This window comes from Proteus sp. GOKU (assembly GCF_015475555.1).
Taxonomy (GTDB): domain Bacteria; phylum Pseudomonadota; class Gammaproteobacteria; order Enterobacterales; family Enterobacteriaceae; genus Proteus; species Proteus mirabilis_B.
In genome coordinates this window covers 1,268,770-2,191,515 of the sequence record NZ_CP034105.1, presented here as the reverse complement: position 1 = coordinate 2,191,515, position 922,746 = coordinate 1,268,770, and the positions used below count along the sequence as shown (strand labels likewise).

Here is a 922,746-nt window from a genome sequence, read left to right as displayed (position 1 = left end):
CCATTCCTTCACCTAAATAATTTCCAGCAATTTTCCAAAATCCTTTATAAGTGAGAACTTCGGCGAGATCTTTTAAGTTAATGTCGCTTTTTTTATAACCTTCACGCTTAAAAGCTAATACCGCATTAGGCCCAACATCGCGGTGTCCGTTATACATACGTGTAAAATGCACACCTAAGAAAGGAAAATCAGGATTAGGAACAGGGTAGATCAGATGGTTTACTAAGTAGTTTTTATTAGCATTAAGCATAAAATATTCACCACGGAATGGGACTATTTTCATGCCTGTGTCATAACCTGCCATTTTAGCAATACGATCACTAAATAAACCGGCGCAATTAATTAACCATTTACCTGTAAATTGGTTATTGGAAGTTGTAACAGTGACAGTATCATCGGTTTCATTAATTGTTGTAACCGCTTGTCCAAATGCAAATTCACCACCACGAGATTGAATAATTTCAACGTGTTTTGCCGCAATTTCAGGGTAATTCACAATGCCTGCATCAGGAACTAATAAGGCAGCAATACCATTAACATAAGGCTCTCTGACTTTAAGCTCGGCTTCAGTCATTTTGATAACTTCAAGTCCGTTTTCAATACCACGTTGATAGATATTTTCTAATGCTTGTAACTCTTTTTCATTGGTGGCAACAATGACTTTGCCACAACGGTCATAATAGAGATTATGTTGTTGGCAAAATGCATACGTTGTGATGTTGCCTTGTTTTGCCAGCCTCGCTTTAAGGCTCCCTGGTGTGTAATAAATACCTGAATGAACAACATTACTGTTATGCCCACTTTGGTGAACAGCAGGGCCAGATTCTTTATCAATCACTAGTAATTTCAGCTCAGGTTGACTCTCTTGTAGTGCACTTGCAACCCCTAATCCGACTAATCCCGCACCAATAATAATCACGTCATAAGTCATAATATTATCCATTTTATAAATTTTAAATTAACAGGGTTCTTGTTGTAAGCGCTTTAATTTGCCACGCACATTGGTTAAATGAAGACGCATTCTATGGCTTGTCTCATCGTGATCTTGTTGACGTATTGACTCAAGAATTGCCTCATGTTCTGCAATTACTCGTTCAATTTCAGTATCTCGTCCTTTGTTTTGACTTAACGAATACATTAATACACCAAGGTAGAGTTCATGTAAGTTATCTAAGATCCGGACAAAAAAGGGATTATGTGAGGCAACCATAATCGAACGATGAAATTGATAATCTTCTTTATGACCAATGCTTTTGTTTTGCCTTGTTGCCAAAACAAAAGCGTCGTGGGCGTTTTCGATAGCGCGTAATTCTTCTGGTGTTCGACGTAAAGCGGCAATAGCTGCCGCTTCATGTTCAATGACCTCACGCATTTCAAGCAGCGAATCTATCTCTTCAGGACAAGCAATTTCCATAACTAATGGCTCATATTTACTGAGTATAGAATGGTCAATGACACGGCGACCGCCCCCTTGGCGTGAAGTTACTATGCCACTGGCTTCTAAGACACCTAATGCTTCTCTGATGGGGACTCGACTGACGCCAAAGGCGTCAGCAAGTACATTTTCAGAAGGTAACTTTTCACCAACAGGGTATGTCCCGTTACTAATATTTTGCTTTATCTGCTCAAGAATTTGATGCGACGCTTTTTGGCGTGAGATCTTTTGTATCATCTAGTTTTCTCCAGATGCATGCTCCATATTGGCTAATTGTTTTTTAGACCGTAATAAATGGAATGCACCAGTCAATAGGATCAAGGCGACACCTAAAAGGTCGGTATATAAGCCCGGTTTAATCATTAGAATTGCTGCTGCTGCAAATGCAATACGCTCAAACCACGTTGTTTTAATCATCCAGAAGTTTGCTGTTGCGATACTTAGTGCATAAATTCCGATTAATGCACTAATAATCATTAATCCAATAGAAAGTACACCTAAATTATCACCTTGCATCAATAAAGCAGGGTTATAGACTAAAATAAACGGAATGATAAAACCAGGAAGTGCTAAGCGAACCGCATCCCATGATGTTTGCATTGGATCAGCTCTTGCAATACTGGCTGCGGTATAACTTGCCAATGCTACAGGCGGTGTAATATTAGATAGAGCACCAAACCAGAAAACAAAGAAGTGAGCTGCTAAAGGCATTACACCCGCTTTAATTAAGATAGGTGACACTGTAACGGCTACGACAATATATAATGCCGTTGAAGGTAAACCCATACTTAATACAATACACACCAGCATAACAACTAATAAGATCATCCATAATGTGTTATCTGTCATTGAGACAATATTAAATGCTAATGTCGCACCAATACCTGTCATTGTAACGACACAGATAATGACACCTATGGCAGCACAAGCGACAGTCACTTGAACCGATCCACGAGCAGCTTCAGCTAAGGCATCGGCCACTTTAGTTAATGTCATACGGACTGATTTATCAGGTGTAATCCAGCTTGCAACAATAATAGTTAGAATACCTAAGAAACCTGCATAAATAGGTGTTTTACCCACTAATAAGGTGCCAATAACAATAACTAAAGGCAGTAATAATAAACCACGCGCTTTTAATACCGCTTTAACTTGTGGGATATTCTCTTTACTTAAACCTTTTAATCCTTGTTTTTTAGCTTCGATATCAATCGCCATAATTAATGCTGCGTAATACAACAACGCTGGAATAATCGCGGCAATAACAATCGTGGTATAAGAAATGCCCAAAAAGCCCGCCATAATAAATGCAGCAGCACCCATAATAGGTGGCATTATCATACCGCCCGTTGATGCAGTTGCTTCTACGGCACCCGCAAAGCGAGGTGTTAATCCAATGCTTTTCATCAAAGGAATGGTAAAAGTACCGGTTGTTGCTACGTTGGCGACAGCACTTCCACTTAATGAACCCGTTAATGCAGACGAAATAACAGCAACTTGAGCAGGACCACCACGGCGACGACCCGCAAGAGCAAGTGCTAAGTCATTAAATAGCGCTGTTGCACCACTCACACTTAAGAACGAGCCAAAAAGAATAAAGACAACAATTGCTGTTGAGGCTGTTGAAAGTGTGATCCCAAAAATACCTTCACTGGTCATAAATAAACGGTATAACAATCTTTCTACAGAGAATCCTGCATGACCGAAAATACCCATAAAATACTGACCAAATAAAGCGTAGATAATGGCAAAAGTGGCAAGCCCTGGAATGAAATAGCCAGTGGTTCTTCTTGCTGCTTCAAACAGTACAATAATTCCTAATATGGCCATGACATAATCGGTGGTATTTGGAATACTTTTTCTCACAACGTGAAGATCAACATAATTAAAGAAAAAGTAGCCATAACTGATTAATGTTAAAGCAATAAAAAGATAATCCCATCCATTAAATTTAGGCGTTGAAAAACGCTTAGAGAATGGAAACAAAATAAAACCTAAAATTAAAATACCGCTAAGAAAAATAGTATTACGATAAAACTCTTGAGTATTTGATAATGCGTTGGAATAAATAGCATAAAGCGAAATTAATATTGCAAGAGTCGTAGTAATTTTCAGGTAAATACCTGCAAGTTGGCGATTGCCGGAGCTTGCTTCTTTATCTAATGCAGGTGGCTCTACCGGAGTTAGGTGGTCATTGTTAGTCATAACTCACTCCTGTTATTTATTATTAGTCTGCGTTTGAGCTTCTGGTGGAATAAGATAATCAGGGATCTCTAATCCGATTTCTTTGTAGTAGCGGTAAGCCCCTAAATGTAATGGTACAGAAACGCCTTTTAATGCATTTTCTGTGGTGATGTATTTGGCTGCGCTATGAACTTGGTGAACCTCAGGCAGGTTCTCAAACATAGTTTTTGTCAGCTCATAAACTAAATCATTATCAATACTGGTTGTGGTCATTAAGATATTAGGTTGAGCAATAGTATTGACCATTTCAGTTTGACGAGGGTAGGTGTTGGCGGGTATTTCAAATCGAAACCATGAATTTGCCACATGATTGATATCATCAAGTTGCTTATCGGTGACTTCGAGTAATTTTGCACTGACACCACTTGCGTACATATCCGTTACCGCTGAAGCAGGCACGCCAGCAGGTAATGCGCCACCATCAAGGCGACCATCTCGCATGGCAGAAACCGTATCTCCATACCCAAGATATTCTGGAGTGATGTCTTTTTTAGTTAAATTAACGCCTTTAAGAATAATAATTGTAGATTGTTCAGTACCGCTGGCTTGAGGGCCAACTGAAAAACTTGTTGCACGAATATCGTCTAATGTGCCTGTTTTCACTTTGTTATTCATCAATACAAAGTGTTCGACATTCGGCCATAACATAGAAATTGAGCGTAGATTTTTTTCTGGTTTACCTTCAAAGTTACGCACACCTTCGTAGGCTTCTACGGCTAAAAGGCTTTGTAATATTGAAAGTTGAGCTTCATTCTTCTGCATTAAATAGATATTTTCTATTGAGCCAGCAGAAGATTGTCCGGTTACTTGAACGCCTCTATCCTTAAGATGCGTACTCCATACGTTTGCTAAACCCACTCCCATCGGATAATACGTTCCTCCTGTTGAAGCGGTTGCTACAGAGAGAAATTGTTTATTCGCATTCTCTTTTTTGCCGATTACTGCTAATGAGACAACAGCAATAACAGCAACAATACCGATGGCAAGCTTTGTTTTTCTTATTCTCATGATGTTGTTCCTGTACATAAAAACGCAGGTGAATGTTTCACACTAACTTGTATACAACATGACAACTTTTATAGAAACAAGGAACGTTAAGAAATTGTGAAGTGACTTAATGAAATCAAAACAAGAAAATAACAATTTGTGATCAACATAGTAATTATGCAATTTTTAATCATAATTATGGTGATAGTCATAAAACACAAAAGAAAATATCAATAACTTGCTAGAGAAACGATAAAACAAGCTAAAAAATAACCTATTTATCGATAATAAAAAATAAAATGAAAAAAACAGAGGATCAGAAAATCGTTAAATAATCCGATGATGAAGGGGGAAAATAGATTATTTTTAGTGTTAAAAAAACAAGTAAAGCTTAGTCGTAATTAAAACGCTTATAAGGCAATGGAAAGCACGCCTGTTGCAATCAGTACAAACATAGCTGACCAAATTAATGCAGAAATAGCACTGGTAATATAAATGCCGTATGTGGGTAGTTTTAATAGACCGGCACTAAACGGTGTTAAATAACGAAATACAGCGAGGAATCGAGAGATAAATAAAATATAGTGCGTCTTATTTTTTAATAACTGCTGAACTCGATTAATTTTTGATTGATAACGCTTAACCCATGCTTTAAGTCGAGGAAATCGATAGATAGAGCGGCCTAATTCATAGCTAATAATCGAGCCTAATAGAGCGCCACAACTGGTTGCTAGCCAAAGAAAAATAGGAGAATAAAGAGGCAAACAGGCACCAAAAATAAAGATCAACATTAAAGATGCAGGAGGTAAGAATGAAGAAATACCAATAGTCGATTTTCCAGCTGTGATTAATGTAATGGAGAGAAAAAGCGTAATGGGAGATAAATGACTCAAAGAGTCTAATAGAGTGTGAATAATTTCCATTTTATTATCTCCAGCAACAAAATAAACAACAACAAACGCGAATAATAGAGAGATAAGCCTTAAGATTATTATGGGTTAATTTTATGATTTTTATTCATTTCAACTAACATTTTAGCCCATTCAATGGGGGAGTTTTTAGTTGGTAATTTTAGTTTTTGGCTTAATGAGTATAGCGTAGGTGCAGGTATATCTGAAAGGGATTGCAGTGTTGAGCTCATTAATACCTTTTCAGGTGCGCCATCAGCAATTAATTTACCTGAAGATAAATGGATAACTCGCTGAAAATGGCGTGCAGTAAAGTCCAGATCATGGCTAATAGCAAGAACAGATGTCCCTAATGTTTTTTGTACTTGAAGCCAATTCTCAAAACAAGCCAGCCAATGTGCATCAAAATCGCGAGTAGGTTCATCAAGCAGTAATATTTGAGGGGATAGAATACTTAAACTGGCGACGGCAACCATTCTGCGTTGACCTGCATGTAAATCTAAAGGATGAACATCAGCGACATCACTTAAACCACAAAGCATTAATGTTTCATCTAAACGTTTTTTAATCTCATCTTTAGAAAACTTGCGTTGTTTCAGACCAAAAGTGACCTCTTTTTCTACTGTATTATGAAATATTTGTCGTTCAGGCTCTTGAAATAATACACCAATATATTGAGCGCGTTGTTCAGCTTTCATTTGAGATAATGACTGATTATTGAGTTTTATCTCACCTTCATTGGGTGTTAATAACCCCGCAATTAAACGTAATAAGGTTGATTTACCCGCGCCATTATCACCAACGAGCGTTATCCACTCACCTTGATTTAACGTTAAAGATAATTGAGAAATACAGGATGGAACATCTTCACTCCAACGATAAGACACTTTATCCAGCTGTAGCATAAAACTCCTTAAAAGCCTTAAGCAAAGCTTTATCGTTATTTACAATATTTTTGTTCCAATAATGGTTTTCAACTAACCAATTTAAAGCTTGCCATGAATCAGGGGCATTAATTGTTGAAAATAAGAAAGGAAATATATCTTCTAAGACGCCTGTTGCTTTTGCTTTTCCTGCTTCTAACAATAAAAATTGTTCACTAAGCGTTATTGCAGGTAATAAGCTACGTTCAAAAATAATCACACTACATTTATGTTCTTTTGAATATTGTTTTATACGTTGTTGTAATTGTTGTGTTGCATTAGGGGTTAAACGACTGAATGCTTCATCAAGTAATAATAATTTTGGGTGCATGGCAAGGGCACTTGCAATCACAACTCGCTGAGCTTCTCCACCTGAAAGTGTAGAAGGGTGACGAAAACGTAAACTGTCGCATTGTGTTAATCCCATTGCTTCTTTTACACGAAATCGCACTTCATTATCGCTTAACCCTAAATTTTCAGGACCAAAAGCAATCTCTTGTTCTACAGTAAAAGCACAGCCTGAGAGCTGTAGTTGGGGGGATTGTTGAACGAGTTGTCTTCCGGGGGCTAGCGACACTAATCGGCTTTTATCTAGAGCAATATTTTGTACAATTCCCAAGCCTTGTACTGAACCTGTTAATAAATCGGGATACCAACCTGCTAGTAATTGGGCAAGAAGACTTTTTCCACTGCCATTTCCTCCCAAAACAACAAGCCACTCTCCTTGTTTTAATTGCAAATCAATAGGGCCGATAATCGGTTGCTCATCGCCTTTAGGGGTAAAACTAAATTGCTGAAGACTTAGTACCATAGCCAAATAGCCCCTTCAACAAAGATAAGCAGTAAAATCAAATGGCGTAACATCTCTTGTAGTGGTGTATCGGCAGGAGGAGAAAGCGTAGTTCGTTTTGCAATAATACGAAACCCTCGCATATCTAATGCTGCACTACGAATAGTTAGGTCACTTAATACATGGCTAATAAGTGGTAAGATAATGGCAGGCAATGTTATTAGACGTTGCCAAAATGAACCATCAAGAGGAACACCTCGCGCTAATTGTGCTTCTCTTATATTGTGTAATTGTTGGCGTAATTGTTCTACAAGCAGCAAAGGGCCGGCTAATAAATAGGAAAGGCTCATAGGTAGACGGCTAGCAAATAAGGCTCTAATAAATTGTTCGGTTGAAGTGTACTGTAACCACAATTGAGCACCGCTTATTATTGCTAATAATCTTAGCCATAGCGTTATTGCCATAGTTTGTTTACTGGTATCTAAAATGCCACCTGTTAACCAATACGCAAGCCAACCGCTATGAACTAACCATAAGCCTATTGCCATTGGGATCATCAACCATGCAATAAAGCGCCAACGCCAGCGAGAGGCATTCCACAGTAATAAGCTAATAAAAGTACCACTGCTGATAATCAGCAGTGGTAAGCTTAATGATAAAAAAAGCACACTAGCACTTAGCCAAAGCCATAATGCCAATGAGGTAAAGGGATGCATTATTAGCGAACCTTAGCCATTGCAGGAAAATTACGTTGTGTTCTTTGTGGTAATTGACGTACTAATAACCAAGCAATAATTGCTGATAATATTTTATCGGCAAGATTTGCACCTAATACAGTAATTGCAACAGATTCAATAAGCCCTTCACCAACAGCATGAAAATAAGCGACAAAGAAATCTGCGCCACTTCCAGTTGCACCACCAAATAAATAAGTACGAATTGGAACAGCGACAATCATCAACGCTAAAGTAATGACAACGCCTGAGCCAATAACGCGAATTAAAGAACGAAAACCACCCGCACGTGCTAATAAACCTGCACTTAATCCTATCATCATCGCAACGGGTGCAAATGCGGCAGCCATTGGACCACTAATTAATCCCCATAATAGATTGGTTAATAATCCAGTAAATAATGCAACCCACGGACCCCCTAATAATGCACAGATAAGTGTACCAATAGAGTCTAAAAAGATAGGAAGTTTGACCATTGAGGTGATTTGACCACCGATCATATTTATTGCAATAGAAACAACAATGAGCACAAGAGTACGGCTCGAAATTTGAGGAGTTGTAGACATAGTTTAAAAACCTTTACAAAGGATAGTTACTATTGGTTTTATTATTTTGCGTCAATAACGCTTTTGATAAAAAGGCTATTTACGCGGTGCGATGACCAACTCCTCATAACCAGAGTGCTCACAAGGCTGACGGCTAAAAGTCACTTGCTCTAACTCACCAATAACGAGCTCTAGCGTCGTGCGCACTGTACAGCCTGGCATCATATGTCCACCACACATTAATCCATTTTCATCTGAAACCGCTAAATGCAAATGTTCACCTTGGTCATCTAACGTTCCAATAAGTGAAACAATTTCAAATTTACCTGTAAGATAGCGATTTTCTTCGCGACCTGCAAAACGTAATACCACATCTGTTAAACTCCCCACACAACCTGCAATAAATGCCGATTTTAGGTTATTTTGCTGAATAAATTGGCGCAATACCGCAATCACATCTTCACCGGGTAATAATCTAACAGCAAAAAAATGCGTAGTAGAGGAGAGTGATTGAGGTTGAGACATGATAGTTATCCTAATGATTTATTGTACTATATTAGTAGGTTAGCGTTATTTTAGATGTTAAAGGTAGCAAACCCGATAAGATAAAGCTTAGTTTTAGCTTACATTTATAAAATAATTGCAACGTATTATTAATAGAAAAGTCGCAAGAGGGAATAGAGAATAGTGTTTTGGTGGCAAATAAAGTTTTTATAGCAAAATATTCGCTTATAAGAAGATATAGAGAAGAAAATAAGATTAATTTGGAATATTTATCCTTAATATTTTAACTGTTTTTTTAGTAGGTACAGAAGCTAACTAACTAGATTGTTTAATAATCAATGAGAGAGGGGTATATGAATATTATCTGGATTTTTATCATTTTTAATCGATTAAATATTGGTGTTAATTATGAGTAATATGTATTTATATCTTAAAGCGCATGTAATGAGAAGCACTGCAGCCGCTGTTGATTTAGCAAATCGCAATCCTTCCTTAAGTAATATACATTTTGCAGAAAAAATATTAAGAATAAATTCAACAAATGCACAATTAAAATTAGAAAAATGCTCTGATAATAAATTTTTTCAGCAAGAAAAATTAATTAAGTATAAGTTATTATCTGATAAAATAAATGTAATTAGAAATGATTTTACAGATAAGAGTGAACTTATTAATAGTAATGTTGAAAATAGCGAATTAATAAGATTAACTGGAACATCTAGGCCATTTAAGCGTCCATATGATTTTAGTAATGAAAATTTAATTAGTGTTGATCTAAAAAATAAAGATCTAAGAAAGGCTAATTTTAGTTCTTCGTATAATATTGATAAGAGATGGGGATATAAAGGTGTTGATTTTTCAGGATCTAATCTTAAAGGTGTTGATTTAACGCAAGCAAATCTAGAAGGCTCAATATTTATAAATAGTGATTTGACAGGCGCTAAAGTTTATTTAAACAATGCTAATTATTCAAATGCAAAACTCGATAATGCAGAAATAAGTCTTAATCCTAAATTTCATTTGTTTGATTCGAAATTAATGAGTCAGTCTTTAGATGAAAACTTAAGTAGGCATACAATTTTTGATACCATTAATTCTATAGATGATAAGTACTATAAAATAAAAATATCTCTTATGAGACAAGTAATAGATAAATTAAATAAAAACATAGGAATTGCAAATAATTTATTTCTTGTGGACTTAGTAATAGACAATATTTCATCTAAAGAATATTATCTTAATAATAAAGAAATCTATGCTTTTACCAAGCGTTTGTTAGAAATTAAATTCAAACATCTCTGTAATAATACCAGATTATTTCAAAATGAATTAGTTAAAAATCATTTGCCACTTTGTTTAGATGTGATTACTGAACTTCATAATAATAGGAAGCCAGATGAGTTTAATATATATTATTATGATGAATTTATGATAAAGAATAATAATGAATTTATTGAGTTAATGGCATTGTCTCTTTATCATGATAATAAAAATATCAAAGAAAAAGCCAGAGTATTATATGAAAAGTATCTTAATTTGGGTGACGTTAGACCTTTTGTTCAAAAAGAAGATTTTGGTAATGGATATCATGAAGTAGATTGGAGTGAAAAAGATTATAATAACTACATTATTTTTAGTAAGAATAATCATACTTATGGTGATGAGAATAAGACTATTATAATTAGTCATGAAAATTTAACGAATATGTTATTTCCGCATGATACAGAGCATGATATAAGATGGAATAATTTCTTTCTCTATATTAATAATAAAAACCAAGCTATTGAGAAAATTAACTATTATAATTTATTTAATAGTGATTTCGATATATTTAAAAATAGTTATAATGAAAGTATTCATAAAGGTATGTGTCTTAAAATATTACCAACATTAAAATTAGATAATTTCTACAATCAATTTTATTCTGCTTTTATAGGCAACGCTATTACGTCTAAACAAAAATTAGTTAGTATTGAGAATCAACAAAAATTAGTTGACATATTTGAAAAGTTCTTGGTTTTTTCAAATGACAATATTAAACATGCCTCATTAAAAGAAGAGCATTATCAAGAGATTTGTCAAAACTTAGATATTGAGTTACTAAATAATGAAGAAAAATCAAAATATTTATTAAGTCTTGCAACGCTATTTGTTAAATACTCATCTAGTGCTGTATTTGGCACAGAATACGAATCACCTCAAATATTAAGAATGTACGCTTATGCGTTGCTGAGTAAAGCAAATGAATTAAATGCGGATTTAATGAATGATTATTTTAGTGATTGGGAAAATAGATTGTTAGGACAAGATAATGCATTTACATGTACTGATATTCTTTTTTCAATAATGAACTCTTATGCGGAAAAAAACTTTAATAAAATTTATAATGCTATTATGCCTATACATTGGAAATAATTTACTTAGAAATAAAGTTAATTCTTGTTTAGTCAAAAACACATTGTAGGAGAGGGGGGGAATTAAATTAATGTATTATTTGATTGATTTCTAAGTAAAAAATGACGTAAAGATATTGTTTCAGATTTCACTTTGCTCCAACATATCAAGGCGCCAGTATTTTGTTACATCATCCTAATCTTTTATTTGCAACCATTATTTTGTGATAATTTTAAATGTATTCGCAGAGCCTTCTTTCTCAAAACTCTATGAAGTATATTTGTTTAAAAGTGATGTGAAAAATGCTTATTATTACGGTTTATTATTGAATGTAGATGTCAATAATATTGCTATGTTCTATTCTTTATCAGAGAGTAAGTGTAAAAATATTGAAGTTCGTGTGGCTGAATATTTAAATCAAAATAAGCAGTAGCATTATATTAGAACGCCCTCAATAGTATTTAATATTATTGAGGGCTTTTATCTAATTAGTTTAGAACACACTAAATAATCAAATTGTAATCAATATGTTCCATTAATTTAGCGTTATCTCGATAATCAACAGGAATAGCCAGAACCGCAGGGCCATCAACAGTCATTGCTTCATGTAAAATAGTACGTAATTGAGATGCACATTCAACCGAAAATCCTTTAGCGCCAAAAGATTCGGCATAACGTTTAAAATCAATTGCTCCAAATTTTACGCCAGAATAACGACCATATTTTTCTTGCTCTTGCATTTCGACCATATTATAAGCGTTGTCCACCCAGATAATATGCAAGATATTGGTATTTAAACGAACTGCGGTTTCTAACTCCATAGACGATTGCATAAAGCCACCATCACCAGAAACAGAAATAATTTTATCGGATGGTCGAACAAAAGAAGCGCCAATTCCCCAAGGTAATGCAACACCCATTGTCTGTTGCCCATTAGAAATTAGCATTTGTCTTGCCCTAAAACTATAAAGATAACGAGCGAGCCATATATGAAAACTCCCCATATCAATACAGAGTGTTACATCGTTATCAATAATATTTTGCATCTCATGGATGATGGTTAAAGGGTGAATAGGAGAACCATGCCGAAAATAACTATTTTGTTGCAGAATTTCTCTTTGGTGACGAATTTTCTCTAAAATCTGACGAGTATTATTTGAGAGTGTAATTTGAGATGTAGATTGTTTTGCAAAATAGTGAGTCAAATTATCAATTGTCAATTTGATATTGCCTGTTAATTCTAAATCAGGGCAGTAAGCTAAATCAATTTCAGCGGGGATCTCGTCTATATGAATAATATTGGCATTATTGTGATTCCATAATGACGGCTCATATTCGATAGGGCTATAACCTAGAGTGATTACTAAATCAGCGTGAGATAATAACTCATCACCCGGTTGATTATTAAATAAACCAATACGACCAGCAAATAAAGGAAAATGGCGTTGAGCAATCGCACCAGCTGATTGATAAGTGCCTACAATCGGAAGAGGGCAAATATCAAGTAGCTTTTGTAATGCTAATGCATTTTCAGGGTAACTAGCTTGTAGTCCTAATAAAATAACGGGGCTTTTGGCATTCAGCAGTAATTTAACGGCTTCTTGAATGGCATCATTATTTGCACTACCAATATTGGATTTTGATTTAGGTACTAATATTGGGCTACTCACTTCATTATTTAAAATATCCATTGGAAAAGTTAAAAAAGCGGAGCCCGGTCTTCCTGATTCTGCATGGCGAAAGGCATTAGCCATAGTTTCGGAAATTGATTTTGAAGAATCAATTTCAGCACAAAATTTAGTAATAGGATTAAACATGGTAACGGTATCCATGCTTTGATGAACCAGTTTTAATCTATCAGAGGATTTTACTGATCCTCCCAACGCAACTAATGGATCACCTTCAGATGTTGCTGTTGCAATGCCCGTTGCAAGATTAGAGCATCCTGGACCCGACGTTGCGATAGCCACTCCTGCTTTGCCTGTTAAACGACCAACTGCGGCAGCCATAAATGCGGCGTTAGCTTCATGACGAACAACCACTGTTTCAATGCTAGAATCAACAAGAGAATCAAATACACGATCAATTTTTGCACCCGGAATACCAAATACTTGTTTAATGCCATGTTGTTCTAATTGTTTGACAACTAAATCTGCACCACATTTCCAATGAGGAGTATTCATATAACCTTCTTTGATTTTGCAAGTGAATAAAAAATTGGATTGAGAATAAAATGACGTGATTTTTAAATTAATTTTCGGCTTGTTCTATTGCTTGATGGAGGTTGTCTGGCATTAAATTAGCTTGTAGAAAAGCTGACTGGCTGGGTAAATCAATAGTAAGGCGAGAAATGATCCCGACTTGTAATATGCCCTTTTTTAAGTAGTAATCAAGAACGTGCCCACCACCTTGGCGTTGTTGATTAATATAATGCTCATGAAATCCCGCAACATTTATGCCTTGAGTAAATTGTGGGGATCGAAAACCTGCAATAATCCCTGTTTCATTGTGAAAGGTGAAAATAGGCTGATTTTCGATAGCTTCTAACATTGGGCGGTAGGGAGGCTCTTGACGAGGAACGGTGCGTGTTTTAACTAATTCAAATTCACCTTCAATCTTGATTGCACAAAACAAATTATCGGAGGGAACATACTGATTAATTATATTGTGTATTTCTTTTTGTGATGCACCATAAGAAAAGTGATGTTCAATATCACAATTAAAAAATGTCATTACAGCAAAAGGAGACTTTTGAGAGTTTAATGCCTTTCGCGCACTACCATCAGAGCGTAGCTGAAAAACATTACTGTCGAATGCAACTAATTCACCATCAAGTTGATTGAATGTGCCTAAACCAAAATCACCATGCTTTAATAAATCAGCAATAGTAACCTCACTGTCATATACACCCGCAATTAAACTACTCATTAATGAATTTTGATAAATAGTACATTCGGGATGATTATTAATATAATTATTTAAGTTGTTTATTATTTCTTGCCCACATTGGCAACCACTCTCTTTATTCTGTTTAATATCGCTATTATCTCGCACGTTATATTTAAGACTACTATTCATAATAAAATCGATCCTTATTGAATAAAGATAGTCATTAATTGACCATCAAATTTATTATCAATCCAATACATAAGATTTTCAAATGTTTTAATTGTTATTGAATAATGAGTGATAGTTGTGTATTTGAAAATTAAATATAGATTACTGTTTTATATTGATTTAATTCATTCGATTTATTGATTAAAAAATCAGTTTAATAAAGTATATTTTTATTGATAAGCTGTTTTTATTGGATGTGTGGTGATGGTGATAACTAGGTGAGTGTGAAAAGCATACACTTTACAACGAATTAGTTATGGATTACTGTGAATTAATCTATTTAGGGAAGAAAATGGAAGAAATATTCTTGATGATAATATCTAAATTTGAAATGGATTTTTAATTAGGAAAAGTAAATGAAGTGCATATAAAAAACCCACGAATGACCGTGGGTTTAGCGATTATATTTAATATAAGTAATTATTAAACATTAAATAAGAAGTTCATTACATCGCCATCTTGAACGATATATTCTTTACCTTCCGCACGCATTTTTCCTGCTTCTTTAGCGCCTTGTTCACCACCGTAAGTGATAAAATCGTTATAAGCGATAGTTTGAGCACGGATAAAGCCTTTCTCAAAGTCAGTGTGGATTTTACCTGCCGCTTGTGGCGCTGTTGCACCTACAGGGATTGTCCATGCACGTACTTCTTTAACGCCAGCAGTGAAGTAAGTTTGTAAGTTCAGTAGGGCATAACCAGCGCGAATTACACGGTTTAAGCCAGGCTCTTCAATACCTAAATCTTGCATAAACTCTTCACGCTCTGCATCTTCTAACTCAGCAATATCTGCTTCGATAGCGGCACAAACAGGAACAACTACAGAGCCTTCTGCTTCTGCAATTTTGCGAACAGTTTCAAGATATGGGTTATTTTCAAAACCATCTTCATTAACGTTTGCAATATACATTGTTGGTTTTAACGTTAAGAAGCTTAAATAACGAATAGTTGCTTTTTCTTCTTCAGTTAAATCTAAAGCGCGTAACATGCCTGCGTTTTCTAAATGCGGTAAGCATTTTTCTAACACTTCCATTTCTGCTTTAGCAATTTTATCGCCACCTTTTGCTTTTTTCTGATTACGGTGCATTGCTCGTTCACAGGTATCTAAGTCAGAAAGGGCTAATTCAGTATTGATGGTTTCGATATCTTCAGCAGGATCAACTTTACCTGCAACGTGAATGATATTGTCATTTTCAAAACAACGAACCACATGACCAATCGCTTCAGTTTCACGAATATTTGTTAGGAATTGGTTACCTAAACCTTCACCTTTAGATGCACCTTTTACTAAACCTGCGATATCAACAAATTCCATTGTTGTTGGTAAAATACGCTGTGGTTTAACAATTTCAGCTAGTTTATCTAAGCGAGGATCAGGCATTGGAACAACACCTGTGTTTGGCTCGATAGTACAGAATGGGAAGTTGGCTGCCTCAATACCTGCCTTAGTTAAGGCATTAAACAGTGTAGATTTCCCTACGTTAGGCAGACCGACGATACCACATTTAAATCCCATAAACGTTCACCTTGTCACATAAAAACAACAGGAGGGAGTATTCCTGTTGTGTGCTGTTAAAAAAATTTGGCGCTATTATAGAGCAAATCCCCGTTTGATTAAATCATCAGGGATTAATCGCACAAAATAAGAGGGGAGCTTTACCCTCTGAATATTAAAATTACTTAATTTATCAATATAATGATTACGCTTTAAAGCTATGTAAGCGGTTTATTGCTTTCTCATAACCATCACGCATTAAAATGTCTGTGCATGAAAGTGCTTCATCAATAGCGTCATCAATCAATTTTTGTTCACTCATTGGTGGTTTACCTAATACAAAACCAACAACTTTATTTTTATCACCAGGGTGACCAATACCAATGCGTAAACGATAGAAGTTTGGATTATTAGCAAACTTACTTTGAATATCTTTTAAACCGTTATGACCGCCATTGCCACCACCTAACTTCATTTTGACAACACCGGGCGGTAAATCGAGTTCATCATGTGCAACTAGAATTTCATTAAGCTCGATACGATAGAAATTCGCCATTGCCTGTACCGCTTTACCACTTAAATTCATAAAAGTTGTTGGTACTAATAATCGAACATCATTACCGTTCAAATTAATGCGAGCGGTATAACCAAAGAATTTACTCTCTTCTTTTAGAGATTGTTGATGACGTTGAGCCAATAAATCAACATACCAAGCACCCGCATTATGGCGAGTCTGGGCATAATCTGCACCGGGGTTTGCTAACCCGACGATAAGTTTAATTTTACTCACAATAGCCTTTCACTGTTATCGTCTTAAAAGAAAGGGCATAGTTTACCTGTCTAAGCTCAGAAGCACAAAATAGATTACATAGAATGTTTTTTGGGAATGATGTGTAGAGGAAATATCACCTTTTTGATTTAACAAAAAGAGCGAAAATGACAAAATCGGCGTTATTTTCTTCTTTTGAAAGACAAAAACACATTTTTTGTTAAGAATTATCAATAAATTTCGGAGCGATGTGATCTCTTCGACAATAACTTCTTAGTATTTATGGCTATAATAACTGCAAAGAACAAAAGGTTATTCGATGTATTTTGTTGTTGAATCGTCTGACGACGCGCTTGGAGGTGCAACATGAAATATAAACATGCATTTGCAGTTGGTAATTTATGTATGGCTACGGGGATGATTGTTATGCTCGGTAGTCTTGGTTATACGCTTCTTACTCATATTTTCCCATTAGGACTTCCTGAGTTTTTATCAGATATCTCTTTAATGGGGATCTTTATTGGTGCTTTGGTGTGGTTAGCAGGCGCCCGCATTGGTGGTAGAGAAACAATCGCAGAAAGATATTGGTGGTTACGTAACCATGATGAGCGTTATCGTCGTCATGACAATCACCGTTATCCATAATGTTGTTATCACAAATAAATATCAGATTAGATAACAATAATAATGAAGTTAATAACTGATATTAAGTGAATAATAGTTGTCATTATGCGTTGTAATACACACCTATAGACCCGTTTAATAATAACGGGTTTTTTGTTGCCTAAAATTCTTACTCTAGAAAATAGCAACAAAAAACCCGCTATAACAAACGCTATAGCGGGTTTAGTTATCTCAAATTGCAATGAATGTTATAACAAATTAATGTTCAAACATCGCAGAGATTGACTCTTCATTGCTAATACGGCGAATTGCTTCAGCCAGCATGCCAGAAAGGGTCAATGAGCGGACTTTATTTAATGCTTTGATTTCTGCTGATAACGGAATTGTATCGCAGACAACCACTTCATCAATAACAGAGCTTTTGATGTTCTCAACAGCATTACCAGAGAAGATTGGGTGAGTCGCGTAAGCAAATACACGTTTAGCACCACGTTCTTTCAGCGCTTCAGCTGCTTTACACAATGTACCGCCTGTGTCGATCATATCGTCAACAAGGATACAGTCGCGGTTAGCAACATCACCAATAATATGCATAACTTGAGAAACGTTAGCACGAGGGCGACGTTTATCAATGATAGCCATATCAGTGTCATTCAGAAGCTTAGCAATAGCACGAGCACGAACAACACCGCCAATATCTGGAGAAACAACAATAGGGTTGTCCAAATCTTTTTGAAGCATATCTTCTAAAAGAATCGGGCTGCCGAAGACATTGTCAACCGGTACATCAAAGAACCCTTGGATTTGTTCTGCGTGTAAGTCACAGGTTAAAACGCGGTCTACGCCTACACTAGATAAGAAATCCGCAACAACTTTTGCCGTAATAGGAACACGGGCTGAACGAACACGGCGATCCTGACGGGCATAACCGAAGTAAGGAATAACAGCAGTGATACGACCAGCGGAAGCTCGACGTAATGCGTCAACCATGACCACTAATTCCATTAAGTTATCATTAGTAGGTGCACAGGTTGATTGAATGATAAATACATCACCACCACGTACGTTTTCGTTGATTTGCACACTGACTTCACCGTCGCTAAAACGACCTACAGCCGCGTCTCCTAGGCTAGTGTAGAGTCGGTTGGCAACACGTTGAGCCAGTTCCGGGGTTGCGTTACCAGCAAAAAGCTTCATATCGGGCACGAGAAAAACCTCAGGCTTGCGTCCAGAGAGAGATATTGTTGACCAGTAAAGAACGTGTTTATGAACATAAGGTTTGTAAACATCATCCTACGGGTGCAATAACACAGGTATCCTTGAGCGGAATAAATGCAGAGGAGAAATGTTGACGCCTTGCGCTACAAATCCATGCACCCACTCAGGGGCGTTAACTAACACTTCACTAGCGGCAACTTGTGAGTCGAACTCGCCGAACACACAGGCACCTGTCCCAGTTAAGCGTGACGGTGCATATTCTAACAGCCACGAAAGCAGATATTCAACCTCACGAAAACGTTTTCTTGCGATCATTTCACAGTCATTCTCGAACGGAGCCTTTAATAATGCGCCAAGAGAGCGAATAGGAGAATTACGTTTTAATTCTGGATCTGTGAAGATTGTCGGTGTTGGAATGGAAATTCCGGGGTGTGCGACCAAATACCATTGCTCTTTTGGCTCTGCTGGGGTCAAAATTTCACCAACGCCTTCGGCGAACGCTGCATGACCTTTTACAAAAACAGGAACGTCTGCGCCTAAACCAACGCCTAATTTGGCTAAAGTTTCGTCACTCAATCCGGCTTGCCAATGATAATTAAGTGCAATTAATGTTGTTGCTGCGTTAGATGAACCTCCACCTAAACCACCTCCCATAGGCAGTTTTTTATCAATACTGATATCTGCACCGTGATACTTCAAAGGAACATTATGTTGCTGGCAATAATCACGAAGTAATTTAGCGGCTTTAATAATTAAATTATCTTTATCTTCTACGCCATCAATTGGCGTTAAGATAGTTAACTGGGTATCATCACGAGGTGTAATGGTTAGTGTGTCGCCATAATCTAAAAACTGAAATAACGTTTGTAAATTATGATAACCATCGGGGCGTTTTCCCGTGATGTAGAGAAAAAGATTTAGTTTGGCAGGAGAAGGCCAACTTAGTGTCATTGCTGTATATCCCAGTTATCCATTTTTAATTTGATAGTGCGTTCACCTTGTTTTAACTCAAGGCGTTGTGGCAGGTTAGGTGTGGTACTTGAATCATAAGCTTGGTAAGTCACAATCCAATCACCTTCAGGTGCAGGTAATGTGACAGATTTTAATAAGTGATTAGCATCTAATTCGAAATCAGTTGCGTCACCCGGTAAACCAACAAGCCAAGCACGTAGATTTTTGAGTGGAATAAGCATACCTGTGAGTTGGTAAATCATCTCAGCAGGATTATCGCTATAATATTTTTTACCATTATTATCGGTAACTTCAATCACACCAGGCATGACATTTAAATCGAGTTCTGTTGTGCCTAAAGGATTGGTAAGCAATAAGCGATAACGCTCATCAGCTCTGTCTTGCCAATAGAATCGGGCATAGGTTTTGTTTGTATCTTCGATATAAGCAAAAGCGCCTCGGGTTTCATATTGTGAAATTTTCTTTAATGCTTGTTGGCGAGCTTGCCATTGCACATCGTTATCAGATGCCGAGCCTTGAGTCTTTATCTGATTTAGATTACAGGCACTCAGCAACAACGCCGTTAGCGGGATAAGGCGCAGGAGTTGTTTGGTTGAAAAAAAGCGTGAACGCATAGCTGAGACATTCCTTTAATTCGTTATTAGTTGAAAAAAAGAGTATCATAAACCTTATGATATAACGATATTTCGTTAAATTGTGTATAGAAATCTCCTATCACTCAAGTAAGCTCTTTTATTGAATCTGTTCATCAAGTAGAATGGCGGAAATGAAGAGTCCATACTAAATGCGCTGTTTTAGGTTTACACTAAGTCAAGTCGCGAGGCGGTATTTATTCATAACTCAATATAGTTGATATGACGTTATTAGCATTAGGTATTAATCATAAAACAGCCCCCGTTGCTTTACGTGAGAAAGTCTCTTTTTCTCCCGATACCATGGGTGATGCCTTGAATAACCTCTTACAGCAACCCGCTGTCAGAGGCGGTGTCGTGCTGTCTACTTGTAACCGTACTGAGCTCTATCTTAGTATGGAAGACAAAGAAAATAGCCATGAACAGCTTATTCGCTGGTTATGTCAATATCACCAAATAGAGCCAAATGACCTGAAAAGCAGTGTCTATTGGCATCAAGATAATCAAGCTGTCAGCCATTTAATGCGAGTGGCAAGTGGTTTAGATTCTCTCGTATTAGGTGAACCTCAAATTTTAGGGCAAGTTAAAAAAGCCTTTGCCGATTCTCAAAATTACCACTCGCTCTCTTCAGAGCTGGAACGCTTGTTTCAGAAATCTTTTTCAGTTGCGAAAAGAGTGAGAACAGAGACACAAATTGGTGCTAATGCGGTTTCTGTTGCTTTTGCGGCTTGTACATTAGCGCGTCAAATCTTTGAATCGTTATCTTCTTTGACTATTTTATTAGTGGGTGCCGGTGAGACAATAGAGTTAGTCGCTCGCCATCTTCGTGAACATCAAGTCAAAAAAATCATTATTGCTAATCGAACAAAAGAACGTGCTCAGCGTTTAGCAAATGAAGTTGATGCTGAAGTCATTACATTATCAGAGATTGATGAGTGTCTTGCACAGGCTGATATTGTCATTAGTTCTACGGCAAGCCCCTTACCAATTATTGGTAAGGGAATGGTTGAAAGAGCGCTTAAAAAACGCCGAAATCAGCCAATGTTGCTGGTGGACATCGCAGTTCCTCGTGATATAGAACAAGATGTCGAAAAACTTAATAACGTTTATCTTTATAGCGTTGATGATTTAGAAGCGATAATTCAACATAACCGTGAACAACGCCAAGCTGCTGCGGTTCAAGCAGAACATATTGTCCAGCAAGAAAGTGGGCAATTTATGGATTGGCTACGAGCACAAGGTGCTGTGGGTGCAATTCGAGAATATCGAGACAGTGCTGAAATGTTACGTGCAGAAATGACAGAAAAAGCCATCACATTGATACAAAACGGAGCGGATGCAGAAAAAGTCATCCAACAGCTCTCGCATCAATTGATGAATCGTCTTATTCACACACCAACAAAATCTCTTCAACAGGCCGCCAGTGATGGTGATATTGAACGCCTGAATCTATTACGTGAAAGTTTGGGTATTACCCATAATTAACTTTGTCTAACAGGATCTTAATCTACGAATGAAGCCTTCTATTGTCGCTAAGTTGGAAGCTCTACAAGAGCGTTATGAAGAAATTCAGGCACTTCTGTCAGAAGCCGATGTTATTGCCTCTCAGGAGCGTTTTCGTGCGCTTTCAAAAGAATACTCTCAATTAACTGACGTTACGGCTTGTTTTAGCCAATGGCGAAAAGTGCAAGACGACATCGAAGCAGCAGAAATGATGCTTGATGATCCTGAAATGAAAGAGATGGCACAAGAAGAGCTGAAAGAAGCACAAGCATTAAACGATGATTTAGAACAACAGTTACAAGTGTTGTTACTGCCTAAAGATCCTGATGATGAATTTAACTGTTTCCTTGAAATTCGTGCGGGAACAGGGGGAGATGAAGCGGCATTATTCGCGGGTGATTTATTCCGTATGTATAGCCGTTATGCAGAATCACGTCGCTGGCGTATTGAAGTCATGAATGCTAACGAAGGTGAGCATGGTGGCTACAAAGAGGTTATCGCCAAAGTGGTTGGCGATGGCGCTTATGGTGTATTGAAATTCGAATCAGGCGGTCACCGTGTTCAACGCGTTCCTGAAACGGAATCTCAAGGTCGTATTCATACTTCTGCTTGTACGGTTGCCGTCTTAGCTGAAGTGCCAGAAGCTGAATTACCTGAAATCAGTCCAAGTGACTTACGTATTGATACATTCCGTTCTTCAGGAGCGGGTGGTCAGCACGTTAATACCACTGACTCTGCTATCCGTATTACGCATATTCCAACAGGAATTGTGGTGGAATGTCAGGATGAGCGTTCACAGCACAAAAACAAAGCCAAAGCGATGTCTGTATTAGGTGCACGTATTCGTGCAGCTGAAATGCAAAAACGCCAAGAAGCTGAAGCTTCTGAACGTCGTAATTTATTGGGTTCTGGTGACCGTTCTGACCGAATTAGAACGTACAACTTCCCGCAAGGTCGTGTAACAGATCACCGTATCAACCTCACGTTTTATCGCTTAGATGAAGTCATGGAAGGAAAATTAGATCCATTAATTCAGCCTATCGTAACTGAATATCAAGCGGATCAGCTTTCTGCACTTTCTGAGTTGAATTAATGAATTATGAACAATGGCTGCGAGAAGCAGCCTTGCAATTAATTGAAAGTGACAGCCCTAAACGTGATGCTGAAATTCTACTTGGGTACGTAACACAACGTACCCGCACTTATTTAATTGCCTTTAATGAAACGGTACTTTCGTCAGACGAGTTAGCACAATTATCGCAATTGCTGACTCGACGTATTAAAGGTGAACCTATTGCTTATTTAGTCGGTGAAAGAGAGTTTTGGTCACTGCCTTTAAAAGTCTCACCTGCAACATTAATTCCTCGCCCAGATACAGAATGCCTTGTTGAAAAAGCCTTAGAAAAACTACCATCAGAGCCGACTCGTATTCTTGATTTAGGAACAGGAACAGGGGCTATTGCGTTAGCAATGGCATCAGAACGCCCAGATTGCCATGTTATTGGTGTGGATTTTCAAGCTGAAGCTGTGGTATTAGCGCAAGAGAATGCGACCAACTTAGCATTAAACAACACTGAATTTATGGAAAGTTGTTGGTTTAGTTCACTCTCAGGGTATCAATTTGGTATGATAATCAGTAATCCTCCTTACATTGATGAAAATGATGAGCATATTCATCAGGGGGATGTTCGTTTTGAACCTTTAACCGCATTAGTTGCTGGCAAAAATGGTTTTGCTGATATCGAGATTATCGTTGAAACTGCTCGTCAATTTTTAACTGATAATGGCTGGGTATTACTGGAACACGGCTGGCAACAAGGTGAAGGGGTACGCAATATTTTTATTGATAAGGGTTACTGCTGTGTGGAAACTTTCCGTGATTATGGCGGTAATGAGCGTGTGACAGTAGGTCGTTGGAATTATGATAGAAACCATAGCTGATTACGAATTTAATAAAGCCCCTTTAGTTAAGGGCATGATCCTTATCTCTCAGGCTATTCGACCTGATTTTCCGACCACTTCTGTTGGTTATCAACTCGCGCAGTTAGTTGAACAGGCTGAAGCTGAAATTCCCCAACAAGGAAATACCAAAGAGCAGATAGAAGCACTGCTAAAACTGTTTTATAAGCAGTGGCACTTTAGTGGTGCAAGTGGCAAATATTGCCTTTCTGATACGTTATGGTTAGATAAAGTATTAGCGACACATGTCGGCTCTCCTGTTTCACTGGGTTCGATTCTTATTTATATCGCACAAGCGTTAAATTTACCGTTAGTCCCGGTTATCTTTCCTACACAACTGATCATCAGAATAGATATTCCTAATGAACAACCGCTATTTTTAAATCCAATAAATGGTGAATATCTATCGCAACATACCTTAGAAGTTTGGTTAAAAGGGAATGTAGGCGGTGCCTCTGTATTATTAGAGGCAGATTTAGAAGAATCAGAATACAGTTCTATTATTCGTAAGCTTTTGGATACATTGAAAGTTTCTTTAATGGAAGAAAAGAATATGGTGCAAGCATTAAAAGCCAGTGAAACGGTGTTAATGTTTGATCCTGAAGATCCCTACGAAATACGTGATCGTGGACTTATTTTTGCTCAGTTAGAGTGCAACCATGTGGCGATTTCTGACTTAAACTATTTTGTTGAGCAATGTCCTGAAGATCCTATTTCAGAGATGATCAAAATCCAAATTCATTCGATAGAACAAAATCCTATTGTTCTACATTAAAAATTTAAGAAACGTACTTAATTAACACAGTACATTACAAACAGTATAGGGATAAATATGCAACATAAAGTGGTGAATATTGGTGATATCAAGGTAGCAAACGACCTGCCATTTGTGCTTTTTGGTGGCATGAATGTATTAGAATCGCGCGATTTAGCCATGCGTATTTGTGAGCATTACGTCACTGTAACTCAGAAACTGAATATTCCTTATGTATTCAAAGCTTCTTTTGATAAAGCAAACCGTTCTTCAATCCACTCTTACCGTGGTCCGGGTTTAGAAGAAGGGATGAAAATTTTCCAAGAGTTAAAAGAAACTTTTGGCGTTAAAATTATTACTGACGTTCATGAAGCAGCACAGGCTCAACCTGTATCAGAAGTGGTTGATGTTATCCAATTACCTGCATTTTTAGCGCGTCAAACTGATCTTGTTGAAGCGATGGCTAAAACTGGCGCTGTGATCAACGTAAAAAAACCTCAGTTTGTAAGCCCAGGACAAATGGGAAATATCGTCGATAAGTTTAAAGAAGGCGGTAACGATCAAGTTATTCTATGTGATCGTGGTAGCAACTTTGGTTACGATAACTTAGTTGTTGATATGTTAGGCTTCCATGTCATGATGCAGGCTTCTCAAGGCGCACCGGTTATTTTTGATGTCACCCACTCATTACAGTGTCGTGACCCATTTGGTGCCGCATCAGGCGGACGTCGCGCGCAAGTTGCTGAATTAGCTCGTGCAGGTATGGCTGTTGGTCTTGCTGGATTATTCCTTGAAGCTCACCCAGATCCAGATAATGCGCGTTGTGATGGCCCATCAGCGTTGCCACTGGCAAAATTAGAGCCTTTCTTAGCTCAAATTAAAGCGATTGATGAAGTGGTGAAAAATTTCCCAGAGTTAGATACCAGCAAATAAAATTGTTATGCAACTGCATACAGTAGTGAATATGTTCGGCGCTGATCTTCAGCGCCGTTATCACGAAAAAATTCATAAAATCACCCTCCATGGCGGTTTCAACTGTCCTAATCGAGATGGCACATTAGGGCGAGGTGGCTGTACTTTCTGTAATGTTTCCTCTTTTGCTGATGAGCAAACACAATATCATTCGATAGAAGAACAAATTGCATTACAAGCCAAAAATATTAACCGCGCACATCGTTATCTTGCCTATTTTCAAGCCTATACCAGTACTTATGCCGAAGTAGAATATTTGCGTACTTTATATGAAACCGCATTATTACAAGCTGACATGGTTGGATTATGTGTTGGAACTCGGCCAGATTGTGTCCCTGTCAGCGTTTTGGATTTATTGCAAGGTTATCGCGATAAAGGCTATGAAGTATGGTTAGAACTTGGTTTGCAAACGGCTCATGATAAAACATTGAAGCACATTAATCGTGGGCATGATTTTCAATGTTACCAAGCGACCACACGTGAAGCGCGTCGGCGTGGTTTAAAAGTGTGTACGCACCTTATTGTTGGACTGCCACGAGAAGATCATCTGTTAAATATGCAAACATTAGAGCGTGTGGTAGAGACAGGCACTGATGGGCTTAAATTACACCCATTGCATATTGTTGAAGGCAGTACGATAGCTAAAGCTTGGAAAGCAGGGCGTATTAATGCATTGACGCAAGAACAATATGTTTATACCGCGGGTGAGATGATCCGCCATACTCCTCCTGAAATGATTTATCACCGTGTGTGTGCTAGCGCCAGAAAACCCACCTTATTAGCTCCTGAATGGTGTGAAAATCACTGGTTGGGAATGAATGCACTTTATCAAGATTTATTAAAAAAGGGTGTGCAAGGAAGCGGGATTGGTAATGCGTTTATTCCTAATTCTAAATAAGCCATATTAAGAAATTACCGCACGATATACATTTCAAATCTGAATGTTTTTTAATTTATATTAAAAAATGCAATTCATTTTTTCTCAATATAAATTATGAAATATTAAAATAGCCCTTAATTAAATCACTTAAATTAAGGGCTAAATAAATTTTATATTAATTGTAATAAATAACTACTGAATTAATTCCAAATCATCCAGTGCTTTTTGTAATGAAGGATAGAAATTAAGTTCTCCTTCAATAGGCGTGACTCTTGCTCTTGCCAGCGTTTTTAAAGGCTGGAAAGGAATATCACAAACAATCACATGGGTATCATGTTTAACATCAGTGACAAAATGCTGGAATGCATGTAATCCACCTGCATCTAATACAGGAACAGCATCCCATTGCATAATAACGGTTTTATAACCTTTACTACGTTCACGTAACTCATTAAAGATACGCTCAGCGGCGGCAAAGAACAGTGGACCATTAACACGCACAACCAATAACTGCTTATCATCATCAGTATAAGGGGATTCAGTTATTTTGGTCATATTGGCAATACGACGCATAAATAACAGTGAAGCCAACACAATACCGATAGTAATGGCAATAACCATATCAAAGAGAACGGTGAGTGATAAGCATAATACTAAGACAATAATATCGTCTTTAGGCGCGTGTCGAATAAGGTCAATAACTTTACGGGCTTCACTCATATTCCATGCAACAATTAACAGCAGTGCGGACATTGCGGCTAAAGGTAAATAAGAAAGGAAAGGGGCTAATACAAGTAAAGTTAGCAATACCAATAACGAGTGAACAATAGCAGAAACAGGTGATGTTGCACCTGCACGCACGTTAGCAGCGGAACGTGCAATCGCCGCAGTTGCTGTGATACCACCAAAGAATGGCGCAACAATATTACCAACACCTTGTCCGACTAACTCACCATTAGAGTGGTGTTTTTTGCCAGTCATACCATCAAGCACAACCGCACATAATAATGATTCGATAGCGCCTAACATTGCCATTGAGAAAGCTGCGGGTAATAAAGCAGAAACAGTACTCCAATTTAATTCAAGTGATGTACCTGTGCTTGGTAAATTCCAAGGTAAAACAAACTGAGGCAAAATAGGTGGAATACCTTGCCCAGTTGTTCCATTAGGAAGCATATAACTAAATTGGGAACCAATTGTTGCAACGTCATGACCGAACATATTCACAATACCCATTACTGCTGTACCTGCAATTAAAGCGGGTAAGTGGCCGGGTAAACGTAAATTCAACTTAGGCCAATAAATTAAAACCAACAGTGTTGTCAGACCGATAAGTGTATCACCAAGATGAATAGTCGGTAATGCAGAGCCTAGAGCAATCACTTTATCAATGTAGGTTTCTGGCACATGCGCTAATTCAAGACCAAAAAAGTCTTTTACTTGCATGGTGGCAATGGTGATAGCAATCCCCGAAGTAAATCCAAGTGTTACAGAAACAGGAATATACTCAATAAGCTTGCCAAAGCGAGCTAAACCCATAACCACTAAGATCACGCCAGACATAAGCGTAGCAATCAATAGCCCACTTAAACCAAACTGTTGTGATACAGGATAAAGGATCACAACAAAAGCGGCAGTAGGCCCTGAAACGCTGTATCGAGAGCCACCAGAAACAGCAATGACTATACCGGCAATAGCTGCGGTATAAAGACCGTATTGCGGAGGAACACCGCTACCAATTGCCAAAGCCATGGCTAAAGGTATCGCGATAATTCCGACGGTGATCCCTGCAATAATATCTTTTAATAAACGCGCAAAAGAGTAAGGCTCTTTTACACATGCATCAATAAATGCACTAAAGGGGCGAACCCGGTTAACTTTATGAGTTTTCATTTAGGATTAAACCAAAATAAGAAGTCAGATGCCGAATAACGGCGATAAGGAAAAGAGAGGATATCGCTTTTATTCGCTGATAATAATGTGATACATCAAATTATTAATGCATATCTTAAAGCTTAGTAAAAATAAAATCAATTAAACTAATAAGTTAACCTAAATAGATAATGCAATGTATCTTATTGTATTTATTCTGTTGCTTGCTTGAAAATAAAGTTTAAATTTATTTTAAAATTATAAAAAGCGTTTTATTTTAGAATAAATGTCGTTTAGAGATAGGGTAATAAAAATCTTTTTACGTCATAAAAATCGGATAGACATAAATAACAACTACATAAGTTGTTTTAACTCATTAAAATTAATAATCAAAGATTATTAAGTGATGAGAAATTATTAAATAAAACGATTAAGCAAAAATAAAATAAAGAATATGTAATATACTAACAATAATATCATCAAAAAATGAAGCGTTACGGGATATAAACAAGTCCGTGAAGAGAAAAAGAGACTGAGAGTGTAGAAAATTTGGACAAAAAAAATAGAGCCTAGTTAAAAAACTAGGCTCTATCTTAGAATATGGCGGTGAGAGAGGGATTCGAACCCTCGATACGTTGCCGTATACACACTTTCCAGGCGTGCTCCTTCAGCCTCTCGGACATCTCACCGTGTTGTTGGATATGTACTTAACATCTCTCAACGGGGCGCTACTATATGGAAAAGGATCATAGGCGTCAACAGCTAAATGCATTTTTCCCTTAACTTTTGCATCAAGCAGTCAAATAAAAAACAATATGCACAAATGCTAGGCAAATTATGCAGTAAAGCAATATAGATATGGATTGCTGCATTGAAAAGAGAATTAAGAATTTCGTTAACTGGTTAACATTCTCAACATTTTTATTAACAACTTATTCAAAGAGACTTGAAATCAGAACGTAACCCTCGCACCCTATGATAAAAATGCTGGAGGAAGGCAAAATGAATATTATTTATTATCATCCTTTTTTTGACGCAGATACATGGATCAATGGTATGAAGGCACGTTTGCCGAATGCCAATATACGCATTTGGGAACCTGGCGATAATCAACCTGCTGATTACGCTATGGTTTGGCTTCCTCCTTATGAAATGCTAGCCAGTCGCAATCACCTAAAAGGTATTTTTGCCTTAGGGGCGGGAGTCGATGCTATTTTAAAACAAGAGCAACAAAAGCCAGGTACATTACCAACTGGCGTTCCTGTTATGCGTTTAGAAGACACCGGAATGGGGCTTCAAATGCAAGAATATGCGATTGCTAAAGTGATGTATTACTTTCGTCGAATGGATGATTATAAACGCCAACAATCACAACGTTTATGGAAACAACTTCCTGCGCATTCTTATGACGATTTTGTTATTGGTGTTTTAGGTGCTGGAGCTTTAGGTGGGAGTGTTGCGACTAAACTTGCTGAACTTGGTTTTAAAGTTCGTTGCTGGAGTCGCAGTGAAAAACAAATTAAAAATGTTGAAAGTTTTTATGGTAAAGAGCAACTCAATGATTTCCTTAAAGAGTGTAATTTACTAATTAACTTATTACCTTATACGCCAGAAACGCATGGTATTTTGAATTTTTCACTCTTTGAACAACTTAAACCTTCTTCTTATTTGATTAATTTGGCGCGGGGTGCGCATTTAGTTGATCAAGATTTATTAGAAGCGATAGATCAAGGGCATATTGCTGATGCGACTTTGGATGTTTTTGCTCAAGAGCCATTAGCAGGAATGCACCCATTTTGGACTCATCCTCGTGTTTCTATTACGCCACATATTGCCGCCTTTACAATTCCTAATATCGCCATGGATACAATTGTTGAAAATATCCAACGAATTGAAAAGGGTGAATCACCTTGTGGTGTGGTTGATATGAAAAGTGGATATTAAAACCATTTAATACCTTTTCTAATTTTATATAATAGGCAATAAATTTTAGTTTATTGCCTATTTTTTTGCCCTGACTTTCAAAAAACATCATTTTTTCTGTTATTTATATAATGTAATAAAAATCTGGTTGTAAAAAGATATCGTTTGCAGATTATCTTATTGATTATTACCTCATGATTTGAAGATAATGAGGTATACATGAATAATAAAATAGAGACGATACCCAGTAAGCTAATACCTATGGGTACTTTTAATGGAAAAAAAGAGAAATGTTCAATAAATACAATAGGTAATGGTAATGAGAGCTATCGTAAAAATAATGATAAACAAAAAGAAGAAAAACAATTTAACTTAAATAATGCTAAGAACTATGTTTATCTTGGCTCTACCAATATGTCATTATTAAATAATATGGGTGTTACTCTTGATGATGATGGCTCCTTGCTCTTAATTAAAGGTAAAACACATGACTTATTTACAGGATTATATCAAAAACACTTTAAAGGAGGATTTAAATATGATGTTTTTAATATAGAGACTAAAAACACTGATAATATGAAGTTTAAAGAACTTTATGTTGATCCTAATGGGTTCTTGATTGGAAATAAATATAGCAATATAGATAATAGTAGTGACCTTTATAAAATTAAATTTAACAGACTCGAAAAAGAATATAGCTTAAATGATGTTTCATCAAATACTATTGGTAGTAATTTTATCGTTGAATATGAAAAATATATAATTGATGATAATCTAAAACAAGATTTATCAAGCATCAATAATATTGTGGAATTAAAAGAAAATAATATACTAAAAATAAAAAGAGATGGTCTAGATATTACAATTGAAGTTAAAAATAACCAACTTTACACAGCTGGATTACCTGCAACACTAGAGTCAACATACGATCAAACTGACCATGCTGAAACTGAACATGATATTAAAATCAAAAAGCATAAAATAAAACTTCCATTAAAGGAAACTGATAAAATATTAGCAATTAAACCAATATTAAATAAAATTCAACTCATTGTGGATAAAGGTAATAAAATAAAAATATACTACCTTGACCCTTTGAATATTTTTGCGGTTAAAGATTATCAGTATGAGGTTACTCGTTTAAAACAGGAGCCACCCTTATCATTTTACTCAATGGTAGGTGAGAATAATTATAAAAATTATCATTCTGGTCAGCCATTTTCTACTCAAACAATAGGTAATTTCAGTAGCCGACATATTCCTTTTTTCTCTTCTGTTATTGATGATTCCAGATTACATATTAGTAAAGCTAAAGAGCAATATGCATTAAAAAAATATAAAGCAATGATGAAAAATATTGCAAAAACTGTTGATCCTGGTTTTAGAGGATTATTTTCTAATATAAAACAACTTGTTAATTCTTCGACAACTGCATATAACAGCAAGCCAATGGCATTATATGGTATTAAAAAAAATATAGAAAAAAACTATGATGTGTTAAATCGTATAGTTAAAGGTGTCAAAAGTGGTGTAACACAAGGTGAGGTGATTTATTCATTAGTAAAAGACCTTAAAGAGAAAGAAAATATTACAATTAGTCACCATAGTGATATTCGAGCTTTTTTGGGCATTAATGCTTTTCAACTGCCAAGTAATATAGGAGTTAATGCCTTTCTATTAGCTTCTTATGCAAAGTCACACTCTATTACATTATCAAAAAGTGAAGGTAATAAGATCACTTTTTCTTTTATTAATAATAAGAAGAATCTTTTTGTTGCAGGTTTATCCGCGGGAATTGGTGGATATGAAAAAAGATGGGAGTTAGGAAATGTTGACTATGGTTTTGTTACTCCTATCATGGCAAGTGCTTTATTAGGTGCCACTTACGCTAAAAAATCTAATTTCTCATTTAGCCTTGATATTAATGAGATCTCAAATTTTATTAATCAAGGATTAACTAAAAATGAAAACGAATTGATCGATAAATCTACTCTTGAAATTAATCAAGATATGAGTATCTCGTTAGGAGGTGAGATAAGAAGTGAAGGGAGTTTTGATGTTGATGTCATGGTTAATCCTAATATGGAACTAACCGTACCCAGAAATGCTATTGGTATAAACTTTATTTTCAATTTATTAAAACTAGATTTAAATATTAATAAATTTATCGATTATGGTGAAACAGATGTTACAAAGAAAACAAAGAGGCTTGATCTTAATTTATTAGAGCTTGGTATTGATGTTTATCGTGATTTGAAATTTACGCCTTCTACAACAAATTCTGATAATGTTATTCAGTGGTATCCATTAACATCCGTAAAAGATTTTGAATTAATGGTAAAAAAAAGAATAAATAGCTTGTTAGGTTTTACACTTTTTAAAAGTGAAAAATTAATAAGAGCGGGGAGTCAGGAACAAGATAAAAAAAACATAAAAGGAATTTATAAAAGAGTATTAAAGCTAAATAAACTATTAGAAAGTTTCCCAGAAAAATATTATCTTTCTAATAATATTGATAAGTTAGATAGCATCTATTTAAATTTATCATCAGGTAAAAAAGAAATTAATAAATTAAAAGATGATAGTAATAAAAATCTTATTACTACTTCATTTCAAAGTAAAGATGAGATTTTTCAGGCTAAAATAACAGAAGAGAATAGACAACATAATATTAATCATATTTTATCCTCATTAAAAAAGAGAAAAGAGATGTTGTCTTCTCAGGAAAAAGACAATATGAATGAAAAATTTAAGCCTTACTTTATAGCAAATTATCAGTTAAATAGACAGGGAAGCTCGCTTCGTTCTGATTTACAAAATGAAATAAAGCATCTTATAGAAAAAAATAGAGACACTAAAGAGATTAACTTAGATGAAATAAAGACAAATCTGGATGATTTATATACTAGATATAAACAGCAGTTTGCCCATATTGAATATCAAATTACCTCTACAGATATTATGTCTATTAGTGAACTTTCGTACAAAAAGAAGACATTACCAACAGGATTTGTACGATTAGGAAATAAAAAAGCGATTATACATACTCAAGTTAAAGGAAATATTAATTATATTTATGATAAAGATGAAAAGCGAGTAAATAAAATATCAACAAGTTATTATTACTAATTGAATCATTCATTTTGTTTATTATTAATGTAATGTAACTTATAAAATATCCCTTGGGAAAATGCGGGTTTTAACAAGGCAGGTAGTGTTAAGTTTTGTTTTATCTATTATATTTGATTTTTATGGGGTTTATCTCTAATTAATTGATGTTATCGAAAAGATAAGTTTATTAAATTGTCATTTTGCTTAACTTGGTGATATAAAGTAGTTTCCCATGTTTATCAGACAATATACTTAATGAATATAGCAGAACTTCTTGAGCAAATAGCAGAGAAAGGATGGTGTGTATGGGATGATTTCCTCACACCAGAGGCTGTTCAACAATTGCGCGCTTGTTTTGATGGTAATGCACAACAAGCACGTATTGGTCGTCATGAGAATCGGCTTGCAGAAACAACAATTCGAAGTGATAAAATACGTTGGCTAGAACCTGAAATGGGAACACCCGTTCAGCATTATTTAATGCAAATGGAGTCTATTCAACGTGCGGTAAATCGTGAGTTTTTTCTTGGACTTTTTGAATATGAAGCGCATTTTGCTTGTTATGAAAAAGGTGCTTTTTATAAAAAACATCTGGATGCATTTAAAGAAAATGTGACGCGGCGATTAACAACAGTATTGTATCTTAATGAGGATTGGAAAAAAGAAGACGGCGGCGAGTTAGTTATTTATGATTTGGAAGATAAAGAACTAGCAACAGTTGCTCCTAAAGGTGGACGTTTGGTTGTTTTTCTTTCAGAACAATTCCCTCATGAAGTACTTCCTACTAATAAAGAGAGAATAAGTATTGCAGGGTGGTTTCGTGTGAATGGTGTAAGAGATAATTTTCTTGATATAGCCAGTTAACAAATGCAATAAAATGCTGTTGTCATAAAGTCGTTTATTATAAAACTGCTTTAGAAGATAAGTAGCATGGGATTAGGCGCGTTTCTTATATTAAGTAAAAGACTTAATAATAAGAGCGCGCTTTTTCTGTTTTAAGCGATTAAAAATAGTAAGATTTATATTAACAATAAAAGAGAAATGACGAAAAAAGTTGATTTTCTTACCGTTAAACGCACAATAACGCGAAACTTTTTAGGATAAAAATACAATGAATGAATTTTCAATAGTTTGCCGGCTTTTAGGCACATTATTCCAACGTGATCCCAATGATCCTATTTTATCACCAATTATTAAAATGATTGGTGAAGGAAAACTTAGCCAGCTATGGCCATTAGAGCAAGATGAGTTATTTAACACCTTAAAAAATAGCGTCAAAGATTTAGCCAGTGTTGAAGCGGATTATCAGTCTCTTTTTGGTAGCGAAACTCCTGCTGTGTCTATTTATGCCCATGATTATGAAGAGATCAAAGAAGACGATATTCGTCAATTTTTGATCGCAAGGGGTATGCCAGTTACAGATAATGCAACAGACAGTTTTGGTGCTTTACTACTTGCTGCTTCATGGCTTGAAGATAACTCAGCAGAAGATGAAGTATTGGCACAAATACAATTATTTGATGAATATCTGTTACCTTGGGCTGGCACATTTTTAGGTAAGGTTGAAGCTCATGCAACAACTGGCTTTTATCGCACACTAGCAGGTATTGCGCGTGGTGCATTATCAGCATTACGTGAAGAACTCTCTGATGATGAAGAAGAGAGTGACGATACTGAAGATACGCAAGCAGAGTAATATAACTATTTCTTTGCAAAAGTATTTTATTATTCATAAAAAAGGCAAACCATTAGGTTTGCCTTTCTCATTAATGACGATAAATATTTTTAATCAACTTGCGTAACTATTAGAGTTGGATCACGAATTTACCCGGTTTAACTTCAATTCCTTTAGCCAGTTTAAACGCGGCAGCTTCAGCACTGTTTTTTTCTGGGTTAAGAACATAAACAGGGTGATTATCAAAGTAAGTCGTGATTGTTGTATCCAAATAAGGTTTTAGTGCCACAACCACAGCATCCATTTTTTCTGGAGAGACTTTGTAACTATCAATAGCCATTGATTTTATGTATATCGCCCCTTTATCAGCTTGATAAGAAGGTTGCCCTGATAACGTAAGCTCAACTTTAGCGCTAGTCTTACCAAAGAATGAATTAATTATCAGATCAGTTGTACCTGAAAGATTTATTTTACCCGGCTCAGTACGACCAATTTGAATAGAAAGATTGCTTAATTTAATATCAGCAGATACAACCTCATCTTCACCAATATGTTTCTGAAGATTTATTTTTTGACTGATATAGTCATTAATAAGGTTTTCACTCACATCAAATTGCTTGAGCTGATCACACCCTGTGATTAAGCTTGTTAATACTAATATACTGGTTAGAAAAATTGCTTTCATAAACACTCCTTGATCATTGATAACTAAGAGTTTACCTGATCTCTAGGGAGTAAGCATGGCTGTTTCTATTTTTTTACGATTAAATTGGCGATGTAACGCATAAAGTGTTATTAAACCTACAGTTCCTAGTAAGAACCAAGGTAATTCAGGCATGTCAAATTGATTACCTAAATCATACATCCATCCACCACCTGTATATCCAATAGCGCCACCAAATGCCAAGCCTAAGCGACTAAATCCCATATAACTACCACGAGCGCGAGGATCAGCAAGTGATGCACTTAATGTTTCGCGTGCAGGTTCTGCTGTAATAGTACCAAGATAAAATAGACCAATAATCAAGAAGATGCTTTGTAATGAATGGATCATGCCAACAGGGAACATGCTGATGCTCATTAAAAATAAGCCAGCCATTAAACGCTGTTCTAATTTGAAACGTTTTTCACTCCAGCGAGCAATAGGATAAAGCAACGTTAAAGAAAGTAGAGCTTCAATGGCATACATCCATTTTACAGCGGTTGGTGTACCCGCAATATCATTGACGATAATAGGAAACATCAACATAACTTGAACAGATAATACAAAATAACCTGTCAGGGTTAAGACATAACTGACAAAGCGTTTATCAAGGCATACTCGCTTTAACCCTTCTTTAATTGGTGTTCGGGTTGTGGAGATACGATAAGCAGGTAATAACCAAGCATTAAATAAGGCTGCGATAACAAAAACACCAGCACCGACCCAGCATACCAAATGAAAATCATACTGTAATAACCAGCTACCAATGAGTGCACCAATAACGGCACCAGCGCTATCTTGCATTAACAATAAAGAGTAAAAACGACCGCGTTCATAAGGACGGGTTAATTTTATAACTAGCGCTGTGCGAGGTGGATCAAATAAAGTTCCACCTAATGCAGATAAAATGCAAGATAACCAAAGTATCCAAGGTTGATCAGCCATTGCCATTAAAGCAAAACCTAAAGCTCGTAATAACATGCCTGTTATTATCATTGGTTTTGCACCAAAACGGTCTGCAATAGCGCCGCCAAAAATGCCAAGGCCTTGTTGTACGAGTTGTCTAAGCCCTAAAGCAAAACCGACAATAACACCAGCCCAACCTAATTGTTCGACGAAACGAATAGAAATAAGCGGAAAAACGACGAAAAAACCTAAGACAACTAACATATTGTCAATTAGGAGGAAGTATTTACCCAAAGTACGGGCTTGTGTTACCAGCGCCATTACTCACCATCAATAAGCAAATAATTTAAATAAAATAAGGGGGGAATGAAATAATTTATTTCTTCGACTATTCTGTCTCTAAATGTGCATAATTCCTAGTAAATTAAAGATGATATTTTTTTATTAAGGTTAGTGGCAGAATAAGAAGAGTTGCTTCAGAATTAGACTTATTTATATCAAAGGATAATGAGATCGTAATGTTTGGTTATCGTGGCGGAATTCCTAAAATTCGTTTTGAAACACAAAGAATGGTAATTCGTTTAGCATACGAACGAGATGCTGAAAGATTGGCTGATTATTATACATTAAATCGTCGTTTTTTAATTCCGTGGGAACCCGTAAGAGATAAAACACATTATATACCCTCTGGTTGGGAACACCGTTTACAATATATGAACGAACTGCACCGACAAGAAAGTGCTTTTCATTTTCTACTATTAACACAAAAGGAAGATGAAATTATTGGTGTCGCTAATTACAGCAATGTTATGCGAGGCGCTTTTAATGCCTGTTTCTTGGGGTATTCAGTCGGTGAAAAATGGCAAGGTCAAGGCTATATGTCTGAAGCTTTAACGGAAACACTTCGCTATATGCAACGACTGCAGGGGATGCATCGTATTATGGCGAATTATATGCCTCATAATTTACGTAGTGGAAACTTATTAGCTAAACATGGTTTTGAACGTGAAGGGTATGCCAAAAACTATCTACAAATTAATCAAGAGTGGCGAGATCACGTACTGACTGCATTAACAACGCGAACCTATTTTAAACGTTAATATTGGTCATTATGGAAGAAAAGCACTGTTTATAATCATATTAGAAACGTCTTTATGTCAGTGCTTTTAGCCTCTTTTTGATGATAATCGTAATATTTAATAAGCCATTTGATCCGTTTTTTTCAACATATAGTACCAATGTTGAATATGGAAAATAGACTGTGTTAAGCGTGATGACTCTTCTTTTTCAATATAAAATCCATTCTTTTGATACAAATAAAGCGCACCTTCATGATGAATATCGACATAAAGTGATAAATACGCTTTTTTCAGAACATCTTTAGTATATTGGGTTATCCACTCAAGTATAGCGTAGGCAATGCCGTGTCCTTGATATGAGGATAAAACGGCAATATGTGCCAAGTAAGCTTCATTTTCATTTGGCGTATAATTAAATAAAGAAAAGAAAATCTTTTGCTTAATATAATGAATAATACCAAAGCGCCAATAATTTAAGGATGGTGTTTTAATAAAGGGATTTGCGGTAAAGCTGTTTTCTTTTATTACTAAACAAAATGTTGCGATAATTTTTCCATTATCAGTGACAACAAATTGTTGGCTGTTTTTTTTACATGCTAATGAATTCCAAATAGCTTCTAATTGCTGACGTTGATTAGGATTAGTGCTATCAATATTAAAAGCATTTAATTTAAAACGAAATGCTTGTGCAAATAATTGAATAATTTCAGGAATATCTGAAGGCTCTGCAACACGAAGCTGATAGTGTTCATTAAGTAATTGCATGATATCGTTACTCTGCAATAATAGGGTTAACTTTTTAGACTGTTTGGTCTAGTTATTTATAGACTAATCAGTCTAATTTATTTTGTCCAGAGATTTTTAATGTTATGAACAAGACTGTTACTGAAAAACAAAAAGCGAAAATGAAGCATATTATTGATGCTGCAATACGTTGCTTTGCTGTAAAAGGTTTTCACTCCACATCAACAGCAGAAATCTGTCATGAAGCAGGTATGAGTCCAGGAAATGTATTTCATTACTTTCCAAATAAAAATTCGATTATTGAAGCGATAGCATTAGAAGATGCACAGCTATTTGATGATATTTTTTGTCGCTATGAAGCTGAAGAAGAGTGCATTCAAGCAGTTATCGATTTAATGAAGGAAATTATAGAGCTCTATAATCACCCAGAATATGCACGTATCAGCATTGAAATTTTTGCTGAAGCTTCACGTAATGCGAGCATTCACGAGATTTTTATTGAAAATGAAAGAAACAACAAACAGCGTTTGATTGCGATGCTGAAAAACGGTATTAAAAAAGGGCAGATAGACTCAACACTTGAACCTGAAAAAATTGCAACATGGCTGTTAGTTATCGCAGATGGTTCAATGGGAAGAAATATTATTGATCCTGAATTTAATGAAAGAGAGAACCACGCTATGTTGGAAGTGATGTTGAAAAAAATGCTCACAAAGCCATAAATCGCTATTTTTTAATCACTTTGATTAGTCGAAGATAAGCAGAGTCAGCGTATTCCTAGCTAATTGAAGATTGATTTTTCGATGTTAGAGACGGAGTATAGTCCCTTTCTTTTTATTCCATTCAACAAAAATTAGAATGACTTTATGAATTTACTTAAATCACTCGCCGCAGTGAGTTCTATGACCTTATTTTCACGGGTACTAGGATTTATTCGTGATGCAATTATTGCGCGTATTTTTGGCGCAGGTATGGCAACCGATGCCTTTTTTGTAGCTTTTAAATTGCCCAACTTATTACGTCGTATATTTGCTGAAGGGGCATTTTCTCAAGCATTTGTTCCTATCTTGGCAGAATATAAAAATCAGCAAGGTGAGGAAGCAACGCGTACCTTTATTGCTTATGTTTCGGGTATGCTGACGCTTATTTTAGCCGTGGTCACCGTGATTGGTATTATTGCTGCGCCTTGGGTGATTTATGTTACAGCACCGGGTTTTAGTAGTTCACCTGATAAATTTCAATTAACGACTGACCTATTACGGATCACCTTTCCTTATATTTTTCTTATTTCATTAGCTTCATTGACAGGCTCTATTTTAAATACTTGGAATCGGTTTTCAGTACCCGCATTTGCACCGACGCTCCTCAATGTCAGCATGATCTTTTTTGCTTTAGTCGTCGCCCCTTACTGTAATCCTCCTATTATGGCTTTGGCGTGGGCGGTTGTTGCGGGAGGAATATTACAACTTGGGTATCAATTACCACATTTGAAAAAAATCGGTATGCTTGTTTTACCGCGTATCTCATTTAGAAATAGCGGTGTTTGGCGTGTGATGAAATTGATGGGACCTGCTATTTTAGGCGTTTCAGTTAGCCAAATATCATTAATTATTAATACTATTTTTGCTTCTTTTTTAGTTTCTGGTTCCGTCTCTTGGATGTATTACGCAGATCGCTTGATGGAGCTACCGACAGGGGTATTAGGGGTTGCATTAGGTACAATATTACTTCCTTCATTATCTAAGAGTTTCGCCAGTGGTAAAACTGAAGAGTATAGAAAACTGATGGATTGGGGGTTAAGACTGTGCTTTTTATTAGCACTGCCTTGTACTATTGGTTTAGCGGTACTATCAGGGCCTTTAACGGCGTCTTTATTCCAATATGGCAATTTTAATGCTCATGATGCATTAATGACACAACAAGCGCTAATCGCTTACTGTGTTGGATTAATGGGGCTGATTATCATAAAAATCTTAGCACCGGGTTTTTATTCTCGTCAGGATATTAAAACCCCCGTAAAAATTGCGATTGCCACATTGATCCTCACACAATTAATGAACCTTGCGTTTATTGGTAGCTTAAAACATGTGGGTCTTGCGCTCTCAATCGGTATTGCGGCTTGTTTCAATGCCTCTATGTTGTTTTGGCAAATCCGTAAGAAAGATATCTATCAGCCTTTAGCCGGTTGGCCTGTGTTTTTATTGAAACTTGTTATTGCACTTGCCGTAATGGGTGCTGTATTAGTTGGAATGTTGTGGATCATGCCAAGTTGGGATATTGGCAGTATGCCAATGCGTATATTACGTTTGTTGTTGGTTGTAGTAGCCGGAGCAGGGAGTTATTTTGTTGCGCTGTATGCATTAGGGTTTAGACCTCGTCATTTCTCACTACGTGCGTTATAACTGAAACAGTGACTCCTCGCTTTTGTATAAAAGCGAGGAGTTGCAAAATTAACAATGTTTTTATCAACACAACTTTCCTCGTTTAGAACCTTTCTCTATTTTTAGACTATTTATAATGCGTCATAGATCACACTTCTAGCATTTAGTCACATGATTCTGACTACTCTTAGAAAGAGAAAAAAGAGCAAGAAAAAACAAAAAATATTTTTCTTGCTCTTTTTTTTATTAAATTTTTTTTCCAATTTCTAAATGGTTTATACAGATTTTAGGCATTGGAACACATTTTTTGATGGTTATTAATAAATTTATCTAATCATTAATCATATCGAATATCTTTAGACAATTTGTTTACTAATGGTGGGATTCTACATAAAGTAAAAAAATAGACACTATATTCTAAGCACTTACGGTTTGACGAATTATCTTTTTTTAGATAAACTCTCTTGTGTTGTATAGGTTTAAAAATTGACACATCTGTTAAATATTTCTTACTTAATGATGAGATATTGCAAATATTTCAAAATATTGCAGTATATTTTAAAACATTTAATTTTTTTGATTTAAGACATATTATTATTTCTTTATTCAGGTAGATTAACCGTGACTGTAAAGTTATTTGCTTGTTATCGTTCAGTACTACTGAAAGTGATCATATCTATTTTGTCTGCGCTTCAAATAGGTAACACGATTGCTGGGGATAAGCAGTAAACAATAAGTCGTGTGAATAATGAAATTAATGCTAAATCTATTTTTAATAGATAATTAGATTACTGAGAATTCAGTATGGTACACTAATTATTGCTTTCATTTGTCCGCCGTTGTTTTCTGTTTTTCCCTCTCTTTTCTATTCCTTCTCAATATTTCTTATTTTTTTATTAATAGCTCAATAACTCAAATATTTCTCCATTTATTCGTTATACTCAAAGCAGTTATAAATCATTAAATATTTCTAGTTTAAAGACTACTAAATAACCACTTTGTGGTTTTTGGTAAAAATAAAAATAAAAGCGTCAAGGAGCTACTATGAAAAAAGCAATTATCATTTCTGTATCATTAGCTACATTATTTCTTGCAGGTTGTACTGCTGACGGAAAAATTAATACCTCAAGACTCACTCCAGTTAACTGTGTGGGCGTATTTGACAAAACTAATGAGAAGCTTGCTTTCACCGCTAAAGATGTCAATGACCGCTTATACAGCCCTAGCAAGCCAATAGATAGTGTTGATGGGTGGATTGATGCAAAAGATATTAGAGGGCTACTGTGTCAGGATGTTATAACTGCTAATGAAGACTAATGATTAAGTAGCATTTGGAAGTTTGATTACACAATTGCTTGAAGTGTTATTTTAGCTATATTGAATTAAGACTTAATGCATAATAAAAAACCGATGGTTAATGCCATCGGTTTTTTTATCACTGCTATTTGAAAATAGAGATGAATTACATTCTATCTACGGTTTCAATGCCTAAAGTATCTAAACCTTGTTTTAAGGTTCTCGCGGTTAAACGAGCCAGTTTTAGACGGCTTTGGCGAGTGTTTTCATCTTCAGCAGATAAGATAGGGCAGTTTTCATAAAAGCCAGAGAAGGCTTGTGCCAGATCATAAAGATAAGCACACATAACGTGAGGCGTTCCTTCACGGGAAACTTGCATAATGGTTTCATCAAATTGGACTAAACGTAATGCAAGTTGTTTCTCATGAGATTGTGTTAGTGCGATAGGTTGTGTTAACGCATTTTCATCAATTTCTGCACGTTTGAAGATTGAAGCAACACGAGTATATGCATATTGCATATAAGGTGCTGTGTTACCTTCAAAACTTAACATCAGATCCCAATCAAAGATGTAATCTGTTGTACGGTTTTTTGACAAGTCAGCGTATTTAACAGCACCAATACCCACAACGCGAGCAACGTTATTTAATTCGTCTTTATCCATATCTGGATTTTTTTCAGCGATTAATGTACGGGCTCTTTCTTGGGCTTCATCAAGTAAATCGGTTAAACGAATAGTGCCACCAGAACGAGTTTTAAACGGACGACCATCTTTACCTAACATCATACCGAACATATGGTGTTCGAGTGACATTGAATCTGGGATGTAGCCTGCTTTACGAACAATCGTCCAAGCTTGCATTAAATGCTGGTGCTGACGAGAGTCAATATAATAGAGTACGCGATCAGCGTGTAATGTTTCGTGACGGTATTTTGCACAAGCAATATCGGTTGTTGTATATAGGTAGCCACCGTCTTTTTTCTGAACGATAACACCCATAGGTTCACCTTCCTTGTTTTTATACTCATCAAGGAAAACAACCGTTGCACCTTCACTTTCTACTGCAAGACCTTTTGCTTTTAAATCAGCAACAATACCCGCTAACATTGGGTTATAAAGACTTTCACCCATAATGTCATCTTCGGTTAATGTGACGTTAAGGCGTTGATAAGTCACTTGGTTTTGTTGCATGGTGATATCAACTAATTTGCGCCACATTGTACGGCAGTATTCATCACCACTTTGTAATTTCACAACATAATTACGGGCACGCTCTGCGAATACTTCATCTTCATCATAATGTTTTTTCGCTTCGCGATAGAATTCTTCGAGATCAGACAACGCCATATCAGCGGCATTTTCATTCTGTTTTTTCTCTAAATACGCAATTAACATACCAAATTGCGTACCCCAATCACCAAGGTGATTAGCACGAACAACATTATGACCTAAGAAAGACAAAGTACGCGCACTTGCATCACCAATAATGGTCGAGCGTAAGTGCCCAACGTGCATCTGTTTCGCAACGTTCGGAGATGAGTAGTCGATAACAATAGTTTGAGGTTCAACGGGTGTTACGTTTAGATGTTCATCTGCTAATGCGGCTTCAGCTTGCTTGGCAACCCATTGTGAAGATAAAAAGATATTGATAAAACCCGGACCTGCGATTTCAACTTTATCTGCAACATCCGTAATATCGAGCTTTTCTAAGATCTTTTCTGCGAGTTGTCGGGGTGGGATCCCCATTTTTTTTGCAGCTCCCATGACACCATTTGCCTGATAGTCACCAAATTGTACTTTGGCTGACTGACGGACAAGAGGTTCGCTATCAGCGGGTGCGCCAGCAGCACACATTGCCACACTGATTTTTTCTGAAAGAAAAGCCTGAATATTCACCGGGTTACCTTAAATTATTGAGAAAATAAAACCTGACGACAAAAGCCTGACAGGTTTTTTATAAAGAATTGGGATTAACCTTGAATTTATAACATATTCCGGCTAGAACATGCTACCATCTCGGCCTTATCTTTAAGGTTTTTTCTCTGTTTTTTCATTAAGGTTATTCAAAATGGTGTTATTTTCTTCAATTCCTCAATTAAATGATTTAACTCACGAGCTTTCTTTGTTTGAAGAAAATATGACGCTATTTGCCAATAGTTTGAGTATAGATTTATCCGCCCATCTCACGGATCACGTATCGTTACGTTGTCACGATTTAGCGTTAGCGGAGCAGTGGAGAGCAGGATTAAGCCAGTGTGGAAAGTGTATTTCTGATAATGTAATTAATGGACGGCCAATATATCTATTTCAATTAGAAACGCCATTAACTATTTTAAATCAATCTGTTTCCATCGTTGAGTTACCTTTTCCCACAAATAAAAAATATGAGTATCAAGGTTGGGAGCATATTGAGCAAGTGATCCCCGTTGAGCCAACTGATTTAGTGACTAAAGTTATGTCATTTTTACCTGAAATGTTACCTGAGAGTGTTAGCTTAAAAATCAGTGAACCTAAAGGTGAGAAAGAACGTTTACCTAATCCAACAGTGGCTATTTCTAATGGAAAAGTCACAGTGAAGTATCATCCTTATTCGTTACTTGAAATCGTAGAAAGTGAGTGTTGAGCGACACTTTCAGAAAATAGTTTGCTTGTGTCAGCACAAAATTCTGATAGCAGAATTGAATGAATAACGAGATTCGACAACTATTGTTAGAAATCGCTAAGAAATGATGTTTATTTTCTGATTACTTTCTTTATTAAGGATGGAGAGGGATGATATGGCTACGTTGGAGATTTGTTGTTTTGGCGCTGAATGTGCGTTGGTAGCAGAACGAGCGGGTGCAGACAGAATAGAGCTGTGCACGAGTCCAGCAGAAGGTGGCATTACGCCAAGCTTTGGAATGCTAAGACAAGTCAGAGATTTGGTTCGTATTCCCGTTCATCCCATTGTTCGCCCTCGTGGTGGTGATTTTTGTTATACACAAGCTGATTTTTCAGCAATGAAAAATGATATTAGTTTGATCCGTGATATGGGATTTTCAGGAGCAGTTGTTGGTCTTTTAAATGAAGAAGGGCATATTGATTTACCTAAAATGGAAATTTTAATGGAGCTTGCAGGCCCATTAGCCATTACTTTTCATCGCGCTTTTGATATGTGTATTAATCCATTATTAGCGCTAGAACAACTGACTCAGCTAGGTGTTTCTCGTATTCTAACGTCAGGACAGCAGGCAAACGCGGAACTAGGTTTGCCATTATTACGAACGTTAAATGAGAAAACACAAGGCCCTATCATTATGGCGGGGGCTGGTGTAAGACTCAGTAATATCCAAAAATTCTTAGATGCAGGATTAAAAGAAATACACAGTTCAGCAGGGAAAGTGGCGCCTTCAACTATGATTTACCGTAAAGCAGGTGTAACCATGAGCTCTGACAGTGAAGTGGATGAATTTACGCATTACTGTGTAGATGAAGATACGGTTGAAGCGATGAAAGATATTATGAGTATTCATGCACCATTAGCATCTTAATTAGCACAAATTAAAGATTTTAGAACTGCGCCTTTTATGGCGCAGTTTTTTATGCAATCTCGTCTAATAACAACGTATGTGTAATACCACAGCGTTCCACAAAAGCGTCATCATGCGAAACCAGTAATAATGTACCTTGGTATTCAACAAGTAAATTTTCCAATAGTTGTTTGGACTCGATATCAAGGTGATTATCTGGCTCATCGAGTAATAATACCGCAGGTGGTTTTGGGCTATGAGTTAAGGCCAATAACGTTGCTTTTAATTGCTCGCCACCACTTAGTTTTTCAAGCGGTAGTAAAGATTTATCACCTCTAATTCTCAACATCCCAAGGCGTGTTCGCCATTGCTCAATAGAAATAGCAGGCTGATATTGGTGTAGTGCTTGTGCAACAGGCAATGTTTTATCAAGTAAAGCAAGGTGTTGATCGAGATAGCAATAGTCCTTGTTTAGACGAAACTCACCAGAAAGCGGTGCAAATTGTTCAATTAAACATTTTAATAATGTTGATTTCCCACATCCATTCTTACCTTTAATATGCCAATGTTCATTACCGTAAGCTGAGAATGAAATAGGGTGCTGATAACCATATGGAAGTTGAAGATTATCAACAAATACATTTAAACGGTGACCATCACTTTGATAATTCAACACCATTTTTTGTTGATGAACATGTGATTTTTCCTCATCGACACCTTGTTTTTGAGATTGCATATCATCGATTACGCGCTGATGACGCTTTGCAACTGCAGATTGTCTTTGTTCAGCCCGATTTGTTTGCATATCCAATAAAAGTAAGCATTGAGAGCCACTTTTCCTAATTGATTCGCCTTGTCGTTTTCGTTGTGCTGCTTTTTGTAATGTCGCTTGTTGCTGGCGTTTCTCATTTTTAATTTGGCTGTTTAGTCGATCACTTGCGGCTTCCAACGAGGCTATTTCTGCACTTTTTTGTGTCTCATATAAAGTATAATTTCCTCCATATTCAGATAAACCTTTCTCGCTTAATTCAAGAATCGTATCCGCATATGAGAGCAAGTTTCGATTATGACTAACAATAAGAGATCCTGCTTTGTGCTGAGCTAACTGTTTTATTAACCATTGTTGTCCTTGATAATCAAGATGGTTATCTGGCTCATCTAAGAGCAGAAAACTCTGCTCGCATAAAAAAGCGCGACAAAGTGCTAAACGTGTCTGTTCTCCACCACTTAGATGCGCAATAGGGGTATCTAATGCAACAGGGAGTTGTGCTGAATCTAATAAATTCTGCCACGTAACAGGAAGTTGCCATTTACCATCGAGCAACTCAATATCTTCTAATGTAGCAATACCTGCATCAACGCGTTGGAATGCTTGATAAATTTCATGAATATCTAACGCTTGAGCAAGTGTATCGCCTTGTAATCGGGTTAATTGATCAACGTGAACAAAAGGCATATTCCAATTAACTTGACCAGCGGTTGGTAATATTTTTTGTGCTAATAATCTTAACAGTACAGATTTTCCTTTGCCGTTATGACCGATCAATGCATTTTGCTGACAAGCCAATGAGCGAGTTAACGGTGGAAAAAGAGTTTGCTGATTAAATTCGATAGTCAGTTGTGAGAAGTGACAGGCTATTGTCATAATAATACCTCCTAAGCGAAATAGGTGGCAGACAGCCGTGATCTTTTTTAGATGCGACGAAATAAATTATTGTCTGCCAGTAACAGAAAATAAATACCCAAAAAGGTATTTGAAAAAATTTTCTGGCAGAATTTAATTCATCGTAGGGAAGTGCCTTCTTAAAAATAAAATAGGATAGGGAATGTAACGCGCCTATTATAGCGATAAACATGCCAAGATCAATAGGGATTAACGTCGTGAGCCGCGTGTTGTTTTTTCTCTGTTATAAATAAACTTAAATTTAATTTTTTTATAAAGAGGTGAAAACATTGTTATTGTCAGAAAAATAAAAGGAATAGTATATAAAAGTGTTCCTAACGCCATGCCAACATGAGGTGCATTAAAATATTCACTATGTGAAGCGATTAAATTTAAATAATTTACTTTATCTAAATATTCAGGTGTTAATCCACCATAAGGAACAATAAAGCGGATCATTGCAATTAAGAAGATGCAAAATAGAAAATTGAGCGTCATATATGCAGAATTAAGAACGTTTTTATTCCAAGCCTCTCTACTTTTTGCTTGATAGCTACCAATAAGGCGATTAGCGACAATAACCGCGTAGAGCCAAAGCACAATATTCTCATCGCCCATAATAAAACTATTAATCATAAAGGCAAATACGCTATAAACAGGGATAAGAACAAAAATAAGTTTAGTTCGTGCTAGTACAGCCATAAACAGACCTGAATGAACAAGAATAAACTCAAAGATAAAAATAACGGTTAAATTATAAATGGTTTGAACGCTAAACAACGCGGGATAACACCATGCAGTAATAATAAAAGCGATATAAAAGAATTGAGTAAAATAATCAAACCAAGAGAATAACGCACTGATTTTACGCTGTAATGGCGTAAGTGTAATGGGTGACTCATTTTCTAAAAAATTTTGATTAGAAAAAAAGAGTTCTCGTTTTTCATTCTCTTTTCTGTGCTCGTTAAGAACCAGCGATTGCTGTTTTTGTTGTGCGATCCTTTTTTGTTTAGTTTGTTTATTTTCTTTATATTTCGCCATGATGATCTTTTATAGAGTCAATTTTATCGATGTAATAAGGTCTAAGTTAGAAAAAGTGATTTTAAAACATTTAAATTGATATAGAAAAAAGGATATCTCTATAAGATACCCTTTTTGTAATGATTATCTGTAACACACTTAAAATAAATAAAGCTTAGGGTTTAGTTGCAATTAATATCGCGCGTTTAGGTGCGGGATAACCTTCAACTGTTTTTGTTTTATCATCAGCATCTAAGAATGCCTCTAATGAATCCGTTACCATCCAATCCGTTTTACGTTGTTCATCAAGAGAGGTTGTGTTTTCATCGACAATGCGCACATCTTTAAAGCCACATTTTTCTAGCCAAACTTTCAGCATTTTTGCAGATGGAATAAAGTACACATTACGCATTTGTGCATAACGTTCACCCGGGATCAGACATTGGAATTCATCACCATCAACAACGAGGCTTTCTAATACTAATTCGCCACCAGACACTAATTGGTTCTTTAATTGCCATAAATGATCAAGAGGTGAGCGGCGATGATAAAGTACACCCATAGAAAATACGGTATCGAAGGCATTTAATTCAGGCATTTGCTCAATACCAACAGGAATTAAATGTGCGCGTTGGTCATTACCTAATAATTTTCTGACTGCTTCAAATTGGCATAAGAAAAGTTGAGTAGGGTCGATCCCGACAACAAATTCTGCACCTTCACCTAACATCCGCCACATGTGATAACCACTGCCACAACCAACATCTAATACTAAACGGCCTTCAAGTGGTGAAAGATGCGGTAAAACACGATCCCACTTCCAATCAGAGCGCCATTCTGTGTCGATATCGACGCCATAAAGTGAAAATGGACCTTTACGCCACGGCATTAAATTTTTTAAAACGTTGCTTAATCCCAGTTGCTCGCCTGCGCTTAATGCTGGAGTATGCTGAGCAATCACACCATTTTTTAAGTCAATCTCAGTAGGGGCAATCTCTGGCAAGCCATCAAGCATTCTTTCCCATGAGGAAAAGTGACCGTGTAACGCATTTGAGCGCCATTCTGATAATTGAGCAGGTAATGTATCTAACCAATGAAATAAGCGCTCATCTTGCGCAATAAGTTGATAAAACGAGCCAAAATTAATCATTAATTATTGCCTTTAATCGCTAAAAGAGAGCCGAAATTAAAACATTGGAACCAAACTTCCGCATGTGGGAAACCTGCATTATGTAAGCGAGTTTTATGCGTTTCAACAGAATCGGTCAGCATGACATTTTCTAACATGCTACGTTTTTGGCTAATTTCTAATTCACTGTAACCATTAGCGCGTTTGAAATCATGGTGCATATTAAACAGTAACTCACCAATTTCTTTATCTTCAAAACTGAATTTTTCAGAAAGTACTAACACACCGCCGGGATTAAGACCTTGGTAAATTCGGTTTAATAATATTTGGCGATCGTTTGGTGCTAAGAATTGCAAGGTGAAGTTAAGTACGACCATTGAGGCGTTGTTGATCTCGATATCAAGAATATCACCTTCAATAATATCAACGGGTGTATCTGCTTTATAGGCATCAATATGGCGCTGACAGCGTTCTACCATTGCAGGTGAATTATCAACACCAATAATTTTGCAACCAGCAGCATCAATATTACGACGCATGGAAAGGGTTGCTGCACCTAAAGAACAGCCTAAATCGTAGACTTGGCTATTGGGTGTAACAAAGCGACCCGCAAGCATACCAATCATGGAAATAATATTAGAGTAACCTGGTACTGAGCGTTTTATCATATCAGGAAACACTTCAGCGACTTTTTCGTCAAAGCGCCAGTCACCGAGGTTAGCGATAGGTGTCGCAAATAAGCTGTCTTGTTGTGATGATTTTGAATTCGACATAACTAAAATAGGTTTAAGGAATAAAAGAAGCAAGCATTCTACCAGAAGCGACGGTGCTCACAAAGTTGCATTATTTAGAAAGAAATTGGAAAAAATAAATAAACCTTTTTGATACCTTGCCGTTATTAGACACAACAGCAAGGATGTCGGTTTTGATCATGGATGATCATGTTATTCCCGCGAGGACTTAGTAATAAAAGGAAAAGATTTGTATCCAAGGAAGGAAATAAATATTAGCAATGATCATCAATACCATTGATAAGTAAGTGGCTGCCATGCCTGAACGACGCCAGCGAAGTTCACGGTGTTTTAATCCATAAGAGTGTAAAAAACGACCTGCGATTAAAATTGAGCCACAGATGTGTACCATCCAAACAAAAGCACCATTCATTTCCATGACCAGTAATAAGATCATGGAAATCGGAATATATTCTACCGCATTGCCGTGAACACGGATGGCTGTTTGTAATTCATAAAAGCCACCATCACCATAAGCAACCCGATATTGTGTTCTGAGTTTTACGACATTGAGGGACAATTTAATCAATAATAGTGCGCCCAGTACGATATAAAGCGAGCTAACCATCTTTTCTCCATTGCCAAAGCCAAAAAACGGCGAATTTAATGATAAACCTCAAAGCGACTTCTGTCGCTATAAATAATTATTATTAATTAATTGTTTGGGGATTAGCAAATCCTTGAAAAGATGTATCATATAAACTAGGTCTATACTCTTATCTCCGGGAAGAATTTTCGTTATAATGTCTGCCTTTTTTTTGACACTACTCGAAAAAGACTATTGCCAAAATTTCCGCAGCAGAAAGCACAACAAGCTGAGTAAAAGGATATTGTATGCGTACTAATTATTGTGGGCAGTTGAATAGCGCCCATGTGGGCCAAAAAGTGACTCTTTGTGGTTGGGTTAACCGTCGCCGTGACTTAGGTGGACTTATCTTTATTGATATGCGAGATCGCGAAGGTATTGTTCAAGTCTTCTTTGACCCAGAGCAGAAAGAGGCATTTTCTCAGGCTTCAGAACTGCGTAATGAATTTTGTATTCAAGTCACAGGAACAGTACGCGCTCGTCCTGATAGCCAAGTTAATAAAAATATGGCAACAGGTGAAATTGAGTTAGCGGCAGAATCTCTGTCTATTTTTAACCGTTCAGAGCCATTACCGTTAGATAGCAATCAAACAAATACTGAAGAGCGTCGTTTAACTTATCGTTATTTAGACCTGCGTCGCCCTGAAATGTCAGATCGCTTAAAAACCCGTGCTAAAATCACAAGCTTTGTTCGCCGTTTTATGGATGGTGAAGGTTTCCTTGATGTTGAAACCCCAATGCTGACAAAAGCGACACCAGAAGGTGCGCGTGACTATTTAGTTCCAAGCCGTGTACATAAAGGTAAATTCTACGCATTACCACAATCACCACAGCTTTTTAAACAGCTACTGATGATGTCTGGCTTTGATCGTTACTATCAAATCGTAAAATGCTTCCGTGATGAAGACTTACGTGCTGACCGTCAGCCTGAATTTACACAAATCGATGTTGAAACCTCTTTCATGAGTGCAGACCAAGTGCGCGAAGTGATGGAGCGTATGATCCATGCATTATGGTTAGATGTTCTGAATGTCGATTTAGGTGCGTTCCCAGTAATGACTTTTGCTGAAGCAATGCGTCGTTATGGTTCAGACAAACCAGATTTACGTAACCCAATGGAACTTAAAGACATCGCTGATTTAGTCAAAGATGTTGAGTTCAGTGTATTTGCACAAGCGGCAAATGATGAAAGATGCCGTGTTATCGCATTGCGTGTACCGGGTGGCGCATCATTAACTCGTAAAAATATCGACGAATATACACAGTTTGTTGGTATTTACGGCGCTAAAGGCCTTGCGTGGATGAAAGTCAATGAAAGTGCGAAAGGCATTGAAGGTGTACAAAGCCCAATCGCTAAATTCCTGACTAACGATGTTGTTAACTCAATTTTAGAAACAACAGGCGCAACAGACGGCGACTTGATTTTCTTTGGCGCAGGTCGTAAAGGCACAATGAGTGATGCAATGGGCGCTCTGCGTCTGAAAGTGGGTCGTGATCTTGAACTGACCGATTTAAATGCATGGAAACCATTGTGGGTTATTGACTTCCCAATGTTTGAAGAAGATGAAGAAACCGGCAGCTTAAGTGCGATGCACCATCCATTTACTTCTCCAAAAGACTTATCACCAGCTGAATTAACTGCACACCCAGTAGGTGCTGTGGCAAATGCGTATGATATGGTTATCAATGGTTATGAAGTGGGTGGCGGTTCAGTGCGTATTCACCGTAATGAAATGCAACAAGCGGTATTTAGCATTTTAGGTATTGCACCGAATGAGCAACAAGAGAAATTTGGTTTCTTATTAGATGCGCTTAAATTTGGTACTCCACCACATGCAGGTTTAGCATTTGGTTTAGACCGTTTAGTCATGTTGTTAACGGGGACTGATAACATTCGTGATGTTATTGCTTTCCCTAAAACAACAGCTGCTGCGTGTTTAATGACTAATGCACCAAGCTTTGCTAATGAAGATTCTTTAAAAGAGTTAGCGATTGCAGTAACTCAAAAAGAAGTTAGCGAAGATAAAGAGTAAATGATGAAATATAAGCGCCCGATATCCGTTTTAGTTGTTATTTATGCAAAAGAGACCAAACGGGTGCTTATGCTAAAGCGTCGAGATGATCCTGATTTCTGGCAATCTGTGACAGGGAGCTTAGAAGCGGAAGAAACGCCTTTTCAAACGGCGTTGCGCGAAGTGCAAGAAGAAGTTGGAATTGATATCATAAAAGAAAATCTTGAGCTGGTGGATTGCCAACGCTCAATTCTTTTTGAGATTTTTGCACATTTTCGGCATCGTTATGCACCAGATGTTACACATTGTCAGGAACATTGGTTTACATTAGCACTACCCGCAGAGCGAGATATTGTGCTAACTGAGCATTCGCAATACCAATGGCTAGACGCGCCACTGGCGGCAAAATTAACAAAATCCGCCAGTAATCAGCAAGCGATTGAAGAATTTGTTATTTAATGATTAGACCACGTTTGGAGATATTTCATGGCAGGTCATAGTAAATGGGCCAATACAAAACACCGTAAAGCAGCGCAAGATGCGAAACGCGGTAAAATTTTCACTAAAATCATCCGTGAATTAGTTACAGCAGCACGTTTAGGTGGTGGTGATCCTGCAACTAACCCGCGTTTACGTGCGGCAGTTGATAAAGCATTATCGAACAACATGACTCGTGACACCTTAAACCGTGCAATTGCACGTGGTGTGGGTAATGATGACAACGATAATATGGAAACCATCATTTATGAAGGCTATGGCCCAGCAGGTACTGCTGTGATGGTTGAATGCTTAAGTGATAATCGTAACCGTACTGTTTCCGATGTTCGCCATGCATTTACCAAAACAGGTGGTAACTTAGGAACTGATGGTTCCGTATCTTACCTGTTTACCAAAAAAGGTGTCATTTCATACGCACCGGGTGTTGATGAAGATGCTGTTATGGAAGCTGCGTTAGAAGCAGGTGCTGATGACGTTGAGACTTTTGATGATGGCGCTATCGATGTTTACACCACACCAGAATCTTTTGGTGATGTAAAAGATGCGATGGATGCAGCAGGTTTTGTGGCTGAATCAGCTGAAGTTTCGATGATCCCATCGACTAAAGCAGAATTAGATATTGAAACTGCACCAAAATTAATGCGTCTTATCGATATGTTAGAAGACAGTGATGACGTGCAAGAAGTGTATCACAACGGTGATATCTCAGATGAAGTTGCAAAACAACTGGAAGATATCCTGTAATCGTTCTAGCGATTATCGAAAATAACGGTGTTCAACGCTGTTATTAAAAGTGCGAAGAGAAGAGCAGAGCAGATTTTTTTGCTCTTTTCTCTCGCCATCGACCATATCGGCAACAGGAATTGATATGGCTATCATTCTAGGTATAGACCCCGGTTCGCGTGTTACAGGCTACGGTGTAATTCGACAGCAAGGGCGACAACTTATCTATTTGGGAAGCGGTTGTATTCGCACACAAGTTCCCGACCTTCCTAATCGACTTAAACGTATTTATGCAGGTGTTAGCGAAATCATTACTCAATTTTCGCCAGATGTGTTTGCGGTTGAGCAAGTGTTTATGGCTAAAAATGCTGATTCTGCACTTAAACTTGGGCAAGCGCGCGGTGTAGCAATACTTGCGGCAGTTAATAACGATTTACCTGTTTTTGAATATGCTGCTCGCCAAGTTAAACAGACCGTTGTGGGTACAGGTGCGGCTGAAAAAAGCCAAGTGCAACATATGGTGCGTTCAATATTAAAATTATCCGCGGCACCACAATCGGATGCAGCCGATGCATTAGCAATTGCGATTACACATTGTCACTTTAACCAAAATTTATTACGTGTAGGTGATCCGCGTCTAGTTTTAACGCGAGGTCGATTAAGATAAGTTGTTATCTTGGTAAATGTCTTTGGTTTTTCACAAGCTGGATATACGTCCAGCTTTTTTTATGTTATAAACTTGACGTAATTATTTTTGCGGAGGCGTTAGGGTGATAGGTCGTATCAGAGGAATTATTCTTGAAAAACAGCCACCAGTGGTGCTGATTGAGGCAGGTAATGGTGTAGGTTATGAAATCAATATGCCAATGACCTGTTTTTATGAATTGCCTGATATTGGTCAAGAAGCCATTATCTACACGCAATTTATCGTACGCGAAGATGCACAATTACTTTATGGTTTTAACCAAAAACAAGAGCGCGCACTCTTTCGTGAATTAATTAAAGTAAATGGTGTGGGACCTAAACTCGCTTTAGCCATTTTATCTGGCATGTCTGCTCGCCAATTTGTGACCGCTATTGAAAATGAATCTATCACTTCATTAGTGAAATTACCGGGTGTAGGTAAGAAAACTGCTGAGCGTTTAGTGGTTGAAATGAAAGATCGCTTTAAAGGTCTTAATGGTGATTTATTCGAAAATAGTGATATCGAGTTACCAGAAAGCACTTCACCTAAAGCGCCAAAAGCGGCTGATATTGAAGCTGAAGCCTCTGCTGCATTAATCGCATTAGGCTATAAACCACAAGAAGCTGCAAAAATGATCAGCAAAGTGGCAAAACTGGGTACAGATAGCGAAACACTTATTAAAGAAGCGTTGCGCGCGGCTATTTAGGAGTAACACATTGTGATTGAAGCAGATCGCCTGATTTCAGCAGAAATTCAACAACCTGAAGAAGAAATTATTGATAGGGCTATTCGTCCTAAATCTCTTGCCGAATATGTTGGGCAACCGCAAGTTCGCGAACAGATGGAGATTTTTATTCAGGCGGCTAAATTGCGTCATGATGCTCTCGATCATTTGCTTATCTTCGGACCTCCCGGATTAGGTAAAACCACATTAGCAAATATCATTGCTAATGAAATGGGTGTTAATTTACGCACGACATCAGGTCCTGTGCTTGAAAAAGCAGGTGATTTAGCCGCGATGCTAACTAACCTTGAACCTCATGACGTGCTGTTTATTGATGAAATCCATCGTCTTTCACCCGTTGTTGAAGAAATTCTTTACCCAGCAATGGAAGATTATCAACTCGATATTATGATTGGTGAAGGACCAGCGGCTCGTTCAATTAAAATCGACCTACCGCCATTTACCTTAGTGGGTGCAACCACCCGAGCGGGCTCTTTAACATCTCCATTGCGTGATCGTTTTGGTATTGTTCAACGTCTTGAATTTTATAATGTTGACGATCTCCAACACATTGTCTCTCGCAGTGCCAGTTTTATGGGATTAGAGATGACAGACGAAGGCGCTCGCCAAATTGCTATGCGTTCACGAGGTACACCGCGTATTACTAATCGATTATTGCGCCGTGTGAGAGATTTTGCCCAAGTAAAGGGCAATGGTGCTATTGATGAAGAAATTGCGTCTAAAGCGCTTGATATGTTGAATGTGGATGCGGCAGGTTTTGACTATTTAGATCGCAAACTTCTTTTTGCCATCATTGATAAATTTATGGGTGGGCCTGTAGGATTAGATAACCTTGCAGCCGCTATTGGTGAAGAGCGTGAAACCATAGAAGACGTATTAGAACCTTATTTAATTCAGCAAGGTTTTATTCAGCGCACACCAAGAGGTCGAGTTGCCACTAATCACGCCTATCGTCATTTTAATCGTATCGTAGAAGAGCCTTAATATTTATATCAGCATCAGATTGGAGGTGATTTAAATGATAGAACTGACTCGAGGCAATCTTTTACATGCAAACACCGAGGCAATTGTAAATGCCGTTAATTGTGTTGGTGTAATGGGGCGCGGTATCGCCTTACAATTTAAAAAAGCATGGCCTGATAATTTTAAAGCTTATGCTTTAGCGTGCAAAAATAAAGAACTGACACCCGGTGTAATGTTTATTTATGAAATACAAAAAGCGACTCACCCTCGTTTTATTGTTAATTTCCCAACAAAACGACACTGGCGAAATGCAAGTTGTATTGAAGATATTGAGGCTGGGTTAATTACACTGGTTAATGAAATTAAACAGCGCAATATTAAATCTATTGCCATCCCACCTTTAGGGGCGGGTTTAGGCGGCCTAGAATGGTCTGTGGTGTATGAAAAAATTAAAAGCGCAATGGAACCTTTAGCGGATGTTCATGTGCTAATTTATGCTCCCATAGATGAAGCTGAATTAAGCAAAAAATAGAAAGATCGATTTTCAGACATTCAATTAAAAAAGATAAAAATAAACCCCAAGAACATAGTGTTGTTGGGGTTTTATTTATCTAATGTGCTGGAAATAATTACTGTTTAGCAGGTGCAAATAGACTCAAAATAAATAGGCAACTTGCGGCTAAAACAACAGAAGGACCAGCGGGTGTGTCATAGAAAGCAGAGAAGGTTAAGCCGCCTGTAATTGCCAACATACCAACAGCGATTGCAATCAGAGCCATTTGTTCTGGAGAACGAGCGAAACGACGAGCGGTTGCTGCTGGAATGATCAGTAAAGAAGTAATGATCAGAGCACCTACAAATTTCATGGCTAAACCAATGGTTAACGCGGTGATCATCATTAACTTTAAGCGTTCTCGCTGAATATTCACACCATCAACAAATGCCATATCTTGATTAATCGTCATGGAGAGCAGAGGACGCCATGAACGAATGATCACGAATAAAACAATCACAACACCAATAAAGATACTGATAACGTCTTGATAGTTTACAGACAGCAAATCACCAAATAGATAAGCCATTAAATCAACACGCACATTCGACATTAAACTGACAACTACAAGCCCTAAAGAAAGCGCACTGTGTGCCATGATCCCTAAAAGCGTATCGACAGAAAGTTGAGGTTTTAATTCTAACCAAACCAATAGAATAGCGAGAAGAAGGGTGACTGCAATAACAGCGTAAAAAGGCTCGATATTAAACAGCAAACCAAATGCAACACCCAGTAATGAAGCGTGCGCTAAGGTATCACCAAAATAAGACATACGACGCCAAACGACAAAAGAGCCCAAAGGGCCCGCCGCCATTGCTAAGAGCATACCGGCAATCCAACCCGGTAACAGCAACTCAATCATGACGACACTCCTTACTATGCTGGTGATGATGACGATAAATACCAAGTTGCTCAGCACCACGACTTCCAAACATGGCAATAAATTCAGGATGAGAAGAAACAACGTCTGGTGTGCCTGAACAGCAAATATGACCATTTAAGCAGAGGACTTCGTCCGTTTTTGCCATCACAAGATGAAGATCATGAGAAACCATTAAGATGGCACAACCTAATTCGTGACGAAGCTGATTAATCAAATCATAAAGTGCTAATTGACCATTAACATCAACACCTTGAGTGGGTTCATCTAAAACTAAAAGTTGGGGCTGATTAAGCAACGCTCTTGCTAACAATACACGTTGAGACTCACCACCAGAGAGCTTTTGCATCGGCTGATTGATTAATTTCGCCGCATTAACTCGTTCTAAAGCAGGGAGAATATCTTTATCATGAACACCCGGTTTTAGTGTCATAAACCGTTTAACGGTGAGTGGCATTGTGGGATCGAGATAAAGTTTTTGTGGCACATAGCCCACGCGTAGCGCATTTTGACGCTCAACTTTTCCTGAGGTTGGATTTAATAAACCAAGAACTAAACGGATAACCGTAGATTTACCCGCACCATTAGGGCCAAGTAAAGTAAGAATACGGCCTGCTTTTAGATCAAAAGAGATATCTTTTAAAATTTCTCTTTCACCAAAAGAAACACAAACCGATTTTAAACAAATCAAGTCAGACATAAAATTAGCACTTGCAGAATCATTGAAACGTTATAATATAACATTTCCAATGATGATTCACGAGAATTCTTCCTATGTTACATAAAAACAACAAATTTGCGCACCGTTTTTTATTGAAATCGTTTTTAGCTACAGCGATGATAAGCTCATTCAGTGCTTCAGTGCAGGCTGATGTCGTCGTTTCCATTAGACCACTAGGATTTATTGCTGCTGCTATCGCTGATGGAGTAACACCAACAGAAGTTTTATTACCAGATGGGGCATCTCCACACGATTATGCATTAAAACCCTCTGATTTAAAAAAAATCACCTCCGCAGACCTGATGGTATGGGTGGGCCCTGATATGGAAGTGTTTTTAGATAAGCCATTAAACAGACTTACTGACAATCATAAGTTGGCTTTAGCGGAAACTGACGAAATAAAGTCACTTTTATTGAAAGATGATGATGACAATGTGCATAAACATGAGGAAAATCACGAACATCATTCTCACGGTGATTATAATATGCACATCTGGTTATCACCAGAGATTGCGTTGTCGTCTGCAAAACAGATCCACGAAAGGTTAATTACACTCTATCCAGATAAAAAAGAACTTCTGGACGTAAACCTAGGTAAATTCAGCGAACAACTCAAGCAAACTGATAAGAATCTTGTTAATATTCTGTCGCCTGTGAGAAATAAGGGTTATTTTGTCTTTCATGATGCTTATGGCTACTTCGAAAAACATTATAATTTAAAGCCGTTAGGTCATTTTACGATCAACCCTGAAATACAGCCGGGTGCACAGAAATTACATCAAATACGAACACAGTTGGTTGAGCAAAAAGCAACTTGCATTTTTGCTGAGCCACAATTTAGGCCGACAGTAATAGAAACAGTGGCGAAAGGCACTGGGGTTAAAATGGGTGTATTAGACCCCCTAGGAAGTGGGATTGCTCTGACTCAAGAGAGCTATATAAAATTCCTTACCCAACTAGCTAACCAATATGCGAGCTGCCTGAATGAAACACAATAAGGAATTAAGAACGTGCAGCAGAAGAAATCCATTGCACAGGTATATTTAAGTTTACCACTCCCACATAAGATCATGCTCGGTTCGTTAACTGCAGCAACACTGGCCGTCGCAATTTGGCGACCAGTGGTTCTTCAAAATGAGCAAAACCGAGAAGTTCCTGTCAGCATCCAAATGCCTCTTGCCAACCAAGATGAAAATACAGATGACATTATCACTGACAGTAGTGATCAACTTACTGACGAAGGCTTAGTCGATGCTGATGATGGCTCCGATGCAAGCACCGCAGTTGCACAAGTCCCTCATACTTATATTGTCTCTAGTGGCGATTCATTAAGTTCAATATTGACTCAGTTTGGTATTGATTCAGCTGATATCGCAACTATTTCTAATCAAAATAAAGATCTTAGAAACCTTAAAATCGGACAACCAATTAGTTGGGAGCTTGATGATAATGGGTTATTAAAAGAGTTAAGTTGGGGTGTTTCTCGCCGTGAAACTCGTGTTTATACCCGTACAGAAACGGGCTTTAAAGAGACAAAAGAGTTTCAAAAAGGTGAGTGGAAAAACAGTGTTACCACCGGTGTTATTCGTGGAAGTTTCTCTGTTAGTGCAACGAATGCAGGTTTAACGAATTCAGAAGCGCGTGCAGTGACTAAAGCATTGCAATGGCAAGTAGACTTTAAAAAACTACAAAGTGGCGATCAATTTGCAGCACTCTTTTCTCGCGAAGTGCTTGATGGTCGTACAGAACAAAGTGAACTTATTGGTGTGCGTTTACGCAGCGCAGGTAAAGACTACTATGCTTTCCTTGCTGAAGATGGTCGTTTTTATGATAGCCAAGCTGGTGGATTAGAACGCGGATTTATGCGATTCCCAACAGTGAAGCAGTTTAGAGTTTCCTCTCAATTTAACCCTCGTCGTATTAATCCTGTTACAGGTCGTTTAGCTGCTCATAAAGGTGTCGATTTTGCAATGCCAGTGGGTACACCTGTATTAGCAACAGGGGATGGCGAAGTTATTGTGGCTAAATACAGTGGTGCCGCAGGTAACTTTATTGCTATTCGTCATGGTAGCCAATATACGACACGTTATATGCACTTACGCCAGTTACTTGTAAAACCAGGGCAACGTGTTAAGCGTGGAGATAGAATTGCGTTATCAGGCAATACAGGGCGTTCTACGGGACCTCATTTGCACTATGAGCTGTGGATCAACCAACAAGCAGTCAATCCACTAACAGCGACCTTACCTCGTGCTGATGGTTTAACAGGTAAAGATAAACAAGAATATCTAGCTAAAGTAAAAGAGATTAAGCCGCAATTAGTGCTAGCCGATTGACAATAAACACGATTTTAAAGACATAAAAGCGGATGATTGATATCATCCGCTTTTGTTTTAATGTTTTTTACGCCTATTTGGGGTATCAGTTCAGAGAGTTATCTGATGAATAAAGAAAAAGATACAGATAGCAAAGCGGGTTATGTACCCACTTTTCACCGTGCATATTTGCATCCTCGTCATTGGGGAACATGGTTAGGTGCAGGTGTATTAAGTGCATTGGCTTATATGCCAGTAAAATGGCGTGATCCATTTCTTGCTTCTATTGGTCGTTTTGTTGGACGTAAAGCGAAAAGCGCAAGACGTCGTGCAGATATCAACTTGAGATACTGTTTTCCAACATGGAATAAAACGCAACGTGAAAATGTACTCGACAGTATGTTTGAAACTGCGCCTCAATCCTTTGTGATGTTAGCAGAGCTTTGCTTAAGAGGCCCTGAGCGTATATTAAAGCGCACATCTTGGCAGGGACTAGAAATCATTGAGCGTTTTAAAGAGCAAGGTCGTAATGTCATTTTTATGGTGCCTCATGGATGGGCCGTTGATATCCCTGCAATGCTGTTAGCATCAACAGGTCAGAAAATGGCAGCGATGTTCCATCATCAAAAAGATCCCGTTGCTGATTATTTATGGAATAAAGCACGTCATCATTTTGATGGTCGATTACATTCACGCGAAGCAGGTATTAAGCCATTTATTTCTTCTGTACGACAAGGTTACTGGGGCTATTATCTGCCAGATCAAGATCATGGTGCAGAGCATAGCCAATTTGTAGATTTTTTCGGGACTTATAAAGCGACATTACCCGCGATTGGGCGGTTAATGAAAGTGTGCCGAGCGGCTATTGTGCCTCTGTTTCCAGTGTATTGTCATAAAACGCATCAACTTAATATTATTGTGCGTGAACCAATGGATGATATTGAAGATAAAGATGATGAGTATATTGCACGTAGAATGAATGAAGAGTTAGAAGCTCTAGTGACACCAACGCCAGAACAATATACGTGGATCTTAAAATTACTGAAAACACGTAAAGAGGGCGAAATAGAGCCTTATGCTCGTGAGAATATTCTGGACTAGTTCTTGTCCGAAAAATAAGTAAATAAAAAACGGGCACTTAATAAAGTGCCCGTTTTGCTATTAAGATTTTGGACTCTGTGTTATTCAACCGTCAGAATACGGCATGTATTGGTGCTACCCACAGTGCCCATTTGGTCACCTTGAGTGACTAACACTAAATCACCAGAAACTAAGAAACCTTTATCACGTAAACGGCCGATTGCTTCATTAGCAGCGGCAATACCATCAGTGTGAGTACTGCAATAAACGGGTGTTACACCACGATAAAGAGCAGTCTGATTTAATGTTTTCTCATGACGAGACATTGAGAAAATCGGTAAACCTGTACTGATGCGGGACATCATGCGTGCAGTACGACCTGATTCAGTCATCGCAATAATCGCATTAACGCCTTTCATATGGTTAGCTGCATACATTGTAGACATCGCAATGGCTTCTTCTACTGTATCAAACACCATATCTAAACGGTGCTTAGAAACATTGGCAGCTGGCATTTTTTCAGCGCCTAAGCAGACTTGTGCCATTGAAGCGACCGTTTCTGCTGGATATTGTCCTGCTGCGGTTTCTGCTGAAAGCATAACAGCATCAGTGCCATCTAATACGGCGTTAGCAACGTCCATGACTTCAGCACGTGTTGGCATTGGATTTGTTATCATTGATTCCATCATTTGAGTAGCAGTGATAACGACACGATTAAGCTGACGAGCACGACGAATTAATTTTTTCTGTACACCCACCAGCTCAGGATCACCAATTTCAACACCTAAATCGCCACGAGCAACCATCACCACATCAGAAGCAAGAATGATTTCATCAATGATTTCATCATTAGCAACCGCTTCAGCACGCTCTACTTTAGAAACGATTTGGCATTCACAGCCTGCATCACGGGCTAAACGGCGAGCAAGGTTAAGATCTTCACCTGTTCTTGGGAATGAAACGGCAAGGTAATCAACACCAATTTTTGCAGCAGTGATAATGTCTTGCTTATCTTTTTCTGTTAATGCATCAGCAGAGAGGCCTCCACCGAGCTTATTAATGCCTTTATTGTTAGATAAAGGGCCACCGACAGTCACTTCAGTAAAGACTTTTAAACCATCAACTTTGAGGACTTTTAACTGAACTCGACCATCATCAAGAAGTAAAATATCGCCTGGAACCACGTCAGCAGGTAAGCCTTTATAGTCGATACCCACTTGATTTTGGTTGCCTTCGCCTTTTTCAAGCGCTGCATCAAGTAAGAATTTATCACCGACATTCAGGAAAACTTTTCCGTCTTTAAAGGTAGATACACGGATTTTAGGACCTTGTAAATCCCCGAGGATAGCAACATGGCGACCTAATCTTGCAGCAATTTCACGCGTACGATTAGCGCGAGCAAGATGGTCTTCCGCAGAACCATGAGAGAAATTTAATCGAACAACATTTGCGCCAGCAATAATAATTTTTTCTAAGTTATTATCACGATCTGTTGCTGGGCCTAAGGTGGTAACAATTTTTGTTCTTCTGAGCCGTCTGGACATGTATTACTCCGTTGACCTTGAACGAAAGGTGTTGGCAATTGGATAAAACAGAAATCAGATAGTGCTTTACCCAATATGTTAAGTGAAACGCTTCAAGCTAATTGCAACATACACTACTGTTTTCATTATATGCGAGAGTTAGCTCGCAGATATGCTACCATTTTTCAAAAACTTATCTAGTCAGGGGCACAAATTGAAGTGTGACAATACTAACAGAATAATTAAAAACGGTTACTTATCAAACCGTGAATCACGTAAAGCTTCTTTGACGCGCTTCAAGTTATCTCTGAATTTTGGTCCTCGGCGTAAAATAAATCCTGTTGCGAGAACATCAATAATAGTGAGTTGAGCAAGGCGGGAGATCATCGGCATGTAGATATCAGTATCTTCAGGCACATCAAGCAATATAGGAAGGGTAGCTTCAGAGGCTAAAAGAGAGCCCGGAGTGGTAATGGCAATGACCGATGCATCGTTTTCACGCGCGATTTTTGCGATTTCAACTAAATTCTTAGTACGTCCTGTATGTGAAATAATAACCACCACATCACCATCAGTACTATTTATGCAACTCATACGCTGCATAACAACATCATCAAAATAAGTGACAGGAATATTAAAACGAGAAAACTTATTCATGGCATCGTGAGCAACGGCTGCTGATGCACCTAAACCAAAAAAAGAGATTTTTTTAGCTTGCGTCAAAATATCAACTGCACGATTGATAGCTGCGATATCAATATTATTTTTAACATTTTCAAGTCCCGCCATTGCGGATTCAAAAATTTTATTGGTATAAGAAGAGACAGTATCGGAATCATCAATATTACGATTTACATAAGGTGTGCCGTTGGCAATGCTTTGTGCTAATTGTAATTTGAAATCAGGAAATCCTTTTGTTGCCATACGTCGGCAAAATCGATTAACAGTGGGTTCACTGACATCAGCCGTTTTAGCCATTAAGGCAATACTTGAATGGATAACGGTTTGTGGCGCAGTTAAAACAGCCTCTGCGACTTTTTTTTCTGATTTACTCAAGATGTCCAGATTAGACTGAACCCTTTCCAATATATTCATTAAATATACAGATCCTTGGCTTTGCCAATTTCAATAAAAGGAGAAATCTATAACGGTTTTATGAAAATATACTACGCAAAGAACAAGGCTTGCAGTGTAAACCATCGGTAAACAGGGCTTTTTTCGTTAAAGTATGACGTGTGTCTAACTTTCAAAGCTGAAAGCAAGATACAAAACTGTTGTAAAGTTACAAGAAAGGATAAAACACTAGGCATAAAATGAAGCATTACAATATGTGTGGTAAGTTAGGGACTAAAATGTGCAAGTGTATTTACTGAATACATCCAAAAGAGTACATTAATACAAAATTCTGTAACAAAATTACAAAATCTCATCATGAGGAGACGTTCTATGGCAGCGATATCGACTGCTCAGGCCTGTGATCTGGTTATCTTCGGTACGAAAGGGGATCTAGCACGCCGTAAGCTCATTCCATCATTATATCAATTGGAAAAAGCAGGATATATTCACCCTGACTCTCGCATTATTGGTGTCGGTCGTGCTGATTGGGATGTTGATGCATATAAAAATGTCGCTCATGAAGCGTTAAAAACCTTTTTAAAAGAAGAAATTAACCCTGAAATTTGGCAACGTTTAAGTGATCGCTTAGATTTTTGTAATCTTGATGTTAATGAAACCGACCATTTCATTGAGTTATCAAAGCATCTAAAACAAGATAAATTACCGGCTATCTATTACTTTGCTATGCCTCCAAGCACCTTTAGTGCGATGTGTCAGGGATTAGGGCATGCAAAATTAAACAAAGAGCCTAATCGTGTCGTAATGGAAAAACCATTAGGGACTGATTTAGCGTCTTCGGTTTCTATTAACGATAGTGTGGCGAAATACTTTAAAGAGACACAAATTTATCGTATTGACCACTATTTAGGTAAAGAAACCGTTTTAAACTTATTAGCATTGCGCTTTGCAAACTCACTATTTGTCAACAACTGGGACAATAAAACGATTGACCATGTCCAAATTACGGTTGCAGAAGAAGTGGGTATTGAAGGGCGTTGGGGATACTTTGATCAAGCCGGTCAAATGCGTGATATGGTGCAAAACCACCTATTACAAATCCTGACTATGATAGCGATGTCACCACCTGCTGATTTAACGGCTGACAGTATTCGCCAAGAAAAAGTGAAAGTCTTACGTTCATTACGCCGTATTGATAACACCAATATTCGCGAAAAAACGGTTCGTGGACAATATACTGGTGGTTTTGTACAAGGTAAAAAAGTGCCGGGTTATCTTGATGAAGAAGGTGCGAATAAAACCAGTAATACAGAAACATTTGTGGCAATCCGCGCTGATATTGACAACTGGCGTTGGGCGGGTGTTCCGTTTTATCTAAGAACAGGTAAACGTCTACCAAGTAAATGTTCAGAAGTTGTGGTTTATTTTAAAAAGCCTGCGCTGAATATTTTCAGTGAGACTTATCAAGAGTTACCACAAAATAAGCTGACTATTCGTTTACAGCCAGATGAAGGCATCGATATCGAAGTGCTAAATAAAGCACCGGGACTCGATCATAAACACCGTTTACAAACAACTAAGCTGGACTTGAGTTTCTCTGAAACATTCAATCAAACGCATTTGGCGGATGCTTACGAGCGCTTATTGTTAGAAGCCATGCGCGGGATACAAGCGCTATTCGTGCGTCGTGACGAAGTAGAAGAAGCATGGAAATGGGTGGATTCAATCATTAGCGCATGGGAATGCGATAATGAGTTGCCTAAGCCATATCAAGCGGGCACTTGGGGACCTGTGGCATCTGTTGCCATGATCACCCGCGATGGTCGTTCTTGGAATGAAATTGAATAACTGATTTTGATTATCCATTCTAAAGAAAAAACACCCAGCTATGCTGGGTGTTTTTGTATCTGACAAATGTTTTTAAGCATAATTACTTGCTAATAGATGAATAAAACCCATGCTAAAACGAAAATTGTTTCAATAACTATTCATTAAACCGACAAGTTATGGTGCTATAGAAAATTAAAACTTAAATAAAACCAACCAATTAACTAAAAATTTTTTCCTCAAAAGCATTGCTTTAAATAATTTGGCGTGATAGAAATATCATGTAACATTTAACCATCTTATATGAGGGTTCGGAGTATATCGTGCGGATGGTCTGTGCGATGAAAGAATAAATAATCATGACTAGCGCCAAAAGCGTCAAAGTTAAACGTTCTACCTATAAGTTATTCCTTTCTGCTATTTTATCCAGCGAACACTACTGGTGTGGCGCATTATAGAAACCTCTCATCTTTATTCCTGAGTTATCAGGAAACGACGTTGCCTTAACGTTCGGCTACTATTGCCGCCAGAAAGACTATCTACATATTCTCTATCTTCTGCGTAAGAAACGTTTTGGCGTATTTCGAGTGTGTATGAGAGATGAAAAAATGATTTATTGGATATTTTTAGCATTAGCTATTGTTTGTGAAGTTATCGGTACTTTATCTATGAAGTACGCCAGTGTGAGCGGTGGTTACACCGGTATGATTGTGATGTGGTTAATGATTGCCACTTCCTATATCTTTTTAGCCATAGCCGTTAAAAAAGTGGCATTAGGTGTAGCATATGCACTGTGGGAAGGTATTGGAATTGTCATTATTACGACATTCAGTGTTCTGTGGTTTGGAGAATCACTCTCACCATTAAAATTAGGCGGTCTAGCAATGTTAATTGCAGGGATCACGCTTATCAAATCAGGTACTAAAAAATCGGCTGTTGCTAAGAAAACAACAGAATCGGTAAAAAGTATTGCTGGTAAAGCCAAGCACGTTGCCAGTGCTGTAAAAGGAGCGAATAAGCCAATTCCTGCCAATATCAAGGAGGCTTAATTATGTTAGCTCAATTTGAATGGTGGCACGGTGCGTTTTTAATACTTGCCGTAGTGCTGGAGATTGTCGCGAATATATTCTTAAAAATGTCTAACGGCTTTAGCCGAATGGGGTTAGGAATATTATCACTGTTTTGTGTGTTAGGTGCTTTTAGTGCACTAGCAATGGCAGTCAAAGGAATAGAGCTTTCGGTAGCTTATGCACTTTGGGGAGCATTCGGAATTATTGCAACTATCGCCGCCGGTTGGATTTTATTTAATCAAAGACTCAATTATAAAGGATGGGGTGGAATTATATTATTACTAGTAGGTATGGTAATGATTAAATTTGCCTAAATCTAATTAACTTAATGAGTGAGATATTGATAAAAAAGAATCTAATTATCACAGCAAAATAAGTGACATTAAAAAAGCTGAGTTCTTATGAATTCAGCTTTTTTGTTTTTATGCTATTCTTTTTATTGTTTAAACAAGGAGAATATATGAAACGGATATTAGTCGCTGGGGCAACAGGTTATTTAGGACGATTTCTTGTACAAGAACTAAAAACACAAGGTTATTGGGTACGTATTTTAGTTAGAAATCGCCAGCAAGCGACACAGTTTACGAATATTGATGATGTTTTTATTGGTGCAATAACAAATCCTGACCAAATAAAAGATCTTACTAAAGATATTGATTGTGTTATTTCTACAGTAGGGATCACTCGGCAAAAAGAGGGATTAACCTATCAGGATGTTGACTATCAAGCGAATGTAAACCTTCTTGAAGAAGCTGTTAAATCACAAGTTAAACAGTTTATTTATATCTCCGCCATAGATGGAGATAAATACCGCCAATTAAAAATCTTTGAAGCTAAAGAGCGTTTTGTCGATAAATTAAAACAATCTAATTTATCGTATTGTATTATTCGACCTAATGGCTACTTCAGCGATATGGGAGATTTTTTACAAATGGCTTCGGCGGGAAAAGTCTATTTATTTGGTTCGGGTGAACAAAAAATTAATCCTATCTCAGGTAAAGATCTAGCCCAGTTTGTAATTAAAATGATAGGGCGTAATACGAAAGAAATTTCTGTGGGTGGACCTGATGTTCTGTCATTAAATCAAATTGCTGAACTTGCAGGCGTTGCATTAAATAAAAAAGTAAAAATTATTCATCTACCTGACTTCTTAAGAAAAATGACTATTTTTATATTGCGCCATTTTACTTCTCAAAAATTTTATGGGCCTTTTGAGTTTTTCTTAACATTTATGGGAAATAGCCATATTGGTGAGAGCTATGGCGATGAGCATTTGTCAGATTACTATCTTGATTTAGCTAATAAATTCAAAAAATAAGCACCTATGGAAAGTAGGTGCTTATTAAATACTTTTACATTGCAGCAATAATTTTAATTTCGACTTTATATTCAGGGTGCATTAATTGTGCTTGTACAGTACAACGCACAGGTGCGCTACCTTTGGCAACCCATGCATCCCACGCTTTATTCATACCTTCAAAATCGGCTTTATCAGCTAAAAAGATTGTCGCATCAAGAATTTTAGTTTTATCAGAACCTACACGTTGTAACAAAACGTCGATTGCCGCTAATGTGTCTGCTGTTTGTTCAATAATATCGCCTGATAAGTTTTCTGGCACTGCAGTGTAATAAATAGTGTCGTTATGAATAACGGCTTCAGACCAGCGATCTTCAGGGTCGATACGTTTAATTGTCATTATGAATTCTCCTTTGTATTAACGGCATAGGTGGTACTTTTGGTTATCCACTGGCATAATTTACGTCTTATTTTATAAAAAGAGTATGCCTGTGTCAGACGATTTTGCAGAAAACGGGATTTTAACCCGAACTATTCCAGGATTTCATCCCCGTGAAGCTCAACGACAAATGGCGAAATCGATAACGGAAACTATTGATAAGCAAGGTGTACTTATCGCTGAAGCGGGTACAGGTACTGGAAAAACGTATGCCTATCTTGTACCAGCATTGCGTTCGGGTAAAAAAACTATTATCTCAACGGGCTCTAAAGCCTTGCAAGATCAATTATATAGTCGAGATTTACCAACGATCATTGAAGCAATTAATTATGATGGTAATACGGCGTTATTAAAAGGGCGCTCTAACTACCTCTGTTTAGAACGACTTGATCAGCAAATGCTCAGTGGTGGTGATCTGGAAGCTGAAGTTTTGTCTGATGTTATGTATGTACGCCAATGGTCAACACAAACAGAAGATGGTGATGTTAGCCGTTGTCATAGTGTTGCTGAAGATAGCCGAGTTTGGCCTTTAGTCACCAGCACTAACGATAACTGCTTGGGAAGTGATTGCCCTCGTTATAAAGAGTGCTATGTTCTAAGCGCACGTAAAAAAGCAATGGATGCAGATGTCGTGGTGGTTAATCACCATTTATTTATGGCGGATACTGTTGTTAAAGATACTGGTTTTGGTGAGCTAATTCCGGAAGCTGAAATTATGATCTTTGATGAAGCCCATCAAATTCCAGATATTGCTAGCCACTATTTTGGACAACAACTTACCAGTAGACAGCTATTTGATCTCGCCAGAGATATGACGGTTGCTTATCGTACAGAAGTAAGAGATCAAGTTCAGTTACAAAAAAGTGCTGATAGATTAACGCAAATGGTGATGGATTTTCGCCTAGTGTTAGGTGAAACAGGCTATCGAGGAAATTTACGTGAGCTATTGCAAGGTGGCGAAACAAAACGTTTTCTTACATTACTGGATGATGCCTTAGAATTGAGTTATGACGTAATGAAACTCTCGTTAGGGCGAAGCCAATTACTTGATAGTGCTTTTGAACGTGCCACCGTTTATCGCAATCGTTTAAAACGCCTGATTGACACCACAATTCCGGGTTATAGTTACTGGTTTGAAAGTTATGGTCGCCATTTCTTATTAGCTATCACACCACTGTCTGTTGCAGATAAATTTCGCGAATTAATCAAATCACATAAAAGCAGTTGGGTATTTACCTCAGCAACACTTTCTGTAAATGAGCAGATGTCTTATTACACAGATAGATTAGGCTTAGAAAATGCGACAACACTGATTTTAAACAGCCCATTTGATTATCAACATCAAACATTACTCTGTGTACCGCGTTATTTACCACCATTAAATCAGCCTTATACAGCGAAACGTTTAGCCGCTATGCTAACGCCCGTTATTTTAAAGAACCAAGGCCGCTGTTTTTTCCTCTGTACCTCACATGCCATGATGCGTGGACTTGCTGAAGAGTTTAAAGCCAGTTTGCCATTACCTGTATTGATGCAAGGAGAAATGAGCAAAACGCAATTACTGCAAAAGTTTGTTTCATCAGGAAATGCGCTTTTAGTTGCGACCCAAAGTTTTTGGGAAGGCGTTGACGTGCGTGGCGATACGTTGTCTTGCGTGATTATTGATAAATTACCCTTTACAGCACCTGATGATCCTTTATTAAGAGCACGTATTGAAGATTGTGAATTGCGAGGCGGAGATGCTTTTAGAGACGTCCAAATTCCTGATGCTGTTATTAGTTTAAAGCAAGGTGTTGGGCGATTAATTCGTGATGTACACGATTATGGTGCAATTATAGTTTGTGATGATAGGTTAGTTTCTCGTGCTTATGGCGAAGTTTTTTTAAGTAGTTTGCCTCCATCACCTCGTACGCGTTCACTCGAAAAAACAATGAAATTTTTGAGCCAACGCGCACAGCAGAATGAAATACAAGAAATATCGGATTCATAATAGCGATCGCACAGAATGTGTGTTTATTCTGTTGAACACTATTATGATATTATTCTTCCTCTTTTAATTATCGAATTTGCCGGAGTTATGGCGTGTCACTGCGAATTTTAGCAATTGATACTGCAACAGAATCTTGTTCAGTTGCAGTTTGGAATGAAGGCGTTGTTGCTTCACGTTTTGAAATCTCACCTCGTGAACATACACAAAAGATTTTACCTATGGTGAAAAGCGCCTTAGAAGAAGCAAACATCACATTGCAATCATTGGATGTTCTTGCTTTTGGGCGAGGTCCCGGAAGTTTTACAGGTGTTCGCATCGGTGTAGGTGTTGCACAAGGTATCGCGTTAGGCGCAGAGTTGCCAATGATTGGTATTTCATCACTTGCCACAATGGCTGAAGGTGTCTTTAGAACAACGGGTATTAAACAAGTTCTTGTAGCAATAGATGCGCGTATGGGTGAAATTTATTGCGCTCAATATCAGCGTAATGATGCAGGTGTTTGGATGGGCGAAGACACAGAAGCGGTGATGAAACCTGAGCAATTTATTGAAGCATTACAGTCAACAACAGGAACATGGGCAATTGCAGGTACAGGCTGGCAAGCATATCCTGATTTAAAAGAGGCACTGCCTTTCACTGTTGTTGAAACTGAGATCACGCTTCCCGCTGCACAAGATATGTTACCTCTTGCTGTAACTGCTTGGCATGAAGGTAAAGCCACGAAAGTTGAAGATGCTGAGCCAGTTTATTTACGTAATGAAGTAACGTGGAAAAAATTGCCTGGTCGTGAATAGATTTAGAAGTATCTATTAGAAGCCGAAGAGTGAAGCTAAGCTATAATATTATTATAGAGTAACGTTAATATTGACTTGCAATGAGGTGGTTTATGAACAGACAATTAAACTACCGTTTGGTAAGCAAAGCGCTATTTCTATCTAGTGCTTTGTTTCTAGCGGGATGCGTCTCTATACCTGAATCAATAAAAGGTACATCAGCAACGCCAGTGACTAATTTAAATGGCGTTTTTGCTGCACCTGAACTTTATATTGGTCAAGAAGGGCGTTTTGGTGGACGTGTGATTGATGTTAAAAATCTTCAATCATCAACGCAGCTAGAAATTGCCGTTATGCCTCTTTCTCAATACGATGCTGCACCAGAATTGAAACAGCCTTCTGTTGGGCGTCTCTATGCTAATGTTATGCATTTCTTAGATCCCACTGATTATAAAAATCAATACGTAACTGTTGTTGGTACTATCAAAGGTGTTGAAACTGGCAAAGTTGGTGAGGCGAGTTATCCATTTTTACGTATTGATGTAACAGGTATGAAACGTTGGACACTGACACAGCAAGTCATTATGCCCGCACCTGTTATGACATGGGGATATTATGGCGATGGTCCATATTGGGGCTATCACCATGGATATGGCGGTTATGGTGGATATCCATATGGAACTGGTCAGGTCGTGCCCGTTTTAGAATAAAAAGTGGGTATTAGATCGCATGACGATATAATATTTTATCTCCATTTGTGTGAAACGGTGTATAATCAATATCTATAATATATTAGGTAACTATCTAATAGAGTTATTAAAGTTGAATAAAAATAAAAGAGAGGGCGGTTTTGACCGCCTTCTTTTTTGTTAATCTAAAAATAAAATATTTAGTGACACACTTCGCATCTTCACAACAGAAAATTGTTTGTGCTGGTAGGATGAGTTAATACTTTGTTAAAAATGAAACATAATATTAACCCAAGAAGTGCGATTAATCAGGAGTACTACTTTGGAAAAAGTCTGGCTTAAACGTTATCCGGCAGATGTTCCGGCTGAAATTGACCCGGACCGTTTCGCATCCCTTGCTGAGATGCTTGAAAACGCTGTCGCAAATTACGCAGATCAACCCGCCTTTATCAATATGGGCGAGGTCATGACTTATCGCAAACTTGAAGAGCGTAGCCGTGCTTTTGCAGCATATCTGCAAAATGGCTTAGGATTGAAGAAAGGTGATCGTGTCGCCTTAATGATGCCTAATTTACTGCAATATCCTATCGCGCTTTTCGGTATTCTTCGTGCAGGCATGGTTGTCGTAAACGTAAACCCACTTTACACACCAAGAGAACTTGAACATCAGTTAAATGACAGTGGTGCAAGTGCCATTGTAATAGTCTCCAACTTTGCGCATACACTCGAAAAAATCGTATTTAATACCAATATTAAACACGTTATTTTGACCCGAATGGGTGATCAACTCTCTCGTCCTAAAGCAACATTAGTCGATTTTGTTGTTAAATATATCAAACGATTAGTACCTAAATATAACTTGCCTGATGCAATTTCATTTCGTCGAGCAATGCATTTTGGCTATCGTATGCAATATATTAAACCTGAAATTACAGGTAAAGATTTAGCCTTTTTACAATACACGGGTGGCACAACAGGAATTGCTAAAGGCGCAATGTTAACGCATCGCAATATGTTGGCAAACCTTGAGCAAGCGAAAGCGGCTTATGTACCTGCACTAAATGTAGGTAAAGAGCTGGTGGTCACCGCATTACCGCTGTATCACGTTTTTGCTTTAACCGTTAACTGTCTACTCTTTATTGAAATTGGTGGTAAAAACTTACTTATCACTAACCCTCGCGATGTGAAAGGAACAATTAAAGAGTTAGGACGTTACCCTGTCACGGCAATCACAGGTGTAAATACTTTATTTAATGCTTGGTTGCAAAATCCAGAATTTCGTCAGCTCGACTTCTCGAAACTGAATCTCTCTGTTGGCGGCGGTATGCCTGTTCAAAGTAGTGTTGCTAAAGAGTGGGAAGAGTTAACTGGTAAACATCTGTTAGAAGGTTATGGTTTGACGGAATGTTCTCCTTTAGTCACTGGTAATCCTTATAATCTGAAAAAATACAGTGGCAGTATTGGATTACCAGTACCTTCAACAGACGTTAAGTTTATTGATGATGAAGGTAACGAAGTTGACCGCACGGTAGGTGGTGAGATGTGGGTTCGTGGCCCTCAGGTAATGAAAGGTTATTGGAATCGCCCTGATGCGACTGATGAAGTCCTACACGATGGCTGGGTTGCAACAGGTGATATTGCCACAATGGATGACGAAGGCTTTATTCGTATCATTGACCGCAAAAAAGATATGATCTTAGTTTCAGGTTTTAATGTATACCCTAATGAAGTCGAAGAAGTCGTTACGGCACATCCTAAAGTTTTGGAATCGGCGGCAATTGGTGTACCAAGCAAGAACTCAGGTGAAACAGTTAAAGTTTTCATTGTGAAAAAAGATCCATCATTAACGGAAGATGAGATAAAAACACACTGTCGTCGTTACCTAACAGGCTATAAAGTACCTAAAATTATTGAGTTTCGCGATGAATTACCAAAATCAAATGTTGGTAAAATTTTACGCAGAGAGTTAAGAAATGAAGAAAAAGAGTTGAAAACCTCAACTGAATCTTGATACAACACTCAATAACCTTTTTCAATTTCGCCGGTTTATACCGGCGTTTTTGTGATTACATAAAAAAGTCATTAGACATAAAAACAAGAGAAACCTGTTTTGAATTATCAATTGATTACGACAGACACTGCACTAGATACCGCCTGTAAAGCCGCTTCACAGGCTTCACAAATTGCTTTAGATACAGAGTTTGTCCGCATACGTACCTATTACCCTCATCTTGGTTTGATCCAGATGTATGACGGTAAACAGATCTCTCTTATTGATCCGTTAGCAATTAAGGATTGGGCTCCTTTCGTTGAGCTATTAACAAACCCGGGCATTTTGAAGTTTCTCCATGCTGGAAGTGAAGATCTCGAAGTCTTTTCTCACCAGTTTGGTTGTGTTCCAACACCAATGATTGACACTCAAGTGGTGGCTGCATTTTTAGGACATCCTATCTCTTGTGGTTTTGCAACATTAGTCGAGAAATATGAAAATGTTGCGTTAGATAAAAGTGAATCCCGAACAGATTGGTTAGCGCGTCCTCTAACTGAAAAACAGTGCCAATATGCCAGTGGTGATGTTTTCTACCTGTTGCCTTTAGCTGAAAAATTAATTAAAGAAGCTGAAGAAGCAGGCTATATGGATGCCATTGCAGATGAATGCAAAATGATTGCAGAACGTCGACAAGAAACGGTTGTACCAGAGCTTGCCTATCGTGATATTAGCAATGCATGGCAATTAAAAGACCAACAGTTAGCGTGCTTACAAATGCTTGCTCAGTGGCGCTTAAATCAAGCCAAAGCTCGAGATATGGCATTAAACTTCGTTGTAAGAGAAGAACACCTATGGTCTGTTGCTCGTTATCTTCCATCGTCATTAGCAGAACTCGATGCACTATCGCTTTCAGGTCAAGAAATTCGTTGTCATGGTCGTCGTTTATTAGATTTTGTTGTTAAAGCAAAAGAAGTTAAAGATGAAGATTGCCCAGAACCTATTGGTAATTTAATTGAACAACCAAACTACAAAAAAGCATTTAAAGCGATTAAAGCCGTTATTCAAGAAATCAGTGAAGATAAGCGCTATAACCCTGAATTGTTAGCATCAAGAAGACAGATTAATCAGTTATTAAGTATTCACTGGAAAATAAAAGAAGGGCAACCTGAATTAATTTCACGCTGGCGTAAAGCCTTATTAGAAGAAAAAGTGACAGAAATTCTGGCGCAATATCCATAGTCTTGTTAATTGTCTATTTTCCAACCTCTAACATCCAAAATAAAATGGGAACGTTAGTTTGATAAATAAACAAAATAAAGAATAACAATAGGAGTCTCTTTTGAGGCTCTTATTTTTTGCACACAAAAAACACCTAAAGAAGGTGAAGGCAGAAATAGACTAAATAGATTATTGGTAAATATAAATGTTATGACGAAATAACGGGTCTCCTGTGACTTATCACCAATGATTAAAATAGCAACGAGATATAGCGCTATTTGCGCATTCAGGTGTATTCAATATGTATATAATTAAACACAGAGCCAATCAAATTAATTATAGTTCATGGCTGGCTCTGTGAATAATGACTTAGATAAAGCGTAAAATATGATTTACTTTGTAGGCTCTTCACTCTCAGGTAAAGTCACATTTAGCTCTAAAACAGAGATATCATCGCCTTTTTGTTCAAATTGAACAGAAAGCATCTCTGGATCAATCTGTACATATTTACAGATGACACCTAATAAATCTCTTTTCATATCAGGTAAATAAGCTGGCTCGCTATCACCACGGCGACGTTCTGCTACGATAATTTGCAGACGCTCCTTGGCAATATTAGCTGTCGACTTTTTACGCGACAGGAAAAAATCTAGTAAAGCCATCTTTTACCCCCCAAAAAGGCGTTTCAGAAAGCCTTTTTTCTCTTCTTCAATAAAACGGAATGGATGTTCTTCACCTAACAAACGATTTACTGTATCTGAATAGGCTTTACCTGCATCAGATTCGCCATCTAAAATAACAGGTTCACCTTGGTTAGATGAACGTAAAACAGATTGATCTTCTGGAATAACACCCAATAGTGGAATGCATAGAATTTCAAGAACATCTTCCATACTTAACATGTCACCACGGTTAACGCGGCCCGGATTATAACGAGTTAATAGCAGATGTTCTTTAATTGGATCTTCACCACGTTCAGCACGACGTGATTTAGAGGCAAGAATGCCTAAAATACGGTCGGAGTCACGTACAGATGATACTTCAGGGTTTGTTGTGATAATAGCTTCATCTGCGAAATAAAGGGCCATTAATGCGCCACTTTCAATACCCGCAGGAGAGTCACAAATAATAAAGTCAAAACCCATTTCATCGAGTTCATCTAATACTTGTTCTACACCATCACGGGTGAGAGCGTCTTTATCTCTTGTTTGTGATGCAGGGAGAATAAACAAATTTTCTGTACGCTTATCTTTAATCAATGCTTGATTTAAAGATGCATCGCCCTGAATAACATTAACAAAATCATAAACAACCCTACGTTCACAACCCATGATAAGGTCTAAATTACGTAACCCAATATCAAAGTCGATAACAACCGTCTTATGACCTTTTTGAGCGAGGCCGGTAGAAATGGCCGCGCTGGAAGTTGTTTTACCAACCCCACCTTTACCTGACGTAACAACAATAATGCGTGCCATGGAGTGATTCCTTGTCGATGCTCTAAATTAAGTTCTCGATTGTTAATTCATTCTCTTGCAGACTCAGTTGTACTGACTTACCAACAAAGTCCGTAGGAATTTGGTCGCTTAGCCAATATTGACCAGCAATAGAAACAAGTTCAGCAGACAGATGTGTACAAAAAATATGGCTCTCTTTATCACCCGATGCGCCTGCAAGTACGCGTCCACGCAATACACCGTAGACGTGAACATTGCCATCAGCAATTAATTCAGCACCTGCACTCACATTACTAATAACAACTAAATCGCTATTTTGTGCATAAATTCGCTGACCTGAACGAACAGGAGCATGGATGATTTTTGTTTTTTGACGAACAACTGCCGGAGCTTCATTCGTTTTATCGTTATTTGCCTGATTGCTTGGCTTAACTATTTTACCTTCATTTAAGATAGGTAACTGTGCGGCAATTATCGCTTCTTTCTGTTGAGCGTCTGAACTACCACTAATTCCCACGACTCGTAAGCCAGCATCTTCTACAATTCGCCTCAGTTTTTTAAAATCAATATTCTCATCTGCTAAAGCAGAGACATTGATAACCACAGGTGCGTTTTTCAGAAATTGAGGCGCTTGTGCAATTTTTTCTGAAATCGCCTGACGAATAACTTTCGGTGTTCCATCGTTTAAATGGAGTACTGAAAGGGTAAAATTACTGCCTTTTAACTCAATGGGCGTGTTTGACATCTATCTGACTCAGTAAATTTTTTATAATCTGGCACAAAAAACCAGAGACGATATTACGAAAGTATATAAGCATGTTATATTTACTAAAATATTCAGGCAAGTCGCTTATTTTAATAATTAGAGTTTAATGAAAATGATTTGTGCAATTTACCGTAGTACCAAACGTGATCAAACTTATTTATACATCGAAAAAAAGGATGATTTCTCTCGAATTCCGGACGAATTATTACAAAGTTTTGGCGAACCACAATTTTCAATGTTGCTTAATCTCGCGGATAGACAGCGTTTAGCGCATGCTGACATTGAAAAAGTCAAAAAAGCATTAGTTGAGCAGGGTTTTTACTTACAAGTTCCACCACCTGTCGAAAGTATGTTAAATGCTTATTTAGATGAATTAAAAAAATCAGAAAAAACTGAATAAATCATCGAGATAAAAGGAGCATAAATGTTCAAATATTCATTCATCGCTGTGATTGTTTCCGGTTTAATGTTATCTGCGTGTACTAATAGCCAACAAAAATTGGCTGAAAGACAAATTACTGCACCAGAGGCAACGGCAGTTGAAACACAAAAAACGCCTCGATGGAAACAAGTGGATGTTGCATCGTTAGAACAAGCATTTCCTAAAGAAACTCGAACTTCTGCACAATTTCCTGCTTATGTTGAAGCATTGAAATTGAAAGCCGCTCAATTGGGATATAAACAAGAAACAATAGATTTTGCTTTTTCAGAAGCACATTTTATTGAACGAGTGATTAAATCAGACCGTAATCAACCGGAAAAGAAAATCACACTCGATGTTTATTTACCACGCATTGTTACCAACGGCCGTTTAAACCAAGGGGCTAAGCTCTATCAAGAGAATCAAGATACTCTAGAACAAATCAGCAAAAAATATGGTGTGCCTGCAAACTATATTGTTGCGTTATGGGGACTTGAGAGTGGCTTTGGTAAGGTGCAAGGCAAAGAAGATGTTGTCTCTGCACTTGCAACGCTTGCATTTGAAGGCCGTCGAGAAGAACTTTTTGCTCGTCAATTAATGGCAGCATTAGAGATTGTTGAGGAAGGACATGTTCCTCAAGGACAGCGCCTCAAAGGCTCCTGGGCGGGCGCAATGGGACAAACTCAGTTTATGCCATCTTCTTTCCTAACTTATGCCGCAGATGGCAATGGTGACGGAAAAATTGATATTTGGAACACTCAAGAAGACGCATTTGCTTCGGCTGCTAACTATTTAGCGACGGAAGGCTGGAAAAGTGGACTTCCTTGGGGAGAACAGGTTACTTTATCGGTAGATTTTAACCAGCAGCTTGAAGGTATTAAGACCGAACAGAAAAAAACGGTCGCTCAATGGAAAGCATTGGGTGTTCAATTACCAGCAAATAGTCAATTGAACGATACTATGCCTGTATGGTTAATTATTCCTGATGATGATTTGCACAGAAGCTATTTAGTGACACAGAACTTCCGTACGATTATGCATTGGAACAGCTCTTACTTTTTTGCCCTTAGCATTGTCACAATGGCTGATGGCGTTGCTAATAAAATAAATTCACTGCCTAACGCGAGCTAATCGCGTTTTTACAGTGAAATAAAACACAGCAATTTACCTAAAAGGAACACATTATGTATCAACATCGTGATTGGGAAGGTGCGTTACTTGATTTTCCTGTCAATAAAGTGATTTGCGTTGGTAGTAACTATGCAAATCACATTAAAGAGATGGGATCCGTTCGCTCAGAAGAGCCTGTGATTTTTATCAAACCAGAAACAGCTATGTGTGATATTCGCCAACCTATTGCTATCCCAAAAGATATGGGTGCGGTTCACCACGAAATTGAATTAGCAGTACTTATTGGTCAGCCACTTAAACAAGCTAATGAAGATAGAGTTGATCGTGCAATTGCGGGTTTCGGTATTGGTCTTGATCTCACATTGCGTGATTTACAAGGTAAATTGAAAAAAGCAGGGCAGCCGTGGGAAAAAAGTAAAGCGTTTGATGGCTCTGCACCATTGTCTGGCTTTATCCCTGTCAATTCATTTGGCGACCCGCAAAACGCAGATTTAATGTTACGTGTTAATGACGAGATTCGTCAGCAGGGTAACAGTCGTGATATGCTAACCCCTGTTTTACCCCTTATCAGCTATATGTCTCGCTTTTTTACCCTACGTCCTGGTGATGTGATTTTAACGGGAACACCTGAAGGTGTTGGCCCTCTAGAATCAGGCGATATGTTGGTATTAAGTGTTAATGAACATCAGCTGACAACGCGGGTTATTTAATTCGTATTAGATGAGTAATAAGGTAATAACGTAGAGATGACACAGGCTTTTTGGCAGACTAAAACATTGGATGAAATGAGTGATGATGAGTGGGAATCGCTCTGTGACGGGTGTGGGCAGTGTTGTTTACACAAGTTAATGGATGATGATACTGACGAGATATATTTTACCAATGTCGCTTGTAATCAGCTAAATATTAAAACCTGCCAATGCAGTAATTACGAAGATCGTTTCCGTTATGAGCCAGATTGTATCAAGCTTACACGGTATAATTTACCGACTTTTGAGTGGTTACCAATGACATGTGCGTATCGTCTGTTAGCAGAAGGCAAAACGTTACAAAGCTGGCATCCGCTTATTGCAGGTAATAAAGCAAAAATGCACCAAGGTAATATTTCTGTAAGATATATTGCAGTGCCAGAAACTGAAGTTGAAGATTGGGAAGATCATATTCTTAATCGTCCGAAAGGACGTGGTTAATTTCTTATTTTCATTAAAAAGCTCCTTTATAGGAGCTTTTTGTTAAGGAATGTAAGTAATGACAATAGATATTGCAGGGCTAATTGCTCAATTAGGGAAAAAATATCAAGATGTTTACGATCAAAATTTAATTCCTTATAAGTCCAAACCTAAAAGTGGCAGTTTAGCGATGAGAAAAGAATCTCTTCACTTATATTTTGAGCCGTATGGTGTCGGTTTAAGTGAAATCACGCTGACGCTATTTGATGAAAAAACAAAGCAATTTCATTTCCCTCATGCACTTCCTTTCGGGTTACAGCCATTAATGACACAAGAGTGGTTACATGCTCATTATGGAAAACCGATCCGTTTTTCTAAAAAGAAAATTGTGATGTCACTTCATTTAGGTGAAGCGGAAGTCTTTGAATTACCCAATAATAATCAGGTTATTTTTATTGCCAGATATCCCTACGTTGGTGAGAATGTGGTGACTTCGCTTACCTTTGAATTACGCGAAAGTTTAGAAAAACGATGGGATGTTAACTACATAGCTTGATATTGCGTCAGTAACAAAAAATTCCCCTTTCGAGATTAATAAGAGAATAAATCATTCACCAAATAATCTTTTAAGAAAATCTATTGACGAAATGGGAAATATAGTTCACTATTATTCTCATGGTGGGGAATTTGAATTTCACCAACCCAATGAATAAATGCCTCGCTTATGCGGGGCTTTTTGCATTCTAGGGTTGTGAAAACCTCCATCATATTTCGTAGCAAAATTCTGAGTCATATTCAGTGATTGAAATGTACATCATTATTAAAATGATGCATTTTTCTTCGCCGTTTATTACCTGAATTTACTGAAAGAGAAGATTGGATTTTCTCTTATTTAAACATCAAAACTCGCTTCGGCGAGTTTTTTTGTTTCTTCATTTTATAAAAAGGAATTTTATATGAAACGTATTACCCCAATTGTTTTATCACTGCTTATGGTTTCAACCAGTTATGCTAATTCAGAGATGACGGTAGCACCTGAACTTGAAACGCAATCATCTGCTGTTGCTCGTGATACTTCAATGCGTGCAATGAATGATGAAAACTGTGGTATTGGCTGTCCATTAGGTGGCAGTGAAACTACTATTCAACGTGATGTTTATACATTAAATAATAATAGCGAAACCAAGTTTGCAGACTGGGTTGCTTATTTAGTGACTAAAGACAGTATCGGTAGTGGTAAAGCACGTAACTGGAAAAAAGATCCGGCTTTAGGTAATGATGAAACCTTATCGCCAGCGGATTACAAAAATGCTAATGCCACATTAAAAGTTGACCGTGGTCATCAGGCTCCTTTAGCTTCATTGGCTGCGTTACCGGGTTGGAATGCGCTTAACTATCTTTCTAATATTACACCGCAAAAAGCAGACTTAAACCAAGGTGCTTGGGTACGATTAGAAGATCAAGAGCGTAATTTGGCAAAAGAAGGCCACAAAGTCTTTACTGTTACAGGGCCTATCTACGAAAGAGATATGGGTAAATTGCCAAGTACAGATAAAGATCACACAATTCCAAGTGCATATTTTAAAGTGGTTTTTCTAAATGATTCACCAGAAAGCTCCTCTTATGCAGCGTTTATTATGGATCAACAAACACCGAAAAAAGCAAATTTCTGTGAATTCCAAGTAACGGCGGCAGAAGTGGAAGCTCGTACTGGTTTAACACTTTGGAGTCAGTTACCTGAAGGTGCTCAAGGTGTGAAATCTCAAGCCGGTGAGCTAGTTAAAAAAATGGGATGTACGGTATTAAAATAAGCTTTTAAACCGACTTCTCAGTAAGTAATAAAAAAGGTCACTTTATTAAGTGACCTTTTTCAATATCGCTAAATAGTTATATTTAGCGGTTTTCAAAATTAATAAGCTGGTGGCGCTGATTAAAAAATTTCTTATAGGTTAAATAGCAAGCAATAATGGTTGAAATACTGGCTGTTGCCATCAACATAAAAGTCACCATAATTTGATATTTAACGGCTTGTAATGGATCAACTCCGGCAAAAATAAGCCCTGACATCATACCCGGCAAACTCACAATACCGACCGTCTTTGCTGCATCAACCGTTGGGATTAATGAAGATTTAATGCTATCTCGAATAATACTCATTGAGGCTAACTTTGGTGTCGCACCAAGACTTAACATCTCTTGCAATTGCTGTTGTTGATTTTGAAAACGTTGACCTAAATTATTATAACAAAGCCCCGTTGCTATCATTGCATTACCCGCAATCATCCCCGTAATAGGAATAATTTGAATGGGTGTAAAAGCAATGGAACTGGTGAGCAATAAAATAGTTAAAGTTAATAATGCCCCAGTCGTAATAGCGGTAAAAGAGATCAGAAAGATATCTTTAACATATTTACTCCGCTTTTTAGCATTATGGGCGGCGTTATAGCAGATAAATAACACCATTAAGAAAGTAAGAATAAAATGGTCAACATGGAAAATATAGGTCAAGACATAGCCAACAATTAATAGTTGAACAATGGCTCTTGCTGTACTCCAAATAATATCTTTTTCTAAAGCTAGTTTTTCTTTACGGCTAATAAAAATAGCCACGAGAACTAATAAAAGCGAGAAAATCAGAGATTCATTGCTTATCGTATGTTCGTTCATAATATTATGTTCGCTCATAACAAAAGGGTGACTGATAAAAAAATAAAAAATCAGGCATCATTGTGAGAAGGTAATAAGATCACATCATCAGCATGTTTTATTTCATTTTGATCGTGAGTGACCCATAACACAGCGAGATTTTGCTCTTTAACATAGTGGTGAATAACATCATTCACTTTTGTTTTATTATCTTCATCTAATGCACTAGTTATCTCATCAAGTAATAAGATTTTTGGCATAAATTGCAGATTTCTTATCAGTGAAATACGTTGCTTTTCGCCTCCCGAAAGCTCATTAATTCCCTTTTTCATAATGGATGCTGGTAAACAAAAATAATCCAAATCCTGTGCTAGTTTCTTATCATCCACAGAGCGTTTTCGTAAGAAATAAGGAAATTTAAGGTTATCGTAAACCGTCTCACCAAATAACATCGGTGTTTGAGTACAATAAGAAACTTGTTGGCGATATTCTTCGGGTGAAAACGTTAAATAGTCTTTATTTTCAAAGAAAATTGAACCACTGGTAGGTGATAGTAGAGAAGCGACAATCTTGAGTAAGGTGCTTTTACCACAGCCTGAAGGGCCAGTGATAAGTTTAAATTCAGAAGGTTGAAGTTCAAAATTGATGTTATCGAGGATAGTTTTGTTATCGACTCGATAACCTATTTTATCAAGACGTAAAAGTGCAGTCGTGCTTTCCATTCTTATCCCAAACTTAAAAGAGAGAATAATTATCATTATACAGAATTAACGATATAAAGATCCTGCTTTAAATCAGTTAGTAAGCAATTTTGTTACTATTTAAGTATAGGATAATAAGAATGTGAGCCAATGAAAAAGATAAATTTATTTTTCTCGATTGACTAAAAAAATGCCAAATAAAATCAGTAAACCTGAAATTAAAGTAATACTTGATAGCGCTTCATTTAGTAAAAAATAACCTAAAATTCCCGCTGTGATTGGATTTAATGCAATAAATACGCCTGCGCGTGTCGCACCTATTTGTTTAATTCCTGCATAATAAAAGTAATAGGCAAGGGCAGAGCCAAAAATTCCTAAGTAAAGTAAGGACACGATATCAATTTGAGTAAATGTTGTATGGAGCAGAATATCAAAGCGACCTGTTATTAAAGAGGCAACTAATAGTAAAATAGTACCTATAAAAACAGAGTATGCGACAGTTAATAAAGCACCAATAGATTGGATCACTGGTTTCGCAAATACAGTATAAATTCCCCAACTCAGCACACAGCCTGCAATCAGCAAATCGCCTAAACTAGCTGAAGACGAAGAAGATGTAGAAATATCACTACGGGAGAGAATAATAGAAAAAGCCCCACCTAAGCAAAATAGAATACCAACAAACTGCTTGAGTGAAGGCCATTTTTTTAAGGTTATAGCGGACAGCAACGCTATCATTGCAGGGTTACAGGCAACAATAAACGCAGCTCTAGAGGCTTGTGTTAATTTCAGACCTTCAAAGAAAAATAAATTATAAAAGAAAATACCAAATAGCCCTAATAACAGTAAAACAGCACCTTGTTTCTTAGTGGGTTTATGCCATTTGGATTTCGTTAAGAATAAAATAAAGAGCAAGCAGATAGTCGCGATAACAAAGCGCAATGTAGCAAGTAATAAACCATCAATTTCAGGCGAGATAACTCGCCCTGCAATAAAAGTCCCACCCCAAACGATAGAGACTAAGGCTAGTAATAAATAAGCCGTTAAATCACTCTTTGGATTGTTTTTCATATTGAGAGTACCAATGCTTTATATCATTGATTATTTCATTCGTTAAACGCTCGCCTTGTTCATTATAAAATCCATGATCTAACTTATCGTATTTAATAAACTTCACATTAGGTTGGTTGATATCTTGGCTTAATTGATTAAATGCATCGACATTTACATTCGCGTCATTAAGTGTCTGAATAATTAAGATAGGGGTATGCTGATTGCTTTTAATTACGTTAAGTAAATCAATAGCAAAATATTGTTGCCACCATAATTTACTGTGCTCACTGACAAATTGCTCATCATCGATTTGATTATTTTTGATGGCATCAGCAAATTGCTGAAAGCCATCTAGAGCATCTTTAATGTGCTCTTTAGGTGTGGTAAGACGAATATTATAAAGAACATCATCAAGAAAAAAGCGACCCCCACCATTTAGTGCAATAGCCGCTTTTATATCATTGCGTTTAGCTACCACTAAATGCACCATCGTGGCACCTTCACTTCCACCAATTAAAATAATATTCGGATACTGTGACGATAAATTATCTAACACAGCTTCATAATCTTCGGTTCGTTGCTTAGGATTATCATGAAGCTTATAGCTTTCAGGGCAATCAGCACGTTCACCATCATATTGAGAATAAGGTAATTGAGCGGTAATACCGTATTTTTCTACCATTAAAACATCACTATTGGGTAACCACTGACCAAAGGTTTCTTGAATAAATGTATTATTTTTAATGCTGTTACAGTCAGAGCCTTGCATTAACACCAAGAGAGTTTGATTTTTTTCAGCTCGTTTATCTAAGTAATAGTTAATTTCACTACCATCTTTACGTGAAAGTAAATGTGTCGATATTTCTGCATAACTTGCAAAAGAAGGAAGCAAAAAAGTAGAGAGTAAAAATAGAAGTGAAGTGCGCATGGTCACCTTGTTTATTTTTGTAGGGATGTAATAAGAAATTTTATTTTAATAATAAGTAAACAGTTAATTTAGTGAATTATTGTACAGAAACAAGTGAAGAAAAATTTATCGCACAGATAGTCTCTATAAAATTAATTTATTCTTAATAAAATAGCCTGAAAATTCAGGCCATTTTGGGATCATTAATGAATGGGAACGAAATAATCTATCTCTAAGGTTCTTGGTAATTCCATCAAATCAACATCAGTTTCTATACTGACATATTTTTCAATATCAGCACCTAAGCGACGACATAAACCTAATGCGGGAAGGGTATAAAAATAAATTTTCATCGCAAATTGTTTATATTCTTCTAGCGTTCCCTTAAATTGGAATCTGACATAGCGTCCTGCCTCAATCACTCTTTTTCTAAAACCACTGGTTTTTGTGAAATGATCTAAGCTATTTAACCCAATTTCATAATCAATCTGGATTTTATTTTTACGTAATGTGTTCGGTTGGTATGAAATAAGTACAGTACTTTCTGTAAAGTTTTTATCCGTATACAGTAAAAAGTCATTCCAAAATTGGTGACGAATATCTTCGTGCAATTTACCTATATCTTCGATAGAGCAAAAATACTGATATTGCATCCCATAAACATAACTTTCAGGTAACTCCATAATTTTAGGAATAGGCAAATCAACAACATCAAAATTGATTGGTGGCTGAAAGTTATCACCACAAAGATTATCTAGTTTACGATATTCTGTGGGTGTTACACCAAAGGTTGCTTTAAAACGACGCGTAAATGATTGCTGGGAATCAAACTGATAACGCAATGCCACAGTCAGAATAGGCAATTTAGTTAATCGTAATTCGGTTGCCGCTTTTGTTAAACGTCTTCCTCGAATATACGAAGCAAGTGTTAATCCCGTTGCTTGTTTAAACACGCGTTGTAAATGCCATTTGGTATAACCAGAACGGATCGCAACGTCATCAAGTAGCAACGGTTTTTCCAGATTCACCTCAATCCAGAGAAGAAGTTCTTTGATAATTTCTATATTAAAAGTGGATAAGGTATTTGAGGGGGTAAGCCCATTGTACTGAGATGACATGATGATTTCCTGAAAATATTTTGTTCAGTTTACACGAAACTGATACCCATATATTATTACATACTTATGGTATGTTTTAAGGGTTTTATCATGAAAATAAAATCACGGCAACAAGAGAATTCAGAGCAAACGCGCACTGCATTACGTGAAGCTGCACAAGAACTATTTATAAATCAGAACTATTGTGATGTTTCCGTTGATGAAATATCACGTCATGCAAGAGTCACAAAGGGGGCTTTTTATCACCACTTTAGTAATAAGAAAGCACTATTAAAAGAGTGCTACCTTTTTCAGGTTGATAAAGTTGTCGAAAAACTGGTTCAAATTCCTACCTATGATGATCAGTGGCAAGAGTTAGAGGCTATTTTTAGTTTCTGTGTAGATCATATTTATCAACATAAAAATAAGCTTATTCCCTTACAAGAAATAATTTCCGTTCTAGGTTGGAAGGAATGGGATGAAATTGATTCACAAATTCTTATTCCTCGAATTAAAAAATGTGTCGATACCCTCTATAACAAACAAGAAATTTGTACCTATTCTCCTGATATTGTCGTGAATTTAATTTATGGATTTGTCACGCATATCGCGATTAATTTAAAGAATGAAGCGACATTACCTGAAAATGCCTGTAAGGAGTTTAAAACGATATTTTCTGATTTTTTAATGGGAATAAAACAATCTTCAATAAATGCGAAAGACCATAAATAGCACAAAAATAGTGATAGATTGATGTACATTGGATAAAAATAGACAGAGTAAAGGATCAGAATATTATGACAGTCGAAGTGCCTAAAAGTCATTTCACCGCAACAGGCATTGTATTCAATGAGCAGGGTAAATTCCTTCTCCATTTGCATTCTAAAATAGGTTGTTGGTTACCACCCGGTGGCCATATAGAAGAAAATGAAGAGCCACAAGATGCAGTATTAAGAGAAATAGAAGAAGAAACAGGTTTACTGTGTGAGTGTCTCTGTTATCAACCTGAATTTAGCCTTAACCTAAATAACAATGATGTTATTGAACTTGTAAAACCTCTCGCCATTTTAAAAGAACCCATCCACGATAAAAAACAAGGATTTCATTATCACATCGATATGATTTACCTTTGTAAGCCGTTAAAAAATAGCCAATTAACAAATAAATCTTTCCAATGGCTTTCTTTGGATGAAGTTAAAAAATTAGAAACTCCATTAAATGTGATAAGACTTATTGAACTAACTGAAAAACTATTAATAAAGAAAATTATTTAAATTTCTTAATAAAACCAAATTACTCATAATAAATAAACAATAAAAGCAGTTTTTAGAAACTGCTTTATTTTTATTGGAAATCACTCACTTTTAAAACGTACTATAAATTAACGTTGAAGTTAAATAAATTAATGTTAATAGGTAAAAATACCTATTAGAACGTAATGAGAAAATAGATAAATAAAATTATAAAAACTAAAAAATAATTAATAAATTATCTTTTTCTGAGTAAAATCACCCTCATCGCGGGATATTATGTAGTTAATTTGCATTCTGGTGGATAAAACAATCGTTTATTTCATAAATGAAAAATGGTTTTCACTGCACTCTAAAGTTTTTCCTCATTATTACCGACATTATAAACAAAGGCAGATCCTACGTGCCTTTATATTCTAATGAATAAATTTTAGCCTTATTTTATTTACACCAGGGAATATGCTCTTTGTCAGAGAAAGAGTGCATTCTGATATCTTACAAATGTACAGATAAAAAATTCTGTATATTTTGATGGAATATGACCATGTTTAAAAATATCAGTATAGAAAAGACCGTTAAGGTCATGCTGGCCATTTTATTTGCGTTGATTATGAGCATTATTTATTTTAGTTATGATGCTTCCACTCGATCCTATAATAATTTCGTTTCATCAAATAGCCTAAGTCAGCAAATGTTACTTATGGGCAAAGCGCGATATCAAATGGCCGTGATCAGGGCAAATATTAATGGATTAGATGGACAATTGCGCGTTAATGAAAAACCCTCAGCAAAATACTTTCACCAAACTGCAGAATATATTGAAATAACGCGTGAAGAGATCCACCGTTGGTCAGACACGGAAAAACTCACTTTAGAAGGGCGAGAACTAGCCGATGATATGACAAAACGTTTTGATGAATTGCTCGATATCTTTACTGGCGCGCTAGAGAGATTGCGTAGAGGTGAGCTAACAACACACTCAGCCAGTGTTAAAATGGATGAGCTTAATGATATCACGATGCAATATTACGCTGTGGCTAATGGTATCGAGAATAGCTATATAGATATTGCAAAAACATCTCAAGAACGTTTAATGCTGGTGTCAATTACGACAGGTATTATTGTTATTCTTTTATTTTTCATTATATTACGTTGGTTCTCCCATACCTTTATTGGCAATATCAAAATATTAATCAATATCTTTAGTAAGATGAGTCAAGGCGATTTAAGTATGCGTGTAGATAATCACGGTACTAATGAATTTGGTCAGTTATTCAATGAAATGAATAAGATGAAAAATTCATTAAGCCATATGATTTCTTCCGTGAAAAATGCCGTTAATACTATTAGTGTTAGTGCAAGTGAAATCGCAACAGGAAATACAGATTTATCATCTCGAACTGAAGAGCAGGCTAGCGCATTACAAGAAACTGTTGCCAGTATGGAGCAAATTAAAACAACAGTTGAGAAAAATGCGGATAACTCACGTGAAGCTAGCAAATTAGCACTAACAGCAACCGCATCTGCTCAAAACGGCGAAAATGTGATGGATAGCGTGGTAGAAACCATGTCTTCAATCTCTGAGAGCGCGAAGAAAATTGCAGACATCAATGACATTATTAACAGCATTGCCAATCAAACGAATATTTTGTCATTAAATGCGGCAGTTGAAGCGGCAAGAGCGGGTGAACAAGGTAGAGGATTTACCGTTGTAGCATCTGAAGTGCGTAGTTTGGCTAGCCGCAGTGCGGAAGCTGCGAAAGAGATCAATGATTTGATAACACACTCTGTAAATAAAGTGCATGTTGGCTCTCAGCAAGTTGCTCAAGCTGGACGCTCAATGTCAGAGATCGTCACAACCATTAATCAGGTGAATGATTTTATGCAGCAGATAGCCCTTGCTTCTAATGAACAAAGCATGGGGATTAACCAAATCGCATTGGCTGTTAGTGAAATGGACACCGTTACTCAGCAAAATGCGGCATTGGTTGAAGAATCAGCGGCTATCACAGCGAATATGGATGATGAAGCTCATCAATTAGCTAAATTAGTTTCACAATTTAAAGTAGATGAAGAGAAAGAAACGCTTTCACGCTTTGATCCCACACAATCAGCGGAAGCTATCGATACTCAACAAAAATAAGTGTCATATCGCTAATGAATAAAATAGGCCCCCTTTGCTAATTTATGGCGAAGGGGGCTTTTTATTGCATTTATTCTAAGTGATTAGAATTAAGCTTTGATCTGATTAACGCATTCATTACCTGAAGCAACGTCTTTAATATTGTGCAGTGTTGTTTCGCTAATACTAATCAATGCTTCTTCTGTTAAGAAAGCTTGGTGTCCTGTAAATAACACGTTATGGCAAGAAGATAGGCGGCGGAAAATATCATCTTGAATAACGTCATTTGATTTATCTTCAAAGAAAAGGTCACGCTCATTTTCATAAACGTCCATTCCCAATGCACCAATTTTACCTTGTTTTAATGCATTAATAGCAGCAGCAGAATCCACTAAAGCACCACGACTGGTGTTAATAATCATCACACCATCTTTCATTTGTGCAAAAGCAGTTTCATTTAATAAATGGTGATTATCTGCGGTTAATGGGCAATGCAACGAAATAACATTAGAATTCGCATAGAGTGTTGCCAAATCGACATATTCTGCACCTAAATCAAGTACTGCTTGATTTGGGTAAGGATCATAAGCAAGTAGCTTCATGCCAAAGCCTTTTAATATGCGCAATGTTGCTAATCCTATTTTACCTGTGCCAATAATACCGGCAGTACGATTATGCATATTAAAGCCAGTTAAGCCTTCTAATGAGAAGTTTGCATCACGAGTACGTTGATAAGCTCTGTGTATACGACGATTAAGTGATAGCATCATACCAACAGCATGTTCTGCAATAGCCTCTGGTGAATAAGCCGGCACACGGACAACCGTTATGCCTAATTCAGCCGCAGCTTCTAAATCGACGTTATTGAATCCTGCGCAGCGTAATGCGAGGATACGTATATTAAGGCTAGCAAGCTCTTGTAAAACCGCACGATTTGCATCGTCATTGACGAAAATACAAACAGCATCAGCGCCAACGGCATTTTTTGCGGTTTGTTCTGTCAAATTAAAATCGAAATATTCAATATCATAATGGTATCCATTATGTTGATTGACCCATTCCATGTGTTTACGATCATAATGTTTAGTACTATAGGAAACGATTTTCATCCAGTCTTCTCTGCTCTCGATTAAATTTTTATTCAGAGGCTGGAAAAACAAGAATTATCCAGCCCCAATATGAAAGAAATTAATACTATCATTATAAACAATTTAGAGAGGTAAGTGGATGATTCAGGTTTGTTTAAAAGGAATATGATGTGTTGTTAAGAAAAACAATCAAATGGACAGGGACGATACTAATAGGCACAGGTCTAATTGGCACTGCTTTATGGGTGTCTATTCCTCGTTGGTTGCCCGTGGTTGCTCACTATTACTTGCCTGAAGGTGTAACACTTTCTTTATCGCAGCCCAAGTTACAGCGCTTAGGCGTTTCAGTTGAAAATATCGCATTAAAGGCAGAGAGTTGTACTTTAGCTAATCTTGATAACTTTGTTTTTACTTATCAAAAAGATCAGATTGATAAACTTCAATTTGATAGCCAGCAACTCGTCATTGATGAACAATGTTTTTCAATGATGCCAGCAAGTAAACAAGAAGAAACTGCAACTGTTCCTCTCGAGATAAATTCACTATTAACTTCAATACCTTATTTATCCGTTAATATCGATAATGTGCTCTTAAAAGAAAATGCTCGTTATCAAGGTGCATTACAACTAAAAACACAAAACAATGGGCGACTAATTACTTACCAAGGAGAAAATGCTCAACTTGGTATTTTCATTAGAGACAACCAATGGCTTGATATTAAAAAGCTTAAAGTGAATTTACCTGATGATAACAATATTGAACTGGCTGCTGAAATAGCGCTTCCTCTAGATATAGCGTCATTACCTGAAAAAGGCACCATCGATGCAACGTTATTAACTTCTCACTATGAACATCCGTTAGTTTTTATTCTTGAATGGGTTGGACAATCCGGCACTATTTCAATTGCCGAACAAGGTGGAGGTCACGCATTGGCTTTATTGCCTTGGACAGCCTCACCTGAAAATATTGTTATTGAGCAAGGTCGTTGGGAATGGTTTGGATTAGACCAACCGTTACGAGGTGGTGTAAATATTAATATCGCCCAATGGCAAAAAGGATTAACGGATTTAAGATTAGCTGCACGATTAAATGTGATGACAGAAGGTAAAGCAGGGAAAGGAAATTTGGTGATATCGATCCCTGAAACGGCAGTAAATTGGCTAGATGCACAAATTCCTATTCAAATTACCGGTGTTGTTAATAAAGAATTAATGCAAGCCAGTGCGCAATTACCCGTTAAAGTCACTGGTATGTTGACAGATCCTACTATCGAATTTCAATCCGGATCTTTATTTCGTTTCAAAGGCCCCGTTACTGAAACACTGACAGTAACAGATGCTCGCTTACCTTTAGCTGGAACCACCTTTTCATCAAAAGGTTTTAATGGGCGTTTAAATGCGATAGTCGTTGCCCAAGACAGTATTTGGGGAGATTACCGCATTCATTTTCAAGGTAAAGCGATTGATTTCTTGCCTGATAATGGAACTTGGCAATGGCGTTATTGGGGAGATGGAAATTTACTACCGTTAAAAGCGCATTGGGATATTGCAGGAACAGGTTATTGGACTGATAAATTAGTGAGTTTTGAGAAACTCAATACAGGTTTTGATGTTTTAAAATATCAACATACTGCAATGACAGCGCCACGATTATCTTTATTAAGTCCATTTCGTTGGTTCAGAGATGATAAAAAGCCGACATTTAATGGAAAGCTAAAATTAACGAGTCAGCGTATTGATTTCCCTGCGGGTGGTTTTTTAGATAAGACAGATTTTATTGCCACGGTAAGTGGTGAATCACCTTTTAATTTTAATGTAAAAGGTGAGTTAAGCGCTAAACCCAATATAGGACCAATTGCAATTAATACACGTTGGGATGGTGCGAGACTAAGAGGGCAAATGCGTTGGCCTTCACAACCAATTAATGTTTTTCAATCACTAATACCTACAGATTTAGGCATTACTCTGGATAAAGGTGAATTGTATACGCAGGCTGATTTTTCTATTGCACCTGAACAAGGATTAATTGCTGGTGGGCATCTTGTTGTTAAACAAGGCGGAATGTGGCTTAAAGATGGTGTTTTAGAAGGTTTAGATTTTATCTTACCTTGGCGTTTGAATGGAGATGAATGGCAATTAGGGGTTAAACAACCCGTTCAGTTACGAATAAAACGAGTTAATAACCTTTTTGAAATGACCGATATTACGGCAGATCTTCAAGGTTTTTACCCCGCAACTGAAAGTAAACCATTAGTCTTATCTAACGTTAATGTTGCAATGTTGGATGGAACAATATCTTTAGCAAAATTAGCGATACCACAACATGACGCAGCGATTATTTCTATTGATAATATTCAATTAAGTCATCTGTTTACTCTATTAAAAGTGACTCAATTTGCAGCATCAGGTAAAGTGAGTGGCGAATTTCCATTTTTTATTAATAATAATCAATGGATTATTAAAGATGGTTGGCTAGCTAATTCATCTTATTTAACGTTAAGACTTGATAAAGATTTCGTTGATTCAATTGATGATAACAATATGTCAGCGGGTGTTGCTATGGCATGGTTGCGTTATCTAGAGATCAGTCGTTCTTGGACTCGTGTTAATTTAAGCAATTTGGGTGAGTTAGTGCTAGAGGCTGAAATTCATGGAACGAATCCTTTAGAAGATAAACGCCGTCAGGTTAATCTAAATTATCGACATGAAGAAAATGTCTTCCAATTATGGCGAAGTTTACGATTTGGTTCACAATTGGAAGAGTGGTTAGAAAAAAGCTTATCAGATTTAGGGAGTGAGTCAGAGTGAAACCATTATTCTTAAAAAAACTATTTTTATTAACAGGCTTTATAGTGGGAACATCAGCCTTAACAGGATGTATTCGACTAGAAGTCGCGACACCTGATAAACCTATAAATATTAATATGAATGTAAAAATCGAACATGAGATTAATGTAAAAATAGACAGACAAGTTGAAGATCTCTTAAAAAATAACAGCGCCATTTTTTAAAGGGTAAATGATGAATTATAAAAAATATCTCTTAAGTTTTGGGCTAATAATGGCTTTAACCAGTACAAATGCTATAGCATTAACACTTGATGAAGCGAGATCTCAAGGGTTAGTAGGGGAAACCTTCAGCGGTTATATTGAACTTGTACAGACAAATAACAAACAAGCTCAACAACTTGTTGATGAAATCAATCAAGCCAGAAAAGCAAAATATGCTGAAGTTGCTAAAACTAACCAAGTAACACCAGAATCAGTGGCTAGACTTGCGGGTGAAAAATTAGTCGCAAGAGCTAATGAAGGTGAATTTGTTAAAGGTATTAATGGTAAATGGGTAAAAAAATAGTCACGCCTTAAATAAGCATTTAATTCCGTTAAAAGCACGATCTATTATAAATAGCTATCGTGCTTTTCCAGAATTGCAATCACTAACTATCGTTAAATGCAACAACATCATCATTTATTTTTATAGTAAACTGAATATCGGATTGTATATAACCAGGTTTTGGAGGCATATCATCTTTTTTTACATAATTAGCAAAAAAATAAAACTCAACTTTGCCATCAATGAGATTTTCAACAAACTCATTCTCTTTATTAAGATCTAGTGGTCTTTGTTCTTCATTGTATAATAATTGAAATGCAATATTAGCACTTGCACTATTGTCAGTGATCTGGTTTTTTAAATAACCGGTATTATTATCAATGCTTGAATTTTCAATTTTTAAACGGACTTCGCCGTGGCTTTTAGAACAATCATTTATAGTAAAAATAATAATATGACTGTCAGTATCGGCTAATGTTCCCATTTCATGTGATGAAAAATCATTTTCATTAATAGAAATTTTATCGCTGATATTTTCATAGATATAATCAATATCACAACTTAAAAGAATTTCATGATCACCACGTCTAGGTGTTGATGATAATGAAAAAGAGATAAGTAGTAATGTAAACATTAAATAGATAGTTTTTTTCATATTTTTCTTAGTAGAGATAACTTAGTTTAAATACAATTGATTTCTTTTTTTATTAGTGTGGTATTCTTTTCATTATCATCAATTTCATAGTTAAATTGACACTGCTTATCTTCTCCCCATTTTACTTTTACTAGTCCGCTCTCTGTAATACCAGAAAGAAAAATAATATTATTTTCCGATACTAATCCATGAGAAATAATATTACCGTTTTTATCAAACGTGGTGACAGTCGATGCAAAAGGAAGTGGAGTTGTTGATTTAAAAATAACACGATAACCCATTTTTATTGGGAAAATTATTTTAGACACTGAGCCTAATGTAGGAATAACATTTTTACTATAAACTTCTGTTTCTGCTTGTTGGGGTAATGTCGTCGCATTTAATTTAATGTTGTTTATTCGATAAGGTGTTATGTTATTTAAAATTAGATTTCCAAAAATATCTGTTTTCGCTTTTGTTGAAAATGATGTTTTAATTCCAGATATTCCTTGAGTATTAATCAGTGCAAATGTTCTACCTAAGCGAGGAGTAAGGGTAATACCATTAGAATGAAGAACAATTCCTCCATTGATAGAAACATTGTAATTATAACTATCTTCCATTTTGTTTATATTAAATGTGTAAAATTGATAGTTGTTTTGATAACGGGCATTGGTAGAAAAACGGTTGGATTTTCTTTTCTCATCATGAGTGTGTTGATAATTTACTGAATATCCTAAATTATAGTTAGGTAGAGCACCTCCAATGTTGGTCGTGTTGATATAATGTTTTTTATTATGTTGATAATTTGTTTGATTATTAAACCAATGATAGTGATCGCTGTTATTACCTAATGGTATATGAAAATTGAGTGAGAAGGCATGATCAAAAATAGATTTATCTTTTTTAAAGTCATATTTAAGGTTATAGTTTATTTTATTTATTGATGATGAAAAAGAAGTACCTAACTCAAAGTTTTTAGATATATTTCTATATGTTTTTTCGTGATATTGAAAAGAAAGATAGCCTAAGTCGTTAATATTTTGTGATAAAGAAAGTAAATAGTTTCTTTTAATGCTATCTTTTTTTTGAAAATTATCTAAATAATGATAAAACGATATTTCAGATGTGAAGTAGGTTTGTGTTTTTGATATGCTTTTTTGATAACGAAATTGATATTTTAATTGATTTTTACTATTTTCATAACTTAGATCTGTTGCTAAACCACCCAGCATGCCTAAATCAAGAGATAGTCCAGATAGATAATTCATATGGTTGTCTCGTTTCTTTATTGCACTATATGAGGTGACCCTTTGACTAAGACCATATGAAAATTCACTTAAAAGAAAAATAGAATTTTTTTTATGGCTATTCGTTTCTAATGTGCCAGAAATAAAATTATATTGATAACCACCTTTATTTAGTTGATTAGGTAATGATGTGAAATAATGTGTTGAGGTTTTTATTCTTCCATCGGCTTCTTTAACTTCTAAACTGAGTTTTTCACTCCCTAAAACAGGTAATGAATTTATAATAAAAGGACCCGGGGGAACGGTACTTTCATAAAGAACTTTGTCACCTTGTTTAATCACTACTTGAGCTTCAGTATCAGCAATTCCTTCAATAATAGGTTTGTTAGCATAAAGACTATTACTTGAAATTAAATTATTGGATATTAATTGAAAGCCAATAATTCTATCAGTTGGTAATATTCGTGTTGTAGGTGAAAACTTACCTCCATAAAAAAGAGAAGAAAAAGAATTAATTTGGCGATAGGTATATATTGATGAAAGCTTCGATTGGTAACGGTTTTTATTCCAATAAAAGCTATTTTGACTGCGTATGCGCCAAGCACCTAAATTAAGGCCTGTTTGTAAATTGAGCTTTTGCTCTAGTGTTTTTTTTTGATGATGTCTAATTGAATAGGAATATTGACTAAATAGTGCAGATACTCCCTCATCCCAATCTTTTTCATCAATAATGTAGTTTTCTTTTTTTATTAATGCTTTTTGTGGAATAATTAAATTTAATTTTTGATTTGAAAAAGAGTATTTAAAATTAATTGAATGGTCACTTAAAGGAATTATATCTTTATATTCTTTTTTTATTGAATAAAAATCGATATCAATACCAAGAGAAATTAAATCATTAACAGAGATACAAGGGGTTAACTTGTTGTCTATACTTTTAAAATAAAGAAGTTTTGTTATTTTTTTTCTATTGTTGATATGAATTATAGAATGATAAAAACCTTCGGGTTTTTTATTTTCAAGTAATTGTTTAATCGTTTCTTTATCAATGTTAGAAAATGAATGAGCATAAATAGAGAGTGAGCTATCTTGAGCTACAGTATGTTTATTATAAATATAAATTAAAATAAAAAATGCTATTTTTGTTTTAATATGATTAATAATCATTAATAACTTCCTTATCTACTACCTCTATTTCAATACCATATTGATTAAATATTTTCCATTTTACGATCCCGTTTCCCGAGATTTCTTTTTTTGTATTGTATTTTTTAAAAGGAGGGAGCGTTTTACTTTCAGTAATTATTAAAATATCATCATAAGAAATTGAAGATAGAGTAATAAAATAAGGTGTAGGATTGTTTATAATAAATTCATTTTTTTTGTTTTTTAAAAACTCAATTTTTTTATAAGCGTCTTTTGCATCTTTTTCTATTGATATAGGCCTATATATTAAGTTGTACACAGAGTTTATAGAGATATGTAGCATATTTTTACTACTGTCGGCGTTTAATAGGATCGGTATTCTTTTTATATTTACTCTATATAATGTTTCTCTATCTTCTTCTTTTATTTTATCGGTTTTAAATATTTTCAAAGAAAAGGTTTCATCTTTTTCTATCTTAAAAAGAGGAGGGGTTATCATAAAAGGAATTTCATTGCTATTTTCTTTGTCATAATGTGTAATCCAACTTTGTATAAAGTAATCATTGTTTGTTTTGTTATTTATTTCAATTATTTCTTGATTGATACTTTCAATAAAAATAAATTTATCTTTATTTATTTCTATTGATGATTGACTATATGTAGGAAAGATGAAAAATAATGCGAAAAATTTAAATTTTTTAAACATATTCTTTTGCTAGTTAAAGTAGAAAGTATAAGTATTAAAACAAAGCTGGTATTCCAGCTTTGTTGATTTATTGATTTTTAATCCATAGCGATATCACTATATATAGCATCAAAAGTTAGAGTGGTTGATACTAAACCAGGTGTCGCATCTAGGCCATTGGGTTTCATATAGTTAACATCAAATAAGAATTGTGCGCTGTGATCTTCTTTATTTATATTTGATTTAAATTCTTTAGGTTTTTCATTACTTAATTCAATAATGTTTTTATCAGCATCAAAAATAGCAATATCAACATTACTACCGTTATCAGCTAAATTTTTTAAAAGTCGTTTAGTTTGTTTTGGTATTTGTAATTGTATACTATTAATGTTTTCACCACAGTTAGTAAATTGAATAGAAAGGGGTTGAGCTGGAGTTTTAGCAATATGATCATCACCAAAATTATTTGCTTGAACAGGCGGTAACTCAATGGGTTGTATTTCATCTAGTTGACATTTTGGAATTGGTGTAACAGAACCATTAATTGTAATTGTTCCTACATTTTTTTCTGTATATTCAACAGCATTTGATTGAGTTGAAAAAAGAGTTGTAGATAGAATAAATATTGAAAGTAGACTTTTTTTCATTGTAAATTCCATTTATTGAATTAATAAAATTATTTAATTACTGCTATATCACTTAAAGCGATTAAATCTTATTGATTTATTTTTTATAAATCAAATCGGTTTTTTATGTAAATATTTATTTATAATATGAATAAAAGAATAAACAATGAAATATGGTTATTAAAATAACCGGTATTTTATTAATGCTTTGAGAATTTGATTAAAATTAGTTTTTTTTACCATTAAGGTTTTTAAATTATAAATTTAAAATGATTTTTTTATAAAAGAAAAATTAGCATTCCTTTATATTTGATGAAGCATAAAATTTAGATATAAAAAAAGCACCTAAAGTAGGTGCTTTAAGAAAAATATAAATTATTATTTTACTGTAATGCTTCTTGAGTTAACAACAGCATCAATTTCTTTTTGTGCTTGTAGGTGAGATTGCTGTGCGTATTCTTCACCATATGCAGTACCTTCAGCCATAATAAACTGTACGTCATTGATACCGATAAAAGCTAAAAATTGTTTTAGGAATGGAACAATAAGATCAGAAGGTTGATCTTTATGAACACCACCACGACTAGTTAATACAACCGCTTGTTTATTTTCAAGTAAACCAACAGAGCCGGCTTCGGTGTATTTAAATGTTTCACCAGCACGAGCGATATAATCAATGTAATGCTTTAATTGAGCCGAAATTGAAAAGTTATACATTGGTGCAGTAATTACTATCACATCGTGAGCTTTTAATTCACTAATCAACTCATCTGATAATGCTCTGGCTGTTTTTTGCTCATCCGAAAGCATCGCTGTCTCTTTGCCAAAAGCAAATAGCGTAGCTTGATCTAAAGTAGGCACAGGGTTTTTAGCGAGGTCACGTACTGTAATCAAGTCATCTTTATGATTATTTTGCCAATTTTCAATTAAGTAATCGGCCATTTTATTACTGTGTGAATAGCTATCTAAAATGCTGGATTTCAGTACAAGGATCTTTTTCATTCTTTTCTCGTGGTCTATAAAATGTTCTATTTATTTAAATTTATTAGTTGGGAGTAGTTTACCCGATCTTTAAAATATCACATCACAATCCTTTGAATATGCTATTCAAAATTATTGATTATATAAAATCATATACTAATAAATTTAATCAAGCCTTTATGTGCCAATAGCCTGTTGTGATATCATACGGACATTAGTTTTGATTAGAATAACCTCAAAAAGGATAATAAAAGGTGACATTATCATCTGCCACGCTCTATCAAGAAATAGAGCAATTATCGTTGCGGGAGCAGCAACGATTAAGAAAACGTCTACGTGGCGTCGCTAAAATTAATAATGAAGAGTCTAAACAAGCGGTATTAAGTGCAATTAAAGACGATATTACAACAGCACAACAGATGATAATTCGCCGTCGTGCCAATTGTCCTGAAATTACTTACCCAGAAAACCTTCCTGTTAGCCAAAAGAAAGATGCCATTTATAATGCAATAAAAGATAACCAAGTCGTTATTATTGCAGGGGAAACTGGCTCAGGTAAAACAACACAGATCCCTAAAATTTGTCTTGAATTAGGACGAGGGATCAAAGGTTTCATTGGTCATACACAGCCTCGCCGTTTAGCTGCACGTTCAGTAGCTGAACGTATCGCTCATGAGTTAAAAAGCACGTTAGGAGGATCTGTAGGTTATAAGGTTCGCTTTAGCGATCATGTTGGCGATAATACTCTCGTCAAGTTAATGACAGATGGTATTTTATTGGCAGAATTACAGCAAGATAAGCTGTTACTTCAATACGACACTATCATTATTGATGAAGCCCATGAACGTAGTTTAAATATCGACTTTATTCTTGGCTATTTAAAACAGCTATTACCTAAACGCCCTGATTTAAAAGTTATCATTACTTCTGCAACCATCGATCCTGAACGTTTTTCTAAACATTTTAGTCAAGCACCTATTATTGAGGTGTCAGGGCGAACTTATCCTGTTGAAGTGAGATATCGTCCTATTGGTGGCGATGAACTTGATAGTGATAAGGATATGACCGATGGCATTGTTGACGCTATTGATGAATTAAGCAGAGAAAGTGCAGGTGATATTCTTATTTTTATGAGTGGTGAGCGCGAAATTCGGGACACAGCTGATGCGCTGAATAAATTACAACTTCGCCATACGGAAGTATTACCTTTATTTGCCCGTTTATCTAACAGTGAACAAAATCGAATATTTCATCCTCATAACGGTAGACGTATTATTTTGGCGACTAACGTCGCCGAAACGTCATTAACTGTACCTGGTATTAAGTACGTTATTGATACCGGCTTTGCGCGTGTCAGTCGTTATAGTTATCGAACAAAAGTACAACGACTTCCAATTGAGCCTATTTCTCAAGCTTCAGCAAACCAAAGAAAAGGGCGTTGTGGTCGTGTTTCTGATGGTATTTGTATTCGCCTTTATTCAGAAGATGATTTTATTTCTCGTTCTGAGTTTACTGATCCCGAAATATTAAGAACTAACCTTGCATCTGTTATTTTACAAATGACGTCGATAGGGTTAGGGGATATTAGTGCTTTCCCATTTGTGCAGCCACCGGATAAACGAAATATTCAAGATGGCGTTCGTTTATTAGAAGAACTAGGTGCGTTACAAAACGAAACTGACCACAATGGTGCTTATCGTTTAACCCCAATGGGGAAACAACTTGCACAACTTCCTATCGATCCTCGTTTAGCAAGAATGGTACTTGAAGCGCGTAAATATGGCGCAGTGAAAGAATTGATGGTTATTACATCCGCACTTTCAATTCAAGATCCACGCGAAAGACCGATGGATAAACAGCAAGCCTCTGATGAAAAGCATCGGCGCTTCCAAGATAAAGACTCTGACTTTTTATCTTTTATAAATATGTGGGATTATTTAAAAACCCAGCAAAAAGAGTTGAGTCAATCTCAATTTAGAAAATTGTGTCGCCAAGAATTCTTAAACTTTATGCGAGTAAGGGAATGGCAAGATGTTTATACACAGTTGCGACAAGTTGTTAAAGAGTTAGGTTTCCCTGTTAATAGTGAGCCTGCTGATTTTAGAAGTGTTCATGTTGCGTTGTTAAGTGGATTGTTGTCACATATTGGGCAAAAAGATGCAGATAAACAAGAATTCACTGGCGCAAGAAATGCCCGTTTTTCTATTTATCCTGGCTCTGGCTTGTTCAAAAAACCACCAAAGTGGACAATGGTCGCAGAGCTAGTCGAGACATCTCGTTTATGGGGAAGAATTGCAGCACGTGTTGAACCTGAATGGATAGAACCTATCGCTGAACATTTGGTGAAACATCAATATAGCGAACCTCATTGGTCAAAAGTGCAAGGCGCTGTAATGGCTAATGAAAAAGTCACCCTGTATGGTTTACCAATAGTTGCTTCTAGACCTATTAATTACAGTCAAATTGATCCACTTTTATGTCGTGAGCTTTTTATCCGCCATGCGTTAGTGGAAGGAGATTGGCAAACTCGCCATGCATTTTTCCGTGACAATTTAAAATTACGCACAGAAGTTGAAGAGTTAGAGCATAAATCTCGTCGTCGAGATATTCTTGTTGACGATGAAACAATGTTTACGTTCTACGATCAACGAATACCTTTGGATGTTGTTTCGTCTCGTCATTTTGATAAATGGTGGAAAGAGGCACAAAAGGCATCACCTGATCTGCTTAACTTTGAAAAAAGTATGCTTATCAAAGATGATGCTAAACGTGTTAGCGCGCTAGATTATCCAAATTACTGGCATCAAGATAATCTAAAACTACGCTTAACCTATCAATTTGAACCGGGTACTGCGGCTGATGGTGTCACTGTTCATATTCCATTACCTATTTTAAATCAGGTAAAAGACGAAGGTTTTGATTGGCAAATTCCGGGTATTCGCCATGAATTGATTGTGGCTTTAATTAAATCACTTCCAAAACCTGTCCGTCGTAATTTTGTACCAGCACCTAATTATGCTTCTGCTTTTTTAGAGCGTGTACCTCAAGTTGAAGGTGATTTACTCGATAGGCTTGAAAAAGAGTTGCGCCGTATGACAGGAGTGACTGTCGACAGAGAAAGCTGGCAGCTTGACCAAGTTGCTGATCACTTGAAAATGACATTCCGTGTTGTTGGCGATAAAAATAAAACGTTGGCAGAAAGTAAAGATCTCAATAAATTAAAAGAGAACTTAAAGGAAAAAGTGCAAGAAACATTATCAGCAGTAGCAGATGATGGTATTGAACAACAAGATTTACATATTTGGAGTTTTGGTGATTTACCTCAGCGTTATGAGCAAAAACGGGGTGGCTATTCAGTGAAAGCTTATCCTGCACTCGTGGATGAAAAAAATAGTGTGGGTATCAAGCTTTTTGAAACAGAATCGGAGCAGCAAGCTTCAATGTGGGAAGGGGTAAGACGATTATTATTATTAAATATTCCGTCACCGATTAAATATCTGCATGAGAAATTACCTAATAAAGCAAAACTCGGTCTTTACTTTAACCCTTATGGCAAAGTGTTGGAGTTGATTGATGATTGTATTGCTTGTGGTGTTGATAAACTGATGGCGTCTTATGGTGGTTTAATTTGGCAAGAAGATGAATATCAAAAACTGCAAGAATATGTCAGAGCTGAACTAAACGATGCTGTGGTCGAAATAGCTAAACAAGTTGAGGCAATTTTAACTCAAGTATTTGCTATCAATAAGCGTTTAAAAGGGCGGGTGGATATTAGTGTTGCTTTTGCATTATCTGATATTAAAGCTCAGCTTGGTCAGTTAGTTTTTCCTGGTTTTGTTACCTCTCATGGATGGAAACGTCTTGCTGATATTCCTCGTTATTTGAGTGCAATTGAAAAACGAATGGAAAAACTAGCTATTGACCCTAATCGCGATCGCGCTCAAATGAGTCGAGTTGAAAATGTTATTCAACAGTGGCAACAGTGGTTAGGAAAACTAACCGAGAAACAAAAACAGCAAGAAGAAGTGCAAAATATTCGCTGGATGATAGAGGAGCTTAGAGTCAGCCTGTTTGCTCAACAGATAGGAACTCCATATCCAATATCAGATAAACGCATATTGCAGGCGATGGAACAAATTAGTTTTAATTAATCAAACTATTACATATGCAGATCCACGGGAGTTTATGCTTCTGTGGGTTTTTTATTGCCTTGCTAATTAATAGCTATCTATATATTAGTTACAACATACTATATGTTTCTTCATTTATACATACCTAACCATCAGTGTAAAAAATAACAGCTTCGTAGGAAAAGTTTTTTGACTTAAGTGAAATTGTTTTTGAGGGGAAGAGAGGATGAGAGGTACTGTTTCTTCAGTACCTCTCAGATTGTCTTTAGTAAATAGTTAAGTAACCCAATGCTGGAATAGCGCCAAATAAAACAAGAGCTAACAGAATTTTTTCAATTAATAGTAGGGGATTTTTGTCTTTATACTGTTTGCGTGTATATAAAAACATCAGAATACCGGGTGCATATAGAACGACAGAGAGTAATAAATTAATTACGCCTGATGCATAAAGTAACCATAAACCATATAAACTTGCAGGTATGGCAATTAATAATAAAGCACGACTACTGCGAGCAATTGCTACTTTAAATAAAAATGCACCTACGAGGAAGTAAGGAACAAGGATCATCTCTGATGCAATAGTCAGTAATGTGTTGTAGTTACTTCCTGTCAGCCAAATTAAAACTAAAGAGAATTGAACCGCACAATTGGTAAACCATAACGAAGCTGAAGGAGCATCATTTTTATTCTGTTTCCCTAATTGTTTCGGGAAAGAGTGATGTAGTGCTGCAATATATGGCACTTCCGCGGCCATAATTGTCCAGCTTAAATAAGCACCACACACAGAAAGAATAAGACCTGCTGCAATAATTATCTCACCCATGCTACCGATAAGTTGAACAAGTAGTGGTGCCATTGATGGGTTTTTCATTGCCGCCAATTCTGCTTGGCTAACTAAACCTTGTGATAATAAAGTCACAAGAATATAGATAACCAATGCGATGACAACAGCAAGCACGGTTGCTAAACCAACATCACGACGATTTTTTGCTCTAGCAGAAACAACGACAGCGCCTTCAATACCAATAAATACCCACAGCGTGATCAGCATGGTATTTTTGACTTGATCCCAAACTGGGACGCCTAAATTTACACCTTTAAAATCAAGGGTAAATATATCCATATTGAAAGCTAATAGGGCGACAATAACAAATAATCCTAAAGGAAGTAGCTTTGCCATTGTTGCCATTAAATTAATACTGGCGGCAGTTTGAACACCACGCAAAACAAGAAAATGGACAACCCAAAGTAAGATTGACTCTCCAATTAATGCTTGCCACGTATTTCCATCGCCAAAAATAATGTTTTCTGGTGTGTCTGTAAAAAAACTAAAAGCAGCAAAGACAATAACAAGATAAGAAACGTTAGCAACGACAGCGCAAACCCAATAGCCCCACGCTGAACAAAAACCAATGAACTCACCAAATCCTTCTTTCGCATAGGTAAAAATACCACCATCAAGATCAGGTCGAAGGCGAGAGAGGAGTAATAAAGATGTAGCAAGAAAGAGGATACCAATGCCTGTTATCACCCACCCAATAATCAATGCGGCAGGGCTGGCAACTTCAGCCATATTTTGAGGCAAACTGAATACACCTGCACCAACCATTGAGCTTAATACTAATGCGGTGAGTGATATTAAGCCAAGTTTCTTATTCAAGGATAATTACCTACATGATTAAAATTGTAAATAAATAGCGTATTTTCTTGTTTTTTGGTCAGTAAATAGAATAAATATGAATATCTCAAATTTAAATAAAGATAAAAACACTAAAAAACAGCGAGATTTTACGGAGAGTTGACTTGGTTGTCTATGCATTAAATCATAAAAATTATTCACTTTTACAAAATAATGTCTGATTGATTAAATTTTGAATAAAAAAAAACCTTGCAGATGCAAGGTTTTTATCAATAGGAAATTTTTTATTACTTGAACAGATCAGCAGTAATAGTGACTGTACCGCCATCACTTTGCCATTCATTTGTAATATGGTAGAACTTAGCGCCTTTTGCTGCTGCACGCTTAGCAACCTGATACGAGATTTCTGGTGAGTTTACAAAGTATCCACTAAAAGTAATGGTATCGAAAGGGTCCATTAGTGCAGCAGCTGCTTTGTTAACTTCTTGAATTTCAGTACCATTTGGTAAAGTTACAGTGTAACGACCACTTGCACCCGAAGTTTGTGTATCAGCAAATGCACCTACGCTTCTATCAAAATCAGTGTTTGATGCAAGACCAGGTTTCTCAACTTTATTGGCAGCGGCTCCGCCTTCTGCAATAAGTGCACGACCAGCATCTGAGTCATAAGGAACAACTGCCTCTGGTGCTTGAATTGCACGTTTAGGCGCATCTTTTTTGTAGATATAAGCTGTTACTTCTTGGTTACCACCATCATTCGTTGATACGTTACGAACAATAAAGAATGATGCTGCACCTTTTTTGGCCGCTGCTTTTGCAATTGCGTCGTTAATATCAGGGGTTGTAGGGAAATAACCGCGGATAGAAACCGTATCAAATGGTTGTAGCAGAATTGCTTCGGGTTTTGGTAGCTCTTTCACGCCATGAAAAACGCGATAGCTTTCTTGATCTGCTTTTGGTGCATCTTTATGGTATAGATCCGCAGTAACACTCATGTTGCCGCTATCACTAATATCATCTAGACCTTGAATATAGAAACTATCAGCACCGACTTTATCCGCACGACGAGATACCGCATCAGCGGCTTCATAAATAGCGTTAAAACGACCGATAACTGTAATTCTTTCAAATGGTTTTAGTTCTGCAGCTTGTTCGGGTGTTAATTCCTGAGCAGCCTGCGCAACAGTGATATTAGTTAAAGACAACATCGCTGCTGCGATGACTGAGGTTTTCAGCTTCATACAAAATCCTTCCGCCTTGCGCAATTAATATTGGTCATGTGCTGAACGTCGTGGTTTATCACATAGGGATTAATTATTACATGTAATAATAGCATTTGTCGCATTATTTTATTTAGCGAATCACCACAGAGTCAAATGACCAGTATATGTTACCAGATATTTACCTGAATATAGTGAATAATTCATAAATATGCCTTTTCGACTAAAATGATCCAATTAAGTTCAATTTTAGCTTTACACAGATATAGATTATTGGTTTTATTTTCAGTAGGTTATTAGAGCTCCGATTAATGGCATGCATATTATTATTTTTAACATTTTTTTTGCATGAATGTGAAGTTAACGGAGAAGTTTTAACAGATCTCTATGGATAAGAAGGGAAAATTATGCGAATTGGTATACCCAAAGAGCGACTTTCTAATGAAACAAGGGTTGCAGCTACACCAGCTACAGTGACTCAACTCATAAAATTAGGATTTACAGTCGCAGTTGAAAATGGTGCAGGCATTGCCTCAAGCTTTGAAGATAAAGCTTATCAGGAAGCTGGTGCTGAAATTCTCGCTTTTCAAAATGTTTGGGAATCAGACATTATTTTGAAGGTAAATGCACCACTGGATAATGAAATAGCGTTGCTACAAGATGGTGCAACACTGGTGAGTTTTATTTGGCCAGCTCAAAATGCGGCATTGCTCGAAAAGTTAGCTGAAAAGAATATTAACGTTATGGCAATGGATAGTGTGCCACGTATTTCTCGTGCACAATCCCTTGATGCGTTAAGTTCAATGGCAAACATTGCAGGTTATCGTGCCGTTGTAGAAGCAGCCCATGAATTCGGAAGATTCTTTACGGGTCAAATTACTGCGGCAGGTAAAGTACCACCAGCTAAAGTAATGGTTATTGGTGCGGGTGTTGCTGGTCTTGCTGCAATTGGTGCGGCAGGAAGCCTCGGCGCAATTGTTCGTGCATTTGATACTCGTCCTGAAGTGAAAGAACAAGTTCAAAGCATGGGTGCTGAATTTCTTGAGCTTGATTTTAAAGAAGAAGCAGGCAGTGGTGATGGCTACGCTAAGGTAATGTCAAAAGCATTTATTGATGCAGAAATGGCATTATTTGCAGAACAGGCAAAAGATGTTGATATCATCATTACAACGGCATTAATTCCGGGAAAACCCGCTCCTCGTTTAATTACGAAAGAGATGGTCGATTCGATGAAACCGGGAAGCGTTGTAGTTGATCTTGCAGCTCAAAATGGTGGTAACTGCGAATATACCGTGCCTAATGAAGTCTTTACGACAGAACATGGCGTAAAAATCATTGGTTACACTGATTTAGCCGCTCGTTTACCTGCACAGTCATCTCAGCTTTATGGTACTAACTTAGTTAACTTACTGAAATTATTGTGTAAAGAGAAAGACGGCAATATCAATATCGATTTCGATGATGTTGTTATTCGTGGTGTGACTGTTATTCGTGCTGGTGAAGTAACATGGCCTGCGCCACCAATTCAAGTATCAGCACAACCTAAAGTAGCTCCTGCTGCAAAACCACAAGAAAAGCCCGTTGCTAAACCAGTTTCACCTTGGAAGAAATACAGTCTATTAGCGATAGCTTTCTTATTGTTTGCATGGCTTGCAAATGTTGCACCGAAAGAATTTTTATCTCACTTTACGGTATTCGCACTTTCGTGTGTTGTAGGTTATTACGTTGTTTGGAATGTAAGTCATTCATTGCATACACCATTAATGTCGGTGACAAACGCAATTTCAGGCATTATCGTCGTCGGTGCTTTACTCCAAATTGGTAGTGGTGGCTGGGTTAGCCTATTTTCGTTTATCGCAATATTGATTGCGAGTATTAATATTTTTGGTGGGTTTACTGTTACTCAACGTATGTTGAAAATGTTCCGTAAAGGATAAGGGAGACAATTATGTCCAGCGGAGTTGTTACAGCGGCATATATTGTCGCCGCGATATTATTTATTTTCAGCCTTGCCGGCTTATCAAAGCATGAAACCTCTAAACAAGGTAACTACTTTGGTATTGCAGGGATGGCAATTGCACTGTTCGCAACCATTTTCGGGCCTTATGCTGGTAATGTGGGTTGGATCATTATTGCAATGGTAATCGGTGCCGTTATTGGTATTCGTTTAGCTAAAAAAGTCGAAATGACTCAGATGCCAGAATTGGTCGCAATCTTACATAGTTTTGTAGGTTTAGCGGCGGTTTTAGTAGGTTTTAACAGTTATCTTGACCACAATACAGCAATGGAACCTGTAATGGTGAATATTCACCTAACAGAAGTCTTTTTAGGGATCTTCATTGGTGCTGTTACATTTACGGGTTCAATTGTCGCTTATGGTAAATTAAGTGGAAAAATGTCATCTAAACCGATGATGTTACCTAATCGCCATAAATTAAATCTTGCAGCTTTAGTTGTTTCTTTCTTATTGATGGTTTGGTTTGTTAAAACTGACAGTGTCGGTTTACAAGTTTTCTTAATCATCGTAATGACTGTAATTGCCTTAGCATTTGGTTGGCATTTAGTTGCATCAATTGGTGGTGCGGATATGCCAGTTGTTGTTTCGATGCTGAACTCTTACTCAGGATGGGCGGCTGCGGCTGCGGGCTTTATGCTAAGTAATGACCTGTTGATTGTAACGGGTGCATTAGTAGGTTCTTCAGGTGCAATCCTTTCTTATATTATGTGTAAGGCGATGAATCGCTCTTTTATTAGCGTAATAGCTGGCGGATTTGGTACTGATGGCTCAGCTTCAACAGAAGAAGGTGAAATGGGTGAGTATCGCGAAACAACCGCTGAAGAAGTGGCTGATATGCTGAAAAACTCAACATCAGTTATTATCACTCCGGGTTATGGATTGGCGGTTGCTCAAGCACAATATCCTGTACATGATATTACTGAAAAATTACGCCAACGTGGTGTGAAAGTGCGTTTTGGTATTCACCCAGTAGCTGGGCGTTTACCGGGCCATATGAATGTGTTATTAGCAGAAGCTAAAGTACCTTATGACGTTGTATTAGAAATGGATGAGATTAATGATGATTTCTCTGACACTGATACCGTTTTAGTTATTGGCGCTAACGATACAGTAAACCCAGCGGCACAAGATGATCCAAATAGCCCAATTGCAGGTATGCCAGTATTAGAAGTGTGGAAAGCGCAGAATGTTATTGTGTTTAAACGCTCAATGAATACAGGTTATGCAGGGGTTCAAAATCCACTGTTCTTTAAAGAGAATACACAAATGTTGTTTGGTGATGCTAAAGCCAGTGTGGATGCAATTTTAAAAGCGCTGTAATAGATACAGATAGCGAATAGTAAAAAGCCAGTCGATTTTTTTTGACTGGCTTTTTTAATGGCAACAGAGCAATAAGTTTAGTCGTGATCACTATCAACAGTAATGGGGCAGGTAAAACCATCCGGTTTAATTGCTAATAAATCACACTTAATATGGTCAATAAGTTGTTCGGCTGTATTTCCTAAGAATGCGGCAGAAAGACCCGTTCTTCCTAAAATACCCAAAACGACAATCCCAGCGTTTAACTCTTCACAGACTTGAGGGATCACTTGCTCTGGCAATCCTTCTTTAACATGTGTTTTCTCTTCTGGAATACAGAATTTCTGGCGCAGCTCTTTCATCGCAATAAGATGCTGACCACGTAATGCATTGTTATAAAGATTTGGATCAAAATCAGGTAACTCAATCGCAATATTAATAGGCGCAACAGGGTAGGCGCTAAGTAAATGGACGTCGGGATCTTTTTGTATGCGATGAGATAAGTCGGTTGTTAGCTCAATCAGTTTTAGATTAAGCGCGTCATGATAAGATTCTTCATTTGATAAATTTGCGGCGACAACGATAGTACCGTATTCAGGCCACTCTTTATCTTTGACCATCCAAACAGGGCAAGGGCATTTTCTAAGCAATTGCCAATCAAGCGGGGTAAAAATAAGCGAACCTAATTTATCATGTTGGTGGGCCATTTTAATCAGTAAGTCATGTTGATGTGCTACGACTTCTTCAATAATTGCTTCATAAGGGCGATTATGCCAAATGACTTTGATATCAATCTCTATACCGGCTTCAAGGTAATAGCGTGCTTGTTGTTTGATCCAAGCCGCCTTTTGGCTGATAACACCTTTACGCATTGCATTGCGTTCATCGGGAGATAAAAGGGTTGTCATGTCATAAGAGAGATCATAAACAGGTAGAAAAGCTTTTATCCGCCCACCATTACGCTGAACGATATAGACAGCACGACGAAGTGCCGGTTGGTCATCTTGGTTAGGATCAATGACAACGAGAAGGTTTTGATATTTTTCCATTGTAATATCCTCTTTAGGGCTGGATTTATCCATCTACAATTTAAAGATAACCCAAGAAGATAAAATGCAATAGCACAAAATAGAAAACGGGGCACAAATTTGTGTGCCCCGTTATAAAATTAGTATGTGAAATGTAACAGATTAAACTTCAACTGATGAAGGAAGCTTGCCTGCAAGTTCACTTAACAATGTACTATCTTCGATAGTAATGTATTTGCCTTTAACGCTTAACATGCCACTTTTCTGGAAGCGACCAAGTAAGCGGCTAATCGTTTCAACGGTTAAACCTAAGTAATTACCGATATCACCACGAGTCATGGTTAAACGGAATTCACGAGGAGAAAAACCACGCTGTGCGAAACGGCGAGAGAGGTTATAAATAAAAGCAGCCAGACGTTCTTCTGCATTCTTTTTCGAGAGCAGTAAGATCATCTCTTGGTCACCTTTGATTTCACCACTCATTAGGCGCATCATTTGTTGACGTAAGTTAGGCATTTTGCCTGACAGGTCATCCAAAGTTTCGAATGGAATTTCACAAACCATAGACGTTTCTAAAGCTTGTGCGAAACTTGGGTGTTCAGTATTAATAATGGCGTCAAAGCCAACCAAATCACCAGCAAGATGAAATCCTGTTATTTGCTCGTCGCCTTCTTCCGTAATGGTATAACTTTTAATTGTACCAGAACGTATGGCATAAAGTGATTTCAGCTCATCACCTGCTTTAAACAAGGTTTGACCTTTTTGGATGGGCTTTTTACGCTCGATAATATTATCGAGTTGATCAAGCTCATGCTCGTTTAAAGTAAACGGGATGCAGAGCTGGCTAATACTGCAATCCTGACAATGGATTGCACAACCGCCAGATTGGATTCGGCGAACGACGCGTTTTTCTGGGATCATAAGCTTGCTCATTACAAATAAAAATATTGATATGCGTCAATTTTAACACATATTGCAGTAATTAGTAAGGGGAATAACGATACGTGTGGAAATAATTCTGAATGTAACAAAACATGTATCTTGATAAAAACAATGTTTTGCTTAAAGGTCTATTTAGAACAATTTGCGCTAACCCTATACTCAATTGGTATATTATTCGATTTTCTAACGAAGTCATAGTGCTATTACTAAATTATCCTTGTCAAAAGCCAAAAATGAAGATGCGCTTCAATATTTTCTATCTTTATATTGACATTTTATTTACTGCTTTACCTTAAATTCGTGTTTTTTTTGCATAACTCTTTATTTTTATAACAAAAAATTAGGTAAAGTTAACTAGATGTATTTTTGATACAACTTAATGCTACCTTGAATTAGCTTTTCCTTATAAAAAGTGGGGGATCTGCAAAGAAGTGCGGAATATTGAAACATTCTATTACCTCTTTAGTGGTATTGATGTACATCAATGAGGGTTTACCACTATATTCTATCATTTTTACTGATGAGAGTTGTTATGTGAGAATGATAAACTAATGAAAAAAATAGAAAAAAGTGAGAAAAACAAAGGGATGATGTCGCTAAGCCGTCGCCACTTTGTTCAAGCGAGCGCTGCATTAGTTACGGTGCCATTTTTCGCACGAAATGCACAAGCTAATGCGGATGACAGTTTGCCTATTGCAAAAATGGACGGAAACCCAGCTACCGTCGTAGCAACATGTAGTACTTTTGACTGTGGTGGTAAGTGCGATATTCGTGCCCATATAAAAGAAGGGATTGTCACACGGATCACAACAAGACCTGATAATGAATTAGATGAAATGATGCCTGTTATGAGAGCGTGCGTGCGAGGCAGAGGTTATCGTAAATTTTCTTATCATGCAGACAGACTAAAATATCCAATGAAACGCGTGGGTAAACGCGGTGAAGGTAAATTTGAACGTATTTCATGGGATGAAGCCACAACGCTTATTGCAGAAAATATTACGCGTTTAACCGAAAAACATGGTGCAGCAAGCCGCTTTTTAACCGTCAATACCGCTGTAACAGGGGGGATCTTCTCTGGTGATACCATGATGAAGAAACTCTTTAATTTAACAGGTGGATACTTACCTTATTACCATTCTGTTAGTTTAGGGAATACGGTCAAAGTTACTCCGTATACTTACGGCATATCCAAAACAGGCAGTTCACTCGATACGCTTGAAGATACGCCACTAGTGATTTTATGGGGTCATAACCCTAATGAAACCATCTTTGGTCATACAAACCATTATTTTCAAAAAATGAAAAATAAAGGTACCAAGTTTATAGTGGTCGATCCTCGTTATTCAGATACGGCACAATCTCTTGCTGACCAATGGATACCTCTTTTACCAACAACTGATAATGCCTTAATGGATGCAATGATGTATGTCATTGTCACCGAAAACCTTCATGACAAACCTTTTATTGATAAATATGTCGTTGGTTTTGATGAAGAGCATATGCCAGAAGGTGTTCCTGCTAATGAGTCCTTGGTGGCTTATTTAACAGGTCAAAAAGATGGAATAGAAAAAACGCCTGAATGGGCAGAGAAAATCACTCGAGTACCCGCAAACACCATTCGTCAATTGGCACGCGAATATGCCATGACAAAACCAGCAGCCTTAATTCAAGGTTGGGGACCTCAACGCCATATTTGTGGTGAGCGTAGTGCGCGTGGTTCAACATTACTCGCTGCAATTACTGGAAATGTGGGCAAAAAGGGGGCGTGGGCGGCAGGTTACGGCGGTATTGGTAATCGTCAATCTATGCGTGGTCCGAATGTTGGGAAGAACCCAATTAAAGCGCAAATTTCCATCATGAATTGGATGCAAGCGGTTGATGATGCAAGCCAAGTACGTGTTGAAGATGGTCTTTTAGGTGTTGATAAACTCGATACCAATATCAAAATGATATTTTCTTTAGCCGGTAACTATTTAGTTAATCAAAACCCAGATGTAAATGCGGCAGCTAAATTATTAGCTGATGATTCAAAAGTTGAATTTATTGTTGCTAGTGATTTATATCTCTCTCCATCTGCAAAATATGCCGATCTTGTTTTACCTGAAACCAGTTTTCTAGAGCGTTGGAACATTGGTAATACATGGGGAACGGGTAACTATTTTCTTTTGTCTGAAAAAGTGGTTGAGCCAGCTTTTGAGCGCCGTTCTGATTATGAGTGGATAACAGATGTAGCAGAAAAAATGGGAGTAAAAGAGGCGTTTACCGAAGGTCGAAGTGAAAAAGAGTGGATAGCTCATCTTGTTGATACCAATAAAGAGCGTTTCCAAGATAGACCTGATTTTCCTAATTTTGAAGAGCTAGTAAAAACACGTCGTTATCTTTTCAAAGATGAACCTTTTGTTGCCTTTGAAGAAAATATTAATGACTTTGCGAATAATCCATTCCCAACGCCATCAGGAAAAATTGAGATTTTCTCTAAGCGTCTTTATGACATGAATAATCCGGATATTCCTGCGTTATCTCATTATGTTCCCGCTATTGAAGGCCCTGAAGATAAGTTAACAGCAAAATATCCATTGCAAATGCTAACTTGGAAAGGGAAGAACCGTGCAAACTCAACACAATATGCCAACCCTTGGTTACAAGAAGCACAACGCCAAGAAGCATGGATAAACCCGATTGATGCTGAAAATAGAGGTATCAAAAATGGCGATATGGTGCGTGTCTATAACGACAGAGGAATAACTCAAATCCCAGCATTGGTTACACAACGCATTATTCCTGGTGTGGTTGGACTGCAAGCTGGTGCATGGTGGACACCTGATGAAAATGGTGTTGATCATGGTGGATGTCCTAATGTTTTAACATCAACACGAATGACACCACTAGCCCATGGTAACTCGCATTTAACCGTTTTAGTTGAGGTAGCCAAAGCATGAGTGACTTTAAAGAATATGCACCGGTGAGTGATGAACAGCTCGGTTTCTTTATTGATTCCTCTCGTTGCTCTGGTTGTAAAGCTTGCCAAGTGGCATGCAAAGACAAAAATAACTTGGAAGTAGGACGCCGTTTTCGCCGTATTTATGAAGTAAAAGGCGGAGGCTTTGCTCCAACAGGACAAGGCGGTCTGGTTAATAATGTTTTTGCTTATACATTAACCATATCTTGTAACCACTGCGATTCACCTGTCTGTGTGAAAAACTGTCCGACAACTGCAATGCATAAGCGTGAAGGTGATGGCATTGTTCGTGTAGATACTTCTAAATGTGTCGGTTGTGGATATTGTGCTTGGTCATGTCCTTACGGCGCACCACAAATGAATGAAGAAACCGGACAAATGTCAAAATGCGATTTTTGTATCGATTTATTAGCCGAAGGCAAAAATCCAATTTGTGTTGATACCTGTCCGCTAAATGCGATTAAGTTTGGCAAAATTAAAGATCTAAGAGCGAAGTATGGGCATTTAAACCAAGTTCAAGGATTACCCGATTTTACGATGACCAATCCGAATTTAGTTATCAAACCTCATACTGGTGCGACGAAAAAGGGAGGAGTTAAAGCATGAGTGAATGGCCATTAGTTACCTTTACTTTGTTCGTCCAAAGTTCTGTGGGTGTGACTATTTTCACCGCACTTTATTTTTGCTGGCTAGAAAAAGAAATTGGTAATCAAAGAGCAACCGTTGCTATGCGTCCTGTGTTATTAACAGCAGCCATTTTAGGTTGCTTAGGATTATTAGCGTCAACTTTACACATGGGATATCCTTGGAATGCTTTTCATGCATTACGCCATATCTCTTCATCATGGCTAAGTCGTGAAATCATATTTGCTGCAATTTATCTTGGTGCATTATGCCTTTATACCTTAGTTATTTTGATAAAAGGGCATATGAATAGAACCATACTGGCAATTATTGGTTTACTTGGCATTATCGATATATTCTGCATGGCGTCTCTGTATTACAACACCTCAATGCTGACATGGATGCATGCAAATACCTATTTTATGTTTATAGGGGCATTATTTGCAGCAGGTGCGGTCATTGCATTATCAATAACTGCGTTTCGTATTAAAGCATTTGTGAATGATGAATTAGCAAAAAAGGTTGTAATAAGTGCATTAGTGGTTGTTTTTCTTGCGGTAACAATACGTATGGCTGTACAGCCGTTCTATTTGGAATGGATGTCAGCAGTCATTTCAACAAATGATGCAATAACGTTCCCTCATACGCCTATCATTGCGTATAATGAAACATTCGGATTAAGAATATCTGCATGGTTTATGTCAGTTCTTGGTATTTTAATGATGGGATACAGCGTATGGAAATATCGCAATGCTGTATTTACTTCAGGATTGCGTATGGTGTTAGCGAGTAGCGCAATAGTACTGATTGCAGAAGTTCTTAATCGTTTTGCATTCTTTATTGTTAAGTAGTGGAGTAGTGATGTATGAGGCGTTTTATTAAGGTGGATCTTCCTCCTGAACCAATTATTAATGATAAATGTGTTAGAAAACGCCTCAAACAAAGCCTATGTGATAGTTGCTCCAAAGTTTGCCCTGTGGGCGCTATCACTTTTGCACACTTAGATGTAAAAATAGACAATGAGCTCTGTTTTCAATGTGGTAATTGCCTATTCACTTGTCCTGTCGATGCGATAGAAAATATCGCACCCCATGAAAGAACACATCAAGATAATTACCTTGTTGTTAATCATGATGAGCCGTTAGCAAGTACAGAAGAATTATTAGTGTGGCATCGCCAATATCAAATTAGAGGCATGAAGATAGCACAGCCTTTAGTGGATAAATGGCTTCCTGTTTTAGCAAACTTAAATCTTCAATTAAAAACGTTACAAGAGCCTATTTGGCAATTGATTATCACAGAGCCTACTGATATTGATAGTGGGCGTCGCTTTATGCTTTTTCGTCAAAAACTGGATGAGAAACCACTTAATAAAAATCAAGTAAGAACAGGATTAAATGCAAGAAAACAACTTTATCCTGAAGACAGTTGGTTCCAAATTCAGTTAGATAAAGACAGTTGTATTCTTTGTTCCGCCTGCGCCAAAGTGTGTGATGAAGGTGCGATTGAACTTGAAAATAATATATTCACACTTGATGAAAAGCGCTGTACGGGTTGTATGAGTTGTGAAGTGGTTTGTTTTCCTAAATCTATTCATGTTAATGAACAAGTTGCTAAAAATAACGAACCCACACACTATCATTATTATGATGCTCATTGTGAAAAATGTCGTTTAGCTTTTTTATCATGGACGCCAGAAGCAAAATTGTGCCCGATTTGCATACAACATCAGAAGCAAGGTTGGTTATAATCTCTCTCCAATGCACTTCAGTTATTTATTGCTTTATAAGCTAACACCCTGATTAAAATCAGAAACAGGGTGTTGATTTTGCTTATTTATCATTAAATTCCGATTGTGACTAAATAAAATGGGAGCAAATGATGAAAACAACTGTTTTACCTGCGGATATGCTAGAAATTGCCATCACAGAGCCGGGCGGTATAGATAAATTACAATCTCAGCTATCACCGATACCTTCAGTTCCCCCACATTATCTTTTGATCAAAGTTGCCGCTTCTGGTGTTAATCGTCCTGATATTTTTCAACGCCAAGGTAGTTATCCGCCACCAGCCGATGCTTCACCTATTCCGGGTCTTGAAGTTGCTGGAGAAGTTGTTGCATTAGGTGAGAACTGCACTAAATGGCAACTGGGAGATAGAGTTTGTGCTTTAGTTGCTGGTGGAGGTTACGCTCAATACTGTATTGCTCATGAAGACATCGCATTACCATCAATGAATTTAACAGATATTGAAGCAGCTGCATTGCCTGAGAATTTTTTTACCGTCTGGGCAAATTTATTTCAGTTAGGAAAACTAAAACAAGGTGAATCTGTTCTTATTCATGGAGGAACCTCGGGGATCGGTTCAACTGCGATAATGCTTGCTCATACAATTGGTGCAACAGTTTATACAACGGTTGGCTCTGAAGAAAAAGCGGCCGTAGCTCGTGATCTCGGCGCTGATTATGTCATCAACTACAAACAAGCCGATTTTGCTAAAGAAATTCCTATTTTAACGGAAGGGAAAGGCATTGATGTCATCCTTGATATTATTGGTGGGGATTACGTAGAAAAGAATTATCAAGTTGCCGGCAAATTTGGGCGCGTTATACAAGTAGGTATGATGAAAGGAATGCCCCAAAATTTAAATATGATGCCAATGATGATTAAGCGTTTAATTCATACTGGTTCAACGATGCGTTCTCGCTCAATAGACGAGAAGGCACAAATTGCGCAAGAGCTGAAACAACAAGTGTGGCCACTTATTGCTGAAGGGAAAATTAAGCCAATCATTAATGCTATTTTCCCATTAAAAGAAGTGGGAAAAGCACATCAATTAATGGAGTCTGGTGATTTAATTGGTAAAGTGATGCTTGAAATCTTACCTTATAACAAAAAAGAGTAAAAGTAAGAGTATTTAAAACTTATTTGATATAAGAGTAAGGAATTATTTTCCTTCATAAAAAGCGAATATTCCGAAAAACACATGTTCAATATTTCATGTGTTTTTTTATATATTGAAGAAAAAATGAATTACATTTAAATAAATAAATTCCTATTTTAGATAAGTAATTTAATATCTATTCTTTATAATGGGTGTTAAGCGATATAATTACTCATTGATTCTAATTAGGGGAGATTTAAGTATTGACCTTAGCAAAAATAATATCACATCCACAGAAATATAACTTAAATCAAAATTGATAATAAGTTAAAGAAACTAACAAATAAAGCTAAATCATTTATCCTCAAAGTGTCAGTTACTTAAATTAAATTAGAAAAATATTAACTAATATCAATAAAATAAAGAAGATTCTTACTCATCATGTAGTATATCATTTGAATAAAGGTTAATTATTAACGATCAATAAACATAATTCTCATTAAAACAGATAATAAAAATTTATATATAGGTGCGATGATGGCAAATTACAAACAAACCTGTCTGAGTGCTACAGAGCGTGTATACTATACCCGAACCGTTGATACCCTTACATGTTATCATCGAGAGATGGCAAAAATACTAATGAATAGTGAGTATTCTTTTCCTAAAGAAAATAAAGTGAAAAGAAATAATAGCGAGAGTTTAGACGCTAAAATAAAAAGTAATACTATTGAAAAAAAAGCAGTAGATCATGCTTATGAAAGTATTTTAGAGACTTTAAAACAGCAAAATATTTATAATCAATCTGATATTGAACCTTATTTTTCTCATCATCATTCACAAGTGATGCAATTGGCGAAATTCGGTTATCTTTCTGCATTAGTATACAATTCAGATAATGTTTTTAATAACCATTCCCCCTTACTAAAAGAGCAAGAAAGGAAAATTACAGATGATCTCTGTAAGTTAATTGGTTTTTCATCCGAAGATGCATTTGGTCATATCACAACAAGCCATACTCTTGCTTGCTATGAAATATTATGGGCGCTCAGAAATTTAAAAACATTACCAATGGCAATTGCTCGTCATCCAAAATCACGAGATTTGGTTGCAGATAAAAAAGCATTTGAGTTATTCAATATGTCTGTCACGGATATTTTAGCAATAAGCGAACAACTCAATGAGCGCGGGATTTTTGATGATGTTAGTCATCTAACATGCCGAGGAACGGGCATGACAAAAACAATGCATTTAGGAAAACTACTGGTTCCTGTTTCCCGTTTTGAATTTTGGAAAAAAGCAATGGATATACTTGGGTTGGGGTATGACAACCTTATTGCATTGCCTATTGATGAAACATTTAAAACTGATATTGAAAAAACACGCAGTATTGTTTTTCGTCTGATTGAACAAGGTGAGCCAATTCTTGGCGTCATAGGAATATTAGGCGCACCGTCTTATGGTTGTGTTGATAAGTTAAAGCCACTTTTTGAACTAAGAAAAGAGTGCGAGGAAAAATTCAACAATTCATTTTATATCCATATTGATGCATCTCAATTTGGTTATATGAAAAGCTTATTTCTTGATGATAATTACGATCTTATCCCTTATCAGATTTTGTGTAAGAAATTAAAAAAAGAAGCCCCATTACTTGAATTGACACCCGAAATATATGAAAGTATCACACAACTTTCTCTCGCTGATTCAGTCTCTTTCGAACCGTTTCAAGCTGGATTTTCACCATATCCTACGGGTGTTGTATGTATTAAAGATGCACGTATTAGTCGTTTTTTAACAAATCCTCCTAGATTATGCCCAGAGCAAGCGGATGATGTTCCTAAAATTGATGGTATTCAATCTGCACCCGCAGTAGCGTCGATGTGGAGTGTGCATCAACTCTATCCTTTTACTTCATCTGGATATGGAAAATATGCACAAATTCAATGGGAAACGCGCGTCAAACTTGAGCAATTTTTTAATCAAGCAACGGCTTTCGAAAAAGAAGGTAAGCACTATTACATTCGTGTTTTATCTGCATCTGACTTTAATAAACTAAATTTTGCGATTGTAAGAAAAGGAAATAAGAGCCTAGAAACGCAAAATGACCTTAATAAAACAATCCATGAAAACTTGGTTGTAAAAAGTCATCATAAACAAGATTTAAGTCTGTTAACGCTTTGTGCTCGTAATAGCGATGATGCACCAGCACAGTTTTGTTCTGAGTGTGATTTTGATGACAATGAGTGGGAAACTATCAAACACTTAAATTTGTTGCAGTTGACTATAAAAAGTACTGAAACCTGTGACGAACAACAGATTGAAGCTGGATATCAATATATTAAGGAAGTGGTTTTATCAGCATTAGATAATAAGTAGTGATATCTCGTTTTTGTTATATTTCCTACAATTAAAATAAATTTTGTTAAAAAGCGAAGTAGTGGGTTATTACTCATTATCTTCGCTTTTTTTTTAATAGCACTAGGTGACGGTGTCACTTAACTTGTTTTAAAGATACTTTGTTTTTTCTTCTTCGCTACTACTTTTCTTTTCATTGATAGCACATAAAAGCAAGCTAGAGAATGAGAATCATTCATAATTAAGCCTATATTTTAAAAAATTAATCATAGATAAATCATATTGTTAATAAGAAAATCAATTTAGATGTGCATTTAGATATATCTAAAACTTGATCATTTAGATATATCGGATTATTATGCACTACATAAATTCGATATATCTAAAACAATGAGGGAATATTTATGATGATTCGAGCATTAAACTCACTTTATCAACAGCGTGCTGAAAATGGCGAACATGGTAGTCATGGACATGGTCACGGAAAAGGGCGTTGTGGCGGTAAAGGTAAACATAGCCAACACCAAGAACATCATGGTGAGCATTGTTGTCACGGTGAACATGGTCATGGACACGAAGGACATGGTGAATGCTGTCACGGTGAACATGGTCATGGACACGAAGGACACGGTGAATGCTGTCACGGTGAACACGGTCATGGACACGAAGGACGTGGCGAATGTCGTCACGGTGAACACGGTCATGGACACGAAGGACGTGGCGAATGTCGTCACGGTGAACACGGTCATGGACACGAAGGACGTGGCGAATGTCGTCACGGTGAACACGGTCATGGACATAAAGGGCGTGGTGAGTGTTGTCATGGTGAGCATGGTTCTGAAGGTCAAGGTAAACAACGTGGTCGTGGATGTGGTGGCAGAGGAAAAGGCCAAGGCCGCCAATTAAAACGTATGTTTGATCATGGTGATTTACGAGTTCTGTTACTTAGCATGATCTCGAAAAAACCAAGTCATGGTTATGAAATTATTAAAGAAATAGATGAGGCTTCTTCAGGACTGTATGTACCTAGCCCAGGTGTTATTTATCCGACGCTAACACTACTTGAAGAGCAAGATCTATTAGTTGCTACGATTGCTGAAAAAGGCCGTAAAAACTACAGCATTACAGCTGAAGGTACTGCATTTTTAGCAGAACATCAGGAAATAGATGCCAATATTCAAAGAAAACTGGCTTATGCGAGAGATTTATCTCAAAACGCAGGTGGTGTTTCTGAAGAAATTGAATCTGCTGTTGGGAAATTAAAAGCCGTTTTACGCCATAAATTAGTGTTAAAAGAGCTCTCTGTGGAAAGAGCAGGACGTATTGCTTCTATTCTTAATGAAGCAGTTGAGAAAATTGAAGCTATTAATGAGGCATTGATCTCAGAGGAAAGGGAAGATGAATAAAACAGATACTCAGCTACAAAATTCAAGAAGAAATAATGAAATAGACAAAGATGATTTAGAAAATAATCCAGCAGTAAAAGAACAAATTTGCCCTAAAATGCCAGTTTCTTACTTTCGCAGAGCGTTACGTAAACCCGGCAGAATATGATAATGATGGACGGAGGTTATAATGACATGACCTCTGTCAGCTCTTCACCTTTCTCATTTTGTTTATCCTCTCTTCACCGTATTAGCTTATTCTTATAGCAAGGTTGCTAAATAATAGAAGCTAACAATACCGTTATAAAATTAGTCTCTTCAGATCTTAACTATCTTTTGCTTGGTTTAAACCTTACTTAATAAATCACTTTATTTTCTTTCTATGCCCTCATTTTTGATGGTCATTTATGTCTTTTTTCTTAGGTTATTGTACCAACCTCAAAAAAATCACAAATGATTGTGGAAATGTTCCATATTAACGATTATTTTATTTAGGTTAGTGAACCCATTAAACAATTTGAAAACTTAAACCAGAGATATGCTGAAATAACAATAAATTAAATACCAAATCAAAATAATAAGTGTTTGTAAGTACTTAAACGAGAATAAGTACCTCAGTTCAAACATAGTCTTGCTTATGATACTGGAAGTTAATCGGTAAAGATAATGGCAAGGTAATGAAGATATGGGTTTATTTATTGTTAAGAATAGAAATAAAGATGCGAATAACCGATTGATATTTAAATAATATTATCGAATAAAAATAACAATACGCTCATTAGATAGAACTATAGATTAACAAAATCGATAGTTTTGTATTTGCCGTACCTGTTAAACCAACATTTGCTAACTTAGGAATATTCGAATGAAAGTAAAAGCATTATCTGTTGTGATAAGTTTAATACTCGCTACACCATTATGTGCAAACGCACAAACCGATATAAGTGCAATTGAAGCAAGGTTAAATGCCCTTGAACAACGTGCAACCGCCGCTGAAGCTAGAGCTGCCGCTGCAGAACAAAAAGCGGCTCGCCTTGAACAATTAATTAATTCCAACAGTTTATCCCAAGAAAAGAAAGCAATGAATCATGTTACAACCGTCAACATGGAGCAACGCATTGCTATATTAGAAAAGCAATCTGATGAGGCTCAAGCAAAAGTAAACATTGCACAAACTCAACTTAATGAAGTCCAACAAAAACAATCTGCTCAGCTTGCTAGTACGAAAAATAATGAAAGTACAGGCTTTTTCTCTACCAATACAAATTGGGGTGATCTCAAATTGTATGGTGATGTTGAATATAATATCGATGCTGCTAGTAAGAAAGGGCAACTAACATCGATGAGAATGATGCCCGGTAATCAAAAAGATTTTGATGATAATGAAAAATGGTCACTTAACGGGCGTATTTTAATTGGTGTGGATGGTGAGCGAGAATTAAAAAACGGTAATTATGCTGGTTTTCGTGCTCAGCCAATGGCTGACATGACGGGTAAAATGAATCTAGATGATGCTGTTTTCTACTTTGGTCAACGTGATAAATGGCAATATAAAATTGGTCGTTATGAAGCTTACGATATGTTTCCTCTAAACCAAGATACATTTGTCGAGTATTCAGGTAATACAGCAAACGATTTATATGGTGATGGTTTTGGCTATATCTATATGATGAAAGAAGGGCGAGGTCGTAGTAGTGATGGTGGTAGCATGATGGTTAACACACACTATAACGATTGGTATTTTGAGCTAAATGCTTTAGTTGAAGATGGGACTTCTGTTTTTAAAGACAATGAATATCATGGGCGTAAACTTGATAACCGTAAGAATGTTATTTATATGCGTCCTGTTGTTGCCTGGCAGAAAGACAATTTAACTATTGCAGGAGCAATAGATGCGAACGTGATAAGTAAAGCCTATGGTTATGATGATGAAAATGGAAAATTTCAAGATCAATCACGACGTACAGGTTATGGCTTAACTGTAAAATGGGACACTTTAGCTGATGATCCAATTAACGGCATTGTTGCAAATTTAAGTGCTGCTTATCTCGACGCTAAAGATGAAAATGATTTTTCTGTTGGTAGTAATGTTTTATGGCGTAAATTTCAACTTGGTTATATTTACGCTCATAATGATATTAAAGCTTATTATCAAAAAAGCGGAAACAATAGTGGTCAAAATGATACCTATCTGACGCTCAATCCTGGTAAGTATAATATCAACACTGTATTTGCTTCTTATGAACTACCTAATATTTTAGATATGGATAACTTTAAAACCTATTTAGGTGCTTATTATTCACGTATAGATGGTAAAGACGATATTAATGTACATAACAGTGATAAAGATCGTTACGGTGCCCGTATCCGCTTTAAATATCTATTTTAACCTTATTTTTGGTACTTATTGTTAGATATTGAGTTTATATATAAAGACTTCAAGATACCGAGTATTGTTGGTTAATTGAGGTCTTTATATTATTTGCATAGTTGTTGGAACATAAAACATCAGATACCAGATAAAAGAAAAGCCTTAGTTAATTTTTCAGCTGACCACTCTTTAATATCCGATACTTGCCCATCACCAACTTCAACTAAGCGTAATTCTCCCACTGTATTTTTGACTACATCAATGGAATAAAAAGGTGTGTTTACCTGTTGCGCTACTTTCTTCACAAACTCAGGAATTTCATCATCCGCAGAGAATATTTTCTTATTTAAAACAAAATATCGACGCTCACTATCATTAAGAAATTCCTCAACATAGCGAAGACTCACACCACCTTCAATATCACCTCTAAACTGTGCAATAAGTTTTAATATCTCTTTAATTTCATCAGCATTTTGGGCGATAGAACCTCTCGTAGTTGTTAAAGATTTCACATAGTCTTTCACAAAATAGGCAGGCCATTGGAGTTGGCGAGTTAAGCTTTCAAAGTCAATATCCTCAGTTGTGAATACTGTTTTTGGTGTGAATTCTTTACACGCTTCATACCAACCTGTTATGTGGTGGTTTTGAATATAATCTTCAGGAGTTTCAAGCATTTGCCCACCATGAGTATTAACAGCATGGTATAACTGTTGATATTCGTCTTTATTTAGCATCCACCCACGCCAAATAACGGGAGGATCTGATTTAAAAGGATGTGAAAACTTATATTTACCCAATGCCATATCTTCTGATGAGAGCAACAAACAATGAATATTTAGCGCTTGAGCGCAAAGATATTCTTGTTCAAAGGCTTCATCAGGTTTGCCTGTTTTTGAATAATCGTCAGGGTAAATTATTTGCATAAGTAATTTCTTTTAATTAAATGGATCTAATGAGAGGCATCCTAACGCTTTATTTAACAATTTGAACCTTTTTTCTTTTAATTACATGTTCTCTTTTATAAGTTGTGAGATCTCTCGATTTTTTGATCTTTTCTCGATTAGGTAACTGATTTTGCTCGTGCCATTGTTTTATTTCCTGCCATAATCGGTCTAGCGTTTACAGACTTTAAATAGCGTATTAAGTACGGATGATATTTATCAGGAAATAATTCAATGTCTTTCTATATACAAAACAGTAATTCAAATAACGATAAAACCTATAAGAAAAATAGAACAAAAATACTATTAATAGGTTTAGCCTTAATTCCTTCATTTGTATTTGCCAATGATCTTTCTCAGTTGCCACAAAAAGAACGTGTAGCTTACTTTACTCTGGCTCAACAAGCAGGGATCACAGGTGTTGCAATTAAAACAAAACCTGTATTAGCAAGGCCTGCCAAAGAAGGTGAGATCATCACTACAATAATTAAAGGCGAAGGGGTTGAAACAGTTTCTGAACCCGCAAAAGCAGGTGATTGGGTAGTACAAAATATTTGCCCAGAAACCGGTAATGAGGAGATCTTGGTAAGAAAAGCTAAATTCGCCCAGCGTTACAATACCTCAGAGAAAAGTGAAATTAATTTAGCGTCTTATCCTAGTGATTATCAGCCTTTTACCCCCAAAGGCATTGAGATGAATTACTTTATCGTACCTGACTCTACACCTCCATTTGCAATGAAGGCACCTTGGGGAGAATTGCAACGTTTCCAATCGGGCGATGCGGTTGTGCAATCCACAAAGGATAACCAAGATATTTATCGTATTCAAAAGGCAGCATTTGAGTGTACTTACACTATTCTAAAGCCTGCAAAATTAGCACAGTAATATTAAATTCATCTACGACAGATTAAATATTAATTTTATAATTCATAATGTTATAACTGTGTTGTTACTGAAGGTAAGGATATTAAATAGAAAGCGTGGTTAATAGAAAGTAGGCAAAACTTGATTGTTGTACATTTGCTTTAATAGCTACATTTCGTTAACCTATCTCTATCAATTTCTTCAACTCATTAGGTAAAACCTATTGAACTGATAGCAGGAATGTATTAGCTATTCTCAAGTGGAATAGGTACATTAGACCCATACCAAACAGGAGGAAATACAATGTCTTTAATTAATACCCCAATCAAACCATTCAAAAACATGGCATTTAAAGACGGTCAATTCGTAGAAGTGACTGAAAAGGACGTCGAAGGCAAATGGAGCGTTTTCTTCTTTTACCCTGCAGACTTCACTTTTGTGTGCCCAACTGAATTAGGCGACTTAGCTGATCATTATGCTGAGTTCCAAAAAATGGGCGTAGAAATTTACTCAGTTTCTACTGACACACATTTTACCCATAAAGCATGGCACAGCAGCTCAGAAACTATCGGTAAAATTAAATATGGCATGATTGGCGACCCAACTGGCGCATTAACTCGTAACTTCGAAAATATGCGTGAGAACGAAGGTCTTGCAGACCGTGGTACTTTCGTTGTTGACCCACAAGGTATCATTCAAGCAATTGAAATCACAGCTGAAGGCATTGGCCGTGATGCATCAGACCTGCTGCGTAAAGTTAAAGCTGCTCAGTATGTAGCTAGCCACCCAGGCGAAGTTTGCCCAGCAAAATGGAAAGAAGGTGATGCAACTTTAGCTCCATCACTGGATTTAGTTGGCAAAATCTAAATAAGAATTAAGCCACTAAAAAAGTTATTTATCGGGTGTTTCGGCACCCGATTTTATTGAGGGTGCAAAAATGTTAGATAATAATTTAAAAGCTCAATTGAAAGCTTATTTAGAACGATTAACCCAGCCAGTTGAGTTAGTAGCAACATTAGACGACAGCAAACATTCTGCTGATATCCAAGCGCTATTAAAAGAAATCGAACCATTATCCGATAAAGTTACTTATCGTGAAGATAATAACGCTAATGTACGTAAACCATCTTTTCTTATTACCAACCCAGGGAAAGAAACAGGTGTTCGCTTTGCGGGCTCACCATTAGGTCATGAGTTTACTTCTTTGGTTTTAGCATTACTGCAAACTGGTGGTCATCCATCAAAAGAAGCACAAGAATTACTTGAACAAATTCGTCAGTTAGACGGTGAGTTTCATTTCGAAACCTATTATTCGCTCTCTTGTCATAACTGCCCTGATGTTGTTCAGGCATTAAACTTAATGGCGATTTTAAATCCGAAGATCACACATACGGCGATTGACGGAGGCATGTTCCAAAATGAAATTCAGGAACGTAATATCATGGGCGTTCCTGCTGTATTCTTAAATGGTAACGAGTTTGGTCAAGGTCGCATGACCTTAGCTGAAATCGTTAACAAAGTAGACAGCAATGCAGAAAAACGTACTGCAGAATTGTTAAACCAAAAAGATGCATTTGATGTATTAATTGTGGGTAGTGGTCCTGCGGGTGCATCAGCTGCTGTTTATTCAGCTCGTAAAGGTTTAAATACAGGTCTTATTGGTGAACGTTTTGGTGGCCAAGTTCTGGATACTGTTGATATTGAAAACTATATCTCAGTACCGAAAACCGAAGGTGCAAAACTTGCTGGTGCATTAAAAGCCCATGTTGATGATTATCAAGTGGATGTGATTGATAGCCAAACTGTTAGTCGTTTAATTCCTGGGGCATCAGAAGGGGAATTACACCAAATTGAAACAGCATCAGGCGCAATTTTAAAAACCCGCAGCTTAATTATTGCAACAGGTGCTCGCTGGAGAAATATGAATGTTCCCGGTGAAAATGAATATCGTACTCGTGGTGTAACTTATTGCCCACACTGCGATGGTCCATTGTTTAAAGGCAAAAGAGTTGCTGTTATTGGTGGTGGTAACTCAGGTGTTGAAGCTGCAATTGACTTAGCGGGCTTAGTTGAACACGTAACGGTCTTAGAATTCGCTCCGGAAATGAGAGCAGATGCTGTATTACAGAAAAAATTACGTAGCTTAGGCAATGTAGAAGTTATCTTAAATGCACAAACCACAGAAGTGTATGGTGATGGCACTAAGTTAACGGGTCTAAAATATAAAGATCGTACTAATGATTCTATGCACGATATTGCATTAGCAGGTATTTTCGTTCAAATCGGTTTATTACCAAATACACAGTGGCTGGAAGGTACTGTTGAGCGTAATAAGATGGGCGAAATTGTTGTTGATGCTCGTGGCGAAACCAATATCAAAGGTGTATTTGCTGCTGGTGACTGTACAACAGTTCCTTATAAGCAAATTATTATCGCCGCCGGTGAAGGTGCAAAAGCCTCATTAAGCGCATTTGATTACTTAATTCGCACGACTGCAAAATAAGTAAATTAAAGATAATCAATAAGTTATAGAGAAAGGCATCTTTTTTAAGATGCCTTTTTTTGTACGCAAAACCATCAAAAAGGGCTGGAAAGTGCCCTTAAGTGTTCAAGTGTGGACAATATGTGGACACTCTAAACCAGTAATTCTGTGCTACCTTTCAAAGGGTTATATTGAATGGCATCTTGTAAGAAGTCTGGCGCAAAGTGTGCATAGGTCAACGTTTGTTGCAAATTAGTGTGTCCTAAAATGCGTTGTAACTATGCCGCTATCGCCCTTGAACGTTATCCCATTGAAAAGCTATCAGGGTTTTTACCTAAGGTATTAATGAAAGAAGCTACAATATTAAAACAATATAATGAGCGTGTAGATGATTTGCAGGCGCAGTTATTTGCGGATAAGGCGATTAACCATGAGCGGATCGCCAAGAATCATGCACAGCTAATCGCATTATTGGAAACATTAGCGTTGGTATTGCCTGTAAAAGATGCGCATATCCGACAAACCGTAACTTTATTATTGAGTTAGCTAAACAACGTGTTCAAGCCATTCAGTTGGATCAACCGCCAGTTATGGAGTTTTGGGATATGTTTGATTATTTACAAGATAATGAGCCATAGTATTGAACAGGGCGTTTATGCTGTGAATTTTAACCATATTGCACAGGTAGCCAGTGAACACAGGCAATCAATGTTATTAAATACGGATATTAAAAACTTACTAAAAGCAGGGCGTATGCATAAGTTTGTAGGTATTAAGACCGTGAGGAGTGTAGTAAACAGTCAATTTAATAACTCACTGGCGATAGGGAGTGCGCTTAAAAGACCTGAAGTAATTAAGTGCTGGGTATTTCAGGAAAACAGCGAGAGCTAGTTTCTCCCTTCATTCATCTAAAGGCTGCCGATGTGCAGCCTTCCTTTTATCTATAGAAAATTATCATAATTACCAAGAACAATAAAATAGAGAAGATATAAATATTTGTACAATAAATATGCATTATTTAATCTCTTTTATATAAATAGAGAATTTGTGGGGGGGGGGGGGTTCGGAAAGCGGTTACAATGGTTACAAAATTAAAGTAGGTTTATATCATATTGATTAAACGTAGAAATATAGAGATTAGGAAAGGTTACAAATGGGTTACTTTGTAGTTACGTGTAACCGTTTAAAGAGGTTACAAATTAAAAATATAACTTATTGTTTTATAAGGATGTAACTTTTTAACCTTTGTTTTGTAACCCGTTTTAACCAGTAAAAAGTTACAACGGAGTTGTTTATAATCAGTGGGTTATAGGTGGTTTTTGTAGAGTGTAACCGATGTAACCGGTTTCCGAGAGGGGAGATAATTAAAATAATGCTATAATAGAATAAACTTGCTATTTGTCTTAATATAATTAAAAGGTGTACATTAATCTGTATGGAAAGGATATATGAAAAATGAAACTAAATCTGAGTTTTTAAAATTTTTTCTTAATTTAATAATTATTGTCATTGGAACTCTAATTTTCGGTGTTTTATTGGAAAAATTTAAAAATGATGAATCATTCAGGACTACTTTAATAAAAGATTATTATAGTCCATTAAAAGTTAAGGAATTGGAATGTAACTATAAAAGTAATGAATATTCAAAAGCATATTTTGGTATAGGAAATTATTACTCAGAACTACAGAGTAGATATATTGCAAATAAAAAGGGGACGGGGCCATCTCTAACAATAGAATACCAAAAGTATTTAATAGATACACTTAAATCAGCTATGGATTTGTCAAAAAAAGCAGAGAAAATAGGATATGAATTAAGAAGTTGTAGAGGAGAATTACGACAGCTTCATGTTGAATTATCATTAGTCACAGGTTCATACCATGAAGTGGTAGATTCATATAACAAAAAGCAAAGTGAAATACAGAAGGAACAGGATCGTCTTAAAATTGAATCTGATAAGTTTACTGAAATGTCTAAAGATAAACTCCAAGATAAAATATTAAATAATTTCTTTAAGGTGGGGGATCCATCTAGATCTGTAAATGAAGATGATAATAAATTTTTAGATAATTTTATAGAAAAAGATATGCCTTCATTGATCCCTGTGTTTCATAAAGTAGCAGAGATAGAAATTGAAGTTTCGAATATAGAGAAAAAATATAATAAGATAATTGATGAAAAAATAGAGTTAGAAATAAATGAAAGATTTAGAAGAGGTTTATTATCGAGAATCGGGTTATAGTAAAATTTAATGTAAAGAGTATTAATAAAGTGGAGCTAAAAATATAACTCCACTTTATTATTAATTTAGATGGGATAGGATAATTAATAATTACCCATATTGTAGAATTCTCACATTGTTTTTTAGTTCAGATAACTCCTGTCCATTCATTGAGTTTCCAAAGTCATTACCATGAACAATTTTATGTCTTTTTTGATTAAGGTCATCGAGGAAGGTTTCCCATAGGGAGTGGCCTGTATATTTAGAGTCCTGTCAATAACTGTGGATCGGCAGTTCACCCGATATTAAAAATCCACACTATAGGGGCTTAAAATCCGCCCGTATGGGGGATTTCTGAGCCTGAATCGACCTACGTTCACAACATAGCGATTGGGATAAATTATTTGGCGAGGTTTTAGAGCATAAAAAAGTCAGCGAATAATTTCAATAGTGTCATTAAGTGAAAATCAGGAACGTTTGATACCTGAATTCAAAGCTTTTGCCGAAAAAATGGGATTGGATTTACCGCCTGACTCAATGTGGTCAATGGTGATGAACGGTATGCGCCTGAGTTATGGCGATGAAGTGATTTGGTTTGAGAACGGAAAGATTCAAATTTCATCGGAGAAAAGTGAAAAAGTTAATTTTGAAGAAGTGAAAAGGAAAAATATTGAGAAAAGGAGAGATAGGGTTATGGATAAAGTGAATAAGTTAAGAGAAATTAATTTAACTATATAAGGTAATAGTATGTGGTTTTTTTTAGTAGGATTAGTAGTATTCATAGGGATGTGTGCTGGAATTTATCTATGGCCTTTTTATGATTCCAATTTATGATAGAAATTATTATTTTGATCATTTGCCTGTAATGGCTTCAATGGAATACAGTTTATGAAATTTGTAAAAATATTAGAAGAATCTGTTTCTGCCGCCAAAAAAGCGAATGATCATAAGTCAGAGATAAGCCAAGTTATTATTGAACTAACTAATTCAATAGAAGAATTTACTAATAAGAAAGTAACATTAATAATTGATGAGTTGATTAAAAGCGGTTTACAAAAAACAATCTTCTTTCTTTCCGACATAAAGCCGGATAAAGAAATGGCTTTGGTATTAATGGAATTAGACAATAGCGACAATAAAATAGTTATTTCTAAATGGAAAGAGAGCGATGAAGGTTATCCAGTTATCATTTCTTATGATAATAAAGATATTTATTGTATGAATAAGGAAGAGTTGGAACAGGCATTATCAGATCTCATTGGTAGCATCAAAGTAGGGGCTATACTATTTAATAGTATTAACAAATAATTTTATTAAAACACTACGAATTGTAGTGTTTTAGCACTCCCACAAAAATTACATTTCAGTAAAATCTCCACTCATAAACCCCAAACAACCTATGCTATTATCACGCCAAATTAATAATCTATAGGGAAGTTGATATGAATATAAATAAAGAGTGCCTTAGACAAGTAGTTCCTGCGCTACTTCTCTCCTTGTTATGCATTAGCTCATTTTCTGCTCATGCAGATATTGAAGTTCGTGATGAAACTTTATATGAAGCGCATCAACGCTTTAAAACCGAAATTATAACCGATAGTTTTGATAATATTGACCCGCCTTGGGAAGCGCCACCAGAAATATTCAATGTGATTAAATATCCGGCAAAGCCGGGAGATATGTATGCCTATTTAACTCCGCCTCCAGCAAATAAAAAAGTTAAGTTACCTGCTGTGATCTGGTTAAATGGAGGCTACGGCGGAATTGGTGGCGACGATTATTTTTGGCAAAAGAAACCGATTGATAATGACCAAACAGGGGCAACTTTCCGTGACCCTAATATGGTACTGATGATCCCATCTTTTCGTGGTGAAAATACTAATCCAGGTCGCTATGAAATGTTTTATGGTGAATTAGAAGACTTAGAATCAGCGAGAGAATATTTAGCATCATTGCCTTATATTGACTCTAAACGTATCTATGTCGTCGGGCATAGTACGGGGGGAACTCGAGCATTATTAGCAAGTGAATATAGTGATAAATTTAGAGCTGTTTTCTCCTTGGGTGGAATACCTGATCTTAAATTAAGAGCTGAAGGAGATATGATAGTTGAATTGCCTTTCGATAGAAATAAAGAAGAAGAATTTAACGTTCGCTCTGTATATCGTTACATTAAATCGATAAAAACACCGACTTTTTATTTTGAGGGACGCGATTATTTTTGGGACGAATTTAATGAATTGCGTGGTGTTGCAATGGTGCATGATATCCCATTAAAAATATACAACATCAAAAATGGCGATCATTTCAATATCATTGTACCTGTCAGTAAATTAATAAAAGATAAAATCTTGTTAGATACTGATACAACTAAAGAAAGTAATATTAGATTCACTAATGAAGAAATAAAATGGATCAATAAACAAGTTAGATGATTATTGGTTTTCAAGTGAGTTGCTTTAATAATAATCCGCTCTTTTATTAATAGATAAAAGAGCGGTGTTTTTTTATTTAAAAATCAATATAGTTAGCCCAAAAAACCATCACATAACTCTTGAAGTTTATTGATCATTCTAGCCATATGAAAACCATCACATGTAGCATGATGCACTTGGATGGATATCGGTAATAAAAAATTGTCACTTTGTTGAGTATATTTTCCCATAGTAAAAATAGGAGGAAAATAATCCTTTACATTAGCTACATTTAAATTAAACCCGTCAAAACTTATCCATGGGATCATCGAAATACAAAAATGATTCTCGGGAAAATTACTTTTTGCGGATAGACTTAGATTATCTTTATATTTTTGATAATCTTGATTATATCCTTCTAGAAAAGAATGCCAATCCTCAACGTATTCGCTCCATAACTCTGAAAAAGTCTCAGTCTCTGGATGAAAAATCGTGTATGCAGGGTTGATATAATCCCAAATAATTAATTCATCATCTTTGATTGCCATTCTAGACTCAGAGTAGCTATTAACTGTTTTCGCAATTAAATAGATCATCGCAGGATAAAGCTTAAGATTATTTTTAGCTAATACTGTCTTCAAGACAGTAATATCTATTTTAGTTGTTAAGCTAAAACCACACTGTAGGTTATGTCGATAATGTAAGAAATGTTCTTTTCTATTCCATTGTTCTACGTTGATTTTTTCATAATTCATTTTTAAAGCCCTTCTTGTTAAGTAATAAAATTGTTTTTAACGAAGAAGGGCAAAACGGGTTGTCTGAATAGGTAGCATAGTAGCTCCTTATATATTTAATATTTTAGTTAGATCAAAAAACACAAAATAATAAGAGCAAATTGTTGCACTAAATATCAAAATTTGAAGGTATTTTCGTGCTTTTATCAGATTATCACATCATTATTTTGGAGATAAATATTAAGTGTATTATGATAAAAAAGATAGAGATATACTTTAAAAATGAAGGGATTTATTATGCAAGCTAAACTTGCTTATCAATGGAAACAACAAAGACGTGGGAGACTCTCTTTTTTAGGTCTAGAAATTGCTTGGACAATTTTCTTTTCTATTGCAGAGAACTTAGCAGATAGATGGTTTATATCACTTTATCCCGAAAAAATAGAGTTAGTTACTGAAAATTATTTTTACTACCAATTCTCTTTTACATCATATGGTCTAATAGAATTAGCGTTTTTAATAGTACAAGTTTACATATTTACACTTATATTATCTCAACGAATAAGAGATATAGGTATAGGTTATCCTATTGTTATTTCACTTGTTTTAACGGTTAGCCCTATCTTATTAACACCATATTTACTATTTAATGCACCATCTATGTTAGCGGTATTATATGCTATTTTATTAATAACGGGGTTGGTCGCTTTACTTGCACCACCTGCTCGTAAAATTGATATTAATAAAATCTCAAAAGAGAAAGAAAACAACAGTAAAATGGATAGTTAAAAAATCATTAAAATAAAAAAAGAAAAGCATCGTTTAGATGCTTTTCTTATCTAGCTGTAATACTTTTCAAGTCATTAGGACAAAATCTCAATTATGCCTTTTTGTCCGTCAACTTTTACTTTTTGCCCATTTTTTAAAATATTTAAGATATTGCGAACTCCCATTACTGCAGGTAGTCCCAATTCTCTAGCAGTAACCGCACCATGAGATAATGGCCCACCACTTTCTGTAATAATACCGGACGCGCGATAAAAGAGAGCGGTCCATGCAGGATTAGTTGTTCTTGCAACTAAAATGGCATTTTGTGGAAATTCGGCAAAATTCTCTGGACCATAAACAAGATAAACTTCGCCTTCAATAATACCTGCGCTACCCGCTAGTCCCTTTAATTGATGCTCATTTGTATTTAATTCATTACAACTATCTTCACCATAAATCCATTGTGGTGTGACTGATTTTGCTTTTAGATATCCTGCTTTATTTTGGTATATATTATGACGTAACTGATTCCACTCAGTAGGATTATCTGCAAGAATTGCATCAGCTAAAGGTTGTTCATTGGCAAAATAAATGTCCATTGGGCAATCTAAAACACTACGAATAACCAATCGCTCTCCTAATGCTTTTAATCCGCGACGCATAGGTAAGGCTAAACGAGTTGTTTGATAATGCTCTAAGTCATCAAGAGCAGTATAAACACGAGCTAATCGAATAATTTCTTGTAAGAAAAAGCGTAACTCTTCAGGGGCATCAGAGATAATTGAAAATTCAGTTTCTGACTGTAGGATTTTTTTGCCTAACGGATCATCTGTTTGCTTATCATCAGCTAAGTCTGCCATCGCTTTAATTTGAGTTAATACAATATGTGGAGCATCTAACCAAGTAGGATGATATGCATCAAAATCTAGTTCTCTATGGCCATGATTAGCTAAGAATAAGGTAAATTGCTGGTGGAAATGAGGATCACATTCCTCAATTTCTCGCATAATACTTTCAGGAACAATGGATGTTATAAGTTTGAGAAGTTGAGGGTGCTGGCGAACATAACGAGAAAGGGCCCAAAGTTCTGCATTCACTTGTCCTGTTTTAGTTTCAGACATCGCAATTAAATTATCGAATGCGGTATGTGCATATTTTTCTTCTTTAAAGAAGAGTTTTAGCAATGCCATTAATGCAGAATAGAGGGAGCGCTGAGTTAAGGATATGGCAATATTTGGTAAAAAGTAATCAGCTCCTAATTTATTAATTCTTTGCACATAATCCCATAATTGAGGCAAACTTTTATCCTGCAATGGTTCATTCATCAATGCGCCAATAGAGATTAAATATTTATCTAAATCACGCATCCAAGTAATAGGTAATTCTTGAACCCAACTGAATTTTTGTGCAATTTCAGGCAAAGATTTTAATAGGGTAGGTAAATCATTCATCATCGATGTAGGGTGACGATTACTATATAAGGAAACCGCATTTTGGTTGCCGTAAATATAATAATCCTGCATCCCGAACCATTTACCATTAAATGAAGGAAGCCCCATAAGATTAAGGCTAAAGTTTAATGATGAGTGAAAACCTGCTTCGCACATATCCCATGTTAATGGCGTGATAGGATTAGGGAATCTTTCTGCTGATTCTTCTCTTGTCCAAATTGGGGCAATTTGTGTCACATTACGTGATTGCAAAAGCCATAATTTTCCATCATGAAATGCCCACTCTATATCTTGTGGGAAATCAAAATATTTTTCTGCTGAGATAGCAAGTTCAGCTACTTGTTTACACTGCTCTGCTGTCAGCGAGGGCATGGATTGTTGAGCAGATTTAAGAGGTAAGATTTTAGTACCATTATCAACCATAACAATGGCATTTATTTTTTGAGCAATCGTTTCTTGTTTTAATGTGAAACTCTCTCTATCAATAAGAAATTCATCGACAGGATCTTCACCAGCAACAACAGTTTCACCTAATCCAAATGCGGCATTAATTAATACAGTAGAAAGAGAGCCTTGAACTGGATCAACAGAAAAAGCCACACCCGCAGCTTCATTCTCTTGGACGTTAATCATTCTTTGTAGCACAACCGCCATTGATGCTTGAGTATGGGGTAAATTTAAATGTTGGCGATAGAGCATAACGTGCGTGTGCCATAAAGATGCATAACATTGACGAATTGCGTCCAGTAAATTAGGCAAAGTTTTAATACCTAATACCGTATCGTGTTGTCCTGCAAAGGCGGCTCCAGGCATATCTTCCAATGTACCGGAAGATCTTACGGCTAAAGCGGTATTATTTAATTGGAGTTCATTTAATCTTGAACGTAAAGAATGAATTAAGTTCTCTGGCATGGAGGCTTGTAAAATTAAATGGCGAATATTTTTACTAACGACTTCAATTTCTTGCTTTTTTTCTGATAATAATCGATTAATTTCAGGTAGCAAGGGCGTGATAAATAACTGATAAGCTTGACAAGAGAGGATCAAACCATCAGGAACAGGCAGTGACTGAATTGTTTTTGCTAAACTCGCACCTTTACCCCCACTAATAGATACTTCAGAAGCAATAGGCTCGTTAATTTTATAGATGAGTTCCATATTCGACCTTATTATTTTTACAAGTGATGTAAAGTACCAATGATGCAAGTAAAGCACCGACAATGACATCAACGCCGTAGTGATAATGTAAATAGACAGTTGCTAAAACAAGTCCTATTAAGATAGGAGATAAGCAATACGCTGTTTTTCGATAACCTGAAAAATAGAAAAAGCCAACAATATAAAGAGTGATCCCTGTATGTAATGAAGGAAAAACATCCATGCCGGTAATTCCTTTATCAACAAGATCAGTCAGAAATAATGTCATGGCACCAGAGTAAACTGGATAGTTAAAATCAGAAGGAAAAGCAGAATAAGGGCCGGCTGCGGGGATAGAGAAGTAACCAATAAAGCCGACAAAATACATTAGCATTAAGCCGAAAAAATAGTTTTTGGCCAGTGTTTTATTTCGGCTAAAAAAGAAGAAAAGGGCACTGCCAATAATTAAGAAGTAGAAGCTAAAATAGCAAAAAGAAAGAAATTCACTTAGCCAGCCTGACTGTAGAGAAATTGTCCATTCTGGCAAGCTTTTTCCAGCCCATAGGAATTTATCTAATTTATATAAAATGTCATCAAAACTCCATTGGTATAAACCATAGCGAATCGATTTAAACAAAGGAAAAATAGTCCAACAAGCAATCAGTTGTAATAAACCAAACCAATAGAATCGAGAGTAAGAGGTTGCTTGTTGTGTTTTGTATCCAACAAAAACGAGTAATACCCATGAAAAGAAGCCTAAAAATATGGGGAACAACATTTCTGTGGCATTCGTTAACCAACTTCCATAAGTTCCTAATGCCCAAATAATAAACAATTGTAGAGAAAATAAGTGGTTAAAAAGCATCCTGGCTTTCATGGTTAACATATTTGAGCGCCTTTCTTCCTTATTAAGATAAAACCGAATAGTGCACTGGCTAAACTTATACCAATAAATACAGGGAAAAAGAATAGGAGCATGACTAAGATGGGGAGCCAAATTGCAGTCGCTATTGCACCTCCTAATATTTTAAAAAAGCTAATGGTATTACGGGCGTCAGCAAAATGAGACGCAATAAATGACGATAAAAATATTGGAAATAAGATATACATAAATAAAAATGAAATATAACGCCAGATTAATATAGAAGATTGAGATTTTTTTTCTATATTTTGATTATCATTATTTGATTTATATAAATTGTTTTGATAGTCAATAAAGGATTCAGCATAAGAATCACCGCCCTTATTTTTATTAAAAGCATAGGCTGATGCTTTCTCAAAAATATCAATATTTGGACAATTAACGGAGATTTTATTTAGTGATGCAGAAACTTCCGTATGAATATTTTGTTCCCACTCTCTGATTGATAAATTATCTTTTTGTGAATTTATAAGAATATTTTCACCAATATAAACTTCAACTTTTGAACTGAATTTATCAGGGGCTATATAAAACAAGCCCATAGGAATAATATCAAAAACTACTCCCTCACTGATCAATGTTCTAATAATTCTTGCCGCCCCTCGTTGATAAGGCAATGGCTGGAAACCCCATTCGCTACTGCCTTCCGGGAATAAGAGTAAATTACCGCCTGCTTTTATATGTGCAATTGCAGCATCTGAAGGACTTGAAAATAGATTTGCATTTACACCCAAACGTTGTCTATCCTTTTTCCTAACTACGGGAATACCCGTAAAAAAAGCTCTCATTAAAGGACTATTTAATAATTGAATTGAAGCTAAAGCTTGAGTGTTAGAAAATGCTTTTAATGCAATGTAACCATCAAAAGCACTGTTCCGATGACTACATAGAATTAACTTTGGATGTGTATTTTCAGTTTGATATCTATTATGGTAAATAAGTGAAATTTTGGAAAAGTAGATTTCTCTAATTGCACTTGAGATGCATTGATAATAAAAGGGTAGCGGAGAACCCGCAACAAAAGAGGAGGTTTTTTTTATTGGCGAAGGCAATATTGGATTAGGCATAAGATTTCCTTACATTATTCCTTCTGCAAAAACATACCACGCTCTTAAAAAAAGTAACACTAAAAAATTAAAATTTAAAAGGCAATATTAGAATAAATTATTTCACTAATTTGAGGCTCTTAATTCTAATGAATAAGATGGAAATGAGTATGATTCAACTTAGACTCGCTGAACCACAGGAAGCAAAAAGGCTGTGGTATTTACGAAATCAAGCATTGCGATTTGGTTGTGAAAATGTTTATCCATCAGAGATTTTAGCCGCTTGGACTCCTGATGAGATGCCTGAAGGATATCGGCAGGCTATTATTGATAATCCATTTTATGTGATTGATTATCAAGAATACAATATTCCTGTTGCTTCGGGTTTTTTAGATATTAAAACTGGTTTTGCTGAAGCTATTTTTACATTGCCTGAATACATGGGAAAAGGATTTGCAGGGCTAATTTTAAAGCAACTGAAACATGAGGCAATTAAGAGAGGGCAATCTAAATTGTTTTTGGATGCAACACCTAATGCAGTATTATTTTATTTAAAACAGGGTTTTAAAGCATTAGAAGAGCGTGATTATTATTCTGATTTAGCGAAAGCAAATTTACATTGTTACCGCATGTACATTGATTTAGATTAGTTGATTGTATTTTAATCATCTTTAAAGGATGGTTTTTATAATGGACTAATAATAAAAAAGCTATTCTTAAAATGCGGTATAAATTTATTTTTATCATTTTTTGAATTAGCTTTTATATTAATAACATAAAATAGCAATCCTCATGATGTTGCGATATTGTAAAGTATCACAGTATATCTAGGATAAATATTATGCAAAATGTGTTATTAACGTTATGGCCGTTATTTGCGTTAATTGCGCTAGGTGCAATTTTAAGAAGAAATAAAACGTTTGAACCAGCATTTTGGGTGGGAGCTGAAAAACTTAACTATTTTTTACTTTTTCCTGCCTTATTGATAAATAGCTTGGCAAATGCACCTTTATCGGATCCTCAATTACCCCACCTTGCTGGGGCTATTTTTTCTGTTGTCATAATTGTCACTATATTGTGCGTTATTTTGAAAAAAATAACAGGGTGGTTTGCTGGTCGCTTTGGTGCAATTGTTCAAGGCAATATTCGATTTAACACTTATTTAGGTTTAGCAATTGTTGCTGATTTATTTGGGGTTGAAGGTTTGGGAATAGCCGCTTTGATTTTAGCAACACTAGTTCCCCTATCAAATGTGACCTCGGTACTTTGTTTAACAGCAGGGCAAAATGTGACTTTGCGTCAGCTGATATTACCTATCATAAAAAACCCTTTAATTATCTCTTGTGTTATTGGCATCATAATAAACTTGTCAGGGGTTGGGCTTCCTTTTGGTAGCGATCAATTTTTGAAATTGTTAGCCGCAACGAGTTTACCTTTAGGCCTTATTTGTATTGGTGCAGCATTGCATCTATCAACACTAAAAGCAGAAAGCAAAATGATTGGTATTAACACTGTTACCCGTTTACTTATAGTACCGGTAATCGCATATAGCGTTGCTTATTTTCTAGGTCTATCTTCATTAGTTATGATGCTTTTAGTTATTTTCTTTTCTATTCCAACAGCGCCAACTTCTTACATTTTAACTCGTCAATTAGGCGGTGACTCTGAACTAATGGCGGGAATTATTACATCTCAGACAATGTTTGCTGCAATTACATTGCCTATCGTATTAAGTTTTCTATCAGGATAATTTTTTCGAGACATCAATTTAAGTGAAATATTCTTTATCTTTAAGTAACTATAAATTTGTGATGTTTTTTTATATAAAAAGATAATATTTTTTATTATCTTTATTTTTCATTTTGTTAAAAATGGAAAAATTAAAATGAAGGTTTTAAATGAAGGTGTCAATTATAAAAAAATAACTAAATTATCAGATAATTCGCCGTCTGATGTAATGAGTGTTTGGGAAAAAATAAAAGATTGGTTTGGGTTTAGTCAGCAAAAAAAAGTATTAACCTTAATTAAAAATATTTACTTTAACCAAGATGCAACAATTTTTGAGAAAAATAAAGATTTCTTTCATCTAAAAAAACTTGCTGGAGAACAGTATAAAAATAATTTCAAATATAGTGTGAATAATGATGAAATATTTTATCTGATTGATTTTGGAGATGAAAGTATTAAGTCTAAAAGTAGTATCTTGCCATTTATTGAAACTATAAAAAATGAACTAAATCTTGATTTAAAAAATTATAGTAATGAAGATTTAGACGCATTTATTAATAACTATTATAAATTATCTACATTAAACAATACAAAAATAAATTTTGAAGAAAAATTTATTGCATTTAGAGCGATTCTGATGGAGTGTATGGATGCTAATGAAAATCCTCTTAGTAAACAAGGTTTTTCTCTTGATTGTTTTGATGAGAAAAAATCATTTAATGATAAATGTGAATATTTAAAAGAAAATAGTGAAAAATATTTTGGTAATCTTAATACTAAGAAATTAATCGATAATATATATGATTCTGCAAATCAACATAAGTACAAAAACCTTAGGGAACAGGTAGAAAAAGATATTCCAAGATATGATTTAAAATTCAATAATGAAAATATATCTGACATTAGTGTATTAGAGGGAAAATTAAAACCATTAAATAATAAAGATACTATGATTATTTTTGAGTTGCTTAATCAAGGTGTTTTTCCAATGATAAAAGATTCTTTTGAAGAACATGATCCGATTGCTTCAATGTATTCCCCCTTTACAGGAGAGACATCTGTTAATATAAAAAATGAAGGTAACTTATACACTATCATTGTTAATAATAAAAAGAGAATTGCAGAATCTGATATTGAAAAAGTGAGTCAGCTATCAAATTTTATTTTAAATGACTTTGATTACAATTCTATGAATTTATATATGAAAAATTTTGTCGATTCCCCTGTATCAAAGGAAACGTTAGATGCTTCATTAGCTCTGTATCAAAGTGAAATAGAGAGAAGAAAAACAGATAGAATTGGCGATAAATTTAATTACAAAGGAAGTAGATTTGCTTTGCTGGAAGAAAATATGAATATTAAATTTGAATTTAATCCTGACCTAATGAAAAAACTATCCATTTCAACTAATGAAAGTAAAGTTGAATACAGTTTATTAAAATCTTGATTTGGGATAAAGGGGGCTTCTTGCTATTATGGTTATAAATCAATAATAAGTAAGAGGCTTTTTTTATGTCGCAACCTCATCACCTTGAAATCCAAACAGTTATTACCAAACTAAAACAACAATATCAAAATGCCGTTGATGCATTACGTAATGCAATTGTTGATTATGCACAATCTGGAAAATTACCCGATGTAAAACAAAGAGCCGAAGGATTGTTTGCTTACCCTCAATTAACGGTATATTGGTCTGGTGAAACAAAAACAGAAGATAAAACGAGAGCTTATGGGCGTTTATCTCGCTCAGGAACTTATTCTACCACTATTACTAATCCCGCTTTATTTGAAAATTATTTATCAGAACAATTGCAACTTATTGCTGATGCCTACTATACAACTTTTGAAGTCAGTGCCTCAAAACAAGAAATTCCTTATCCTTTTGTTATTGATGGAACAGGTGTTGGTTTTGATAGAAAAATGAGTGCCTCTTTGGCTAAATATTTCCCGACAACTGACTTATCTAAGATTGGTGATGAAATTACCGATGGATTAATTTGTGATAGGGATATTTTACCACTTTCTCATTTTGACGCCTTGCGTACAGATTTTTCGTTGGCACGTTTAAAACATTACACAGGTACATTGCCTGAAGATGTTCAACCTTATATTTTATTCACTAACTATAATCGCTATGTTGATGAATTTGTCCGTTGGGCTTGTGAGCAAGTAGCAGATAAAAATAGTCCATATTGCGCACTTTCTTGTGCTGGTTTTCAACAAATTACGGCTGAAACTGTTGATCCTGAAAAGTTAATATCCGATTTAACTTGGAAAAAATATCAAATGCCAGCCTATCATTTAATTGCAAAAGAAGGCCCCGGAATAACATTAGTTAATATTGGTGTAGGGCCTTCAAATGCAAAAACAATTTGTGATCATTTAGCGATTTTACGTCCTCATGTTTGGTTAATGATTGGCCATTGTGGTGGTTTACGTGAAAGCCAACAACTTGGTGATTATGTATTAGCACATGCATATTTACGAGATGATCATATTTTAGATGATGTATTACCACCTGATATTCCAATTCCTAATATTGCTGAAGTGCAACGTGCGCTGTATGACGCAACAAAAATAATTAGTGGAAAACCGGGGCATGAAATAAAACAAAGATTAAGAACGGGAACTGTTGTGACAACGGACGATCGTAACTGGGAATTACGTTTTTCCGTTTCAGCAAGACGATTTAACTTAAGTCGCGCTGTTGCTGTTGATATGGAAAGTGCAACAATTGCAGCGCAAGGTTATCGTTTTCGAGTTCCTTACGGCACATTATTATGTGTATCTGATAAACCGTTGCATGGCGAAATTAAATTACCCGGTCAGGCTAACCATTTTTATGAAGGTGCAGTATCAGAGCATTTACAGATTGGTATTGAATCTATTGAGTTGCTTAAACAAGCGGAAGGTAGCTTACATTCTCGTAAATTGAGAACATTTAATGAACCACCTTTTAGATAAACTTTAGTAATAAGAAACCCCCAGTTTTAAACGACTTATAATTTGAAGTTAGTTTATAGTTGGGGGGTATTTTGTCTTATTAAAAAGCAAGATACTCAAAAACAAAACTTAAAAACGTAAATGTCTAGCTGCTTTTCTTAAACGATCATCTCCACGTCTATCATAACGTTGAGTCGTCATAATACTGGCATGTCCCATTGCATCTTTTACAGTGACAATATCTTCACCGTTATCAAGCATTGCAGAGGCAAATGTTCTTCGTAGATCATGAGGAGCAAATTTATCAATACCACTTTCTTGTTGTCGAGTTTCTAAAATATAGTAAATGGCTTGATCGGTGATCCGCTCATCGGTGACATCATCAAATCGGCGAATACGAGTGAAAAGAGGGCCATCTTGTGTGCCTCTTATTTCATCAATCCATAATTGAACGCGATCCCAAGTATCATCAGGCATATAAGACATGCGTTCTTTATTACCTTTACCTCTAACAAGAAAAGCTTGATCACGAAATTGAATATGCTCGTAATTAATGGAGACGATTTCTGAGCGACGTAATCCGCAACCTAATAACACACTTAATATTGCGGCATCTCTTAAACCTTTCGATGAATTGTCTTTTTCACAACTTCTAAATAACGCACGAATTTCACTGCTAGTTAGAGCTCTGCCTTTGGGTAATCGACTTCCTCTTACCGATTTAACTTGGCGGATATGCTGATAACTTTCAGTATCCATTTGTTTCATTGCCCAAGCTTCTAACGCGACACCTTTTAATGCAGCAAGATAAGTATTGATAGTGGCGGGGGCTTTATTGGCATCAGATAACATATCAATAATAGCTTGAATATGATGTCGACGAAGTGCTCCCCATTGGCAATTTTTAAGAGAAGAAAAACCAATCATCTTAGCAACAATAGTTAAAAACGATCCCATTGTTTGACGACTACGTTTTGATCCTAAACTCATTAAATATGCCATTGCAGGATTGGTATGAGCGGGCGAGGTGAATGTTGCATTCAGATCCAATAATGCTTGTTTTTCAGACAAGACTAGCGATGTTTCAGGTGTTAACTCCTGATCGTCGTGGTGAAATTCCACTGTGATTTCCTTATTAAATCAACATAACCATAATGAATATTCTAACAGATCCAAAAAAGAAAAAAGCTACTTTTTCAAAGGATCATTTTAATAAGTAGAAACGATCTTGTTTGTTTTGCCACCAATTTGATTGTTTGGTGAGCTTTTTTAGGGCGAATAGTCTTCAAGTTGAGTTAAGGGAAAAAACGGTAATAAATGACGTTAGGAAAAAGAGTAGAGAATAATAAGAGAAAAAGGGTGATTACACCGTTTTCGCACCCAAAACTTTCACTTTTTATCGACTTAAAAATAATGAAGATAACGGCAAAAATTGGGTGCGAAATAATCAATAGCTATTTAAATTTACTCTTTATAAATTGCAACAACAGGTTTTCCGTCGTTACCAATTGTGCCACGATACATACCTTCAGAATTAAAACTCATTGTGTAGTTACCTGTTTTATCTAATACGATAACACCGCCACTACCATTAATAGCTTTAACTTCATCAAGTGCATTTTGAGCAGCAGTTTCTAAAGGTAAATTAATTCCCATTAAAGCACCATAGTTAGGGACTAAATCTACCGCTTTTTGTACAGAGGTTTGAATAGAACCTAATTCAAAACCTTGTGATGTTGCCACAATGGCACTCACAACAATTGCGATAACACTTAATAATGGCAATGCACTGACGCAGTTTAGATTAAAGCCTGCAATCCGCATTAAAAGTGCCGCTAAAATAGGGCCACCGATAAAGGCTGTCAGCACAAAATTAAATGTGGTGTAGCTGTTATACCACGTTGGAACAGTATCAATTTGGTATACACGAGAGATAGCCGTAATAAATAATGCGGCTAATACCATAACCAGCGCGACCCATAATTTACCTAATGCAGCCGGCATTTTATTAAGTACAGCCAGTAACCAGTAAATACCACCCAGTGCAAAGAAAATTGAACCGCTGGCAATTTCATTACTTAATGATGAGTGACCAAAACGAAGCAATGAGTTAAATGCACGTAATGGCGTTCCCATATGCATCATGGAGAGCAAGAAACCAATACCCATTAATGCCCAAAGACCAAACATGCTGTAATGCACTTTTCGGTTCATTTCTGCTGAAAGCTTACCCGAAAGAATAGCGCATCCCATAATAATAAAAGCGCCAGCAACACTTTGACCGATAACGGTAAAAAACATTAGTGGCCATTCATGCAATCCCACCATCTTACACCTCCTCTGGGTTTGCCAGATGACCAGTGGTATCACCCACAGGACGGCTATTGGCATTTAATTTAAGGACAATATTTGGCTTGGTGTATTTTGCTGAAGGAAGCGGGGCGATTTCAGCTAAATCACCATATTTAGCGCGTAACTCTTCAATCGGTGCCATATCTAATGCACGCAGTGGGCAAGATTCGACACAAATTGGTTTTTTGCCTTCGGCTACACGTTCATAGCAACCATCACATTTGGTCATATGACCTTTGACTTCATCAAATTGCGGAGCGCCGTAAGGGCAAGCCATATGGCAATAGCGACAACCGATACAAATATCTTCGTTAACGACAACAAAGCCATCTTCACGTTTATGCATCGCACCACTTGGGCAAACTTTGGCACAAGCGGGATCGTCACAGTGGTTACACGAAATAGATAAGTAATAAGCAAAAACGTTTTGTGTATAAACACCATCTTGCTCTGTCCAATCACCACCTGCATATTCATAGATACGGCGGAAATTGACCTCAGGGGATAAATTTTTAAAATCCTTGCACGCCAGTTCGCAGGTTTTGCAGCCGGTGCAACGACTTGAATCAATATAAAAACCATATTGCGTTGACATAACCAGACTCCTTACGCCTTGACGACTTCAACAAGATTACTGTGAGAAGGATTACCCTTAGCGAGAGGTGAAGGGCGTTGTGTCGTTAACACGTTAATGCTACCTGCATGATCGATACGGTTGCTATCTGGGTTATACCAAGCCCCCTCACTTAAACCGACAACGCCCGGTAAAATACGAGGTGTGACTTTTGCATTAATTCGAACTTCACCACGATCGTTATAAATACGCACTAAATCACCGTGTTTGATACCGCGTTTAGAGGCATCAACAGGGTTGATCCACATTTCTTGAGGGCAAGCTGCTTTTAAGACATCAACGTTGCCATAAGTTGAGTGAGTGCGTGATTTATAGTGGAATCCTGTCATTTGTAATGGATATTTTTCCATTGTCGGATCGCCATAACTTTCAAAGCCAGCGGAATAGACAGGCAGTGGATCAATCACATCGTCAGACGCCAGTTCCCATGTCGCTTTAATGTTGGCAAGTTGAGAAGAATAAATCTCAATTTTGCCTGATGGCGTGGTTAATGGGTTATTTTCAGGATCTTCACGGAATTTGCGATAGGCAACGTGATGACCTTCAGGATCGCGTTTTTTGAAGATACCTTGAGCACGGAATTCTTCAAAAGTCGGCAGTTCAGGTAAGTTTTGACGAGATTGCTCGTAAAGATGACGTAACCACTCTTCTTGAGTACGGTTTTCAGTGAATTTTTCACCCACACCCATACGTTTTGCAATTTCGCTTGTCATTTCATAGATATTGCGACTTTCAAAGCGAGGTTTGATTGCCTGATCAGCGAAAATAACATAAGCCATATTACCCGCTGAAGCATCCATACAGAAATCCATCTGTTCTGATGCGGTGCAATCAGGAAGTAGAATGTCGGCATATTTAGCAGATGCTGTCATGTGGTTATCAATCACCACAATCATTTCGCATTTTTTATCGTCTTGCAAAATATCATGAGTACGATTGATTTCAGAATGCTGGTTAACTAAGCAGTTACCCGCGTAGTTCCATACCATTTTGATAGGTACATCAAGTTTGTCTTTACCACGAACACCATCACGGGTCGCGGTCATTTCAGGACCACGTAAAATAGCATCCGTCCACATAAACATGGAAATGCTGGTGGTGACAGGGTTAGTTAAAGTCGGCATACGAACAAAAGGAATACTGTAAGAGCCTTCACGAGCACCAGTATTACCGCCGTTAATTCCCACATTACCCGTTAAAATAGAGAGCATCGCAATAGCGCGAGAAGCAAGCTCACCGTTAGAACGGCGTTGAGGTCCCCAGCCTTGTGTAATATAAGCTGGTTTCGCTGTTGCGATTTCACGTGCTAATTTAACAATACGTGAAGCAGGAATACCGGTGATCTGCGCTGCCCATTCTGGGGTTTTGGGCTGACCATCTGCGCCATCACCTAAAATATAGGCCTTATAGTGACCATTTTTTGGCGCACCTTCGGGCATAGTGGTTTCATCGTAACCAACACAATATTTATCTAAGAAAGGCTTATCAACTAAGTCTTCTTTGATCATGACATAAGCTAGAGCATTGACTAATGCAGCATCTGTTCCCGGACGAATAGGTATCCATTCATCTTCACGGCCTGCACCTGTATCGGTATAGCGTGGATCGATGATAATCATTCGAGCATCAGATTTTTCACGCGCTTGCTCAACGTAATAGGTAACACCGCCACCACTCATACGTGTTTCGCCCGGATTATTACCGAACATCACGACGAGTTTGGTGTTTTCAATATCTGAAGGGCTATTACCATCTGCCCAACCACCATAGGTATAGTTTAAGCCAGCCGCGATTTGCGCCGTACTATAGTCACCATAGTGATTAAGATAACCACCACAACAGTTCATTAAACGTGCAATTAATGTTGCACCTGGTGGCCAAGACTTCGTCATGGTGCCACCTAAAGTACCAGTGCCGTAGTTTAGATAAATAGATTCATTACCATAATCTTTAATTAAACGTTTCATGGTATTTGAAATAGTATCAAATGCTTCATCCCATGAAATACGTTCAAACTTACCTTCACCGCGTTTACCTACACGTTTCATCGGGTAACGTAAACGGTCTGGATTATAAACGCGACGACGCATAGAACGGCCACGTAAACAGGCACGAACTTGGTGTAATTCTTCGTAGACATCATTGCCAGTGTTGTCAGTTTCGACGTACTTAATTTCACCATCAACCACATGCATACGTAATGGACAACGGCTACCGCAGTTTACAGTACAGGCGCTCCACACGACTTTTTCACTGTTGGTTGCTGGTTTTGTTTCTGAGGCAACGGCTTGATTAAAGGGGAGTGATAATCCACCAGCGGTTATTGCTAAACCACCCGCTGCACCCGTTTTGACAAAACGACGGCGAGATAAAGGAGTGGAAAGTAACGCCATCTCTTTGATGTTTTTCATACATTACTCACTTGATTATTTACATTTTAAGAAAAAATAGAAGCTAACAAGCTTATAAAGAAATAATTATTGTTATTGTTGTTAAGAAATAAGCACTTTAACGTAGGCAATAAAACCCAACTGTTAATGTGGATACTACGTATTTTCTAAAAGTTGTAGTTGCTTTACATCAAAGAAAAGTGATTTATTACAAGTGTTACCAGTTTTTAAGGTCATCTTAAGCTTTTGTATTAGTTATATTTAATCATTTGATTAATAGCTTTATATAAATAAATATATAACGATTAATTAAGTGTTTTGATGTTATCAGTAACATTTGTTGGGCGTATTTTCTTGTTTCTATCTATATGATTTTCTTAGTCCAATAGTCATTTTTATTAATCTTTAGCTATCATTTTTAGAAGCTATAATTATCTAACAACCAATTAACCTATTTAGCTAAACAAAAATTAAAATTTGTTTAGCTTTCCGATATTGTTAATTACTTTTAGAGGTCTTAATTTGATTAATAAACACGCTTTTTTGTAGTTTAGATCACAATTAAATACCCTTTACCTGAGTTTTTATTGCTATCTTGAATTGATTTTTATTTAATCTAGTTGTTAGCTAAACCGGTTTAGTTTTTGTAATTAAACTAATACTCGCTACATAAATAAAAAAGAATGACAGAGGCTATGATGAATATTGAAAAAGTTGCTCACCAGCTTGTGCCTTTATTAGGTGGTGCTGAAAATATCGCAAGTGCAGCACATTGCGCTACGCGCTTAAGGCTTGTTCTTGTTGATGACTCAAAAGCAGATAAAGAAGCAATAAATAAATTAGAGGGTGTGAAAGGGTGTTTTAGTAATGCAGGACAAATTCAGGTTATCTTTGGCACAGGTCTCGTTAATAAAGTACATGCTGCATTTATTGCGGCAGCGGGTATTGGTGAATCAAGTAAATCCGAAGCTGCCAATATTGCGGCTAAAAAGCTCAATCCATTTCAACGAATAGCAAGGCTGCTTTCTAATATATTTGTACCCATTATTCCCGCCATTGTAGCGTCAGGTTTATTAATGGGATTATTGGGATTAATGAAAACTAACCAATGGGTAAGTCCTGATAATGCACTCTATATCATGCTTGATATGTGTAGCTCTGCGGCATTTATTATTTTACCTATTTTAATTGGTTTCACAGCCGCAAAAGAGTTTGGCGGAAACCCTTATCTTGGTGCGACACTCGGCGGAATTTTAACGCATCCCGCATTAACTAATGCGTGGGGTGTTGCTGCGGGTTTTAACACCATGAATTTCTTTGGATTAGAAGTTGCCATGATTGGTTATCAAGGCACTGTTTTCCCAGTATTACTTGCCGTTTGGTTTATGAGTGTATTGGAAAAACAATTACGTAAAGTTGTTCCTAACGCCCTAGACTTAATTATCACTCCATTTTTAACCGTTATTATTTCGGGATTTGTTGCGTTATTAGTCATTGGCCCAGTCGGTCGTCTTTTAGGCGATGGTATTTCATTAATCTTAAGTACCTTGATTACACAAGCCGGCTGGATTGCGGGGCTGATTTTTGGTGGACTCTACTCTGTGATTGTTATTACAGGCATCCATCATAGTTTTCATGCGGTTGAAGCCGGTTTACTAGGCAATCCTAATATTGGGGTTAATTTCTTATTACCTATTTGGGCAATGGCGAATATTGCTCAAGGTGGTGCTTGTATTGCCGTTTGGTTTAAAACCAATGATGCAAAAATTAAAGCTATCACAATCCCATCAGGTTTTTCCGCTATGTTAGGTATCACTGAAGCGGCAATTTTCGGGATTAATTTACGTTATGGAAAACCGTTTATTGCTGCGTTAATTGGCGGTGCTGCTGGAGGCGCTTGGGTTGTCGGTTCTCATGTTTATATGACCGCGGTTGGTCTTACTGCTATTCCGGGTATCGCGATTGTACAAGCAGGTTCAATTATGAATTATGTTATTGGTTTAGTGATTGCATTCTTAACAGCCTTTGTTCTTTCTCTTTTACTGAAATATAAAGTGGAGTCTGCATAAATGATAAAAAGCGAAGGGTTATCTGCAATTTTACAAGCGGTTATGCGTAATAGTACTAAAGCTGTAAAAGATAAATACTATCCTCATTGGCATTTAGCACCAGTAACGGGATTATTAAATGATCCCAATGGATTTTGCTTTGATGGTGAATACTATCATCTGTTTTATCAGTGGAACCCTTTGTCTTGTGAGCATAAAAATAAATGTTGGGGGCACTGGCGTTCAAAGGATCTTATTACTTGGCAACATCAACCCATTGCGTTATTGCCTGATGAATTTTATGACAAAGATGGCTGTTATTCTGGTAGTGCGGTGATCCATCAAGGGCAATTAACTCTTTGTTATACCGGTAATGTAAAATTTGAAGATGGCTCACGCACAGCTTGGCAATGTTTAGCCGTAGAAAATAAACAAGGAGGTTTTGATAAGTTAGGGCCAGTCTTAGGGCTACCAGAAGGTTATAGTGGTCATGTTCGTGATCCTAAAATTTGGCAATATAACAATGTATGGTACATGGTATTAGGCGCACAAACGTTAGATAAACAGGGTAAAGTTTTACTTTATCGTGCATCTCACTTATATCAATGGCAATTAGTCGGCGAGTTAGCCGGAAGTCATTTAGGTGGTTTAAATGACGTGGGTTATATGTGGGAATGCCCAGATCTCTTTGAGCTTGATGGACACTTTATTTTATTAGCTTGTCCTCAGGGAATAAAAAAAGAGCAACATCGATTTTTAAATTCTCACCCTAGCGCCTATTTAATAGGAGATTTTGATTATTCAACCCTGCAATTCCAATATGGTGATTTAATTGAGCTAGATGCTGGTTTTGAATTTTATGCACCTCAAACAACACTAGCTAATGGTAGACGTCTATTATTTGGTTGGATGGGGGTTCCTGATGGAGAAGAAATGTATCAACCGACTATTGCTAATGGTTGGATACATCAAATGACATGCCCTCGTGAATTATATATAAAAGAAAATAAGCTTTATCAACAACCCGTAAAAGAGTTACAGCAACTCAGACAAAAGCCAGTATATTGGCAAGGTTTGGCTGATGATGCGCCAGACATTAATGGATTTTCGTTTGAACTTGAAGTAGAACTATTCGGCTCTCTCGCTATTCATTTTTCTGATACTCTTGTTTTCACTATTAAAAACAACCAAGCCGTGTTAAAACGCCGTAGTGTCAAAAACGGAGAGTGGCAATCACGTTTCTGGTCTGGTGATATAAAACATCTTCAAATATTATGTGATAATTCTAGTGTGGAAATTTTCTTTAATGGTGGAGCTGGCGTGATGAGTAGCCGTTTTTTTCCTTCAGAAAAACAGACTATCTGTTTCTTGGGGAAAGACACAATAAACCTCACAACTTGGCAACTAAAGAATGCATTACTTAGTTAAATACGACTATATAAACGATAAAACAGTTTAAGTTCAGCGAACGTGACATTAAGTAGAATAACAGTGAAAAAACAAAAACGTATCACGATCACCGATATTGCAAAATTAGCGGGTGTTTCAAAAACAACGGCAAGTTTAGTGTTAAATGGCCGAGGTAAAGAGATGCGTGTTTCTGATGATACCATTGCGCGTATTACGACCATTGCGGAACAATATCAGTATCAACCTAATATTCACGCTCGCTCTTTACGTGATAATCGTAGTTATGCGTTGGGATTAGTTATTCCTGATATTACTAATTATGGTTTTGCTTCCGTGGCTTATGAGCTAGAAATATTATGTAGAGAAGCGGGTATTCAATTACTTATTTCTTGTACTGATGAAAATGCGGCTCAAGAAACGCTAGCAATAGAACATCTATTATCACGACAAATCGACGGTTTGATTGTCGCTTCTTGTTTACAAAGCGATGTTGAATATCAACGTTTAAGTAAACAAATACCTGTTGTGTTATTTGACCGTTATTTTGAAGGAACAACACTGCCTTTTGTTGTCACCGATTCAATTACGGCAACACAACAACTTATTGCAGAAATTGCTTCGACAAAAGGCATTGATGAGTTTTACTTTTTAGGTGGACAATCAACGCTTTCACCGACTAAAGATCGTCTTTTAGGTTTTACGCAAGGGCTTTCACAAGCAAATATTAATCTGAAATCAGAGTGGATCATTCATGGGCATTATCACCCAAGTTCAGGTTATGAAATGTTTGGCTCTTTGTGTGCATCGCTAGGGCGATCGCCTAAGTTTGTTTTTACTTCTGCTTGTGGCTTATTAGATGGCGTGTTGCGCTATCTAAGTCAAAATAAAATTATGCAAAATGAAGTCTATTTAGCAGGTTTTGATGATCACTATTTGTATGATTCATTATCAATACCAATAGATACTGTTGCACAAAATAATCCTGAATTAGCGTCACACTGTTTCCGACTGGTTATGGGACTAATTAACCAGACAAATTTAGAAGTTCATCAAATTTTTGTTCCAGCAAAAATTCATCAACGGCATGAGTAAGATTGAGCAATTTTATGCAATCATCAGTATAGTGTTTATGATACAAGCTGATGATTTTTATTGTTGATGGAGTCAATATTCAATGCGACAAGAGCAGGCTAGACTTATTCACCTTCCTGAGCTTAATAGCCTTGCTTATCTGCAAGCTGAATATCTACATCAAACTTTCTCGCGCCATACTCATGAAGGCTTTTGTATCGGAGTTATTGACGATGGCGCACAACAGTTTTATCGAACAGGAAGCGAACATATCGCACCTAAAGGCGATATCATTATTGTCAATGCAGATGAAATCCACACAGGCTCTTCTGCGGTTGAATCTGGCTGGGCGTATCAAGCTATTTATCCCACACCAGAATATCTGCAAACATTAACGCGTGATTTGCAACAAGAACGTGGTTCAACACCGTGGTTTCCAGATGCCGTTATTCACGATCCAGGTTTAAGCCAGCAGCTTTTATTGCTCTTTTCATTATTAGAACAACCTAATAATTTTCTACTTAAAGAGTCGCTGTTACTTTCAACAATGGCAATGTTGATATTGCGTTATAGCAAAACACGAATTCAAGAAAAGCCGTTGAGTGCAATAGGGCAACGGTTGCAATGGGTAAGTGAATTAATGAATGACGCACCCGAAAATGAATTTTCACTTAATACCTTAGCGGAGATGGTAAATTTAAGCCCTTGGCATTTTCTACGTCAATTTAAAAAAGAGATTGGTATGACGCCTCACGCTTGGCTTATTCAAGCGCGAATTCGCAAAGCAAGACAGTTACTTTCTTTAGGTCATACGCTTTCTGATGTCACACAACTTTGTGGCTTTTCGGATCAAAGCCATTTCCATCGCCATTTTAAAAATGCCATTGGTGTCACGCCGGGTAATTATTTAAAAGGGCTTCGATTGTCATCCTCTTTAAAATCCCCTTTATTATCGTAAAAATAAATGACAGTAAAAAAGTACAGCGTAATAAAAAAACAAAATAGCAATTTTATACAATCCCATTTATCTTTACTGACTGATAATCATTCTCCATAGAATTAATGTATTAGAAGTGAAGACAGGTAAATGGAAAAAATCAAAAATAATAATGAAGATGGGCAAGTAATGCGTGCTTTCGGCCTTGGTGCTTTGCATGTTTTGCCTTTATGCCTTGCAGTTATTCCTTGGGGAATATTAGCGGGCTCAATGGCGGTTGATGCAGGGTTAACCTTTGCACAAAGTGTCGGAATGTCTGCAATTATATTTGCAGGAGCAGCACAACTAGTCACACTAGGATTAGTGGTTTCTGGTGCAGGAATGCTGACTATTATTGTTTCTGTTTTTTTTATTACAGCACAACATCTTTTATACGGGTTGACCTTACGTCCACATGTTGCCCATTTAAAATGGTACCAACGTATTACGATAGGCTTTTTATTAACGGATGAGCTTTTTGCTGTTTCAGCACAACCTAAAGTAAAACTCACACCTGCTTATATGATAGGTGCGGGATTATGTTTTTATTTAGCGTGGGTAGCTGTCAGTATTGTCGGTATTATTATGGCAAGCCAAGTTTCTGACTTATCTCGTTATCATCTTGATTTTTCTATTGTTGCTACTTTATTGGCGATTGTTATTCCGTTAATAAAAACATTTAGCACGTTAGTGGGTGTTATTGTCTCTTTTTGTCTCTCAATTATTTTCAGTTGGTTGAATATAGAAGGTGGCGTAGTTATTGGTGGATTAACAGGCATGTTTATTGCTGTTTGTGTAGCTAGAGCAAGAGGAGAACAAAAATGACATGGTCGTTATTATTAATTTTGGCACTGGTCATTTTCATGTTGCGTTATTTCTTTCTTGAACCGGCGATCCCCGTCAAATTACCGTCAGTGATCAGACAAGCATTAGGATATTCTGCGCCTTGTTTATTAACAGCAATTTGTGCGCCAATCGTACTGTTAGAGAAGGGCGAATTTAAAGGTATCTTAGATAATCCTTATCTTTGGGGAACCTTATTATGTGTAGGATTAGCACTTAAAATACGTAATACCTTAGTGGTGGTGTTACTCACATTAGTGGGTTTTTATCTGCTCAATGCCTTGTTAAACTAAATATCAAGGTGATTTTATTTAACATGACATTTACATTTTAAAATTATCATTTCTGTAATAATATAAGTTGTTATTTTTTCAGCCGTCTTTGAACGGCTGATTCTACCTCTCTTTTCTTAATCACCATTCTTTATTCGACTCGTTTCACCTCTCACTTTTAACGTATACCAATTGATGTTGTGTTAAAAAAATGTGATCTAAATTGCTTCGATTTGGTTTTGCTTTTGCTTTTGGTTTTTTGTTTTGAATACCATCGCAGAATCACTGACCTGATCTCCTTATTCTCGTTATCAATGATACGGAGGCACTTTATATGTTTTCAGAAGAACGGCGACAGGAAATTTACACCATCATCAGGGAACAAAAGAAAGTTAAAGTGGCTCAGCTTGCGGAGAAATTCAGTGTCACATTGGAAACTATCCGCAGTGATTTGAAATACCTTGAAGGAGAAGGGTTGATCAAACGTTGTCATGGTGGCGCCATACTAGGGAAACAAGAAATTAAAAAAATAAGTAAATTTAGTGATAGTTTTGATATTTCATGTTTATTGCACGATTTATTAATCGTGAGAGAACGTAGAGATAGAAAGCCTGAAGGCAAAGTCTGTGTACTGGGATCGTTTGTGGTCGATATTATTGCCAATGTCGATTCTTTTCCAAAAGTTGGTGAGTTAATTAACTCTAAAAGTAACTCGATAGGTCCCGGAGGCAAAGGAACAAATCAGGCAATGGCTGCCAGTTTTTCTGATGCGAAAGTACACTTAATAACGAAAGTGGGTGAAGATCATTTTAGTAAATACGCTTATAAATATTTACAAGAAAGCGGAATTGATTCTTTTACTATTTTTCAAACAGAAATAGAACCAACAGGTAGTTCAATTAGTTATTTGGCAGATAAAACACAAAACAATATTACAGCAACTTATTTAGGGGCGAACAATACATTCTCAGATCAAGAGATTGATATTTCTTTACCTTATGTAAGTGAAGCGGATGTGTTATTGCTCCAAGGTGAAATTAATATAGAAGCCAATATTAAAGCTGCACTGTTTGCAAAATCCGTTAATAAAACAGTCGTACTTAATGTTGCGCCTTATAACGAAAACCTAAAGCAACTCTATTCAAATCTTGATTTTATTACCTTAAATGCCAATCAAGCATCACATTGGGCTGACATTGAAATAAACGACATTAATGATGCTAAACAGGCTATTGGCGTTATTTCAGGTGATGAAAACAAGAAAGTGATTATCTATATGGATGAGCTTGGTGTGGTCTATTTTGATGGACGAGCCACATTTCATATTCCCCCTATGCCATCGTTGCGAGTGGATACGATGGCAGCCACGGATGCTTTTAACGGCGCATTTGCTTCAAAAATAGCGGCAGGAGGCACAATGCATGAGAGTGTATTATTTGCCAGTGCTTTCCTCTCTGCATTTATAGAACAAAAAGGCGTAACAGCAATGCCTGTGCTTTCTCAAGTTCAGGCTCGCCTTAAATCAAGGCTCGAAGATATTCGACCACAAATAATCTGCAATGAGAAAAGGTGCATATAATGAAAAAAACACTTCTGGCATTTACCCTATGCAGTTCCATTTTTACACTTCCGGCTTTTGCTCAATACCCTGAAAAGCCGATTACTATTGTTGTTCCTTGGGCTGCTGGAGGCAATACTGATACAGTTGCACGCTTAGCAGCTAAAGGACTACAAGAAGAATTGGGTGTGACCGTTAACGTGGTAAATAAAACCGGCGGTAGTGGTGTTGTAGGTCACGATGCGATTAAAAATGCAAAACCTGATGGCTACACGCTGGGTATTGCAACGGTTGAAATTACCATGATGCATCATCAGGGAATGACGAATTTAACTTATCAAGATTACACACCGATCACTCGTCTTGCTGTTATTTATGGTGGATTACAAGTTGGAAAATCTTCGCCATTTAAAAATGCACAGGAAATTATTGATTATGCGAAAGCAAACCCAGGCAAATTAAAAGCATCGGGTAGTGGCTTAAATTCAATCTGGCATCTCAATACGATTGGTATGTTACGTGCCGCAGGATTGCCTGATAACGCCATTCGCTTTATTCCATCTCAAGGCGCAAGTGCTGCATTACAAGAGCTTGCTTCTGGTGGTGTTGATATTGTGACGTCTTCATTAGGTGAAGCGGACAGTATGGTAAAAGCTGGATTAGTGAAGCATATGGCAATTATGTCAAATGAGAAGTCTGCTTTTTATCCTGATGTACCGTTATTCAAAGAAGCCACTCCTTATAACTGGGATCTGCAAGCGTGGAATATGCTAGTTGCACCAAAAGGGCTAGATAAAGAAGTACAAGATAAACTCACTGCAGCAATGAAAAAAGTGTATGCCTCTGGTGAGCTAGCCGAGTTTGCAAATAAACAAGGTTTTGAAGTTATTGAATTATATGGCGATGATGCCACTCAATTTATGGCCAATGAAGATAAAAAGTTTGGCGAAATTATAAAGAAATAACTGAGGAAACGGCTGAATAACAGCCGTTTTTATGCCTATGCTAAATCGTCATATTCTATCGCTAATATTCTGTTGCTTTGGTTTATTTCTTATTGTTTATAGTGCGTATTCATTAGGTGATTTTAGTGAATATGGTGCCGCATTTATGCCTTCTATTATTGGCGGTGGCATGATTATATTTTCATTAATAGATATATTTTCACGTGATCAAGAAAGTGATATTCCATTAGTTTCATGGCATGAAATAAAATTTGTCTTATTAATTATTGGCATTATTCTTTTTTATGTTTTGGCATCAGATTATCTAGGTTTTATTTTAACGGGTCTAATTATTACAGCACCGTTAATGATGAAATATGCAACAACAAAACCTATATATAGTTTTATTATTTCAGCCAGTGTGGTGTTAGGTGTGTATTACTTATTTACCGCTGTACTGTTAGTACCGCTACCTCAACTATTTTCATAAATAGAGAACAACAGTATGGATATATTAATTAGCGCACTTGCTTATATTGATTACACAACAATACTTGTCGTTATTGGTGCTTGTTTATTTGGCTTATTTGTTGGTGCAATTCCCGGATTGACATCAACAATGGCAATCGCATTAATGGTACCATTTACTTTTTTTCTTGATCCCATTCCTGCATTAGCCTTAATGATTTCTGTCGGAGCCTCTTCTATATTTGCGGGTGATATTCCTGGTGCCTTATTAAATATTCCGGGTACACCTGCATCGGCGGCTTATACCAATGATGCACACTCCTTAGTTAAAGAAGGTAAAACAAACCGTGTATTAGGTATGTCGTTAACAAGCTCTGTCATTGGTGGCGTTATCGGTACGATTATATTAGCGTCCACAGCACCAATTTTAGCTGAGTTTGCTTTAAAATTTAGCTCTTATGAATATATGTGGCTCTCTTTAATTGGACTTAGCTGTGCAACCATTGTTTCAGGCTCACATATTCGAAAAAGCTTATTAGCACTGTTTTTTGGTATTGCATTAGCGACTATTGGTTACGATGAATTTACCGGACAAGCACGCTTTACTTTTGGTGAAGTCTCTTTAATGCAAGGAGTAAGCTTTATTCCAGCAATGATAGGATTATTTGCCATTTCAGGTGCAATTAAATATTACGTTGAACGCTGGAAAGAAAAGCAAATCACACTAAGTGAAGTGAATGCTGAAAATAACTCTTACAATATTTTTAAAGGGATTGGTGGTGTTGTTCGCCAGCGTAAGGGCGGTATTTTCCGTAGCGGAATAATAGGAACATTAATTGGTGCTTTACCCGGTGCTGGTGCCGATATTGCAGCATGGATCTCTTATGCGGTTTCAAAAAAGCTTTCCAAAAAACCAGAGAAATATGGCCATGGCTCTGAGGAAGGTATTGTTGATGCTTCAGCGAGTAATAATGCAAGTTTAGCAGGAAGTTGGATCCCATCTTTAGTCTTTGGTATTCCGGGCGATTCTGCGGCTGCAATTATTATCGGTGTATTGTATATGAAAGATATGCAACCGGGACCAACACTGTTTTTATTCAACCCTGATAAGTTGTATGCCGTTTTTATTATCTTCTTTATCGCTAACCTTATTTTATTACCGATTGCTTTTATTGTTGTCAATTTATTGAAAAAGATTGTTGCTATTGATAATGCGATTATTTATCCAGCAATTATCTTATTTAGTCTTGTCGGCTCTTACGCAATCACAAATACAATGTCTTCTATTGTTGTTATGTTGGTAATGGGTGTTATCGGTTATTTTCTTCAAGAACGAAAATTTCCAATATCACCGATTATTTTGGGCATGATCTTGGGACCAATGTTAGAAAAGAATTTACTCTCATCATTAATGAAATCTGATGGTGACTTAATTAATTTTGTTAACAGACCTATTTCGATGGTATTAGCAAGTGTATTTCTACTCATTGTAATAATGCAAATTAGAGGTGCATTTAAAGCTAAATAACTAACTTATTCAATACTCAATATTTATTACTAAACAATTAATCATAGAGAGATACTTTTTTAAGTGTCAGGGAAAACTCACCTTAAATAAAGTCAGTTTATTTAAGGTGTCAGAAATCAGCAGATAAATAAAAATATCGGGTGATCACATGAAAAAAATATTAAATAAGCCAGAAAATTATGTCGATGAAACATTAGCAGGTTTATGCCTTGCTCATAGTGATATTTATCGCCAACCACAGCCAAGATTGATTACTCGTTCTAAAAAAACAGATAAGCCCAAAGTGGGTATTGTCACTGGCGGTGGTTCAGGTCACTTACCTGTATTTACCGGATATGTTGGTGAGGGGCTACTCGATGCAGCCGCTGTAGGTGATGTTTTTGCTTCACCTTCTGCCGATTTAATGGCAGATGCTATTCGTGAGGCGAACAACGGATTAGGCGTATTGCTACTTTATGGTAATTACGGTGGCGATATCATGAATTTTGATATGGCGACTGAAACGGTTGATTTTGAAGATGATATTCGTTGTACAACCGTTTTAGCCGCTGACGATGTAGCTTCAGCAAAACCAGAAGAAGCACACAAACGCCGTGGTGTTGCTGGGATGATCTATGGTTTTAAAATGGCGGGCGCTAAAGCAGAAGAAGGAGCAACGCTTGATGAAGTCACGCGTATTGCTCAAAAAACCATGGAAAATACCCGAACTATTGGCTGTGCGTTGACATCTTGCACCTTACCCGCAGTAGGACATCCTACTTTTGAAATTGGTGAAGATGAGATGGAAATGGGGATGGGCATTCACGGAGAGCCGGGAATTTGGCGTGATAAATTACGCAGTGCGGATGATATTGCACAAGAGATGTTCGAGCGTTTACAAGCAGAATTATCATTAAAAACAGGCGATAAAGTTTCTGTATTAGTTAACTCTTTAGGCGCAACGCCATTAGAAGAGCTTTATATTCTGTACAACAAAATTGCACAACTGATTAATAAAACAGGTTCAACCATTGTGCATCCATTGGTCGGTCGTTATGCCACATCTATGGAAATGACAGGGGCAAGTTTAACATTGTGCAAACTGGATGATGAGCTAGAAGCCTTGATGAATGCACCGGCTCATTGTGCATTCTGGAGGGTATAGCGATGAATATTACGCTTGAAATGCTCAAACAAGCGGTTGCTCGTATCGCTATAGCTTGTGAACAATCTCAATCTATGCTTTGTGAAGCAGATAGCCGCCTAGGTGATGGAGATTTAGGGATCACCATGCAAAAAGGCTGGCGACAAATTGCTGACGATTCGCAAGATTGGCCTGATGATCTCAGCAAAGCACTTTTTCAATGCAGTAAATCATTACAAAAAGCCTGTGCTTCTTCTTTTGGTACATTGCAAGCAACGGCTTTTATGGCAATGGCAAAATATTGCAAGGAAAACCAGCTTCAAGAAATATCGCCCTCCGACATTTCGCCATTATTAACGGTTGCATATCAAAGCATGATGGCGAGAGGGAAAGGGGAATTAGGACAAAAATCCGTCCTCGATATTCTTTACCATTTATCTGAAGCGCTAAAACCAACATTAGCTATCGATAAACTAAAAACAACCGCATTACAGAGTGTCGATAGCACGCTTAATGAATTCCGCCAAAAACCTAATTTATTAGGTCGAGCTCGTATGTTCCCAGAAAAATCTATTGGGTTAGATGATCCTGGCATGTTGGCAATTAAAGTTATTGTTGAAGCAATCTGATTTAATAAAGGTCTTTATATGAAAAAATTATTTGGCGTTACAGTGGCAATGGTTACTCCGTTTGATTTGAACGATCAAGTGGATATTAAAGCGTTATCTGCATTGACTGAAATGTTAGTAACCAAGGGTGTCGATTGTCTTTATCCTTGTGGTACAACGGGCGAGATGTTGCGTTTATCCGCATTAGAACGTAAAAATGTTGCAAAAACCGTTGTCGAAACAGCGAATAAACGTTTACCTGTTTTTATTCATGTTGGTGCAATGACATTAAATGAAACCATTGAGTTAGCCAAACACGCAGTTGAAATTGGTGCTGATGGTATTGGTGTGGTAACGCCACAATTTTTTGGTGCGACAGACAGAGAATTAGAAAACTATTTTGTGACAGTGGCAAACAGCGTACCGGATAATTTCCCTGTTTACCTGTATAACATTCCACAATGTGCCGCAAATAATATAAAGCCTGAATTAGCGGCAAGAGTACAACAACAGTGTAAAAATGTAATTGGTATTAAATACAGTTTTGCTGATAACAATACAACATTAAGTTACCTTGCTGTTGCAGAGGGTTTTTCAGTTCTTCACGGTTACGACAAATTATTCTTAGGATTATTAGATGCAGGTTGTGATGGTACAGTTTCAGGTTGTGCTTGTGTGTTCCCTGAGCCATTTGTGAATATGTATAAAGCCTATATTGCTGGTAACTATCCAGAAGCGAAACATTGGCAACAATTTTGTGTGAAATTTAGTGATGCACTTAAGTCTGGTGCGAATATGGCAATATTTAAATCAGCATTAACCATGCGTGGTTTAGAAGGCGGCCATATGCGTTTGCCACAACTTGATTTATTGTCTGAAGAAAATCAACAGTTAAAAGAAAATCTAACTCAATTATGTAAAGAAGCAGGCATCACTTTTTCACTTAATTAAATAGTGGTTAAACAAACGTCCCCGTTATTTTAGTTGATTGGTTGTATGTTGATCCTTTTAAGCAGTATAGGCTTTTCTATACTGCTTTTTTAAAACCAAAACATACATAAGGTGCAATGGTTTATTGTGCTAAAAAGTGACCGTATTGTGCGATATCGACATTACCGCCACTGATAATAATACCAATTTTCTTACCTTTTAATTTATCACCGAATTGACGAGCTGCCGCTAAACTTAAACAACCCGTTGGCTCTACAATCATTTTCATTCGCTGAGCGTAAAACTGCATAGCCGAAATTAACTCTTCATCTGTTGCAGTTAAAATATCATCCACATTGTTACGAATGATCTCAAAAGTATAATTGCCTAGATGCTGAGTTTGTGCGCCATCTGCAATTGTTTTCGGAGTATCAATATGAATGATTTCGCCTTTGCGTAATGATTGTTGTCCGTCATTTCCTGCTAAAGGTTCAACGCCAAAGATTTTACAATCGGGTGAAAGGGCTTTGGTTGATAATAAAGAGCCAGAAAGTAATCCACCACCACCTAATGGAACAAATAGCATATCTAATTCACCAATTTCATCAAACAGCTCTTTGGCAGCAGTACCTTGTCCCGCAATAATATGAGGGTGATCGTAAGGTGGAATTAATGTTAGACCTTCTTTTTGTGCTAATTGTTGTCCAATTTTTTCACGATCTTCAGTATAACGATTATAAGTGATCACACGACCACCATAGCCTTTTGTTGCGTCCATTTTTGCCTTTGGTGCATCTTCAGGCATGATAATTGTTGCAGGAATACCTAATAGCTTTGCCGATAAGGCAATTGCCTGAGCATGATTACCTGATGAGAAAGTCACAACACCATTTTTACGTTGTTCTGCGGTAAATTGTGATAATGCATTCATCGCACCACGAAATTTAAATGCACCCATTCGTTGAAAGTTTTCACATTTAAAATAAAATTGCGCCCCTGTTAGCTCATTTATCGTGCGAGAGGTTAAAACAGGTGTTTTATTAAGATAAGGCAGAATACGTTGATGGGCTTGTGCAACATCTTTATAGGTAGGAATAGGCAACTTATTCATGAGATTGCTCCTTGATCACGACGGCTTCAATTTCAATTTTGCTTCCAAAGTGCAGTTCTTTTACACCTGCGACTAATCTTGCTGGTCTGTGTTCACCAATCCATTTTGCATATAGCTCATTAACAATAGGCCACTCGTTAATATCTGTCACATAGACTTTAATTTGAGCAATATCGGTTTTCTTTGCATTAATTCCGAGAAGACAAGCATTTAAGTTTTCAAGCACTTGTGTGATTTGGACTTCAACAGGCTTGTCTGCCAATGGATTACCTTGTTTATCTAAGGGCAATAATCCAGAAACAAACGACATATTATTTGCAGTAACAACATGAGAGTAATGCCCACCAGGAGATGAGAGGGCATCAATATTTTGTAGTGTAAGATGTGAGGTCATTGCGGTTTCCTATTTCACTTAAGTTAGATAAAATGTATACTTATTTATACACAATGTCTAACTTTAGATCAATAGTTTACTTTTCACAAAATGCCAGAGTATATCCCGAATAAAACGGAGGATGAGTTAATTCATTTTTGGAAGTAGCAAATTTTCTTTGTGCTATTTCTTTAATCGCTTCTTTTATTTTAGAAAAATCAACTTTATTTTCATTACCGGATAAAAAATTGTAGATATTTCCAGCCAATAAACAATAAATCTCGTATTTTAAATATGAATTATCAGAAATTCCCAAATCATCTATTGCTTTTACGACTTCAGGGATATTTTGTAAATGCTGGATCATTGTACTTTGAGCTGCATTTTTATCTAAATCCAACTTAAATTGGTTAGAGATTAAAAAAAATAAAATTTGTTTCGCCTCCTTATTCACAATAATTTTGTTATCGTGGTATAAATTATCAATTGCCCGATGAATTATTGAAGAAGGGAGAATTTTCTTTTCATTTCTCCACCAACCTAAAATATCGCTATCTACCTTCTTATAAGCTTTATTTAGTAATTCCATTGATTTTACTTGATTTTTTATATCAACCCTATAAGAAGATATTTCTTCTGGTGTATAAAAATCTCGTATTTTTGATATTAACTCTTTACTGATTTTTGCAATATCGACGGTAATCTCTTTCTTTTTATCACAATTAGCTATGGAGATGTCTAAATAGGTATTTTTAATATTCTTGATATTATTTAAAAAAATCCCATAAGTATTTAATGGTTCTTTATCATTAACTTTATTCTGTTTGTTATTTACAATTACAAATTTTGCTGAAATATTTTTCATAAAAATTCCTTTTGTCATTAAAAGGAATTTTGACAGAATAAAAAATAAGTTCTTTCATAAATAAAACCGATGAATTTAATAAAAAAGAGGTGAAAATATATCACCTCTTTTGTTTCTTATATGACATTAAAAATAAGGTTTAATAAGAGCAACGCGTTATTTTCCACGCTGTATAAATGGCTATTAAGGGCGCTAATGCTAAAAATAAGAATAGAGCAGATGCAGAAGAAGAGAGTCCTTCAGGAGTACCACTATTAAAGCCATTTAAATTGACTATCATACCTGCAAATGCAGAGCCTAGAGCGGTTGCAAACAGTTGTACGGTTGTAATTGAAGCGCCTGCAATATCTTTATCTTGCGTCGAAGCTGCTTGTAATATACGTGTTAATAGGTGAGGCCAACCAAAACCAATGCCATAACCCACTAAGAACAAAGCAAATAAAATAATAAAAAGACTAACCGCGTTTTCTGATTGCAGTAGTGGGTTTGGAATAACAAAAGCCAACACAAGTAAACCGATAAAAACAATAATAGGGCCACTTAAAATACTAAAACGCATTTTAGCACCTTGCCAACTTGCGCTAATCACTTCAGCAACTGTCCAGCCTAATGCCATTAATGCACTCATATAACCTGAAGCTAAAGGTGTTTGCATATGTAAGCTTTGTAGATAATAAGGAACAAAGATCTCACAAGTCATGCCAATAGCTAATAAAGAAATAGTTAAATACAAAAGTGCATGTAAAGAGAGACCTTTAAACGTATTAGTGGGTAGTAACCGAACAGTAAGGCGTTTCTCACAAAAAATAAGCACACCAATTAAACCAAATACCACCACGATACTCAGTAAATTAATGGTAAGTGAGGAAGAAAGGCTACCTGATGAAATAAGCAAAACTGCGGCTGTTAAAATGATTAGCTGAAGATAAGGCAAGCTTTGTGATGTTGATTTTGGAGCGTCACTGTCATTCTTTGGTAAGATAAACCACAGATAAATACCATAAAAAAACATGATAGGTAACATAATACCAAAGGCATAACGCCAAGCATCTAATTGAGCAAAAATACCACCAATAGCAGGGCCAATTAGTGTAGCAACACCCCACATACCTGAAATTAATGCCATTGCTCTTGGCCATAATGCTTGATCGTAAACGATATTCACCATGGCGTAAGAAAGGGCAAATAAAAGCCCACCGCCAAGGCCTTGAACAAATCGACCAATTAGCATGACTTCCATTTTAGGTGCTATTGCACATAACAAACTGCCAATAAAAAATAATACCGTACCAGCTAAATATGCGCCTTTAGCACCTAATAAATTAAGTAAGCGAGCAGACAATACTGAGCCAATAATTGAAGCAGCTACAAATAGCGTAGTATTCCATGCATATAATCCCATTCCACCAATATCTGTTACAACAGAAGGCAAAATAGTGGTTGCCATTAAAATATTAATCGCGTGGATCACGACACCAAAAGAGAGGGCAAAGGAGATTGCACCATTCCGCCCTGAAAAGAGATCACGCCATTGGCTATTATTATTTGGGTGCATTAGAAAAAATATCCTTCTTTTATTGCTATTACGACATAGCTTCGTTAAATTACCAAGATAAAACTTGGATAAATAAATACTGAGACGCTTAATATGTCAAGAAAAAACTTGGAATATAATTATCCTGCGCAACGTACTGTTGGCGATAAAATTCTATTTTTAATTAAAAAACATGGACCTATGCAAGCAAATGAAATTGGGCAACGTCTTGGTACAAGTAGTGAAGCCGCAAGACAACAATTTGTAAAACTTGCTAATGCAGGATTTGTTGAAGCGATTACCGAGCCAAAAGGTGTTGGAAGACCTATTCAATATTGGCATTTAACCGAATTAGGGCAGAAACAATTTCCTGATACCCATGCTGAATTAACCGCTCAGATTTTACTAACTATTCGTGAAGAATTGGGTGAAAGTGCTATCGAAAAAATCATTTTAGCACGAAAGAAACAAAGTTATCTGCGCTACACACAAGCAATAAAAGACGCGGATGAACTCACAGAACGTTTAGATATTTTAGCCACACTGCGTAGTCAAGAGGGCTATATGGCACACTGGGAGCAAGTAAAAGATAACGAATATCTTTTTATTGAAGATCATTGCCCAATTTGTGCAGCAGCTAAAGTGTGCCAAGGTTTTTGTAATACAGAGAAAGAGCTATTTTCTGAAACACTAGGGGTAGAACTACAACGTGTTGAATATATTTTAGAAGGCGCAAGACGTTGTGCCTACCGTATTAAAATCTAATTTTATTAAGCCACAATTAAGCCTTAAACAATAAAAGCAAAAACCGCGCAATAAAGCGCGGTTACTGTTCTGTCCTTAGAAATTTAGCTTAGTTTTTACAATGTAATCGCAGAAGCTTTCCAAATTCTTTGCATATATTCTGTTACTGCACGATCCGCAGAGAAATAGCCCATTTGGCAAATATTTAACGCAGATTTTTTCAACCAAGCCTCTTCATCTTGATAAAGCACATCAACACTATCTTGCGTATCAACATAGCTACGATAATCGGCTAATACCTGATAATGATCGCCAAACTCAATTAAGCTATCGAAAATTGATTTGTATTTATCAGGGCAAGTTGGATTAAAGAAGCCATTAGCGATTTGGTTAAGCGCAGTGTGTAATTCGATATCTTCATCATAATAACGACGAGGGGAATAACGCTGTCTTAACTCTGCCACTTCTTGCGCATTGTGACCAAAGATAAACATATTATCAAAACCAACATGCTCACCAATTTCAATATTAGCACCGTCAAGTGTACCGATAGTTAATGCGCCATTTAGGGCAAATTTCATATTCCCTGTACCAGAAGCTTCTGTTCCTGCTAATGATATTTGCTCAGATAAATCTGCTGCGGGGATAATGTGTTGCGCTAAACTTACGCCGTAGTTAGGAATAAAGATCACTTTTAGTTTATCTTTAATACGCTCGTCATTATTAATCTTACAGGCAATATCGTTGATAAGATTGATAATTTTTTTCGCATTATAATAAGCTGATGCAGCTTTACCTCCAAAAATAAATACGCGAGGCACCCAGTTTTTCTCTGGATTTTCTAAAATGCGATTATAACGAGTGATAATGCCTAACACATTGAGAAGTTGGCGTTTATATTCATGAATACGCTTGATTTGTACATCAAACAGCGCATCAGGATTAATATCAATATTTAAATCTTCCTTAATGATCTGCGCAAGATTTTGTTTATTGATACGTTTTGAATCTTTTAATTGGTGCAAGAAATTTTTATCTTTCACCAATGGCATTAATTCACCTAATTGCTCTAAATTGGTTCGCCAATTTGTACCAATATGGCTATCAATTGCATTAGAGAGAGAAGGGTTTGCTAATGCCAACCAACGGCGTGGTGTGATCCCATTGGTGATATTGCAGAATTTCTTAGGATAGATCATCGCAAAATCAGCAAATAAAGATTGCACCATTAATTGGCTATGAAGTTCAGAAACACCATTAACTTGATGACTAATAATAACCGCTAACCATGCCATACGAACATTACGGCCATTCTCTTCATCAATAATAGAAACACGACGTAATAAGTCGTTATCGTTAGGGAACTGGGCTCTAACTTGTTTCAAGAATTTATCATTGATTTGGAAGATGATTTGTAAATGGCGAGGAAGTGAACGACCAAGCATATCAACAGGCCAAGTCTCTAATGCTTCACCCATTAATGTATGGTTGGTGTATGAGAATATATGAATGGTTTGTTCCCATGCTTCATCCCAGCTAAATCCATGATTATCAATTAGCTGACGCATTAACTCAGGAATGGCAAGAACAGGGTGAGTATCATTAAGATGAATTGCAATAAAATCTTTTAGATTATCAAAGCGTTGATGCAGATGATAATGGCGTTGCAAAATATCTTGAACAGAAGCACTTACTAAGAAATATTCTTGTTGTAAACGCAACATTTTACCTGATGTTGTTGAATCATCAGGGTAGAGAATACGAGAGATATTTTCAGAGCGATCTTTTGCTTCTGTTGCCTCTAGGTATTCACCTTTATTAAATTTACCTAAGTTAAACGCCACATTTGATTTAGCTGACCATAAACGAATGGTATCTGTCGCTTGTGTGTTATAACCCGGAACAATAGAATCATAAGGTTGTGCCATCACATTGAAGGTATCAACCCAATAATTTTTCTCGCCTTCTTGCTGTAAACGCCCGCCAAAATCTACTTCAAATTGCAAATCATGACGAGGAAATTCCCAAGGATTACCTTTTTCAAGCCAGTTATCCGCAACTTCATGTTGTTCGCCATTTTGAATTTGTTGGCGGAACATTCCGTATTCATAACGGATACCATAACCTGTAACGGGATAACCTAATGTGGCACAAGAATCAAGGAAGCAAGCAGCCAAACGGCCTAAACCACCATTACCTAAACCAGGATCGGGCTCAAGTTCGATTTGTTTTTCAAGATCAAGACCTAACTCTTTTAATGCCTCTTTAACTTCGTGATAAACACCTAAAGAGAGCATGGCATTGGTTAAAAAACGCCCCATAAGAAATTCCATCGAAATGTAATAAACCTGTTTTACTTTCGGTGAAAGCTCCGCTTTGGTTGATTTTAACCAGCGTTCAACTAAACGGTCTCTAATGGCGTAAGAGGTTGCATTTAACCAATCTGTTGGTGTTGCATATTTTGGCGACGTACCAACGATAAACATTAGTTTATAAACAATAGAACGCTTTAATGATTCAATATCCTTATCAGGTGATAAATAATCAAATTCACATAAATTTTTCATTATAAATCTCTTTTTGTTATTCACTGGCTCAAATAGACCTCATGTCTATAAATGTTGATACAGTGTCGCATACGTTTTTGCAGCGGTTTCCCAACTAAAAATAGTTTGATTCATGCCATCAGTTTGAGCTTGTTGCCACTGTTTAGGCATACTCCATAAGGTAAAGGCACGATTAATAGCCTGACGCAAAGAGTCTGGTGTCGCTTCATAGAAAACAAAACCCGTAGCTTGGTGATGTGCTAAATTTTCTAATGAACAATCATTAACCGTATCGGCTAATCCGCCTGTGTGTCTCACTAAAGGTAGAGCGCCATATTTCAAGCCATATAACTGAGTTAATCCACAAGGTTCAAAACGACTAGGCACCATAATCACATCAGCACCTGCGACAACTTGGTGTGAAAAACTTTCGTCATAACCAATATGAACTGCTACATTTTGCGGATATTGTTGTTGTGCGTGTAAAAATGCCGCTTCAAGGTGACTATCGCCAGTACCTAATAAAACAAACTGGCCACCTTGTTCAACGATATCAGGAAGCGTTTCAATGACTAAATCGAGCCCTTTTTGCGAAGTTAAACGACTGACAGCTGCAAAAAGAGGAGCAGTATTGTTGACAGGTAAACCACATTTTTTCTGTAATGCGGTTTTATTTTCTAAACGTTTATTCAGGTTTTTAACATCATAACGACGTGTAATTAAGCTATCTGTTGCAGGGTCCCAAACTGCCTCATCAACGCCATTTAAAATGCCACTTAATCGCTGTTCATAAGCACGTTGACGTAATAATCCCTCTAAACCGTAACCAAACTCTTGAGTGGTTATCTCTTTGGCATAAGTTGGGCTGACTGTCGTAATGTGGTTAGCATAAAAAAGACCTGCTTTTAGGAATGAAATTTGTCCGTAATATTCCAGTCCATTAATTGAAAAACTGTAATCAGGTAATTCAAGTTGATGCAGATGATAAGGTGAGAACTCACCTTTATAAGCCAGATTATGAACAGTAAAAACAGATTTTGCTGAATAATGTTTAACTGCTAAATAAGCACAAGCAAGCCCTGCGTGCCAATCATGGGCGTGAACAACATCAGCTCGCCATAAAGGATCTAACCCCGCTGATAATTCGCTTGCTACCCAACCTAATAAGGCAAAACGAAAAACATTATCACCATAAGGATGCTGATGTTGATCGTGATAAGGGCTACCAGTACGTTGATAAAGATGAGGTGCATCAATAAGATAAATATCAACACCTTGGTATTGTCCATAAAGCAGAGAAACATTACCGGCAAAGGTATCGATATTAGTTACTAATTTGAGATCAGGAATATTATCTTTGATAGCAGGAAACGCGGGTATAACAACCCGCGCATCTAAACCTATCTTTTTCTGAGCTAAAGGCAAAGAGCCCATAACATCAGCTAATCCCCCTGTTTTTAGCAGAGGGAATAATTCAGAACAACAGTGAAGGACATTCACGAAAAAGCCTCCTCATTTTGAGGTTTTTGTTCTGCATTTGTTTTAGTCGGATTTTCTTTTTCATTACGTGCGAGTTGCTCAAGCATTTCTCTTGTTACCAGCACGATACCTTCTTCAGTACGGTGGAAACGTGCAGCATCTTCTTCTGCATTCATCCCAATAACAGTACCTTCTGGAATAGTACAACTACGCTCAATAATGCAGCGTTTTAAGTAGCAATGATGGCTCACTGTCACATCAGGTAAAATCACGGAATCTTCGATATGACAGAAAGATTCAACGCGAACTAATGGGAATAAAATAGATGAATAGAGCGTTGATCCATTGATAATACAACCGTCAGCAATTAACGAGTTCATCATCTGCCCATGTTCACCATGATTATCTTGGACAAATTTAGCTGGCGGTAACGGTGTCATAAAGGTGCGTATTGGCCAGTCTTTTGCATACATATCAAGCTCTGGTGTTACAGAGGCTAAGTCGAGGTTAGCAGACCAATATGCTTCAATGGTTCCTACATCACGCCAGTATGGTGGTACTGAAGGATCTGAACTGACACAAGAGAGTTCAAATGGGTGAGCAAGAACATCACCACGTTCAGTAATTTTAGGAATGATATCTTGACCAAAGTCATGGTGTGAATTTGGGTCACGGCTATCTTCTTCTAATAAATCAAAGAGATAATCTCTATCAACCACATAAATACCCATACTTGCTAATGAATGATCAGGATCATCAGGAATACAAGGTGGGTTTGATGGTTTTTCTAAGAAGTTGAGCACTCGACGATTTTCATCGATATCCATAATACCGAATTGGAATGCATCTTCTTTAGGAACACGAATACAAGCTACGGTGAATTTTGATTTATTTTCAACGTGATCAAGTAATAAACGGGCATAGTTCATTTTATAAATATGGTCGCCAGCTAAAATAACGACATATTTTGCTTTGTAGCTACGAAGAATATCGAGGTTTTGATAGATAGCATCAGCTGTCCCCATATACCAATGTTCGGTATTACGGCGTTGCTGAGCAGGTAATAAATCAACAAACTCATTCATATCTTCGTTGAAGAATGACCAACCACGCTGAATATGTTGAACTAAAGAGTGCGATTGATATTGGGTAATTACACCAATACGGCGGATCCCTGAGTTAAGACAGTTTGATAGCGTAAAGTCGATAATTCGAAATTTCCCACCAAAGAAAACCGCCGGTTTTGCACGTTTTGAAGTCAATGCTTTTAAGCGTGTACCACGACCTCCCGCTAAAACGAGTGCAATTGCCTCTTTAGGAAGTTGTTGTGCCAACATTAATTTTTGGCCTTGTTCTGTTGTCATCATAGTTATAGCACTCCAATCAAATTACTTAACTTGGGAGGAAATAATGGGTAATTTTTCAGTAGAAGACTGAGTATAAAAAACGCTATTTCGCCAAAGGGTGATACTGTTAGGTTGTATTTCACAATGCTCAGATTGTGTTGGGTGACAATCAGGCCAGCTAGCCGTATCAAGCAAGCAAGACCAAGACCCTTCAGGTAAAGAAAAAACAGCGCTGTTTCTTAATGGGTTAAACATTAAGATCCATTGTTGCGCTAAAAGAAGTTGTAATGGTGAAGGTGGAAGTTGTTGCCAATCTTCATTACTCATAGGTTGAGCATTCTGATTTAACCAAATGACATTTTGGCTATCTTCTTCCCACCATTTAAGCGAACTTAAAGGTGTAATTTGGTGACGTAATTCAATAAGGTGGCGAATGTAATCAGTTAAGTTGTAAGGCTGTTGAAACCATTTGATCCAACTGACTTTATTATCCTGACAATAAGCGTTGTTATTACCATATTGCGTATTACCCACTTCATCACCGGCGAGTAAATGAGGTGTTCCTCTAGAAAGCAGTAGCGTTGCCAGCATGTTCCTTGTTGCAAGCAATCTGTATTGACTTATTTTTTCGTTAACTATCAAACCTTCTTCACCAAAATTCACACTGTAATTGGTGTTATGTCCATCTAGGTTTGATTCTCCATTCTCCTCGTTATGTTTATTCTGATAACTCACTAAATCCCGCAGTGTAAAGCCGTCGTGGCTAGTTATCATATTGACGCTAGAATAGGGAGGTCTGCCATTTTTGTGGTATAGCTTTGCAGAGCCTGTAATATTGTCTGCAAATGTCGCAATAGAGACATCACGCCATAACCAAAAACGACGAATAACATCGCGATAACCATCATTCCATTCTGTAAATGGAACAGGGAAATTACCGACTTGATAACCATCAGAGCCTAAATCCCAAGGCTCTGCGATAAGTTTAATGCGTGACAGTAGCGGATCTTGTCGTATAGCCGTCAATAGTGGTGATTGAGTATCAAAATAGGGAACTCGACCAAGACTTGTCGCTAAATCAAAACGAAAGCCATCGACATGGAATTCTGTCACCCAATAACGCAGGCAATCCATAACCCACTGCACCGTTTCAGGGCGACTTAAATTGAGTGTATTACCACAACCCGTCCAATTTTGAGCTTTATTTTCGTCGTTTAGCCAATAATAGCTTTGGTTATCAATACCACGTTGCGAAACAATATAACCTTCGAATTGATCACTTAGTTCCGCAGTATGGTTAAACACCACATCTAAAATCACTTCAATATTGGCTTTATGTAGGCTTCTTACTGCTTCTCGAAATTCATCAATAATATTGCGACCTGAATTAGAATAATATTGAGTCGATAAAGCGAAAGGCGCTAATACGTTATAACCCCAATAGTTTTTTAAACCGATTTTATGAAGATGTGGCTCTGTTAAATGATATTGAACAGGCAATAACTCTAATGCCGTAATGCCTAATTTTTTCAGATGTGAAATAAAAGCAGGGTGCCCTAATGCTGCATAAGTGCCCCGCAATTTTTCGGGTATTTCAAGATGCAGTTTTGTCAGTCCTTTTACATGTCCTTCGTAAATAATGGTTTCTGACCACGGTGTATTTAAACGCTGATAAGTGCCTTTTTCTTTATAATAATGGCAAAAACAGCCGCTATCATCGGTGATAACTGCTTTAGGTGTAATCGCACTATCATCATGCTCTAATGCATTAAAAACAGGGGAGGTGTAAGGTAATGTATTATCAACAATACCCGTCACCTGTTTTGCATAAGGATCTAATAATAGTTGCTGAGGTTGATAGAACAATCCTTGTTCTGGGATCCATTCACCTTCTACACGATAACCATAATGTAAACCGGGCCCTGCACCGGGCAAATACCCATGCCAAATTGAGCCAGTTTTACCCGGTAATGGGTAACGGATCTCTTTGCCTGCTTTATCAAACAGGCAAAGAATGACTTTAGTGGCATTTTCACTAAAGAGTGTAAAATTTACTCCATAGCCATCATAATGACTGCCCATAGGAAAAGGGCGACCATAATCTAAAGACATATTAATCCTTCAATCTTAAATACAGCGTCGCAAGTGGGGGTAATGACAATGACAAGGAGTGAGGCTTACCATTAAATGCACTTGCGGTTGTCTCTATTTCACCTAAGTTTCCTACATTACTGCCGTTATAAAATTCAGAATCACTGTTGAGAATTTCCTGATAAGCACCGGCTTTATTGACACCGACAACGTAATTGTGATGAACAACAGGCGTGAAATTACTGATAACAATAATTTCATTGCCTTGTGCATCTTTACGGCAAAAAGCAAAGACGGAGTTATCGTGATCATCAACGGTAAGCCACTCAAAGCCTTCGCGTTCAAAATCACATTCATAAAGCGGAGCATTAGCTCGATAGGAAAGATTCAAATCTCGTACAAAGTGTTGAACACCTTGGTGTGGACTATTAGGCTCTTCAAGAAGGTGCCAATCTAAGCTACTGTCATGGTTCCATTCACGCCACTGTGCAAATTCACATCCCATAAATAGCAGTTTTTTGCCGGGATAAGCCCACATAAAGCCAAGATATGCACGTAAATTGGCAAATTTTTGCCAATCATCACCTACCATGCGACCGATCAACGAACCTTTACCATGCACAAATTCATCATGAGAAAGAGGCAAAACAAAGTTTTCGTTATAGGCATAGAGCATGCCAAAGGTCATTTGATTATGATGATATTTACGATAGATAGGATCACGTTGCATATAAGCTAACGTGTCATGCATCCACCCCATATTCCATTTGTAATTAAAACCTAAACCACCATCATCAGGCGGTAAGGTAACACCCGGAAAATCAGTAGATTCTTCTGCAATTGTGATTGTACCGGGACAAGTTGTACCCAATAATTTGTTAGTGTGACGAATAAAATCAATGGCTTCTAGATTTTCACGTCCACCATGTTTATTTGGGATCCATTCGCCTTCTTTTCGGCTGTAATCACGATAAAGCATTGAGGCAACAGCATCGAAACGGAAACCATCAAGCGCAAAATGTTCATGCCAATACAATAAATTACCGGAAAGGTAATTCAGTACTTCATTACGCCCATAGTTATAAATCAAGGTATTCCAATCAGGATGAAAGCCTTCACGTCTATCTGCATATTCATAGAGTGATGTGCCATCAAAATTACGTAAACCGTAATCATCTTCAGGGAAATGACCGGGAACCCAATCTAAAATGACTTTAATTTCAGCTTGATGTGCCGCTTCAATAAAGTCACGGAAGTCCATAGGAGAGCCAAAGCGACGAGTTGGTGAATATAACCCTAACGGTTGATATCCCCATGAACCATCAAAAGGATGTTCATTAATAGGGAGCAACTCAATATGAGTAAAACCCATCTCTTTAACGTATGGAATTAACTGTTCAGCTAATTCGCGATAACTTAACCAGCTTTGATCATCAGTATGTCTACGCCATGAACCTAGATGAACTTCATAAATAGACATAGGAGCATTGCGTTGATTCGCTTGCTGACGCGATAGTGGCATCGGTTTGATTGGTGGTAATGTATTGATAATTGATGCAGTTTCAGGACGTATTTGTGTTTCAAAAGCATAAGGATCAGCTTTTAATCGATGTTCACCATTCGCATCAAGAATAGAATATTTATAGCAATCACCAAGATGAGCCTGTGGAAGGAAAAGCTCCCATATTCCACTTTCACGACGTAATCGCATTGGAAAACGTCTTTCATCCCAGAATGAGAAATCGCCTACAACACTTACACTTTTTGCGTTAGGTGCCCATACAGCAAAAGTAATACCATCAATATCACCCAGTTTTGCAGGGTGCGCGCCTAAACATTGGTAAGGGCGCGAGTGATGACCTTGAGCTAAAAACCAAATATCCATTTCTTGCAATAAAATGCCAAATTGATAGGGATCATCAACGACACCTTGTGCATTTTCCCACGTTACATCTAAACAGTAACTAAAACGACGTTTACGTCGAGGGATAACGCCACAGAAAAAACCACTAGGATGCTTACGCTCTAGTGTTGCTACATTTCGACCGTTTTTTCTATCGATGACACTGACTGCAACTGCATCTGGTAAAAAAGCACGAACCTCTAAACCTGCCGATGTTTCATGCATACCAAGAAGTGCAAAAGGATCAGACTCATACCCATTAATTAGTTTTTCTATTGCTTTTTTTGTCACAGCTACAGACATCTTATCGTCCTTCGTTGCCAGCAAATAAATTAATAAATTTTATATATAAATATCAGCATAGAACGTTAATTTAAGTTAAACAATAAGTGTTTATAACAGATTATTTAAAATCAAAATAATTTACATAGGTTAATATACTTATTTATTAAATTTAATGAATTGAATTTAAATGAATTAAATAGATTGAATAGAGGAAGATCGCGAATTATAAAAACAGCACGATTAGCGTTTTTACCTATTCATAAAAAGAAGATTATCATTAGATATTTTTAATTAAACAGCTAGCAACTAGTTTTAAAAAGTGTAATTAATAAGATTGGAATCGCTATTTTTATGAAAAACAATCGCTTATTTCATTAGTAAAATTAACTTTTTTGCTGGGTAAGCCATTGTTCAAAATCGAGATGTGTTTTGGTTTTTTGTACACCTAATGGCGTTAAAGCGTAATAACTTATCGGTGCAATTTGGATATTTGGAAATAACACTTTTAAAGCACCGTTATTTATTTCATTCGATAAAATCGAAACAGGACCAATGCCAAGACCTAATCCTTCAATAATAGCTTGCAGCGAAATATGAAAATGATCAAAGCGATAGTGACGCGAGAATGACAACTGCGTATTGAGATGAGTCGCGTTTAACCATTGTTGCCAATGCCCGGGACGAGTAAGCGTATCGATAACAGGGCAGTCAAAAACATCTTCAAATTTAGTGACACTGTAACGTTTTAAGAATTTTTCAGAAGCAATTAAACAATGCTTATCCTCTAAAAAAACAACAGATGAATACTCTTGTTGCTGAGGTTGAGGGCGAATAATCAGATCATCATGGCTAATCAAATGAAATCGCTCGCTATTTGCAGACGCAATTTGGATATTTGCATTAGGATATTGAAGATAAAAATCCTCCATTCGCGGAATAAGCCATTTTAAACAAAGTGTTGTAGGAACACTGATATTTAAAATATCGTTTCTTCCACCATTACCATAGCGAAAACCAATATCATTTAATTTATCAAAAACTTCACTTAATTCTTGCGCCAGCGTCAATGCGTAGGGGGTGGGAACTCGACATAAACCTTGTTTATTAAATAAAGTGACGCCAAACCATTTTTCTATAACTTGGATATGACGACTAATCGCACCATGAGTGACACATAATGTTTGTGCGGCTTCGGTATAACTTTGGCTATGACAAGCGACTAAGAAAGCACGTAATGAAGGCAATGGAGGAAGATTTCTCATCATAATTTTCTCGCTATAGTTTACGCATCATAAATAAAACGGGCTTTCTGATTAAAACTCACAATACCGTGACATTTTATCACAGGTAAAAATAAAGAAGGCAGGTATGATACAGCGTCTTTAACTTATTGAACTTAAAGGATGATAATGAGTTTTATCGCGGTTATTTTACTGGCAGTATTTTCTGGAGTGATCAGTGGCGTTGTAGGGACTGGCTCTTCTATTTTATTAATCCCTGCGTTGACCTATGTTTTTGGTGCTAAGGAAGCAGTACCCATTATGGCGTTAGCTTCTGTGATGGGTAATTTATCGCGTATTTATTTATGGCGACACAGTATTCGCTTTAAACCACTATTTTATTATCTGTTACCCGGTATTCCTGCCGTTGTTCTTGGCGCTAATACACTATGGATAATGCCAGAGAAATGGCTAAATATTGGTATGGGAATGTTTTTTATATTGATGATCCCTGTGATCCACTTATTACGCAAACATCAAATCAAAATGAAAACTTACCAAGTTATTATTGCTGGTGCGGTTATCGGCTATTCAACGGGTGTTGTATTTTCCACAGGGCCATTAACTATTCCTATATTTTCTGCATATGGTCTGACATTAGGCCCATTACTTGCAACGGAAGCTGCCGCGTCATTTGTTATTTATCTCACAAAAGCCTTAACGTTTAGCCAACTGGGTGCGGTTAATAGCTTTATCTTAATTAGTGGGGTGTTAGTGGGCTGTGGTTTAACTGTAGGAAATTACCTTGGTAAAAAACTGGTATTAAAACTGACACCAAAACTTTTTCAATGGCTGTTAGATGCTATGCTGATTTTTGCTGGTGGCTCACTGCTTTTTAATGGCATTTACTCTTAATAAAAATGGCTGTATTAACAGCCTTTACTCTAATTATTATCTGATAAATAAGGTATTAATAAAGTTTGTGAAATATCAACAAATGGCAGCAACTCATTAACGGAGGCTCCTGCTCTTGCTCTCAAAGAAATTGAATGTAAAAGGGCAACTACACCCAATGCAATGGTGTGAACATCCGTTCCTTCTTTTAATTCACCTGTCTCTAATGCTGCTTGTAAGGCATCTTCAACTTGCTGAGTTTGTGCGTTAATGACTTGATTTAACATCGTTCTTATCGCTGGATCTTCAACTTCAGTCACCGCCGTTGAAAGCACCATACAGCCGGTTAATCCTTCGCTATCAGTATAAAAATGGATAGCTGAAATCAGATAACGCTTTACTCTTTCTGTCACTCTATCTTGATCAGATTGTTTCTCAAGTTCATGACGATAACGCGTGGAAGCAATATGATTAAAGCGCTCAATCGCTTTTTCATACAATGCCGCTTTATTACCAAATGCAGCATACAGGCTAGGCTTATTCATTTGCGTTTCAATGACTAAGTCATCCATAGATGTTGCTGTAAATCCTTTACGCCAAAATAATGCCATTATTTTTTCAAGTGCAGCATCACTATCATAACGGCGAGGGCGACCTTTCTTTTGCATTTTGTACCATTTAGTAAGAAATGTATTTACTCAGTATAAAACAAATGTCATTATTTTACTAATCAGTACAAAATAGGAAAATAAAATGAGTCATAATGAAATGCTGTATGGAAAGAATATGCCTTCAATCATTAAGCTTGTTGAGGAAGGGCGTAAGCAACAATCCAAACCTCTTAAAGTCGGTATCTTTGTTTGCCCCGGTTTTATGCCTATGGATATTAATGGTGCTCAATCAGTATTTACCATTGCTAGTGCAGAAATCTATTTTATATGGAAAAAGAAAGAGTTAGTGGAAGGCTATATTGGCTGGCCAACAATGCCAACCATGACTTTTGATGAGTGCCCAGAAGATCTAGACGTATTAGTGGTTGGAATGGTGCCACCAGAGATTGTTGAAGATGAACAGACATTGGCGTTCTTCGCCAAAATGGGTAATAAAGCGCGTTATGTCATTGGTACATGTTATGGCTCTTTAGTTTTGGGTGCGGCTGGACTATTAAAAGGTAAGAAAGCGACCAGTAATTCTAATGTTGTTCCGATGTTACCGGATATGGGAGCGATAGCAGTAGAGGGAAGTGAAGTTGTTATTGATGGCAATATTTATACCTCAGGACCCGCAACTGGTTCATTCGACGCTTCATTATTAGTATTAGAACAACTGTTAGGCACACCTTTTGCTCAATTAGTTGAATTAGCAATTGAATATGATCCCCGTCCTCCTTTTGGTACAGGTTCACCTACTTTAGCGGGGCCTGAAATGACCGCTATTTCACAAAGCTTAACCGCTAATTTAAATGCTCAATTTCATCAAGCCGCACTTAATGGACTCAAAAAGCACCGTTAATTTAAGTTAATAAACGATAGAATAAGGAAATAAATATTGATGTTTACCTAAGCTGTTTTATTTCAATTTCGGAGTATTACAATGACAGAATATGAAAAAATGGTATCAGGCAATCTTTATCATGCCAGTAAAGATGATAGTTTAGAGCCACTTAGAGTAAAAGCGCGTGAAATTATTTATGATTTTAATATGACGCGACCTTCTGAGATTGAAAAAAGAAAGGCATATTTAAAACAGCTTTTAGGGAAAACAGGCAATAATTTCACTATTGAGCCACCATTTCATTGTGACTATGGCCAGTTAATTGAAATTGGCGAAGCGTTTTACGCTAATTTTAATTTAACGATATTAGATTGTGCATCTGTAAAAATTGGACACAATGTGATGTGTGCGCCTAATGTCAGCATTTTAACTGCAACTCATCCGATTGATCCTGAAATACGCAGTAGTGAACTTGAATATGCATTACCTATTACTATCGGTAATTCAGTATGGTTAGGCGCAGGATGTATTGTTTTACCTGGTGTAACTATTGGTGATAATTGCGTTATCGGTGCGGGAAGTGTAGTAACAAAATCTATTCCGGCTAATTGCGTTGCTGTTGGCAATCCTTGTCGTGTGTTAAGACAAATTAGCGATAAAGATAAACAAGATGCTGAGAAAAGGCTTAGCCTTTATTAATATAAAAAAATAGGCTCAACAAACATGATTGAGCCTATTCATATAGCTGCTTTTATTCTTTAATAAAGCTGAGATAGTTAAAGAGCGATTTAAAACCAAATTTACGGTATAGCGCTAAACCATCTGCTGATGCATCTAAGAAGCAACGTTCAACGCCTTGTTCACGGCAAAACTCTAAAACATGCTTAATTAAATGTGTCGCATAGCCATTACCTTGATAGGCAATATCTGTCCCAATATCATCAAAACGCGCTAATTTATCATGTATTGTTAACGTTAATGAAGAAACCGGCTGACCATCAACTAATAACGCGTAATGGAAGATAGCAGCGCCATTATCTAACGCTTTCTGGTGATAACGAATATACTCATTAACAATCGTATCATCACTATCATCTCCCACTGGGAATGCCGTTTTTAATGGATGAGCCCACTGTTCAAGGTTGTGATTGGTTAAAATAATATCGCAAGGATTATTTTTATAAGAAGGGAATACCGCTTCTGATAATGTTAAATACATTGCGGTTGTCATACCATCACCAGTATAACCTGCATTTTTTATTATCACTTCAAATTCAGGTAGTAATGATTCTGGTAATACCAAAATATGATCTTTTTTCTGCGATGTAAAAAGGGTACTGGCTTGCTGGAATGAGCTTTCTGTTGCGCCTTGGCGTAAATAAATAAAGTTAAAAATGGCAGCATCCATTGGTGTCATAAAGCAGTGAGTATGATCACCAATACGAATATTATTTTCACAAATTTCTGACCAAAAGGCTTTTTCTACTATTTTAAATTCTTTATACAGTTGTGCATCCATAATGGTTCTCTAGCTGAATCGTGATACGCGGTAAGGCGTTAATAGAGGTTCCGCTTTTTTGTAAATAAGTTCTAGTGCAACTAATTCACATAATAAAGGTGACAACGTCACGGCAGCGTGCATAGTAACAAGATATAATCCCTGATAAGGAGATATTTCTCCAATAATTGGCATTTCATCTTTAGGCATAGGTCTTTCACCAACAGCGACCTGTTTTATTGTTAGTTTACCTGTTTGTGTAAAATTATCATAAAAAGTCGCTTGTGCATGGCATGCAATACGCTCAGGGTGATGTTCATCACTATTATCAATGTAATCTTCAGCTGCAATAATCTCATTTTGAGCAAAGTGGCGTAACTCCATCTCTGGTGTGGAGATAATGCAAGGTAAAAAAGGGCGTTCTGCATCCGTCATTAATTTGAGTAAAATACTTGGCGATGAATATAACGGTAAATCAATACCTTTTTTAGATAACAACGCTAAAGCACCAACACCCGCTGTTAAAATAACATGGTCAGCATGCATTTTAGCTTTCGTTGTTTCTACGCCGATAATGCGATCTCCATCTTCTAATAAGCGAATAACTTCGGTATTAGCGTAGTATTTCACACCCATCTCTTGAGCTTGTTGTAATAACACTTTAATGACGAGAAGAGGATCGACAGCACCTTCATCACTCGCAAATGCAGCTAATTCAGGTGCTTGAGATAATTTAGGTACTTTATGAAGTAATTGTTCTTTATTTAATGCTTGAACATTAAAACCCGCTTGATGATGTGATTGAATAAATTGAGCAGTTTCTTTATCAGATGACATCCAACTTATAGCACCAGACCAATCAATATTCAGTTCTCCTTGTGTCTTTTTATCCAACTCTCGCCAACAATGAATAGCCTTAGCCCGTAATTGCTGATAAGCATCAGGACGACCGTAAGAGACATTTAGCCAAGCAAACGAGGTACTTGTTGCTCCGAGCCCAGCATTTGCTTTATCTAATAAGATAATCTGCATGTTACTCATTTTCGCAAGATACCAAGCTTGCATGACACCAACAATACCAGCACCAACAATAATAATTTTCTGTTGCGATTTTTGAGGTAACGATGAGGTATTTAAATCCATTTTATTCTCTTAAACTGTAATCAGGAGTAAGGGTGCTTCTTATGCTAAAAATAAAAAACAATATAGAATAATGGTTTTAGTAAATATAATCTTTTTTATCCTCTCGCTTTTCGTGCTAATTAACTTACTAAATACGCATAAAAACACTTATTTTTCATGAAATTAATAAATGAGACTGTTTTAATTTTAAAAGTAACATATCGCTCAAGATCACAAAAAGAATAATGAACCATAACACAAAACAAACAATAGGCTATTGCATCTAAATTTAAACCATAATGCAGTTTATAATTCCGCAAACAATGATTTTTAGTAGATGTTAAATCTGTATAATTTTTAATTTCAGCATCATACTATAACGCACATTCAAACTGGTTTTTTAATCTAAAATCAAACACAAAAAAAGACTTATAGGCTGCCTTTGTCACTAAAAAGCAGAGTAATTAACTTATCTTTATTAAGTATAAAGATTATTGTTTTACAAAAGAATTATTGTGGATATGATAGCTCACATATTCAGCATGTTATTTTTTTAAAAAAGGCGTCGTATGTTAGAAAGTATCGGTATTTCAAATATTTGGACATACCTTTTAGGCGTTATTTTTATTACTTTAGTACCAGGTCCAAACTCGATTTTCGTCCTTACTTCCAGTGCGAAGCATGGCGTAAAAGGGGGGTATAAAGCCGCTCTTGGTGTTTTTACGGGTGATGCATTATTAATCTTTTTGGCATTTTTGGGGGTTGCTTCATTAGTCAAGACTTCACCCGTCTTCTTTATTGTCATTAAATATGCCGGTGCTCTTTACTTAACCTATTTAGGGCTGAAAACGTTATATACAACGTTCCAAAAGAAAAAAGAGACTCCAGAGCAAGTCTCTGAAGTAACAATAAAAGCAAAAGATGGTCTTTATGTTAAGGCGTTATTTTTGAGTATGCTTAACCCAAAAATGATCATTTTTTATGTTTCTTTTTTCATTCAGTTTATCGATCCTAAATATGAAAATGCAGGTGTTCCATTTTTTGTATTGGGTGCGATTTTAGAAACATGCAGTATGCTTTATTTATCAATTCTTATTTTTGGCGGTGTTGCTATTACTAATAAAGTAAAACATAACAAACGGTTAGCTTCATTATCAAATAGTTGTATTGGTGCAGTGTTCTTACTGTTTGGTGCTAAACTGGCATTAACTGCATAATCTTTACCTATAAACTAAAAAGCCACTTTAAAAAGTGGCTTTTTTTTGCGATAAATAAATGACTATCTCTATCCCCATAGATTATTTAATAACGATTTCTAATATTGAATTATAGGTTTCTGTTTTAATCACTTTATTAATTTTTAAATCCGCTTTATCGAGTAAAGCAATAAATTCTGCCTCTGTACGCTCACCTGATTCAGGAAAAGCACACATACAGAGAAGATCCATATATTTCGCCATATCAGGTACATTCTTTTTAAAAATAACCGGTTCAATAATAAGTATTTTTGAGTTGGGCTTCATTGCTTTGCGGAAATTTTTAAAAATTTTAATAACACTTTCATCATCCCAATCATGGATAATATATTTAATCAAATAAATATCAGATTCGGGGTACTCTCCAAATAAATCTCCTGATATCAAACTCCAACGGTTATCATCATTTAATTCAGTTAACAACGTTCTTTCCAGCACATGGGGTCTATCAAATAATTGTCCTTTCAACGTCGGGTTTTCTTTTAATACATTTAATAACAATCCACCTAATCCGCCAGCAATATCTGTGATAGTTACATTTTCAGGAAATTCATAATGCTTAATAATGAAATAATTTTCTATCTTTGAAAGCGAGCTCATACCTGATTGAAAATCATGATCTTTTCTTACATTATCTTGCCAGTATTGATAAAAACTTATGCCATAAAGATTTTCAAAGGCAGGATTTCCTCGCACAGATTCAGAGATATCACCGACAGGACCCCACAGTGTCTCATTTGTCAGCATTAAAATGGCATCACGTAAGCTATATTCATGATCACTTAATAAAAAAGCACCCATTGGAGTAAGTGAATAACTTTGATTTTCTAATTCATAAAATATTTTCTCAGAGGCTAGCATTCTTAATATTCTATTTAATGCAGATGGTGATGAATTTGTTTTTTCTGCTAATTCATCAATATTTTTAGAGCCATTTTTTAATAAATCCGCGATATTTAATTTGACTGCAACTCTTAATGCGGCAGGAATAGTAAAGCTCATTGCTTTCTTCATTACTGCCAGCGCATCAGCTTTGTTTTGTAAATTAAGTGTATAATTTTTCATATTAAATCCTGTAATTACAGAATAACTAAGAATTGACCTAAGTAAAAATTCAAAAAATCAAATAAAGTATAGGTGGTAATTTCAATTTAGTATTTTTATATTCTTATAACTTTTTATATTAAATATAAAAATATAGTTTTTAAATGTAATGATATTTGTAATTTATTAATTTCTTCTAAAAAAAGAAATTAATTACGTTTTTTGTCGGATATTGCTTTTGTTACCTGAGATAAAAGGCAGAAAGTTCAGAAAAAAAGCAAGAAATGGAGTGCGTAGTACGCTTATTTTCACGTTATACTAAGATAAATATTCTATTTAAATTAAGTTAACTTATGCACTTTCAGTATGGCGAAACAGAGATAAACACATTAAAAAAACGCGATAAGCGCTTAGCTGAACTCATTGAAAGAATGGGAGAAATCAAACGTCCATTAACGCCTGACCTATTTACAGCATTAGTTAAAAACATTATTGAACAACAAATTTCGGTTACTGCCGCCGTAACCGTTAATCAGCGGTTGCTCAAATTATGTGAAGGTGTTTACACGCCAGAACACATCGCAAAATTATCAGAACAAGAGATACAACAGTGTGGCATGACAATGCGAAAAGCCGGTTATATTATCGGTATTGCTGACGCCGTTATTTCAGAAAAATTAAATTTAAATCAAATCCCTGATATGACAGATAAAGAGGTTATCGATACTTTAATTCAACTAAAAGGTATTGGGATTTGGACTGCCGAAATGTTATTAATTTCCTCACTTAATCGACCAGATATTTTAAGTTGGGGAGATTTGGCTATTCAACGCGGGATCATGCGTCTTTATCGTCATAAAACATTAGATAAAGTACGCTTTGAACTTTACCGAAAACGCTATTCACCCTATGGTTCTACGGCATCGCTTTATTTATGGGCATTATCTAAAGAGCCAGAATAATTGAGCAATAAACGGAGTTCTTTGTTCATTATGTCTGCCGATAATAGCCATAATCCCGCATTTAAAGGACTACCATAATGGAAAATAAACATAATCAACTTATTGAGCAAGCCTGCCGTTTTATTGAAAAAAATAACGGTGACGTGTCGCTTACCTGTATTGCAGAGCATGTTATGGCAAGCCCGTATCATTTTCATCGCTTATTTAAATCAACGATGGGGATCACGCCAAAAGATTATGCTAATGCTTATCGCCAAAAATTAATAAAAAAAGCGTTAGTTCAAGATGGCAGTATTACAGATGCGATTTATCAATCAGGCTTCAATGCTAATAGCCGTTTCTATGAGAATGCAACAGCAATATTAGGAATGACACCAACAAATTGGCGTACAGGTGGTAAGAATATTGCTATCTTTTTTGCTATTGCTCAGTGCTCCTTGGGAAGTATTCTTGTGGCGCAAAGTGAAAAGGGGATTTGCGCCATTATGTTAGGGGATGATGCCGAGCTATTATTAGAAGATTTGCAAAAACAATTTCCTCTGGCGGAATTAATTGGCGCAAATGAGGAATTTGAGCAAGTCATAGCACAAGTTATCGGTTTTATTGAATTACCTAAACAACCTTTATCTTTACCTCTTGATATCCAAGGTACTGTATTTCAACAAAAAGTTTGGCAGGCATTATTAGATATTCCTTTTGGAAGTACAATGACTTACCAAGAGATTGCCGATAAAATTGGAGCACCCAAGGCATATCGCGCAGTCGCTAATGCCTGTGCAGCTAATAAGCTTGCAGTTGCTATTCCATGCCATCGTGTTATTAGACAAAATGGTGAATTATCAGGTTATCGTTGGGGGATTGAACGTAAGTCTAGGTTGCTTCAGACAGAGGCATTAAATAACTCACCAACGGACAAAAAAGAATAAAATATAGTTATTGCATGATAAGATAATCAGCAAGTTATCAATAAATTTATGAGTCAATATTATGTCAGCAATACCAACAGAAATTACTTTTTTTGAACGTTTAATTCCTTCCATTCTTGAAGAAAAAAAAGTGATTACTATCCGTGATGAAAGTGAAAGTGATTACAAACCGGGAAGCATTGTTGAATTATTTGCTAATGAACATCGTACTCATTATGGAAAATTGAAAATTATAGCGGTATCGCCTTTACGTTATGACGATATCAATGAGTATCATGCACAACAAGAAGGTATGACACTTCCCGTTCTGAAAGCACTGATCAAAGAGATTTATCCGACAACCCAGTCTTTATATCTGATTGAATATCAGTTGGTAAAATAAGAATAACTAAAAAAGGATCACATTGTGATCCTTTTACTTAAACAAAATCTTGTCTATCTTAAATTAACTTAAGTGATTGCTTTAGCTGGTTAATCTCTAACTTCCATTGAGCCTGCAAAGCAGGTTTTTGATGATTAGTTTTACGCGCTAAATCAGCTTCTAATTTCTCTTCTAGCTCAATTAACTTGAAGAGTTTTTCATCATCATCATGATGTGAAATCAATGGAGCTGATGGGATATCCTGCAACTGATTAAGTTTATCCATTAGCAAAGCTTCTGACATTTCTTCTTCTGAAATAAGCTGGTAAATGGCTTCAATATCATGATGTTCTGTTAAAACACCGTTATGAATATACCAAAAACGATTACAGCTATTTTCAATCAACTCCCTATCATGGCTAACTAATAAAACACCTCCAGGAAATTGGCTAATCTGCTCAGCTAATGCCTTTTTACCTTCCATATCAATATGGTTTGTAGGTTCATCCAACATTAATAAAGAATAGTTTGCTAAACTCAAACCAACGAATAATAAACGCGCTCGTTCACCACCGCTTAAAGTACTCACTTTCTGCCCATGACGCGTATAAACAAAGCCAGCACTAATAAGTGCCATTTTTCTCTGTTCATCCGTTAATGGTGCAAAAGGTTTTAACGCATCAGAAAGGCTATCATTATCAACTAATTGCGCAATTTTTTGATCGTAATAACCCAATTCAACTCGAGGGTGTAGCTTTATTGCATTTTGTTCACTTATTTCAGCTAAACTTAGTGACCAAATCATCTTTAATAATGATGATTTGCCTGTACCATTAGCACCAATTATTGCTACTCGATCACCACTTTTTATACGCTGATTTTCAACAGTGTATAAAATAGGCGCATTTTCAGCAGGAATAACAGCGAGTTGATTTAATTCACAGAGTCTATCAGCTCGTAATGTTGTGCCAGAAAACTGCAATACCCATTGATTTCCAGCCGTCACTTCAGTTTGTTCATCTTTTAAACGAACAATATGTTTTTCCATCTGTTTGGCTTTACGAGATAAACTTTCGTTATCATAAACATGCCCCCATATTGCGAGTTGTTTCGCACTTTGGGCTATTCTATCTATCTCTTTTTGTTGCGCATCATGACGATGTTGTGCACTGATATCTTGCTCTTCTTGTGCGACTCGAGCTTGAGAGCAGGGTAACCGAAAGATAGATAGCGATTTATCACGAATGATCCATGTACAATTCGTCACGTTGTCTAATAACGTATTATCATGTGAAACCAGAATGAAGCTACCTCGCCACTGTTTTAAAAATGTTTCCAACCATAAAATAGTAGGCAAATCGAGGTGGTTACTTGGTTCATCAAGTAATAATAAATCAGGTTCAATAATTAACGCTCTCGCTAATAATAAACGAGTGTGTTGACCACCACTTAATTGCGAAACAAGTAGATCTTTTTCGTGAAGTTTAAATCCCATTTCACTTAGCAATAACTCGGCTCGCCAACCTTCAGATAATCTGTATTCTTCAGGTAATTTATGAAGTACAGCATCCATTAAAGTCATTGACTGTAATTCAGTAGGTAAGTGCTGTTCTATATATGCCATAACCGTTTGATTAGCGACAGAAATAGCACCTGAACTTGGTGATAACTGATGTGACAGTAATTTTAATAATGTACTTTTCCCACAACCGTTATAACCAATTAAACCAATCTTCTCACCTTTAATCAGTGCTAAAGAAATATCGTTTAATAATAAACCGTGATTATTATGGAAAGATAGATTTTGTGTAGATAATAATGTGCTCATAGCTTACTCATTTTTAGGCATAACAATGCCTTGGGTAATATCAAGCGATAACCCTGTAAGCTGAGGAGAGGTAATAGTTAACGTCGCTCAGGCAGGTTAACGCAGTAAAATACTGTGAGAGCCTGAGCTGTGGCGATTACCAAAGAAGTGTGAGTATTCAATAAGATCACACAAAAACATAATTAGCCTCCTTCATCTAAGTTTAAAAGTTAATCGGTAATGTAATTCTATCAAGATAGATTTCCGATATGCAATCCCGTAAGAAAAACAAAAGGTGTCATTTTGTGTGAAAGCCCGCTATTTAAGCGGGCTTAAGATAATTATGAACAAATAAAGAACACATTTTATTTGTCATCAATCTATAAGATTGCTCTATTGTGCTGAAACAGGTAAATGCTTTCGGAGTTTAATTGCTGTCAACAAAACCCCCGTTGCAACAGCAATACCAACAATATTAGTGCTTTGCCAACCGATTAAATAGAAAGCAATACCACCCGTAATACTTCCTAATGCTCCCAAGAAGAAAATCAAAAAGTCATTTGTACCTTGTACTTTTGCTCGCTCGTGAGATAGATATGTTTTAGATAGCAAATGCGTAGAGCTAATTAAATTCAAATTCCATGAAATACCAATTAAAACAAAGCTAATAAGGTAATGATAAAAGCTGTTACCTTGTAAATTAATACTTAATGCAATGATTAATAAGAGTATTGTAGTGAAAAAGAAGATTTTAATTCCAAACCGATGAATAAGTTGCCCAGTAATAAAAGAGGGTGCGAACATACCCAAAATATAACATTGGAATACAAAAGCAATTGTGGCAAATTCAAAACCATTTTGTTTCATAGAAAGTGGAATGGCACCAACCATATACACAACAACGCCATAGCCTAATGCGCTAACAATAGTCACTAAAAACAATAATGGTTGACTATATAATTGATGATAACTTCTTGGTTTTTCATCAATTTCAGTTTTTGTTTTTACACTCTTTTTCAGTGGAATTTTTAACAATAATCCAAATGCCAAAATATAAATAACACTTAGTGCCGTAAATGGCCCAATAAACGGATAATCTGTAAAAAATTGGCGTGTTGCAATGGCTAGAGTTGGTCCGACAATAGCCGCGACAATACCACCACTCATAACTAAGCCAATAGCTTTTGCATGCATATTAACAGGGGTTTCTTCAAGCGCAGCAAAACGATATTGTTGTGCTGTACCAATAGCAATACCCGTAAAATAAGTACCAAAAGAAAACAGCACTAAATTATGATAATAGATACCTGCAATAGATAATAATGCTCCGATTAACCCACCGATATTACCAATAATAAAACCGGCTTTACGTGAGTATTTCATCATAAAGTGAGCCATTGGAATGGTTGCTGAAATTATTCCAATATATTGGCTTAATAAGGGAACTGTTGAATAAATAGGATCTTTGGCTAATTGTTCACCGACAAGAACAGCAACAGAAAGCACTAATGCATTTCCTGTTGTGAAAAGAGCCAAAGAAAATGCCAGCCACCATACTGATTTAGGCATAGAGATCTCCATTGATGCGATAACTAGATTAAAGAGATACGCATCTTACAACTTGAAGTTAACTTCAAGTCAAGAGGGAAGTGAAGGTAATGCAACTGATTAATATTTAATAAGTTATTACATAATAGGAATGATTGTTATTTTTTATTTGTTCTTTTTTTCAAGCTTAAGGCTAAGATCTTTTGGAAGCGACTGCATTGAAAGTGATTCTCTTCGGGGCATACTTGAATATGTTCTAACCCCTTTTTAAGACGTTTAAGTTCATTGATTTTATTATCAATTTCTTCAATTTTCAGATGAACAACATTTCTATCTATTGTTGGTATCCTTTGGTTGGCGCTAAGTTGGGCTATTTCATCTAAAGAAAAGTGGGCTTGTTGTGCTAAAGAAATTAATGCCAAACGACTCAGAACATCGCGATGATATACACGCTTAATTCCTTTACGTCCTATCGAATTAATAAGTCCTTTTTTCTCATAATAACGGATTGCTGAAGAGGCAATACCTGTTGCTTTTACGACCTCAGTAATATCCATTTCAATCGGTTGTTTTACATCAGTCATGGTGTCTACCTTATACCAATAGAATTGTTGTCGTAATTGAGTCGTTATATCTTGAAATAGTGACGTTTTAACACTCTAAATCATAGAATTTCATCATTTTATCGTAATTTTTCGCAGATAAGAACTATCTACCTACATTGGGGGTTTTTATCATGATATATTGCTACCTATTCGCTATAGCTGTCCTATAAAAGGTTAGAAAATGAGTAAATTAAGAGTCGCTATTATTTTTGGTGGTAAATCCACAGAACATCAAGTTTCATTACAGTCAGCAAAAAACATTATTAATGAATTAGATCGAACGAAATTCGACCTTTGCTTAATCGGTATTAATGAACAGGGTCAGTGGCATGAATATTCAGAAACTGACTATTTACTAAATAGCGATAATCCTAAAACTATTTCATTAAGCAAACCTTTAAGAGCGGTTGCTATTATTCCTGGTAGTGTAAAAGGCCAATTTATTTCACTTGAAGATGGCCAAGCATTACCTCAAATCGATGTTGTATTCCCAATTGTTCATGGTGCGTACGGTGAAGATGGCACACTCCAAGGCTTATTACACATGATTGATATGCCTTATGTAGGGCCAAATATCATGAGTTCAGCAGCTTGTATGGACAAAGATATTACTAAACGCCTACTTGATGGTGCTGGGTTAGCTATTGCGCCATTTATTACTATTATGGCGCATCAAATTAACGACATTCCTTACAACGAAATGGTTCGTCAATTAGGACTTCCTTTATTTATTAAGCCAGCAAACCTAGGTTCTTCTGTAGGTATTAGCAAAGTTAATAATGAAGAAGAGTTTAACGCGGCATTAGAAATGGCCTTTGAATACGATCTTAAAGTGATTGTTGAAAGTGCGATTGTGGGTCGTGAAATAGAGTGTGCTGTTTTAGGTAATGAAGCTCCAGAAGTTAGCCCTTGTGGTGAAATCGTATTAAACGATGCTTTCTATGCTTATAACACAAAATATATTGATGAAGATGGTGCTAAAGTCGTTGTTCCAGCAGTCATGGATGAAAATACGAGTTTGCATATTCGCCAGGTTGCTTTAAAAGCATACCGTGTTCTTAATTGCTTAGGTATGGCTCGTGTTGATGTGTTCTTAACACAAGATAATCGTGTTGTAATTAATGAAATAAACACACTACCTGGTTTTACCAATATCAGCATGTATCCAAAATTATGGCAAAGTGCAGGTTTAGGCTATCAATCATTAATTACTAAATTAATTGAGTTGGCACTGGATCACCATAGAAAGACCGCTGTTTTAAAAACAAAGTGTGAGCTTTAATTAATATATAAAAAGTGAGAGCCTGATGAAAATTACACACCTTGACCATCTGGTATTAACTGTTGCTGATATTCAGATAACCTGTGATTTTTATCACCGTGTATTAGGCTTTGACGTTATTACGTTTAAAGAAGGGCGCAAAGCTCTCACTTTTGGTTCTCAAAAAATAAATCTTCATCAAGTGGGAAAAGAGTTTCTTCCCAAAGCGGCAAAACCAACCGCAGGTTCGGCTGATTTGTGTTTTTTAACACAAACACCGTTATCAGAGATTATTGAGCATTTAAATCAACAGGGTATAAAAATAGAAGAAGGGCCTGTTCCTAGAACGGGTGCAACTGGCGCTATTATGTCGGTTTATTTACGTGATCCTGATAATAACTTGCTCGAAGTTGCCAATTTAATTGAAGAGTAAAACACGCTAAATGTGGTTATTTAGCGTGTTTTTTAGTTTTAACTGTTTGATTTTAATTAGGCATATTTTCGTGAGCCAGCAACACAAAAAATAACGCCAATGGTTACTAACAACATTAATAAATTGACAGATTCATGAAGTAACACAGCAGCCAAACCTAATCCAAAGAAGGGTTGTAATAATTGAAGTTGTCCTACTGCGGCGATCCCACCTTGTGATAATCCTTTGTACCAAAATATAAAGCCAATCAACATACTAAAAATCGAAACATAACCTAGGCCCACCCATGCTGATACACTAATTGTCGTAAGCTCTTCAGGCATAAGAATAAAGCTAAGAATAAGCATTGGAGGTAAAGATACAATTAATGCCCAACAAATAACCTGCCAGCCGCCTAATGCTTTTGTTAATGTCGCACCTTCGGCATAACCTAAACCACAAACAATCACTGACGCTATCATTAATAAATCTGCGCTGATTGATGATGCTCCACCTTGAGAAATGGCATAACCCATCACCAATAAACTACCAATAATAGAGAAAAGCCAGAAAATAAGGCGAGGCTTTTCACCACCACGTATTACTGCAAAAATTGCCGTAGATAACGGTAATAAAGCTAAAAAAACAAGGGAGTGTGCTGAAGTTATTTCTTGTAGTGCAATAGCTGTTAATAATGGAAAGCCAACGACAACACCTAATGAGACAACGGTTAATGAAACCCACTGTCTAAATGTAGGTAGTTTTTCTTTATATAGCAGTAACATTGCTAAAGATAATAATCCTGCAATCGTTGCTCTCGCCGCAGTTAAAAATAAAGGATCAAAACCTAATACAGCTGCTTTTGTTGCGGGTAAAGAACCACTAAAAATCAACATACCAATAAATCCATTTACCCAGCCATTTGTTCGCTCTTTTTGATTAATTTGCTGCATACGATTTTCCATTTTTATTATGATAAATTTTAATAAAAAACAATTAATTACAGTTTCGCAATAGCAACAGATATATAAAAACCTATTTATATAAAACTTGTATCTACGATGTAACTTGCCGAGCTCCATCTTATGGAACACAATTATGACAATCAAATAATTGTCATGGATACAATCTCAATGGTTCAACCCCGTTATAAATCTTTAGTTGATAAATTGGCGAACGAGATCCGTATAGGAAAATTACTACCGGGTACACGTTTACCAACACATCGACATTTAGCCACAGAGCATAAAATGTCTCTCGCAACGGCAAGTCGTGTATACGCTGAGTTAGAAAGTATGGGTTTGATCATTGGTGAAACGGGAAGAGGGACTTTTGTTCGTGAGTTGTCGCTTCCGATAAATCATGGAATAGAAAATCCTACGGCAGCAGATATGTTGGATCTTAATTTCAATTATCCCTCATTGCCTATTCAAGCTGAATTATTGCGTACCGAGCTAAAAAGATTAGCGACATCAGGTGAAATCGAATCATTACTTCGCTATCAGCCACACAGTGGCAAATTGCACGATAAAATAGTAATTTCTCAATATCTTAAAAATAAAGAAATCACGGTTGAACCTGAAAATATTATTATTACTAACGGCGCACAACAAGGTATTGCGATTACATTATTAAGTACTTTTAAACCGGGGGATGTTGTTGCAGTAGATGCATTAAGTTATCCCGGATTTAAATTAGCAGCACTCGCTCATCATTTGGAAATATTACCTATTCCCATAACACCGTCGGGAACAGATTTAGATAAACTGGAAGATCTATGTAAAAAAAGGGCAATACGCGCACTTTATTGCATTCCTACACTGCATAATCCAATGGGATGGGTATTAACACTAAAACAGCGACAACAATTAATTGCTTTGGCGAAAAAATACCATTTTATGATAATTGAAGACGCGACCTATGCTTTTTTAGTTAAAAAAGCACCACCTGCAATTGTTGTCTTAGCACCAGATATTACATTTTACATTTCAGGATTTTCTAAAAATATAGCATCCGGGTTAAGAGTCGGCTTTATTGTTGCTCCCAAAAACACTATTTCATCGTTAGAACGAGCAATGAGAGTAACGACATGGAATACACCTGCATTAATGACTTCAATTGTCTGCCAATGGGTGAAAGATGGCGTTGTTGATAAGCTAGAACGTTTATTACGTAAAGATGCACAGCAACGACAAAAAATAGTGAGTGAAATATTTGAAGGGCTTTCTTATATTCATCATCCAACTTCCTATTTTTTATGGATCCCTTTACCTGAAGATGTTAGGGCGGATAAAATCGTCGCTTCATTACATCAATTACAAATATCTGTTGCGACCGCTGAGCCTTATGCCACAACAACCAATATTCCTCATGCCATTCGTATTGCATTAGCTTCAATTGATATTGATTTATTGCGTGACGCATTAAGGAAAATTAGAGAGGTTATTGAATATCAAATTGATTTATAATGTAATTTTTGAGTTTCTCACACTTTAACGCCTAAAGAGTTGTTCTGATTTAGGCGTTATCTACATTTTATTTTAAATTTGTATCGCTACTTTCACATTTAAAATCAACATAATGAGAAGATATTATCCCATCTTCAGTGATCCACGATGTTAAGTAATTTAAAGCATCTGAGGAATAGCTATCTCGCCCTTGATAAATAAAAAGCATCTTTTTCCACCAAGGCCATTGATTTTCTAATTGATAGTTAAAGAAAGGCGCTTTTAATAAGCCATGAGAGGCATTAGGGAATAGGGTGACTGTTTTATCTACATGATTTCCTAATAGATTTTTATATAAACATGCATTTTTTGGTGCATCTACATTAAGATCTAACTCACCAAACATAGCCAGTACTCGTCCATTCATATGAGGTAAATCTTTAGATGAATCACTTAAATAGTTTTGGATAACAAAATAGAAGCGATCATCAGACATATCTCCCTGCGCTGAAATATCATGACTGCCATTAACACCAAATACACGATCATCTTGTTGCAGTTGCTCTGAGACTCTTCGAGTAATTTCCTTATCACCAATATTGTCGGCTTTTAAACGTACTTGGTGATAATAAGCGCCTTGAGCTCGCCAATTTACAGCTCCACCGATAATAACGGAAAAATCAGGTTTAGAATGCGTAGCTGCAATAGGGATAACCCATCCAGCCTGTGAAAATCCTAAATAACCAATTTTAATATCTGTATTTATAAATTTGTCTTGAATAACCTGTAAGGCTATTTGTGCTTCATCTGCTCTATCTTGCATAGATTGAAGCAACCAATTTCCTCGGCTTTCGCCCACACCAGCTTTATCCCATGTATACACACCAATACCAGCATCCAACAAGCTATTAATTAATGGCAAATATCCACTATTAGAAAAGCGATCTTGAGCGCCATCGCCATGAACAAAAATAGCGACAGCTTTTATGTTGTTCTGATCCGGTAAAATTAAGGTTCCAGATAAAGTATCTGTTTTAGAAACAAAATTAATCGGTGTTATCACTGATGCATGATTATCCAATTCAAAATCAGAATATTGACCACGACTAATGATAATCACAAAAATAAGTATAATAAGCCCTGAATAAAACCAAATTGATTTGAAACATTTTTTCATAGCTTGAAAAATCCACGATGGGTACAGACCCGTGAGTATTATAAATAAACCATTTATGACCACATTTATATAATATGTACTAATTAGACTGATTAGTCTAATTAATTGAAGTAATTTTATTAAAATTTGCTTAAATGGAAACTGGTAAGATGAGTTACTTATTAAAGTAAAATTGATTAGATATTTTTAATAAAAATATTTCAGTACGAAAAAAATAAACAAGAGAATTTGACTACTATTTTGCTTAGTATTTTTGTAAATGGCACTTATTGTTAAATAAAAAAGATATTGAGTTATCATTTTTTTAAATTTGTATTAAATAAACATTTTTTTCAAACAAAATATCAGTACAATTACTCAAGGTTAAATGTTGTTATCTAAATTTGATTATCTAAAATAGAATGCTTTTGTGTTGTTTTCACGTAATTGTCATATAAGAAATATTGCTAAACTGATAAAGAAATTACTTTGTTTTTATCTTTTAAATTAAGTGGTAAAGGAATGAAGTAAATATCTTTAGCGATATTTTTAATCAAAAATGGACGGTGTGATGAAAAAACTTATCTTATTCGGTGCGATATCTGGCGGTATACTATTTTGGTCTATACATTTACAAGCAGATAATTTTGATTGTCGAAATGCGGCGACTCAAACTGAAATTAATCAATGTGTGCATCAAGATTTTCAGCAAAAAGATGAAGAACTTAACCGTATTTATCAGCAATATTATGCCAAATTAGATGGTGGTCGAAAAGATCAACTTAAGCAAGCACAGTTGGTTTGGATTAATTTTAGAGATCTCTCTTGCCAATATGAAGCAGACTATTATCAAGGAGGTAGTTTGGCACCAATGGTATATAGCAGTTGCTTAAAAGATAAAACAAAAGAAAGAATTAGCGATCTTAAAAATTATATTGCTCTATATTAAAGCTAAATATTAAATCTAAAAAATATAAATATTAAAAATATATTCTTTTTATAATAGTCAAATAAGTATAGTTATTAGCATGAAAATAATTTATACATGATACAATTGTAAATTTTGTATTATTTTGAAACATAAAATGCCTTGACTAATCAATGCTACAAAGTAGTCTGATGCACAAGTAATAAGCAAAAAAAGAAGTGAATACAATGAATAAGATATTAAAAATTGGGCTAGGATTACTTTTTTTATCGCTACCATTTGCTTCTGCATCAGCAGATATTAAACTCGAATATGGAGTAAATCTTATCGATTTTAATGGTGATGGTGTTCTTGATGTCGTTGTTAAGTCTATACGACCATTAAATGATTCAACATCTGTTGATATGGTAACTGTTTATATCAAAGGAAGTGATCAAAAGGTTTATATTGTTCCGTCCATATATGCTAACGCTTTGAGTCTTTATAACAATAAGATTAAAGGTACAGATATCACCATCTCTGATTTCAAATTCATTGAGAGAAAAGACCACGTTGTTTTGTTAAGTGCGGAAAAAGTAGGAAACAACTTACAAAAACCTACACCAATTCGTTTCTCTAGTTATTCTATTTTAGAAAATAAGAGAGGTGATGAAATTCAGTTTAAATGGCAATTTAATAACTATTGTGTCACTGAGTCATCCTATCTTAGCGCTGAAGATGCGTATTCTGATAATTGCATAAACACAATTGTTAATGAATAAATCTACAATTAAATAACAAACACATCATAATATGACGTGTTATTTTTTTGTTTTATAAAACAATGTATTGTAAAAATATAAACAATATTCCTTTCTTTATATGCACTGGGTACTTGTATCATTTCTTGTTCCTTGTTATTAATCTACTGTTAGGATATTTCTTAATCAAAATGATTTTTATGGCGCTGTTTTATCGAAGTCTGTTTAAGAGGGAGATATGAAGGAAATTATTACAGGTTTACTTCTAGCCTCAATATCACTATTTACTGTATCTTGCTCACAAGAAGATACACATAGAGTAAAAGTGGCAATTAATACAGGGCCTGATCAAGTGATTTGGGATGAAGTTATTCGTTTAGCGAAATTAACTGAAGGGTTAGATGTTGAGATTGTTGCTTTCAATGATTATGTTCAGCCTAATAAGGCATTGAACGATAAAGAAGTTGATGCAAATGCGTTTCAATCCATTCCTTATCTTCAATCTCAAATGAAAGAGCATGGCTACCAATTTCATATTGCCAGTAAAACGTATATCTTTCCTTTAGCCGCATACTCTAAAAAAATTAGCGATATAAATGAATTAAAACCTGGTGATGTCGTTGCAATTTCAAATGAAGTTAGTATGAAAGGGCGTGCACTTTTATTACTAGCAGAAAATCATCTTATTACTCTTAGCGATAATGTTGGTTTCACACCAACAGTAGACGATATTATCTATAATCCAAAAGAAATCACTTTTGTTGAAGTCGATACGCCTAAGCTCACTGAAGCATTAAATGATCCAAGTGTCACAATGGCTATCATCAACAATAACTTTTCATCTCAAGTGGGACTAATTGCGACTCGTGACGGGTTGATCTTAGAAAATAAAAACTCACCTTATGCTAATGTTATCGTTACGCGTGAAGATAACAAAAATGATGAAAATATAAAAAAGCTGATTTCAGTTCTGCATTCAAGACAAATAGAGTTAAAATTCAAAGAAATGTATAAAGGTGATGCAGTCAGAGCTTGGTAATATTCCTTAACTTAAAGGTAAAAAGAGACATTTATTCTTTTTATCTTTAAGTTCATCCTGTTTTTTCCTTTTTTAACTAGAATAATCAACTTTTATTTAGTCAAATTACCTTGATTAAATACTGCTCAATTAATAGAACTTTTTATTTAAAGTTATTTTTATACTTGAATTCATTATGTTTATATAACTACTGGTTTTTATTCTATATAAAACATTCTAACAACATGAATTTTTTTCAGTATGATAAAGATCCTTCATTAAACATAAGAAATAAAAAAATGACTGACTCTCAACTGAAAAAACAATATATCGGCGAGCATAAACTATCCCCAGAAACACTAATGATGAGTTATGGCTATGATCCATTACTCTCTGAAGGTTCAGTTAAACCACCTGTATTTTTAACATCTACCTTTATTTTTAAAAGCGCTGAAGAGGGTAAAGACTTTTTTGATACCGTAAGTGGTAGAAAACCTTTGCCTGAAGGCGAAAAAGCAGGTTTGGTTTATTCTCGCTTTAATCAGCCTAATAGTGAAATTGTTGAAGACAGATTAGCTGTTTATGAAAATACACAATCTTGCGTATTATTTTCATCAGGAATGTCTGCAATCACCACAACATTAATGGCATTAACACAGCCTGGTGATGTTATTTTGCACTCACAGCCACTTTATGGTGGAACCGAGACTTTAATAGCCAAAACACTGGCTAAATTTGGTATTCAAGCAACACCATTTACTGATGGACTTAATCTTTCACTTATTCAAGAACAAGCAGATAAAGCCCGTCAAAAAGGGCGTGTATCCGTTATTTTTGCAGAAACTCCTGCAAACCCAACTAATTCCTTAGTAGATATCGAAGCATTAAAAAACGTTGCTGACCAATTAGAAAAAACACAAGGCTATCGTCCTATTATCGTTTGTGATAACACATTGCTTGGTCCTGTATATCAGCATCCAATAGAACAAGGTGCTGATATTTCAGTTTACTCTTTGACTAAATATGTGGGTGGACATTCAGATTTAGTTGCAGGTGCTGCAATGGGCTCTCGTGAACTTATTAATCAAATCAGATTATTAAGAGGAGCAATAGGGACACAACTTGATCCGCATTCTTGCTGGATGCTAGGTCGCTCTTTAGAAACGTTACAAATTAGAATGGAAAAAGCCAATCAGAATGCGTTATTAGTTGCAGAATTTCTGCGTGACCATGAAAAAGTAAAAGCAATTCACTATTTACCTTTTGCGGATAAAAATTCTGTTGAAGCTCAGGTTTTTGCCAAACAATGCACAGGTGCAGGCTCCACTTTTTCTTTTGATATTGTGGGCGGAGAAAGTGAAGCTTTCCGTTTTCTTAATGCAATGAAAATTTTTAAACTTGCAGTAAGTCTGGGGGGAACAGAATCTCTAGCTTGCCATCCGGGTTCAACAACGCATTCAGGTGTACCAATGACATTACGACATAGCATTGGTATTCAAGACACGACAATTCGTTTATCTATTGGTATAGAAAATCCACAAGATTTAATTGCTGATTTATCCCAAGCATTAGCAAGTGCTTAATTAAATAGTCGTATTAATATTAAAAAACACCAGATAATGTGAATTTCACAGTCTGGTGTTTTTGTTTTAATAGGTCTGTTTTTGGATCTCAACCCATTCATCTTTAGTTAAGCGGCAAATATTTTCAACTTTCACTTCATCTAAAAATTCTGCGTATTGCTCTTCAATAACGTGATGAAATTTAAATCCACATTTTTCTTGTGCTTTTTGAGATTTCTCATTATCAGCGAAGTAACCACACCATAAATTATCTAATTCCAGTGTTTCAAAACTATGCCGACTAATTTCTTTTACAGCTTCAGGTATTAAACCTTTACCCCAAAATGGAACACCAATCCAATAAGAGACTTCAGCATCATTATCTCCAATTGGGAAATTACTCTTATTTGCGAAAGATAATCCAACCAAACCAATAGCTTGATCATCATTAATTAGCGTAACGGCGTAAACTTCGTCGCGCATAAATATAGTACGAATAATTTCGGCACTTTCTTCAACACTTTTATGTACAGGCCAACCTGCAATTGGACCAACACGTTCATCTTTTGCATATTGATACAAACTTGACGCATCAGAAAGTTTCCAAGGGCGCAATACAAGCCTTTCTGTTTTTAATGTTTTCATTTCAATAACTTCTCTTAATTTTTTAATATTCTGCAATTTATCTTACGTCTTTAAGATGTGTGTATTCTAAAGAAAAGAGATAAAGAACCGAATGTCATAAAAGAGGTAAAATCGGTACTTTTGACAACTAAATAAAAGGAAATAGTTGTTATTAAGTTCAATATCGTCAAATATAAAAACAGAAAAGCACTAGAGAAAAATTAAAAGGGGTTATTTGATTATGCTGAGTCAAGTGTTGTCACAACTTAATGCGTCATTACAACATGCCATGATTGGTGAAAGTAATATGACGAATGAAACCGGTTACCCTTTACCACTCTCCTATATTGTGGTTATGATTTGTTTAGAAGGTAGAGCAATAATTAATATAGGTTTTCAAAAACAAGCGATAAAAGCGAATGATATTCTTATATTAGGCGATGATATGATGACAGTTTTGAGTCAGAAATCGGCAAACTTTCGCTTATTTTATTGTTTTCTCGATAAATCTTTTGCCTCAGAAATTGCTTATTCTCTTTCTAATACTTTATTTGCTTTTCTCCATGAAAATCCTGTTTGCCACCCACAAAAAGAGCAATATGAAGCCTTAAACAGATGGACTCAACAACTAAAATATATAGATAACAGTTATTCTGAACACAGAAAATTGATGTTAAAAAATCACTTACAAAATCTCTTTTTTGCTATTACTGAATCAATACCCGCACATTTTTCTATCGCCAAAAAAGAATTCAGCCGTAAAGAAAAGCTTTGTTGGCAATTTTGGGAATTGATTGGAAAACATTGTTTAGAGCATAGAGAGGTGGCTTTTTATGCAAATAAGCTTAATATTACACCGTTTTATTTATCACAAATAACAAAGCAATTTTTTAATGATGCCCCTAAGACCTTGATTAATCGTCAAGTTACCCTTGAAATAAAAGCATTATTAATGCACACTTCGCTTTCGGTAAATGAGTTATCAATAAAACTTCATTTTGATGATCCCTCTTATTTATGCCGATACTTTAAAAGAGAAACAGGTAATTCTTTATCTGGTTACCGCAAACAACATCAACGACAATAAAACAGATGATATTGTGCTTATTGTTTAATATTTAACTAAAGGAGGAAATTATTTTGAAAAAATATCACTATACAGACCGAGGGAAAATATTTTCTTAAGGTTAAGGTTTTTATTACTTATTAAGAATTTACTATGATTTATTTTACTTCTGATACACATTTTTGCCATTCAAACATCCTCAATCTTTGTGATCGTCCATTCAATAGTGTTAGCCATATGAATGATACTTTAATTCATAATTGGAATGCTTACGTCTCTGATAATGACGAAATCTACATTTTAGGTGATTTTCTTTATCGAGGAACAGGGCGAGATGCTAATCAAATCTTGCGCCGATTAAGGGGTAAAAAGTACCTTATCCGCGGAAATCACGACAAATTTCTAGACGATCCTGAATTTGATGCATCTGTTTTTGAATGGGTAAAAGATTATTTTGAGTTGGATTATAAAAAAAGAAAAATTGTGATGTTTCATTACCCTATATTGGAATGGGCAGGTTTTTTCCGTGATTCTATTCATTTATATGGCCATGTTCATAATTCACAAAAAGATCCCTCTCAACGTAAACGTTTAGATGTTTTAGGAAAAAACGCAATTAATGTCGGTGTCGATGTGAATGACTTTTTCCCCATTAGCATTGAAACCATACTAAAAAGAACATCTAAATAACCTTATTAATTAGCAGTAGCGAACTACTCGCAAAAGAATTCCATATAAAAAAGACATCCATTGGATGTCTTTTTTGTTTATGTTAATTAGTCACCAAAATTACAGTGCTATATTACAGTGCTACGGCTCTTTTTTGACTTACATTCATTCCTTGGATCATACAAAACCAAGCAAGACCGCAAATTACCATTAAAATCGCAAATAAAGAAATAGGAGGGAATGAAGTCAGAATAAAACCACTGGCTAATGGGTTAAGTGCAGCACCTAACCAACCTAATGACTGAGCCGAAAAATAACTTGCTTTCATTCCTAATGGTGCAATGTTATCAATCATCATATACTCACCAGGTGCATAAATTAATTCACCCAAGGTAAATACAGCGATAGCTAATGCCCAAAAGATTAAATTGTTGCCTGCAAACATAAAACCAAGTAAGCCCATCATAAAAAATAGCGTACCAAGCGTCATTAATTTACGTAGTCTTTCGGCTGTAACATGTTTACCGACAATATATTGTAGAGAGACGACAATGGCAGCGTTTACAGGTAATACAACCGCAATAACCGACTCTGCTAATTTTGCATCGTAAACCACTAAAATATATTGCGAAATACATGACGCAAAAGAGCCAAATGTTAATGTACCGAAAAAAGTCGAGAGCACAAACCAACTTAATGCTCTGTCTTTTAGCATTATTTTCGGTTCCCATTTCACACTATTTTCTTCACCAACATTTATTGCTTTAGAACGCTGAACAAATAACTGGATCATAAAAAGTGGAATACTGGCAGAAATAGCAGCAAGCCAGAAGGGTAATTGAGTTCCGTACATTAATAATAAGGTGCCAATAGGCGGACCAACCGTCCACCCCATATTAATAAAGGTATAGTTTAGAGAGAATATTTTAGGTTTCGCTGAAACCGATAAAGTTTCAGAAAAATAGGCCTTTAACACAGTTGAAAATACTAAATAAGAGCAGTTAATCACCGAGAAAAAGATAACCACTAAAACAGTGCTATGAACCATAGGTATTGCGGCAAAACCAAAGATAAACGTTATAATAGATAGAAGCATATAACGTTTTTTCTCAAATTTATCAGCAAGCATCCCAAAGCCCAGGCTGAAAAAAATACCCGTTGTTAATGCAATAGACATAGCAATGCCAATATCATCAACCGGTAATTGATACTCCCGCGATAAATAGATCGCCATAAACGGTAATGTTGCACCTCTTCCTATCGTAAGAAGAAGTGATGAAAATAGCAGTGCAGTTGTTGATCGTGTTTTTTTTGAGAACATATTATTTTTTTCTAATTATTTGTATTTTATGGAGTGTTTTATCATTCGCGCGATTTTTACGGGTGAAAAAAGAACAAATTCGCACTGTGTATTAATACATGACTTAGTAATTTCTGTATAGCTTAAAGTCAGAGAAAAAGCTCTTTTTGATCTTGTATTTTTTCTTACTGATCTCGCTGTAATGTTTAATTATCCCATTTTTGATAATAGTGTTTATCAAATTTATCTCTATCACCACCTTCTTATTTTTTCTAGACTGAATCAATAACTGTTTTATTTACTGCACTAAATCTGAGGTCGTTATGTCTTTTATTCATCTTGAATTTGAAAAACCTATTGTTGAATTAGACGAAAAAATAGATGCATTGCTTACCTTTAAGCAATCTCAAGATGAACCAACAGGTATTAATTTAGATGAAGAGATTGCACGTTTAAGGCAGAAAAGCCTTTCGCTGACAAAATCTATTTTTACTGATTTAGGTGCTTGGGAAATTGTGCAACTCGCTCGTCATCCTATGCGCCCATATACCCTTGACTATCTTAAAGCGATTTTTACTGATTTTCAGGAATTAGCGGGGGATAGAGCTTATGCCGATGATAAAGCGATTGTTGCAGGTTTAGCGCGTTTAGACAAAATGCCAGTCATGGTGATTGGGCAACAAAAAGGCCGTGATACAAAAGAGAAAATTCTTCGCAATTTTGGTATGCCATCACCAGAAGGTTACAGAAAAGCATTACGTTTAATGAAAATGGCAGAGCGCTTTCATCTACCTGTCATTATTTTTATTGATTCTGCGGGCGCTTATCCTGGTGTCGGCGCTGAAGAGCGCGGACAAGCAGAAGCTATTGCTCGTAACATTCTTGAAATGTCACGATTAAAAACACCGATTATTTGCACTATTACGGGTGAAGGATTCTCTGGCGGTGCGTTAGCAATTGGTGTTGGTGATAAAGTTAATATGTTGCAATACAGTACTTATGCGGCAATTTCACCAGAAGGGTGTGCTTCTATTTTATGGAAAAGTTCTGATAAAGCGCCAATTGCGGCAGAGACTATGGGAATGACTGCACCTAAATTACAAGCATTAGGTATTATCGACGCCATTATTCCCGAACCATTAGGTGGAGCCCATCGTGATCACCAACAAGCTGCAGAATTTCTTAAGCAACAGTTATTAACTGATTTAGCATTATTAAAAAGCTACTCAACCGAAGAACTTTTAGATAAACGTTATCAAAAACTCATGTCTCATGGTTACTGTTAATTATTAACGAGAGAAAAGAGAATGAATGATACACTGCCTATCTTGAATAATAGAAATACAGTAGGCAGTGAATTATTTATGCAAATTGATCTTAATTTATTACGTATTTTTTCTGCCGTAGCAGAGCAAGGGCAATTTGCAGCCGCGGCTCGGCTATTATCTATGCCTACCTCAAATATCAGTCGAGCAATTAAACAACTTGAACAGCAGCTCAACTGTAAACTTATTGACAGAACAACTCGAAAGATGCGCCTTACTGAACAAGGCAAAACACTCTATCAGCAAGGAAATAAAACCTTAACCGAGTTGGATAATGTTGTCAGCAATATCACCAGTGATGGGCCATTAACGGGCAATTTTCGTTTAACTATTCCGAGTGAATATGGTAGTGAGCTACTTGGTGATATTTTGGCCGATTTTGCTGTACTTCATCCTAATTTACTTATTCAATGTGATACCCAATTAATGCCAAGAAATATCATCGATGATGATATTGATTTGCTATTAACTTTTCATCGTGGAAATTTAGCAGATAGTAGTTATCACTCTCGCTTAATTAAATCATGGCGCAGTATTGTCGTGGCATCTAATGAATTATTAGAAAAAACAGGAATACCCACATATATTGAACAATTAAGTAAATTGCCTTGTATTTCTAGTTTAAGTGCATTAGAAGGGCAACCTTGGATATTTATGGATGAAGATAAAAAACCAATCAGAATAACCATTAATAGCAATTACCGAGTAAACAGCGCCATATTGGCAAAATCTGCGGTATTAAAAGGATTGGGATTTGCTATTTTAGCTGAACATTGCTGTCTTGATATGATTGAAGCGGGAAAATTACGGGCTATTGAATTTCCTCAACAACCCGCAACAATTAATTTAGTGGCAATATATGCAACTCGTAGCTCACTTTCACGTAATATTGAATCTTTTCTTGAGTTTCTAGCTCAGCGTTTATAAATATTAATCTGTGATCTGTTGAGTAAGTGCATTATGTTTTGCTTTAACAGGAAAGAGCACAATAAATAGTGTCACAAAACATGAGATCCCCGCAGTTGCAATCGCGTAAGCAAATCCCGAATTAAATGCCTCAGGTAACAAAGTGACAAATCCTTTGTCTAAATTATTTGTCGTATTTTCAGTCACTAAACTGACAATATCGATATAGTTTACAGATATTCCCAATACCTGACTTTGAATAACCATATAATGGATTGCTTGTTGCACCATCAATGTACCTAATAAAGCAATTCCCATTGTCATACCAGTTTGTCTTAATGCATTCATGGTTGCCGACGCCATACCAGAACGAGAAGATGGCACACTTTTCATCACTAAAGCACCTATTGCTGGCGTTGATAACCCCATTCCTGCGCCTAATACAAAGAGGTAACTTCCTGTTATTCCATAGTGGCTATCTGTTGCTAATGTCGCTAATAGACAAGAAGAAATCGCGATAAATAAAAAACCACAGATCATCAATTTTCTAACTGAGAAATAAGAAGAGAGTCGCCCAAAAGACATGGAAAATAGTGCCATTGCAATAAATTCTGGTGCCATTCTCCAACCTGTTTCTAATGCACTCCAGCCTTGTGCTTTTTGCAGAAAGAAAGCGATAAAAAAGACATTACTATATGTGGCAAAACCCAAGGTAAAAGAAGAAAGATTATATTGAAAGAACGTGCGATCTTTAAATAAAGCCAGTGGTAATAATGGACGTTCAACACGTTTTTCTATCATTAAGAAAAGGGTAAAAAATATAACACCCGCAATCAGTGTTGATACCGTTCTATAATGTGTCCAACCCACAGAGCCAGCTTCAATTAAGCCATAAGTCAGCAATCCTAATCCCAACATACTGGTTAATTGACCGAAGGGATCTAAAGCAACATTTTCAGGATCGGCACTTTCACTTAATCCATACCAACCTAATAAAACAGTAATAATCCCAATAGGAATATTAATAAGAAATATACTCGCCCAACCACTCGCATGAACTAAAACACCACCCAAAATAGGGCCAATGATAAGTGATAACGCACTAACTGAAGACCAAATTCCGATGATACGAACTCTTTCAATATCAATAGGAAAAGCATGAGTAATTAAAGATAATGCGCCCGGAATAAGTGCAGCCGCGGCAATACCTTGAATAATACGTCCAAGAATTAATATTTCATGTTGCTGTGCAATCGCACAAATTACTGAACCTAACGTGAAAATAATCACGCCCCATAGCCACACTTTTTTTCGTCCAAAGCGATCACTTAAAGGACCAGATGACAAAATACAGGCTGATAGACAAAGCGCATAAGCATCAACAATCCACTGCAAGGTTGCCATATCAGCATGAATATCATTTTGAATGGTTGGTAGAGCCACATTGACGATACTAATATCAAGAGTTGCCATAAAAGTGCCTAAACAAATGGCACAGATAAGTGACAGTCGTTTTAAATAAGTCATAAGCTTTATTGCCTTAATGATGAATAATACTGGCATAATAATACTCGACTGACCGTCGGTCAATGGTTATTGATAATGAGTTTCATTTATCATCATTGTGAGTCGCTTTAATATAGAGTACTCTTTACACGCGACTTTGAGGGAGATAAGCAATGTCATTAGAAGAACAAACAACAGATAAACCGAGAACAAAACCCGCAGAGGTTCGTTTAGAAGAGTTAATGAATGCCGCAGAAACGTTATTTCTTGATAAAGGTTTTGATGCCACAACCGTTAGCGATATTGTAAAAAAAGCAGGGGTAGCGAAAGGGACGTACTATCACTATTTTTCTGCTAAAACAGATGTTCTTGATGCGCTTAGAACACGTTATATGGATTGGTATTTAAATAAAATAGATAACGCAATGAATGCCTGCTCACAACAAGATCACCGTGAAAAATTAAAACAATGGTGTGAAATCAGCGTTATTGCTTATGTTGAAAAACAAGAATTACACGATATGCTTTTTCATCAAGTTTTTCATCAAAGCAGTAATATTCATGAAAATAGAGCATTACAGCAAATTCAATCACTGTTAATTTCAGGTACGGAAAATAAAACCTGGCACGTTACACAACCAGAATTAACCAGTACATTGATTTATCATGGTATGCATGCCGCTGTTGATAATTTAGGTCATAGCGATGAATATACTGCAAAAACATTAGGTAATATGCTATATCAGCAATTTACTCAGTTACTAAAATAGACTAAAGCTTATCGTGACAGTGTCACATTATTGTGTATCTAAAAGAGAAAAGGGTAATAATTATTACCCTTTTATTTATGGCAAACTTGAGTTTGTTATTTAGCTGAATACTTCGTGTATTTCGATGCAAAAACACATAATAAAGCGGATGCAATAAACAATACAGCAATAAGTAATACTGAGTTTAATCCATAATTATCAACGCTTAAGCCACCTAAATAAGCGCCTAACGCAATAGCTAAATTAAAAATTGCAATGTAAGCAGAACTTCCTAATTCAATTCCTTTAGGAACTGCTGTCATGATCCATGTCATCAGTGCGACTGAAACACCGCCATACATTAATCCCCAAATTAACATAACAACAATCGCCATTATTGGAGATGATACCCAAAACAGAAAACCTAAAAAGACGCTTAATATGCCAATAATAATCACTGAAACTGCAATATTGAGCCTTTTTGCTGATTGAATACCAAAGATAAAATAGACACTAGCGAGGGTTATCTCCGTGAACCTCGCTATATTTTATTTATTTTGCAGAAATTCGTAGGCTATTTAATAAAGTATCTAATGTTGATTTAGCTTGTTCTAGCTGTGCCTGACCATCAAGACTATTTGCTATCCATAAAGCAGTGGCTTCTAAACTGCCATAAATAAATAGAGCCAACATTTTTGAGTCAGTCTTTACAAGTACTTTATTCTCGATAAGTTTATCAATCATATTGCTCATAGATATTACACAATGTGTTGGTAATTCAGTCAGCTTATCACTTAATACAGCACGTGAATCTCGCATAATAATACGTTGAATTTCAGGCTCTAAAGCCATTTCTAAATAAGTATGACAACGCATTGAAAATGCCAACCAAGGATCATTAATCGTATCGGAAATAGCCTGCAAACGCACATCCATCTCTGCATCTATTTGTGCAACAACAGCCGATAACAATCCTTTTTTGTCACCAAAATGGTGGTATAACGCGCCTCGAGTTAATCCCGCTTGCGCAGTTAAATCATCCATCGATGCGTCTGCATAACCTTGTTCACAAAAGACTTTTCTTGCCGTTTCTAGCAATAACAGCCGTGTTTCTTCCATTTCAGCACGAGTACGTCTAGCCATTTCATCTCCTTTTTCAAAATATACATACGTATTGTTTGTATATTTACATTCAGTTCGTATGTATATATGATTTATACATACGAGATGTATGTATTATCTTTAACCCTCGCTAAAATGGCAAGGGTAAACATAAGGAAAACTATGATAAGCACTTATCGAACCCTATTTAGCTATAAAGGCACGCTATCTTTTACCTTAGCGGGAATGGTTGCACGATTACCACTACCGATGATGGGTATTGGTATCATCATGATGATTTCACAACTTACAGGCAGCTATGCATTAGCGGGAACAATTTCTGCTAATTTTGTATTTACCTACGCGGTGTTATCACCTCAAATATCACGCCTAGTTGATACTTATGGGCAATATCGAGTTTTACCTTTATTCACATTAATTAGTGTTATTGGAATAGGGGGAATGCTATTAGCAACATGGTTACAATGGCATATTAGTTTATTATTTATTTTTGCAATATTAACTGGCTTTATGCCATGTATTTCAGCGATGATCAGAGCGAGATGGACCGCAATTTACAAAGAAGATAGTCGCTTACAAACAGCTTATTCATTAGAAAGTGTATTTGATGAAGTCACATTTATTCTTGGTCCACCCATTTCTGTCACATTAAGTGTCGCTTTTTTCCCACAAGCAGGGTTATTAATGGCTGCTGTTTTTCTTATTATTGGTGTTTTCTTACTTGTTTTACAACGCAATACAGAGCCTGCAATAACACTGATATCATCAGAATTAACACCTTATAAAACACAATCTGTGATCCGTTTTTCTCTCGTAAAAATCTTAACTGTTATTATGATTTTTATGGGTGTTATTGTAGGTACTATTGATATTTTTAGTGTGGCTTTTGCCAATGCCCAAAAAATACCCGCAGGTGCAAGCCTTGTATTATCAGCCTATGCAATTGGCTCTTGTTTTGCCGGTTTATTCTTTGGCACGTTAAAATTATCCATACCGTTGCACCGTTTATTATGCCTAGGTGGCATCGCGACATTCCTCACTATTTTTCCTCTTGTTTTTGTAGGCTCTATTTACAGCTTAAGTTTAGTCGTATTAATTTCAGGGATCTTCTTCGCGCCTATGATAATCGTGACAATGTCACTTATTGAAAAGAGTGTACCCGAAAATCAGCTTACAGAGGGAATGACATGGTTACTTGCAGGATTAAATGTAGGTACAGCAATTGGTGCAACATTAACAGGGCAACTTGTTGATTATTCTGGTGTTCAATCTGGCGTATGGATTGCGATTGGAGCGAGTGCTTTAGTGATGTTAATTGCATTTTTAGGTTTTCAACGTATTAATCATAAAAGCAATAAAAACAGTAAAAACTATGCGTAATTAATAACGATCAAAGCCTAAGAATATCAGCAAAAATTAGTGCCGATATCTTAGGCTTTTCAAATCAGCGACTGCGATTTAACAGCATTAAGCAAAGGAAATAGCTACCGCCTAAAATCGCCACTAAAGTTCCTGCCGCAATTTGTGCAGGATAAATAAATATTTGTCCAAGCCAATCAGCCCAAACCATTAAGGTTCCACCAATTAACCCCGAAACAATTAATTGCGATTTGATTTTTTGAGCGCCAAGTAATACCGCCATATGAGGAGCGACTAAGCCAATAAAGGCAATAGGGCCGACGGTTGAAGTTACTAAGGCACATAACAACGATACAATGATTAATAAAATAATACTGGCACGCTCTGTATGTAATCCACGAGCTGAAGCAAAATCCCGACCAATTGATATTAAAGCAAGCCAGCGCGTTAATAAAAAAACACTTCCCACAATCAATGTGACCGCGAATGCAAAATAGAGAGCCTGTTCACTGTTAACCCGATAAGTCGAACCAGATAACCACAACAGTATTTTATAGCTACTTAAAGAGCCTTTAGCTAAGAAAAATTGAATAAAGGCTTCTAAACTCGCGGTTAACGCAATACCCGTTAATATTAAGCTAGCGGGTGCATATTGGTGCCTTCGACCTAAGATTAATAAAGTAATCATAACAACACAGCTGCCTAATAGAGCAACTCCCCACTGTGATGTTTGTAATACACTCCCTAAAATTAAGCTTGAAAAAACCAATGCGAAAGTAGCACCTGATGAAACACCTAAAATATCTGGGCTAGCTAATGGGTTATAAATTAAACGTTGTAAAATAACACCTGCAATAGCTAGCGCAATACCTGCGAATAATGCAGCCAATAAACGTGGCGATCGTAATGCCCATTGATAAACAGAAGGCATTTCCCAGAACCATTGTTGTTCATTAATATGAATGAACAGAGTAAGGGCTAATCCGAGTATTAATAATACAAATATTCCTATCACGGTATATTTTGATACTGTTTTAGCCTGAGAATTAATTGAAATCGAAAGTTGATCTTGAGCCCGCATTTTTTTACGACTAAACCAAATTAATGCAGGTGCGCCAATTGCAGCAGCGGTAACACCACTTGGAATAACGGTATTAAGCCACTGACCAATCCATATCGCCAAGCTATCCGTAATAAGCAATAAACATATTCCCATTAGGCCACTTGCAATAAGCTCTTGGCGAGCAGTTCTTGCGCCTAATGTTCTAACAATATTGGGTGCAAGTAATCCGATAAAACTAATCACCCCAACAACGGTAATAGAGACAGAAACTAACCAAGTACTTAATATAATAAAAAAGGCAAACGCAGGTAAAACAGACAGCCCTCGAGCCGTTGCGCCTTCATGACCTAAACGTAATAGTGTGAGAATACGAGGTGCAAAAATAAAAATGAGTAAAATAGGTGCAATTCGAGGCAATAACCAAAAAAAAGTATCCCAACCATCTTGAGCTAAATCTCCGGCTCCCCACATAAATATATTTTGAGCGAATTGAGAATTTAACGTCACTAATGCGGTTGCAATAGCACCTAATAATATATTCACCACCATACCGGAAACAACAAGAGGTAATCCGGTCATATTACGAATGCCAGCAATAATAATCACAAGACCAAACGCAAATAAAGCGCCCATTGTCGCAGCTAATGCACTGTGATCCGCAACCCAATCGGTGAACCAGATATTAACAATAACTAAAGCTAACCAAGCGCCTGATGAAGTTCCTAATGTTAAGGGCGATGTTAGGTTATTTTGCGTTAATTGCTGCATTAAACTACCAACAACCCCGAAGATCCCCCCAATAAGCAGAGTCATTGCTAAACGTGGTAATTGTGCATGAATAAAAAAAACATCAGCAAATGGAGCGTGTATTTCTGAATTTCCCAATAAATACCATTGGCGAGATAATGAAAGAGAATTATCAATTTGTAAGCTGATAATGCTTAATAAGATGATCGCCAAAAAATAGAAAGTATATTGCTTAATTTTCATTATTCGGTGCCATATCTAATAAGCTTTCGGTAATTGCTTCTGCCATTAACGTTAACGATGTTACTCCTCCATAATTCCATACAGGTTTCACTGAATGAAAATGCCCATTCTGAACAAACGGCATTGCTTGCCATAACACAGATTTTTGCAGTTTACTTTCATCGGGGAATGGCAACATATAAAGAACATAGCCTTGTTTAATCTGCTGTAATACATTCATTCTTCGCTGATCAATTCCCCAAGGTTGAGGAGGTAATGATATTGTCGATTTCAATCCCAGTTTATTAACGACATATTCGGTTGTTGAGTTTTCTGTGTATAAAAAGACGGACGTTAACGTAGAAAAACGGATCACTTCTACTTCTGGCAACGTAATAAATGCCTGTTGTAGTTTTTCTTTTAATTGTGCAAAAGTACTTTCCATCTCAGCTAATTTTTGTTGGGCAAGCGTTTCTTTTCCCAAAAGAGCGGCGAGGGTATAAAAATGCGCTAAAGCAACCGGAGCTGCATTATCTTGGCGAGAAAAATTAGGCAAATACACAACAGGAGCAATGGTTTTTAATACAGGCAATAAATCTTGTTGTGAGCTAGATGCTAAAATAAGATCTGGCTTTAACGATGCCATTTTTTCTAAATTAGGCTCTGCCCGCATACCCACTTCCTCAATAGAATTTGGGGCTATAGGGTGAGCTACCCATTGGTTATATCCCGCAATTTCAGTCGCACCAACGGGAATAACATCCAGCGTTAATATTTGTTCCAATAAATCCCAATCTAAAACAATAATCCGTTGCGGTATTTTGTTGTTATTTGGCGCAGCATTAACAATGGGAGTAATAAATAAAATAGTCAGACCAAAAAATAGTGATTTAACTACTTTTTGTAATATTACACGCATACCACCGCCACCTTATGTTGTTGTGAACCTTGATTATCAGGGTGCTCAATCAGCTTTATTGGTGTTTCATAAAGTGCAGAAAGTCGCTCATCATCAAAAAGTAATGATGCTTCACCTTCAAACGCAATTTCACCTTTTTTAAGCGCGATAATATGAGTGGCATAACGCAAGGCGAGGTTAAGATCATGCAAAATAACGATAATACCAACATGCTGAGTTTGGTTTAACTCACTCAACAATTCCATTAGTTGATATTGATGATGTATATCTAGTGCTGATGTTGGTTCATCTAAAATTAAAATAGGTGATTGCTGAGCGAGTAACATTGCAACCCAAGCTCGTTGGCGTTCGCCACCCGATAAATCATCAGCAAGTGTGTCTGCAAAGGGCAGAACTCCTGCTTTTTCCATCGCTATGGTGATAATTTCGTCATCTTTTTTATTCCAACGGCCTAATGTTCCACGCCAAGGAAAGCGTCCTAAACGCACTAATTCTCTGACAGTTAATCCCGCAGAAGCAGGCAGTTTTTGGGGGAGAAAGGCTATCTGTTTAGCCAAATCACGGGGCTTATAATGTGAGATATTGCTGTTATTTAGTGTAATAGATCCACTATCTGGCGCTTGCTGACCGGATAACAAACTGACTAAAGTCGATTTACCTGAGCCATTATGACCAAGCACAATGGTTAATCCTAGATCTGAAATACGCAGTGAGGGAATTGATAGAATAGTACGTCCACCGCGATCCATTTGAATATTTGAGAGTTCAAACATGGTCACTCATTTATAAAATGATATTCCGTCTTTTATTGTGTAGTTAACAATAAAAGACGGAATGATAAAGAAAATTACCAGCGATATTTAGCATTCAATAAAACAGAGCGAGATTGCCCGTAATAACAGTAATAATCACAACCAGAGAGATACTCTTTATCAAGAATATTGTTGATATTTAACTGTAATTGCCACTGTTTATTGAAATTATAGATTGCAGCCATATCCCATAATGTTGCACTAGGTACGGTTAAATCACTGCTCTTAGGATTATCTTTAGATTTACCTAAATAACGCACACCTGTTCCTAACGTTAAATCTTGGGTTCCCGTAATTGGAATAGTGTAACTACCCCAAGCAGATGCAGTATGTTTAGGAATTAAACCGGCTTGTTGTTTACCTTTATTACCCGTGTCATCGGTTTGCATATCGGTATAGGTGTAATTGGCTTTTAACGCTAAACGTTCCGTTAATTGCATTTCACTTGTTACTTCAACACCCTTTGATGTCACTTTACCGGTTTGTGTTGAAACAAAAGTCGTTGGATTTGCAACAAGCGCATTCTTCTGTGTGATATCAAACCAAGCAATATTAAAGTAACCATCCATAAAATCAGGTGTATATTTTATCCCTGCTTCAATTTGGTCACCTTTTAATGGTTTATACAGATCTTTAGTTGCAGGATCGATAGTACTCATCACCTCAAAGGACTCGGAATAACTCACATAAGGAGATAGGCCGTTATCTGCTAGGTACATTAATCCTGCATTGAGGCTAAATTCACTATCAGTGCGTGATTTATCCTCATTTTTTGCTTGTGCTTTATTTTCTGTTTTCACCCAATCTTGACGTACACCCGCCATTGCAACCCAGCGGCCATCAAATTTAGTTTGATACTGTGAGTAAAGGCTATATTGAGTTTTATCAATGGTACGATTGATGTTATCAGCAGGGTTAAGCGGGGTATATTTGCCGTAAATAGGGTTCCACGGATTAATCGTACCAAAGCTGTAATTATCTTGCTCATCACCTTTGGTTTGGTGATATTGCAATTCAGCACCCGCTAATAAGGTATGTTCGAAATTATCCGTATCCCATTCACCAACAACGTTATTATCAAAAGAGATACTTTGGTTTTTACCATCACGGAAAACGATGCCACGACCAAGTTCTGTTGCCGTAACATCTGAATTAGGGAATGCATAGACACTACGCAATAACAGATCGTTATAGCCATAGTTTAAACGTTGAGAAAAACGCCAAACATCGTTGATGTTACTTTCTAATAAATAACCCGCTGAAATTTGAGTACGTTTATATTTATCGTATCCCGGTTCACCTAAGTTAGTTGACGGTTTAATTTTACCAAAAGGAGATGAAATTAATGTACCCGCAGCCGGGAAGAAAGGATTAGTCGGTGTACCATCATCATGCAAGTAGGTCGCCATAAAGGTCAGTGATGTATCGTCAGTTAGATTAATCGCAACACTTGGCGCAAGATAAATCCGCTCGTTATCAGTGTGAGATAACTCCCCATCTGATTTTTTCATTAAGCCAACAAGGCGATAGCGCACACGTTTATCATCTGTTGTACTTGAAACATCAAAGCCTAACCCACGCTGATCATTATTTCCTACCTCAAGAAATACTTCATTTTGAGGTTTAAAGCTGGGTTTCTTTTGTACGACGTTAACCGCACCACCGGGTGTAGACTCACCAAATAATACAGCTGATGCACCTTTTACCACTTCAATCTGTTCAAAACCATAAGGCTCAAGTAGCCATGTGTAATAACCATCACGGAAAAGGCGACTGTTATCTAAATAAGTTGCCGCTTCAAAACCTCGCACACGAAGCCAATCAGTATCGTTATCGGCACCAAAGGGCTGAGAAACAACACCAGAGGTATAACGTAAGGCTTCATCAAGTTTTTGAGGAGCATGTGTTTCGAGATCTTTTTGGGAAATGACAGAAACGGATTTAGGCGTTTCTTGCAAACTGGTATTTACTTTTAGCGCTTGAGCACTAACGACAAGCTTCTCGACTTGTTCCGTTTTTGCTTTTTCTTCTGCAAAAGCCTGTGTAGTCAAAATAAAAGGAAGGGTGGCAGAACAGAGTAATGCCACCGGTTTCAATTTAAATGCATAAAAATTAATCACAATGAGTCACCGAATAATAATGATTACTATTAACGCTATTATTCACATAATGTATACTAAGGTAAATTAATTTATGCAAAAATGTCTATAAATGATAACTTTTTGGGTTAATTAACTGCTTATGTCAACCCAAGATAGGCGTCCACCGACAGAAGTGCTGCGATGTAGTGCATTATGACTTAAACATAAAGTCCGCATTCCTGCGACTTGTTGTGAATACCAAGCTCCACCTCGCATTAAAGAGCGTTGGCCATAATTTCGTAAATAAACCTGATCGTGATCTTGCTGGTTTATTGCTGGATATAATCCTAATGCTTTAAATAACATCGGTACTTCACGATCATCAACAGGCGTTATTGCGTTAAAATCACCATCCATTAGTCCCGCTGGATAACTATTATCTGCGGGTGCGCCGTTATAGTGTTTTATTGACGTTGATAAAATAGGCGTACCTGCATTTCCCTCACAATAATCAGAGGGTGCATCGTATTTTGCGCTATTAATATGATTGATAGGCAATAAGTTACCTGTTGATAATGCTATTGAATGCCATTGCTCCGTTATTGTTGGATCACCACAAAATACAGCGTCATTATCTTTAATTATCTGTATTTCTCCGGCATTTAATTGCATTCCACTTTGCCATTCCCAGAGGTTGCCACATAAATCACTAATGCCAAATAAACTATTATCATGATACCAATTCGGCCACTGTGGTGATGTTATTGTGGTTGGATCACCAGTGATAAAATCAGTGTCGCCAGCATCTTTGCCATCCACTCGATTAGCACATTGCTCAGGATGTAGAAAACTACGCCCATAATCCGTATTTCCATCTTCAACCATATTGTGATGACGACACCACAACATAAGCGCAGCCCATTCCGCATGGGTACTTAAATGAAATCCTTTTCCTGTCTGTTGAGCGCATTGTTGAAAGCTTAACAAATCTAACTGACTGGCTGGTTTTTGATTGGGTAAACTTAATAATTCGCTTTGATGTAATGAAGCGGGATAACACGCATAGAAAAAAGCATCTTTAACTTTTCCATTTACAATAAAAGCAGGGTGAATAGTATTATCAAGACAATCCAATACCTCGTTTAATCGAAAACGGGGCATTACATACATATAATTCGGCTGACCTTTTGCAGAATATAAAATAGTTCTTTTTCCTGCCGATTGTGTCTCAACTTTTATCCGTAAAGGATCAGGTGAATAGATATCAAACATGATTATTCCTTATCTTCATCTAGTAATGTCACCCAATAACCTGTTTCCCATTTTACTGGCAAAAATTGGGTATGGTATTCATGAAAAATAGCGTCCGCATCAAGGTGAGAAAAACGTTCGGGATGTAGCCATTTCGCCATTTGTAAAATAGCAATAAAACCAAAAGGGCTGTCATAAAAAGAGTGCCAAATAGCGTACACTTGTCTGTTTTTAACTGCATCGAGTGTTTTATAAGCAAGGCGTTGCATTAAAATCGCAAGTTGCTGTTTTGCCAACTCTAAATTTGCACCAGGCCCTAAATTAATCCAATCACCAGAAGGGTTATAACCACTCCAATCCGCACCTGTTAAAAAGATTTTATCGGGTTTAGAGTAAATCACGGTTTCTTGATTCAGAAGGCCATAAGTACTTTTTATATATTCCGTTCCTAAGTTTTTACCCCCTGCATTTTGTAGCATTTGTCCCATACTGCCATTGCCATATGAAAGGCAGCATTCTGGTGTAAAGCCTGCAGCTCGTTCAAATAACACATTGGGACGTTTAAATGGCTTTTTTCCTAATTGCTGAGAAATATAACTGAGTTGTTTTTCACGAAATTGGTTCATTGCTTGGCTTTGTTGGAGATTACCAAGCATATTTCCCATAATAGATGTACTAATTGGGGTGTTATTAAGTGGATCAATACTCAAATCAAACACGACGACAGGAATATTGGCTTTCGTTAATAAATCTAGCACACCATTAACACTGATCGCGCGATAAGTCCCAACGGCAACAATAATGACATCAGGTTTTAGCGCGATAAGCTTTTCACTATTAAAGTGTCCACTCGACATAGCCGTAAATTCAGGTAGTGCCAATAATTGCGGAAATGCTCGAGTATATTGATGATACAAGCTTAAATCGGCGGTACGAAAAGCCGAAGGCATTGCGATAAGACGCTCATAAAGAGCGCCTTTATTTAATGAAGCATAAAGTAAAAACAATCCACTATCTGCCACATAAATACGCGTTAATTCTTGTGGTAATGCAATTTCTCTTCCCAGAATATCAACAATTTCCCTCTGTTTTGATTTTGCATAAACAGGAAAAGGGCTCGCTAATAATAAAGAGAATGCACTGGCACCTTTTAGTAATGAACGTCGATAATTATCCATGTTCATTTCCTAAAAATAGTAATTTAATACACCAAGAACCACGCGATCTGTACCAATACTGCAATAAGTTGAACTGGTACAACTCGCAACATAGGATTTATTTGTGATATTACTGACAGTTAATCCTAACTCTAATCCCTGCAATTCACGGTTGATTGACGATAATTGGTAGCGCAAACTCACATCACCTAACCATACTGCGGGTACTTTAAACGTATTTGTATTATCACCGTAAGTTGAACCTAAATAGCGAACACCAGCACCTAATAATGCGCCTTCTAAATAAGGCTGCTGAAAACGGTAATCTATCCATGCAGAACCCGTATGAGTAGGTACTTGAACAGGATGTTTATTTAACGTTGTCGGATCACTAGTCGATGTCACAATATTATGCAGATAGGCATAATTGAGCATCATATTCACTTGTGGTGTTAACGCTAATTTACTTTCGAACTCGAGCCCACGAGAACGAATTTCCCCAGATTGCTGATAATAATCGGGATTTCTCGGATTATGTGTTGTGACATTTTCTTGAGTTAATTGATAAACAGCAACACTAACGAGTTGTGTTAATTCAGGATTTTGATACTTGATACCGGCTTCATACTGTTTTGATTTCATTGGAATAAACGCTTTTCCATCTGCATCTGTACCCAATACAGGATCAAAGCTATCTGATGTACTTATCCAAGGTGAGAATCCATTATTAAATTGGTAACTTAAACCAACACGATGGCTCCATGCCGTATTATGACTTGAATTTGTCATGCCTGAAATTTGATTATGTGTATCTAAATCAGCAGAATCATAACGGCCACTCAACAGTAAATTCCATTGTTGCCAGCGCAAGTGATCTTGCAAATAGTATCCATAGCGATCAAATTGTTGTTTTGTTGAAGTGCGTGAAACAGGATAAGGCTCAAAATCAGGTTTATGATGCGATGCCCAAGGATCAAAACTAACTGTTTGAGAGCCCCACCAATCTTTAGTCATATAGCCATGTTGATAATCAAAACCTGCCATAACCGTATGATTGATATCCCATGTTGCTATTTTCCCTATCAGCTGAGTATCTGTTACCCACGTTTCCGATTTACTCGGTGCTTCTTGATAAACCGCCGTTAACAGGCGATCTCCGGGTAAAAATCCGCGGGTATAATCACGACTAATTTCAGTATCAACCTTCATAAAACGGGTATTTTGTTTAAATTGCCACTGAGGTGTCAGGTCATATTCAAATAATGAAGTGAGAGACTGTTGTTTGCGATGTGAATTATCATGGCTTTGATTATTATAATTTCGATTAGGATCAACTTTACCATTAGGATTCGGTAACAAACCTAAAGCTTGAGCAGGTAACGTATTGTAATAACCTAGACGAGGCTCTTTTTGATATTGACCCAATAGTGTCCAACTCAATGCATCATTCGGTTTCCATGTAATAGCTGGTGAGATAAGAAAACGTGTTTGACGAGAAGAGGGGATTTGAGACTCTTGTTCAAGCGCTAACCCTGAAACACGATATAACCATGTTTCATCCTCATTGATTGCTGATGTAGTATCAAATTTAATACCATGATTTTTATTATTGCCCGCTTGTAATTGCACTTGGTGTTGCGCTTCTGCGGAAGGGCGACGCGATATCATATTAATCACGCCACCTGCACCACCTTGCCCATATAATGCAGATGCAGGACCATGTACAGCTTCTAAACTTTCTAAACTCCAACTATCAACTTGAGGTGCCCAAATACCACTATTACCTAGCATTCTTAATCCATCTAGATAGTAGTCTGCATCAAATCCGCGCATTTTCGAGTAATCAATACCGCTACCAAAAGCACCAAATTTTTCACTCACAACGCCTGAACTATAACGCAGTGCCTGACTAATAGATTCAGAGGGTAAGTTATCTAATTGAGCGCGATTAACAACAGAAACCATTTGTGGTGCTTCTAATAAAGTGGCATCACTTTTAGTCGCTGTTGTCTGTTTTTTCGCAATATAACCATAAGGTTGTGTATCAGACTGAGTGTTTTGCGCTGAAGTAATAATTATTTTTTCAATATTTTCTGAAGCAAAAGAGGGCGATACTGCGCTTAATGAAATTAATGTAGGAAAAACAAAAGAGTAGCCACATTTCCAATAATTTTTTAATTGCTTATTTGGATAATGTGTCGATTGAAGTAATAGCAACATAATGATCCCAAAAATGAAAATAAACCATGATTGACTCGTGGTCGGTAACATACACCAACGACCGACTGTCAGTCAATATAAATGATAATCATTTTTATTTGTATTGAGATAAAAAATAGAATAAGTCATAAATGCAATAAAAATAGGAGGGCGAAATTATCGGGTTCTTTTGCTCACAATAAAAAAGGCTCGATAAATAATATCGAGCCTTTAACTGTTTATTACTCTAATTTGGTTATGAAATTAAAGTGTGACACCTTTCTTCGCGAGGAACTCATCATAAGTTCCTTGGAAATTAGTCACTTTTTCAGGTGTTATTTCAATAATACGGTTTGCTAATGAACTTACGAATTCACGGTCATGAGAAACAAAAATCAAAGTACCTTGATAAAGTTCTAATGCCATATTCAGTGATTCGATAGATTCCATATCTAAGTGGTTAGTTGGTTCATCCATAATCAGAATGTTTGGTTTTTGCATCATTAGCTTACCAAATAACATTCTACCTTTTTCACCACCCGATAAAACTTGAACAGATTTTTTCAAATCATCTTGAGAGAACAGTAAACGACCTAATACGCTACGTACAGATTGTTCGTCGTCTTCTGGTTTCATCCATAAACTCATCCAATCAAACACAGTCATATTGACTTCAAAATCAGTTGCATGATCTTGTGCATAATAGCCAATATTTGAGTTTTCAGACCATTTTAAACGACCAGTATCAGGTGTTAATTCACCGACTAATGTTTTGATCATTGTCGATTTACCCACACCGTTATTACCTAAGATGGCAACTTTTTCGCCCACTTCAAGCATCATATTGACGTCTTTAAATAGTGGGGCATTGTCATCATAGCCTTTAGAGATATTTTCCACTTCAAGCGCATTACGGAATAATTTTTTCTCTTGTTCAAAGCGAATGAATGGGTTTTGGCGACTAGATGCTTTAACTTCAGCTAATTGAATTTTCTCAATCTGTTTTGCACGAGAGGTTGCTTGGCGTGATTTAGAAGCATTAGCACTAAAGCGACTTACGAAAGATTGTAATTCACTAATCTGTGCTTTTTTCTTTGCATTATCCGCTAATAAACGCTCACGAGCTTGGGTTGCAGCAAACATATATTCATCATAGTTACCCGGATGAACCGCAAGCGCACCATAGTCTAAGTCAGCCATGTGCGTACATACCATATTGAGGAAGTGACGGTCATGGGAAATAATGATCATGGTACTGTTACGTTCATTTAGCGTTTGCTCAAGCCAACGAATGGTATCAATATCCAAGTTATTCGTTGGTTCATCCAGTAACAGAATATCAGGATCAGCGAACAGGGCTTGTGCAAGTAACACACGTAATTTCCAACCCGGGGCCACTTCACTCATAGGACCATTATGTTGTTCTAATGGAATACCTACGTTTAGCAATAATTCGCCAGCACGAGATTCAACGGTGTAACCGTCCATTTCACCAAATTTCACTTCAAGATCGGCAACACGTAAGCCGTCTTCTTCGCTCATTTCAGGTAAGCTATAGATGCGTTCACGCTCTTGCTTCACTTCCCAAAGTTCAGTGTGACCCATAATCACGGTATCAAGCACAGTAAACTCTTCATAAGCGAACTGGTCTTGTTTTAGTTTACCAAGACGTTCATTAGGATCGAGGAATACGTTGCCGCTACTTGGCACTAAATCGCCACCTAAAATTTTCATAAAGGTTGATTTACCGCTACCGTTGGCACCGATTAAACCATAGCGATTTCCGCCACCGAATTTGACAGAAATGTTTTCAAACAGTGGCTTTGAGCCAAACTGCATAGTGATATTATTGCTGATTAACAAGACGAATACTCATTATTAGTGAATGACAAAAGGTAATGGGGCGGCATTATGCCACAAGTTACCCCTATTAAGACAGTAAAGTGACGAATGTCTGTTAAGGAATTTTAGCTGTAAGAGAAAAACTCATCATATTGTGAGTTTTTGCCCATAACTGAAGTAAGAAAAAAAGAGATAACGCCAATTCGCTATCTCTTTATCGTGAACTTAACTTGAAGCGTAATCTATTTACTACTTGGAAGGTACTAAGCCGGGTTCAACCACAGCATAAACTTGGTCATCTAGAAGATCAGCCTCAAGAAGCTGAGTCACTAAACGCGCAACATCTCGACGATTCACTAAACCATGAGTCTCTTCATATTGATAAAGCTGAGCCTTGCCCGTTTCTTCACCATTAAGTAATCCACCCGGTCTTACTATTGCATAATCAAAACGGCTAGTTTGTAACCACACTTCGGCCAATGATTTTTCTCTTACGGCTTGACCAAATGCCGCTTTGGCTCTGTCAGATAAGGCAACCCAACTATCACCACATCCTAAAGAAGAAACCATTAACATACGTTGAAAACCCATCTTTTCCGCAATATCAATGACGGTTCGATGAGCCAGATAATCATTTTCACCGCCCATTGTGGAAATAATATCTGCATCTTTTCCTGCTAATGTTAAAACAGCTTCAACAGCTTTAGCATCAATCGCATCACCAATAACAGTTTTGATCCCTTTTTCTTCTAAACGATTAGCTGCTTCTTTGGAACGAACTAAAGCCACAATAGGGCGTTGTTGTGCGACGCCAATATCAGCAATATGTGCGCCAACACCTTTACCGCCAGCGCCAAAAATAACCCATGTTTTCACGAGCAATTATTCCTTATTTAATTGTTGTGCTAATTGACGGAAGGCTGATAATTGCTCTGGCAATAATTGACGATGTTCATCTCTGCCAAGGAAAATCTTAAACATTGCAACGCCTTCTTGATTGAAAAATAAGATAGAGGCGGTATCCATACCCATAAATTTACGCTCGATCATTGCAATATATTGGCAATTTTCGGCTTTAATATGGCCTGTCATTCCTTTTTTGCCACGTAAATTAAAATAGCCATGTCGATGAAAACCACTTGGTAATTCACCGCTAAATTCTAAAATAACATCTTGAGTATGCACAAGTGTGGTGACATTACCCCATTTCATCACGTTATCCCACACTGTATCGAATTGCTCACCACTCATTAATGAGCGTGATGGCAAATGTCTCACAACCTCTAACAAGGTTGTATCAAATTGCGTAGCAATAGTTTCTAGCGTTCCATCAGGCTCAGTTATTAAAAATTGTTGTAGCTCTATATTCATGATGTTATTTCCATCTTTTAATTAATATTTAGGGTAATAAAATTAACGAGGTGTATTTAATTGCAAAATTAACTGCTGTAAGGATGTCAGCAAATTACTTGCCCAAAACCGACCTTCATTGGTGAGTTTCATACAAAGAAAATCATCTTCAACAAGGCCTGCTTGATACCATTGATTTAATAAAGGGGAGAGCAGAGTTGCTTGCGGGCTTAATTTAGCTAAATCAACACGCCCGCACTCAATGCCAGCTTGTAATTCATGACGCCAACGAAAACCACTGTCAGTTGTACGACTCATCATCATTAAAGGTTTTTGGCTATCTGTAATTTTTTGATAATAGCTATCCAGTGAACGCTCAATCATCCATGAATAACCATTAACCGAACCACCAGCACCAGAGCCAAAGGCAAGGCAATCCGCACCTTGTTTAATTAATAAATTATAGAGATTACGTTCGCGGGTTGTTCTAGCCCAATGACTATTGCTTATCTGACGCCAACCTACATTCTCCATAAAATCACAGCCTTGAAGATATAGCGCACGCCGTTCTATCGGCGTTGGCACAGTGACTCGCTGATTTTCAACCGCTTTACCTAATGGTGTATTAGGAAGCAAATTCAATGCATACAGATCGACACCATCTAAACCAATATCGTGGGCAATAGTGAGATCTTCTTGCCAATTCACCGCATTTTGCCCCGGTAATCCGAATAACAGATCGCACACCACAGCAGCTCTATCACGTAAGCAGAGTCCTTTCATAAACTTAGCGGCTTCTTCACCCGTTGATGTTCTTGCCATTCGTTTACGAATTTTGCTATTAAAGGTTTGAATACCAATAGAAAAACGGTTTGCACCTGCATCTAAACAAGCATCAATTCGATTATCATCAAAATTTAAAACGCGACCTTCAATCGTAATTTCACAATCGGGTGCTAAAGGAAGTGATTGGCGCAAATGCGTGATCACTCGATAGAGATCTTTTGCCGATAATGCAGAAGGGGTTCCGCCACCAAAGTAAACGGCATGAATGGGTGCAGACTGATAAAGTAAGCTATCTGATTCAGCCGATATCTCACGCAATAATGCGTCGGTATAGCGTGTACAGGCTTCTTCGTGGTAGTTATTTTGATAAAAACCACAAAATGTACAATGAGTTGCACAAAAAGGAATGTGGATATACAACAAACGTTTACATGCAGGTGTTTTACTTTCTAATAAAGCTTGCCATGTTGATTGTTGCTCTTCTTTTGCAATAGGTACAGAGCCTCTCCACGGCATGGTGGCATGTCTATCGCGAAAAGGGCTATCACCCTCAAGTGCAAAATGGGGAGTAAGATCGATTTCAGTTGAAGATTGCGTGCTATGTGTTGCGACTGACTCTTTCATTATTAAATCATTCCTACTTATTTATCATTAACAGGATCAGCGGGATAAAACTGTTGATGCAATAACTCCACGGCATCCACAATACGAGGTCCCATTCCCAAAATAAGGGATTGATCAATTTCAATAATGCGTTGGTTTTTCCATGCTTGAGTCATTGAAACACCGGGCACAGAAGCAAGCCCTTCAGAGGCTCTTAATCCACCGGTTTGGTTTTTCTGACTTTGCGTTGTAATAACAATTAATTCTGGATTGGCAGCAATAATCGCCTCTGCACTATAAATACGATAGTTCTCATGCGTAGCAATATTCTCGCCGCCGGCTAAATGAAGAATGGCATCCGCAACACTGGTTTTTCCCGCAACTTGAGGAATTCCACCACCAGGTGAAAGAAAGAACATCACTTTCACTTTTTGCTTAATTTGACTATTTTTAGCGTTGATCACGGCTAAACGAGATTGAAGAGAACCAATTAATGCTTCTGCTTCCTTTTGTTTATCTAATGAAATCGCTAAGGTACGAATATTTTTAAGCATTAATTCAAATGTGGCGGGTGTTCTTGGTAAGGAAATCACCTTTACATTATGTTGTGCCAGCTGGCGCAGTACCATTTTAGGTTCAGCATCATCCCAAGTTACAAAAGTAGAAGGGCGTAAAGACAAAATGCCTTCTGTACTTAGCTGCTTCCAGTATCCGATATGAGGTAATGCTTGCGTTTGTTCAGGATAAGACGTCGTTTCATCAACACCAACAACCTTATTACCAGCACCTATGGCATAAACTAATTCTGTAATAGAGCCACCGGCAATAACCCAACGGTCACTATCTTCGTTATCTTTTGCTATTAAGTTAAAAGGTAACAATAACAAGCTGAGTACGATCGCTATTTTTTTCATAATTAAAATGCCCATGTCAGACCAACTGCAGCATTAATACCCGTAGCAGGGATAGATTCATGAGCCGTTTGATAACGCTTATTCAAAATATTATTTAAATCAAAGTTGATACGGTATTGATCGTTATTGCCAAATTCTGTACTCAGTGAAAGGTTAACCGTTGTCCAACCAGCATAGTGCTGTTTATTTTCTGGATTACTATGATCTTTCGCTTTTGTTGCCGCTCTTAAATATAAATCTGACATTAAATTCATATTATTGAGCAATAATAAATGTTTAGCACCAAAGCGAGTTGTTAATGTAGGTTCGCCAGTATTCCATGTTTTCAATGTTGAACCTATAAATTGACGACGCATCACATTGGCAGAAACATAAGGTGTAATTGACCAACCTTGGTATTGAGCCATCATTTCCATACCATAGGTTTTAGCGCGATCGATATTGTCATAATAGAAATAATCTGCTCGTCCTGTTTTGCTATTTCCTTCGCAAATCGATTCCCCAGCACAGGCAATAGATGTGATGTAATCTTTGGCTTCAGAATAATAAATCGCACTGTCGATATACCAGTTATTCCCTTTATAGCGCGCACCAAATTCCACATTATTAGAGTGTTCAGCTTCAAGATCGCGATTACCGTAAGTTACCGCACCGCCAGCAGTCGTGTTCATAAATTGCTGAACAAGCGTTGGGAAAACATAACCTTGTGCAAATGCGAGACGTAATTCTGTATCTTTAAATCCAGAATAACGCACATTCGATGACACAATAAAAGCGTTATCTCTTACAGGATCAGAGCCTAATGTCTTATAACTTGTTCCTGTTTTATTGTGATGAACAGTTTCATCACCATCTTGTAATTCTGATTTCAACCAATATTGTCTGGCACCCATTGTCCATGACCAATCCTCTGTTATTTTCCAATCATTTTGGGCAAAAACAGACACGTTCGTTTGCTGACTACGGTTATGTAACAGGGATTGTTTTTCGTAATTTACGGCAGGAGGGAAGCCGGTTGTACTATTTGAAGATGTTTGACCCACAGAGGTTTGTTTTACTTTATCTTGTTGATATTGCGTGCCTAAAATTAATTCATTATTTGCAGGTAACGTAAAGTTTGCCTGCATAGTCATGCCATAAGTATTCTGTGTATCTTCCGATTGGGTTCTATTTTTAACCGTCAAATTACCAATCATTGGGCTACCTGTTGGTGTAACAACGCCCACTCGGTTTTCAAATTTTCGCTCTATACGCTGTGTGTAAGCATCAATATGAAGTTTTTTGAAATAATCAGCATCAACCTCATAGTCATAAAATAAACCGACTTTTTCACGCTCAAGTTTAGGCACTTTAACGCTAAACTCTTGATACTTTCCTTCATCCGCGTAATAAGATTGCGTAGATAAATCATAGCGATCAAGTGAAAGACCAAATTTATGTTTATCCACTTTATAGCCTAACCATGCACCTTGGCCATTATTTCTAAAATGCGTATTAGGTAAACGCCCATCAGGCGTATATCTGTCACCATGATCGGCATAACTTCCATTAAGGCGATATTCAAAATCACCGACAGTACCTGAAATTAACGCAGACTCTCGCCAGCCCATCGTTGCTGAGTCATAAACGACTTTGACATTTCCCCCAAAAGGCTTATCGCCACCTTTTTGAGTAATTAAATTCACTACACCGCCAATAGCTTGTGAGCCATAAAGCACAGAATAGGGGCCTTTAACCACTTCAATGCGCTCTAATGCAGATTCATCTATTAAAATACCAGCACCAAAGTTTTGACCACCTCGTTGATAGGTTACTTCTTGCCCATCAACTAACAAAAGTACGCGTGATGATGCTTCTCCACGAATACGGATCTGTTTACGGCCAGCAAGGCTATTATCCGTGACTTCAACACCGGGGATATCACGTAATTGGTCTGCAATAGAAGAAGATGTTGACTGAGTTAATGTTTCTTTATCGATAACTTGAATGGTAGCAGGGCTATTCCATAACGAAGATGCGCTACGTGTTGTAGTAACAACCAGTGTTTCTTCTTTAGGCGAAACATTATCAGCAATAGCATATTGAGAGAGTGAGAGTGTTAAAGCAGATAATACGAAGCAAGACTTAAATTGAATACACATAATGCGAATCCTAATGAGATCAATAATTATTATCATTCGCTTTATAATTTAAGTTTTGGCATTCATCAACCACAAAATGGTAAATAGAATACATCTTTGATTTAAATCAAAGTAAAAGTGTGATTTCATGCATATTAGCTGCTTAAATAAACAGAAATAACACAAATAGAAGGGTTTTTAAGCAAGTAGTGAAAAAAAGGTAAGTAAAGACACTCGGTTTATATTCTTACCTTCATTATCGAGAGAGTTAGGTTAAATGAAAGAAAATAAAAGCGGATAAAATACTATTCTAATGTGTTAAGAAAAACTTTAAGCAATTGGTTTAATGCTTGTTGTTCTTGTTGTGATAAACCTGAGACTAAACGTTTTTGATTTTCAACGTGTGCTTCTATTACTTGGTTGATTAATTCCAGACCTTCAGGTGTTAGCGAGACTAAAAAACCACGCCCATCTTCTGGATTAACTTTACGAATAACCCAACCGGCTTTTTCTAATTGATCAATACGATTTGTCATCGTGCCTGATGTAACCATCAGTGTTGATAACATCTCACCAGGAGAGAGGGTATAAGGATCTCCTGCACGTCGTAGTGTAGCAAGAACATCAAAACTTGACGTATTTAAGCCAAATTGAGAGAAAACTTTCTCCATTTCGCGCGAAAGATGCAAAGTTATATTCCCCAATCGACCTATTAATCCCATCGGACTAATATCAAGATCAGGGCGCTCACGCTGCCATTGTTTAGTAATTTTATCTATTCTGTCCATGCATTCATAATGTCAATTATTTATCTTGACGTCAAGGTATTATTAATTTATCTTGACCTCAAGATAAATCGGTGTGGTAACAACTAAACGAGTGATTTTATGAATCGATACACAACATTACTACTAACGGCATTAGCTCCTATTGTATGGGGGAGCACTTATATTGTGACAACGGAAATGTTGCCCGCTAATGTTCCCATGACGTTAGCTGCATTACGAGCATTACCTGCAGGAATTTTATTATTAATTATCATGAGACAACTGCCACAAGGTATATGGTGGTTGCGTGTCATTATTTTGGGATTTTAAATTTCTCGCTGTTCTGGTGGCTATTATTTATTTCAGCCTATCGTTTACCTGGTGGTGTTGCTGCAACAGTGGGTGCCGTTCAGCCTTTAATTGTCTTATTTTTATCTCGGTGGTTATTACAAACACGGTTATCATGGTTGTCTATTTCAGCCGCATTAGGCGGTATTTTTGGTGTGGCAATACTGATATTGACACCGAATGCAGCGCTTGATCCTATCGGAATAATTGCAGGATTAGGCGGTGCATTTTCTATGGCGACAGGTACTGTATTAAGTCGTCGTTGGCAACCGCCTGTTACACCTTTAACGTTTACAGCTTGGCAATTAACCGCTGGTGGCGCTGTATTATTACCTTTTGCGTTATTTTTCGAACCCGCATTACCTTCATTAACAGGAATTAATCTTTTAGGCTTGGCTTATTTAACCTTAATCGGTGGGGCATTAACCTATATTTTCTGGTTTAGAGGATTAGCATTATTGGGACCAAGCTCTGTGGCTTCATTAGGCTTTTTAAGCCCACTAAGCGCGGTTATTTTAGGTTGGGCATTGTTAGGACAACAATTAACGAGTTTACAAATTCTAGGCATGATCGTGATATTAATTAGTATCTGGGCTAATCAACAGTCAGAAAAACGAGAAAGAGCAAAGCTTCAGTCACTTAGTTAGGATTAATGTGTTATTTTAAACGCCACAAATACAGACCATTTAATACCGACTGTTTAATACCGAATAATCAAGAGAGTGTTGTTATGCCTATATGGGTTGATGCTGATGCATGTCCAAAAGTAATCAAAGAAGTGTTATATCGTGCAGCAGATAGAGAAAAAGTGATTATTACTTTTGTTGCTAATCAACGATTAATCGTGCCCGCATCGCCTTTCTTACGTACATTACAAGTTTCTGCTGGGTTTGACGTTGCTGATAACGAAATTGTTCGCCGTACTAATAAAGATGACTTGGTTATTACCGCTGATATTCCATTAGCAGCCGAAGTCATAGAAAAGGGCGCAGTCGCTCTAAATCCAAGAGGCGAACGTTATACTGAAGCAACTATTCGGGAACGTCTAAATATACGTGATTTTATGGATACGATGAGAGCAAGCGGTATTCAAACTGGAGGTCCTGCAAGTTTAAGCCAACGCGACCGTCAACTTTTTGCCAATGAATTAGATAAGTGGTTTTTACAACAAAAAAAGCGCGCTTAATTTAATCAGCAATAAATGCTTTTAATAAATAAACGGGCATAGATATTATTGCCCGTTTTTCTTTAAGATAAACTTTAGATTATTTCTTTTTTATAATGAGATCAGACATAACGTTTAGTGCCTAAAATACTGGGTTTCTTCCCTTTAAAAACATGAGGGCCATCCATTGTTAATTTAAGCTCATTACCATTGCGAGTTAACCAAGGTGTCGCTTCACTACCTGCTCTTGATGTTACACCTGATGGTTTTAATGTAATGCTATCTTGATCAATTTCAATAATACCAATCACATAGGTATAAATCATATTATTGAAAAAGCCTTTCTTATATTCACAAGAACATTCAACCACTTGATTGCCATATTCCATACGCATTGTTGGTTTTAATGAGGCAACAGAAACACAACCGTTACTAATTGCAGAGTAAACACTACAAACCAACGCGACTTTACCGCCCATTAATTGGGAAATAGCAGGGTTAATCTCAACGGTTTCGCAACCGGGTTGTTCTTGACTCACACTCACCACATCACCGGTATGGAAAACAAAAGGATCAGAATTAAAAGCGCCGCTTTTATCTGGCGCTTGAATAATCGACATTTGACCATTCGGGCGTAAAATTCCCACACGAAGATCTAAATCATCATTATCTTTTCCATCTCCATTATCTATCCATGTTGCACTGACTAAAATACGCTTAGGTGCATCATTACCTTTTAGCAATGAAACACGATGACTACTATCAGGTTTAGTCAGTTTCACTACGCTTTTTTGTATATTTACGGGAGCAGGTGGTGGTGCAATAACTGGAGCAGGCTCTTCAACTTCAACACCGTAAAGGTTACATAAGCCCGCAAGTCCAGAAGCAAAACCTTGCCACACAGAACGGACTTTATTCTGACCATTTCGAACATAAAGTTCTAAAACGATGATGCCTGTTTCTTGTGAAAACTGGCTCGGCGCTAACTCAATAACTTCATTATTTATCAGCACTTGTGCTTTTAATTGATTAACAACAGCGAAACCGCCAGCACTGCCATCTTGCGTTAATGTAATTGCTATTTTGGTAATATTTGCGGGCAAACGAGAAAAATCAAAGTCAATACTATGAATAACTGTTGAGCCTTGAGTTATCGGTGAAATAAACGAAGCTGCACCAGAAGCATGATGAGGAGCATTAAAGAAAACCATATCGTCGTCATTAACGACTTTTCCTGAGCCAGTTACTAAAAATGCAGTCAGATTAATATCAAGATTATAGCCTACTGCATGAGAGACTTTAACTTGTCCTTTATTTTCGCTGAGTGATGTATTTTCACCCGGTTGCAACGTTTTACTCATTAAACCGCTCCTTGATTGATAAGACTAACTGCAAGAAATTTAGATAACAAAGGGTGTTCAAATTAGTGACACTATAAATTTAAGTCACTGCAACTGCCAACTTTTTGCTAATGGATAAGATAAATGACTTTTATAATAAAAAAGAATCCTAAGTTGATACATTAACATAGGTTCTTTCACTAAAAACGGTCATATAACTCTCGCTCGCTTTCTTACCTTAATTGCTGCTTAGAATAACATCCTAAAAAACCATTAAGCTTTTCTATTCTATAACGCATGAAATCATATAATGCTTCAATGATACACAAAGAATCAGGGTATTAAGTCAAACAACAAGAAATAAACAGGTAATAATTTGGCAATTTTACATAAATTTATAATAACCACTATGTTAAAATGGTCTTTTGACATCTATTAGATGAACCTAGGGAGCATTGCCATGAAAAAGAGAGTCCTATTATCTGTTATTTTATCTTCTTTATTTCTATATTCATCGGTAGCTTCTGCCTGTGCTTATTGCTACGGCTACCATGATAGAGCTCAATCAAATTATAGTGATAGCTACTCTAACTTAGTGCGCAGCTTTGAAGATAAACGCTATGAGCTAAATAAGCTTTATGATCAAGGCGTCAAAGAGACAGATGACAAAGCCCAAACATTAATTAAAGATTTAGATTCATTATCAAATCAAATCCAAACTGAACGAGATAATAATCGTTCATACCGACACAACCGATATCAAGATGATAGAAATCATAATCGTGGATATCATAATAACCGTTGCTGGTAACTCACTCTTGTCATTCACAGACAGATAACCAGCCAGTGTAGCGTTTGTTATTAACAATAAACGCTACATGCCTCATTTAATCTCGCCACTCTCTACGACATATTTCGTATCTATCGATAAGACTAACTGCAAGAAATTTAGACACCGATTGCGATAATAACTTCAATTAATTATTTATTCGGTGATCTCATTCACTTTCGGTTAATATCAAAAGCCGATGAATTTATTTATAATCTTAGGAAAATTTTCCCATCAAGACGAGAGGTAATGATGTCATTTTCTAAATCTATGCTTGCTTTGGCTGTCATGGCGGTCTCCTTTTCTAGTTACGCGGCAAAACAAGCTGATTTGATGATAGTTGACGGTACTGTTCTAACTATGGATCAGCAAAATAAAATCATTGAACAGGGCACTGTTGTCGTAAAAGAAAATAAAATTATTGCCGTTGGTGGCCCCGAGCTTTCTAAAGAATATCAAGCCAATAAAGTGTTAGATGTTGATGGTGATATTGTGATGCCGGGTTTAATTAATACCCATACGCATGGTTCGATGACTGTATTTCGTTCCTTAGCCGATGATGTACCAGACAGACTTCACCGTTATATCTTCCCACTCGAAAGCAAAATGGTTTCTCGCGAAATGGTCAGAGTGGGTGCCAATCTTGCAAATATCGAAATGGTAAAAGGTGGTGTAACAACTTACGTTGATATGTATTACTTCGAAGATGAAGTCGCTAAAACTGTCGATAAAATGGGTAATCGCGCAGTATTAGGAGAATCTGTTATTAATTTCCCAGTTGCAGATGCGAAAACACCAGAAGAAGGTATCCAATACGCAGTAAACTTTATTAAAGAATATAAAGATCACCCTCGTATTATCCCAGCATTTGCACCACATGCTCCTTATACAAATACCACAGAAAACCTTCAGAAAATTGCTAAATTATCAATAGAACTTGATGTTCCTGTTATGATCCATTTGGCTGAAACCGACCGTGAACAAGAAGAAATCGCTAAACGTACTGGCGGTAAAAGTCCAGTGCAATATATGGCAGATATCGGGGCGCTAAATAATAAAGTTATCGCTGCTCACGCAATTATGGTTGATGATAAAGATATTGATTTACTGAAAAAATATGATGTTGGTGTTGCTCATAATATCAGTGCAAATACTAAATCAGCAAAAGGTGTAGCGCCTGTCGTTGCGATGTTAGAAAAGGGTGTTCGTGTGGGCTTAGGGACTGATGGTCCAATGTCGAGTAATACGCTAACGACCATGAATGAGCTAAATCTTGTGGGTAAAATCCATAAATTAGAGAATAAAGATCGTGCTGCTATGCCACCATTAACCGTAGTAGAACTGGCAACAATGGGTTCAGCGAAAGTACTACATATGGAAGATAAACTGGGCTCTTTAGAATCAGGCAAACTTGCTGATATTATCGTTGTTGATACTAAATCGCCTAACATGGTGCCAATGTATAGTCCTTATGCAGCATTAGTGTATGGCGCAAATGGCAGTAATGTTCGCCACACCATCGTTGATGGAAAGATCTTAATGGAAGATCGTCAGCTATTAACCGTTGATGAAAAAGCTATTATTAAAGAAGCACAAGATTTCTCTAATAAAGTACGCAAAACTGTTATCGATAGCGGTGAAGTTGTTAAATAAGAATTGATAAAAATATCTTTATTCTGGGCAGTTTATTTTTAAACTGCCTTTTTTATTGCTATTGCCAGAGTGTATTAATCTTTTCTGCTTATTTTTATCTAAACAAGACGATATAAAGCTAATAAAAGCTAAATATTGCACCATCATTAAGATAATCCTTATTATTTAAATATTCATTTAATTAAAAATGCTAACACACTGTTTTATCTGTTTTTTCCACTTCGTAACTATCAGATTTTAAGTTTATTCTGTTATCAAATTTATTAGAGATGCAATACTATCTAAATATACTTGTGCAACAGTGCATCTCTATTTTGAAGTTCTCACTAATACTGCTCATCAACTACGGATAGAATAAAAATGATGATTAAACCCAATAAATTAACGCTATCGCTTATTACATTATCTATTATTAGTGCAACTAGTGTTTTTGCTAATGAAATCAATTCAGTAGATCCGACTAAACCGCTTAATTACGATATAAAACTCAACCAAGCAACGATTTTTTTACGGGGTGCTGAACTTGAAAATAACGTCACTCTTAACTTACCTGCAGGGCAGAGTGAAGTTGTTTTATCTAATGTTGCAGACAATATTGATCCTAGAAGCTTATCAATTAGCATTGATAATGAAGATGTGATTATTAATACCATTAACGTTAAAAAAATTCCTATTGCTCCTAGTTACCCTTCTAACATTGCAGTATTGATGGAAAAACAGAAAGACATTAATAAGCGAATTGAAGTATTAAACATCAATATTAATGTGGGTGATGAACAAATTACTTTATTAAAAGACCAATCATTTTTTGGTTATGGTGAAACTCAGTCATTAGAACACTCATCACAAAAATTTGATTTTATTAGCCAAAAAATGACATCTATTTTAAATCAGCAAAAAATGGCGCGTGAAGAAATTGCTGAATTAACAGAACAATTAGAAGAGTTAAACCGACAATTAGAAATTGATATGCCAATTATTGCGCAAGAGAAAACACAAATTGTTTTATCTTTAGGCACATCAAAAAATCTAACCAGCAAAATGCGTATTTCTTATATAACGCCAGATGCTGGATGGTCACCTGCTTATGATATCCGAAGCCAAGGAATGGATAAGCCAATATTACTCACCTATAAAGCGGATGTTATTCAAAATACAGGCTTAAATTGGGATAAAGTAAAACTGGTTTTAACATCTACTAATCCATCACTTAATATCACTGCACCAACATTATCACCTTGGTATTTATCTCTTTATAATAACACTTCGAAATTTAAACAATCCAATATGGACATGAGGATGGCTATGCCAGCTCCAGTGTTAGAAGAAATGAGTGAAAGGGAAAGCATGGCACCAAGAGAGCGACTAAGTAAAGGCGTGACTCGTTACGTAACAACCAATAATAATGGTATCAATTTAAGCCATGCTATCGCGTTACCTTACACCTTAAAAAATAGCACAGAGCCTAATACATTAGTGATTAATCAAAAAGAAGTTGTTGCGGATTATCGCTATTTAACAACGCCTAAATTAGTTGAAGAAGTTTATTTACAAGCTGAAGTTAAAGATTGGGAAAACTTAAATTTACTTAATGGTCGTGCGAATATCTACTATATGAATAGCTTTGTTGGTAATAGTTATATTAATACCAACGAATTAACAGAGTTACTTAGCATTCCATTTGGAATAGATAAAAATATTCAAATTAGCCGTATTAACAATGAGAAAATAAGAAAAGAGCCTATCTTTATTGGTACAACGATTGAACAAAAAGAGAGTTATACCATTAAAGTAAGAAATACTTATAACTCTCCTGTAAAAGTCACTATTTACGATCAACTACCACTTAGCCAAGAAAACAATATCAATGTAGCAGATGCCATTTATAAAGATGGTGTGCTTGATAAAGATACTGGTGAAATTAAATGGGATATCACATTAGGTGCCAAAGAGGAAAAATCATTACCATTGAATTATACTCTTTCTTATCCTAAGAATAGACAAATTATGGGATTATAATTTCTCTTATCTACATTTAAAAAATAAAATAGAAGAGGGTGCAATTGCACCTTTTTCTATTTTAAATAAGAGCTATTTTTTCATTTTCTCTATTTTTGCCGACTAATTAAGCAAAATTTTTGCGGCTTTAGTTGCAAGTAAATCAATATCATAGTTTTCACGATTAGATAGAACGGTGATAGTGAGTTTAGATTGTGGGAAACGCATAAAATAGGTTGAAGTTCCCATCCAACCCCCTGAATGTTCAAAACTTATTTCACCCAGTGTATGATTAATAAAAAGGCCAAATCCATAAGCTTCATAATCAATTATCGGCTTACCTTCACGCGTAGAATTAGGAAAAGGTTGTGTCATTTTCGCAATAAGCTCAGCACCACCCACTTTTGCGGTACTAAAGTTTTCACCCCATTTCATTAAATCGTTCGCACTTGAATGTACTGCACCATCTCCAGTATGTGTCCAAGGACTTTCTGATAACTCATAGTTTCCTTGCTCATTTTCCGCATATCCAGACACAATAGGATTTATTGTAGGATATTCTTCAACAATAAACGTATCGTTCATTTGTAATGGCGCAAAGATACGCTCTTGAGCAAAAACTGAAAATGGTTGTTGAGTTACTCGCTCAATGATCTGAGAAAGTAAAAAATATCCAGTATTGTTATATTCAAATTTACTGCCAATAGGGTAGTAAGTCTCTGTTTGCTTTACAATATCAGCAAAACTTTCTTCTGGCGTAAGTTGCGTTGTGTAAGAAACACCTCGCTCAAACGCTAATTCCATATAATCAATTAATCCACTGGTATGGGAAACTAAATCGTTAATTGTGATCGCTTTGGCATAGTCACCTAACTCCGGCAAATAAATAAGAATTGAATCATCAAGTGATAACTTTCCATCTTTAGCCAGAAGCAATATAGAAAAAGCGGTAAATTGCTTTGAAACAGAAGCCAAATTAAAGACACTATTTTCATCAATTAATTGATTTTTAGATATATTCGCAAGACCTTTTTGAGCTTGATATATAACACCATCATCAAAACGAGCCTGTATAATAATACCCGGTGTATTCTCTGAAATAGGACTTAATAACTGTTCTATCTGTTCTTGCTTGCTATTATTTTTTATATTTTTCATTGTGTTACTCTTATTATTGCTAACATATCATCCCCATCTTTATCCATACCTATCTCTTCAAAACCAAAAGAGGCATAGAATGTTTTAGCCACTGGATTTAATGGGTTATAACAGATCTCAATTTCATTGATTTCTTTATCTTGTTTAATTTCATTTAAAGCAAGCTGAAGGGCATTTCTGCCTAATCCTTTATTTTGGTGTGCTTTATCTATCATAAAACGCCAGATAGCAATTTTATGCGAGTTTTCTTTTACCCACATAAAAAAGCCAACTGGTTTATCTGATAAATAAATACCTCTGACGACATAGTTTTCGTTATAAGCCGCCTCAACTAAAGACCATATATTAGAAGCAATATAGTCTTCTTGATATTCTTCCACTTCAAGCAAGCTAATTTCTTCATAATTATCTGAAGTGATACGTTTTAAACTGATATCCATCATATTCTCTTTTTAAATCACTAAATCGCATTTTAATAAAAACTCATTGTTTATTATCTGCGATAAAATTAAAGAAAGATTAAGAGAAGATTTAGATAGCACAATAAGACACATTATTTATAAAAGGGAAAATATAAAAATATTTTATTTACTCACCTTAAACTTAAAAAACTAAGGTGAGTATAAAAAAGATCAGCATTAATTATTCTGCATATTTAATCTAATAATTAAGCCAATATCTCTTCATTTTTAGGTTGGCAATTTGCTAATATCGCTTTTTTAACAGCAGGGCGTTGATTAATTTTATCCAGCCACTCAATAACATATGGGAATGTTGTAAGATCTAAATTTAACTCTTCCCATGTTCTTAACCATGAAAAAGTTGCAATATCAGCAATTGAGTAATGATTTCCTGCTAAATAAGGCGTTATTGTGAGTTGTCGTTCAATTACACCCAATAGACGCAAAGATTCATTTGTATAACGTGTAATTGCCTCAAGATTTTGTGTTTTAGAACCATGCAAAAACCACCATAATTGCCCCATCATAGGGCCAACACCTGCGATTTGAAAATTTAGCCATTGCTGGATACTCAAATTCTCTTTCATTGATACCGATTTAAATACTTTATACTTATCATCGAGGTAAGTTAATATCGCACCTGATTCAAAAACAGTCATATCCTCCTCATTGTCAACAATTGCAGGTATTTTTCCATTTGGGTTGATCGCCAAATATTCTGGGCTACGCTGAACGCCCGTCGATAAATCCAAATAGATTTTAGAATGTGCTAATTGAGCTTCATGTAAAAAGATACTAATTTTTAAGCCATTAGGCGTATTAGAGGTATAAAAAATTAGCTTTTTATCAGGTGATTTTTTCATGTTGTACTCTCTACAGTTTATATTCTTTAAATATTATTTAAATTGCAAAAGCAATCATTGCAATTGCAACTATATATTTTAAGTATAAGGAGATCAAGCACGATAAAGTGCATAACATGATCCTCTGATGTCAGAAAGAGTATAAAAAGAGGTTAAAAATAGGGTGGTATACGATAGCGATATAAAAAACAGGATAAGATTATTTATTAATAATAATCTTAATCCTGCTAATAATTTTCGGTAAATACAGAAGAAACTAAATAAATAGCAGTAAGACTTTTAACGACTATTTTTCTGCATAAATTGATTAACACTATTTTTGATAGTTTCTCTTAACCACAACACTTTAGAATTATACGCATGGCGTTTATGCCACAGTAAAATAAATGAGATATCAAGCTGTTCAGAAACACTGTGTGGCAGTGGTAGAGGTAATGTCACTAAATTAGGTAAAGCTCTAGAGATATAATGTACACAATATCCAGGCAAACAAGTAATAAGTTCATGATTAGGTTGAGAAATCATAAATAAAGTTTGCTCAAATGACGTGTAAGTTATGGCTATATTACGTAAACGCCCATGCTCTGCCAAAATATCATCTAATGCCCAATGAGGTCGTTTATCATATTCTGTTGAGATGTGAGAATAGCGTAAAAATGTCTCTAAATTCCAAGGCTCTTTTAATAACGGGTGATCTTTTCGCACATAAACTAATGGCGTATCACGAAAAAGCTCTTCACAATCGATGACTTCAGGTAATAAATGTAATGCTTCTTTAGAGCCTGAATAATATTCACGACCTAAAAAAGCAATATCAGCATCACCGTCAATAATGCTCGAAAGTGAGTTATATTCCCAATTTCGTATTTGCACCATTGATTGAGGATAATAATTCAATATTTCTAAAGGGAATTGATTCAATAACACCTGATGTAAAGGGGATTCCAATATTAAACTAAAATGAACACCTTTAGGTGTCTCGCTATTTTGCTTACCCGCGATATGGTTACCAATATTAATAAAATCGGAAAGAGATTCTTCAATACTTAATGTCAAAGGTGTTGGAATTAATCCCTGAGGGCTGCGAACGAAAAGAGGATCATCAAACCAAACGCGCAATTTAGCCAATGCTTTACTCACCGCAGAAGGTGAAATAGACAACCATTTTGCAGTCAATGTAACACTACGCTCTTGTAAAAGAATTTGAAAAATAACCAATAAATTCAAATCTATTCGATGTAATGGCTTATGCATCACAATTCACCTTTTGTTGTTGTCCAGAAGAACGAAAGAGATGCAAAAAGGTAAAACCAATAAAGCTACTTACAAACAATATAATCATCAGCATATTAATTGCAGATATTCCTAACCACCCCATAGTCCAGATATAAAGAGATGCAAAACTCAACTGCAAAATCCCTAAAATTGAACTGGCAAGCCCAGCACGCTGGCTAAATGGAGAGAGTGCTTGACTCATTATAATACCAAATAGTAACGCAAACCCCGCGCCACATAATGAAAATGAGACAAAGAACCAGCGAGGATCACTGTTTTTTCCGATGAAAAGAAAAATAGCCGCACCCAAAAAGCTTGATAAACCCGTATACAAAATAGTTTCATAGCGGAGTTTTGTTAATATTTTCGGCATCATAAACGAAGTGACCATACTGACCATCGCAAGCAATGTAATTGCTGTTGAATACTGCCCAGTGGTGTAATGCATTTGCTGCATAATCACGATTGGAGAGATATTAACATAAGTCAGGATCACGCTCATTCCCAAGCATGAAATAAGCAAACGACTTAAAAAGAAGCTATTTAAAAAAGATTCATCGGTGAGTGTAGTCGTTTTATTTTTACTTTTAGCCAACTGTTTTGGTTTGGTTTCTTTTATCACAAAGAAACAATAAATAAAGATTAATGACGCGTAGATTGCCATGGCATAAAACATGACCGGCCATTTAAATTTTAATAAGATCAGAAAACCTAAAACAGGCGCTAATACTGGAATAATACAAGTAATGCCATTTATCATAGAAAGAACTTTAGCGCGTTGTTTTTCAGCTAATGTATCTCGTAATATCGCAAAAGTAACAACATAACAAAATCCAGCCCCAATACCTTGGAAGAAGCGTGCGATCAAAAAGTTATTTTCCGTTACCGAAACTCCAGCACCAAATGATGCCAATAAGAAAATAACGGTTCCAAGCAATACAACAGGTTTACGTCCTAAATTATCACTACACCATCCTGCAATTAACATGGATGAAACCATGCCCATTAAATAAATTGAAAAAGCTTGATGTAATGTCACTTCCGATGCGTTTAAATCATTTGCGATTGCCGTTAAACCCGTTAAATGTAAGTCCACACCAAGAGGGTAAATCAACACTAAGCAAAAGCTAAAAAGGATATATTTTGTCATCCAGCCACCTCAATTATTCTGATGAAGAGGCATTCTAGTCGTCAAAGAAACTGAAACCTAATGACAAAAAAGCAATCTCTAATTTCCATTTTGGAAATATCCGATTATACTTTTCGAGATCAAACGGTAATGATAAGGTATTTTTATTTTAATTAAACAGTGATTTTATCGTTATCTTTTCTTTTATTAGTTCCATTCTTTGTGCTGGCGTTCCACTTTCATTACTAAGACAATAATTATAGTAAAAACTATAAATAGATAATAATAATTTTACTGTACTAGGCGATAAGGTTTTCAAAAATACATCAGGAAATTTTTCTTTAAATGATTGAATAAATAGATGGCTGTAATCAAGAGAAGGGGATATTTTAGTATAAAAACTAACATCATCTGTTTTATTTAACCCCAAATTACATAGATAGAATAACTCTTGATTATCTTGAGATATAAACTCATACCATTTGTTATTCCACCAACCCAGTGTATAACTTCCTTTATAATTAAAATCTGATGTTAGGCGTGTTCCCTTTGAAACCACATAATAAAGGTTAGATGTTTTTTGTTTTATTTCTTTACCGTAGGCAACCATACACCCACCACGGATAAAGCTATCATGATAAATAAAATGATGTTTAATACTTATTGGTAGAATAAACTTTAATTTAAGAAAGTGAAAATGTGATAAAACAACAGGTTCAATAATATGCTCAGAGCAAATCTTTTCTGTGTATTGAATTTGACCAAAACTTTTTCTACTATTTATTTGCTCATATCGCATAATAATATTATCGAGTAATACACCTTGAGTATTATCTAATGTCTCTTTTTTAGTGTTGTTATGATATTGACTATCAGAGCTCACTAATATTTCACTCCAATTAACACTTGGAAGAAAAACATAACCTGTTTTAGAGCAACAGGTTACCATCCCAAAAAGCTCATTTGAAAAGCCTTTTGTTGTGTTGTTACGGCAACTCAACGTAAATACGTTTGTTTGCAAATCATAAGTTTTATTTTTATCTAATAACTTTTCATATTGCCTTGTTTTTATTTCTATTATCTTTTCAATAGCAGATAGTTTTCTATAAAACAGAGCAGGGGTAATGTTTAAATTCTTAATAATATAAGTGGGTGTTTGCGATTGTAAAATAAGAAGTTCTATTATTTTATTATTAATAGACTTTGAGTCTATATTGTTTTTAAGAGAAAAAACCGTATTACACTGTTTACATTGATAGCGTACTGTTCCTTTTCCTGTCTTGCCATAAAGTATTTTTTCTGATGAATCACAATTTGGGCATTGCTCATTAATATTTAAATTAAAAAAATCAATATAAGGATTTAATAATGCCTTTATATCTTCATTATTAATTAATACGCTACTACCGCCACAACAATTGCAATAAACGGCAGGAAAACCTAATTTAAAAGACGGGATCACATAGGCATTTTCTACAACTTCAGAAAAATGCTCACAACCCTCTGTTTTACATACATTAACATTAATTTCCTTTACTGTTTTCATCAGTTCTTATCACAAAAAACCAACACAAAATGATAATAACATAATTCAACTACGCGTAATGCTAACGCACTGTGATAGTTATCATACTTTTAACAAGTCAGGTATTATTAACTAAATACCGAACATCAACCAGGTTATTTCAGTATTTTTATTATTACAGGATATTATTATGAATAAGCCCGTTCTTATATTACCTCTGTTAATTGGCGCTTTATTAGGAAGTTCTTCCGTATTCGCTCAAGAAATTACTATTTATCATACTAACGATTTACACGCGAATGCCGTTCCTTTTAAAGCACCTTATGTTAGTAAAGATAGATTAGTCGGTGGGTTTGCAAATATTGCGACCATTGTTAAAGATGCTAAAAAAAATAATCCAGGCGTTTTATTTCTTGATGCTGGTGATTATTTTACAGGACCTTATTTAAGTACTTTAACTCAAGGTGAGGCCATCATCGATATCATGAACGAGATGTCTTTTGATGCAGCTTCCGTGGGTAATCATGAATTCGACCATGGTGTCGAAAACATGGTGACTCAACTTAAAAAAGCAACATTCCCTGTGCTTTTAGGTAATGTTTTCTATGAAGATAACGGCAAAGCTGTCTGGGATAAACCGTATATTATAGTAGAAAAAGAAGGCGTGAAATTTGGTGTAATTGGATTGCATGGTAAGTTTGCTTTCTATGACACGGTTAATAAAGATAAACGAGAGGGTGTTGAGGCAAGAGATGAAGTTGAATACCTTAATAAATATCTTAATGAACTGAAAGGAAAAGTTGATATAACCGTATTACTCGTTCATGAAGGTGTTCCAGCAAGACAATCCAGTTTCGGCTCGGCAGATGTCGCTCGTATGCTACAAAAAGATATTGAATTAGCACAACAAGTAAAAGGGCTAGATATTTTAATTACTGGCCATGCTCATGTGGGTACTCCAGAACCTATTAAAGTAAACGACACGTTGATTGTTTCTACGGATGCTTATGGCATTAACGTTGGAAAATTGGTGTTAGATATAAACGACAAAACTAAAAAAATTGATAACTATAAAGGTGAGCTAGTTAATATCTTTGCTGATGAACACAAGCCTGATCCGGATACGCAGAAAAAAATAGAAACATGGACTAAAAAATTAGACGAAATAGCACAACAAAAAATTGGCAATACTCAGAATGAACTAACGCGTTCTTATGGTGAGTCTTCTGAAATTGGTAATTTAATTACTGATGCTTTTTTAGTCACAGATAATCGGGCACAAGTTGCTTTTGTTAATAGTGGCGGTATTCGTAACGAGATCCATAAAGGAGATATTACGATCGGGGATATTATTAGCATGTTCCCATTCCCAGATGATTTAACTTATATGGAATTGAGCGGTAAAGACTTACGGGATTTAATGAACCATTCTGCAAATTTAACTAATGGTGTATTGCAGGCATCTAGTGGTTTTGAAATGAAATATGACAGTACTAAACCTGTAAACGAACGTGTTGTCTCAGTTTCTATCAATGGAAAACGTGTTGAAGATAATACTTACTATCCAATTATTGCTAATTCATTCTTAGCGAGAGGCGGAGATGGTTTTACAGCCTTCACTCAGGGTCGAAATGCTAAAGATATTCCTAATACCAGCGCAGCTACGGCAGTAATTGAATATATTAAGCAAAAAGTTACTATCAACATACCTAAAGAAGAACGAATTGTTGATATCTCTGCAAAAAAATAGTGTGTAAAAATCAATAACCCCATCATCTAACGCCATTAATGTTCTCACCATTAATGGCATTTTTGTATTAATGACAATGAGCTAATTTAATCTTAATAATCGTTGTGATATCAGATAAAGCCTAGCTAATCTACTGATATACTCATACTAATTTTTGTTATTCATCTTCATATTATAGAGATATTCCTATGCCGTGGACTTTTTCACATCCTTCTATTGTTTTCCCCATAAAGCAGTCCCGAATAGGAAAAAGCCTTAGTTTACCTGCATTAATTGTAGGAAGTACTTCACCTGATTTACTCTATTCTTTTGGCCTATATCAATCAGCGACAACGGCACATGATTTATTGGGCTGGTTTTATACAGCATTTCCTTTTTGCTTACTGGTTTTTATTCTAAATTATTTACTACGGGAGCCATTAAAGTGCGTATCGCCGATCCCCTTATATGAGCCAATAAAACCCAATATTCGAGCATTAAGCTTATTTGTTTTATCCCTGTATATTGGCGCGGTAACTCATATTGTATGGGATTCTTTTACTCACGAAACAGGAACCGCCGTCAGATTTTTTTCTGTACTACAAGCACAATTACTACAAGGAATGACCGATAGCCAAGAGATTGCTATCTATAAATTATTACAACATTTAGGCTCTGTATTAGGGTTGCTTTATTTATGTTGGAAATATATTCAATACCAGCGCAAACAAGACGCGCCAACACAAAAAGAGAACCGTATTAAGTTATATCGCTTAATTGGGATTGGCTTTCTATCTGGATTATGTGCTTTGCCTTTAGCTTTACAACTCTCAAATAAGGGGCAGGGAATTAACATTAATCGGTTTATTTTCCTTGAACTCTCTTTAGCGGTGCCTTTCTTCTTTGGTTTAGTGATAATCTTAGGAATCTGGGTATATCGAACTAAATTTGGCTCAAGTAAACAAAAAAGAGCCCCATAATATAAACTTACGGGGCTTTTCTTTGGTATGCGCTGTATTTAATACAGGAAATCTTAGCTATTTATTAGCTTTTAAACCACAGCATGACTTCTTCATAACTTCCTTGGTAAATAATCTTATCTTCCTTTTTGCTTAATTGATAACGATACATAGGATCGTAATATTCTTTAAGTAAAGGGGTTAACCAAGAAAAATGCGCTTCTGTATTAGACTCTTTTTTCTGAATTTCTAAGGCATTATCTAGCAACTGCGTTAATTCCATTGCTCTTTGAGAGCCCAAGCGACGGCGGATAGCAAATAAACCATGATGTAAATAATCACTGTAAGCTTGCCAACCTTTCTCTTCGCCATACGCTTCCAGATAATCGTGCGTCATACGATCAAAATACTCTGCTTTCAAACGTTCTATGCGTCGCTCTAAGGGATCATCCACAACAACTATTGAAGCATCAAGCATTTTTGCTCGCAAACATTCAGGTAATCCATTGGCTCCAATAGCACGACCTTCATCCTCAAGCACCCATCGTGTATATTTCGGTGATTTTTTCAACATCTCAACACCAAGGTGGTTTTCAAATGTCGCTTGAGGAAATTGCGCTTCTACTGTACGACCAAAAGACGAACCTCGATGGTGCGCAATACCTTCAAGATCAATACCCTCTGGTAATGAACGCACTAAAGTCGTTTTTCCATTACCAGTACATCCACCAATTAAGATAATAGGGCGTTGAACTAATTCATTGGTCATTTCAATAACAGTCTGTCTTAGCGCCTTATATCCACCTTCAATTAATGGATAATCTATACCGATCTCTTTAAGCCATTGCTGAACGATATGAGAACGCATTCCTCCACGAGCACAGCAAATATAACCATTTGGAAATTGCTCACAAGCTTCACGCCAAGCTGCGATACGGTTATCACGAATTTCACCACTAACCAATTGATGCCCTAAATCAACCGCTTTTTGTGAGCCTTGTTGTTTATAACAAGTTCCCACAGCAGCACGCTCTTCATCATTCATTAAAGGTAAATTAATCGCATTAGGGATTGAACCTTGATTAAATTCAATAGGCGCACGCACATCAATAATAGGTGTGTTATTAGCAAGGATATGTCGAATATTTTGAGCAGAAAACGCTGATTCCATAATAAAAATTGTTATATCTAGTCTAGCTGAAAGATTGACTACTATACTCTTAAGAACATGTTATGACACGCTCTGATCGTATATTTTTATTAAATTATAGTGTGTTATTTCTAACAGAATAATTTTTTCTAGAGCAAAAAAAATACACCACAGGGAGTATCTCCTGCGGCGTATTTCTTAATTTGTCACAATGGCATGGCTACCACTGCTTAATATTTCTATCTTCTTGTGTCACTGACGTTAATTTGGCTAATATCGGTAATAATTTGTGCTTAAAATCATCCATAAAGGTGTAAATAACAGGTACAAATAACAGGCTTAATAATGTTGAACTGATTAACCCGCCAATAACCGCGATAGCCATAGGTCCTCTGAAACCCGCATCCGCACCAGTCGTTAAAACAAGAGGGATCATTCCTGCAATCATTGCAAACGTGGTCATAATAATCGGTCTAACACGCTCTTGACCTGCCTCTAAAATTGCTTTTTCACGACTTAACCCAGCACGCTCTTTTTCAAGAATAAACTCAACTAATAATATCGAGTTTTTAGTGACAATCCCCATAAGCATAAGAATGCCAATAATCACAGGTAGATCAATCATCGCACCATATAAGACTAAAGCGATAATAGCGCCACCAATAGAAAAGGGTAATGCGACCAAAATAGTTACTGGTTGCATAAAATCTTTAAACAACACAATTAATATAGCGAGAACGAGTAATATGCTAAAAATCATCGTTGAACCAAAACGCATTAGCATATCGTGCATATATTCTGTGTCACCGTATTCAACTTGTGACACGGTATGCGGTAACTGTTGATATTCAGGTAGTGCCATTACAGCTTCGATTGCTTCACCCAAACTAATACCATCCAGATTACCTTCAATCGCTATTTTTCTTTGACGGTTAATTCGCTCAATTTGCGAAGGACCATCTCCTGAGTCTATTTTAGCCATTGTTTTAATCGGAACGGGTTGTTGCCCAGCGCTATTTACATAGAGATTATTAAGTAACTCAATATTATCTTGTTGATATTCAGGTAAAATAACCTGAACAGCTAACTGTCTATCGGGTAGATTAAATTTAGCACTACGAGAATTTGCCTCTCCCATTGTGGCAATCCGTAATGTATTCGCAATCTCTTCAACATTTATTCCAGTACGGCCTAAATTATCTAGCTTCGGTGTAACAATAAGCTCTTTACGCAGTAATGGCTTAACAACTTGGATATTATTAAATCCTGGAAGTTTTGCTATTTTATCGGTTAATTTTTGTATTTCTCTATCCAATTCTTCAGCATCATTCCCACTAAAAACGAGTGAAAACTCTTTATTACCACTGCTGTTACTAAATGAAAACTTAATATCTGCGCGCTGATTAAAGAGCGTTGTCACTTCTTGCTCAAACTCTTTTTGTGATAAAACACGCTCATTAGGCTCAGATAAGGTGAGAATTATCTCGCCTTTATGTTGAGCAATACCATCAGAGTCATCAGCAATGCCGGCAATAGTATAAACAGACTTAATTTCCGTTCTCTCTTTTAATAAACGAGTTAACTGATTAATCTCTTTTTGTGTCTGTTCAACTGGAGAGCCGGGCGGTAATTCAACACTAATTTGACTAATACTAATATCACCTTCGGGCATAAAACCGACGGGTAATAAACGAATGGCTGCCATTGATCCAATTAAAAAACTGAGTGCAATGGATAAAGCGAGTTTTCGGTGTTTTAAGGTTAGTGATAGAAAATAAGTATATTTACCAATCCAACGAGGTGTTTTGTGTTCTTTGCTTTTTGTCTGAGGCAGCAAAATATAAGCAGCCATTAGCGGAGTTACTAGGCGAGCAACTAGCAAGGAAGACAATACCGCCGCAGATACAGTGATACCAAAAGGAATAAAATATTTACCGACAAATCCGCCCATAAAACTAACAGGAAGAAATACAGCCACAATTGTTAAGGTAATAGCCACTATCGCAAACCCAATAGCATCAGATGCTTTTAATGCAGAAATATAGGGCCGTTCACCATGTTCAATATACTTTTGAATATTTTCAATTTCGACAATAGCATCATCCACTAAAATACCTATAACAAGTGTTAATGCTAATAACGTAATATTGTTTAAACTATAGTCAAAAAGCAGCAAAACAAGGAATGTGGGTAATATGGACAAAGGGAGTGCAATTGCGGCAATTAATGTTGCTCTCCAGCTTTTTAAGAAAAATAAAACGATAATAACCGTTAAGAAAGCCCCTTCAATTAACGTTTTAATCGTTAAATGATAGCTCGATTCGGTGTATTTTACTGTTGATGAAATAAGCTCAATATTAATATCTGGGTTAGTTGCTCTTAGTTGTGCCAATACTTTTTCGACATTGTCAGCAACGACCGTATCACTAGAACCTTTTGTTCTATATATCGCAAATCCAACACCATCATTGCCATTAAGTTGAGAAATAGATTTAGTTGATTTTTGCCCATCATAGATATTGGCGACTTCACCTAATTTGATCCATTGCCCATTATCAGTAGGCAATAGAATATTTTTAATTTCCTCAACACTTTGTTTTTCACCTAAAACACGGATGGTATGTTGCAGTGTATTATATTTGGTACTTCCTCCCGCTGAATTTTGGTGAACACCTCGTAAAAGTTCATTAATCGTCGTAATAGGGAGCTGTAATGCCGCTAATTTTTGTGCATCAGGTTCGACACGAATAACGCGCTCAACATCACCTAAGCGCCTTATTTTTTGTACACCTGAAACCATTACGAGTTGTTTACTAATAGTATCATCGACATACCATGATAAATCGGTCAGTGACATCGTTGAGGAAGAGACCATATAACGTAAAATGGCACCACCTTCGACATCTACACGACTAATTAAAGGCTCGTCAATAGTTTGAGGTAGCTCACCTCTAATTTGCACAATTTGTTCACGGACATCGTTCGTTGCTATATAAGCATCAATATTTAAGTCAAACTCAATAACCGTTGAAGAAGCACCTTCACTAATTGAAGAAGTAATATGACGAATACCCGGAATACCTGAAACAGCTCGTTCAACACGCTTTGTTACCGCATTTTCTAATTCAGTGGGCGAAGAGCCATCTTGTGTAATTGTGACGGTTACAATAGGGAAAGTAATAACCGGATTCGCCGTAACAGGTAATTGAATAAATGAAAAGATACCCGCAATAGTCAATACCAAAAAGATAACAATGGTTGGAATTGGTTTGGTTATCGCCCATGAAGATAATTGTAATTTCATTGAATATCCTTCATTGGACAAGATCACCTTGAGATAAAAAAGCTTGAGCATAAGCGACAACCTTAATATCAGTAGATAATGGGCTTAATATTTCTACTCGCCCATTATGAACACTACCAATATCAACAGGTTGAATTTCAATTCTTCTATCATGATTAACAATAAAGATATTCCGAATGCCATTAGCTTCGGTTCTGATTGCACTATACGGAAGTGTCATTCTCTGTTGTGGCTGTTGGGTATAAACCATGACACCCATTTCACCAATACGATGATTATGTTTGTCTGTTAATGAAACTCTAATTTTTCCTAACTGGGAATAGGTCTCTATTTTTGAAGAAATAAAGCGAATTGCACCAGATAGTTCTTTATTTGTGTAATCTTTGACTTTTACATCTGATGAATGATTAATTTGTGATAGCTCAGATAAATGCGCATTAGCTTCAAACTCTATTTCATTATTTTCAATAATTTTAAATAACAAAGCATTGTCAGAAAGAGTGCCATTCATTGCATGACGTTCGCTAATAACACCAGCGACTGGGGCAATAATTTTAGATTTATCTTCTTGGCTTTGTTCCCTTGCTAGTTGCGCATTTAATTGGCGTAATTCTGCACGAGTGGCTTCTAATTCTGCTTTTTTAGCCAATGTTTCTGATTTGGCTTTTTCAAAATCATTGGCTGAAATAACCCCTTTATTAGCCAAAGCGCTTAAACGAGTTAATTCTTTTTGTGCCTGTTCTGCTAACACTTTTTGCTGTTGTATATAAGCCGTGGCTTTTTCGGTTTCTGCTTTTAACTGCATTACCGCGGCTGTTTGAAGAGGTGATTCTAATGTTGCTAGTAGCTGATTTTTTTCTACCCATTGTCCTTCTTCAACAAAGACCGCTGTCACCATCTGTTGTTGTAATGGTGAACCAATAGAAATTTCATTTTTGGCAACAAAAATACCCGGTATATTAAGAACCTCTACGTAACGATCAATTTTAGGCTCTGTTACACTTAGTTTAATGATATTTTCATTTTCTTCGGCATGAATAACCGATGTCAGAAAACAACTGAAGAAAACAAATGTTATCTTCAATAGAAGTTTTTTCATAAATCTTTATTTCCCTAAAAATAATAGGGAACAATGTAATGCCGAGGTAATATCCATTCCTTAAATTCAAGTTAAGGTAGGATATTTATTTTAATAAGATTTTAATCTAGTAAAGTTCACAACAATATTTATATAAGATTAATAGCACTTATATAACCAATCTTCTTCACTACAATGAATGAACTCAGAACAAATAAACGTTTCTTGTACCTGAGAAAGTTGATTTTCTTGATATATATTATCCCATACATCTAATAATGAACATTTATCCTTAACGTATGAAAGCGCATTTTTGGCAGATTTAAAACAAGCTAAATCACCAAAATCATTATTACCTACAGGATGGTAGCTTGAATATTTACAAGATAAACAACAATTTATTTGGCAATGTTCAGGTAATCGTTGCCGTAAATCAATAAGCGCATTTTCAGCAAATGAAAATAACCTCTCAGATTTATAGCTAACATCATGATAATTAAATGAATAAGAGATATCATTTTTATCGTTTGTATAATCAAATTGCAAAATAATAGGTGCAATGGTCTCTAGTCCTGCTTCCACGATCGTTATTGGATATTCAATACTAAAAACACCTTGTACAGTGTCAAATTCATCTATATCAAATAATCCAATCACTTCTTCTTTATTAATTTCAGGAAATGAAAGTAAGTTAAATGAAGGTCCACTAAATGAAATATCCCTTAAGACAAACGTTAATAAATGTCCATCTGTCATTAATGTTCCAACTTCAGATCCTTTACAATCAGAAAAATAAAATGGCAACGAAAGCCCTGATAAATTTGATTGTGCTAATGGTTTCATTTTTAATCCTTTATAAAACCGTTATATATTCAACAGATACTATCATCATATTGTTTTATTTAGGTGCGTATTTTTCACTATTTTAATCATTGTGAAGACAATTTAGATGATATTTTTTGTTTATCACTTATAATCACAACGTATTCCAGAATAGCTCAGTGGCAGAGCATTTGGCTTCGGACCGAAAGGGCGCAGGTTCAACTCCTGCTTCTGGATCCCTCATTAATCATAATTTCTATTGCTTGTCTCCTTTCAAAGCAATCAAAAACCATCTCGAATACCTCTCTTTATTTGGTGAATATCATGGCTGATAAACAAAACCTATTACCTGTTGGACTTTCTTACGCACAATCGCAATTGGCTAAAACGCTAAGCCAACCCGAGATAAATAACAACAAAGTTCAACAATGGGAAGCCGTCTTACACCAAATACTGCAAGGACAAGCCAATTATGGCAGCCGAACACCATTCGAAAATACACCAGCATGGATCACGCTTGAAGTTATAAAAGGTGGATTCGCGACAGGTAATTGGTTAGCGGGTGGAGAAATAACACCTGAAGAGCAGCACCTATTAGATAAACTGCAAATAAAAACCTCGCCTGAAAATCAGCGATTAGCGTTAAATAGCTACTATTTAACTGATGAAGGAATGCATGTTCTTAATAAATGTTTAGATAATGAAAACTATCTTATTACCGTTCCTGAAGAGAGCGTTTTGCTCACTGTTGCATGGTTGATCAGAAATAAAGCTCAAGCTTACGCAAGAGACTTGCTTGATATAGTTTCACCTTGGTTTTCAGTATTAAGATTTTACCCTCATATTGTCGAACAGCCTGTTATTTCTAGCAGCACAGTAAGAGTGCAAGAGCTTGATATGACAATTTACGATCTTAAAAGAATAAAACCCAATAAACGTGTATTAGCTCAAAAAGAAGCCGTGACTATTTGGCATCCTTTTAAAGTGAAAATGATAGCGTTACTTTCAGAGATTGTTGATAAGTCATCAAGTTATACAATTACACCTTTATGGAGACAATCGGCAAAAGATCTTCTTGCTGAGTATTTCCAACTACGTAAACAATATTTCCTTTGCAATAAACCTATAAAAAATAAAGGTGACTTTGCAAAATTGCGTATTGCTATTGAGCAATTATCGCTCGAGAAAAATGAGTTAGAACTTCATCAAGCACAGCATATTCGTGTTTTATTGCAACGTCATATCGAGAAATATGGCGAGCCAAATTCAGAAAAAAGTGATAAAAAACAAAAAATAAAACAAGATGATGTGCAAGCACCATTACATTACACATTAAGTCGAGTCGTTTTAAACCGACTTGATAGCTTAGATATTAATAATGGCTTTGATGATAAAGAAATTGCCACAGAAGCTATTTCTGAAAGTGAAGCAAACCAATTTAACTTAACAAAAAATCATCCTATTCCAAGTATAATTACGTATAAAACAATGCGTAGTTTTAATACCACTGCAAGCCAACTTATCGAGCAAAAGTTAATCACATCATCAGAAGCTCTCAGCAATATTATTCCTCAAATTACAGCGAGTTTACGTGCTAATAGTTTGTTAGATATCCCATTGCGCCATCTTTACGAAAAAAACTATCGAGCATTTAAACAACGTCGCTCTTTATTACTATTAGATTTACAACATCAAGTACAATTAGAAGAGCTCCCGTGGGTTGCGATTATTGATAAGTTTCGTACAAAACAAATTTCTAACAAAACTATCTTCACGGAAGTATTAAATGAGTTTCTGTTATTAAACTTTCGTTATTTTCCACATACGCAGTTACCTAATCCTTTATTACAAGAACTAAACTCACTGACATCTCAAGTAGATCCAAGTATTAAATGGAGTGAAGAGCTTGCTGCAGACATTTTTATGGGAATGTTTAGTAAGAAAATCGCTAATATATTGGTAAAAAATGCTGATTCCGTTTTACCTTACAGCCTATATTCGCAATATTATAGAATTGATTATTTACTATTAAAACATGAGTTGCTCACGGCTTTATCCTCTGCAAATACACAAGGGGGAGACCCTTATGCAACATCCCGAGTGATCTTAAAATGGTGCGAAGATAGAACAAATGAAAAATTTGGCTCTTATTCTCCTGCAATAAATGGGGGAATACTTGAACAGTCCTACATATTAACAACCCATAATCTTAGTACTATTTTTAATAGTATTGGTCTTGCTGACAAATTAAAGCCATTCTTGCTTGATATGAGTAAACAATGCCTGCAAGTCATCAATCGCTATTTACAGGCTCCTTATCGTGGTTATCACGCATCATTAATCACAATAAAAAATGCGGCTTATGCATGGCGACAATGTGTTTTTTACCTTTCTTATTTATCACAAGAAGAACTGCAACAATTTATCTTATGGGCAGAGAATTATATTGATACCCAATCTCAATATTTCAAAACGCTGTTTATGCCAATTTGGAATGGGCTAATGACCGTAATAAATACGCCAAATGACTATAATTATGATGATAAAGCATCACATCTTATTTTTTATGGGTGGTCTGAAAAACATTGGATGATGAAGCCTATTTTAAAAGCTAATGGCGAAGAAGCTCGCGAATAAAATTAAGATATGCATAACAATTAAATAGGTAATCAGACTGAATTGTTCTTTTTTACCTATTTATTCTTATGCCACAATAGCGCCTAATCAGACTACTTCAATTCCATTCTTACCTAGTATTAGGCACTAATCACAGAGTTTTCTATGAACTTATTTTCACAAATATCGTTATATCTTGCGTCGTTAGGTACTTTATTTGCCGCATTACTGCATTTCTATTGTTTGTATTGGGGAGCAGAAGGTTATCGTATTTTAGGTGCCGGTGAATCTATTGTAAAAAAAGCAAAAGAAGGGCATTGGTATCCAAACTTTACAGCTATCACTGTTGGGATTATTCTCACAATATGGTCACTTTATGCTTTTAGTGCTGTAAATCCTATTATTACCTTACCTTTCACTAAAGTGATCCTTTCTTTAATCGCAACTGTTTTTCTATTGCGTGGTGTTGGTTTTCCTTTAATAAAAAATAGATTTAAGGGTAATAGCGATCTTTTTTGGTATGTCAGCTCTTCAATTTGTTTAATATTAGGGAGTTTGTATGCTATAGGTGCTTATTCGGTATAACACCACCTATGATTAGTTTAGAGGCTTAAGTGATATTTGAGATTTTTAGAACACTTTTACATTACAGTTTACACTTTTTAGCACCTATTTTATTAGGCTATCTTTTCTGGGGTAAGAATTGGAAGGTAGCCTCACTTCTTATGATAGGTACAATGGCCATTGATATTGACCATTTATTAGCAACACCTATTTTTGATCCCAACCGTTGTAGCGTAGGCTTTCATCCATTACATACGGTTTGGGCTGCTTTAATTTACTTAGGTATATGGTTTTTACCCTCATGGAAATTAAAAGCCATTGCAGTGGGGTGTTTATTTCATTTATTTACCGACTCAATTGACTGCTATTTAGGTGGATTAAAACCCAATCTAACAATAACGATGAGTTGTGATAAAAATTACTTAATGTCCGATCTCAACAATAAATTTATTGCCAAAAAATAGAAGGGAATTTTAAATATCCCTTTATTTTTTATTTAGACTGCTTAGTAAATTTTATTAAAACACCACCAATAATCAGCAAAACACCTATTATTTGCAATAGTAGGTTATTACTTTCAACACCACCGAATATATCAATAACTAGACTTGAGATCATTTGTCCACAAATAGCTAAAACAGACGTTAACATAACTCCCAATAGCGGTAAAACATAACTATTAATGACAACGAAGAACGCACCAATAATACCACCAGCAAAGGCAATTAAAGGGATCGTAGATAGTTCAATAGAATGGTAATCTTTTACCCATAAAACAAAGATAGTTAAAAATACAAAACCGACTAAGTGATTGATTAAAGAGCTATAAAAAGCATTGCTGTTTTGTGCTAACTTACCATTTAAAGTACGACTAGTTACAATGCAGACACCATTAAATAATGCAATTAAAATAAAAATACTCATTAGTTATCTACCTATAATTAATAATGCGCTACCAGAAATAAGTAAAAAGCACATAAATAAATCGCGTAGGGTGATTTTTCTTTTTTCAACCCCGAACCATCCCATTGCATCAACAATAACACTAAAAAGAATTTGCCCTGTTATCATTAAAATAATACTCCCAGAGAGCGATAATGGGCTATTTACTGTAATTGCAGCTAATAACACTGTAAATGCCCCTGGTATACCACCCAAATACCATAGGGTTTTTATTTTATTATTATTTTTCTTGTTCTGTTGATTCTTTCTTAAATATAAAATATATATAATTAAAGAGAAAAGAGTCCCTATACCATGTGTTATCCATGATGCGGTTAATGGTGTTGTAAAACTGGCTAAGTAACTATTACTCATAATCATTAATGAAAGTAAAACGCCAGAAAAGACCGCAACAAGAGAGAGAATATACTTGTTATTCATAATATTAAATCTATATAAATCATTTTTTGTGTGGGTTTAAAATATTCCTTTTTGATAATACTGGCAAGAAAACACACTGTTTACTCTAGGTTGACAATATGAATGATATGAACGTTTTTCCCATTCTGATTGCTGTGGCTGAACATTTGAGTATCACCAAAGCAGCCAAAACATTGAATATGACAAAATCAGCAGTCAGTAAAGCTATTCAAGGTGTTGAAGAGAAGCTAGGTATACGCCTATTTCATAGAACAACAAGAAATGTCAGTTTAACTGAAGAAGGCATTGTTTATATTAACTATATTCGAGAGTCTTATAAGTTAGCGGTAATGGCAGAAGAGGCGGTTTCACAATTTAGCGATAAAGCCAAAGGTAGGATTAAAATTTCAGCGCCCATGTCATTTGGTACGTTACATCTTGCTAGAGTAATACCTTTATTTATGCAGAAGTATCCAGAGCTTGATGTACAACTTTTATTTGATGACAAAGTCACAGATTTAGTCGCAGAAGGGTACGATCTTGCAATTAGAATTGGTGAATTACCCGATTCCTCATTAATAGCGCGTCAAATATCACCTTGTTATAGCCAGCTTTACGCTTCTTCAGAATATCTTGATAAATATGGTGAACCCATGCAAGTTTCTGAGCTAAAAGATCACAATTGCTTATCGTATTCATTATATCAAGCTGGTATGGAGTGGATTTTTTATCAAAGAGGTAAAAAATATAGCCATATTCCTAAAGGTAGTTATCGTGCCAATAATAGTGAAGCATTATTACAAGCAGTTTTACAGGGAATAGGTATTGCTTTACTCCCTCATTTTATTACTCAAACAGCTTTATCAAATTCAGGTAAAAAACTTATCCCTATATTGACGCACTTCGATTTACCTGAGCACTTTATTTACGCAGTTTATCCTGACAAAAAAAATCTTCCGCGCAAAATAACGCTATTTGTTGATTTCTTAAAAGAACAATTCGGTGCCAATAGCGACTATCAACGCAATATCGAAAGAAAATTATCACAATAAACGGTTATCATCGCCGAAAAAGTCATTTTCTAACCACTGCGTTACGGTTTTAGTATTAATTTGATTTGCCTGTAGCTTCTCAATCGCAAAATATTCAGGGAATGAGGCATCAGATCCTTCATACTCTTTTTCGAGTTGTTCTAATTTAACAAGCGCATTTTCATAGTTATCAAAAATCGCCTCAATATCACGATAGATCTGACCAAAACCCTCACTAAAACGTGAAACTAGGTAATAAAAATCTGAAAGGGGAATATCGCAGCTAAAACTGTTTAATTTCACATCTTCGACTTCTATCCATCGGCCTTGTTCAGCGAGGACTTTAACTTGGTTGTCTTCACTTTGATTTTCTCTAATAAATGTCGTTTTTGCTTTTTCAGCAGCATCTTCATTGTCAAAAGCACCTAAAATAAAATCAGGTCCTTCATAACCTGAAATTCCTACTACGCATAAGTGAATTGTGTTCATTTATTTCTCCATAAAAAATATCTAATAAATTGGCTTATTTATCTTACCTATTTTCCCTTTGCATATTGAATTTAATAGGGAACAAATGTGCTTTTTTCATTTTCCTATTTTTATTGTTGTTTTAACTATCTATCCCCATTTTAGATTTTTTCTATGCCATCACCAATTATTTTACCCGGGTATAATTGACTTTGTATTAAAAAAATCTAAAATGCATTTTTATCAGGGTAAAAATAGAGGTAACAATGAAAGCGACACTAACGGCTTTTTGCCAACAACAGAGAATTGCACAAGGTGAACTTGAACAATTAATTATTAAAATCAAATCATTACCAAGTACGAATGAACCTATTTTTGTTTTCAATGATAAAACAGGGGCTCGTTTAGAATTTAATTTCGATACAACCGTTCCTAATATTATTGAAACCTCATTAAAGGTTTATCCCGAATTAAATGGTGAACAAGCTGATATCGCAGAAGAGACAACGGTAACAAATAAGTCTCGTGGTCGCCCTAAACTTGGGGTAACAGCAAAAGAGATCACATTATTACCAAGACAATGGGCTTGGTTAGCAACCCAACCCGGTGGAGCATCAGCGACCATTCGTCGATTAGTTGATGAGGCTAAAAAGCTCAGTATGGCTGATGATTTGAAACGCAACAGATTAACTGCAGCTTATAAATTTTTAAATGAAGTTGCAGGAAACTTACCTGATTATGAAGCCAGTTTAAGAGCATTATTTGCAGATGATCAGACACTTTTTTTAAACATTACAAAAGATTGGCCTAATGATATTCAACAATACGCCAACCAACTTGCTTTTATACCCAATGAATGAGAACAATCATCATGAATGAAGTTATTAGAAAAGAGTTAAAACAAAATTATAAAGATAGCCCATCAACAGCTGGAATTTATTTGATAAGAAATAAACTCAATAAAATGAGTTTAATTGCCTCTGCCCAAAATGCACAAGGCGTCTTAAACAGACACCTTTTTGAATTAAAGTTTGGTCAACATCGTAATAAAGCATTACAAGCCCAATGGAATGAACAAGGAGAAAGTGCATTTGAATTTCTGCTTATTACTCATGTAAAACCTGATGAAAAGAATATCAAACTCGCATTGGAAACATTGCTTGATAAATATACCCTAGAGTATGAGATTACTGATGAAAATAGCTACTAATCCAACAATTTTTATTACGACTCTAAAGGGTTTTTCTCTCTTTTAAACCTCATAATCTGATGGTAATTGCAAAAAGCTTGATGTAGAGTGCTCAGTCTTTTTTTAATGAAGTCTATTGGGGAGGCTGAATGTTTATTGGCTTTGACTATGGAACATCGAACTGTTCTGTTGCAATTATGAAAGAGGGGAAACCCACTCTTTTGCCTTTAGAAGGTAATGATGTGTATATTCCATCAACCCTTTGTGCGCCAACCCGTGAATCCGTTTCTGAGCACTTATTTCGCCATTTAAATATTAAACCTTCCAGTGAAGTTGGCGAACAATTACTAAGAAAGTCGATTGCGTTTAATCGAGAAGAAGATATTGAATTAGTTCCTGAAGATATTCTCTTCGGACAATCTGCACTAAGTTTATACCTACGTGATCCTCGTGATGTCTATTACGTTAAATCACCGAAATCCTTTTTAGGTGCTTCTGGTCTACATGATATACAAATTAGCTTCTTTGAAGATTTAGTTTGCGCCATGATGGCAAATATTAAGCATCAAGCAGAAAAAAGCACACAAGAAGCGATCACTGATACCGTTATTGGCAAACCGATTAACTTTAATGGGTTAGGTGGCGAGGCTTCAAATAGACAAGCTGAAAGTATTCTTATTCGTGCTGCTAAAAGGGCAGGCTTTAAGAATATTATGTTTGAATTTGAACCTGTTGCTGCAGGGCTTGAATATGAGTCAACGTTAACTAAAGACCAAACCGTATTAGTCGTTGATATTGGTGGTGGTACTACTGACTGCTCATTAATTCAAATGGGGCCAAGTTATAAAGGTAAAACCGACCGTTCAAATACATTACTTGCCCATAGTGGGCAACGTGTTGGTGGTAACGATCTTGATATTTACCTTGCTTTTAAACAGCTTATGCCATTATTTGGCATGACCGGATTAACGTCTTCAGGTATTAAATTACCGCTGAAACAGTTCTGGGATCCTATCGCAATTAATAATGTCGAAGCGCAAAAAGATTTTTATTCTCGTCAAAACCTTGCTGTATTAAATCAGTTAAGACGAGATGCAAAAGAGCCTGAAAAAATAACGCGTCTTATTGAAGTTTATAATGAAACATTGGGCTATAGCATTGTTAGACGTGCTGAAGAAGCTAAAATCGCTTTATCAGATTCTCCTGAATATATTGCTAATATCGCACTATTAAGTGAAACCTTAGAATTAACTATCGAACGCGATCAGATGGTTGAATCTATTGAATCACCAAAAAGTAAAATGATTGAATTAGTTAATGATGCGGTTCAGCAAGGGGGAATAAAACCCGATGCTGTCTTTATGACAGGAGGCTCTGCGCGTTCACCTATTTTATGCCAAGCCATTGAACAGCAACTACCTAATATTCCAATTGTTAAAGGTAATGACTTTGGCTCGGTTACTGCTGGTTTGGCGCGTTGGGGCGAGGTCTGCTTTAAATAATTCGTATTAAATAATCGGTTTTAAATAACTGACTTTTTCAATATATTAAAGCGCTTTACATTCAATCTGTGTATTGATTAGATGTAGAGCGTTTTGCTTTATAAAACACGATAAAAACACAACATTCGACAGGAGAACACATGTACCGCTTCCAAAATGATTATAATGAAATTGCACATCCTGCGGTCATGAAGGCAATCACTGATACAGTGGGGCAACGCTATGATGGATATGGCATGGATAAGCTTTGTCATCAAGCAGCTCAATCAATAAAACAGCGTATTCAACAACCTGATGCGGATATTCACTTTTTTAATGGTGGTACCATTACTAATTTAACCGCTATCTCTCATTTTTTACGTCCACACCAAGCTGTTATTTCTGTCAGTACTGGGCACATTGCTACACATGAAACAGGCGCTATTGAAGCAACAGGGCATAAAGTCATCACAACATTTTCCGCTGATGGCAAATTAACACCAGAGTTATTAAAACCTATTCTTGCTGAGCATAATGATGAACATTGGGTTCAACCCAAACTTGTTTATATAACAAATGCCACAGAAATTGGTACGGTTTATCGCAAAGCGGAGTTGCAAGCGCTACGTAACTTTTGTAACGAACATAATTTATGGTTGTACCTTGATGGTGCTCGTTTAGCCGCAGGATTAATGTCTGCACAAAGTGATCTAACTATTGAAGATATCGCCAGCTTAACGGATGCGTTTTATATTGGTGGCACTAAAATCGGTGCAATGTCAGCTGAAACGCTCGTGATTTGTCATCCTGCACTAAAATCTGATTTTCGTTTTAGCTTAAAACAAAAGGGTGGATTACAAGCGAAAGGTTGGTTATTAGGTGCGCAATTTGAAGCTTTATTTAAAGATGATCTCTATTTTAAATTAGGTAAACATCTTAATGAAATGGCATCACAATTAACCGAATTCTTTACTGCGCAAGGTTTTGAATTTTTAGCGCCACCTGAATCTAACCAAGTTTTTGTTATTTTACCAAACACGATTGCGGAAAAATTAACACAACAGTTTGTTTTTCATCGTGTATTACTTGAAGATCCTAACTTGAGCTGCTTACGTCTTTGTACTTCTTGGGCAACAACACAGCAAGATATCGATGGGTTTAAAACAGCATTTCTTCAATTAGTTTAAATTTTCTGTTTAAACTTATCTCTTAATTTTATGCATTACACGCTTATTACGTGTGTAATGCATTTTCAATATAATCAGAATTTAATTACCTTAAATCTAAATATAATGCTGGAGAGGCGCATTAATAATGTTATATTGATGACTCCTCTCTCAACATAGGTAGGGTAAAAGAATGAAGAAATTGACACTCCAAGAGATGACAGATGCCCAACAAATGCGAGTAAAAACCAGGATAGGTCAAGAGAGAAAGAAATTAGGGCGTGAATTAACCAATGCCGAAATGAATAAAGTCAAAGACTCCATTATTACCGAAATCTCCCTCGAAGTTGAAAAAGCCACCAAAAAAGCGCAAGCCCTCAAGAAAAAACAAAAACTAGCCCCTAGTGATGAAACCTATAGTTGGTCAGCTAAAAACCATCGTAGCGGATATCGTTAATTTTTTAATTAGCCCTGATATATTTATTTATCAGGGCTAAGAGATTAAAATTCCTAACCACAAAATATTGCACAAAATTAAAATAAAATATTTAGTCAATTTCAATAAAAAACTCATAAAATGAGTATTTTATATACGTAATATATTTATTTTTAAGATATAAGTACTGAGTTGTTTCGTTATTATCAATTCAATCTTAAAGGTAAATTAGAGCTTTTAATTATTAGCTTAAATTATTAAAATAAAATAATACATTTTATTTTTACTGACATATTTTTTAGATGATTTAACTAATGACAATAAAACTTCATAACCCCAATGAAATATATAGAAAGATCAATGATGAACTTACAATTCTTATACACTCGATGTGTGAGCAATCATCTGATGAAATAATAAACAAAGCAGGAAGTGATGCACGAAATAAATTAGAACAATTTCAAGAAGTATTAAAAAAAGATCTTGATTCTTTACAAAAGAATGCAGAATGGAATATTTTTACTATCGCGTTTTATGGGGAAACAGGCGCAGGCAAATCAACATTAATTGAAACACTGCGAATACTTTTGCGTGAATCAAAAAAATTAGAGAATCAGAAGAAATACCGTCAACAATATGCTAATTATCAATACTGCTCTGATGATATTGAAAAAACTAAAAACTCTATAGATGAAATCAAGCATAATGCAGAGGAAATAACATCAAAAATCAATGAATTAAATGATTTCCACGCTCAGGAAAGGTATGATATCCAACAATTAATTAAAGAAAGTGATATTGAGTTTTTACCGCACCTTAATGAAATTAAAAATCAATTAGAACAAAAAGAGCGCATTAACACTCAGATATTGCAGCAAATTGATGATATTAATATTCAAATTTCTGAATATAAAAAAAAGGCATCATTATGGCAGAAATTTCTTCTTTTTTTTAATAAACTACCTGAAGAAATCACATTAAGTAATTTAGAAAAACAAGTTATTTTAACTGGAATCGAATGCAAAACCCTACATCAACAATATAATTCACGCAAACTATTGATTAAAGAAAAACAAAAACCCTTATACTCTAAGCTAGCAAATTTAAATGAAAGGTTAGAACAGGAAAAGCAACAATTTGAAGATCAATTACAGTTTTTAAAGAATGAGGGTATTTCGTTAACAAAAAAAAATGAACAATTAGAAACACTATTAGAAAAACAACATGCATTATTATCTCAATATGCTGATGGTGAGATTATTGGTGATGGCCGCGCTGATTTTACAAGAGAAACTCAATGTTATAATTTAACACTAAATGGAAATGTTTTTTCTTTATTAGATGTTCCAGGCATTGAAGGAAAAGAAGAACTTGTTTTAAAAGAAATTGAAAATGCCATTGAACGAGCTCATGCTGTCTTCTACATCACAAATAAAGCAGCACCACCACAAACAGGGGATGAAGGAAGAAAAGGAACATTAGAAAAAATAAAACAACATTTAAATTCACAAACAGAAGTATGGTCAATTTTTAATAAAAAAGTAACCAATCCAAAATTAACATTAAAAAATAGGCCATTGCTATCTGATGATGAATCAAGCAGCTTGTCTGTATTAGATGAAAAAATGAGTGAACAACTTGGTTCTCATTATAAAAAAACAATTGCATTAACCGCATTACCTGCTTTTTTAGCATCGACAGACTGTTTAGTTCCTCATTCTCAAAATGCCAAACGTCGTACTAAATTTTTACAAGATTTCATGGAATATGATTTATTAGAATTGACTGGTATTCTTGATTTTATCAATTTGTTGGAAAAAGAATTACTACCCGATAGCCAAAATAAAATTTATCAAGCAAATCTTAATAAAGCTAAAGAAGCTCTTAACAAAACTACCAAAGGGCTTGATGATGTAGAAAAAACTTATCAAGATCTCGCTGATGATGTTTCTGTCAAGTGTGAAGAATCAAAGATATTACTGGATTCAAGCTTCCGCATCATGCAAACACGATTAAATAGCAATATCGCAAATCTTATTCGTGATGCTATACATGATATACGTACAAATGTTTATTCACGTATTGAAGATAATATTAGTAATGATCATTTTAAAGGGATTTTAGAACAAAAGGTCAAAGCAGAATTGAGTAAACTTTCAGCCTCTTTACCTCATACAATCAAACAACAAATTGAGCATTTTCAAACTGAGGCTTCTGATATTTTTCAGCGTTATGAAGAGCAAACACAAGATTTAATGCATCTAACTGAGAAATTGAATAAAGCTAAATTAGATAACAATATCAATATAAAAATCAACATTGACAGTGGGATAAATAAAGCTGGTTTATTGGGTGCATTAGCTGGGTTGGCACTTATACCAATTACAGGTGGAGCTAGTGCGTGGATTATTGCTGCGTCAGCATTTACAGCAATTGTCTCTATTGGTAAAGCAGTTGTGGGTTTCCTGAGTAGTAATTATAAAATGTCTCAACAAAAAAAATCAACTAACGAAAACTTACGCAAAATTGAATCTCATTTGACAGAAACTTTAAACGACAATTTAGATCAAGTTCTTCCTAAAATGAAAGATAGTATAAAAACAATTAAACAATCACTTGATGAGCCAATAATCAAAATGAACCAAACGGCAGTATTGTTAAAAAATTCAAATCAAAAACTAAAAATCTTATCTAGAAGTATTCAAACAGAAGGTAATTTGTAATGAAACATACACTCACTAACTTTAACGAAAAGCAAACTCAAATCCTTAATTTATTGAATAGACTCTTACGCTTTTTACAACAAGGTGCTCAAGCAGGTGTTTCCATTGATCCTTCTTTAATTAAAAAATTAGAAAATAATATTGCTCATGTAGTTGATGAAAAGTTAAAAGTTGCATTAATAGGTGGTTTTTCAGAAGGGAAAACCTCAATAGCGGCTGCATGGATGGAAAAACTAGATAAATCCACGATGAAAATTAGCCATCAGGAATCTTCTAATGAAGTTAAAGTTTATGAAATTGGCGAAGAGTTCGTGTTAATCGATACTCCGGGGTTATTTGGTTTTAAAGAGCAGCAAAATGCACAAACATTTGAGGTAGAAAAATATAAAGATCTCACTAAAAAACATGTCAGTGATGCACACCTTGTTCTTTATGTTATGAATTCAACCAATCCGATTAAAGAAAGTCATAAAGAAGATATGTATTGGTTATTCCGTACTCTAAATTTATTGCCACGTACTATTTTTGTCTTAAGCCGGTTCGATGAAGTTGCCGATGTTGAAGATGAAGATGACTATCAAGAAAATCTTAATATAAAACAACAAAATGTCATTGGTCGTTTACAAGATATGATATCTCTTACACAAGAAGAGATTAATACATTATCTATTGTTGCTGTTGCCGCCAATCCTTTTGATGAAGGTATTGATTACTGGCTTGAAAATATTGAGCAATTTAAAGCACTTTCTCATATTACTCATTTGCAAACAGCGACAGCAAATAAAATTACTCAAAATGGAGGAAGTGAGGCATTAGATGCTGAAATGCGTACAAGCGTTATCAGTGATATTCTTCATAAGCAATTGCCTATAGCTATTGACGCTAATGCTAGTATTTCCCATGAAGTGAGCCAACTTGAAAAAGCTTATCAGCGTTTAGATAATCAAATGAGAAATACCCAAGCACAAATTAGTGAAACTCAAATTACATTGAGTAATTTTGTTACTCACTACTTTGCTGACTTAATCATGCAAGCCAAAGGGTGTAGCATTGAAACATTTAGTGATTTTTATGAGCGTGAAATTGGTGATGAAGGCATCATGATTAATAATAAACTGCAAAATGAATTTCGTAGTCAGATGGGTGTTATTAATCTTGAAGTTGAAAAAATACAAACTAGTTTTGATAGTGAAGTGAGCCATTTTAATAATACAATTAAATCCCTAGGTAAAATGGGAATAAATAACGTCCTAAAAGGCAATTTTATTAATAATAAAACTGTACTTGCAACACGTGATGGCATCGTGTCTGTTGCTAAAACTGTTGGTCTTGATATTGGTAAATATCTTAAATTTAAACCTTATGGTGCTATTAATTTTGCTAAAGGTGCCAATGCGGCGTTAGCGGCTGTTGGTGTGATTATAGAGATTTGGGATAGCTATGATAAATATAAAAAAGAAGAGCAATTTAAACAAGTTATTGATGATATGGTCAAAGGATTTAACGAACAAAGAAGCGACCTTGTTGCATTAATTGACTCACCTGAATTTGCAGAAAAATTCTTCGCTAATTACATAACACTTAACAATCAAATCAAAGAACTGGGTTCAAATTTATCTGATAGTCGAGAAAGAGAAAATGTATTCTCAGCTTGGCTTACAGAAGCAAAATTATTAGAAAGTGAACTAGTGACTCTTTTTTAATTAAGCGAACATAAAATAGCGCTAACTTTTGAAAAATTAGCGCTATTCTTTTACCCTGATATTGACGCAATATAGTTATATTTCCATCGTATCAATCAATGAATATAACTTTTTAAAGGCATGATATTTTTTTTCGTATGTTTTATGTTTTTCTAAATTTGGTGTATGGCGTTTCTCAAGCTTAGGTTGAGAAAGAATGACTTGTGATGAATGAGCAGGGTTTACTGCTAATTGTGCCAGTCTTGCCGCACCAAGAGCAGGACCAACATCACCACCTTGGCGATAATCGAGGGTTTTTCCTGTAATATCGGCAAGCAGTTGTCGCCAATATTCGCTTCTTGCACCACCACCAATTAACGTAATGTTATCCGCTAATTGACCTGCATTATCAGCAACTTCAATCCCTTGCCGTAACGCGAAACTCACGCCTTCAAGAACAGCTTGGCATAAGTCAGCACGTTGATGTTCATGGGTTAATCCCCAAAAGACACCTTTCGCATCGGGGTTGTTATAAGGCGTCCGTTCGCCTGATAGATAAGGTAAAAATAGCAGGGGGCTATTAGCAAAAGTCGCGTGTTCAATCTCTTCAAACATCGCACCCACACTCTCAATTCCTGTCAATTGACACACCCAATCAAGGCACGATGCTGCACTTAGCATCACAGACATTAAATGCCAAGTATTAGGTAATGCATGACAAAAACTGTGTACTGCATTGTCACTATTTTGGAGAAACTTTTCGCTAACAACAAAATAAACACCTGAAGTACCTAAAGAGAGCATCGCTTGACCGGGTTGATAAACGCCGACACCAATTGCACCCGCGGCATTATCGCCACCACCAGCAATAATAGGCACTTGTTTCATCTGCCATTTTTTAGCGATATCAGCTAATAGATAGCCCGTTATTTGATTGCCTTCAAACAACGTAGGCATTTGACGACGCGTTAACCCTGTGGCATTTAAAAGCTCATCACTCCAATCTCGCTTTTGCATATCTAGCCAAAGCGTACCCGCTGAATCCGACATATCACTGGCGAAATTACCGCTCATCTTCCAACGTAAAAAATCTTTAGGTAATAAAACATGTGCAATGCGTTGAAAAATTTCAGGCTCATTTTCAGCAACCCATTGCAGTTTTGGCGCAGTAAAGCCAGGCATAACTAAGTTACCCGTGATCTTTTTAAACTGAGGATATTGCGCTTCAAGTGCCTGACACTGTTTAAAACTACGGCCATCGTTCCATAAGATTGCAGGACGCAACACCGCTTGTTGAGCATCAAGCAAAACGGCACCATGCATTTGCCCGCTTAGCCCAATCGCCTCGATTTGATCCATTGGATAACTGCGTCCAAGCTGAAGAATGGCGTCTTCCGTTGCTTGCCACCATTGCTGGGGATCTTGTTCTGACCATTGAGGGTGAGGGCGTGATATTGCTAAAGAAACGGAATGACTGGCGATAACGTCGCCTTGCTCATTCATGATAATCGCTTTAACGCTTGAAGTACCTAAATCTAGCCCTAAATACATAAAGTTACCCCATGACCTTTATCTAATTAATAAACACAGCGGAAAACCCGCTGTGTTATTACGTTTATGCAATTAGCCAAAAATATAGCGATTCACTAAACTTTCTAGCATTTCTTGGCGTCCACTTTGTAATTGTGGCGCTAAGGTATTGCTTTGGGCATATTTTGCCACCTCTTCAAGGCTTAATTTACCTTGTAAGATATTTTGACCTAACTCTGCACTCCAGCCTGAATAACGTTGCGCCGTAAATTTATCAAGGCCACCATCTTGGATCATTCTTGCTGCAATGCGTAATGCCATTGCCATTGTATCCATTCCTGAAATATGCCCGTAGAAAAGGTCATATTTATCATTACTTTGACGACGAACTTTAGCATCAAAGTTTAAACCGCCTGTTGTAAACCCACCTGATTTAAGAATTTCATACATTACTAGTGCATTTTCTTCCACACTATTTGGGAATTGGTCTGTATCCCAGCCTAATTGAGGGTCACCACGGTTAGCATCAACAGAGCCTAAAATACCTAACGCAATGGCTGTCGCAATTTCATGATGGAAACTATGTCCTGCTAACGTTGCGTGGTTGGCTTCAATGTTTACTTTGACTTCTTTTTCAAGACCAAACTGTTTTAAGAAACCATAAACAGTCGCAGTATCGTAATCGTATTGATGTTTTGTCGGCTCTTGTGGTTTTGGTTCAATCAGTAATGTGCCTTGGAAACCAATTTTATGTTTGTGCTCAACAACCATCTGCATAAAGCGACCAATTTGCTCTCTTTCTTGGCGTAAGTCTGTATTTAGCAGCGTTTCATAGCCTTCGCGCCCACCCCATAAGACATAGTTTTCGCCACCCAGCGTTTTTGTCGCTTTCATCGCTTCACAAACTTGTGTCGCTGCCCATGCAAAAACATCAGGATCAGGGTTAGTTGCTGCACCTGCACCATAACGAGGATTGGTAAAACAGTTTGCGGTTCCCCATAATAGCTTAACGTTGGTTTCTTCTTGTTTTTTCGCTAATACATCGGTGATCGCCGCCATATTAGAGATATATTCGTTGATGTTATTACCTTCAGAAATAACATCGACATCATGAAAACAGTAGAAAGGAACATTGAGCTTATGAAAGAACTCAAAGGCAACATCGGCTTTGCGTTTTGCTTGCTCTAATGCTTCACCTGGTGTTTGCCACGGTCTATCAAAAGTACCGATACCGAACATATCAGAACCATTCCAGCAGAAGTTATGCCAGTAGCAAGCGGCAAATCTTAGGTGATCTTCCATTCGTTTACCCAAGATTATCTCATCAGGATTATAGTAACGAAACGCTAGTGGGTTATCGCTTGTTGTGCCTTCATATTGAATTTGTTCAATTTTATCAAAGTAAGACATGGAACCGTCCTTATTTAGTATCAAGTTGTAATTCTGAATGTGATTCAAGCTCAGCAGTCATCTCTTCCTGCTCTTCTGGTGTTAATTTGGCAATGCCAAAGCCCGTGAAACCCCACAGCATGGCAAAGAAGATGCCACTCCAGCACAATACGGCCCAAGGTAAGTAACTTAAGGTTGCAACACCTAACGTACCTGCCATATAAGCGCCTGCGGCTGTCCACGGTAAAATAGGTTCAAAGATAGTGGCGGAGTCTTCTACAGTACGGGCTAGGTTTTTAGGGTGTAAGCCTCGTTCGATATAGGCACCGCGTAACATTTCGATAGGAATAAGGATTGAAATTTGTCCATTACAGGTCACGCCAATCATGGTTAGCCCGCAAGCAATTGTGGCTAAGATCATTGAACCGGTTGAGTGAACCATTTTTAACAATGCATGGACAATCACTTCTAATGCGCCACTTAACGATAAAGTACCGGCAAAAGAGAGGGCGCAGAAACAGATAAGCAGGGTGCTCATCATTGAGTTCATGCCACCACGATTTAATAAGTTACCTAATAATTCAGGAACTTCTTTCCCTTGGATCATTGAAACATTAAAGCCATCAACAGCACTTTTTACGATGTCATGTAATCCAAAACCTTGAATAAGATAAGCGTTAAACATCGCAATGGCGGCAGAGGCTAACATCACAGGGATAGTTGGTTTTTTCGTGACTGAACCATATAAAATCACTAATACAGGAATGAGAAGGATTAGATTGAAGTTATAAACACTCTCAAGACCATTGGTAATTAATGTCACTTTTTCTGGCACACCTTGTCCTGCTAAATCACCGTTCATGCCATAAACCGTCATCACAATCGCGGTTAAAATCAGCGAAGGCAGTGTGGTGTAAAGTAAGTGCCAAATATGTTGATAGAGGTCTATCCTTGCAGCCATTGCGGCAAGGTTAGTATCACCTGATAGCGGTGAAAGTTTGTCACCAAAATAGGCACCAGCAACTACGGCACCCGCTGTTGCAGCAAGGTTTGCATCCATACCAACCGCAACACCCATAAAGGCGACGCCGATAGTTCCTGCTGAACCCCATGAAGTTCCCGTACAAACCGACACTAATGATGTCACCAATAATGCCGTAACATAAAGCATTTCTGGGCTGATCATTTTTAAGCCGTAATAGATCATCAATGGAATAGTGCCACCAATCATCCATGTGCCGATTAACAAGCCTACACTGATTAAAATCAGCAATGCTGGCATGGTTTTAGCAATTTTTTGTGAGATTGCCGTTAAGATCTCGTCATAGCGATACCCTAATCGTTTCACTAATAGCGCAGCTACAACCGTAGACAGCACCATTAAAGGCTCTGGTGGTAAATCGAAAGCGGCGTAGCCTCCTCCTAATAGCACCACCATGGTGAATATAGGAAAGAGTGATTCGAGTAATGTCGGTGTTCTCGAGCTGTTTATCGTTTGCGTTTTCATTGTAATTTATTCCAAACTGGCGTGAGGTAAGGTACGAATAAGCCGAGTGAAAACGGTTTCTAATATTGAACGAGGTGTCGCGACATTAATGCGGAAAAAACCATCCCCAACCGCACCAAAACCACGCCCCCAACTCATTTCCACTTCAGCTAATGAAACAAACCAATGTTTTAGTTGTTCTTCAGATAACTGCATTTTTTGGTAGTTAATCCATAGCATGTAGGTGCCATGACTTTGAGTGATAACCCAATCAGGAAAGTAACGTTCACATTGTTCTTTTACCCAACGTCGGTTATCAGCAAGGTACGTTTTTAATTCACCAACCCATTGCTCGCCTTGTAAGGTGTAAGCTTGTAAAAAAGCGGGAACTGAGAAATAACCAGGATTATGAATACCCGCAGCAATTAAGCATTGTTTGAATTTTTCACGATATTCAGGATTGGCAATAACGATATTGGCGACTTCGAGTCCAGCTAAATTGAATGTTTTAGCAGGAGAGGTACAAATAAAAGAGTGTTGTTTTACATAACTATTTACTGATGAAATAGGGTGATAAGTTGCGCCATCAAAAACAAAATCTGCATGTACATCATCAGAAATAATAAAAACCTGATATTTCTGTGCAAGTTCCGCTATTTTTAATAGATCACTTTTTTGCCATACCGTTCCTGTTGGGTTATGTGGCGATAGTAAAATAAAGCAGACAGACTGTTTAAACTTACTTTCTAAGTCATCAAAATCAATTTCATAATAGCCGTCACGATAAATCAACGGACTTTCTAATAGTTCACGTTGATTGACACAAACCGCATTACTAATAGGATGATAAACTGGTGATAAGGTTGCGACTTTATCGCCAACGCGTGTGAAGTTTTGAATATAAAGCGAAACTGCTTGAATAATGCGAGGACAAAAAACAATAGATTCAGGCTCAACAATCCACTGATATTGCGTTTTAAACCAATTTACAGCAACGTTATTCCAATCATGGCTAAGGTCGGTATAGCCATAAATTCCTTTGAGATTAAATTGAGTCAATGCATTAACAATAAAATCAGGCGCAGGAATATCCATATCTGCAACAGATAACGGAATAACATTGGCGTTACTATTACACCATTTTGCGCTATAGGTATTTTGCCTAGAAATTAATTTATTAAAGTTATTCTGATACATGAAAAATCTCCTCGGCAACCGTGTTTAAAAACAAAATACTCGTTGTTATTAACATTGGTTATTCCTATTTTTTACTTTGCTATTACGAAATTTGGCTTGTGTGATAGTAATCACATAGCGATGAAAGCAAGTTCTAGCAAAATTAAAGCTGTGGTTTAATGCCTAGCGGGATAATTAGGTAGAGTAAAATGAAAAAAGATAAATACTTTCGTATTGTGCTGTTATTCAACGCTAATAAAGTCTATGACCGACAAGTGGTTGAGGGTGTTGGAGAGTATCTTCAGGCATCACAGTGCCATTGGGATGTATTTATTGAAGAAGATTTCCGTACTCGGCTTGATAATATAAACCATTGGGTTTGTGATGGTATTATTGCTGATTTTGATGATCCGATTATTGCTAAGCATTTAAGCCAATCACCATTAACCGTTATTGGTGTCGGCGGCTCTTATCATCGAGAAGAAAATTATCCCCCCGTTCCTTATATCGCTACTGATAATTATGAATTAGTTCAACAAGCCTTTTTACATTTAAAGCAGAAAGGGCTTAAACATTTTGCTTTTTATGGCTTACCAGCAAAAGATCATCCTCATTGGTCTAATGAACGAGAACACGCATTTCGACAATTAGTCACCAGCGAAAAATATCCGGGTATTGTTTATAACGGCATGGATATTACGCAAGAGAATTGGCAACACGCGCAAAATCGTTTATCCGATTGGATACAAACTTTACCACCACAAACTGGGATTATTGCAGTCACCGATGCAAGAGCACGTCATTTACTGCAAGTTTGCGATAATTTAAATATTAATGTGCCTGAAGAAATAAGCATTATCGGTATTGATGATGAAGATATGACACGTTATTTATCTCGCATTGCATTATCTTCTGTTGTGCAAGGTTCACGACAAATGGGGTATTTAGCAGCCAAGCTATTACATCAAACGCTGGAAGGGCATCCAACTAATAAACAGCAAAGAGTGTTGGTTCCACCCGTTAAAATAGTCGAACGTCGCTCAACCGATTTTCACTCATTTAACGATCCTACCGTTGTGCAGGCTATGCATTATATTTATTACAATGCCTGTAAAGGGATAAAAACAGAGCAAGTTTTAGATGCAGTTAATATGTCGCGTTCTAATTTAGAGCAACGGTTTAAAAAGGAGATTGGTAAGACAATTCATACCGTTATTTATGAAGAGAAACTAAAACGAGCTCAAAATTTATTAGCCACCACAACACTTGCAATCCAAGAAATATCAGTGATGTGTGGCTATCCGTCATTGCAATACTTTTACTCTATATTTAAAAAAGAATTTGGTATGACGCCAAAAGAGTTTAGGGATGAGTGAAATTATAACACTAATCTAGATCACAATATTGTGAATATAAGTAATTATACTTGCATAAATACATATTATTCCTATCTTATTAAATCTTATTGTTATTTTTAATGAAATACCAAAATACATTGCTTTTTAATCAGTTGATTTAATTTTATTAAAGTGTATTAATTATTTCCGTTAAAAGAAAATATAGGATAATGAGATGACGGATTTTTATATTGTTGCTATTAAAATGGATGCTGAGAATCAGCATATTGATTATGTGAAAACTATTCAAGCTGGCAAAGCAGATATTGATGCCACAATCAATGCTAGACAATTTATTGCTGAGCTTATCAATGAAAATTTAGCCTCTTTTCAAACTGCTATTCAAGATAAAAATGGTGACTGGAGTTATGGTGCTACAGTTCGTGTTATAGATAGCGTTTATCTTACAACCGAACCAAATGGTACAACACGTGACAATTTGGATAGTTTACCAAAATTCTAAAGATAATAAGGTGATAGCATTAATTGATATCACCTTATTTTTAATTAATTATATTCCATTAATTTAATATAAAAAATGAGAACTCAATGTCACGTTTCATCTCACCATCAATATCTGAATTCAATAAATTACGACAACCATTAACGCAAGGGGAAAAAAAAGTTTTTGAATTTTTTAATAAATATTTACCATTAGAATGGGAAATTTATATTCAACCTCACCTTAATGGATTGCGACCTGATTTTGTATTACTTAACCCTAAAATTGGTATCGCCGTATTTGAAGTGAAAGATTGGAATTTCACTGCAATGGATTATTTCATTGAAGAAAAAGAAAATTGCATACCTGTATTATGGGCGAAGAAAGACGGTGTGAAATTTTCCAGGCAAAAAGAAAATCCAATAGAGCAAGTTTATAACTATAAACAAGAATTATTTAATCTTTATTGCCCACGTTTAGAAAAAAATGCTGGATTTGCTGTTATTACAGCAGGAGTCATATTCCCATTTGCAGATGATAAATATGTAAAAAATTTATTTAAACAAAATCTTAGATTTAGAGGAATGGAAGAGTTTCCTAGCTATAGTCCAATTTCTGGTATGAATGCACTAAAAAATGGTGATATTTATACTGTTTTTCCAGAGGTAAATAGAAGATATTCAAAACTAATGAATGTCGATACTTATAAAGATATTAAGAATTGGCTAATTGAACCTGATTTTTCAGAAACACAAAGAAAACCAATCATATTAGATAAAATACAACAAAATTTAGCTACAACAAGAACAGTATCAGGTTATCGCAGAATACGTGGTGCTGCAGGTTCAGGAAAATCATTAGTACTCGCAGCAAGAGCAGCGGAGTTATTAAGTGAGAATAAAAAAGTCTTAGTTATTACATATAATATTACCTTGATGCACTATTTACAGGATATTACAGTTAGACATTTAAAGTCGAGAAAGAAAATAAATTCTGATATTACTTGGCTTAATTTTCATCATTGGTGTAAATGCATATGTAATAATTTAGGCTATACACAAGAATATGAAGGGTTATGTAAAAATAATACTGACGAATTTTTTAAATACTCATTACCTACTTTAGTTAATACTATATTAGATAAAGAAAATAATGAGTATATAAAATATGATGCCGTGTTAGTTGATGAAGGACAGGATTTCTTACCTAATTGGTGGTCAGTATTACGCAAAGTCTGTAAACCTATGGGTGAAATGCTTTTAGTCGCTGATATAACTCAAGATATTTATGATACTGCAAAATCTTGGACTGATGAGGCAATGAAAGGCGCTGGTTTTAGCGGAGCTTGGGCTGAACTTAATGTTTGTTATCGTTTACCTTTATTAACAATAGAAAAAGCTAGAGATTTTGCTAATCGCTTTTTACCAAAAGAATTAGCGCTTTTACCTGAAAATAGTCAATTTGGTATGGAACTTGAGCCTTGTTATTTAAAGTGGGTTCATGTGGATTCTAATAATGAAGATGCTATTTGTTGTTCTGAATTACTTTCTCTATCAACAACAGGTATACCTAAAGCACTTGCAATTGCAGATATCACATTTTTATGTACTTCTAAACAGTTTGGTTTAAAGGTTGTTCAACAATTAAAAAATAAAGGTATTAAAGTTATTCATACCTATGATCTTGATGATAAAGAATCAAAACGCCAAAAAATGAGCTTTTATATGGGAGATGCTCGAATAAAAGCAACCACATTACATAGTTTTAAGGGATGGGAATCGAGAGCTTTAGTCATATTTGTAGATAATGATAATTTAACACAAAAAACATTATCATTAATATATACAGGTTTAACACGACTTAAACGGCACCCTGAAGGCAGTTGTTTAACTGTTGTTTCTAAATCATCAGAACTTATTGAATATGGTAAAACGTGGTCTTCTTTCACAAGAGTATAATTTATAAAAACAAAAACGCTTCTTATTAGAATGCCATAGTAAGAAGCGCTATTTTTATAATTATATAAAATAACTTACCATCAATCTTGTTATATAAAGCCCATATCAATCTTTCTACAAAATAATCTAATATGATTACTTTCTACGGCTATTCGCCCAAGGATCACAATCTGGGTGGTCGATAACTTCAATCACATCATCAATATCAGCTTCAAGAGAATCAAGATAGAGCGCTTCCACTTCAGCGCGTGCCCAAGGGGTTCTGCGCAAAAATTTCAAACTTGATTTCACGCTAGGATCGCTTCTAAAGCAGTTAATCTTGATAAGTTGACCTAATTTAGCCCAGCCATATTTAGCCACCAGCGCATTTACTTGCATTTCGAGAGTAACGCCATGCAAAGGATCTTTAGAAACGTGTCCGGTCATTACTATTTTTACCTACAATGAAATAGAAGAAGCGATGCAGAGTACAAGAAAGCCGTGAGAGTGGCAATAAAATGAACTGAATAAAATAGAGATGATGCGTTGTTATCCCGCATGGCTCGTAATATAAAAGATTTCCCATTTGTCATCGTCAGTATGCCTTAGCGTGATCCGAAGATCAGTAGGACCTTTAAATTCGATGTTCACATCCTGCATTTCCACTTCCGTGCCATTAAACCAGCGACGTAGACGATTCCCATTTGTTTGTTTTGGAAAACTATAAGCAAATTGATATCCAGAAGCAGGGATTTCTCTCATCACTTTAGCTTTAAACTCTTCTAATGTTTTTCCTGTATACATATTTTGTTGTGTCAGACTAAATGCCTGCTCATATTCTTCATTATTGATATTATTAATAAAATCAGTAGCAAGTTGACGCTGATAAGAAAAAGAATAGGGTAATTTAAGCCAATAGTACGTACCCAATACTAAAACAATAAATAGAAATGAAAAATAAGTGGCCATCTTTTTATATTGTATTTTCATGATACTCCATCCTCATTTTTAAGTTTTATCATTCCATTATAACCATCGTGTTTAAAGCTTGATTGCAACAGGTTCATTAACTCTTTAGCCATAATGAATAATACCATTTCTATTTACTATTACTTTATTTAAAGAAAATTAATCTGTAATACGGGTTATTAGCGAGCACCTGCATATTAGAGTCATCTAAAATTAAAGACGTTAACCTTGGGCATATCTCCCTTAGTGAAAATGGTTTTGGCGGACAAATTCATTCAACGAGCGAAAAAATAGATTGGCATATAACCTTAGATTGTCCTGAAGGTTTGCCCGTTATTTTAACGCCTAAAGGCAGTGCATTTTCAGGAAATAGCACCGTACTGGCATTAAATACATCATCTGATACTGCCAAAGGTGTTGGCGTTGAAACACAGTACAGCGTTAATGGCAGTAATTGGACGACATTAGAATTAAATAAACGTAATACTGTGGTTAGTGCCGCAAAAAATGAGGGTGAAGTGACTTTGAATTTTAGGGGTTATTACAAGCAAATGGAGAAGGACGTTTTTCCCGGAACAGCAAATGCCACGTTAGATCTTGAAATTGTTTATCAATAACATGTTTATAGAGCCAAGCCATTAAGTTGAGACAAACATTCACAATCCAACACTGTTATCGATTTACTCTTTAATTTAATCGCCTTAATACTGACTAGATGCGCTAAAGCGCGGTTTAATTGTCTGGTTGAGATCCCAAGCATTGCCGCTAATGAGTCTCTTTTTTCTAATTGAAAAGAGAGTCCTTCTTGTCGTGCTTTAAAAAATAAATATCGGCGCAATTTGAATTCTGAAGAATAGGGTGATTGAGAGTGTCTTAATGAAGATTGATAAAGTTTTTGGCTTAACTGCTGGCAAATAAAGGTGAGAAAATTAGCATCTTGCAATGCTTTTTGTCTGACAATGGAAAGAGGTAACGCTAATAAATAGGAAGGAACTAAGGCTTGTACAGTGCTAAACACCATTTCATCTTTATCTGAAAACAGTTCTAAATCACCAATAACACAGAAAGCTTGCTCAAAAGAAAAAACCACATGCTCACCGTTTATTTCATAACGTTCAATCTGTAATTTGCCTTCCACTAGACAGTATAAATGTGTTGCTTGGCTATTTTGCGTTATTAAATATTCCCCCGTTTTCACTTCCATTAATCGCATAGAAGACAACAACGCATCAGATAAATAAGTATCAAGTTGATGCATTAAAATAAAAGCGTTACGTTTTTTTTCATCATTAACTATTTTCACTTTTATTTTCCTTTCACGATCAAGCTTCAATTTATTATCGAAAATAGCATACTTTTCAAAAAAGGACATATGTCCTTTTTTAGGCTGGTGGAGATTATTACTATCATGATATTCCTAATATTTAGAGACTATATTAATGACATTCAATCCCAGTTTATTACCTAAAGTTGAGCTTCATGTGCATTTAGACACCTGTTTAAGCTATTTTTATATTAAACAGCTAGATCCAACAATAAGCTTTGATAAATTTAATCAGCAATTTGTTGCTCATAAACCCTGTTTTGATTTGGGCGATTTTTTAAGTAAAGTCACGCCTCAAATTGATATTTTGCAGACTAAATCAGCAATTACACTGGCTGTTGACGATCTGTTTTATCAGTTGAAAGCAGACAATGTTATTTATGCTGAAATCCGTTTTGCCCCGTTATTACACACAAAACAGGGTTTAACAGATAAAGACGTTGTTGAAGTTGTTATTTCAGCAATGAATAAAGCATCTCAAAAATACGATATTAAAGCGGGATTGATCTTATGCACATTGCGTCATTTTAGTGCGTTCGAGAGTCTGCAAACCGCCAAGTTAGTTGTCGAATACCTTAATAAAGGTGTTGTCGCACTTGATTTAGCGGCTGATGAAGCGCGTTTTTCTTTAGATAATCATATTGCTGCTTTTGATTATGTTAAAAAATCAGGAGGGAATTTAATTGCTCATGCAGGGGAAGCGAAAGGCGCTGAAAGCGTTACTGAAACATTGGATAAACTGCATGTTACTCGAATTGGTCATGGTGTAAGAAGTATTGAAGATAATGAAGTCATTAACAGGCTTAAATCTCAAAATATATTATTAGAGGTTTGCCCAAGTTGTAATATTATCTGCAATATCTATGAGCAAATAGATCGACATCCCGTTAATCAGCTAAAAAAGCAGGGCGTTAAATTAAATATTAATACTGATGCGCGAACAGTTGCCAATACTTCGTTAAATAAAGAGTATCAGTTATTACATGATATTTTTGGTTGGAGCGAAAAAGACTTTCAGCAATGTAATATTGATGCTCTTAATGCCAGTTTTATTGCAAATGACGTTCGTAAAAAGTTAATGGATAAGCTCTACTACGTTCACGCAAAATAGTGAACTACACATAATAATCATCAAAGAGAACACCTTTATTTTTAAGGTGTTTTCTTTATTTTTAAGCAGAAACACCTTTTTGTCAGATTGCGATTATTCAATCTAGATAAAACAATGTGATATAAAACATAAGAATGGTGAAATCTAATCACATCCTTCCTGTTTTAAGAATAATTACATTCAATAAGTAAGAATAATTGATGACTATGTTGATATAGCCCTTATCAATGTAAGGATACAACATGTCAGAAGAACAGCATCATCAGATGGATAATTTAGTTAATCTCGCTCAACCTTATGCTGTTGATAGTTTTGATGATGCGCTTTTTACTGCATCTATGAATGAAGCTGATAACTGGCATCGCCAAAATAATGCTAACTATCAATCATTATGGCAAAAAATGCCTCAGCCAGTTATTCCAGTTAATTTATTTAAAACTATGGATTTAGCCACTCCCACACATCGTAACGGTATCTGGCTAAACAGTTCAGGAACAGGGCAACAAGGAAAGACACAAGTTTTCTTTGATGATGTTAGCCTAAAGCGCATTGAAACTGCAATGACGCAGATTTTCTATCACAACGGTTTAATATCAACCACTCCCGCTCGTTTTCTCATGTTGTCTCCTGATCCTCAATCTGGCGATCATGCTGGTTTTGCGACAGCTTTCTTAAAATTTACCCAATGTGCTCCCATTAAAGAGCTGGTTTTCACTGTGTCAGAACACGGTCAATTTGATACAAAACTAGCATGGTCAACATTACAACGTTGGGCGAATGATCCAGCGCCTATCTATATTCTTGGGCTAACCCTTTTCTTTGAACATTTATGCTTAAGTCGCCCTGATACATTCACTCTATTATCGCCGATTAAAGGGCTAACAGGCGGGGGATGGAAAGGGATGACAAAACAGCTAGAACGCCCAGATATTATTCAAGGATTGAAAGAAACCTTACATGCTCCCAATGTTGATATTCGTGATATTTATGGCATGACAGAGCATCCTTTACACTACATTAGTTGCAGTGAAGGTCATTTCCACGTTCCTGCTTACTCTCGTTTTGCCATTATTGATGAAACAGGTGATCGAGCACCAGAAAGGAAAGTAGGCTTTATCCAACTTGAAAATCCTTTTTTTGATTCATTAGCTTCTCAGCGCCTATTAACCCAAGACTTAGGTTTATGGGGCACACAATGCGCTTGTGGTCATCCATTACCCTATATTCACTATATCGGCAGAGCGACTTCACCAGAGGGCACTTGTGCGGCACAGGTAAAATGACAGAAGCAATACACGTTCGTTTAGCAAACATTAAACAGTGTTTAATACACTGCCTTAATGAGAATTGGCTATTCTCTGATGATCCCTTGACGCAAGCATTCTGCCTTAACCGTTTAACACAGTGGGCTTATAGCGACATATTAGCGCAAAAAGTGGCTAATGAATTGGGGGGCAAAAGCTGGCGAGCGCCGAATAAACTATTAATTGTGGTATCAGAAAAAGATCCCCTAGGTACATTAGAAGCACTACTTGCGGGCTATTTAATTGGTAGTCCTATCCGAATAAAAGCGCGATTATCAACACAATGGCTTTATCTTTTACGTGCTTATTTAGGTCTAAATGAAAATGAGTGTGAAATTCTTGATTGGTCAAGTGAAAATCAAAATGATGAGCTTGTTCTTAACGGGGTTGAAGCTATTTTATTGGCGGGGGGTGATGCGCTTATTCAGCATTATCGCAAAGTGGCACCAGCACAGATTAAACTAATTGAGCTAGGGCCAAAAATAAGTGCAATGGCTATTTTAGGTCATTCATTACCTGATATTTCCCTTATTTTAAAAGACGTTTGTTTATTTAGACAGCAAGTTTGTAGCTCACCGCGTTTTATCTTATTAGAGAATGAAAACTGCGCTCAACAGCTTTATCAGCAACTTTCTATTGCATTACCTTCATTATCCCCATTGCCAGAAACAGTAAAGCTTCAACAAATGGCGCAAGCGCACGAATATTCATTGTCTCGTGACTTACTCAATAATGAAAAACCCACACTTTACAATGCAAATTCAGGCTGGGGGATCACTTACCACACTCAATTTGCACCTCAATATTGGCTTAATTTTGGTTTTCAATTGATTGTCGGTCCCGTAGCGCATCATTTGCAGCTAGCTCAAAAACAGTGGTTTGCACGCTTACAAACATTGGGTTATCACGGCTCACTTTCGTCAATTTCACCACAACAATATAGCTTCACTCGCTATTGTCCAATTGGCTCGATGCATTCTCGCCCGATGACCGCAACGCATGATGGCTTTTTTATGTTAGCCACACTGGTGTTTTTTATTAATCAGGAAGGGTAATCACATTGAATAGACGGAAAATATTTATCACTGGTGCAAATGGATTTATAGGCTCTTATTTATTACCTAAGCTTGCAGAGCTTGGTGATGAATTAACGGTATTGTGTCGTGATCCCCATAAAATTCACCCTGATCGCCCTATATTGCCAGCGGATGTAAACGTGATAAAAGGAGATTTACTCCAACCTGATACATATCGCGATGCACTTATTGGGCAAGATATTATTATTCATTTAGCTGCTGATTATCGCGTAGGAATTGCACCTAGTCGTTCTGAACATCAAAAGATGTATCAAACCAATGTCACTGGCACATTGAATTTGCTTAATGAAGCCAAAAGAGCGCAAATTTCTCAGATTTTATATACCAGTACCACCGCTGCATTAGGCGAAACTCAAGGGGTATTGCTTGATGAAACTCATCGTCATAATGGCTATTTTCGTAGTTATTATGAAGAAACAAAGCAAGTTGCCCATGTATTAGTTGAACGCCACCAGCAACAAGGAATGCCGATTAAAATCGCAATTTGTGGCGGTGTATTTGGTCAAGGTGACAATAGCGTTTTAGCACAGACGTTATCTGCTTTTTTCAATAAAAAAATTCCGTTTCAAGTTAGTACAAACAGTACTTTTCAACTCTGCCATGTAGATAAATTATGTGATGGCTTATTACGCTTACTTGCCTTAGATAAACCTCAAGAAACAGTGCTGTTTACTGGTGATGTTTTCTCTATGCCTGAAATTTTCACACTACTTAGCGAAATACAAAAAACCGCGCCATTACCGATAAAAAATCGCAGTAGTTTACGACCTTTAGCATGGTTGATGGATAAGCTCGCCTTGCTTGGTTTTTCCATGCCACTTTCCTGTGAAGCACTACGTATTATGGATGGAAGCACCTATACCTATTCATCTTCTAAAGCAGAACAGCTATTAGGATGGACAGCGGGTGAACCATTAAATGACTTTAAGGATTATGCCCAAAGTATTGCTAACCAATACACATTGATGAATAAGGAGTCCAAATGAAGCCAAGGACGCTCACTTCGCAATGGGGTAACGTGACATTGTCACTAGAAACAGAGCAACTGCTGAGTATCAAAGGTGATACAGATAATGCGGTTTTTTATGGGCAAGGTTATGGCGCAGCCTATTTACGTTTGTGGCAACTTGATTTATCACGTCGAGTCGCTAGCGGTCGTTTAAGTGAAGTGATGGGAAACGGTGCGCTTAGAACAGATATTTTCCAACGTCGATTAGGCTTGGTTGAACTTGCCAAAATAGCAGAACTTGATGATAAAAATGCGCCACCCGATAGCTGGCAAGCGACTCAATTTCAACATATTACCGCGTATATTGCAGGCATAAACCAAGCTATAAAAGATCTAAAAATTCGCCCAATAGAGTGTTTATTACTACGCTACAAGCCCGAATTATTTACCACAACAGATAGCTATCTGTTAGGGCAACTGAAATATTTTATTAATTCAGCTTGGCAATATGAATTATTTCACACTCGTTTAGCTAATCGACTGACGCCATCTCAACATCAGCAACTTTTATCTACCTTTAGCCTTGAAGGAGAGCAAATCCCGCCATTTCCTTTAGATGAACAGAGTGAATATTATCCTGAAGTGATTGCTGCGTTTAAAGAGGGATTAAAAGGCTTACAACATTTAGGTTTAGCATCACCAGATACTGGTTCTAACGTAATTGCCGTCAATGGTTCGCTTACCGAGTCTGGCAAACCAATGTTGGCTGCCGATCCCCATATGGGGCATGTTAACCCAAGTTTTAATCTATTATGCCGTTTAGAGAGTAAAGAAGGCTTAAGTGTGATGGGTTCACATTTTCCGGGTTCGCCGGGCATTATTGTGGGACGCAATACTCATGCCGCGTGGGGAATGGTCGGCATTATGGCGGATAACCAAGATTTATTTTGGGGACGCATTGATTTAGAAAATGAGAAGGTCGAAACCATACAGGGATGGGAGCCATTAACAAAAAGAACTCACACCATTGGCTTAACCTCAAAACGTCAACATACTTTTGTGACTTATGATTATTCACAAGGTCGATTAATGTCTGAAAAAGCGGGCTATGGTTTATTTTTACGCTGGCCTGCATTAGATAATCCAAGTGGCGATATTACTTTTTATCAGCTTGCAAAATGCCATAACTGGACATCATTTAGAGAAGCTTTAAGACATGTAAAAAACTCCCCTATGATGGTGGGATATGCCGATATCCACGGTGATATTGGCTTACAAAGTATGGGATATATTCCTAAGCGCCATAGCGAATTAGGCAGTTTAGTGCTCAGTTTGACGGAGCCATTACATCAGTGGCAAGGTTATGTTCCTTTCGATGATTTGCCCGCCGAATACAATCCTGAACGCGGGTATGTCCTTTACGCTAATCAATATAGTACGTCACTCTTTGATGGAAAACCGGCGTTATCTAATCGTTGGCATCCACCGACAAGGGCTTTACGTATTGAGCAACTTATTCAGCAAACTCAACAGCATACTTTTGAAACCTTTCGTCAGATGCAAGATGATAAAAAAGATCTGTTCGCCCAAAAAGCGCTCGCTTTTTTATTACCTTATATACCTGAAGATAAAATGCTGTCTCAGTGGGATTGCGTTACTCAACAACTCAACGCATCACGGCTTTTTGATGTATGGATACAGCATCTTACAGATAGAGTCTTAGGAAAGGTGCTAAAGAGAGGATCACGCGCACTATATACAGACTTCTGGCCAAGTTGTCGCTGGAGTATTCTCAATATTCTGCAATACCATCTTCAAGATTGGCAGTTTGAACAAGAGGCGCTTTCTACATTAATTCGTGAAACCTATGCCAGTGCATTAATTGCCAGTCAGAAAATGGAACGTCCTTACGTTGAATTTCAGCATAGTATCAAAAAACCATTGTGGCTTAATCGTCTATTAACGGGTCGTTACCCTTATCAAGGCGGTAATCGAGAAACCATTCATGCCACAAGGCAGAATGCTGATTTCTTAACGCAATCCCAGATAGGGAATAGCGACACCATTAAAACCAAGCCTTATACCTTTGGTCCCGGTTTTAAATTGATCGCCCATTTAACTCCGCAAGGCGAATGTCACTATTTAATTAACACGCCAGCAAAAGGAAATCCTTTTTACTGGAAATTGCGTCATGTATTGGAATGTTGGCAAACAGGAACCCGACAAAAAACCGTTTTGCCTTTTTGTGAAAATAACCATCATTGTAATGATAAAAAGGAATAACTCATGGCAAGAATGAAGCAATGGCAACAAACAGGGCATCCTGCACGCTTATGGCATCCTATTTCAAATGATCGCATTCAGTGTGAGCTTTGCCCGCGAGCATGTAAAATTAACTTAGGTCGTACAGGGACTTGTAAGTTAAGACGCAATGAAAATGGCAGTTTAGTCACGCTAAACTACGGTAAATCTGTCCCCATGACACAAGAGTCGATAGAAACCGAAGCGGTTTACCATTATGCACCCGGTGAACGTATTTTATCGTTAGGTAATATTGGCTGTATGTTACGTTGTGATTTTTGCCAAAACTGGAGTACGAGCCAAGCCCGTTATGTACAAGATAGTAATGTGGCTTACTACAGTCCTGAAGATGTGGTCAATTATGCGTTAAAACATAATATTCGTGTTTTGTCGTGGACTTATAACGATCCGATTGTTTGGCATGAATTTGTTATGGATACGGCGAAGCTTGCCCGTGAACATGGTTTAAAAAATCTCTATAAAAGTGCCTTTTATATCAGCGAGAAAGGTATTGATGAATTACTAGGTGTGATGGATATCTTTAGTATTTCATTAAAATCAATGCAAGATAGCTTTTATCGTAAACATACAGGAGGGCGATTACAGCCCGTTCTTGATGGTATTAAACAAGTTTATGATGCGCGTAAATCCACAAATAGCCCGCACCTTGAAGTCTCTAACTTATGTGTGACAGGGCGTAATGACTCTCTGGAAGAAGCGAAGAAAGTCACAGATTGGATGCTGAGGTATCTTGATGCCGATATTCCATTGCACTATGTTCGTTTCCATCCTGATTACCAATATCGCCACGTTGAACGCACATCGATTCCTTTTCTTGAACAAGCTCGTCAGCAAGCCTTAAATGAAGGTATGCGCTATGTTTATGTGGGGAATGTGTTTGATACAGACAGCGCAAACTCTTATTGCCCAGAATGTCACACCTTGTTAGTGAAACGCAGTGGGTTAATTGCACAATCTCACTTAGAAAATGGGCAGTGTCCTCACTGTCATTTTCAGCCTTCCATTATTTTACCTTGGGCTGGATCTAACACCGACAAATTATCAGAACATATCCCTGATGATTTTATCTGTATTACACATCCTTTCCGCGGTCCTGTTCAGGCATGTCATATTGAACAAAAAAATGACTCGCCGATTTATTATCAATTTATCACTCGGCAGGGAGAGCCTGTTGGTCCAATAAGCACCAATAGTTGTCATCGCTTTATGTTGTCGAAAAGTAGCCCTAAAGCAGAGGGTATTCGTCTTTATCATCACCAAAATGAACCTTGCCAGCTGTTTGAGGTTTACGATCGCGCTCATTTTCCTGTTACTGAAGCCGAAAAAACGCATCTTGGTAGCGAAAATGTGCCGATCACGCTTATTCCATTAAAAGGACGCTAAAAATATGCCACTTAATAGAGGATGGTCATTAATACGTGCTCAGCTTATTGCGGCTCAAATTCGTAAAGCGAAACTTGATGATAAAGTCCCGAATCTTCCTATTATTTATTTACCGGGAATTTTAGGGACTAAGCTTTTTGATAGACAAAAGCAGGCCTTTATTTGGGGTGATCATCGTAGTGTTTTTACAAAAAGTGATTATGAATATGAACATCCCAACGCTCAGTATTCACCTCGCGTATTAGCCACCGAGCAATTGCACGCATTTTCGATTGTTCCTTATTTAGTGAGCACACTTGTCACTCAAGAGCTTAAAGATGTGCTTGAAACAGCATTAGGTTATCGCGAAGGGCAAGATCTGTTTTTCCTTGCCCATGACTGGCGAGCTGATCATCGATTGCTGGTGGATGCTATTGATAGAGAAGTTAATCGGCTGAAAACTATTTTTGGTGAGAACCAGCCTTTTATTTTTATTGCACAATCTGCATCTAATCTCGCAATACGCTATTGGTTACGCCATACCACGCCAGAAAACAGGGCATTAGTAGCTAAATGGTACGCTTTTGGTCCACCTTGGCACGGTACATTTCAAGCATTATCCATGATGGAGACAGGTTATTACGCAGGAAGTCGCTATCTTTATGGATTCTCTCCTGATGATGTTTGCGGTTGTCCTTTTGTATACCAGTTATTGCCACCTGATCCTGTGGTAATCGATAGCTACGGCAGAGCGTTAAGTGATTTTGATATCTATGATGAAGCATGTTGGGAGCACTATCGCTTAGGCCCTTATAAAACATCAATCAGTTCAGCACAGAATCAGCGAGTAAGAGAGGCGCTGGCACAAAATCTACAATGTGCTAAACGCTTTACTGATGCGGTTTCAGGAATTAACGCAGATGAACAAACTGTGCCACAAGTATGGTATTTGAGCGATAACAATATCACGTTAAAAGCCGCCATTTATGGTCGAGATCGCTGGTATTTACAAGCCAAAGATATTAAACGTGAGTTTCCGCAATTAGCGGCTCAAACATTAACAGTCGGTGACGACCACCTTCCTTTAGAGGGGTTATTACAATATTGGCGAGCGCCTATTGTACGTGATCGCTATCAACATCCTTGGGGAGAGAGCTTTGCCTTTATTAGCCAAGCCTCAACGCATCGCGCATTAATTAATCATTCACCTAATTTAAGAAGTTTGGCATTTGATATTGCAACAGAAAGAAGAAAAGAGTGTTAATAAAATTAATACTTTCCATTGATTGAGAAGTTGAGTCAGAAAATAAAAACTTACATAATGCAGGTATCTCGCCGTTAAACTCTTAATTTGTGCGTAAACATATGACATCAAATATAAATGGAATTATCGATAATATTCGCAAAGCAATACAACACTCAACGCAAGGTATGATTGGACGTGAGCAACTTGCTGAACTGGTTGTTTTAGCCGCAGTTGCTCATGAACATTTACTTGTTATCGGCCCTCCAGGTACAGCGAAAAGTGCCGTTGTCCGTAGAGTTTCTCAAACATTGGGCGGACGTTATTTTGAATACCTTTTGGGGCGTTTTACCGAACCTTCAGAGTTATTTGGTGCTGTTGATCTCAAAAAACTAAAAGAAGGTAAAGTCGAAACCGATATCACAGGAATGTTACCTGAAGCGGATATTGTTTTTCTTGATGAGGTTTTTCTGGGTTCGACTGCAATTTTAAATACCTTATTAGGCATTTTAAATGAGCGTCGATTTAAGCGTGGTCATACCGATATTATTAGTCCATTAAAAGTGTGTATTGGTGCGGCTAATAGTTTGCCTGATGATCCGAACCTTGGCGCATTCTCAGATCGCTTTCTTATTCATCTTTTTATTGATTCAGTACCCGATCACCAATTAGAAGCTATGCTCGAAGGCGGATGGGCTTCAAGCCTGACTCAACTTTCAGCTCAACTCGATATTGCTCAATTAGATGAATTGCACCTTGCGGTTAAGAATGTCGATTTAACGCAAGTTAGACCATTGCTGGCTAATGCTGTGCGTTCATTAAGAAATGCAGGGATCACGCTTTCAGATAGACGTATTGTTCGTGTTCAGCGTCTTATTGCTGCCGCAACCGTACTCAATAATCGAGAGACTGCGACAGAGCAAGATCTCTGGCCTTTACTGTATGTACTGCCTACTGAAGATGCCCAGCAACAAGGACGTGAAATCTTACGACAAGAACTCTCACTTTCAATGAATTCTCGACTATTTAGCTCCGTAGAAGAGGCGACATTACAACCTCAATCTCGTATGAACCGTTTAATTGAAAGAGCAACAGATGTTCTCAATGCAGAGCCCGTATCTAAAGCGGATATTGAACTGACGTTACGAGAAATAGATGCCAACTTCTCAACCGAGATGTTAAGTGAAGAGCTTGCCATATTACGTACACAATTAGCGATACAGTTTAGTCACTTATTATGAGCCTAACATTTCCACTGACTTGGCAACCTAATGCAACGCCTCCTAAACCACAAGGGGTGTTTGCAACAGGTATAACGGCTAAACAGCTTATTGAACGCATTATTCATTTGCCTGATGTTCAGCAACAACGGTTAAAAGTGATCACCAGTCAATATCGACTTATTGTGTTAGGGAAACAGGCTGATTTACCTTGGGCTGAAAATATAACGCTGATTGCGCCATCTACTGAAACAGCAAAATTATGGCTCCCTATACATCAACAGCTTTTATTACCTAATGGGCTGGTGGAGCAAGCCTTAGTCCAGCAGTTTAAACGCCAACCACTATTACTCTTACCATCACCTCAAACGGTGATCCCTTTAGATAATCAGTGGACGTTAACACCAACGCTACGGGATACACTCACCCAATTGTGTTTTGAGTGAAATATAATGTGATACAAGGATCGGTTTATCATCATGTCATTACCCACAACACAACCTACATCGTTGCCCGAAGCGCTACAACCTTGGCAAACTTGGCTTAGCTGGTTAGATCCCGAATTAATTCCTGCATTCTCTGACCTATTACAACGCCTAAGTCGTCTATTAGGTCCTGTACAGGGAAAGCAGCTCGGTGGCTTACCTGAACAAGATGGTATAGGGCAAATACAGCGTAAAGGTAATTATCAAAACCTGTTACTTAGTGAATGGTTAATGGCTGATGAAGTACCTGATGAATTTATGAGACGCGCCATTAATGCAGAACATCTCTTTTTGGCACCAAACTATAAATCTCAACAATCTTTAAATCAGATCACTGTGCTTTTTGATACCGGTATTTCGCAACTGGGTGAATGTCGCCTAGTGCATATTGCAATGCTTATTATATTGGCACAACGGGCAGAAAAAGCGGGTTGCACATTAATGTGGGGAACATTGCAATCAATCATTCCATTAATGCCGTTAAATACCATAAATGATCTACACGAATTATTGACTCGTCGGACTTATTCACCTGTTTTACAAGAAAACATCGCGCATTGGCAAAACGTTATTGCAGAAGATGTTGATGTACAAAACGGTGAGATTTGGTTAGTTACAGGCGCTCACCAACAATCTATATTAAAACAACCTATATTGAAACAGATTGCATCAAGCCATCATATCGAATTAACGGCAGATGATTGTTTCAATAAAACGATTGATGTCAAAATTCGCACGCCGCATTTTCAGCGCCATATTGTATTGCCAACGCCACCTAGAGCACTAAGTTCACGATTATTAAAAGGGCAATTAAGACCGCCTTCAGTGCAAAATACACATCAACATGAACACAAAATGTCACTGATGTTTTCACCTGTTATCTCATTTCATGGTAGCGCAGTGGGTGTCACTTTATTAGGTAAACCTGGGTTAGTGGTTATTAAAATTCCACCGTTCAATAGATTGAATCAAAACAATCCGCTTAAAAAACCGTTTGTATACCAAATGTATCCTGATGGTTATACTATTTTAGCGTTACAGTGTCACGGAAAAAAAGTGGGCGCATTACTTTCCAATAACAATGGCCTCTACTTTTGGCAATTACCCAAACTCTCTTATATACCTCGACCTTCGGATGAAGAGTTTTCAGCAGGTATTGGACGGGGTAATACACTTGCCAGTGCTTATTTATCGAATAAGGAAGAATATTCCAGCTTATTTGTTCATGATAGAGCAAGACGGCTAGTCGCTTTCTCATCCAATATTTATGATGAAGAAAAAAACGGCTTTAAAATCGTTGAAGAGAAAGTCCTTGGTATAGAGAAAATAGCAGACAACTTACTTGTGTATATTTATCTCAATGACAGTAGTGAATTAGTCCAAATGGTCACGGGTGCAAACTTTTCTCATAAGAAATACCAACACCGACTCTATTTTACTCAATTTATTTCCTATCAAAGAGCTGTATTATTTGCTTATCACCATAAATATACCAATGGTTCTAAATCAATCTCTTGTGCTATTTCGCTAGGCACTAATCGACAAAGTTGGCATGTTTATAATATGGAAATTGATGAGGTTTATGGCTATCAAATAGACTTACCTCAAGGATGGCAAGGAATAGGACTTTTTTATCCAACACTCGATGGCTCTATAGAAAAAGATTTAACCACCTTAAATATTTTGATGATCAGCCCAAACAAACGAAACATTGCCAGTTATTCAAAAGGTGAGATAGAAATCTTATATCGTGCAGATAATCCGTTTACACGTTACTCATTTAGCCCATCTCAAGGCCTATTTGCTGCATTAACGGATCATGCTCAAGTCGTTGTTTATGATGTATACCAAAAACAATTACGCCTAAATCTGTATACCATTGAACAAGAAGGTGACACCCAAAATGCATAACGATTATATTCGTCATCCAATGTTATTGGGATATCGCCAAATTGAAGGTTTATGGCTACCGAATGACTGGTTTAACGAAACTCAACGGCTGACTTATTTAATAAAACATTGGCAAGCTAACTGTCGTATTTATCGATTCGAACAAGGAGATGTTCTCTGTTTTACTGAAAATAAAACAGTGGATTGCTCATCCATTGAAGGATGGCCTTTAATTCGTTACGGTCGCCTTTATAGCACAGCACCTCTAGATAATGATGAGATAAAAAAACTGCCTTATGCAGATCTTGCTTTAGTGCGTAGTGGTGTTGTAACAACGCTTCTATTTTCACAAGCTGAACCTCTCTCACTTGCTGATTATCTTGATATTAAAGAGATTCATTTTGAAGAAACTGATAACTACGCCAGTCTATATGAGATAAAACCTCAAGCATTGTCAGAAGAGAAAAATATTAGAACAATTATTGGTGACTATATTCCACCGGCGGCAGATCAACAAAAGCAATTTATAAAAACTGTATTTGAAAACGCTTCGTCGTCATCTCAAACACAAGCACCTCATGCAAAAGCATCATTATCACTGACTCAGAAAATCATTAATAAATTTCTGGCGCCTCAAAATCGTAATGCAATGCATTCTTCATCTAAAGCGATATCTCAATTATCACCGTGGCAACGTTGGCTAAATAAGCTTTCAATTAAAAGTGGATTAGCCTCTATGATGAGTAAGCAACAAGCGGATTATATTAATAAAATGATGAAAATGTTTGAAGACGGTAATGTCGATCAAGCATTGCGTCATGGTATTCCGCTTAGTCAATATCAAGAAAACCAAGAAACAACGCCTTCACCTTATTTAGGGAGATTAAAAGGGCGAAATAAACTAGAGATATCAGCCGATCAACAAGGGTATAAAAGTCTTTATCTTGGGGATGAACTGCAAAATTATTTAAAACAACTTTATCGTCAACAGTTTATAAAGCTGGATAAAGCTGGCTGTAATGAAGAAGCGCTGTTTGTTCTCGCTGAATTGTTACAAGAAAAAGAAGAAGCTCTGAGTTATTTAGAAAGCTTTCAACGCTATCAACACGCGGCGGAACTGGCACGGATGTGGGGAATGCGACCTGATCGTATTATTCGTTTATATTGCTTAGCGGGCGATATTGATTCTGCTGTTATTTATGCTCGCCTACACAATGCTTTTTCCTACGTCGTATTACAGTTACAAGAAAAACATCCTGATATTGCAGATAAAATGCGTGAAGAGTGGGCTGAATATCTGGTTGACTGTGAAGATTATTTACAAGCTATCGATATTATCTGGCAATTAAACAATGAAATCAGCCGTAATAAAGCCAAGCATTGGTTAGAAATAGCCTATCAAGCTGGTGGAGAATTAAGCCTACGCAGTCTTGTAAAATCAGCATTTCTATTACCTGATACTTTTCATTTATATCAAGATGATATTAAAAAAGTATGTAACGATCCACTTGCAACTATTCAACGCGCCATTTTAGTCAGAGAGCTATTAGCACTGCCTAAGCAGACTAAATTAACAGAACAACTAATTAACCAACTTATTCGACCCATTATTGTTGATCAATATAGTGCGAATTCTGTGCTAGAAAGAAAAGAAATTAGCCAACTCATTCATAAAAGTACCAATAAACTATTAAAAACAGATATGCCTTATAGTGATATTCCTGAGGCTAAACGTTATTCCTTAGATGCACAAAATCACTTTATTTCAGCGACTATTCCAGAACAAGGGCTTTACGCTATTTATGATGTCGTTGCCTTAAATGATCACCGATATCTTATCGCTTTGGGTGGATCTGGAGTGTTATTAACTGATGCAGCTGGGAAAAAACTTTGGCATGATTTAACGCCAACTTATCATATTGTTATCGCAGAAAATCACCAAAGTGCTTTATTATTAGCGCCAAGAGGCGATTATTTCCAAATTAATTCATTAGCAATCACAACGCACTCTATTCAAGAGCTTGGCACTCTAAAATGCACTGTTTTTACTCGTGTTTTTGATGGTGTTTTTTGGACTATTGCCAGTAACAATACAGTACAAGTTGTTGATACTAAAAATGACTTTAAAATCGTTTGGAATGTAGATGCCTTGAATGGCGATGTTATCGAGATCCTTCGCCACAATGATACTGAATATTGGCTCATTAATAGTGATCCCCAAGAACGCTGGTCATATGATTTACCTGAACGTAGGTTAACTCAACGAGAAAGCCTACCTCATCATTTAAATGAGGGATTAAAATATGATGTTATGTCTAACTCATACTATGGCGTAAAGCATGATAAATGCGTGCTAACCTCAGCAGACTCACACTATACGCAACGATTACAACTACCTAATACACAATCTATTGAAGAACAACATTCATTTAATTTAATAAAAAGAACAGCCACGTTAATTTATTGGCAAAAAGATGAATTAACGATATTTCGTTTATATAGCAATCAAAATCACTGTACCTTCGAGCTTAAATGGCAAACAAACTTAGAGCCACAATATCGAAGTGAATTTAATCAATGGTATTTTTTCGATAAAACAGGGCGTTTAGTGCATTTTGATTGGAATAATGGGCGAATAAATACACTGAGTTTACTTTTAAAATAGAGACCAACTTAAAAGAAGAATATGATTTTTTATTCTTCTTTTAAAAGTGCCACAATGGTATTTCTTAGCCAATTAAGCGCATTGTCATTATCGCTACGTTGATGCCAGATCATCTGAAATTCTAATTCCGGAATATCAATGGGAGGGGTAAATATAGAAAATTTCTGGCGCATATTTTTAGGAATGGCTTTTTCAGCAATCGTCAAAATTAAATCCGTATTTTCTAATAATTGAGGGGCAATTTGCCAATAGGGTACGGTAACCGCAATACGGCGTTGTTGATGTATTAATTGAAGTTGATGGTCTATTTCATTGGCATCGAAAGGTTTCATACTGACTAAAATATGGGGCGCTAACAGCCACTCTGTTAGATTTATTGTTTTTTCGGGATACACTGTTTTATCGACCACACTTACCATTTTATCGGTAAAAATAGATTTCGAACGTAATGTATTATCAAAAATATTAAACACCCCAAACGCTAAATCTAAACTTCCTTCATTTAACTTACTTTGCATTTCTTCTCGGCTGCTGTGCCAAATTTTTAAATCAACATCAGGGGCATAAGTATGTAAATAATGAATTAACTTGGTTGAAATTAGCGTTGCACCATAATCAGACATCGCAATATTAAAGCGTCTTTTACAATCCTTCGGCTGAAAGTCTTGTTGTGCAATAAGATTATCGAGTTGTTCCAATGCTTGAGTCAGTGGTTGATAAAGTGATTCCGCTTTACTGGTTAATTGATATTGCCCATTTTTTCTCACTAAAAGCGGATCTTGAAACAACTCTCTTAAATTATTGAGCGTATGACTTACCGTTGGCTGACTTTTATGTAATCGCTCTGCTGCGCGACTTACATGGCGTTCTCGCAATAGATAAAATAAAGTAACCAACTGATTTAAATCTAGTTTTCTTAAGTTATTCATATCACGAATAGTGCCTTATAAAATTGTTCATTTCCTCAAGATAACATCATTGACTAACATCCCCTTAATTTATTTTTAGTCGTAATTTATTAAGAGGTTACTATGTCAACACTATCATTATCTGGGCTTTTGCTCGCAGTTTTGGCATTACTTGCCGGTGCAGTGGTGCCCATTCAAGCCGCCAGTAATGCTATATTAGCGCGCCAATTAGGCCATCCTTTATGGGCAAGTGCAATATCGCTGTTAATCAGTATTGCGGTTTTAATTCCACTCTTATTTATTTTTAAAGTTCCTAAGCCTAATTTCAGTACTGAGCTTTTTAGTCAACCTATTTGGATCTGGTTTGGCGGTATTGCAGGTATGCTTTATCTAACGTCTGCGTTAATTCTAGTACCAAAAATTGGCAGCACGACCTTTTTTGTGATGGTGATTGCAGGGCAACTCATTATTTCTACTTTAATTGAACAATTTGGTTGGTTTGGTATGAGCCAAAACTCGATTCCATTAAGTAAGATTTTGGGGATTGGTTTGGTTATTTTAGGGGTTTTATGTGTTCAATTCTCACGAAAATAGGACTAAGTTATAGCGCCACTCTCTATAAACGTTGTACGCTGTCGGTAATAATTTACTGTTAAATTGACTGAGAGCTTATATATGTTGCAAAAAGATCACCAATATCACCTAACAGATATTATATTGGCAATGAAACAAATTGAGTTGCGAGATGATAACTTTTGTTTATACGGTGAGGATGATATTGAAAACAAATTAAAAATAGGGCAACAGTATTTTATTGCAGATTATCCTGACGTTGATGATAACGATAACGAAATCTACCCCGATATTGTGCAAATGAATCATCTCGTTTATTTATACTCTGGTCAGCAGTTTGCGGATGTTATTGATTTAGCATTAGAACAAAAACCATCTGCAACATTAGATGATTTAGTTAATGCACTTAACTATTATTCAGAACATGATGATTTTATGGATCTTTAATTGTCTTAGCGTCTCGTCCACTGGGCAAAGCCATTAAATACACATTGGATCAGTGGCCTAAGCTCATTTACTGTTTCGATGATGGTCACTTATCTATGTGGAGAGGATTGATAAAATGGCTAAGTTTCCCTTAAAAAATAGATTATGGTTTAACTATGTTATTTGTATAATTTTTTTTGTATTTTCAAGATATATTTTGCAGATTATAACTAACTATATATTTAAAGATCCTCAACCAAGCGTGGAAGTGCTGTATCTTGTAAACATTATATTTTATGTTTTATTATTTCTTTGTGGTTGTTTAGCCGGTTATTTAATAAATAAACGAACCATACTACATTCTTTATTAGTTACTGCCATTGCTATTATGTTTACTATTCCTCTTATGGGAATAAATTTAAGTAATTATACAGGGTTTATCTATCTATTAATATTTGGCACTGTTATAGGTGGAATTGGGGGAGCAACAGCATTATTAGTGAAAAAACTTTGTCAATCACATCAGAAGATTTAGTTTCATCAGAAGATGTTTATAGTCTCTTTCTGCTTTATTTTTAAAATAGATAATTACTCTCATTTCAACAATTATCGAAGTGTTGTCTATTTTTTATCAATACACTCACTATCACCCAATTAAAGGAGAGCACTAATGATTGCCGTGATATTTGAAGTCAAAATTAAATCAGGAAAACAGGATCGTTATTTATCTTTAGCGGCTGATTTAAAGCCATTACTAACAGATATTGAGGGATTTATTTCAATAGAACGATTTCAAAGTTTATCAACCGAAGGAAAATTATTATCACTTTCTTGGTGGGAAAATGAAGAAGCTGTTTTGCAATGGAAGAAAAATATTTTACATAAAAGTGCACAACAAGAAGGTCGAGAGTCTATTTTCGATTTTTACAAAATTAGCATTGCTTCTTTGGCTCGTGAATATTCATTTGATGCAGAAAGTCTGTAATTAAATAGGCTAGATAACTTGCTACAATAACGTTATTACCCCATTAATGACATGCTATCAAAGGGCTTAATTTTTAAATGGCTAAATCAGAGATGAAATCGGAATATCAACATACTGTAGAATCAGCAATAGCCGCTGTGGGTGCAGCAATATCTGATATTTCCAGAGTAAAAATACTCTGTGCATTAATGGATGGAAGGGCATGGACAGCAACTGAGCTGGGTATTGTGGCTGATATTTCTGCCTCTACAGCAAGTAGCCATTTATCAAAACTACTCAGTAATCGCCTTATTTCTGTCATATCCCAAGGTAAATACCGTTATTTCCGATTAGCTAACGATGAAATTGCCAACGTGATTGAAAAGTTAATGAGCTTTTCAACCGACCATATTTCACAAGCTAAAATCACAACGCCCAAAAACTTAAGGAAGGCACGAACTTGTTATAATCATTTAGCAGGTGAAGTTGCTGTCGATATTTACCATTCACTTTGTCAGCAAAAATGGATAACAGAAGACGGCCGCGCTATTACAGCACTCGGTCTTGAGCGATTTAAAAATATGGGTCTTGAATTTCAAGCAAAGCATTCTCGTAATATTTGCTGCCCATGTTTAGATTGGAGTGAACGTCGTTTCCATTTAGGCGGACAAATTGGTGCTGCTTTTCTTAATTACGCAGAAGCACAAGCGTGGTTAACACGGCATCAAGGATATAGAGAAGTGACTATCAGCGAGAAAGGTTATAAAGCGTTGGCTCAATACTTTAATATAAAAAAGAGATAAATCGTATTTGCAGAATAAAATAAAACCGGCTTTCATAAATAACAAAAAGCCGGTAGCTCAAATCAGGTTATTTTAAGATTTTAACCTTACCATCTAACACTTGACCTTTATTAATCACTTTTCCGTTTTCATCATATTGAGTTATTACACCAATAAGAGCTTTATTCTCTATATATCCCTGCAAATTAACATTATTTTTAGGTGTATTATGATAATACTTGAAAGCGCCATGCGGTAAGCCGTTACGCATAGCAATTTCACTGTATATATTGCCGTTAGTCTGGTAACTTTTTACCACACCGTTAACTTCACAATTCTTCAGTGGTATGATCATTTGTAATTTACCATTTTCATAATAAGCATTAACGTAACGGTCAAAACAACCTTTAGTTACCCATGATTTATATTTAATTTGGCCCCCAGGATAATAACGTAAATATTCACCATCTTTTGTTCCTGGTGGTATAGCTGGCACTTTTAGTTTAGTGGTGTTTTCCATCAATTTAATATTACTCAGTGTCATTTCTGGATTGCTGCCTAGGCTAAAAAGGAAGGCAGAACAACCAGAGAGCAATAGTGTTGAACTCAATATTAAAGAAAGTACAATTCTCATATTCATCCTCGCATAGTATAAATAAAAATACTTAGTTTCCGTTTATAAATATTTATTTTCACATTAAATATAATGTTAGCGTAAAGCAGGGTAATTAGAGCGAATATAGGAAAGAACTGACACTGGCGTGATTTTTGCGGTTTTTCGAGCATTTATAATAGAATTAAACGAATCCGACTAGTAAGGTGATAACATGATCACACTTAAATAAATATTCTTTGTTTCGTCATTTATAATACACATTTGAAACTTATTCTTTTAATGATGACTCATTATCGAGCATGGAAATCAGACCATAAAAAAAGAAAGTACATAACCGAATATAATTACAGGTTGCTTAATAAATTCATTGTCGTTTTTATAAATCATAAGAGATTAATAATAGAGAAGAAGGCTGATATTCTTAATAAGAAGTAATATAACTTACTGTTTATTATAAAATATTAAAAAAGCCTTCCTCTAATATTTGTGATTTCAAAAAGAGCGATTGCGCGTTATCCACCAAATAATAAGCGCCAATAAACTAACTAATGCACCTAAAATACAAACACCATTCCAACCAGCATAAGAATACATTGCCGTTGAACTGATCGCGCCCAAACCACTGCCTATTGCATAAAACATCATATATAAACTGATCATTCTGCTGTTGGCTTCCGGCTTAGTGCGATAAATCATGCTCTGATTAGTAACATGTAATGCTTGTCCGCCAGCATCTAATAAAATAATACCAACAACCAATGCCCATATTGACCAATTTATTAATGATATTAGGAACCAAGCTAAAATTAAAATAACTAACGCATAAAAGCTAACTCGTTTTCCATAACCACGATCTGCCCAACCACCTGATTTTGAAGCGACTAATGCGCCAATAGCGCCAACCAATCCCAAAGAGCCAATCACTGTACGAGAATAATTAAAAGGTGCATCACTTAATGGAATAACAATAGCGCTCCAAAAAATATTGAAGGCAGCAAACATCAGTAAAGCTAAAAATCCTCGAACTTGTAATACTTTTTGTTCTTTTAATAAATAAAATAGAGAGAAAATTAATTGATGATATTTTATATCTTTTGCCACAACTTTTAGGTTTGGCAAGCGACGCGATAGTGGGTATGCAATACTTAGCATCAAGATAGCTGAGCAGATATAAACCCCTCGCCAACCTACTAAATCACTGATAAGACCAGAAAAAGTACGTGATAATAGCAGACCAATAAAAACACCACTTTGCGCAGTACCAATAACTCGCCCTTGATCACCAAGACTAGCAGAACTTGCCGCATAAGCGATAAGACCTTGAGTCATTGCCGTGCCCAACATCCCAACAGAAAGCATTCCTATCATCAATGTCATTGGCGTCTTTGCCACTCCTACAGCAATAAGCGATATTAATAGCGCAACCAACTGTAATAACATGAGTTTTTTACGTTCTATTTTATCGCCAAGTGGCACTAAGAATAAAAGGGCAAGAGCACATCCTATTTGAGTTACAGTGATCACACTGCCAATTGCGGCATTACTTATACCAAATTCAAGTGAAAGGGCATCAAGCAATGGTTGAGCGTAATAGACATTTGCCACACTTAACCCGCTAGCAACTGCAAAAAGCAGAACAAGGCTATTGGATAATTTAGTTTCAAGGCTATGGCTGATATGACAATGGGTATTGGGACTTGCGATTAATTCTTTCATTTAACACCTGCATTCTAGTTTCAAATTAAAACCAGTTGAACAATAGGGTAACTAGTTTTAAAATGCAACTAGAAATTTACTTATTTAAAAAGAGAATTTTATGTCCAATAAAAATGCCGTATCTCAAACGCCTTGTCCTGTTGCTAGAAGTTTGGATTTAATTGGTGATCGTTGGTCATTACTTATTATTCGAGATGCTTTCGATGGAATTAGGCGCTTTCGTGATTTTCAAAAGAATTTAAGTGTTGCGCGTAATATTTTATCTGACAGATTACGCAAATTGGTTGAAGCCAATATTTTAGAAATGAAAGAAGCCTCTGATGGAACCGCGTATCAAGAGTATATATTGACGTCTGAGGGTGAAAATCTGTTCCCAATAGTCGTTGCTTTTAGACAATGGGGAGAAAAATATCTTTTCGAGAAAAACGAGCCACATTCAATATTAGTGGATAAAGAAACGGGTACAGAAATTGGATTAATGTTACCGATAAGCAAAGACGGAAAAGTTTTAGATGCCAATGCCACGTTTGTGAAAAAAGTGACGGAGTAATATCTATTTCGACCGTTCAATTGGAGCCATAAGTTTTTCTATATGCTACTAAAAATTATGATCATTTGTTAATTATGCAAAAGAAAATATAATCGCGATAAAAATAATCCCTGTATATTTAAAGAGTTAAGGTTTTTTATGCGATTACGATTAAAAACACTCGCCACATTAGTTTTAAGTATGCCGATTGTATCTTCTGCTTTTGCGCTAACTCTACATGATCAAGTTAAGCAATATGAAAAAGAAGGTTGGAAAGTAGGTTTATCAATTTTATATTCAGATAATAGTTCTGTTTCTATAAATGGAGATCAGCGTTTTCCCTTAGATAGTACAGTAAAATCAATTGCCTGCGCTAATGTCCTAGCAAAATTTGATGCCAAAAAAATTTCGTTAAATCACTCTATGATAGTCACTGAACAGAATATCGTGACATATTCACCGGTTGCTAAGAATTATATCAATAAGCCATTTACCTTAGAAAAAGCCTGCGAAGCCGCCAATGAATACAGTGATAACACTGGGGCAAATTTTGCTATTTTATCCGGTGGAGGTCCAGAAGGGCTTACAGCATTTATGAGGTCGATAGGAGATACGGTGACTCGTTCTGATCGTTATGAGCCAGAACTCACTATTAATCCCGTGGAGGATTTGCGTGATACAACGACTCCGAATGCAATGAGTCTGAGTATAAAGAATATTTTGACTGGAGATGTACTCAGTAATGCATCAAAAGATTAGTTAAAAAAATGGATGATAAATAATAAAGTCGCGGACAATATGCTTAGAGCCTCTCTTCCTAAAGGATGGGAAATTGCAGATAGATCAGGCGCAAGTGATTATGGGATCAGAGGAATAACATCGATGGTCTGGTCAAATAATCATGAGCCTGTATTTATTAGTATTTATGTTAGAAAAGGGGATTCTTCTTTAGATGAGCGTTCAGAAGTGATCCGTATCCTAGGCGCACATATATTTAATGAGTATCTTAATCATTAAAAGTAATTATTTTCAATGAGTTAAACTCGTTTTAAGCCGTATTAAAATAATCAATGTTAGAGGTGTTCTGCCGCTAGCATTGCTTTTAATTGGTTAATACTGGAAATAGGTACTCCAGCCATTTGAAATACTGCTGATGTGAAACTCACTGGCGCAGAACCTGGGCTGGTAATAATGCCATCAGAAATCACTGCAACGGTACTATCACGATAGTGACTATTGCCAATATAGCCTTCAGCATTTTCTAGCAAAAAGTTAGGGTTATTTGATGTATGAGCAGTTTCATTGAGCAAACCCGCTCGAGCAAGCGCAAGCGTTCCGCCACAAATACCGGCTATGGAGGCATTCTCATGATGAGATGAGTGAAGGAATTCTCGCAAATCAGGTGAGTTTTGGGTTTCCCAAATTGTTCCGCCAATAATCACCACCACATCGGGTTGCCATGCTAAGCATTGTTGCAAACTGCCATCAACCGTGACAGATAATCCGCCTTGTGACTGAAATATACCCGGCATCGGAGAATAAAATCGCACCTCAACACCGTAATAGACACTTGTTCCAGCAATGAGTGAGTATTCCCAGTCAGCAAAGCCGGGAGTTAATATTAACGCAATTTTTTTCATAAAGAGGTAACCTTATCTTCAACATCATTAAGATATATTTCTACTCGTTCTTTCCCTTTGCCGATATTCACTCTTTTTAAACTAATAGTGCCAATCTCAGCTGTGGATCTCACATGCGTGCCACCACAGGGAACTTTAGAAAATCCTTCAATTTTCCAGTATCTACGTTCATTAATTTCATCATCAAACCCAGTTTGAATTTGGTGATCTTCAAGAATGATTTTATTCGCTTTTGCAGCAAAATCAGGAAGGGCACTCGCAATATTCTCTGGCCAAAAAAAATCGATTCGAGACTTATCTTGGCTAATATGCGCCCCAATTTTTGTGATACTGCCATGCGCTTTATAAAATAATTCAAGGATAAGTTCTGCGGCAAAATGAAGGCGCATAAGACGTTGACGTCTTTCTCCGTCGATCAACACATCTACGGATTGTCCGACTTCTAGCTGATGTCCTTCAGGTAGTGTATAGATGATATTTAATGCTGATTTTTTAGCGGCTATTACAGGATAACCACCAATAGAGCCTTCATCGCTTTCTTGTCCACCAGAAAACGCAAAGAAAATAGTTGAAGTTAATTCAATGTCATTACCAGCGACACTTTTAACTTGTGTTCTATGTGATGTTGCATAGGGATCGACCCAAAATGATTTAATTGTCATTGCATTACTCTTGCTTCTTTGAATAAAGGGCGTTGAATATGACCCACCGATGCAAATAGGTAACGAAAAACTTTGCCTAATTTGCAACCCAATTCGATGTAATTAATTCCAAGAAAGTTGTTTAGAATATGAACTAGCTTTTTTTATTGGTCAAGATTTTTATTATTTAATAATGACTTGCAAAAGTTCGCGTTTTAAGTTCATAAACCACAGGGTACATATCTCTATGCTATAAAATATATTTTTAACAAAAAGTTGAAATCACTCTAAGAGGACTTCAGGAACTAACAGGAAATGTGCCTATTATGAGTATTTCCTGATGGCTCACTTGGCTTCACTATTTTCTGGCTTAATAGCATAACCAAGCACATGAATATTTAAGGGCCATCTGATTGTCTACTTGAGTAATTTATAAGTTTCTGTAACATTTAAATTTTAGATGCACGCAAAAAACCTAATCAGAACCAATCAATCTGAGGGCGGTAGCGTTGTCAAGGTTGGTTCGCCTTGTCTGAATCGTTTTGCCCGGCAAAATAGTTCTATCTATTAGAATGAGATCTAGGAAAGTCGAATCGTGTGAAGCGAGCGCCAATTCAATTTATCTATAAAGAACTTAGGCATTAGAATGAAATTTTTTATCTCAATAAAGGGGCTAACAGCAACCCTGTTGAATGAGATTTTTCAGTTCTTTGCCTGACCTATAAAACAAAAAGGTATAAATAATGGATGCAGTAGAGTTAATATTCTGTGAATCAATTAATTGCTTTGATTATACTTCATTTAATCTCAAAAAAACCAATTACATATTAATATCGCCGAGCGGGGATAAATTTAATGACTTTGGAAAAGTTACCTCAGTTTTAATATATGCACAATTTGAAGATGCTAAGGTTGAGTTCCATACAAAACTAGCGATTCTCGACGTAAAAGAAAACAATCAAGAACTTACTCTAATAGAGTATTTAAAAAAAACAAATAATAATCATGCTTTAATATATCCAAATGATGATATTCTTTATTTTTCGCAATGCCAGTCCTTAGATACTTACAGATATTTACATCGAACTATTGGAAAAGAAAAATCAGATATTATACTGACTAAAATTAATGATCTGAGCACTATACGGAATAAGAAAAAATATAAAAAAAAATTCCAACTATTTATTAAAAGTAAAATATTTCAAACATCTTTAATAAGAACTTCCGAGAGTTATTATGCCTTCAAAAATTCAACTTTTATAAGTGGTGAGATAGAATCTCAAGAAATAAAAAATAATGAACTAGAATTCTCGGTTGATATTGACGATGGAGAGTCAAACAGGATAAATCTTGACTTTAATTTTTCTTATAAAAAAAAACACCCTCGGAATATAATAACTATCATTGGCAGTAATGGTAACGGGAAAAGTAGAACGTTAAGTAATATTGCAAAAATGGCTCTGAGTGGCTCTAAATCTTATGGGAATAGAATAGAAGTAAACCGTATTTTATTATTCGCACCTAGACATGAGTTGCGCTCATTCCCATCTGAGCGTTGGAAAAATCCAGCAACTGACTACAGAACATTCCCTACAACAAGATCATATCAAACGCGAAGTAAAAAAACTACAACTGAAACTATTTTAGATATTATTCGAAGCGAGGAAACGATTGCGGGCAGGTCACGATGGAAAATTTTCTCTGAATCTTTGAGTGAGTTAACTAATCATGATGAAATTTATCTAAAAGGAAGCTCATCCAAAAAATATTTTTCTCTTAAATTCTTGAATGTTGAAAAAGAAAATGACAGACTCCTAGATTGGGGGACTATTCAAGAAGATCTTGAGCCAATCCGACTTATTCAAGGTAATGAGTTTAAATTAAGTAGTGGTGAGATTAGCTTTCTAAAAATAATCACCAATATGACGATGCATATCGAGAATGGGAGTCTCTTACTGATAGATGAACCTGAAACTCATTTACATCCTAATTTCATATCTCTAATAATATCTGCTTTACATAAAATACTGACAGTCACAGGCTCATATTCAATAATATCAACACACTCTGTTTATATTGTACGAGAAGTCCCTCAAGACCAAGTGATTATTTTAGAGAGAAATGAAAAAAATAATGTTGTTCAAAAAATAACAGGAATGGCTACATTAGGTGCAAACTTAGGTTCATTATCATCATTTATATTTGGAGAAAATAGTCGCTCTAAACTTGTTAATGAAATAGCCCAAAAGGTAATTAGCGAACATGAATCTTTTGAAGAAATTGAGGACTTATATAGAGATTCTTTTTCAATTGAAATGCTTTCACTTATCAGAGGTATGATGAAATGAAGTATTTCAATCAACCTCTTGAAAATGATATAGATAAAATCAAAGAAATTGCGGCCGCAAATTATTCCGGTTCAAGACTAATTGAAAGTAATCTGAACACTTTCATTGATAGATATAATGAATACTATTCATGCAAAGGTTCAGCGCTAAGTATTAATGGCATGTTTGGACTAGATGATGCAAGAGAAAGCATAAAAAATTTATATAAGAGCAAAGGAGAGAAATTATCTTTCATAAAAAAATTACGAAATAAAAACACAGGAAAATGTTGTTCAATGTGTGGTGCCAATTTAAGTACCCAAATAGATCATTTTCTTCCTCAAGAATTTTTTCCTGAATATTCTATATTAAGTGCTAATTTAATCCCTATTTGCAAATGTAATCAAAAAAAAGGAAAATTTACTGTAGGAGGTAATATTGATGAAATATTATTACATCCTAGATATGAAAAAAAACTTTCTAAACGAATTATTACAGCTAAAATAAGAAATCATGACGGCGCAATTGAAATATATCTTAAATTCAACCCACCGAAAAAAATATCGAATGCCAAAAGCTTAGCTTTTCATTATGAAAAAATTGTTGATTCTGAGTTATTGATTACTACTATCAGAGAGCGGTTTTATGAAATGAAGCGCGCACCAAGTTCGGTTGTATATACTCTTGCAGATCGAATCAATAGTCCGCAAGAACTGAAGAATATTCTATTTTCCCACCTACGATCATTTGATAAGCGACATCAAAGCCAAAATAATTGGGAGTCCATATTTATTCATGCATTACTTGAGAAAAGAACTTTTAATTGGATATGGAGAAAAATATCAGTTCTCGACCGAAACTATGATGACCCTTTTTAAAAAAGTCTTTTCTCATCAATAGTGATAATATTCATTATTTATCCTAGTCCTCTTTCTACTAACATACAAATTGTCCGACAATGGAGCCAGAGTCGAAATTGTTGGACCATCTAACTCATCTAAAAGAATTTCACGCAGGGAAAATCTATTTTTTATTGTTATTGGCTCTTTTCGAGGGTCTTTAATATGACTAGATAAATTATTTACAGATAGAATGTAACGAATCTCACCTACATGATTTGGTTTTGATGCATCGAGCGACTCCACAGTTAAAAGCAAAACTTCGCCTATTCTCAATCCGTAGTTAAACATAAGCTGATGAATTATATATGTTCTAAATTGTAAGAATAATGAAACAAATGGATTCAATTTATTTTTATATACACTAACGTTTTCCTTTGGTACTGATTCAGATATAAAAGGAGAAGAGGGTAGCAGTATTTCATCTAGGCATAATAGTTGTTCTTTCGTTAAACTTCGGTAAGTGGGATTGTGCTTCATACCACTTGGCTGTACTTTGCTAAAATTCCGAACTATTGATTTTATGCAGCGTTCATTCCAATCGCGTGACTTACAGAGAGTTCATATCGGTCAATTTGTTGAACGCTCTGATTCATATAACGTTGATTTAGATATTGAAAGAACTTAGATTCAGCGTGAACTATTCCTTTTCTTGAATACGGAGCGTAGAAGTGAAAGCTTTCTTATTGAGTATATTGCAACAAACAAGGATGGAAGAGTTGTTTGCTCATCGATTAAGGTCAGTATATGTTTCTTATCTATGCGTAAATGCTGTATCGAGTATCCCATTAAAATTCTCAGATTAGCTAGAAGTGAAGTTATTAAATTCTTAACACGTACTTGAGTCAATAGAGGCATAGGGGCTAACAGTGCTATCTAGCTGATATTTTATCTTTCATGAAGTTATTCCTTATTACGTCCAGTTTAACATAATATACATTATGCGAACCTTAGTATCTAAATACGGATAGGCACTGAAATCTCTGTTTTGGTCTGGTTGATTATGTTGATTCATTCCTAATTTAAGGCTTATTCGCCAATGCTTTTGCTAGGTCTTGAATATAGGTTTTCTGTCTTTTCTTCAGATACCACTTCACTAAAGGTCTTAAGAATATCTTTTTGGATATCACGACTTCCGTAAAGTCGATTTCAGTAATTCCATTATCAGAAGTAAAAACACCCATCCAATGACCTTTGATGTTTTCATTTTCCATATCAAACTCCCATCGTTGATATGGCACTTTAGCTGTTACCGTAAAGATGGTCGAATAACCATCTTTGGTGTGTTCAATAAATTTATGATCGTTTATCACTTCAATACTGCGTAAATCACTTCAATACTGCGTAAATCACTTCGCCATTGATAATTTTTTGTCGATGTAATCACTCGCCACAATGTTTCAATATCACACTGAAACGTTGCTTTTATATTTAGCGTTGCCATAAATTACCTCCGAACCACCTTTTCTTCTTGTCTGGTATCCGTTGCTCAGAAATTGGAAATACGATACCTAACACTATCCAATACATAAGAATATGTTATATTAATTTTAGGAAAGGTTTTTGATATGAATGACTAATTAATATAGCTCTTTTTTAGTCATTTATGCAGAAATCTTGATATTCCCCTAAGACTACCCCCGTAGTACAGCATGGGGGTTTTATCATCCGCCCTTTACTATTTCTCAAAAACATTCAAGGACACAATGATGGATGAGAACAAATCAATAGAACTATTAAAAAAACAGCAAGAACTAATCCCTCAATTAAAACAAAAAAGTCGAAAAGCACCTGAATTTGACGAATGGAAACGTGATACTAGAATCATTATAAAAAAAATATTTGGCGATAATCATGCAGGTGAGTTTTCATCTATCGTTTATTCATTAATGGTTTTTTCATCACGAACTACTGACCATGATATTCATAATGCATATCTCAGAGGATTAGATAAAGCTAATTCTCTTATATCATCCTTAATTTCAGAAATTGATACATTTGGATTAGAAAATAAACCACTTATAAAAAAAGAAGATCCAATACGTATTATTGAAAATATTTGTTATAAATTTCATAGTGTCGCAAGGCAATTACAAAATAGACATAATGATAGAAACACTTTAGACATAGAAGATGAATATGATGTTCAAGATTTATTACACTCATTACTACGAATTGATTTTGATGATATTCGCCCTGAAGAATACTCACCTAGTTATGCAAGCTCATCATCCCGAGTTGATTTTCTTCTAAAAGAACAAAAAATTATTATAGAAGTAAAAAAAACAAGAAAATCATTAAAAACCAAAGAGATTGGTGAACAGTTGATCGTCGATATAGCACGTTATAACGAGCATCCTGATTGTGAGTTACTTGTTTGCTTTATATATGATCCCGATGCAAAAATTTCAAACCCCAAAGGATTGATTAACGATTTAGAGAAAAACAACCCTAAAGTTAAAGTAATAATAAACCCAGTAAATTAATGATATAGGAAATATCCCTATGGCGAAATATATAGTGAAGCAATCTTCCACTACTATTCTTGATAACGGTAATGGATATTTAAACATATATCTTCTTTGTGAATTGATTAATTCAGGGGGAAACCCAAGGATATTTAAATTTAGGATTGTGCCTGATGAAACATATCCTGATATTAATGTGCTAAATAATATTATTAAATATGGTTTTTCTTTTGCTGAAATAAATAAAAAGAAAATAGAATACTCTGAGTTTCCTGAAAGATTGTATTTGAATTTTTCTCTGCCGTCCTTACCTGATGGTAGACTACAACCTTATCGTTTTTCAGGTGAAGAACAGATAAATACAAAAGGTCATAATTGATTCGCACAATGCACTCTATGTCTAAAGACGAACCTTCCCGATTGCGGTAAACCCCAACCCCATTCTACCGCAATCGCTTAGAACTCTTTTATTCATTCTATTTCTTTACTTTAATATCAACAACCAAAGAACTCAGAGCTTGATGTGAATTTTTCAAATAGTTTAGCCACTTGATCTGGATATTTATCTTCTAGTTGTTGCCAAAGTAATTTGGGTAATGGCATAAAAACAAGTGTATCGCTACCATTGGATTCAACACAAAAACGGATCTCATAATCAGGCTGTAAAATCTCATTTAACGCTAATAATGTGGTATCACGATCAGCACCATCGCCTTGATAAGGTACAATCAGCGACTTATCTTTATAATAAATTGTTAAAGTAAATCCTCGCTTATTATCACAATCATCTAATTTTACAGATAAGCTTTTTGTATTTATTATTTTCTCACAATAGCTAATGATGTCTTCATCCATCTCTCTCCAATCAACGACCATAATAATGTCGTAGCGATCCGAAAATGTGTCATAGAAGTTATTATTGGATGGATCTTTAATGTAACTTTCAATGAGTTCTATTTTTTCTTCTAAGTATAAAGACATAATATGACTAGCGCTCCGTAGAAATATCGATTAAATATGGCAAAAGTTAATAAGAAATAAACTAGACTCTATTAACTTTATAATAAATAAGAAAAAGAAGAAAATCACAGAATTAAAAATAACGAGCCTTATTTTAATACTTTAAATCAATTGGTTATGTCATCTTGTTTTTATAAGCCTTTTCTCTAAGTATTGAAGATAGATAAGCACTAAAATCTCTGCGAGAGAAGTAAAATCCCCTACCCAATCTCCCTTTATATTGTCATTTTCCATATCAAACTCCCATCGTAGATATTATTCCTATCCATGTTATTGACTGGCATTTGACGCCAAACAAAAATATTGCAGTGCATTACTTCTATAATTACCCACTTATTTATTTACACAGATGTGGTCACATGGTTAACAAACTGAATCTTAACTGGCCTGAATTTTTAGAAAAATACTGGCAAAAAAAACCTGTTGTATTGAAAAATGCATTTCCTAATTTTGTCGATCCTATCACACCAGATGAACTGGCTGGTTTGGCGATGGAGCCAGAAATCGACAGCCGTCTTGTTAGCTTAACTGACAACAAATGGCAGGCGAGTCATGGTCCGTTTGAAGACTATAGCGGATTAGGCGAAGAAGGATGGTCACTACTGGTACAGGCTGTCAACCATTGGCATATGCCGTCAGCTGAGTTAGTGAAACCGTTCCGTGTCTTGCCTGAATGGCGTCTTGATGATTTGATGATCTCCTATTCAGTACCCGGAGGCGGTGTCGGACCACATATTGATAACTATGATGTTTTTATCATTCAAGGAATGGGACGTCGTCGCTGGCGTGTAGGTGATGCCCTGCCAATGCGTCAGTTCTGTCCGCATCCAGCATTACTGCATGTTGATCCGTTTGAGCCAATTATTGATGTGGAAATGGCGCCGGGAGATATTCTGTATATTCCACCGGGATTCCCACATGATGGCTTCACCTTCGAAGATACCATGAACTATTCCGTCGGCTTTCGCGGACCTAATGGCCGTGATTTGCTGAGTAGTTTTGCAGACTACGCACTGGAGCAAGATCTGGGCGGGATAAATTATGGCGATCCTACTCTGACTGTACGCGACAATGCAGGAAGAATGGAAGCTCATGAAGTTGAATGCCTGCGTGCCATGATGATTGAGATGATCAACAAGCCCGGTGATTTTGAACAATGGTTAGGTCGTTTTGCCACTACGCCACGCCATGAGCTGGATATCGCTCCCGCAGAACCGCCGTATCAGCCGGAAGAAGTATTAAACGCACTGAATGATGGTGAAAGACTTATCCGATTGAGCGGACTTCGAGTCCTACGCATTGAAGATAATTTCTTTGTGAATACAGAGGCTTGGGCTACCAAAGAAACGAAGGGAGCAAATGCACTGTGCCAATTTACGGAAGTTGGAGCAGATGAACTCGGTGAAGCATTGATGGACTCAGCCTTTGTTGCAGAATTAACAGAATTTATCAATCAGGGGTATTGGTACTTCGACGAATAAATCGTAACTACCTAACATTACATGATAAAACACCTGCTTGCGGGTGTTTTATTTTATCGTTCCCCCCTTCTTTTACCTGCTACCTTAAGTCACTTTGTTGTAGCTTAATATTCCTAATATTGCGTTCTATATTCCTTTTTCTGCTAATACATCGAAGATCTCTGATAAAGATTGGCTCAATCTCACGCCCTTTAAAGAAAGCATACCCTGTTGACTTATATCAAATGAACCAAAGTTAAATGAATCGATTCACCTTATTGATTGGTTACTACCTTGACTTAATAGCCAATGGGGTGAGAATGCACTAATACTTTAATTTATCTGAATAATAATCTGATATTGGAAGGTTTATCATGAGCTATCGTATGTTTGATTACTTGGTACCGAATGTTAACTTTTTTGGTCCAGGTGCTATCTCTGTTGTTGGCGAACGTTGCAAATTATTGGGTGGTAAAAAAGCCCTGCTGGTAACGGATAAAGGTCTACGAGCGATAAAAGATGGCGCCGTAGATAAAACTATTGGTTATCTAAAAGAAGCGGGTATTGATGTTGTCGTATTTGACGGCACTGAACCTAACCCAAAAGACACGAATGTGCTTGAGGGTCTTGCAATGTTCCGCAAGGAACAATGCGACATGATAATTACAGTAGGTGGCGGTAGCCCACATGATTGCGGTAAAGGTATCGGTATCGCAGCGACTCATGAAGGCGATCTTTATAATTATGCAGGTATTGAAACACTAACAAATCCACTTCCACCAATTATTGCAGTGAATACAACTGCGGGTACAGCAAGTGAAGTCACTCGCCACTGTGTTCTGACCAATACCAAAACTAAAGTTAAATTTGTTATTGTAAGCTGGCGTAATCTCCCTTCTGTTTCTATTAACGACCCACTGTTAATGCTTGGTAAACCAGCAGGACTGACTGCTGCAACCGGTATGGATGCGTTAACTCATGCAGTTGAAGCTTATATTTCTAAAGATGCTAACCCCGTCACTGATGCTTCAGCTATTCAAGCAATTCGCTTAATTTCTCGTAACTTGCGTCAAGCTGTAGCCTTGGGGACAAATCTAAAAGCCCGTGAAAACATGGCTTATGCTTCACTTTTAGCGGGAATGGCATTTAATAACGCTAACCTTGGTTACGTTCATGCAATGGCTCACCAATTAGGTGGTTTATATGATATGCCTCATGGCGTAGCTAATGCGGTGCTATTACCACATGTACTGCGTTATAACCTGATTGCTAATCCAGAAAAATTTGCAGATATTGCTGAATTTATGGGTGAAAACATCACTGGATTATCAGTAATGGATGCAGCAGAACGCGCTATTGCAGCTATCGCTCGCCTATCTGCGGATATTGGTATTCCACAACATTTAGGTGAATTAGGTGTGAAAGAGTCTGATTTCCCATATATGGCGGAAATGGCACTTAAAGACGGTAATGCATTCTCTAATCCTCGTAAAGGTAATGAAAAAGAGATCATTGAGATTTTCCGTCAAGCATTCTAAACCCTTCAAAAATATCCGTCAGCTATGTTTTTGCTGGCGGTTTTTTTATCTTTTCTATTAATCAGAAAATTTAACCCTCTAATATATAACCATAAATTGCATATTATGTTTTATCATTTATTATAATAAGAAATAGACTAGCGACTATTTTCTTTTACTTCCCTTAATTGGAAAAACAATAACATGAACGGCAAACAACCTGATCTCTGGTTTTCTTTTGTGAAAGCTCACAAGCTAATTATTAGAAAAATTGAAACAAAATTGGCTGAAGCAAAACTACCGATTTATGCGTGGTATGACATTCTTTGGGGTTTAGAAAGCGGTGTCGATGGAACTCGACGTATGCATGAGCTTGCAGATGTTGTCGTTATTGAGCGTTATAATTTAACGCGAATGATTGACAGATTGGAAAAAGAACAACTCGTGATACGCACTCGCTCTGATGATGATCGCCGTGCAGCATTCGCAACCATCACAGAAAAAGGTAAAGCATTAAGAAAAGAGATGTGGATCATCTATCAAGGCGTTATTAAAGACTACTTTATTAGCCAATTTAGCGAAGATGAAATCGCACGTTTCACGCAAGCTCTCAATGCGGCTTCCGATAAAGTTCGAGAATAAAAAATTACTCAGCCTTATCAAAATTAAGAATATTTAATGCACTTTCGAGGATAGAAGCTGGAATTTTTTGAAAATCTACCAGTAATTTTTTTCAGTTTTCAGGAATAGATTTTCCAATGTAAGGAACAAAAACCTTCGACAAAATCGAGTAAGTCTAAAATAGTGTCTTCATCTTCAATGGTTCGTAATTGATTTAAACAATCTCGCATTACATCTTGAGTCATCCCATTGTATTTATAGGATAAAAGTAATTCCCTTAATACTAGTAAATCTCGCTTTAAAGCAATGCCCTTTTGTATGTCATCAACAAAAGCTTGCTGTTGCTGTTGCTGGTGGTCTTGCTGTTTTATTTTATCCATATTTAACTAAAACCTATTTTTCCACCCTTTTATTTTTTAAGCCATTAATAATAAAATAGCTTTATTCTGACTCTGCTGGCTTTTTAAATTTCAAAATGCTTTCCATTGATCTTGGTATTCTAATGGCACTAGTTCTTTGTTAAAAACTCTCTCGTGATAAACAATGCGTCCATCAAGTCGCCGTTGAGGCACCGTTGCAACACCGGTATCAAAAATAGCGTGACTCCAATCTTCTTTGATTAAGCCTCGTCGCCATAAGCGGTAATATCGATTTGCTTGTGACTCTAATTCATTCTCTTTTAAAATAACCGACAGTGGTGCAAATAGTTGTTGTGAAAGGTGATATTTTTCCATCAGCCAACGTTTATTTCTTTTAATTAACTTTCTTTTCATCGTTATTAGCTCTATTTCCTTTTATACTATTCTTATCTTAAAGCAACTTATTGAAAAAGAAATGAAGATTTGTATTATGGGCCCTTCTGGAGCAGGAAAAACGACATTATCTAAGCAACTTGCAACCACGTTGTCTTTACCTGTATATCCGTTTGATGCCATTTATTGGGATATGACTGGGGATGAATTCTATAAAAATAGTGAGGATTTTATAACATCTCAAGTTAATGCTATTAAAGAAACAGATAAATGGATCGTTGAAGGTGCTTATGACAAACGTTTATTACCCTTTCTTAATGACTGCACGGTTATTTTTAGAATAGACATTCCTTATTGGAAACGTGTTAATTACTTAATAAAACGCCTATTTATAAATAGAATTAAACGTCAATTACCTAAAGAAACGTTAGTAAATACGTGGGAACTTCTTCGCTTTTCAAAGCAATATGATAAACGTTTAGATGCTTTTTTTAATAACCATCCTGAATTATCTTCAAAAGTGATTGTTATTAACGATATTTCTTTATGTGTGGATATATGTAATAAGAAATTTAAAAATAAATAGATAATTAATAATATCGCATTCTTTAAATATTAATGTAGCCATTTACCTATATGTGTATTTATCTATTTCAATTTATCGCTATAATTTAAAAGCTTATCTTTATAAAAAGATCATAACTCATTGTGTGCTTTATTTGACAAGGAAAACAAATAATGAAAAATAATATGATGTCTTTTACTTCGGCGTTATGTTGGCTAAGTTTTTGGTTTGGTGCGGTTCTTGTTGGTGGATCATGGTTATATGCAAAATTACAAGAAAAGGGATTTTTAACCGGATTAGATAAGGGATTTTTAGAACTAACATCACCAGATCCCACGGTGGCATTGATGTTATCTATTGGTGTTATGATGATTGCACTCGGTTTGATTTATGTTCCTTTATATTACTCAGCCATGTTTATTGGTAATACGGTGGCTATTTTAAGCAGAAAGCCAATTAGAATTTAGTTCTTATCTATTACGGTATTTTGATATTTTATTGAATTATATTTCGCCTTAAAATAAAAAGAGCCTAAATAGTTTTGCTTAGGCTCTTTTGTTTCTATGTTCATTAAAGTGCTTTAGATGGACAACATAATTGTTTTAGTCCTTTAAAAACCCATAATAATGAATGCCAAATCAGTAATAAGATAATTAAATTAGCGAAGATAAATAGTGCTGTTGAGAGTAACTGCATAAAATGACTATTAGATGTCATACTCATATTTAATGAGGCTTTTGCTAACGCAGATACACCAAAAGAGAAACTCCAAAAAGGTAATGAAAACGGCTGTTTAACAAACCAAGGAATTAATCTCACCATAAATAGAAGTTGTAAAAGCCCATAACCTAATAACATTTTAGCGAAGAAATCGATGTGATTGTCATTGATTGCCAAATAAGCACTACAAGCAACTAAAGCGGGTGCTAATTGAATACCAAATGATAGCCGTGATTTCTCATCCATTAATCCCTCACTACGTATCCTTTTTAAAATAGCGGGTTCTAGACTTAACCAAGAAAATACGCCAGCGCCAAAAAATAAAACCCCCAGATCATTAAAACCCAATGCACCACATGCCATGGTACAAATAAAATTGTTCGCAACTGTGGGTAAATATAAGACCGGTGTCGTTGCCATTTTAGGATATTCACCCTTCCATTGATAACCAATCAACCAACTGGAATACCCAAGCTGAGAAATTGCTCCAATGCTAAACAGTATCAGAGAAAATAACGGTAAATATGGGCTTAACCCTATCGAGACTAAGACGGTCGTTGCGGGAAATAAACTAGTAAATCCACTGGCAACCGGATGTTTAATTTCATCAAGAATGGCTTGTCGATGAAATAGCCATTTGCTCAGTAAAAATAGTGTAAGTGTTAACCAAACCAAGCAACCTACACCAATAAATATTTCACCAATATAAGACGGATAGTTGTGCTCTTTTGCTGCATAGCGCCATGCCATCCCCGTACCAATCATCCCTAATACAACACCAAAATAGCCCGATGCAAATTGTGAAGAGAGTGTTTTTAATTTATTTATCAATATCATATTGTTACGTTAACTCATATAAATGACATAATACATTGATGCTTTTCTTCTGAGCATCAAATAATAATATAGATAATAAAATTTATTTTGATTAAATGCATTTAAAATATATGTTATGAGTATTCACTCATTTTAAGAGTTTTCTCCCCGTTGTTCCCGAATATTCCGATCCTAGTATAAATACGATAGGTTTATTTTTATATTGTCCTTTATATCGGAGTTTATAAAAATGAATATCACGTTAAAAAAGATTGGAACAATGTGTGTCGCTTCTGTTCTGCTTTTTTCACTTGCGGGCTGTTCTAGCATGACAAAACGCGACCGTAATACAGCAATTGGAGCTGGTGCAGGTGCTATCGGTGGCGCTATTTTAACTGATGGTAGCGCATTAGGCACCATTGGTGGCGGTGTCTTAGGTGGCGTTATTGGTCACCAAGTTGGTAAAAAATAACCGTTCTTTTCTTATTCTGCTAGACTGTGTTTATATTTTTTTGACTCAGTCTAGCAACGAGTCGCAATAAGATAATCTGCATTTATTTTGGTGTGACATGAACAAATCATTTCTCTCTCAATTAAAAAAAACCATCGTGATTTTATATAAGTCATTTAGCGATTTAATTCATATCCTTGTGACCTTTATCTTATGTTACTTCTGCTTTCTTTTATCCCCCACACTGGCGATTGCTGTAATTAGTAGCATCATTGTTATTATCACTATGTTCTTACTGAGTTTATTTGTTTTACCGTGATACTAAGCTTGATTTTTACCTTCCTTGTTTTTAATAGAAAACAACGAAATAACTCCCTCTTGTTCTATCAGTTAAAAACAAAAATACAGGTTACTATTAAAGATAAAAATCTTTCATATAGGAAAAGCATCTGGTTTTTAGCCTGATTTATCACAAAGCCAATTTTTAAACTTGACTCTTTTTAGTGATAGCCTTTTACTTTCAATTATTATAACTATCGAGGGTAATTAAATGATTATTTTTATCACGGGTGCTTCCGCTGGCTTTGGTGAAGCCATTGCTCGTCATTTTATCAGCCATGGACACAAAGTTATTGGTACAGCTCGTCGTTTGGATAAACTTAATAGCTTACATAAAGAGCTGGGTGAACAATTTTATCCGTTACAGTTAGATGTTACAGATAAAAAGGCAGTCAGTGAAATTCACACTCAACTACCTGAAAAATGGCGTGAAATTGATGTGTTAGTCAATAATGCAGGCTTAGCCTTAGGTTTAAATACCGCCGATAAAGCTAACCTTGATGACTGGGATACGATGATCGAGACAAATAATAAAGGTCTGGTTCATGTTACCCGCGCTATTCTTCCTTTTATGGTTGAAAGAAATAAAGGTCATGTTATTAATATCAGTTCAACAGCCGCCTCTTGGCCTTATATGGGCGGTAATGTTTATGGTGCCACTAAAGCGTTTGTTAAACAATTTAGTTTAGGATTACGCGCTGACCTCCAAGGTAAAAAAGTCCGTGTAACCGATATTGAACCGGGTCTTGTTGGAGGTACCGAGTTCTCTTTAGTTCGTTTTAAAGGTGATAGTGATAAAGTTGAACAAACCTATGCCAATGCAAATGCATTAACGCCTGAAGATGTAGCAGAGGCGGTATATTGGACAGCAACCTTACCTGCTCATGTGAATATCAATACATTAGAAATGATGCCGGTGAGTCAGTCATTTGCAGGATTAAGTGTTCATCGTCAAAACTAAACGCACTGAAAACTCATTTTTTATTAAGGCATCAGTTATAATTATTAAGATATAATAGTCATTGAGAGCAATAGCTACATAACTTTAGAGGATAGCAACCATGATAAACACACTAACTAAGAAACAAGTCATCAGAACCATGGTGTTCTCCTTATTTCTTGGTTTATCCGTGTCTTCTTTTTCTTCTGTTGCCGCTTCAACTAATGTAACCATTAATGGCGATGGCTATGACAATGTCTTAGATAAAGAACAAGCTCGACAAATGAAAGAAGACTGGGATCAAAAGCGCGAGCTTCGTACCCAAGTTAATCAGCGAGAAAAAATTGAATTTAATAAAGTAGATAAAGCCATTGATGAGCGAGATGCTTGTCTGAAAAGTGCGAATGTCTACGCATATTGGGAGCCTGAAACGCGTCGTTGTTTAGACAGTAATACTGGCCGCCCTGTTAATCCGTAAGAAAGTCGTGTAAAACAGTGATGTTTTACTCCATAAAACAAGGAGAGAATGATATGAAAAAATATGTATTTGCAGTAATGGCCACTCTGGTTGCGTTTGCACCTTTAGCCGCGAATGCGGGATGTGATGAAGTCGTTGAATCTATTCAACAAAAAATCGTTAATAATGGTGTGCCAGCCGCTAACTTTACTTTAACTGTCGTTGAAAACGACCAAGTTGCACAAGCCGATGGTAAAGTTGTCGGAACTTGCGAAAATGACAGTAAGAAAATCATCTATACTCGTCATTAATCTGTAGTTGATAAAATCTAGTGATTAAAAAAGGGCGCAATATGAGCGCCCTTTTTCTTTGCCACTGTTTATCAATGACTATTCTTCTGATTTATCTGCATTTTATCTGGTTTGTTCTATCTTATTTAGCTTCAATTTTGTGTGTTATTTTTATCATTAGTTATACTTGACGCGAAATCAGAAAAAACAAAAACACCCAATGAGTTTACTCATCAGGCGTTTAAAAGTAACAAGTTTGGTATCGTTTAAAAACAGATAGCAATCCACTTCGTTACTTATTTATATTCTCTCTTAAGCAGGTACAGCGATTTCCAACTGACTTAAATCGAGGTAACAAGAGAGATCACGTTCTTCAGGACGTAACAAATACGGGATTTCACCAATCAGCGGTGCAGGAATATGCTGAGACAGCCTTTCCACAATTTTCGCGTAATAAGGTAATCCTGGATTTATTCTGTTCGCAACCCAACCTACTAGTTTTACACCATCGTTGATAATAGATTGTGCTGTTAATATTGAGTGATTAACACAGCCTGGTTGAATACCGACAACCAAAACAACTGGAATTTGTTCTTTTACCACCCAATCAGAATAAAAGGTATTATCATCGAGCAGATAACGCCAACCGCCATTACCCTCGATAACAACACACTCTGCTTTTTTACTTAAATTATCGAGCTCATTTGAAATCTTATTAAAATCAATTTCATTTTCGCTAACATAACAATTATCAAGCAAAATAGGATTAATTTCGTCGTAGCGAACTTCAACTGGCGATGAATTATGAATAATCATAGCGTCACGATTACGTTCACCATCAGCCGTTTCATGTAATTCTGTTGCAATAGGCTTATAACCCACTGCCGTTGACCCGCCACGATTTAATGACTGAAGAAGTGCTCGGGTTACAACAGTTTTACCCACGTTGGTATCTGTCCCCGTAACAAAAAAGCGTGTTAACATATAATTTACTTCCGTTATGACAGATAAATCAGGTTCATAAAAAATGACAGAGATTAGAGTTTAGGGTAACACTGTTTCTGGTGGCTTGAGATAGCTCAATTTTTTAGTTAATTGGTCGAAAATAGAGAATTCGTTAATGATCAATTGACAGATTTACGCTTGAAAAACACTTTTGTTACGATTTTTTCACTTAATCTAGCCTTGCATCAACTCAATTAACAAAGAGCCATTGTAGAGCGCTTCTTTTACAAGCGAAGCCGCAGGCAATGTTCCTTTGTTTCTTAACTCTGTTTCTTCAATAATTAAAGACTGCGCATAACGTGGCATAACGTGATGTTGAACTTGGTTCAAGATCAAAGGAAAAAGAATGGATTTAGCTCGACAAAGCGGTGAGCCAATTAATATTTTTTGCGGATTAAAGATATTAATCATGACAGCCAAAATAAAACCTAATCGCTGAGCAACTAAATTAACAATTTCAAGCGCTGCTTTATCACCAACTAATATTGCATCACACAATGTTTCAACAGTAATAGGATATTTGTTCAGCAACGAAGTGGGATCTTCTTGAGCTAATAATTGGGCTTTCTTAATTAATTGAGGAATAGCAATTTCTGTTTCTAAACACCCTTTTGCCCCACAATAACAGCTATTTTGGGAGTCGATAACTTTAGTATGTCCAATTTCAACGGCGCTATGACTGTTAGAGTGTAATGTTTTTCCATTACTTATCACGCCAGCACCAACAATATCATCGATAACAATTTGCAGAACGTCTGAATTATTTTTTGCCGCACCATATAAAGATTCTGCCATTGTCCATGCTGTTACGCTATGTTGTAGAAATACAGAAACACCTGTTTTTTCATGGATTTTATCGGCAAGTGGAATATCTTTAATATCATAATAAGGTGAGCTGTAAATAACGCCACTAATGGGATCAACAATGGCATTCATTGTAATGCTAATTGCCGTTAATCTTTCAACATGAGATTGATAACGCTCGAAAAATTTATCAATTGCAACTAAAAAGTGATTAAGAAAACCATCACTGTATTCTTTGGGGAAATCGAACGTATCTTCAGTAACCAGTTTGCTATCTAATTCTCTTAAACTAAAAAGCAAGCTACCTTTATTGACGCGGATACAGAGAAATTGCCAGCCTTGGCTTTCTAATTTTAATCCAACCGCAGGTCTGCCACGAAACCCTACATCAGGAAACTCTGTTTCGTGAATAAGGTGAGCTTCAACTAATTCTCTCGTGATCTTAGTAATACTTGCAGGGGCAAGCTCTGCCTTTTTTGACAGTGAAATACGAGAAATGGGACCATGTTCATCAATCAAGCGAAAGACTGTGCCAAGATTAAATTGTTTTACGTGATCGATGTGACTTGGTTGGTTCCCCATTGAATGCATCCTTAATTAAGGAGCCATAATTAATTCGAGGCTCCAAATAATTCATTACCGATTATGTCGTCAATTTGTGATAATTGTACAATACTTACATAAAAAGCGTGATCAAAAACACAGATAAATCAAGATTTTTGGTGATCTAAGATATTTTTTAATAGTAATTGCGTTAATCGATTCGCCGCCGCGGGAATAGCGCGTTTATTATGAGAAACTAACCAAACTTCAGAGAATGCCTGAGAATTCGCAAAGTGTAGATAATGCACACCATCGACTTTCATTCGCGTAAATGATTTTGTCACAATCGAAATACCAAGCCCTGCGGCAACCAGCCCTAAAATCGTCATGGCTTCGCCCGCTTCTTGTGCAATAGTTGGCGTAATTCCTGACAAGCTAAGTAATTGAATAATCTCATCATAAAGTGCCGTACCAACGTCTCTTTCAAAGAAAACGAAAGGATATTGCCCGATATCTTGAATATTGACGCCCGTTTCTTTGTAAGCAAGCAAAGGATGCCCTTCATAAACCGCTAAAATAAAAGGCTCACGAAACAATAGCTGGTGGTGCAAATTTTCGGGTAGCGTCGTGTTTCGCATGATCCCCAGATCAATTCGCCCTGTCAGTAATGGCGATATCTGTTGTTTTGTATTCATTTGATGCATATGAATACCGACTTCAGGATAGTTCTCTCTAAACTGTCGCAAACTCAAGGTGACTAAATGCATAAAAGGTGTCGTTGAGGTAAAACCAATTGAAATTTCACCTAGCTCACCTTTTTCCATTCTAGCGGCGCGTGTTGCTGCTGCGTTGACCTGCGCCATAATTTGGTAGGACTCTTTTAAAAACATTTGTCCTGCGGGTGTTAACGAAACTGAACGGTTAGTTCGCTCTAAAAGTCGAGCACCTATTTCACTTTCAAGCGCTTGTATTTGTTGACTTAAAGGAGGCTGAGAAATATTTAATCTTTCTGCTGCTTTACCAAAGTGAAGCTCTTCTGCTACGGCAATAAAGTAACGTAAATGCCTAAGTTCAATATTCATATTTCTCTCATATCGTCATTGATACTTTAAAAGTCTTATTTCTAATGATTAATATATTAGACAAAAAAATCAAATATTTCTAACATTGACATAAATCAAATTTAAGTAATGGAAGTTTAATCAATATGGATACTCACGAAATAGACAGTAAAAGTATGAGCTTAGGCACTGATATTTCAGACAATACATCAAGTATAGAAAAGCCTGCTCATCGCCAATCTAACCCTAAACACTATATTCAGCGTGATGATGCGCTGTATATAAAAGTGACAGTGTCATTTTTTATGGTTGGTTTAGCGACATTCGCCTTACTCTATTTTGTGCAACCCATATTGCCGGTGTTATCTAATGAATTTTCAGTAAGCCCTGCAACCAGTAGTTTAGCGCTCTCACTTTCAACCGCTTTAATGGCGTGTGGATTGTTAGTCACAGGCCCACTGTCAGACGCCTTTGGTCGTAAAAATGTCATGGTTATCGCACTGTTTTGTGCTGCATTCTTTACATTATTAAGTGCAACGATGAATAGCTGGACAGGTATTTTAATTACACGGGCTTTAGTTGGACTTTCATTAAGTGGCGTAGCCGCAGTGGCAATGACGTATTTAAGTGAAGAAATTCATCCAGCTTACCTCGCGTTATCAATGGGTTTATATATTAGTGGTAACTCGATTGGAGGAATGAGCGGCCGCGTTATTACAGGGGTATTAAGTGATTATTATTCTTGGCGCTTATCCGTTGTTATTCTCGGTATTTTTGCCCTTTTTGCTGCGATTACTTTCTGGAAGATATTGCCTGCTTCACAGCACTTTAGACCGACAGCATTAAAACCCCGTAATCTTCTTATTACCACTAAATTGCATTTTAGAGATAAAGGACTGCCTTTGTTATTTATTGAAGGTGGTTTATTAATGGGCGGATTTGTCACTTTATTTAACTATATTGGCTATCGTTTATTAGATGCACCCTATTCATTAAGTCAAACTACTGTGGGGCTGATTTCTATCGTCTATTTAAGTGGTACTTATAGCGCATCCAAAGCGGGCTTATTAACGACTAAATATGGATTGGGTAAAGTCTTTATTGCTGGGATTTCAATGATGTTAATCGGTATATTGATTACCTTGATTGAATCACTTCCCGTTATATTTATTGGGATGCTTATCTTAACGACGGGTTTCTTTGCAGCACATGCTGTTGCAAGTAGCTGGGTTGGTCGCCGCGCTAAACGAGGACGCGCCCAAGCCTCTTCACTTTATCTCTTTACTTACTATGCGGGCTCTAGCCTTGCAGGTACAGTGGGTGGATTATTCTGGGTGAGTTTCGGTTGGCTTGGTGTAGGATTATTTATTGCCCTTTTAATGTTAGCAGCCTTATTGATAGCCTTGCATTTAAACAAAGTTGCCCAGTAAATTTATTGATAATTGATAAAGTGCAAAAGCGGATTAACACGGTTTAATATTGTCGATTTTGCACTCCTTTCTTAAGGTATAGGCTTATTCTTTAAGAAGGAACAACAATTATGCCTATCATAAAATTATCTATTACCCTGCTGTTTCTCTTTTTTACCTCTCTCTCAAGTGCATTTACAGAACACTGCCCACCAACAAAACCAGGTTGTGATGTTATTCATGAACCGTTAATACAATCGAGTGAAAAACAAGCTGCTATTGATTTAAAAGCCATCAAATAACACTCTTTTAGGAAAAACATCATCAAAATATGCCCTTTTTACGGCATACTGTATAAATAAACAGTATGCCGTATTTTGGGCATTTTCCCCCTGTTAAGCGATGTACTTTTCACTGATGCTAATGTATTGTTTTAAACAAAGGCTAGTTGTATGTTGTAACTAAATAAGGATATAAAGATGAGTCGATATGATTTAATTGAGCAATTCAATCTCTGTTTTCAACAATTAGAAACTGAGATTAAAACGCTAACTGATGTGTTGAAAAATCTAACCTTATTGCCATCAGCCGTATTTGAATTGCCTGAAGTAAGCAAAGAAGAAGAACATGATGAGCTCGTTCGCGTTACAGTGTCACCCTGTTATGATGAGGAAGCCAGAGATCTCACTTTAAAGCTAATAGCGAATCTCTTTATTTATGACAATGCTCCACACATCAGTAGTAAACGTGCTATTCGTTTACCCGGTGTACTCTGTTTTAGTACAGATAATCAAACTTTTAAGTCTGTAAAAGAACACGTTGAGAAAATTAATTTATTAAAAAAACAGCTTTCCGATATTGTCACTAAAGAGTCTGGCATATCGAAGGAAGAGCGTTTTGATTTTGTCCATAATCAGCTAAAAGGTTTAATTACGCTGAATGCTTATCGTACCCTCACCCTTTTGTCTGATCCGGATACAGTCCGTTTCGGTTGGGCAAATAAGAATATTATTAAGAATTTAACGCGTAACGATGTTTTGGCTCAATTAGAAAAAAGCCGTGAAGCCAATCGCGCAGTGCCACCTTATACTAGTGAACAATGGGCTGAGCGTATTGATAAAGAGATCATCACCCTTTCACAATTACCTGAAAATGCAAAACTAAAAATAAAACGTCCTGTCAAAGTTCAACCTATTGCTCGTGTTTGGTATTCAGAACTTCAAAAACAAGTGCAATATGCGTGTCCCTTGCCTTTATTAGCTTTCTATATTGATAAAGAGAGCGACTTTAAACCTATTATTGGCGAGCTTCCTGATTATGATGCCGATAATATTCAAATTCGTCATCGCCCTAAAGCTAAAAAGCTGCAATTAATTATTCCAAGAATGCATTTGTATATTGAAAAATAGATAATATCTTATTTTTCAATAAGTTTAATTGAGCTTCCTTGAAGGATTTGTAGAAGATAATCATTAAGATGAACAAAGTGATTGTCTTCAATATCTAAATGGATTGTTATTACCACATTGTTTTTTAATGCAAAAAAAATATTTTTTCGATCAAGCGTGATTTTTTCGAGCGTATTAATGGCTTCAACATCAGATAAATGAGTCATTAAACCAATCGAATTATCGATATCTTCATCTTCTTCATCAAATCTTGAAAGAATAATGAAATGATCAGGAGAAACGGCATCATCCCCTATTCCAATAATGGTGACATCATCTTCCACATAGCAATTAACTTCTGTCGCGGTAAAGGTAATTTCTTCAGTCATTATTTTTCCTATAAGATCTAAAAATCCCGCCATTATAGCGGGATTTAATATCAGTTAAATAAGTGTATTTAACACTTATTTTTTCATGCTACCAACCATATCTTCTGGACGCACCCAGCTATCGAACTCTTCCGATGTTAGGTAGTTCAGTTTCAGTGCGGATTCTTTTAGCGTTAAGCCTTCTTTATGCGCTTTCTTCGCAATTTCAGCGGCTTTATCGTAACCGATATGGGTATTTAACGCAGTCACTAGCATTAATGATTCATGCAGTAGTTTGTTGATACGTTCACGGTTTGGCTCAATACCAATTGCACAATGCTCATTGAAACTACGCATACCATCAGCCAGTAAACGGACTGATTGTAAGAAGTTATCGATGATCATTGGACGATAAACGTTCAGTTCAAAGTTACCTGATGCGCCACCAATATTAATAGCAACATCATTACCCATTACTTGAGCACATAACATCGTTAATGCTTCACATTGTGTTGGGTTAACTTTACCTGGCATGATTGAACTACCTGGTTCGTTTTCTGGGATAGCGATTTCGCCAATACCACAACGAGGGCCAGAAGCTAACCAACGCACATCGTTAGCAATCTTCATTAATGAAGCAGCTAAACCTTTTAATGCACCATGTGAATGAACTAATGCATCACAAGTTGCTAATGCTTCAAATTTATTAGGAGCCGTTACAAAAGGCTGACCTGATAATTCAGCAATACGTTTAGCAACACGAACAGCATATTCTGGATGGGTATTTAACCCCGTACCCACGGCTGTACCACCTAGCGCTAATTCACAAACATGAGGAACTGAATCATCGATATGTTTGATGCTGTGCTCAAGCATAGCAGCCCAACCGGAGATTTCTTGACCTAATGTCAGTGGTGTCGCATCTTGCAGGTGAGTACGACCGATTTTAACGATGTCATGGAAAGCTTCTGCTTTCTCTTTGAATACTTTCAGCAGTGATTTTAATTCTGGCAGTAAATCCTGACGTAATGCAATAACAGCAGCGACATGCATGGCAGTTGGGAACACATCATTTGAACTCTGACTTTTGTTAACATCATCATTCGGATGGATTTTGCGTTCCATGCCACGGATACCACCAAGTATCTCACTACCACGGTTAGCTAACACTTCATTCATATTCATGTTTGATTGAGTGCCAGAACCGGTCTGCCAGATTGCTAATGGGAATTCAGTTGGGTGTTTACCTGCAAGCACTTCATCTGCAGCTGCGATAATTGCATCAGCGCGCTCTTTTGGTAATAAACCTAAATCCATGTTAACACCAGCGGCTGCTTTCTTCGTGATAGCAAGCGCATGGATAAGTGCAACAGGCATTTTTTCAACTGAAATACGGAAGTGTTCAAGAGAACGCTGCGTTTGAGCTCCCCATAACTGGTCAGCAGGTACTTCGATTTGCCCCATTGAGTCTTTTTCAATGCGAGTGGCTGCCATTTCAATCTCCTTAAGTACACAGAATAATTGATTAATTCCGAATCACTTTCTAGTAAATAACTCGGATACCAGTATCATGCCATAAACAGAATAATAAATATGAGAGCTAAAGCGAGCTTATGAAATTTATAACAGAATGAAATCTGTTGATTTTTTTGGGAAAGTACGGTTAGCAATCTTATTTTATTGCCAATCTTATTATTTAAGCTTTCATATTTATATCCACACTTATTATGAGCCTTTATTATTCATCATAAATAGAATCACATCACAATTAAATATTGTCTAAATCTAAAAATGAGTAAGAAAAAAGACGTTTTTGGTACTTATTTAATTTATCTTATAAATCATATTCATTTTGCTTTAAACTCATTATGTTAGCGAGTAACTAAGTAAGTTCTGATTGCGATTTTATTCCACTAAATCTATATTTACAGTTAATATAGGTGGCGATGTATATATGTGGATTATCTATATTTAAATTTAGTAAAATTTATCACCAATTTATCGGGTTGTTTAAGGGTTACAAAACAGCCTTTATAACGTACATCGCCAGATGTACACAGAGGATGGACTAGAATTATGAAGAAATCGCTTGTCGCTGTTGGTGTTATCGTCGCATTGGGTGTTGTTTGGACTGGTGCGTCGTGGTACATGGGCAGCAAAATTGAAAGTCGCTTACAGGAAGAAACGAAACTAGCTAATGTCCAGTTAGCGCAACTTGCTAAAAATGCACAATTTGGCGCTGATATTAAACTTGAAATTCGTGACTATAAAAAAGGGGTATTCACCTCTAATGCAGACTTTGCTGTCGTGATTTCAAAAGATGCTAGTGAAGTCGTTGAAGACCAGGATAAAAAAGTAGAAGAAATTATCTTTACTACTGATATCGATCACGGTCCATTCCCTCTTTCTGATCTGGCTAAATTTAATTTAGCACCAAAATTAGCAGCGATGAATAATACATTGGTCAACAATGATACAACTAAAGAATTATTCAAGCTGACTAAAGATAAATCTCTTTTTGATATGCATACATCTTTGGCTTTTGATGGCGCAGTATCAGGTGAAGCTAAACTAAATCCTATCGATTTCGCTGAAAACGGTGGCACAGTTAAAACAACACCATTAACAATTGAATTCTCATCAGATAAAAACGCAACCAACTTCACTACCGCTGTAAAAGGTGATCAAGTTGTTGTGACTAAAGATGGTGAAGAAACTTTCACAATTAAAAATATTGCAGGTTCTGTCGCTGGAACTAAAGTTAATAACGATCAATATTTATTTAATGAGCAGTTATTAAGCTTTGCTGAAATTGCACATACTAGCAAAGACAAAGCATCTGATTTCTCACTGAAAGATATTTCTCTAACAACAAAAAGTGATATCAAAGATAAACTCTTTAATATCTCTCAAACTTATTACTTTAAGTCACTGAATGTTGCGGGACTAGAATTTGGTGCAGGCAAATTTGGCTATTCAATTGATAAAGCTGATCCAGATGCCATGTTGTTATTAACCAAAGTTTATAACAACTCATTATTACCATGGAATAAAAATCATTTCGATAATTCAGAAATGGTTGAACAAGCCGTTCGTGATGTTCTGGAGAAAGGCTTAGTTTTCCGTATTGATGAAGCGTCTTTAACAAATAAAAGTGGTGCAAGTAAGTTAACCTTTAACTTAGACTTAAATGCTTTTAACGTTAAAGTATTAGAAAGCCAAGAGAAATCGCCAGCAGAATTATTTAACTATCTGTTTAAAAACATTGATTTCAATGTTGATTTATCTCTTCCTATGTTAGCTGAATTCCGTAACACCACTCAATATCTTGATGCGGCTCGTTACCAAGAAACCGCATTAACAGATGCAGAGAAAAAAGAGATCGAAGTAGCAACGGCTGCTGACGTTGAGCAGTTAAAAACTGAGTTACAACAAAATATCAACCAAATTTCTCAAGATGAGAAAGATGCATTACCACTGATGTTACTTGCTCAAGATGGTAAAGCATTAAGCATGAAACTGAACTATGCTGCTGATAAATTTACCATGAATGGTAAAACCTATACTTTTGATGAGTTTATGGATGTGACTCAAGCTCCTCAAATGTTAGGTTTAGCAGCAATGTTATTCGGTATGGGCGCATCATCTTACGATTACGATGATTCTGATTATTCAGAAGATGGTTATCAAGAAGAGATGACTGAAGATCCTGCTATCATCGAAGAGCAAGAAATCTTAATTCCTGAGCAGCAACCAGCAGAATAAGTTCATTAATTAAGTTTCGATTAGAAGCGTAAATAGAACACCCCATTATGAATAGCTCTGGGGTGTTTTTTTATATTACCGTTTAATTAACAATCACAATCTTTAGCGGGAGTATGGTGATTTTTCCATTCATCTTTACAGCATGAATCAATGGTTTTGCTAATTATTCCAGCAAGTGTATTTACTGTTGAAATAATCGAGGTTAATTGCTCACAGACGTGGCTACAATTGGTCTCTTTCTCATGGGGTTTAGGAATATTAGGCGGTGTTAAGCTATCACAGAGGATCTCTTGCAATACTAATGAAAACTTAGCAATACCTGTTGTGTAGATATAAGAGCGCCCTCCTGTTTGCTTCGCTAAGCGTACATACTCTTTTGTGATACTGTCTCTATCTGCAACACTTGGGAAACGATCTAAATTAGTCATTTTATCGTCAGGCGTGCCTTGATAGGTATACACTTTAACTTTCTCCTGCTGAGCAACAGCAATCGCTTCATTATTCTTTATCACAGCAGCATTGGTAAGAACACCGCCGCCACCTTCCATACCTTCATCACCCAACACAAAAATGGCACGACGCGCACCATCACGCCAATCAAAGTGCTTACTTAAATCAATCACTGCACGGCATAAATCCTCTTTATTGCCCGCATGATCACGACCGTCAGCCTCTTTAAACGGCTTTCTTGCCTGTAAACGGTTTTCAGGTACACCCAAGGCTTTTAGATAATCACTGGCTGATTGATCAAATTTAGTGTCATCCCATGTGCCTTCTATACCTAAAAAAGTCACTCGAAGTTTTGATGGGCACTTTTCTGATGCCTCTTGTATTGCGGCATCAACTTCTTTGCTTAAATCAGAGGATTCATCAGACATTGAACCACTGGTATCAATAACAACAACTAAATCTAATGCAATTGTCCCATCGCCGGTGACAACTTGCGAACCATAAGTAAGATTATTTTCTGATGAAGGTGGAAGTAAAGTTGAAGCCAACAGATTTTTAATTTCATTATTTCTTTTTTCAATATTTAAATCAGAATTCTCATTCATAATTATTCACCTTATAATTTAAATAATAGGTTTATATTAAAAAGTCATAATTAAATGACCTCATTCAATTAAATACTTCGATTTAACGAAAAAACATTATGACTTTAATTTTATTTTCTTTATTCCCTATTTAATAACATGGATATTTTATTATTTATTTTATTTTCACTTAATTAATTCTAATAAATTTAAATACAGCTAATTTTTAATATAAAGTTTTCATAAAATAGTTTTAAATACACCAACCGACCAACAATAAAAACACATAAAACAGGTAATCCATTGAATAATGAAGTAAAAAAACAATATCTTGACTATTTTTTCTGTTCGTCTATCTTTTAGAAATCTATCAAAACAATTGATAGGATATTTCAATTATGATGACAGCTCTATTTTTAGATTAAAAATCAATGTATCAGTTAGTTTGATAATACACGTCAATTGCATTGAATATTGTAGTTAATAAATAGACAGCCCTATTTTTAATTTTTTACTTTTTAACTTAAAACTGAGAAAAATAGTCATTTTTAGCTTCAGAAATAACCAATTTCTGTTTATTTGTTAGTGAATAAAATAAAAATCAGTCATAATAACCCGCAACTATTTTATAACTTACCGATTATAAGAAAATCACTATAAACGATAGATTTTCATTATTTCTATTAAAAGGAAAATAACACGTGATTGACACACAGTTGCCTTTAACCGATTTACATCGCCATTTAGATGGTAATATCCGTCCTCAAACCATTTTAGAGTTAGCAAAACAGCATAATATTGCACTGCCGGCTTATGAATTAGAAGCTTTGCGCCCTCATGTGCAAATCACAAAGAATGAGCCAAGTCTTGTTAGCTTCCTACAAAAATTAGATTGGGGTGTGGCGGTTTTAGCCGACTTAGATGCATGTCGTCGTGTTGCTTATGAAAACGTTGTGGATGTGGTTAATGCGGGTATTGATTACGCTGAACTGCGTTTTTCTCCTTACTACATGGCAATGAAACATCAACTCCCTGTTGAAGGTGTCGTGGAAGCTATTGTTGATGGCGTACAGAGTGCATTGCAGTCTCACGATGTAGACATTCGTTTAATCGGTATTTTAAGCCGTACCTTTGGTGAAAATGCCTGCCAACAAGAACTTAATGGCTTGCTAAAACATCAAGATAAAATTACTGCGCTTGATTTAGCGGGTGATGAATTAGGTTTCCCTGGCCATTTATTCCAGCCCCATTTTAATCGTGCTCGTGATACTGGCTGGAATATTACTGTTCACGCAGGTGAAGCTGCGGGTGCAGAAAGCATTTGGCATGCGATTAAAGAATTAGGTGCAAGCCGTATTGGTCATGGTGTTAAAGCTATTGAAGATCCTCGTTTAATGGACTACCTCGCCGAGCATCAAATCGGTATTGAGTCTTGCTTAACATCGAATATTCAAACCAGTACTATCAATTCGTTAGCAGAGCATCCATTAAAAACATTTTTAGAGCATGGCATTCTTGCCTCTCTTAATACCGACGATCCTGCGGTTGAAGGTATTGAGCTAAAACACGAATATACCGTTGCGGCACCAGCGGCTGGATTAACGCCAGAGCAAATCCGCCAGACACAGATTAATGGCTTAAAAATGGCATTTATTAGCCAAGCAGAACGTGATGCATTAATTAAGAAAGTCAGTTCACGTTAATATTTAATAGCTTTTTGATTAAAACCATCTGTTAATCAGATGGTTTTTTTATATTTATTGAAAATAGATGGAATTATTAATGGCTCTTAGACTAAAATTAATTTTCAAGGGGTTACTTATTATTAAGGAAAAGCTATGTGGAATATTCACCCGACAAGAGGTCAATATAGATTATTAGCACAATATCTATCTCCACTTGATGCCTCTATTGAGGCTGGCTTTCTTCAGTCTGAAGGCATTGATGCTATTCTTTTAGATGAAAATATTGTTTGGAATAACCAAGTGTATGCTCAAGCTACTGGCGGCGTAAAACTACTGGTTAACTATAAAGAATTTGAACAAGCGCAAGCAATGCTTAATGAGCTTTACCAAGGCAAATATAATATTAACGATCAGCTAGAACCCATCGATTGTGAATTAAAAATTGATGTAAAAAACAATAAATCCGACTATTTAAATATGGGTTTTGTTTTCTTAATTTATCTTGTATTCGGCTTACCACTTCCCTTTAAATCTCAACAACCTTCGTTAACAGATAAAAAAGAAAATAGTGACCATAACAAGAATGATGACTTTTATAACAAATAAAAAAGCACCGATAAAAAACTAAATCGATGCTTTCTCTTATTTATCTAATGATCAATATTTGATTAATATTATTGATTATCCACCAGCTTAAATACGTTATTTCTTTTCAGCTTCTTTCGCTTGATTAGCGTAGCGCTGTGCTAACACAGCACAAACCATTAATTGGATCTGATGGAATATCATTAATGGTAATAACATTACTCCAACCGTCGCCGCAGGAAATAACACATTCGCCATAGGTACACCATTTGCTAAGCTCTTTTTAGAGCCACAAAAAACAATGGTTATCTCATCTTCTTTATTAAAACCAAGCAGTCTAGCACTGTATACGTTCACAAAAATGACAATTGCTAACAAAATACAGCTCACTACTGCAATCGTTAATAGCGACCAACCGTCAATTTTATGCCAGATCCCTTCAACAACAGCTTCACTAAATGCCACATAAACCACCAGTAAAATAGAGGAACGATCCGTTCTATTAACTAATTTTTTATGTTTATCAACCCAACGACCAATTAAAGGTCGAGATAAATGGCCAATAATAAAAGGTACCATCAGTTGCAGTAAGATTGATTGAATAGCCCCTGCCGTGTCGAAATCTTCCGCAGAACCTTGCGTTTGCATTAAAAAACCGACTAATACCGGCGAAAGGAAAACACCAAGAATACTGGACGCAGATGCACTACAAATAGCAGCCGCTACATTTCCCCCAGCCACAGAAGTAAAGGCAATGGCAGATTGAACCGTTGCAGGTAACGCACAAAGATATAAAAAACCCATATAGACAGTTGGTGACATCCATTCAGGCACAATAACTTGTAACCCTAGCCCCAAAATAGGGAAAAGAATAAAGGTACTGGCAAATACAGTAAGATGTAAACGCCAATGCCCAAGCCCGGCAAGTATCGCCTCTCTAGAAAGCTTCGCTCCATGCAAGAAGAACAGCAGTGCTATCGCACCGGTCGTAAGATATTGGAACAGGACTTTAATATCGCCTTGTGCGGGTAGCAGCGTTGCCAGCGTCACCACACAAATCATAATCATGAGAAAAGGATCAAGTTTTAGTTTTTGCCACCAAGACATTAGATTTAGCGCTCCCTTTTACTTATAGCGTAATGGTTTGTTTTAAACGATTAGAAATTTCGCCAGCTTCAATCAAACGCATAATGGCTGTTGCTTGTATTGGCGTAACGGGGTTTTCTTCACCCAATGTAATTGCACGATAAATTTGTTGATAATAAGCAGGATAATCACCAGAAAGTGTAGTGAGTGTGGTTGTTTCTAATTCACCAGACTCTGACAGTGTTGTTAATTCACCATCTTGACTATCCATTCCCCAATTATAAGTTTGATTAGGGAGATAACCGGCTTTTAAGGCGTCTTCTTGGGTATCTAAACCATATTTAACATAGCTACCTTTTGTCCCATGAATAGCAAAAATAGGTGTTGGAGACGCAACTAACATAGAAGCATGAAGAACGACTCTAAGATTGTCATATTCTAGTAATGCATGAAAGTAATCGGCATTTTTTGCATTAGGACGTAATTGAGCAATATCCGCAGTAATTGCTTTAGGCTCACCAAATAGGCAAACCGCTTGATCAAGAACATGAGGCGCGAGATCGTACCAAAGCCCACCGCCAATTCCTGCATCTTCTCGCCAACGTTGACGAACTGTTGGACGGAAACGATCAAAATGTGCTTCATAGGCACTGATATCACCGAGTGTTTTATCAGCTAAAAGTTTTTTAACGGTTAAGAAACCAGAATCCCAACGACGATTATGAAAAACAGAGAGAAGTTTACCGGCATCTGTTGCTTGCTGAGTTAATTTTTCAGCTTCTTCCAGTGTCAATGTAAACGGTTTATCAACAATAACATGTTTACCTTTTTCTAGAGCCTGTGAAGCCAGTGAATAGTGAGTATTATTCGGCGTTGGAATAATGATTAAGTCTATTGAGGGATCATTAATAAGTGCTTGGGGGTCTGCATAAACGGTAATGTGAGGAAAATCTTGTTTAACTTTATTTTCATCAGAGCTTGAAATTGCACTAAGATTTAAACCTTCGGTTGTTGTTATTAGCGGAGCATGAAAGGTTTTACTTGCATAGCCATATCCGATAATCCCAACATTGAGTTTAATTGCCATAACCCTATCCTATTTTTATATGCTTTTTTATTAACAAAAATCACTTTCACTTTTGTAGCTAAATAAATAATAACAAAGTTTGTGATAATATCCCGTTTAGTTCTATACATACGAGTAGGAATAATTAATTAATGAAATTTGATCTCAAAGCAAACACGCAGAATAACCTTTCAGGAAAAGCGCCTATTACAGGGTGGTTGCTTGCGCCATTGGCTTATATGATCTTGTCAGTGATTGGTTCTGGGTTGATGTCTGTTCTGTATATTATTAAATATTTTTCAGACTTTTCGATCCTCCACCAGCTTCCATTTCATTTGATATCAAGTTGGTATCTCTCTGCGTTAACAACGTGGGTAATGTTTAGCTTTACGCTTTATCTACTAAGACAATTTTTTTATCGCGCTAAAAACTTTCCACGTCTGTTCATTTTTTGGTTGCTAATCAATTTACTATTAGCAATTAAGAGCTTTGGTTTTGCACCTGTTGACGACCAAACAGCATTACAATCCCTTCTATGGTCTGTATTCTCGACTGTCTGCTTTGTGCCTTATATCAAGTACTCTAAACGTGTTCGTGAAACTTTCACACAAGTTCGATAACTTCACGCCTTTACCCTTGATATTATATACGCTTGTTTAGCCTCTTTATTTCAGGAGGCTTTTTGTTTCTCTGTTTAACAATTTTGGCATAACAATGACTGATTACTTGCTTCTATTCGTCGGCACCGTATTGGTGAATAACTTTGTACTCGTCAAATTCCTTGGTTTATGCCCATTTATGGGTGTATCAAAAAAATTAGAAACCGCGATTGGTATGGGATTTGCGACAACCTTTGTTATGACTCTCGCCTCGATTAGTTCTTGGCTGATGGATAATTTTATTTTAGTTCCTTTGGACTTACTTTATTTACGCACACTGAGCTTTATTTTAGTTATTGCAGTAGTTGTACAATTCACTGAAATGGTCGTAAGAAAAACAAGCCCGACACTCTATCGTTTATTAGGGATCTTCTTACCTTTAATTACCACAAACTGCGCTGTATTAGGTGTGGCATTATTAAATATCAATCAAGCCCACACATTTATGCAATCTGCCGTTTATGGTTTTGGTGCAGCCGTTGGTTTCTCTCTTGTAATGGTATTATTTGCCGCTATTAGAGAACGCTTAGCCGTCGCCAATGTACCCGCACCATTTAAAGGTGCTTCAATTGGTTTAATTACCGCAGGTTTAATGTCTCTCGCCTTTATGGGTTTTAGTGGTTTGGTGAAACTGTAATGAATTCTTTATGGATAGCAATTGGCGTACTTGGTGCGCTAGGTCTTATCTTTGGGCTAATTCTGGGATATTCCGCACGCCGTTTTAAAGTGGAAGAAGATCCTATTGTCGAAAAAATTGACGCAATATTACCTCAAAGCCAATGCGGACAATGTGGTCATCCTGGGTGTCGTCCTTATGCGGATGCAGTCGCAAACAATGGTGAGATGATTAACCGTTGTGCGCCGGGTGGCGAACAAGTGATGTTAAAAATAGCTGAATTGATGGGCGTTGATCCTCAACCGCTTGATGGTGACGAAGAAGCATTAAATCCAATTAGAAAAGTCGCCTTAATTGATGAAGATAATTGCATAGGATGTACTAAGTGTATTCAAGCGTGCCCTGTTGATGCCATTGTGGGTGCCACACGTGCTATGCATACCGTTATTGAAGACTTATGTACTGGATGTGACTTATGTGTGCCTCCTTGCCCTACTGATTGTATCACCTTGGTTCCTGTCAAAGTCACAACCTCAAACTGGAAATGGGATTTAAATACAATCCCTGTAAAAAACATTCCAGCAGAGCCAGAAGAAACACCTGAAGATGAACCGTCATTAAAGACGGAGGATAACGCTCATGTTTAATCTCTTTTCGTTATTTAAAAAAGATAAAATCTGGGATTTTAAAGGCGGTATTCATCCTCCTGAAATGAAATTACAGTCAAGTCGTACACCAATGCGTATCGCGCAATTGCCTGATGAAGTGATTATTCCTATTCATCAGCACTTAGGTGTACCGGGTCAACTTTGTGTCAGCGTAGGTGAGCATGTATTAAAAGGTCAACCATTAACAAAAGGGGTTGGCAGAACATTACCTGTACATGCTTCTATCTCTGGTACAGTTACGGCAATAGAACCATTTCCAAGTGCTCATCCTTCTGGATTACCTGAAATTGCGGTAAGAATTCAATCTGATGGTAAAGATGAATGGCGAGAGAAATCCCCTATCATCGATTACCAATCAGAAAGTAGAGATACATTACTTAACCGTATCCATGAAGCAGGTATTGCAGGATTAGGGGGCGCGGGATTCCCAACTGCATCAAAATTAAAAGGTGGTGGCGACCTCGTTAAAACACTCATCATCAATGCAGCAGAGTGTGAACCTTATATCACAGCAGACGATCGCTTAATGCAAGAACATGCTGATGAAGTGATTGCTGGGTGTCAGGTCTTAATTCACCTTCTGTCTCCAGATGAAGTGTTAATTGGTATTGAGGATAATAAGCCTGAAGCCATTGAGTCATTAAAAAATGCCTTAAATGCTGTACCTGATGAGAAACGTATTTTTATTCGTGTTATCCCAACTAAATACCCATCAGGTGGTGCTAAACAACTAACCAAAATCTTAACTGGTAAAGAAGTTCCATCAGGAGGACGTTCATCTGATATTGGCGTTTTGATGCAAAACGTAGGTACGGTTGTTGCCATCAAACGTGCCATTATTGATGATGAGCCATTAATTGAACGTGTTGTCACGGTTACAGGTAATGGCGCTAAAACACCGGGTAATTTTTGGGCTCGTTTAGGTACCCCCATTTACTCATTGCTAAAACAAGCTGGTTTTGTTGCAGGCTCTGAACAAATGGTGATTATGGGTGGACCATTAATGGGCTTTACCTTACCAGACTTAAATGCCCCTGTTGTTAAGATAACCAACTGCCTACTTATCCCTTCAGTCGAAGAGATGGATACAGATAATCTTGAAGAAGCCTGTATCCGTTGTGGTCATTGTGTTGATGCTTGCCCTAGTGGTTTATTACCGCAACAACTTTACTGGTTTAGTAAAGGTAAAGAGCATGAGAAAGCACAACAGCATAATTTATTTGATTGTATTGAATGCGGTGCATGTGCATTTGTCTGCCCTAGTAATATTCCGCTAGTTCAATACTATCGCCAAGAAAAAGCAGAAATACGTGAAATTGATGCGGAAGCAAAACGTGCGGCTGAGGCAAAAGCACGTTTTGAAGCGAAAAAAATACGTATGGAACGCGAAAAACTTGAGCGTGAAGCTAGACATCAACGTGCCGCAGTTAAACTTGATGATGAAGAGCACGGTGAAGTTCAATCTGCACTTTCTCGCGTAAAAGCGAAACAAAGTATTGGCAAAATTATTTCTGTTAAAGCGGGTGAAGAGCCAGATAACGCAGCTGCGATTGCCGCACGTAAAAAACGTAAAGAGGAAGTCAGAGCAAAACAAGCGGCTAAATTAGCACAGCAAAAAGCTCTAGAAACTTCAAGTGCGAATATAGCGAGTGAGAGCGAAGATGCTGATCCGCGCAAAGCTGCTGTTGCCGCTGCATTAGCTCGCGTTAAAGCCAAAAAAGCACAACAAGCTTCTGAAGCATCATCAACTGTAGAAGCACCTACTCAAAACATTGAAGCAGAAGAAGTCGATCCTCGCAAAGCTGCCGTTGCCGCTGCATTAGCACGTGTTAAAGCCAAGAAAACACAGCAAGCTTCTGAAGCATCATCAACTGTAGAAGCACCTACTCAAAACATTGAAGCAGAAGAAGTCGATCCACGCAAAGCTGCCGTTGCTGCCGCATTAGCACGTGTTAAAGCTAAAAAAGCACAGCAAGCTTCTGAAGCATCATCAACTGTAGAAGCACCTACTCAAAACATTGAAGCAGAAGAAGTCGATCCACGTAAAGCTGCTGTCGCTGCCGCCATTGCTAGAGCAAAAGCAAAGAAAGAAGCTCAACAAGCTCCTGCGGAAACAACAATTGATGAAGTGCCGACTCAAAACGTTGAAGCGGAAGAAGTCGATCCGCGTAAAGCTGCCGTTGCCGCTGCTATTGCTAGAGTAAAAGCAAAGAAAGACGCTCAACAAGCTCCAGCAGAAACAACAACTGATGAAGCGCCTGCTCAAAACGCTGAAGCGGAAGAAGTCGATCCGCGCAAAGCTGCTGTTGCCGCTGCTATTGCCAGAGTAAAAGCAAAGAAAGAAGCTCAACAAGCTCAAGCAGAAACAACAACTGATGAAGCGCCTGCTCAAAACGCTGAAGCGGAAGAAGTCGATCCGCGCAAAGCTGCCGTTGCCGCCGCCATTGCTAGAGTAAAAGCAAAGAAAGAGGCTCAGCAAGCTCAAGCAGAAACAACAATTGATGAAGTGCCTACGCAAAATGCTGAAGCAGAAGAAGTCGATCCGCGCAAAGCTGCCGTTGCCGCTGCTATTGCTAGAGTAAAAGCAAAGAAAGAAGCCCAACAAGCTCAAGCAGAAACAACGACTGATGAAGCGCCTGCTCAAAACGCTGAAGCGGAAGAAGTCGATCCGCGCAAAGCTGCCGTTGCCGCTGCTATTGCTAGAGTAAAAGCAAAGAAAGAAGCCCAACAAGCTCAAGCAGAAACAACGACTGATGAAGCGCCTGCTCAAAACGCTGAAGCGGAAGAAGTCGATCCACGCAAAGCTGCTGTTGCTGCTGCCATTGCCAGAGTAAAAGCGAAAAAAGAAGCCGAACAACGTCGAGCTAAAGAAGAAGTTACCTTGGATTAATCACAGATGAAATTCAGACCAATACAAAATAACAATAGTAAATTAAAAATTGCGAGTTCACCTTTTACGCATAATCAACAGTCCACCAGCCAAGTTATGCTATGGGTAACATTAGCAGCACTGCCGGGGATTTTAAGCCAGATCTATTTTTTTGGCCTAGGAACTATTTACCAAATTGTGTTAGCGATTATCGTAGCGCTTGTCACTGAAACACTCTGCGTAAAACTCAAAAAAGAAGATCCTTTACTGTATCTGAAAGACAATTCCGCACTGCTGACTGGCGTATTGCTTGCCATTAGTATTCCGCCTTTAGCGCCATGGTGGATCATTGTGTTAGGTACTTTTGTTGCCATTGTTATCGCAAAACATATTTATGGCGGTTTAGGACAAAATCCATTTAACCCTGCAATGGTGGGATATGTGGTTTTACTGATCTCTTTCCCAGTACAGATGACTTCATGGATGCCTCCAGTTGAATTACAAGCTGTCTCTTACAATGTAATGGATAGTTTAAGTATCTTCTTTACGGGACATACATCATCTGGCTTAACACTTGAAGATTTAAGACGCTCTGTTGATGGCATTACACAAGCAACACCTCTTGATAGCTTTAAAACGGGCTTATTAACTCACTCTATTGATGAAGTGTTAGCGACACCTATTTTACAAGGTGAATTTGCAGGTATTGGCTGGCAATGGGTGAATGTAGCTTATTTAGTGGGTGGATTAATTCTGCTTTATAAACGCATTATTAGTTGGCATATTCCTGTTGCGATGATTTCTGTATTAGCACTATGCTCGGTTATTAGCTGGGGCATTGATCCTACACGTTACTCACAACCGCTATTACAAATTTTCTCTGGAGCAACCATGTTAGGGGCATTTTTTATTGCCACTGATCCAGTTAGCGCCTCAACAACGCCTAAAGGTCGTTTAATTTATGCAGGGATGATTGGTTTATTAGTTTGGGTTATCCGTGTTTATGGCGGATATCCAGATGCCGTTGCTTTCTCTGTATTACTTGCCAATATCGCTGTACCTCTTATTGATAGCTATACACGCCCTCGTGTTTACGGGCATTAATGCAAAGGAGAAAATGATGATCGAAATCTTAAAACGCCATGGACTCACATTAGCTATCTTTGCTGCCTGTACTACGGGCTTAACCGCCGTGGTCTATCACCTCACAGCAGATACTATTGCAGAGCAAGTTGCCTTAGAGAAACAAAAATTATTGGATCAAGTGATCCCTAAAGCAATGTATAACAATTCGCTTTCTAAAGATTGCTATCTTCTTACCGCACCAGAGTTAGGTAATACCAAGCCCCATAAACTTTATGTTGCCCGTTTAGACGGTAAACCCATCGCTGCTGCATTAGAATCTACAGCACCCGATGGATATTCAGGTGCCATTGAACTTCTTGTCGGTGCCGACTTTAAAGGAAATGTCCTTGGTGTGCGTGTTACTGCTCATAATGAAACACCGGGGCTGGGTGATAAAATTGAAACACGTATTTCGGATTGGATCACGACACTGAGTAATAGATTCATTTCCAGTGAAAACGATCCACACTGGGCAGTAAAAAAAGATGGCGGAGATTTTGATCAATTTACGGGTGCGACGATCACCCCTCGTGCTGTCGTCAACTCATCAAAGCGTACTGCATGGTTAATACAATCTTTACCAGAGAAACTGGATACACTCTCTGTCTGTGAGGCAAATTAATATGAACTCAATTAAAGAGCTCTTTTCTCAAGGGTTATGGAAAAACAACTCGGCTTTAGTGCAATTACTTGGGTTGTGCCCTTTACTGGCGGTTTCCTCAACCGCAACAAATGCCTTGGGTCTCGGTATTGCGACAACATTAGTCCTATTTTGCACAAATGTTGCCGTTTCTAGCTTACGTCGTTGGGTTCCCTCTGAAATTCGTATCCCAATTTATGTTATGATAATTGCGTCAGTCGTCAGTGCTGTGCAATTACTGATCAACGCATACGCCTATGGCTTATATCAATCTTTAGGGATCTTCATTCCATTGATCGTCACTAACTGTATTGTTATTGGTCGTGCTGAAGCTTTTGCGGCTAAGAATGAAGTTTTTCCTTCTGCTATTGATGGTCTAGCGATGGGATTAGGTGCAACTGCGGCGCTCTTTGTTTTAGGTGCTATACGTGAAGTATTAGGTAACGGTACATTATTTGACGGGGCTGATTTACTATTAGGTGAATGGGCACAAGTATTAAGAGTTGAGATAGTACATTTAGACTCACCCTTCTTACTTGCTATTTTGCCACCGGGTGCTTTTATCGGCTTAGGCTTTATGTTAGCAGCAAAATACCTAATTGATGAAAGACAGAAAAAGCGCAGCGCTTCGACAACTAAAACTTACGAAAAAGAACAAGGCTGTGGTAGTCATATCGTTAAAAATTAATTTGTGAGCATAATGAATCAAGCAAAACGTATTGAAATTCTAACTCGGTTGCGTGATGACAATCCGCAACCAACGACAGAGCTAAAATTTGACTCTCCGTTTGAACTATTGATCTCCGTATTACTCTCTGCACAAGCCACTGATGTGAGTGTTAATAAGGCAACAGCTAAGCTTTACCCTGTTGCCAATACGCCACAGGCGATACTAACTTTAGGTGTCGATGGTCTTAAGAAATACATTAAAACCATTGGTCTATATAATACTAAAGCTGAAAATGTGATTAAGACGTGTCAAATCTTAGTCGATAAATATAACAGCGAAGTTCCTGAAAACAGAGAAGCCCTAGAAGCCTTACCTGGCGTCGGTCGCAAAACAGCAAATGTCGTTTTAAACACCGCATTTGGCTGGCCAACAATCGCTGTCGATACGCATATCTTTAGAGTGAGTAATCGCACAGGTTTCGCCCCAGGTAAAAATGTCAATGAAGTCGAACAAAAACTGTTAAAGGTTGTTCCGGCAGAATTTAAAGTTGATTGTCACCATTGGCTTATTCTTCATGGTCGTTATACCTGTATTGCACGAAAACCACGGTGTGGCTCTTGTATTATTGAAGATCTTTGTGAATTTAAAGAAAAAACAGATCCTGAATAATTTTTTGCCGATTTGTCTGTTTTTATGATGCAATATTGCTTGCGTCACTACACACAATCGAATAAAACTATTGCCCACTTTTTATTATTAAAACTGCCGACTTTCCGGAAAAATATGTTTCAAGACAATCCGCTGCTTGCTCAGCTAAAACAGCAACTCCATGCCCAGACACCGCGCGTGGAAGGCCTTGTAAAGGGAACAGATAAAGGCTTTGGCTTCCTTGAAGTTGATGGTCAGAAAAGCTATTTTATTCCCCCTCCGCAAATGAAAAAAGTGATGCACGGCGACCGAGTTATTGCTGCCGTTCATACAAACGGCGATAAAGAGTCGGTTGAACCCGAAGAATTAGTCGAACCTTTCTTAACGCGTTTTGTCGGGCGTATTCAGAAAAAAGAAGGTGATAACCGTCTGTGGATAATTCCAGACCATCCTCTTTTAAAAGACGCTATTCCTTGCCGTCCTGCTCAAGGCTTAACACATAGCTTTGTTGATCAAGATTGGGCTGTTGCTGTAATGCGTCGTCACCCACTTAATAAAGGTGATAAAGGTTTTCAGGCAGAAATAACCGATTATATTACTGATAAAGATGATCACTTTGCGCCTTGGTGGGTGACCTTAATGCGTCATCAGCTTGAGCGTGATGCGCCTGAAATGGGTAACGAAGCGCTGACATTACATGATACTTTGCCTCGTGAAGATCTGACTTCTCTCTCCTTTGTCACTATTGATAGTGCATCAACAGAAGATATGGATGACGCGCTCTTTATTCGTAAAGAAGAGAACGGTCAATTGACGCTGTTTATCGCAATCGCCGATCCAACGGCTTATATTCTGCCAAATAGTGAACTAGATAAAATTGCGGCACAACGCGCGCTGACTAATTATCTACCGGGCTTCAATATCCCAATGTTGCCTCGTGAACTGTCAGATAACATCTGTTCATTACGTCCTAATGAAAAACGCCCTGCATTAGTTTGCCAAGTCAGCATCACTGAAGATGGTGCTCTGCTTGAAGATATTCACTTCTACTCTGCATGGGTAGAATCAAAAGCTAAGCTGGTTTATGACAACATTTCAGATTGGTTAGAAGGTGAAAACTCACAATGGCAACCTGAAAATGAAATGGTTCATGAGCAAGTAATGTTATTAAAAGAGATGAGTGAAAAACGTCATGAATGGCGTGAAAAACATGCTCTGGTCTTTAAAGAACGCCCTGATTACCGTTTTATTCTTGATGAAGGCGGTAATGTTTTAGATATCGTGGCAGAAAAACGCCGTATCGCAAACCGCATTGTTGAAGAAGCGATGATCACCGCCAATATCTGTGCGGCAAAAGTGCTGGCGAAAAACTTAGGTTTTGGCGTTTACAACGTTCATACAGGCTTTGATCCACTTTATATCGATCAAGTTGTACAAACCTTAAAAGATAACGGTATTGAAACGACATCTGAAAGTTTGTTAACCCTTGAAGGTTTCTGCCAATTACGTCGCGAACTTGATAACCAGCCAAATCAATTCCTTGATAGCCGTATTCGTCGCTTCCAGAACTTTGCTGAAATCAAAGCAGAACCAGGTCCTCACTTTGGCTTAGGGTTAGAAGCTTACGCGACATGGACTTCACCAATTCGTAAATACAGTGATATTTTAAATCACCGTTTGCTAAAAGCGATTATTAGCAAAGAAAGCGCTGAAAAACCGCAAGAAGAAGATGGCATTCGTATTGCTGAGCGTCGCCGTGCTAACCGTATGGCTGAACGTGACGTGGGTGATTGGTTATATGCACGTTTCTTAAAACCTTTTGCTGGTACTGAAACACCATTTAATGCAGAAATTATCGATATTACCCGTGGTGGTGTTCGTGTTCGTCTAGTTGAAAATGGTGCTGTTGCCTTTATTCCTGCACCATTCTTACATGCTGTACGTGACGAAATCCAATGTAGCCAAGAGACAGGCACTGTTATTGTGAAAGGCGAAACCGCGTATAAACTCAATGATGTTATTCCTGTTCGTATTGAAGATGTAAAACTGGAAACTCGTAATATCGTCGCTCGTCCTATCTAATAGGACTTAAATCGGTATACAATAAGGCTGATAGTTCATTTTGAGCTATCAGCTTTTTTTATATCTCTAATTTTTAAACTAGCGATAAAAAAGAGCATTAAAAAGAAAGGAAATGTTTTTATGGCCTCTTGATATTTTCTCTTGCGTCATAAACTCAATAAATAATAAATGGATTAAATCAATGAAAGACAAAGTACAAGTTAGTCGTTTTTTAAGTTATATCTTACGCCATGCTCCCGAAAGCATCGGTTTAACGTTAGATGACCAAGGATGGGGTGAAATATCAAAATTGATCCCATTAGCACAGAAAAATGGAACAGTGCTAACTCTTGAATTAATTAAAGACGTTGTAGAAACCAATGATAAAAAGCGTTTTGCTATCTCAGAAGACGGCCTTTTTATTCGCGCAGTTCAAGGACACTCGCTTAAAACCACAATTGATTACCAAGCAATTACTCCCCCTAAAATACTTTTTCACGGTACAGCAACTCGCTTTATCGACAGTATTTTTAAGCAAGGTTTAATTCCTAATGGTCGCCAATATGTGCATCTTTCACAAGATTATAAAACAGCCGTGAATGTTGGTGATCGTCATGGAAAAGCCATTGTTTTAACGGTGGATAGTGAAAAAATGTTTAGTGAAGGTTTTGAGTTTTATCAGGCTGATAATGGTGTTTGGCTAACACTTTCAGTGCCAGTGAAATATCTAAAAATAGATGAGAAAGAATAGTATGAAATACAAAAAAATAGGTGACATTGTCACCTATATTCTTACTTATAAACTTCGCTGTTTTACTAACAATTAATCAGGATGTCCCGTAATTGTGATTTTAGTGCCTTTCTTATCTTCTTCTAATAGAAATTCCGTAAAGCCACCTGAAAACTGTTGTTCTATCATCAATTTCTTTGGACTTTCCCATTTATAATCAACAGAAACATCATCTTTCGTATACTCTTTTTGGATGTTATTGTTCACCTTAATGGTTTTTACAAGATAATCTTCATCATGTTCACTGACATATTTTTTATAAGCATCTGCAATTGAAAGACCTGAATAAACACAATAGGTTAGTGCCCCACTTTCAAAGACCTCATCCATTGTTTGCTCTGGCGAAGAGCAGTATTTATCATGAACAACCATGTTCTCAGTCTTATTTTCTGCCTTAGTTTCTGCAAAAAGCGCAGAAGAATATAACAGTGCAACAACCATCCAATACGCTTTCATAAAATACCTTTAAAAAGACATCTCTTATGTGAAAATAAAAAAATGTGACAATAAAAAATGCGCTAATCTCAATGGAAAATCAGCGCACTATGATTAATTTTGTTGCTATCTAGCTAAATAAATCAGCCACCAGCGAGTTTAACTTTCATTCCTTTGGCTTCTAACAGCGATTTAATTAAATCACGTTTATCACCTTGGATCTCAATTAAGCCGTCTTTTACACTACCACCACAACCACATTTTTTCTTCAATTCAGCCGCCAGTTTGGCTAACTCTGCATCATCCAGATCGATACCTGAAACAACGCAAACACCTTTGCCTTTGCGTCCACTAGTTTGGCGCTGAATACGCACAATACCATCACCGGCAGGACGCACAGGCTTTTGTTCTTCTTCTTTAATGCGACCCGCATCTGTGGAATAAACCAAACGAGAGTTATTATCCATGTTAAATTACATACCTTGTATAGAACGATTAATTTGTTGCAGTGTTTCTAGAGGATTATCACTACGTGTGATAGGACGACCAATCACCATATAATCAACACCTGCGGCAATGGCTTGCTCTGGTGTCATTACGCGACGCTGATCGCCAACATCACTTCCTGCCGGGCGAATACCCGGAGTGACTAATAGGAAATCATCACCACAAACTTGTTTAAAACGCGTTGCTTCATGTGCAGAGCAGACAACACCATCAAGACCACAAGATTTTGTCAGTAACGCTAAACGTTCAGCTTGTTCTGCGGGCGTCAATGTTATTCCCAATTCAATTAAATCAGATTGATCCATACTGGTAAGTACTGTCACAGCCGTTAAAAGTGGTGCATCTTTACCAAAGGCTGTAAGGCTCTCTTTGGCAGCACGCATCATGCGACTTCCACCACTTGCATGTACATTGACCATCCATACACCTAAATCAGCAGCGGCGGCGACAGCTCTTGCAACGGTATTGGGAATATCATGGAATTTCAAATCTAAGAAAATATCAAACCCTTCTTTTTGTAACTGAGTGACAAATTGAGGTCCAAAACGGGTAAACATCTCTTTACCAATTTTCAAACGACAAGATGAGGGATCGATACGCTGTGCAAAATCTAATGCACTTTTTTGGTCTTCATAGTCTAGTGCCACAATAACGGGCGCGCAGGTAAGCTCGGGCGATTTTTTATCACAATGAAATGACATTTTAGGGCCTTTATTTATAAAGAGACTATTAAAAAAGTGACATCGTCACTGACCATCTAAACCGCGAATAGGTTTAACGGTATCCCATGAACGACAGGATGGACAATGCCAATATAATGCATGAGAGGTAAAACCACATTTATGGCAACGATAATCTGGTTTTGTGCGAATTTGCTCACCAACCATATAGCGCAATAAGATAAGGCTCTCTTTGGCGCGTCCTTCTTCCGCTTCTGCTAAATGGTAACGCATTAAACGATAGAACAGGCGCATGGTTGGATGACGCTCTAATTGGCGATTAATGTATAACTGAGCTGCTTCAATACCTTCTTTAGCTTCAATAATGTCAGCAAGGTAAAGTTCAGCAATCGCACCACAATTACTATCCACACATTGACGTAAATAAGTTTCCCAACGAGAAGTATCGCCTTGAGATTGGAAACATTCAAAAAGCATAGGTAAGGTTTCACTGACCATCTCTTTATCTTGCTCAATGACTTTCATTAAAACATCAATGGCTTTTTGTTTATCATCACGAGCAATATAGATACGACCATACATAATTGAAACACGGGCACAGAGAGGGTCCATTTGCCCTGCTTTTTGTAACAAATTCAGCGCACTATCGAGATTATCACTGCTCATTTCTTGAAGTGCTAATTCACAATAAAAATGTGAAATTTGTTCTTTTAATTCATGCTGACCTAATTTCACCAATTTTTCAGCCGTTTCTATGGCTTTTCCCCAATCACTGGTTAATTGGTAAATAGCAAGCAAAGATTGTAGCGCACTTTGGCGAAATTCTTGTTCATCAATAAGTTGCTGAAACATATTTTCAGCACGATCGTAAACACCTGCCGCCACATAGTCGCGACCTAGCTGTTGAACAGCAAGTAGGCGTTGATCAAAAGAAAGTGCAGCACTCTCCATTAACGATTGGTGGATACGAATAGCTCGTTCGACTTCGCCACGAGAGCGGAAAAGATTACCTAAAGTAAGATGGGCTTCAAAAGCAGAGCTATCTTCTTTAAGCATTTCGAGGAAAAGATCAACCGCTTTATCTTGTTGATCAGAAAGTAAGAAGTTAACACCCGCCACATACTCACGTGACAGGCGATCGGCGTTCTGCTGTTTGTCCTGTTGAGCGCCACGACGCCCCATATACCAGCCGTAAGCCGCAGCGACAGGTAATAACAGAAACAGCAATTCTAGCATCAGCTATCGTCCTTATTTCGTAGCAGAAGCAACCGTTGGGCGACTTTCTTGGTTTTCTTGTTTTGTTTGGGCGCTTTCAAGACGTTTAATTTTACGTTTTGCTCGACCTAATGATAAGCGAGCTCGTAGATAAAAAACACCACTTACAATCCAGCCAAGTACAAAGCCCACACCAAACAGAGCTGCTAACAAGGTAGAAATACGATATTCACCTTGAGCAATAAGGTAATTAAATGTGACTACCTGATCGTTATTTGTGCCTAAAGTCATAGCTATCACCACGATGGCAAGAACAAGAATAACCAAAATAAAAAGTAGGACTTTTTTCACATTATTTCCTTTTTTATTCTCTTTTCTTTAGTAGACAGATAAAGGTAGCATTTTCACTGCGCACAAAGAAAGTCATTTCTTAGAATCATCTGATTTTCGTATATTTTTTCACATAAATATCGAAAAAGACATTCTGTATCTCAAAAATAAGGGCTATCGTCAGGATTTGAGCAATAAACGTCGCTCAATCACCTTAAATGCACACCAAACCAGCACTGTGCTGATAAGAATACCGACAATCACATCAGATGCCCAGTGCATTCCTAATACAATACGCCCTACCGTGACATCAATTCCCCATAATAACCCGAATGACGCTAAAAAATAATGACGACGCAACATAAAAAGGACAAAAACAAATAATGCGAGTGTGGCAGAGAATAAGCTATGACCCGATGGGAAAGCATAACCCGTTTCTGCTTTCCAATGTTTAAGTTGCCATTCAGGGATCACTGGTGAGTTGGCTAACCCATTTTGAAGTAATTGTTCTCGCTCTGGCCTTGAAACTTGATAAAAAGCTTCAGAGCTAATGTGCAGATTTTTACTAACCCAAACAACATATGGGCGAGGCTCTTTTACTGTGTTTTTAACCGCGACCTTAATTAATTGCCCAATAGATAATGTAGCAATAATTATCACTGCTAATTGAATAAAATGGTTACGCTTCAATTTTAAAACCATAAAGAGCAATGCTAACAAAACAATAATCGTCACAGCGCCCCAAGGTTTTGCTGCACTATCTGCTATCCATAATGTACTTATACCGCCTAAAGGGTGGTCGGTAGGTTGCCATTTCCAACCCAATATCAACACAACACTCGGTATGATTAAGAGCAACACACAGCCCAATAGAATCAACTTTGTTATTTGCTTATTCAATATATTGCCTCTTCTTTAATACGAATGTTGTCTTTCGTTCATGCTTAAAGGTAATTAGTATAATCGATGATAGTTTAGCAATAAATCATTATGCAATAAGGCTTAAAATCTGATAATTTGTAGAGGTGTGAATTTATAAGTGTGTGTTACCCAATTTCCTTGTCTATCAGACTTGGAAGCATTTCAGTGTTTTATTTCTCTTTGTTCTCGTTATAAAGTGTATAATCTTGAACGAGAGTTTCACCTGAAATTATGAGTCAAAAATAATGAAATTAAGACGTATCGCAGAAGCAAAACTACCAACTCCTTTTGGTGAGTTTTTAATGGTCGGTTTTGAAGAAATCGCAACAGGAAAAGATCATGTCGCCCTTGTTTATGGCGATATTTCAGGCTCAGAGCCCGTATTATCTCGTATTCATTCAGAATGTTTAACGGGTGATGCTTTATTTAGCCTACGTTGTGATTGTGGTTTCCAACTTGAAGCTGCGCTTTCACAAATCAGCAAAGCCGGTCGTGGCGTATTACTTTATCATCGCCAAGAAGGCCGCAATATTGGATTACTAAATAAAATACGCGCTTATGCATTACAAGATAAAGGATTAGATACCGTTGAAGCGAACCTCGAGTTAGGTTTTAAAGCAGACGAACGTGATTTTACCCTTTGTGCTGATATGTATAACCTATTAGGTGTTCATGAAGTTCGATTATTAACCAATAATCCGAAGAAAATTGAAATCATGAAAGCCGCAGGCATTAATGTTATCGAGCGAGTGCCATTGATCGTCGGACGTAACCCAAGCAATGCGCATTATCTTGATACTAAAGCCGATAAAATGGGCCATCTTTTATTTAAGAAAGCGCAATAATAAGTAACAGCACAGCATTAATTATTTTCAAATCCGAGCCCGTGTCGCTCGGATTTTTTATTTATGGTTTTTACTCTATTACCTTGTAAATTCATTCTTTATCTATTTTCTTTGTTTATATCTTGTTCTTTTTTATCGCTCTTTCATCATTCAATTATATCATGTGAAAATTTGTCATATGCGATTTCATTGACTATCCATCTGATTCTAAGTTATTTATTAATAAATAAATTTTGATAGGAATGCATTATGCCATTACATTTTTCTGGTAGGATTTTCAGCGCGCTATTATTAGCAGGAACGTTATTAACTGGCTGTGATAATAGCGATAAAAACAGCTATTCAATCAAGGTTGGTGTGATTAATGGTGCTGAACAAGATGTGGCTGAAGTTGCCAAAAAAGTCGCCAAAGAAAAATATGGCTTAGAGGTTGAATTGGTAAGTTTCAGTGGTTCTTTATTACCTAACGATCCCACTGCAAATAAAGAACTTGATGCCAATGTTTTTCAACATCGCCCTTTTCTCGCCCAAGATAATCAATCTCGTGGTTACAATTTAGTGGCTGTTGGTAATACCTTTGTTTTTCCTATGGCGGGCTATTCAACAAAAATTAAGCATCCTTCGGAGTTAAAATTAGGCGATACCATCGCAGTTCCTAACGATCCCACCAATTTAGGTCGAGCATTACTGTTATTAGATAAAGAAAAGCTGATTACGTTAAAACCAAACAGTGGTTTATTGCCTACAGCTATCGACATTATTGATAATCCACTTAAGCTTAAAATTATGGAGCTAGAAGGCGCACAATTACCGCGGGTTTTAAACGATCCTAAAGTGACTGTCGCTATTATCAGTACAACTTACATCCAGCAAATTAATTTATCTCCCACCAAAGACAGTATTTTTATTGAAGATAAAAACTCTCCTTATACCAATATTATTGTGACAAGAGAAGATAACAAAAACGCTGATAATGTGCGGGATTTTATTAAGGCTTACCAATCACCTGAAGTTGCAACAGCCGCCGAAACCATTTTTAATGGTGGTGCAATTCAGGGCTGGTGATAACTTATTAGATCCCTTAGGACATAAAAAAGTAACGTATAATAAGTACGTTACTTCATCCACTTAAGCTACGTTTTCTTCTACTCTTTCTTCTACTCATTTGATGATTTAACAATCTTCTATATCCCAGTATACTGACCCATCAGAAGCACATTTAAAAATAGAATTAACAATAGTCTGTTTTTAAGCCATAAAGAAAATACATACACCCTAATTATAAGATAGGTGGAAAAATCAGTGAGTAAAATAGATACATTAACTATCAAAGGTTTTAAATCTATCCGAGAACTAGATAACCTCCCACTTAATAGCCTCAATATACTGATTGGTGCTAATGGTGTTGGAAAAAGCAACTTTATCAGTTTTTTTCGTATGCTAAATGAGCTTGTTGAAGCAAGGGGGGTAATTTTAAATTTGAACGCGTTTATCCTGATATAAAAAACAGGTTACTGGCTGATGGAAATTGCTATTGCACTACCTTTTTTGATTATTATGGGTTGCCTGAGTCATTCCCGGGAAAAACATCTTCCTCACAGATATCCATCATGGAAGAAAAAGCGAAACATATCCAAGATGCATTTACACAAGAATTAACAAATAAACTTGGTGAACACGCAATGCAACGGTTTATACCTTATATTCAAATGTATGAATTTGAGGCGCTTTTATTTAGTCATCCTCAAAAAATGGCTCAAGGTATGGAACGACATGAATTAACTGATAGTTTTGCCAATATATTGAGAGAATTTACTTCTCCTGAACATATCAATAATTCACCTCAAACAGCTCCTAGTAAAAGAATTGAAAATTTAATTAATGGGTATGAAAAAACCTTACTTGGTATTTTAGCAGCTCTTGAAATTGGGGTAGCGACAATGCGAGAACATTGCATCTTATTTAATGAGTGGTTAACTAAGTTAGAATCTCTGAGACAGTCCTAATAAAATACGACTGAAAAAAACGCCCCATTATTTTTATAATGAGGCGTTTAATTTATTATAGCTAAACCTAATTAAAGCATATTACGAATAACATAATGCAATATGCCACCGTGTTGGAAATAGGCTAATTCAGTTTGAGTATCAATACGACAACGCGCCATAATAGTTTCAGTGTGATTATCTGCGAAAGTAATATTAACTGCGACATCTTGGTTCGGTGTTAATGCATTAAGCCCTGTGATCTCAATTTTCTCATCACCTTTTAAGCCTAATGTTTGACGAGTTACTCCTTTAGGAAACTCTAAAGGTAAAACCCCCATACCAATCAAATTAGAACGGTGAATACGCTCAAAAGAGCCTGCAATAACGACTCGCACACCTAATAAACGTGTTCCTTTTGCCGCCCAATCTCGGCTAGAGCCTGAACCATATTCACTACCAGCAATAATCGCCAATGGCGTATTTTCTTGTTGGTAACGCATTGAGGCATCGTAAATAGCCAGTGTTTCTCCCGTTGGAATATGCTTGGTAAAACCACCTTCTACTCCCGGCACCATTTCGTTACGAATACGAATATTGGCAAATGTGCCTCGCATCATAACTTCATGATTACCGCGTCTTGAGCCATAAGAGTTAAAATCTTTCGGCTCAACACCGTGCTCACGCAAATAACGCCCCGCTGGACTATCCGCCTTAATATTACCCGCAGGCGAGATATGATCAGTTGTCACTGAATCACCTAAAATAGCCAAAATGCTGGCTTGATGAATATCTTTAATTGGAGCAGGCGTTTTTGACATTCCTTCAAAGAAAGGCGGATGTCGAATATAGGTAGAATCTGGTTGCCAATCATAGACAGGTGTATCTTGTGTTTTCAGTGATTTCCATGTCGCATCACCTTCAAACACAGCGGAGTACTCTTTATGGAACATTTCTGTTTTAACTTTCTCAACAGCATCAGCAATCGCTTTACTATCAGGCCAAATATCTTTTAAATAGACGGGATTGCCCTGTTTATCTTTACCTAATGGCTCTTTAGTGAGATCGATATTCATATTTCCTGATAAAGCATAAGCAACCACTAAAGGCGGTGATGCTAACCAGTTGGTTTTTACTAAGGGATGAATTCGCCCTTCAAAGTTACGGTTACCGGACAATACAGCCGCAATAGTTAAGTCATTATCCTTAATTGCACTTTCAATCGGTGCTAATAAAGGCCCAGAGTTACCAATACATGTTGTGCAACCATATCCGACAAGATTAAACCCTAATTCATCAAGATAAGGGGTTAATCCTGCTAGATTAAGATAATCTGTGACCACTTTAGAGCCCGGAGCCAAAGAAGACTTAACCCAAGGTTTACGTTGTAATCCTTTTTCTACCGCATTTTTAGCCAATAATCCGGCTGCCATTAAAACATTAGGGTTTGATGTGTTGGTACATGATGTGATCGCCGCAATAACGACAGCACCATCAGTTAATTCAAACGCAGGATAATCATCAATTTTTACTTGAGGGAAGTGTGACAGTGGTTTCTTATTAGTTTCAAGCTCTACTGCTGCTTTAAATGCTTTTGGTACACTCGGTAGATTAACTCTATCTTGAGGACGTTTAGGCCCAGCGAGGCTTGCTTCAACGGTTCCCATATCTAACGATAAAGTTGACGTAAAGATGGGCTCATCACCTGTATGTCGCCATAAACCTTGCTCTTTGCTGTAAGCTTCAACTAGTGCTATTTCCTGTTCTTCACGTCCTGTTAAACGCAAATAATCAAGAGTGATATCATCTATCGGGAAGAATCCACAGGTCGCACCATACTCTGGTGACATATTGGCTATTGTTGCACGATCAGCTAAAGGTAATGACGCTAAACCATCTCCGTAGAATTCTACAAATTTACCCACCACACCATGAGCGCGTAACATCTGTGTGACGGTTAAAACTAGATCAGTTGCGGTGATCCCTTCGCGTAATTTTCCTGTTAGTTTAAAGCCAACAACATCAGGAATTAACATGGAGATAGGTTGACCTAACATTGCGGCTTCTGCTTCAATGCCTCCTACACCCCAACCTAGAACACCAAGACCGTTAATCATTGTGGTATGAGAATCTGTACCAACTAAGGTGTCAGGATAAGCCACATGACGCCCATTTTGCACTTCAGACCAAATAGCTTTGCCTAAGTACTCAAGGTTTACCTGATGGCAAATTCCTGTACCTGGTGGCACGACACGAAAGCGTTCAAAGGATTGCTGCCCCCAACGTAAGAAAAGGTAGCGTTCATAGTTACGCTCCATTTCAATTTCCACGTTTTCAGCAAATGCATTTTTACTGGCATATTCATCAACCATAACAGAGTGGTCAATAACTAAATCAACAGGTGATAGTGGATTGACTTTATCCACCTTCCCACCCAAAGATTTCACTGCTTCACGCATAGCGGCTAAATCAACGACCGCAGGCACACCGGTAAAATCTTGCATGAGCACCCTTGCAGGTCGATAAGCAATTTCACGTGATGCATGTGCTGTTTTTTGCCACTCAACTAACGCCTTAATATCCTCTTCAACAACAGTTTCATTGTCGAGATAACGCACTAAGTTTTCTAGTAACACCTTCAGGGACTTAGGAAGACGGGTAATATCGCCTAATTGGTGGGCAATTTCTGAAAGACGGTAGTACTCATATTCTTGAGATCCGACTAAGAGCGTGGAATGGCTCTCTTTTTTCAAACGTAACGACATAGCTTCTCCTTCTTATTTTTATACTGACAGCATGTTTAAACTATCAAAATAGGTAAGGTTATTTATTAAACATATCATATAACGTTGAATTTCGCTTAAAGACCACACAATTTGTTAACACAATGTTATGGCTGTCATGATGTTAATAAATTTTAGTCTCTGAATTTTCACTTAATTAGACTTTAATGGGAGAGGTATAACTGTGTAAGGATAATATTTATGAATAACAAACAATCTGATTTACTAAAAAATATTATGAATGCTGATCGCTATTTTGCGGAGCCTGTTACACCGCCTTTTCCGCAAACCTTATCGATGAATGCATTACATTCTCAAAATATAAAAGATGCCGAAGGTTTAGTACAATTTATCATCGCATCACCAAAACCTTTTGAGCCTTCCGAAATAGAAAGAATGTCACAACTTAAAAATATTCAAATTGGACTTATTTCTATTATGGCAAACCATCTTGCTGCATTAAAAAAAGAGGATAATGAAGCCTATTATCGCCCTGAACATTGGTTAGATACCCTCAACCATTTACCCCTTCTAGGGCACAATAAAATCGAAACAAAAAAGCTTCATAAGCAAACCTTTGATTTTTCCGTTGCTCAAGCATTTATTCAGTTATTACTAGGCGCTGCAATCAATGCCACATCCCCCGCACTTGGAGAATTTATTGATTTTTTACGTACCCAAGGGCAAAAAATAGAAGTCGGTTTACGAAAATCATTAGATAGCTATCAAACGATAACTATTGCGGGGATCACGGAGATACTCAATCATAATAATCATCTTATTTTTGTTCCAAAGCTGAAAATTTTGAGTCTACGTTTTTCTTATCAATCAGCGAAAATGCTACTCGCTAGTTGTATAGGTCGTAAATTTACCCTCTCTTTAGAGTACACCACTATTACCTCTGTATTTGATGCTAGCGCACTTGATGATCCGCTAATTAATCAGCAATTTTATGATTTTTTAAATAAGTATCGTCAGTTAAGTATTGCCAAATCAGATGCTTTTTTTAGTGGGGATTTTTATTTGAAATGAGTAATAGCAGAAATTAGGTTTATGAACACGCTTGAAGGCGGGGATCACCCGCCTTTCAGTATTACACTAAAGGTAATTCGATATCTTTAAATAACTCTTCAATTTCTTCGTTAGTTCGCAATGCAACCGCTTGTTCAATCAAATTACGTGTAAGATGAGGAGCAAAACGCCACATAAAATCATACATATAACCACGTAAGAAACCACTACGACGGAATGCAATTTTAGTGGTGCTATAACTAAATTTATCACGCATATCAATCGCGACTAAATCGCTATCAAGTACAGGATCAAATGCCATACTGGCAATCACACCAATACCTAAATGCAGTCTCACATAAGTTTTAATGACATCCGCATCGGTTGCAGTGAAAACGATTTTAGGTTTTAGCCCTACTTTACCGAAAGCATCATCAAGATCAGAACGCCCAGTAAAACCTTGGGTATAGGTGACGATATCGTAGCCCGCAAGCTCTTTTAACGTTACTTCTCGTTTTTGTGCCAGTGGATGATCTTTTGAAACCACTACAATACGGTTCCAACGATAGCAAGGTAACATCACTAAATCGTTATAAAGATGCAGTGATTCTGTCGCGATAGCAAAATCACTTTTACCTCTGCATACATCTTCAGCAATTTGTGTTGGCGATCCTTGGTTCATATGTAGTGAAACATCAGGATAGCGCTCAATAAAACCTTTTATTACTGGGGGTAATACATAACGAGCTTGCGTATGAGTTGTTGCAATTGATAATGAGCCTCTATCTGGATAAGTGTGTTCACCTGCAGCAGATCGAATAGCTTCTGTTTTTGATAAGATTTCTCTAGACAGCCTTACAATTTCTTCACCCGCAGGTGTCACATGCGTTAGATGCTTACCACTGCGAGAAAATATTTGTATACCTAGCTCATCTTCTAACATGCGAATTTGTTTACTTATTCCCGGTTGAGATGTATACAAACGCTCTGCCGTGGTTGAAACATTTAAATCGTTATTCACCACTTCAACGATATAACGCAACTGTTGTAATTTCATGGAGAGGCTATCCCTTCAACAAAAGACTTATTATTCCGTTATTCTATTTATATTCATATAACTAAAAAGAATAATAAAGATGTAATATATAACCACTATATCACTTATTTCATTTCGGTCTAACGTAATTAATAGCGTTATTTAGATTTTGTTATATCGAATAGTTATAAGCTATAAACAAGCATAAAAAAAGCCGACATTATTTGTCAGCTTTTATTTCATAATATTGGCACTAAATTATTTAATCACACCACATGCCATTCTTGCACCACCACCGCCAAGAGCAGCAGGATCATCAGAATAGTTGTCGCCACCCACATGCACCATAATTGCTTTGTCTTTCACTTGCTCAAGCTTAGTGAGTTTTGGCGCTAATACTGCGTAATCAGCAACACCTTTATCATTGACAACTAATCCTGGTAAATCACCTAAATGCCCATCTTTATTATAAGGCCCCAAGTGAACACCAACTTTTTCAGGATCTAAATGACCACCTGCTTTTAAAGCGGGTACAGGTTTGCCATCTTTCATATCAGGCTCACAAGAACCATTAGCATGAATATGAAAACCATGAATACCCGGAGTTAATCCAGTGAGTTTTGGCGTAAATAACAGCCCATAATCAGTTTCAGTGATAGTGACAACACCAATATCGTTGCCATCACCTGTCGGTAAAGCTTCTTTTAACGTGACATCTAACGTTGCAGCACTTGCCACAGAAGTAAAGAGTAAGCCAGATAGTAACAAAGGCATCAGTTTCATAGTATCTCCGTCTTATTATTAGCAAAGTAAAATATCAGACAAATAGAAATTAACCATTAATACTGTTTCAGTGTATTTAATTAGCATACCTTCTTAATACAAAAAAGCGACTAACTCTCATTAGTCGCTTTTTTATGTATCACGCAATGCCAATGTTATTTGGTTTTTTCAACCCACTTTCCATCGACATAAAACGCAGACCAACCTGTTGCCTTACCGTCTTTCTCTGAAGAAACATATTGCTGTTTTGTTTTACGACTAAAACGCACAATCGTTGGGTTTCCTTCAGGATCAGCCACCGGAGCTTCTGCTAAATAGCGCATTTTCTCTGCTAAACGGTCTTTAAAGCGAACTAGCTCTTCTACTTTTGGTGCCCGCGTTTCTCTTGATTTAGGGAACGTGTTTGCAGCCAAGAAGACACCCGCAGCACCGTCTCGTAAGACAAAGTAAGCGTCTGATTTTTCACATAGCAATTCAGGAAGTGGAACGGGATCTTCCTTCGGTGGTGCAATTTCACCGCTTTTTAAGATCTTACGGGTGTTTTTACAATCATCATTTGTACAACCCATGTATTTACCAAAACGCCCCATTTTCAGGTGCATTTCAGATCCACATTTATCGCACTCAATAACTGGCCCTTCATAACCTTTTAAGCGGAATTCACCTTCTTCAACTTCATAACCATCACATGCAGGGTTATTACCACAAACATGTAATTTGCGATGAGTATCAATCAGGTAACTGTCCATTGCAGTACCACATTTCGGGCAACGACGACGAGCACGTAATGCGTTAGTTTCTGCATCTTCCCCTTCAAGAATATTTAATAATTCATCTTCAGGGATAAGGTTAATGGTTTGCTTACAACGCTCTTTAGGCGGTAATGCATAGCCTGAACATCCTAAGAATACGCCTGTTGTCGCCGTTCTAATTCCCATATGTCGAGAACAAGTTGGACACTCAATTGACGTAATAACCATTGGATTTGGTCGCATTCCGCCCTCTTCAGGATCTTTTTCAGCAACATCTAATTGCTGACTAAAATCGGTGAAGAATGCATCTAATACCGCTTTCCAATTTTCTTCATTATTAGCAACATGGTCGAGATGATCTTCCATTTGCGCAGTAAAATCGTAATTCATTAAATCGCTAAAATTCTCTTCTAAGCGATCAGTTACAATTTCACCCATTTTTTCTGCATAAAAACGACGGTTTTCGACTTTCACATAACCACGATCTTGAATAGTGGAGATGATAGATGCATATGTTGAAGGACGACCAATACCGCGTTTTTCTAATTCTTTAACTAAAGTCGCTTCGCTAAAACGTGCTGGTGGCTTAGTAAAGTGTTGAGTGGGTTCTAACTCAGCTAAAGCCAGTTTTGCCCCTACATCAACGGCTGGTAAGGTTTTATCTTCATCTTTATTACGCATCGCTGGCATGACTTTCGTCCAACCTGCAAAACGTAAAGTACGACCTTTAGCACGTAGTTTATAATCACCTGATTCGACTGTTAATGTCGTCGAATCGTATTTTGCTGGTGTCATTTGACAAGCAACAAATTGATTCCAAATCAGTTGATATAAACGTTTGGCATCGTTATCCATATCTTTTAAAGATTCTGCGATAACGTTGATGTCAGAAGGACGGATAGCTTCGTGCGCTTCTTGAGAGTTTTCTTTGCTCGAATAAACGTTTGGCTCTTTCGGCAAATACTTAGCACCAAAATTCTCATTGATATAATCACGCGCCATTTGAATTGCATCCTGACTTAAGTTAGTCGAGTCAGTACGCATATAGGTTATATAACCTGCTTCATAAAGGCGTTGAGCTAGCATCATTGTCTTTTTCACACCAAAGCTTAAACGCGTACTTGCCGCTTGCTGTAAGGTTGATGTGATAAGCGGTGCGCTTGGCTTGCTGGATGTTGGTCTATCTTCACGATCTTTTACCGTGAAGGTCGCATTCTGTAATGCTTTAACCGCAACCTGAGTCTCATCAGATGAAACAGGGTTGAAGGCTTTGTCATTATAATGCGTGACTTCCATACGCAATGGCTGTTCATCAGGCGTTAACAGCGATGCATGTAATTGCCAATATTCTTCAGGAACAAAGGCTTTAATTTCACGCTCACGTTCAACTAAAAGACGCACAGCAACTGATTGCACTCGACCCGCAGATAATCCGCGAGCAACTTTTTTCCAAAGTAAAGGCGAAACCATATAGCCCACAACACGATCCATAAAGCGACGTGCTTGTTGCGCGTTAACGCGATCTATATTTAACTCACCCGGAGTTTGGAAAGCTTGTGTAATGGCATTTTTAGTGATTTCGTTAAAAACCACTCGACTAAACCGTTCATCATCACCGCCGATAACTTCGCGTAAATGCCACGCGATAGCTTCTCCTTCGCGGTCAAGGTCCGTTGCGAGATAGACATGATCAGCTTTCTCAGCCAATGCTTTTAGTTCAGCCACGACTTTTTCTTTGCCGGGTAGAATTTGATAATTCGCATTCCATCCATTATAGGGATCAACTCCCATACGGCTGACTAAGGCTGATTTCTCATCCTTTTTAACTTTTTTCACGCCTTTCGTGGCGGATGAGTTTTCGCTCTTCTGGCTGCCAGAACCACTCTTTGGCAAATCACGAATGTGACCCACGCTAGATTTAACTACGTAGTCATTGCCAAGATATTTATTGATCGTTTTGGCTTTAGCCGGGGACTCCACGATAACAAGAGCTTTACCCATAATTACCTTTACCTAATTAAACTTTGTTATGACGGTATCGTTTAATACCCTCAACTAAAAAAATGTTTAAAATCTCTTTTTTATATTGCGTTAGTTTTGCAATATATCAACCTGTTTTTATTCAAAGCTTTTGTTCGAGCTCAAAACTCGTGACTTTTTTTGAGGTATTTTAATCACCTCATCGCTTTGATCGGGTACAGGCAAATCATTGTTTGCTACATATAGAGTAGCTAAGCTTTTAAAAATGCCACACTCTACCTGATAAAAAGTGAGGCGCAACAAATTATTTTTCTAAGGAGCACATATTATGTCAACACAAACTACGCCGATTACAACAGAGATGCTACTTGAAAAAGCGAATAAAATCATATGTGAACATGAAGATTATATACACGGTATGCGTGCTGATTCGGTTGAACAGAAAGGTAATGTCCTCGTATTTAAAGGCGAATTTTTTTTAGATGAACAAGGTTTACCTACTGCAAAAAGCACAGCGGCATTCAATATGTTTAAGCATTTAGCTCATGTGTTATCTGACAAATACCATTTAGAATAAATCATCTTCGTGATTATTTTTGTTTAATCACTAAAGTAAATTCATTTACTCTTTAATCGATAACAAAAAAGAGACTTTACTTGCCAGTTATTGCATTCACTCAGATGCCAATAACTGGCATAATTAAACAAAAATAAAGAATAAAAATTCAACCTAAACGTAATGCGTATTTTCTATCACATCTCAACTCACAATTACACTTACCTATCAATACAATCAGTAATATCAATTATTTTTATTTTCTATTTACGGCTATATTGAAGCCTCCTAGAAAGAGGAAATATTTACCCTGTTGTTGTTATAAGCAATATCAATTATTTCTTTGATTGCCAGTGAATTTTTCACTGGCTTTTTTTTGTTTTATCAAAATAAAAGCTTTTAAAATAAAAGATTAGAATATTTATTGGGAAGAGTTGGGAATAGTGATAGGTAAGGAAAGATGATATCAGCAATAATCCTATTGCTGATATCATTTATGGCGTACTTATTGGCTTATAGCAGCGGTTTTTTACTTCTCTGTACCCAACGCATCATTAGTTTATCAATGCTTTCCATTGCACCGCCTGTAACACGTTCAACCATTTTCTTCTTGGTAACATATTGGACTGAGAGGACTTCAAAGTCATTAATATGATTGATTAACCAATCATCACTCACACCAACTTCATCAATTAAGCCTCTGTTTAGTGCTTCTGAGCCGTACCAATACTCACCAGTTGCAACACTATCAATATCAAGTTGAGGGCGATATTTATGCACAAATGATTTAAATAACAAATGTGTTTCATTTAAATCTTGCTTAAATTTCTCACGTCCTTCTTCGGTATTTTCGCCTAATAAGGTCAATGTGCGTTTATATTCGCCAGCAGTATGTAACTCAACATCAATATCATTTTTCTTGAGTAAACGGTGAATATTAGGGATTTGAGCTACAACACCAATCGAGCCAATAATCGCAAATGGTGCAGCAACAATTTTATCTGCTACACATGCCATCATATATCCTCCGCTGGCAGCCACTTTATCGACAACTGCAGTCAGTTTAATGCCCTTTTCTTTTAAACGTGTTAACTGAGCTGCAGCTAATCCATAACCATGAACCATGCCACCCGGACTTTCTAAACGCAGTAATACTTCATCACCCGATTGTGCAACAGAAAGAATGGCACTGATTTCTTCACGTAATGCACCCACTTCATGGGCATCCATACTACCGTTAAAATCAAGCACATATAAACAAGGTTTCACAACGCCTTTTTTACCTTCTTTTGCATTGTTTTTACTCTGTTTATTCTCTTTTTTCTGCTGTTTCTTAAACGCTTTATACCAGACTTTTAATTCAGCATCGTCCATTTTCGCTTGTTGCATAACGCGCTGTTTTTCTTCATAGGCTTCAGCAAGATCAGTAACTTTTAATGTTCCTTTACGATTTTGCTTTTTATTTCCAATCACGACGAAAAACAACACGATAGCGATAATCGCCACAACAACAGTGACAATTTCTGCTAAAAACAGCCCATATTGCAAAATATACTCCACAAAGACCTCTTTTTAAGGTTAATAACACTGACTCAAACCAATACGCCTAGTTTAACGAAATTCTGCTTTAGCGCCAGCAACAAAGGCATGATTATGTTTAATACCATAAAGAAAACAGCCATAAATTGTAAACAAAAAGTCAGACTAAACTGGTCGCTAGACAAATAAGACGTTACACTTTATTTACTTTTTACTAGACAGGATATCAATATGTTGCAATATCAACCCGATCATAGCGTGCTAAAAGATAAAATTATTCTAGTAACGGGTGCCGGTGATGGCATAGGAAAAGAAGCCGCACTAACTTATGCGCAATACGGCGCAACACTTATCTTATTAGGCCGTACTCTATCAAAACTTGAGGATGTTCAAGAAGATATCATCACTTCAGGTGGTCAACAACCTATGTTATATCCACTTGATCTACTTACAGCGACAGAGAACGATTTTCAGCAATTTGCGGATACTCTCGTTAAACGCTTCCCTCATCTTGATGGCGTACTACAAAATGCCGGCTTATTAGGTGTTGTTGAGCCTATCATTAATCAACCAAGCAACCTTTGGCATGACGTTATGCAAGTCAACGTTAATGCGACATTTATGCTCACAAAAGCTCTGTTGCCATTGATGCTTAAAGCGCCTCATGCGAGTCTTATCCTCACGACATCCAGTGTGGGTCGCCAAGGTCGTTATGGTTGGGGAGCTTACTCTGTATCTAAATTCGCAACAGAAGGCTTTATGCAGGTACTGAATGAAGAATATAACGAAAGTACTTTACGTATTAACTGCATCAATCCTGGTGGTACTCGTACAGCAATGAGAGCGAGTGCATTCCCTGATGAAAATTCACAAAAACTAAAAACACCTAAAGATTTGATGCCGTTATATCTCTATTTGATGAGTGATGACAGCATTGATGTGAAAGGACAATCTTTAGATGCACAACCTGGTCGCAAAGCAGGTCCTGCTGAATAACATAATCTAAGTTTGAGGTAGTCCAATGAATGATGCACAACACCAAAAACGTCAACAACGTTTAAAAGAAAAAGTAGATACCCGAATTGAGCAAGCTCAACGAGAACAAGGTATTGTGATGATTTTTACTGGTAATGGTAAAGGAAAAACAACCGCAGCTATGGGTACAGCGACCCGTGCGGTGGGTCATCAAAAAAAGGTCGGTGTTGTGCAATTTATTAAAGGAACTTGGGAAAACGGTGAACGTAACCTACTGGAACAATTTGGCGTACCTTTCTATGTGATGGAAACGGGATTCACTTGGGAAACGCAAGATAAAAGTGCAGATACAGCCGCTTGTTTAAATACTTGGCAATATGCACTCAAACTGCTTAATAATCCAGAATATGACCTCGTTATTCTCGATGAGATTACCTATATGATTAGCTTTAACTATTTGCCATTAGATGAGGTTATTTCAGCTATTAGCTCTCGCCCTTCTCATCAAAATGTCATTATCACTGGAAGAGGCTGCCATAGAAAATTAATCGAGTTAGCAGATACTGTGACAGAAATGCGTCCTATTAAACATGCTTTTGATAGCGGAATAAAAGCACAAAAAGGCATAGATTGGTAATAATCCCTTATCACCTTTTCAATTATATAAAAATGAATAATTATTTATATTAAAGCGGGCTCACTTAATATACCAGCACCAAATATACGCCCTGTTTCATTTATCAGTTTAAAGTAAGCTTCTTTATCATCGAATATATCATTTTGTATTTGCTGACTATAAACCATAGCCATTGCCATTATATGAAAATGATATTCATTATAGTAATTTTGCTTTTCATTCGGATCACGTGAAGCTAAATAGGAATTGGTTACTTTATAAATACTTTTAGCTTCTTTCAGCATTTCGCCATTATTAAACTCAATATGACTCAATGTTGGAATAAAATCATCTGTTCGCGTATTTTCATCATTTATCCAATTGTATTTATCATTTTCTTTATGTGCTTCTAATAAATTACGTCCTGAATAAACATGAATACCATATGGCTTTCTTGATATAAAATCTTGAAATTCAGATTGGGAAAAACACTTAGTTAATACATTTACCACGCCCTTATTACTCCAATCAGGTAAATAAGTTGGGATAGGTTCATTTAATGGGATTTCACAGCGGAAAACATTATTATCAATAAACATAGCATCAGAGCTATTAATAGCACCATGTACAAGCTGGCCATCAATCCAAACGGAACGCATTGTTAAGTACAAATGCTCACTGTCTTCTTTAGGAGAAAAAATAGAAGTAAAACTATAGTAGATTTCCCTAGATGGATTAATTATCCCGCCATGATTACCGGGATAAATCATAAAGGTTTTCTTCTTCCCATCAGCATCAACTAATACATGCTTCCCATTCTCTAATTTTATTTCTTTCACTTCACCGGTATTAAGCCAAAAAGAATTATTATCAATTTGAAAGACTAACGGTGTTGTTTTATTGTTACTAATATAAAACACACCAGACTGTGAATTTGAATTAGTCGTTGGCTCACAACCCGTAGTAAGAGTAGTCGCACATAACATTGTTGTTAAATAAAAAGAACGATGCATATATCGCGTATACCTTATCGTAAAATATACAAATAAAATATTATTTTAATAAAAATGACTTCTCATCTCATTAATCCGTGCATCATAGTTTTATTTATGGAAAAAAGAAAGCTATCAAAAAAAAGAAGCACCCAATTTCAATGGGTGCTTCTTTATGAGAAATGATATTTTAATTTAAAATAATAAATAATTATTCGCTAATTACTTTTTATTTCCTGCTGACTGGCGACGACTTGACGCTCTTTTAGCAGGTGATGTTGAAGTACGTGCTGAGACTTTAGTATGACGCTTAACGGCACGACGGATCTGATTCGCTTTGATGCGACGCTGATCTTTTTCTACTGCAACTTTGGTTACTGTTTCGTCGTTTAATTCAACTAATTGACGTAAATAGTTGATTTGATCTAATCCAAGTTCAACCCAACCACCACGCGGTAAGCCTTTTGGTAAGTCAATATCACCGTAACGAACGCGAATAAGGCGGCTAACTTGTACACCAACCGCTTCCCACATACGACGAACTTCACGGTTACGTCCTTCGGTAAGAGAAACGTTATACCATTGGTTAATTCCTTCACCACCACGGTAAGAAACAGAGCGGAATGAGGCAGGACCATCTTCTAATTGTACACCACGCGTTAATTGACGAATTTTGGCATCATCAATTTCACCAAAAACACGTACTGCGTATTCACGCTCAACTTCACGGCTAGGGTGCATTAAACGGTTAGCTAATTCACCATCTGTTGTAAATAACAATAATCCACTGGTATTCACATCCAGACGACCTACCGCAATCCAGCGAGCATTGTTAAGGCGAGGAAGACGTTGGAAAACAGTCGGGCGACCTTGCGGATCACTGCGAGTACACAGTTCACCTTCAGGCTTGTAATAAGCAAGCACACGACAAACATCTTTTTGTGCTTCACGAATATTTAGAATACGGCCATCTAAGCGGATTTTTGCTGTAGTGGTGACATCAATACGATCACCTAATTTCGCTTTTGTACCATCAATGCTGATACGTCCTTCTTGAAGATAACCTTCAATTTCACGGCGAGAACCGTGACCAGAACGAGCAAGGATTTTTTGTAATTTTTCAGTGCGTTGCGATTTATCGCTCATGAAACAACCTCATGTGTCGCCTTCACAGGCGTCATAAAAATAGAATTATTTTTTAAAAATCAATTAAATAAAAATAACCCATGTTTATTAAAATAAGAAATAAACACAGGCTTATTGATTCAATAGTGAACAATGTTGATGATTTTTCACATCAACATTGTGATAAATAGTGCCGATAAAACGATGTTGGCAAAACTATAATGACAGCTTAACCATTTGTCTGCTTATCAAGTTACTGTGCTTAGCGCTTAAAATGCGCGTTGGTATAACCGATTTCAAAAACAGACACCGTGATTTTTATCGCAATGTATAAATTTAACACAAGCGATAGATCCCTTCACCTTTTATCTCTTTATCTCGTGATAAATTTCTTCACTATCGAGTCATTGACTCCCAATTTAGTTTAATCAACCAAATCACTTACTGAAATGGCGTAATATCACCCGTACCTTCACGCACGATAACTGGGGTATCTTCCGTTAAATCAATGACCGTTGTCGGTTTTTGTCCTAGATAGCCACCGTGGATCACCAAATCAACTTGTTTGCTTAATAAATCTTCGATTTCTTCCGGATCAGATTCTGCAAAATCATTACCCGGTAAAATCAGGCTTGTTGACATTAATGGTTCACCAATATTTTCTAACAATGCCAGTGCAATTGGGTTAGAAGGAACACGCAAACCTATAGTTTTACGTTTATCATTCATCAAGCGCTTTGGTACATCTTTAGTTGCTTTTAAGATAAAGGTGTAATTACCTGGGGTATTATTTTTTATTAAGCGAAACACCACATTATCAACATAAGCATAATTAGCGATTTCAGACAAATCACGGCACATCAGTGTGAAATTGTGGTTTTTATCTAATTGGCGAATACGACAAATTCGCGTCATTGCATCTTTATTTTCTAAACAACAGCCAATAGCATAGCCAGAATCTGTTGGATAAATCACCACACCGCCTTTGCGTAAAATATCAGCACTTTGTTCAATTAAACGAGCCTGCGGATTATCAGGGTGAATATAAAAAAGTTGGCTCATACATCCCTCAACGAATTTCTAATGTTACTCTTGCCATAGCGACCAAACGGGTTCGACGCCACTGGGTAACCATAAATTACGCCCCAATTCTATCCACGAGCAAGGGCGATGAAAATCAGAACCTAACGAAGCTTTTAACCCATAAAGTTGCGCTAATGCTGCGTGTTGTTCCCGTTCTTGTGGTGGTTGTTGGCATTGTGCCACTTCGATTGCATCACCACCGAGTTGTTTAAAATAAAGCGTTAATCGTTTTAACCATTTAGAGGATAGACCATATCGTCCCGGATGCGCTAATACTGCAACACCACCAGCTTCATGAATTGCCGTGACAGCGTCACCTATTGAGCACCACTGTGGTGGTACATAACCCGTTTTACCTTTCGCTAAATAACGTTTAAACACTTTATTAACCGAGGCAACATGCCCTTCATTCACAAGAAAACGGGCAAAATGACCTCTTGTAACTTGTCCACCATGCGCTAAGGCTTTTGCCCCTTCAAATGCATTTGCAATACCTGCTTTTTCTAATCTCTCACCAATCATTATCGCACGTGTTTCGCGACATTGGCTTTGTGACGAAAGAAGTGCCTTCATTGCGTTATGGTTGATATCAATATTCAATCCAACAATATGGATTTCTATATTCTCCCACAAAGTCGATATTTCGACACCTGATATCAGGGTAAGAGGCAGATTTTTTTCTGCAATATAATCATTAGCAGGAGTAATCGCCGCCGTTGTATCGTGATCGGTAATAGCTAAGACATTAATTTGACGCTCTATCGCTCTATCAACCAATTCTTCTGGTGAAAGCTCGCCATCTGACGCGGTAGTGTGGCTGTGCAAATCATAAATCACTCTTAAATCAGATAGCACTTCTGTCATCGCTTCTCCCTTTTCATCTTAGCAAGATAATAATTTTTAAAGAGTATGCCATAAAGTACTTGACGAACCTAACGCAATCCAGTTTACTAGTACATAACACGAGCTAGTCTATTAACTTATTATCTGTCGTTAGCTGTAAGGAGATCTTATGAATATCAATCAACATCTTATCGCTCTTTGGTGGCGCAATACTCTTTTATGGGCGGTTTGATCTCCGGCTTTACGTCAGTGATATCTAAAACCCGCCTACGCGGGTTTTTTTATGCATTAAAAACGGTTAGTAAAAAATAATATAGAGCGATAATAATGAATACATCACTTGCATTCTCATTTAATACCAAGGCAACGCCACTGCCTTACCACAGCGAACCTGCTTTACTTTTCAATACATTATGTGAAAACAGACATCACACATTATTGTTAGAATCGGCACAAGTTGACACGAAAGCAAACTTAAAAAGTTTGTTAATTGTTGATAGCGCATTGCGTATCAGTGCAGTGAAAAATCAAGTCACTATTGATGCATTAAGCGTTAATGGACAAGCTTTATTACCTACATTAAAAATCGCACTAAAAGAAAAAGCGTTCTTAACACAAGAGAGCGATAAACAGTGTGTTTTTACTTTTTCAGCACCTGCACAGGATATTGATGAAGAAAGCAAATTAAAATCAGCCAGCGTATTTGATGCTTTACGCTTCTTTCTTGCTAATAAAGACACTAAAGATGCTAATGCTATTTTTGTTGGCGGTTTATTTGCTTACGATTTAGTCAGTGGATTTGAACCTATCCCTGAGTTAGACACGGTTTTTTCATGCCCTGACTACTGTTTTTACTTGGCAGAACAATTAATCGTGATCGACCATCAGAATAAAGATAGTCAGTTAATTTCCATTGCGTTTACTGACGATAAAACTGAGTGTCAGCGCCTCACTTCGCGACAAACCGAATTAATCTCGCTGGCAAAACAACCATTAAAACACCCTATTCGCCGCGCTTTAACAGCTACAGAATCAACAATACAGGGCAATATGGATGATAAAGGTTATGGCGATATCGTTGAGGCAATGAAAACCTATATTCGTCGTGGTGATATTTTCCAAGTTGTTCCATCACGTCGCTTTCAAGTTGCTTGCCCTTCGCCACTTGCTGCTTATCAAGTGTTGAAAGAGAAAAATCCAAGCCCTTATTTGTTCTATATGCAAGATGCCTTATTCACAGTATTTGGTGCATCACCAGAAAGCGCATTGAAATATCAAACAAGCGATCGACAAATTGAAATCTACCCAATTGCAGGAACTCGCCCAAGAGGACGTAATGCAGATGGTTCGATTAATGCAGATTTAGACAGTCGAATTGAACTTGAAATGCGCACTGATACGAAAGAGCTTTCTGAACATTTAATGCTAGTCGATTTAGCGCGTAATGATTTGGCACGTATTTGCCAAGCAGGCAGCCGTTATGTCGCGGAATTAACAAAAGTTGACCGTTACGCTTTTGTAATGCACTTAGTTTCAAGAGTCGTAGGCAAACTACGTGATGACTTAGATATTTTCCATGCTTATCAAGCCTGTATGAATATGGGGACGCTATCGGGCGCGCCTAAAGTCAGTGCAATGCAATTAATTGCTCGTTATGAAAAAACAAAACGTGGCAGTTACGGTGGTGCTATCGGTTATTTTACTGGCACTGGCGATTTTGATACTTGCATAGTTATTCGCTCTGCTTATGTTGAAAATAATATTGCCACTATTCAAGTCGGTGCAGGGATTGTGCTTGATTCAGATCCTCAAATGGAAGCAGAAGAAACACGCAATAAATCCCAAGCAGTAATCAACGCTATTTTACAAGCTCATACAGATACACAATTGCAGGAGGCTTGCTAATGGCGACTATCTTACTGCTCGATAACATCGACTCATTTACTTATAACCTTGTCGATCAATTACGTAGCCTTGGCAATAACGTTGTGATTTATCGCAATAGCGTCACTGCCGATTTTATTGAACAAAAACTACACGAACTCGATAACCCGATTTTACTGTTATCTCCGGGACCTGGAGCACCTTCACAAGCAGGTTGTATGCCTGAACTGTTAAAACGTGTATTAGGCACATTACCTGTGATTGGTATTTGCTTAGGTCATCAAGCCATTATTGAGGCTTACGGTGGCAAAGTTTCTTCATGTGGAGAGATTTTACACGGCAAAGCAACATTAGCTGAGCACGATAACAGCGAAATGTTTGTGAATTTACCTAACCCTTTACCCGTTGCTCGTTATCATTCGCTTTCAGGAGAACAAGTTCCAGAACAACTCATTATTAATGCTTGGTGCGATAACACTGTTATGGCGGTGCGTCACCGTCAACATAAAACTTGTGGTTTTCAGTTTCACCCAGAATCAATTTTAACCACAAAAGGCGCACAACTTTTAGAACAAACAATCGCATGGGCATTAACTCCTAAAGGAGACGCATAAAATGGAAACTATCTTCAATAAATTATTTAGCGCACAACAGTTAACATTAGAAGAAAGCCAAACACTGTTTAGCGCCATTATTCGCGGTGAATTAACGGAATCACAATTAGCGGCCGTTTTGATCAGCATGAAAATGCGCGGTGAACATCCTCAAGAAATTGCTGGCGCAGCGCGCGCATTACTTGAAAATGCACAACCCTTTCCTCGCCCTGATTACACTTTTTGCGATATTGTCGGCACAGGGGGAGATGGTGCCAACAGCATTAATATTTCAACAGCAAGCGCATTTGTTGCAGCTGAAGTCGGTATCAAAGTGGCGAAACACGGTAATCGTAGCGTATCTAGTCGCTCTGGATCTTCCGACTTATTGGCGGCATTTGGTATCCCTTTAGACAGAAGTGCTGATGATGCGCGCCAATTACTGGATGAAGTGGGTTTATGCTTTTTATTTGCACCTCAATATCACAGTGGTTTTCGTTTTGCCGCCCCTGTTCGCCAACAACTGAAAACACGCACATTATTTAATGTATTAGGCCCTTTAATTAACCCTGCTCGCCCGCCATTAGCGTTAATTGGTGTATATAGTCCAGAGTTATTGATGCCTATTGCAGATACATTAAAAGTATTAGGTTATGAGCGTGCTGCCGTTGTCCACAGTGGCGGAATGGACGAAGTTTCACTACATGCGCCCACTCAAGTGGCTGAATTACGTAATGGTGAAATTACACGTTATGAACTCACACCAAGTGATTTTGGTCTTCGCCCTTGTGCCATTACTGATCTAGAAGGTGGTACGCCTGAAGTAAACCGTCAATTATTGGCAGACTTACTACAAGGTGAAGGAAAAAGAGCACATACCGAATCTGTCGCCGCTAATGTCGCTTTATTAATGCGTTTACATGGGCAAGAAGATTTAAAAATGAATACTGAAGTTGCTATGCACGCCATTTATAGCGGTAAAGCAATAAATCGTGTAACTGCATTAGCAGCAAGAGGATAAGAGCATGACTGTATTAAACGCCATTGTAAAAGATAAAGCTGAATATCTGATTGCACGTAAAGCAAGCCAGCCCCTATCAGAATTTGTGCATCAAATAGCACCATCAACACGATCGTTTTATCAGGCATTAACTCAGCCTAATACTGTTTTTATTTTAGAGTGTAAAAAAGCATCCCCCTCAAAAGGTTTAATTCGTGCTGATTTTGATCCTGCGACGATCGCAAAAATTTATCAGCCTTATGCAGCTGCCATTTCAGTATTAACTGATGAAAAATATTTCCAAGGGAGCTTTGATTATTTACGTCAAGTCAGCCAAGCGGTTCATCAACCCGTTTTGTGTAAAGACTTTATTATTGATGAATACCAAATCTATTTAGCGCGTTTTTATCAAGCAGATGCCATTTTATTAATGCTTTCTGTCTTAGATGATGAGCAATATCGTGCGCTATCAGCCGTTGCTCATCAATTAAATATGGGTGTATTAACCGAAGTAAGCACAGAAGAAGAGCGTCAGCGTGCCATCAATCTTAATGCCAAAGTCATCGGTATTAACAATCGTGATTTGCGTGATCTCTCTATCGATTTAACTCGTACCCAGCAGTTAAGCCAAAGATTGCCCAAAGATGCAATCGTGATCAGTGAGTCAGGTATTCATACCCACCAGCAAGTGCAAGAGCTAAGCCAATATGCTAATGGTTTTCTGGTAGGCAGTGCTTTAATGTCACAAGACAATATCGACCAAGCAGTGAGAGCACTAGTTTTGGGAAAGCATAAAGTGTGCGGGTTAACTCGTACACAAGATGTAAAAGCGGTTTATCAAGCAGGTGCTTATTATGCAGGGTTGATTTTTGCAGAAAAATCTCCGCGCAAGGTGACGTTGTCACAAGCACAAGAGTTAATAGCACAAGCTCCCTTAGCGTTTGTGGGCGTGTTTCAAAATCAGCCTATTGAGCTTATTTGTGACTATGCCGAAAAACTTAATTTATCTGCCATTCAATTACATGGACAAGAAGATGCGCAATTTATTGAGCAACTTCACCAGAAAATCCAACCTAATTGTGAAATCTGGCAAGCAATAAATATGGCAAACCACACAGATATTCACCCCGTTGCACTCGTTAATAAATATGTACTTGATAACGGAACGGGTGGCACAGGAACAACATTTAATTGGCAAAAAATTCCTAATACATTACGTGAAAAAGCATTACTTGCAGGTGGTCTTAACAGTGAAAACTGTTTAGATGCGGTTAAAACAGGCTGTATCGGGCTTGATTTTAACTCCGGAGTAGAATCGGCTCCTGGCATAAAAGATACGCAACGTCTGAACCAAGTATTTGCACAATTACAGCTAAACTAAATTTCACAAAGATATAATTTTAAACAGGATGACATCACAATGAGAAAACTTAACCCCTACTTTGGCGAATTTGGTGGCCAATATGTACCTGAAATCTTAATTCCTGCATTGGATCAACTCGAACAAGCTTTTATTGATGCGCAAAACGATCCGTCATTTCAGCAAGAATTCCAAGATTTATTAAAAAACTATGCGGGCAGACCAACGGCATTAACGCTTTGCCGTAATTTAACAGAAGGTACTCGAACTCGTTTATATCTAAAACGTGAAGATTTACTGCATGGTGGTGCACATAAAACTAACCAAGTATTAGGTCAAGCCTTGCTAGCAAAACGGATGGGTAAAACTGAAATCATTGCAGAAACGGGTGCAGGTCAACACGGTGTTGCAACGGCTTTAGCCTGCGCACTGCTTAATATGAAATGCCGTATCTATATGGGTGCAAAAGACGTCGAACGTCAATCACCTAACGTATTTCGTATGCGCTTAATGGGTGCAGAGGTTATTCCTGTTCATAGTGGTTCATCTACCTTAAAAGATGCCTGTAATGAGGCATTACGTGACTGGTCTGGTTGTTACGACCGCGCGCACTACTTGTTAGGAACAGCGGCTGGCCCTCATCCTTATCCAACAATTGTCCGTGAATTTCAACGTATGATTGGTGATGAAGCCAAAGCACAAATTCTAGAGCGTGAAGGTCGTCTACCTGATGCTGCTATCGCTTGTATTGGCGGTGGCTCTAATGCTATCGGTTTATTTGCTTCCTTTATTCCAGAAACTTCAGTGCAATTGATTGGTGTTGAACCTGCGGGTAAAGGTATTGAAACCGGTGAACATGGTGCCCCACTGAAACATGGTAAATTAGGGATCTATTTTGGTATGAAATCCCCAATTATGCAGACAGATGAAGGACAAATTGAAGAGTCATATTCAATTTCAGCAGGTCTTGATTTCCCATCTGTCGGACCTCAGCACGCACATTTAAATAGTATTGGTCGTGCGGATTATGTTTCTGTTACCGATGATGAAGCCATTGAAGCATTTAAAGCACTTTCTCGCCGTGAAGGGATTATTCCGGCTTTAGAATCTTCTCATGCATTGGCTTATGCACTGAAATTAATTGCACAAAATCCTGACAAAGAACAGTTATTAATCGTGAACTTATCCGGTCGTGGTGATAAAGATATTTTTACTGTAAACGATATTTTAGCAGCAAGAGGAGAAATCTAATGAGCCGTTATCAAGTATGCTTTGAAGCATTAGCACAAAAACAGCAAGGCGCATTCGTTCCTTTTGTCACATTAGGTGATCCTTCTCCTGAGCTGTCATTACAAATAATTGATGCGTTAATTGAAGGTGGCGCAGATGCATTAGAGATTGGTATTCCATTTTCCGATCCACTTGCTGATGGTCCTACCATTCAAGGTGCTAATTTACGAGCACTGAATGTAGGTGTAACCCCTACTGATTGCTTTGCACTTTTAGCAAGTGTGCGTAAAAAACATCCTAATATTCCTATTGGTCTATTAGTTTATGCCAACCTCGTTTTTAGTAATGGCATTGATAATTTTTATGGTAAATGCGAACAAGCTGGTGTGGATTCCGTCTTAATTGGTGATGTACCTCTGCGTGAATCAAAAGAGTTCCGTGAAGCAGCGCAACGCGCCAATATCAGCCCTATTTTTATTTGCCCACCTAATGCTGACGATGAACTTTTACAAGAATTAGCGGCATCAGGTAAAGGTTATACCTATTTATTATCAAGAGCGGGTGTAACGGGTACAGATAAACGTGCAGAACAATCACTGACACATCTTACTGACAAACTAAAAACCTATAATGCTCCTCCGGCATTACAAGGGTTTGGAATTTCAGAGCCTAAACAAGTGAAAGAAGCGATTGCAAATGGCGCGGCTGGCGCAATTTCAGGCTCAGCGGTTGTTCAAATTATTGAGAAGAACCTACACCAGCCAGATATCATGCTTAAAGCGCTCACTCAATTTGTTAAAGAAATGAAAGCGGCAACCACTGCCTAACCTTCCTATTTGATCCGCTTTAGAAGGATAGCTTGCTATTTTTCTAAGCGGATTACTCTGAAATCCACACTAATTAACTCACGCTTTTTATTACCTATTTTACTGCTTAACCCGCATAAAATGGTGCAATGTTCCCTATTCACTTATTTAAAGAGACTTGAACTGTACTGATAAAAATTTGGCAAAGTTTTGTTTTTTGCACATACTTTATAAAGCGCTTTATATTTTTCTTTCAAAAATTCTCAATCAATAATGTGATTAAAAGGAGTTTGATGATGAAACTATGGGCAAAAATATCCGCTGTTATGGCAGCGTTACTTATGGCGTTTACCTTATCTGCATGTTCACCTACTGCAACATCAGAAGGTACAGGGGGTTATTTTGATGACTCCGTGATCACCACCAAAGTTAAGACCGCACTAATAGGTGAAAAAAATCTTAATTCAACACAAATTAGCGTCGAGACATTTAAGGGCAAAGTTCAACTAAGTGGTTTTGTCTCTTCTCAAGCGGATGCTAATCGAGCCATTGAAGCAACACGCAAAGTTACTGGTGTAAAAGGCGTTATCAACTCAATGGTTATTCGCTGATCTCCTCTTTATTCTAGTCTTCCTTTAGCCTTACTTTTTAGACCACCATTTCGGTGGTCTTTTTTTTGCCAAGTATTTCACTCTTGGCATTCTCTTTTATCATAAAGAAGATCAATTTTTATAAAAAACGCCAATAGATTAAAAAAAGGTTATTTTTTCCTAGCCTTAATAATCGTTCATAAAAAGAGTAATACAAAAGAATAATTAATCATTTACTGATTGAAATTTAATCTTCATGTTTTTATAAATATGCCCTATCTTAAACCCTTTTTATTCTTCTTTTATTTCTTTCTATCTCTTGATAGATAAAGCACTTTTACTAAAATCAAATTAAAGACGCATTTTAAATACACCTATTTAATACTCTCCTTTCTTTATTAAAAGCTCGTTAGTTTTTAATAAAGAAAAATACTCTTTCTTATCTTATTAAGATGGTGTAAATAAAAGATATATATAAAATACACCTTTCTTATTATTTTAATATTAAATGTTTTATTTAAAATGCATCTTTTTCTATTTATCTCTATTTTTAATTACCCATAAATAGTGTATTAAACAATAAACTAGAGACTGTATATAATCTAAAAATGAAAGGTTTTATTTAAATTTAAAAAACAAAAAAAAGCGAAGATAACCTTCGCTTTTCATTATGAGATATTCTTTTAAAGAAAGAATAATTAGAAACGGTAACCCACACCAAACATAAATACAAATGGGTCTAGGCGTGTATCAATTGATTTTTTCTCACCAGCAGCTCTGAATTCAACATCAGTTTCGATATTCATCCACCAAACAGACGCATTCAGCATCCAGTTTTTATCAAGGTTATAATCTAAACCTGCTTGTGCTGCAAAGCCCCATGAACTCTTAAGGTTCAAGTCAGATAGCTGAGCACTCTTACCTGTTGAGTTAAATTTCTCATCAAAGAAAGTGGTAAAGTTAAGACCTGCACCTAAATAAGGACGCAGTTTATCTTCTGCACTACCGAAGTAGTATTGTGCCATTAATGTTGGTGGTAAATGTTTAACAGTTGCAATTTCACCTACTGGGCCCAAAGAAACTTTATGTTCAAAAGGAGTAGCTGCTAATAATTCAACACCAATATTATCAGTTACCATATACCCAAAGGTTAAACCTAATTGAGTATTATTGTTTGTATTAAAACTACCTAAACCTAATACATTATCAGAACCTGTATTAGGACGAACAGTTGCAGTACCCGCACGGAATAAAAAATCACCCGCTTGGTGAGCGAAAGAAATAGAAGGCGCAAGAGTTGCAGCCGCTAAAATAAGCGCAGAAAGTTTTTTCATTATTTAACCCATTCCTGTAATAAGTAAAATCTCCGCTAAAAATATAACCATTTATCAATAATTATGATCTAATACCGATCACAACTTTGGAATTATTTTTGCAGAAAGTGTTATTTCTCTTTTTATTATTTATCAATGCGATTATTTATAATTGATCCACATCAAATTACTCATTAATACAATTTTTTCTTATAATTAAATTTATTCTTAGTAATATTTTTTGAATAAAAAACATCCTAAAAAGATATATTTAAAAATAAAGTTATTTTTATGTTAAAATGATGTTTGTTTTATTTTAAATGCTGAGGGATATTTTGATTATTACCGTCAAGAAAAAACTAAATAAGAGAAGTAAGAGAAAATATCCCTTTTTGCTGTTGTAGAAGGTACAATAGCGCGCATTGACACAGTCTATTTTTATAGGAGCAGTTTCATGCCTACCACGGCACGCACAATCTACCGAGACAGTCTGAATTTTTATAAGAATGAACGACGTAGCATTGTTACTCTTTCCGCTATCCTTGCTGTTGTTTTAGCGATAGTTCATGTCTTAATTGGCCCTAATCCTCAAGAATACCAATTGATGATTGAATTTGTGGCTAATTTTAAAAATACACAGCTTTCTTCTACTTCTCCTGCTGAATTAGAAGCAATGTCAAACAGTGTCGTGGGTATCGCCAAAAAAGTGTTATCACTGTATGCATTTGAAACACTACAGCAAAGCATCTTGGTGCTAACCTTATTGATGTTCGCTATGGCAATCTCTGCAGGTCACAATGTCACCCTAGGTCAAACATTTAACGCCTGTTTACCTCGCTTACCAAAAATGTTTTTACTGATTGTTCTGTGCTCTATTTTAATTAGCGCAGGTTTTATGGTGATGATTATTCCTGGCATCATTTTGCTAATCGGTTTTGCATTAGCGCCCGTTGTCTTAGTGCGCCAACAAAATATGGGAAGTGCAATACGTTTAGGTTGGAAGATTGGGTTTAGTGAGTCTGGCTCCCTTATTCCTGCTTTAGGTATTTGGATCTTATTGCAGTTTGGTATTGGCTTTGTGAGTAATCTTACAATTCAACTACCTGATCTTGTCCATAACTTCTTATTCTATTTTCTGAAAAATATGGCTTCAGCTTGGCTGATTATCTACCTATTTCGTTTGTTTATGTTGGTTGAAAACAAATACACAACACAACAAACACGCTAGTTTATTCAACACATAGCGACCTACAAAATTGACCAATAAAAAATCCCGTGTATAAGCTAACGACTTATCACGGGATTTTGCTTTTTATTCATCATTACTCGTAAAACTTAACCAAAATACTTAAGGTGTTGATGGATGGCTCTCTATTGGTACGTCTAATATCGCGTCTTCGTTATTCTCGGTTTTTTGGCTTTCAGCTTCTTGCTTTAGTGCCTCTTTTCGTGCTTCTTTCTGTTTTTCTTTGATTTGCTGTCGGCTTTGATACAGTCGGATCACAAAATAGAGATCAGGGGCGATAATTAAGTCATCTTCATTTAGTGAAATTCTGTTACGTTCAATCCAGCGATTTAATTCTGTTCTGCGCCCTGCTAAAACCAATTTCACGCCTTTTATTCGCAGTTCCCGTATTAATTCATCAATAGCAGCAAACACGCTGACATCGTCATAGGTAAAGCTTACAGCTGCATCCACAGCTAACCATGCTGGTCGTTGAGGCGCACTATCAACAAGTTGAAGTACCCGCTTTTTAAAATAACCCACATTAAAATAAGTTAGCGGTGAATTAAAACGATACATCATTAAACCATCGATAGGCTCAATACCATTATCCTTATTCATTGAATGAACCATGCCCTGTTCATCAACACCCAATAGTTGATCACTTGGTCGAAAAACAATGCGCAAGAATTGTAATAAACCTAATAAAACTGCAAAACCAATACCGTTAATCAGCCCTGCTAATAACACGGCTAATAAGGTGAATGATGCCAATGTAAATGCTTGTTTATTACGCTTACGATAGGACCAAATATGACGAATGCTCAGCAATGACCATGAAGAAACGATCAATACAATTCCTAGTGAAGATAATGGAATATAGGCAAGAAAATCGGTCATAAATAACAGAACGAGTAAAATAACCAGAGCTGCAATAATAGAAACTAATTGTGTTTTACCACCAACAGAATCATTGACTGCGGTACGACTACTTGCTGCACTTACAGCAAATCCTTGAGAAAGCGCTGCCGCAATATTAGCAATACCTAATGCTTTTAATTCTTGGTCTGCATCGACATCATAACCATTTTTGCTGGCAAAACTGCGGGCGGTCATCATAAAACTCACGAAGCTAATAACTGCCAAGTTTATAGATGGAACTAATAATTCTCTCAAGACACCCGGATGAAATCCTGTCATGGATACAACAGGTAAAAACAAATCAACATTTCCTGCATCTTTATCTACGATAGCAATACCAAAGCTTGCTAAATCAAATTGCCAGCTAAGATAAGTCATCACAACCATGGCGATTAATGGTGCTGGCCATCGGCTACGAAAATAACGAATACCCAATAATAAGGCGAGTGTTATCCCTGACATCAATACAGTAGGTAGATGTGCATCCATTAATCGAAACGGGACTTCAATTAATTTTTCAATTAAATGATCTGGAGAAGTGTCAAAACCAAAAACTTTACTAATTTGTCCCACCATAATGGTGATCGCAACACCATTTAATAGCCCTTGAAGGATCGGACGAGACAGAAAATCAGTAAAAGCCCCCAGCCGAAAGTGGCTGGCTAAAATACACCAAAAACCTGTCATTGCCGTCATGATAATTGCAAGTTGCCATCGTGTATTTTCATCCCCCGCAGATAATGGAATAACCACCGCAGCAATAACGGCGCACGTTGCAGCATCAGGCCCCGTAATTAATTGGCGAGAAGTACCAAATAATGCATAAATGATCATGGGGAAAATACAGGCATATAATCCAACAATCGGGTTAATCCCTAACAATTCGGTATAAGCAATTGCGACCGGCAATGCAACGGCAGCAACAGAAAGCCCTGCTTTTAAGTCATAGCCAAAATAATCACGCTTATAATTAAACAATAAGCCTAATCCTGGCATCCATTTTATTATTCTTTTTCCGTTCATTGATTTCCTCTTATCAGAAATACTTTTTTATTTATGCATTCATCAAAAAAGTGGCGGGAGATAATGATGAGTTAATGAATCATATACTAGTGCAATATTTAAATCCTCTTTCATAACTCAAGCTTGCGTTTTAATTTTACATAAATGCAATTACGTTGATTTTTCATTGAGTTATTTCAGATAAAAATAACGTTTTTTGTATAAATTAACACTATGTCGTTAAAGATATGCAATTGTTTACCCATTTTCTGTCGCTTTGCATTAGAATAGCCAAGTTTATGAATTTAATTACCATAGGTTCCTATCTGTTATGAAAAATGGCTGGCTTAAGCAATTACTTGATTTTGCTCCACTATTAGTGTTTTTTATCTTCTATAAATGGCAAGATATTTTCTATGCTTCAGGTGCATTAATTATCGCGACGTGGATCTCAGTCGGCTTGACATGGCTTATTTTCCATAAAGTTGAGAAAGCGCCGCTCATTACCGCCATTGTGGTCACTATTTTTGGCTCATTAACTATTTTCTTCCATTCTGCCGATTTTATTAAATGGAAAGTGACGGCTATTTATGCCATTTTTGCCATCGTTTTAATTGGAATGCAGTTATTTACGCCAAAAACGCTAATGGAAAGAATGTTAGGCAAAGAGCTTGCAATGCCACCTGCAAATTGGAAGAAACTCAATATTGCATGGGTGATTTTCTTTTTTGCTTGTGCTCTTGGTAATATTTATGTGGCATTTTCTTTGGCGGAGGAGACTTGGGTTAATTTTAAAGTCTTTGGCTTAACTATTTTGACCTTTGTCTTTACTATCGCCAGTGTGGTTTATATCTGGAATAACCGTTTACCAGAAGAACAATCTGAAGACGAAGCCACAGAAAATAGTGAACACGAATTATCAGATGACATGACAAAACAAGCATCTAAACCGACATCACACGATGCTCATTCAAAATCTGAATAATCATTTTTATTTTATTGAGAGATGTGTGCTCTAAATAACTCAAGCGCAACTATTAGAGTATAGCTAGTAGATACTCTTATTTGAGTATGGCTAGTAGATATTCTTATTTGAGTATAGCCAGTAGATACTCTTACTTGAGTATAGCCAGTAGATACTCTTGTTTGAGTATGGCCAGTAGATACTCTTGTTTGAGTATGGCCAGTAGATACTCTTGTTTGAGTATAGCCAGTAGATACTCTTGTTTGAGTATGGCTAGTAGATACTCTTATTTGAGTATAGCCAGTAGATACTCTTGTTTGAGTATGGCTAGTAGGTACTCTAAATAATTTAAGCTGTAGCTAGGCGGCAAGCGAATGAGTCGCTAGGAGCATACATAAGTATGTGACTGGTGCGAATGAGTGCAGTCAACAACGCTACAGCTTAAAGTATGACGAGTAAGTTTCAACATTATTTACAGATACTTTATATCCCATGACTGAACAACAATCTTTGCCTAATGGTGAGCTCGTTTTACGTACCCTTGCCATGCCTGCTGATACTAACGCCAATGGTGATATTTTCGGTGGCTGGTTAATGTCCCAAATGGACATCGGTGGTGCAATTTTAGCGAAAGAAATTGCTTTAGGTCGTGTCGTTACTGTAAGCGTAACGGGCATTACCTTTCTTAAACCTGTTGCTGTTGGCGATGTCGTTTGTTGCTATGCGCGTTGCTTAAAAACAGGTAACTCTTCAATTACTGTGAATATTGAAGTCTGGGTTAAGAAAGTCGCCACAGAGCCTGTTGGTCAACGTTATCGTGCAACAGAGGCAGTATTTACCTACGTTGCCGTTGATGAGAACAATTCTGCGCGTCGCTTACCTGAAGGTAAAGCACATTTCACGCTAACAAGTACAATGGAATAAAACACCATTACGGCAATTCGATTACGACGAATAGCGTAAAAGCATTAAAAATTGAAACTAAAAAAGGCACTTATAAAAGTGCCTTTTATTTATCTGGTATCAAATAGTGATATTATTTTATTTAACTGCCTAATTGATAAAAATTAGCTTGCTGAGATCCCTGTCATTTTGAATTCAATCAGAACCACTTTTCCTTTATAAGGAATTTTTTCATAACGCCATTGGCGCATTGCTCTTTTTACTTCGCGCTCAAACACGTTTTTGGGATCAGCAGAAATAATTTCTACATTATCAACTCTTCCATCAGCATCAACATCAAAACGAACTTTAATTGAACCTTCCATTCCCACAGCTCGTGCTCGTGATGGATATTCAGGTAAACCTTGGCGTACTACATTCGGTACTTTACCTTCACCACTACTTGCCACTGCAACCGGTTTTTCATCGCCTTTATCACTTGGCTTTGCCGTCGGGTTAAGATTTTTGAGATCATTACCTTTATTAACAACTAAAGGTTGTGGTCGCTCAACAGGCGGTTTCGGTTTGTCCACAGGTTTTGGCTTAGGTTTCGGTTTTGGTTCTGGTTTTTTCTCTATTGGTTTTTCAATAATAGGTTTTACATCAGGAATAGGTTCTGGCTCAGGCTCTGGCTCAACAACCGGCTCAGGTTCTGGAGGAGTAACTTCTTCAACCACAGGTTCTGGTTCGCCAGCAGGCTCATCTGCTGCAAATGCCAACATCTGTATAGAGATAGGCTCAGGTGTAACTGGCTTATCTTCTACAACATATAACATCGCAGCCGCAACAAGTGAGGCATGTAGACAAAGTGATATGAGTACCCAAAGCTTCCAACGCATAACTGATCTTATTTCACCTAAAGAAAAAATATGCCCCTAGTTTAAATGCAAATAGCAATCATATTCAATAACGTTTAGTAAAATGATTGATACTAGCCGCTAAAAAGTGAAATTATGAGTTCCATTCTATGTGTTGTACAAATAAAAGTGCTCTATGTTTTCTAGAAGTATCAAGTTTACGCAGTTTATAAATTCGGAAATTACGACGAGATTGTCCTTCTAACCATCGACGTCGTTTACGTATAGCTTGTCTCATCATACGCCAACGAGCTACTTCAGTCCTACTGTGTCTCATGCTATCAGCACCTATTTTTTCGAATAAGTGGACTATTATAAGACGTTCATTTTGTGATCCAAGAGGTGATTTATGATTTGCTTGAATTTCATCCATTATTTGAGCATTTCTCACAAAGAAAAAATGAATAAAGAGTTGTATCTTATTGCTTATTTAATGCTTATCTTTTAAGAAAGAGATTTGACAGAGATAATAATCCTGATTTAATAACAACATTCGGCAAATAACAAAAATAATGAACTATTTTTAGTAAATTGCCTTTAGCTTATCCATGCAATTCATTTTCAACGGAAAATAGCTCTACTATGACAACATTTTATACTGTATTAAGTTGGCTAACCTTTTTCTTCTATTGGCTATTAATTGCGGGGGTCACATTTCGTGTCCTGATGCACCGACGACCTGTTACATCAACAATGACATGGCTATTGATCATCTACATCCTACCATTAGTCGGAGTTATTGCGTATTTTGCTTTTGGTGAATTACACCTAGGAAAGCGACGTGTTGAACATGCGAAGCAGATGTGGCCTTCTGTTGTTGCGTGGCTTGAAGACTTGAGAAAATGTAAGCATATCTTTGCGACAAGCACGAGCGATGTTGCAACGCCTCTTTTCCAATTAACGGCTAAACGTCAAGGTATTAAAGGTGTTAAAGGTAACAAGATTGAACTTTTAACCACCTGTGAAGATTCGCTCAATTCAATTACACGCGATATTAATAATGCCCGTGACAATATTGAAATGGTTTTCTATATTTGGCAATCAGGTGGTTTAGTCGATGAAGTAACCGACGCCTTAATTAGAGCTGCTAAACGTGGTGTAAAATGCCGAGTCATGGTTGACTCTGCGGGTAGTTGGAATTTCTTCCGTACTAACGGCCCAGATGTAATGAGAGCCGCCGGTATTGAATTTGTTGAATCACTGCATGTTAATTTATTCCGTTTCTTCTTACGTCGCATGGATTTGCGCCAACATCGAAAAATCGTATTAATTGATAATTATATTTCCTACACAGGAAGTATGAATATGGTTGATCCTCGTTATTTCAAACAAGATTCCGGTGTAGGTCAATGGATTGATATTATGGTCAGAATGGAAGGCCCTGTCTCGACCACATTAGGTATGATTTATGCCTTTGACTGGGAAATGGAAACCGGTGAACGCCATTTACCACCTCCTCCTGATGATAATATTATGCCTTGTGAACAAGAAAGCGGTCATACAACACAAGTCATCGCCTCAGGACCAGGTTTTCCTGATGAGCTAATTCAACAATCACTTATTACAGCCATTTACTCTGCAAGAAAAGAATTAGTACTGACAACACCTTATTTTGTACCTAGCGATGATCTTGCCCATGCAATCTCAACCGCTGCAATGCGAGGTGTTAATGTGAGTATTATCGTTCCTCGTAGCAATGATTCATTCCTTGTACGTTGGGCAAGCCGAGCATTTTTTACAGAAATGCTTGAGGCAGGTGTAAAAGTCTTTCAGTTTGAAGATGGTTTATTACATACCAAAAGCGTGATGGTTGATGGGCAGCTCAGCATGGTAGGTTCAGTTAACCTTGATATGCGTAGCTTATGGTTAAACTTTGAAATTACTGTTGTCATTGATGATGAAGGCTTTGGTAGTGATTTAAGCATTGTCCAATACGATTATATTGCCCGTTCGACAGAATTAACTATGGATGAATGGGAAAAACGACCATTTTTAAATCGTGTATTAGAGCGTATCTGTTATTTCTTTAGTCCTCTGCTATAACAGAAATGTTATAATCAAAAGACTACTAAAAACTAGCAACAGATAACCGTGCTAAATTAGTAAAAATGCGATACAAATAACGTGATAATTATTGGAACAATAGACAGGCATTACCATGAATGAACCGACCTTAATCAGTGAAGACGATGCTTTAGAACAAGCTTATGATCTATTTTTAGCCCAAGCAGCGGACAATTTGGATGTTGCAGACCAATTATTGTTTAACCTGCAATTTGAAGAAAGAGGCGCAGCTGAAGTGGTTCCATTAGGTAATGATTGGCAATTTATTGTTGGTCTGCCTGTCACATCTGCCCGTTTTAGCGAAGTGATTATTGGCCTCGCTCCAGACGATGAATCCGATATAGATGATATTTTTGGTCGAGTCCTAATTAGTCGAGATCCGTTACAACCTATGTTCCATATTATTTGGAAATCATAATCACTTTTATCTTCACCTGCTTATATTTTAGCGGGTGATTTTTTATTTCAGAGAGAAATAAAATGAGTGAAAGTAACTTTATCATTGATGCTATCTTTACCTTAGCTTTCTTTGGTGCATTTTACTGGTATATCTGCGTAGCTATTATTATCGTAATGCTTTACGCCACAATAAAAACACAAAAAACGTTATTTCGTATCTTATTTATACTTATTGCTTTAATTTTTTCTTATTTACCCTTTATGCAATATCTTTGGTAAAAATTCAGCCTAAAAAATTAAAAGCGCTCCATCAGCGCTTTTCTCTGCTTTATCTTTGGTATGCTAATTTACTCAAAGCATTTAGATGAATGAGCAATAGTTAAAAACATTGTGCCTTCTCTTGTAAGCGTACTATCTTGTTTTATTGGTGGCGATTTAACCATTCTATCTATTTCAGTTGAAGAAAATTTATCACTTGCTTCATTATAAAAACACAAACATTGATCTTTGCTCACATTACTATAGACATTTAATGTATCCATACAATATTCAATAACTTTATTTTCTTGTGATTCAGAACATGCAGGCAGTAAAGATAACGATAAAAATAAAGATAAAATAACAATCAAGGTTTTTTTCATAATCATGCCACTATTGTGTTAAATTTATTTAATTATGAAAAAATTATTTCATTAAAGCAGGGAAATTATTACGATATAAATCAAATTTAAGTGGATATTTATTATTTATATAAGATAAATAGAGAGTTTTTTTACTTTTCTCCCTATTTTGTATCTTTAATATTTCTTTATTTAGTATTTATACTTATTTTTATTTAATTTTAAATGTAACAATGGAAAAGGATTGCCTTGCCCATCTAATTCAGAACGTCCTATTTGCTCAAACCCAATATAAAAATAAAAACCAATTGCTTGAGGGTTCTGTTCATTTACATCTAATTCATCAACATGCAGTGTATTTATCGCGAAAGTTGTCAGCAATTTACCGCAACCATGTCCTCTAGAATTCGCATCAACAAATAGCATTTCTAACTTATTTTCTGCTGTGCCTAAGATCCCATGAATAACATTATTATTATCTATCGCAATATAGGTATTAAGCATAGGAAAATACTGTTCTAAAATATCTTTTTTAAGCGATAAAATAATGTCTTCAGATAGGAATGTATGCGTAGCTCTAACGGATGATTCCCAAACTGCAATCATTTCATCATAGTGTGAAGGCTCTGCTTTTATTACAGTTAACATACTTACCTCTCTATAAAATACGGCATCTTAAAGATCCTTTATTAACAGTCAAGCCACTCGAATAAAAAACACACATATTGTGTATATTGAATAAATTTTTGATAAGACAAAATCCAAAATATAGCGATAAGTATTTACATTCATATAAAATAAAAAAGGTTGGCAAATATCTCGCCAACCTTTTTTAATCAATGCATCAAGCTAAATTACCACTCAAAATTGACACCAGCTCCATACATTAAATCATTTGAATTTGATGTTGATGTCGAAACACTGGCTTTAGCTGCAATATTCTCGTTAAAACGATAACCGCTACCCACCGCTATCGCATTTTCAGAATTATATCCACCAATGGCTGCACTGACGTTAAACTTTCCTACACTATAAGGTTGGAATAAGTTAGCAGTTGCCGCTGACATAGCAAATCCACGTTTCATTTTATCATCAAAATCATTCATACGGCTTTCTAATCTATCAATACGGGCACTATTATGGTTCGCTAAATTCCATGCATTATTTGCAGTTTTGTTCGCAATATTTGCCGTGTTATTCGCGATATTAGCAGTATTATTTGCAATATTAGAAGTGTAGTACGCATTATTAGCCGTAGTATTTGCTGTATTAGCAATAGATTTCGCATCAACAGCCGTTTTGTTTGCATTATCAGCACTCACTTGTGCTTTATCTGCACTTGTTTGTGCCTTATTTGCACTATCTTGAGCTTTATTAGCGGTCGTTAGTGCCGTTCCTGCCGTTGTTTTAGCCTCATTTGCATTTGTTAATGCAGTATTAGCTGTCGTTTTTGCATCTGTTGAATTGGTTAACGCTGTATCCGCCGTGATCTTTACTTCATTTACGGTTGTTTTTAATTCAGTTACTGAAGTAAGCGCCGTATTAGCGGTGGTTTTTGCATCTGTTGCCGTTGTTAATGCTGTATCCGCGGTGACTTTCACTTCATTTACGGTTGTTTTTACTTCATTCACTGAAGTGAGCGCTGTATTGGCTGTATTTTTTGCATCCGTTGCCGTTGTTAACGCCGTAGTGGCTGTGGTTTTTGCATCCGTTGCTGTTGTTAACGCCGTATTCGCTGTATTTTTTGCATCCGTTGCTGTTGTTAACGCTGTATTGGCGGTGTTTTTTGCATCCGTTGCCGTTGTTAGTGCTGTATTGGCGGTGGTTTTTGCATCCGTTGCTGTTGTTAATGCTGTATTGGCGGTGGTTTTTGCATCCGTTGCTGTTGTTAACGCTGTATTGGCGGTGGTTTTAGCTTCATCAGCCGTTGCTTGTGCTGTTATTGCTTTAGTTTTAGCTTCATCCGCCGTTGCCTGAGCTGTAGTTGCTGTAGTTTTAGCTTCATCTGCGGTTGCTTTCGCATCAACTGCCGTGTCATTAACTGCTTTTAACTGAGCGATATTGACTGCATCTGTATCTTCAGCACCACCGGCAACATTGGTTATACGACGATAAGTGTCTCTTTCATCAAAATCTGAACTTGCTGCTTTTTGCCCTATTGATAGCTCACCAATATTTTGGCCAGCTCTATCGTCATCTTTCAAAAATAAAGCTTTGTTTTCAGACATTTTACCTGCAACTGAATTGGCGCCTAACGCAATCGAATCTTTAGCATCATTAACAACTCTTGCATCAGTACCAATGGCAACACTGTGGTTAATTAACCATCCACCACCGAATAGATCTTCTCCTTTACCAGCATTAGCATTACTACCAATACTTATGCCGCCATTGCTTTGTTTTGCAGCATCACCAATTGCTATACCACCTAAGCCATCTGAAACTGCCTTAGATCCAAAAGCAACAGAGCCTTCACCTTTAGCTACTGCTGCATTACCAAAAGCAATTGCAGGTGCGCCTTGTTGACCATTTCCATCGCTATCAGCATAGGCACTATTACCAATAGCAATATCAGAGTTATATTTTGCAACAGGAGGTTTAGGTCCATTTTTAGGTAAGAATTTATTGGGATTTTCGATCGGAATATCTCCATCATCCGCCGTATTACCAATAATAATTGAATTGTTATTTACTGAAGTATCGATAAAACCAGAGCCTATTTTGACTCCACCATATTGCTCAACAATAGGTGTCGATACACTTGCAGCAGACATTGGCATCTCAAGATCATCGTTATTATCTACTGGCGCTGCTTGTGCAAAAAAAGGTGCGAGGGCTAATACAATCAATGATTTTTTAAACATAGATAGAACCTCAATAGTTTAAGCGAAGCAGTTTTGAATATAGCGTGTGTAAATAAAAACTTTCGACTGAAGATAAATCACTAAAAGATAACTATTAGCTTTTTATAGTTAAAATCAGAAAAAGAATATCTATATTTTTATTCTTATTTGGAATAACAAAACAACCTGAAAGATATAAAAAATAAGTAAAGTCCACATAAACCAGATAATAAATTTAACTATAATAAAAAAACAGAGTTAACGATTACCTTGCAGATAATAAGAAATCAAAATTTAACTAAATAAAGTTTAATAAAATAGTATGAAGCAGATCACTAAAATGAAATTTAATATTAATAAGGTATTTTACATCATCTTATTTAGATAAAAACTCTATCATCTCACTTTAAAAATCTGACTTACTGAAAACAAAAAAGGCCACATAACGTGACCTTTTGAAAATATTATTTATTAGCTTAATACTAGAAACGGTAACCTACACCTAATACCCAAGTACCAAATTTCAGATCATCTAATTTTGAGTATTCATAAGATGCATCAATGGCTACGTTTGGAATTGGATTAATTTGTAAACCTAATCCATAACTTATAGATACTTTGTTTTCACGATGCTCTTCGTAAATGTCTTTATAATTAACATTAAAAACACTTGTACCGATTAAACCATACGCATTAATATACTCATTAAAGCGATAACTTGGTCCACCTGAAATTAAATAATAACTTACATCACTATGCTCTGTATTTTTACCATCCTCATCCTGGCAATTATATTTTTTATTATTATAAACAAACGAACCTATAATACCAAAGCCATTATCTATCTTGCGATCATACTTAATATTAAATCCTTTAGGATCTTCATCTACCTTATCACCATCTATTTTTACCTGACTTTGTGCATAACCTATGGACAATGTATTTTTCAATGTAGCAGATGCATTAAATGCCGTTATTGATAAGAAAATTGCTGCAATTGGTAACAATAATTTATTTTTCATTATATATCTCAATATTATCTTTAGTTAATAAAATGAGAAACAGCAAGAGAAAATAGTTTAAATTGCAATTAATTCAACACTATAAAAGTGCTGTTTCCACTTAGAATAATAAATCAAAGTGAAATTTAGATAAATAATTTAACTTTAATGAAAGAATAATAAAGAGAACTATTCAAATAAAGGCAAATAAATAAGATATTTATTTTAATAATAGAGTAAAAACAAATTTTAAAATCAAATAAAATGATTTATTTTAATATTATTTAATTTATATTTTAGAGAAAATAAAAAGGCCACATAGCGTGACCTTTTAAAACTATTAGTTATTAATTTAATATTAGAAACGGTAACCAACACCTAATACCCAAGTACCAAATTTTGCATTATCAAATTTTGAATATTCATAAGATGCATCAATTGCCACGTTTGGGATTGGATTAATTTGTAAACCTAATCCATAAGCCATAGATGTTTTGCTGTATTCGTCATTACCATAATAATATTTATCTTCTTGGCTAGCATGACCAAAACCAATCAAACCATAGGCACTAAAATAGTCATTAAAACGATAGCTAGGCCCAGCAGTTAATGAAACATAATCAATTTCAGTTGAACCAATTTTTCCCCAACGACTATAATAATTATAAGTTAATTTTGTGTACGTCAGTGATCCAATAACACCCCAATCATTATCAAACTCATGATTATATTTAAAGTTAATTCCTTTAGGATTATCGTCGATTTTATCATCACCCACTTTAATTGAGCTTTGAGCATAACCTACTGATAAAGTATTATCTAATGCTGCTTGTGCATTAAAAGAAAGTGTAGAAATAGCTAATAGTGAAGCTGAAATAAATAAATTACGATTCATCTTTATTCTCTATATAAAAGCAAAAGGATAGACAAATGGAACTAAATTAGAATTTAGCTCTCTTGTTAAATTGAGTGCTGCACTCAATAAAATTTATTTATAAATAATACGTTACTATTAATATTTTATAAAGAAAATCTTATGATTAAAGTTATAATTAAAACACCATTTCCCTCAACAACAAACTCACCTTATTTTTTGCTATTATTAAGGAAATATTAAGGCTATAACGTTATGAAAAAAAAAGACTGATCTTAATTTTTATCAATTTTAATTATATTTAAACCACTATTGTCGTTCTATTTACTCTTAATCATTAAGATAAAAAAATGCACTAAGTCAAATATACTTATCTTAGTCTATAAAATGTTAATGAATATTTAATCTAAAATTTAAAATAGTATAGAAATAAGTTATTTTATTAATTTTAATGCGTATAAAAAAACACTTATAAAGTGGTTTTCTCTTTTATCCATTATTAGCAAGTTGCATTTTTAACCAAAAACTTTGCTGACATAAATTAAAAAATTCTTTTCTACAAGGAGAAATAGTTTTGTTATTCGATTCGACAATTTCCCAAGTGATCCAATGCTCAGGACATTGAGCGTCATTATCATAGTGTTCTGTTTCTATCTCTTCTGTACATTTCAAGATGACACCATCAGGAAATAACCAAGTATGAGTTGCTCTGGTTATTTCTGTTAAGTTATCTAAAAAATTCTGGGTGCTTAAAATTTGATAGCTATCTTCTTGGTTTACAATTTGAGATATATACTTCGCTAACATCACCTTCTCTCTTGTTTTACTTCTTATTATCTAATGTACTCACCATAAATGAGCCAAGTTTTATTACTTTTGTTTTTCATCAAAAGCATCTGCCATAAGTAAAAATTTAGGCTCTGCTCTTGTATATGCATTAATCATAGGAACTAATCGCTGAAAATGTTCACTAGCACAATGCACATCAAGTGCAGCATGATCAGGCCACTGTTCAATAAAAACAAAGTGACCAGGATCTTTTTCATCAACATATAGATTGTAACTAATGCAAAGAGGCTCTTTCTTAGTCGCTTCAACAAGCTCACGATAAAGAGGTAAAACAATTTCTATCGCTTCTGTTTTAATAAAATCTTCAGCAATCACTTTTAACATCGCATTTCCCTTACCCTAATTGATCGACAAAATACTGTATAAAAACACAGATAAATATAGTCTAGTTAATTTAAGAGATCTACCGTCTTTACATAAAAAAAGCCATAATTTACCTTTGCAATATTTTATCTTTCTATTTGAAACCCTATCATTTTTTTAATCGTGAACCAATTTTGAAAACAAAGGCAAAACAGTTCAGTAATCTATTGAAGTGGTAAAGAAGTACTATTTGACCAGAAAGCAGTAAGCATCAAACATTTATCTTCTATATGAGTAAAAATATGCGTTTAAATAATGTGGATTCTCTTTATATAATAGCAATTCATTAAGTAATACAGAGAAAGTAAGATTGGGGGGGTTAACGTGTGGCTTGAACAATTTGGTGTACTCAATATCTGGACATACCTTGCAGGCATGTTTTTTATTATTCTTGTTCCTGGCCCCAATACACTCTATGTACTAAAAACAAGTGCATCAGGCGGTGTTCGCGATGGATATCGTGCCGCATTTGGTGTTTTCTTAGGTGATGCTATTTTAATTTTTCTCGCCTTTATTGGTGTTGCATCGGTAATAAAAGCCTCTCCTTTACTTTTTACTATTGTTCGTTTTTTAGGTGCTTTTTATCTTCTCTATTTGGGAATAAAAATTATCCATGCCACTTTTTTCTCCAAAAAAGTGCATTCAGAACAAACAACAACCGTACAGAAACACGTTTTTAGAAAAGCGCTTACATTAAGTATGACCAATCCTAAAGCGATTTTATTTTATATCTCATTTTTTGTGCAGTTTATCGATTTTAATTATGCACATACGGGATTATCTTATTTAATTCTCGCTTCCATGCTTGAAGCCTTTAGTTTTATCTATCTTTCTTTTCTGATATTTGGTGGTGTAGCCCTTGCTCGCTTTTTCGGCTCACGTAAAAATATCGCTAAACTAGGTAATGGTGTTATCGGGCTTTTCTTTATGGGATTTGCGACTAAATTAGCGACATTAACATCATAAGTTTTAATAACAGATACCAATTAAAGAAATGGCAATCTAAATAAGATTGCCGTTTTTCAGCTACGCTTATTTACATATATTTATAAAATTTTATTCTTATCATCTTATTAAATACTATTCATTCTCATTTGATTTCAGCTTAAAAAACTATTTTTTATTTTATTGTTATTATTTAACCTTATTTATTCGATATAAATTTGATTAATATTACTAAAACAAGTTGTTCATCGATATATTATAAAGTATATACCCCTATAAATAGGTATTGAGATGAATAGCCAAATTGTTATTGACTCTAAAAAATGTATTGGCTGTAAGACATGTGAAGTTGTTTGTTCAGTCGGTCATACATCAGAAAAAGATGGGAATGATTTTCTCAATAAAAAGAATTTTCATCCAAGGATCCGCATTATTAAATTAATGCATCAATTTACAGCTTCTGTTTGCCATCAATGTGAAGATGCACCTTGTGCCCAAGCTTGCCAGACAAAAGCATTAGTGCGTGGTGAAAACTTTGTCGAAACACACCCTGAAAATTGCATTGGGTGTAGAGCTTGTCTTTTAGCTTGCCCGTTTGGAGCCATTGAGCTTGAGAAAAAAGCGCATTCAGCACCCACTTCTTGTTTAGATCTTGGCCAGCAATTTCAAATTGATATCGTTAAATGTGATTTATGCAATCATAGAGAACAAGGCCCAGCTTGTGTTGAATTTTGTCCTCAAGATGCCTTAATTTTTGTCTCCGACAATGAATTGTCACAATTAACTGCTGAACGTAGAAAAAACTCTATTCTACGTGAACTACCAACGATGCCTTATTAAGGTTTATGCCTATAATAATCGCTGCGTGACACAAAAAATTTAATAGCCTTATTCAGATAAGGCTATTATTTTATTCATCACTGCAATAAATGATTATTTTTCAATACAAGCTATTCAAGAGTGCTAACTTCAATGTTTTTAAAAATAAAATCATTCAACGAAGAACACCATCCAACCAAAAGATAATTTGAAGCAGTTTTTGACTGATAATTAAGTACAGCTGTACTTAATAATTCAAAAACTTTTTCCACTTCCTGCTCAAGTTTAACTTGAAATACCATGATTTTATATTCTGAGTCTGCTTGAAGAAGTTTACTAAAATCATAATTAAAGTACTGATCAGATACTTCAATTTCCATTGCAAGAATAACTCGTTTTAAATTATGCTGACTATCGAACTCTCTCCATACGAAGTCATATAACCATTCTTTAGAATGAGTTTTATTACATGGTCGTGATTCATATTTTAAGCGCGTTCCTTCAGCACAAAACCTCTCTTTAATTGCTCTGTTCTTATCTGGGCTACGCCAAATTTCCTTTTTCCATTTGCTCTCATCACCTTTCATTCTAGCTTTATTCATTTTTTCTTTTACCGCATCCTCGCGGATTTCCTGAAACCATTGCTTAAAAAACTCAACCAAAATTTCCTCCAATTACACGATAATAAATTTTAACTAAGTATCAACCTGAACAATCATATACACTATTACTTCTTACTTTTTACCACCTTGAAAGCGCTTAACTGTAGTTATCTATATCGAAACCACCCTACCATCTGGTATCATTGTCGACTTATCAATTTTCTTGCCATAAATAACTTTGTTTTTCACACAACTTATCATTTGAGCCTATAAGATATTTTATTGATTTATCATGTTGTTAAGGTATCAAAACAGCGAAGAACAAAGCCTTGGTTAGCAAGTTACAGAATAATCAGCAACGATATAGAACCGTAAAAAATGAGCATCCCAAAAGAGCAGTATAATTTCAACAAACTACAAAAACGCTTACGCCGTGATGTTGGGCAAGCTATCGCTGACTTTAATATGATTGAAGATGGCGACAAAATCATGGTCTGCCTTTCTGGTGGTAAAGATAGCTACACGCTACTTTCTATCTTAATGAATCTGCAAAAAAGTGCGCCAATTAACTTTTCACTTATTGCAGTCAATTTAGACCAAAAACAACCCGGATTCCCTGAGCATATTTTACCTGAGTATTTAAATGAACTTGGTGTGGAATATAAAATTGTTGAAGAGAATACCTATGGGATCGTTAAAGATATTATTCCTGAAGGTAAAACAACCTGCTCTTTATGCTCACGTTTACGTCGTGGTATTTTATATCGCACAGCAACAGAAGTTGGTGCAACTAAAATTGCTTTAGGCCACCATCGTGATGATATTTTAGAAACATTATTTTTAAATATGTTCTATGGTGGCAAGCTTAAAGGTATGCCACCTAAATTAATGAGTGACGATGGCAAACAAATTGTTATTCGTCCTCTTGCTTATGCTCGTGAAAAAGATATTGAGCGTTTCGCACAAGCTAAACAATTCCCAATTATTCCATGCAATCTTTGTGGCTCACAACCTAACCTTCAGCGCCAAGTGATTAAAGAGATGCTAAGAGATTGGGATAAACGTTATCCTGGTCGTATTGAAACTATGTTTAGAGCAACACAAAATATTGTCCCTTCACATTTATGTGATACTCAATTATTTGATTTTGTGAATATCAAACATGGTGATGAAGTCATTAATGGTGGCGATTTAGCTTTTGATAAAGACGATATTCCAGCCGTTCCAGTGATGTTCCAAGAAGACGATGATGAACGTCCTGACTTTAGCCAAAATAAACTCGATATTGTTGAAGTGAAATAGTGCACTATCTCCTAAGCCTTGCATTCGGGGCTTAGGATTTTTATGACTAAATAATAGCCAATAATAAATTTAAGCAAAAAAAAACCGATGTTAAGAAACATCGGTGTAATAATGGTCAATTATTCTGTATTAAGAACTCAATATGAGAAAAACTACAATTATGGAGCACAACGTTCATCGCTCAACGTTGTATTCACCTGCGAGAGTTATAATGCCAGATGTTCTATTTTAAAAAATTGATATATCTCAAACAGGGTTAGAGAATTCTTTTTTAAATCCATTTAGTTACGATTAATTTGCTGAAAATTTACAACCATCTACTACGCTTTAACCACCAAGTAACAATCACAATCAAAACAAAGAGAGATAAACAGAAGATGGTAAAACCATAAGGAAATTCATTTCCGGGTATTCCACCTAAATTGACACCAAATAGCCCTGTTAAAAATGTTGTTGGTAAAAATAACATCGCCATTAGTGACATAGTATAAGTACGTCTATTCATCGCATCAGCCATCATTGATGTTATTTCATCAGCAATCACTGCCGTGCGAGAAATACTACTGTCCAAATCCTCTAAACGTCGAGAAAGTCTTTCTGAGATTTCCAACATCGTGACTCTATCACTATCACTCATCCACGGTAGTTTTTCGATAGAAAGTCTCGAAAATACATCTCGTTGCGGAGCCATATAGCGACGTAAAACAATCAATTGTTTTCTTAATAATGCGAGTTCACCTCTTGCGGGTATTTGTTGTTCGAGGATCATATCTTCCAATTCAATTAATTGGTCATGTAAAGTCTCAACAAATTCGCCTATTTCATCGGTCACAGCATCAGCCATAGTAATTAGCCAATCACCACTATTTTCAGGCCCATTACCCAGTTCTAAAGTATGAATAACAGAATCCACCGAATTAACTTGGCGGTGACGGCTTGAAACGATCGTTTGACTGTTAATATAAATTCTAAAAGCAACAAGCTCATCAGGTCTATCATTAGGATTATTATTAATTGTTTGCAAATTGATAATGATACCTTCACCAATACGTTGTGCTTTTGGTCTGACGTTCTCTGCAAGCAATATATCTTTAGCAATAGGTGGAAGTAATTCTGTCTCTTGTATCCATTGAGCACTTTGTGGTTTGCGATAATCTAAATGCACCCAATATGGGTTTTCATTTGTTGCAACAGTCTCCGTTGTGATTTCTGTTGCTCCTCCATGCCCATCAAGTTGTGCTGTATAAATAGCATCTGCATCTTGTATAACAGAGTCATTAACTGTTTTCACTTAGCTTCCTCCATAACTTTTGCTTTAAAGGCAATACTTGAATTCAATGCTCAACTGTCAAATATGATTAGTCTACCTTCATTTTATAACGCTCTATTTTGAACTGTTATTCTATCCTTTTTTTCTAGTTAGCTGTATATCAACGCTACTTTTGTTTAATTCATCCCAAACTTCTATTTATCTTTATCACTTTAGGATTATTACACTAAATTGGATACTAATAGTTACGTTAGGATATTAACACCTAGAATAACAACAGGTAACTTATTTTATTTATAGGAAAAAAGTTACCTGTTGTAATTTATAATAATTATCTGTCTGGTGTATACTAAATATTCTTTAATACATTTATTGCACCCTAAAAATAAGGTCATCAATATGAAAAAATTTATCGCTATTCCTTTATTTTTACTTTTGGCTGGATGCAATGACGCAACTTCAACTGAAAGTGCAAATACAACTCCGTCTACAGGGACAACAAAAACGCTTCTAGTGGATTCACAACTATATGATTGTGTTGGTGTCGCACCAATGAAGTGTATGAAGGTAAAAGAGTTACCTTCAGGCGAATGGTCTCTGTTCTATCAAAACATTGATGGTTTTGAATATAAAGCAGGCACTGAATACACATTGAAAGTTAATGTTACAGATATTCCTAATCCTCCAGCAGATGCACCAAGTGTGAAATATACACTGATTGAAGTTGTAGATAAGAAATAGAAAGTCACGCCAAAATCTAGCTCACAATAGGTATTAAAACTTATTGTGAGTATTTTCACCTATTACGCTCAATTTCCACTCCCTTTTATTTAAATAATGACCTCTCATTACACCATCATCTAAAATAATTAATAAAATTTATATTAATTAATTATTAGCTATTTATAGTAGTTTTATTTTTATTGGGTTTAAGAATAAGCATGCGAACTTTTTTTAAGAGTAATTTCAATCAATTAATATTGAAATCAACATTTATTTTACTAAAAATAACGTTCTACACATCAACATAGAAACTCTACAATGAATAAATTAGCCCTTATTTTAATTACCTTAGCTTTATCTTACTCTTCTACATTACATGCCTATGATAAAACACACACCCTCTCTGCTGGTTATATTTACGGCAAAATAAAAGGCGACACCGCAAAAGGAGAGATAATCAGTTATCGATATGAAACAGAAAATACTTGGGGAATATTAATTTCCCTACTGCATTTAAACACAGATCGTAAAGAATATTTTATTGATCCTCGTTTTACCACACCGTCAACAATAAAATACCGAACAAAAACCACAGGTCTATTAATCGGCCCAACTTATAGAATAACACCTGAAATTTCTATTTACGCCCAAATGGGGCCTAATAAATTAAAGTATCAGGAAGACAAATCTCATTCTGAAATAAATACAACAGATACTCATATCGTTAATACAACAAGTGTCATTGGTCAAATTGGCATCGATTATAATCCTGTTAAGAATATTTCGTTTAGTTTGGGTTATCTTTACTCTGATACCACGGCAAATAAACGTCATCTTGAATTAAGTGCTTTACAATTATCTCTAGGATTCCGTTTTTAAACGACTTTCTAATAACCATTGATAATCTATGATTTTATTTAACAATAAAGAAAAGCGAATAGATAGATCTACGTTTAAAGCACTCAAATACCATGATAAATATATTAGTTTTTATTATGATTAAGCATTTATATCTATAAATAAAACAAGACATAATATTTAACATCAAGCACATTGCACAATTGGTCAAAACAATACCATAAAAATGTATTAACATATCACTTGCAATGTTTATTCCTTTTGAGTCTCCTTCTGTTTTTATAACAGAGGGATTTTTTTTGTTATAAATATTTTATTAATCACTGTAACAGTTAGATACAATAAAAAGCGTGCAAAGAAAGCCTTAAAAATATAATTTATATCCGGACGATAAGTCATCCTGCTTTATTTTGCTACGCCCCTTTTTCTAAAGGGGTTCTTTTTTATTTATACTCTCTTCTATTTTTTAGACCTCTTTAGTTTTCTTCTTATTGATACATATCAACGTATAAATCATAATTTCTTTACATTTTCTATTTGTAACTAAAATAAAAAATGCCCCAAAGTAGATTTTAACTTTGAGGCATAATTTTAAGGTTTTAATTTAGCTTCTACCTTAATGCTTCAGAATATAAAGCGTATGGCTATATGCAACATCTTCTGGATTTTTAATTGGATAACCTTTTAGCCAAGGCTTTATTAATCGTCCATTTGTATATTGATAAATAGGTGCTATTGGTGCATCTTCAGCAATTATTTGCTCAGCACGGTTATACAAACTATTCCTCTCATTTGCATCAATAGCCATACCAGACAAGGTTAACACTTCATCATATTGCTTATTCTGATATTTAGGGATATTACCAGTATGTTTAGAACCTAATAAGCTTAAAAAAGTAGAAGGCTCATTATAGTCACCAATCCATGATGCCCTTATAACATCAAAATCCCCCGAATTTCGGCTATCAATATATGTTTTCCATTCCTGATTACGTAATTCGACTTTTACTCCTAACTTTTTCTTCCACATAGAAGCAACTGCAATAGCAATTTTCTGATGATTCTCTGAATTATTGTATAGTAATGAGAGTGTTAATGGATTATGAGGGCCATATCCAGCAGCCGCTAACAAGATCTTAGCCTGACTGTCTAATTCATCTTGATTGTATTCATCATAAATTGTAGGTTCTGGGGTAAAGCCTGCCGTTACATCAGGTGTAAAACGGTTTGCTGATTTCTCCCCTGTTCCTAATACTTTATCAGTGATAATTTTTCTATCTATCGCCATCGCTAACGCTTTACGTACACGAATATCTTTTGTTGGCCCTGATTGAGTATTAAAAGCATAATAATAAGTCCCCAACTGGTCAGGAATATAAACCTCATTAGGAATATCTTTCATTAATTTATGATATAAATTTTTCGGGAATGACTCTGTAATATCAATATCACCGGCTAAATAACGTTTAGTCGCATGTGATTCATGATTAATAGGCACAAAAGTAACTTTAGTCAATACTGTATTTTTATGATCCCAATAATAAGGATTTGGCGTTAATACAATCTTCTCGTTAACCACTCTGTCTTTTAAAACAAAAGCCCCATTTCCCACTAAATTACCAACTTTAACCCACTCAGCACCATATTTTTCAATACTATGATGAGGTACAGGATATAACGAAAAATTAGTCGCTAAATTTGGAAAATAAGAAACTGGGCGTTCTAACGTGACTTTTAGTGTTTTTTCATCAATCGCTTCTACACCTAATGATGTTGGTTTTAATTTTCCATCAATAATCTTTTGTGCATTTTCAATCGATGCAAGTGATGCATACCATGCAAAAGGTGAAAGGTTTTTAGGATCAACTAACCTTTGCCAACTATAGACAAAATCTGTTGCTGTTACCTTTTCACCATTGGACCATTTCGCATTATCACGTAAAGTGAAGATCCACACGCGATTATCTTCTGTGCGCCAACTTTGAGCAACTCCCGGAATCGGGCGTCCATACTCATCTTCTATCGTCAACCCTTCAAACAAATCACGTTGCACTTGAGCTTCTGTTAACCCTACTGCATTAATAGGATCGAGTGATGCAGGTTCATCTTTTAAATGTCGAACCACTTCTTGTTTTTTATCGAGTATCGTTCCTGCGGGGACTACTGCCGCATTTACCTGCGATGTGAGTAATCCTTGAACGACAAGTGCACATGAGATGACGAATATTTTGCGCATGTCTGTTTCGTCCTGTAATCTGTATGAGAATGAACTGCACAATTATAAGAGCCTGATAAAAAGGCACAATCACTGATTACAAATATTTTATAAATTTTTATGTTTTTAGTGGTGACTATGCCAATAGTGGCAAATTTTAATAATGGTTAAGCATTAACGAGAATTATCGTTAATAATGAGTATTAATAACAGTTAGTCTGACAACTAATAAAGGAGAACAACAATGGCACATCAAGTTACTTTACAAGGAAATGCAGTGGCACTAGCGGGTAATTTCCCAGCAGTAGGCCAAAAAGCTGCAGATTTCTCTCTTGTTGGTAAAGATCTTAATGATGTTTCTTTAGCGAATTTTGCAGGTAAACGTAAAGTTCTAAACATTTTCCCAAGTGTAGATACTGGTGTTTGTGCTGCAAGTGTTCGCCAATTTAATAAAGTTGCAAATGAATTAAATAACACCGTTGTTTTATGCATTTCAGCTGATTTACCTTTTGCTCAAGCGCGTTTTTGTGGTGCTGAAGGCTTAGACAACGTTGTGACATTATCTACAATGCGTGGTGCTGAATTCAAAGAAAACTACGGTGTTGCAATTGCATCAGGCCCATTAGCTGGCTTAACGAGCCGTGCAGTGATTGTTTTAGATGAAAATAACACTGTTATCTACACCCAGTTGGTTGATGAAATCACAACTGAGCCAAATTATGATGATGCATTAAAAGCATTGAAGTAATATTAATAAAAAAATAGACGAGCATTATGCTCGTCTATTTTTATTATGCACAAAATCTTATTACTCATCTTACTACTCAATTAATCTTCAGACTTCTCACTCTTTTTATTCGTAAGATTATATTCTCTTAGCTTATTCGCAATAGCAGTATGAGAAATACCTAAGCGTTTTGCTAATTTACGTGTACTTGGATAATCACGGTATAAACGCGTTAAAATAGAGGCTTCAAAGCGTTTTGTCATTTCATCTAACGAGCCTTCTAATAAGTTCTCATCAAATAATGTCTCATCCGTATGCTCAGGTAACGTAATATCTTGAACACGCAATGTATTCCCGACTAACTGTGCCATTGCTTGGTAAACAGTATTCCGTAATTGACGAATATTACCCGGCCAAGAATATTGCATTAAATAATTTGAGAAATCGGTAGAAATGGACGGCACACCCATTTTTTGATCTTGGCAGTACTGATTAATAAAATGAGTTACCAACGGAATTATATCGTCCTTTCTTTCTCTTAATGGCGGTAATGTCAGTGTTAATACGTTCAAACGGTAATAGAGATCTTCTCTAAATAATCCCTTTTGCACTAATTCCCACAAGTTTTTCTGAGTAGCACAAATAATTCTCACATCGACATTAACTTCTTCTTCTTCGCCCACTCTGCGGAACGTTCCGTCATTTAAAAAACGTAGAAGTTTGATCTGCATTTGCGGTGACATTTCACCGATTTCATCAAGTAAAACAGTGCCACCATTGGCTTGCTCAAAAAAGCCCTTTTTTCCTTCAATAGCATTAGGATAAGCGCCCGCTGCATAGCCAAATAGCTCACTTTCAACAACATCATCAGGCATTGATGCGCAATTTAACCCAAGAAATGGATACCTTAAACGGTTACTTAGTAAATGGCAGGCTTTTGCTAATAAATCCTTTCCTGTACCCGTTTCACCCACTAATAATAATGGATCATTCATTATCGCCATTTTCTTTGCACGGGTAATAAGCTGCTTCATTTTAGGCGTTACAGCAATTATTTGGTCAAAGCCACTTTGATCATTAGCTACTAATTTAGGGTGATCATAAATAATTTCATGGTACTTCAGTAAAACAAAAGCCCCAACACAATGATTATATTGGTTATCGTCTGTAAGTTTAATTGGGACTATTTCCATTTCAAAATTCTGTTTTTTCACAGTAATAGGCACCATTTGAATAAAGTGCTCTTTTTGTTCTAAAAAACGATGAATATTAAAATTAGGGATAAACTGGTTAAATGTTTTCTCAGAATGGTCATCTGGAGATAAACCAAAAAGCTGTCTCGTCGCAGGGTTAAGTAACTTAACTTTACCTTTGGTATCAATAGAAAAAACAGGAACAGGGACAGATTCTAATAATGTCCAAATTGCACGATGTTCTTGCTCTGATGGCATAAATGCAACAGTACGCACATCAATAACACCATTTATTCGACGTATTTCTGCCATCAATGGTTGAAAAATATCAAAATCAATCTGTGAAAAATTCAGGTAAATAAGACCTATTGGGAATATTTCAATTCCACGCAAATCAATATTTTTTAATACCAGCAGATCTAATAATTCACGGGTTAACCCGATGCGATCTTCACAAGTGACCTCTAAACGCATTATAAACCTTCTTAATACTGAGTGACCCTGAACTAATTCTAGATATTATACATAAATATCAACGAAATAAAGGGGCTTGTCAGCAAAGGTTGACACTACTAGCATTTATTTTTACACAACTAAATTAATCTCCTGATTTTTAACCAAGATTATTTATGCTTTAAAAAAGCCGAATAACGAAAATGAAGAGGGTTTTATTATTTTTTTTAGTTCAAAATCGATAAGATATTCGACATCCTTTACTAAAGGGCTTAGTTCTCGACGGATCACCTTTTTGATAGTTTTACATCCATTATCAAAACAAAAAAGGAGATACTCTAATGCATTTATTGCCTTTTCTTTCTTATCCGACTCAGTCAGATATTCAAAAAATTGGGATGTCTCTTTTATTTGAAATGACTTAGATTGCTTTTGGCATTGTCTCTTTTTAATCTCGCTAATCGTCTCACTAAGAATAGGGATTAAAATGCTGAGTTGATTATCGATATTTGAGACATTAAATGCCGAACTCAAATAGAGCTGACGTCTTTGTTTAGAGAGTTTCTTTATTGCTGACATTTGTATTTCATTCATATTATTTTAACCTAGTTAGAAGGATTATTTATTAACCACTTTTCTATTTTTTATAAATAAAAAATCTCTCTATTTATTAAATAGCAAATCGCTTACAAATTAGACATTTGAAAATATATTGAGAAAATAGCTCTGTGGTACGTTTTTGCGGTGATATTTAACGCTATTTATCATACTAAACTCAATACTATTTTCTTTCAAAAAAGGAATATTATGATTAAAATTACAAACATTTCACTATAGAAGCACACATTAACCTTTAAATACAATTAGTTATAAACCATCCTTCCCCAATAAGAACTTACTCTTTTTTAAATTTTTTTATCACAATAGTTTCTTGTTAAAACAATAATCCTATTACCAATAAAATAACAAAAACACTTTATGTTATTTAATGCCTTATTTTAAAATAATATCTTATTACTTCCTTCATTATGGTTATTTTATATAAATAACACTTTTGCCAATTTTTATACAAAAAAACCGCAGAAAGGCTTCTACGGTTTTTATTTAAAATGACTAAAAGGTGAAAATAATAATTTATTCCTTTTTCTTACCACCCATTGTAGTTTTTAATTTTCCTATTAGCTCTTTTCTAAAATCGCCTAACCTAGGTTTATTATCATCAATCCACGGTAAAGGACGGCATAACTCCATTGCTTTTATTCCTAAGCGTGCCGTTAATAAACCGGCTCCAATACCTTGAGCTGCTCTTGTTGATAATCGAGCTGCAAGATCTTGTGAAAGCCAGTCCATTCCGACTTCTCTAACCAATTCTGTCGCACCCGCAAATGCAATATTAACCAGAACAAGGCGAAAGAGTTTTAAACGACTATAGTAGCCTAATTCGATACCGTAAATTTCTGCTATGCGATTAATTAAACGAATATTACGCCAACCAATAAAGGCCATATCAACCATCGCCAGCGGACTAACCGCGATCATTAAGGTTGATTCAGCGGCAGAACGGCTAATTTCGGCTCTTGCTTGTTTATCTAAAATAGGTTGAACAAGTTGGCTATAAAGTTCTAATACCTCTTTATCATTATGTGTGTCATGTAATGCACTTTGCCAACGAATTAATGCCGGATGTTGAGAGCCAATACCCGCTTGTTTAGCGAGTTTTTCGCAAAATGGTCGGCCGTTCCCCATCGCATGGCTATAAAGTAATTCTTTTGCTTTATCTCTTTCATCTGCGCGTTGTCGTAAACGATAAATACGGCGCCACTCTGTTATAACTGATCCAATACCCGCAACAACAATTAACCCACCAGCACTGGCTGCGCCCAACGCAATCCAGTCAGAATTTATCCATGAGTCATAAATCCACTGTCCAGTTTGAGCAATAACACTAATCCCTAAAATGGTACTCGCAATCGTTAATAACCGTTTCCAAACACTTTTTTTCGGTTTTAAAATTGATTGGACATCACCTTCTAATTGCCCTTCATTCTCTTCATCTAATTGAGGATCAATAGGCAAAAATTGCTCATTTTCATTAAAGCCAACACCTTTTTTCAAGATGACTTCTTCTTGAAGTATGGGCTCTTTAAAATCAATTCGCGATTTTAATGGCTCATTCATTTTAATTTATCCCCTAATAAAAACTCCATTGCACTATCCATACGGATATGAGGAACCGCACTATCTCTTGATATTTGCTGTGGTCTAAAAGATTCGAAACTAAAACCTTGTTTTTCCCAAAATGCTTTTTCAGGTAATCGCTTAGGAACCTCACCAGGGAAATACACCAACGGTTTGTTATCGCTTAAACGGAAACCTTTTAATGCTGGAATTTTTTCACCATGATGATCAACAATCCCACTTTCAGTCGCTGCAATAGAAGCAAGCCCCATGCAATCAATGCTGATCCCTTCAAAAATAGCATTTTGTTTAGCATCTTGAATAAGCTGCTGGAGCAATGACACTAAATTTTCATGTTGATCAACTGTGATATGGTCAGCTTTTGTGGCTGCAAATAAAAGTTTGTCGATACAAGGTGAAAATAAACGTCTAAGTAAGGTTCTTTTTCCATAATGAAAACTGCGCATTAATTGTGTTAATGCTTGGCGCATATCATTAAAAACATCTGCGCCTTGATTTAAAGGTTGTAGGCAATCAACCAAGACAATTTGTCTATCAAATCCTTGGAAATGATCGCGATAAAAGCCTTTTACCACATGCTGTCCGTAATATTCATAACGCTGTTTTAGCATACCAATATTAGTACGCTTATCAGCGTTCTTTAATTTAGCGATATCGTATTTTTGTAAATCAGCCCAAGGGAAAAACTGCAAAACAGGGGCTCCCGCTAATTCACCCGGCAATACAAAACGTCCTGGTTGAATAAAATGAAGCCCTTCTTTTTTACATGCTAATAAATAGTCAGTGTAAGCAGAGGCAATATCGGCTAATAACGTTTCATCAGCTGGCGCAAAGGGATCACACTTTTTAAGAAGTAATTGCCAATTTTGTTCTGGTGATGTTCTTTGGCGATTAACCTTATTTATTTGCTCTGACCATTCAAAATAGTCTTGTTCGAGCATAGGTAAATCTAATAACCACTCACCGGGATAATCAACAATTTCTAAATAAAGTGAAGATGTCTCTTTTATAAAACGTGTTAAAGATTCATTAGAACGATAGCGAAGCTGTAAACGAATTTCGCTAACCCCTTTAGTAGGAACAGGCCAACTTGGCGGCGTATGATAAAGTGACTCCATTCCTTCATCATAAGTAAAACGAGGAATATTTAAATTATGTTGAGGAATACGTTTTACACCTAGTAGTTGCTTATTTCGTGCTGCTGAAAATAGCGGTAAACGCGCCCCTGTGTGCACATTAATAAGTTGATTAACTAATGAGGTAATAAATGCTGTTTTACCACTTCGGCTTAATCCAGTTACGGCTAAACGAAGATGTCTATCAACACCGCGATTAATAAAAGCTGTAAGTTCATTTTGTAGGCGTTTCATGTTTCTCCCAAGACACTTGACGCGATAGCTTATTAAAGCCTGCTTTGATAATAGGTTCAGCTATCAATAGAACCAGCCAACGTAACGGTTTGCTACTTACTCGTTTTAATATACCGCCTGTGATTGCTGCTGGCCCAAATAAAGTGAATAACATTAACCCAAATGTTAACCCTTTTTTGGCTAATTGGGCGAGTTTATTTGTTTTTAAGGAAATAAATACTTGATTGGAATTCACAATATGCTCCTCAATCAGAAATTTTACTCTCTCACAATACAAGCGTTGAAAAGATAAACAGATTGAAAGAAAGACGCTCCTAAAATGGAGCGTCTTATCAGATTAAATGGCAAAAATATTACAAATCTCGAAAGCGTTTATTTAACTGATAAGTAGAAGAGGTAATATAACGTTCCATTTGTTGTAAACGTTTTTCACCTTGCATCAATTGATTATCTACTCCGCTTAGAATTTCTTTTAAGCTCTCTTGCTGATCTTCACCTTGCAGGTAATTAGCAGGAGCAGGCTCCATAAAGAAACTTAAGACAAGATAAGCAATAATAGTTAAACCAAAAAAGCCAGCAAACAGCGCAATCACCGCAATAACCCTGACAAGTAAAACAGGAATATTAAAATAATGGGCTAGGCCTGCGCATACGCCACGGATCACGCCCTCTTGTGGCAAGCGATACAATTGTTTGCTCTGCATCGTCATTATGATTGCCTCCAGTTAGGATGTTCTGCATCAAGTATTTGTTCTAATGTCTTAATGCGCTCCTGCATTTGCTGAGCCTTATCCACCAGCGCGCTCAGTCGCTGCATTTCTTGTTGGGTTAGCTGAACATTGCCTCCACCTTTCTGGCTGTTGTAATGCAACCACAGCCAAATAGGGAGAATAAACAAAATAAAAATGGTCAGTGGTATTCCCAGAAATATATAGCCCATTACATATCCTTTATAAGATGGTTATTACGCTTGCTGTTACTCTTTGTTGATATTGATTTTAGCTTTTAATGCCGCTAATTGCGCGCTAATTTCGTCATCAGCTTTTAATTCAGCAAACTGTTGGTCTAATGATTTCTCTTTACCTAACCCGTAACTTTGAGCTTCACCTTCCATATGATCAATACGGCGTTCAAACTGCTCAAAACGCGCCATTGCTGCATCCATTTTGCCACTGTCTAATTGACGACGAACTTGGCGAGATGAGTTTGCTGCTTGATGACGCACAACTAAAGACTGCTGTTTTGCGCGTGTTTCAGTCAGTTTGTTTTCTAACTCGCTAATTTCACCTTTTAAACGCGTTAGCGTTTCATCAATAATAATTAGTTCGTGTTTCAATGTGTCATTAACTGATGCTACACGTTGTTTTTCGATTAATGCCGCACGAGCTAAATCTTCTTTTTCCTTAATAAGAGCCAACTCTGCTTTATCCTGCCAATCTTTCATCTGTTTTTCAGCTTGTTCGATACGGCGTTCTAATCCTTTCTTTTCAGCTAAAGTACGTGCTGAAGTTGTACGGATCTCAACTAACATATCTTCCATTTCTTGGATCATTAAGCGGATCATTTTTTCAGGATCTTCCGCTTTATCTAATAAAGAAGCGATATTGGCATTAATAATGTCAGCAAAACGTGAAAATATACCCATGATGTTATCCTTAATAGCTATGCTAATTAGTGACGTAAAGTTATTTCAATAATGGCGTACTCTCGTAACGCCTGCATACTTTAGTTAATACAATTTGCGTGCCAACTTTTAGAATTCACTTAACCTATTAATAATTGGTGATTTATATTATTCGCCTATTTTTCGAACACCTGATAGACTGGCAAAAAATACCTCAATATGGTGAATTTAACCAATGAATGAGAATTTAGAGACAATAATCGGTATTGATAGTCAATTTATTGATGTATTAGAACAAACCTCAGCGCTTGCTCAATTAAAAAAGCCTGTATTAATTATTGGTGAAAGAGGTACAGGTAAAGAGTTGATCGCTCATCGATTACACTACCTTGCTCCTTGGTGGCAAGGGCCTTTTATTTCAATCAACTGCTCTGCACTTAATGATAATTTACTTGATTCTGAACTGTTTGGTCATGAAGCAGGTGCTTTTACGGGCGCTAAAAATCGTCATCAAGGGCGCTTTGAACGTGCCGATGGAGGTTCTCTTTTTCTTGATGAACTGGCGACAGCCCCCATGCTTGTACAAGAAAAGCTCTTACGCGTTATTGAGTATGGTCATTTAGAGCGTGTTGGAGGCAGTCAATCTCTACATGTTGATGTGAGGCTTATATGCGCGACAAATGCCGATTTACCCGCAATGGCGGAAGAAGGTAAATTTCGTGCTGATTTACTTGATAGGTTAGCGTTTGATGTGATTAGGCTTCCACCATTAAGAGAACGGCGTGCCGATATTATGTTGCTTGCTGAAAATTTCGCTATCTCAATGTGCCAAGAGTTAGGTTTACCCTTCTTTCCTGGTTTTAGTGATAGTGCGCGCCAAGTGCTTTTAGATTATTCGTGGCCCGGTAATATTCGTGAGCTAAAAAATGTTGTTGAGCGCTCAGTTTATCGTCATGGAACCAGTGATAGTGTACTTAATAATATTATTATTGATCCCTTTGCTGGCCTTCAAACACCCAAAACGCCCATATTAAAAAAATCATCTAAAGAAAATTTTTCAATACCTACATTACCGTTGGATTTACGCCAATGGCAAAATGATATAGAAAAAAAATTAGTTAATGATGCATTAAAAGAGAGTTTATATAACCAGAAAGAGGCTGCTGAAAAGTTATCACTAAGCTACGATCAATTTAGAGGGCTAATTAAAAAACATCAAATAATAACTTAATATATTGATAAATTTAGTTTTTTAATCGCTAGAGAATTTTGTAAACAATAGACAAAAAAAAAGCCAGCACCCGAGCTGGCTAGTAAAAAAATACTGGAAGCAATGTGAGCAATGTCGTGCCCTCTGCGGAAAACCTCTTACCGCCGAAGGACAATACGGATGATAATCTTTATCATTAGCATTTGTAAAGCATTTTATTGAGAATTTTTCTCACTTTGTTTTTTTGACTATTTGGGGATAGAAAGTTTTTTAAGTTACAATAGCAAAATCGTTTCTCTAAAAGACATTATTTATGCGCCCTATTTTATTTATTGGTACTTTGCTACTCACCTTTACAAGTGCAACTTGTATCGCGGATGTAGCACCCAAAACACAAGCGCCATCTATAACGCTTGAGCCAACTCCAATTAATCAAAATGGCTTTGTTTATTGTGTTGATGGCAGTGTAAATACCTTTAATCCACAATTATCAAGTAGTGGATTAATTATTGATCCTCTGGCTGCACAGCTTTATGACCGTCTTTTAGATGTTGACCCTTACACTTATCGCTTGATCCCTGAAATCGCAGCTCGATGGGAAACATTAGATAATGGCGCAACCTACCGCTTTTATTTACGTAAAAATGTCTCTTTTCAACAAACATCTTGGTTTACACCAACACGAAAACTTACCGCTGATGATGTTATTTTTAGTTTTGAAAGGATGATTAATCCACAAAACCCTTTCAATCAAGTTAATGGCGGTAAATATCCCTATTTTGATAGCTTAAGTTTTGCCAATAATATCCAATCGATAAAAAGACTAGGCCAATACACAGTAGAATTTAGCTTAAAAGAGCCTGACGCCTCTTTTTTATGGCATTTAGCAACACATTACGCCCCTATTCTTTCTGCTGAATACGCACAGAATTTAGAAAAATCAGGCGATCAAACACTACTTGATTGGAAACCAGTAGGAACAGGCCCTTTCTTTCTAGATGAATATCAACCGGGGCAATTTGTTCGTTTATTTAGAAATAAAGATTACTGGAAAGGCCAACCAAAGATGCAACAGGTTGTTATTGATATGGGTGCAGGTGGTACAGGTCGTATATCTAAATTACTCACTGGTGAATGCGATGTTCTAGCCTATCCGGCAGCAAGCCAATTAAAAGTCTTACGTGACGATCCGCGACTAAGGTTAACCTTGCGTTCTGGTATGAATATCGCTTATTTAGCCTTTAACACCAGTAAACCACCACTCAATGATCTTAAAGTTCGTCAAGCTATTGCTTATGCCATTAACAATGAACGTTTAATGGAATCTATTTATTATGGTACAGCTGAAACAGCGGCATCCGTGCTCCCCCGCGCATCTTGGGCTTATGATAATCGAGCAAAAATTACAGAATATAACCCTGAGAAATCAAAACAAATTCTTAAAGAGTTAGGCCTTGATGGACTAAAACTAAATCTTTGGGTACCTAGCGCTTCACAATCTTATAACCCAAGTCCATTAAAGATGGCTGAACTTATTCAAGCAGACTTAGCGCAAGTCGGCATTCAAATGAATATTCGGCCTATTGAAGGTCGATACCAAGAAACGAGCATGATGGATCGCACCCATGATATGACTTTATCGGGTTGGTCAACTGACAGTAACGATCCCGATAGTTTTTTCCGTCCTCTTTTTAGCTGTGCGGCAATTGGTTCACAAACTAACTTGAGTCATTGGTGTTTACCTAGTTTTGATGATATTTTAAAAAAAGCGCTTTATAGTCAGCAACTTGCTTCAAGAATGGATTATTATCATGAAGCTCAGGATGTTCTTGCTCAAGAGTTACCGGTGTTACCTTTAGCTAACTCTTTACGTATGCAAGCATATCGTTATGATATTAAAGGGTTGGTATTAAGCACCTTTGGTAATGCGTCTTTTGCTGGTGTTTATCGAGAGGCAGAAGTAGACGAACAAAATCACAAGAAAGAGGCTATAAAATAATCCATGATTATTTATTCAATACGTCGATTACTTTTATTACTTGTGACACTGTTCTTCTTGTCGCTAGTGAGCTTCAGCCTAAGCTATTACACGCCCAATGCCCCATTAAGTGGCGCATCACTCACTGACGCCTACTTTTTTTATGCCCATAATATGATCCACTTTGATTTTGGTATTTCCTCTATCAATGGTGAGCCCATCAAAGCACAATTAGTGGAAGCACTTCCAGCAACCATGGAGCTTTGTACATTAGCCTTTCTTTTTGCCCTTATTGTAGGTATTCCTGCTGGTATTATTGCGGGGGTTTGGCGTAATAAATCCGCTGATATTATTATCAGTAACTTCGCACTCTTAGGTTTTTCTGTCCCTGTATTTGGACTTGCATTGCTGTTAACTCTTTTCTTCTCATTAAAATTAGGTTGGCTGCCTGTTTCAGGTCGTATTGATTTGCTTTATAACTTGCAACCTATTACTGGTATTGCATTAGTGGATGCATGGTTATCTGATTCACCTTATCGCCAACAAATGATCATTAACGTATTACAACATCTAATTTTACCCGTAATAACTCTGGCTATTGCACCAACCACTGAAGTTATTCGCTTAATGCGAAACAGTACGGAAGAAATTATGTCAGAGAACTACGTGAAGGCAGCCGCAACTCGAGGTCTCTCACGTTTTACAATTATTCGTCGCCATATTCTTCATAATGCTTTACCCCCTATCATCCCTAAATTAGGCTTACAGTTTTCCACCATGCTTACACTCACTATGGTGACAGAAATTGTATTTAACTGGCCAGGACTAGGTCGTTGGTTAGTCACAGCTATCCGCCAACAGGATTACTCTGCTATTTCAGCTGGCGTAATGTTGGTGGGTTCAATGGTCATTATCGTCAACGTCTTATCCGATATTGTGGGCGCAATGAGCAACCCAATGAAACACAAGGTGGGATATGCCTTTAGATAGCCAATTTTATAAAGAGAAAAAAACACCCACACCCGCAGCGGTGATTTGGCAATGTTTTTCTAAAGACGTTATCTCAATGGTAGGGTTTTATGGTGTTCTTTTTCTCTTAGCGCTCAGTATTATAGGCCCTTATATTGCGCCTTATGCGCTCGACCAACAGTTCTTTGGTCATCAACTAACGCCTCCGTCTTGGTATCAAAACGGCAATGTCTCCTATTTCTTTGGTACAGATGATTTAGGACGCGATGTATTTAGCCGAATTTTAATTGGTACCAGCATGACCTTTGGTGGTGCATTTATTGTCACTTTTGCAGCAACACTGATGGGATTAATAATCGGCTGTTTTGCAGGCATGACGCATGGCTTAAAATCCGCTGTTCTTAATCATATATTAGACACTTTGTTATCAATTCCATCCTTGCTACTCGCTATTATTGTTGTGGCTTTTGTAGGAACAAGTCTTGGTCATGCCATGATAGCAATTTGGTTGGCGTTGTTACCTCGTTTAGTCAGGATGATTTACTCCGCTGTTAATGATGAATTAAACAAAGAATATGTTATTGCTTCTCGACTTGATGGTGCATCGAATATTTCCATTTTATGGTACACAGTACTGCCTAATATCACGCCTGTATTGGTTTCTGAATTAACACGCGCATTCTCAATTGCTATTCTGGATATTACAGCATTAGGTTTTCTCAATTTAGGTGCTCAACTTCCTTCACCCGAATGGGGCGCGATGTTAGGTGATTCATTAGAGTTAATTTATGTTGCTCCTTGGACAGTCTTAATTCCGGGCGCCACTATTATGATAAGTGTTTTACTGGTGAACCTTTTAGGTGATGGTTTACAGCGTGCAATAAATGAGGGAGTTGAATAATGCCTTTATTAGATATACGCAATTTAACCATTGAATTTATGACTCCCGATGGCCCAGTAAAAGCGGTAGATCGTGTTTCTATTACCTTAAATGAAGGTGAAGTGAGAGGCCTTGTTGGTGAATCGGGATCAGGTAAAAGCTTAATTGCAAAAGCAATTTGTGGCGTTACGAAAGATAATATCAGTGTGACAGCCGATCGTTTCCGTTTTGATGATATCGACTTACTTAAATTATCACCAAGAGCACGACGTCGTGTCATTGGCCATAATGTCTCAATGATTTTCCAAGAGCCACAATCTTGTCTTGATCCTGCCACAAAAATTGAGCAACAACTTATACAGGCAATTCCCGGCTGGACGTTTAAAGGGCATTGGTGGCAACGCTTTCATTGGCGAAAACGCCGTGCAATTGAACTATTGCACCGTGTGGGTATTAAAGATCATAAAGACATTATGCGCAGTTACCCTTATGAATTAACTGAGGGTGAATGCCAAAAGGTGATGATTGCTATTGCTATTGCAAATCAACCTCGATTACTGATTGCGGATGAACCCACTAACGCAATGGAACCCGCAACACAAACCCAAATCTTTCGTTTACTGACTCGACTCAATCAAAATAACAATATGACCATTTTGTTGATTAGCCATGATTTGCAATGGATGAGTAAATTGGCGAATAAAATTACGGTTATGTATTGTGGGCAAACGGTCGAAACAGCATCTCCTGACGAGTTGTTAGTCACACCTTATCATCCTTATACTCAAGCGTTGATCCGCTCTATTCCCGATTTTACCAACTCATTGGCACATAAGAGCCGTTTAAATACATTACCCGGTGCAATCCCCTCACTTGAGCATTTACCAGTGGGTTGCCGTTTAGGGCCTCGTTGCCCTTATGCGCAGCGACAATGTATTGAAGCACCTCGGTTACGTTTATTTAAAAACCATGCCGTGGCTTGTCATTTTCCATTAAATGTGGAGCCAACTGATGTTCGATAAACTGCTTGAGGTAAAAAACCTATCAAAAACATTTCGCTATCGTACTGGATTATTTCGGCGTCAACAGTTGGAAGCCGTAAAACCTGTCAGTTTTACGCTAGAACCCAAACAAACTTTAGCCATTATTGGCGCTAATGGTTCAGGAAAATCTACACTCGCGAGAATGTTGTCAGGTGTGACTGAGCCTACGGGTGGTGATATTTTTATTAATGGGCATCAACTCACTTTTGGTGATTACCCTTATCGTAGTCAGCGAATTAGAATGATATTTCAAGATCCCACTAACTCATTAAATCCGCGCCAACGTATCGGTCAAACATTAGAGATCCCTTTACGCCTAAATACAGACTTAAGTGCGATTGAGCGTGAGAAACGAATTTATCAAACATTACGCCAAGTGGGTCTTTTACCTGAACATGCAAACTATTACCCTCATATGTTTGCATCAGGTCAGCGCCAACGAATTGCGCTTGCACGAGCATTGATATTGCAACCTCAAGTTATTATTGCCGATGAGGCAATAGCTTCACTGGATATGTCTTTACGCTCACAAATTATAAACTTGATGTTAGAACTGCAAGAGACTCATGATATTGCCTATATTTATGTGACACAAAACTTAGGCATGACAAAACATATTAGCGATAAAATTATTGTGATGGATAATGGTGAAGTCGTTGAACGTGGCAATACAGCAGAAGTTCTTGCATCGCCGTTACATGAAGTCACGAGGAGATTAGTCGCAAGTCACTTTGGTGAAGCCTTAACAGCAGAAGCTTGGCGTCAAGATTTGACTTAAGTGTAAACAATATAGGCATAATGTTGATTGCACATTATTTCACCCTTTTCCCTTAACTCCTCGGAGGTGCTAGGGAAATTAAACAAATTTACAAATGTCGTGGTAGAATCAGCCACGTTTATTAACAATAAGCGTGATAACCTAACAGATAAATAAAACTGTGAATGATGTTATTATCGCGATTTACGAAAAAACAAGGATACAGCTATGGGCTTTATGACCGGCAAACGCATTCTTATTACTGGTGTTGCTAGTAAATTATCAATTGCTTATGGTATTGCCAAAGCTATGCGTGACCAAGGTGCAGAACTTGCATTTACTTACCAAAATGAAAAACTGAAACCACGCGTTGAAGAGTTTGCAGCATCATTAGACTCAAATATCGTATTAGAGTGTGATGTGTCAAAAGACGAAAGCATCGATACTATGTATGCAGAACTTGCAAAAGTTTGGCCAAAATATGATGGTTTTGTTCACTCTATCGGTTTTGCTCCTGCTGACCAATTAGATGGCGACTACGTTAATGCAGTAACTCGTGAAGGCTTTAAAATTGCTCACGACATCAGTGCATACAGCTTCGTTGCAATGGCGAAAGCAAGCCGTGCAATGCTAAATCCAAATTCAGCGCTGTTAACTCTGACTTATTTAGGTGCTGAACGTGCAATCCCTAACTATAACGTTATGGGTCTGGCTAAAGCTTCTTTAGAAGCTAACGTTCGTTATATGGCAAATGCTATGGGTCCTGAAGGTATTCGTGTTAACGGTATCTCTGCTGGTCCAATCCGTACATTAGCGGCATCTGGTATTAAAGATTTCCGTAAAATGTTAAGCCATTGCGAGTCAGTCACTCCTCTGCGTCGCACTGTAACCACTGAAGATGTAGGTAATACAGCAGCATTCCTATGCTCTGACTTATCTGGTGGTATTACAGGTGAAATTGTTCACGTAGATGGTGGTTTCAGCATCGCTGCAATGAATGAATTAGAACTGAAATAATTCTGTTCTATAAATAATAGAAACCAGCCTCCTTGTTAAGGCTGGTTTTTTTATGTTGTTTCTACTGTTTTTACGCTTAACTCGATTTACTATCGAGTTTTTATCTAATATATCCCTTCTCCCTCTCATTTTTAATAATGCTACGTTTTAGATAAATTTCACTTTTGTTTTTTAGTTTATTCCTATAATCTTTTCTTTATATTAGCGATAAAATAATCACATATTAATAAAAGGATTTAATGTATGAAGAAATTTAAATTTCTGTTTTATATTTTTGCTCTTATTGGTGCGATTATTTTTCTTGTAGCTTTATTTGTTATTAAATCTGAATTAAATGTAGTAAGGAATGGAATAGAAACAACAGGTGTTGTTATTGACCAAAGTGTGAGTAAATCTTCTGATGGTGACTATTTTTATCACCCTATTATTCAGTTTAATACTGAAGATAATAGAGAAATAACGTTTCGTTCACCAGAAGGTGGTAGTCAGTCCCGCTTTTATCTTGGTGAAAAGATTAATGTTATTTATCTTCCAAATGATCCACAAAGAGCAACTATTAACAACTTTTTGGGCTTATATGGCGCTGGGACTATATTAAGTATTTTCGGATTAGTATTTGCATCAACTGGGCTTATCCCTTTGTATTTTATCAAAAGAAGAGCCACAAGGGATCAACGATTAAAACGTGATGGAATGCCTATTAATGTGAAAATTTCTGAAATTATTATCAATAGTAATATCAGTTTTAATCACCGTTCTCCCTATCAAATTATCGCTGATTATCACGATACACTAAACAATCGGTTAATTCGTTATAAGAGTGGTTATATCTTCTTTGATCCTACTCCTTATATTAATAGAGAGCTTGTTACAGTCTATGTTGATAAAAAGAACCCCAAAATTTATTACCTTGATATTTCATTCTTACCTTCGTTTGAAGAGTCGTAATAACATGCTCCTTATATATTATAAATATAAGGAGTATTTATTTCGTATATTTTCATCAATTAACAGCCTTGTTCACAGATTTACAAAAGCCTTTTTTATTCGCATCATTTGAGTTTGCTAATTTCTTAGAACCTTTTATCATCTTATATTAGTGAAGATATTCTGATATCTGTAAGCTAATTCACCACCTTATTGATAGGGAGCTATTCAACATGAAATTGTACTACACGCCAGGTAGTTGCTCGCTTTCCCCTCATATCGTTTTACGTGAAACAGGTTTAGATTTTTCAATAGAGCGCATCGATTTACGCGCTAAAAAAACAGAATCGGGGAAAGATTTTCTAACCATCAATCCAAAAGGCCAAGTCCCTGTCCTTCAATTAGATAATGGTGATATTTTGACTGAAGGTGTTGCAATTGTTCAATACCTTGCAGACTTAAAACCGGATAGAAATTTAATTGCACCACCAAAATCACTAGAACGTTACCATCAAATTGAGTGGTTAAACTTTCTCGCGAGTGAAGTGCATAAAGGCTATGGCCCACTATTTTCACCAGATACACCTGAAAGCTATGTACCTGTCGTTAAAACTAAATTAAAAAGTAAATTTGCTTATATTAATGATGTATTGAGCAAACAAAAATGTGCATGTGGTGAGCATTTTACGGTTATTGATGCCTATTTATTTACATTAAGCCAATGGGCACCGCATGTTGGTTTAGATTTAACTGATTTAACACATCTACAAGATTACTTAAAACGTATTGCACAACGCCCTAATGTGCATAGCGCACTGGTCACTGAAGGATTAATTAAAGAGTAATCTTTGATCCTTTTAAATTTAAATAGCTCAAGTAAAATCGATTTGCCTGAGCTATTCTCTTTTAAACGTATAGACAATAAATGTAGTTACCTAAAGTAATACCCTTTCACATCTATATCTAAGAAAATGATTAAGCCATAGCGAGTGAATAGATAAATGGAATTAAAATACATTGTAAAAATGGATAAAAAGCATACACGCTTTTTGTTAAAGGCAATCGAAGCAGTGAAACACAGTGATATCACTCATGCGAGAGGCTTTGAAATAGAAAACCTTTATATTGAGTTTGAAGACAAAATTCACACTCATAATGGGTACCAGTTTTATACGATCCATTTCTATCAACAAGAAATTACTCAAAACAATTGGATGGATGCAACAGCAGGTAACTCAGGTGGAATTAATGTTGATTTAGATATTAATACCTGTGAAGTGATCCGTATTTATGGTGAGCGATAGCGATGAATGAATTTAGCCAGTTTTTTGTTAAACAAGGTTTTATCAAAATCAATAATATTAATGTTTATCAATCATCTAACTTCTTTATCAAATCAGTAAACATACAGAGAAAAACAACGGGTGATAAATATTTTATTAACTTAGGTGTTTCTCCCATCATTCCTAATTTGTCCCCTTTTTCGAATAAAGAAATTGATGCATTAATTCGTTTTAGGATCCACCCTCAAGATGGTTTTAGTATCGATACAATTCATGATTATCACTTTATAGAAACACTATTTAAAACAAAGATAACCGATTATTTCGATCATTTTTCATCCGTTGATGAGATTTTTTCACCCATAACACCAATTATGATAGAAAAGGCTCTTCTACCTACTTATTTAACACATACAATAACCCAAACTTCCTTAAGCCATATCTGTGCGAAATATTGGTTAGCGAAAAATGATATTGATAAGGCTAAAGCATTTGCTCATTATGGATTAAGTAGAATAAGATTGGGCGGTGGAATAAAAAAAGTACTCAGGGAAATTACGTTACTGGAATAATAGGATATTACATGATCCAAATTTCAACTTATTTAAAAATAGAAGATGATTTTATTAATATCAATAACTATAATGGCCTATTAAAGGATACTTTCTATATTGATGGTGCCATAGAGTTATCTATTTATAATATTAAAATAATCGATATAAGCATGTGGGATTATGTTGACCAATTGTGGAGCTATCTAATTGAAGGTTTAGTTAAAATAAATGAAAATCAAGAATTTAAAACTAACTTTCCTGACCAACCTATTGAAATAAAATTTCAGCCTATCAATGACAATGTGCTTATTACTATCACTGCTAACGAATCCCATAAAGCTTTTATAAAAAAAGATCTGCTAATAAAAACAATGGCATTGCATGCACAAGAATTCTTTAATAAGTTGGTAACCTTTAAAGGCATTGTGCTTAATGATTATGCTATTGATTTTAAAAATATAGAAAACTTACTAAAAAAAGATATTTAATATGAAAATAAAGGAAAGATAATGAGTAATAATTTCGAATACTGTGAAAAAACGGTCTCTTTATTGGAAATAGAACAACTGGAAAATAATTTAAAATATAAACTCCCAAATTATTTTATTGAACATTATCTAAAATTTAATGGTGGGATACCTTTAAAAAGTTGGTGGTATTTTAACGAAGATATTGATCCTCTCGAAATTGCACAGTTTAAGTCCATTAAATATTATAATTTAACTTTAGGTAGTAGTACTTCATTAATTGATAATTGTTACTATTATATGATTGAAAGAAACGTTATTCCTCAAAACATTATCCCTTTTGCTATTGATTGGGGTGGGAATTTTTTCTGTATTAATCAAGATGATAATAGTATTCTATTTTACACAGTAGACTCTTTTAACGATGATCTAACACTTAAAGAAAACCATAAAAATGCTCAACTCTATTTAGCACCTTCATTTAATGTATTTATCAATAATCTAATGAGCGAAGAGGAAATAAACGGCTTATAATATTATTGCAGAAAACAATCACCTATCAATATATTATAACTACGCTCCCACAAAAAACGGAAACTATTAAGCCTCCGTTCTTATTTGAATTAAATGTGTTTTATTGCAATTAATCTATCTGTGTTGCACAGAATCTATGCGTTGGATGCACCATTTGATCTTGAGCAGCAACGAGTTGCAATTCGTACTCATTCATCTCTTTCGTTTTTAGCATCACTTCATAAACTGCCGCAGCGACGTGTTCTAATGCGGTTTGTAATTCAACACCTTTGAGTAAATCCACCAGCATTAAACCACTTGTTAAATCACCGACACCCACAGGCTGACGCTCACCAAAATCGACTAATGGACGACTAACATGCCAGCTATGTTCTGCGGTTACTAACAGCATTTCAAAGCGGTCATGACGATATCCAGCACGTGACAAGTGTTTTACTAATACAACCTTAGGGCCTTGTTTACACAATTCACGGGCAGCATTTACACACTCATCAACGTTATGAAGCGCTTTGCCGCCACTTAATGTTTCAAGTTCTAATAAATTAGGCGCGATGATATCACTGATAGGTAATGCTTCTTCACACAGCACACCTGAAACAGCAGGAGGAACTATACACCCTTTTTCAGGATGTCCCATTACAGGATCACAAAAATACCATGCATTAGGATTCGCTTGTTTTACTTTTTTAACGATATCAACAATACGCAAACCTTGTTCAGCCGATCCTAAATAACCACTTAGTACTGCATCACATTGTGAGAGTTTACCGATTGCGGCAATACCATCAACAATCTCAGTAATGTGCTCTGCTGACATCACACAGCCTGTCCATTTTTCTGGATATTGCGTGTGGTTTGAAAATTGCACTGTATTTAGAGGCCAAACATTCACCCCCATACGACGCATTGGAAACTCAGAGGCGCTGTTACCTGCATGACCGAAAACAACATGTGACTGAATAGAAAGTATATTTTTCATGACATAAACCGATTATTGTGAATACACACAACACCCAAGCTTTATCATCATAGGCGAGGTATATACGTTTATTTATTGTTATTAAGAAAAAGGGCAACTCACCGGCTGCCCTTTACTGTCAATTATTTCCAGATAACGAGGCAGTAATGTTTTTTACCGCGACGTAAAATGGAGTAATGACCAAATAAGAAATCTTTTTCTTCAAAGACGTATTCAGGATTATCTTGTTTTTCGCCATTAATTGAAACTGCGTTAGAGCCAATCATTGTACGAGCCTGACCACGAGAAGGAACTAATTCTGCGTTAACCAGTGCTTGTTGCAAATCACTGCCTTTTTCTAACTCAATTGTTGGCATACCGTCTTGTGCTAATTGTTCAAGGTCAGCTTGTGTTAAGTCTGCAATTGCACCAGAGAATAAGCTTTCTGTAATACGTTTAGCGGCGATTAAACCCTCTTCACCATGAACTAAACCAGTAACGAGTTCTGCTAATACACGTTGAGCACGAGGCGCTTGACCGCTGTTTTTATCTTCTTCTTCAAGTGCATTAATTTCTTCAATGCTCATAAATGTGAAGAATTTCAAGAAGCGATAAACGTCAGCATCTGCCGTATTGATCCAGAACTGGTAGAATTTGTATGGGCTGGTTTTCTTAGGATCTAACCAAACCGCACCGCCTTCTGTCTTACCGAATTTAGTTCCATCAGATTTAGTAATTAATGGTACGGTCATACCAAATACTTGTTTCTGATTGAAACGACGGGTTAAATCGATACCTGAAGTGATATTACCCCACTGATCAGAGCCACCGATTTGTAATTCAACACCTAAATGTGTATTTAATGACGCAAAGTCATAAGCTTGTAATAGGTTATAGGCGAATTCAGTAAAAGAGATCCCCACATCGTCACGGTTTAAACGTTGTTTAACCGCTTCTTTGTTGATCATTTGGTTCACAGAGAAGTGTTTACCGATATCACGCAGGAATGTCAGCACATCCATTTGACCAAACCAGTCATAGTTGTTTGCTAATTCCGCACTGTTTTCACCACTGTTGAAATCTAAGAAAGGTGACACTTGTTTACGAATTTTTTCTACCCATTCGTGAACAGTATCTTGGGTATTCAGTTTGCGCTCGGTGGCTTTAAAACTAGGATCACCAATTAGACCCGTTGCACCACCCACCAACGCCACAGGCTTATGCCCGGCTAGTTGGAATCGTTTTAAACACAGCAAAGGAACCAAATGCCCCAAGTGCAGGCTATCAGCGGTAGGATCGAAGCCACAATAGAGAGCGATAGGACCTTGCTCCAAACGCTCTACTAAAGCTGCCTCATCCGTGACCTGAGCGATTAGCCCACGCTCCTGCAATTGTGTGATTAGGTTCTTGCTAGACATCAATGACTCCATCGGTTTATTGTTTTTTGTCTATTTAAAATATAAGTGAAACATAAGTGGTATAGCATAAAGCGCCACTACATTAAGTACCAGTAGAAAAAGACTTTTTGAGGCAAATTTATTAACACACTATTAAGGTGCTAATCGCTCAATGTCCCATCCTTGTGGTGATTTTTGGTAGATAAAGCGATCGTGCAGACGATTTTCTCGTCCTTGCCAAAATTCAACAGAATCAAATGTCACACGATATCCACCCCAGAAACTCGGTAATGGCACTTCTCCATTTTGGAATTTCTGTTTTAATTCTAAGAACTTACTTTCTAACACGCCTCTTGCGGAAATGCGAGAAGACTGTTGAGAAGCCCAAGCTGCAATTTGACTATCTTTAGGGCGGCTATGGAAATATTTAATCACTTCAATAGGAGAAAGTTTTTCTGCTTTCCCTAAAAAGCAAACTTGTCTTTCTAAGGGATACCAAGGAAATAATAAACTGACTCGTTGATTGTGCTCTAAATGACTCGCCTTGCGACTGCCCAAGTTGGTGTAAAAGACTAAACCATGTTCATCGAAGTGTTTTAATAACACGATACGTTGATAAGGTTGCCCATTTTCATCAACTGTTGCGACACACATTGCAGTAGGATCACTCAAACGCGCTTCACAAGCCTGTTTTAGCCACTTTTCAAACAAAACTAATGGCTGTTCAGTTAACTCATGACGTCGTAGTCCACCATTCATATATTCACGGCGTAAATCTGCAACATCAATAAAATCAAGTTCTGTCATTTTTCACTCTCTCTTTTGAGAAACTGCGTTCAGCATATCACGCTTAACGAGGATTTGTAGGGTAAATCGCCCCTAAAACGGTTTCTCTTGATGCCCCTGTTACAGAAGGTAAATTCCCTGATTCATTTGCAATGGTGCGCGCAGCTAACCAAGCAAATGCTAACGCTTCCATGTCATCACCACTTAACCCATATTTATCCGTTGTCGCGACTTCTGTACCCGGTAATAGTGAAGCTAAACGATGCATAATTTGCCCATTTCGCGCTCCACCACCACAAACGAGTAAACGTTCACATCCACCGTTTAGTTGGATCTGTTGCACAATACTTATCGCGGTTAATTCAACCAGAGTTGCTTGTACATCTTCAGGAAAAACATTAGGCACTCTTGCTAAATGGTAATTTAACCATTGTGTATTGAAATATTCTCGCCCTGTACTTTTAGGGGCTGAACGCGAAAAGTAAGGATCCGAAAGCATATCTTGCAATAAAATTGGGTTTACAGTGCCAGTAGCAGCCCATTTACCATTATCATCATAAGGTGTTTGGTTATGGATCCAATTCCAGCTATCTAATAGCATATTTCCAGGGCCTGTATCGTAGCCTTTAACTGCAATACCAGGTAATAACAATGAAATATTGGCGATACCACCGATATTTAAAATAATACGTTTTTCAACAGAATGCCCTAATACAGCAAGATGAAAAGCGGGTACTAAAGGTGCGCCTTGTCCGCCGTAAGCAATATCTCTACGACGAAAATCACCCACTGTCGTAATTCCTGTTAATGCAGCAACACGGTTGTTGTCACCAATTTGCATAGTAAATGGCATATCACTTTCTGGCTCATGCCAAACGGTTTGTCCATGGCATCCTATCGCCGTAATATCACTCGCACTAAGTTTTACTTTTGCGAGTAACTCTATAATTGCTTGCGCATAAAGTTCGCCCAATTGGGCATCTAATAGGCCGATTTCATGCAAGGTAGTAGGTTGCCCTTGGCAAACAGCTAAAATTCGTTGGCGTAGATTTTGCGGGTAAGGCAGAAAGTGATTTTCTTGTTGTGCAACGAACTTATTATTGATTGCAGCTAATACAACATCAACACCATCTAAGCTTGTGCCAGACATCACGCCAATGTACCGCCCTGCTATCATGTTCTTTTCCTTATAATCAAGATGATGCAAATTTTTAACATATAATGTTATATTCTCTTTTTTCAGAAATCTCTTCTGTTTTTACTATCGGCCTTTACTATATAGTAAGCTATATATTATTAAAATCAGTGTCGACATACGCAAAAAACGAGCTATAACTGATACTAGATAACATTGGTATAATCTGAGCAACCCACCTCAGGTTTTCTTTAGGAGTAACTATGTTTAAGCATTTACTTATTGGTCTTTTTACAATGACTGTACTTACTGGTTGTGTGAATACAAATTCACTATCCGGTGACACTTACACCGCAAGCCAAGCAAAACAAGCTCAAAATATTACTTATGGTACAGTGGTTTCTGTACGTGCAGTGAATATTCAAGCAGGTAGCGATGAGAATATTTTAGGTGCGATTGGTGGTGCCGTTCTCGGCGGTATGTTAGGTAACACAGTAGGTGGTGGTACAGGCCGTAACCTTGCAACAGCTGCTGGTGCAATTGCTGGTGGTATGGCGGGACAACAAGCACAAGGCGCATTAAACACCACTAAGGGTGTTCAAATTGAAGTTCGTTTAGATAGTGGTAGAACTGTCGCTATCGTTCAAAAAGCAGATAATACTGTTTATAGTCAAGGTCAACGTGTTGCCGTTATCGGTAACGGAAATAACTTAACTGTTTCTCCTCGCTAATAATTAGCAATTAGCAACAAAAAACAGGCAACATTAAAGTTGCCTGTTTTATTTTATGACTCAATAATAAGTAACCTAAAGAGAGAACAAATATATAATCTAGCTATCACAATTCAAACTATATAATGATTTACATTATATACGCGTCATATTTCAAGTTTCAGTGTTGTTGACATCGTTTACTCACACTAGTTACATATTTTATATGTCCTAGTGACTCATTCACTTGTTATCTAGCTGAGTACTGAACTATTTAGAGTATAGTTATCATCATATAATTAATATTATTTAAATAGAATATATATTAAATTTGAAATTATTAGTCATTTAGCCTATTTATATTTTTTTCTAATTTTTTGATTGTACCTATTAACCTTTCGATTTCTTCTAGTTGGATACCACCTAATATTTCTCGTCTCGTTTTTTCTATTACTGTGTAAACCTCATTAATAAAAGGCTCAGATTCTTTTGTTAATTTTATACGTTTTGCTCTGCGATCATTTGCACATGTATGCCGACAAATCAGTTTTTTTTCTTCCAGTTGATCTAAGGTTCTCACTAAAGACGGTTGCTCGATTCCTATTGCTTTTGCCAATTGGATTTGTGACTGCTCTGGAGGTAATTGGCTGATATTATACAAAGTAACCCAATGGGTTTGGGTTAATTTTAATGGTTTGAGACGATGATCAATTAAAGCACGCCATAATCGAACTAAACGCGCTAAATCAGCTCCTAATGTTGATTCCACTTATCTCTCCTTAATTAGCATTTTCAGTCAACTTATTACAAAGTTTAGATATTCATTTTTAATACAATATTTACCTATTCTTTTTAATTAAAACATTACCTTTAATAACTAATATAGTTATAATCCTATTTATTAGATAAGTAATTATTTTCCAGATATAATTAAACCATTTCTTTCTAGCAACGAAAGTCCATAAAGAATAACCTTGTTATAAAAACTAATCTATATTTTTTTACATAATAATTATTATTATTTTAAACTCAACACTAAAAACAAGAAAAATAGCATTACTATCAAACAGTTAAAAATAAATAACCAGAATAGCACTTTAAAGTTATAACCTTATATTAATAAAGAAAAAATAATAAACCACATAACTACAATAAATAACAATAATGAATTAAAAAGATAGTTAATTATTATTTTAATATTAAAAAATAAGTGGAACATTTAAAATAAATTGAGTTGATCATTCTCTTTTTCAATTGCGGAACCCATTTTTTTTAATGATCTTAAATAACGTTGCTGACAAAGTCGTAATATATTTCTTTTCTCATGTTGATTCATTGTTGACCAATTAAACCGCTCTTGACGGCTGCGATAGCACCCCACGCAATATCCTTGCGCATTCATTTCGCAACGTCCAATACAAGGACTAGGAATATCAAAAAATTCTAATTGTTCTTGCATTTGATTTTCCCTCCCTATTGTTTGTTACAATAGAGTATAGTTAATAGAGATATTATCTGCACAACATGATTTATTGAACTGTTAAAGGCGTAGTAAAATTGAACTTTAGGGCTTTAACGCGTTATAGTACTCCGCCATCAGTTTATCTGTAGGGTTTAATCATTAAAAAAACACAAGAGGTTTATATGCGAGTACTTCATACCATGATCCGAGTGGGCGATTTACAACGTTCTATCGACTTTTATACCAAGGTTTTAGGTATGCAACTTCTACGCACTAGCGAGAATGAGGAATATAAATACTCGTTAGCTTTTGTTGGTTATGGTGATGAAAGCACAGGTGCGGTTATTGAGTTAACCTATAACTGGGGTGTAAATAGCTACGAAATGGGAACTGCTTTTGGGCATGTAGCATTAGGTGTTGATGATGTTGCTGCAACCTGTGAAGCCATTCGTCAAGCTGGCGGTAATGTTACCCGTGATGCTGGCCCAGTAAAAGGTGGCTCAACAATTATTGCTTTTGTTGAAGATCCTGATGGATACAAAATCGAGCTCATCGAAAACAAAAGTGCAAGTCACGCTCTAGGTAACTAATTTTTATTAAAACCAGAAAGATAACATGTTTATCTTTCTGGCCTTACTGATTATCAATTTCCGATATTCTATTTTTGTCGGATAAGTACAACTTAATGCCTGATATAAATAATCCCAATAAGCTTTGTAACCGTTTTCGGGGTTACTACCCTGTTGTCATTGATGTTGAAACAGGTGGATTTAATGCGAAAACAGACGGTTTACTTGAAATCGCCGCTATTACATTAAAAATGGATGAACAAGGTTGGCTAAAACCGGACAACACATTACATTTTCATGTCGAACCCTTTGAAGGGGCTAATCTAGAGCCGGCAGCCTTAGAATTTACAGGTATTGATCCAACCAATCCTTTACGTGGTGCAGTCAGTGAATATGAAGCCTTTCATGCCATTTTTAAAATGGTACGTAAAGGAATGAAAGATGCAGACTGTAATCGTGCCATTATTGTGGCGCATAATGCAAATTTTGATCACAGCTTTGTAATGGCTGCGGCTGAGCGTGCCGGATTAAAACGTAACCCTTTTCACCCTTTTGCCACCTTTGATACAGCGGCTTTAAGTGGATTAGTATTAGGGCAGACAATTTTGGCTAAAGCCTGTATCACTGCTGGCATTCCCTTCGATAGCAAATTAGCGCATGGCGCGTTATACGATACAAATCGTACATCATTACTTTTTTGTGAATTAGTTAACCGCTGGAAAAAGCTTGGTGGATGGCCATTACCTACACCTTAAAGTCATGGTGTCTCAGGTACATTTATGAATAACAGAAAAAAGCCAGTTCAATGATGTGAACTGGCTTTTTTATTGAAGATCTCACTATTTTTATACGTTTCAATACCGAAACGATAAAATTTAATTACTGTGCTTCTTCTTCACCACGATACTTATCAGCAGTCTCTTTTAATAACTTCTGTAATTCACCGCGCTGATACATTTCTAAAATGATGTCACATCCACCGACTAATTCACCATCTACCCATAATTGTGGGAAAGTTGGCCAGTGTGCATATTTTGGTAATTCTGCACGAATATCTGGGTTTTGCAGGATATCAACATACGCAAAACGCTCACCACAAGCAGAGATAGCTTGAACTGCCTGAGCAGAAAAACCACAACTTGGTAATTTTGGAGAACCTTTCATGTATAAAATAATTGGGTTTTCATTGATCTGGCGTTCAATTTTTTCAATAGTCGTCATTTGTAAGTCCTTACAGCCTTTTATATTCGATATGCTTTATAGGGGAAAACATGAAAGAAGAATACCACTTTATATTAGAAACCTCTATATAAGTTTAGTTATCGATATAAAACAATAGGTTGGTACTAAACCACAGTATTATTGATGAGAAAATACACAATAAAACATAAAAAATAAATCAATACGTTACAGATGTTTATGAGTGTGTTTTATCTTATTATTTTATCTCTTAGTACCGACACAATCACTGACTAAAACGTTAAGAAAAATAAAAAGCCTCAATTAAGAGGCTGAAAGCATTTCAATTAAGAAAATCGTCAATGCTCGAATCAATTGGTTCAATTTAAGTAACTTATTACTGTATGGTTCCGTTTTCTAAAAGGATCAAACAACCCAATGCATCAGTAATATCGCTTATCTCACCTTTTATTTTTGCAGTTTGTCCTTTCTTAATTTTAAGAACATTATCTTCTTCACTTGGTTTTAAAGTATATGAAGCACTGGCTTTATTATTAAATGAAATAGCAACAACTTTCGGTGGTGTTGGTTTATAGAGGTCGTATCTGACGACTTCTTCCAAACTTGCGATAGTGGTCACTCTTCCTTCTAAAATAACCCACTTCCCTCTCCATTTTTTCTTCGCCGCAATCTCATTATCACTAAAGTCCTTACATATTCCCGCATAAGTCGCTTCAGTTACTGGAGATTCCATCGATGGAACTATTTGATTTACAGCACTATTAACTGAACGAATAGCCTCGTTTATTTTACACCCTGATAATAATGTGATTATAGATAGTAATAACACCGTCTTCTTCATACAAATTCCTTTATAAAGTCAAAAAAAGATAGATAAAATATAAATCCAATAAGATAAAAATCTATTTTAATTAAATAAAACAACGCCCTCGCCAACATTATGGATAAATGTATGACTCTTTCTAAATTGCTTAATATTTTGATCTGACAGTATAGATCATAAAAAATAGTACTATAACTTTTCGTTATCTTATTTTAAATAAGAAAAATCTTGCCACCTTAGGCTTCTATAAATAAATAAAAATAAGTTAGTCATATTCCGATTTATTTTCCCTGTAAAATTAATATAGTTATTTTTAGCTTATGGTTTAAAAGTATAATTTATTATAAAACCCAAGATTAAATATTTAATATGTTTCTTTATTTGAATTATATTTAGCTATATATTCTTTTATATAAAAGAAGTAACAAGAAAATAAATAACAATTTTCATATCAAAATCAATACATTAAATTTCATAATCTATACATTAAGATAAAACGCTACCTTCTTAAAAGGATATAATGTATATAAATGGGTTTGTTATAAACCCTGACGAGTATTAACTATGGACATGATTTTACTGTTTCTTTTAGTGGGATGTATCACTGGCTTTTTTGCTGGGCTACTTGGTATAGGAGGCGGTGCAATCATTGTTCCGGTGGTTATGTATGTAGTCAGTCAACAAGCTATCCCAACAGATATGGTGATGAAAATTGCCTTATCTACCTCATTCTCTGTCATTATATTTTCCACAGCATCTTCGGCGTATTCTCATAACAAACATAAAGCCATTTTATGGCAGCAATTTCCTCTATTATCTCTCGGCACTATCATTGGTATGCTTGTGGGGACATTTCTGGTACAAAAAATGTCAAATACGATATTGCAAATCGTGTTCTGTATTTTCATGGTATATACCATCTATGGATTATTAACTAAAAAGAAAGAAGCAGAACGCATTGAAAATGTGAAAGATCCTATTGTTTCAAAACCAGCGTTAACAAGTGGTGGTTCTTTAATTGGTTTTATATCCAGTTTTATCGGTATTGCGGGTGGGACTATCACCATTCCTCTTTTAAGTCACTGGGGATTTAATACACGTAAATGTATTGCAACCTCTTCAATGATTGGTGTCATCATTGCTTCTATCGGCACAATCATGGGTATTATCTATGGTTGGAATCAAACAAATATTGATGATTATTACTTCGGCTTTATCTATTTACCTGCCTTTATCGGAATAAGCATTACCAGCGTACTCTTCGCACCTGTCGGTGTAAAAGTTGCTTATCGCCTACCAATTCCTAGAGTTCGCCAAATATTTGCATTATTTCTATTCTTAGTTGTAGTGAAAATGATGTATACGCTTATTACAGAGTAAGCAAGTGATCTGAAAATCATATTCCGTTAAATTATTCTATACAAACAATACTAAAATCTAATATTTATAATAGTATTAGATTTTAGTAAGTTAGAGTATTTATAGATAAGATAAAATGGACGAGTCTTATTAGGTAATCTTCACCTAATTAAAATAAATATATTTAAGTATTACGGATAGCTTTATTCTTTTCTCACTTTGACTTGTAAAGCAAAAACAGGATCCGTTGTACCACACATAGTACGCCCTACTGTGGCTTTTATTTTTATCCGTACATTGCCACTTTTAGGTGCTGTTCCTTGTAAACGAGCAAAAATGATAGGACGCTCTTCTTGGCGTATGACATGCTTTTGCCAATCTTCATATGTAATAAGAGAAAGCCACTCCCCATCTTTATTTTTCACCATTAATGTCACAGTAACCCATTCTGGGTTTTCCACAATATAATATGGTGCTAAACCAGAAAATACGCCAATTTCAACCTGTTGATCATAATATTGATTAACAATAGCTTCCGGCATATAGATTTTTTCTTGCGATTCTGACGGTGTAAATAAAATGCTGGTACTACATGCAATGCCATAGAACATGCTACAACCATTTAGCACACTACAAAAAATAAGCAGGAATAGGCTCTGAACTAAGCTTTTTATAGAAAAATACTTGAAAATAATACTTCCGTGCATGCTTTTATCACTCCCTTGAAAAAACTTAAACTATTGTCGGCAAATTTAAGTCAACCCTTATATCATCTCAAATATCATTTTTATTGTTTAGCATTAAATACCGTTCCTTGCTGCCAATCAAGGACTGAGATCCCCATTTTATTTGCTAATTTAATAACTACAGGAAGAGCTTCATCTACTTTAGAATAAACAAAACCAATAACTGGGATTTTAGTCATAAAGTTATTAATTAAAGGCCCGTCACACCACACACTATCATCTATTTCATCATCAGGTAATTCGCAAAGGCACGGATATAGATGAGAAATTTCTTGATAAAAACGCAACATTAATGGGCTTAATTCCTGAATATCTTCATCTTCATATTTTTCGAAGTATTCACACGCTTTTTCAAAATCATTCGGAATAGGAAAATCAAATAGTGCAATATTATAACTCATTTTAACTCCTACACTCTTTTTGCGTAAATTCAATCTAAAATATCGCTACTACGATAAATGTATAAATAATAAGGCTTATGTGAGTACATTATTTCTATATTCCCTTCTTTAGCCTCAATATTTTCTAATTCAGAAAATACAAATATTTTATTCTCACTTAATGACTCATATTCAATTATCTCTAACTCCTTACAGTTATTTACCTCAGCTAACAATGCTTTTTTATCTTTAACTAAAGGATAAATATTTTTCATTTTCTGAGCTAAAAGATTACAGACCGAATCAATATCATCGCCACCAAAATAGGATAGATTTACACCAATTAACTTACCTTTATAAAATTTTAATGCATTTCTATCAGAATCTTTCTCAAACGGAGGCTCATTATTAAAAAAACAAGTGATAAGATCTTTCTCTGTTTCACACACACCATTCTTTATAAAAGGAATATCATCAATTGATCTTCCAAAATCTAATTTCAAAGGTTCATTACTTTTAAATCCAAACCCAGATAAAAATATTATCATGCCAATAGCTATAAATATTTTTTTCATATTTGTACATTCCTTTGAGAATAAATTTGTTACGATGTATCAATTGTAGTCTCTTACCCCAATCCATCCATACTAGGTGACGCGATTAAATCATATTAATAGAATAAAATTTATACTCTCTACCTTTTTTACTTATCTCATTACAAATACGCTTTTGTCACTTTACGTGCAGGCAAGAGGGATATACTCTTATGAGTATAATTAATCTATATGGCTTATAACTATAGATAAAAGATATTTAGCTGTTATTTCAGCAGATTTTTGTTAAAATAATTAGCAAAATAGTAACAACTTAGTGATTCATTTGCCTCATTCTATCAATTCAAATGATTTTGATTGAATGATTTCAGGCACAAAACCCGAAATAGATAGTTTAAAGGAGTACGCAATGTCTTTCGAATTACCAAAATTACCTTATGCGTTAGATGCTCTTGAGCCACACATCTCTAAAGAAACTTTAGAATATCACTACGGCAAACACCACCAAACCTATGTAACCAATTTAAACAATCTGGTTAAAGGTACTGATTTAGAAAGCAAATCTTTAGAAGAAATCATCAAATCTACTGACGGCGGTATCTTTAATAATGCTGCTCAAGTATGGAACCACACTTTCTACTGGAACTGCTTAGCACCCAATGCAGGTGGCGCACCAACAGGTAAAGTTGCTGATGCTATCAACAAAGCATTTGGCTCTTTTGAAGAGTTCAAAAAGCAATTTAATGATGCAGCAGCTAAAAACTTCGGTTCAGGTTGGACTTGGTTAGTGAAAAAAGCTGACGGTTCAGTTGCAATTGTTAACACCTCTAATGCTGCAACTCCAGTTTCAGGTGCAGACAAACCACTGTTAACAGTAGACGTATGGGAACATGCTTACTACATCGACTACCGTAATGCGCGCGTTAAATATTTAGAAGAGTTCTGGGCACTGGTTAACTGGTCATTTGTTGAAGCTAACCTTGCTTAATTGAGCTTGATAATCAAAGGTGAGTGATTGAGATTCATTTTTGGTGACAAAATAACAAAGGGCCTTGAGCCCTTTGTTATATTCAGATATTCGATAATCTATTATTTAAATTGATCGGATATTCTATAAAGCAGTGATTAGAACATCATAGTAGAAAATAAAACGATCATAACAAGCGCTGCTACTGCTGTACTCAAACCAAATTTCAGATCCGTATCCATCTATTTCTCCCTCAAAATGATTATAATACACATTTTTAACCATAACCTTGTCATGGTTAATTATTATCACATATCAAAATTTGCTAAAATAGCGACCAGTGCACAATTTATAACATTGATTAATACTTTCACTTTTGAGCTAGATCATACAAAATTCACAGCTAATCGCTAAATTATTGCCAGTGTTTGCCCTATGTATGACTATACTGGCAGTTAAACCATAAAATTAGATAAAAGAGACCAATGAAGGTCAGGAGTTTTCCACACCATGGCAACAATAAAAGACGTGGCAAAACGCGCAGGCGTATCAACCACGACTGTTTCTCATGTGATCAACAAAACACGTTTTGTTGCTGAGAACACACGGGCAGCAGTTTGGGCCGCTATAAAAGAATTAAATTATTCGCCTAGTGCCGTTGCGCGTAGTTTAAAAGTCAATCACACCAAATCTATTGGCCTGTTAGCCACGTCCAGTGAAGCTCCTTACTTTGCTGAAGTGATTGAAGCTGTTGAAAATAGTTGTTACAGCAAAGGCTACACACTGATTTTATGTAATTCACATAATAACCTCGATAAACAAAAAGCCTATTTAGCGATGCTGGCACAAAAACGTGTTGATGGATTATTAGTCATGTGTTCTGAATATCCCGATCACCTTCTTACTCTTTTAGAGGGCTATCGTAATATTCCAATGGTTGTCATGGATTGGGGCAAAGCGCGTGGTGACTTTACAGATACCATTATCGATAACGCTTTCCATGGTGGTTATATTGCAGGTCGTTACCTTATTGAGCGAGGCCATCGTGATATTGGTATTATCCCTGGTCCATTAGAACGAAATACAGGTGGTGGTCGCTTACAAGGTTTCTTAAAAGCCATGGAAGAAGCCAAAATCACAGTTAAAGACGAATGGATTGTACAAGGCGACTTCGAGCCAGAATCTGGCTATAAAGCCATGTACCAAATGCTAAACCAAAAACATCGCCCGACGGCTGTCTTTTGTGGTGGTGATGTGATGGCGATGGGCGCAATTTGTGCTGCAGATGAACTTGGCCTGCGTGTTCCTTTAGATATTTCTATTGTTGGCTATGACAATATTCGTAATGCACGTTATTTTACGCCTGCACTCACAACCGTTCACCAGCCAAAAGAACGTCTAGGTCAAATGGCATTATCGATGCTGCTTGATCGTATCGTCAATAAACGCGAAGACGCCCAAACAATCGAAGTTCATCCACGATTAGTTGAGCGCCGTTCAGTTGCTGACGGTCCTTTTATCGACTACCGTCGCTAATTCATATTTATTTAGCTATCTGATTTCTAGCGAAGCCATTCCTCATTTAAGGTTTGGCTATCTCCAAGATAATCTAACAACCATGTCAAAGCGGGCGATTCACTTTTATCGACCCACGTCAGGCAGCATGGGCTGTCTGGCAATGGTTGTGCCAGTTGTAAAGTCACCAGCTTACCTTGTTCAATTAAAGGTTCAGCACGGTGCCAAGGCACCATTCCAACGCATAATCCCGCTAACAAACATTCAAGCCCCATATCCCATGTCGGAACAACCATTCTGCGCTGATTATTTAGCGCCCAAGTGTCACGCTTTGGTAAACTGCGTGAGGTATCCTCTAAACATAAACTTGGATAAGGCCGCATTTCATCATCCGTTAATGGATGTTGTGCTTTCGCTAAAGGGTGATCAACATGGCAAACACAGCGCCAAGGCATAAATCCCATATCTCTAAAGCTATAACGTTCACCTATTGGTGAGGCTCTTGTTGCACCAATGGCTAAATCAACACGACCATTAACTAAGGAGTCCCATACGCCATTAAACACCTCAGGGTAGACATACAGTTCTATATCCGGAAAATGGCGGTAGAAATCGAGAATAAGTTGTTGTGTTCTTTCAGGTTTAACAATGCCATCAACTGCTATACTAAATTGACCGCGCCATCCATTAGAAACTTGTTGACAAAGATGTCGAGTGTCATTCATTTTTTTGATAACAGATCGTGCTTCTTTGATGAAAATTTTACCTGCGTCGGTTAATTCTACATCACGATGACGACGCTCAAACAAAGGAACGGCAAGCCATTCCTCTAATTGCCGAACTGTGTAACTAACGGCGGATGGCACTCTGTGCAATTCTTGAGCAGCCGAGCTAAAACTTCCTGTTCTTGCGACTGCATCAACAACTTCTAAAGAGTATTCTGACCACATAGAGTTTATTCCTTTGAAAATTTTTCACAGCATTAACCAAATATTCCCGTTTCACAAGTAAAATAGGTCTTAGTTACAATACATAAAATGTTCTACATCACATAGCATAGAAAATAAAATGAATTCTAAAACATCCACACAATCAAAAACACCTATGAGCTTTATGGTGTACCTAGCGGGTTTGAGTATGCTAGGTTACTTAGCTATTGATATGTACTTACCTGCATTTGGTATGATGCAGCGTGAACTCTCTATCAGCGAAGGTGCTATTAGTAATAGCTTAAGTATCTTTTTATTTGGTTTTGCTGTTGCTCAGTTACTTTGGGGACCACTTTCTGACAAAGTAGGTCGTAAACCTATTCTTCTTATTGGTTTAAGCCTTTTCTCTTTAGGCTGCCTTGGTATGCTGTGGGTTGAAAGTGCAACTGGCTTACTTGCTATGCGCTTCCTACAAGCTTTCGGCGTCTGCTCTGCTGCTGTTATTTGGCAAGCTCTTGTCATCGACCGTTTTGATGAATCTCGCGCTCAACACGTTTTTGCTTTAATTATGCCACTGGTTGCATTATCACCAGCACTTGCGCCTTTAATCGGTGCATCGTTATTAGATCACGGTGGCTGGCGTATGATTTTTATGCTGTTAATGGCCGTAACGTTAGTTCTCATGTTACCGACATTAATGCTAAAAAACATTAAACAAAAATCAGTTACAGATGCAAACCAATCTTCTGCGTCATTTATGACTTTATTAAAATCCCCTCTCTATACAGGTAACGTATTAGTTTACGCTTCTTGTAGTGCAGGTTTCTTTGCTTGGTTAGCTGGCTCACCAATCATTCTTGAAAAGATGGGCTACTCTCCTCAGGATATCGGTTTAAGTTATATTCCACAAACTATTGCATTTATGGTGGGTGGTTATGGTTGTCGTATTTTACTGTCAAAAATGACAGGTAAAACACTGCTGCCACTGTTATTAATTGGTTATGCTGTCAGTATGACTGCGTTATACCTTGTTGCTAAATTTACTGAACCAACATTAACAACTATTTTAATTCCGTTCTGTATTATGGCTGCAATGAATGGTGCTTCTTATCCAATCGCAGTATCTAATGCTTTATCCGCTTATCCTGAAATCAGTGGTAAAGCTGCTGCGTTACAAAATGCGCTTCAACTAGGTCTTTGCAGCTTAGCAAGTTTTATTGTCTCTGCATTTATCAGCCAACAACCTTTGATTAACACCACGGCAATTATGGCGTTAACAGCAATCCCAATGGCAGTTGGTTACTTTATTCAGCGTAATAAATCTGTTACCAAACACACAGTTCAAACCGCAGAATAATCGCGCTCCTTCTTTTAAGAATCATCTTAAAAAGGCCATTTTATAAAAAATGGCCTTTTTCTTTTCTAGAGAAAAACATTCTACATCTCTATACTTACCTATACGCTGTAATAGCGTTTTATTTATTTTTCTTTCGGATTTTGAGACATTAAACAGATTATTCGCTGATTATGTCAGATTAGTTGTCTTATTAATTCTATTCGTTCAATTCAGACTGAACACAATACCATTTTAATACTGTCAATCTGCACACATCCTTTCTTAGCTTTATGTCTCAAAACCCGCTTAGTTTACGCGGAGAGTATATGAGTACATCTTGTGTAGAAGAAGGCCGAAAGACCTCCAACGATCCTTATAAAAAGATCGCAATAGAACTGTTAGCTCATGCTGATATTCGAGTTAATGGCTCAGAACCTTATGATATTCAGGTTCATAATCAAAATTTTTATAAAAGAGTATTACAGCAAGGCTCATTAGGTCTCGGCGAAAGTTATATGGATGGTTGGTGGGATTGTGAACGATTAGATATATTCTTTCATAAAGTTTTACGTGCTGGTCTTGAAAATAAGCTCCCACAAAACCTACGCGATATTTTCAAGATTGCGACAGCCCGCCTTTTTAATCTGCAAACACAAAAACGTGCATGGATGGTAGGTAAAGAGCATTACGACCTTGGTAATGATCTATTTACTGCCATGCTTGATCCTAATATGCAATATTCCTGTGGTTACTGGAAAAATGCAGATAATTTAACTCAAGCTCAAGAACATAAATTAGATTTAATTTGCCGAAAATTAGATTTAAAACCGGGGATGACCTTATTAGACATCGGCTGTGGTTGGGGTGGACTTGCAGGCTATGCAGCCAAACATTTTGGCGTTTCTGTAACGGGAGTCACTATTTCTGTTGAACAGCAAAAACTTGCACAAGCTCGATGCCAAGGACTTGATGTTAATATTATTTTAGAAGACTATCGTGATTTACATGAAAAGTTTGATCGCATAGTTTCAGTAGGTATGTTTGAGCATGTAGGACCTAAAAATTATGCCACTTATTTTGATGTGGTTCGTCGTAATTTAAAGGAAGATGGTCTGTTTTTATTGCACACCATAGGTTCTAACCGCGACAAAGTAAATGTAGATAGCTGGATAAGCAAATATATCTTTCCTAATGGATGTTTACCGTCTATTCAAAAAATTGCTCATGCAATGGACAGTAAATTTGTAATGGAAGATTGGCATAACTTTGGCGCTGATTACGATAAAACACTAATGGCATGGTATCAGCGTTTTTTAGCCTATTGGCCAGATATTGAATCTAATTACACACCACGCTTTAAACGTATGTTTAGTTATTATCTTAATGCCTGTGCGGGTGCATTTCGTGCCAGAGATATTCAGTTATGGCAAATTGTCCTAAGCCCTAAAGGTCATATTGGCGGTTTACAAATCCCTCGCTAATTATTCTTTTTATAAAAAGAGAAAAGCCAGTTTGATTGATAAACTGGCTTTTTCTTTGATTATCTTTTAAGAGCAACAACATTAATTATTAATTATGTGAAGCTTGTTCTTCATTTTCATTTTGTTGTGCTGCTAATAAAGCTTGTTGCTGTGCTTGTTGCGCCATAACGCGCTCTACTGTATCGACAATCGCTTGAGTTTGAGGATCAAGTTCAATATTGACTTTATCACCAAGGCGTTTGCGACCTAATGTCGTTCTATCGCGCGTTTCAGGAATTAAATGGACACAAAAACGGTTATTAACCACATCGCCCACAGTTAGGCTTATTCCATCAATACCAATAAAACCTTTGTGTAAAATGTACTTCATTAATGCTTTATCAAAGATACGAAACCAAATTTGTAAATTATTTTCTGATGTTATAATTTTGGCAACTTCGGCAGTTGTGACAATATGACCAGACATCACATGCCCGCCTATTTCATCACCGTATTTAGCCGCACGTTCAATATTCACTTCAGAACCGACTTTTAATTCACCAAGGTTAGTTAAACGTAATGTCTCTTTCACTAGATCAAAGCTAATATGTGTACCTTCAATTTTAGTGACCGTTAAACAGCAACCATTATTTGCAACAGAAGCACCTGTTTCTAAATTGCCGACTAACTCTTTGGGTAATTCAATGATATGGGTACGAAAATCGCCTTTATCTTCGATAGCAATAACCCGCCCTTTTCCCTGAACAATACCTGTAAACATCTTACATCTCCTTGGATCGATAAACTGGTAAACTCAATTTAGGCTTATGCTATTAAGGATAACATAGCTCGTATTAATACAAAGGAACAATTATCGTATTTATTCCTTGTCGAGGATTACCGTTAAATATAACGTAAAAACACCTAATAAATTATCAAAATCCTGTGTTTGAAAAGCTAAACTTCTTTCGTTGCTAATTAAACTTTTATCATTAGAATAAGCGGTCTTGAGGATCTCTTTACGTCATTTTAACAATACGACGTTTGTTCTCTTCCTTTCCTTTCGTTTTCTTATAATAAATAAAGGTGTATGCGTGCAGAAGTACATAAGAGAAGCGCGTAGCTTACTTGCTCTCGGTATCCCCGTTATCATCGCGCAGTTTTCCCAGACAGCAATGGGTGTCGTTGATACTGTCATGGCGGGTGCTGTAAATGCCACAGAAATGTCGGCGGTGGCAGTAGGTACGTCTATTTGGTTACCAACGATTTTATTAGGCCAAGGGATATTAATGGCATTAACCCCAATCGTTGCTCAATTAAATGGTTCAGGACAACGAAAACACATTGCTAATCGTACACAGCAAGGTTTTTGGCTCGCCACTTTCTTATCAATCATGGTAATTGCTATTCTTTATAACAGCCGTTTTATTATTGAAGCGCAACATGATATAGAACCCGAATTAGCCGAAAAGGCCATTGGATTTATTCATGCCATTATGTGGGGTGCACCTGGTTGCCTTTACTATCAGGTACTGAGAAGTCAATGTGAGGGATTATCTAAAACAAAACCTGGCATGATAATTGGTTTTGTTGGCCTATTAATTAATATCCCTGTCAACTACGCCTTTATTTACGGTAAATTTGGCGCACCACAATTAGGGGGTATTGGTTGTGGTGTTGCAACGGCTTCTGTTTTCTGGGCGATGTTCTTAATGATGCGTTATTACGTGCGTCGAGCACCGACACAACGTGATGTTATGCCAAAGAAACGTTTAGTCAGTCCTGATTTCCACACGATAAAACGTATTACATTTTTAGGATTACCTGTTGGCTTAGCCTTATTCTTTGAGGTAACACTATTTGCCGTTGTTGCATTATTAGTTTCACCTTTAGGCGTTACTGCGGTTGCCAGTCATCAGATAGCACTTAACTTTAGTTCACTAATGTTTATGTTCCCTCTTTCATTGGGAATAGCAGCAACAATCCGTGTCGGTCATAACTTAGGGCAACGCTCTACAGAACAAGCACGTATTTCAGCCATTACAGCGCTTGCTGTTGGACTAATGTTGGCAAGTTGTACCGCGATTTTCTCTATTATCTTCAGAGAAAAAATCGCGTTAATGTATAACGATAATATTGAAGTGGTGACGTTAGCTTCCCATCTTATGTTATTCGCTGCGCTTTATCAGTTATCAGATTCTGTGCAAGTTATTGGCTCAGGTGTATTACGAGGTTATAAAGATACCCGCTCTATCTTCTTTATTACTTTTATTGCCTATTGGGTAATTGGACTACCTTCTGGTTATATATTAGGGCGTACTAATTACTTTGTTGAAGCGATGGGACCTGCTGGTTTCTGGATTGGCTTTATTTTAGGTTTAACTGCCTCAGCAATTATGATGGGTTCCCGCATTTGGTGGATCCAACGTCAATCTGATGAAGTGGTACTATTACGCTCAGAGCGTTAAACAGAAACAGTTATTTCGGCAAGGGAATGACACAAATATCAACAAATAGCTTTAAATACGAGCAGTTGAATATAAATTTGTGTTTTTCCTCTTGCCAGAATCGAATCATCTCGTTAATATTCGTCCCCGTTGTCACCTAATAGATAATGCGTCCATAGCTCAGTTGGTTAGAGCACCACCTTGACATGGTGGGGGTCGGTGGTTCGAGTCCACTTGGACGCACCATTTATTTTTCGATAACATCTCAATACAGTGCGTCCATAGCTCAGTTGGTTAGAGCACCACCTTGACATGGTGGGGGTCGGTGGTTCGAGTCCACTTGGACGCACCATTTCTCTTTCTCTATTTTCTTATTTTTATTCTTCTTACCTACCCTACAAAATAATTAATCTAGCTTGCAATATTTTATTGCGCAACAAAGTGTTTAAAAAACAAGCAGTCAGCTCCGTATTTTGATCACATCACTTAAATTTACCTTTTTTCGATTTTCTTCATAGAAATTAACCTCTATAATACGAAACATAATTTTGTTGAAAGGTTTCAGCGTATTGATTTACGGGCATCTTTAGAAAACAGAACAAATGAATCGTGATAGACTATAATGTAAGATGTCTGCCAACCTTTGATACAAAATAGTGACAAGATTTTTATGATGTTGCTGAACCATTAACATGTTGCGCAACTTATCTATGAGAGATGAGTTTATACACCCTGTTTTGCACCGTTGATACTGTTAATAGAAAACGGCGACATTAATCCTTATTCATCCATTACAATACAACCATTAAATAGACTGCCATGAAAAAGACAAAAATTGTTTGCACCATCGGACCAAAAACCGAATCTGAAGAAAAACTGAATCAATTACTGGACGCAGGCATGAACGTTATGCGTCTAAACTTCTCTCACGGTGACTATGAAGAGCATGGCAACCGTATCAAAAATCTGCGTAATGTTTGCGCTAAAACAGGCAAAAAAGCCGCTATCTTATTAGATACTAAAGGCCCAGAAATCCGTACCATCAAATTAGAAGGTGGTAATGATGTCGCTTTAGTTGCTGGTCAAACATTCACTTTCACTACAGACAAAACTGTTGTGGGTAACAAAGACCGCGTTGCTGTAACTTACGAAGGTTTCGCTAAAGACTTAACTGTTGGTAACACCGTTTTAGTTGATGATGGTCTTATCGGCATGAAAGTCACTGCTGTAACTGATAAAGAAGTTGTTTGTGAAGTTTTAAACAACGGTGACTTAGGTGAAAACAAAGGTGTTAACTTACCTGGCGTTTCTATCGGTTTACCTGCATTAGCTGAAAAAGATAAACAAGATCTTATCTTTGGTTGCGAGCAAGGCGTTGATTTCGTTGCTGCATCATTTATTCGTAAACGTTCTGACGTTGAGGAAATGCGTGCTCACTTAAATGCGCACGGCGGCGAAAACATCATGATCATCTCAAAAATTGAAAACCAAGAAGGTTTAAACAATTTTGATGAGATCTTAGAAGCATCTGACGGTATCATGGTTGCTCGTGGCGACTTAGGTGTTGAGATCCCAGTTGAAGAAGTTATCTTCGCACAAAAAATGATGATCGAAAAATGTAACGCTGCGCGTAAAGTGGTTATCACTGCAACGCAAATGTTAGATTCAATGATCAAAAACCCACGCCCTACTCGTGCTGAAGCGGGTGACGTTGCGAATGCTATCTTAGATGGTACTGATGCTGTTATGTTGTCAGGTGAAAGTGCAAAAGGTAAATACCCAGTAGAAGCTGTGACTATCATGGCAACTATCTGTGATCGTACAGACCGTATCATGCAATCTCGTCTTGATTACAAACAAACAGCTGCAAAATTACGCGTAACTGAAGCAGTTTGTCGCGGTGCGGTTGAAATGGCTGAAAACTTAGATGCACCTCTGATTGTTGTTGCAACTTTCGGTGGTAAATCAGCTCGTTCTATCCGTAAATATTTCCCAACAGCACCAATCTTAGCATTAACAAACAACGAAGAAACAGCTCGTCAGTTACTGTTAGTTAAAGGTGTAACCACTCAATTAGTTAAAGAAATCTCTTCTACTGATGACTTCTACCGTATCGGTAAAGAAGCAGCATTAGCAAGTGGTTTAGCGCATGCTGGTGAACGTGTTGTTATGGTTACCGGTGCACTGGTTGATAGCGGTACAACAAATACTTCATCTGTTCACGTTCTGTAATTTTATACAACGTGAATACATCAAACGCCACTCCTTGAGTGGCGTTTTTTATTTATTTCTAATTTATTTCTAATATTTTTCTTTCTTTTTTTTCTGTCACTCTTTTTTAGATTCATTTTTTCTCTTATCCCACTCTCTTTTTTATCTATTTATAGCTATTAATCAATCAGGTTGCGAGTAAATCGCCAATGTCAATTTGTGTGATTTTTAGTCATTAAATCACTTTTTAATGATTAGGATTTTTACTAATAATGAACTTTTGTGAGAAAACGCGCATTTATTGTGCTGAAAATTTACAATATAAGTGTTATTTTTCCTATTGTTATAGGAAACGCAAGATACACTTATTACGAATAAATCCAGCATTTTCCTATATGTGTGCCATACTTATTAATGGTTTCATATAAATGCTACTTGTTCCTTTACACAAACTAATAATAGAGGTTGTAACTATGAAAGCGAAACTTGTACTAGGTGCGGTAATTCTGGCTTCAGGCTTATTAGCAGGTTGTTCTTCTAGTAATAATGCACAATTAGATCAAATCTCTTCTGATGTAAGCCGCCTGAATACTCAAGTTCAGCAACTAAGTGGTGATGTACAATCTGCTCGCGCTGAAGCTAAATCAGCTTACGACGAAGCAGCTCGTGCAAATCAGCGTTTAGATAACCAAGTCACTACTTATAAAAAGTAATTTGACTCACCGATAAGCTGAAAACAGCTTTAGGTAAGCATTAATCACAAAGCCCTAACATTGTTAGGGCTTTGTTTTTTTAGCTCATTATATTTTATAAAGATTAATATGCTGTCACATCCACAGGTATACCCGAACGTCGAATCAGCTCTGCATCTGCTTTATCTTTATTAACCTTGCCACTTTCATACCAAGCATTAAATTGCTTTGTAAATGTAAGAGGCATCGTTTGCGGATCGTCATCTTCGTTACGTGATAGTGGCTGATGAACTTCAATAAACTGTCTGCCGTCTGCAGTTTCAGTAAATTTAATCGGTTTATTGATAACCTGAACTCGGCTACCTTTAGGCACCACGTTGAATAAGGTCTCAATATCATTTGGGCGTAAACGAATACAGCCTGAACTCACTCTTAAGCCAATACCAAAATCAGCATTAGTACCATGAATAAGGTATTCACCTCGACTATGTGCCAATCTTAAGGCATATGCCCCCATTGGGTTTTCAGGACCAGCAGGAACGACAGCTGGTAGCGTGATCCCTTTAGCCGCATAATTTTTGCGAATATTCGCCGTTGGTGTCCAAGTGGGATCTTTAATTAATTGAGAAATCGATGTCACCATCTCCGGTGTTTCTCGCCCTAATTGACCAATACCAATCGGGTAAACATCAACAGTTCCTCCCTCTTTTGGATAATAATAAAGGCGTAATTCAGCAAGGTTGATAACAATACCTTTATGTAGAGTATCAGGCAAAATCATCTGCAATGGGATTGTTAAAGTTTTACCTGCATCAGGCAAAAGAGGATCAATACCAGGATTCGCTTCCATCATATTGAGCAATCCCACTTGGTATTCGGACGCAATAGCCTCTAATGAGCGTTTATCATCGGGAACTATATATGAAAAATTTTCACCAATAATACGCTGGCCATCAGCAGGTAGTAGATATTCTGTCGCGTAAGATAAGTGACTACTCATCCCTAACAGCGATACCCCTAAGAGAGTTAACCATTTTTTCATCGTTTATCCCGTGTGTTAGAAATAAAATAAACTGACTATTATGATGATAACATTATCATTGTTATGCTTTCATATAATAAGTCAGTTTAGAACATTAATGCGGGATCAGGTAACATTTATGCTACAGCGTATTCTGAAAAACGCTTAATAAGTGTCGTAACCATCGCATGCAAACCTTGCGTGCGAGAAGGTGTTAAGTGGCTTTCTAGTGCTAATGATGAAAAGTAATGTTTGATATCTGTCTCTAATGCTTGTTCGATAGTTTTACCTTGAAATAAGATAATCACTAAGGCAACGAGGCCTTTTACAATACCTGCATCACTATCGCCAGCCAGCACTAACTGTTTATTCTCATTAAGAGAAACAGCGATCCAAACTTGGCTTTGGCAACCTTCAATAAAGTTAGCTGAAATACGTTGTTCATCTGTTAAAGGAGGAAGACGCTCACCTAACTCCATCATATAAAGGTAACGTTGTTCCCAATCCTGACAACGAGAAAAATTGCGTAATAATTTTGCTTCATCTGGCAAATTAGCAACTGCCATGAATAACCTCTTTATTTTAATCTTTAACCTAATAGCATTTCGACACGCAATAGCGCATTAACCAGTGCATCTATATCGTTTTTATTGGTATACAACCCAAGAGATGCGCGACACATCGCAGGAACTTGATAATAATCCATAATTGGCATCGCACAATGATGCCCTGTACGAATAGCAATACCATAATTATCAAGAAATGCCCCAACATCATAAGCATGGTGTTTGCCTAAATTAAACGCTATCACTCCTTGTCGAGAATCATTGCCATAAAGCGTTAACGATTTTACTTTTTGTAACTGCTCTTGGGCATACTTCATTATGCTACTTTCATATTCGGCAATGTTATCCATGCCTATTTGTGAAAGATAATCTAATGCCGCACCTAAGCCGATCATTCCCATTATGTTCGGTGTCCCTGCTTCAAAGCGCCAAGGCGCATCTGCGTAGGTAATATCACCATTAATATGAACATGCTTTATCATTGCGCCACCGCCTTCCCAAGGCGGTAATTCATCCAGTATCGCTTTCTTGCCGTATAACAAACCAATACCCGTTGGCGCATAAAGTTTATGACCGCTACAAACAAAAAAGTCGCAATCAAGTTGTGAAACATTAATTGTTTGATGCATTGCACTTTGAGCACCATCAACCAATATATGTAATTCACCACCTTGTTCAATAGCATATTGACGAGCATCACCAATAATTTGAGCGACTGGATTCACTGTGCCCAATACATTTGATTGATGAGTGAGACTGAGTAATTTAGTTCGTTCATCGATTAAACGGGGTAATTGAGCTAAATCGAGTGTACCGTCTTGCAATAACGGTAACACACGGACATTAAAGCCATACTGTTTTGCCAACATATACCATGGAACAATATTTGCGTGATGTTCCATTTCGGTGATGATGATATTGTCACCATCATTTAAAAATCGTTGGCTATAAACGTTCGCTATAAGGTTGATCCCTTCGGTTGTTCCTTTAACAAAAATTATCTCTTCTTCGCTATTGGCACCTAAAAAATCACAGGCTTTTTTACGGACATTTTCAACTAACGTTGTCGCATTTGCACTTAATGTATGAATGCCGCGATGAACCGCGGCATATTGTGTTAAGGCAAATTGTTTTTCATGTTCAATGACGCAAGCCGGTTTCTGAGCACTTGCGGCACTGTCGAGATAAACCAGTGGTTTTCCTTTCACTTGCTGTGAAAGAATTGGAAAATCATCTCGCGCTTTTTCAATGGAATGCGTCATAATGCCTTATTTTATACCTCTAATAAGCGCTGATTAATTCTTTCTAATACCTGCGCTTTGATCACACTATTTTCTAGCGATTCAGTTAATTCAGCCGCAAATGCATGGATGATCATTTTACGTGCGTCACTTAAGGAAATACCTCGTGAACGCAGATAAAATAGCTGCTCATCATCAATTCGTCCCACAGTAGCACCATGACTACATTTCACATCATCGGCATAGATTTCAAGTTGTGGTTTGGTATCGATTTGCGCTTTTTCACCCAGCAACAGATTGTTATTAGTCATTTGACCATCTGTTTTTAATGCTTGAGGTGTCACCGTGATCATACCGTTAAATACGGCTTTCCCTGCATCCATCGCAATACTTTTATGCAGTTGACGACTCTGGCAATTTTTTTCACCATGAACTAGCCATGTACGAGTATCTGCAATCTCTCCAGCTTTAGGTAATACAACGCTATTCATTGAAAGCTCTGTATTTTCACCCTTTAGTGCAGAACTCGTGTGATGACGACTAAGTTTAGCGCCTAATAAGAAAGCATAACTGTTAACACGAGCATCACGGCCTATCGTCAGATCGTTATGGGCAAAATGCTGACTTACTCCATTTTCAAAACTTAATTTGATATGGTTAAAAGAGGCATTATCGCCAATCGTTGCGGTTAATCTTGCACCTGTAAAATGACGGTTTTCACTATCACTGCTGATATAGTGTTCTACCACTTGCATCTGAGTATTCGCACCGACATCAAGGTGAAAACGATAATTTGCACTATTTACCTCTGTGCTTTGATCACCTTGAGTAATATTGAGAATATAGAGTGGCTTATCCGCAATAACACCGTTTTTCAGGGTAATAAGCAATGGATGTGGCGCTAAACTTTCAACTAAATGCAGGAAGATTTCACCATTTACCGCTTTAGGTAATTCACTTTGATTATCAAGTAAAGTAACTTGATAAGGACCAAAATCTTTACTACTTTCTATCGGTGAAAATGTGCCATTCACCATAACAATACGGTAGCAATCAAAAGATAATGCATGTTTAGCCATTAAACTTTGTACATCAAAAGGTGGCAACTGTTGATAGCACTGGCTTAGTGTTTCTTCTAATGGCGTATAATGCCAATCTTCATGGCGGTAAGTAGGGAAACCTACTTTCTCAACTTGTAACCAATGATTGCGAGCGTTGAGATTATCGTCACCTTTACGTTGATGATATAACGCTGAAAACATTTTTAATGCTTGTTGATTACGCAGTTCAACTTGGCGCTGTTTTTCACGCTTTTCATTGAGGGTCAATAAGCCAGCCATAACCTTGTTCCTCCAATTTTTGCGCCAATGAAAAATCACCTGATTTAATGATTTTCCCCTGATAAAGCACATGCACAAAATCAGGTTTAATATAATCAAGAATACGTTGGTAGTGTGTTACAACGATGAAGGCACGTTTACCATCACGTAAACTATTAACACCATTAGAAACGATTTTTAATGCGTCGATATCAAGACCCGAGTCTGTTTCATCTAAAATACATAATTCAGGCTCTAACGCAGCCATTTGCAAAATGTCGTTACGTTTTTTCTCACCACCAGAAAATCCCACGTTGACAGAGCGTGTTAACAAATCTTGTGGCATATCCAGTAATTTGATTTTATCTTCAATAAAATCTTCAAAATCAAAGCGATCTAACGGCTCTTGGCCACGATATTCTCTCACTGCATTTACAGAAGATTGTAAGAAAAACTGATTGCTGACACCGGGTATTTCAACAGGATATTGAAATGCCATAAAGATGCCTTCACCTGCGCGATCTTCCGGTTCTAATTCCAATAAATCTTTATTTTTAAAGGTAATCGAACCTTCATCAACTTCATATTCATCACGACCAGCAAGCGTTGCAGATAGCGTACTTTTACCTGAGCCATTTGGTCCCATAATTGCGTGAACTTCACCTGCACGAACCTGCAAATCTAATCCTTTGAGGATCTCGTTGCCTTCAACACTGACATGTAAATTTTTAATATCTAACATAATATATGCCTTCGGTATCTTTATACTCAGAATTTGGTTAATAGTTAACCGACGCTATGCTCTAAGCTGATTGCTAATAATTTTTGTGCTTCCACAGCAAATTCCAGCGGTAATTCTGAGAACACATCTTTACAAAATCCGTTTACAATCATTGAGATTGCATCATCTTCACTTAATCCACGCTGGCGACAATAGAACAACTGATCTTCACCAATACGTGACGTTGTCGCTTCGTGCTCAAGCTGTGCTGAATTATTCATTACCTCAACATAAGGGAAAGTATGCGCACCGCACTGTGTACCAATTAACATGGAGTCACACTGGGTAAAGTTACGAGCATTTTGTGCACCAGGAAGTACTTTTACGAGCCCACGGTAACTGTTTTGACTTTTACCCGCAGAAATACCTTTAGAGATAATGGTTGATTTGGTATTTTTGCCGATATGGATCATCTTAGTCCCCGTATCTGCTTGTTGGTTGCCATTCGTTAAAGCAACCGAGAAGAATTCAGCGGTGGAATTATCCCCTTTTAAAATCACACTTGGATATTTCCATGTGATTGCAGATCCTGTCTCTGATTGCGTCCATGACATTTTTGCGTTTTCGCCTTCACAAATAGCGCGCTTAGTCACAAAGTTAAGGATACCGCCTTCACTGTCGCCACCAGAGAACCAGTTTTGCACTGTAGAATATTTTACTTCAGCATCTTTATGGATAATGACTTCAACCACAGCAGCATGAAGCTGATAGCTATCACGAACAGGTGCTGAACAACCTTCGATATAACTAACATAACTGCCTTCATCAGCAACCAGAATTGTTCGTTCGAATTGACCCGTTTGAGCCGCATTAATACGGAAATAAGTCGATAACTCCATTGGGCAACGAACCCCTTTGGGAATATAGACAAAGGTACCATCAGATGCGACCGCAGCATTCAGCGCAGCAAAGTAATTATCATGGCTTGAGACAACGGTGCCTAAATATTGGCGCACTAAATCAGGGTATTCTTGAATAGCCTCGCTAAATGAACAGAAAATAATGCCATGTTCAGCAAGCTCTTCACGATATGTTGTTGAAACAGAAACAGAGTCAAAAATGGCATCAACAGCAACAGCTTGCCCTTCTCTTACAGGCACTCCGAGTTGGTTAAAAGCATCTTCAACTTCTTTGGTTAAATAATCCTGTGCAGCTTGTTTATCGCTCGTAACAGCTTCATTTGTGCCACCAGCACAACTGCCGTTAGCACAACATGAACTACAAGATGGTGCTGAGTAATAGCTATAATCTTGATAATTAAGCGATGGATAATCTGCTTTTAGCCAATGTGGCTCTTCCATTTCTAACCAATGGCGATAAGCATCTAAACGAAATTCCAGCATCCACTCTGGTTCGTTTCTTTTTGCCGATATTGCACGTACAACCGCTTCATTTAATCCTTTTTCTAAGGTGTCGGTTGAGATATCGGTATAAAAACCTTCTTTATAGTGGTGATCGCTTAGCCATCCCTGAACTTCATCACCAATTTCAACATTGCTCTGAGACATAATCTGACTTCACTATGTTATACCCCGAAGCTCTCACCACATCCGCAGACGTTTTGAGCTTTAGGATTATTAAATTTAAACATTTGATTAAGTCCTTCACGAACATAATCAACAACCAACCCATCGATAAATGGCATTGCTTTTAATGAAACAAAGAGTTTTGCGCCATTATGTTCATAAACAAGATCATCATCATTTGGGGCAGTAGCGAGTTCAATAACATAACCATACCCTGTACAACCGGAGGGTTTGATACTTAAGGAAAGCCCTTGTTTTTCAGGGTTTTTCTCAACCAAATGGCAGATATGCTTTGCCGCATTATCCGTTAATACAATGCCTTGCCAAGCTGTGTCATTAAGAGAAAAAGTTTCAACGTTGTTTGTCATTTCTGACCTCATTTCGAAAGGAGATTGATATCTTTCCTGACACTAATGGTAATGATAACCCTTATCACTTCAACCATGTCTTTTGAAAGGATATTCCGTAAATGTGTATTTTTTGTTCTATTTTTGCACTCATTTTGTTAACAATACATGTTAACGCAATGTAATATAACACTTTTATATTTTTTCATTCTAAAAAATAAAACTTTTAATTTTTCTTATATTTCGCACAATACGCACATAAGTTGCAAAATAAATACACTTTATATGTTATCACTGAAATTTAGAGAAAAAAGCATAAAAATGTGCTTTTACATCTCGCTTATTGAGCCTATTCACATTCATTTTTATGCTTTGATGAGGAATAAGATAGCACCACTTATATGATGACCTCTTATTGGTTTGTGTGCTCTTTGATGTTATTTATTAATAGTGATGGTTTGAATATATTTGTTTGTACATTCAAGAATTTGACTGTTTTTTTGTTTGTCCGATTGGCTATTGAAGTTGCTAATCAGTTGCAATTGCCATACTCGATTCGTTTTAAGATCAGCCGCTAAAATACCTTCATAACTCACGTTCTCTTTTGCATATTTCCCTTCAAAAAAGACATGTCGACTTTCCACATTTGGAATAGTTAATGGTTTTATCGATGTAGATATTTCATTCATACCATCTATGATGGCGATATTATCTACAATACCTTGCGCTCCTGCATCTACATCGTAACTCATTGCATCGATCATTTTAAAATAAACCAGACGAACCTCTGTCAAATCACAAATGGGTTCTGATTTATAAACCATCATTTCCGTTGTGACATCCTGAATATTATCTGGTAATGATTTAAAATAATTTTCAGTATCTTCTCTGCTCATGGAAAACGAAGTGGGATAAGCCATATTAAAACCAGAAACAGTTTGTACCGAAATATTACTTATATCATTACTCGTTTCAGAGGTAGAATTATTATCGCACCCACTGATTAATAAACCTGCAATTAATAATACTGTGGTGTTAAATTTAGAAATAGTAAACATTATTGATCGTCTTATCTTTTATTATGAAGATAATGATTATCATTAAAAATAAAATCTAAATAAAGAAGTAATTCTATTTTCTCTCTCTATTTTTATTTTTTTGACATTATCTATAAACACAAAAAACGCACAAAGCGAGTATTTCACTCTGTGCGTTTGTCTTTTTTATTCTTTAAGAAATAACAGATGTCGTTAATCTAGAAATACACACTTGACGATCTTCATCATCAAAGATTTCTATTGACCAGACTTGGTGTGAACGTCCTAAATGAATCGGTTTGCATACACCTCTTACCTTGCCTTCTCTCGCTGAACGAATATGATTAGCATTAATTTCTAAACCCACAATTTTCTGTTCACCTTCGGTACAAAGATAACCCGCAACAGAGCCCAATGTTTCAGCTAAAACAACAGAAGCACCACCATGTAAAAGCCCTAAAGGTTGCTTAGTGCGGTGATCAACTGGCATTGTTCCTTCAAGATAATCATCCCCGAGGCACGTTAATTCAATACCTAAATGGCTCATCATATTGTTTTGGCCAATATGATTAAGATGCTCGATTGTCGTTTCACGTTTCCATATCATGGCATAATCTCCAAAAGTGCCTGTAGTGGGTGTTTTAGCTCAATATTATCAATACGTTTTACTTGACTACGACACGAATATCCTGTGCTTAAGCAACGCATTGTTGGTAATGTTTTTAGTGCATTACCCCATGAGAGTTGGTAAATGCCCAACGAGTTTTCATAATTGTTCAGTTCATGTCCATAAGTACCTGCCATTCCACAACATCCAGTGCTCACAAATTCGAGTTGCTGCCCATAACGTTGGAAAATAGCCTGCCACTGTTTCATACTTTGTGGTAGCGCCGTCACTTCTGTACAGTGCCCGAAAAGATACCATTTTTCAGCATCATCGCGAACTGCTATTGGCTCAGATACTAATTTACTTAGCCATTCATGAACAAGTTGAACATTAAAATCCCCACGCTTATCACCCAGTATTTCACGATATTCATCGCGATAACAAAGCACTAATGCAGGATCAACTCCCACCATTGGAATATCTAATTTTGCAACACGATTAAGCATGGTTGACGTTTTTTGTGCCGTTTTACTAAATTGCTGTAAAAAACCTTTAATATGCTGCGCTTTTCCATTAGGCGAAAATGGCAGCAAAACAGGTTTAAATCCAATTTTTTCAATTAGTTTGATAAAATCGGCAACCACTTTTGCATCGTAATAACTGGTAAACGGATCTTGCACCACCAGCACATGATGACTTCGTTGCTTTTCAGATAAACGCTCTAAGTCTTCTAGCGTCATATCTAACGCTTTGTGCCCAGCCAATTGCTGTCTTAATGTAGGTGATGACAACAAAGGTAAATCAACCATTCCTATCGTGTGTTTACTTAATGATTGCACCAACGGTTGCTTCATAAAAAAGTTAAAGAATCCCGGTGCTTTCGCCATAATCGGCGTTGTTAATTCAACATTCGCGACAATATGATCTTTTAACGGGCGTAAATAACGCTGGTGATAAAGTTCAGTAAACTTAGAACGAAATGATGGCACATCAATTTTAATCGGGCATTGCGTTGAACAGGCTTTACAAGCCAAGCAACCATTCATAGCCGCTTTCACTTCATGAGAAAAGTCATATTCGCCACGTTTAGCTTTCCATGTATTACGTGTTTTCTCAATTAAACCTCTTAAACTAGGTTTATTATTTTCAAGGCTAGATTCAAGTTGTTTTGGGCTAACGCCTTGCTCTGTTAATAAGCGTAACCACTCTCTTACAAGTGCGGCTCGTCCTTTAGGTGAATGAATGCGTTGCCCGCTGATTTTCATTGAAGGACACATTGGACTTTTGGCATCAAAGTTAAAGCAAAGCCCATTACCATTACAATCCAGTGCGCCTTTGAAATCTTGACGCACAGACAAAGGGATTGTGCGATCAAAAGTGCCTCGTTTGATGGTATCAACTTGCTTCATGGGTTCATCGACCTCTAATGGAGGACATATTTTCCCAGGATTCAATCTATTTCGAGGATCGAACACCGTTTTGATTTGACGCAGTTCATGATAAAGCGTTTCACCGAAAAATTCGGGGCTGTATTGCGCTCTAAAGCCTTTTCCATGTTCACCCCAGAGTAACCCACCATATTTGGCTGTTAACGTGACAATGTCGTCTGAGATAGATTTCATCAATAATTCTTGTTGTGGATCGCACATATCAAGAGCAGGTCTTACGTGCAACACACCGGCATCAACATGCCCAAACATGCCATAATTGAGCTGATGACTATCAAGTAATGCTCTAAATTCGGTAATATAATCAGCAAGATGTTCTGGTGGCACACAGGTATCTTCTACAAAAGGAATTGGCTTTGCTTGTCCTTTGGCGTTACCTAATAAACCGACCGCTTTTTTACGCATGGCATAAATACGGTTAATGTCCGCCAAATCTTCACAGACTTGATAACCGATAACACCGCCCTGACCTTCTTTCATTAATGAATCTAAGCGCTGGCATAATGATGCAACTTGTGAAGCAATAAGGTTTTCATCATCACCCGCAAATTCAACAATATTAAGTCCTTGCATATCTTTATCGGGTATATCTGTAATCAGCTCTTTCACGGAGTGCCACACGATATCTTCACGGGCGAGATTTAATACTTTTGAATCAACCGTTTCAACAGAAAGTGCATTCGCTTTAACTAAAAAAGGTGCGTTACGCAATGCAGAGTCAAAAGAATCGTATTTTACGTTGACTAAACTGCGCTGTTTGGGAATTGGCGTAATATCCAGTGTCGCTTCAGTAATAAAAGCGAGTGTGCCTTCAGAGCCTGTTAAAATTCTCGTTAAATCAAATCGTTTCATGTCATCACTAAAGACATGACGCAAATCATACCCTGTTAAAAAGCGATTTAATTTAGGAAATTTTTCAAGAATGAGCTTTCGTTGCTCTTTACAACGAGATAAAACGGTACGGTAAACTTTACCTATTGCGGAGCTTTCTTGGGCAATATTTTCGGCTAGCGCTGTATCCATAGCGCGCGTTTCAAGCAGTTCGCCACCTAACAAAACTGCCCTAACACCAAGAACGTGATCAGAGGTTTTACCATAAACCATTGAACCTTGTCCTGATGCATCGGTATTAATCATTCCACCTAATGTGGCACGATTACTGGTAGATAGCTCAGGTGCGAAAAAGAAGCCATAAGGTTTTAAAAAGAGATTTAACTCATCTTTTATCACCCCTGCTTCCACTTTTACCCAACGCTCCTGCGGATTTATCTCGATAATACGCTTCATATAGCGAGATAAATCAACCACAATACCATCCGTTAACGCTTGGCCATTGGTGCCTGTACCGCCCCCTCTAGGAGTCAGAGAGAGTGAATGAAATCGAGGTTCATCAACTAAGCGAGCAATAATAGTTACATCAGCTGTTGAGCGAGGAAAAACAACAGCCTGTGGCAATAACTGGTAAATACTATTATCTGTTGCCATAGTGAGTCTGTCAGCGTAACTGCTGGAGATATCACCGGTGAAACCGTTTTTTAGAAGAGTATCAAGAAATTCTGTTGTGAGTTCACTGACTTGCGGTGCTTGCGATATACGTGGGATCATTTGTTATAGCTCTTTAATCTAATAGTCCACATTGCTTAATTTTAGATGTTGAAATGTATGCTAAGAGGTACTTTGCCTCATTTTGTACTTTCAGACCGATACCTGTTCACCTTATCATACAATTCTGGCAAATTGCGTAGTGATATAAACAACGTGATATTTGCAATGTTTATTCATCTGCTTCTAGCATTTTTATTCGTGTAGGGATTTAAAACCATGGAAAAACCGCAGATCCATACAGATATACCCAAAGTTTTATTCACAGTTCTTTTTATTTCTTTTTTTATTATTGCCAGTTTTTGGATACTAAATCCCTTTATTGTGGGTTTCATTTGGGCTGGAATGATTGTTGTTGCAACGTGGCCTTTACTTCTTATTATTGAAAAGCGGGTAAAATATCGTTGGCTATCAACCATGATAATGATGATTTTGATATTACTGATCTTCGTTATCCCTATTATCTTATTAATTAGTAGTGTTATTGATAATAGTGCGCCTTTAATAGAATTAGCAAAATCACCTTCGAGTATTCAGCCACCTCAACTATTATGGCTTAACGATATCCCAATGATAGGGAGCAAGCTTTATGATACATGGCATTCTATCCTTGTCTCTGGCGGTAACGCGTTAATCTCAAAAATCCAACCTTATGTCGGACAAGCTGCAAACTGGTTTTTTGCTCAAGCATTAAATATTGGTCGATTTGCCTTACATTTGGGTGTGATGTTGTTATTTTCTGGCTTACTGTTTTTACAAGGCGAAAATGTCGTATCTTGGTTACGCCATTTTGCCATTCGTTTAGCTGGTCAGCGTGGTGATGCTGCAATCTTACTTGCATCCATGTCTATTCGCGCTGTCGCATTAGGCGTGGTTTTAACCGCCTTAATTCAAGCGATTGTTGGTGGTATCGGTCTCGCAGTGTCTGGCGTACCTTATGCTACTGTATTAACCGTTATTATGTTTATTTGCTGCCTTGCTCAAATAGGTCCTTTATTAGTATTGATCCCTTCCATTTTATGGCTATTTTGGACAGGTGATACCACTTGGGGCATTGTTATGGTGATTTGGGGTGGCGCGGTTGCGACAATGGATGGTGTATTACGACCTTATTTAATCAAGATGGGCGCTGATTTGCCTATGGTATTAATTCTTACTGGTGTTATTGGTGGGATTTTAACATTAGGTATGATTGGGTTATTTATTGGTCCTGTTGTTCTTGCTGTTGCACATAGCTTATTAAATGCATGGATTAATGAAGTACCAAAACCTAATCCTGATTTAACTGAAACAGTAGAATTTATGAATAAAAACTTTATCGAAAAAGAATAAATAATAATGGAGCATGTAAGTGTAGCTACTTACATGCTCTAAAAATAACAGAGTAAGGTTTAATAAAGATTATCAATTTAGGAATAAATCATTATATTTTTATATTAAAACTTACAATTTGAAACAAATTACATTTTTTTAAACCTGTTTGTTACCAGCAAGTTATATTCACTTTCAAATAAGCCTATATTCTTTTTATTGAGATAATTCTTAGAGCATAATTAACGCATTTCTCTTAATATAAATATCAACGAAACAAATGTTTCATCGAATTAATAATTTCGCCTTTCATATTAATAGATTAATTGGCGAGATTAAAGAATATAAAATATTGCTGTGTGTAGTCTTTGCCTGTCAGCCCATGATAGGCTTTTTTTTTGCCTATTATTTAATAATTGTATAAAAAAAGCTCACATTATATTGTGAGCTTTTATTTATAGCGATGATATTAATTCTATTGTGCTAATTTTACCCAAGTTTTAATTACAGTATCTGGGTTTAAAGATAAACTATCAATTCCCTCTTCCATTAGCCATTGTGCGAAATCTTCATGATCAGAAGGTCCCTGACCACAAATACCCACATATTTTCCATTACGTTTAGCGGCTTGGATCGCCATTGATAACAATGCTTTCACTGCATCATTGCGTTCATCAAACAGTGCAGAAACCACACCTGAATCTCGGTCAAGACCTAATGTTAATTGGGTCATATCGTTAGAGCCGATAGAGAAACCATCAAAGTGTTCTAAGAATTTATCTGCTAATAAGGCATTTGATGGAATTTCACACATCATAATGACTTTTAAGCCATTCTCACCACGTTTCAAACCATTTGCCGCTAATTCGTCAATAACTTCTTCAGCTTGGCGTACAGTACGAACAAATGGGATCATAACTTCAACGTTTTCTAAACCCATATCATTACGAACACGTTTTACCGCCTCACACTCAAGCGAGAAACAGCGACGGAAATCGTCAGAAACATAACGACCCGCACCACGGAATCCTAACATTGGGTTTTCTTCATCTGGCTCATAACGATCGCCACCTACTAAATTGGCATATTCGTTAGATTTAAAGTCAGATAAACGAACAATAACGCGTTTAGGCCAGAATGCCGCTGCTAATGTTGCAATCCCTTCCGTTAATTTACTAATGTAATACTCAACTGGAGATTCATAGCCAGCCATCATTTCATTGATTTCAGCTTTCAGTGCTTCAGTTTGGTCGTCATACTCTAGTAATGCGCGAGGATGCACACCAATCATGCGGTTAATAATAAATTCTAAACGCGCAAGACCGACACCATCATTTGGTAAGCCTGCAAAATCGAATGCACGATCAGGATTGCCGACGTTCATCATGATTTTGAGCCCTAATTCAGGCATATTATCGATTGCGGAGCTCTGAATAGAGAAATCCAGTTTTCCATCGTAAACAAATCCTGTATCACCTTCAGCACAAGAAACAGTTACAACTTGTCCTTCCGCAATACATTCTGTTGCATCACCACAACCTACAACAGCTGGAATACCTAATTCACGAGCAATAATAGCTGCGTGACAAGTTCTACCACCACGATTAGTTACAATCGCAGAAGCTTTCTTCATGATAGGTTCCCAATCTGGGTCTGTCATGTCAGTAACCAGCACATCACCCGCTTCAATTCTATCCATTTCACTTAAGTTATGGATAACTTTGACGGCACCCGTACCAATACGATGACCAATAGCACGGCCTTCAATAATAACAGAGCCACTTTCATTTAATTGATAGCGCTCCATAACTTGTTGGTTAGAACGAACTGTTTCTGGGCGAGCCTGAACGATGTATAAACGACCATTATGTCCATCTTTAGCCCATTCGATATCCATTGGACGACCATAGTGGCGTTCAATCAATACAGCTTGTTTAGCCAGCTCTTGAACTTCATGATCAGTCAAAGAGAAACGATTGCGCAGTGACTCTGGCGTATCTTCGATACGGACTTGTTTACCATGTTCAACGCTGTCTGCGTAAACCATTTGGATCTTTTTAGAGCCAAGATTACGACGAACAATAGAAGGTAGACCTTTTGCTAAAGTTGGCTTGTGTACATAAAACTCATCTGGGTTAACAGCACCCTGTACAACCATTTCACCTAAACCATAAGCTGATGTAATAAAGACAACTTGATCAAAGCCAGATTCAGTATCGATGGTAAACATCACACCTGAAGAAGCAAGATCAGAACGTACCATACGTTGAACACCCGCAGATAATGCAACACCACGGTGATCATAACCTTGGTGAACACGATAAGAGATTGCGCGATCGTTAAATAACGAGGCAAATACGTGTTTGATTGCAACGAGTATGGCATCAATACCTTGAACGTTTAAAAACGTCTCTTGTTGACCGGCAAAAGAAGCATCAGGCATATCTTCTGCAGTCGCAGATGAACGAACGGCAAATGAAGCTTCAGATTCACCTTCACTTAATGTGAGATAAGCATCGCGAATATCTTTTTCAAACTGAGGCGTAAAAGGTGTATCAATTACCCACTGGCGAATTTGATTACCTGCTTGAGTCAGTTGATTAACATCATCAACATCAACGCTATCAAGTAATTCATAAATACGCTGATTGATACCGCTCTGTTCCAGAAAATCATTAAACGCTTGCGCTGTGGTAGCAAACCCATTAGGAACAGAAACACCCAGTTCCGCTAGGTTTGTGATCATTTCACCGAGGGAAGCATTTTTCCCACCAACACGATCAACGTCATTCATACCTAATTGGTTATACCAAAGCACATTGCACGGGGTGAGGCTATTGCTGGACATTGAGAACAATCCTTTTTTAAACAATTATGAGAGAGAGAAAAAAAGAAAAACCCGCTGTCAAAACGACAACGTAAATAAGCGTATCACAATGTGATGCTGAATATAGAAAGGTGAATCGATCAACCAGAAAACTTTATTTTTTTATCCTTTATAATCACTAAAAATGCTTTAGATAATATTGTTTGATTTGCTAATTCAGCTAAAAAAAGGTGAGCGTTATGATATTAAGCTTGAATTCTATTAATTGTGATAATAATGAACCCATTGATAGAACAGTCTTTTTTATCTCTGATGGTACAGCGATTACAGCAGAAGTATTAGGCCATGCGGTACTTTCTCAATTTCCATTAAAAATGAAAAGTTATACATTACCTTTTGTTTCTACTGTGGAAAGAGCTGAAGAAATAAAACAGAAAATCTCCGAAATTTATAAAAAGAGTGGTGCTAAGCCTCTTGTCTTTTATTCTATTATCAGCCCTGAAGTTAAACAGATAATAAATAGCAGTGAAGGTTTTTGTCAGGATATTGTGCAATCCCTAGTAATACCACTTGAAAAAGAAGTGGGCATTCAAGCATCGCCAAAATTAAACAAAACTCATGGATTAACCGAAAAAAACCTTAGTAAATACGATGCTCGTATTGCTGCAATCGAATACACCCTTTCCCATGATGATGGCATATCATTACGAAATCTCGACCAAGCTCAAGTGATCTTAATTGGTGTTTCTCGTTGTGGAAAAACGCCCACCAGCCTCTATTTGGCAATGCAATTTGGTATTCAAGCCGCAAACTATCCTTTTACTGCGGATGATATGGATTTCTTAAAACTTCCCGCTGAATTAAAAGAATATCAACATAAATTATTTGGCTTAACCATTGCGCCAGAACGTCTTGCTGCTATCCGAGGTGAGCGTCGCGAAAATAGCCGTTATGCCTCGATTCGCCAATGCAGAATTGAATTAGCTGAAGTGGAAGCCCTTTTTAGAAAAAACAATATTCCTTATCTCAACACCACGAATTATTCTGTTGAAGAAATTTCAACCAAGGTAATTGATTCTATGGGATTAGCGAGAAGAATGTTTTAACTCTTTCTGGCGACTTTTTTATTCGTTTTTCTCTGTGAACGCTGTTGAAATTAGCTGAATTTCGTTTATTGTGATCTTAATCACTGGGTAGATTTACCCTGTATATTTATTGAGATGAATTATGTTAAAGACAGACGAACTACGGACTAAGGTGCTAGACAGTCTGGTAACACCAGAAACCTTAGCAAAAGAGTTCCCCATTTCTGATGAGATAATCCAAAATATCACATCAGCACGTAAACGAATTGAAGCGATCCTTACTGGCGAAGACAAACGACTATTAGTGATTGTAGGGCCTTGCTCTATTCATGATCCTAAAGCCGCCAAAGAGTACGCGACTAAGCTTAATCAGCTAAAAGAACGTTATCATGAGCGCTTAGAAATTGTCATGAGAACCTACTTTGAAAAGCCACGTACAGTCATTGGCTGGAAAGGCTTAATCTCTGATCCTTTCCTTGATAACTCATGCAATGTCAACGAAGGTATTCGCCTTGCGAGAAAGCTATTAATTGAGATAAATGCGTTAGGTTTGCCCACTGCAACTGAATTTCTCGATATGGTCACAGGCCAATATATTGCTGATTTAATTAGTTGGGGGGCTATTGGTGCAAGAACAACTGAAAGCCAAGTTCATCGTGAAATGGCTTCAGCACTCTCTTGCCCTGTGGGTTTTAAAAATGGCACTGATGGTAATACTCGTATTGCCATTGATGCTATTCGCGCTTCTCGTGTAAGTCATACTTTCTTATCGCCTGATAAAAATGGCCGTATGACGATTTACCAAACCAGTGGTAATCCTTATGGTCATATTATTATGCGTGGAGGTAAAAAGCCGAATTATCACGCAAGCGATATCGCTGATGCGGTTGATGCACTAAAGCAAGTGGATTTACCAGAGTATCTTATTATCGATTTTAGTCATGGCAACTGTGAAAAAATTCATCGTCGCCAATTAGAAGTAGCCAGAAATGTTGGTCAGCAAATTAAAGATGGCTCACAAGCGATTGTAGGTGTGATGGCTGAGAGCTTTTTACAAGAAGGCTCACAAAAAGTCGTACAAAATAAACCGCTTAATTATGGACAATCGATCACTGATCCTTGTTTAAGTTGGAATGATACAGAACAACTTCTTGAATTATTAGCACAAGCCGTTGAGAGTCGATTTCAATAAGCTTATTTATTAAGGGGTAATCTTTACCCCTTTTATCTTGTCTTCTATTTTCATCCAAACTCCCCCCCTTTATTAACGTTATATTTTGAGAAAAATATAAGTCTCTTTTATTCCATTGTTTTAATTTTCATCGTATAGCGTTTAGTTATTCACAATATGACTTAAATTTACCTGTTTACGTTAAAAAAAAGCTTGTCTAAACACTTTTGTTAACGATAATGATTATCATAATGATAACGCTTATTACTCTTAGTATATTATGAATAAAAAAGCTAATAATTTGGATAGTTCTTTAACTAAACAAAATTCTCATTCTTCAATAATTCAATCAATCAATAGCATTGAGTTATTGGGTAAAGATGGCGTGGTTTACATTCAACACAACGGAGAGTTGTATCAACTGCGCCAAACAAAGGCAGGAAAATTAATCCTGACTAAATAATCATTTTGACAATAACTTGCAAGCCACCTACTCCCTCAGCTAGGCAGCCAGCTAAATAACTCCATATACAAGGATTTTTTATGGACATTTATGGTATGTGTATGCTGAAAAAACATTTCAAATATTCAGGTATAGCGACAGCTCTTTGCTTGTTGTACACCCCTATTGCCTCTGCACAATCAGACAATACAGAGATGGACTCTCTTACGGTTCTCGGTCATTCCATTGATAAAACAAATCACGATTTTCATTCCATTCTTGATAGTTCGACACCTCAAGCACAAACCGCATCAACTACTGGTGAAATGCTAAATAAAGTGGCTGGTGCAACCCTATCAGGAACAGGTGTCACGAATGGCGCGAACATCCTTATGCGTGGCTACGACCAAAAAGGCGTTAAGATCTTAGTCGATGGTATCGAGCAACCTTTAGAAAATACTATCAACAACTTAGGTGGTATTTTTCTTGATCCTTCATTAGTGAAACGCATTGATATAAAACATGGTTCATCCCCTGTATTACACGGTAATGGGGCAATGGGCGGTGTTGTTTCGTTTCAAACGCTTGATCCTCGCAGCTTATTGAAAATAGATGAAAAACTCAGTGCTAAATTATTTACCTCACTTTCATCCGCAGATAAGCACTTCACTTATGGGGGGATTATTGCAGGGCGACACGATATTGCCGAAGGTTTATTTGCTTACAGTCAGCGCCAACGGGGTCCTATTCGCTTAGCGAATGGTGATAAACTCGAAAACCACGAACATATTAACAACTTTTTTGCTAAAGCTTATCTCTACCCAACTGAAAACCAAACTTTCATTTTTTCAGCACGACATTATGAGAATAAAGGTACTCAGCGAGAAGTTTTACATCGCATGGGTGGATTTGGTAAGAACGAAAGTAACCAAGTAGAACGCCAATCTAAACAGAAAAATTATTCTGTCACTTATCATTATGAGCCTGAAACACAGAGTTGGGTTAATTTAACCAGTCATTTGTATTACTCACAATTCAATATTAATCAAATATTTTTAACCGATACTTCCCTTTCTGATTATCAACGTAGAAAAAACCAACAAGGGAAAATAGGTAGAAATGAAGATCGGACACAATTAACTTATGGGTTAAAAATTGAGAATAGTTCTCAACTTTCCTATTCAGATAAATTAAATCAAAAAATCATTTTAGGTTCAGAAGCTTATCAACAAAAAATGGTTTCCAACCAAGCGGCAAAAAACTTCCCTCTCGCAAAAATGGTTTATGTTGCTGGTTGGGTGGAAAGTCAGCTCTCGACACCACATTTACCTTTAGCATTAACAACAGGTTTGCGTTATCACTATTATAAAAACAAACCTCAAAGTGAGTTAAATTCACTTTTAGAGGATTTTAAACAACATAAACCCGATTTTCATCAAACAAGTGAAAGTGATATTAGTAAAAATATTGCTCTAACCTTTACACCAACACAATGGTTACAGCTCTATACTTCATATTCAACCAATATGAGAGTGCCAACGCTAAATGAAATGTTTAACGACTCTCTTCATTTTGAAATACCCGCTATTTTTGGTCGTACTGCAAAAGGATTTTGGATCCCAAATCCTAATCTGAGCCCTGAAAAAAATCGCACTTGGGAATATGGTGGAAAACTGACTTTTTCACACTTATTAGCATCTGATGATGAATTTTCTCTGAATGCGGCTTATTTTGATACGAAAGCGATAGACTATATTACGTATGATATTTGGGATGCTCGTGTATTAACGAAAAAGCTTCATCTGCAAGCCATTAATATTCCTCAAGCACTTATCGACGGTGTTGATCTCGGCTTACGTTATTCACATCCATTAATTTCTATTGGGCTAGGTTATAACCGTACTCGAACCCTTGAATTAACTACGCATGAAACTATTTCGCCTGTTCGCCCTGAAGTACTCACAACCTTTATTCAACTTCCTATTGCTAAAACTCCCTTCTCATTAGGGTGGTCAGGAAAATTTGCCAGTGCAACAGAAAATAAAGGTACACACAAAGGAAGAGCACCTCACGTAAAAGGCAAAACAACCAATCGAATGCAAGAGCTTATTGCTCAATATCCGGGCTATGGCATTCACGATTTCTCAATTAGTTATCAATCTCAAAACAATAAAGATATTCAAGCTGCGTTGGTACTCGCGAATGCCTTTAATCGAGAATATTTCTCGGCATTAGGTGTGCCACAAGAAGGCAGAAATATCAAAATGTCCGTCAGTTATCGCTGGTAGATGAGGAGCAATGATTTACATAACAAAGGGCTGTTTAACAGCCCATTAAATAACGGAGATCCATCTGCATGTCTCAGTCATCTTTATTGATAAAATTTAGTTTGCTAGCTGTTGCTGTCTCTTCTGCTTGTGTGTCTGCACAAGAAAAAACACAAACTAATGAGGGAAGAAAATCAGAGGTACTTACTGTTTATGCGACAGGTAATGAACGCGACAGCTTTACATTACCCATGATGTCAACGGTTATAAAAAATAACAATGCGTTGTCAGAAACCGCAGGAAGTGCTTCTGAATTACTTCGTCATGTACCCGGAATTTCTATTTCAGGTGCAGGTCGTACTAATGGTGAAACCATCAGTATGCGTGGATACAGTAAAAATGGAATACTGACACTTGTAGATGGCGTGCGCCAAGGAACAGACACCGGTCATATCGACAGTATTTTTGTCGATCCTTTACTTATAAAACAAGTTGAAGTTATTCGTGGCCCTTCTGCTCTTTTATATGGTAGTGGAGCTCTTGGCGGTGTTATCGCTTACGATACTGTTGATGTAAGTGATTTGCTTTCAAAAAACCAACAAGGTGGCGTACGTGTTACTGGTCTTGGTAATACCGCTCAACATAGCCAAGGTTTAGGTGTTACTGCTTTTGGCAAACACGATAACCTTGATGGACTTGTTGCATTATCAGCACGCGATAAAGGCGATACTCGTTATGGTGGCGGTTATCGTGCTCAAAATGACGAAACCATTATTAATCTTCTTTCTAAAGGGCGCTGGTTAATTGATGATAGCAACACGTTAAGTGGACAATTCCGCTATTATCATAACAATACAAATCAACCCAAAAATCCCCAAGTTCCCTCAAATCCTACACTTGCAAATGTAGAAACTGATCGCACCACAACACAAAAAGATGTTCAGTTAACCTATCAATTTGATCCTTCAGATTCACAATGGATTAATTTGAAAACACAGGCTTATTACAGTGAAGTTGATATCAATGCCAAAACGATACAAAAAGGATTTGAAGGTCGAGAACAAAAAACCTATGGCGTAAAACTCGAAAACCGCTCACAAGTAGGAACATACAGCTTTGCATCACATGGATTAACTTATGGTGGCGAGGTTTATAAACAAAAACAGTCACCAAGCCAAAATGCTGAAAGCTTCCCACAAGCTGATATCCGCTTTATGTCAGGGTGGGTACAAGATGAAGTCACTTTACGTGATTTACCTGTCTCCTTAATTTTAGGAACGCGTTTTGACAAATATAAAAGCCAAAACGATCGTTATGATGATATTACTGCGGATAAATGGTCATCAAAAGGAGCAATCAGTATCACACCAACTGATTGGTCGATGCTTTATACCTCTTACTCACAGGCGTTTAGAGCACCAACTTTAGGTGAGATGTATAACGATGCAAAACATTTTGATGCACCTTTCCCTGGTGCGCCAACAAACTATTGGCGCCCAAATCCTAATTTAAAGCCCGAAACCAATTCAACAACTGAATACGGATTCGGTTTTCAATTCGACGACTTATTATCTAATAATGATAATCTGAAAATTAAAGCTGCCCATTTCAATACTCGCGCAAAAGATTATATTGATGCAGATGTCGCTATTTTTCAGGGATATACACAATCAACAAATATTTCAAGAGCAACTATTTGGGGATGGGATGTATCTATGAGTTACCAATCAAAATTCTTTAATTGGGATTTAGCCTACAACCATACCAAAGGAAAAGATAATGCGACTAATGCCTCAATTACCTCAATTGAGCCAGATACATTAACCAGCCGCTTTGATGTTCCTGTACCAAGTACTGATTTTTCTGTGGGTTGGGTTGGTCAATTCACCAAAAAAACGGACTTCACCAACCATGACCGTTTTAATCGTCCAACTAATCGCCAACAAGCGGGTTATGGCGTTAACGATTTTTACCTTCGTTATGAAGGTGATGCCTCACTTAAGGGGCTAACAACCTCATTTGTACTGAGTAACGCATTTGATAAAACTTATTATTCTTCTGCAGGTATTCCTCAAGAAGGCCGAAATGCAAAAGTACTTGTGAGCTATCAATGGTAATTAACAATAAAATCAACGATATAATAGGAGTTTCTGTGAATAAACCTCTTTATGAGAGCTACCTGCAAGCTAAAACGGACAAAAAAGCGCCATATGCGCGTGATCTCGCTTCTTACTTAAATGTCAGTGAAGCTGAACTCACTCACGCTCGTGTAGGACATGATGCAAAACGCCTACGCAATGATGTACAAGAATTATTAAAAACATTAAGTAAAGTAGGTGAAGTCAAAGCAATTACTCGTAATGATATTGCTGTTCATGAACATCTTGGTGAATACACAAATGCCCGTTTTAGCGATCACGCTGGTTTAATTTTAAATCCGCGTGCAATGGATTTACGTTTTTTCTTTGCCTATTGGTCAAGCATTTTTGCACTTACCGAAGAGACATCAAAAGGGACGCGTTATAGCATTCAATTCTTTGATATGCATGGTGATGCATTACATAAAGTCTATGCGACAGATAACACGAATATGGATGAATGGGATGCACTTATTCAATCATTCTTATTGGAAGAAAACCCAATTCTCGATATCACACCTGTTGAACCCTACTCAAACACACCTGTTAGTAATGAATTAGCGAAACAACTTGAACAACAATGGCGTTCAATGACTGATGTTCACCAATTCTTCAAATTACTAAAAGAAAATAACTTAAGTCGTCAACAAGCATTCAAAGCTGTTCCTGACGATCTTGCTTATCAAGTCGATAATAACGCACTGAAAACCTTGTTAGAACTCGCAAAAGAAGCACAAAACGAGATCATGATATTTGTCGGTAGCCGTGGCTGTGTACAAATTTTCACAGGCCAAATTGACCGCCTAGTTCCTCATCAATTTGAAAATAGCGAGCAAGTTTGGATCAACGTTTTCAATCCTGCTTTTACACTTCATTTAATTGAAAGTGAAATTGCAGAAAGTTGGGTAACACGCAAACCAACTCAAGATGGGTTTGTTACTAGCCTTGAGATCTTTGATAGCAAGGGGCAGCAAATTGCTCAACTCTATGGACAACGTACTGAAGGTACTGCCGAGCAACTACAATGGCGTGAACAAGTGAATACTCTCACTAAAATCGCCTAATCGGAGAATGATTTAATGAAAAAATGGCTTCTTTTGATCCTGTGTAGCGTAATGTCTTTCATCACTTCAGCCAATGAACGCATCGTTACTATTGGTGGTGATATTACAGAAATTGTTTTCGCATTAGGTGCAGGTGAGCAGATTATTGCAAGAGACAGTACCAGCTTAGTTCCTGAACAAGTGAAAACACTTCCTGATGTAGGTTATATGCGCATGCTAAACCCTGAAGGGATCTTATCTGTCAAACCAACATTGATCATTACTAGCGAATTAGCTCGCCCTTCTTTGGCATTACGCCGTATTAAAGAGGCTGGAGTCGCTGTAAAAACCATTACAGGTACACATTCATTAGAAGCCATTAATGAAAAAATAGACACCATTGCGACTGTGTTAAATAAAGAACAAGAAGGCAATCAACTAAAAGAGAAACTCGCTCTCTCTATCAAGCAAATTTCAACCTCTCCTATAGATAAGAAAGTCATTTATATCATGAGTCATGGTGGTGTGATTCCAATGGCAGCTGGTCAAGATACTGCCGCAGATACCATTATTTCACTGGTTGGTGGTAAAAATGCCATGCAAGGATTTACAAGCTATCGCCCACTTTCTCAAGAAGGTGTTATAGCAAGCCAACCGGATATTTTGCTTGTAACCAAAGAAGGCATTAAAGGCATTGGCGGCATTGAAAAACTATGGGAATTACCCGGCATAAAATACACACCTGCGGGTAAAAATAAGCATTATGTTGTTGTTGATGACATGGGTTTATTAGGCTTTACCCTTTCAACACCAGAAGTCATGCATCAAATTCGTCAAGCGTTGGAGCAATAATGTCTCGTTTTCGTTCACCGTGGATGAGTATTTTAGTTTTACTCTTTTTACTCACCACTGTTACATTAATTTCTGTGAATAGCGGAGCATTAGCCCTTTCGTTTCATACATTATGGAATAGCTCTTTTGATGATATGGAATGGCAAATTTGGCTAGATATCCGTTTACCTCGCGTATTATTAGCCATTCTTGTTGGAGGTGCTTTAGCAATATCCGGCGCGATAATGCAGGGATTATTTAGAAATTCGTTAGCTGATCCCGGTTTATTGGGTATTAGTAGCGGTGCAGCACTAATGGTTGCTATCGTTATTATTCTACCTTTCTCTTTTTCACCAGCTTTTGCATTCTACAGCCATATTGTCGCCGCCTTTGTTGGCGGTTTAATTGTGGCTATGATTATTTTCTCATTACATCAATTGAGTGATGGTAATTTAGCGCGGTTATTGCTTGCTGGTATCGCTATCAATGCACTTTGTATGTCCTTTATTGGTGTATTAAGTTACATCAGCACTGACCAACAATTACGTCAATTTTCTCTTTGGATGATGGGTTCATTAAGCCAGATTGACTGGAAAACCTTATCTATTGCTACCCTTGTGATCATTCCCGTCAGTATTTTGGCATGTTGGCAAAGCCATAAATTAAATCTATTACAACTTGGTGATGAAGAAGCGCATTACTTAGGACTAAATGTAAGAAGAACTAAGTTTATTTTGTTACTTCTTAGCGCCATCTTAATTGGTTGTGCTGTTGCACTGAGTGGTGTTATTGGATTTATTGGGCTTGTCGTTCCACACCTTATTCGTATGCGTATTGGTAGTAATCATGTATGGCTATTACCTGCCACCATTTTAGGTGGTGCAACACTGTTACTCGCTGCTGACACATTATCACGAACGCTGGTATCTCCAGCTGAAATCCCTGTGGGGCTTATTACTGGATTAATTGGTGGCCCTTATTTCCTTTGGCTGATCTTACGACAACCCGCAGGAAGAATGTCATGATTGAAAAACAAAATACGCCATTGCTCTATGGAAATAATTTAACTTACCAAATTGGTAACAAGACCATTATTGATGATGTGTCACTTTCACTTAATGCAGGGGAATTGGTTACCATTATTGGTCCTAATGGTGCAGGAAAATCATCACTATTGCGCTTATTAACAGGCTATACAACACCAACGCAAGGTCAGTGTTATTTTAAACAAAAAACCTATTCACAATGGAATAGCCAACAATTAGCACAAAACCGCGCCGTTATGCGACAAAACAGTCAGCTTTCATTTTCATTTTCAGTAGAAGAAGTGGTTGCTATGGGAAGAACTCCCCATGGACAGCAACATAAGAAAATTGCGATTGAGACTGCACTGCTTCAAACGGACTGTTTAAAATTTAAGGATAGAGACTATCGCCAATTATCGGGCGGTGAGCAACAGCGAGTACAGCTTGCTAGAGTTCTAGCGCAATTATGGCACCCTATGCCACAAGAAGCTGTCTTATTCCTTGATGAGCCAACCTCCGCACTTGATCTTTACCACCAGCAACATAGCTTACGTTTATTAAAGCAATTAGCAAAAACACAAAATCTTATGGTGTGTTGTGTTTTGCATGATCTTAATTTGGCGTCTCTTTATGCTGATAGAATTTTATTACTACATCAAGGAAAGTTAGTTTGTGAAGGTACACCACACAGTGTGCTAACAACAGAGAATATTCAAAAATGGTATGGCGCAGATGTGAGTGTTAATACTCATCCAGAACATTTATATCCTCAAGTTTTTCTACGTCCTTAAAAGAATATTAGCCACGGTTATTGTTACTCAGTCACCTCTTAACTTTATTTACTAAGTGGTGACTGAGTTAATTATTCTCAATAAACTGATCAATTGAAAATAAAATAGTGTAGGTAATACTATGCCAATTGATTAATAAATCTTATTTTACTTTTTCAACATTTAGTCAAATAAATTGACTTTAAAATACACCTTAATCAATGATTAGCTTGTATTTCGCACAAAAAAACATAACAAAGCTAAAAATAAAAGGTATAACAGAGCTATTAGATTGAAAAAATAAATCAATAAATTCAACAAAGTAAAAATCATACAAAATAACATTTTTAATTATAAAGATTCATAAAACTGAACCTTACTTGAGCTATATAAGCCTCACCTATCGTTGTGATAATGATTATCAATCACGAAAAGCACTTTTTGCCTACCTGTTATTTTCCCCATGCTTAAAATAGATTATAAATAACATACGTTACTATTCTATTTACTTGGGCACTGTGTCCCCACCATTTTTGTGGGAGGTTTTATGGCTGAAAATGTCGTTAATGATATTCTGAAATGGTTAGAAACCCAGTTACAACGTAACGAAGGTATAAAAATCGATACGATTGCAAATAAAAGCGGCTACTCGAAGTGGCACTTGCAACGCATTTTTAAAGATTTTAAAGGTTGTACATTAGGCGAATATGTTCGTAAACGTCGCTTATTAGAAGCAGCTAAATCATTACAAGAAAAAGATATGTCTATTTTAGATATCGCTTTAATGTATGGCTTTAGCTCTCAAGCAACATTTACACGTATCTTTAAAAAGCATTTCAATACTACACCCGCTAAATTTAGAGAAAATGGCAAAATGCCAGACACTCATTGCTTTATGTCATGTGAAAATCACTAATCAATTTCACATCACATTATTCTTCATGAAAAAAACCAGCTCTTTTAGCTGGTTTTTGTTTTCGATTATTTTCTAACATTGATAATAAATTACGCTATCGCTGTCACAAGCCATTCTTGAAGCTCATTAAGCTCTATTTTATTATTAGGATAAAGCACAATAAGTTGCTCAATAAGCCCTTTTAAAGACTCAGGTGTATAACGCTGCCCTACCAACATCTCGGATAATGCTTCTAATGGTGCAGGATCTAAACTGTCTGTATATATTTGGCTTCTAATAACATTGCCACGCTCAATATCAAAATGCAGCTCAACACCACCCCATTTAAAACGGTTATCTAAAAGATGTGAAAATGCAGGAGCTTGCCCGAAATTCCATTCCCAACTACTTTGCTTCGCGAACGTTTCTTCAAAACCGGGTAAATCAGGTAATTTTTGTGGTGATATAATCTCCGCTTCTACTCGCTCACCATAGTAATCAAAAAAGCTTTCAGTGATAGTTTCACAGAGTTTTTCGTGGGTAATATCCGGTTTGAGCTCGACTAAATTAGCTACTCGGGAGCGTACAGAAGTGATCCCTTTAGCTTGAAGTTTTTTCGGATCTGGATTGAGATAATTAGCTAATCTAGATAAGTTAGCATTTATTAATAATGTGCCATGATGAAAACCGCGATCTTTAGTCTCTTTATAGGCTGAACCTGAAACCTTTCTTTCACCATCATCTTGAGGAACCACTAAATCATTACGCCCTGACGCCGTAGCGTTAATGCCTGCCTTTAATAATCCATCAAGAATAATTTGTGTTGATATCGTTTTATTATACTCTGGCTTTCCCGCCATAAAGGTAAAACAGGTATTACCAAGATCATGAAAAACTGCACCACCACCACTTGAGCGACGGGCTAATTTCACACCATCTTCATCCATTTTACGAGTATTACACTCTTTCCACGGATTTTGTGCTCGACCAATAACCACCGTATTATCGTTACGCCAAAGGAAAAGCACACGTTGATCAGCGGGCATTTGTCTAAAAATACACTCTTCAACAGCAAGGTTAAACCAAGGATCATAAGACTCGGAAATTAACAGACGCAATTTGCCTGACATAAGGAATACCTATATGAAGAAAATAAGGTATAAGATAGCATAACTCTCAATATATTAGGCTGTTAAATGGCACGAAACTACAATCGGCGAGCTTGCCAGAATGTTTTTTTCCAATAGACATTATCAAGGGATGAACGAGTGACCCCTTTGCTAGTTGATGCGTGGATAAATGTATTATCAGTATCATAAATACCGACATGAAGCCCATTCTCACCACCGCCAGTTTTGAAGAAAACCAAATCACCCGGCATTAAATCACTTTTACTAATTTGTGTACCATATTTGGTTTGATCAATGGTCATTCGTGGAAGTTTTATATCAAAACGATCACTGTAGGTTTTATACACAAAACCTGAGCAATCAATGCCAGAAGGTGTCATTCCACCATAGCTATATGGCGTACCATACCATTGCTCAAGTTGCGACTTCAATTGCACTATCACCATGATAGGATCGGAAAGTTGTGTCTTTAAGGGAGGTGCTGGTGGAATACGCTTCGACGGGCTAGATGAACACCCAGCCAGCAGAATAATACAGAGTAAGAAAGGATAGAAAACAGACTTTCTCATTATATCCACCATTATTGTTACCATAGATTTTAAAATCTATCTGCTTTTTTAAGCAAAAACAAGTTATTGAAGATGAATGAGTGATGATTAGTAGAATAAATCGCACAATTAACAACAAGGATCAGAAAATAAATTTTATAATCATTAAGTTAGTGTGATTGTGTCTCTTTTGTTTTTTGACTTATCAGCCACACTCCAATCATGATAAATACTACACCCGCTGTTTTTGTCCATGATGGTGTTTCTTGAAACCAAGGTAACATCACCGCAAGAATATAAACAAACACATAGCTCAAACTGATCAGGGGATAGGCTTTATTTAAAGGAATGGTGCGCAAAGTGAATAGCCAGCAAACCATAGAAAGGACATAGCCTACAAGACCAGCAAACACGATAGCAAGTGGCGTTATATTCGCCCATAACCATGTGAAATCAAACCATTGTTTTTCTAGCTGTAGCTCCGGTAGTTCAGACATGCCAAACTTTAACAACAATTGAGCTGCTGTCACTAATAGCGCGCTTCCAATTGCCCATAAATAGCCTTTCATGCTTGCATACTCATTAATACAATGCCGACCATAATTGACGCGATACCAATCCAATGTTTCACATTAACAGGCTCTTTATAAACAAACTGACCAATTAATGTCACCACAATAAAATTGATGCTTAACATAGGATAAGCAATACTTAGCGGAAGAATTTGTAATAACCGTAACCAAAAAAGCATCCCCAAACCAAGCATTGCAATGGCAACAAAAAGCCAGAAAATTGTTTTTCTGGCTTTTGTTAATGAGTCACTTTGCCAACTAACCACCGCTTGTTTTTGACACACCTGTCCTATGCAGGTCAAAAAACTCACGATTAGCAATAAGACAAATGACATTAATTACGCTTCTCATAAGTTAAAATAGCAACTCGATGGTTTGTCACCAGCTCTTCAGGTCTTGGCAATTGTGCTAATTTCTTAGGATCTTTAAACGTAATAATAACTGAAACACGACCTTCTTTTCTTGCTTCTTCTAACCACTGAGCAAAATTATCAGGTTTAATTAATTTATGCTGAGAATCTGGATACTCTTCAACACCATAAGTTAATTCGCCAGTTCTTTCATAAAGATAGATATCGCTACGTTGTAATTCCCACGCTAATCCCGCGCCAATACCTACACTATTACTCACAATGTATTTGCTTGTGTTTAACGTCTCTATATTTTGGCGAATAAACTCTTGAGGTAATTTGCTATCTACGCTGCTATTCGGTATTGCTTGGCCGATACATAAGCTTACGCCTAATGAACAAGACGCCGCCCATAACCAGTGTTTTCCATTAAGTGTAGAGCAAAGATAACCAATAATGCCCCATAATGAGAATGCCACTATAGCTAATACCCATTTAGACCATTCATATGGCATATAAATAGGTTTTGAAGAAACTAGTTGGATAACTAAAATAGCGATAACAACAGCAACACCAATAAAGATATTAATATAACCGTTAATACGTAGCGCTTTCATTCTAAATTTGCGGGCACAATCTACGCCATATTTCGCCATTAACATTGCTAGTGGTGCCATAAATGGCAACATATAAGTCGGTAACTTACCTTTCGCAATACTAAAAAATAAGAACGGAACGACAAACCAGCATAATAAGAAGAATAATTCCGGACGTTTACGTCTTTTCTTCCAAGCTCCCATTAATGCGCCTGGGAGTAGTCCAAGCCAAGGGATCACACCTAATAAAACAACGGGGATATAGTACCAAAATGGAGAACTATGCTGAGCATCTTCACCCGAAAAACGCTGAATATGTTCAACCCAGAAAAAGTAATGCCAATAATCAGGCTCTGCTTTTGCCACAGCTAATGCCCATGGCAAACTGATTAATGCTGCACTAAATACGGCAAATAAGCCATAGAGCAACATTTGCGTAAATTGTTTTTGATACAGTGTGATAGGTATCATGACAATGACCGGAATAGCTAATGCTAAAAATCCTTTGGTCATAAATGCCATACCACAGGCAAGCCCTAATGTTATCCACGCCAATATTCGTGTTTTGACTGTGGTGGCTTTAAGTGCCCAAAAACAGCAAACCATACTCGCGGTAACCCAAAGTGCCAACATAGGATCTAATACACTGTAAGTGCCTACGCTAAACACTAAGAACATGGACAAATAGATTAAACTAGAAACAAAAGCGACTTGGCGGTTACGCCACATCATTCTTGCCAATAAATAGACAAGTAATGTGCTTAAGAGAATAGAAATAACAGAGCCAAAACGCACAGCAAAGTTAGTGTGACCAAAAATTAATTGGCTAACATTATTGATCCAATAACCTGCTACGGGCTTCTCAAAATAGCGAATATCGAGCATATGAGGAACAATCCAGTTCCCGCTCACCACCATTTCACGGCTAATTTCCGCATAACGGGTTTCATCTGGTTGCCATAATAACCGGCTGTTCAATGGAAATAAGTAGGTAAGAACAAAAAAAAGAGCCAAGAGGATGGCCCCGATTTTACTCGCCCGGTTATTCAACATAGTTTCGTTAGACCTCTTGTTGGCACCCTAACCAGCCTTCTCGACCTGGAAAGTCAGATCGAACAACTTTACCCATCGGAAGCGTTTCTTTATCTTGTGGTAATAAATCGCTTAACGGACAGAATTCGATGCCTTCATTTGCAATCATTGCCAGTAACTGCTCAAATTGAGCGGCTTTTGACATTCCTTCAACTTCGGTGTGGATAGTATAAACAGGTATTCCACTGTCTTTTTTGATTTCATCAATAATAAATTGATTAAAATCTTCATCCTTTACCTTTGTACCAACCACTTCATCATAAGTTGGTAATGTTACTGGAATTTGCACCGTACCGATAGAACCATTTTCTAAAATAGGTCTAAAAGGATGCGTTCCTCGACAATCGCTATTGTAATCGAATTGAAAAGTTTCTTTAACTGTTAATACGCGTTCATCTGCTCGCCATCCAGCAACTGCCGAACATTTTACAGGGTTTTCAAGTGCTTTTTCCAGTGCTTCAACACCTAAACGAACTTGTTGCATTAATTCTTCTGTTGACCAACGCCCTACTTTTGCCTGCCAACCTTGATGATCCCATGAATGCAAGCCAACTTCATGTCCCGCATCTTGGGCTTCTTTCATCAAATAACCTAAATTTTTAGCAATTTTTTTGCCCGGCCATGCTGTTCCTGCTAATAAAATATCTAAGCCATAAAGTGATGCCGCATTCGATCTCAGCATTTTCCATAAAAATTTTGGCTTTAAAAGACGCCATAAATGGCGCCCCATATTATCTGGACCAACACTAAAGAAGAAGCTGGCATGAATGTTATGTCTGGCAAATACATCCAGCAGTTGTGGAATACCTTGTTTCGTTCCTTGATAAGTATCCACATCAACTCTCAAACCAACTTTCTTCATTATTTATTCCTATTTAGTGCCTAATTCTTCAACTGCACCACGTAAGAAGAAATCTAATGTTTCTTCTACTGTTTGGCGAGTTTCAATACTTGGTTTCCAATCCAATAAACGCTCTGCATTTTTAATGCTTGGCTTACGGTGTTCAACATCTTGGTAGCCTTTACCATAGTAACTGCTACTTTCAATTTTCTTGAAGCCTGCAAATGGAGGGAAATGACCACGTAACTCATGTTTTTCGAAGCAATCTAACAGCATTTCTGCTAATTCGCGAATACTTGCTTCGTTAGTTGGGTTACCGATATTAATAATTTGACCATCACATTTGTTATCACGGTTTTCAATAATACGGAATAAAGCTTCAATACCGTCATTGATATCAGTGAAACAACGTTTTTGCTCACCACCATCAACCAATTTAATTGGTGAACCTTCAACTAAGTTCAGAATTAATTGTGTGATTGCACGAGAGCTACCGATACGTGCTGAATTTAAGTTATCTAAACGAGGGCCCATCCAGTTAAATGGACGGAACAACGTAAATTTCAGACCTTCTTTGGCACCATAAGCCCAAATAACTCGGTCTAATAACTGTTTAGATACAGAGTAAATCCAACGTTGTTTATTGATTGGACCAACAATCAGACGTGAATTATCTTCGTCAAATTCCTTATCATCACACATACCGTAAACTTCTGATGTGGATGGGAAAATAATACGTTTATTATATTTAACACAATAACGTACAATTTTTAAGTTTTCTTCAAAGTCTAATTCAAATACGCGTAATGGATTACGGGTATATTCAATTGGTGTTGCAATAGCAACTAATGGCAGAATAACGTCACATTTTTTAATGTGGTATTCAATCCATTCTGTATGAATACTCACGTCACCTTCAATAAAGTGGAAACGTGGATTTCCAATAAAGCGTTCAATTGCAGAAGAACCGATATCCATACCATAGATATCATAGTTATCATCTTTTAATAGACGTTCTGTTAGATGGTTACCAATAAAGCCATTTACACCTAAAATCAGAACACGTTTGCGACGTTTAACTTGTGCAGTTGCTTTTGGTCCAACGAGAACATCAGTCACAATACCCATTTCAGCCGCTAAACGACTTCCTTGAACATAAAGACCATTTTCACTTTGACCAGTAACAACTTCAATTGCACCTTTCGCACACGCAATCACTAAAGGCTCTGTTGAAATAACAGTACCCGGACGTTTTCCTTGATTATCAGCAACAGCGCGTGAACGCCAGATAATCATTTTACGTTCACCCAAGAAAGTAAATGCACCTGGGTATGGTTCTGTAACAGCACGCACTAAGTTGTGGACTGTTTTTGCATCTGCATTCCAATCGATTAAACCATCATCAGCGCAACGACGGCCAAAATAAGTTGCTTGGCTTTCATCTTGTGCAGTTGTTGAATAATCACCTGATGCAATATGTGGTAATGCGCTAGAAAGTAACTTATCAGCGGCTTCTCTTACTTTTTCATGTAAAATCAGAGAGGTATCATTATCTGCAATAATAACTTTTTCTTGAGCTACGATATCACCCGCATCAGCTTTCGCTGTCATTTTATGCAGAGTAACACCCGTTTCTGTTTCACCATTCACAATCGCCCAGTTAATTGGTGCGCGACCACGGTATTTTGGTAATAAAGAGCCGTGTAAATTAAATGCGCCTTTAGGTGCCAAATTCAGGATCTCATCACTTAACATGTGACGATAATAGAAAGAAAAAATGACATCAGGTTTCATTTCACGAATACGTTCAATCCACAATGGGTGATTGACATTTTCAGGTGCAAATACTGTCAATCCCATTTCTGCACTCACGCGAGCAACAGATGAGAAGAAATGATTTTCATTAGGATCGTCAGTGTGGGTAAATACAGCCTGAATATCATAACCTGCTTTTTCAAGTGCTTTTAAACCAACACAGCCAATATCGTGATAGGCAAATACTATTGCTTTCATTAGTCTTTTTCCTGATCTTCGTTGGGTTTATTAACGCCAACCACTTTTTGGATAAAATACCGAGGACGCGCTCTTACATCATTATAAATCCGGCCTATATATTCACCTAATAAGCCCATTGCAACGAACTGCGCACCGATAAACATAAATAAGATTGCGAAAAGTGTGAATACACCTTCAGCGGCCCACATTGCACCGAAAATAATACGCAAAACGATAAGAAGTAATGCTAAAACAAAGCCAGAAACAGCGATAACACTGCCGACAATGCTTAATAAACGTAATGGTGCTGTGGTAAGACAAGTTAATAGGTCGTACATTAAATTAATAAGCTTTAAAAAGCTGTATTTTGAATCGCCATATTCACGCTCTGCGTGAGCAACATCGATTTCAATAGTACGACGAGCGAATGTGTTCGCAAGAATGGGAATGAACGTACTTCTTTCGTGACACTGTAACATCGCTTCAACAATGTGGCGACGATAAGCACGAAGCATACAACCATAGTCGCCCATAGAGCGACCCGTTGCTTTAGTGATCATTGAGTTGATCATTTTTGAAGCGGTTTTACGAAACCATGAATCTTGACGATTACGACGACGAGTTCCGACAACGTCGTACCCTTCTTCAGCCGTCGCGACAAGTCTTGGGATCTCTTCAGGTGGATTTTGTAAATCAGCATCCAGTGTGATCACTAGATCACCATCAGCCTGATTAAAACCAGCCATAATTGCGGAGTGTTGACCATAATTACGGTTTAAAATAATTGCAATAACGTGATTTTCTTCAATTGCAGCCGCTTCTTCTAACATCTTAGCTGAATTGTCACTACTACCATCATCAACAAGGATCAGTTCATACTCTTGTTTTAACTGTTTACAGCTCTTAATTGTACGCTCTAAAAGCTGAGGAAGGCTTTCTTCCTCGTTATAAACGGGGATTACAACCGATACTTTCTTGATTTCATCAAATGTTGACACTTAAATATGCTCCGAAAGAATTTCATTGATCGCATCTACAACACGAATAACATCTTCATTACTCATATCAGGAAACAGCGGCAGCGAGCATAACGTTGCAGAGTTCCATTCTGATTGAGGAAGGGATAAAGCAGGATAGCGCTCACGATAATATTTTTGTGTGTGTGCTGCTCGGAAATGAAGTCCTGTACCAATATCTTTTTGCTTCAATTTTTCCATAAAGGCATCGCGATCGATACCACACACATTTTTATCGACTCTCACCATAAACAAGTGATTAGTATGTAAATGTGAATATTCAGGGACACTCAACATCTCTAATGGTGAGTCTTTAAGCTTTTCACGATACAGTGCAACTAACTCAGCACGTTTAGCATTCATTTCATCTAAACGCCCTAATTGCACCACAGCAATCGCTGCGTGAATATCAGATAAGTTGTATTTGTAGCCAGGTTCAACAACTTCTGCTTGAGGCTTACGACCTTGAATTTGTCTATCAAAGGCATCAACCCCTAAACCATGGAATTTTAAGCAACGTACTCTATTAGCTAATTCGTCATTATCAGTAACAACCAATCCGCCCTCTGCACAAGTTACGTTCTTAATTGCGTGGAAAGAGAAAATAGAGGTTCCTTTTTCACCAATCCATTCATTTTTATAGCGAGTACCAATAGCATGTGCAGCATCTTCAATCAGAGGAATTCCCGCCTCTTCTGCAACCTTTCTTAAGGCATCAAGATCGCAAGGCGCACCGGCATAATGAACCGGAATAATTGCTTTTGTTCTAGGTGTAATCGCTTTTTTGACATCTTCTGCACTCACCATCAAGGTATCACGGTCAACATCAATCATTACAGGCTCTGCACCAAGTAGCGTAATGATATTCATCGTTGAAACCCAAGTTTGTGATGGTGTGATAACTTCATCACCAGCGCCAATTCCCATCGCCATTAAAACAACATGCATACCCGCAGTGGCAGAGCAAATTGCGATAGCGTGTTTACTACCAAATTTTTCACAAAAATCTTGCTCTAATTGATGATTTTGAGGGCCTGTTGTAATCCAACCTGAACGCAGTACATCCTCAACGGCTTTGATTTCTTCATCGCCAATCGCAGGGCGAGAGAAAGGAAGGAAGTGACTCATAAAAATGTAGCCTAATTAATGAATGAATAAAAAACAATTATATACAAACTATTGTTCACCGGCATCCGTCTTATTAAGAAAACATTAAAAAAACCTTAATAATTACTTGGGGATAAGCTTAACAACAGTCATATTATTGCAAAACCTGCCAATCAATATGATCAACATCATTGATGCACTTGATATTTGTATTAAATGTAGTTGATAATAATTTTTCGTCCAATAAGAGTGCAGATGCGCCAGAATTAACCAAATATCCATTTTTTATGAGCCAAACTCTGTCTGCTTTTTGATAGGAATGATTCAAATTATGCGTACTCATAATAACGGCGCCACCTTGTTGGCAAAACTTATCAACCCACTTGTCCAAAATCGCCAACTGTACGACATCTAAATTATTAGTTGGTTCATCAAGTAACATTAATTTCCCTTTTAAATCATAACTTGACCATAATTGGATAAATGCGCCAACAATTCTGACCCTCTGCCATTCGCCTCCCGATAAATGATGAATATTTTTTGACAATAACTTGTCAATTTTAAAATCACTTAACAGCATATTTAACTGCTGAATATCCATTTTCGACAATTTATGATATAGCGAGAGATAATGAAAAACAGGCATAAATGACAAAGCTTCCAATTGTTGTATAACAATGCTCTGCATTCTAGAAAGATCATCATATTTATAATGTCTTATTGAAGTTTCGTTTAGAATGATTTCTCCACTAAACGAAAACTCTCCTGCTATCGCCATTAAAAGCGTACTTTTTCCTGCGCCATTAGCACCAATTAAGTGGATACGTTCGCCATAACTTACTTGCTCTGTAAATGCGTTAAGTCGATCATCAACACTTAAATTATTAAGTTTAAGTAACGCCATATTACAAACGCCCCATCTCTTTGGTTGCCAATAACCAAATAAATAAAGGTGCACCAAGCGTTGCTGTAATCACACCTATCGGAACTTCTGCACCATTTAAAATCAAGCGAGATAGCAGATCAGCAAGCAATAACAATACGCCACCAGCAAGCGCACACGCGGGTAGTAACGTTTTATAATGGGTTAGCCCAGATAATCTTAATAAATGCGGTACAACAAGCCCTACAAAACTGATAGCCCCCGCTAAAGCAACGCTCAGCCCTATCAATAACCCAACGGCTAAAATAAACCAATTTCGCCATTGATTAACGGATATGCCTAATTGTTTTGCTCTAAACGAACCTAAAGATAAATAATTAAGAACATCAGCTTGTAGAATAAGGATCAAGAGAATAGGCATAAGAGCCCAAAATAAGATTTGATGACGCCAATCAATACCGCTAAAACTCCCCATCAGCCAATACATTAATTGCCTTAAATCCAAAGCTGAGCTGAAGTAAACCAACCAAGTCATTATTGCACTCGCCATAACGCCTAATGCCACACCAATTAATAATAACTGAGCATTAGACAGCTTTTTAATTCGAGTAAAAAACATTAATAAAATAGTAATTCCTAATGCACCAAATATCGCCGCACTACTTATTAACCAAGAGCTTAAACCTATTTGTAAAACAATAAGTAATACAACACACACTCCCGCACCACTGCTTACTCCTAATAACCCAGGCTCTGCAAGTGGATTTTGGAACAAAGCCTGCATAATAGCACCCGCAATTGCCAAACTTGCACCAACAGTCACGACAGCAAGTATTCTGGGTAAACGGATCTGCCAAACAAATAAATAGGCTTCATCTGTTAACCATTGATGTGGGAATAACGAAATCTCACCGACAGAGAGGGAAAAAACAAATAAGAAACATAATACTAGTGCCATTAGAAACAGTTTTTTTCTGTCGCCAATGCTTTGTTTCTTGGTAAATTTAATCAGAGGATTAACTTCTTTATTCATTTCGTTCCCTATCCATGCAACAACGGTTTTTACTATTTTTATTTATAAAGTCATTTTTTAGCAACATAACATGTTCACACTCAATGATGAAAAACTAAATTGAGAACATGCAAGTTTGTCTCTAATAATGAAGAAAAAACTAGGATTAACTCTCTCAGTATTGATGTAAATAAGAGATAAAAAGGAAGAGTCAAAATAAGAAGTGAGAATAAAAAGGAAAGATAATTAGAAAATAAAAATATACCGTCCAAATAGAAATATCTATTCAGACTATATTGATAAATATAAACATCCCAATACGACTATCATCAAAATCAGATACAAATAAAAGCGATAAAAAAACGGCTTTCAAAGAAAGCCGTTTTGGATGTTTTTAAATCTTATTCTTTTGGTGTTGCGCTTTCAACCCGGCTTTTTAACTTTTGTCCAGGGCGGAAAGTAACAACACGGCGAGCTGTAATAGGAATGTCTTCCCCAGTTTTCGGATTACGACCTGGGCGCTGATTTTTATCACGCAGGTCAAAGTTTCCGAATCCAGACAGCTTCACCTGTTCCCCATTTTCAAGAGAACGACGCACTTCCTCAAAAAAGGATTCTACAAGGTCTTTTGCATCGCGTTTGCTAACACCAAGTTTTTCAAACAGATTTTCTGCCATTTCAGCTTTTGTAAGCGCCATAGGTCTAGTCCCTCAAGGATGCTTGGAATCGCTGTTTCAATGCTGCTACACAGTTACTCACTGTTGCAGCAATCTCATCTTCTTCCAGTGTATGCTCGATATCCTGCAAGATTATGCTAATAGCGAGGCTTTTATAGCCCTCTGCTACTCCCTTACCACAATACACGTCAAATAAGTTTATGCCAACTATTTGATTTCCGCCAACTTTCTTACATTCGGCTAAAATATCTTCTGCAGCAACATCATTCGGAACAACTACAGCGATATCTCTACGATTCGAAGGGTAACGAGAAATTGCTTTTGCTTGTGGTAAACTGCGATTTGCAATTGCATTCCAACGTATTTCGAATACTACCGTACGACCGTTTAAGTCAAGTTTACGTTCAAGCTCTGGATGAACAACGCCAATACAGCCAATATATTCATTTCTCAGATAAATCCCAGCACTTTGTCCCGGATGAAGCGCTGAATGACTAGCTGGTTTAAATGTAATTTCATCTAGCTGGCCTGTCAATTCCAGAATTGATTCAATATTACCTTTCAAATCAAAGAAATCAACAGTTTGCTTATCTAAACTCCAATGTTCTTCATAACGGTTGCCCGCGATCACACCAGCTAACATAAGTTCCTGACGTATTCCATATTCTGCTTGATTATCAGGAACAAAACGCAGACCTGCTTCAAATAACCTAACTCTAGATTGTTGACGGTTCTGATTATATACAGTTGTAGTCAATAATCCGGTTAATAGAGACAGTCTCATTGCTGACATATCCGCTGAAATTGGATTAGGCAGAATTAATGCTTCTTCATTTGGATGTAATAAAGATTGGATCTTAGGATCAACAAAACTATAAGTAATTGCTTCTTGGAAGCCATTGTCTACTAGCATTGTTTTAACGCGTTTTAATGATAAGTTTGCTTCGCGATGATTGGTCATCACTAAATCAGCGCGTAATGGTACATCTGGAATATTGTTGTAGCCATAAATACGAGCAACTTCTTCAATTAGATCTTCTTCGATTTGAACATCGAAACGCCATGAAGGAACTGTTGCTAACCAGCCGTCATTTTCAACAGAAACTTTGAAACCTAGGCGGGTTAATGAGTCCAGAACTTGTGCATCATCAATCACGTGACCTAATAAACGGTCTAATTTTTTACGTGTTAGTTTGACTGGTGCAATATTTGGTAAATGTGCTTTATTGGTTACATCAATCACTTCACCAACTTCACCACCGCAAATTTCTAGCAGTAATTTAGTTGCACGCTCAATTGCGTTGTATTGCAGCTCAGAATCAACGCCACGCTCAAAACGATGAGAAGCATCAGTATGTAAGCCATAACGACGTGCGCGGCCTGTGATGGATAATGGAGAGAAGAATGCACACTCTAAGAAGACATTTTTCGTATCTTCATTAACACCCGATGATTCACCACCGAAAATACCAGCCATACCCAATGCTTGTTTTTCATCAGCAATAACTAATACATCATCTTTTAATGTGATTTCATTGCCATCAAGTAAAGTCAGTTTCTCACCTTCTTTACCCATACGAACAACAACAGCACCTTCAACGCGATCAAGATCGAATGCGTGTAGCGGTTGACCCATTTCAAGTAGAATTAAGTTGGTAATATCAACAATTGGGTCAATAGAACGAATGCCACCACGGCGTAACTTTTCTTGCATCCATAAAGGTGTTTTTGCTTTCACATTCATATTGGTGAAAACACGACCTAAATAACGTGGACATGCTTCTGGTGCTTCAACACGTACAGGGAATGTTGCTGATGATGTTGCCGCAACAGGCGACATATCAGGTACTCGGCATTCCATTTTGTTGATAACAGCGATATCACGAGCAACACCTAAAATACCTAAGCAATCAGCACGGTTTGGTGTAATGCTAATTTCAATCGCATTATCATTTAATTTTAAATATTCACGAATATCCATGCCAATAGGTGCATCAGCAGGTAATTCAATAATACCTTCATGATTTTCTGAAATTGCTAATTCAGAAAATGAGCACAGCATACCTTCGGACGGTTCGCCACGCAGTTTTGCTGCTTTAATTTTGAAATCGCCTGGTAATACAGCGCCAACTGTTGCAACCGCAACTTTTAGTCCTTGACGGCAGTTAGGTGCACCACAAACGATATCAAGTAATCTATCACCGCCTACGTTAACTTTTGTTACACGTAATTTATCGGCATTAGGGTGTTGCCCACACTCAACAACTTCACCTACAAACACACCGTGAAAATCGCCGGCAACAGCTTCAACACCGTCAACTTCAAGGCCAGCCATTGTCAGTTGTTCAGAAAGCGCTTCGCTACTAATCGCTGGGTTTACCCACTCACGTAACCAAAGTTCACTGAATTTCATGAGATAATCCCACCTTATTTAAACTGTTTGAGGAAACGAAGATCGTTTTCGAAGAATGAACGCAAGTCAGTGACACCGTAACGTAACATAGTCAGACGTTCCATACCCATACCGAACGCAAAACCTGAATAAACTTCAGGATCGATACCTACATTACGTAATACATTTGGGTGAACCATACCGCAACCCAACACTTCTAACCATTTACCATTCTTACCCATTACATCGACTTCTGCGGAAGGTTCTGTGAATGGGAAATAAGAAGGACGGAAACGAATTTCCATATCTTCTTCAAAAAAGTTTTTCAGGAAATCGTGTAGTGTTCCTTTTAAATTGGTAAAGCTAATGTCTTTATCAACAATTAAGCCTTCAATTTGGTGGAACATTGGTGTGTGAGTCTGATCGTAGTCATTACGATATACGCGACCTGGAGCGATGATGCGAATAGGTGGCTGTTTATCTTGCATGGTACGAATTTGCACACCGGATGTTTGTGTACGCAGTAAACGTTTTGCATCAAACCAGAAAGTATCGTGGTCAGCTCTTGCTGGGTGATGTGCAGGAATATTCAACGCATCAAAGTTATGATAATCATCTTCAATTTCAGGGCCAGATTCTACAGAAAACCCTAATTCGCCAAAGAAAGTTTCAATACGTTCAATTGTACGAGTTACTGGGTGTAGACCACCGTTTTCAATACGGCGACCAGGCAAAGACACATCGATTTTCTCAGCAGATAAACGTTCGTTTAATAGTGCTGATTCAAGATAATCTTTACGAGTATTCAGCGCTTGCTGAACCTCTTGTTTAGCCTGATTAATGACAGCCCCTGCAGCTGGACGATCTTCCGCGGGTAAGTCGCGCAGCGTGGACATCTGAAGCGTTAAATGACCTTTTTTCCCCAAGTATTCAACACGAACCGAATCCAGCGCAGCAACATCCTGTGCCTCTTCGATAGCTGCTTTAGCTTGAGCAACGAGTTCAGCGAGATGTGGCATCGTTTCCTCTTCCTTTGACCTGATGAGGTCTATTAGTTGTTATCAATGATGACGAATAAAATTGCCCTTTTTGGTTTCTAACCCAGTATTGGGATCTGAAAACAAAAAAGCCTCCATATTGGAGGCTCAGGCGCTACTTTTCGTTTCTTTTCTTACGCGCAAAAGCCCCCTTGAATTAGGCGCTAAAGTAAAAAAAGAAACGGAAAAAAGCGATATTTAACATTGATAATGTCTCTTAAAATATTAACTTATTGAATTTATATCATTAAGCCACAAATTTAGACAAAATAAAAGAGGGAGAAAACTCCCTCTTCCATTGCTTAATAAATAATTAAGCCAGAGCACCTTTCGCTTTTTCAACTAAAGCAGCGAATGCTACTTTGTCGAATACAGCGATGTCAGCCAGAATCTTACGGTCGATTTCAATGGATGCTTTTTTCAGACCATTGATGAAACGGCTATAAGACATACCGTTCTGACGAGCTGCTGCGTTGATACGCGCGATCCACAGCTGACGGAACTGACGTTTTTTCTGACGACGGTCACGGTACGCATATTGACCAGCTTTGATTACAGCCTGGAAAGCTACACGATATACACGTGAACGTGCACCGTAATAACCTTTAGCTTGCTTTAAAATTTTCTTGTGACGAGCACGGGCGATAACACCACGTTTAGCACGAGCCATATTAAACTCCTAAATGTCTATATTCTGTTAAAAAAGTGATACTTATGCGTATGGTAAGCAAGCTACGACCAGACCTAAATCTCCTTTAGAGACCATGCCTTTTGGACGTAAATGACGTTTACGCTTAGTTGATTTTTTAGTCAGAATGTGACGGAGGTTAGCATGCTTGCGCTTGAAGCCACCACCAGCAGTTTTTTTAAAGCGCTTAGCTGCGCCGCGTACTGTTTTAATCTTTGGCATTTCTATAATCCACTTCGCATTGTTAATAACATAAAATAATAAGGCGAATAGCAATCAGCCTCTAAAGGCTGACGCTATTACTTGAATTGCCCGACTATTTCTTCTTCGGCGCTAACACCATGATCATCTGACGCCCTTCAATCTTATTAGGGAAAGATTCAACAGCAGCCAGTTCATCCAAATCTTCACGGATACGGTTAAGCATTTCCATACCGATTTGTTGGTGTGCCATTTCACGACCACGGAAACGCAGTGTGACTTTGGCTTTATCGCCATCTTCAAGAAAACGAATCAGGTTGCGTAGTTTGACCTGATAGTCGCCTTCATCTGTACCAGGACGGAATTTAACTTCCTTAACCTGAATAACTTTTTGTTTCTTTTTCTGTTCTTTGAGAGTCTTACTTTTCTCATAGAGGAATTTGCCGTAGTCCATAATACGACAAACCGGCGGCTCGGCATTAGGACTAATTTCAACTAAATCAGCACCTGCTTCCTCGGCTTTCTCAAGAGCCTCTTTCAGACTAACAACTCCAATCTGTTCGCCATCTAAACCTGTTAAACGAACTTCATGAGCGCGAATCTCACCATTGATGCGATTCTGACGCGTTGATTGAATTCTTTTTCCGCCTTTAATACCTTATTCCTCCAACTGATGAAGACTTCTGCTTCTAATTTCTTGCAGAAGCTTTTCTTTAAATTCGTTAACGTCGATACTGCCAAGGTCTTTTCCTCGACGAGTACGAACCGCCACTTTGCCTGATTCAACTTCTTTATCGCCACAGACAAGCATGTACGGAACACGACGTAAAGTATGTTCACGAATTTTAAAGCCAATCTTCTCATTTCTCAAGTCTGCTTTTGCACGAATTCCGGCATCTTGCAATTCTTTGACGAGTTTTTGTACATAATCAGCCTGTCCATCCGTGATATTCATCACGACAACCTGCTGTGGTGCTAACCAAGTTGGGAAGAATCCTGCGTATTCTTCTGTCAGAATACCAATAAAACGTTCTAAGGATCCTAGCACTGCTCGGTGTAACATAACAGGTACTTTACGCTCGTTGTTTTCGGCAACATAAGATGCGCCTAAACGACCTGGTAGTGAGAAGTCTAATTGTACTGTACCACACTGCCATGCACGATCTAAACAATCGTAAAGTGTAAATTCAATTTTAGGGCCATAAAACGCCCCTTCGCCTGGCTGATATTCAAATTCAATATTGTTATCAGTTAAGGCTTTTGCTAAGTCTGCTTCAGCAACATCCCATAATGCATCTTCACCGATACGTTTTTCTGGGCGAGTAGACAGCTTAACAACGATTTTTTCAAATCCGAAAGTAGAATATACATCATAAATCAATTTGATGCAGTCATTTACTTCACTTAAAATTTGTTCTTCAGTACAGAAGATGTGCGCATCGTCTTGTGTAAAGCCACGAACACGCATTAAACCATGTAATGCGCCTGATGGTTCATTACGATGGCAGCTACCGAATTCAGCCATACGTAATGGCAAATCACGGTAAGAACGTAAACCTTGTTTGAAGATTTGTACGTGACCTGGGCAGTTCATTGGTTTAATACAATATTCACGGTTCTCTGAAGATGTTGTGAACATGTTTTCTTTGTAGTTTTCCCAGTGACCTGTTTTTTCCCAAAGAACACGATCCATCATAAATGGACCTTTTACTTCTTGGTAATCATATTCTTTTAATTTACAACGTACAAATGTTTCTAACTCACGGAAAATAGTCCAGCCATCATTATGCCAGAAAGCCATACCCGGCGCTTCTTCTTGCATATGATATAAATCAAGCTGTTTACCAATTTTACGGTGGTCACGTTTAGCGGCTTCTTCTAAGCGATCTAAGTAAGCTTTTAACTGTTTCTTATCAGCCCAAGCTGTACCATAAATGCGTTGTAGCATTTTATTGTCGCTGTTACCACGCCAATATGCACCTGCGATTTTCTGCAATTTAAAGTTATGACAGAAACGCATATTTGGAACGTGTGGTCCACGGCACATATCAACATATTCTTGGTGATGATAAAGACCAGGTTGAGAGTCTTGGCTAATATTTTCGTCAAGAATAGCAACTTTATAGTCTTCACCACGAGAAACAAATGTTTCACGAGCTTCAGCCCAGCTTACGCGTTTTTTAATAACGTCATAATCTGTTTTCGCCAACTCTAGCATGCGTTTTTCTAGAGTGTCTAAATCTTCCTGTGTTAGAGAATGGTCTAAATCCACATCGTAGTAGAATCCATTTTCAATAACAGGACCAATCGCCATTTTGGTGTTTGGCCATAATTGTTTAATTGCATGTCCCAGTAAGTGGGCACAAGAGTGACGAATAATCTCAAGACCTTCATCATCTTTTGCGGTGATAATCGCCAGATTTGCATCATGTTCGATTAATTCACAAGCATCCACCAGCTCACCATTAACACGGCCTGCAATACATGCTTTCGCAAGTCCAGGACCGATATCTGCAGCGACATCCATGACAGAAACTGCATTTTCAAATTGACGTTGGCTTCCGTCAGGAAGAGTAATAATTGGCATTTAAAATCCTTATTTACAGTGGTGACCCTCACGCAAGATCACTTGTAAGCTTTTTATTTCATCTATATTCAGTACGTTACGACAAGTTCTCACTTTACCTCGCGAGGTTTGCACACAGTTATGTACGCATATTCATTTTATGAATAGCCATAGCATCACTGAGCCTTATCGCAACTCAGGGGGGATATTATCACAGACAGTAAAGATTTATACATTTATCTGCCTATATTTCCCCAAGAAAACACGAAATAGAAACGACAAAAAAATCTCACTCATCACATTGTATTAATTGACTCGATACTCGTTTCTCTATCTCTTTTTTATCATCTCTATTTTTGATGGCATGATTATATTCAAGATGTCGAAGTAAATAGCTAAAGCAGGTTTTTTCTTTGCCACGTTCATCAGCCAAATAATTATATCCTTTGCATTTATAATTACTTGTATTTACTAGATTATTATCCAGCAGCGCTAGAATTAAGTTCTTACTTCCATTACTAAAAATAAAGGTATTTATATCAAAAGGCATAACCCCTTTATCACAACCAGATGCAGATAATGTTGATGTATCCATAAGAATTTGAGTAAAGAGTTCAGGATTTTTTTTTCCTTCATCAACAACATATTTAATGTCATCTTCAATGATTGCAAAACCTAATTTAATAAAAGGATCATTCTTATCGAGATGTTTTTTAAGATATTGAGCATAATTTAATCGGTGATTTCTTAGTGCGTATATAAACTCTTTTCGATCAAAATTAATATAGTTTTTAAATTCAGGACGCTGTTGAAGAATATAGTCAATCTTTTTCGCATAATCATCAAAGGAGCCTGTATACATTAATCCTTCTTGAAAAGTTTGTATTATGGTATCGCCAAGTTCTTTTTTCTCTTCTTCTGGAAGAGTGCTATAAAATTCTTTATCGATAAATAAATCAACAACATTTTCATTCCATTCTGCTATTGAAAACTCTCTATCAAACAGCGGATAGTTAGTCGGTTTATAATATAGATAAAGAGATCCTTTCTTCTTATTTTGTTTTACACATTCAGTTAAAAACCAGAGTGATTTTTTATCAAATGTTTTTATCAAATCTGTGTTATAAAAAAATTCCACTTCAATGCTATAAGGATCAGGACAACGCCCTTTCCAAACTTTATCCAATGCTTCTAAATCACCTCTTTGTAACAGCTGAATAACTCTCTCTTTTTTATCTCCTATCATTTTTTGTGGAAAATAATATGAGTTATAAGCTAAGAATGACAATGTGAAGGCTATCCAATAGCCCACTATTTTAGGGTTTCTTTTTCTGACGATATGAAGATAAATAAATGGGAGACAGAAAAATAACAGACCTAGAAAAATAAATTGAGGATCATTGTTCTTAATAAGAGCAAGCTCTCCCTTTGAAACTAAAGTGGCATTAAAATAGAAAGCTATATTAATTAGTATTAAAATCAAAGAGAACAAGATGGATTTTTTTAGTGGAGGCTGGATATATTTTAATGCTGATATAACAACAAAAAAATAATAAACGGGGGCTAAATACAAAATGGCCATTGCAATAAAAAAGACAGCCATTATGAAAACAGCAATTTCACCACTCATAAGTATCCTTATTTTATATTAAGTAAATATACTTATTCTCACTCTAGTTTTAGTCCCATCCATCCTTGATGGATCAACGCCCTTCTCAAAAACTGGCTCTTCATGGCGTATTTAATATCTTTTTCATTCTTGAATACCTTACCGCAACTCAGGAGAACACTATCACAGACAGTAAGATCATATGCCTTTATCTGCTTGTGTTTCCTCAAAAAACGAAATAGAAACCATAATAAAATTTCACGCATCACATTGTGTTACTTGGCTTGATATCCTTTTTTCTAATTCTTTTTTATCTTCTTTATTTTTAATTATGTAATTGTAATCGAGGAATCTAAGCAGATAACTATAACATGTTTTTTCTCTGCCTAGATTACCTGCTAAATAGTTATAACCTATACATTGGTAATCCGTAATATTGACAAGGTTATTATCTAATAATGATGTAACTAGTTCTTTACTACCTGAACTAAATATAAAAATATTCATGTCAAAAGGTCTGTCACCATCTTCACATGACTTTAATGCTGTACTATCCGCGATAATTTGAGTAAATAATTTAGGTTCTTGCTTTGCAACACGAATGACATATTCAACATCATCATCAATAATTGCTAATCCTAATTTAACTGTGGGATCATTTACATCAAGGTGTTTTCTGAGGTAGTGAGCATATTTTAGATAGGAATTTCTCAGTGCGAGTTCAAATTCACTCTTATCAAAAACGATATAAGATTTGAATTCTGGCTGTTGTTGAAAAACATAATCTATTTTTTTAGTATAATTTTCAAAGTCACCTTCATAATTTAGATCACCTTGCAAGGTTCTTGAAATAGCCTTAGCAATCTCTTTCTTATCATTTTCTCGTAACGTATCATAAAACTCTTTACTGACAAATAATTCAATAATATTTTCATGCCATTCTGCCCATGAAAATTCATTATAGAATAACGGATAATTATCTGTCATAGACTCTCCGTTATAAGTAATACTCTGGTTACTTTTTTTAAAACACTCAGTTAAAAATAAAAGTGATTTTCTATCAAATGTTTTTATTAGTTCTTTGTTATTAAAAAATTCAAATTGAATACTATAACTATTAGGACATCGTCCTCCCCACACGGTCTCCAAAGCTTTTATGTTACCTTTTTGCAAATAAGAGATAATCTTGTTTTCTCTATCTCCCATCATTTTTTGTGGTAAATAATTTGCGTTATAAGCTAAAAATGACAATGTAAAAGCTATCCAATATCCTCTTATTTTAGGATTTCGTTTTCTAAAGATGTGAAGATAAAAAAAAGGAAGACAAAAATAGAACAGTCCTAGAAAGATAAACCTATGTTCGTTACTCTCTATAACATTGAGTTCACTAATTGGTATTAAATTTTTATTAGAGTAAAAAAGGATATTAAAAAAAATTATGGCCAACGATATCAAAACTGATTTTTTTAATGGTGGCTGAATAAATTTAAATGACGATTTAATGACAAAGAAATAATAAACAGGCATCAAATATAGAATAGCCATTCCGATAAAGATAATTCCAAGAATAATCAACGCGATTTCACCACTCATAAATATCCTTATTTTCATGTAAATATACTTAGCTGTATATCTAATTTTTAATTACTCTAATACTGGTAATAGTAATATTACATTTTTTCTCAGTTATCTGTGTTCTTCCTCGTATTTATTATCATTTAATGTATTTTTAGGTTTTTATTATTTTTTTCATAATAATTTTTTGTCTATCTCTATCGACCTTGAAAACTGTATTTTTATACAGTATCTTTAAGTCAACATATTCACTTGCAAAAAAGAGCCCTATTATGAAATTTGTTATCCACGAAAGTGTACCTACTGTTGAAGAATATTGTACTATGCGCCTAAAGGCTGGTTTATCTCCACGATCAGTAAAAACTGCCAGCATTGCGCTTCCAAACAGTTTATATGCTATTTCAATACGTTATAACAAAATATTAGTTGCTATGGGACGTGTGGTTGGTGATGGTGCTTGTAACTTTGAAGTCGTGGATATTGCCGTAGATCCTCATTATCAAGGACAAGGTCTTGGCCGACAGATAATGAAGTACATTGATGATTATCTGGCTTCCGCCACGTTTGAAGACTCTTATGTTTCGATGATTGCAGATAAACCTGAGTTTTATGAAAAATTAGGTTATCAACCCGTTGCTCCTAAAAGCCAAGGAATGACAAAGAAATTTCTAAAACAAAACGCTTAATCTTCTTATCTATAAAAATAGCCTCTGATATTAATCAAAGGCTATTTCCCTACCCTTTATAGACAAACTTTGCCTTTTTTATAGGATTTTATTACCATCAGTATCAATTAAGCGGAAACCGTGGCTTTAAAAATAACATTCTCTGGGGCGGGCCAGAACTTTCATTGTTAACATAAAGGTGTATAACGTGTTTTATCTAAAGCCCCGCCCTCGTAAGTTGGTTTATGCTATTACCTTCGAAACTCTTGCCATTTTATTAAGCACTGTTTTACTGGCAATATTAAGCCAAAGCCAATCACATAATTCACTTCCCGTTGCAATCGCTGTTTCTGTTATTGCTCTGATTTGGAATTATATTTTCAATTCTTTCTTTGAATTAATTGAGTCGAAATTAAAGATCAAAAAACGCACAGTCATGGTACGACTTACCCATGCAATAAGTTTTGAATTAGGTCTGTTCTTCTTTACCATTCCACTTTATATGTGGTGGTATAATGTAGGTTTTATCAAAGCGATAAGTATGGAAGTCACTATATTAGTGTTCTTCTTTATCTATACCTATTTATTTACGCTCGTTTTCGATAAATTATGTCCTCGTGTTTATTCGACAGAAAATAAAGTGGTGTAATGGCTTAATCCTGCCGATACTCAGTAGGACTTTTATTAAAGCATTGGCGAAATGCCTGACTAAATGCAGAGTGCGAGTCATACCCAACTGCTAGGGCAATATTTTCAATATTTACTGATGTGTATTTTAATAATTCAGCGGCTTTGCTAAGTCGCTGTTGAGTGACATATTGCATCACAGACACTCCCACTTCTGCTTTCATTTTTCGCTGTAATGTACTCGCTGATGTATTAAAAGCTAAAGCAATATCATGTGTTGTTAATGGTGTATGTAATTTATTCACTAGCCAAGTATCCAAACTATCGCGCCAACCTTTTTGTATTTCCATTTGAGCGAGTAATAAGCGCGTGATCGTGGAGTATTGATCTGGGGGTTGAGGGTATTGATGTAGCCATTCTAATAACCCAATCGCTGCCGGTGACAATGCAAATTGCCCACCTTTCTCACTTAATTGCCATTGCGAGGTTGCAGGAAGTTCTAGAATAAGATTTTTATTATCTATATTGCCTGAAAAGGCATGATGAATAGTTGGAGGGATAATCAAGCAGTTTTGATTAGAAATCAGAAAGTCTTCTCGATTGAAATTGACTTCCATCGAACCCGAAAGCCCAAAAATAATCTGCCATAAATTATCATGCTGATGAGATACCGTCTCTTGTGTATAACATCGCAAATGCAATTGAGGTAATAACAAAAGACACTCCTTTATATCTATCCTGCTATTGAATAATTACTATATCAAAACTCAGCAGAACATCACTATTTAAGAGTGTCTTATCAAGATACTTATTTAGGCCAGACGAGAACCATTTGGTAAAGGTAAGTTAAACTCAGCCAATACAATTGCTCCCGTTTCATCAGGTGCCCCTGTAATTAAAACTTCAGATTTTATACCTGCAATGCGTTTAACTGGGAAATTACATACACATAAAATACGACGGCCGACAAGTTCTTCGGGTGTATAATTTACCGTAATTTGAGCACTTGAACGCTTTATACCTAATTCGCCCAAATCGACTTCCATAACATAAGCAGGTTTATTAGCTTTCTTATTTATTTCTGCGCTAATAATCGTTCCTACTCTCATTTCTACACGTAGAAAATCGTCCCATTCAATTAAATCTGTCATCTTTTTACCAATCTATTGTGTTTTCTGTTATATCACTATTACTGGATTATAGATTAACACGCATTATGCTTGCTCACCTGTGGTAAGGCAGTCATTCTCTGTTGAGAAAGAATCACTCACATTCTTTTCTCTATTTTCATCATTCTGAATTTTGCCTACTTTTTAATAACCGTTTAAATAACCATATCAATTCATAAATTTGTTATGTATAAAAAGTATTCTTAAGAAACGCATTGTTATTAACAACCCCAGAGAATATTTATTATGAAAAAGATAACAGAGTGGACAACACTGGAAGGAAAACTTGTACGTTTAGTACCTCTTAGCATGGAACATTATTCCGAACTTTATGAGCTAATTGAAAAAGATAGACCCGATGAACTTTGGTATACCACCGTTCCTTCAGTAACAGAATTACAACGCGATATTGAGCATAAGCTTCAGTTACAACAAAAAGGGGTAATGTTGCCTTTTTCCATTATTTCTAAAGCTAATAACCGTGTGGTTGGCATAACAACCTTTATGAATATTGATAATCAAACACCAAGATTAGAAATTGGTTCAACATGGTATGCCAAAGAAGCACAAAGAACCGGAATAAACACAGAAGCTAAATATCTTTTACTTAAATATGCCTTAGAAGACTTGCAATGTATTGCTGTTGAATTTCGCACTCATATATTAAATCAGACTAGCCGTAGAGCGATTGAGCGACTTGGTGCAAAGCTGGATGGTATTTTGCGTAATCATAGATTAACAACAGATGGTCAAAAAAGAGATACTTGCGTTTATAGCATTACTGATTATGACTGGGGGGCAGTAAAAGTGCACTTAGAATGGCTTATGAAAAAATACTAATACACATTAAGAATATTATGAGGAAAATAACTTTTATCTCGTTTAATTTGTTATCATAATTACTCCTTAATTACCTGTTATTGGGAGCTTTTATATTCCATGCACTCTGTTTACCAGTTTTTTCAGGCTATCGGTCTTGGTCTTATTTTGCTTTTGCCTTTAACTAATCCATTAACGACTGTTGCTCTTTGGCTTGGCCTTTCAGGCAATATGACAAAGGAACAACGTAATCAGCAATCGTTAATGGCGTGTGTATATATTTTCGTCATTATGACCATCGCGTTCTATGCGGGGCGGATCATAATGACAACCTTTGGTATTTCTATCCCCGGCCTTCGTATTGCAGGCGGAATGATAGTTGCCTTTATTGGCTTTAGTATGTTGTTTCCAAATACACCTAATGTCGATGATCCTATTTCAGACGATAACAATCCACATCGTAATCCCAAAGAGCCTAATATTGCCTTTGTTCCTTTAGCAATGCCAAGTACAGCAGGTCCCGGAACGATTGCAATGATAATCAGTACAGCAGCGTCAATCCCATCACGTACTGATATTGCACAATGGGTATTATATATCGCCCCTGTGACAACCTTCTTTTTAATTAGCGTTATCGTTTGGGTATCACTTCGTGGCTCCACCAGCATTATGAAGTATTTAGGCCACAGTGGTATTGACGCTATTTCTCGCGTAATGGGATTTTTATTAATCTGTATGGGCGTTCAATTTATGATCAACGGTGTTCTTGAAATTATTGCTGATTTGCCTGCTTTATTAAAACAGGCTCAAGCAGCCGCTAATTTGCCAGATTAATTATCGCCCGCATGGTAAGCCGCTCTCACTTTTGCTAAATAGCGCGGCGCTTGAGAAGCCGGATGATTTTTTTCGACATAACGATAAAAATCATCCGCACTCATTGAATTAATTTTAGCGATAGCATTATTTCTATCTTTATCAAATGTTCTTAATAAAGCACCAGCGCCATTCACATAAGCAAGGATAGTGGCGTAATAAAGTGTTTCAGGATCGGCAATACCAACAAGGTGGCGTTCTCTTAATAATTGAATATAAGCTGTACCTAAATCGATATTAATAGCGGGATCTTTTAATTGAGCTGTTGTTGGTTGCCCTGCTTTACCCCTATTTTGGTAAACATCTCTTCCCGCAGTTGATGCTTTAATTTGCATTAATCCAACTGCATTTGATTTGCTAATAACTTCAGGTCTAAAGTTTGACTCAACTTGGATAATCGCCTTAATTAATGTTTCATCGACATCGTAACGGTTTGATGCTTGCTGTATATGGTTATCAAAAGGTGTTGATTTCCATTGTGCCGTTGAGATTGAAGCATTATTAACGCGGTTATTCACTGGTTTTTGGCTTAAAAAGCGTGATGTTTCTTTTTGAATAGGTTGACGAGCATGATCAGCACAACCAGCAAGAAGCAAAATTGCCAAAGAAAAGATGATTTTTACTTTCACGTTTTATCCTTTTGCATAAAGGGTTGTACAAGACATATTTATATATCAATGGGTTGTGGATATATTATTCTATTTTCACATAAAAATGCATGCTAAAATATGGCAAAGCGCGAGAAATAAATCAATCTATTACTACTTCTAGTGTGTGCGTTTTATCTCAAATCCATCCTATTTCCTGTTTTCCTCATAAAATCGCTCAATCAGAATATTTGTAATAAATTTAGAGAACTCCTTTCAAACGAATAATACGCATTAATACAATATAAGAGTGGCGTTTATAGATAACGATAAAAAGTATAGAAACATAATAATCATTAGCTTAATGGAGAAAAGTGAGCTTTTACTAATAATATAAATCACCTTTTACACAAATAGTTACGAACTATTGTTAATTTTTGTGACAAAAACCGACAATCTACTTAACATTTATTGGAATACATGTTGTTATCTTATTTCTAGTCGTTATCAAATGAAGCTTTTTACACAGAGATAACTTGACTTTTTTGAAATGATATTGATAATCATTATCAATTGAGAAAATAACTCTGCAACTATAAGGCAATAATAATATGGATATATTTCGCTCTGTACACAAACTTTCACTTACAGCTTTATGCCTTATGGCATCCGTATTTTTAACAGCACCTGCACAAGCAAAAGATAAACTAAAAGTTGTCACCACATTTACTATTATTCAAGATATCGCTCAAAATGTAGCTGGAGATGCTGCGATTGTTGAATCAATCACAAAACCCGGCGCTGAAATTCACGATTACCAACCCACTCCTAAAGATATTGTAAAAGCTCAAAAAGCAGATCTTATCTTATGGAATGGTTTAAACCTTGAACGTTGGTTTGAACGCTTTTTTAATGAATTACGTAACGTACCTGCTGTTGTTGTCACTGAAGGCATCACACCAATGGCAATCAGTGAAGGCGCTTACAAAAACAATCCTAATCCACACGCATGGATGTCACCGAATAATGCATTAATCTATATTGAAAATATTCGCAAAGCGCTTGTTGAACATGATCCCGACAATGCAGCTATTTATAATCAAAATGCGGCAAATTACGCAGAAAAAATTAAACAACTTGATGCACCATTAAGAGAAAGATTATCTCGTATCCCACAAGAAGAGCGTTGGTTAGTAACCAGTGAAGGTGCATTCAGCTATTTAACCAATGACTATGGCTTTAAAGAAGTTTATTTATGGCCAATTAATGCCGAAGAACAAGGCACACCACAACAGGTTAAATATGTGATTGATACAGTTAGAGAACACAAGATCCCTGTTGTCTTTAGCGAAAGTACAATTTCAGATAAACCCGCTAAACAAGTCAGCAAAGAGACTGGCGCAAAATACGGTGGTGTTCTTTATGTTGACTCACTTTCCGCTGAAGGTGGAGAGGTTCCTACTTATATTGATTTAATTACTATTACAGTAGATACAATTGCGAAAGGATTTGGGCAATGAGCAATGTAAAAGCTAATCCTACATTAACTGTTGATAATGCCACGGTTACTTACAATAACGGTCATACGGCTATTTTTGATGCAAGCTTCTCTATCACTGGTGGCACTATTTGTGCCCTAGTGGGCATCAATGGCAGTGGTAAATCCACACTATTTAAAACCATTATGGGGCTGGTAAAGCCCTCTAAAGGTAAAGTGACATTAAACGATAGCCCGATCCAACAGGCATTAAAACAAAATATGATCGCCTATGTTCCGCAAACAGAAGAAGTTGACTGGAATTTTCCCGTCCTCGTTTCTGATGTTGTGATGATGGGACGTTATGGAAAAATGGGCTTTTTTCGTATTCCTTCAAAACGCGATCATGAAGTTGTTGCAGCATCATTAGAACGCGTTGGCTTGTCAGGTTTAGGACATCGCCAAATTGGTGAGCTTTCAGGTGGTCAGAAAAAACGTGTTTTCTTAGCACGAGCAATGGCTCAAGAAGGTACTGTTTTATTACTTGATGAACCGTTTACTGGTGTCGATGTTAAAACAGAAAATGCCATCATCGAGCTTTTACGCAATTTACGCGAAGAAGGCCACTTAGTTTTAGTCTCAACGCATAATTTGGGTAGTGTTCCTGAGTTTTGTGACCACGTTATTTTGATCAATAGAACCGTGTTAGACAGTGGTCCAACTGAAACAACATTTACACAGAAAAACTTAGAACACGCATTCGGTGGTGTATTACGCCACATCAGCCTATCGGGTTCTGATCTTCATGATGATGACGATCCACGCTCACTCACTGTCATTACTGATGATGAACGTGCTGCCGTCTTCTATGGTCATCAAGAAGAACACACTCCAGCGCACCAAAGCCAGCGCAAACAGGGAGATTAGCCATGCTAGATTTACTCCTACAACCTTTTGAATATAACTATATGGTGAAAGCGATTTGGGTAAGTGCCTTAGTGGGTGCTGTCTGCGCTTTTCTTTCATCCTATCTAATTTTGAAAGGTTGGTCGTTAATGGGAGATGCCCTTTCCCACTCAGTTGTTCCCGGTGTTGCAGGGGCTTATATATTAGGTTTGCCTTATGCAGTCGGTGCCTTTTTTACGGGTTTGCTCGCTGCATTATCAATGACATTTATTCGTCATATCACACGCCTTCGTGAAGATGCCGTTATCGGCTTTATTTTCTCCACTTTTTTTGCCTTTGGTCTGTTGCTGGTTTCGCTTAAACCGACAGCCGTCAACGTTCAGACCATCATTCTCGGAAATATTTTAGGTATTGCTGATGAAGATGTATGGCAAGTTGTGATTATTACAGGTGTCTCTTTCTTAGTTTTATTTTGTATCTGGAAAGACTTGCTGGTGGTTTTCTTTGATGAAGTTCATGCAAAATCAATCGGCTTATCACCACTAAAATTAAAAATTATCTTTTTTACTCTTTTGAGCGCATGTACTGTTGCAGCTCTTCAAACTGTTGGTGCCATTCTTGTCATTGCTATGGTAGTAACCCCCGGAGCAACAGCTTATTTACTCACAGACCAATTTAAACGACTTGCAATTATTGCTATCTGTATTGGCACAATAACAAGTGCAGTAGGTGCTTATCTTAGCTATTTCTTTAATGGTGCAACAGGTGGCGTGATTGTCACAATGCAAACATCACTCTTTTTGTTGGCTTTCTTATTTGCACCTAAACACGGCATGTTAGCTGCTCGCCGTCGTGCTCGTCAGAGTTCACAACAGTTGATCACGCAATCTCATCAGCATAAAGGATCAACAAAACAAGAAGAGGTGAAACTATGAATGAGTTGATGGAATTTTTCATTGAGCCTTTTCAATATCCTTTTATGCAACGCGCTATTATTGCAGCCATTATTATAGGTATCGCCTGCGCTATTTTATCTTGTTATATGGTATTAAAAGGCTGGTCTTTAATGGGGGATGCTATCTCTCACGCCGTCTTACCTGGAGTCGTTCTTGCTTACGTCACCGCAATCCCATTAACCGTAGGTGCATTTCTTTCTGGACTATTTTGTTCTTTTGCCACGGGTTATTTAAAGGATCATAGTCGTATTAAAGAAGACACCGTGATGGGAATTGTATTCTCTGGCATGTTTGCAGTAGGTTTGGTCATTTTTGCCAGTGTCGATACCGACCAACATTTAATGCATATTTTATTTGGTAATATTTTAGGCATTACACCGGATGTATTAACTCAAATTAGTATTATCTGTGCAATCACCATCACTATTATGCTGGTTAAGCAAAAAGATTTTATGCTTTATTGCTTCGATCCTAACCAAGCAAGAATTGTCGGTTTACCTGTCACATTATTACACTATGGATTATTGTCTATTTTGGCATTAACCATCGTTGCCTCAATGCAGGCTGTTGGGATTATTTTAGTTGTCGCCATGCTTATTTCACCGGGGATCACCGCGTATTTATTAACACGCAGTTTTTCACGCATGATTATGTTAGCAATTGTATTTTCTGTTGCCTCTAGCGTTATAGGAACATTTATTAGTTTCCATATTGATGGAGCAACAGGCCCATGTATTGTGCTAACGCAAGCTGTGTTCTTTATTATTGCGCTACTCTGTAATCAGATTAAATTGGCAAAAATAAAGCGACAAACAAAACCCGCTAGCGCCTGATAATATTCTTTATCTTAGCAAAAACGGGATAATCATCCCGTTTTTTAGCTTTATACTTTATTGATTTAATTAAAGTGTTATTGTCATAGTATAAACATCGCTCGTTATTATTTTATTTGGGTCTACTAAGTAAACAACTTTGCGAGGTGTAAGTATGTGGCAGAATATAGGTCGTTTACTGGAATCAAACTTAGGATTTTCAGCAAAGATAAACGAAAAAATTCACCTTTCTAGTGGCGATATTCATCATACATGGAAAATTTATTATGGTGATACGCCTGTTTTTGTGAAATCCAACTTGCGTGAATTTCTGCCTAATTTTAAAAATGAAGCAGAACAACTCGAAATGTTGGCAAAAAGCCAAACAATTCGAACTCCTCGGGTTCTTGGTATTGGAAATAGTAAAGATGCCAGCTTCCTACTCCTTGAATTTTTGCCTGTTCAACCATTTACACCTCATAGCGCCTACTGTTTTGGGCAACAATTAGCAAGGCTACATCAGTGGGAAGATCAACCTAGCTATGGTTTTGATTTCGATACCCAAATCGATACCACTCCTCAACTCAATAGCTGGGAAAAACGCTGGAATCACTTTTATTCGGAAAAGCGTATTGGCTTTCAGCTACAACTGGCTTCTGAGAAAGGCATGATTTTTGGAGATATTGATGAGATCACTCAAATCATCAATCATCGCCTTGCTGATCATAATCCACAACCCTCCCTGCTTCACGGCAACTTATGGCCTAAAAACTGCGCTGCAATTGGTCAATCAGAAGGTACGGTGTTCGATCCTGCTTGTTATTGGGGAGATCGAGAGTGTGATATCGCGATGTTACCGCTTTGCACAGCAGTACCTGCAAATATTTTCGATGGCTATCAAAGTGTTTGGCCACTATCAGATAAGTTTTTATCACGTCAGCCTATTTACCAACTCTATTTCTTCCTTAACCGTTGCAATCTATTTGGAGGAGAAGAAAATTATTTAGAAGTCAGAAAAATAATTGATGACCTATTAGCAAAACCTTAATAGGAAACGAGTGAAGTCGTGCTGGGATAAAATACATAAACTAAAAATATAACCTCGCCAGATTCAGTTGTGCGAGGTTTATTTTTCCCTTTAGTTAATATAAATGAACCGTCCTCGTTCACTTTAAAGCAGTGTTACCATCCTAAGAATTTCATCAAGAAATAGCCTATTGCAATGACAATTAGAGGTGATAGATAAAGCACCATAATTTGCGTAAAGATAGTATGTCGAGGCAATTTGATATTTTGTTGCAATTCCTCAGCCGTCACACCACTTTTCATTGCGCGCTCGATAATCAGCTGATCTTGTATATTTTCTTTCAAGTATTTCACTTGGCGATAAATTCGTAATCCTGATGCACTAAATGCTAAGCCAACAAACATAAAAAGAAAGATAACAAAAAAAGTGATATTTTCTTGGCTAAATCCCATTTGTGTATTGGGGATAGGTGAATTTCGCCAGAAAAAATCTAAGAAAGGTGTATTAAATTGCACCATTTCCGCTAATACACGAAAAAAGTCATTAATTACGGCATTTACACCATCACCACTTGGGCGTTGTATTGCAGCCAATCCTGTCAATGATACGGCTGTCGAAATAAAGGCAGGAATAAAAATAAGCCAACCAAGTACACGCTTTAAAATGGCATACAATCCTGCATATTGATAACTCATCACATCCTCACTAGTAGAATTCGTCAATATTTATCTGTTTATCGTAGTCTAATTAACGGCTAATACGACAATAAATTAATAGTAGCTATTCTCTCTATTTATTTTACACAATAAATAAGAAACTGATTAAAAAGATTTTCTTTGTAACTCTTGCTACAATCGCCACTCGACAACATAGACCTTATTTATGGAGAGTAACATGTCTTTTAAATTCCCTATTGAAGCTGCAATATTTGATATGGATGGTTTATTAATCGACTCTGAACCATTTTGGCAGCAAGCAGAACATGAGGTCTTTGCTGAATTAGGCGTCGATTTATCCCTTGCATCGGCAATGCCCGATATGGTTGGGTTAAGAATAAACGAAGTCATTGATTTATGGTATAGAGCATCACCTTGGCAAGGCCTTTCAAAACAAGAAGCAAAACAAAAAATGGTTTCTCGTGTTGTCAAATTGGTCGAAGAAACAAAGCCACTATTACCGGGTGTCGAGCATGCTTTAGAGCTTTGCAAATCATCAGGGTTAAAAATTGCACTGGCATCCGCATCTCCTGACTTTATGCTTGAGCGTGTACTTGAGTTATTTAATATTCGTCATTACTTCTCTGCCGTCGTATCTGCTGATGAATTGCCACACAGCAAACCTCACCCAGAAGTTTATCTAAACGCAGCTAAAGCTCTTAATCTTGATCCTATCCACTGTGTTTCATTAGAAGATTCTCGTAATGGTATGATTGCTTGTAAAGGTGCAAGAATGCGCTCTATCGTTGTGCCAGCAACAGAACAATTTAATGATAAACAATGGGGCTTAGCTGATGTAAAAATTGCGTCACTCAACGAACTAACGCGACTGCATTTATTGGGCTAATTTCCATAAATGAAAAGGATATCCTGCTTTGTAAGATATCCTTTTTATTCTATTTTTAATGTTCACAGCTCTCCTCACTCTTTTTATCTTTAAGGCATCCACTTGTACATTTCGTTTAATGCCTACTTGCCTTTATCTGACTTTTCAGTTTTTTATCCTAAATTCGATCATTTTTAAATCAATCAAATAAAATATTCCTGTTATTCCTTAATATTTAAGGCAATTTTTATCTTTTTTGTCTGTTAGTTATCGTCAAAACCTTTTATACTTCATTACTGTATAAATGAACAGCAAACGAACAGACATGGAATGACAGCAGAAGGACATCTACTTTTTTCTGTAGCAACACTTGTGTTAGCGCAGAAGCTTGAAATAACGCCAGCTCTTGCTCATGGTGATTGGTTTCACATGATCCCTGCTGTCTTATTGGGCTCACTTCTACCTGACTTAGATCACCCAGGTTCTATTCTTGGGCGATTATTCCGTATTATCTCTCTACCTCTATCAAAACTCTGTGGTCATAGAGGCTTTACACATAGCTTGCTTGCATTTTGTGGTTTGGCTATTTTGTGGGAAACCCAAGTTTCACCACGTTGGGATATTTCTGCTGATATCTTCCATGCCCTTTTATTGGGCTATCTTAGCCATCTCATTGCCGATATGTTAACTCCCGCTGGCGTTCCTTTCTTATGGCCGTTAAAAATGCGCTTTGCATTACCTATTTTAGGCAAAAAGAATAATAAAAAAGGCGAGAGATTTATCTCTGTTTTGATCCTTGTTGGCGCACTTTTTTTACCTCCTCACCTTACTGTTACCCTGCCTTCGCAAGTCAACAACTGGTTACAGATGTACCACGATAAGCGCACTAATTTTTAACACCCCCTGACAAAACCCTACGTTTCTCTATCTATTTATAAATTCTTACATCTTTTTATGCCTACTTTCCTTGTCTTTATAACCAAACGATTATATAAAATAATAATTAATTATAAAAAGTTATTAACAATCCTGTTACCATATAACGAATTGGTGCTGTTATATCCTTTCTTATTACCTAAGAACTCATATCGCATACAATCGTCGAAATTATATAAATAAAGATCTCGTTGGAGAGTTAAGATGAATTTTCCGTTAATCATTAACGTACTCGTCTTTGTTGTGCTATTACTCATCTTGGCTAAATTAAGTCAACGTCAGTGGAGCCTTTCAAAGAAAGTTCTTGTTGGTTTAGTTTTTGGTGTTGCTTTTGGACTAGCACTACACGCATTCTATGACTCACACGATCCTATTATTAAAGAATCTATTCTTTGGTTTAATATCGTGGGTAATGGCTATGTACAGCTGTTACAAATGATCATTATGCCATTAGTCTTTGCCTCTATTCTTAGTGCCGTAGCTCGTTTACATCAAGCATCATCACTAGGAAAAATTAGTGGTCTCACTATTGGCACACTATTATTCACCACAGCTATTTCTGCCTTAATCGGTATTGTTATTGCTAATTTATTTGGCTTAACAGCAGAAGGCTTAGTGCAAGGTGAACAAGAAGCACAGCGCCTGATTGCGCTTGAACAAAATTATATGGGCAAAGTTTCTGACTTAACGATGCCACAGCTTATTTTGTCATTTATTCCTAAAAATCCATTTGCTGATTTAACAGGTGCAAGCTCAACATCGATTATTAGTGTTGTTATCTTTGCTACTTTCTTAGGTATGGCTGCACTGAAATTACTCAAAGAAGATCAGCCTCGTGGTGAGAAAGTTTTAGTCGCGATTGATTGCTTACAATCATGGATCATGAAGCTAGTTCGTATTGTTATGATGTTAACACCTTACGGTGTCATGGCTCTGATGACCAAAGTTGTTGCAAGCTCAAATATGCACGACATCATTCAATTAGGAAGCTTTGTTGTTGCCTCTTATGTTGCTATTGGCTTAATGTTTGTTGTTCATGGTTTACTGGTCAGCTTTACAGGTTTAAACCCGATTAAATTCTTCAAAAAAGCGGGACCTTTATTAGCATTTGCATTTACAAGCCGTTCAAGTGCTGCAAGTATTCCGTTAAATATTGAAACACAAATTAAGCGTGTGGGTGTACCAGAATCTATTGCAAGTTTCTCATCATCTTTTGGTACAACAATTGGTCAAAATGGTTGTGCGGGTATTTACCCTGCGATGTTAGCTGTGATGGTTGCACCTACTGTGGGCATTAACCCATTAGATCCAATGTGGATCGCAACTTTGGTTGCTATTGTGACTGTTAGCTCTGCGGGTGTTGCTGGTGTAGGTGGTGGTGCAACATTTGCAGCGCTTATCGTTTTACCTGCAATGGGCTTACCTGTGACATTAGTTGCTCTGTTAATCTCTGTAGAGCCGTTAATTGATATGGGACGTACAGCATTAAACGTTAGTGGTTCAATGACTGCGGGTACAATCACCAGTCAGATTATGGGACAAACCGATAAAGCCGTCTTCAACCAAGATGAAGAGACTGAACTTACAGTAAAATAAACTTTATCTACCTCTATTGATAAAGCCAGTTCATTTGATAAAGTGACCTCATAAAGTTGGACACTTTGGTTAAATAGCTTTCAAGGCCTGATTTCGATATTCAACCGAAATCAGGCCTTTTACTTTAGCTTTATACTGGCGAAAAAAAGACAGGAGATCTCATGCAAATAAGGCTTTATCAAGAAACCGACCGCTCTTCTCTTCGCTTGCTGTACCTAACTTCTCGACAATCCACATTCACTTGGTTAGATACATCCAACTACCAGTTGAATGATTTCGATAATTCAACACAAGATGAGGAAATTTGGGTAGCAGAAGAAGATGGTGTACTGATTGGATTTGTATCAATTTTTCGTGAAAATAATTTCATTCACAATTTATATGTCGACCCGAAACAACCACCACGCGGCATTGGTAGTGCGCTTTTAAAAGCCGCAGAAGCTACATTTACAGATATAGGTACGCTGAAATGTTTAGCGCGAAATGAAAAAGCACTGGCATTTTATCTCAAAAATGGTTGGCAGATCCTATCTACGGGGAAAGATGGAAAGGATGACTATTATCTAATGGGCTCACAAAAATAAAATTAACGAATACACTGAGTATTGCAATACCTAGTAAATTGAAGCCCAATAAAAGCCCTATAAATATAACAAGGTAAAGATCGTGCAAAAAATTATGCGCGTTTTGCGTAAACTCTATAAATATGAAAACAGTCAATATGATCCTGAACGCCAAGTCTCACTGTATCAGCTTGATATTCTTTCAGACAAAGAACGAAACTTGTTATCTGACGCCAATTGGCAACCTAATATTATAGAAAAATTTGCTGATCACGCTGATGTTATTACAAAACTAAATAGCTTAAAGGATAATCCATTCCTCACCCAAGAACGTTGCTTGAATGCTTTTATTGCGGGTGTCAGTGGCAGTTATCTTAGAGGTCGCTCTGTTTTAGGCGCTTTTCATAAACTACAAAATTTGCCATTACACGATTATGAAGAGAAACCTCAATATGCCTGCTGTTGGGTTTGTAGTGACAGCGATCAGCAAAAACATATTAATGACAGTTATTTTCAATATTGTCTCTATTACGGTAATTCTTATACAGGCAATCCCTCTTACGCTTACTTGAATTTAAAACATCTACTCACTGTCGCACCTGTTAGCCCAACACCAGCAGATAAAGAGATCTTCAAGCAATTACTCCAGTTATTACGTCATGCGCCTGAAGATGAGACACCGGGTAAATTTGAAAAGCGGTTAAATGAGGCTAAATTAATTTCTGGTGATAGATATACCAAACGAGGCGTTTTGCACTCACTTGCCTTAATTGGTGTTATTCCTAATGCCTATATTCCATTATCTTTGGATCATTGGGCTAATTTCGGCGATATTACTATTGCAGAAAATCAACTTAATAACACAAAAGGTCGCTCTGATATGGAAATGCCGTGGGCGGGCTGGAAAGGCAATCTGAAAATTGATGAAGAAAAAGTGGCGATATACTTTGGCGAATATTTAGATTAAACATCCTGTTCTTTATAAATAGAAAGCGCCCAATACTTTCATATCGAGCGCTTTCATTTGAGAGTTCGCGATTAAACTTTCAACCTTATTTCAGATACTCACCGTTACGTAGCGCTTCAATACGCTTATCTAATGGTGGGTGAGATAAAAATAGCTCGCTGAATGACTTATTACGGCCATTAATACAGAAAGCCATCATGCTACTTTCTTCTTGTGGCTCGTAACTTGTTTTCAAACGTTGCAATGCCGCTATCATTTTCTCACGACCGACAAGCTTTGCAGAGCCTGCATCTGCATGGAATTCACGATAACGTGAGAACCACATTGTAATAATGCTGGCAAGAATACCGAATACAATTTCCAGAACCATTGAAACACCCATATATACCCACGGGTTTCCATTGCTATTTTCGCTCTCTTCATCATTAGAGATAAAGTTGGCAACGAATTGGGCAATGATACGAGAAATAAAGATAACGAAGGTATTCACAACACCTTGCAGCAAGGTCATGGTTATCATATCACCATTAGCAACGTGGCTAATTTCGTGAGCAATAACCGCTTCTGCTTCATCACGGCTCATACTGGCTAACAAACCGGTACTCACAGCCACCAGCGATGCATCACGACGAGCACCTGTCGCAAACGCATTAATATCAGGCGCATCATAAATAGCCACTTGTGGCATTTTAATACCGACTTGTTCAGATTGGCGTCTTACTGTATCTAATAACCAGCGCTCTACTTCTGAAGTTGGGTTTTCAATAACTTGACCACCTACTGAACGTAATGCCATCCATTTTGACATTAATAGTGAAATAAATGCGCCACCAAAGCCAAATAAGCCCGCCATGATCATCAAGCCTTGAACACTACGACCTTGTATACCTGTTAAAGATAAGATGATCCCAAAAACAAACATAACGGCTAAGTTTGTTAACAGGAATAAAGCAATTCTCATCATATTGATACTGTTCCTATTTTATCTAATTATCACATTGCAAAAACTGTCTTATAAATAAGGCTTTTTTAGATTTTATCAAGCCTTTTAACTTATTTAATATTAAAAACGATATAACTTTACATTTTGATAAAAAAAATAGCCAGTGAACACCTAATATTAGGCATCATTTAAAACTTAAGTATAAAGTGGGATTGATAATAGATGATGTGATTTTTCTGTTTTGTAAAACTGAAGGGATTACTCAGGAATGGTTTGTATCGTTTAATATAGTGGCAATGGGCTTATCATAAAAAATCATAACTCACGCGACGCGAACACCGGTAGAGTAACTGTCTCTGTATTTTTATGCACGACTTACAACGTATGCAAGTCGTGCATCTGATATAAGCAATAACAGTTAACGCTATAAATTACATTTTGAAACGATATGTAGTTGTCATAGAGCCTGATAATGAGTGAGCTCGTTGTGAGTGACCATCATAAAGTTTTGGTGTGGTATAGTCGTTTTCTTGCTGGTGGTGCCAGCCAATACCACCGCTTAAGGAAACAGAAAGATTTTTGGTTGGCTTCCAATAACTAAATAAACCAAACTGTCCTTGTTTTAATCTTTCACCAGAATAGCTGAATTCACTATAGTTAGTACGCGCACCAACAGACAATTCCTCGTTAACTTTATATGCTGCTTCTAATGCACCCATAACCTCACCATCACGTACATAGTCAATATCTGCGTAAGCTGGTGAGTTAAAGCGTCCACGGGTATTACCAATTGGGTTACGAGCGAATTGACCAACACCATTAGCTTTTTCAGCATCGGTATAAGTCACACCAGTACGAATTGTCCATGGAGACTCTGGAATGCGCCATTCCATAGTACCTGCAAAGTGCCATGCATCATTATCAAAGTTACGTTTGCCTTTATTGGCATCACTTAATGTACGTTTACCATCACTACCGTAATCGTGATAATAAACAACACCACCAATAGTCACATCTGAGGTTAATTTATATTTTGCTTCTAAACCGTGTTGACGGAATACATCATCCGCTTGACCATAGAAATAAAATACTTTTAACGGTTTAGAGTTGTAGTTAATACCACCAGTAAGGACATGGTCGATATTATGTCTAACGCCATTACCATCACTGAAATACATTCTGTCGATATTTGGGCTATCACGACGCATTACTTTACCGTCAAGGAACAGTAAATCTAAGTTCCAATCGCCCAGTGCTGTATTGGTTGCATAACCATTGTAGCTGTTTAATGACAGACGCTGTGAGTTAGTAAAAATACCCGTATTTTTCAGAGTAAACCAACCTGCTTTACCATTAATCATTACAGGATCTAAATCGAATTTAACTTTTGCAAAACGCTGACCAATTTTGTTATAGCCTTTTGCTTCGCCATCATCATTAAATAAGATTGCACGAGAGGCGAAGTCTTTACTTGCGCCTAATTTGATACCACCATAATAAGAGACATCAAATCCTAGAATGCCACCTAAATAACCTGATTTGAAATCAGCTTGGAAGTTTTGACCCCAAGCATTAGCAACTTGTTTTCTGTAACGCTGCTCATTTTTATCAAAGCGGTTTTCAGTTTTTAAGTATTTCCACATATTAATTGTAGAGAGCTCAAGTTCTGAATCTGAAATAAATGCGCTTTCTTTAATTGAGTTTTCCCAATTCGCAGCATTAGCAGCGCCTACCGCTAAAAAACAAGGAGACAGCATAAACAATACTAATTTTTTTACTTTCATCTTAATGCAACCTGGTTAATAAATATTTGAATTAAGTTATGCTGATTTATACTCAGCAAGTTTAATAAAGCACCATTTCTTTATTTAGCTAAAAAATAACCTTTGATTAAATTTATAGTTGCACCAATTTCAAGCAATAGAGTCATTTTTTGGCATAAAAAATCCAATATGGATATCTCACCATATTTATATTTACTTATTTTTTCGTAATAAAATCCTATAAGCAAATTGTAGATTATTTGCCTTTAGTCATGATCCCTTACGTAGAGAACCTTACTCTGAAAATATAATATTTCAGTTATGACATGTTGCTCTAAAAATACATTTTGAACTCATAGAATAAAGATAACTCATCATTTAGGTAAGATTTTAGCTAACGCGCCAATAATCAAAAATGACGCAAATATTTCATAATCTGTATACTATAGTAATCTTATGTCAATTTAAGAGATCATTGTCACAACATGTTACATTTATTGCAATAGACATGCCATCAAATGAGATCTTAATCACAATAAATAACCACTTTATCTTTTTATTCCACTTATATGAAAAGAAGTTTATTTCTTATCTAAAAATCAACCTAGTATTCTCTCTTATAGCTTACAAAGTTATTCAAGATATATTTCGAATTAAAAATTAAGTTACATAAAGTAAAATTTAAATATCCATTTATTAATAATTGTTTATATTACTGGTAATTTAATATACTAAATAACTAAAAATATGAATGATCCCCCCCAAAAAGATATTATTGGCTCTTTTAAAAGTTTTTTGATGGAATGCCTGATAAACATTGATTAGCAATGACAATTTTATATCTCGATTAATATAAATATAAAAACCCCCCAGCAATTGGTTATCCAACTATTGGGGGGGTGCTTTAAGTATCTGTTGTTATAACTGATAACTTAATTTAATAATTTCTTAGGCTTAAGCACTTTTGAGAGATCCACTGCAATTTTAGCAGTTTCATCTAAATAAGGATCTGGACCTTCATAATCCTTAGGCAAATCATCGAGTGATTTCAACGCAGGCTTACCCTCTAATTTAAAACGCTCATTTATGCGGTTTAATTTAATGGCTTCTAGCTCTTTGTTTTCTTTCTCTCTTTCAGCAAAGTTTAGGATAACAAATTTATCTTCACCTTTTGCTTTAGCATCGTTATAACGCTGAATATCAGCAAAGATGTATGAAAACTCTCGGTCATTTGCAATGCGCTTAGTATGCTGTTCAGTTAATGGTGCGAACGCCGCTTTCAGTTTGTCTGAATACTCAGATAGCTGATAACTTGCTGGAGAGATACTATCCCAAGGCAATGCGTTATCTTCAAAACTTTCACCCATTTCAGCACTATCAAAGCTTGGTAACAATAAATCAGGTGTTACCCCTTTAAGCTGAGTACTCCCACCATTAATTCGATAGAATTTTTGAATGGTGTATTGCACTGAACCTAAACCAGGCCAATCAGGGCTTAGCATTTGATCGTAAACACGGGTTAATGGGCGATATTGTTGAACCGTTCCTTTACCGAACGTTTGCTCACCTACAATTAATGCTCGTCCGTAGTCTTGCATTGCAGCAGCAAAAATTTCAGAGGCAGAAGCACTAAAACGATTTACGATAACAACTAGTGGCCCTTTATAATAAACGACATCATCTTTATCGAAATCTTGTCGTACACGACCATTGTTATCTCTGACTTGCACAACAGGACCACTTGGAATAAATAATCCTGAAAGTGAAATCGCCTCTGTTAATGCTCCACCGCCGTTACCTCGTAAATCAATAACTAAAGATGAAACATTATCTTTCGCCACTTTTTGTAACTGTGTTTTCACATCATTGGTTAAGCCAACATAGAAGCTTGGAATATCCAAAATTGCAACTTTATCACCATTAATGACTTTTTCAGTCAGCTTAACAGCTCTGTCTTCTAAACGAATTTGCTCTCTGACTAAAGTGATTGTTCTTGGTTTAGCGCCTTTCTCATCAGAAATAACCTCTAATTTTACTTGGCTACCTTTCGGCCCTTTAATCAACGCAACAATATCATCAAGTCGCCAGCCGACAACATCAACCATTGGCTTATTTTGTTGCCCTACTGCAATAATTTTATCGCCAACTTTCAACTCTTTGCTTTTTGCAGCCGGACCACCGGTTACCATAGAGTTGATCATTGGGTAATCATCATCCATCTGTAATACAGCGCCAATACCTTCTAAAGAAAGACTCATTTCAGAGTCAAAGGCTTCTGTATTTCTTGGTGATAGATAACTTGTATGAGGGTCAATTTCGCGGGCAAATGCCGACATAATGATTTGGAAAACGTCTTCGCTTTGGCTTTGTGTTTGACGACGTAACGCAGCTTTATAGCGCTTAGTTAGTGTCTCTTTAACTTCACTATCTGTTTTTTCAGATAGCTTCAGCGTTAACCAATCATATTTTACTTTTTCATCCCAAAGTTTATCTAGCTCAGCTTGAGTTTGAGGCCATGGCGCTTTTGTTCTGTCTAACTCAAACTTATCTTGGCCAGTTAAATCCATGGGTTTATCTAGGCGGTTTAAAGCATATTGAAAACGTTCAAAACGTCTTTTTTGCGCTAAATTAAAGAGATCATAAAGGGGCTGAAGCTCACCTTTCTTCAGATATTCACCTACTTTGGTTTTTTCTTTATCAAACTGGGCAATATCTGATGCTAGCAACACATTGTGGCTATAATCTAATAAATTAAGATAGCGATTAAAAATCTTTTCAGAAAAGCTCGCATCTAGCGAGAACTGACGATAATGAGAGCGTTCAAAACGAGAGGTTACTCGCTCGCTCACAGTAGAATGTTGTGGCTCTTGCTTTAATTCGGGTAACTGATCAATGGTTACCATTGCTGGAGTGGCTGGTTTCTCAGCCATCACAACAGAAGTGCCTGTTAACGTTAATCCGATTGCAAAAGCCACATTTAAAAGTTTGTTCATGCTCTGGTTGGCCTCCGTATCAGAACTTTAAATGTTCCGTGCGTACATTCATTGCCAAACCGTTAGGCAATTGTACACGTACACCCTCTTTCGCTATCTCTAGCACTGTCGCATCCATCACGCTGCTACCAACGTTAACTTTCAGCGATTGACCAACAGTAAGAACTGAGGTGTCTTTCACTGGAATTAACTTTTCGGTATTTTGGCGTGGTGGTGCTGCTTTACGAGGTGCTTGAGTCGCTTTTTGAGGACGAGGCTGTCGTTTTTCACCCTCTTTAGGTGGCTGACGACGCGTATTATTTGGCTTTTTCGCTGCCGGACGTTTGCTGGTCTCCTTATCACCTTCAGCTTCGCGCTTCTTAGCACGTTGTTCTGCTCTCTGAGCTTGAACGCGCGCCTTAGCTTCTGCTAATTGTGTACGAGCATGTTCAATATGCTCAGCTTCCAGTTCGCCGCAGTCATTACCATTCAAATCGACACGTTTTGCCCCTTCTTTAACTCCATAAAGGTAGCGCCAACTTGAGGTATACAAGCGTAATGCCGAACGTAACTGTGTTTTGCTCAGTTGAGTTTCATCTTTTAGATCTTCAACAAGATCTTGAAAAATGCCAACTTTCAAAGGGCGAGCTTCACCCTCAGCGATAAAACACTTAGGGAAACGTTCAGCTAAAAAAGCGATGATTTCTTTACTACTATTCAACTTAGGTTGATTTTCCATGAAATTTCCTGATTACAACGGTTTTGCCAACCAGCGCAGGCATGAACAAGCGACATTATAATAGTGTTGCCAACAATTTCTATGGCAAACGCCTGTTAACTTACACAAAATTCACAATATTTTGCTGTATGACAAGTTTTTAAATGCTCGCAGAGCACGTCACACAACGCTTTAAGCCCATTTTCATCTTTTTTATCAAAACGATCAAAAATAGGACTATCAATATCGAGAACGCCGATAATTTGTCCATTTACTTCTAAAGGTAGAACAATTTCAGACTGACTTGCACTGTCACAAGCAATATGACCACTAAATTGGTGAACGTCACTTACTCTTAAAATTCTGTTTTCAGAGTATGCAGTTCCGCAAACTCCTTTCCCAAAACCTATTCTGACACAAGCAATTTTGCCTTGAAATGGGCCAAGGACTAATGAATCACCATCATTAAGATAAAACCCAACCCAATTTATCGTATCTAACTTCTCGTAAAGAAGAGCGCTGGTATTAGCAAGTGATGCGATAAGATCATTTTCACCAGACAACAAGGCTGACAAATTATCAGTGAGTTCCTGATAAAAAAGCGATTTTGGCATCATTAAACCCTATTTGCGTAACTAAAATAGATAACATACTCGTAATTTAGCCTATTTTATCTTGAGGTTGAATACTCCATTTTCAAGAATTGGGCAAAAAAACGATAATATTCCCTTAACACCCACAAAAAAAATCAGACACTTAGTATTGTAAAATGAAAGGCATAAATATAATAAAAATGATAACTTGTGAACCATTGAGTATAGGTACTTTTTTTTAGCTTAATCAAACGATAACTCTTAAGAAAACCAACTTAGGCGAATTAACGAGCAACATAGTGAACAATATCGCAACAAAGGAAAAGAAATCAATACGCTGTCAGGAGTGTGATCATCTCGTGACACTCCCTCTTGCATTAAAGCGTGGAGAGGATGCTTATTGCCCTCGTTGCCAAGCAAAACTTGCATCTTATCGATATTGGTCATTAACTCGCCTACTTATTCTCTCTATTACAATGCTTATTTTGGCATCAATAGCATTTACTCAGCCATTAATTAAAATTCATCTATTAGGCACAATGATAACGGCGAATGTGCTTGATGGTATTCGCATGATGTCAGAGCAAGGCTCTCCCCTTACCGCAACGATGGTAGCCTTTTGTGCTATTGCAGCACCGCTTAGCCTCCCCATCGCTATTTTATATCTCCATTTAGGATCTCGCTTGCGCCTTAATCTTCGCCCGGTCTTATTGATGTTAGGGAAATTAAAAGAATGGGTAATGCTAGATGTCTATTTGATTGGACTTGGTGTTGCAACAATAAAATTAGGCGATTATGCAACTGTCTATATTGGCAATGGTTTAATTGCTTTTATTTCTTTAATGATACTCAGCTTATTAATGCTAATTAACATTAATATGGACCAACTTTGGCAACGCTTTTACCCACAAAAAGAGATAGAAAAAAGTCCTGCAACTTGCCATGCTTGTCATTATCATTTTAAAAAAACACCATCAACACACTGTCCACGTTGTAAATCTTGCTATAACCCAAGACAACCAATGAGTTTACAAAAAACATGGGCGGCATTAATTTCAGCAATAATTTTACTAATACCTGCAAATTTATTGCCTATTTCTATCTTCTATTTAAATGGTCAACGCAGTGAAGACACTATTTTTTCAGGCGTACTTTCCTTAGTGAATTCAGGCAATACACCAATTGCGATTATCGTTTTTATTGCCAGTGTTTTTGTGCCTTTTTTCAAAATTATTATTATGTTGGGCTTATTATTAAGCATTCATTTTAATTCTCGTATTGACCCTCTACTACGAATGAAACTATACCGTTTTGTCTCTTGGATAGGACGATGGTCAATGCTTGATCTCTTTGTGATTGGGCTGATGATGTCATTGATTAATCGAGATCAACTGATGACTTTCACAATGGGCCCAGCGGCTTTTTATTTTGGTACTGCGGTTATTCTTACTATCCTTGCCGTTGAATGGTTGGATAGTCGTTTACTATGGGATACTTATGCAACAAGAAGAAAACGACGTTCAGGACACACAAGCCCAAATACGCCGCAAGCGTAAAATTTCGACATTTTGGCTACTCCCTGTTATCGCCATTTTTATTGCTAGTTGGTTGCTTTTCCAACATTGGCAGGATAAGGGCGTAAAAATCACGATTGATTTTCAATCCGCATCAGGAATTGTCTCTGGCAGAACACCTATTCGCTATCAAGGCGTTGATGTGGGTCTTGTTAAAGATGTCACTTTAAGCGATGACTTACGTCGAGTTATTGTTACGGCTGATATCCGCAAAGATCTCGCGACCGCATTGCGCAAAAACACACAATTTTGGCTAGTTACACCTAAAGCCAGCCTTTCTGGTGTATCAGGGCTAGATGCTTTAGTGGGTGGTAACTATATCAGCATGTTACCCGGTGACGGCGAAAAGCAGTTTAAATTTATTGCTCAAGAAGTTCGTCCTCAAGCTAATATCGATAAAAATCAGCAATTAATCACTTTGACGGCAGATAAACTGGGATCGCTCAATGTTGACTCTCAAGTTTATTATCGCCAAGTTCCTGTTGGTAAAGTGTATAGCTATGCGATTCGCCCTGATAATCAGGGTATTTTTATTGAACTTAGTATCGATAAACAGTATGCCCACTTAATACGTCAAGATAGCCATTTCTGGAACGTCTCTGGCTTTCAAGGTAATTTCAATTTAAAAAGTGGCGTATCTGTAAAAATGGAAAGCGTTTCTGCTTTAATCAATGGCGCAATTGCTTTTGATTCACCAGAAAATAGCCCTCCAGCACAAGAAAACCAGCAATTTGTTTTGCAATCAGCCACCTCTGTCGATGCGGGCAAAGCAATATATGGTGAAGATGGATTAATTATTTCTCTAACCAGTGAAGAAAGCTGGGGAGTCGATGCGGGGCAACCTATTCTTTTCAGAGGAATTACTATTGGGCAAATCATTCAGCGTAATATGAGTGATGATGGCGTTATCTTTGATGCAATTATTGCCCCTGAATATAAGCATTATATTTATGAAAATAGTAAATTTGTTGCCAATAGCCGAATCAACGTCAATATGGGTCTAAATGGTATTGAAGTTCAAGGTGCGACACCTCAAGAGTGGCTTGAAGGAGGTATTCACCTTATTCAAGGTACTAAAGGGGCACCTAAAGAACAGTATCGCCTTTACCGTAATGACTTTTTTGCGAAAGCCAGTATTAATGGTAATGAATTACCGGTGACACTGACTTTAAAAGCCTCAAGCCTTCCGGGTATCCAAAAAGGTTCAGTGGTTCTTTATCATCAATTTCAAGTCGGCGAAATTACTGATGTTCGGCCTTTAATGAATGATTTTGATATTGATGTTTATATTTCTAAACAATATCGTCATCTACTCACAGAAAAGAGTGTCTTCTGGACTGAAGGTGCCGCTAAAGTCTCCGTTAATGGCTCAGGATTAACTGTTGAAGCGACACCATTAAATCGCGCATTAAAAGGTGCAATCAGTTTTGATAACTTCGAAAATATCAATAATAATGTTTCACGTTACAAACTCTATCCATCAGAAACTAGTGCCCGAGCTATAGGCGCACAAATTACGCTAAAAACATACGATGCAAGTAAACTCTCTGAAGGAATGCCTATTCGCTATTTAGGAATTGATATTGGGCAAGTCGAATCATTAATCCTTTCGCCAGATAGAAAAGCGGTAACTGTATCAGCCGTTCTCTACCCTGATTATGTCAAAACCTTTGCAAGATCTGGCAGCCGCTTTGCAGTTGTTACTCCTGAATTAACAGCATCAGGATTAGATAACTTGGATTCACTGATTCAACCTTATATTAAAGCAGAGCCCGGCAATGGTGGCGTATATCGTCAATTTGAATTGCAAACATCCAACATTACAGACTCACGCTATCTCGATGGATTAAATCTTGTGTTAAATGCCACGGAGGCAGGTTCAGTACAAATTGGTACGCCAATTTACTATCGCGGTCTTGAGGTCGGTGCAGTGACAGGTCTTGAACTAGGAAACATGTCTGACAGAGTATTAATTCACATCCGTATTAGTAAAAAATACCAATACCTTGTTCGAAATAATACAGAGTTTTGGCTTTCATCAGGATATAACTTCTCGTTTGGTTTAACTGGCGGAGTTATTCGTAGTGGTACATTCAAGCAATTTATACGTGGTGGGATCACTTTTGCAACACCACCTTCCACACCATTACAAGCGAAAGCCAAACAGGAACAGAATTTCATTTTAAATGACAAGGAACCCAAAGATTGGGATGAATGGGGAACAGCAATACCTAAGCCTTAAAAATTAGATAATTCTGCCCTATTTCAGATAATTTATTTAAAGCGGATCACAAAAAATGATCCGTTTTTTTTATTTCAAAAAAATATTTTGGAAATAGATTCCATTTATACTATGCTTAATTTTGTTTGGTCAAAAAGCATTCTTTAAAATAAATGCCACCAACAAAACACAACGGAACACAACACGACATCGCTTAAACCGGAGCTTTATTATGAAAAAGACAACGTTAAAAATTGCTTGCTATGAAATTGAAGATATTACTTTAAAACACTCTTCTGATAATCAATTAACTTATATTCATATTCCATGTGATTATGACAAAGAGTTTTGCATGCAATTAGATGGATGGGATGAAAACACAAGTATTCCAGCTCAACTGAAAGATAAAAATATTCTGCTTTATCGTCATGCTTATGATAAAGATAACCACCACTGGATCTTAAAAGTGGCGTAACGAGATGCTAAAGCGAATAAAAAAAGCCAGATAAATCATTTATCTGGCTTAGGGAAATGGCTCATTGCGAGCCGTGCGCTAAAAAGTAATTGCTGATTACTGCATAAACAAAAATCGAGGATTAACTCAGACTTTTCTATCTCACAACCTACTGTTAAATATTAGCTAACAATATGTAAAGATCCAGTAAACAACCTAGTAGCACACCATTTTCTATTCAAAAAATCTTCGCTTATAATTTTTATTATTTAAATCAATGTGATAAAAATATAAAATTATTAGTTATATTATTAATCACTTGATTAATTGCTCTCACAGAGCGACTTAATCGCATTCTGTATCACTTCTACTGATTTTTTCTTTTCTGGTATATTCGGATCTGGCAGTAAAATAACATCAATTAATTGTGCTTTTACTTTTCCACTTTCCATCTGTTTCATTGCAATCTCATTAAGTGGATACTGCATCAGTGTTGCTGGATTAATCACAAACCAAGCACCATCAGCACGACAATTAAGCATCACCTCTTCTCGTGTAAATGGCCAATCGTCACCAAATTGAAGCTTGCTGACCGTTGAAATAGGTGCTGCCGAGAATGCTTGAAAAGAAAACAACATTAACATTCCCGCTAATAAAAAACGTTTCATGTGGATATCTCACTTAAGAAATTAGGTTTTTTCGATTATATAACAATCTATACAGGTGAGTTAATCGCAAAGATGGCGACAGTAAAAATAACCATTGTTCCAAGTAATAGTTCAAGCCAACTATTCACTAGCAACCATTGAAAATTATTTTTCTTACGGATATGAGGTACTAAAACATAACGATTGATTACGGCTAAACCAAGCATTAACACCACTAAGCTAATCTTAAGCCATAACATACTTTGATATTCAGATGATAATTGTACTGCTGGCCATCCCGGGATTAACATAACGGCACTGATAATACCGGTAATAGTAACCAATAAAACAGCAATATGACCAAAAAGCGAAAATCGCTTCATTGTGCCAATGATAGGTTTGATCATCCCATCTGCAAGCTCGTCTTTATTACGTAAAAACTGCAAACAAGCGACAAATGGCCATAAACCACCAAACCAATATGCGGCACTAATAAGATGAATACTTTGGTTAACTTTATAAAATATCGCTTCTGATCCTGTAAACATTGCACCATGACCAATAAATGCATGTAAGATCAACATAATTGAAGCAACAATTAATAGAGAGAAGTTACGAATATAACGTTGGTGTATAAATAAAACAGCTAACGCAATGGTTGCCAAAACTAATTGCCATTGCCAAACTTGACCAAACGAAGTACCTAATACCGCTTTCCATATTTCAAATGACCAAGCATCCTCCCATCCATCCCCCATAATACCGGATTGTACAACCATCCATAGATAAGTCGTAATAAAGACAGTGACAGTACTAATGGCTAATGCAGGACGCAAACGAACTTGAATAAGAGGAATGAATTTATCTTTTGCAAGAATGGCAGCCGAGAAGCTCAGTCCGAACATAAACATGACTGCCACGAAATGGAAAAAACGGCATAAAATATAAACGTCTTCAGGTGTCATTATTTTACACTAAATTGATAAGAACCTTTTGTCTTGTGCCCATCAACAGAAACAACGTTCCAATTAACCAAATAGTTGCCTTCTGCTAAATCACTTTCTAAAGGCAATAATAATTTAGTATTGTTAACAGGGTCTAAACTCAATTTTCCTACGGTAATTTCTTTACCATCACTATTAGTGACTTTGATTTTGCTAAAAGCTAATTCAATACCTTCAGAGAAGTCTAGCGTAATAACCTTAGGCGCTTGAGATTGTTCAATAGCAGCACCTTCAGCAGGTAACTGTGATTTTAAGTGTGCGTGTGCTAATGCTTGTTGGTATGACATACCAAGGAATAAAACAGCGATAGCCGATAATTTACCCCAAGATGTCTTAAGTGTATTTAATGACATAATAACCTCTTAAATTACAGGTGATTTTTTTATTTATGGAAATATTTTATAGCAAATTTACGTCAAGATCTTCGCTTCTTGATATTAGAAATAAAAGGTTGTGAACTAGCACTCAAAATATATGTTATTTAGACCAGTTTCTGTTTCAAATATCACCCATTTTTACACTTCGAAAAAATATAATACCCATATTGACAGTCTAAACAGTTCAATACATAACCGAATACAACTAAAAGTAAAATAAACACCCTGCATGAATAACAGTCAAAAAGAATTTTTAGGATAAAAAATGAGCAAACAAAAGTGAGGAAGAGATAAAAAATAGGAATAAGAATGGAGGCAATACAGAAGAATAAAAAACGCCCTGCTATTCAGTCACAGCAGAGCGCAATAATTCATTTATTAACTTAAGCAATCTAACGCTTTATTAATAATTAAACATGTGCAGATGTTGATAATGTGTTCAGATCTTTATCTAACAAGAATAAAGCCTTACCACTGTCACCAACCATTGCTAATTTATCTAGGATTGATTTAAATAATTTCTCTTCTTCATGCTGTTCTGCAACATACCATTGTAAGAAATTAAACGTTGAATAATCCTGAGTTGTCATTGCAACATGTGCTAATTTATTAATCTCAGATGTAATGTGTTTTTCATGCTCGTAAGTTTTATCGAATAACTCAGATAATGATGAGAACTCAGCTGGTGGAGCTTCAATCGCACCAAGTAAAGGCATAGCACCTGTATCGCTTAAGTAATCAAATAAACGGTGCATATGTTCCATTTCTTCACGTGAGTGAGCTTTTAAAAACTTAGCTGCACCATCGAATCCTTTATCGTCGCACCAAGCACTCATTTGCAAATAAAGATTTGCTGAATAAAACTCTAAATTTAACTGTTCATTCAATTTATTGATCATATCTTGATGTAACATATTTTACGTCCTTTGCGATGAAAATTAACATTACGGATATTATGCACACTTAAAAATAAAAATATAGTTATTTAAATATAGTTTTTGTTTATTTTTTCAATCAATTAACTGTAATAAAAATAAAAACCAATCTCATTTGTAATATGCCGTCTCTCTATTTTAATGCTAAATAGTACTTATTATCATTAAGAATGAGAATATATTTAATCATTATAACAAAAGCAACATAACACATTGAAAAATAACAACATAATATTTAAAACTTAAATTTTTATTTTAGCTTCTATAATTATTAATTTTTTCTTTAGAGTCCGGAACTTCTGATTAATATTGAATAAAAATTATATTTAATCCATTAAAGAATATTCAAAAATAAGCTTTACCATATATCAATAAATATATAAAAAGTGATATCTATGATGATCATTATTATAAAAAAGTATCCTTTCTATTACTTCTTATCACTTCTCATTTTTTATAATTTCTATTTGATATTGCTACACATTTATTGACTCAGACAGCAGTTTTTTTCACTTTTTTTCATATAAAAAAATACATAACTCTCAAAAAATAAAAATAATCTCAATTTTTGTGCAGTTTTTCATTTTGACTGATAAGATTAGTAGGTAACTCATATTTGTATGCACAAAAAATTAATATTAAAGCCCTAATCATAATAAAAGGTTAATTAGGAGCCACTATGACAAAAACAGTGTTAGTACCCGTTGATTTTACAGAGCTTGGTTTATTGGACAAGGTTGTGTCTCATCTAAAAGCATTGTCTGTCGCTGACAAATTGAATATTCATTTTTTATCAGTCATTCCAAGTTATGAGTCTTTTGTCGGATTTGCATTCGCAGGCCAAGATAGACTAGCAAGTGACAAACAACGTATTGAAATTGCATTATCCACGCTAAAAGAAAATTTATCGCACATTGATATTCCCAATAGTACAACTCAATTTTATGTGTCTATAGGTAATCCTCGCGATAAAATTTTAGAAACCGCAAAAAAAATTCAAGCAGAACTGATTGTCATTGGTTCTCGTAATCCTGGTATGAAAACTTATCTTCTAGGTTCTACTGCATCTTCCGTGGTCAGTTACGCAGAATCATCTGTATTAGTCGTGCGTTAATCACCTGCCTCCATAAGAAATCTGGTATTCGTCATAAACCAGATTTCTTATTCTTTTCACCATAAAATTCATTCAAAATAATATTTTATTTTATCGCCCTTATTTTTAAGAGTAGTAATTAAAAATATATTCTGAAGCAATAAGATAATTATTAAAAAATGATTAAAAACATATTTACTTTAATGCTTTTTATATAATCTTCTATATTAATCCTTCCTTAATAAATTTATATTGTTCATAATGTTAAATTATGTAAAGATGCTTTTCCTATTAAGACTAAATTTAATCAACATGGTAAAAGGAATTAAAATGAATAAAGAAATTTCCGAAAAATGGCAAGAGCGTTTTTCATTTTTTGATCAATATGGCTCACCTAAAACACCAGAATATAAAGCTGCTTATAAAGCACTTTCCTTTGGTAAGCGTATTCTTATCGGAATGAATATCTGGGCATTTTTCTTTGGTTTTATTTACTTTCTTATTTTAGGGTTATGGCGCAAGGCATTAACATTATTTGCTATTAACATTGCTATTTTTACTATTATTGGCTTTTTACCTGTCAATAACGGTGTTATCAATGCTGTAGGTATCGCAATTAACGTTTTATGGGCTATAACAGCCAACTATGCGTATTACTTGAAAGAAACCAAAAATGATCAAAGCTGGAACCCGTTTGAAGGTGTTCTGTAAAAATAAAAGGGGCAATGCCCCTTTTATTTTCTCTTATTCCTTCTTTTATTAATAACACTATATTCCCCTCTCCTTATTTCATAGTCATTCTATCCATTACTCTATTTAAATATTTCTATATAATCCTTCATCATCATTTTTTAAAATAGAAAATAATGAAATAACACTAAACGTTCGTTTTTACCTCAGAAGGATACTTTACTAATGCTATAATGCATTAACGCTAAATTAGGGAAAACGTATGTCTGATCACTTTCAAGGTAAATTTGAAGCCGAACTGAAATATCACCTTCAAAATCCACAAGAATTTATTAATGAACTAAAAAAATCAGGCGCCACATTATTTACGCCAGAGAATCAAGAAACAGATTGGTACATGGAGCATAATAATACTAAATTTTCAGCTCCTACTATCAGTTTATGTGTAAGAAGAATGCTCCCCACAGGAATAAACCTTCTTATCGTTAAAGGCCCTGATCTATCACAATGTGAAGCTGTTCGTATTGAAGATGCAGAAAAAACAGTCTCTATGTTTACCACACTTGGCTACCACTGTATTCTCAATTACACAAAATCAAGAGAAATCTATTTTCTAGATGAGTTTCATATCACTATCGATAAATTAGATAAACTAGGCTCATTTGCTGAATTTGCTATCATGACGGACGACCAAAGCAAACTCCCGCTCTACGCTGACCAATTAAAGCACTTAGCCGCAAAATTTGGCTTTACAGAAAAAGATCTTGAGAAAAATAATTATAAAACACTAATGTTAAATAACCTCAAGTCATAAACAATTTTACTCAGTAGATCTTTTCATAGAAATTATCAAAATTCTCTAATCGGAGCACCAATATTCTATCAATAGATATTGGTGCTTTGTTATTTCTAGCATTGTTTTACCTTATCCACTAAAAAGTAAAAAATGACGAATTGAATAGAAAATTCATTTGAATGCCATATTTATTATCTTTATCTGAAAATTTCACTTTCCTTATCTCAAATAAAACGCCTTCTTAGTCAAAAAATGTCATTTAGATCTAATTTTAAAGATATTTTTGTAATACCACTTATATTAATGCACTGTTTTTACTAGAATTAGTAAAAAAACATATTAATAGGAGGGGTTATGCTTGAAAATTACCTTAATATATTTATTAAGGCAACTTTTGTTGAGAATATGGCATTAAGTTTCTTTTTAGGAATGTGTACTTTTCTTGCTGTCTCTAAAGAAGTAAAAACCTCATTAAAACTAGGTCTTACTGTTACTGCCTTACTTATTATTGCTACGCCTATCAATAATTTAATCTATCATTTCATTCTAAAGAAAGACGCGGTAGTCGAAGGTATTGATCTTAGCTTTCTTAGATATATCACTTTTATTGGCGTTTTAGCCGCATTAGTTCAAATTTTAGAAATGTTTTTAGATAAATTTATCCCTTCACTTTATCATTCATTAGGGATCTTTTTGCCTTTATTGACTATTCATTGCGCTATCTTTGGTGCCACCATTTTTATGGTTGAACGTGACTACACATTTACTGAATCAGTGATATATGGTGCTGGATGTGGCATAGGTTGGCTACTTGCGATTATCGCACTCTCTGGTTTACGTGAAAAAATGAAATATTCAGATATTCCCAAAGGATTGAGAGGGTTAGGGATCACATTCATCACGGTAGGATTAATGTCTCTTGGTTTTATGTCGTTCTCAGGAATTTCGCTTTAAAAGCTTATTTTTATTCTTAACCTTATGTGAGATTTTCACACATCATTAGGATCATCATTGATGTAAGCTTTATTTATAAACGGGAGGGTAATATACCTTCCGTTTATAGTGATTTCGTCTGTTTTCTTACTTTTTCTCTTCTGTGATCTTTTTATTCCCCTCCCTTTTTAACGTTAGATTCTCTTATTTATTCTTTTAAACCAACAAAAAATAATTTAATTTATTGCTGTTTTAATCATTATTACCTTTTTATTTTATAAATAGAAACACTTACACTATTTAAATCTAATTGTTTAAAAATAAGCTAACCAGTCACATAAAAATAATAATAAATCAACAAGTTAAAACTTATTTATTGAGATGATATCTTTTATCTCATTTTTATTATTTATCGTTAACTTTTAATATTTAAGATAAATTAATTGAAAATCAAAGCGTTACAAGACCAATTAATACATTTAATAAATTTATTAATTAGAGTAATAAATAAGCATAAAGAATATTTATAAAATGCCGATACTATTTTTTAGTATTTGAAAAAATCAAAAGGATATATGGCATTAAATCAAAGAGTGACCTAAAAAAATATTTTTATTTTTTTCTTAATTCTTTGTCTATACCAATTACAGGAAGTAAAAATAAAACTTAAAAATCAATAAATTACACAGTTATATTTTTATGAAAAAGGAAATAACATTACATGTTTAAGAACTTCAAACAACGTTATTTGCCAAACGTCTCTTTGACTATGTCGAGTTTAAAAACAACCACTTTAGTTTGGCTTATTACAGGCTCTTTAATCTTACTTCTTGGTCTAGCTTGTGTTTTATTCCTCTCTTCAGTCAATGATTACAAGAGAAACTTAAACACACTAAACAATATCTACCATGAACAATCGCTATTAAATAATACTTGGGAAAATCTCTTACAAACACGTAATACTCTAAATAGAGCCAGTTCTCGCCACTTATTAATTATTAATAAAATGGCTACCGCAAATACAGATATCTCTTCATTATTACAACAAGCTAAAGAAAAACTTCAACTCGTTGAAAACGGGTGGAAAAGTTTCAATAGTTTTCCCCATAATGTTGAAAATAAAACCTATATACAACAATTAGAGCAGAAATATACTGAGCTTAATGCAGCATTAATTGAATTCTTAGCCTTTCTAGAACAAGGCAAAACATACGAATACTTAAATCAACCAACACAAACCTATCAAGATAATTTTGAGCAAGCCTATACCAACTATCATCAACAACTAGAAAATTACTACACGGCTTCATTGGGCGAAGGTGAGTTACTGTACGATAAAATTATTTATAGCTTAATCGTCATTTCAATTTTGATTGTTATTTTCTCCTTCTTAGTTCAAGTCGTACTGCGAAAAAACTTTATTTCGCCTTTAAACGCGATAATGAAAAATATCGAAGATATTAGTAATGGAGAATTAGCGACCGATGTCACCACAAAAGGTCTATTTGAAATAAATATTCTCACTACCAATATTCAAAAAATGCGAGACCAGATAAAACGGATCGTCAATAACATCAATCACAGCTCCGGCCTTATTAATTCCGAACTAAGTGATATTGCTGTTATGAACAATAATCTTGCCATTCGTGTTGAACAACAATCAGCAGCTGTACTCGAAACTTCAGCAGGAATACGACAATTAAGTGTGACATCAAAACAACATGCAGAAAATACACAAACATCATGTGAGCTAGTAACAAAAACAGATACGATGATCCATCAAAGTAATGAAATGCTCGCTAACGTTGTTGAAAATATGCATGAAGTTGTCACGTTCTCTGAACAAATTAACGATATTACCTCTACAATTGACAATATCGCTTTCCAAACAAACCTGTTGGCTTTAAATGCTGCCGTAGAAGCGGCAAGAGTGGGTGAACACGGAAAAGGCTTTGCTGTTGTTGCTAAAGAAGTAAGAGAATTATCCATTAGCTGTAACTTAGCATCAAAAGAGATAAAAATACTTGTCGCTAATTCAAGTAAAAAAATAAATCAGTGTTTTCAGCTTGCTGCTGACGCAAACGATAATATGGTAGATATTTCTAAACATACTGAAAATATTAATGAAATGATCCACGATATTTCTATTTCTACAAATGAACAAAGTAATGGTATTGCCCAAATTGAAGATGCAATAAATCAATTAGACCAAACAACACAAGCTAACTCAACAATGACACGGGAACTAGTCAGTTCATTGGATTCTTTGCAAACACAATCTGATAGATTAAAACAAGAATTAACTGTTTTTCATCAGTAAGTATTAAGTTTAGCACAGCATAAAAGCTATCTTATTTTAGGATAGCTTTCTTATTACTGGTTTAGACCAATATTAAAAATGGCTAAATTCAGGGATCTCTTTTTTACCATGTGATTTTAGAAAATCTAACACTCTTCTTGGAGTTACATTCAGTATACGCTCATGTGGAAAATCTATTTGGGCTAACACTTCCAATACTCGATCAAAATTCCCTAGTGAAGAAGCTATATGTGAGTCAGAACCCAATGCAATTAATCCTCCTGCATCGCGCACTGCTTTCGCTATTTCTATGCAGTTTTTCTCACTCCCTACTCTAGAATGAATAAATGATGAATTATTCATTTCTAAAGCAACATTGTAAGTGGCAGCTGCTTTTGCAACTTCAGCAATATCAATGGGATATTTAGGATTACCTGGGTGTGTGATCATTTGAACACAACCACTTGCTATCGTTGCAATTAACGCTTTTGTATTATCAACTAAACCTAATGAACCCATTACAGGATCATGAAAACCAGCAAGCACAATATCTAATTTCTTGCTCATTTTCTCACTGCAATCTGTTTCACCTTTAATATTTTTAATATTCGCTTCTATACCATAAAGAATACCAACACCATCAATAATACGAGGGATCACCGGTAAGTTAGAAAAATGCCATTCATGCGGTGCATCATCCATATCTGGGCCATGATCAGTAATTGCAAATAATTGAATTCCCTGCTTTTTAGCTTGTTGGAAATATTCACTAACTGTACTGTAAGCATGTGTACTAGCAATAGTATGAGCATGTAAATCAACGGGATACATAAACAACTCCTTTCTAAAAATACCTAACAACTAACAAGCGATATACTATCTACTTCACTTTTTCTCACATTAGCGAGAAATGAAGATAATTTTTGATAAATATGCTTTAATCTTTAACATACTATTTAATATCAAATAGATAAATAAAATTTTACTTTAGTACTATACACAAGAATTTTGAAAACACATTATATTGTGTGATTTCATTATAAATATGGCTTTCAACTCTATAAAAGGTTATTTATGTTCAGCTATCCAGCAGTCGCTCATTTTGATGAAGAAAGTGAAACTTACGAAATCACCTACCGTGATTTTGATAATATACACGCTGTTGCTTATACAGAAGATGATATTGAGCTAGAAGCCTCTGATATTTTGCATGTAGGTCTTGAAGAGTTTGTTGCGAGTAAATTGCCTATTCCGACACCATCCAAAGCACAAGTTGGTGATTTTATTGTCTACTTACCTCTTATTAGCTGTTTAAAAATTGCGTTACATAATGCGATGTTAGAAACAAAGACAAAAAAATCCGATCTTGCAAGAAAGATGAATTTAACAAGTTCACAAATAGAGCGTTTACTCGAAATTAATCAAACTTCAAAAGTGGATAGTCTAGAGCAAGCTCTTTATTTATTAGGCTATTCTATTTCTATCAGTGTTAATAAAGATATTAACCAGCAATAATTAAAACAAAAATGGCTCTAAATTAATTAGAGCCATTCGTATTAGATTATTTCACAACCAGTATGCAAGATAATTAAAGTTTTTTACTTGCTAAGAAATTCGCATGGTTGGTATAAATAGCAACAATATCTTCACCACGCCCGACTAGCCCTGCAACTTGGTTGACCATATCTAGATGATCTTCAGCATAATCATCTTTAATCAGTTTACCTAATCGCATACTTGTACGACCTACCAAGCCATCATTTTCACGCTCAGTAAAAAATGCACTTAATACACGCATTGCAGCATGAGTAGGATCCAGTAAATTGCCTTTTTCGCCGGCAATCAAACCTTGGATATAGCTACCAAATGAATAGTAATGAACACCATTTACGACTTCTTTACCTTCACCACCACGAATGGCTGGCAGTCCTTGTGGATACTTTTTATTAAATTCCGTCACATTTTCAGTCGTTAATGCTTCTAATGCAGCAATAGCATCTTGTGGATTACCACGATTACCTGAAAATGTAGAAATAATAGTACCAATAGCTTTCATAACTGCATCAGCAATATATTCAGGCACACTATCTTTGCGCATAATACGTCGCACTAGATCCGCAATCTCTGATCCGTGGTTTACACCATTAACAGAAGTAACAGAAGCGATGCTTTTAGCATGTTTTGCAGCAACATAACGACAAGCTAATGGACCTTGGCTATGACCGATTAAATTTACTTTTTTTGCTTTGGTTTCTTTAAGAACTTTTTGCACAAATTCCCAAAGTTGTTCGCCACGAACTTCGTTAGAGTTAAATGCAGAAAGAGATGCGGTGAAAACTTTATGACCATCCTTTTCTAATGCATCAGCGATACCATAAAAATAAGGATAACCGACGATATCATCAAAACCAGATAAACCATGAACTAAAACAATTGGATATGTAGTTGACATATTTTCCACTCCTTGGGTTTAAATTAATTTATTTAATTTGCTAAACATCCTATTAGCAATACTTAAAACAATAGTTAGAATACAATATTTAAAATACAATCTTTGAAGTCCAAAAATTATAGTAAACATCGTATTTTGATACCTTAATTGCTCTAAGTGTTATTAGCTTAATCTCTATTTTACGATCGTAAAGCATTATTTTAATCAATTTCGAGTTTTTGCTGGTAGTCTCAATTAACTCTGGAGAAAATTAGCATACCTTCAATTATTCCTTCCGCTTTTTTTAACTTTTTACCAATATACGTATCCGAACATCGATCATATTTTGCAAGCTGAATAAATGTTTTACCAAAAACATAATAATTAATAAGTAACTGATAATCTTCTTTATTGTGCACCATCAATCTTTTCATTAAATCATTGATAATATTAGCATTATGACAGGTGCATTTTCTTCTTATTTTTATACGCTCTGGAATAACTTCTTTTTTATTGTTATTCAATAAATTAATAGCATCTTGATCATTGGCAACCCAAGATCCCCACTCTTCTAAAGTTTTTGAAATGTTTTCCATATTAACATCCTTATTTTTCCATAGGGTAATAATCGCATCCTGCAATCATTTAATGATGACTCGTTAAATACTTAATGAGTATCAATATTAATATAGTGTTCAAAGTGTAATTTACAACTCAGATTTATAAAACTGTTGAGCTTAGGACTTAATTTATTGATATAAATAAAAATAAAGGATATTAAGTAGCCACTTTAATTAAAAATTCAATTTTTTTAGATTATAAAAAACATTTTTTCTTAAAATGGCTATAAATATAAGCGAGTTGCAATTATGGTAATACTTCTTCAGGACGTAAAGTGAGTACTTCATACCCTGTTGCTGTGACTAAAATAGTATGCTCTGATTGAGCAGATAACTTTTTATCTCTTGTCACAACAGTCCAACCATCTTTTTTAGTTTTTATTTTAGCGCCACCTTGATTTATCATTGGTTCAATCGTAAAAGTCATACCTTCTTTTAATTCAACGCCTTGCCCTCTAATACCATAATGTAGTACTTGTGGCGCCTCATGCATTTCTCTTCCTATTCCATGCCCACAGTATTCTCTCACTACGCTATATCCATGACTTTGTGCAAAGCTTTGAATAGCATGACCAATATCACCTAATGTCGCGCCTGGTTTTACTTCTTTAATACCTTCCCACATTGCTTGATACGTTGTTTTTGCTAATTTGCGCGCAATAGGAGACGCTTCAGGCATAATATACATTTTACTAGAGTCAGCAATAAATCCATTTTTTTCTAGTGTAATATCAACATTAATAATATCTTTACTTTTTAAGCGCTCATCTGATTTTGGTACACCATGGCAAACAACTTCATTAATAGATGTATTTAACACATATTCATAGCCATATTGGCCTTTACTTGCTGGCCTAGATTGAAGTTCATTGACAATAAAATCATCAACCTTATCGTTAATTTCCAGTGTAGAAACACCGGGTACAATAAAATCATCAAGCATTGTAAAAACTTTTGCTAATAAACGCCCTGATTCACGCATTAATTCAATTTCATCAGCTGTCTTAATCGTTATTTTATCCACTCTTTTTTCCTCTTATTCTACTTCTTGCTTGATGGCTTCTTTTTCCAGCATTTCATTAATAATCATTGGAAACGTTTTATCTGGGTTTAACTCTGCTTGAATGCCAATTTTTATCCAAAACTCAGCCTGAGCATTAACAGAGCGTGACATCACATTGCTTGCTTTTCGCAAGTACTCATGTAATTCATCAGAAATTTTTACAATACCCACGACAATCCTTATATACAGATCATAATAAAACATATACGTTCTATAATAGAATCAAATTCCTCTTCTTTCAATTGCTATTCGATACCGCTATTGGCATAAAATGCCTAAATAAGAAAATAAGGGAAAATAGTACTCAAAATAAAAAGATCCTATTTTTGCTTTTCATATACTTCATTTCACCCATCCATAAATTCATAATATTTGACTTCAAACTATCCTAAATTACAGTTATTTATCTTTAAACATTACTATCCTAAGAATTGACTGAGAGACAAATTAAAACGCAAACGCTAATTTAGTATTAATAAATTTAGAAACGAATTTCGTATATATACTAAGGAAAGAAAAAATATGAATCTATTCAAAACAATCGCATCATTTTCATTATTGAGTAGTATTTTAATACTAACCTCAGGCTGTACAACAATTGAGAGAAACTATCCCACTAGCCTAAGTGTTGCTAATGAGCAAACTGAAAATAGAGCTCTTTCAACAAAATGGGGAGAAAGTTTACCTTCTGTTACTGAAAGTGTTGAAGCATATCGATTATCAGAAACGCCTTCACAGGTAACATCTATATTTTATCAAAGTGGTGTTCCATCCAACTCTTACTCAAAAATTACACGGGTTAGCAAAAGTCCATTACAGATATCAGTTTTAACTGAAAACAGAAATATAATGCCATTATACTTTACGCAAAATGATCAATATTTATTGTATGGAAAACAGAATGAGCGATATATTATTTTCTTACATAACACTAGCCATAAAATAATATACGAAGCTGTTATTACTGTTGATGGCTTAGATGTTATCAGTGGAACTGCTGGCTCTTATCAAAATAGAGGTTATTTATTAAGACCTGGAGATACTTTATTTGTTGAAGGTTTTAGAAAAAATCAGCAACAAGTTGCCGCTTTTCGTTTTGGCGCACCTGAAGAAGGATATGTAAATTATAATGCTCAAGGTGACAAAAGAAATACAGGTGTAATTGGTGTTGCACTTTTTGAATCAAAAGAAGGCGCACAAGAAACAATCAAAAAATGTAGTTATTTACCTAAAGCTTTCCCAAGCAGTACCTATGCACCAGAACCTTGTATCCCGTAATATTTAGCCATTAAGTTTCCTCTTCTAAAAATAGCGTAATTTATTACGCTATTTTCTTGATCTTTCATAAAATAAAAGCAGTTAAGATTTATATTAACATTTAATGCTAATGCACTTTTTCAAGTTCTATTTTTTAGGTATATTTAATCTCTAATAATTCTCGTGTTAACTCTCCCCTACCTACATATCATCTTTATTCTCTTTTTTCTTGTTAATTATATAAAATTATAGGAGCCATCATGCCTAAAAAATCACATCGCATTATACTAACTGGTGGTCCCGGCTCTGGGAAAACCACACTAATAAACGAACTTAAAAATAGAGGCTATCCCTGCTCTTTAGAAGCAGGAAGAGCTATTATTCAAGACCAAAGCATTATTGAGGGAAATGCATTACCATGGATAGATCCTAATGCTTTTGCACAAGCAATGTTAATTTGGGAATTACGTTCATGGCATGAAGCAAACAATAATAAAATGCCCTATTTCTATGATAGAGGTATCCCTGATATTGCAGGATATTTACTCCTATGTGGTTTAGCTATTCCCAAGCATCTTGATAAGGCAATTACTCTATTTCGTTATTCAACGAATGTGTTTATTGCACCACCTTGGACTGAAATCTATACTCAAGATCAAGAAAGAAAACAAACAGAAAAAGAAGCTAAAGAAACTTATTTAGCTATGATAGCTGTTTATAAAAAATATAATTATAATTTAATAGAGTTACCTAAAATAGAAATAGCTAATAGAGCTAATTTTATTATTAATAAAATCTAAAAAATATTATTAGCCAGTAGTCATTACTGGCATAGATAATAGTGTTAATTTTTAATAAGAAGCCATGATCCGTAAATCAGGTTTTTCTCCTCGCATAATAGCCCGTTGTTGTTCATGAACAGCTTCATTAATTGCTTTTTGCTCCCCTGGTGTTCGAGTATTCTTACCACAAACTAATGTAGAACACACTGGACTACCTATTCTGTGGCTTCCTGAATTACCCGTACTAAAAGTAACGTTATCAGTACTACAACCAAGTAATAGGAAAGATAATAATAAAGTGATTGCTGTGCGCATAATTTTTCCATAAAAAATTAAATTTTAAATTGATATTAAAGTATTAGTAGGCATCAAAAGTATAATGTGGTTTTTGTTTCCATTTGAATTCAACTGTTTGTTTTTTCTCATTCCAGATAGGCTCAGGAACTGGCATGGTAAAACTTATTTTCTGAATAGGCTTTAATGTTGAATTATTATTGTTTAAATACTGATTGTTTATTGATGGTTTTTTCTCATTTAAACCAACTTTAAAAACTTGTCCAAGCCTTTGTTTTTCTTCTTGTACTTCCATTTCAAAACGAGACTGCTTTCCTAACATAAAAACCAAGTTATTATTAACTACGTTACTATCAGGAGTGGAATTATTGCCGTGAGTTTCAATTAATTTGGCCTGAGTTGTTTTACTAGTGGTACATCCAGAGCTTATAAATACAGAAAGTAATAGAAATAAAAAGTAATACATAAATTGAATATCAATAAGAAATAGGAGTAAATAATTATTCCACAAAATCAATTCACCAACAAAATAAATTTTGCCATTTATATAAAAATAGAAAAATCAGCTCATAAAATGATGATGAAAAACAATTTAATCTATAAAAACACCAAAAATACAGAATAAACAAAAAACTTAAGTGAAATAATAAGAATTGTGGAAAGCAAGATCATCCATAATTAATATAAATAAATAGAAATCATGCTTAAGCGAAATGTATAGTAACAACCATATTAAATTATTTTTATATAGAAATAAAAAAAGGCACCAATTAAGTGCCCATAGAATAGACTAAATAAAATTTAATTACGTTTTTTATAGTGTGATTTAACAAAAGAATCTAGATATATTTCTGTTTTATGATGAGTAAACTCTATTATTTTATCATTTGGTATAAATAACGGTATACCCTCACCTAATAAAATAGGTATTCTAGTTATTATGAGTTCATCAACAAAACCTTCATTAATAAATCCTTGTACTGTTTTTCCACCGTCAATATATACTCTTTTATAGCCATCACCTTCAAGTTTTTTTATTATTTCAGTGACGTTTCCTGATAAAACACTCACATTATTCGGCAATGAAACTGGTAATTCTTTAATCGTATTACTTAGTATAAAAACAGGTTGCTCATAGGGCCATTCAATATCAAACCCCATTATTGTTTCAAAGGTTGTTCTTCCCATAACAATCGCATCAATACCACTAAGAAAGTCTGCAAAACCAAAGTCTAAATTTTCAGGGTTTTCAATATTGGTAAGCCAATCAATGTTACCTTGTTTATCAGCAATATAACCATCTAAACTTGTTGCAATATAGACTACAATATTCATTATTAATACTCTTTCTTAGAGAAGGCATTTTAAATTAACATCAAATAAATAAAAATTAAAGTAAGAAGAATAAATAAAAATAGAAAGAAAATGAAAAATAATACAATATAGGGAATATTTTTGTTTTTTACTCAAAAAAAGCCTTATAACAATTGAAGTTATAAGGCTTATAGCAACAAAATAAATTTTATTGAGCTGCTGACATTTTTTTCATTTGCTCTAAAGAATCTAAAGCTTGTTTACAAGTACTTTCTTGAACATCTTTAGGTAATGCTGCAAATTGTTCTTTAGCTTGAGCATATTGCGCTTTCATCGCTTCTGCTTGAGCTTTAGTTGCATCGTTTTTTGCCATTAACTCAACATAAGAGTCAGTTTCTTTAAAATAATCTTCACATGCTTTAGATAAATCAGCAGAAACAGCGATAGAAGAAATTGATAATAGACCCAATGCTAGAATAAGCTTTTTCATAAATATCCTTTAAGTATTTTTAACAGTTAGAAAGTAACTTCCATTATTTTTCTTAAGTCAGCATTATCTCAAATAAAAACAAAAGAGGGATAAGTATTATCTTAATTAAAAAATAAAATATCATCTAATAATGATTAAAATAACAAACAAAATCAAAATATGATAATTGAAATTAGCCTGCTATTTTCAGAATTATTTAACATATTGATTTATTATTCTTAAATAAATATATTATTCTTACTCACTAGTAATTTGATTTTTATAGTAATACTACTATTTGTATATCGATAATACACGCTATAATCAAATTATCTCCACTGACTAATATAGGTAGAAAATGGCAATTGATAGAATCGACTGGCACGCTTATGGTGATTTTCCTGATGACCTACCACCTGAAAATGGAGGTATACATATAGGATTCTATTTGACTTGGATTATTGAAAACAATTTAGAAAGTGAAGATCTACAAGAAGATGCAATTGAAGAGTTAGAAATGGTACGTAAAAGAGAAATGGATGGTCTTGCATTTCTTATCCAAGTTTGCGACGAAAAATTTATTAGTGATGATTTGAGTGATGAAGGATATGCTTTTACACAACATTATTACGAATCAGAAAATAATAACTATTTCGAAGATTTCGAGCGTGTTCTAGCTCAGGGGCTCTCTTCTTCATATTACGTTGAAAACTCATGGGATAATTATGACAAAATTGCACCAGTAATTACAAATGCATATAAAAAATGGAAAAAAGAGATAAATAATTAAATTAACCGACTTATAAAAGTCAACTTCCATCCTTCATTATTAGCAATAAGTTATTTAAATAATAATTAACTTATTGCCAATTAAATTAACACTCTTAAATTGTAAAACTTAATATTATTTATTTTATTAATTTTGACGTGATCTATATAAAAGAATCATACGTTATTCTTATATATAGTTGCTCCGTACTTAATAGGTTCTATTAGTCAGGGGGACTCCCCCATCAACGGAGGCATTTAATGTCTATAAAATGGGTTTTAATTCTATCTGGATTTGTTATTGGTGCTATCGCGTTACTTCTCGGCATTAACGGAAACCCACCTAATATGGGTGTGTGTGTGGCTTGTTTTATTCGCGATAGCGCAGGAGGTATGGGCTTACATCACACCGAAACAGTTCAATATCTTCGCCCTGAAATATTCGGTTTTATTCTTGGCTCTTTTGTTGCAGCTCTTATCTTCAAAGAATTTCAATCAAAAGCAGGCTCTGCACCTATTATTCGTTTTACACTAGGCTTTCTAATGATGGCAGGCTGTTTAGTTTTTTTAGGGTGCCCATTAAGAATGGTACTTCGTATCGGTGCCGGTGATTTGAATGCTGTAATAGGATTAGTTGGATTAATAATAGGGATCGGCATAGGTAGCTTATTTGTTAAAAAAGGATTTTCTCTCCCAAGAAATTATCGCCAATCCCCTATAGAAGGTTTTATTTTACCTATTATATGTGTATTCCTATTTGCTTTATTCTTATGGAACAGTGATATATTCAATGCCAGTGTAAAAGGCCCTGGAGCAAGTCATGCGCCAGTGTGGATGTCTATTATCGCAGGACTTATTATTGGTTTTATTATTCAGCGCACAAGATTCTGCTTTATTGGAATGGCAAAGCATGTATTTTTATCACGTAACTATAATATGGCGTTTGGTGTAATCGCATTAACACTTGTTGTTTTTTTAGGTAATCTTTATTTAGGCAAGTTTAACCTTGGTTTTGAAAATCAACCTATAGCCCACAGCGATGGACTATGGAATTTTCTCTCTATGGTACTTGTAGGCTTATGTGGTGTTCTCATTACGGGTTGCCCATTACGACAACTAGCTAATGCTGGTCAAGGTAACTCAGACGCTGCTGTAAGCGTCATGGGTATGTTAGTAGGAGCCGCTTTTGCTCATAACTTCTCTTATGCCTCAAGTCCTGCTGGTGTTACGGATAATGGTAAACTAGTTGTTGTTATTGGTTTATTGTTTGCTGTCATTGTTGCTGCTATTTATACCTATGCTGTAAATAAAGCAAAAGATAATGGAATTAGCAAAAATGATGCATAACTACTTATTTCTTTTTCATGAACAATATGCTGTAAAAAAACTTCAGCAACAACTCCAACAAGATAATTTGTCCTCAAAAATTATTGATGCACCACGAAAAATATCATCAGAATGTGAGTTAGCTGTGTCTACTTATTTTTCTGACGAAAATATTTATAAACATTATATTAATGATAATGTTAGAGCTGTTTATAAAATAAACTTACATCATTTTGATGTGCTTTGGAAAGACGAATTTTGACATAATACATAACTAAATTATCATTATTATTTTTAGAACCTAGACAGTTAAAAGGCTACAATGTAGCCTTTTTTATAAATAAAACCATTTGGTTTATATAATTTTTCATTCAAAAATAAACTGTTTTTCTAAAAACGAAAAACCATCCCTTTTTAGTTGGATGGTTTCTGCATCTTTATGTATTTATAGAGTAATTATTTTTTATTACTCACTCTTCTTCCGGTGGATTTTTGAGGATTTGATGAATTTCCTCTTTCAGTTTTAATTTTTGTTTTTTTAGCTCAACAACTTCTTCACCATATCCTCTTCTGTCTTTATGCTCTAATCTAACAATTTTATGGTCAAGTTCGTTATGTTGTTCAAAAAGAGCACGAAAATGAGGATCAGTTTGGCGAAGTTTTGAAATTAAATCACGATATTCTGGAAACATAAATAGCTACCTTCCTTATTAATTGTGAGTTAAATGCTCTTATGATATTTACCCAAACCGACCTGCCTGTCATTGTCTTTATGTTAAAAACAAGACCAATATCAATTAATATTTTTAATTTTTAAAATAACTTAACATTTTTATATTAGTGTACTCTTAACATAGTTATAAATTTCAATGCATAAGAATATATATAAAATGTAAATCTACTTAGTCTAAAAATTATAAAATAATGATAAATACTTATTTAATTTGTCTCTTCAAACCAAACATCTTCATATCCTTCTCTATCAATAATAAAATTATACCCTTCTGGTAAATAAAGGTAATTTATTACTTCAGGTAGCAGTTCTTCCAAATGTTCTGTATGTAATGGTTGATAAAAATCATTTCTTGCACAATATTTCTCACAATAAAAAAACCAACTTATAGTATCGCCTTCTGATTGTTTTATACGAGTTCCATAAATAGGATTACCACTTAAGTTATCTAGAGCAATCGCGACCATTTCTTCAGGTTCTTGAGGTGAAACATCATATTTTTCACACATTATTTTTTGTTGTTCTGTAATAAATAATTTATTGTTTTTATTCATGTTACATCTTCAATTTTACAAGGAATACTCGATAAAAGAGTTTATTAATTCTTGATTATAATCAGCTTATCGTTATCTACCAAGTATTGATAAAGAGAACATCGCCTATCTATTCACATAGCAAAAAGTAAAAAAACAAGTGGATCTACAAAAGCCCGATTGACAAAAAAGAATGAAAAAACGTCAATTTGTCTTAAAACTGGACGACATAAGGTGCAAAAGCACTTTTTACTAAAAAAAAAGCATTTATTGTTAATTTATAAAATGAAAATTCACTACATTTATAGCGATCTCTAATAGTTTTTTTATACCCATCTATTCGAGTCACTAAGCCCAATGCCGCCACATTGGGCTTTTTTATTAAAAATCATTATTGATATCATTTTTCATTACAACAGATCCAAGTCTCTTTAACTCTATTTAACTGTTTTTTCAGACTAAAATTATTTAATCCCATGTCACTTAATCAGTTTCAACGAGTACATACATCAGACTGTTATTAATCAATAGCTGTTTTTTTGTTCACATCTATCTCAGCTTGTTTCATTAAGCTAATATCACTTAAATAATAATGGTGAAGCAAGTAGCCCTACAACTATAGAAACTAAGCCATGCAGTATTAAGGCTATTTTAACTCTCACTATATTAACGTATTCATTTTTACGATTATCTAACCATTCATTTAATGCAATAAAAAAACAGATAAAACAATAGAACCCAGCACCCAAAATAATAAAAGCCGCTGTTATGGCTCTGGATAAGCTTGACCAACCACCTGAATTAGAATGTGAGCTTAGTTCATTGTAGATAAGTAATCCTGCAACAACCAATCCTCCCACCCAAAATGCCATTAATATTCCCTTTCCCACCACTTTATTTTCAGTTTTATTAGTATCCATACTTATTACCTTAAAATTTAACATGCATAAATTATAATCTATTATTACTGTTACTATTCTATTTTATAGTATAAATAATAAAATAATGATGCCGACTAAATTCCTTCTCGTCGGCATTAGTAGCTATTTATTAGATGAAATATCTTGCTCTTGTAATTTAGAAAGTGCTAATTCCTTCATCCAATCTGCAAGTAGTGGTGCTGTTTTTATTGAATCCAATAATGCACGTTCTTTTTTTGTTAAACGAATAACTATAACTTCTGTTTTCATTGTAGACATAATAATTCCCCATTTGTAAAAGAGAAAATATTGGCATAAAACAGTAACAGAACGGTCTGACTTACAGGGTTTTACAAAATCATCATTTAAAGATGACTGGCAGTGCGCTATCGATAGGATATTTGCGATATAGTTCGTTGTTTATTTCTAGGAAAAACATTAACATATTCATGATGACTAAAAAATAGATAGGTATCATTCATGTTTCTAAACCCTAAAAGAACCGTAAAAGCCGATGTAAGAAAAAGAAACTCAATTTTTCCTGGTTTAGGAACTACATACAGAATTAGTCTTTCTGATGATGGCCCATCACCACAAGAAATTCAAAAAATAGAGTTTAATAAATTTGTAGATAAAGCTGTTGATGAAGTTTCTACAATGATTGGTTGTTTTGAAAGATCAGAGAAAAAAAGTAAAAGCCCTAACTCTGACAAACCATTGCATTTTGAAAAATTAAACGGTGAATTTCTTAGGCTTACCGTATCATTTTTTCAAATTATTCAAGAAATTAAATATTCTGGTGACACCAGTCAACATGCAAAGAATAGAATTACCACCTCATTATTTGGTATAACTCGCTGGTTAGATAATAAATATCCATCATGGAATAGTGAAAGAGCTGAAGTAGAAAGAAATGGTAAAGAAATTGAAAAAAGAGTTAAAAAAGAATTCAAAGCAAAAAGGTTTTATAAAACAAAATTTGCCATTTTAGCCGTTGCCACTTTGTGGGTCCCTTTTATTTTTTGCTGGTTTTCTCTACAAAAAAAGTATCCTAAATGGTTTAAAGTCATCAGTTTCTTATGGGCTATATTTACTGCTATCTTAGTATACAAAGCACCTAAAATATAATAGCTAGCTATTATATTACTCTCTTATCTTTATCTTATGGTGTTTTTTAAAATAAAAAACACCATAAGCCAAATAACTCACCTAAGATATATTATTCTATATAATAAATAATTATATTTTTCTTTAATAGAGTTCACCTTAAGAAAGATTATATTCTAAATGTATTTTTTTAAGGTTATTTAAATTGATAAATAAAGCAAACAATATGATCATTAAGAATAATTTAATAGTTATTTCACAATAAAAAATAAAAAGGTCATTTTTTATGCTACTGAATAAACATTTTAGTAAAAATATTATTACTATAAGTATATTATCTTTCTTAGCGGGTTCAGTTTATGCCAAAGAAAATAGTACAACGGGCAATCATCTCTTTAATAATGAAATTACATCTAATTCAACTTATAGCAATAAAACAAATCTTTATATAGATAATAACCATAAAATTCAAAATATTATTCTTGAAGATGAGTCAGTATTACGAATGAATGGTGACAGCCTAGCAATAGGTACAATTGTTAAAGATGATGCCAATATTAGTATGTATGATCATGGTATAAAAGACGTGGGTATTCCCACGATTAAAGATACTGTAGTAACAGGTACAAGTAATATTGATATGAACGCAAATTCATCATCTATAGGTAAATTATTTATAGATAAAAGTGCCGAATTATATATTGATAACATTGATACTGAAACTACTGATGTATCCAAAAATGATCCTGTTCCTTCAGCTAACATCTTTATAGAAAATTTAACACTAGCAGGTAAAACGTATATTGTACCTTCATGGAACGAAATTTATGGTGATGATGGTGATGCCCCGAGACAAGAAAAACCAGGCCCAGAATTAATCACTCATATTAACAATTTAGAGATGCAAGCTGGTAGCCAACTTGAAATGGATTATTATGCTTCTGGCATGCAATTTAATCGACTTGAATTAAAAACACTCACTGGTGAAGGTACTTTTATTTTAACTAGCCGCTTAGCCGACGGTTTGAGCGATAATATTTATATTTCAGATCATGCAACTGGACATTTTGGATTAAAAATAAATGATAGCGGAGAGGAGATCTCTGATCCTAAAAATGTTCAATTAGTTTATGTAAATAGTGGTGATGCTAGTTTTAATTTATTAAATAAAGGCGGTAATGTTGAAGTTGGTGTTTGGAAATATAAGCTAAATAGTAAAACTAATGATGGTCATACAGAGTGGTATCTTGTAGGTGGAAAAGATGGTGAATCGGATATCTCTAAACAGCCTGATACTTCTAAACAACCTGATACTCCTAAACAGCCTGATACTTCTAAACAGCCTGATACTTCTAAACAGCCTGATACCTCTAAACAGCCTGATACCTCTAAACAGCCTGATACCTCTAAACAGCCTGATACCTCTAAACAGCCTGATACCTCTAAACAGCCAAGTGTGAGTCAGCCTATATTAAGTAATAGTGCTCAAGCCGTTATTAATATGGCTTCAGCACCACAGCATATATTGAGTATTGAAACGAGTACTTTACGCCAAAGAATGGGGTTCTTACGTGAAAATACGAATGATCTAGGTGTATGGGTTCGATACTTAAATGATAATTCTCATTTTAACGATAAAGGCTATAGTCAATTCCATTCTAATTTAAATGGAATGCAAATTGGTATAGATAAGAAAATAGCCATAAATAATGATCAATTACTATTTGGTTTAATAACTTCTTATACTAAGAGTAAGATCAAATCCGAAAATATTAATAATGGTGATATTAATAGCTATGGCGGTGGTATCTATTTAACATGGCTTAATTACTCAGGTTTTTATGTGGATTCTTTATTTAAGATGAATCACCTTAATAATGAAATCAACACTAATATGAATGAAGGAAATAGAGTTAAAGGAAATTACAATCAAAATACGGTTACAGCATCGACAGAAATAGGCTACCCTATTGAAATTTCAAATGAATTGCTACTTACACCATATAACCAGATCCTTTATTCTCATATTGGTAAGTCACATTATGTATTAGATAATGGTATGAAAGTAAATATCCACGATGCTGATAGCTTAAAAGGTGCATTTGGAGCCACATTAGAGAGTAATTTACTGATTGCAAACCACAATGTTAAGCCTTACATAAAAGCAGCAATATCTCGTGAATTTATTAAAAATAATACAGTAGAGATTAATAACATATCATTTGATAGTCATTATTCTGGGAATGTGGGTAAGTACGGCGTTGGTTTGACAACAAATATAGGTAATGATGCTCTTTTTTATACCGAAATAAACTATCAAAATGGTAATAAAATAGAAACTCCAATATATGCAACAGTAGGATTTAGAATGAACTTTTAATAATTTTATTTCCCATTTTAAAAAATCAACAAATAAAAACCTCATTAAATAATGAGGTTTTTATTTCGGTTTTATATTAGTATGTTTTTGCTGATATTAACTCAAAACCTAACATGTTTGTTTTCTTCAAAATTACTGCATTTCCAGTTTCATAAATATTACCGTGAACAATTTTAGCACAAACCTTTATTTCACCTTCATTTTCATCATTTACTTTTATACCAGAACATGATCTGCTTCCTTCTACGTATAAATAACTGGATTTGTAACTGCTTATCTCTCCACCAGTAAAATAAACGATACTAGAAAGTATAAAGTATTCACTAATAAATATAATAATAAATAATGCTAAAGGAAACATTAATAAATTTTTTACTGTCTTATTAAAAGTTGCTTTCTTATATATGAAAAAAAAGCAGACTAGTGAGCCAATAGCAGAGATCCCCAATGCTATTTTAATCGATATATTTGAAATTATAACGTACTCTTTAACCTCAAATTTCCAATAGAAGAATACAGTTATAATAAATAAAATTGCAAATGTGTAACTGAATAACTGAGAATAAGAATATTTTTTCATGCCAGTCCCAATCTATTTATTTTGAAGAAAACAACAATTATATTATATAATAGCCATGCCACCCTAAAATATTCAATTTAAAAACCATCAACTAACACTATTAATAACACCAAAAGTTAATTTTACACGATTTTACTCTACTGAGTTAGTGGTAACACTATATAACATAGCTTTATTAGTATCATTTTTTAATTATACTGCTACTATTACAATAATTTTTTACTTGGAGATACAAAATCAATAAGGACCTTACTATGTATAATCCCCCTTCTCCACGTTATGAAACAGCTGTTGCAATCGAACAATTAGCCACAGATTTGAATTTACCCAATGAACGTTGGATGCAAGATTGGGCTTATATTGTCTCGATCCCTCAGCATATAGATAAATATATTTCACATTATAAAAAACTATCTGATGATGACCAAAAGTTCACACTAATGATGCTTATACTGCAAGCACTAGAAGAGCAAGACACTCATATTGATAAATATAAATCAGAAGTTAGCACATTATTACAGCAAGAATACCCTCTACATGCATATACTATTTTTCATTGGTGTAGCTTTGATAATGAAGATCTAAGTGATTGTTGGGAAATTACACCAATGATGCGAGAAATATTTTTATCAAGGAATGCTCTTAAATAACATTATTAGTTTTAATTTTGTGCTGTATATTTGACGATGAAATTTTGTAATTAAAAGATATCGACGTAGATATCGCAATCAATATGTTATATCACGATTAACTGGTAGCTATTTATAATAGCGCTGCAACTTTATTAACACTATCTAAAATTTTAGAAATTGAATCTTGTTGAGATATAACATAATTATAAAGTAATAAAATCGAGTCACGATAAATAAAGGATATAGCAATTAAGATTATTATAAATAAATAACTAATCGGATCTTTTAATAGTCTCATTATTACACTCCCTTTTATTTTTTGTAATTTCTATTAAAATCAAGGTCATGCTTTGCACGACCTTGATTAGTTGTTATTGCCCTACTAGAGATATTCTACCTACGTTTATTTCATCTTGAACTAGGTGGTTATCAACTCTGCCTTCTATCCGAATTTTTGTATCAGATGAGACATTAAGTCCATTCCACTTATCATTATCAATTTTTACACGGATACTTCCAGAATCATCTTTAAATTCATAGACGTTATGGTTAATATTTCTAACAATAAATCCCTCAATAATTATTGTGCTATTATTTGGGAGATTATCTACATTTGATATACTAGTAACAGATGTTGATTGTGAAACAAATCCACCACTATTTGCTTGGTGATTTTCATTATAATTAGCCATTGCATTAAAGGATAAACTTAACACTGCTGCACTTAACACTCCAACCATTAATAATTTTTTCATAAATCCTCCTAGGGAGTAATAATTATTTATTAAGGCTTTTTGTTAGTCCTTACTTGTGTTTCTGATTAAAGTATAAGTATGGAGTCAACTCCAGAGTCAATTAAAAAAAATACTATTTGCAAAAAAAAACAATTAAAAATAAAACCTGACAATTAGATAAACTAATTTTAAATAATATAAACCAATAGGTATTAATACGTATTAAAAATAACATTATTTTAATGAATTAAAATTTAATTTCATTTTTATTTATCAAAATAATGCTGAGAGTTTAATTAATGTTTTTTATTTCAAACATTCTTCTCCAATGTAATTCTGCAACCATTTAATTATTTACTCTAACTCTGTAATTCGCTTTCGGAATAACCAATAATTTCTGATAATGGTGTTAGCATGAGTAAACCTATCAATGTCTTATCTAAGCCAATTATCCCAATATATTGAAAATAAACCCAATAAGTGATCTACCAATGCTGATTTAAAAGACTCAGAAAGCATGGAAGATATACCGGAGTATCAATTTCCGCTACTCGCTCAAAGCAAACAGCCAAGAGTCGTTGTACTCTTTTAAGTCTAAGTAAATATAAATGATGACCAGCGTTTACTCTGTCGGTTCATCTACTGGCTCTAATCTATTCACATTTATCCATCCATGCGCATCACCGTATCCAACCAATAACCAATCATTATTATCTCCATCAACTGGTTTTGTCGCTCTCATCCCATTGATTTGAAGAATATCGCCGGGTACTACAAACCAATTATTATGGCGACATTGCTCTGTCGGAGCTGCGTGAAAATAGGCTCTTCCTTTCCCTATTACACGCCATTTTGGTGACTGTGCGATGAAGGGTTGCAGTCGGATAGTATTCAAAATTTGATGACATTCTTCCTCTTTTTTGAGGCATGACTGCATTCTTTGCCCTTGAGAATGATTGAACGTTAAGGCCTCACTGGTGCTTACATCTTCCAGTTGATTTCTTTTCAGATCATATGAAACCCACCCCAACATGCCTGCACCAGGAGATTCATTAGATGGTTTTTGGCTTTTATCAGAAAGCTGAATTATCAGTTCGTCTCCCTCACGCCTATCAATGAAAAGATCAAGCTTATCTGTAGTGACACGCTCCGCTCGAATTAACGCATGGTTACTACTGGCGATTAACTTAATTAACTCTTGACGACAATCAAATAATTCTCCTGAATAGCTGGCAGTCATAGTGCCATCGTCATCAACATCATCAATTGCCATTGATGGAAAAGACGCCAAGCTCAGATTAAGGTAAATAATCGACATTAGAAAACGCATACAAATTCCTTGTTGCTTACTAAAAAAGCCTACATTAATTAATTCCGTTAATATTATATTAATATTCCACTTTTTGAATAGTTAATACGGTAATTGTAAGCGATTCACTATTATTAGGTAAAAATAGGCATTAGTGATAATGAGGAGTTATTTGAAAGTGGGAGCTAAGAGACCACTTAGCTAAAGTGGCTTTGGACTTATTTTAAAATAACACGTAGCTCGTTTTCATTAACTTTAATTTTTCTGGTTATTTTATCCATTTCATTCTCTTCCCCCGTTGTCACACTAATGGTTGATATTTGGCCTGCAAATAAAACCTCAGCAAGTGCAGGTTTTTCCTCTTCATTTAATGCAGCTACCTGGCTAATATTGAGTTTTAGCTGTTTGAGTTTTTGATCCATCATTGCATGTAAATAGTGAAATAAAAAAAACCGCATTAAGCGGGTGTTCACAATGGTATTTAACTTTATTGTGTTAGGGAATCAATATAGTCAAAAAGAAATTGAGCGTCTATTTCGTTTAATTTTTTAAAATATGCGGTTTTTCTTTTTTCAAAAGCATCACCTTTATGAGGCCATTTATTACACCAATAATCTATATTGGTATTTTTCTTGAACCATTGCTTTTGGTATTCATGTTCGTTGACCAGTTTATAAAGTTCTTTTTTTGTCTGGCCTCTAGTTCTTGTTGCAGAAATTATGAAATTACAATTTTCTCCAATTAACTCTTCTACTGCTTTTTTTATAATTTTTTCGTTGTCACCACCTGTGGATATCCCTATTTTTAAACCTTTTTTCTCAAAAATAGCTATTTCGTCATTTTTAGCAAAAGGTTTTTTTTTCGGTTCTAAACAAACAGAATAGCTTTTATCTGATCCTAATTTTCTAATCAATTGAATTAGTGTTTGTGTTTTACCACGCTTACTTGCACCAAAAACACGTAACATTAATTTCTTTTCAAGTTTCATTATGAAAATTCCATTGTGAATAATAAATTATGATATACGTGCTGAATGTAATTAATACAAGTTACTACATCACATTCTTATGAATATTAAGAAAAATTTCTGTAGAAAATAATGGAACGTAAAATATGTTGATGAACAAAAAACCCCCACAAATCAACATTTATTATTTATATATTTAAAAATCAATAGGTTGATTAAGTAGTGATGATATTGAAATAAAATGAAAAAATTTGGCGTTTTCCGCGAAGCCCCCGCCCCGCGGGAAGGGAGGCTATTGGGAGTACCTTTTAAAAATAATCCTAATGTTACTACATGATTTTTTATTTAATTATAAAATAATTTAAAAACTTCATTAATATGACAATTAATAATTATAATTTATTAAGTTTATAATAAATAAATTTAAAATACCAAAATAAAACAATTGAAACAATAAAAATCTTCAAGTTTAATTACCATATATCAATAAAAAATCGGAAGTTATAAATGAGCAAAGTAAAGAAAAACGAAAGGCAATTTGAACCTAATGATTTCGAACCAAATAGGATAAAAATAAAGTTATCTTGTTTAGCTTTTTTAGGATATTTTATTTTACTATTCATTGGAGTTTATATAGAAAATAATCATAAAGAGTTATCATTATATTTTATAGTTGGAGCCTTAGCTTTAGCCAACTACGCCATATCAAACTATCCAAACCCTTCAAAAAAAATAATTATTATGGGAGCGTTTTTTCAATTTATAGCAGTACTGACACCAATCCTATACACATTTGCAACTACATAAAAATAACTATTTTATATTAATATACTCCTGCAATCCCTTAATCATTCTTTCCGACTCGGAAATTCTTTCTCTAAGTAGCCAATAATTTCGGAGAGCGGTGTCAGTAGGTCTGGTGGGGATTGCATCATCCATGCTGGAGGCGGAATTTGTAGTGATACGGGAGGAGCACTCGGCTCTGATATACACCCGCTTAGGGTTATGCTCAGCCAGAATGCGCAACCTATCAATTTCCTTTTTCGCATTAACTAATTCCTTAGTGTGTTTAATATCTAGCTGATTTAATAGAGTTACCCGTTTTTGATAATTGTAATTTATATTTACTAGCCCTTTTAAACAACTGGTTAGCTCCCTATTAGCATCGTTTAATCTATTGAGTTTTTTTGATTGTTCATTTACAGCCATCAGTAATAATAACTATCATCATAGTAGCGATATAAAATTTCCAATTCATTATTGATTAATACCTATGATGAGTAATAGCACGTTGACAGCGTTTAGCTAAACTCGCATCATAATAGGATTTGTATTTTATTCTTTCCAAATAACTAATAAGACTTAAGGCTATAGTAATGGCACTCGTGCTACTTAATACAATTGATTTTCGTTTTAATTGCACTTAAAATCCTTTTTATTAAAAAGTATCACTTCATAAATATAATTAAATCTTATAATTCAACTTTATATTTAATTATGTTATTATTGAATATAAAGATATAATTTAGAGATAAAAACATAATGAAAAAATTCGATATAGATAAAATAATGAACAACTTATCGGACAAAGATATAAAAAAAATAAATCAAACTTATAACAACCAAGCCAATAAAGAAGAAAGTTTTAAAAAATGGTTTTTTGACACATTTATCTTTGATCGTATTTTATTTGAAGGATTATTTATTTCACTTACTATAGTTTTCATTTGCATAATTACATCAGGCTCCACACCTCATCTATTCTATTCATTCTTAGTTTTAGTTTTTATTTACTTCACCATGAGTTTAGTAATTACTATCTATGATTGTATTAAGAATAAAATATCACTAATTTTATTCTTTAGAGTAAAGAAAATTGCAGTAACGACCTATATAATGAAAAAATGATCTGTTTTTAATTAGAGCATTAATCTAATTTATTGAATATTTTCAATAGCTGATTCTTCGTTATTATATTTTTTCAATATTAGGATAAGTTTTCCCATATTATAGCCTAAAGTAGTGAGTAATATAGGATTGCTATGAACACTAAATTTTCGCTTAAAATCTAATGAACTCCAACGAAATAAGCGAGTACCTTTGCTGGTAAACAACCGATCAAAATGTGTTGCTCTATAAGTTCTCCCGCCCATCGTGACAGGTAAATGAATAATACGATTAGGTGAATCATATTTAGCAAAAGCAGCGAATCCATTATATACGCTAACAGTCATATCAATAACATCATAACCTATCTCACCATGGCTCTCATTCAAACCTAAAAATTCAAATCCTTTCTGAATTCTCTCTTTAACGGGATCTCCACCAAAATTAATATCGCCATCTGTAAATTCATACACTATATCTGATACACCGTCAAAAACCTTACCTCCACCGAGAGATAAACCAATAATCCCAGCACCTTGCATCTCTTTATTTTTAATTTTACGGCCTGTTTTAAAACTTAAATATCCAAAAGCACTTTGTATTCCTCCTCCTATAATAGTTTGACTACCTTTAAGATAAAAATACCATCCCGTTCCAGAAAAAGTTTTAGTTAGTTCATAAACCTCTTTGCTTCGTTTTCTTAATTGAGAATAAGCAGACATTTCAGTTTCATACTCAGTTTCTATTTCATCGAGATACTGCATTATTTCTGGCAGATAACCCACACCAAATGCCTCTTTTGCTTTTTCTCTAAAGCTGTTAACACGATTATGTCTTTCTCTATGATTATATATAGCACGATAAAAATCAGCTCGAATTAACCTTACAACTTCTGCTATTTCACTTCTATATCCTTGTTTACAGTAATCATCTGTAAGTAGGTATCTTGCGGATACTTCGGATAATCTTTTAATATCATTAGCATATCTTTCAAATTTTTCTTCAAAACTAAAAAACATTAAAATACCCTTTCATCCCAAATACTATAAGAACTTGTTCCTGCGGTTACATGTTCCCATGTTATTGACTTAAACCGTATTGATAATGACTCTTCGGGTTGAACTTCATTATGTGTTATAGAATTAGGATAGAAACAACTAATATTTACTATTGAAGCATCCGTTAATTTTATTTTGTAATATAACTCCAATCCACTATTACCGGATGTTCTATAAAAGAAAAATTCACATGTTAATAACTCATTAGAGACCAATGATTGAGATAATAATGGGGATGCCTTATCAATTGTCTTACGTATATCTATTGGTTGAAAACTTACATTTTGATGCATTGAAAGATTTGATGAAAATTCATAAACTAAAATTTCATCTTCATGACCAGATTGATATTTATTACCAATGGAATCAAATGTAGAACACCCTTTTGAAATTAAACCCTGATTATTTCCATTTAATTTTAAATAAATAATATTTGCCAATTTATATATCTCCATTTATAGAAAATGATAATCCATCATTTAATAGACATCTAATAAAGAAAATCTAAAGCCCATTTAATTAAGAATTATTTAACAATAAAATATTACTTACTATATAAATAACTGGATAATATTCAATTGTTTTATTGCGTTATTAAAATTAAAAACATTTAAATTACTCTTAGGGAAAATAACTCTTATTAAGAAGTTATTTATATTTTATATATTTCTTAAATAATTATTTATCTCCTCTTTCGTCATATCAAATCTCTCCTTCTCTAACTCTACTCCCAGCACTTTTCTATTCAATTTTAATCCCGCTTTTATCGTTGCCCCTGATCCCATAAAGAAATCAGCCACTAAATCACCTTCACGACTGCTAGAGCGAATAATATGTTCCATCATATCTGATGGTTTCTCGCAAGGGTGCTTGCCGGGGTAATATTGCACGGGAGGATATGTCCATACGTCAGTGTAAGGTACATCAGCCGTAACAAAAAAAGGACGCTTCAATAATCCGTATTCTTCAACCAATGCTTGATAACGTATCTGAGAAACTTTATGTTCTGACAGCAAATCATCATAGGTACGTAATAACGGTGATAATTGATCAATATGCGTAGCTCGTTGTGAAAATAATATTTGTAACTTTTGATAGTCATCCCTTAATGGTAATTGCCACTGACTGCGACCAAACCAATGATTTGCCATTTTCTTTCCTGTTACTTTATTTATTTGTTTAACGCTAACCTGTAATGCTGATCGTGCATCGATAAAATAATCCATAAGAGGTTTAAATACTTGTTGTTTGAGTTCACGACACTTTATAACAAACCCAGCCCCTTTCGCTTGTACAGGTCTTTGATAATGCTCTGCAAACAATATTCGCTCTGTCGAAGGAAAAAATGCACGTAGGCTTTCTTTATTCTGGCGTCGCCAAGGACCAGAAGGTTTAGCCCAAATAATATGGCTTAGCATACTAAATCGCCCTTTTACTAATAATTCAATATCAGAGGCAAGCTTAGAGCTACAAAATAAATACAAGCTTCCATTCGGTTTCAATACTCGCCAAAACTCAGTTAATACGTCATCTACCCACGCTAAATATTCAGCTTCATTTACCCACTGATTATCCCATGCACAAGATTTAACCCTAAAATAAGGGGGTTCAGTCACTATCAAATCAATACAATTCTCTGGTAACGCTTTCAGCACAACCAATGCGTCATTATTATATAATTGCATCTACATCTTTTATTGAGGTAAAAAAAAGCCAGAAATTATCAAACTTCTGACTTGTATTTATATTTAACATAAAAGAGTGCAAAAACAGGTAATAATTTATAGCTCTTTTATTGGATATGTTTTTTCTGTTTTAGAACCATCACTATAAATTTCAGAAATCGTAATATCCCCGCCATTTACAGAATATTTCACAATACTATCTAAAGGATCGTCTCTCCATCGCCCCGAACTATCAGCATTGTTTGATGCCCAAATGACCTTTTCACCGTTTAGTTTACATTTAATAGCCCAGCGACTGTTATCGACTGAACGAATGTAATGAACATAAGCAATGCCGTTTTCAATAGTATCTAATTGCATAATCTTATGATCTCGACCAAACATGGTTGCCGCAGACGCTTTACAGACTTGCCCTACATCGACATTTTGTGCAAACACAGAAGAACTAAACAGTAGTGATAATAGTAATATTTTTTTCACAAGCCCAATCTCTAATTTAAGATAAGTAATTATGTATATCGTCAATTAATCGAAAAACTTTATCTTAAATTTTTATTTATAATAATATATTATTCAATCTTATCTTTATTTACGACTCATCAAGTATAAACTCATCTTTTATGCAAGAAAAATATAAACTGATATCTTTTGTTATAACATAAAGTATTTAAATAGCCTTCTTACTTGTTCGCTTATAAAAATTATTTTGTCTTAAAATTAATCCTGCCATTTCCAATTGAGTTAATAAAAATTCGCAACTTTCATAACTGAGTTTAGATTCACTTACGATTTCTATTATATTCTTATCTGTACTCTGTGGCATCATTTCTAATATATCACATGCTTGATTTGTGAAATTTGCCGTATTCAGCGTCAAATCAATATTTAATTTACCTAATGCTCCCACCATAAATTCAATCCTTAGTATTAACACTACAAAAGCAAACTTTCACCTTGAATAAATGCAATATTCCTTGTTATTTGCTATTGGTTTAATTATTGATAAACTGACATTTCTAATAATAGAGGGGGTTTTATGAGACTTATTCTGGCGTTATTACTACCTTGGTTACAATTTTTCACGATTGGTCGCCCATTTGCTGGCATCTTCTGCCTTATCCTACAAATCACCTTAATTGGGTGGATCCCTGCGACTATCTGGTCAGTTTATGCCCTTTCTCAATACAATACGGATAAAAAAATTGAGAAAATGTCTCGCGGTGGTTAACGATTAAGCCCCACTCACGTGGGGCTATCGATTAGCTAATACACTATCAGTGACATTACCCCACACCCTTCTTCCGTAATTTTCTTCTTTCACATCGGCATAAAATCCATCAATTCAGGCGGAGACGTTTTCGGATTTCTTGTGTATTTTTACGTCAATAAGATTCAATCGCCACCAGCAATGGGTCACCTGCACCATTAATCTTTTGTGTACCGATTCGATATTGCTTTTTCCCTTCAGGAGATGTCGTGCAAATTAATTGTGTCAGTTGTTGAGTTTCACCATCAGCCGTATGGATATTCGCCGTTAAAATGATAGAGGTATTCATTTCACTGTCTGTTTCTGAGGCATAGTGAAGACTAAACTGTAATTCGTTTATTTCTTTTGACATAACATTTACCGATTTATTTTAGTTAATAAGATGCCGACTCACAGCTCTTGTGTGAACGGTATAAGTAGGTGTTGATTCTGTGGTCGGCGTAGACGGAAAGGCTACAAAGTAACCTTATTTAATTTAGGGTTGAATATATTAATGAGAATAATTATCATTACATGTGTATCGAATTGACAGGTTTAATACGAATTAGTGCGACATGACTTACATTGCTTCTTGCGTTTATTTTATATGCCGATATGACTCCTAGCGTATCGGCATTTTTTTATTGTGTGGTGTATGATTTCATATTAACAACTTAGATATAGATGATCGGATTCGACCTAATACTGCGATGATTTAAGGCTAAAGCTAATCAAACAGTCCACACAGTGCCAAGAGCGAACAAGTATTAACAACGTTTGTAGATAAAAGTTTAAAGATTTTATCCAAGATAAATATACGTCAAAAATCATCAATTACTTGAGTTGTTATTAACACTTTCGTCATAACCAAGGCGAAGTCTTTTTCATCAAGAATTGATTGTAATTTTTTTATTATTTTATGACTCATGACATCATCCTTAATGAAAATATATCTCACATCATCTAATGAAAAGTTCAATTGAGAGGCTGTATTTTGAACTATTGAATTATTTGCCTCGGTTTTCCAGTTAGTATTTGAGAGAACTTTTCTTATTGGAATAATATCTGATTCTATGCTGGGGATGTAACGCCACTCATGTTCATTTGCAAAGCGATAATTTTTTATCAATGGTTTGTTATTTCTAATTAAATCTCCTTCATAATTTTTCATGTACCTCATTGTATTAATGAAATCATTATATCGTTCTAACTCCATTTTATATTCATGATAAGAGCCATCTGATTTTAGATGCATCATAGAGTCTCTAAACTCACGTAACCTCATATCTAGACGATCAAAAAGCGAGCAATTCTTGCTAATGTAACTAACAGGATTTAATCCTTTACTGATTGCCCAATCTTTACTAAGGGCAATGCCATACTTTCCATACTTTGTTATATGTTCATTCAACTGAGAAAGGCGAATGTCACAAAATGAAACCATGGGGATACCAAATGTTCTAGTCGCATCCGTCCCAATTATTTCTTCCTTTGCATACGAAACTTTAAAAAACCTACTCACTAATATGTTAATTAAAACATTAGAGCGTCTCGTAAAATGACATACTACACTGGGGAATAAACTACGTTCTAATTTACCTTTGCTCATATGTACTCTGAAACCTCTATAAGATAAGTATTCATAAACTAATTCATTGATATTTATGACTGAACCTCATAAAGAATAAATGAATTTTAAATTTATATCCATGGTTGAGTTTTTACTACATTATGGTTAATAATCACACCAATACTTGTGAATGAAATATGAATACCTTGTAATTTTGTCAATAAAAAGTGTATTAACTTCGACAAATTTAAAAAATTATTCCATTGTTCATGTAAGCCTGTTGCTTTGCGTACGATTTAATGTAAGCAGTTGGACATTGTTAATCATATTATATGTTTGTTGATGAAGAGTGTATTAAACCTGAGCCAAGATAGCTATCCATAGAGTCTGTTAGTACGGGCGGTGTGAGACAATTGCAATGAACTATATGGTTCTTGATAGGGATTTTGATAACAAAATTGGTAAACTAGAGCCTGCTCTATTGGCATATATAAAAATTCTCGGTAACTTTCTTTCCGCTGATTAACACACCACAATTTAATTAATGACATTATCAGCAATTAGAACAACTACCAACTTCTGCTCCTCGCTCAAATTAGTCTCTTGAGTTCTGTTTACAGGCAGTTTAGTGCCAAGAGCGGACGTTTAAATATTTTGCCTATATTTTATCGATAACGCTTATTAGACGGATTAATCCATAATTGTAGTAAATGTAAATACCTACTGTACCATAACCTATTGTCAGGTATAAAAAAGCGATGTAGTGTTCTACCTATTAAATTTACAAAGGCAGAAAAGTCCGTGTTTGAATATGGGCCTTACCGCCGAACAAGCGTTATATCTTAAATCTGGATTCGTACAACCGATGAGTCTGAGATCTATTTACACACATCAATAATGTAATCATTTTCAAATAAACTTGAAGAAACTAAAACAGACTGTCAAAAGGTAAAGCTATGTCGTTGATTTATAAATATAGAAAGCTATATAACTCTGATACTATGGAGTTGGATAAATACACGTTAGATATATTGATAAATGATCGAATATTTTTTTCAAAGGTGAACAATTTTAATGATCCGTATGACTTTTTACCCACAATAAATTTAGACCCTGAGAGAATCGAACGATTTTGTAATGAAGTATTACCGGTTGAAGTTGGAGAACGCTTTAAGAAAGCGATGGCTTTAACTTCTGAGCAAGAATTTATAAAACAGCTCATTGAAAGTCTTAGAGATAATTTAGCAGTATTCTGTGCTACAAGAGATCATAAAAATTTTTTAATGTGGTCTCATTACGGTGATAATCATAAAGGAATATGTATTGCAATAAAAACATATAAAAATACCGAAAATAATGACGCGTTGCATGTGGAAACAGACCAGTTTAAAAAAATCAGAAATAGGAGTAATGAGACATACTTTCCATTGTTTCCAGTACAGTATCGTAATATGCGGCCATCACAATTCGATTATGTAGAAAATGCTAATAATAACAAAGTGCTAGAATTCATGTTGACCAAGTCAAAAGTTTGGGAGTATGAAGATGAAGTTCGTGCAGTTATGCAGATATCTAATACAGATACCCAGTTAGTAAAATTAAAGCAAAACCAAATTGCTGAAGTATTTATCGGCAGTCAAGTACCGGAAGAAATAAAAAATAAGTTAATTGAAAAGCTTGAAGGTAAAAACATCATTATTAACGAAATGAGGTTATCTCCAACTACTTATGATTTAAAAACAATCGAGATAATAACAAAGTTAGATTATGAAAGTATTTTGAAGCTAGTTAAATATGGTATCGAAGACACATAACAAACAATTCAAGAGTGATTTAGGACACTTGGCATTTTTGGTTTAGGTTGATTTCAATGTTTACAGTATTCAAATTGAGTTTCGTGGTTGCGTGTTTCACGCCTTAATTGGCGTTAATGTCCGCTCTTCGCTCCTTTCGGGATAACAATCATAATTAAATCTTTACATCATAGGAGATTTAATTATGTCTAAGTCACCGTGGAATAAAAATCGTATCATTGGGCAAAAACGACCGCTTAAAATATCTCATATCTGGGGAATCCGTATTAGACTAGAGTTAGAAGGGAAAATTCGCGACTTAGCTTTGTTTAATTTAGCCTTGGATAGTAAACTTCGAGGCTGTGATCTCGTTAAGTTGAAGGTATCAGATGTTGCATATGGCAGTTCAGTCTCCAGCAGAGCAACAGTGTTACAACAAAAGACTGGTAGTCCTGTCCAATTTGAGCTGACTAAAGGAACTAGAAATTCCGTTGCTGCATGGATAAGAATGGCTCACTTGCATAGTGCGGACTATATTTTCCAATCCCGAGTAGGTTCTGCTCAGCATATCTCTACCAGAAAACAAAGAACCTTCACGTAATTCAGCTATTACTTGGGCATAAAAAACTGGAAAGCACGGTTCGTTACCTTGGCATTGAAGTCGATGATGCATTGGAGATTTCTGAGTCAATTGAAGTATAAATCTATCAGGGCTGTTTATCAGCCCTGTGCCAGCAGCAGACATTACTGACAACATGTTGGATTTGTAAGTTGGGAAAACGTTACTGAATCCATATTAATTAAATAATAGCCAATCCAAGTTTCACCAGGTATTGTTATACAATACTTAAAATTTTGTAGTCAAAATTGACAATAAATCTAATTTTCAAGGAAAGACATTATGACTTGGGTCGTTGGAGGAAACTGTTTTAATGGTTTTGTTTGCGTGGCAGATATTCAGGCAACAATAATAAAGTCCAATGGACAAACTCATTATTATAACTGTGTGCAAAAAATACACAAAGTTACTGATAATCTCTGTGTAGCTTTTAGTGGTGATATACGTTCAGGCTTTAAAATAGTTGATTTCCTTAGAGAGAACATTGCCTATAACTTCAAGGAAGGTGAATATTTTGATATTGACGGGCAATCCCAAAACTTAATTAACATATTAAAATACGCTTATAATGATGCGAATCCGAAAAATAAACCTAATGTAGAACTAATGTTTTTGTGGAATTCCCAGGAAGGGGATGGCTATTTATATCGTCCATTCTGCATGAAGTTTAAATCCCCTAATTTTACCATGAACTCAACTGCAATGCCTGGGCTTGCCCAATCGGGAAGTGGAATGAATAATTCTACTTTCCAAGCCATTATCTCTTTCCTGCAAGGAAAGAAACTATCTACAATTGAGTATAACAGGCTATTTTCAAAGGTTGATGTTGCTCCAAGTATCATTACCCTAAAAAATTTTAAAAATATACTATTGAATGAGGCATCAAAAGTTTCTCAGCCAGGTATAAGTAAAAGCCTGATCTCTTTTGAATCAGAAATACCTTATAAAGACATCTTTGATAAACAACAAAGTAGAAGTCTAAAAGAAGTATTTATTACTTTGGGAGTAAGTCCTACTAAAATGGAGACGCTGAATTATAACTCTTTTATTACAATGATTTCTAAATCGGATATACAAAGGCGACTAACTGATATAGAAAACAACAACTTATTCTTGTTTAATTCTATTAAAACAATGCTTTCGAAGGCTAAAGAGTCGATAAATATACAGCCAATAATAGAACTTCCACCAATTGTCTTTGACCAACATGTAAGCTCCGAAGAGGAGATTCATTCAAGCCAACTCATATCTACGTGGCCTAAACTTAAACAATTTTTGGGTACAAAAGGTATCTGCGTGTCAGCTATTCAGGCAATAGCGTGAATGAACATATGCTTTTTTCTTATTTTTTAATCGTAACATCTGCAATTCGCTCAAACCAGACAACCTGCTCTAATTGTGTTCGACTTACAAACCTTGTGAACTCAACTTTGAATTAGTGAAATTTAAACCCCTCACAAAAACAATTAAGGCTACACATTATGCGTAGCCTTAATCTTATTTACGTTATCTAACTCAATTATCTTTTGTCTTTATTTTCTATCGCTATTGTTTGCCGTTTTTCTTCTTCCGGTAATTCATACTCAATAGCAATAGTCAGAAGTCCACTTGATAAATCGGCTTTATCTATTTTAACATTTTTACCGAGGTCAAACTGCAATGTAAATTGCCCTTGAGATATGCCTCGGTGGAGCCATTTATCATTGTCTTCTTCTGATTTTTCTTCTATTTTCCCTTCAATCAATAAACGACTTCCTTTTAATGAAACCGATAAATCATTTTCTTGATATCCAGGCACACTTACTGTCAGTTCATAATGGTTATCATCAATCTGTTTCAAGTTATAAGTCTGTACAGGTGATGCAATGGGCTTACTGCCTGTTAACTGACTAAACAGGCGATCTATCTGATCAAAACGATTTGAAAGTAAGTTGTCAGATAATGTTGGGAATAATGAAAAAGGTTTAATGTTAGGCATATAACTCCTCCTTCAGTATTTAGTGAATTATGGGCGGTATCTTATTTACCCAAAATATAAATATGAACGAGCAAGTATTTTTCAAGGCCAAAATCTAAATTTTTTACCTTTAACCAATATGAGATTGTAGATAGCAAAAAACTCCGCCGAAGCGAGGTTTTGTATATTCAACTATTTAATACTTAACTCATTTGAGCTGTCATCACACTTTTGTAAAAGATACATTTTGCGCCGTGTGGATTGTTCACTATGACATCAAACTGTGATGTTCTATATTGTGAACAACGACACCTTGGGCATTTAAAATAGAGGCGAATAGTAATAGCGCCTTTAGAGAGCCACCACGTTGCCTGCTGCTAGACCTTTCATACCATTTTCCATGGTGAATGAAACTTGTTGGCCTTCCGCTAATTACTATCTAATCTCAAACGAAAACTAATAGTGTCTAGCATCCCATTGACTCGATTTTTATGAGCAAACTCAGCAACCCACCGCTGATGAATTGCGAATATGGCTATCAATCTCTCCTTAAAGGATGTTGTTGCTCAATGTCGTGACGCGGTTGTGAGTAAATATCTCGTGCATTATCGGCATACCACCGCACAAGCGAAACGAGGCGAACAAGTCACACCAAATACATTAACCACAACGTTTAAAAAAGCGCGAGATAAATGTGGGTTAACTTGGGAAAAAGGTACTGCACCAACTTTCCATGAACAACGTTCTTTATCAGAACGACTTTATCGTGAGCAAGGAATTAATACACAAAAATTATTGGGGCATAAAACACAAAATATGACTGATAAATACCACGACGATAGAGGCAAAGAATGGCAAATTATTGCTGTTTAATTGAGCAGTTTTGGGGAAGAGTTTTGGGGATATTTTGGGGAAGAATTTTATAGTACAAAAAATAAACGGGAACTAATAAGCTCCCGTTAACTATTTATCAAATCAACAATTACATGTGTTTGATAATTGCGTCACCAAACTCGCTACATTTCAGCAGTTTAGCGCCTTCTAACTGACGTTCAAAATCATAAGTGACAGTCTTAGCGGCAATCGCGCCTTCCATACCTTTAATGATTAAGTCAGCGGCTTCTGTCCAACCCATGTGGCGTAACATTATATAAATCCACCATCATTAACTATTTGTTTATTAAAGTATATTTACTCTTCAAAGACCTAAAAGACGATAGTTATGTCTTTTTATAACCAATTGATTACCATAATACTTTTATTGGTTTTGATAACCACATATTAGGTATACAACTGAGTTTTAATAAACAATTAACGTAAGATAAAGCCTCATATGGGGCTATAGAAAACTATATATTAGATATATAAATTCTAATAAATCTAAGTTTTGGCGTCAAAACAGGTCGAAATGGATTGATCAAAGAGTTAAGCGCAATGAATGCCTCAGGTGTTAATCATATTGGCTTACAATTTCACCGTAATTAACGCCCAATTGAAGAAACATTAGTCTGTCAGTATTGCCAGAGTTTCACCAATAATCACCATAAAATGAGGAACGATATGCTATTTTATCTCCCTCTTTCAATGAGTATATTTAAATAGCGCTAACAATCCTTTCATTGATTATTGCGATTTTAATAGAAATCATTTGCTGATTTGAGTAATTAATCCCTTAATTTTTTGTGACATACTTAACGAAATTCAGTCATCTGTTTCTCACTTATTATCGAGACAATAATGAAAATAAATCTTCCTCTATTTGCCCTTGCACTCGGTGCATTCGGTATTGGCACGACAGAGTTTTCCCCAATGGGATTACTGCCTGTTATCGCAAATAGCACTGGCGTTTCTATTCCTGTTGCCGGCATGCTCATTACCGCTTATGCCATTGGTGTCATGGTGGGCGCTCCAGTCATGACATTATTGTTATCTCATCAGGCGAGAAGAAAAGCACTGATGATTTTAATGTTTATATTTACGCTTGGAAACCTCTTATCTGCGCTTGCACCCAACTACGAATTTTTATTGCTATCACGAATTTTAACCAGTTTAAATCACGGTGCATTTTTCGGGTTAGGAGCTGTCGTGGCTGCAAGCGTTGTTCCTGTAGAAAAACAATCAAGTGCAATCGCCACGATGTTTATGGGATTAACCATCGCGAATATTGGGGGCGTTCCCGCTGCGACATGGATAGGGAATACGATAGGTTGGCGTTCTTCATTTTTAATCACCGCCGGTTTAGGGGTCATCACGATGATTTTCTTATGGATATCACTTCCTAAAGGCAATGCTGGCGTGCGTCCTAATGTTAAACAAGAGCTATCTGTGTTGATGCGTCCACAAGTGTTACTTGCACTCTTAACAACCGCGTTAGGTGCCGGTGCAATGTTCACATTGTACACCTACATAGCCCCAGTACTTGAGTATCTTGCAGATGCGAGTACAGGCGTGATTACGGTCATGTTAGTTCTGATTGGTGTCGGTTTCTCAATTGGGAACTATTTAGGTGGAAAATTCTCAGATCGTTCTGTCGATGGGACGTTAAAAGGATTTTTACTATTACTTGCCGCCATCATGTTACTGATGCCATTTATAGCACAAAACTCAATAGGTGCTACGTTTGCCATGGTCATCTGGGGAGCCGCTACCTTTGGTGTTGTTCCGCCATTACAAATGCGGGTGATGCGTGTGGCAAGTGAAGCTCCAGGGTTAGCCTCTTCCGTGAATATTGGTGCATTCAACCTTGGAAATGCCATTGGTGCCGTTGCAGGAGGTGCTGTGATTTCGGGCGGATTATCTTATGCCTATGTTCCGGTTATGGGGGCAATTATTGCAACCTTAGCATTAATTATCGTTTTGATAAATGCATATCAGCAAAAAACACAAACGAACTAATTCGCCTATGACAATTAGCCTTTCAGTAATGAGGGGCTTATTTTTTTAATATTCCAACTTGAATATATTGGGTATCTACGAAGACTTGGGCGCGCGCTAGAACGCGAATTCCCTTCAAATGCCCTTCGCCTCAAAATGCAGTGATGAATCGTGATTATTCTACTTTTCGCAAAAGTGTATTGTAATGAGTGATATTTATCTTGCATCTGCAATTGATTATATTTTTATCACTCAGTGATGAATTAATCACGTTTTAAGACAGATTAGCAAGAGATAAATACGGGAGCAGAATCATGTTATTTGAGCATTATAACTTACGTGGCTTACCATTAAAAAACCGCATTGTTATGCCACCAATGACTCGTTCACGAGCAGGTAAAGACGATATCGCCACTGAAATGATGGCTGAATATTATGCTCAGCGTGCCAGTGCTGGACTAATCATTAGCGAAGGCACTCAAATTAGTCGCCAAGGGCAAGGCTATGCTTGGACGCCAGGTATCTACACGCAAGCACAGATTGATGGTTGGAAAAAAGTCACCGATGCTGTTCATCAAGCGGACGGTAAAATCTTTGCACAGCTTTGGCACGTTGGACGCGTTTCCCACACCATTTTACAACCTGATAATGCCGCTCCTGTTTCCTCATCAGCTATTCAAGCTAAAGGGGTTAAAGTCTTTGTGGATACTGAAGGTCGTGGACCTGAAGATGGCGTTGGAGAGATGGTTCAACACTCCATGCCTCGCGCCCTTGAAACAGCAGAAATTGCAGGTATTGTTCAAGACTATGTTCAAGCTGCGCGTAATGCAATCGAAGCCGGTTTTGATGGTATAGAATTACACGCTGCGAATGGTTATTTAATCAACCAATTTATTGATTCACGAGAAAATCAACGCGATGACGAATACGGTGGTTCATTGCAAAACAGATTACGTTTTTTGCGTGAAGTGGCACAAAGCGTCTCCGATGCTATTGGTAGTGAAAAAGTGGGTGTTCGTTTAGCACCATTGACCACGCTGATGGGCTCTGAAGATGCGACACCAGAAGCAACTTATCTTGCCGCTGCCGCCGTCTTAAATGAGATAGGTGTTGCCTACATTCATATCGCTGAAGCCGATTGGGAAGATGCACCAGTTATGCCAATGGCCTTTAAAGAAGCATTGCGTATTGTTTTCCACGGTACAATGATTTACTCAGGGCAATATACTGCGGAGCGTGCGGAGCAAACATTAGCATCAGATTCAGCTGATTTGATAGGGTTTGGGCGTCCATTTATTGCCAATCCAGATTTACCTTATCGATTAGAACATAATCTTCCGCTGAATGAACCAATAAGAGAATTGTTCTTTGGTGGCGGTGCTGCGGGTTATATCGATTACCCGACAGTCAAATAAGTGATTCACAATAGCCTCTGTTCATCAAACAGGGGCTTTATTATTTCCAATATAAATCAGACCATTATGATAAAAAGCATAGAATACGATAGCTGGCAATATGATGCCTCTCAGCATTCCGTTATCCAACGTACCTCAATAACAAGAGAATTAGCGGATAATGAGATCTTAATACAAAATGCCGCAGCAGGCATAAACCCCGTTGACTATAAATTTATTCAGAACAACCCTCTCAACTGGGCTTCGGGGCATATCCCAGGCGTTGATGGAGCTGGTATTATTGTGTCTGTTGGACATAATGTCGCGTCCGAGCTGATTGGCCACCGAGTTTGTTACCATGCCCCTTTGTTAAAACCCGGTAGTTTTGCCCGATATACCATCCTCGATGCCAATAGTGTGATGATGATACCGGAAGAAATGTCATTTTCATTAGCGGCAGCGGCGCCATGCCCATTACTCACTGCATGGCAATCAGCTGAAAAAGTTCCCGTGAATAACGGCGAAAGTGTATTAGTTTCAGGGCTAGGTGCGGTTAATCAATTTTTGGTGCAGATCCTGCGACAGCGGGGTTTCCTTGTCGATGTTATTTCTGCGAGTGCCACACAAGACACCGCGACAAAACTCGGAATTAAGCAAATATTTAGACACCATTCGAAGGTTGATAAAACCTATTTTGCTATCTTTGATGCCACGGGTCCCGAATATGCGTCTTTATTAGTCCCACATCTCAAAGCGAATGGACATATTGTGTCTATATTAGGTCGAATTGAATTGCCTGTTGATCCTGCGTTTACAACGGCCATTTCTTATCACGAAGTTGCTCTGGCTGCCATTCATCAGTTTGGTGAACATATTGCAATTACGCAATTAATGTTGTCAGGAGAGGCATTAATCAAACAAATAATGACAGGTGACTTAATATGTCCTATTCCCGATACGTTTGCATTCGAGCAACTTCCTCAAGCCCTATTACACAGCGAAAACTCTCACATTAAAACGGTTGTGACCTTTTAGTAGTGCCCTGTCGTTTTACTTACTATTAACTTCGATAGAACAACACATCCAACGTACACAATCAAACGTATACGTTGGTTTTTTCGACAAGCACGTCCTCACTGTATTATCATCTCTCTCGAAATACGCATTTTCTATTAATCATATGAATTGGCACGCGTTAAGCACCTCAGATCTGAAAGGAACTTTGAATGAAGGCTACATCTGACGAAGCACATGTATTTATTGAAGTCGTTGAACAAAAAAGCTTTACAAAAGCAGCGGACAAGCTAAACATCGCCAACTCTGCGGTCAGCCGAACGGTCAAAAAGCTGGAAGAGAAATTGGGCGTTAATTTACTCAAACGAACAACTCGACAAATTGATCTTACTGCAGAAGGTGAACTGTATTTTCAACGAATGAAAAATGTATTGCAGGAAATGCAAACTATTGAGGATGAACTCCTTGATACACAAAGTTCACCCAAAGGCTTATTGCGTATTGATGCAGCAACGCCCGTCACTTTGCATCTCCTTATTCCGTTTGTTGCTATTTTTCGGCAGCAATATCCTAATATTGAATTATCACTCGTCTCTTCTGAGACATTTGTTAATTTGATTGAACGTAAGGTTGACATTGCAATCAGGGCTGGACAGTTAGCAGACTCAAGTTTACGAGCTCGTCCCTTATTTAATAGCTACCGCAAAATAGTGGCTTCACCTCGATATATTGAAACCACTGGCAAAATGACATCTGTAGCTGATTTACGTCACCATACTTGCCTGACATTTACAGAGCCAACATCACTCAATACTTGGCCAGTGAAGACCGAAAATGGGCTATTCGTTGATGTTGCTGATGGAATATCATCAAACAGTGGCGAAACATTATTGCAGTTGTGTGTTAATGGCGAAGGAATTGCCTGTTTGTCTGACTTTATGGTGAACGAAGGGATTAAACGTGGAGAACTGATTGAATTATTGCCTGATGAGATCCTGCCTATTCCATTGCCTTTTCATGCTGTCTATTACAGCGATAAGGTCGTCAGCCAACGAATTCGCGCTTTTATTGACTGCCTGACGACCTATTTAGATCTGATTGGCAAACCATAATCATGGCTTACCAACGGGAATAAACGTTAATCCCACTCTGGCGCTAAGCCTTCAGGGCTAACAAGACGATCATTACAATCCAGTTTTGCAATTGCATCACGATCTTCTTGGTCAAGCTGTAATTCTGTGGCTTTTAGGTTACTGATTAAATTTTCACGCTTGGTGGAAGATGGGATCACAGAATAACCTTCTCCCATCGCCCATGACAGAATAACCTGAGCTGGGGTTGCGTTATGTTTTTGCGCAATTGACTGGATAACATCATCTTTTAATGCCTTGCCGTACGCTAGTGTCATATACGATGTAATATGAATACCTAATTCTTTTGCTCGCTCAACCACTTTGCGGTTTTGCAGATAAGGTGATAATTCGATTTGGTTGGTGGCTATATTTTCCGCACCAACGACAGCAACTGCTTCTTCCATCAATGGAATAGTAAAGTTTGATACACCAATTTCACGGGTTAAACCTTGTTTTTTCGCTTCTAATAAAGCAAGCATGAACTCTTCAACAGAAACCGCATCATTTGGAGATGGCCAGTGAACCAAGGTTAGGTCAACATAGTCAGTCTGTAAATCATTCAGGCTTTTTTTCAAACTAGGGATCAGGTTATCTTTGCTTAAATTCTCAATCCAAATTTTGGTCGTAATATAGAGTTTATCGCGTGCAATACCACTTTCGGCAATTGCCTGCCCAACAGCAGCTTCGTTTTCATAGATTTGAGCGGTATCAACCGCACGATACCCAACATCTAATGCATTTTTTACTGACGCAATCACAACATCATCTTTTAAACGAAACGTACCAACACCTATCATAGGAACAGTCATTGTATTATCTCTCTTAAGTTTATTCATATTAATTATCAATACTCATTATTAGTTCTATCACTATTAATTGATAACTCACTAACAAATAACATTCTTGATAACTTGATGTTAAAAATAATAGGACATTAGGACTATTTTAAAAATAGTCATTCGCTCAATAATCTTTTGCTAAAAAGTCAATAATAAAATCGTGCTAAATGTAAATGCATGTCATTACATAAAAATAAAACAATCAAGCAGGCTGTAATAACGCTGTATTCATGTGAACCCAATAAATAGCAAACTCAATGATAAAAAATGAAAAAGGCATTATTACTATCGCTTTGGGCACGACTACCCATTGGGCACCCCCGTATTTCCCAAACCATTTCCAGTGCTTTGACTGTAAACCGACTATTAGGCGAAAACGACATAGGGTAACCAATTGATTTCTGAGCGAACAGGCCGAATACGACAACGAGATATGCCAACGTTTTCCTGTCCGTTAATCCTGTAACTGCTTTACCCACCAAGCCATACTGGAAAGACAAATATTCATGGCATTAGCTGAATCAGCGACTCTATAGTTCAGCTCCACAATTAGCTGGAAGTGTCCTCCCCCTTTTTTAATTCTGCACTGAAATTTCGTTTTTTCATTAAAGCACCTTTATTGTTACGAGATGATCATATCACCTCTATTCATGTGGATAAATTTATTAAACCACTATCCCCCCCCTAGGACTGATCTCCCGCAAATTATATGGGTAGATGTGAACAATGTCCGCTTCTGGCACAAAGCAGACTGCTGGCTCATATATAGCTCAATGCTATAACAGCATAAGTTATAATCTTGAGCCAGCACGGTTACTGGTTACACCAATATGTCACTCTTACCCAGCCCAAATTTAGCCTTTATCTCCTCTTCTTTTTGTCTGCGCTCCTCTTCCGCTTTCTGTGCTTCTTCCATCTCATGCATTCTCACGTTATAGATTGATTGCTCAGGCATCTGCACACGAACAGAGATAAAACGACCATCAGGGATATCAATCGGATCACCGTCATTGAAGCCGTCAATGTCATTACGGGCAAATTTAGGTGCATTAGGGTAAGTGCGGTGATACGTTTTAACGAGAATAGAGCCGTCTTTGTTAATTTTAGAGTTAACCCATATCAACGGCTGTTTATTGACATCGAGTGGAATTTCAATACCACCATCAACACCGCCCCATCCTGCATCTGAGTTAAAACCTAATACACCCTCGATAAGGTATTCGCCCTGAGCTACTCGAGTAACCGTAGCGCCTTCTGATTCATCGTTAGTAGTGAATGTGCCGTCTGGATTGATGTCGATGATTGGAGATGCACGTTTAATAAAACCATTACTGTCTACCGTTGTGTTTTTGGCGCTCCATATCGCATTCCAAGGTGTCGTAGTATCAACAACATCATTTGATGAACTGAAACGACTCATTAATATGCCAGATGTATTCATAAATAACATAGCTCGGCGATTTCCGTTATATGTAGATTGCCAGCCGGCACCATTACTTGGAAACCCTGGTGAACCAGAAGATGAGCCATAAAAACATGAGACTAATGATGGTTCGCTAAGACCTGCACCACCAATACCGTAATCACCAACTCCCATCAATGCTCTATTTCCTAATTTCGGATCTGGAAATGAGTAGAGACAGTTTGATACCCCCTCTCTTTTGATATAAATGTCAGGATGCCCACGGACTAACGATATCCATGCCGCATTACTCTCATTGTTATTTACAACCCCGATAGCGCTACTTAATCGTAATTCCCCCTCAACGCGCTGAATACCGCCTTTCTTAGTATCTAACTTATTAGCAATATCACCTTGCATCTTCTTAATGCTATCGAGTGTGACAATCTCACCATTTGGCATTTCAACTTTTGTCTGCCCTGTCTGAGTCATCCACGTATTCATTGCATCGAGAAAATACTGCGTATAACTATTAATAGCAACCATTGTTCTAGCTGCATCACTATTATTATCTGGCTCAGTAATATGAATTGAGAATGTTGTATTCGTTGCAGTCGCTAATGCCGGTTGTGCTAATACCAATTCAGTGTCGGAATTAACGGATTTAATCATGTAGGGAATATTAGTATTCCCTGATTTAATTAAAATCGTCATTCCGATATTAATGGCAGGATTATTATTTTTAAATTTAGTGCCAGTGCCTTTGACAATAGCAGACCCTGACACTGTGTTAACAGTGCCTGTTGTGTATATCATAATTTATTTCCTAGTGATTATTCTTTGGAAAAGGATGTTGACTCAAGCTTACCTGCATTGACGAGGAAGCCTTTTAAATTAGTAGTTATAACACCAGCTCCACGAGTGCTTGCGTTAATTGTAATTCGCTTGTTTACGGTACCGGCTTTAACAATAAATCCGAATGAACCAGTACACTCCAATCGCCCACCATTAGAGATAGTATTGGTTTCAACAAATTCGACTGCGTAATCAGTGTCATCAATTGTGAGGTATAAATGTGATTCCATTAATAATCTATCTGATGTGCTAATTAGTGATAAGTAAGGAAATGAAATAAACACATCATACGGCATGCCTCCAGCATAAATAATTGTTTCGCTAACATTCACGTATCCCTCACGACTCAGGTTTTGAGTATTTTTTTCACCTGAAAAATGATAGCTTGAATTCACATCCCCTAATAATTTTTCAACATAAACAGTTCCCGTGAAATTACCATCTGCGCCATCGATAGTCCCTCTAAATGTCCCATTATTAAATTCAGCATCACCGGTATTAGCATCAAGATAAAACCCATCCTTGCCAAATTCGTAATCCTTGGATTTAATAGCTTCAGATAACACCATTTCACGAACATTCGCTTTATCTAAAAACGCCTCCTTGATAAGCAATTGCCCATTCTTGGCGTACATGAATAATTCCATCTTGCCGTTTACAGGGTTATACCAAGCGAAATTATTAGCGTTATAACCTATGAAACTTTCGAGCTTTCCATTCTTAACTTGAGCACTAATGACCTGACCTGCTGCATTGTATTTAGTGCCGTTATGAACAATCGTGATATTAATTGAGTGAGTGACAACACCGTCACCAGATTGACTAAATTCAGCCTGCATTTTCTGGTTAATCATGCCCTGCTGTTTGCCGAATTGGGCTTGTACCTGCTCTTCGGATTTAGCCATGGCTTTATTCGTTTCAGATATCGCCTCCTTATTTGTCACGACATCCGCAGCAATACGCCCCATTTCCTTATCGGTGTTGTCTAATTTCTGGTTGGTGTCAGCTAAATTTTGGTTAGTTGCTTTTAACTCTGTGCGGATTTCCGTAGTTGTTTGACCGAAGGCTTTATTTAGCTCAGTAATTGAAGTTTGAGTCTCTTTAATTGCAGATTTGTTGTCACCAACAGCGGAGTAAATTTCTTTAACTTCCTGCGCCCATGCTTCGTTATCCGTTGCACGGACTTGCCATAGCTCTTTGATCCCAGCCTGTGATTGACCGTGTTTCACTAACAAACTGCGTGATAGTTGAGAGTCAGCATTACTAAGAATAATTGCTGTCTCAGCATTCCAATCTAATTTTTCACTGAGTTGCTTTCCGGCCTCAGTTGTCATAAATTGGCCGTCTAGTTCATCAAGTATTTCTTTGGTGTTACTATTAGGCTCCCCTTTGGCTTCAACAAACACTGATTTTCCAACGGCATTCACACTACGAACATAAATATAATAGATATGCCCTGCCTTTAGGTTGCGCCCTTGAATAACCCACATCGTACTGACACCTAAATATTCAGCGCGACTTTCTACTTCGCGAATATCCGTGATCTGCTTTTCTGAAAACCAAAACTCATACTGTGCGCGTAAGCTATTTTGACCACCAGAACGAGGAATAATACCCAAGCTAAAATAACCTGATTCCACTTCAATATAACTGGGTGGCAAGGGTGGATTAATCGCAAATGAGGTTGTGGCCACCTCGCCTTTTTGTTTCCGATCATTTTGAGGCACGACGGATAAAACATAATTTCCTTGAGGCAAACCACCAAAACGATACATCGTATCCGTGGTTGATGCCGTGCCGACAATGCGATCACCCGTAGTGAGTTTTAATAAAAAGTCGACTCCTCGACTGGAATAAGGCGTGTTCCAACTCGCCTCCACTTGCCACGCACTCGCATCCGATTCGATATCCACGGAAAGGCTTTCAACCGGTGGAATAAATCCCCCCAATGGCGTATCGGGCTTAGGCTCAAACTTAGCGCCTTTATCTACAATCGCCTCTTTTTCTGGCGTGTGTTGCACTGCAATAACCGTAAAACTGCCATCTCCGTTATCAGCTAAGCTGATAGCGCGAAATAATCGGCGACGTAAAGACGGAAGCGTCAACGTCCAAATTCCGCCCTCGCGTAACCCTAACGGTAAAGTATCCAGCTTTATTTGATTGGATGCGGGATAGCTCAACACTTCATAAGATTGTGGATCACCTTGTGCATTGATGAGCGTAACGCTTGATTTACCGCTTTGGGGTATGTCGATATTGCGATCTAAGGTTAATGTTTGAGCGAGATAATCAATGTGTGTCAGACGCCCACCAATTTGATTATCTGCGTAGTAGTTATCGGCAATTTCGATAATATCACCCGGCATATGACGCAAGCCTTCACTGCCAACAGTAAACTCAACCGTCTGTGTCTCTAATTTTTCCGTGGTTAATAACCAAAGACCATGCCGATGAGCTTGCCCTCTGCTAGTGCAACCAAAGGCATCGACGCGCATCACATTACGCCCAAAGCGGGCAATACTGGCATCATCTTCAACCAGCTCAACACTGGTTTTCCAGCCATTATCAGGATCAATAAAACGAACTTCGACAGCGGTATGACGCGATTTTAATGCACTAAAACTATACTGAAAGTTACCATCTATCACATTGGCGTTGGTATAAGGCCACACCACATCAGACGGTCTATCTTGAATAAAGGTTAATGTTCGCCCGTTCCAGACTGGCATAATGCGCATCATGGCACACATATCGCCCATGACATCATAGGCTTTCCGCATATCCGTAATGTAGGCATTACACGTCATACGGGGCTCTTTTCCACCAAAACCATCATCAACCTGCTCATCACAATAACGACCGATTGCATACAGGGCGAATTTATCGACTTCACTAATATTAAGACGTTTCCCCATGCCATAACGCGGATGGGTTAATAAATCCCATAATATCCATGCGGGGTTATTGGTAAATGCCGGTTTAAAGGTGCCATCCCAAATTCCTGTATAAACCCGTTTATCCGGATCATAATTGCTGGGTACCTGAATAATACGACCTTTAATTAAATAATTACGGCGAGGAAATTTATTGCCAAACTGTTCACTATCAAACATTAATCCTGCAACGGCAGACCCCGGATAGGTTTGTGAAATATCCACTAACTCAGAATAGCTCGACCAAACGGTATTATTTTGAATTTTGTCAGAAGTGCTGTCTTGAGTGATACGGATCATGCGTACACTAAACGGAACGGGCGGTAAATCATCCAACACAACGGCCATCAAATAAGGTGAGTTAGAGCGTTTGCCATTAATCGTGACATTTTTCTCCGTTATCCATGCGCCGTTGCGCTGAACTTGGATCTGCAATTGAACAGAAGTGGGTACGCGATCACCATTATCTTTGGTTTCAACCAGTGCTTGTGTGCCAAAGGTTAGGCGTAAGCGGTCAATATTAGGCGAGGTAATGGTACGTGTAACGGGTGAGTTATATTTAACCTCAATCCCCACTGGCACTTCATTCGCAGACGCCGTAAAGCCACTCATTGCCGGCTGTTCTAATGTGCCCGCCCGCCATTGTGCATACATCCCATTAATCGTGCTATTGCCAGAGCCGTCTATCACAGGCGTATCATCCAAGTAAATACACCCTAAATCATCCATCGAGCCTTGAATATGAATAGGGCCTTCAATTGGCCCCTCACTGATTAAATCAATTAATGAGGCTTTTTGACGTGATGTTAAATCGTTTGGTGCCTCATACGGTGTTCTTTGACCGCCACCACCTTTACCCATAATACAAGCTCCTCTTAACCACCGTGTTTGCCGGCATCGATATCTTCACCGTCACTGTCATCCATAATTTCAACGGATTGTGAAATGACGCGTGAACCACACATAATTTCGCCATACGCAATGGGCACCGGCATTCCTTGAGCAACCGCGTTATCAAGATTACTAAAATAGGTATTGCCTTTTTCTTCATCGCCACGAGATAAATTAGGAGGTTTAGGCGCGGGGATCAGCATTTGAGCGACACCCCCAATCATCATGGCAGCACCACCTGCCATCAAAGAAGTCGCCACTGTTGCGGAGATCCACGCAGGTCCCCACCATCCCAATGAAAATAAGGCAGCACCCGCAACAAACTGAAAAACGCCGACGTTTTTAGCCCCTGATAATTTCGGCACAATATGGACGACCGCGTTATCAGGTAAGGTTTCATTGAATTTTTGGTGAACTTCTTGCGGGGAAATATCGGTACCCGCAATACGGACTTGATACCAACCCTCACGAATGGCGAGGCGTAATGCGGGGATTTGAATAAAAAGCGCGTGAAGCCCTTCAGAGGCAGTATTCACATTTAAATCAAAGCGACGTCCAAATCGTTGCAAATTCCCGTAAAGTCGGAAGGTTGCCAATCGCGGTAACGCCAAATTGAGTGCGTCATTCGTTGCCATCGTTCGTTATACTCCTCGCGTTTGCTAAGTTGGTTTGGAATGTGATGCAAAATCGTTTGATTGCCTAAATAGATCCCCGCGTGATTAGCGCGAGAGCTGGCATAACAACACAAAATAATATCGCCGGGTTGGGCTTCTCTTTTTACCTGCCGAAAACCACTGCTCACCATATTATCGAGGTACAGTTCTTTGCCTTGGCGCCACCAATTATCATGTCGCTCAAAGTCAGGCAATTCATGTCCTGCCAAATGGTAAGCATCACGAAACAACCCATAACAATCTGTTGAGCCATGAATAAATTGGCGACCTAAGAGATGAGGCACTGGCTGATAGCAGTGAATTTTTTCATCACAGACCACCCACCACGGCAATGCGCTGTTCACCTGCAGTTGTCTATCTAATGTGCTGAGGTACTGTTGGCCTTCAGGATGACTATGCACAACCGCGATCACCTCGCCCTGCTGTTCGGCTCGAATAAAATCATCAAAAGAAATCGTAAAGTGGTTTTTCGGATCAGCATGCTGATTAACGCAAGGTAAATACTGTTCACCCTGTGCGGTACTTATCAATAAGCCACATGCTTCTAAGGGCGCTTGCTCTTTTGCCTGCGCCAAAATTGCTTGTTCAATCATAAGAAATACCTTAGGAGGGAATTAATTATTACCAATACGAGAAGTGGAAACAAACGCACCTATACGTGATTCATTTTTTCGTAACTTACAGTCACTCAGACGCTTACCGCATTTATCATTTAACGGATCGGTGGTTGGTTTTCCCCATTCATCGGCAACAGGAGGCCCTTTGTATCCGCATTCTTCAGAGCGATATCCCCAAGGACAGATATCCGACAAAATCACGCGACCAGGAAGCATCAATCCGTCGGTTTCACTGGGTGTCGCCAACATAAAGGTAGCGGTTACTGAATTTAAACTGGTCATCTGCTCAATGATCCAACGTGTCACAATCTCTTGTGATGGGTCAGCATTAGGATTGCCTTGGGGAAAATTTACTGCATCTAAAAATTGTGTGCTGACAATGCGACGCACCACCAGCCCACCGATTGCACTATCTAGCTGAGTGGCAATCCCTGTAATCAGCCCGAATAAATTCGACAATGTAATAGTGGGTCGCCCTGATGGGCCTTTGCCATTAAAAGAAAACCCCTCACCTTTCACGGGGTAAGGCTCATAGGTATTTCCTTGCCAGATTAACGGCTCTTTACGTTGATTGAGTCCATCAAAAAAGCGGTACCGAATACCGCCTATTTTAGTTAAATCAAATTCGTAAAGCTCAAGCAAAGCATCAGTTGAGGAGAGTTCGGTAACACTAATTCGCATTTCAGGAGGAATATGTTGCATATTAGCTCCAATAAAAAACCCGCCGAAGCGGGTTATAATTGACAGATTGAGACTACTTATTTAATTCATGAATAAAATGTTTTACTTTTCTCTTAAATGATTCATGAACTTCTTCTGGGATAGCTTCCATCATTTTATTAATATCACTTTCAGATAAACACAATAATTCCTTATCGTTATTGTATTTTTCAGAAAGAAAAGAAACAAATTTCTCAACACCATCCTCATCTATCATATAGTTATCTTTTAATTTGATAACAATATCTGAAGGAGAAACTGTAGTAATACTTTTTTCATCCTTATTTTTACTCAATAAGTCACTTCCACAATGTTTACATTTTATAGCTTCCGGGTGTATATCTTCAGCACAGTATGGACATCTTACATATAACACGCTTGTAGAATTAGCTGTGTCGTGAGGCTGTTGCTTTCGACCACTGAACACCACCATCATTAATCCACAAAAAATCATAAAACAGCTAATTAAAATATAATTTTGCTTATCTGACATTAAACCAATGTTATTTACGCGAGCCCCATAGCCAGTGGGAACACTGACATCCATATTAAAAGCAGCAAACGCTGCTATAATGCCGACAACCAATAAAATCCTTCCGAAACCTTTCATTGTCTCCCCTAATATTAGATTAATTTACCTTATATTAGCTTGGACTGGGCTTAAAATGAAGTAAACGAAAATCTCTCGAAGTGGTTTGCACTAATTAAAATACGATTTGCTCAAACTCAGCCGTTATTTCAGTTCTAATCATACTAACTGAAGACGACCATTTTCGACATAGTACCTTAATTAAATCTGATTGATGAGGAGGCTTCCATAAAAATACGGTAACACCGGCGTGTTTTTCTAAAAATGATTCAATCTGCAAGCTTTCACTATTTATATAGATCAGCGTTACATTGTATTTTTTTAGATTACTATTAATACCGTCAGGGCGACGCTGTTCGTAGCCGTCGCCAAATTTCACTGATTTTACTCGAGGCTCAAACTCCTTTTTCATATCAGGTTTAACTTTCCACTTAAATGTTTCCATCTACATAGCTCCACCATCCCGGCGCTGGCTCATAATATAGTCCTGAGCACCACGTTTACTGATTTCATAAATCTTTTTCAAGGCTTCAGGCCCTATTTGACCATTGCTACCATCATTTTGAATAGTTATATGGTTTATCTGAGTAACACCTACTCCTTGATTAGGCATTTTCGCAATAACGCCCAGCTTTCCATCAGCGCCACGGCGCAAAGGGAAAATACCTTCTGGCCCAGCCTCTCCCATCAAGCCTGCGCCTTTCGCAAATGCAAACATGGTAGGCTTATGCACGATCTGCCCACTGTAAGCGCTTAGGCTGGCTGAGTTGTAAACCCCGCCGTCCGCATTCGCAACGGGGGCACCAAAACCAAACCCCATCGCCTCTATTCCTTTAACTAGAGACATTTTAATTAAAATATCCGTTAACATTTTAAGAATAGATTTTGTAAAGTCTTTGAAATTGGCTTCACCTTCAAATAATACGTTAGTTAGCTGGCTACTAAACCCATTAAGGGTCATAGAAGTGGCATTTTGCACTTGAGAGTTAACATCAAGCGCGGTGTCTTTATAGTTACCCCATGCCGTTTGGGCGCCAGCTAACCAATCAGCCCGTTTCTGATCTTCAACTTCATAAGTTTTTTGTTGCTCAGCTAACATATTATTTAGCTGTGGATTCTCTTTTTGGCCTGCAAGAAGTTGAGCGCGTTCTAAGTAACGTTGTTGCTCTCTTGCTGATTTACCCATACTTTCTTCAATCGCTTTACGTTTTTCCGATTGCTGAGCAATATATTTATCAGCCTGATCTTGCATCTTATTTAAGCGTTCTTGTAAGGCAACCTTATCACCTTCTATCGCTAATGCTTCCTTTTGAATTAGGATACTTTCCTTATTGGCTAATAGCGATTTTTCAACATTATCTAATCGACGAGTCAACTGTGCTTGTTCTAAGATTGCAAATTGTGCCTGCTCTTTTTGAAAGTCTTTTCGTTGCTGACTAATAACATCATTAGCACCTTTGTGATCTTCAAGGATTTTCAATTGAGCTTGCAATGCTAATAAATCTCGAGAGGCTTTTTCCTCTTCACGAACACCAGCTGGCACAACGTATCCCTTACCTTTCCCTGTACCCGGCATTTGGCGATCTCTTAAACGAAAATTAATCATCGCCTTAGCTTCTTCATACTGTTCTTGTGTTAGTGCATGTTTTTCTTTTTCTAATTCCGCTAATTTTTGTAACCTTTGAGTCTCCCAACTAAAGTAACTCCTCCACTTTTCCTGAGTTTTAATTTGGTTAACTTTAAACTGCTCATTGTCTTTTTCTGCTTGGGCTTGGGCATTTTTTAGGTCTATATCAGCTGCCTGATCTTTCAATTCTTTTAAATGAGCCTTAACATCATCAATTGTTTGACCTGTTTTGTCATAATGCAGTTTTTCAGTAAATGGGTTTATCTGAAAATTAACCAGCATTTCTTCATGCTCACGGATTTCATCCTTTAATGTTCTTGTTCGGTAATAATTCAATGCGGCATCTTTGGCGTCATTTGTTGCTTTTTTAATATTGAACCAGGCTAATTCTATTCCCTCCAACTTGTTGGGGATCTCAATGGCGCCATCATTTATAGCTTGCGCATAAGCATCAATCGCCAATTTAGCTGCTTCCGTTTTATTACCTTGTAACTCTAACGTTCGAATTTGCTCTAATTGAGCCGCAGTCAAATGATGATTAGACTTTTCCAATTCAAGCGACATTTGAAGCGGTTCATCCTGCAGGCGTTTAAACTGATCAATCGTGGTATCAATCGCCTGCCCTGTGATGTAATTCATCTGTGCGGCCGCTTTTGAAACACGGGAAATCTCATTATTTGAAAATACGCCTGTACCGACAACACTCGAAATGGATGATGCCATTTCACCACGCGTAATACCGCCACCAGCCAGTGTCCGTGCCATTTCATTTAATTGGCTCGCGGATTTATTTGCGTAGTTACCTGTTAAGATCAACTGCTTATTAAATTGAGAAAACTCTCTTTCTGCATCATAAGCTAATTTGGCAACGCCCGTTAGACCGGCAGTAATTCCTCCCCAAATACCACCACGAACCAGTGAGCCCATATTAAAGGAGTTGGCAATACCTTGAAGACGACCAGATAATGACTTGCTGTTTTTATCAAACTCTTTAGTTTCTTTGTTCGATTCAGATAATCGACGAATATAGATCTCGGCTGAAGAACTGACGCCAAGTTGAGAAGCTTGATAACGCAACATCTGTTCACGACTTAAATTTTGAGTGGCAACCTGTTCTTTTAGTCGCTGAATAAACCGTGTTTTTTGTTGTGTTAGAGACTCTTCTTCTCGGCGTAACTTCATTGACTCTGAAGTAATAGCAGAAATAAGCACCTGATAATCGCGCTGATGGATAGTGCCTTTTTTCACTTCTTGGTTTAACTGAGCCTGAATCGCTCTTAACGCCGATTCACTGCCGGATAGGCCTTTAACGGCTTCAATTTGTTTATAATATCTCTCAGTATTCGCGTCTTGCTGATCTTGTATTGCCCTTATTCTTGATTTAGTGACATTCTGAATTTCGGCAAACTGCTCACCTGTAATTTTGAGCTTGTCATAAGCCTTTGTTGATTTATTTAAAACCTCAGTGAGTTGTTCGAGTGCATTTCTCGTTTGCCCAACACTTTGAGCTTGCTCTAAAAAAGCATCGGCTTGTTTGCGTGATTCAATAGCTGCACGCGCTTCTTCCTGTGCGATCCGCTGATAATAATCCGCTCGTTGTTGCTGAGAAATTTCTTGTTGATTGTTAAGTTCTTGAAGAGATTGCGCAGTACTCTCTGCAGAACTGCGAGCAGATTGCGCTTGCTGTTCAACCAGTTGAGCCATGCGTCGTTGACTGGCTTCTGCTTTTTCTGCGGTTTCTTGCAGTTGACGTTCAACACGCCCCATTTGCTGGCTGAAATCTGCTGTCTCAGCGCCTAAGTTAATCGTGAGATCGGCTATTTGTTGGCTCATATCGTACTCCGCCCGCTATCCCTTCACTGACCGCCATCATGGTTTCATCGTCCATATCAACAGCGGGTTTTCGTAACAACACGCTAAAATCCTCTGGCGATAAATTATCACTGCCACCAAAAACACTGGCGACAGTGAAGTTAAGTCCAGAAAAAGCATGATCAATGAGTTGGAGGGTGAAGGGAGTTTCATTAAAGAAGTGTAACCAATCAGCGAGTTCAGTCGCTGTCATTTCGCTGAGCATCCTGCGCCAATCAGCACGTTTAAATTCATGTGACAAACGCAGGATAAATTGATGTTCACGGGCGACTACTTTTCCAGTGACTCTTCCTGTGCATCACTGTGAATATTTTCATTTTCCGTGTTTTCAGTTTGCGCCATTCCGCTAATCACCAACACCTCTTTAGCTGCGAGACCGAGTGCTTCAGGATTCCATGTAGAAAGAACATCATTATAAATTTGTTCAACATCATCTGATCCACCGTGCGCTAATGAACGAGACACTAACCAGGCATTCGATTCTGTGTTTGCACGAATAATCAGGGCGGTTTTTTTAACGCCTTCCACTTTTTCAATATCGTCATTTTTTTCTGCTTGCTCGACTAAAAAATCAAAGTATTCAATGCGTTGTAGTGCTGATAATTCATATAACGCAACAGAATTACCACCATAAGCAAACTCTTTTTTCTTTAAAAACATACTGTTACCTTTTATTCATTGTCTTTTTTAATAACGGGCGCACTTTTTCCTTGCTCTGACGCTGATTTAATTTCTTCAGCAAGAGCTGGACGACCACTATTAGTGATCTTAATCGTGCGGGTAATTACTTCTTTTGCGGGCACTGTTTTTCCAAGCGAACTAACCCAGCCACGATAAATATCAACCGCCCCATTCGGATAACGAATGCGATAGTGACGAACATCACCCAGTTGGAACCAATCAACCAGATCTTTTTGTCCTTGCTCACCCGGCTTCCATGCCAGCGTAATATTGGCTTCACCTGCTGATTTTTCCCCCTGAGCAGTCGCTTTCCAATCTGCATCTTCATCGTCAAGATAGGTATCGTCATAACTGTCTGCGGTAATTTCACCCGGCTGTAACTCTTTAATTTTCGCCAGTCGCGTCCAATCTGTATCATCAAACGGCGCTTTTAATGGATCTTCGGTACCGCTATAAATCCAAAGCGTGGTACCAGCACCTTTTACGGGTGCCAATGGGTTTGGTGTAGGCATAATGATTCCTTTTACATTGAGTAACTAATTTGATAATTGAGATCGACTGAACCCCATAACCCCATTTCTTCATCACGATGGTAGTCGTAGCCATTAGGGGTCATATTTTCGATAAGATCGGACAGTGCGGGAATGGAGGTCAGTGCGGGATAAATCACAGCTTCAACCCATTTATCTAATTCAGCATCAGGGCTATTCGCACTGAGAAAAACTTCTATGTGAACAATCGCTTGCCAGCTATCTTCATCGAGGTTTTCACCTGTTGAGGTAGCATCGGTGATATACACAGCAATCGCTGGGAAGTCGTTTTCATCCACAAAAAAAGGGCGACCATCAAATACTGTCGCCCCATTGGCATGAGGCTCAATTGCCTCTTTAATTGCGTGCCGGATCTGCGTGTGCTTGATCACTAACCCCTCCCTTTTATATAAAGCCGTAATTGTTGCTTTAATGCCGATGCCATTTCTTTAGGCATATCAGATTCAATAAGCTTCTCTGACTCTTCGGTGTAAGCCGTTGTTAACGGTGTGACGAGCGGAATTTTAACTACTTCGATGGGATAACGACTTTTCCCAACGCGCTGAAGAATATGCCAGCGCCCATTATCAAGCTGTTGAATAAAGGCATTAGGAAAAGAAAATTTGCCCACTTTCAACACACTCCCTGCTCCTTTCTGATTACCTCGTTTTCTTGATAGTTGAACGCGAGCACTACCCAAAGCAATAGCGGGTAAATTACCCCGGTTTATCACTAATCTAGCACGAGGCGTTTTATAGCGACTGCTCGCTCGACTAAGTCGAACACGTTGACGGATCAGGCGTTGAGGCACTTTGGTTTCAGCTGAAACCCGTTTAACACTATGGCTAATGACACGGCGAGCAACACGGTTGATCGCCATTGCCGTTGCTTTCGGTACCATTTCATCATTAATGCTATTCAGGTTTTTAATGGCTTGCTCTAATCCTTTCATATCACCCACCTATTTAATCCAAATATGGGGTTTACCATTAAACTTTTGATATCGAGTAATTTGGTAAGTTTTCCCATCAATTTCAACAGTATCCTTACGGTCAGGTTGATAGGTTGACGAAAAAATAACATAACTCACCCCATCACCACTTATCGGACCCAATTCAGGGATAAAGTGAGATTCGAGTGCTTGATAAAAAACACCATTAATACGGATGGGAATCCCCATCCGTTCTTCGGTCACGTTATCCATTCTTTTTACCAACCGTTCAAATGAATTCATCGTTTCCTACCTTATGGCGTACCCGCTGGTGCGAACACATTGAGTTTAACCGTAACATTTTCACTCGATGCATCCGCATCATCCCAAACCACACCAGCAGGTGTGCCACCTGTATCCACCACGATATTGTCTTTAACGGACGCCGTAGTGCCGGCTTTTAAGGCAATTCCCGCCTTCTTGTTCAGTAAGAAAACACCTTCTGAGAAACCATCACCTTTCTCACTAGGGTGAATATCCGTGATCGCAACACAAGCAATAGTGCCAACGTGTACCAGTTGACCACTTTTAATGATCTCTTTTGTGCTGTTAATCACGGCAATTGTGCCACCCTGTTGTACATAATTTTTAGCCATAAAAACTCCTTCCGATGCCGAAGCACCGGATTTTAGATATAAAAAAAGCCCATCAGGGCATCAGGATAAAACGAAGAAAAAAGACGTCTTACTTACCAGTTACTTTCAGCAGACCGCGATAATCAACTGGCGCTACACCCGCATCAATACGCACTTTTGTGGTAACACCGTCTGAGGTAAAACCTTCAAGTTGGTCAATATACGGCACATCGATTCCGTTTAAGTACGCCACCTCAATGGTGTCGCTACCTTGACGTGAGGCCATATACCAATCTTTCTCGCTCGCATCATCTAAACGAGGTTCAGCAATAATTTCCGCTAAATCACGCACTGGGTTAATAATATTGGCATTAACATCAGCGCCTTTCACACTGCCTGATTTAACCACTTGGGTAGCTTGTGTTTCCAGTGTGGTCGGTACCAACATAAACGCGGGACGAATATTTAATGAACGTTCGCCTTCTTTTTGTTGACGCATAGCAGTACGACCTGCACTGATGGTTTCCACATCCATCCCGCCGGTGATCATGTTTTTATGATCGGCACTAAATAGTGCTTTTTTATCGCTCATTTTTTCATTGTCGATAAGCACCGCATACACCAAATCGCCGACTGTCGCTTTAGCTGCACGACCGAACTTCATGGGCACATCCGTCAGCATGTTCATATCATCATTGATAATGGCTTGACGAGTAATACTAAATAACTCACCGTAGGTCGCCAGCGCGATGGTTTCGCCTTTATCATCGAGCGTAACGTACTTATACTCAGCACCTTCACGCACTTGACGTAATGAAGGGAATGCCCCCAACCCAACACGATGTGCAGTTTTAAAGTCACTGAGCTGTCCTTTTTTCGTCCATTTTTCAAAGGTTTCTTCGTTTTCTTCCCAGCCGAGCAAAATCGCTTTATTCGCGACATCCAGCAGGATATTACCGAAATCAGAGGTGCTATGCGTAAAGGCCATACCAATCATTTGCATCGGATTATACGTAGCCACACCAACACCACGTTCTGTCAGTGATGCGCGCGCTAATTCACGCAATGTCATGCTATTAAAGGCGTTATCTTTTTCATAATCCTGATAACCCGCACGCGCCATCACAGAGGCACGCACACTGTCACCGACGATATTGCCGTTTCCTGCGTAAATATGCGCATTACCTTTATTTGATGGTTCAGGATTTTGTTGTTTTGCAACTGTGTTAAGTAATTGCTCACGCGCTTTCTCAACAGAACAACTCGCATCCGCTAAACAAGTGATCATCAAATCATTGTGACGACCACCGAACATGGCAAATAAATCTTTAATGCCATTTAAGCGCGTTTGCTCATCCGTATAGGTGGCGCTAGGCTGTGGCTCTGGTGCTGGTGCTGGTGCTGGGGCTGTAATAGGTTGTTGAATAGATGTGGTCGTGTTTTTAGGGGTAATTTGATTTTTAATTTCACTTGGCATAGATGAAAATTCCTCAATTCGTTTAGATGTAAGACTTGCCATTGCTTTTACTGGCTCAATCACTTTATCGGCGAAACCGTGTTCAACACACTCGTCACCATCAAGCCATGTTTCCTGCTCTAACATGGCGGTAATTTCTTCGGTTGTTTTCCCTGTTTTCGCCACATAAGCAGGGATTAATACGTTTTCTAACTTGTCGAGCAAGTCAGCATATTCGCGCATATCATTCGCATCCCCCCATGAAACGCCCCACGGTTTGTGGATCATCATCATGGCATTTTTCGGCATAATGACCGTATCACCCACCATCGCAATGACTGATGCCATTGAAGCCGCTAATCCATCGATATAAACCGTGATTGTTGCGGAATGGTTTTTAAGTTGGTTATAAATGGCGATACCATCAAACACCTCACCACCGGGAGAGTGAATATGCAGATTGATATGACTGAGATTACCCAGCGAGAGTAAATCTTCCGTAAAGCGTCTTGCGCTAATTCCCCACCCACCGATCTCATCATAAATATAGATATCTGCAGTTTGGTCTTCTTTAGCCTGCATGCGAAACCAGTTTTTTTGAGTTACTGGCCCCGACATTTTAGGCATCGTTATCAGGTTCTTGTTGTTTAGCATCTTGTGCCCCTTTGTCATTAGCAGGATCAGTATCAAATACCAGTCCTAATCGTTTATTTTCGTCAATTTCGGTTTTACGACGACGTTTCACATCCGCAGGGTTGCCCCCTTTAGCGCGTATCCAGTCACTTTCTGTTGACGCACCACCCCGTAATAAGGTTTTCCATGCCTCAGACTCTTTTTTCGGATCAATCCACGGCATCACAGGTCCACTGTAAACCGCATTAAACAGGGATTTAGGGTCAACATCAGGTGGCACGGCGACCACACCACTGGCTATCGCCATTTTTAACCAATTGCGATACATCGGACGGCTAATGCCCGCCACAAAGGTGTCTTGAAAAATGTTATAGCCTTCAAATGACTCCACCAGCTCTTGTCGTTGAGCGCTATATGTGCCGTTATAGTCACGGGCGATACTGGAATAACTGCCCCGACTACCCGCAGAAACCGCACGTAATTGCCCATTGCGAAAGGTTTGTAGATTAGGGTTGGGGCGGTCTGATTTGATCATGCCCACTTCTTCACCCGGCTTTAAACCGTCGTAAATCATGCCCGGCTGAATATCAATATTACGTTGCTCATCTTCGTCGTATTCACCTTCAGGGAAAGAGCCGGCATCCCCTTTTTTGATGTACATCCCCAATGAAGCTGCAATACGTGCGGAGGTCAATTCCGCATCTTCGTAATCTTTTAACGCACTTAAGCGCATTAAGATCCCCGAAAACAAACTGACACCCCGCGCTTGATGAAGCCGACGAGTGAACTTCAGGTGCAACATATTTTCAGCATCGATGGTTTTGATATCCCCCAAATTGGCACTGAATTGGGGGAGGTTTTTATATACCTGATACCCTGTGGGTCGCCCCCACTCATTGAACTTAATGCCTTGGATAATCTTACTTTCTGGCATATTCATGTGAATAGGCACAAAGTCAGGCTCTAAGGCTTCGAGCCAAAAATAGATATTGGCTTGAGGATCTAACCCCTTGGCTTTACCTTTGACGAGCTGAGCAAAGACTTCACCATCACGTAGCCACGTTCTCACCAATAAACGTTCTAATACAGGGCGACTAAATTGCCCTGTCACTTCGGGTAACACGGACCATTCCGCCCAGGCTTGACGAATTTGCGACGCTAAATCCTCATGGATTTGCCCTGCGCCATCTAAGGGCTGAGGCTCAACAATAATGCCCTTTGCCCCGACAATGCGTTCTTCCATCTTGTCGAGAATGCCGATAGAGATATCATGATTGTTATCTAGCCACCGCGCTTGCTCCCGTAATGATGCCCCACCGAATTGAGTTAGCTGGTTACCATTGCGATTTTCACGTTTAGCGGGATGAGTACGAGTGGGTAAAACGGCTTCATAAGCTTTAATTTGTAATCGAGAGCGGAGGCGTGAGGCTTGCCAGTTTGGGGCGAAATAACCAATGGCGCTGTCTAATAATGTCATCTAAACCTCGCTAATTTATACATTGGATTACCTCGTTTTCTCGATATCAACGCCGACAAACGAGATTCCCAACGCTCACGACCTTTTATGATCTCGTTGAGATTTTCCATTGTCATGGCTTGTCCATTAAAGGTGATGGATTTGCCTTTTAATACCGCCTCTTCCGCTAAACGGTATTGCTCAATCATGTGTTCAATTTCTTCTTTCGTCATATCCAGCCTCCGCTGTTTGATACCGGTGCCCATGCTGATACGGCAGGCGTTTCCTGTTTTTGGATTTCGGGTGAGGGTTTTATTTCAGGCTCTGTGGCGATATCGGCAATTGACGGGGATGAGGAAAGCATTACATCAGGCAATCTCGCCCATTTAGGCGGTTTTTCCCAATTAATATTCTCGTACCCTTTTAATATCACCAAGGCATGAGCGTAAACCATCAGGTCAAATGCCTCATTAGCACCTCGACCCGGCTTTTCCCAATGCCCTTTTTCATCACGCTCTTCATACGTCAACTCGTCATAGAACGATTCATCCAGCCAATCAGGGAAATGAATATAATTAGGTCCGACGGTATCGCGCGATAACGCAGAACTGATCCGGTCTTTGAGTTGATCCGTTTGCAGTAAATAAAGAGGCACATCCCCTTTCGCTTGGGCGCGCCGTTCAGAACGACTGGTGTTATCGGGGAATGATTTGGTGATTAGCTTACTGCGTTTATGCCCATCGCCCTTAAAGAGATAGACTTTACGGTGTAATCCCTCTTTTCGACAGCGACGCCAAAATTTATAAGCATTATCAGTAACGCCATCTTCACCACCAGAGTCCACGCCCAACATCATGATTTCCATTTCATGGTGAGGATAATGTTGCAATGGATAGGTTTTCTCTAATACATCGGTGATTAATACTTGCCAATCCTCAGGATAAGAGCCCGGATCAATTCGACGGCATTCACCGTTGTTGTCATAACGTAGGGATTGGGTGATTTCAAAGCGGTCAATCACCCAGCGTTCGCCTTTTTCACCGTAACCGACCACCTGAACCACAAAGCGTCGTTTTTTACCGCCCTGTACGTCAACTGTGGCAACCAAGAATCGCACGCCATCTGGCACAACTGACTCTTCCCAGTTTTCTACACGATTTATAAGTTCATCACTCCGGCGCTGTTCTTGTGCTGTGCGCGGTAAATAAGGTAAACCCCAGTCTGTATTGGTGACCGCTTTTAAGGTTTCTTCACTGCCGGTTAATTCGTATTCTTGTTCTGCAGTCAGTAATTTATAAACTAACTGAGACAACGTTTGATAAGCAGCAGCAGGTCCTTCCATCCAAAAAGAGGCAATACGCGAACGACGCCCTGTGCCTGAGATCTTCCCTTGCTTATCAATGAACTGCCCTTCAATCAACCACACCCCTTTATTATTGAGTTCCCGTTTTTGATGGGGTTCGATGCGACCTAAGCAGTGCTGACATTCCACATACGCAGATTCACTCGCTTCTACGGGATCTGGATTGTCACGATACCCCTTTACCGCATCATAAATAGGCTGAAAATATTCGTGGCAGTGAGGACATTGCCAGTACCAGCGACGGCGATCCCCCCGATTATAGAGCGATAGAATGCCCGTTGTGGGCGGAGCTTCATGAGGCGATAAGCGACTCCATTTAGTATCTGTGATATCACGCCCCGGAGAACTTTCCACCAGCGTCATACCCGCTGACATAAAAGTGGTTGTCCGTTTTGAGGCTAAAGAAAAGCCATCTCCTTCACCGTCGATGTCTTCTGGAAAACGGTCATAATCGGTGAGTGCCACACACTTAAAATCAGATGAGGACATCACATTAATCGATGGCCACCCCATTTTTAAAAAACTGCCCGATAAAAAGTATTTATCAAACACGTTATTATCGTTACGACGAGGGCTGAGTTGTTTGCTGACTTCAGGACTGCAACGAAAGGTGCGAGAAAGCCGTTTTTTACTGTGCTCTTGTGCTTTGTCTTGCGTCATTTGCACCAGCAACATATCAGAAGGGTCGCACACAATATTGTAAATCACCCACCCATCAATTAACCCGACCGTCTTTCCTGTTCTCGCAGGTCCGACAAATATCACTGCATCATAAAGCCGTGACGATAAACAATTCATAGGTTCAACAATGTAAGGAGATACTGCTGGGTCCCAAGGAACAGAGTTACCCGCTCCCACAGGTACGCGCATATATTTTGCCACAGCATCCGCAACTGGCATTCGCCTCGGTGCTTTAATGAGTTGTGTCACATTTTTTCTTAATGTGGTTGCTGACACTGTTGCTGTCATAACTCATCCTCATCGCTCTCTTCACCATCCGATTGATCACTTAAGACTTGATGTGCTATCTGGTCGCGAAGATCATCAATAATACCTTGAACACGAGATACGGCTGTCGGTGTTAATGCACAATCACGTTCTAATATGTCAGGTAACGTTTCCAACACTTGTACCATCGCTTTAGCCAGTGCTGAATATTCTCGTGCAACGTCTGAGGCAGGCAATAACTCTCCCACTTCTTGTTCAAACTTCAAACGCTCCCGCTCAGACTGATACCACGCTTTCCGATCTTGAGGTAACATTTTCTGATTATCGACAGGGGCTGGCGCCTTCATCATTTCAGATAAAATATCAGTGAGTGCGTAGAGTTTTAGATTTGAGCTATTGCCTGCAACAGGCTCTAAATGATTAAGACGAGCGGAAGCAGTTTGCCGATGGACACCAGAAAGTGCAGCTATCTGGCTGATATTGAGTTTTAGGTGTTTGAGTTCTTTGTCCATATTTCATTTGTTTTATTCCACTCCTGATCATAACGAATTCAATAATAAAAAAGGCCACTATGGCCTATTCATCTACAAATAATAATTTGGGTTGTGTGAGTGAAAGTATTTGCTCATATTCCAATTGCAATGCTTTCTTTTCTTTCTTACGTTTATTCATTAACTGGCTACCAAGGCGACCTTTTAACTCCGACTTAGCAGATTTTAATGCGTGCCGATGCTGAGCCTCTTCACCTAAACCTTTCCAGCGATTGATTTGATCTACCATCCAATTAAATGCTTGGATAAATTTTATTTTAATAAGCATTGCTGATTTACCCGTAAAACTCATTACCAATAGCATATATCCGTCTTTGGATAACTTATACATTGGCTGAATATCACCATTTTTATCAATGTAATCAGTGGGCTCAAAATTGAGCCCAGCAAATTCACTAGGGCAATCACTGATTGTTTGCTTTATTTTCTTCAACACATTCTTATGACGCTTACCAAAATACTCAGCAATCTTTTTACTCGTTGTGAACACTTTACCGTCAGATGCCATAACCATTTTTTGAAAATTAAATTCAGGAATAACGACTACATTACTCATGGTGTAAATCCTTATAGAAAAGCGAACCTGTTCACCAGAAATAACCGCCCCATAGAAACACCATTAACGGGATTTCTCAGGTTCGACTTTCTGTAAGGTTCTATGGGTTATTTTGCGCGGTGAATGCGCAGTGAAATGAGATGTAAAACAATAAAAATGAGAGTTAAAGCTTTGAGATAGTGGTGAACAAAAAACAAGCAAATTCATCACTGTTATTTTTTTAATATATATTTATCAAATAATTATACTGGTGGTGACGACCGATAAAAATTGAAAAATGCGCCGTTTCCCGCGTGCGCGTCGCCCCGTGGAGAGGGTACCCCACCGGGAGTACCTTTTGAATTATATATAATAAAATCAATTTATTATGATTAAGGTTTCTTTGGTGGCGGGATAGGATTCTTAATCTCATCCTTTGGCTGATACCCGTTAGGATTTAAATACTTATCCTGTAATTGTTCATCTAATTGCTTTCTGAATTGATTGGGGTTCTTAAAACCTTGACTAGCCATAGTTATTTCCTTTACTTCTGACTGCACCACGTTTTGTTAGTGAATTCCATTGCCATATCTGCAAATACTTTATTCTGAGTTTCCATTACTCTTTTTAACTCAGTGATAGCAATATCTTGTCGATCAGCTCGCATACGTAAATCTGCTAGCTGAGCATTGATGTCATGCTCTGACTTATTACTGATAGCCACATCTTTTAGTTCTGCGGAATTAACAAAGGTATCTTTGATAAATAACTTACCAGCAAACTGTGGTGTTGATTTAGGCTTCACACCTACATCTTGCATCAGTTGCTTAATGCGGATTAGTTGCTCTTCTAACTTATCTAAGTCTGATGTATCTACTGAGACTTTTAATTGAATAGTGTTATCTGACATATCTATCTCCAATAAAAAAGCCACCAGCGATTAACTGATGGCTATCTATATAAACTCTATCAACATCACTCTAAGAATGACGTTTGTAGAATTGAGTGGATTCATTGTTTTTGATTCTCACTATGCGCTCACTGTGAGGTAATGCAGGTCATAGCTAACATAGGAGACAGCGACAATGCGACGCATTAATAATGCATGGAAATCGATTTGATTTATTTCAATAATAGATGGGTTGGATTTGTAAGTTTATGTACAGGTAATTATACTTAAATTTCCATCAACCCAGTGTTGATATCTAATACATTCTATGTGTTCTACTTTGCGCTCCTATTGGGGCGCTTTTTATTCCTGGTAATAACTGTATACTTACTAAGTATTTATTTTTTGCTTCATTTTAACCGCCCTATGTAGCCCAAACTCATAGGGTATTTTTTTATCTATTCTCTTCAATTTCCCGTATTGCTTTCTTGTCTGAGTTACATTGCTCAATAACCGATAACAGGGAGATGTTTAACATTAACGATTCTCCCCATGTCATTTGCTCGGGTATGTATGGCAATAGACAATCAGCGGTATTGGTTGCCGTGTTGTAATCTTTGCTTAATTTGTCGTAGTCATCTATTACCCACCATAACCAGAATGTAAGAATTAAAAAACCGCCAGCCGATAGTTCCGTTAATATGCTCATGAGGTTTTCATCTCCTTGAAATTAAGGGCACCTCTCTTGTTATTTTGATTTAGTGGTTTTGCCTTTTCCTATTTCAACAAGAATAAGTTCTAACATTAGTTCACCTGCTTGATTAGCAAGATCCTTAATTTTACGCCCATGTTGAGATTTGACGTCTTTCCAGGCATTCAATCCCTTGCCAAACTTACTGGCGATGCTTCATCTCTTTTAAAATCAGCACAAGCCTCATTAAGTTGTTCCATCACGCTTAATTTTCGGGGGTTAACAACCTGCCCTTCTGTCCAGTATCGATGAAGGACATCATCACACTCCTCTTGAAACTGAATTGCTTTATCGCGAATTTCAGGTTTGACCTTGTTGGGGTAAATAGTCAGCATCCAAGCTGAAAGTTTTCTAAGTTGTAGGCAAATCATAGATTGGTCGCCACCTTTTGTAGGTATGGTGATTTCCACCATACCTTTGGAAAACCTTTGCTTAATCTTACTGAATTGATTTTTCCAGTTTAACCCCATCCCTTCAACAATAGGTTTCATGGGTACATACGGCTCATTGATTGCATCCATTAAAAAGCCCCGCTATTGCGAGGCTGTATTTATTTAAATAGGTAGAGTTTTATAAACTAAAATTCATTAGCGTATGGAAATTCAATACCTTGAACCATTTTAATCAAATCATCTTCCTCATCAACCCTGTGAGCGTTCAGTGGTGCTGCGACGCTATCGTCTGTTGACCAATCATCTCGTGTAGAATTAATAACAGGAATAAAATTATACAAAAACAATTTATTTTCCAAACAAAAAACCACGAAATAATTGTCTCGACCTAAAATAGGATCTTGCTGCCAGTGACCAGTAGGGCCAACAGGTTTTGGAAATGAACGTCGAATAACAGAAATAAGTAAAGCACCTTGATAATACTCTCCAAGCGGAGTACGCACCATCCCCTTAATTTGGTCTGAAGTTAATTCAATATATTCTTGTGCATACTTTCCATCATCTTTAATAACTAACATATTCACTACTCCTTTAGTTTTTACAATGAAGCCATCTAGCTCCACATTTTTGTACCCTTAAACATCCGAGAATGCTGTTTAAATATACAGTATTTATTGTTTATTAATCTAAGAATCATCCCAATAGCAAGTAATCTCCTTCATATTTCTTTTCTAAAAAACTTACGTTGATTATTAACAGATTGGCTTACTGGATATTGGTAATCTATTGTTTTCACACATACTAGTGAAAGCCCTGTGGGAGCCCAAACTCACAGGGTTATTTTTATAGATTAAAACCCTGCAATGATACCGAATATATTTAACTCACTATGTTTTAATCAAAAACATTATTAATAATTGAAGTGACTATCGCTGTACTTAATGCGATCAATACCAAATCATTTCCAACAATGCGCCATTCGTAACCAGGATAGTAAGGTAATTGGCTAAGCATTTTTTCAGGAACCATTTTCTTCGCAATACCAGGAGGCAATGGCTTTCCTCTTACTAAATTTTTAGCAATACCTGGAGGGAGTGATGAATATCCAGTAAATCCACCATTCAACGCAATTGCTCTAGCCTCATTATAAGATAGAGAAATTGAGAAAGAGGTTTCATTATCAAAGTGATTATTTTGTGATTTATTATGCCATTTGTTTGGTTTCTCACCTTGATATCCTTTATTGTGACCTCTTCCATGCCCATTATCTGGATCAGCATAAGAAGAAACAGATATCATCGACAAACCTATAATCACCAACAATAAGTTACTTATTCTAGAAAAAATACCCATGTCTATGACCTCAGCAATTAATTTTTCACAGAATATCCTTCGAGTTACACAACTACTATAAGTAATACTCCTAGAAAAAATAACTGACAGGTGTCATTGTTGCTAACTTAGTTGCGAATACATAACTAAGTCTTTTTTTATTTCAAACACTCCGCTCTAATGTAATCTTGTAATCCTAATATCACTTGCTCTGACTGTGCAATTCGCTCTCTGAGTAACCAATAATTTCTGATAGCGGTGTCAGTAGGTCGGGCGGCGGTTGCATTAGCCATGCCGGAGGTGGAAGTGGCTGAGACTTTGGGGCATTCGGCTTTGATGTACACCCGCTCAGGATTACGCTCACTAGTATCACGCAACTGATCAATTTCAGCTTTTGCATTGTTAAGTTCCGTAGTGTGTTTTATATCGAGTTCGTTTAATTTATCAATGCGAGATTGATATTTATTGTTGATTTCTACTTGTTGTGAGAGTTGTTCGGTGAGTGATTTATTTTCTTTACTAAGCTCAATAACTTCTTTCATCGATAGCATTGAGAAGAGCAACATTGCACCCCAAAAAATTAATGGAACCCAAGGTTTTAATTTACTCATAACAACAACCAAGCATCTTCAAATACTTTCTGTGAATACGGCTGATAACCCAACTCAACGCCTACGATTGCTTTTGCTAAAGAGATAGCAACCTGTTTTGATTGAGTGTCTATCTTGTCATTAACACCAACACCAATCTCTTTTGATGCACGACTAATGTAACCAGAGGTATTATTTTCAACTGGCGGTGCGTACTTATTAATAATTGTTGATACTGAGTTCAAACCATATTTACGTTGATATGTTTGAGTTAGTTTATAAATTGCTCTGATGCCATACTCAGGAGACTCAAAGACACAGAATCGAGGGTTAGGCACTCCAGTTTCAATACCGACCAAACCTTTCCATTTATTACGTGGGTTATAGTCAATGTTGCCTGGATTATTATTTCGTTCCCCGCGAGCCGGTTCACGATTAGATTTAGTCATTTCTCAGCCCTGCCTTGCCTTTAATAATCTTGCTTACTGTATCAACGCCGATATATCCAATAAACACACTGGCCACATAAGCAAACTCATGATTAATATTAAATAAGATCAGAATGTCTTTTACGAACCACGCGAATACAGCACACATGATCCCGTCAATGGAGGTTTTCTTCCATCCTCCGCCGTTATATAAACCTCGGAGAATAGCCATACCTCCAGCCAAAGAAGCTGATATACCTTGCTCTCTAACCGAATAGAGACAATTAAGTATCTGCTCCCATAAGTCTGGATTTTCTTTCATTTTCATGGCTCACCCCCTCGGCGGAGGTTATTAGTTAATAGGTAGCCAACCGCAATTTCATTGCAGTAATTAAACTATGTGATTTGATGATTTGCGGTGGCTATATACGAAAAAAGACCGCCTAAGCGATCTTCTGAATGATTCTTTTTCAGCTTATATGTATGATTAACTTGCAAACGCACATTAAAAAATACAAATGGAATTATATGGAACTTTCAACACTACTTCTTTTCATCCCAGCCTGCTTTGCTTTAAATCTCGCGCCGGGACCAAACAACCTACTTTCAATTAATAATGCAGCATACTATGGCTTCACTCATTCATGTGCTGGAGGTCTCGGTAGGTTGCTCGCATTTGTGATTATGATTGTTCTGGCTTCGTTTGGGCTAGCTGTAGTATTACAAACATCAGAAGTCATTTTCAGCACAATTAAATTTGCTGGAGTTGCTTACCTTCTGTGGCTAGCATACCAATTATGGAAATCCCCAACCTCTGAATTCAGTATCACCGAATCCAAAAGGGATACATCCATATTTAAATTAGCAAAACAGGAGTTTTTTGTGGCAGCAGGAAACCCAAAAGCAATCCTAATATTCACAGCCTTTCTTCCTCAGTTTATTAACCCTCAAATTGAGGCTGGTCAACAGTTTTTAGTGCTTGGTTCACTATTTTTGCTTCTTGAATTCATAGCGATCATGTTGTACGCCTTGTTGGGTTTGCACATGAAAAAATTACTCAATAAACCAAAGGCTAAGACTATCTTTAATCGAACTTGTTCTGGCCTTTTGGCAGGTGCTGGAGTAATGCTTTTACTTTCCCCGAAAAACAATTAAACAAGACGCCTTAATAACTAATATGTGACCTGTAATGATTATTTACAGGTTGCAGATAACAAAAAACCCCACCGAAGCGAGGTCTTGATAAAATTTAGTGTGGTAAGTAATAAATCGCCCACTATTTAAAGATGATAAGGCAGTACCGGACAAAATGCAAGAATACCTATCAATAACTTACTTTTCTAACCCCGTACAGAATCATAAAAAGTAATACTTAAAGGGGATTCAAAGTCTAATGATGAGGCTGTAACTACTGTTATCAGCTTCATCATATTAGCTAAAGGGCGCATCTTATAAAGTTTAAGTTCAGAGCTATTACCTTCTTGTTTAAAGTAATTTTCCCCTTTTTTATTTTTTGAATCTGAAACTTCAATCTTGCTTACTCTAAAGCTACCTTGAGGATTTTTATCTGAATGGTTAGAAAAACTAAAATTTGCTTCAAATTCAAGATTGAAATGTGTGTAATTTTCTCCTGAACCAAACGCCAAACCAACATATGATGATTTAATCATGTGTTCATTATCTAAAGTATATGAAAAATGCACAGTAATAGTACTTTGGCTAGAAGGAAGAACTAGAATACTGTCAAGACTGTGGCTACATGGGCTATTTACAGAAGAAATTATAATTGGTGAATCAGTGTAGTTATTCAGCCTAATATCCAGTGGAGTGGTTCTGACTTTTTTTAATTCGGCACGCCTCTTTTTCCCTTTCAATACTTGCGAGGTAATAGACACTCCAATACCAGTCAGAATCGAAACAAAATCCAAACCTGGTAGTCCACGACTGTTTGAGTCTTGTGTTCTTAGATAATTTACATGATGTTTGACAAGTTCTTCATTTTTATTATAGCCAGTATATTCGTCAAATGCTCTATCCATATCAGTTCTCTCCATTAATAAAGAAAATATTTAAGCTGGAGTCATTATTCTGTTGTGCCTCAGCCTTTGATACAAAACCAGGAAGTATGCCGACACCTATGCTAAAAAGGCGACTAAATCTCTCGATCTTCTTTATTTCTGCCATTTCTAACTGGATAGGTTCTTTTTCACTCTTATTAAATTCTCCTTCAAGTGTTTCCTCAGGATGCTCATGATTATTCTCATTGTGTACTACAGTGTAAATTTTCTTTGGTATTATGGCATGCCCATTACCATATGAAATTGAAATAAGGGTTAATTTATAGTAATTAGGGTGATCGTCATCATCAAAAACAATTAGTGGTAACTCAAATTTTTCATTATCTTTCAGGCTCACTCTTATGGATAAATCAATTGTGCCCGATTCACCTTGACTTAGAGGGAAAAATGTATTTTTAGGCTTTATATTTTTAGCATTATCCGGAAGGATGATATTCTGAATATAAACATTATAATTAGATAAATTACAGATATTGACAGAAAGAGTACTCTCTTCCTCTTCAGGGTTTTTTCCCATATGTTTATAACCAAAACCTACAGCATTTGCCACAGATGTAAATAAACCTAAAACAGAATTAGCATTATCTAATTTATCTGAATTTGATAAAGGCTTACCTCTATTTTCCTCTTGATTACTGAAAAGTTCGATTACTCTCCTTTGAGCCACACTAGAGGAATAAAATAACAGCTCGGAACTTGAACTATTAGTGCGAATTTCCATATTTTTACCACCTAATATATTAATTTCATTTATTTGTTAAAATAAATTAACAGTAATTTAACTTATATATTGAAGTTAGCAGAAACCTAAATCATGTCAAGAAAGTAATCTAGATATCAAATATAAAATTAGATTTAATAAATATTAAAAACAATAACATAAATAAAACATCACCTTATTTACTTTTCCTTTGAGTTATTGCTTAATCTAAAAAATTATTCTATCAACTACATATCATCTACTGACAAATCGTATTAATTAAAAGAAAAACAAATGAATACTAAAAAACAAAACAAAACAAAACAAAACAAAAAAAACATTATTATTATTTAACCAATTCAATAAATATCTGCTCAGCACGATTTTCTTCGATAAAACATTTATTAACTAAACTTTCATAAAACGGTTTCCAATTTCTGCGCCATGTTCTCTCATTTAATTCTGGAAGTAGCTTGCTAATAGCCTGATATGCGACTGAAGAAGGCATCCTTTTATAACCTCTGCCAGAACAACGAGGGCAATCTTTAAATACAGGTACACCGCCTTGTAATTCCGTTTGCTCTTCATCTAAAACCTTTCCGCGTCCTTTACAGCGACAACGATAGCTTAGTTTTCCTTTTCCATTGCAGATTTGGCACAACTCACCAACAAGCTCATTTTTTACTTTAGGTTCAACAATAACATCACCATTAAGATTGATAATGCCTGCATGCTTAATAACATTTTTACAATTGTAAACTATACCTTTACCTTTGCATGCTTGGCATTCACAAACCGAACCTGCTGAACGAGAATAATCTTCAAACGCCATCTTTGATAAAATAACCAAACAGTAACCTAGTTTATTACCTGCTGATTTAGCCACCAGCTTTGGTGTTCCCCTTAATGCATATTGTGTTAACTGCTCTACGGTGCTGAACTTATCCTCTTCGCTCACGTCATTCTTAGCAAAAAACGCAGACATGCCAAATTTAGCACGATGTTCCGTCATGCCAAGTGCTCCTGCGGTATCCATCCCCTTCATTCTGTTGGGATCTGTACAGTTTGACGTATCGGTGATCATCGGTGACTTTGGATAAAATTGTTTTAATGCTGACTCTAGTTTCATGCTAATACTCCTCGTGCCGTACACACGTTAAATAAATGCACCGATACCTAATGAACGGTTTAAAAAATGAAATAACAACTCGATTTGATTGCCGTGAATGGTTTCCCATTGCTTGGGATCACGATGCAACTCGTCATGATGAATGCGACATAATGGAATAGTGAATAGGTCATGAGCCTTAGTGCCTATGCCTCCCATGCCATGACCGATGATATGATGTGGATCATCAGCTTGTTGTCCGCAAACACAACATGGCTGTGTTTTTACCCATTGAAGCCATTGGGTATTTTCCCAACGTTGCATTTTAGGTTTAAGAAGAAATGACGCTGGTGGCTCCGGTTCGACAGCAACTTTAATAACTGGTTTTATCGCATCTAAACGCTCATTCATTGCTGATAATGCGGTTACGTTACTTGGGATAATGTCAGATTCAGGAAAACCACCGTGAACTCTGCGTTCTTCTTTTTTATCTGACCAATCTAAAATACGACGTAATATCGCTTCTGGTAATTCATCAACCAGGTTATGCATTACTGCAAATGAGAAAAAATCAGGTATCGTTAGCTGGTGGCCACTATCTAATCTCAACCGAAAACGAATAGTGTCTAACATCCAATTAATACGGTTTTTATGGGCCAATTCAGCAACCCCCCCGGCTGATGAATTGCGGATATGATTATCATGATGCCAACAGGTGCGGATCACACCCGCCTCATGAAATGTAGTTACTAACTCGTGATGATGGTAATTATCTTCATCGTTATCAATCTGACAGCATTGAATATGACGAATAACCCACGTATCCATCGGTGATACTTTATCGATGGTGTGGATCACTTTTTTGTTATTGAGAAATTGAACAATGTGCTTATTGTTTAAAATTGGCTGTTCATCACCTGTTAATGCACCTGAGGGCAACACATCTAAGCTTTTTGGCACATCACTGATGATCACACGGTGGTGCTTCTTAAATTGCTCGAGTAATTCAGCGCCTGGTTTAAGTAATACAACACCCAGTTCAGGTTGAATGTAGGGAGTTAATAATAATTTCATGCACTCACCTGTTTATTCAGCATCACCATGCGGATCAGCTCATCCGTTTTACTCTCAAAGAAATGCGGTTGGGTTTCGCGAGGATTATTAGGACTGGTCATGTTCTTCCCAAACGGACAGTCTCTAGCAGTAGCAATAGACGCTCCTGTGATCTCAGGAGCGGTCGAAATTTCATCAATAACAATTAATCCATTCATGTTATTTCTCTCCACGTTTTACTCGTGACCGTACATCACGCTTTTACTATGCTGACGAATGGTTATTTCAAACTTCCCGCCTTTAATAACGTCCATCCATTCAACATCCATTTTTTTAATCTGCTTATCATCCCCCCATACACCCGCATGAGTAAGCGCATCAAAAGGTGCCTTTAAGAAATTATCAATATCTCTGGCTTGTTTAGTTGGTGGATATAATTTCACTGAAACAAACACATCACTCTCAATAGCCTTAGGTCTACGCTTTAATTGTTCATAGATTGCTGCAATCGCATTTGCTCTAAAGACTCGCCCTTTTGCACTGACTAAGGTTCCTCTTTGGGTATTTCTCCAATAAGTATTTACGCTAGGTGGAAATGGCAACGTGAGCATGAGTTCAGGCATAAGCCCCCCATAAGCCAATTAGCAATGTCACCACAAACCAAAACCCAACGAACAAAATGTATTTAGTTAGCATTACTGAGCCTCCTGTGACATTTCGGTCGCTTGTTTCCAAATGCTGTTCCATGCTTGACGACCAGAAAACTCACTCATACGACGAATGCCTGTCTTACCCGCTAATTCAAGTGCGATCTCTTCAATACGGTTTTGAGGTTTAGAACGAGAACCAATCAAGCGTGAGAATGCGCTGTCACGTTCAACGGTATCAACTTGAACTTTTGGCTCATCCTTTGGTTTTTGACTACGAACGATCAGCTCATCAAAGTGTTTACGTAACTTACGAGAACTTAAAATGTTTTGGTGCCAGAATGAATCTTTGTTGGCCCAATCGAACAAGGCACAAATTTGCTCATGAGTACGTCCATCGATTTGACGCATCAAACGAATATCGTTCGCCCAGTCATACCAAGTAGGCTCTAGCGCAGATGGATTCAGTTTTTTAACACGACCAAACATCCATTTCGCCGTTTTCAAATCACCTTCATCACCCCATTTTTGGAAGTTAGCGCTGTAAATCACAGCTTCGGGATAACGAGTTAAAAAATCATTTTTCGGCTGGTCGCTGGATTCGCCAGAATTCTGCGACGAATGATCTGTTTCTGTTGTATTCTCTGAAGTAATCTCTGTTGTATTCTCTGTAAGAACAGGCCATTTTGACCCGTTCAGAACAGCGCATTTTGAACTGCTTGAAGGTTTCAATTTGCGCTTATCGATAAGGTCATTTTGAACTGTTCGATTAGATGAGTTATCGCTATTCGATTGGGTCATATTGACCTCATCGGTCAGTAAGTGGTGATCGTAATTAATCGCATAATAATTAGTACGGTCATGGTTCGATTTATTGATTTGCTCGATGCGTAAAACGCCCTGCTTTTTTAAATTAGTAAAAGCACGTTTAATCGTTGATTCAGAGAAAAAAGGAAATTGATTCTTCCACTCTTCGACTGTGTTATAAATCCAGCGTGAGCCGTCATATTCAACACCTGAAGTAGTTTCAGTTAGCCAATATTGAATTTGCTGTAACAGCATCGCCTCATTTAAACCAAGGCGTACCGCTAATTCAGGAATAACGACTAAAGGGCGACTTTTTAGTAATAATAAACTCATCTTGCCACCTCATTACTTAATACGTGTGTACTTCTCTTTAAATCGTTGCAAGGGTTCACATTGCGGATCGTCACAACCATCCAGCATAAAAATAACGCACTGTTTTTCTCTGTCATAACGAACAACATGAACAACGATACCTCTGTAATTTTTGTAGTAGCGGTCAAGTTGGTTTGGGTTCTCATTGCTCATTGCCCCGCTCTCCACTTGAAAAATAAAAATCAGCCCATGCCTTTTTAAGAGACTGTCTATCTACCAAATATGCAGGTTTCTTGTAGTTGTCTGGTTGTTCGTCAGAGGCTATGATTTCTACATAGCGAAATGACTGACTACCCGAGACAGGTAAACAACGGAATTGCTTTTTAGGTATTAAATGCGCTAATCTACTCATGCTAATTTCTCTTCACACAATTGAAATTTGCAAACCGAAGCCAGAGGCCGTACACCTTTGGCTTCACCCTTTCTGGATATAGCCATCTTTAATTTCTCTTTTGATGTAACGAAACAAACGCATTCATAAATGTGCGGATCTGCGAAATTAATCCATCCAACATCATTTTTATTTTCTGTTCTTCTTCGTTATCAATAACGCCATCAGCCAAGCTATCTTTCATAAATAACGCTAAACGCCCCTGCATTTCGTCAACACCACTACGTAGTACAAACAATTCCGTTTCATCCAGTTCAGCCGGACTAATTCTGTCAACGAGTAAACGATTTGATTCACGAGCGACAAATTCAGCAAATAAAACGGTCTTAGAAATATCTTGCATCGCTAATAACTCATTTAAATCAAATGAGCGACAACCGTTTTTCTCATAAAGCTTGTTGTTGAATGATGTTAAAGACAGACCAAGTGCTCCAGCCATTGCCTCACGCCCACCAGCTGTTGCCTCACACATTTCTTTCACTACCTGTTTTATTGATTGGTTACTCATTTCCTACCACCATTAATAAATTCTTGTAGTTAACTGCTTTAAACGGTTTTGTTATTTTGTGGTTATAGCTATTGAGCTAGTAACTCACCTAATTCAGGAGAAATGTCTTGTGCACGAACTTGGTGACTTGTCGCTTTTACAATTTTCACGACATATTTAGAATCCATTCCACCACCATGAAGCCAACGCCATACTGTTGGCTGAGACACTCCACATAAAGCAGCTAGCTTTTGTTGACTTCCAACAATGCTTATCGCTTTTTCAATAGCCTTGTTTTTCATAAATAACCTCAAACGTATAAAAGATGGATAAATAATAGCAATGAGTATTAAAACATTCAATAGCGATTGCAATTTGATTTTCAATACTCAAACTTATAAATTCCGAGACATGAAAACGACAATTGCAGAACGCTTGAAATTAGCGATGAAAACAAGAGGAAATATGACGCAAGCTGCTTTAGCAGAAGCGTCTGGTGTTGCACAACCAACGATTTGGAGATTGGTTAATGGCAATGCGAAAGGTTCTTCTAAATTAGTGGATATTGCTAATGCATTAGCTGTCAATATTGACTGGCTGGCTAATGGTGTGGGTGATATGGAATCCCCAAACTCGACACCTCAGTTTAGGGCTGATAGATCGCTAGAAATACCGGTATGGGATGAGAATGGTTATACAGGAGATGCAATCTTATCACCTGTAGGAAAACCTCTAAAAACATATAAAGCTTATATACTTAAGAAAAATAGTGGGTGTTCAGAAGCCCCTGCTGGCAGTATTGCTATAGTTGATACTCATCTGCAACCAGGCACTGATGATCTAGTTATCGCTCAAATTGGTAACTCTTTTTCTGTTTATAAATTCCTTGAAGGTGGTACTCAAGGTTTCCTTGCTGTTGATGATTCACGAGTCCCTTTAATTGATATTTCATCTAGTGTTTTACTTGGGGTTGTTGTTTTTCTTGTTCGCGATTTTAGAAGATAGTCCTCACATTTTGCTCTACTAATGACTATCTTCCTATACGAACCTACTCCTACCCTTTCTAAAATTTCCACCATTCCATGATCCTTTAAGATACCATCACCACTGTTTATATATACAGTGGTGAACTATAATGCAAATATTCTTTATCGAAATCAAGCGATATTACCTCAATCAAAAAATAATACCTTAGAGTATTTTTTATTTTTTTATACTTACATTCCATTTAAAATCAATGCAATAAGTAAATACATAACCAACAGGATAAAATAGCATTTGCTATTATCAATACTCATTGCTATATTTTGAACATATAGCAAACTGAGTTTTAATTTCGAGTTTTGGTGAACGTAAATGATTTTTATGTGTGAAGAGAACGTGTGAAGAGAAACAATGGCTGGCTGAGTCTTAAACCATTAACGGTGGTGTGGTGATAATATTCTGCTCAGTCAGCCATTTTATTAAATCTAACAATAAGCAAGGGTACTGGCATTCATCCATGACAGTCCATATCAGCTATCTACTGTAGCTAGTGCCCTTTCTTATTGTGTGAAGTATAAATCCATTTTTATTTTTTATTAGCAACACCAGGGAAATGTAATCTCGATTAATTCGAGAGGAATTCTTATTACCTAAAAATTGTGTGGAGAGAATAATGTCTTATATTGCAACAGCAACAAATAAACATTTCTATTATCTCGATGTACGGATCGAAGATATAGATATTCAAGATATTGCCAGTGGCCTTGCTAATGAATGTCGTTTTAATGGTCAGATTGATAATTTCTATTCTGTGGCTCAGCACTCGGTATATGTCAGCTATTTAGTTGCACCTGAATATGCTTTAGAAGCCCTACTTCATGATGCCAGCGAAGCTTATGTCAAAGACCTACCATCACAACTTAAAAAGCTATTGCCTGAATATAAATTAATTGAATTACGTGTAGAAAAGATGATCCGCAAAAAGTTTGGGCTACCTGAATCTAAATCTGATGCAGTTCATTTTGCTGACTTAATGATGTTGGCCACAGAAAAGCGTGATTTAGAAATTGATGCCGGTAGTAACTGGTTAATGCTTGAAGGTATTCCAGCAAGTGATTTTGTTGTTAACCCACTAACACCACCACAAGCAAAAGCCCTTTTCTTACGTCGCTTTAATGAACTTTATAAAGAGAAAAAGGGCTAATAACCGCCAGTATCAACTAATATCTATTTAAACTGTGTACGGACAGTGTGGAGAGAAAAATATGCAAATGTTGACTTTAGAGGAGTGGGCGCAAGAAAGATATAAAAGTCGTCCACCAAAGTTAGGAACGCTACAACGATATGCTCGTGGTGGCCTGTTCTATCCACCAGCAAGGAAAGAAGGTGGCATTTGGCGCGTGAGAGAAGATGCCGACCTTGTCGGTAATTTGACATCACCGGTTATCAATAACAACGATAACCCTATTTTACAAAGGATCCTCAAAGATGGCTGCCAGACCTCGTAAAAATAACGTCAATATCCCTAATCTTTACCCATTATTTAGTCGTAAAGCTAACAAGGTTTATTGGCGTTACCGCCATCCTGTAACAGGTAAATATCATGCCCTCGGTGATAATGAAGCCGAGGCGAAAGCAATAGCCATTGAAGCTAACACAAGGTTAGCGGAACAACGTAGCCGACAAGTTATGGCTATTGGTGATCGGGTGGCAAAAATAAAAGGTAAGGAAATCACGGTTAATACTTGGTTAGATAAATACTGGGTTATTCAAGAAGAGCGTTTAAAAGAAGGCGATATAAAGCCAAATACTTATAAACAAAAAAGGAAGCCGGTAGATTTAATGAGGCAAGCCTTATCCATGAAACCATTACCCGCTGTTGATGCCAGAGATATTGCTGAAATTCTGGATGAATATAAATCTAATGGCCAACACAGAATGGCACAAGTGATTCGCTCTGTTTTAATTGATGTATTTAAAGAAGCACAACATGCAGGTGAAGTTCCTCCCGGTTATAACCCTGCCCTCGCTACTAAACAGCCAAAACGAAAAGTAACTCGCCAACGCCTTAATTTTGATGAATGGAAAAAGATATTTGAGATTGCTGATAAACAACATCGTTATGTGGGAAATGCCATGTTGCTTGCGTTAATTACTGGGCAACGATTAGGTGATATTTCCGCAATGAAGTTTAGTGATATTTGGGATGATCATTTGCATATTACTCAAGAGAAAACGGGTACTAAATTAGCTATTCCATTATCACTACGTTCTGAACAATTAAATATGTCATTACGTGATGTTGTTGCCCGTTGTCGTGATCGCGTGATTAGCCCTTATCTTATTCATTATTTTCATACCACTTCACAATCTAAACGTGGTGATCAAGTTACTGCAAATACGCTAACGACTAACTTTAAAAAAGCGAGAAATAAAACGAATATTGATTGGGGAGAAGGAACACCTGCAACATTTCATGAACAGCGTTCTTTATCTGAAAGGTTATATAGAGCACAAGGTATAAATACTAAAGATTTGCTGGGTCATAAGAACCAAATTCAAACAGATAAATACCATGATGATCGAGGGAAAGATTGGATAAAAATCGTGATTTAATTGCTCAAATTTCAGGTGGTTTTGATAATTCGTTTTGATAACTTTTTGATAACCGTTTCAAAATTGACAATAAAAAACGGGAACTAATAAGCTCCCGTTAACTATTTATCAAATCAACAATTACATATGTTTGATAATCGCGTCACCAAACTCGCTACATTTCAGCAGTTTAGCACCTTCTAACTGACGTTCGAAATCATAAGTTACAGTCTTAGCGGCAATTGCGCCTTCCATACCTTTAATGATTAAATCAGCGGCTTCTGTCCAGCCCATGTGGCGTAACATCATCTCTGCGGAAAGAATAATAGAGCCTGGGTTAACTTTGTCCTGACCTGCATATTTTGGTGCTGTACCGTGTGTTGCTTCAAATAAAGCGCACTCATCACCAATATTTGCACCCGGTGCAATACCGATACCACCAACTTGAGCTGCTAATGCATCAGAAATATAGTCACCATTTAGGTTCATACATGCGATTACATCATACTCTGCTGGGCGTAACAGGATTTGTTGTAAGAATGCATCTGCGATAACGTCTTTAACGATGATCTCTTTACCTGATTTTGGATTCTTGATTTTCACCCAAGGACCGCCATCTAATAATTCACCACCGAATTCTTCGCGTGCTAACTCATAACCCCAGTCTTTAAAGGCACCTTCGGTAAATTTCATAATATTACCTTTGTGTACCAATGTAACTGAATCACGATCGTTATCGATAGCGTATTCAATTGCCGCACGAACTAAACGCTTAGTTCCTTCTTCTGAGCAAGGTTTGATACCAATACCGCAATCTTGTGGGAAGCGAATTTTGGTTACACCCATTTCATTTTGCAGGAATTTAATGACTTTATCTGCTTCTGCTGAACCCGCTTTCCATTCAATACCTGCATAGATATCTTCTGAGTTTTCACGGAAGATAACCATATCTGTTAGTTCAGGTTGTTTGACTGGGCTTGGAGTACCTTTGTAATAACGTACTGGGCGTAGGCAAATATAGAGGTCTAGTTGTTGACGTAACGCAACGTTTAATGAACGGATACCACCGCCAACTGGGGTAGTAAGAGGACCTTTAATAGAAACACGATATTCACGGATAAGATCTAAGGTTTCTTCTGGTAGCCAAACATCTTTACCATAAACCTGCGTTGATTTTTCGCCGGTGTAGACTTCCATCCACTCAATCTTACGTTCTTTACCGTAAGCTTTCTCAACTGCTGCATCAACAACTTTTAACATTGCTGGCGTGACATCGATACCGATACCGTCCCCTTCGATATAAGGGATAACCGGATTATTTGGAACAACAAGCTTACCTTTAGCATCTAGTGTAATTTTAGCGCCATTAGCCGGAACAACTACTTTGCTTTCCATTTACCTCTCCTTTCATGTAAGCGCACGCTTTGTTAATTTTTTGTAAGAGACCTGTCAATACTACTTGATTATTCAGCTAACGCCAATCGCTTCTCTTTTAAGGTATAATCAATCTCCCATTTTTTACAAAAATTAACTATGGCAAATCAAATTAAAAATAGCGCTAAATCGAGAAAACACCACACTCCATCAGCACAAAGAAAACCAGTGCGCCCAAGAGGTGAGCGTAAAGTCGTTATCTTCAACAAGCCCTTCGATGTTCTTGTGCAATTTACGGATGAGAATGGCAGAAAAACACTAAAAGATTTTATTCCTATCCGTGATATTTATGCAGCAGGACGTTTAGATAGAGATAGTGAAGGACTTTTAGTCTTAACAAATGATGGGAAGCTACAAGCAAAATTAACACAACCGGGTAAAAAAACAGGAAAAATCTACTATGCTCAGGTTGAAGGCGTTCCAAACACTGTCTCATTACAACAATTTAGAGATGGATTAGAGCTTAAAGATGGCAAAACTTTACCAGCACAAGTCGAAATAGTTGAACAGCCAGAATGGCTATGGGAGAGAAACCCTCCAATTAGAGAACGTCAAACTATCCCGACAACTTGGTTAAAAATAACGTTATTTGAAGGTAAAAACCGTCAAGTGAGACGAATGACCGCCCATATCGGTTATCCAACATTGCGTTTGATCCGCTTTAGTATGGGAAATATTACATTGGATAACTTATTACCCGGTGAATGGAAGGAGATTGATTTTGTTTAAACCTCATGTGACTGTCGCGTGTATCGTTCATGCAAAAAATAAATTTCTTGTTGTTGAAGAAACGGTCAATGGAAAAGCAACATGGAATCAACCTGCTGGGCACCTAGAAGCCAATGAAACACTGATTCAGGCTGTTCAGCGTGAATTATGGGAAGAAACAGGGTTAACACTTCCTGTTCAACACTTTCTTAAATTACATCAATGGATTGCGCCGGATAAAACCCCTTTCCTACGTTTTCTTTTTCTTATTGAGTCGCAAGAGCAATTTGAAACACAGCCCCAAGATAGCGATATTAATTGTTGTCACTGGGTTAGTGCTGATGAAATTATTCATAGCCAGCAACTACGCTCACCACTGGTGAGGGAAAGCCTGTTATGTTATCAACAAGGTGAACGCTATCCCCTCTCTATCTTGAGTAGCTTTGGAACCCCCTTTAACTAAATAATAGAAAAGGAAAAAACAAAGCATCAAAAACAGAGTAAGACTTGATGCACCTGTGTCAGTGATATGGTAAAGTATGGCGCTTATTTTTCCGCAGTGAGATCCAGTCATGTCAGATAACAGCCAAAAAAAAGTCATCGTAGGAATGTCCGGTGGCGTAGATTCATCCGTCTCAGCCTATCTTCTTAAGGAACAGGGATATCAGGTCGTTGGTCTGTTTATGAAGAACTGGGAAGAAGACGACGATACAGAATATTGCTCAGCCTCTACCGATCTTGCCGATGCGCAAGCGGTGTGCGATAAACTTGGTATTGAGCTTTATACCATCAATTTTGCTGCTGAATATTGGGATAATGTTTTTGAACACTTTTTATCCGAATATAAAGCTGGTCGCACCCCAAACCCAGATATTCTGTGCAATAAAGAAATAAAATTTAAAGCATTTTTAGAATATGCAGCTGAAGATTTAGGTGCTGATTACATTGCAACAGGTCACTACGTTCGTCGTCGTGATATTGATGGTAAAAGTCAATTACTTCGCGGTGTTGATAATAACAAAGACCAAAGCTATTTCTTATACACATTAAGTCATGAGCAAATTGCACAAAGCCTTTTCCCTGTTGGCGAAATGGAAAAACCTGAAGTCAGAAAAATTGCTGAAAAGCTTGATTTAGCAACAGCAAAGAAAAAAGATTCAACAGGTATTTGTTTTATCGGTGAACGTAAATTTACCGATTTCTTATCGCGCTATTTGCCTGCAAAACCCGGCGCTATCGTGACTGTTGATGGTGAAACTATTGGTGAACACCAAGGTTTGATGTATCACACATTAGGTCAGCGTAAAGGTTTAGGTATTGGTGGTACTAAAGATGGCGGAGAAGATCCTTGGTATGTAGTTGATAAAGATGTTGAAAACAACATTCTTGTTGTCGCTCAAGGTCATGAACATCCAAGATTAATGTCTGTTGGTCTAATTGCTCAGCAGTTACACTGGGTATCAAGAGAACCTATAACTGAAGCTTTCCGCTGTACTGTTAAAACACGATATCGCCAACCTGATATTGCGTGTACAGTAACACCTCTAGGTGAAGATAAAATTGAAGTCCGCTTTGATTATCCTGTTGCTGCTGTAACCCCGGGGCAATCAGCCGTCTTTTATCAAGACGAAGTCTGTTTAGGTGGCGGGATCATTGAAACACGTATTCAGGAGTAGATGTGGCTAAAGATTTTCGTGATATAACACTTGCATTGGCAGGTATCTGCCAAGCAAGTCGTCTCGTTCAGCAAATTGCTTACCAAGGTAGTGCGAACGAGAACGATGTTGAAGTAATGGTTAACAGTGTTTTTAATCTCAACCCAACTTCAACACTAGATGTTTATGGCAATCAAATCAGCCACTTAAAATTAGGCTTTCAAACACTGAAAGCCATTCATCAGGCGGTAAGAAGAGAAAAGCTAACGCTTGAATTGATGACTTATCAGCAAGGCTTAATCAATCTAGAGCGTCTTATCAATAGAAATGATGATTACAGCGCTCATTTATCGCAAAAAATTTCTCAATTAGAGCGCCAAAAAAGTTATTTCGAACCTATGTCTGAAGGTGTATTTAATGCACTTGCGGGCGTTTATGTTGATGCAGTTAGCCCTGTTGGCCCTCGCATTCAGGTTCACGGCGCAATTGATCTGTTAAAGAACCCTATTATTCAAGCTAAAGTTAGAGCGTTATTATTAACTGGCATTCGTAGTGCTGTGCTCTGGCGTCAAGTAGGTGGTCGTCGTTTTGATTTTTTACTGCATCAAAAGACTATTCTGCGACAAGCTGATGATTTTCTCGCTCAATGTTAATACTTTAAATTCAACCTGGGAGTTGCCAACAATGGAATTATCTTCGCTGACAGCGATTTCACCGATTGACGGTCGTTACGGTAGTAAAACTTCGTCGTTACGTTCTATTTTTAGTGAATTCGGTCTTCTGAAATTCCGTGTACAGGTAGAAGTTCGCTGGCTGCAAAAGCTGGCATCTTGCGCCGACATTAAAGAAGTTCCAGCCTTTGAAAAAAACGCAAACGATTACCTTGATGCAATTGTTGCTAACTTCAATGAAGAAGATGCAGCACGCATTAAAACTATCGAACGCACCACTAACCATGATGTAAAAGCCGTAGAATATTTCTTAAAAGAAAAAGTGGCGACCATCCCTGCTTTACATCAGGTTTCTGAATTTATTCACTTTGCTTGTACTTCTGAAGATATTAATAACCTGTCTCATGCCATTATGCTGGAAACTGCGCGCCAAGAAATTTTATTACCTGCATGGCGTGAAATCATTGATACCATTGGCAAAATGGCTCAAGAATACCGTGATTTACCTTTGCTTTCTCGTACTCATGGTCAGCCAGCAACACCTTCTACAATTGGTAAAGAGTTTGCTAACGTTGCCTACCGTATGGAACGCCAATATCGTCAACTAACACAAGTTGAGATCTTAGGTAAAATCAACGGTGCAGTAGGTAACTACAATGCTCACTTAGCTGCGTATCCTGAAGTAAATTGGCATCAATTTAGTGAAGAATTTGTCACTTCACTGGGTATTACATGGAACCCGTACACCACTCAAATTGAACCTCACGATTATATTGCGGAGCTTTTTGATTGTATTAGTCGCTTCAATACTATCTTGATCGATTTCGACCGTGATATTTGGGGTTACGTAGCACTGAATCACTTTAAACAAAAAACGATTGCGGGTGAAATTGGCTCTTCAACCATGCCTCACAAAGTGAACCCTATTGATTTTGAAAACTCTGAAGGAAACTTAGGGTTAGCAAATGCCGTTATGGGACATCTTTCTAGCAAGTTGCCTGTTTCTCGCTGGCAACGTGATTTAACAGACTCAACAGTACTGCGTAATTTAGGTGTTGGTATCGGTTATGCACTGATTGCTTATCAATCAACCATGAAAGGCCTTAATAAGCTTGAAGTGAATGAAAATCATCTTCGTGAAGAATTAGACTGCAACTGGGAAGTGTTAGCAGAGCCGATTCAAACTGTAATGCGTCGTTATGGCATTGAAAAGCCTTACGAAAAGCTAAAAGAGCTTACTCGTGGTAAACGCATCACAGAACAAGATATGGCCGTTTTCATTGATGGTTTAGAACTACCAGAAGATGAAAAAATACGCTTAAAAGCAATGAAACCTGAAAGTTATATTGGTTTTGCAACTCAACTTGTTGATAAATTAAACTAATTAACCTCTCTAAAAAGGCAGATAATTTCTGCCTTTTTTTATAACCAAAAAACAAAGAAAACTATCTATAACTTAAACACTTTGCTGGATACAGTGTTTTTTAAGCGATAGATTGTCTATGATGAGCCCATATTTTTATATGATAGATTGACTATCATTTCCTACATTTATTTTACAACAGTGAACTTTTGCTGATTGTACTCAAGGTGGAATAATGCGGATCTTAATTATTGAAGATAATATCTTACTTCGCCATCATTTATCTGTGCAATTTCGTGATGCTGGGCATCAGGTTGATGCAGCAGAAGATGCCAAAGAAGCAGATAGTTTTATAGCAGAAGGTACACCTGATGTTGCCATTGTGGATTTAGGATTGCCTGATGAAGATGGCATTAGCCTTATTCGTAGATGGCGAGAAAATAATATTACCCTACCCATAATGGTCTTAACGGCGCGTGAAAGTTGGCAAGAAAAAGTTTCCGCATTAAATGCAGGTGCTGATGACTATGTGACAAAGCCCTTTCATTTTGAGGAAATTGTTGCACGTATTCAGGCATTAATGCGAAGAAACATGGGAATTGCATCGCAAACCCTCGCTATTGAACCTTTTGAATTGGATTTATCACGTAAAGAGTTCATGATTTCAGGAGAACAGATTAAGTTAACCGCATTTGAATATACAATTTTAGAAACATTGATGCGCAATCAAAATAAAGTTGTTAGTAAAGATGCATTAATGCGTCAGTTATATCCAGATGCTGAATTAAAAGAGAGTCACACTATTGATGTACTGATGGGCAGACTACGTAAAAAAATCTTAGAAAAATACCCTGATGACGTGGTGGTTACAGTACGCGGGCAAGGCTACCGTTTTGATATGAAACCTTAATATGCAAAAAAAACAGCGCTCTCCACTCTCATTACGAACTCGTTTTTTACTTGCAACGAGTGCCATTATTTTGGCACTTACACTCTCTTATGGGTTAGTTGCTATTGTCGGTTCGATTGTCAGCGTGGATAAAACCACTTTTATGTTGATGCGTAGTCAAAGTAATCTTTACTACAGCTTAGCGCAGTGGGATAAGAGCAAGCTGAATATTGAGTTTCCAACAAACCTTAATAATAACAATACCTCGCTGGTGGTTATTTTTGATGATAAAGGCAGTGTATTATGGACGCCCCCCGACTTGCCGAAAGCGATTCCTGATAGCATTAAACATAAATGGCGCCATGAAGAAGGCTTATTTGAAATCGCTGTTGATGTCAAAACAACACGTTTAATGTTAAAGCAGTTACCGCAATATCGTGTTTATCTTAAACGCCTTGATGAATATTCCAGTAATGAGTATTTAACTCACTCTGTTGTGATTAATCATTATCCGGCAGCTGATAATATGCCTTATATGGCAATCGCAGTTATCGATCCTATTCCTCAGCGTATGCAAAAAGTCAGTCAAGTTTGGGACTGGTTCTTATATATCATTCTTGCGAATCTATTTTTAGTTGTACCCTTAATTTGGTTAGCTGCACATTGGAGTTTAAGACCCATAAAACAAGTTATTGAACAAATCAGCGCATTAGAAAAAGGTACGCGTAATGATTTGGATGAAAACCCGCCAACAGAGTTAAAAGGTTTAGTCCGAAATTTAAATGTGTTATTGCGTAATGAACGCAGTCGTTACAGTAAATATCGTACAAGTTTATCGGATCTTACCCACAGCTTAAAAACGCCACTTGCCGTGTTGCAATCAACGTTACGCTCTTTGCGATCAGGCAAGCAGATGACGATAGAGCAAGCTGAGCCTATTATGCTCGACCAAATTGAACGAATTTCACAACAAGTGGGTTATTACCTACACCGCGCATCCATTCATGGTGATCACGATATTACCACGCGAAAACTTCATTCACTGTCAGGATTACTTGATAATCTTTGTAGTGCATTAAGTAAAGTTTATCAGTCAAAAGGTGTTGATTTAACACTCAATGTTTCACCTGAAATTATGTGGTTAGGTGAGAAAAATGACTTTATGGAAGTGATGGGCAATATTCTGGATAACGCCTGTAAATACTGCTTAGAATTCGTTGAAATCAATGTTAGCAATAATGAAAACAGCGTAATGATTGTTGTTGATGATGATGGTCCGGGTGTCAGCCCTGAAAAAAGAGAGGCTATTTTTCAGCGAGGAACTAGAGCAGACACACTGCGTCCGGGGCAAGGTTTAGGATTATCGATAGCGGTAGATATTATTGAACAATACAGTGGTGAAATTACTATTACCGATAGCCCTTTAGGTGGCGCTCGTATCACTGTAACCTTTGCTGAGCAGCAACTTACTACTGAGCGTGAATAATCATTATTGATAAAACGCTTCTTTCTATTTTTAAATCACCGCCAATTATACGACGTTATGCATGATATCTGTTCAGTTACTATTGTGTTAATCGCTATTACTCACATTGCTCAAAGGAATGTTTAGCAGGAAGTTAGAATTCATTATACTATGGCTTCAGGCTTCCCGAATTCAGGATATACACAATGGACTATAAACTTAATTTAGATTGGCAATCATTCCTTGAAAGCCATTGGCAAAAACGCCCTTTATTAATTAAAAACGGCTTCTCTCGTTTTGTTGATCCTTTATCTCCTGACGAACTTGCTGGTCTTGCAATGGAAGATGAAGTAGATAGCCGTCTTGTTAGCTGTCAAGACGGACAGTGGGGAGTCAAACACGGGCCTTTTGAGCACTTTGAAGGACTTGGTGATAAAGATTGGTCTTTACTTGTACAAGCCGTCGATCACTGGCATTTTCCTAGTGCGGCATTAATGAAGCCATTTCGTGTGTTACCCGATTGGCGCATTGATGATTTAATGATCTCTTACTCTGTTCCCGGTGGTGGTGTAGGCCCACACCTTGATCAATATGATGTCTTTATTATTCAGGGGCAAGGTCGTCGTCGCTGGCGTGTGGGTGAAAAAATCCCAATGAAACAACACTGCCCTCACCCTGATCTGCTGCAAGTTGATCCTTTTGAAGCAATTATTGATGAAGAATTAGAACCGGGCGACATTCTTTATATCCCACCTGGATTCCCACATGAAGGCTATGCGATTGAAGAATCGCTAAACTACTCTGTTGGTTTCAGAGCACCTAATGCTCGTGAACTTTTCAGTGGTTTCGCTGACTATGTGTTAGCAAATGATTTAGGTAGTTATCGTTATAGCGACCCAGATCTAACACCGCGTGAAAACCCAGCATTAGTGCAACATCAAGAGTTAAATAAACTTCATGACATGATGGAAGATTTACTTGCTCAGCCAGAAGTATTTCGTCATTGGTTTGGTGAATTTATTTCTCAATCTCGCCATGAACTTGATCTCGCAGTTCCTGAACCTTTATATGAAAATGCAGAAATTCACGATTTACTGCAACAAGGTGAGCAGCTTCATCGTTTAAATGGCCTTCGTGCGTTACGTGTTGGCGATAACTGTTTTGTAAATGGCCAATTGATGGATACTGATCATATAGAAGCGGTGGATGCACTTTGCCAATATGATTATATTGATAAACAACACTTGGGCGATGCATTAGCTGATCCAAAATTTGTGCGTTTATTAACTCAGTTAGTTAATCAAGGTTATTGGTATTTTGAAGATTAATTATCACTAATTTTCAATAATAAGTTATAAGCCCTGTCATATTAATGGTAGGGCTTTTTTATTGATAATAAGCTGATCTTCCATGGCAGACAATAATTCACTGAATTCTACATTTGATTTTTTCCGCTTTATATTAAAAAATCATGATCCTACATATACAGGACAATTATTTCTAGCATTAGAATGCTGACTTTAAAATTAGATTACCCTCAATATCAAAACCAGCAATAATAGAAATTTTTAATGACACACTAAATATTAAAATTTTATTTTTTCAGTAATAATTTACTATAAAAGAGAGCTTCTTTCATTGAAGCTCTTGTATTATTAAATAAAAAAGGAATTAACGTAAACAATAGTATTTGTAATAAATAAGATTTGACACTAAAATCATCATCAACTAAAAAATTAAAAAAAGGTAATAAAAATAATATTAGTAATAAATATCCTATTACACTTATAAATGACATTTTAGCTAATTTTTTTATAGATATTTCAAAGTCTATCCCAGAAAAAAAACATTCATTTCTCAATGCTTTTATATCTCTTTTTTTTATCCCAGATTCAAGCAATAATCTAGTAATACTTTTCATTAATTAATCCTATTTTCCCAAATACTATATGTGCTTGTTTTCACAATTACATACTCCCATATTAGCGTTCCAGCTCTCCATTTAACTTAAGATATATAATATTAGCCATAAAACCCTATCATATAAATGGCAGGGCTTTATAGTTCATAAAATATTTTAAAATATCATTTTTTATAAAATTTAACGAATTAAATAATTTATCGCTTCTTTTAAAAGTAATCTTGTATTACGAAAGAGAAAAGGAATAAAAACAAAAAATGTACTTTGTAAGAAAAAAAGTAATAACGTATGCTTACTATTTGTTGCATAAAGAGAAAATGAGATTAAATAAGTTATCATAAAATAGCTAGAAATAATAATAAATGACTGTCGATCAGATTTTTTAATCACTTCCTTTTTATGAGAGCTTAGTTGCTCTTCTATTACAGGCGTTAGTAATTTTCCTGTTATGGTTTCCATTCAATATCCTTATATTATATTTATTTATCTCGCTTTGATTATAAGAGATATTCAATAAAATCAATTTATCAAAGAGTTATTCATATTAAGCCTATATTAAAAGTTTAATATTAAATAATATGCAAGTCTTTTATTACAAAATCATTCTATTTTTAATTAAGTACGCTTACCTATTAATGCACTGTCTGTTTTTTCAGCTATTTCTCCTATTTTATTTTATAAATTCCTTCTAAGATAAAATTAGATTTTTACTGCTTTACTTCTTTTTTCGACAATGGAGTCGTCTATGAAAAAGTTTATTGTTTTAATTGCTGCTTTTATTTTACCGACCATGGTATTTGCAGAAACAGTAGAAATAGCAAGTATGAAAGCATCACCAGCGCAAACGGATATCATTTTTGTGTTAGATAAAAGTGGTTCAATGCAAGGATATGAAAAGGATACCATTGGTGGATTTAATACCATTTTAGCTGAAAATAAAAATCGCCCGGAAAAAGTCTATATCACCACGATTTTATTTGATAGTAAGGCTAAAAAATTACATAACCGCGTAGATATTAATAAGATAGAAGATTTAACTACTAACGATTATTTTGCATCAGGTAATACTGCATTACTAGATGCGGTGGGAAATGCGATCACTGAAGGGAATAAACCAAATTCACCGTATAAAAATGTCATGATGGTGATCATCACTGACGGTGAAGAAAACAGTAGTCGTGAATATTCGCTAGAAAAAGTGAAATCATTAATTACTTCAGCAGAAAAAGAAAAAAACTGGGAGTTTATCTTTCTAGGTGCCAATTTTGATGCGATAAGTGCAGCGGAAAGTATTGGTATAAAATCATCTAACTCAACTCAATATATTCAAGATGCCAAAGGTTATGGAAATGCCTATGAATCGGTTAATAAAGCTGTTCAGTCTAAAATTGAAGGTAAAGAGTTAAATGAAGATTGGAAAGCTTCTGTTGAGCAAGATTATAAAGAGCGTAAATAAGTCATCTGAGCTAACAATGTAGATAAACAATGTAGCCAAAAAATGTAATTAATAAGCGTATCTAAAAAATAATAGCCGAAATATCGGCTATTATTTTTATCTTCGAAGCTCAATAAGCAATTAATTAATCACTTTAGCCTTTTCTCTTTCAGCTGTAATTTCAGCGATACGCATGATCACACTCACCGCTGCTTCCATACCTTCTAAAGAGATAAATTCATGCTTACCATGGAAATTATAACCGCCAGTAAAAATATTAGGGCAAGGTAATCCACGATAAGAAAGTTGAGCACCGTCTGTACCACCACGAATAGGCTTGATATTTGGCTCAATTTCACAATCAATCATTGCTTGTTTGGCTATTTCAATGATGTGTGGGAATTGAACAACTTTATCATGCATATTGTAATAGCTATCATCAATTGTTAGCTCAATATAGCAATCAGGATGTAGGCCTTTACCCACTCTCTCTGCAATCGCAATCATATTCTGTTTGCGTTTTTCAAATAAGTTACGGTTAAAATCACGGATAATATAATGCATTTCCGCTCTTTCTACCGAACCTTTGATACTTTGCAGATGGTAAAAACCTTCATAACCGTCGGTATTTTCTGGTGTTTCATCAACAGGTAATTCTTGATGAATGCGCGTTGCTAATCCTAATGCGTTAACCATCACCCCTTTTGCACTACCTGGGTGAACATTGTTACCTACAATTTTGATATTTACGGATGCGGCGTTGAAGTTTTCATATTCCAGTTCGCCAACACCACCACCATCAACGGTATAAGCCCAGCTTGCGCCAAATGCTTTTAAATCGACATAATGCGCACCACGCCCAATTTCTTCATCAGGAGTGAAAGCTATTCGAATATCCCCGTGAGGTCGATTTGTTTCTTTTAAGCGCACCATCGCAGTAATAATTTCAGCAATACCCGCTTTATCGTCCGCACCCAGTAATGTTTTGCCATCCGTCGTAATTAATGTTTTACCAATCATTGAATGTAAGATTGGGAACATTACTGGTGATAACACTTCATCACCAATACCTAAAGCAATATCACCGCCACGATAATCTTCAAGCACTTGTGGTTTTACATGCTTACCAGAAAAATCCGGCGCTGTGTCAAGATGCGAAATAAAGCCAATAACTGGCACTGGCCAAGATACATTGGATGGTAAACTCGCCATTACACATCCTTTATCACTGAGCGTTACATCAGAAAAGCCCAGTTTTTTTAATTCTTGAGCCAATGCCTTGGCTAGTTTTAATTGTCCATCACTGCTTGGTGACATTTTTGAAGATGGTTTTGATTGTGTATCAAAATTAATATATTCAAAAAAACGTTCTAATAATTTATCCATTTTGCCCCCTAAGATCTCTCTAAGAACAATAATAGGGAACTCTATAAAATAATTATTGCGTCAAATCAGCTTTAGGATCATTAATTAATTCAAACAATTTATGAACATATTCATCAACTACCTGACTCGCAGGGCCATAATGTTTCTCTTCAAACTGACTTTCAACCAAACTGGGTTCAAGATTTAACTCAACAGTATGAGCACCTGTTAACCGAGCTTCATGGACAAAACCGGCTGCTGGATAAACATTTCCAGAGGTACCGATAGAGATAAAAATATCGGCCTCAGCCAAAGCGCGATAAATCTCTTCCATGCCAATTGGCATTTCACCAAACCAGACAATATGAGGGCGTAATGGTGATGGGAATTGACAACAATGGCAACGATCTGTCGTTTCTAAGTCCCCTTTCCATTCAAATACTTGGCGAGATTGAGGGCAACGTACTTTTAGCAATTCACCATGCATATGCAAAATATGTTTACTACCTGCTTTTTCATGCAGATTATCAATATTTTGAGTTACCAGTAAAAAATTCTCTTTGCCTAAGCGTTGCTCTAGTTTCGCTAATGCATAATGCGCTTCATTGGGTTGAATAGAGGGTTGTTGCAATTGGCGACGACGTTCATTGTAAAACTGCTGAACCAATTGGGGATTGCGTTGATAACCTTCAGGTGTTGCAACATCTTCAACGCGATGCTCTTCCCACAATCCATCTTCTGATCGGAATGTTTTAATTCCTGATTCAGCCGAAATGCCAGCCCCTGTTAATACGACAACTTTGGGTAAATTCATTTCATGTTCCGTTTTATGGGTTAGATGAAAATAGCGACAACGTGAATGTTGTCTGCGTAAATTCTTAATTTTACGAAACTTCCTAAGCCGACGATGACGAAGTTTAAGTTTCATTATTACAATCCTTGGTTTTCAAATTTAAATATCGCGTTTTTTATCTTCACTAGTTTAAGCGTTTTTTCTTCTTTGTATGTCAATAAACTTATTGCCCACTTAAAATTCTTGCAGGATCTAGTTTAGTGGCTCGACGAGCAGGATACCAACTTGCAATCAGGCTTAAGATCACAGTGGTAATAAATACAGAGAAAACGTCAATTAAATGAACTTCTGAAGGCAGAAAATCAACGAAATAAACATCGCCAGATAACACACTATGTCCTGTTAATGATTCAATAACAGACACTAATGGCGTTAAATTATAAGCAACCAACACACCAAATATCACACCAGCGATACAGCCAATCATGCCTGATAATAAGCCGTACCATAAAAAGATATTACGAATATGGCTATCCCGTGCGCCTAATGTTCGTAAAATAGCGATATCACTACTTTTATCTCTTACCGCCATAATCAGCGTTGAGACAATATTAAAACAAGCGACACCAATCACTAAGATCATTGATAAATACATAATGCTGCGGATCATCTGAATATCGCTATACATATAACCATAATCACTTATCCAACTTTTGGCATAAACATATTCTTTACTGTTTAAACCTGCATTATGAATAATTTCATTGGCGAAAAAAGGATCTACCGTTTTCACTTCAATCCCAGTAATGCCTTGCCCATAATCCATATATTGCTGGGCATCCGCTAAAGGAATTAACGCTAATTGATGATCGAGCATACCGCTAAGTTTAAATATACCACTGACTTGTAAGCGAATACGTTTAGGTTGTAAAAGCTTTGTGGGATCATCATTATTTGGAATTAATACGGTGAGCCAATCATCCTGTTTGATTTTTAGTGCATCAGCAACACCTTGACCAATAATAATTTGTTGCTTACCAGCCTTAAAATTTTGCCATGCATTGTTTTGGACATATCGAGGTAACAGGCTGATATCACCCTGCTTTTCAGGTGAAACGCCCATAACTTGCACAGCCTTTAACTCTGTTCCTTTTTCTAACAATCCAGTGAGTAAAATATAAGGAGCAGCCGCGACAACACCTTGAGTGTTTTCAATACGAGGTAATGCTGATTGCCATTGTACAAATGGCTGCTCTACTGAATATATTTGCCCGTGAGGTACCACCGATAAAATGCGATTTTTTAATTCACGTTCAAATCCATTCATGGCACTTAAGCCAATAATTAAGACAGCAACACCAAGCATAATGCCCAGTGTTGAAATAACTGAAATTAAAGAAACCATTCCCGCACGTTTTCGTCCTCTTGAAAAACGTAATGCGGTCACTAATGCAAGTGGCAATTGCGCCATTATTTCACTCCTGAAATTGCGTTTTGTGACTGTAGTTGACCATCTTTCATTTCAAGTTGGCGCTGAAAACGAGCCGCCAATGACAAATCATGCGTTACGACTAGAAAAGCAGTTTGTTTTTCTCTGTTTAACTTAATCAACAATTCGAAAATCCCTTCTGCATTTTTCTGATCAAGATTACCCGTCGGTTCATCAGCAAGAACTAATGCAGGATCGTTTACTAATGCTCTTGCAATCGCAACACGTTGTCTTTCACCACCAGAAAGCTCTGAAGGACGATGATGAGCGCGATCTTTTAGCCCAACGGCTTCAAGTAAAGACATCGCTTTTTCTTTTGCCATTGAAGCGCTTGTACCACCAATCATCAGCGGCATAGCAACATTTTCAAGCGCTGTAAAATCCGGTAATAGATGATGAAATTGATAGATAAAACCCAATTGGCTATTACGCAGATCCGCTTTTTCAGAAGAGGATAATTTATTAAGTGATTGCCCTTTAAAAAAGACTTCACCCGATGTTGGAGAATCGAGCCCACCCAATAAATGTAATAGGGTACTTTTTCCTGAGCCTGAGCTTCCCACTATGGCAAGAAAATCGCCCTTATCCATTTTAAAAGAGACTGATTTCAGCACTTGTGTGGAAATAGAACCATCTTGGTATTGTTTACATAGGGCGTGGCAATCCAATAAACCATCTTCGTTAATTTGCATTTGTTTTTCTGATGCCATTGGCTGTTTATTTAAAGAAGAATTACTCATAACGTAGCGCCTCTGCTGGCTGAATAGCCGCGGCCCGCCAAGACGGGTATAAAGTGGATAAAAGGGAAATGATAATAGCGGAGAAACCAATCATAAAGACTCTGCCCCAATCAAGTGTTGCGGGTAATTCCACACCTTGAGGGATAAGTCCTACCGCCGGCATAATGACGTTTAATTGGCTTGAAAGTAATGCGCCTAAAAGTCCACCAGCTACCGCCCCTAAAATACCTGCTCCTGCACCTTGTAGCATAAAGATGGACATAATCTGAGAGCGTTTTAAACCCATCGTTTGCAAGATAGCGACTTCACCTTGTTTTTCCATCACCAACAAAGAAAGTGAGGTAATAATATTAAAAGCCGCCACTGCGATAATTAAGCTTAATAATAATCCCATCATATTTTTTTCCATTTTAACAGCTTGGAAAAATTCACCTTTACGTTCGCGCCAATCTCTCCAACTTAGATTTTTATCTAAAGGCTGCGCACTGTATTTTTCAATATTGAGAGGATCAGAGAAGAAAAGACGCCATCCGGTAATATTACCCGGCTGATAACGCATTAAACGTGCTGCATCTTGCTGATTCACTAAAATTTGTGAAGCATCTGCATCACCACCACTTTGGAAAATACCTTTAACGGTAAATAACCGTTGGCTAGGTAATCTTCCCATTGGCGTTAATTGGCTTACACTTGGAACAATAAGGCGAATGCTATCCCCCTCTTTTGCTTTTAACTGTTTAGCGAGGCCACTTCCTAAAATCACACCATAATCGCCCGCTTTCAGCATAGAAAAATCCCCAAACCGAATATGTCGTGTTAAAGGTTCATCTTGCTCTTTTTCTATGCCCAGCATGACACCGACGCTGATATTGTCTTTACTTTGCAAAACAACATCGCCTTCTACTAAAGGGGTAACGTTTATGATACCTTCACGCGTCAGTAATCTTTCAGCTATATTTGGATCTCGGGGTAATTGCCCGTTAGGTGATGTCACTATTGCTTGTGGAATGTAAGCAAGAATGCTTTCTTGCAATGAACGTTCAAAGCCATTCATGACAGAGGTCACTGTTATCAGCGCCGCTACACCTAACATAATCCCTAAAGCGGATAGCCATGAGACGAAGCGACCGAACTTATCGACCGCACGACCCCGCATATAACGGAGCCCTATATAAAATGAGACAGAATTGTACATGAAATCTGTGCTGTTCCTGTTGCTAATGCGAAGTGTTCAGGGATAATAAAGGGTAGTCTTACTGAATGGAACCACTCTATTCCCAAACTGTGGTTTTTTCTTTTATCTTAACCTGCCCGCCAGTTTAAGCTTTAGCCATTAAGCTAAAGATGTGTTGGGAGTTAACTACAACAAAGAGTTCACATTACACGCTTATGTCCTCAGAATATCGTTATCAACTTCCTATAAAACAAGGGGATACTCGCCAGCTAGGTCAACTGACTGGTGCCGCTTGTGCTCTAGAATGTGCAGAGATCATCAAACGTCACTCTGGATTAGTCGTTCTTGTTACTCGTGATATGCAAAATGCATTACGTTTGCAAGATGAAATCCGTCAGTTTTGTGATTATCCAGTAGAGACATTATCGGATTGGGAAACACTGCCATACGACAGTTTTTCGCCTCATCAAGAAATTATCTCAAACCGCCTTTCTACGCTATACCGTATTCCATCACTTCTCAAGGGAATTTTAATCTTACCTGTCAATACGTTAATGCAGAAAGTCTGCCCTACGGATTATCTCGCAAGTCATGCGTTGGTAATGCAAAAAGGAGAGATACTTTCTCGTGATAATTTACGTAAAACATTAGATGAAGCGGGATATCGCCATGTCGAACAAGTTTTAGAGCATGGGGAATACGCAACGCGTGGTGCATTATTAGACTTATTTCCTATGGGAAGTGAATTTCCTTATCGTATTGATTTTTTCGATGATGAAATAGATAGCCTGCGTACTTTTGATGTTGACACACAGCGGACATTAGCAGAAGTTGATCAAATTAATTTACTGCCTGCCCATGAGTTCCCAACAGATGCAAATGCGATAGAAATTTTCCGTAGCCAATGGCGTGAACGGTTTGATGTAAGACGTGATCCTGAACATATTTATCAGCAAGTAAGTAAACACATATTGCCAACGGGAATTGAATATTGGCAATCTCTGTTTTTTGAACAGCCTTTATCTAACTTATTTGCTTATTTCCCTAAAAACACATTGATAGTGACGCAAGATCTGCAAGATTTTGCAGAAAAATTTTGGCAAGACATCAATCAACGTTTTGAAAGCCGCCGCGTTGATCCTATGCGACCGCTGTTACCACCGGATGATATTTGGCTGAATGTTGATAAATTTAATAAAGAACTAAAACAGTGGCCTCGTATTCAACTTAAAACAGAAACGTTGCCAGAAAAAGCCGGACAGACCAATTTAGGCTATCAACCGCTTCCTGATTTATCGATAAACGCTCAAAGCAAATCACCTTTAGATAACTTACGCCGATTCCAAGAACAATTTTCAGGCAGTGTGATTTTTTCTGTTGAAAGTGAAGGTCGACGCGAAACCGTACAAGAGCTTTTATCACGGATAAAAATAGCACCCAAGCAGATCATTGAATTATCTGACGCCCAAGAGAAAGGTTTTTACTTTATCATTGGTGCTGCGGAACATGGTTTTATTGATAGCCATCGCCAGTTAGCCATGATCTGTGAAAGCGATATGTTAGGTGAACGTGTTAATCGTCGTCGTCAAGATAATCGTCGTGCTATTAATACAGATACCTTAATTCGTAATCTGGCTGAATTAACCATAGGACAACCTGTTGTCCATCTTCAGCATGGTGTTGGTCGCTACCAAGGTATGACAACCCTAGAAGCGGGAGGCGTTAAAGCTGAATATTTAATGTTGAGCTACGCAGGTAATGACAAGCTTTATGTTCCTGTTTCATCACTGCATTTGATCAGCCGTTATTCTGGTGGTGCAGATGAAAATGCCCCATTACATAAATTGGGTGGCGATGCATGGGTAAGAGCACGTCAAAAAGCGGCCGAAAAAGTACGTGATGTCGCAGCCGAGTTATTAGATGTTTATGCTCAACGTGAAGTAAAAACAGGCTTTGCCTTTAAAATGGACAAAGAGCAGTACCAATCTTTCCGCCAAAGTTTTCCTTTTGAAACAACGCCTGATCAAGAAATGGCTATCAATGCGGTACTTAGCGATATGTGCCAAGCCATTTCAATGGATAGACTCGTCTGTGGTGATGTCGGATTTGGTAAAACAGAAGTTGCGATGCGCGCTGCTTTTCTTGCAGTTAACAACAACAAGCAAGTCGCCATTTTAGTACCAACCACCCTATTAGCTCAGCAACATTTTGATAATTTCCGCGATCGTTTTGCTAATTGGCCCGTTAATATTGAGATGATCTCACGTTTTCGTAGTGCAAAAGAGCAGCAACAAATTACCGAAAAACTGGCGGAAGGAACAGTTGATATTGTGATTGGTACACACAAACTCCTTCAACCGAATATTCAATGGAAAGATTTAGGATTATTAATTGTCGATGAAGAACATCGCTTTGGTGTTCGTCACAAAGAGCGTATCAAAGCTATGCGCGCAAATGTCGATATTTTAACACTAACCGCAACGCCTATTCCTCGTACACTGAATATGGCAATGAGTGGCATGCGTGATCTTTCCATTATTGCAACACCACCAGCACGTCGCTTATCCGTAAAAACATTCGTTCGTGAATATGATGATTTAGTCGTGCGTGAAGCTATCTTGCGTGAAACCTTGCGTGGCGGACAAGTTTATTACTTGTATAACGATGTCGAAAATATCGAAAAAGCCCGTGAAAGACTGGCTGCACTCGTTCCTGAAGCACGTATTGGTATTGGTCACGGACAAATGCGTGAACGTGAACTTGAGCGTGTGATGAATGATTTCCATCACCAGCGTTTTAATGTGTTGCTTTGCACCACGATTATTGAAACAGGTATCGATATACCTACTGCAAATACCATTATTATTGAACGAGCAGATCATTTTGGCTTAGCGCAATTACATCAATTACGTGGCCGTGTAGGTCGTTCTCATCATCAAGCTTATGCTTATTTGTTGACGCCACATCCGAAAGCAATGACAAAAGATGCCCATAAACGTTTAGAAGCGATTGCTTCGCTGGAAGATCTGGGTGCAGGTTTTGCATTAGCGACTCATGACTTAGAAATTCGAGGTGCCGGTGAATTATTAGGTGAAGAACAGAGCGGTCAAATGAATACTGTTGGTTTCTCACTTTATATGGAATTGCTAGAAAGCGCCGTAGAAGCACTTAAAGAAGGTAGAGAGCCATCACTTGAAGATCTCACCAATCAACAAACTGAAATTGAATTAAGAATGCCAGTCTTGTTGCCTGATGATTACATTCCTGATGTAAATGTCAGACTTTCATTCTATAAGCGAATTGCTAGTGCTATCGACTTAACAGAGCTTAATGATCTAAGAGCAGAGTTAATTGATAGATTTGGTAAATTACCTGATGCAGGACGTTATCTACTTCGGAATGCCGCTATTCGCTTAAGTGCGATGAGCTTGGGTATCACCCGAATTGAAGCGCACGATAAAGGCGGCTTTATTGAGTTTGGTGAGAAAAACAAAGTCGATCCGGGTTATTTAATCAGCTTACTTCAAGAGCAACCGGCAATTTTCCGCTTAGATGGGCCATCAAAACTGAAATTTATTACAGATTTAACTGAGCGTGAAAAGCGACTCACTTTTATTGATGATATGTTAAGTGCATTTGATGAGCATAAAATAACCACTCTTTAATGGTTATTGGATCAACAAAAAGGCGTAACTGAAGTAACTTCATTACGCCTTTCTTTTTATATCATTAGGTTTATTCTTTACGGCAAGGTACTTTTTCATTCATAGAACAATAAGGTTCTTGTTCTAAAATCAGCCGACCATCAGAATCTAACGCAATAATTTCACCGGGTTTAAATGTCGTTCGTACTTTGCCCGGCGTTCCATCGATAGTATAAAGCACATCATAACCCACAACTCTGCGCTCTTGACGATAAATCGGAATGCACTCTTTAAATTGAGGATAAGGGAAATTAGCAATATTGCTGTTATTAAGTGCTTCAATCATATAAAACACTCGACACTCTTGCTCTGCTGGGTGAAATCGTGACAATTTTTCTGGTGTAAAAGGTGTGGGTAAGCCAATTCGATGACAATACTCTTCTGTCACAAAAACGGTCGATTTAATAGGTGTCGCCGAAACGACATGAGCGTATTGAGGCTGGGGAAATACCCACCTCCATGCAATAAATGAAAGAATAGCTAATACAATGATTAGTCCTAATAGTGTGTACTTTCTGACATTAACACCCACTTTTACCCCTTTTTATTTGTTTTATCCTTAATTGCCTCAGATACATAACAAAAGCCACTGTTTCGCTCTAACTGGCTAATATATTTAGTATTCAATAAATGAATTCTCTGATCTGATAGCTTAATTCAACATCCATGCTGATTAACATAATAAGTAAACTACGTATTTATGACATGTTAAATACACCACTTATTTCTGTTTTAATTACTTAATTAAATAAATACTGACTACATTCTTAAGATTTACACATTATATTAAGATTGATCTTAATTTATTTAGCTAAAAAAAAAAGAAAACGCTACGCTATTTATAATATAGCATTATGATAACACCAAGTTAACAAATGTCGTCTAAAAATAGGAGATATTTCATATTTAACTCATATTATAAAATTTAATTTTAAGATTTATAAAACAATTTTATCCTATTAAATATGAGTAAAAATAACAAGTTAAGCATATCTCTAATAATTTTCACTTATTATCTTTCTAATACAAACCTGCGAAATACCATAACATTTTATTTGATGAATTAATGAATTAAACATCATTTTTTATTTAAGAAAAGTCTTAAATAATTTAGCGTAATAAATAAAAACAAGTGCTATCTTTAATATTACAAGTTTAACCTTAATAATAAAATTATATTTATCATTGTTCTATTGAGCTTTAGAGTTATTGGTTATTTTCGATATAAACAGATAAATCATCTAGTGCTTTATGCTAAGATTATTTATCTTATTTAGATATTCTCATTTAATTATTTAATTTAAAAGAAAAAATAGATAAAAAACCCTCATATAATATGAGGGTTTAAAAAGGCAACTTTTGTCTTATCTATAAAGCAAAAGATAAATTAATGAAGTTTCAGCTTAGGTCTAATCACTCTGTTGATTGATCCTACTAGCATCATAAGCCCTGTTTTGATGTAACCATGCAAAGCAATCTGATGCATTCGATATAAAGAGATATAAACAATCCGCGCAATGCGCCCTTCGATCATCATGTCACCCTTCATCAAATTCCCCATCAAACTACCTACGGTACTAAACTTAGAAAGTGAAACGAGTGAACCATGGTCGGTAAATACATAATCTTTTAGCAGTTTATCTTTTAACATTGCTAAAATATTGCTGTAACAACGACTTGCCATTTGATGAGCAGATTGTGCTCTTGGAGGAACAAAACCTCCTTCTTTTCTTGGGCAAGAAGAACAGTCACCAATAGCAAAGATAGACTCATCTAAGGTTGTTTGTAAGGTAGGTTTAACAACTAACTGATTAATACGGTTAGTTTCTAGACCGGCAATCTCTTTCATAAAATCAGGCGCTTTAATACCTGCCGCCCACACCATTAAGTCAGCATCAATATGCTCACCTTCTTTGGTATTTAATCCACCTTCATCTGCGCTTGTGACCATGGTTTTGGTCATCACTCGCACACCTAATTTTGTTAATTCTTGATGTGCAGCACTGGAAATACGCACTGGTAATGCAGGTAAAATACGTTCTCCTGCTTCAACCAACGTAATATTTAATGCTGAAGGCGCTAATTTTTTTAATCCATAACTATTAAGTTGGCGTACTGCATTATGCAATTCAGCTGAAAGCTCAACACCCGTAGCACCACCACCCACAATCGCAATATTTACCTTACGGTTTTCTTCTTGTGCATTGGTATCTGCTGAGTATTTTAAAAACAAATTCAACATTTCGTTATGGAAACGATGTGCTTGTTGCGGGCTATCCAAGAAAATACAGTTTTCTTTAATACCCGGAGTACCAAAATCGTTTGATTTACTGCCTAATGCCATCACTAAAATATCGTAGTCTAACGTGCGTTCAGGGACGAGTAGCTCTTGCTCTTCATTATAAATAGCAGCCAGTGTGATGTTTTTCTGTTCGCGATCAAGCCCCGTTAATGAGCCTAATTGGAAATTGAAATGATGGTTATAACCGTGGGCTAGGTAGCTTAAAGCATCAACACCATCATCTAAAGAGCCTGTTGCCACTTCATGCAAAAGGGGTTTCCATAAATGGCTGTTGTTGCGATCCACTAAGGTAATTTCTGCTTTTTTGCTGCGTCCTAATTTATTGCCTAATTTGGTCGCCAGTTCTAAACCACCCGCACCACCACCGACAATAACAATTTTTTTTAATGACATTTAACGTCACTCCATAAAGATATTTACTGTTGTTATTTAAATAGCCTTAGTGAAATCTACTTAAATAACGACAGTTAAATCGTTTCGGCTGTTATTTTTGTTCTTAAGCAAGTTAATTGGAAAGATGGTCATACCAAAGTTGATTTATATCAAAAATATTTGAATATTCATATCTATTTTTTGAAGAAAATAGTCGTTTTTTGCCTTTGAGTGATGAATAAATGACCACCAAAAACATAGAGGTATCCTTTTTTATCAATAAATACAATGAATTAAAACAATAAGAACAAAGAGGACTGTTAAAATCACTCGTGATAATTGAAATGATAAAAGTAAAGGATCAAAACAAGTGTTGAAAAGAGAGAGGTAGAAAGGAAAGTATGAGTATTTAAGACAAAAAAATGGATGGAACAAACGCCATCCATTTTAAACACATCACTTTAGTCTTAGTTTTTGCTATTAAACGCTTTAATTTTAAATAGATGCTCAGAGAGGCTCTTAAATTTATGCGTTTGCACTTCATCCCAAATTACAGAGTAATAAGGCGATAATTCATCAGCAGAACGCTGATTATCTAAAACCTCATCATTACGGGATAAAATCACTAAAGCGTTATCTTTGTTTTTAGAACGAAAATCTTTAATACATTTCGTTGCAATATCTAAATATTCTTCAGGTCTGTCGATTTTGTCTGTCATGTTTTCGTAAGGAAAAAGATTAGGATTAATCATTACCTGACGAATATTACATAAGAAACCAATACGCTCTGCCCAATATCCACCTAATCCTACGCCGCAAATTAATACGGGCTCTTTCGTGGATTTAATCACTTTATCCGTTTCTTTCAGTAAGTGTTGCATGTCATGACGAGGATGCAACGTACTGTAGCTTAAAAAACGGACATCAGGATCAATAAACTGTAGCTGTAAAACTTTCTCATGATTTCCAGGACTTGTGGAATCAAAACCATGTAAATATATAATCATGCTCGCTCCTGCCATTGCTCCTGTAATTGGGTCAGCAACTGATTCGCTTTTTTCCAACGATCAGAGGTTTGTAGCTCACTCAATGTGTAACGACCTCGGTGATGGTACAATGTGGAAATGCGTTCTGCTTTGACAGAGGACAGGTTATCTAACACACTCACTGCCCCTTTTCGGTTATTGCACACTAAAAGCATATCACAACCAGCATCTAGTGAACGTTGTGCCCTTTCCGCGTAGCTTCCCATAATGGCAGCACCTTCCATCGATAAATCATCAGAGAAGATAACGCCTTGGAACCCTAATTGTTCACGTAAAATGGATTTTAGCCAGTACGATGAGCCACTTGCAGGGCGCTCATCAACCTGAGAATAAATAACGTGAGCGGGCATAATGGCGTCTAATAACTGGCGTTGAATGAAATCTTTAAAAATAGACATATCACGTTGGCGAATATCATTTAAAGAGCGATCATCGCGAGGCGTTTCCTTATGAGAATCCGCTCTTACCGCACCATGACCAGGAAAATGTTTGCCTGTTGATTTCATGCCAGCAGAGCGCATACCTTTAATAAAACTCTCAGCCATTGTCATAGCAATTTCAGGTGAATCATGGAAAGAGCGCTCACCAATGGCAATACAGTTATGACCTAAGTCAAGTACAGGCGCAAAACTGATATCAATATCCATAGCTATCATTTCTGATGCCATTAACCATCCAGCTTCTTGTGCTAAATGGCTCGCTTGATAACTTTCATTTAATGCCGCATAAGATTGAGCTGCTGGTATGCGTGTAAAACCATCACGGAAACGCTGTACTCGTCCCCCTTCTTGGTCTACTGCTATCACAAGGCGCTCATGAGATGCATCACGAATTTGGCGAACTAATTCATTTAATTGTTCAGCATCGTGGAAGTTGCGGGTAAAAAGGATTAATCCACCGACAAGAGGATGCTTTAAAATTTCACGCTCTTCACTATCGAGTTCATATCCTTCAACATCAAGCATTACCGGACCCATAACATTCCTCTCTTTGTAATTGTGACAAGATAATGTCTTTAATTCGTCAGACTGAAATAGCGACGTAAAGGTTCAGACATTATTAAAAATGATCCATCTTTTGTTTGTTGCCAACGGACTTCATACCACATTAGCATCATATAAAAAATGAATGGTTCTCTTGAAAGAATACGCTCTCTCAACGCCTTCACAGAAGAAACATCCGTCTCTTTGGGTTGAGCATAATGGCAATGATACGAACAATAATAATCTAAAAACATATTTTGCTGCGATTCATTGAGTTGATTTGTTGCAAAGAACGTCATCAACGAATCCGCGGTATCAATATCAGCGGCATATTCCCAATCAATAAATTTTATACCGGAATCACTAAGAAGAATATTCTCAACATGCAAATCCATGTGAGCAGGCGCGTATTTTATGAGATTACATCGCGGTTGGCGTAAAAAATATTGTTGTAAGCGTAACCATTTAGCAGATAAACGTTTTCTATCAATACTCTGCCAATAAACTAATAGCTCATGATTTAAGTTGAGAGGGAAACCTAACGGCGTGTGTTGATGAAGTATGGCTATTTTTTCAGCCAGCGGTTTTAAATAAGTATTAAAAAGTGATTGGTGGGTTAGATGGTCGCCCTTTAACCAATAAAGAAAAAACCACTCTTTATAACGGGTGGCAACGTTAGGTGATAAGTTAGATCCTGAAAGCTGTTTTAAAATGGCATACTCTTTTCTTCCATGTACATAAAGCGCCCTTTTTTCATCACCATAATAGCGAGCAACCCAATCTATATCTGCACATTGCACGCGAAAAGCGCCACCACCTGATCCTTCTAATGCCGTAATTTTCCATTTGCTTAATGCCGTTGCAGGGAAAAGCGCTTGCAAGGCATTAAGCAAACTTGAGTAGTGCGGATCACTCAACCTTATGGCGTCCATTCCAAAGAATTTCACCAGAAGAAACTGACATTAACTGCATACTGATCACACGATTATCTTTTTTACCATCAACTGTTGAGAATAAAATATAATCAGCTTTCAAATAACGGGCTAAACCAATCGCTGCACTACGAAGGCCTAAGCTGTCTTCACCTGATAAACCAAGGGCTTTTCGTGCTGACATCATTTGTGTATAAGGCACGGTTTGCAATGCACTAATACTATTAACTGATTCAATAATGGTATTGGTTGCATTTACCGCTTGGATATTCCCGCCTGAATTATTTTTAACGTTATCAACAACGATAAGCTTACCCGTTTCTAAATCACCAGTAACCGCCATCTCTCTAATTAAAGGAGTGACAGCTGCATTCCAATTAATACTCGTGATTTTAGGTGGCGTTGGTACGATTTCAATTGGTGGCTCTATGGGTTTAGGCGGCTCTACTGGCTCGGTAGGCGTCACTGGCCCAATAGGTTCAACAGGTACTGGCGGTTGTTGTGGCAACATGGATGGACAACCTGCTAATAAAAACACAGACATCGCCACAAATAGAACTCTTTTCATGCTCGCGTTACCTTATCCTAAGTAAAGAGATAAACTCTGACATAACTAATGGTCTTATCTGGTATATCACCACTAATTTCGGTATCACCATCACCAAGAATAGTCACATCATTTACATTCCCAGCAGGGGAAACTTCAAGCCCTTGTTCGTTATACCAATAAAAACGATAGCGAATAGAGACAGGGTAAGATTGTGTATTTGATAACATGACTGTCGCTTTTGTGCCATTAGCATGGTGTTCGATGGTTGGCTGGCCCGCAACAACGCCCACAACTAATACTGAAGGCTCCATAATAATAGCCTGTTGACGATTGAAGTAGAGTTTATTATCCGAATGAGATGATAAACATCCAGAGAGCAATGTCGTCATAAACATAGCGATAAGTAATGAGTAAACTGTCTTACCTTGTCTTATCATGTATTACTTCCTGTTATCCTGCTGTTAGCATTACACCCATTACTGGCTTAATAATGGTCCTAGTGGTTTTCCACCAAGTAAATGCATATGAATATGGAAAACTTCTTGTCCACCATGTTTATTACAGTTCATCACCAAGCGATAACCGTCTTCAGCAATACCTTCTTGTTGTGCAATTTTTGCAGCAACAACAAAAAGGTGTCCTAATACTTGTTCATCTTCCGCAGTAACATCATTTACAGTAGGAATAAGTTTATTGGGAATAATTAAAATATGAGTGGGTGCTTGAGGTGAAATATCACGAAATGCGGTCACTGTATCATCTTGAAAAACGATATTAGCTGGGATTTCACCACGAATAATTTTACTGAAAATTGTTTCTTCTGCCATTTCCATCACCTTATTATTTATTTTAATTCCTGATTAATTCTATTAAGCAGGTAAGTTTTGAATATGAAAGAGCTTAGCAAAGTTACGCGTTGTTTGTTGCGCTAACTCTTCAACACTCACCCCTTTTAAGACTGCCATATACTCTGCAACATCACGGACATAAGCCGGTTGATTTTCTTTTCCGCGATGAGGAACTGGCGCTAAATAAGGAGAGTCTGTTTCGACTAAAATTCTATCAAGAGGAACGATACGAGCGGCCTCTCTGATTTGTTCAGCATTTCTAAATGTCACAATGCCGGAAAAAGAGATATACATTCCAAGATCAAGTAATGCTGTTGCAGTCTCTTTATCTTCTGTAAAGCAATGCAGAACACCGCCACAATCTTGAACTTTTTCTTCTTTTAAAATAGATAACGTATCTTCGCGAGCACTACGTGTATGCACAATAACGGGTTTATTAACTTGGCGTCCAATACGAATATGCTCACGGAAAATTTCACGTTGCAGTGCCGCATTTTCTTGTTGGTAATAGTAATCTAGCCCTGTTTCGCCTAAAGCCACAACATCAGGTGCGGCAGCTAAACGTGCTAATTCCTCAACATCATGGCCTTCATCTAAATTTAAAGGATGTATCCCACAAGAAAAGGCAATATTGTTACGTTTGCCGATTAGCTCACGCATACTCTTAAAACCCAGTAATGTGGTTGCTACTGCTAACATATATTGAACATCACGCTGCTGTGCTTTTTCGACAACATCATCAATATTTTCATGTAATTTTTCATAATCTAAGCAGTCGAGATGGCAGTGTGAATCAACTAAAAACATAACTTACTCTCATTTATTTGGTACAACTTATAGGTGTTTTTTATTACAGCTAAATCATAATTAATATATAGCTAATTAATTTTTTGTGACTAGCTGATTTTCCCAATCTAGCAGTTGTTCTACTAGTAATAATTCTCTATTTAATGCTGGAATGGTCATTAACTGATAACGACACTGTTTCCATCCATCAATAGTGGATAATAAAATATCCGAAGGCCATTGTGATAACGCCATAATCAATGCTTGCTGATCTTGGTTCACGCAATAGGCTTGTGCATTAGTTTGATATTTTAATGCATCAAGTAGCAGTGATAACAACCAATACAGGCGATGCTCGGCATTATCTTGATTTAATTGTGGCAGAAATGCATATAAATCACGTTGTTGTATGCTGGTGTATAACGCTTGGCAAAAAGTCTCTCTTTCTTTCCACTCATCTTTCAATAATGAAAGCGCCAAAATCGGAGCGTTCTGCGATAAATTCAATGCTGTCACACTATTCGCATAAGGTATGTTTGGTAATTGTTGCTGTAACCAGTGCGTTGCGTGTTGAAGATCTGGCGTTGCTAGATGGTAATAAAAACAACGGCTACGCAATGTCGCTAATAAAACTTCTGGTTGCTGACAATTCAGTAAAAAATAGGTGTTTTTAGGTGGCTCTTCTAACGTTTTGAGTAATGCATTTGCAGCGGCTTCTGTTAACGCTTCAACGTCTTTTATCCAAACTACTCTAAAACCACTTTGCTGAGCATGATGCTCCAGCTTTTCAGTGACTTTTCTTACTGCTTCAATACCAATCGAGGATTTACCCTTTTCACTCTGTAAAACATGCCAATCAGGGTGTGTTTCAGCAAGCATCAATCGGCAGCTATGGCATTCATTACAACTTTTTAATCCCTGTTTATTCTGGCACATTAACCAACGACTTAACCCATAAGAGAGTGCTTCTCCTCCCATGCCTTCTATCGCATGTAAAAGCAAGGCATGATGACCGCGCCCTTCTTGATACATGCTAATAAGTTGTCGATATGCCTGATTTAGCCAAGGATACCAATTCATAGTGATTTATTTTCCTGCTGAACTAGCCATGCTGTTAATGTTTGACGAATGTCTGCTTGTACTTTTTCAATCGCTTGAGAGGCATCTATCGTAATAATGGAATCATCATCTTTAGCCAATGCTTGATAACGTTCGCGAGTACGATAAAAGAAATCCATTGATTCTTTTTCAATCCGGTCTAGCTCGCCTCGAGCACGCGCTCTAGCAAGGCCAATAGCAGGATCTAAATCAAGATATAAGGTTAAGTCAGGGCGAAAATCACCAAGGACAGTATTACGAAGTGACAACATAAGATCTTTATCTAAGCCGCGTCCACCACCTTGATAGGCTTGAGAAGAGAGATCATGTCTATCACCAATAACCCATTTACCATCCGCAAGTGCAGGTTTTATTACGTTTTCTATAAGCTGAACACGCGCTGCGTATAGCATCAATAATTCTGCTTTATCCGTGACTTTTTCACCTTCAATACCTTGCTTGATAAGCTCACGTAATTTTTCAGCAAGCGGAGTACCGCCCGGTTCACGGGTAAATGCTAGGTTAGTGATACCTTTATCTTTTAGGGTATCAACAACTGTTTGGATCGCACTGGTTTTTCCAGCGCCTTCAAGTCCTTCAATTACAATAAATTTACTGTTGTTCATAATTATCTTTGTTGTAAGCGTCGGTATTGTGCGACGGCTTTATTATGTTCATTGAGTGTGGTTGAAAATTTATGACCACCCGTTCCATCCGCAACAAAATAGAGATAGCGTGTATCTGCTGGATGTGCAGCGGCTCTAATTGAAGCAACACTCGGCATTGCTATTGGTGTTGGTGGTAAGCCATCAATTTGATACGTGTTATAAGGTGTGTAACCATTTAAATCACTACGATAAATCGTGCCTCTATATTTATCACCTAAACCATAGATGACCGTTGGGTCAGTCTGTAATCGCATATTAGTTTTTAATCGATTAACAAAAACAGACGCAACTTTTGTTCTTTCAGCATCAATACCCGTCTCTTTTTCAATAATTGATGCCATGATAAGCATTTCATAAGCCGATTTATACGGTAAATCACTATCGCGTTTAATCCACTCTTCTTCTAATGTTTTTTCCATTTGCTGGTAGGCACGTTTTAAAATTGCGACATCTGTCGTACCCGCTGTGTAATGGTATGTATCTGGTGCAAACCAACCTTCTAGATTAGAAATCTCAGGTTTTATGCCTATTTCTTGACGTAACTTATCGCTATCCATTGTGTGTGCAACAGCAGCAAGTTGAGGCGCTTGCTCAAAAATAGCTTGCCAATCCTTTAAGCGACTTCCTTCAATAAAACGGATAGAGAATTGAGCTTCTTTACCACTTTTGATAAGTAGTAAAACATCCTGCAATGTCATCCCTTTTGTTAAACGATAAGTACCTGCTTTAAATTGGCTTAATTCTGGTTTAGCTTTTAATAAAACCTGAAAATAATCCCCTTCATTAAGCAAATTATTTTTTATTAATAGTTGCTCCATGGCAACACGCCCTGTTCCTGCTGGCACAGTCAGTAGCATTTCATCTTGTTTTACAACAATATTTTCTTCTAGACCTCGAATATGTTGCATCATATACAATGCAACTGCGCCAAGGCTAATCAGTAAGGCAAAAAAAACTATCCATACTATTTTTTTTATCTTCATTTATAACTCATTAAATTCTATTTAAGTGACAAACTGTGTTGTAAAACAACATGATAATAATCTCTACTAGGATATTGATAGCACTTATCATCTGAAAAAGTGATTTGTGAAACGGGGATCACTGGCATCAACGCATTTGTTAACCATATTTCATCAGCCTGATAAAGTGTTTCGGGCTTTTCTCTCACAATATCAATTTTCCAATGATTTTTTTGAGCTAATTGAAAAATGGATTGACGCATAATGCCATTTACCCCTGAATTAGTCAGATCTGGTGTAAAAAGCCTATTTCCTTTGCGCCAAAAAAGATTCGCTGCATTAGCTTCAACTAAATATCCTTCATTATCACACACTAAAACATCATCAAATTCTGTTTTTTCTAAATGATATTTTATAAGGACTTGTTCTAGACGATTGAGATGTTTAATACCTGCCAGCAAAGGGTTTTGCCCTAAGGTAACGGGGCTAATACCAAGCGATACACCTTCACTTTGCTGGTGGAGATAATGGGTAGGATAAGAGGATAGTGAGATTATTACCGTCGGTGTTATAAATCCATTGGGGGAATATCCTCGTCCACCATAACCACGACTAATAATAATCTTAATAACACTTTTTGTTTGAGCCAGAGAAGCGACATCAATGATCTGCTTTTTAAGTTCAGACCAATTAGGATGCGGTAAAAAAAGCGCGTTACAACCTTGTTTTAAGCGATTTATGTGTGCAGATAATAAAATGGGGTCACCCTGATCAACAGCAAGTGTTGTGAAACAGCCATCCCCAAACTGTACTGCTCGATCACTGGCATCTACATTTTGTTGCTGTTGTCCATTTACCCAATACATCTAACACACCTTACATCTATGTTATTGATATCAATCTGCACATGATAAAACAACTAGCAGTAAAAGGATAAAATAAAAGACCCAGAATAATCCTGGGCCTTTAGGTATTTTTCAACTTTCTACAAAAAACGGCTTATACGCGTTTAAAGAGAATTGAACCATTAGTACCACCAAAGCCGAATGAGTTACACAGAGCATATTCCATGTTCTCAACTTTACGTGCTTTATGTGGAACAAAATCAAGATGACAATTTTCGTCTTGATTATCTAGGTTAATTGTTGGAGGTACGATTTGATCACGCAGTGAAAGGATAGTAAAGATAGACTCAATTGCACCCGCAGCACCTAATAAGTGACCTGTCATAGATTTTGTTGAGCTAACTAATACATCAGTGCCTTTACCAAATACGTTTTCTACCGCTTGTGCTTCAGCAACGTCGCCTGCATTTGTTGATGTGCCGTGTGCGTTGATATAACCCACGTCTGATGAGGCAATACCTGCATCTTTCAGTGCATTTGTCATCGCCAGCGCACCGCCTTCGCCATTTTCTGCTGGTGAAGTCATGTGGTAAGCATCGCTGCTCATACCAAAACCAACCACTTCAGCATAAATTTTAGCGCCACGGTTTTTAGCGTGTTCGTACTCTTCAAGAACAAGAACACCCGCACCATCACCCAATACAAAACCATCACGCTCTTTATCCCAAGGACGGCTAGCCGCTTGAGGATTATCGTTACGTGTTGATAATGCACGAACAGCACCAAAGCCACCCAGACCTAATGGTGTGGTTGCTTTTTCGGCACCGCCTGCCAGCATTGCATCTGCATCACCATAAGCGATAATACGTGCAGCATGTCCAATATTATGAACACCTGAAGTACACGCTGTTGCGATAGAGATTGTAGGGCCACGAAGACCATACATAATGCTTAAATGCCCTGCAACCATGTTAATGATGGTTGAAGGTACAAAGAATGGGCTAATTTTACGAGGGCCACCATTCATCATAGATGTATGGTTTTCTTCGATAAGGCCTAAGCCACCAATACCAGAACCAATAGCAGCTCCGATACGACTTGCATTGGCTTCTGTTACTTCAAGACCTGAATCCGCAATGGCCTGCACACCTGCTGCAATACCATATTGAATGAAAAGATCCATCTTACGCGCGTCTTTACGCGAAAGATTATAATCTTCGTGATTGAAATCTTTTACCAATCCAGCGAATTTAGTCGCATGATGACTGGTGTCAAAATCTTCGATAAGGCCGATACCACTCTGTCCGGCACACACCGCTTCCCAAGAAGCTTCTGCGTTATTACCGACAGGAGATAACATGCCTAGTCCGGTCACAACTACACGACGCTTAGACACGCTTATCCTCCAAGGAGGGAAAAAGTTTAGGATTAAAAATATAGGCGGTCGAGTGACCGCCTAGATTAGCAAGCTTATTTGCCTGCGTTTTCAACGTAATCAATAGCAGCTTGAACTGTAGTAATTTTTTCTGCTTCTTCGTCTGGGATTTCGATATCGAATTCTTCTTCCAGAGCCATTACCAGCTCAACTGTGTCAAGAGAATCAGCGCCTAAGTCATCAACAAATGAAGCTGAATTTACAACTTCTTCCTCTTTAACACCCAGTTGTTCAACAATGATTTTCTTAACGCGTTCGTCGATAGTGCTCATACTATTAAATTTCCTATCAAAACTCGCTTGCGCGATGATTTTCTTAGTTTATAAATACAGGAAAAGATCTAACCAATCCCGACTGTGTGGACTACTTTATTCGCTATATTTTGCATTATATTGTACGCAAAAAGCAAATATAAAGACGTCCCCATAATTAGATCATGTACATGCCACCATTGACATGCAATGTTTCACCCGTGATATAGCTTGCTTCATCAGAAGCTAAGAAAGCTACAGCACTGGCAATCTCTTTGGCATCACCTAAACGGTTAGCAGGAACTTGAGATAAAATACCTGCTCTTTGGTCATCTGTTAATGCTCTAGTCATATCAGTTTCGATAAAGCCAGGAGCAACAACATTCACCGTAATGCCACGGGAAGCAACTTCGCGTGCTAATGATTTACTAAAACCAATCACACCCGCTTTTGCCGCCGCGTAGTTTGCCTGTCCTGCGTTACCCATGGTTCCAACAACAGAACCAATGGTAATTATACGACCATGACGTTTTTTCATCATAGCACGCATAACTGCTTTAGACAGACGGAAGACTGATGAAAGATTAGTGTCAATGATATCTTGCCACTCATCATCTTTCATGCGCATCAACAGGTTATCACGAGTAATACCTGCATTATTGACCAAAATATCAATTTCGCCAAATTCAGCACGCACATCTGCTAAAAATTTTTCGATAGAGTCGTTTTCTGTGACGTTTAACACAAAACCCTTACCCTTACCGTCTAAATATTCGCTGATAGCTTGCGCACCGTTTTCACTCGTTGCTGTACCAATTACTGTCGCACCGCGTGCAACTAAATCTTCTGCAATCGCACGGCCAATACCACGGCTTGCACCAGTAACTAGCGCTATTTTTCCGTCAAATCCCATGAGATCCCTCAGTCATTTCCTAATGCAACATCTAATGACGCAATATCATTAACTGCTGCAGCGTTCATTTCTTTAGAAATACGTTTTGTTAAGCCAGTTAATACTTTTCCTGGCCCGATTTCTAATAGTTGTGTGATGCCTTTTTCAGCAATAAGTTCAACCGTTTCAGTCCAGCGAACTGGATTATAAAGCTGGCGAACTAACGCATCACGGATTGCATTTGCATCAGTTTGCGCTATCACATCAACGTTATTAACGACCTGAATTTCAGGTTGTTTAAATTCAATTTCTTGTAATGCAACCGCAAGCTTATCAGCAGCCGGTTTCATTAAAGCACAGTGAGAAGGCACACTTACCGCTAATGGTAAAGCACGTTTAGCACCTGCTTCTTTACATAACACACCAGCACGTTCTACGGCTTCTTTGTTACCCGCAATAACAACTTGACCCGGTGAGTTAAAGTTCACAGGCGAGACAACTTGTCCTTGTGCTGCTTCTTCACAGGCTTTTGCAATAGCATCATTATCTAAACCGATAATCGCATACATTGCACCAGTACCCGCAGGTACGGCTTCTTGCATCAGTTTACCGCGTAATTCTACTAGTTTAATTGCAGCAGCGAAATCAATAACACCTGCACACACTAAAGCAGAATACTCGCCAAGACTGTGACCTGCCATCATTTGTGGCATTTTGCCTTGTTTTTCTTGCCATACACGCCAGATAGCAACAGAAGCTGCTAATAATGCTGGCTGTGTTTTCCAGGTTTTGTTTAGCTCTTCTTCTGGGCCATTTTGAACTAAGTCCCAAAGAGAATAACCCAATACATCAGATGCTTGAGCAAATGTTTCAGTCACGATTGGATATTGCTCTGCAAGTTCTGCAAGCATTCCAACAGCTTGTGATCCCTGTCCGGGAAAAACCATTGCAAAATCAGTCATGTTTATTTTCCTGATAATATTAAAAACGGATAAGTGCAGAACCCCAAGTAAAACCGCCACCAAACGCTTCGAGTAAGATTAACTGACCACGTTGAATGCGATTATCTCTTACAGCCTCATCTAATGCTGTTGGGACTGATGCTGCTGACGTATTGCCATGGCGATCTAATGTCACCACTACTTTATCCATTGTCATATCCAGCTTTTTCGCTGTCGCTGAAATAATTCTTAAATTTGCCTGATGAGGCACAAGCCAGTCCAGTTCAGATTTATCAATTTTGTTAGCTTCAAGTGTCTCATCCACAATGTGGGCAAGTTCACGAACTGCGACTTTAAATACTTCATTTCCTGCCATAGTAACGTAAGCAGGTAAATCGTCATTTTCTCTACTCTGATAAGGTAATGCTAATAGATCACCAAAACGTCCATCAGAATGTAAATGGGTAGAGATAATGCCTTCTTCTTCTGATGCACCAACAACCACAGCACCTGCTGCATCACCAAATAGAATAATCGTGCCACGATCTTCAGGATCTAAAGCGTGAGATAATCTGTCAGCACCAATAACCAGTGCTTTTTTAACAGAACCTGCTTTAATAAATTGATCCGCAATACTTAATGCATAAACAAAACCTGAACATGCAGCCGCAACATCAAAAGCAATACAGTCATTAATACCTAATGCATTTTGAATTTGGCAAGCCGCACTTGGGAATGCGTGTGAGCCAGATGTAGTTGCAACAATAATCAATCCAATGTCTTGCTTATCAATACCTGACATTTCTAATGCTTTTTCGCCAGCACCCGCACCCATCACGGCAACAGTTTCTTCTTCCGCTGCAATTCGACGTTCATGAATACCCGTTCTGGTAACAATCCACTCGTCAGATGTTTCAACCATTTTTTCTAAATCGGCATTAGTTCGCACTTGTACAGGCAAGTAACTACCAGTACCTAAGATTTTTGTATACATTCTATCAATCGCTCTTGGGTAATACTGTTGTCAGTCGTGAAGCAATTCGCTCTGGAATTTTTCGCTCAACGGCATGAACAGCCTGTTCTATTGCTGCTGTAAACGCGCTTTCATTTGCGCCACCATGGCTTTTAATGACGATACCGCGTAATCCTAACAGAGAAGCACCGTTATACTGGTCGGGGTTCATATGTCCAAAACGCTTAATTAGCCGTTTTTGTAACCACTTCTTCAATATTTTCATCCACCACGACGTTTTTTTGTTTTCGGTAGTAGAAGATTTAATCAATGAAAGGAAAACTCTGATAACCCCTTCCATCGTTTTAAGGGAGACATTACCTGCGAAGCCGTCACACACCAAAACATCAGTTTTGCCTGTCAGTAATTCATTACCTTCAACATAACCAATATAATTAATATTCGGTGTCGATTTTAATACCGTAGCAGCTTCGCGGATATTATCTAATCCTTTACTCTCTTCTTCACCAATATTTAAAAGCGCCACTTTCGGTGAATCAATCCCTGCTATCTCTTCGGCCATAACTGCGCCCATTACCGCAAACTGTACCAGCATTTTGCTATCACAATTAACGTTAGCGCCTAAATCCAGAACAACCGTCTTACCTTTTTTCTGATTAGGTAATACTGAAACCAGTGCAGGACGTTCAATTCCATCAATAGCATTAAGTCGAAGTTTTGCTAATCCCATCAATACGCCAGTATTCCCTGCACTTACACAAGCCTGTGCTTCCCCTGTTTTCACGAGATCAAGTGCCACTCGCATTGATGTGCCTTTACTTGCTCTAATAGCTTGTGAAGGTTTGGCATCATTGGCGACAATATGTTCTGCGGGTATAACTTGTAAACGGGAGATTAGCTCAGCATTTTGATTTGCAAGCAGAGGAGAGATAGAGTCTGGTTGACCTACCAGCAATATTTTTAAATGAGGATTAGATGCCAGCGCCCGCAAACAAGCAGGCACTGTGATGCGAGGACCGAAGTCCCCGCCCATCGCATCTAACGCTATGGTTAGATTTGTCAAGGTATCAACGAGCTATAAAGCTAATTACTTGTTGATAACCTTGCGGCCACGGTAGTAACCGTCAGCAGTTACATGGTGACGCAGGTGAGTTTCACCAGAAGTTTTGTCAACAGAAACCTGAGTTACTGTCAGCGCGTCATGAGAGCGACGCATACCACGTTTAGAACGAGTTGGTTTGTTTTGTTGTACGGCCATTGACCTTACTCCTTAGTACTTTTCTTTAAACTGGCTAATACGGCAAATGGATTTGGTTTCTCTGATAATTCTTCAGGGAGTTCACCAAACACCATATCCGCGTCGGACACTTCACAGTGTTCAAAATCATGTACCGGAACTACCGGCAAGTTGAGGATTATTTCATCTTCAATCATCGCCAGCAAATCTATTTCACCAAATTCGTTTACATCGACTGGTTCATATTCTTCCGGTAATGCCTCGGCCCGTTCATCACTGACAACAGGGCTAAAACAATATGTTGCGTGAACATGATACGGAAAATGGCCACCACAACGCTGACATTCTAAAGTCACATCCACATCGGAATGTCCTTTAATCACGGCAAGACGTTGATGGTCAATATCAAATGATAAAGCCACATCAATATTACTGTCCACACTGACCACCGATTCAGCTAAGCGGCTTACTTGCTCTGGAGAATAATGACCGTCATAGTCTAAATTCTTTTGAGCTGCTCGCAGCGCATCAATGGTCAGGGGTAATTTTACCTTTTGCATAAGGCGCGCATATTATCTTTGTAATGGAATATAGTCAAAGAAAAAGGCGGGTTATCTACACCTTTCCACCAAAATTCGCTTTATCAGCGGCGCATAGTTTAGAATGTCAGGCATCATTTTGCTACGGATTTTAAAAAAAATATGTTGCCACTCGTTCTTGCGTCTACTTCACCCTTTCGAGCTCAGTTGCTGAAAAAGCTTGGAATGCCCTTTATACAGGCATCTCCAGAGATTGACGAAACCCCGATGCCCACAGAGTGTGCTCAAGATCTTGTCAGTCGCTTATCCTATGAAAAAGCCAGCGCTTTACAAGTAAAATTTCCACATCATCTTATAATTGGTTCTGATCAAGTTTGTGTGCTTAATAAAAAGATCACAGGGAAACCCCATAATTTTGATAATGCCTTCGCACAATTAAAACAAGCTTCAGGGCAATGTATCTCGTTCTACACCGGATTAACTGTATATAATAGCCTAACTTTAGAACATCAAACGCATTGTGAATTATTTCAAGTTTACTTTCGTCATTTAACTGATGAAGAAATTATCAGTTATTTAAATAAAGAAATGCCTTTCAATTGCGCAGGAAGTTTTAAATCTGAGGGACTAGGTATTACTCTATTTGATAAACTTGTTGGTGATGATCCAAATTCTTTAATTGGTTTACCACTTATCCGATTGAATAAAATGTTACTCTCGCAAAGAATAAACCCATTATTTTTCTCTGATGATCAAAAATAAATCTGATCATCTTATTTTTTAATCTTATGTAGCGATAAAGCGTATTATGAATAAATTAGCATCAGTCTTAACAGCTTTAGTGGTGGCAACAGCATTAGTGGGTTGTTCTGATGAAAAAGATACTGAAATTTCAACAACGAAAACAACTACCACCGCAAATACTATCCAAGACAGTGTAATTTCAGACAAAAAAGAGGACAATACATCCTTATTTAAAAAGAACTTTGTCAGTAGTTGCATATTAGGCTCTGGTATTACTGATGATGCGCTAATTCCTCAAATTGCCGAAGTGTGTGAATGCACTTACGACAACATTATTAAAAATTACGGAATAACAGAATTTATCCGTGTAGATATGGAAATGCGCAAAAACGGTTCAAAATCACTGCCTAAAGAGTGGGATATTGATAAAATTGTTGAGCAATGCATGACAAAAGTGGAAGGTTAGTCCTATTTTCTATTCACTTTCTTTGTGATTTAAGAAAAACAATACGCCCAGCTAACTGGGCGCATTGGATATTCGGATTTTCTGTTGAAATGAAAATTTCAGACTTAAGATTTTTGACTACGTAATACTTGTAAACAATGGCGTAACTGATTATCCATTGGTGCTTCAATTCGCATTTGTTCACCCGTTGAAGGATGAGTAAATGTCAAAGAACTTGCATGTAAAAATAGACGCTTAAGTTTTGTTCCTACCAATTGAGCATCAAAGTCACGATCACCATAGCGATCATCAAATGCAATAGGATGACCTGCATGTAATGTATGCACACGAATTTGGTGTGTTCTTCCTGTCACAGGGCTTGCTTTCACAAGTGTGGCAAATTCAAAACGCTCTTCAACCTTAAAACGAGTCTCTGAAGGTTTTCCCTCATTACTCACTTTAACCACACGTTCACCACTTTGAAGAATATTTTTCAATAACGGAGCCTGAACAACTTTAGTATGAGATTGCCACTGACCACGCACTAAGGCTAAATAATCTTTTTGCATCTGTTTTAAGCGCAATTGCTCATGCAACGCACGCAACGCTGAACGTTTCTTTGCAATTAATAAAACACCCGATGTATCTCTATCAAGACGATGTACAAGCTCTAAAAAACGTGCTTCTGGACGCAAAGCGCGTAAACCTTCAATTACACCAAAGCTTAACCCACTTCCCCCATGCACTGCGGTTCCTGAGGGTTTATTGATGAGCATTAAGTGGTCATCTTCATATAAAATACAATCTGCCAATGCCGAGACTTTATCAAGTTTTGGTGATACAGCGATCTCTTCTTTTTCCGATACCCGCACAGGAGGAATACGAATGCTGTCGCCCGCATTGATTTTGTATTCAGGTTTAATTCGCCCTTTGTTAACTCGAACTTCTCCTTTTCGGATAATTCGGTAAATCATACTTTTTGGTACACCTTTCAAGCGTGCCAGTAAAAAATTATCGATACGCTGGCCTGCTTCATCGCCATCAATGGTGACGAACTGAACTTGATTAAATGATTTCATAGTGGCGATTCTTTGGCTCTCTTAAAATAAAAATTACAAACAACTTTATGGTGCACAAAATAACATCAATTCTGTCGTCTATTTTAACCTGAATAATGGGAAAAAGACGAAACATTAGCTAATCTCTCATATTTATACAGAAAAAGTCACCAAAGCAGAAAAGTCATCTTGCTATAACCCTAACACCAATGGAATAATGCAGACTCTCCTGATTATGTTTATCAGGTATATTTATGAAAATTTTGTTTGTTTGATTTTCAAAATGCAGCAATGGCGTAAGACATAGTCGAAAATCAAACAATTTAGTATGCCACAAATACATCGCTTATTGAGTTGAAACATTGTGTTCAATTAAAGAGTGCTGAATTTTTGAACTAAAAATCAGACTCACCGACATATTGCACCTCTATACAATCGACAACCGTGAGGTTGACGCATTTGTAAAAGACACGAGGTCATCGGTTATCAATAGTGTAATTACGTATGTTAGTGGCACATTATAAAACGTGAAAATAACGAGTAAGTCACAATATGAAAAGAATGTTAATTAACGCAACTCAGCAGGAAGAGTTGCGTGTTGCCCTTGTCGATGGGCAACGTTTGTACGATCTGGATATCGAAAGCCCCGGTCATGAACAGAAAAAAGCGAATATCTATAAAGGTAAAATCACTCGAATTGAACCCAGCTTAGAAGCCGCTTTTGTTGATTATGGTGCGGAACGCCACGGTTTCCTTCCTATTAAAGAAATAGCCCGCGAATACTTTCCTAGTAATTATCACTCCCATGGTCGTCCTAACATCAAAGATGTCTTAAAAGAAGGCCAGGAAGTTATTGTTCAAGTTGATAAAGAAGAGCGTGGTAATAAAGGTGCAGCGTTAACCACTTTTATCAGCCTTGCCGGAAGTTATTTGGTATTAATGCCAAATAATCCTCGTGCAGGTGGTATTTCTCGCCGTATTGAAGGTGAAGATCGTACTGAACTTAAAGAAGCTTTATCAAGCCTAGAAATCCCAGATGGCATGGGTCTGATTGTACGTACAGCCGGTGTTGGTAAATCTGCTGAAGCACTGCAACAAGACTTAAGTTATCGTCTAAGACACTGGGATGCTATTAAGAAAGCGGCAGAGAATCGCCCTGCACCCTTCTTAATCCATCAGGAAAGTAACGTAATCGTTCGCGCATTCCGCGACTACTTACGTCCTGATATTGGTGAAATCTTAATTGATAATGCAAAAGTCGTTGAAATGGCACGTAGCCATATTGAAGCGATTGGCCGTGGTGATTTTGCTAGCAAAATTCGCCATTACACTGGCGCCGTTCCTCTATTTAGCCATTACCAGATTGAATCACAGATTGAATCTGCGTTTCAGCGTGAAGTTCGCCTTCCTTCTGGTGGCGCTTTAGTTATTGATACAACTGAAGCATTAACAGCGATTGATATCAACTCCTCACGCTCAACCCGCGGTGGTGATATCGAAGAAACTGCATTTAATACTAACTTAGAAGCGGCTGACGAAATTGCACGCCAATTACGTTTACGTGACTTGGGTGGTTTAATTGTTATCGACTTTATCGACATGACGCCTGTGCGCCATCAACGTGAAGTTGAAAACAGAATGCGTGAAGCTGTTCGCCAAGATCGTGCTCGCATTCAAATTGGACGTATCTCTCGTTTTGGTTTATTAGAGATGTCTCGCCAACGTTTAAGCCCTTCATTAGGTGAATCTAGCCATCACGTTTGCCCGCGTTGCTTAGGCACCGGTACTATTCGTGACAATGAATCACTGTCACTTTCTGTGTTACGTCTTATCGAAGAAGAAGCACTTAAAGAGAATACTCATGAAGTGCATGCGATTGTCCCTGTTCAAATCGCCTCTTATTTGCTTAACGAAAAACGTAAAGCAGTGACTGACATCGAGTTACGTCAATCTAATGTCAAAGTGGTTATTGTTCCTAATGACCAAATGCAAACCCCTCATTTCTCTGTTATTCGTGTACGTAAAGGCGAAGAGATCACCTCTCTGAGCTACAACTTAGCGCAATTCCATGAAAGCCAGTTAAATGAAGCTGAAGACGATGTTGTTACAGAGCGTAAAGCGCCTGAACAACCTGCTATTTCAGCCTTTGGGTTACAAGAAGAACCTGTTGCTGAAACAGTAAAAAACAAAAAGGCACCTCAACCTCAAGCTAAACCTGCTACAACAGAACAAGCTCAAGGTGCTGGTTTCTTTGCTTCTATTGCAAAATTCTTCTCTAACTTATTTGGTAGTGAACCAGAGCCTGCGGTAACACAAGAAAAACCACAGGAAAACAAGAAAGAGAATAACGACAACCGTCGTGATCGTCGCAATAACAATAATCGACGTAACAATAATAATCGCCGTGACCGTGATAACGATCGTAATCGTGACAACGCAAATAGCGAAGACAATCGCAAGAATCGCAATCAAAAACCACAAACGACTCCAACAACTGAAGTTAGTAGTGAACAAGAGATTGCAGAACGCGAAGCCCGTCGCCAACAGCGTCGTGAACAACGTGCTGAACAACGTCGTCGTCAAGAAGAAAAACGTCAACAGCAACAAGAAGCAGCTAAAGCTCAAGCGGCTCTTTCTGAAAATGATGCAGTTGCAAAAGATAGTGCTGATGAGAAGAAAGAAGAACCTCGTCGCCCTGCTATGCAACGCCGTAATCGTCGTCAATTAACACAATCTGTACGTGTTACAGACAACGATAATGCATTAGCCGTTGTACCTGTTACGACCGAAAAAGCGGTTTCTGAACCACCTGTTGCAACTACGCAAACTAAAGTTGCCCCAACTGAAAAACCAGCACCTAAAGCAGTCGCTGTTGCGAAAGTTGAAGCAAATGAAGCTCAAGTTGTAAAAGCATTACCTGATGCAACTAAATCACAAGATGACAATAAAAACGAAGATAATAACGGGCAAGATAATGTTATGCCACGTCGTTCTCGCCGTTCACCTCGTCATTTACGTGTAAGTGGTCAACGTCGCCGTCGTTATCGTGATGAGCGCACCTTAACAGTATCACCAATGCCTCTGGCAATGGCGGTTGCTTCTCCTGAACTGGCTTCAGGTAAAGTCTTTATTCGCTACCCAATCACACCAGTAAGTGATGCACCGTTTATTGAGAATAATGCCGAAAACAACAGTGATGTTTCTGTTGGAAACCACATTATTACTCATAAAGATCCGCAAATGGTAGCTATTGCACCAGCGGTTTCAGAAGCTATTGTTGCTGATATTGCACAGACAGAAACCACTGAATCAACTTATTCTGTCACAGTTAGCACTGAATCAACCACAGAAGCTGTCGCTGAAATTGTTGCAGTAGAGCCACAAACTGTGCCTGTTGAAGCTGACGTTATCAGTGATGTAATCAATGAAGTGAATACAGAAGAGCATGTTACTCGTAAAGAGAATATTTCAGCGGTATTGAATACCACTGAAGCTTACATGCATGAAACTTCACAACAAACTGAAACAAATATCGCGCCAGAAGAAGTTGCACAAGATACGGTTGTAGCAGTAGAAAGTGAAACGTCAACACTTGAACCTCAACCTGTTGAAACAGTAGTTGCAACTGAAGAAACTGTTGAACAACACAAAGAAGTTGTTGTTGAAACTGTTGCAGCCCCTGTCGTTGAAGCTGTCGTTGAAGCTATCGTTGAAAATCAGCCAGCAGAAAACGCAGCCCCTGTTGTGGAAGTTGAAGCAGTAACAGAGAGCAAACCAACTGAAGTCGTTATTCGTCAAGAGCCTGTTGTAGTTGCACGCCAACTACATGCAAGTTCACCAATGACAAAAGCGCCAGCCGCTGATGAAACGCCTGAGGCAATTGAAATCAAAGCATGGGAAGCACGCCCTGCTTTTGATAAGAAAGGCCGCTCAGGTGCCGGTGGACATTGTTCTACTAACCACGCTTCTTCAGAAATGACGAAAGCTGAAAGCCAAAGCTGATAATCAGGTGTTATTAAGAATATCTTGATAATACTTCTAAATTGAGAACCCACTTTTTAGTGGGTTCTTTTTTTGGTAACTGCTAACCAATTAACTGCGTATTTATAAAGCCAAAAATAAGATAAAAAAAAGCCCCTGAATATTCAATTCAGAGGCATTTAATTTCTTAGCGAAACAATCAGTCTTTTAGATCAGGCAGGTTTTTAATTTCACCCATCGCTTTTAACTGCTTAGATAATTCACGGCGCTCTTTAGACAGATCGGCATTTTTAATAATGTAATCGTCAACACGATCGTCATAGTCACTGCGCATATTAGCAATAATGCCCAGTACATCTTCAATCGACATACCTGGTTTAATATATTCACTTAAGTTGTCTAACAAAAGAACACGTTTTTGGTTATCACGGATCTTTTTCTCATTGTCAGTGATCTCACGACGGATTTTGTTCTTACGACGATACATACGCACAAACTCCAGTACGTTTTGGAAAGACGGCTTGTTTGCGTTATCCATTTCCTACACCTTTACAATTGATATTTAAGATAAATAGTTCTGTTTAAGATTATCGCTTAATCGTGTCAATAAACAAGCAAAGTTTACAAATTTAATTGATTTTGCTTAATTAACAATTGATTAGGATGATATGCATTAATAAATATAGTCAACATTCTTTAACCCGTAAATGTTCACTTAATTAATGATAAAAAAATGGCTACACATTTTCACTGGTAGCCAAAATCGACACTACAAAAGATAAATTAATGAGCGATTAAATAGGTTGTGCTTTGTTTTGATCTTCATGTTGTAGACCATCAAGTGGTAATAATGCTTTCGCATCTGAACGTAAAAACATAGCAGAAAGAAGTGTTGTTCCTATCACCATACATCCCATCACCATATAGGTTGGTGCAAAACCATAATGATCATAACCATAACCAGCTAATGGAGATAATAATGTTGCAACAATAGAACTCACACATTGGAAACCGACTAAATAAAGTGTTGAAGATAAACGTTTATCAAAGTGTTGACTGTTATATTTAAAAATTGAAATCAATAAAATCGGTAACTCAACAGCATGTAATAACTTCATACAAGAGATCAAAACAGGCCCTTCAACTAATCCTGAGCCAATAATACGTGCAGCCATAACACTGCTTGCTAGTAATAAACCATTTTTAGCACCTATTCTATTTACAAGGAAAGGTGCGATAAACATACCACCAGCTTCTAAGAATACCTGCAATGAATTCAGATATCCGTACATCTCATTCCCCTGCTGTAAGGTCGCAAATTGTGATGAGAAAAAGACTGGAAACTGTTGGTCATAAACGCCATAAATACAGGTGCCAATAACAAATAGAATAAGTGCCCAAAAACGAGGTAATGAAAGTAAATTCAGTGCGTCTTTGAGGGTAATCGCTGATGTTTTTCCATGCTCTAATTGATTAAATGCATCTGATTTATCGGTTTTTAATAGTGCTAAAAGAATTAAGAACACAACACCAGAAATAGAAGCCATCACAAAATTGTAATTAGGATCGATATTTATATTGTGTCCAGCAATAAATGTTGCTGATGCCCAACCTAACGATCCCCACATTCTCGCCCTACCGTATTCAAAGCCACGAATACGACTAACACGCTCTGTATATGACTCTAATACGCCAATACCCGCATTAAATGTCATACCAACATATAAGCCCCCTAAAATGGAGCCAACAAAAATATTCCAACGTAGTATTGATGCGAAACCTAGAAAAAATGGCCCAGAAAGAATAAGTAATACTGCGATCACTAATAACAAATTCTTTCTTAACCCTAATTTATCTTGAATAAAGCCATATAAAGGTTGAGCACATAACGCAATCAGAGAAATTGCAGAGAATATTAATCCAGTATCAGTCGCTTTTAATCCTACATACTGATTTAACCAAATAGAAACTAATGAAAATGATGAAGACCAGGTAAAAAAGAAGAAAAATAACAGCGCACTTAAGATCGCATAGTATTTTTTTGAGTCTTTATTCATTGGTTAAGCGCCTTATTAAAGTCATTCCACCCTTAAATGTTAACGTTAACTTTTAAGTTAACAAACAATTTTATCGCTTTATTGTGATATAAAGCACATAAGTTAACGTTAACAATTTGAGTTATGTGTTCTAGATCTACTTTTATCTTTTATTACCATGATTCACAGTAAAAAGCACAAATAGGTATCATATAATCCATTTCAGTTAGTTTCCTTTGCTAAAATAGCTGTATCTTTCATCATTCACTTAAAGCCATGCTAACTGATTTAAACCACCTAACACTCGCAGTCAATAATGTGAATAAAAGCTTTGCCTTTTATACTGAGATATTAGGTTTTAAGCCTTTTGCTTTATGGGATAACGGCGCTTACCTACAACTGGGCTCCTTATGGTTATGTTTATCTCACGATAAACGCCATATTACTGAAGACAGTGATTACACCCATTATGCTTTCAGTTTATCTGCAAATAATTTTGAAACCTTTAAACAACATCTTCTGTCTTATGGCATTACTGCATGGAAAGAAAATAAAAGCGAAGGTGATTCATTCTATTTTTACGATCCTGACCATCATAAGCTTGAAGTCCATGTGGGTGATTTAAAAAGTCGCTTAAAAGCTTGTCGTCAACATCCCTACTCTGGTATGCAATTTTTCGACGAAGATTAAAAGAGTATAAGGACTAATAGCTAAGATAATACTATGGATATACTGGGTTTTATTATTACCTTACTGCCTATCATTATCTCTCCGGGTGCAAGTTTTACAATTGCTTTAGATAACACCCTGACCTATGGTGTAAAAGGGTTATTAATCACGATTGTAGGCACCGCATTAGGCATTATTACTCACGGGATTTTGGTAGGATTGGGAATAACCAAACTCTTAGTTTCGTCCCCTTCTGCTTTTATGGTGTTAACCATCCTTGGTAACTTGTATCTAATTTATCTTGGAATTTCACTGATATACTCAGGATTAAAAGCGGCTAAAAACACTACTATTATTCATCAAAAAGCCTCTATTAAAACCGCTTATATTGCTAATGTGCTTAACCCTAAAGCAATTATGTTATACCTCGTGGTTGTTTCCAGCTATGCCGGGGCAACACCAACATTAGTTAATTATCTTGCCTTATCTTCTATTCATATTTTAATGATGAGCATCTGGTTGATTGCTTGCTGTGGTTTTATTCTATTGTCATCTCAAAAAATTAATATTGTTACCATGAAAAAAGTAATCAATATTAGTGGCGGTACACTCCTACTTATCCTTACTGCGACACCCTATATTAAACACTACATAAGTGTGCTTTGATCTGACATTTCACGTTTACCGCGTTATGGTTTACCATAGTCTTAATTAAACCCAATACAACTCATTGAGTAATGATTTAAAAAATCATCAATAAATTTACGGTAGGAAACCTTGTCTAATTCAGCGAAAACGCCCACATTTTATGTCCATGACTACGAAACCTTTGGCACTAACCCAGCCTTAGATCGCCCAGCTCAATTTGCAGGTATAAGAACTGATATGGATTTCAATATTATTGAAGATCCTCTCGTTATTTATTGCAAACCTAATGATGATTATCTACCTCATCCAGAAGCCGTGATGATCACGGGAATAACACCACAGATTGCGGCAAAAAATGGGGTCATTGAAGCTGAATTTACTCGTCAAATTCATCAAGCTTTCAGCCAACCTAATAGTTGTATTATGGGTTATAACAACCTTCGTTTTGATGATGAAGTCACTCGTAATATCCTTTATCGTAATTTTTATGATCCTTATGCTTATAGCTGGCAAAAAGGAAATTCGCGTTGGGATTTACTTGATGTTTTACGTGCCTGTTATGCGCTGCGCCCTGAAGGTATTGTTTGGCCTGAAAATGAAGACGGCTTTCCAAGTTTCCGTTTAGAGTTATTAACCAAAGCCAATGGCATTTCTCATGAAAATGCCCATGATGCAATGTCTGATGTTTATGCCACTATTGCGATGGCAAAAAAATTAAAGCAAGCTCAACCACGTATGTTTGATTATTTCTTTAATTTACGTGATAAACGCAAAGTGCAGGCGCTAATTGATATTCCCTCAATGACACCGATTGTGCATGTTTCAGGTATGTTTGGTGCCGCGCGTTCTAATTTAAGTCTTGTTGCCCCATTAGCATGGCATCCTGATAATCGTAATGCGGTTATTGTTTGTGACTTAGCCGCAGATATATCTCCTTTATTAACTCTCGATTCAGATCAATTACGTGAGCGTTTATATACACCACGTAGTGAATTGTCAGTTGATGAGCCACCAGTTCCAATTAAATTACTGCATATTAATAAATGCCCAATTGTGGCACCGCAAAATACATTGAGACAGCAAGATGCCGATAGAATTGGTTTAGATGTTGATGCTTGTTTAAAAAACCAAGCGATCTTGTTTTCTCATCCTGAAATACGTAATAAAGTCGTGGAAATATTTGCTCAACAAACGCCTTTTGCTGTATCCGATAATGTTGATTCACAAATTTATAATGGTTTTTTCAGTGAAAATGATCGTAGTGCGATGGAGATCATTCGCTCAACACAACCTCAGAATTTACCGGCTTTAGATTTAACGTTTGAGGATGCGAGAATGGAACCTCTGTTTTTCCGTTATCGCGCAAGAAATTACCCTTCAACGCTTAATTATGATGAACAACAACGTTGGTTGGCGCATAGAAAAGAGATGTTAACGCCAGAAAAACTAACCGAGTATATTAATACCATTCAGTTATTAGCTGAAGAGCACGCCGATAACGAGGAAAAATTAAAACAGCTACAAGAGCTTTATTTATATGCTCAAGAGATTGCGAGTTAATTGATAAAATAAAAGGCAGGTTCTATCCTGCCTTTTATTTTAATTTAATAAACGCGATAGAAAACTATTATTCTTTATTCTCTGCATTCGCATCATGATGAGTACGTCCACAACCACACTCTTCACCCCAATATTTTAATTTTGAGGTTTTACCAATACCTGGGTTCATACTATTGGTTGGATCGTTATGTTTATAGAATGCTTTTAATTGAGGCTTAGCATAATACATATGACCCACATTATGCTCTGCGGGATATTCTGCTCCACGTTGATCTAATAATGCCAGCATTTCTGCTTTTAATGCCTTAGCATCAACGCCTTTTTTAATAATGTAATCTTGGTGCATAACATGACACATAAAATGCCCACAATAGAGTTTATAAAGTAATTTACTCTCTATTTCAGGTGGTAATTTTTCAAACCAGTCTTTGTCATTACGGCGCAATGCAATATCTAATGGCAACACATCTTCTACATCATTAATATGAACGGCATGATAACGCACAGCAGCACCTGCGGCGGCAAAACGATGCAAGAAGGCTTTATTTCCTTCTTCTTCAGTACATTCAAAATAATCGCCTGATGCTGTTTTAAAGTATTCTTTTAAATAAGTGGCAGCTTCTTCAATGCCACCATCTGCCATTCTTAACATAAGATGATGTTCATATTTATCACGAAAATCTGTCATACGCTCTGGTAAATGAGCAGGCCATAGTTTGCTCATAAATTGCATGGTTCTATCTACCATGTTTTTAGGTAAAAAAGGCACTTTATTTAATACCGCATCTACTCGCCCTTTTACGGCAAATAATATTGGCATTTTATCTGTGCCTAATTTATCAATTACCAGGAACGTATCTTTTCCATACACTTCAGCCATTTTATAATAGCTTCTGTGCATATATTCCCCAGCAACAGGTAGCTTTTTAAAATGACTTAAAATATGACGACGAATATCTTCAAGCTCGTCCGGATTATTAGTACCAATATAAAAAACCTGAGTGCGATGATCTGCGGGGAAAGTATCTAGTCTCACCGCAAATACAGATAATTTTCCTGCGCTTCCGGCGGCTTCATATAAACGGCGTTCATCATTATTAAAACGAGAGGGTGTATTAGCATCAACATCACGTATACGCTCATGATATTCATGATCAGAAGCTAATTTTTCTGTCGTTTGGATCTGTTTCTCATGATAATGACGATTATCCAAATTAGTTAATATTTCTTCTGGCGTTTCGCCTAAATCAATACCTAAGTGGTTAACTAATTCAGCTTCCCCTTTTTCATTAACACGAGCATAAAGTGATAATTCGGTATAAGCAGGTCCACGACGAACTAAAGCACCACCTGAGTTATTACAAATTCCCCCTATTACCGATGCACCAATACAAGATGATCCAATAACAGAATGAGGCTCACGACCTAATGGCTTTAATACTTTTTCTAAATGCCATAACGTACTGCCAGGAAAAGCGATAACTTGATTATGCTCTGAGAGAACCTGTATTTTATCTTGACGTAATGTACTAATAATCACGATATCTCTATCATAATCATCACCATTAGGTGTCGAGCCTTCTGTTAATCCAGTATTCGCCGCTTGCATAATAATAATTTTATCGGCTTCAACACAGGTTTTAAAAACTCGCCATTGTTCTAATAAATTAGCGGGAAAGACAACGGCTAATGCCTTACCTTGTCCTGAACGAAAACCTTTACGATAACGTTCTGTTTTATGTGCTTGTGTTAGTACCTGCTTTTTACCAACAATACCTTCAAGTTTTCGAATAAAATGTTGATTTACAGAACTATTACTCTCATTCATTTTCCCTATCCTATTCCTGTCATGTCTGATTAATCTTTTATTTGCCCATTTTTATTATTACTCATAAGACTATGTGCAAAATATAAACTTATCATTTATGTAACTACTTTTATACAGCTATCCGCATTTCTTAAAAAATAACATTTATTTATTTTTAATCATTTTATTATTTAAAGATAATTTCGATATTTATTTCTCAAATAGAATATAAATAAGCCTCATTTTAATATTTTATTCTATTATTAGCTTTTCTCTTGCTAGTTGTTCCCACGCTTGGCAACTACGACTTTTATAGCTATTTTTATTATTTGCTAGTGCTATTTGATATGACAACGTAGGCTCTACCACAGGAACAACAACTAAATCATCAATGGGATTTTTATTGCACATGCTGTTAGGTAGAAGCGTTACTCCTACACCTGCTTTTACCATTGCAATAATTAAATCTAAATGGTTACTACGCCCTGCAATAATAGGTGTTGTATTGTAAATACCACATGCACTATAAATTAAATCATTGATACGAAAATCTTCAGAAAAGAAAATAAAAGGCTCATTAATCAACTCGTTAAAATGAACTTCCTTTTTTGTAGCCAAAGGATGGGATGGCGACATTAATAGCATTAAGCTTTCTTCTGAAAAAGGTGTTAATTCAAAAGTATCTTCATTAAAAGGCAATACAACCGCGGCCGTTTCAACTCTTCCTTCTCTCATGGCATCAGCCATTTGCTTAGTGCCTAGTTCAAATATTTTTAGTTCAACCTGAGGATGAAGAGAGCTGAATGCCATAATAATATCAGCAAAATACGTCGAGGCTATTACAGGAGGTAATCCAACATTTAATATCCCTGTTAATGGTCCAGACTTATCCTGTAATGCTTTATTCATATTATTAAATTGCGCAAGTATCTGTTCTGCATGCTCAAACAGTATTGCACCATCATCCGTTAGTCTGACACCATCAACTTCTCTCACTAATAAAGTAACACCTAACTCATCTTCTAATTTTTTAATACTACGACTAATCGCAGGTTGAGTGATAAATAGCGCATCAGCGGCTCGACTAAAACCATTTAATTGAACAACCTCAACAAAATAGCGCAATGTACGAATATCCATTAGCAATGCTTACCCTATTACATTTAGTTATACCCTCAATGATAATAAACCATTTCATATCAAATAATATCCGCGATAAAACATTAAGCATAATGTAAAAGCATTTTTCTGTTTTTACAGACTATTATTCGGATTTTCTGGAGATAATATGAATAAGACTGTCGTTGAATATATGTTAAACCGCTTATATGACTTAGGAATAAGTGATATTTTTGGTGTTGCGGGTGATTATGCTTTCCCCATAGAAGATACTATTTGTAATAGCAACCATATGCGTTGGATTGGTAATTGCAACGAATTAAATGCAGCTTACGCTGCTGATGGTTATGCCCGAATTAAAGGTATGGCTGCGTTATCGACAACATTTGGTGTTGGTGAATTAAGTGCGATTAATGCTATTGCCGGCTCTTATGCAGAAAACTTACCTATCTTTCATTTAGTTGGTATGCCAGCAAGTGGTGTACAAAAAAGTAAGCGTCTGGTTCATCACACATTAGGTAATGGTGATTTTGATGTTTTTTATCAATTAGGCCAACGTCTCGCTTGTGCTCACACAATATTAACACCTGAAAATTGTATTCCAGAAATGGAACGCTTAATTGCGACTGCATTAAAAGAGCGTCGTCCTGTTTATATTGGCTTACCTTCTGATTATGCCACTATGCAAGTGATAGAACATTCACCTGTTACCACACCCAAAAAACCAATAAGCGATCAAGAAATACTAGAAAAAGTGGTATCACGCATTATTGAAAAGCTTACACACAGCAATAATATCTGTGTATTACCAGGTATTTTATCCTCACGTTTAGGGTTATCAGATAATGTCCAATCTTTTATTAATAAGACTGGCTTACCTTATGCCACTATGTTTATGGATAAAAGTATTTTAAGTGAATCGCATCCCCAATATGTTGGTATGTATGATGGCAAATTAATGACACCTGAAGTCAGAGAATTTGTAGAAAATAGTGAGTACGTATTGGGAATTGGTGCAATGATGACTGACTTCAATACCGGAAGTTTCACTGCCAATATTAAACCAAAACAATTTATCAACATCATGCCTGAATATGTTGAGATTGATTCCGTTATCTATACATCCATTTATATGGAAGACGTGCTCTCAGCACTAACTCAAAGATTACCGAATAGAACTTATCATCAGATAAAAGCCAAAGGATTAGGTGAAGCTGTATTATCTGATAACGGTAAAATTACTGCTCAGTATCTCTATCCTTATTTAGAAAAGTTCTTTAAACCTAACGACATTATTATTGCTGAAACAGGTACATCATCAATGGGATTAGGCTTCGCTCTATTACCTGAAGGCGCACAGTTCCATAATCAAACATTATGGGGCTCTATTGGTTGGGCAACACCTGCATCATTTGGTGCTGCACTTGCAGCGCCTAACAAACGAGTTATTTTAATTACAGGTGAAGGCTCGCATCAATTAACCGTACAAGAGATTAGCCAATTTGTTCGTTTTGGATTAAAACCAATCATCCTTGTTTTAAATAACGATGGTTACTTAATTGAACGATTATTGTGTGATTACCCTGAAGCTTATTATAACGATCTTGCTCAATGGAATTATCATCAATTACCTAAAGCATTTGGTGCAAGAGATTGGCATTGTGAGAAAGTCACAACAATAGATGAATTAAATAAAGCGCTTGAAGTCGCAGGATCCTCAGAAAATGCCTCTTATATCGAAATAGTAACAGAGCGATATGAAGCTTCTGAATTAGCACAAAAATTAAAAGAGTCTAAAGATTCGCTTTATTCTTTTTAAGTTATAGTATGATTTAAATAATAAAACCTAGCCAATGTTTATTTAACTTAGGCTAGGTTTTTGATAGCGTTCTTTGAGTCTTGCCAGAGATTTATCTATTCTTTTCAGCCAAATAAAATCAACTGTCACTTTGAATTTTTTAATAACTAAAAATACTGTAATAGCCATTCTTATTTCTCGGATAGTGGTTAAATACTTGAGATTCTTCCCACATATAGTCACAGAGATGGTCAAGCAATAGCTCTACATTTTTAATACGTAACAAATTTATTAGTACATCACTAAAACAGTTATTTACCATAACCGCAATTTTTCCATTTTTATCCATTGCAAACCAAGTATAAATAGTACCAAAATCAGGTTCCCAATTTTCATTTAAAACACTCACTATTCCTTTCCTTTAGCCAAGTAACTCTGCAATTGTCGCAAGTGGAGTCTTTCTGAGCATTAAGATCCGCAATCTTGAGCTGCATTTAGCGTCGTATTGGTGTAATAGGTGTGATCGCCCTCTTCAAATCCCTTACCTCGACTACCATTCGCATTAATGTTAACGCCAACACCATCAGAGCCCACCGTCACACCAACGCCAACAGAAGCAATTTTACTTTCGTTTTTGCTGTCTGTTGTTTCTTGGTTTTGTGCTGATTGTAATGTGATTTCTCGCGTTGTATCTGGTGATTGTGATAGACCAAAATCATAACTGCAATTTCGCTGAGAGAACTCAGATTTACACTGAAATTCAGTTCATTCTCCCAGTCGAATAACTATTTATTCAACTGGTGGAGAAAGAATAGATCAACCCAAAAGGCTTCTGTGTGAAACTGGAATTACTATCTATAACTAGTTTCTCGTATCAATAGAAATTCCCGTACCATCTGGAATATTTCTAATTTGTAATGCAATACTCGCTCTAGACTTCATCGCATCTATAGAATTTGATAGATATAGATTTTCTAATGCATATTCCCCTCCTAAAACAAATGGGACCTTAGGAATTAGCCTATGCATTGATGGAATTTTTCCATAAATATTCTGCCATTGATTAGCTAATGAATACCCAGTTAAAAAATTATAATCATCTAAAATTGCTTTACTCCACTCCTCAAAGCTTCCTGCCAACTCACTAAATGAACCTGTCTCTGGATCAAAAACTTGAATCAGATCATCTTTGATACAGAACTGATTTCCAAAAATATCTTCTGCAAAAAAGAATGCTTCTTGCGCCATATCTTTATATGCAGAAATCCACAATCTATTATTATTCCAATCAATTACACCGACTTCTTTACCTATACTTTCATATGGAAATAAGTGTAATGCTGATTCAAATCCATAAAAACCGTTCTTTTTTTCTAGCAAAAAAACTAGTTGGTCTATTAATGATTGCCCATAATTTGATTCAATATTTTTTTTCAATTGATTAGGTGAGATGTCATCACTGCAAATTGATAATAATTTGTCTATAAAAAATCCCATTCTTATTTTCCTCTATCTTTTTCTTGTTTATCGCTATCACTCACTGTCCATGTACCTTGTTATACCGCAGATTGGATAGTGTTTTTCACGCTACAGCTATGGTTTTATACTCTCTATAGCGAATTTTTGATATTTATAAACTATCTAAAGTTAACGAATATTAAATAGCATAACAATCCAAACGACTGTTCCAACACTGCTACCAATGAAGTCACCTAGTTTGATAGAATTCATCCAATCTAATTGATTTATGCATTGATCTGTTAAAAACCATTCTCCTGATAAAGATAAAAAAAGAAAAAGAAAAAGAAAAAGAAAAAGAAACCATATATAAAAATCATAAAAAATAATGAATATATTGAGAGTTTCATTAATAATTACTCCAATTGATATATCTGTACTATATTTTTTAAATATACACTTATGCAACTGTAAAGATTATTTAAATTATCTTTTTTTCATTTCCGATAATTGAATAATAAAAATACTAATACCAATAATAATTCCACCTCCTATACTCATCCTTAATAATCGCTCTACTTTATAATCTTCAAATGATATTGACATTGGAATATCTAAATAAAAATAAGAAAAAACAAATAGAAAAAAGTCAAAAATGATCCCTATCAGAAATAAACCTCCCCCTCCTACAATGGAATATAAAATAATCATAAAAATAAAAAGTAACACTTTTTTCATTTTTCTTCTCTTTTATCTATTAATTCTTGTAATTTAGATGCACCATATTCAGCCGAGAAACTACCACTCATATTACTTACTCCAGAAGAAATTTTACTTTCGGATACTTCCTGCATAATATAAGACTTTCCCTTAACCTCTGACTCTGAATATTTTCTCAACACTTCATTAAATCTGGGATTATTACCTTTTGTTATTATTTTACCAACCCAATTAGTTACAGGTTTTACTATAAAATTACCTAATCCATACCCCATTAATGCTCCACCTCCTGTCGTGATTGCCCCCATTGCTGGAAGAGGTGATTCTGAATATCACGCCCAGTAACGTTATCGTTGGTTTCTGAAAAGGCTTGATAGAGATTGTCATAAACGGTGTCTAATCAAAAAATACTGATTTACCTGTTTTATTAAAAAACGTGAAAATAAATAAAAAAGATCCTAGCCTAAATTAGGATCTTTTTTAGATATTTGACCCATCCTAAATAAGGTTGACACTTTTCCAATCTGAAATTGGAGAGTGTAATGAAACCAATCACTAAACGAACTCAACGCGATTATTCTCTCGCTTTTAAATTACAGCTTGTTGACCAAGTTGAAAAAGGCGAATTAACCTATAAACAAGCTCAAGATCACTATGGTATACAAGGATGCTCTACTGTTTTAGTTTGGCTTCGTAAGCATGGTAGGTTAGATTGGTCAAACGGTACCCCTGATACTTTTTATAGAGGTTCAGCTATGACCCAATCTTCTGAACAACAAACGCCGGAACAACGCATTAAGATCCTTGAAAAGGAACTTGAAGAAGCTCGGCTTAAATCCGATTTTTTCGAAGCTGTGGTTAAAGTCATGGATAGAGACTTTGGAGTTCGTTTGTCAAAAAAGCACAAAGCCGAGTTATTAAAGAAAAAACGGTTAAAAACCTCACTGAGTGTTCTTTCACCATCAAATCCACGAATAGTCCAACGATTACCAATTGCAAATTGGTCAATGGGTGTTAATGCATCGTGAGTCATTTGTTTGCGATAGCTTGCTTGGTATTTAAATTGCTGTTGGGCAATAGATATTGGAATATCTAATTCAGCTCGCCACGTTAAAATATTCGCTTTATCTGTTGCATAGTAATTATCAAGATACTTTTCTTCGTAAGCCGCCATTGAACCAAACCAGCGAGTGCCTTTTTGGTAATTTATACTACCGTCCAAAGTCCCAAAGCTAAAATATTGACGATGCGAGAGATTCACTAGCCAATGACTCACTCGTCGGCGTTGTATTTCAATTTCGGTATTATCAATATAATTTCGCAATACTTTAGCTTGAACACCATAACGTAATGTTGTTTTACTATTTTGATTACGAAAGAGAATGTATGACACACCTGCATTAACGCTATCACTTTCTCCTGAATAGAGAATATCTTTAATATGACCTGCTACAGTCTGAGAGTAATCATATTTCGAGGCGTTAATATCGAATAACCAATAGCCAAAAGGCACTGAATAATGCGCCATAATATTTTGATTATTCTTACTACCAACAAAGTCTAAATCACGTTCTGTTGATAAATAGAACAAATCACTCAGCGCTAAAGGATTATCTAGTGCTAACATTAAACCACCTTGATAACGCCCTGTTGCAGGTGATCCGGCATCATTTATCCACAATGAAGTATGCCAGAAACGAGATTGTTTTCGCTTTATCACAATGTCGCTTTCACCTGCATTTTCACCTGGCTTTATTTCCATTTCTGCACTAACAACTGGTAATCGTTGCAGATTTTCTAACCCTTGTTCAATATCTCGTAAATCGAGCAGTTGTTTTTTATGTGCAGGCATACTGGTATACAGCAAGGCGTATTTATCAGAGTCATCAGTAAACTTAACATGGCGAATAATGCCGGGAACTATTGTTAGATATAAAGTTCCGCGACTAATATCTTGTTCAGGTACAACAATACGCGTGGTGATCCACCCATGCATTAATAACCTATTTTGCATACGAGTCACTAAAGCGTTTATTCCTTTTACCCCCAAACATTGTCCTATAAATTCAGTTTTAAAAAGAGGTAAATTAACCCAATGAGGAATAACTTCAGCATTTGTTATTTCAATGTGTTCTATTTGGAAGCAAAGCTTTTCTTCTGTTTTATTCTCTGTTTCTTCATATTTGCTAATATCAAAATATATATTAGGTATTTCAGGTGTTAATTGTTGATAAAGTGCTTCTTGTTGGCTTTGATTATGCTGTTGTTGCTGATTAAAGATTTCCGTCGCTTTTTCAGAAGCATCTGCTGAAGATATGGGAGTATTAAAGAGCGTAAAAAACACCCATAAATTTAAAAAGAGTATAATTTTTTTCATATTGTACAATAAATAGAGTGTGTGATTTTAATTGTATTTAGGATACATCTAATCTTTAACATTATTGATATTAAAGTATATAAAGTAAATATCAAAAAATGAATAACAAATAAAACACCATAACTTTGACAATATAAAGATTAAAAAAATCAACTTATGTTAAAAAATTAGCTTTATGTAATCACAAAAATTACTTAATAAATTAATTAATGTTAATCTTAATTAATTATAAAAATTAAAATAAATTTCACTTTGAATTAAAACATAGCCATTTATTTAGTTTAAATAACTTAAATTGAAATAATTTATTCATTATTGAAATTCGTATTCTAGTTAAAATAAATTCTTAGCTTAAATCAATAGAAATAAAAATATCTTCCATAAAAAAGTGGACCTTAAGGTCCACTTTTATTTTTCTTTTCTAAATTTGTGATTTTTATCCACGGACAAAAATATTCACATCTACTTTTCCGCGGTATTCACCTGCTTTTGTCCCATCTGGTTTGCAAAGAGCCCATTTGATACCAAATATATCAGGTTGATTATTCCCCATATTGGTTCCACTTAGCTCAATATCAGTATTATTGAACTTTAATAAGTTGTTATTATTTTCATCAGCACATTTTAAATTTGGTATTGAAGTTTGCTTATAAGGCAATCCTATAACCCAAGGCTTTTTGTTAGATACAGTACCATTAATAGGAGCTAAGACTAATTTATTTACATTACTTGGGTCTAAACTTCCCTCTTTAATTACCGCTGACATATTTACAGGGTTACCTGTCCCCCCACAGGATAATGTAAATACAGAGTCTTTAATGACTTCATTTGTAAATGTCATATTTTCATTAATTTGTTGATTAGATACACCTGTAACAGCACAAGAACGTTTTACTGTTACATCAGCAATTACGTTAACTTGTGAAAAAAAGTCACCACTAGCACTCCGACCAAAACTACCTACATAAAAAGGAGTGCCTTTATACGTTAACTTACCTGGCGTTAAATTAGCATCAATATAAACAGGAAATGAACTTGGTGTTGTGACACTAACAACTTTTGAGCCACCACCAGGAACTGTTGTCGTTGCATAATTATGTGGCACAAAACATACATTAATGCTAGATGATTCTTTATCAACGAGACTACTATTCACCTGAAAAAATTGCCCCGAATAAGCACTTTGATAATTAGAACTAAAATTAGATAAACTGACATTGAAGTTAAATTGTGGTGTTACATAAACTGCCGTACTTGTATTATTGGAATGCGTTAATTTTAGACCGTATTTATTAGTTTGCCCTGGAATTTTAGAAACAAATGTAGAATCACATCTCGTTTTTGACTGACTTAAAGAAATAATCGCATACTTAGTATCCCAAGAAGAGTTACTGCTATTATCATAAACAGGACTCCCAGGAAAACTACTATTCCCAGTCAATGTACCATTTATATATTGAACTTGTGTAGGGCTAATATTCATATCAATCACCCCAGTTAAGCTTAATGTCATAGCCCCCCTATCTGTTCCAGCTAAAACATTAAATGACGAAGTCATTAATACTGAAGTTAGTGATGCCATCATTAAATTACGCATTTTCATTGTTATGCATCCACCTATAAAATAAGGATTATTTTTTATTGGCAAGAAAGAGATAAAATTCTTATTGGTTGCTTGCTATTGACTTCAATATTACTTAAGCCACTATATGAAACGTTGCAACTTTGCTGATTTTTATTACCCCATTTCACTAACAACTTGCCATTATCAGGAAGTCCACTCATATAAAGCTGGCCATTTTCACCAACAATACCTGTATTCAAATCATTAGGATTATCAGCATCAATTAACGTAGCAATAGCGCCAAATGGGATAACACTTTTATTCTGAGAAAGATTTAAAATAGCCTGGAAACCAATCTTTGTTTTAAAGGTAACCTTAACAATAGCGCCTTTTGTCGGAACTACATTTTGAGATGTGGATTGTAGAGTCGTATTATCAGGCAATGTATTTACATTTAATGCAATTGTGTTTTGGCGATATTCTGTAAGATACGGTGATAACGCATATCCCTGTCCATTAATCGCACCATTTCCTGAACTTAATTCAGTACCTTTTGCTCCAGGCGCTTCAACAATGGCCATACTATTGCCCATACTTCTACCTAGCAATAAACCACCTGAATGTAAAAGCAAACCACCATTCATGCTGCCATTAACATTATAGTAGTCACTTGAATAATTATAATTTAGAGAGGATGTACCGTAGTTACCTGAATAATTAGCATATACTGAGCCATTATTAGATTGGCCTTGGTTAGCCCAAGATTGAGAAATACCATAAGATAAGGAGTTATCAAATGCACTACCAGATAATCCGACTTGCTGGTTAGTTCTTCCATTATTATCATGGTTTATCATGTAAGTACTATTAAAATTGCTGAGCGCAGGCGAATTACTAAACACACTAAATGGAACGCTCACATTAAAACTAATTTGCCTATTTTCAGGCCAGCTATCATCTGATTTTATTCTATCAATACTGTAATTAACGCCAAAGTTAATACCACGAATATTGCCATTATATCCTGTCGTAAGTTGAGTAACATTCTTATCTTGTTCCCAATAATTATAACGGCTACCAGATAAATAAATACTACCGTACTGACCTAATGATTGTGATAATGACGTTGTAAAACGACTTTTTTCTCGTTCACCTAACCACGGTGAAGTACCATCTTTTAACCGATAATCTTCCGTATTAAATTGATTAAAATCGTAATAATCTTTAGTTGAAAAACGTAATGCAGTTAAGTCAACAGAGGTTCCTGTCGTGGTCATATTCTTAGAATAGCGGAATCGATAAGATTGCCCATTTTGGGAGCCTATTGTATTAAAGTCAGCATGAGCATGTGTGATATCTGTAGACAGAGCCCCCCAATTACCTAATGAAATTCCTATCCCAGAAGAAATAGCATAATAATCTTTCGCACCTAATAACCCACCATAAAGAGTGACATCATGAGGTAAACCATAAATACCACTAGCAAGCAGAAAATCTGCTTTTTTAGAACCAACCGTTGTGCCACCATCAAATCGCCCAGTACTAATTTCATATTTCCAACCACCCGGTCTTAACATTACGGGTAATGATGAAAAAGCAACTGTAAATGTCCTTTCTGAACCATCTTCTTCTTTCACTGTGACATCCAAGTTCCCTCCTGAACCACTCGCGTAAAGATCGGTTATTTTAAATGCGCCGGGTGCAACATAAGTTTGATAAATGACATTCCCATTTTGTCGGATAGTAATTTGCGCATTAGATTGAGCAATCCCACTCACATCTGGAGCAAAACCTTGTTGACTCGCTGGCAACATCTGTTCGTTAGAAACTAAACGCATACCTTTCATTGGTATACTATCAAAGACATCATTTCCGGTTGTAGTTTCACCAATAATAAATTCCGATCGTAAAGAATAAAGATTACGAGAAAGATATGTATTAGAAAATTTATTACTATTATTACTTTGAGTCTCTACATTATTTGAATTTCGGGTATACGTCTGTGTCATTGTCGAACGTAAACGCCAATCATAAAGATTAAAACCAGCTCTTAGTTGAGCAAAGAAATTATCATTTTTTTGTTTCCCATTATTATTAACTTTATCAAAATGGCTATCGTTAGAAGAATGCCCTCCACTAAACATATAATTGATAAACATGGCAGAAACACCACTATCAAAAGAGGCGGGATCAATATAGCCAACAGCATCATTGGACATAACAATTTGAGGAAAACTAGTGATTAGTTTTAATTCTGCTAAATTTACTTTTATTAATGCATCAGGAATATATTCATTAATATCATAAATAACCTGATCACTCTTTAACATATTTAACTTAGGTATCATTTTAGTATTAACACCTAATTCATCTAATAATTCTCGGGTTATTTCAGGCACCACTTTATTATTAGGTCCTTTTACCAAATTAATAATGAACTCACCATTATTATTACTATTGACATAAACTAATAAAGATATTTTACCTTCAGGTAACGCATCTTTTTGTGAAAATTGGCTTAAATCAATTTCATTTGCAGATGCACCTAATTGCCCATCAAGTAATGCGGGATCAAAATAATCCTCTGCAAAAGAATTAAATGAGAACAAAATAAGTGATGTAAAAAAACTGTATCTAAACATTGCCATTGATTTATTCATTTTTACACTCTTAACCTTTAGCTTTATAAAAACATATATTTTTATAAATTTATTAATTTACTGTTTTCATTTTTTCATCTAATGGGAACATAAACTCATCTAATACTTGCCAATGAATAGATGTAACATTTTTTTTATTAAAAAATAAGTATTCTTGTGTACCAAATGGAGGTACATTTTTCGATAACTCTTGCAGCTCTATCTCTTTTCCATTTATTTTTATTGTGTTAAAAGCCAAATAAATAGGTGAATCATTTTTAGCAATTATCTTATTACCATCAATTGATAATGATAATTTTTTTTCTGCATCTTTTATTTTTATACCTTCAAGAGATTTTGGCCGGTAATATACTTTAAAGTTTAATGCTCTAATAAAATTCATCTGCACATTTGGAGTTTCTTCAGATGTAGATGGTATTAATCGAAATTGAGAAATATAAACACTCTCTCTATCTGTTGGTAATGCGCTTTCTGAGCCAGTAAACTTAATTACCCACTCATAGTATTCTTCAGGCTCTATTTTTTGTAATAATGGAGTTAAAATAAAAGGAGGGTTCTCTTTTTTATCAATTAATTGTAACCCCGTAGATTCATCTAACCATCTCATACTCACTTGAACGAGATACGCTTTTTTTTCATTATTTCTTAAACCGATAGAAATGCTTTTACTACCTTCATTATATGTCATTCTTTGTAATGAAAATTCAAATGCATTATTAGCAGACCATGCTAATTGGCAATAAAAAAAACCTAATATCAAAGCAGCAATAGAAAAAATACGACTATTTAAAACGTTCATTTCATTAGTCCTTATATTTTAATTCTTTTGATAATTCACCATAGTCGTTAATTACATGCCAACTAGCTTCTTTTATTGATACTTCTACCAACTCAGCTTTGCTATAAGGTGCTAACAAGAGAGTTTTATTATATTTTTCATTATTAACTTTAATTGATGTTAATGTCATATAATACGGTGTTGGGTTATCTAAAAACCACTTTCCTTCATTTTTTTTAATAAAGATTTTTTTGTAATCTTGTTCTGAAGGTCTTGCTATATTTTCAGGTCGATAAATTACTTTAATCACAAAATTAGTTATTAATACTAGTTTTGATTCCTGTGATTCACTTTCATCAGGTCGTTTAGTAGAGGGGATAATTTTTGTATTCAAATAAAAGAGTGACTCTTTGTCATTGGGTAAATCTTGAGTATCTTTTAATAAAATACGTAAAGATGATACGCTCCTATTCTCTAAACGAAACACAGGAGGAGTAACAATAAAATTAGATGACAAATTTCCATCAATTTTTTCAGTAACGCCAGCTTGTATTAAATAAGGTTGATTATCATCATTAGAAATATATACACTTTCACTTGAACTACCTTCAGAAAAAATAACACGTGTTTTTCCTAAACTAACCCCTTCAGCGTTAGCATTAAAATAACTAAAAGCTAATATTAAAACCATGGAAATTTTTATAATAAAATTATTCATATAATATCTTAATCAACGATATACGAAAAAGTTAACGTTGCCGAAAACTCTCCAGTTTCAGGATCACAAACTGTAGGGTCTTTGCATTTGACATAGGTATAAAGTGTTTTTTCTAATTTATCTATACTTATGTTATTCCAAACCGTATCTTCAGATTTAAAAAAATCCGTATTAGTATTAGATTGAGCAACATTATTTTTGCTTGATACTCTGATACCAAAACTTTTATTGAGATCATCATTAAAAGTAATCGTATTTAAAGTGCTTTTTGCCTTCATCGTCACATAGGTATCAAAAAAGTCATTCGTTTTACAGTCACTCAGTAATACCTTTATCGGGATAGGTTCTATAAGATTATTTTTAATTTTATTCGATTGAATACTACCAAAATTAACTTCATTGTTACTTGTTCCTGAAACTGAGAGCTTGCAGGTCTGTTTATCAATGGTCACTTTAAAGTCAAATTCAATACTTTGAGCACTAAAACTAATAAAGAGTGCTGGTGTAATAAATAAACTTAACAAACTCCTTTTCAATAGAAATATATTCATATTTACTTTCTCAAGGTTGTATAAGTGTTAATGCTAATATTGCTTTTAGCGTACCGGGATTAACCGCTGAACTGTCTTTCTTAACGAGCTCGACTTCAAAATCTTTATTTTTATTACCATTTCCCGTTGTAATATAAACAGAACTTGTTCCAGAGTTAAAATTAATTAAAGAACAATGATCACCTTTACAGTCGTATAGAGCAAAACTCGCATTAGTTGGATTATTCACCGGCGATATTTTGTTATTTGCAATTTGTGTTCCAGATCCCGCTTTTATAACAACTTCCATATCTGGTGTTTCATCAACATAATCTTGACAAAGATAGTTAACAGAAAAAGGTATTTTGTTTTCTTCTTTTACACCTATTTCATCAACATTTTGCATTAATGTTGATTGAGAAAATTTCACTGTTTGGTCTGATAAAGTAAAAGCACATGTACCTTTTGTTACTGAGCCTTTTACGATGACAACCGCAGAATCATCAACAGCGCTATATCCATAAAAAGAGATACAAGTTAATAATGCGCCCAATACAATTGGTTTAAAATGTGGCTTTATGTTCATTAAATCCACCTAAATCATCTATTGTACGCCATTGAACACTTCCTTTATTTACACCTGTAGGTAAGGCATATTTTATCGAGCTATAAGGTGCGATCATGGCATTGTTATTAGCCAAACTAACATCTAGCTTTATATTGTTGACAGAGAACCCAGCAAAATTGATGTAATAAGGGGAATTGTTGACTACCTTTAATTGTTTTCCTTCCACACTAAATCTTAATTTCTTTTGCGCATCTTCTGATGTCATCGGTAAGTTTTTAGGTCGGTAGAAAAGCTTTATGACATTATCAAATCCTACACTTAGGCCTGCTGTATCAGAATTATTGCTTTGTCCAGGGATCATCTTTGCATGAAAATAAAAGATACTTTCTCTATCTTTCGGTAAAGAATTACTCATGGCATAAATTTTTACTTCATGCCTTGATAAACTATTAATTCTAAAAAGAGGAGGAGTGACTTGAAATACAATTGGGTTTTCATCAGAGGAAATATAGGCTTGTACCAAATAATTTATTTTTGGTTCTTCATTACGAACGATAACACCTACACTATTCTCACCTTCAGGATAAATAATACGTGTAGCGTTTAAACCCACTCCTTTAGAATAAGCAAATGGAGATATAATTATTAGTAAAATAACAAAAAATTTTCTTATTCTATTTGTAATTTTAATCATTATATTTCTTCTTTAATGAGAGGCTCTATTAAATAGAGCCTCTAAAAATTAAGTAATATTAGTTATAAGCAACAGTAAAAGTAACTGGTACTTTTAATTCATCACTTGTTACTGCACCATTTGTTAAATACAGACCAGCAGTCATCGGAATACGACCAGTGCCGTCTTTAATGATCTCTTGTCCTAATTTCAGACCTGTTTCAACATTTGGTTTAACTAAAGTATTACTTGCTGTTGCTAACAATTTTACAGCTAAAGAAGCTGCTGTTGCGTTAGCAAACATTTCAGAATCAAAGTTTGATTTATTACCACGAGCATAAAGATTGATTGTTCCATCAGCTGCTAATGCTGCTGTACAATTAGAAAGCTCTAAATTAAACGTCTTGTTATCTCCTAATTGATCACCGACGTTTTTGCCAGTCACTTCATCACTTGTGAAGGTTCCCCAATCAATTCTAGAACCTTCTGTTGTTGAAGAAACATCACAACTTGCGGCACGAATTAATGCTTCGAATGACACCGTTGTACCCTGTGTCGCAGCAAAAGCATTACCTGCAACCATAAATCCAGACAACACGATAAACGGAGCAACTTTCTTAATTAAAGACATATTGTTACCTTTCGTTTTTAAATAAATCGCCTATTGGAATTAGTATTATTCCCTTAATCATCTTAATTAGATTTGAATTAAGAAAATATATTTTCTAATCCTAATTAAAGAGTAGCACAACAATAAAAATTTACTCATAGAGTAAGTTTAAATTGCATAATGATAATTATTTAAAACACTTTATTTATAAAGTATTTTCTTTATTTTTAGGATATTTGACTAATCTTTAATTGAGCATCAATATAATACTTAAAAAGTAAAAAAATATATTTTGAATATATAAAGTTTGTTTTTCATATATATAGATACATTCAAACTAATATAAAAAATTATTTAATTTAACTTAAACAAGTAAATTAACCTAATTATAAACACTTAAGAAAAACCCTAGGCCCCATATAAAATTATTTTTAATTTTTTTATTTGAATGAGTAAATATCCTTAATCTTATTGTATATAAATCAATCAACTGGTTATTTATTATCCTGTTTGATTCTAATACTGTTTATTCAATACAAAAAAAATGGCCTCATTACTGAGGCCATTTTATTTATCATAATGACAATTCTTAGAATATTACTTTTCTGGCATTTGTGGCATTGGACGACGGAATCGACGAGTGATCCACACCATATAAAGTATACCAATTGCACCCCAGACAAGACCTAACTCCATAGAGCCTGGTTCTAGGTTTATCCACAAGACACCCATTGTCGCAGCACCAATAATAGGTAATATCAGGTAATTAATATGATCCATTAACCCTTTATTACGACGCTCACGAATATAGAATTGTGAAATAACAGACAGATTCACGAAAGTAAACGCAACTAACGCACCAAAGTTAATTAATGCAGTTGCAGTCACTAAGTCAAAGAACACAGCACCTAACGCTAAGAAACCCACCAATAGCACGTTAAAAGCCGGTGTACGCCATTTAGGATGAACGTAACCAAATGTCTTCTCTGGGAATACGCCATCGCGCCCCATAACATAAAGTAAACGAGCAACACCTGCGTGAGCCGCCATACCAGATGCTAATACAGTCACACATGAGAACACTAAAATAATGGACTGGAATAAAGCACCAGCAACATACAGCATTATTTCAGGTTGTGACTCTTCTGGATTCTTGAATCGTGAAATATCTGGGAAATACAATTGTAAAAAGTAAGAAACGGCAATAAAGATAATCCCACCAATCAGCGCGGTTAAGAAAATCGCTTTAGGGATAACTTTACCTGCATTTGGTGTCTCTTCTGATAATGTACTGATACCGTCAAAACCTAAGAATGAGAAACAGAGTATTGTCGCTCCGGTTATCATAGGTATAACTTCAGCATCAACAGAAGCAAACGGTCTAAAGGTCCATAACTCCCCTGCACCTTCTCCGTTATATACACCGTGAATAAGTAATCCAACAAACACAACCATTACTGCAACTTGTACAATAACAATTGCTGTATTTAAGTTAGCAACAACGTTAATACCGCGTAGGTTAAAGAACGTCATTAAAGCCACTAAGCCAAATACAAAGATCCACGGTTCAACGCCCGGGAATATTGCTTGTAAATAGATTTTCGCCAATAAGATATTGATCATTGGCATAAACAAATAGTCTAGTAAAGATGACCAACCTACCATAAAGCCAACATAAGGACTCATGGATTTTTGAGCATAAGTATACGCAGAGCCAGCTGAAGGAAAACGCTTAACTAATTTTCCATAGCTTACGGCTGTAAATAAAATTGCAATCAATGCAATCGCATACGATGTTGCTACGTGACCATTGGTAATGCCAGAAACGATACCAAATGTATCGAAAATAGTCATAGGCTGTAAAAAAGCAAGCCCCATCATGACTACCTGCATTAGTGTCAAGGTTTTACGTAGTTGAACTCGATTGTTAGCACCAGTTTGGTTAGTGCCGATAGAGGAGATGACGTTATCTGACATTAGCGAACCCTCCCATAACCTCGGTTTGAGTATTAGATAAACTCAACCGACAGTTACTGGGAAGACTTCGCATCTGCCTATAAACAGAATAGAATGAAGTTTTTAAGGATGTGTATGTGTTTAGGAGACGCCGTGCTCCGTAGTCATCATTGCCCGCAGTGCCGTTAGGCCCGACTGCGAAAGAGAATAAATGTACCATATTAGCATTCCTCTATCATGACAACCCTTTCTCTAAGGGGCTGGCTGCTAATCAAATTATGTTATCTATTCAGACTCAAATGAATCTGACCTCTTGGTGTAGTAATAAGTAAAAATGCAAAAAAAAACCGATGCACTTTAAACGCATCAGTCATATTTTTAGTGGGCGCATTTTGCACGTCTCAGACTTAAATAGCAATACATTTTCATCAAAAAGCCCCCTTTTTTTACGATCTTTTCAATTCGCAAACTAAGTCAACATATAACGCTACATTTTATTAACAACAATTGTGCTTTTATCACAATTCTTAAGCTTTGAATATTTCGAAAGCCTTTACTACACCGAAAGAAATAAAAGCATAACGTATTGATAAATAAAAACTAAACCTTAAATAAAAATTAGCATCATCAATAAACCATCCAAATAAAGCATTTAAAATACATTAATAAGATTAATGCTAAGGAATTGTTAACTCACACTTCTTTTCACTCCAAAAAATAGACTTTTAATAAAAAGTGTCTATTTTTTAATAGCCTATTTTATATAAATAAAAAGTAAGAGAACAAATTAAGAAAAAAACGGCAGATACTAAGTAGAAATAACAAGTTGATAGTCAGAATAAAACGATGAATAAGATGAATTATTGAGCTAAATATAGACCTCAATATTTAAATTTTCCAGTACTAATTTTGAGCAAACAAAGGAAAATAAGAAATAAAAAAGACTCCACAAGTGGAGTCTTAATGACACAAACTGAGGGTGAAAAATTAGAAGTTATAGTTCAAACCAATGTTGTAACGACGGCCTTCTAATGTGGTATTAAAGTTTTCATAGTTGATGCGACGATCAAGTACGTTATAAACACCACCAATCACATTAAGTTGTTTGGTTAAGCTGTAGCTGGTACCAATATCAACAAACGCATAAGAAGGTGTACCTGTTGCCATGCTGGTACGCGATAAATAATCCGATGTTTTACCACGGAAGTTAATACGCGCCCATGTTTCCATTTCTGGCGTTGTTTCCCAGTTTAAGGTCGCATTAGCCATATGGCGAGGTTGTTTATTCAGTGGTTTACCACTAAATGCACCACTCTTCTGTTCAGAATCTGTAAATGTATAGTTAGCGGCTAAATTCCATTCTGGTGAAATTGTCCAATTACCTGTAACCTCGATACCCCGCATATTGGCTTTATCAACATTTTCACGCGTACTGATAAAGTCATATTGGTGACCATATCCTTGCTCTTTGGTACATGTCGGTAACACGCCTTTATCATCACAAATGCGACGTTCAGTAATTTTATCTTTAAAGTCAGTATTATAAATAGTAACACTTGCCGTTAAGTTGTCACGATTGTCCCAAATAATACCAATTTCTTCTGTTACTGATTTTTCTGGTTTCAGATCTGGATTACCGTAAATCACAGCATTACCACCTGAGCCACCCGTTGCTTGTCCCCAAGTCTTGGTTGCTTGGCGTAGATCTGGTGAACGATAGCCGGTAGACACACCACCTTTTAACGTCCATTCATCAGCCATATGCCAAACACCGTAAACACGAGGTGTCCAATGCGTACCGTAGTTTTCGTCTTTATCCATACGTAAACCGCCGGTTAAAGAGAAATCATTTGTAAGCGCCCATTCATCTTCAGCAAATAGTGCCCAACTATAACGATCGAGTTTGCTGCCTTTATCTAAATGATTGTTGCTATCTTTTAGCTCTTCAAAGCGATATTGAGCACCAACACTTAATGTATGCGCATCTAGCATAAATACCGTTTGATTACGTATAGTCGTATCATTGTATTCCATTTTACGACTTGGGTTATTATTCTCGTCACGTTGAATATATGTATTCATCGTACCAAAATCATAAACACCGTCATGAGTCAGTGCATATTGCGTTAACTCATATTTACTGAAATCACTACTCTTAGATTTACGAGAGCGCTCAGATGCTGAATATTCCCAACGTGCATCTCGATGTTGGCTGTCTTTTTTAAATTCAAATTCAACCGTGTTTTTGTCATCAGGTGTCCAGCTTAATGTCCCACCACCGCTTGCGGTAATTTGACGATTATAGCCATTCATAAATTTATCTTCACTACGGTGTGAATATTGACCTTGGACTTTTAATCCTAGAAGGTTATCAATTAATGGACCTGCTGCATAAAAACTGCCTTGTTCAGTATTTCCTGAGTTTTGACGCTCTGTCAGCGTGCTATCAGCACGTAAACTTACATTCCACTCTTTTTGCGCCTTACGGGTAATAATATTGATAACCCCACCCATTGCATCTGAACCATATAAAGAAGACATTGGGCCACGTACAACTTCAATACGTTCAATAGCAGGTAAAGGCGGTAACCAGCCTTGTTCAATACCAGAGTTATCACTATTAGGACGCGTTTCACGCGATGCAACACGCTTACCATCAACCAAAATCATGGTATATTTTGCATCCATACCACGAATACTAATATCAGAACTACTTCCACCGCCTGTCACTAATACGCCGGGTACATCTTTTAATGCATCAGTCACATCACGGTAAGATTTGGTTTCTAATTGTTCACGAGTGACAACAGAAACCGATGCAGGTGCATCTTCAACGGTTTGTTTAAACCCTGAAGCGGTTGTTACAAGCAGTTTTTCTACATTTTCTGCTGATGCAGTCATAACAAAACTTGATGCAATAGCAGCAACAACGCCAAGTGCGATTTTATTTTTATTTAACACTACCATTCCCGATTCTCCAAGAATATAGATTCTTTAAGTTTTATATAGATGGACAGATCGACAATTGCTCAGAAATTAGGGTAATAAATAAATTTAATTACCCTTAGTTATTTTAATATTATTTTTATATCCCTATTTACTGCATCCCTATATTTACTTCTTTTCTCTTTCTCTTTTACTTCTTTATATTTTATCCACTAAACCATCAATAATAATTTGAGGTATTCCTTGTGAACAATATTCCAATCTACCTTGAACACCATAAACATCAGCAAGGCTCTGTGCCGTGATAACCTTATCTGGCGCGCCCTGCGCAATTAATTGCCCTTGTTTTAACATTAATACATGTTCGCCATGCCGTAAGGCGATATTAATATCGTGAACAACGACAACAGTAATAATATTTCTACGGTGTGTTTCTTTAGCGACTAAATCCATTACATGATATTGGTAATTAAGATCCAGCGCACTTAATGGCTCATCCAATAATAATAGAGAGGGTTGTCTAATTAATGATTGAGCAAGCCCAACTAATTGTTTTTGACCACCCGATAATTCATCTAAATATCGTAATGCTAAATGCTCAATACCTAACTGACGTAATAAGTGCATTACCTGAGCTTCACTATGTTCATTATGTAATCCACCTGAAGCACGCTGTGCCACAATAATGGATTCTAAAACATGTAAATGAACACCTGCTGGTAATGTTTGTGGCAAATAGACTACATTTTGGGCACGCTGTGCAAAATTCATCGAAGCTAGATCGTTACCATCTAAACTGACAACACCTGATGATTTATTTAGTCCAGCTAGCGCTCTTAGTAATGTTGATTTTCCACTACCATTTGGCCCCAATAATACAGTGACCTTTCCTTTTGGTAATGGCTCTACATCCAGTGCCTTAATAATAAGATGTTTAGCGTATCCAGCATTAAAACCTTGGATCTTTAACCCTTCCATCATTAGATATTCCCCCTATGACGTAAAATCATACTGAGGAAAAATGGCACGCCCACCAGCGATGTCACAATACCCACCGGAATAATGACACCCGGTATTAAATTTTTAGACGCAATTGATGCCAATGATAAAACTAAAGCCCCAATTAGTGCACTTGCTGGCAGATAGAATCGATGATCTTCACCAAACATCATGCGAGCAATATGAGGTGCAACCAAACCAATAAAGGCAATAGGTCCAACAAAGGCAACTGCAAGCGCGGTTAAAATACTAATACGCAGTAATGAACCTAATCTTAAACGCTTTACATCAATACCAAAGCTAATCGCTCTATCTTCACCTAATCGCAATGCAGTTAATTTCCATGAACTCATCCATGAAATCGCCATAATGACCGCAAAAGCACCCGCCATAACACCGAGTTTTACCCATGTTGCACGCGCTAGACTTCCCATAGTCCAGAAAACCAGACCTTGGAGCGTGTCTTCTGTTGCAATAAATTGCATCAATGAGACTAACGCATTAAAGGTAAATACCATGGCTATACCAAACAGCACAACGCCAGATGTTGGAACACGCGTCCAACGAGTTATTCCGTCTAATAATAAGGCTGATAATAAGGCAAAGAGAAACGCATTCGCCGATATAAACCATTGGTCAGGAATACCCGGAATACCAATACCCAAAACAATCGCCAATGCAGCACCAAATGAAGCTGCATTTGATAAACCCAGAGTGAATGGACTTGCTAATGGGTTATTTAGAATCGTTTGCATTTCTGCACCCGCTAACCCTAGCGACATCCCTACCACAACCGCCATTAAGGCATAAGGTAAGCGGATATCCCACACAATCACTCGTGAACCTGCATCAACAAGTTCAGGCTGAAAAAGGGTTGTTAATAATTTATCAAGTGATAAACCAGAAGGTCCCATAGTGAAATCTAACACCACTGAACCACAAATAATTAAAACGATAACTCCAAGCCATAACATGCGTTTATTCATCATTTTTCGATAATGGGCTTTCACATTATCTGATGCATTTTTTTCATGCTCTTGTGTGGCGAGTCTCTCTGACATAATGCTCATATCAATTGTTGTACCTAGTTTTTTTTCTACGTTTTTCTGTTCTTACCAACACATTAAGTAAGCAAAAACATACCGTACAACTCATCAACTGTTTTTTATGTACAAAAAGCCAATTATTAATTTGAGACAATTTATTCAACAAAGAAGTGAGTCGCCAAATTATTATACGGTGAATCATATTCGCTGTGTAATTTATTATATGGCGATAAACTATTGGTTGGCTGTATTGAGCACTAGAAGGGCTAATTATTATCAGACTCATTACATTAAGCATATTATTTACAACCACTAGCGCTATCATTTTATTTTTCAGCAAATAAATTGTGCGCTAACAATAAAGCAAATAATAATAATTATCAATGCGATTGCCGATATAATTAGAGTTTTTGTATGTTTTCTATAATTGACGAGGTAAAAAATAAAAAAACGCCCGTTTTACAGTGATCGAGATCACAAAAACGGGCGTTTTAATAGTTTGATTTATAGGTTATTTTTTATTCGCAATATGTGTTGGAAATTCCATTTCGTTATAACGAATAAAGCGGGTTTTCTTCACAATCTTATAAGTAAACCAAATTAATAAGAATAATGGGATACCAATATAGGTTGCAATTGCACCATACCAATCAATTGTGTCTTCTAAGAAAGCTTGGTAATTTTGACCTAATGTAATAATTAAACACAATATAAAGGCGAAAATAGGACCAATTGGGAAGAAGCCAGAGCGATAAGGTAAGTCATTTAAATCACGACCTTGTGCAACATAACCTTTACGGAAACGGTAGTGGCTAATCGCAATACCTAACCATGCAATAAACCCCGTCATTCCTGAGGTATTTAATAACCACAAGTAAACAGTTTGGTTTCCGTACATTGAACTTAGGAAGCATAGACCAGCAACAACTGTTGTCGCATAAAGCGCATTGCGTGGCACACCGTTTTTAGACAATTTACCAAAACATTTTGGCGCTTTGCCTTCTCTTGCTAATGTAAACAGCATACGCGTTGATGCATACATGCCTGAGTTACCAGCAGAAAGTACCGCTGTTAAGATAACCGCATTCATGATGGCTGCCGCAGATAATAATCCCGCATTTTTAAAGACTAGTGTGAATGGGCTAACGCTAATATCGCCTACATCATTACGCAGTAAGTTAGGATCAGTGTAAGGGATTATTAAGCTAATAATTAAAATCGCGAAGATATAAAACAGTAAGATACGCCAGAAGACTTTACGCACAGCTTTGGGAATATTTTTAGCCGGATCTTTAGATTCACCTGCCGCAATACCAATTAATTCTGTACCTTGGAATGAGAAGCCAACAATCATGGCAACACCAATCATGGCAGCAAACCCACCGGCAAAAGGTGCATCACCAATTTCCCAATTATGCCAACCTGCGTTTTCGGCACCTTTCATAATGCCCGTGATCATCGCGATACCCACAATAATAAAGATAATTACTGTGGAAACCTTGATCAAAGAGAACCAATATTCTGCCTCACCAAACCCTTTTACAGAGATATAGTTGAGTAAGAAAATAACGCCAAGGAATAAGGCACTCCAGATCCAACCATCAACATCTGGGAACCAATAGAGCATCACTAATTGTGCAGCAACAAGGTCAACAGCAATTGTAACTGCCCAGTTGTACCAATAGTTCCAGCCTAATGCGAAACCAAAGCCTTCTTCTACATATTTAGATCCGTATGTTGAGAATGAGCCGGAAACAGGCATAAATGCGGCTAATTCCCCAAGGCTTGTCATTAGAAAATAGACCATTAGTCCAATTAATGCATAAGAGAGTAATGCCCCACCCGGCCCTGCTTGAGCAACAGTTGCACCAGATGCGACAAAAAGTCCTGTACCAATTGAACCACCAATAGCGATCATCGCTAAATGTCGCGCTTTTAACTCTCGGCGCAAAGTGCGTACTGCGCCCGAACCAGCAGTACTATTTTGTTGTTCTGACATAACATTCCACTTTTATATTCACTTTTCTAACGAGGATTGTAGCAAATCTGTCGTTCGTGAATAGCAAGGATCTAGGATTATAAGATACCTTCATGATCGGGCGTCAATTATTAGCAATTTATGAAAAATTGCCGATTAAGTGTTCAGCATTACAATATGTCAGGAGTTTTTTCAGTGCATCAGAGACATGTTTTTGGCGATGATAAACCAGATATAGGGTACGTTGTAATGCCAGCCCTTCTACTTTTATCTCTTTTAATGAGCCATTATTAATCTGTTCTTCAATCACTCGGCGAGATAAACAACTGATCCCCATTTCATACATAACGGCATGTTTTATTGCTTCTGAGTTACCTAATTCCATTTCAATGCGATAACCCGGCAAAGAAGCAAAGAGAAGATGGTTAAGCACATCTCGAGTTCCTGAACCATTTTCTCGTAGAATCCAAGGAGCTGACTGTAAATCAGCTAAAGTCACTTTCGGTGCTTTAGCTAGTGGATGATCCGGCGAGCAAAAAATAACCATTTCATCTAAAAGCCATTTCTGGCTAATCAGTTCAGAACTTTGACAAGCACCTTCAATTAACCCTAAATCAACACGGAACTCGCTCACTAACTTAACGACTTCTTCGGTATTTCCAATACTCATTTCTAGCGGAATATCAGGATAATTACGATGAAAATTCCCCAGCATTTGAGGAAGAATATAATTGCCTATTGTTGTACTTGCAGCGATACGCAAAGCACCATTTCCAGCTTGAAATAATTGCTCAACTTCAGTTGCTCGTTCAAGTAAAGATAGCGCTCTAGGATAAAGTAATCGTCCATGTTCATTTGTGACAAGCCGTTTTCCCACTCTATCAAAAAGCTGTACGCCTAGTTGGCTTTCAAGATCAGTTAAAGAAGCACTGACAGCAGATTGAGATAAAGCAAGCTGTTGTGATGCTTGCGTTGTAGAACCACTCTTGAGAACTTCAGTAAAGACTTCCAGTTGCCGCAACGTAATTCGCATATCCATTCCACCTTTGAGCTGTCATTGTAATAACATACTATCCACAAACCAGTAACATACCAAGTACATTTAAGAAAATACACCTATATTAGTTTTACTGGTTATTATTATAAAAATAATGAGTTTAATAAATAAGATTGCTTGTTATATGCTTATGCAAAATTTATATAAGCAAGGTTTTTCTATGTCAGAGCAAAGTCAACCTATTACATTGGCGAAAAAATGTTTCACTCCAGTCTATCGCTGGCTTCCTGGTTTATTACTAACAGGCGTATTAACTGCGCTTGCTATTTATATTGGTGATATTCCTTGGTTTTCGAGCATGGGTTTAGGTGCATTAACGCTGGCGATCCTATTCGGTATTATTGTGGGTAATACCTTTTATCCTGTTGCAAAACCTTATAGTGATGAAGGTGTCAAATTCGCTAAACACTATTTATTACGTACAGGTATTATTTTGTACGGTTTTAGACTGACTTTTCAGCAAATTGCAGATGTAGGTGCAACAGGTTTAATTATAGATGCCATTATGCTGACATCGACTTTTCTTATCGCTATGTGGATTGGTCGCAAATATTTTGGTTTAGATGAACAAACTGTCATCTTGATTGGTGCTGGCAGTAGTATTTGTGGTGCGGCGGCGGTTATGGCGACAGAGCCTGTTGTTAAAGCACAAGCAAGCCAAGTTGCCGTTGCGGTTTCTACTGTCGTGATTTTCGGGACTATCGGTATTTTCCTTTACCCTTGGTTCTACCATTTAAATGCATTTGCAGGCTGGTTACCGTTTACAGAAGAAACCTTTGGTATTTTCTCAGGCTCAACTATTCACGAAGTCGCTCAAGTCGTTGCTGTAGGGCACTCAATTAGCCCTGATGCTGAAAATGCTGCGGTTATTAGTAAAATGATCCGCGTAATGATGCTAGCGCCTTTCTTAATTATTCTTTCAACTTATTTAAGTAAAAAGAAAAGCAAAGCAAACAATGGCGCACAATCGACTGAGAAAAGCCCAATTACTATTCCTTGGTTTGCCGTATTCTTTATTTTAATGGCAGGCTTTAACTCTTTAAATTTAATTCCAGCATCGATTGTTAGCTACATTGTGACTATTGATACCATTCTCTTAGCAATGGCAATGGTGGCATTAGGTTTAACAACACATATTAGCGCTATCCGACAAGCAGGTGTCAAACCATTATTATTAGCCTTATTCTTATTTTTCTGGTTAACCCTTGGTGGTGCGATGATTAATATCTTTATTCAAACTGTGTTGATGTCTTAATAGGAATATCGAGATTAATTAATCCCCCTTAAAATTTCGCCTTGAGAAGCACTTTTCATTATTGCGCAACTATTTTTAGTTGCGCTTTTTTGCTTTTATCACCTCAATATGATGTTATACGCTGTATGTTTGTTATCATGGTGTGAAATAAATCTAAGGAGAGAAATAATGAAATTTGTTGGCGCACATGTCAGTGCTGCTGGTGGCGTCGATCAGGCGGTATTACGCGCACATGAAATAAAAGCTACTGCGTTTGCCCTTTTTACTAAGAATCAGCGCCAGTGGAAAGCTGCACCATTATCCACAGATGTCATTGATAAATTTAAAAAGAACTGTGAGCTTTATGGTTATAGCCCTTCTCAAATTTTACCCCATGACAGTTATCTCATTAATTTAGGTCACCCTGAAGAAGATGCTCTTGAAAAATCAAGAGACGCATTCCTAGATGAAATGCAGCGTTGTGAACAACTGGGTATTGAGTTACTTAATTTCCATCCTGGAAGCCATTTAAATAAGATTGATGTTGATAAGTGCCTACAAAAAATTGCTCAATCAATTAACATCACTTTAGAAAAAACGAAAAATGTCACTGCTGTGATTGAAAATACCGCAGGGCAAGGTACAAATTTAGGTTATCGTTTTGAACATCTAGCCGCTATTATTGATGGGGTAGAAGATAAATCTCGTGTAGGCGTTTGTATTGATACTTGCCACACTTTCGCTGCCGGTTATGATCTAAGAACAATTGAAGATTGCGAGAAAACATTCGCTGAATTTGAAAAAATTGTCGGCTTTCAATATCTAAAAGCAATGCACCTTAATGATGCGAAAAGCGAATTAGCCAGTCGAGTAGACCGTCACCACAGTTTAGGTGAAGGAAATATTGGTAAAGTCCCTTTTAGCTATATTATGCAAGATAAGCGTTTTGATGGCATTCCGCTGATTTTAGAAACCATCAATCCTGATATTTGGCCTGACGAAATTGCTTGGTTAAAATCACAACAAGCCTAATTTTGATATTCTTTGCGGTTTATCTCAAATAAACCGCAAATTATCTTATTTAATCGGTGTTAGCTCGATCTTAGTCATCATTTCAGCAAGTTGACTTCTATCTTTTATTCCCACATCAGGCTGACTGACTGATAACGCAGAAATCGCAGTTGCAAGACGCAAAGTATGCTCACTCGTTTGACTCATTAATAAGCCATATACTAATCCAGCAACCATCGAATCCCCTGCACCAACGGTACTTATCACATCACAATGTGGTGGCTTTGCCAGCCATGCACCTGATGCATTTACCCATAAAGCTCCTCTTTCACCCAGTGAAATAACCACATGTGCTATGCCTTTATCGCGTAGTTGATGAGCGGCTTTAATAATGTCTGCCATTTCAGTTAATGAATGCCCTACCCACGCTTCTAATTCACGATGGTTAGGCTTTATCAGCCAAGGTGCTGCTTTTAGCCCTGCGACTAAAGCATCACGACTACTGTCAAAAATAATGCATGGACATAATCTTCTCAGCTTAATCATCCATTGAGTAAAGGCTTCAGGATCAACACCATTTGGTAAACTGCCACTGACAACGACCATATCGAAATGACCAAGCCAATTAAGTGAATCCGTTGCAAAGCGCTGCCAATCTTGCTCTGATACGGTAAATCCTGAAAAATTAAAGTCAGTGACTTGCCCTTTTCCTTCGGTTAACTTCACATTAATGCGTGTTCGACCTGACACAAGATAAAAACGGTTAGCCATCCCATTTTCACTAAAGAAGTGCTGAAATTCTTCTTGATTTTCACGTCCCATAAACCCGCTAACAGTAATATCAATGCCCAAATCACGTAAGACTTTTGCGACATTATTGCCTTTACCCGCAGGATTAAGCCCAGCTGTTCGGACTAAATTAACACCACCTACATCAATAGCTGGACAAGCACCAACAAGATCATAAGCAGGGTTTAAGGTGATCGTAGCGACACGGCGACTCATGCCTTCATTCCCCAATCATTTTTATTATGAATATTTAGGGTGCTATATATAGCATTAATTAACCTTTTATTCAGTGAAATTGGTTTTTTTCTCCTTGCGCTCGATCCCTCTGCAAAGGAGAATATCACCCGTAAAAAACGACTTATTTTATACATTAACTATAACTATATAAAAAAGAAAAAGGAGTCTTAAATGTCAGTCGTAGTCGGCGTTGGCGTGATTATTACCAATGAAAATGGTGAAGTATTATTGGGAAAACGTTGTGGAAAACATGCCCCTTATTGGTCAATTTTTGGTGGACATGTTGATGAAGGGGAAACTTTTGAGCAGTGTGCTATTCGCGAAATAGAAGAAGAAATTGGTATTGCGATCACTGCGCCACAAGTGATTGGTATTAGCAATAATCTAGAAACTTACCAGTTAGAAGGTAAACACACTGTCTCTATTTGTATGATCGCACAACACCAAGGTGACGAGCCGAAATTGATGGAACCAGATAAATGTTCTGAAATCCGCTGGTGTTCTCCAGATGATTTACCTGAACCGCACTTTGAAGCCAGCCGTAATTCCATTGCATTATGGAAAAGTAAGCAGTTTTATCAAGGTTAATTAAAAACACCTTATCACTTTCATTATTCTGGATATTTTTTGTTCAGAATAATGTTCGGATTATCTATTTCTGCGTGAATTTTCACTTATTTACTACTGTATTTCTTTATCATTTCTAATAATCATCATACTAATCTATTGATTTATATACCCCACTCTTTCTACTGTATTATTTTTACTCACTTTTTTCTTTTATAAAGCACAATAACCTCTATTTACACCTTTATAGCAAACGTGTATTCTTTACACCATCAAGCTAGTACATTGAGTCAATTTTATAAGGACATCTTATGTCAGAAGTCACATCAATAACAAAGCGCCCATCCATACTTGGTGGTGCAATGATCATTGCAGGTACCGCAGTCGGTGCTGGCATGTTTTCCATCCCTATTGTGACTTCCGGTGTCTGGTTTACCGGTTCTATTTTTCTTTTGATCTACACTTGGTTTTGTTTATTTATGTCTGGGTTAATGATCTTAGAAGTGAACCTTCATTATCCTTTAGGCTCAAGCTTTCATACCATTACCAAAGACTTATTAGGAAAAGGTTGGAGTACTATTAATGGACTATCGATTGCGTTTGTTCTTTATATTCTAACTTACGCTTATATTTCTGCGGGTAGCTCCATTATTGTGCAGAACTTTGCAGAGGTGGTCAGCGTACCACAAGCTATTGCAGGTTTAGTCTTTGCATTAATTGTTGCTTTCTTTGTTTGGTTATCAACACGTGCAGTGGATAGATTAAGCACCATTTTAATTGGCGGTATGGTAATTGCTTTTGTGTTAGCCATTGGTGGCTTATTTACAGAAGTAAAAATGCCTGTGTTATTTAACACCAATGAAAGTAATGCAAGTTATTTACCTTATGCTTTAGCCGCATTACCTTATTTACTGACCTCGTTTGGTTATCACGGCAATATTCCAGGTTTAGTAACGTATTATCGTAAAGATGGCAAAGCTGTTATGAAAAGCTTGCTTATTGGTACATTGATTTCACTGGCAATTTATATTTTATGGCAGTTTGTTGTACAAGGTAATATTCCTCGTGAAGGTTTCAAGCAAGTGATTGCTGATGGTGGGAATATTGGTAACTTATTAGCACAAATGCGTTCAACAACCGCCAATGCCACTGTATCAATGTTATTAGACTTATTCTCTTATATGGCATTAGCAAGTTCATTCTTAGGCGTGTCATTAGGATTATTCGATTACTTAGCGGACTTCTTTAAGTTTTCAAATACAGGAAGCGGTCGATTTAAATCTGCATTAGTCACATTTATACCACCGACTATTTTAGCAATTATTTTCCCTGATGGTTTCTTATATGCCATTGGTTTTGCAGGGCTTGCAGCAACAATTTGGGCTGCGATTATTCCCGCATTAATGGCTAAAGCAAGTCGTGAGCGTAATCAAAGCCAGAGCTTTAAAGCTCCCGGTGGTATGTTTATGATTGGTTTCGTGATTTTATTTGGTGTTATTAATGCCAGCGCGCATATTTTAGCGAACTTTAATCTTCTTCCCATCTACCGTTAATTTCCTTTCTAAACGCTAATATCTAAAGCCAGCCCATATTTGAGCTGGCTTTGTTTTTTCATCAAATCTTATAAAAAAATGTGCGAATAACTTGCCAAGTTTCTGCACTGCGAGTAATTTTGTCGCCATTATCGTCAATGTTATTTAATGGAAGGTTTTATATGGCAAAAGCCAATGAAATTAAACGTGGTATGGCTGTTAGTTATAACAACAAATTATTACTGGTAAAAGATATCGACATCCAAGCACCAAGTGCTCGTGGTGCAAGTACGCTGTACAAAATGCGTTTTACTGATATCCGTACAGGCCAAAAAGTAGAAGAGCGTTTTAAAGGCGATGATATGATTGATACCATCAGCTTAACGCGTCGTGCTGTTAGCTTTTCTTACATTGATGGTGATGAGTATATCTTTATGGATAATGAAGATTACACGCCATATACCTTCAAAAAAGATCAAATTGAAGATGAATTACTGTTTATTCCTGAGGAAGGCTTAGCGGGAATGCAAGTATTAACAATGGATGGTCAAGTTTTAGCATTAGAACTGCCACAAACTGTTGATATGGAAATTGTTGAAACGGTTCCAGGTATTAAAGGCGCATCTGCAAGTGCTCGTACTAAACCTGCAACATTACCAACAGGGTTAGTTATTCAGGTTCCTGAATACCTTTCTACTGGCGATAAAGTTCGTATTCATATTGCTGAACGTCGCTATATGGGTCGTGCTGACTAATCAACAGTCAAAAACCCTACTCATTAGCGCATAGCTAATGTTGCTTTAAATAGGTCAGATAATCTTGACATCCTCCCCGCCCTGAAGGACGGGGATCCCTACTGCGTTCAGACCGTAGCCTGACTCACCTCGGTGGGTTCCTGCTTCAACGGGCGGTCTGACTGCACCATCCCTCCACAGGCTAGAACGGCATGTCCTGCCGCTAAAATGTTACGAGCACCGTTGATATCCGCGTTCTCTGTATATCCGCACTTAAGGCACTCGAATTTACTTTGTGACAGACGGTTTTCTTTCGCGGTGTGACCACAGCACGCGCACCGCTGGCTGGTATATGCAGGAGGTACAGCAAGTACCTGACCACCACGCCAGAGTTGCTTGTACTCAAGCTGACGACGCATTTCATGCCAACCCTGATCTAATATCGCTCGGTTCAAACCTGATTTGGCTTTGACGTTTCGTCCGTGTTGCTCTGCTGTTCCTTTTGCCGATTTTGACATGTTACTGACCTTCAGATCCTCAATGGCAATCATTGCGTGGTTTTTGCTGATTTTCGTTGTGGCTTTGTGAAGGTAGTCTTTGCGGATATTGGCAATATGGGAATGCAGACGCTGGATTCTGCGCTTTTGTTTCTGCCAGTTGGCACTGAATTTCACTTTACGACTTAACTGGCGCTGGAGTGTTGCCAGCTTTTTCTGGCTGGTTTTGAAACTGTTAACAGGCTCGAATACCGTGCCGTCTGACAACGTAGCGAGTTTGGTTATACCTGCATCCAGACCAACCATCGTTGTTGAATCATGCTGAGGCTCGGATATTTCATACTCTGTCTGGATACTGACGTACCAGTTTCCGCATGACTGGCTGACCGTGACGTTTTTCACTTCTCCAATGACTTCACAGCTATTGCGATAGCGTATCCATCCCAACTTTGGCAAGGATATTCGACTATTGCTCTGATCGAGCTTCACCCCCTGCGGGTAGCGGAACGCATCGTTTTGCCCGCGTTTTTTGAAGCGGGGAAAAGAAGCCCGTTTTTGGAAGAAATTCTTGTAGCCGCGCTCCAAATCTTTCAAGGATTGTTGAAGCGGTTGTGATGGCGCTTTTTTTAGCCACTGTGTCTCAGGATCGGTTTTCCATTCAGTGAGCCATGAAGTCATTTTCGTGTAGGGAATAAATTTGTTTCCTGCCTCATGATTTTCATTTTGGAGTGCCAGCGCACGATTGAAAACAAAACGACAAGCCCCTGCGAAGCGCCGCATATCACGCTCCTGCTGACCATTTGGTCTTAACTGAAATTTAAAGGCTTGAAGTCGTTTCATATTCACTATTATATTTTGGTCTATGAAAAAAGAAACTGATATTCGCCGTGGTAGACACTGTGTTTTCCTGATACACATTCACTTGGTGTTTGTTACCAAATATCGGCGAAAAATATTTGATCAAGATGCCATCGAAAAGCTGAGGAATTATTTTTCCAGCGTATGTACTGATTTTGATGTTGAACTCGTTGAAATGGACAGCGAGCGGGATCATGTTCATTTGCTGGTTAACTATCCGCCAACACTATCTGTATCTAATTTAGTGAACAGTCTCAAAGAGGTATCCAGTCTATTACTGCGTCGGGATCGCCCTGATATTGCGGAACGCTACTACTACAAAGGTGTTCTGTGGAGTTCGAGTTATTTTGCAGCCAGTTGCTGCGGAGCACCGCTTTCAATCATCAAACAATATATTGAACAGCAGGAGACACCTGACTGATCTTTAAAACCTCTCGGGCTTTTCCGCATTATATCCCCGCCCTGAACGACAGAGCTTTACGGCGTGTTTGGTAAGAAACCCAATGTGACAAACGATTATTTGACTTGTTTATCTTTGCTACCTACCTCTGTCTACTCACAGACGCCTTAAAAATACTGAACGTCAATAACACCATTCTTTTGGGTATTATCCATCCAACGGATCTCAGCCTTGCCCATATCTTGAGGCAAAATAATAGTTTGTTGGGATTTATCAAAAGACGCTGGAATGATGGGTTGAGTAGATGTAAACACTTTGTTGTGTTTGTAACATTGATATTCAGCTTTATCATATGTGAAATTCATCTCACATGCAGGATCCACAATCGCACCCCGCAGATAAATCTGCCCTGTTGTTTGCATGGGATCAGACGCCCAAGCCAATGATATCGAACTGGAAACGAGAAGACTACATACTACGGTCAGATATTTTCTCATAACGACCTCACTTCTTGTTTGCGCTAGCAGGTATGGGGATCACACCTACCCGACATATTTTCATCATAGCAATAAAATATGACATTTATATAGACATAAGAAGAATATTTGATGTCTATCAAATATAAGTGTTCGATGTTTATAAATAAGAAATCAACGTTGATTAAACTTAAGTCAAATATTTTTAACTTTAATAACAGTTCTCTAAAAGTATTAAAATTTTATTTAATTAATACAATTATTGTTATTATTAGATCTATGGGAAATTAATTATAAACAATGTTCATTACAGCTAAGTTGTCATTAATCCATTTAATATCCATAGAACCTTTGTTGTTAATCAATTTAGAGCTAAAGTGCTTATTTCTTTCTAACTGATATTGAGATTCCTGCATTTCATTTCCGTTCCAACAACTTGTTTTAAAAGTATTTTTCTCTGTATCCATTAGACAATTGCCCTCAACAATTGCACCAACAAAAGTTATAGTTCCGGAGCCGATGACTTTATTTTCCTTAGCAAAAGTAGGTGTACTTAATAACAAAGTCAGGCACGTAGCTGCAACATAAAACTTATTCAAAACTAATCTCCTCTGATTATTGGGTGTGTGAATTCCACAAGCCAATATGTTATTAAAGTCCTAACTAATATCGGCTTGTTACTTTATTTATTTAACTTTTATCTTTAATTAAAGAATAGAAAAAAATTATATAACACTCAAATTACGAGTATCAAAAAAAAATATTCTAAATTTAAGTTAAGTGGGAATTAAAAAATCCAACAGAAATGAAACTAATGTATAACATTTACATAGGCAGCAAATTGCAAAGATCTATTTTTTTATTTTGGTTATAGTCCTATAATCAAACTTAAACTTATTGTGATCTAGATCACCAAATACACGCAAAATTTGTCATTTTATTACTATGAAACTTTCTAATTTTCACCAAAAAGTACTGGCCATTTTTCTACTTAATCTTGCAGGCTTAATTATTTTTTTCTCTTGGTATCTTCCAGCACAACATGGATTCTGGCTATCAATAGATACTCATATTTTTTATTTTTTTAATCAGCACATTTTACCGGATACTTTTTTCGCCTCTTTTGTGGCTTATATTAATAATAGAAAGTTTGATTTGGTTATTTTGCTGGCAATGGGTGCGTTGTACTACAATACATTCCGTAAAAAAGATTATATGGGTAAACGTCATCTTATAATTGTGGGATTAGTGATGGTAATAAGTGCTGTGCTCATCAATCAAATTGGACAAAATATCCCAATTGAAAGACCAAGTCCGACACTTCATTTTCAAGATGTACATAGAGTGGGCATAGTGACAGGTATTCCTACAAAGGATGCCTCTGGCGATAGCTTCCCGGGTGATCATGGTTTAATGCTACTTATCTTCTGTAGCTTTATATTGCGGTATCTTTCGTTCCGTTCTTTCTTATGTGCTCTTCTTATTACAGTCGTATTTTCATTACCAAGAGTTATGGCTGGCGCGCACTGGGCATCAGATATCTTAGTGGGTTCTATTTCTTTAACTTTAATTACGACGAGTTGGTTATTAATTACACCATTATCAGATATAATTGTCAGACAATTAGAAAAATATCTTCCTTTTAAAAAATAAAAGAAAAAGCACATCTAATTAATTAAAAAAGAATGAGTGTAATATGCACTTATTCTTTTGGTCATTTTTTTGACAGTTAAATGATATTATTATGACAAAATGAGATCTATTTTAAGTATTAGCACTTTATTATCTAATGTTTTGTAAATTAAACTTCTTTTCTCTCGCCATTTAGTCCCTATTTCTGTACACTTTTCTGGTTTCCTCATTATTTATTGTTTAATGTGGATATTTACGTGCTTTAGAGCACGTTTTTCGCGAAATAAGGTTGCCAGAGTTAAATTACACTATATTCTCTGGTTATTTGGTGAATAATTCATGTGCGCTTCTGCACGTAAGGATGTAAGGGAAATCTGTCACAATGAGAACAAAACCGTATATGAGAATGCTTAAGCTCATACCGGCGTTCATTGTTGTAGCTACGCTATCGGCATGTAGCTCACAGAACGCAAATTCACGCTTAGCGAATTCAAGCTCTACCCCACTTAATACATCATCAAGCACATCTATTTCCCAAGCATCACAAGATGAATTTGAATCATTGGTGAAGAATCTCGATATAAAATCTAAGATACTTGACCAATATGCAGACTGGAAAGGCGTCGCTTATCGTTTAGGCGGAGACACTAAAAAAGGCATCGATTGTTCTGCCTTTGTTCAAAGAACCTTTCTTGACCAATTTGGTGTAGAACTCCCTCGCTCAACCTCAGACCAACAGTTCTCCGGTACTCAGGTTAATAAATCAAAATTACAAGCAGGCGATCTCGTTCTATTCAAAACAGGCCGTACTATGCGCCATGTTGGAATTTACATCGGTAATGATAAATTTGTACATGCATCCACCAGCAATGGTGTAACTGTGTCAGAAATGTCTAATATCTACTGGAATAAACGTTTTTATGCAGCAAGACGTGTTATAGAGAATAATGATGCGGCACTTGTTGAAAACAACCTTTCTCAAAATGTATTAAGATAATTAATTCCCTTATATCTTATTGCAATAAAAAAGCCTCATTAAATAAACAGATAATGAGGCTTTTTTTATATTCTTGATAATGCTTAAAACACATAGTGGCTACGTTGGTTTTATAACATTAGATAGGTGTTATAAATAAGAATATGCCGTTGGAAATGGCTCAGCAATAGCGACACCCGCGTTTTTTAAGCAACATAATGCCGCACATTCATCGTCGCTATGAAGGAAAAGACAAGGAGCGCCATCCCATTCAATCACAACGCTATCAATATGGAGATTACTCAGATACTGACGCAAATTCTGTATTGCTTCATCCAGTGTCATACCATCATGACTTAGCAATTTTAAGCCAATCAGCGTATTTTGCTTTCCAGCATCATTCTCAGGCAGTATTTCTACTCTTGTGCCTGCAAAGCCCGCTAGCCACCGATAACTCAGCGGCAGCTTATGAACTACCGAAAGTTGTACATTATCCACAAATCAATCCTGTTTCATCAACACGTTAATTTAATACATCATCAATACGAGTTTGAACTGACTTGCTCACACGCATATTAGAACTTTGTTAATTATAGAACATGATTATTACAATTGTTTTACAAAAAAAGCGAAGAAACGTATCAAGCCATTCATTTGGCTTAGTGTTTGCAGGTATTCATGTCTGCAATGCTTAATCTCTTCAATTATTCTTTCATTTATTTAACATTTTATCAACCATATAAAATAATTGTATAAAATATTACGTATTCAAGTAAAACAATCCATCAATTTTTATCACGATACTTCATATCAACAAAACAATAATAGATGATTATTAAAATAAATTTTACTTAATTTAACAAAACAACAACATCAGGTATTGATTCAAATCAAAAAATCACGCTAATTTGAAACGATTCATGAAATATAGCAGAGGAAAATGTGGTGTTTTTAGAGGAAACAGAGGCAGAAAAAGAGGAGCACGCTATAAATTTCTGTTATTTATAGCGTGATATTCTTATTTATAACGACGTGCAAGCAAGATAAAACCCATAGCAAACAGTACACAAAATGCCATAGAGCTTACCATTGGCCATTCTGATTTTGCTGGTAACATAGCAATAGCTGTTCCAACTAAAGCACCAACACCAAAACGCACTGTTCCAGCAAGAGAAGAAACCGTCCCTGCCATATGTGGATAATCATCAAGAATAACAGCCATCGCATTCGATGTGATCATCGCAATACCGCCCACATACATTGCTACACCCACAACAAGGAAATAGAAATGTAAGTTAAGAGCGACCACCAGTAAGAGGAAGATCCCCATAACACATTGAATAGTTAAGCCTAGGCGCAACATCTTCAACGCACCAAATCGACGAACATAGCGCCCATTAATGCTTGTCATCACAATTAAGAAGATGATATTAAAGCCAAAATATAATCCAAATTGATCAAATGGAATACCATGTAATTCGATGTAAACAAAAGGACCAGCACTAAGGAATGAAAACATACCTGCAAAAGAAAAACCTGAAGCCAAAATATAACAAAGAACACGACGTGTTCTAAACAAACTAATAAATTGGCTAAATGTCACTCTTAAACTAAAACGTTGGCGACGCTCTTTTGGTAATGTTTCTGGAATATAAAAAGCAATTAAAGCAGATGCAATCACAGCAGCTATCGCAATACTCCAGAAAATTGCATGCCATGAAAACCAGTTCATCACCCAAGCACCTAATAATGGCGCTAATAAAGGTGCGATAGTCATAACAAGTGCAACAAAAGACATACTTCTAGAGAAATCATCTCTAGAGAACATATCTCTCATCAATGCATTAATCACAACACTTGCCGCAGCTGCCGCAAAGCCATGTAAAAAACGCATTCCAATTAGCATATCTATTGATTCAGATAATGCACATGCACTAGAGGCAAAAGCAAAAACAATTACGCCGCCCAAAATGACAGGCTTACGTCCCAAGCTATCAGCCATAGGACCATAGACTAATTGCCCAATAGCAAAGCCAAAAATATAGATACTTAATGTCATTTGCACTTTGCCACTAGGCACACCAAAATCTTGCGCTATAGTGGGTAAACTTGGCAAATACATATCTATAGCCAATGGCATAAGCATGGAAATAAGTCCCAGTATTAAAATGAGACTAAGGTACGACGAACGTTGCTGTTGCACGCAGATAAACTCCCAAAAACGACAGGATAAATAATAATTATTGAGGTAGGTGAATGCTGTTGATCTCTTCTTCTGTTAATGGACGATATTCGCCCTCAGCTAAAGTCTCATCTAATGTGATATCCCCAATACGCTCACGATGTAAAGCACTTACATGATTACCCACTGCTGCAAACATACGTTTTACTTGGTGGTATTTACCTTCACTAATAGTGAGCTTGACTTCTGTAGGTGTAATAATTTCTAACGTAGCAGGTTTGGTTAGATCTTTTTCACCGTTAAGTTGAACACCTTTTTGGAATTGTTCAGCGACACCTTCTACAATCGGCTCTTCGAGTGTGACCAGGTAGGTTTTCTCGCAGTGATGTTTTGGTGCCGTAATGCGGTGTGACCATTGACCATTATCCGTTAATAAAACAAGCCCTGTTGTATCAATATCTAAACGCCCTGCAGCATGTAATTTATGTGCCAAAGGTTCATCAATAAAATAGAGGATAGTTGGATTAACAGGATCGTCTGTTGAACATACATAGCCGATTGGCTTATTCAACATAAAGTAACGAGGTCCCAAAATTTGAGTTAAAACATTACCGTCATAAGCTACTTCTTGCTCTGGTGCAATTTTGGTTGAACCGCTTTTCACCATTTCACCATCAATTGTTACAAGCCCTGCTCTTAATTCACGAAGGATCAAGCTACGGCTAATACCCAATTGCTGGGATAAAAATTTATCTAATCGCATGAATTTCTCTGAAAAATGGAAGAATACCATCTGATATGAGGTATCTATTAAAAATGAATATTAACAATAAAACAACTAATTAATTTATAAATAAACTATCACGCTCTTTACTCCTCCCGTATTCGCGCTACCTATAAAAAAATGTTACGCTGACGCCCCGTTTGATTTCTTATGTAGAGTTATGGCTTTTACACTCAGACCTTATCAACTTGACGCTGTTAACGCGACAATCTCTTATTTTCGCCAACACAATACACCTGCGGTAATTGTATTACCTACTGGTGCAGGAAAAAGTTTAGTGATTGCTGAACTGGCTAAAAGAGCGCGCGGGCGTGTCTTGGTTTTAGCACACGTAAAAGAATTAGTAGAACAGAACCATAGCAAATATGAGGCTTATGGTCTATCTGCGGATATTTTTGCTGCGGGCTTACAACAAAAAGAGAGTAGCGGAAAAGTTGTTTTTGGTAGTGTGCAATCTGTTGCCCGTAATTTATCGCAATTTAGTGATACTTTTTCTCTTCTTATTATTGATGAATGCCATCGCATTAGTTTGTCTGAAGATAGCCAATATCAGCAAGTTATTAAACAATTACAATCCATTAATCCACAATTACGGATCTTAGGATTAACTGCAACACCTTATCGTTTACCTACGGGCTGGATTTATCAATATCATTATCACGGTATGATCAGAGGCGATGAAGATTGTTTTTTCCGTGATTGTATTTATGAATTGCCTTTGCGTTATATGATAAGTAATCATTTTTTAGTTCCGCCAACTCGCCTAGATATGCCTATTTTGCAATATGACTTTAGCCAAGTAAGAACAAGCCAAAATGGGATATTTAATGAAGAAGATCTAAATCGTGAAATAAAGAGACAAAAACGCATCACACCTCATATTGTTACTCAGATTATTGAATATGCACAAAATTGCCGAGGTGTAATGATATTTGCGGCAACGGTTGAACATGCAAAAGAGATCCTTTCTCTTTTACCACTGGATGAAGCAGCATTAGTCAGTGCTGATACCCCCTCTTCTGAACGTGACCATCTTATTTCTTGTTTTAAACAGCAACAATTACGTTATATGGTTAATGTTGCCGTACTAACAACAGGTTTTGATGCACCTCATGTTGATTTAATCGCTATCTTACGCCCCACTGAGTCTGTGAGTTTATACCAACAAATTGTAGGACGAGGATTAAGATTATTTGCAGGAAAAACCGAATGCCTGATTTTAGATTACGCAGGTAATCCTCACGATCTCTATCTACCCGAAGTTGGTACTAAAAAACCCAATCCGAATAGTAAACCGGTACAAGTTTTCTGTCCTATTTGCCAATTTGCCAATACCTTTTGGGGCATTGTAGATGCTGATGGCGATATTATTGAACACTATGGTCGACGTTGCCAAGGTTGGGAGCTCAATGATCAAGGGCAAAAACAGCAGTGTGAATTTCGTTTCCGCTTTAAATTATGCCCACATTGTAATGAAGAAAATGATATTGCAGCACGTCGCTGTGTTCATTGTGATGAGATCTTGGTTGATCCTGATGATATGCTCAAAGCAGCATTAAAACTCAAAGGGGCATTAGTTCTGCGCTGTGGTGGGATGCAATTTAAATCAGGAAATGATGCTAAAGGTGAATGGTTAGAAATTAATTATTACGACGAAGAAGGCACTTCTGTCTCTGAACGTTTTCGACTAACAACACCTGCCCAACGAAAAGTATTTGAATTAAAATTTTTACGTGAGCATCAACGCGCCCCGGGTGTTCCTTTTGTTTGGCATAATGCCAACGACATTATTAAGCAGTTTGATTTGTTGCGCCATCCTGACTTTATTGTCGCCCATAAAGGTAAAAAAGAGAGCTTCTGGAAGATAAGAAATAAGATTTTTGACTATGCTGGTCGCTACCGAAAAGCAGATACCTTGTATTAATCTGGATTTATATTTGCTGTTAGGGGACTTTTTCGTTAAAATGCGCCCCGCTTTATCTATTTTTAGATAAACCAAATCTCGAGCTTGTTGCTGGGTCGCCTGTAACAAGTATGTATTTTCTTTCTTTTTTATAAGAGAAAAAAGATGTTAACTATCAAAGCAACTGTACGTAAAGAGCAGGGTAAGGGTGCGAGCCGCCGCCTGCGTGTGGCTAACCGTTTTCCTGCTATCGTTTATGGCGGAAATGAAGAGCCAATCGCTATCGATTTAGATCACAACGAAGTTATCAACCAAGAACACAAATCAGAATTCTATTCAGATTTCGTAAACCTGGTTATCGATGGCAAAGAAACTAAAGTTAAAGTTAAAGCAGTGCAACGTCACGAGTATAAGCCAAAAATTACTCATATCGACTTCCTGCGCGCTTAATAAGCCACCCTTCGAGCTTTATTTTTCGGGACGCCGAGCATGTAACGCCACTTAATGTGGCGTTATTTGTTTCTACTACTTAATTATTTTTCAGATGCTCTACGTTGTAGCTGATCACGTAAATTAGGTGGTGTGCCTTTAATGGTGAGCGTATCTGTTGCTGGGTCCCAGAATATTCTCTCCCCTAATAATTTCGCATCAAAATTTACAGTTAATCCACCACCGCTTCCTGAATACTTCATCAGTTGACGTAATGTACTGCGATCTGCTGGAAATGTTTCAGCTAATTCATAGCCTTTTTCTTCAGTAAATTGAGCAAAGTTTTGCTCGCCTAAAGATGGTAATTCTTCAGCAAGCTCTGTTAAGGCAATTTCTTCACCAGATTGTAATTGCTCGTTACAGTAGCTATATACTTGCTCTCGACAAGTTTGACGCTCTTGTTTGCCCATTTCTGAAGCTTCACAGAAATCGTCAACTGCTTGTAATAAGCCTTTATTTTGAACTTTAGCGTTTAAACCTTCTTGTCCGCCTAAAAAGTCCATAAAGAAATCAGAGACTTTACGTCCAACTCGACCTTTTAAAAAGGTTAAATAACGTAAAGAGTCAGGTGCAGTTTCCCACTCAGTTAAATCGATACGAGCAATAATATCTGCATGAGGAATATCTAAATAGCGTGTTGATGACACATCAAGACTGTCGTTTACCCACATACTGTTACAACTACTCAGTACAGCAATTAAAAGGTAATCCACCGCTAAATAGCGATAATGACAAAATAGAACGGTGCCACCTTCTGCAAAAGGGTATTTTGCTAATTCGTCTTTTAGTCTCACCGTTGCTGCTCGTGAAAAACCTAAAAAATTCTCTTCACCTTTACGTTGTAAACGCAGCGCTTCTGCTAATTCACTTTCTTCATTAAACAGACCATAAGCTTTACTTTTTGCACTGTATACACGATGCAACTCTTCAATCATCTCCTGAACAACAGGTTCAATTTCTAAGAGTGAATCACGTAGCACAACTTCTAATGTCTGCTCATCTCGCTTAATAAGTTGATGCAAAACTAATTGGTTAATATCTAGACTCATGGTCGTCCTCTTCTATTGCGTCTCTTTCTCGTGCGCGTATTCAAACACTCCCTACTTTTAGTATCAAGGGAAAATTAATTAATTTAATAGCGGAAAAAGCCCTAGTAATACGGTAATATATAGCGTTTTATTCATTTAGTAGGAATTCAGATTTTATGCCACAAAAATCCCGTTATAGTGATGAACAAGTTGAGCAATTACTTGCAGAACTTGTCAGCGTTCTTGAAAAACATCATACTCCTACAGATCTTTCTTTGATGGTGTTGGGAAACATGGTGACAAACTTAATTAATACAAGTATTGCCCCTGCTCAACGAATGCTGATTGCTGATTCTTTTGTTCACGCACTGCGTGCTTCGATTGATGAAGGCAAAATTCACTAATAAACATAGAAAAATTATTTATAGACATGGTAACGAGACCTCAGTCCTATCGTGAAAAAGTATCCCAAATGATCAGTTGGGGTCACTGGTTTGCGCTATTTAATATTATTCTAAGCTTACTGCTTGGAAGCCGTTACCTGTTTATTTCTGATTGGCCTGCAACCTTTGCTGGTCGTTTTTACGCTATTGTAAGTTGGATGGGACATTTTAGTTTTATTGTCTTTGCTATCTATATACTCATCCTTTTCCCCCTCACCTTTATCGCTGTTTCTCAACGGCTACTTAGGGTTATTTCCTGTGCCCTTGCCAGTGCAGGATTAACTATCCTTATTTTTGATATCGCCGTTTATCAGCAATTTCAACTCCATTTGACTCAACTTGTTTGGGATCTCGTAATTAACCCAGATGAAGGTGAAATGGCGCGTGAATGGCAACTTATTTTCATTGGCATCCCCATTATCTTTCTGATTGAAATGCTTTTTGCAACATGGAGTTGGCAAAAATTACGCAGTTTAAACCGCCAACGCTGGGGTAAACCATTAGCAGGTGTCTTTATTACTTGCTTTATACTATCTCACTCTATGTCAATTTGGGCTGACGCTAACTTTTATCGCCCAATCACCATGCAACGTGCTAATTTACCGTTATCCTACCCAATGACAGCGCGTAAATTCCTTGAGCGCCACGGTTTTATTAATCAATCAGAATATGAGCAACGTGTTATCAGTGAAGGTAATCCAGCTGCACAAGGTATCACTTATCCTCTTGCTCCATTAATCTATGCCAAGGATACCTATTCTTATAACTTGCTGGTGGTGGTCGTTGATGGTTTAGGTACTGAAGAAGTACCTGAATTACCAAGCTTGCGACAATTTGCACAAAATAACCTTTATTTTTCGCGTCATTATTCATCCGGTATTAATAATGACACTGCATTATTTGGGCTATTTTATGGTATTTCACCTTCTTATTTAGACAGTGTATTAAGTAGCAGAAAGAACTCTGCTCTTTTCGATGCGTTAAGTTATCGAAACTATCAATTAGCCATGTTTTCAACGAATGGTTTCCAAACACCATTGTTTAAACAAGCGGTGCTATCAGATTTCACCCTCCCAACATCACGCAGTGGTGATAACAATGCCACTATTGATAGCTGGAGTAATTGGTTGGTTAAAAACAACCAAACAACCCCTTGGTTCTCTTTCTTACAAATTAATGGTCATACCAATAATGCGACTCAACGAGCCACATTAAATGATCAACTAGAGACAATATTTAAGACATTACAAGAAACCAAAGTACTAGATAATACTGTTGTGGTTGTCACTTCTAGCTATCATCAAGACAACAATAAGAAGCAAATTAATCAATGGCTTTCAGATAAGACCACCTTTAATTTAAGCCAGTCACAGGTGCCATTGATAATACATTGGCCAAATATGACACCACAGGTTATTGATCGAATGACAAGCCATCAAGATGTTATGACAACCTTGATGCAGCATGTTTTACATGTCATTAGTCCTGCAGACAACTATTCACAAGGTGAAGATTTATTTGCAAGCACTCGTAATCATCCATGGATTTTCACTGGTGATGAAGAGGCATTTGTGGTCTTTTTACAAGATAATACCTTGTTGATAGATAAGCATGGTCGATACGCTTTATTTGATAAATCAGGACAAGAGATCAGTTCTGCAAAACCTGATTTAAAATTATTACTGCAAGTTCTGGCTGAGCAGAAGCGTTTTATTGAACGCTAACGCTATTAAGTGACGCACAAAATTGCGTCACTTAATTAGCAAAGGGTTGCTTTAGCAGTCAAAAACAGTAATATACAGGGCACAAACGGCATGTAGCGCAGCCTGGTAGCGCACCGTCATGGGGTGTCGGGGGTCGTAGGTTCAAATCCTATCATGCCGACCAAAATTCTTTAGAAAAACCAACCGCTTATGGTTGGTTTTTTTATGTCTGGAATTTGCTTGGTGTAAAACTGGTGTAAAACTGGTGTAAAACCCCCATCAGATTTACCCTAGTTAAAGCTCAATTCTCGCCCTGTTTCTATACTATAATTTTTGCTTAAGTTATTAACTAATTATGTAAAAAAGATCTTGTAGGCTAACTAAAAAAGATAAATTAAACGATAGATATGATTACTTAAGAAAGAAACAAGAAATGCTTGATGCATGATATGAGAAGCTTTCCTTGATTAAAGAAGAGTAAAATCTTTTTATTATGTTAATCAGCCTCGTAAGTTCCATAAAATGGAATAGCTGTATATTCTTCTCGTTGGATGAATCAGATACTCTTTCATATTAAACAAATGAGTTAGTTAACAAAAACTGCTCCACAGTCGCGGAGCTCTGATAAAATTAAGTATGGTAAAGAATAAATCGTCCACTATTTAAAAATAGAGATCCAATTATATTCAAAAATCAGCGCTTACACTGTTTATAAAAGAGTCTTTCCCATATTGTGGTCGATAGTAAATAATTAATTTGTTTTCAAACACGACACAACCTTTATGGTTACTCTATTTTAATGAGATGGAATTCCTTATGAGCGTACCACAAACAAAAGCTGAGTTACTTTTAGCTATTGATAAAAATTTTAATAAATTAATTAGTTATTTAAATGCAATCCCGGCAGAAATGACATCTGAACACTCAATGGATGGGCACGCCAAAGGAACAGAGATGAGTGTTCGTGATCTTGTTTCATATTTACTCGGATGGAATTCTCTTGTTGTAAAATGGATCACATCTGATGCTAAAGGTCTACCTGTCGATTTTCCAGACACGGGTTATAAGTGGAACCAACTTGGTCTTCTTGCTCAAAAATTTTACTCGGATTACAGAGAGCTAAATTATGACTCGCTAGTAGCTGAACTTCAGACTGTAAAAAATGAAATTGTGAAGCTTATTAATGAGCGAACGGATGATATTTTGTATGGTAAAGCATGGTACACAAAATGGACAATGGGTCGGATGATATCATTTAACACATCTTCGCCTTATGCTAACGCTAATGGAAGATTAAGAAAGTGGGCTAAAAATAATAATATCAATTTAAAGTAAGTATCAGCCTCAAATTACACTCAATATTTGAAAACAGAGTAGTGTCGATGTCCGATGGAACCGAGCACATTATACAATCACTCGGTTATCAAACTCTAATATCTAATTGGTATCTTGTTATTTTTATAATGGATAGTAATATGAACGACAAACAAAAAAAGAAAAAGTTGCTAACATTTATATCCCCAGTATTATCTTTGGTGATATCGCTCTATCTCAGTATATCTACATTTGGTTATGATAATATTATTTGGTTAGCGACTTCTTCTGCCATTTTCTTTATCAGTATTATCGTGTTGGTGTCTTCTTTAGAAATTTCAATAAAAGTTATTTATTTTAAGCAACTATCATTTTTATATACTAATAAATTTGTCACTTTAATCTTTACTTTAATGAGTTTTATAGCAACCGCCATCGTGCTGATAATGATATTCCACGAAGAAGAAATACCTGCTAATTTTTTTAACAGCCTAGAGTTTGTTGCTTTACTTATCGCCTATTTTACTTTCCTTTTAGTGTCTATTTTTGTTTCTTACGTGTATTGCATGATCAATAGTGATAAGAAATTCTTTTTATTTTTTCTATTTATTTTATTAGTAATGATGATCTTTAAAGAGAGTGATGCTAATTTTATAATATTTTATTTACTTATTTCCTTCATTATATTTTTTGGAGGAATAACTATTATTACGATAAGAAAGGCTTTTTCTCATTATGATTAAGTCGTTTTTTAACAAGCTATCATTTATATACTCACCGATTTTTACATTCTCATAGGCTTACTCAAAAAGAAGATGTAAGCACATTTAAAATGACTAATATTAGATAAAATTCAATAAAGGCGTATATGAAAATGCTATATAATAAATTAACTTATATAATTAGAAAGTGTTTAAAAATTGAGTAAACTATATTAATAAAATTATTGTGTCAAATTATAGCTTTCAGAAATTAAAGATTTTAATTCGTTATCATCAAATTCAGATGAGAGGCTAATAGAAATCCAATGCTCTTTATTCATATGGTAAGCTGGGTATACTCCTTTTTTCAATCGTAATGATCCCGTTAAATTTGGCATAACTTTTAAATTTATAACATCGACCATATTCCTACTACCATTATCAGATAATTTACTTTCTAGAACATCCATTATAGCTGCGAACCACTTCAAATTACTATTATGCCTAAAAACTATATAATTTGGATGTTTAATCCATAAACACTCAGGCTCTGCATTATAGTTTTCTTTAATATAATTAATTAATTCTTTTCTATTCATCACAGCCTCATCTCATAAATTATCTGAATATAGCTCCGTATACCTTAAGATTCCATTACTTTTTTTCTCTTTTTTATTTGTCATCTACCCGATGCATCCTTTTATTCTTACTATTTTTTATGAAGTTATTACTTAATACCCTCAATTACAATAATAATGCGTACCTTATTCTTATACTGGAAATTTAAAAAATTTCTATTAATATTGCCATATTTTATATTTCTGCATATAAAAAGGCCACTTAGGTGGCCAAAAAAGCAATCATTTATTTTAACAACTTAAAAATTTCCTTTACTACGTTGCTGCTCAATATAAATATTCTGATTAGTCTTAATACTATTTAATGTGCTATCAGAATATGGATCCTCTTTATGGCTTTTACTTTCTTGAGATTCTATTGCTCCAGTTGATGAGCAAGCAGAAATCAAAAAAACACTCAAAAGCATAAGTAATCTCATATCTACTCCAAATAATATTTAAAATTAATAACTAATATTTAGATTAAAAATAAATAATTTAGTTCATAAAAATTAATCATCTTAATTTTTACACTTGCTCTCAACATGGTTATTTAATTAATAACACATTGATAAAAAAAGAAAAAATACAGATACTTGGCCTGCGTTAAAAGAAGCATGGTTTGGAGATAAAGAGAGAGCTATTGCAACACTTTTAGTAGATAGTCAGCAACAACATAAAGACAATCTGAAAGATGTTGATGATTGCGTTTTATTGAGCAAAATCGGTGATTTTCACATTCATCTAATGCCAAATAATTCAGGTGAACATTTCAAACCGTTATGCCAAGGTTATCAACCTATTGGTATTGAAAAGATTTAATAATAAATTTTGCTACGCTGTTATTTTTCGGCGTAGTAAATTGTATTAGTTACGCAATCATCAATTTATTTTTAATATATATATCAGTTTAAATCACATGGATATCTCTATTAAGAATAGACTCTATCATATTTGCTTGTTATTTTTATTATTAAAAATTCATTAATTTTTTAAAATAAAAACCTTTCTTAGTTTTTGGGAATTTATTCCCATAATATATTTTCCGTTCGTAATCTCGGCCAGCATAATGATTATCACCATAAAATTGACCATATAATGCAGTTTTAGGGCACACATCGTCAGAAAAAAATTTATGATTATTATCCACTTCAATTTTCCTTATTTAAATTAAATTTTCAGCCTCTTTAAATTAATTATAAACATTTTAAATTTATAATTTTCAGTAATTATTTAATACCATACCACTCTTATAAAATAGATCCAGTATTGAGCGATTTTATTATTTAAACTGAATTAAAAACATAATTAGACAAAAGAAAAATTGAGTGTATGCTATATATACCAGACACTCAATTCATTAAAAGTATCTTATTTATTATCAACACTCTTATTAGCTATTCCAAAAGGAATATGCACCGAAGGTAATTCAGATGATGATTTTAAATGTAGTTTTTGGTCATCAAAGAATATATGTGGTTTTAAAATTCTCAGAACATTAGCTTTCTCTACCCCCCCCATAAAAAAAGCTTCATTGACAGAAATTCCCCATGCTCTCATCGTGTTAATAACTCGTTTATGAGATGGTGCATTGCGCGCAGTAACAATAGAGATCTTAAGTAATGGAATATAAGTAGGATCTTGTTTTACTTTCTCTAATTCCAATTTTTGAATATCAGAAATACGCAGTAAGAATTTTTTTAATGGTCCTGGGTTATGAGGTACATCAACCATTTTGGCTTCATGATTATGAAATTGAGACAATTCGCCTGAAGTTTTATAAATAACCTCTGCTTCATCATCAGCAATCACACCATCAAAGTCAAAAGCAATTCTTAATTCATCAGCATCGTCATCATTAACATGACCAGCTAATATCTGCCCTGCTGGATAATTTGCATTAATCGCTTGTAAAACATCATCATGATCAGCAGATAAAAATAACTCTATATCAAATGCTGGAATATAAATATGAGGCGATTTTCCTTGAAGAAATACAGCTCGAGTGATCCCTAAGTTATAATGTTCAATAGAATTCATCACTCTTAATCCAGTGTCGGGATCATTTCTGGATAATAAAATAACTTCAACTAGAGGATCGTCAGGTCTAATGTTATTTAATTTCAAAAGGCGGCTAATAAAAGGAAATGCAACACCTTTATCCAAAGGCATATCCTGCATTTTATGTTGATATTTTCGATAAGCTTCCTCCCCTTCTGTACGAAAAATATTATCTGATTCTTGCAAATCAAATAATGCACTAGAAGAAAGCCCTATGACTAATCTCTTCGTCAAATCATATGCCATCGCAAAATTCCCTATTAGTTCCTTTTATTCTTCATAATATCACTCTATCAAGAGACTGAAGATAAGAAAACTTGTACACAAAAATGCAGACAAAATAATGCTGTTTACTTACTTATGAGCATTTATCATCAAATTATATATCACCATATATGATATTGATTATCATTTGCATTTGTGGAGTATCCTTATTATTGTTATAACTATCATCAATAAGGAGAAAAATCATGGTTAAGAAAACGATACGTTTACGCTCTAAATACTTTAAAGATTTAGTCAACAAAATGAAAAAAATGAATGCTGTTAAAAATACAATAAGCCCTCAATCAGAAAATAGTGATCTCATTGTTATTAATAATAAAATTCCCACTTTGGTTTCTGTAAAGTAAGAGAACCTATTGGCTTTTAGTGTGAATAAATAATGACCGCAATCTTCATAGGGTTGACATATCAAATGATAATGATTATCTTTTAACTCGTGAATAGTTGAGTATTTTACTTGGTTTTTCACAACGACATTGCTCACATTGCTTCTAGTATTTATTGACCAACTCTCCTAGCGTTGGTCTTTTTTTTATCTGCATAAAACCATACACCACTTAACACTAAATGAAGGATAAGCTTTCATACAAAATACTATTATCTTATTGAAGCTAAAATAGTTTATAGTGAAATTTAAGTAAGATAATAATATTGTATTTGGTTTCACTATCTAAAAAGGATTATGAAATAACCACTTTATAATTAAACCATATCATCAATAGGGACTTTAAATTATGGGTTTTATTTCCACGATCATTGGAAAAAATGAAGAGCTAACACCAGAGCAGCAATGGGAACAACTTAATAAAAAATATGCAGATAATCGTATTGAACGTATCCGTGAGAAATTAGCACTCGTTGCTAATATTGATCATGAATATAAAGAATTTGGTGCTGATAATCATAAATATCAGCTAAATTCTCCGCTATCAAAAGAGAAAGTTAATCAGTTACAAGCAAAAATAGGATGTGAATTTCCTGAAGATTATATCGCCTTTGTGACTGAAATTGGTAACGGCGGTACAGGCTCTTATGGTGGCGCTGGTCCTTACTATGGTCTATATGCTTTTGATGATTCAATCGATAGAAATAGCATACAAAATTGTGCCCTGCCTTGCTTACTTAGCCCTAAAATGGATATCGATGAATGGAAAGCATTATGTCATGTACCCGAAGACTGCAGTGATGAAGACTTTGATACTATTTGCGATAGAGTTCATCAAGGTACGCTTTATTTAGGTACTTGTGGTTGCGAATACGATCTTTTATTAGTCGTTAATGGTGATTATAAAGGTCATATTTTATATACATCCGATTGGGTTAATTCGGATACTCCTTACACATTTTCCTATGAAACTTCATTTACACAATGGTATGAACGTTGGTTAGATGAAGTAATTTTAGGCTATGACACAAGCTGGTTTGGTCATCGTATGGGCGGTAATGAAGAAACGTTACTTCAATTTGCCCAAAATAATGAAGATATCACGAAAAAAATTAGTGCGATCAATTCACTAACTAAACTACCTGAATTATCCAACAACAGTTTGGATTTTTTAAAGCAACAACTACAAACTGAAGATATTGAGTTATATAAAGTTTCATTAAATGTTTTAGCCACCTATTTTAAAGAACAAGCACTACCTTATATTCAGCAAGCTTTAGTTGCTCCATTTGATGAAAAAACAGATGTGGTTATTCCTATTATTTACTTTAAATATAAAGATCAATGCGCTCTTTTCAAAGAGAGTCTTCTCCCAATACTTAAAGTAACTAATAACGAAGATACATTGCGTTTCATCGGTTACTCTTTGACCGAATTAGATGCTATTTTAGTTGAAGATTTTCAACCATTCTTTATTCACCCAAATGTAGAAATAATAAGAAGTGCAATTTATGCTGCTTCTCATGATGTTAATTTAAAAGATAAAACATCAGCGTTTTATGAACTTACAATCTCTGAAAATGAAGAGATCTGCTTAGGTGCAATTCAGGCATTATCGAAATCAAATTACATTGACAGTGCATTGTTACCTTATCTACAGCAAGCTTGGAAAATGTACCCTAAAGAAAAGAATCCTTATATACGCAATAACATTTCTTCTTATATTGCAAAGGTATACCAGAACAATGAAATTGATGTTACTCAATGGTAACTAGTCGATAAATATACATTTCCCTTTGTTTAGTTGTTCCAAATAGACAATAACTACATTTTATTATTGTCTATTTTCAATTCCAATCTCATTATAAAGAAGCTTATCGTTATTCTAACCAACAAACTAAATTATCAAGACATTCAACTAAATGTATGCAAACTTTATAGTTAAACCAAGATGATTTTAATTTACATCATTTTGCCTCACTGTTAGGCAAAATTTAAAAGTAAATAAAATCAATTAGTTAAATAATAACAAACTTACACGGTCATTTACCTTTGTAGAAAATCATTTTAATTCTGCACTTATTCTTATTATTTCTTTTTAAAGTTTGTTACAGATTGATATCTTTTTTTCCCTTACTATTGGTTTCAGTATTTCATCACTGATAGATATTTAATTTTCCCCCGCCTTGTGCGGGGATTTTTTTATCTGAATTCTCTTCTTAAGATGCTCAATCACTAAATCCCCACTATTTTCAAACTAAACGTGCTTTTATATTCTTTTCCCATAGCGCAAACATATTAGGGCTGTTATATCTTTTGCAATGTATGGGAGGGTATATGGCAATAAAACTCAGATTAGCTACAGAACAAGATGTACAACACCTTCATAAAATGGGAAATGAAAGTTATCGCTATCATTGGCTTGAAGTACTCGCCGAAAACCATAAAGCCATAACTTTCTATAAAGCTAATGGGATGGAGATCATAAAAGAGTTCACTTTTAAAAGTGCTACACAGCAGAGTACTGAATTTATTATGACTAAATTAGTTTAACTGACTTACCATAGGTAACTTATTGTGGAAAATAAAATTCTAATTACAGGAGCAACAGGTCAAGTAGGTGGGTTACTTGTAAAGTCACTACAAGAGAAAGGCTATAATAATGTGGTATTGGCAGTTAGAAAACCTGCAGAAAATACTCATCTCCCCTATCCCACGGTATTAATGGACTACGATAAACCTGAAACAATAAAGCAGGCTTTAACAGGTATTAACTCTGTCTTTATGATGACGGGTTATACAATTAACATGCTACAACAAAGTAAAGTTTTCATTGATATTGCCAAACAACATGGTGTGGATTATATCGTTCATTTAGGTGCTTGTGGCGATGATAATGCTCAAGTTTCACATTGGGCTTGGCATCAACTTATTGAAAGATATATTGAGTGGTCTGGTATACGGTTTACTCATCTTCGCCCAGAATCATATATGCAAAATATATTAGGCTATCAAGGGGATAATAATTTAAATAAAAATACGCTTCGCTCTTATTTTGGTGATGCTATTTTGAGTTGGGTTGATTGTACAGACGTTGCTGAAATGGCAGCTCATTGTTTGTTATCGCCAAATCAACATGCTGGCAATACTTACCGTTTAGGGTATGAAAACAAAAATTATCAACAAATGGCTCAATTAATTACAGAAACATTAGGAGTTCCTTTTCAATATCAGGCAGATCCTCCTGATGAATTTTGGAAATATGCACAAGAAAGTCAGCTTGAGCTTGCTTATATGAAAAGTATTTACGATCACTATGTTGATTTTACTTCTGGCAAATTATCTAGAGACGGTGAGATATTTGATAACTTTGAGAAAATAACAGGGAAACCTGCGACGACACTAAAACAATTTATTCTCAATAATAAAAAGCATTTCAATTAGTCATATAAACGTAGATCAGCTTAACGGCTAGGACCTTTTTATTATTTTGCTCCCCATGCTTCTATCTCGAATGCTTGCAAATTATCTTTGATATTCCTATTTGCAAGCATCCATTATTTTTCAGATTTTATGCACAGATATAAAGCATCTTATCTGTAATTAAGTTCCCTTCAATAACAGGCTCTATCTTATCTATTTAAAACCAATCTAATTAAGATGATTTTTATTCTTAATAATCATTTCTTTGTAATATTTTGACAAATATTTTTGAACTCTGAAATTACTCATTTTATAAGTATTCTATTTTAACGACAAAATGTATCACTAAAAAATTAAGCAATTTAACTAATATCAAAAAAGGTTAACTTATTAACAAAAATAATCAAAATGAAACTTATCATTTTTATTTCAATTACTTATGTAATTTAAAATCAATTCACACTAATAATAAAGCACTGAAAAGATCATAAAATCATTCATAAATCTTTATCTAGCTGTCATTAACCATCAAGATTTTTTACAGATTGATATATTTTTTTCCTCTAATATTCCTTCCATCAACCCAGCACGAAAAGATAATTTTTCATCGTGCACAAAAAAATTAGTCAAATAAATAATATTGAGGAATATAGAATGAAAAAGAATTTTGTTATTGGAACTTGTCTAGCACTCTTATTATCTGCTCCAGTTATGGCAAATAACAATAAAACTATCGGCTCAGGAACAATTACTTTTACAGGCTCTATTGTAGAAGGAAATTGTATGACTCATTCAGTAGGAAATACTTTCAAAGCAAATTGCTGGAATGGTACTGAAATGGAAGAAACTCTACATAAAATCGAACCTAATAAAGTATTTAACGCTCAATTGAGTGAAAATAAAGGTTCAATGAGCATCAATTGGATCAAAGAAAATGTAGGTATAATGGATATCGTATATAACTAATATAGCAACTTTAAAACCCTATATTTTTAATAAACATTAATCTCTATTAAATAGAAATAATATTTATTATTAAATAACGAGTATATATTTTCCAAGAATTAGAATTCATTACTATATAAATGGTATTTTCTATTATGGTTATAATATATTAGGCAGATATAGTTTATTTCTATATCTGCTAACTCTGTTTTAACTCATTTATAAAAATTCTTATCTTCCTATTCTCTGATCTTCTTATCTTTACTTTGTCACTTCTATTCTTATCTTCTAAATCCATACAAATCCTAGGGTTGACAACTCAAGTGATAATGATTATCTTTTACCTTGTGAATAGTTGAGTATTTTACTTGGTTTTTCACAACAACATTGCTCACATTGCTTCCAGTATTTACTGTGACCAACACATAATGTGTTGGTCTTTTTTTATACATAAATAATTAATTATAAAAACTGGCTTCACCCGCTGGTCGAGTTTTAAAACGACGGTGTGCCCATAAATATTGATCTGGGGCTCGCATAATTTCTGTTTCAATCAATTTATTCATTCTATCTGTGTCATTTTGAATATCTTCAGAAGGATAATTAATCAGCTCTTTACCAATAATTAAACTGTATTTTTTGCCTTTCTGATTTTCATTTCTAACCAAAGTAACGGTTAAAGAAGGAGCCCCTGATAGTTTTGCTAATATAGCAACTCCTTTTGAAGTTGATGTTTTTTCAACACAGAAGAAAGGAGAGAATGTTGTACCTTTTAAACCGAAGTCTTGGTCTGGAGCAAACCAAATTGCTTTCCCTTTCTTTAACTCCATAACCATAAACTTTAAGTTACGTCTATCTATCATGCCTTTATTTGAACGGCACCTTGCTTTGGTTTGGATAAATTCCATTGCTTTATTATTATGTGGTCGATACATCGCATTTACAGGGAAACAAAGCCCCATAATGCGACCACCTAACTCTAGTGACATAGAATGTATACCAATGAGTAAAATTCCAGCTTTTTTATCATTTGCATCAGTGAAATTGGAGATCCCTTGTACTTCAAATAGATTCTTTAGTCGGCGATCACTCCAAAACCACGCCATACCTGTTTCAAATAATGCCACACCTAGTGACGATAAATTATCCATAACAAGCGTGTTAATTTCATTTTTATCTTTATTAGGGAAACATAATTCTAAATTTCTCTTTATGATAGAAACTCTTCTTTTGACAAAGAAACGAGATAACAACCCAAGATGTTTACCTAAAAAAAGTAGCCAAGAATAAGGAAGCTGTACTAATAAAAAAAGAATAAAGACACCAAACCAAGTTAAGAAATATTTTGGATGTAATAGATGCAATGAAAAAATATTTTTTGCGTACACAAGTTTGTCCTTTAGGAACTAAAAAGCATTTAAGCCACATTAAATTAGACGTCAATTATTTAAAATAAGTCATTAAATATTAATTTTATTTTTTATCTTAAATTACTTTTTTATGATTTATCTGATATCTTTTATTCTAATAAAATTTTTTTCTTTCTTTTGATTGAGAAGACAATATCTTAATGCCTTTATTTTGCCATTATAAGAATTTATTTATCCATTAATTTATTTCTCTGTAAAAATTATTAGGTATTAAAGTAAATATATTTCTAAAATTTTAAATAATTTACATTAAATACTTACATAACTTTAATAAAGCTATATTTTATACGCTTTGATAAACTCACCTCAAATTAAAATAATGCTAGAAATTGATATAAAAAAACCCCACCGAAGTGAGGTTTTTTAGGTCTTACTTGTATTGATGTTGCATTAAGCAATCTATACAGTAATAACGACTCAATAGATTACAGAGCGATTACGTTCGCTGCTGCTGGGCCTTTAGCGCCATTTTCGATAGAAAATGAAACTTCTTGGCCTTCTTTCAGAGATTTGAAGCTGTCGCTTTGGATCGCTGAAAAGTGTACGAATACGTCTTTGCTACCGTCTTTAGGAGTGATAAAGCCAAAACCTTTATCATCGTTAAACCATTTTACTGTACCAGTCATTGTATTAGACATAAGATTTCCTTTAATTAATTATTTTGCCATAAGGCATTGTTTGCGGTTTGATTTCGGATTTTTACTTATGGTCACTATTTGAAGGAATTCGCAACGAAGAGGTATCAGGGATAACGCTAAACGGTGAACTACTTAAAACTGCACTAACATAAATAGGTCTGTACTTCCAAACCAGTGGCGCTATTAAGTCATATAATTCGGTTTATAGCAAATTATTTTCATCTTTATTTAAAAAAACTTTTTACGCGCAGAATTAGAAAATAATTATAAGATAAAAATAATTATCTATTTTACCTATCTCATTATTTTAATTTAAAAATATGAATAAAAAAGTAGATACTGTTATTTTTGAAGATAATCAGTATCTACTCTATCATTAATGTACTACATCACCTTAATCAGCTAGTTCTAATAAAATTTCTTCTGTTTTCGTCCACAGAAGTGAACCACCTTCTTCTGGCCATAAATGCCGTTCAGCATTAGGAAAACGTTGAAACAATAAATCTCCAAAGTCCGGAGAATGAACGGTACTAGTATCCTTCATTCCATACCATAAAGTTGTTGGTGTCTTTATTTCTTCAGGTGAAAATCCCCAAGGTTGCATCGCAATCAGTAAATCTTGAGTGTATCCATCATTACCCTGTTTAAAAGCTTCTGCCATACATTCTTGATAAACGGGGAGAAAATCAACTGATTTATAAATAGCCAAATCAACATCAGCACTATAATTTAGAATAAAATCCATTAGCCATTTAGCTGTTATATTTTGCTTAATCCAACTGGTTAACAGTTCTGGTGCTCCAACAGCTTGACGCTGCATAGTAACAACATCATCTGTTAGCTTATTTTGTGTATCAGGATAATCAAATTGATCTTGCCCTGCGACAATCAGTAATTTATCAACATGACAGTAAACACAAAGAGCCATCGCAAAAACAGCACCTTGTGAAAACCCCATTACATTAATATTTTTGATACGAAGATGATCTAATAAAAATAAAATATCTTCAGAAAAAGATTTTAACGATTTTTTAGGATCAAAAGTAGAATCACCTAATCCTGAGCGAGTTGGTGTAATCAAACGAATATTAAGCTTATTTAAGAGGTCAATTTCGACCCCCAATAAACCGCTCATACCTGCACCAGTACAAAATAATACTGGCTTACCTTGCTCTGGACCCGATTCATACCACGTTAAATTTCTATTATCTGGTAGTGATAGATTATATTTTCTTGAGTTTTTAATTTTCATTAGATTTTGTCTTTTATTAATTTTTGACAACACATTGCCTACCAATTTGGATAGCAATGTCTATTTTCAAGTTTTATTTTTAAAAATTAATGTTCAGACTAGCTAAGGGTAAGACTTCATATAAACTCTCAATAAATTTTGTTTCGTTACAGATAAATGGATAAACCGAAATTTATTCTTTGTTTTTAAAAAAACAAAAAACCGTAGATTTTATCCTACTCACTATTAGTATAATCAAATTAGCTGTAATAAATAAGGGTTCTACCATTGATCGCCACTACGAAAATCACAATATAACGATGAAGTTAAATCAATTTCATTTATAGCACTCAATGCCATAATTCCTTCATCATCACCCTCTGTTTGTTTGTAAACGCCTTGGTTTAATTCAAAGAGCTTACCTTCCCATTTATGCCATCCTAACAGAGAATATAACGGTACGCCTTTTTCAGAAGCAGAGAGTAACCCAAGCTGATAACAAGACTTGATAATATCATTTGCTTGAGTCATTAATTCTTTACCTATTCCTTGTCGGCGATAGTCCTTTAAAACAGCCATTGCCTCAACATATCCTACCGATATAGGATTATTATCAATCGCCATATTTCTTTGAACAATAGCAACATGCCCTACCATCTTTTCTTGATAATAAGCAAAAATATGCATACCACCTAATGCATGCTGAAAGTCATCTAATGAAAAGTCATCACCAAAACTTTCTATTAACAAAAAATACAGTATTTCTTTCTCTATTTTGGATAAGTGACAAGTATGCTTGGATGTATATTTAATAATCATAAAAAACCATTTAGCAATCACAATAAGACTATCTTTATAACTGATTTGTTTTTTATGACCAACTTATTTGTGTGATAAAAAATGCGTTATTACTTTTCTATACTTATTTTTTTATTTTTAATTATTATATTTACTTAATCTTTTTCTTATAAAAAAGAGGACAATAAATTGTCCTCTTTTTCATTTATAACTGGTTTCTACGTTATTTTACTAATTTACAGGTACGGCCCTTATCTTCAGCAACTCGCCCATTAACTGCATCATCTTCTGAAATCGTTGCTAAATTAAATTCACCTTTACCTTTGCCCCAAATTTGGAAGTTTTCACCAACATAACGAGCACCACTAGCCGCAACAGCCTCTTTTAAAACAATAATTTCATCGCTGTAATACATAACAGCTAACTGTTCATTAGGGAAAGAAACTCTAATTTTTTGGCCTTCACAGTTATAAGTATCCGTTTTAGCTGCCAAAGCAGGAGCTGTTATTAATGAAGAAACTAAGGCAATAGCAGAAATAGAAAGTAACTTATTCATTTACATCTCCTAAAATAACCAAGTAAGGTTTTATTAATAAATTTAGACTAGACTTTATCTTTTAAAGATAAAATAGGATATCTCCGCATTTTATTAAAACTGAAAATATATATAAATATTTTAATTTAAGATTAATTTTAATAAAAAATCATCAATCATTGATGATTGAGTTAAAATGCAATTTTTTAATTAAAGTCAATTTTGATTCAAATAAATTGCAATACATAACTTTACATTATTACCCGCCTATTTTACTTTATTCAATGTAACTATCACTATACGATATGCTATTATCCTAACACCTATAAATTTATTGTAGTTCAATAAATTAAGTCGATCTTGTTGAAAAATATCGATAGAAAAAAATAATAGGAATATTCATGCTACAAGAGAATGTTGTTAAAGATATCATCGTTTGGATTGAGCAAAATCTCGATTCACGTTTATCGTTAGATATTGTTGCTGAGAAATCAGGCTATACAAAATGGCATTTTCAGCGCTTATTTAAAGCGTATACAGGAATATCTTTAGGAAAATACATACTCGCTCGTCGTTTATCTTGCGGCGCCTACGCGTTAAGAGTAACACGTTGTAGCCTCTTAGATATTTCGTTGAAGTATCGCTTTGATTCCCAACAAACATTTTGCCGAGCCTTTAAAAAACAGTTTAATATTACGCCTTCAGAATATAGAAAAAAACCCGGTTGGGATATTAGTGAACTGATTTTTCCTGCATTAGAAACCGTTGAACTGAGTGCTAAATATGAGGTAGTTACATTCCCATCTCAAAAATTAGTTGGCATGTCACATCATTACAATAAGCCTATTTCAACATGGGATTCAGACAAGAAAAAATTCAGAAAAGAATTTTGGCGTAAATTTTTAAAAGATGTACATACAATTCCCACTGAGTTATATGCAATGCATCGAGCATCTGCAAGTACATTAGAAGATACTATGTACATTTATAGCACTGCTGTTGATAAAGAAAAGTTAGCAAAAACATCAAATGTTTCTGCCATGTCACAATTAGAATTGCCGAGTGGCAACTATCTGGCCATTACGTTTCATATGAATGAAATCTTAGATTCATTAACTGGCTATGATGACATTATTTATACGGTCTATACAAAAGTACTTCCGAAAATGAATTTATTGCGCAGACCCGGCCCAGACATCGAACGATATACACTAAAGGAATCTGTGGGTTACGATAAATTACTTGGTCAAAGTGATCATTACGTACAAAAAATTAGCTACTATATCCCCGTTCTTTAATTAATTTCATCTATAAAAAAGATCCCAATTTAATTGGGATCTTTCTATTAAAATAAATAACTGAAATACTTCTCTGTTATTAGTCTTTTTTAGACTTATTAGCAAAGAAAATATCGTCTTGAATATCTTTTGTTCTTACTGTAAACAATTCATTCATTAAATTTTCAGTTAATTTTTCAGCATCTGCCATGACTCGTAGATTAAATTCATTAAGCATTTTATCCGCACCGGTTTTATCCGTTTTCACCATAGTGAGATATTTAGCTTCCATTTCTTTTTGCTCTAATGCAGTTTTTGCTTCCCATTCTTGGTAAGCTTTTTTCACAATTGGTGCAAGTTTTGGATAATCTGTCATTACTAATGTTTGTAACTTACGATATTTCCAGTAAATAGAATCACTGTCTGCTTGATTTGTTCCTATTCCATAATGTTGTGGATAAGCTTTTAATCCACTGTAATACGGAACAAATGCAGTTAAATCCGCCATACCTAAACCGACATAAGTCACTTCACCTATTTCTTGAGGAAGTTCAGGGCGGACTTGCATAACATGCGCTTCATAAGTTCTAAATACACTAATTGGACGCCAAGATCCTTGACCATTTAATCCATTAGTATATGGGTCGTGCTCTGTTCCTTCAAAGTGATTACGTAACATCGCTTTAGCTTCTTCAACAGATACTTTTTTCTCAGGTGTTAATAAAGGCGCGAAATTACGACCATCATCCACAGCTTGTTTTAATGATGGATTAAATTGTTGCTGGATAACCCACACACGCGGATCATTATAAGTACGATCTCGTTCATCATCTCGTGTATAAGCTTTTGAAAAATTAAATGCGCCTTCTTTTTCAGGATTATATAGCCCTTTCTCAACAGCAAATTCCACTAGATTTTTAGAGCCTAAAACATCATCACTGTTAATATCGTAATGTTGTAATCGACCTTGGTTTCCTGTCGCAAAGTACTTATCTTTAGGTAATTTTTGTGCGATCCAATGATGTCCTGTTCCAGTTTCTAAATACCAAAGCTCGTTTTTATCAACAACAGCAACACCAAATCCCTCACCAGCACCTTGTTTTTCAATAATACTTCCTAATAATTCCACTGCTTCACGAGCTGTTTTTGCTCTTGAAAGCAAAACATCTGGAATATCATCTTCAGTTATCCCAGTATCTTCAACATAGGGATCAAAAGAGAGCGCTTTAGGTGAAGCAAAAATAGACTCGGTACCACTGACACCAACACCCAATTCGTTAAATCCTGTTGCACCATGAAGTTGCGTTTTCCAATTCGGTACAGTGGTATAACGTAATGAATTCTTAGGTAATGGATAAGTGAAATTATTAGCACCATTATGCTCTTTGGTACTGTAAATTCCCGTTTGATTCGTTTTAGCCGGATGAATAACAAAATGTTGTGCTTTTAATGCATCGCTATCTGCGCTACGAGCAATAATCAACGAACCATCATTTGTAGCTTCGCTTCCCGCTAATAGCGTTGTACAGGCTAAAGCTGAAGAAACTAATGCAATATTAACGGATAAAGCAATAATACCTTTTTTGAATAAAGACATAAAACTCCCCATTTGCTTGTTATTTATAATTTATAGATCAATTAAGTATCTTTTTAGAATCAAAATAAAAAACTAGATAGATAATTTGATGCAAAATATTAGCAATGAAAAAGCTTGGGTTTCCGTGATTTATATCTCAATGATCATTATATTTCGAAATAAAAATATTAATTTTACGCATCATATTAATATCAGTAATTTTTATATAAAGGTATATTTAAAATACAAATAAAATCAGATGAGTTTTGTTATTAATATTATTTAAATGTAATTGATAGCGGTGCTATTTATATAAATAGTCATTAATATTAAATACAATGGCAATACATTAAATATGATAATAACTTGTGTTAATTTTGTTGTATTAACATAAAAAAGAGCTCCAATTTTATTTTTTTGGAGCTCTTTTATTGAAATCTATTTTCCACTTCTTTCTTTTATAAATTCAAATAGTTGATTAAACTCTTCCATTGTTCCAACGGCTCTTATTGGAATTATTATATAATTATGTTCTTCTAAATCTATAAAAATATATTTTTTATAGATAAATGTATCAATAACAGCTGACCAATAAGTTTTATGAGAAATATTTTCATATCTCTGCTCTATAAATTTTCTATTTATTCTTAATTCAAAATTATGACCAATTCCTTCAATTTCTCTTTTTTCATTTCTTTTGGTTAAATACTCATCTAGATAGGAAAAAAGTCCTAACATAATTAATAAAGAAGCAAAAATAATAAGAATATAAAGATTAAGATCTTTCATTCTCTGTAACTCATCACTTACAATATCATTATTTAAATAAATTTTAATCGCGTTTAAAATTAAGAAAAAAACAGACAAGCCAGATAATACTAATAATGAAATTAATAAATTAGAAAGAAAAGCATAGCCTTTAATATATTTTCTCTCTCTTGATTTCATTTTTTTTTGGAGTTTTTTTAATTCATTTACTGATAATGAGTATTGTAAAGAAAATCGGCTTTTCATATAATTAATCCTTTAATAACATTACTTTACAGGCTTTATAATATCATATTATCTACTTTATAATAAAAGTTATAAATCCTAAATAACAGTTATAATCTACGTCTTTACTCTTAAAATATTCCTTATAAAAACTGTTTAAAATTTCCATCATCACTATTATTCAATAATCAATTCATTAACGGTATAATCGTATACAAGATGAACTGACTAAAACAAAAAACATAATGGCAATTAATATAAAAAGAACTTCTTGGTCAGGGGGATGGGCGACTTTACGCGACCTTGAAATCATACAAACCGTGATCGATCAGGGAAGTGTCACCAATGCCGCAGATCAGTTGGGTATTTCTCAACCAGCGGTAAGCCAGACATTAAACCAGATCGAGAAACGTTGTGGTAAAAAGTTATTCACTCGTGAAAATAATAAATTAATACCAAACTCTGATGCCTTATTGCTTTATGAAGAAATCGCCAATATCGCTGAATCCTTCAGCCGATTAAGCCATTTTCACCATCAAGAAAAAAAACGGAGTCTACGAATTCTAGTTCCACCAACATTAGCTTATGGTTTTATCAATCAGGCCACCACTCTATTTATCAAAAAATATCAAGTTAATGTCCATTTAGAAATATCTAGAAGTGAACAGCTACTTTCTTTAATTGCAAAAGAACAAGCTGATATTGTTATTACTGACAATATGACCATTAATAGCAATTATAATTTGACACAAATTCCAATGAGAGAAACTCAAATTATTTGTGCAATCCCTAAAGCACATGCATTATCTACAAAAAGCACCATCACACCTGATGACTTACATGAACAGTCTTTTATTGCTTTAGTTAAAAGTAATATTGGTCGTACAGTTATTGATCGAGCGCTCAATAAATCAAAATCGAAGCCTAATATTATTGCTGAAGTTTCTGATCAAGATACAGCGATGACATTTGTAAAAAATGGCTTAGGAGTCAGTTTAATTAATTCATTTCCTACTATTGAAACAGAAGATATTGTTTATAGAGAATTTACACCGACGATTATGAGTAATATTTGTTTTTTCACCTCGAAAAAAACAGAGCATGAAACGCAACTTTATATCGAGTTTATTAAAGAGCATCAACCAGATGCTTCTCTATTTTCGACCCCAATTAAATAGTTATTAAGGTCTCATTCTATGCAATATCGACAAATAGAAGAGACCTTTCTCTTATTTATGCATCTCAAGAATAGAGAGAATACCTTCAGTAAAAAGTGTTAACCCGATGGAAAGCGCCTCTTCATCAATATCGAATTTTTCTTTATGATGCCCATCAAGTTGATCTGCGCCTACTAAGAAGAATAGTGCTTTCCCTTTTTTCTCTTGCACTCTTCTTACCATTAATGAGACATCCTCACTTCCTCCTAAAGGTAATACGACATTTAATAAATCTGGATGTGCATCAACAACACCTTGCATGATATCTATCATTTCTCGATCATTTCTAAAATTTGTCGCTTCACCCGTAATATCTATTTTTGTTTCTAGTTGGTAAGAAGTTGCAATACCATCGACATATTTTTTTATACTATTAAATAAGTATTGTGTTATTTCAGCATCCTGCCCACGAACTTCTAATTGCATTTTTGCAGAGCTAGGAATAAGGCTACGATTTTCGCCTACAATTAAGGTTCCAATGTTTACTCGTGTCATACCTTTACCATGCCTTGGTGTTGCTAATATCTCATTAGCTAAAAAGCATGCTCCAGCTAATGCGTTATTTCCCTTTTCTGGTTCATCAATAGCATTAGAGGATTTTCCTTTTAAAAAAATATCTAATTTAGTGGTACAAAGAAAATCAAAAGGATCGAGTGCAATTTCACCTTTTTTTAAATTACATCCAATATGCATCCCCATAAAATAATCAGTATCATCTAATACTCCACTATCGCTTATTGCTCTTGCACCTCTCACTCCTTCTTCTGCGGGTTGGAATATTAATTTATATTTCCCACGTAAAGCGTGAATGTTTTGTTTTAACCAGTGAGCAAGACCAAGCCCTATTGCAGTGTGCCCATCATGACCACAAGCATGCATTAATCCAGAACGGCGTGAAGCAAATCCCTGTTTATTAGGCAGATGAGTATCATCATTTGACTCTTGGACATAAACGCAATCAATATCAAAACGAAAGGTAAATGTAGGACCAGGAATTTCTGTATCAATAATAGCCATACATCCTGTTAAACCGTCCATTTCAGCCAATAACTCAGCACTGATCCCTTTTTCTTCAGCTATTTTGATAGCCTCATTAACTAATTTTTCATCTCGACCTAAAATACTTTCTCGACAAATAATATAAGGACCTGTTTTTACTTCAATATTCATCTCTCGCAATATGTTTATTATCGTTCCTGTTGTCACAAATTCTGTCCAGCCAATTTCTGGAAACTGGTGAAACGTTCTACGCCATTCTATTAATTTATTGATTTGGATTGGCTTCATTATTTTTCCCTTACAAAAAATAAATCTCTTATTACTAAAAGAGAGAAATTGATAAATATAATATTATGGTTATCATAACTTAATACTTATGAATGTGAATGTGATCTCAACGCCATTTTGCTTATTTTTAAAGCAGGCATTTTAATAATGAAAATCAAGGAGAGTGGTGAAAAATAATGTTTAAAATCAATTAATAATAAATATAGAAATTTAAAGTATTAATAAAATTTAGGCATAAAAATAGCCACTAAAGTGTTTACTCTTATAGTAGCTATTTTATTAATGATTATTCATTTATAAATCGCATTAACTGCTGACGTAATTGCTTATTTTCTTGTTTTAACTGTTCATTTTCATCTAATAAAGTCAGTGCGATAGCGATACCGTGCCAATCTAATGCGAGCTCTTTATGAAGTTTTAATGCACGATGTGTCACCACGATAGCATTATCATCGAAAAACCACTCCTGAGTTTCAATTTCTAACGGTTCAATCACACCAAGAGCTACAAATTCTTTAAGCTCATCATCTGATATTCCAGTGTGATGACAAAATTCAGTAACAGTAAATACGGTTGTTGTTAATTGACCCATTATTTATTCTCCCAGTCTTTACGTGGATTATAATCGGTCTGACTATCTGCAATTTGTTGCCATAATTCGCGTGTCTTTTCATCGGATTTAGGTGGCATAACAATTTTTAAAATTGCATATAAATCACCGCTAACCTTTTTACTAACTAACCCTTTTCCTTTAATACGTAGCTTTTGTCCTGCCTGACTTCCCGCAGGAATAGTTAACAAGATTTTTTCTTTTATTGTAGGAATAGGAATTTTTGCACCTAATGCAGCTTCCCAAGGAGCTACAGGAACAACTATTTCTAAATCGTGGCCTTTAATATCAAATAGAGGATGAGGCGCAATACGAATTGTTAACCATAAATCACCATTTTCACCTCCATTCTCACCTACTGTACCCTGACCTTTTAAACGAATGCGTTGCCCATCAATAACACCGGCTGGAATTTTAACATTCAAAGTTTTAGGGATCTCTTTTTCCAAAATTCCAAAAACATTATAAACAGGTAAGTGATAACTAATCGTACGCTTATGTTCTTCCTGTGATTCTTCTAGAAAAACGGCCAATTCTATCTCTAAATCATGTCCACGTTGTTTAGGTGCTTGTTGAGATCGACGACCTTCAAATGGAGAGTGTTGACCAAAAAATGAAGCGTAAAAATCATCAAAATCTTCTTGGCTAAAGCTTTCTTGATCCTTATTTGAATGTTGTTGTGTAAATTGCCTAAATTTAGGATCGTTACGATGAGCCCAAAGTTCATCATATTCAGCTCTACGTTGTTCATCGCCTAATATTTCCCATGCTTGAGCAATTTCTTTAAAACGCTCTTCTGCATTTGGCTCTTTACTTACATCTGGATGATATTTTTTCGCTAAACGGCGATAAGCTGTTTTAATCGTTTTAGTATCATCAGTGGGTTTGACACCCATTATGGCGTAGTAATCCTTTAATTCCATAGTGACATCTCAATTATGTTAAATAATGAATTAAATATTAATACCCTAGACTTGGTTAATTATAGAACAAACAAATTATGTTGATGAGTAGAAACCCTATAATAGCACCAACCAAACGACTAAAAAACGACCGCCACTTAAAAAATAATTTAACTTTTAAAAAATAATTTAATTAAAGAAAACAAGATATTAATTAATCCAGCACGATATTGTTACTTTTTTCTTTAAAATTGCATTTGAAATACTTCATTATAAGGGGTAGATTTTATTCGACAGCACAATACCTTATTGCATTATTAACAATAATTTTTCTGCTTAAATAAGATGAAAATAGAAAAATGAGACACTCATTTTTAGGGAGGTAAAATGGAACGAATTATAATTCCCACTCACTATATTCATGTGCGATCAACGCCACTTTGGACTAAAGATACTGCGCCTAAATCTATTTGGGAAAGACATTTAGATAAAGGAACTCGTCAAGGGGTTTATCCAAAGCTATCTGTTATGCAAGGAGTGATTATTTATTACGCATATGCAGATGAATTTAGCCCAGAGCCTACGGAAACGTTAGTGATCCATGCCGGTGAATTTGGTGTATTCCCACCAGAGACATGGCACAAAATAGAAGCCCAAACTGAAGATACTGTTTTTAATGTCGATTTTTATGTCGATCCTAAAATACTTGCCGAAGGTTAAAATAATAATATGAAAGATGAAAATAAAGGCTACTTATTAGAACTGATTAATACTCATGGCAAAGAGAAATCTCAAAAAGTATTTCTAAATCCCAAAATTTTATATATTCCAGAAGTCGCGACTAAAGAAGTTTTACTTTTGATTAATGAGCTGAAAAATAAGGTAAATATTGACTCACAAGAACTCACCTTAGTATTAACAAACAAAAACAACGGCGTTTCTGTTGATAAAGATAGCTTTTTAGCTGATTTGTTAGACGCTGATATATCCAGTTTAATAGTCAAAGATCTTATCAATATTGTACGTGGCTATGATATGGATGAAGAAACCAATGTTTGTGGCTGGTAAAGTAACGTTGTCAAAAAATTTAAATCACCTTCACTATGCATGCCTATTAGTCATGAAGGTGATTTATTTCCTGTGCCTAAATAGAATGTGGAATGCTATTTTTCAAAAGTTTATCAATCATCCAATATCCCGCTTTTCCGGGTGGATTATTTCTTGACCACACTAAATCAATATCTATTTTTTTCGGAAACTGATCGTAATTTAGGCTAACCAATAATTTATGCCCAAATTGCTCGACTAGCCAAGTGGGTAATATTGCCCATCCCATTTCTTGCTCTGCCATTTCAAGCAGTAACAAATAGTTAGGGGCAAGCCAATTCTTTTCGCTATTAATAATAAATTGAGCTCGACTACTTAGCCTTAATTGGCGATACATCGTTAAATGCTGATAATTAATTTTATTTTCTTTCGCAAGAGGATGATTTTTATGTGCATATAATCCTAACTTACCACTTACAGGTAAACGAGCAAAAGCAATATCAGCGGGATATTCTATTCGTGACTCCATCATACCAATATGTGCCTGATTATTTTGTAGCATATTGATGACATCATCGTTTTCAGCAACAAGAAATTCAAACTCAATATGAGGAAATTCTTTATCTAGAACCTTTAAAAGCTGCTCAGAATGAGGGGGTTGATACATATCAGAAAAAACACAGCTTAGACGAGGTTCCATTTCTGGAGATAGTTCTATTCTTAATGCTTGTAAGCGTTCATCCGCCGCTAATATGTCTTCAACTAAACTTAATACCTTTTGCCCTGCAAAAGTCAGCGTTGATTCTCTTCCTTTACGTTCAAATAGCTCAAAGCCCATATCATCTTCAAATCCACTGATCGTACTACTGACGGTAGATTGACTTTTATTTAATTTTCGCGCAGCCGCAGAAAATGATTTTAACGAAGCTGCTTCAATGAATGTACGCAAGGTTTCTATGGAATAGTTCATTATGGTATCGGTTTTTTCGATGGCTCCTATTTTGTATATATACAAAATATCACCAATAATTGCACTCGTTTTTTGTTAAATAATTAATTTGAGGTGGGATATGAGCCAATATCAAAAAACATTTACTGAGCGCGTTTTTCACGCTGTTTCATTTGAAGTGATAGCCATCGCAATAACAGCGCCACTTAGTGCATGGATTTTGGGTCGCTCAATTTTTCAAATGGGAACGGTTGCTATTGTTTTATCAACATTAGCTATGTTATTGAATTTATTTTATAACATGATTTTTGACCGCTATTGGCCTTTAATCAAAGGGCCAAGACCAACAAAAATACGAGTCATGCATGCTATTGGTTTTGAATTAAGTTTTGTGATTATTGGTTTACCAATATTGGCATTTTTATTAAATATGTCGTTGTGGAGTGCATTCTTATTAGAAGTCGGCTTCTTTGCCTTTTTCCTTTTCTATACTTATGCATTTAATCTTAGTTACGACAAATTACGTGAAAATTGGTTTGATCGTAAACAAAAACAAGTAATTGCACGTCAATAATTACACAAAAACACCTTTTGAACTATCATTAGGTGTTTTATCACTAATCAAAAGTAGGCACTCATTATTTTATATCATTAAGTTATAATATTAATATACTATTATTATTATCTTCATACAGAGCAATTATTATGATTGTCGCTATATCTAACAGGGTTATGATTCAATGATGATATTAAATGATGAAATAATTAAAAATATAAAAAATGATATTGTCTCTTTTGCAATAACAGAAACAGAGAAATTTTTAACAGAAAAAAGTGGCGAAGTCTTTTACGCCTTTGCGTTCGATTTAAATGCCGCATATGGAGAAGTAAATCTTTGCTTTAACTCTGAAGAATATTTTCAAAAAACATTAAAATACTATCAAAATCAATCTGATAGTTGTATTTATCATTCATATGAAGAGATAAAAAACTTAAAATACAATACAGGTGATTGGGAATACCAATGCTTTAGTACTATTTATCCTATCGATGAAACATGCTTAGAACAACTTTATCATACGTCTTATGAAGACGGCTCTTACTCTCACGTTTTAACAAAAATTATTCACATATTTTCAGAATGCCTAACCCTGTTTAAGCAAACAGATACTTACAAAAAAATTCCAAAAACTGAGGATTTTATTGCTTTTACAATTGATCATGATGAAGATGTTGAAGATGCTTTAATGCGTATTGGAAAATATTAATAAAACTGTGTAGAACGATAAATATCGTAGATGTTCAAAAATAAAGCGATAACCGAACGGTTATTTATTACCGACACAAAAAGAGCATCAATAAATGATCTTTTTTATTAGTTCTATATTTTTTGCAATTTTTTTGACCACCATATTAGCCTATTGGTGTTTCTCTGCACTTTTTCCTAAAGCTCCACCAACAACACTTTCATGCCTTTTTATAAGAGTACTTATTGGCGTATTACTTGTTATCGCTGATATTTGTTTGATTTTTATCCTACTAAGTCAATTACTTTGATTTGATTAAATTTTATATGAAAATACTATCGATATTATTTCTCTTTATCTTATATTAATTCTGAACTGAATATTTTTAATTTCAGGTAACGAATAGATGTTAGGCAATGGCGATAACACTAATATATCTTTATTGGTATTCTTTTTACGTTTTAGTGGATACCAAAAGCTATCAATTTCCTATCCATTCTCAGATATCCAATCATTTCAATGATGACAAAATCAAAAATCAGTAAATAATTTTTAATTATTTCATTACGATTTTAGATAATCAGCCAACGGTAAATAAACTGCGTTATCCACATATTTTTCTTAAAATTTATCTAAACGGACAGATAATTGTCCAATTACGAGCAAAAAACGTGACTACTCAAGCAGAATAAACTTAATTAACCTCTATTATCTTAACAAATGGTAAAACATTTTTTAACAAAAGAGGGTGATATGAAAAAAAAGAGTAGTATTGCATTTATCAGAAAAAAATTAGTGAAAGATAATTCTATCTATGTAAAAGAGCTCAGTGCTCTACTTCATGTATCGGAAAGAACCGTAAGAAGATACATAGATGAATTACAGTTATTAGGTATAGCAACTAAATTTCATGGCGGAGTGAGATTACAAAAAATTGAATTAGAACCAATAATAAATAGAACCATTGATGAAACCAGAGTGCTTCAAATTGATTGCGAAGAACAAGGTAGAGATAAAAAAATTGCAGATAAATGCTCATTATATATTTTAGGATCTTTCAATTTAGATGTTGTCACAGAAGTTGAAAGATTTCCTTTTGTTGGAGAGACAATCAAAGCAATCTCTACAAACTTTTTCCCTGGTGGAAAAGGTGCTAATCAAGCGGTTGCGGCAGCTGAATTAAATGATCATGTGCATTTTTTTGTTAAAGTAGGCGACGATTCATTTGGCGCTACCGCAGAGAAATATTTTGGTACTACAAAGATAAATTCATATACCTTAATTAAGGATGCCAATGCAAAGACAGGAAATGCATTAGTTATGGTTGAGAACACCACTGGTAACAATAGTATTATTATTGATCTAGGGGCTAATGCAACAATCACTAAAGCTGAAATTCTTTCAGATATTAATAATCTACAATCTGCAAAGATTTTTCTTACTCAATTAGAAAATAATATAGATGCGACCAAGTTTGCGATTGAAATAGCAAAAAAATCGGGATGTTATGTCATTCTTAACCCAGCGCCCTATTCAGATCAAATTGTCTCACATTTGTCATCTATTGATTTATTAATACCAAATGGAACAGAAGCAGAATTAATATCAAACATTAAAATTGATAGCGTTATTTCAGCACAGGAAGCCATAAAAGCAATACACAATTTAGGTGTTAAAGAAATAGTAATGACACTTGGTGACAGTGGTGCACTTTATTTCAATGGCACCACAATGAAATATTACAAAGCAATGAGTGCTTCTGTTGTTGATACAAGCGGCGCTGGTGATGCATTCACAGGTGCTTTAGCTGCAAAATTAATAGAAGGTAAAAATATGGATGAAGCAATTAAGTTTTCTATTGCTTATGCATCATTGGCCGTTGAAAAAAAAGGGGCATCATCAATGCCATCTAAAACAAGTGTTGATGTCAGATTAAAAAAAGAGCGTATGTAAGGGAAGTGCATAAATAACCACCCCGTTAATAAATTATATAATCGAGGTCATTATGAAATATTTAATTTTCATTATTAGCCTTCTCTTAATTTTTATAGTGGCATCTTCAATTAGTTTTAATGCTAATAAAATAAAAAGAAAATTTATTCCTATTTTTATTCTTTTATTAATAGAGGCCACCGTTGCTTTTATACTTCTACACACGTCTATTGGGATCACAATTCTTAATACGACGAATATAGGTATAGAATATTTAGTACATCATGCAAATAAAGGAATTGATTTTGTATTTGGAGATATAAGCACAAAAACACCTATTGTGTTCGTTATTGTTGCTCTAATGCCTTTAGTGTTTATTTGCTCAATTATTGGGATATTAAAATATTTTGGTATTCTCCGGCTGATTATTCTAACTATCGGATACCTTATTAATAAAGTTGCAAAAGTTGGTAAACTTGAATCTTTTTCAGCGGTTAGTGCTGTCGTTGTGGGTATGATGGCAGTGTATGTATCAATTAAAGAATACATACCCAATTTAACAAAACCACAAATGTACACAATAGCTGCATGCTCATTATCTACTGTCGATATCGCAATATTGGGTGCTTACACTCAAATGTTATCACCTCAATTTGTCTTTATCGGTGTTTGCCTAAACTTTTTTAGTACTTTCGTTATTGTTTCCATTATAAACCCTAACGATCCTATTGAAATATCTAACAATTTTTCTGGCCCTAAAAATGAACATCATAGTTTTTTTGAAGTACTAACAGAGCATATGCTCGATGGTTTTAAATTAATTCTAGCGATAGTTCCAATGCTTCTTGGCTTTATTGCTCTAATTAGCATGTTGAATGATATTTTTTTACACCTCATAGGAATAAGTTTCCAAGGTCTTCTTGGTTATATTTTCTCTCCTATTGCATTTGTGCTTGGCGTCCCTTGGCAGGACAGTATTGAATTCGGGAAAATTATTGCCACAAAAATTTTAACGAATGAATTTGTTGCAATGATTGATTATATAAAATTAGAGGATCTGAGCCCAAGAACGGAAGCCATTATCTCTGTATTCCTAATTTCGTTCGCAAATTTTGGTTCAGTCGGAATGATTATTGCTTGTGTCGCCAGTATCAGTAAAGAACATGGAAAAATGATAGCGGCGAATAGTTTTAGACTGATCGTGGGTTCAACGTTGGTGAGTTGCTTATCTGCAACGATGGTCGGTATTTTTATTAACTGATATTTATTTCATAAGTATTTTTTAATTCTACTTTTTATTCAATGCGTTACGTAAGTTATCAAAGGAGAAGTATATGACTAAAATTATTATAGATTGTGATCCGGGTGTAGATGACGCTATTGCAATTTTACTCGCATTGGCATCACCTGAAATTAAAGTTATGGGAATTACAACCGTCGCAGGAAATGTTGAACTTGATAAAGTTCATGAGAATGCCCGCAACATTCTTTCGTTTGTGTCTCGCCCCGACATCCCTTTAGCCAGAGGGTGTGAACGGCCTTTGATAGCGCGTCGAGGGAGTAAAACTCAAGTGCACGGTAATAACGGTCTTGCGGGTGTAACGTTACCGAGATCCAATTACACTTATCCCGACATACATGCAGTGGATTTCATTATTGATACTGTGATGTCTAATCCTAAAGAAGTCACCCTTTGCCCGACAGCACCACTGACCAATATTGCCATGGCAATGCTAAAAGAACCAAGGCTTAAGGATAATGTGAAAGATATTGTTCTAATGGGAGGGGCTGCATTTTGTAATGGGAATATAACACCAGCAGCCGAATTCAATTTTTATGTCGATCCACACGCGGCACATATCGTCTTTGATACTGCAGAACACATTACTATGCTGGGGCTAGATGTCACCCATAAGGCTGATATCAGAGCAGGTTTATGCCAATCGTTAGACCAAGGTAACGTTATTGCTAGAACAGCCGCAAAAATGTCTCGTGGATATGCCGCATTTGATCCTTTTTTACATGATCCTTGTGTAATCGGTTATTTAATCCGCCCAGATATTTTCACTGGTATAAATGGCCATATTGATATTGAATACGAATCACGCAAACTCGTTGGTTTAAGTTTTGCAACAATCCATGATGATTCAATGCCCCCTAAAAACAATAGTAATTCAACCGAATGTCGTATGAACACAATGATAATTACCGATGTTCAATCTGAGAAATTAATGTCTCTGATATCTGAACGAATTTTATCTTTGTAAACTGGAACAAATAGAAAACAATACAGAGAAGTATAACTTCTCTGTATCAAACTTTATTATATTACTTTTAAAACTTATTTTTATTTGAAAGTTAATATTATTCTTTCCTCTCAATAATTGACAATACCTTACCAAGAAAAAACAAGAAATATCCTAATAATAATCCTGTACTCTATTTAAAAACAAATAAATCCATTATGATAACTAATGTCATATTAATGAAATATTTTTTATACAATTATTTATATAACAATATATTAGGATAAATAAACATGGCTAGTTATAAAAAGTTAATGGCTTTAATCGTTATATTATTTACCTGCATAATAGGGAGCGCACACGCAGAACAACGCCCTGATGTGGCAGATAATGTCATTGCCTATAAAGGTCAACAAGGAGTGATTGTTTGGACCCTACGTATTGGTGATCGTAATGCTAATGAAGCATTAGTGCAGCTCGAAGGTATTGACCATGACTGGAATTTAAAAATTCAGAAGATGCAGGTCGAAAAAACAAGTAAAGATACTCGATACTCAATAAATATTAATGGAAATAAATTTGTTGCTCTAATTATTGAGAATAAATGCTGCGGTAACCTTTATATCCCAGGAGAACCTCAGCCTATATCAGTAAATTACTCTGAAGGGATATCCCATGAAGGTAATGCACAAGCATTTCTTACTGATTATCTTCAAGCTAAAAATAATGAAAAATAATATTAGTGTCGATTTTGCCATAGTGTTGCATATAAAGAACGATAAAATATGCAAGTCATTATACGACAACACCTTATATATTTTTTTATTGGTGTGAATTCAATCAGATAATTATTGTTTTACATTATCCTTAGTCTTATCCCTTACTATTATCTATTTACTTAATTATTAGTTTCATATTGGGGGTACTAAATATTAAGTGAGTGTAATACACCCCCGTATGTACCCCAAAAAATGGAGCTTTCAAGAGACGTTAAGAGACTTGAGGAGACAATGATTTTGTTGAATTGCTTGATTTTACTGGGAGGAGGAGAGAACCATACACGGTTATTATTTCATTGATAATTAATGCTTATTATAATTCCAACTTTCATTCTATACAATTTTCTATACAACCAAGGTCATTGCTAGGCTGTTTTTGATGCCTAATTTTTCTTGGCTTAATGAAACATCTAAGCTGCATAAATATCATCAATGTATAGTTTTATTGCAGATAATGAAATGCCAGCCAGAAATACCCCTCCCTGTAACCTGCCCGTATATTTCACTGACTCCGTTTCAAACGGAATGAGTGATTATCACTGATGCGATTTCAAATAACGGCAATGATTATTTGCGCACCTCAATAAGAGATGTACAAAATAGAATGGGTAGGCTGGTGGACTTATTCGAATTGTCCCGATATTTTCGGGTTAGTTGAACTGATCATCTTTTAGGGAGTTAGTCGCAGGCTAGGCTAGTAATTACAGCTAAATACGCTATTAGCTCAACAAAATGTTGACCTTTCGTTGAAGTACGTTTTACCTCGCCACTATCTTGTAAGCATTGGTACAACTGGCTTTAAAGTTCATTTAGCCATGATCAATTCGGATTTATGTAAGGTAACACTAAGCGTATAGCCCCCATTTACATAATGTCAAAATTCCTAGGACGTTAGGTCAACGTAATGTCAAAATTGATGTGGCTAATGTCAATAAAGTGTACTGACACTGCCGTCCTCACTAACAACAAAAAATACTAACCGCAAGCGTTCAATGACTAAGTCTGGAACCTTATTTATTTGGGCTAAATATTGTTTTGTGTTCGGCACAGCTATACCGTATTTGTAGTCATCGTTATCCATCCTGAATATGATTTGTCCTATCGCTGTTTTAAAATCTACACCTATCGATTTAGATTGCCCTTTGGCCTCAATCATCCATGACTCTCTCGATTCAGGGTGAACACAAGATAAATCGACATTAGGTTTATTTTCAATATTAAATCCCTTACTGATAAAATGCTTCTCTATTGATTCCTGTACAAAGGATTCGTTGGGATATATATGTTCTCTGTGATATCCCTTCTTTTTTATATTATTCATAATAAGTCATTCTTCTTTCCAATATTCTATTTATGTCAATACTAAACTAAATCAACTCTTATATTTCTCTTTCGCTAACAGGTAACTATCTGCGCCCCTGCGAGCCAATAACCATTAGACCATTCGTAGCGACCTGTAGCAGTTACTTTATTTCCGTTCTGGCAGGTCATAAGCTCCAGCGCATTAATATCGAATGCCACTATCTTTAATGAGTACGGGCTGCGCTTGTCACTCTCAGCCTGAATAGTCATTGTGGCCATAACTTTACCTGTGGCGGTTCTAACTCTCTCAGGGGTTTTTGTTACCGTTCCTGATGTGGTAATCCTGATTAATTTTGCTTTTCTCATTTCTGGTTTATTCATCTTGATGCCATCACAATATAAGCTATTGGTTAAAATAAAATGCTTGTGGGACTATGGAGGATTGGATGATCACTTCAATTTCAAGGAGTGTTCTAAATATTAATTTAACCATGATGATACGGGATTATCCCGCATGTAAAACCTTACCGTTTAAACTTGTTGTAGCTTGTTACTGTAGCCTTGGCATTCAGCGTAGATAACCTATTGATTTCATCGGTAACGCATTTTTGCGTCACGGTAGCTTGTTGATATTTATTCAGAGGACAAAATTGTCCGGTAGTGTCGCAATACTTATTTGCACTGTGGCATTGCCAGCCAGTTATGAGCCTCCAATTTCAGTGCCTCATGTTTTCTTGATTTTAAGGCAACCTATTATCGTTTCGGTGCAAGCTTCGTCCATTGGTAAGTTGGTTCTGTCATTCTCCGCCTGTGACACTCTTTAGCCTGTATTGTCTAGGCTACACCTGTTCTAATCGCTAACCTATAGCGTCTATTGAGTGATTACCCTTGCTAGTGGGCTAACTCCATCATAACGGCTTCTATTACTTCACGTTGTAATATCACTATACCTTAAAGGGGTGCTCCTTTCCGTCATACCTTAATTATGCTGAATTGGATCAATCGACCTACAAAATAATTGTAGGTAGCTACGAAAGTTTTGTGGTTTAAATTTTACTCATCCCAAAGTGACTGTCTCGGGTAAATCAAATAGCCGATACGAATAGTATTATTTCGCTGGCAACCAGAGTGGTAACCTCTCTTTTGGCAACCAAATACGTAGATTAAAACATGATATTTTACTGCGTACCATTCTGCGTACTTTTCACAACATTATGATTTTATTTGATTATAACGAATCATTAGAATGAACAATCTCCCCTCTGCGTACCTATTTTATTTTAGCTGGGCTTATAAACTTGTTTGATACGATGTCAGGTTTTGACAGGTTCTGATGACAACATTCAGCGGATGAAGTATCCAGCAAAATACCGCCTTTTTGGTGGATACCGAAGCGGATACCTTATTAACATTTTTAACTATCCCCAAAACAAGCATCCCAACGGTTACTCCCAGAAAGCAACCCTAACGCTTATACGATATCGCTAGTTGAACGCCTAGAATCGTCTGTGATGTATTTAACTGTTGGCATGGCAATATATTCCCACCGTATACCTATAATGAGTCTGCTGTCGTTTCTGTGGTTAATATGGTGCTATCAGAGGGCATAAATAACGGGCGGATTATCGCAAAACGGGTTAACGAAGCAGGGTATCAAACTAAAGGTGGTAAAGCGTGGTATAAGGATATTCATTCAGCGTGGAAACGCCACAAGGATATTACTAGTAAACTAATTATTTTTATCTCCATTCATAATGGAAGTTCTTAAATTAACCAACTAGCTAATTTTTACTCAAAACTTATCATTTTTACAATACGATATAATCACATTTCCATTTTTTCAAAAAAATATCTGATTACAAATATAATAATTAACTTATTTATGATAACTTTCGTGGGCTAGTCCCTGCTATTCCATCAATAAACAATTAATAAACAATTAATAAACTAAAGGTGATTTAACATGCTTTTACAAGATATCATAAATGAAATCATGGCATTAATGCAAACTGGTACTCACAAAGATATAAAAAACGCACAAAAATACTGGTCATTTAATGATAAAATGGTCTATGTTAATGAAATGGAAAAATATAACCTATTACTAGAAAAAATATATGAATTAGATAAAAAAATAAACAATAGGTTTTACAGGTCAACAATATTTAAATATCTAAATGAACAACTCCCAAAAATAAAAATACAAAACAAACCATTTAACTATGATTTAGAATCATTTTTCAAAGATTTTTATGATGTAAAACCTCAAAATTTAGTTATAACCGCTCCTATATCTGGAATTAGACTAAATAATGGCATTCGCTCATTCGAACTATCTTGTTTTAAATTTGGTTACTTAAAAGATTTAGAATTTCCAATAACAGGCGAAACTGAAGCTGATGGCATGTATATAAGTACTATTGTTAAAAATATTTATGACAAAGCTGAAGCCATACAAAAAGCTAAAGATGCTTTTTTAAACTTTGCAAAAATGATTGTATTTATATCAGGAAAACTTGATAAGAACATCTTGATTGAGACGGGGCTACCTTTAAAGCCAAGTTTATCACACGAACAAATGTATGTTAGCACTAGTTCATACCAAGTATCTAATGAAAACGGTCCTTTAGAGTCTGCTCAAATTAATAATCAATTTTTAGAAAAAATCCCTGTTAATGACCCTTTTTTTTGTAATAGCCGCTATTTTAAAAGGCTATGGGACTTTTATGAAAAGAAACATAATAGTCAAAAACTAAATGATATCGAGTCAAGGATATTAAACTCTGCGCTTGCTCTTGGAGAGTCGGCACTCACTACTGACACTAGGAATTCAATTATATACACTTGTATTTCATTGGAAATTCTATTTTCTCTAGATGATGGGAGCCTATTTCAAAAAAGTATAGGTGAAAAATTATCAGATGTATTTTCCTTCATCGTAGCCAAAGATGTTGACAGCCGATTAGAAATAGGAAAATTAGTAAAAAAAGTTTATGGATTACGTTCCGCAATTGTGCATGGTGGGAAAAAAGAGCTATCAAGTGAAAATTTAGTGGTGAATATTTATATGCGGGCAGCAATCAATGAAATATTAAATAATGAGATTTTTTCTGGTATAAACAAACTCCAAGATATTTATGATAAATTAAAAAGGGCACAAAACTCATACTAGAAAAGTGTTCTCTTTAAAATTCAATATATTGAAAAACCCTGAGTCGAAGCCAAAACTTAGGGTTAACACATCAGATTTTAGCATCTCGCCAGTAATAATTTTAGAATTTTGACACCAGAAAAACGTTAAGAATTACTTTCTCGTTTGGCTTCATCCATTGCTTTCTTAATGGCTGGTATTGCGCCTTCATAATTAAAATAACCGCTTGATGGATGATATAAATAAGCCACTTTAACATCATTATTTAATGTAGGAACCCATTCACCTAACATAGCACCTAACACTATAACCACATCGGGCTTTAATGATTCTACAACGGATAAAAACGGTCTTTCTGCCCCTTTCCACATTTCATTCGTTGGTCTAATTCGTCCTGACTCACCAACAATACCCTGTACATAGTTATAGAAAGCCACATGCTCCCAGAAATTAGAACGCGTTTCTTCTGATAATTCAGCCCCACTATTCAGCCCTAGCACTGCTTTTGTGATTTTAGTAAAAAACGCATTTGGATTATCTTGAGCATTATGCTTTATGACGTGTTTAGTCCAATCACTATCGGGTTCGTCATCATGTTCGGCGTAATGAGACTCACCAAGTATGAGTATTTTTATACCAAACATACTATTTTCATAATTAGAGCCAACCCAAGGATAGAAATTTACATTTTCCAATTTATTTATCACTCTAAAATCAAATAATTCTATCTACATTAGCACTCTCTACGATGTACATAAATCATCATTATTTGCATGTCACTAAATTGTCAAATATTTACGACCTCTACATGTGTACGTACAGCTCATTTAATCATCAATATTTACGCATTCACGCTGTAACTCCCCCTATGATTACTTGCCTCACGAACTCAACACAATTTTCCCCTAATAGCTGGCTCGAATATGAATATCTACCATATCAATGGCTACTTATTCGTGCTGTTCACAAATAGATCAAACCCAAAGGAGTTAAGTTACTGTGGCGTTTTATCTTATATGCTTTTTGGTGTATTCGTCGCTGGGGGATTTTGTCGTTTTAGCGCCAGTGTTTTAGTGGTCATTTAAATATCGCTATATATACAAAAAACGATTTTTCTTTGGGATAACGGGATAAGTTGCTTATTTCTATTTAATTTCATAAGGTTAACTTATCCCAAACACCCTATTTTCTTATCCCAAACTTTTTATTTTTGGGATAACTTTGCTTTTTTATTAACACTTATAACAATTCAGCATCATTTCATTTGGGATAACTTGGGATAACATGGGATAAATAGAGATAACTTAACCAATTAATTTTATTATTCTTTTTATTTCTTATCCCGTTATCCCACTTATCCCAACGTTTTTGATTCATCACGGAAACTTTGTTCTGGTAGGCTATTCCTCCTCGCTATCAATTAAGACAACAAATCGCTGTTGGCTGCCATTGATGCTGATAGTTTTACCGTCTACACGCCCTGATTCTGGTCTGACTAAAATACCTACCTCGTCGAGTGCCTCCGCCCCCAGTTTCTTTTGAATACCTGAGAGTATTTCATCTTCGAACACGGACGGGATTATGTGATATTCGTTCTTGCCATCCTCTCTGCGCCCCGAAACTAAATAGCCAGCAAGATTTGTTATCCTCCCAGCGTAAGTTCGGTCTAAATCTCCGTTACGTTTGCCGTAGGTGTAGGGTTGAAAACGGGTTAATCCATAGCGTTGAATAAAATCCCTTGCCCGTTTGACGACTTGGTATTTTTCGCGGTTACCCGTTCCGTAGTTCTCCAGCCACTCATTGAAACTATTACGGATAAAACGACTACACTCCGCTACATCCCAGCCAGTGATTGACGTTGATAACTCAGCAGTGGCGTCCAGCATGGCAAAACGTGTGGCGACTCGCTTAACCTGTGACGACGAATCTTCAGGTAAACTTGATAACCATTCATGTTCTTTGAAGGTCACTTTCTGGTTGGCGATATCCTGATTATTGGCGAGATACTCAATCCATGCTCGACCAACTGCCCCACAATGCTGCGTTGATGCGCGTTTGATGGCGCGTGAATGCAAATCACCATCATCAAGACTGTGAAACTCGACAGTATCAGTAAATGGCACGCTGACCAGCCGCACTAACTGCCCCGCTTTTGGGGTGACACCATGACGAATGAGGTATGTTTCAAAATCTTCCTCACCCGTTGATAACGCCACAATAGCCCAACGTAAAATAGCTTTGTTTCCGCCATCTTTATTGCCTTGGATGCGCCCCGTACCATTGAATAAGCTGTAGGCACTTCCTGCTACATGCCGCACATCGTTACCCTGTCCAATTTCGTCAATCGGCATAAACCCATCATTTCGTGAAGCGGCTTCAATCGTTAGCCCGTACTTTGTCGCATCCCATGTTAATTTCAGTTCATCGGGTACACCGTAAATACTTGAGGCGGCTTCTACCGTAGTGGTTTTCCCTGCGGAGGATTGAGCAAATAAATGAATACCAAACGAGCTACCCCCTGATAGAGAGTTTAGTGGCGCAGCTAAGGCGACTAATCCACCTAAAATCATCGATTGGTTGCCTTTCATTAAATTACCGACATTCTTTCGCCAGCTTTCAGCCGTTCCCCTGACGATATAGCCCGCAACAGCAGACGTTCCACCACAAAAGGCAACAGGACGGCTAGGTCTACCAATAATGTGACCATCTGGCATCACGTATGCCCCATCATGCCAACCCGCAGTATGTGTGATTGTCCATTCGTCGCGCTTTCCTTTTCGTTGAAGATAGTTCGCCAACAAATCTAATTGACCACGCTTCGTGGTGATATTGACACCCCGTGAGCGCAATCGCCCCCATCCTTGAGGTGAGCCTAGCTCACGCCTTGGAATAGCTTCATAGATAATACGGTTGCTACCTTCCTGCCTCATCTGAATAACTAAATAACTGTCTTTCCCATCAGAGCCAATGCCTACCGTCTCCATTTCATCCGAAAACCATGTTTCTTTTTCGTCAATGTCACCCGTCGTATTGTTTTGCTTACGTTCGATGTAATACAAACCACCGTGTCGTTTATCAAAAAAGGGGACTAAATCATCGTGAGTTTTGATTTTCTTTTTCGCATCGATGCGGATCACGTTGTCCTTTTTCACTACGTTACCTTCCTGTTGAGCCAACTCAGCACTAAACACCTGTTTTGCTGCCTCAATACCGTGTGATAGACGGTAATCATCCCAATCGGCTTTATCATCAGTAGTAGGCGGTAAAACCGCAATACCATTAACTACCTTAGCTGCTTTCTCAGCCGCAAGCTTTCCCGTGTTTGGTTGGTCGGGCTTAATATCGTTATCCCCTGCAATGATAATCTTGCTCTCTGGGTATTTACTCCGCATTACCTTAGCCACATGAATTAAATTACCCGCATCAATTGCTGCCACTGCATAGGCTTCAGGATTGAGTATATGGCACGTCATAGCAGTAGCTAATCCCTCGGTAATAATTACCGTAGAAATGCTTACAGGTTCATTAATAGGGTAGTAACTGCCATTCTTCGCACTATCGAGTAACAACCGTTTATCGCCATTGGGTTTAATGGTTTGTGCGGCTGTAATAACACCGCCAGCATCCACTAATGGAATGATAAGAGAACCGTCCGGCAATAAATCCATCTCAAAACCGTGTAACCCTTTTGCCTTGAGATAATCTGATTCTCCTTGCTGAACTTGCTCAATAAGCCGGTTATATCGCGCCGTAAAACGTTGAAGTTTTTCTCGCTGCTGGTTAGCTTGGTTTTCTGTTCGTTGTGCTCTCTGGGCTTCCTGTTGCGCTTTTACGTCATCGTTACAGCAAACGGGTGGATTGGCTGAACGAGTATCTATTCCGATAATATCAGCGACCGCTTTTGCGGCTTCGGTGACGCTGACACCAAGAACACGCTGAACTAAATCTAACCCATCACCTGAGCCACACTGGTTACAAATAAACGTACCGTTACCGTCTTTATCATCAAATCGAAAACGGTCTTTACCGCCGCAATGAGGACAAGCTGTATGCTTATTGAGAGGCACTTCTGCCCCAAGATTAGAGAGTATGGTTTGCCATTGCCCGTTCGCTTTTAGTTTCACCTCGCGGATAACATCAATCGATTTCATTTCGTCGCCTCCGCCAGTGATTGCCAAATTTCACCATTTAAATCACAAGCAATAGCAATAAGGTCTAAAAGTTCTTTAGAGCACTCGGTCGCCGCCTGCTCCAATATCACGGCAAATAACGAACTACATTGCTGAGCCTTGTAAGCAGCAGCATCTAATGGAAGAGGATTACACACGTTTCACCTCCGATTTTTCCTGAACCTCCAATACTTCTATGCCGATCAGCGTAGTAATGCGTTCCAGCCAGTAGTAAAGTTCCTGTTTTTTCGGATTATCAATTGGTGGCAATACTTCGCATAAAACATGGATTAAACCCTTTCTCACTCTGAGCAAACGACTACGGCTTCGTTCTTCTGGTGGGAGGTAATCGACATGCCCAAGCATTTCGTCAATTTCAGCTTGGATACGGAAATAATTATCGGGGAGTAAACTGTTCATACGCTTTCTCCTTCTGCAAAACGAGCAGAGAACAAGCAAGGAGAATCAGGCAGCATTGAACGAGCCTCTTGTTCGCTGGAAGCAATAACGATGAAATACTTAAATTGCTGACATGAGAAAAAGCGCCATAGGAATTTAGGGCGAGTTTGGGTAGACTTATACATAGCCATAGTGTTACCTCGTATAACATTGTGGTTAAACGCCTCGATAGTGTTGGTAGCACTTCGGGGCGTTGATTTTTTACATATATGTATGTAATGTGTAATGACACATAAATACATTACTATAGGTGTAATTAACGTGTCAACACACAGCAATGAACGACGTGGTAATCCTCCTTTCCAATTCAGGTTAGACCCCGAATTACGAGCAATGATGGAGCTAGCGCAAGCGCAAGATGGGGATGAATCTTTAGCCGCTTGGCTAAAACGCATCATCAGAAAAGAATTAAAATCACGAGGCATTGAGCCTAAAAGCTGATATTTGCCATACCAGAGAAGTAAGCTAGTATTAATATTCTCACTTGCTCGGTATTTAATATCGACGTATCCAAGGGTAGCCGATTGGCTGCCCTTTTTTATGGAATGACAAAACTCAATTCCGCCTCGTGTAGTGACCCCGATTAAACCTTTCCAATGGGTACCAACAACTATGACAAATGATGTAAATCCTCCACGTTTTAGATTGGTAAAATGTTTTACTAAATGATGACCTACTAGTAGAGATTCACTAACTTGGTAGGCATTTGTAATGATACTCATCATATTAGCCACCAATCCGCGTCATAGGACTCATCAAACTAGCGAACTGCTCAATGCGTTGACTGACTTCACGTAACGCTTGAGTCGCCGATAACCCCGAGTTAATGGCATCCTGAAATGCCGCCTGTTCAATCTTCTGCATACAGACTAATAACCCTAACTGCTGTTCATCTGCGATTGCTCGCTCACCAGTAAGTAAGCCTGTTAATCGATTTTCAGTACGAGCTAGATTGATGTAATGATATTTCTCTGCGCCTAAGTCTCGTAGTGCGTCGCGTGACTCATGATAATGTGGTAGATATTCACGTCGAATAGGTTCAGCTGCCCGTTTCTTGCTGAATGCTTTGGTAACGTCCAGCTTAAATTGCGTCATCTGTTCATGATTACGACCACGAACAATACGGCACATAAAATCAAATTGGTTTTCATTGAGTAGAGCGTATTTATTAATACTCGCACCCGTTGAATGTGAGCACGTCTCCGTTTGAAACGGAAGCGTGCCAAATTGACGTAAATTCTTTGCATTCTTTTTTACTAATTCAAAAAGGTTCTTATGTTTAATTCCGATGCGTTTAGCAAACAGGCGGCTATCTATTCTCGGCTCAGTTCTGTGTTGAATTAAAATAGGTTCTTGGCTGATTTCAGGGTGTGAAAATCCCTGCCCCATTACGGTCATTTTATTTTTCATGGTCTTATGTCCTTATTGCTCGATTGGGTACAACGATAAAATTAATTCAGATTGTGATTTTGAAATACCTTCATATCCGCCAGCATTGGCGCATTGGTTGATGAGGTTAATTACCTTCAGCGCGTCTTTCTGGCTGCGAATACGATAACGGTAATGTGATCCAATGCCGTCAGGGTTCAGTTCGTCAATGCGCTCTAATTTAATATTTAGCTTTCTTTCTAGCTCCGAAGAATAATTACGACCTGACGATAAATGGCAGTGAATTAATATTTCATTCTCGGTAAATCCATTAATTCCTGTACCTAACATATATAAACGGGCGCGGTGTTTTTTCGGTGGCTTCTTTTCCATTAAGCCACCTCATTAGAACGAGATTCAGCAATTTTATTGGCGATCCACTCATCCACTTCCGATTCAACGAAAGCAATAGAGCGAGAACCTATTTTTACTGGCTTTGGAAATTGACCTGTTCCAATGAGATGATAAATCCACGCTTTACCATAGCCAGTACGACGCATAGCTTCAGGTAAACGAATGAGGTTTTCTTTAATTGGATTGACTACTGACATGCTGCCCCCTGCTATCTAGTTAATACTGCGCCTTGATAGACGCTCTTAGACTCAGGGGTATATTTGCATGAAAAAATGCTTTTTGATCATACCATTAGACCTAATGGCTTTTTTGAAAAATTTACTATAAGGGTTATAACTCAGGTGGTTGCTAATTAAACAAACCACTATGAGGGTAGAGGGTGATTTGTGGTCAATTACCATCATGGTTAAGGGTAACGGAACATTTTTACCCTCAGGGTTGAGGGTAATCTTACTTTAGAGTGAACAGTGCAGATATTCAGAACCATCTATTTGCGCTTAATAGGGCAAGCTACTTTCTCGATTGCTTGTGCTTGGGCTTTGGTCATTTCAAATTCTTTATAATCATCTATAAGTTTTGCCACCACCCATTCTTGCGTTGGTATTGTTGACCTTGAATCTTCGTCATAATCTGCCCATACTTCATTTCTTAATTTAATAGCTATTGATAATGGGTCGTCCTCCCTGTATTGACACAACCCGTTAGGCACCTTTAGTTCCAAGTCTTGTAGCTGCCCCTTCAATTTTTCTACTTCAGCCTCTAATGAAGCAATACTCTTGCTATCTTCAGTATCACCAAAAAAATCAGAAACCCATTTTTCAGTTTCTTTGTCTATTACTTTCTTTCCAAATTCATAACCTTTCTCAAATCTAGACAAATCAAATGAAAGACATGATGGTATAGGCAGTTTGTTATGCTTTAAAAAGCTATATACTTCTTGGGCTTTAAAATAGAATCCATAAAAACTATTATTGTATTGTTCGAATTCATCCTCAATACAATAATAGCCGGGATTAGCAGGATTGGGGTCCTCATAATAGTCCTTACCTAATGAAATAGCATATAAAAAATTCAAACATTGTTTTTCAAAATGGCTATCAGTGCTAAATCCAGTTACGCTACTGTATCGATAAAAATGAAATTGTCTTAATGTATATGGATATTTATTATCAAAGTTAGAAAAATTACGATGTAGAATAGTACTAACATCCGTAATGCTTCTTTTAGTCACATCAGACAATTCAGTCAATAATTTATGAAAATAAATACTATCAGCTTTTTCTTTATCTAAATCATCAAATGAATACATAGCCACAACGCCACCTCACGCCCTCTTTTGTAGAAACTATGCCAGCTAGTAGAGGTGTACTAGTTTTCGGGGATCAGCCTAGACATAGCTTTATTCTTAACAGTCTATAAAAGTCTACTACAGGCTATTTTTACTGTCTATTTGTCCAGTTGAATTTATTTCGAACATAAAAAAACCAGCCGTTTTATTGGCTGGCTATTGCTGGTGGGTTAAGCGCGTTTAAAGTTACCATGAATCACATTATCGCCGTTCTCTAATGCGTCCATGTAATCTGCATACCATTGAAGCATTTCTCTACGACCATCAATATACTGAGCGTGGTTATACGTTCCACGTATAGAGTTTTTATCGACATGCGCTAACTGTGTTTCAATCCATGCGGAGTTATAGCCTTGCTCATGTAGGATAGTGCTCATGGTGTGCCTAAATCCGTGACCTGTGGCTCTCCCACTATAACCCATGCGCCTAATCATCGTATTAAGTGCCATATCTGATATGTGCTTTCTATAATCAGTACGGCTGGGAAATATATATTGATAACTTCCACTAATGGAGTGTATCTGCTTCAGCAAATCAATAACCTGATCCGATAGTGGTACAATATGAGGGCGACGCATCTTCATTTTTTCAGCTGGTATTTCCCATACTCCAGTATCAAAGTTAATTTCTGACCATTCTGCTTTTCTCAATTCTCCTGGTCGAACGCCAGTTAAAATAAGTACTCTTAGTGCCACTCTAACAATCTGACTTCCCATATACTTATCTATAGAAGAAAGAAACTCTGGTAATTCACTTACTGAAAGGTGGGCGTAGTGCTCACGTTTATGTGGAACAAAGGCGCTAGCTAAATCTGGTGCAGGGTTATACTCTGCCCTACCAGTAATAATGGCGTACCTCCACACCTCACCACAACGTTGGCGCACTTTCTTTAGCTTCTCCGTTGCTCCGCGCTTTTCCATAATCGAAAGCACTTCGAGTAGTTCCATTGGTTTGATCTCGGCAATCGGGCGATTACCTATATAAGGGAAGACGTCTTTTTCGAAAGCATCCATCATGTCATCACGATAACCAACAGACCAGCGATCCTTTCTGCCCTCATACCATTCAAGAGCAATATTTTTAAAGGTGTTTACAGTTTTGTTAATTATTGCCGCTTTTTCTGCTTTTCTGACTTCACTTGGATTAATACCATTGGCAACCTGTTTTCGCGCTTCATCTCTTTTCGCTCTTGCTTCGTTGAGAGTGACAACAGGATAGATACCTAACGATATCATTTTAGTTTTGCCTGCGAACTGATAGCGATAACGCCAACCTTTGGAACCATTAGTTTCAACTAATAAAGATAGTCCGTTACCATCCGCCAGCGTGTATGCCTTTTCTTTTGGTTTGGCGCGTTTAATTGCCATGTCAGTTAGCTTCATAAATCACCAATATTGTATAGGAAAATCGTAGAGGAAATTTCTATACAAAAAACTATACAATAAATTGTAGAGATTTAGAAAGACGTTAGTAGACTTAGGTAGAGTGAGACTTTGTTAGAATGCTTGATTTTACTGGGATTAGTAGACTTTGAGAGACTTGATTGGAAGTGAAGATGGCGGAGGAGGAGAGATTCGAACTCTCGGATGGTTTCCCATCGGCGGTTTTCAAGACCGCTGCCTTCAGCCGCTCGGCCACCCCTCCGCAATGGGGAGCAATATAAACACCTAAGCTTATGTTGTAAAGCCCTTATTGTACTGTTTGCCGTAAAATTAAACGCATTACAAGTCAATGGCTTAATTTATCAACGATTTATGGGTTCTACTTGGGTATTTTCCTTATTTTTGCTAAATTAGCGGTATTATTTTTGATTGGTTGCTACGCACATGTTTGTATTTAACGGAAAAGAAATCGAGACAGATAGTCACGGTTATTTAAAAAATAGCAATGAGTGGAATGAAGATATGGTTCCAACATTAGCTGAACTAGAAGAAATTGAGCTTACAGAACAACATTGGGAAATTATCCGTTTTGTTCGCCAGTTTTATTTAGAATTTAATACCTCCCCCGCTATTCGCATGCTAGTAAAAGCACTTGCACAAAAATATGGCGATGAAAAAGGAAATAGCCGTTATCTTTATCGTTTGTTTCCTAAAGGCCCGGCAAAACAAGCTACAAAGCTTGCCGGTTTACCAAAACCCGTCAAATGTATTTAATCTTATCTTTCGATAAAGATAATTAAAAATCATTAAAATAATATTACTCATAATGGTGGATTGAAAAATCTGCCATTTTTTCATATTCGCAAGATGTTGCAGACCAAAATGTAATTTTGGCACTTCTTGGGCCACCAGCTTCTAACCAATCCTCAAATTCTTTTAACGCATTTTCTTTCGCGAAAGCCTTTACTCCCACACTACCATCATCACGATTCCAAACATATCCTGTTATTGGTTGTTTTCTCATCCATTGATAAGTGAAAAAACGAAAACCAACACCTTGAACTCGCCCTTGAATAATATATTCTCTACCGATTTTCATATGCCCTTCTAATAGTGTTCTTCAAATAAAAATTCTGTCTTGGTTATTGTCTTTTCTTTATACAATAGATAATCTGATTTTGTGAGGTTCTTTATTCATAATGAAAGCAAAGGATTATATTTTTTTGAAATCCTTGAAATTTCACTTTATGCCCTCATATATATAACCAATAAGCAAGGCTATATGGAGGTGATACTATGATGACCGCCAGCAAATTTGGGATAGGACAGCAAGTTAGACATAAATTACTCGGCTACTTAGGCGTTGTTGTCGATGTGGATGCTGAATATTCCCTTGATCAACCTAATGAGGATGATATTGCATCTAATGTGACCTTGCGAGCAGCACCTTGGTACCATGTTGTGATGGAAGATGATGAAGGACAACCCGTTCATACTTATCTTGCTGAAGCGCAGATAACCTATGAAGTTTCAGATGAACACTTAGATAATGACTCATTGGATGAGTTATCACAGTCAATTCGTAGCCAATTACAGGCACCACGATTAAGAAATTACCCCAATTAATCTACATAAGCAGTGATCTGAATGAAATGATAATCGCCGATTTGTTTTCGGCGATTTTATTTTGGTGTATTACCAAGGAAGGCCATGTGCTTCAATTTCTTTTTTAGGGCAACGATCCATTACCACACGTAACCCAGCATCTTCAGCTAAATCTTTAGCGTCTTCATTGATAACACCAATCTGCAACCATAATACTTTGGCATTAATTTCAATTGCTTCTTGTGCGATTTCTAATGCAACGTCAGATTGACGGAAAACATCAACCATATCAACAGCAACAGGAATATCTTTTAATGAGGCATAACATTGTTGTCCCAATAAAGTTTGCCCTGACATACCTGGATTAACAGGAATAACATCATAGCCTTGTTCTAATAGGAATTTCATGACTTTATAGCTTGGGCGATCTTCTTTATTACTCGCACCAACAAGCGCAATGGTCTTAACGCTTCTTAAAATGTCATAAATGTCTGAATCCACCATTTATCTACTCCGTTCATCATGAAGATTGAAAATATTATGATACATCATAGTATCTTGATCTGTTCATAGCTTATAAGATAAAAAAAAGGTATTTTGAAAACTGGAACAATTACTATATTTATTTTTTAAAGGTATCAAATGGAACAAATTGACCGCACGCTCTTAAAAGAAAAAAATATCGCGCTTGTTGCCCATGATCACTGTAAAAGCTCATTACTGGAATGGGTTGAAAATAATCGTGAACAACTGTCTCTACACAAGTTATTTGCAACAGGCACTACCGGTAATCTAATTAACCACCACACAGGTCTTACTGTTACTCAAATGCTAAGTGGCCCAATGGGCGGTGACCAGCAAATTGGTGCAATGATCGCTGAAAAGAAAATTGATATTATGATTTTCTTTTGGGACCCATTAAATGCCGTTCCGCACGACCCAGATGTTAAAGCTCTTCTACGCTTAGCTACGGTCTGGAACATCCCAGTTGCAACAAATCGTGCAACTGCGAACTTTTTAATTTCATCACCTCTCTTTTCACAAGAATCTACAATTAAAATTCCAGATTACGAAGGTTATTTAAAAGAGAGATTAAAATAATCTAAGGTTTTCGCTGTATAGGAACACCTTGAGATTTTAGCTCTGAAACAAAACAAGATGGCTGTTGTTTATTAAATAATAGCCATACTTGTTTTTTTGCTCTTGTTAGAGCGACATACATTAAGCGTCTCTCTTCTGCATTAGGATAATCTTCAACACTAGGCAGTAATGCCAATTCAATAATCGATTCTCTTGCCGGTGCTGGAAAACCATCTTTACCTTCTTGTAAACCTAAAATAATAACGTAATCCGCTTGTTGCCCTTTTGAAGCGTGAAAAGTCATAAATTGTAGGTCTAATTTAGGCCAGCGTGTTTTTGCTTTTTTTAATAATTCTGGTTTTAAATAGTGATAACGAGCAAGTAAAAGAATAGTTTCATTTTCTTCTACATAACCACTCATTTTATTTAGTAAATTTTCAAGTTGATCGTCAGATAACAGTACGACTGACTTTTTATTACCTTTCACTAAACTATTTAAAGGCTTAGATAATTGAGTTGGGTTTTGCTGAATAAACGTATTGGCAACATTTCCTATCGTGTCATTAAAACGATAAGTCGTATCTAGTGCACATTCAGCACCTTCACCAAAGGAGTGATGGAAAGAAGTCGTTAATAATAATTCTGCGCCACTAAACCGATAAATGGCTTGCCAATCATCGCCTACTGCAAATAGAGATGTTTGTTTATTTTGTTGTTTTAAGGCAGTTAATAATGAAGCTCTTAAGGGTGAAATATCTTGGAATTCATCAACAAGAATATGTTTCCACGGGCTAATAAAACGCCCTTTTTCAATCAGGTTAATAGCTTGATGTAATAAACCAGAAAAATCGATTGCATCTTCTTCTTTTAATGCCGTTTTCCAAGCTTTTAATAATGGTGATAATAATTTTAAATACTTTTTAAAGGCTTCTGTATATTCAGGCTGCACACTTTCGATCAGAGACTTTTGGCTACCACCTTGCATTCTTAATAAACCAACCCAACGCTCTAATCTTACAGCAACTTGGTTTTCTAATTTTTTATCATGCCAAAACTCACCGTCAGGAATATCCCATTCAAACTCTTGAGATAACCACTCTCGCCATCCTTTTGCTTGTGCTTTTTTCTGTTGGCACTGCTCTCGCCATTCACCTAATAATAGGGCTCTTCTTTTTTCACTGTTTATTTCAAGCTCACTAATTTTAGGTTGTTTTTTTGTCGCTTGTTGAATAATGGATAATGCCAGTGCATGAAATGTTTTTGCCATAATATCGGCATTTAAACGGCTAGAAAGTCTTTCATTCATTTCTTGTGCGGCTTTACGCCCAAAAGCAAGTAATAAAATTTGATCGGGTTGCGCTAACTGACGACGTAATAACCAACCTGCTCTCGCGACTAATACCGATGTTTTACCACTTCCCGCTCCCGCAAGAACAAGAATATTTTCTTCGCCATTAATTACAGCATGACATTGCGATTCATTTAATGGTGATGATTCGATAGTATTAAAAAATTCCGCATGCTCATTTAATATTTGAGTTACCCATGCAGAGTTTTCTTTATTAATTAGTGTTTCGCCTTGCTTTAGCCATTCCAAACATTGCTGGTAAAGTGCTTGGCAATTATCAAATTGAATAAGGCGTTCAAGAGGAAGAGGAATAGCAGAAAAGCTTTCTTTGATAGATTGTTGAATTTCACTCAATTTAGACTGTTTTATCCATCTATTTGATTGAGTGATTTCATTAATATTATGGAGTTGTTTCTCAAGAACCTGAGCACTTATATCGCTCATTTCTTTGCTCCAATTTTGCCATGTTTGATAAAGATAACGATAAAACTGCTGAGTTTCTTCCCAGTCTGTTCCATGTAATCGAACAACTTTATCTTCAGGCAATAAAAATTCTAACTCCCCCCACACAATCCCTTTTTTACAAAAAATATTAATCAATTCGTTAAAAGGAATTAAATACTGATGTTTTTCACCACTGACTTCAATACCTGCATTTAACAATTTGACTCTATTATAAGGATGCTGTGCTAAACGTTGTCCCATCGGGGTGGATTTCAGTTCCATACGTAATTCCTGCAATAAATAACAAATAGTCTGTTGTTAAGCTCTTTTTAATCGGTGATAAACCCTATATTCTAAGAGGTAATTATCTTCATCTTGTTTATTTAAGGGCTTTTTGTGTTCACTTTGCTAAATGGCGCCCGCCGATTTATCTATAATAGCCACTTTTTATATTATATTCGCATAATAATCGCGCTTACAGGAACGACTTTGTTTCCTTGGATTTTAGGGCAAGAGCCTAAATATACAATTCCTCTCACTTTAGGCGTGGTAGCGGCCGCATTAACTGACTTAGATGATAGGCTTGTTGGTCGTTTAAAAAACCTCGTTATCACCTTATGCTGTTTTCTTCTTGCTTCAGCTTCAATAGGGCTGCTTTATCCATATCCTATTTTATTCTTTTGTGGTTTAGCCATTTCCACTTGGGGATTTATTTTATTAGGTGCTTTAGGTCAACGTTACGCGACCATTGCCTTTGGCGCTTTATTAATCGCAATTTATACTATGCTGGGTATGCCTATTTTCCCTGAATGGTATGAACAACCCGTTTTATTACTGTTAGGAGCTATCTGGTATAACTCTTTAACATTAGTTGGTCACTTATTATTCCCAATTCGCCCAGTTCAGGACAATTTAACACGCTGCTACCAACAACTTGCAACTTACCTCGAAGCTAAAGCAACATTATTTGATCCTGATATCGAAGATGACTATCAACATTCGCTTTATAATTTAGCAATGGCAAATAGCCAATTAATTGACACGATGAACCAAACTAAAGTTACATTATTAAGTCGATTAAAAGGTGACAGGGGCCAACGTAGTAGTCGTTTCACACTTCACTACTATTTTGTTGCTCAAGATATTCATGAGCGAGCAAGTTCGTCGCATGTTCAATACCAACTATTAAGTAATGAATTGCGACATAGCGATGTGTTATTTCGTTTTCAACGCTTACTTTCTATGCAAGCACGAGCTTGTGAACAAGTTGCACAATCTATTCTTTGGCATAAAAAATATCAGCATAATCCTTCATTAGAACGCGCGATAAATTATTTAGAGAATGCATTAAGTCATTTAAAAAACACGACTTCAGAACCTCAATTAATAACACCTTTAAATAACTTACTGCAAAATCTTCAAGGTATTGATGCGCTTTTACGAAGTATTAGTACAGAGCAATACCAAATATCCCATGACCAAAAGGAAGAAACACAACTTTCTGATGATGGTTTAACTGGGTGGCGCGATATTGCTCTAAGAATAAAAGAACATCTCACGCCTAAATCAGCACTTTTTAGACATGCCGTTAGGATGTCACTCGTTTTATGTATTGGTTATGCCATTATTCAATTTTTCCAATTGGATAGAGGCTATTGGATATTATTGACCAGCCTATTTGTTTGCCAGCCCAACTACAATGCCACTCGACGACGTCTTACCTTACGTGTGAGTGGTACTATTATTGGTATTTTAATCGGTTTCCCTATTTTATATTTTGTTCCTTCAATCGAAGGGCAGTTAGTTTTAATTGTGATAACTGGTACGCTCTTTTTCGCATTTAGAACCATACAATATGCACATGCCACACTATTTATTACTTTATTGGTTTTATTAAGCTTCAATTTACTGGGTGAAGGTTATGATGTTGCCCTCCCCCGTATTATTGATACCTTAATTGGCTGTGCCATAGCGTGGTTTGCTGTCAGCTTTATTTGGCCTGATTGGAAATTCCGCCAATTGCCTGTTGTTATTCAAAAAACAATGACAAATAACTGCTATTATCTTGATGCCATTCTTATTCAGTATTACCAAGGAAAAGATAATAGCTTGAGTTATCGAATTGCTCGTCGAAATGCCCATAGCAGTGATGGTGAGTTAGCATCACTGATCTCCAATATGTCATCAGAGCCAAAAAGTTATCAAGCCTCCCAAGAAGTAGCTTTCCAGTTGCTTTGCTTAAACCATACTTTACTCAGTTATATTTCTGCACTTGGCGTTCATCGTTCAAAAATAGAAGATGAGAATGTACTCACTTTGCTTAATGATACTGTTTGTTATATCGATTCGGCTTTACGTCGAAAAACGCTTCAAGATGAAGAGTTTAAGCAATCTCATGTAGAATTAATTGAAAGGATCAATCTATTACCTAATGCAGATAATCCTCGTATTCAATTAGTGCTTACTCAAATCCGATTACTCTTAGATTTACTGCCACAAATTATTGGTTGTATCCAAATTATTGAGCAAAGCGAATCAAATAGCCTACCTCAACCTCAAGTCTAATCTCTTATTGACGTTATTTTCTCTAATTCCCATAAGCACATTAGAGAAAATAACAGTCATTTCTTTTATCTTATTGAAAAGATAATTCGTTGTACCAATTTAATAACTCCATTTTAAGTTGACTAGGTAATACTGAACGATGACACCCAACGATTGCTCCTGCCAATGAAAGTAAAAGTTCACTATTTCTCAAATTTTGGCTATGCATTAGTTTTAGATAACATGCTTTAGCACCAATTAAGCGCAGTTCTTCAACTTGATTAATACCAACCTGATTCAATCTTTTTTCTAATATCACACCTAGATTAGGTAAGTCTTTTATTCTGCAAGGTTTCTTTTGTTGCCCTAAATATTCTTGAATGCTGTAGTGATATGACATATCAATATATTGATCTAATTTCTGCTGATTTTCCCACAACGAATCTGTTATGTGGTAATAACGCAATATGATAGGAATTCCTTTTTTCAAATAGGTATAGGAACTCATTTTTGTTGCCTTATAGAGAGTTTCTAAAAAGCCACTTCCTTTTAAATAAAACTCATTGTCAGACGTGATAGCAAACATAACATCATCAATCATTAAGCTAACACCACCAAATTGAGACTTTGTTGTTAACTCCCCATATTGCGCAATACGCGATAACAAATGAGCCTTCCTTTGCTCAGGTAAAAATAACATTGAAACTCCAACACAAATTTTAAGATTAAATTTTATCTTTGAATTCAAAAACATGCATAAGACATAACAAAAAAGACAATAAAGAATTTCCTTTTTATTGCCAATAGTTAACGACTTAAAAATAGAGATTTACATGAAATTTGAGAGGAACTTTCAAAAAAATGAGCTTGATTTAAGCGAAATATAGAGATACTGTATATTCATACAGTACATATAGAACGAGGTAAATATGAAACTCTCAACATCATCTCCGACAAGACAGAACGCCATTCTCCAAGAGATCTCAAATGAGGTATTACCTCTATCTATCCCTTCAACAGTGGCGACTTATGATAGTAATAATAAACAAGGTATGGTGAGTGAACTTCTCTACCAAAATCCGCTCGTCATTAATCACATCCTTTTACCACTATTAAAACAGTATAGCCATGAATCACGTTGGTTATTGTGGTTAAACCCACAACAAAAGCTAAATCGTACTTGGTTAAAAAATGCAGGATTACCGCTTAACAAAATAATTCAATTAAATCATATAAATATGATAACTACTGTTGATTTAATGGAAAAAGCACTGGTGAGTGGTAATTACAGTGTAGTACTCGGTTGGTTACCAGAAATATCGTCAGAAGAGATGAAACGATTAGAATCTGCTGCCAGTAAAGGAAAAACCCTCGGGTTTATTATGCGACAGCAAATTAATACAAATATCCATTTAGAGAGTAGTAATGCATCTAAACGACATTTGAATTCCGTAAAAATTCATTCAATTCACTACCATTAGTGAAATTTAAGAGTTTTCCTAATACTCAAAACACCCTGATATCATTTAAGATAAGTCAAATGTATTTATAACCTAAATCATATAGTTACAATAAATTTAACAAAAATACAGAATCTTCCCCATTGTGGAATAAGGCGGATTTTTTTAAAATTTTAAGTCGAATTTTAAAGGATTACTTGTAACTTTTTAAGTTCATTGTAGACTTTATGTCGTTAAGGTTATGCTTTAAATCCCATTTTTGGGATCATCATTTGATGAAAGCATTGGATTCCTAACAATAATTTAACCAAGGGCAAATAATAAGGCTTAAAGCCAAATGCCTAACTTGGATGATAACGAGGCGTAAAATGAAAAAGACAGCTATCGCATTAGCAGTGGCAGTGGCAGCTTTCGCAACTGCAGCGCAAGCAGCTCCAAAAGACAATACCTGGTATACTGGTGGTAAATTAGGTTGGTCTCAATACCAAGGTACTAGTAACCATTTCGGTGAAACTTCTATCGGTAACGGTAACACTCACCGTGATCAGTTAGGTGCAGGTGCATTTGCTGGTTATCAGTACAACCAATACTTAGGTTTTGAACTGGGTTATGATTGGTTAGGTCGTATGACTTACAAAGGTTCATATGACAACGGTGCATTCCGTGCTCAAGGTATCCAATTAACCACTAAATTAAGCTATCCAGTAATGGAAGACTTAGACGTTTATACACGTTTAGGTGGTATGGTATGGCGTGCAGATTCTTCTGCAACAGTTGCAGCTACTTCTCCTGCTCCAACTCAGAAGAACTTCTCTAATAACGACACTGGTGTTTCTCCAGTATTCGCATTAGGTACTGAATACGCGATCACTCCAAACATCGCTACCCGTGTTGAATATCAGTGGATCAACAACATCGGTGATAAAGGTACTCTGAATGCGCGTCCAGACAACGGCATGCTGAGTGTTGGTGTTGCTTACCGCTTCAACCAAGAAACTCCAGCTCCAGTTGTAGCTCCAGCTCCAGTTGTAGCTCCAGCTCCAGTTGTTGAGAACAAAACCTTTACTCTGCGTTCAGACGTTCTGTTCAACTTCAACAAATCTACTCTGAAAGCTGAAGGTCAAGAAGCTCTGAATGGTCTGTACACTGAACTGGCTAACATCGACCCAACTCAAGGTCGCGTAGTCGTTATCGGTTACACTGACCGTATCGGTTCACAAAACTACAACCTGCCTCTGTCAGAAAAACGTGCTCAATCTGTAGTTGATTACCTGGTTTCTAAAGGTATCCCTGCAAACAGCATCTCTGCAGAAGGTCGTGGTAAAGAAAATCCAGTTACTGGCAACACATGTGACAACGTTAAAGCTCGTTCAGCTCTGATCGATTGCTTAGCGCCAGACCGTCGTGTTGAGATCGAAATCCAAGGTACAACTGAAGTTGTTGTTCCTGCTAAATAATTCAGATAGTAGAATAATCTACTGTTGATGAATTCAAAACCCTGCCAATGGCAGGGTTTTTCTTTATGAAGATAAAATAAGGTAGAAATATAAAGACAGAAACGCTTTCGGCGCAGGTATGAAATATCACAAGAAAAACAGAGAACGAAAATAGCTATAAAAATAAATTATTGAAGCCAGTAAGCCAAAATTAATGTAACTTATTTTTCTTTATCGCGTTCTAATAACTCAATCAGTCCATCTTTTAAACTATGCACTTTTAATGCGTATTGTTCTTTTCGCTCAGCGTCTTCAATTAATTGCACTATCGTTTCTGATAATGTTATTCCTCTTCGCTGTGACAATGCAGATAAGCGTTGCCAAACTTTAAACGTTAAATCGATTGATTTTTTACGTGTGTGTTGATGCTCAGCATTAAAATAACGTTTTCTACGAGCTCTAATAGTTTGCTTCATCCTATTAGATAAATCAGGATTCATATGCAAATCTATCCACTCTAAAACTTTTAATGGTTGCGCCTCAAGAAGCAATAATTGCTCGACAACTTCATCTGCGGCACTTTTTTCTATATAACGGGTAATTAATTCACCTTCGCGGTGTTTTTTTACTAGGTAGGCCCACTTCCAGCCACATTCTAGGTTCTCTAATTGTTGATATTTCATACAAAATCCCGTGACAACGTAACTATATAGTAGCATATCAACAATTTTACAAAAATACTGCCACTGAACCGAAATTTTTTGACTATTTTATAGGCGAAGTTATTTTAGATAATCTTGCTTATCAATTAATAACAAGCCTTGATAAGGGATAGTTTTCTGAGCACGTTATGATAGAATCGAGCGTCGCTATCATAAAACCTTGATGACCACTTATTAGCTCGTGATTATAAGGTAGTAGCAATACATATTCCCTGCCTATGCAGTTGATGACAGTTAAAGAACCGTCTTATTGCAGGATAGATATCAACTTATACGATATCTAATTATCTCTTTTCACTAATCAATAATAAAAACGGTAACCTTGAAAAACAACGAATTAGAATGGCAGGCGTTACGTCCTGATTACGCCTCCTACCAAACTTTCTTTCAAACAGCATCTCAATTACCTGCATCTCTACTTCGTGAGGTTCAACCTCGCCTGTATGAAAGCCTGCAATGGTTAAATAATGCAGATTCAGGGCAGTTTATGCTGTTAAAAGTGGATGATTCTGCTGCTTACTTTGATATGCTGACAGACACGTTAACGCAATCAGGGATCAAAACTGATCCCGTTGTTGGCAGTTATCAAGCAGAAACCAATAAAATCGATTGGCAAGAAAATGTACACGGCGCATTTTCATCATCAGAATCTATTACTTGTTGCCAATGGATAGAGCCAGAACAACTCTTTGGCTCATTCTATTACCATAAAGACGAAGTTACTCTTAGCCCAGGCTTATTGCATAAAGTAAATGGAGGCATCTTAGTCCTCTCTATAAAATCTTTACTTGCACAACCACTAATGTGGTTTCGCCTTAAAAAAATGGTTGAAGAACAGCGTTTTGAATGGCTTGTCTGGAATGACAATCAATCTCTGCCTTTACCTATTGAGAGTATGCCGCTCAATCTTCGTGTGATTTTAGTTGGTGATAGACTAAGCCTTGAAGAGCTTGAATTTATGGAGCCTGAGCTAAGTAGCACCGCTTTATATGGTGAATATGAATACGACATGTATTTAGAAGATGAAACCGCTCTTTCTCAATGGTGTGGCTTTGTAAATTCACTGTGCCAAAAATATCGTCTCCCTTCTCTATCTGCGGATGCTTGGGAAGTCTTGCTAACACAAGCTGCAAGACAACATGAAGATCAGCTAATGCTGAGCCTAGATTTAGAATGGATCTTGCGCCAACTTCGTTATGCAATACGTTTTAATCATGAGGCGTCTCTAACTGCTGATGCATTGAAAAAAGCAGAAGAAAATCGCCTATGGCGACACAGTTATTTGTTAGAGCGTAGCCGTGATGAGATTTTACAAGACCAAGTGATGATACAAACAGAAGGTGAAGCTGTTGGTCAAATCAATGGACTTTCTGTCTTAGATTACCCGGGATACCCTGATTTAATCGGAGAACCGACTCGCATTACCTGCGTTGCACATATAGGTGATGGTGAGTTTACGGATGTTGAGCGAAAAGCGGAGCTTGGTGGCAATCTTCATGCTAAAGGAATGATGATTATGCAAGCTTACTTAAACTCAGAATTACGTTTAGACCAACCACAGCCATTTAGCACCTCGATTGTTTTTGAGCAATCATATGGTGAGGTTGATGGTGATAGTGCCTCTTTGGCTGAATTGTGTGCATTTATTAGTACACTGGCACAACAACCTATTGATCAGCAAATCGCAGTTACAGGTGCTGTCGATCAATTTGGTCAAGTTCAACCGATTGGTGGCGTAAACCAGAAAATCGAAGGCTTCTTTGATATCTGCCAACAACGAGGATTAACGGGTACGCAAGGCGTGATTATTCCTCTTGCTAATATTCGTCATCTTGTACTTAACGAAAATGTGCAGCAAGCGGTAAAAGAAGAGAAATTTCATATTTGGCCTGTCACTCATGTAGCAGAAGCAATAACATTACTGACTCGTCAGCCATATTATGAAGAGCAATGTGAACCAGAACAATCAGACTCACACTTGTTAGCTGTTATTCATGATCGTATAACACTCGCAAATAATCAGGATAGACCTAAATTACCTTGGTTCTTACGTCTATTCAGATAATTCTGTTTCAAGTGATCGGAGTTGTTCAGCGTACAAGTGTAAGCTATTCTGTTGTCTTACACTTGATAAAGGCTATATAGACAATGGTTGATAAACGCGAATCTTATTCTAAAGAAGACCTCATTGCTTCAGGCCGTGGTGAATTATTTGGCCAAGATGGCCCACCACTGCCATCTGGTAATATGCTAATGATGGATCGCATCATTAAAATGACAGAAGATGGCGGCACCCATAATAAAGGCTTTATCGAAGCAGAATTCGATATCAAGCCAGATTTATGGTTCTTTGATTGCCACTTCGTCAATGATCCTGTTATGCCGGGTTGCTTAGGCCTAGATGCCATGTGGCAACTTGTTGGCTTCTATCTTGGCTGGCTTGGTGGTGAAGGTAAAGGCCGTGCGCTTGGTGTTGGTGAAGTAAAATTCACTGGACAAATATTACCAACAGCAAAAAAAGTTACCTATAAAATTGATTTCAAACGTGTTATCAATCGTAAGTTGATTATGGGTATTGCCGATGGTGAAGTGTATGTTGATGGTAAGCTGATTTATGAAGCAAAAGACTTAAAAGTTGGCTTATTTAAAGATACAACTGCATTCTAAGTTCGGTAACAATCTGAATCTATTAAAAATATCGTGTAATATAAAGTACACGGTATTTTTTTATCTATACTAATCGCGTATTTATTTTCTTCATAGAAGACAGCTCATATTCAATTCAGTTTTTATCAACACAAACAGTCGATTGCTTATCTTTTAGACACTGAAAATGATGCTTAATTTTAGCAGAGAAAAATAAGCTATATGTGAGATAAACAAATAAACCGGCTAAAAATAAAACACCTAATACTTCACCTGAATTTTCTGCTTGATTACTACCATTTGTATTATCAAATGCATTTTGAATTCCAATTATTATTGCGATAGTGATCGGAAACATTGATATACTCCAGAATATTTTCAGCATCATTGGTGCTATTTCTTTCTTCATAAAAACAACAAAAAGTGTAATAACATATAAAGTAGGGAGTGAAAAAGTTTGAATCATACTCCACACTATAGAAAGAGAAGCTATTAAATTAAAATTCGCACTATTTTTTATAAATACACTCATTAAAGTCGAAACACTAGTAAATGAAGACATTAATTGCCCTAGTGTGAAAAAAGTAAAAGCAATTAATATTATCCATAATGAGATTGGTTTTTTCATTGAAGTCTTCCTTGTAAATAAAAGTCGCTATAATAAATTAATCTATGTATAGTGTCATTAAATTAGTAAATAAATTTTATATATAAAGATAAATTTAAGTTAAGTGAGCTTTCTTATCCTAAATAAATATGACACTAGAAATTTATATCAACTTAGTACAAGTAGATTACGTTAAGGAATAATCGTATGGATATGATTATAAGCGCAATTGTAGAATTCTTTAGCTTTCTTATTGAACTTACTTTTTTTCTTTGTAAAGCAATTGGCTATCGTCTCACAATTTTATTGATTATATTTATTTGTATGTATGCTAGTCAATTCGATATAAAATGGATCTTAGGCTTTTCTATAACCTCATTATGTTTATATAGCCCAAACTTATATAAATTATTTAAAAAATCAAAAGAAAACCTTTAAGTTAAATTAGTTTTTATAAAAAGAAAATTTAAGGAAAATAAGTGATTAACAAAGGAAAAGTACCTAAAAAACAGGCAGACTTTATGTTTTATGGTGGCATATTTCTGATATTTACATCTTTTATAACTTGGTTTACTTCAGAAAAAATTGATTGGCTATATAATTCTATCAATACAATACTTGCTATTTTTCTTACTATTTATGGTTTTCGCTTACGCAAAAAATTTTCATGAAATAAAATTAAAAAAGTAATGATAATATAACGTAAAAAGGCTTACAAAATATGTAAGCCTTTTTTATATCCAAATTAATCGTTTGTTATTTATACTCAAATTGTCCTATGCTCAATATGTACATAGGAATGCATATAAATAACCCTCGTTTTGATTGTCGGTAAAATCTTAGTGATAATATTTAATATAGCTAAAAATAAGCTATTATCTATTTCACTACGACGGGTTATTTATTTTACCAGACTCGGGCGATCTTCCATCGCCTGTCGCCAACCTCCAAGCCAATGTGAACGCGCATCAATGGCGAAATAAGGGCAAAGTTCTTTTGAACGACCTTGCATACCAGCTTGATAACCTTTCGATAATGCTCTTGCTAAACGATCTCGTTTCTGTCTTTTCATATCTAGACAACCCTCACGTTCTAAGTTTAAGCGGAAAGATAATGATTGTTTTTTCAACAACCACTATAAATTGATACGCTTTATTGAGCATTTAAGCAAGTAAAGAAGTTAATACAAATGTCATATTTGTGATATTGAGCCAACCGAAAGTTTAATAACTATTGTTATAATTTATTTTATTTAATGTTTTTATTAAGGTATTATCTAGTTCTTTTAATAAGTTACATTGCAGACAAATATAACCTATTGATATTTTAAAACAATAAAGAAACAAAAAATAAATTTTTTATTTTTATCTCATAAAACCAATAAATCAAGTAAGACAAAATGATGTTTTTATTTAAATTTATGTCAATATAAGACTTGGTTTATAAATATAATTTTTTGCTCTATTTTTATTTTTTTGTAGAAAACTCTTTTTAATTACCTTTGTTTTATTAAGGAATTAGCTATTATTAAAAATAAAAGAGGCTATTAACACCTCTTACATACTTCTATTAATTCAAACTCTTCAAATACCAGCTCCATATCTTCTGAAAAATGACCTTCTCGATTAAAGAAGGCTTTATGTCCTTCTTGCCAATATGCCAAACTTAAATCCCCTTCACCTTCTCTCTTAGCCAATTCTTCGGTGACTTCATTAAATCGGATTAGTTGCAAAGAACGTGTTCGAATAACACAAATAGGCTCATTTTTACTATTTAGAATAATGCTAAAGCCCCCAATAACAGGAATAACGCTGTCACTAAAAAAACCATTTAATGAGCTACACGTTGCCGTTTTTTTTCCTTCTACCACCAGCATAGCAAGCTCATCCGCTAACTGAGCATTATCCCCAAATGACCAACTGATCGCAGTGGGATATTTCTTTTTAAGGCTTTCTAACATATTGTTTCCTTTTTTTGTTTTTTAAATAAACAAAACCCAATATTCAACTAAAATACAATTTAAGAGAATACTGGGTTTGAATAAACGTAATGCTAAGTCAGTTAGTATTGAGCTTGAATTGCTTTCGCTATATCAGAAACAACTTGCTCCCATCCTTGTCCTAATGTACGCACTAAAGCTGGATAACCATCTTCTGTTTGCGTTAAAACTAAAGAGAATGGCTGATTAATCACTTTATTGTTTTCAGTATAAATCCAGTCACCTGAGATAATTACCAGTCCATCATAACGACCTTGAAAGTAATTAACGGTGACCGTTAACTTTGCCAAGTTATCTTCAACAGGTTGATTAGCAACTACTGTACCCGGTAATGCTTTTGTTAAACCTGAAATAAGGTTCTGTTGTAATTGCTGATCAAGCGGATTAATCCATAGGTGCTGATTAGCCACGGTATAGTTAATATCCGTCGTTTGATAAACAATTCCAGCATTAACTAACATATTGGATAAACGGATCGGTTGAACCCAAATTTGAGGCTTCTTAGCTGACTGTGTTGCCGAGACTTGTTCTGGTACGCTACCTTGATAAACATCAGGTAACTGATAATACGTTTTATTAGTCTGGCTTGAACATGCCGTTAACATCAGTACAAATATCCCAATGATGTATTTCTTCATTTTTCAGCCCTCTTTGGTTCTGGATCTTTACCTTCCTTCGCTTCGAAAATCAATGCGTTGCTCTTATTGTTCAATGTTTTCAATAAAGGCTGCATCTCTCTTAACACCTGATCAAGCTGTTGCATATTATCAATCATTTTTCCGTATGCAGGAGAGCCCGGTTGGAAGCCTTGCATACTACGATTGATCTCTTTTAATGACTGCTGAATATCATTAGGAAGGTTTCTAAATTCATCACTACCAATCATCGCATTCAATGCTTTCAGTGTTTCTTTAGCCTCGCTGACTGCTTTTTGACTTTCAGATAATGTTGCTGTCATCTCTTTAAGCATTGGTTCAACAGGCAGATTGTTGATCTTATCCAGCGAAGTCATTACTTTTTGCTGAATTTGCGCTAAACCAGAGCCAACCGTTGGAATTTGTTGGAAACCAGCAACCTCTTGAGGGCCTTCCCATTTAGCTTCATCAGGGTAGAAATCAAGGTCAATATAAAGTGCACCAGTTAATAGGTTACCTGATTTCAGTGATGCTCTTAATCCATTATTGGAAGCAAAAGTAATTTCTTTAACGAAGTCGAAACTCTCACCGACATCATTGGCGAAACGTTCTGGTTCAACATGAATAAGTACGGGAATACGAAAATCTTTATCCAGCGATTGTTGCATACCTTTAGTGTAATAAGGCACTTGTACAACCGTTCCCATGCGAATTCCACGGAATTCTACAGGAGCTCCGGCTTGCAATCCTCTTACAGAATCAGAGAAAAACATGATGTAGCTACGATAGTCAGTATATAGTGAGTTTTGAATACTCTTTTCATTATCGTAGAGCTTAAATTCTGTTTTAGGTGCAATAGGATCACCTGGGACCCATCCCGCAGGGACATCAAAACTAACACCACCACTAAAGAGTGTAGAAAGTGATGCCATTTCAACACGTACACCCGATGAAGACATATCAAAAGCGATACCGGAATCTTTCCAGAACCGAACATTTGATGTCACCATTTTGTCATAAGGTGCTTTGATAAAGAGTTGATAATGCATATCTCGGCTATCAATATTGAATTCACTCGTTTCAACAGAGCCGACTTGGTAACCTCTAAATAAAACAGGATCACCCGCATTTAATTGGCCTGCTGCTTCACTTACCAAATTGATGCGAATACCTTTTGCATCTGGCGAAGCTAACGGTGGCGAGTCAAGAAGATTAAATTCATCTTCTTCTTTGCCTTTCAATCCCGGCTGTAACTCTATGTAGGCACCAGAAAGCAAGGTTCCTAAACCCGTTACACCTTCTTTACCGACTTGAGGTCTTACAACCCAAAATGCAGTATCTGCGCGTAATAACTCTTTCATGTCTTTATCAAGGCGAGCCGTAATAATAACGCGACTAAAATTACTATCGAGTGTGACACTTTCAACTAGACCGATATCTACACTACGACTTTTAATTTTAGTTTTACCTGCTTCAATGCCATCTGCATTATAGGTAATTAATGTAACTTCTGGACCCTGATGGCTGAAATGATAATAAAGTATCCACGCACCAATCAGTAAGGTGACAAGTGGTATGATCCAAACTGGAGACCAGCTTTTTAGCTTGTTAATTTTTGCTTCAGTTAAAGCAGTTTCATTCTTTTCAGTCACCCTTAGGCTCCTTAATCGTGGGTTTATCATCATCAGTTGTACACTTATCCCACGTCAACCGAGGATCAAACATCATTGCAGAGAACATAGTTAACACTACAACCAATGCAAATAGCACCACACCAAAATCAGGATAGATGCTCATCAGACGTCCCATTCTGACTAATGAAGCTAAAACAGCAATGACGAAGACGTCAATCATCGACCAACGCCCTACATATTCAACAACTTCATAGAGAAAATGCATTCTAGCAGGATCTCTTTTTCCATTAGATTTGTGTGCATCCCAACACAACCAAGCAATTGCGAGCATTTTTAAACTTGGCACCATAATACTGGCAATAAATATCACCATTGCAACGGGGTAAGAGCCATCTTCCCATAGCAAAATAACCCCAGCCATAATGGTCGAATAAATGTTATTACCTAAAGATTCAGTGACCATAATGGGTAATAAATTAGCGGGGATATAAAGAATTAACGACGTAATCAACAAAGAGACCGTCCATTGTAAGCTTTTAGGTCTTCTTGCATGTCCTGTCACTTCACAACGGCTACATTCGTATTGATCTACTGGTAAAATTGCCGTACATGAACGACATAATCTAACTCCTTGTTTTAACCCAGACTTACCTGATTCGATATCAGGATAATTCGGGCGACGTTCTAATTTTTCCCATAAAGTATGTCTATCAAGGCACTGGAATGCTCGAATTTGAAACAAGCAATAAAGCACATAAGGCAGGAAACTAAGCCCTAGCCCAATATCACCATAAGCCATTAATTTTACAAAGCTAACTAAAATTCCCGCAAGAAAAATCTCTGCCATACACCACGATTTTAATTGGAATAAAATACGCGATAACCAAATTTGTAGCTTTCTAGGTAATTGAATAGGTGTGCAAAGAAGTAAGATTGCCACCATACAAAAAGCGGGCACTATTTGGACAAAGAGTAGGAAAAATGCGCCTAATTCAACGTAATTTTCGCTAAACATAACGGTTGGAATTTGCATCAGTGTGACATTGTTGGCGATACCCGCCACTTCCATACTCACGAAGGTAAACTGGCTTGCCATCAGCAACATAAATAATGCGCTGATTGCTAATGCAACAGGTTGATAAAAAGGTTGACGCCAACGTGCAGTTAATACTGTATGGCAGCGAGGGCACGTTGCTTTTGTTCCTTGTGCTAATTGAGGAACACTGACCACCAGATCGCACTGCGGACATAATATTTGCTCATGTTTATGTTCATGCCGATGTTGTTGACCAGAGCACACTGCGACACCTCTTATTTAGAATAATCAATAAAAGAATATTTAATCCAGAAAGTAAAACGGGGCGTGATGCCCCGTTTTCGGTTGGCTATTCGCCGTTTTGCATCAATTCTAGCTCTTGCCATCTATCAAAAGCAGTTTCAAGCTCTTGTTCTTTATCTGCAAGCGCCTTTAAAACTTTTTCTGTCTCTTCATGAGGACGAGTAAAGAAATCTGCCCCACTCACTTCTTCTTGTAACGCGCTTAACTGAGTTTCTAAGCTTTCTAATTTTGCAGGAAGTTGCTCGAGTTCTCGCGTCAAATGATAACTTAATTTGTTAGTGCGAGTGTTCTTTTTAGAGCTATCTTTCGCTTTTGCTTCTTTTTCAGCTTTTTCTGGTGCGTTACGTGATTTGTTTGCTTCACTTTTTAGTGAAACCGACTGTGCTCTTTGTTGCTGAGCATCGAAATATCCACCAACGTAGCTGTTAATAACACCATCGCCTTCAAAGATCCAACACTCAGTAACACTATTATCAACAAATTCACGATCATGGCTAACTAGTAAAACAGTGCCTTGGTAAGCATCAACTAGCTCTTCTAACAATTCCAATGTTTCAACATCGAGATCGTTGGTTGGTTCATCGAGAATAAGCAAGTTACTTGGTTTTAAGAATAAACGCGCCAGTAATAGACGATTTCTCTCACCTCCTGAAAGTGCACGAACGGGAGTCATTGCACGTTTAGGTGGGAATAAAAAGTCTTGCAAATAACCAAGTACGTGACGAGGGCGGCCATTTACCATGACTTCTTGCTTACCTTCAGCAAGGTTATCCATCACTGTTTTATCAGGATCAAGTGCCGCACGATGCTGATCAAAGTAAGCAACTTCAAGCTTAGTACCACAATGAACTCGCCCGCTGTCTGCTTTTAAATCGCCTAGCATAAGTTTCAATAAAGTGGTTTTACCGCAACCATTTGGCCCCACCAGCGCAATTTTATCGCCACGTTGTACTTTGGCAGAAAAATCACGAACTAACTTACGCATTCCAATGCTGTAATTAACATCTTCAAGTTCAAAAACAATTTTGCCTGAACGCGTAGCTTCTTCGACCTGCATACGAGCACTGCCTAACACTTCACGACGTTCACTGCGTTCAACACGCAATGCTTTTAATGCTCTTACGCGGCCTTCGTTACGAGTGCGTCGTGCTTTAATACCTTGACGTATCCACGCTTCTTCTTGCGCTAATTTGCGATCAAACTCTGCATTTTGTTGCTCTTCAACACGCAGTGCTTCTTCTTTGCTTTCAAGATACTTATCGTAATTTCCCGGCCATGAAGAAAGTTTTCCACGATCAAGATCGATAATACGCGTTGCCATATTACGGATAAATGAACGGTCATGGGAAATAAACACGATACTTCCTTGGAAATCTTTTAAGAATTTCTCAAGCCAAAGGATCGTCTCAATATCAAGGTGGTTTGTTGGTTCATCTAAAAATAGCACTCTAGGTGCGCTGACTAATGCACGCCCTAGGGCTGCTTTTCTTAACCAACCACCCGATAAAGAAGAAAGCTCTGCTTCACCATCTAAACCAAGTTTTTCTAGCACTTCTGCAATTCGGCTATCAAGCAACCACAAGTTACGGCTATCAAGTACTTCTTGTAGCTCTGCCATTTTATTGAGATTTTTATCAGAAGGATCTGTCTCAATCAGTTTAGAAATATGGTGATAATCTGTTAGGTATTTAGCATCTTCTTCAACACCTTCTGCAACAAAGTCAAAGATAGTGCCTTCAATATCTCTAGGGGGATCTTGCTGTAAGCGAGCTGTCACAAGATCTTGTTCATAAACAACTTGACCATCATCTAAAGGTTGCTCTTTAGATAACACTCTTAGTAATGTTGATTTACCCGCACCATTGCGCCCAACTAAACAAACGCGTTCATTTTCTTCAATAAATAAATCGGTGCTATCTAATAGTGGAGCATCACTGAAAGATAAATAAGCCCCAGTCAAACTAATTAACGGCATTGTAAATTATTCCTCACCAGCATGAGTTAGCAGCCAGCAATTGTGAATTTGGCGGTTACGTGCAAAGTCTTGTGATAATGTTTTCTGTGTTATCTCTTTTGCACACAACCCAATTTTTACTAACTCGTCATGTTCCATTTTGAATCCACGTTTGTTATTTGAGAACATAATTGTTCCGCCTTTTCTCAACAAACGTTTCAGATGTTTCATTAATTCAATGTGATCACGCTGTACATCAAAGGTGTTTTCCATTCGTTTTGAGTTAGAAAACGTAGGCGGATCGATAAAAATCACATCAAATTGTTCATTGCTCTGCATTAACCATTGAATGCAATCTGCTTGCATTAAACGGTGTTGTCTACCTGACAGGCCATTCGCTTGGAAGTTTTTCTCAGCCCATTCAAGATAAGTACGAGACATATCAACTGTTGTTGTGCTTTTCGCACCACCAATTCCCGCATGAACAGAAGCCGTACCGGTATAAGCAAAAAGATTTAAGAAGTCTTTTCCATTGCTCATTTCACCCAACATTTTTCGTGCAATACGGTGATCTAAGAACAACCCTGTATCAAGATAATCCGTTAAGTTCACCCAGAATTTTGCACCAAATTCGTCAACTAAGAAAAAATCGCCCTTTTCGGCCATTTTTTCATACTGCTGTTTGCCTTTTTGACGTTGGCGAGTTTTTAAAATCAGTTGATCAGAACGTAATGCCAGTACTTCCATTGTTGCGCTAATCACATCGAATAAACGCTGACGAGCTTTGTGCTCATTAACTGTTTTAGGTGGCGCATACTCTTGGATAACCACTTTATCGCCATAGCGATCTACAGCAACATTATATTCAGGTAAATCAGCATCGTATAAGCGATAACATTCAATTTGCTGTTGTTTTGCCCATTTCGCGAGTTTTTTCTCATTTTTACGTAAACGGTTTGCAAAATCTTCAGCAAGTCCAGTGTTAATCGTTGATGGTGTATCAGAAAGCAAATAGTTCTTTTGTACACAATCTAAAGGACCATTTTTTGCTTTGAACTCTCGTTCTGCACGTAATTGAATGCAACTTAACAACTCAGGTGATGCACTAAATAGCGATAATCTCCAACCTGGGAAGTGTGCTTTGACCGCTCTTCCTAATTGGCTGTGAAGTGCGATTAATGCAGGTTCACTTTCTAAACGTTCACCATAAGGTGGGTTACTGATAATTGTCCCTTTGATTTCCGCTGAAACAGGGTTTGTCAGTTTAGCTGCATCACCGTGAGCAAAGGTGATCAGTTCAGCAACATCCGCTCTGCGTGCGTTGGCTCTTGCCATATCCAACACGCGCTTATCAACATCAAAGCCATAAAAACGCGCAGTGGTATTCTTTTTACCTTCACGGAAACGGGTAAAAGCTTCATGGGTCACTTCTTTCCATAACGCTTCATCGTGACCTAACCAATGACGGAATCCCCAATGCACACGATTTAATGCTGGAGCACAATCAGTCGCCATCATGGCTGCTTCAATTAATAATGTACCAGAGCCACACATTGGGTCGATCAATGGTGTGTCAATTTTCCAGCCTGAACGCATGATAATAGCGGCAGCTAAGTTCTCTTTTAAAGGTGCTTGCCCTGTTAAATCACGGTAGCCACGTTGATGTAAACCATCACCACTTAAATCTAAAGATAGCGAAGCTTTTTCTTTATGAAGGTGGATGGTTAAGCGGATATCAGGGGACTGTTTAGCGACATCTGGACGTTGCCCTATTTTACGTTGGAAGGAGTCAACGATGGCATCTTTCGCTTTTAATGCACCATATTGGCTATTACGAATAACGTCATTCGTGCCATTAAAATGGATAGCAAAAGTCTGATCAACAGTAAAAATCTCACTCCAATCAATTGCCTGCACACCAAGGTATAAGTCTAGATCACTATAAACATTGAATTCATTTAACGGCAACATAATACGTGACGCTAAACGACTCCAAAGTAAAGACTGATACATGGTTTTATCATCAGCACGAAAATAAACACCGCCTTGAGTTATCTGGCAAGCCTGAGCACCAAGGTGTTCAAGTTCAGATTTTAATAGTTCTTCCAGACCTCGGCCTGTGCTGGCAAACAGAGAGCGCATAATATTGTTACCACCTAAAATAAAATTGTTGGGCATTATAGCTAATTGTATTACGTTGTCATAAAGTTACTGGCTATAAAAAATAATAATGTCTTTTGGGAGCACTGATGATCAACGTTTCACGCCTTTATATACACCCAGTTAAATCAATGAAGGGAATTCGACTTTCTCATGCATTTGCTCGTGAGAGCGGATTCACGTTTGATCGCGATTTTATGATAACCACCCCAGAAGGGACTTTTATCACGGCACGAAAATTTCCCGTTTTGCTGTGTTTTATTCCCACTGTCATGGCAAATGGTATCTATATTCAAGCACCCGATGGTGAAGGTATTGCTATCACCTATCAAGATTTTGAGACCACATTGCAACCGACAGAAGTTTGGGGCAACCATTTTACCGCGTATGTGGCTCCAGATGAAATAAATCAGTGGTTCAGTCGTTATTTAAAAATGGATGTTCAACTTCGTTGGACTGGCGAAAAATCGACACGCCGAGTGAAAAAAAATCCAGAAACCGCTGTTTCTTTCGCTGATGGCTACCCTTACTTATTAATTAATGAAGCCTCATTTCAATACTTACAACAGCGTTGCCCTGCTTCAATTAATATTGAGCAATTTCGAGGGAATATCCTCATAACAGGTGCAAAGCCTTTTGAAGAAGATACTTGGCAGACTATTCGTGTTGGCTCTGTTGTGATGGATCTGATGAAACCTTGTAGCCGTTGTATCATGACCACAATTAGTATCGATAAAGGCGTGAAACATCCTAACACAGAACCACTCGCAACACTGCAAACATTCCGTAGTGATGAAACGGGTGATGTCGATTTTGGTCAAAATGTCATCATTCGTCAAACTGGTATTATTCGTGTAGGAGATACTGTTGAAGTATTAGCTTATAAAGAAGCAAAACAGTATCTTGTAACAGCCCCTGTTGAAACACAATCAGCACCTATCATTGAAAACACACAAGAACGGACTGTCAGCATTGAATTTAATGGCGAGGTTTTCGAAGGTAATAACCAAGAAGTTCTGTTAGAACAACTTGAAAATAATGGTTATACCATTCCTTATAGTTGCCGAGCTGGCCTTTGTGGCTCTTGTGTTATCCAATTAGATGAAGGTGATGTTAATGCATTAAAAGCTGGCGCAATTAAACGCTCAGGTAAAATCTTAGCCTGTAGCTGTATTCCTAGCGGTAATGTGAAACTTTCGCTTAATAGAAAATAACACTTATCTTTATCACAAATTAAAAGAAGGTAATTTGTCCTTACCTTCTTTTTTATTTTGAATAATACAGTTTGTTTAATAAGAATTATCTTATTAAAAACTTAATAATGAATTATCAATAAACCTATTTATTTGTTTCTAGGAAAAAGATGCAGAAAAAAAGTAATGAAGATTTGATTTTGGGGAGTGTTATTTAGGGTGAATTTGTTTTTAGAATGTTATAAATGATGAGTAACGATAAAAAGAGTAAGTCCTTTTTACTCTTTTTGTTAAATAACTTTCTCGTACAAAAATGATCCTGGCTCTGACTCTTTATGATAATCGCTTAACCTGTCATTCATAATTTTTATTGGGTCACAAAAATTAAGTGTTCTATCAAATAATGTTAACTGCGGTTGAGCTAATAAACATAAACAAGCTTGAGCCCCCACTTCAGTCACTAAAAAAAGAGCTGTTTCGCCTTCTTCTTTTAATGAAGCTTCTACCACTTGAGATAAATAAGGGTTGATTTGATTATTGTTAACTTCAAAATACCAACTCTTAGGCATCAGCGGCTTTAAAAAGCGATGGGCTATTAATGCATTTAAAGCTAATTCAGCTCTTGATTCTGATGGCATATCTATTTGTCGAATTTGCTCATCGTATCCATAATAAAGAGCCGCATCATCGACGGTAAAAGATGCTGATTGTCGAGCACTCTCACTCAACATTTTGCTTGGAAAGCGGGAACGAAAAACCATACCATTTGCTAAATCAAGCATTAATTTTTGTTGCTCAACATCAAAATACCAACGCCAGCGATCATCGGGTTTTATTATCACTAATTAATCCCCCTTCGATTCATTCCCTGTTTTATACTCTGATAAAAAATCAAAATTAAATGACCTAAATAAAATATTTAATATCACCTAACAAAAACAGGATTCATTTTACTATTAATTAAGCACAATCAGTGCAATTTAATAAAAAATAACCAACTAGGGGCAATATAAACGAGTTAGGGGCAGAAGAAAAGCCCCTAATTCATTATTAAATGTATTTAGATATGATTAATTATAGATTTGATAAGTGCAGGACCTTGATAAATGAATCCTGAATAGACTTGAATAAGAGAAGCGCCAGCGTCCATTTTTTCTCTTGCTGCTGTTAATGAATCAATTCCACCTACACCAATAATAGGTAATGTACCTTTTAATTCTTCATTTAATTGACGAATTATTTGTGTACTTTTTGATTGTACCGGGCGACCACTTAATCCCCCAGCTTCATTACAGTGATCTAACCCACTAACTAATGATTTATCTAATGTGGTATTTGTCGCAATAACACCATCAATATGATGACGGACTAAGCTATCTGCAACTTGAATTAATTCTTCATGTGTTAAATCAGGTGCAATTTTAACAGCGACAGGAACATATTTTTGATATTTTCCCTGCAACTCTAATTGTTTATTTTTAATTGCTGATAGTAGATCGTCTAATGCTTCACCGTATTGTAGAGTACGCAAACCGGGGGTATTTGGTGATGAGATATTGATTGCGATATAACCGGCATGAGCATAGACTTTTTCCATACAAATCAGATAATCATCTTTACCTTGCTCTACTGGGGTATCTTTATTTTTGCCGATATTAATACCCAGTACGCCACCATAACGAGATTGTTTTACATTTTCAATTAAGTTATCGACGCCAAGGTTATTAAAGCCCATTCGGTTAATTAAGCCTTCAGCTTCCACTAAGCGGAATAAACGAGGTTTATCATTTCCCACTTGAGGACGTGGCGTCACTGTACCTACTTCAATAAAACCAAATCCCATTGCACCCAATGCATCTATACAATCACCGTTCTTATCAAGACCGGCAGCAAGACCAAGTGGATTTTTAAATGAGAGTCCCATACAGGAAACGGGTTTTGAAGGAAGTGACTGCTGAATAAGAAATTGAAATGGGGAATGAGATAAACGTTTTAACTGACGGAAGGTAAAATCATGGGCACGTTCAGGATCTAGCCGAAACAATGCCTTCCTTACTAAGGAATAATACATACGATCTCCATTGAGAATATCGGGTATTAGGAATGATATGTCTACGACAATTTAAGCGTCGAGCATCATATAGATAAAAGCACGAAAAGTAAACGCTTCAATTTCACAATTCGCCATAAAAAACCCCCAGACTATGAATGAACCCAAATCATTTCCTCGTGAAATAACTAATCTTCCTTCAATACAAAAAGATGAGTAATACCCAAAAATAATAGAAATTTAGGATTTTTTGCATACTTATTAACAAACAAAATGAGTACAAATAATTTAAATTATTTAATAAAAAACAATTTGTTATATGAAAACACATAACTGAGTAAGAACTACGATGATTAGGGATCTCAAATTTAGCAATCAAAACACAATTAAAAATGATAAACACTTAGAGACGGAGATAATTGAGTGAATGAAACAAACATACCAATAATACATATTTCTTTACTTGATGATATCCGAAAGCTCCTTAACCAAGGTAGAAAACAATCCACACAAGCCGTCAACAGTATAATGGTTCAAACCTATTGGGAAATCGGGCGTTTGATTGTTGAAGATGAGCAACATGGAGAAACTCGAGCTGAATTTGGTAAAGCCGTATTAAAATCATTATCTACTGAATTAACCAAAGAATTTGGAAAAGGATTTGATACTTCAAACCTTCGGTATATGCGACAATTTTATCTTACATTTCCAATTTGTGACGCAGTGCGTCACGAATTAAGTTGGACACATTACAGGACATTACTTCGCCTAAAAAACGAACAGGCTCGTCAATGGTATATTAATGAAGCAATAGTGCAATCCTGGTCAGCTCGTGCATTAGAGAGACAAATAAATACTCTGTACTACGAACGACTACTCTCAACTCAAGGAAAGCAACAAAACATTTTGCCTGTTTTAATCGAAGAACAACAGAAAATAGCTGAACTTACAACATCAGTTAAAGATTACTTACGTGATCCATATATTTTCGATTTTCTAGGTCTACCTAGTATTGCTTTACAAGAAAATAAATTAGAACAAGCCTTAATTGATAATCTAAAAGAATTCTTACTTGAACTTGGTAAAGGATTTGCTTTTGTAGAACGTCAACAACGCATTAATACCGATGATGGTGACTACTATATTGATCTAGTATTTTATAATTTTCACTTAAAATGCTTCCTATTAATTGACTTAAAAATGCATAAACTCACTCATCAAGATGTGGGTCAAATGGATATGTATGTGCGAATGTATGAAGAAAAAAAACGTCGTAGTGATGATAATCCTACTATTGGCCTCATTCTTTGCACTGAGAAGAATCATACTGTAGCCAAATATTCAATTCTTAATGAAAGTAAGCAATTATTTGCATCAAAGTACATACTAGCATTACCGAGTGAAACGGAGTTGATTGAGAAATTAGAACAAGAACGTCAAAGATTGCTTAAACAAAAAAACTAGGATCATAAAGCCATACTCTGTTTATCTGTTTTCTACCGTAATTAGCCATCTAATCATTATCATAAAAAATCCCCAGACTATGCTGGGGATCTAATTATCATGCTGATTTTATACTATTTACTCACTCATAAAGTGATATAAAACGTAATATTAATCAGCTAACGCTTTGGTGATTTTCTCATATAAATCACCTGATAAATTCTCAAGTTCTTTCAGTTTTAATAACTCTGTACGCATTTTTTCTTGGCGTGTTGCATCATAACGTTTGAGACGAATAAACGGCTCGATAAGGCGTGATGCAACTTGTGGATTACGGCTATTTAAATCAGTCAGAATTTCTGTCAATAATAAGTAACCAGAACCATCTTCAGCGTGGAAAGCGACTGGGTTATTATTTACAAATGCACCAATTAACGCACGAGTACGATTTGGGTTTGCAAGTGTAAATGAGCGATGAGATAACAGACTACGGACTTTCTGTAACACATCTGTTGCTGGGCTCATGGCTTGTAAACTAAACCATTTATCCATCACTAAACCGTCTTGATGCCATTTATCATCAAATTCTTGTAATAGCGCATCTTTACAAGGTAACTGAGCCATTACTGCGGCATTAAGTGCGGCAAGTGCATCGGTCATGTTATCACTGTTGTGATATTGCATATCAACAAGTTTGTTACCTGTTTGCTCATTTTCAACTGCTAAATAACCTAAGCAAACATTGCGTAAATCACGTTTTGCAATATCATCATGATTAACACGATAAGCACCCATATGCATTGAATGATAAACAGCAGAAAATTCATCGGCCATTTCAGTTGCGAGTGTTTTACGAATAAAACCAAGCGCTTTATGGATGGCAACAGGATCAATAATACTAAATGATTCACCCGCTTCAACATCTGTTGGTAATGTCAGAATAAGTGCAGCTAATGCAGGATCAATATCTTTATCAAGTAATACTGCACGGAAAGCATCAACCACCATTTCAGGAAGAATACAGGTTTCGCCTTTTTGAACTCGGGCAACATTTTCTTTTATATAGCGACCTAATAATGCTTGAGCTGCATCCCAACGTGAAAATGCATTACGTGCATATTTCATTAGGAAAGAGAGTTGCTCATCTGTAAATGGATAATCAAGTTTTACAGGCGCAGAGAACTCACGTAATAAAGATGGGATCGGTTGTTCTGGTACATCGTCAAAGATAAACTGCTGCTCTTCACGTACCACATTTAATACATTAGAAATAGTTTGACCTTGTGAACGCAGTGGGATCACATTGCCTTTGCTATCATACAATTCAATATCTAATGGAATATGTAATGGCTGTTTTTCAGTTTGATCTGCTGTTGGTGGCGTCATTTGACTAACAGTTAAAGTGTATTGCTTTTTATTAGCATCATAACTATCACGAACTGTCAGTTGTGGCGTGCCTGATTGGCTATACCAACGGCGGAATAAAGTCAGATCAACATTAGAGGCATCTTCCATTGCTTGAATAAAATCATCACAAGTTGCAGCACTACCATCGTGGCGATGAATATACATTTGAATGCCAGCTTGGAATTGCTCTTCACCTAATAAAGTGTGGATCATTCGGATCACTTCTGAACCTTTTTCATATACGGTTAAAGTATAGAAGTTGTTCATTTCGATCACGCTATCAGGACGAATTGGATGTGCCATAGGGCTTGCATCTTCTGCAAACTGTGCGGTACGCATCACTCGTACATTATTGATACGATTAACAGAGCGAGAGCCTAAGTCAGAGCTAAATTCTTGATCACGGAAAACGGTTAAACCTTCTTTTAGGCTTAATTGGAACCAATCACGGCAAGTGATGCGGTTCCCCGTCCAGTTATGGAAATATTCATGACCAATAACAGACTCAATGCCTAAGTAATCTTTGTCAGTTGCCGTTTCACTTTTTGCCAGCACATATTTAGAATTAAAGACATTCAGCCCTTTATTCTCCATCGCCCCCATATTAAAGAAGTCAACGGCGACTATCATATAGATATCAAGATCGTATTCTAAATTAAAGCGAGATTGATCCCATGCCATCGCATTTTTCAATGATGTCATTGCCCAATCTGCACGATCTAAATTACCTTTATCAACAAAAAGCTCTAAAGCAACTTCACGACCGCTTTTGGTGGTAAAAGTATCTCGTAATACATCAAAGTCACCTGCCACCACTGCAAATAAATAACTTGGTTTTGGATGTGGATCTTCCCATGTTACCCAATGACGACCATCATCAAGTTCACCTTGCGCAATACGGTTACCATTTGACAATAAATAAGGATATTGTTTTTTATCTGCCGTAATTGTTGTGGTGTAACGCGCTAATACATCCGGTCTATCTAAATAGTAGGTAATATGGCGGAAGCCTTCAGCTTCGCACTGTGTACATAATGCATCACCAGAAACATACAGCCCTTCTAATGCTGTATTAGCTGATGGATTAATCTCGTTAACAATTTTTAACGTAAATTGTTCTGGCAGTTGTTCAATGATGAGTTTGCCGTTTTCTTCTTTATAGTGTGTCCAAGCAACATCATTTACTGCAATTGATTTTAATGTTAAGTCTTCACCATCTAACACTAGTGCTGTTGCATCTGAGTTTAGGCGTTTACATTGGCTTATCGCTGTAACCTGGGTATTTTCTTTATCTAAGATAAAATCAAGATGTAAATCGGTGATTGTGTAGTCAGGGGCACGATAATCTTTGCGAAATTTCGCGATTCTTTGTTGTGTCATAGAAAAAACCTTTTAGTTAACACGACTATTTAACGGTTATATTACCAAAGCTTACTCGTCAAAAATCTGTTTAGCCAGTCGAATATTCAATTGAAAACATTAAAAGTCAACAGAATGTTAATAGTTTATTAATACATGTAATCAATTTATTTGGTAAATGATGCTAATATACTCCCAAATTATGTTTAACGTGGTAAACTCATCTAAGTTTTACAGCTTGTTTTTATGTCGCAGAGAAATATTGTTGAATAGTGACGCTTTGTCGTCATATTCGGGTATACTCTCCAACCTTAACGATTTAGCAGACATAAAAACGCTCCGTGAGGATGCTTGACGCGCTATGATTTTAGACGCTACACCGATTATTACATCACTGTTGGATACCGATGCATACAAGCTCCACATGCAACAAGCGGTTTACCACCATTATAGTGATATTCCTGTCGTTGCTGAGTTCCGCTGCCGGAGTGATGAACGTCTAGGTGAATATGCAACAACCTTACGCCATCAAGTTAATATGATGGCAGACCTGTCATTAACGAATGAAGAATTTAACTATCTTCAGAGTCTCCCCTTTTTCAAAAATGACTATCTGCAATGGTTCAAGCATTTTCGCTTTAAACCAGAACAAGTCCAAATTTCAGCGACACCTGAAAACCAACTGACGATCAGAATAACAGGCCCTTGGCGCGAAGTTATTTTATGGGAAGTTCCGTTGTTGGCTTTAGTGAGTGAAATTGTACATCGTGTCCGCTCGCCTCAAATCACACCAGATGATGCAGTTAATCAGCTACGTAAATTAATTGATATCTTCTACCGTGATGCTGCTGAGCAACAGATTGACTTAGCTGATTTTAAGTTGATGGATTTTGGTACTCGCCGCCGTTTTTCTTATGATGTGCAGTGTGCCATTGTGGATGAGCTGAAAAATCATTTTCCTTATCTTATTGGTACAAGTAATTATCATTTCGCTGAACGGATGCAATTAGCCCCAGTGGGAACACAAGCTCACGAGTGGTTTCAGGCTCATCAACAGATTAGCCCTGAACTGGCAAATAGTCAGCGTGCCGCCTTGCAGTCTTGGTTAGATGAATACCCTGATCAATTAGGTATCGCATTAACAGATTGCATTACAATGGATGCGTTTTTGCGTGATTTTGATAAAACCTTTGCAGAGAGCTATCAAGGTTTACGTCACGACTCTGGCGATCCTATTGAATGGGGTGAAAAAGCGATCGCGCATTATGAAAAATTGGGCATTGATCCAATGAGTAAAGTATTAGTCTTTTCTGATAGTCTTGATTTTCAAAAAGCGCTGGTACTTTATAAACATTTCCATAAGCGTATTCGTTTAATCTTTGGTATTGGTACTCGACTCACTTGCAACATTCCTGAAATCACACCTCTTAATATTGTGATTAAGCTGGTGGAATGTAATGGTAAGCCAGTTGCTAAATTATCAGATAGCCCAGGTAAAACCATTTGTGACGACAATGACTTTGTTGACAAGCTACGCAAAGCCTTTGACGTTCCTCTTGTTAAACAAGCCTGTTAATTAGCGAAAAATCTTCATTAATAAAAGAAAGGGTAAAAATTGCCCTTTCTTTTGTCATACCTCTGCCATAACAGCTACTTTCATCAATATTTCATCTATTTTTATCAATTTATTTTATACAAAAGCTTTTCTCTTCTTTATTGACTCTTTAAACTAAAATTTCCTACTTGTTTCCTGCGCTATTGCAAGTAACATAGAAAAACTGTCCGACAGGGGCAGAATGAATTAACCAAACAATTATTTTAATTAAACGAAGAGAGATTTATTTATGATCGTTGCGCCTGTAGTCGACGTACTGCAAGGCCGTATCGCGGTTGGCGAAGACGTCACCGTTCGCGGTTGGGTACGTACAAGAAGAGATTCAAAAGCTGGTATCTCATTTCTTACCGTCTATGACGGTTCCTGCTTTAATCCAGTACAGGCCATCATTAATAATAATTTACCGAATTATCAAGATGAAGTGCTGCACTTAACCACAGGCTGTTCTGTGGTAGTCACCGGTAAAATTGTTGAATCTCCGGGCCAGGGACAGAACTTTGAAATTCATGCCACCAATGTTGTTGTGGTAGGAATGGTCGATGATCCGGAAACTTATCCGATGGCCGCCAAACGTCATAGTATTGAGTACCTACGTGAAGTTGCTCACCTACGTCCTCGTACTAACTTAATTGGTGCAGTTGCTCGTGTTCGTCACACATTAGCACAAGCACTACATCGTTTCTTCGATGAACAAGGCTTCTTCTGGGTTTCTACGCCACTGATCACAGCAGCTGATACAGAAGGTGCAGGTGAGATGTTCCGTGTCTCTACATTAGATATGAACAATCTGCCACGCACAGATAAAGGCGAAGTCGATTTCAGTGAAGACTTTTTTGGCCGTGAAGCGTTTTTAACTGTTTCTGGTCAGCTAAATGGTGAAACTTACGCTTCTGCATTAAGCAAAGTGTATACTTTCGGTCCAACATTCCGTGCTGAAAACTCAAATACCAGCCGTCACCTCGCTGAATTCTGGATGGTTGAGCCTGAAGTGGCATTTGCTGATCTTAACGATATCGCAGCCCTTGCTGAGAAAATGTTGAAATACACCTTTGCAGCAGTGTTAGCAGAGCGTAAAGATGATATGGAGTTCTTTGCACAACGTGTCGATAAAGACGCTATCTCACGCTTAGAAAACTTTATCACCTCTGATTTTGCTCAAATCGATTATACCGATGCAGTCACTGTGCTTGAAAACTGTGGTGAGAAATTTGAAAACCCAGTTTATTGGGGTGTTGACCTCTCTTCTGAGCATGAGCGTTATCTTGCAGAGAAACACTTTAAAGCACCTGTTGTTGTGAAAAACTACCCGAAAGATATCAAAGCATTCTATATGCGTATGAATGAAGACGGTAAAACAGTTGCAGCAATGGACGTATTAGCACCGGGAATTGGTGAAATCATCGGTGGTTCTCAACGTGAAGAACGTTTAGATATGTTTGATAAACGTTTAGACGAAATGGGAATGAGCAAAGAAGACTACTGGTGGTATCGCGACCTGCGTCGTTATGGCACCGTGCCTCATTCAGGATTTGGTTTAGGTTTTGAACGTTTAGTTGCTTATGTGACCGGCGTCGCAAACGTTCGTGAAGTTATTCCATTCCCACGTACACCAAGAAATGCAGATTTTTAATTTAGTGATTGATTAGTATTCAACTGAAAATTTGCATTGCTGTTTTATTGTACTAGTTTTACTTAAGTGAAGAAGCCAACCTCAAGGTTGGCTTTTTTTATGCATGGCTGTTATTTAATTCAAAAGTTCCCCAAAATACATACTTTGAAATACATAGTTACAATTTGTTACACTTTTTTCGTTTTTGTAGCAAATTGGGGGTAGATAAAATTTTTTACCAATGGAACACTGTCACCCGACACAGACGACACTTAACTCTCATAAATAGTTCCATAAAAATTAAGAAACTATTTCTGGCAGTGGCAAAGGTGTCTGAATAACACCAATGAGGGTAATAATAATGATGAAGCGCAATCTTCTTGCAGTGGTAATCCCAGCTTTAATGTTTGCTGGTGCAGCAAACGCAGCTGAAATGTACAACAAAGACGGCAACAAAGTAGACATCTACGGTAAAGTTGACGTTCGTCATTACTTCGCTAACTCTGATAGAGATCGCGGTCAAGAAAGCGGTGACGCTTCTCGTGCTCGTATCGGTTTCAAAGGCGAAACTCAAATCAATAAAGATTTAGTTGGTTTCGGTCGTTTCGAATACGAAATCCGTACTAACAAAGCTGAAGGCGACACTGATTCACGTGCTCGTTTCGCTTACGCTGGTTTTAAATTCGCTGACTTTGGTTCAGTAGACTACGGTCGTAACTACGGTGTAATTTACGACACCAACGCATGGACAGACGTTCTGCCTTTATGGGGCGGCGACTCTATGTCACAAACTGACAACTTCATGACTGGCCGTACTACTGGCGTTCTGACTTACCGTAACACTGATATGTTCGGTTACGTTGATGGCCTGAACTTTGCTCTGCAATATCAAGGCAAAAACAACTCAGAAACTAACAACGACCGTACTGAAATCAAAAAACAGAATGGCGACGGCTTCGGTTTCTCTACAGCTTATAACTTAGGCTGGGGTGTAACTCTGGGTGGTGGTTATTCTAACGCTGCTCGTACTGCAGAACAAAAGTTAAGCACAGCTAAAGGTGAACGTGCAGAAGCATGGAACTTTGGTGGTAAATTTGCAGCTAACAATGTTTACTTAGCAGCTATGTACGGTGAAACTCGTAACATGACTGGTTTCAAAGGCAACATTGCTAACAAAACTCAAAACATCGAGTTAACTGCACAGTACGATTTCGCTGACTTAGGTCTGAAACCATCTTTAGGTTACGTTCAATCTAAAGGTAAAGACTTAGATGTTAACGGCGTAAACGACGAAGATTTAGTTAAATATATCTCTGTAGGTTCTTTCTACAAATTTAACAAAAATATGACTGCAGTTGTTGATTACAAAATCAACCTGATCAAATCTGATAATAAACTGGGCATCAACGACGACAACGTAGTTGGTTTAGGTCTGACTTATCAGTTCTAATTACCGCTTAGGTAATTAAACAGTCAAGTTAATTGATTTGAAAAGCAACACTTCGGTGTTGCTTTTTTATTTGCATAATTTGGCACACCTGCTCTCTCCTTTCCCTTATCTTTTTATTTTATCCCTATATTAATCACGATTGATTAGCGTCTCTCTTGTGATAACACTCTATGTAGTTTCCATTTTTGAAATATTCAAAAGTTTATCATACTAAACAATTCTGCCTTTTTAGTGATTATTTTTACATGTTAATGTAATCACAGGATATTCACTTATTTACATCTTGATTTGCTATTTATTCTCACTTAGTTCACAACTTCTTGTTAATTTCTCTACAAATAGTTGGCAAAAAGGCCTCATAGCGTTACTCTTGATACTCATATTTCGGCTTCGTTTTGAGCTTAGGGAACAATTACACTATGTTTGAGAAAATCATTGCTGCACCAGCCGATCCTATTCTAGGTTTAGCTGATAGTTTCCGTTCTGATCCTCGTGAAAACAAAATTAACTTAGGGATTGGTGTTTACAAGGATGAAACAGGCAAAACCCCTGTTTTGACCACAGTTAAGAAAGCAGAAAAATACCTGTTAGAAAACGAAACCACTAAAAACTACCTTCCTATTAGCGGTATCCCTGAATTTGGCAATGTGACCCAAGCACTTTTGTTTGGTGAACAACATCCTATTATCTCTGAAAAACGCGCACGCACGGCACAGGCTCCAGGTGGTACAGGTGCTTTACGTATTGCGGCTGATTTTATTGCTCAACAAACCACAGCAAAACGTGTTTGGATTAGTAACCCAACTTGGCCTAACCATAACAATATTTTCCAAACTGCAGGTCTTGAGATCTGCAATTATGATTATTACGATGCAGAAAATCGTGGGTTAGATTTTGAAGGCATGTTAGCGAGCCTTGCTAAAGCTCAAGCGGGTGATGTTGTTCTGTTCCACGGTTGCTGCCATAACCCAAGCGGTATTGATCCAACTGAAGAACAATGGCGTCAATTAGCTGAACTATCAGCAGAAAAAGGCTGGTTGCCTGTTTTTGACTTTGCATACCAAGGTTTTGCTCGCGGTCTTCAAGAAGATGCTCAAGGCTTACGTCTCTTTGCAGAAAAAAATCCTGAGCTTATTGTTGCTAGTTCATATTCTAAAAACTTCGGTCTTTACAATGAACGTGTAGGTGCATGTACCATTGTCACCAAAGACAGTGACACTGCTGAAAAAGCCTTTAGCCAAGCAAAAGCAATTATTCGTGCAAACTACTCAAATCCACCAGCACACGGTGCTTCTGTAGTAACAACTATTCTTTCCAACCCAGAGTTAAAAGAAGAATGGGTTGAAGAGCTAACAACCATGCGCGAACGTATTCAGCGTATGCGCCAGCTGTTAGTGACTACGCTGCAAGAAAAAGGTGCTAAACAAGACTTTAGCTTTATTATCGACCAAAATGGTATGTTCTCATTTAGTGGTTTAAATAAAGAGCAAGTTGAGCGTTTACGTGCTGAATACGGTATTTATATCGTAGGATCTGGCCGTATTAACGTTGCAGGTTTAACTCTTGAGAATATGGTTCCACTTTGTGAAGCCATTGTTGCAGTACTCTAATTACCTTATCAAGTGTAATGAAGATAAATGCCACGTTGTTTAATAACGTGGCATTTTTATTCAGATCAATAAAAATATAAATCACATTTTTTACTGATAAAAAAGCTCTTTATAATAAAGAGCTTTCATTTGTTTATTTATATTCGTGCAAGATCACCAGATTGGCATTTCATCTTGTAAAAAAGGGTTATATTGGCGTTCATGCCCTAAATTAGACATAGGGCCGTGTCCCGGAATAAACAGATAATCATCGCCTAAAGGTAAGACTTTATTTTTGATTGAAGCAATAAGATCGGCATGGTTTCCACGCGGGAAATCGGTACGACCAATGCTTTCTTTGAATAACACATCTCCCATAGAGATAAGTTTATTCTGATGATTTACAAAAATAATATGTCCCGGTGTATGACCTGGGCAATGTAAAACAGATAACAAAACGGTTTTACCAATTGTGATGGTATCGCCTTCATTTAGCCAGCTATCTGGTGCAAATGACTTTCCACAAGGGAAATTAAACATACGACACTGTTGTTCTAATTCCTCTAATAAGAAATTATCATCTTTATGAGGACCATAAACAGGAACATTAAAATGCTCAACAATTTGAGAGGTGCCTGCAATATGATCAAAGTGTCCGTGCGTTAATAATACTTTGGTTAATGTTAATTGGCGGGCTTCGATTTCTGCAATAAGCGTTTCGACATCTCCACCAGGATCAACAATTGCCGCTTCCTTCGTTTCATCACACCAAATAAGGGTGCAATTTTGCATATAGTTTGTCACAGGTACAATGTGATACATCATGAATCACTCCACTCTCTATTAACTAATTCTCAATAGATTACCATGAGCGAACAGGTCCTGTATCAATATGCACAAAATTACTTCTTGGATAATAACCTACACCGCCCGCTTTCATTCTTAATGCGACTTGACGAACTTTAGAAAGATCAGTGCCCACTAAACGAAAATCCATTGCTTGTCCGCGTGTATGATAACTTTTCTTTGCTACACCACTACTGCTTTGGCGCAAATTATTATTGGTTACTAATGAACGATAACCTGAAATAAGTTCAACAGGTTTATTGTTATTAAGCATCACTTGCAGTAAGTAAATTTGGTCAAACAGTGCGGGATCAATGGTTTTGATTTTGTTTTGACGATAATCTCTAAAAAGGTGATTTAATTTAGCAAGCTCATGTTTGTTATAGCGTTTTCCATCAAAAAACTCGGCTTTAATAGTTTCACCGGTATTTAAATTATTAAAGCGAAGGATTTTTGGACGAGGTGTTGCTAATGAAGCAAATGCATGAGAAGGCAATAACCCTAACCCCACTGCGGCCATACCAAGCCCCAGCCACTTACGGCGATGTGAATCAATAATATCCATAGTATATGCACTCAACAAATTATTTCAGGAGGAAGAACCTTTATTATGACAATATTTTTCTCGAATTGTTTCTTATCGTTTGTATAGTATTGTAAATAACACTTCATTTCAATTTAACGCCATTAGTAATTTTATAAATTTAGTTATTTATACTAATCTCTATTTTTATCATTCTATTTTTAATAGAAATTTTAAAAATATTTTATAATTTATTATATTTCTAGTTATCTTATTGCAGACCATAAAAAAACATTTTTATCTTATTGATTTATATAAAAATAAAGGACAGCTGAATTAGCTATCCTTTATTCAATTTATATTTATTTATATTAAAAGTATTTCTTAATATTCTCTAAATAGGGTTGTACATTGGTAGTAACTTTGTCATAACCATAAATATCTGCACGATATTGAGGTGCATTTTCCTGAGCCACCCATGCTGTTTGATAATATAAATAAACCGGAATACGTTCAGGAATTGGCGCATATTGTGTTGATCCACGTTTTAATGCCGCATCAATTCTATCTTGTTTCCATCCCGCATCACCCAATAAAATGGAAGCAAGCTCAGAGGCTTTATTTACACGAATACAACCTGAACTAATTGCTCTCATATTTTTTGAGAACAGTGAATGGTTTGGTGTGTCATGCAGATATATTGCATCTGAATTTGGCATATTAAATTTATAACGCCCTAATGAGTTTGTTGGCCCCGGAGCCTGCCAAATTCGGTAAGGGAAGTTATTTGCGCTCATATTTTGCCAATCAATGTCATAAGGGTTAATAGGATAAGCATCATTCCCCCACCCTGAATAAATAGTATATCCCTTACGACTAAAGTAACTAGGATCTGCTTTGCCTCTAGGTACAATATCTTTACGAGTCATACTTGTTGGCACATTCCAAGGTGGATTAACCACAACATTATTTAATGCGCTACTCATAATCGGTGTTTTTCTATCAGGACGACCGACAATAACTTTTGAATCAAGAATAAGCTCGTTATTGGCATAAAAATAGAGTGAAAAATCAGGAATATTAACCCAAATTCCTGTATCTCCAATGGCAGGTGTCAGGCGAAGACGTTGAATATTTAATGCCATAATACTCGCACGTTGTGCCGGTGTCATATTTAACCACACTCGAGTTTGTCGCCCAATAATCCCATCAGGCTCTAACCCATGCGCAGTTTGAAATAATTTAACAGCCGCAACTAAAGGTGCATCATAAACCGTTGTTGCCATTTCCTGTTCATTTGCAGCCAGTTCAGGAATTAGTTTTAAATTACGTAAAATCTGTCTTAGAGGTACAACTTCTTGTGATGATTGATTTGGCTTTAATGATGTTGTTCCTTGCATTTCTGGCCAAACAACTGAGCTATGTAACTGCTTACGCACTTCTTCTTTCATTAAGTTGTAATAAGGATGAGATGGTGCATAAGAAATAACAAAACTACCTAAGGTGTTATTTTGGATATTTTGCTGTAATTCTACGACTGATTTATCAGTGGGTGATGGTAATGTTTGCATCACATTACGATACAGTAAAGATATGCCTGATTTATTCACTTGCTCAACAAAACTGATATAGCCTAAAAAAGCGTCTGATAAAATAAGATCACGTGCTTCTTTTGTTAATTCAGGCGTTCCTAATTGTGTTAACCATTGCCCAAATTGGGGCTGAATACCTGAAATAGCGACTTCAGCAATTTGTTGCTGTAATTGCTGTACTATTTTTTCATCTTGCCAGATTAATGCTAAGTTATTCGCTTGGTAAACTTTCGCTAGCTGGGTTAAATATAACGGTTTATATTCCGTTGGGCTCCACGATTGTAGTTTTGTTCTTGCTTCTAACTCGGTCACTTGTGGAATATTCATTACCACAGTTGCGGGTGCTGGCATAGCTTCATTAGCCACAGGAACTAATGTCGCGTTTTCTGTTTCGGGTGCAGATAAAGTCACTGACTCTGTTTCTGTAGCCATTGCATAATGGCCAGAAAGGAGTGTACCTATAACAACTGAATATGCGATTGCTCTTTTAATTGGTTGATGCGCCATAAATCCTCTACCCTCATCCCTTATTATTATTTTGGTATCCTAGAATATTAGATGAGCTTGGAAAAGAGTTTTATAGGAATAAACTAATATTTTTAAAGTTTTGTAAGCCCCTGATAGAAATTTGATTTTATTTCATCAAAAAAAGACTATTTAAGCGTTTTTATATTCAAAATATATAATTTAAATAAAGACGCAATAAAAGAACAAAAAATAGACAAATTAAAAATAGCTATTAATGAATAATAAAGAATTGTGAATGGATAATAAGATTATTTAAATGGAAGGTGTCTTAAAATAGAAAATAGAAAATAGAAAATAGAAAATAGAAAATAGAAAATAGAAAAAGGCGTAGTTTCCTACGCCTTACAAATAAAGGTAAACAAAGGGTAAAGATTAGTACTCTGAATTAATAACTACTTCTTCACCAAACTGACCTGCTTTTGGCAGTGGTTGGTAAGAAGAGTTAGCAGCACGCAGAATACGAATACCACGGATGTTCAGCTCATCTGCTGCTGCGATATCTGCATCAGCATCACCGTAGTAAATTTTCAGTTTATGATCACGCATCCAGCTTACTTTGTTATTTGCGCCAGGTTGGTCACCAGCAAAAATAACAGGCTGCATTTTATCAGCAGGAATGTTTAAGCCTTCTTGTACATATTTGGTCACAGTCTCAGTTTTAGTTTGAGTACGACCAGTAATGAAATAAACAGTATCTCCACGTTTTAAGTGCATCTGAACAAGATCGATACCGACTTGTTTAGGCATACTGAATTTATCCCACTCGTTATTCATTTTTTCCCAGAATTCTGGGTTTTTCAGGTAGCTGAAATCGTTTGGAGAGTATTCCAGTTTACCACGGTAGAAACCTGGGCTTGAGAACAGAACGGTGTCATCAATATCAAAACCAACCGCCATCGGTGCTTGACCTGCAAGGCTTTTTTCAATATCAGCAACAGAAACCCAATGAATTGGTTGTTGTTGTGCAAGTTGTGCAACGGTAACGCCTGGGCTAACAACTTCTGGCAGATGTACTTTTGCCATTGCTGCGCCGTTTAAGCTTAACGCTAAAGCAATTGCACTAAAAGCTAACGTGACTTTACGCATTCTCTTTCCTTTAAATTTTTATATTAATCACATACGGGAACAATCATAAACATCATGATTACATTTAAATGAGATATGGCGCACGTTATTCCATTTAAAATTTCATTTTTTTGTTAATTTACTTTCATTTTTTGATCTATGTAACACTTTAAAAAAAGAAGGCGCTATAAGCATAAGCCCGTAGCGCCTTTATTCTTGCCTCTTGAAGCTAATAATGGAATAAAATTATTCTGTTATTTCAGCAACATTTGATGATGCAATTTTATCTTTTTCAGCCTGTTGACCAAAACCTTTTAACCCAACAACGTGTACATGTTCAGTACCATTGAACACTTTACGTACTAATTTATAGGTTGTTCCTTTTTCTGGGCTGATATTTTCTGGTGCTGCAATAATTAGCTGCATATCAAGACGATCGCAAAGCTCAAATAACGTCGCGATAGATTTCGCATCTAAACGAGCCGCTTCATCAAGGAAGAGCAAACGACAAGGAGAGATATCTTTTCCTCTTAAGCGTCGTGATTCTTCTTCCCAGCTCTGTACGACCATTACCAGAATTGACATCCCCGTACCGATAGCTTCACCGGTTGATAAAGCGCCACTTTCTGCTTTTAACCAACCTTCTGGCCCACGATTAACCTCAACATCCATTTCAAGGTAATTACGGTAATCTAACAACTCTTCACCCACAGTTTGTGGCATACGTTGACCAATATCTACTTGAGGGTTTAAACGCTGATAAAGTTTCGCCATTGCTTCGGAGAAAGTCAGGTTTTGGTTTTTAAATAGATCTTGATACTGGTTATCTTCTTCAGATAACACATCCAATAACACTTGGTGACTTTCACGGATATTGACGTTGAGTCGGACACCACGCACCTGACCAAATGAAACCGCTTGTAAACCTTGGTTTAGCATACGAATACGGTTTTGCTCACGCTGAATAGTTTTACGAATAATATTCGCGACACTTCGTGAACTAATCGCTAATTTTTGCTCACGGCTAGTTAGCTCTTCAGTTAAGCGAGCAAGCTCGATTTCCATCTGTTCAATTGCATCAACCGGATCATCCGTTTTAATGATGTCTTGGCGAATACGTTCTCTTAAATGCTGATATACCGCAATAAAGAACTGAACTTTGCGATCGGGGTACTTCGCATCTTCGGAGCGACGTAACGCATCACGTAAATATTCATTATCAGCAACCGCTTGGCGTAACGCACCTAACGCCTTATCCGACATTGAACGTAAATCATCAGCAGAAAGATAAGCAAAGTCTCGACGATGTAAACGACGCTCCATTCCATTTTCTTTTACTAATCGCATAACCGCGCACCAACCCGCTTTTGCACTCACAACATGCTCACGAATTTGAACGTAGTCACGTTCCAGTTTACGAATTTTCTTGGTGAGATTATCTCGCTCAGCTTCACTTAGTGCGATATCTCGCTCAAGTTGGCTGATGCGTGTGCGGTTTGCACTTACCTCAGAATAACGTTGATCGCGCAACTCTTTGGCTCTTGCTTCTGCACCTATATCAATATGGATCCCTGTATCACGCATCTCTTGCTCAAGCTCTCTGAGTAATTCAGATTTAGTATCAAAGGAGCTTTTTAATGATGCGAGTACTTGATTAAATTGAGCACATTGCGCTTGTTGCTGACGATAAAGTTCTCTTGCTGTAGCGCGTTCTGTTTCTGCCATTTCTAAGCGGTGACGTAGCTTCTCGTTAAGATCACTATTTTCACTGACAATTTCAACGGCATCGCTATAACTAAAGTGAGGACGGCGCTGTACCACTTCCACCAGCAAGAAAGCTTGTTGCTGATAACGTTGCTGTTCTGCTTTTGCTTGCTCGTAATCTTGTGCTAATTGTTCATGCGCTTGTGGATCACTTTGCAAGATTGAAGCGATAGGCTCTAATGTTGCTAATGCTTTTTCATGGCGCTGTAAGTGGCGCATTGATTCTTCTGCGGTATACAGCTCTTCACGTAACTCTTCAACACGATCAATTAGTGTCTCATCCATCAAGATATTAACTTGAGGAATAAGCTTATTAAGAAGGTTTAGCGATTCTTTGGCACGCGCATAATGTTGACGCTGTTGCTGAGTGCTCTCTTCGTACTGTGTTAACGCTCTTTCTAGCTCATTACGTCTTTGGTTAAGCTGGCGAATATCCTCTTCTGGATCAGCCTCAAATGCCACAGAAATATGTTGTCCCACAAACTGACTAAAGGCATGGTGAGCACGTTGGATCTTCTGTACATCAAAAGCTTGTGTTGCGTAAAGTTCAGAAAGCTCATCACGCTGGCGAGATAAAATTTCTAATTGATTCTCACGCGCCGCTCGACCAAACAGTGGAATTTCAGGGTAGCGAGAATAACGCCATTGTCTATCAGTGCTCTTGATAAGAACGGCTTTATCCATCTCTTGCGCATTAAATACACTGTCATCGAAAGATTGTGGATCGCCTTCGATAAAATAGAGATCTTCAGGACAATCTTCTAACGTTTCTAATTGCGCCTGAACTTGAGATAAATCTTGTACAACAATCGCATGGCGTGCTGGACCATATAATGCAGAGAAATAAGGCGCATCGTCTAACGTAATATCATCATAAATTTCTGATAATAAAACACCATTAAAGCGTTCAGCTAACGTAATTAATCGCCCATCTTCAGCACCACTTGGCTGACTTAAACGTTCAATTTGCGCTTCAATTTGCTGTTTGCGAGTTGCTGTTTCATCACGTAATACCGTTGCTTCGCGCTCTTTTTCAAGTAACTGTTGCATATATTCAGTTACTTGATGACCCGTTTCAAAAGATTGACGAGTCTGCTCACATAATTGTGTTAACGCATCTTGTGCTGCAAGCCATGCAGGTGCTTGTTTTTTCAGCTTTTCAATTTGTTGTTTAAGTTGATCTAACTCTTGGCGCATTTGCATGCGCTGTTCGCCAGACTCATTAACGTAATCGCTAAGCTCTTCAATTTTTGCTTCTAATTCATCTTGAAGAATTAACAGATCATCAGGCTCCATCGATTTACCATGATGTTTGTTAAATTCTTCAAGTTGACGTTCTGCATTGTTTCGTTGATGTAACCGCTGTTCTAATTCAGCTAATTGCATACGAATAGGATGAACCCTATCCGCTTGATGTCGATGAGAAGACCATTCACGTAATGCCGTTTTTGCAGCATCCCATGCATTTTGACGTTCAACTTCACCGACAATTGAACTCACCAGCTTATAGGCTTGATCGAATTGTGTTTTCGCAGCTTCAGAAACATTGAGTTTCTGCTCCATAGAAAGCAATGAATGCGTAATGGTTTGAATTTTTGCTTGGATACGTTCAGCCCATTGCTCTGCATTGGTTTCGTCTAAATCAGCAATATCACATTGTGCTTTAGCACGCTCTAAAGCCTGCACAGCTTGGCGATATTGAATAGCGCGTGTTTGTTGTACGTCTAATGCTTGCTGATAGTCTGCTAACTGATTTTTCAGCTCATCAACTTCTTCTTCTGCCGATTCTACACGTGCTTCAAGTTCTTCTTTCTTAGATGCCGCTTCTTCAACTACTTCGCTTTGTTCTTCTAAGCGGAAAGTTATCTCTTCAACATCAGCGACATAACGGTCAATTTTTTCTTGTTGGCGAACTGCATTTTGTACTAAGTTTAATCGATCACTTGCCGCTTGATAATCCGCTTCAAGATCAGAAGATAACGCTTGTTGCTCTTCTAACTCTTTACCCATCTCAACAAAACGATACGCTTCACTATTAATGGATTTACGCTGGCTCCATAACTCACGGCGTACTGTTAAAGCTTCATCTAGATGAACACGTCGTTCATTGGCATGACGCATATAGTCAGCCGCAACATAAGATGTCGCTTCTGTAATTAAGTGCTTAAATAAGTCACGATCAGATTGAGTGACACGAATGGCTTCAAGTGTCATTCGGTTTTCACGCAATGCGCCTTCCATATCTTGGAATGCTTTTCTTACACCGCTATTTTCAGGTAGTAAATAATCACGTAAAGAGCGGGTAATCGCACTTGAAATACCGCCATATAATGAGGCTTCAATTAAACGATAGAATTTGGCGCGATCGCTCGCTGAGCGTAAACGTTTAGGAATAACCCCTAAATCAAACATCACGGCATGGAAATCAGTGATAGAGTTAAATTGTCTGAAAACAACTCCATCAATGGCTTCAACTTTTTCTTTTAATTCATTCAGCGGTAAAACACGGGCTTGGCGATCCGCAACAGCTTGCGTCAAAATTTCTGTTGGGTTTTCTGCCATTGGCAGCCCTTGGATCATAAAGGGTTTGATATCAACTTTCTTATCACGCCCTGCAATTTGCTGTAAACGGACACCGACCACAGCACGTAAGTGACGCGAGTTAATCACATCCAATACGGCATAACACACACCGGGACGCAGTTTCCCGTATAACCCTTTATCGCGTGATCCGCTTGTCGATCCTGCTTCTGTGGTATTACGGAAATGAAGTAAAGTAAGATCAGGGATCATAGCTGTAATAAATGCAGCCATCGTGGTTGATTTACCCGCACCATTACCACCTGATAACGTAGTCACCAACTCATCTAAATCAAAAGTACGAGCAAAAAACCCATTCCAGTTGATAAGTGTTAATGAGCGAAATTTTCCCCGTTCAATCATTTATTTTCTCCCTCCGCATCATCTTCACTGGATTGTAATTGCTCATCTTCATTTTCTTCATCATCGTTGAGAGTTTCTGAGCTATCTTCAAGCGCCATTGCTTCGCCATCACGGATCATTCGCATTTGAGCCTCAAGTGGAGAATCGCCACTACGCACATCGGCACCAAAGCGGAAAACAGATTCGGTAATAGAAAAACGCTGCATATCATTTAATAAAAATGAAATCATGCCTAAACGACGTAAACGATTTAGCGAAGTTCTCATCTTTTCTTGTAATTTTTGCAAATCAAGATCAGAACCTGTTGAGCGCTGATTCACTAAACGTAAAAGCTTGGTTTCATCTGCTAATGTTCTTAATTCATCGAACAGCTCTTGAACGGTGAATATTCCCTGATTTGCTAATCGTTCAGGGCTGAGATAGAGATAGCAAAGAATTTTCCCCACCAACATATCCATTTCAGAGAGAACAGAGCGTGGAATAAGTGTGGTTGATCGAGGTCGCAAATAGAAGAAACCTTCTGGTGCGCGAATTAATTCGACGTTATAACGCGCATAAAAGTCTGATAACTCATCTTGGAAATCCATCAAGAAAGCATGATTATCCAGAGCGTCTATACCGATATGTCGACCTGCACGTAACTGGCTATCCAGTTCAGGAAAAAGTGAGTTCGCTAATGCCTGCGCCAGTTTTGCTGGCATAAATTGTTCAGTATGTATCGATGACATGCGCTTGTACCTTAGCTCCATATTCGTTAATTTCTGACCATTTTGCAGGTAATCCTGCGAGCTCAGCTTTCGCCACACCTAATCGTACTGCTTGATCAATAACAATACGTGCAACATCGAAATGTTTCTGTTGCGGATAACGATTAAGGTATTCAACTAACACTGAACTGAGATCTAATGCCCGTTGTTCCAATTTGTAAGAAGCAAGCTCTTGCTCTACCCATTGCGCTATTTGTTCGTTCACTTCACTGAACATTTGATATTCAAGCTCTTCAGGTAACTCGCCTGTGACTTCTTCATCACGTAGAACCAGTTCTTCATCACGCATATCAAACAACCGATCAGCATTAGCGTAAGTTAATGCCCATGGGCTGTCGAAATAGTTTTGTACAGATTGACGTAAACGGCGAGAGAAAATACGGTTTTTATCCATATCAATCGCTGTACGAATAAATTTATGGACATGTCTATCGTATCCAATCCATAAATCAATAGATTGCTGACCCCAACTAATAATGCGGTCTAACTTACTTTGAAGTTCAAATACTAATGTATCAATTTGCTCAACATGACCAGAATTCATGTTTGCTTCTTGAATACGCAAGAGATTGGCTTGAAGTTTATCGCCAGCAGCTTCAAGCGTATCTTGTAGCTCTCTTAATGTACCCGATGTTTCAGATAATAACTGTTCACAGCTTGAAATGGCGGCTTGCCAATCTTGGTTTAATAGCGCAGCAATATCTTCTTTTACTGTATTTTGCTGCTCATCCATGATCCGCTGAGACAAATCAATGCTATCGAAAATTTCTGCCACTGAATATTTCAAAGGTGCAAAAACATTACGATGCCAATGATATTCATCGCCACCATCTTCAGCGGAACTGGCTGCTGAATCCAACTCACCCGCCACAATGGAAAGTTGCATAGATAAGCGCAATGATGAAAATTCACGTTGGCGAATATAGTAATCACTGATCCCAATTCCCAACGGAGTTAAACGGTATATTGCATTACCTTCTACCAATTCACTGGTAAAACGGTTAAAAAGTCGCTGCTTTACCATGTCATTAATGGCATTATTTGCGCGAACTTGTATTGATTCTGCGGGTTGTTCGAAGCCTTTACATACTTCTCGAAAGGCATCAATTAACTCCCCTTCACTGATTTCGCCATCAAGGCGCTCGCTGTTTAATACAGCGACAGCCATCAAAAAAGCTAATCTTTCTGGTGGCAGTGAGATTGAGAAATCATTTTTTCTCGCCCAAGACACTAACTCAGGAACTGTCTGGGTAAAATCACTCATAGTACATCCTTAATTTACACGCTTTTGTGCCATGACATGAATGTAACGCCCCAGACTGATATAGGGCTCTTGCCGACAATATCGTTGCTCTAATGCAAGCAACGATGGAAAATCTTTATTTTGTAACTGACGACTTTGCAAATAATCATGGAAAACGCGGACACCCGTTTTTCCTAATATTGTCATTGAAAACTCATCTAACCATTGATAGACATCTTCTGGTTGCAATGGGTTTTGAGGTGATAGCGATTTTTTTCTTCTACGAGGGATCTCAGGATTTGCCAGATGAAAATTTCCTAAAATCGCATTTCTCATGACAATGCCATTCGCGTTGTAAAACATTAGCGATAAGATACCATTAGGTAACAACATATCGGTAAGAACATTTACAGCGTCTTTCTGATCCGTGATCCATTCCAATACTGCATGAAATAGAATTAAGTCAACCCTTTCATCTATATGCTCTTTGATCTCTTGAGCTGCACAACAAATAAACGTCATGTTCTCGACAACACCCTCTTCAACCGCAGCCTCTTGTGCACGATTAAGCATCTCTTGTGATAAATCACATAAGATAATTTGGTGTCCTAATTTAGCAAGCTGACGAGAGAAATAACCTTCACCCCCACCTGCATCTAAAATACGCAAACTTCGGTTAGGTAAGAGGGTCAATAATTGTTGTAAATCTTCCCAAATCACTGCTTGACGTATTTTACCCTTTGTTGTGCCATAGATATTGCGGGAGAATTTATCTGCAATATCGTCAAAATTACGATCTGACATTAAAACGCCTCATGATAACAACTTACTACTTGCGCTCTTTGCGTTCTGATAAATTCAAAAATATGAGACACTGTACATAAATAAAGACGGCAATTTTACCAGTGTTCTATGATACTGACTGTTTTCTCTAAAGAAATAAGTCATGAATCAGATTATTCGCAAAGCGCAGTATAAATATAACGCTTATTAATGAAAAAATTAACGTTCAAACGTTTATCGTTTTATAAATAATTAAACGGTTCTTTATTTCTATTGATAAAAACTTAGTGAAACGTTGTTGATGAGCTATTTTGACACAATGTCTTGGAATTCCCCTAGTTTTCACTAAGCTTTCGCTATCAATTGCATGTATTTCACTCAATCTAGGATGATTTATGCTGTTTTTGCTCAAAAAATATGTTGCAGGCTTTCTGATGCCCTTGCCTTTGCTCTTGTTAATCGCCTTTTTTGCATTAGCACTACTTTGGTTTACTCGTTGGCAAAAAACAGGAAAAAGCCTACTCACTGTTGTGCTTGTTCTGCTAACTATTTTAGGCATACAACCTGTTGCTGATACACTATTAATGCCAAGTGAAAAAGAGTATCAAGCTCGTTATGAATTACGAGAAAATTCGCAACAAGATGTGAACTACATTGTTGTTTTAGGTGGTGGATTTACTTATAACCCAGATTGGGCACCCAGTTCTAATCTTCTTAACAATAGTTTATTTCGTGTTGCTGAAGGTGTAAGGCTTTATTATCGCAATCCTAATGCGATAATGATTTTTACAGGTGGTGCTGGTGTTAACCAGATAAGTAGTGCAGAGGTAGCGGCGCAGGTGGCGCAATCTTTAGGTGTACCGGCTGAGAGAACTATCGCATTATCAACACCGAAAGATACTGAAGAAGAAGCCTATGAAGTTGATAAATTAATTGGTAAGAAACCATTTTTACTTGTAACGTCTGCCAATCATTTAGCACGTGCGGAACGTTTCTTTTTAGCCCGAGGCATGAAACCTATCGTTGCACCCGCTAACCAACTAGCTATCTCCTCACCATTACATCCTTGGGAGAAATATTTTCCCTCTGCGACTTATTTTCAACACAGTGAACGTGCATGGTATGAGTTTTTGGGATCGGTGTGGCAATCAGTAAAACCTGCCGGACAACCCGCCACTATTCCTGAAAATGAAAGTCATCAGTCTGATAAAGAAGAAAACCAATAATTAAAAATATTTTTGCTGACTGATACAAAAACGGCACTTAATTTAAGTGCCGTTAGAATTTATTTCTCACTGTTAACAAATCAGAACTCTTGGTTAAGTGCTCGATATGCAGCTCTGGCTGCAATAAGATCATCTTGAGTATCTACACCTACACCCGGAACTTCTAATGCTTTTGCAACATGGATTTTTTCGCCATACCACAGCACCCGCAGTTGCTCTAACATTTCAATAGATTCTAATGGGCTTGGCTCCCAAGTAATATATCGACGTATAAAGCCTGCACGATAAGCATAAATGCCAATATGGCGAAGATAATGTTCACCAATTTCATCATGTGATAAATTAAAACGGTCTCTTTCCCAAGGAATGGTTGCACGAGAAAAATAAAGTGCGAAACCTTTTGCATCCATCACGACTTTCACCGCATTAGGATTAAAAGCTTCTTTTGAGTCAACAATAGGCACTGCTAATGTTGCCATTCCTGCACCACAACTCGCCAAATTTTCGGCTACTTGAGTAATAATCGCAGGTGGAATAAGAGGCTCATCACCTTGTACGTTAACGATTATCTCATCATCCGCAAATTTGTATTTTTCAATGACTTCAGCTAAACGCTCTGTACCCGAATGGTGATCTTCGCGAGTCATACAGGCTTCTCCGCCTGCTTTTTCAACTGCTGCAACAACATCTAAATTATCAGTTGCAACAATGACACGGTTTGCACCAGAGCGCATAGCCTGTTCCATTACACGAACAATCATAGGTTTGCCATGAATATCCGCGAGGGGTTTACCCGGTAAACGGGTCGATGCATATCGACCAGGGATAATGACCGTGAACATGAAGTTACTTTTCCTCTTCTAGTGATAATTCTCTTGCTTCATTCTCCAGAAGAACGGGGATATTGTCACGAACAGGATAAGCTAAATGATCAATTTTGCAGATAAGCTCTGAATTTTCTTTATCAAAGATAAGTTTGCCGTGGCAAACTGGGCAAGCAATAATTTCGAGTAAGCGGTGATCCATTTTGTCCCTCTCAAGGGTTAATCATTTTATATGGCAAAAGGATATCATAAGGAATGATCAGCGTTAATACTCAAAACCTCTCGTTTAGTGATAATTCGAAAATTATTTTAGTTATTAATAAATTTATTATTTTCTCTTTTACTATAAGCAACAAAAAAGCCACATTAATGTGGCTTTTTATCGTTGAGTCTGCAACATCATTAATAAAGAATTACATTCAGCTTTTATTGATAATAATTTAACCTTTTTATTATCTTTATTGCATTCTAATTAACGAAACGACTCTTTTATATTACTTATTCGACTTGGTGGTAAACTATTGTGACTTACCTACCTCAAAATAGGCATAAACGATAATTTAATCTTAATGCTAAACTATCGTTTTATCTACATCTTTAACAAGGCTGAGCCTTATTTAAAACCCGATAACATCAGCGGCTTCTAGACCTGCTGCTGTTCTGATAACAGAAAACTCAACGTCTTGACCTTCTGTTAATGCTTTATTTTTTGTATTGGCAATCGCTTTTTTATTGACATAAACTTCTTGTTCAATATCTCTTGCAACAATAAGACCATAACCTTTGTTATTGTCGAACCATTTTACGCGACCCATTCTTAATTGTAATGTCATGATAGATAAACTCCTTTTGTTCTTTGTATAGTTTTATTTTCCTATACAAATGCATCCTACTTTTTATTAAGTCTTCTTATATAAAACCCCAATTAAATTCTGAACACATTAATTTAAGTAGTGCATTTTATTATTCAATATAAATGTTCAAAATCGTGATAGCCAAGCTTAATAAATATCATAAAGCACAATAAATATTTACAGTATCAATATGACAAAAAGATGACATACTGATATTTATTGCGCACTGATAAAAAAGATAACCGAATATAGAGATAATTAGTTACCATTAAAAATGGTTTCTACCATCCATTGTGCACAAAAGCTGATGCTATTCACTGCACAAAATATTAATCCTACATTCAAGATCCACAAACTCTCCACACAAGGCTTTTGAGTAGATAGGGTAGTGGCGAATTAAATTGAACTACGACAAAAGCGATATGCAACTGTAGGTAGGTAATCTTTTATGTAACGCTATCCTGATTTCCACTATAAATATCATTGTTTCAGATCAGATACAAGTTTTTTTCGAGCCGTAAATTAAATTGCTGACTTGTTTTAGCACAGATTGACTATTTAACTCAGCGCTAACGGGCAAATACCACCAGTTATCTTGAGCAAAATGCTGACATTTAACAGCATCCTTTTCTGTCATAATAAGGGGCTCTAAGTCAGGTGTTAAATCCTGTAATTCTTGAGCACTATAATCACTATGATCACTAAATGCTTTTGTTGTGATTAACTCTATCCCTTTTTCATGTAAAGAGTTAAAAAACCGAGGAGGATGACCAATCCCAGCGATAGCAACAGCCTTTTTAATTTGCTGAACTGGTTTTTTCTCTCCTGTTTTAAGATTAACTGCAGTATCACCTTCCAGCGCCATGCCAATCTCATTATTCTGGCTTATTCCACCATTAACGATAATTGCATCCACAGAATCTAAGCGCCCTGCACGCTCTCGCATAGGGCCTGCTGGTAACCACCAACCATTGCCGAATCGGCGCTGACCATCAATGACAACTATTTCATAATCACGCTGTAATGCGTAATGCTGCAAACCATCATCAGTGATGATCACATCAAGCTCATGTTGAGCTAATAGCGCTTTTACTGCATCTCGTCGATTAGGTGCAACCGCAACGGGAGCACCTGTTCGATGATAAATCAACACAGGTTCATCACCTGCCATGGCAGGTGTTGTATCGGATGTTAAAAGTAATGGATAATGGTCTGATTTCCCGCCGTAACCACGAGAGACAACACCTGGTTTAAATCCCTGCTGTATTAATTGCTCAACAAGCCATATCACAACAGGCGTTTTACCATTCCCGCCAGCAGTTAAATTGCCAACAATCACAACAGGAACGGACGCTTTCCATGATGCTAACCATCCTTTCTGATATGCAAAACGCCTTAACAGCGTGATCGCACCATACAACCATGAAAATGGAAGTAATAGGATATAAAACCAAGATTTACCAGACCAAATCCGTTCAATCATTTGCCAAATTGCATCCTGTGAAGTTGTGCATAAATACCTTGTTTCTCAATCAAATCAAGGTGTGCGCCACGTTCAACAATTTCACCGTCTTCAATAACTAATATTTCATCTGCTTTTTCAATAGTTGATAAACGGTGAGCAATCACTAAAGAGGTTCTGTTTTTCTGTAATTCATCAAGTGCTGACTGGATAGCGCGCTCTGATTCTGTATCTAGCGCTGATGTTGCTTCATCAAGAATAAGGATCGGTGAATCTCGTAATAACGCTCTTGCAATTGCAATACGCTGACGTTGCCCACCTGAAAGTAACACACCATTTTCACCAATTTCAGTATCTAAGCCTTTATCCATTTTCTGGATAAAATCCATCGCATGTGCCATCTTTGCCGCTTTTTCAATATCTTCACGGGTATACTGATCTTCACATGCATAGACGATATTGTTTGCCACAGTTTCATTGAAAAGATGCACATTCTGAGAAACTAACGCGACTTGATTACGCAAAGATTTCAATGTGTATTCACGAATATCATGACCATTAATTAATATTTCGCCTTCATTAATGTCATAAAAACGTGTGATCAAGTTTGCAATCGTAGACTTACCAGAGCCTGAGCGTCCAACTAATGCAACAGTTTTACCCGCTGGAATAGTAAATGACATATTTTTCAGTGCTGGTGTATCTTTTGTAACATATTGGAAAGTCACATTACGAAACTCAATATCGCCAGTTGGTTTTTTCAGTTCAAGCTTACCAGTGTCTTTTTCTTGCTCCATATCGAGGATAGCAAAGAGAGTCTGACAAGCAGCCATACCGCGCTGGAATTGAGCATTCACATTAGTCAGTGATTTCAATGGACGCATTAATGCAACCATTGAGGAGAAGACAACTGTAATTGTACCTGCTGTTAATGTATCCATTATCTCAGGGAAACTTGCTGCATACAGGACAAATGCTAACGCAAGAGAAGCGATTATCTGAATAATAGGATCTGAAATTGATGATGCGACAACCATACGCATACCTTGACGGCGAATATGATTGCTTACATGGTTAAAGCGTTTATTTTCAACTTCTTGGCCATTAAAAATCAGAACTTCTTTATGCCCTTTTAGCATTTGTTCTGCGCTAGTTGTCACTTGTCCCATGCTATTTTGGATACGTTTACTGATCGTTCTAAAACGAGTCGATACTATACGAATAACAACAGCAACAATAGGTGCGATAACGATAAGGATCAGGGATAATTGCCAGCTATAATAAAACATCAAACAAAATAGTCCGATGATATAAGCACCTTCACGTACAACAGTAATTAATGCACCTGATGATGAAGAGGCAACTTGTTCTGAATCGTATGTGATACGAGAGAGTAAAGTCCCTGTTGATTGCTGATCAAAAAAGCTCACCGGCATTCCCATAATATGAGAAAACAGTCGGCGACGCATATTCATTACAACTTTCCCAGAGACCCAAGAAAGACAGTAACTTGAAATAAAGTTAGATATACCACGCAGAGCTATCAGTCCAATAACGGCAAAAGGCATCCATTTTAATACGTCATTACTGGCTTTACCAAAACCTTCATCAAGAAGTGGTTTTAATAAAGAAATCATAAATGCATCCACGCCCGCATTGATGATTAATGCAATTGCAGCAGTGATCAAACCCGCTTTGAAAAGCCGGATCATTGGCCATAGGCGGCGGAATGTTTGCCACGTTGATAGATCTATATCATTCATATATATTACCAAACTTTTAATAATTAGCCGGTCATTCTACTCGGGAAACGTCAAAACACCAAACCACTGATGATACCAACGAGGCAAAATATCTCGCCTATAGGTAAATACATCAATATTATCTTGATTAAACTCGATAGAAATTTGCCCACTAATAGAGGTTGTTAGCCAATTAATAGCTTCTTTTTTATAACGATGATGTACTTTATCAGAAGGCAAACGCCAAGGGCTATAACGAGCAGCAGAAACAAGTGCAAATTTTGGTGATACTGCTTGAATAAACATCAATGTGGATGATGTTTGACTACCATGATGAGGAACTTGTAAGACATCTGCTTTTAGTTGTTCTTTTTTTACTCTTACTAATTGAGCTTCAGCTTCTTTTTCTATATCTCCAGTTAGTAGAATATTGTTTTTCCCATCACTAACATTGATCACACAGGATTGATTATTTTTCGGAGAGAGTAATTTATTCGGTGGCCATAATGCATCAAATTGCAGACCTTTCCACTGCCATGATTTATCACTTAAGCAAGGTAAATGCGAAGGATCGTCAAAACTACTACGAATACTTAAATTAGGATAAGTTTTTATTAAATCTTCCATTCCCCCTGTATGATCAAGATGATCATGACTAATGATCAATGCAACTGGTGTGAGTCGGTGATGTCTTAAATAAGGAATGATGACACTCTTTGCAATTGTACCTCCATTTTTCCAACGCATTCCTGTGTCATAAATAATCGCCTCACCTTCTTTCTCGAGAATAACTGCCAAGCCATGTCCAACATCTAGCATAGATATTCGCCATTGATAACGTGAAGAAGCGACAAATTCACAATATAAAATAGTACCAATAACCACAATGCAAATAAAATGATAACGCCACCATGACATTTTTATGATTAAAATAATTCCAATCCCAAAAAATCCTAATAATAAAGGAATGGCACCACTATTTTGCCAATATGGTAAAAATAAGGGAGCACACCAAAAAGCGAGATTAATAGAAAGATCAACCCAGTGCCAAATTATTGGTTGTAAAAATGAGAGAGGAAATGTCAATAATCCGAGCATTATTAATGGCACGGTAATAAAAGAAACAATAGGAACCGCCCATAAGTTAACGATAAAACTAAAAAAATTAGCACCATTAAATAAATATAATTGAAATGGTAATAAAATAATTAATAAACCAAATTGTAAATGTACCAACCTTAAAATAAACCACCGCTTTTGATGGTTATATTTAGCTTTTAATGGGTACATCCAATACCAAAAGATAATGGCAAATACAGCAGAAAATGAAAGCCAAAAACTGGCTGAAAGTATAGAAAGAGGCTCAACAATTAGAATAAGTGCAGCACTCCAAAGTGCCCATTGCCAAGGTAAAAATAATCGGCTCCCCCAATGTAAAATCACCCAAACAGTTAATCCAATAACAGCTCTTGTTGCTGGTATTCCCCAGCCTGATAACGCAGCATAGAAAATACCACATAGCCAAGCTATAACTAATGGAAATCTTGGATTAATCCATCTAATAGGGAAAAAAAATTGAATACCTCTTGCAATAACCCAGCCAAAAAAGGCAGCTAAACCTATATGTAAACCCGATATTACAATTAAATGTGCAACCCCTGTTTTCATATAGAGATCTTTTTTCTCGGGTTCGATATATCGCTTATCACCTAAGACCAAAGCAATAATTTCACCTTTATTTTTTGCTGTTTGCCAATAAGTTGAGATTGTCTGAACAAGTTGAGTACGCAGTGATATATCATTCCTGATAAACTTGGCAGTTATCACTTTACCCGTTAATGTTTCCTTCATAGAAACAGCGTATTTTTGGCTATCAAATCCACCTTCATTTAAATAACTATGTACAGCTCTAAATTGAATTTTAAACTTCCAATATTGTCCTACAGCTATGTTTTTAGGCGGACTTCGCCAATACACATTTGCATAAACAGATGACGAAAAGAGCGTCTTCTTCGTAATTGGTATTTTGATAATAATATTGCCATCTGTTAATTGGCGATACTCCATAATCTTGGTTTCAAATGTTGCCATATTATCAGCAAACTGTTCTGTTCTCGTCATTAGCGATGACGCAACCATATTTGAATAAACCCAGAAAAATAGAAATATCGCTGAAAAGCGGAATGTGCAAAAAGGAATAAATAATAGAAATAATGCAACAAAAATAATAATAGAATAAATAGTCTGACTAAAAAGCGTATGTTGAACTAATAAAGGTAAGCAACCTAATATCATTGCCAAAGCAATATTGTCTAAAGTTAACTTCGTGAAATAGAGTCTTTGAAAATAAACTGAATGAAAGCACCTCTGTTTTATTGATACCATCTTTAACTCAAAAAATTTTATCATTCGATTCAATAAAATCATTTCTAGCATCCTTGCCTACAATCATTCTTTAAATATCATGATGTTATCATTTAGTTAAAGATAGGCTTTTAGGTCGTTTTTTAGTGATGCTTTATAAAAAGAAAAAGATCTCTTGTTACATACAATAAATTTTGAGAAGAAACTCGTAAAAAGCAAAACAACTAAGTGATATAGGTAATTAAATAGAGAAATTAAAATAAAAGCAGAATACAGTAATAAAAAAGAAACAAGAAAGATATTTGAGGGATAAAACGAATAGAGCAAATCAATAAATTAGAGATTAGAGATTAGAGATTAGAGATTAGAGATTAGAGATTAGAGATTAGAGATTAGAGATTAGAGATTAGAAAATACATTAAAAATAATAATAAGCTATAAATAAAAAAACGGCACCTAAGTACCGTTTTTGAGAAAGTTAACTAACATCGTGCCATTTCGACAGGAGTTATTATTCCGTATAAATATTTACACGGTCACGTAACTCTTTACCTGGCTTAAAGTGTGGAACGTATTTACCTTCCAGATCTACTTTATCACCAGTCTTCGGGTTACGACCCGTACGCGGCGCACGGTAGTGTAGAGAAAAACTGCCGAATCCGCGGACTTCGATACGCTCACCATCAGCTAAAGTATCAGCCATATGATCAAGCATTTCTTTTACAGCTTCTTCAACCGTCTTAGCCGAAAGATGAGATTGTAGGCCTGCAAGTCTCTCGATTAACTCAGACTTGGTCATATTACCTCCCTAAACTACCGATAAATAGGCAACGATTAACGTTGCCTTCCGTTAATAACTTAAATTATTCGCCTTTAGCTGCTTTGAAAGCTTCAGCCATAGCGTTGTTTGAAAAACCAACTTCTTCTTTGTTGTTTACAGAAGCGATAGCGTCTTTCTCATCTGCTTCGTCCTTAGCACGAACAGATAAGTTGATAACGCGGTTTTTACGGTCAACGCCAGTGTATTTAGCTTCTACAGCTTCGCCAACATTCAGAACCAGAGTTGCATCTTCAACGCGGTCACGTGAAGCTTCTGAAGCACGCAGGTAACCTTCAACACCGTCAGCTAATTCTACAGTTGCGCCTTTAGCGTCAACAGCAGTTACTTTACCAGAAACAATAGCACCTTTTTTGTGAGCAGACAGGTAATTATTGAATGGATCTTCTGATAATTGTTTAACGCCCAGTGAGATACGTTCACGTTCAGCATCAACTTGCAGAACTACAGCAGCGATTTCGTCGCCTTTTTTGTATTCACGAACTGCTTCTTCACCTGCAACATTCCAAGAAATGTCAGATAAATGAACCAGACCGTCGATACCGCCGTCTAAACCGATGAAGATACCGAAGTCAGTGATAGACTTGATTTTACCTTCAACACGGTCGTTCTTGTTGTGAGTTTCTGCGAACTGCTGCCATGGGTTAGATTTGCACTGTTTCAGACCCAGTGAAATACGGCGACGTTCTTCATCGATGTCAAGAACCATAACTTCAACAACATCACCAACGTTAACAACTTTAGATGGGTGAATGTTTTTGTTAGTCCAATCCATTTCAGAAACGTGTACCAGACCTTCAACGCCTTCTTCGATTTCTACGAAGCAGCCGTAATCAGTCAGGTTAGTTACACGACCAGTCAGTTTAGTACCTTCTGGATAACGTTTAGCGATAGCTACCCATGGATCTTCGCCCAGTTGTTTCAGACCTAATGATACGCGAGTACGTTCACGGTCGAATTTCAGGACTTTAACAGTGATTTCGTCGCCAACATTGACAATTTCGCTTGGGTGTTTAACACGTTTCCAAGCCATGTCAGTGATGTGCAGTAAGCCGTCAACACCGCCCAGATCAACGAATGCACCGTAGTCAGTAAGGTTCTTAACGATACCTTTAACTTCCATGCCTTCTTGCAGGTTTTCTAATAACTGATCGCGTTCTGCGCTGTTTTCAGATTCGATAACCGCACGACGAGACACAACAACGTTGTTACGTTTTTGGTCTAATTTGATGACTTTGAACTCAAGCTCTTTGTTTTCCAGATGAGTTGTATCGCGAACTGGGCGAACGTCTACCAGTGAACCTGGTAAGAACGCACGAATGCCGTTCAGTTCAACAGTGAAACCACCTTTAACTTTACCGTTGATGATACCAACAACAGTTTCGTTTTCTTCGTAAGCTTTTTCCAGCATCAGCCACGCTTCGTGACGTTTAGCTTTCTCACGAGACAGAACGGTTTCACCGAAGCCATCTTCAACCGCGTCCAGAGCAACATCAATTTCGTCGCCCACTTGGATTTCTAATTCGCCTTGAGCGTTTTTGAATTGTTCTACAGGAATAGCAGATTCTGATTTCAGACCTGCATCAACCAGAACAACGTCTTTATCGATAGCAACTACAACGCCGCGAACGATAGCGCCAGGACGAGTTTCGATTGTTTTTAGGGATTCTTCAAAGAGTTGAGCAAAAGATTCTGTCATGTTAATGATCTTCAAGTAAATTTAATTAACGTCCATTTAGCATCCGGCCGAATGGGGTTGTTTCACATACCTCGTTACATCCTTTGTGACAAGGTCATCGGGCATTGTTGTGTTTTCATTAACACGTCAACCCGATTTTGATAATTACCTAGTATAAACGAAATAAAAATTAATTACGCTGATAATTGCAGATTTTTTTTAGCATAAGTCAACGATTTTTCAATGACTTCGTCAATAGACAAGCTTGTAGAATCGAGAATTAATGCATCTTTCGCCGCAACAAGTGGCGCAACAGCGCGATTTCGGTCACGATAATCGCGTTCTTTTATCTCGGATAAAAGGCGCTCAAAGTTAACATTAAAGCCCTTTTCCTGCAACTGTAACATGCGACGACGCGCGCGCTCTTCTGCGCTCGCCTCTAGAAATATTTTCACTTGTGCATCAGGAAAAACAATTGTGCCCATATCTCGGCCATCTGCAATTAAGCCCGGCGCTGTACGAAATGCGCGCTGGCGACGCAGTAATGCTTCTCTTACACGAGGAAATGTTGCAGCTTGTGATGCCGTATTCCCGACTGTTTCTGTTCGAATTTCAGTTGAGACATCTTCACCTTCAAGAATAACACTTAAGCCATTCTCATTAGGAATAAAACGCACATCCAAATTTGCCGCCAAAGGTACTAAAGCATCTTCGGAAGTGATATCAACATGATGATGTAAAGCTGCCAATGCCAATACACGATAAATAGCGCCAGAATCGAGTAAATGCCAGCCAAATGCTTTCGCTAATGCTTGGCACAATGTTCCTTTACCTGCTCCGCTAGGCCCATCAACAGTTATAACAGGGACGATAACCGCCATGAGTTTCTCCTTTTCGTGGGCACTGCATTTCTGTGTTTGTTGCTCTTATTACATTGATATAATAGGCATAGTGTTCAAACAGAGAAAAACAGTATTAATATATGCGCGTCATTATACGCATACAATGTATAGGAAGAAACAAGCAGTTAAGCACTAAAGAGTCTTATTTAAGATTATTTTTTCGAGATGGCTATTTTTGAGAAAAAATTAGTCTAATTACAATAAAAAATCGGCAGTATTGTTCTTCAAAAAGCCCAATACTGCCGATTTAACTGATTTAATTTTGACTCATTTTAATTAGTGATTTTCATATTAATTATTACGTTGAGAAAGTGTTTCTAATTTCTCGAAATAATCAGGGAAGGTTTTTGCGGTACATCCCGGATCAAGAATAGTAATTGGCGTATCAGAAAGTGCCACCAGCGAAAAGCACATCGCTATACGATGATCGTTATAAGTCTCAATATCCGCAGTAGTTAACTGTTTTGGTGGTGTTACTTTTAGGTAGTCGTGCCCTTCTTCAACAATCGCACCCACTTTTTGTAACTCGGCAGCCATTGCCGCTAATCGGTCAGTTTCTTTTACGCGCCAGTTATAAATATTGCGAATAACGGTCTCCCCTTCAGCAAAAAGTGCTGTGGTAGCAATGGTCATTGCGGCATCAGGGATAGTATTCATATCCATATCAATGCCTTTTAACGTTCCACGCTCACACTCAATATAGTCCTCACCCCAGCGTACTTTTGCGCCCATTTTTTCAAGCACAGAAGCAAAATGAATATCCCCTTGTAAGCTGTTTTTGCCAATACCTGTAACTCGTACAGTGCCACCTTTAATGGCAGCCGCAGCTAAAAAGTAAGAAGCAGATGAAGCATCGCCTTCTACAAGGTACTTTTCTGGTGATTGATATTGCTGGCCACCTTTTATAACAAAGCGCTGGTAGTCTTGGTTTTCAATTTTCCCACCAAAGGTATTAATTAACGCTAAGGTAATATCAATGTAAGGTTTTGATACTAATTCACCTTTAATAGTGATGATCGTATCTTGCTCTGCTAAAGGTGCCATCATTAATAAAGCAGTCAAAAACTGGCTAGAAACACTACCATCAACCTCAACATTGCCACCTAAAAAACCACCGCGCAAACGAATTGGTGGATAATCAGTCTGTTCAAGGTAGTCAATTTTTGCGCCACCTTGGCGCAAAGCATCAACTAAATGCCCAATTGGACGCTCTTTCATACGAGGCTCGCCAGTAAGAATAATATCATGCTGACCGAGATTTAATGCGGCCGCCAATGGTCTCATTGCTGTACCTGCGTTACCTAAGAAGAGTTCTAACGGGGAATTTGTTTTAAATTCGCCACCTAGTCCTTCAATATCACATACCGTATTGTTATTTGATAATTGATATTGCACACCTAAGGCTTTTAATGCATTAAGCATATGGCGAATATCATCACTATCTAATAAGTTGGTTAGACGAGTTTTACCTTTGGCTAAAGCCGCTAATAACAACGCACGGTTAGAGACACTTTTTGATCCCGGTAAATTAATAACACCTTCGATATGAGCGATAGGTTGTAATGTTAACGATTCCATAAACAGGTAAAAACTCCAATAAACAAGTAAATTAAGCGAGGATGCTATTTAATTAAATATAAAATTATTTAGGTACTTATATTTTTATTTATTAATTCTGTACTCGGTAATTCAATTTTAATTATTAACATCTTAAAGATAATAAATAAGAAAACCTGTATTTTAAGCAGGCTTTCTTATTCTAGATTTTATTGATTACGCATGACGACGTTCAAAATCAGCCATAAAATCGACTAATGCTTGAACACCTTCCAATGGCATTGCGTTATAAATTGAAGCACGCATACCACCTGATACACGGTGACCTTTTAATGCGACTAAACCTTGTGCTTCCGCCTCTTTTAAGAATACTGAATCCAGTTCAGGAGAAGACATTTGGAAAGGCACATTCATTAGTGAACGATTCTCTGTGGCAATACGATTGATATAAAAATCACTATTATCAATTGCACTATAAAGAAGTGCTGCTTTTTCATAGTTACGTTTTGCCATCTCTTGCAAACCACCTTGCTCTTTCAGCCACTTAAAGACCATACCTGATAAATACCAAGCAAAAGTAGGTGGTGTATTAAACATAGAATCATTTTCAGCAAGCACTGTGTAATCAAATACTGAAGGTGTTTCTTTGCGTGCTTTACCTAATAGATCTTCACGAATAATGACAATAGTTAAACCCGCAGGACCAATATTCTTTTGTGCGCCCGCATAGATAACACCAAAACGGCTAACATCTATCGGTTGAGATAAAATAGAAGATGAATAGTCAGCAATAACAATTTTGCTGTCATCAAAATCAGGCTCTTCATGAATGGCAATACCATCAATGGTTTCATTTGGGCAATAATGCACATAAGCTGCATCAGCGCTTAATTGCCACTCTTTCATTGGTTTAACACCAATTTTGCCATCAACTTCTGTTTTAATTTTAATGATATTTGGCGAACAATATTTTTCAGCTTCTTCGGCTGCACTTTTAGCCCAATAACCACCATCAATATAATCAGCGCTTGCTTTATCGCCTAATAAATTGAGAGGTAAAGCAGCAAAATGACCTCGAGCACCACCGTGGCAAAAAAGAATTTTGTAGTTTTCTGGCACATTAAGAAGATCACGAAGATCTTGCTCTGCCTGATGAGCAACTTCAAGAAACTCTTTACTGCGGTGGCTAATTTCCATAACCGAACGCCCAAGCTCATGCCAGTTGCATAATTCTAATTCTGCACGACGAAGGACTTCTGCCGGTAACATAGCCGGACCTGCACTAAAGTTATATACCTGACTCATTCAAATTCACCCTATCTGAATATGTTTTTACAAAATGACCTTTATCGGTTGTATCATTCCCGTTAAATTGGCGCAATGATTATTGTGAACTAACGCATAATATGCAGCGCGTAAAAATAATGGTTAGGAGTGTTTTATGTCGGGGAGTGTAAATAAAAAAGAAGAAGCGAGCTGGGGAATGCTTCTTCATGGAAAAAATAGTCTAAAATCGCTCGCTTTAGCAGGAGGCGTCGCATTACACGCAATTAATGTCTATATTACGATCACAACACTACCTTCAATTGTACGTGATATTGGTGGGCTTAATTTATATGCATGGAACACCACTGTTTTTATTCTGGCTTCAATTCTTTCTTCTGCATTAACCTCACGATTACTGAGTGCATTTGCACCTCGCAATAGTTATCTTTTTGCCACCATTTGCTTTTTAGCTGGCTCTGTTATTTGTGCAACAGCACCCTCAATGCAGATATTGCTTTTAGGGCGATTTATTCAAGGCGCTGGTGGAGGAATGTTGCTGGCACTTGCTTACTCTTTAGTTCGAGTCATGTTTCCTCAACCACTTTGGTCCAGAGCCATGGCGTTAATGTCTAGTATGTGGGGAATATCGACACTATTAGGTCCCGCACTGGGTGGAATATTTGCTGAATATGATGTTTGGCGCGGTGCATTTTGGTCTATTTTATTTGTAGGCATTCCTTACGCCATTTTATTATTTACTATTCTTCCTACCGAAAATAATGCTGATAATATTGTCGCCAAAGCGCCGTTACCTTATCAACAGCTTATTTTATTAATGCTCGCTGTATTATCTATTTCTATTGGTAGTCTTTATAACGTTATTTTATATAACGCCTTATCCTTTATATTTGCTTTGATCTTTATTTTACTGTTAGTCAATATTGATAAAAAATCAAATGATGGCTTATTTCCTAAAGGAACATTTTCTTTTTCTGCACCATTAGCACCAATATATCTCACCATGGTTTTATTAGGGATCAGCGTACAAACAGAAGTCTTTGTGCCCTATTTCTTGCAAATTATCCATAATATTACTCCTCTACTTTCAGGTTATTTAGCAGCATTGGTTGGTGCGGGTTGGTCTTTTTCTGCCATTATGTCTTCATCAAGTAAACAACATACCGCTCAAAAATTAATGCGTTTTGGTCCAATGATTAATTTTTCAGCCATTGTTATCCTTGGCTTATTTATCTCTAATGTTTTAACCATACCTTATGGGCAAATTATCATTATTTGTATAGCCCTCTTTTTTACAGGTGCCGGTATTGGTATGGCGTGGCCTCATTATTTAACTCGTGTATTGCATGTCTCTCAAGGGCAAGAAGCTCAAAAAGCAGCGACATCTATTACCACTATCCAATTGTTTTCAACGGCTGTTGGTGCCTCTATTTCAGGAACGGTGGTTAATATGGCGGGGTTAACAGATCCGGGTGGCATGATAGGCGCTCAAAATGCGGCACATTGGCTCTTTATTGTTTTTGCAATAACACCATTAATTGCTTTCTTTACAGCAAGAGTTGTTGTCTCTCGAGCCAAAACCAATTAGCCATTTCACGCTTTAGAAATAACAAAGCCTCATTAATGAGGCCTTGTTATTATCCAAACTCTTTTAAATTAATACTTTTCGAAATTCTCTTGGATCTTCGCAGGCTCTTGCGTTTGTGTTAAAGATAATTGTAATAACACTCTCGCTTTTTGTGGGTTTAAGCGCTCTGATGCAACAAAGCCATATTTTGCATCATCGACTTCACCATTTTGTGTAGTAAAGCCTACTGGTACACGGCTTGCACGCACAACAACCACACCTTTTTTAGCGCCATCGGCTAAGGTATCAAAAATATCAGTATATAAGTTGCCGTTACCAACACCCGCGCTGACAATACCTTTATAGCCATTATCAATAAAGGCTTTTGCTGGTAAATTAGAAGCATTGGAGTAGTTATAAACAATACCAACTTTTGGTAATTCAGTCAGTTTACTGACATCAAATGCCGGTTTATCTGCACGAGGTAATGCGGCAGTGTAATAATGAACCTTACCGTTATGTACGTAACCTTGAGCACCTGCGTTAACGGGCTGGAATGCCTGAACTTCAGTCGTGTTCATTTTCACAACATCTTTACCACTGATAACTGCATTATTCATGGTTACTAATACACCACGATCTTCAGAGGCTTTATCGCTCGCAATCACAACAGCATTAAATAGATTTAAAGGGCCTTCGGCACCTAATGCTGTTGCAGGACGCATTGCACCCACCATAACGACAGGTTTTTTACATGCAGTGGTTAAATCAAGGAAATAGGCTGTTTCTTCCATGGTATCTGTACCATGAGTGATCACAAAGCCATCTGTTTTATCGCAGTCTGCATTAATTTTATTAGCCAGCTTAAGCCATACTTGGTCATTCATATCTTGAGAGCCGATATTCACGACTTGCTCGCCTTTTAAATTAGCGACTTTTTTAGCCTCAGGCACTGCATTAATTAATGTATCAATGCCTAATTTACCTGCTGTATAGCTTGATGTTGTTGCTGAATCGCCGCCACCAGCAATTGTGCCACCTGTTGCTAAAATGGTGACATTAGGTAAGGCAAAAGCAGAACCACTGATTACAGCTAACAGGCTGGCGAGCAATGTTTTTTTCATCATCGAACTGATCCCTTATGAGTTTATAAATAAATCCAATTATGATGATTTAAAATTATTAATTCCGTGATAAATCAAACGAATTTATTAAAAAAATTCATATATCAAATAAATTATGAGTGATAAATATAGTTAGCCTTGGGTAAATGAGAGAAATTATTAGTGCATTACAGGGGATTTCAGTATTATGTGCCCCTAACTATCACCAGCAAAATATTGATGAAACCTGCCATGTCACAAACATTTATTCCTGGCAAAGATGCCGCACTGGAAGATTCTATCGCTAGCTTTCAGCAAAAATTAACCGACTTAGGATTTAACATTGAAGAAGCTTCATGGTTAAACCCTGTTCCTAACGTTTGGTCTGTTCATATTCGCGATAAAGATTGCCCTTTATGTTTTACTAACGGTAAAGGTGCTAGCAAAAAAGCAGCATTAGCTTCCGCATTAGGTGAATACTTTGAGCGTCTTTCGACCAATTATTTCTTCTCTGATTTCTGGCTAGGTGCTGATATTGCAGAAGGTGAATTTGTTCACTATCCAAGTGAAAAATGGTTCCCACTAACAGAAGATGATTCTGTTCCTGCTGGCTTATTAGATGCACGTTTACGTGAATTTTATGATCCTGAAGGTGAGTTATGTGGTAGTGAGTTAGTTGATTTACAATCAAGTAATCATGATCGCGGAATTTGCGCACTACCATTTATACGCCAGTCTGATGAAAAGCCTGTTTATATTCCTGTAAACATTATTGCTAACTTATATGCATCTAATGGTATGTCAGCAGGGAATACAAAGAATGAAGCGCGCGTTCAAGGACTGTCTGAAGTTTTTGAACGTTATGTAAAAAATCGCATTATCACCGAAAGAATTAGCTTACCTGAAATTCCTAAAGAAGTTTTAGCTCGCTACCCTGCTGTTATTGAAGCAATTGAAACATTAGAGCAAGAAGGTTTCCCAATCTTTAGCTTTGACGCATCTTTAGGGGGTCAATTCCCTGTTATTTGTGTCGTGTTATTCAATCCACAAAATGGTACATGCTTTGCCTCTTTTGGTGCTCACCCTGATTTTGGTGTGGCTTTAGAGCGTACTGTCACTGAGTTATTACAAGGCCGTAGCCTTAAAGATCTCGATGTCTTTAATCCACCAAGCTTTGATGATGAAGAAGTCGGTGATCACACTAATCTTGAAACACACTTTATTGATTCAAGCGGTTTAATTAGTTGGGATCTCTTTAAGAAAGATGCTGATTACGCATTTGCTGATTGGAACTTCAGTGGTACAACAGAAGAAGAGTTCCATACCTTAATGTCACTTTGCCAACAGTGCGATGCAGAAGTCTATATCATGGACTACTCACACTTAGGAGTTTACGCTTGCCGTATTTTAGTGCCTGGTTTATCAGATATTTATCCTGCTGAAGATTTACAATTAGCCAATAACATCATGGGTGTACATTGGCGCGACACTATTCTTTCGCTACCAACAAGCCAAGGCACTCAAGAAGAGTACCTTTCGCTTATTGGTCAGTTTGATGAAGATGGCTTAGACGACTTTACACGTATCAGAGAGATGATTGGTATTGCTCCGGGTAAAGATAATGGTTGGAGCCATTTACGTGTAGGCGAATTAAAATCAATGTTAGCGCTTGCAGGCGGCGATCTTGATCAAGCGCTTGTTTGGGTTGAATGGACTCAAGATTTTAATGCTTCTTTATTTACGCCAGAGCGTCAAAACTATTATCGCTGTTTACATAATCTCTTATTATTACAACAAGAGACTGAACGTGAACCAGCACAATATATGCACGCATTTTCTCGTATGTATGGCGAAAAAACATTACAAGCGGCCTTAAACGCAATGCAAGGTAAACAAGCATTTTACGGATTACAAACTATTGATCCTGATTTAGCTAATTTACCTGTTCATCAGTCGTTACTGGCAGCCTATGAGAAATTACAGAAAGCAAAACGCCAATCGACTAAATAAGCCTATTTTGTTTAAGGTTATTTATTAAATAATAACTAATTTTAACTGAATAATAAGTGCGTATTTAAATTGAAACACTCTATTGAAAAGTAGAGTGTTTTATTTTGCTAAAAATAAAATATTGACAGATTTGTCAATATGACAAATTTGCCACCTGACAAAATTGTCAAAATATGGCAAAAGTGACGATTTAAGGCATTTAATATGACACTATAAATACATATTGAATTTTTGCACTAAGAATATCACTTAATTCTAGTTTAAATTGCTATTTGTTTAACCAGATCTCAAAAATTAAAAAACCTTATTTTTATAATGGATATATGTCTGGAGTAATCAATAAAGATTAACCACAAATAAAGTAATGTTTATATTTATAGCAAAAGTAAATAAGGCGTTAAATTTGATTTTTAATTCTTAACATACGGGGTTTAAATAATACTTTATATTTACTTTTTACTTTATTTATCCAGCTAGTCTAAAATTTTTTGATAATTTTTAAAAAATTTTTTTATTTTATTAATCAAATAGTTATAGCTAAAATAGCGGGTTTTTACGCACTAAAAACGGGATTCTAATGAGCGACCATGATCCATATCAATTTTAGAAGTAAGCCCCTTTGCTACTATTATTGCGTGCTATAATTATTCCAACATATAAGAGAGTGTTAGTATGAAAGCTGACAGCCCTTTTAATTTATTATCACCTGCTGATATGGCAAAAGTTGCCGATGACGCATGTTGTTATAAAGCAAATAAACAGATCCCAATGACTTACTTATCTGCATTTACTGCGGGAATGTTTATATCTATTGCTTTTGTTTTTTATATTACTGCTACTACAGGTACCGCATCTGTTCCTTTTGGGCTGGCTAAATTAGTCGGTGGGATCTGCTTCTCTCTGGGGTTAATGCTCGTTGTCGTTTGTGGCGCGGACTTATTCACCTCAACTGTTCTTACTATTATACCTAAAGCAACCGGACGTATATCTTGGGGCAAAATGTTTGCTAACTGGATAAATGTCTATCTTGGTAACTTTGTTGGCGCACTCTTTTTTGTCGCCTTAATGTGGTTTGCTGGTCAACATATGGCAGCAAATGGGCTTTGGGGGCTGAATGTTTTACAAACTGCGCAACATAAACTAGAGCACACGTTTATTGAAGCGGTTTGTTTAGGTATTCTAGCTAACTTAATGGTTTGTCTTGCAGTATGGATGAGCTATGCAGGTCGTACACTGATTGACAAGCTTTTTGCACTGATTTTACCTATCGGTATGTTCGTTGCTAGTGGTTTTGAGCACAGTATCGCTAACATGTTCCTTATTCCTTTAGGTATTGTTATTAAGAATTTTGCACCAGCAGAATTCTGGACTAAAGTAGGTGCATCATCCGAACAATTTTCAAATTTAACTGTATCAAATTTTCTCTCTAATAATTTATTACCTGTCACTATCGGTAACATTATTGGCGGAGCAGTCCTAGTCGGTCTGGTATACTGGTTAATGCATCTGCGCGGTGACAAACATTAATCCGTGCAGGTATGACTGATTTCTTAAGTTCCATTGTAAAAAGGTAGAAGTATCATGTCTGATTTAAATGAAAAATTTGCTGAAGCATGGAAAGGTTTTTCTGAAGGTGAATGGCAGAACGGTGTTAACGTTCGTGACTTTATTCAAAAAAACTACACTCCATATGAAGGCGACGAATCTTTCCTAGCAGGTTCCACTAAAGCAACTGATACACTTTGGGAACAAGTTATGGAAGGCATCAAAATCGAAAACCGCACGCATGCGCCGGTTGATTTTGATACTTCTGTTGCTTCAACTATCACATCTCACGATGCGGGTTACATCACTAAAGATTTAGAACAAATCGTAGGTTTACAGACTGATGCACCTCTGAAACGTGCGATCATCCCATTCGGTGGTATCCGTATGGTTGAAAGTTCTTGCCATGCTTACAACCGTGAGCTGGATCCAGAACTGAAAAAAATCTTTACTGATTACCGTAAAACTCACAACCAAGGCGTTTTCGATGTTTATACTCCAGACATCATGAAATGCCGTAAATCTGGTATTTTAACAGGTTTACCAGATGCATATGGTCGTGGCCGTATCATCGGTGACTACCGTCGTGTTGCACTGTACGGTATTGAGTTCCTGCGTAAAGATAAATTTGCCCAATTCACCTCTTTACAAGAAAGAATGGAAAAAGGCGAAGATCTGGAAATGACTATCCAACTGCGTGAAGAAATCGCAGAGCAGCACGCTGCTTTAGGTCAAATCCAAGAAATGGCTGCGAAATACGGTTACGATATTTCTCGTCCAGCTCAAAACGCGAAAGAAGCAGTACAATGGACTTACTTCGGTTACTTAGCCGCTGTTAAATCTCAAAACGGTGCTGCAATGTCATTTGGTCGTGTATCTACTTTCTTAGATATCTACATCCAACGTGATATTGATGCAGGTTTACTGACAGAAGAACAAGCTCAGGAATTAATTGACCACTTAGTCATGAAATTACGTATGGTTCGTTTCTTACGTACTCCTGAATATGATGAGCTGTTCTCTGGTGACCCAATCTGGGCAACAGAATCTTTAGCAGGTATGGGTTTAGATGGCCGTACTCTGGTAACTAAGAATACTTTCCGTTTCTTAAATACCCTGTACACAATGGGTCCATCACCAGAACCAAATATGACCATCCTGTGGTCAGAACAACTGCCTATCAACTTTAAAAAATACGCAGCGAAAGTCTCAATCGATACTTCTTCAATCCAGTACGAAAATGATGACTTAATGCGTCCTGACTTCGACAGCGATGACTATGCAATCGCATGTTGTGTTAGCCCAATGGTTGTTGGTAAACAAATGCAGTTCTTCGGTGCTCGTGCAAACTTAGCGAAAACCTTACTGTATACCATCAATGGTGGTGTTGACGAAAAACTGAAAATCCAAGTAGGTCCAAAACATGCGCCAATCATGGATGAAGTATTAAACTTCGATACCGTGATGAACCAAATGGATCACTTTATGGATTGGTTAGCAACTCAGTACGTCACTGCGCTGAACGTTATCCACTATATGCACGATAAATACAGCTATGAAGCAGCTCTGATGGCACTTCATGACCGTGATGTATATCGTACAATGGCATGTGGTATCGCAGGTCTGTCTGTTGCTGCTGACTCACTGTCTGCAATCAAATATGCAAAAGTTTCTCCAATCCGTGATGAAAACGGCTTAGCGATTGACTTCAAAATTGACGGCGAATACCCACAATTCGGTAACAACGATTCTCGTGTAGATGACATCGCTTGTGACTTAGTTGAACGTTTCATGAAGAAAATTCAGAAACTGCGTACATACCGTAATGCGGTACCTACACAGTCAATCCTGACTATTACTTCAAACGTTGTTTACGGTAAGAAAACAGGTAACACTCCAGACGGTCGTCGTGCAGGCGCACCATTCGGACCAGGTGCTAACCCAATGCACGGTCGTGACCAAAAAGGTGCGGTAGCTTCTCTGACTTCTGTTGCGAAACTGCCATTTGCTTATGCGAAAGATGGTATTTCTTACACCTTCTCAATCGTACCTAATGCATTAGGTAAAGATGATGATGTTCGTAAAGCGAACCTTGCTGGTCTGATGGATGGTTACTTCCACCACGAAGCTGGCATCGAAGGTGGTCAACACCTGAACGTCAACGTGATGAACCGTGAAATGCTGTTAGAAGCAATGGAAGATCCTGAGAAATATCCTCAGTTAACTATCCGTGTTTCTGGTTATGCAGTTCGCTTTAACTCACTGACTAAAGAGCAACAGCAAGACGTTATCACCCGTACATTTACACAAACAATGTAATAAAGATAACTATATGCATTTATTTACTGAGAAAGTAGATAAAATCGCTTAGAATAAAGGCCCCTACTTTGGGGCCTTTTTATTAGACAGTTTTGGAGTAACCCTGTTATGTCCGTACTTGGTCGTATCCACTCATTTGAATCCTGCGGTACTGTTGACGGTCCCGGAATACGTTTCATTGTTTTCTTTCAAGGATGCCTAATGAGATGCCTCTATTGTCACAATCGTGACACATGGGATACTCATGGTGGGCAAATCGTCACAGTTGATGAACTAATGAAAGAGGCGGTTACCTATCGTCATTTTATGAATGCTTCTGGCGGCGGTGTTACTGCTTCAGGCGGCGAAGCAATTTTGCAAGCAGAGTTTGTACGTGATTGGTTCCGTGCTTGCCAGAAAGAAAATATCCATACCTGTTTAGATACTAACGGCTTTGTTCGTCGTTATGATCCCGTTATTGATGAATTAATGGATGCCACTGACTTAGTGATGCTCGACCTAAAACAAGTCAATGATGAGATCCACCAGAAACTGGTTGGTGTATCAAACCAGCGTACACTTGAATTCGCACGTTATTTAGCAAAACGAGGCCAAAAAACATGGGTACGTTATGTTGTTGTACCGGGTTGGTCTGATGATGATGATTCAGCTCATCGTTTAGGCGAATTTATTAAAGATATGAAAAATATCGAGAAAGTAGAACTTCTTCCTTACCACGAACTCGGCAAACATAAATGGGTAGCTTTAGGAGAAGAATACAAACTAGATGGTATTCATCCACCGTCAAAAGAGACGATGGAAAATGTAAAATCAATTCTTGAATCTTACGGCCATAAAGTTATCTATTAAGTTATTCTACTTAATATTAATTTAAGAAGCAGCGGTTTTAAGCGCTGCTTTTTTGTTTATAAAGTAACACCATATCGATACTAGAAAGCCTTATTTTTCATTTCTCTTCATTCCTCTTATTTTATATCTCTCTATTTTTGAAAGTACTTTCTAAGAAATAATATATTTTTCATAAGATTCATGATTTTTACGCTCTTCTCTATTCGGTTTTTTATTATTAAATATGAAACACGCTTATCAAAAACCGAAATAGTCTTTATAAGATTATCCTTAACCTATATTAGCTTTAATACAGTTGATTAATAACAAAACAAAAAGATATTATAGAGCGCTTATATTTATAAACAAAAATATCGGGATTAAGGTACAGGAAATGGAACAAGACAACAATTCATCGCTAACAGAGCCACAAGAGGTATTTACGCCTATTCCTCAAGCGCGAGGCGCCTCTGGTGGTGTTCGCTGGTTAGGACTGGGATGGGATTTAATAAAAGAGCGTTTTTGGATGTGGATAGGCGTTATCATTATCTACTTTATCGTTAGTCTTATTATATCAACCATTCTTGGATTTATTCCGCTATTGGGTCCAATCATTTCACCTTTTGTTACTACTGTATTAGCTGCAGGTGTCGTGGCTATTGCTCATCAGCAGTATGAAACCCAACGTATTGATGTTGATACCTTATTTGTTGGTTTCTATAATAAACGCTATCTTAGTTTGATGGGTGCTTACGGTATTAGTTTCCTCATTTTACTTGCTGGTATTATTCTGGCTATTTTAGTCAGCAGTGCCGCTATGATGGATATTTTTTATGCTATCAATAGCGATTATCCTGAAGAAATCATTGCTGAAATGATGGTGGATAACTCATCTGGATTTACATTATTTTTTATTATTATCGCTATTTTTGGTGCGCTAAGTACTGCAGCCTATTGGTTTGTTCCTGCACTTGTATTAGTTAATGGTTACAAGGCTCTTCCTGCGGTTAAAGCAAGCCTTTCAGCAGTAAAAATAAATTTAGCGGGTGGTTTCTTCTTCTTTATTTTGCTGTTCTTTATTATTGCGATTAGTGTTATTCCATTTGGCTTAGGGTTATTAATTACTATTCCTCTTTCTTACACTGCGATGTATGGCTCTTATCGTGACGTTTTTTATCACCATAATGTAGGAAATCAAGGAAATAACGGTGGAATTGGCGGAAGTGGTGGAAATGGAACAATTTCTCTAAATAAAACCGCTGAATCTAATATTGGTAAATTAGTTAGTTAATTCTTAGCATTAACTTGCTTAAATAAAAAAGCAGTAGAGCGTAAATTCTACTGCTTTTTATTGTCTAAAATAAATAGCTGTTATCATTAACCCGCAAATGGATTTTTATTATCATAAGATTTATTGTAAAGTGCGTCAGAAATTAAATAGTTATAAATTTCATCAACAATTTCAATGCCTTCTTTCTCGCTTCTTTGTTCTTCTATTTGGCTATTCTCACCAGGATAAAGCACTTTCTCTACATCAGGAGCTGGTTTAATTGCATTTAATTCGCCCATAACCTGTGAGATATGTTCTCTAAATAAAGTGGTATCAGTAAAGAAAGCAGGATTGATAACAATATGCAATTGGCCTAATTCTCGCCCTTGTGTTAAATCGTGATACATCGAACTGACATGCTTTCCAAAAGGAAGTCCAAGTAAAATACCAGACAACACATCAACCATCATCATCAAGCCATAGCCTTTAGGTCCTGCAATAGGCAATAAACCTTTTACTGCAAAGGGATCGGTTGTAGGTTTACCACTTTCATCGACAGCCCAAGTATCGGGAATATCAGCATGACGTGAACGCGCATCAAGCACTTTTCCCCATGCTTGCACGGTTGTTGCCATATCAAATGTAATATGTTTATCGCCTACTCCGGGAGCCGAAAAAGCGATAGGATTAGTGCCGTAATACACTTCTGAGCCGCCAAAAGGAACAACCATTGGATCAGATTGACACAGCGAAATACCTATCATACCCGCTTGTGATGCTTGTTCAACAAAGTAGGACAATGCGCCACTATGACCAATTCGTCTTACACCAACAACTGCGACGCCCTTCTCTTGTGCCATTTTAATTGCGCGTTCCATTGCGTCTTTCGCTGCAACATGCCCAGCACCATTATCACCATCAAATACAGCGCTACAAGGCCCCGTTTCTGTATAAGTAAAATCAGGAGCCGTATTTGTACCGCCTTTACTGATCCGTTCTGCATAATACTCTACACGCACAGCACCATGAGAATGAATACCTTTGGCATCAGCATGGACTAAGACATCAGCCACCGTATCAGCATGAGACTCACTCAATCCTGCATGATGTAATTTGTTTTTTATTAATTGATGTAACTGCTGTTTAGAAACTATCATAGAATATGCTCTTTTGTAGGGTTCTAATTAAATAGAAACGTCATAAAATAACTGAGGTAAATTCGAGCGATAGGTCTAATTTAACAGCATAAATAGGATCTGCCGTGATCGGTTTAACCAATGAAGGATTGCGTTATATTTTTGTTAAATAGTCATTTCTTTATTAAAAACCTTTTTATAATCCCCCTTATAATAAACAAAAAAGTGGCATAATTTCTTACACCACTCTTTTACACATTAATTTAAAAATAGATTAATTATGGAACAGGAACAGCTTCACCTTTAAAGTTATCCAAAATAAACTTTTTGGTTTCCGGTGCTTTTAACTGTGTCATTAATTTAGCAATGCGTGGATCATTTTTATCTTCCTCTCTTATGACAATCACATTGGCAAACTTACTGTTAGCAGCAGGCTCTGTATAAATAACTTCTTTGGTTAAATCGAGCCCTGCATTAATGGCAAAGTGTCCATCAATAGAAGCGACATCCGCTTCTCCATTTTTATAAATTTGTGGCAATAATGGGCCATCATAGGTAAATAAAAACTTAATGTTACGAGGATTCTCAACAATATCATCAATTGTAGAATCGTCGGGATCGATACCATCTCGTAATTTGATTATGCCTTCATCTTGGAACAGCTTTAATATATGTCCATGTTGAGCCAAATTATTACTGCTTATCATTTTTGCACCATTCGGTAAATCTTGTAAGCTTTTATATTTCTGTGAGAAAAAACGATATGGGTGCATATGTACTGCGCCTGCTGACACTAATTTCCAATCAGGGTGATCAGCAAGTGTTTTATTTAAATAAGGAACATGTTGAAAGAAGTTTGCATCCAATTCTTTTTCCGCTAATGCTTGATTAGGAATGATATAGTCATTAAAAATTCGAATATCTAACTCTAATCCTTCTTTTGCTAATTGTGGTTTAATAAATTCCAGAATTTCCGCGTGAGGTGTACTTGATGCACCGATAATTAATTTATTTTCTGATTTTTCATCTGATGGTTTACAAGCAGAGAGCGCTAGGCTAATAAGTAGCAGTGATCCCAGTTTTTTAAATACTGTTAATTTCATTGTTATAACCTTATTTTAAATTTGATTTTTAATTGAAGTATTTTTTAATTAGCGTTTATCTATATTTCTTACAACACTATCTCCCAATAACTGAATACATAACACAATAAATAAAATCACTAATGTTGCAATCCAAACTACATCAAGATGGCTGCGCTGAAACCCTTCTAAATAAGCCAAATTACCTAATCCACCCGCACCTATTGCGCCGGCAACAGCTGTTCCACCCACTAAAGAAATCAATGTTACCGTTAAACCAGAAACAAGAGCTGGCGAAGATTCAGGTAATAGCACCTTAAATATTAGTGTTGGTAAATTAGCGCCCATTGAGAGGCTTGCTTCTATTACACCTTTATCAACTTCACGTAATGCTAATTCAACCAACCTAGCATAAAAAGCAGCAGCTGAAATCACTAATGCAGGTAGTGCTGCATTAACACCTAATATGGTTCCCACAATTAATTTAGTAAAAGGAAACAATAATATAATTAAAATAATAAAAGGAATTGCCCTAAAAATGTTTACAATAAATGAGAGTGTTCTATATATAGAAACCTGCTCTTTATACCCGTCTTTTGCCGTTAAAAATAATGCAACACCAATTAAGATCCCTAATAAGCAAGATAGCGCACCAGAAACAAGTGTCATATATAATGTATTTAATGTCTCCTCACCTAATACATTGAGTTTTAAATGAGGTAAATAGCTATTAATCCAATTTTGTATTTCATCCATATCACACGACCGCTATATCAAATTTATTATTCTCAAGATATTGGATGATTTCATCCGATTTATTATTTAACTGTAAATAAATGAACCCATTCTCTTGTGAAAAACTACCTTTTATTAAATTAACAGGTTCATTAAATTTAGAAATTAAATCATAAAGTAAATAGTCATATTTTTTACCCTCTTGCAGTAACAGTTTTATTATTGTGCTTTGCTGCTTTATATTATCAATATCATCACTGTTATCTGCTACATGGATTGATTGTGATAAAAACTGTTGTGTCACTTTATGTTTTGGCTGGTTAAAGATTTTTACTACTTCACCTTGTTCAATTATTTTTCCTTGCTCAATAACGGCTACTTTATTGCATATCGCTTTTACAACTTGCATTTCATGTGTGATCAACACAATCGTAATATTCATCTTTTTATTAATTTCAGCGAGCAGAGCTAAAATTGTTTGTGTTGTTTTTGGATCTAATGCAGATGTTGCTTCATCACATAATAAAACATCAGGGTTATTTGCCAGCGCTCTAGCAATACCAACACGTTGCTTTTGTCCACCACTTAATGTTGATGGATATTCATCTGCTTTATCAGCAAGCCCAACTAACTCCATTAATTCGCTCGCACGTTGAAAACGTTGTTTTTTATCTAACCCTGAAATTTCGAGCGGGAATTCAATATTCTCTCTAACAGTGCGTGACCACAGCAAATTGAAATGTTGAAAGATCATACCAATTGAGTGACGGATTTTACGGATCTCACGTTCACTACTGGTGGTAATATTGTATTTACCAACAATCACTTCCCCTTTTGTTACAGGCTCTAAGCGATTCAATAAACGAATTAAGCTACTTTTTCCAGCACCGCTATAACCAATGATGCCAAAGATATCTCCCTGCTCAATATTCAAATTAATATCATCAACAGCAACAGTTTGCTTTTTCCCTCGCTGGTAAATTTTGCTGACATTTTTTAGTGTTATCATTTTAATCAACTCACTTATTAAATGGAAATCTAGACGGCTAAACATCTAGAAATCCAAATTAATGTTAATGAGAGGAATTGTCAAGCAGGGAATGAAAATGCGATAAACAAAAATGGTATACCTTAGAATTAAATTATTTCTATTGCTTCTATTATTGAATTTTTACTTTGAAAATAATTTATTTTATAAATTTAATCGCCAATATAAGATAAATTAATGGTGATATATATTTATTGCAGATCATAAAAAACCCCCTGCCTAAGCAGAGGGTTAAATTATTAATACTCAATTAATTAGAGAATAATTAACCGATATATTCTAAACCGTTCATGTATGGACGTAACACTTCTGGAATTTCAATACGGCCATCAGCCATTTGATAGTTTTCCATAATTGCAACTAAAGTACGACCTACTGCTAAGCCAGAGCCATTTAAGGTATGAACAAGTTGGATTTTCTTGTCGCCTTTAGAACGGAAACGAGCTTGCATACGACGTGATTGGAAATCCCAACAGTTAGAGCATGAAGAAATTTCACGGTAAGTATTTTGAGCCGGAACCCATACTTCTAAGTCATAGGTTTTACGAGCGCCAAAACCGATATCACCAGTGCAAAGCACAACTTTACGATATGGTAGATTCAGTAATTGCAGCACTTTCTCAGCGTGACCTGTTAGCTCTTCTAATGCTTCCATTGATTTTTCAGGATGAACGATTTGAACCAGTTCAACTTTATCAAATTGGTGCATACGAATAAGACCACGAGTATCACGACCATAAGAACCCGCTTCTGAACGGAAGCAAGGCGTATGCGCAGTCATTCGCAATGGTAGATCGTCTTCTTCAAGAATGACGTCTCTTACCATATTTGTCACAGGTACTTCCGCTGTTGGAATAAGCGCGTATTGGCTTTCTGCTTCTTCTTCTAACGGTTTAGTGTGGAATAAGTCTTCACTAAATTTAGGTAACTGACCTGTACCGTACAGAGTTGCATGGTTAACCAAGTAAGGAACATACATTTCTTGGTAGCCGTGCTCTTCTGTATGCAGATTCAGCATAAATTGTGCGATAGCACGATGTAAACGTGCAATTTGACCTTTCATCACAACAAAACGTGAACCGGTGATTTTCACCGCAGAAGCAAAATCTAAACCATCTGTTAGTTCACCTAAAGTCACATGATCTTTTAATTCAAAATCATAAGTCTTTGGAGTGCCCCAACGAGAAACTTCCACGTTTTCGCTGTCATCTTTGCCATTTGGAACAGCATCATCTGGCATGTTTGGAATAGTTAAAACGTAATCACGAATTTCCGCTTGAAGCACTTCAAGTTCGGCTTTTGCAGCTTCAAGTTTTTCACCTAACAGGTTAACTTCTTGACGAAGTGGCTCAATATCTTCACCACGCGCTTTTGCCGCACCAATGGACTTCGATCGAGAATTACGTTCTGCTTGCAGGGATTCAGTTTCAACCTGTAACACCTTACGGCGTTCTTCTTGTTGACGGATTTTTTCCACATCGAGGGTGAACCCCCTGCGAGCCAGTTTTTCGGCGACCGCGTCTAGCTCATTACGCAGTAGATTTGGATCGAGCATGCTTATCCTGTGCTTATTGATAGATTAATAAAAACCTTCTCTCCTATCTTATAAAAAAGATATCTGAGACAAGGCATAGTTAAGAAATTAATGATAATTTAATAACCTTACCGCATCTTTACATTTTGCGATAGCGTTTTGTAACACTATTTTGATCTTGTTGAGAAAGCCAGTCTAATTTCTCTGCAACCTTGATCTCTAACCCTCTTTTTACTGGGTAATAGTACTGCGTATTTGCCATTTCTTTAGGGAAATAGACCTCTCCAGCCGCGTAAGCATTAGGCTCATCATGAGCATAACGATATTCAGCACCCAGTCCCATTTCTTTCATTAATTTTGTTGGTGCATTACGCAAATGCTCAGGTACATCATAATCAGGCTTGCTTTTGGCATCAGCAATGGCTGCTTTAAATGCAGTATAAACAGCATTACTTTTTGGTGCGCAAGCCAGATACACAATTGCTTGAGCAATAGCGCGCTCACCTTCTGCGGGACCAACACGAGTAAAGCAATCCCACGCAGCAATTGCCACTTGCATGGCGCGAGGATCGGCATTCCCCACATCTTCTGACGCAATCGCCAATAAACGACGAGCCACATAAAGCGGATCACCGCCTGCAGTTATGATCCGTGCATACCAATAAAGAGCGGCATCAGGTGCAGATCCCCTTACTGACTTATGTAATGCAGAGATAAGATCGTAAAAGCGATCACCTTTATTATCAAAACGAGCACTACGCTCACCACTGATTTCTGTCAGTAATGCCGGCGTTAATACTCGTTTTCCTTGATTATCAACCTCGGCAATATCCGCCATCATTTCAAGCAAATTTAGTGAACGACGGGCATCACCATTAACCAGTTGTGCAATCATTTTGCGTGTATCATCTGGCAGGATAATATTGCGTCCGCCTAAACCTCGTTCTGGATCGTCTAGCGCTTGTTGTAGCACTTGCTCAATATCAGCTTCGGTTAATGAACGTAATAGATAAACTCTTGCTCTGGATAGCAACGCGGAATTTAATTCAAAAGAGGGATTTTCTGTTGTTGCACCAATAAAAGTGATCGTACCGTCTTCAATATGAGGCAAAAATGCATCTTGTTGACTCTTATTAAAGCGGTGAACTTCATCAACAAACAGGATCGTTCTACGCCCTGCATTGCGATTTTGGCGCGCAATTTCAATAGATTCTCTGATTTCTTTAATACCCGATGTCACCGCAGATAAGCGTTCTATATCGGCTTGCGCATAGCGACCAATGATCTCGGCAAGGGTGGTTTTACCCGTGCCAGGAGGTCCCCATAAGATCATGGAATGCAATTGTCCCGCTTTAATTGCTCGAGGTAATGGCTTACCTTCAGCAAGTAAATGCGTTTGTCCGATATATTGTTCCAACGTTTCAGGCCGCATTCTTGCGGCTAAAGGTTGGAACTCATTGCGTGAAAAATCGAGTGATAAATTACTCAAAACATCCTCACTGACGTTGGTCATCCACAGTCACACCCGCAGGAGGTGTAAAACGAAACGCGGAAGCATCGATTGGCGCAGCAGTCTGTGCAGTCAATTGATAATTGCTTACTTGACCGTCTTGTTCTGTGGCCGCAAATTGCTGAATTTGTCCGTTAGGTAATACAGTTATCGTGAAATGTTTTAAGTTATTTTCTACTTTAGGGGTTAACTCAAAACGGTCACCTGACTGTTTTACGTCATAATTTTGCCACTCTTTGCTGTCATTACGAGCGATCAGCATAAAAGGCGTATTGGTTGTAGAACGCTCAAGCCAAGTCGCAGTGACTTGCTCGACAAAAGGATTGTAAAACCACAATGTTTTGCCATCAGAGATAAGTGTACTCTCATCCGGTGCTGTCATTTGCCAATTAAACAAATCAGGGCGTTGTACTTTTAAACTTCCTTCCCCTTTTTGGATAAGTGAGCCTTCATTGCTGGTCACGGTTTGACTAAAGTTCGCTTGAAAACTATTTACTTTATTTAATCGTTGTTGCAAATCCTGACGTGCATCAGCCCAAGCGGCTTGGCTACTTATTAATGTCATCGCACACACTGCAAATAATACTTTTTTCATTCTACAAGCCTCGGCATGAGATAACGCCGACATAATGTCGGCGTGTAAATTATTGATGATGTTATGCAGATTATCATGCTATCTCATTAGCTGATAACTGTGTTTTCAAGATATTACATATCTGAAGGTGGTGGTGAAAGTACATCACGTGTATTGTTGTGGTTTGGCGCACTCACAATACCTTGCATTTCCATCTGTTCCACAATTCTTGCCGCGCGGTTATAACCAATTCTAAATTGGCGTTGTACACCAGAAATAGAAACACGTTGTTTTTCAACCACAAATTCTACGGCTTGGTCAAATAACGGATCAAGCTCTTCACCATCATCATATCCACCGCCACTATTACCTTCACCTTCTTCGCCACATTTTGTGATGGCTTCAATATATTGAGGACGACCTCGAGCTTTCCAGTCAGTTGCCACGGCATGGACTTCATCATCACTAACAAAAGCACCGTGAACACGTTCAGGCACAAAACCATTCGGTGCATAAAGCATATCACCCATACCTAGTAATGACTCTGCACCACCTTGGTCTAAAATAGTTCGAGAGTCGATTTTACTCGATACAGTAAATGCGATACGGCTCGGAATATTGGCTTTAATTAAGCCTGTAATAATATCAACAGAAGGCCTTTGCGTAGCTAGAACAAGGTGAATACCTGCGGCTCGCGCTTTTTGTGCTAAGCGAGCAATCAGCTCTTCAACTTTTTTACCCGCCGTCATCATCAAATCAGCAAATTCATCAACGACAACAACAATATAAGGTTCTTTTCCTAACGTTGGCATTTCTGTTGCCATACTGTCGCTTGGTTTCCAGAATGGATCAGGAATAGGACGCGCCATTGCTTCAGCTTCTTTAATTTTTTCGTTATAACCTGCAAGATTACGTACACCTAATGCTGACATTAGTTTATAACGACGTTCCATTTCAGCCACACTCCAACGCAGAGCACTTGCGGCATCTTTCATATCAGTAACAACTTCGGTTAGAAGATGTGGAATACCTTCATAAACTGAAAGCTCAAGCATTTTAGGGTCAATCATAATAAAGCGAACATCTTCTGGTTTCGCTTTATAGAGAATACTGATGATCATCGCATTCACACCAACAGATTTACCTGAGCCTGTTGTACCAGCAACAAGTAAGTGAGGCATTTTAGCCAGATTGGCAACAACTGGCTGACCGCCAATATCTTTACCTAAAACAACGGTTAATGGAGAACGGCTATCTCTAAATGCATCGCTATCCAACAATTCACGCATATATACGGTTTGACGTTTTTTGTTAGGTAATTCGAGTCCTACATAAGGTTTCCCCGGAATAACTTCAACAATACGTACCGCAATAGCAGACAATGAACGCGCTAAGTCGCGGGATAAATTTGAAATACGAGCGGCTTTTACACCCGGAGCAAGTTCAAGTTCAAAACGAGTGATAACAGGCCCCGGTGAAATACCAACAACCTTGGCTTTAACACGATAATCATTAAGACGCGCTTCAATAAGTTTACCAATACGCTCAAGCTCAAACATATCAACAGGCTCATCTTCTACTGGCGGCGTTGTTAATAAATCCAGAGAAGGCATTGGTGTTGTTGGCTTTTGCAACGGCCTATCATTACGCATCAACAATGGGTGAATTAAAGATTGCTGTTGCTGTTGCTGTTGCTGTTGCTGTTGCTGTTGCTGTTGCTGTTGCTGTTGCTGTTGCTGTTGCTGTTGCTGTTGCTGTTGCTGTTGCTGTTGCTGTGCAAAATGCTGCGCCATATTAGGCTGTGGCTCAATACGTGATTGAGGTGCAGCTTGTGGTGTAACAGGTTCAGAAACAATTGGTGTAAATACTGGCTCTATCGGATCTTCATCCAATAGATCATCAATTGGTGAGAACGCCTCTAATGCGGTCAGCTCTCTTTCTAGCTCAATTTTAGGGCTGTACTCTTCCTCTTCTTCATCTCGAGGTGAAATTTGTAAAAATGCATTGCTGGCTGGGTATTCAACTTTTTTCTCAATAGTTTGTGTAGGTTGCGCTGATTGTGAGGCAAACGAATGTTGAATATGAGGCTGATAACCCGTTGTTGCTTGTAATGAAGGTGCTGGTGTTGACAGTTGAGGTAAAACCTCATCTTCATCATCATCTAACGAAACATCATCACCATAACGATCCTGTAATTGTTGTTTAAATTGTGCTGCCAACTGTTGCTGATATTGCTCATCTTCATCAATTTCGTTGTTATTCTCTTCTGTGGAAGAGAATGTATTCGCGGTAACTGTTGGCTCATCACGATAATCATCTTGTTGATGACTAAATGAAGATATTGGTGATGTGATACTTGGCTGATGAGGCTCAATAATATCTTCAGGATCGGTACTATCGTTCTCACCATAACGTTCACGTTGCTGTTCGAGAAATTGCTGGCGCAACTCTTGTTCAAAATTCGCTTGTTCTTGAATATCAGCTAGCTCATCTTCAGGTTCAGATTGAACAGCTTCTTCACGACGACGTAATTCAGCTTCGCGTTGTGAAGGAATATGAATACCATAAAGCTCACGACGTGTTGGTAATCGCACTGGATTTGGGCGTGGTAATTCAGGGCCTAATCCTTGTTTAACTTGAGAGCCATGACTAACAAGAGCACTCGTTGCCACGCCTGCTGCCACCGTCGCTGCTTGCGTTAAAGAATCTGTATCAGGTACTAGCGAGAATGTAGGTTCCGCTCTGCCAGCAGGCATAAAACTATCTGTTGATGTTGATAAGGACGATGGCTGTGCCATAGGTTCATTTTCAACATATGGCATTATAGAAGGTGTACTCTCTTCTGGTATTGAGGGATCAGTAGAATGTTGAGAAGCATTGGCTTCTGATTGAGCTTCTTTTTTCAAGAATGCTTCTGGAATATCAAAACGATAATGTTCTGGTTCTTCTGTATGAGTTGGTTGCGAAACTGGTGCTGATACAAGAGGAGCTGTTTGCGTCAATGTTTGTGCATGTTCATCTGCTATATCATTTGTTGCAGAGAAAGATGGCAAATCATCTTCTTGTTCTGCTTTAGATTGCAACGTGTCTATCTCTTGCTGACGAGCAAGTTCAAGCGCTGAAGGTGCAGAAAATAGAATATCATCGCTCTCTTCTGTTGCTAATTCAGATTGCTGATTTTCTTTTTGATTTGAATTTTCAGCGATTTCTGTAGCAACATCTTGAGTGTCATCTTCCTCTTCTTCATCTTCGTAATCAGCTTCATTTTGGCCTCTGTTGGTAATAAAACCAACACCTCCCAAAATAACGGCACCAATTTTTTCTGTGATTGTTAACCAAGACCAACCAGTAAACAGAGTAAAGCCAATTGCCCAAACAGATAACAGGGCAAGAGTAGCACCTAAAACATTAAACCACGGCAATAGAGCTTTGCTAAACAAGCTTCCAATTACACCACCAGAGCTGAAATTATAGATATCATCAAAATTAAGATCAGCTAATGCACAAGAGGTAAAGATCAGAGCCAAGGCACCAATCGTGCGAAGTGCAAGGGAAAAGAAGTCGGTATATTCACGGTTTTGTTGGTAGCGTAGAGAATTCCAGCACCCAAAAACCACGACGACAGGAATTGCATAGGCAAGTAAACCAAATGCAGAAAATAGAATATCAGCTAACCATGCTCCGATACTGCCGCCTAAATTCTGGATAGGCTCATTCCAAGTGGTTTGTGACCAGCTAGGATCAGAGGGATGAAAGCTAAGTAATGAAACCATTAAAAAGACAGCGCCAATGCCGATAAGGATGAGAATAGCCTCCCAAATACGGCGACGGTTGCTTATCTTTGTTAAACGAATATTTTTATCTTCTGTATATTCCTGGCTCAAAGAGGGCTCTCCAGGTTTAACTTAGGGTGAATTAAAACGGAACAACGCTGAGATATCCCAGCGTTGAAACTGTATGCATAAACAGGAGTGTACCTAACTTTTTCCTGCTTTGCACCAACCTATTAAGTTGGCTTAGCGAGTTTTAATTACAAGGCGGTTGCTTTGTTTAACTTCTTCCATAACCACGTATGTACGTGTGTCATTAACACCTGGAAGACGTAACAGTGTTTCACCTAGTAATTTACGGTAAGCGGACATATCAGGTACACGAGTTTTCAACAGATAGTCAAAATCACCAGAAACTAAATGACATTCTTGGATTTCTTCAAGTTTCTGAACAGCCATATTGAATTGTTCAAAAACATCTGGTGCACCACGGTTTAGTGTGATTTCCACAAATACTAATAATGATGCATCTAAGTAATGTGGGTTTAACAGTGCTGTATAACCAGAAATAAATCCTTGGCGCTCTAAACGACGTACACGCTCTAAACAAGGCGTTGGTGATAAACCTACACGTTTAGATAGCTCAACGTTTGAAATACGACCATCTTTTTGAAGCTCATTTAGAATATTCCGGTCTATTCTATCAAGATCTTTACCCGGACGTTTTTTATTATCAATCATCTCTATACTCTCTTTCTCTTTTTCTCTTACTTTATTTTCCTATACCCATACCTGTACACCATCAGCATCACTGTCGAAACTTCGGTATCAAACGGTCAGAGCAAACTACCAATCTATTTTCTTTTAATGCCAGATAAAAGTTCTATTTTATCCAAATACTCATTAGCAAATATCGTAAAGTAACTATCCTATACCCTGTCTGTCTAAAAAATATTACGTATAACATCCGAGGATAATTATCTTTAACAATCATGTTTTCGCAAATGTACAGCGGATTGTCAAAGCAAATGAGTAAAAATCAGAACAAGGCGCTATGTTATTCTCTATATACGCAAGATAAACATCAATTGTAAAGCAAAATGTTTCAGGTTAATTCGATGATGTTAGCCCAATATAACTCTATAATTATTAAACTATATTAGTATTAACTATTGCTAAAATAGCTAAAATATTATGTCTATTTCTCGTCATTGGCTTTTTTTAACGTCTTATTTCTCCTACAATCCCTCAATTCGCATCACGCCTAATCAGAAATGAGGTATACATGAGCACCATCAAACATAGCAAACTTATTATTTTAGGTTCAGGCCCTGCGGGTTATACCGCCGCCGTTTATGCTGCAAGAGCAAACTTAGAACCAGTACTGATTACGGGTGTTGAAAAAGGCGGTCAGCTGACAACAACAACAGAAGTCGAAAACTGGCCCGGAGACCCTGAGGGGCTAACAGGTCCTGGCTTAATGGACCGCATGTTTCAGCACGCTGAAAAATTTAATACAGAGATTATCTCTGACCATATTAATAAAGTCGATCTGAAAAACCGCCCATTCCGCCTATTTGGTGATGAACAAGAATATACTTGTGACGCATTAATTATCGCAACAGGTGCTTCTGCACGCTATATCGGTTTACCTTCAGAAGAATCTTTTAAAGGCCGAGGCGTTTCTGCTTGTGCAACCTGTGACGGATTTTTCTATCGTAACCAAAAAGTCGCTGTTGTCGGTGGCGGAAATACCGCGGTAGAAGAAGCTCTTTATTTAGCTAATATTGCATCTGAAGTTCATCTGATCCACCGTCGTGATTCTTTCCGTTCTGAAAAGATCTTAATTAACCGTTTAATGGATAAAGTAAACAGTGGCAATATTATTTTGCATACTGATCGTACCTTAGACGAAGTTCTTGGCGACGATATGGGTGTAACGAAAGTTCGCTTAAAAGACACTAAGAGTGATAAAACCGAAGAATTAGATGTTATGGGCGTCTTTATTGCGATTGGACATAGCCCTAATACCGCTATTTTTGATGGTCAATTAGAATTAGACAACGGTTACATCAAAGTACAATCAGGTACTCAAGGTAATGCAACACAAACCTCTATCGAGGGTGTTTTTGCAGCTGGTGACGTAATAGATCACATTTATCGTCAAGCAATTACCTCCGCTGGCACAGGTTGTATGGCTGCTTTAGATGCAGAACGTTACTTAGACGCACTAAAATCCAACTAAAATCATCACTTCCTTTCAAGGCGCTATTTCAGTAGCGCCTTTTACCATGTAACATACAGTCTGGTTGCCAAAGCGTATAACTACTTACCCTTGGCCTTTCTGATACTTTGTATCTCACCTGCAGATTTGAATCTTTTCTTATGGATAAAACTAAACAAAGTGAATTGGTTCGATGGCTGAAACAGCAAAGTGCTCCAGCCCGTAGATGGCTACGGCTATCAATGATCCTAGGTGTTGTAAGCGGTTTATTAATTATTGCGCAAGCATGGTTATTAGCTGTTTTACTTCAAGCATTTATCATGGACAGTCTAAGTCGTGATACGCATATACCTACCTTTCTCACCCTTATTGGTATTTTTATCTTACGCGCTGTGGTGATGGCAATACGAGAGCGTGTAGGTTATCGCTGTGGTATGGCGGTCAGGCAACAAATTCGTAAAATTGTTCTTGATAGACTTGAAGAGCTAGGCCCTGTTTGGGTTAAAGGCAAACCCGCAGGAAGTTGGGCAACAATTATTCTAGAACAAATAGAAGATATGCAAGATTACTATGCGCGTTATATTCCGCAAATGTATCTTTCCACTATTGTGCCTATTCTTATCCTTATCACCATCTTCCCTGTTAACTGGGCTGCTGGCTTGATCCTATTCTTCACGGCTCCACTGATCCCGCTATTTATGGCATTAGTTGGATTAGGTGCAGCAGATGCTAACCGTAGAAACTTCCTCGCATTAGGTCGTTTAAGTGGTAACTTCCTCGATAGATTAAGAGGATTAGATACATTACGGTTATTTAACCGTGGTAATGCAGAAGTTAAACAGATTACTGAAGCAACAGAAGATTTCCGTAAACGAACAATGGAAGTGCTAAGAATGGCCTTCCTTTCATCAGGTGTATTGGAATTCTTTACCGCTGTTTCCATCGCAGTTGTGGCGGTTTACTTTGGTTTTTCTTACTTAGGCGAACTTAATTTTGGTAGTTATGGTTTAGGCGTCACTCTTTTCTCAGGCTTTTTAGCGTTGATCTTAGCCCCTGAATTTTTCCAACCGTTGCGTGATTTAGGAACTTACTATCATGCAAAAGCACAAGCGATTGGTGCGGCTGAGTCTCTGGTTGAATTTTTAGAAGCTGAAGGTGAAAAACCGCAATTCACAGGCAATGAGCGTATCAACACAGCAGACAGTATTGAGATAACAGCTCATGAGCTAGAAATTCTATCTCATCAAGGTGTCAAACTAGCAGGACCATTAAACTTTACCATTAACCCCAATCAGCGTATTGCGATTGTGGGTCAAAGTGGTGCAGGCAAAAGCTCGTTATTAAATGCGTTACTCGGTTTTTTACCTTATCGTGGCTCATTAAAAGTTAATGGTATTGAATTAACACAGCTCTCGCCTGAAGCTTGGCGTCAATGTTTAAGCTGGGTTGGCCAAAATCCTAATTTACCAGAACAAACCTTGCTGGATAATATTCGCTTAAGCAATCCTAATGCCAGCGATGAACAAATCAATCTTGCCATTGAAAAAGCCTATGTCAGCGATTTTATTAATGAATTACCTGACGGCTTAAATACAATTATTGGCGATAGTGCCGCACGCCTTTCTGTTGGTCAGGCTCAACGTGTTGCTGTTGCTCGAGCTTTATTATCACCTTGTCAATTTTTGTTATTAGATGAACCCGCAGCAAGCCTTGATTCTCATAGCGAACAACGTGTGATGCATGCGCTTAATAACGCCTCATTAAATCAAACGACCTTGCTTATTACTCATCTACTTGAAGAGACTTTAGGTTATGACCAAATTTGGGTGATGGAAAAAGGTCAAATTATTGAAACAGGCACTTATGCATCGTTAAGCCAACAGAATGGCACTTTTGCTCGCCTTCTTGCTCATCGTAAAGAGGAACTTTAATCATGAGAGTATTGCTTCCTTTTCTTGCGCTCTATCGCCGTCACTGGTTTATGTTATTGCTGGGGATTATTCTTGCTATTCTGACTTTACTGGCGAGTATTGGTCTTTTAACACTATCAGGCTGGTTTTTAGCGGGTACATCTCTTGCTGGTTTTGCCGGTATTTATAGCTTTAACTATATGCTACCTGCGGCTGGTGTTCGAGGTGCGGCAATTTTTCGTACTGCGGGTCGTTATTTTGAAAGGCTTGTCAGCCATGACGCTACGTTTCGCGTGTTGTCGCACTTACGTGTATTCACCTTTAAAAAGATCCTCCCTCTTTCACCGGGCGGAATTGCACGTTTTCGTCAAGGTGAGTTGCTTAATCGCTTAGTTGCTGATGTTGAAACGCTAGATCATCTCTATATTCGCGTTATCTCTCCTATCATTGCCGCTTTTGTTGTCATTATGGCAATTATATTTGGCCTTGGTTTAATTGATGCGCGTTTAGCCAATACGCTAGGTGGCATTATGCTTACCTTGCTGATTGTTTTACCTTTCGTATTCTATTATGCGGGTAAACCTATTGGTCGTGATCTTACTGATTTACGAGGTCAATATCGCACCGTGTTAACTAGCATGTTACAAGGACAAGCTGAGCTAACTGTTTTTGGCGCATTACCTCGCTTTAGACAAAATTTAGCGCAACTTGAAGCTAAATGGCTACACAGACAAGCACAACAGGCAAATTTAACTGGTTTATCGCAATCATTGATGATCCTTGCATCAGGGCTAACAGCAACATTAATTTTGTGGTTAGCCGCTGGCGGTATCGACAATAGCTTTATGCCTGAAGCGTTAATTGCCTTATTTACATTTTGTGCATTGGCAGCCTTTGAGGCTTTAGCCCCTGTTACTGTCGCTTTCCAGCATTTAGGACAAGTAATGACATCAGCAACACGTATTACTCATTTAATTGAGCAAAAACCTGATGTCACTTTTCCTGAAAAAGGGGGCGAAACAAACAATAGTGCCACGCTTACAATGCACAATATTTGCTTTACTTATCCAACCCAACCAATGCAAGTCATCAATCACGTAGATTTAACGATTGAAGCAGGACAACACATTGCCTTACTAGGAAAAACGGGTTGTGGTAAATCGACATTATTGCAGTTGATTAATCGCGCTTTTGATCCGACTCACGGCACTATCCGCTTAAATAATTTACCTATTGCTGATTATGATGAAGCAACATTACGTTCAATGATGTCCGTTGTTCCTCAACGTGTTCATGTCTTTAGCCACACATTAAGAGAAAATCTATTGATGGCAAAAGAACAGGCAACAGATGAAGAATTAAAACATGTTCTTCAGCAGGTTGGTCTTGGGCAACTACTTGAAAATGATGAAGGCTTAAATGCATGGATGGGCGATGGTGGTAGACAGCTCTCTGGTGGCGAGCAGCGACGTTTAGGACTTGCAAGAGCCCTACTCCACAATGCACCTCTTGTATTGCTTGATGAGCCAACAGAAGGCCTTGACGCCGATACAGAACAGCAGATCCTTGCACTCTTGCATCAGCATTGCCAAGGTAAAGCTGTATTAATGATAACTCACAGACTTCACGGTTTAGATAAAATGGATAAAATCTGCGTTATGGATGGCGGAAAAATCGTTGAAACAGGCACTCATGCTTCGTTGTTACAACAACAGGGGCATTATGCTAAATTTCATCAAAGACAGGCTCTATTAACACCAACTCACGAGGCATAATATGCCGTTGTTTCAATTAGATGATTGTGATTTGGATTTTCCTGAGCCTCATTTAGCTTTAAAAGAGCCCAACGGCTTATTAGCGATAGGGGGAGAAATCTCCCTTTCGCGATTACGTGTTGCGTATCAATCGGGTATTTTTCCTTGGTACTTCCCTAATGAAGAACCACTATGGTGGTCACCCGATCCAAGAGCCGTTTTACCCGCTGGTGATTTGCATATTGGGCGTAGTTTACGTAAATTTATTCGCCACCAGCCTTATAAAATCACACTCAATCATGCCTTTGCTTCAGTAATTGAGGCGTGTTCTGTACGTGAAGAAGGAACATGGATAGGTCCTGATATAAAAGCAGGTTATGAAGCTCTCCATCAACAAGGTGAAGCTCATTCTGTTGAGGTTTGGGAAGGCGATGAACTCGTAGGTGGTTTATACGGAGTCAATATCGGTGCAGTTTTTTGTGGTGAATCGATGTTTAGTCGCAGAGATAACGCTTCTAAATGTGCCTTTATTGCTTTTTATAACCATTTTCTTCGTTATGGGGGTCAACTATTTGATTGTCAGGTGCTAAACTCTCATACTGCCTCGTTAGGTGCCTCTGAGATCTCACGTGAACATTATTTAGTTGCGTTATCTCGTTGGAAAAAAGTGATTATTGATAAAAAGTGTTGGTATCAGCAATCGTTGGAATTATAATCACTGCTTGTTTTTGTAAAGCCCTTCTTATTTAAGACAGAATTAAGAATGATATTCTGTTATTTATGCAAAAAGGTTTATACAAAAATTTTATCTTACACACCCATTATGTGGTTGGGGTGCTGTTTTTTTATTGCTACAAATACCACAAAATAAAGAATTACGACTTCTGTTATTACTTTTACTTTAGCAAAGTAAAACGCAAGTTGCGGTAAGGATGTTAAGTGCAATAGCAAGGTGAACACCATTGCTATCCAATAACATTCCTTTACATAGGACAATATTTTCGGCATTATCTTGCCGTTTAAAAAATATGGTTATTAAAACTTAGAGGATTAGATGGCCAAAGAAGACAACATTGAAATGCAAGGCACTGTACTGGATACTCTGCCAAACACGATGTTCCGCGTAGAATTAGAAAACGGACACGTCGTTACCGCTCATATCTCAGGAAAAATGCGTAAAAACTATATTCGTATCCTGACAGGCGACAAGGTTACCGTTGAGCTGACCCCATATGACCTGAGCAAAGGCCGTATCATCTTCCGTAGCCGTTGATCCCAATCTGTTCTCTCCCGTTATTGTCATATAACGGGTGAAAAAAAACACCACAGGCAAGGCATTTATTGATGCTCACCTGTGGTGTATGCTTTTATAGCTCGGTGAATATAGCTTTGTGAAATTAACCGCTATCCTTAGATAACGGTATCTTCATTCTTCGCCAATTTTTCTTGGCTCACAAACTCATAATTCAATTTGCCTGCCAGTTTATCTAGTGTCACAGAAACCGAGCCACCATTAACAAGAGAACCAAATAAAATCTCGTTAGCTAATGGTTTTTTCAAGTTTTCTTGAATGACACGCGCCATTGGTCTTGCACCCATCGCTTTGTCATAGCCTTTATCACACAACCATTGGCGTGCTTCTTGGCTAACTTCAAGCGATACCCCTTTATCATCTAACTGCACTTGTAGTTCGACAATAAATTTATCCACGACCATAGAGATAATTTCTGGCGATAATGCATTAAACCAAATAATGCTATCTAAACGGTTACGGAATTCAGGTGAGAAGGCTTTTTTGATTTCAACCATCGCATCAGTGCTGTTATCTTGCTCTGTAAACCCAATTGATTTACGTTGCGTTTCACGCACACCTGCATTGGTTGTCATCACTAAAATAACATTACGGAAATCGGCTTTACGACCGTTGTTATCCGTTAATGTACCGTTATCCATTACCTGTAACAGAATATTGAACACATCTGGATGTGCTTTCTCAATTTCATCAAGTAACACAACGGAATATGGATTTTTAATGACAGCGTCTGTTAATAATCCACCTTGATCAAAACCAACATAACCCGGAGGAGCACCAATTAGACGGCTGACCGTATGTCTTTCCATATATTCAGACATATCAAAGCGTAGCAACTTCACATTCAACGCTTTCGCTAGCTGTACAGTGACTTCTGTTTTACCTACCCCAGTAGGACCCGCAAATAAGAATGAACCCACCGGTTTATTATCTTGGCTTAATCCTGCACGACTCATCTTTATCGATTCAGACAAGGCGTGGATCGCTTGATCCTGACCGAATACCAACATTTTTAATTGGTTATCGAGGTTTTTCAGCATTGATTTATCGCTGCTAGAAACTGTTTTTTCAGGAATACGTGCAATTTTAGCCACAACAGATTCAATATCTGAGACATTAATGGTTTTTTTACGTTTGCTTGGTGCAACTAAACGTGTTTTTGCACCCGCTTCGTCAATAACATCAATAGCTTTATCAGGTAGATGCCTATCTGTGATGTACTTAACTGATAAGTCCACCGCTGCCTGAATGGCTTTATTGGTATAACGTACATCGTGGTGCGCTTCATATTTTTGGCGCAATCCTTTGATGATCAAGACTGTTTCATCTGGGGATGGTTCAGTTACATCAATTTTTTGGAAGCGACGCGCAAGTGCTCTGTCCTTTTCAAAGATATTGCTAAATTCTTGATAGGTCGTAGAGCCTATAACGCGAATTCGACCACCAGATAACAATGGCTTAATTAAGTTTGCCGCATCAACTTGTCCACCCGATGCAGCTCCCGCACCAATAATGGTGTGGATCTCATCAATAAATAAGATGCTTTTTTCATCTTTTTCTAGGGTTTTCAGTAATGCTTTAAAACGTTTTTCGAAATCGCCACGGTATTTAGTTCCCGCTAAGAGCGAACCAATATCAAGTGAGTAAATGGTATAGCCTTTCATCACATCAGGCACATCATCTTGCTCAATACGCCATGCAAGCCCTTCTGCAATAGCTGTTTTACCGACACCAGATTCACCCACTAATAATGGGTTATTTTTGCGGCGACGGCATAACACTTGGATTGTTCTTTCTAATTCAGCTTGACGCCCAATGAGGGGATCAATTTTACCTTGGCGCGCTAACTGATTAAGGTTAGTGGTAAAATTATCCATATGATCGTCGCCTTGCGGCATCTCTTGTTGAGATTGCGCATTCATATCATTCATATCAGAAAGATCTTCGTTTTGTTGATCTTCTTTCGAAATGCCATGAGAAATAAAGTTAACGACATCAAGGCGACTAACGTCGTGTTTACGTAATAAGTAAGCTGCGTGAGACTCTTGTTCACTAAAAATAGCCACCAGCACATTAGCGCCAGAGACTTCATTTTTGCCTGATGATTGAACATGAAAAACAGCGCGCTGTAATACACGCTGAAAACTCAGCGTTGGCTGTGTTTCTCTGTCTACATTTTCAGGCAGAATTGGGGTTGTTTTACGAATAAAGACTTCAAGTTCTTCGCGTAAGACTGCCAGATCGACTTTACAAGCTTCCAATGCTTCGCGTGCCGATTTATTACTTAATAGCGCCAACAACAGGTGCTCTACAGTCATAAATTCGTGTCTGTTATCACGGGCTTTCGCGAATGCAACATTAAGACTCAGCTCTAATTCGTGATTAAGCATAAGCACCTCCTCCTTAAAAGACTAACCGGATCATGCCTGTTCAAGTGTACACAAAAGTGGGTATTCGTTTTCTCTCGCATACAGATTAACTTGAGCCACTTTGGTTTCGGCAATATCCGCACTATAAACCCCACAAACTCCTTTTCCTTTATGATGAACGTCCAACATAATTTGCGTTGCTTTTTCCTCGCTAAGGAAAAAATACATCGTAAGCACTTCTACAACAAAATCCATGGGGGTGTAATCATCATTATTCAAGATCACCTTATACATTGCTGGTGGCTCATTTTTCTGATGAACATCTTCCCTTAACGTGGTTTCTGTTAAAAAATCAAACTGACCCATTGTTTTGCATTACTCATAGTTTTGTTAAACGTCACTTTCAATTATGACATTTAGTTTACCATCTCACAGGAAAGTCTGCCTATCAACGCTTTTTTATTCCTTCTTTTTACATTCAAAAAATTACAAAGCGTTAGCTACATCAAAATTTCACCTACTCGAAACACTTTCTATCCCCTTCACCTCTTGACGATTGAAACAATAAAATAGAGTATGTTTTATGAACAGCTCAGTAAATATACTGAAAGTGATGTTAAACAAATAAATACAAGTATATGAGAGAAGCTAAGTATGGAGACAGGTACAGTAAAGTGGTTCAACAATGCTAAGGGTTTTGGTTTCATTACCCCTGCAAAAGGTGGCGATGATATTTTTGCCCACTATTCAACAATCAGAATGGAAGGTTACCGCACACTTAAAGCGGGGCAGAAAGTTAATTATAGCACGATAAAAGGGCCTAAAGGTGATCATGCTGACCTTATCATTCCTATCATTGAATAGAAGATAATTTACAGTATAGATAAACCCGATAAAAATACCTTTTACTCACAACAGTTGGGTATTTTTAGTTAAACAGAATGCCTAATTCATTCAAATAAAAGCCCTTTATATTTCAAGGGCTTTTATCTTATAGTTTGGATTATTCTCTCGCTAGAGCATCTATTGGGTTCATTTTTGCTGCACTTCTTGCAGGTAAGAATCCAAAAATAACCCCAATGGCAGTCGAACAAATAAAAGCACTCACTAATGCGATAGGCTGGAATACAAAATGCCAATCAGGCAACATAATACTTGCCACCATAGCGATACCAAATGAAAGACCAATTCCCAGTAATCCGCCGACTAAACAAACCAAGACAGATTCTATAAGGAATTGCTGCATCACATCACTCGCTCTGGCACCTACCGCCATTCTAATACCAATTTCTCTCGTTCTTTCTGTTACTGAAACCAGCATAATATTCATTACACCAATCCCACCTACTACTAATGAAATAACGGCCACTAAAGTGAGAAACAGTTGCATGGTTTGAGTGGTACTTTCGGCTGCCTTAATAAAGCTATCAAGGTTATAAGTAAAAATATCTTTTTTACCATGCCTAATCGTTAATAAACGGATAATTTGTTGTTCTGCAACACTGGCGTCATAACCTTCAGCAGCTCTTACTGTAATACTATCAAGATAGCTTCGATTTAAAATGCGGCTATTTAGTGTACTGTAAGGCACCCATACTTTGAGGGATTGCCCATTACCAAAAGCCGATTTTTTCTCAGCAATGACGCCAACAATCGTAGAGGGAATATTGCGAATAATGATTTGTTCACCAATAACCTCTTTTTTAGTAGGAAAGAACCGCTGACGCGTATTTTCATCAATAACAACAACTTGAGCTTGGCGTTGGATCATATCAGATGTAAACGAGCGACCTTGCGAAAACTTCATGGCATACACTGTGAAATAATCGTCACTAACTCCCGCAACAGATGCTGGTGAATCTTGGTTTCCACGACGTAATCGAGTACTAAATTGAACTTGTGGTGTAACAGCTTGTACATATGACTGCTGCTTTAAAGCGAAGACATCCTGCAGCGTCAACGCTTGTCTATCTTCTGGTGAATCGCTCCCAAAATCTTTCCCGGGATAGATATCAATAGTATTAGAGCCAATCGCTTTTATATCCGCCAACACCATACTTTTAGCTGCATCACCAATCACAATAATCGTAACGACAGAGGCAATACCAATAATAATGCCAAGCATCGTTAGCAAAGTGCGTACTTTGTTCACCACCATTGCACGCCAAGCCATATCTAATGCTTGTGTAAAACGCCCAAATATTTGCCCCAAATAAGAAGACGCTAAAACGGTTGTTGTCTCTTTTTTAACTTTATTTGCCGTTGTTTGATGGCAATTATCATTAATAATTTTACCGTCTTTTATCTCTATAATTCGTTCAGCCTGTGCCGCAATTAAAGGATCATGGGTTACGATAATCACCGTATGCCCTTGCTCATTGAGTTGCTTAAGAATAGACATAACTTCTTTGCCAGAATGGCTATCCAATGCACCTGTTGGCTCATCAGCAAGAATGACTTCACCGCCATTCATTAATGCTCTAGCAATACTTACACGCTGTTGCTGACCACCAGAGAGCTGATTAGGACGATAATCAACACGATCACCTAATCCTAAGCGTGCTAATAATTCGCGTGCCCTCTCTTTTCTTTGGGTAGCATTTTTATCTGCATAAATCGCAGGAATTTCAACATTCTGCTCTGCAGTTAAATGCGACATTAAATGGTAGCGCTGGAAGATAAAACCAAAATGCTCACGGCGTAATGCAGCAAGTTGGTCGCTTTCCATTTTCGCAACACTTTGACCGGCAACTTTATATTCACCACTACTTGGTTTATCTAAGCAGCCTAAAATATTCATTAAAGTCGATTTACCGGAGCCTGAAGCCCCTATAATCGCCACCATTTCGCCAGCATTAATTGTTAATGAGACTTTATTGAGAACAACAGTTTCTTCTTCACCATTGGTATATAAACGGCTAACCTCATTGAGCTCTAATAATGCAGGCATCATGCGTCTCCTGAAGTTTCACCCAGAATAACCTCATCGTTTTCTTTTAATCCGCTGAGCACTTCTGCATAAACATCAGTACGCATACCTATTTTTACTGTGCGTTTTTCTGGCTGACCATTAACTAATACATCAACATAATATTCATTAATTCCTGCATCATCGCCTAATACAGAAAGCGGAACGAGAAGCACATCTTTCTTATTTTCGATAAGAATTTTAACTTGTGCTGTCATTTGTAAACGTAGTAAATGCTGTTCATTAGGTACTTCAAAACGGGCATAGTAAAAAATAGCGTCATTAATTTTTTCGGGGGTAGGTAGGATATCTTTCAACTTACCGCTGAACGCTTTATCTGGCGCACCTAAAACCGTAAAAGAGGCACTAAGCTCAGGCTTTAAATAAATAACATCAGCTTCTGATACTTCTGCTTTTACCAGCATCGTATCTAAATCTGCTAACGTTAAAATAGTCGGTGCTTCTTGCGCGGCAATTACCGTTTGGCCTTCAAGGGTTTTAATAAAAGTGACAACGCCATCCATAGGTGCGGTTATCCGCGTATATTGCAGGTTAGTTCTCGCCGTATCTAGCGTAGCTTGGTTCTTTTTAATTTGTGCTTGATAAGTGATGATGCGTGCTTTTTTTACTTCAACATCAGTTTTAGTACGATCAAGTTCATCTTGTGCAATCGCATGAGTACCAATAAGCTTTAATTGGCGTTGATAAGTTAATTGAGCTAAGCGCAATTCCGCCTGTGCTTGTTGAAGGTTTGCTCTAAGCTCATTGTTGGTTTCCTGCGATTCAGTGACTTCGTTTTGCGCTTTCTTAGGATCAATAATGGCGAGTAAATCCCCCTTTTTAACCACATCGCCCTCTTTCACAAACAAAGTTTGTAACTGACCACTGACCTGCGCACCCACATCAACTTTACGCACAGCATCAAGCTTACCCGTTGCAGTGACTTCTTTTGACAGATCACCTCTTGTGATCTGCTGAGTTTGATATATTGGTGCTTTCTCTTTTGGCAAAAAAAAGTACGTAGCAATTGCTACAATAATTAAAATAAGGGTGAGAACTTTCCCTCGCTTTTTTAAAGATAAAAAAGCCATAAAATTTCCTTCTTAAACATAAAGATGCAATAAATCATACAAAGCATTAGCTATGAGGTTCTATTCTCATAGCTAAATAAAATAAGTGTAGGTCTCGTAGATTTATCTTGCTTATACAAGTGTTGCGAATTAATTCGCTTTACCTCTTGCAAGCCATGCCACACGAGAAAACATACTTTTCAGTATGGAAGGGATAGAGTCTACTCCTCGTTGAGCCGCATTGTTAGCCACCGTTAGTGCTAGATCAGGCTTGGATGAACGTTGAATAGCTTTAATGATCACGCGTCGAGTTGGCCATTTTTCATTATCTGGCACACCTGCAACATCATGATATACATTGCGAAAGCCTTCTTTATATAAAAAATGTTCCATATCTAAGGCTGGAAGCTTTGTTAATCTATCACGCTCTGCATCATTACTTTTTGATGCAAAATCCTTAACGGTAGCGGCATATTTCTTACCCGCTTCATCACCATCCACTAAGGTATGCCATTCTATGCCCATATAGGTTGCGTACTTTAATAATGGCTTAAGTCCACATTGAGCAAACTCAATGACTTTTATTCCTTCAGCTTCAAAGAAATAATTACATTGCCTTGCCAACTCGTTCATTAGCCAAATTTCCGTTTCACCTTCAACCAATAACCAGCAACGAGCAAAAAGTGCAGAGGGTCGGTTATAACGAATATGAAAAGAGATACGTCGCTCTTCATCAGAATGCAGTTGCTGATCCCCAACGCGGTAAGCAGCAACTTTATCGGTATCACGCACTAAACGGCAAACACTCTCTAATGGAGCAAGTGACAGTAACTCTCCCGAGTTTGTGGTTGTGATCCGTTGTAATGAGAAAAGATTAAGTAATCCCCAAGCCACCGAAAGCATAATAGGATGCAAACGTGTTTCTGGGTTTTCAACAATCACGATAGGTCTTGCATAAGGATCAAGCGCGACACTACCACGAGACTGCAAGATAGAAGAAAACATTCCCAAGATAATTAATCGAATACTTCTCTGATTAGGTTTTGCCAACACTTTATTAATATTTTCTAAGGCATGCCAGCCACGTACATGAGGCTCATTGACTTTTCGATGACGAGAGCGAGATTTAAACAGCAACGAACCGTGATCGGCAAAATAGTGCCCTAGCAGTTGTTGCATTGCATCAAGACCTTCACGTAAATCATCATCTGACAACTCGTCAGGATTTTTAACTAACGCTTTGGTTAACTCACTCATTTTATTATTAAACGCTTCTCGATGAGGATTATTATGAGAATCGATAACGTCAGAGGCAAGATCACGAACAAAACGCGCATCTTGTAAGCGAAGAACCGGATAAAGCCTAACAATCTCTGCAATAATTTCTTGAGTTTGTCCATTAGGTAAGCGAATTTGCTTTCCTTCTTTATCAAGAAAATAGCGGAATGTTTTTACATTTTTCTGCTCATCTAATTCAGCGCTAATTCGGTAATAAATATGTTTAAGATCATCACCATTTTCAACCCACACAGGCGCTATTTTATGGAAACGGTAAGATCGATGACGTCCGGGACGAGATTCGGTAAACGTTAAAATAATTTGTAGGCTTTTTTTGCCATTTTCTTCCGGCTCATTCGGCAAACGATGGAAATCATCAGGTGTAAATGCATATTGGTAGGTTTCAATACCCAAACTGAGTGTTAACGCATCAAGTAATGAGCTTTTACCCCACGCATTTTCACCTACTAAGACTGTATTCATATCAAGAGGTAATGAGAGACGATTAAGTCCACGGAATCCAACTATTTCCACTCTTTCTAAATACATAAATTCCCTCGTTAGTTACGACTAAGCTATGGTTTTATTTTATTCTTCCTATCTTCATTTTATGCTTAATCAGCTAATAATTTCACTTAATGGATATTTTCATTAAATCATAGTTCAAGATAGCCGTAATAAAATTTACTCAACTATTCGATATATACCCATTTTGTTCGCTTTTCAATCAATTAAAGCCTCTTACACCTAAACGTGGTAGGCTCGTTACCTTTAATAAATATTTTAGACTTATCTTAATTTCTGTATCCACAACATCATAAGTAAATGTTATAATCCGATTCACGTTATTAGTTTATTTTATAATTTGAGCACACTCAGTAAGGAATAGAAATGCTATCAGGGTTATTGATTATCCTACTTCCGCTTTTTGTAGGGTATTTGATTAAGTTAAACAATCGCCCATTACTTCATTTGGCAAACCGCCTACTTAGCGCGATGATTTACGTTATCCTATTTCTAATGGGCGTCAGTTTAGCCATGCTAGATAATATTGGTGAAAACTTAGTCTCAATTCTTTCTTATGCCAGTGTTTTCTTTTTATGTACCTTTGGCGCTAATTTACTGTTTTTATGGCTACTGGATAAAAAAGATCCTTGGCATGTTCCTGCCCATAAACAGTCCAAGCCCCCTTCACGCATAAAAATGGTACTTGAATCACTACAGTTATGCGGTGTCGTTGTTGTGGGTTTCTTTGTCGGTTTAACAGGCTGGTCAATTTTCCACTATGCCTCTCATGCCAGCCAAGGCGCACTTATCTTCTTACTTTGGTTAGTCGGTTTACAATTACGCAATAGCGGAATGAGCCCAAAGCAAATTCTTATCAACCGTCGAGGAACAACTGTTGCCGTCGTTATGGGTGTTAGCGCACTTGCTGGAGGAGCTTTAGCGGCTTACTTACTAGGATTGCCGATGAAAATGGGATTAGCCATTGCATCCGGTTATGGTTGGTATTCGTTATCAGGTATTGTACTCACTGATGCATTTGGCCCCGTTATTGGTAGTACTGCATTTTTCAATGACTTAATGCGTGAATTAGCGGCAATCATGCTTATCCCTATCATTGTTAATCGTTATAGAAATACGGCATTAGGGATTTGTGGTTCAACATCCATGGACTTTACCTTACCTGTTTTACAAAGAAGTGGCGGTGTATCCATCGTTCCCGCGGCTATTGTGCATGGATTCGTTTTAAGTTTAATCACACCAATCTTGATGGCGTTCTTTACTTCATAGAAAAATCAGTAACAATAGAACGATAACGTTCTCTTTTTACAATGGATTAACAATGAATCAACAGCGTGTATTAGTACTTGGTGCAAGTGGACATATTGGTCAAAATCTTATTCCAGCTCTGATAAAACAAGGTCATCAGGTCACCGCGGGTGCCCGTAGAGTTGACTGGATGATGTCTCAAGGTTGGGAAAATACACGCTGTATCTTTGTTGATTTACATGATCCAGAAACCTTAAACAAAGTAATGCATGATACTGATATCGTTTATTACCTTGTTCATAGCATGGGTGATGCACATAATTTAGTTGAACAAGAGCGTAAAGCGGCAATTAACGTTGTAGAAGCGTTAGAAGGCACCGACGTTAAACAAATTATCTTTTTAAGTGCCTTACAGCATGAAGATCAACAATACTCGCCTCATCTTATTGCCCGAAAACTTACGGGTGAAGTGTTAAGAACCAGCACTGTTCCTGTGACTGAAATCCGCACCTCAATGATTGTTGGTCCCGGCTCTGCTGCCTTTGAGATTATGCGTGATATGGTTTATAACCTTCCTATTCTTACACCACCACGTTGGGTTCGCTCTAAATCCTCCCCTATTGCGCTTAAAAATTTAATTCACTATTTAACTGAAATTATTCATCACCCCACTCATCAACATCGTATTTTTGATGCTGGTGGCCCTGAATATATTAGCTACCAAACCCTTTTTGAGCGCTTTATTAAAATCTCTGGTAAAAAGCGAGTGCTGATCCCGCTACCTATGCCGGGTAGTCTTATTTCTGCGGGCTTTATCAGTATGATAACCTCTGTACCCACTTCTATTGCTAAAGAGCTTATTCAAGGGCTTAAATACGATCTCCCTGCCAACGATGAGCCATTACGTAAACTTATTCCTCAGACTCTCATAAAATTTGATGATGCGGTAAAAGAAACACTCGCTGATGAAGAAGCCGCTTTAGATAACCAAGACTGGGGTTACTCTCCGGCTGTTCGTAGTCGCTGGAAACCCGGTTATGGTTATTACCCTAAAAATGCAGGTTGTACAGTATCTACACCCGCAAGCGCAGCATCCCTTTGGCATACAGTGCAACAAATAGGCGGAGAGCAAGGTTATTTTTATGGTAATGCGCTATGGAAAACTCGCGCCATTATGGATGATATTGCTGGAAATAAAGTCACTTACGGACGCCCTTCCAGAGAAACATTAGAACTTGGCGATATGATTGATGGTTGGCGAGTAATCAAACTAGAGCCTGAAAAACAACTCACACTATTATTTGGAATGAAAGCGCCCGGTTTAGGCAGACTCTCTTTCACGATCCACGACAGTGGCAATCTTCGCTCAATAGATGTTCGCGCTTGGTGGCACCCAGCAGGTTTTAGTGGATTACTTTATTGGTTCGCCATGATGCCTGCGCACTTATTTATTTTCAAAGGTATGGCTAAAACCATAAGTACTAACGCTTACAAACTGGATAAAAATTCACCTGACGGTGAAAAAAAATAGCCAAATTACCCATTTTTACGTAAAAAAACCACTTTATTATGCAGTTTTAGTTGCATAATTATTCTTACCGTTTTATTATTTGAACCAGTTAATGACTATTCAGAAAAAACGCATGAGTATTCAATTAAAAAACATAAATTGTTTCTACGGTTCGCACCAAGCACTCTATGATATTAATCTAGAATGCTCTGCCGGTGAAACAATGGTTCTATTAGGACCAAGTGGTGCAGGTAAGAGCTCACTAATGAGAGTTCTTAATTTATTAGAAATGCCACGTTCAGGCGAATTAGAAATTGCGGGTCTACATTTTGACTTTAGCCAACAGCCTAACGCAAAGGCAATTCGTTCATTACGCCAAAATGTGGGTATGGTATTTCAACAATACAATTTATGGCCACATTTAACGGTTCTTGATAATTTAATTGAAGCACCTTGTCGTGTATTAGGTTTATCAAAACCGCAAGCCAAAGAAAAAGCGATGAAATTGCTTGAGCGTTTACGTTTGAGTGATTACGCAGGACGTTTTCCTCTGCATTTATCTGGAGGACAACAACAACGTGTTGCTATTGCAAGAGCATTAATGATGGAGCCTCAAGTTCTCTTATTTGATGAACCTACGGCGGCATTAGATCCTGAAATTACAGCTCAAGTTGTTGATATTATTAAAGAGCTATCTGAAACGGGGATTACACAAGTTATTGTGACCCATGAAGTTGAAATTGCACGCAAAGCCGCGAGCAAAGTTGTATATATGGAAAACGGCCGTATTATAGAGCAAGGTGATAACTATCATTTCACTGCTCCACAAACGGAAGCTTTTGCTAATTACTTGTCACACTAAATCAGGATCAGACAATGAAAAAAATATTATTTGCAGCACTTCTGACCAGTATTACACTTTCTGCAACTGCGGCTGAGAAAGAGACAATTCGTTTTGCAACTGAAGCAACGTATCCTCCATTTGAAATGATCGATGCGAATAATCAAATTGTGGGATTTGATGTTGATTTAGCCAATGCAATGTGTGCAAAAATTAATGCTGATTGTACCTTTACCAATCAGTCATTTGATAGTTTAATTCCTAGTCTGAAATTCCGTCGTTTTGAAGCGTTAATGGCGGGTATTGATATTACGCCAGAGCGTCAAAAACAAGTTGATTTCACCGATTCTTACTATGATAACTCAGCAGTATTTATTACAGTAACGGGTAAAATCTCTGATGTAGCAAGCCTAAAAGGCAAACAAATTGGTGTACAAAATGGGACAACCCATCAGAAATTCATCAATGAACAACACAAAGAGATGAAAACTGTTCCTTATGACAGTTACCAAAATGCGGTATTAGATCTTAAAAATGGTCGTATCGAAGCTATCTTTGGTGATACTGCGGTTGTTAATGAGTGGCTGAAAAAGAATCCTGAATTAGGTATTGTAGGCGACAAAGTTGCAGATCCTAACTACTTTGGTACAGGTCTTGCGATCGCGGTAAGAAAAGGTAATGCTGATTTACAAGATAAATTAAACAAAGCATTAGCTGAAGTAAAAGCTGATGGCACCTATGATGTCATTTATAAAAAATGGTTTGAATAACAATAATAGCTTAATAAATGAATGAAATAACAACTCTAGCAGGTGCGGCCGTTACAACGGTCTCACTTGCTATTTCTGCTCTTATCATCGGATTAGTTCTAGCCATGCTGTTTACAGCTTGGGAATCCGCGAGATGGAAAGCCTTTGCTTTCTTAGGAACATGCTGGGTAACACTAATTAGAGGACTACCAGAAATGCTGGTGGTTCTTTTTGTCTATTATGGCACCCTACAAGGTGTCATGATGCTAATGGATGGAATTGATCTCGGTGCTTTCACCTTACAAGTTGATTTTGGTGATACTGAATCATTACCTTTCTATTGCGGTGTTATCGCCCTTTCACTTCTTTATGCATCTTATGCTTCGCAAACTTTACGTGGTGCATTAAAAGCAGTACCAACAGGACAATGGGAAGCCGGCCAAGCATTAGGTATGGGTCGTATTACTATTTTCTTCCGCTTTATCATGCCTCAAATGTGGCGCCACGCTTTACCGGGGTTAGGTAATCAATGGTTAGTTCTATTAAAAGATACCGCTTTAGTCTCATTAATCAGTGTTAATGATTTAATGTTACAAACACAAAGTATCGCTAACCGAACTCAAGAGCCTTTTACTTGGTATAGCATTGTTGCATTGATTTATTTGGCAATTACTTTGGTCAGTCAATATATCCTGAAATGGTTAGAAATGAGAACGACTCGATTTGAACGGAGTGCCTCATAATGTGGGATTATATTGTTGATATTTTACCGGGATTACCAACAAGCCTGTCTTTAACAGTCGTGGCTCTATTGGTTGCATTTACACTTTCGGTTTTAATGACTTTTGTTTTGGCACTCAAAACACCTGTCATTAGCCAAATAGTCAAAGCCTATATTACCTTATTTACGGGTACGCCTTTATTGGTGCAGTTTTTCTTAATCTATTATGGCCCTGGGCAATTTCCTGTGTTGAAAAACTTCCCAACAATGTGGGAGTTATTATCAACACCGTGGTTTTGTGCAATGGTCACATTAGCATTAAATAGTGCGGCTTATTCAACCTTACTTTTCTATGGTGCTGTAAGGGCGATCCCATCTGGACAATGGCAATCTTGCCAAGCATTAGGAATGTCACCAGTACAAACAGCAAGAGTGATATTACCTTACGCATTTAAGCGTGCACTTTCATCATATTCAAACGAAGTCGTTTTGATATTCAAAAGTACCTCACTTGCCAGCACTATCACCTTACTTGAATTAACAGGTTATAGCCGACAAGTCTTTGGTCAAAGCTATGATGTGATGGTTTTTGTTGCAGCAGGTATTATTTATCTGTGTATCAACGGAATACTGACACTCTTAATGCGATTAATTGAGAAGAAAGCCTTAGAGTTTGAGCACCGTAATTAAAAAACGAGTAAGCAAAACCATCAATGTAAAAACACCCCAGTAGTTTTCACTCTGGGGTGTTTTTTTATGGCTAAATAAACAGTAGCAAATAATGGTTCTATTTTTGTGTAGCCTGTTTTTCTATTAACGACTCTTTATGGCTTACTCGGTAAGCGTTCAGTGCTAATAAACTACCCAGTAACATCACAATAGCTAACGCTAATTTAGGTTGTACTGGTGAAGCCAGTGCCGTTAAACCAAAGGCTGCACCACCCGCCATCTGAATAAAGCCCACTAATGCAGAGGCAATACCTGCTGTTTGTGAATAAGGCTCAAGAGCATAACTTGTCGCTGGTCCCATAATAAAAGCAAGACCCGCGCAAGCACTTGCTACGGGCAGCATATAAATCAGCCAATGATTTTGTATTTCAGCAGGGATAAATATCAAGCTACCTAACAAACTCACACAGCCCAATCCCATTAATCCGCTTCCTAAGATCAAACAAATAGGTCTACCAACACGGTGAATAACACGGTTTGCATAAAAACTGACAAACATTATCCAAAAACCATTTACACCGAAAACAATAGAAAAAATCAGCGCTGATAATTTTGCATCATTCATTAATACAATTGGGGCAAATGACACATAAGTTAATGCCATTCCCATGGTTCCCGCATTCACTAATGCAAAAGTTAAAAAACGTTTACTACATAAAATCTCAAGGTATGTTTTACCTAATTTTTGTTTTGATTGAGCTGTATTTTCAGGCTTTGTCTCTGGTAAAAAACGAGTGATCAAAATTAATACAAGCACTGAATAGAAAATCAAGAACCCAAAAGGTGCACGCCATCCCCAATATTCAGCCAATAATCCACCTAATAGTGGCGCTAATGCAGGAATAATATTTAACGTGCCATTTAAAAAACCGAAAACGCGGGCGGCTTCATTACCATTAAAACAGTCACGAACGCAGGTAAAAGCCACAACAGAAGTACAGCACACCGCTGAAGCTTGTAATAATCGTGATATAATAAAAAGCGTTGAGTCTGTCGAAATGGTTGCAATGACAGAACCCACAATATAGATAAGTATCCCAGCGATAGCGATTGGTTTACGACCGAACTTATCCACCAAAGGCCCCGATATAAGTTGCCCTACACCTAAGACTAGAATAAATAAAGCGATAGTAGATTGAATAAGGGATACGCTACTTCCTAAATCTTGAGCAATTGTCGGTATCGTCGGTAAATAGAGATCGATTCCCAAAGGCCCCAATAACACCATCACTAATAACAACGCTTTTAAATTCTGCATAAAATAGAATGCCCATCTAATAAAAAAGAAAACGCCCGATGTTATCCATCGAGCGTTAAATACTGATTTATACTAACACTCAATCACTATTTTGTAATAAATATCTTAGCTGTCTTGTAATACCAATAACGTAAGGACTTCATAGTGAGAAGTATGAGGAAACATATCAAACAACTGCACTCTATCTATTCGATAATGAGAAAGTTGCTGAATATCTTTTGCCATCGTTTGAGCATTACAACTTGAGTAAAGGATAAAGCGAGGTTTCATTTTATTGAGATAACCGCACAATGCCTCACCAATACCTCGCCTTGGTGGATTAACAAGCACTAATTCAGGAACAGACTCTTTAGCTAATGCATAACCTGTTGAATCTAACGCCTGAAATTCGACATGCTCTAACCCTAATTCCTGAGCTGATAAACGTGCACATTCAATAGCTTCTGGGCTAATTTCAATACCTGTTAATTGGGTTGATTTATCTGCACAATGCAACCCAAAGCCGCCTGATCCACAAAACATATCCCACAAATGCGTAATATTTAATTCTCTTACCCAACGACCTGCTGTGGCATAAAGAGATGAAGCTACCGCTGGGTTAGTTTGAAAAAAACCTCTAGGTCGAATATGTAATGGAATTTGGTTAAATGATTCATCCAAGAACGTTTTTTCTGTCAGAATAATTTCTTGGTCACCTTCCAAAATAGCCATATGCACAGGTTGAATATTAACGGAGATAACCGCTAATTGAGGCAACTGTTCTTGTAACCAAGGAAGTGCTTTACGAAGTTGTTCTAGTTTTTTTTCTGAACGCAAAACAAAGCGCAACATCATGGTGTTATTACTTCGGCTCTCAGTTAATAAGATAAACTTGAGTTCACCACGACGGCGTTCGATGTCGTAAGGTACTAGCCCTGCTTTTGCAATAAATGTTTTCAAAATAGAAAACACGGGTGCAAAAGAAACTGGATACAGTGGACATTCGCATAAATCGACAGCAACACCTTCTTTGGTTTTTAAGCCCAAGACGGGTCTTTCAACACTCCCGCTGACTACCATTTTTGCTTTATTACGAAACTGCGCTGGTTCGCTTTCAACAGGCGCTAATTTATCAAAAGCATAATCTTCTGGAAGTAATGCTAATAGGCTGTGCTGTTTTTTCTTGATTTGTTCAGGATAAGCAAGAGAAAGCCATTCACAAGAATGACATTCACCCGCACTAAATCGTGCGCATTGCATAAGATTTTGTGACCGTTATGGAGATTAATATTAATGTACAGTATAGGAGGAGTCGGTTGATGCGCTATTTATCTCAACATCTTCGTCTTCATCTTCTTCTTCATTTTCACTTTCTTGTTTTTCACCATACAAGAAACCGTTATTAAAAATTTCGCTAACGACTTCAGCAGATTGCTCTTCTGCTTTTTGTAAGAACAGGTCGAATTGATTCAGTGAAATACCAGCTGCAACCGGGAATGATTGACAGAAAACTAATTTTGGTAAGTTCTCATCACTAATTTCTAGAAATGTTTTAATAAATAAAGAGCTTGCATTAATTTGGCTTAGATTTGCCATTAATGGCACTATTGCTGACGGCTTTAGCTCAGCGATAGCGGTAAATACAAGTACATCTTCAAGAATATCAATTTTGGCATCAAAAATACCACTGATATATTGAAGATGCGGTAAATGTAACGCCTGACAAGAGTCACATTCATAGTAAGCAATCTGTAGTTCATCAAGCCAAGACTTTAGCTGATCCAGATCGGTAGTCACAACAGCGTTCATTCAAATAACCTTTACGCGCAAAAAAAAGAGTGCCTGTTGGCATTGGTGCTATTTTGCCACTTTTTCTATCTTGAAGGCACTAATAAATAGAAAAACTAAGAAAATTAAGCCAATTTACATATTGGGTTTTCTTAGTTTCTAATGCATTTTTGAGAAAAAACAGTCAACTATTCTTCGTTATTCTCTTTTTTCTTTTTACTCTTTGTGGATTTATGATCAATCCCTAAAAAAGTTAATCGATAAATAGCACGCCATACAATATGGATAGCAGGCGGGATCATGCAGATAACACCCAAAACAACTAGCGTTAATTGTCCTGTATACGTTCCTAGCCACTGCGGAGAGGTCATATATTGGTTGATATAAAGATAAGCAACCACCAATAAAATAATACCGATTATCTCAATGATGATAATGGGTTTTGGCATATCTGACAGTGATTTCATATCTCGATTTGAAGGCTTTTCCATCGTTTCTCCGCTAAATGCTGTGTCGCAGTCCTATCTCATTATTCGGCAAATTGGTATAATTTATCACACTAAAAGGCAATAACTGTTTTTGTTTAGCCTAATAAAAGGGCATAGTAACAACCAATAGAAACTATTATGCCTGAATTTTATTTCCTCAATAAGGAGTGTCGTATGTTTGTTGTCATTTTTGGTCGCCCAGGTTGCCCATATTGTGTTCGTGCGAAACAACTGGCTGAAACTTTGTCTGAAAAACGTGACGATTTCGATTTCCGCTATGTAGATATTCAAGCTGAAGGAATTACAAAAGCTGATTTATCTAAAACTGTCGGAAAAGAAGTTGAAACTGTGCCACAAATTTTTATTGATGAAAAACACATTGGTGGTTGCACAGATTTTGAAGCTTATGCTAAAGAAAACTTAGGCATCTACAACTAATTAAAAAGCGCTAAAACAGTTTATATATCAATATGTTTTAGCGCTTTCCCTTTTTTATTCCCCATTTTTTCTTTATCTTTCCTCTCTTTTTTAAAAAAAATTCTATTTTTTTTCATTAGTCAGCGAACTTTCTTTCTAACTCGGAGTCTGAATTAGTGCCACTGCTTTTCTTTGATGTCCCCAAATATTGAGGAGCCCGATAGTTTCAACCCTTTTGGTGAAATAACTGTCGGGTTTTTTATTGCCTGAAATCTAGTAACACTCACCTTGTAAGGTCACAATAATCCGACGACTACCGCCGTGATTTCGATGCTCACCAAGATAAATCCCCTGCCAAATCCCTAAATTCAACTCACCTTGACTGATAGGAACCGTGACACTTTGTCCAAGTAAGCTACTTTTAATATGCGCTGGCATATCATCACTGCCTTCATAGGTGTGAAGATAGTAATCTTCGTCCTCTTTTACGCTTTGATTAAAGAAGCTTTCAAAGTCACTTCGCACTGTTGGATCCGCATTTTCATTAATCGTTAATGAAGCCGATGTATGTTGAATAAAAAAATGAGCAATTCCGATTTTATATTGTCTTAGCTCTGGTAATTCTTGAATCAATGCTTGTGTAATTAAGTGAAATCCTCTTGGCCTTGCATTAAGGACAATATTTTTCTGGAACCACATAAAGTTATACCTCGTTGAAGATAAGAAAAAGAACGATGTGAGAGCAATAACATAAGCGCAATACTCTTTTTAAGAGTGCTTTAGCCCAGTTTGATATAAAACTGACAAATCTTTTAAAAAAAGCACAATTAAATAAGAAAAAAACACTTTACCCCTATTACTCCCTCATTTACCCTTAAAAACTTGCGTATTATGTATCATAAACATCGCTTATCAGTACGACACGTATGGAGCCTACTTTGCTGGAACAATTCAATTTAGCCGTATTTTCAATGATGAATGCAACACCTGCGGCATCTCCTTTAGAAATCGGTACGGCGATAATTATTGCTAAGTACCTTGTCTATCTTTTTCCGTTATCTTTAGTGTTCTATTGGTTATGGGGTAATGAAAAACATCTTAGTCAGCAAAGAACATTAGTGTGCAAAGCTGCCGTCTCTTTAGGTATTGCACTTTCTATCTCTTGGATGATTGGAGCAATTGCGCCTCATGAACGCCCTTTTGCAGCTAACATTGGCTACAACTTTCTCGACCATGATGCGACACCTTCATTCCCAAGTAACCATGGTACGTTTGTTTTCACCATTGCTTTAGCTTATCTCTTTTGGCATAACAGCAAACGTATTGGCTATATTATGCTTGGTTTAGGACTTGCGATTGCTTGGGCGCGTATCTATCTTGGCGTGCATTGGCCAATCGATATGATTGGTGCCTTTATCGTTGCTCTACTTTCTTGTGGCCTTTGCCAGATCTTCTGGTCTAAAGGTGGCGATATACTCCAAAAATGGGTACAAAGGCTCTATCAGCTCTGTTTTGCCTATCCTATTCGTAAAGGTTGGACAAAGGCCTAACCTTTCTAATACCGAAAAAGACCACATTTATTGTGGTCTTTTTTATATTTAGCTTAAGTAACATTGCCCTTCAATATATTAATATATAAATAAAAATATTCTCTATTATTATATTATTTGTCCAAAAATAAATATGTTGTTATTTTAATCAAAATAAAACTTTTATATTCGTTATATAACAACCTACCAAACTCATTTATTAACAAATTCACTGTCGTATTTATAAACAATATTCTACTTATAAACGAAATATAGCTATATTCATTTCATAAAATAAAAGAAATTCATTAATAAATAATCATATTGCATCGTTTCTATATTCTTTTGTCTAGTTTTAAACATTAATTAAAGAAATTTATTTATTGTTTTATTTCAACAAGATACGCGGTTAACACAATGTTTTAATTGTAAACAAAAATAACCTAATTGATTTTAATCATTTATTTTCTAAATAATAAAAACACCTAAAAATAATCATTAACATATGAACATTTAAGTATTTAGCTTTATTTTATACTTACTTTAAAACTGGAAAGTTATTTCAAAATGTTTTAAAAACCCCCTCTAAAAACACAAAATATAAAAAATGTTACATTTTCAGGTTTTTCAGTTATATTTAGCATTTGAGATGGTGATCACGGTAGTTTATCCTGAAAAACACTATATTCTGCACCTCTTAAGTCTGGATATAAACTTATTGAATATTTTTTCAAATTTTGAAAGAGCTTAATTCTTTTGAAATTTAAAGATTTTATCTGTGGTAATTGAAGATATTGAGATAACACCAGGTACTCAATGCACTCATTTATTCATAATTAAATTTATGCCGTGATTATTTCTAAAAAGAAATACAATCACGCTCTTATTTTTTATTCATTATTTTTTACCGCGTTATTTCGGAGAGTATTATGGATACAACCAAAGTTGGTTCTATCGCGTCGGGTAACACCCAAGGTGATTACAAAGCATGGCGTAAGTCAGATACAGTATGGATGTTAGGTTTATACGGTACAGCTATCGGTGCTGGCGTCCTATTTTTACCTATCAACGCAGGGATTGGTGGTTTAATTCCTCTGTTGATCATGTTAGTACTTGCATTCCCAATGACCTTCTTTGCACACCGTGGTATGTGCCGCTTTGTGTTATCAGGTAAAAACCCAGGTGAAGATATCACTGAAGTTGTTGAAGAACACTTTGGTAAAACAGCAGGTAAATTAATCACCCTGCTCTATTTCTTCGCAATTTATCCTATTCTATTGGTTTATAGTGTTGCTATCACCAATACAGTAGAAAGCTTTATTGTGAACCAAATGCACATGGCTGCACCACCTCGCGCAATTTTATCGCTGATACTGATTGTCGGTATCATGTCGATTATTCGCTTTGGTGAACAAGCTATCGTTAAAGCAATGAGCGTATTAGTATTCCCATTTGTTGCAGTTCTAATGGTCTTAGCTCTGTATCTTATCCCTGAGTGGAATGGTGCGATTCTTGATACTCTCTCTTTTGATCACGCAACAACATCAAGCATGGGTCAAGGCCTATTAGTAACCTTATGGTTAGCTATCCCTGTAATGGTGTTCTCTTTTAACCACTCTCCAATCATCTCTGCGTTTGCTGTTGCAAAACGTGAAGAATACGGCGAAAACGCTGAGAAAAAATGTTCACGCATTTTAGCTTATGCGCACATCATGATGGTTATCACTGTAATGTTCTTCGTGTTTAGCTGTGTATTTAGCTTAACACCAGAAAACTTAGCAGAAGCAAAAGCACAGAACATCAGTATCCTGTCTTACCTTGCTAACCATTTTGAAGCACCAGTTATCGCTTATATCGCTCCATTTATTGCTTTCGTTGCGATTACTAAATCTTTCTTAGGTCACTACTTAGGTGCTCGTGAAGGTTTCAACGGTTTAATCATCAAATCACTGCGTGAAAAAGGTAAAACAATCGAGAAAGATCGTTTAAACAAAATCACTGCACTGTTTATGCTGGTTACAACTTGGATTGTTGCAACATTAAACCCAAGCATCCTAGGTATGATTGAAACATTAGGTGGCCCAGTTATCGCAATGTTACTGTTCCTGATGCCAATGTATGCAATCCGTAAAGTACCAGCGATGAAGAAATATGAAGGCCATATCAGCAACGTATTTGTTGTAATTATGGGTCTTATCGCAATCTCAGCTGTTTTCTATAGCTTAGCTAGCTCTTTCATGAGCTAATAAGACATCTCGTGGCTACTTTCTTAATGGAAGTAGCCACTACAGCTTTAGGTTTCAAAACTGACACTTAACACTCTAATAATCACACAGTTGCGCCTTTAAATTAATTAGGGAGGCGAATATTATGGTTAGCGTCTTTGATATTTTTAAAATTGGTATCGGTCCTTCAAGCTCACACACTGTAGGTCCAATGAAAGCAGGTAAAGAATTTGTTGATTTACTTGCTGAAAAAAATCTCCTCTCTTCTGTTTCCCGCGTTATCGTTGATGTTTATGGCTCTTTATCTTTAACAGGTAAAGGTCACGCAACTGATATTGCTATTATTATGGGACTCGCAGGAAATTTACCTGATACTGTCGATATTGATTCTATCGTCCCGTTTATCAAACAAGTAGAAACAACTGGTCGCTTAATGCTGGCAAATGGCATAAAAGAAGTCGATTTTCCGGTTGAAGGCGGTATGAATTTTCATAAAACCAATCTACCTCTCCATGAAAATGGCATGACCATTACCGCTTATAACGGTGAACAGGTTTTATTGAAGAAAACCTATTATTCAATTGGTGGCGGTTTTATTGTTGATGAAGAGCATTTTGGTCAACCTGAAGAAAATGCGGTTCAAGTTCCTTATCCTTATCAATATGCGGCTGATTTACGTCGCCATTGCAAAGAAACTGGGCTTTCTTTATCTGCATTAGTGATGCAAAACGAATTAGCATTACGCAGTAAAGAAGAGATTTCAGCTCATTTTGCGGCTGTTTGGGAAGTAATGAAGTCAGGTATTGAGCGCGGTGTAAATACTGAAGGCTTATTACCGGGGCCTTTACGTGTACCTCGCCGTGCCTCTGCATTACGCCGTATGTTAGTAACCGAAGATAAAACCACAACCGATCCAATGACAGTTGTTGATTGGATTAACATGTTTGCCCTTGCCGTAAATGAAGAAAATGCGGCTGGTGGACGTGTTGTAACAGCACCAACAAACGGTGCCTGTGGCATTATTCCAGCCGTATTGTCTTACTATGATAAATTTATTCGTCCTGTAAATGAAAACTCTTACACTCGCTTTTTCTTAGTTGCTGGTGTTATTGGTTCACTTTACAAAATGAATGCATCTATCTCGGGTGCTGAAGTGGGTTGCCAAGGCGAGGTCGGTGTTGCTTGTTCAATGGCAGCTGGCGCATTAACTGAACTTTTAGGCGGTAGCCCAGAACAAGTTTGTATTGCGGCAGAAATTGCGATGGAGCATAACTTAGGACTTACCTGCGACCCAGTGGCAGGACAAGTACAAGTTCCTTGTATTGAACGTAATGCTATCGCAGCCGTACAGGCCGTAAACTCATCTCGTATGGCTTTACGTCGTGTCAGTGATCCTCGTATTTGTTTAGATAAAGTCATTGAAACAATGTACGAAACAGGTAAAGACATTAACGCTAAATATCGTGAAACCTCTCAAGGTGGATTAGCCATTAAAATTTCTTGTGACTAAACCAGAGAGTCTCAATACAGATATTTATGATAGATAAGGCGCTGATATAAGCGCCTTTTTTATTTATTAACATCAATCTCAATACCCTTCTTTTTTTAATGTCATCTTTTTTGTATGAGATTAAATTATCATCCTTAGTTAAAATATGTTTTTTCAAAAAAGCAAAGCATCACTCAATAGTGATAATTTAAAGAAAAAGCAGGAGCTAACAACAAAAATTATTAAAATGGCGAGACGATGAACATGTTATCTAAAGTAAATAACTATAAATTAATCAATCTATTGGCGATATTTAGATTATTGTCTAAAGTTGATAAGTAAAGATCACTAGAGACATCATAAGCGGGATAAAAAGAGAACTAAAATGAAATCAGATATTCAAATCTCCCAAGAAGCACACCTCTTACCTATTCAGGACATTGCTAAAAATTTAAATATTGATCAAGACGATATCGAGTTTTATGGCAAATACAAAGCCAAATTTAGCCACAGTATTTGGTCAAAAGTTGCGATAAAAAAGCCCGGAAAGTTAGTTTTAGTTACAGCAATTAATCCAACACCTGCTGGTGAAGGTAAAACAACGGTCACTGTTGGATTAGGGCAAGCACTTAATCATCTTGGAAAAAATGCCATTATTGCATTGCGAGAACCCTCTTTAGGCCCTTGCTTTGGTATTAAAGGTGGAGCCACAGGTGGTGGGTATTCGCAAGTCGTTCCAATGGAAGATCTCAATCTTCATTTTACTGGCGATTTTCATGCAATTACCTCCGCCAATAACTTACTTGCAGCCATGCTCGATAACTCAATTTATCAAGGCAATCCTTTAAATATCGATCCTAAAAAAATCGTGTTTAAACGTTGTATGGATATGAACGATCGCGCTTTACGCAATATTGTTGTGGGATTAGGTGGCGAAAAAGACGGTATTACACGAGAAGATAACTTTGTTATTACTGTTGCTTCTGAAATTATGTCTATCCTTTGTTTGGCAATGGATATTGATAATTTAAAACAGCGACTTTCTCGTATCATTGTTGCCTATTCTTATAATGGTGATCCTGTTACAGCTAGCGATCTGCAAGCTGTTGGAGCAATGGCAAGTTTATTAAAAGATGCAATTAATCCTAATTTAGTACAAACACTCGAAAATACGCCAGCCATTATTCATGGAGGCCCTTTCGCTAATATTGCTCATGGATGCAATAGTGTAAGAGCAACAAAATTGGCACTTCAACTTGCAGATATTACCGTGACAGAAGCTGGTTTTGGTGCTGACTTAGGTGCTGAAAAATTCTTTGATATAAAATGTCGGATCAGTGGATTACGCCCTGATTGTGCCGTCATTGTTGTAACCACTAAAGCGCTAAAATATAACGGTGGTTTAGGCAAAGGTGAATGGAACAATGAAGATTTAGTTGCCCTTGAAAAGGGGATTGTAAATCTTGAAAAGCACATTGAAAACCTTAAAAAATATGGTTTACCGGTGATTGTCTCTCTTAATGCTTATGTCACTGATAGTATTGCAGAGCACCAGTTTATCGAGCAATTTTGCCAAGATAGAGATTGCCGGTTTGCAATTACCAAAGTGTGGGAGAAAGGAGGCGAAGGCGGTATTGAATTAGCGAATCAAGTGATTGATACACTTGAAAATGAACAGAGCCAATTCCAATTAATTTATCCTGATAATGCCTCACTTAGTGAAAAAATTAATACTGTCGCAAAAGAGATCTATGGAGCAAATGGTGTGACCTATAGCCAACACGCTAGCAAAATGTTGGAAAAGATAGAAAGTATGGGTTTTGCTCATTTCCCTGTCTGTATGGCAAAAACTCAATATTCACTCTCCGATGATCCCTCCTTATTAGGCCGCCCTACTGATTTTACAATCAACGTGCGTGAAGTATATGTTTCTGCGGGTGCTGGTTTTGTTGTCGCTTTAACGGGTTCTATCACAACAATGCCTGGATTACCGAAAACCCCTGCTGCCATTGCTGTGAATGTTGATAATCAAGGTAAAATCGATGGGCTTATTTAAGTTATAAACTAGAGATATCCCTTTATTTTATTGAATATAAAAAAATCCGTAATCGTTAAACAATTACGGATTTTCTCTATAAAAATAATAGCTAGTCTTTCTTTTTGGGTGAAAAACTCAGTAACGCTTTGATAGAACCATTATTAGTGTATTAACCAAAAATAGCATTAAACCAACCAGATACTGTTTTAACAACAAAATCCCAGATACGACTGAAGATCCCACCTTCTTCAACCGCTTCTTTTACAACCAATGGGCGCTGTTCAATCACTTCATCATTTAATAAAAAGTTAACTGTACCCACAACCTGATTTTGAGTTAACGGCGCTTCTAATACAGGATTGGTTAAAGTAAAAGAGGCTTTCAGGTTTTTCAATTCACCTTTAGGAATAGTAATTGAGGCATCATTAGCAACCCCTAACGCCACTTCGCCTTTATCGCCGTACCACACTTTTTGCGTTGTCAGTGGTGTACCTGCTTTTACTGGTGTTACCGTTTCAAAAAAGCGGAAACCCCAACCTAATAATTTTTCACTTTCAGCAAAACGCACTTTATCTGATGGTGTTCCTAGAACAACAGCAATTAAGCGCATATCACCTTCAGTTGCTGAAGAAACAAGATTGTATCCTGCTCCATTGGTGTGACCTGTTTTCACACCATCAACATTCATATTTTTATTCCACAATAAACGGTTGCGGTTTGGCTGACGAATATTGTTGAATGTAAATTCTTTTTCTTTATGAATTTCATACTCTGAAGGTACATCGCGGATCATGGCAGCCGTAAGTAATGCCATATCTTGTGCAGTGGTATATTGTCCATCAGAATCTAACCCATGAACGGTTTTAAAGTGTGTGTTTTTTAAACCGAGATTCTTAGCATAGGAATTCATTAAATCAACGAAGGTTTCTTGACTGCCCGCAACATGTTCTGCTAATGCAATACTGGCATCATTACCAGATTGAATAACCATACCGCGATTTAAATCAATCACTTTAACCTGATCACCCGGTTTCAAGAACATCAATGATGATCCCTTCAATACCGGATTTCCCGTTGCCCATGCATTACGCCCAACAATAACCATATCGTCAGGTGACATACGACCTTCTTTGATAGCTTGTCCAACAACATAGCTACTCATGATTTTTGTAAGACTGGCGGGATCTAAACGCTCATCAAGTTTTTCTGATGCCAGAATTTTTCCGCTGTTGTAATCCATTAATACATAAGATTTTGCCTCTATTTGAGGAGGTACCGGATTATTTACCGCAAATGAAGGACTAGAAATAATTAGCAGTAAACCCATTCCCGCGGTAACCTTACCCAGAACAGATGGAATATTTTTTTTCATTACCGATCACCCTTTTATATCAATTTGTTAAAGCTTTCCTACTATATGGCTTTCTGGAATAAGACGCCAACATTGATATATAGAGATTTATCTTATATTCATATTTAGCGCCCTATAGAGGGAAATTTTATTACTTATCGTGGTTTAGGAGACCTTTATGTTAAAAGTCTGGGGTAGAAAAAACTCATCTAACGTTAAAAAAGTTCTTTGGTGCTTAAAGGAATTAAATGTTCCTTATGAACAAATCGATGTTGGAGGTCCTTTTGGTGGACTCAATGAAGCAAATTATTTAACTATGAATCCCAACGCTTCAATTCCAACCTTACAAGATGATGACTTTGCTTTATGGGAGTCTAATACCATTATTCGTTATTTATGTGCAAAATATGAAAATAACACACTCTATCCCATTGATCCTAAACAACGAGCAAATGTAGAAAAATGGATGGATTGGTCAAATGGCAGCCTATTTGCGCCCATTCAACAAATGATGATCATGATTGTTCGCACACCTAAAGAGCAGCAAAACCCTGAGATTGTTAACGCATTGAAAGAGAAGCTTAATAAATTAATTAAAATTGCTGACGACCAACTTGCAAAAACAACTTATTTTGCAGGAGATGAATTCTCTCTTGCAGATATCGCTATTGCGCCTCTGGTCTACCCGTGGCTCGAAGTTTGCAAAGATAGACCAGACTTCCCTCACATTGAGCGTTGGTTTGCACAATTAAGTGAAAGACCTATTTTCCGTGATATCGTGTTACTGCCTGTAAATTAAGTTAATTCATTGGCATTTTGTCGGGATCTGGATAATGGTAATGAAATCCAAGATCTCGACAGATCTCCTGACCATCAATCTCTCGTATTAAAGGTTTCTCTTCCTCAGCAAATTCTGGCGGAATAAGTTCGAGTTGATTTGACACTCTTGAGTAAAAATCTTTCTTTTTAGGATGAATTGGGGCACATAAATTATATAAATGGCCACCTTCATTCTGCGCAAGAAGTTGCTCGACAGCAAAAATCACATCATCCAAGTGGACTAAATTAACGCATTGATGAGCGCCTTTGACCTGTTTTTTACCTGATAAAAAACGTCCTGCATGACGACCCGGCCCGACTAATCCAGCTAATCGAAGAATATCAACCGTGGTTAATGGTAAACGATGTAGCCAGTTCTCAACTTCTGCTAACATTTTTGCTGATTGTGTTTCTGGTCGAATATCCATTTCTTCCGTGATATTACCTGTTTGATTGCCATATACAGAAGTAGAGCTAATGTAAATGACTCTCGTAACATGGCGAGACATTGCGCTATCCACCAGCGTTTGAATGGCTTCAACATAATCATAACCACCACCAGCTGCACTTGGCGGTAACGTGATAATGAGGACGTCCGTTTCCATTAAGTAATCAAAATCATCTCTATCACATTCAATTGCGGGTGTTAAATTCACTAAACAGCAGTCAACGCCACTCATTCTTGCTGCTTCTACGCCATCTTCGGTGGTTTTAGTCCCTTTAACTTGATAGCCTGCATCACGCAACGCAGCGGCAAGTGGTAAACCTAACCAACCTAATCCTACGATGGTTATTCGTTTCATTTTGCTCCCCTACTTAAATGGCTTAGTCAAAGTATGCTATAAAATTTTCGTTTCGCCATTACTTATAAATACTACTTATATTTCGTGAACGTTTAGCATATCCCTATATACTCGCCTACTTGTCCCATTAAGTAAATAAGAGAAATATTAAAATTACATTAAAAACAAAAGGTTACAAAATAATTAAATTATTATTAAAAAATAGGTTGCTTTCTGCTTTGTAAATCATGTAGGTTGAAAGGCAGACAAATTCTAAATGCAGGTTACTAAATACAGATTAACAGTAACGGGCATTATTAAATAACAAATAGTGTTATTAGCTAGGAAAATAATTATGTATAGCATTCAACTAAACCACCATCATCACCATCACCCTGACTAGTCTTTCAGGCGATGAGTGCTGGAAGACGTTTAAGAAACGCTTCCGGTGGTCTGAATGCAGATAACAACTAAAACCCCGGAAGGCAACTTCCGGGGTTTTTTTATAGCTAATTTTCATCACAAAAATATGGACAATGATAGGGTAATATTATGTTAGATAAAGCAAGATTAAGAATTGCGATGCAAAAATCGGGTCGTTTAAGTGATGAGTCTCGCGCCCTTTTAGCGCGTTGTGGCATCAAAATTAACTTAAATCAACAGCGCCTGATTGCTTACGCTGAAAATATGCCAATCGATATTTTGCGTGTTAGAGATGACGATATTCCGGGGTTAGTAATGGATGGCGTTGTTGATTTAGGGATCATCGGTGAAAACGTTTTAGAAGAAGAGTTATTAAAACGTCGTTCTCAAGGTGAAAACCCAAGTTATCTGACGCTACGTCGTCTTGATTTCGGTGGATGTCGTTTATCTCTCGCAACACCTGTCGATTTCGATTATCAAGGCGCGGAATGCTTAAATAATACTCGTATCGCAACCTCCTATCCAAACCTGCTCAAACGTTATTTAGACCAAAAAGGTATCAAATTTAAATCGTGTTTATTAAATGGCTCTGTTGAAGTTGCCCCTCGTGCGGGTCTTGCTGACTCCATCTGTGACTTAGTTTCTACTGGTGCAACATTAGAAGCGAATGGATTAAAAGAAGTTGAAGTGATTTATCGCTCAAAAGCATGCTTGATCCAACGCGACGGTGAAATGGAAGCCGATAAACAAGCACTTATCGACCGCTTACTGACACGTATTCAAGGTGTTATTCAAGCTCGAGAATCAAAATACATTATGTTACACGCGCCAAGTGATTGCCTTGAAGATGTGATTGCATTACTTCCGGGAGCTGAAAGACCGACTATTTTACCTCTGGCGGGTGACCAAAATCGCGTCGCAATGCACATGGTAAGTAGCGAAACCCTATTCTGGGAAACGATGGAAAAGCTGAAAGCATTAGGTGCAAGTTCAATTCTTGTTTTACCAATTGAAAAAATGATGGAATAAGGTGAAATGATGAAAACGGGTTTTAATACATTAACTTACTGGAATAAATGCACTAAAGAACAGCAACAAGTGCTATTAACTCGCCCTGCTATTTCTGCATCAGGTTCAATTACTGAACAAGTTGCTAGCATCATTTCACAGGTACGCAATGATGGGGATAAAGCGCTTAAAGCACTTAGCCAAAAATTCGATAAGGCAGCGCCGGAAAGTGTTTTGGTGTCAAAATCGCAAATCGATGAAGCCTCATCAAGACTTGATAGCAAAATAAAACAGGCAATAGCACAAGCGATGAATAATATTCGTCGCTTTCATGAAGCGCAAATTCCTAACACTATCAACGTGGAAACACAGCCCGGTGTATTTTGTCAGCAAGTTAGTAGACCCATTGATGCAGTAGGCCTTTATATTCCCGGAGGTTCGGCACCATTACTATCAACGGTAATGATGTTAGGTATTCCAGCTCGTATTGCTGGCTGTCGCAAAGTTATTCTTTGCTCACCGCCCCCTATTGCTGATGAAATTTTATATATTGCTCAACAAATTGGTATTGATGAAATCTTCCAAGTCGGTGGTGCGCAGGCAATTGCAGCTATGGCGTTTGGTACTGAATCTATACCTAAAGTTGATAAAATTTTTGGACCCGGTAATGCTTATGTGACTGAAGCAAAACGCCAAGCAAGTCAATCGCTACAAGGTGCGGCTATCGATATGCCAGCAGGACCTTCTGAAGTACTAGTGATTGCTGATGCGGACGCAAATCCTGCATTTATTGCTGCTGACTTACTTTCTCAAGCTGAACACGGCCCTGATTCACAGGTTGTATTATTGACGCCAGATGAAACACTCGCTAAAGCCGTTATTACTGAAACTGAAACACAACTGGCACTCTTAAGCCGTGCTGAAATCGCGAAACAAGCACTTGCAGAAAGCCGGGTCATTATTACTCGTGATCTCGACCAGTGTATTGAAATCAGTAACAGCTATGGTCCAGAACACTTAATTATTCAAACCAATGATGCTGATACTCGCGTTGATAGCATTACCAGCGCCGGCTCTGTTTTTCTTGGTGCTTGGTCGCCTGAATCTGCGGGGGATTATGCTTCTGGTACTAATCACGTTCTACCGACTTATGGCTATACAGCAACCTACTCAAGCTTAGGCTTAGCTGATTTTATGAAACGTATGACAGTGCAGAAACTCACCGCACAGGGTTTATCTGATTTAGCACAGACCATTGAAATATTAGCGCAAGCAGAACAACTCACTGCACACAAAAATGCTGTCACACTTCGCGTTAACGCTTTAGCTCAGGGGAAAAAAGAGTGATGAAAACTGAATTTGATATCAATACACTTGCAAGAAAAAATGTACGTGAATTAACACCTTATCAGTCTGCTCGGCGCTTAGGAGGAAATGGTTCTGTTTGGTTAAATGCAAATGAATACCCTATCGCACCTGACTTTACTTTTAATGAAAAAAACTTAAACCGTTACCCTGAATGTCAACCTGTTAACGTCATTAACCGTTACGCAAAATATGCCGGTGTAGAGACTAATCAAGTCTTAGTGAGCCGTGGCGCAGATGAGGCGATTGAGCTTCTTATTCGTGCGTTTTGCGAGCCGGGTAAAGACGCCGTGCTTTATTGCCCACCGACATATGGTATGTATAGCGTTAGTGCTGAAACCTTCGGTATAGAACAGCGTGTTGTCCCTGCGCTTGCTGATTGGAGCCCAGATGTTAAAGCCATCGCATCACAGCTTGATAATGTAAAACTTATCTATCTGTGCAGCCCTAACAACCCGACAGGAAATCTTGTTGATCCTTCGCTTATTCGTGATGTATTAGCGTTGGCTAAAGATAAAGCCATTGTTGCAGTAGATGAAGCCTATATTGAATTTTGCCCACAAGCATCAATTGTTTCATGGCTTGAAGATTATCCGAATTTAGTTATTTTGCGAACCTTATCGAAAGCTTTTGCTTTAGCAGGGCTTCGTTGTGGATTTACGCTTGCCAACCCACCTGTCATTGAATTATTACTAAAAGTGATCGCTCCGTACCCGCTTTCAACACCTGTTGCAGATATTGCTGCGCAAGCGTTAACAGAAGCAGGTATTGAGATAATGAAAAAACGAGTAGCAGAAATTTCACGCAACAGAGCCATTTTATCTGATTCGTTAAAAAAATTGCCTAATGTTGAACAGGTTTATAACAGTGAAACCAACTATATTTTAGTGAAATTCACTGATGCAACTCTGGTTTTCCGTACTTTATGGGAACAAGGGATTATTTTACGCGATCAACAGCGTCAATATGGGCTTAATGGCTGTTTGCGTATTTCTATCGGTACCGCAGAAGAATGTGATAGCGTGATTAATGCCATAAAAAATATTCAAACTGCAAACGTATAAAACATTAAAAACGATAACAACAAAAAATCGCAACTGAGGGATCTCAACCATGAGCCAAAAAATTCTTTTTATTGACCGTGATGGTACTTTAATCACTGAGCCACCAACAGATTACCAAGTTGATAGACTTGATAAACTAGCCTTTGAAAATGGCGTGATCCCCGCACTTACTGCTCTGCAAAAAGCGGGTTATAAACTCATTATGATCACAAATCAGGACGGATTAGGCACAGAAAGTTTTCCTCAAGCAGATTTCGATCCTCCTCATAATTTAATGATGCAAGTTTTCTCATCTCAAGGGATCTCATTTGATGATGTGTTAATTTGTCCTCATAAACCTGAAGACAACTGCCCTTGTCGCAAACCAGAAACAGGGCTTGTCACCCAGTATTTAGTTGATGGTGCACTAGATAAAGATAACAGCTATGTCATTGGTGATAGACAAACTGATATTCAGTTAGCTGAAAATATGGGTATCAAAGGCCTGCTTTATAATACCGATAAGCTCAATTGGGCGGTTATCACAGAGCAACTAACGAAAAAAGATCGCTATGCCCACGTTGAGCGAAAAACCAAAGAAACACAAATTGCGATCGATGTTTGGCTTGATCGTGAAGGCAATAGCCAGATCAGTACAGGTGTCGGTTTTTTTGATCACATGCTTGATCAAATTGCCACACACGGCGGCTTTCGTATGAACATCAATGTTAAAGGTGACTTAGTTATTGATGATCACCACACGGTGGAAGATACCGGTCTTGCTTTGGGTGAAGCATTACGTGAAGCATTAGGCGATAAACGAGGTATTGCTCGTTTCGGCTTTACATTACCAATGGATGAATGCCTTGCAAGTTGTGCGTTAGATATTTCTGGTCGTCCACACCTTGAATACAAAGCCGAATTTAAATACCAGCGTGTCGGTGATTTAAGTACAGAGATGATTGAACACTTTTTCCGTTCACTCTCTTATACGATGGGTTGCACATTGCACCTGAAATCGAAAGGCAAAAACGATCACCACAAAGCTGAAAGCTTATTTAAAGTCTTTGGCCGTACATTACGCCAAGCCATTCGTGTCGAAGGCAATACTTTACCCAGCTCAAAAGGTGTTTTGTGATGAAAGTGGTTATTCTTGATACAGGTTGTGCCAATTTAGCCTCTGTCGCTTACGCCGTTAAGCGACTTGGTTATGATCCCATTGTTTCCTATGAAAAAAACGTTGTGTTATCTGCGGATAAGCTCTTTTTGCCCGGTGTAGGAACTGCTAGAGCAGCAATGGAACAACTCAAAGCACGTGAGCTAATTCCTTTAATTAAAGCATTAACACAACCTGTTTTAGGTATTTGTTTAGGCATGCAAATATTGGCTTCACTAAGCGAAGAAGGCAAAGATATTCCTTTATTAGGTTTAGTTGATGGCACCATAGATAAGCTTGATACGGCAGGATTACCACTACCTCACATGGGTTGGAACCAAGTATTAGCAAAACCAGGACATCCTCTTTTTCGTGATCTTGGTGATGATGCTTGGTTCTATTTTGTTCATAGTTACGCTTTAGCGCTCAATGAATCGACGATTGCTGAAACTGAATACGGCTCGCGTTTTAGTAGTGCAATTCAAAAAGATAATTTTTATGGTGTGCAATTTCACCCAGAGCGTTCCGGGAAAGCAGGTGCTCAACTTATCAAGAACTTTTTGGAGATGTAACCCATTATGATTATTCCAGCATTAGATTTAATTGATGGAAAAGTAGTTCGTTTACATCAGGGTGATTATGCAAAACAGCGTGATTATGATGATAATCCGCTGACTCGCTACCAACAATATGAAAAAGATGGCGCAAAATTACTTCACTTAGTGGATTTAACAGGTGCAAAAGATCCTTCTGCTCGCCAAATTTCACTACTAAAAGAGCTTGTTGCTTGTGTCTCTGTGCCAGTACAAGTAGGTGGAGGCATTCGCACAGAAGATGATGTGAAATCGCTACTTGATGCAGGAGCAAGTCGAGTTGTTATTGGCTCGACCGCAGTCAGTCAACCTGAGATGGTAAAAACATGGTTTGAGCACTATGGTGCAGATGCCATCGTATTAGCTCTCGATGTTCGTATTGATAAACAAGGCAAAAAATGGGTGGCTGTCAGTGGTTGGCAAGAAAACTCACCCTATACACTTGAAGAGATCATCGAGCTTTATCAAAGTGTGGGTTTAAAGCATGTATTGTGTACTGATATTTCTCGTGATGGCACATTAGCGGGTTCTAACGTCGAACTGTATAAAGAAATTAGCCAGCGTTTCCCCGATATTTTATTCCAAGCGTCGGGCGGTATTGGTGATTTACAAGATATTGCAGATCTTCCAGCATCTGGTGTTGTCGGTATTATTGTTGGTAGAGCATTATTAGAAGGCAAATTTACATTAAAAGAGGCAATATCATGTTGGCAAAACGCATAATTCCTTGTCTTGATGTCCGAGATGGACAAGTTGTTAAAGGTGTTCAATTTCGCAACCATGAAATCATTGGTGATATTGTTCCTCTCGCTGAACGCTATGCCAAAGAAGGCGCTGATGAACTGGTATTTTATGATATTACAGCATCTTCTGATGGTCGCGTTGTTGATAAAAGCTGGGTATCACGTGTCGCTGAAGTGATTGATATTCCTTTTTGTGTTGCTGGTGGTATTCGCTCTGTTGAAGATGCAGGGAAAATTCTCTCATTTGGTGCAGATAAAATTTCGATTAACTCCCCTGCACTTTCTGATCCTTCACTGATATCTCGTTTAGCAGATCGCTACGGTGTGCAGTGTGTTGTTGTGGGTATTGACACTTGGTTTGATGAAAAAACAGGTGAGTATTTAGTTTATCAATTCACTGGCGATGAAAAGCGCACTCAACAAACGCACTGGAAAACCCTTGATTGGGTACGCGAAGTTCAGCAACTCGGTGCCGGTGAAATTGTTTTAAATATGATGAACCAAGACGGCGTAAGACAAGGCTATGACCTAAAACAGCTCGCTCTAGTGCGCCAAGTTGCAGATGTTCCTATTATCGCCTCAGGAGGAGCGGGCGAAATGTCACACTTTCTTGATGCATTTAAATTAGCCAATGTTGATGGCGCTCTTGCAGCCTCTGTTTTTCATAAACAAATAATTAATATCAACGAATTAAAACAGTATCTTGCAAAGAATGACGTTAAGGTAAGAATATAATGAATAATGAAACATTAGCGCAATTAGATTGGGAAAAAGTCGATAATCTCATGCCTGTGGTTATCCAAAATACCATTTCGGGTGATGTATTAATGCTAGGCTATATGAACAAAGAAGCATTAAATGTCACTCTAGAAAGTGGAAATGTTACCTTCTATTCACGCACTAAACAGCGTTTATGGACAAAAGGTGAAACATCAGGCAACTTCCTAAAATTAGTCAATATTTATCCTGACTGTGATAACGATACTTTACTTATTTTAGCTAATCCTATCGGTCCTACTTGCCATAACGGCACTGAAAGTTGTTTTGCTCCAGCACAGAGCCAATGGGGATTTCTCTATGAGCTTGAGAATTTATTACGTGAACGCAAAAATGCCTCACCAGATAGCTCTTATACTGCCCGCCTTTATGCCAGTGGTACAAAACGTATAGCCCAAAAAGTGGGTGAAGAAGGTGTAGAAACTGCGTTGGCTGCCACTGTTAATGACAGAGAAGAGCTAAAGAATGAAGCCTCTGATTTGCTCTATCACTTAATGGTGCTATTACAAGATCAATCATTATCACTCTCTGATGTAATAGGTTGCCTGCAAGAGCGCCATAAAAAAGCAGAGTGATGGATATAATATTAATAAAAAGCCGATACTAATAAGAGTACCGGCTTTTTTTAGAAAAATAGTTAGTTAACTATTTTTATAGTTCTCACGCATTACATTGCTTGGCGGAATAACTCGATAACATCACTTTCAGAACCCTGAACTGGGTTAGTGATTGCGCAAGCATCTTTCAGCGCATTTTCAGCTAATGTTTTGAAGTCTTCTTCTTTCACGCCTAATTCTTTCAGACCTGCTGGAATACCAACATCTTTAGCCATTTTACGAATTTCTTCGATACATGCTTTAGCACCTTGCTCATCGCTCATTGCAGAAACATCAACACCCATTGCTTGTGCGATATCTTTTAAACGACCCGCAGCTGCTTGAATGTTATAAGCTTGAACATGTGGTAATAAAACCGCATTACACACACCATGAGGTAAGTTATAGAAACCACCTAATTGGTGAGCCATAGCATGCACATAACCTAAAGAAGCATTATTAAATGCCATACCTGCTAAGAACTGAGCGTAAGCCATATTTTCACGAGCTTGTGCATCACCACCATTATCAACAACTTTACGTAAAGACTCGCTGATCATAGTAACTGCTTTTAATGCACACGCATCAGTGATTGGATTTGCAGCAATTGAAACATACGCTTCAACAGCATGAGTTAATGCATCCATACCTGTTGCAGCGGTTAAACCTTTTGGCATACCAATCATTAATTCTGAATCATTTACAGATAAGATTGGGGTGACGTTTTTATCAACGATAGCCATTTTGATATGACGCGCAGTATCTGTGATGATACAAAAACGTGTCATTTCTGAAGCTGTACCTGCTGTGGTATTAATTGAAATCAGTGGTAATTGAGGTTTGGCCGAACGATCAACACCTTCATAATCTGCAATTTTTCCACCATTCGAAGCTACTAACGCGATGCCTTTCGCGCAGTCATGTGGAGAACCACCACCTAAAGAAATTACACAGTCACATTGATTTTCTTTCAGCAGAGCTAAACCCGCTTCTACGTTTTCAACTGTAGGGTTAGGTGCAGTACCATCATAAGTTACGCTAGAAATACCAGCTTCTGTCAGTAACTTACTGACTTTATCAACAACACCCAGTTGATTTAAAATGCTATCAGTGACGATCAACGCTTTATGAAAACCGAAGTCTTTCATTGAACTTACAGCATCAGCAAGGCAACCAGCACCAATTTTATTTACAGAAGGGATATAGAATGTTGAAACTGCCATTATTGACTTCCTTTTTAGTAATTAAATCTACGTTTTAATATGTTCTATTCTTTTTGTTCTTAAATTGATCATCATCAAAATAATGAATAAATATCAATTTGTTTATCATGTTATTACAGGTAATTAAATAAAGAAGCCCAATTACCCTATTAATTCAATAGGATAATACTATTAACATATTATCATTTGTAACAAAATAATTTGAAAAGCTTATCAAAATAATCAAAACCAGCCGTAAACATCACAGCAGAATATTTTTTTTAAAGTCGTATAATGACCTCAAAGAAATAACTTATTAAATCAGGAGCCATTGATGTCTTTGACTATTTTTGAGCAACTTACTGCTTTATTAGATAATAACCACGCTACTTACCGTGTTATGGAACACCCTACCGCAGGTCGTTCTGAAGAAGTTGCAAAAATCAGAGGAACACAATTAGGACAGGGAGCAAAAGGACTTGTTTGCCATATAAAAGGTAACGGCGTTAAACAACATGTTCTTGCAATACTACCCGCCGATAAACAAGCTGATCTATCAAAACTCGCTCACCAAATTGGTGGAACAAGGGCATCTCTAGCAAGCCCTAAAGAAGTGGATGATCTTACTCAATGCGTCTTTGGTGCAATCCCTCCTTTTAGTTTTCATCCTGCACTGAAGCTGATCGCTGACCCGCTACTTTTTGAACGTTTTGATGAATTAGCTTTTAATGCAGGTACATTAGAGCGTTCAATTATTCTTAATGCGCAAGATTACAAACGTATTGCACAACCTGAATTAATCTCTTTTATTCGAGATGAAGAAAGCGAGTAATAAAAAAAGCCAACTTATCGTTAACAATTACCTTCGTTATAATTCAGCTAAAGGTAATTGTTATCATGATATCTATTCTTATTGTATATATAGATTTACACACCAAAAAGTAATATTAGATAATCTAATCTAAAACACCATCAATATTTAACACCAAAAATAATCAATAAATCAGAATAAATCCCATCAATTTCATATTACCTTAGCTATAACGCTACAAAATGTCCAAAACAGAAATTTTTTAATTATTTTTTCGATTCAGCACTCAATAATTAACTAAATAGATTTTATGTTATTGACCTGATTTACTCGTACATTTAAGTTAGCACCAATAAAAATACAATAATGTAAAAATCTATTTACATCTCGGTTATTTTCTAACATACAAATAAATATATAAACAATGTACCAATAGGTGCAGGGAAATCTTCATGCAAACTTCAACTAAAAAACAACCGCTTTATAAAGTGCTATATGTGCAAGTTATCGTCGCCATTCTACTTGGTATTTTACTTGGACATTTTTATCCTGACGTTGGTGAATCCTTTAAACCTCTTGGTGATGGATTTATTAAAATTGTAAAAATGATCATCGCTCCTGTTATCTTCTTAACTGTGGTAACGGGTATTGCCGGTATGAATAATATGAAAGCGGTAGGTACAGTCGCGGGTAAATCCATGGCTTACTTCCTCACTTTCTCTACCATTGCATTAATTATTGGTTTAATTGTTGCAAATATTATTCGTCCTGGTGATGGACTGAATATTTCCCCTGCCTCATTAGATGCAAGCAAAGTAGAAAGTTATGTAGCAAAAGCGCATGACTCTTCGATTGTTGGTTTCTTGATGAATATCATCCCTGAAACCGTTGTCAGCCCATTAGTTAACGGTAATATCTTACAAGTTCTGTTTGTTTCTGTGGTCTTTGGTATCGCATTAGCGTCTATCGGCACGCGTGGCGAGCCAGTTCTTAAGTTCTTACAAAACTTCTCAGAGCCCGTATTTAAAATGGTCGGTATGCTAATGAAATTAGCCCCTATCGGTGCTTTTGGTGCAATGGCCTTTACCATCGGAAAATATGGTATTTCATCAATCAGTAACTTGGTATTACTTGTTCTAACTTTCTATATAACTTCATTATTATTCGTTCTTGTCGTGTTAGGTGCTGTTGCAAAATATAACGGTTTCTCTATTCTCTCGTTAATTAAATATATTAAAGATGAACTTTGGTTAGTATTAGGCACCTCTTCTTCAGAAGCAGCATTACCTAGTTTAATGCGTAAAATGGAAAATGTAGGTTGTAAAAAATCCGTTGTCGGCTTAGTTATTCCAACGGGTTACTCCTTTAACTTAGATGGTACTAACATCTACATGACAATGGCAGCTCTATTTATTGCACAAGCGACAGGTATTGATCTTTCATTGACAGAGCAGATCACACTACTCTTAGTTGCCATGATAAGTTCAAAAGGTGCCGCAGGTGTGACTGGTGCAGGCTTTATTACTTTAGCGGCCACCTTATCGGTTGTACCGAGTGTTCCTGTCGCAGGTATGGCATTAATTCTAGGTATTGACCGCTTTATGTCAGAGTGTCGTGCATTAACCAATCTTGTAGGTAATGCTTGTGCCTGCATCGTTGTTGCTCGTTGGGAAAATGCTTTAGATAAAGAAAGAATGAATGATGTCTTTAGTGGCAGAGCATCAAGTGAATTTATTGAAGATGCTCCATTAGCGCCTATTGAAATTGAATCTGACAATTCGATTAAAATCCCAGTAAAATAAAGATCATTTTCCATGATCCATAAAAGAGCGCTTATGCGCTCTTTTACTTTTTATATCTCTTACCTCTACAAATAAACACTTATCTTTTTTATAATTTATTTATTATTGTTCTTTCTGAATGCTTATTTGTTTGTTGGTTAGAATTTATTTATATTGAAGGTTTTATTAGTGGCTCATTTTTTCCTTAACAACAAATTCAATAAAAACAAATAGCTACCATCCACCTCCTTCCCATTTCTCCTTATCAAGGTTTATTTACATTTAAATCATTTTATTCACCAAAAAATAAAGCTAAGTATACATAATTTTAAAGAAATACAATAAATTAAAACAAATTATAATTTCATTAACTTATTGATTTAAGAAAAATAAATTCCAAAAATAGCGACAAATTGAAATTAAATCTAATTTTTTAGATGAAGAGCACAATATTTGATAAAATCAACTTTATTTTATTGACCTGATTTACGCATACCTTTAAGTTACCTGTCACAACAAAATAAATGTAAATAATAATTTACATCATAACTTCTCTTTTATTTAGTCAATATCTTTCAGTTACAGGGAATTTTTATGCAGACTTCATCCCGCAAGCTCCCCTTTTATCGTGTGTTATATATCCAAGTTATTATTGCTATCATTTTCGGTATTCTATTAGGGCATTTTTACCCTGATATTGGTGAGTCATTCAAACCTTTGGGTGATGGATTTATCAAAATAGTAAAAATGATCATCGCACCTGTTATCTTTCTAACCGTAGTAACAGGCATTGCTGGTATGAGTAACATGAAGGCTGTCGGAAAAGTAGCAGGTAAATCAATGATTTACTTTCTCACATTTTCTACAATTGCATTGGTTATTGGATTAATCACTGCCAATATTATTCGCCCTGGTGATGGTTTAAATATCTCTCCTGAATCATTAGACAGTAGCCGAGTAGAAATGTATGTCACTCAGGCGCACAGCTCTTCTCTTGTTGATTTTTTTATGAATATCATCCCTGATACTATCGTTAGCCCATTAGTTAACGGTAATATCTTACAAGTGCTGTTTGTTTCTGTCGTTTTTGGTCTGGCGTTAGCATCAATAGGTTCACGAGGCGAGCCTGTATTAAAATTCTTACAGCATCTTTGTGAACCTGTCTTTAAGATGGTTGGTATACTAATGAAGTTAGCGCCTATTGGTGCCTTTGGTGCAATGGCTTTTACGATAGGTAAATATGGTATTTCTTCCATTGGAAATTTAATGTTGTTGGTAATTACTTTTTATTTAACAGCATTACTTTTCGTATTAGTCGTTTTGGGCGCGGTTGCTAAATATAATGGTTTTTCTATTCTCTCTTTAATTAAATACATAAAAGATGAACTTTGGTTAGTGTTAGGTACTTCTTCATCTGAAGCCGCACTACCTACATTAATGAGTAAAATGGAGAAACTAGGATGTAAAAAATCCGTCGTCGGTTTAGTTATTCCAACTGGTTACTCCTTTAATTTAGATGGCACTAATATCTATATGACCATGGCGGCATTATTTATTGCGCAAGCAACAGGCGTTGATTTGTCATTAACAGAACAAATTACATTACTCTTTGTTGCCATGATCAGCTCAAAAGGTGCAGCAGGTGTTACAGGAGCCGGTTTCATTACTCTTGCAGCAACATTATCGGTTGTTCCTAGTGTTCCCGTTGCAGGTATGGCTTTGATACTAGGTATTGACCGCTTTATGTCAGAATGTCGCGCATTGACCAATCTTGTTGGCAATGCTTGCGCCTGTATTGTTGTTGCTCGCTGGGAAAATGCATTAGATAAACAAAGAATGAATGATGTTTTTAGTGGAAAAATATCCGAAGAGGCTCACTTAGATATTGATTTTACATCAGATAAAATAAATGAAAAAACACATTATATAAAAGCATCTGAACAATAATTTTTATATTTCTTAATAAAGAACAAATAAAAAGAGAGTATTTAAGTACTCTCTTTTTATTAAATAATCGCCGTATACTTTTCCAATGATTTGACTGTCATAGGTAAACTTTGTCGTAATAGAGATTCAAAATATTGCTGTATATTCATTGCTGGCTTTTTCATGTTTTTTCTTTGATTGTAAATTACAGATAACACTAATGCATGATTTAAATCTAAAAGGTCAGATATAAATTCATCAGGGTGAAGTGCCTCTATATTAAACTTAATCAGTTTTTCTTTAGGAAAATCCTTTAAATTAAAAGTGACTATTGTTTCAGCATTACATCTAATTGCAGCCGCTAAAACATGCCTATCATTTAAATCAGGTAAAACTAACCCATCAATAAGCTCTTCATAACCATTTATCATTGCACTTGGTATTGCTTTATCCATTAGCGTAGCAATATATTCTATTTGTTTTGATGTTAAGTCAGGTCTATTTTTTAAAAGATTACGTTGCCATTCATTATGAATAGTTGCAGTCCATTGCGGTTGGTAGAGTCCTGCTATCCCTAAGCGTATTAATAAATCTCGTAATAATGATGGATATAAAACACATGCATCTAATATGACAGGATAAGGAGAATGATTCATTAATATAATCCTAATTCCTGGCTAAGATCGGTAAGCTCTTGCATCGCTTTCTCACTTTCGATTTCTCTTTGGTTTTTGTATCTCATTAAATCAGAAAAGAGTACTCGGCGGTGACGACCTGTTTTATGAAATGGTAACTTGCCTTCCTCTAACAATTTCACAAAATGGGGACGTGATACATTTAAAATATTAGCGGCTTCTTGAGTTGTTAATTCAGCATGAACGGGAACAACCTGAACTGCATTTCCCATAGCAAGCTCACCCAAAATAGTCATCAGTAGTGTCAATGCTGATGTTGGCAGTTCAATTTGATGAATATTTTGCTCATCGTCCTCAATTGATATTTTTTGTATTTCCAATTTAGTCGATAGATAAGTTGCTAGCTCTCGCTGCCCTTTTATAGCAACCTCAATTTCCTTTGGATCTGGTAAGTTCATATTATTAATCATTAAATTGGCCATTTTGACATTTCCATTTGTTTAGGTTTCAGTTTTAGAAAATCCTATTGTTGTTTTTATCGCCACCATTATAATCGAAATAAACGAAAGATCAATAAACGAAATATTCGAAAAACAACGCATGTTAATCATCATTTCCAGTGGCTAATAATAAAACTCTACTGACAAATACTGTCATTAAGATAAGCTAGAATAAGTGTTATAGAAGACATAAGGACTTCAACTATGACACATTTCGCTCATCAACAAGGTAAATCCTTTCTTATTGATAACGCTGAAATTTATATTGAAACACTTGGTGATCCTAAAAATTACCCTGTGATTTTATTGCATGGAGGAATGGGAAATTTAACTTCGTTTAACCCTTTAGTTAATTATTTAAAGAGTTACTACCTTATTGCTATAGATTCTAGAGGACACGGTAAATCCACATTAGGTGATATTTCATTAACCTATCAGCAATTACAGTCTGATGTAGAAACTGTGATTAAAGCTTTTGAACTCAAAAAATGTGCCCTTATTGGGCATAGTGATGGTGGGATTGTTGCTTTACGCTTAGCGGCTAAAAATATCCCCGTAATTGATAAAGTCATCACTATTGGTGCCAGTTGGCAATTAACGGATGATGATCCTGCTAAAGAGATCTATCAAGAGATTACGCCTGAATATTGGCGACACAATTTTCCTCAAGAGTGTGAATATTACCAAGATATTAATTCCAAGCCTGATTTTGAACGCCTATTTAATCAAGTTAAAACAATGTGGTTAGATCAAAGTACAACTGGCTATCCTAATGAAACAATTAAGAATATTCACTGTCCTGTATTAGTTTGCCGTGGTGATAATGATATGCTGGTTTCTTTATCTCATTCACAAGAAATCGTCGAAAACATTGAATCAGCCTCATTATTGAATGTGCCCTTTACTTCACATGTTGTTCATGAAGAAAAACCTCAATGGCTAGCTAATATTTTTAATGATTTTTTAAATAATCTAAATAAGAGCTAATATGAAAAAAACGTTAATTTTAAAATCTACTATTACGGGTGATTTATCTCATTCAAATAAATTAGTAGATCTCTTTTTAAGTAAATGGCTAGAGCATTCTTCACCTGAAACAATTACAGAGAGAGATATTATAAAATCACCTCTATCTGTTGTTGATGATGAAATATATCAAGCCTATTATTCAGTGCAACCTGAACATATGACAGATAAACAGAGAAATGCCATTTCTCTTTCAAACACCTTAATACAAGAAATAAAAGATAATGATATCATTGTCATTACCGCACCGATGTATAATTTCTCCATTCCAAATCAGCTAAAAAATTATTTTGATTTAATTATCCGAAATGGATTAACCTTCTCTTATACAAAGACAGGTAAGACAGGTCTTATTACTAATAAAAAAGCACTTATTTTATCTACATCTGGTGGTATTTATACAACTGGCGAAAATGATTTTTCAATACCTTATCTAAAAACACTTTTAGCATTTATTGGTATTAATTCTGTTGATACAGTTACAATTGATGGTATTGCAATCGAGCCAGAAAAATTAGAAGAAAAATATCAATTAGCAAAAATGGATATTAATGATTTTTTAAATAACCTAAATAGTTAAAATAGATATTACTGAATTTATTAAATAACGATAATCATTCGCTAAAATAAAAGCCATAATGAAAAAACCTCACTCAATAAAGTGAGGTTTAAATCAAAAACTTAAAATCTAAATATCTGTGATAATTTCACTTTGTGGCAATCTTGATTTTGGTAAGTTATAGTTAAAATCATCTTCTTCTCTATAACCTAATGCAACAATTGTCACGGCATGAAGACCTTTATCATTTAAAGAAAATGTTGAATCTATTTTGGATAAATCAAAACCTTCCATTGGAAGAGCATCTATTCCTAACGTTGCTGCTCCAAGTAATAATGATCCCATATTTAGATAGACCTGCTTCTCTATCCAATGAGATAAATCACCAAGTTGTTTTTCATGTAGATTAACAAAAAATGATCTTGCAAGATTATTTTGCTCTTTAAATTCGGCTGCTGGATATCGTCCAGCTTTATCTTCTAATTCAAGCAAATGAGAGAGATATTCTTCAGATAATGTATTTCTTGCACACATAACCACAACATGTGAAGCACTTAATATTTTCTCTTTATTAAATTCATAGCCACCCTCTGTTGAGCCAGCAATTTTCTGCTTAGCATCATCAGTTTTCGCGATGATAAAATGCCACGGTTGAGTGTTCACACTTGATGGGCTTAGTTGTAATAATGCTTTAATTTGTTCTAATTCTTGCTCAGGGATCACTTTGTTTTTATCAAAATGTTTTGTCGCATAACGTGTTTTCAATATCTTTAATAAATTCATTTATTACACCTATTCCAAATAAGACATTTGTATCGGGCTCATTTTAATTATAAATTACCGTCTGGCAAGTACGTACAATTTATGTATATAGGATACAAATGGATACTGTCAAAAAGAATAGATATAACGACTACACCTATGATGGATGCCCTGTTGAAGCGTCTTTAGAACTAATGGGAGGTAAAGGAAAAGGCATGATCCTTTACCATTTACAGGGAAAAATACTGCGATTTAATGAGCTAAAAAGAAAGCTTATTTCAATAACGCCTCGAATGCTGACTAAACAGTTGCGTGAACTTGAATCTGACGGACTTATTGAGCGCAAAGTGTATGCTGAAATTCCGCCTAAAGTTGAATATAAACTCAGTGAAGATGGAGAATCACTCTCTCACGTTTTAGCAGCACTACAAAGCTGGGGAGAGGAAAGAGCAATACCTCTATTAGAAAGATCTGCCAATAGAAAATAACATTAAAGAGTGATGCTACTACTTTTTCAACAACTACTCTGCAATATAAGTAATTGAATATTTGTTTTTATTAAATAAAAAAAGGTGCTGTATTACCAGCACCTCAAAAGGTTTTAACTTATTTTTTTTAAAGCTTTATTCCATCCACTCTGTGTGGAATACGCCATCTTTATCAGTACGTTTATAAGTATGCGCACCAAAATAGTCACGTTGAGCTTGGATTAAGTTTGCTGGTAACACTTCTGCACGATAGCTATCGTAATAAGAAATAGCCGCAGAGAATGTTGGAGTTGGAATACCTGCTTGTACGCCATAACAAACAACATCACGCAGAGCTTGTTGGTAATCATCAGCGATTTGTTTGAAGTATGGTGCTAACAGCAGATTTGCAATGCTTGCATCTTCGTTATAAGCATCTGTAATTTTTTGCAGGAATTGAGCGCGAATGATACAACCCGCACGGAAAATCTTCGCGATTTCACCGTAGTTTAAATCCCAGTTATATTCGTCTGATGCGGCTTTCAGTTGTTGGAAACCTTGAGCATAAGAGACAATTTTACCTAAATACAGTGCGCGACGTACATTTTCAATAAAGGCTTTTTTATCGCCAGAGAATGCTTTAGGTGTTGGGCCTGATAATACTTTAGATGCAGCAACGCGTTGATCTTTTAATGAAGAGATATAACGTGCAAATACAGACTCAGTGATAAGAGTAACGGGTACACCTAAATCTAAAGAGCTTTGGCTAGTCCATTTACCTGTACCTTTATTTGCCGCTTCATCAAGAATAACGTCAACAAGGTATTTACCTTCGTCATCTTTTTTACGGAAGATATCAGCCGTGATTTCAATCAGGTAGCTACTTAATTCACCTTTATTCCACTCTGTAAAGGTTTCTGCGAGTTCTTCGTTAGTTAAACCTAAAGAGTGTTTTAATACTGAATACGCTTCTGCAATCAGTTGCATATCGCCATATTCGATACCGTTGTGAACCATTTTCACATAATGGCCCGCACCATCAGCACCGATATAAGTCACACAAGGTTCGCCTTCAGCAACAGCCGCAATTTTTTCAAGGATTGGCGCGACTAATTCGTAAGCTTCTTTTTGTCCACCTGGCATGATTGAAGGTCCTTTTAATGCGCCTTCTTCACCACCAGAAACACCAGTACCAATAAAGTTAAAACCTTGTGCTGATAATTCACGGTTACGACGAATGGTATCTTTAAAGAAAGTATTTCCGCCATCGATAAGGATATCGCCTTTATCTAAATGCGGTGTCAATGCAGCAATTGTTTTATCCGTTGCTTCACCCGCTTTTACCATTAATAAAATACGGCGCGGTTTTTCTAACGAATCAACAAACTCTTCAATAGAATAATTCGGAACCAGTTTTTTACCTGGATTTTCAGCGATAACTTCGTTGGTTTTATCGCTTGAGCGGTTGTAGATGGATACAGAATAACCACGGCTTTCAATATTTAGCGCAAGGTTACGTCCCATAACTGCCATACCAACCACGCCGATTTGCTGTTTTGACATGAAAATAACTCCCGTCTGAAAATAAACCTGCCAGTATCAATGTACTGACAATTTGTTAACCTGATCACATAGTAACTCACTCTCTCACTTGGTGGTAGTTATTGATGTAATTGGTATCACAATCTTTTAGACAAAATGAAATTATTCCCCTGCGATCGATAATAAATTATTGAAAATTTCCTTCAAATTGCTCATTATTCCCAAGTCGGCATATGCCGTCTTTATAGAAGGTAAAACAAACTGTATGGAATGGATCTTGGATCCGACGATCTGGGTAGGACTCTCCACCCTAATTGTTCTCGAAATCGTACTTGGTATTGATAACCTTGTTTTCATTGCTATTCTGGCAGATAAACTTCCAGCAAAACTAAGAGATAAAGCACGTATAACTGGCTTATTGTGTGCCCTTGTTATGCGAATTGTGTTGTTATTTAGTCTCTCTTGGCTTATCACTCTGACAAAACCTCTTATTACACTGTTTGATCATCCTTTCAGTGCAAGAGACTTAATTATGCTTCTCGGAGGGATATTCTTGCTGTTTAAAGCCACTATGGAGCTTAATGAACGGCTAGAAGGTAAAGATCACAACGAAGGGAAACAACGCAAAACGACCAGCTTTTGGTCTGTCGTTGCACAAATTATCGTGCTGGATGCGGTATTCTCGCTTGACTCTGTGATAACCGCTGTGGGTATGGTTGATCATTTAGGCGTTATGATTGCGGCTGTCACTATTGCAATGTTCTTGATGATCCTTGCAAGTAAGCCTTTAACAAACTTCGTCAATAATCACCCAACCATTGTTATCTTGTGTTTAAGCTTCTTGCTGATGATTGGTTTTGCATTAGTTGCCGAAGGCTTTGGTTACGCCATTCCAAAAGGTTACCTGTATGCAGCGATTGGCTTCTCTATCATGATAGAAGTCTTTAATCAGTTAGCACAATTTAACCGTCGCCGATTCTTATCAGCATCTCGTTCTTTACGTGAACGAACAGCTGAAGCGGTGTTACGTATTATTAATGGTAAGCCTGAATCATCCGAATTAGATCATCACACATCTGATTTAGTCTCTAATGCTGAAGAGGTATTTGATCCACAAGAACGCCAAATGATTGTGCGTGTGCTTGGTTTAAGCCAACGTAATGTGAACAGTATCATGACGTCTCGCCATGATGTTGAATATGTAGACTTAAATTCAACACAAGATGATATCCGCCAATTATTGGAAAAGGACCCCCACTCTCGCTTAGTGATTACTGATGAACAACACAGTGATGAACCTGTTGGTGTGGTTAATATTATTCAATTGTTGAATCAACAATTGCGTAATGAACCTCTAAACTTACGTTTACTGGTCACACAACCGTTGATCTTCCCTGAAGGTTTATCTTTACTACAAGCGTTAGAACAGTTCCGTAGCGCTCACACTCACTTCGCCTTTGTTGTAGATGAATTTGGTTCAGTAGAAGGTGTCGTGACACTGACTGACGTTATGGAAACCATCGCAGGTAACTTACCAGTCAGTTCTGAAGAAAACGATTCTCGTCACGACTTGGTTCAAAATGAAGATGGTTCATGGACAGTTAACGGCTTTACACCACTTGAAGACTTAGTGCTTTATATTCCAATCAAATTGGATGAAAAACGTGAGTATGAAACCTTAGCGGGCTTATTAATGGAACACTTACAACGCGTACCAACCGTTGGTGAAAAAATCTTGATTGATGGTATTGAGTTTGAGCCATTAGAAGTGAATAACCATCGAATTAATAAAGTACGTATTGTAGAACCGACACCTGAAGACGAAGAAAACGTTGACGAAGCGTAATCTCTGTCAAATAGCAAAATATCCGCCTTTATGGCGGATATTTTTTATCTGAAGATTGTGTCTACTGGAAAATAATATGCATACCAATGTCAGCGTTAAAATCATTTGGTTAACCTCTATTGAAGGAGGAAGGCAATCACCACCTCCTTTGAGTGGTTTTTATTATCCAACCATTCAACTACCTTATGAACCAAATAGTTGGAGCCTTGCAATTGAAATCACTCACACACAGAAAGAGTCAGAACATTGGGTAAGTGAGGGTAATATGCAGTTTTTAGTTGAACATGCCCCTCATCATTTATTAGAAGAATTAGAAAAATTTGAAATTTATGAAGGCGATAAAAAAGTCGCTGATGTTTTTATTCAGTTTAACTGATTATTTTTTATACGATCTTTCTTAAACAAATAAAAAAACGGGCTTTGTTTTATCGCAAAGCCCGCCAATAAAATTTAAAACAATAATTCTAGATTAATTCAGTACAATAAAAATTAACCCAATGTACTTGGTACAAGAATTTCAGTAGCAACAATAACAATAACAAGACCAACTAATACAGGAACAGAAACGCGTTTCATCACTTCAAATGGTGAAATTTTTGCCATACCTGATACCGCAACCACAACACCAGAAACCGGTGATAATGTACGGCCTAAGTTTGAAGCTTGTAACATTGGAATAGTTAAATAAGCTGGGTTAACACCCATATTGCTTGCTAAACGAGGAATTAATTCAACGAAAGCATAGAATGGTGCGTTACCAGAACCGGTGGTCATTGCCGCTAACATGGTAATTAATACCAGTGCAATCATCATCACAATCGCACCTGAACCTAATGACTGAGCACCTTCGATTAATGCATTAATAAAGCCAACTGTTGTTAAACCTTGAGCAAATACCCCTGCTGCGACTAATAACATAACAACTTGAGCAAATGCATCTGCCATACCGCGGTAAGCAACTTCTAAACCTTCAAAAACTTGTTTTGCGCTAAAGCTACGAATAAATTCGATCACAGCCGCTAAAATCATACAGATAATAATAATGGCAACAATATGAAGCTCTGGTAACCATTTACCATCAAAAACGAGAACACCGATAATTGGTGTAAAAGGTAAAATCGCATAGAAACTTGGTGCGTGAGTTTTGATTTCATTCACGTCTAACATTTCAGTTTCAATGTGTTCTTTACGGTCAAGATAACGTTGCCAGAAGAAGTGAGCAATACACATACCAATAATTGCAGCAATAGAGATAGGTAATGTGGTTTTAAATGCGAAATCAATCAGCGGCATTTGAGACGCTTCAGCGGCTAAAATAACATCACCTGATGTTGGCGCTAAAATAATTGAGGCTGGAGACGCACAAATTGCAGCAGCAGCACCGCGACTAATTCCCATATTCACCATGACAGGGAACAGCGTTGCCATTAATAACACACCTAAACCTGTTGCCGATGAAACAGCCAGTGACATCAAACATGCAACAATGTAAGCCGCAACCATCAGAAGATAGGGTGAGTTAATCATTTTTAGTGGGCGTGATGCTAATTTAACAACAACATCATTAGCACCGATGTGTGTCATATAAGCAGCAAAACCACAAAGTATCATGATCATCATACCTAAATCGCCACCACGGCTCATTAGTAGATTTTTCACATACTCAACAATATCAATTAAACCATAACCTGTCGCAGTTGCGCTTGCAGGTAAAACTGCTCTTCCCATAATAACGCTGATGATCAGTAATAACAGACCACCCGTCATTAAGACACCTGTTGGTGAATAGCCTTTTACAATATAACGTCCAACACCTACAGCAACGAAGGCGCCGATAAGAATTTCAATCATTTATTTATCCTGTCTAAAGTAGTCATTTATAAAATGAAGTTTTTTTATTTTTATCATCATTTTTGCGTTTAGTGCGATTGACACACTCTGCCCAAAGGCAACGTTGCAGTGTATGACATATATCAAAAAAAACGACTATTTTTTTACATATACATAGCACGAATGCTTACTTTTCATTCAAAACATAAATTAAATGATAGATATAAAGCAAAAAGCACACAATTATCAAAATAGTGTGCTTTTATTAAGAATGTGATGAAGTTAAAAATCGTGAAATTAGATTTTCTTCAATAGCTGATTAAGTGCTTTTACTTCTGGGCTTTCAGCATCTTCTTTATTTAACCAATTATCGATAGCTTGCTTGGCTTTTTGCTGTAATTGATCACGCAGTAATTTTTCAATATTAAGTTCATATTGAATCGCATTCCAATCACCATAAAGCCTTAATGGAATTTCAATTTTAGCTAATTGACGGATAAATTCGTTTTCTTTACCCCAACCTTTTTTGATATTAACAAGTAACATCACATCAAGATAATGGCGTTGAAGATCCACTTTGCCCTGCCCTTTAATTTGATAGGCATCTGCTTGAGCATCAAGTGAATTAACGGTGACTTTCCCTTTTGGCGCTAACTTAAATTGGGCAATCACATTATCTGCTTGGGTATAGCTTTCGATATCTTCAGGATAAATGACTTTATCAGTAGCTTGAGCAACTGATTGCTGAATAACCTGCGGTACATTTAATCCCTGCATTTTAAATTGGCTAACAGATGTATTGAGCGTACCTTGCCAATAATGATAAAAGGCTTTTCGGTTATATCCTGCACCTTCTAAATTCCCTTTTGCCGAAATTAATCCACTGAAATTTTCAGGTTGATTAAACACACGCAATAGTGGCTGTAATGGAATATTGTTCATTGTGACATCCATGCTGATATGTGCTGGCACAATGCTTGTAGAGATAACTGTTGGAAGTGAGAAATCACCTTGAAGGACTTGTCCTGTCAAGGTTTGAATATTTAGCGAATTAGGATTATTTAGAGCATCAAGTTTAAAATTATTAATCTCTAACTCTTTATAAAGCAGCTTATTCAATGCCAATTTCAGCGTAAATTCAATATCACCCCAATGCGTTAAATCATATTCTTTATTTTCAATAGTCACTGAAGTAATAACTGGCTTTGCCATAATGGTGGCATTTGGCGCTGGTGCTGCATGTGCAGTATTAAATAATGAAAACGATGATGGCGTCTTATTATCTTTAGGGGTCAATAATGCGGTTTCAGTTGTTTTAGCCTCAGCTAACTCTGGTAACAACGTATTTAAATTTAATTGTTCACCTTTTAAGTCAACTTGATAACGTGTTTTACCTGAAAATTCCGCACTGATATTACCTTGCAGTTGGCTATCATTAGCAGTGAGATTTAAGTTATCAAGTGAAACTTTTCTCACGCCCTCATTTTGGATCGTAAAATCTGAAGTTAAACTTCCTGCTATGCCATTTTCAGGGATCCCTATTCCTGATAAAGCATAATCTAACTGTGTGATATTACCTGCAATTCGGTAAGGATAGCTGTTCATATCCGCATTAGCGGCAACATTTAGTGTGATCTCACGACGGTCACGATTCACTTTCGTGCTCATCTCAAGACTAACTTGTTTTTTCTCGTCTGTTTTCAACGATAAATTAATATCGCGTAAATTAAGCTGCTCACCGTCTTTCATTTGCCAAATAATTAAGCTGTCTGAAATTTTTACTTTGGCAATATTCAATTGCCAATTATTGGCTCTAGGTTCGATGACTGGGCGAGAAATATCTCGAGGAGTAGAAGGTGGTGATATTTTAGGAATAGCTTTGCTTTCCGGTGTTTGACGAACAACAGCACCTTTAAGCATGACTTCTTTTACTTCAAGTTGATGAGAAAGTAGCGGTAATAACTCAACATCAAGACGCATATTATCGGCTGTAATTAAAGGCATTTCAGCACCGGGTGCTGTCAATGACATTTTACCACTAATAATGCTTAACTTTGGCCATACATGCCAACGCATATCATCTTGCAATGTAAGTTTATAACCGCTTTGTTTTTCGACCCTTTCAACAAGGTATCCACGGAAATCATTCGGGTTAATGAGTAAAACTAATGCTGTTAAGCCTGCCAAAATAACCACAAGCAAAATAGCCAGTGTTGTCAGAAACCTTTTCATACAATTACCCGCTTAGTGAAATATGATAATAATGATTATAAAGATAGTTAATCTTCACTAATCCGACTACCAACTGCACCTTGTTGATTTTTATATTTTGCATCTTGACGACGATTATAAGGTCTATCAGCAGAACCAGACATAGGTTCAAAGCTTAATGCACCAATAACCATACCCGGTCTTAATGCGAGTGGGAGTTTACCTGAATTGAAAAACTCTAATACGATTTGTCCATGCCAGCCGGGATCAATACGATGAGCGGTAACATGCACCATTAAACCTAAACGAGCTAATGATGAGCGTCCATCTAACCATCCAACAACATTGTCAGGCAAGGTGACTGATTCAAGTGTCACAGCTAATGCTAATTCACCAGGATGTAAGAAAAAGGCTTCACCTTCAGGTAAAACAATTTCATCACTCATTACACGCTCTAGCGCAGCATTCACTTCTGCCTTAGGACCACTTAAATCAATATAAGCTGCAGTATGACCTTGGAAAACACGGAATTGGTTTCCTAAGCAAACATCTGCTGTTGCGCCGTTAATTCGCTCGACGGGCGGGCGGGGTTCAATGACTAATTTACCTTCATCCAGCCACTGAATAATATCACGGTCGCATAATCGCATTTTATTTCCTTCTTCAAATTAAACAGGCAGTTTCATCATGCATGAAAGCTGCCCACAAATGAACCTATTATTCGCAGAACTGTCCAATTTTTGCTTTCAGAATATCAATCGCAACGCGGTTTTTACCCCCTCTTGGTACAATAATATCGGCATATTGTTTAGAAGGTTCAATAAACTGGAAGAACATAGGACGAACGGTTTTATTATATTGTTCAATGACTGAATCTAAGCTACGTCCACGTTCATTCACATCACGTTTAATTCTACGCATTAAGCAAATATCTAATGGCGTATCAACAAAGATAGAGAAATCCATCTCTTCACGCAGGCGTTTATCTGTTAATAATAAGATGCCTTCAATGATAATAACTTTTTTGGGTTGAAAAGGAATAGATTCTGCTTTGCGAGTGTGAGCAACGTAGTCATATTGAGGGAGTTCGATGGTTTTTCCTGCTTTGAGTTCACACAAATGCTGATATAAAAGTGCGTGATCCATCGAATTTGGGTGGTCATAATTGACCTTATATCGTTCTTCCATCGTTAAATCACTTTGGTCACGATAATAACAATCTTCTGGTATCACCCCGATATTATGATCACCTACTTGCGCTCTTAATTCGCGGTAAAGTGTACTTGCAATAAGACTTTTACCCGAAGCAGAGGCTCCAGCGATACCTACAATTGTGCACTGATGTGCTGTGTCAGCCATAATCAAAAACCTGGTTTGAAATAAAAAGAGGGATAACGTAATAATATGTAAATATTACGCTAGCGCAGATTATAGTTTTGAAATCACTCTGGTTCCAGCGTAAAACCAGAAATCTATTTGTTTTTTATCAAAAACAGTCGGAAATCGCATGTAAAAAATGGAAAGCCAAATGACTCTCCATTTAAATCAGCAAATAATTCAACGTATTATTTTACTGCAATTACACTGCGCGGAAAGAAATTTCCGTTGGGATTGCATCGCCATCCCAATACATTTGAGCTGAAACTGTTGACGCGATTTCGCGATAAATATCAGCAAACTCGCCTTCAGGATCACGCATCACTGTTGGTTGTCCGCGGTCTAAGTCTTCACGTAAAGAGATATGAAGAGGAACTTGACCTAATAGTTCGCAATGATACTTCTCAGCCAATTTCGCCGCACCACCTGTACCAAAGATAGGTTCAAGGTGACCACAGTTGCTACAAATATGTGCGCTCATGTTTTCAATAATACCTAATACAGGCACATTGACTTTCTTAAACATGACGATCCCTTTCATCGCATCCACCAGAGCAATATCTTGTGGTGTTGTTACTACAACAGCAGCGGTTACTGGGATGTTTTGAGATAAGGTTAATTGAATATCACCTGTTCCCGGCGGCATATCGATAACCAGATAATCCAAGTCAGGCCACAGCGTATCTTGGAGCATTTGCATTAATGCTTTGCTCGCCATAGGACCACGCCATACCATCGCATTATCATCAGTGACTAAATAACCGATAGAGTTAGACGCTAAACCATAAGCCATAATTGGCGCCATATGTTGTCCATCAGGAGACGTTGGACGCTCCATTGTGGTACCCAACATATTAGGAATAGACGGGCCATAAATATCAGCATCAAGAATACCTACTTTAGCGCCTTCTTGTGCAAGTGCTAATGCAAGGTTCACTGCTGTACTTGATTTACCTACGCCACCTTTACCAGAGCTCACTGCAAGAATATTACGAACACCATTAACACCAGGCAGATCATTTGCACGACGTAAGGTTGAAATATTGTGCTTGAGTTTCCATTCAATGGCTTTTGCGCCAGTGATGTTGCGAAGTTCAGCTGTTTTTTCTTCGATTAGGACTTGGAAAGGTTTTTTCCAAACAAACGGCATCACTAATTCGATATGAAGAACATCGTCAATCATCGCACATTGATGTAATGCTTTTAGAGAAAGCAGATTACGTTTCAATGTCGGGTGTTCAAAAGTAGACAAGACACCTGAAACTTTTTCGTTCAGAATCTCAGGGGTGGTCTGCTCGGGGGATTTATCACTCATCCCGGCTCCTCTCGTTTTCATTATTTATTAAATATATGAGTGCATCTATCATATCAGATAGTAGATGACTACGATAATGCCTTACCTCAATTTGCCAACTGAAATTTCTCTTGCAAAAACTCGATTATTGCCCTAGCGACATCATGACGGATCGGTTAACATCAAAGTCCCTTTTATTAATTTTATGGAAGTAAGATCCTTACTATGTCTCACGTCGCGAATAAATTATTGGTAACCTGCGCGTTACCTTATGCTAACGGTTCAATTCATCTCGGTCATATCCTTGAGCACATTCAGGCAGATATCTGGGTCCGTTATCAACGAATGCGCGGCAAAGAAGTTCATTTCATCTGCGCTGACGATGCTCACGGCACCCCAATTATGCTGAAAGCTCAACAACTGGGTATTACCCCAGAAGCAATGATTGAAGAAATGAGCAAAGAGCATCAGCAGGATTTTGCTGGCTTCAATATCAGTTATGACAATTATCACTCTACACACAGTGAAGAGAGTCGCCAATTATCGACTAAAATTTATCTTGCACTGAAAAAGAATGGTCACATCAAAAGCAAAACTATTTCTCAGCTTTATGATGAAGAAAAAGGCATGTTTTTGCCTGACCGCTTTGTAAAAGGCACTTGCCCTAAATGTAAAGCGCAAGACCAATATGGTGATAACTGTGAAGTTTGTGGCTCAACTTACAGCCCAACAGAATTAATTAATCCACGCTCTGTCGTATCAGGTTCAACACCTGTTATGCGTGAAACTGAACACTATTTCTTCGACTTACCTGCATTTAGCAACATGTTGCAAGAGTGGATACGCTCTGGTGCACTGCAAGAGCAAGTTGCGAATAAAATGCAAGAGTGGTTCGACAGCGGTTTACAACAGTGGGATATCACTCGTGACGCACCTTATTTCGGTTTCGAAATTCCAGATGCACCGGGTAAGTATTTCTATGTATGGTTAGATGCACCAATTGGCTACATGAGCTCTTTCTTAAACTTATGTGAAAAACGTGGTGATTTAAGTTTTGATGAGTTCTGGAATAAAGACAGCAAAGCTGAGCTTTATCACTTTATTGGTAAAGATATCGTCTATTTCCACAGCTTATTCTGGCCAGCAATGTTAGAAGGCAGCGAATATCGCAAACCAACAAACTTATTTGTTCATGGTTATGTCACAGTAAATGGTGCGAAGATGTCAAAATCTCGTGGCACCTTTATTACTGCTCGCGCTTATCTTGACCATTTTGATGCGGATTGCCTGCGTTATTACTATGCAGCAAAACTTTCATCACGCATTGATGATATTGACCTAAACTTAGAAGACTTTGTTCAACGTGTAAACAGCGACATTGTTAATAAAGTGGTTAACCTTGCATCACGTACAGCTGGTTTTATCAGCAAGCGTTTTGATGGCAAATTAGCTGATTCTTTAGATGATGCTAAACTTTATCAACACTTTGTTGATATGAAAGAAACTATCGCACAATCATTTGAAAATCGTGAATTTGGTAAAGCTGTTCGTGAAATTATGGCATTAGCAGACGAAGCTAACCGCTATATCGACGAAAAAGCGCCTTGGGTAGTGGCAAAACAAGAAGGTCAAGATGCTCAGTTACAAGCAATCTGTACTATGGGGATCAACTTATTCCGCGTACTAATGACTTATCTGAAACCGGTATTACCTTCACTGACAGAGCGCTCAGAAGCCTTTTTACAAACCCAATTAACATGGGATGCACTTGAACAACCACTATTAGGCCAAGAGATCACTAAATTCAAAGCGTTGTTTAACCGTATTGAGATGGATAAAGCCAATGCAATGGTTGAAGCCTCAAAAAGCACCATTGCACCGGTAAAAGAAGTGACGGGTCCATTAGCAGATTCACCGATCCAAGAAACCATCAACTTTGATGATTTTGCGAAAATCGATATGCGTATCGCTGAAATTAAACAAGCCGATTTTGTTGAAGGTTCAGACAAACTGCTGAAATTAATTTTGGACTTAGGTGGCAAAACTCGCCAAGTATTCTCAGGTATTCGTACTGCATACCCAGATCCTAAAGTGTTAGAAGGTCGCTTAACGGTAATGGTGGCAAACTTAGCACCTCGTAAAATGCGTTTTGGTATTTCAGAAGGCATGGTAATGGCAGCAGGCCCTGGCGATAAAGATATCTTCTTACTCAGCCCAGATTCTGGTGCAAAACCGGGTCAGCAAGTGAAATAACAACCAAGATTCATTTGCCAAGTAAATAAATGGCGGGGTTCTATTAGAACCCCGCTCTTTTTTTATTGTGATCCATAGCACACTTTCAAAATCGGTGTATGATAATTCTGTTAGTTGATTTGGGACACTTACTTATGAAATCTAAACGGGCACGATTGCAGATTACACTTTGGCATTATCTACGATCTTTTTTGGTACTTTATCTTTGTCTCTTTGCTGGTAATCTTATTTCAGCCCTTCTACCCTTTGCGGTTCCAGGCAGTATTGTTGGCTTACTGATCCTTTTTGGTTTACTTGCTTTCCAGCTTATCCCTTTGCGTTGGGTTAAACCCGGTGCCAATATCCTCTTAAAAAACATGTCATTACTCTTTATCCCTATCGGTGTTGGTGTAATGAACTATTATGATTTGTTAAATCAGCAACTTTTTCCCATCGTTCTAGCCTGCGTAGTGAGTACCTTTGGTGTTATGGCACTCGTTGCATATTGCTCACACTACGTTCATCGTGAGCGCGTTATCGTGGGTTCGAAACCAGACCAAGTTGAAGATATTGTGGAAACAAAAGAGAAAGACGACGATAAAGCGTTAAGTGAGAAGAAAAAATGTTAGCCATGTTGATGAATATTTGGTGGTCACTTCCTTTAAGTATTTTTATTTTTTACTTAGCTCGTAAACTTGCAGCTCGATTTAAATTACCTATTTTAAATCCGCTTTTAATTGCGATTGTGGTGATTATCCCTATTTTATTGATAGCCAAGATACCTTACGAAAATTATTTTGCAGGTAGTCGTATTTTAAATGACTTATTACAACCTGCCGTTGTCGCTTTAGCTATACCGCTTTATCAGCAATTACACCAAATTCGCGCACAGTGGAAATCATTAATCAGTATTTGCTTTATTGGTAGTATTGCTGCGATGGTTAGTGGCACTGCCATTGCATTATGGGCAGGAGCAACACCTGAGATTGCTGCATCAATCTTACCTAAATCAGTGACAACACCTATTGCGATGGCTGTGGCAGACTCTATTGGGGGCATTCCTGCTATCAGTGCAGCATGTGTTATTGCCGTGGGTATTTTAGGGGCTATTTTTGGTCACTCGTTATTTAAAATACTACGTATTCCTACTCACGCCTCTCGTGGTTTAGCAATGGGTACGGTTTCTCACGCAGTCGGAACAGCAAGAGCTGCAGAAGTTGATTATATAGAAGGTGCTTACAGTTCATTGGCATTAATGACATGCGGGATTATTACATCCCTTACTGCACCATTTATCTTCCCTATTATTTTGCATCTTTATAGTTAATATTTTTTATACTCTACCTTTCAAATCCCCGATTTAATTAATTTTACTTCGGGGATTTTTGCTATAAATTTGAGATACATCTCTCAATTACTGAATTTGTTGCAATTGTTTCATTGAAAATATGATTCTCATCACATATAAGAATGGGTAAAGATGCCTAGAATCTTATAATACAGAAAGATTAATGGGAGACTCATGTATGCATACTCGTTTTCAGGCAGTTTGGTCAGATTTATCCCCTCAGTTACAACAAGCACTTGCTCCTTATCTTGAGCAGGATGAATTCCCTGCAATGTTTACGGCAGAGCAGGTCAATGCCATAAAAACACAGTTACAATGTAATGATGATACCTTAGCCCTAGCACTTTTACCCGTTGCTGCCGCTTGTGCTGTTGCACCAATCTCTAATTTTAAAGTTGGTGCAGTTGCGCGTGGTGAAAGTGGTAATCTCTACTTCGGTGCCAATATGGAATTTGCTGGCGCTCCACTACAACAAACTGTTCACGCTGAACAAAGTGCAGTGACTCATGCATGGTTACGTGGTGAATCTCGCTTGATCTCCGTCACCGTTAACTATACACCTTGTGGTCATTGTCGCCAGTTTATGAACGAATTGAACAGTGGCACCCATATTCAAATTCAGTTACCGGGTAGAAAAATGGCAACATTAGGTGATTATTTACCTGATAGCTTTGGCCCGAAAGATCTCAATATCACCTCTTTATTAATGGACAAAGTTAATCACGGTTACAAAATTGATAACCCTAGTGAATTAGCACAACAGGCGCTACAAGCCACTAATCGTAGCCATGCTCCTTATAGTGAGTCGCACAGTGGTATTGCCGTTCAAATGAAAGATGGCAAAATTTTCCAAGGTAGTTACGCAGAAAATGCCGCATTCAACCCAAGTTTACCGCCATTACAAGCTGCTTTAATTTTGTTAAATATGGCAGGTGAGAGTGTGATGGATATTGAATCTGCTGTCTTAATTGAAAAAGCAGAGACAATTTTAACGCAATGGGATGCAACACAAGCAACATTAACTGCTTTAGGTTGTCGCCAAATGCAACGCATCACTTTGTAAAAAGTTTTAACTTATTCCTCTAAAAATCTCTCCTAAAAAAGCATCAGCATGTAAATTTTGCTGATGCTTACCAGAAAAAGTTGTAACAACCGTATCTATCTCTCATTTCTAAGCATAAAAATCATAAAAAAATAACATAAGCTGTACATATTTTTATTATTTTGTAGGATCTACAATTGTCATGTGACTAACTGCCTTACAAGAGTATTTTTCATGGAACTGGAACACGAAAGTAAACGCCCTCTCTACATCCCGTATGCAGGTCCAATCCTGCTTGAATTTCCCCTGTTAAATAAAGGTAGTGCTTTCAGCGAAGAAGAACGCAGCACCTTTAACTTACATGGTTTACTGCCTGAAGCAGTTGAAACCATCGAAGAGCAGGTTGAACGCGCTTATCGCCAATATCTTGATTTCAAAAACGATAACGATAAACATATTTACCTACGAAATATCCAAGATACCAATGAAACCCTGTTTTACCGTCTATTGGAATCTCACCTAACTGAAATGATGCCAATCATTTACACACCAACAGTGGGTGAAGCTTGTGAACATTTCTCTGATATTTATCGTCGTGCTCGTGGTTTATTTATCTCTTACCCTAACCGCGCCAATATCGACGATATGCTACAAAACGCCACTAAACAGAACGTAAAAGTTATTGTTGTAACAGATGGCGAGCGTATTCTTGGTCTAGGTGACCAAGGTATCGGTGGTATGGGTATTCCTATCGGTAAACTCTCTTTATATACCGCGTGTGGTGGTATTAGCCCAGCGTACACACTGCCTGTTGTACTTGATGTTGGTACTAATAACCCACAACGTTTAAACGATCCTCTGTATATGGGATGGCGTCATCCTCGTATTACAGGTGATGAATATAACGAGTTTGTTGATGAGTTTATTCAAGCTGTTAAACGTCGCTGGCCAAATGTTTTACTGCAATTCGAAGATTTCGCACAAAAAAATGCGATGCCTTTATTAAACCGTTATCGTGATGAGCTATGTTGCTTTAACGATGATATTCAAGGTACAGCGTCTGTCACTTTAGGTAGCCTAATTGCAGCAAGCCGTGCTGCTGGCCGCCAATTAAAAGACCAAACTGTCACTTTCTTAGGTGCAGGCTCTGCGGGTTGTGGTATTGCTGAGCAAATCATTGCCCAAATGAAATCTGAAGGTTTAAGTGATGAGCAAGCGCGTGAACGTATCTTTATGGTTGACCGTTTTGGCTTATTAACAGACAAACTGCCAAATCTACTTGATTTCCAAAGCAAACTTATCCAAAAAAGTGAAACCATTGCTGATTGGGAAACCGAAAGCGATGCGATTTCACTGTTAGAAGTGGTTAAGAATGCAAAACCAACTATTTTGATTGGTGTTTCAGGACAAGCAGGTTTATTCACTGAAGAAATTATTCGTGAAATGCACAAACACTGTGAACGCCCTATCGTAATGCCATTATCTAACCCAACTTCTCGTGTAGAAGCGCGTCCTGAAGATATTATCAACTGGACTGATGGACAAGCTTTAGTCGCAACGGGTAGCCCATTTGCACCAGTTAAATACAAAGATAAAGAGTATCCAATTGCACAATGCAACAACTCTTATATCTTCCCAGGTATTGGACTAGGTGTTATCGCATGTGGTGCAAAACGTGTTACTGATGCCATGTTAATGGTTGCAAGTCGTGCATTAGCAGATTGCTCACCAATGGCAAAAGATGGTGATGGTTCTCTGTTACCTTTACTGGCTGATATTCAGCAAGTTTCGCGTTATATCGCAAAACAAGTTGCAAAAGAAGCTCAAGTACAAGGTGTTGCTACCGTAACTTCTGATTCAGCATTAGAAGAAGCGATTGAACGTAACTATTGGTCACCAGAGTACCGTATTTACAAAAGAACCTCGTTCTAAGTAGCTTGAAACACTAAGTACCATTCTGAAAAGCGCGTCATTACTTAATATGAGGCGCTTTTTTCTTGCTTCCCTATCTCTGCTCAAGTAGCCTTAAGCATTATGAAAGTCATTCGTTATTTGCGTCATTAAGGCAAGGAAATGCTAAAACGCCTCATTTATCTCTTTCTCACACTTTTTATTCTGCTTGCTGTCACTTTGATTGCCTGCGATCGCTGGATCGGCTGGAAAACCAATCCTTATATCTTTGAAGATGTGGATACGTTACCTGCTAAAAAAGTGGGCATGGTGTTAGGCACATCGAAGTACTATACCAGCGGTTATATAAATCAGTTTTATCAATACCGCATTCAAGGCGCTGTTAATGCTTATAATAGTGGCAAAATTCAGTATTTATTACTCAGCGGTGATAATGCAAAACATAGCTACAATGAGCCCAATACCATGCGTAAAGATCTCATTAAAGCAGGTATTCCAGCATCTCGTATTGTGATGGATTTCGCAGGCTTCAGAACACTTGATTCAGTAGTACGGACAAAAGAGGTATTTGGTACAGATGGATTTACCATTATCACTCAGCGTTTTCACTGTGAACGTGCCGTTTTTATCGCATTAGAAAAAGGAATTGACGCACAATGCTTTGCGGTTGCATCCCCTAAAAGCATGTTTAAAGTACGTGTACGGGAAGTATTTGCCAGAGCAGGTGCAATGATTGATGTATATATTCTAAACCGTGAACCACGCTTTTTAGGACCGCCAGAAACTATTCCTGCAATGCAATCTATTCCTGAAGGCATTAAAGGTTATCCTGCGGTTTCACCAGAGGAAGTCGAATCGCTTCCTCTGAATGAAAATAATCATGAAAAAACCTAAAAGAATTGTGCTAATTTTGAGGCTGATTTACGCCAAATCCATTCTATTGGCCCTTGTGGAAAATAACGTAACCAAATCATTGCAAAAGCAATATTGATTGCCCAAATAGCGACAACAAAAGGCATCAATTCAGGTAGAGTAAATTGATTAAATAGCCCCATACGCTGAAATAAATAAATACCGATAAGGCTTTGCATTAAATAGGTTGTTAACGCCATTTTGCCGACACAGCGTAAAGCATAAGCAAGAGAAGAGTGTTGGATAATATCCCAACTCCAATAAAACAGCGCAATATACCCCAAACTTTGCATTACTTGGATCAACATGGTTAAAGGTTGTGCCAAAATAGCCGCCCAGCGATAATCCCAATCAAGGTAATAATCCACCAGCACAATAGCTGTTTGTAAGCTTAAACTGATTGAAAGGAAATAAAGTGCCACATAGCCATAATGAGTACGGCTAAATTTCTGCTGTAACCAACCTGACGCCATTAACGCAGAGCCCATCAACATCGCACCGAACAAAAACCAACTGTATTGACGTACTAGATTAAAAACAAAAAGACTTAGCTCATTCAAACGATAATAAACACTATTTAAATAAGGCCCTGTTTTCCAATCTGATTCAGCCAATTGAGAATATGGCGTGCTGTACCAAACGGTATCAATAAAGTCACGATAATAGTAAAACAACGCACCTAAAATAAATGCGCCACAAAAATAGAGTATTGCTCCCAATATAAACTGCTGTTTTGTCGCTATTGATTTAATAAACGCAAAAACAAATAAACCACATATACTATATGGAAATAAAATATCACCTTCCCAAATAAATAATGTGTGAATAAGGCCAATCAATGCCAGCACAACTAACCGCGATATATTAAAACGCGTTCCTTTATATAAAAGGAGATAAAGCGTACCACCAAATAGCAACGCAAAAATAAAGAGGAATTTTCCTTGAGCAAACAGATTTAATGCCATCCATGTTATACGATCACCAAAAGAGGCTTCTCCCGAATGTAATGGGTTAAATGAAGCCACTCTTAATAATGCAAAACCTGAAATATTGAGCAATAAAATGCCAAGGATCGCCATTCCTCTCAACGCATCGAGAGCTTCGATACGTTGACGAGACGATTCATTCATTTTTATTTAAAAATCTCAAAGATGACGAACAGCGCGCAAAAATTCCTGACGCGTATTTTGACTAGATTTAAATAACCCACCTAATGAAGTGGTGGTGGTTGCACTAGTTGCATCACGAATACCACGAGCTTTAACACAATAGTGAACCGCATCAATAGAAACAGCCACATTTTTTGTGCCTAGTAACGTTTGTAATGCGATAAGAATTTGCTGTGTTAAGCGTTCTTGAACTTGAGGGCGTTGAGCGAAGAATTGCACAATACGATTGATTTTAGATAATCCAATCACTTTATCTTTCGGGATATAAGCCACAATCGCTTTACCATCAATAGTGACAAAGTGATGTTCGCAAGTACTTGTTAATGTGATATCTCGCACTGTCACCATTTCATCAACTTGCATTTTATTTTCAATTAGCGTGATTTTTGGGAAGTTGTGGTAATCCAGCCCTGAGAAAATTTCATCAACATACATTTTTGCGATACGACGAGGTGTTTCAGCTAAACTATCGTCACTTAAATCCAGATTTAACAGCTTCATCACTTCTGTCATATGATGTTCAATTTGCTGTTTACTCTCACTTGGAGAGAGTTTTGGTTCACGAAGAGGCGTTTCCAAACCGCGTTCAACTAACGCAGCATGCACCCATTGCGCCTCTTTACTTAATGATGACATTGGACTCTCCGATAAACACATTAATTAAGTAGCTGTTATCGCACTTAGCAACAACAACCTACACTTTAGATGACCTCAATCACATTATCCAGCGATACCGCATTTTTCGTTATGAAATTATTGCATTTTTGTATGAGCTACTTTTAGTTTACTGATGTTCTTTTTCTTTTAAGCACACTAGAAAACCACCGATTATCAACACAATAAAAGCAACATAAAGTGCAGGTTCTAATTTCCCTGTTAATGCGGTTGAAAGTGAAGAAATTACAGGACCAACTAATTGTCCGATGGCATAAAAAGTGGTAAGTAAACCCGCCATATAACGCCCATGATCCGGAGCTAGTTCTCTGCCTCGTAAAAAAGCAAGTTGTACAGCGCACATAAGACCGCCACCAATTAAGAAAGCGCCAATCGCAAGCCCTGTTATCGTTGGAACCCATTCTGCAATCAAAATACCTAATGCTTGTAACCAAAGCGTAATGGCTAGGCGTAACTGCGTGTTTAGTATGTTACGCGTTAAAATAGCGATCCCAATACACAATGCAGCTGAAGCACCAAAAACAGGCCAAACAAATTGCGCGATCAAGCTACCCGGAAAGCGTTCTGCCGCCATTTGAGAAAGAAATGTGGCAGGTAAAATATAGCCAAATCCGGCGAAGGTATAACCCCAAATCAACTTTTTCATCGCTGGTGTGAGCGTTAAAGGTGCAACTTTTACTTCTTCTCTGCTCATTTTCCACGGTTTTGGAAGATGGTAGCTCACATATATGGCACAAATAAAAGCAAGAGAGCCGTAAATTAACCATCCCGTCGTCGCGCTGATTTGCCATTTCATAATTAGCACAGCGAGAATACCACTAATAAATATACCGGCACCCGTTCCTGCATAAACAGCCACACTTAATGCAGGCCGATTAAGACGAGCCAGTAACTCGTTAGCCCATGAAGCCACCAGCACTAACGTCCAACCACTTGCCCAGCCAATAAAAAAGCGCGCAATACTATGTGTAAAAGCATCATTTAAAAAAGCAGACAACAGAGTGATTATCACCGCACCCCAAAGACCCGCCCATAAACGATATCCCACACCTTTAACGGCTTTCATCGCATCATAAGATCCCGCGAGGTAACCAAGGTAATTAAATGCAGCGACAATACCTGCACTTGTTAGCGTTAATTGATATTCTGCAATCATCAACGGCACTTGAGGTGTAAATGTAAAGCGCCCTATCCCCATTGCAACCACTAAAGCAAGAAACCCACTAAAAGCAATATGAAAAGCTTGTGCTGAATGACTTTGGTGATTTGAAGTATTCATGGATATCCATTATTTTGTTTTATCATTTTAATGTGCTGTCCATTAATAACAGAACAAGTAACACATTAACCTCAGACAGTTAACATTTTTGCAATAAAAAGTTTCATTTCTTTCTATTCACAAGATGATCTCTGACATGATGATGTTCATCGTGATAGATTAGTATCATGAAATAAAACAGAACATTTCGATAGATCTTGGAGTATATGATGAGTCAATGTCACGTTAGCGGTTTATTATCTCTTGATGAAGCGCTAGAAAAACTACTTGAAAAACCGCTGGCAATTACCAATACCCTTAACATTCCATTAAATAACGCCGCAGATTATATTCTAAGTGAAGACATTACATCTCCACTGAATGTTCCGCCTTTTGATAATTCGGCAATGGATGGTTATGGACTTCGTTACGCTGACTTAGAAGCTCAAACTCCACTTCCTGTTGCAGGTAAATCGTTCGCCGGTATCCCTTTTGAGGGAGAACTCCCTGCTGGGCAATGTGTACGCATTATGACAGGGGCAATGGTTCCTGCTGGTGTTGATACTGTCATAATGCAAGAAGAAGCTGAAGTGACTGAAAATGGTGTTCGTTTTCCACACCCAGCTAAGAAAGGCCAGAACATTCGCCGTATTGGTGAAGATATTAAAGAAAACGATATTGTATTACCTGCTGGCACTAAACTTTCAACAGCACAATTACCTTTAATCGCCTCTTTAGGTGTGGCAACGGTACAAGTTTATCGTCGTTTAAAAGTAGCTGTTTTCTCTACGGGTGATGAATTACAAACTATCGGCCAGCCATTAAAAGCGGGTCAAATTTATGATACCAACCGTTTTGCAGTACGTTTAATGCTTGAAAAACTAGGATGTGAAGTCTTAGATTTAGGCGTTATTCCTGATTCACCAGAAAAACTACGTGAAACCTTTAAAAAGGCGGATCAAGAAGCAGATTTAGTGATCAGCAGTGGTGGTGTTTCTGTGGGTGAAGCCGATTACACCAAACAAATTCTTGATGAAATTGGTGAAATTGGTTTTTGGAAACTTGCCATTAAACCGGGAAAACCTTTTGCCTTTGGTCGATTACATAATGCATGGTTCTGCGGTTTACCGGGTAACCCAGTGTCAGCAACCGTGACATTCTATCAATTGGTTCAGCCTTTAATTGCTCGTCTATCAGGTTTTAGTCATTGGAAAGCACCGCAACGTTTCCAAGCCATTGCTCAATCATCATTGAAAAAATCAGCAGGTCGCCTTGATTTTCAACGTGGTATTGCAAGTATTAATGCCGAAGGTGTATGGCAAGTAGACACAAGTGGTCATCAAGGCTCACACGTTTATAGCTCCTTTAGTGTCGCTAATTGCTTTATCGTTTTAGAGCGTGAACGCGGTAAAGTCGCAGCTGGCGAAACTGTGACTATTGAGCTATTTAATTCTCTATTAAAAAGTGAATAGCCTTTATGAGTATTGAATTAACCGATGAAGAAATGCTGCGCTACAATCGCCAGATTGTATTAAGAGGTTTTGATTTTGATGGTCAAGAGGCACTGAAAAGTGCTTCTGTATTGATTGTTGGCGCAGGTGGCTTAGGATGTAGTGCCTCGCAATATCTTACAGCCGCAGGTGTGGGAAAACTCACATTATTAGATTTTGATACGGTTTCCCTTTCTAATCTTCAGCGCCAAATTCTTCATCGCGACGCCACAATTGGTCAACCTAAAGTGCTATCTGCAAAAGCGACATTAGAAGCCATTAATCCTCATGTCACGATAGAAACCGTCGATGCATTACTTGAAGATGAGGCTTTAGCAGAGCTTATTAGCCAACATAGTATTGTTATGGATTGTACTGATAATGTGACAGTACGTGAGCAACTTAATCGTCTCTGCTTTCATCAGAAAAAGCCTCTCGTTTCTGGTGCCGCTATTCGGATGGAAGGTCAAATCAGTGTATTCACCTACCAAGATGATGAGCCTTGCTATCGCTGTTTAAGCCATCTTTTTGGTGATAATGCGTTAAGTTGTGTTGAAGCGGGTATAATGGCACCTGTAGTCGGTACAATTGGCACATTACAAGCAGTTGAAGCCATTAAATTACTCACCGGCTATGGTGAAAATTTACATGGTAAGGTATTAATGTTTGATGCAATGCGTATGCAATTTCGCGAATTCAAATTACCTAAAAATCCACATTGTGAAGTGTGTTCTGCCAATTCACCCGATAACTAACTGCTTTCTATCCTAGATAAGGTAAGTCTAACTTCTTTAAACTTACCTTATCACCTTTCGAAGAGAGAGGTATTAATCTGTTTTTTAAGCATTTTAATTACCCTCTAAGTCGTATTTTTCGTTAAGTTGATGTAACAAGCTTGTAGTATTCACTCTAATTTAATTCTACTATGACCGCCCGCGTCAAAACGCAACAGGATGCCCTATAAGCAGAATAATCATTTAAGCACGCGTTTTATGTGCTAAAAAAGCAATACAAGGTAGAAGAATGACATTTCAAATTGCAGACACTCTCTATTACAACGGACTTATTTATACCGCTGATCATAATAACAATATTGTTGATGCTATCGCGATCAGCCAAGGTGTAATTATTGCTTCAGGTAAAAAAGAGGTGTTACTTTCTTACTGTAATGAAAATACTGAACAAATTGATTTACAGGAAAGAATGGTCATGCCGGGCATTATTGATGCGCATATGCACCCATTTTGGGGAGGCGCAACATTAGCGGGTTGCCATCTTGATTATCAATCGCTCTCTATCGATGACATTTTATTGCGTATTCAGAAATACCTTGATGAAAACTTTATTGATGGTGATACCGAATGGTTAAAAGTCTCCGCATGGTATCGTGAAGGTATGCAACCTGAAGGCGTGCAAATGACACGTTATCACCTTGATACCTTAAATACGACTCGCCCTATTTTGCTCTTTTCTAGTGATTGTCATAGTGTTCTTGCCAATTCTCGTGCTTTAGAATTGTTAAATATCACCGCTGAAACACCTGATCCGCCGGATGGAAACATTGAACGTGATGGTGATAGAACCCCTATTGGTATTCTTGAAGATGCACCAGCAATGCAAGCCATTGACAGCCTACCTCCACTGACTGAAGCACAAAACCTACAAATAGCCCGTCATGTTCAAAAATTATTAAATGAACAAGGCGTAACCACCATAATGGATGCACGTGTAGGCGAGCCTCAATTACGCGCCTTTAATACGTTAAGAAGAGCTGGAAAACTGACTCTTCGCGTAGAGAATGCCGTCGAAATCACGCCGGATGATGTACCTTGTATTGAAGATATTCCAAACGCTGTACATCATGCTGCTACTCGTTTTTCACAGTGGCATCAAATCAGCGATGGAGCTCAACCTAGTGTTGCGATCCGCCATATCAAACTTTTCCTTGATGGTGTATTACAAGCGCCGATTATGACAGCCCGTTTACACTCGCCTTATCGTATCAATGTTGGCACCGATGACACGCCACACTGGCAAGACTCTGAACATATTGGCGATCTCTATTTCTCACCTGAAATTTTAACGCCGTTAGTCACAGAAATTGCCCGTGCAGGTTATCACCCTCATATTCATACTGTTGCTGAAGGTGCAATTAGCACGGCACTTGATGCTATTAGTGCAATGCGTAAAGCCCTACCTGAAAAAGATATAAGACCGGGGCTTGCACATAATGAATTGATGTGTGAAAAAGATTATGTGCGTTTTGCACAACTAAAAACCTACCCTTTTCTCTCCTTCCAATGGGCGGCAGCAGAACAGAGCAATATCGAAAAAGATATTGAAATGCTGGGTAAATCTCGCTGTGATTATTTAGAAACTGCTGGCAAGTTTATTGATGCGGGCGTTACTGTTGCTTTTGGTAGCGATTGGCCGATTGACCCACTTAATGAATGGTACGATTTTAAAGTCGCAATGACTCGTCAAAAAGATGCAAAAAGCCCTCGTCTTGATAATGATCGTAACCTTACGTTAATTGAAGTCCTACGCGCAGCCACTATTAATGCCGCTCAGGCATTGGATATGGATAGACAAATTGGATCATTAGAAGTCGGAAAATTTGCCGATTTTATTGTATTAGATCGAAACCTGTTTGAAATATCGGCAGAAGATGTTGAAAATGTCAGGGTATTGTGTACGATCATTGCGGGGAAACCCACAATTTAGCTGAATAATATAATTAATAAACCCGCTTTAAGCGGGTTTATTTTTATCTATGCACTTAATTCTATGCACTTAATCCTATAAAAATTAACGTAAACTTAGCCTGCTATAAAGCAATCCCCATTACTGTGCTCACTTCTTTTAATCCTTCACGCTCGTAAAAACGTTTAGCTGCACCATTTTCAGCTAATACAGATAACTCAAGATGCGTCATTTTCTCTGATTTAGCCCACTCTTTCATTGCTGTTAATAATAAACTGCCAGCGCCTTGGCTGCGTACAGAAGGATCGACAACAATATCGTAAATATAAGCATATTTACGCTGAACTAAGCAGTTAAACATTGGTGTTTCTTGGATTTGCGCCATGCTAAATCCAACTACTTTACCGTCTAAGTCCGCCACTAAAAGATGAAACTTATTATTTTTTATTCCATTAATAATAAAAGCTTCATCTTGCTTACCCGGCTTTAATCGATCGGGTTGTAAATTCGCCATTTCATTAAATAAATAAGTGTAAAGCGTATTAATTTCTTCTACATCAGACAAAATTGCTTTTCTTATTATTATCATTTTTTACCTTTATTTGTTGTAGGTTTTTACAGGAGGTGCGGTGTACGTTTCAAATTTATCTAAAAGTTGAATAGGACATTGTTCCACAATCGCCATATTCCGGTATTTTTCATGTAAGAATTGTTCATCAGCCATTTTATCAATCATCATTAATAATGGAGAATAGAACTGATTGATATTAAGTAAGCCTAGTGGTTTTTGATGTAACCCAATTTGGCTCCATGTAAAGACTTCACTAAACTCCTCTAATGTACCAAAGCCACCGGGTAAAGCGACAAAACCTTCAGCTAATTCAATCATTTTGCTTTTACGCTGATGCATTGTTTCAACAACATGTAGTTCAGTCAGATTTTTATGTGAAATTTCACGCCCTTCTAACAGCGTAGGAATAACACCAATTACCTTTCCACCTTCGGCTAATACAGTATCGGCGAGTGTTCCCATAATACCGACACTTGCACCACCATAAATTAAGGTAATATTACGTTTAACCAGCTCTTTGGCAAAAATAATTGCTTGTTCTTTATAAATAGGTGAAGCCCCTAAACTAGAACCACAATACACTGCGATAGATTTTATTTTACTCATTTTTTATTCTCTTTTAGCTAGTTAAAACGAGCTTGGAATTATACTGAAGGTACTTTTAATAAAAAAGGTTAAAAAAAGTGTTTTTACGCTTTTTATCGCACATATATATTTAATCATTATTAACCCTTATATTTATAAGAGGCTATTTTTTATTTTATTAAAAATAAACTAATTTATATTTAAGCTAATTTAGCTCAATCAAATTAAAATAAAAATATTTATTAAGGAATAACTATATTAAAGCAGGTGATTTTATTTTATATTATGCGATCCTTTGTTATCAGCTAACAGAGAACACATACGATTGATTATTGACGAGGTTTTATAGGATGTTGTCAGCCAGACACTCAGCTAAATTACAGGTGTTTTACCCTGTGCTTCTTTTGCTTCTCTCCATGCTTTCAATTCAAAGCGGCGCATCCCTTGCTAAAAGCCTATTTCCTGTTATTGGTGCCCCCGCTGTAACGGCGTTACGCCTGTTATTGGGTACTTTGATCCTCTTTTTTATTTTTAAACCGTGGCGACTTAAGTTTACTCGAGAATCGATTATGCCACTGTTTTTGTATGGTTTATCTTTAGGGATGATGAATTACCTTTTCTACCTCGCCCTTGAAACCATTCCTTTAGGCATTGCTGTCGCCCTTGAATTTACAGGCCCTTTAGCTGTTGCTATGTTTTCATCACGCAGAGCTATCGACTTTTTATGGATAATTTTAGTTATTGCTGGTTTAGGATTATTGCTACCTATTGGCGATAATATTCATGGGTTAGATCCTCTAGGTATCCTTTATGCACTGGGTGCTGGTGTGGGTTGGGCGTTATATATTGTATTCGGACAACGTGCAGGTAAAGGCTACGGCGCGGCAACGGTTTCTATTGGCTCGTTAGTTGCTGCCTTTATTTTCGTTCCTATTGGTATGTTACAGAGTAGTCCAGATATCATGTTTAGCTGGTCAATTTTACCTGTTGCATTAGCGATTGCGATTCTATCAACTGCTTTCCCCTATACTTTAGAAATGATTGCTCTCACACGTTTACCAGCTAAAACCTTCGGGACTTTAATGAGCTTAGAACCTTGTATGGGTGCTTTTATTGGTATTATTTTCTTGCATGAACATTTGACTTTAATTCAATGGGTTGCCTTAGCCTTTATTGTTTTAGCCTCTATTGGTTCAACGGCAACCATAAAAAGCAAAACCAAAATTGAAGAGGTTAAATAATTATTTAACCGTATTTATTCATAAGAAATAAATATTTATTTAAAAAGGGTCTTATGATCCTTTTTACTTATTAAATAATAACTTTACTTGCCTATCATTGCTATTTTGCACACTTTGTCTTACCCTAAATAGGTTATTTCGATAGATTAGATTTTTTTAATAGATGACCTATCAATTTAATAGTATCAATCGATAAGACTAACCATTAATAATTTACTATCATAATTAACAGAAATTAAGATATTGAGTTATTAATTATTTAGGGAGAACGATTATGAGTACTGCTAAATTAGTCAAATCCACACCTTCAACTCTGCTTTATACCCGTAATAACCTTGATGACAGCGTAAAACTACATGCTATCGAATTATTGCAACAGATGGTGACGCAGTTTATCGACTTATCTCTCATCACAAAACAAGCGCACTGGAATATGCGTGGCAGAAACTTTATTTCTGTCCATGAGATGGTTGACGGCTTCCGCGATACCATTAATCAGCATACCGATGAGTTTGCAGAGCGTGTTGTTCAATTAGGTGGCACTGTATTAGGCACCGCACAAGTGGTGAGTAAGAAAACACCATTAAAAGCTTATCCTCTGGATATTCATGATGTGCAAGATCACTTAAAAGCACTGGCTGATCGTTATGCGGTTGTTGCCAATGATATTCGTAAAGCCATTGACGAAGTTGAAGACGAAGATACCGCAGATATGTTTACTGCCGCATCGCGTGATCTTGATAAATTCTTATGGTTTATTGAAGCCAATATTGAGAATTAATCTGCATATAAAAACATGTTATTAATCGTGTTATTAATAATGAAAAAGGCTGTCATTTAAGGCAGCCTTTGTCTATTTTGCTATTGAGTTAAAATTTATAGACAACGCCAGCATTAACGCTAAAACCATTTCCTGGAAAAAGTAAGGCATCACTTTTCTTCACCGTTGGATTAGCTAACGTGCTTGCTGCATAGTGTTTATTCGTAATATTGTCTAGATTCAGGTAAGTCGACCACTGATTATCGTATTGATAATGCGTATTAAACCCTAATAACGCGTATGGCTTACTTTTTTGAATATTAAAATGATTACCATGATCAACAGCAACACTGGTTGGTGACCAATACACAGTGGGGCCAAATCTCAATCCATTTAATTGGTAATAAACTTCACCTGAAATAAGATTTCTAGGAACACCTGCAATATATTTCCGATTATATTCCCCACCCATAAAACGAAAATCATTATAAGTCCATGTTGCTCGATAAAGAATATCGCCCATTGGAAGTGGTTGAATTGCATTTAAACCTAGCTCTACACCTTGGTGACGTGTTTTCGCTGGATAATTATAAACATCAACAATATTCCCATCTGTATCATGTGAAGTGATATATTCATCTTTAATCAGGCTACGATAAATTACCGCACTCCAACTGATATTGTCAGTTAATTCCATATCACTACCTATCTCAAAACTGGTTGCTTTTTGAGGTGATAGCTTTAAAAGGTTCACTTTATTTAATGGTACCTTAGGATTAATAATATCATTAAAAGATGCAGGTTCATGGCTCATACTAACATTGGCAAATAAGCGAGTTTGGTAATTAGGATACCAAATAAGCCCAACTTTCGGCGTTAGAAAATTGAATGACTGATCAAGCTGATTATGACTAGAAAACAGATCTCTTTTTGCATGAGTCCCTTTTAAATCAAGGTTAACCAATACACTATTTGTAATATGTATTCCCGCTCCTAAAGATGCATAAATATTTTCAGCTCGACCATCGAATCGTCCTAACCAACCTTTAGGATTTTTTTCGATATCATCTTTCATTACCGAATGATCCCAAGCCAATGCGGTACGATAGCTAATAAGCTCTGTCTCTAATTTATAATTAAGCTGAGCCCCTTTAGTGTAATAATTTACAAATTGATAATGGCTAGGCGTTTTAAAATTATCGTGTGTTTGTGAATACCACCAGCCAAATTGGATATCGTGCGCACCACTGTTCCATGTCGATTTATTGGCTATACGTAATTGCTCAACATTTCTATGAGGATCTTTTTTCTTAATTGCAGGTAATACCGCTTTAGGATCATCCTCAAGCATTTGTGAGGTTGCAGGGCCTGGAACATCAAAACGTAAATCTGTCCAATTGATCCACGTTCTGTTTTCAAAATTACCTAATGTATAACCCAATGTTGAACGCATTGCTTTACGCTGAGAAGCTGAATGCTCACGATAACCATCATAGTGGTCATAGCTTAGGCTTATTCTGGCATCAATCGGATGATTTTCACTATCTCCGCCTAATGCCATTTGCATACCTTGGCGTCCAAAAGAGCCTTGCTCATAACGTAATTGATTATGGCTATCTTTTCCTGTGTAAGTAATAAAATCGAGCTCCCCCCCTAAATTATTACTTTGTAATTGAGTACTGTTAGCTCCCCGACGAATACTCACAAATTGCACATCGCGCACATCAATCAGACTGGAATGAAAACTGCCATCCGCTTCATTAAGCGGTAAACCATCTTGTAATAATAATATCCCTCTGGAAAGCGGTGCACTTTGAACACCTGATCCCCTAATACTTAAACGAGGTTGATCTAATCCGCCAAATAAACTTTGTATAACAACGCCGGGTTGGTTTTTTAATGCATCATTAAGTGTTAATAAACGATTTTTCTTATCTACGGTAATTAAATTTGTTCCGCCGGCAATATTACTTATTTTTTCAGCTTCAACATTATAAGTATGATTAGAGATATTCTCTGCTTTTGAACCACTCACAATTATACGTTCAGGTTTACTCTCATTCGATTGAGCATAATTAAATATTGTTGTTATCGAAAGCAAAGAAGATGAAATAAACCATAAGGTCTTTTTTAAAATAGGCATATTTATTGTTCTACTTATCGTTAATAAAAATGCCCAACGTTGAATTGGGCATTTAATACGTTAATGGTTGGCTTCATCATGTTCGATAATACGGAAATTCTCACAGATAAATAAATATGCAAGAACACCCATCGCAACAAGACCAATAGTGATAGTTAATTCTGGTAATGATGGCCAATAAGATACACCCGTTGATGTAACCATACCTGTCACCACAACGTTATAGCGATTTAAAATAACGCCAGAAGCCACTAGTGCACCAAATGTAACCAACCAACGACGACGTTTTATTAATGGAGAAAAGCAGATAATCAGTGGAACAATAACGCCAAAACCGACTTCAATCCAAAAGAATAAAGATTCAAAACTGCCTTCAAAAAGGTAACTCACTTTACCTTCAGCAATAATACTGCCAAATTTTAGAGCCAAATAAACAAGCATTGCATAACCTGAAATTCGAATTAATCCACTTAATACAGACATAGGAACTTTATGATTAAATGCTCTACCTGCTAATGCAGTTTCAACCGCTATCATTGCAGGGCCAACAAAAAATGACGATATTAAAAATTGAAAGAAGATAATTGGCGACCACCACAATGGATGTAATTTATCTACCATTAATAAATAAAGCGCCCCGAGTGATGATTGATGCATCGATGGAATAGCAATACCAATCACCAATAATACAGGTAATATTTTGCGGAAAAATTGATGGTATTTACGCCCGATACGCTCAGTTGCGACTTCGCCAAATTCAATTAATTGCACACTGGTATAAACAGAAACACAAATAAAGACTTCAAAAAGCACTGAACTATGCCCTTGAGAAACTAATGGACGCCAAAAATTCCACCACTGCCCAATATCAAGGAAAAGCCCTACCATCACCAATAAATAACCAATTAATGAGGTTAATGCAGCACTGCGCGCAATACTTGAAAATTGTTCTTGTTTAAAAACATAAACAATCAATGCAGTACCATATCCCCCACCGGCCAACGCCACACCACACATCACGTCAAACGAGATCCAAAGACCCCAAGGCCACTCATCATTAAGATTGGTTACTAATCCCAATCCAGTGACTAAACGAAATAAAATAAGTCCGACGGCAATCAAACTAATGACAACAAGTACCCAGCGTACAGGTGTCATAGGAAAACGCCACTTACCAAAGCTGGTCGTATTATCGATAACACTCATTCTGATCTCCTTGTTTCATCATCCTTGCCATTTTTCTTCTGTTCTTGATGTAATTGCTCATCGTGACTGACTCTATCTTTTCGGTGATTAAACATCGCGATACCGCCGAGGATCACCGCCCAAGTTGCTCCTGCAATTGGTGTATATTTCATAAAATCAGAAGTGTAAGAAGAGAGTGGTTTTTCAGTTAATCCTGTTTTAAATCCAAGATCTTTAAATGGCACATCAGAAATGTAGAGCCATTCCGTTCCTCCAACTTCCTTTTCACCATAAATGTGCTGAACATAATTAGGATTATTCGAAATAGTTTCTTTCGCTTTTTCTAATAAGGTTTCTCTATCACCAAAAACTAAAGCTTGAGTTGGACATACTGCGACACAAGCTGGAGATTGTCCTTCTTCAACACGAGAAGAACACATCATGCATTTAGTGACATAAGGAAGCGATTTTTCCCATTCATATTTAGGAATATCAAATGGGCATGCCACCATACAATAACGGCATCCCACACAGAGATCAGGATAGTAAACCACAGGTCCAGCTGGCGTTTTTTGAAATGCTTTTGCAAAACATGCCGAAGCACACGCAGGATCAATACAGTGGAAGCATTGCTCTTTAACGTAACGCCAAACCGCTTTATCTTCTTTTTCAACAGTAACTGTTTTTATCACCGTCCAGTTTTCATCTGCTAATTTTGCATTTTCGCCACTGGTAGGTTGTCTATCTTCTATCCATTTATTTTCGTTGTACATTTTACATGCAACTGTACAACTACCGCAGCCGATACACTTAGTAAGATCGACTAATACACCTTTAGACATAATGTGTTTCCTCAATCTTTAAGCTTTCTTTTTATTAAAATGAATACTGCGATCTTGATAATGCGTATGAAGCAATTGGTGAGCACGTTCACCACAAGGTTCGCCTAAAAATTGTTTATAAATACTTTGAATTTCACTGTTTTCATAACTCAAGCGGATTGTGGCGCGTTCATCTTTGCTATACAGCGCTTTCATACGTAATGCTCGAATTTCATCGGAAGGCGGTAATGCCGAGCGAGGTTGGCCGCCACCCGCAATACATCCTCCAGGACATCCCATAAACTCAACGAAATGCCATGATTTTTCCCCATTTTGAATGGCTTCTAAAACGGGGCGAGCATTTCCCATACCAGAACAGACTGCGACACGAATTTCACCTACACCCGGTATACTCACAGACGCTTCTTTAATGCCTTCTAATCCGCGCACTGGTTGTAAATTAAATAGAGGTTCTGGTGGTCTTTCACCTGTAATAAAGTAGTAACTGGTTCTAACCGCAGCTTCCATAACACCGCCGGTTACACCGAAAATGGCACCAGCACCACTATATTCAGACATAAGACGGTCATAGTTTGCAGGTTGAAGTGAAGTTAAATCGATATTGTGGCTTTTGATTAATCTTGCGAGTTCTCTTGTTGTTAGAACGATATCGACATCACGAAGATCTGGTTTTTCCCATAACACACTTGCGCCATTCATTTCAGGGCGAGCCGCTTCTGATTTTTTAGCTGTACACGGCATAATGGCAACAGAAACAATTTTACTAGGATCGATATCTTGTTCTTTGGCGTAATACGTTTTTATCATCGAACCCAGCATTGTCATCGGGGATTTTGCAGAGGAGAGATTAGGAATTAATTCAGGGTAAAACATTTCACAAAATTTAACCCAACCTGGTGAACAAGAAGTAAATTGAGGCAATACACCATTATTTTGAATTCGTTGCAGTAATTCGGTGGCTTCTTCCATAATGGTTAAATCAGCGGAGAAGTTAGTATCAAAAACTTTATCAAAACCTAGTTTTCTAAGTGCCGCCACTTGAAGTAATTCAATGTCTTCACCGGGTTGCATACCAAACTCTTCACCTAATGCAACTCTTGTTGCTGGCGCTGTTTGTACAACAACATGCAAGGTTGGATCTAATAACGCTCGAATAACCTTATCTGTGTCATCAACTTCTGTTATTGCTCCTGTTGGACACCAAAGAGTACATTGACCACAATCGATACAAGGAACGCTATCAATTAACGGTAAATCATAGTTTCCCATTACGGTTTGTACTTTTTCACATACTTCAACGCATTGGCCACATAAAATACATTTTTTGTCATCACGACAAATGGCAACGTTGTTAGGATCAATAGGAATGCGACCTCTTACTTGAACCGGAAAAGTGCCTTTCGCATTATATTGCTCAGGAACCCAACCTGTACCGCCAGAAATATTACCATCACATCCCGCTGTGACAGCGGTTACCCCAGCGGCAAGGCTTACCTTTCCAGCAAATGAAAAGAAAGAGCGCCGAGATAATAATTTCTCGTCACTTTCTTCTTTTGTAGGAAGAATAGATTTCATTTTTTGCAATGCTCCTGCTTTAATATATAAATAAAATTACCGTTTAAAGGTAATAATATATAAAGAGTTGAAACTTATTTTTTGTTAAAAATATTTGTATTATTTCATTAATAAAAAAACCAACACTTAAGATAAGTATCGATTTAATGTGAAATGAATTTTTTATGTAAAAACACCCTATCAGCAATCATCGTTTCATTTAAGAAAATCAGGAGAGATTTTTTTAATTCAATAAGTGACAGGGTGTTTATGAGAGATATTGTACTGAAGAGAAATTAAAAAAAAACAGCTTACAACCTTATTAATTAAATATAATTAATTTTATTGACACATATCAAAATAAAAATAATTCCATAAAAACATCCCTATGAAGAAATGATAAAAAACCAAACAAATTAGAATAAAAAATGATTAAAAATCAACTAACTACAAGCCTTGTTATTTTTTATAAATTTATTGAGCATTTATCTTAACTAAATAAAAAAAGGATTATTGCGTAATGTTTAATAAAAAATATATAATTAGAAAAATATCACATGAATAATATCTAAATAAAATATGCACTTTTTCTAAATTAATAAAAATAAGTATATTATTATACAAATATTTATTTTGTTATAATTGTATTAATTTATGTGAATTAATTATTATATTTTAAATATGATATATTTTTATTTCCTAAATATTAATAAGATTCATAAAAAATACAAGTTAATAATATTAGATACATTAACACCTAAAAATAACAAGAGAATGATTAAATATATTTAACCATAAGGTAAGATATGTTGTTTTTAATAAAAAATTATTTCTCTTTAGGCATCTCAGGTTGATAAATAGGGAAAATAGGTAACGCAGTTAATAAACGCGAACCATAATTTTTTGTTAGCAAGCGTCTGTCATAAATCACTATTTCACCGTGACAATGATGACTACGAATAAGACGTCCAACTTGCTGAATTAAATTAAATGATGCGCTTGGCAAGCTTTGTACTTCAAAAGGATAGCGCTTTAGCGATTTAAGCCACTCGCCCTCTGTCACAATCACCGGATCTGTCACAGGTGGAAAAGCAATTTTATGAATATGCACCTGCGTTAAATAGTCGCCTTTTAAATCGAGCCCTTCAGCAAAAGATTGCAAACCTATCAACACACTATTATCACCAGCATCAATACGCTTACAATGTGTTTCGACTAATCGATAGCGTGGCTGATCGCCCTGCACTAATAAACACAAACGCAAATCTTTCACTTCTTCTAAAAAACCTTCCATTGCCCGCTGGCTACTAAATAAAACCAATTGACCTCTGTGGTTATTCTCTTCCATGCAGTGTCGAAAATAACGCGCCATCTCTTTCAAATGTTCACGTTCATGACTCATGGTCGGTTCATAACGCATTTTAGGAATAACTAATCTACCCTGCTCTTTATGTTCAAAAGGCGAAGACAACGTAATAAAGCGATCATCAAAATGCTCACTTAACCCCGTTAATTCTTGAATACGAGAATAGCTATTTAATGATCGTAATGTCGCTGATGTGATAACCACATGCGGGATATTTTTCCATAACAATTGCGTCAGCTGTTCGCTAACACGAATACCAGCGCAATGAAAATAGAGATGAGATTGCTTTTTATCGTAACGACGCGTTAGCCATTTGGATACAGGCGCTTTTGAAGTCTGCTCTAATGTTGCCAAGCGCCACAATTTCGCCATATTTTCTAAATAACCCACCATTCTACTGGTCGTTAAAATAGCACGATGTAAACGCACAACATCTTCTTTTGCCGTACGCTCTGTTAAATCATTTAAAATAGCTTCGCCCAACATTTTTAAACCATCTGTTAGCTTAAATAATGTCTGGCAACTTAATAGAAGTTGTTCAGGCAGTTCACCTAATGGGAAGAGATATTCATCTTGTTCACTACGTTCTGGTAATAGTGCGCGCGTGAATGTATCAACTTCTTGATAAGCTTCACGTAACTTAGCGATATGTGCATCAAAACGAATAGGATCAGCCAATTTAGGCGGTCTTACTGGAATAAATTGCGCTAAATACTGGCTAACATGACGAGTGATATTATCAAGCTGATTATTGAGAGCAACTAAGGTTATTTCTCCTTCAACTTCAAGGGCATCTCGTGCAACATCAGGAATATGGTGCCCTTCATCAAGTA

General features: G+C 36.8%; 861 protein-coding genes, 6 tRNA genes, 15 pseudogenes and 2 other annotated features (2 of these 884 cut by a window edge). Of the genes and pseudogenes, 406 read left to right on the top strand and 476 right to left on the bottom strand.

Translation table 11 applies throughout. The features are described 5' to 3' along the window. The 10 genes from lhgO to EHE21_RS10160 form a co-directional block, all read right to left on the bottom strand. Positions 1 to 943, bottom strand: partial view of an L-2-hydroxyglutarate oxidase gene (gene lhgO, locus EHE21_RS10205; RefSeq protein WP_194950605.1) — the 5' portion only. The gene continues 260 nt to the left of window position 1, outside the view; 943 of the gene's 1,203 nt are visible here — the first part of the coding sequence; the start codon lies at positions 941 to 943; its stop codon lies beyond the left edge, outside the window. A 15-nt stretch (positions 944 to 958) separates the two neighbouring features. Next, on the bottom strand, positions 959 to 1,672 hold the full coding sequence (locus EHE21_RS10200) for a FadR/GntR family transcriptional regulator (protein WP_194950604.1): 714 nt from the start codon (positions 1,670 to 1,672) through the stop codon (positions 959 to 961). Then, positions 1,673 to 3,640 carry a TRAP transporter permease gene (locus EHE21_RS10195; RefSeq protein ID WP_109372193.1) on the bottom strand — a complete coding sequence of 656 codons (1,968 nt, stop codon included), beginning with the start codon at positions 3,638 to 3,640 and terminating at the stop codon, positions 1,673 to 1,675. A gap of 12 nt (positions 3,641 to 3,652) precedes the next feature. After that, positions 3,653 to 4,687, bottom strand: a complete 1,035-nt coding sequence (locus EHE21_RS10190; protein ID WP_088495417.1) for a TAXI family TRAP transporter solute-binding subunit — start codon at positions 4,685 to 4,687, stop codon at positions 3,653 to 3,655. A gap of 389 nt (positions 4,688 to 5,076) precedes the next feature. After that, positions 5,077 to 5,589 carry a DedA family protein gene (locus EHE21_RS10185; RefSeq protein ID WP_194950603.1) on the bottom strand — a complete coding sequence of 171 codons (513 nt, stop codon included), beginning with the start codon at positions 5,587 to 5,589 and terminating at the stop codon, positions 5,077 to 5,079. A gap of 68 nt (positions 5,590 to 5,657) precedes the next feature. Then, complete coding sequence (locus EHE21_RS10180; RefSeq protein WP_194950602.1) at positions 5,658 to 6,479, bottom strand: energy-coupling factor ABC transporter ATP-binding protein; 822 nt, start codon at positions 6,477 to 6,479, stop codon at positions 5,658 to 5,660. Next, entirely contained in the window at positions 6,463 to 7,308 is an 846-nt protein-coding gene (locus tag EHE21_RS10175) for an energy-coupling factor ABC transporter ATP-binding protein (RefSeq protein WP_194950601.1), read from the bottom strand. The genes EHE21_RS10180 and EHE21_RS10175 overlap by 17 nt, the downstream gene beginning before the upstream one ends. Beyond that, positions 7,299 to 8,003 carry an energy-coupling factor transporter transmembrane component T gene (locus EHE21_RS10170; RefSeq protein ID WP_194950600.1) on the bottom strand — a complete coding sequence of 235 codons (705 nt, stop codon included), beginning with the start codon at positions 8,001 to 8,003 and terminating at the stop codon, positions 7,299 to 7,301. The genes EHE21_RS10175 and EHE21_RS10170 overlap by 10 nt, the downstream gene beginning before the upstream one ends. Before the next feature lie 2 nt (positions 8,004 to 8,005). Then, on the bottom strand, positions 8,006 to 8,587 hold the full coding sequence (locus EHE21_RS10165; protein WP_098942621.1) for an ECF transporter S component: 582 nt from the start codon (positions 8,585 to 8,587) through the stop codon (positions 8,006 to 8,008). Positions 8,588 to 8,662: 75 nt separating this feature from the next. Beyond that, positions 8,663 to 9,094, bottom strand: coding sequence for a PPC domain-containing DNA-binding protein (locus EHE21_RS10160; RefSeq protein WP_228766783.1), 432 nt, complete (start codon positions 9,092 to 9,094; stop codon positions 8,663 to 8,665). Between the two features lie 384 nt (positions 9,095 to 9,478). On the opposite strand from EHE21_RS10160, the gene EHE21_RS10155 reads away from it, so the two are divergent. Next, positions 9,479 to 11,485 (top strand): pentapeptide repeat-containing protein, encoded by a 2,007-nt coding sequence (locus tag EHE21_RS10155; RefSeq protein ID WP_194950598.1) that lies wholly within the window; start codon positions 9,479 to 9,481, stop codon positions 11,483 to 11,485. A gap of 482 nt (positions 11,486 to 11,967) precedes the next feature. Here the strand turns inward: EHE21_RS10155 and alsS are convergent, their stop codons facing one another. From alsS to pth, 4 genes are all read right to left on the bottom strand, one after another. Then, a complete protein-coding gene (gene alsS / locus EHE21_RS10150; protein ID WP_194950597.1) occupies positions 11,968 to 13,647 on the bottom strand; it encodes an acetolactate synthase AlsS in 1,680 nt (559 codons plus the stop codon). Between the two features lie 67 nt (positions 13,648 to 13,714). Then, positions 13,715 to 14,542, bottom strand: coding sequence for an acetolactate decarboxylase (gene budA, locus EHE21_RS10145; RefSeq protein WP_194950596.1), 828 nt, complete (start codon positions 14,540 to 14,542; stop codon positions 13,715 to 13,717). Positions 14,543 to 15,004: 462 nt separating this feature from the next. Continuing rightward, positions 15,005 to 16,096 (bottom strand): redox-regulated ATPase YchF, encoded by a 1,092-nt coding sequence (gene ychF, locus EHE21_RS10140; protein WP_023582042.1) that lies wholly within the window; start codon positions 16,094 to 16,096, stop codon positions 15,005 to 15,007. Between the two features lie 184 nt (positions 16,097 to 16,280). Continuing rightward, positions 16,281 to 16,865 carry an aminoacyl-tRNA hydrolase gene (pth, locus tag EHE21_RS10135; RefSeq protein WP_194950595.1) on the bottom strand — a complete coding sequence of 195 codons (585 nt, stop codon included), beginning with the start codon at positions 16,863 to 16,865 and terminating at the stop codon, positions 16,281 to 16,283. Positions 16,866 to 17,210: 345 nt separating this feature from the next. Between pth and ychH the strand changes: the two genes are divergently transcribed. Then, positions 17,211 to 17,489, top strand: a complete 279-nt coding sequence (gene ychH / locus EHE21_RS10130; RefSeq protein ID WP_088495425.1) for a stress-induced protein YchH — start codon at positions 17,211 to 17,213, stop codon at positions 17,487 to 17,489. 237 nt (positions 17,490 to 17,726) lie between these two features. Here ychH and prs read toward each other — a convergent pair whose 3' ends face one another. The 3 genes from prs to lolB all read right to left on the bottom strand — a co-directional run bounded on the left by prs (position 17,727) and on the right by lolB (position 20,272). After that, entirely contained in the window at positions 17,727 to 18,674 is a 948-nt protein-coding gene (gene prs / locus EHE21_RS10125) for a ribose-phosphate diphosphokinase (RefSeq protein ID WP_036912921.1), read from the bottom strand. A gap of 87 nt (positions 18,675 to 18,761) precedes the next feature. After that, positions 18,762 to 19,637, bottom strand: coding sequence for a 4-(cytidine 5'-diphospho)-2-C-methyl-D-erythritol kinase (ispE, locus tag EHE21_RS10120; RefSeq protein WP_194950594.1), 876 nt, complete (start codon positions 19,635 to 19,637; stop codon positions 18,762 to 18,764). Then, on the bottom strand, positions 19,634 to 20,272 hold the full coding sequence (lolB, locus tag EHE21_RS10115) for a lipoprotein insertase outer membrane protein LolB (protein ID WP_088495427.1): 639 nt from the start codon (positions 20,270 to 20,272) through the stop codon (positions 19,634 to 19,636). The genes ispE and lolB overlap by 4 nt, the downstream gene beginning before the upstream one ends. A 240-nt stretch (positions 20,273 to 20,512) precedes the next feature. On the opposite strand from lolB, the gene hemA reads away from it, so the two are divergent. The 6 genes from hemA to EHE21_RS10085 are packed head-to-tail and all read left to right on the top strand — an operon-like array spanning position 20,513 to position 26,376. Continuing rightward, positions 20,513 to 21,775, top strand: coding sequence for a glutamyl-tRNA reductase (gene hemA / locus EHE21_RS10110; protein ID WP_088495428.1), 1,263 nt, complete (start codon positions 20,513 to 20,515; stop codon positions 21,773 to 21,775). A gap of 28 nt (positions 21,776 to 21,803) precedes the next feature. Beyond that, a complete protein-coding gene (gene prfA / locus EHE21_RS10105; RefSeq protein WP_088495429.1) occupies positions 21,804 to 22,886 on the top strand; it encodes a peptide chain release factor 1 in 1,083 nt (360 codons plus the stop codon). Next, positions 22,886 to 23,734: a peptide chain release factor N(5)-glutamine methyltransferase gene (gene prmC / locus EHE21_RS10100; RefSeq protein WP_194950593.1), complete on the top strand. Its 849-nt coding sequence runs from the start codon at positions 22,886 to 22,888 to the stop codon at positions 23,732 to 23,734. Before prfA ends, prmC begins: the two co-directional genes overlap by 1 nt. Beyond that, complete coding sequence (sirB1, locus tag EHE21_RS10095) at positions 23,718 to 24,527, top strand: invasion regulator SirB1 (protein ID WP_194952619.1); 810 nt, start codon at positions 23,718 to 23,720, stop codon at positions 24,525 to 24,527. Before prmC ends, sirB1 begins: the two co-directional genes overlap by 17 nt. 57 nt (positions 24,528 to 24,584) lie before the next feature. Beyond that, positions 24,585 to 25,439: a 3-deoxy-8-phosphooctulonate synthase gene (gene kdsA / locus EHE21_RS10090; protein WP_088495432.1), complete on the top strand. Its 855-nt coding sequence runs from the start codon at positions 24,585 to 24,587 to the stop codon at positions 25,437 to 25,439. 7 nt (positions 25,440 to 25,446) lie between these two features. Then, a complete protein-coding gene (locus EHE21_RS10085; RefSeq protein ID WP_088495433.1) occupies positions 25,447 to 26,376 on the top strand; it encodes a TIGR01212 family radical SAM protein in 930 nt (309 codons plus the stop codon). Between the two features lie 174 nt (positions 26,377 to 26,550). On the opposite strand, the gene dauA is transcribed toward EHE21_RS10085, so the two are convergent. Then, positions 26,551 to 28,251, bottom strand: a complete 1,701-nt coding sequence (gene dauA / locus EHE21_RS10080; RefSeq protein ID WP_194950592.1) for a C4-dicarboxylic acid transporter DauA — start codon at positions 28,249 to 28,251, stop codon at positions 26,551 to 26,553. 580 nt (positions 28,252 to 28,831) lie between these two features. Next, positions 28,832 to 28,919: transfer RNA gene (locus tag EHE21_RS10075), tRNA-Ser, on the bottom strand. Positions 28,920 to 29,232: 313 nt separating this feature from the next. Here EHE21_RS10075 and ghrA point away from each other — a divergent pair. The 4 genes from ghrA to EHE21_RS10055 all read left to right on the top strand — a co-directional run bounded on the left by ghrA (position 29,233) and on the right by EHE21_RS10055 (position 34,960). Then, on the top strand, positions 29,233 to 30,174 hold the full coding sequence (ghrA, locus tag EHE21_RS10070) for a glyoxylate/hydroxypyruvate reductase GhrA (protein ID WP_194950591.1): 942 nt from the start codon (positions 29,233 to 29,235) through the stop codon (positions 30,172 to 30,174). Between the two features lie 198 nt (positions 30,175 to 30,372). Then, entirely contained in the window at positions 30,373 to 33,282 is a 2,910-nt protein-coding gene (locus tag EHE21_RS10065) for a hypothetical protein (RefSeq protein WP_194950590.1), read from the top strand. A 237-nt stretch (positions 33,283 to 33,519) separates the two neighbouring features. Continuing rightward, positions 33,520 to 34,128 (top strand): 2OG-Fe(II) oxygenase, encoded by a 609-nt coding sequence (locus EHE21_RS10060; protein ID WP_194950589.1) that lies wholly within the window; start codon positions 33,520 to 33,522, stop codon positions 34,126 to 34,128. Positions 34,129 to 34,375: 247 nt separating this feature from the next. Next, a complete protein-coding gene (locus tag EHE21_RS10055) occupies positions 34,376 to 34,960 on the top strand; it encodes a TorD/DmsD family molecular chaperone (RefSeq protein ID WP_098942641.1) in 585 nt (194 codons plus the stop codon). A 109-nt stretch (positions 34,961 to 35,069) separates the two neighbouring features. Here EHE21_RS10055 and EHE21_RS10050 read toward each other — a convergent pair whose 3' ends face one another. Next, positions 35,070 to 35,624 (bottom strand): lipoprotein, encoded by a 555-nt coding sequence (locus EHE21_RS10050; RefSeq protein WP_098942642.1) that lies wholly within the window; start codon positions 35,622 to 35,624, stop codon positions 35,070 to 35,072. A 42-nt stretch (positions 35,625 to 35,666) separates the two neighbouring features. After that, entirely contained in the window at positions 35,667 to 36,869 is a 1,203-nt protein-coding gene (mdtH, locus tag EHE21_RS10045; RefSeq protein WP_088495441.1) for a multidrug efflux MFS transporter MdtH, read from the bottom strand. Positions 36,870 to 37,066: 197 nt separating this feature from the next. On the opposite strand from mdtH, the gene rimJ reads away from it, so the two are divergent. After that, positions 37,067 to 37,648: a ribosomal protein S5-alanine N-acetyltransferase gene (gene rimJ, locus EHE21_RS10040; protein WP_194950588.1), complete on the top strand. Its 582-nt coding sequence runs from the start codon at positions 37,067 to 37,069 to the stop codon at positions 37,646 to 37,648. Between the two features lie 96 nt (positions 37,649 to 37,744). Here rimJ and EHE21_RS10035 read toward each other — a convergent pair whose 3' ends face one another. Continuing rightward, complete coding sequence (locus EHE21_RS10035; protein ID WP_194950587.1) at positions 37,745 to 38,392, bottom strand: GNAT family N-acetyltransferase; 648 nt, start codon at positions 38,390 to 38,392, stop codon at positions 37,745 to 37,747. A gap of 104 nt (positions 38,393 to 38,496) precedes the next feature. On the opposite strand from EHE21_RS10035, the gene EHE21_RS10030 reads away from it, so the two are divergent. The 3 genes from EHE21_RS10030 (at position 38,497) to EHE21_RS10020 (ending at position 42,069) form a co-directional block, all read left to right on the top strand. After that, positions 38,497 to 39,093: a TetR/AcrR family transcriptional regulator gene (locus EHE21_RS10030; protein WP_194950586.1), complete on the top strand. Its 597-nt coding sequence runs from the start codon at positions 38,497 to 38,499 to the stop codon at positions 39,091 to 39,093. A gap of 144 nt (positions 39,094 to 39,237) precedes the next feature. Further along, positions 39,238 to 40,773: a murein biosynthesis integral membrane protein MurJ gene (gene murJ / locus EHE21_RS10025; RefSeq protein WP_194950585.1), complete on the top strand. Its 1,536-nt coding sequence runs from the start codon at positions 39,238 to 39,240 to the stop codon at positions 40,771 to 40,773. Positions 40,774 to 41,796: 1,023 nt separating this feature from the next. Beyond that, the gene (locus EHE21_RS10020; protein ID WP_088495446.1) at positions 41,797 to 42,069 is read left to right on the top strand and encodes a hypothetical protein; all 273 of its coding nucleotides are present in this window, start codon (positions 41,797 to 41,799) and stop codon (positions 42,067 to 42,069) included. Positions 42,070 to 42,214: 145 nt separating this feature from the next. Here EHE21_RS10020 and argS read toward each other — a convergent pair whose 3' ends face one another. Next, positions 42,215 to 43,945, bottom strand: coding sequence for an arginine--tRNA ligase (argS, locus tag EHE21_RS10015; protein ID WP_194950584.1), 1,731 nt, complete (start codon positions 43,943 to 43,945; stop codon positions 42,215 to 42,217). A 172-nt stretch (positions 43,946 to 44,117) separates the two neighbouring features. On the opposite strand from argS, the gene EHE21_RS10010 reads away from it, so the two are divergent. Then, complete coding sequence (locus EHE21_RS10010; protein WP_088495448.1) at positions 44,118 to 44,672, top strand: VOC family protein; 555 nt, start codon at positions 44,118 to 44,120, stop codon at positions 44,670 to 44,672. A gap of 154 nt (positions 44,673 to 44,826) precedes the next feature. Beyond that, positions 44,827 to 45,579 (top strand): copper homeostasis protein CutC, encoded by a 753-nt coding sequence (gene cutC, locus EHE21_RS10005; protein ID WP_194950583.1) that lies wholly within the window; start codon positions 44,827 to 44,829, stop codon positions 45,577 to 45,579. A gap of 49 nt (positions 45,580 to 45,628) precedes the next feature. On the opposite strand, the gene EHE21_RS10000 is transcribed toward cutC, so the two are convergent. From EHE21_RS10000 to EHE21_RS09980, 5 genes are all read right to left on the bottom strand, one after another. Beyond that, positions 45,629 to 47,203, bottom strand: a complete 1,575-nt coding sequence (locus EHE21_RS10000) for an ATP-binding cassette domain-containing protein (RefSeq protein ID WP_194950582.1) — start codon at positions 47,201 to 47,203, stop codon at positions 45,629 to 45,631. 228 nt (positions 47,204 to 47,431) lie between these two features. Further along, entirely contained in the window at positions 47,432 to 48,262 is an 831-nt protein-coding gene (locus tag EHE21_RS09995) for a hypothetical protein (protein ID WP_194950581.1), read from the bottom strand. A gap of 154 nt (positions 48,263 to 48,416) precedes the next feature. Next, complete coding sequence (cmoB, locus tag EHE21_RS09990) at positions 48,417 to 49,391, bottom strand: tRNA 5-methoxyuridine(34)/uridine 5-oxyacetic acid(34) synthase CmoB (protein ID WP_194950580.1); 975 nt, start codon at positions 49,389 to 49,391, stop codon at positions 48,417 to 48,419. Continuing rightward, entirely contained in the window at positions 49,391 to 50,143 is a 753-nt protein-coding gene (cmoA, locus tag EHE21_RS09985) for a carboxy-S-adenosyl-L-methionine synthase CmoA (RefSeq protein ID WP_100159385.1), read from the bottom strand. Before cmoA ends, cmoB begins: the two co-directional genes overlap by 1 nt. Before the next feature lie 187 nt (positions 50,144 to 50,330). Further along, positions 50,331 to 50,729 carry an MAPEG family protein gene (locus EHE21_RS09980; RefSeq protein WP_023582071.1) on the bottom strand — a complete coding sequence of 133 codons (399 nt, stop codon included), beginning with the start codon at positions 50,727 to 50,729 and terminating at the stop codon, positions 50,331 to 50,333. A gap of 266 nt (positions 50,730 to 50,995) precedes the next feature. Between EHE21_RS09980 and aspS the strand changes: the two genes are divergently transcribed. The 3 genes from aspS to EHE21_RS09965 are packed head-to-tail and all read left to right on the top strand — an operon-like array spanning position 50,996 to position 54,001. Continuing rightward, on the top strand, positions 50,996 to 52,780 hold the full coding sequence (aspS, locus tag EHE21_RS09975; protein ID WP_088495453.1) for an aspartate--tRNA ligase: 1,785 nt from the start codon (positions 50,996 to 50,998) through the stop codon (positions 52,778 to 52,780). A 3-nt stretch (positions 52,781 to 52,783) separates the two neighbouring features. Next, the gene (gene nudB / locus EHE21_RS09970) at positions 52,784 to 53,218 is read left to right on the top strand and encodes a dihydroneopterin triphosphate diphosphatase (RefSeq protein ID WP_194952618.1); all 435 of its coding nucleotides are present in this window, start codon (positions 52,784 to 52,786) and stop codon (positions 53,216 to 53,218) included. Between the two features lie 27 nt (positions 53,219 to 53,245). Then, positions 53,246 to 54,001, top strand: a complete 756-nt coding sequence (locus EHE21_RS09965) for a YebC/PmpR family DNA-binding transcriptional regulator (protein ID WP_194950579.1) — start codon at positions 53,246 to 53,248, stop codon at positions 53,999 to 54,001. Between the two features lie 12 nt (positions 54,002 to 54,013). On the opposite strand, the gene EHE21_RS18985 is transcribed toward EHE21_RS09965, so the two are convergent. Next, positions 54,014 to 54,136 carry a hypothetical protein gene (locus EHE21_RS18985; protein WP_267463807.1) on the bottom strand — a complete coding sequence of 41 codons (123 nt, stop codon included), beginning with the start codon at positions 54,134 to 54,136 and terminating at the stop codon, positions 54,014 to 54,016. On the opposite strand from EHE21_RS18985, the gene ruvC reads away from it, so the two are divergent. The 4 genes from ruvC to EHE21_RS09945 all read left to right on the top strand — a co-directional run bounded on the left by ruvC (position 54,126) and on the right by EHE21_RS09945 (position 56,905). Continuing rightward, positions 54,126 to 54,647: a crossover junction endodeoxyribonuclease RuvC gene (ruvC, locus tag EHE21_RS09960; RefSeq protein ID WP_006536599.1), complete on the top strand. Its 522-nt coding sequence runs from the start codon at positions 54,126 to 54,128 to the stop codon at positions 54,645 to 54,647. The genes EHE21_RS18985 and ruvC overlap by 11 nt on opposite strands. A 103-nt stretch (positions 54,648 to 54,750) precedes the next feature. Next, the gene (gene ruvA, locus EHE21_RS09955) at positions 54,751 to 55,371 is read left to right on the top strand and encodes a Holliday junction branch migration protein RuvA (protein ID WP_075671063.1); all 621 of its coding nucleotides are present in this window, start codon (positions 54,751 to 54,753) and stop codon (positions 55,369 to 55,371) included. A 12-nt stretch (positions 55,372 to 55,383) separates the two neighbouring features. Further along, complete coding sequence (gene ruvB / locus EHE21_RS09950) at positions 55,384 to 56,394, top strand: Holliday junction branch migration DNA helicase RuvB (RefSeq protein ID WP_109393837.1); 1,011 nt, start codon at positions 55,384 to 55,386, stop codon at positions 56,392 to 56,394. Positions 56,395 to 56,428: 34 nt separating this feature from the next. Next, positions 56,429 to 56,905: a macro domain-containing protein gene (locus EHE21_RS09945; protein WP_194950578.1), complete on the top strand. Its 477-nt coding sequence runs from the start codon at positions 56,429 to 56,431 to the stop codon at positions 56,903 to 56,905. A gap of 97 nt (positions 56,906 to 57,002) precedes the next feature. On the opposite strand, the gene znuB is transcribed toward EHE21_RS09945, so the two are convergent. Both znuB and znuC read right to left on the bottom strand, forming a co-directional pair. Next, positions 57,003 to 57,788, bottom strand: coding sequence for a zinc ABC transporter permease subunit ZnuB (znuB, locus tag EHE21_RS09940; RefSeq protein ID WP_069369079.1), 786 nt, complete (start codon positions 57,786 to 57,788; stop codon positions 57,003 to 57,005). Then, on the bottom strand, positions 57,781 to 58,506 hold the full coding sequence (gene znuC, locus EHE21_RS09935; RefSeq protein ID WP_151435258.1) for a zinc ABC transporter ATP-binding protein ZnuC: 726 nt from the start codon (positions 58,504 to 58,506) through the stop codon (positions 57,781 to 57,783). Before znuC ends, znuB begins: the two co-directional genes overlap by 8 nt. Before the next feature lie 74 nt (positions 58,507 to 58,580). Between znuC and znuA the strand changes: the two genes are divergently transcribed. The 3 genes from znuA (at position 58,581) to lpxM (ending at position 61,943) form a co-directional block, all read left to right on the top strand. Then, complete coding sequence (znuA, locus tag EHE21_RS09930; protein WP_088495458.1) at positions 58,581 to 59,525, top strand: zinc ABC transporter substrate-binding protein ZnuA; 945 nt, start codon at positions 58,581 to 58,583, stop codon at positions 59,523 to 59,525. A gap of 12 nt (positions 59,526 to 59,537) precedes the next feature. Beyond that, positions 59,538 to 60,863: a murein DD-endopeptidase MepM gene (gene mepM / locus EHE21_RS09925; protein ID WP_194950577.1), complete on the top strand. Its 1,326-nt coding sequence runs from the start codon at positions 59,538 to 59,540 to the stop codon at positions 60,861 to 60,863. 105 nt (positions 60,864 to 60,968) lie between these two features. Further along, positions 60,969 to 61,943 (top strand): lauroyl-Kdo(2)-lipid IV(A) myristoyltransferase, encoded by a 975-nt coding sequence (gene lpxM, locus EHE21_RS09920; protein WP_194950576.1) that lies wholly within the window; start codon positions 60,969 to 60,971, stop codon positions 61,941 to 61,943. An 80-nt stretch (positions 61,944 to 62,023) separates the two neighbouring features. Here the strand turns inward: lpxM and pyk are convergent, their stop codons facing one another. Then, entirely contained in the window at positions 62,024 to 63,466 is a 1,443-nt protein-coding gene (pyk, locus tag EHE21_RS09915; protein ID WP_088495460.1) for a pyruvate kinase, read from the bottom strand. 231 nt (positions 63,467 to 63,697) lie between these two features. Beyond that, positions 63,698 to 64,540, bottom strand: coding sequence for a MurR/RpiR family transcriptional regulator (locus EHE21_RS09910; protein WP_088495461.1), 843 nt, complete (start codon positions 64,538 to 64,540; stop codon positions 63,698 to 63,700). A gap of 351 nt (positions 64,541 to 64,891) precedes the next feature. On the opposite strand from EHE21_RS09910, the gene zwf reads away from it, so the two are divergent. The 4 genes from zwf to EHE21_RS09890 all read left to right on the top strand — a co-directional run bounded on the left by zwf (position 64,892) and on the right by EHE21_RS09890 (position 68,734). After that, entirely contained in the window at positions 64,892 to 66,367 is a 1,476-nt protein-coding gene (gene zwf, locus EHE21_RS09905) for a glucose-6-phosphate dehydrogenase (RefSeq protein WP_194950575.1), read from the top strand. 587 nt (positions 66,368 to 66,954) lie between these two features. Next, positions 66,955 to 67,395, top strand: a complete 441-nt coding sequence (mdtJ, locus tag EHE21_RS09900) for a multidrug/spermidine efflux SMR transporter subunit MdtJ (RefSeq protein ID WP_075671146.1) — start codon at positions 66,955 to 66,957, stop codon at positions 67,393 to 67,395. 2 nt (positions 67,396 to 67,397) lie between these two features. Further along, a complete protein-coding gene (gene mdtI / locus EHE21_RS09895) occupies positions 67,398 to 67,730 on the top strand; it encodes a multidrug/spermidine efflux SMR transporter subunit MdtI (RefSeq protein ID WP_023582084.1) in 333 nt (110 codons plus the stop codon). A 146-nt stretch (positions 67,731 to 67,876) separates the two neighbouring features. After that, the gene (locus tag EHE21_RS09890; protein WP_194950574.1) at positions 67,877 to 68,734 is read left to right on the top strand and encodes an SDR family oxidoreductase; all 858 of its coding nucleotides are present in this window, start codon (positions 67,877 to 67,879) and stop codon (positions 68,732 to 68,734) included. 34 nt (positions 68,735 to 68,768) lie between these two features. Here EHE21_RS09890 and EHE21_RS09885 read toward each other — a convergent pair whose 3' ends face one another. Further along, positions 68,769 to 69,113 carry a RidA family protein gene (locus EHE21_RS09885; RefSeq protein ID WP_098942664.1) on the bottom strand — a complete coding sequence of 115 codons (345 nt, stop codon included), beginning with the start codon at positions 69,111 to 69,113 and terminating at the stop codon, positions 68,769 to 68,771. Positions 69,114 to 69,198: 85 nt separating this feature from the next. Between EHE21_RS09885 and EHE21_RS09880 the strand changes: the two genes are divergently transcribed. The 5 genes from EHE21_RS09880 to rnd all read left to right on the top strand — a co-directional run bounded on the left by EHE21_RS09880 (position 69,199) and on the right by rnd (position 75,833). After that, positions 69,199 to 71,142, top strand: coding sequence for an ATP-dependent DNA helicase (locus EHE21_RS09880; RefSeq protein ID WP_194950573.1), 1,944 nt, complete (start codon positions 69,199 to 69,201; stop codon positions 71,140 to 71,142). Positions 71,143 to 71,234: 92 nt separating this feature from the next. After that, positions 71,235 to 71,936 carry a tRNA (adenosine(37)-N6)-threonylcarbamoyltransferase complex dimerization subunit type 1 TsaB gene (gene tsaB / locus EHE21_RS09875; protein ID WP_194950572.1) on the top strand — a complete coding sequence of 234 codons (702 nt, stop codon included), beginning with the start codon at positions 71,235 to 71,237 and terminating at the stop codon, positions 71,934 to 71,936. A gap of 92 nt (positions 71,937 to 72,028) precedes the next feature. Continuing rightward, positions 72,029 to 72,625, top strand: a complete 597-nt coding sequence (locus tag EHE21_RS09870) for a Slp family lipoprotein (RefSeq protein ID WP_194950571.1) — start codon at positions 72,029 to 72,031, stop codon at positions 72,623 to 72,625. 301 nt (positions 72,626 to 72,926) lie between these two features. Then, entirely contained in the window at positions 72,927 to 74,615 is a 1,689-nt protein-coding gene (gene fadD, locus EHE21_RS09865; protein WP_088495469.1) for a long-chain-fatty-acid--CoA ligase FadD, read from the top strand. Positions 74,616 to 74,714: 99 nt separating this feature from the next. Beyond that, positions 74,715 to 75,833: a ribonuclease D gene (gene rnd, locus EHE21_RS09860; protein WP_194950570.1), complete on the top strand. Its 1,119-nt coding sequence runs from the start codon at positions 74,715 to 74,717 to the stop codon at positions 75,831 to 75,833. Between the two features lie 371 nt (positions 75,834 to 76,204). Here rnd and minE read toward each other — a convergent pair whose 3' ends face one another. The 3 genes from minE to minC are packed head-to-tail and all read right to left on the bottom strand — an operon-like array spanning position 76,205 to position 78,014. Then, on the bottom strand, positions 76,205 to 76,474 hold the full coding sequence (gene minE, locus EHE21_RS09855; protein ID WP_023582089.1) for a cell division topological specificity factor MinE: 270 nt from the start codon (positions 76,472 to 76,474) through the stop codon (positions 76,205 to 76,207). A gap of 3 nt (positions 76,475 to 76,477) precedes the next feature. Continuing rightward, complete coding sequence (gene minD / locus EHE21_RS09850) at positions 76,478 to 77,290, bottom strand: septum site-determining protein MinD (protein ID WP_023582090.1); 813 nt, start codon at positions 77,288 to 77,290, stop codon at positions 76,478 to 76,480. A gap of 22 nt (positions 77,291 to 77,312) precedes the next feature. After that, complete coding sequence (gene minC / locus EHE21_RS09845) at positions 77,313 to 78,014, bottom strand: septum site-determining protein MinC (protein WP_194950569.1); 702 nt, start codon at positions 78,012 to 78,014, stop codon at positions 77,313 to 77,315. 133 nt (positions 78,015 to 78,147) lie between these two features. Between minC and EHE21_RS09840 the strand changes: the two genes are divergently transcribed. From EHE21_RS09840 to EHE21_RS09815, 6 genes are all read left to right on the top strand, one after another. Beyond that, positions 78,148 to 78,435: a YcgL domain-containing protein gene (locus tag EHE21_RS09840; RefSeq protein WP_069369136.1), complete on the top strand. Its 288-nt coding sequence runs from the start codon at positions 78,148 to 78,150 to the stop codon at positions 78,433 to 78,435. A 24-nt stretch (positions 78,436 to 78,459) separates the two neighbouring features. After that, entirely contained in the window at positions 78,460 to 79,587 is a 1,128-nt protein-coding gene (locus EHE21_RS09835) for a lytic murein transglycosylase (protein WP_194950568.1), read from the top strand. A 53-nt stretch (positions 79,588 to 79,640) separates the two neighbouring features. Beyond that, positions 79,641 to 80,297, top strand: coding sequence for a fumarylacetoacetate hydrolase family protein (locus EHE21_RS09830; RefSeq protein ID WP_075671101.1), 657 nt, complete (start codon positions 79,641 to 79,643; stop codon positions 80,295 to 80,297). Positions 80,298 to 80,333: 36 nt separating this feature from the next. Beyond that, positions 80,334 to 80,777, top strand: a complete 444-nt coding sequence (locus EHE21_RS09825) for a YcgN family cysteine cluster protein (RefSeq protein ID WP_088495473.1) — start codon at positions 80,334 to 80,336, stop codon at positions 80,775 to 80,777. Between the two features lie 58 nt (positions 80,778 to 80,835). After that, positions 80,836 to 81,312, top strand: a complete 477-nt coding sequence (locus EHE21_RS09820; RefSeq protein WP_194950567.1) for a DUF6392 family protein — start codon at positions 80,836 to 80,838, stop codon at positions 81,310 to 81,312. Between the two features lie 523 nt (positions 81,313 to 81,835). Continuing rightward, a complete protein-coding gene (locus EHE21_RS09815; protein WP_228766782.1) occupies positions 81,836 to 82,567 on the top strand; it encodes a DNA/RNA non-specific endonuclease in 732 nt (243 codons plus the stop codon). Positions 82,568 to 82,649: 82 nt separating this feature from the next. Here the strand turns inward: EHE21_RS09815 and fetB are convergent, their stop codons facing one another. The 5 genes from fetB to EHE21_RS18995 all read right to left on the bottom strand — a co-directional run bounded on the left by fetB (position 82,650) and on the right by EHE21_RS18995 (position 87,181). Further along, a complete protein-coding gene (fetB, locus tag EHE21_RS09810) occupies positions 82,650 to 83,423 on the bottom strand; it encodes an iron efflux ABC transporter permease subunit FetB (RefSeq protein ID WP_088496032.1) in 774 nt (257 codons plus the stop codon). A 50-nt stretch (positions 83,424 to 83,473) separates the two neighbouring features. Continuing rightward, entirely contained in the window at positions 83,474 to 84,124 is a 651-nt protein-coding gene (gene fetA, locus EHE21_RS09805; RefSeq protein WP_194950565.1) for an iron efflux ABC transporter ATP-binding subunit FetA, read from the bottom strand. Between the two features lie 144 nt (positions 84,125 to 84,268). Beyond that, positions 84,269 to 85,174: a DMT family transporter gene (locus tag EHE21_RS09800; RefSeq protein WP_194950564.1), complete on the bottom strand. Its 906-nt coding sequence runs from the start codon at positions 85,172 to 85,174 to the stop codon at positions 84,269 to 84,271. Next, positions 85,152 to 86,084 carry an acyl-CoA thioester hydrolase/BAAT C-terminal domain-containing protein gene (locus EHE21_RS09795; RefSeq protein WP_194950563.1) on the bottom strand — a complete coding sequence of 311 codons (933 nt, stop codon included), beginning with the start codon at positions 86,082 to 86,084 and terminating at the stop codon, positions 85,152 to 85,154. The genes EHE21_RS09800 and EHE21_RS09795 overlap by 23 nt, the downstream gene beginning before the upstream one ends. A 182-nt stretch (positions 86,085 to 86,266) precedes the next feature. Beyond that, positions 86,267 to 87,181, bottom strand: a complete 915-nt coding sequence (locus EHE21_RS18995; RefSeq protein ID WP_194950562.1) for a helix-turn-helix domain-containing protein — start codon at positions 87,179 to 87,181, stop codon at positions 86,267 to 86,269. Positions 87,182 to 87,271: 90 nt separating this feature from the next. On the opposite strand from EHE21_RS18995, the gene EHE21_RS09785 reads away from it, so the two are divergent. From EHE21_RS09785 to EHE21_RS09775, 3 genes are all read left to right on the top strand, one after another. Beyond that, positions 87,272 to 87,892, top strand: coding sequence for a TetR family transcriptional regulator (locus EHE21_RS09785; RefSeq protein WP_194950561.1), 621 nt, complete (start codon positions 87,272 to 87,274; stop codon positions 87,890 to 87,892). A 65-nt stretch (positions 87,893 to 87,957) separates the two neighbouring features. After that, positions 87,958 to 88,434 (top strand): NUDIX hydrolase, encoded by a 477-nt coding sequence (locus EHE21_RS09780; protein WP_194950560.1) that lies wholly within the window; start codon positions 87,958 to 87,960, stop codon positions 88,432 to 88,434. Positions 88,435 to 88,954: 520 nt separating this feature from the next. Then, on the top strand, positions 88,955 to 90,553 hold the full coding sequence (locus tag EHE21_RS09775; RefSeq protein ID WP_194950559.1) for a methyl-accepting chemotaxis protein: 1,599 nt from the start codon (positions 88,955 to 88,957) through the stop codon (positions 90,551 to 90,553). Positions 90,554 to 90,642: 89 nt separating this feature from the next. Here EHE21_RS09775 and EHE21_RS09770 read toward each other — a convergent pair whose 3' ends face one another. Further along, the gene (locus EHE21_RS09770) at positions 90,643 to 91,641 is read right to left on the bottom strand and encodes a 2-hydroxyacid dehydrogenase (protein WP_088495482.1); all 999 of its coding nucleotides are present in this window, start codon (positions 91,639 to 91,641) and stop codon (positions 90,643 to 90,645) included. A gap of 149 nt (positions 91,642 to 91,790) precedes the next feature. Between EHE21_RS09770 and EHE21_RS09765 the strand changes: the two genes are divergently transcribed. Genes EHE21_RS09765 through EHE21_RS09755 form a run of 3 tightly spaced genes read left to right on the top strand, consistent with a single transcriptional unit; the run spans position 91,791 to position 94,973 of the window. Next, the gene (locus tag EHE21_RS09765; RefSeq protein WP_194950558.1) at positions 91,791 to 94,427 is read left to right on the top strand and encodes a YdbH family protein; all 2,637 of its coding nucleotides are present in this window, start codon (positions 91,791 to 91,793) and stop codon (positions 94,425 to 94,427) included. Continuing rightward, positions 94,424 to 94,630: a YnbE family lipoprotein gene (locus EHE21_RS09760; protein ID WP_194950557.1), complete on the top strand. Its 207-nt coding sequence runs from the start codon at positions 94,424 to 94,426 to the stop codon at positions 94,628 to 94,630. The genes EHE21_RS09765 and EHE21_RS09760 overlap by 4 nt, the downstream gene beginning before the upstream one ends. A 10-nt stretch (positions 94,631 to 94,640) precedes the next feature. Beyond that, positions 94,641 to 94,973 (top strand): YdbL family protein, encoded by a 333-nt coding sequence (locus EHE21_RS09755; protein ID WP_194952617.1) that lies wholly within the window; start codon positions 94,641 to 94,643, stop codon positions 94,971 to 94,973. Between the two features lie 82 nt (positions 94,974 to 95,055). On the opposite strand, the gene EHE21_RS09750 is transcribed toward EHE21_RS09755, so the two are convergent. The 5 genes from EHE21_RS09750 to EHE21_RS09730 form a co-directional block, all read right to left on the bottom strand. Continuing rightward, positions 95,056 to 95,607: a fimbrial protein gene (locus EHE21_RS09750; protein ID WP_194950556.1), complete on the bottom strand. Its 552-nt coding sequence runs from the start codon at positions 95,605 to 95,607 to the stop codon at positions 95,056 to 95,058. A 26-nt stretch (positions 95,608 to 95,633) separates the two neighbouring features. Beyond that, positions 95,634 to 98,003 (bottom strand): fimbria/pilus outer membrane usher protein, encoded by a 2,370-nt coding sequence (locus EHE21_RS09745; RefSeq protein WP_194950555.1) that lies wholly within the window; start codon positions 98,001 to 98,003, stop codon positions 95,634 to 95,636. Then, the gene (locus EHE21_RS09740) at positions 97,993 to 98,688 is read right to left on the bottom strand and encodes a molecular chaperone (protein ID WP_194950554.1); all 696 of its coding nucleotides are present in this window, start codon (positions 98,686 to 98,688) and stop codon (positions 97,993 to 97,995) included. The genes EHE21_RS09745 and EHE21_RS09740 overlap by 11 nt, the downstream gene beginning before the upstream one ends. A 77-nt stretch (positions 98,689 to 98,765) precedes the next feature. Continuing rightward, on the bottom strand, positions 98,766 to 99,314 hold the full coding sequence (locus EHE21_RS09735) for a fimbrial protein (protein ID WP_194950553.1): 549 nt from the start codon (positions 99,312 to 99,314) through the stop codon (positions 98,766 to 98,768). Positions 99,315 to 99,671: 357 nt separating this feature from the next. Then, positions 99,672 to 100,295: an FMN-dependent NADH-azoreductase gene (locus EHE21_RS09730; protein ID WP_194950552.1), complete on the bottom strand. Its 624-nt coding sequence runs from the start codon at positions 100,293 to 100,295 to the stop codon at positions 99,672 to 99,674. A gap of 233 nt (positions 100,296 to 100,528) precedes the next feature. Here EHE21_RS09730 and hrpA point away from each other — a divergent pair, with 233 nt between their 5' ends. Further along, positions 100,529 to 104,425 (top strand): ATP-dependent RNA helicase HrpA, encoded by a 3,897-nt coding sequence (gene hrpA, locus EHE21_RS09725; RefSeq protein WP_194950551.1) that lies wholly within the window; start codon positions 100,529 to 100,531, stop codon positions 104,423 to 104,425. A 244-nt stretch (positions 104,426 to 104,669) separates the two neighbouring features. On the opposite strand, the gene EHE21_RS09720 is transcribed toward hrpA, so the two are convergent. Together EHE21_RS09720 and ydgH are read right to left on the bottom strand one after the other, a co-directional pair. Continuing rightward, positions 104,670 to 106,064 (bottom strand): basic amino acid/polyamine antiporter, encoded by a 1,395-nt coding sequence (locus tag EHE21_RS09720; RefSeq protein WP_194950550.1) that lies wholly within the window; start codon positions 106,062 to 106,064, stop codon positions 104,670 to 104,672. A 266-nt stretch (positions 106,065 to 106,330) separates the two neighbouring features. Continuing rightward, on the bottom strand, positions 106,331 to 107,284 hold the full coding sequence (gene ydgH / locus EHE21_RS09715; RefSeq protein ID WP_088495495.1) for a DUF1471 family protein YdgH: 954 nt from the start codon (positions 107,282 to 107,284) through the stop codon (positions 106,331 to 106,333). 386 nt (positions 107,285 to 107,670) lie between these two features. On the opposite strand from ydgH, the gene pntA reads away from it, so the two are divergent. Both pntA and pntB read left to right on the top strand, forming a co-directional pair. Further along, positions 107,671 to 109,200: a Re/Si-specific NAD(P)(+) transhydrogenase subunit alpha gene (pntA, locus tag EHE21_RS09710; protein ID WP_194950549.1), complete on the top strand. Its 1,530-nt coding sequence runs from the start codon at positions 107,671 to 107,673 to the stop codon at positions 109,198 to 109,200. An 11-nt stretch (positions 109,201 to 109,211) separates the two neighbouring features. Continuing rightward, a complete protein-coding gene (gene pntB, locus EHE21_RS09705) occupies positions 109,212 to 110,600 on the top strand; it encodes a Re/Si-specific NAD(P)(+) transhydrogenase subunit beta (RefSeq protein WP_088495497.1) in 1,389 nt (462 codons plus the stop codon). 77 nt (positions 110,601 to 110,677) lie between these two features. Here the strand turns inward: pntB and uspE are convergent, their stop codons facing one another. Next, positions 110,678 to 111,628: a universal stress protein UspE gene (uspE, locus tag EHE21_RS09700; protein WP_036912992.1), complete on the bottom strand. Its 951-nt coding sequence runs from the start codon at positions 111,626 to 111,628 to the stop codon at positions 110,678 to 110,680. Positions 111,629 to 111,769: 141 nt separating this feature from the next. Then, a complete protein-coding gene (locus tag EHE21_RS09695) occupies positions 111,770 to 112,528 on the bottom strand; it encodes an FNR family transcription factor (RefSeq protein WP_036912995.1) in 759 nt (252 codons plus the stop codon). 572 nt (positions 112,529 to 113,100) lie between these two features. Here EHE21_RS09695 and EHE21_RS09690 point away from each other — a divergent pair. The 9 genes from EHE21_RS09690 to EHE21_RS09650 all read left to right on the top strand — a co-directional run bounded on the left by EHE21_RS09690 (position 113,101) and on the right by EHE21_RS09650 (position 125,147). Then, positions 113,101 to 115,491, top strand: coding sequence for a DMSO/selenate family reductase complex A subunit (locus EHE21_RS09690; protein WP_194950548.1), 2,391 nt, complete (start codon positions 113,101 to 113,103; stop codon positions 115,489 to 115,491). After that, positions 115,488 to 116,117, top strand: coding sequence for a DMSO/selenate family reductase complex B subunit (locus EHE21_RS09685; protein WP_088495499.1), 630 nt, complete (start codon positions 115,488 to 115,490; stop codon positions 116,115 to 116,117). The genes EHE21_RS09690 and EHE21_RS09685 overlap by 4 nt, the downstream gene beginning before the upstream one ends. Next, a complete protein-coding gene (locus EHE21_RS09680; protein WP_194950547.1) occupies positions 116,114 to 116,986 on the top strand; it encodes a dimethyl sulfoxide reductase anchor subunit family protein in 873 nt (290 codons plus the stop codon). Before EHE21_RS09685 ends, EHE21_RS09680 begins: the two co-directional genes overlap by 4 nt. Before the next feature lie 14 nt (positions 116,987 to 117,000). After that, a complete protein-coding gene (locus EHE21_RS09675; protein WP_088495501.1) occupies positions 117,001 to 117,885 on the top strand; it encodes a 4Fe-4S binding protein in 885 nt (294 codons plus the stop codon). A 128-nt stretch (positions 117,886 to 118,013) separates the two neighbouring features. Then, positions 118,014 to 119,039: an NAD(P)H-quinone oxidoreductase gene (locus tag EHE21_RS09670; protein ID WP_194950546.1), complete on the top strand. Its 1,026-nt coding sequence runs from the start codon at positions 118,014 to 118,016 to the stop codon at positions 119,037 to 119,039. 516 nt (positions 119,040 to 119,555) lie between these two features. Beyond that, entirely contained in the window at positions 119,556 to 121,394 is a 1,839-nt protein-coding gene (locus tag EHE21_RS09665; protein ID WP_194952561.1) for a tyrosine decarboxylase, read from the top strand. A 383-nt stretch (positions 121,395 to 121,777) separates the two neighbouring features. Next, entirely contained in the window at positions 121,778 to 122,779 is a 1,002-nt protein-coding gene (locus EHE21_RS09660; RefSeq protein ID WP_228766767.1) for a PadR family transcriptional regulator, read from the top strand. Further along, complete coding sequence (locus tag EHE21_RS09655; protein ID WP_164996164.1) at positions 122,772 to 122,927, top strand: hypothetical protein; 156 nt, start codon at positions 122,772 to 122,774, stop codon at positions 122,925 to 122,927. The genes EHE21_RS09660 and EHE21_RS09655 overlap by 8 nt, the downstream gene beginning before the upstream one ends. Positions 122,928 to 123,623: 696 nt before the next feature. Further along, positions 123,624 to 125,147, top strand: coding sequence for a carbohydrate porin (locus EHE21_RS09650; protein WP_194952560.1), 1,524 nt, complete (start codon positions 123,624 to 123,626; stop codon positions 125,145 to 125,147). Positions 125,148 to 125,266: 119 nt separating this feature from the next. Here EHE21_RS09650 and EHE21_RS09645 read toward each other — a convergent pair whose 3' ends face one another. Further along, positions 125,267 to 126,052 (bottom strand): ATP-grasp domain-containing protein, encoded by a 786-nt coding sequence (locus EHE21_RS09645; RefSeq protein WP_194952559.1) that lies wholly within the window; start codon positions 126,050 to 126,052, stop codon positions 125,267 to 125,269. Between the two features lie 252 nt (positions 126,053 to 126,304). On the opposite strand from EHE21_RS09645, the gene EHE21_RS09640 reads away from it, so the two are divergent. From EHE21_RS09640 to ahpF, 3 genes are all read left to right on the top strand, one after another. Next, positions 126,305 to 126,955 (top strand): hypothetical protein, encoded by a 651-nt coding sequence (locus EHE21_RS09640; RefSeq protein ID WP_228766766.1) that lies wholly within the window; start codon positions 126,305 to 126,307, stop codon positions 126,953 to 126,955. Between the two features lie 282 nt (positions 126,956 to 127,237). After that, on the top strand, positions 127,238 to 127,801 hold the full coding sequence (ahpC, locus tag EHE21_RS09635; RefSeq protein WP_006536680.1) for an alkyl hydroperoxide reductase subunit C: 564 nt from the start codon (positions 127,238 to 127,240) through the stop codon (positions 127,799 to 127,801). Positions 127,802 to 127,871: 70 nt separating this feature from the next. After that, a complete protein-coding gene (ahpF, locus tag EHE21_RS09630; RefSeq protein ID WP_109402331.1) occupies positions 127,872 to 129,437 on the top strand; it encodes an alkyl hydroperoxide reductase subunit F in 1,566 nt (521 codons plus the stop codon). A gap of 131 nt (positions 129,438 to 129,568) precedes the next feature. On the opposite strand, the pseudogene EHE21_RS09625 reads toward ahpF, so the two are convergent. Continuing rightward, positions 129,569 to 129,694: pseudogene (locus EHE21_RS09625) on the bottom strand (integrase); the annotation flags it as partial. Between EHE21_RS09625 and EHE21_RS18910 the strand changes: the two are divergent. The 5 genes from EHE21_RS18910 to EHE21_RS09595 all read left to right on the top strand — a co-directional run bounded on the left by EHE21_RS18910 (position 129,684) and on the right by EHE21_RS09595 (position 134,073). Further along, positions 129,684 to 129,962 (top strand): hypothetical protein, encoded by a 279-nt coding sequence (locus EHE21_RS18910; protein ID WP_228766765.1) that lies wholly within the window; start codon positions 129,684 to 129,686, stop codon positions 129,960 to 129,962. The pseudogene EHE21_RS09625 and the gene EHE21_RS18910 sit on opposite strands and share 11 nt — an antisense overlap. Positions 129,963 to 130,864: 902 nt before the next feature. Next, a complete protein-coding gene (locus EHE21_RS09615) occupies positions 130,865 to 131,659 on the top strand; it encodes a hypothetical protein (protein ID WP_194952558.1) in 795 nt (264 codons plus the stop codon). 429 nt (positions 131,660 to 132,088) lie between these two features. Then, a complete protein-coding gene (locus tag EHE21_RS09605; RefSeq protein ID WP_194952557.1) occupies positions 132,089 to 132,376 on the top strand; it encodes a hypothetical protein in 288 nt (95 codons plus the stop codon). A gap of 150 nt (positions 132,377 to 132,526) precedes the next feature. Next, entirely contained in the window at positions 132,527 to 132,946 is a 420-nt protein-coding gene (locus tag EHE21_RS09600; protein ID WP_194952556.1) for a hypothetical protein, read from the top strand. A 134-nt stretch (positions 132,947 to 133,080) separates the two neighbouring features. Further along, a complete protein-coding gene (locus EHE21_RS09595) occupies positions 133,081 to 134,073 on the top strand; it encodes an alpha/beta hydrolase family protein (protein WP_194952555.1) in 993 nt (330 codons plus the stop codon). Between the two features lie 92 nt (positions 134,074 to 134,165). On the opposite strand, the gene catA is transcribed toward EHE21_RS09595, so the two are convergent. Then, the gene (gene catA / locus EHE21_RS09590) at positions 134,166 to 134,807 is read right to left on the bottom strand and encodes a type A chloramphenicol O-acetyltransferase (RefSeq protein WP_194952554.1); all 642 of its coding nucleotides are present in this window, start codon (positions 134,805 to 134,807) and stop codon (positions 134,166 to 134,168) included. Positions 134,808 to 135,083: 276 nt separating this feature from the next. On the opposite strand from catA, the gene EHE21_RS09585 reads away from it, so the two are divergent. After that, positions 135,084 to 135,575 carry a hypothetical protein gene (locus EHE21_RS09585; RefSeq protein WP_194952553.1) on the top strand — a complete coding sequence of 164 codons (492 nt, stop codon included), beginning with the start codon at positions 135,084 to 135,086 and terminating at the stop codon, positions 135,573 to 135,575. Positions 135,576 to 135,649: 74 nt separating this feature from the next. On the opposite strand, the gene EHE21_RS09580 is transcribed toward EHE21_RS09585, so the two are convergent. From EHE21_RS09580 to EHE21_RS09570, 3 genes are read right to left on the bottom strand one after another with little or no spacing between them, the layout of a single operon-like run. Further along, on the bottom strand, positions 135,650 to 138,163 hold the full coding sequence (locus EHE21_RS09580; protein WP_194952552.1) for a PEP/pyruvate-binding domain-containing protein: 2,514 nt from the start codon (positions 138,161 to 138,163) through the stop codon (positions 135,650 to 135,652). Continuing rightward, entirely contained in the window at positions 138,147 to 139,028 is an 882-nt protein-coding gene (locus EHE21_RS09575) for a phosphatase PAP2 family protein (RefSeq protein WP_194952551.1), read from the bottom strand. Before EHE21_RS09575 ends, EHE21_RS09580 begins: the two co-directional genes overlap by 17 nt. Next, positions 139,022 to 140,131, bottom strand: a complete 1,110-nt coding sequence (locus EHE21_RS09570) for a 1-acyl-sn-glycerol-3-phosphate acyltransferase (RefSeq protein ID WP_194952550.1) — start codon at positions 140,129 to 140,131, stop codon at positions 139,022 to 139,024. The genes EHE21_RS09575 and EHE21_RS09570 overlap by 7 nt, the downstream gene beginning before the upstream one ends. Positions 140,132 to 140,274: 143 nt before the next feature. On the opposite strand from EHE21_RS09570, the gene EHE21_RS09565 reads away from it, so the two are divergent. The 4 genes from EHE21_RS09565 to EHE21_RS09550 all read left to right on the top strand — a co-directional run bounded on the left by EHE21_RS09565 (position 140,275) and on the right by EHE21_RS09550 (position 144,802). Continuing rightward, entirely contained in the window at positions 140,275 to 140,760 is a 486-nt protein-coding gene (locus EHE21_RS09565; protein WP_194952615.1) for a GNAT family N-acetyltransferase, read from the top strand. A 191-nt stretch (positions 140,761 to 140,951) separates the two neighbouring features. After that, a complete protein-coding gene (locus EHE21_RS09560; protein ID WP_194952549.1) occupies positions 140,952 to 141,860 on the top strand; it encodes an AEC family transporter in 909 nt (302 codons plus the stop codon). 135 nt (positions 141,861 to 141,995) lie between these two features. Beyond that, positions 141,996 to 143,285, top strand: coding sequence for a hypothetical protein (locus EHE21_RS09555; RefSeq protein WP_194952548.1), 1,290 nt, complete (start codon positions 141,996 to 141,998; stop codon positions 143,283 to 143,285). A gap of 65 nt (positions 143,286 to 143,350) precedes the next feature. Further along, a complete protein-coding gene (locus EHE21_RS09550) occupies positions 143,351 to 144,802 on the top strand; it encodes an AMP nucleosidase (protein ID WP_194952547.1) in 1,452 nt (483 codons plus the stop codon). 108 nt (positions 144,803 to 144,910) lie between these two features. On the opposite strand, the gene EHE21_RS09545 is transcribed toward EHE21_RS09550, so the two are convergent. The 4 genes from EHE21_RS09545 to dmsA form a co-directional block, all read right to left on the bottom strand. After that, entirely contained in the window at positions 144,911 to 145,903 is a 993-nt protein-coding gene (locus EHE21_RS09545; RefSeq protein WP_088495522.1) for a tyrosine-type recombinase/integrase, read from the bottom strand. A 342-nt stretch (positions 145,904 to 146,245) separates the two neighbouring features. After that, positions 146,246 to 147,109 carry a DmsC/YnfH family molybdoenzyme membrane anchor subunit gene (locus EHE21_RS09540; RefSeq protein ID WP_194952546.1) on the bottom strand — a complete coding sequence of 288 codons (864 nt, stop codon included), beginning with the start codon at positions 147,107 to 147,109 and terminating at the stop codon, positions 146,246 to 146,248. A gap of 1 nt (position 147,110) precedes the next feature. Further along, a complete protein-coding gene (locus tag EHE21_RS09535; RefSeq protein ID WP_023582154.1) occupies positions 147,111 to 147,728 on the bottom strand; it encodes a DMSO/selenate family reductase complex B subunit in 618 nt (205 codons plus the stop codon). Between the two features lie 11 nt (positions 147,729 to 147,739). Continuing rightward, positions 147,740 to 150,178, bottom strand: a complete 2,439-nt coding sequence (gene dmsA / locus EHE21_RS09530; protein WP_194952545.1) for a dimethylsulfoxide reductase subunit A — start codon at positions 150,176 to 150,178, stop codon at positions 147,740 to 147,742. Positions 150,179 to 150,855: 677 nt separating this feature from the next. Between dmsA and EHE21_RS09525 the strand changes: the two genes are divergently transcribed. The 13 genes from EHE21_RS09525 (at position 150,856) to EHE21_RS09465 (ending at position 163,957) form a co-directional block, all read left to right on the top strand. Continuing rightward, positions 150,856 to 152,226 (top strand): sucrose-specific PTS transporter subunit IIBC, encoded by a 1,371-nt coding sequence (locus EHE21_RS09525; RefSeq protein WP_088495538.1) that lies wholly within the window; start codon positions 150,856 to 150,858, stop codon positions 152,224 to 152,226. Continuing rightward, a complete protein-coding gene (locus tag EHE21_RS09520; RefSeq protein ID WP_194952544.1) occupies positions 152,227 to 153,633 on the top strand; it encodes a sucrose-6-phosphate hydrolase in 1,407 nt (468 codons plus the stop codon). Positions 153,634 to 153,696: 63 nt separating this feature from the next. After that, entirely contained in the window at positions 153,697 to 154,707 is a 1,011-nt protein-coding gene (locus EHE21_RS09515; protein ID WP_194952543.1) for a LacI family DNA-binding transcriptional regulator, read from the top strand. An 82-nt stretch (positions 154,708 to 154,789) separates the two neighbouring features. Then, positions 154,790 to 155,644: an AraC family transcriptional regulator gene (locus tag EHE21_RS09510; RefSeq protein WP_194952542.1), complete on the top strand. Its 855-nt coding sequence runs from the start codon at positions 154,790 to 154,792 to the stop codon at positions 155,642 to 155,644. A 129-nt stretch (positions 155,645 to 155,773) separates the two neighbouring features. Then, positions 155,774 to 156,487: an AzlC family ABC transporter permease gene (locus EHE21_RS09505; protein ID WP_228766764.1), complete on the top strand. Its 714-nt coding sequence runs from the start codon at positions 155,774 to 155,776 to the stop codon at positions 156,485 to 156,487. Then, a complete protein-coding gene (locus EHE21_RS09500) occupies positions 156,484 to 156,798 on the top strand; it encodes an AzlD domain-containing protein (RefSeq protein ID WP_075673103.1) in 315 nt (104 codons plus the stop codon). Before EHE21_RS09505 ends, EHE21_RS09500 begins: the two co-directional genes overlap by 4 nt. 313 nt (positions 156,799 to 157,111) lie before the next feature. Continuing rightward, positions 157,112 to 158,356: a PfkB family carbohydrate kinase gene (locus EHE21_RS09495; RefSeq protein ID WP_194952541.1), complete on the top strand. Its 1,245-nt coding sequence runs from the start codon at positions 157,112 to 157,114 to the stop codon at positions 158,354 to 158,356. Then, on the top strand, positions 158,356 to 159,300 hold the full coding sequence (locus tag EHE21_RS09490; protein ID WP_072068128.1) for a tripartite tricarboxylate transporter substrate binding protein: 945 nt from the start codon (positions 158,356 to 158,358) through the stop codon (positions 159,298 to 159,300). Before EHE21_RS09495 ends, EHE21_RS09490 begins: the two co-directional genes overlap by 1 nt. A 31-nt stretch (positions 159,301 to 159,331) precedes the next feature. Beyond that, a complete protein-coding gene (locus EHE21_RS09485; protein ID WP_194952540.1) occupies positions 159,332 to 159,769 on the top strand; it encodes a tripartite tricarboxylate transporter TctB family protein in 438 nt (145 codons plus the stop codon). Positions 159,770 to 159,784: 15 nt separating this feature from the next. Continuing rightward, positions 159,785 to 161,275 carry a tripartite tricarboxylate transporter permease gene (locus tag EHE21_RS09480; RefSeq protein ID WP_194952539.1) on the top strand — a complete coding sequence of 497 codons (1,491 nt, stop codon included), beginning with the start codon at positions 159,785 to 159,787 and terminating at the stop codon, positions 161,273 to 161,275. Between the two features lie 148 nt (positions 161,276 to 161,423). Next, positions 161,424 to 162,419, top strand: coding sequence for a dihydroxyacetone kinase subunit DhaK (locus tag EHE21_RS09475; protein ID WP_194952538.1), 996 nt, complete (start codon positions 161,424 to 161,426; stop codon positions 162,417 to 162,419). A 2-nt stretch (positions 162,420 to 162,421) separates the two neighbouring features. Then, complete coding sequence (locus EHE21_RS09470; RefSeq protein WP_228766763.1) at positions 162,422 to 163,027, top strand: dihydroxyacetone kinase subunit L; 606 nt, start codon at positions 162,422 to 162,424, stop codon at positions 163,025 to 163,027. Positions 163,028 to 163,045: 18 nt separating this feature from the next. After that, positions 163,046 to 163,957, top strand: coding sequence for a dihydrodipicolinate synthase family protein (locus EHE21_RS09465; RefSeq protein WP_194952537.1), 912 nt, complete (start codon positions 163,046 to 163,048; stop codon positions 163,955 to 163,957). A gap of 121 nt (positions 163,958 to 164,078) precedes the next feature. On the opposite strand, the gene EHE21_RS09460 is transcribed toward EHE21_RS09465, so the two are convergent. The 4 genes from EHE21_RS09460 to EHE21_RS09445 form a co-directional block, all read right to left on the bottom strand. Continuing rightward, positions 164,079 to 165,047, bottom strand: a complete 969-nt coding sequence (locus EHE21_RS09460) for a threo-3-hydroxy-L-aspartate ammonia-lyase (RefSeq protein WP_194952536.1) — start codon at positions 165,045 to 165,047, stop codon at positions 164,079 to 164,081. Then, the gene (locus EHE21_RS09455) at positions 165,040 to 165,441 is read right to left on the bottom strand and encodes a RidA family protein (protein ID WP_194952535.1); all 402 of its coding nucleotides are present in this window, start codon (positions 165,439 to 165,441) and stop codon (positions 165,040 to 165,042) included. The genes EHE21_RS09460 and EHE21_RS09455 overlap by 8 nt, the downstream gene beginning before the upstream one ends. A gap of 76 nt (positions 165,442 to 165,517) precedes the next feature. Further along, a complete protein-coding gene (locus EHE21_RS09450; RefSeq protein WP_194952534.1) occupies positions 165,518 to 166,285 on the bottom strand; it encodes a hypothetical protein in 768 nt (255 codons plus the stop codon). A 139-nt stretch (positions 166,286 to 166,424) separates the two neighbouring features. Next, complete coding sequence (locus tag EHE21_RS09445) at positions 166,425 to 167,840, bottom strand: MFS transporter (protein ID WP_194952533.1); 1,416 nt, start codon at positions 167,838 to 167,840, stop codon at positions 166,425 to 166,427. A gap of 93 nt (positions 167,841 to 167,933) precedes the next feature. Here EHE21_RS09445 and EHE21_RS09440 point away from each other — a divergent pair, with 93 nt between their 5' ends. Continuing rightward, positions 167,934 to 168,584, top strand: a complete 651-nt coding sequence (locus EHE21_RS09440; RefSeq protein WP_194952532.1) for a helix-turn-helix transcriptional regulator — start codon at positions 167,934 to 167,936, stop codon at positions 168,582 to 168,584. A gap of 95 nt (positions 168,585 to 168,679) precedes the next feature. Here the strand turns inward: EHE21_RS09440 and glgP are convergent, their stop codons facing one another. From glgP to EHE21_RS09410, 6 genes are all read right to left on the bottom strand, one after another. Continuing rightward, a complete protein-coding gene (glgP, locus tag EHE21_RS09435) occupies positions 168,680 to 171,130 on the bottom strand; it encodes a glycogen/starch/alpha-glucan family phosphorylase (protein WP_194952531.1) in 2,451 nt (816 codons plus the stop codon). A gap of 45 nt (positions 171,131 to 171,175) precedes the next feature. After that, positions 171,176 to 172,609 (bottom strand): glycogen synthase GlgA, encoded by a 1,434-nt coding sequence (glgA, locus tag EHE21_RS09430; RefSeq protein ID WP_088495554.1) that lies wholly within the window; start codon positions 172,607 to 172,609, stop codon positions 171,176 to 171,178. Next, entirely contained in the window at positions 172,606 to 173,955 is a 1,350-nt protein-coding gene (gene glgC / locus EHE21_RS09425) for a glucose-1-phosphate adenylyltransferase (RefSeq protein ID WP_194952530.1), read from the bottom strand. Before glgC ends, glgA begins: the two co-directional genes overlap by 4 nt. Positions 173,956 to 173,976: 21 nt before the next feature. Beyond that, positions 173,977 to 176,046 carry a glycogen debranching protein GlgX gene (glgX, locus tag EHE21_RS09420; protein ID WP_194952529.1) on the bottom strand — a complete coding sequence of 690 codons (2,070 nt, stop codon included), beginning with the start codon at positions 176,044 to 176,046 and terminating at the stop codon, positions 173,977 to 173,979. A gap of 1 nt (position 176,047) precedes the next feature. Then, on the bottom strand, positions 176,048 to 178,231 hold the full coding sequence (glgB, locus tag EHE21_RS09415) for a 1,4-alpha-glucan branching protein GlgB (protein WP_194952528.1): 2,184 nt from the start codon (positions 178,229 to 178,231) through the stop codon (positions 176,048 to 176,050). A gap of 365 nt (positions 178,232 to 178,596) precedes the next feature. Continuing rightward, positions 178,597 to 179,478 carry a LysR substrate-binding domain-containing protein gene (locus EHE21_RS09410; RefSeq protein ID WP_228766762.1) on the bottom strand — a complete coding sequence of 294 codons (882 nt, stop codon included), beginning with the start codon at positions 179,476 to 179,478 and terminating at the stop codon, positions 178,597 to 178,599. 144 nt (positions 179,479 to 179,622) lie between these two features. On the opposite strand from EHE21_RS09410, the gene EHE21_RS09405 reads away from it, so the two are divergent. Beyond that, the gene (locus tag EHE21_RS09405) at positions 179,623 to 180,348 is read left to right on the top strand and encodes a sulfite exporter TauE/SafE family protein (protein ID WP_194952527.1); all 726 of its coding nucleotides are present in this window, start codon (positions 179,623 to 179,625) and stop codon (positions 180,346 to 180,348) included. Between the two features lie 29 nt (positions 180,349 to 180,377). Here the strand turns inward: EHE21_RS09405 and EHE21_RS09400 are convergent, their stop codons facing one another. Then, a complete protein-coding gene (locus EHE21_RS09400; protein ID WP_194952526.1) occupies positions 180,378 to 180,995 on the bottom strand; it encodes a TetR/AcrR family transcriptional regulator in 618 nt (205 codons plus the stop codon). An 85-nt stretch (positions 180,996 to 181,080) separates the two neighbouring features. On the opposite strand from EHE21_RS09400, the gene EHE21_RS09395 reads away from it, so the two are divergent. After that, a complete protein-coding gene (locus EHE21_RS09395) occupies positions 181,081 to 181,839 on the top strand; it encodes a DJ-1/PfpI family protein (protein ID WP_194952525.1) in 759 nt (252 codons plus the stop codon). A gap of 81 nt (positions 181,840 to 181,920) precedes the next feature. Then, entirely contained in the window at positions 181,921 to 182,520 is a 600-nt protein-coding gene (locus tag EHE21_RS09390) for a sugar O-acetyltransferase (protein WP_194952524.1), read from the top strand. A 52-nt stretch (positions 182,521 to 182,572) separates the two neighbouring features. On the opposite strand, the gene EHE21_RS09385 is transcribed toward EHE21_RS09390, so the two are convergent. Together EHE21_RS09385 and EHE21_RS09380 are read right to left on the bottom strand one after the other, a co-directional pair. Then, positions 182,573 to 183,340 (bottom strand): GNAT family N-acetyltransferase, encoded by a 768-nt coding sequence (locus tag EHE21_RS09385; protein WP_194952523.1) that lies wholly within the window; start codon positions 183,338 to 183,340, stop codon positions 182,573 to 182,575. A 9-nt stretch (positions 183,341 to 183,349) separates the two neighbouring features. Next, positions 183,350 to 184,462, bottom strand: a complete 1,113-nt coding sequence (locus EHE21_RS09380) for an NAD(P)/FAD-dependent oxidoreductase (RefSeq protein WP_194952522.1) — start codon at positions 184,460 to 184,462, stop codon at positions 183,350 to 183,352. A gap of 548 nt (positions 184,463 to 185,010) precedes the next feature. Between EHE21_RS09380 and leuE (EHE21_RS09375) the strand changes: the two genes are divergently transcribed. Beyond that, complete coding sequence (leuE, locus tag EHE21_RS09375) at positions 185,011 to 185,658, top strand: leucine efflux protein LeuE (protein WP_194952521.1); 648 nt, start codon at positions 185,011 to 185,013, stop codon at positions 185,656 to 185,658. Positions 185,659 to 185,739: 81 nt separating this feature from the next. Here the strand turns inward: leuE (EHE21_RS09375) and EHE21_RS09370 are convergent, their stop codons facing one another. Then, positions 185,740 to 186,762 (bottom strand): methyltransferase, encoded by a 1,023-nt coding sequence (locus EHE21_RS09370; protein ID WP_228766761.1) that lies wholly within the window; start codon positions 186,760 to 186,762, stop codon positions 185,740 to 185,742. Between the two features lie 332 nt (positions 186,763 to 187,094). On the opposite strand from EHE21_RS09370, the gene EHE21_RS09365 reads away from it, so the two are divergent. The 3 genes from EHE21_RS09365 to yqfB all read left to right on the top strand — a co-directional run bounded on the left by EHE21_RS09365 (position 187,095) and on the right by yqfB (position 189,011). Further along, positions 187,095 to 187,703, top strand: coding sequence for a DNA-3-methyladenine glycosylase family protein (locus tag EHE21_RS09365; protein WP_194952520.1), 609 nt, complete (start codon positions 187,095 to 187,097; stop codon positions 187,701 to 187,703). 77 nt (positions 187,704 to 187,780) lie between these two features. Then, positions 187,781 to 188,629 carry a bifunctional DNA-binding transcriptional regulator/O6-methylguanine-DNA methyltransferase Ada gene (gene ada, locus EHE21_RS09360; RefSeq protein ID WP_194952519.1) on the top strand — a complete coding sequence of 283 codons (849 nt, stop codon included), beginning with the start codon at positions 187,781 to 187,783 and terminating at the stop codon, positions 188,627 to 188,629. Between the two features lie 61 nt (positions 188,630 to 188,690). Continuing rightward, positions 188,691 to 189,011, top strand: a complete 321-nt coding sequence (gene yqfB, locus EHE21_RS09355) for a N(4)-acetylcytidine aminohydrolase (protein ID WP_194952518.1) — start codon at positions 188,691 to 188,693, stop codon at positions 189,009 to 189,011. 58 nt (positions 189,012 to 189,069) lie between these two features. Here yqfB and EHE21_RS09350 read toward each other — a convergent pair whose 3' ends face one another. From EHE21_RS09350 to EHE21_RS09340, 3 genes are all read right to left on the bottom strand, one after another. Beyond that, positions 189,070 to 190,818 carry an ABC-F family ATP-binding cassette domain-containing protein gene (locus tag EHE21_RS09350; RefSeq protein WP_194952517.1) on the bottom strand — a complete coding sequence of 583 codons (1,749 nt, stop codon included), beginning with the start codon at positions 190,816 to 190,818 and terminating at the stop codon, positions 189,070 to 189,072. Positions 190,819 to 191,190: 372 nt separating this feature from the next. Further along, complete coding sequence (locus tag EHE21_RS09345; RefSeq protein ID WP_194952516.1) at positions 191,191 to 192,366, bottom strand: MFS transporter; 1,176 nt, start codon at positions 192,364 to 192,366, stop codon at positions 191,191 to 191,193. Between the two features lie 137 nt (positions 192,367 to 192,503). Continuing rightward, positions 192,504 to 192,929 (bottom strand): helix-turn-helix domain-containing protein, encoded by a 426-nt coding sequence (locus EHE21_RS09340; RefSeq protein ID WP_194952515.1) that lies wholly within the window; start codon positions 192,927 to 192,929, stop codon positions 192,504 to 192,506. A 202-nt stretch (positions 192,930 to 193,131) separates the two neighbouring features. Between EHE21_RS09340 and ddlA the strand changes: the two genes are divergently transcribed. After that, a complete protein-coding gene (gene ddlA, locus EHE21_RS09335) occupies positions 193,132 to 194,232 on the top strand; it encodes a D-alanine--D-alanine ligase (RefSeq protein WP_194952514.1) in 1,101 nt (366 codons plus the stop codon). Between the two features lie 25 nt (positions 194,233 to 194,257). Next, positions 194,258 to 194,644 carry a VOC family protein gene (locus tag EHE21_RS09330; protein ID WP_194952513.1) on the top strand — a complete coding sequence of 129 codons (387 nt, stop codon included), beginning with the start codon at positions 194,258 to 194,260 and terminating at the stop codon, positions 194,642 to 194,644. Positions 194,645 to 194,700: 56 nt separating this feature from the next. On the opposite strand, the gene EHE21_RS09325 is transcribed toward EHE21_RS09330, so the two are convergent. Beyond that, positions 194,701 to 195,576 (bottom strand): DMT family transporter, encoded by an 876-nt coding sequence (locus tag EHE21_RS09325; RefSeq protein ID WP_201161578.1) that lies wholly within the window; start codon positions 195,574 to 195,576, stop codon positions 194,701 to 194,703. Between the two features lie 180 nt (positions 195,577 to 195,756). Between EHE21_RS09325 and EHE21_RS09320 the strand changes: the two genes are divergently transcribed. Next, positions 195,757 to 197,091 carry a PLP-dependent aminotransferase family protein gene (locus tag EHE21_RS09320; protein WP_194952512.1) on the top strand — a complete coding sequence of 445 codons (1,335 nt, stop codon included), beginning with the start codon at positions 195,757 to 195,759 and terminating at the stop codon, positions 197,089 to 197,091. Between the two features lie 67 nt (positions 197,092 to 197,158). Here the strand turns inward: EHE21_RS09320 and EHE21_RS09315 are convergent, their stop codons facing one another. Then, entirely contained in the window at positions 197,159 to 198,247 is a 1,089-nt protein-coding gene (locus EHE21_RS09315) for an alpha/beta hydrolase family protein (RefSeq protein WP_194952511.1), read from the bottom strand. A gap of 550 nt (positions 198,248 to 198,797) precedes the next feature. Here EHE21_RS09315 and EHE21_RS09310 point away from each other — a divergent pair. The 4 genes from EHE21_RS09310 (at position 198,798) to EHE21_RS09295 (ending at position 202,495) form a co-directional block, all read left to right on the top strand. Continuing rightward, entirely contained in the window at positions 198,798 to 199,175 is a 378-nt protein-coding gene (locus tag EHE21_RS09310; protein WP_228766760.1) for a lysozyme inhibitor LprI family protein, read from the top strand. Between the two features lie 206 nt (positions 199,176 to 199,381). Continuing rightward, positions 199,382 to 199,915: a carbapenem self-resistance protein CarG family protein gene (locus tag EHE21_RS09305; RefSeq protein WP_194952509.1), complete on the top strand. Its 534-nt coding sequence runs from the start codon at positions 199,382 to 199,384 to the stop codon at positions 199,913 to 199,915. Positions 199,916 to 200,132: 217 nt separating this feature from the next. Next, positions 200,133 to 200,933 (top strand): MetQ/NlpA family lipoprotein, encoded by an 801-nt coding sequence (locus EHE21_RS09300; RefSeq protein ID WP_088495578.1) that lies wholly within the window; start codon positions 200,133 to 200,135, stop codon positions 200,931 to 200,933. A gap of 278 nt (positions 200,934 to 201,211) precedes the next feature. Next, positions 201,212 to 202,495, top strand: coding sequence for a cystathionine gamma-synthase family protein (locus tag EHE21_RS09295; protein ID WP_194952508.1), 1,284 nt, complete (start codon positions 201,212 to 201,214; stop codon positions 202,493 to 202,495). 66 nt (positions 202,496 to 202,561) lie between these two features. Here EHE21_RS09295 and EHE21_RS09290 read toward each other — a convergent pair whose 3' ends face one another. Further along, positions 202,562 to 203,119, bottom strand: a complete 558-nt coding sequence (locus tag EHE21_RS09290; RefSeq protein WP_194952507.1) for a GNAT family N-acetyltransferase — start codon at positions 203,117 to 203,119, stop codon at positions 202,562 to 202,564. Between the two features lie 286 nt (positions 203,120 to 203,405). On the opposite strand from EHE21_RS09290, the gene EHE21_RS09285 reads away from it, so the two are divergent. Beyond that, on the top strand, positions 203,406 to 204,185 hold the full coding sequence (locus tag EHE21_RS09285) for a helix-turn-helix domain-containing protein (protein ID WP_227719010.1): 780 nt from the start codon (positions 203,406 to 203,408) through the stop codon (positions 204,183 to 204,185). Positions 204,186 to 204,317: 132 nt separating this feature from the next. Further along, on the top strand, positions 204,318 to 204,854 hold the full coding sequence (locus EHE21_RS09280) for a metallophosphoesterase (RefSeq protein WP_088495582.1): 537 nt from the start codon (positions 204,318 to 204,320) through the stop codon (positions 204,852 to 204,854). A gap of 112 nt (positions 204,855 to 204,966) precedes the next feature. On the opposite strand, the gene ydeE is transcribed toward EHE21_RS09280, so the two are convergent. Next, positions 204,967 to 206,154: an efflux MFS transporter YdeE gene (ydeE, locus tag EHE21_RS09275; protein WP_088495583.1), complete on the bottom strand. Its 1,188-nt coding sequence runs from the start codon at positions 206,152 to 206,154 to the stop codon at positions 204,967 to 204,969. A gap of 302 nt (positions 206,155 to 206,456) precedes the next feature. Here ydeE and accA point away from each other — a divergent pair, with 302 nt between their 5' ends. Together accA and EHE21_RS09265 are read left to right on the top strand one after the other, a co-directional pair. Next, complete coding sequence (gene accA / locus EHE21_RS09270) at positions 206,457 to 207,419, top strand: acetyl-CoA carboxylase carboxyl transferase subunit alpha (RefSeq protein WP_088495584.1); 963 nt, start codon at positions 206,457 to 206,459, stop codon at positions 207,417 to 207,419. A gap of 78 nt (positions 207,420 to 207,497) precedes the next feature. Then, complete coding sequence (locus EHE21_RS09265) at positions 207,498 to 208,385, top strand: LysR family transcriptional regulator (RefSeq protein ID WP_194952611.1); 888 nt, start codon at positions 207,498 to 207,500, stop codon at positions 208,383 to 208,385. A 3-nt stretch (positions 208,386 to 208,388) separates the two neighbouring features. Here the strand turns inward: EHE21_RS09265 and EHE21_RS09260 are convergent, their stop codons facing one another. After that, the gene (locus tag EHE21_RS09260) at positions 208,389 to 209,891 is read right to left on the bottom strand and encodes an MFS transporter (protein WP_194952506.1); all 1,503 of its coding nucleotides are present in this window, start codon (positions 209,889 to 209,891) and stop codon (positions 208,389 to 208,391) included. Between the two features lie 152 nt (positions 209,892 to 210,043). Between EHE21_RS09260 and EHE21_RS09255 the strand changes: the two genes are divergently transcribed. Next, positions 210,044 to 210,640 carry a TetR/AcrR family transcriptional regulator gene (locus EHE21_RS09255; RefSeq protein WP_102949508.1) on the top strand — a complete coding sequence of 199 codons (597 nt, stop codon included), beginning with the start codon at positions 210,044 to 210,046 and terminating at the stop codon, positions 210,638 to 210,640. Between the two features lie 95 nt (positions 210,641 to 210,735). Here the strand turns inward: EHE21_RS09255 and EHE21_RS09250 are convergent, their stop codons facing one another. Together EHE21_RS09250 and EHE21_RS09245 are read right to left on the bottom strand one after the other, a co-directional pair. After that, a complete protein-coding gene (locus EHE21_RS09250; protein WP_194952505.1) occupies positions 210,736 to 211,014 on the bottom strand; it encodes an MFS transporter in 279 nt (92 codons plus the stop codon). Positions 211,015 to 211,171: 157 nt separating this feature from the next. Next, positions 211,172 to 211,762, bottom strand: a complete 591-nt coding sequence (locus EHE21_RS09245) for a TetR/AcrR family transcriptional regulator (RefSeq protein ID WP_194952504.1) — start codon at positions 211,760 to 211,762, stop codon at positions 211,172 to 211,174. A gap of 141 nt (positions 211,763 to 211,903) precedes the next feature. Between EHE21_RS09245 and EHE21_RS09240 the strand changes: the two genes are divergently transcribed. Next, positions 211,904 to 213,121 carry an MFS transporter gene (locus EHE21_RS09240; protein WP_194952503.1) on the top strand — a complete coding sequence of 406 codons (1,218 nt, stop codon included), beginning with the start codon at positions 211,904 to 211,906 and terminating at the stop codon, positions 213,119 to 213,121. Positions 213,122 to 213,185: 64 nt separating this feature from the next. Here EHE21_RS09240 and fhuB read toward each other — a convergent pair whose 3' ends face one another. From fhuB to EHE21_RS09170, 14 genes are all read right to left on the bottom strand, one after another. Next, positions 213,186 to 215,153, bottom strand: coding sequence for a Fe(3+)-hydroxamate ABC transporter permease FhuB (gene fhuB, locus EHE21_RS09235; protein WP_194952502.1), 1,968 nt, complete (start codon positions 215,151 to 215,153; stop codon positions 213,186 to 213,188). Then, complete coding sequence (locus EHE21_RS09230; RefSeq protein ID WP_194952501.1) at positions 215,143 to 216,051, bottom strand: iron-siderophore ABC transporter substrate-binding protein; 909 nt, start codon at positions 216,049 to 216,051, stop codon at positions 215,143 to 215,145. The genes fhuB and EHE21_RS09230 overlap by 11 nt, the downstream gene beginning before the upstream one ends. After that, the gene (locus EHE21_RS09225) at positions 216,042 to 216,824 is read right to left on the bottom strand and encodes an ABC transporter ATP-binding protein (protein WP_098942867.1); all 783 of its coding nucleotides are present in this window, start codon (positions 216,822 to 216,824) and stop codon (positions 216,042 to 216,044) included. Before EHE21_RS09225 ends, EHE21_RS09230 begins: the two co-directional genes overlap by 10 nt. Positions 216,825 to 216,898: 74 nt before the next feature. Continuing rightward, positions 216,899 to 218,983, bottom strand: a complete 2,085-nt coding sequence (locus EHE21_RS09220) for a TonB-dependent siderophore receptor (protein WP_194952500.1) — start codon at positions 218,981 to 218,983, stop codon at positions 216,899 to 216,901. A 111-nt stretch (positions 218,984 to 219,094) separates the two neighbouring features. Next, complete coding sequence (locus EHE21_RS09215; RefSeq protein WP_194952499.1) at positions 219,095 to 220,216, bottom strand: hypothetical protein; 1,122 nt, start codon at positions 220,214 to 220,216, stop codon at positions 219,095 to 219,097. A gap of 2 nt (positions 220,217 to 220,218) precedes the next feature. Further along, positions 220,219 to 221,373, bottom strand: coding sequence for an ABC transporter substrate-binding protein (locus tag EHE21_RS09210; RefSeq protein ID WP_194952498.1), 1,155 nt, complete (start codon positions 221,371 to 221,373; stop codon positions 220,219 to 220,221). 9 nt (positions 221,374 to 221,382) lie between these two features. Beyond that, positions 221,383 to 223,572 (bottom strand): TonB-dependent siderophore receptor, encoded by a 2,190-nt coding sequence (locus EHE21_RS09205; RefSeq protein WP_194952497.1) that lies wholly within the window; start codon positions 223,570 to 223,572, stop codon positions 221,383 to 221,385. A 243-nt stretch (positions 223,573 to 223,815) separates the two neighbouring features. Further along, positions 223,816 to 225,414 (bottom strand): ABC-F family ATPase, encoded by a 1,599-nt coding sequence (locus EHE21_RS09200; protein ID WP_088495593.1) that lies wholly within the window; start codon positions 225,412 to 225,414, stop codon positions 223,816 to 223,818. Positions 225,415 to 225,642: 228 nt separating this feature from the next. Next, positions 225,643 to 226,269, bottom strand: a complete 627-nt coding sequence (locus tag EHE21_RS09195; RefSeq protein WP_194952496.1) for an NAD(P)H-binding protein — start codon at positions 226,267 to 226,269, stop codon at positions 225,643 to 225,645. A 6-nt stretch (positions 226,270 to 226,275) separates the two neighbouring features. Continuing rightward, complete coding sequence (hutX, locus tag EHE21_RS09190; protein WP_412178804.1) at positions 226,276 to 226,764, bottom strand: heme utilization cystosolic carrier protein HutX; 489 nt, start codon at positions 226,762 to 226,764, stop codon at positions 226,276 to 226,278. Between the two features lie 42 nt (positions 226,765 to 226,806). Then, positions 226,807 to 228,153, bottom strand: coding sequence for a heme anaerobic degradation radical SAM methyltransferase ChuW/HutW (gene hutW / locus EHE21_RS09185; protein ID WP_194952495.1), 1,347 nt, complete (start codon positions 228,151 to 228,153; stop codon positions 226,807 to 226,809). Between the two features lie 17 nt (positions 228,154 to 228,170). Next, a complete protein-coding gene (locus EHE21_RS09180; protein WP_228766759.1) occupies positions 228,171 to 229,046 on the bottom strand; it encodes a heme/hemin ABC transporter substrate-binding protein in 876 nt (291 codons plus the stop codon). A gap of 2 nt (positions 229,047 to 229,048) precedes the next feature. Next, the gene (locus tag EHE21_RS09175) at positions 229,049 to 231,187 is read right to left on the bottom strand and encodes a TonB-dependent receptor plug domain-containing protein (protein ID WP_194952493.1); all 2,139 of its coding nucleotides are present in this window, start codon (positions 231,185 to 231,187) and stop codon (positions 229,049 to 229,051) included. A 284-nt stretch (positions 231,188 to 231,471) separates the two neighbouring features. Beyond that, positions 231,472 to 231,954 carry a MarR family winged helix-turn-helix transcriptional regulator gene (locus EHE21_RS09170; protein WP_088495599.1) on the bottom strand — a complete coding sequence of 161 codons (483 nt, stop codon included), beginning with the start codon at positions 231,952 to 231,954 and terminating at the stop codon, positions 231,472 to 231,474. A gap of 99 nt (positions 231,955 to 232,053) precedes the next feature. Here EHE21_RS09170 and EHE21_RS09165 point away from each other — a divergent pair. Together EHE21_RS09165 and EHE21_RS09160 are read left to right on the top strand one after the other, a co-directional pair. Next, positions 232,054 to 232,928: pseudogene (locus tag EHE21_RS09165) on the top strand (EamA family transporter). A gap of 83 nt (positions 232,929 to 233,011) precedes the next feature. Continuing rightward, positions 233,012 to 233,467, top strand: coding sequence for a YaiI/YqxD family protein (locus EHE21_RS09160; RefSeq protein ID WP_088495601.1), 456 nt, complete (start codon positions 233,012 to 233,014; stop codon positions 233,465 to 233,467). Positions 233,468 to 233,568: 101 nt separating this feature from the next. Here EHE21_RS09160 and EHE21_RS09155 read toward each other — a convergent pair whose 3' ends face one another. Continuing rightward, on the bottom strand, positions 233,569 to 234,807 hold the full coding sequence (locus EHE21_RS09155; protein WP_194952492.1) for a TerD family protein: 1,239 nt from the start codon (positions 234,805 to 234,807) through the stop codon (positions 233,569 to 233,571). Positions 234,808 to 235,246: 439 nt separating this feature from the next. Here EHE21_RS09155 and EHE21_RS09150 point away from each other — a divergent pair, with 439 nt between their 5' ends. From EHE21_RS09150 to EHE21_RS09140, 3 genes are all read left to right on the top strand, one after another. After that, positions 235,247 to 235,597, top strand: a complete 351-nt coding sequence (locus EHE21_RS09150; protein WP_194952491.1) for a hypothetical protein — start codon at positions 235,247 to 235,249, stop codon at positions 235,595 to 235,597. A 270-nt stretch (positions 235,598 to 235,867) separates the two neighbouring features. Next, entirely contained in the window at positions 235,868 to 237,268 is a 1,401-nt protein-coding gene (locus EHE21_RS09145) for an amidohydrolase (protein WP_194952609.1), read from the top strand. Positions 237,269 to 237,628: 360 nt separating this feature from the next. Beyond that, positions 237,629 to 239,287 carry a DUF4139 domain-containing protein gene (locus tag EHE21_RS09140; RefSeq protein ID WP_194952490.1) on the top strand — a complete coding sequence of 553 codons (1,659 nt, stop codon included), beginning with the start codon at positions 237,629 to 237,631 and terminating at the stop codon, positions 239,285 to 239,287. Positions 239,288 to 239,389: 102 nt separating this feature from the next. Here EHE21_RS09140 and EHE21_RS09135 read toward each other — a convergent pair whose 3' ends face one another. From EHE21_RS09135 to EHE21_RS09110, 6 genes are all read right to left on the bottom strand, one after another. Beyond that, positions 239,390 to 240,424, bottom strand: a complete 1,035-nt coding sequence (locus tag EHE21_RS09135) for a serine hydrolase domain-containing protein (RefSeq protein WP_194952489.1) — start codon at positions 240,422 to 240,424, stop codon at positions 239,390 to 239,392. Further along, positions 240,421 to 240,867, bottom strand: a complete 447-nt coding sequence (locus tag EHE21_RS09130; RefSeq protein ID WP_228766758.1) for a GNAT family N-acetyltransferase — start codon at positions 240,865 to 240,867, stop codon at positions 240,421 to 240,423. Before EHE21_RS09130 ends, EHE21_RS09135 begins: the two co-directional genes overlap by 4 nt. Positions 240,868 to 241,091: 224 nt before the next feature. Next, positions 241,092 to 241,748, bottom strand: a complete 657-nt coding sequence (locus EHE21_RS09125; protein WP_194952488.1) for a glutathione S-transferase family protein — start codon at positions 241,746 to 241,748, stop codon at positions 241,092 to 241,094. A gap of 279 nt (positions 241,749 to 242,027) precedes the next feature. Further along, positions 242,028 to 243,002, bottom strand: a complete 975-nt coding sequence (yidZ, locus tag EHE21_RS09120; protein ID WP_194952487.1) for an HTH-type transcriptional regulator YidZ — start codon at positions 243,000 to 243,002, stop codon at positions 242,028 to 242,030. Continuing rightward, positions 242,995 to 244,173: an MFS transporter gene (locus tag EHE21_RS09115; protein ID WP_194952486.1), complete on the bottom strand. Its 1,179-nt coding sequence runs from the start codon at positions 244,171 to 244,173 to the stop codon at positions 242,995 to 242,997. The genes yidZ and EHE21_RS09115 overlap by 8 nt, the downstream gene beginning before the upstream one ends. A 148-nt stretch (positions 244,174 to 244,321) precedes the next feature. Then, positions 244,322 to 245,698 (bottom strand): hypothetical protein, encoded by a 1,377-nt coding sequence (locus EHE21_RS09110; protein WP_194952485.1) that lies wholly within the window; start codon positions 245,696 to 245,698, stop codon positions 244,322 to 244,324. A gap of 169 nt (positions 245,699 to 245,867) precedes the next feature. On the opposite strand from EHE21_RS09110, the gene EHE21_RS09105 reads away from it, so the two are divergent. Further along, positions 245,868 to 247,427: a bifunctional metallophosphatase/5'-nucleotidase gene (locus tag EHE21_RS09105; protein ID WP_194952484.1), complete on the top strand. Its 1,560-nt coding sequence runs from the start codon at positions 245,868 to 245,870 to the stop codon at positions 247,425 to 247,427. Between the two features lie 188 nt (positions 247,428 to 247,615). Then, entirely contained in the window at positions 247,616 to 248,386 is a 771-nt protein-coding gene (locus tag EHE21_RS09100) for a DUF4184 family protein (protein ID WP_194952483.1), read from the top strand. Between the two features lie 64 nt (positions 248,387 to 248,450). Here EHE21_RS09100 and mnmH read toward each other — a convergent pair whose 3' ends face one another. The 4 genes from mnmH to EHE21_RS09080 all read right to left on the bottom strand — a co-directional run bounded on the left by mnmH (position 248,451) and on the right by EHE21_RS09080 (position 254,740). Beyond that, the gene (gene mnmH, locus EHE21_RS09095; protein WP_194952482.1) at positions 248,451 to 249,536 is read right to left on the bottom strand and encodes a tRNA 2-selenouridine(34) synthase MnmH; all 1,086 of its coding nucleotides are present in this window, start codon (positions 249,534 to 249,536) and stop codon (positions 248,451 to 248,453) included. Positions 249,537 to 249,735: 199 nt separating this feature from the next. After that, complete coding sequence (locus tag EHE21_RS09090) at positions 249,736 to 252,819, bottom strand: efflux RND transporter permease subunit (RefSeq protein WP_194952481.1); 3,084 nt, start codon at positions 252,817 to 252,819, stop codon at positions 249,736 to 249,738. A 10-nt stretch (positions 252,820 to 252,829) separates the two neighbouring features. Next, positions 252,830 to 253,918, bottom strand: coding sequence for an efflux RND transporter periplasmic adaptor subunit (locus EHE21_RS09085; RefSeq protein WP_194952480.1), 1,089 nt, complete (start codon positions 253,916 to 253,918; stop codon positions 252,830 to 252,832). A gap of 138 nt (positions 253,919 to 254,056) precedes the next feature. Beyond that, on the bottom strand, positions 254,057 to 254,740 hold the full coding sequence (locus EHE21_RS09080; protein ID WP_194952479.1) for a DUF6304 family protein: 684 nt from the start codon (positions 254,738 to 254,740) through the stop codon (positions 254,057 to 254,059). A 144-nt stretch (positions 254,741 to 254,884) separates the two neighbouring features. Between EHE21_RS09080 and EHE21_RS09075 the strand changes: the two genes are divergently transcribed. From EHE21_RS09075 to EHE21_RS09060, 4 genes are all read left to right on the top strand, one after another. Further along, positions 254,885 to 254,956: transfer RNA gene (locus EHE21_RS09075), tRNA-Arg, on the top strand. A gap of 87 nt (positions 254,957 to 255,043) precedes the next feature. Continuing rightward, positions 255,044 to 257,356: a hypothetical protein gene (locus EHE21_RS09070; protein ID WP_194952478.1), complete on the top strand. Its 2,313-nt coding sequence runs from the start codon at positions 255,044 to 255,046 to the stop codon at positions 257,354 to 257,356. Between the two features lie 144 nt (positions 257,357 to 257,500). Continuing rightward, positions 257,501 to 257,920, top strand: a complete 420-nt coding sequence (locus tag EHE21_RS09065; RefSeq protein ID WP_194952477.1) for a hypothetical protein — start codon at positions 257,501 to 257,503, stop codon at positions 257,918 to 257,920. A 29-nt stretch (positions 257,921 to 257,949) separates the two neighbouring features. Continuing rightward, positions 257,950 to 258,363, top strand: a complete 414-nt coding sequence (locus EHE21_RS09060) for a DUF6122 family protein (RefSeq protein WP_194952476.1) — start codon at positions 257,950 to 257,952, stop codon at positions 258,361 to 258,363. Between the two features lie 28 nt (positions 258,364 to 258,391). On the opposite strand, the gene EHE21_RS09055 is transcribed toward EHE21_RS09060, so the two are convergent. Continuing rightward, on the bottom strand, positions 258,392 to 258,823 hold the full coding sequence (locus EHE21_RS09055) for a DMT family transporter (RefSeq protein ID WP_194952475.1): 432 nt from the start codon (positions 258,821 to 258,823) through the stop codon (positions 258,392 to 258,394). Positions 258,824 to 258,826: 3 nt separating this feature from the next. Then, positions 258,827 to 259,282 (bottom strand): DMT family transporter, encoded by a 456-nt coding sequence (locus tag EHE21_RS09050; RefSeq protein ID WP_194952474.1) that lies wholly within the window; start codon positions 259,280 to 259,282, stop codon positions 258,827 to 258,829. A gap of 98 nt (positions 259,283 to 259,380) precedes the next feature. Here EHE21_RS09050 and EHE21_RS09045 point away from each other — a divergent pair, with 98 nt between their 5' ends. Further along, positions 259,381 to 260,313, top strand: coding sequence for a LysR family transcriptional regulator (locus EHE21_RS09045; RefSeq protein ID WP_194952473.1), 933 nt, complete (start codon positions 259,381 to 259,383; stop codon positions 260,311 to 260,313). Here EHE21_RS09045 and EHE21_RS09040 read toward each other — a convergent pair. Further along, entirely contained in the window at positions 260,305 to 260,781 is a 477-nt protein-coding gene (locus tag EHE21_RS09040) for a hypothetical protein (protein WP_194952472.1), read from the bottom strand. The two genes, EHE21_RS09045 and EHE21_RS09040, sit on opposite strands and share 9 nt — an antisense overlap. A gap of 245 nt (positions 260,782 to 261,026) precedes the next feature. Here EHE21_RS09040 and EHE21_RS09035 point away from each other — a divergent pair, with 245 nt between their 5' ends. From EHE21_RS09035 to EHE21_RS09005, 7 genes are all read left to right on the top strand, one after another. Then, the gene (locus tag EHE21_RS09035; protein ID WP_194952471.1) at positions 261,027 to 261,620 is read left to right on the top strand and encodes a DUF2239 family protein; all 594 of its coding nucleotides are present in this window, start codon (positions 261,027 to 261,029) and stop codon (positions 261,618 to 261,620) included. A gap of 11 nt (positions 261,621 to 261,631) precedes the next feature. Further along, a complete protein-coding gene (locus EHE21_RS09030; RefSeq protein WP_194952470.1) occupies positions 261,632 to 261,970 on the top strand; it encodes a GIY-YIG nuclease family protein in 339 nt (112 codons plus the stop codon). A 128-nt stretch (positions 261,971 to 262,098) separates the two neighbouring features. Continuing rightward, complete coding sequence (gene yegD, locus EHE21_RS09025) at positions 262,099 to 263,451, top strand: molecular chaperone (RefSeq protein ID WP_194952469.1); 1,353 nt, start codon at positions 262,099 to 262,101, stop codon at positions 263,449 to 263,451. Between the two features lie 140 nt (positions 263,452 to 263,591). Further along, positions 263,592 to 264,617, top strand: a complete 1,026-nt coding sequence (locus tag EHE21_RS09020) for a threonine aldolase family protein (RefSeq protein ID WP_194952468.1) — start codon at positions 263,592 to 263,594, stop codon at positions 264,615 to 264,617. Positions 264,618 to 264,789: 172 nt separating this feature from the next. Beyond that, positions 264,790 to 265,053: a DUF3811 domain-containing protein gene (locus EHE21_RS09015; RefSeq protein WP_194952467.1), complete on the top strand. Its 264-nt coding sequence runs from the start codon at positions 264,790 to 264,792 to the stop codon at positions 265,051 to 265,053. Positions 265,054 to 265,346: 293 nt separating this feature from the next. Then, positions 265,347 to 267,755, top strand: coding sequence for a DUF726 domain-containing protein (locus EHE21_RS09010; protein WP_194952466.1), 2,409 nt, complete (start codon positions 265,347 to 265,349; stop codon positions 267,753 to 267,755). Then, positions 267,755 to 269,458, top strand: a complete 1,704-nt coding sequence (locus EHE21_RS09005) for a LeoA/HP0731 family dynamin-like GTPase (protein WP_194952465.1) — start codon at positions 267,755 to 267,757, stop codon at positions 269,456 to 269,458. The genes EHE21_RS09010 and EHE21_RS09005 overlap by 1 nt, the downstream gene beginning before the upstream one ends. Before the next feature lie 75 nt (positions 269,459 to 269,533). Here EHE21_RS09005 and xylB read toward each other — a convergent pair whose 3' ends face one another. From xylB to EHE21_RS08985, 4 genes are all read right to left on the bottom strand, one after another. Then, positions 269,534 to 270,988: a xylulokinase gene (xylB, locus tag EHE21_RS09000; protein WP_194952464.1), complete on the bottom strand. Its 1,455-nt coding sequence runs from the start codon at positions 270,986 to 270,988 to the stop codon at positions 269,534 to 269,536. A 72-nt stretch (positions 270,989 to 271,060) separates the two neighbouring features. Next, positions 271,061 to 272,377: a xylose isomerase gene (gene xylA / locus EHE21_RS08995; RefSeq protein ID WP_194952463.1), complete on the bottom strand. Its 1,317-nt coding sequence runs from the start codon at positions 272,375 to 272,377 to the stop codon at positions 271,061 to 271,063. A 10-nt stretch (positions 272,378 to 272,387) separates the two neighbouring features. Beyond that, entirely contained in the window at positions 272,388 to 273,863 is a 1,476-nt protein-coding gene (gene nhaC, locus EHE21_RS08990) for a Na+/H+ antiporter NhaC (protein ID WP_194952462.1), read from the bottom strand. A 6-nt stretch (positions 273,864 to 273,869) separates the two neighbouring features. Beyond that, positions 273,870 to 275,039, bottom strand: a complete 1,170-nt coding sequence (locus EHE21_RS08985; protein ID WP_194952461.1) for a MalY/PatB family protein — start codon at positions 275,037 to 275,039, stop codon at positions 273,870 to 273,872. Positions 275,040 to 275,227: 188 nt separating this feature from the next. Here EHE21_RS08985 and EHE21_RS08980 point away from each other — a divergent pair, with 188 nt between their 5' ends. The 3 genes from EHE21_RS08980 to EHE21_RS08970 all read left to right on the top strand — a co-directional run bounded on the left by EHE21_RS08980 (position 275,228) and on the right by EHE21_RS08970 (position 278,815). Next, the gene (locus tag EHE21_RS08980) at positions 275,228 to 276,394 is read left to right on the top strand and encodes a XylR family transcriptional regulator (RefSeq protein WP_194952460.1); all 1,167 of its coding nucleotides are present in this window, start codon (positions 275,228 to 275,230) and stop codon (positions 276,392 to 276,394) included. A gap of 196 nt (positions 276,395 to 276,590) precedes the next feature. Then, complete coding sequence (locus tag EHE21_RS08975; protein WP_194952459.1) at positions 276,591 to 276,878, top strand: DUF3892 domain-containing protein; 288 nt, start codon at positions 276,591 to 276,593, stop codon at positions 276,876 to 276,878. A gap of 86 nt (positions 276,879 to 276,964) precedes the next feature. Next, on the top strand, positions 276,965 to 278,815 hold the full coding sequence (locus EHE21_RS08970) for a nuclease-related domain-containing DEAD/DEAH box helicase (protein WP_194952458.1): 1,851 nt from the start codon (positions 276,965 to 276,967) through the stop codon (positions 278,813 to 278,815). Positions 278,816 to 278,950: 135 nt separating this feature from the next. Here EHE21_RS08970 and EHE21_RS08965 read toward each other — a convergent pair whose 3' ends face one another. Next, positions 278,951 to 279,241 carry a VF530 family DNA-binding protein gene (locus EHE21_RS08965; RefSeq protein ID WP_165126643.1) on the bottom strand — a complete coding sequence of 97 codons (291 nt, stop codon included), beginning with the start codon at positions 279,239 to 279,241 and terminating at the stop codon, positions 278,951 to 278,953. 102 nt (positions 279,242 to 279,343) lie between these two features. After that, positions 279,344 to 279,784, bottom strand: coding sequence for a hypothetical protein (locus EHE21_RS08960; RefSeq protein WP_194952457.1), 441 nt, complete (start codon positions 279,782 to 279,784; stop codon positions 279,344 to 279,346). Between the two features lie 173 nt (positions 279,785 to 279,957). On the opposite strand from EHE21_RS08960, the gene EHE21_RS08955 reads away from it, so the two are divergent. Further along, positions 279,958 to 280,380: a fimbrial protein gene (locus tag EHE21_RS08955; RefSeq protein WP_194952607.1), complete on the top strand. Its 423-nt coding sequence runs from the start codon at positions 279,958 to 279,960 to the stop codon at positions 280,378 to 280,380. Between the two features lie 5 nt (positions 280,381 to 280,385). Here EHE21_RS08955 and EHE21_RS08950 read toward each other — a convergent pair whose 3' ends face one another. Then, entirely contained in the window at positions 280,386 to 281,066 is a 681-nt protein-coding gene (locus EHE21_RS08950; protein ID WP_194952456.1) for a Crp/Fnr family transcriptional regulator, read from the bottom strand. A gap of 136 nt (positions 281,067 to 281,202) precedes the next feature. Between EHE21_RS08950 and add (EHE21_RS08945) the strand changes: the two genes are divergently transcribed. The 11 genes from add (EHE21_RS08945) (at position 281,203) to EHE21_RS08895 (ending at position 296,735) form a co-directional block, all read left to right on the top strand. Then, the gene (add, locus tag EHE21_RS08945; RefSeq protein WP_194952455.1) at positions 281,203 to 282,198 is read left to right on the top strand and encodes an adenosine deaminase; all 996 of its coding nucleotides are present in this window, start codon (positions 281,203 to 281,205) and stop codon (positions 282,196 to 282,198) included. A 242-nt stretch (positions 282,199 to 282,440) separates the two neighbouring features. Further along, positions 282,441 to 283,481, top strand: coding sequence for a hypothetical protein (locus EHE21_RS08940; RefSeq protein WP_194952454.1), 1,041 nt, complete (start codon positions 282,441 to 282,443; stop codon positions 283,479 to 283,481). After that, positions 283,478 to 284,557, top strand: a complete 1,080-nt coding sequence (locus tag EHE21_RS08935) for an acyl-CoA reductase (RefSeq protein WP_194952453.1) — start codon at positions 283,478 to 283,480, stop codon at positions 284,555 to 284,557. Before EHE21_RS08940 ends, EHE21_RS08935 begins: the two co-directional genes overlap by 4 nt. Before the next feature lie 5 nt (positions 284,558 to 284,562). Then, a complete protein-coding gene (locus EHE21_RS08930) occupies positions 284,563 to 285,585 on the top strand; it encodes an NAD-dependent epimerase/dehydratase family protein (RefSeq protein WP_228766757.1) in 1,023 nt (340 codons plus the stop codon). Then, on the top strand, positions 285,582 to 287,831 hold the full coding sequence (locus EHE21_RS08925) for a penicillin acylase family protein (RefSeq protein ID WP_194952452.1): 2,250 nt from the start codon (positions 285,582 to 285,584) through the stop codon (positions 287,829 to 287,831). The genes EHE21_RS08930 and EHE21_RS08925 overlap by 4 nt, the downstream gene beginning before the upstream one ends. A gap of 3 nt (positions 287,832 to 287,834) precedes the next feature. Continuing rightward, the gene (amrS, locus tag EHE21_RS08920; protein WP_194952451.1) at positions 287,835 to 289,253 is read left to right on the top strand and encodes an AmmeMemoRadiSam system radical SAM enzyme; all 1,419 of its coding nucleotides are present in this window, start codon (positions 287,835 to 287,837) and stop codon (positions 289,251 to 289,253) included. A 4-nt stretch (positions 289,254 to 289,257) separates the two neighbouring features. Beyond that, a complete protein-coding gene (locus tag EHE21_RS08915; protein WP_194952450.1) occupies positions 289,258 to 290,496 on the top strand; it encodes a lipase/acyltransferase domain-containing protein in 1,239 nt (412 codons plus the stop codon). Positions 290,497 to 290,597: 101 nt separating this feature from the next. Beyond that, a complete protein-coding gene (locus tag EHE21_RS08910) occupies positions 290,598 to 291,716 on the top strand; it encodes an AAA family ATPase (protein WP_194952449.1) in 1,119 nt (372 codons plus the stop codon). Continuing rightward, positions 291,713 to 292,141: a hypothetical protein gene (locus tag EHE21_RS08905; protein WP_194952448.1), complete on the top strand. Its 429-nt coding sequence runs from the start codon at positions 291,713 to 291,715 to the stop codon at positions 292,139 to 292,141. Before EHE21_RS08910 ends, EHE21_RS08905 begins: the two co-directional genes overlap by 4 nt. Positions 292,142 to 292,174: 33 nt before the next feature. After that, positions 292,175 to 294,091 carry a hypothetical protein gene (locus EHE21_RS08900; protein ID WP_194952447.1) on the top strand — a complete coding sequence of 639 codons (1,917 nt, stop codon included), beginning with the start codon at positions 292,175 to 292,177 and terminating at the stop codon, positions 294,089 to 294,091. After that, a complete protein-coding gene (locus tag EHE21_RS08895) occupies positions 294,084 to 296,735 on the top strand; it encodes a bpX6 domain-containing protein (RefSeq protein ID WP_194952446.1) in 2,652 nt (883 codons plus the stop codon). The genes EHE21_RS08900 and EHE21_RS08895 overlap by 8 nt, the downstream gene beginning before the upstream one ends. Before the next feature lie 29 nt (positions 296,736 to 296,764). On the opposite strand, the gene EHE21_RS08890 is transcribed toward EHE21_RS08895, so the two are convergent. Continuing rightward, positions 296,765 to 297,664: a LysR family transcriptional regulator gene (locus EHE21_RS08890; protein ID WP_194952445.1), complete on the bottom strand. Its 900-nt coding sequence runs from the start codon at positions 297,662 to 297,664 to the stop codon at positions 296,765 to 296,767. A gap of 102 nt (positions 297,665 to 297,766) precedes the next feature. Here EHE21_RS08890 and EHE21_RS08885 point away from each other — a divergent pair, with 102 nt between their 5' ends. From EHE21_RS08885 to EHE21_RS08865, 5 genes are all read left to right on the top strand, one after another. Further along, positions 297,767 to 298,237 (top strand): DMT family transporter, encoded by a 471-nt coding sequence (locus tag EHE21_RS08885; RefSeq protein WP_194952444.1) that lies wholly within the window; start codon positions 297,767 to 297,769, stop codon positions 298,235 to 298,237. Between the two features lie 81 nt (positions 298,238 to 298,318). Beyond that, positions 298,319 to 298,663: a DUF7716 domain-containing protein gene (locus EHE21_RS08880; protein ID WP_194952443.1), complete on the top strand. Its 345-nt coding sequence runs from the start codon at positions 298,319 to 298,321 to the stop codon at positions 298,661 to 298,663. 115 nt (positions 298,664 to 298,778) lie between these two features. Beyond that, positions 298,779 to 299,177 carry a hypothetical protein gene (locus EHE21_RS08875; protein WP_194952442.1) on the top strand — a complete coding sequence of 133 codons (399 nt, stop codon included), beginning with the start codon at positions 298,779 to 298,781 and terminating at the stop codon, positions 299,175 to 299,177. A gap of 135 nt (positions 299,178 to 299,312) precedes the next feature. Next, positions 299,313 to 299,627 carry an antibiotic biosynthesis monooxygenase family protein gene (locus tag EHE21_RS08870; RefSeq protein ID WP_194952441.1) on the top strand — a complete coding sequence of 105 codons (315 nt, stop codon included), beginning with the start codon at positions 299,313 to 299,315 and terminating at the stop codon, positions 299,625 to 299,627. Positions 299,628 to 299,704: 77 nt separating this feature from the next. Continuing rightward, entirely contained in the window at positions 299,705 to 300,409 is a 705-nt protein-coding gene (locus tag EHE21_RS08865; RefSeq protein ID WP_194952440.1) for an ArsR/SmtB family transcription factor, read from the top strand. A gap of 67 nt (positions 300,410 to 300,476) precedes the next feature. Here EHE21_RS08865 and EHE21_RS08860 read toward each other — a convergent pair whose 3' ends face one another. Both EHE21_RS08860 and EHE21_RS08855 read right to left on the bottom strand, forming a co-directional pair. Further along, complete coding sequence (locus tag EHE21_RS08860; RefSeq protein WP_165123873.1) at positions 300,477 to 301,022, bottom strand: toxin-antitoxin system YwqK family antitoxin; 546 nt, start codon at positions 301,020 to 301,022, stop codon at positions 300,477 to 300,479. A gap of 474 nt (positions 301,023 to 301,496) precedes the next feature. Beyond that, positions 301,497 to 302,720 (bottom strand): MFS transporter, encoded by a 1,224-nt coding sequence (locus EHE21_RS08855; RefSeq protein ID WP_194952439.1) that lies wholly within the window; start codon positions 302,718 to 302,720, stop codon positions 301,497 to 301,499. Between the two features lie 100 nt (positions 302,721 to 302,820). Here EHE21_RS08855 and EHE21_RS08850 point away from each other — a divergent pair, with 100 nt between their 5' ends. From EHE21_RS08850 to EHE21_RS18900, 3 genes are all read left to right on the top strand, one after another. Next, positions 302,821 to 303,270 (top strand): winged helix-turn-helix transcriptional regulator, encoded by a 450-nt coding sequence (locus EHE21_RS08850; protein WP_194952438.1) that lies wholly within the window; start codon positions 302,821 to 302,823, stop codon positions 303,268 to 303,270. A 138-nt stretch (positions 303,271 to 303,408) separates the two neighbouring features. After that, complete coding sequence (locus EHE21_RS08845) at positions 303,409 to 304,008, top strand: serine hydrolase (protein ID WP_201161577.1); 600 nt, start codon at positions 303,409 to 303,411, stop codon at positions 304,006 to 304,008. A gap of 12 nt (positions 304,009 to 304,020) precedes the next feature. Further along, positions 304,021 to 304,266: a hypothetical protein gene (locus tag EHE21_RS18900; protein ID WP_201161576.1), complete on the top strand. Its 246-nt coding sequence runs from the start codon at positions 304,021 to 304,023 to the stop codon at positions 304,264 to 304,266. A 56-nt stretch (positions 304,267 to 304,322) separates the two neighbouring features. Here EHE21_RS18900 and EHE21_RS08840 read toward each other — a convergent pair whose 3' ends face one another. Further along, positions 304,323 to 304,889 carry a DJ-1/PfpI family protein gene (locus EHE21_RS08840; protein WP_194952437.1) on the bottom strand — a complete coding sequence of 189 codons (567 nt, stop codon included), beginning with the start codon at positions 304,887 to 304,889 and terminating at the stop codon, positions 304,323 to 304,325. After that, on the bottom strand, positions 304,886 to 305,551 hold the full coding sequence (locus tag EHE21_RS08835) for an alanyl-tRNA editing protein (protein ID WP_194952436.1): 666 nt from the start codon (positions 305,549 to 305,551) through the stop codon (positions 304,886 to 304,888). Before EHE21_RS08835 ends, EHE21_RS08840 begins: the two co-directional genes overlap by 4 nt. Positions 305,552 to 306,273: 722 nt before the next feature. On the opposite strand from EHE21_RS08835, the gene EHE21_RS08830 reads away from it, so the two are divergent. Continuing rightward, positions 306,274 to 307,878: an AAA family ATPase gene (locus EHE21_RS08830; RefSeq protein ID WP_194952435.1), complete on the top strand. Its 1,605-nt coding sequence runs from the start codon at positions 306,274 to 306,276 to the stop codon at positions 307,876 to 307,878. Further along, on the top strand, positions 307,875 to 308,735 hold the full coding sequence (locus EHE21_RS08825; RefSeq protein ID WP_194952434.1) for a hypothetical protein: 861 nt from the start codon (positions 307,875 to 307,877) through the stop codon (positions 308,733 to 308,735). Before EHE21_RS08830 ends, EHE21_RS08825 begins: the two co-directional genes overlap by 4 nt. Before the next feature lie 1,043 nt (positions 308,736 to 309,778). Here the strand turns inward: EHE21_RS08825 and EHE21_RS08820 are convergent. Together EHE21_RS08820 and EHE21_RS18980 are read right to left on the bottom strand one after the other, a co-directional pair. Continuing rightward, entirely contained in the window at positions 309,779 to 310,069 is a 291-nt protein-coding gene (locus tag EHE21_RS08820; protein WP_201161575.1) for a hypothetical protein, read from the bottom strand. Next, entirely contained in the window at positions 310,066 to 310,200 is a 135-nt protein-coding gene (locus EHE21_RS18980) for a hypothetical protein (RefSeq protein ID WP_267463847.1), read from the bottom strand. Before EHE21_RS18980 ends, EHE21_RS08820 begins: the two co-directional genes overlap by 4 nt. 262 nt (positions 310,201 to 310,462) lie before the next feature. On the opposite strand from EHE21_RS18980, the gene EHE21_RS08815 reads away from it, so the two are divergent. Together EHE21_RS08815 and EHE21_RS08810 are read left to right on the top strand one after the other, a co-directional pair. After that, the gene (locus tag EHE21_RS08815) at positions 310,463 to 311,242 is read left to right on the top strand and encodes a hypothetical protein (RefSeq protein ID WP_228766756.1); all 780 of its coding nucleotides are present in this window, start codon (positions 310,463 to 310,465) and stop codon (positions 311,240 to 311,242) included. 19 nt (positions 311,243 to 311,261) lie between these two features. After that, positions 311,262 to 311,603: a hypothetical protein gene (locus tag EHE21_RS08810; protein WP_194952433.1), complete on the top strand. Its 342-nt coding sequence runs from the start codon at positions 311,262 to 311,264 to the stop codon at positions 311,601 to 311,603. 116 nt (positions 311,604 to 311,719) lie between these two features. Here EHE21_RS08810 and EHE21_RS08805 read toward each other — a convergent pair whose 3' ends face one another. After that, on the bottom strand, positions 311,720 to 312,205 hold the full coding sequence (locus EHE21_RS08805) for a hypothetical protein (protein ID WP_194952432.1): 486 nt from the start codon (positions 312,203 to 312,205) through the stop codon (positions 311,720 to 311,722). A gap of 398 nt (positions 312,206 to 312,603) precedes the next feature. Here EHE21_RS08805 and EHE21_RS08800 point away from each other — a divergent pair, with 398 nt between their 5' ends. From EHE21_RS08800 to EHE21_RS08790, 3 genes are all read left to right on the top strand, one after another. After that, positions 312,604 to 313,725, top strand: coding sequence for a cupin domain-containing protein (locus EHE21_RS08800; protein ID WP_194952431.1), 1,122 nt, complete (start codon positions 312,604 to 312,606; stop codon positions 313,723 to 313,725). A 353-nt stretch (positions 313,726 to 314,078) separates the two neighbouring features. Then, complete coding sequence (dhaT, locus tag EHE21_RS08795) at positions 314,079 to 315,242, top strand: 1,3-propanediol dehydrogenase (RefSeq protein ID WP_098942933.1); 1,164 nt, start codon at positions 314,079 to 314,081, stop codon at positions 315,240 to 315,242. A gap of 183 nt (positions 315,243 to 315,425) precedes the next feature. Next, on the top strand, positions 315,426 to 315,863 hold the full coding sequence (locus EHE21_RS08790; RefSeq protein ID WP_194952430.1) for a MarR family winged helix-turn-helix transcriptional regulator: 438 nt from the start codon (positions 315,426 to 315,428) through the stop codon (positions 315,861 to 315,863). Positions 315,864 to 315,961: 98 nt separating this feature from the next. Here the strand turns inward: EHE21_RS08790 and EHE21_RS08785 are convergent, their stop codons facing one another. Then, positions 315,962 to 316,222, bottom strand: a complete 261-nt coding sequence (locus EHE21_RS08785) for a hypothetical protein (RefSeq protein ID WP_194952429.1) — start codon at positions 316,220 to 316,222, stop codon at positions 315,962 to 315,964. 90 nt (positions 316,223 to 316,312) lie between these two features. After that, on the bottom strand, positions 316,313 to 316,615 hold the full coding sequence (locus tag EHE21_RS08780; protein WP_194952428.1) for a hypothetical protein: 303 nt from the start codon (positions 316,613 to 316,615) through the stop codon (positions 316,313 to 316,315). 76 nt (positions 316,616 to 316,691) lie between these two features. Between EHE21_RS08780 and EHE21_RS08775 the strand changes: the two genes are divergently transcribed. After that, the gene (locus EHE21_RS08775; RefSeq protein WP_228766755.1) at positions 316,692 to 317,180 is read left to right on the top strand and encodes an AAA family ATPase; all 489 of its coding nucleotides are present in this window, start codon (positions 316,692 to 316,694) and stop codon (positions 317,178 to 317,180) included. A gap of 152 nt (positions 317,181 to 317,332) precedes the next feature. Further along, on the top strand, positions 317,333 to 317,626 hold the full coding sequence (locus tag EHE21_RS08770) for a hypothetical protein (RefSeq protein ID WP_194952426.1): 294 nt from the start codon (positions 317,333 to 317,335) through the stop codon (positions 317,624 to 317,626). A gap of 103 nt (positions 317,627 to 317,729) precedes the next feature. Here EHE21_RS08770 and tehA read toward each other — a convergent pair whose 3' ends face one another. Beyond that, positions 317,730 to 318,716, bottom strand: coding sequence for a dicarboxylate transporter/tellurite-resistance protein TehA (gene tehA / locus EHE21_RS08765; RefSeq protein WP_194952425.1), 987 nt, complete (start codon positions 318,714 to 318,716; stop codon positions 317,730 to 317,732). Positions 318,717 to 318,945: 229 nt separating this feature from the next. On the opposite strand from tehA, the gene osmB reads away from it, so the two are divergent. From osmB to EHE21_RS08745, 4 genes are all read left to right on the top strand, one after another. Beyond that, positions 318,946 to 319,167 carry an osmotically-inducible lipoprotein OsmB gene (gene osmB, locus EHE21_RS08760; RefSeq protein ID WP_088495657.1) on the top strand — a complete coding sequence of 74 codons (222 nt, stop codon included), beginning with the start codon at positions 318,946 to 318,948 and terminating at the stop codon, positions 319,165 to 319,167. Between the two features lie 529 nt (positions 319,168 to 319,696). Continuing rightward, positions 319,697 to 320,446: a bifunctional NADP-dependent 3-hydroxy acid dehydrogenase/3-hydroxypropionate dehydrogenase YdfG gene (gene ydfG, locus EHE21_RS08755; RefSeq protein WP_194952424.1), complete on the top strand. Its 750-nt coding sequence runs from the start codon at positions 319,697 to 319,699 to the stop codon at positions 320,444 to 320,446. A 139-nt stretch (positions 320,447 to 320,585) separates the two neighbouring features. Further along, positions 320,586 to 320,903 carry a DUF1283 family protein gene (locus EHE21_RS08750; protein WP_228766779.1) on the top strand — a complete coding sequence of 106 codons (318 nt, stop codon included), beginning with the start codon at positions 320,586 to 320,588 and terminating at the stop codon, positions 320,901 to 320,903. Between the two features lie 53 nt (positions 320,904 to 320,956). Beyond that, positions 320,957 to 321,193, top strand: a complete 237-nt coding sequence (locus EHE21_RS08745; protein WP_088495661.1) for a DUF1161 domain-containing protein — start codon at positions 320,957 to 320,959, stop codon at positions 321,191 to 321,193. A gap of 291 nt (positions 321,194 to 321,484) precedes the next feature. On the opposite strand, the gene bioD is transcribed toward EHE21_RS08745, so the two are convergent. The 3 genes from bioD to EHE21_RS08730 form a co-directional block, all read right to left on the bottom strand. Beyond that, positions 321,485 to 322,156, bottom strand: coding sequence for a dethiobiotin synthase (gene bioD / locus EHE21_RS08740; protein WP_088495662.1), 672 nt, complete (start codon positions 322,154 to 322,156; stop codon positions 321,485 to 321,487). A 195-nt stretch (positions 322,157 to 322,351) separates the two neighbouring features. Continuing rightward, complete coding sequence (locus tag EHE21_RS08735; protein WP_416384067.1) at positions 322,352 to 323,563, bottom strand: ROK family protein; 1,212 nt, start codon at positions 323,561 to 323,563, stop codon at positions 322,352 to 322,354. A 128-nt stretch (positions 323,564 to 323,691) separates the two neighbouring features. Continuing rightward, complete coding sequence (locus tag EHE21_RS08730; RefSeq protein ID WP_109397388.1) at positions 323,692 to 324,606, bottom strand: LysR family transcriptional regulator; 915 nt, start codon at positions 324,604 to 324,606, stop codon at positions 323,692 to 323,694. A gap of 125 nt (positions 324,607 to 324,731) precedes the next feature. Here EHE21_RS08730 and EHE21_RS08725 point away from each other — a divergent pair, with 125 nt between their 5' ends. The 3 genes from EHE21_RS08725 to tus all read left to right on the top strand — a co-directional run bounded on the left by EHE21_RS08725 (position 324,732) and on the right by tus (position 327,403). Then, positions 324,732 to 326,015, top strand: coding sequence for an MFS transporter (locus tag EHE21_RS08725; RefSeq protein WP_194952422.1), 1,284 nt, complete (start codon positions 324,732 to 324,734; stop codon positions 326,013 to 326,015). A gap of 110 nt (positions 326,016 to 326,125) precedes the next feature. Further along, positions 326,126 to 326,296 (top strand): hypothetical protein, encoded by a 171-nt coding sequence (locus EHE21_RS08720; protein WP_194952421.1) that lies wholly within the window; start codon positions 326,126 to 326,128, stop codon positions 326,294 to 326,296. A 177-nt stretch (positions 326,297 to 326,473) separates the two neighbouring features. Further along, positions 326,474 to 327,403 (top strand): DNA replication terminus site-binding protein, encoded by a 930-nt coding sequence (tus, locus tag EHE21_RS08715; protein ID WP_194952420.1) that lies wholly within the window; start codon positions 326,474 to 326,476, stop codon positions 327,401 to 327,403. 8 nt (positions 327,404 to 327,411) lie between these two features. Here tus and EHE21_RS08710 read toward each other — a convergent pair whose 3' ends face one another. Both EHE21_RS08710 and fumC read right to left on the bottom strand, forming a co-directional pair. After that, positions 327,412 to 327,771, bottom strand: coding sequence for a hypothetical protein (locus tag EHE21_RS08710; RefSeq protein ID WP_194952419.1), 360 nt, complete (start codon positions 327,769 to 327,771; stop codon positions 327,412 to 327,414). A 75-nt stretch (positions 327,772 to 327,846) separates the two neighbouring features. After that, entirely contained in the window at positions 327,847 to 329,244 is a 1,398-nt protein-coding gene (gene fumC / locus EHE21_RS08705; RefSeq protein WP_075673810.1) for a class II fumarate hydratase, read from the bottom strand. A 582-nt stretch (positions 329,245 to 329,826) separates the two neighbouring features. On the opposite strand from fumC, the gene EHE21_RS08700 reads away from it, so the two are divergent. Beyond that, on the top strand, positions 329,827 to 331,515 hold the full coding sequence (locus tag EHE21_RS08700) for a YdgA family protein (RefSeq protein WP_194952418.1): 1,689 nt from the start codon (positions 329,827 to 329,829) through the stop codon (positions 331,513 to 331,515). A gap of 86 nt (positions 331,516 to 331,601) precedes the next feature. Here EHE21_RS08700 and EHE21_RS08695 read toward each other — a convergent pair whose 3' ends face one another. Further along, positions 331,602 to 332,570 (bottom strand): VWA domain-containing protein, encoded by a 969-nt coding sequence (locus EHE21_RS08695; protein WP_194952417.1) that lies wholly within the window; start codon positions 332,568 to 332,570, stop codon positions 331,602 to 331,604. 680 nt (positions 332,571 to 333,250) lie between these two features. On the opposite strand from EHE21_RS08695, the gene add (EHE21_RS08690) reads away from it, so the two are divergent. Together add (EHE21_RS08690) and EHE21_RS08685 are read left to right on the top strand one after the other, a co-directional pair. Next, positions 333,251 to 334,252, top strand: coding sequence for an adenosine deaminase (gene add / locus EHE21_RS08690; RefSeq protein WP_194952416.1), 1,002 nt, complete (start codon positions 333,251 to 333,253; stop codon positions 334,250 to 334,252). A 135-nt stretch (positions 334,253 to 334,387) separates the two neighbouring features. Beyond that, complete coding sequence (locus EHE21_RS08685) at positions 334,388 to 334,840, top strand: hypothetical protein (protein WP_194952415.1); 453 nt, start codon at positions 334,388 to 334,390, stop codon at positions 334,838 to 334,840. 96 nt (positions 334,841 to 334,936) lie between these two features. On the opposite strand, the gene EHE21_RS08680 is transcribed toward EHE21_RS08685, so the two are convergent. Then, positions 334,937 to 335,926 carry a bile acid:sodium symporter family protein gene (locus tag EHE21_RS08680; RefSeq protein ID WP_194952414.1) on the bottom strand — a complete coding sequence of 330 codons (990 nt, stop codon included), beginning with the start codon at positions 335,924 to 335,926 and terminating at the stop codon, positions 334,937 to 334,939. 22 nt (positions 335,927 to 335,948) lie between these two features. Next, on the bottom strand, positions 335,949 to 336,992 hold the full coding sequence (locus EHE21_RS08675) for an oxidoreductase (protein ID WP_088495673.1): 1,044 nt from the start codon (positions 336,990 to 336,992) through the stop codon (positions 335,949 to 335,951). A gap of 131 nt (positions 336,993 to 337,123) precedes the next feature. Here EHE21_RS08675 and EHE21_RS08670 point away from each other — a divergent pair, with 131 nt between their 5' ends. The 10 genes from EHE21_RS08670 (at position 337,124) to EHE21_RS08625 (ending at position 347,678) form a co-directional block, all read left to right on the top strand. Beyond that, on the top strand, positions 337,124 to 337,591 hold the full coding sequence (locus EHE21_RS08670) for a DUF2569 domain-containing protein (protein WP_088495674.1): 468 nt from the start codon (positions 337,124 to 337,126) through the stop codon (positions 337,589 to 337,591). A 94-nt stretch (positions 337,592 to 337,685) separates the two neighbouring features. Then, positions 337,686 to 338,267 (top strand): electron transport complex subunit RsxA, encoded by a 582-nt coding sequence (gene rsxA, locus EHE21_RS08665; protein WP_006536930.1) that lies wholly within the window; start codon positions 337,686 to 337,688, stop codon positions 338,265 to 338,267. Then, entirely contained in the window at positions 338,267 to 338,893 is a 627-nt protein-coding gene (gene rsxB, locus EHE21_RS08660) for an electron transport complex subunit RsxB (RefSeq protein ID WP_006536931.1), read from the top strand. The genes rsxA and rsxB overlap by 1 nt, the downstream gene beginning before the upstream one ends. Continuing rightward, entirely contained in the window at positions 338,886 to 341,804 is a 2,919-nt protein-coding gene (rsxC, locus tag EHE21_RS08655) for an electron transport complex subunit RsxC (protein WP_194952413.1), read from the top strand. Before rsxB ends, rsxC begins: the two co-directional genes overlap by 8 nt. Positions 341,805 to 341,810: 6 nt before the next feature. Further along, positions 341,811 to 342,887 carry an electron transport complex subunit RsxD gene (gene rsxD / locus EHE21_RS08650; RefSeq protein WP_165124009.1) on the top strand — a complete coding sequence of 359 codons (1,077 nt, stop codon included), beginning with the start codon at positions 341,811 to 341,813 and terminating at the stop codon, positions 342,885 to 342,887. A 16-nt stretch (positions 342,888 to 342,903) separates the two neighbouring features. Then, positions 342,904 to 343,530 (top strand): electron transport complex subunit RsxG, encoded by a 627-nt coding sequence (gene rsxG, locus EHE21_RS08645; RefSeq protein WP_164530476.1) that lies wholly within the window; start codon positions 342,904 to 342,906, stop codon positions 343,528 to 343,530. Position 343,531: 1 nt separating this feature from the next. Continuing rightward, entirely contained in the window at positions 343,532 to 344,236 is a 705-nt protein-coding gene (locus EHE21_RS08640; RefSeq protein ID WP_023582263.1) for an electron transport complex subunit E, read from the top strand. Positions 344,237 to 344,248: 12 nt separating this feature from the next. Beyond that, positions 344,249 to 344,887 carry an endonuclease III gene (gene nth, locus EHE21_RS08635; protein ID WP_161710889.1) on the top strand — a complete coding sequence of 213 codons (639 nt, stop codon included), beginning with the start codon at positions 344,249 to 344,251 and terminating at the stop codon, positions 344,885 to 344,887. Between the two features lie 114 nt (positions 344,888 to 345,001). Further along, positions 345,002 to 346,948, top strand: coding sequence for an exoribonuclease II (locus EHE21_RS08630; RefSeq protein ID WP_194952412.1), 1,947 nt, complete (start codon positions 345,002 to 345,004; stop codon positions 346,946 to 346,948). A 181-nt stretch (positions 346,949 to 347,129) separates the two neighbouring features. Further along, on the top strand, positions 347,130 to 347,678 hold the full coding sequence (locus EHE21_RS08625) for an RNA 2'-phosphotransferase (RefSeq protein WP_194952411.1): 549 nt from the start codon (positions 347,130 to 347,132) through the stop codon (positions 347,676 to 347,678). Between the two features lie 72 nt (positions 347,679 to 347,750). Here EHE21_RS08625 and EHE21_RS08620 read toward each other — a convergent pair whose 3' ends face one another. The 6 genes from EHE21_RS08620 to pgpB form a co-directional block, all read right to left on the bottom strand. Further along, positions 347,751 to 348,173, bottom strand: a complete 423-nt coding sequence (locus EHE21_RS08620; RefSeq protein WP_194952410.1) for a hypothetical protein — start codon at positions 348,171 to 348,173, stop codon at positions 347,751 to 347,753. A gap of 122 nt (positions 348,174 to 348,295) precedes the next feature. Beyond that, complete coding sequence (yciH, locus tag EHE21_RS08615; RefSeq protein WP_088495683.1) at positions 348,296 to 348,619, bottom strand: stress response translation initiation inhibitor YciH; 324 nt, start codon at positions 348,617 to 348,619, stop codon at positions 348,296 to 348,298. A 6-nt stretch (positions 348,620 to 348,625) separates the two neighbouring features. Beyond that, the gene (pyrF, locus tag EHE21_RS08610; RefSeq protein ID WP_165124027.1) at positions 348,626 to 349,360 is read right to left on the bottom strand and encodes an orotidine-5'-phosphate decarboxylase; all 735 of its coding nucleotides are present in this window, start codon (positions 349,358 to 349,360) and stop codon (positions 348,626 to 348,628) included. A gap of 45 nt (positions 349,361 to 349,405) precedes the next feature. Next, positions 349,406 to 350,575 (bottom strand): lipopolysaccharide assembly protein LapB, encoded by a 1,170-nt coding sequence (lapB, locus tag EHE21_RS08605; RefSeq protein ID WP_098942984.1) that lies wholly within the window; start codon positions 350,573 to 350,575, stop codon positions 349,406 to 349,408. Between the two features lie 12 nt (positions 350,576 to 350,587). Then, on the bottom strand, positions 350,588 to 350,905 hold the full coding sequence (locus EHE21_RS08600) for a LapA family protein (RefSeq protein WP_088495686.1): 318 nt from the start codon (positions 350,903 to 350,905) through the stop codon (positions 350,588 to 350,590). Between the two features lie 159 nt (positions 350,906 to 351,064). Continuing rightward, positions 351,065 to 351,745, bottom strand: coding sequence for a phosphatidylglycerophosphatase B (gene pgpB, locus EHE21_RS08595; protein WP_228766754.1), 681 nt, complete (start codon positions 351,743 to 351,745; stop codon positions 351,065 to 351,067). 305 nt (positions 351,746 to 352,050) lie between these two features. Here pgpB and ribA point away from each other — a divergent pair, with 305 nt between their 5' ends. The 4 genes from ribA (at position 352,051) to EHE21_RS08575 (ending at position 354,656) form a co-directional block, all read left to right on the top strand. Continuing rightward, positions 352,051 to 352,650, top strand: a complete 600-nt coding sequence (ribA, locus tag EHE21_RS08590) for a GTP cyclohydrolase II (protein ID WP_075672080.1) — start codon at positions 352,051 to 352,053, stop codon at positions 352,648 to 352,650. Between the two features lie 249 nt (positions 352,651 to 352,899). After that, the gene (locus EHE21_RS08585; RefSeq protein ID WP_088495689.1) at positions 352,900 to 353,715 is read left to right on the top strand and encodes a MetQ/NlpA family lipoprotein; all 816 of its coding nucleotides are present in this window, start codon (positions 352,900 to 352,902) and stop codon (positions 353,713 to 353,715) included. Between the two features lie 237 nt (positions 353,716 to 353,952). Further along, positions 353,953 to 354,153, top strand: coding sequence for an AAA family ATPase (locus tag EHE21_RS08580; RefSeq protein ID WP_228766753.1), 201 nt, complete (start codon positions 353,953 to 353,955; stop codon positions 354,151 to 354,153). After that, complete coding sequence (locus EHE21_RS08575) at positions 354,150 to 354,656, top strand: DUF4276 family protein (protein ID WP_194952604.1); 507 nt, start codon at positions 354,150 to 354,152, stop codon at positions 354,654 to 354,656. The genes EHE21_RS08580 and EHE21_RS08575 overlap by 4 nt, the downstream gene beginning before the upstream one ends. 71 nt (positions 354,657 to 354,727) lie before the next feature. On the opposite strand, the gene acnA is transcribed toward EHE21_RS08575, so the two are convergent. Beyond that, positions 354,728 to 357,400 (bottom strand): aconitate hydratase AcnA, encoded by a 2,673-nt coding sequence (gene acnA, locus EHE21_RS08570; protein ID WP_194952408.1) that lies wholly within the window; start codon positions 357,398 to 357,400, stop codon positions 354,728 to 354,730. Positions 357,401 to 357,619: 219 nt separating this feature from the next. On the opposite strand from acnA, the gene EHE21_RS08565 reads away from it, so the two are divergent. Next, the gene (locus tag EHE21_RS08565; protein WP_088495694.1) at positions 357,620 to 358,450 is read left to right on the top strand and encodes a hypothetical protein; all 831 of its coding nucleotides are present in this window, start codon (positions 357,620 to 357,622) and stop codon (positions 358,448 to 358,450) included. A gap of 61 nt (positions 358,451 to 358,511) precedes the next feature. Here the strand turns inward: EHE21_RS08565 and cysB are convergent, their stop codons facing one another. From cysB to topA, 3 genes are all read right to left on the bottom strand, one after another. Next, positions 358,512 to 359,486, bottom strand: coding sequence for an HTH-type transcriptional regulator CysB (gene cysB / locus EHE21_RS08560; protein WP_075672088.1), 975 nt, complete (start codon positions 359,484 to 359,486; stop codon positions 358,512 to 358,514). 237 nt (positions 359,487 to 359,723) lie between these two features. Next, a complete protein-coding gene (gene sodC, locus EHE21_RS08555; RefSeq protein WP_088495695.1) occupies positions 359,724 to 360,248 on the bottom strand; it encodes a superoxide dismutase family protein in 525 nt (174 codons plus the stop codon). Positions 360,249 to 360,403: 155 nt separating this feature from the next. Next, a complete protein-coding gene (gene topA / locus EHE21_RS08550) occupies positions 360,404 to 363,001 on the bottom strand; it encodes a type I DNA topoisomerase (RefSeq protein ID WP_194952407.1) in 2,598 nt (865 codons plus the stop codon). A gap of 307 nt (positions 363,002 to 363,308) precedes the next feature. On the opposite strand from topA, the gene EHE21_RS08545 reads away from it, so the two are divergent. Further along, a complete protein-coding gene (locus EHE21_RS08545) occupies positions 363,309 to 363,557 on the top strand; it encodes a YciN family protein (protein ID WP_088495697.1) in 249 nt (82 codons plus the stop codon). Between the two features lie 492 nt (positions 363,558 to 364,049). Here the strand turns inward: EHE21_RS08545 and sohB are convergent, their stop codons facing one another. Beyond that, the gene (sohB, locus tag EHE21_RS08540) at positions 364,050 to 365,096 is read right to left on the bottom strand and encodes a protease SohB (protein WP_088495698.1); all 1,047 of its coding nucleotides are present in this window, start codon (positions 365,094 to 365,096) and stop codon (positions 364,050 to 364,052) included. A 213-nt stretch (positions 365,097 to 365,309) separates the two neighbouring features. Here sohB and EHE21_RS08535 point away from each other — a divergent pair, with 213 nt between their 5' ends. Next, the gene (locus EHE21_RS08535) at positions 365,310 to 366,071 is read left to right on the top strand and encodes a YciK family oxidoreductase (protein WP_194952603.1); all 762 of its coding nucleotides are present in this window, start codon (positions 365,310 to 365,312) and stop codon (positions 366,069 to 366,071) included. 25 nt (positions 366,072 to 366,096) lie between these two features. After that, positions 366,097 to 366,687 (top strand): cob(I)yrinic acid a,c-diamide adenosyltransferase, encoded by a 591-nt coding sequence (gene cobO, locus EHE21_RS08530; protein ID WP_098943002.1) that lies wholly within the window; start codon positions 366,097 to 366,099, stop codon positions 366,685 to 366,687. Between the two features lie 44 nt (positions 366,688 to 366,731). Here the strand turns inward: cobO and EHE21_RS08525 are convergent, their stop codons facing one another. From EHE21_RS08525 to rnm, 4 genes are all read right to left on the bottom strand, one after another. Then, positions 366,732 to 367,679: a hypothetical protein gene (locus EHE21_RS08525; RefSeq protein ID WP_194952406.1), complete on the bottom strand. Its 948-nt coding sequence runs from the start codon at positions 367,677 to 367,679 to the stop codon at positions 366,732 to 366,734. A 201-nt stretch (positions 367,680 to 367,880) separates the two neighbouring features. Then, complete coding sequence (rluB, locus tag EHE21_RS08520; protein WP_194952405.1) at positions 367,881 to 368,804, bottom strand: 23S rRNA pseudouridine(2605) synthase RluB; 924 nt, start codon at positions 368,802 to 368,804, stop codon at positions 367,881 to 367,883. 420 nt (positions 368,805 to 369,224) lie between these two features. Beyond that, positions 369,225 to 369,845, bottom strand: a complete 621-nt coding sequence (locus tag EHE21_RS08515; RefSeq protein WP_023582284.1) for an L-threonylcarbamoyladenylate synthase — start codon at positions 369,843 to 369,845, stop codon at positions 369,225 to 369,227. 24 nt (positions 369,846 to 369,869) lie between these two features. Beyond that, positions 369,870 to 370,730 carry an RNase RNM gene (gene rnm / locus EHE21_RS08510; RefSeq protein WP_194952404.1) on the bottom strand — a complete coding sequence of 287 codons (861 nt, stop codon included), beginning with the start codon at positions 370,728 to 370,730 and terminating at the stop codon, positions 369,870 to 369,872. A gap of 306 nt (positions 370,731 to 371,036) precedes the next feature. Between rnm and EHE21_RS08505 the strand changes: the two genes are divergently transcribed. From EHE21_RS08505 to EHE21_RS08475, 7 genes are all read left to right on the top strand, one after another. Continuing rightward, positions 371,037 to 372,614, top strand: a complete 1,578-nt coding sequence (locus EHE21_RS08505) for an anthranilate synthase component 1 (protein ID WP_194952403.1) — start codon at positions 371,037 to 371,039, stop codon at positions 372,612 to 372,614. After that, the gene (locus tag EHE21_RS08500; RefSeq protein ID WP_194952402.1) at positions 372,614 to 373,207 is read left to right on the top strand and encodes a glutamine amidotransferase-related protein; all 594 of its coding nucleotides are present in this window, start codon (positions 372,614 to 372,616) and stop codon (positions 373,205 to 373,207) included. Before EHE21_RS08505 ends, EHE21_RS08500 begins: the two co-directional genes overlap by 1 nt. 1 nt (position 373,208) lies before the next feature. Beyond that, positions 373,209 to 374,207 (top strand): anthranilate phosphoribosyltransferase, encoded by a 999-nt coding sequence (gene trpD, locus EHE21_RS08495; protein ID WP_088495706.1) that lies wholly within the window; start codon positions 373,209 to 373,211, stop codon positions 374,205 to 374,207. A gap of 4 nt (positions 374,208 to 374,211) precedes the next feature. Next, a complete protein-coding gene (gene trpCF, locus EHE21_RS08490; RefSeq protein ID WP_194952401.1) occupies positions 374,212 to 375,567 on the top strand; it encodes a bifunctional indole-3-glycerol-phosphate synthase TrpC/phosphoribosylanthranilate isomerase TrpF in 1,356 nt (451 codons plus the stop codon). A gap of 39 nt (positions 375,568 to 375,606) precedes the next feature. Then, positions 375,607 to 376,797, top strand: a complete 1,191-nt coding sequence (gene trpB, locus EHE21_RS08485) for a tryptophan synthase subunit beta (RefSeq protein ID WP_036937130.1) — start codon at positions 375,607 to 375,609, stop codon at positions 376,795 to 376,797. After that, positions 376,797 to 377,603, top strand: coding sequence for a tryptophan synthase subunit alpha (trpA, locus tag EHE21_RS08480; protein WP_194952400.1), 807 nt, complete (start codon positions 376,797 to 376,799; stop codon positions 377,601 to 377,603). Before trpB ends, trpA begins: the two co-directional genes overlap by 1 nt. A 275-nt stretch (positions 377,604 to 377,878) precedes the next feature. After that, positions 377,879 to 378,193 carry a BON domain-containing protein gene (locus tag EHE21_RS08475; RefSeq protein WP_088495709.1) on the top strand — a complete coding sequence of 105 codons (315 nt, stop codon included), beginning with the start codon at positions 377,879 to 377,881 and terminating at the stop codon, positions 378,191 to 378,193. A 677-nt stretch (positions 378,194 to 378,870) separates the two neighbouring features. On the opposite strand, the gene ompW is transcribed toward EHE21_RS08475, so the two are convergent. Then, entirely contained in the window at positions 378,871 to 379,506 is a 636-nt protein-coding gene (ompW, locus tag EHE21_RS08470; RefSeq protein ID WP_194952399.1) for an outer membrane protein OmpW, read from the bottom strand. 433 nt (positions 379,507 to 379,939) lie between these two features. Between ompW and EHE21_RS08465 the strand changes: the two genes are divergently transcribed. Then, on the top strand, positions 379,940 to 380,713 hold the full coding sequence (locus EHE21_RS08465; RefSeq protein WP_194952398.1) for a YciC family protein: 774 nt from the start codon (positions 379,940 to 379,942) through the stop codon (positions 380,711 to 380,713). A 120-nt stretch (positions 380,714 to 380,833) separates the two neighbouring features. On the opposite strand, the gene EHE21_RS08460 is transcribed toward EHE21_RS08465, so the two are convergent. After that, entirely contained in the window at positions 380,834 to 382,654 is a 1,821-nt protein-coding gene (locus EHE21_RS08460) for a SulP family inorganic anion transporter (protein ID WP_228766752.1), read from the bottom strand. A gap of 310 nt (positions 382,655 to 382,964) precedes the next feature. Between EHE21_RS08460 and EHE21_RS08455 the strand changes: the two are divergent. Together EHE21_RS08455 and yciA are read left to right on the top strand one after the other, a co-directional pair. Beyond that, a pseudogene (locus EHE21_RS08455) lies at positions 382,965 to 383,519 on the top strand (septation protein A); the annotation flags it as partial. 570 nt (positions 383,520 to 384,089) lie between these two features. Then, on the top strand, positions 384,090 to 384,521 hold the full coding sequence (gene yciA / locus EHE21_RS08450; protein ID WP_006536988.1) for an acyl-CoA thioester hydrolase YciA: 432 nt from the start codon (positions 384,090 to 384,092) through the stop codon (positions 384,519 to 384,521). Between the two features lie 143 nt (positions 384,522 to 384,664). Here yciA and tonB read toward each other — a convergent pair whose 3' ends face one another. Both tonB and EHE21_RS08440 read right to left on the bottom strand, forming a co-directional pair. Next, positions 384,665 to 385,378, bottom strand: a complete 714-nt coding sequence (tonB, locus tag EHE21_RS08445) for a TonB system transport protein TonB (protein WP_088495714.1) — start codon at positions 385,376 to 385,378, stop codon at positions 384,665 to 384,667. A 112-nt stretch (positions 385,379 to 385,490) separates the two neighbouring features. Continuing rightward, entirely contained in the window at positions 385,491 to 385,673 is a 183-nt protein-coding gene (locus EHE21_RS08440) for a YciY family protein (RefSeq protein ID WP_036913581.1), read from the bottom strand. Positions 385,674 to 385,978: 305 nt separating this feature from the next. Here EHE21_RS08440 and cls point away from each other — a divergent pair, with 305 nt between their 5' ends. The 3 genes from cls (at position 385,979) to EHE21_RS08425 (ending at position 388,138) form a co-directional block, all read left to right on the top strand. Further along, positions 385,979 to 387,439, top strand: a complete 1,461-nt coding sequence (gene cls, locus EHE21_RS08435) for a cardiolipin synthase (protein ID WP_088495715.1) — start codon at positions 385,979 to 385,981, stop codon at positions 387,437 to 387,439. 109 nt (positions 387,440 to 387,548) lie between these two features. Then, positions 387,549 to 387,878, top strand: a complete 330-nt coding sequence (locus EHE21_RS08430) for an HI1450 family dsDNA-mimic protein (protein WP_370992865.1) — start codon at positions 387,549 to 387,551, stop codon at positions 387,876 to 387,878. Positions 387,879 to 387,940: 62 nt separating this feature from the next. Beyond that, positions 387,941 to 388,138 (top strand): hypothetical protein, encoded by a 198-nt coding sequence (locus tag EHE21_RS08425; protein WP_088495717.1) that lies wholly within the window; start codon positions 387,941 to 387,943, stop codon positions 388,136 to 388,138. 68 nt (positions 388,139 to 388,206) lie between these two features. Here EHE21_RS08425 and EHE21_RS08420 read toward each other — a convergent pair whose 3' ends face one another. From EHE21_RS08420 to EHE21_RS08390, 7 genes are all read right to left on the bottom strand, one after another. Next, positions 388,207 to 388,500: a hypothetical protein gene (locus EHE21_RS08420; protein ID WP_194952396.1), complete on the bottom strand. Its 294-nt coding sequence runs from the start codon at positions 388,498 to 388,500 to the stop codon at positions 388,207 to 388,209. A 171-nt stretch (positions 388,501 to 388,671) separates the two neighbouring features. Further along, positions 388,672 to 389,127 (bottom strand): GNAT family N-acetyltransferase, encoded by a 456-nt coding sequence (locus EHE21_RS08415; protein WP_194952395.1) that lies wholly within the window; start codon positions 389,125 to 389,127, stop codon positions 388,672 to 388,674. Positions 389,128 to 389,333: 206 nt separating this feature from the next. After that, a complete protein-coding gene (locus EHE21_RS08410) occupies positions 389,334 to 391,343 on the bottom strand; it encodes an alanine-zipper protein (protein WP_194952394.1) in 2,010 nt (669 codons plus the stop codon). A gap of 461 nt (positions 391,344 to 391,804) precedes the next feature. Continuing rightward, entirely contained in the window at positions 391,805 to 392,344 is a 540-nt protein-coding gene (locus EHE21_RS08405) for an Ail/Lom family outer membrane beta-barrel protein (RefSeq protein WP_194952393.1), read from the bottom strand. A 337-nt stretch (positions 392,345 to 392,681) separates the two neighbouring features. Then, positions 392,682 to 393,218 (bottom strand): Ail/Lom family outer membrane beta-barrel protein, encoded by a 537-nt coding sequence (locus EHE21_RS08400; RefSeq protein ID WP_194952392.1) that lies wholly within the window; start codon positions 393,216 to 393,218, stop codon positions 392,682 to 392,684. Between the two features lie 468 nt (positions 393,219 to 393,686). Next, positions 393,687 to 394,004 carry a hypothetical protein gene (locus EHE21_RS08395; protein WP_228766751.1) on the bottom strand — a complete coding sequence of 106 codons (318 nt, stop codon included), beginning with the start codon at positions 394,002 to 394,004 and terminating at the stop codon, positions 393,687 to 393,689. 63 nt (positions 394,005 to 394,067) lie between these two features. Beyond that, positions 394,068 to 394,370 carry a putative quinol monooxygenase gene (locus EHE21_RS08390; RefSeq protein WP_088495723.1) on the bottom strand — a complete coding sequence of 101 codons (303 nt, stop codon included), beginning with the start codon at positions 394,368 to 394,370 and terminating at the stop codon, positions 394,068 to 394,070. Between the two features lie 414 nt (positions 394,371 to 394,784). On the opposite strand from EHE21_RS08390, the gene leuE (EHE21_RS08385) reads away from it, so the two are divergent. Together leuE (EHE21_RS08385) and EHE21_RS08380 are read left to right on the top strand one after the other, a co-directional pair. Further along, positions 394,785 to 395,375, top strand: a complete 591-nt coding sequence (gene leuE / locus EHE21_RS08385) for a leucine efflux protein LeuE (protein WP_228766777.1) — start codon at positions 394,785 to 394,787, stop codon at positions 395,373 to 395,375. A 270-nt stretch (positions 395,376 to 395,645) separates the two neighbouring features. Continuing rightward, a complete protein-coding gene (locus EHE21_RS08380; protein WP_194952390.1) occupies positions 395,646 to 396,194 on the top strand; it encodes a 4Fe-4S dicluster domain-containing protein in 549 nt (182 codons plus the stop codon). 110 nt (positions 396,195 to 396,304) lie between these two features. On the opposite strand, the gene EHE21_RS08375 is transcribed toward EHE21_RS08380, so the two are convergent. After that, positions 396,305 to 396,835: a hypothetical protein gene (locus EHE21_RS08375; protein ID WP_194952389.1), complete on the bottom strand. Its 531-nt coding sequence runs from the start codon at positions 396,833 to 396,835 to the stop codon at positions 396,305 to 396,307. A gap of 318 nt (positions 396,836 to 397,153) precedes the next feature. On the opposite strand from EHE21_RS08375, the gene ttcA reads away from it, so the two are divergent. Further along, complete coding sequence (gene ttcA, locus EHE21_RS08370; RefSeq protein ID WP_194952388.1) at positions 397,154 to 398,077, top strand: tRNA 2-thiocytidine(32) synthetase TtcA; 924 nt, start codon at positions 397,154 to 397,156, stop codon at positions 398,075 to 398,077. 307 nt (positions 398,078 to 398,384) lie between these two features. Here ttcA and zntB read toward each other — a convergent pair whose 3' ends face one another. Then, the gene (zntB, locus tag EHE21_RS08365) at positions 398,385 to 399,368 is read right to left on the bottom strand and encodes a zinc transporter ZntB (protein WP_194952387.1); all 984 of its coding nucleotides are present in this window, start codon (positions 399,366 to 399,368) and stop codon (positions 398,385 to 398,387) included. 378 nt (positions 399,369 to 399,746) lie between these two features. Here zntB and EHE21_RS08360 point away from each other — a divergent pair, with 378 nt between their 5' ends. Both EHE21_RS08360 and EHE21_RS08355 read left to right on the top strand, forming a co-directional pair. Then, positions 399,747 to 400,088 carry a DUF4377 domain-containing protein gene (locus EHE21_RS08360; protein WP_088495727.1) on the top strand — a complete coding sequence of 114 codons (342 nt, stop codon included), beginning with the start codon at positions 399,747 to 399,749 and terminating at the stop codon, positions 400,086 to 400,088. 300 nt (positions 400,089 to 400,388) lie between these two features. Continuing rightward, on the top strand, positions 400,389 to 400,949 hold the full coding sequence (locus EHE21_RS08355) for an Ail/Lom family outer membrane beta-barrel protein (protein WP_194952386.1): 561 nt from the start codon (positions 400,389 to 400,391) through the stop codon (positions 400,947 to 400,949). Positions 400,950 to 401,544: 595 nt separating this feature from the next. On the opposite strand, the gene EHE21_RS08350 is transcribed toward EHE21_RS08355, so the two are convergent. Further along, entirely contained in the window at positions 401,545 to 403,164 is a 1,620-nt protein-coding gene (locus tag EHE21_RS08350; protein WP_194952385.1) for a peptide ABC transporter substrate-binding protein, read from the bottom strand. 223 nt (positions 403,165 to 403,387) lie between these two features. Between EHE21_RS08350 and tpx the strand changes: the two genes are divergently transcribed. Beyond that, entirely contained in the window at positions 403,388 to 403,891 is a 504-nt protein-coding gene (gene tpx / locus EHE21_RS08345; RefSeq protein ID WP_100158148.1) for a thiol peroxidase, read from the top strand. 80 nt (positions 403,892 to 403,971) lie between these two features. Here tpx and tyrR read toward each other — a convergent pair whose 3' ends face one another. The 8 genes from tyrR to pspA all read right to left on the bottom strand — a co-directional run bounded on the left by tyrR (position 403,972) and on the right by pspA (position 410,730). Beyond that, entirely contained in the window at positions 403,972 to 405,537 is a 1,566-nt protein-coding gene (gene tyrR / locus EHE21_RS08340) for a transcriptional regulator TyrR (RefSeq protein ID WP_194952384.1), read from the bottom strand. A 153-nt stretch (positions 405,538 to 405,690) separates the two neighbouring features. After that, positions 405,691 to 406,110: a hypothetical protein gene (locus tag EHE21_RS08335; protein ID WP_228766750.1), complete on the bottom strand. Its 420-nt coding sequence runs from the start codon at positions 406,108 to 406,110 to the stop codon at positions 405,691 to 405,693. Between the two features lie 540 nt (positions 406,111 to 406,650). Next, positions 406,651 to 407,694, bottom strand: coding sequence for a YcjF family protein (locus EHE21_RS08330; RefSeq protein ID WP_194952383.1), 1,044 nt, complete (start codon positions 407,692 to 407,694; stop codon positions 406,651 to 406,653). Continuing rightward, positions 407,691 to 409,085 carry a YcjX family protein gene (locus tag EHE21_RS08325; protein WP_088495733.1) on the bottom strand — a complete coding sequence of 465 codons (1,395 nt, stop codon included), beginning with the start codon at positions 409,083 to 409,085 and terminating at the stop codon, positions 407,691 to 407,693. The genes EHE21_RS08330 and EHE21_RS08325 overlap by 4 nt, the downstream gene beginning before the upstream one ends. After that, complete coding sequence (locus EHE21_RS08320) at positions 409,066 to 409,320, bottom strand: peptide permease (RefSeq protein WP_227719017.1); 255 nt, start codon at positions 409,318 to 409,320, stop codon at positions 409,066 to 409,068. Before EHE21_RS08320 ends, EHE21_RS08325 begins: the two co-directional genes overlap by 20 nt. 118 nt (positions 409,321 to 409,438) lie before the next feature. Beyond that, on the bottom strand, positions 409,439 to 409,795 hold the full coding sequence (gene pspC / locus EHE21_RS08315) for an envelope stress response membrane protein PspC (RefSeq protein WP_088495734.1): 357 nt from the start codon (positions 409,793 to 409,795) through the stop codon (positions 409,439 to 409,441). After that, positions 409,795 to 410,025 carry an envelope stress response membrane protein PspB gene (gene pspB, locus EHE21_RS08310; protein WP_069369279.1) on the bottom strand — a complete coding sequence of 77 codons (231 nt, stop codon included), beginning with the start codon at positions 410,023 to 410,025 and terminating at the stop codon, positions 409,795 to 409,797. The genes pspC and pspB overlap by 1 nt, the downstream gene beginning before the upstream one ends. A 36-nt stretch (positions 410,026 to 410,061) precedes the next feature. After that, positions 410,062 to 410,730 carry a phage shock protein PspA gene (gene pspA / locus EHE21_RS08305; RefSeq protein WP_072062534.1) on the bottom strand — a complete coding sequence of 223 codons (669 nt, stop codon included), beginning with the start codon at positions 410,728 to 410,730 and terminating at the stop codon, positions 410,062 to 410,064. Positions 410,731 to 410,944: 214 nt separating this feature from the next. Here pspA and pspF point away from each other — a divergent pair, with 214 nt between their 5' ends. From pspF to EHE21_RS08240, 13 genes are all read left to right on the top strand, one after another. Then, a complete protein-coding gene (gene pspF, locus EHE21_RS08300; protein ID WP_194952382.1) occupies positions 410,945 to 411,940 on the top strand; it encodes a phage shock protein operon transcriptional activator in 996 nt (331 codons plus the stop codon). Between the two features lie 292 nt (positions 411,941 to 412,232). Further along, the gene (gene sapA / locus EHE21_RS08295) at positions 412,233 to 413,918 is read left to right on the top strand and encodes an ABC transporter substrate-binding protein SapA (protein ID WP_194952381.1); all 1,686 of its coding nucleotides are present in this window, start codon (positions 412,233 to 412,235) and stop codon (positions 413,916 to 413,918) included. Between the two features lie 3 nt (positions 413,919 to 413,921). Then, positions 413,922 to 414,887 (top strand): putrescine export ABC transporter permease SapB, encoded by a 966-nt coding sequence (gene sapB / locus EHE21_RS08290; protein WP_088496042.1) that lies wholly within the window; start codon positions 413,922 to 413,924, stop codon positions 414,885 to 414,887. Then, positions 414,874 to 415,767, top strand: a complete 894-nt coding sequence (sapC, locus tag EHE21_RS08285; protein WP_088495737.1) for a putrescine export ABC transporter permease SapC — start codon at positions 414,874 to 414,876, stop codon at positions 415,765 to 415,767. The genes sapB and sapC overlap by 14 nt, the downstream gene beginning before the upstream one ends. After that, positions 415,767 to 416,768: a putrescine export ABC transporter ATP-binding protein SapD gene (gene sapD / locus EHE21_RS08280; RefSeq protein ID WP_088495738.1), complete on the top strand. Its 1,002-nt coding sequence runs from the start codon at positions 415,767 to 415,769 to the stop codon at positions 416,766 to 416,768. Before sapC ends, sapD begins: the two co-directional genes overlap by 1 nt. Then, a complete protein-coding gene (gene sapF, locus EHE21_RS08275) occupies positions 416,758 to 417,567 on the top strand; it encodes a putrescine export ABC transporter ATP-binding protein SapF (RefSeq protein WP_023582326.1) in 810 nt (269 codons plus the stop codon). The genes sapD and sapF overlap by 11 nt, the downstream gene beginning before the upstream one ends. A 207-nt stretch (positions 417,568 to 417,774) precedes the next feature. Next, complete coding sequence (gene fabI, locus EHE21_RS08270; protein WP_088495739.1) at positions 417,775 to 418,563, top strand: enoyl-ACP reductase FabI; 789 nt, start codon at positions 417,775 to 417,777, stop codon at positions 418,561 to 418,563. A gap of 243 nt (positions 418,564 to 418,806) precedes the next feature. Next, entirely contained in the window at positions 418,807 to 419,511 is a 705-nt protein-coding gene (locus tag EHE21_RS08265) for a DUF3592 domain-containing protein (RefSeq protein ID WP_194952380.1), read from the top strand. Positions 419,512 to 419,723: 212 nt separating this feature from the next. After that, positions 419,724 to 420,335 (top strand): glutathione transferase GstA, encoded by a 612-nt coding sequence (gstA, locus tag EHE21_RS08260; RefSeq protein ID WP_088495741.1) that lies wholly within the window; start codon positions 419,724 to 419,726, stop codon positions 420,333 to 420,335. A 156-nt stretch (positions 420,336 to 420,491) separates the two neighbouring features. Then, positions 420,492 to 420,794 carry a hypothetical protein gene (locus tag EHE21_RS08255; protein WP_194952379.1) on the top strand — a complete coding sequence of 101 codons (303 nt, stop codon included), beginning with the start codon at positions 420,492 to 420,494 and terminating at the stop codon, positions 420,792 to 420,794. 2 nt (positions 420,795 to 420,796) lie between these two features. Then, complete coding sequence (locus EHE21_RS08250; protein WP_194952378.1) at positions 420,797 to 421,345, top strand: DUF4304 domain-containing protein; 549 nt, start codon at positions 420,797 to 420,799, stop codon at positions 421,343 to 421,345. Between the two features lie 11 nt (positions 421,346 to 421,356). Then, a complete protein-coding gene (locus EHE21_RS08245) occupies positions 421,357 to 421,815 on the top strand; it encodes a hypothetical protein (RefSeq protein WP_194952377.1) in 459 nt (152 codons plus the stop codon). A 21-nt stretch (positions 421,816 to 421,836) separates the two neighbouring features. Beyond that, positions 421,837 to 422,328 (top strand): SMI1/KNR4 family protein, encoded by a 492-nt coding sequence (locus tag EHE21_RS08240; RefSeq protein WP_194952376.1) that lies wholly within the window; start codon positions 421,837 to 421,839, stop codon positions 422,326 to 422,328. A 109-nt stretch (positions 422,329 to 422,437) separates the two neighbouring features. Here EHE21_RS08240 and pdxY read toward each other — a convergent pair whose 3' ends face one another. The 4 genes from pdxY to anmK all read right to left on the bottom strand — a co-directional run bounded on the left by pdxY (position 422,438) and on the right by anmK (position 426,646). After that, positions 422,438 to 423,307: a pyridoxal kinase PdxY gene (pdxY, locus tag EHE21_RS08235; RefSeq protein WP_088495743.1), complete on the bottom strand. Its 870-nt coding sequence runs from the start codon at positions 423,305 to 423,307 to the stop codon at positions 422,438 to 422,440. 122 nt (positions 423,308 to 423,429) lie between these two features. Then, positions 423,430 to 424,704: a tyrosine--tRNA ligase gene (gene tyrS / locus EHE21_RS08230; protein WP_036913193.1), complete on the bottom strand. Its 1,275-nt coding sequence runs from the start codon at positions 424,702 to 424,704 to the stop codon at positions 423,430 to 423,432. 132 nt (positions 424,705 to 424,836) lie between these two features. Continuing rightward, entirely contained in the window at positions 424,837 to 425,490 is a 654-nt protein-coding gene (pdxH, locus tag EHE21_RS08225; RefSeq protein WP_069369294.1) for a pyridoxamine 5'-phosphate oxidase, read from the bottom strand. Between the two features lie 43 nt (positions 425,491 to 425,533). After that, positions 425,534 to 426,646, bottom strand: coding sequence for an anhydro-N-acetylmuramic acid kinase (gene anmK / locus EHE21_RS08220; RefSeq protein ID WP_194952375.1), 1,113 nt, complete (start codon positions 426,644 to 426,646; stop codon positions 425,534 to 425,536). Positions 426,647 to 426,867: 221 nt separating this feature from the next. Here anmK and EHE21_RS08215 point away from each other — a divergent pair, with 221 nt between their 5' ends. After that, on the top strand, positions 426,868 to 427,335 hold the full coding sequence (locus EHE21_RS08215) for a glycine zipper 2TM domain-containing protein (RefSeq protein WP_075672187.1): 468 nt from the start codon (positions 426,868 to 426,870) through the stop codon (positions 427,333 to 427,335). 319 nt (positions 427,336 to 427,654) lie between these two features. Here the strand turns inward: EHE21_RS08215 and slyA are convergent, their stop codons facing one another. Beyond that, complete coding sequence (gene slyA / locus EHE21_RS08210) at positions 427,655 to 428,083, bottom strand: transcriptional regulator SlyA (RefSeq protein ID WP_075674400.1); 429 nt, start codon at positions 428,081 to 428,083, stop codon at positions 427,655 to 427,657. A 450-nt stretch (positions 428,084 to 428,533) separates the two neighbouring features. Further along, complete coding sequence (locus EHE21_RS08205) at positions 428,534 to 428,773, bottom strand: DUF1289 domain-containing protein (RefSeq protein WP_102949513.1); 240 nt, start codon at positions 428,771 to 428,773, stop codon at positions 428,534 to 428,536. 185 nt (positions 428,774 to 428,958) lie between these two features. On the opposite strand from EHE21_RS08205, the gene gloA reads away from it, so the two are divergent. Together gloA and rnt are read left to right on the top strand one after the other, a co-directional pair. Then, positions 428,959 to 429,366, top strand: coding sequence for a lactoylglutathione lyase (gene gloA, locus EHE21_RS08200; protein WP_036937247.1), 408 nt, complete (start codon positions 428,959 to 428,961; stop codon positions 429,364 to 429,366). 95 nt (positions 429,367 to 429,461) lie between these two features. Then, complete coding sequence (gene rnt / locus EHE21_RS08195; protein WP_075673239.1) at positions 429,462 to 430,100, top strand: ribonuclease T; 639 nt, start codon at positions 429,462 to 429,464, stop codon at positions 430,098 to 430,100. 124 nt (positions 430,101 to 430,224) lie between these two features. Here the strand turns inward: rnt and EHE21_RS08190 are convergent, their stop codons facing one another. Both EHE21_RS08190 and EHE21_RS08185 read right to left on the bottom strand, forming a co-directional pair. Next, positions 430,225 to 430,566: a Grx4 family monothiol glutaredoxin gene (locus tag EHE21_RS08190; protein ID WP_006537039.1), complete on the bottom strand. Its 342-nt coding sequence runs from the start codon at positions 430,564 to 430,566 to the stop codon at positions 430,225 to 430,227. Positions 430,567 to 430,921: 355 nt separating this feature from the next. Then, positions 430,922 to 431,386 carry an OB-fold protein gene (locus EHE21_RS08185; RefSeq protein ID WP_088495746.1) on the bottom strand — a complete coding sequence of 155 codons (465 nt, stop codon included), beginning with the start codon at positions 431,384 to 431,386 and terminating at the stop codon, positions 430,922 to 430,924. A gap of 546 nt (positions 431,387 to 431,932) precedes the next feature. Between EHE21_RS08185 and EHE21_RS08180 the strand changes: the two genes are divergently transcribed. Next, positions 431,933 to 432,748 carry a sulfite exporter TauE/SafE family protein gene (locus EHE21_RS08180; RefSeq protein ID WP_194952374.1) on the top strand — a complete coding sequence of 272 codons (816 nt, stop codon included), beginning with the start codon at positions 431,933 to 431,935 and terminating at the stop codon, positions 432,746 to 432,748. Between the two features lie 182 nt (positions 432,749 to 432,930). Here the strand turns inward: EHE21_RS08180 and EHE21_RS08175 are convergent, their stop codons facing one another. The 3 genes from EHE21_RS08175 to EHE21_RS08165 all read right to left on the bottom strand — a co-directional run bounded on the left by EHE21_RS08175 (position 432,931) and on the right by EHE21_RS08165 (position 434,428). Further along, a complete protein-coding gene (locus EHE21_RS08175) occupies positions 432,931 to 433,434 on the bottom strand; it encodes a hypothetical protein (protein WP_194952373.1) in 504 nt (167 codons plus the stop codon). A gap of 80 nt (positions 433,435 to 433,514) precedes the next feature. After that, positions 433,515 to 433,874, bottom strand: a complete 360-nt coding sequence (locus tag EHE21_RS08170; protein WP_194952372.1) for a hypothetical protein — start codon at positions 433,872 to 433,874, stop codon at positions 433,515 to 433,517. A gap of 29 nt (positions 433,875 to 433,903) precedes the next feature. Further along, positions 433,904 to 434,428: a hypothetical protein gene (locus tag EHE21_RS08165; RefSeq protein WP_194952371.1), complete on the bottom strand. Its 525-nt coding sequence runs from the start codon at positions 434,426 to 434,428 to the stop codon at positions 433,904 to 433,906. 388 nt (positions 434,429 to 434,816) lie between these two features. Here EHE21_RS08165 and sodB point away from each other — a divergent pair, with 388 nt between their 5' ends. Then, positions 434,817 to 435,395 (top strand): superoxide dismutase [Fe], encoded by a 579-nt coding sequence (gene sodB / locus EHE21_RS08160; protein WP_109372414.1) that lies wholly within the window; start codon positions 434,817 to 434,819, stop codon positions 435,393 to 435,395. A 137-nt stretch (positions 435,396 to 435,532) separates the two neighbouring features. Here sodB and EHE21_RS19045 read toward each other — a convergent pair whose 3' ends face one another. Further along, positions 435,533 to 435,616 carry a YnhF family membrane protein gene (locus EHE21_RS19045; protein WP_102949514.1) on the bottom strand — a complete coding sequence of 28 codons (84 nt, stop codon included), beginning with the start codon at positions 435,614 to 435,616 and terminating at the stop codon, positions 435,533 to 435,535. A gap of 268 nt (positions 435,617 to 435,884) precedes the next feature. Between EHE21_RS19045 and purR the strand changes: the two genes are divergently transcribed. Continuing rightward, positions 435,885 to 436,910: an HTH-type transcriptional repressor PurR gene (purR, locus tag EHE21_RS08150; RefSeq protein ID WP_075673235.1), complete on the top strand. Its 1,026-nt coding sequence runs from the start codon at positions 435,885 to 435,887 to the stop codon at positions 436,908 to 436,910. Between the two features lie 26 nt (positions 436,911 to 436,936). On the opposite strand, the gene punR is transcribed toward purR, so the two are convergent. Then, on the bottom strand, positions 436,937 to 437,839 hold the full coding sequence (gene punR, locus EHE21_RS08145) for a DNA-binding transcriptional activator PunR (protein ID WP_088495752.1): 903 nt from the start codon (positions 437,837 to 437,839) through the stop codon (positions 436,937 to 436,939). A gap of 118 nt (positions 437,840 to 437,957) precedes the next feature. Here punR and punC point away from each other — a divergent pair, with 118 nt between their 5' ends. Both punC and cfa read left to right on the top strand, forming a co-directional pair. After that, on the top strand, positions 437,958 to 439,175 hold the full coding sequence (punC, locus tag EHE21_RS08140; protein ID WP_088495753.1) for a purine nucleoside transporter PunC: 1,218 nt from the start codon (positions 437,958 to 437,960) through the stop codon (positions 439,173 to 439,175). Positions 439,176 to 439,480: 305 nt separating this feature from the next. Continuing rightward, positions 439,481 to 440,635 carry a cyclopropane fatty acyl phospholipid synthase gene (cfa, locus tag EHE21_RS08135; protein ID WP_088495754.1) on the top strand — a complete coding sequence of 385 codons (1,155 nt, stop codon included), beginning with the start codon at positions 439,481 to 439,483 and terminating at the stop codon, positions 440,633 to 440,635. An 88-nt stretch (positions 440,636 to 440,723) separates the two neighbouring features. Here cfa and EHE21_RS08130 read toward each other — a convergent pair whose 3' ends face one another. Beyond that, positions 440,724 to 441,395: a riboflavin synthase subunit alpha gene (locus EHE21_RS08130; RefSeq protein WP_194952370.1), complete on the bottom strand. Its 672-nt coding sequence runs from the start codon at positions 441,393 to 441,395 to the stop codon at positions 440,724 to 440,726. Between the two features lie 313 nt (positions 441,396 to 441,708). Between EHE21_RS08130 and EHE21_RS08125 the strand changes: the two genes are divergently transcribed. The 5 genes from EHE21_RS08125 (at position 441,709) to EHE21_RS08105 (ending at position 445,985) form a co-directional block, all read left to right on the top strand. Next, complete coding sequence (locus EHE21_RS08125; RefSeq protein ID WP_102949515.1) at positions 441,709 to 443,082, top strand: MATE family efflux transporter; 1,374 nt, start codon at positions 441,709 to 441,711, stop codon at positions 443,080 to 443,082. Positions 443,083 to 443,230: 148 nt separating this feature from the next. After that, positions 443,231 to 443,307, top strand: a tRNA-Val gene (locus tag EHE21_RS08120). A 29-nt stretch (positions 443,308 to 443,336) separates the two neighbouring features. After that, a tRNA-Val gene (locus EHE21_RS08115) sits at positions 443,337 to 443,413 on the top strand. A gap of 467 nt (positions 443,414 to 443,880) precedes the next feature. Further along, on the top strand, positions 443,881 to 445,293 hold the full coding sequence (gene pykF, locus EHE21_RS08110) for a pyruvate kinase PykF (RefSeq protein ID WP_194952369.1): 1,413 nt from the start codon (positions 443,881 to 443,883) through the stop codon (positions 445,291 to 445,293). A 452-nt stretch (positions 445,294 to 445,745) separates the two neighbouring features. Next, the gene (locus EHE21_RS08105) at positions 445,746 to 445,985 is read left to right on the top strand and encodes an Lpp/OprI family alanine-zipper lipoprotein (RefSeq protein WP_036913221.1); all 240 of its coding nucleotides are present in this window, start codon (positions 445,746 to 445,748) and stop codon (positions 445,983 to 445,985) included. A 103-nt stretch (positions 445,986 to 446,088) separates the two neighbouring features. Here EHE21_RS08105 and EHE21_RS08100 read toward each other — a convergent pair whose 3' ends face one another. The 10 genes from EHE21_RS08100 to EHE21_RS08055 all read right to left on the bottom strand — a co-directional run bounded on the left by EHE21_RS08100 (position 446,089) and on the right by EHE21_RS08055 (position 457,462). Then, on the bottom strand, positions 446,089 to 447,006 hold the full coding sequence (locus tag EHE21_RS08100; protein WP_088495757.1) for a L,D-transpeptidase family protein: 918 nt from the start codon (positions 447,004 to 447,006) through the stop codon (positions 446,089 to 446,091). 116 nt (positions 447,007 to 447,122) lie between these two features. Then, complete coding sequence (gene sufE / locus EHE21_RS08095) at positions 447,123 to 447,551, bottom strand: cysteine desulfuration protein SufE (RefSeq protein WP_109850045.1); 429 nt, start codon at positions 447,549 to 447,551, stop codon at positions 447,123 to 447,125. Between the two features lie 23 nt (positions 447,552 to 447,574). Next, the gene (gene sufS, locus EHE21_RS08090) at positions 447,575 to 448,813 is read right to left on the bottom strand and encodes a cysteine desulfurase SufS (RefSeq protein WP_194952368.1); all 1,239 of its coding nucleotides are present in this window, start codon (positions 448,811 to 448,813) and stop codon (positions 447,575 to 447,577) included. Positions 448,814 to 448,824: 11 nt separating this feature from the next. Next, complete coding sequence (gene sufD, locus EHE21_RS08085) at positions 448,825 to 450,132, bottom strand: Fe-S cluster assembly protein SufD (protein WP_088495760.1); 1,308 nt, start codon at positions 450,130 to 450,132, stop codon at positions 448,825 to 448,827. After that, positions 450,107 to 450,853, bottom strand: a complete 747-nt coding sequence (gene sufC / locus EHE21_RS08080; protein WP_088495761.1) for a Fe-S cluster assembly ATPase SufC — start codon at positions 450,851 to 450,853, stop codon at positions 450,107 to 450,109. Before sufC ends, sufD begins: the two co-directional genes overlap by 26 nt. Before the next feature lie 44 nt (positions 450,854 to 450,897). Continuing rightward, positions 450,898 to 452,400 carry a Fe-S cluster assembly protein SufB gene (sufB, locus tag EHE21_RS08075; protein ID WP_075673222.1) on the bottom strand — a complete coding sequence of 501 codons (1,503 nt, stop codon included), beginning with the start codon at positions 452,398 to 452,400 and terminating at the stop codon, positions 450,898 to 450,900. Between the two features lie 17 nt (positions 452,401 to 452,417). After that, the gene (sufA, locus tag EHE21_RS08070) at positions 452,418 to 452,786 is read right to left on the bottom strand and encodes a Fe-S cluster assembly scaffold SufA (protein ID WP_036913225.1); all 369 of its coding nucleotides are present in this window, start codon (positions 452,784 to 452,786) and stop codon (positions 452,418 to 452,420) included. 416 nt (positions 452,787 to 453,202) lie between these two features. Then, positions 453,203 to 453,823, bottom strand: coding sequence for a hypothetical protein (locus EHE21_RS08065; protein ID WP_194952367.1), 621 nt, complete (start codon positions 453,821 to 453,823; stop codon positions 453,203 to 453,205). A gap of 172 nt (positions 453,824 to 453,995) precedes the next feature. Further along, the gene (menI, locus tag EHE21_RS08060) at positions 453,996 to 454,409 is read right to left on the bottom strand and encodes a 1,4-dihydroxy-2-naphthoyl-CoA hydrolase (RefSeq protein ID WP_072070326.1); all 414 of its coding nucleotides are present in this window, start codon (positions 454,407 to 454,409) and stop codon (positions 453,996 to 453,998) included. After that, a complete protein-coding gene (locus EHE21_RS08055) occupies positions 454,406 to 457,462 on the bottom strand; it encodes an FAD-binding and (Fe-S)-binding domain-containing protein (protein ID WP_194952366.1) in 3,057 nt (1,018 codons plus the stop codon). The genes menI and EHE21_RS08055 overlap by 4 nt, the downstream gene beginning before the upstream one ends. 216 nt (positions 457,463 to 457,678) lie before the next feature. Between EHE21_RS08055 and ydiK the strand changes: the two genes are divergently transcribed. After that, complete coding sequence (gene ydiK, locus EHE21_RS08050; protein ID WP_088495765.1) at positions 457,679 to 458,791, top strand: AI-2E family transporter YdiK; 1,113 nt, start codon at positions 457,679 to 457,681, stop codon at positions 458,789 to 458,791. A 454-nt stretch (positions 458,792 to 459,245) separates the two neighbouring features. On the opposite strand, the gene ppsA is transcribed toward ydiK, so the two are convergent. After that, complete coding sequence (ppsA, locus tag EHE21_RS08045) at positions 459,246 to 461,618, bottom strand: phosphoenolpyruvate synthase (RefSeq protein WP_194952365.1); 2,373 nt, start codon at positions 461,616 to 461,618, stop codon at positions 459,246 to 459,248. 218 nt (positions 461,619 to 461,836) lie between these two features. On the opposite strand from ppsA, the gene EHE21_RS08040 reads away from it, so the two are divergent. From EHE21_RS08040 to EHE21_RS07995, 10 genes are all read left to right on the top strand, one after another. Further along, entirely contained in the window at positions 461,837 to 462,703 is an 867-nt protein-coding gene (locus EHE21_RS08040) for a pyruvate, water dikinase regulatory protein (protein ID WP_088495767.1), read from the top strand. A 121-nt stretch (positions 462,704 to 462,824) separates the two neighbouring features. Then, a complete protein-coding gene (locus tag EHE21_RS08035; protein WP_194952364.1) occupies positions 462,825 to 463,874 on the top strand; it encodes a 3-deoxy-7-phosphoheptulonate synthase in 1,050 nt (349 codons plus the stop codon). 259 nt (positions 463,875 to 464,133) lie between these two features. After that, complete coding sequence (hemP, locus tag EHE21_RS08030; protein WP_088495769.1) at positions 464,134 to 464,316, top strand: hemin uptake protein HemP; 183 nt, start codon at positions 464,134 to 464,136, stop codon at positions 464,314 to 464,316. Between the two features lie 80 nt (positions 464,317 to 464,396). After that, entirely contained in the window at positions 464,397 to 466,583 is a 2,187-nt protein-coding gene (locus EHE21_RS08025; RefSeq protein ID WP_194952363.1) for a TonB-dependent receptor domain-containing protein, read from the top strand. Between the two features lie 68 nt (positions 466,584 to 466,651). Next, complete coding sequence (locus tag EHE21_RS08020) at positions 466,652 to 468,679, top strand: TonB-dependent hemoglobin/transferrin/lactoferrin family receptor (RefSeq protein ID WP_194952362.1); 2,028 nt, start codon at positions 466,652 to 466,654, stop codon at positions 468,677 to 468,679. A gap of 35 nt (positions 468,680 to 468,714) precedes the next feature. Then, the gene (locus tag EHE21_RS08015) at positions 468,715 to 469,764 is read left to right on the top strand and encodes a hemin-degrading factor (protein ID WP_194952361.1); all 1,050 of its coding nucleotides are present in this window, start codon (positions 468,715 to 468,717) and stop codon (positions 469,762 to 469,764) included. Between the two features lie 15 nt (positions 469,765 to 469,779). Further along, positions 469,780 to 470,595: a heme/hemin ABC transporter substrate-binding protein gene (locus EHE21_RS08010; protein ID WP_088495773.1), complete on the top strand. Its 816-nt coding sequence runs from the start codon at positions 469,780 to 469,782 to the stop codon at positions 470,593 to 470,595. After that, a complete protein-coding gene (locus EHE21_RS08005; protein ID WP_098943120.1) occupies positions 470,595 to 471,599 on the top strand; it encodes a FecCD family ABC transporter permease in 1,005 nt (334 codons plus the stop codon). Before EHE21_RS08010 ends, EHE21_RS08005 begins: the two co-directional genes overlap by 1 nt. Beyond that, a complete protein-coding gene (locus tag EHE21_RS08000; protein ID WP_194952360.1) occupies positions 471,596 to 472,390 on the top strand; it encodes a heme ABC transporter ATP-binding protein in 795 nt (264 codons plus the stop codon). The genes EHE21_RS08005 and EHE21_RS08000 overlap by 4 nt, the downstream gene beginning before the upstream one ends. 526 nt (positions 472,391 to 472,916) lie before the next feature. Further along, complete coding sequence (locus EHE21_RS07995; RefSeq protein ID WP_069369334.1) at positions 472,917 to 473,285, top strand: helix-turn-helix domain-containing protein; 369 nt, start codon at positions 472,917 to 472,919, stop codon at positions 473,283 to 473,285. An 89-nt stretch (positions 473,286 to 473,374) separates the two neighbouring features. On the opposite strand, the gene EHE21_RS07990 is transcribed toward EHE21_RS07995, so the two are convergent. The 21 genes from EHE21_RS07990 to EHE21_RS07890 form a co-directional block, all read right to left on the bottom strand. Then, positions 473,375 to 474,394 (bottom strand): lipoate--protein ligase A, encoded by a 1,020-nt coding sequence (locus EHE21_RS07990; protein WP_194952359.1) that lies wholly within the window; start codon positions 474,392 to 474,394, stop codon positions 473,375 to 473,377. 77 nt (positions 474,395 to 474,471) lie between these two features. Continuing rightward, a complete protein-coding gene (locus EHE21_RS07985) occupies positions 474,472 to 474,963 on the bottom strand; it encodes a C40 family peptidase (RefSeq protein ID WP_036937364.1) in 492 nt (163 codons plus the stop codon). Positions 474,964 to 475,112: 149 nt separating this feature from the next. Beyond that, a complete protein-coding gene (gene arnF, locus EHE21_RS07980) occupies positions 475,113 to 475,511 on the bottom strand; it encodes a 4-amino-4-deoxy-L-arabinose-phosphoundecaprenol flippase subunit ArnF (protein WP_194952358.1) in 399 nt (132 codons plus the stop codon). Next, positions 475,508 to 475,849, bottom strand: coding sequence for a 4-amino-4-deoxy-L-arabinose-phosphoundecaprenol flippase subunit ArnE (gene arnE, locus EHE21_RS07975; RefSeq protein WP_088495778.1), 342 nt, complete (start codon positions 475,847 to 475,849; stop codon positions 475,508 to 475,510). The genes arnF and arnE overlap by 4 nt, the downstream gene beginning before the upstream one ends. After that, the gene (gene arnT / locus EHE21_RS07970; protein WP_194952357.1) at positions 475,849 to 477,513 is read right to left on the bottom strand and encodes a lipid IV(A) 4-amino-4-deoxy-L-arabinosyltransferase; all 1,665 of its coding nucleotides are present in this window, start codon (positions 477,511 to 477,513) and stop codon (positions 475,849 to 475,851) included. Before arnT ends, arnE begins: the two co-directional genes overlap by 1 nt. A 7-nt stretch (positions 477,514 to 477,520) precedes the next feature. Next, positions 477,521 to 478,414 (bottom strand): 4-deoxy-4-formamido-L-arabinose-phosphoundecaprenol deformylase, encoded by an 894-nt coding sequence (arnD, locus tag EHE21_RS07965; RefSeq protein ID WP_088495780.1) that lies wholly within the window; start codon positions 478,412 to 478,414, stop codon positions 477,521 to 477,523. A 9-nt stretch (positions 478,415 to 478,423) separates the two neighbouring features. Continuing rightward, positions 478,424 to 480,406, bottom strand: a complete 1,983-nt coding sequence (gene arnA, locus EHE21_RS07960) for a bifunctional UDP-4-amino-4-deoxy-L-arabinose formyltransferase/UDP-glucuronic acid oxidase ArnA (protein WP_088495781.1) — start codon at positions 480,404 to 480,406, stop codon at positions 478,424 to 478,426. Then, positions 480,406 to 481,386 carry an undecaprenyl-phosphate 4-deoxy-4-formamido-L-arabinose transferase gene (arnC, locus tag EHE21_RS07955; protein ID WP_194952356.1) on the bottom strand — a complete coding sequence of 327 codons (981 nt, stop codon included), beginning with the start codon at positions 481,384 to 481,386 and terminating at the stop codon, positions 480,406 to 480,408. Before arnC ends, arnA begins: the two co-directional genes overlap by 1 nt. Further along, a complete protein-coding gene (gene arnB, locus EHE21_RS07950) occupies positions 481,387 to 482,532 on the bottom strand; it encodes a UDP-4-amino-4-deoxy-L-arabinose aminotransferase (protein ID WP_194952355.1) in 1,146 nt (381 codons plus the stop codon). Positions 482,533 to 482,665: 133 nt separating this feature from the next. Next, complete coding sequence (locus tag EHE21_RS07945) at positions 482,666 to 483,415, bottom strand: ATP-binding cassette domain-containing protein (RefSeq protein WP_194952354.1); 750 nt, start codon at positions 483,413 to 483,415, stop codon at positions 482,666 to 482,668. Position 483,416: 1 nt separating this feature from the next. After that, complete coding sequence (gene btuC, locus EHE21_RS07940; protein WP_194952353.1) at positions 483,417 to 484,427, bottom strand: vitamin B12 ABC transporter permease BtuC; 1,011 nt, start codon at positions 484,425 to 484,427, stop codon at positions 483,417 to 483,419. Between the two features lie 380 nt (positions 484,428 to 484,807). Continuing rightward, a complete protein-coding gene (gene ihfA, locus EHE21_RS07935; protein ID WP_023582381.1) occupies positions 484,808 to 485,104 on the bottom strand; it encodes an integration host factor subunit alpha in 297 nt (98 codons plus the stop codon). Positions 485,105 to 485,108: 4 nt separating this feature from the next. Then, positions 485,109 to 487,496 (bottom strand): phenylalanine--tRNA ligase subunit beta, encoded by a 2,388-nt coding sequence (gene pheT / locus EHE21_RS07930; RefSeq protein ID WP_194952352.1) that lies wholly within the window; start codon positions 487,494 to 487,496, stop codon positions 485,109 to 485,111. Positions 487,497 to 487,510: 14 nt separating this feature from the next. Beyond that, positions 487,511 to 488,494, bottom strand: a complete 984-nt coding sequence (pheS, locus tag EHE21_RS07925; RefSeq protein ID WP_023582383.1) for a phenylalanine--tRNA ligase subunit alpha — start codon at positions 488,492 to 488,494, stop codon at positions 487,511 to 487,513. Positions 488,495 to 488,594: 100 nt separating this feature from the next. Further along, positions 488,595 to 488,718 (bottom strand) — a sequence feature (Phe leader region). Then, positions 488,670 to 488,717 (bottom strand): pheST operon leader peptide PheM, encoded by a 48-nt coding sequence (gene pheM / locus EHE21_RS19040; RefSeq protein WP_120655563.1) that lies wholly within the window; start codon positions 488,715 to 488,717, stop codon positions 488,670 to 488,672. It overlaps the preceding feature by 48 nt. Before the next feature lie 107 nt (positions 488,719 to 488,825). Further along, positions 488,826 to 489,182: a 50S ribosomal protein L20 gene (rplT, locus tag EHE21_RS07915; protein ID WP_006537111.1), complete on the bottom strand. Its 357-nt coding sequence runs from the start codon at positions 489,180 to 489,182 to the stop codon at positions 488,826 to 488,828. A gap of 42 nt (positions 489,183 to 489,224) precedes the next feature. Continuing rightward, complete coding sequence (gene rpmI / locus EHE21_RS07910) at positions 489,225 to 489,422, bottom strand: 50S ribosomal protein L35 (RefSeq protein ID WP_004263702.1); 198 nt, start codon at positions 489,420 to 489,422, stop codon at positions 489,225 to 489,227. A 94-nt stretch (positions 489,423 to 489,516) separates the two neighbouring features. Then, a complete protein-coding gene (gene infC, locus EHE21_RS07905; protein WP_036937410.1) occupies positions 489,517 to 490,056 on the bottom strand; it encodes a translation initiation factor IF-3 in 540 nt (179 codons plus the stop codon). Positions 490,057 to 490,059: 3 nt separating this feature from the next. Then, positions 490,060 to 491,988: a threonine--tRNA ligase gene (gene thrS / locus EHE21_RS07900; RefSeq protein ID WP_100158092.1), complete on the bottom strand. Its 1,929-nt coding sequence runs from the start codon at positions 491,986 to 491,988 to the stop codon at positions 490,060 to 490,062. Between the two features lie 268 nt (positions 491,989 to 492,256). Next, positions 492,257 to 493,597, bottom strand: a complete 1,341-nt coding sequence (locus EHE21_RS07895) for a hypothetical protein (RefSeq protein WP_194952351.1) — start codon at positions 493,595 to 493,597, stop codon at positions 492,257 to 492,259. Between the two features lie 237 nt (positions 493,598 to 493,834). Further along, positions 493,835 to 495,169 carry a hypothetical protein gene (locus EHE21_RS07890; RefSeq protein ID WP_194952350.1) on the bottom strand — a complete coding sequence of 445 codons (1,335 nt, stop codon included), beginning with the start codon at positions 495,167 to 495,169 and terminating at the stop codon, positions 493,835 to 493,837. Positions 495,170 to 495,423: 254 nt separating this feature from the next. On the opposite strand from EHE21_RS07890, the gene EHE21_RS07885 reads away from it, so the two are divergent. Both EHE21_RS07885 and EHE21_RS07880 read left to right on the top strand, forming a co-directional pair. Beyond that, entirely contained in the window at positions 495,424 to 495,837 is a 414-nt protein-coding gene (locus EHE21_RS07885; protein ID WP_194952349.1) for a GNAT family N-acetyltransferase, read from the top strand. A 187-nt stretch (positions 495,838 to 496,024) separates the two neighbouring features. Then, on the top strand, positions 496,025 to 496,465 hold the full coding sequence (locus tag EHE21_RS07880) for a PACE efflux transporter (protein ID WP_194952348.1): 441 nt from the start codon (positions 496,025 to 496,027) through the stop codon (positions 496,463 to 496,465). A 4-nt stretch (positions 496,466 to 496,469) separates the two neighbouring features. Here the strand turns inward: EHE21_RS07880 and EHE21_RS07875 are convergent, their stop codons facing one another. Together EHE21_RS07875 and EHE21_RS07870 are read right to left on the bottom strand one after the other, a co-directional pair. Further along, positions 496,470 to 497,159 carry an AraC family transcriptional regulator gene (locus tag EHE21_RS07875; protein ID WP_194952347.1) on the bottom strand — a complete coding sequence of 230 codons (690 nt, stop codon included), beginning with the start codon at positions 497,157 to 497,159 and terminating at the stop codon, positions 496,470 to 496,472. A gap of 96 nt (positions 497,160 to 497,255) precedes the next feature. After that, positions 497,256 to 497,594 carry a tRNA-binding protein gene (locus tag EHE21_RS07870; protein ID WP_088495790.1) on the bottom strand — a complete coding sequence of 113 codons (339 nt, stop codon included), beginning with the start codon at positions 497,592 to 497,594 and terminating at the stop codon, positions 497,256 to 497,258. 264 nt (positions 497,595 to 497,858) lie between these two features. Between EHE21_RS07870 and EHE21_RS07865 the strand changes: the two genes are divergently transcribed. Together EHE21_RS07865 and EHE21_RS07860 are read left to right on the top strand one after the other, a co-directional pair. After that, positions 497,859 to 498,452 carry a GNAT family N-acetyltransferase gene (locus EHE21_RS07865; protein ID WP_194952346.1) on the top strand — a complete coding sequence of 198 codons (594 nt, stop codon included), beginning with the start codon at positions 497,859 to 497,861 and terminating at the stop codon, positions 498,450 to 498,452. Between the two features lie 99 nt (positions 498,453 to 498,551). Further along, the gene (locus EHE21_RS07860; RefSeq protein WP_194952345.1) at positions 498,552 to 499,265 is read left to right on the top strand and encodes a MarC family NAAT transporter; all 714 of its coding nucleotides are present in this window, start codon (positions 498,552 to 498,554) and stop codon (positions 499,263 to 499,265) included. On the opposite strand, the gene EHE21_RS07855 is transcribed toward EHE21_RS07860, so the two are convergent. Beyond that, positions 499,262 to 499,933, bottom strand: a complete 672-nt coding sequence (locus EHE21_RS07855) for a transglycosylase SLT domain-containing protein (RefSeq protein WP_088495793.1) — start codon at positions 499,931 to 499,933, stop codon at positions 499,262 to 499,264. The genes EHE21_RS07860 and EHE21_RS07855 overlap by 4 nt on opposite strands. A 620-nt stretch (positions 499,934 to 500,553) precedes the next feature. On the opposite strand from EHE21_RS07855, the gene EHE21_RS07850 reads away from it, so the two are divergent. The 5 genes from EHE21_RS07850 to EHE21_RS07830 all read left to right on the top strand — a co-directional run bounded on the left by EHE21_RS07850 (position 500,554) and on the right by EHE21_RS07830 (position 505,090). After that, positions 500,554 to 501,411, top strand: coding sequence for a metal ABC transporter substrate-binding protein (locus EHE21_RS07850; protein WP_228766776.1), 858 nt, complete (start codon positions 500,554 to 500,556; stop codon positions 501,409 to 501,411). Further along, the gene (locus tag EHE21_RS07845) at positions 501,408 to 502,295 is read left to right on the top strand and encodes a manganese/iron ABC transporter ATP-binding protein (protein ID WP_194952343.1); all 888 of its coding nucleotides are present in this window, start codon (positions 501,408 to 501,410) and stop codon (positions 502,293 to 502,295) included. The genes EHE21_RS07850 and EHE21_RS07845 overlap by 4 nt, the downstream gene beginning before the upstream one ends. Positions 502,296 to 502,297: 2 nt before the next feature. Beyond that, complete coding sequence (locus EHE21_RS07840) at positions 502,298 to 503,209, top strand: metal ABC transporter permease (protein ID WP_194952342.1); 912 nt, start codon at positions 502,298 to 502,300, stop codon at positions 503,207 to 503,209. After that, positions 503,206 to 504,063 carry a metal ABC transporter permease gene (locus EHE21_RS07835; protein ID WP_194952341.1) on the top strand — a complete coding sequence of 286 codons (858 nt, stop codon included), beginning with the start codon at positions 503,206 to 503,208 and terminating at the stop codon, positions 504,061 to 504,063. The genes EHE21_RS07840 and EHE21_RS07835 overlap by 4 nt, the downstream gene beginning before the upstream one ends. A gap of 154 nt (positions 504,064 to 504,217) precedes the next feature. Further along, positions 504,218 to 505,090, top strand: coding sequence for a fructosamine kinase family protein (locus tag EHE21_RS07830; RefSeq protein WP_194952340.1), 873 nt, complete (start codon positions 504,218 to 504,220; stop codon positions 505,088 to 505,090). Between the two features lie 134 nt (positions 505,091 to 505,224). Here the strand turns inward: EHE21_RS07830 and EHE21_RS07825 are convergent, their stop codons facing one another. Next, the gene (locus EHE21_RS07825) at positions 505,225 to 505,764 is read right to left on the bottom strand and encodes a YniB family protein (protein ID WP_194952339.1); all 540 of its coding nucleotides are present in this window, start codon (positions 505,762 to 505,764) and stop codon (positions 505,225 to 505,227) included. A gap of 199 nt (positions 505,765 to 505,963) precedes the next feature. Here EHE21_RS07825 and hxpB point away from each other — a divergent pair, with 199 nt between their 5' ends. From hxpB to EHE21_RS07800, 5 genes are all read left to right on the top strand, one after another. Next, complete coding sequence (gene hxpB / locus EHE21_RS07820) at positions 505,964 to 506,632, top strand: hexitol phosphatase HxpB (RefSeq protein WP_194952338.1); 669 nt, start codon at positions 505,964 to 505,966, stop codon at positions 506,630 to 506,632. A gap of 309 nt (positions 506,633 to 506,941) precedes the next feature. Continuing rightward, the gene (locus EHE21_RS07815) at positions 506,942 to 507,508 is read left to right on the top strand and encodes a metal-dependent hydrolase (protein WP_098943147.1); all 567 of its coding nucleotides are present in this window, start codon (positions 506,942 to 506,944) and stop codon (positions 507,506 to 507,508) included. A gap of 243 nt (positions 507,509 to 507,751) precedes the next feature. Then, the gene (locus EHE21_RS07810) at positions 507,752 to 509,143 is read left to right on the top strand and encodes an L-cystine transporter (RefSeq protein WP_023582401.1); all 1,392 of its coding nucleotides are present in this window, start codon (positions 507,752 to 507,754) and stop codon (positions 509,141 to 509,143) included. 161 nt (positions 509,144 to 509,304) lie between these two features. Continuing rightward, positions 509,305 to 509,727 (top strand): GNAT family N-acetyltransferase, encoded by a 423-nt coding sequence (locus EHE21_RS07805; RefSeq protein ID WP_194952337.1) that lies wholly within the window; start codon positions 509,305 to 509,307, stop codon positions 509,725 to 509,727. 82 nt (positions 509,728 to 509,809) lie between these two features. Then, positions 509,810 to 510,673 carry a hypothetical protein gene (locus EHE21_RS07800; protein ID WP_228766749.1) on the top strand — a complete coding sequence of 288 codons (864 nt, stop codon included), beginning with the start codon at positions 509,810 to 509,812 and terminating at the stop codon, positions 510,671 to 510,673. An 85-nt stretch (positions 510,674 to 510,758) separates the two neighbouring features. Here the strand turns inward: EHE21_RS07800 and htpX are convergent, their stop codons facing one another. From htpX to EHE21_RS07775, 5 genes are all read right to left on the bottom strand, one after another. Beyond that, the gene (htpX, locus tag EHE21_RS07795) at positions 510,759 to 511,637 is read right to left on the bottom strand and encodes a protease HtpX (RefSeq protein ID WP_088495802.1); all 879 of its coding nucleotides are present in this window, start codon (positions 511,635 to 511,637) and stop codon (positions 510,759 to 510,761) included. Positions 511,638 to 512,047: 410 nt separating this feature from the next. Beyond that, positions 512,048 to 513,400, bottom strand: coding sequence for an OprD family outer membrane porin (locus EHE21_RS07790; protein ID WP_194952336.1), 1,353 nt, complete (start codon positions 513,398 to 513,400; stop codon positions 512,048 to 512,050). Positions 513,401 to 514,311: 911 nt separating this feature from the next. Beyond that, complete coding sequence (gene prc, locus EHE21_RS07785; RefSeq protein WP_194952335.1) at positions 514,312 to 516,372, bottom strand: carboxy terminal-processing peptidase; 2,061 nt, start codon at positions 516,370 to 516,372, stop codon at positions 514,312 to 514,314. 19 nt (positions 516,373 to 516,391) lie between these two features. Continuing rightward, entirely contained in the window at positions 516,392 to 517,090 is a 699-nt protein-coding gene (proQ, locus tag EHE21_RS07780) for an RNA chaperone ProQ (protein WP_194952334.1), read from the bottom strand. A gap of 95 nt (positions 517,091 to 517,185) precedes the next feature. Next, positions 517,186 to 517,683, bottom strand: a complete 498-nt coding sequence (locus EHE21_RS07775; RefSeq protein WP_088495806.1) for a GAF domain-containing protein — start codon at positions 517,681 to 517,683, stop codon at positions 517,186 to 517,188. A 278-nt stretch (positions 517,684 to 517,961) separates the two neighbouring features. On the opposite strand from EHE21_RS07775, the gene yebS reads away from it, so the two are divergent. The 3 genes from yebS (at position 517,962) to EHE21_RS07760 (ending at position 521,932) form a co-directional block, all read left to right on the top strand. Beyond that, entirely contained in the window at positions 517,962 to 519,218 is a 1,257-nt protein-coding gene (gene yebS / locus EHE21_RS07770; RefSeq protein WP_194952333.1) for a membrane integrity lipid transport subunit YebS, read from the top strand. Further along, a complete protein-coding gene (locus tag EHE21_RS07765) occupies positions 519,160 to 521,478 on the top strand; it encodes a PqiB family protein (protein WP_194952332.1) in 2,319 nt (772 codons plus the stop codon). Before yebS ends, EHE21_RS07765 begins: the two co-directional genes overlap by 59 nt. A gap of 211 nt (positions 521,479 to 521,689) precedes the next feature. Continuing rightward, on the top strand, positions 521,690 to 521,932 hold the full coding sequence (locus EHE21_RS07760; protein ID WP_023582410.1) for a DUF1480 family protein: 243 nt from the start codon (positions 521,690 to 521,692) through the stop codon (positions 521,930 to 521,932). Between the two features lie 302 nt (positions 521,933 to 522,234). Here the strand turns inward: EHE21_RS07760 and EHE21_RS07755 are convergent, their stop codons facing one another. The 4 genes from EHE21_RS07755 to ftnA all read right to left on the bottom strand — a co-directional run bounded on the left by EHE21_RS07755 (position 522,235) and on the right by ftnA (position 524,853). Beyond that, positions 522,235 to 522,579 (bottom strand): YebY family protein, encoded by a 345-nt coding sequence (locus EHE21_RS07755; protein WP_194952331.1) that lies wholly within the window; start codon positions 522,577 to 522,579, stop codon positions 522,235 to 522,237. Between the two features lie 47 nt (positions 522,580 to 522,626). Then, positions 522,627 to 523,523 (bottom strand): copper homeostasis membrane protein CopD, encoded by an 897-nt coding sequence (gene copD, locus EHE21_RS07750; protein ID WP_088495810.1) that lies wholly within the window; start codon positions 523,521 to 523,523, stop codon positions 522,627 to 522,629. Further along, positions 523,523 to 523,915, bottom strand: a complete 393-nt coding sequence (copC, locus tag EHE21_RS07745; protein ID WP_088495811.1) for a copper homeostasis periplasmic binding protein CopC — start codon at positions 523,913 to 523,915, stop codon at positions 523,523 to 523,525. The genes copD and copC overlap by 1 nt, the downstream gene beginning before the upstream one ends. A 434-nt stretch (positions 523,916 to 524,349) precedes the next feature. Continuing rightward, positions 524,350 to 524,853, bottom strand: coding sequence for a non-heme ferritin (ftnA, locus tag EHE21_RS07740; RefSeq protein ID WP_075673382.1), 504 nt, complete (start codon positions 524,851 to 524,853; stop codon positions 524,350 to 524,352). 700 nt (positions 524,854 to 525,553) lie between these two features. Here ftnA and EHE21_RS07735 point away from each other — a divergent pair. The 5 genes from EHE21_RS07735 to EHE21_RS07715 all read left to right on the top strand — a co-directional run bounded on the left by EHE21_RS07735 (position 525,554) and on the right by EHE21_RS07715 (position 530,706). Continuing rightward, the gene (locus EHE21_RS07735; RefSeq protein ID WP_072062602.1) at positions 525,554 to 525,988 is read left to right on the top strand and encodes a universal stress protein; all 435 of its coding nucleotides are present in this window, start codon (positions 525,554 to 525,556) and stop codon (positions 525,986 to 525,988) included. Positions 525,989 to 526,297: 309 nt separating this feature from the next. Continuing rightward, entirely contained in the window at positions 526,298 to 526,678 is a 381-nt protein-coding gene (locus EHE21_RS07730; RefSeq protein WP_194952330.1) for a DUF2628 domain-containing protein, read from the top strand. A gap of 241 nt (positions 526,679 to 526,919) precedes the next feature. Continuing rightward, positions 526,920 to 527,471 carry a class IV adenylate cyclase gene (gene cyaB / locus EHE21_RS07725; protein WP_194952329.1) on the top strand — a complete coding sequence of 184 codons (552 nt, stop codon included), beginning with the start codon at positions 526,920 to 526,922 and terminating at the stop codon, positions 527,469 to 527,471. Positions 527,472 to 527,807: 336 nt separating this feature from the next. Then, the gene (gene nqrE, locus EHE21_RS07720) at positions 527,808 to 528,407 is read left to right on the top strand and encodes an NADH:ubiquinone reductase (Na(+)-transporting) subunit E (RefSeq protein ID WP_099659653.1); all 600 of its coding nucleotides are present in this window, start codon (positions 527,808 to 527,810) and stop codon (positions 528,405 to 528,407) included. Positions 528,408 to 529,107: 700 nt separating this feature from the next. Then, the gene (locus EHE21_RS07715) at positions 529,108 to 530,706 is read left to right on the top strand and encodes a methyl-accepting chemotaxis protein (protein ID WP_194952328.1); all 1,599 of its coding nucleotides are present in this window, start codon (positions 529,108 to 529,110) and stop codon (positions 530,704 to 530,706) included. A gap of 72 nt (positions 530,707 to 530,778) precedes the next feature. Here EHE21_RS07715 and EHE21_RS07710 read toward each other — a convergent pair whose 3' ends face one another. Further along, a complete protein-coding gene (locus tag EHE21_RS07710) occupies positions 530,779 to 531,516 on the bottom strand; it encodes a phosphatase (RefSeq protein ID WP_194952327.1) in 738 nt (245 codons plus the stop codon). Positions 531,517 to 531,759: 243 nt separating this feature from the next. Here EHE21_RS07710 and EHE21_RS07705 point away from each other — a divergent pair, with 243 nt between their 5' ends. After that, positions 531,760 to 532,200, top strand: coding sequence for a hypothetical protein (locus EHE21_RS07705; protein WP_194952326.1), 441 nt, complete (start codon positions 531,760 to 531,762; stop codon positions 532,198 to 532,200). A 73-nt stretch (positions 532,201 to 532,273) separates the two neighbouring features. Here EHE21_RS07705 and EHE21_RS07700 read toward each other — a convergent pair whose 3' ends face one another. From EHE21_RS07700 to EHE21_RS07685, 4 genes are all read right to left on the bottom strand, one after another. Beyond that, positions 532,274 to 533,137: a lipase family alpha/beta hydrolase gene (locus EHE21_RS07700; protein ID WP_194952325.1), complete on the bottom strand. Its 864-nt coding sequence runs from the start codon at positions 533,135 to 533,137 to the stop codon at positions 532,274 to 532,276. 230 nt (positions 533,138 to 533,367) lie between these two features. After that, positions 533,368 to 533,712, bottom strand: coding sequence for an antiterminator Q family protein (locus EHE21_RS07695; RefSeq protein ID WP_194952324.1), 345 nt, complete (start codon positions 533,710 to 533,712; stop codon positions 533,368 to 533,370). Between the two features lie 271 nt (positions 533,713 to 533,983). Next, positions 533,984 to 534,760, bottom strand: a complete 777-nt coding sequence (map, locus tag EHE21_RS07690) for a type I methionyl aminopeptidase (RefSeq protein ID WP_194952323.1) — start codon at positions 534,758 to 534,760, stop codon at positions 533,984 to 533,986. Positions 534,761 to 534,772: 12 nt separating this feature from the next. Next, positions 534,773 to 534,970, bottom strand: a complete 198-nt coding sequence (locus EHE21_RS07685) for a ParD-like family protein (protein ID WP_036913277.1) — start codon at positions 534,968 to 534,970, stop codon at positions 534,773 to 534,775. 351 nt (positions 534,971 to 535,321) lie between these two features. Here EHE21_RS07685 and EHE21_RS07680 point away from each other — a divergent pair, with 351 nt between their 5' ends. Together EHE21_RS07680 and EHE21_RS07675 are read left to right on the top strand one after the other, a co-directional pair. Further along, positions 535,322 to 536,077, top strand: a complete 756-nt coding sequence (locus tag EHE21_RS07680; protein WP_194952322.1) for a hypothetical protein — start codon at positions 535,322 to 535,324, stop codon at positions 536,075 to 536,077. Positions 536,078 to 536,316: 239 nt separating this feature from the next. Then, the gene (locus tag EHE21_RS07675) at positions 536,317 to 536,856 is read left to right on the top strand and encodes an AAA family ATPase (RefSeq protein WP_194952321.1); all 540 of its coding nucleotides are present in this window, start codon (positions 536,317 to 536,319) and stop codon (positions 536,854 to 536,856) included. Between the two features lie 51 nt (positions 536,857 to 536,907). Here the strand turns inward: EHE21_RS07675 and EHE21_RS07670 are convergent, their stop codons facing one another. The 4 genes from EHE21_RS07670 to EHE21_RS07655 all read right to left on the bottom strand — a co-directional run bounded on the left by EHE21_RS07670 (position 536,908) and on the right by EHE21_RS07655 (position 538,936). After that, the gene (locus EHE21_RS07670) at positions 536,908 to 537,153 is read right to left on the bottom strand and encodes a hypothetical protein (RefSeq protein WP_194952320.1); all 246 of its coding nucleotides are present in this window, start codon (positions 537,151 to 537,153) and stop codon (positions 536,908 to 536,910) included. A 43-nt stretch (positions 537,154 to 537,196) separates the two neighbouring features. Continuing rightward, the gene (locus tag EHE21_RS07665; protein ID WP_194952319.1) at positions 537,197 to 537,643 is read right to left on the bottom strand and encodes a hypothetical protein; all 447 of its coding nucleotides are present in this window, start codon (positions 537,641 to 537,643) and stop codon (positions 537,197 to 537,199) included. Between the two features lie 290 nt (positions 537,644 to 537,933). Continuing rightward, complete coding sequence (locus EHE21_RS07660; RefSeq protein ID WP_194952318.1) at positions 537,934 to 538,467, bottom strand: dihydrofolate reductase family protein; 534 nt, start codon at positions 538,465 to 538,467, stop codon at positions 537,934 to 537,936. 187 nt (positions 538,468 to 538,654) lie between these two features. Then, positions 538,655 to 538,936: a DUF5339 domain-containing protein gene (locus tag EHE21_RS07655; protein WP_075672621.1), complete on the bottom strand. Its 282-nt coding sequence runs from the start codon at positions 538,934 to 538,936 to the stop codon at positions 538,655 to 538,657. Positions 538,937 to 539,273: 337 nt separating this feature from the next. On the opposite strand from EHE21_RS07655, the gene EHE21_RS07650 reads away from it, so the two are divergent. The 3 genes from EHE21_RS07650 to EHE21_RS07640 all read left to right on the top strand — a co-directional run bounded on the left by EHE21_RS07650 (position 539,274) and on the right by EHE21_RS07640 (position 541,271). Next, positions 539,274 to 539,705, top strand: a complete 432-nt coding sequence (locus EHE21_RS07650) for a hypothetical protein (RefSeq protein WP_194952317.1) — start codon at positions 539,274 to 539,276, stop codon at positions 539,703 to 539,705. A 239-nt stretch (positions 539,706 to 539,944) separates the two neighbouring features. Then, on the top strand, positions 539,945 to 541,030 hold the full coding sequence (gene yedE, locus EHE21_RS07645) for a YedE family putative selenium transporter (RefSeq protein ID WP_194952316.1): 1,086 nt from the start codon (positions 539,945 to 539,947) through the stop codon (positions 541,028 to 541,030). After that, positions 541,005 to 541,271 (top strand): putative Se/S carrier-like protein, encoded by a 267-nt coding sequence (locus EHE21_RS07640; RefSeq protein WP_194952315.1) that lies wholly within the window; start codon positions 541,005 to 541,007, stop codon positions 541,269 to 541,271. The genes yedE and EHE21_RS07640 overlap by 26 nt, the downstream gene beginning before the upstream one ends. Positions 541,272 to 541,479: 208 nt before the next feature. Here the strand turns inward: EHE21_RS07640 and EHE21_RS07635 are convergent, their stop codons facing one another. The 4 genes from EHE21_RS07635 to EHE21_RS07620 form a co-directional block, all read right to left on the bottom strand. Next, entirely contained in the window at positions 541,480 to 541,701 is a 222-nt protein-coding gene (locus tag EHE21_RS07635) for a DUF465 domain-containing protein (RefSeq protein WP_075672624.1), read from the bottom strand. Positions 541,702 to 541,948: 247 nt separating this feature from the next. After that, the gene (locus EHE21_RS07630; RefSeq protein ID WP_088495830.1) at positions 541,949 to 542,296 is read right to left on the bottom strand and encodes a hypothetical protein; all 348 of its coding nucleotides are present in this window, start codon (positions 542,294 to 542,296) and stop codon (positions 541,949 to 541,951) included. Between the two features lie 557 nt (positions 542,297 to 542,853). Then, positions 542,854 to 543,195, bottom strand: a complete 342-nt coding sequence (locus tag EHE21_RS07625; RefSeq protein ID WP_194952314.1) for a hypothetical protein — start codon at positions 543,193 to 543,195, stop codon at positions 542,854 to 542,856. A 123-nt stretch (positions 543,196 to 543,318) separates the two neighbouring features. Beyond that, the gene (locus EHE21_RS07620) at positions 543,319 to 543,474 is read right to left on the bottom strand and encodes a hypothetical protein (RefSeq protein WP_194952313.1); all 156 of its coding nucleotides are present in this window, start codon (positions 543,472 to 543,474) and stop codon (positions 543,319 to 543,321) included. Positions 543,475 to 543,675: 201 nt separating this feature from the next. Here EHE21_RS07620 and EHE21_RS07615 point away from each other — a divergent pair, with 201 nt between their 5' ends. Together EHE21_RS07615 and EHE21_RS07610 are read left to right on the top strand one after the other, a co-directional pair. Beyond that, positions 543,676 to 544,323 carry a hypothetical protein gene (locus EHE21_RS07615; protein WP_194952312.1) on the top strand — a complete coding sequence of 216 codons (648 nt, stop codon included), beginning with the start codon at positions 543,676 to 543,678 and terminating at the stop codon, positions 544,321 to 544,323. A 265-nt stretch (positions 544,324 to 544,588) separates the two neighbouring features. After that, on the top strand, positions 544,589 to 546,682 hold the full coding sequence (locus EHE21_RS07610; protein ID WP_194952311.1) for an autotransporter outer membrane beta-barrel domain-containing protein: 2,094 nt from the start codon (positions 544,589 to 544,591) through the stop codon (positions 546,680 to 546,682). A gap of 76 nt (positions 546,683 to 546,758) precedes the next feature. On the opposite strand, the gene EHE21_RS07605 is transcribed toward EHE21_RS07610, so the two are convergent. Beyond that, positions 546,759 to 547,262 carry a hypothetical protein gene (locus tag EHE21_RS07605; protein ID WP_194952310.1) on the bottom strand — a complete coding sequence of 168 codons (504 nt, stop codon included), beginning with the start codon at positions 547,260 to 547,262 and terminating at the stop codon, positions 546,759 to 546,761. A 254-nt stretch (positions 547,263 to 547,516) separates the two neighbouring features. Between EHE21_RS07605 and EHE21_RS07600 the strand changes: the two genes are divergently transcribed. Then, positions 547,517 to 547,912, top strand: a complete 396-nt coding sequence (locus EHE21_RS07600) for a hypothetical protein (RefSeq protein WP_194952309.1) — start codon at positions 547,517 to 547,519, stop codon at positions 547,910 to 547,912. Positions 547,913 to 548,265: 353 nt separating this feature from the next. On the opposite strand, the gene EHE21_RS07595 is transcribed toward EHE21_RS07600, so the two are convergent. The 4 genes from EHE21_RS07595 to EHE21_RS07580 form a co-directional block, all read right to left on the bottom strand. Continuing rightward, positions 548,266 to 548,649 (bottom strand): YgiW/YdeI family stress tolerance OB fold protein, encoded by a 384-nt coding sequence (locus EHE21_RS07595; RefSeq protein WP_194952308.1) that lies wholly within the window; start codon positions 548,647 to 548,649, stop codon positions 548,266 to 548,268. 601 nt (positions 548,650 to 549,250) lie between these two features. Next, positions 549,251 to 549,919, bottom strand: coding sequence for a hypothetical protein (locus tag EHE21_RS07590; protein ID WP_194952307.1), 669 nt, complete (start codon positions 549,917 to 549,919; stop codon positions 549,251 to 549,253). 236 nt (positions 549,920 to 550,155) lie between these two features. Then, complete coding sequence (locus EHE21_RS07585; RefSeq protein ID WP_194952306.1) at positions 550,156 to 550,395, bottom strand: hypothetical protein; 240 nt, start codon at positions 550,393 to 550,395, stop codon at positions 550,156 to 550,158. Between the two features lie 29 nt (positions 550,396 to 550,424). Next, positions 550,425 to 550,925 (bottom strand): hypothetical protein, encoded by a 501-nt coding sequence (locus EHE21_RS07580; RefSeq protein ID WP_194952305.1) that lies wholly within the window; start codon positions 550,923 to 550,925, stop codon positions 550,425 to 550,427. 486 nt (positions 550,926 to 551,411) lie between these two features. On the opposite strand from EHE21_RS07580, the gene EHE21_RS07575 reads away from it, so the two are divergent. Further along, on the top strand, positions 551,412 to 551,711 hold the full coding sequence (locus EHE21_RS07575) for a hypothetical protein (RefSeq protein ID WP_194952304.1): 300 nt from the start codon (positions 551,412 to 551,414) through the stop codon (positions 551,709 to 551,711). A 6-nt stretch (positions 551,712 to 551,717) separates the two neighbouring features. On the opposite strand, the gene EHE21_RS07570 is transcribed toward EHE21_RS07575, so the two are convergent. Then, on the bottom strand, positions 551,718 to 552,113 hold the full coding sequence (locus EHE21_RS07570) for a lysis protein (protein ID WP_194952303.1): 396 nt from the start codon (positions 552,111 to 552,113) through the stop codon (positions 551,718 to 551,720). A gap of 333 nt (positions 552,114 to 552,446) precedes the next feature. Here EHE21_RS07570 and EHE21_RS07565 point away from each other — a divergent pair, with 333 nt between their 5' ends. Continuing rightward, complete coding sequence (locus EHE21_RS07565; RefSeq protein WP_194952302.1) at positions 552,447 to 552,812, top strand: hypothetical protein; 366 nt, start codon at positions 552,447 to 552,449, stop codon at positions 552,810 to 552,812. A gap of 29 nt (positions 552,813 to 552,841) precedes the next feature. Here the strand turns inward: EHE21_RS07565 and EHE21_RS07560 are convergent, their stop codons facing one another. The 5 genes from EHE21_RS07560 to EHE21_RS07540 form a co-directional block, all read right to left on the bottom strand. Then, positions 552,842 to 553,810 carry a DUF4225 domain-containing protein gene (locus EHE21_RS07560; RefSeq protein ID WP_194952301.1) on the bottom strand — a complete coding sequence of 323 codons (969 nt, stop codon included), beginning with the start codon at positions 553,808 to 553,810 and terminating at the stop codon, positions 552,842 to 552,844. Continuing rightward, positions 553,810 to 554,289, bottom strand: a complete 480-nt coding sequence (locus EHE21_RS07555) for an Hcp family type VI secretion system effector (RefSeq protein ID WP_036913626.1) — start codon at positions 554,287 to 554,289, stop codon at positions 553,810 to 553,812. Before EHE21_RS07555 ends, EHE21_RS07560 begins: the two co-directional genes overlap by 1 nt. Before the next feature lie 219 nt (positions 554,290 to 554,508). Beyond that, entirely contained in the window at positions 554,509 to 555,534 is a 1,026-nt protein-coding gene (locus EHE21_RS07550) for a DNA-methyltransferase (RefSeq protein WP_194952300.1), read from the bottom strand. A gap of 96 nt (positions 555,535 to 555,630) precedes the next feature. Next, entirely contained in the window at positions 555,631 to 556,014 is a 384-nt protein-coding gene (locus EHE21_RS07545) for a hypothetical protein (RefSeq protein WP_194952299.1), read from the bottom strand. Positions 556,015 to 556,201: 187 nt separating this feature from the next. Continuing rightward, on the bottom strand, positions 556,202 to 556,444 hold the full coding sequence (locus tag EHE21_RS07540) for a hypothetical protein (protein WP_194952298.1): 243 nt from the start codon (positions 556,442 to 556,444) through the stop codon (positions 556,202 to 556,204). 126 nt (positions 556,445 to 556,570) lie between these two features. On the opposite strand from EHE21_RS07540, the gene EHE21_RS07535 reads away from it, so the two are divergent. After that, entirely contained in the window at positions 556,571 to 556,762 is a 192-nt protein-coding gene (locus EHE21_RS07535; RefSeq protein WP_194952297.1) for a YqaE/Pmp3 family membrane protein, read from the top strand. 154 nt (positions 556,763 to 556,916) lie between these two features. On the opposite strand, the gene EHE21_RS07530 is transcribed toward EHE21_RS07535, so the two are convergent. Continuing rightward, positions 556,917 to 557,153: a hypothetical protein gene (locus EHE21_RS07530; protein ID WP_228766748.1), complete on the bottom strand. Its 237-nt coding sequence runs from the start codon at positions 557,151 to 557,153 to the stop codon at positions 556,917 to 556,919. A gap of 447 nt (positions 557,154 to 557,600) precedes the next feature. Then, entirely contained in the window at positions 557,601 to 558,389 is a 789-nt protein-coding gene (locus EHE21_RS07525; RefSeq protein ID WP_194952296.1) for an abortive infection system antitoxin AbiGi family protein, read from the bottom strand. A 917-nt stretch (positions 558,390 to 559,306) separates the two neighbouring features. Between EHE21_RS07525 and EHE21_RS07520 the strand changes: the two genes are divergently transcribed. From EHE21_RS07520 to EHE21_RS07510, 3 genes and pseudogenes are all read left to right on the top strand, one after another. Next, on the top strand, positions 559,307 to 560,164 hold the full coding sequence (locus EHE21_RS07520; RefSeq protein ID WP_194952295.1) for a DUF2971 domain-containing protein: 858 nt from the start codon (positions 559,307 to 559,309) through the stop codon (positions 560,162 to 560,164). Positions 560,165 to 560,348: 184 nt separating this feature from the next. Then, positions 560,349 to 560,845 (top strand): annotated as a pseudogene (locus EHE21_RS07515) (integrase). A 199-nt stretch (positions 560,846 to 561,044) separates the two neighbouring features. After that, positions 561,045 to 562,085 (top strand): hypothetical protein, encoded by a 1,041-nt coding sequence (locus EHE21_RS07510; RefSeq protein ID WP_194952294.1) that lies wholly within the window; start codon positions 561,045 to 561,047, stop codon positions 562,083 to 562,085. 196 nt (positions 562,086 to 562,281) lie between these two features. On the opposite strand, the gene EHE21_RS07505 is transcribed toward EHE21_RS07510, so the two are convergent. Continuing rightward, on the bottom strand, positions 562,282 to 562,740 hold the full coding sequence (locus EHE21_RS07505; RefSeq protein WP_194952293.1) for an Hsp20 family protein: 459 nt from the start codon (positions 562,738 to 562,740) through the stop codon (positions 562,282 to 562,284). A 537-nt stretch (positions 562,741 to 563,277) separates the two neighbouring features. Here EHE21_RS07505 and EHE21_RS07495 point away from each other — a divergent pair. Next, positions 563,278 to 563,592 (top strand): annotated as a pseudogene (locus EHE21_RS07495) (tyrosine-type recombinase/integrase); the annotation flags it as partial. Between the two features lie 109 nt (positions 563,593 to 563,701). Here the strand turns inward: EHE21_RS07495 and EHE21_RS07490 are convergent. Continuing rightward, positions 563,702 to 563,869 (bottom strand): annotated as a pseudogene (locus tag EHE21_RS07490) (isocitrate/isopropylmalate family dehydrogenase); the annotation flags it as partial. Positions 563,870 to 564,456: 587 nt separating this feature from the next. Here EHE21_RS07490 and EHE21_RS07485 point away from each other — a divergent pair. From EHE21_RS07485 to EHE21_RS07470, 4 genes are all read left to right on the top strand, one after another. After that, positions 564,457 to 565,614, top strand: coding sequence for an MFS transporter (locus EHE21_RS07485; RefSeq protein WP_194952292.1), 1,158 nt, complete (start codon positions 564,457 to 564,459; stop codon positions 565,612 to 565,614). A gap of 293 nt (positions 565,615 to 565,907) precedes the next feature. Then, positions 565,908 to 567,008 carry an alkene reductase gene (locus EHE21_RS07480; protein ID WP_194952291.1) on the top strand — a complete coding sequence of 367 codons (1,101 nt, stop codon included), beginning with the start codon at positions 565,908 to 565,910 and terminating at the stop codon, positions 567,006 to 567,008. 66 nt (positions 567,009 to 567,074) lie between these two features. Continuing rightward, on the top strand, positions 567,075 to 568,022 hold the full coding sequence (locus EHE21_RS07475; RefSeq protein WP_194952290.1) for an alcohol dehydrogenase catalytic domain-containing protein: 948 nt from the start codon (positions 567,075 to 567,077) through the stop codon (positions 568,020 to 568,022). 191 nt (positions 568,023 to 568,213) lie between these two features. Beyond that, entirely contained in the window at positions 568,214 to 569,113 is a 900-nt protein-coding gene (locus EHE21_RS07470; RefSeq protein ID WP_194952289.1) for a LysR substrate-binding domain-containing protein, read from the top strand. Between the two features lie 26 nt (positions 569,114 to 569,139). On the opposite strand, the gene dkgB is transcribed toward EHE21_RS07470, so the two are convergent. The 32 genes and pseudogenes from dkgB to EHE21_RS07315 all read right to left on the bottom strand — a co-directional run bounded on the left by dkgB (position 569,140) and on the right by EHE21_RS07315 (position 596,576). Beyond that, on the bottom strand, positions 569,140 to 569,943 hold the full coding sequence (dkgB, locus tag EHE21_RS07465; protein ID WP_194952600.1) for a 2,5-didehydrogluconate reductase DkgB: 804 nt from the start codon (positions 569,941 to 569,943) through the stop codon (positions 569,140 to 569,142). Between the two features lie 487 nt (positions 569,944 to 570,430). Next, positions 570,431 to 570,579: pseudogene (locus tag EHE21_RS18890) on the bottom strand (IS3 family transposase); the annotation flags it as partial. A 214-nt stretch (positions 570,580 to 570,793) separates the two neighbouring features. Further along, a complete protein-coding gene (locus EHE21_RS07460) occupies positions 570,794 to 572,191 on the bottom strand; it encodes a hypothetical protein (RefSeq protein WP_194952288.1) in 1,398 nt (465 codons plus the stop codon). A 656-nt stretch (positions 572,192 to 572,847) separates the two neighbouring features. After that, positions 572,848 to 576,024 (bottom strand): annotated as a pseudogene (locus EHE21_RS07455) (host specificity protein J); the annotation flags it as partial. A 14-nt stretch (positions 576,025 to 576,038) separates the two neighbouring features. After that, the gene (locus EHE21_RS07450; RefSeq protein WP_052026895.1) at positions 576,039 to 576,689 is read right to left on the bottom strand and encodes a tail assembly protein; all 651 of its coding nucleotides are present in this window, start codon (positions 576,687 to 576,689) and stop codon (positions 576,039 to 576,041) included. Continuing rightward, positions 576,593 to 577,321, bottom strand: a complete 729-nt coding sequence (locus tag EHE21_RS07445) for a C40 family peptidase (RefSeq protein ID WP_194952286.1) — start codon at positions 577,319 to 577,321, stop codon at positions 576,593 to 576,595. The genes EHE21_RS07450 and EHE21_RS07445 overlap by 97 nt, the downstream gene beginning before the upstream one ends. 21 nt (positions 577,322 to 577,342) lie before the next feature. After that, a complete protein-coding gene (locus EHE21_RS07440) occupies positions 577,343 to 578,047 on the bottom strand; it encodes a phage minor tail protein L (protein WP_194952285.1) in 705 nt (234 codons plus the stop codon). 52 nt (positions 578,048 to 578,099) lie between these two features. Further along, positions 578,100 to 578,675, bottom strand: coding sequence for a zinc ribbon domain-containing protein (locus EHE21_RS07435; protein WP_194952284.1), 576 nt, complete (start codon positions 578,673 to 578,675; stop codon positions 578,100 to 578,102). A 94-nt stretch (positions 578,676 to 578,769) separates the two neighbouring features. Continuing rightward, on the bottom strand, positions 578,770 to 579,099 hold the full coding sequence (locus tag EHE21_RS07430; protein ID WP_194952283.1) for a phage tail protein: 330 nt from the start codon (positions 579,097 to 579,099) through the stop codon (positions 578,770 to 578,772). Further along, a complete protein-coding gene (locus EHE21_RS07425; RefSeq protein WP_194952282.1) occupies positions 579,100 to 582,114 on the bottom strand; it encodes a phage tail tape measure protein in 3,015 nt (1,004 codons plus the stop codon). After that, the gene (locus tag EHE21_RS07420) at positions 582,083 to 582,358 is read right to left on the bottom strand and encodes a phage tail assembly protein T (protein WP_228766747.1); all 276 of its coding nucleotides are present in this window, start codon (positions 582,356 to 582,358) and stop codon (positions 582,083 to 582,085) included. The genes EHE21_RS07425 and EHE21_RS07420 overlap by 32 nt, the downstream gene beginning before the upstream one ends. A gap of 65 nt (positions 582,359 to 582,423) precedes the next feature. After that, a complete protein-coding gene (gpG, locus tag EHE21_RS07415) occupies positions 582,424 to 582,813 on the bottom strand; it encodes a phage tail assembly chaperone G (protein ID WP_194952281.1) in 390 nt (129 codons plus the stop codon). 71 nt (positions 582,814 to 582,884) lie between these two features. Continuing rightward, a pseudogene (locus EHE21_RS07410) lies at positions 582,885 to 583,346 on the bottom strand (phage tail tube protein); the annotation flags it as partial. Positions 583,347 to 583,357: 11 nt separating this feature from the next. Continuing rightward, positions 583,358 to 583,753 (bottom strand): phage tail terminator protein, encoded by a 396-nt coding sequence (gene gpU / locus EHE21_RS07405; RefSeq protein WP_194952598.1) that lies wholly within the window; start codon positions 583,751 to 583,753, stop codon positions 583,358 to 583,360. A gap of 2 nt (positions 583,754 to 583,755) precedes the next feature. After that, positions 583,756 to 584,316, bottom strand: a complete 561-nt coding sequence (locus tag EHE21_RS07400; RefSeq protein ID WP_194952280.1) for a phage tail protein — start codon at positions 584,314 to 584,316, stop codon at positions 583,756 to 583,758. A 9-nt stretch (positions 584,317 to 584,325) separates the two neighbouring features. Next, complete coding sequence (locus tag EHE21_RS07395) at positions 584,326 to 584,598, bottom strand: ATP-binding protein (protein WP_194952279.1); 273 nt, start codon at positions 584,596 to 584,598, stop codon at positions 584,326 to 584,328. A gap of 11 nt (positions 584,599 to 584,609) precedes the next feature. Next, a complete protein-coding gene (locus EHE21_RS07390; RefSeq protein WP_194952278.1) occupies positions 584,610 to 584,951 on the bottom strand; it encodes a DUF2190 family protein in 342 nt (113 codons plus the stop codon). 88 nt (positions 584,952 to 585,039) lie between these two features. Next, entirely contained in the window at positions 585,040 to 587,040 is a 2,001-nt protein-coding gene (locus EHE21_RS07385) for a ClpP-like prohead protease/major capsid protein fusion protein (protein ID WP_228766745.1), read from the bottom strand. Beyond that, positions 587,006 to 588,496 (bottom strand): phage portal protein, encoded by a 1,491-nt coding sequence (locus EHE21_RS07380; protein ID WP_156733921.1) that lies wholly within the window; start codon positions 588,494 to 588,496, stop codon positions 587,006 to 587,008. The genes EHE21_RS07385 and EHE21_RS07380 overlap by 35 nt, the downstream gene beginning before the upstream one ends. Then, positions 588,493 to 588,708, bottom strand: coding sequence for a hypothetical protein (locus EHE21_RS07375; RefSeq protein ID WP_004247869.1), 216 nt, complete (start codon positions 588,706 to 588,708; stop codon positions 588,493 to 588,495). The genes EHE21_RS07380 and EHE21_RS07375 overlap by 4 nt, the downstream gene beginning before the upstream one ends. Continuing rightward, positions 588,705 to 590,807 (bottom strand): phage terminase large subunit family protein, encoded by a 2,103-nt coding sequence (locus EHE21_RS07370; protein ID WP_194952277.1) that lies wholly within the window; start codon positions 590,805 to 590,807, stop codon positions 588,705 to 588,707. Before EHE21_RS07370 ends, EHE21_RS07375 begins: the two co-directional genes overlap by 4 nt. Further along, positions 590,804 to 591,298, bottom strand: coding sequence for a DUF1441 family protein (locus EHE21_RS07365; protein ID WP_194952276.1), 495 nt, complete (start codon positions 591,296 to 591,298; stop codon positions 590,804 to 590,806). The genes EHE21_RS07370 and EHE21_RS07365 overlap by 4 nt, the downstream gene beginning before the upstream one ends. Positions 591,299 to 591,362: 64 nt before the next feature. After that, positions 591,363 to 591,893, bottom strand: a complete 531-nt coding sequence (locus EHE21_RS07360; RefSeq protein WP_194952275.1) for a Rha family transcriptional regulator — start codon at positions 591,891 to 591,893, stop codon at positions 591,363 to 591,365. Positions 591,894 to 592,264: 371 nt separating this feature from the next. Further along, positions 592,265 to 592,405 (bottom strand): hypothetical protein, encoded by a 141-nt coding sequence (locus EHE21_RS07355; RefSeq protein ID WP_194952274.1) that lies wholly within the window; start codon positions 592,403 to 592,405, stop codon positions 592,265 to 592,267. An 11-nt stretch (positions 592,406 to 592,416) separates the two neighbouring features. Then, the gene (locus EHE21_RS07350; RefSeq protein WP_194952273.1) at positions 592,417 to 592,782 is read right to left on the bottom strand and encodes a hypothetical protein; all 366 of its coding nucleotides are present in this window, start codon (positions 592,780 to 592,782) and stop codon (positions 592,417 to 592,419) included. A 433-nt stretch (positions 592,783 to 593,215) separates the two neighbouring features. Further along, entirely contained in the window at positions 593,216 to 593,470 is a 255-nt protein-coding gene (locus tag EHE21_RS07345; protein ID WP_194952727.1) for a hypothetical protein, read from the bottom strand. Positions 593,471 to 593,509: 39 nt separating this feature from the next. After that, positions 593,510 to 594,033 (bottom strand): annotated as a pseudogene (locus tag EHE21_RS07340) (phage antirepressor N-terminal domain-containing protein). Positions 594,034 to 594,089: 56 nt separating this feature from the next. Continuing rightward, a complete protein-coding gene (locus EHE21_RS07335) occupies positions 594,090 to 594,482 on the bottom strand; it encodes a hypothetical protein (protein WP_194952272.1) in 393 nt (130 codons plus the stop codon). Positions 594,483 to 594,798: 316 nt separating this feature from the next. Next, positions 594,799 to 595,257, bottom strand: a complete 459-nt coding sequence (locus EHE21_RS07330) for an anti-virulence regulator CigR family protein (protein WP_194952271.1) — start codon at positions 595,255 to 595,257, stop codon at positions 594,799 to 594,801. Positions 595,258 to 595,394: 137 nt separating this feature from the next. After that, positions 595,395 to 595,802, bottom strand: coding sequence for a lysis protein (locus EHE21_RS07325; protein WP_416384069.1), 408 nt, complete (start codon positions 595,800 to 595,802; stop codon positions 595,395 to 595,397). 41 nt (positions 595,803 to 595,843) lie between these two features. Further along, positions 595,844 to 596,275 (bottom strand): structural protein, encoded by a 432-nt coding sequence (locus EHE21_RS07320; RefSeq protein ID WP_194952269.1) that lies wholly within the window; start codon positions 596,273 to 596,275, stop codon positions 595,844 to 595,846. Next, positions 596,268 to 596,576, bottom strand: coding sequence for a phage holin, lambda family (locus EHE21_RS07315; RefSeq protein WP_194952596.1), 309 nt, complete (start codon positions 596,574 to 596,576; stop codon positions 596,268 to 596,270). Before EHE21_RS07315 ends, EHE21_RS07320 begins: the two co-directional genes overlap by 8 nt. Before the next feature lie 206 nt (positions 596,577 to 596,782). On the opposite strand from EHE21_RS07315, the gene EHE21_RS07310 reads away from it, so the two are divergent. After that, positions 596,783 to 597,409, top strand: coding sequence for a LysE family translocator (locus tag EHE21_RS07310; RefSeq protein ID WP_194952268.1), 627 nt, complete (start codon positions 596,783 to 596,785; stop codon positions 597,407 to 597,409). Between the two features lie 185 nt (positions 597,410 to 597,594). Here the strand turns inward: EHE21_RS07310 and EHE21_RS07305 are convergent, their stop codons facing one another. From EHE21_RS07305 to EHE21_RS07255, 11 genes and pseudogenes are all read right to left on the bottom strand, one after another. Continuing rightward, positions 597,595 to 598,293, bottom strand: coding sequence for a hypothetical protein (locus EHE21_RS07305; protein WP_194952267.1), 699 nt, complete (start codon positions 598,291 to 598,293; stop codon positions 597,595 to 597,597). A 1-nt stretch (position 598,294) separates the two neighbouring features. After that, positions 598,295 to 599,053 carry a hypothetical protein gene (locus EHE21_RS07300; protein WP_194952266.1) on the bottom strand — a complete coding sequence of 253 codons (759 nt, stop codon included), beginning with the start codon at positions 599,051 to 599,053 and terminating at the stop codon, positions 598,295 to 598,297. A 325-nt stretch (positions 599,054 to 599,378) separates the two neighbouring features. Further along, positions 599,379 to 600,161 (bottom strand): antitermination protein, encoded by a 783-nt coding sequence (locus EHE21_RS07295; RefSeq protein ID WP_194952265.1) that lies wholly within the window; start codon positions 600,159 to 600,161, stop codon positions 599,379 to 599,381. A 27-nt stretch (positions 600,162 to 600,188) separates the two neighbouring features. Then, positions 600,189 to 601,214, bottom strand: coding sequence for a DUF968 domain-containing protein (locus EHE21_RS07290; RefSeq protein WP_194952264.1), 1,026 nt, complete (start codon positions 601,212 to 601,214; stop codon positions 600,189 to 600,191). Then, positions 601,211 to 601,345, bottom strand: a pseudogene (locus EHE21_RS07285) (KilA-N domain-containing protein); the annotation flags it as partial. The gene EHE21_RS07290 and the pseudogene EHE21_RS07285, both read right to left, overlap by 4 nt. 84 nt (positions 601,346 to 601,429) lie before the next feature. Next, positions 601,430 to 601,816, bottom strand: a complete 387-nt coding sequence (locus EHE21_RS07280) for a RusA family crossover junction endodeoxyribonuclease (protein ID WP_194952263.1) — start codon at positions 601,814 to 601,816, stop codon at positions 601,430 to 601,432. 72 nt (positions 601,817 to 601,888) lie between these two features. Further along, positions 601,889 to 602,980, bottom strand: a complete 1,092-nt coding sequence (locus EHE21_RS07275; protein ID WP_194952262.1) for a replication protein — start codon at positions 602,978 to 602,980, stop codon at positions 601,889 to 601,891. Positions 602,981 to 602,992: 12 nt separating this feature from the next. Next, complete coding sequence (locus EHE21_RS07270; protein WP_194952261.1) at positions 602,993 to 603,172, bottom strand: DUF4222 domain-containing protein; 180 nt, start codon at positions 603,170 to 603,172, stop codon at positions 602,993 to 602,995. Next, complete coding sequence (locus EHE21_RS07265) at positions 603,162 to 603,371, bottom strand: hypothetical protein (protein ID WP_098943307.1); 210 nt, start codon at positions 603,369 to 603,371, stop codon at positions 603,162 to 603,164. Before EHE21_RS07265 ends, EHE21_RS07270 begins: the two co-directional genes overlap by 11 nt. 88 nt (positions 603,372 to 603,459) lie before the next feature. Then, positions 603,460 to 603,918 (bottom strand): YmfL family putative regulatory protein, encoded by a 459-nt coding sequence (locus EHE21_RS07260; RefSeq protein ID WP_099659595.1) that lies wholly within the window; start codon positions 603,916 to 603,918, stop codon positions 603,460 to 603,462. A 68-nt stretch (positions 603,919 to 603,986) separates the two neighbouring features. Further along, on the bottom strand, positions 603,987 to 604,199 hold the full coding sequence (locus EHE21_RS07255) for a YdaS family helix-turn-helix protein (protein ID WP_109395844.1): 213 nt from the start codon (positions 604,197 to 604,199) through the stop codon (positions 603,987 to 603,989). 40 nt (positions 604,200 to 604,239) lie between these two features. Here EHE21_RS07255 and EHE21_RS07250 point away from each other — a divergent pair, with 40 nt between their 5' ends. From EHE21_RS07250 to EHE21_RS07235, 4 genes are all read left to right on the top strand, one after another. Continuing rightward, positions 604,240 to 604,902 (top strand): helix-turn-helix domain-containing protein, encoded by a 663-nt coding sequence (locus EHE21_RS07250; protein WP_123822029.1) that lies wholly within the window; start codon positions 604,240 to 604,242, stop codon positions 604,900 to 604,902. Positions 604,903 to 605,554: 652 nt separating this feature from the next. Next, complete coding sequence (locus EHE21_RS07245) at positions 605,555 to 606,085, top strand: HD family hydrolase (protein ID WP_194952260.1); 531 nt, start codon at positions 605,555 to 605,557, stop codon at positions 606,083 to 606,085. Between the two features lie 61 nt (positions 606,086 to 606,146). Beyond that, positions 606,147 to 606,389, top strand: coding sequence for an excisionase (locus EHE21_RS07240; RefSeq protein WP_036894694.1), 243 nt, complete (start codon positions 606,147 to 606,149; stop codon positions 606,387 to 606,389). Beyond that, positions 606,370 to 607,497, top strand: coding sequence for a site-specific integrase (locus tag EHE21_RS07235; protein WP_194952259.1), 1,128 nt, complete (start codon positions 606,370 to 606,372; stop codon positions 607,495 to 607,497). The genes EHE21_RS07240 and EHE21_RS07235 overlap by 20 nt, the downstream gene beginning before the upstream one ends. Before the next feature lie 120 nt (positions 607,498 to 607,617). On the opposite strand, the gene icd is transcribed toward EHE21_RS07235, so the two are convergent. Next, the gene (icd, locus tag EHE21_RS07230; protein ID WP_006537208.1) at positions 607,618 to 608,871 is read right to left on the bottom strand and encodes an NADP-dependent isocitrate dehydrogenase; all 1,254 of its coding nucleotides are present in this window, start codon (positions 608,869 to 608,871) and stop codon (positions 607,618 to 607,620) included. A 138-nt stretch (positions 608,872 to 609,009) separates the two neighbouring features. Here icd and rluE point away from each other — a divergent pair, with 138 nt between their 5' ends. The 8 genes from rluE to EHE21_RS07190 all read left to right on the top strand — a co-directional run bounded on the left by rluE (position 609,010) and on the right by EHE21_RS07190 (position 616,989). Next, entirely contained in the window at positions 609,010 to 609,639 is a 630-nt protein-coding gene (gene rluE, locus EHE21_RS07225) for a 23S rRNA pseudouridine(2457) synthase RluE (RefSeq protein WP_194952258.1), read from the top strand. Continuing rightward, entirely contained in the window at positions 609,632 to 610,081 is a 450-nt protein-coding gene (locus EHE21_RS07220) for an NUDIX hydrolase (RefSeq protein ID WP_194952257.1), read from the top strand. Before rluE ends, EHE21_RS07220 begins: the two co-directional genes overlap by 8 nt. Positions 610,082 to 610,190: 109 nt before the next feature. Next, positions 610,191 to 611,294: a tRNA 2-thiouridine(34) synthase MnmA gene (gene mnmA / locus EHE21_RS07215; protein ID WP_088493164.1), complete on the top strand. Its 1,104-nt coding sequence runs from the start codon at positions 610,191 to 610,193 to the stop codon at positions 611,292 to 611,294. A 2-nt stretch (positions 611,295 to 611,296) separates the two neighbouring features. Beyond that, positions 611,297 to 611,926, top strand: a complete 630-nt coding sequence (gene hflD / locus EHE21_RS07210) for a high frequency lysogenization protein HflD (protein WP_194952256.1) — start codon at positions 611,297 to 611,299, stop codon at positions 611,924 to 611,926. A gap of 31 nt (positions 611,927 to 611,957) precedes the next feature. After that, a complete protein-coding gene (purB, locus tag EHE21_RS07205) occupies positions 611,958 to 613,328 on the top strand; it encodes an adenylosuccinate lyase (protein WP_194952255.1) in 1,371 nt (456 codons plus the stop codon). Positions 613,329 to 613,542: 214 nt separating this feature from the next. Further along, on the top strand, positions 613,543 to 614,217 hold the full coding sequence (gene phoP, locus EHE21_RS07200) for a two-component system response regulator PhoP (protein ID WP_075672656.1): 675 nt from the start codon (positions 613,543 to 613,545) through the stop codon (positions 614,215 to 614,217). A gap of 1 nt (position 614,218) precedes the next feature. Continuing rightward, positions 614,219 to 615,682: a two-component system sensor histidine kinase PhoQ gene (phoQ, locus tag EHE21_RS07195; RefSeq protein WP_194952254.1), complete on the top strand. Its 1,464-nt coding sequence runs from the start codon at positions 614,219 to 614,221 to the stop codon at positions 615,680 to 615,682. Positions 615,683 to 615,867: 185 nt separating this feature from the next. Then, complete coding sequence (locus EHE21_RS07190) at positions 615,868 to 616,989, top strand: cupin domain-containing protein (protein WP_088493168.1); 1,122 nt, start codon at positions 615,868 to 615,870, stop codon at positions 616,987 to 616,989. Positions 616,990 to 617,255: 266 nt separating this feature from the next. Here the strand turns inward: EHE21_RS07190 and EHE21_RS07185 are convergent, their stop codons facing one another. Next, the gene (locus tag EHE21_RS07185; protein WP_194952253.1) at positions 617,256 to 617,582 is read right to left on the bottom strand and encodes a hypothetical protein; all 327 of its coding nucleotides are present in this window, start codon (positions 617,580 to 617,582) and stop codon (positions 617,256 to 617,258) included. Between the two features lie 180 nt (positions 617,583 to 617,762). Next, on the bottom strand, positions 617,763 to 618,041 hold the full coding sequence (locus EHE21_RS07180; RefSeq protein ID WP_194952252.1) for a hypothetical protein: 279 nt from the start codon (positions 618,039 to 618,041) through the stop codon (positions 617,763 to 617,765). A 286-nt stretch (positions 618,042 to 618,327) separates the two neighbouring features. Between EHE21_RS07180 and EHE21_RS07175 the strand changes: the two genes are divergently transcribed. Beyond that, complete coding sequence (locus EHE21_RS07175; RefSeq protein WP_228766744.1) at positions 618,328 to 619,038, top strand: vWA domain-containing protein; 711 nt, start codon at positions 618,328 to 618,330, stop codon at positions 619,036 to 619,038. A gap of 120 nt (positions 619,039 to 619,158) precedes the next feature. Here EHE21_RS07175 and pepT read toward each other — a convergent pair whose 3' ends face one another. The 5 genes from pepT to lolC form a co-directional block, all read right to left on the bottom strand. Next, entirely contained in the window at positions 619,159 to 620,403 is a 1,245-nt protein-coding gene (pepT, locus tag EHE21_RS07170; RefSeq protein ID WP_194952250.1) for a peptidase T, read from the bottom strand. Between the two features lie 52 nt (positions 620,404 to 620,455). Next, on the bottom strand, positions 620,456 to 621,310 hold the full coding sequence (cobB, locus tag EHE21_RS07165; RefSeq protein ID WP_193775113.1) for a Sir2 family NAD+-dependent deacetylase: 855 nt from the start codon (positions 621,308 to 621,310) through the stop codon (positions 620,456 to 620,458). 88 nt (positions 621,311 to 621,398) lie between these two features. Next, positions 621,399 to 622,646, bottom strand: coding sequence for a lipoprotein-releasing ABC transporter permease subunit LolE (gene lolE / locus EHE21_RS07160; RefSeq protein WP_194952249.1), 1,248 nt, complete (start codon positions 622,644 to 622,646; stop codon positions 621,399 to 621,401). After that, positions 622,646 to 623,356, bottom strand: coding sequence for a lipoprotein-releasing ABC transporter ATP-binding protein LolD (lolD, locus tag EHE21_RS07155; RefSeq protein ID WP_276044803.1), 711 nt, complete (start codon positions 623,354 to 623,356; stop codon positions 622,646 to 622,648). Before lolD ends, lolE begins: the two co-directional genes overlap by 1 nt. 40 nt (positions 623,357 to 623,396) lie before the next feature. Then, entirely contained in the window at positions 623,397 to 624,599 is a 1,203-nt protein-coding gene (lolC, locus tag EHE21_RS07150; protein WP_194952248.1) for a lipoprotein-releasing ABC transporter permease subunit LolC, read from the bottom strand. A gap of 194 nt (positions 624,600 to 624,793) precedes the next feature. Here lolC and mfd point away from each other — a divergent pair, with 194 nt between their 5' ends. Then, complete coding sequence (mfd, locus tag EHE21_RS07145; RefSeq protein WP_194952247.1) at positions 624,794 to 628,243, top strand: transcription-repair coupling factor; 3,450 nt, start codon at positions 624,794 to 624,796, stop codon at positions 628,241 to 628,243. Positions 628,244 to 628,313: 70 nt separating this feature from the next. On the opposite strand, the gene umoD is transcribed toward mfd, so the two are convergent. From umoD to yceD, 21 genes are all read right to left on the bottom strand, one after another. Then, positions 628,314 to 628,814 (bottom strand): flagellar biogenesis regulator UmoD, encoded by a 501-nt coding sequence (gene umoD, locus EHE21_RS07140; RefSeq protein WP_088493179.1) that lies wholly within the window; start codon positions 628,812 to 628,814, stop codon positions 628,314 to 628,316. 855 nt (positions 628,815 to 629,669) lie between these two features. Beyond that, positions 629,670 to 630,977, bottom strand: a complete 1,308-nt coding sequence (locus tag EHE21_RS07135) for an NAD(P)/FAD-dependent oxidoreductase (RefSeq protein WP_194952246.1) — start codon at positions 630,975 to 630,977, stop codon at positions 629,670 to 629,672. 446 nt (positions 630,978 to 631,423) lie between these two features. Further along, the gene (ycfP, locus tag EHE21_RS07130) at positions 631,424 to 631,963 is read right to left on the bottom strand and encodes an alpha/beta hydrolase YcfP (RefSeq protein WP_088493180.1); all 540 of its coding nucleotides are present in this window, start codon (positions 631,961 to 631,963) and stop codon (positions 631,424 to 631,426) included. Continuing rightward, a complete protein-coding gene (gene nagZ / locus EHE21_RS07125; protein WP_036937719.1) occupies positions 631,960 to 632,979 on the bottom strand; it encodes a beta-N-acetylhexosaminidase in 1,020 nt (339 codons plus the stop codon). The genes ycfP and nagZ overlap by 4 nt, the downstream gene beginning before the upstream one ends. 38 nt (positions 632,980 to 633,017) lie before the next feature. Beyond that, positions 633,018 to 633,917 (bottom strand): phosphotransferase, encoded by a 900-nt coding sequence (locus EHE21_RS07120; protein WP_194952245.1) that lies wholly within the window; start codon positions 633,915 to 633,917, stop codon positions 633,018 to 633,020. Then, positions 633,895 to 634,485 (bottom strand): penicillin-binding protein activator LpoB, encoded by a 591-nt coding sequence (locus EHE21_RS07115; RefSeq protein ID WP_194952244.1) that lies wholly within the window; start codon positions 634,483 to 634,485, stop codon positions 633,895 to 633,897. The genes EHE21_RS07120 and EHE21_RS07115 overlap by 23 nt, the downstream gene beginning before the upstream one ends. Positions 634,486 to 634,502: 17 nt before the next feature. After that, on the bottom strand, positions 634,503 to 634,904 hold the full coding sequence (locus tag EHE21_RS07110) for a YcfL family protein (protein ID WP_194952243.1): 402 nt from the start codon (positions 634,902 to 634,904) through the stop codon (positions 634,503 to 634,505). Positions 634,905 to 634,943: 39 nt separating this feature from the next. Next, positions 634,944 to 635,294 (bottom strand): purine nucleoside phosphoramidase, encoded by a 351-nt coding sequence (gene hinT / locus EHE21_RS07105; protein WP_036913377.1) that lies wholly within the window; start codon positions 635,292 to 635,294, stop codon positions 634,944 to 634,946. Between the two features lie 42 nt (positions 635,295 to 635,336). Continuing rightward, positions 635,337 to 636,122, bottom strand: coding sequence for a metal-dependent hydrolase (locus tag EHE21_RS07100; protein WP_194952242.1), 786 nt, complete (start codon positions 636,120 to 636,122; stop codon positions 635,337 to 635,339). A gap of 75 nt (positions 636,123 to 636,197) precedes the next feature. Further along, positions 636,198 to 637,181 carry a DNA polymerase III subunit delta' gene (gene holB / locus EHE21_RS07095; RefSeq protein WP_194952241.1) on the bottom strand — a complete coding sequence of 328 codons (984 nt, stop codon included), beginning with the start codon at positions 637,179 to 637,181 and terminating at the stop codon, positions 636,198 to 636,200. Continuing rightward, complete coding sequence (gene tmk / locus EHE21_RS07090) at positions 637,178 to 637,825, bottom strand: dTMP kinase (protein WP_194952240.1); 648 nt, start codon at positions 637,823 to 637,825, stop codon at positions 637,178 to 637,180. The genes holB and tmk overlap by 4 nt, the downstream gene beginning before the upstream one ends. A 2-nt stretch (positions 637,826 to 637,827) precedes the next feature. Further along, a complete protein-coding gene (mltG, locus tag EHE21_RS07085; RefSeq protein WP_194952239.1) occupies positions 637,828 to 638,850 on the bottom strand; it encodes an endolytic transglycosylase MltG in 1,023 nt (340 codons plus the stop codon). Positions 638,851 to 638,867: 17 nt separating this feature from the next. Then, positions 638,868 to 639,695 carry an aminodeoxychorismate lyase gene (gene pabC, locus EHE21_RS07080; protein ID WP_194952238.1) on the bottom strand — a complete coding sequence of 276 codons (828 nt, stop codon included), beginning with the start codon at positions 639,693 to 639,695 and terminating at the stop codon, positions 638,868 to 638,870. Positions 639,696 to 639,828: 133 nt separating this feature from the next. Continuing rightward, the gene (gene fabF / locus EHE21_RS07075) at positions 639,829 to 641,070 is read right to left on the bottom strand and encodes a beta-ketoacyl-ACP synthase II (RefSeq protein WP_088493189.1); all 1,242 of its coding nucleotides are present in this window, start codon (positions 641,068 to 641,070) and stop codon (positions 639,829 to 639,831) included. Positions 641,071 to 641,144: 74 nt separating this feature from the next. Continuing rightward, a complete protein-coding gene (gene acpP / locus EHE21_RS07070; protein ID WP_004247087.1) occupies positions 641,145 to 641,381 on the bottom strand; it encodes an acyl carrier protein in 237 nt (78 codons plus the stop codon). A gap of 157 nt (positions 641,382 to 641,538) precedes the next feature. Continuing rightward, positions 641,539 to 642,273 carry a 3-oxoacyl-ACP reductase FabG gene (gene fabG / locus EHE21_RS07065; protein ID WP_088493190.1) on the bottom strand — a complete coding sequence of 245 codons (735 nt, stop codon included), beginning with the start codon at positions 642,271 to 642,273 and terminating at the stop codon, positions 641,539 to 641,541. A gap of 8 nt (positions 642,274 to 642,281) precedes the next feature. Continuing rightward, positions 642,282 to 643,214: an ACP S-malonyltransferase gene (fabD, locus tag EHE21_RS07060; protein WP_088493191.1), complete on the bottom strand. Its 933-nt coding sequence runs from the start codon at positions 643,212 to 643,214 to the stop codon at positions 642,282 to 642,284. A 19-nt stretch (positions 643,215 to 643,233) separates the two neighbouring features. Further along, the gene (locus EHE21_RS07055; RefSeq protein WP_088493192.1) at positions 643,234 to 644,187 is read right to left on the bottom strand and encodes a beta-ketoacyl-ACP synthase III; all 954 of its coding nucleotides are present in this window, start codon (positions 644,185 to 644,187) and stop codon (positions 643,234 to 643,236) included. Between the two features lie 4 nt (positions 644,188 to 644,191). After that, complete coding sequence (gene plsX / locus EHE21_RS07050) at positions 644,192 to 645,229, bottom strand: phosphate acyltransferase PlsX (RefSeq protein ID WP_194952237.1); 1,038 nt, start codon at positions 645,227 to 645,229, stop codon at positions 644,192 to 644,194. 24 nt (positions 645,230 to 645,253) lie between these two features. Next, the gene (gene rpmF / locus EHE21_RS07045) at positions 645,254 to 645,424 is read right to left on the bottom strand and encodes a 50S ribosomal protein L32 (RefSeq protein WP_006537252.1); all 171 of its coding nucleotides are present in this window, start codon (positions 645,422 to 645,424) and stop codon (positions 645,254 to 645,256) included. A gap of 5 nt (positions 645,425 to 645,429) precedes the next feature. Further along, complete coding sequence (gene yceD, locus EHE21_RS07040; protein WP_036937758.1) at positions 645,430 to 645,963, bottom strand: 23S rRNA accumulation protein YceD; 534 nt, start codon at positions 645,961 to 645,963, stop codon at positions 645,430 to 645,432. A gap of 141 nt (positions 645,964 to 646,104) precedes the next feature. On the opposite strand from yceD, the gene EHE21_RS07035 reads away from it, so the two are divergent. Together EHE21_RS07035 and EHE21_RS07030 are read left to right on the top strand one after the other, a co-directional pair. After that, positions 646,105 to 646,704, top strand: coding sequence for a Maf family protein (locus EHE21_RS07035; protein ID WP_088493194.1), 600 nt, complete (start codon positions 646,105 to 646,107; stop codon positions 646,702 to 646,704). Positions 646,705 to 646,750: 46 nt separating this feature from the next. Then, on the top strand, positions 646,751 to 647,152 hold the full coding sequence (locus EHE21_RS07030) for a hypothetical protein (protein ID WP_088493195.1): 402 nt from the start codon (positions 646,751 to 646,753) through the stop codon (positions 647,150 to 647,152). Between the two features lie 104 nt (positions 647,153 to 647,256). Here EHE21_RS07030 and rluC read toward each other — a convergent pair whose 3' ends face one another. Continuing rightward, positions 647,257 to 648,210: a 23S rRNA pseudouridine(955/2504/2580) synthase RluC gene (gene rluC / locus EHE21_RS07025; RefSeq protein WP_088493196.1), complete on the bottom strand. Its 954-nt coding sequence runs from the start codon at positions 648,208 to 648,210 to the stop codon at positions 647,257 to 647,259. A 531-nt stretch (positions 648,211 to 648,741) separates the two neighbouring features. On the opposite strand from rluC, the gene rne reads away from it, so the two are divergent. Then, positions 648,742 to 652,191, top strand: a complete 3,450-nt coding sequence (gene rne, locus EHE21_RS07020) for a ribonuclease E (protein ID WP_194952236.1) — start codon at positions 648,742 to 648,744, stop codon at positions 652,189 to 652,191. A gap of 178 nt (positions 652,192 to 652,369) precedes the next feature. Here rne and tmaR read toward each other — a convergent pair whose 3' ends face one another. Both tmaR and EHE21_RS07010 read right to left on the bottom strand, forming a co-directional pair. After that, positions 652,370 to 652,708 (bottom strand): PTS system regulator TmaR, encoded by a 339-nt coding sequence (gene tmaR / locus EHE21_RS07015; RefSeq protein ID WP_036937771.1) that lies wholly within the window; start codon positions 652,706 to 652,708, stop codon positions 652,370 to 652,372. 256 nt (positions 652,709 to 652,964) lie between these two features. Then, positions 652,965 to 654,227, bottom strand: coding sequence for an MFS transporter (locus EHE21_RS07010; protein WP_194952235.1), 1,263 nt, complete (start codon positions 654,225 to 654,227; stop codon positions 652,965 to 652,967). Between the two features lie 255 nt (positions 654,228 to 654,482). On the opposite strand from EHE21_RS07010, the gene EHE21_RS07005 reads away from it, so the two are divergent. The 3 genes from EHE21_RS07005 to sbcB all read left to right on the top strand — a co-directional run bounded on the left by EHE21_RS07005 (position 654,483) and on the right by sbcB (position 657,083). Continuing rightward, on the top strand, positions 654,483 to 654,896 hold the full coding sequence (locus EHE21_RS07005) for a VOC family protein (protein ID WP_194952234.1): 414 nt from the start codon (positions 654,483 to 654,485) through the stop codon (positions 654,894 to 654,896). A 33-nt stretch (positions 654,897 to 654,929) separates the two neighbouring features. Further along, positions 654,930 to 655,541, top strand: a complete 612-nt coding sequence (locus tag EHE21_RS07000) for a LysE family translocator (protein WP_194952233.1) — start codon at positions 654,930 to 654,932, stop codon at positions 655,539 to 655,541. Positions 655,542 to 655,652: 111 nt separating this feature from the next. Next, complete coding sequence (sbcB, locus tag EHE21_RS06995) at positions 655,653 to 657,083, top strand: exodeoxyribonuclease I (RefSeq protein WP_194952232.1); 1,431 nt, start codon at positions 655,653 to 655,655, stop codon at positions 657,081 to 657,083. 67 nt (positions 657,084 to 657,150) lie between these two features. Here the strand turns inward: sbcB and dld are convergent, their stop codons facing one another. Together dld and EHE21_RS06985 are read right to left on the bottom strand one after the other, a co-directional pair. Further along, positions 657,151 to 658,911 (bottom strand): D-lactate dehydrogenase, encoded by a 1,761-nt coding sequence (gene dld, locus EHE21_RS06990; RefSeq protein WP_194952231.1) that lies wholly within the window; start codon positions 658,909 to 658,911, stop codon positions 657,151 to 657,153. 231 nt (positions 658,912 to 659,142) lie between these two features. Continuing rightward, positions 659,143 to 660,030 carry a LysR family transcriptional regulator gene (locus EHE21_RS06985; RefSeq protein WP_194952230.1) on the bottom strand — a complete coding sequence of 296 codons (888 nt, stop codon included), beginning with the start codon at positions 660,028 to 660,030 and terminating at the stop codon, positions 659,143 to 659,145. A gap of 148 nt (positions 660,031 to 660,178) precedes the next feature. On the opposite strand from EHE21_RS06985, the gene EHE21_RS06980 reads away from it, so the two are divergent. Further along, positions 660,179 to 661,828: an alpha-keto acid decarboxylase family protein gene (locus EHE21_RS06980; RefSeq protein WP_194952229.1), complete on the top strand. Its 1,650-nt coding sequence runs from the start codon at positions 660,179 to 660,181 to the stop codon at positions 661,826 to 661,828. 139 nt (positions 661,829 to 661,967) lie between these two features. On the opposite strand, the gene EHE21_RS06975 is transcribed toward EHE21_RS06980, so the two are convergent. The 5 genes from EHE21_RS06975 to EHE21_RS06955 all read right to left on the bottom strand — a co-directional run bounded on the left by EHE21_RS06975 (position 661,968) and on the right by EHE21_RS06955 (position 664,293). Then, a complete protein-coding gene (locus tag EHE21_RS06975) occupies positions 661,968 to 662,216 on the bottom strand; it encodes a hypothetical protein (protein ID WP_194952228.1) in 249 nt (82 codons plus the stop codon). Positions 662,217 to 662,275: 59 nt separating this feature from the next. Further along, positions 662,276 to 662,485, bottom strand: coding sequence for a hemagglutinin repeat-containing protein (locus EHE21_RS06970; protein WP_194952595.1), 210 nt, complete (start codon positions 662,483 to 662,485; stop codon positions 662,276 to 662,278). Positions 662,486 to 662,668: 183 nt separating this feature from the next. Beyond that, positions 662,669 to 663,304 (bottom strand): SMI1/KNR4 family protein, encoded by a 636-nt coding sequence (locus EHE21_RS06965; RefSeq protein WP_201161573.1) that lies wholly within the window; start codon positions 663,302 to 663,304, stop codon positions 662,669 to 662,671. A 447-nt stretch (positions 663,305 to 663,751) separates the two neighbouring features. Next, positions 663,752 to 664,003 (bottom strand): hypothetical protein, encoded by a 252-nt coding sequence (locus tag EHE21_RS06960; RefSeq protein ID WP_194952227.1) that lies wholly within the window; start codon positions 664,001 to 664,003, stop codon positions 663,752 to 663,754. After that, complete coding sequence (locus EHE21_RS06955; protein WP_228766743.1) at positions 664,000 to 664,293, bottom strand: adhesin; 294 nt, start codon at positions 664,291 to 664,293, stop codon at positions 664,000 to 664,002. The genes EHE21_RS06960 and EHE21_RS06955 overlap by 4 nt, the downstream gene beginning before the upstream one ends. Before the next feature lie 234 nt (positions 664,294 to 664,527). Here EHE21_RS06955 and EHE21_RS18885 point away from each other — a divergent pair. After that, positions 664,528 to 664,914 (top strand): annotated as a pseudogene (locus EHE21_RS18885) (IS3 family transposase); the annotation flags it as partial. 74 nt (positions 664,915 to 664,988) lie between these two features. Here EHE21_RS18885 and EHE21_RS06950 read toward each other — a convergent pair. From EHE21_RS06950 to yieE, 16 genes and pseudogenes are all read right to left on the bottom strand, one after another. Further along, a pseudogene (locus tag EHE21_RS06950) lies at positions 664,989 to 666,362 on the bottom strand (ShlB/FhaC/HecB family hemolysin secretion/activation protein); the annotation flags it as partial. A gap of 436 nt (positions 666,363 to 666,798) precedes the next feature. Next, positions 666,799 to 667,965: a hypothetical protein gene (locus EHE21_RS06945; RefSeq protein WP_075674300.1), complete on the bottom strand. Its 1,167-nt coding sequence runs from the start codon at positions 667,963 to 667,965 to the stop codon at positions 666,799 to 666,801. Positions 667,966 to 668,000: 35 nt separating this feature from the next. Beyond that, complete coding sequence (locus EHE21_RS06940) at positions 668,001 to 670,586, bottom strand: fimbria/pilus outer membrane usher protein (protein WP_228766742.1); 2,586 nt, start codon at positions 670,584 to 670,586, stop codon at positions 668,001 to 668,003. Between the two features lie 52 nt (positions 670,587 to 670,638). Next, entirely contained in the window at positions 670,639 to 671,385 is a 747-nt protein-coding gene (locus EHE21_RS06935) for a molecular chaperone (RefSeq protein ID WP_194952225.1), read from the bottom strand. A 4-nt stretch (positions 671,386 to 671,389) separates the two neighbouring features. Continuing rightward, a complete protein-coding gene (locus EHE21_RS06930; RefSeq protein ID WP_194952224.1) occupies positions 671,390 to 672,082 on the bottom strand; it encodes a molecular chaperone in 693 nt (230 codons plus the stop codon). An 8-nt stretch (positions 672,083 to 672,090) separates the two neighbouring features. Next, complete coding sequence (locus tag EHE21_RS06925) at positions 672,091 to 672,633, bottom strand: fimbrial protein (protein ID WP_088493210.1); 543 nt, start codon at positions 672,631 to 672,633, stop codon at positions 672,091 to 672,093. A gap of 10 nt (positions 672,634 to 672,643) precedes the next feature. Continuing rightward, a complete protein-coding gene (locus EHE21_RS06920; RefSeq protein ID WP_194952223.1) occupies positions 672,644 to 673,198 on the bottom strand; it encodes a fimbrial protein in 555 nt (184 codons plus the stop codon). After that, on the bottom strand, positions 673,176 to 673,874 hold the full coding sequence (locus EHE21_RS06915) for a molecular chaperone (protein WP_194952222.1): 699 nt from the start codon (positions 673,872 to 673,874) through the stop codon (positions 673,176 to 673,178). The genes EHE21_RS06920 and EHE21_RS06915 overlap by 23 nt, the downstream gene beginning before the upstream one ends. Before the next feature lie 58 nt (positions 673,875 to 673,932). Further along, entirely contained in the window at positions 673,933 to 674,484 is a 552-nt protein-coding gene (locus tag EHE21_RS06910) for a fimbrial protein (RefSeq protein ID WP_098943431.1), read from the bottom strand. Between the two features lie 576 nt (positions 674,485 to 675,060). Continuing rightward, positions 675,061 to 676,440, bottom strand: coding sequence for an APC family permease (locus tag EHE21_RS06905; protein WP_109372867.1), 1,380 nt, complete (start codon positions 676,438 to 676,440; stop codon positions 675,061 to 675,063). Then, on the bottom strand, positions 676,430 to 676,639 hold the full coding sequence (locus EHE21_RS19035) for a hypothetical protein (protein ID WP_075673568.1): 210 nt from the start codon (positions 676,637 to 676,639) through the stop codon (positions 676,430 to 676,432). The genes EHE21_RS06905 and EHE21_RS19035 overlap by 11 nt, the downstream gene beginning before the upstream one ends. A gap of 767 nt (positions 676,640 to 677,406) precedes the next feature. Continuing rightward, complete coding sequence (locus EHE21_RS06900; protein WP_194952221.1) at positions 677,407 to 679,386, bottom strand: ligand-gated channel protein; 1,980 nt, start codon at positions 679,384 to 679,386, stop codon at positions 677,407 to 677,409. Positions 679,387 to 679,563: 177 nt separating this feature from the next. Further along, positions 679,564 to 680,346, bottom strand: a complete 783-nt coding sequence (locus EHE21_RS06895) for an ABC transporter ATP-binding protein (protein ID WP_088493215.1) — start codon at positions 680,344 to 680,346, stop codon at positions 679,564 to 679,566. Further along, positions 680,346 to 681,434, bottom strand: coding sequence for a FecCD family ABC transporter permease (locus EHE21_RS06890; RefSeq protein WP_194952220.1), 1,089 nt, complete (start codon positions 681,432 to 681,434; stop codon positions 680,346 to 680,348). Before EHE21_RS06890 ends, EHE21_RS06895 begins: the two co-directional genes overlap by 1 nt. Before the next feature lie 487 nt (positions 681,435 to 681,921). Beyond that, the gene (locus tag EHE21_RS06885) at positions 681,922 to 683,409 is read right to left on the bottom strand and encodes an amino acid permease (RefSeq protein ID WP_023581400.1); all 1,488 of its coding nucleotides are present in this window, start codon (positions 683,407 to 683,409) and stop codon (positions 681,922 to 681,924) included. Between the two features lie 118 nt (positions 683,410 to 683,527). Then, complete coding sequence (gene yieE / locus EHE21_RS06880) at positions 683,528 to 684,421, bottom strand: DNA-binding transcriptional regulator YeiE (protein ID WP_088493217.1); 894 nt, start codon at positions 684,419 to 684,421, stop codon at positions 683,528 to 683,530. 184 nt (positions 684,422 to 684,605) lie between these two features. Here yieE and EHE21_RS06875 point away from each other — a divergent pair, with 184 nt between their 5' ends. Both EHE21_RS06875 and nfo read left to right on the top strand, forming a co-directional pair. Next, on the top strand, positions 684,606 to 685,700 hold the full coding sequence (locus EHE21_RS06875) for a YeiH family protein (RefSeq protein WP_194952219.1): 1,095 nt from the start codon (positions 684,606 to 684,608) through the stop codon (positions 685,698 to 685,700). Positions 685,701 to 685,868: 168 nt separating this feature from the next. Beyond that, on the top strand, positions 685,869 to 686,711 hold the full coding sequence (nfo, locus tag EHE21_RS06870) for a deoxyribonuclease IV (protein ID WP_194952218.1): 843 nt from the start codon (positions 685,869 to 685,871) through the stop codon (positions 686,709 to 686,711). Positions 686,712 to 686,756: 45 nt separating this feature from the next. On the opposite strand, the gene fruK is transcribed toward nfo, so the two are convergent. After that, positions 686,757 to 687,695 carry a 1-phosphofructokinase gene (gene fruK, locus EHE21_RS06865; RefSeq protein WP_088493220.1) on the bottom strand — a complete coding sequence of 313 codons (939 nt, stop codon included), beginning with the start codon at positions 687,693 to 687,695 and terminating at the stop codon, positions 686,757 to 686,759. 192 nt (positions 687,696 to 687,887) lie between these two features. On the opposite strand from fruK, the gene EHE21_RS06860 reads away from it, so the two are divergent. The 3 genes from EHE21_RS06860 to yeiP all read left to right on the top strand — a co-directional run bounded on the left by EHE21_RS06860 (position 687,888) and on the right by yeiP (position 690,570). Continuing rightward, positions 687,888 to 688,304, top strand: a complete 417-nt coding sequence (locus EHE21_RS06860; protein ID WP_165124611.1) for an NUDIX domain-containing protein — start codon at positions 687,888 to 687,890, stop codon at positions 688,302 to 688,304. Positions 688,305 to 688,594: 290 nt separating this feature from the next. After that, complete coding sequence (gene mtr, locus EHE21_RS06855) at positions 688,595 to 689,836, top strand: tryptophan permease (RefSeq protein ID WP_194952217.1); 1,242 nt, start codon at positions 688,595 to 688,597, stop codon at positions 689,834 to 689,836. A 161-nt stretch (positions 689,837 to 689,997) separates the two neighbouring features. Then, a complete protein-coding gene (yeiP, locus tag EHE21_RS06850; protein WP_088493223.1) occupies positions 689,998 to 690,570 on the top strand; it encodes an elongation factor P-like protein YeiP in 573 nt (190 codons plus the stop codon). A 107-nt stretch (positions 690,571 to 690,677) separates the two neighbouring features. On the opposite strand, the gene EHE21_RS06845 is transcribed toward yeiP, so the two are convergent. Next, on the bottom strand, positions 690,678 to 691,886 hold the full coding sequence (locus EHE21_RS06845) for an RNA-guided endonuclease InsQ/TnpB family protein (protein ID WP_194952216.1): 1,209 nt from the start codon (positions 691,884 to 691,886) through the stop codon (positions 690,678 to 690,680). Positions 691,887 to 691,908: 22 nt separating this feature from the next. On the opposite strand from EHE21_RS06845, the gene tnpA reads away from it, so the two are divergent. Then, positions 691,909 to 692,325 carry an IS200/IS605 family transposase gene (tnpA, locus tag EHE21_RS06840; RefSeq protein WP_194952215.1) on the top strand — a complete coding sequence of 139 codons (417 nt, stop codon included), beginning with the start codon at positions 691,909 to 691,911 and terminating at the stop codon, positions 692,323 to 692,325. Positions 692,326 to 692,471: 146 nt separating this feature from the next. Here tnpA and EHE21_RS06835 read toward each other — a convergent pair whose 3' ends face one another. Then, positions 692,472 to 692,726 carry a hypothetical protein gene (locus EHE21_RS06835; RefSeq protein ID WP_228766741.1) on the bottom strand — a complete coding sequence of 85 codons (255 nt, stop codon included), beginning with the start codon at positions 692,724 to 692,726 and terminating at the stop codon, positions 692,472 to 692,474. Between the two features lie 341 nt (positions 692,727 to 693,067). Beyond that, positions 693,068 to 693,379 (bottom strand): hypothetical protein, encoded by a 312-nt coding sequence (locus EHE21_RS06830; protein ID WP_194952213.1) that lies wholly within the window; start codon positions 693,377 to 693,379, stop codon positions 693,068 to 693,070. 346 nt (positions 693,380 to 693,725) lie between these two features. On the opposite strand from EHE21_RS06830, the gene EHE21_RS06825 reads away from it, so the two are divergent. Together EHE21_RS06825 and mepS are read left to right on the top strand one after the other, a co-directional pair. Next, positions 693,726 to 694,433 (top strand): phosphatase PAP2 family protein, encoded by a 708-nt coding sequence (locus tag EHE21_RS06825; protein ID WP_194952212.1) that lies wholly within the window; start codon positions 693,726 to 693,728, stop codon positions 694,431 to 694,433. 361 nt (positions 694,434 to 694,794) lie between these two features. Beyond that, positions 694,795 to 695,409 (top strand): bifunctional murein DD-endopeptidase/murein LD-carboxypeptidase, encoded by a 615-nt coding sequence (mepS, locus tag EHE21_RS06820; RefSeq protein ID WP_194952211.1) that lies wholly within the window; start codon positions 694,795 to 694,797, stop codon positions 695,407 to 695,409. A gap of 129 nt (positions 695,410 to 695,538) precedes the next feature. Here the strand turns inward: mepS and EHE21_RS06815 are convergent, their stop codons facing one another. The 3 genes from EHE21_RS06815 to rsuA all read right to left on the bottom strand — a co-directional run bounded on the left by EHE21_RS06815 (position 695,539) and on the right by rsuA (position 698,333). Next, positions 695,539 to 695,886, bottom strand: a complete 348-nt coding sequence (locus tag EHE21_RS06815) for a YejG family protein (protein WP_072062745.1) — start codon at positions 695,884 to 695,886, stop codon at positions 695,539 to 695,541. Between the two features lie 520 nt (positions 695,887 to 696,406). Further along, a complete protein-coding gene (locus tag EHE21_RS06810) occupies positions 696,407 to 697,591 on the bottom strand; it encodes a Bcr/CflA family multidrug efflux MFS transporter (RefSeq protein WP_228766740.1) in 1,185 nt (394 codons plus the stop codon). Between the two features lie 37 nt (positions 697,592 to 697,628). Further along, positions 697,629 to 698,333: a 16S rRNA pseudouridine(516) synthase RsuA gene (rsuA, locus tag EHE21_RS06805; RefSeq protein WP_088493228.1), complete on the bottom strand. Its 705-nt coding sequence runs from the start codon at positions 698,331 to 698,333 to the stop codon at positions 697,629 to 697,631. A 181-nt stretch (positions 698,334 to 698,514) separates the two neighbouring features. Between rsuA and EHE21_RS06800 the strand changes: the two genes are divergently transcribed. Both EHE21_RS06800 and rplY read left to right on the top strand, forming a co-directional pair. Beyond that, the gene (locus EHE21_RS06800; RefSeq protein ID WP_194952210.1) at positions 698,515 to 700,278 is read left to right on the top strand and encodes a DEAD/DEAH box helicase; all 1,764 of its coding nucleotides are present in this window, start codon (positions 698,515 to 698,517) and stop codon (positions 700,276 to 700,278) included. 144 nt (positions 700,279 to 700,422) lie between these two features. After that, the gene (rplY, locus tag EHE21_RS06795; protein ID WP_023581385.1) at positions 700,423 to 700,707 is read left to right on the top strand and encodes a 50S ribosomal protein L25; all 285 of its coding nucleotides are present in this window, start codon (positions 700,423 to 700,425) and stop codon (positions 700,705 to 700,707) included. A gap of 83 nt (positions 700,708 to 700,790) precedes the next feature. Here the strand turns inward: rplY and yejK are convergent, their stop codons facing one another. After that, a complete protein-coding gene (yejK, locus tag EHE21_RS06790; protein ID WP_194952209.1) occupies positions 700,791 to 701,795 on the bottom strand; it encodes a nucleoid-associated protein YejK in 1,005 nt (334 codons plus the stop codon). A 155-nt stretch (positions 701,796 to 701,950) separates the two neighbouring features. Here yejK and EHE21_RS06785 point away from each other — a divergent pair, with 155 nt between their 5' ends. The 5 genes from EHE21_RS06785 (at position 701,951) to EHE21_RS06765 (ending at position 705,977) form a co-directional block, all read left to right on the top strand. Then, complete coding sequence (locus EHE21_RS06785; RefSeq protein WP_088493230.1) at positions 701,951 to 702,178, top strand: YejL family protein; 228 nt, start codon at positions 701,951 to 701,953, stop codon at positions 702,176 to 702,178. 26 nt (positions 702,179 to 702,204) lie between these two features. After that, positions 702,205 to 703,941: an LPS biosynthesis-modulating metalloenzyme YejM gene (gene yejM / locus EHE21_RS06780; protein ID WP_194952208.1), complete on the top strand. Its 1,737-nt coding sequence runs from the start codon at positions 702,205 to 702,207 to the stop codon at positions 703,939 to 703,941. A gap of 86 nt (positions 703,942 to 704,027) precedes the next feature. Then, a tRNA-Pro gene (locus EHE21_RS06775) sits at positions 704,028 to 704,104 on the top strand. Positions 704,105 to 704,736: 632 nt separating this feature from the next. Beyond that, the gene (locus tag EHE21_RS06770) at positions 704,737 to 705,255 is read left to right on the top strand and encodes a ClbS/DfsB family four-helix bundle protein (protein WP_194952207.1); all 519 of its coding nucleotides are present in this window, start codon (positions 704,737 to 704,739) and stop codon (positions 705,253 to 705,255) included. 140 nt (positions 705,256 to 705,395) lie between these two features. Beyond that, positions 705,396 to 705,977, top strand: coding sequence for a hypothetical protein (locus EHE21_RS06765; RefSeq protein WP_099659743.1), 582 nt, complete (start codon positions 705,396 to 705,398; stop codon positions 705,975 to 705,977). A 200-nt stretch (positions 705,978 to 706,177) separates the two neighbouring features. Here the strand turns inward: EHE21_RS06765 and EHE21_RS06760 are convergent, their stop codons facing one another. The 4 genes from EHE21_RS06760 to EHE21_RS06745 form a co-directional block, all read right to left on the bottom strand. Further along, complete coding sequence (locus tag EHE21_RS06760; protein WP_194952206.1) at positions 706,178 to 706,534, bottom strand: MmcQ/YjbR family DNA-binding protein; 357 nt, start codon at positions 706,532 to 706,534, stop codon at positions 706,178 to 706,180. A 278-nt stretch (positions 706,535 to 706,812) separates the two neighbouring features. Further along, the gene (locus EHE21_RS06755) at positions 706,813 to 706,992 is read right to left on the bottom strand and encodes a hypothetical protein (protein ID WP_075673595.1); all 180 of its coding nucleotides are present in this window, start codon (positions 706,990 to 706,992) and stop codon (positions 706,813 to 706,815) included. A gap of 533 nt (positions 706,993 to 707,525) precedes the next feature. Beyond that, positions 707,526 to 707,702: a hypothetical protein gene (locus EHE21_RS06750; RefSeq protein ID WP_164530198.1), complete on the bottom strand. Its 177-nt coding sequence runs from the start codon at positions 707,700 to 707,702 to the stop codon at positions 707,526 to 707,528. A 221-nt stretch (positions 707,703 to 707,923) separates the two neighbouring features. Continuing rightward, on the bottom strand, positions 707,924 to 708,859 hold the full coding sequence (locus EHE21_RS06745) for a 5'-nucleotidase (RefSeq protein WP_194952205.1): 936 nt from the start codon (positions 708,857 to 708,859) through the stop codon (positions 707,924 to 707,926). Between the two features lie 224 nt (positions 708,860 to 709,083). Here EHE21_RS06745 and EHE21_RS06740 point away from each other — a divergent pair, with 224 nt between their 5' ends. From EHE21_RS06740 to EHE21_RS06720, 5 genes are all read left to right on the top strand, one after another. After that, positions 709,084 to 709,245, top strand: coding sequence for a hypothetical protein (locus EHE21_RS06740; RefSeq protein WP_194952204.1), 162 nt, complete (start codon positions 709,084 to 709,086; stop codon positions 709,243 to 709,245). A gap of 387 nt (positions 709,246 to 709,632) precedes the next feature. Next, positions 709,633 to 711,054, top strand: coding sequence for an SMI1/KNR4 family protein (locus tag EHE21_RS06735; protein ID WP_194952203.1), 1,422 nt, complete (start codon positions 709,633 to 709,635; stop codon positions 711,052 to 711,054). Positions 711,055 to 711,620: 566 nt separating this feature from the next. Continuing rightward, positions 711,621 to 711,836, top strand: a complete 216-nt coding sequence (locus EHE21_RS06730) for a hypothetical protein (protein ID WP_194952202.1) — start codon at positions 711,621 to 711,623, stop codon at positions 711,834 to 711,836. A gap of 24 nt (positions 711,837 to 711,860) precedes the next feature. Then, complete coding sequence (locus tag EHE21_RS06725) at positions 711,861 to 712,727, top strand: NmrA family NAD(P)-binding protein (RefSeq protein WP_201161572.1); 867 nt, start codon at positions 711,861 to 711,863, stop codon at positions 712,725 to 712,727. 633 nt (positions 712,728 to 713,360) lie between these two features. Next, positions 713,361 to 713,672 carry a hypothetical protein gene (locus tag EHE21_RS06720; protein WP_088493240.1) on the top strand — a complete coding sequence of 104 codons (312 nt, stop codon included), beginning with the start codon at positions 713,361 to 713,363 and terminating at the stop codon, positions 713,670 to 713,672. A gap of 437 nt (positions 713,673 to 714,109) precedes the next feature. Here the strand turns inward: EHE21_RS06720 and lpxL are convergent, their stop codons facing one another. From lpxL to EHE21_RS06695, 5 genes are all read right to left on the bottom strand, one after another. Further along, a complete protein-coding gene (lpxL, locus tag EHE21_RS06715; protein WP_194952201.1) occupies positions 714,110 to 715,039 on the bottom strand; it encodes an LpxL/LpxP family Kdo(2)-lipid IV(A) lauroyl/palmitoleoyl acyltransferase in 930 nt (309 codons plus the stop codon). Between the two features lie 467 nt (positions 715,040 to 715,506). Next, positions 715,507 to 715,719, bottom strand: a complete 213-nt coding sequence (cspA, locus tag EHE21_RS06710) for an RNA chaperone/antiterminator CspA (protein WP_006537332.1) — start codon at positions 715,717 to 715,719, stop codon at positions 715,507 to 715,509. Between the two features lie 394 nt (positions 715,720 to 716,113). After that, the gene (locus EHE21_RS06705; protein WP_194952200.1) at positions 716,114 to 716,971 is read right to left on the bottom strand and encodes an alpha/beta fold hydrolase; all 858 of its coding nucleotides are present in this window, start codon (positions 716,969 to 716,971) and stop codon (positions 716,114 to 716,116) included. A 261-nt stretch (positions 716,972 to 717,232) separates the two neighbouring features. Continuing rightward, on the bottom strand, positions 717,233 to 717,769 hold the full coding sequence (locus tag EHE21_RS06700; RefSeq protein WP_194952591.1) for a GNAT family N-acetyltransferase: 537 nt from the start codon (positions 717,767 to 717,769) through the stop codon (positions 717,233 to 717,235). Positions 717,770 to 717,971: 202 nt separating this feature from the next. Next, positions 717,972 to 718,304, bottom strand: a complete 333-nt coding sequence (locus EHE21_RS06695; protein WP_194952199.1) for an MliC family protein — start codon at positions 718,302 to 718,304, stop codon at positions 717,972 to 717,974. 380 nt (positions 718,305 to 718,684) lie between these two features. On the opposite strand from EHE21_RS06695, the gene EHE21_RS06690 reads away from it, so the two are divergent. Further along, complete coding sequence (locus EHE21_RS06690; protein WP_194952198.1) at positions 718,685 to 719,581, top strand: AraC family transcriptional regulator; 897 nt, start codon at positions 718,685 to 718,687, stop codon at positions 719,579 to 719,581. Between the two features lie 79 nt (positions 719,582 to 719,660). Here the strand turns inward: EHE21_RS06690 and EHE21_RS06685 are convergent, their stop codons facing one another. Continuing rightward, entirely contained in the window at positions 719,661 to 721,157 is a 1,497-nt protein-coding gene (locus EHE21_RS06685; RefSeq protein WP_194952197.1) for a C69 family dipeptidase, read from the bottom strand. Positions 721,158 to 721,574: 417 nt separating this feature from the next. Continuing rightward, positions 721,575 to 722,150, bottom strand: coding sequence for a hypothetical protein (locus EHE21_RS06680; RefSeq protein ID WP_194952196.1), 576 nt, complete (start codon positions 722,148 to 722,150; stop codon positions 721,575 to 721,577). Between the two features lie 224 nt (positions 722,151 to 722,374). Here EHE21_RS06680 and EHE21_RS06675 point away from each other — a divergent pair, with 224 nt between their 5' ends. Then, positions 722,375 to 723,307 carry a LysR family transcriptional regulator gene (locus EHE21_RS06675; RefSeq protein ID WP_194952195.1) on the top strand — a complete coding sequence of 311 codons (933 nt, stop codon included), beginning with the start codon at positions 722,375 to 722,377 and terminating at the stop codon, positions 723,305 to 723,307. 51 nt (positions 723,308 to 723,358) lie between these two features. Here EHE21_RS06675 and EHE21_RS06670 read toward each other — a convergent pair whose 3' ends face one another. From EHE21_RS06670 to cbpA, 3 genes are all read right to left on the bottom strand, one after another. Beyond that, positions 723,359 to 724,633, bottom strand: coding sequence for an amidohydrolase (locus tag EHE21_RS06670; protein ID WP_194952194.1), 1,275 nt, complete (start codon positions 724,631 to 724,633; stop codon positions 723,359 to 723,361). A gap of 286 nt (positions 724,634 to 724,919) precedes the next feature. Further along, positions 724,920 to 725,225 carry a chaperone modulator CbpM gene (gene cbpM, locus EHE21_RS06665; RefSeq protein ID WP_194952193.1) on the bottom strand — a complete coding sequence of 102 codons (306 nt, stop codon included), beginning with the start codon at positions 725,223 to 725,225 and terminating at the stop codon, positions 724,920 to 724,922. Next, the gene (cbpA, locus tag EHE21_RS06660) at positions 725,225 to 726,166 is read right to left on the bottom strand and encodes a curved DNA-binding protein (RefSeq protein WP_194952192.1); all 942 of its coding nucleotides are present in this window, start codon (positions 726,164 to 726,166) and stop codon (positions 725,225 to 725,227) included. Before cbpA ends, cbpM begins: the two co-directional genes overlap by 1 nt. A gap of 366 nt (positions 726,167 to 726,532) precedes the next feature. On the opposite strand from cbpA, the gene EHE21_RS06655 reads away from it, so the two are divergent. Continuing rightward, on the top strand, positions 726,533 to 726,865 hold the full coding sequence (locus EHE21_RS06655; protein WP_194952191.1) for a DUF1971 domain-containing protein: 333 nt from the start codon (positions 726,533 to 726,535) through the stop codon (positions 726,863 to 726,865). A 9-nt stretch (positions 726,866 to 726,874) separates the two neighbouring features. After that, the gene (locus EHE21_RS06650) at positions 726,875 to 727,213 is read left to right on the top strand and encodes a DUF1869 domain-containing protein (protein ID WP_194952190.1); all 339 of its coding nucleotides are present in this window, start codon (positions 726,875 to 726,877) and stop codon (positions 727,211 to 727,213) included. A 76-nt stretch (positions 727,214 to 727,289) separates the two neighbouring features. On the opposite strand, the gene EHE21_RS06645 is transcribed toward EHE21_RS06650, so the two are convergent. After that, positions 727,290 to 728,162 carry a LysR family transcriptional regulator gene (locus tag EHE21_RS06645; protein ID WP_194952189.1) on the bottom strand — a complete coding sequence of 291 codons (873 nt, stop codon included), beginning with the start codon at positions 728,160 to 728,162 and terminating at the stop codon, positions 727,290 to 727,292. A gap of 100 nt (positions 728,163 to 728,262) precedes the next feature. Here EHE21_RS06645 and EHE21_RS06640 point away from each other — a divergent pair, with 100 nt between their 5' ends. The 6 genes from EHE21_RS06640 to EHE21_RS06615 all read left to right on the top strand — a co-directional run bounded on the left by EHE21_RS06640 (position 728,263) and on the right by EHE21_RS06615 (position 734,303). Continuing rightward, positions 728,263 to 728,715: a multidrug/biocide efflux PACE transporter gene (locus EHE21_RS06640; protein WP_194952188.1), complete on the top strand. Its 453-nt coding sequence runs from the start codon at positions 728,263 to 728,265 to the stop codon at positions 728,713 to 728,715. A 166-nt stretch (positions 728,716 to 728,881) separates the two neighbouring features. Next, a complete protein-coding gene (locus EHE21_RS06635) occupies positions 728,882 to 729,409 on the top strand; it encodes a DUF4303 domain-containing protein (RefSeq protein WP_194952187.1) in 528 nt (175 codons plus the stop codon). A gap of 732 nt (positions 729,410 to 730,141) precedes the next feature. Continuing rightward, positions 730,142 to 731,341, top strand: coding sequence for a ribokinase (locus tag EHE21_RS06630; RefSeq protein WP_194952186.1), 1,200 nt, complete (start codon positions 730,142 to 730,144; stop codon positions 731,339 to 731,341). 52 nt (positions 731,342 to 731,393) lie between these two features. Continuing rightward, positions 731,394 to 732,581 carry a NupC/NupG family nucleoside CNT transporter gene (locus EHE21_RS06625; protein ID WP_088493255.1) on the top strand — a complete coding sequence of 396 codons (1,188 nt, stop codon included), beginning with the start codon at positions 731,394 to 731,396 and terminating at the stop codon, positions 732,579 to 732,581. Positions 732,582 to 732,654: 73 nt separating this feature from the next. After that, the gene (locus tag EHE21_RS06620) at positions 732,655 to 733,587 is read left to right on the top strand and encodes a nucleoside hydrolase (RefSeq protein ID WP_088493256.1); all 933 of its coding nucleotides are present in this window, start codon (positions 732,655 to 732,657) and stop codon (positions 733,585 to 733,587) included. 272 nt (positions 733,588 to 733,859) lie between these two features. After that, complete coding sequence (locus EHE21_RS06615; protein WP_088493257.1) at positions 733,860 to 734,303, top strand: hypothetical protein; 444 nt, start codon at positions 733,860 to 733,862, stop codon at positions 734,301 to 734,303. A gap of 970 nt (positions 734,304 to 735,273) precedes the next feature. Here the strand turns inward: EHE21_RS06615 and EHE21_RS06610 are convergent. Together EHE21_RS06610 and EHE21_RS06605 are read right to left on the bottom strand one after the other, a co-directional pair. Further along, a complete protein-coding gene (locus tag EHE21_RS06610) occupies positions 735,274 to 735,666 on the bottom strand; it encodes a hypothetical protein (RefSeq protein WP_194952185.1) in 393 nt (130 codons plus the stop codon). Positions 735,667 to 735,740: 74 nt separating this feature from the next. Then, on the bottom strand, positions 735,741 to 736,028 hold the full coding sequence (locus tag EHE21_RS06605; RefSeq protein ID WP_194952184.1) for a hypothetical protein: 288 nt from the start codon (positions 736,026 to 736,028) through the stop codon (positions 735,741 to 735,743). Between the two features lie 1,582 nt (positions 736,029 to 737,610). On the opposite strand from EHE21_RS06605, the gene EHE21_RS06600 reads away from it, so the two are divergent. Continuing rightward, on the top strand, positions 737,611 to 738,819 hold the full coding sequence (locus EHE21_RS06600) for a HEPN domain-containing protein (RefSeq protein ID WP_194952183.1): 1,209 nt from the start codon (positions 737,611 to 737,613) through the stop codon (positions 738,817 to 738,819). 125 nt (positions 738,820 to 738,944) lie between these two features. Here EHE21_RS06600 and EHE21_RS06595 read toward each other — a convergent pair whose 3' ends face one another. The 5 genes from EHE21_RS06595 to EHE21_RS06575 all read right to left on the bottom strand — a co-directional run bounded on the left by EHE21_RS06595 (position 738,945) and on the right by EHE21_RS06575 (position 743,557). Further along, a complete protein-coding gene (locus EHE21_RS06595) occupies positions 738,945 to 739,493 on the bottom strand; it encodes a hypothetical protein (RefSeq protein WP_194952182.1) in 549 nt (182 codons plus the stop codon). Positions 739,494 to 740,198: 705 nt separating this feature from the next. Beyond that, positions 740,199 to 742,922 (bottom strand): DUF927 domain-containing protein, encoded by a 2,724-nt coding sequence (locus EHE21_RS06590; protein ID WP_194952181.1) that lies wholly within the window; start codon positions 742,920 to 742,922, stop codon positions 740,199 to 740,201. 23 nt (positions 742,923 to 742,945) lie between these two features. Beyond that, positions 742,946 to 743,125, bottom strand: coding sequence for a hypothetical protein (locus tag EHE21_RS06585; protein WP_108478884.1), 180 nt, complete (start codon positions 743,123 to 743,125; stop codon positions 742,946 to 742,948). Further along, the gene (locus EHE21_RS06580; protein ID WP_194952180.1) at positions 743,118 to 743,387 is read right to left on the bottom strand and encodes a hypothetical protein; all 270 of its coding nucleotides are present in this window, start codon (positions 743,385 to 743,387) and stop codon (positions 743,118 to 743,120) included. Before EHE21_RS06580 ends, EHE21_RS06585 begins: the two co-directional genes overlap by 8 nt. Further along, the gene (locus EHE21_RS06575; protein WP_108478885.1) at positions 743,384 to 743,557 is read right to left on the bottom strand and encodes a host cell division inhibitor Icd-like protein; all 174 of its coding nucleotides are present in this window, start codon (positions 743,555 to 743,557) and stop codon (positions 743,384 to 743,386) included. Before EHE21_RS06575 ends, EHE21_RS06580 begins: the two co-directional genes overlap by 4 nt. A 130-nt stretch (positions 743,558 to 743,687) precedes the next feature. On the opposite strand from EHE21_RS06575, the gene EHE21_RS06570 reads away from it, so the two are divergent. Beyond that, positions 743,688 to 743,867, top strand: a complete 180-nt coding sequence (locus EHE21_RS06570) for a hypothetical protein (protein ID WP_036980047.1) — start codon at positions 743,688 to 743,690, stop codon at positions 743,865 to 743,867. Between the two features lie 285 nt (positions 743,868 to 744,152). Here EHE21_RS06570 and EHE21_RS06565 read toward each other — a convergent pair whose 3' ends face one another. The 6 genes from EHE21_RS06565 to EHE21_RS06540 all read right to left on the bottom strand — a co-directional run bounded on the left by EHE21_RS06565 (position 744,153) and on the right by EHE21_RS06540 (position 748,200). Further along, on the bottom strand, positions 744,153 to 744,836 hold the full coding sequence (locus EHE21_RS06565) for a Rha family transcriptional regulator (protein WP_194952179.1): 684 nt from the start codon (positions 744,834 to 744,836) through the stop codon (positions 744,153 to 744,155). A 12-nt stretch (positions 744,837 to 744,848) separates the two neighbouring features. After that, positions 744,849 to 745,187, bottom strand: a complete 339-nt coding sequence (locus EHE21_RS06560) for a hypothetical protein (RefSeq protein WP_228766739.1) — start codon at positions 745,185 to 745,187, stop codon at positions 744,849 to 744,851. Next, positions 745,187 to 745,405 carry a helix-turn-helix transcriptional regulator gene (locus EHE21_RS06555; RefSeq protein WP_194952178.1) on the bottom strand — a complete coding sequence of 73 codons (219 nt, stop codon included), beginning with the start codon at positions 745,403 to 745,405 and terminating at the stop codon, positions 745,187 to 745,189. The genes EHE21_RS06560 and EHE21_RS06555 overlap by 1 nt, the downstream gene beginning before the upstream one ends. Before the next feature lie 290 nt (positions 745,406 to 745,695). Continuing rightward, positions 745,696 to 746,523: a hypothetical protein gene (locus tag EHE21_RS06550; RefSeq protein WP_194952177.1), complete on the bottom strand. Its 828-nt coding sequence runs from the start codon at positions 746,521 to 746,523 to the stop codon at positions 745,696 to 745,698. Positions 746,524 to 746,726: 203 nt separating this feature from the next. Further along, positions 746,727 to 747,938, bottom strand: a complete 1,212-nt coding sequence (locus EHE21_RS06545; RefSeq protein WP_108478888.1) for a tyrosine-type recombinase/integrase — start codon at positions 747,936 to 747,938, stop codon at positions 746,727 to 746,729. Between the two features lie 174 nt (positions 747,939 to 748,112). Then, positions 748,113 to 748,200, bottom strand: a tRNA-Ser gene (locus tag EHE21_RS06540). Between the two features lie 182 nt (positions 748,201 to 748,382). Here EHE21_RS06540 and tusE point away from each other — a divergent pair. Beyond that, complete coding sequence (gene tusE / locus EHE21_RS06535; RefSeq protein ID WP_023581360.1) at positions 748,383 to 748,712, top strand: sulfurtransferase TusE; 330 nt, start codon at positions 748,383 to 748,385, stop codon at positions 748,710 to 748,712. A gap of 43 nt (positions 748,713 to 748,755) precedes the next feature. Here tusE and EHE21_RS06530 read toward each other — a convergent pair whose 3' ends face one another. Next, on the bottom strand, positions 748,756 to 749,037 hold the full coding sequence (locus EHE21_RS06530; protein ID WP_194952176.1) for an acylphosphatase: 282 nt from the start codon (positions 749,035 to 749,037) through the stop codon (positions 748,756 to 748,758). A gap of 197 nt (positions 749,038 to 749,234) precedes the next feature. Between EHE21_RS06530 and hspQ the strand changes: the two genes are divergently transcribed. Further along, entirely contained in the window at positions 749,235 to 749,564 is a 330-nt protein-coding gene (gene hspQ, locus EHE21_RS06525) for a heat shock protein HspQ (RefSeq protein WP_194952175.1), read from the top strand. Between the two features lie 69 nt (positions 749,565 to 749,633). On the opposite strand, the gene EHE21_RS06520 is transcribed toward hspQ, so the two are convergent. After that, positions 749,634 to 750,047: a CoA-binding protein gene (locus tag EHE21_RS06520; RefSeq protein ID WP_194952174.1), complete on the bottom strand. Its 414-nt coding sequence runs from the start codon at positions 750,045 to 750,047 to the stop codon at positions 749,634 to 749,636. A 138-nt stretch (positions 750,048 to 750,185) separates the two neighbouring features. Here EHE21_RS06520 and EHE21_RS06515 point away from each other — a divergent pair, with 138 nt between their 5' ends. After that, positions 750,186 to 750,644, top strand: a complete 459-nt coding sequence (locus tag EHE21_RS06515) for a methylglyoxal synthase (RefSeq protein WP_075673145.1) — start codon at positions 750,186 to 750,188, stop codon at positions 750,642 to 750,644. Position 750,645: 1 nt separating this feature from the next. Here the strand turns inward: EHE21_RS06515 and helD are convergent, their stop codons facing one another. Further along, entirely contained in the window at positions 750,646 to 752,697 is a 2,052-nt protein-coding gene (gene helD, locus EHE21_RS06510; RefSeq protein WP_194952173.1) for a DNA helicase IV, read from the bottom strand. A 114-nt stretch (positions 752,698 to 752,811) separates the two neighbouring features. Between helD and yccS the strand changes: the two genes are divergently transcribed. Beyond that, the gene (gene yccS, locus EHE21_RS06505; RefSeq protein ID WP_194952172.1) at positions 752,812 to 754,980 is read left to right on the top strand and encodes a YccS family putative transporter; all 2,169 of its coding nucleotides are present in this window, start codon (positions 752,812 to 752,814) and stop codon (positions 754,978 to 754,980) included. A 70-nt stretch (positions 754,981 to 755,050) separates the two neighbouring features. Here yccS and EHE21_RS06500 read toward each other — a convergent pair whose 3' ends face one another. Continuing rightward, positions 755,051 to 755,659: a TfoX/Sxy family DNA transformation protein gene (locus EHE21_RS06500; RefSeq protein WP_194952171.1), complete on the bottom strand. Its 609-nt coding sequence runs from the start codon at positions 755,657 to 755,659 to the stop codon at positions 755,051 to 755,053. Between the two features lie 229 nt (positions 755,660 to 755,888). Between EHE21_RS06500 and sulA the strand changes: the two genes are divergently transcribed. Both sulA and ompA read left to right on the top strand, forming a co-directional pair. Further along, positions 755,889 to 756,440, top strand: a complete 552-nt coding sequence (gene sulA, locus EHE21_RS06495) for an SOS-induced cell division inhibitor SulA (RefSeq protein ID WP_194952170.1) — start codon at positions 755,889 to 755,891, stop codon at positions 756,438 to 756,440. 347 nt (positions 756,441 to 756,787) lie between these two features. Then, complete coding sequence (gene ompA / locus EHE21_RS06490; RefSeq protein WP_023581353.1) at positions 756,788 to 757,876, top strand: porin OmpA; 1,089 nt, start codon at positions 756,788 to 756,790, stop codon at positions 757,874 to 757,876. Between the two features lie 200 nt (positions 757,877 to 758,076). On the opposite strand, the gene matP is transcribed toward ompA, so the two are convergent. Next, the gene (gene matP, locus EHE21_RS06485) at positions 758,077 to 758,538 is read right to left on the bottom strand and encodes a macrodomain Ter protein MatP (protein ID WP_194952169.1); all 462 of its coding nucleotides are present in this window, start codon (positions 758,536 to 758,538) and stop codon (positions 758,077 to 758,079) included. A 361-nt stretch (positions 758,539 to 758,899) separates the two neighbouring features. Between matP and EHE21_RS06480 the strand changes: the two genes are divergently transcribed. Both EHE21_RS06480 and fabA read left to right on the top strand, forming a co-directional pair. Then, complete coding sequence (locus EHE21_RS06480; protein ID WP_194952168.1) at positions 758,900 to 760,642, top strand: AAA family ATPase; 1,743 nt, start codon at positions 758,900 to 758,902, stop codon at positions 760,640 to 760,642. Between the two features lie 83 nt (positions 760,643 to 760,725). Further along, the gene (gene fabA, locus EHE21_RS06475) at positions 760,726 to 761,244 is read left to right on the top strand and encodes a bifunctional 3-hydroxydecanoyl-ACP dehydratase/trans-2-decenoyl-ACP isomerase (protein ID WP_023581351.1); all 519 of its coding nucleotides are present in this window, start codon (positions 760,726 to 760,728) and stop codon (positions 761,242 to 761,244) included. Positions 761,245 to 761,359: 115 nt separating this feature from the next. Here fabA and EHE21_RS06470 read toward each other — a convergent pair whose 3' ends face one another. From EHE21_RS06470 to rlmKL, 8 genes are all read right to left on the bottom strand, one after another. Beyond that, the gene (locus EHE21_RS06470; protein ID WP_194952167.1) at positions 761,360 to 761,851 is read right to left on the bottom strand and encodes a hypothetical protein; all 492 of its coding nucleotides are present in this window, start codon (positions 761,849 to 761,851) and stop codon (positions 761,360 to 761,362) included. A gap of 880 nt (positions 761,852 to 762,731) precedes the next feature. Then, on the bottom strand, positions 762,732 to 762,902 hold the full coding sequence (gene rmf / locus EHE21_RS06465) for a ribosome modulation factor (protein WP_023581348.1): 171 nt from the start codon (positions 762,900 to 762,902) through the stop codon (positions 762,732 to 762,734). A gap of 474 nt (positions 762,903 to 763,376) precedes the next feature. Continuing rightward, entirely contained in the window at positions 763,377 to 763,790 is a 414-nt protein-coding gene (locus EHE21_RS06460; protein WP_088493269.1) for an ASCH domain-containing protein, read from the bottom strand. A gap of 101 nt (positions 763,791 to 763,891) precedes the next feature. Next, the gene (gene pqiC, locus EHE21_RS06455; RefSeq protein ID WP_194952166.1) at positions 763,892 to 764,467 is read right to left on the bottom strand and encodes a membrane integrity-associated transporter subunit PqiC; all 576 of its coding nucleotides are present in this window, start codon (positions 764,465 to 764,467) and stop codon (positions 763,892 to 763,894) included. After that, entirely contained in the window at positions 764,464 to 766,116 is a 1,653-nt protein-coding gene (pqiB, locus tag EHE21_RS06450) for an intermembrane transport protein PqiB (RefSeq protein ID WP_088493271.1), read from the bottom strand. Before pqiB ends, pqiC begins: the two co-directional genes overlap by 4 nt. After that, positions 766,109 to 767,398 (bottom strand): membrane integrity-associated transporter subunit PqiA, encoded by a 1,290-nt coding sequence (pqiA, locus tag EHE21_RS06445; protein WP_194952165.1) that lies wholly within the window; start codon positions 767,396 to 767,398, stop codon positions 766,109 to 766,111. The genes pqiB and pqiA overlap by 8 nt, the downstream gene beginning before the upstream one ends. Before the next feature lie 85 nt (positions 767,399 to 767,483). Continuing rightward, positions 767,484 to 769,412 carry an ABC transporter ATP-binding protein gene (locus EHE21_RS06440; protein ID WP_088493273.1) on the bottom strand — a complete coding sequence of 643 codons (1,929 nt, stop codon included), beginning with the start codon at positions 769,410 to 769,412 and terminating at the stop codon, positions 767,484 to 767,486. Positions 769,413 to 769,418: 6 nt separating this feature from the next. Further along, positions 769,419 to 771,533 carry a bifunctional 23S rRNA (guanine(2069)-N(7))-methyltransferase RlmK/23S rRNA (guanine(2445)-N(2))-methyltransferase RlmL gene (rlmKL, locus tag EHE21_RS06435; protein ID WP_194952164.1) on the bottom strand — a complete coding sequence of 705 codons (2,115 nt, stop codon included), beginning with the start codon at positions 771,531 to 771,533 and terminating at the stop codon, positions 769,419 to 769,421. A gap of 107 nt (positions 771,534 to 771,640) precedes the next feature. Here rlmKL and EHE21_RS06430 point away from each other — a divergent pair, with 107 nt between their 5' ends. Further along, positions 771,641 to 772,765 carry a YcbX family protein gene (locus tag EHE21_RS06430; protein ID WP_194952163.1) on the top strand — a complete coding sequence of 375 codons (1,125 nt, stop codon included), beginning with the start codon at positions 771,641 to 771,643 and terminating at the stop codon, positions 772,763 to 772,765. 269 nt (positions 772,766 to 773,034) lie between these two features. Here the strand turns inward: EHE21_RS06430 and EHE21_RS06425 are convergent, their stop codons facing one another. After that, positions 773,035 to 773,586, bottom strand: a complete 552-nt coding sequence (locus EHE21_RS06425) for a cell division protein ZapC (RefSeq protein ID WP_194952162.1) — start codon at positions 773,584 to 773,586, stop codon at positions 773,035 to 773,037. A 218-nt stretch (positions 773,587 to 773,804) separates the two neighbouring features. Continuing rightward, complete coding sequence (pyrD, locus tag EHE21_RS06420; protein ID WP_194952161.1) at positions 773,805 to 774,815, bottom strand: quinone-dependent dihydroorotate dehydrogenase; 1,011 nt, start codon at positions 774,813 to 774,815, stop codon at positions 773,805 to 773,807. A 402-nt stretch (positions 774,816 to 775,217) separates the two neighbouring features. Between pyrD and EHE21_RS06415 the strand changes: the two genes are divergently transcribed. Next, positions 775,218 to 776,258: a PDDEXK nuclease domain-containing protein gene (locus tag EHE21_RS06415; protein WP_194952160.1), complete on the top strand. Its 1,041-nt coding sequence runs from the start codon at positions 775,218 to 775,220 to the stop codon at positions 776,256 to 776,258. 150 nt (positions 776,259 to 776,408) lie between these two features. On the opposite strand, the gene pepN is transcribed toward EHE21_RS06415, so the two are convergent. Continuing rightward, a complete protein-coding gene (pepN, locus tag EHE21_RS06410; RefSeq protein ID WP_194952159.1) occupies positions 776,409 to 779,024 on the bottom strand; it encodes an aminopeptidase N in 2,616 nt (871 codons plus the stop codon). A gap of 340 nt (positions 779,025 to 779,364) precedes the next feature. Between pepN and pncB the strand changes: the two genes are divergently transcribed. The 4 genes from pncB to EHE21_RS06390 all read left to right on the top strand — a co-directional run bounded on the left by pncB (position 779,365) and on the right by EHE21_RS06390 (position 785,287). Beyond that, the gene (gene pncB / locus EHE21_RS06405) at positions 779,365 to 780,579 is read left to right on the top strand and encodes a nicotinate phosphoribosyltransferase (RefSeq protein WP_194952158.1); all 1,215 of its coding nucleotides are present in this window, start codon (positions 779,365 to 779,367) and stop codon (positions 780,577 to 780,579) included. A 268-nt stretch (positions 780,580 to 780,847) separates the two neighbouring features. Further along, on the top strand, positions 780,848 to 782,248 hold the full coding sequence (asnS, locus tag EHE21_RS06400; RefSeq protein ID WP_194952157.1) for an asparagine--tRNA ligase: 1,401 nt from the start codon (positions 780,848 to 780,850) through the stop codon (positions 782,246 to 782,248). A 340-nt stretch (positions 782,249 to 782,588) separates the two neighbouring features. After that, on the top strand, positions 782,589 to 783,677 hold the full coding sequence (locus EHE21_RS06395; RefSeq protein ID WP_310989923.1) for a porin: 1,089 nt from the start codon (positions 782,589 to 782,591) through the stop codon (positions 783,675 to 783,677). A 419-nt stretch (positions 783,678 to 784,096) separates the two neighbouring features. Beyond that, the gene (locus EHE21_RS06390; RefSeq protein WP_194952156.1) at positions 784,097 to 785,287 is read left to right on the top strand and encodes an amino acid aminotransferase; all 1,191 of its coding nucleotides are present in this window, start codon (positions 784,097 to 784,099) and stop codon (positions 785,285 to 785,287) included. Positions 785,288 to 785,440: 153 nt separating this feature from the next. On the opposite strand, the gene EHE21_RS06385 is transcribed toward EHE21_RS06390, so the two are convergent. The 8 genes from EHE21_RS06385 to cmoM all read right to left on the bottom strand — a co-directional run bounded on the left by EHE21_RS06385 (position 785,441) and on the right by cmoM (position 797,341). Next, on the bottom strand, positions 785,441 to 786,091 hold the full coding sequence (locus EHE21_RS06385) for an MBL fold metallo-hydrolase (RefSeq protein ID WP_194952155.1): 651 nt from the start codon (positions 786,089 to 786,091) through the stop codon (positions 785,441 to 785,443). A 37-nt stretch (positions 786,092 to 786,128) separates the two neighbouring features. Next, the gene (locus EHE21_RS06380) at positions 786,129 to 786,677 is read right to left on the bottom strand and encodes a YcbK family protein (RefSeq protein WP_075673124.1); all 549 of its coding nucleotides are present in this window, start codon (positions 786,675 to 786,677) and stop codon (positions 786,129 to 786,131) included. 329 nt (positions 786,678 to 787,006) lie between these two features. Then, a complete protein-coding gene (ldtD, locus tag EHE21_RS06375; RefSeq protein WP_194952154.1) occupies positions 787,007 to 788,734 on the bottom strand; it encodes a L,D-transpeptidase in 1,728 nt (575 codons plus the stop codon). A 393-nt stretch (positions 788,735 to 789,127) separates the two neighbouring features. Next, positions 789,128 to 789,841, bottom strand: a complete 714-nt coding sequence (gene aphA, locus EHE21_RS06370) for an acid phosphatase AphA (RefSeq protein ID WP_088493285.1) — start codon at positions 789,839 to 789,841, stop codon at positions 789,128 to 789,130. 225 nt (positions 789,842 to 790,066) lie between these two features. Beyond that, positions 790,067 to 794,527, bottom strand: a complete 4,461-nt coding sequence (mukB, locus tag EHE21_RS06365; RefSeq protein WP_194952153.1) for a chromosome partition protein MukB — start codon at positions 794,525 to 794,527, stop codon at positions 790,067 to 790,069. Then, positions 794,524 to 795,255 (bottom strand): chromosome partition protein MukE, encoded by a 732-nt coding sequence (gene mukE, locus EHE21_RS06360; protein WP_194952152.1) that lies wholly within the window; start codon positions 795,253 to 795,255, stop codon positions 794,524 to 794,526. Before mukE ends, mukB begins: the two co-directional genes overlap by 4 nt. After that, positions 795,236 to 796,558, bottom strand: coding sequence for a chromosome partition protein MukF (gene mukF / locus EHE21_RS06355; RefSeq protein WP_075673561.1), 1,323 nt, complete (start codon positions 796,556 to 796,558; stop codon positions 795,236 to 795,238). Before mukF ends, mukE begins: the two co-directional genes overlap by 20 nt. A 9-nt stretch (positions 796,559 to 796,567) precedes the next feature. Further along, a complete protein-coding gene (gene cmoM / locus EHE21_RS06350) occupies positions 796,568 to 797,341 on the bottom strand; it encodes a tRNA uridine 5-oxyacetic acid(34) methyltransferase CmoM (RefSeq protein ID WP_088493288.1) in 774 nt (257 codons plus the stop codon). Positions 797,342 to 797,715: 374 nt separating this feature from the next. Here cmoM and elyC point away from each other — a divergent pair, with 374 nt between their 5' ends. Continuing rightward, a complete protein-coding gene (elyC, locus tag EHE21_RS06345; protein ID WP_194952151.1) occupies positions 797,716 to 798,546 on the top strand; it encodes an envelope biogenesis factor ElyC in 831 nt (276 codons plus the stop codon). A gap of 80 nt (positions 798,547 to 798,626) precedes the next feature. Here the strand turns inward: elyC and kdsB are convergent, their stop codons facing one another. From kdsB to serC, 11 genes are all read right to left on the bottom strand, one after another. Next, the gene (kdsB, locus tag EHE21_RS06340; RefSeq protein ID WP_088493290.1) at positions 798,627 to 799,388 is read right to left on the bottom strand and encodes a 3-deoxy-manno-octulosonate cytidylyltransferase; all 762 of its coding nucleotides are present in this window, start codon (positions 799,386 to 799,388) and stop codon (positions 798,627 to 798,629) included. Positions 799,389 to 799,392: 4 nt separating this feature from the next. After that, entirely contained in the window at positions 799,393 to 799,572 is a 180-nt protein-coding gene (locus EHE21_RS06335) for a Trm112 family protein (protein WP_004244593.1), read from the bottom strand. Between the two features lie 415 nt (positions 799,573 to 799,987). Then, on the bottom strand, positions 799,988 to 800,203 hold the full coding sequence (locus EHE21_RS06330; RefSeq protein WP_023581324.1) for a cold-shock protein: 216 nt from the start codon (positions 800,201 to 800,203) through the stop codon (positions 799,988 to 799,990). 514 nt (positions 800,204 to 800,717) lie between these two features. Beyond that, on the bottom strand, positions 800,718 to 801,707 hold the full coding sequence (lpxK, locus tag EHE21_RS06325; RefSeq protein WP_194952150.1) for a tetraacyldisaccharide 4'-kinase: 990 nt from the start codon (positions 801,705 to 801,707) through the stop codon (positions 800,718 to 800,720). Next, the gene (gene msbA, locus EHE21_RS06320; RefSeq protein WP_194952149.1) at positions 801,704 to 803,449 is read right to left on the bottom strand and encodes a lipid A ABC transporter ATP-binding protein/permease MsbA; all 1,746 of its coding nucleotides are present in this window, start codon (positions 803,447 to 803,449) and stop codon (positions 801,704 to 801,706) included. The genes lpxK and msbA overlap by 4 nt, the downstream gene beginning before the upstream one ends. A 36-nt stretch (positions 803,450 to 803,485) precedes the next feature. Then, positions 803,486 to 805,723 carry a DNA internalization-related competence protein ComEC/Rec2 gene (locus EHE21_RS06315; protein WP_228766774.1) on the bottom strand — a complete coding sequence of 746 codons (2,238 nt, stop codon included), beginning with the start codon at positions 805,721 to 805,723 and terminating at the stop codon, positions 803,486 to 803,488. A 580-nt stretch (positions 805,724 to 806,303) separates the two neighbouring features. Next, positions 806,304 to 806,591, bottom strand: coding sequence for an integration host factor subunit beta (ihfB, locus tag EHE21_RS06310; protein ID WP_006537420.1), 288 nt, complete (start codon positions 806,589 to 806,591; stop codon positions 806,304 to 806,306). Positions 806,592 to 806,655: 64 nt separating this feature from the next. After that, positions 806,656 to 808,329 carry a 30S ribosomal protein S1 gene (rpsA, locus tag EHE21_RS06305; RefSeq protein ID WP_006537421.1) on the bottom strand — a complete coding sequence of 558 codons (1,674 nt, stop codon included), beginning with the start codon at positions 808,327 to 808,329 and terminating at the stop codon, positions 806,656 to 806,658. A 173-nt stretch (positions 808,330 to 808,502) separates the two neighbouring features. Next, entirely contained in the window at positions 808,503 to 809,189 is a 687-nt protein-coding gene (gene cmk, locus EHE21_RS06300; protein WP_098943727.1) for a (d)CMP kinase, read from the bottom strand. A gap of 312 nt (positions 809,190 to 809,501) precedes the next feature. Further along, positions 809,502 to 810,788 carry a 3-phosphoshikimate 1-carboxyvinyltransferase gene (gene aroA, locus EHE21_RS06295; protein ID WP_088493294.1) on the bottom strand — a complete coding sequence of 429 codons (1,287 nt, stop codon included), beginning with the start codon at positions 810,786 to 810,788 and terminating at the stop codon, positions 809,502 to 809,504. A gap of 195 nt (positions 810,789 to 810,983) precedes the next feature. After that, positions 810,984 to 812,072: a 3-phosphoserine/phosphohydroxythreonine transaminase gene (serC, locus tag EHE21_RS06290; protein WP_099074999.1), complete on the bottom strand. Its 1,089-nt coding sequence runs from the start codon at positions 812,070 to 812,072 to the stop codon at positions 810,984 to 810,986. A 136-nt stretch (positions 812,073 to 812,208) separates the two neighbouring features. Here serC and EHE21_RS06285 point away from each other — a divergent pair, with 136 nt between their 5' ends. Beyond that, the gene (locus EHE21_RS06285) at positions 812,209 to 813,639 is read left to right on the top strand and encodes an MFS transporter (protein ID WP_194952147.1); all 1,431 of its coding nucleotides are present in this window, start codon (positions 812,209 to 812,211) and stop codon (positions 813,637 to 813,639) included. Positions 813,640 to 813,707: 68 nt separating this feature from the next. Here EHE21_RS06285 and ansB read toward each other — a convergent pair whose 3' ends face one another. Further along, positions 813,708 to 814,745 (bottom strand): L-asparaginase 2, encoded by a 1,038-nt coding sequence (gene ansB, locus EHE21_RS06280; protein WP_194952146.1) that lies wholly within the window; start codon positions 814,743 to 814,745, stop codon positions 813,708 to 813,710. A gap of 228 nt (positions 814,746 to 814,973) precedes the next feature. On the opposite strand from ansB, the gene ycaO reads away from it, so the two are divergent. The 5 genes from ycaO (at position 814,974) to EHE21_RS06255 (ending at position 822,714) form a co-directional block, all read left to right on the top strand. Beyond that, positions 814,974 to 816,731: a 30S ribosomal protein S12 methylthiotransferase accessory factor YcaO gene (ycaO, locus tag EHE21_RS06275; protein WP_194952145.1), complete on the top strand. Its 1,758-nt coding sequence runs from the start codon at positions 814,974 to 814,976 to the stop codon at positions 816,729 to 816,731. Between the two features lie 672 nt (positions 816,732 to 817,403). Further along, complete coding sequence (gene focA / locus EHE21_RS06270; RefSeq protein WP_075673549.1) at positions 817,404 to 818,258, top strand: formate transporter FocA; 855 nt, start codon at positions 817,404 to 817,406, stop codon at positions 818,256 to 818,258. Positions 818,259 to 818,312: 54 nt separating this feature from the next. Continuing rightward, entirely contained in the window at positions 818,313 to 820,595 is a 2,283-nt protein-coding gene (gene pflB / locus EHE21_RS06265) for a formate C-acetyltransferase (protein WP_098943737.1), read from the top strand. A gap of 108 nt (positions 820,596 to 820,703) precedes the next feature. Further along, complete coding sequence (gene pflA, locus EHE21_RS06260) at positions 820,704 to 821,444, top strand: pyruvate formate lyase 1-activating protein (RefSeq protein WP_023581312.1); 741 nt, start codon at positions 820,704 to 820,706, stop codon at positions 821,442 to 821,444. 373 nt (positions 821,445 to 821,817) lie between these two features. Further along, complete coding sequence (locus EHE21_RS06255; protein ID WP_088493300.1) at positions 821,818 to 822,714, top strand: BPSS1780 family membrane protein; 897 nt, start codon at positions 821,818 to 821,820, stop codon at positions 822,712 to 822,714. An 86-nt stretch (positions 822,715 to 822,800) separates the two neighbouring features. Here EHE21_RS06255 and allD read toward each other — a convergent pair whose 3' ends face one another. From allD to lrp, 10 genes and pseudogenes are all read right to left on the bottom strand, one after another. Then, entirely contained in the window at positions 822,801 to 823,850 is a 1,050-nt protein-coding gene (allD, locus tag EHE21_RS06250; RefSeq protein WP_194952144.1) for an ureidoglycolate dehydrogenase, read from the bottom strand. 257 nt (positions 823,851 to 824,107) lie between these two features. Further along, positions 824,108 to 824,932 carry a MetQ/NlpA family ABC transporter substrate-binding protein gene (locus tag EHE21_RS06245; protein WP_194952143.1) on the bottom strand — a complete coding sequence of 275 codons (825 nt, stop codon included), beginning with the start codon at positions 824,930 to 824,932 and terminating at the stop codon, positions 824,108 to 824,110. Positions 824,933 to 824,980: 48 nt separating this feature from the next. Then, positions 824,981 to 825,667 carry a methionine ABC transporter permease gene (locus EHE21_RS06240; protein ID WP_194952142.1) on the bottom strand — a complete coding sequence of 229 codons (687 nt, stop codon included), beginning with the start codon at positions 825,665 to 825,667 and terminating at the stop codon, positions 824,981 to 824,983. Between the two features lies 1 nt (position 825,668). Continuing rightward, positions 825,669 to 826,700 (bottom strand): methionine ABC transporter ATP-binding protein, encoded by a 1,032-nt coding sequence (locus EHE21_RS06235; protein ID WP_228766738.1) that lies wholly within the window; start codon positions 826,698 to 826,700, stop codon positions 825,669 to 825,671. Positions 826,701 to 826,959: 259 nt separating this feature from the next. Further along, positions 826,960 to 828,249, bottom strand: coding sequence for a serine--tRNA ligase (gene serS / locus EHE21_RS06230; RefSeq protein ID WP_098943743.1), 1,290 nt, complete (start codon positions 828,247 to 828,249; stop codon positions 826,960 to 826,962). Positions 828,250 to 828,367: 118 nt separating this feature from the next. Further along, positions 828,368 to 829,717, bottom strand: a complete 1,350-nt coding sequence (locus tag EHE21_RS06225; protein ID WP_088493305.1) for a replication-associated recombination protein A — start codon at positions 829,715 to 829,717, stop codon at positions 828,368 to 828,370. Between the two features lie 7 nt (positions 829,718 to 829,724). Further along, the gene (lolA, locus tag EHE21_RS06220; protein ID WP_088493306.1) at positions 829,725 to 830,333 is read right to left on the bottom strand and encodes an outer membrane lipoprotein chaperone LolA; all 609 of its coding nucleotides are present in this window, start codon (positions 830,331 to 830,333) and stop codon (positions 829,725 to 829,727) included. 113 nt (positions 830,334 to 830,446) lie between these two features. After that, positions 830,447 to 833,017: pseudogene (locus tag EHE21_RS06215) on the bottom strand (DNA translocase FtsK); the annotation flags it as partial. Between the two features lie 666 nt (positions 833,018 to 833,683). Further along, positions 833,684 to 834,085: pseudogene (locus EHE21_RS19030) on the bottom strand (DNA translocase FtsK 4TM domain-containing protein); the annotation flags it as partial. A 243-nt stretch (positions 834,086 to 834,328) separates the two neighbouring features. Further along, on the bottom strand, positions 834,329 to 834,823 hold the full coding sequence (gene lrp / locus EHE21_RS06210) for a leucine-responsive transcriptional regulator Lrp (protein WP_004244566.1): 495 nt from the start codon (positions 834,821 to 834,823) through the stop codon (positions 834,329 to 834,331). 544 nt (positions 834,824 to 835,367) lie between these two features. Between lrp and trxB the strand changes: the two genes are divergently transcribed. The 5 genes from trxB (at position 835,368) to infA (ending at position 841,243) form a co-directional block, all read left to right on the top strand. Further along, positions 835,368 to 836,327: a thioredoxin-disulfide reductase gene (gene trxB, locus EHE21_RS06205; protein WP_194952140.1), complete on the top strand. Its 960-nt coding sequence runs from the start codon at positions 835,368 to 835,370 to the stop codon at positions 836,325 to 836,327. Positions 836,328 to 836,467: 140 nt separating this feature from the next. Beyond that, the gene (gene cydD / locus EHE21_RS06200) at positions 836,468 to 838,237 is read left to right on the top strand and encodes a heme ABC transporter permease/ATP-binding protein CydD (RefSeq protein ID WP_194952139.1); all 1,770 of its coding nucleotides are present in this window, start codon (positions 836,468 to 836,470) and stop codon (positions 838,235 to 838,237) included. A gap of 2 nt (positions 838,238 to 838,239) precedes the next feature. Next, positions 838,240 to 839,991, top strand: a complete 1,752-nt coding sequence (cydC, locus tag EHE21_RS06195; protein ID WP_194952138.1) for a heme ABC transporter ATP-binding protein/permease CydC — start codon at positions 838,240 to 838,242, stop codon at positions 839,989 to 839,991. Position 839,992: 1 nt separating this feature from the next. After that, on the top strand, positions 839,993 to 840,685 hold the full coding sequence (aat, locus tag EHE21_RS06190) for a leucyl/phenylalanyl-tRNA--protein transferase (RefSeq protein ID WP_088493311.1): 693 nt from the start codon (positions 839,993 to 839,995) through the stop codon (positions 840,683 to 840,685). A 339-nt stretch (positions 840,686 to 841,024) separates the two neighbouring features. Then, entirely contained in the window at positions 841,025 to 841,243 is a 219-nt protein-coding gene (gene infA / locus EHE21_RS06185) for a translation initiation factor IF-1 (protein WP_004244560.1), read from the top strand. 137 nt (positions 841,244 to 841,380) lie between these two features. Here the strand turns inward: infA and clpA are convergent, their stop codons facing one another. Both clpA and clpS read right to left on the bottom strand, forming a co-directional pair. After that, positions 841,381 to 843,672, bottom strand: a complete 2,292-nt coding sequence (gene clpA, locus EHE21_RS06180; RefSeq protein WP_194952137.1) for an ATP-dependent Clp protease ATP-binding subunit ClpA — start codon at positions 843,670 to 843,672, stop codon at positions 841,381 to 841,383. Positions 843,673 to 843,702: 30 nt separating this feature from the next. Continuing rightward, on the bottom strand, positions 843,703 to 844,017 hold the full coding sequence (clpS, locus tag EHE21_RS06175; protein ID WP_075672467.1) for an ATP-dependent Clp protease adapter ClpS: 315 nt from the start codon (positions 844,015 to 844,017) through the stop codon (positions 843,703 to 843,705). Between the two features lie 288 nt (positions 844,018 to 844,305). Here clpS and cspD point away from each other — a divergent pair, with 288 nt between their 5' ends. Further along, positions 844,306 to 844,515, top strand: a complete 210-nt coding sequence (gene cspD / locus EHE21_RS06170) for a cold shock domain-containing protein CspD (RefSeq protein ID WP_023581298.1) — start codon at positions 844,306 to 844,308, stop codon at positions 844,513 to 844,515. 139 nt (positions 844,516 to 844,654) lie between these two features. On the opposite strand, the gene macB is transcribed toward cspD, so the two are convergent. The 3 genes from macB to EHE21_RS06155 form a co-directional block, all read right to left on the bottom strand. Then, complete coding sequence (gene macB, locus EHE21_RS06165; RefSeq protein WP_194952588.1) at positions 844,655 to 846,601, bottom strand: macrolide ABC transporter ATP-binding protein/permease MacB; 1,947 nt, start codon at positions 846,599 to 846,601, stop codon at positions 844,655 to 844,657. Continuing rightward, positions 846,601 to 847,710, bottom strand: a complete 1,110-nt coding sequence (macA, locus tag EHE21_RS06160) for a macrolide transporter subunit MacA (RefSeq protein ID WP_194952136.1) — start codon at positions 847,708 to 847,710, stop codon at positions 846,601 to 846,603. Before macA ends, macB begins: the two co-directional genes overlap by 1 nt. A gap of 129 nt (positions 847,711 to 847,839) precedes the next feature. Then, the gene (locus EHE21_RS06155) at positions 847,840 to 849,516 is read right to left on the bottom strand and encodes an ATP-dependent nuclease (protein ID WP_088493313.1); all 1,677 of its coding nucleotides are present in this window, start codon (positions 849,514 to 849,516) and stop codon (positions 847,840 to 847,842) included. 342 nt (positions 849,517 to 849,858) lie between these two features. Between EHE21_RS06155 and EHE21_RS06150 the strand changes: the two genes are divergently transcribed. The 6 genes from EHE21_RS06150 (at position 849,859) to artM (ending at position 855,251) form a co-directional block, all read left to right on the top strand. Further along, positions 849,859 to 850,761, top strand: a complete 903-nt coding sequence (locus EHE21_RS06150; RefSeq protein ID WP_194952135.1) for a lysine exporter LysO family protein — start codon at positions 849,859 to 849,861, stop codon at positions 850,759 to 850,761. 52 nt (positions 850,762 to 850,813) lie between these two features. Beyond that, positions 850,814 to 852,271: a DUF2867 domain-containing protein gene (locus tag EHE21_RS06145; RefSeq protein WP_194952134.1), complete on the top strand. Its 1,458-nt coding sequence runs from the start codon at positions 850,814 to 850,816 to the stop codon at positions 852,269 to 852,271. A 112-nt stretch (positions 852,272 to 852,383) separates the two neighbouring features. Next, entirely contained in the window at positions 852,384 to 853,112 is a 729-nt protein-coding gene (gene artP, locus EHE21_RS06140; RefSeq protein ID WP_088493315.1) for an arginine ABC transporter ATP-binding protein ArtP, read from the top strand. Between the two features lie 14 nt (positions 853,113 to 853,126). Next, complete coding sequence (gene artJ / locus EHE21_RS06135) at positions 853,127 to 853,861, top strand: arginine ABC transporter substrate-binding protein (RefSeq protein ID WP_023581291.1); 735 nt, start codon at positions 853,127 to 853,129, stop codon at positions 853,859 to 853,861. Positions 853,862 to 853,878: 17 nt separating this feature from the next. Beyond that, positions 853,879 to 854,583 carry an arginine ABC transporter permease ArtQ gene (artQ, locus tag EHE21_RS06130; RefSeq protein WP_088493316.1) on the top strand — a complete coding sequence of 235 codons (705 nt, stop codon included), beginning with the start codon at positions 853,879 to 853,881 and terminating at the stop codon, positions 854,581 to 854,583. Continuing rightward, a complete protein-coding gene (gene artM / locus EHE21_RS06125; protein WP_075672481.1) occupies positions 854,583 to 855,251 on the top strand; it encodes an arginine ABC transporter permease ArtM in 669 nt (222 codons plus the stop codon). The genes artQ and artM overlap by 1 nt, the downstream gene beginning before the upstream one ends. A 97-nt stretch (positions 855,252 to 855,348) precedes the next feature. Here artM and EHE21_RS06120 read toward each other — a convergent pair whose 3' ends face one another. The 4 genes from EHE21_RS06120 to EHE21_RS06105 form a co-directional block, all read right to left on the bottom strand. Beyond that, a complete protein-coding gene (locus EHE21_RS06120; RefSeq protein ID WP_194952133.1) occupies positions 855,349 to 856,548 on the bottom strand; it encodes a multidrug effflux MFS transporter in 1,200 nt (399 codons plus the stop codon). A 105-nt stretch (positions 856,549 to 856,653) separates the two neighbouring features. Beyond that, complete coding sequence (rlmC, locus tag EHE21_RS06115) at positions 856,654 to 857,787, bottom strand: 23S rRNA (uracil(747)-C(5))-methyltransferase RlmC (RefSeq protein ID WP_194952132.1); 1,134 nt, start codon at positions 857,785 to 857,787, stop codon at positions 856,654 to 856,656. 30 nt (positions 857,788 to 857,817) lie between these two features. Further along, positions 857,818 to 858,336 carry a YbjN domain-containing protein gene (locus tag EHE21_RS06110; protein WP_088493319.1) on the bottom strand — a complete coding sequence of 173 codons (519 nt, stop codon included), beginning with the start codon at positions 858,334 to 858,336 and terminating at the stop codon, positions 857,818 to 857,820. A 167-nt stretch (positions 858,337 to 858,503) separates the two neighbouring features. Further along, complete coding sequence (locus tag EHE21_RS06105) at positions 858,504 to 858,806, bottom strand: YbjC family protein (RefSeq protein WP_194952131.1); 303 nt, start codon at positions 858,804 to 858,806, stop codon at positions 858,504 to 858,506. A gap of 171 nt (positions 858,807 to 858,977) precedes the next feature. Here EHE21_RS06105 and EHE21_RS06100 point away from each other — a divergent pair, with 171 nt between their 5' ends. Next, positions 858,978 to 859,241 carry a GrxA family glutaredoxin gene (locus EHE21_RS06100; RefSeq protein ID WP_088493321.1) on the top strand — a complete coding sequence of 88 codons (264 nt, stop codon included), beginning with the start codon at positions 858,978 to 858,980 and terminating at the stop codon, positions 859,239 to 859,241. Positions 859,242 to 859,493: 252 nt separating this feature from the next. On the opposite strand, the gene EHE21_RS06095 is transcribed toward EHE21_RS06100, so the two are convergent. Further along, positions 859,494 to 859,919, bottom strand: a complete 426-nt coding sequence (locus EHE21_RS06095) for a secondary thiamine-phosphate synthase enzyme YjbQ (RefSeq protein WP_194952130.1) — start codon at positions 859,917 to 859,919, stop codon at positions 859,494 to 859,496. A gap of 239 nt (positions 859,920 to 860,158) precedes the next feature. On the opposite strand from EHE21_RS06095, the gene ybjG reads away from it, so the two are divergent. From ybjG to EHE21_RS06075, 4 genes are all read left to right on the top strand, one after another. Continuing rightward, positions 860,159 to 860,770 carry an undecaprenyl-diphosphate phosphatase gene (gene ybjG, locus EHE21_RS06090; protein ID WP_194952129.1) on the top strand — a complete coding sequence of 204 codons (612 nt, stop codon included), beginning with the start codon at positions 860,159 to 860,161 and terminating at the stop codon, positions 860,768 to 860,770. Between the two features lie 908 nt (positions 860,771 to 861,678). Then, the gene (locus tag EHE21_RS06085) at positions 861,679 to 862,995 is read left to right on the top strand and encodes an HAAAP family serine/threonine permease (protein ID WP_194952128.1); all 1,317 of its coding nucleotides are present in this window, start codon (positions 861,679 to 861,681) and stop codon (positions 862,993 to 862,995) included. A gap of 124 nt (positions 862,996 to 863,119) precedes the next feature. Continuing rightward, complete coding sequence (locus EHE21_RS06080) at positions 863,120 to 864,484, top strand: L-serine ammonia-lyase (protein ID WP_194952127.1); 1,365 nt, start codon at positions 863,120 to 863,122, stop codon at positions 864,482 to 864,484. 364 nt (positions 864,485 to 864,848) lie between these two features. Then, positions 864,849 to 866,519, top strand: coding sequence for a formate--tetrahydrofolate ligase (locus tag EHE21_RS06075; protein WP_194952126.1), 1,671 nt, complete (start codon positions 864,849 to 864,851; stop codon positions 866,517 to 866,519). 151 nt (positions 866,520 to 866,670) lie between these two features. On the opposite strand, the gene EHE21_RS06070 is transcribed toward EHE21_RS06075, so the two are convergent. Then, positions 866,671 to 867,873 carry a serine hydrolase gene (locus EHE21_RS06070; RefSeq protein ID WP_194952125.1) on the bottom strand — a complete coding sequence of 401 codons (1,203 nt, stop codon included), beginning with the start codon at positions 867,871 to 867,873 and terminating at the stop codon, positions 866,671 to 866,673. Positions 867,874 to 868,030: 157 nt separating this feature from the next. On the opposite strand from EHE21_RS06070, the gene EHE21_RS06065 reads away from it, so the two are divergent. Continuing rightward, positions 868,031 to 868,651 carry a glutathione S-transferase family protein gene (locus EHE21_RS06065; protein WP_194952124.1) on the top strand — a complete coding sequence of 207 codons (621 nt, stop codon included), beginning with the start codon at positions 868,031 to 868,033 and terminating at the stop codon, positions 868,649 to 868,651. Position 868,652: 1 nt separating this feature from the next. Here EHE21_RS06065 and EHE21_RS06060 read toward each other — a convergent pair whose 3' ends face one another. Beyond that, complete coding sequence (locus tag EHE21_RS06060; protein ID WP_088493329.1) at positions 868,653 to 869,474, bottom strand: SDR family oxidoreductase; 822 nt, start codon at positions 869,472 to 869,474, stop codon at positions 868,653 to 868,655. 357 nt (positions 869,475 to 869,831) lie between these two features. Next, positions 869,832 to 869,961, top strand: a sequence feature (His leader region). A 44-nt stretch (positions 869,962 to 870,005) separates the two neighbouring features. Here EHE21_RS06060 and hisG point away from each other — a divergent pair. The 8 genes from hisG to hisIE are packed head-to-tail and all read left to right on the top strand — an operon-like array spanning position 870,006 to position 877,136. Then, on the top strand, positions 870,006 to 870,905 hold the full coding sequence (gene hisG, locus EHE21_RS06055; protein WP_194952123.1) for an ATP phosphoribosyltransferase: 900 nt from the start codon (positions 870,006 to 870,008) through the stop codon (positions 870,903 to 870,905). 6 nt (positions 870,906 to 870,911) lie between these two features. Next, the gene (hisD, locus tag EHE21_RS06050; RefSeq protein ID WP_194952122.1) at positions 870,912 to 872,231 is read left to right on the top strand and encodes a histidinol dehydrogenase; all 1,320 of its coding nucleotides are present in this window, start codon (positions 870,912 to 870,914) and stop codon (positions 872,229 to 872,231) included. Then, positions 872,231 to 873,313 carry a histidinol-phosphate transaminase gene (gene hisC / locus EHE21_RS06045; protein ID WP_088493332.1) on the top strand — a complete coding sequence of 361 codons (1,083 nt, stop codon included), beginning with the start codon at positions 872,231 to 872,233 and terminating at the stop codon, positions 873,311 to 873,313. The genes hisD and hisC overlap by 1 nt, the downstream gene beginning before the upstream one ends. A gap of 49 nt (positions 873,314 to 873,362) precedes the next feature. Beyond that, positions 873,363 to 874,430: a bifunctional histidinol-phosphatase/imidazoleglycerol-phosphate dehydratase HisB gene (hisB, locus tag EHE21_RS06040; RefSeq protein WP_194952121.1), complete on the top strand. Its 1,068-nt coding sequence runs from the start codon at positions 873,363 to 873,365 to the stop codon at positions 874,428 to 874,430. Further along, a complete protein-coding gene (gene hisH, locus EHE21_RS06035; RefSeq protein ID WP_088493334.1) occupies positions 874,430 to 875,020 on the top strand; it encodes an imidazole glycerol phosphate synthase subunit HisH in 591 nt (196 codons plus the stop codon). Before hisB ends, hisH begins: the two co-directional genes overlap by 1 nt. A 6-nt stretch (positions 875,021 to 875,026) precedes the next feature. After that, positions 875,027 to 875,764, top strand: a complete 738-nt coding sequence (gene hisA / locus EHE21_RS06030; protein ID WP_194952120.1) for a 1-(5-phosphoribosyl)-5-[(5-phosphoribosylamino)methylideneamino]imidazole-4-carboxamide isomerase — start codon at positions 875,027 to 875,029, stop codon at positions 875,762 to 875,764. Beyond that, positions 875,746 to 876,519 carry an imidazole glycerol phosphate synthase subunit HisF gene (gene hisF, locus EHE21_RS06025; RefSeq protein ID WP_023581269.1) on the top strand — a complete coding sequence of 258 codons (774 nt, stop codon included), beginning with the start codon at positions 875,746 to 875,748 and terminating at the stop codon, positions 876,517 to 876,519. Before hisA ends, hisF begins: the two co-directional genes overlap by 19 nt. Further along, positions 876,519 to 877,136 (top strand): bifunctional phosphoribosyl-AMP cyclohydrolase/phosphoribosyl-ATP diphosphatase HisIE, encoded by a 618-nt coding sequence (gene hisIE, locus EHE21_RS06020; RefSeq protein WP_194952119.1) that lies wholly within the window; start codon positions 876,519 to 876,521, stop codon positions 877,134 to 877,136. Before hisF ends, hisIE begins: the two co-directional genes overlap by 1 nt. A 92-nt stretch (positions 877,137 to 877,228) precedes the next feature. Here hisIE and yiaY read toward each other — a convergent pair whose 3' ends face one another. After that, positions 877,229 to 878,380: an L-threonine dehydrogenase gene (gene yiaY / locus EHE21_RS06015; RefSeq protein ID WP_088493339.1), complete on the bottom strand. Its 1,152-nt coding sequence runs from the start codon at positions 878,378 to 878,380 to the stop codon at positions 877,229 to 877,231. 313 nt (positions 878,381 to 878,693) lie between these two features. Here yiaY and EHE21_RS06010 point away from each other — a divergent pair, with 313 nt between their 5' ends. From EHE21_RS06010 to EHE21_RS06000, 3 genes are all read left to right on the top strand, one after another. Next, positions 878,694 to 879,191, top strand: a complete 498-nt coding sequence (locus EHE21_RS06010) for a YbaK/prolyl-tRNA synthetase associated domain-containing protein (RefSeq protein ID WP_194952118.1) — start codon at positions 878,694 to 878,696, stop codon at positions 879,189 to 879,191. A gap of 431 nt (positions 879,192 to 879,622) precedes the next feature. After that, a complete protein-coding gene (locus tag EHE21_RS06005; RefSeq protein ID WP_194952117.1) occupies positions 879,623 to 880,972 on the top strand; it encodes a dicarboxylate/amino acid:cation symporter in 1,350 nt (449 codons plus the stop codon). Positions 880,973 to 881,545: 573 nt separating this feature from the next. Beyond that, entirely contained in the window at positions 881,546 to 882,898 is a 1,353-nt protein-coding gene (locus EHE21_RS06000) for a dicarboxylate/amino acid:cation symporter (RefSeq protein WP_194952116.1), read from the top strand. Positions 882,899 to 882,957: 59 nt separating this feature from the next. On the opposite strand, the gene EHE21_RS05995 is transcribed toward EHE21_RS06000, so the two are convergent. Beyond that, positions 882,958 to 883,533 (bottom strand): PIN domain-containing protein, encoded by a 576-nt coding sequence (locus EHE21_RS05995; RefSeq protein WP_194952115.1) that lies wholly within the window; start codon positions 883,531 to 883,533, stop codon positions 882,958 to 882,960. Then, the gene (locus tag EHE21_RS05990; RefSeq protein ID WP_194952114.1) at positions 883,533 to 883,994 is read right to left on the bottom strand and encodes a helix-turn-helix domain-containing protein; all 462 of its coding nucleotides are present in this window, start codon (positions 883,992 to 883,994) and stop codon (positions 883,533 to 883,535) included. Before EHE21_RS05990 ends, EHE21_RS05995 begins: the two co-directional genes overlap by 1 nt. 222 nt (positions 883,995 to 884,216) lie before the next feature. Between EHE21_RS05990 and EHE21_RS05985 the strand changes: the two genes are divergently transcribed. Then, entirely contained in the window at positions 884,217 to 884,999 is a 783-nt protein-coding gene (locus EHE21_RS05985) for an alpha/beta fold hydrolase (protein WP_194952113.1), read from the top strand. Position 885,000: 1 nt separating this feature from the next. Beyond that, positions 885,001 to 885,618 (top strand): FMN-dependent NADH-azoreductase, encoded by a 618-nt coding sequence (locus EHE21_RS05980; RefSeq protein ID WP_194952112.1) that lies wholly within the window; start codon positions 885,001 to 885,003, stop codon positions 885,616 to 885,618. Positions 885,619 to 885,726: 108 nt separating this feature from the next. Here EHE21_RS05980 and nfsB read toward each other — a convergent pair whose 3' ends face one another. Next, a complete protein-coding gene (gene nfsB / locus EHE21_RS05975; RefSeq protein ID WP_088493341.1) occupies positions 885,727 to 886,380 on the bottom strand; it encodes an oxygen-insensitive NAD(P)H nitroreductase in 654 nt (217 codons plus the stop codon). A 98-nt stretch (positions 886,381 to 886,478) separates the two neighbouring features. Between nfsB and EHE21_RS05970 the strand changes: the two genes are divergently transcribed. After that, entirely contained in the window at positions 886,479 to 886,847 is a 369-nt protein-coding gene (locus EHE21_RS05970; protein ID WP_075672530.1) for a winged helix-turn-helix transcriptional regulator, read from the top strand. A gap of 135 nt (positions 886,848 to 886,982) precedes the next feature. On the opposite strand, the gene gndA is transcribed toward EHE21_RS05970, so the two are convergent. Continuing rightward, positions 886,983 to 888,389, bottom strand: coding sequence for an NADP-dependent phosphogluconate dehydrogenase (gene gndA, locus EHE21_RS05965; protein WP_023581264.1), 1,407 nt, complete (start codon positions 888,387 to 888,389; stop codon positions 886,983 to 886,985). Between the two features lie 244 nt (positions 888,390 to 888,633). Here gndA and EHE21_RS05960 point away from each other — a divergent pair, with 244 nt between their 5' ends. Continuing rightward, entirely contained in the window at positions 888,634 to 890,214 is a 1,581-nt protein-coding gene (locus EHE21_RS05960; RefSeq protein ID WP_194952111.1) for a TerC family protein, read from the top strand. Between the two features lie 76 nt (positions 890,215 to 890,290). Next, complete coding sequence (locus EHE21_RS05955) at positions 890,291 to 890,590, top strand: hypothetical protein (RefSeq protein ID WP_194952110.1); 300 nt, start codon at positions 890,291 to 890,293, stop codon at positions 890,588 to 890,590. A gap of 113 nt (positions 890,591 to 890,703) precedes the next feature. Here EHE21_RS05955 and dcuC read toward each other — a convergent pair whose 3' ends face one another. The 5 genes from dcuC to apbC all read right to left on the bottom strand — a co-directional run bounded on the left by dcuC (position 890,704) and on the right by apbC (position 896,947). Then, positions 890,704 to 892,065 (bottom strand): anaerobic C4-dicarboxylate transporter DcuC, encoded by a 1,362-nt coding sequence (gene dcuC, locus EHE21_RS05950; RefSeq protein ID WP_088493344.1) that lies wholly within the window; start codon positions 892,063 to 892,065, stop codon positions 890,704 to 890,706. Between the two features lie 276 nt (positions 892,066 to 892,341). Continuing rightward, on the bottom strand, positions 892,342 to 894,276 hold the full coding sequence (gene asmA, locus EHE21_RS05945; protein ID WP_194952109.1) for an outer membrane assembly protein AsmA: 1,935 nt from the start codon (positions 894,274 to 894,276) through the stop codon (positions 892,342 to 892,344). 47 nt (positions 894,277 to 894,323) lie between these two features. Continuing rightward, positions 894,324 to 894,905 (bottom strand): dCTP deaminase, encoded by a 582-nt coding sequence (dcd, locus tag EHE21_RS05940; protein ID WP_006537532.1) that lies wholly within the window; start codon positions 894,903 to 894,905, stop codon positions 894,324 to 894,326. Between the two features lie 67 nt (positions 894,906 to 894,972). Continuing rightward, positions 894,973 to 895,614, bottom strand: coding sequence for a uridine kinase (udk, locus tag EHE21_RS05935; protein ID WP_023581260.1), 642 nt, complete (start codon positions 895,612 to 895,614; stop codon positions 894,973 to 894,975). A 220-nt stretch (positions 895,615 to 895,834) separates the two neighbouring features. After that, positions 895,835 to 896,947, bottom strand: coding sequence for an iron-sulfur cluster carrier protein ApbC (gene apbC, locus EHE21_RS05930; protein ID WP_075672537.1), 1,113 nt, complete (start codon positions 896,945 to 896,947; stop codon positions 895,835 to 895,837). A 204-nt stretch (positions 896,948 to 897,151) separates the two neighbouring features. Here apbC and metG point away from each other — a divergent pair, with 204 nt between their 5' ends. From metG to sanA, 6 genes are all read left to right on the top strand, one after another. Then, on the top strand, positions 897,152 to 899,179 hold the full coding sequence (gene metG / locus EHE21_RS05925; RefSeq protein WP_194952108.1) for a methionine--tRNA ligase: 2,028 nt from the start codon (positions 897,152 to 897,154) through the stop codon (positions 899,177 to 899,179). Positions 899,180 to 899,313: 134 nt separating this feature from the next. After that, positions 899,314 to 899,787, top strand: coding sequence for a CidA/LrgA family protein (locus EHE21_RS05920; RefSeq protein ID WP_194952107.1), 474 nt, complete (start codon positions 899,314 to 899,316; stop codon positions 899,785 to 899,787). Between the two features lie 2 nt (positions 899,788 to 899,789). Beyond that, the gene (locus EHE21_RS05915; RefSeq protein ID WP_102949522.1) at positions 899,790 to 900,485 is read left to right on the top strand and encodes a CidB/LrgB family autolysis modulator; all 696 of its coding nucleotides are present in this window, start codon (positions 899,790 to 899,792) and stop codon (positions 900,483 to 900,485) included. Between the two features lie 199 nt (positions 900,486 to 900,684). Next, positions 900,685 to 901,569: a cytidine deaminase gene (cdd, locus tag EHE21_RS05910; RefSeq protein WP_194952106.1), complete on the top strand. Its 885-nt coding sequence runs from the start codon at positions 900,685 to 900,687 to the stop codon at positions 901,567 to 901,569. A 213-nt stretch (positions 901,570 to 901,782) separates the two neighbouring features. Continuing rightward, positions 901,783 to 903,480, top strand: coding sequence for an NAD-dependent malic enzyme (locus EHE21_RS05905; RefSeq protein ID WP_088493349.1), 1,698 nt, complete (start codon positions 901,783 to 901,785; stop codon positions 903,478 to 903,480). A 141-nt stretch (positions 903,481 to 903,621) separates the two neighbouring features. Beyond that, positions 903,622 to 904,353: an outer membrane permeability protein SanA gene (gene sanA, locus EHE21_RS05900; RefSeq protein ID WP_088493350.1), complete on the top strand. Its 732-nt coding sequence runs from the start codon at positions 903,622 to 903,624 to the stop codon at positions 904,351 to 904,353. Here the strand turns inward: sanA and yeiB are convergent. From yeiB to EHE21_RS05885, 3 genes are all read right to left on the bottom strand, one after another. Continuing rightward, positions 904,350 to 905,501 carry a DUF418 domain-containing protein YeiB gene (gene yeiB / locus EHE21_RS05895; protein ID WP_194952105.1) on the bottom strand — a complete coding sequence of 384 codons (1,152 nt, stop codon included), beginning with the start codon at positions 905,499 to 905,501 and terminating at the stop codon, positions 904,350 to 904,352. The two genes, sanA and yeiB, sit on opposite strands and share 4 nt — an antisense overlap. Positions 905,502 to 905,516: 15 nt before the next feature. Continuing rightward, complete coding sequence (folE, locus tag EHE21_RS05890; RefSeq protein ID WP_023581251.1) at positions 905,517 to 906,176, bottom strand: GTP cyclohydrolase I FolE; 660 nt, start codon at positions 906,174 to 906,176, stop codon at positions 905,517 to 905,519. A 148-nt stretch (positions 906,177 to 906,324) separates the two neighbouring features. Further along, complete coding sequence (locus EHE21_RS05885; RefSeq protein ID WP_194952104.1) at positions 906,325 to 907,494, bottom strand: YbfB/YjiJ family MFS transporter; 1,170 nt, start codon at positions 907,492 to 907,494, stop codon at positions 906,325 to 906,327. A 209-nt stretch (positions 907,495 to 907,703) separates the two neighbouring features. Here EHE21_RS05885 and moeA point away from each other — a divergent pair, with 209 nt between their 5' ends. The 3 genes from moeA (at position 907,704) to EHE21_RS05870 (ending at position 911,687) form a co-directional block, all read left to right on the top strand. Beyond that, positions 907,704 to 908,945, top strand: coding sequence for a molybdopterin molybdotransferase MoeA (gene moeA, locus EHE21_RS05880; protein WP_156734414.1), 1,242 nt, complete (start codon positions 907,704 to 907,706; stop codon positions 908,943 to 908,945). A 5-nt stretch (positions 908,946 to 908,950) separates the two neighbouring features. Further along, positions 908,951 to 909,718, top strand: a complete 768-nt coding sequence (moeB, locus tag EHE21_RS05875) for a molybdopterin-synthase adenylyltransferase MoeB (RefSeq protein ID WP_194952103.1) — start codon at positions 908,951 to 908,953, stop codon at positions 909,716 to 909,718. Positions 909,719 to 909,986: 268 nt separating this feature from the next. Then, positions 909,987 to 911,687, top strand: a complete 1,701-nt coding sequence (locus EHE21_RS05870) for an amidohydrolase (protein WP_194952102.1) — start codon at positions 909,987 to 909,989, stop codon at positions 911,685 to 911,687. A 103-nt stretch (positions 911,688 to 911,790) separates the two neighbouring features. Here the strand turns inward: EHE21_RS05870 and EHE21_RS05865 are convergent, their stop codons facing one another. Together EHE21_RS05865 and EHE21_RS05860 are read right to left on the bottom strand one after the other, a co-directional pair. Then, positions 911,791 to 912,255, bottom strand: coding sequence for a GNAT family N-acetyltransferase (locus EHE21_RS05865; protein ID WP_194952101.1), 465 nt, complete (start codon positions 912,253 to 912,255; stop codon positions 911,791 to 911,793). A gap of 9 nt (positions 912,256 to 912,264) precedes the next feature. Continuing rightward, positions 912,265 to 912,843, bottom strand: a complete 579-nt coding sequence (locus tag EHE21_RS05860) for a TIGR00730 family Rossman fold protein (protein WP_088493357.1) — start codon at positions 912,841 to 912,843, stop codon at positions 912,265 to 912,267. Positions 912,844 to 913,172: 329 nt separating this feature from the next. On the opposite strand from EHE21_RS05860, the gene rhtA reads away from it, so the two are divergent. Continuing rightward, positions 913,173 to 914,063, top strand: coding sequence for a threonine/homoserine exporter RhtA (rhtA, locus tag EHE21_RS05855; protein WP_088493358.1), 891 nt, complete (start codon positions 913,173 to 913,175; stop codon positions 914,061 to 914,063). A 274-nt stretch (positions 914,064 to 914,337) separates the two neighbouring features. Continuing rightward, entirely contained in the window at positions 914,338 to 914,844 is a 507-nt protein-coding gene (gene dps, locus EHE21_RS05850; RefSeq protein ID WP_023581243.1) for a DNA starvation/stationary phase protection protein Dps, read from the top strand. Positions 914,845 to 914,932: 88 nt separating this feature from the next. On the opposite strand, the gene EHE21_RS05845 is transcribed toward dps, so the two are convergent. The 5 genes from EHE21_RS05845 to dinG form a co-directional block, all read right to left on the bottom strand. Then, positions 914,933 to 916,966 (bottom strand): TonB-dependent receptor family protein, encoded by a 2,034-nt coding sequence (locus EHE21_RS05845; RefSeq protein WP_194952100.1) that lies wholly within the window; start codon positions 916,964 to 916,966, stop codon positions 914,933 to 914,935. Between the two features lie 60 nt (positions 916,967 to 917,026). Beyond that, positions 917,027 to 918,172, bottom strand: coding sequence for an NrfD/PsrC family molybdoenzyme membrane anchor subunit (gene nrfD, locus EHE21_RS05840; protein WP_194952099.1), 1,146 nt, complete (start codon positions 918,170 to 918,172; stop codon positions 917,027 to 917,029). Beyond that, positions 918,169 to 918,993, bottom strand: coding sequence for a 4Fe-4S dicluster domain-containing protein (locus EHE21_RS05835; protein WP_194952098.1), 825 nt, complete (start codon positions 918,991 to 918,993; stop codon positions 918,169 to 918,171). The genes nrfD and EHE21_RS05835 overlap by 4 nt, the downstream gene beginning before the upstream one ends. An 18-nt stretch (positions 918,994 to 919,011) precedes the next feature. Next, entirely contained in the window at positions 919,012 to 920,568 is a 1,557-nt protein-coding gene (locus EHE21_RS05830) for a [FeFe] hydrogenase, group A (protein ID WP_194952097.1), read from the bottom strand. Between the two features lie 805 nt (positions 920,569 to 921,373). Beyond that, a protein-coding gene (gene dinG / locus EHE21_RS05825) for an ATP-dependent DNA helicase DinG (protein WP_194952096.1) crosses the window boundary here: on the bottom strand, positions 921,374 to 922,746 show its 3' portion. The gene runs 736 nt beyond the window's last position; the window shows 1,373 of its 2,109 coding nt (coding positions 737-2,109); the start codon falls outside the window, past its right edge; it ends in the stop codon at positions 921,374 to 921,376.

Excerpts from the sequence above, each read along its gene's own strand:
- clpA (WP_194952137.1), bottom strand. The coding sequence starts at position 843,672 with ATGCTTAATCACGAATTAGAGCTGAGTCTTAATGTTGCATTCGCGAAA.
- minD (WP_023582090.1), bottom strand. The coding sequence starts at position 77,290 with ATGGCACGCATTATTGTTGTTACGTCAGGTAAAGGTGGGGTTGGTAAA.
- fumC (WP_075673810.1), bottom strand. The coding sequence starts at position 329,244 with ATGGCAGCCACTCGCATTGAAAAAGACTCAATGGGGCAAATCGAAGTA.
- EHE21_RS08725 (WP_194952422.1), top strand. The coding sequence starts at position 324,732 with ATGGATACTCACGAAATAGACAGTAAAAGTATGAGCTTAGGCACTGAT.
- EHE21_RS06065 (WP_194952124.1), top strand. The coding sequence starts at position 868,031 with ATGTTAAAAGTCTGGGGTAGAAAAAACTCATCTAACGTTAAAAAAGTT.
- EHE21_RS07605 (WP_194952310.1), bottom strand. The coding sequence starts at position 547,262 with ATGAAAAAATATTCTTATTCTCAGTTATTCAGTTACACATTTGCAATT.
- EHE21_RS08695 (WP_194952417.1), bottom strand. The coding sequence starts at position 332,570 with ATGAATGAGAATTCTGATTTAAATATTGAAAAAAGAAATAATGAAATT.
- ydeE (WP_088495583.1), bottom strand. The coding sequence starts at position 206,154 with ATGTTCTCAAAAAAAACACGATCAACAACTGCACTGCTATTTTCATCA.
- EHE21_RS06910 (WP_098943431.1), bottom strand. The coding sequence starts at position 674,484 with ATGTCTTTAATTAAGAAAGTTGCTCCGTTTATCGTGTTGTCTGGATTT.
- EHE21_RS07620 (WP_194952313.1), bottom strand. The coding sequence starts at position 543,474 with ATGTCTACAATGAAAACAGAAGTTATAGTTATTCGTTTAACAAAAAAA.
- EHE21_RS09500 (WP_075673103.1), top strand. The coding sequence starts at position 156,484 with ATGACATGGTCGTTATTATTAATTTTGGCACTGGTCATTTTCATGTTG.
- pntA (WP_194950549.1), top strand. The coding sequence starts at position 107,671 with ATGCGAATTGGTATACCCAAAGAGCGACTTTCTAATGAAACAAGGGTT.
- EHE21_RS09780 (WP_194950560.1), top strand. The coding sequence starts at position 87,958 with ATGACAGTCGAAGTGCCTAAAAGTCATTTCACCGCAACAGGCATTGTA.
- rpmI (WP_004263702.1), bottom strand. The coding sequence starts at position 489,422 with ATGCCAAAGATTAAAACAGTACGCGGCGCAGCTAAGCGCTTTAAAAAA.
- EHE21_RS09770 (WP_088495482.1), bottom strand. The coding sequence starts at position 91,641 with ATGAAAATCGTTTCCTATAGTACTAAACATTATGATCGTAAACACATG.
- EHE21_RS08410 (WP_194952394.1), bottom strand. The coding sequence starts at position 391,343 with ATGTTTAAAAAATCATTGATTGTATTAGCCCTCGCACCTTTTTTTGCA.
- EHE21_RS09295 (WP_194952508.1), top strand. The coding sequence starts at position 201,212 with ATGACTGACTCTCAACTGAAAAAACAATATATCGGCGAGCATAAACTA.
- EHE21_RS07190 (WP_088493168.1), top strand. The coding sequence starts at position 615,868 with ATGGACTATAAACTTAATTTAGATTGGCAATCATTCCTTGAAAGCCAT.
- EHE21_RS06145 (WP_194952134.1), top strand. The coding sequence starts at position 850,814 with ATGAATCAACAGCGTGTATTAGTACTTGGTGCAAGTGGACATATTGGT.
- pdxH (WP_069369294.1), bottom strand. The coding sequence starts at position 425,490 with ATGACAGAACTTGATTTTATTGATGTTGCAGATTTACGCCGTGAATAT.
- EHE21_RS08890 (WP_194952445.1), bottom strand. The coding sequence starts at position 297,664 with ATGAATAACTTAAGAAAACTAGATTTAAATCAGTTGGTTACTTTATTT.
- ddlA (WP_194952514.1), top strand. The coding sequence starts at position 193,132 with ATGAGTAAATTAAGAGTCGCTATTATTTTTGGTGGTAAATCCACAGAA.
- mukF (WP_075673561.1), bottom strand. The coding sequence starts at position 796,558 with ATGAGTGATTTTACCCAGACAGTTCCTGAGTTAGTGTCTTGGGCGAGA.
- elyC (WP_194952151.1), top strand. The coding sequence starts at position 797,716 with ATGCTGTTTTTGCTCAAAAAATATGTTGCAGGCTTTCTGATGCCCTTG.
- pykF (WP_194952369.1), top strand. The coding sequence starts at position 443,881 with ATGAAAAAGACAAAAATTGTTTGCACCATCGGACCAAAAACCGAATCT.
- cbpA (WP_194952192.1), bottom strand. The coding sequence starts at position 726,166 with ATGGAATTAAAGGATTACTACGCCATAATGGGTGTCAAACCCACTGAT.
- tonB (WP_088495714.1), bottom strand. The coding sequence starts at position 385,378 with ATGCGTTGGAAGCTTTGGGTACTCATATCACTTTGTCTACATGCCTCA.
- EHE21_RS07275 (WP_194952262.1), bottom strand. The coding sequence starts at position 602,980 with ATGAGTTTATTATTACTAAAAAGTCGCCCTTTAGTCGTTATTCCTGAA.
- EHE21_RS09340 (WP_194952515.1), bottom strand. The coding sequence starts at position 192,929 with ATGACTGATGTAAAACAACCGATTGAAATGGATATTACTGAGGTCGTA.
- EHE21_RS09575 (WP_194952551.1), bottom strand. The coding sequence starts at position 139,028 with ATGTTAACCATGAAAGCCAGGATGCTTTTTAACCACTTATTTTCTCTA.
- EHE21_RS07540 (WP_194952298.1), bottom strand. The coding sequence starts at position 556,444 with ATGGTGGGAGCATTAGGTAAATTAAATATTGATTTGACGCTGAATACG.
- EHE21_RS09100 (WP_194952483.1), top strand. The coding sequence starts at position 247,616 with ATGCCGTGGACTTTTTCACATCCTTCTATTGTTTTCCCCATAAAGCAG.
- EHE21_RS09570 (WP_194952550.1), bottom strand. The coding sequence starts at position 140,131 with ATGCCTAATCCAATATTGCCTTCGCCAATAAAAAAAACCTCCTCTTTT.
- gpG (WP_194952281.1), bottom strand. The coding sequence starts at position 582,813 with ATGTTTTTAAAGAAAAAAGAGTTTGCTTATGGTGGTAATTCTGTTGCG.
- EHE21_RS06685 (WP_194952197.1), bottom strand. The coding sequence starts at position 721,157 with ATGTCTTTATTCAAAAAAGGTATTATTGCTTTATCCGTTAATATTGCA.
- EHE21_RS18910 (WP_228766765.1), top strand. The coding sequence starts at position 129,684 with ATGCGTTGTAACTATGCCGCTATCGCCCTTGAACGTTATCCCATTGAA.
- EHE21_RS08915 (WP_194952450.1), top strand. The coding sequence starts at position 289,258 with ATGCCACTTAATAGAGGATGGTCATTAATACGTGCTCAGCTTATTGCG.
- EHE21_RS08420 (WP_194952396.1), bottom strand. The coding sequence starts at position 388,500 with ATGAAAAAAACCTTGATTGTTATTTTATCTTTATTTTTATCGTTATCT.
- EHE21_RS07335 (WP_194952272.1), bottom strand. The coding sequence starts at position 594,482 with ATGTTAGTTATTAAAGATGATGGAAAGTATGCACAAGAATATATTGAA.
- EHE21_RS05885 (WP_194952104.1), bottom strand. The coding sequence starts at position 907,494 with ATGAATACTTCAAATCACCAAAGTCATTCAGCACAAGCTTTTCATATT.
- EHE21_RS06765 (WP_099659743.1), top strand. The coding sequence starts at position 705,396 with ATGAACGACAAACAAAAAAAGAAAAAGTTGCTAACATTTATATCCCCA.
- thrS (WP_100158092.1), bottom strand. The coding sequence starts at position 491,988 with ATGCCAATTATTACTCTTCCTGACGGAAGCCAACGTCAATTTGAAAAT.
- cyaB (WP_194952329.1), top strand. The coding sequence starts at position 526,920 with ATGTCTGATCACTTTCAAGGTAAATTTGAAGCCGAACTGAAATATCAC.
- ahpF (WP_109402331.1), top strand. The coding sequence starts at position 127,872 with ATGTTAGATAATAATTTAAAAGCTCAATTGAAAGCTTATTTAGAACGA.
- znuB (WP_069369079.1), bottom strand. The coding sequence starts at position 57,788 with ATGATTGAGTTGCTGTTACCGGGTTGGATTGCCGGTATGCTCTTAGCA.
- EHE21_RS08325 (WP_088495733.1), bottom strand. The coding sequence starts at position 409,085 with ATGAAACGCCTACAAAATGAACTTACAGCTTTTATTAATCGCGGTGTT.
- EHE21_RS06940 (WP_228766742.1), bottom strand. The coding sequence starts at position 670,586 with ATGAATAAATCAATGGCAATGTTTAGATACAGTTTTTTTACATCACTT.
- phoQ (WP_194952254.1), top strand. The coding sequence starts at position 614,219 with ATGCAAAAAAAACAGCGCTCTCCACTCTCATTACGAACTCGTTTTTTA.
- EHE21_RS07175 (WP_228766744.1), top strand. The coding sequence starts at position 618,328 with ATGAAAAAGTTTATTGTTTTAATTGCTGCTTTTATTTTACCGACCATG.
- punR (WP_088495752.1), bottom strand. The coding sequence starts at position 437,839 with ATGTGGTCAGAATACTCTTTAGAAGTTGTTGATGCAGTCGCAAGAACA.
- EHE21_RS05990 (WP_194952114.1), bottom strand. The coding sequence starts at position 883,994 with ATGGCCAATTTAATGATTAATAATATGAACTTACCAGATCCAAAGGAA.
- pabC (WP_194952238.1), bottom strand. The coding sequence starts at position 639,695 with ATGTATTGGGTAAATGGACAACAGCAACAAAATGTAGATGCCAGTGAT.
- EHE21_RS08775 (WP_228766755.1), top strand. The coding sequence starts at position 316,692 with ATGGGCCCTTCTGGAGCAGGAAAAACGACATTATCTAAGCAACTTGCA.
- EHE21_RS10000 (WP_194950582.1), bottom strand. The coding sequence starts at position 47,203 with ATGACAATAGCCTGTCACTTCTCACAACTGACTATCGAATTTAATCAG.
- EHE21_RS08840 (WP_194952437.1), bottom strand. The coding sequence starts at position 304,889 with ATGAAAAAAATTGCGTTAATATTAACTCCCGGCTTTGCTGACTGGGAA.
- EHE21_RS19045 (WP_102949514.1), bottom strand. The coding sequence starts at position 435,616 with ATGGATACGGATCTGAAATTTGGTTTGAGTACAGCAGTAGCAGCGCTT.
- EHE21_RS09995 (WP_194950581.1), bottom strand. The coding sequence starts at position 48,262 with ATGGCGAAATATAAAGAAAATAAACAAACTAAACAAAAAAGGATCGCA.
- ompA (WP_023581353.1), top strand. The coding sequence starts at position 756,788 with ATGAAAAAGACAGCTATCGCATTAGCAGTGGCAGTGGCAGCTTTCGCA.
- EHE21_RS08685 (WP_194952415.1), top strand. The coding sequence starts at position 334,388 with ATGTGGAATATTCACCCGACAAGAGGTCAATATAGATTATTAGCACAA.
- EHE21_RS09665 (WP_194952561.1), top strand. The coding sequence starts at position 119,556 with ATGGCAAATTACAAACAAACCTGTCTGAGTGCTACAGAGCGTGTATAC.
- cspD (WP_023581298.1), top strand. The coding sequence starts at position 844,306 with ATGGAGACAGGTACAGTAAAGTGGTTCAACAATGCTAAGGGTTTTGGT.
- pspA (WP_072062534.1), bottom strand. The coding sequence starts at position 410,730 with ATGGGTATATTTTCACGTTTTGCTGACATTATTAATGCCAATATCGCT.
- EHE21_RS06120 (WP_194952133.1), bottom strand. The coding sequence starts at position 856,548 with ATGCAGAATTTAAAAGCGTTGTTATTAGTGATGGTGTTATTGGGGCCT.
- cobB (WP_193775113.1), bottom strand. The coding sequence starts at position 621,310 with ATGAAACTTAAACTTCGTCATCGTCGGCTTAGGAAGTTTCGTAAAATT.
- sapD (WP_088495738.1), top strand. The coding sequence starts at position 415,767 with ATGCCTTTATTAGATATACGCAATTTAACCATTGAATTTATGACTCCC.
- EHE21_RS06835 (WP_228766741.1), bottom strand. The coding sequence starts at position 692,726 with ATGCAAACAACAGGGCAGATTTATCTGCGGGGTGCGATTGTGGATCCT.
- sodB (WP_109372414.1), top strand. The coding sequence starts at position 434,817 with ATGTCTTTCGAATTACCAAAATTACCTTATGCGTTAGATGCTCTTGAG.
- EHE21_RS05835 (WP_194952098.1), bottom strand. The coding sequence starts at position 918,993 with ATGTCTAAAGGTGTATTAGTCGATCTTACTAAGTGTATCGGCTGCGGT.
- msbA (WP_194952149.1), bottom strand. The coding sequence starts at position 803,449 with ATGAATGATATAGATCTATCAACGTGGCAAACATTCCGCCGCCTATGG.
- EHE21_RS08240 (WP_194952376.1), top strand. The coding sequence starts at position 421,837 with ATGAGTAATAATTTCGAATACTGTGAAAAAACGGTCTCTTTATTGGAA.
- EHE21_RS07575 (WP_194952304.1), top strand. The coding sequence starts at position 551,412 with ATGAGCAAAGTAAAGAAAAACGAAAGGCAATTTGAACCTAATGATTTC.
- EHE21_RS08250 (WP_194952378.1), top strand. The coding sequence starts at position 420,797 with ATGAATGAATTTAGCCAGTTTTTTGTTAAACAAGGTTTTATCAAAATC.
- EHE21_RS09890 (WP_194950574.1), top strand. The coding sequence starts at position 67,877 with ATGAAACGGATATTAGTCGCTGGGGCAACAGGTTATTTAGGACGATTT.
- sufD (WP_088495760.1), bottom strand. The coding sequence starts at position 450,132 with ATGGCTGGCTTATTGACCCTCAATGAAAAGCGTGAAAAACAGCGCCAA.
- hinT (WP_036913377.1), bottom strand. The coding sequence starts at position 635,294 with ATGGCAGAAGAAACAATTTTCAGTAAAATTATTCGTGGTGAAATCCCA.
- EHE21_RS06515 (WP_075673145.1), top strand. The coding sequence starts at position 750,186 with ATGGAACAAATTGACCGCACGCTCTTAAAAGAAAAAAATATCGCGCTT.
- EHE21_RS06605 (WP_194952184.1), bottom strand. The coding sequence starts at position 736,028 with ATGAATAAACCAGAAATGAGAAAAGCAAAATTAATCAGGATTACCACA.
- EHE21_RS06955 (WP_228766743.1), bottom strand. The coding sequence starts at position 664,293 with ATGGGGGCAATCACGACAGGAGGTGGAGCATTAATGGGGTATGGATTA.
- EHE21_RS06095 (WP_194952130.1), bottom strand. The coding sequence starts at position 859,919 with ATGTGGTTCCAGAAAAATATTGTCCTTAATGCAAGGCCAAGAGGATTT.
- hisIE (WP_194952119.1), top strand. The coding sequence starts at position 876,519 with ATGAATAATGAAACATTAGCGCAATTAGATTGGGAAAAAGTCGATAAT.
- EHE21_RS09370 (WP_228766761.1), bottom strand. The coding sequence starts at position 186,762 with ATGAAAAATTATACACTTAATTTACAAAACAAAGCTGATGCGCTGGCA.
- focA (WP_075673549.1), top strand. The coding sequence starts at position 817,404 with ATGAAAGCTGACAGCCCTTTTAATTTATTATCACCTGCTGATATGGCA.
- holB (WP_194952241.1), bottom strand. The coding sequence starts at position 637,181 with ATGAATTGGTATCCTTGGCTAAATCAGGCATATCGACAACTTATTAGC.
- EHE21_RS09125 (WP_194952488.1), bottom strand. The coding sequence starts at position 241,748 with ATGAAAAAATCACCTGATAAAAAGCTAATTTTTTATACCTCTAATACG.
- EHE21_RS07475 (WP_194952290.1), top strand. The coding sequence starts at position 567,075 with ATGATAAAAAGCATAGAATACGATAGCTGGCAATATGATGCCTCTCAG.
- EHE21_RS06900 (WP_194952221.1), bottom strand. The coding sequence starts at position 679,386 with ATGGTAGTGTTAAATAAAAATAAAATCGCACTTGGCGTTGTTGCTGCT.
- EHE21_RS06640 (WP_194952188.1), top strand. The coding sequence starts at position 728,263 with ATGAGCCAATATCAAAAAACATTTACTGAGCGCGTTTTTCACGCTGTT.
- EHE21_RS08190 (WP_006537039.1), bottom strand. The coding sequence starts at position 430,566 with ATGACGACTATTGAAAAAATTGAACGCCAGATCAATGAAAACCCAATT.
- EHE21_RS09785 (WP_194950561.1), top strand. The coding sequence starts at position 87,272 with ATGAAAATAAAATCACGGCAACAAGAGAATTCAGAGCAAACGCGCACT.
- EHE21_RS09255 (WP_102949508.1), top strand. The coding sequence starts at position 210,044 with ATGTCATTAGAAGAACAAACAACAGATAAACCGAGAACAAAACCCGCA.
- EHE21_RS09380 (WP_194952522.1), bottom strand. The coding sequence starts at position 184,462 with ATGGATTTAAATACCTCATCGTTACCTCAAAAATCGCAACAGAAAATT.
- EHE21_RS07815 (WP_098943147.1), top strand. The coding sequence starts at position 506,942 with ATGACAGCAGAAGGACATCTACTTTTTTCTGTAGCAACACTTGTGTTA.
- EHE21_RS10155 (WP_194950598.1), top strand. The coding sequence starts at position 9,479 with ATGAGTAATATGTATTTATATCTTAAAGCGCATGTAATGAGAAGCACT.
- sufA (WP_036913225.1), bottom strand. The coding sequence starts at position 452,786 with ATGACAAACAACGTTGAAACTTTTTCTCTTAATGACACAGCTTGGCAA.
- EHE21_RS09755 (WP_194952617.1), top strand. The coding sequence starts at position 94,641 with ATGAATTATAAAAAATATCTCTTAAGTTTTGGGCTAATAATGGCTTTA.
- EHE21_RS06285 (WP_194952147.1), top strand. The coding sequence starts at position 812,209 with ATGTCGGGGAGTGTAAATAAAAAAGAAGAAGCGAGCTGGGGAATGCTT.
- EHE21_RS09150 (WP_194952491.1), top strand. The coding sequence starts at position 235,247 with ATGAAAAAGAGAGTCCTATTATCTGTTATTTTATCTTCTTTATTTCTA.
- EHE21_RS09835 (WP_194950568.1), top strand. The coding sequence starts at position 78,460 with ATGTTCAAATATTCATTCATCGCTGTGATTGTTTCCGGTTTAATGTTA.
- pntB (WP_088495497.1), top strand. The coding sequence starts at position 109,212 with ATGTCCAGCGGAGTTGTTACAGCGGCATATATTGTCGCCGCGATATTA.
- pflA (WP_023581312.1), top strand. The coding sequence starts at position 820,704 with ATGTCCGTACTTGGTCGTATCCACTCATTTGAATCCTGCGGTACTGTT.
- EHE21_RS06770 (WP_194952207.1), top strand. The coding sequence starts at position 704,737 with ATGAGCGTACCACAAACAAAAGCTGAGTTACTTTTAGCTATTGATAAA.
- cls (WP_088495715.1), top strand. The coding sequence starts at position 385,979 with ATGACAACATTTTATACTGTATTAAGTTGGCTAACCTTTTTCTTCTAT.
- EHE21_RS09230 (WP_194952501.1), bottom strand. The coding sequence starts at position 216,051 with ATGCGTGTAATATTACAAAAAGTAGTTAAATCACTATTTTTTGGTCTG.
- phoP (WP_075672656.1), top strand. The coding sequence starts at position 613,543 with ATGCGGATCTTAATTATTGAAGATAATATCTTACTTCGCCATCATTTA.
- sulA (WP_194952170.1), top strand. The coding sequence starts at position 755,889 with ATGAAACTCTCAACATCATCTCCGACAAGACAGAACGCCATTCTCCAA.
- EHE21_RS09450 (WP_194952534.1), bottom strand. The coding sequence starts at position 166,285 with ATGAAAAATATTTCAGCAAAATTTGTAATTGTAAATAACAAACAGAAT.
- EHE21_RS06315 (WP_228766774.1), bottom strand. The coding sequence starts at position 805,723 with ATGATATTAGGTTGCTTACCTTTATTAGTTCAACATACGCTTTTTAGT.
- rhtA (WP_088493358.1), top strand. The coding sequence starts at position 913,173 with ATGTTGTCAGCCAGACACTCAGCTAAATTACAGGTGTTTTACCCTGTG.
- kdsA (WP_088495432.1), top strand. The coding sequence starts at position 24,585 with ATGCAACATAAAGTGGTGAATATTGGTGATATCAAGGTAGCAAACGAC.
- acpP (WP_004247087.1), bottom strand. The coding sequence starts at position 641,381 with ATGAGCACTATCGACGAACGCGTTAAGAAAATCATTGTTGAACAACTG.
- EHE21_RS06255 (WP_088493300.1), top strand. The coding sequence starts at position 821,818 with ATGGAACAAGACAACAATTCATCGCTAACAGAGCCACAAGAGGTATTT.
- EHE21_RS07715 (WP_194952328.1), top strand. The coding sequence starts at position 529,108 with ATGTTTAAGAACTTCAAACAACGTTATTTGCCAAACGTCTCTTTGACT.
- EHE21_RS07640 (WP_194952315.1), top strand. The coding sequence starts at position 541,005 with ATGGAATTAGCAAAAATGATGCATAACTACTTATTTCTTTTTCATGAA.
- EHE21_RS05905 (WP_088493349.1), top strand. The coding sequence starts at position 901,783 with ATGGAACTGGAACACGAAAGTAAACGCCCTCTCTACATCCCGTATGCA.
- EHE21_RS09695 (WP_036912995.1), bottom strand. The coding sequence starts at position 112,528 with ATGATCCCAGAAAAACGCGTCGTTCGCCGAATCCAATCTGGCGGTTGT.
- ydgH (WP_088495495.1), bottom strand. The coding sequence starts at position 107,284 with ATGAAGCTGAAAACCTCAGTCATCGCAGCAGCGATGTTGTCTTTAACT.
- EHE21_RS06675 (WP_194952195.1), top strand. The coding sequence starts at position 722,375 with ATGGCAATTAATATAAAAAGAACTTCTTGGTCAGGGGGATGGGCGACT.
- EHE21_RS07705 (WP_194952326.1), top strand. The coding sequence starts at position 531,760 with ATGTTCAGCTATCCAGCAGTCGCTCATTTTGATGAAGAAAGTGAAACT.
- EHE21_RS09205 (WP_194952497.1), bottom strand. The coding sequence starts at position 223,572 with ATGTTGCTATTACTTCAATCGACACATTATCCAAATAAGCAATTAAAA.
- arnF (WP_194952358.1), bottom strand. The coding sequence starts at position 475,511 with ATGAAAGGCTATTTATGGGCAATTGGAAGCGCGCTATTAGTGACAGCA.
- EHE21_RS08880 (WP_194952443.1), top strand. The coding sequence starts at position 298,319 with ATGTTGCAAAAAGATCACCAATATCACCTAACAGATATTATATTGGCA.
- yieE (WP_088493217.1), bottom strand. The coding sequence starts at position 684,421 with ATGCGAATTACGTTGCGGCAACTGGAAGTCTTTACTGAAGTTCTCAAG.
- EHE21_RS09735 (WP_194950553.1), bottom strand. The coding sequence starts at position 99,314 with ATGAAAAAAAGTCTACTTTCAATATTTATTCTATCTACAACTCTTTTT.
- dauA (WP_194950592.1), bottom strand. The coding sequence starts at position 28,251 with ATGAAAACTCATAAAGTTAACCGGGTTCGCCCCTTTAGTGCATTTATT.
- EHE21_RS06235 (WP_228766738.1), bottom strand. The coding sequence starts at position 826,700 with ATGTTTAGCCGTCTAGATTTCCATTTAATAAGTGAGTTGATTAAAATG.
- nth (WP_161710889.1), top strand. The coding sequence starts at position 344,249 with ATGAATCAAGCAAAACGTATTGAAATTCTAACTCGGTTGCGTGATGAC.
- EHE21_RS06825 (WP_194952212.1), top strand. The coding sequence starts at position 693,726 with ATGAAACTTTCTAATTTTCACCAAAAAGTACTGGCCATTTTTCTACTT.
- EHE21_RS10050 (WP_098942642.1), bottom strand. The coding sequence starts at position 35,624 with ATGAAAGCAATTTTTCTAACCAGTATATTAGTATTAACAAGCTTAATC.
- nfsB (WP_088493341.1), bottom strand. The coding sequence starts at position 886,380 with ATGAATTTATTAAAGATATTGAAAACACGTTATGCGACAAAACATTTT.
- yeiP (WP_088493223.1), top strand. The coding sequence starts at position 689,998 with ATGGCAAAAGCCAATGAAATTAAACGTGGTATGGCTGTTAGTTATAAC.
- EHE21_RS06075 (WP_194952126.1), top strand. The coding sequence starts at position 864,849 with ATGAAATCAGATATTCAAATCTCCCAAGAAGCACACCTCTTACCTATT.
- artQ (WP_088493316.1), top strand. The coding sequence starts at position 853,879 with ATGAATGAAATAACAACTCTAGCAGGTGCGGCCGTTACAACGGTCTCA.
- accA (WP_088495584.1), top strand. The coding sequence starts at position 206,457 with ATGTCTTTTATTCATCTTGAATTTGAAAAACCTATTGTTGAATTAGAC.
- EHE21_RS07115 (WP_194952244.1), bottom strand. The coding sequence starts at position 634,485 with ATGAAAAGAGTTCTATTTGTGGCGATGTCTGTGTTTTTATTAGCAGGT.
- rpmF (WP_006537252.1), bottom strand. The coding sequence starts at position 645,424 with ATGGCCGTACAACAAAACAAACCAACTCGTTCTAAACGTGGTATGCGT.
- EHE21_RS09825 (WP_088495473.1), top strand. The coding sequence starts at position 80,334 with ATGACACAGGCTTTTTGGCAGACTAAAACATTGGATGAAATGAGTGAT.
- EHE21_RS07325 (WP_416384069.1), bottom strand. The coding sequence starts at position 595,802 with ATGTTGCTCTTCTCAATGCTATCGATGAAAGAAGTTATTGAGCTTAGT.
- prmC (WP_194950593.1), top strand. The coding sequence starts at position 22,886 with ATGAATTATGAACAATGGCTGCGAGAAGCAGCCTTGCAATTAATTGAA.
- sufC (WP_088495761.1), bottom strand. The coding sequence starts at position 450,853 with ATGTTAGATATTAAAAATTTACATGTCAGTGTTGAAGGCAACGAGATC.
- EHE21_RS09065 (WP_194952477.1), top strand. The coding sequence starts at position 257,501 with ATGAACTTATTTTCACAAATATCGTTATATCTTGCGTCGTTAGGTACT.
- EHE21_RS08390 (WP_088495723.1), bottom strand. The coding sequence starts at position 394,370 with ATGTTAAAAGTGATTGCTGAAGATTTTATTAAAACAGAAGCGATAGAA.
- EHE21_RS07055 (WP_088493192.1), bottom strand. The coding sequence starts at position 644,187 with ATGTATACAAAAATCTTAGGTACTGGTAGTTACTTGCCTGTACAAGTG.
- htpX (WP_088495802.1), bottom strand. The coding sequence starts at position 511,637 with ATGATGAGAATTGCTTTATTCCTGTTAACAAACTTAGCCGTTATGTTT.
- EHE21_RS09160 (WP_088495601.1), top strand. The coding sequence starts at position 233,012 with ATGCCTATATGGGTTGATGCTGATGCATGTCCAAAAGTAATCAAAGAA.
- ompW (WP_194952399.1), bottom strand. The coding sequence starts at position 379,506 with ATGAAAAAACTTTCTGCGCTTATTTTAGCGGCTGCAACTCTTGCGCCT.
- EHE21_RS05995 (WP_194952115.1), bottom strand. The coding sequence starts at position 883,533 with ATGAATCATTCTCCTTATCCTGTCATATTAGATGCATGTGTTTTATAT.
- EHE21_RS07270 (WP_194952261.1), bottom strand. The coding sequence starts at position 603,172 with ATGAGCAATGAGAACCCAAACCAACTTGACCGCTACTACAAAAATTAC.
- lrp (WP_004244566.1), bottom strand. The coding sequence starts at position 834,823 with ATGATTGATAATAAAAAACGTCCGGGTAAAGATCTTGATAGAATAGAC.
- fabD (WP_088493191.1), bottom strand. The coding sequence starts at position 643,214 with ATGACTGATTTTGCAATGGTTTTTCCCGGACAGGGATCACAAGCTGTT.
- yciA (WP_006536988.1), top strand. The coding sequence starts at position 384,090 with ATGACTGAACAACAATCTTTGCCTAATGGTGAGCTCGTTTTACGTACC.
- EHE21_RS07735 (WP_072062602.1), top strand. The coding sequence starts at position 525,554 with ATGACAAAAACAGTGTTAGTACCCGTTGATTTTACAGAGCTTGGTTTA.
- purB (WP_194952255.1), top strand. The coding sequence starts at position 611,958 with ATGGAATTATCTTCGCTGACAGCGATTTCACCGATTGACGGTCGTTAC.
- trxB (WP_194952140.1), top strand. The coding sequence starts at position 835,368 with ATGAGCACCATCAAACATAGCAAACTTATTATTTTAGGTTCAGGCCCT.
- artJ (WP_023581291.1), top strand. The coding sequence starts at position 853,127 with ATGAAAAAAATATTATTTGCAGCACTTCTGACCAGTATTACACTTTCT.
- EHE21_RS06520 (WP_194952174.1), bottom strand. The coding sequence starts at position 750,047 with ATGGTGGATTCAGACATTTATGACATTTTAAGAAGCGTTAAGACCATT.
- hisD (WP_194952122.1), top strand. The coding sequence starts at position 870,912 with ATGATGAAAACGGGTTTTAATACATTAACTTACTGGAATAAATGCACT.
- EHE21_RS06935 (WP_194952225.1), bottom strand. The coding sequence starts at position 671,385 with ATGAACGTTTTAAATAGTCGTATTTTTTCTATTGCTGCTTTGATATTA.
- gndA (WP_023581264.1), bottom strand. The coding sequence starts at position 888,389 with ATGTCAAAACAGCAAATCGGCGTGGTTGGTATGGCAGTTATGGGACGT.
- anmK (WP_194952375.1), bottom strand. The coding sequence starts at position 426,646 with ATGATAGCAGGGCGGTACATTGGCGTGATGTCTGGCACAAGCTTAGAT.
- EHE21_RS07860 (WP_194952345.1), top strand. The coding sequence starts at position 498,552 with ATGCACTCTGTTTACCAGTTTTTTCAGGCTATCGGTCTTGGTCTTATT.
- EHE21_RS07660 (WP_194952318.1), bottom strand. The coding sequence starts at position 538,467 with ATGAATATTGTAGTCTATATTGCAACAAGTTTAGATGGTTATATTGCT.
- EHE21_RS08130 (WP_194952370.1), bottom strand. The coding sequence starts at position 441,395 with ATGTTTACAGGTATTGTTCAGGGAAAAGGGCGGGTTATTGCTATCGAA.
- EHE21_RS08680 (WP_194952414.1), bottom strand. The coding sequence starts at position 335,926 with ATGTCTTGGTGGCAAAAACTAAAACTTGATCCTTTTCTCATGATTATG.
- EHE21_RS06960 (WP_194952227.1), bottom strand. The coding sequence starts at position 664,003 with ATGAAAAAAGTGTTACTTTTTATTTTTATGATTATTTTATATTCCATT.
- EHE21_RS10010 (WP_088495448.1), top strand. The coding sequence starts at position 44,118 with ATGGTGTTATTTTCTTCAATTCCTCAATTAAATGATTTAACTCACGAG.
- artM (WP_075672481.1), top strand. The coding sequence starts at position 854,583 with ATGTGGGATTATATTGTTGATATTTTACCGGGATTACCAACAAGCCTG.
- EHE21_RS09245 (WP_194952504.1), bottom strand. The coding sequence starts at position 211,762 with ATGGCTAGACGTACTCGTGCTGAAATGGAAGAAACACGGCTGTTATTG.
- EHE21_RS07560 (WP_194952301.1), bottom strand. The coding sequence starts at position 553,810 with ATGTTTTTTAGTTTTGAAGAAAAATTTGAAAGATATGCTAATGATATT.
- EHE21_RS08545 (WP_088495697.1), top strand. The coding sequence starts at position 363,309 with ATGTCAACACAAACTACGCCGATTACAACAGAGATGCTACTTGAAAAA.
- EHE21_RS07035 (WP_088493194.1), top strand. The coding sequence starts at position 646,105 with ATGTTGCCACTCGTTCTTGCGTCTACTTCACCCTTTCGAGCTCAGTTG.
- EHE21_RS07810 (WP_023582401.1), top strand. The coding sequence starts at position 507,752 with ATGAATTTTCCGTTAATCATTAACGTACTCGTCTTTGTTGTGCTATTA.
- EHE21_RS08205 (WP_102949513.1), bottom strand. The coding sequence starts at position 428,773 with ATGCAAGAACAATTAGAATTTTTTGATATTCCTAGTCCTTGTATTGGA.
- tnpA (WP_194952215.1), top strand. The coding sequence starts at position 691,909 with ATGAAAAAAGAAACTGATATTCGCCGTGGTAGACACTGTGTTTTCCTG.
- cdd (WP_194952106.1), top strand. The coding sequence starts at position 900,685 with ATGCATACTCGTTTTCAGGCAGTTTGGTCAGATTTATCCCCTCAGTTA.
- EHE21_RS08465 (WP_194952398.1), top strand. The coding sequence starts at position 379,940 with ATGCCTACCACGGCACGCACAATCTACCGAGACAGTCTGAATTTTTAT.
- EHE21_RS09260 (WP_194952506.1), bottom strand. The coding sequence starts at position 209,891 with ATGACTTATTTAAAACGACTGTCACTTATCTGTGCCATTTGTTTAGGC.
- EHE21_RS10175 (WP_194950601.1), bottom strand. The coding sequence starts at position 7,308 with ATGGTACTAAGTCTTCAGCAATTTAGTTTTACCCCTAAAGGCGATGAG.
- EHE21_RS07610 (WP_194952311.1), top strand. The coding sequence starts at position 544,589 with ATGCTACTGAATAAACATTTTAGTAAAAATATTATTACTATAAGTATA.
- dps (WP_023581243.1), top strand. The coding sequence starts at position 914,338 with ATGAGTACTGCTAAATTAGTCAAATCCACACCTTCAACTCTGCTTTAT.
- glgX (WP_194952529.1), bottom strand. The coding sequence starts at position 176,046 with ATGTCTTTAGATTATGGTCGCCCTTTTCCTATGGGCAGTCATTATGAT.
- EHE21_RS08245 (WP_194952377.1), top strand. The coding sequence starts at position 421,357 with ATGATCCAAATTTCAACTTATTTAAAAATAGAAGATGATTTTATTAAT.
- ghrA (WP_194950591.1), top strand. The coding sequence starts at position 29,233 with ATGAATATTATTTATTATCATCCTTTTTTTGACGCAGATACATGGATC.
- EHE21_RS09265 (WP_194952611.1), top strand. The coding sequence starts at position 207,498 with ATGCAAATTGATCTTAATTTATTACGTATTTTTTCTGCCGTAGCAGAG.
- EHE21_RS06905 (WP_109372867.1), bottom strand. The coding sequence starts at position 676,440 with ATGTCAGATAACGTCATCTCCTCTATCGGCACTAACCAAACTGGTGCT.
- EHE21_RS10195 (WP_109372193.1), bottom strand. The coding sequence starts at position 3,640 with ATGACTAACAATGACCACCTAACTCCGGTAGAGCCACCTGCATTAGAT.
- ansB (WP_194952146.1), bottom strand. The coding sequence starts at position 814,745 with ATGATGAAAAAAACATTGCTCGCCAGCCTGTTAGCTGTAATCAGTGGT.
- EHE21_RS09470 (WP_228766763.1), top strand. The coding sequence starts at position 162,422 with ATGAATATTACGCTTGAAATGCTCAAACAAGCGGTTGCTCGTATCGCT.
- yegD (WP_194952469.1), top strand. The coding sequence starts at position 262,099 with ATGTTTATTGGCTTTGACTATGGAACATCGAACTGTTCTGTTGCAATT.
- add (WP_194952455.1), top strand. The coding sequence starts at position 281,203 with ATGACATTCAATCCCAGTTTATTACCTAAAGTTGAGCTTCATGTGCAT.
- cfa (WP_088495754.1), top strand. The coding sequence starts at position 439,481 with ATGAGTACATCTTGTGTAGAAGAAGGCCGAAAGACCTCCAACGATCCT.
- EHE21_RS07635 (WP_075672624.1), bottom strand. The coding sequence starts at position 541,701 with ATGTTTCCAGAATATCGTGATTTAATTTCAAAACTTCGCCAAACTGAT.
- gstA (WP_088495741.1), top strand. The coding sequence starts at position 419,724 with ATGAAATTGTACTACACGCCAGGTAGTTGCTCGCTTTCCCCTCATATC.
- EHE21_RS09745 (WP_194950555.1), bottom strand. The coding sequence starts at position 98,003 with ATGATTATTAATCATATTAAAACAAAAATAGCATTTTTTATTTTAATT.
- EHE21_RS09070 (WP_194952478.1), top strand. The coding sequence starts at position 255,044 with ATGGCTGATAAACAAAACCTATTACCTGTTGGACTTTCTTACGCACAA.
- EHE21_RS09795 (WP_194950563.1), bottom strand. The coding sequence starts at position 86,084 with ATGCGCACTTCACTTCTATTTTTACTCTCTACTTTTTTGCTTCCTTCT.
- EHE21_RS07505 (WP_194952293.1), bottom strand. The coding sequence starts at position 562,740 with ATGCCTAACATTAAACCTTTTTCATTATTCCCAACATTATCTGACAAC.
- EHE21_RS06785 (WP_088493230.1), top strand. The coding sequence starts at position 701,951 with ATGCCACAAAAATCCCGTTATAGTGATGAACAAGTTGAGCAATTACTT.
- EHE21_RS05920 (WP_194952107.1), top strand. The coding sequence starts at position 899,314 with ATGAAATCTAAACGGGCACGATTGCAGATTACACTTTGGCATTATCTA.
- dmsA (WP_194952545.1), bottom strand. The coding sequence starts at position 150,178 with ATGAAAAACATCAAAGAGATGGCGTTACTTTCCACTCCTTTATCTCGC.
- EHE21_RS08985 (WP_194952461.1), bottom strand. The coding sequence starts at position 275,039 with ATGTATCAGAATAACTTTAATAAATTAATTTCTAGGCAAAATACCTAT.
- EHE21_RS05980 (WP_194952112.1), top strand. The coding sequence starts at position 885,001 with ATGAAAAAAACGTTAATTTTAAAATCTACTATTACGGGTGATTTATCT.
- EHE21_RS09520 (WP_194952544.1), top strand. The coding sequence starts at position 152,227 with ATGATAAAAAGCGAAGGGTTATCTGCAATTTTACAAGCGGTTATGCGT.
- EHE21_RS08405 (WP_194952393.1), bottom strand. The coding sequence starts at position 392,344 with ATGAAAAATAAATTATTGTTACCAATTGCAGCAATTTTCTTATCAATA.
- EHE21_RS09465 (WP_194952537.1), top strand. The coding sequence starts at position 163,046 with ATGAAAAAATTATTTGGCGTTACAGTGGCAATGGTTACTCCGTTTGAT.
- EHE21_RS09800 (WP_194950564.1), bottom strand. The coding sequence starts at position 85,174 with ATGAAAAACAATCCAAAGAGTGATTTAACGGCTTATTTATTACTAGCC.
- EHE21_RS09315 (WP_194952511.1), bottom strand. The coding sequence starts at position 198,247 with ATGAAAAAATGTTTCAAATCAATTTGGTTTTATTCAGGGCTTATTATA.
- EHE21_RS08810 (WP_194952433.1), top strand. The coding sequence starts at position 311,262 with ATGGCGAAATATATAGTGAAGCAATCTTCCACTACTATTCTTGATAAC.
- EHE21_RS07630 (WP_088495830.1), bottom strand. The coding sequence starts at position 542,296 with ATGAATAAAAACAATAAATTATTTATTACAGAACAACAAAAAATAATG.
- budA (WP_194950596.1), bottom strand. The coding sequence starts at position 14,542 with ATGAATAGTAGTCTTAAATATAACGTGCGAGATAATAGCGATATTAAA.
- EHE21_RS09670 (WP_194950546.1), top strand. The coding sequence starts at position 118,014 with ATGATGAAAACAACTGTTTTACCTGCGGATATGCTAGAAATTGCCATC.
- EHE21_RS08025 (WP_194952363.1), top strand. The coding sequence starts at position 464,397 with ATGGACATTTATGGTATGTGTATGCTGAAAAAACATTTCAAATATTCA.
- EHE21_RS10065 (WP_194950590.1), top strand. The coding sequence starts at position 30,373 with ATGAATAATAAAATAGAGACGATACCCAGTAAGCTAATACCTATGGGT.
- EHE21_RS08020 (WP_194952362.1), top strand. The coding sequence starts at position 466,652 with ATGTCTCAGTCATCTTTATTGATAAAATTTAGTTTGCTAGCTGTTGCT.
- EHE21_RS08265 (WP_194952380.1), top strand. The coding sequence starts at position 418,807 with ATGAAGAAATTTAAATTTCTGTTTTATATTTTTGCTCTTATTGGTGCG.
- EHE21_RS06580 (WP_194952180.1), bottom strand. The coding sequence starts at position 743,387 with ATGAACAGTTTACTCCCCGATAATTATTTCCGTATCCAAGCTGAAATT.
- EHE21_RS09540 (WP_194952546.1), bottom strand. The coding sequence starts at position 147,109 with ATGGTGGGATTGCATGAATGGCCACTAATGTTTTTTACCGTTATCGGT.
- pheT (WP_194952352.1), bottom strand. The coding sequence starts at position 487,496 with ATGAAATTCAGTGAACTTTGGTTACGTGAGTGGGTAAACCCAGCGATT.
- glgB (WP_194952528.1), bottom strand. The coding sequence starts at position 178,231 with ATGTCTGTAGCTGTGACAAAAAAAGCAATAGAAAAACTAATTAATGGG.
- nagZ (WP_036937719.1), bottom strand. The coding sequence starts at position 632,979 with ATGGGTCCGGTAATGCTTGATGTTGAAGGATATGAACTCGATAGTGAA.
- EHE21_RS08905 (WP_194952448.1), top strand. The coding sequence starts at position 291,713 with ATGAGCCTAACATTTCCACTGACTTGGCAACCTAATGCAACGCCTCCT.
- infA (WP_004244560.1), top strand. The coding sequence starts at position 841,025 with ATGGCCAAAGAAGACAACATTGAAATGCAAGGCACTGTACTGGATACT.
- murJ (WP_194950585.1), top strand. The coding sequence starts at position 39,238 with ATGAATTTACTTAAATCACTCGCCGCAGTGAGTTCTATGACCTTATTT.
- cspA (WP_006537332.1), bottom strand. The coding sequence starts at position 715,719 with ATGTCTAATACAATGACTGGTACAGTAAAATGGTTTAACGATGATAAA.
- rplT (WP_006537111.1), bottom strand. The coding sequence starts at position 489,182 with ATGGCTCGTGCTAAACGTGGTGTTATCGCCCGTGCTCGTCACAAGAAA.
- EHE21_RS09180 (WP_228766759.1), bottom strand. The coding sequence starts at position 229,046 with ATGAAAAAAATAGCGATCGTACTCAGCTTGTTATTGTTACCTTTTAAC.
- EHE21_RS07760 (WP_023582410.1), top strand. The coding sequence starts at position 521,690 with ATGAAAAAGACAACGTTAAAAATTGCTTGCTATGAAATTGAAGATATT.
- EHE21_RS07840 (WP_194952342.1), top strand. The coding sequence starts at position 502,298 with ATGCTAGATTTACTCCTACAACCTTTTGAATATAACTATATGGTGAAA.
- amrS (WP_194952451.1), top strand. The coding sequence starts at position 287,835 with ATGGCAAGAATGAAGCAATGGCAACAAACAGGGCATCCTGCACGCTTA.
- EHE21_RS09390 (WP_194952524.1), top strand. The coding sequence starts at position 181,921 with ATGACAGAATATGAAAAAATGGTATCAGGCAATCTTTATCATGCCAGT.
- EHE21_RS18980 (WP_267463847.1), bottom strand. The coding sequence starts at position 310,200 with ATGGCAACGCTAAATATAAAAGCAACGTTTCAGTGTGATATTGAAACA.
- EHE21_RS08460 (WP_228766752.1), bottom strand. The coding sequence starts at position 382,654 with ATGAACGGAAAAAGAATAATAAAATGGATGCCAGGATTAGGCTTATTG.
- EHE21_RS09815 (WP_228766782.1), top strand. The coding sequence starts at position 81,836 with ATGCGTGCAATGAATGATGAAAACTGTGGTATTGGCTGTCCATTAGGT.
- udk (WP_023581260.1), bottom strand. The coding sequence starts at position 895,614 with ATGGCTGACACAGCACATCAGTGCACAATTGTAGGTATCGCTGGAGCC.
- EHE21_RS09365 (WP_194952520.1), top strand. The coding sequence starts at position 187,095 with ATGCACTTTCAGTATGGCGAAACAGAGATAAACACATTAAAAAAACGC.
- EHE21_RS09945 (WP_194950578.1), top strand. The coding sequence starts at position 56,429 with ATGATAGAACTGACTCGAGGCAATCTTTTACATGCAAACACCGAGGCA.
- EHE21_RS07670 (WP_194952320.1), bottom strand. The coding sequence starts at position 537,153 with ATGCGCACAGCAATCACTTTATTATTATCTTTCCTATTACTTGGTTGT.
- aphA (WP_088493285.1), bottom strand. The coding sequence starts at position 789,841 with ATGCGTAAAGTCACGTTAGCTTTTAGTGCAATTGCTTTAGCGTTAAGC.
- EHE21_RS06460 (WP_088493269.1), bottom strand. The coding sequence starts at position 763,790 with ATGTTAGAAAGCCTTAAAAAGAAATATCCCACTGCGATCAGTTGGTCA.
- EHE21_RS07365 (WP_194952276.1), bottom strand. The coding sequence starts at position 591,298 with ATGGACAAAGAACTCAAACACCTAAAACTCAATATCAGCCAGATAGCT.
- EHE21_RS09730 (WP_194950552.1), bottom strand. The coding sequence starts at position 100,295 with ATGAAAAAGATCCTTGTACTGAAATCCAGCATTTTAGATAGCTATTCA.
- EHE21_RS07825 (WP_194952339.1), bottom strand. The coding sequence starts at position 505,764 with ATGAGTTATCAATATGCAGGATTGTATGCCATTTTAAAGCGTGTACTT.
- EHE21_RS10020 (WP_088495446.1), top strand. The coding sequence starts at position 41,797 with ATGAAAAAAGCAATTATCATTTCTGTATCATTAGCTACATTATTTCTT.
- EHE21_RS07295 (WP_194952265.1), bottom strand. The coding sequence starts at position 600,161 with ATGAAACTAGAGTCAGCATTAAAACAATTTTATCCAAAGTCACCGATG.
- EHE21_RS08185 (WP_088495746.1), bottom strand. The coding sequence starts at position 431,386 with ATGAAGAAGACGGTGTTATTACTATCTATAATCACATTATTATCAGGG.
- EHE21_RS18900 (WP_201161576.1), top strand. The coding sequence starts at position 304,021 with ATGATAAATAATAAAGTCGCGGACAATATGCTTAGAGCCTCTCTTCCT.
- EHE21_RS06330 (WP_023581324.1), bottom strand. The coding sequence starts at position 800,203 with ATGACATTACAATTAAGAATGGGTCGCGTAAAATGGTTCGACAATAAC.
- catA (WP_194952554.1), bottom strand. The coding sequence starts at position 134,807 with ATGAATTATGAAAAAATCAACGTAGAACAATGGAATAGAAAAGAACAT.
- EHE21_RS07380 (WP_156733921.1), bottom strand. The coding sequence starts at position 588,496 with ATGACATTATTAGACAGCGCCATTGGTTATTTCGCCCCAAACTGGCAA.
- pepT (WP_194952250.1), bottom strand. The coding sequence starts at position 620,403 with ATGGATAAATTATTAGAACGTTTTTTTGAATATATTAATTTTGATACA.
- EHE21_RS07320 (WP_194952269.1), bottom strand. The coding sequence starts at position 596,275 with ATGACTAAATCTAATCGTGAACCGGCTCGCGGGGAACGAAATAATAAT.
- EHE21_RS09400 (WP_194952526.1), bottom strand. The coding sequence starts at position 180,995 with ATGCAAAAGAAAGGTCGCCCTCGCCGTTATGATAGTGATGCTGCACTT.
- EHE21_RS09675 (WP_088495501.1), top strand. The coding sequence starts at position 117,001 with ATGAGGCGTTTTATTAAGGTGGATCTTCCTCCTGAACCAATTATTAAT.
- EHE21_RS07255 (WP_109395844.1), bottom strand. The coding sequence starts at position 604,199 with ATGAAAAACAAGGCTATTGAAAAAGCGATAAGCATTGTTGGAAGTCAA.
- EHE21_RS19035 (WP_075673568.1), bottom strand. The coding sequence starts at position 676,639 with ATGGTACATTTATTCTCTTTCGCAGTCGGGCCTAACGGCACTGCGGGC.
- EHE21_RS09405 (WP_194952527.1), top strand. The coding sequence starts at position 179,623 with ATGAGTTTTATCGCGGTTATTTTACTGGCAGTATTTTCTGGAGTGATC.
- EHE21_RS09740 (WP_194950554.1), bottom strand. The coding sequence starts at position 98,688 with ATGTTTAAAAAATTTAAATTTTTCGCATTATTTTTCATCTTTCCTACA.
- EHE21_RS08885 (WP_194952444.1), top strand. The coding sequence starts at position 297,767 with ATGTCAACACTATCATTATCTGGGCTTTTGCTCGCAGTTTTGGCATTA.
- rmf (WP_023581348.1), bottom strand. The coding sequence starts at position 762,902 with ATGAAAAGACAGAAACGAGATCGTTTAGCAAGAGCATTATCGAAAGGT.
- EHE21_RS08040 (WP_088495767.1), top strand. The coding sequence starts at position 461,837 with ATGATATTAAGCTTGAATTCTATTAATTGTGATAATAATGAACCCATT.
- EHE21_RS07110 (WP_194952243.1), bottom strand. The coding sequence starts at position 634,904 with ATGATAAGACAAGGTAAGACAGTTTACTCATTACTTATCGCTATGTTT.
- xylA (WP_194952463.1), bottom strand. The coding sequence starts at position 272,377 with ATGTCTTACTTTGATAAAATTGAACAAATTCAATATGAAGGCACAACA.
- hisB (WP_194952121.1), top strand. The coding sequence starts at position 873,363 with ATGAGCCAAAAAATTCTTTTTATTGACCGTGATGGTACTTTAATCACT.
- sapB (WP_088496042.1), top strand. The coding sequence starts at position 413,922 with ATGATTATTTATTCAATACGTCGATTACTTTTATTACTTGTGACACTG.
- EHE21_RS09680 (WP_194950547.1), top strand. The coding sequence starts at position 116,114 with ATGAGTGAATGGCCATTAGTTACCTTTACTTTGTTCGTCCAAAGTTCT.
- EHE21_RS09210 (WP_194952498.1), bottom strand. The coding sequence starts at position 221,373 with ATGGATAATTATCGACGTTCATTACTAAAAGGTGCCAGTGCATTCTCT.
- EHE21_RS07280 (WP_194952263.1), bottom strand. The coding sequence starts at position 601,816 with ATGCCTGAACTCATGCTCACGTTGCCATTTCCACCTAGCGTAAATACT.
- EHE21_RS09385 (WP_194952523.1), bottom strand. The coding sequence starts at position 183,340 with ATGGATGCACAACTGTATAAAGAATTTAAAATAGTAGAAAAAGCCTTT.
- EHE21_RS06555 (WP_194952178.1), bottom strand. The coding sequence starts at position 745,405 with ATGTCAGTAGTCAATCCAATTAAAGAAAACCTCATTCGTTTACCTGAA.
- EHE21_RS08675 (WP_088495673.1), bottom strand. The coding sequence starts at position 336,992 with ATGGCAATTAAACTCAATGTTGGGATTATCGGATATGGCTATGCAAGT.
- trpCF (WP_194952401.1), top strand. The coding sequence starts at position 374,212 with ATGACTGTATTAAACGCCATTGTAAAAGATAAAGCTGAATATCTGATT.
- EHE21_RS08730 (WP_109397388.1), bottom strand. The coding sequence starts at position 324,606 with ATGAATATTGAACTTAGGCATTTACGTTACTTTATTGCCGTAGCAGAA.
- EHE21_RS08895 (WP_194952446.1), top strand. The coding sequence starts at position 294,084 with ATGCATAACGATTATATTCGTCATCCAATGTTATTGGGATATCGCCAA.
- EHE21_RS09140 (WP_194952490.1), top strand. The coding sequence starts at position 237,629 with ATGATGATTAAACCCAATAAATTAACGCTATCGCTTATTACATTATCT.
- EHE21_RS06700 (WP_194952591.1), bottom strand. The coding sequence starts at position 717,769 with ATGATTATTAAATATACATCCAAGCATACTTGTCACTTATCCAAAATA.
- yceD (WP_036937758.1), bottom strand. The coding sequence starts at position 645,963 with ATGCAAAAGGTAAAATTACCCCTGACCATTGATGCGCTGCGAGCAGCT.
- sufB (WP_075673222.1), bottom strand. The coding sequence starts at position 452,400 with ATGTCTCAGAGCAATGTTGAAATTGGTGATGAAGTTCAGGGATGGCTA.
- EHE21_RS08180 (WP_194952374.1), top strand. The coding sequence starts at position 431,933 with ATGGACATGATTTTACTGTTTCTTTTAGTGGGATGTATCACTGGCTTT.
- EHE21_RS09010 (WP_194952466.1), top strand. The coding sequence starts at position 265,347 with ATGACAATAAAACTTCATAACCCCAATGAAATATATAGAAAGATCAAT.
- EHE21_RS08165 (WP_194952371.1), bottom strand. The coding sequence starts at position 434,428 with ATGAAAAAAATATTTATAGCTATTGGCATGATAATATTTTTATCTGGG.
- mnmH (WP_194952482.1), bottom strand. The coding sequence starts at position 249,536 with ATGGAATCAGCGTTTTCTGCTCAAAATATTCGACATATCCTTGCTAAT.
- fhuB (WP_194952502.1), bottom strand. The coding sequence starts at position 215,153 with ATGAAAATTAAGCAATATACTTTCTATTTTTTGGCGATCATCTTATTA.
- EHE21_RS06920 (WP_194952223.1), bottom strand. The coding sequence starts at position 673,198 with ATGAACATAAAGCCACATTTTAAACCAATTGTATTGGGCGCATTATTA.
- EHE21_RS07345 (WP_194952727.1), bottom strand. The coding sequence starts at position 593,470 with ATGAGCATATTAACGGAACTATCGGCTGGCGGTTTTTTAATTCTTACA.
- EHE21_RS07435 (WP_194952284.1), bottom strand. The coding sequence starts at position 578,675 with ATGAAAGGTTTCGGAAGGATTTTATTGGTTGTCGGCATTATAGCAGCG.
- sanA (WP_088493350.1), top strand. The coding sequence starts at position 903,622 with ATGCTAAAACGCCTCATTTATCTCTTTCTCACACTTTTTATTCTGCTT.
- EHE21_RS08630 (WP_194952412.1), top strand. The coding sequence starts at position 345,002 with ATGTTTCAAGACAATCCGCTGCTTGCTCAGCTAAAACAGCAACTCCAT.
- EHE21_RS09870 (WP_194950571.1), top strand. The coding sequence starts at position 72,029 with ATGAACAGACAATTAAACTACCGTTTGGTAAGCAAAGCGCTATTTCTA.
- EHE21_RS06845 (WP_194952216.1), bottom strand. The coding sequence starts at position 691,886 with ATGAAACGACTTCAAGCCTTTAAATTTCAGTTAAGACCAAATGGTCAG.
- EHE21_RS08835 (WP_194952436.1), bottom strand. The coding sequence starts at position 305,551 with ATGACAATTAAATCATTTTGGGTCGATCCCTATGCAACATCACATAGA.
- rnm (WP_194952404.1), bottom strand. The coding sequence starts at position 370,730 with ATGACAGAAGTGCTATCTGATTTAAGAGTGATTTATGATTTGCACAGC.
- mdtJ (WP_075671146.1), top strand. The coding sequence starts at position 66,955 with ATGATTTATTGGATATTTTTAGCATTAGCTATTGTTTGTGAAGTTATC.
- trpD (WP_088495706.1), top strand. The coding sequence starts at position 373,209 with ATGGAAACTATCTTCAATAAATTATTTAGCGCACAACAGTTAACATTA.
- EHE21_RS09175 (WP_194952493.1), bottom strand. The coding sequence starts at position 231,187 with ATGTGTATTCAATTTAAGTCTTGCTTCGTATTATCTGCTTTAACACTC.
- EHE21_RS09040 (WP_194952472.1), bottom strand. The coding sequence starts at position 260,781 with ATGAACACAATTCACTTATGCGTAGTAGGAATTTCAGGTTATGAAGGA.
- EHE21_RS08215 (WP_075672187.1), top strand. The coding sequence starts at position 426,868 with ATGTTTAAGCATTTACTTATTGGTCTTTTTACAATGACTGTACTTACT.
- EHE21_RS09310 (WP_228766760.1), top strand. The coding sequence starts at position 198,798 with ATGAAAAAACTTATCTTATTCGGTGCGATATCTGGCGGTATACTATTT.
- EHE21_RS06980 (WP_194952229.1), top strand. The coding sequence starts at position 660,179 with ATGAATAAGACTGTCGTTGAATATATGTTAAACCGCTTATATGACTTA.
- EHE21_RS05970 (WP_075672530.1), top strand. The coding sequence starts at position 886,479 with ATGGATACTGTCAAAAAGAATAGATATAACGACTACACCTATGATGGA.
- EHE21_RS06925 (WP_088493210.1), bottom strand. The coding sequence starts at position 672,633 with ATGAATATATTTCTATTGAAAAGGAGTTTGTTAAGTTTATTTATTACA.
- EHE21_RS07775 (WP_088495806.1), bottom strand. The coding sequence starts at position 517,683 with ATGCCAAAATCGCTTTTTTATCAGGAACTCACTGATAATTTGTCAGCC.
- sapC (WP_088495737.1), top strand. The coding sequence starts at position 414,874 with ATGCCTTTAGATAGCCAATTTTATAAAGAGAAAAAAACACCCACACCC.
- EHE21_RS09240 (WP_194952503.1), top strand. The coding sequence starts at position 211,904 with ATGATAAGCACTTATCGAACCCTATTTAGCTATAAAGGCACGCTATCT.
- EHE21_RS09145 (WP_194952609.1), top strand. The coding sequence starts at position 235,868 with ATGTCATTTTCTAAATCTATGCTTGCTTTGGCTGTCATGGCGGTCTCC.
- EHE21_RS06530 (WP_194952176.1), bottom strand. The coding sequence starts at position 749,037 with ATGAAAATCGGTAGAGAATATATTATTCAAGGGCGAGTTCAAGGTGTT.
- dcd (WP_006537532.1), bottom strand. The coding sequence starts at position 894,905 with ATGCGATTATGCGACCGTGATATTATTCAGTGGCTGGATGAAGGTAAA.
- EHE21_RS06760 (WP_194952206.1), bottom strand. The coding sequence starts at position 706,534 with ATGAATAGAAAAGAATTAATTAATTATATTAAAGAAAACTATAATGCA.
- EHE21_RS18995 (WP_194950562.1), bottom strand. The coding sequence starts at position 87,181 with ATGTCATCTCAGTACAATGGGCTTACCCCCTCAAATACCTTATCCACT.
- EHE21_RS09020 (WP_194952468.1), top strand. The coding sequence starts at position 263,592 with ATGTACCGCTTCCAAAATGATTATAATGAAATTGCACATCCTGCGGTC.
- EHE21_RS06335 (WP_004244593.1), bottom strand. The coding sequence starts at position 799,572 with ATGGATCACCGCTTACTCGAAATTATTGCTTGCCCAGTTTGCCACGGC.
- EHE21_RS06985 (WP_194952230.1), bottom strand. The coding sequence starts at position 660,030 with ATGGATATTCGTACATTGCGCTATTTTGTTGAGGTTGTTCAATTAAAT.
- fabI (WP_088495739.1), top strand. The coding sequence starts at position 417,775 with ATGGGCTTTATGACCGGCAAACGCATTCTTATTACTGGTGTTGCTAGT.
- EHE21_RS06655 (WP_194952191.1), top strand. The coding sequence starts at position 726,533 with ATGGAACGAATTATAATTCCCACTCACTATATTCATGTGCGATCAACG.
- EHE21_RS08790 (WP_194952430.1), top strand. The coding sequence starts at position 315,426 with ATGAACGGCAAACAACCTGATCTCTGGTTTTCTTTTGTGAAAGCTCAC.
- EHE21_RS09645 (WP_194952559.1), bottom strand. The coding sequence starts at position 126,052 with ATGCAAATAATTTACCCTGACGATTATTCAAAAACAGGCAAACCTGAT.
- fabG (WP_088493190.1), bottom strand. The coding sequence starts at position 642,273 with ATGGGATTTGACGGAAAAATAGCGCTAGTTACTGGTGCAAGCCGTGGT.
- EHE21_RS08065 (WP_194952367.1), bottom strand. The coding sequence starts at position 453,823 with ATGTTTACTATTTCTAAATTTAACACCACAGTATTATTAATTGCAGGT.
- pspB (WP_069369279.1), bottom strand. The coding sequence starts at position 410,025 with ATGGGCTATATATTTCTGGGAATACCACTGACCATTTTTATTTTGTTT.
- EHE21_RS07990 (WP_194952359.1), bottom strand. The coding sequence starts at position 474,394 with ATGTCAGGCAAATTGCGTCTGTTAATTTCCGAGTCTTATGATCCTTGG.
- ribA (WP_075672080.1), top strand. The coding sequence starts at position 352,051 with ATGAAATTAAGACGTATCGCAGAAGCAAAACTACCAACTCCTTTTGGT.
- yqfB (WP_194952518.1), top strand. The coding sequence starts at position 188,691 with ATGTCAGCAATACCAACAGAAATTACTTTTTTTGAACGTTTAATTCCT.
- EHE21_RS07010 (WP_194952235.1), bottom strand. The coding sequence starts at position 654,227 with ATGAATAAAGACTCAAAAAAATACTATGCGATCTTAAGTGCGCTGTTA.
- EHE21_RS07530 (WP_228766748.1), bottom strand. The coding sequence starts at position 557,153 with ATGTCAAAAGAAATAAACGAATTACAGTTTAGTCTTCACTATGCCTCA.
- EHE21_RS09320 (WP_194952512.1), top strand. The coding sequence starts at position 195,757 with ATGGTTCAACCCCGTTATAAATCTTTAGTTGATAAATTGGCGAACGAG.
- zwf (WP_194950575.1), top strand. The coding sequence starts at position 64,892 with ATGGCAGCGATATCGACTGCTCAGGCCTGTGATCTGGTTATCTTCGGT.
- EHE21_RS05960 (WP_194952111.1), top strand. The coding sequence starts at position 888,634 with ATGGAATGGATCTTGGATCCGACGATCTGGGTAGGACTCTCCACCCTA.
- EHE21_RS08970 (WP_194952458.1), top strand. The coding sequence starts at position 276,965 with ATGTCACGTTTCATCTCACCATCAATATCTGAATTCAATAAATTACGA.
- EHE21_RS09595 (WP_194952555.1), top strand. The coding sequence starts at position 133,081 with ATGAATATAAATAAAGAGTGCCTTAGACAAGTAGTTCCTGCGCTACTT.
- rsxD (WP_165124009.1), top strand. The coding sequence starts at position 341,811 with ATGAAATTCAGACCAATACAAAATAACAATAGTAAATTAAAAATTGCG.
- EHE21_RS06705 (WP_194952200.1), bottom strand. The coding sequence starts at position 716,971 with ATGAAAATTAAAAACTCAAGAAAATATAATCTATCACTACCAGATAAT.
- rsuA (WP_088493228.1), bottom strand. The coding sequence starts at position 698,333 with ATGCGATTAGATAAATTTTTATCCCAGCAATTGGGTATTAGCCGTAGC.
- arnD (WP_088495780.1), bottom strand. The coding sequence starts at position 478,414 with ATGAAGAAAGTTGGTTTGAGAGTTGATGTGGATACTTATCAAGGAACG.
- EHE21_RS09050 (WP_194952474.1), bottom strand. The coding sequence starts at position 259,282 with ATGAATAACAAGTATATTCTCTCTCTTGTTGCGGTCTTTTCTGGCGTT.
- lolA (WP_088493306.1), bottom strand. The coding sequence starts at position 830,333 with ATGAAAAAAGTATTATTTGCAGTGTGTGCGATGACATTAATAAGTAGC.
- EHE21_RS09130 (WP_228766758.1), bottom strand. The coding sequence starts at position 240,867 with ATGATGGATATCAGTTTAAAACGTATCACTTCAGATAATTATGAAGAA.
- asnS (WP_194952157.1), top strand. The coding sequence starts at position 780,848 with ATGATCGTTGCGCCTGTAGTCGACGTACTGCAAGGCCGTATCGCGGTT.
- EHE21_RS08585 (WP_088495689.1), top strand. The coding sequence starts at position 352,900 with ATGCCATTACATTTTTCTGGTAGGATTTTCAGCGCGCTATTATTAGCA.
- EHE21_RS08350 (WP_194952385.1), bottom strand. The coding sequence starts at position 403,164 with ATGCGCAAAATATTCGTCATCTCATGTGCACTTGTCGTTCAAGGATTA.
- ychH (WP_088495425.1), top strand. The coding sequence starts at position 17,211 with ATGAAATATAAACATGCATTTGCAGTTGGTAATTTATGTATGGCTACG.
- EHE21_RS07700 (WP_194952325.1), bottom strand. The coding sequence starts at position 533,137 with ATGTCAACTACATATCCAATTGTTTTAGTTCATGGTTTATCTGGTTTT.
- EHE21_RS06005 (WP_194952117.1), top strand. The coding sequence starts at position 879,623 with ATGCAAACTTCAACTAAAAAACAACCGCTTTATAAAGTGCTATATGTG.
- EHE21_RS07355 (WP_194952274.1), bottom strand. The coding sequence starts at position 592,405 with ATGGCTAGTCAAGGTTTTAAGAACCCCAATCAATTCAGAAAGCAATTA.
- EHE21_RS09600 (WP_194952556.1), top strand. The coding sequence starts at position 132,527 with ATGAAATTTGTAAAAATATTAGAAGAATCTGTTTCTGCCGCCAAAAAA.
- apbC (WP_075672537.1), bottom strand. The coding sequence starts at position 896,947 with ATGAGTGATAAATCCCCCGAGCAGACCACCCCTGAGATTCTGAACGAA.
- mfd (WP_194952247.1), top strand. The coding sequence starts at position 624,794 with ATGTCCTCAGAATATCGTTATCAACTTCCTATAAAACAAGGGGATACT.
- EHE21_RS07030 (WP_088493195.1), top strand. The coding sequence starts at position 646,751 with ATGAATAAATTAGCATCAGTCTTAACAGCTTTAGTGGTGGCAACAGCA.
- EHE21_RS07615 (WP_194952312.1), top strand. The coding sequence starts at position 543,676 with ATGTTTCTAAACCCTAAAAGAACCGTAAAAGCCGATGTAAGAAAAAGA.
- EHE21_RS08625 (WP_194952411.1), top strand. The coding sequence starts at position 347,130 with ATGAAAGACAAAGTACAAGTTAGTCGTTTTTTAAGTTATATCTTACGC.
- EHE21_RS08000 (WP_194952360.1), top strand. The coding sequence starts at position 471,596 with ATGATTGAAAAACAAAATACGCCATTGCTCTATGGAAATAATTTAACT.
- minE (WP_023582089.1), bottom strand. The coding sequence starts at position 76,474 with ATGGCTTTACTAGATTTTTTCCTGTCGCGTAAAAAGTCGACAGCTAAT.
- pspF (WP_194952382.1), top strand. The coding sequence starts at position 410,945 with ATGAATGAGAATTTAGAGACAATAATCGGTATTGATAGTCAATTTATT.
- ycfP (WP_088493180.1), bottom strand. The coding sequence starts at position 631,963 with ATGATTATATATTTACATGGTTTTGATTCCACAAGTCCTGGAAATCAT.
- EHE21_RS07570 (WP_194952303.1), bottom strand. The coding sequence starts at position 552,113 with ATGGCTGTAAATGAACAATCAAAAAAACTCAATAGATTAAACGATGCT.
- EHE21_RS08170 (WP_194952372.1), bottom strand. The coding sequence starts at position 433,874 with ATGAGTTATAATATTGCACTATTTGATTTTCCTATTCCGAATGATTTT.
- EHE21_RS09090 (WP_194952481.1), bottom strand. The coding sequence starts at position 252,819 with ATGAAATTACAATTATCTTCATGGGCGATAACCAAACCAATTCCAACC.
- btuC (WP_194952353.1), bottom strand. The coding sequence starts at position 484,427 with ATGAATAAAGAAGTTAATCCTCTGATTAAATTTACCAAGAAACAAAGC.
- EHE21_RS06150 (WP_194952135.1), top strand. The coding sequence starts at position 849,859 with ATGCTATCAGGGTTATTGATTATCCTACTTCCGCTTTTTGTAGGGTAT.
- fetB (WP_088496032.1), bottom strand. The coding sequence starts at position 83,423 with ATGAACGAACATACGATAAGCAATGAATCTCTGATTTTCTCGCTTTTA.
- EHE21_RS09045 (WP_194952473.1), top strand. The coding sequence starts at position 259,381 with ATGAATGATATGAACGTTTTTCCCATTCTGATTGCTGTGGCTGAACAT.
- hutX (WP_412178804.1), bottom strand. The coding sequence starts at position 226,764 with ATGAATATAGAGCTACAACAATTTTTAATAACTGAGCCTGATGGAACG.
- hisC (WP_088493332.1), top strand. The coding sequence starts at position 872,231 with ATGAAAACTGAATTTGATATCAATACACTTGCAAGAAAAAATGTACGT.
- serS (WP_098943743.1), bottom strand. The coding sequence starts at position 828,249 with ATGCTCGATCCAAATCTACTGCGTAATGAGCTAGACGCGGTCGCCGAA.
- hisH (WP_088493334.1), top strand. The coding sequence starts at position 874,430 with ATGAAAGTGGTTATTCTTGATACAGGTTGTGCCAATTTAGCCTCTGTC.
- EHE21_RS07890 (WP_194952350.1), bottom strand. The coding sequence starts at position 495,169 with ATGAGTGGTGAAATCGCGTTGATTATTCTTGGAATTATCTTTATCGGA.
- tpx (WP_100158148.1), top strand. The coding sequence starts at position 403,388 with ATGGCACATCAAGTTACTTTACAAGGAAATGCAGTGGCACTAGCGGGT.
- uspE (WP_036912992.1), bottom strand. The coding sequence starts at position 111,628 with ATGGAAAAATATCAAAACCTTCTCGTTGTCATTGATCCTAACCAAGAT.
- EHE21_RS05860 (WP_088493357.1), bottom strand. The coding sequence starts at position 912,843 with ATGAGTAAAATAAAATCTATCGCAGTGTATTGTGGTTCTAGTTTAGGG.
- EHE21_RS06000 (WP_194952116.1), top strand. The coding sequence starts at position 881,546 with ATGCAGACTTCATCCCGCAAGCTCCCCTTTTATCGTGTGTTATATATC.
- EHE21_RS06395 (WP_310989923.1), top strand. The coding sequence starts at position 782,589 with ATGATGAAGCGCAATCTTCTTGCAGTGGTAATCCCAGCTTTAATGTTT.
- EHE21_RS08425 (WP_088495717.1), top strand. The coding sequence starts at position 387,941 with ATGAGTGAAAGTAACTTTATCATTGATGCTATCTTTACCTTAGCTTTC.
- EHE21_RS07370 (WP_194952277.1), bottom strand. The coding sequence starts at position 590,807 with ATGACAGCAACAGTGTCAGCAACCACATTAAGAAAAAATGTGACACAA.
- pdxY (WP_088495743.1), bottom strand. The coding sequence starts at position 423,307 with ATGAAAAATATACTTTCTATTCAGTCACATGTTGTTTTCGGTCATGCA.
- EHE21_RS07600 (WP_194952309.1), top strand. The coding sequence starts at position 547,517 with ATGTATAATCCCCCTTCTCCACGTTATGAAACAGCTGTTGCAATCGAA.
- EHE21_RS08505 (WP_194952403.1), top strand. The coding sequence starts at position 371,037 with ATGAATACATCACTTGCATTCTCATTTAATACCAAGGCAACGCCACTG.
- EHE21_RS10055 (WP_098942641.1), top strand. The coding sequence starts at position 34,376 with ATGAATGAATTTTCAATAGTTTGCCGGCTTTTAGGCACATTATTCCAA.
- EHE21_RS09325 (WP_201161578.1), bottom strand. The coding sequence starts at position 195,576 with ATGCAGCAAATTAATCAAAAAGAGCGAACAAATGGCTGGGTAAATGGA.
- EHE21_RS09445 (WP_194952533.1), bottom strand. The coding sequence starts at position 167,840 with ATGCACCCAAATAATAATAGCCAATGGCGTGATCTCTTTTCAGGGCGG.
- dcuC (WP_088493344.1), bottom strand. The coding sequence starts at position 892,065 with ATGATTGAAATTCTTATCGGCGCCTTCGTTGCTGTAGGTGTTGGACGT.
- mnmA (WP_088493164.1), top strand. The coding sequence starts at position 610,191 with ATGTCAGATAACAGCCAAAAAAAAGTCATCGTAGGAATGTCCGGTGGC.
- EHE21_RS08855 (WP_194952439.1), bottom strand. The coding sequence starts at position 302,720 with ATGAAAGAATTAATCGCAAGTCCCAATACCCATTGTCATATCAGCCAT.
- EHE21_RS07185 (WP_194952253.1), bottom strand. The coding sequence starts at position 617,582 with ATGAAAAGTATTACTAGATTATTGCTTGAATCTGGGATAAAAAAAAGA.
- EHE21_RS07535 (WP_194952297.1), top strand. The coding sequence starts at position 556,571 with ATGAGACTTATTCTGGCGTTATTACTACCTTGGTTACAATTTTTCACG.
- dhaT (WP_098942933.1), top strand. The coding sequence starts at position 314,079 with ATGAGCTATCGTATGTTTGATTACTTGGTACCGAATGTTAACTTTTTT.
- yiaY (WP_088493339.1), bottom strand. The coding sequence starts at position 878,380 with ATGGCAGTTTCAACATTCTATATCCCTTCTGTAAATAAAATTGGTGCT.
- rlmC (WP_194952132.1), bottom strand. The coding sequence starts at position 857,787 with ATGCAATGCGCACGATTTAGTGCGGGTGAATGTCATTCTTGTGAATGG.
- EHE21_RS09615 (WP_194952558.1), top strand. The coding sequence starts at position 130,865 with ATGAAAAATGAAACTAAATCTGAGTTTTTAAAATTTTTTCTTAATTTA.
- EHE21_RS07550 (WP_194952300.1), bottom strand. The coding sequence starts at position 555,534 with ATGCAATTATATAATAATGACGCATTGGTTGTGCTGAAAGCGTTACCA.
- EHE21_RS07000 (WP_194952233.1), top strand. The coding sequence starts at position 654,930 with ATGGATATACTGGGTTTTATTATTACCTTACTGCCTATCATTATCTCT.
- rluE (WP_194952258.1), top strand. The coding sequence starts at position 609,010 with ATGGCAAATCAAATTAAAAATAGCGCTAAATCGAGAAAACACCACACT.
- EHE21_RS07305 (WP_194952267.1), bottom strand. The coding sequence starts at position 598,293 with ATGGATAGAGCATTTGACGAATATACTGGCTATAATAAAAATGAAGAA.
- arnB (WP_194952355.1), bottom strand. The coding sequence starts at position 482,532 with ATGAGTCACTTCCTTCCTTTCTCTCGCCCTGCGATTGGCGATGAAGAA.
- EHE21_RS08860 (WP_165123873.1), bottom strand. The coding sequence starts at position 301,022 with ATGAGAATTGTACTTTCTTTAATATTGAGTTCAACACTATTGCTCTCT.
- EHE21_RS06500 (WP_194952171.1), bottom strand. The coding sequence starts at position 755,659 with ATGTTATTTTTACCTGAGCAAAGGAAGGCTCATTTGTTATCGCGTATT.
- copD (WP_088495810.1), bottom strand. The coding sequence starts at position 523,523 with ATGACACCTGAAGACGTTTATATTTTATGCCGTTTTTTCCATTTCGTG.
- EHE21_RS08500 (WP_194952402.1), top strand. The coding sequence starts at position 372,614 with ATGGCGACTATCTTACTGCTCGATAACATCGACTCATTTACTTATAAC.
- EHE21_RS06620 (WP_088493256.1), top strand. The coding sequence starts at position 732,655 with ATGACTAAAATTATTATAGATTGTGATCCGGGTGTAGATGACGCTATT.
- EHE21_RS07240 (WP_036894694.1), top strand. The coding sequence starts at position 606,147 with ATGCAAATGTTGACTTTAGAGGAGTGGGCGCAAGAAAGATATAAAAGT.
- EHE21_RS06740 (WP_194952204.1), top strand. The coding sequence starts at position 709,084 with ATGGTTAAGAAAACGATACGTTTACGCTCTAAATACTTTAAAGATTTA.
- EHE21_RS08010 (WP_088495773.1), top strand. The coding sequence starts at position 469,780 with ATGAAAAAATGGCTTCTTTTGATCCTGTGTAGCGTAATGTCTTTCATC.
- arnT (WP_194952357.1), bottom strand. The coding sequence starts at position 477,513 with ATGTTGAATAACCGGGCGAGTAAAATCGGGGCCATCCTCTTGGCTCTT.
- EHE21_RS08055 (WP_194952366.1), bottom strand. The coding sequence starts at position 457,462 with ATGATCCCACGTATATCGCAAGCACCGCAAGTCAGTGAACTCACAACA.
- EHE21_RS08355 (WP_194952386.1), top strand. The coding sequence starts at position 400,389 with ATGAATAAATTAGCCCTTATTTTAATTACCTTAGCTTTATCTTACTCT.
- aat (WP_088493311.1), top strand. The coding sequence starts at position 839,993 with ATGCCGTTGTTTCAATTAGATGATTGTGATTTGGATTTTCCTGAGCCT.
- EHE21_RS10185 (WP_194950603.1), bottom strand. The coding sequence starts at position 5,589 with ATGGAAATTATTCACACTCTATTAGACTCTTTGAGTCATTTATCTCCC.
- pyrD (WP_194952161.1), bottom strand. The coding sequence starts at position 774,815 with ATGTATTATTCCTTAGTAAGGAAGGCATTGTTTCGGCTAGATCCTGAA.
- EHE21_RS06600 (WP_194952183.1), top strand. The coding sequence starts at position 737,611 with ATGCTTTTACAAGATATCATAAATGAAATCATGGCATTAATGCAAACT.
- macA (WP_194952136.1), bottom strand. The coding sequence starts at position 847,710 with ATGGCTTTTTTATCTTTAAAAAAGCGAGGGAAAGTTCTCACCCTTATT.
- EHE21_RS07135 (WP_194952246.1), bottom strand. The coding sequence starts at position 630,977 with ATGTCATTAAAAAAAATTGTTATTGTCGGTGGTGGTGCGGGTGGTTTA.
- trpA (WP_194952400.1), top strand. The coding sequence starts at position 376,797 with ATGAGCCGTTATCAAGTATGCTTTGAAGCATTAGCACAAAAACAGCAA.
- EHE21_RS08850 (WP_194952438.1), top strand. The coding sequence starts at position 302,821 with ATGTCCAATAAAAATGCCGTATCTCAAACGCCTTGTCCTGTTGCTAGA.
- EHE21_RS06945 (WP_075674300.1), bottom strand. The coding sequence starts at position 667,965 with ATGAAAATGCGTAATTTAATGATGGCATCACTAACTTCAGTATTAATG.
- copC (WP_088495811.1), bottom strand. The coding sequence starts at position 523,915 with ATGTCATTAAATACACTTAAGACATCTTGGGGTAAATTATCGGCTATC.
- EHE21_RS07585 (WP_194952306.1), bottom strand. The coding sequence starts at position 550,395 with ATGCGGTTTTTTTTATTTCACTATTTACATGCAATGATGGATCAAAAA.
- EHE21_RS08440 (WP_036913581.1), bottom strand. The coding sequence starts at position 385,673 with ATGAGACACAGTAGGACTGAAGTAGCTCGTTGGCGTATGATGAGACAA.
- EHE21_RS09350 (WP_194952517.1), bottom strand. The coding sequence starts at position 190,818 with ATGAGCACATTATTATCTACACAAAATCTATCTTTCCATAATAATCAC.
- EHE21_RS07460 (WP_194952288.1), bottom strand. The coding sequence starts at position 572,191 with ATGATATACACAACAGGCACTGTTAACACAGTGTCAGGGTCTGCTATT.
- prfA (WP_088495429.1), top strand. The coding sequence starts at position 21,804 with ATGAAGCCTTCTATTGTCGCTAAGTTGGAAGCTCTACAAGAGCGTTAT.
- EHE21_RS09490 (WP_072068128.1), top strand. The coding sequence starts at position 158,356 with ATGAAAAAAACACTTCTGGCATTTACCCTATGCAGTTCCATTTTTACA.
- EHE21_RS07895 (WP_194952351.1), bottom strand. The coding sequence starts at position 493,597 with ATGAGTGGTGAAATTGCTGTTTTCATAATGGCTGTCTTTTTTATTGCA.
- ydfG (WP_194952424.1), top strand. The coding sequence starts at position 319,697 with ATGATTATTTTTATCACGGGTGCTTCCGCTGGCTTTGGTGAAGCCATT.
- EHE21_RS07445 (WP_194952286.1), bottom strand. The coding sequence starts at position 577,321 with ATGATTGAACAAGCAATTTTGGCGCAGGCAAAAGAGCAAGCGCCCTTA.
- arnE (WP_088495778.1), bottom strand. The coding sequence starts at position 475,849 with ATGTCATTTGTCTTATTGCTAATCGTGAGTTTTTTGACCTGCATAGGA.
- EHE21_RS07520 (WP_194952295.1), top strand. The coding sequence starts at position 559,307 with ATGTCGTTGATTTATAAATATAGAAAGCTATATAACTCTGATACTATG.
- EHE21_RS07830 (WP_194952340.1), top strand. The coding sequence starts at position 504,218 with ATGTGGCAGAATATAGGTCGTTTACTGGAATCAAACTTAGGATTTTCA.
- EHE21_RS08720 (WP_194952421.1), top strand. The coding sequence starts at position 326,126 with ATGCCTATCATAAAATTATCTATTACCCTGCTGTTTCTCTTTTTTACC.
- rnt (WP_075673239.1), top strand. The coding sequence starts at position 429,462 with ATGCCTGATATAAATAATCCCAATAAGCTTTGTAACCGTTTTCGGGGT.
- sufS (WP_194952368.1), bottom strand. The coding sequence starts at position 448,813 with ATGACGCATTCCATTGAAAAAGCGCGAGATGATTTTCCAATTCTTTCA.
- dld (WP_194952231.1), bottom strand. The coding sequence starts at position 658,911 with ATGAATGAGAGTAATAGTTCTGTAAATCAACATTTTATTCGAAAACTT.
- yejM (WP_194952208.1), top strand. The coding sequence starts at position 702,205 with ATGGTAACGAGACCTCAGTCCTATCGTGAAAAAGTATCCCAAATGATC.
- EHE21_RS08640 (WP_023582263.1), top strand. The coding sequence starts at position 343,532 with ATGAACTCAATTAAAGAGCTCTTTTCTCAAGGGTTATGGAAAAACAAC.
- EHE21_RS08415 (WP_194952395.1), bottom strand. The coding sequence starts at position 389,127 with ATGTTAACTGTAATAAAAGCAGAGCCTTCACACTATGATGAAATGATT.
- EHE21_RS07985 (WP_036937364.1), bottom strand. The coding sequence starts at position 474,963 with ATGAGAAAGTCTGTTTTCTATCCTTTCTTACTCTGTATTATTCTGCTG.
- prc (WP_194952335.1), bottom strand. The coding sequence starts at position 516,372 with ATGAACAAACTTTTAAATGTGGCTTTTGCAATCGGATTAACGTTAACA.
- EHE21_RS08105 (WP_036913221.1), top strand. The coding sequence starts at position 445,746 with ATGAAAGCGAAACTTGTACTAGGTGCGGTAATTCTGGCTTCAGGCTTA.
- EHE21_RS09910 (WP_088495461.1), bottom strand. The coding sequence starts at position 64,540 with ATGAATATATTGGAAAGGGTTCAGTCTAATCTGGACATCTTGAGTAAA.
- EHE21_RS06670 (WP_194952194.1), bottom strand. The coding sequence starts at position 724,633 with ATGAAGCCAATCCAAATCAATAAATTAATAGAATGGCGTAGAACGTTT.
- EHE21_RS08825 (WP_194952434.1), top strand. The coding sequence starts at position 307,875 with ATGAAGTATTTCAATCAACCTCTTGAAAATGATATAGATAAAATCAAA.
- EHE21_RS07385 (WP_228766745.1), bottom strand. The coding sequence starts at position 587,040 with ATGCTAAACAACAAGAACCTGATAACGATGCCTAAAATGTCGGGGCCA.
- EHE21_RS06755 (WP_075673595.1), bottom strand. The coding sequence starts at position 706,992 with ATGAGATTACTTATGCTTTTGAGTGTTTTTTTGATTTCTGCTTGCTCA.
- EHE21_RS06610 (WP_194952185.1), bottom strand. The coding sequence starts at position 735,666 with ATGAATAATATAAAAAAGAAGGGATATCACAGAGAACATATATATCCC.
- EHE21_RS09345 (WP_194952516.1), bottom strand. The coding sequence starts at position 192,366 with ATGCCTAAATCAGTATGGTGGCTGGCATTTTCTTTGGCTCTTTTCACA.
- ihfB (WP_006537420.1), bottom strand. The coding sequence starts at position 806,591 with ATGACCAAGTCTGAGTTAATCGAGAGACTTGCAGGCCTACAATCTCAT.
- EHE21_RS06155 (WP_088493313.1), bottom strand. The coding sequence starts at position 849,516 with ATGTATTTAGAAAGAGTGGAAATAGTTGGATTCCGTGGACTTAATCGT.
- EHE21_RS09510 (WP_194952542.1), top strand. The coding sequence starts at position 154,790 with ATGCGACAAGAGCAGGCTAGACTTATTCACCTTCCTGAGCTTAATAGC.
- EHE21_RS10200 (WP_194950604.1), bottom strand. The coding sequence starts at position 1,672 with ATGATACAAAAGATCTCACGCCAAAAAGCGTCGCATCAAATTCTTGAG.
- EHE21_RS08845 (WP_201161577.1), top strand. The coding sequence starts at position 303,409 with ATGCGATTACGATTAAAAACACTCGCCACATTAGTTTTAAGTATGCCG.
- EHE21_RS07315 (WP_194952596.1), bottom strand. The coding sequence starts at position 596,576 with ATGAAAGAAAATCCAGACTTATGGGAGCAGATACTTAATTGTCTCTAT.
- EHE21_RS06085 (WP_194952128.1), top strand. The coding sequence starts at position 861,679 with ATGGATACAACCAAAGTTGGTTCTATCGCGTCGGGTAACACCCAAGGT.
- EHE21_RS08395 (WP_228766751.1), bottom strand. The coding sequence starts at position 394,004 with ATGTTAGCGAAGTATATATCTCAAATTGTAAACCAAGAAGATAGCTAT.
- EHE21_RS06720 (WP_088493240.1), top strand. The coding sequence starts at position 713,361 with ATGAAAAAGAATTTTGTTATTGGAACTTGTCTAGCACTCTTATTATCT.
- EHE21_RS09550 (WP_194952547.1), top strand. The coding sequence starts at position 143,351 with ATGTCGCAACCTCATCACCTTGAAATCCAAACAGTTATTACCAAACTA.
- EHE21_RS09305 (WP_194952509.1), top strand. The coding sequence starts at position 199,382 with ATGAATAAGATATTAAAAATTGGGCTAGGATTACTTTTTTTATCGCTA.
- hspQ (WP_194952175.1), top strand. The coding sequence starts at position 749,235 with ATGATGACCGCCAGCAAATTTGGGATAGGACAGCAAGTTAGACATAAA.
- EHE21_RS08980 (WP_194952460.1), top strand. The coding sequence starts at position 275,228 with ATGAAAAAAGATAAATACTTTCGTATTGTGCTGTTATTCAACGCTAAT.
- EHE21_RS07290 (WP_194952264.1), bottom strand. The coding sequence starts at position 601,214 with ATGAAATTATTATTAACTCCCTACATTCAACCTGAACTGGGTGTTGTA.
- EHE21_RS06860 (WP_165124611.1), top strand. The coding sequence starts at position 687,888 with ATGTCAGTCGTAGTCGGCGTTGGCGTGATTATTACCAATGAAAATGGT.
- EHE21_RS08700 (WP_194952418.1), top strand. The coding sequence starts at position 329,827 with ATGAAGAAATCGCTTGTCGCTGTTGGTGTTATCGTCGCATTGGGTGTT.
- mdtI (WP_023582084.1), top strand. The coding sequence starts at position 67,398 with ATGTTAGCTCAATTTGAATGGTGGCACGGTGCGTTTTTAATACTTGCC.
- EHE21_RS09980 (WP_023582071.1), bottom strand. The coding sequence starts at position 50,729 with ATGGTTAGCTCGCTTTATATCGTACTGGGCGCACTATTATTGATTAAA.
- sapF (WP_023582326.1), top strand. The coding sequence starts at position 416,758 with ATGTTCGATAAACTGCTTGAGGTAAAAAACCTATCAAAAACATTTCGC.
- EHE21_RS09560 (WP_194952549.1), top strand. The coding sequence starts at position 140,952 with ATGCAAAATGTGTTATTAACGTTATGGCCGTTATTTGCGTTAATTGCG.
- EHE21_RS09170 (WP_088495599.1), bottom strand. The coding sequence starts at position 231,954 with ATGGACAGAATAGATAAAATTACTAAACAATGGCAGCGTGAGCGCCCT.
- EHE21_RS07250 (WP_123822029.1), top strand. The coding sequence starts at position 604,240 with ATGAGTATTAAAACATTCAATAGCGATTGCAATTTGATTTTCAATACT.
- aroA (WP_088493294.1), bottom strand. The coding sequence starts at position 810,788 with ATGGAATCGTTAACATTACAACCTATCGCTCATATCGAAGGTGTTATT.
- kdsB (WP_088493290.1), bottom strand. The coding sequence starts at position 799,388 with ATGTTCACGGTCATTATCCCTGGTCGATATGCATCGACCCGTTTACCG.
- EHE21_RS09290 (WP_194952507.1), bottom strand. The coding sequence starts at position 203,119 with ATGAAAACATTAAAAACAGAAAGGCTTGTATTGCGCCCTTGGAAACTT.
- cysB (WP_075672088.1), bottom strand. The coding sequence starts at position 359,486 with ATGAAATTACAACAGTTGCGTTATATCGTTGAAGTGGTGAATAACGAT.
- mepS (WP_194952211.1), top strand. The coding sequence starts at position 694,795 with ATGAGAACAAAACCGTATATGAGAATGCTTAAGCTCATACCGGCGTTC.
- EHE21_RS05845 (WP_194952100.1), bottom strand. The coding sequence starts at position 916,966 with ATGCCTATTTTAAAAAAGACCTTATGGTTTATTTCATCTTCTTTGCTT.
- EHE21_RS09085 (WP_194952480.1), bottom strand. The coding sequence starts at position 253,918 with ATGAAAAAACTTCTATTGAAGATAACATTTGTTTTCTTCAGTTGTTTT.
- EHE21_RS06875 (WP_194952219.1), top strand. The coding sequence starts at position 684,606 with ATGTCAGAGCAAAGTCAACCTATTACATTGGCGAAAAAATGTTTCACT.
- leuE (WP_194952521.1), top strand. The coding sequence starts at position 185,011 with ATGTTAGAAAGTATCGGTATTTCAAATATTTGGACATACCTTTTAGGC.
- EHE21_RS09460 (WP_194952536.1), bottom strand. The coding sequence starts at position 165,047 with ATGAATAAGTTGCCTATTCCTACCTATAAAGATGTTGCACAAGCCCAT.
- EHE21_RS07450 (WP_052026895.1), bottom strand. The coding sequence starts at position 576,689 with ATGGCAACGAATGACGCACTCAATTTGGCGTTACCGCGATTGGCAACC.
- hemA (WP_088495428.1), top strand. The coding sequence starts at position 20,513 with ATGACGTTATTAGCATTAGGTATTAATCATAAAACAGCCCCCGTTGCT.
- EHE21_RS07865 (WP_194952346.1), top strand. The coding sequence starts at position 497,859 with ATGAAAAAGATAACAGAGTGGACAACACTGGAAGGAAAACTTGTACGT.
- asmA (WP_194952109.1), bottom strand. The coding sequence starts at position 894,276 with ATGAAAAGGTTTCTGACAACACTGGCTATTTTGCTTGTGGTTATTTTG.
- EHE21_RS09480 (WP_194952539.1), top strand. The coding sequence starts at position 159,785 with ATGGATATATTAATTAGCGCACTTGCTTATATTGATTACACAACAATA.
- nqrE (WP_099659653.1), top strand. The coding sequence starts at position 527,808 with ATGCTTGAAAATTACCTTAATATATTTATTAAGGCAACTTTTGTTGAG.
- lpxK (WP_194952150.1), bottom strand. The coding sequence starts at position 801,707 with ATGATTGAACGGATTTGGTCTGGTAAATCTTGGTTTTATATCCTATTA.
- EHE21_RS07260 (WP_099659595.1), bottom strand. The coding sequence starts at position 603,918 with ATGAGTAACCAATCAATAAAACAGGTAGTGAAAGAAATGTGTGAGGCA.
- tmaR (WP_036937771.1), bottom strand. The coding sequence starts at position 652,708 with ATGGATAACGCAAACAAGCCGTCTTTCCAAAACGTACTGGAGTTTGTG.
- EHE21_RS09555 (WP_194952548.1), top strand. The coding sequence starts at position 141,996 with ATGAAGGTTTTAAATGAAGGTGTCAATTATAAAAAAATAACTAAATTA.
- EHE21_RS05955 (WP_194952110.1), top strand. The coding sequence starts at position 890,291 with ATGCATACCAATGTCAGCGTTAAAATCATTTGGTTAACCTCTATTGAA.
- EHE21_RS08400 (WP_194952392.1), bottom strand. The coding sequence starts at position 393,218 with ATGAATCGTAATTTATTTATTTCAGCTTCACTATTAGCTATTTCTACA.
- EHE21_RS09035 (WP_194952471.1), top strand. The coding sequence starts at position 261,027 with ATGAAAGCGACACTAACGGCTTTTTGCCAACAACAGAGAATTGCACAA.
- hutW (WP_194952495.1), bottom strand. The coding sequence starts at position 228,153 with ATGAAAGAGTCAGTCGCAACACATAGCACGCAATCTTCAACTGAAATC.
- nudB (WP_194952618.1), top strand. The coding sequence starts at position 52,784 with ATGAAATATAAGCGCCCGATATCCGTTTTAGTTGTTATTTATGCAAAA.
- ihfA (WP_023582381.1), bottom strand. The coding sequence starts at position 485,104 with ATGGCGCTTACAAAAGCTGAAATGGCAGAAAATCTGTTTGAAAAACTT.
- hisF (WP_023581269.1), top strand. The coding sequence starts at position 875,746 with ATGTTGGCAAAACGCATAATTCCTTGTCTTGATGTCCGAGATGGACAA.
- EHE21_RS06430 (WP_194952163.1), top strand. The coding sequence starts at position 771,641 with ATGATCAACGTTTCACGCCTTTATATACACCCAGTTAAATCAATGAAG.
- EHE21_RS07695 (WP_194952324.1), bottom strand. The coding sequence starts at position 533,712 with ATGGAAAACATTTCAAAAACTTTAGAAGAGTGGGGATCTTGGGTTGCC.
- EHE21_RS08900 (WP_194952447.1), top strand. The coding sequence starts at position 292,175 with ATGTCATTACCCACAACACAACCTACATCGTTGCCCGAAGCGCTACAA.
- EHE21_RS07765 (WP_194952332.1), top strand. The coding sequence starts at position 519,160 with ATGCAACAAGAAGAAAACGACGTTCAGGACACACAAGCCCAAATACGC.
- EHE21_RS08745 (WP_088495661.1), top strand. The coding sequence starts at position 320,957 with ATGAAAAAATATGTATTTGCAGTAATGGCCACTCTGGTTGCGTTTGCA.
- EHE21_RS07400 (WP_194952280.1), bottom strand. The coding sequence starts at position 584,316 with ATGAAAGGATTAGAGCAAGCCATTAAAAACCTGAATAGCATTAATGAT.
- EHE21_RS07525 (WP_194952296.1), bottom strand. The coding sequence starts at position 558,389 with ATGAGCAAAGGTAAATTAGAACGTAGTTTATTCCCCAGTGTAGTATGT.
- EHE21_RS08815 (WP_228766756.1), top strand. The coding sequence starts at position 310,463 with ATGATGGATGAGAACAAATCAATAGAACTATTAAAAAAACAGCAAGAA.
- EHE21_RS06890 (WP_194952220.1), bottom strand. The coding sequence starts at position 681,434 with ATGAGCATTATGTCAGAGAGACTCGCCACACAAGAGCATGAAAAAAAT.
- sufE (WP_109850045.1), bottom strand. The coding sequence starts at position 447,551 with ATGGCAGTTGCTAATTTGCCAGATGAAGCAAAATTATTACGCAATTTT.
- glgC (WP_194952530.1), bottom strand. The coding sequence starts at position 173,955 with ATGATGACAACAGAACAAGGCCAAAAATTAATGTTGGCACAACAACTT.
- osmB (WP_088495657.1), top strand. The coding sequence starts at position 318,946 with ATGAATATCACGTTAAAAAAGATTGGAACAATGTGTGTCGCTTCTGTT.
- arnA (WP_088495781.1), bottom strand. The coding sequence starts at position 480,406 with ATGAAAGCAATAGTATTTGCCTATCACGATATTGGCTGTGTTGGTTTA.
- EHE21_RS09030 (WP_194952470.1), top strand. The coding sequence starts at position 261,632 with ATGAATGAAGTTATTAGAAAAGAGTTAAAACAAAATTATAAAGATAGC.
- EHE21_RS06545 (WP_108478888.1), bottom strand. The coding sequence starts at position 747,938 with ATGAAGCTAACTGACATGGCAATTAAACGCGCCAAACCAAAAGAAAAG.
- EHE21_RS09505 (WP_228766764.1), top strand. The coding sequence starts at position 155,774 with ATGGAAAAAATCAAAAATAATAATGAAGATGGGCAAGTAATGCGTGCT.
- EHE21_RS06380 (WP_075673124.1), bottom strand. The coding sequence starts at position 786,677 with ATGGATATTATTGATTCACATCGCCGTAAGTGGCTGGGGCTTGGTATG.
- sodC (WP_088495695.1), bottom strand. The coding sequence starts at position 360,248 with ATGAAACTGATGCCTTTGTTACTATCTGGCTTACTCTTTACTTCTGTG.
- bioD (WP_088495662.1), bottom strand. The coding sequence starts at position 322,156 with ATGTTAACACGCTTTTTTGTTACGGGGACAGATACCAACGTGGGTAAA.
- EHE21_RS07580 (WP_194952305.1), bottom strand. The coding sequence starts at position 550,925 with ATGAAACTTGAAAAGAAATTAATGTTACGTGTTTTTGGTGCAAGTAAG.
- yejK (WP_194952209.1), bottom strand. The coding sequence starts at position 701,795 with ATGAGTCTAGATATTAACCAATTAGTTTTGCATCAACTTATTAAGCGA.
- EHE21_RS09685 (WP_088495499.1), top strand. The coding sequence starts at position 115,488 with ATGAGTGACTTTAAAGAATATGCACCGGTGAGTGATGAACAGCTCGGT.
- metG (WP_194952108.1), top strand. The coding sequence starts at position 897,152 with ATGTCTCACGTCGCGAATAAATTATTGGTAACCTGCGCGTTACCTTAT.
- EHE21_RS07100 (WP_194952242.1), bottom strand. The coding sequence starts at position 636,122 with ATGTTTTTAGTTGATTCACACTGCCATCTCGACTGCTTAGATTATGAA.
- EHE21_RS06100 (WP_088493321.1), top strand. The coding sequence starts at position 858,978 with ATGTTTGTTGTCATTTTTGGTCGCCCAGGTTGCCCATATTGTGTTCGT.
- EHE21_RS07005 (WP_194952234.1), top strand. The coding sequence starts at position 654,483 with ATGCTAACTGATTTAAACCACCTAACACTCGCAGTCAATAATGTGAAT.
- EHE21_RS08875 (WP_194952442.1), top strand. The coding sequence starts at position 298,779 with ATGGCTAAGTTTCCCTTAAAAAATAGATTATGGTTTAACTATGTTATT.
- EHE21_RS09005 (WP_194952465.1), top strand. The coding sequence starts at position 267,755 with ATGAAACATACACTCACTAACTTTAACGAAAAGCAAACTCAAATCCTT.
- EHE21_RS06070 (WP_194952125.1), bottom strand. The coding sequence starts at position 867,873 with ATGAAAAAAAATATTCCATCTGTTCTGGGTAAGGTTACCGCGGGAATG.
- EHE21_RS09395 (WP_194952525.1), top strand. The coding sequence starts at position 181,081 with ATGAGTCATAATGAAATGCTGTATGGAAAGAATATGCCTTCAATCATT.
- EHE21_RS07790 (WP_194952336.1), bottom strand. The coding sequence starts at position 513,400 with ATGAAAGTAAAAAAATTAGTATTGTTTATGCTGTCTCCTTGTTTTTTA.
- rpsA (WP_006537421.1), bottom strand. The coding sequence starts at position 808,329 with ATGACAGAATCTTTTGCTCAACTCTTTGAAGAATCCCTAAAAACAATC.
- EHE21_RS06915 (WP_194952222.1), bottom strand. The coding sequence starts at position 673,874 with ATGATTAAAATTACAAATAGAATAAGAAAATTTTTTGTTATTTTACTA.
- EHE21_RS06745 (WP_194952205.1), bottom strand. The coding sequence starts at position 708,859 with ATGGCATATGATTTGACGAAGAGATTAGTCATAGGGCTTTCTTCTAGT.
- proQ (WP_194952334.1), bottom strand. The coding sequence starts at position 517,090 with ATGGAAAATCAACCTAAGTTGAATAGTAGTAAAGAAATCATCGCTTTT.
- EHE21_RS06650 (WP_194952190.1), top strand. The coding sequence starts at position 726,875 with ATGAAAGATGAAAATAAAGGCTACTTATTAGAACTGATTAATACTCAT.
- EHE21_RS10165 (WP_098942621.1), bottom strand. The coding sequence starts at position 8,587 with ATGTCTACAACTCCTCAAATTTCGAGCCGTACTCTTGTGCTCATTGTT.
- EHE21_RS08830 (WP_194952435.1), top strand. The coding sequence starts at position 306,274 with ATGGATGCAGTAGAGTTAATATTCTGTGAATCAATTAATTGCTTTGAT.
- EHE21_RS10170 (WP_194950600.1), bottom strand. The coding sequence starts at position 8,003 with ATGCATCCCTTTACCTCATTGGCATTATGGCTTTGGCTAAGTGCTAGT.
- xylB (WP_194952464.1), bottom strand. The coding sequence starts at position 270,988 with ATGTATTTAGGGCTAGATTTAGGTACTTCAAGCGTTAAAGCGATTATC.
- EHE21_RS06245 (WP_194952143.1), bottom strand. The coding sequence starts at position 824,932 with ATGAAATTAACAGTATTTAAAAAACTGGGATCACTGCTACTTATTAGC.
- EHE21_RS07680 (WP_194952322.1), top strand. The coding sequence starts at position 535,322 with ATGAATCTATTCAAAACAATCGCATCATTTTCATTATTGAGTAGTATT.
- sapA (WP_194952381.1), top strand. The coding sequence starts at position 412,233 with ATGCGCCCTATTTTATTTATTGGTACTTTGCTACTCACCTTTACAAGT.
- EHE21_RS08330 (WP_194952383.1), bottom strand. The coding sequence starts at position 407,694 with ATGAATGAGCCATTAAAATCGCGAATTGATTTTAAAGAGCCCATACTT.
- EHE21_RS06575 (WP_108478885.1), bottom strand. The coding sequence starts at position 743,557 with ATGGCTATGTATAAGTCTACCCAAACTCGCCCTAAATTCCTATGGCGC.
- cydD (WP_194952139.1), top strand. The coding sequence starts at position 836,468 with ATGGATAAAACTAAACAAAGTGAATTGGTTCGATGGCTGAAACAGCAA.
- EHE21_RS06010 (WP_194952118.1), top strand. The coding sequence starts at position 878,694 with ATGTCTTTGACTATTTTTGAGCAACTTACTGCTTTATTAGATAATAAC.
- cbpM (WP_194952193.1), bottom strand. The coding sequence starts at position 725,225 with ATGGGTCAATTAACAACAACCGTATTTACTGTTACTGAATTTTGTCAT.
- EHE21_RS06110 (WP_088493319.1), bottom strand. The coding sequence starts at position 858,336 with ATGAACGCTGTTGTGACTACCGATCTGGATCAGCTAAAGTCTTGGCTT.
- EHE21_RS07470 (WP_194952289.1), top strand. The coding sequence starts at position 568,214 with ATGAAGGCTACATCTGACGAAGCACATGTATTTATTGAAGTCGTTGAA.
- pqiC (WP_194952166.1), bottom strand. The coding sequence starts at position 764,467 with ATGAAGAAATACATCATTGGGATATTTGTACTGATGTTAACGGCATGT.
- pyrF (WP_165124027.1), bottom strand. The coding sequence starts at position 349,360 with ATGTCATTTCATTGTGATAAAAAATCGCCCGAGCTTACCTGCGCGCCC.
- rluB (WP_194952405.1), bottom strand. The coding sequence starts at position 368,804 with ATGAGCGATAAATCGCAACGCACTGAAAAATTACAAAAAATCCTTGCT.
- ydiK (WP_088495765.1), top strand. The coding sequence starts at position 457,679 with ATGGAAAAACCGCAGATCCATACAGATATACCCAAAGTTTTATTCACA.
- tus (WP_194952420.1), top strand. The coding sequence starts at position 326,474 with ATGAGTCGATATGATTTAATTGAGCAATTCAATCTCTGTTTTCAACAA.
- EHE21_RS07395 (WP_194952279.1), bottom strand. The coding sequence starts at position 584,598 with ATGAATTCATTTGAACGGTTGGTAAAAAGAATGGATAACGTGACCGAA.
- EHE21_RS06645 (WP_194952189.1), bottom strand. The coding sequence starts at position 728,162 with ATGAACTATTCCATAGAAACCTTGCGTACATTCATTGAAGCAGCTTCG.
- EHE21_RS07480 (WP_194952291.1), top strand. The coding sequence starts at position 565,908 with ATGTTATTTGAGCATTATAACTTACGTGGCTTACCATTAAAAAACCGC.
- EHE21_RS07655 (WP_075672621.1), bottom strand. The coding sequence starts at position 538,936 with ATGAAAAAGCTTATTCTAGCATTGGGTCTATTATCAATTTCTTCTATC.
- nfo (WP_194952218.1), top strand. The coding sequence starts at position 685,869 with ATGAAATTTGTTGGCGCACATGTCAGTGCTGCTGGTGGCGTCGATCAG.
- EHE21_RS08780 (WP_194952428.1), bottom strand. The coding sequence starts at position 316,615 with ATGAAAAGAAAGTTAATTAAAAGAAATAAACGTTGGCTGATGGAAAAA.
- EHE21_RS09455 (WP_194952535.1), bottom strand. The coding sequence starts at position 165,441 with ATGACCTCACATCTTACACTACAAAATATTGATGCCCTCTCATCTCCT.
- EHE21_RS09155 (WP_194952492.1), bottom strand. The coding sequence starts at position 234,807 with ATGAGTAAAACGTTGCAACCGGGTGAAAATACATCACTCAGCGAAAAT.
- tehA (WP_194952425.1), bottom strand. The coding sequence starts at position 318,716 with ATGATATTGATAAATAAATTAAAAACACTCTCTTCACAATTTGCATCG.
- rne (WP_194952236.1), top strand. The coding sequence starts at position 648,742 with ATGAAAAGAATGTTAATTAACGCAACTCAGCAGGAAGAGTTGCGTGTT.
- EHE21_RS07265 (WP_098943307.1), bottom strand. The coding sequence starts at position 603,371 with ATGAGTAGATTAGCGCATTTAATACCTAAAAAGCAATTCCGTTGTTTA.
- mukB (WP_194952153.1), bottom strand. The coding sequence starts at position 794,527 with ATGATTGAACGGGGAAAATTTCGCTCATTAACACTTATCAACTGGAAT.
- mtr (WP_194952217.1), top strand. The coding sequence starts at position 688,595 with ATGTCAGAAGTCACATCAATAACAAAGCGCCCATCCATACTTGGTGGT.
- lolD (WP_276044803.1), bottom strand. The coding sequence starts at position 623,356 with ATGCAAATTAACGAAGATGGTTTATTGGATTGCCACGCCCTATGTAAA.
- ada (WP_194952519.1), top strand. The coding sequence starts at position 187,781 with ATGGAAAATAAACATAATCAACTTATTGAGCAAGCCTGCCGTTTTATT.
- rsxA (WP_006536930.1), top strand. The coding sequence starts at position 337,686 with ATGACTGATTACTTGCTTCTATTCGTCGGCACCGTATTGGTGAATAAC.
- rluC (WP_088493196.1), bottom strand. The coding sequence starts at position 648,210 with ATGAAATCATTTAATCAAGTTCAGTTCGTCACCATTGATGGCGATGAA.
- EHE21_RS08870 (WP_194952441.1), top strand. The coding sequence starts at position 299,313 with ATGATTGCCGTGATATTTGAAGTCAAAATTAAATCAGGAAAACAGGAT.
- EHE21_RS08565 (WP_088495694.1), top strand. The coding sequence starts at position 357,620 with ATGAATAACAAACAATCTGATTTACTAAAAAATATTATGAATGCTGAT.
- EHE21_RS07995 (WP_069369334.1), top strand. The coding sequence starts at position 472,917 with ATGGCTGAAAATGTCGTTAATGATATTCTGAAATGGTTAGAAACCCAG.
- tusE (WP_023581360.1), top strand. The coding sequence starts at position 748,383 with ATGTTTGTATTTAACGGAAAAGAAATCGAGACAGATAGTCACGGTTAT.
- EHE21_RS09330 (WP_194952513.1), top strand. The coding sequence starts at position 194,258 with ATGAAAATTACACACCTTGACCATCTGGTATTAACTGTTGCTGATATT.
- tyrR (WP_194952384.1), bottom strand. The coding sequence starts at position 405,537 with ATGCGTTTAGAGGTCACTTGTGAAGATCGCATCGGGTTAACCCGTGAA.
- ruvC (WP_006536599.1), top strand. The coding sequence starts at position 54,126 with ATGGCTATCATTCTAGGTATAGACCCCGGTTCGCGTGTTACAGGCTAC.
- EHE21_RS08975 (WP_194952459.1), top strand. The coding sequence starts at position 276,591 with ATGACGGATTTTTATATTGTTGCTATTAAAATGGATGCTGAGAATCAG.
- yeiB (WP_194952105.1), bottom strand. The coding sequence starts at position 905,501 with ATGAATGAATCGTCTCGTCAACGTATCGAAGCTCTCGATGCGTTGAGA.
- EHE21_RS06390 (WP_194952156.1), top strand. The coding sequence starts at position 784,097 with ATGTTTGAGAAAATCATTGCTGCACCAGCCGATCCTATTCTAGGTTTA.
- EHE21_RS10180 (WP_194950602.1), bottom strand. The coding sequence starts at position 6,479 with ATGCTACAGCTGGATAAAGTGTCTTATCGTTGGAGTGAAGATGTTCCA.
- aspS (WP_088495453.1), top strand. The coding sequence starts at position 50,996 with ATGCGTACTAATTATTGTGGGCAGTTGAATAGCGCCCATGTGGGCCAA.
- EHE21_RS06625 (WP_088493255.1), top strand. The coding sequence starts at position 731,394 with ATGAAATATTTAATTTTCATTATTAGCCTTCTCTTAATTTTTATAGTG.
- cmoB (WP_194950580.1), bottom strand. The coding sequence starts at position 49,391 with ATGATTAATTTTGGCTCGTTTTATCAACTTATTGCGCAAGATGAGCGC.
- EHE21_RS05915 (WP_102949522.1), top strand. The coding sequence starts at position 899,790 with ATGTTGATGAATATTTGGTGGTCACTTCCTTTAAGTATTTTTATTTTT.
- yidZ (WP_194952487.1), bottom strand. The coding sequence starts at position 243,002 with ATGCATAAGCCATTACATCGAATAGATTTGAATTTATTGGTTATTTTT.
- yedE (WP_194952316.1), top strand. The coding sequence starts at position 539,945 with ATGTCTATAAAATGGGTTTTAATTCTATCTGGATTTGTTATTGGTGCT.
- allD (WP_194952144.1), bottom strand. The coding sequence starts at position 823,850 with ATGATAGTTTCTAAACAGCAGTTACATCAATTAATAAAAAACAAATTA.
- EHE21_RS05870 (WP_194952102.1), top strand. The coding sequence starts at position 909,987 with ATGACATTTCAAATTGCAGACACTCTCTATTACAACGGACTTATTTAT.
- EHE21_RS09885 (WP_098942664.1), bottom strand. The coding sequence starts at position 69,113 with ATGACAATTAAACGTATCGACCCTGAAGATCGCTGGTCTGAAGCCGTT.
- EHE21_RS09410 (WP_228766762.1), bottom strand. The coding sequence starts at position 179,478 with ATGATGAGAAATCTTCCTCCATTGCCTTCATTACGTGCTTTCTTAGTC.
- EHE21_RS08475 (WP_088495709.1), top strand. The coding sequence starts at position 377,879 with ATGAAACTATGGGCAAAAATATCCGCTGTTATGGCAGCGTTACTTATG.
- EHE21_RS07870 (WP_088495790.1), bottom strand. The coding sequence starts at position 497,594 with ATGACAGATTTAATTGAATGGGACGATTTTCTACGTGTAGAAATGAGA.
- pepN (WP_194952159.1), bottom strand. The coding sequence starts at position 779,024 with ATGACACAACAAAGAATCGCGAAATTTCGCAAAGATTATCGTGCCCCT.
- EHE21_RS09300 (WP_088495578.1), top strand. The coding sequence starts at position 200,133 with ATGAAGGAAATTATTACAGGTTTACTTCTAGCCTCAATATCACTATTT.
- znuA (WP_088495458.1), top strand. The coding sequence starts at position 58,581 with ATGTTACATAAAAACAACAAATTTGCGCACCGTTTTTTATTGAAATCG.
- cydC (WP_194952138.1), top strand. The coding sequence starts at position 838,240 with ATGAGAGTATTGCTTCCTTTTCTTGCGCTCTATCGCCGTCACTGGTTT.
- EHE21_RS06565 (WP_194952179.1), bottom strand. The coding sequence starts at position 744,836 with ATGAAAAATAAAATGACCGTAATGGGGCAGGGATTTTCACACCCTGAA.
- EHE21_RS10085 (WP_088495433.1), top strand. The coding sequence starts at position 25,447 with ATGCAACTGCATACAGTAGTGAATATGTTCGGCGCTGATCTTCAGCGC.
- EHE21_RS10030 (WP_194950586.1), top strand. The coding sequence starts at position 38,497 with ATGAACAAGACTGTTACTGAAAAACAAAAAGCGAAAATGAAGCATATT.
- EHE21_RS07120 (WP_194952245.1), bottom strand. The coding sequence starts at position 633,917 with ATGGACGCCATAAGGTTGAGTGATCCGCACTACTCAAGTTTGCTTAAT.
- EHE21_RS06560 (WP_228766739.1), bottom strand. The coding sequence starts at position 745,187 with ATGGAAAAGAAGCCACCGAAAAAACACCGCGCCCGTTTATATATGTTA.
- EHE21_RS08750 (WP_228766779.1), top strand. The coding sequence starts at position 320,586 with ATGGTGTTCTCCTTATTTCTTGGTTTATCCGTGTCTTCTTTTTCTTCT.
- EHE21_RS10035 (WP_194950587.1), bottom strand. The coding sequence starts at position 38,392 with ATGCAATTACTTAATGAACACTATCAGCTTCGTGTTGCAGAGCCTTCA.
- EHE21_RS09110 (WP_194952485.1), bottom strand. The coding sequence starts at position 245,698 with ATGAAAACAGTAAAGGAAATTAATGTTAATGTATGTAAAACAGAGGGT.
- EHE21_RS09475 (WP_194952538.1), top strand. The coding sequence starts at position 161,424 with ATGAAAAAAATATTAAATAAGCCAGAAAATTATGTCGATGAAACATTA.
- EHE21_RS07485 (WP_194952292.1), top strand. The coding sequence starts at position 564,457 with ATGAAAATAAATCTTCCTCTATTTGCCCTTGCACTCGGTGCATTCGGT.
- EHE21_RS08925 (WP_194952452.1), top strand. The coding sequence starts at position 285,582 with ATGAAGCCAAGGACGCTCACTTCGCAATGGGGTAACGTGACATTGTCA.
- EHE21_RS06800 (WP_194952210.1), top strand. The coding sequence starts at position 698,515 with ATGGCTTTTACACTCAGACCTTATCAACTTGACGCTGTTAACGCGACA.
- EHE21_RS09215 (WP_194952499.1), bottom strand. The coding sequence starts at position 220,216 with ATGTTTGATATCTATTCACCTGATCCTTTACGGATAAAAGTTGAGACA.
- EHE21_RS05865 (WP_194952101.1), bottom strand. The coding sequence starts at position 912,255 with ATGATAATAATAAGAAAAGCAATTTTGTCTGATGTAGAAGAAATTAAT.
- EHE21_RS06885 (WP_023581400.1), bottom strand. The coding sequence starts at position 683,409 with ATGTCAGAACAACAAAATAGTACTGCTGGTTCGGGCGCAGTACGCACT.
- EHE21_RS09055 (WP_194952475.1), bottom strand. The coding sequence starts at position 258,823 with ATGAGTATTTTTATTTTAATTGCATTATTTAATGGTGTCTGCATTGTA.
- EHE21_RS07845 (WP_194952343.1), top strand. The coding sequence starts at position 501,408 with ATGAGCAATGTAAAAGCTAATCCTACATTAACTGTTGATAATGCCACG.
- EHE21_RS07310 (WP_194952268.1), top strand. The coding sequence starts at position 596,783 with ATGGAACTTTCAACACTACTTCTTTTCATCCCAGCCTGCTTTGCTTTA.
- moeB (WP_194952103.1), top strand. The coding sequence starts at position 908,951 with ATGAGTATTGAATTAACCGATGAAGAAATGCTGCGCTACAATCGCCAG.
- helD (WP_194952173.1), bottom strand. The coding sequence starts at position 752,697 with ATGGAACTGAAATCCACCCCGATGGGACAACGTTTAGCACAGCATCCT.
- EHE21_RS08805 (WP_194952432.1), bottom strand. The coding sequence starts at position 312,205 with ATGTCTTTATACTTAGAAGAAAAAATAGAACTCATTGAAAGTTACATT.
- EHE21_RS06080 (WP_194952127.1), top strand. The coding sequence starts at position 863,120 with ATGGTTAGCGTCTTTGATATTTTTAAAATTGGTATCGGTCCTTCAAGC.
- ycaO (WP_194952145.1), top strand. The coding sequence starts at position 814,974 with ATGTCACAAACATTTATTCCTGGCAAAGATGCCGCACTGGAAGATTCT.
- EHE21_RS09585 (WP_194952553.1), top strand. The coding sequence starts at position 135,084 with ATGCAAGCTAAACTTGCTTATCAATGGAAACAACAAAGACGTGGGAGA.
- rplY (WP_023581385.1), top strand. The coding sequence starts at position 700,423 with ATGTTAACTATCAAAGCAACTGTACGTAAAGAGCAGGGTAAGGGTGCG.
- hisG (WP_194952123.1), top strand. The coding sequence starts at position 870,006 with ATGTTAGATAAAGCAAGATTAAGAATTGCGATGCAAAAATCGGGTCGT.
- EHE21_RS09105 (WP_194952484.1), top strand. The coding sequence starts at position 245,868 with ATGAATAAGCCCGTTCTTATATTACCTCTGTTAATTGGCGCTTTATTA.
- EHE21_RS09285 (WP_227719010.1), top strand. The coding sequence starts at position 203,406 with ATGACGAATGAAACCGGTTACCCTTTACCACTCTCCTATATTGTGGTT.
- EHE21_RS07945 (WP_194952354.1), bottom strand. The coding sequence starts at position 483,415 with ATGGCGTTACTTAAACTTAATAATTTAAGTGTTGATGATCGACTTAAC.
- EHE21_RS06680 (WP_194952196.1), bottom strand. The coding sequence starts at position 722,150 with ATGAAAAGCCGATTTTCTTTACAATACTCATTATCAGTAAATGAATTA.
- EHE21_RS07650 (WP_194952317.1), top strand. The coding sequence starts at position 539,274 with ATGGCAATTGATAGAATCGACTGGCACGCTTATGGTGATTTTCCTGAT.
- dkgB (WP_194952600.1), bottom strand. The coding sequence starts at position 569,943 with ATGACTGTTCCTATGATAGGTGTTGGTACGTTTCGTTTAAAAGATGAT.
- pyk (WP_088495460.1), bottom strand. The coding sequence starts at position 63,466 with ATGTCCAGACGGCTCAGAAGAACAAAAATTGTTACCACCTTAGGCCCA.
- EHE21_RS07755 (WP_194952331.1), bottom strand. The coding sequence starts at position 522,579 with ATGAAACGTTTTTTATTAGCGGGAATGTTAATGTTGTTTTCTTTTCAA.
- fetA (WP_194950565.1), bottom strand. The coding sequence starts at position 84,124 with ATGGAAAGCACGACTGCACTTTTACGTCTTGATAAAATAGGTTATCGA.
- EHE21_RS08100 (WP_088495757.1), bottom strand. The coding sequence starts at position 447,006 with ATGAAAAAATGGTTAACTCTCTTAGGGGTATCGCTGTTAGGGATGAGT.
- EHE21_RS08035 (WP_194952364.1), top strand. The coding sequence starts at position 462,825 with ATGTTAAAGACAGACGAACTACGGACTAAGGTGCTAGACAGTCTGGTA.
- EHE21_RS06240 (WP_194952142.1), bottom strand. The coding sequence starts at position 825,667 with ATGGATGAAATACAAAATTGGATTAATAGCTATTTACCTCATTTAAAA.
- hemP (WP_088495769.1), top strand. The coding sequence starts at position 464,134 with ATGAATAAAAAAGCTAATAATTTGGATAGTTCTTTAACTAAACAAAAT.
- EHE21_RS08785 (WP_194952429.1), bottom strand. The coding sequence starts at position 316,222 with ATGGATAAAATAAAACAGCAAGACCACCAGCAACAGCAACAGCAAGCT.
- rsxG (WP_164530476.1), top strand. The coding sequence starts at position 342,904 with ATGATCGAAATCTTAAAACGCCATGGACTCACATTAGCTATCTTTGCT.
- EHE21_RS09640 (WP_228766766.1), top strand. The coding sequence starts at position 126,305 with ATGTCTTTCTATATACAAAACAGTAATTCAAATAACGATAAAACCTAT.
- EHE21_RS07420 (WP_228766747.1), bottom strand. The coding sequence starts at position 582,358 with ATGCTCAGCGAAATGACAGCGACTGAACTCGCTGATTGGTTACACTTC.
- EHE21_RS09535 (WP_023582154.1), bottom strand. The coding sequence starts at position 147,728 with ATGTCAACGCAATATGGTTTTTATATTGATTCAAGTCGTTGCACCGGC.
- EHE21_RS08670 (WP_088495674.1), top strand. The coding sequence starts at position 337,124 with ATGAAATTTGATCTCAAAGCAAACACGCAGAATAACCTTTCAGGAAAA.
- rimJ (WP_194950588.1), top strand. The coding sequence starts at position 37,067 with ATGTTTGGTTATCGTGGCGGAATTCCTAAAATTCGTTTTGAAACACAA.
- EHE21_RS07730 (WP_194952330.1), top strand. The coding sequence starts at position 526,298 with ATGAATAAAGAAATTTCCGAAAAATGGCAAGAGCGTTTTTCATTTTTT.
- menI (WP_072070326.1), bottom strand. The coding sequence starts at position 454,409 with ATGATATGGAAACGTGAAACGACAATCGAGCATCTTAATCATATTGGC.
- EHE21_RS07565 (WP_194952302.1), top strand. The coding sequence starts at position 552,447 with ATGAAAAAATTCGATATAGATAAAATAATGAACAACTTATCGGACAAA.
- EHE21_RS07180 (WP_194952252.1), bottom strand. The coding sequence starts at position 618,041 with ATGGAAACCATAACAGGAAAATTACTAACGCCTGTAATAGAAGAGCAA.
- EHE21_RS08770 (WP_194952426.1), top strand. The coding sequence starts at position 317,333 with ATGAAAAATAATATGATGTCTTTTACTTCGGCGTTATGTTGGCTAAGT.
- trpB (WP_036937130.1), top strand. The coding sequence starts at position 375,607 with ATGAGAAAACTTAACCCCTACTTTGGCGAATTTGGTGGCCAATATGTA.
- cmoA (WP_100159385.1), bottom strand. The coding sequence starts at position 50,143 with ATGTCGAATTCAAAATCATCACAACAAGACAGCTTATTTGCGACACCT.
- EHE21_RS08620 (WP_194952410.1), bottom strand. The coding sequence starts at position 348,173 with ATGAAAGCGTATTGGATGGTTGTTGCACTGTTATATTCTTCTGCGCTT.
- tyrS (WP_036913193.1), bottom strand. The coding sequence starts at position 424,704 with ATGTCTAGCAAGAACCTAATCACACAATTGCAGGAGCGTGGGCTAATC.
- topA (WP_194952407.1), bottom strand. The coding sequence starts at position 363,001 with ATGGGTAAAGCTCTTGTTATCGTGGAGTCCCCGGCTAAAGCCAAAACG.
- EHE21_RS09655 (WP_164996164.1), top strand. The coding sequence starts at position 122,772 with ATGAATAAAACAGATACTCAGCTACAAAATTCAAGAAGAAATAATGAA.
- EHE21_RS06385 (WP_194952155.1), bottom strand. The coding sequence starts at position 786,091 with ATGATGTATCACATTGTACCTGTGACAAACTATATGCAAAATTGCACC.
- EHE21_RS09660 (WP_228766767.1), top strand. The coding sequence starts at position 121,778 with ATGATGATTCGAGCATTAAACTCACTTTATCAACAGCGTGCTGAAAAT.
- rsxB (WP_006536931.1), top strand. The coding sequence starts at position 338,267 with ATGAATTCTTTATGGATAGCAATTGGCGTACTTGGTGCGCTAGGTCTT.
- pspC (WP_088495734.1), bottom strand. The coding sequence starts at position 409,795 with ATGACGATGCAGAGCAAACAATTGTATCGCTTGCCACAAGAGGGCGTG.
- nrfD (WP_194952099.1), bottom strand. The coding sequence starts at position 918,172 with ATGAGTGTTATCGATAATACGACCAGCTTTGGTAAGTGGCGTTTTCCT.
- ldtD (WP_194952154.1), bottom strand. The coding sequence starts at position 788,734 with ATGGCGCATCAACCAATTAAAAGAGCAATCGCATATTCAGTTGTTATA.
- EHE21_RS08735 (WP_416384067.1), bottom strand. The coding sequence starts at position 323,563 with ATGGGGAACCAACCAAGTCACATCGATCACGTAAAACAATTTAATCTT.
- EHE21_RS09015 (WP_194952467.1), top strand. The coding sequence starts at position 264,790 with ATGAAGAAATTGACACTCCAAGAGATGACAGATGCCCAACAAATGCGA.
- EHE21_RS09820 (WP_194950567.1), top strand. The coding sequence starts at position 80,836 with ATGACAATAGATATTGCAGGGCTAATTGCTCAATTAGGGAAAAAATAT.
- icd (WP_006537208.1), bottom strand. The coding sequence starts at position 608,871 with ATGGAAAGCAAAGTAGTTGTTCCGGCTAATGGCGCTAAAATTACACTA.
- EHE21_RS07440 (WP_194952285.1), bottom strand. The coding sequence starts at position 578,047 with ATGCAACATATTCCTCCTGAAATGCGAATTAGTGTTACCGAACTCTCC.
- EHE21_RS05830 (WP_194952097.1), bottom strand. The coding sequence starts at position 920,568 with ATGAAATCTATTCTTCCTACAAAAGAAGAAAGTGACGAGAAATTATTA.
- ahpC (WP_006536680.1), top strand. The coding sequence starts at position 127,238 with ATGTCTTTAATTAATACCCCAATCAAACCATTCAAAAACATGGCATTT.
- EHE21_RS09965 (WP_194950579.1), top strand. The coding sequence starts at position 53,246 with ATGGCAGGTCATAGTAAATGGGCCAATACAAAACACCGTAAAGCAGCG.
- purR (WP_075673235.1), top strand. The coding sequence starts at position 435,885 with ATGGCAACAATAAAAGACGTGGCAAAACGCGCAGGCGTATCAACCACG.
- mukE (WP_194952152.1), bottom strand. The coding sequence starts at position 795,255 with ATGTCATCGATACATACTGAACAATTTATGCCAGCAAAACTGGCGCAG.
- EHE21_RS08965 (WP_165126643.1), bottom strand. The coding sequence starts at position 279,241 with ATGACCGGACACGTTTCTAAAGATCCTTTGCATGGCGTTACTCTCGAA.
- EHE21_RS09750 (WP_194950556.1), bottom strand. The coding sequence starts at position 95,607 with ATGAAAAAAACTATCTATTTAATGTTTACATTACTACTTATCTCTTTT.
- mdtH (WP_088495441.1), bottom strand. The coding sequence starts at position 36,869 with ATGGCGCTGGTAACACAAGCCCGTACTTTGGGTAAATACTTCCTCCTA.
- EHE21_RS09650 (WP_194952560.1), top strand. The coding sequence starts at position 123,624 with ATGAAAGTAAAAGCATTATCTGTTGTGATAAGTTTAATACTCGCTACA.
- EHE21_RS07430 (WP_194952283.1), bottom strand. The coding sequence starts at position 579,099 with ATGGAAACATTTAAGTGGAAAGTTAAACCTGATATGAAAAAGGAGTTT.
- pflB (WP_098943737.1), top strand. The coding sequence starts at position 818,313 with ATGTCTGATTTAAATGAAAAATTTGCTGAAGCATGGAAAGGTTTTTCT.
- EHE21_RS07330 (WP_194952271.1), bottom strand. The coding sequence starts at position 595,257 with ATGGGTATTTTTTCTAGAATAAGTAACTTATTGTTGGTGATTATAGGT.
- cmoM (WP_088493288.1), bottom strand. The coding sequence starts at position 797,341 with ATGTCAGATCGTAATTTTGACGATATTGCAGATAAATTCTCCCGCAAT.
- EHE21_RS07300 (WP_194952266.1), bottom strand. The coding sequence starts at position 599,053 with ATGGAAATTCGCACTAATAGTTCAAGTTCCGAGCTGTTATTTTATTCC.
- EHE21_RS09880 (WP_194950573.1), top strand. The coding sequence starts at position 69,199 with ATGCCTGTGTCAGACGATTTTGCAGAAAACGGGATTTTAACCCGAACT.
- pheS (WP_023582383.1), bottom strand. The coding sequence starts at position 488,494 with ATGCCACATCTCGCTGAACTCGTTGCTCAAGCTAAAGCAGCTATCGAA.
- EHE21_RS08005 (WP_098943120.1), top strand. The coding sequence starts at position 470,595 with ATGTCTCGTTTTCGTTCACCGTGGATGAGTATTTTAGTTTTACTCTTT.
- tmk (WP_194952240.1), bottom strand. The coding sequence starts at position 637,825 with ATGAACAACAGTAAATTTATTGTAATTGAAGGACTTGAAGGCGCTGGA.
- EHE21_RS08865 (WP_194952440.1), top strand. The coding sequence starts at position 299,705 with ATGGCTAAATCAGAGATGAAATCGGAATATCAACATACTGTAGAATCA.
- EHE21_RS08175 (WP_194952373.1), bottom strand. The coding sequence starts at position 433,434 with ATGCACGGAAGTATTATTTTCAAGTATTTTTCTATAAAAAGCTTAGTT.
- lapB (WP_098942984.1), bottom strand. The coding sequence starts at position 350,575 with ATGCTAGAATTGCTGTTTCTGTTATTACCTGTCGCTGCGGCTTACGGC.
- EHE21_RS08710 (WP_194952419.1), bottom strand. The coding sequence starts at position 327,771 with ATGACTGAAGAAATTACCTTTACCGCGACAGAAGTTAATTGCTATGTG.
- matP (WP_194952169.1), bottom strand. The coding sequence starts at position 758,538 with ATGAAATATCAACAATTAGAGAACCTAGAATGTGGCTGGAAGTGGGCC.
- ppsA (WP_194952365.1), bottom strand. The coding sequence starts at position 461,618 with ATGTCCAGCAATAGCCTCACCCCGTGCAATGTGCTTTGGTATAACCAA.
- EHE21_RS07235 (WP_194952259.1), top strand. The coding sequence starts at position 606,370 with ATGGCTGCCAGACCTCGTAAAAATAACGTCAATATCCCTAATCTTTAC.
- EHE21_RS06690 (WP_194952198.1), top strand. The coding sequence starts at position 718,685 with ATGCTACAAGAGAATGTTGTTAAAGATATCATCGTTTGGATTGAGCAA.
- punC (WP_088495753.1), top strand. The coding sequence starts at position 437,958 with ATGAATTCTAAAACATCCACACAATCAAAAACACCTATGAGCTTTATG.
- acnA (WP_194952408.1), bottom strand. The coding sequence starts at position 357,400 with ATGTCGTTACGTTTGAAAAAAGAGAGCCATTCCACGCTCTTAGTCGGA.
- EHE21_RS08935 (WP_194952453.1), top strand. The coding sequence starts at position 283,478 with ATGACAGAAGCAATACACGTTCGTTTAGCAAACATTAAACAGTGTTTA.
- lolE (WP_194952249.1), bottom strand. The coding sequence starts at position 622,646 with ATGGCGCAATTGCCACTTGCATTAGTGACCGCATTACGTTTTTCAAGA.
- fruK (WP_088493220.1), bottom strand. The coding sequence starts at position 687,695 with ATGAGTCGCCGTGTCGCTACGATCACCTTAAACCCTGCTTATGATCTT.
- znuC (WP_151435258.1), bottom strand. The coding sequence starts at position 58,506 with ATGTCTGACTTGATTTGTTTAAAATCGGTTTGTGTTTCTTTTGGTGAA.
- EHE21_RS06895 (WP_088493215.1), bottom strand. The coding sequence starts at position 680,346 with ATGATGGAAGGGTTAAAGATCCAAGGTTTTAATGCTGGATACGCTAAA.
- EHE21_RS08800 (WP_194952431.1), top strand. The coding sequence starts at position 312,604 with ATGGTTAACAAACTGAATCTTAACTGGCCTGAATTTTTAGAAAAATAC.
- EHE21_RS09775 (WP_194950559.1), top strand. The coding sequence starts at position 88,955 with ATGTTTAAAAATATCAGTATAGAAAAGACCGTTAAGGTCATGCTGGCC.
- minC (WP_194950569.1), bottom strand. The coding sequence starts at position 78,014 with ATGTCAAACACGCCCATTGAGTTAAAAGGCAGTAATTTTACCCTTTCA.
- EHE21_RS09830 (WP_075671101.1), top strand. The coding sequence starts at position 79,641 with ATGTATCAACATCGTGATTGGGAAGGTGCGTTACTTGATTTTCCTGTC.
- EHE21_RS09280 (WP_088495582.1), top strand. The coding sequence starts at position 204,318 with ATGATTTATTTTACTTCTGATACACATTTTTGCCATTCAAACATCCTC.
- alsS (WP_194950597.1), bottom strand. The coding sequence starts at position 13,647 with ATGAATACTCCTCATTGGAAATGTGGTGCAGATTTAGTTGTCAAACAA.
- EHE21_RS08940 (WP_194952454.1), top strand. The coding sequence starts at position 282,441 with ATGTCAGAAGAACAGCATCATCAGATGGATAATTTAGTTAATCTCGCT.
- folE (WP_023581251.1), bottom strand. The coding sequence starts at position 906,176 with ATGTCATCATTAAGTAAAGAGGCGCAATGGGTGCATGCTGCGTTAGTT.
- EHE21_RS08910 (WP_194952449.1), top strand. The coding sequence starts at position 290,598 with ATGACATCAAATATAAATGGAATTATCGATAATATTCGCAAAGCAATA.
- EHE21_RS07390 (WP_194952278.1), bottom strand. The coding sequence starts at position 584,951 with ATGGCTAAAAATTATGTACAACAGGGTGGCACAATTGCCGTGATTAAC.
- pncB (WP_194952158.1), top strand. The coding sequence starts at position 779,365 with ATGATTTTAGACGCTACACCGATTATTACATCACTGTTGGATACCGAT.
- EHE21_RS07835 (WP_194952341.1), top strand. The coding sequence starts at position 503,206 with ATGAATGAGTTGATGGAATTTTTCATTGAGCCTTTTCAATATCCTTTT.
- EHE21_RS06635 (WP_194952187.1), top strand. The coding sequence starts at position 728,882 with ATGATGATATTAAATGATGAAATAATTAAAAATATAAAAAATGATATT.
- EHE21_RS07710 (WP_194952327.1), bottom strand. The coding sequence starts at position 531,516 with ATGTATCCCGTTGATTTACATGCTCATACTATTGCTAGTACACATGCT.
- EHE21_RS09495 (WP_194952541.1), top strand. The coding sequence starts at position 157,112 with ATGTTTTCAGAAGAACGGCGACAGGAAATTTACACCATCATCAGGGAA.
- macB (WP_194952588.1), bottom strand. The coding sequence starts at position 846,601 with ATGCCTGCATTATTAGAGCTCAATGAGGTTAGCCGTTTATATACCAAT.
- EHE21_RS07375 (WP_004247869.1), bottom strand. The coding sequence starts at position 588,708 with ATGACGAAAGAAGAAATTGAACACATGATTGAGCAATACCGTTTAGCG.
- EHE21_RS18985 (WP_267463807.1), bottom strand. The coding sequence starts at position 54,136 with ATGATAGCCATATCAATTCCTGTTGCCGATATGGTCGATGGCGAGAGA.
- mltG (WP_194952239.1), bottom strand. The coding sequence starts at position 638,850 with ATGAAGATAAAAAAAATAGTATGGATAGTTTTTTTTGCCTTACTGATT.
- EHE21_RS06735 (WP_194952203.1), top strand. The coding sequence starts at position 709,633 with ATGGGTTTTATTTCCACGATCATTGGAAAAAATGAAGAGCTAACACCA.
- EHE21_RS07595 (WP_194952308.1), bottom strand. The coding sequence starts at position 548,649 with ATGAAAAAATTATTAATGGTTGGAGTGTTAAGTGCAGCAGTGTTAAGT.
- EHE21_RS06730 (WP_194952202.1), top strand. The coding sequence starts at position 711,621 with ATGGCAATAAAACTCAGATTAGCTACAGAACAAGATGTACAACACCTT.
- EHE21_RS06630 (WP_194952186.1), top strand. The coding sequence starts at position 730,142 with ATGAAAAAAAAGAGTAGTATTGCATTTATCAGAAAAAAATTAGTGAAA.
- yciH (WP_088495683.1), bottom strand. The coding sequence starts at position 348,619 with ATGGATAATAACTCTCGTTTGGTTTATTCCACAGATGCGGGTCGCATT.
- EHE21_RS09525 (WP_088495538.1), top strand. The coding sequence starts at position 150,856 with ATGAATATTGAAAAAGTTGCTCACCAGCTTGTGCCTTTATTAGGTGGT.
- EHE21_RS06470 (WP_194952167.1), bottom strand. The coding sequence starts at position 761,851 with ATGAAAAAACCAATCTCATTATGGATAATATTAATTGCTTTTACTTTT.
- nhaC (WP_194952462.1), bottom strand. The coding sequence starts at position 273,863 with ATGAAAACGCAAACGATAAACAGCTCGAGAACACCGACATTACTCGAA.
- EHE21_RS09485 (WP_194952540.1), top strand. The coding sequence starts at position 159,332 with ATGCCTATGCTAAATCGTCATATTCTATCGCTAATATTCTGTTGCTTT.
- EHE21_RS09840 (WP_069369136.1), top strand. The coding sequence starts at position 78,148 with ATGATTTGTGCAATTTACCGTAGTACCAAACGTGATCAAACTTATTTA.
- EHE21_RS08255 (WP_194952379.1), top strand. The coding sequence starts at position 420,492 with ATGGAATTAAAATACATTGTAAAAATGGATAAAAAGCATACACGCTTT.
- EHE21_RS09225 (WP_098942867.1), bottom strand. The coding sequence starts at position 216,824 with ATGTTTGAACTCTCAAATATTCAAATGGATCGCGGTGGACGTACTATT.
- glgP (WP_194952531.1), bottom strand. The coding sequence starts at position 171,130 with ATGAAAAATTTATGTGAATTTGATTATTTATCACCTGATAAGGATATT.
- clpS (WP_075672467.1), bottom strand. The coding sequence starts at position 844,017 with ATGGGTCAGTTTGATTTTTTAACAGAAACCACGTTAAGGGAAGATGTT.
- EHE21_RS08380 (WP_194952390.1), top strand. The coding sequence starts at position 395,646 with ATGAATAGCCAAATTGTTATTGACTCTAAAAAATGTATTGGCTGTAAG.
- EHE21_RS07510 (WP_194952294.1), top strand. The coding sequence starts at position 561,045 with ATGACTTGGGTCGTTGGAGGAAACTGTTTTAATGGTTTTGTTTGCGTG.
- EHE21_RS06930 (WP_194952224.1), bottom strand. The coding sequence starts at position 672,082 with ATGAATAATTTTATTATAAAAATTTCCATGGTTTTAATATTAGCTTTT.
- rsxC (WP_194952413.1), top strand. The coding sequence starts at position 338,886 with ATGTTTAATCTCTTTTCGTTATTTAAAAAAGATAAAATCTGGGATTTT.
- cutC (WP_194950583.1), top strand. The coding sequence starts at position 44,827 with ATGGCTACGTTGGAGATTTGTTGTTTTGGCGCTGAATGTGCGTTGGTA.
- EHE21_RS09690 (WP_194950548.1), top strand. The coding sequence starts at position 113,101 with ATGAAAAAAATAGAAAAAAGTGAGAAAAACAAAGGGATGATGTCGCTA.
- lpxM (WP_194950576.1), top strand. The coding sequence starts at position 60,969 with ATGAATAAAGAAAAAGATACAGATAGCAAAGCGGGTTATGTACCCACT.
- ttcA (WP_194952388.1), top strand. The coding sequence starts at position 397,154 with ATGAGCATCCCAAAAGAGCAGTATAATTTCAACAAACTACAAAAACGC.
- EHE21_RS08360 (WP_088495727.1), top strand. The coding sequence starts at position 399,747 with ATGAAAAAATTTATCGCTATTCCTTTATTTTTACTTTTGGCTGGATGC.
- ispE (WP_194950594.1), bottom strand. The coding sequence starts at position 19,637 with ATGACACTAAGTTGGCCTTCTCCTGCCAAACTAAATCTTTTTCTCTAC.
- ychF (WP_023582042.1), bottom strand. The coding sequence starts at position 16,096 with ATGGGATTTAAATGTGGTATCGTCGGTCTGCCTAACGTAGGGAAATCT.
- EHE21_RS06060 (WP_088493329.1), bottom strand. The coding sequence starts at position 869,474 with ATGAAACGAATAACCATCGTAGGATTAGGTTGGTTAGGTTTACCACTT.
- EHE21_RS09115 (WP_194952486.1), bottom strand. The coding sequence starts at position 244,173 with ATGACAAAATATATCCTTTTTAGCTTTTGCTTAGTGTTGATTTACCCT.
- serC (WP_099074999.1), bottom strand. The coding sequence starts at position 812,072 with ATGAGTCAGGTATATAACTTTAGTGCAGGTCCGGCTATGTTACCGGCA.
- EHE21_RS10190 (WP_088495417.1), bottom strand. The coding sequence starts at position 4,687 with ATGAGAATAAGAAAAACAAAGCTTGCCATCGGTATTGTTGCTGTTATT.
- EHE21_RS08525 (WP_194952406.1), bottom strand. The coding sequence starts at position 367,679 with ATGCATCGTTCTTTTTATTTAACAACAATGTTATGTGCGACTACTCTT.
- cobO (WP_098943002.1), top strand. The coding sequence starts at position 366,097 with ATGAATGATGCACAACACCAAAAACGTCAACAACGTTTAAAAGAAAAA.
- EHE21_RS08960 (WP_194952457.1), bottom strand. The coding sequence starts at position 279,784 with ATGAAAATACAATATAAAAAGATGGCCACTTATTTTTCATTTCTATTT.
- EHE21_RS07360 (WP_194952275.1), bottom strand. The coding sequence starts at position 591,893 with ATGAGTAATGTAGTCGTTATTCCTGAATTTAATTTTCAAAAAATGGTT.
- EHE21_RS07805 (WP_194952337.1), top strand. The coding sequence starts at position 509,305 with ATGCAAATAAGGCTTTATCAAGAAACCGACCGCTCTTCTCTTCGCTTG.
- EHE21_RS09080 (WP_194952479.1), bottom strand. The coding sequence starts at position 254,740 with ATGAAACCATTAGCACAATCAAATTTATCAGGGCTTTCGTTGCCATTT.
- EHE21_RS10060 (WP_194950589.1), top strand. The coding sequence starts at position 33,520 with ATGAATATAGCAGAACTTCTTGAGCAAATAGCAGAGAAAGGATGGTGT.
- gloA (WP_036937247.1), top strand. The coding sequence starts at position 428,959 with ATGCGAGTACTTCATACCATGATCCGAGTGGGCGATTTACAACGTTCT.
- moeA (WP_156734414.1), top strand. The coding sequence starts at position 907,704 with ATGAGTCAATGTCACGTTAGCGGTTTATTATCTCTTGATGAAGCGCTA.
- EHE21_RS09440 (WP_194952532.1), top strand. The coding sequence starts at position 167,934 with ATGTCAAGAAAAAACTTGGAATATAATTATCCTGCGCAACGTACTGTT.
- hxpB (WP_194952338.1), top strand. The coding sequence starts at position 505,964 with ATGTCTTTTAAATTCCCTATTGAAGCTGCAATATTTGATATGGATGGT.
- EHE21_RS09580 (WP_194952552.1), bottom strand. The coding sequence starts at position 138,163 with ATGGAACTCATCTATAAAATTAACGAGCCTATTGCTTCTGAAGTATCT.
- ftnA (WP_075673382.1), bottom strand. The coding sequence starts at position 524,853 with ATGTTACATCAAGATATGATCAATAAATTGAATGAACAGTTAAATTTA.
- fabA (WP_023581351.1), top strand. The coding sequence starts at position 760,726 with ATGGTTGATAAACGCGAATCTTATTCTAAAGAAGACCTCATTGCTTCA.
- leuE (WP_228766777.1), top strand. The coding sequence starts at position 394,785 with ATGTTTTTTATTATTCTTGTTCCTGGCCCCAATACACTCTATGTACTA.
- EHE21_RS07850 (WP_228766776.1), top strand. The coding sequence starts at position 500,554 with ATGGCATCCGTATTTTTAACAGCACCTGCACAAGCAAAAGATAAACTA.
- EHE21_RS07625 (WP_194952314.1), bottom strand. The coding sequence starts at position 543,195 with ATGGATACTAATAAAACTGAAAATAAAGTGGTGGGAAAGGGAATATTA.
- rlmKL (WP_194952164.1), bottom strand. The coding sequence starts at position 771,533 with ATGCGCTCTCTGTTTGCCAGCACAGGCCGAGGTCTGGAAGAACTATTA.
- cmk (WP_098943727.1), bottom strand. The coding sequence starts at position 809,189 with ATGGCGGTTATCGTCCCTGTTATAACTGTTGATGGGCCTAGCGGAGCA.
- EHE21_RS08335 (WP_228766750.1), bottom strand. The coding sequence starts at position 406,110 with ATGAATGAAATACAAATGTCAGCAATAAAGAAACTCTCTAAACAAAGA.
- EHE21_RS07425 (WP_194952282.1), bottom strand. The coding sequence starts at position 582,114 with ATGAGCCAACAAATAGCCGATCTCACGATTAACTTAGGCGCTGAGACA.
- artP (WP_088493315.1), top strand. The coding sequence starts at position 852,384 with ATGAGTATTCAATTAAAAAACATAAATTGTTTCTACGGTTCGCACCAA.
- EHE21_RS06105 (WP_194952131.1), bottom strand. The coding sequence starts at position 858,806 with ATGGAAAAGCCTTCAAATCGAGATATGAAATCACTGTCAGATATGCCA.
- EHE21_RS06440 (WP_088493273.1), bottom strand. The coding sequence starts at position 769,412 with ATGCCGTTAATTAGTTTGACTGGGGCTTATTTATCTTTCAGTGATGCT.
- EHE21_RS06695 (WP_194952199.1), bottom strand. The coding sequence starts at position 718,304 with ATGAATAAGTTACTTTCTATTTCTGCTATTGCCTTAGTTTCTTCATTA.
- EHE21_RS07245 (WP_194952260.1), top strand. The coding sequence starts at position 605,555 with ATGTCTTATATTGCAACAGCAACAAATAAACATTTCTATTATCTCGAT.
- lolC (WP_194952248.1), bottom strand. The coding sequence starts at position 624,599 with ATGTACAATTCTGTCTCATTTTATATAGGGCTCCGTTATATGCGGGGT.
- EHE21_RS09250 (WP_194952505.1), bottom strand. The coding sequence starts at position 211,014 with ATGGCGATTGTTGTTATGTTAATTTGGGGATTAATGTATGGCGGTGTT.
- EHE21_RS06615 (WP_088493257.1), top strand. The coding sequence starts at position 733,860 with ATGGCTAGTTATAAAAAGTTAATGGCTTTAATCGTTATATTATTTACC.
- EHE21_RS06965 (WP_201161573.1), bottom strand. The coding sequence starts at position 663,304 with ATGGGATTTTTTATAGACAAATTATTATCAATTTGCAGTGATGACATC.
- hisA (WP_194952120.1), top strand. The coding sequence starts at position 875,027 with ATGATTATTCCAGCATTAGATTTAATTGATGGAAAAGTAGTTCGTTTA.
- EHE21_RS08515 (WP_023582284.1), bottom strand. The coding sequence starts at position 369,845 with ATGAGCCAACTTTTTTATATTCACCCTGATAATCCGCAGGCTCGTTTA.
- EHE21_RS09135 (WP_194952489.1), bottom strand. The coding sequence starts at position 240,424 with ATGAAAAATATAAAAAATAATAGCAAGCAAGAACAGATAGAACAGTTA.
- EHE21_RS07350 (WP_194952273.1), bottom strand. The coding sequence starts at position 592,782 with ATGTCAGATAACACTATTCAATTAAAAGTCTCAGTAGATACATCAGAC.
- lolB (WP_088495427.1), bottom strand. The coding sequence starts at position 20,272 with ATGCGTTCACGCTTTTTTTCAACCAAACAACTCCTGCGCCTTATCCCG.
- EHE21_RS09565 (WP_194952615.1), top strand. The coding sequence starts at position 140,275 with ATGAGTATGATTCAACTTAGACTCGCTGAACCACAGGAAGCAAAAAGG.
- EHE21_RS07885 (WP_194952349.1), top strand. The coding sequence starts at position 495,424 with ATGAAATTTGTTATCCACGAAAGTGTACCTACTGTTGAAGAATATTGT.
- EHE21_RS07675 (WP_194952321.1), top strand. The coding sequence starts at position 536,317 with ATGCCTAAAAAATCACATCGCATTATACTAACTGGTGGTCCCGGCTCT.
- EHE21_RS05985 (WP_194952113.1), top strand. The coding sequence starts at position 884,217 with ATGACACATTTCGCTCATCAACAAGGTAAATCCTTTCTTATTGATAAC.